Annotated in this window: 771 protein-coding genes, 11 tRNA genes, 3 rRNA genes, 1 other RNA gene, 14 pseudogenes and 3 riboswitches (2 of these 803 cut by a window edge); of the genes and pseudogenes, 362 read left to right on the plus strand and 438 right to left on the minus strand. The window is 71.3% G+C overall.

What is annotated here, in order from left to right; translation table 11 throughout:
- The 7 genes from STRBO_RS0133750 to STRBO_RS0133780 form a co-directional block, all read left to right on the plus strand.
- Nucleotides 1-669: the 3' portion of a methyltransferase gene (locus STRBO_RS0133750; RefSeq protein WP_020115502.1), read on the plus strand. The gene continues 72 nt to the left of window position 1, outside the view; 669 of the gene's 741 nt are visible here — the last part of the coding sequence; its start codon lies beyond the left edge, outside the window; it ends in the stop codon at nt 667-669.
- Entirely contained in the window at nt 650-883 is a 234-nt protein-coding gene (locus STRBO_RS0133755; protein WP_005486440.1) for a CDGSH iron-sulfur domain-containing protein, read from the plus strand. Before STRBO_RS0133750 ends, STRBO_RS0133755 begins: the two co-directional genes overlap by 20 nt.
- A gap of 29 nt (nt 884-912) precedes the next feature.
- Nucleotides 913-2448 carry an FAD-dependent oxidoreductase gene (locus STRBO_RS0133760; RefSeq protein WP_005486442.1) on the plus strand — a complete coding sequence of 512 codons (1536 nt, stop codon included), beginning with the start codon at nt 913-915 and terminating at the stop codon, nt 2446-2448.
- A 211-nt stretch (nt 2449-2659) separates the two neighbouring features.
- Nucleotides 2660-3466 (plus strand): sugar phosphate isomerase/epimerase family protein, encoded by an 807-nt coding sequence (locus tag STRBO_RS0133765; RefSeq protein WP_020115503.1) that lies wholly within the window; start codon nt 2660-2662, stop codon nt 3464-3466.
- A 244-nt stretch (nt 3467-3710) separates the two neighbouring features.
- Nucleotides 3711-4655, plus strand: coding sequence for an MHYT domain-containing protein (locus tag STRBO_RS0133770; protein ID WP_005486445.1), 945 nt, complete (start codon nt 3711-3713; stop codon nt 4653-4655).
- A gap of 113 nt (nt 4656-4768) precedes the next feature.
- Complete coding sequence (locus STRBO_RS0133775; protein WP_005486446.1) at nt 4769-5980, plus strand: NAD(P)/FAD-dependent oxidoreductase; 1212 nt, start codon at nt 4769-4771, stop codon at nt 5978-5980.
- Nucleotides 5977-6873: an RNA polymerase sigma-70 factor gene (locus STRBO_RS0133780; protein ID WP_005486447.1), complete on the plus strand. Its 897-nt coding sequence runs from the start codon at nt 5977-5979 to the stop codon at nt 6871-6873. Before STRBO_RS0133775 ends, STRBO_RS0133780 begins: the two co-directional genes overlap by 4 nt.
- Before the next feature lie 16 nt (nt 6874-6889).
- Here the strand turns inward: STRBO_RS0133780 and STRBO_RS0133785 are convergent, their stop codons facing one another.
- Complete coding sequence (locus STRBO_RS0133785; protein ID WP_005486449.1) at nt 6890-7630, minus strand: Type 1 glutamine amidotransferase-like domain-containing protein; 741 nt, start codon at nt 7628-7630, stop codon at nt 6890-6892.
- 373 nt (nt 7631-8003) lie between these two features.
- Between STRBO_RS0133785 and STRBO_RS0133790 the strand changes: the two genes are divergently transcribed.
- Both STRBO_RS0133790 and STRBO_RS0133795 read left to right on the plus strand, forming a co-directional pair.
- Nucleotides 8004-9806: a glycoside hydrolase family 3 protein gene (locus STRBO_RS0133790; protein WP_005486450.1), complete on the plus strand. Its 1803-nt coding sequence runs from the start codon at nt 8004-8006 to the stop codon at nt 9804-9806.
- 163 nt (nt 9807-9969) lie between these two features.
- Nucleotides 9970-10605, plus strand: a complete 636-nt coding sequence (locus STRBO_RS0133795; RefSeq protein ID WP_005486451.1) for a PWWP domain-containing protein — start codon at nt 9970-9972, stop codon at nt 10603-10605.
- A gap of 77 nt (nt 10606-10682) precedes the next feature.
- Here STRBO_RS0133795 and STRBO_RS0133800 read toward each other — a convergent pair whose 3' ends face one another.
- The 5 genes from STRBO_RS0133800 to STRBO_RS0133820 form a co-directional block, all read right to left on the minus strand.
- A complete protein-coding gene (locus STRBO_RS0133800) occupies nt 10683-12113 on the minus strand; it encodes a S28 family serine protease (RefSeq protein WP_005486452.1) in 1431 nt (476 codons plus the stop codon).
- Nucleotides 12114-12245: 132 nt separating this feature from the next.
- Nucleotides 12246-12596 carry a hypothetical protein gene (locus STRBO_RS0133805; protein ID WP_005486453.1) on the minus strand — a complete coding sequence of 117 codons (351 nt, stop codon included), beginning with the start codon at nt 12594-12596 and terminating at the stop codon, nt 12246-12248.
- Between the two features lie 121 nt (nt 12597-12717).
- Nucleotides 12718-16467 (minus strand): ABC transporter ATP-binding protein, encoded by a 3750-nt coding sequence (locus tag STRBO_RS0133810; protein ID WP_028796989.1) that lies wholly within the window; start codon nt 16465-16467, stop codon nt 12718-12720.
- Nucleotides 16468-16557: 90 nt separating this feature from the next.
- Nucleotides 16558-17619: an esterase-like activity of phytase family protein gene (locus STRBO_RS0133815; protein ID WP_020115504.1), complete on the minus strand. Its 1062-nt coding sequence runs from the start codon at nt 17617-17619 to the stop codon at nt 16558-16560.
- A 74-nt stretch (nt 17620-17693) separates the two neighbouring features.
- Nucleotides 17694-18671, minus strand: a complete 978-nt coding sequence (locus STRBO_RS0133820; protein ID WP_425336027.1) for a serine hydrolase — start codon at nt 18669-18671, stop codon at nt 17694-17696.
- Nucleotides 18672-18983: 312 nt separating this feature from the next.
- Here STRBO_RS0133820 and STRBO_RS0133825 point away from each other — a divergent pair, with 312 nt between their 5' ends.
- A complete protein-coding gene (locus STRBO_RS0133825; protein WP_005486458.1) occupies nt 18984-19349 on the plus strand; it encodes a DUF4180 domain-containing protein in 366 nt (121 codons plus the stop codon).
- 94 nt (nt 19350-19443) lie between these two features.
- On the opposite strand, the gene STRBO_RS0133830 is transcribed toward STRBO_RS0133825, so the two are convergent.
- Entirely contained in the window at nt 19444-20811 is a 1368-nt protein-coding gene (locus tag STRBO_RS0133830; protein WP_020115506.1) for a phosphatase PAP2 family protein, read from the minus strand.
- Between the two features lie 650 nt (nt 20812-21461).
- On the opposite strand from STRBO_RS0133830, the gene STRBO_RS0133835 reads away from it, so the two are divergent.
- Nucleotides 21462-22268 carry an endonuclease I family protein gene (locus STRBO_RS0133835; protein ID WP_028796991.1) on the plus strand — a complete coding sequence of 269 codons (807 nt, stop codon included), beginning with the start codon at nt 21462-21464 and terminating at the stop codon, nt 22266-22268.
- 312 nt (nt 22269-22580) lie between these two features.
- Nucleotides 22581-24017, plus strand: coding sequence for an FG-GAP-like repeat-containing protein (locus STRBO_RS0133840; RefSeq protein ID WP_020115507.1), 1437 nt, complete (start codon nt 22581-22583; stop codon nt 24015-24017).
- A 129-nt stretch (nt 24018-24146) separates the two neighbouring features.
- Here the strand turns inward: STRBO_RS0133840 and STRBO_RS0133845 are convergent, their stop codons facing one another.
- Entirely contained in the window at nt 24147-25832 is a 1686-nt protein-coding gene (locus tag STRBO_RS0133845; protein WP_005486472.1) for a thiamine pyrophosphate-binding protein, read from the minus strand.
- Complete coding sequence (speB, locus tag STRBO_RS0133850; protein ID WP_005486473.1) at nt 25829-26830, minus strand: agmatinase; 1002 nt, start codon at nt 26828-26830, stop codon at nt 25829-25831. Before speB ends, STRBO_RS0133845 begins: the two co-directional genes overlap by 4 nt.
- 286 nt (nt 26831-27116) lie before the next feature.
- On the opposite strand from speB, the gene STRBO_RS0133855 reads away from it, so the two are divergent.
- A complete protein-coding gene (locus tag STRBO_RS0133855) occupies nt 27117-27911 on the plus strand; it encodes a phosphatase (protein ID WP_005486475.1) in 795 nt (264 codons plus the stop codon).
- Here STRBO_RS0133855 and STRBO_RS0133860 read toward each other — a convergent pair.
- From STRBO_RS0133860 to STRBO_RS0133870, 3 genes are all read right to left on the minus strand, one after another.
- Nucleotides 27898-28797 (minus strand): acyl-CoA thioesterase, encoded by a 900-nt coding sequence (locus STRBO_RS0133860; protein WP_005486477.1) that lies wholly within the window; start codon nt 28795-28797, stop codon nt 27898-27900. The genes STRBO_RS0133855 and STRBO_RS0133860 overlap by 14 nt on opposite strands.
- Nucleotides 28798-28832: 35 nt before the next feature.
- A complete protein-coding gene (locus STRBO_RS0133865) occupies nt 28833-29990 on the minus strand; it encodes an acyl-CoA dehydrogenase family protein (RefSeq protein ID WP_028796992.1) in 1158 nt (385 codons plus the stop codon).
- Between the two features lie 172 nt (nt 29991-30162).
- Entirely contained in the window at nt 30163-30759 is a 597-nt protein-coding gene (locus STRBO_RS0133870; RefSeq protein ID WP_005486483.1) for an SACE_7040 family transcriptional regulator, read from the minus strand.
- A 96-nt stretch (nt 30760-30855) separates the two neighbouring features.
- Here STRBO_RS0133870 and STRBO_RS0133875 point away from each other — a divergent pair, with 96 nt between their 5' ends.
- The 10 genes from STRBO_RS0133875 (at nt 30856) to STRBO_RS0133920 (ending at nt 44344) form a co-directional block, all read left to right on the plus strand.
- Complete coding sequence (locus STRBO_RS0133875) at nt 30856-32472, plus strand: carboxyl transferase domain-containing protein (protein WP_005486485.1); 1617 nt, start codon at nt 30856-30858, stop codon at nt 32470-32472.
- A gap of 19 nt (nt 32473-32491) precedes the next feature.
- The gene (locus tag STRBO_RS0133880) at nt 32492-34528 is read left to right on the plus strand and encodes an acetyl/propionyl/methylcrotonyl-CoA carboxylase subunit alpha (protein ID WP_005486487.1); all 2037 of its coding nucleotides are present in this window, start codon (nt 32492-32494) and stop codon (nt 34526-34528) included.
- Nucleotides 34525-35475 carry a hydroxymethylglutaryl-CoA lyase gene (locus tag STRBO_RS0133885; RefSeq protein WP_005486489.1) on the plus strand — a complete coding sequence of 317 codons (951 nt, stop codon included), beginning with the start codon at nt 34525-34527 and terminating at the stop codon, nt 35473-35475. The genes STRBO_RS0133880 and STRBO_RS0133885 overlap by 4 nt, the downstream gene beginning before the upstream one ends.
- Before the next feature lie 5 nt (nt 35476-35480).
- The gene (locus STRBO_RS0133890) at nt 35481-36641 is read left to right on the plus strand and encodes an acyl-CoA dehydrogenase family protein (protein ID WP_005486490.1); all 1161 of its coding nucleotides are present in this window, start codon (nt 35481-35483) and stop codon (nt 36639-36641) included.
- A 368-nt stretch (nt 36642-37009) separates the two neighbouring features.
- Nucleotides 37010-38062, plus strand: a complete 1053-nt coding sequence (locus tag STRBO_RS0133895; protein WP_005486492.1) for an ABC transporter substrate-binding protein — start codon at nt 37010-37012, stop codon at nt 38060-38062.
- Nucleotides 38063-38264: 202 nt separating this feature from the next.
- Nucleotides 38265-39122: a siderophore-interacting protein gene (locus tag STRBO_RS0133900; protein ID WP_020115509.1), complete on the plus strand. Its 858-nt coding sequence runs from the start codon at nt 38265-38267 to the stop codon at nt 39120-39122.
- Nucleotides 39123-39293: 171 nt separating this feature from the next.
- Nucleotides 39294-40739 (plus strand): lysine decarboxylase DesA, encoded by a 1446-nt coding sequence (gene desA, locus STRBO_RS0133905; RefSeq protein WP_005486495.1) that lies wholly within the window; start codon nt 39294-39296, stop codon nt 40737-40739.
- The gene (locus STRBO_RS0133910) at nt 40693-42015 is read left to right on the plus strand and encodes a lysine N(6)-hydroxylase/L-ornithine N(5)-oxygenase family protein (protein WP_425336028.1); all 1323 of its coding nucleotides are present in this window, start codon (nt 40693-40695) and stop codon (nt 42013-42015) included. The genes desA and STRBO_RS0133910 overlap by 47 nt, the downstream gene beginning before the upstream one ends.
- The gene (locus STRBO_RS0133915; RefSeq protein ID WP_005486499.1) at nt 42012-42575 is read left to right on the plus strand and encodes a GNAT family N-acetyltransferase; all 564 of its coding nucleotides are present in this window, start codon (nt 42012-42014) and stop codon (nt 42573-42575) included. Before STRBO_RS0133910 ends, STRBO_RS0133915 begins: the two co-directional genes overlap by 4 nt.
- Nucleotides 42572-44344, plus strand: a complete 1773-nt coding sequence (locus STRBO_RS0133920) for an IucA/IucC family protein (protein WP_005486500.1) — start codon at nt 42572-42574, stop codon at nt 44342-44344. The genes STRBO_RS0133915 and STRBO_RS0133920 overlap by 4 nt, the downstream gene beginning before the upstream one ends.
- 164 nt (nt 44345-44508) lie before the next feature.
- Here the strand turns inward: STRBO_RS0133920 and STRBO_RS0133925 are convergent, their stop codons facing one another.
- Complete coding sequence (locus STRBO_RS0133925; protein ID WP_005486502.1) at nt 44509-46122, minus strand: beta-N-acetylhexosaminidase; 1614 nt, start codon at nt 46120-46122, stop codon at nt 44509-44511.
- A gap of 105 nt (nt 46123-46227) precedes the next feature.
- Between STRBO_RS0133925 and STRBO_RS0133930 the strand changes: the two genes are divergently transcribed.
- A complete protein-coding gene (locus tag STRBO_RS0133930) occupies nt 46228-47103 on the plus strand; it encodes a DUF4429 domain-containing protein (protein ID WP_005486503.1) in 876 nt (291 codons plus the stop codon).
- Between the two features lie 67 nt (nt 47104-47170).
- Here the strand turns inward: STRBO_RS0133930 and STRBO_RS0133935 are convergent, their stop codons facing one another.
- The gene (locus tag STRBO_RS0133935; RefSeq protein WP_020115510.1) at nt 47171-48754 is read right to left on the minus strand and encodes a purple acid phosphatase family protein; all 1584 of its coding nucleotides are present in this window, start codon (nt 48752-48754) and stop codon (nt 47171-47173) included.
- A gap of 186 nt (nt 48755-48940) precedes the next feature.
- On the opposite strand from STRBO_RS0133935, the gene STRBO_RS0133940 reads away from it, so the two are divergent.
- The gene (locus tag STRBO_RS0133940) at nt 48941-49198 is read left to right on the plus strand and encodes a hypothetical protein (protein WP_005486507.1); all 258 of its coding nucleotides are present in this window, start codon (nt 48941-48943) and stop codon (nt 49196-49198) included.
- 55 nt (nt 49199-49253) lie between these two features.
- Entirely contained in the window at nt 49254-51071 is a 1818-nt protein-coding gene (gene glmS / locus STRBO_RS0133945) for a glutamine--fructose-6-phosphate transaminase (isomerizing) (RefSeq protein ID WP_005486509.1), read from the plus strand.
- 274 nt (nt 51072-51345) lie between these two features.
- Here glmS and STRBO_RS0133950 read toward each other — a convergent pair whose 3' ends face one another.
- Nucleotides 51346-51876, minus strand: coding sequence for a universal stress protein (locus STRBO_RS0133950; protein WP_005486511.1), 531 nt, complete (start codon nt 51874-51876; stop codon nt 51346-51348).
- A 365-nt stretch (nt 51877-52241) separates the two neighbouring features.
- Here STRBO_RS0133950 and STRBO_RS0133955 point away from each other — a divergent pair, with 365 nt between their 5' ends.
- The 4 genes from STRBO_RS0133955 (at nt 52242) to STRBO_RS0133970 (ending at nt 55212) form a co-directional block, all read left to right on the plus strand.
- On the plus strand, nt 52242-52715 hold the full coding sequence (locus STRBO_RS0133955; RefSeq protein ID WP_005486513.1) for a hypothetical protein: 474 nt from the start codon (nt 52242-52244) through the stop codon (nt 52713-52715).
- A 378-nt stretch (nt 52716-53093) separates the two neighbouring features.
- Nucleotides 53094-54317: a helix-turn-helix domain-containing protein gene (locus STRBO_RS0133960; RefSeq protein WP_005486515.1), complete on the plus strand. Its 1224-nt coding sequence runs from the start codon at nt 53094-53096 to the stop codon at nt 54315-54317.
- Between the two features lie 91 nt (nt 54318-54408).
- Nucleotides 54409-55011 carry an oligoribonuclease gene (gene orn / locus STRBO_RS0133965; protein WP_005486517.1) on the plus strand — a complete coding sequence of 201 codons (603 nt, stop codon included), beginning with the start codon at nt 54409-54411 and terminating at the stop codon, nt 55009-55011.
- A gap of 128 nt (nt 55012-55139) precedes the next feature.
- Nucleotides 55140-55212 (plus strand) — tRNA-His (locus STRBO_RS0133970).
- 65 nt (nt 55213-55277) lie between these two features.
- Here STRBO_RS0133970 and STRBO_RS0133975 read toward each other — a convergent pair.
- Nucleotides 55278-55733, minus strand: coding sequence for a hypothetical protein (locus STRBO_RS0133975; protein WP_005486518.1), 456 nt, complete (start codon nt 55731-55733; stop codon nt 55278-55280).
- A 60-nt stretch (nt 55734-55793) separates the two neighbouring features.
- Nucleotides 55794-56138: a hypothetical protein gene (locus tag STRBO_RS45755; protein ID WP_020115511.1), complete on the minus strand. Its 345-nt coding sequence runs from the start codon at nt 56136-56138 to the stop codon at nt 55794-55796.
- On the opposite strand from STRBO_RS45755, the gene STRBO_RS0133985 reads away from it, so the two are divergent.
- The gene (locus STRBO_RS0133985; protein WP_005486520.1) at nt 56137-56442 is read left to right on the plus strand and encodes a GntR family transcriptional regulator; all 306 of its coding nucleotides are present in this window, start codon (nt 56137-56139) and stop codon (nt 56440-56442) included. The genes STRBO_RS45755 and STRBO_RS0133985 overlap by 2 nt on opposite strands.
- Before the next feature lie 114 nt (nt 56443-56556).
- On the opposite strand, the gene STRBO_RS0133990 is transcribed toward STRBO_RS0133985, so the two are convergent.
- From STRBO_RS0133990 to STRBO_RS0134005, 3 genes are all read right to left on the minus strand, one after another.
- Complete coding sequence (locus tag STRBO_RS0133990) at nt 56557-56964, minus strand: PIN domain-containing protein (protein WP_005486521.1); 408 nt, start codon at nt 56962-56964, stop codon at nt 56557-56559.
- Nucleotides 56961-57194, minus strand: coding sequence for a type II toxin-antitoxin system VapB family antitoxin (locus STRBO_RS0133995; protein WP_028796993.1), 234 nt, complete (start codon nt 57192-57194; stop codon nt 56961-56963). The genes STRBO_RS0133990 and STRBO_RS0133995 overlap by 4 nt, the downstream gene beginning before the upstream one ends.
- Before the next feature lie 466 nt (nt 57195-57660).
- Nucleotides 57661-58716 carry a LacI family DNA-binding transcriptional regulator gene (locus tag STRBO_RS0134005; RefSeq protein ID WP_028796994.1) on the minus strand — a complete coding sequence of 352 codons (1056 nt, stop codon included), beginning with the start codon at nt 58714-58716 and terminating at the stop codon, nt 57661-57663.
- A 594-nt stretch (nt 58717-59310) separates the two neighbouring features.
- Between STRBO_RS0134005 and STRBO_RS0134010 the strand changes: the two genes are divergently transcribed.
- The 4 genes from STRBO_RS0134010 (at nt 59311) to STRBO_RS0134025 (ending at nt 64213) form a co-directional block, all read left to right on the plus strand.
- Nucleotides 59311-60675, plus strand: a complete 1365-nt coding sequence (locus tag STRBO_RS0134010) for an ABC transporter substrate-binding protein (RefSeq protein ID WP_020115514.1) — start codon at nt 59311-59313, stop codon at nt 60673-60675.
- A gap of 5 nt (nt 60676-60680) precedes the next feature.
- Nucleotides 60681-61685 carry a carbohydrate ABC transporter permease gene (locus STRBO_RS0134015; protein ID WP_020115515.1) on the plus strand — a complete coding sequence of 335 codons (1005 nt, stop codon included), beginning with the start codon at nt 60681-60683 and terminating at the stop codon, nt 61683-61685.
- A gap of 10 nt (nt 61686-61695) precedes the next feature.
- Complete coding sequence (locus tag STRBO_RS0134020) at nt 61696-62613, plus strand: carbohydrate ABC transporter permease (protein ID WP_005486531.1); 918 nt, start codon at nt 61696-61698, stop codon at nt 62611-62613.
- A 157-nt stretch (nt 62614-62770) separates the two neighbouring features.
- The gene (locus STRBO_RS0134025) at nt 62771-64213 is read left to right on the plus strand and encodes a GH1 family beta-glucosidase (RefSeq protein ID WP_005486533.1); all 1443 of its coding nucleotides are present in this window, start codon (nt 62771-62773) and stop codon (nt 64211-64213) included.
- A gap of 94 nt (nt 64214-64307) precedes the next feature.
- On the opposite strand, the gene STRBO_RS45570 is transcribed toward STRBO_RS0134025, so the two are convergent.
- Nucleotides 64308-64433, minus strand: coding sequence for a hypothetical protein (locus STRBO_RS45570; protein WP_020115517.1), 126 nt, complete (start codon nt 64431-64433; stop codon nt 64308-64310).
- 57 nt (nt 64434-64490) lie between these two features.
- Here STRBO_RS45570 and STRBO_RS0134035 point away from each other — a divergent pair, with 57 nt between their 5' ends.
- Complete coding sequence (locus tag STRBO_RS0134035) at nt 64491-64934, plus strand: NUDIX domain-containing protein (protein WP_005486534.1); 444 nt, start codon at nt 64491-64493, stop codon at nt 64932-64934.
- A 93-nt stretch (nt 64935-65027) separates the two neighbouring features.
- Here the strand turns inward: STRBO_RS0134035 and STRBO_RS0134040 are convergent, their stop codons facing one another.
- The 6 genes from STRBO_RS0134040 to STRBO_RS0134070 form a co-directional block, all read right to left on the minus strand.
- Entirely contained in the window at nt 65028-67046 is a 2019-nt protein-coding gene (locus STRBO_RS0134040; protein WP_020115518.1) for a beta-galactosidase, read from the minus strand.
- 109 nt (nt 67047-67155) lie between these two features.
- Nucleotides 67156-68061, minus strand: a complete 906-nt coding sequence (locus STRBO_RS0134050) for a carbohydrate ABC transporter permease (protein ID WP_005486538.1) — start codon at nt 68059-68061, stop codon at nt 67156-67158.
- Nucleotides 68058-69056, minus strand: coding sequence for a carbohydrate ABC transporter permease (locus tag STRBO_RS0134055; RefSeq protein WP_005486540.1), 999 nt, complete (start codon nt 69054-69056; stop codon nt 68058-68060). The genes STRBO_RS0134050 and STRBO_RS0134055 overlap by 4 nt, the downstream gene beginning before the upstream one ends.
- Nucleotides 69057-69104: 48 nt before the next feature.
- Nucleotides 69105-70415: an ABC transporter substrate-binding protein gene (locus tag STRBO_RS0134060; RefSeq protein ID WP_020115520.1), complete on the minus strand. Its 1311-nt coding sequence runs from the start codon at nt 70413-70415 to the stop codon at nt 69105-69107.
- 262 nt (nt 70416-70677) lie between these two features.
- Entirely contained in the window at nt 70678-72105 is a 1428-nt protein-coding gene (locus STRBO_RS0134065) for a sensor histidine kinase (RefSeq protein ID WP_005486543.1), read from the minus strand.
- Nucleotides 72102-72806: a response regulator transcription factor gene (locus STRBO_RS0134070; protein WP_020115521.1), complete on the minus strand. Its 705-nt coding sequence runs from the start codon at nt 72804-72806 to the stop codon at nt 72102-72104. Before STRBO_RS0134070 ends, STRBO_RS0134065 begins: the two co-directional genes overlap by 4 nt.
- A 134-nt stretch (nt 72807-72940) precedes the next feature.
- Here STRBO_RS0134070 and STRBO_RS0134075 point away from each other — a divergent pair, with 134 nt between their 5' ends.
- Nucleotides 72941-73486: a superantigen-like protein SSL4 gene (locus tag STRBO_RS0134075; RefSeq protein WP_028796995.1), complete on the plus strand. Its 546-nt coding sequence runs from the start codon at nt 72941-72943 to the stop codon at nt 73484-73486.
- Nucleotides 73487-73599: 113 nt separating this feature from the next.
- Here STRBO_RS0134075 and STRBO_RS0134080 read toward each other — a convergent pair whose 3' ends face one another.
- Complete coding sequence (locus STRBO_RS0134080) at nt 73600-74478, minus strand: spermidine synthase (protein ID WP_005486546.1); 879 nt, start codon at nt 74476-74478, stop codon at nt 73600-73602.
- Between the two features lie 171 nt (nt 74479-74649).
- The gene (locus STRBO_RS0134085) at nt 74650-75024 is read right to left on the minus strand and encodes a hypothetical protein (RefSeq protein ID WP_005486548.1); all 375 of its coding nucleotides are present in this window, start codon (nt 75022-75024) and stop codon (nt 74650-74652) included.
- Nucleotides 75025-75282: 258 nt separating this feature from the next.
- Here STRBO_RS0134085 and STRBO_RS0134090 point away from each other — a divergent pair, with 258 nt between their 5' ends.
- A complete protein-coding gene (locus STRBO_RS0134090) occupies nt 75283-76794 on the plus strand; it encodes an NsdA family TPR-like regulatory protein (RefSeq protein ID WP_005486550.1) in 1512 nt (503 codons plus the stop codon).
- A gap of 28 nt (nt 76795-76822) precedes the next feature.
- On the opposite strand, the gene STRBO_RS0134095 is transcribed toward STRBO_RS0134090, so the two are convergent.
- A complete protein-coding gene (locus tag STRBO_RS0134095; protein ID WP_005486551.1) occupies nt 76823-77422 on the minus strand; it encodes a histidine phosphatase family protein in 600 nt (199 codons plus the stop codon).
- Between the two features lie 202 nt (nt 77423-77624).
- Here STRBO_RS0134095 and STRBO_RS0134100 point away from each other — a divergent pair, with 202 nt between their 5' ends.
- The 7 genes from STRBO_RS0134100 (at nt 77625) to STRBO_RS0134130 (ending at nt 84368) form a co-directional block, all read left to right on the plus strand.
- On the plus strand, nt 77625-78656 hold the full coding sequence (locus tag STRBO_RS0134100) for a phosphatase PAP2 family protein (protein ID WP_005486553.1): 1032 nt from the start codon (nt 77625-77627) through the stop codon (nt 78654-78656).
- The gene (locus STRBO_RS0134105) at nt 78607-79770 is read left to right on the plus strand and encodes a hypothetical protein (RefSeq protein ID WP_005486555.1); all 1164 of its coding nucleotides are present in this window, start codon (nt 78607-78609) and stop codon (nt 79768-79770) included. The genes STRBO_RS0134100 and STRBO_RS0134105 overlap by 50 nt, the downstream gene beginning before the upstream one ends.
- Nucleotides 79761-81377 (plus strand): hypothetical protein, encoded by a 1617-nt coding sequence (locus tag STRBO_RS0134110; RefSeq protein ID WP_005486556.1) that lies wholly within the window; start codon nt 79761-79763, stop codon nt 81375-81377. The genes STRBO_RS0134105 and STRBO_RS0134110 overlap by 10 nt, the downstream gene beginning before the upstream one ends.
- Nucleotides 81374-82717, plus strand: coding sequence for an AAA family ATPase (locus STRBO_RS0134115; protein ID WP_005486558.1), 1344 nt, complete (start codon nt 81374-81376; stop codon nt 82715-82717). The genes STRBO_RS0134110 and STRBO_RS0134115 overlap by 4 nt, the downstream gene beginning before the upstream one ends.
- 197 nt (nt 82718-82914) lie before the next feature.
- Nucleotides 82915-83277, plus strand: coding sequence for a hypothetical protein (locus STRBO_RS0134120; RefSeq protein WP_020115524.1), 363 nt, complete (start codon nt 82915-82917; stop codon nt 83275-83277).
- 349 nt (nt 83278-83626) lie between these two features.
- Complete coding sequence (locus STRBO_RS41075; RefSeq protein ID WP_086016382.1) at nt 83627-84304, plus strand: bifunctional DNA primase/polymerase; 678 nt, start codon at nt 83627-83629, stop codon at nt 84302-84304.
- Nucleotides 84295-84368: transfer RNA gene (locus STRBO_RS0134130), tRNA-Lys, on the plus strand. The genes STRBO_RS41075 and STRBO_RS0134130 overlap by 10 nt, the downstream gene beginning before the upstream one ends.
- Nucleotides 84369-84473: 105 nt before the next feature.
- Here STRBO_RS0134130 and STRBO_RS0134135 read toward each other — a convergent pair.
- Nucleotides 84474-85859 (minus strand): M6 family metalloprotease domain-containing protein, encoded by a 1386-nt coding sequence (locus STRBO_RS0134135; RefSeq protein WP_005486563.1) that lies wholly within the window; start codon nt 85857-85859, stop codon nt 84474-84476.
- Between the two features lie 350 nt (nt 85860-86209).
- On the opposite strand from STRBO_RS0134135, the gene STRBO_RS0134140 reads away from it, so the two are divergent.
- Nucleotides 86210-88090 (plus strand): putative bifunctional diguanylate cyclase/phosphodiesterase, encoded by a 1881-nt coding sequence (locus STRBO_RS0134140; protein ID WP_078531667.1) that lies wholly within the window; start codon nt 86210-86212, stop codon nt 88088-88090.
- Here the strand turns inward: STRBO_RS0134140 and STRBO_RS0134145 are convergent.
- The 3 genes from STRBO_RS0134145 to STRBO_RS0134155 all read right to left on the minus strand — a co-directional run bounded on the left by STRBO_RS0134145 (nt 88081) and on the right by STRBO_RS0134155 (nt 90979).
- Nucleotides 88081-89187: an LLM class flavin-dependent oxidoreductase gene (locus tag STRBO_RS0134145; protein ID WP_005486569.1), complete on the minus strand. Its 1107-nt coding sequence runs from the start codon at nt 89185-89187 to the stop codon at nt 88081-88083. The genes STRBO_RS0134140 and STRBO_RS0134145 overlap by 10 nt on opposite strands.
- Nucleotides 89188-89441: 254 nt before the next feature.
- The gene (locus STRBO_RS0134150; protein ID WP_005486573.1) at nt 89442-90173 is read right to left on the minus strand and encodes a maleate cis-trans isomerase family protein; all 732 of its coding nucleotides are present in this window, start codon (nt 90171-90173) and stop codon (nt 89442-89444) included.
- The gene (locus tag STRBO_RS0134155) at nt 90170-90979 is read right to left on the minus strand and encodes a maleate cis-trans isomerase family protein (RefSeq protein ID WP_028796996.1); all 810 of its coding nucleotides are present in this window, start codon (nt 90977-90979) and stop codon (nt 90170-90172) included. The genes STRBO_RS0134150 and STRBO_RS0134155 overlap by 4 nt, the downstream gene beginning before the upstream one ends.
- Nucleotides 90980-91145: 166 nt before the next feature.
- On the opposite strand from STRBO_RS0134155, the gene STRBO_RS0134160 reads away from it, so the two are divergent.
- A complete protein-coding gene (locus STRBO_RS0134160; protein ID WP_020115526.1) occupies nt 91146-92105 on the plus strand; it encodes a D-2-hydroxyacid dehydrogenase in 960 nt (319 codons plus the stop codon).
- Nucleotides 92106-92125: 20 nt separating this feature from the next.
- Entirely contained in the window at nt 92126-93550 is a 1425-nt protein-coding gene (locus STRBO_RS0134165; RefSeq protein WP_005486577.1) for an amidase, read from the plus strand.
- Nucleotides 93551-93676: 126 nt separating this feature from the next.
- On the opposite strand, the gene STRBO_RS0134170 is transcribed toward STRBO_RS0134165, so the two are convergent.
- A complete protein-coding gene (locus STRBO_RS0134170) occupies nt 93677-94180 on the minus strand; it encodes a DUF3830 family protein (protein WP_005486578.1) in 504 nt (167 codons plus the stop codon).
- 122 nt (nt 94181-94302) lie between these two features.
- Between STRBO_RS0134170 and ehuB the strand changes: the two genes are divergently transcribed.
- The 6 genes from ehuB to STRBO_RS0134200 all read left to right on the plus strand — a co-directional run bounded on the left by ehuB (nt 94303) and on the right by STRBO_RS0134200 (nt 98777).
- Nucleotides 94303-95238, plus strand: coding sequence for an ectoine/hydroxyectoine ABC transporter substrate-binding protein EhuB (gene ehuB / locus STRBO_RS0134175; protein ID WP_051085401.1), 936 nt, complete (start codon nt 94303-94305; stop codon nt 95236-95238).
- Nucleotides 95235-96143 carry an ectoine/hydroxyectoine ABC transporter permease subunit EhuC gene (gene ehuC / locus STRBO_RS0134180; RefSeq protein ID WP_005486580.1) on the plus strand — a complete coding sequence of 303 codons (909 nt, stop codon included), beginning with the start codon at nt 95235-95237 and terminating at the stop codon, nt 96141-96143. Before ehuB ends, ehuC begins: the two co-directional genes overlap by 4 nt.
- Complete coding sequence (gene ehuD / locus STRBO_RS0134185) at nt 96140-96790, plus strand: ectoine/hydroxyectoine ABC transporter permease subunit EhuD (protein ID WP_005486581.1); 651 nt, start codon at nt 96140-96142, stop codon at nt 96788-96790. The genes ehuC and ehuD overlap by 4 nt, the downstream gene beginning before the upstream one ends.
- Before the next feature lie 10 nt (nt 96791-96800).
- On the plus strand, nt 96801-97577 hold the full coding sequence (gene ehuA, locus STRBO_RS0134190; protein WP_005486582.1) for an ectoine/hydroxyectoine ABC transporter ATP-binding protein EhuA: 777 nt from the start codon (nt 96801-96803) through the stop codon (nt 97575-97577).
- A 214-nt stretch (nt 97578-97791) separates the two neighbouring features.
- Complete coding sequence (locus STRBO_RS0134195) at nt 97792-98550, plus strand: IclR family transcriptional regulator (RefSeq protein WP_005486583.1); 759 nt, start codon at nt 97792-97794, stop codon at nt 98548-98550.
- A gap of 153 nt (nt 98551-98703) precedes the next feature.
- Nucleotides 98704-98777 (plus strand) — tRNA-Lys (locus tag STRBO_RS0134200).
- An 80-nt stretch (nt 98778-98857) separates the two neighbouring features.
- Here the strand turns inward: STRBO_RS0134200 and STRBO_RS0134205 are convergent.
- The 7 genes from STRBO_RS0134205 to STRBO_RS0134235 form a co-directional block, all read right to left on the minus strand.
- Nucleotides 98858-99511 (minus strand): response regulator transcription factor, encoded by a 654-nt coding sequence (locus STRBO_RS0134205; RefSeq protein WP_005486584.1) that lies wholly within the window; start codon nt 99509-99511, stop codon nt 98858-98860.
- On the minus strand, nt 99496-100734 hold the full coding sequence (locus STRBO_RS0134210; protein ID WP_020115528.1) for a sensor histidine kinase: 1239 nt from the start codon (nt 100732-100734) through the stop codon (nt 99496-99498). The genes STRBO_RS0134205 and STRBO_RS0134210 overlap by 16 nt, the downstream gene beginning before the upstream one ends.
- Nucleotides 100735-100840: 106 nt before the next feature.
- Nucleotides 100841-102487 (minus strand): long-chain-fatty-acid--CoA ligase, encoded by a 1647-nt coding sequence (locus STRBO_RS0134215; protein ID WP_005486587.1) that lies wholly within the window; start codon nt 102485-102487, stop codon nt 100841-100843.
- A 40-nt stretch (nt 102488-102527) separates the two neighbouring features.
- On the minus strand, nt 102528-102998 hold the full coding sequence (locus STRBO_RS0134220; RefSeq protein ID WP_005486589.1) for a DUF3592 domain-containing protein: 471 nt from the start codon (nt 102996-102998) through the stop codon (nt 102528-102530).
- Between the two features lie 120 nt (nt 102999-103118).
- Nucleotides 103119-103736 (minus strand): lytic polysaccharide monooxygenase auxiliary activity family 9 protein, encoded by a 618-nt coding sequence (locus STRBO_RS0134225; protein ID WP_005486591.1) that lies wholly within the window; start codon nt 103734-103736, stop codon nt 103119-103121.
- Between the two features lie 151 nt (nt 103737-103887).
- Nucleotides 103888-105033 (minus strand): SPFH domain-containing protein, encoded by a 1146-nt coding sequence (locus STRBO_RS0134230; RefSeq protein WP_020115529.1) that lies wholly within the window; start codon nt 105031-105033, stop codon nt 103888-103890.
- A gap of 197 nt (nt 105034-105230) precedes the next feature.
- Entirely contained in the window at nt 105231-106910 is a 1680-nt protein-coding gene (locus STRBO_RS0134235; protein ID WP_005486594.1) for a peptidoglycan-binding protein, read from the minus strand.
- Nucleotides 106911-107702: 792 nt separating this feature from the next.
- Between STRBO_RS0134235 and STRBO_RS0134240 the strand changes: the two genes are divergently transcribed.
- From STRBO_RS0134240 to glxA, 7 genes are all read left to right on the plus strand, one after another.
- Nucleotides 107703-108140 (plus strand): hypothetical protein, encoded by a 438-nt coding sequence (locus tag STRBO_RS0134240; RefSeq protein ID WP_005486596.1) that lies wholly within the window; start codon nt 107703-107705, stop codon nt 108138-108140.
- A gap of 1 nt (nt 108141) precedes the next feature.
- Nucleotides 108142-108777, plus strand: a complete 636-nt coding sequence (locus STRBO_RS0134245; RefSeq protein WP_005486598.1) for a hypothetical protein — start codon at nt 108142-108144, stop codon at nt 108775-108777.
- A gap of 56 nt (nt 108778-108833) precedes the next feature.
- Nucleotides 108834-109475, plus strand: coding sequence for a hypothetical protein (locus STRBO_RS0134250; protein ID WP_020115532.1), 642 nt, complete (start codon nt 108834-108836; stop codon nt 109473-109475).
- A 47-nt stretch (nt 109476-109522) separates the two neighbouring features.
- Nucleotides 109523-109969: a hypothetical protein gene (locus STRBO_RS0134255; RefSeq protein WP_005486602.1), complete on the plus strand. Its 447-nt coding sequence runs from the start codon at nt 109523-109525 to the stop codon at nt 109967-109969.
- 121 nt (nt 109970-110090) lie between these two features.
- Nucleotides 110091-110167: transfer RNA gene (locus STRBO_RS0134260), tRNA-Lys, on the plus strand.
- A 349-nt stretch (nt 110168-110516) separates the two neighbouring features.
- Complete coding sequence (locus STRBO_RS0134265; RefSeq protein ID WP_005486603.1) at nt 110517-112514, plus strand: glycosyltransferase family 2 protein; 1998 nt, start codon at nt 110517-110519, stop codon at nt 112512-112514.
- Nucleotides 112511-114448, plus strand: coding sequence for a radical copper oxidase GlxA (glxA, locus tag STRBO_RS0134270; protein WP_005486604.1), 1938 nt, complete (start codon nt 112511-112513; stop codon nt 114446-114448). Before STRBO_RS0134265 ends, glxA begins: the two co-directional genes overlap by 4 nt.
- Before the next feature lie 190 nt (nt 114449-114638).
- On the opposite strand, the gene STRBO_RS0134275 is transcribed toward glxA, so the two are convergent.
- The 6 genes from STRBO_RS0134275 to STRBO_RS0134300 all read right to left on the minus strand — a co-directional run bounded on the left by STRBO_RS0134275 (nt 114639) and on the right by STRBO_RS0134300 (nt 120826).
- On the minus strand, nt 114639-115658 hold the full coding sequence (locus STRBO_RS0134275; protein WP_028796999.1) for a glycoside hydrolase family 6 protein: 1020 nt from the start codon (nt 115656-115658) through the stop codon (nt 114639-114641).
- 315 nt (nt 115659-115973) lie between these two features.
- A complete protein-coding gene (locus STRBO_RS0134280; RefSeq protein WP_005486606.1) occupies nt 115974-116684 on the minus strand; it encodes a class F sortase in 711 nt (236 codons plus the stop codon).
- Between the two features lie 8 nt (nt 116685-116692).
- On the minus strand, nt 116693-117367 hold the full coding sequence (locus STRBO_RS0134285) for a hypothetical protein (RefSeq protein ID WP_005486607.1): 675 nt from the start codon (nt 117365-117367) through the stop codon (nt 116693-116695).
- A gap of 136 nt (nt 117368-117503) precedes the next feature.
- Nucleotides 117504-118283 carry an HAD-IIA family hydrolase gene (locus STRBO_RS0134290; RefSeq protein ID WP_005486608.1) on the minus strand — a complete coding sequence of 260 codons (780 nt, stop codon included), beginning with the start codon at nt 118281-118283 and terminating at the stop codon, nt 117504-117506.
- 174 nt (nt 118284-118457) lie between these two features.
- Complete coding sequence (locus tag STRBO_RS0134295) at nt 118458-119345, minus strand: hypothetical protein (RefSeq protein WP_063743207.1); 888 nt, start codon at nt 119343-119345, stop codon at nt 118458-118460.
- Between the two features lie 260 nt (nt 119346-119605).
- The gene (locus STRBO_RS0134300) at nt 119606-120826 is read right to left on the minus strand and encodes an ROK family transcriptional regulator (RefSeq protein ID WP_020115535.1); all 1221 of its coding nucleotides are present in this window, start codon (nt 120824-120826) and stop codon (nt 119606-119608) included.
- A 56-nt stretch (nt 120827-120882) separates the two neighbouring features.
- Between STRBO_RS0134300 and STRBO_RS0134305 the strand changes: the two genes are divergently transcribed.
- Together STRBO_RS0134305 and STRBO_RS0134310 are read left to right on the plus strand one after the other, a co-directional pair.
- Complete coding sequence (locus tag STRBO_RS0134305) at nt 120883-121968, plus strand: Gfo/Idh/MocA family protein (RefSeq protein ID WP_020115536.1); 1086 nt, start codon at nt 120883-120885, stop codon at nt 121966-121968.
- 83 nt (nt 121969-122051) lie between these two features.
- On the plus strand, nt 122052-122513 hold the full coding sequence (locus STRBO_RS0134310) for a heme-degrading domain-containing protein (RefSeq protein WP_005486612.1): 462 nt from the start codon (nt 122052-122054) through the stop codon (nt 122511-122513).
- Nucleotides 122514-122685: 172 nt separating this feature from the next.
- Here STRBO_RS0134310 and STRBO_RS0134315 read toward each other — a convergent pair whose 3' ends face one another.
- The 4 genes from STRBO_RS0134315 to STRBO_RS0134330 all read right to left on the minus strand — a co-directional run bounded on the left by STRBO_RS0134315 (nt 122686) and on the right by STRBO_RS0134330 (nt 125754).
- Nucleotides 122686-123543 (minus strand): fumarylacetoacetate hydrolase family protein, encoded by an 858-nt coding sequence (locus STRBO_RS0134315; RefSeq protein WP_028797001.1) that lies wholly within the window; start codon nt 123541-123543, stop codon nt 122686-122688.
- A gap of 161 nt (nt 123544-123704) precedes the next feature.
- Nucleotides 123705-124502: a YidC/Oxa1 family membrane protein insertase gene (locus STRBO_RS0134320; protein ID WP_005486614.1), complete on the minus strand. Its 798-nt coding sequence runs from the start codon at nt 124500-124502 to the stop codon at nt 123705-123707.
- Between the two features lie 141 nt (nt 124503-124643).
- Nucleotides 124644-124955: a DUF6412 domain-containing protein gene (locus STRBO_RS0134325; RefSeq protein WP_005486615.1), complete on the minus strand. Its 312-nt coding sequence runs from the start codon at nt 124953-124955 to the stop codon at nt 124644-124646.
- Between the two features lie 61 nt (nt 124956-125016).
- Entirely contained in the window at nt 125017-125754 is a 738-nt protein-coding gene (locus STRBO_RS0134330; protein WP_005486616.1) for a class E sortase, read from the minus strand.
- Between the two features lie 200 nt (nt 125755-125954).
- Between STRBO_RS0134330 and STRBO_RS0134335 the strand changes: the two genes are divergently transcribed.
- The 5 genes from STRBO_RS0134335 (at nt 125955) to STRBO_RS0134355 (ending at nt 131946) form a co-directional block, all read left to right on the plus strand.
- A complete protein-coding gene (locus tag STRBO_RS0134335; RefSeq protein WP_005486617.1) occupies nt 125955-127508 on the plus strand; it encodes a glycoside hydrolase in 1554 nt (517 codons plus the stop codon).
- 212 nt (nt 127509-127720) lie between these two features.
- Nucleotides 127721-128731 carry an SEC-C domain-containing protein gene (locus STRBO_RS0134340; RefSeq protein WP_005486618.1) on the plus strand — a complete coding sequence of 337 codons (1011 nt, stop codon included), beginning with the start codon at nt 127721-127723 and terminating at the stop codon, nt 128729-128731.
- Nucleotides 128732-129179: 448 nt separating this feature from the next.
- Nucleotides 129180-129590: a very short patch repair endonuclease gene (locus tag STRBO_RS0134345; protein ID WP_020115537.1), complete on the plus strand. Its 411-nt coding sequence runs from the start codon at nt 129180-129182 to the stop codon at nt 129588-129590.
- Nucleotides 129578-130573, plus strand: a complete 996-nt coding sequence (locus tag STRBO_RS0134350) for a DNA cytosine methyltransferase (RefSeq protein ID WP_005486623.1) — start codon at nt 129578-129580, stop codon at nt 130571-130573. Before STRBO_RS0134345 ends, STRBO_RS0134350 begins: the two co-directional genes overlap by 13 nt.
- Nucleotides 130574-130584: 11 nt before the next feature.
- Nucleotides 130585-131946: a DNA cytosine methyltransferase gene (locus tag STRBO_RS0134355; RefSeq protein ID WP_005486625.1), complete on the plus strand. Its 1362-nt coding sequence runs from the start codon at nt 130585-130587 to the stop codon at nt 131944-131946.
- A gap of 36 nt (nt 131947-131982) precedes the next feature.
- Here the strand turns inward: STRBO_RS0134355 and STRBO_RS0134360 are convergent, their stop codons facing one another.
- From STRBO_RS0134360 to STRBO_RS0134370, 3 genes are read right to left on the minus strand one after another with little or no spacing between them, the layout of a single operon-like run.
- Nucleotides 131983-132861: a DUF6339 family protein gene (locus STRBO_RS0134360; protein ID WP_005486626.1), complete on the minus strand. Its 879-nt coding sequence runs from the start codon at nt 132859-132861 to the stop codon at nt 131983-131985.
- A complete protein-coding gene (locus STRBO_RS0134365) occupies nt 132858-133853 on the minus strand; it encodes a hypothetical protein (RefSeq protein WP_005486628.1) in 996 nt (331 codons plus the stop codon). Before STRBO_RS0134365 ends, STRBO_RS0134360 begins: the two co-directional genes overlap by 4 nt.
- Nucleotides 133854-133855: 2 nt before the next feature.
- A complete protein-coding gene (locus tag STRBO_RS0134370) occupies nt 133856-136009 on the minus strand; it encodes a helix-turn-helix domain-containing protein (RefSeq protein WP_005486630.1) in 2154 nt (717 codons plus the stop codon).
- A gap of 540 nt (nt 136010-136549) precedes the next feature.
- On the opposite strand from STRBO_RS0134370, the gene STRBO_RS0134375 reads away from it, so the two are divergent.
- The 5 genes from STRBO_RS0134375 to drmB all read left to right on the plus strand — a co-directional run bounded on the left by STRBO_RS0134375 (nt 136550) and on the right by drmB (nt 148729).
- The gene (locus STRBO_RS0134375; protein WP_005486632.1) at nt 136550-136753 is read left to right on the plus strand and encodes a hypothetical protein; all 204 of its coding nucleotides are present in this window, start codon (nt 136550-136552) and stop codon (nt 136751-136753) included.
- 198 nt (nt 136754-136951) lie between these two features.
- Nucleotides 136952-141715 carry a DEAD/DEAH box helicase gene (locus STRBO_RS0134380; RefSeq protein ID WP_028797002.1) on the plus strand — a complete coding sequence of 1588 codons (4764 nt, stop codon included), beginning with the start codon at nt 136952-136954 and terminating at the stop codon, nt 141713-141715.
- A complete protein-coding gene (locus STRBO_RS0134385; protein WP_028797003.1) occupies nt 141712-143616 on the plus strand; it encodes a UvrD-helicase domain-containing protein in 1905 nt (634 codons plus the stop codon). Before STRBO_RS0134380 ends, STRBO_RS0134385 begins: the two co-directional genes overlap by 4 nt.
- The gene (locus tag STRBO_RS0134390) at nt 143613-146867 is read left to right on the plus strand and encodes a helicase-related protein (protein ID WP_020115541.1); all 3255 of its coding nucleotides are present in this window, start codon (nt 143613-143615) and stop codon (nt 146865-146867) included. Before STRBO_RS0134385 ends, STRBO_RS0134390 begins: the two co-directional genes overlap by 4 nt.
- The gene (gene drmB / locus STRBO_RS0134395; protein ID WP_005486642.1) at nt 146864-148729 is read left to right on the plus strand and encodes a DUF1998 domain-containing protein; all 1866 of its coding nucleotides are present in this window, start codon (nt 146864-146866) and stop codon (nt 148727-148729) included. The genes STRBO_RS0134390 and drmB overlap by 4 nt, the downstream gene beginning before the upstream one ends.
- An 80-nt stretch (nt 148730-148809) precedes the next feature.
- On the opposite strand, the gene STRBO_RS0134400 is transcribed toward drmB, so the two are convergent.
- Nucleotides 148810-149472, minus strand: coding sequence for an ATP-binding protein (locus STRBO_RS0134400; RefSeq protein WP_005486643.1), 663 nt, complete (start codon nt 149470-149472; stop codon nt 148810-148812).
- Nucleotides 149473-149729: 257 nt separating this feature from the next.
- Between STRBO_RS0134400 and STRBO_RS0134405 the strand changes: the two genes are divergently transcribed.
- On the plus strand, nt 149730-150578 hold the full coding sequence (locus STRBO_RS0134405; protein WP_028797004.1) for a helix-turn-helix domain-containing protein: 849 nt from the start codon (nt 149730-149732) through the stop codon (nt 150576-150578).
- Nucleotides 150575-150778, plus strand: a complete 204-nt coding sequence (locus STRBO_RS0134410) for a DUF397 domain-containing protein (protein WP_020115543.1) — start codon at nt 150575-150577, stop codon at nt 150776-150778. Before STRBO_RS0134405 ends, STRBO_RS0134410 begins: the two co-directional genes overlap by 4 nt.
- Nucleotides 150779-150805: 27 nt before the next feature.
- On the opposite strand, the gene STRBO_RS0134415 is transcribed toward STRBO_RS0134410, so the two are convergent.
- The 4 genes from STRBO_RS0134415 to STRBO_RS0134430 all read right to left on the minus strand — a co-directional run bounded on the left by STRBO_RS0134415 (nt 150806) and on the right by STRBO_RS0134430 (nt 155041).
- Nucleotides 150806-151285: a hypothetical protein gene (locus tag STRBO_RS0134415; protein ID WP_005486647.1), complete on the minus strand. Its 480-nt coding sequence runs from the start codon at nt 151283-151285 to the stop codon at nt 150806-150808.
- A 53-nt stretch (nt 151286-151338) separates the two neighbouring features.
- Nucleotides 151339-152514, minus strand: a complete 1176-nt coding sequence (locus STRBO_RS0134420; protein WP_005486648.1) for a winged helix DNA-binding domain-containing protein — start codon at nt 152512-152514, stop codon at nt 151339-151341.
- 139 nt (nt 152515-152653) lie between these two features.
- Entirely contained in the window at nt 152654-154159 is a 1506-nt protein-coding gene (locus STRBO_RS0134425) for a hypothetical protein (protein ID WP_005486651.1), read from the minus strand.
- Between the two features lie 459 nt (nt 154160-154618).
- A complete protein-coding gene (locus STRBO_RS0134430; protein ID WP_005486653.1) occupies nt 154619-155041 on the minus strand; it encodes an Hsp20/alpha crystallin family protein in 423 nt (140 codons plus the stop codon).
- A 199-nt stretch (nt 155042-155240) separates the two neighbouring features.
- Between STRBO_RS0134430 and STRBO_RS0134435 the strand changes: the two genes are divergently transcribed.
- Nucleotides 155241-155543, plus strand: coding sequence for a hypothetical protein (locus STRBO_RS0134435; protein WP_028797005.1), 303 nt, complete (start codon nt 155241-155243; stop codon nt 155541-155543).
- 272 nt (nt 155544-155815) lie between these two features.
- Here STRBO_RS0134435 and STRBO_RS0134440 read toward each other — a convergent pair whose 3' ends face one another.
- Nucleotides 155816-156787 (minus strand): GlxA family transcriptional regulator, encoded by a 972-nt coding sequence (locus STRBO_RS0134440; protein WP_005486658.1) that lies wholly within the window; start codon nt 156785-156787, stop codon nt 155816-155818.
- Between the two features lie 162 nt (nt 156788-156949).
- On the opposite strand from STRBO_RS0134440, the gene STRBO_RS0134445 reads away from it, so the two are divergent.
- Nucleotides 156950-157558 (plus strand): hypothetical protein, encoded by a 609-nt coding sequence (locus tag STRBO_RS0134445; protein ID WP_020115545.1) that lies wholly within the window; start codon nt 156950-156952, stop codon nt 157556-157558.
- A gap of 48 nt (nt 157559-157606) precedes the next feature.
- Nucleotides 157607-158107, plus strand: a complete 501-nt coding sequence (locus STRBO_RS0134450) for a hypothetical protein (protein WP_020115546.1) — start codon at nt 157607-157609, stop codon at nt 158105-158107.
- Here STRBO_RS0134450 and STRBO_RS0134455 read toward each other — a convergent pair.
- From STRBO_RS0134455 to STRBO_RS0134465, 3 genes are all read right to left on the minus strand, one after another.
- Nucleotides 158098-158583: a hypothetical protein gene (locus tag STRBO_RS0134455; protein WP_005486669.1), complete on the minus strand. Its 486-nt coding sequence runs from the start codon at nt 158581-158583 to the stop codon at nt 158098-158100. The two genes, STRBO_RS0134450 and STRBO_RS0134455, sit on opposite strands and share 10 nt — an antisense overlap.
- A 309-nt stretch (nt 158584-158892) precedes the next feature.
- Nucleotides 158893-160353, minus strand: coding sequence for an MFS transporter (locus STRBO_RS0134460; protein ID WP_005486671.1), 1461 nt, complete (start codon nt 160351-160353; stop codon nt 158893-158895).
- A gap of 101 nt (nt 160354-160454) precedes the next feature.
- Nucleotides 160455-161825: a DUF445 domain-containing protein gene (locus tag STRBO_RS0134465; protein WP_020115547.1), complete on the minus strand. Its 1371-nt coding sequence runs from the start codon at nt 161823-161825 to the stop codon at nt 160455-160457.
- 249 nt (nt 161826-162074) lie between these two features.
- On the opposite strand from STRBO_RS0134465, the gene STRBO_RS0134470 reads away from it, so the two are divergent.
- Nucleotides 162075-163400 carry an SGNH/GDSL hydrolase family protein gene (locus STRBO_RS0134470; RefSeq protein ID WP_005486673.1) on the plus strand — a complete coding sequence of 442 codons (1326 nt, stop codon included), beginning with the start codon at nt 162075-162077 and terminating at the stop codon, nt 163398-163400.
- 87 nt (nt 163401-163487) lie between these two features.
- Here STRBO_RS0134470 and STRBO_RS0134475 read toward each other — a convergent pair whose 3' ends face one another.
- From STRBO_RS0134475 to STRBO_RS0134490, 4 genes are read right to left on the minus strand one after another with little or no spacing between them, the layout of a single operon-like run.
- A complete protein-coding gene (locus STRBO_RS0134475; RefSeq protein ID WP_005486674.1) occupies nt 163488-164339 on the minus strand; it encodes a DUF1707 SHOCT-like domain-containing protein in 852 nt (283 codons plus the stop codon).
- Nucleotides 164340-164372: 33 nt separating this feature from the next.
- On the minus strand, nt 164373-165380 hold the full coding sequence (locus tag STRBO_RS0134480; RefSeq protein ID WP_381199121.1) for an ABC transporter ATP-binding protein: 1008 nt from the start codon (nt 165378-165380) through the stop codon (nt 164373-164375).
- 10 nt (nt 165381-165390) lie between these two features.
- On the minus strand, nt 165391-166272 hold the full coding sequence (locus tag STRBO_RS0134485; protein ID WP_005486676.1) for an ABC transporter permease: 882 nt from the start codon (nt 166270-166272) through the stop codon (nt 165391-165393).
- On the minus strand, nt 166265-167065 hold the full coding sequence (locus STRBO_RS0134490; protein WP_028797006.1) for an ABC transporter permease: 801 nt from the start codon (nt 167063-167065) through the stop codon (nt 166265-166267). Before STRBO_RS0134490 ends, STRBO_RS0134485 begins: the two co-directional genes overlap by 8 nt.
- An 893-nt stretch (nt 167066-167958) precedes the next feature.
- Between STRBO_RS0134490 and STRBO_RS0134495 the strand changes: the two genes are divergently transcribed.
- A complete protein-coding gene (locus STRBO_RS0134495; protein ID WP_005486679.1) occupies nt 167959-170889 on the plus strand; it encodes a transglycosylase domain-containing protein in 2931 nt (976 codons plus the stop codon).
- A gap of 10 nt (nt 170890-170899) precedes the next feature.
- Here STRBO_RS0134495 and STRBO_RS0134500 read toward each other — a convergent pair whose 3' ends face one another.
- The 3 genes from STRBO_RS0134500 to STRBO_RS0134510 all read right to left on the minus strand — a co-directional run bounded on the left by STRBO_RS0134500 (nt 170900) and on the right by STRBO_RS0134510 (nt 172154).
- Nucleotides 170900-171220, minus strand: a complete 321-nt coding sequence (locus STRBO_RS0134500) for a DMT family transporter (RefSeq protein WP_020115549.1) — start codon at nt 171218-171220, stop codon at nt 170900-170902.
- Nucleotides 171221-171254: 34 nt separating this feature from the next.
- A riboswitch (guanidine-III (ykkC-III) riboswitch) is annotated at nt 171255-171321 on the minus strand.
- An 89-nt stretch (nt 171322-171410) separates the two neighbouring features.
- Entirely contained in the window at nt 171411-171755 is a 345-nt protein-coding gene (locus STRBO_RS0134505) for a GroES family chaperonin (protein ID WP_005486682.1), read from the minus strand.
- Between the two features lie 69 nt (nt 171756-171824).
- The gene (locus tag STRBO_RS0134510) at nt 171825-172154 is read right to left on the minus strand and encodes a DUF3618 domain-containing protein (RefSeq protein WP_020115550.1); all 330 of its coding nucleotides are present in this window, start codon (nt 172152-172154) and stop codon (nt 171825-171827) included.
- A 105-nt stretch (nt 172155-172259) separates the two neighbouring features.
- On the opposite strand from STRBO_RS0134510, the gene bcp reads away from it, so the two are divergent.
- Nucleotides 172260-172727 carry a thioredoxin-dependent thiol peroxidase gene (bcp, locus tag STRBO_RS0134515; protein ID WP_020115551.1) on the plus strand — a complete coding sequence of 156 codons (468 nt, stop codon included), beginning with the start codon at nt 172260-172262 and terminating at the stop codon, nt 172725-172727.
- 328 nt (nt 172728-173055) lie between these two features.
- Nucleotides 173056-173138: transfer RNA gene (locus STRBO_RS0134520), tRNA-Leu, on the plus strand.
- Between the two features lie 44 nt (nt 173139-173182).
- On the opposite strand, the gene rdgB is transcribed toward STRBO_RS0134520, so the two are convergent.
- The 6 genes from rdgB to STRBO_RS0134550 form a co-directional block, all read right to left on the minus strand.
- Nucleotides 173183-173785 carry an RdgB/HAM1 family non-canonical purine NTP pyrophosphatase gene (gene rdgB, locus STRBO_RS0134525; RefSeq protein ID WP_028797007.1) on the minus strand — a complete coding sequence of 201 codons (603 nt, stop codon included), beginning with the start codon at nt 173783-173785 and terminating at the stop codon, nt 173183-173185.
- A gap of 34 nt (nt 173786-173819) precedes the next feature.
- The gene (locus tag STRBO_RS0134530; protein WP_028797008.1) at nt 173820-174218 is read right to left on the minus strand and encodes a hypothetical protein; all 399 of its coding nucleotides are present in this window, start codon (nt 174216-174218) and stop codon (nt 173820-173822) included.
- 155 nt (nt 174219-174373) lie between these two features.
- Nucleotides 174374-175111 carry a ribonuclease PH gene (gene rph, locus STRBO_RS0134535; protein WP_005486689.1) on the minus strand — a complete coding sequence of 246 codons (738 nt, stop codon included), beginning with the start codon at nt 175109-175111 and terminating at the stop codon, nt 174374-174376.
- A gap of 84 nt (nt 175112-175195) precedes the next feature.
- Nucleotides 175196-175453, minus strand: coding sequence for a PTS sugar transporter subunit IIB (locus STRBO_RS0134540; RefSeq protein WP_078907449.1), 258 nt, complete (start codon nt 175451-175453; stop codon nt 175196-175198).
- Between the two features lie 96 nt (nt 175454-175549).
- Nucleotides 175550-176836: an MFS transporter gene (locus STRBO_RS0134545; RefSeq protein WP_005486693.1), complete on the minus strand. Its 1287-nt coding sequence runs from the start codon at nt 176834-176836 to the stop codon at nt 175550-175552.
- Nucleotides 176837-177340: 504 nt separating this feature from the next.
- The gene (locus STRBO_RS0134550) at nt 177341-178180 is read right to left on the minus strand and encodes a class I SAM-dependent methyltransferase (protein ID WP_005486696.1); all 840 of its coding nucleotides are present in this window, start codon (nt 178178-178180) and stop codon (nt 177341-177343) included.
- Between the two features lie 364 nt (nt 178181-178544).
- Here STRBO_RS0134550 and STRBO_RS0134555 point away from each other — a divergent pair, with 364 nt between their 5' ends.
- The 12 genes from STRBO_RS0134555 to STRBO_RS0134610 all read left to right on the plus strand — a co-directional run bounded on the left by STRBO_RS0134555 (nt 178545) and on the right by STRBO_RS0134610 (nt 194475).
- A complete protein-coding gene (locus tag STRBO_RS0134555) occupies nt 178545-180500 on the plus strand; it encodes a RiPP maturation radical SAM C-methyltransferase (protein ID WP_028797009.1) in 1956 nt (651 codons plus the stop codon).
- A 146-nt stretch (nt 180501-180646) separates the two neighbouring features.
- The gene (botA, locus tag STRBO_RS43215) at nt 180647-180781 is read left to right on the plus strand and encodes a bottromycin family RiPP peptide (RefSeq protein ID WP_005486703.1); all 135 of its coding nucleotides are present in this window, start codon (nt 180647-180649) and stop codon (nt 180779-180781) included.
- Between the two features lie 63 nt (nt 180782-180844).
- Complete coding sequence (locus STRBO_RS0134565; RefSeq protein ID WP_005486705.1) at nt 180845-182077, plus strand: YcaO-like family protein; 1233 nt, start codon at nt 180845-180847, stop codon at nt 182075-182077.
- Nucleotides 181965-183356: a YcaO-like family protein gene (locus tag STRBO_RS40735; RefSeq protein WP_020115555.1), complete on the plus strand. Its 1392-nt coding sequence runs from the start codon at nt 181965-181967 to the stop codon at nt 183354-183356. The genes STRBO_RS0134565 and STRBO_RS40735 overlap by 113 nt, the downstream gene beginning before the upstream one ends.
- Nucleotides 183353-185365 carry a RiPP maturation radical SAM C-methyltransferase gene (locus tag STRBO_RS0134575; RefSeq protein ID WP_005486708.1) on the plus strand — a complete coding sequence of 671 codons (2013 nt, stop codon included), beginning with the start codon at nt 183353-183355 and terminating at the stop codon, nt 185363-185365. Before STRBO_RS40735 ends, STRBO_RS0134575 begins: the two co-directional genes overlap by 4 nt.
- The gene (locus STRBO_RS0134580; protein ID WP_020115556.1) at nt 185352-186221 is read left to right on the plus strand and encodes an alpha/beta fold hydrolase; all 870 of its coding nucleotides are present in this window, start codon (nt 185352-185354) and stop codon (nt 186219-186221) included. Before STRBO_RS0134575 ends, STRBO_RS0134580 begins: the two co-directional genes overlap by 14 nt.
- Nucleotides 186218-187654: an amidohydrolase family protein gene (locus STRBO_RS0134585; RefSeq protein ID WP_005486711.1), complete on the plus strand. Its 1437-nt coding sequence runs from the start codon at nt 186218-186220 to the stop codon at nt 187652-187654. The genes STRBO_RS0134580 and STRBO_RS0134585 overlap by 4 nt, the downstream gene beginning before the upstream one ends.
- 85 nt (nt 187655-187739) lie before the next feature.
- Entirely contained in the window at nt 187740-188876 is a 1137-nt protein-coding gene (locus STRBO_RS0134590) for a cytochrome P450 (RefSeq protein ID WP_005486713.1), read from the plus strand.
- A gap of 7 nt (nt 188877-188883) precedes the next feature.
- Nucleotides 188884-190917 carry a RiPP maturation radical SAM C-methyltransferase gene (locus STRBO_RS0134595; RefSeq protein WP_020115558.1) on the plus strand — a complete coding sequence of 678 codons (2034 nt, stop codon included), beginning with the start codon at nt 188884-188886 and terminating at the stop codon, nt 190915-190917.
- Nucleotides 190918-191058: 141 nt separating this feature from the next.
- Entirely contained in the window at nt 191059-191613 is a 555-nt protein-coding gene (locus STRBO_RS0134600) for a DUF2087 domain-containing protein (protein WP_028797010.1), read from the plus strand.
- A 4-nt stretch (nt 191614-191617) separates the two neighbouring features.
- Nucleotides 191618-193132 (plus strand): leucyl aminopeptidase family protein, encoded by a 1515-nt coding sequence (locus STRBO_RS0134605; RefSeq protein WP_020115559.1) that lies wholly within the window; start codon nt 191618-191620, stop codon nt 193130-193132.
- An 89-nt stretch (nt 193133-193221) separates the two neighbouring features.
- Entirely contained in the window at nt 193222-194475 is a 1254-nt protein-coding gene (locus STRBO_RS0134610; protein ID WP_028797011.1) for a PTS transporter subunit EIIC, read from the plus strand.
- 74 nt (nt 194476-194549) lie between these two features.
- Here the strand turns inward: STRBO_RS0134610 and STRBO_RS0134615 are convergent, their stop codons facing one another.
- A complete protein-coding gene (locus STRBO_RS0134615) occupies nt 194550-195302 on the minus strand; it encodes an MBL fold metallo-hydrolase (protein ID WP_020115560.1) in 753 nt (250 codons plus the stop codon).
- Nucleotides 195303-195637: 335 nt separating this feature from the next.
- On the opposite strand from STRBO_RS0134615, the gene STRBO_RS0134620 reads away from it, so the two are divergent.
- Nucleotides 195638-196129, plus strand: coding sequence for a type II toxin-antitoxin system PemK/MazF family toxin (locus STRBO_RS0134620; protein WP_005486728.1), 492 nt, complete (start codon nt 195638-195640; stop codon nt 196127-196129).
- A 191-nt stretch (nt 196130-196320) separates the two neighbouring features.
- Here STRBO_RS0134620 and STRBO_RS0134625 read toward each other — a convergent pair whose 3' ends face one another.
- The 8 genes from STRBO_RS0134625 to clpS all read right to left on the minus strand — a co-directional run bounded on the left by STRBO_RS0134625 (nt 196321) and on the right by clpS (nt 202386).
- Nucleotides 196321-197271, minus strand: coding sequence for a PLP-dependent cysteine synthase family protein (locus STRBO_RS0134625; protein ID WP_005486729.1), 951 nt, complete (start codon nt 197269-197271; stop codon nt 196321-196323).
- Between the two features lie 6 nt (nt 197272-197277).
- The gene (locus tag STRBO_RS0134630; protein ID WP_028797012.1) at nt 197278-197556 is read right to left on the minus strand and encodes a MoaD/ThiS family protein; all 279 of its coding nucleotides are present in this window, start codon (nt 197554-197556) and stop codon (nt 197278-197280) included.
- A gap of 146 nt (nt 197557-197702) precedes the next feature.
- A complete protein-coding gene (locus STRBO_RS45760) occupies nt 197703-197798 on the minus strand; it encodes a putative leader peptide (protein ID WP_020115562.1) in 96 nt (31 codons plus the stop codon).
- 110 nt (nt 197799-197908) lie between these two features.
- Nucleotides 197909-198976, minus strand: coding sequence for a LacI family DNA-binding transcriptional regulator (locus STRBO_RS0134640; RefSeq protein ID WP_202500510.1), 1068 nt, complete (start codon nt 198974-198976; stop codon nt 197909-197911).
- 82 nt (nt 198977-199058) lie between these two features.
- Nucleotides 199059-199481, minus strand: a complete 423-nt coding sequence (locus STRBO_RS0134645) for a M67 family metallopeptidase (RefSeq protein WP_005486735.1) — start codon at nt 199479-199481, stop codon at nt 199059-199061.
- A gap of 98 nt (nt 199482-199579) precedes the next feature.
- Nucleotides 199580-201025: an amino acid permease gene (locus STRBO_RS0134650; RefSeq protein ID WP_005486736.1), complete on the minus strand. Its 1446-nt coding sequence runs from the start codon at nt 201023-201025 to the stop codon at nt 199580-199582.
- 429 nt (nt 201026-201454) lie between these two features.
- The gene (locus STRBO_RS0134655; RefSeq protein ID WP_005486738.1) at nt 201455-202057 is read right to left on the minus strand and encodes a DUF2017 domain-containing protein; all 603 of its coding nucleotides are present in this window, start codon (nt 202055-202057) and stop codon (nt 201455-201457) included.
- An 11-nt stretch (nt 202058-202068) separates the two neighbouring features.
- On the minus strand, nt 202069-202386 hold the full coding sequence (gene clpS / locus STRBO_RS0134660) for an ATP-dependent Clp protease adapter ClpS (protein ID WP_005486739.1): 318 nt from the start codon (nt 202384-202386) through the stop codon (nt 202069-202071).
- A 111-nt stretch (nt 202387-202497) separates the two neighbouring features.
- Between clpS and STRBO_RS0134665 the strand changes: the two genes are divergently transcribed.
- Together STRBO_RS0134665 and STRBO_RS0134670 are read left to right on the plus strand one after the other, a co-directional pair.
- Nucleotides 202498-203826 (plus strand): nicotinate phosphoribosyltransferase, encoded by a 1329-nt coding sequence (locus STRBO_RS0134665; protein ID WP_020115564.1) that lies wholly within the window; start codon nt 202498-202500, stop codon nt 203824-203826.
- Nucleotides 203827-204095: 269 nt separating this feature from the next.
- Nucleotides 204096-204683: an isochorismatase family protein gene (locus tag STRBO_RS0134670; protein WP_005486741.1), complete on the plus strand. Its 588-nt coding sequence runs from the start codon at nt 204096-204098 to the stop codon at nt 204681-204683.
- A gap of 23 nt (nt 204684-204706) precedes the next feature.
- On the opposite strand, the gene STRBO_RS0134675 is transcribed toward STRBO_RS0134670, so the two are convergent.
- Both STRBO_RS0134675 and STRBO_RS0134680 read right to left on the minus strand, forming a co-directional pair.
- Nucleotides 204707-205060: a hypothetical protein gene (locus tag STRBO_RS0134675; protein WP_005486742.1), complete on the minus strand. Its 354-nt coding sequence runs from the start codon at nt 205058-205060 to the stop codon at nt 204707-204709.
- A gap of 123 nt (nt 205061-205183) precedes the next feature.
- Complete coding sequence (locus STRBO_RS0134680; protein WP_020115565.1) at nt 205184-207535, minus strand: immune inhibitor A domain-containing protein; 2352 nt, start codon at nt 207533-207535, stop codon at nt 205184-205186.
- A gap of 466 nt (nt 207536-208001) precedes the next feature.
- Between STRBO_RS0134680 and STRBO_RS0134685 the strand changes: the two genes are divergently transcribed.
- Nucleotides 208002-208289: a hypothetical protein gene (locus tag STRBO_RS0134685; RefSeq protein WP_005486745.1), complete on the plus strand. Its 288-nt coding sequence runs from the start codon at nt 208002-208004 to the stop codon at nt 208287-208289.
- An 84-nt stretch (nt 208290-208373) separates the two neighbouring features.
- Here STRBO_RS0134685 and STRBO_RS0134690 read toward each other — a convergent pair whose 3' ends face one another.
- Both STRBO_RS0134690 and STRBO_RS0134695 read right to left on the minus strand, forming a co-directional pair.
- A complete protein-coding gene (locus tag STRBO_RS0134690) occupies nt 208374-209069 on the minus strand; it encodes an RDD family protein (protein WP_005486746.1) in 696 nt (231 codons plus the stop codon).
- Nucleotides 209070-209138: 69 nt separating this feature from the next.
- The gene (locus tag STRBO_RS0134695; RefSeq protein ID WP_078531671.1) at nt 209139-210710 is read right to left on the minus strand and encodes an RDD family protein; all 1572 of its coding nucleotides are present in this window, start codon (nt 210708-210710) and stop codon (nt 209139-209141) included.
- 265 nt (nt 210711-210975) lie between these two features.
- Between STRBO_RS0134695 and STRBO_RS0134700 the strand changes: the two genes are divergently transcribed.
- The gene (locus tag STRBO_RS0134700; protein ID WP_005486749.1) at nt 210976-211389 is read left to right on the plus strand and encodes an SsgA family sporulation/cell division regulator; all 414 of its coding nucleotides are present in this window, start codon (nt 210976-210978) and stop codon (nt 211387-211389) included.
- Nucleotides 211390-211411: 22 nt separating this feature from the next.
- Here the strand turns inward: STRBO_RS0134700 and STRBO_RS0134705 are convergent, their stop codons facing one another.
- Nucleotides 211412-212827, minus strand: coding sequence for an FAD-binding oxidoreductase (locus STRBO_RS0134705; protein ID WP_005486750.1), 1416 nt, complete (start codon nt 212825-212827; stop codon nt 211412-211414).
- Nucleotides 212828-212920: 93 nt separating this feature from the next.
- On the opposite strand from STRBO_RS0134705, the gene STRBO_RS45575 reads away from it, so the two are divergent.
- Both STRBO_RS45575 and STRBO_RS40740 read left to right on the plus strand, forming a co-directional pair.
- The gene (locus STRBO_RS45575) at nt 212921-214315 is read left to right on the plus strand and encodes a tetratricopeptide repeat protein (RefSeq protein WP_037627675.1); all 1395 of its coding nucleotides are present in this window, start codon (nt 212921-212923) and stop codon (nt 214313-214315) included.
- 136 nt (nt 214316-214451) lie between these two features.
- Complete coding sequence (locus STRBO_RS40740) at nt 214452-214982, plus strand: Lrp/AsnC family transcriptional regulator (protein WP_020115566.1); 531 nt, start codon at nt 214452-214454, stop codon at nt 214980-214982.
- Nucleotides 214983-214997: 15 nt separating this feature from the next.
- Here STRBO_RS40740 and STRBO_RS0134720 read toward each other — a convergent pair whose 3' ends face one another.
- Together STRBO_RS0134720 and STRBO_RS0134725 are read right to left on the minus strand one after the other, a co-directional pair.
- Nucleotides 214998-215798 carry a S16 family serine protease gene (locus STRBO_RS0134720; RefSeq protein WP_245170637.1) on the minus strand — a complete coding sequence of 267 codons (801 nt, stop codon included), beginning with the start codon at nt 215796-215798 and terminating at the stop codon, nt 214998-215000.
- Nucleotides 215799-216014: 216 nt separating this feature from the next.
- Complete coding sequence (locus STRBO_RS0134725; RefSeq protein ID WP_005486755.1) at nt 216015-216500, minus strand: MarR family winged helix-turn-helix transcriptional regulator; 486 nt, start codon at nt 216498-216500, stop codon at nt 216015-216017.
- A 108-nt stretch (nt 216501-216608) separates the two neighbouring features.
- On the opposite strand from STRBO_RS0134725, the gene STRBO_RS0134730 reads away from it, so the two are divergent.
- Entirely contained in the window at nt 216609-217484 is an 876-nt protein-coding gene (locus STRBO_RS0134730) for an alpha/beta fold hydrolase (protein ID WP_005486757.1), read from the plus strand.
- A 44-nt stretch (nt 217485-217528) separates the two neighbouring features.
- Here STRBO_RS0134730 and STRBO_RS0134735 read toward each other — a convergent pair whose 3' ends face one another.
- The 5 genes from STRBO_RS0134735 to STRBO_RS0134755 all read right to left on the minus strand — a co-directional run bounded on the left by STRBO_RS0134735 (nt 217529) and on the right by STRBO_RS0134755 (nt 222578).
- Nucleotides 217529-218170, minus strand: a complete 642-nt coding sequence (locus STRBO_RS0134735) for an IclR family transcriptional regulator (RefSeq protein ID WP_013003228.1) — start codon at nt 218168-218170, stop codon at nt 217529-217531.
- 327 nt (nt 218171-218497) lie between these two features.
- Nucleotides 218498-220291, minus strand: coding sequence for a DEAD/DEAH box helicase (locus STRBO_RS0134740; protein ID WP_020115568.1), 1794 nt, complete (start codon nt 220289-220291; stop codon nt 218498-218500).
- A gap of 166 nt (nt 220292-220457) precedes the next feature.
- Complete coding sequence (locus tag STRBO_RS0134745) at nt 220458-220838, minus strand: type II toxin-antitoxin system death-on-curing family toxin (RefSeq protein WP_005486762.1); 381 nt, start codon at nt 220836-220838, stop codon at nt 220458-220460.
- Entirely contained in the window at nt 220835-221035 is a 201-nt protein-coding gene (locus STRBO_RS0134750; protein WP_005486763.1) for a ribbon-helix-helix protein, CopG family, read from the minus strand. The genes STRBO_RS0134745 and STRBO_RS0134750 overlap by 4 nt, the downstream gene beginning before the upstream one ends.
- A gap of 46 nt (nt 221036-221081) precedes the next feature.
- The gene (locus STRBO_RS0134755; RefSeq protein WP_005486765.1) at nt 221082-222578 is read right to left on the minus strand and encodes an MFS transporter; all 1497 of its coding nucleotides are present in this window, start codon (nt 222576-222578) and stop codon (nt 221082-221084) included.
- A 212-nt stretch (nt 222579-222790) separates the two neighbouring features.
- Between STRBO_RS0134755 and STRBO_RS0134760 the strand changes: the two genes are divergently transcribed.
- The 3 genes and pseudogenes from STRBO_RS0134760 to STRBO_RS0134765 all read left to right on the plus strand — a co-directional run bounded on the left by STRBO_RS0134760 (nt 222791) and on the right by STRBO_RS0134765 (nt 224784).
- Nucleotides 222791-222862, plus strand: a tRNA-Cys gene (locus STRBO_RS0134760).
- Nucleotides 222863-223159: 297 nt separating this feature from the next.
- A pseudogene (locus STRBO_RS46115) lies at nt 223160-223426 on the plus strand (GP88 family protein); the annotation flags it as partial.
- Between the two features lie 563 nt (nt 223427-223989).
- Nucleotides 223990-224784: a hypothetical protein gene (locus tag STRBO_RS0134765; RefSeq protein WP_020115570.1), complete on the plus strand. Its 795-nt coding sequence runs from the start codon at nt 223990-223992 to the stop codon at nt 224782-224784.
- A 113-nt stretch (nt 224785-224897) separates the two neighbouring features.
- Here the strand turns inward: STRBO_RS0134765 and STRBO_RS0134770 are convergent, their stop codons facing one another.
- The 13 genes and pseudogenes from STRBO_RS0134770 to STRBO_RS0134830 all read right to left on the minus strand — a co-directional run bounded on the left by STRBO_RS0134770 (nt 224898) and on the right by STRBO_RS0134830 (nt 240125).
- Nucleotides 224898-226133: a tyrosine-type recombinase/integrase gene (locus tag STRBO_RS0134770; protein WP_005486769.1), complete on the minus strand. Its 1236-nt coding sequence runs from the start codon at nt 226131-226133 to the stop codon at nt 224898-224900.
- An 84-nt stretch (nt 226134-226217) separates the two neighbouring features.
- Nucleotides 226218-226445 (minus strand): excisionase family DNA-binding protein, encoded by a 228-nt coding sequence (locus STRBO_RS0134775; protein WP_005486770.1) that lies wholly within the window; start codon nt 226443-226445, stop codon nt 226218-226220.
- A 336-nt stretch (nt 226446-226781) separates the two neighbouring features.
- Nucleotides 226782-227658, minus strand: a pseudogene (locus STRBO_RS40745) (DUF3987 domain-containing protein); the annotation flags it as partial.
- A 385-nt stretch (nt 227659-228043) separates the two neighbouring features.
- Nucleotides 228044-228658 carry an SUKH-4 family immunity protein gene (locus tag STRBO_RS0134785; protein WP_237547806.1) on the minus strand — a complete coding sequence of 205 codons (615 nt, stop codon included), beginning with the start codon at nt 228656-228658 and terminating at the stop codon, nt 228044-228046.
- A 177-nt stretch (nt 228659-228835) separates the two neighbouring features.
- Complete coding sequence (locus tag STRBO_RS0134790) at nt 228836-231151, minus strand: xanthine dehydrogenase family protein molybdopterin-binding subunit (protein ID WP_005486777.1); 2316 nt, start codon at nt 231149-231151, stop codon at nt 228836-228838.
- Entirely contained in the window at nt 231148-233001 is a 1854-nt protein-coding gene (locus STRBO_RS0134795) for a 2Fe-2S iron-sulfur cluster-binding protein (protein WP_005486779.1), read from the minus strand. The genes STRBO_RS0134790 and STRBO_RS0134795 overlap by 4 nt, the downstream gene beginning before the upstream one ends.
- The gene (locus STRBO_RS0134800) at nt 232998-233891 is read right to left on the minus strand and encodes an FAD binding domain-containing protein (RefSeq protein WP_005486780.1); all 894 of its coding nucleotides are present in this window, start codon (nt 233889-233891) and stop codon (nt 232998-233000) included. Before STRBO_RS0134800 ends, STRBO_RS0134795 begins: the two co-directional genes overlap by 4 nt.
- Nucleotides 233892-234178: 287 nt before the next feature.
- On the minus strand, nt 234179-235807 hold the full coding sequence (locus STRBO_RS0134805) for a beta-N-acetylhexosaminidase (protein ID WP_037628026.1): 1629 nt from the start codon (nt 235805-235807) through the stop codon (nt 234179-234181).
- Between the two features lie 61 nt (nt 235808-235868).
- Entirely contained in the window at nt 235869-236711 is an 843-nt protein-coding gene (locus STRBO_RS0134810) for a carbohydrate ABC transporter permease (RefSeq protein WP_005486782.1), read from the minus strand.
- Nucleotides 236708-237655, minus strand: a complete 948-nt coding sequence (locus STRBO_RS0134815) for a carbohydrate ABC transporter permease (RefSeq protein WP_005486783.1) — start codon at nt 237653-237655, stop codon at nt 236708-236710. Before STRBO_RS0134815 ends, STRBO_RS0134810 begins: the two co-directional genes overlap by 4 nt.
- A gap of 4 nt (nt 237656-237659) precedes the next feature.
- Nucleotides 237660-238961, minus strand: a complete 1302-nt coding sequence (locus STRBO_RS0134820; protein ID WP_005486784.1) for an extracellular solute-binding protein — start codon at nt 238959-238961, stop codon at nt 237660-237662.
- Between the two features lie 281 nt (nt 238962-239242).
- The gene (locus STRBO_RS0134825; RefSeq protein ID WP_005486786.1) at nt 239243-239524 is read right to left on the minus strand and encodes a DUF3039 domain-containing protein; all 282 of its coding nucleotides are present in this window, start codon (nt 239522-239524) and stop codon (nt 239243-239245) included.
- A 28-nt stretch (nt 239525-239552) separates the two neighbouring features.
- Entirely contained in the window at nt 239553-240125 is a 573-nt protein-coding gene (locus STRBO_RS0134830) for a YqgE/AlgH family protein (protein WP_005486788.1), read from the minus strand.
- 310 nt (nt 240126-240435) lie between these two features.
- Between STRBO_RS0134830 and murA the strand changes: the two genes are divergently transcribed.
- Nucleotides 240436-241782 carry a UDP-N-acetylglucosamine 1-carboxyvinyltransferase gene (gene murA, locus STRBO_RS0134835; RefSeq protein WP_005486789.1) on the plus strand — a complete coding sequence of 449 codons (1347 nt, stop codon included), beginning with the start codon at nt 240436-240438 and terminating at the stop codon, nt 241780-241782.
- A gap of 178 nt (nt 241783-241960) precedes the next feature.
- On the opposite strand, the gene STRBO_RS0134840 is transcribed toward murA, so the two are convergent.
- From STRBO_RS0134840 to STRBO_RS0134900, 13 genes are all read right to left on the minus strand, one after another.
- On the minus strand, nt 241961-242242 hold the full coding sequence (locus tag STRBO_RS0134840) for an HU family DNA-binding protein (protein WP_005486790.1): 282 nt from the start codon (nt 242240-242242) through the stop codon (nt 241961-241963).
- 279 nt (nt 242243-242521) lie between these two features.
- Entirely contained in the window at nt 242522-243934 is a 1413-nt protein-coding gene (locus tag STRBO_RS0134845) for an NAD-dependent malic enzyme (protein ID WP_005486791.1), read from the minus strand.
- Between the two features lie 331 nt (nt 243935-244265).
- Nucleotides 244266-246563, minus strand: a complete 2298-nt coding sequence (locus tag STRBO_RS0134850) for a HelD family protein (RefSeq protein ID WP_005486792.1) — start codon at nt 246561-246563, stop codon at nt 244266-244268.
- Nucleotides 246564-246667: 104 nt separating this feature from the next.
- Entirely contained in the window at nt 246668-247453 is a 786-nt protein-coding gene (locus tag STRBO_RS0134855; protein ID WP_028797017.1) for an anti-sigma factor family protein, read from the minus strand.
- Nucleotides 247454-247482: 29 nt separating this feature from the next.
- Nucleotides 247483-248058, minus strand: a complete 576-nt coding sequence (locus STRBO_RS0134860; protein ID WP_013003188.1) for a sigma-70 family RNA polymerase sigma factor — start codon at nt 248056-248058, stop codon at nt 247483-247485.
- A 290-nt stretch (nt 248059-248348) separates the two neighbouring features.
- Nucleotides 248349-248939, minus strand: coding sequence for a CGNR zinc finger domain-containing protein (locus STRBO_RS0134865; RefSeq protein WP_005486803.1), 591 nt, complete (start codon nt 248937-248939; stop codon nt 248349-248351).
- A gap of 171 nt (nt 248940-249110) precedes the next feature.
- A complete protein-coding gene (locus STRBO_RS0134870; RefSeq protein WP_028797018.1) occupies nt 249111-250265 on the minus strand; it encodes a uroporphyrinogen-III synthase in 1155 nt (384 codons plus the stop codon).
- Between the two features lie 218 nt (nt 250266-250483).
- Nucleotides 250484-251866, minus strand: coding sequence for a nitrate/nitrite transporter (locus tag STRBO_RS0134875; protein WP_005486805.1), 1383 nt, complete (start codon nt 251864-251866; stop codon nt 250484-250486).
- A gap of 370 nt (nt 251867-252236) precedes the next feature.
- Entirely contained in the window at nt 252237-252701 is a 465-nt protein-coding gene (locus tag STRBO_RS0134880) for a helix-turn-helix transcriptional regulator (protein WP_005486807.1), read from the minus strand.
- A 181-nt stretch (nt 252702-252882) separates the two neighbouring features.
- Nucleotides 252883-253704 (minus strand): hypothetical protein, encoded by an 822-nt coding sequence (locus STRBO_RS0134885; protein ID WP_005486808.1) that lies wholly within the window; start codon nt 253702-253704, stop codon nt 252883-252885.
- A 164-nt stretch (nt 253705-253868) separates the two neighbouring features.
- On the minus strand, nt 253869-255050 hold the full coding sequence (locus STRBO_RS0134890) for an acyltransferase family protein (protein WP_005486809.1): 1182 nt from the start codon (nt 255048-255050) through the stop codon (nt 253869-253871).
- Nucleotides 255047-257431, minus strand: a complete 2385-nt coding sequence (locus STRBO_RS0134895) for a bifunctional polysaccharide deacetylase/glycosyltransferase family 2 protein (RefSeq protein WP_005486810.1) — start codon at nt 257429-257431, stop codon at nt 255047-255049. The genes STRBO_RS0134890 and STRBO_RS0134895 overlap by 4 nt, the downstream gene beginning before the upstream one ends.
- Nucleotides 257431-258489, minus strand: coding sequence for a hypothetical protein (locus tag STRBO_RS0134900; protein ID WP_005486811.1), 1059 nt, complete (start codon nt 258487-258489; stop codon nt 257431-257433). The genes STRBO_RS0134895 and STRBO_RS0134900 overlap by 1 nt, the downstream gene beginning before the upstream one ends.
- Nucleotides 258490-259028: 539 nt before the next feature.
- Here STRBO_RS0134900 and STRBO_RS0134905 point away from each other — a divergent pair.
- From STRBO_RS0134905 to STRBO_RS0134925, 5 genes are all read left to right on the plus strand, one after another.
- Entirely contained in the window at nt 259029-260324 is a 1296-nt protein-coding gene (locus tag STRBO_RS0134905) for an ABC transporter substrate-binding protein (RefSeq protein ID WP_005486812.1), read from the plus strand.
- Nucleotides 260321-261292, plus strand: coding sequence for a carbohydrate ABC transporter permease (locus STRBO_RS0134910; protein WP_005486817.1), 972 nt, complete (start codon nt 260321-260323; stop codon nt 261290-261292). Before STRBO_RS0134905 ends, STRBO_RS0134910 begins: the two co-directional genes overlap by 4 nt.
- A gap of 122 nt (nt 261293-261414) precedes the next feature.
- Nucleotides 261415-262179 (plus strand): carbohydrate ABC transporter permease, encoded by a 765-nt coding sequence (locus tag STRBO_RS0134915; RefSeq protein ID WP_051085405.1) that lies wholly within the window; start codon nt 261415-261417, stop codon nt 262177-262179.
- 24 nt (nt 262180-262203) lie between these two features.
- Nucleotides 262204-264486 carry an alpha-xylosidase gene (yicI, locus tag STRBO_RS0134920; RefSeq protein ID WP_005486819.1) on the plus strand — a complete coding sequence of 761 codons (2283 nt, stop codon included), beginning with the start codon at nt 262204-262206 and terminating at the stop codon, nt 264484-264486.
- Complete coding sequence (locus STRBO_RS0134925) at nt 264483-265496, plus strand: LacI family DNA-binding transcriptional regulator (RefSeq protein WP_005486820.1); 1014 nt, start codon at nt 264483-264485, stop codon at nt 265494-265496. Before yicI ends, STRBO_RS0134925 begins: the two co-directional genes overlap by 4 nt.
- 69 nt (nt 265497-265565) lie before the next feature.
- On the opposite strand, the gene ssrA is transcribed toward STRBO_RS0134925, so the two are convergent.
- The 5 genes from ssrA to ftsE form a co-directional block, all read right to left on the minus strand.
- Nucleotides 265566-265951: a transfer-messenger RNA gene (gene ssrA / locus STRBO_RS41080) on the minus strand.
- Between the two features lie 116 nt (nt 265952-266067).
- On the minus strand, nt 266068-266610 hold the full coding sequence (smpB, locus tag STRBO_RS0134930) for an SsrA-binding protein SmpB (protein WP_005486821.1): 543 nt from the start codon (nt 266608-266610) through the stop codon (nt 266068-266070).
- Nucleotides 266611-266681: 71 nt separating this feature from the next.
- Nucleotides 266682-267935, minus strand: a complete 1254-nt coding sequence (locus tag STRBO_RS0134935) for a S41 family peptidase (RefSeq protein WP_005486823.1) — start codon at nt 267933-267935, stop codon at nt 266682-266684.
- A gap of 67 nt (nt 267936-268002) precedes the next feature.
- Nucleotides 268003-268920, minus strand: coding sequence for a permease-like cell division protein FtsX (gene ftsX / locus STRBO_RS0134940; protein ID WP_005486825.1), 918 nt, complete (start codon nt 268918-268920; stop codon nt 268003-268005).
- A gap of 35 nt (nt 268921-268955) precedes the next feature.
- Nucleotides 268956-269645 carry a cell division ATP-binding protein FtsE gene (gene ftsE / locus STRBO_RS0134945; protein WP_005486827.1) on the minus strand — a complete coding sequence of 230 codons (690 nt, stop codon included), beginning with the start codon at nt 269643-269645 and terminating at the stop codon, nt 268956-268958.
- A 242-nt stretch (nt 269646-269887) separates the two neighbouring features.
- On the opposite strand from ftsE, the gene STRBO_RS0134950 reads away from it, so the two are divergent.
- Nucleotides 269888-270079: a hypothetical protein gene (locus STRBO_RS0134950; RefSeq protein WP_005486830.1), complete on the plus strand. Its 192-nt coding sequence runs from the start codon at nt 269888-269890 to the stop codon at nt 270077-270079.
- Nucleotides 270080-270179: 100 nt separating this feature from the next.
- Here the strand turns inward: STRBO_RS0134950 and STRBO_RS0134955 are convergent, their stop codons facing one another.
- The 4 genes from STRBO_RS0134955 to STRBO_RS0134970 form a co-directional block, all read right to left on the minus strand.
- On the minus strand, nt 270180-271049 hold the full coding sequence (locus tag STRBO_RS0134955) for a hypothetical protein (protein WP_020115576.1): 870 nt from the start codon (nt 271047-271049) through the stop codon (nt 270180-270182).
- 308 nt (nt 271050-271357) lie between these two features.
- A complete protein-coding gene (gene prfB / locus STRBO_RS0134960) occupies nt 271358-272464 on the minus strand; it encodes a peptide chain release factor 2 (protein ID WP_005486833.1) in 1107 nt (368 codons plus the stop codon).
- A 747-nt stretch (nt 272465-273211) separates the two neighbouring features.
- On the minus strand, nt 273212-274450 hold the full coding sequence (locus STRBO_RS0134965; RefSeq protein WP_005486835.1) for a serine/threonine-protein kinase: 1239 nt from the start codon (nt 274448-274450) through the stop codon (nt 273212-273214).
- Between the two features lie 404 nt (nt 274451-274854).
- Entirely contained in the window at nt 274855-276618 is a 1764-nt protein-coding gene (locus tag STRBO_RS0134970) for a serine/threonine-protein kinase (RefSeq protein ID WP_028797019.1), read from the minus strand.
- A gap of 550 nt (nt 276619-277168) precedes the next feature.
- On the opposite strand from STRBO_RS0134970, the gene STRBO_RS0134975 reads away from it, so the two are divergent.
- The 9 genes from STRBO_RS0134975 to STRBO_RS0135015 all read left to right on the plus strand — a co-directional run bounded on the left by STRBO_RS0134975 (nt 277169) and on the right by STRBO_RS0135015 (nt 294961).
- Nucleotides 277169-281113 (plus strand): FHA domain-containing protein, encoded by a 3945-nt coding sequence (locus STRBO_RS0134975; protein WP_005486839.1) that lies wholly within the window; start codon nt 277169-277171, stop codon nt 281111-281113.
- Nucleotides 281114-281397: 284 nt separating this feature from the next.
- Nucleotides 281398-282795, plus strand: coding sequence for an ABC transporter substrate-binding protein (locus STRBO_RS0134980; protein ID WP_020115577.1), 1398 nt, complete (start codon nt 281398-281400; stop codon nt 282793-282795).
- 10 nt (nt 282796-282805) lie between these two features.
- Entirely contained in the window at nt 282806-284170 is a 1365-nt protein-coding gene (locus STRBO_RS0134985; protein ID WP_202500512.1) for a carbohydrate ABC transporter permease, read from the plus strand.
- Complete coding sequence (locus STRBO_RS0134990; RefSeq protein WP_005486844.1) at nt 284167-285084, plus strand: carbohydrate ABC transporter permease; 918 nt, start codon at nt 284167-284169, stop codon at nt 285082-285084. The genes STRBO_RS0134985 and STRBO_RS0134990 overlap by 4 nt, the downstream gene beginning before the upstream one ends.
- A gap of 204 nt (nt 285085-285288) precedes the next feature.
- Entirely contained in the window at nt 285289-287529 is a 2241-nt protein-coding gene (locus tag STRBO_RS0134995) for a bifunctional glycosyltransferase/CDP-glycerol:glycerophosphate glycerophosphotransferase (protein ID WP_005486845.1), read from the plus strand.
- Nucleotides 287530-287664: 135 nt separating this feature from the next.
- The gene (locus STRBO_RS0135000; protein ID WP_005486847.1) at nt 287665-289839 is read left to right on the plus strand and encodes a bifunctional glycosyltransferase/CDP-glycerol:glycerophosphate glycerophosphotransferase; all 2175 of its coding nucleotides are present in this window, start codon (nt 287665-287667) and stop codon (nt 289837-289839) included.
- Nucleotides 289840-289844: 5 nt separating this feature from the next.
- Nucleotides 289845-292067 (plus strand): bifunctional glycosyltransferase/CDP-glycerol:glycerophosphate glycerophosphotransferase, encoded by a 2223-nt coding sequence (locus tag STRBO_RS0135005; protein ID WP_005486848.1) that lies wholly within the window; start codon nt 289845-289847, stop codon nt 292065-292067.
- Nucleotides 292064-293332: a hypothetical protein gene (locus STRBO_RS0135010; RefSeq protein ID WP_005486850.1), complete on the plus strand. Its 1269-nt coding sequence runs from the start codon at nt 292064-292066 to the stop codon at nt 293330-293332. Before STRBO_RS0135005 ends, STRBO_RS0135010 begins: the two co-directional genes overlap by 4 nt.
- A gap of 39 nt (nt 293333-293371) precedes the next feature.
- On the plus strand, nt 293372-294961 hold the full coding sequence (locus STRBO_RS0135015) for a hypothetical protein (protein WP_005486851.1): 1590 nt from the start codon (nt 293372-293374) through the stop codon (nt 294959-294961).
- A 48-nt stretch (nt 294962-295009) separates the two neighbouring features.
- On the opposite strand, the gene STRBO_RS0135020 is transcribed toward STRBO_RS0135015, so the two are convergent.
- Complete coding sequence (locus STRBO_RS0135020; protein WP_005486852.1) at nt 295010-295423, minus strand: organic hydroperoxide resistance protein; 414 nt, start codon at nt 295421-295423, stop codon at nt 295010-295012.
- A gap of 129 nt (nt 295424-295552) precedes the next feature.
- Here STRBO_RS0135020 and STRBO_RS0135025 point away from each other — a divergent pair, with 129 nt between their 5' ends.
- The 6 genes from STRBO_RS0135025 to STRBO_RS0135050 all read left to right on the plus strand — a co-directional run bounded on the left by STRBO_RS0135025 (nt 295553) and on the right by STRBO_RS0135050 (nt 302652).
- Nucleotides 295553-296068, plus strand: coding sequence for a MarR family winged helix-turn-helix transcriptional regulator (locus STRBO_RS0135025; protein WP_005486853.1), 516 nt, complete (start codon nt 295553-295555; stop codon nt 296066-296068).
- Nucleotides 296069-296244: 176 nt separating this feature from the next.
- Nucleotides 296245-297837 carry a glycosyltransferase family 2 protein gene (locus STRBO_RS0135030; protein ID WP_005486854.1) on the plus strand — a complete coding sequence of 531 codons (1593 nt, stop codon included), beginning with the start codon at nt 296245-296247 and terminating at the stop codon, nt 297835-297837.
- 91 nt (nt 297838-297928) lie between these two features.
- Nucleotides 297929-298900: a UDP-glucose 4-epimerase GalE gene (galE, locus tag STRBO_RS0135035; protein WP_005486855.1), complete on the plus strand. Its 972-nt coding sequence runs from the start codon at nt 297929-297931 to the stop codon at nt 298898-298900.
- A gap of 187 nt (nt 298901-299087) precedes the next feature.
- Nucleotides 299088-299522 carry a DUF6507 family protein gene (locus STRBO_RS0135040; RefSeq protein WP_005486856.1) on the plus strand — a complete coding sequence of 145 codons (435 nt, stop codon included), beginning with the start codon at nt 299088-299090 and terminating at the stop codon, nt 299520-299522.
- Nucleotides 299519-302002 carry a hypothetical protein gene (locus STRBO_RS44000; protein ID WP_005486857.1) on the plus strand — a complete coding sequence of 828 codons (2484 nt, stop codon included), beginning with the start codon at nt 299519-299521 and terminating at the stop codon, nt 302000-302002. Before STRBO_RS0135040 ends, STRBO_RS44000 begins: the two co-directional genes overlap by 4 nt.
- Before the next feature lie 20 nt (nt 302003-302022).
- The gene (locus tag STRBO_RS0135050; protein WP_005486858.1) at nt 302023-302652 is read left to right on the plus strand and encodes a hypothetical protein; all 630 of its coding nucleotides are present in this window, start codon (nt 302023-302025) and stop codon (nt 302650-302652) included.
- Nucleotides 302653-302973: 321 nt separating this feature from the next.
- On the opposite strand, the gene STRBO_RS0135055 is transcribed toward STRBO_RS0135050, so the two are convergent.
- Together STRBO_RS0135055 and STRBO_RS0135060 are read right to left on the minus strand one after the other, a co-directional pair.
- Nucleotides 302974-303468, minus strand: a complete 495-nt coding sequence (locus STRBO_RS0135055; protein ID WP_005486859.1) for a DUF6174 domain-containing protein — start codon at nt 303466-303468, stop codon at nt 302974-302976.
- A gap of 98 nt (nt 303469-303566) precedes the next feature.
- Nucleotides 303567-304205, minus strand: a complete 639-nt coding sequence (locus STRBO_RS0135060) for a TetR/AcrR family transcriptional regulator (protein ID WP_005486860.1) — start codon at nt 304203-304205, stop codon at nt 303567-303569.
- Between the two features lie 212 nt (nt 304206-304417).
- On the opposite strand from STRBO_RS0135060, the gene STRBO_RS0135065 reads away from it, so the two are divergent.
- A complete protein-coding gene (locus tag STRBO_RS0135065) occupies nt 304418-305377 on the plus strand; it encodes an ABC transporter permease (RefSeq protein ID WP_005486861.1) in 960 nt (319 codons plus the stop codon).
- Complete coding sequence (locus tag STRBO_RS0135070) at nt 305370-306239, plus strand: ABC transporter ATP-binding protein (protein WP_005486863.1); 870 nt, start codon at nt 305370-305372, stop codon at nt 306237-306239. Before STRBO_RS0135065 ends, STRBO_RS0135070 begins: the two co-directional genes overlap by 8 nt.
- Before the next feature lie 55 nt (nt 306240-306294).
- Here the strand turns inward: STRBO_RS0135070 and STRBO_RS0135075 are convergent, their stop codons facing one another.
- Together STRBO_RS0135075 and STRBO_RS0135080 are read right to left on the minus strand one after the other, a co-directional pair.
- Complete coding sequence (locus STRBO_RS0135075) at nt 306295-307413, minus strand: glycosyltransferase (protein WP_005486864.1); 1119 nt, start codon at nt 307411-307413, stop codon at nt 306295-306297.
- A complete protein-coding gene (locus tag STRBO_RS0135080; protein WP_028797022.1) occupies nt 307410-310292 on the minus strand; it encodes a bifunctional glycosyltransferase/CDP-glycerol:glycerophosphate glycerophosphotransferase in 2883 nt (960 codons plus the stop codon). The genes STRBO_RS0135075 and STRBO_RS0135080 overlap by 4 nt, the downstream gene beginning before the upstream one ends.
- Nucleotides 310293-310493: 201 nt before the next feature.
- Between STRBO_RS0135080 and STRBO_RS0135085 the strand changes: the two genes are divergently transcribed.
- Nucleotides 310494-311537 (plus strand): serine/threonine-protein kinase, encoded by a 1044-nt coding sequence (locus tag STRBO_RS0135085; protein ID WP_020115582.1) that lies wholly within the window; start codon nt 310494-310496, stop codon nt 311535-311537.
- A gap of 361 nt (nt 311538-311898) precedes the next feature.
- The gene (locus STRBO_RS0135090) at nt 311899-313716 is read left to right on the plus strand and encodes a serine/threonine-protein kinase (protein ID WP_280634028.1); all 1818 of its coding nucleotides are present in this window, start codon (nt 311899-311901) and stop codon (nt 313714-313716) included.
- Nucleotides 313717-313780: 64 nt separating this feature from the next.
- Here STRBO_RS0135090 and STRBO_RS0135095 read toward each other — a convergent pair whose 3' ends face one another.
- On the minus strand, nt 313781-318754 hold the full coding sequence (locus STRBO_RS0135095; RefSeq protein WP_005486870.1) for an NAD-glutamate dehydrogenase: 4974 nt from the start codon (nt 318752-318754) through the stop codon (nt 313781-313783).
- 592 nt (nt 318755-319346) lie between these two features.
- Here STRBO_RS0135095 and STRBO_RS0135100 point away from each other — a divergent pair.
- Nucleotides 319347-319913 (plus strand): DJ-1/PfpI family protein, encoded by a 567-nt coding sequence (locus STRBO_RS0135100; RefSeq protein ID WP_005486871.1) that lies wholly within the window; start codon nt 319347-319349, stop codon nt 319911-319913.
- Nucleotides 319914-319950: 37 nt separating this feature from the next.
- Here the strand turns inward: STRBO_RS0135100 and STRBO_RS0135105 are convergent, their stop codons facing one another.
- Both STRBO_RS0135105 and STRBO_RS0135110 read right to left on the minus strand, forming a co-directional pair.
- Nucleotides 319951-320619, minus strand: a complete 669-nt coding sequence (locus STRBO_RS0135105; RefSeq protein ID WP_005486872.1) for an HAD family hydrolase — start codon at nt 320617-320619, stop codon at nt 319951-319953.
- Between the two features lie 462 nt (nt 320620-321081).
- Nucleotides 321082-321597, minus strand: a complete 516-nt coding sequence (locus STRBO_RS0135110) for a DUF6912 family protein (RefSeq protein WP_005486873.1) — start codon at nt 321595-321597, stop codon at nt 321082-321084.
- Between the two features lie 409 nt (nt 321598-322006).
- On the opposite strand from STRBO_RS0135110, the gene STRBO_RS0135115 reads away from it, so the two are divergent.
- Entirely contained in the window at nt 322007-322555 is a 549-nt protein-coding gene (locus tag STRBO_RS0135115; RefSeq protein WP_005486874.1) for an Rv3235 family protein, read from the plus strand.
- 167 nt (nt 322556-322722) lie between these two features.
- On the opposite strand, the gene secA is transcribed toward STRBO_RS0135115, so the two are convergent.
- Nucleotides 322723-325569, minus strand: a complete 2847-nt coding sequence (gene secA, locus STRBO_RS0135120; RefSeq protein WP_005486875.1) for a preprotein translocase subunit SecA — start codon at nt 325567-325569, stop codon at nt 322723-322725.
- A gap of 134 nt (nt 325570-325703) precedes the next feature.
- Nucleotides 325704-325889 carry a hypothetical protein gene (locus STRBO_RS43575; RefSeq protein WP_158690997.1) on the minus strand — a complete coding sequence of 62 codons (186 nt, stop codon included), beginning with the start codon at nt 325887-325889 and terminating at the stop codon, nt 325704-325706.
- Between STRBO_RS43575 and STRBO_RS0135130 the strand changes: the two genes are divergently transcribed.
- Complete coding sequence (locus STRBO_RS0135130) at nt 325876-326445, plus strand: GNAT family N-acetyltransferase (RefSeq protein WP_005486876.1); 570 nt, start codon at nt 325876-325878, stop codon at nt 326443-326445. The genes STRBO_RS43575 and STRBO_RS0135130 overlap by 14 nt on opposite strands.
- 114 nt (nt 326446-326559) lie before the next feature.
- Nucleotides 326560-327735 (plus strand): winged helix-turn-helix domain-containing protein, encoded by a 1176-nt coding sequence (locus STRBO_RS0135135; protein WP_005486878.1) that lies wholly within the window; start codon nt 326560-326562, stop codon nt 327733-327735.
- A gap of 19 nt (nt 327736-327754) precedes the next feature.
- On the opposite strand, the gene STRBO_RS0135140 is transcribed toward STRBO_RS0135135, so the two are convergent.
- The 7 genes from STRBO_RS0135140 to mtnA all read right to left on the minus strand — a co-directional run bounded on the left by STRBO_RS0135140 (nt 327755) and on the right by mtnA (nt 336581).
- Entirely contained in the window at nt 327755-328501 is a 747-nt protein-coding gene (locus STRBO_RS0135140) for a response regulator (protein WP_005486879.1), read from the minus strand.
- Nucleotides 328502-328706: 205 nt separating this feature from the next.
- Complete coding sequence (gene hpf / locus STRBO_RS0135145; protein ID WP_020115584.1) at nt 328707-329399, minus strand: ribosome hibernation-promoting factor, HPF/YfiA family; 693 nt, start codon at nt 329397-329399, stop codon at nt 328707-328709.
- Nucleotides 329400-329713: 314 nt separating this feature from the next.
- A complete protein-coding gene (locus STRBO_RS0135150) occupies nt 329714-330514 on the minus strand; it encodes a ComF family protein (protein WP_037628028.1) in 801 nt (266 codons plus the stop codon).
- Nucleotides 330515-330796: 282 nt separating this feature from the next.
- Complete coding sequence (locus tag STRBO_RS0135155; RefSeq protein ID WP_028797024.1) at nt 330797-332635, minus strand: LpqB family beta-propeller domain-containing protein; 1839 nt, start codon at nt 332633-332635, stop codon at nt 330797-330799.
- Complete coding sequence (gene mtrB, locus STRBO_RS0135160; RefSeq protein WP_005486884.1) at nt 332625-334736, minus strand: MtrAB system histidine kinase MtrB; 2112 nt, start codon at nt 334734-334736, stop codon at nt 332625-332627. Before mtrB ends, STRBO_RS0135155 begins: the two co-directional genes overlap by 11 nt.
- A gap of 1 nt (nt 334737) precedes the next feature.
- Nucleotides 334738-335427, minus strand: coding sequence for a two-component system response regulator MtrA (gene mtrA, locus STRBO_RS0135165; RefSeq protein WP_189823911.1), 690 nt, complete (start codon nt 335425-335427; stop codon nt 334738-334740).
- Nucleotides 335428-335435: 8 nt separating this feature from the next.
- Nucleotides 335436-336581 carry an S-methyl-5-thioribose-1-phosphate isomerase gene (mtnA, locus tag STRBO_RS0135170; protein ID WP_005486886.1) on the minus strand — a complete coding sequence of 382 codons (1146 nt, stop codon included), beginning with the start codon at nt 336579-336581 and terminating at the stop codon, nt 335436-335438.
- A gap of 140 nt (nt 336582-336721) precedes the next feature.
- Here mtnA and STRBO_RS0135175 point away from each other — a divergent pair, with 140 nt between their 5' ends.
- The 5 genes from STRBO_RS0135175 to STRBO_RS0135195 are packed head-to-tail and all read left to right on the plus strand — an operon-like array spanning nt 336722 to nt 342287.
- Nucleotides 336722-338071: a DUF7847 domain-containing protein gene (locus STRBO_RS0135175; protein WP_005486887.1), complete on the plus strand. Its 1350-nt coding sequence runs from the start codon at nt 336722-336724 to the stop codon at nt 338069-338071.
- Between the two features lie 40 nt (nt 338072-338111).
- Complete coding sequence (locus tag STRBO_RS0135180) at nt 338112-338801, plus strand: DUF4129 domain-containing protein (protein ID WP_005486888.1); 690 nt, start codon at nt 338112-338114, stop codon at nt 338799-338801.
- On the plus strand, nt 338798-339988 hold the full coding sequence (locus tag STRBO_RS0135185) for a DUF4350 domain-containing protein (protein ID WP_005486889.1): 1191 nt from the start codon (nt 338798-338800) through the stop codon (nt 339986-339988). Before STRBO_RS0135180 ends, STRBO_RS0135185 begins: the two co-directional genes overlap by 4 nt.
- The gene (locus tag STRBO_RS0135190) at nt 339988-340977 is read left to right on the plus strand and encodes an AAA family ATPase (RefSeq protein WP_020115588.1); all 990 of its coding nucleotides are present in this window, start codon (nt 339988-339990) and stop codon (nt 340975-340977) included. The genes STRBO_RS0135185 and STRBO_RS0135190 overlap by 1 nt, the downstream gene beginning before the upstream one ends.
- Nucleotides 340977-342287, plus strand: a complete 1311-nt coding sequence (locus STRBO_RS0135195; protein ID WP_005486891.1) for a DUF58 domain-containing protein — start codon at nt 340977-340979, stop codon at nt 342285-342287. Before STRBO_RS0135190 ends, STRBO_RS0135195 begins: the two co-directional genes overlap by 1 nt.
- Nucleotides 342288-342397: 110 nt before the next feature.
- On the opposite strand, the gene rrf is transcribed toward STRBO_RS0135195, so the two are convergent.
- The 4 genes from rrf to STRBO_RS0135215 form a co-directional block, all read right to left on the minus strand.
- A 5S ribosomal RNA gene (gene rrf, locus STRBO_RS0135200) occupies nt 342398-342514 on the minus strand.
- 89 nt (nt 342515-342603) lie between these two features.
- Nucleotides 342604-345727 (minus strand): 23S ribosomal RNA (locus STRBO_RS0135205).
- A gap of 320 nt (nt 345728-346047) precedes the next feature.
- A 16S ribosomal RNA gene (locus STRBO_RS40750) occupies nt 346048-347574 on the minus strand.
- The 16S, 23S and 5S rRNA genes sit together here, the layout of an rRNA operon.
- A 596-nt stretch (nt 347575-348170) precedes the next feature.
- Nucleotides 348171-349178, minus strand: coding sequence for a stage II sporulation protein M (locus STRBO_RS0135215; RefSeq protein WP_005485649.1), 1008 nt, complete (start codon nt 349176-349178; stop codon nt 348171-348173).
- A 149-nt stretch (nt 349179-349327) separates the two neighbouring features.
- On the opposite strand from STRBO_RS0135215, the gene STRBO_RS0135220 reads away from it, so the two are divergent.
- Nucleotides 349328-350371 carry an RDD family protein gene (locus STRBO_RS0135220; RefSeq protein ID WP_028797026.1) on the plus strand — a complete coding sequence of 348 codons (1044 nt, stop codon included), beginning with the start codon at nt 349328-349330 and terminating at the stop codon, nt 350369-350371.
- A gap of 43 nt (nt 350372-350414) precedes the next feature.
- Here STRBO_RS0135220 and STRBO_RS0135225 read toward each other — a convergent pair whose 3' ends face one another.
- The 8 genes from STRBO_RS0135225 to STRBO_RS0135260 form a co-directional block, all read right to left on the minus strand.
- The gene (locus tag STRBO_RS0135225; protein WP_005485654.1) at nt 350415-351029 is read right to left on the minus strand and encodes a hypothetical protein; all 615 of its coding nucleotides are present in this window, start codon (nt 351027-351029) and stop codon (nt 350415-350417) included.
- 150 nt (nt 351030-351179) lie between these two features.
- Entirely contained in the window at nt 351180-352637 is a 1458-nt protein-coding gene (gene ahcY, locus STRBO_RS0135230) for an adenosylhomocysteinase (protein WP_005485655.1), read from the minus strand.
- A gap of 387 nt (nt 352638-353024) precedes the next feature.
- Complete coding sequence (locus STRBO_RS0135235) at nt 353025-354002, minus strand: cation diffusion facilitator family transporter (RefSeq protein ID WP_005485657.1); 978 nt, start codon at nt 354000-354002, stop codon at nt 353025-353027.
- A gap of 184 nt (nt 354003-354186) precedes the next feature.
- Nucleotides 354187-355338, minus strand: coding sequence for a mannose-6-phosphate isomerase, class I (gene manA, locus STRBO_RS0135240; protein ID WP_005485659.1), 1152 nt, complete (start codon nt 355336-355338; stop codon nt 354187-354189).
- Between the two features lie 64 nt (nt 355339-355402).
- Nucleotides 355403-356530, minus strand: coding sequence for an SIS domain-containing protein (locus STRBO_RS0135245; RefSeq protein ID WP_005485661.1), 1128 nt, complete (start codon nt 356528-356530; stop codon nt 355403-355405).
- 108 nt (nt 356531-356638) lie between these two features.
- The gene (locus STRBO_RS42415) at nt 356639-356809 is read right to left on the minus strand and encodes a Trm112 family protein (RefSeq protein ID WP_005485663.1); all 171 of its coding nucleotides are present in this window, start codon (nt 356807-356809) and stop codon (nt 356639-356641) included.
- Between the two features lie 185 nt (nt 356810-356994).
- Nucleotides 356995-358359, minus strand: a complete 1365-nt coding sequence (locus tag STRBO_RS0135255; RefSeq protein WP_005485664.1) for a phosphomannomutase/phosphoglucomutase — start codon at nt 358357-358359, stop codon at nt 356995-356997.
- A 225-nt stretch (nt 358360-358584) separates the two neighbouring features.
- Entirely contained in the window at nt 358585-359007 is a 423-nt protein-coding gene (locus STRBO_RS0135260) for a DUF3499 domain-containing protein (protein ID WP_005485665.1), read from the minus strand.
- A 369-nt stretch (nt 359008-359376) separates the two neighbouring features.
- Between STRBO_RS0135260 and STRBO_RS0135265 the strand changes: the two genes are divergently transcribed.
- Nucleotides 359377-359832, plus strand: coding sequence for a metallopeptidase family protein (locus STRBO_RS0135265; protein WP_097251401.1), 456 nt, complete (start codon nt 359377-359379; stop codon nt 359830-359832).
- Nucleotides 359833-359967: 135 nt separating this feature from the next.
- On the opposite strand, the gene STRBO_RS0135270 is transcribed toward STRBO_RS0135265, so the two are convergent.
- From STRBO_RS0135270 to STRBO_RS0135280, 3 genes are all read right to left on the minus strand, one after another.
- Entirely contained in the window at nt 359968-361488 is a 1521-nt protein-coding gene (locus tag STRBO_RS0135270; protein WP_005485670.1) for a DUF5719 family protein, read from the minus strand.
- On the minus strand, nt 361485-365132 hold the full coding sequence (locus STRBO_RS0135275; protein ID WP_086016373.1) for a glycosyltransferase family 2 protein: 3648 nt from the start codon (nt 365130-365132) through the stop codon (nt 361485-361487). The genes STRBO_RS0135270 and STRBO_RS0135275 overlap by 4 nt, the downstream gene beginning before the upstream one ends.
- Before the next feature lie 202 nt (nt 365133-365334).
- Entirely contained in the window at nt 365335-365598 is a 264-nt protein-coding gene (locus STRBO_RS0135280; RefSeq protein WP_003975777.1) for a WhiB family transcriptional regulator, read from the minus strand.
- A gap of 718 nt (nt 365599-366316) precedes the next feature.
- Between STRBO_RS0135280 and STRBO_RS0135285 the strand changes: the two genes are divergently transcribed.
- The 4 genes from STRBO_RS0135285 (at nt 366317) to STRBO_RS0135300 (ending at nt 370379) form a co-directional block, all read left to right on the plus strand.
- Nucleotides 366317-366850 carry a cysteine dioxygenase gene (locus STRBO_RS0135285; RefSeq protein ID WP_005485680.1) on the plus strand — a complete coding sequence of 178 codons (534 nt, stop codon included), beginning with the start codon at nt 366317-366319 and terminating at the stop codon, nt 366848-366850.
- A gap of 73 nt (nt 366851-366923) precedes the next feature.
- Nucleotides 366924-367907: a 2-phospho-L-lactate transferase gene (cofD, locus tag STRBO_RS0135290; RefSeq protein WP_020115591.1), complete on the plus strand. Its 984-nt coding sequence runs from the start codon at nt 366924-366926 to the stop codon at nt 367905-367907.
- Nucleotides 367904-369226: a coenzyme F420-0:L-glutamate ligase gene (locus STRBO_RS0135295; RefSeq protein ID WP_005485683.1), complete on the plus strand. Its 1323-nt coding sequence runs from the start codon at nt 367904-367906 to the stop codon at nt 369224-369226. Before cofD ends, STRBO_RS0135295 begins: the two co-directional genes overlap by 4 nt.
- A 151-nt stretch (nt 369227-369377) precedes the next feature.
- The gene (locus STRBO_RS0135300) at nt 369378-370379 is read left to right on the plus strand and encodes a DNA-3-methyladenine glycosylase family protein (RefSeq protein WP_005485684.1); all 1002 of its coding nucleotides are present in this window, start codon (nt 369378-369380) and stop codon (nt 370377-370379) included.
- 97 nt (nt 370380-370476) lie between these two features.
- Here STRBO_RS0135300 and manB read toward each other — a convergent pair whose 3' ends face one another.
- Together manB and STRBO_RS0135310 are read right to left on the minus strand one after the other, a co-directional pair.
- Nucleotides 370477-371559 carry a mannose-1-phosphate guanylyltransferase gene (gene manB, locus STRBO_RS0135305; protein ID WP_005485687.1) on the minus strand — a complete coding sequence of 361 codons (1083 nt, stop codon included), beginning with the start codon at nt 371557-371559 and terminating at the stop codon, nt 370477-370479.
- A 264-nt stretch (nt 371560-371823) separates the two neighbouring features.
- Entirely contained in the window at nt 371824-373266 is a 1443-nt protein-coding gene (locus STRBO_RS0135310; protein WP_020665658.1) for a peptidoglycan recognition protein family protein, read from the minus strand.
- Between the two features lie 120 nt (nt 373267-373386).
- On the opposite strand from STRBO_RS0135310, the gene STRBO_RS0135315 reads away from it, so the two are divergent.
- The 4 genes from STRBO_RS0135315 to STRBO_RS0135330 all read left to right on the plus strand — a co-directional run bounded on the left by STRBO_RS0135315 (nt 373387) and on the right by STRBO_RS0135330 (nt 379669).
- The gene (locus tag STRBO_RS0135315) at nt 373387-374142 is read left to right on the plus strand and encodes a TIGR03089 family protein (RefSeq protein WP_005485690.1); all 756 of its coding nucleotides are present in this window, start codon (nt 373387-373389) and stop codon (nt 374140-374142) included.
- A gap of 317 nt (nt 374143-374459) precedes the next feature.
- Nucleotides 374460-375650 carry an LCP family protein gene (locus tag STRBO_RS0135320; RefSeq protein WP_005485691.1) on the plus strand — a complete coding sequence of 397 codons (1191 nt, stop codon included), beginning with the start codon at nt 374460-374462 and terminating at the stop codon, nt 375648-375650.
- A gap of 245 nt (nt 375651-375895) precedes the next feature.
- Entirely contained in the window at nt 375896-377650 is a 1755-nt protein-coding gene (locus STRBO_RS0135325; RefSeq protein ID WP_005485693.1) for an LCP family protein, read from the plus strand.
- A gap of 279 nt (nt 377651-377929) precedes the next feature.
- Nucleotides 377930-379669, plus strand: a complete 1740-nt coding sequence (locus STRBO_RS0135330; RefSeq protein ID WP_005485696.1) for an LCP family protein — start codon at nt 377930-377932, stop codon at nt 379667-379669.
- A 64-nt stretch (nt 379670-379733) separates the two neighbouring features.
- Here the strand turns inward: STRBO_RS0135330 and STRBO_RS0135335 are convergent, their stop codons facing one another.
- Entirely contained in the window at nt 379734-380762 is a 1029-nt protein-coding gene (locus tag STRBO_RS0135335) for a glycosyltransferase family 2 protein (protein WP_005485697.1), read from the minus strand.
- A gap of 108 nt (nt 380763-380870) precedes the next feature.
- Here STRBO_RS0135335 and STRBO_RS0135340 point away from each other — a divergent pair, with 108 nt between their 5' ends.
- Together STRBO_RS0135340 and STRBO_RS0135345 are read left to right on the plus strand one after the other, a co-directional pair.
- Nucleotides 380871-382337 carry an LCP family protein gene (locus tag STRBO_RS0135340; RefSeq protein ID WP_237547679.1) on the plus strand — a complete coding sequence of 489 codons (1467 nt, stop codon included), beginning with the start codon at nt 380871-380873 and terminating at the stop codon, nt 382335-382337.
- A gap of 130 nt (nt 382338-382467) precedes the next feature.
- Nucleotides 382468-383742, plus strand: a complete 1275-nt coding sequence (locus STRBO_RS0135345; RefSeq protein ID WP_202500070.1) for an LCP family protein — start codon at nt 382468-382470, stop codon at nt 383740-383742.
- A gap of 71 nt (nt 383743-383813) precedes the next feature.
- Here STRBO_RS0135345 and STRBO_RS0135350 read toward each other — a convergent pair whose 3' ends face one another.
- Together STRBO_RS0135350 and STRBO_RS0135355 are read right to left on the minus strand one after the other, a co-directional pair.
- Complete coding sequence (locus STRBO_RS0135350; RefSeq protein ID WP_005485702.1) at nt 383814-384179, minus strand: four-helix bundle copper-binding protein; 366 nt, start codon at nt 384177-384179, stop codon at nt 383814-383816.
- Nucleotides 384180-384354: 175 nt separating this feature from the next.
- The gene (locus tag STRBO_RS0135355) at nt 384355-385512 is read right to left on the minus strand and encodes an acyl-CoA dehydrogenase (RefSeq protein ID WP_005485704.1); all 1158 of its coding nucleotides are present in this window, start codon (nt 385510-385512) and stop codon (nt 384355-384357) included.
- A 215-nt stretch (nt 385513-385727) separates the two neighbouring features.
- Here STRBO_RS0135355 and STRBO_RS0135360 point away from each other — a divergent pair, with 215 nt between their 5' ends.
- The gene (locus STRBO_RS0135360) at nt 385728-387071 is read left to right on the plus strand and encodes a UDP-glucose dehydrogenase family protein (protein ID WP_020115593.1); all 1344 of its coding nucleotides are present in this window, start codon (nt 385728-385730) and stop codon (nt 387069-387071) included.
- A 133-nt stretch (nt 387072-387204) separates the two neighbouring features.
- Here STRBO_RS0135360 and STRBO_RS0135365 read toward each other — a convergent pair whose 3' ends face one another.
- On the minus strand, nt 387205-387711 hold the full coding sequence (locus tag STRBO_RS0135365; protein WP_005485708.1) for a CGNR zinc finger domain-containing protein: 507 nt from the start codon (nt 387709-387711) through the stop codon (nt 387205-387207).
- Nucleotides 387712-387824: 113 nt separating this feature from the next.
- On the opposite strand from STRBO_RS0135365, the gene STRBO_RS0135370 reads away from it, so the two are divergent.
- Nucleotides 387825-388187, plus strand: coding sequence for a VOC family protein (locus STRBO_RS0135370; protein WP_005485709.1), 363 nt, complete (start codon nt 387825-387827; stop codon nt 388185-388187).
- A 92-nt stretch (nt 388188-388279) separates the two neighbouring features.
- Here the strand turns inward: STRBO_RS0135370 and STRBO_RS0135375 are convergent, their stop codons facing one another.
- The 4 genes from STRBO_RS0135375 to STRBO_RS0135390 all read right to left on the minus strand — a co-directional run bounded on the left by STRBO_RS0135375 (nt 388280) and on the right by STRBO_RS0135390 (nt 392569).
- Nucleotides 388280-389503: a dipeptidase gene (locus tag STRBO_RS0135375; RefSeq protein WP_020115594.1), complete on the minus strand. Its 1224-nt coding sequence runs from the start codon at nt 389501-389503 to the stop codon at nt 388280-388282.
- A 166-nt stretch (nt 389504-389669) separates the two neighbouring features.
- On the minus strand, nt 389670-390857 hold the full coding sequence (locus tag STRBO_RS0135380; RefSeq protein WP_028797027.1) for a dipeptidase: 1188 nt from the start codon (nt 390855-390857) through the stop codon (nt 389670-389672).
- 51 nt (nt 390858-390908) lie between these two features.
- Nucleotides 390909-391433, minus strand: coding sequence for a 5-(carboxyamino)imidazole ribonucleotide mutase (gene purE / locus STRBO_RS0135385; protein ID WP_005485713.1), 525 nt, complete (start codon nt 391431-391433; stop codon nt 390909-390911).
- Nucleotides 391430-392569 (minus strand): 5-(carboxyamino)imidazole ribonucleotide synthase, encoded by a 1140-nt coding sequence (locus STRBO_RS0135390; RefSeq protein ID WP_005485715.1) that lies wholly within the window; start codon nt 392567-392569, stop codon nt 391430-391432. The genes purE and STRBO_RS0135390 overlap by 4 nt, the downstream gene beginning before the upstream one ends.
- Before the next feature lie 263 nt (nt 392570-392832).
- Here STRBO_RS0135390 and STRBO_RS0135395 point away from each other — a divergent pair, with 263 nt between their 5' ends.
- Complete coding sequence (locus STRBO_RS0135395; protein ID WP_005485717.1) at nt 392833-393375, plus strand: GtrA family protein; 543 nt, start codon at nt 392833-392835, stop codon at nt 393373-393375.
- A gap of 83 nt (nt 393376-393458) precedes the next feature.
- Here STRBO_RS0135395 and STRBO_RS0135400 read toward each other — a convergent pair whose 3' ends face one another.
- Together STRBO_RS0135400 and STRBO_RS0135405 are read right to left on the minus strand one after the other, a co-directional pair.
- On the minus strand, nt 393459-394727 hold the full coding sequence (locus STRBO_RS0135400) for an ATP-binding protein (protein ID WP_020115595.1): 1269 nt from the start codon (nt 394725-394727) through the stop codon (nt 393459-393461).
- A gap of 197 nt (nt 394728-394924) precedes the next feature.
- The gene (locus STRBO_RS0135405; RefSeq protein ID WP_028797028.1) at nt 394925-395602 is read right to left on the minus strand and encodes a response regulator transcription factor; all 678 of its coding nucleotides are present in this window, start codon (nt 395600-395602) and stop codon (nt 394925-394927) included.
- Nucleotides 395603-395748: 146 nt separating this feature from the next.
- On the opposite strand from STRBO_RS0135405, the pseudogene STRBO_RS40755 reads away from it, so the two are divergent.
- Nucleotides 395749-396452: pseudogene (locus tag STRBO_RS40755) on the plus strand (oligopeptide:H+ symporter); the annotation flags it as partial.
- A gap of 64 nt (nt 396453-396516) precedes the next feature.
- Here the strand turns inward: STRBO_RS40755 and STRBO_RS0135420 are convergent.
- The 4 genes from STRBO_RS0135420 to STRBO_RS0135435 form a co-directional block, all read right to left on the minus strand.
- Entirely contained in the window at nt 396517-397707 is a 1191-nt protein-coding gene (locus STRBO_RS0135420; RefSeq protein ID WP_005485723.1) for a hypothetical protein, read from the minus strand.
- A 13-nt stretch (nt 397708-397720) separates the two neighbouring features.
- Nucleotides 397721-398446, minus strand: coding sequence for a hypothetical protein (locus tag STRBO_RS0135425; RefSeq protein ID WP_005485724.1), 726 nt, complete (start codon nt 398444-398446; stop codon nt 397721-397723).
- Between the two features lie 335 nt (nt 398447-398781).
- A complete protein-coding gene (locus tag STRBO_RS0135430; RefSeq protein ID WP_020115596.1) occupies nt 398782-399297 on the minus strand; it encodes an ATP-binding protein in 516 nt (171 codons plus the stop codon).
- A 502-nt stretch (nt 399298-399799) separates the two neighbouring features.
- A complete protein-coding gene (locus tag STRBO_RS0135435; RefSeq protein ID WP_005485726.1) occupies nt 399800-400168 on the minus strand; it encodes an STAS domain-containing protein in 369 nt (122 codons plus the stop codon).
- 234 nt (nt 400169-400402) lie between these two features.
- On the opposite strand from STRBO_RS0135435, the gene STRBO_RS0135440 reads away from it, so the two are divergent.
- Together STRBO_RS0135440 and STRBO_RS45765 are read left to right on the plus strand one after the other, a co-directional pair.
- Nucleotides 400403-401317, plus strand: a complete 915-nt coding sequence (locus STRBO_RS0135440) for an RNA polymerase sigma factor SigF (RefSeq protein WP_020115597.1) — start codon at nt 400403-400405, stop codon at nt 401315-401317.
- A gap of 273 nt (nt 401318-401590) precedes the next feature.
- Nucleotides 401591-403705: an RICIN domain-containing protein gene (locus tag STRBO_RS45765; protein ID WP_005485728.1), complete on the plus strand. Its 2115-nt coding sequence runs from the start codon at nt 401591-401593 to the stop codon at nt 403703-403705.
- Nucleotides 403706-403737: 32 nt separating this feature from the next.
- On the opposite strand, the gene hutI is transcribed toward STRBO_RS45765, so the two are convergent.
- The 4 genes from hutI to hutU are packed head-to-tail and all read right to left on the minus strand — an operon-like array spanning nt 403738 to nt 409347.
- Entirely contained in the window at nt 403738-405039 is a 1302-nt protein-coding gene (hutI, locus tag STRBO_RS0135450; RefSeq protein WP_005485729.1) for an imidazolonepropionase, read from the minus strand.
- Nucleotides 405036-406385: a formimidoylglutamate deiminase gene (locus STRBO_RS0135455; RefSeq protein WP_005485730.1), complete on the minus strand. Its 1350-nt coding sequence runs from the start codon at nt 406383-406385 to the stop codon at nt 405036-405038. Before STRBO_RS0135455 ends, hutI begins: the two co-directional genes overlap by 4 nt.
- The gene (locus STRBO_RS0135460; RefSeq protein ID WP_005485731.1) at nt 406382-407686 is read right to left on the minus strand and encodes an allantoate amidohydrolase; all 1305 of its coding nucleotides are present in this window, start codon (nt 407684-407686) and stop codon (nt 406382-406384) included. Before STRBO_RS0135460 ends, STRBO_RS0135455 begins: the two co-directional genes overlap by 4 nt.
- Nucleotides 407683-409347, minus strand: a complete 1665-nt coding sequence (hutU, locus tag STRBO_RS0135465) for a urocanate hydratase (RefSeq protein ID WP_005485732.1) — start codon at nt 409345-409347, stop codon at nt 407683-407685. The genes STRBO_RS0135460 and hutU overlap by 4 nt, the downstream gene beginning before the upstream one ends.
- Before the next feature lie 156 nt (nt 409348-409503).
- On the opposite strand from hutU, the gene STRBO_RS0135470 reads away from it, so the two are divergent.
- The 6 genes from STRBO_RS0135470 to STRBO_RS0135495 all read left to right on the plus strand — a co-directional run bounded on the left by STRBO_RS0135470 (nt 409504) and on the right by STRBO_RS0135495 (nt 414725).
- Nucleotides 409504-410997 carry a type III PLP-dependent enzyme domain-containing protein gene (locus STRBO_RS0135470; RefSeq protein ID WP_005485733.1) on the plus strand — a complete coding sequence of 498 codons (1494 nt, stop codon included), beginning with the start codon at nt 409504-409506 and terminating at the stop codon, nt 410995-410997.
- Between the two features lie 393 nt (nt 410998-411390).
- Nucleotides 411391-411789 (plus strand): hypothetical protein, encoded by a 399-nt coding sequence (locus tag STRBO_RS0135475; protein ID WP_005485735.1) that lies wholly within the window; start codon nt 411391-411393, stop codon nt 411787-411789.
- Nucleotides 411786-412799 (plus strand): hypothetical protein, encoded by a 1014-nt coding sequence (locus STRBO_RS0135480; RefSeq protein ID WP_005485736.1) that lies wholly within the window; start codon nt 411786-411788, stop codon nt 412797-412799. Before STRBO_RS0135475 ends, STRBO_RS0135480 begins: the two co-directional genes overlap by 4 nt.
- Before the next feature lie 37 nt (nt 412800-412836).
- The gene (locus STRBO_RS0135485; protein WP_005485737.1) at nt 412837-413433 is read left to right on the plus strand and encodes a roadblock/LC7 domain-containing protein; all 597 of its coding nucleotides are present in this window, start codon (nt 412837-412839) and stop codon (nt 413431-413433) included.
- A 14-nt stretch (nt 413434-413447) separates the two neighbouring features.
- Nucleotides 413448-413822 carry a roadblock/LC7 domain-containing protein gene (locus tag STRBO_RS0135490; protein ID WP_005485738.1) on the plus strand — a complete coding sequence of 125 codons (375 nt, stop codon included), beginning with the start codon at nt 413448-413450 and terminating at the stop codon, nt 413820-413822.
- 183 nt (nt 413823-414005) lie between these two features.
- Nucleotides 414006-414725 carry a lipoprotein gene (locus STRBO_RS0135495; RefSeq protein ID WP_005485739.1) on the plus strand — a complete coding sequence of 240 codons (720 nt, stop codon included), beginning with the start codon at nt 414006-414008 and terminating at the stop codon, nt 414723-414725.
- 85 nt (nt 414726-414810) lie between these two features.
- On the opposite strand, the gene STRBO_RS0135500 is transcribed toward STRBO_RS0135495, so the two are convergent.
- The 3 genes from STRBO_RS0135500 to STRBO_RS0135510 form a co-directional block, all read right to left on the minus strand.
- A complete protein-coding gene (locus tag STRBO_RS0135500; RefSeq protein WP_086016375.1) occupies nt 414811-415377 on the minus strand; it encodes a hypothetical protein in 567 nt (188 codons plus the stop codon).
- Nucleotides 415378-415533: 156 nt separating this feature from the next.
- Complete coding sequence (locus STRBO_RS0135505; protein WP_020115600.1) at nt 415534-416394, minus strand: MurR/RpiR family transcriptional regulator; 861 nt, start codon at nt 416392-416394, stop codon at nt 415534-415536.
- The gene (locus tag STRBO_RS0135510; RefSeq protein ID WP_005485744.1) at nt 416394-418004 is read right to left on the minus strand and encodes an aromatic amino acid ammonia-lyase; all 1611 of its coding nucleotides are present in this window, start codon (nt 418002-418004) and stop codon (nt 416394-416396) included. The genes STRBO_RS0135505 and STRBO_RS0135510 overlap by 1 nt, the downstream gene beginning before the upstream one ends.
- 297 nt (nt 418005-418301) lie before the next feature.
- Here STRBO_RS0135510 and STRBO_RS0135515 point away from each other — a divergent pair, with 297 nt between their 5' ends.
- The gene (locus STRBO_RS0135515; protein ID WP_078531641.1) at nt 418302-418754 is read left to right on the plus strand and encodes a hypothetical protein; all 453 of its coding nucleotides are present in this window, start codon (nt 418302-418304) and stop codon (nt 418752-418754) included.
- Between the two features lie 461 nt (nt 418755-419215).
- Here the strand turns inward: STRBO_RS0135515 and STRBO_RS0135525 are convergent, their stop codons facing one another.
- Complete coding sequence (locus STRBO_RS0135525; protein ID WP_005485746.1) at nt 419216-420604, minus strand: cystathionine beta-synthase; 1389 nt, start codon at nt 420602-420604, stop codon at nt 419216-419218.
- Nucleotides 420605-420761: 157 nt separating this feature from the next.
- Here STRBO_RS0135525 and STRBO_RS0135530 point away from each other — a divergent pair, with 157 nt between their 5' ends.
- The 3 genes from STRBO_RS0135530 to STRBO_RS0135540 all read left to right on the plus strand — a co-directional run bounded on the left by STRBO_RS0135530 (nt 420762) and on the right by STRBO_RS0135540 (nt 424536).
- Nucleotides 420762-421841 carry an SGNH/GDSL hydrolase family protein gene (locus STRBO_RS0135530; RefSeq protein WP_202500072.1) on the plus strand — a complete coding sequence of 360 codons (1080 nt, stop codon included), beginning with the start codon at nt 420762-420764 and terminating at the stop codon, nt 421839-421841.
- Between the two features lie 393 nt (nt 421842-422234).
- Nucleotides 422235-423452 carry an acetyl-CoA C-acetyltransferase gene (locus tag STRBO_RS0135535; RefSeq protein WP_005485748.1) on the plus strand — a complete coding sequence of 406 codons (1218 nt, stop codon included), beginning with the start codon at nt 422235-422237 and terminating at the stop codon, nt 423450-423452.
- Nucleotides 423453-423753: 301 nt separating this feature from the next.
- On the plus strand, nt 423754-424536 hold the full coding sequence (locus STRBO_RS0135540) for a hypothetical protein (RefSeq protein WP_005485749.1): 783 nt from the start codon (nt 423754-423756) through the stop codon (nt 424534-424536).
- A 19-nt stretch (nt 424537-424555) separates the two neighbouring features.
- Here the strand turns inward: STRBO_RS0135540 and STRBO_RS0135545 are convergent, their stop codons facing one another.
- The gene (locus STRBO_RS0135545) at nt 424556-424867 is read right to left on the minus strand and encodes a hypothetical protein (protein ID WP_028797029.1); all 312 of its coding nucleotides are present in this window, start codon (nt 424865-424867) and stop codon (nt 424556-424558) included.
- A gap of 103 nt (nt 424868-424970) precedes the next feature.
- On the opposite strand from STRBO_RS0135545, the gene STRBO_RS0135550 reads away from it, so the two are divergent.
- Entirely contained in the window at nt 424971-425201 is a 231-nt protein-coding gene (locus tag STRBO_RS0135550; RefSeq protein ID WP_005485751.1) for a DUF4287 domain-containing protein, read from the plus strand.
- 100 nt (nt 425202-425301) lie between these two features.
- Here STRBO_RS0135550 and STRBO_RS0135555 read toward each other — a convergent pair whose 3' ends face one another.
- The gene (locus STRBO_RS0135555; RefSeq protein ID WP_005485752.1) at nt 425302-426183 is read right to left on the minus strand and encodes a Bax inhibitor-1/YccA family protein; all 882 of its coding nucleotides are present in this window, start codon (nt 426181-426183) and stop codon (nt 425302-425304) included.
- A 291-nt stretch (nt 426184-426474) separates the two neighbouring features.
- Nucleotides 426475-426557, minus strand: a tRNA-Leu gene (locus STRBO_RS0135560).
- A gap of 608 nt (nt 426558-427165) precedes the next feature.
- On the opposite strand from STRBO_RS0135560, the gene STRBO_RS0135565 reads away from it, so the two are divergent.
- Entirely contained in the window at nt 427166-427936 is a 771-nt protein-coding gene (locus tag STRBO_RS0135565) for an ABC transporter ATP-binding protein (RefSeq protein WP_020115605.1), read from the plus strand.
- 83 nt (nt 427937-428019) lie between these two features.
- Nucleotides 428020-430557: an ABC transporter permease gene (locus STRBO_RS0135570; RefSeq protein ID WP_005485754.1), complete on the plus strand. Its 2538-nt coding sequence runs from the start codon at nt 428020-428022 to the stop codon at nt 430555-430557.
- Between the two features lie 103 nt (nt 430558-430660).
- Here the strand turns inward: STRBO_RS0135570 and STRBO_RS0135575 are convergent, their stop codons facing one another.
- The 14 genes from STRBO_RS0135575 to STRBO_RS0135645 form a co-directional block, all read right to left on the minus strand.
- Nucleotides 430661-431962 (minus strand): SAM-dependent methyltransferase, encoded by a 1302-nt coding sequence (locus STRBO_RS0135575; RefSeq protein WP_005485756.1) that lies wholly within the window; start codon nt 431960-431962, stop codon nt 430661-430663.
- A 335-nt stretch (nt 431963-432297) separates the two neighbouring features.
- Entirely contained in the window at nt 432298-433683 is a 1386-nt protein-coding gene (locus tag STRBO_RS0135580; protein ID WP_005485758.1) for an NAD(P)/FAD-dependent oxidoreductase, read from the minus strand.
- Between the two features lie 437 nt (nt 433684-434120).
- Nucleotides 434121-435062: a Ppx/GppA phosphatase family protein gene (locus tag STRBO_RS0135585; protein WP_005485760.1), complete on the minus strand. Its 942-nt coding sequence runs from the start codon at nt 435060-435062 to the stop codon at nt 434121-434123.
- Nucleotides 435059-435601 carry a DUF501 domain-containing protein gene (locus STRBO_RS0135590; protein ID WP_005485761.1) on the minus strand — a complete coding sequence of 181 codons (543 nt, stop codon included), beginning with the start codon at nt 435599-435601 and terminating at the stop codon, nt 435059-435061. Before STRBO_RS0135590 ends, STRBO_RS0135585 begins: the two co-directional genes overlap by 4 nt.
- A 28-nt stretch (nt 435602-435629) precedes the next feature.
- The gene (locus STRBO_RS0135595; protein WP_005485763.1) at nt 435630-436142 is read right to left on the minus strand and encodes an FtsB family cell division protein; all 513 of its coding nucleotides are present in this window, start codon (nt 436140-436142) and stop codon (nt 435630-435632) included.
- Between the two features lie 127 nt (nt 436143-436269).
- Nucleotides 436270-437550, minus strand: coding sequence for a phosphopyruvate hydratase (gene eno, locus STRBO_RS0135600; protein ID WP_013003053.1), 1281 nt, complete (start codon nt 437548-437550; stop codon nt 436270-436272).
- Nucleotides 437551-437973: 423 nt separating this feature from the next.
- A complete protein-coding gene (locus STRBO_RS0135610; protein ID WP_005485767.1) occupies nt 437974-438675 on the minus strand; it encodes a LysM peptidoglycan-binding domain-containing protein in 702 nt (233 codons plus the stop codon).
- A 4-nt stretch (nt 438676-438679) separates the two neighbouring features.
- A riboswitch (cyclic di-AMP (ydaO/yuaA leader) is annotated at nt 438680-438879 on the minus strand.
- Between the two features lie 182 nt (nt 438880-439061).
- The gene (locus STRBO_RS0135615; protein ID WP_020115609.1) at nt 439062-440138 is read right to left on the minus strand and encodes a LysM peptidoglycan-binding domain-containing protein; all 1077 of its coding nucleotides are present in this window, start codon (nt 440136-440138) and stop codon (nt 439062-439064) included.
- A gap of 227 nt (nt 440139-440365) precedes the next feature.
- Nucleotides 440366-441661 (minus strand): cytochrome P450 family protein, encoded by a 1296-nt coding sequence (locus tag STRBO_RS0135620; RefSeq protein WP_005485769.1) that lies wholly within the window; start codon nt 441659-441661, stop codon nt 440366-440368.
- A gap of 60 nt (nt 441662-441721) precedes the next feature.
- Nucleotides 441722-442837 (minus strand): nucleoside triphosphate pyrophosphohydrolase, encoded by a 1116-nt coding sequence (locus tag STRBO_RS0135625; protein WP_005485771.1) that lies wholly within the window; start codon nt 442835-442837, stop codon nt 441722-441724.
- 102 nt (nt 442838-442939) lie between these two features.
- On the minus strand, nt 442940-443617 hold the full coding sequence (locus tag STRBO_RS0135630; protein WP_005485772.1) for a SurA N-terminal domain-containing protein: 678 nt from the start codon (nt 443615-443617) through the stop codon (nt 442940-442942).
- 307 nt (nt 443618-443924) lie between these two features.
- Nucleotides 443925-445418 carry a serine/threonine-protein kinase gene (locus tag STRBO_RS0135635; protein ID WP_272926615.1) on the minus strand — a complete coding sequence of 498 codons (1494 nt, stop codon included), beginning with the start codon at nt 445416-445418 and terminating at the stop codon, nt 443925-443927.
- Between the two features lie 44 nt (nt 445419-445462).
- Nucleotides 445463-446068, minus strand: coding sequence for a hypothetical protein (locus tag STRBO_RS0135640; protein WP_020115610.1), 606 nt, complete (start codon nt 446066-446068; stop codon nt 445463-445465).
- Nucleotides 446069-446287: 219 nt separating this feature from the next.
- On the minus strand, nt 446288-448315 hold the full coding sequence (locus STRBO_RS0135645; protein ID WP_020115611.1) for an N-6 DNA methylase: 2028 nt from the start codon (nt 448313-448315) through the stop codon (nt 446288-446290).
- 219 nt (nt 448316-448534) lie between these two features.
- On the opposite strand from STRBO_RS0135645, the gene STRBO_RS44005 reads away from it, so the two are divergent.
- Both STRBO_RS44005 and STRBO_RS0135655 read left to right on the plus strand, forming a co-directional pair.
- Nucleotides 448535-448681: a hypothetical protein gene (locus tag STRBO_RS44005; protein WP_005485777.1), complete on the plus strand. Its 147-nt coding sequence runs from the start codon at nt 448535-448537 to the stop codon at nt 448679-448681.
- A gap of 95 nt (nt 448682-448776) precedes the next feature.
- Nucleotides 448777-449511 (plus strand): lipoprotein, encoded by a 735-nt coding sequence (locus STRBO_RS0135655; protein WP_005485778.1) that lies wholly within the window; start codon nt 448777-448779, stop codon nt 449509-449511.
- A 33-nt stretch (nt 449512-449544) separates the two neighbouring features.
- Here STRBO_RS0135655 and STRBO_RS0135660 read toward each other — a convergent pair whose 3' ends face one another.
- Both STRBO_RS0135660 and mfd read right to left on the minus strand, forming a co-directional pair.
- Nucleotides 449545-450267 (minus strand): HNH endonuclease family protein, encoded by a 723-nt coding sequence (locus STRBO_RS0135660; RefSeq protein WP_005485779.1) that lies wholly within the window; start codon nt 450265-450267, stop codon nt 449545-449547.
- A gap of 168 nt (nt 450268-450435) precedes the next feature.
- A complete protein-coding gene (gene mfd / locus STRBO_RS0135665) occupies nt 450436-453969 on the minus strand; it encodes a transcription-repair coupling factor (protein ID WP_005485780.1) in 3534 nt (1177 codons plus the stop codon).
- A gap of 208 nt (nt 453970-454177) precedes the next feature.
- On the opposite strand from mfd, the gene STRBO_RS0135670 reads away from it, so the two are divergent.
- A complete protein-coding gene (locus tag STRBO_RS0135670) occupies nt 454178-455638 on the plus strand; it encodes a DUF2079 domain-containing protein (RefSeq protein ID WP_005485781.1) in 1461 nt (486 codons plus the stop codon).
- Nucleotides 455639-455762: 124 nt separating this feature from the next.
- Here STRBO_RS0135670 and STRBO_RS0135675 read toward each other — a convergent pair whose 3' ends face one another.
- Nucleotides 455763-458342: an ABC transporter permease gene (locus STRBO_RS0135675; protein ID WP_005485782.1), complete on the minus strand. Its 2580-nt coding sequence runs from the start codon at nt 458340-458342 to the stop codon at nt 455763-455765.
- Nucleotides 458339-459127, minus strand: a complete 789-nt coding sequence (locus tag STRBO_RS0135680) for an ABC transporter ATP-binding protein (RefSeq protein ID WP_028797030.1) — start codon at nt 459125-459127, stop codon at nt 458339-458341. The genes STRBO_RS0135675 and STRBO_RS0135680 overlap by 4 nt, the downstream gene beginning before the upstream one ends.
- Before the next feature lie 533 nt (nt 459128-459660).
- Between STRBO_RS0135680 and STRBO_RS0135685 the strand changes: the two genes are divergently transcribed.
- The 3 genes from STRBO_RS0135685 (at nt 459661) to STRBO_RS0135695 (ending at nt 463705) form a co-directional block, all read left to right on the plus strand.
- Nucleotides 459661-461409, plus strand: coding sequence for an MFS transporter (locus tag STRBO_RS0135685; RefSeq protein ID WP_237547704.1), 1749 nt, complete (start codon nt 459661-459663; stop codon nt 461407-461409).
- Nucleotides 461410-461579: 170 nt separating this feature from the next.
- Nucleotides 461580-462050, plus strand: coding sequence for a DUF485 domain-containing protein (locus tag STRBO_RS0135690; protein WP_005485793.1), 471 nt, complete (start codon nt 461580-461582; stop codon nt 462048-462050).
- Nucleotides 462047-463705 carry a sodium/solute symporter gene (locus STRBO_RS0135695; RefSeq protein WP_005485794.1) on the plus strand — a complete coding sequence of 553 codons (1659 nt, stop codon included), beginning with the start codon at nt 462047-462049 and terminating at the stop codon, nt 463703-463705. Before STRBO_RS0135690 ends, STRBO_RS0135695 begins: the two co-directional genes overlap by 4 nt.
- A 224-nt stretch (nt 463706-463929) precedes the next feature.
- On the opposite strand, the gene STRBO_RS0135700 is transcribed toward STRBO_RS0135695, so the two are convergent.
- The 3 genes from STRBO_RS0135700 to STRBO_RS0135710 form a co-directional block, all read right to left on the minus strand.
- A complete protein-coding gene (locus tag STRBO_RS0135700; RefSeq protein WP_005485795.1) occupies nt 463930-464805 on the minus strand; it encodes a V-type ATP synthase subunit E family protein in 876 nt (291 codons plus the stop codon).
- Nucleotides 464806-465109: 304 nt separating this feature from the next.
- Nucleotides 465110-467794 (minus strand): SUKH-4 family immunity protein, encoded by a 2685-nt coding sequence (locus tag STRBO_RS0135705; RefSeq protein ID WP_005485796.1) that lies wholly within the window; start codon nt 467792-467794, stop codon nt 465110-465112.
- 7 nt (nt 467795-467801) lie between these two features.
- Complete coding sequence (locus tag STRBO_RS0135710; RefSeq protein WP_005485797.1) at nt 467802-468812, minus strand: SMI1/KNR4 family protein; 1011 nt, start codon at nt 468810-468812, stop codon at nt 467802-467804.
- A 324-nt stretch (nt 468813-469136) separates the two neighbouring features.
- Between STRBO_RS0135710 and STRBO_RS0135715 the strand changes: the two genes are divergently transcribed.
- Together STRBO_RS0135715 and STRBO_RS0135720 are read left to right on the plus strand one after the other, a co-directional pair.
- Complete coding sequence (locus tag STRBO_RS0135715; protein ID WP_005485798.1) at nt 469137-469637, plus strand: YwqJ-related putative deaminase; 501 nt, start codon at nt 469137-469139, stop codon at nt 469635-469637.
- A 214-nt stretch (nt 469638-469851) separates the two neighbouring features.
- A complete protein-coding gene (locus STRBO_RS0135720) occupies nt 469852-470346 on the plus strand; it encodes an SUKH-3 domain-containing protein (RefSeq protein WP_005485800.1) in 495 nt (164 codons plus the stop codon).
- Between the two features lie 151 nt (nt 470347-470497).
- On the opposite strand, the gene STRBO_RS0135725 is transcribed toward STRBO_RS0135720, so the two are convergent.
- Nucleotides 470498-471841, minus strand: coding sequence for a sensor histidine kinase (locus tag STRBO_RS0135725; protein ID WP_020115613.1), 1344 nt, complete (start codon nt 471839-471841; stop codon nt 470498-470500).
- 395 nt (nt 471842-472236) lie between these two features.
- On the opposite strand from STRBO_RS0135725, the gene STRBO_RS0135730 reads away from it, so the two are divergent.
- From STRBO_RS0135730 to STRBO_RS0135755, 6 genes are all read left to right on the plus strand, one after another.
- Nucleotides 472237-472311, plus strand: a tRNA-Gln gene (locus STRBO_RS0135730).
- 122 nt (nt 472312-472433) lie between these two features.
- Nucleotides 472434-473882 carry a bifunctional UDP-N-acetylglucosamine diphosphorylase/glucosamine-1-phosphate N-acetyltransferase GlmU gene (gene glmU / locus STRBO_RS0135735; protein WP_028797032.1) on the plus strand — a complete coding sequence of 483 codons (1449 nt, stop codon included), beginning with the start codon at nt 472434-472436 and terminating at the stop codon, nt 473880-473882.
- Between the two features lie 110 nt (nt 473883-473992).
- The gene (locus tag STRBO_RS0135740; protein WP_005485805.1) at nt 473993-474967 is read left to right on the plus strand and encodes a ribose-phosphate diphosphokinase; all 975 of its coding nucleotides are present in this window, start codon (nt 473993-473995) and stop codon (nt 474965-474967) included.
- Nucleotides 474968-475187: 220 nt separating this feature from the next.
- On the plus strand, nt 475188-475778 hold the full coding sequence (locus STRBO_RS0135745; RefSeq protein ID WP_020115614.1) for a 50S ribosomal protein L25/general stress protein Ctc: 591 nt from the start codon (nt 475188-475190) through the stop codon (nt 475776-475778).
- A gap of 73 nt (nt 475779-475851) precedes the next feature.
- Nucleotides 475852-476454, plus strand: a complete 603-nt coding sequence (gene pth / locus STRBO_RS0135750; protein ID WP_005485807.1) for an aminoacyl-tRNA hydrolase — start codon at nt 475852-475854, stop codon at nt 476452-476454.
- 78 nt (nt 476455-476532) lie between these two features.
- Nucleotides 476533-477066 carry a hypothetical protein gene (locus STRBO_RS0135755; protein ID WP_005485808.1) on the plus strand — a complete coding sequence of 178 codons (534 nt, stop codon included), beginning with the start codon at nt 476533-476535 and terminating at the stop codon, nt 477064-477066.
- 52 nt (nt 477067-477118) lie between these two features.
- On the opposite strand, the gene ppc is transcribed toward STRBO_RS0135755, so the two are convergent.
- Nucleotides 477119-479860 carry a phosphoenolpyruvate carboxylase gene (gene ppc / locus STRBO_RS0135760; protein WP_005485809.1) on the minus strand — a complete coding sequence of 914 codons (2742 nt, stop codon included), beginning with the start codon at nt 479858-479860 and terminating at the stop codon, nt 477119-477121.
- Between the two features lie 380 nt (nt 479861-480240).
- Between ppc and STRBO_RS0135765 the strand changes: the two genes are divergently transcribed.
- Nucleotides 480241-481275 carry an acyl-CoA desaturase gene (locus STRBO_RS0135765; RefSeq protein ID WP_028797033.1) on the plus strand — a complete coding sequence of 345 codons (1035 nt, stop codon included), beginning with the start codon at nt 480241-480243 and terminating at the stop codon, nt 481273-481275.
- Nucleotides 481272-481949, plus strand: coding sequence for a TetR/AcrR family transcriptional regulator (locus STRBO_RS0135770; protein ID WP_020115615.1), 678 nt, complete (start codon nt 481272-481274; stop codon nt 481947-481949). The genes STRBO_RS0135765 and STRBO_RS0135770 overlap by 4 nt, the downstream gene beginning before the upstream one ends.
- Before the next feature lie 465 nt (nt 481950-482414).
- On the opposite strand, the gene STRBO_RS0135775 is transcribed toward STRBO_RS0135770, so the two are convergent.
- From STRBO_RS0135775 to STRBO_RS0135790, 4 genes are all read right to left on the minus strand, one after another.
- The gene (locus STRBO_RS0135775; RefSeq protein ID WP_005485815.1) at nt 482415-484508 is read right to left on the minus strand and encodes a glycosyltransferase family 4 protein; all 2094 of its coding nucleotides are present in this window, start codon (nt 484506-484508) and stop codon (nt 482415-482417) included.
- Between the two features lie 495 nt (nt 484509-485003).
- Nucleotides 485004-485870: a PaaX family transcriptional regulator gene (locus tag STRBO_RS0135780; protein ID WP_005485817.1), complete on the minus strand. Its 867-nt coding sequence runs from the start codon at nt 485868-485870 to the stop codon at nt 485004-485006.
- A gap of 117 nt (nt 485871-485987) precedes the next feature.
- The gene (locus STRBO_RS0135785; RefSeq protein WP_005485820.1) at nt 485988-487349 is read right to left on the minus strand and encodes an MFS transporter; all 1362 of its coding nucleotides are present in this window, start codon (nt 487347-487349) and stop codon (nt 485988-485990) included.
- 147 nt (nt 487350-487496) lie between these two features.
- Nucleotides 487497-488330, minus strand: a complete 834-nt coding sequence (locus STRBO_RS0135790) for a trans-aconitate 2-methyltransferase (protein ID WP_005485822.1) — start codon at nt 488328-488330, stop codon at nt 487497-487499.
- A gap of 129 nt (nt 488331-488459) precedes the next feature.
- On the opposite strand from STRBO_RS0135790, the gene STRBO_RS0135795 reads away from it, so the two are divergent.
- Nucleotides 488460-488957: a MarR family winged helix-turn-helix transcriptional regulator gene (locus tag STRBO_RS0135795; protein WP_005485824.1), complete on the plus strand. Its 498-nt coding sequence runs from the start codon at nt 488460-488462 to the stop codon at nt 488955-488957.
- Here the strand turns inward: STRBO_RS0135795 and STRBO_RS0135800 are convergent.
- On the minus strand, nt 488916-489698 hold the full coding sequence (locus STRBO_RS0135800; protein ID WP_005485825.1) for a LuxR C-terminal-related transcriptional regulator: 783 nt from the start codon (nt 489696-489698) through the stop codon (nt 488916-488918). The two genes, STRBO_RS0135795 and STRBO_RS0135800, sit on opposite strands and share 42 nt — an antisense overlap.
- A gap of 260 nt (nt 489699-489958) precedes the next feature.
- On the opposite strand from STRBO_RS0135800, the gene STRBO_RS0135805 reads away from it, so the two are divergent.
- Nucleotides 489959-490402 (plus strand): GNAT family N-acetyltransferase, encoded by a 444-nt coding sequence (locus tag STRBO_RS0135805; protein ID WP_237547681.1) that lies wholly within the window; start codon nt 489959-489961, stop codon nt 490400-490402.
- A gap of 45 nt (nt 490403-490447) precedes the next feature.
- Here STRBO_RS0135805 and galK read toward each other — a convergent pair whose 3' ends face one another.
- The 10 genes from galK to STRBO_RS0135855 all read right to left on the minus strand — a co-directional run bounded on the left by galK (nt 490448) and on the right by STRBO_RS0135855 (nt 501608).
- Nucleotides 490448-491608: a galactokinase gene (gene galK, locus STRBO_RS0135810; RefSeq protein WP_005485828.1), complete on the minus strand. Its 1161-nt coding sequence runs from the start codon at nt 491606-491608 to the stop codon at nt 490448-490450.
- Between the two features lie 100 nt (nt 491609-491708).
- The gene (gene galE / locus STRBO_RS0135815) at nt 491709-492671 is read right to left on the minus strand and encodes a UDP-glucose 4-epimerase GalE (protein ID WP_005485829.1); all 963 of its coding nucleotides are present in this window, start codon (nt 492669-492671) and stop codon (nt 491709-491711) included.
- The gene (galT, locus tag STRBO_RS0135820) at nt 492668-493729 is read right to left on the minus strand and encodes a galactose-1-phosphate uridylyltransferase (RefSeq protein WP_005485831.1); all 1062 of its coding nucleotides are present in this window, start codon (nt 493727-493729) and stop codon (nt 492668-492670) included. Before galT ends, galE (STRBO_RS0135815) begins: the two co-directional genes overlap by 4 nt.
- Before the next feature lie 218 nt (nt 493730-493947).
- Nucleotides 493948-497328, minus strand: a complete 3381-nt coding sequence (locus tag STRBO_RS0135825; RefSeq protein WP_005485832.1) for a S8 family peptidase — start codon at nt 497326-497328, stop codon at nt 493948-493950.
- A 91-nt stretch (nt 497329-497419) separates the two neighbouring features.
- Nucleotides 497420-498439, minus strand: coding sequence for an ABC-2 transporter permease (locus tag STRBO_RS0135830; protein WP_005485833.1), 1020 nt, complete (start codon nt 498437-498439; stop codon nt 497420-497422).
- Entirely contained in the window at nt 498436-499383 is a 948-nt protein-coding gene (locus STRBO_RS0135835) for an ABC transporter ATP-binding protein (protein ID WP_020115617.1), read from the minus strand. Before STRBO_RS0135835 ends, STRBO_RS0135830 begins: the two co-directional genes overlap by 4 nt.
- Entirely contained in the window at nt 499380-499907 is a 528-nt protein-coding gene (locus tag STRBO_RS40760) for a GntR family transcriptional regulator (protein WP_005485837.1), read from the minus strand. Before STRBO_RS40760 ends, STRBO_RS0135835 begins: the two co-directional genes overlap by 4 nt.
- 578 nt (nt 499908-500485) lie before the next feature.
- On the minus strand, nt 500486-500737 hold the full coding sequence (locus STRBO_RS45770; RefSeq protein ID WP_158698345.1) for a hypothetical protein: 252 nt from the start codon (nt 500735-500737) through the stop codon (nt 500486-500488).
- Nucleotides 500738-500744: 7 nt separating this feature from the next.
- Nucleotides 500745-501086 (minus strand): hypothetical protein, encoded by a 342-nt coding sequence (locus tag STRBO_RS45775; RefSeq protein WP_158690992.1) that lies wholly within the window; start codon nt 501084-501086, stop codon nt 500745-500747.
- 105 nt (nt 501087-501191) lie between these two features.
- The gene (locus STRBO_RS0135855) at nt 501192-501608 is read right to left on the minus strand and encodes an ATP-binding protein (protein ID WP_005485841.1); all 417 of its coding nucleotides are present in this window, start codon (nt 501606-501608) and stop codon (nt 501192-501194) included.
- A 217-nt stretch (nt 501609-501825) separates the two neighbouring features.
- Between STRBO_RS0135855 and STRBO_RS0135860 the strand changes: the two genes are divergently transcribed.
- The 3 genes from STRBO_RS0135860 to STRBO_RS0135870 all read left to right on the plus strand — a co-directional run bounded on the left by STRBO_RS0135860 (nt 501826) and on the right by STRBO_RS0135870 (nt 504153).
- Nucleotides 501826-502677 carry a helix-turn-helix domain-containing protein gene (locus tag STRBO_RS0135860; RefSeq protein ID WP_028797035.1) on the plus strand — a complete coding sequence of 284 codons (852 nt, stop codon included), beginning with the start codon at nt 501826-501828 and terminating at the stop codon, nt 502675-502677.
- A gap of 8 nt (nt 502678-502685) precedes the next feature.
- A complete protein-coding gene (locus STRBO_RS0135865; protein WP_005485844.1) occupies nt 502686-502889 on the plus strand; it encodes a DUF397 domain-containing protein in 204 nt (67 codons plus the stop codon).
- 292 nt (nt 502890-503181) lie between these two features.
- Nucleotides 503182-504153, plus strand: coding sequence for an SGNH/GDSL hydrolase family protein (locus STRBO_RS0135870; protein ID WP_028797036.1), 972 nt, complete (start codon nt 503182-503184; stop codon nt 504151-504153).
- A gap of 162 nt (nt 504154-504315) precedes the next feature.
- On the opposite strand, the gene STRBO_RS0135875 is transcribed toward STRBO_RS0135870, so the two are convergent.
- The 12 genes from STRBO_RS0135875 to rsmI form a co-directional block, all read right to left on the minus strand.
- Nucleotides 504316-505011, minus strand: coding sequence for a helix-turn-helix transcriptional regulator (locus tag STRBO_RS0135875; RefSeq protein ID WP_005485847.1), 696 nt, complete (start codon nt 505009-505011; stop codon nt 504316-504318).
- A gap of 273 nt (nt 505012-505284) precedes the next feature.
- Nucleotides 505285-507330 (minus strand): outer membrane protein assembly factor BamB family protein, encoded by a 2046-nt coding sequence (locus STRBO_RS0135880; protein WP_005485849.1) that lies wholly within the window; start codon nt 507328-507330, stop codon nt 505285-505287.
- Nucleotides 507331-507541: 211 nt separating this feature from the next.
- A complete protein-coding gene (locus tag STRBO_RS0135885; protein WP_005485851.1) occupies nt 507542-509338 on the minus strand; it encodes an outer membrane protein assembly factor BamB family protein in 1797 nt (598 codons plus the stop codon).
- A 332-nt stretch (nt 509339-509670) separates the two neighbouring features.
- Nucleotides 509671-511482, minus strand: coding sequence for an ABC-F family ATP-binding cassette domain-containing protein (locus tag STRBO_RS0135890; RefSeq protein WP_005485853.1), 1812 nt, complete (start codon nt 511480-511482; stop codon nt 509671-509673).
- Nucleotides 511483-511564: 82 nt separating this feature from the next.
- Nucleotides 511565-511822 carry a hypothetical protein gene (locus STRBO_RS0135895; protein ID WP_005485855.1) on the minus strand — a complete coding sequence of 86 codons (258 nt, stop codon included), beginning with the start codon at nt 511820-511822 and terminating at the stop codon, nt 511565-511567.
- A gap of 274 nt (nt 511823-512096) precedes the next feature.
- Nucleotides 512097-513482 (minus strand): acyltransferase family protein, encoded by a 1386-nt coding sequence (locus STRBO_RS0135900; RefSeq protein WP_005485856.1) that lies wholly within the window; start codon nt 513480-513482, stop codon nt 512097-512099.
- Nucleotides 513483-513573: 91 nt separating this feature from the next.
- On the minus strand, nt 513574-514488 hold the full coding sequence (locus STRBO_RS0135905) for a 4-(cytidine 5'-diphospho)-2-C-methyl-D-erythritol kinase (protein WP_005485858.1): 915 nt from the start codon (nt 514486-514488) through the stop codon (nt 513574-513576).
- Entirely contained in the window at nt 514485-515414 is a 930-nt protein-coding gene (gene rsmA, locus STRBO_RS40770) for a 16S rRNA (adenine(1518)-N(6)/adenine(1519)-N(6))-dimethyltransferase RsmA (protein ID WP_005485859.1), read from the minus strand. The genes STRBO_RS0135905 and rsmA overlap by 4 nt, the downstream gene beginning before the upstream one ends.
- A 355-nt stretch (nt 515415-515769) precedes the next feature.
- Nucleotides 515770-517209: a resuscitation-promoting factor gene (locus STRBO_RS0135915; protein ID WP_005485861.1), complete on the minus strand. Its 1440-nt coding sequence runs from the start codon at nt 517207-517209 to the stop codon at nt 515770-515772.
- A gap of 155 nt (nt 517210-517364) precedes the next feature.
- On the minus strand, nt 517365-518267 hold the full coding sequence (locus tag STRBO_RS0135920; protein ID WP_005485864.1) for a TatD family hydrolase: 903 nt from the start codon (nt 518265-518267) through the stop codon (nt 517365-517367).
- Between the two features lie 60 nt (nt 518268-518327).
- A complete protein-coding gene (locus STRBO_RS0135925; RefSeq protein ID WP_005485865.1) occupies nt 518328-518744 on the minus strand; it encodes a hypothetical protein in 417 nt (138 codons plus the stop codon).
- Between the two features lie 416 nt (nt 518745-519160).
- Nucleotides 519161-520009, minus strand: a complete 849-nt coding sequence (gene rsmI, locus STRBO_RS0135930) for a 16S rRNA (cytidine(1402)-2'-O)-methyltransferase (RefSeq protein WP_028797037.1) — start codon at nt 520007-520009, stop codon at nt 519161-519163.
- Between the two features lie 113 nt (nt 520010-520122).
- Between rsmI and STRBO_RS0135935 the strand changes: the two genes are divergently transcribed.
- The 6 genes from STRBO_RS0135935 to STRBO_RS0135960 all read left to right on the plus strand — a co-directional run bounded on the left by STRBO_RS0135935 (nt 520123) and on the right by STRBO_RS0135960 (nt 528557).
- Nucleotides 520123-521862, plus strand: a complete 1740-nt coding sequence (locus tag STRBO_RS0135935; RefSeq protein ID WP_020115621.1) for a dolichyl-phosphate-mannose--protein mannosyltransferase — start codon at nt 520123-520125, stop codon at nt 521860-521862.
- A gap of 1125 nt (nt 521863-522987) precedes the next feature.
- Nucleotides 522988-523527 (plus strand): SigE family RNA polymerase sigma factor, encoded by a 540-nt coding sequence (locus tag STRBO_RS0135940; RefSeq protein ID WP_005485871.1) that lies wholly within the window; start codon nt 522988-522990, stop codon nt 523525-523527.
- The gene (locus tag STRBO_RS0135945) at nt 523527-524345 is read left to right on the plus strand and encodes a hypothetical protein (RefSeq protein ID WP_202500076.1); all 819 of its coding nucleotides are present in this window, start codon (nt 523527-523529) and stop codon (nt 524343-524345) included. Before STRBO_RS0135940 ends, STRBO_RS0135945 begins: the two co-directional genes overlap by 1 nt.
- Nucleotides 524346-524353: 8 nt before the next feature.
- Entirely contained in the window at nt 524354-524584 is a 231-nt protein-coding gene (locus STRBO_RS0135950; protein WP_005485873.1) for a hypothetical protein, read from the plus strand.
- Nucleotides 524585-524997: 413 nt separating this feature from the next.
- Nucleotides 524998-526632: a penicillin-binding transpeptidase domain-containing protein gene (locus tag STRBO_RS0135955; RefSeq protein WP_005485874.1), complete on the plus strand. Its 1635-nt coding sequence runs from the start codon at nt 524998-525000 to the stop codon at nt 526630-526632.
- Nucleotides 526633-526796: 164 nt separating this feature from the next.
- The gene (locus STRBO_RS0135960; RefSeq protein ID WP_028797038.1) at nt 526797-528557 is read left to right on the plus strand and encodes a penicillin-binding transpeptidase domain-containing protein; all 1761 of its coding nucleotides are present in this window, start codon (nt 526797-526799) and stop codon (nt 528555-528557) included.
- Nucleotides 528558-528573: 16 nt separating this feature from the next.
- On the opposite strand, the gene STRBO_RS0135965 is transcribed toward STRBO_RS0135960, so the two are convergent.
- Nucleotides 528574-529206 (minus strand): RBBP9/YdeN family alpha/beta hydrolase, encoded by a 633-nt coding sequence (locus tag STRBO_RS0135965; protein WP_005485877.1) that lies wholly within the window; start codon nt 529204-529206, stop codon nt 528574-528576.
- A gap of 268 nt (nt 529207-529474) precedes the next feature.
- Here STRBO_RS0135965 and STRBO_RS0135970 point away from each other — a divergent pair, with 268 nt between their 5' ends.
- From STRBO_RS0135970 to STRBO_RS0135980, 3 genes are all read left to right on the plus strand, one after another.
- A complete protein-coding gene (locus STRBO_RS0135970; protein WP_005485878.1) occupies nt 529475-529987 on the plus strand; it encodes a YbaK/EbsC family protein in 513 nt (170 codons plus the stop codon).
- Nucleotides 529984-530829 carry a DMT family transporter gene (locus STRBO_RS0135975; RefSeq protein ID WP_005485879.1) on the plus strand — a complete coding sequence of 282 codons (846 nt, stop codon included), beginning with the start codon at nt 529984-529986 and terminating at the stop codon, nt 530827-530829. Before STRBO_RS0135970 ends, STRBO_RS0135975 begins: the two co-directional genes overlap by 4 nt.
- An 80-nt stretch (nt 530830-530909) precedes the next feature.
- Entirely contained in the window at nt 530910-531185 is a 276-nt protein-coding gene (locus STRBO_RS0135980; protein ID WP_028797039.1) for a DUF1876 domain-containing protein, read from the plus strand.
- A 324-nt stretch (nt 531186-531509) separates the two neighbouring features.
- On the opposite strand, the gene STRBO_RS0135985 is transcribed toward STRBO_RS0135980, so the two are convergent.
- The 6 genes from STRBO_RS0135985 to STRBO_RS0136010 all read right to left on the minus strand — a co-directional run bounded on the left by STRBO_RS0135985 (nt 531510) and on the right by STRBO_RS0136010 (nt 536773).
- Entirely contained in the window at nt 531510-532685 is a 1176-nt protein-coding gene (locus STRBO_RS0135985; protein WP_005485881.1) for a serine hydrolase domain-containing protein, read from the minus strand.
- A 163-nt stretch (nt 532686-532848) separates the two neighbouring features.
- Nucleotides 532849-533319 (minus strand): organic hydroperoxide resistance protein, encoded by a 471-nt coding sequence (locus tag STRBO_RS0135990; RefSeq protein WP_005485882.1) that lies wholly within the window; start codon nt 533317-533319, stop codon nt 532849-532851.
- Between the two features lie 149 nt (nt 533320-533468).
- Nucleotides 533469-533942, minus strand: a complete 474-nt coding sequence (locus STRBO_RS0135995; protein ID WP_005485883.1) for a MarR family winged helix-turn-helix transcriptional regulator — start codon at nt 533940-533942, stop codon at nt 533469-533471.
- A 197-nt stretch (nt 533943-534139) separates the two neighbouring features.
- Entirely contained in the window at nt 534140-534952 is an 813-nt protein-coding gene (locus STRBO_RS0136000; RefSeq protein ID WP_078531643.1) for an energy-coupling factor ABC transporter ATP-binding protein, read from the minus strand.
- Nucleotides 534940-535701 (minus strand): cobalt ECF transporter T component CbiQ, encoded by a 762-nt coding sequence (cbiQ, locus tag STRBO_RS0136005; protein ID WP_005485886.1) that lies wholly within the window; start codon nt 535699-535701, stop codon nt 534940-534942. The genes STRBO_RS0136000 and cbiQ overlap by 13 nt, the downstream gene beginning before the upstream one ends.
- 1 nt (nt 535702) lies before the next feature.
- On the minus strand, nt 535703-536773 hold the full coding sequence (locus STRBO_RS0136010) for an energy-coupling factor ABC transporter permease (protein WP_005485887.1): 1071 nt from the start codon (nt 536771-536773) through the stop codon (nt 535703-535705).
- A gap of 285 nt (nt 536774-537058) precedes the next feature.
- On the opposite strand from STRBO_RS0136010, the gene STRBO_RS0136015 reads away from it, so the two are divergent.
- Together STRBO_RS0136015 and STRBO_RS0136020 are read left to right on the plus strand one after the other, a co-directional pair.
- On the plus strand, nt 537059-537403 hold the full coding sequence (locus tag STRBO_RS0136015; RefSeq protein ID WP_005485889.1) for an SsgA family sporulation/cell division regulator: 345 nt from the start codon (nt 537059-537061) through the stop codon (nt 537401-537403).
- 74 nt (nt 537404-537477) lie between these two features.
- Nucleotides 537478-538161 carry a histidine phosphatase family protein gene (locus STRBO_RS0136020; RefSeq protein ID WP_005485890.1) on the plus strand — a complete coding sequence of 228 codons (684 nt, stop codon included), beginning with the start codon at nt 537478-537480 and terminating at the stop codon, nt 538159-538161.
- Between the two features lie 17 nt (nt 538162-538178).
- Here the strand turns inward: STRBO_RS0136020 and STRBO_RS0136025 are convergent, their stop codons facing one another.
- Nucleotides 538179-539057, minus strand: a complete 879-nt coding sequence (locus STRBO_RS0136025; protein WP_005485891.1) for an intradiol ring-cleavage dioxygenase — start codon at nt 539055-539057, stop codon at nt 538179-538181.
- A 120-nt stretch (nt 539058-539177) separates the two neighbouring features.
- A complete protein-coding gene (locus tag STRBO_RS0136030) occupies nt 539178-539405 on the minus strand; it encodes a hypothetical protein (protein ID WP_005485892.1) in 228 nt (75 codons plus the stop codon).
- 237 nt (nt 539406-539642) lie between these two features.
- Between STRBO_RS0136030 and STRBO_RS0136035 the strand changes: the two genes are divergently transcribed.
- The gene (locus STRBO_RS0136035) at nt 539643-540107 is read left to right on the plus strand and encodes a hypothetical protein (RefSeq protein ID WP_005485893.1); all 465 of its coding nucleotides are present in this window, start codon (nt 539643-539645) and stop codon (nt 540105-540107) included.
- 16 nt (nt 540108-540123) lie between these two features.
- On the opposite strand, the gene STRBO_RS0136040 is transcribed toward STRBO_RS0136035, so the two are convergent.
- The 3 genes from STRBO_RS0136040 to STRBO_RS0136050 all read right to left on the minus strand — a co-directional run bounded on the left by STRBO_RS0136040 (nt 540124) and on the right by STRBO_RS0136050 (nt 543897).
- A complete protein-coding gene (locus tag STRBO_RS0136040; protein WP_005485900.1) occupies nt 540124-540741 on the minus strand; it encodes a DinB family protein in 618 nt (205 codons plus the stop codon).
- A gap of 88 nt (nt 540742-540829) precedes the next feature.
- Nucleotides 540830-543142: an MMPL family transporter gene (locus STRBO_RS0136045; protein ID WP_005485902.1), complete on the minus strand. Its 2313-nt coding sequence runs from the start codon at nt 543140-543142 to the stop codon at nt 540830-540832.
- A 149-nt stretch (nt 543143-543291) separates the two neighbouring features.
- Nucleotides 543292-543897, minus strand: coding sequence for a TetR/AcrR family transcriptional regulator (locus STRBO_RS0136050; protein ID WP_005485903.1), 606 nt, complete (start codon nt 543895-543897; stop codon nt 543292-543294).
- 420 nt (nt 543898-544317) lie between these two features.
- Between STRBO_RS0136050 and STRBO_RS0136055 the strand changes: the two genes are divergently transcribed.
- Nucleotides 544318-547668, plus strand: coding sequence for a S41 family peptidase (locus STRBO_RS0136055; protein WP_020115625.1), 3351 nt, complete (start codon nt 544318-544320; stop codon nt 547666-547668).
- Nucleotides 547669-547783: 115 nt separating this feature from the next.
- Here STRBO_RS0136055 and STRBO_RS0136060 read toward each other — a convergent pair whose 3' ends face one another.
- From STRBO_RS0136060 to STRBO_RS0136075, 4 genes are all read right to left on the minus strand, one after another.
- Nucleotides 547784-548077, minus strand: coding sequence for a hypothetical protein (locus STRBO_RS0136060; RefSeq protein ID WP_020115626.1), 294 nt, complete (start codon nt 548075-548077; stop codon nt 547784-547786).
- 94 nt (nt 548078-548171) lie between these two features.
- The gene (locus STRBO_RS0136065) at nt 548172-549065 is read right to left on the minus strand and encodes an SDR family oxidoreductase (protein ID WP_005485906.1); all 894 of its coding nucleotides are present in this window, start codon (nt 549063-549065) and stop codon (nt 548172-548174) included.
- On the minus strand, nt 549062-549997 hold the full coding sequence (locus STRBO_RS0136070) for an alpha/beta fold hydrolase (protein ID WP_005485907.1): 936 nt from the start codon (nt 549995-549997) through the stop codon (nt 549062-549064). The genes STRBO_RS0136065 and STRBO_RS0136070 overlap by 4 nt, the downstream gene beginning before the upstream one ends.
- Nucleotides 549994-551568, minus strand: a complete 1575-nt coding sequence (locus STRBO_RS0136075; protein ID WP_005485908.1) for a flavin-containing monooxygenase — start codon at nt 551566-551568, stop codon at nt 549994-549996. Before STRBO_RS0136075 ends, STRBO_RS0136070 begins: the two co-directional genes overlap by 4 nt.
- Before the next feature lie 190 nt (nt 551569-551758).
- Here STRBO_RS0136075 and STRBO_RS0136080 point away from each other — a divergent pair, with 190 nt between their 5' ends.
- On the plus strand, nt 551759-552391 hold the full coding sequence (locus STRBO_RS0136080; RefSeq protein WP_020115628.1) for a MerR family transcriptional regulator: 633 nt from the start codon (nt 551759-551761) through the stop codon (nt 552389-552391).
- Between the two features lie 236 nt (nt 552392-552627).
- Here the strand turns inward: STRBO_RS0136080 and STRBO_RS0136085 are convergent, their stop codons facing one another.
- Nucleotides 552628-555834, minus strand: a complete 3207-nt coding sequence (locus tag STRBO_RS0136085) for an AfsR/SARP family transcriptional regulator (protein WP_005485910.1) — start codon at nt 555832-555834, stop codon at nt 552628-552630.
- A 324-nt stretch (nt 555835-556158) separates the two neighbouring features.
- Here STRBO_RS0136085 and STRBO_RS0136090 point away from each other — a divergent pair, with 324 nt between their 5' ends.
- Nucleotides 556159-557421 carry a hypothetical protein gene (locus tag STRBO_RS0136090; protein WP_005485911.1) on the plus strand — a complete coding sequence of 421 codons (1263 nt, stop codon included), beginning with the start codon at nt 556159-556161 and terminating at the stop codon, nt 557419-557421.
- Nucleotides 557422-558113: 692 nt separating this feature from the next.
- Here STRBO_RS0136090 and STRBO_RS0136095 read toward each other — a convergent pair.
- On the minus strand, nt 558114-560360 hold the full coding sequence (locus STRBO_RS0136095; protein ID WP_005485918.1) for an ATP-binding protein: 2247 nt from the start codon (nt 560358-560360) through the stop codon (nt 558114-558116).
- A 127-nt stretch (nt 560361-560487) separates the two neighbouring features.
- On the minus strand, nt 560488-561282 hold the full coding sequence (locus STRBO_RS0136100; RefSeq protein ID WP_028797045.1) for an exodeoxyribonuclease III: 795 nt from the start codon (nt 561280-561282) through the stop codon (nt 560488-560490).
- A gap of 153 nt (nt 561283-561435) precedes the next feature.
- Between STRBO_RS0136100 and STRBO_RS0136105 the strand changes: the two genes are divergently transcribed.
- On the plus strand, nt 561436-561912 hold the full coding sequence (locus STRBO_RS0136105) for a GNAT family N-acetyltransferase (protein WP_028797046.1): 477 nt from the start codon (nt 561436-561438) through the stop codon (nt 561910-561912).
- A 216-nt stretch (nt 561913-562128) separates the two neighbouring features.
- Here the strand turns inward: STRBO_RS0136105 and STRBO_RS0136110 are convergent, their stop codons facing one another.
- From STRBO_RS0136110 to STRBO_RS0136130, 5 genes are all read right to left on the minus strand, one after another.
- Complete coding sequence (locus STRBO_RS0136110) at nt 562129-562806, minus strand: DUF4276 family protein (RefSeq protein WP_005485920.1); 678 nt, start codon at nt 562804-562806, stop codon at nt 562129-562131.
- Between the two features lie 9 nt (nt 562807-562815).
- Entirely contained in the window at nt 562816-563943 is a 1128-nt protein-coding gene (locus STRBO_RS0136115) for an AAA family ATPase (protein ID WP_237547684.1), read from the minus strand.
- A gap of 185 nt (nt 563944-564128) precedes the next feature.
- Nucleotides 564129-565718, minus strand: coding sequence for a serine/threonine-protein kinase (locus tag STRBO_RS0136120; protein WP_005485922.1), 1590 nt, complete (start codon nt 565716-565718; stop codon nt 564129-564131).
- Between the two features lie 120 nt (nt 565719-565838).
- Nucleotides 565839-566690, minus strand: coding sequence for a helix-turn-helix domain-containing protein (locus tag STRBO_RS0136125; protein WP_005485924.1), 852 nt, complete (start codon nt 566688-566690; stop codon nt 565839-565841).
- Nucleotides 566691-566705: 15 nt separating this feature from the next.
- Complete coding sequence (locus tag STRBO_RS0136130; protein ID WP_020115631.1) at nt 566706-567464, minus strand: DUF6879 family protein; 759 nt, start codon at nt 567462-567464, stop codon at nt 566706-566708.
- Between the two features lie 332 nt (nt 567465-567796).
- Between STRBO_RS0136130 and STRBO_RS0136135 the strand changes: the two genes are divergently transcribed.
- A complete protein-coding gene (locus tag STRBO_RS0136135) occupies nt 567797-568297 on the plus strand; it encodes a hypothetical protein (RefSeq protein ID WP_005485926.1) in 501 nt (166 codons plus the stop codon).
- 72 nt (nt 568298-568369) lie between these two features.
- Complete coding sequence (locus STRBO_RS0136140; protein ID WP_005485927.1) at nt 568370-569026, plus strand: class I SAM-dependent methyltransferase; 657 nt, start codon at nt 568370-568372, stop codon at nt 569024-569026.
- A gap of 186 nt (nt 569027-569212) precedes the next feature.
- Here the strand turns inward: STRBO_RS0136140 and STRBO_RS0136145 are convergent, their stop codons facing one another.
- Both STRBO_RS0136145 and STRBO_RS45215 read right to left on the minus strand, forming a co-directional pair.
- Nucleotides 569213-569482: a hypothetical protein gene (locus STRBO_RS0136145; RefSeq protein ID WP_005485928.1), complete on the minus strand. Its 270-nt coding sequence runs from the start codon at nt 569480-569482 to the stop codon at nt 569213-569215.
- Nucleotides 569479-569793, minus strand: coding sequence for a hypothetical protein (locus STRBO_RS45215; protein ID WP_028797047.1), 315 nt, complete (start codon nt 569791-569793; stop codon nt 569479-569481). The genes STRBO_RS0136145 and STRBO_RS45215 overlap by 4 nt, the downstream gene beginning before the upstream one ends.
- A gap of 155 nt (nt 569794-569948) precedes the next feature.
- Here STRBO_RS45215 and STRBO_RS0136155 point away from each other — a divergent pair, with 155 nt between their 5' ends.
- A complete protein-coding gene (locus STRBO_RS0136155; RefSeq protein ID WP_005485930.1) occupies nt 569949-570221 on the plus strand; it encodes a GntR family transcriptional regulator in 273 nt (90 codons plus the stop codon).
- A gap of 104 nt (nt 570222-570325) precedes the next feature.
- Nucleotides 570326-571042: a hypothetical protein gene (locus tag STRBO_RS45220; protein ID WP_020115632.1), complete on the plus strand. Its 717-nt coding sequence runs from the start codon at nt 570326-570328 to the stop codon at nt 571040-571042.
- Between the two features lie 172 nt (nt 571043-571214).
- On the opposite strand, the gene STRBO_RS0136165 is transcribed toward STRBO_RS45220, so the two are convergent.
- From STRBO_RS0136165 to STRBO_RS0136185, 5 genes are all read right to left on the minus strand, one after another.
- Nucleotides 571215-572525, minus strand: coding sequence for a hypothetical protein (locus tag STRBO_RS0136165; protein ID WP_028797048.1), 1311 nt, complete (start codon nt 572523-572525; stop codon nt 571215-571217).
- Nucleotides 572526-572669: 144 nt separating this feature from the next.
- Nucleotides 572670-575867, minus strand: coding sequence for a type I restriction endonuclease subunit R (locus STRBO_RS0136170; protein WP_005485933.1), 3198 nt, complete (start codon nt 575865-575867; stop codon nt 572670-572672).
- Nucleotides 575868-575869: 2 nt separating this feature from the next.
- Complete coding sequence (locus STRBO_RS42430; RefSeq protein WP_078531645.1) at nt 575870-577093, minus strand: restriction endonuclease subunit S; 1224 nt, start codon at nt 577091-577093, stop codon at nt 575870-575872.
- On the minus strand, nt 577090-579099 hold the full coding sequence (locus STRBO_RS0136180; protein ID WP_005485936.1) for a type I restriction-modification system subunit M: 2010 nt from the start codon (nt 579097-579099) through the stop codon (nt 577090-577092). The genes STRBO_RS42430 and STRBO_RS0136180 overlap by 4 nt, the downstream gene beginning before the upstream one ends.
- Nucleotides 579100-579189: 90 nt before the next feature.
- Nucleotides 579190-581415 carry an N-6 DNA methylase gene (locus STRBO_RS0136185; RefSeq protein WP_005485937.1) on the minus strand — a complete coding sequence of 742 codons (2226 nt, stop codon included), beginning with the start codon at nt 581413-581415 and terminating at the stop codon, nt 579190-579192.
- Between the two features lie 344 nt (nt 581416-581759).
- Here STRBO_RS0136185 and STRBO_RS0136190 point away from each other — a divergent pair, with 344 nt between their 5' ends.
- The 3 genes from STRBO_RS0136190 to STRBO_RS0136200 all read left to right on the plus strand — a co-directional run bounded on the left by STRBO_RS0136190 (nt 581760) and on the right by STRBO_RS0136200 (nt 588090).
- Nucleotides 581760-584225, plus strand: coding sequence for an AAA family ATPase (locus tag STRBO_RS0136190; protein WP_005485939.1), 2466 nt, complete (start codon nt 581760-581762; stop codon nt 584223-584225).
- Nucleotides 584225-584593, plus strand: coding sequence for a hypothetical protein (locus tag STRBO_RS0136195; RefSeq protein ID WP_020115635.1), 369 nt, complete (start codon nt 584225-584227; stop codon nt 584591-584593). The genes STRBO_RS0136190 and STRBO_RS0136195 overlap by 1 nt, the downstream gene beginning before the upstream one ends.
- 92 nt (nt 584594-584685) lie before the next feature.
- Nucleotides 584686-588090 carry a HelD family protein gene (locus STRBO_RS0136200; RefSeq protein ID WP_005485941.1) on the plus strand — a complete coding sequence of 1135 codons (3405 nt, stop codon included), beginning with the start codon at nt 584686-584688 and terminating at the stop codon, nt 588088-588090.
- 365 nt (nt 588091-588455) lie between these two features.
- On the opposite strand, the gene STRBO_RS0136205 is transcribed toward STRBO_RS0136200, so the two are convergent.
- The 7 genes from STRBO_RS0136205 to galU form a co-directional block, all read right to left on the minus strand.
- Nucleotides 588456-588529 (minus strand) — tRNA-Ala (locus STRBO_RS0136205).
- Nucleotides 588530-588653: 124 nt separating this feature from the next.
- Nucleotides 588654-590024: a divisome protein SepX/GlpR gene (sepX, locus tag STRBO_RS0136210; protein ID WP_005485942.1), complete on the minus strand. Its 1371-nt coding sequence runs from the start codon at nt 590022-590024 to the stop codon at nt 588654-588656.
- 222 nt (nt 590025-590246) lie between these two features.
- Nucleotides 590247-590888 carry a GNAT family N-acetyltransferase gene (locus tag STRBO_RS0136215; RefSeq protein ID WP_005485943.1) on the minus strand — a complete coding sequence of 214 codons (642 nt, stop codon included), beginning with the start codon at nt 590886-590888 and terminating at the stop codon, nt 590247-590249.
- A 17-nt stretch (nt 590889-590905) separates the two neighbouring features.
- The gene (locus tag STRBO_RS0136220; protein ID WP_005485944.1) at nt 590906-591436 is read right to left on the minus strand and encodes a MogA/MoaB family molybdenum cofactor biosynthesis protein; all 531 of its coding nucleotides are present in this window, start codon (nt 591434-591436) and stop codon (nt 590906-590908) included.
- A complete protein-coding gene (moaC, locus tag STRBO_RS0136225; protein ID WP_005485947.1) occupies nt 591433-591915 on the minus strand; it encodes a cyclic pyranopterin monophosphate synthase MoaC in 483 nt (160 codons plus the stop codon). Before moaC ends, STRBO_RS0136220 begins: the two co-directional genes overlap by 4 nt.
- 84 nt (nt 591916-591999) lie before the next feature.
- A complete protein-coding gene (gene glp, locus STRBO_RS0136230; RefSeq protein WP_005485948.1) occupies nt 592000-593322 on the minus strand; it encodes a molybdotransferase-like divisome protein Glp in 1323 nt (440 codons plus the stop codon).
- Between the two features lie 5 nt (nt 593323-593327).
- Nucleotides 593328-594230: a UTP--glucose-1-phosphate uridylyltransferase GalU gene (gene galU, locus STRBO_RS0136235; RefSeq protein WP_020115636.1), complete on the minus strand. Its 903-nt coding sequence runs from the start codon at nt 594228-594230 to the stop codon at nt 593328-593330.
- 102 nt (nt 594231-594332) lie between these two features.
- Here galU and STRBO_RS0136240 point away from each other — a divergent pair, with 102 nt between their 5' ends.
- Entirely contained in the window at nt 594333-594941 is a 609-nt protein-coding gene (locus STRBO_RS0136240; RefSeq protein WP_078531647.1) for a 5-formyltetrahydrofolate cyclo-ligase, read from the plus strand.
- A gap of 63 nt (nt 594942-595004) precedes the next feature.
- On the opposite strand, the gene STRBO_RS0136245 is transcribed toward STRBO_RS0136240, so the two are convergent.
- Nucleotides 595005-597815 (minus strand): penicillin acylase family protein, encoded by a 2811-nt coding sequence (locus tag STRBO_RS0136245; protein ID WP_005485951.1) that lies wholly within the window; start codon nt 597813-597815, stop codon nt 595005-595007.
- Between the two features lie 247 nt (nt 597816-598062).
- Here STRBO_RS0136245 and STRBO_RS40780 point away from each other — a divergent pair, with 247 nt between their 5' ends.
- From STRBO_RS40780 to mscL, 6 genes are all read left to right on the plus strand, one after another.
- Nucleotides 598063-599694, plus strand: a complete 1632-nt coding sequence (locus tag STRBO_RS40780; RefSeq protein ID WP_005485952.1) for a potassium/proton antiporter — start codon at nt 598063-598065, stop codon at nt 599692-599694.
- A 266-nt stretch (nt 599695-599960) separates the two neighbouring features.
- The gene (locus STRBO_RS0136255) at nt 599961-601250 is read left to right on the plus strand and encodes an MFS transporter (protein WP_005485954.1); all 1290 of its coding nucleotides are present in this window, start codon (nt 599961-599963) and stop codon (nt 601248-601250) included.
- 70 nt (nt 601251-601320) lie between these two features.
- Nucleotides 601321-601662 (plus strand): FmdB family zinc ribbon protein, encoded by a 342-nt coding sequence (locus STRBO_RS42435; RefSeq protein ID WP_005485955.1) that lies wholly within the window; start codon nt 601321-601323, stop codon nt 601660-601662.
- Between the two features lie 88 nt (nt 601663-601750).
- On the plus strand, nt 601751-602701 hold the full coding sequence (locus STRBO_RS0136265) for an S-methyl-5'-thioadenosine phosphorylase (RefSeq protein ID WP_005485956.1): 951 nt from the start codon (nt 601751-601753) through the stop codon (nt 602699-602701).
- Between the two features lie 246 nt (nt 602702-602947).
- The gene (locus tag STRBO_RS45225; protein ID WP_237547685.1) at nt 602948-603556 is read left to right on the plus strand and encodes a hypothetical protein; all 609 of its coding nucleotides are present in this window, start codon (nt 602948-602950) and stop codon (nt 603554-603556) included.
- 99 nt (nt 603557-603655) lie between these two features.
- Nucleotides 603656-604135 carry a large conductance mechanosensitive channel protein MscL gene (gene mscL, locus STRBO_RS0136275; RefSeq protein ID WP_005485958.1) on the plus strand — a complete coding sequence of 160 codons (480 nt, stop codon included), beginning with the start codon at nt 603656-603658 and terminating at the stop codon, nt 604133-604135.
- A gap of 31 nt (nt 604136-604166) precedes the next feature.
- On the opposite strand, the gene STRBO_RS0136280 is transcribed toward mscL, so the two are convergent.
- Nucleotides 604167-604349, minus strand: a complete 183-nt coding sequence (locus tag STRBO_RS0136280) for a hypothetical protein (protein WP_005485959.1) — start codon at nt 604347-604349, stop codon at nt 604167-604169.
- A gap of 166 nt (nt 604350-604515) precedes the next feature.
- On the opposite strand from STRBO_RS0136280, the gene STRBO_RS0136285 reads away from it, so the two are divergent.
- From STRBO_RS0136285 to STRBO_RS0136305, 4 genes are all read left to right on the plus strand, one after another.
- The gene (locus STRBO_RS0136285; RefSeq protein WP_005485960.1) at nt 604516-605847 is read left to right on the plus strand and encodes a low temperature requirement protein A; all 1332 of its coding nucleotides are present in this window, start codon (nt 604516-604518) and stop codon (nt 605845-605847) included.
- A complete protein-coding gene (locus tag STRBO_RS0136290; protein WP_005485961.1) occupies nt 605837-606868 on the plus strand; it encodes a P1 family peptidase in 1032 nt (343 codons plus the stop codon). Before STRBO_RS0136285 ends, STRBO_RS0136290 begins: the two co-directional genes overlap by 11 nt.
- 273 nt (nt 606869-607141) lie before the next feature.
- A complete protein-coding gene (locus tag STRBO_RS0136300; protein ID WP_028797051.1) occupies nt 607142-608359 on the plus strand; it encodes a L,D-transpeptidase in 1218 nt (405 codons plus the stop codon).
- Nucleotides 608360-608516: 157 nt separating this feature from the next.
- On the plus strand, nt 608517-609275 hold the full coding sequence (locus STRBO_RS0136305) for a DUF6227 family protein (RefSeq protein ID WP_005485963.1): 759 nt from the start codon (nt 608517-608519) through the stop codon (nt 609273-609275).
- 78 nt (nt 609276-609353) lie between these two features.
- On the opposite strand, the gene STRBO_RS0136310 is transcribed toward STRBO_RS0136305, so the two are convergent.
- The 5 genes from STRBO_RS0136310 to STRBO_RS0136330 all read right to left on the minus strand — a co-directional run bounded on the left by STRBO_RS0136310 (nt 609354) and on the right by STRBO_RS0136330 (nt 615993).
- The gene (locus tag STRBO_RS0136310; RefSeq protein WP_005485964.1) at nt 609354-609632 is read right to left on the minus strand and encodes a hypothetical protein; all 279 of its coding nucleotides are present in this window, start codon (nt 609630-609632) and stop codon (nt 609354-609356) included.
- 248 nt (nt 609633-609880) lie between these two features.
- Complete coding sequence (locus STRBO_RS0136315; protein WP_005485965.1) at nt 609881-611974, minus strand: PTS fructose transporter subunit IIABC; 2094 nt, start codon at nt 611972-611974, stop codon at nt 609881-609883.
- A gap of 313 nt (nt 611975-612287) precedes the next feature.
- On the minus strand, nt 612288-613235 hold the full coding sequence (gene pfkB / locus STRBO_RS0136320; RefSeq protein ID WP_005485966.1) for a 1-phosphofructokinase: 948 nt from the start codon (nt 613233-613235) through the stop codon (nt 612288-612290).
- Nucleotides 613232-614050 (minus strand): DeoR/GlpR family DNA-binding transcription regulator, encoded by an 819-nt coding sequence (locus STRBO_RS0136325; RefSeq protein WP_005485967.1) that lies wholly within the window; start codon nt 614048-614050, stop codon nt 613232-613234. The genes pfkB and STRBO_RS0136325 overlap by 4 nt, the downstream gene beginning before the upstream one ends.
- A gap of 323 nt (nt 614051-614373) precedes the next feature.
- Nucleotides 614374-615993, minus strand: coding sequence for an MFS transporter (locus tag STRBO_RS0136330; RefSeq protein ID WP_005485968.1), 1620 nt, complete (start codon nt 615991-615993; stop codon nt 614374-614376).
- A 61-nt stretch (nt 615994-616054) separates the two neighbouring features.
- Between STRBO_RS0136330 and STRBO_RS0136335 the strand changes: the two genes are divergently transcribed.
- Nucleotides 616055-617029: a helix-turn-helix transcriptional regulator gene (locus tag STRBO_RS0136335; RefSeq protein WP_005485975.1), complete on the plus strand. Its 975-nt coding sequence runs from the start codon at nt 616055-616057 to the stop codon at nt 617027-617029.
- Nucleotides 617030-617772: 743 nt separating this feature from the next.
- Here STRBO_RS0136335 and STRBO_RS0136340 read toward each other — a convergent pair.
- Nucleotides 617773-618771: a sigma-70 family RNA polymerase sigma factor gene (locus tag STRBO_RS0136340; RefSeq protein ID WP_005485977.1), complete on the minus strand. Its 999-nt coding sequence runs from the start codon at nt 618769-618771 to the stop codon at nt 617773-617775.
- A gap of 193 nt (nt 618772-618964) precedes the next feature.
- Here STRBO_RS0136340 and STRBO_RS0136345 point away from each other — a divergent pair, with 193 nt between their 5' ends.
- On the plus strand, nt 618965-619522 hold the full coding sequence (locus tag STRBO_RS0136345) for a GNAT family N-acetyltransferase (protein ID WP_020115642.1): 558 nt from the start codon (nt 618965-618967) through the stop codon (nt 619520-619522).
- 92 nt (nt 619523-619614) lie between these two features.
- On the opposite strand, the pseudogene STRBO_RS0136350 reads toward STRBO_RS0136345, so the two are convergent.
- Both STRBO_RS0136350 and STRBO_RS0136355 read right to left on the minus strand, forming a co-directional pair.
- Nucleotides 619615-619959, minus strand: a pseudogene (locus STRBO_RS0136350) (DUF1330 domain-containing protein); the annotation flags it as partial.
- Nucleotides 619960-620118: 159 nt separating this feature from the next.
- On the minus strand, nt 620119-620904 hold the full coding sequence (locus STRBO_RS0136355; RefSeq protein ID WP_005485981.1) for a dioxygenase family protein: 786 nt from the start codon (nt 620902-620904) through the stop codon (nt 620119-620121).
- A gap of 207 nt (nt 620905-621111) precedes the next feature.
- Here STRBO_RS0136355 and STRBO_RS0136360 point away from each other — a divergent pair, with 207 nt between their 5' ends.
- Nucleotides 621112-621618, plus strand: coding sequence for a MarR family winged helix-turn-helix transcriptional regulator (locus tag STRBO_RS0136360; RefSeq protein ID WP_005485983.1), 507 nt, complete (start codon nt 621112-621114; stop codon nt 621616-621618).
- A gap of 420 nt (nt 621619-622038) precedes the next feature.
- On the opposite strand, the gene STRBO_RS0136365 is transcribed toward STRBO_RS0136360, so the two are convergent.
- Nucleotides 622039-623598 (minus strand): MFS transporter, encoded by a 1560-nt coding sequence (locus tag STRBO_RS0136365; protein ID WP_028797052.1) that lies wholly within the window; start codon nt 623596-623598, stop codon nt 622039-622041.
- Nucleotides 623599-623844: 246 nt separating this feature from the next.
- Entirely contained in the window at nt 623845-624498 is a 654-nt protein-coding gene (locus tag STRBO_RS0136370; RefSeq protein WP_005485989.1) for a TetR/AcrR family transcriptional regulator, read from the minus strand.
- 409 nt (nt 624499-624907) lie between these two features.
- Here STRBO_RS0136370 and STRBO_RS0136375 point away from each other — a divergent pair, with 409 nt between their 5' ends.
- A complete protein-coding gene (locus STRBO_RS0136375; RefSeq protein ID WP_051085389.1) occupies nt 624908-626209 on the plus strand; it encodes a M6 family metalloprotease domain-containing protein in 1302 nt (433 codons plus the stop codon).
- Nucleotides 626210-626558: 349 nt separating this feature from the next.
- The gene (locus STRBO_RS0136380; RefSeq protein WP_020115643.1) at nt 626559-628277 is read left to right on the plus strand and encodes an IclR family transcriptional regulator domain-containing protein; all 1719 of its coding nucleotides are present in this window, start codon (nt 626559-626561) and stop codon (nt 628275-628277) included.
- Between the two features lies 1 nt (nt 628278).
- Here the strand turns inward: STRBO_RS0136380 and STRBO_RS0136385 are convergent, their stop codons facing one another.
- The 3 genes from STRBO_RS0136385 to STRBO_RS0136395 are packed head-to-tail and all read right to left on the minus strand — an operon-like array spanning nt 628279 to nt 631094.
- On the minus strand, nt 628279-629127 hold the full coding sequence (locus tag STRBO_RS0136385) for an ABC transporter permease (protein WP_202500080.1): 849 nt from the start codon (nt 629125-629127) through the stop codon (nt 628279-628281).
- Nucleotides 629128-629129: 2 nt separating this feature from the next.
- A complete protein-coding gene (locus tag STRBO_RS0136390) occupies nt 629130-629942 on the minus strand; it encodes an ABC transporter permease (RefSeq protein ID WP_005485996.1) in 813 nt (270 codons plus the stop codon).
- A 3-nt stretch (nt 629943-629945) separates the two neighbouring features.
- On the minus strand, nt 629946-631094 hold the full coding sequence (locus STRBO_RS0136395; RefSeq protein WP_028797053.1) for an ABC transporter ATP-binding protein: 1149 nt from the start codon (nt 631092-631094) through the stop codon (nt 629946-629948).
- A gap of 315 nt (nt 631095-631409) precedes the next feature.
- Between STRBO_RS0136395 and STRBO_RS0136400 the strand changes: the two genes are divergently transcribed.
- A complete protein-coding gene (locus tag STRBO_RS0136400; protein WP_020115645.1) occupies nt 631410-632516 on the plus strand; it encodes an ABC transporter permease in 1107 nt (368 codons plus the stop codon).
- Between the two features lie 191 nt (nt 632517-632707).
- Nucleotides 632708-632783, plus strand: a tRNA-Arg gene (locus tag STRBO_RS0136405).
- Between the two features lie 55 nt (nt 632784-632838).
- On the opposite strand, the pseudogene STRBO_RS45230 reads toward STRBO_RS0136405, so the two are convergent.
- Nucleotides 632839-633123: pseudogene (locus STRBO_RS45230) on the minus strand (tyrosine-type recombinase/integrase); the annotation flags it as partial.
- Between the two features lie 63 nt (nt 633124-633186).
- Nucleotides 633187-633852 (minus strand): annotated as a pseudogene (locus STRBO_RS45780) (hypothetical protein); the annotation flags it as partial.
- 111 nt (nt 633853-633963) lie between these two features.
- Here STRBO_RS45780 and STRBO_RS0136415 point away from each other — a divergent pair.
- The 5 genes from STRBO_RS0136415 to STRBO_RS0136435 all read left to right on the plus strand — a co-directional run bounded on the left by STRBO_RS0136415 (nt 633964) and on the right by STRBO_RS0136435 (nt 637443).
- Entirely contained in the window at nt 633964-634083 is a 120-nt protein-coding gene (locus STRBO_RS0136415; RefSeq protein WP_005486000.1) for a hypothetical protein, read from the plus strand.
- A gap of 719 nt (nt 634084-634802) precedes the next feature.
- Nucleotides 634803-635228, plus strand: coding sequence for an STAS domain-containing protein (locus STRBO_RS0136420; RefSeq protein ID WP_005486001.1), 426 nt, complete (start codon nt 634803-634805; stop codon nt 635226-635228).
- Between the two features lie 56 nt (nt 635229-635284).
- Nucleotides 635285-635896: a hypothetical protein gene (locus STRBO_RS0136425; protein WP_005486002.1), complete on the plus strand. Its 612-nt coding sequence runs from the start codon at nt 635285-635287 to the stop codon at nt 635894-635896.
- A gap of 22 nt (nt 635897-635918) precedes the next feature.
- On the plus strand, nt 635919-636647 hold the full coding sequence (locus tag STRBO_RS0136430; protein WP_005486003.1) for an ANTAR domain-containing protein: 729 nt from the start codon (nt 635919-635921) through the stop codon (nt 636645-636647).
- A 79-nt stretch (nt 636648-636726) separates the two neighbouring features.
- Nucleotides 636727-637443: a GAF and ANTAR domain-containing protein gene (locus STRBO_RS0136435; protein WP_005486004.1), complete on the plus strand. Its 717-nt coding sequence runs from the start codon at nt 636727-636729 to the stop codon at nt 637441-637443.
- Between the two features lie 60 nt (nt 637444-637503).
- On the opposite strand, the pseudogene STRBO_RS40785 reads toward STRBO_RS0136435, so the two are convergent.
- Nucleotides 637504-637824: pseudogene (locus tag STRBO_RS40785) on the minus strand (sigma factor); the annotation flags it as partial.
- A 35-nt stretch (nt 637825-637859) separates the two neighbouring features.
- On the opposite strand from STRBO_RS40785, the gene STRBO_RS0136445 reads away from it, so the two are divergent.
- Entirely contained in the window at nt 637860-638282 is a 423-nt protein-coding gene (locus STRBO_RS0136445; RefSeq protein ID WP_005486006.1) for a GNAT family protein, read from the plus strand.
- A 223-nt stretch (nt 638283-638505) separates the two neighbouring features.
- Here the strand turns inward: STRBO_RS0136445 and STRBO_RS0136450 are convergent, their stop codons facing one another.
- From STRBO_RS0136450 to STRBO_RS0136465, 4 genes are all read right to left on the minus strand, one after another.
- The gene (locus STRBO_RS0136450; RefSeq protein WP_005486007.1) at nt 638506-638865 is read right to left on the minus strand and encodes an ANTAR domain-containing protein; all 360 of its coding nucleotides are present in this window, start codon (nt 638863-638865) and stop codon (nt 638506-638508) included.
- Between the two features lie 40 nt (nt 638866-638905).
- Nucleotides 638906-639262 (minus strand): PRC-barrel domain-containing protein, encoded by a 357-nt coding sequence (locus STRBO_RS0136455; RefSeq protein ID WP_005486008.1) that lies wholly within the window; start codon nt 639260-639262, stop codon nt 638906-638908.
- A gap of 9 nt (nt 639263-639271) precedes the next feature.
- Nucleotides 639272-639664 carry an ANTAR domain-containing protein gene (locus STRBO_RS0136460; RefSeq protein WP_020115648.1) on the minus strand — a complete coding sequence of 131 codons (393 nt, stop codon included), beginning with the start codon at nt 639662-639664 and terminating at the stop codon, nt 639272-639274.
- Between the two features lie 83 nt (nt 639665-639747).
- Complete coding sequence (locus STRBO_RS0136465) at nt 639748-640026, minus strand: hypothetical protein (protein ID WP_005486012.1); 279 nt, start codon at nt 640024-640026, stop codon at nt 639748-639750.
- 377 nt (nt 640027-640403) lie between these two features.
- Between STRBO_RS0136465 and STRBO_RS0136470 the strand changes: the two genes are divergently transcribed.
- The 4 genes and pseudogenes from STRBO_RS0136470 to STRBO_RS44255 form a co-directional block, all read left to right on the plus strand.
- Entirely contained in the window at nt 640404-640616 is a 213-nt protein-coding gene (locus STRBO_RS0136470) for a hypothetical protein (RefSeq protein WP_005486018.1), read from the plus strand.
- Nucleotides 640617-640732: 116 nt separating this feature from the next.
- Nucleotides 640733-640900 carry a hypothetical protein gene (locus tag STRBO_RS0136475; RefSeq protein WP_005486022.1) on the plus strand — a complete coding sequence of 56 codons (168 nt, stop codon included), beginning with the start codon at nt 640733-640735 and terminating at the stop codon, nt 640898-640900.
- A gap of 86 nt (nt 640901-640986) precedes the next feature.
- A complete protein-coding gene (locus STRBO_RS42455; RefSeq protein WP_005486023.1) occupies nt 640987-641160 on the plus strand; it encodes a CsbD family protein in 174 nt (57 codons plus the stop codon).
- Nucleotides 641161-641626: 466 nt separating this feature from the next.
- Nucleotides 641627-642114, plus strand: a pseudogene (locus STRBO_RS44255) (PP2C family protein-serine/threonine phosphatase); the annotation flags it as partial.
- A gap of 291 nt (nt 642115-642405) precedes the next feature.
- On the opposite strand, the gene STRBO_RS44010 reads toward STRBO_RS44255, so the two are convergent.
- The gene (locus tag STRBO_RS44010; protein WP_005486031.1) at nt 642406-642576 is read right to left on the minus strand and encodes a hypothetical protein; all 171 of its coding nucleotides are present in this window, start codon (nt 642574-642576) and stop codon (nt 642406-642408) included.
- A 105-nt stretch (nt 642577-642681) separates the two neighbouring features.
- Here STRBO_RS44010 and STRBO_RS44015 point away from each other — a divergent pair, with 105 nt between their 5' ends.
- Nucleotides 642682-642849 (plus strand): hypothetical protein, encoded by a 168-nt coding sequence (locus STRBO_RS44015; RefSeq protein ID WP_005486033.1) that lies wholly within the window; start codon nt 642682-642684, stop codon nt 642847-642849.
- Nucleotides 642850-642934: 85 nt separating this feature from the next.
- On the opposite strand, the gene amaP is transcribed toward STRBO_RS44015, so the two are convergent.
- From amaP to STRBO_RS0136525, 5 genes are read right to left on the minus strand one after another with little or no spacing between them, the layout of a single operon-like run.
- Complete coding sequence (gene amaP / locus STRBO_RS0136505) at nt 642935-643528, minus strand: alkaline shock response membrane anchor protein AmaP (RefSeq protein ID WP_005486035.1); 594 nt, start codon at nt 643526-643528, stop codon at nt 642935-642937.
- A gap of 9 nt (nt 643529-643537) precedes the next feature.
- Complete coding sequence (locus tag STRBO_RS0136510; RefSeq protein ID WP_005486036.1) at nt 643538-644230, minus strand: DUF6286 domain-containing protein; 693 nt, start codon at nt 644228-644230, stop codon at nt 643538-643540.
- On the minus strand, nt 644227-644670 hold the full coding sequence (locus tag STRBO_RS0136515; protein ID WP_020115650.1) for a hypothetical protein: 444 nt from the start codon (nt 644668-644670) through the stop codon (nt 644227-644229). Before STRBO_RS0136515 ends, STRBO_RS0136510 begins: the two co-directional genes overlap by 4 nt.
- Complete coding sequence (locus STRBO_RS0136520) at nt 644667-644894, minus strand: hypothetical protein (RefSeq protein ID WP_020115651.1); 228 nt, start codon at nt 644892-644894, stop codon at nt 644667-644669. The genes STRBO_RS0136515 and STRBO_RS0136520 overlap by 4 nt, the downstream gene beginning before the upstream one ends.
- Nucleotides 644895-644930: 36 nt before the next feature.
- Nucleotides 644931-645365, minus strand: a complete 435-nt coding sequence (locus STRBO_RS0136525; RefSeq protein WP_005486040.1) for an Asp23/Gls24 family envelope stress response protein — start codon at nt 645363-645365, stop codon at nt 644931-644933.
- Nucleotides 645366-646044: 679 nt separating this feature from the next.
- On the opposite strand from STRBO_RS0136525, the gene STRBO_RS45245 reads away from it, so the two are divergent.
- Nucleotides 646045-646332: a hypothetical protein gene (locus tag STRBO_RS45245; RefSeq protein ID WP_237547686.1), complete on the plus strand. Its 288-nt coding sequence runs from the start codon at nt 646045-646047 to the stop codon at nt 646330-646332.
- Nucleotides 646333-646867: 535 nt separating this feature from the next.
- Complete coding sequence (locus STRBO_RS0136535; protein ID WP_005486044.1) at nt 646868-647107, plus strand: Imm32 family immunity protein; 240 nt, start codon at nt 646868-646870, stop codon at nt 647105-647107.
- 154 nt (nt 647108-647261) lie between these two features.
- On the opposite strand, the gene STRBO_RS0136540 is transcribed toward STRBO_RS0136535, so the two are convergent.
- Together STRBO_RS0136540 and STRBO_RS42460 are read right to left on the minus strand one after the other, a co-directional pair.
- The gene (locus STRBO_RS0136540) at nt 647262-647528 is read right to left on the minus strand and encodes a DUF6959 family protein (protein WP_020115652.1); all 267 of its coding nucleotides are present in this window, start codon (nt 647526-647528) and stop codon (nt 647262-647264) included.
- 395 nt (nt 647529-647923) lie between these two features.
- On the minus strand, nt 647924-648517 hold the full coding sequence (locus tag STRBO_RS42460; protein ID WP_245170639.1) for a helix-turn-helix domain-containing protein: 594 nt from the start codon (nt 648515-648517) through the stop codon (nt 647924-647926).
- Nucleotides 648518-649035: 518 nt separating this feature from the next.
- Here STRBO_RS42460 and STRBO_RS46120 point away from each other — a divergent pair.
- Nucleotides 649036-650102 (plus strand): IS630 family transposase gene (locus STRBO_RS46120; RefSeq protein ID WP_425336029.1). Its coding sequence is split into 2 segments (ribosomal slippage): nt 649036-649482 and nt 649485-650102, totalling 1065 coding nucleotides; the frame shifts between segments, so codons are not numbered across the junction.
- 28 nt (nt 650103-650130) lie between these two features.
- Here STRBO_RS46120 and STRBO_RS42465 read toward each other — a convergent pair.
- Nucleotides 650131-650797 (minus strand): annotated as a pseudogene (locus STRBO_RS42465) (tyrosine-type recombinase/integrase); the annotation flags it as partial.
- Between the two features lie 243 nt (nt 650798-651040).
- A complete protein-coding gene (locus STRBO_RS0136565) occupies nt 651041-652177 on the minus strand; it encodes a PQQ-dependent sugar dehydrogenase (protein WP_028797054.1) in 1137 nt (378 codons plus the stop codon).
- A gap of 725 nt (nt 652178-652902) precedes the next feature.
- Between STRBO_RS0136565 and STRBO_RS0136570 the strand changes: the two genes are divergently transcribed.
- From STRBO_RS0136570 to STRBO_RS0136575, 3 genes and pseudogenes are all read left to right on the plus strand, one after another.
- A complete protein-coding gene (locus tag STRBO_RS0136570) occupies nt 652903-653229 on the plus strand; it encodes a GYD domain-containing protein (RefSeq protein ID WP_028797055.1) in 327 nt (108 codons plus the stop codon).
- A gap of 543 nt (nt 653230-653772) precedes the next feature.
- Nucleotides 653773-654194, plus strand: a pseudogene (locus tag STRBO_RS42470) (PP2C family protein-serine/threonine phosphatase); the annotation flags it as partial.
- Between the two features lie 130 nt (nt 654195-654324).
- Entirely contained in the window at nt 654325-655029 is a 705-nt protein-coding gene (locus STRBO_RS0136575) for a DUF5994 family protein (RefSeq protein WP_005486055.1), read from the plus strand.
- A 517-nt stretch (nt 655030-655546) separates the two neighbouring features.
- Here STRBO_RS0136575 and STRBO_RS0136580 read toward each other — a convergent pair.
- Entirely contained in the window at nt 655547-656029 is a 483-nt protein-coding gene (locus STRBO_RS0136580; protein ID WP_037628040.1) for a DUF5994 family protein, read from the minus strand.
- Between the two features lie 321 nt (nt 656030-656350).
- Here STRBO_RS0136580 and STRBO_RS0136585 point away from each other — a divergent pair.
- The 5 genes and pseudogenes from STRBO_RS0136585 to STRBO_RS0136605 form a co-directional block, all read left to right on the plus strand.
- Nucleotides 656351-656725 (plus strand): annotated as a pseudogene (locus STRBO_RS0136585) (Uma2 family endonuclease); the annotation flags it as partial.
- Between the two features lie 115 nt (nt 656726-656840).
- Nucleotides 656841-657215, plus strand: coding sequence for a hypothetical protein (locus tag STRBO_RS43595; protein WP_158690996.1), 375 nt, complete (start codon nt 656841-656843; stop codon nt 657213-657215).
- Between the two features lie 192 nt (nt 657216-657407).
- Nucleotides 657408-657878, plus strand: a complete 471-nt coding sequence (locus STRBO_RS45250; protein WP_237547688.1) for a DUF6083 domain-containing protein — start codon at nt 657408-657410, stop codon at nt 657876-657878.
- A 25-nt stretch (nt 657879-657903) separates the two neighbouring features.
- Nucleotides 657904-658422, plus strand: a complete 519-nt coding sequence (locus STRBO_RS0136600) for an HNH endonuclease (protein WP_245170640.1) — start codon at nt 657904-657906, stop codon at nt 658420-658422.
- A 233-nt stretch (nt 658423-658655) separates the two neighbouring features.
- Nucleotides 658656-658961: a zinc-ribbon domain-containing protein gene (locus STRBO_RS0136605; RefSeq protein WP_005486065.1), complete on the plus strand. Its 306-nt coding sequence runs from the start codon at nt 658656-658658 to the stop codon at nt 658959-658961.
- A gap of 123 nt (nt 658962-659084) precedes the next feature.
- Here the strand turns inward: STRBO_RS0136605 and STRBO_RS0136610 are convergent, their stop codons facing one another.
- A complete protein-coding gene (locus STRBO_RS0136610) occupies nt 659085-660278 on the minus strand; it encodes an MFS transporter (protein ID WP_005486067.1) in 1194 nt (397 codons plus the stop codon).
- 121 nt (nt 660279-660399) lie between these two features.
- Between STRBO_RS0136610 and STRBO_RS0136615 the strand changes: the two genes are divergently transcribed.
- From STRBO_RS0136615 to STRBO_RS0136630, 4 genes are all read left to right on the plus strand, one after another.
- Entirely contained in the window at nt 660400-661455 is a 1056-nt protein-coding gene (locus STRBO_RS0136615) for a helix-turn-helix domain-containing protein (protein WP_005486068.1), read from the plus strand.
- Complete coding sequence (locus STRBO_RS0136620) at nt 661452-661958, plus strand: glutathione peroxidase (protein WP_005486069.1); 507 nt, start codon at nt 661452-661454, stop codon at nt 661956-661958. The genes STRBO_RS0136615 and STRBO_RS0136620 overlap by 4 nt, the downstream gene beginning before the upstream one ends.
- 100 nt (nt 661959-662058) lie before the next feature.
- A complete protein-coding gene (locus tag STRBO_RS0136625) occupies nt 662059-662931 on the plus strand; it encodes a MerR family transcriptional regulator (RefSeq protein WP_020115657.1) in 873 nt (290 codons plus the stop codon).
- Nucleotides 662932-663354: 423 nt separating this feature from the next.
- Nucleotides 663355-665028: a hypothetical protein gene (locus STRBO_RS0136630; RefSeq protein ID WP_005486072.1), complete on the plus strand. Its 1674-nt coding sequence runs from the start codon at nt 663355-663357 to the stop codon at nt 665026-665028.
- Between the two features lie 48 nt (nt 665029-665076).
- Here STRBO_RS0136630 and STRBO_RS0136635 read toward each other — a convergent pair whose 3' ends face one another.
- From STRBO_RS0136635 to STRBO_RS0136650, 4 genes are all read right to left on the minus strand, one after another.
- Nucleotides 665077-666000 (minus strand): hypothetical protein, encoded by a 924-nt coding sequence (locus tag STRBO_RS0136635; protein ID WP_020115658.1) that lies wholly within the window; start codon nt 665998-666000, stop codon nt 665077-665079.
- A gap of 174 nt (nt 666001-666174) precedes the next feature.
- Nucleotides 666175-666564, minus strand: a complete 390-nt coding sequence (locus STRBO_RS0136640) for a peptidase inhibitor family I36 protein (protein WP_005486074.1) — start codon at nt 666562-666564, stop codon at nt 666175-666177.
- Nucleotides 666565-666645: 81 nt separating this feature from the next.
- Nucleotides 666646-667818 carry a helix-turn-helix domain-containing protein gene (locus tag STRBO_RS0136645; protein WP_005486075.1) on the minus strand — a complete coding sequence of 391 codons (1173 nt, stop codon included), beginning with the start codon at nt 667816-667818 and terminating at the stop codon, nt 666646-666648.
- A gap of 341 nt (nt 667819-668159) precedes the next feature.
- Nucleotides 668160-671558 (minus strand): hypothetical protein, encoded by a 3399-nt coding sequence (locus STRBO_RS0136650; RefSeq protein ID WP_020115659.1) that lies wholly within the window; start codon nt 671556-671558, stop codon nt 668160-668162.
- A gap of 271 nt (nt 671559-671829) precedes the next feature.
- On the opposite strand from STRBO_RS0136650, the gene STRBO_RS0136655 reads away from it, so the two are divergent.
- The 3 genes from STRBO_RS0136655 to STRBO_RS0136665 all read left to right on the plus strand — a co-directional run bounded on the left by STRBO_RS0136655 (nt 671830) and on the right by STRBO_RS0136665 (nt 674505).
- On the plus strand, nt 671830-672588 hold the full coding sequence (locus STRBO_RS0136655; protein WP_005486078.1) for a GOLPH3/VPS74 family protein: 759 nt from the start codon (nt 671830-671832) through the stop codon (nt 672586-672588).
- 548 nt (nt 672589-673136) lie between these two features.
- A complete protein-coding gene (locus STRBO_RS0136660; RefSeq protein WP_028797056.1) occupies nt 673137-674006 on the plus strand; it encodes a helix-turn-helix domain-containing protein in 870 nt (289 codons plus the stop codon).
- 289 nt (nt 674007-674295) lie between these two features.
- Nucleotides 674296-674505 carry a DUF397 domain-containing protein gene (locus STRBO_RS0136665; RefSeq protein ID WP_005486080.1) on the plus strand — a complete coding sequence of 70 codons (210 nt, stop codon included), beginning with the start codon at nt 674296-674298 and terminating at the stop codon, nt 674503-674505.
- A gap of 170 nt (nt 674506-674675) precedes the next feature.
- On the opposite strand, the gene STRBO_RS0136670 is transcribed toward STRBO_RS0136665, so the two are convergent.
- The gene (locus tag STRBO_RS0136670; RefSeq protein WP_005486081.1) at nt 674676-675533 is read right to left on the minus strand and encodes a hypothetical protein; all 858 of its coding nucleotides are present in this window, start codon (nt 675531-675533) and stop codon (nt 674676-674678) included.
- An 80-nt stretch (nt 675534-675613) separates the two neighbouring features.
- Here STRBO_RS0136670 and STRBO_RS0136675 point away from each other — a divergent pair, with 80 nt between their 5' ends.
- Both STRBO_RS0136675 and STRBO_RS0136680 read left to right on the plus strand, forming a co-directional pair.
- Entirely contained in the window at nt 675614-676402 is a 789-nt protein-coding gene (locus STRBO_RS0136675; RefSeq protein ID WP_005486082.1) for an SDR family oxidoreductase, read from the plus strand.
- A gap of 193 nt (nt 676403-676595) precedes the next feature.
- Nucleotides 676596-678173: a sodium:solute symporter family protein gene (locus STRBO_RS0136680; protein ID WP_005486083.1), complete on the plus strand. Its 1578-nt coding sequence runs from the start codon at nt 676596-676598 to the stop codon at nt 678171-678173.
- A gap of 103 nt (nt 678174-678276) precedes the next feature.
- Here the strand turns inward: STRBO_RS0136680 and cpt are convergent, their stop codons facing one another.
- From cpt to STRBO_RS0136700, 4 genes are all read right to left on the minus strand, one after another.
- Nucleotides 678277-678825 (minus strand): chloramphenicol phosphotransferase CPT, encoded by a 549-nt coding sequence (gene cpt / locus STRBO_RS0136685; protein ID WP_005486084.1) that lies wholly within the window; start codon nt 678823-678825, stop codon nt 678277-678279.
- Nucleotides 678826-678842: 17 nt separating this feature from the next.
- Nucleotides 678843-679343 (minus strand): GNAT family N-acetyltransferase, encoded by a 501-nt coding sequence (locus tag STRBO_RS0136690; protein WP_020115664.1) that lies wholly within the window; start codon nt 679341-679343, stop codon nt 678843-678845.
- Between the two features lie 24 nt (nt 679344-679367).
- Nucleotides 679368-680483 carry an ADP-ribosylglycohydrolase family protein gene (locus STRBO_RS0136695; RefSeq protein WP_005486087.1) on the minus strand — a complete coding sequence of 372 codons (1116 nt, stop codon included), beginning with the start codon at nt 680481-680483 and terminating at the stop codon, nt 679368-679370.
- A gap of 266 nt (nt 680484-680749) precedes the next feature.
- The gene (locus STRBO_RS0136700; RefSeq protein WP_020665665.1) at nt 680750-683434 is read right to left on the minus strand and encodes a tetratricopeptide repeat protein; all 2685 of its coding nucleotides are present in this window, start codon (nt 683432-683434) and stop codon (nt 680750-680752) included.
- Between the two features lie 120 nt (nt 683435-683554).
- On the opposite strand from STRBO_RS0136700, the gene STRBO_RS0136705 reads away from it, so the two are divergent.
- On the plus strand, nt 683555-684076 hold the full coding sequence (locus STRBO_RS0136705; protein ID WP_005486091.1) for a DUF2165 domain-containing protein: 522 nt from the start codon (nt 683555-683557) through the stop codon (nt 684074-684076).
- Nucleotides 684077-684136: 60 nt separating this feature from the next.
- On the opposite strand, the gene STRBO_RS0136710 is transcribed toward STRBO_RS0136705, so the two are convergent.
- The 4 genes from STRBO_RS0136710 to STRBO_RS0136725 form a co-directional block, all read right to left on the minus strand.
- Complete coding sequence (locus STRBO_RS0136710; protein WP_209442983.1) at nt 684137-686206, minus strand: LamG domain-containing protein; 2070 nt, start codon at nt 686204-686206, stop codon at nt 684137-684139.
- Between the two features lie 205 nt (nt 686207-686411).
- Entirely contained in the window at nt 686412-688997 is a 2586-nt protein-coding gene (locus STRBO_RS0136715) for a bifunctional FO biosynthesis protein CofGH (RefSeq protein WP_005486093.1), read from the minus strand.
- Nucleotides 688998-689402: 405 nt separating this feature from the next.
- Nucleotides 689403-690263 (minus strand): LLM class F420-dependent oxidoreductase, encoded by an 861-nt coding sequence (locus tag STRBO_RS0136720; RefSeq protein ID WP_005486096.1) that lies wholly within the window; start codon nt 690261-690263, stop codon nt 689403-689405.
- 51 nt (nt 690264-690314) lie between these two features.
- Nucleotides 690315-691163: a serine hydrolase domain-containing protein gene (locus STRBO_RS0136725; RefSeq protein WP_005486098.1), complete on the minus strand. Its 849-nt coding sequence runs from the start codon at nt 691161-691163 to the stop codon at nt 690315-690317.
- 179 nt (nt 691164-691342) lie between these two features.
- Between STRBO_RS0136725 and STRBO_RS0136730 the strand changes: the two genes are divergently transcribed.
- The 3 genes from STRBO_RS0136730 to STRBO_RS0136740 all read left to right on the plus strand — a co-directional run bounded on the left by STRBO_RS0136730 (nt 691343) and on the right by STRBO_RS0136740 (nt 694434).
- On the plus strand, nt 691343-692902 hold the full coding sequence (locus STRBO_RS0136730; protein ID WP_202500160.1) for a CehA/McbA family metallohydrolase: 1560 nt from the start codon (nt 691343-691345) through the stop codon (nt 692900-692902).
- Between the two features lie 148 nt (nt 692903-693050).
- On the plus strand, nt 693051-693881 hold the full coding sequence (locus tag STRBO_RS0136735; RefSeq protein WP_005486101.1) for an SAM-dependent methyltransferase: 831 nt from the start codon (nt 693051-693053) through the stop codon (nt 693879-693881).
- 115 nt (nt 693882-693996) lie between these two features.
- Nucleotides 693997-694434 (plus strand): nitroreductase/quinone reductase family protein, encoded by a 438-nt coding sequence (locus STRBO_RS0136740; RefSeq protein ID WP_005486103.1) that lies wholly within the window; start codon nt 693997-693999, stop codon nt 694432-694434.
- A 9-nt stretch (nt 694435-694443) separates the two neighbouring features.
- On the opposite strand, the gene STRBO_RS0136745 is transcribed toward STRBO_RS0136740, so the two are convergent.
- The 3 genes from STRBO_RS0136745 to STRBO_RS0136755 form a co-directional block, all read right to left on the minus strand.
- Nucleotides 694444-694701, minus strand: a complete 258-nt coding sequence (locus STRBO_RS0136745; RefSeq protein ID WP_005486104.1) for a hypothetical protein — start codon at nt 694699-694701, stop codon at nt 694444-694446.
- An 80-nt stretch (nt 694702-694781) separates the two neighbouring features.
- Complete coding sequence (locus STRBO_RS0136750) at nt 694782-695039, minus strand: alpha/beta fold hydrolase (RefSeq protein ID WP_005486105.1); 258 nt, start codon at nt 695037-695039, stop codon at nt 694782-694784.
- Between the two features lie 104 nt (nt 695040-695143).
- Nucleotides 695144-695899, minus strand: coding sequence for a class I SAM-dependent methyltransferase (locus STRBO_RS0136755; protein ID WP_005486106.1), 756 nt, complete (start codon nt 695897-695899; stop codon nt 695144-695146).
- Nucleotides 695900-696028: 129 nt separating this feature from the next.
- Between STRBO_RS0136755 and STRBO_RS0136760 the strand changes: the two genes are divergently transcribed.
- The 4 genes from STRBO_RS0136760 to STRBO_RS0136775 all read left to right on the plus strand — a co-directional run bounded on the left by STRBO_RS0136760 (nt 696029) and on the right by STRBO_RS0136775 (nt 699479).
- On the plus strand, nt 696029-696961 hold the full coding sequence (locus STRBO_RS0136760; RefSeq protein ID WP_037627698.1) for a Vgb family protein: 933 nt from the start codon (nt 696029-696031) through the stop codon (nt 696959-696961).
- A 167-nt stretch (nt 696962-697128) separates the two neighbouring features.
- A complete protein-coding gene (locus tag STRBO_RS0136765; RefSeq protein WP_237547690.1) occupies nt 697129-697686 on the plus strand; it encodes a hypothetical protein in 558 nt (185 codons plus the stop codon).
- A 224-nt stretch (nt 697687-697910) separates the two neighbouring features.
- A complete protein-coding gene (locus STRBO_RS0136770; protein WP_020115667.1) occupies nt 697911-698816 on the plus strand; it encodes an alpha/beta hydrolase in 906 nt (301 codons plus the stop codon).
- A gap of 78 nt (nt 698817-698894) precedes the next feature.
- A complete protein-coding gene (locus STRBO_RS0136775; RefSeq protein ID WP_028797057.1) occupies nt 698895-699479 on the plus strand; it encodes a TetR/AcrR family transcriptional regulator in 585 nt (194 codons plus the stop codon).
- A gap of 233 nt (nt 699480-699712) precedes the next feature.
- Here STRBO_RS0136775 and STRBO_RS0136780 read toward each other — a convergent pair whose 3' ends face one another.
- The 6 genes from STRBO_RS0136780 to STRBO_RS0136805 form a co-directional block, all read right to left on the minus strand.
- A complete protein-coding gene (locus STRBO_RS0136780; RefSeq protein ID WP_020115668.1) occupies nt 699713-700282 on the minus strand; it encodes an HAD domain-containing protein in 570 nt (189 codons plus the stop codon).
- On the minus strand, nt 700282-701106 hold the full coding sequence (locus STRBO_RS0136785) for a tetratricopeptide repeat protein (RefSeq protein ID WP_020115669.1): 825 nt from the start codon (nt 701104-701106) through the stop codon (nt 700282-700284). Before STRBO_RS0136785 ends, STRBO_RS0136780 begins: the two co-directional genes overlap by 1 nt.
- A 40-nt stretch (nt 701107-701146) precedes the next feature.
- A complete protein-coding gene (locus STRBO_RS0136790) occupies nt 701147-702625 on the minus strand; it encodes an aldehyde dehydrogenase family protein (RefSeq protein ID WP_005486115.1) in 1479 nt (492 codons plus the stop codon).
- Nucleotides 702622-704352 carry an N-acyl-D-amino-acid deacylase family protein gene (locus STRBO_RS0136795; protein ID WP_005486116.1) on the minus strand — a complete coding sequence of 577 codons (1731 nt, stop codon included), beginning with the start codon at nt 704350-704352 and terminating at the stop codon, nt 702622-702624. Before STRBO_RS0136795 ends, STRBO_RS0136790 begins: the two co-directional genes overlap by 4 nt.
- A gap of 192 nt (nt 704353-704544) precedes the next feature.
- Entirely contained in the window at nt 704545-705672 is a 1128-nt protein-coding gene (locus tag STRBO_RS0136800) for an LLM class flavin-dependent oxidoreductase (RefSeq protein WP_078531656.1), read from the minus strand.
- 143 nt (nt 705673-705815) lie between these two features.
- The gene (locus tag STRBO_RS0136805; RefSeq protein WP_005486118.1) at nt 705816-706568 is read right to left on the minus strand and encodes an SDR family NAD(P)-dependent oxidoreductase; all 753 of its coding nucleotides are present in this window, start codon (nt 706566-706568) and stop codon (nt 705816-705818) included.
- A 197-nt stretch (nt 706569-706765) separates the two neighbouring features.
- On the opposite strand from STRBO_RS0136805, the gene STRBO_RS0136810 reads away from it, so the two are divergent.
- Together STRBO_RS0136810 and STRBO_RS0136815 are read left to right on the plus strand one after the other, a co-directional pair.
- Entirely contained in the window at nt 706766-707503 is a 738-nt protein-coding gene (locus STRBO_RS0136810; RefSeq protein ID WP_005486119.1) for a hypothetical protein, read from the plus strand.
- Between the two features lie 61 nt (nt 707504-707564).
- Nucleotides 707565-708359, plus strand: a complete 795-nt coding sequence (locus tag STRBO_RS0136815) for a hypothetical protein (protein ID WP_005486120.1) — start codon at nt 707565-707567, stop codon at nt 708357-708359.
- 18 nt (nt 708360-708377) lie between these two features.
- Here the strand turns inward: STRBO_RS0136815 and STRBO_RS40795 are convergent, their stop codons facing one another.
- Nucleotides 708378-709142, minus strand: a complete 765-nt coding sequence (locus STRBO_RS40795) for a response regulator transcription factor (protein WP_005486121.1) — start codon at nt 709140-709142, stop codon at nt 708378-708380.
- Between the two features lie 382 nt (nt 709143-709524).
- On the opposite strand from STRBO_RS40795, the gene STRBO_RS0136825 reads away from it, so the two are divergent.
- Nucleotides 709525-710265, plus strand: a complete 741-nt coding sequence (locus tag STRBO_RS0136825) for a hypothetical protein (protein WP_020115671.1) — start codon at nt 709525-709527, stop codon at nt 710263-710265.
- A gap of 50 nt (nt 710266-710315) precedes the next feature.
- On the opposite strand, the gene STRBO_RS0136830 is transcribed toward STRBO_RS0136825, so the two are convergent.
- Both STRBO_RS0136830 and STRBO_RS0136835 read right to left on the minus strand, forming a co-directional pair.
- Nucleotides 710316-711218, minus strand: a complete 903-nt coding sequence (locus STRBO_RS0136830; protein WP_005486123.1) for an LLM class F420-dependent oxidoreductase — start codon at nt 711216-711218, stop codon at nt 710316-710318.
- Nucleotides 711219-711271: 53 nt separating this feature from the next.
- Nucleotides 711272-712546, minus strand: coding sequence for an amidohydrolase family protein (locus tag STRBO_RS0136835; protein WP_020115673.1), 1275 nt, complete (start codon nt 712544-712546; stop codon nt 711272-711274).
- Nucleotides 712547-712833: 287 nt separating this feature from the next.
- On the opposite strand from STRBO_RS0136835, the gene afsR reads away from it, so the two are divergent.
- From afsR to STRBO_RS0136850, 3 genes are all read left to right on the plus strand, one after another.
- Nucleotides 712834-715773, plus strand: coding sequence for an SARP-family global regulator AfsR (afsR, locus tag STRBO_RS0136840; protein ID WP_020115674.1), 2940 nt, complete (start codon nt 712834-712836; stop codon nt 715771-715773).
- A 206-nt stretch (nt 715774-715979) separates the two neighbouring features.
- Nucleotides 715980-716171 carry a regulatory protein AfsS gene (gene afsS, locus STRBO_RS0136845; protein WP_005486127.1) on the plus strand — a complete coding sequence of 64 codons (192 nt, stop codon included), beginning with the start codon at nt 715980-715982 and terminating at the stop codon, nt 716169-716171.
- Nucleotides 716172-716300: 129 nt separating this feature from the next.
- Complete coding sequence (locus STRBO_RS0136850) at nt 716301-716717, plus strand: DUF6247 family protein (RefSeq protein ID WP_020115675.1); 417 nt, start codon at nt 716301-716303, stop codon at nt 716715-716717.
- A gap of 114 nt (nt 716718-716831) precedes the next feature.
- On the opposite strand, the gene STRBO_RS0136855 is transcribed toward STRBO_RS0136850, so the two are convergent.
- Nucleotides 716832-718496, minus strand: coding sequence for a fatty acid--CoA ligase family protein (locus STRBO_RS0136855; protein ID WP_005486129.1), 1665 nt, complete (start codon nt 718494-718496; stop codon nt 716832-716834).
- Between the two features lie 149 nt (nt 718497-718645).
- Between STRBO_RS0136855 and STRBO_RS0136860 the strand changes: the two genes are divergently transcribed.
- From STRBO_RS0136860 to STRBO_RS0136870, 3 genes are read left to right on the plus strand one after another with little or no spacing between them, the layout of a single operon-like run.
- Nucleotides 718646-719794 carry a lipid-transfer protein gene (locus STRBO_RS0136860; protein WP_005486130.1) on the plus strand — a complete coding sequence of 383 codons (1149 nt, stop codon included), beginning with the start codon at nt 718646-718648 and terminating at the stop codon, nt 719792-719794.
- Between the two features lie 40 nt (nt 719795-719834).
- Nucleotides 719835-720251 carry a Zn-ribbon domain-containing OB-fold protein gene (locus STRBO_RS0136865; protein ID WP_005486131.1) on the plus strand — a complete coding sequence of 139 codons (417 nt, stop codon included), beginning with the start codon at nt 719835-719837 and terminating at the stop codon, nt 720249-720251.
- On the plus strand, nt 720248-721027 hold the full coding sequence (locus STRBO_RS0136870) for an enoyl-CoA hydratase/isomerase family protein (protein WP_005486132.1): 780 nt from the start codon (nt 720248-720250) through the stop codon (nt 721025-721027). Before STRBO_RS0136865 ends, STRBO_RS0136870 begins: the two co-directional genes overlap by 4 nt.
- 258 nt (nt 721028-721285) lie before the next feature.
- Here STRBO_RS0136870 and STRBO_RS0136875 read toward each other — a convergent pair whose 3' ends face one another.
- The 4 genes and pseudogenes from STRBO_RS0136875 to kbpA all read right to left on the minus strand — a co-directional run bounded on the left by STRBO_RS0136875 (nt 721286) and on the right by kbpA (nt 726939).
- Entirely contained in the window at nt 721286-722512 is a 1227-nt protein-coding gene (locus STRBO_RS0136875; RefSeq protein WP_005486133.1) for a CU044_5270 family protein, read from the minus strand.
- Nucleotides 722509-723183 (minus strand): RNA polymerase sigma factor, encoded by a 675-nt coding sequence (locus tag STRBO_RS0136880; protein ID WP_005486134.1) that lies wholly within the window; start codon nt 723181-723183, stop codon nt 722509-722511. Before STRBO_RS0136880 ends, STRBO_RS0136875 begins: the two co-directional genes overlap by 4 nt.
- A 160-nt stretch (nt 723184-723343) precedes the next feature.
- Nucleotides 723344-725690: pseudogene (gene afsK, locus STRBO_RS40800) on the minus strand (protein serine/threonine kinase AfsK).
- A gap of 316 nt (nt 725691-726006) precedes the next feature.
- A complete protein-coding gene (gene kbpA / locus STRBO_RS0136890) occupies nt 726007-726939 on the minus strand; it encodes an AfsK-binding protein KbpA (protein ID WP_005486137.1) in 933 nt (310 codons plus the stop codon).
- A 544-nt stretch (nt 726940-727483) separates the two neighbouring features.
- Here kbpA and STRBO_RS0136895 point away from each other — a divergent pair.
- Nucleotides 727484-728131 (plus strand): TetR family transcriptional regulator, encoded by a 648-nt coding sequence (locus STRBO_RS0136895; RefSeq protein WP_037627701.1) that lies wholly within the window; start codon nt 727484-727486, stop codon nt 728129-728131.
- Nucleotides 728132-728290: 159 nt separating this feature from the next.
- Here STRBO_RS0136895 and STRBO_RS0136900 read toward each other — a convergent pair whose 3' ends face one another.
- Nucleotides 728291-728779, minus strand: a complete 489-nt coding sequence (locus STRBO_RS0136900; protein ID WP_005486140.1) for a nitroreductase/quinone reductase family protein — start codon at nt 728777-728779, stop codon at nt 728291-728293.
- A 35-nt stretch (nt 728780-728814) separates the two neighbouring features.
- Nucleotides 728815-730056, minus strand: coding sequence for an acyl-CoA dehydrogenase family protein (locus STRBO_RS0136905; RefSeq protein WP_005486142.1), 1242 nt, complete (start codon nt 730054-730056; stop codon nt 728815-728817).
- 317 nt (nt 730057-730373) lie between these two features.
- Between STRBO_RS0136905 and STRBO_RS0136910 the strand changes: the two genes are divergently transcribed.
- From STRBO_RS0136910 to STRBO_RS0136920, 3 genes are all read left to right on the plus strand, one after another.
- A complete protein-coding gene (locus tag STRBO_RS0136910; RefSeq protein WP_005486143.1) occupies nt 730374-731525 on the plus strand; it encodes a thiolase C-terminal domain-containing protein in 1152 nt (383 codons plus the stop codon).
- A gap of 148 nt (nt 731526-731673) precedes the next feature.
- The gene (locus STRBO_RS0136915) at nt 731674-732099 is read left to right on the plus strand and encodes a pyridoxamine 5'-phosphate oxidase family protein (RefSeq protein WP_005486145.1); all 426 of its coding nucleotides are present in this window, start codon (nt 731674-731676) and stop codon (nt 732097-732099) included.
- Nucleotides 732100-732112: 13 nt separating this feature from the next.
- The gene (locus STRBO_RS0136920) at nt 732113-732850 is read left to right on the plus strand and encodes a pyridoxine/pyridoxamine 5'-phosphate oxidase (protein WP_005486146.1); all 738 of its coding nucleotides are present in this window, start codon (nt 732113-732115) and stop codon (nt 732848-732850) included.
- 96 nt (nt 732851-732946) lie between these two features.
- Here the strand turns inward: STRBO_RS0136920 and STRBO_RS0136925 are convergent, their stop codons facing one another.
- The 4 genes from STRBO_RS0136925 to STRBO_RS0136940 are packed head-to-tail and all read right to left on the minus strand — an operon-like array spanning nt 732947 to nt 735264.
- Nucleotides 732947-733729 (minus strand): class I SAM-dependent DNA methyltransferase, encoded by a 783-nt coding sequence (locus STRBO_RS0136925; RefSeq protein WP_005486148.1) that lies wholly within the window; start codon nt 733727-733729, stop codon nt 732947-732949.
- Complete coding sequence (locus tag STRBO_RS0136930; protein ID WP_005486149.1) at nt 733729-734355, minus strand: GNAT family N-acetyltransferase; 627 nt, start codon at nt 734353-734355, stop codon at nt 733729-733731. Before STRBO_RS0136930 ends, STRBO_RS0136925 begins: the two co-directional genes overlap by 1 nt.
- A 24-nt stretch (nt 734356-734379) precedes the next feature.
- Nucleotides 734380-734784: a Zn-ribbon domain-containing OB-fold protein gene (locus STRBO_RS0136935; protein ID WP_005486150.1), complete on the minus strand. Its 405-nt coding sequence runs from the start codon at nt 734782-734784 to the stop codon at nt 734380-734382.
- Between the two features lie 33 nt (nt 734785-734817).
- Nucleotides 734818-735264, minus strand: a complete 447-nt coding sequence (locus tag STRBO_RS0136940) for a DoxX family membrane protein (RefSeq protein ID WP_028797060.1) — start codon at nt 735262-735264, stop codon at nt 734818-734820.
- Between the two features lie 293 nt (nt 735265-735557).
- Here STRBO_RS0136940 and STRBO_RS0136945 point away from each other — a divergent pair, with 293 nt between their 5' ends.
- From STRBO_RS0136945 to STRBO_RS0136960, 4 genes are all read left to right on the plus strand, one after another.
- Nucleotides 735558-736772 carry a flavin-containing monooxygenase gene (locus STRBO_RS0136945; RefSeq protein WP_005486152.1) on the plus strand — a complete coding sequence of 405 codons (1215 nt, stop codon included), beginning with the start codon at nt 735558-735560 and terminating at the stop codon, nt 736770-736772.
- Between the two features lie 295 nt (nt 736773-737067).
- Entirely contained in the window at nt 737068-739320 is a 2253-nt protein-coding gene (locus STRBO_RS0136950) for an acetate--CoA ligase family protein (protein ID WP_005486153.1), read from the plus strand.
- Nucleotides 739321-739375: 55 nt separating this feature from the next.
- A complete protein-coding gene (locus tag STRBO_RS0136955) occupies nt 739376-740221 on the plus strand; it encodes an enoyl-CoA hydratase/isomerase family protein (protein WP_005486155.1) in 846 nt (281 codons plus the stop codon).
- A gap of 120 nt (nt 740222-740341) precedes the next feature.
- Entirely contained in the window at nt 740342-741019 is a 678-nt protein-coding gene (locus STRBO_RS0136960; protein ID WP_237547691.1) for a flavin reductase family protein, read from the plus strand.
- 295 nt (nt 741020-741314) lie between these two features.
- Here the strand turns inward: STRBO_RS0136960 and STRBO_RS0136965 are convergent, their stop codons facing one another.
- The 3 genes from STRBO_RS0136965 to STRBO_RS0136975 form a co-directional block, all read right to left on the minus strand.
- Complete coding sequence (locus tag STRBO_RS0136965; RefSeq protein WP_020115679.1) at nt 741315-742364, minus strand: Zn-dependent alcohol dehydrogenase; 1050 nt, start codon at nt 742362-742364, stop codon at nt 741315-741317.
- Between the two features lie 17 nt (nt 742365-742381).
- A complete protein-coding gene (locus STRBO_RS0136970; RefSeq protein ID WP_005486159.1) occupies nt 742382-743536 on the minus strand; it encodes an acyl-CoA dehydrogenase family protein in 1155 nt (384 codons plus the stop codon).
- 129 nt (nt 743537-743665) lie between these two features.
- Nucleotides 743666-744577 carry an SDR family NAD(P)-dependent oxidoreductase gene (locus tag STRBO_RS0136975; protein WP_005486161.1) on the minus strand — a complete coding sequence of 304 codons (912 nt, stop codon included), beginning with the start codon at nt 744575-744577 and terminating at the stop codon, nt 743666-743668.
- Between the two features lie 135 nt (nt 744578-744712).
- Here STRBO_RS0136975 and STRBO_RS0136980 point away from each other — a divergent pair, with 135 nt between their 5' ends.
- Entirely contained in the window at nt 744713-745645 is a 933-nt protein-coding gene (locus tag STRBO_RS0136980; protein ID WP_028797061.1) for a cyclase family protein, read from the plus strand.
- Nucleotides 745646-746223: 578 nt separating this feature from the next.
- Here STRBO_RS0136980 and STRBO_RS0136985 read toward each other — a convergent pair.
- The 4 genes from STRBO_RS0136985 to STRBO_RS0137005 all read right to left on the minus strand — a co-directional run bounded on the left by STRBO_RS0136985 (nt 746224) and on the right by STRBO_RS0137005 (nt 750693).
- Entirely contained in the window at nt 746224-746814 is a 591-nt protein-coding gene (locus tag STRBO_RS0136985) for an ATP-binding protein (RefSeq protein ID WP_005486164.1), read from the minus strand.
- A 529-nt stretch (nt 746815-747343) separates the two neighbouring features.
- A complete protein-coding gene (locus STRBO_RS0136995) occupies nt 747344-748228 on the minus strand; it encodes an acyl-CoA dehydrogenase family protein (protein ID WP_005486166.1) in 885 nt (294 codons plus the stop codon).
- A 117-nt stretch (nt 748229-748345) separates the two neighbouring features.
- Entirely contained in the window at nt 748346-749476 is a 1131-nt protein-coding gene (locus tag STRBO_RS0137000) for an acyl-CoA dehydrogenase family protein (protein ID WP_020115681.1), read from the minus strand.
- A gap of 11 nt (nt 749477-749487) precedes the next feature.
- Entirely contained in the window at nt 749488-750693 is a 1206-nt protein-coding gene (locus STRBO_RS0137005; protein ID WP_005486169.1) for an amidohydrolase family protein, read from the minus strand.
- Between the two features lie 264 nt (nt 750694-750957).
- On the opposite strand from STRBO_RS0137005, the gene STRBO_RS0137010 reads away from it, so the two are divergent.
- Complete coding sequence (locus STRBO_RS0137010) at nt 750958-752469, plus strand: class I adenylate-forming enzyme family protein (RefSeq protein WP_005486170.1); 1512 nt, start codon at nt 750958-750960, stop codon at nt 752467-752469.
- Here the strand turns inward: STRBO_RS0137010 and STRBO_RS0137015 are convergent.
- On the minus strand, nt 752448-752960 hold the full coding sequence (locus STRBO_RS0137015) for an EF-hand domain-containing protein (protein ID WP_005486171.1): 513 nt from the start codon (nt 752958-752960) through the stop codon (nt 752448-752450). The two genes, STRBO_RS0137010 and STRBO_RS0137015, sit on opposite strands and share 22 nt — an antisense overlap.
- 199 nt (nt 752961-753159) lie before the next feature.
- Complete coding sequence (locus tag STRBO_RS0137020; RefSeq protein ID WP_381207765.1) at nt 753160-753603, minus strand: STAS domain-containing protein; 444 nt, start codon at nt 753601-753603, stop codon at nt 753160-753162.
- Nucleotides 753604-754132: 529 nt separating this feature from the next.
- Between STRBO_RS0137020 and STRBO_RS0137025 the strand changes: the two genes are divergently transcribed.
- Nucleotides 754133-754714: a sigma-70 family RNA polymerase sigma factor gene (locus STRBO_RS0137025; protein ID WP_005486174.1), complete on the plus strand. Its 582-nt coding sequence runs from the start codon at nt 754133-754135 to the stop codon at nt 754712-754714.
- Nucleotides 754711-756063, plus strand: a complete 1353-nt coding sequence (locus tag STRBO_RS0137030; protein ID WP_005486175.1) for a zf-HC2 domain-containing protein — start codon at nt 754711-754713, stop codon at nt 756061-756063. Before STRBO_RS0137025 ends, STRBO_RS0137030 begins: the two co-directional genes overlap by 4 nt.
- 186 nt (nt 756064-756249) lie before the next feature.
- Here the strand turns inward: STRBO_RS0137030 and purU are convergent, their stop codons facing one another.
- Together purU and STRBO_RS0137040 are read right to left on the minus strand one after the other, a co-directional pair.
- A complete protein-coding gene (purU, locus tag STRBO_RS0137035) occupies nt 756250-757131 on the minus strand; it encodes a formyltetrahydrofolate deformylase (protein WP_005486176.1) in 882 nt (293 codons plus the stop codon).
- Nucleotides 757132-757238: 107 nt separating this feature from the next.
- Nucleotides 757239-757739, minus strand: coding sequence for an SCO4402 family protein (locus tag STRBO_RS0137040; protein WP_028797063.1), 501 nt, complete (start codon nt 757737-757739; stop codon nt 757239-757241).
- Between the two features lie 128 nt (nt 757740-757867).
- Between STRBO_RS0137040 and STRBO_RS0137045 the strand changes: the two genes are divergently transcribed.
- Nucleotides 757868-759172: an ABC transporter substrate-binding protein gene (locus tag STRBO_RS0137045; RefSeq protein ID WP_005486178.1), complete on the plus strand. Its 1305-nt coding sequence runs from the start codon at nt 757868-757870 to the stop codon at nt 759170-759172.
- Nucleotides 759173-759295: 123 nt separating this feature from the next.
- Here the strand turns inward: STRBO_RS0137045 and STRBO_RS0137050 are convergent, their stop codons facing one another.
- Together STRBO_RS0137050 and STRBO_RS0137055 are read right to left on the minus strand one after the other, a co-directional pair.
- Nucleotides 759296-760942 carry a hypothetical protein gene (locus tag STRBO_RS0137050; protein ID WP_005486179.1) on the minus strand — a complete coding sequence of 549 codons (1647 nt, stop codon included), beginning with the start codon at nt 760940-760942 and terminating at the stop codon, nt 759296-759298.
- A 157-nt stretch (nt 760943-761099) separates the two neighbouring features.
- Nucleotides 761100-762482, minus strand: a complete 1383-nt coding sequence (locus STRBO_RS0137055) for an NsdA family TPR-like regulatory protein (RefSeq protein ID WP_005486180.1) — start codon at nt 762480-762482, stop codon at nt 761100-761102.
- A 328-nt stretch (nt 762483-762810) separates the two neighbouring features.
- Between STRBO_RS0137055 and STRBO_RS0137060 the strand changes: the two genes are divergently transcribed.
- Nucleotides 762811-763470 carry a bifunctional DNA primase/polymerase gene (locus tag STRBO_RS0137060; RefSeq protein ID WP_028797064.1) on the plus strand — a complete coding sequence of 220 codons (660 nt, stop codon included), beginning with the start codon at nt 762811-762813 and terminating at the stop codon, nt 763468-763470.
- Nucleotides 763471-763721: 251 nt separating this feature from the next.
- Here the strand turns inward: STRBO_RS0137060 and STRBO_RS0137070 are convergent, their stop codons facing one another.
- Nucleotides 763722-764579, minus strand: a complete 858-nt coding sequence (locus STRBO_RS0137070; protein ID WP_005486187.1) for an alpha/beta fold hydrolase — start codon at nt 764577-764579, stop codon at nt 763722-763724.
- 1165 nt (nt 764580-765744) lie between these two features.
- Nucleotides 765745-766437: an iron-dependent transcriptional repressor DtxR gene (locus STRBO_RS0137075; protein WP_005486189.1), complete on the minus strand. Its 693-nt coding sequence runs from the start codon at nt 766435-766437 to the stop codon at nt 765745-765747.
- A 292-nt stretch (nt 766438-766729) separates the two neighbouring features.
- Here STRBO_RS0137075 and STRBO_RS0137080 point away from each other — a divergent pair, with 292 nt between their 5' ends.
- The 4 genes from STRBO_RS0137080 to STRBO_RS0137095 all read left to right on the plus strand — a co-directional run bounded on the left by STRBO_RS0137080 (nt 766730) and on the right by STRBO_RS0137095 (nt 771358).
- The gene (locus STRBO_RS0137080) at nt 766730-767491 is read left to right on the plus strand and encodes an SIS domain-containing protein (protein WP_005486190.1); all 762 of its coding nucleotides are present in this window, start codon (nt 766730-766732) and stop codon (nt 767489-767491) included.
- Nucleotides 767492-767682: 191 nt separating this feature from the next.
- Nucleotides 767683-769182 (plus strand): PAS domain-containing protein, encoded by a 1500-nt coding sequence (locus STRBO_RS0137085; RefSeq protein ID WP_005486192.1) that lies wholly within the window; start codon nt 767683-767685, stop codon nt 769180-769182.
- 69 nt (nt 769183-769251) lie between these two features.
- A complete protein-coding gene (locus STRBO_RS0137090) occupies nt 769252-769893 on the plus strand; it encodes a maltokinase N-terminal cap-like domain-containing protein (RefSeq protein WP_005486194.1) in 642 nt (213 codons plus the stop codon).
- A 436-nt stretch (nt 769894-770329) separates the two neighbouring features.
- Nucleotides 770330-771358, plus strand: coding sequence for an isopenicillin N synthase family dioxygenase (locus tag STRBO_RS0137095; protein ID WP_005486195.1), 1029 nt, complete (start codon nt 770330-770332; stop codon nt 771356-771358).
- 15 nt (nt 771359-771373) lie between these two features.
- On the opposite strand, the gene STRBO_RS0137100 is transcribed toward STRBO_RS0137095, so the two are convergent.
- On the minus strand, nt 771374-772474 hold the full coding sequence (locus tag STRBO_RS0137100; protein WP_005486196.1) for a citrate synthase 2: 1101 nt from the start codon (nt 772472-772474) through the stop codon (nt 771374-771376).
- Between the two features lie 153 nt (nt 772475-772627).
- Between STRBO_RS0137100 and pdxH the strand changes: the two genes are divergently transcribed.
- Nucleotides 772628-773257 carry a pyridoxamine 5'-phosphate oxidase gene (gene pdxH, locus STRBO_RS0137105; protein ID WP_202500182.1) on the plus strand — a complete coding sequence of 210 codons (630 nt, stop codon included), beginning with the start codon at nt 772628-772630 and terminating at the stop codon, nt 773255-773257.
- Between the two features lie 81 nt (nt 773258-773338).
- On the opposite strand, the gene STRBO_RS0137110 is transcribed toward pdxH, so the two are convergent.
- The 8 genes from STRBO_RS0137110 to STRBO_RS0137145 all read right to left on the minus strand — a co-directional run bounded on the left by STRBO_RS0137110 (nt 773339) and on the right by STRBO_RS0137145 (nt 783737).
- Nucleotides 773339-774031 carry a TetR/AcrR family transcriptional regulator gene (locus tag STRBO_RS0137110; protein ID WP_020115683.1) on the minus strand — a complete coding sequence of 231 codons (693 nt, stop codon included), beginning with the start codon at nt 774029-774031 and terminating at the stop codon, nt 773339-773341.
- Nucleotides 774028-774774, minus strand: a complete 747-nt coding sequence (locus STRBO_RS0137115; RefSeq protein ID WP_005486199.1) for an enoyl-CoA hydratase family protein — start codon at nt 774772-774774, stop codon at nt 774028-774030. Before STRBO_RS0137115 ends, STRBO_RS0137110 begins: the two co-directional genes overlap by 4 nt.
- Nucleotides 774771-776339, minus strand: a complete 1569-nt coding sequence (locus STRBO_RS0137120; protein ID WP_005486200.1) for a 4-coumarate--CoA ligase family protein — start codon at nt 776337-776339, stop codon at nt 774771-774773. The genes STRBO_RS0137115 and STRBO_RS0137120 overlap by 4 nt, the downstream gene beginning before the upstream one ends.
- A 66-nt stretch (nt 776340-776405) precedes the next feature.
- The gene (locus STRBO_RS0137125) at nt 776406-777569 is read right to left on the minus strand and encodes an acyl-CoA dehydrogenase family protein (protein WP_020115684.1); all 1164 of its coding nucleotides are present in this window, start codon (nt 777567-777569) and stop codon (nt 776406-776408) included.
- A gap of 111 nt (nt 777570-777680) precedes the next feature.
- Complete coding sequence (locus STRBO_RS0137130; protein ID WP_028797067.1) at nt 777681-779531, minus strand: acetyl/propionyl/methylcrotonyl-CoA carboxylase subunit alpha; 1851 nt, start codon at nt 779529-779531, stop codon at nt 777681-777683.
- Nucleotides 779532-779548: 17 nt separating this feature from the next.
- Nucleotides 779549-781147: an acyl-CoA carboxylase subunit beta gene (locus STRBO_RS0137135; RefSeq protein ID WP_005486203.1), complete on the minus strand. Its 1599-nt coding sequence runs from the start codon at nt 781145-781147 to the stop codon at nt 779549-779551.
- On the minus strand, nt 781144-782856 hold the full coding sequence (locus STRBO_RS0137140) for an acyclic terpene utilization AtuA family protein (protein ID WP_280634030.1): 1713 nt from the start codon (nt 782854-782856) through the stop codon (nt 781144-781146). The genes STRBO_RS0137135 and STRBO_RS0137140 overlap by 4 nt, the downstream gene beginning before the upstream one ends.
- Nucleotides 782857-782939: 83 nt before the next feature.
- Nucleotides 782940-783737 carry a TIGR03084 family metal-binding protein gene (locus tag STRBO_RS0137145; protein ID WP_005486206.1) on the minus strand — a complete coding sequence of 266 codons (798 nt, stop codon included), beginning with the start codon at nt 783735-783737 and terminating at the stop codon, nt 782940-782942.
- A 288-nt stretch (nt 783738-784025) separates the two neighbouring features.
- On the opposite strand from STRBO_RS0137145, the gene STRBO_RS0137150 reads away from it, so the two are divergent.
- A complete protein-coding gene (locus STRBO_RS0137150; protein ID WP_209442961.1) occupies nt 784026-785003 on the plus strand; it encodes an EamA family transporter in 978 nt (325 codons plus the stop codon).
- Nucleotides 785004-785033: 30 nt separating this feature from the next.
- Here the strand turns inward: STRBO_RS0137150 and STRBO_RS0137155 are convergent, their stop codons facing one another.
- On the minus strand, nt 785034-785585 hold the full coding sequence (locus STRBO_RS0137155) for a GntR family transcriptional regulator (protein ID WP_005486209.1): 552 nt from the start codon (nt 785583-785585) through the stop codon (nt 785034-785036).
- A 48-nt stretch (nt 785586-785633) separates the two neighbouring features.
- Between STRBO_RS0137155 and STRBO_RS0137160 the strand changes: the two genes are divergently transcribed.
- Entirely contained in the window at nt 785634-785993 is a 360-nt protein-coding gene (locus STRBO_RS0137160; protein ID WP_005486210.1) for a DUF952 domain-containing protein, read from the plus strand.
- Nucleotides 785994-786064: 71 nt separating this feature from the next.
- On the opposite strand, the gene STRBO_RS0137165 is transcribed toward STRBO_RS0137160, so the two are convergent.
- Complete coding sequence (locus tag STRBO_RS0137165; protein WP_005486211.1) at nt 786065-789052, minus strand: FAD-binding and (Fe-S)-binding domain-containing protein; 2988 nt, start codon at nt 789050-789052, stop codon at nt 786065-786067.
- A gap of 292 nt (nt 789053-789344) precedes the next feature.
- Here STRBO_RS0137165 and STRBO_RS0137170 point away from each other — a divergent pair, with 292 nt between their 5' ends.
- The 5 genes and pseudogenes from STRBO_RS0137170 to serC all read left to right on the plus strand — a co-directional run bounded on the left by STRBO_RS0137170 (nt 789345) and on the right by serC (nt 795261).
- Nucleotides 789345-791780 (plus strand): ATP-binding protein, encoded by a 2436-nt coding sequence (locus tag STRBO_RS0137170; protein WP_005486212.1) that lies wholly within the window; start codon nt 789345-789347, stop codon nt 791778-791780.
- Nucleotides 791777-792184 (plus strand): annotated as a pseudogene (locus tag STRBO_RS40805) (roadblock/LC7 domain-containing protein); the annotation flags it as partial. The gene STRBO_RS0137170 and the pseudogene STRBO_RS40805, both read left to right, overlap by 4 nt.
- A gap of 155 nt (nt 792185-792339) precedes the next feature.
- Nucleotides 792340-792687, plus strand: coding sequence for a DUF742 domain-containing protein (locus tag STRBO_RS0137180; protein ID WP_005486215.1), 348 nt, complete (start codon nt 792340-792342; stop codon nt 792685-792687).
- Between the two features lie 25 nt (nt 792688-792712).
- Complete coding sequence (locus STRBO_RS0137185) at nt 792713-793948, plus strand: cytochrome P450 (RefSeq protein ID WP_028797069.1); 1236 nt, start codon at nt 792713-792715, stop codon at nt 793946-793948.
- Nucleotides 793949-794142: 194 nt separating this feature from the next.
- Nucleotides 794143-795261, plus strand: coding sequence for a phosphoserine transaminase (serC, locus tag STRBO_RS0137190; RefSeq protein WP_005486217.1), 1119 nt, complete (start codon nt 794143-794145; stop codon nt 795259-795261).
- Between the two features lie 71 nt (nt 795262-795332).
- Here serC and STRBO_RS0137195 read toward each other — a convergent pair whose 3' ends face one another.
- The 5 genes and pseudogenes from STRBO_RS0137195 to STRBO_RS0137215 all read right to left on the minus strand — a co-directional run bounded on the left by STRBO_RS0137195 (nt 795333) and on the right by STRBO_RS0137215 (nt 801240).
- Nucleotides 795333-796949, minus strand: a complete 1617-nt coding sequence (locus STRBO_RS0137195) for an alpha/beta hydrolase (protein ID WP_028797070.1) — start codon at nt 796947-796949, stop codon at nt 795333-795335.
- Nucleotides 796950-797194: 245 nt separating this feature from the next.
- Nucleotides 797195-798757: a cellulase family glycosylhydrolase gene (locus STRBO_RS0137200; protein WP_005486220.1), complete on the minus strand. Its 1563-nt coding sequence runs from the start codon at nt 798755-798757 to the stop codon at nt 797195-797197.
- Nucleotides 798758-798914: 157 nt separating this feature from the next.
- Nucleotides 798915-799736, minus strand: coding sequence for an ABC transporter permease (locus STRBO_RS0137205; protein ID WP_005486223.1), 822 nt, complete (start codon nt 799734-799736; stop codon nt 798915-798917).
- A pseudogene (locus STRBO_RS0137210) lies at nt 799733-800128 on the minus strand (ATP-binding protein DrrA1-3 family domain-containing protein); the annotation flags it as partial. The gene STRBO_RS0137205 and the pseudogene STRBO_RS0137210, both read right to left, overlap by 4 nt.
- Nucleotides 800129-800223: 95 nt before the next feature.
- Nucleotides 800224-801240 carry a hypothetical protein gene (locus STRBO_RS0137215; protein WP_005486225.1) on the minus strand — a complete coding sequence of 339 codons (1017 nt, stop codon included), beginning with the start codon at nt 801238-801240 and terminating at the stop codon, nt 800224-800226.
- 223 nt (nt 801241-801463) lie between these two features.
- Between STRBO_RS0137215 and STRBO_RS0137220 the strand changes: the two genes are divergently transcribed.
- Entirely contained in the window at nt 801464-802150 is a 687-nt protein-coding gene (locus tag STRBO_RS0137220; protein ID WP_005486226.1) for a GDSL-type esterase/lipase family protein, read from the plus strand.
- Here the strand turns inward: STRBO_RS0137220 and STRBO_RS0137225 are convergent.
- On the minus strand, nt 802147-802941 hold the full coding sequence (locus STRBO_RS0137225) for an SAM-dependent methyltransferase (protein WP_005486228.1): 795 nt from the start codon (nt 802939-802941) through the stop codon (nt 802147-802149). The two genes, STRBO_RS0137220 and STRBO_RS0137225, sit on opposite strands and share 4 nt — an antisense overlap.
- 174 nt (nt 802942-803115) lie before the next feature.
- On the opposite strand from STRBO_RS0137225, the gene STRBO_RS0137230 reads away from it, so the two are divergent.
- Nucleotides 803116-804516: an MFS transporter gene (locus STRBO_RS0137230; RefSeq protein WP_005486230.1), complete on the plus strand. Its 1401-nt coding sequence runs from the start codon at nt 803116-803118 to the stop codon at nt 804514-804516.
- A gap of 59 nt (nt 804517-804575) precedes the next feature.
- On the opposite strand, the gene STRBO_RS0137235 is transcribed toward STRBO_RS0137230, so the two are convergent.
- Nucleotides 804576-805508, minus strand: coding sequence for a nuclear transport factor 2 family protein (locus tag STRBO_RS0137235; protein ID WP_020115688.1), 933 nt, complete (start codon nt 805506-805508; stop codon nt 804576-804578).
- A 147-nt stretch (nt 805509-805655) separates the two neighbouring features.
- Here STRBO_RS0137235 and STRBO_RS0137240 point away from each other — a divergent pair, with 147 nt between their 5' ends.
- On the plus strand, nt 805656-806648 hold the full coding sequence (locus STRBO_RS0137240; RefSeq protein ID WP_005486232.1) for an aldo/keto reductase: 993 nt from the start codon (nt 805656-805658) through the stop codon (nt 806646-806648).
- A gap of 280 nt (nt 806649-806928) precedes the next feature.
- Here the strand turns inward: STRBO_RS0137240 and thpR are convergent, their stop codons facing one another.
- From thpR to STRBO_RS0137260, 3 genes are all read right to left on the minus strand, one after another.
- Nucleotides 806929-807501 (minus strand): RNA 2',3'-cyclic phosphodiesterase, encoded by a 573-nt coding sequence (thpR, locus tag STRBO_RS0137250; protein WP_028797071.1) that lies wholly within the window; start codon nt 807499-807501, stop codon nt 806929-806931.
- Nucleotides 807502-807538: 37 nt separating this feature from the next.
- Nucleotides 807539-809077, minus strand: coding sequence for an MFS transporter (locus tag STRBO_RS0137255; protein WP_425336030.1), 1539 nt, complete (start codon nt 809075-809077; stop codon nt 807539-807541).
- Between the two features lie 215 nt (nt 809078-809292).
- Nucleotides 809293-809730, minus strand: a complete 438-nt coding sequence (locus STRBO_RS0137260; RefSeq protein ID WP_005486240.1) for a MarR family winged helix-turn-helix transcriptional regulator — start codon at nt 809728-809730, stop codon at nt 809293-809295.
- A gap of 164 nt (nt 809731-809894) precedes the next feature.
- Between STRBO_RS0137260 and STRBO_RS0137265 the strand changes: the two genes are divergently transcribed.
- A complete protein-coding gene (locus STRBO_RS0137265) occupies nt 809895-810077 on the plus strand; it encodes a hypothetical protein (protein WP_020115690.1) in 183 nt (60 codons plus the stop codon).
- Nucleotides 810078-810093: 16 nt separating this feature from the next.
- Here STRBO_RS0137265 and STRBO_RS0137270 read toward each other — a convergent pair whose 3' ends face one another.
- Nucleotides 810094-811512, minus strand: a complete 1419-nt coding sequence (locus STRBO_RS0137270) for an NCS2 family permease (RefSeq protein ID WP_020115691.1) — start codon at nt 811510-811512, stop codon at nt 810094-810096.
- A gap of 149 nt (nt 811513-811661) precedes the next feature.
- Between STRBO_RS0137270 and STRBO_RS46125 the strand changes: the two genes are divergently transcribed.
- On the plus strand, nt 811662-812132 hold the full coding sequence (locus STRBO_RS46125) for a DUF2530 domain-containing protein (protein WP_005486243.1): 471 nt from the start codon (nt 811662-811664) through the stop codon (nt 812130-812132).
- Nucleotides 812133-812281: 149 nt separating this feature from the next.
- Nucleotides 812282-814684 (plus strand): HAD-IC family P-type ATPase, encoded by a 2403-nt coding sequence (locus STRBO_RS0137280; RefSeq protein WP_005486244.1) that lies wholly within the window; start codon nt 812282-812284, stop codon nt 814682-814684.
- A gap of 173 nt (nt 814685-814857) precedes the next feature.
- On the opposite strand, the gene STRBO_RS0137285 is transcribed toward STRBO_RS0137280, so the two are convergent.
- From STRBO_RS0137285 to STRBO_RS0137330, 9 genes are all read right to left on the minus strand, one after another.
- Nucleotides 814858-815703 carry a hypothetical protein gene (locus tag STRBO_RS0137285; protein WP_028797072.1) on the minus strand — a complete coding sequence of 282 codons (846 nt, stop codon included), beginning with the start codon at nt 815701-815703 and terminating at the stop codon, nt 814858-814860.
- A gap of 258 nt (nt 815704-815961) precedes the next feature.
- On the minus strand, nt 815962-816882 hold the full coding sequence (locus STRBO_RS0137290; protein ID WP_005486247.1) for a hypothetical protein: 921 nt from the start codon (nt 816880-816882) through the stop codon (nt 815962-815964).
- A gap of 142 nt (nt 816883-817024) precedes the next feature.
- Nucleotides 817025-817816, minus strand: a complete 792-nt coding sequence (locus STRBO_RS0137295) for a hypothetical protein (RefSeq protein ID WP_005486251.1) — start codon at nt 817814-817816, stop codon at nt 817025-817027.
- Nucleotides 817817-818141: 325 nt separating this feature from the next.
- Nucleotides 818142-818348: a hypothetical protein gene (locus STRBO_RS0137300; RefSeq protein WP_093790702.1), complete on the minus strand. Its 207-nt coding sequence runs from the start codon at nt 818346-818348 to the stop codon at nt 818142-818144.
- A gap of 198 nt (nt 818349-818546) precedes the next feature.
- On the minus strand, nt 818547-818870 hold the full coding sequence (locus tag STRBO_RS0137310; RefSeq protein WP_020115695.1) for a hypothetical protein: 324 nt from the start codon (nt 818868-818870) through the stop codon (nt 818547-818549).
- 876 nt (nt 818871-819746) lie between these two features.
- Nucleotides 819747-820763, minus strand: a complete 1017-nt coding sequence (locus STRBO_RS0137315) for a hypothetical protein (protein WP_005486257.1) — start codon at nt 820761-820763, stop codon at nt 819747-819749.
- A 26-nt stretch (nt 820764-820789) separates the two neighbouring features.
- Nucleotides 820790-821407 (minus strand): hypothetical protein, encoded by a 618-nt coding sequence (locus STRBO_RS0137320; RefSeq protein ID WP_106438261.1) that lies wholly within the window; start codon nt 821405-821407, stop codon nt 820790-820792.
- Between the two features lie 241 nt (nt 821408-821648).
- The gene (locus STRBO_RS0137325; RefSeq protein ID WP_005486259.1) at nt 821649-824795 is read right to left on the minus strand and encodes a sacsin N-terminal ATP-binding-like domain-containing protein; all 3147 of its coding nucleotides are present in this window, start codon (nt 824793-824795) and stop codon (nt 821649-821651) included.
- Between the two features lie 274 nt (nt 824796-825069).
- On the minus strand, nt 825070-826002 hold the full coding sequence (locus STRBO_RS0137330) for a DUF3027 domain-containing protein (RefSeq protein WP_005486260.1): 933 nt from the start codon (nt 826000-826002) through the stop codon (nt 825070-825072).
- Between the two features lie 704 nt (nt 826003-826706).
- Here STRBO_RS0137330 and STRBO_RS0137335 point away from each other — a divergent pair.
- From STRBO_RS0137335 to STRBO_RS0137350, 4 genes are all read left to right on the plus strand, one after another.
- Complete coding sequence (locus tag STRBO_RS0137335) at nt 826707-828053, plus strand: MFS transporter (RefSeq protein WP_020115699.1); 1347 nt, start codon at nt 826707-826709, stop codon at nt 828051-828053.
- 74 nt (nt 828054-828127) lie between these two features.
- Nucleotides 828128-828598, plus strand: a complete 471-nt coding sequence (locus STRBO_RS0137340) for a hypothetical protein (protein ID WP_005486263.1) — start codon at nt 828128-828130, stop codon at nt 828596-828598.
- 16 nt (nt 828599-828614) lie between these two features.
- The gene (locus STRBO_RS0137345) at nt 828615-829385 is read left to right on the plus strand and encodes a futalosine hydrolase (protein ID WP_005486264.1); all 771 of its coding nucleotides are present in this window, start codon (nt 828615-828617) and stop codon (nt 829383-829385) included.
- On the plus strand, nt 829375-830265 hold the full coding sequence (locus STRBO_RS0137350; RefSeq protein WP_237547695.1) for a 1,4-dihydroxy-6-naphtoate synthase: 891 nt from the start codon (nt 829375-829377) through the stop codon (nt 830263-830265). Before STRBO_RS0137345 ends, STRBO_RS0137350 begins: the two co-directional genes overlap by 11 nt.
- Before the next feature lie 21 nt (nt 830266-830286).
- Here STRBO_RS0137350 and STRBO_RS45580 read toward each other — a convergent pair whose 3' ends face one another.
- Nucleotides 830287-830670, minus strand: a complete 384-nt coding sequence (locus STRBO_RS45580) for a cold-shock protein (RefSeq protein ID WP_005486266.1) — start codon at nt 830668-830670, stop codon at nt 830287-830289.
- 193 nt (nt 830671-830863) lie between these two features.
- On the opposite strand from STRBO_RS45580, the gene STRBO_RS0137360 reads away from it, so the two are divergent.
- Complete coding sequence (locus tag STRBO_RS0137360; protein WP_005486267.1) at nt 830864-831115, plus strand: hypothetical protein; 252 nt, start codon at nt 830864-830866, stop codon at nt 831113-831115.
- Between the two features lie 15 nt (nt 831116-831130).
- Here STRBO_RS0137360 and STRBO_RS0137365 read toward each other — a convergent pair whose 3' ends face one another.
- Nucleotides 831131-831748 (minus strand): HAD family hydrolase, encoded by a 618-nt coding sequence (locus STRBO_RS0137365; RefSeq protein ID WP_106438262.1) that lies wholly within the window; start codon nt 831746-831748, stop codon nt 831131-831133.
- 115 nt (nt 831749-831863) lie between these two features.
- Nucleotides 831864-832925, minus strand: coding sequence for a hypothetical protein (locus STRBO_RS0137370; RefSeq protein WP_005486269.1), 1062 nt, complete (start codon nt 832923-832925; stop codon nt 831864-831866).
- Between the two features lie 188 nt (nt 832926-833113).
- On the opposite strand from STRBO_RS0137370, the gene STRBO_RS0137375 reads away from it, so the two are divergent.
- Nucleotides 833114-835705 (plus strand): helicase C-terminal domain-containing protein, encoded by a 2592-nt coding sequence (locus STRBO_RS0137375; RefSeq protein ID WP_005486274.1) that lies wholly within the window; start codon nt 833114-833116, stop codon nt 835703-835705.
- A 214-nt stretch (nt 835706-835919) separates the two neighbouring features.
- Nucleotides 835920-836093: a hypothetical protein gene (locus tag STRBO_RS44020; protein WP_005486280.1), complete on the plus strand. Its 174-nt coding sequence runs from the start codon at nt 835920-835922 to the stop codon at nt 836091-836093.
- On the opposite strand, the gene istB is transcribed toward STRBO_RS44020, so the two are convergent.
- The gene (gene istB, locus STRBO_RS0137385; RefSeq protein WP_005486281.1) at nt 836077-837525 is read right to left on the minus strand and encodes an IS21-like element helper ATPase IstB; all 1449 of its coding nucleotides are present in this window, start codon (nt 837523-837525) and stop codon (nt 836077-836079) included. The genes STRBO_RS44020 and istB overlap by 17 nt on opposite strands.
- 150 nt (nt 837526-837675) lie before the next feature.
- On the opposite strand from istB, the gene STRBO_RS0137390 reads away from it, so the two are divergent.
- Nucleotides 837676-839319, plus strand: a complete 1644-nt coding sequence (locus tag STRBO_RS0137390) for a DNA repair helicase XPB (protein ID WP_005486282.1) — start codon at nt 837676-837678, stop codon at nt 839317-839319.
- Between the two features lie 197 nt (nt 839320-839516).
- Here the strand turns inward: STRBO_RS0137390 and STRBO_RS0137395 are convergent, their stop codons facing one another.
- Complete coding sequence (locus STRBO_RS0137395) at nt 839517-839711, minus strand: hypothetical protein (protein ID WP_005486283.1); 195 nt, start codon at nt 839709-839711, stop codon at nt 839517-839519.
- Between the two features lie 314 nt (nt 839712-840025).
- On the opposite strand from STRBO_RS0137395, the gene STRBO_RS0137400 reads away from it, so the two are divergent.
- Entirely contained in the window at nt 840026-842113 is a 2088-nt protein-coding gene (locus STRBO_RS0137400; RefSeq protein WP_005486285.1) for a HelD family protein, read from the plus strand.
- A 72-nt stretch (nt 842114-842185) separates the two neighbouring features.
- Here STRBO_RS0137400 and STRBO_RS0137405 read toward each other — a convergent pair whose 3' ends face one another.
- Nucleotides 842186-843442: a trypsin-like serine peptidase gene (locus STRBO_RS0137405; RefSeq protein ID WP_020115701.1), complete on the minus strand. Its 1257-nt coding sequence runs from the start codon at nt 843440-843442 to the stop codon at nt 842186-842188.
- A gap of 377 nt (nt 843443-843819) precedes the next feature.
- Between STRBO_RS0137405 and STRBO_RS0137410 the strand changes: the two genes are divergently transcribed.
- A complete protein-coding gene (locus STRBO_RS0137410; protein ID WP_005486293.1) occupies nt 843820-844605 on the plus strand; it encodes an NPP1 family protein in 786 nt (261 codons plus the stop codon).
- A 174-nt stretch (nt 844606-844779) separates the two neighbouring features.
- Here the strand turns inward: STRBO_RS0137410 and STRBO_RS0137415 are convergent, their stop codons facing one another.
- Nucleotides 844780-845481, minus strand: a complete 702-nt coding sequence (locus tag STRBO_RS0137415; protein ID WP_005486295.1) for a copper homeostasis protein CutC — start codon at nt 845479-845481, stop codon at nt 844780-844782.
- A 66-nt stretch (nt 845482-845547) separates the two neighbouring features.
- Here STRBO_RS0137415 and STRBO_RS0137420 point away from each other — a divergent pair, with 66 nt between their 5' ends.
- The 5 genes from STRBO_RS0137420 (at nt 845548) to STRBO_RS0137440 (ending at nt 849897) form a co-directional block, all read left to right on the plus strand.
- Nucleotides 845548-846522: a helix-turn-helix domain-containing protein gene (locus STRBO_RS0137420; RefSeq protein WP_005486297.1), complete on the plus strand. Its 975-nt coding sequence runs from the start codon at nt 845548-845550 to the stop codon at nt 846520-846522.
- Complete coding sequence (locus STRBO_RS0137425; protein ID WP_020115702.1) at nt 846482-846682, plus strand: DUF397 domain-containing protein; 201 nt, start codon at nt 846482-846484, stop codon at nt 846680-846682. Before STRBO_RS0137420 ends, STRBO_RS0137425 begins: the two co-directional genes overlap by 41 nt.
- Before the next feature lie 55 nt (nt 846683-846737).
- Nucleotides 846738-847430 (plus strand): HD domain-containing protein, encoded by a 693-nt coding sequence (locus tag STRBO_RS0137430; protein ID WP_005486301.1) that lies wholly within the window; start codon nt 846738-846740, stop codon nt 847428-847430.
- Between the two features lie 77 nt (nt 847431-847507).
- Nucleotides 847508-848764, plus strand: a complete 1257-nt coding sequence (locus STRBO_RS0137435; RefSeq protein ID WP_005486303.1) for a Cmx/CmrA family chloramphenicol efflux MFS transporter — start codon at nt 847508-847510, stop codon at nt 848762-848764.
- A gap of 29 nt (nt 848765-848793) precedes the next feature.
- Complete coding sequence (locus STRBO_RS0137440; RefSeq protein WP_005486305.1) at nt 848794-849897, plus strand: GNAT family N-acetyltransferase; 1104 nt, start codon at nt 848794-848796, stop codon at nt 849895-849897.
- A 120-nt stretch (nt 849898-850017) separates the two neighbouring features.
- Here STRBO_RS0137440 and STRBO_RS0137445 read toward each other — a convergent pair whose 3' ends face one another.
- Both STRBO_RS0137445 and STRBO_RS0137450 read right to left on the minus strand, forming a co-directional pair.
- Entirely contained in the window at nt 850018-850293 is a 276-nt protein-coding gene (locus STRBO_RS0137445; protein ID WP_005486306.1) for a DUF4031 domain-containing protein, read from the minus strand.
- Complete coding sequence (locus STRBO_RS0137450; protein ID WP_005486308.1) at nt 850290-850745, minus strand: hypothetical protein; 456 nt, start codon at nt 850743-850745, stop codon at nt 850290-850292. Before STRBO_RS0137450 ends, STRBO_RS0137445 begins: the two co-directional genes overlap by 4 nt.
- Before the next feature lie 55 nt (nt 850746-850800).
- On the opposite strand from STRBO_RS0137450, the gene STRBO_RS0137455 reads away from it, so the two are divergent.
- Nucleotides 850801-851784 carry a MurR/RpiR family transcriptional regulator gene (locus STRBO_RS0137455; RefSeq protein WP_028797075.1) on the plus strand — a complete coding sequence of 328 codons (984 nt, stop codon included), beginning with the start codon at nt 850801-850803 and terminating at the stop codon, nt 851782-851784.
- Between the two features lie 150 nt (nt 851785-851934).
- Nucleotides 851935-852852 (plus strand): N-acetylmuramic acid 6-phosphate etherase, encoded by a 918-nt coding sequence (gene murQ, locus STRBO_RS0137460; RefSeq protein ID WP_028797076.1) that lies wholly within the window; start codon nt 851935-851937, stop codon nt 852850-852852.
- A gap of 112 nt (nt 852853-852964) precedes the next feature.
- Here the strand turns inward: murQ and STRBO_RS0137465 are convergent, their stop codons facing one another.
- Nucleotides 852965-853756: a hypothetical protein gene (locus STRBO_RS0137465; protein WP_005486311.1), complete on the minus strand. Its 792-nt coding sequence runs from the start codon at nt 853754-853756 to the stop codon at nt 852965-852967.
- 233 nt (nt 853757-853989) lie between these two features.
- Between STRBO_RS0137465 and STRBO_RS0137470 the strand changes: the two genes are divergently transcribed.
- Together STRBO_RS0137470 and STRBO_RS0137475 are read left to right on the plus strand one after the other, a co-directional pair.
- Nucleotides 853990-854568, plus strand: coding sequence for a hypothetical protein (locus tag STRBO_RS0137470; RefSeq protein WP_005486314.1), 579 nt, complete (start codon nt 853990-853992; stop codon nt 854566-854568).
- 243 nt (nt 854569-854811) lie between these two features.
- On the plus strand, nt 854812-855678 hold the full coding sequence (locus tag STRBO_RS0137475; protein WP_005486316.1) for a hypothetical protein: 867 nt from the start codon (nt 854812-854814) through the stop codon (nt 855676-855678).
- Here STRBO_RS0137475 and STRBO_RS0137480 read toward each other — a convergent pair.
- The 3 genes from STRBO_RS0137480 to STRBO_RS0137490 form a co-directional block, all read right to left on the minus strand.
- Nucleotides 855669-856352: a preprotein translocase subunit SecD gene (locus STRBO_RS0137480; protein ID WP_020115706.1), complete on the minus strand. Its 684-nt coding sequence runs from the start codon at nt 856350-856352 to the stop codon at nt 855669-855671. The two genes, STRBO_RS0137475 and STRBO_RS0137480, sit on opposite strands and share 10 nt — an antisense overlap.
- 287 nt (nt 856353-856639) lie before the next feature.
- Nucleotides 856640-856852, minus strand: a complete 213-nt coding sequence (locus STRBO_RS0137485; RefSeq protein ID WP_005486319.1) for a hypothetical protein — start codon at nt 856850-856852, stop codon at nt 856640-856642.
- Complete coding sequence (locus tag STRBO_RS0137490) at nt 856849-857079, minus strand: hypothetical protein (RefSeq protein ID WP_245170641.1); 231 nt, start codon at nt 857077-857079, stop codon at nt 856849-856851. Before STRBO_RS0137490 ends, STRBO_RS0137485 begins: the two co-directional genes overlap by 4 nt.
- A gap of 115 nt (nt 857080-857194) precedes the next feature.
- Here STRBO_RS0137490 and STRBO_RS0137495 point away from each other — a divergent pair, with 115 nt between their 5' ends.
- From STRBO_RS0137495 to STRBO_RS0137510, 4 genes are all read left to right on the plus strand, one after another.
- On the plus strand, nt 857195-858034 hold the full coding sequence (locus STRBO_RS0137495; RefSeq protein ID WP_005486322.1) for a helix-turn-helix domain-containing protein: 840 nt from the start codon (nt 857195-857197) through the stop codon (nt 858032-858034).
- The gene (locus STRBO_RS0137500) at nt 858018-858278 is read left to right on the plus strand and encodes a DUF397 domain-containing protein (protein WP_005486324.1); all 261 of its coding nucleotides are present in this window, start codon (nt 858018-858020) and stop codon (nt 858276-858278) included. Before STRBO_RS0137495 ends, STRBO_RS0137500 begins: the two co-directional genes overlap by 17 nt.
- Nucleotides 858279-858357: 79 nt before the next feature.
- Complete coding sequence (locus STRBO_RS0137505) at nt 858358-858879, plus strand: DinB family protein (protein WP_086016381.1); 522 nt, start codon at nt 858358-858360, stop codon at nt 858877-858879.
- Between the two features lie 304 nt (nt 858880-859183).
- Entirely contained in the window at nt 859184-860074 is an 891-nt protein-coding gene (locus STRBO_RS0137510) for a hypothetical protein (protein WP_005486328.1), read from the plus strand.
- 40 nt (nt 860075-860114) lie between these two features.
- Here STRBO_RS0137510 and STRBO_RS0137515 read toward each other — a convergent pair whose 3' ends face one another.
- The 5 genes from STRBO_RS0137515 to thrC form a co-directional block, all read right to left on the minus strand.
- Nucleotides 860115-861236, minus strand: coding sequence for an NADH:flavin oxidoreductase (locus STRBO_RS0137515; protein ID WP_005486329.1), 1122 nt, complete (start codon nt 861234-861236; stop codon nt 860115-860117).
- 245 nt (nt 861237-861481) lie between these two features.
- Nucleotides 861482-863110, minus strand: a complete 1629-nt coding sequence (gene groL, locus STRBO_RS0137520; RefSeq protein WP_005486332.1) for a chaperonin GroEL — start codon at nt 863108-863110, stop codon at nt 861482-861484.
- A 440-nt stretch (nt 863111-863550) separates the two neighbouring features.
- Nucleotides 863551-863757, minus strand: coding sequence for a cold-shock protein (locus tag STRBO_RS0137525; RefSeq protein ID WP_005486335.1), 207 nt, complete (start codon nt 863755-863757; stop codon nt 863551-863553).
- A 462-nt stretch (nt 863758-864219) separates the two neighbouring features.
- Nucleotides 864220-864495: a MoaD/ThiS family protein gene (locus STRBO_RS0137530; RefSeq protein ID WP_005486337.1), complete on the minus strand. Its 276-nt coding sequence runs from the start codon at nt 864493-864495 to the stop codon at nt 864220-864222.
- Between the two features lie 120 nt (nt 864496-864615).
- Entirely contained in the window at nt 864616-865908 is a 1293-nt protein-coding gene (thrC, locus tag STRBO_RS0137535) for a threonine synthase (protein WP_020115707.1), read from the minus strand.
- Between the two features lie 17 nt (nt 865909-865925).
- Nucleotides 865926-866072: riboswitch (SAM riboswitch) on the minus strand.
- A 131-nt stretch (nt 866073-866203) separates the two neighbouring features.
- Here thrC and STRBO_RS0137540 point away from each other — a divergent pair.
- Complete coding sequence (locus STRBO_RS0137540) at nt 866204-867148, plus strand: glucosyl-3-phosphoglycerate synthase (RefSeq protein ID WP_005486340.1); 945 nt, start codon at nt 866204-866206, stop codon at nt 867146-867148.
- A 222-nt stretch (nt 867149-867370) separates the two neighbouring features.
- Complete coding sequence (locus tag STRBO_RS0137545; RefSeq protein ID WP_005486341.1) at nt 867371-868792, plus strand: alpha,alpha-trehalose-phosphate synthase (UDP-forming); 1422 nt, start codon at nt 867371-867373, stop codon at nt 868790-868792.
- Nucleotides 868793-868849: 57 nt separating this feature from the next.
- On the opposite strand, the gene otsB is transcribed toward STRBO_RS0137545, so the two are convergent.
- The 3 genes from otsB to STRBO_RS0137560 all read right to left on the minus strand — a co-directional run bounded on the left by otsB (nt 868850) and on the right by STRBO_RS0137560 (nt 871560).
- Complete coding sequence (gene otsB, locus STRBO_RS0137550) at nt 868850-869710, minus strand: trehalose-phosphatase (protein WP_005486342.1); 861 nt, start codon at nt 869708-869710, stop codon at nt 868850-868852.
- A gap of 17 nt (nt 869711-869727) precedes the next feature.
- Entirely contained in the window at nt 869728-869955 is a 228-nt protein-coding gene (locus STRBO_RS0137555; protein ID WP_005486343.1) for a DUF3263 domain-containing protein, read from the minus strand.
- A 303-nt stretch (nt 869956-870258) separates the two neighbouring features.
- A complete protein-coding gene (locus STRBO_RS0137560) occupies nt 870259-871560 on the minus strand; it encodes an extracellular solute-binding protein (protein WP_005486344.1) in 1302 nt (433 codons plus the stop codon).
- A gap of 169 nt (nt 871561-871729) precedes the next feature.
- On the opposite strand from STRBO_RS0137560, the gene STRBO_RS0137565 reads away from it, so the two are divergent.
- The 3 genes from STRBO_RS0137565 (at nt 871730) to STRBO_RS0137575 (ending at nt 874974) form a co-directional block, all read left to right on the plus strand.
- A complete protein-coding gene (locus STRBO_RS0137565) occupies nt 871730-872710 on the plus strand; it encodes an ROK family protein (protein WP_005486345.1) in 981 nt (326 codons plus the stop codon).
- A complete protein-coding gene (gene nagA, locus STRBO_RS0137570) occupies nt 872710-873951 on the plus strand; it encodes an N-acetylglucosamine-6-phosphate deacetylase (protein ID WP_005486346.1) in 1242 nt (413 codons plus the stop codon). The genes STRBO_RS0137565 and nagA overlap by 1 nt, the downstream gene beginning before the upstream one ends.
- A 96-nt stretch (nt 873952-874047) precedes the next feature.
- A complete protein-coding gene (locus STRBO_RS0137575; protein WP_005486347.1) occupies nt 874048-874974 on the plus strand; it encodes a 1-phosphofructokinase in 927 nt (308 codons plus the stop codon).
- Nucleotides 874975-874984: 10 nt separating this feature from the next.
- Here the strand turns inward: STRBO_RS0137575 and STRBO_RS0137580 are convergent, their stop codons facing one another.
- The gene (locus tag STRBO_RS0137580) at nt 874985-875971 is read right to left on the minus strand and encodes a carbohydrate-binding protein (RefSeq protein WP_005486348.1); all 987 of its coding nucleotides are present in this window, start codon (nt 875969-875971) and stop codon (nt 874985-874987) included.
- A gap of 213 nt (nt 875972-876184) precedes the next feature.
- Nucleotides 876185-877942: a diguanylate cyclase CdgB gene (cdgB, locus tag STRBO_RS0137585; protein WP_005486349.1), complete on the minus strand. Its 1758-nt coding sequence runs from the start codon at nt 877940-877942 to the stop codon at nt 876185-876187.
- A 695-nt stretch (nt 877943-878637) separates the two neighbouring features.
- Here cdgB and STRBO_RS0137590 point away from each other — a divergent pair.
- Nucleotides 878638-879150: a flavin reductase family protein gene (locus STRBO_RS0137590; RefSeq protein WP_005486350.1), complete on the plus strand. Its 513-nt coding sequence runs from the start codon at nt 878638-878640 to the stop codon at nt 879148-879150.
- Between the two features lie 89 nt (nt 879151-879239).
- Here the strand turns inward: STRBO_RS0137590 and arfB are convergent, their stop codons facing one another.
- Complete coding sequence (arfB, locus tag STRBO_RS0137595) at nt 879240-879668, minus strand: alternative ribosome rescue aminoacyl-tRNA hydrolase ArfB (RefSeq protein WP_005486351.1); 429 nt, start codon at nt 879666-879668, stop codon at nt 879240-879242.
- A 190-nt stretch (nt 879669-879858) separates the two neighbouring features.
- On the opposite strand from arfB, the gene STRBO_RS0137600 reads away from it, so the two are divergent.
- Nucleotides 879859-880434: a TerD family protein gene (locus STRBO_RS0137600; RefSeq protein ID WP_005486352.1), complete on the plus strand. Its 576-nt coding sequence runs from the start codon at nt 879859-879861 to the stop codon at nt 880432-880434.
- A gap of 212 nt (nt 880435-880646) precedes the next feature.
- Here STRBO_RS0137600 and STRBO_RS0137605 read toward each other — a convergent pair whose 3' ends face one another.
- A complete protein-coding gene (locus STRBO_RS0137605; RefSeq protein ID WP_005486354.1) occupies nt 880647-881318 on the minus strand; it encodes a hypothetical protein in 672 nt (223 codons plus the stop codon).
- A 114-nt stretch (nt 881319-881432) separates the two neighbouring features.
- On the opposite strand from STRBO_RS0137605, the gene STRBO_RS0137610 reads away from it, so the two are divergent.
- The gene (locus STRBO_RS0137610) at nt 881433-882437 is read left to right on the plus strand and encodes a bifunctional GNAT family N-acetyltransferase/NUDIX hydrolase (protein WP_005486356.1); all 1005 of its coding nucleotides are present in this window, start codon (nt 881433-881435) and stop codon (nt 882435-882437) included.
- Nucleotides 882438-882443: 6 nt separating this feature from the next.
- Here STRBO_RS0137610 and STRBO_RS0137615 read toward each other — a convergent pair whose 3' ends face one another.
- Nucleotides 882444-883949 (minus strand): M1 family metallopeptidase, encoded by a 1506-nt coding sequence (locus STRBO_RS0137615; RefSeq protein WP_005486357.1) that lies wholly within the window; start codon nt 883947-883949, stop codon nt 882444-882446.
- 7 nt (nt 883950-883956) lie between these two features.
- Here STRBO_RS0137615 and STRBO_RS0137620 point away from each other — a divergent pair, with 7 nt between their 5' ends.
- Nucleotides 883957-884457, plus strand: coding sequence for a hypothetical protein (locus tag STRBO_RS0137620; protein WP_005486359.1), 501 nt, complete (start codon nt 883957-883959; stop codon nt 884455-884457).
- 333 nt (nt 884458-884790) lie between these two features.
- Here STRBO_RS0137620 and STRBO_RS0137625 read toward each other — a convergent pair whose 3' ends face one another.
- Nucleotides 884791-885495 carry a pentapeptide repeat-containing protein gene (locus STRBO_RS0137625; protein ID WP_202500209.1) on the minus strand — a complete coding sequence of 235 codons (705 nt, stop codon included), beginning with the start codon at nt 885493-885495 and terminating at the stop codon, nt 884791-884793.
- 115 nt (nt 885496-885610) lie between these two features.
- Between STRBO_RS0137625 and STRBO_RS0137630 the strand changes: the two genes are divergently transcribed.
- Nucleotides 885611-886831, plus strand: a complete 1221-nt coding sequence (locus STRBO_RS0137630; RefSeq protein ID WP_005486361.1) for an FAD-dependent oxidoreductase — start codon at nt 885611-885613, stop codon at nt 886829-886831.
- Between the two features lie 8 nt (nt 886832-886839).
- On the opposite strand, the gene STRBO_RS0137635 is transcribed toward STRBO_RS0137630, so the two are convergent.
- Nucleotides 886840-888252, minus strand: coding sequence for an NAD(P)/FAD-dependent oxidoreductase (locus tag STRBO_RS0137635; RefSeq protein WP_005486362.1), 1413 nt, complete (start codon nt 888250-888252; stop codon nt 886840-886842).
- A gap of 118 nt (nt 888253-888370) precedes the next feature.
- On the opposite strand from STRBO_RS0137635, the gene STRBO_RS0137640 reads away from it, so the two are divergent.
- Nucleotides 888371-889258 carry an aminoglycoside phosphotransferase family protein gene (locus tag STRBO_RS0137640; protein ID WP_005486363.1) on the plus strand — a complete coding sequence of 296 codons (888 nt, stop codon included), beginning with the start codon at nt 888371-888373 and terminating at the stop codon, nt 889256-889258.
- 83 nt (nt 889259-889341) lie between these two features.
- Here the strand turns inward: STRBO_RS0137640 and STRBO_RS0137645 are convergent, their stop codons facing one another.
- Nucleotides 889342-889842, minus strand: coding sequence for a hypothetical protein (locus STRBO_RS0137645; RefSeq protein ID WP_005486364.1), 501 nt, complete (start codon nt 889840-889842; stop codon nt 889342-889344).
- Between the two features lie 236 nt (nt 889843-890078).
- Between STRBO_RS0137645 and STRBO_RS0137650 the strand changes: the two genes are divergently transcribed.
- The gene (locus tag STRBO_RS0137650; RefSeq protein WP_005486365.1) at nt 890079-891467 is read left to right on the plus strand and encodes a helix-turn-helix domain-containing protein; all 1389 of its coding nucleotides are present in this window, start codon (nt 890079-890081) and stop codon (nt 891465-891467) included.
- A 178-nt stretch (nt 891468-891645) separates the two neighbouring features.
- Here STRBO_RS0137650 and STRBO_RS0137655 read toward each other — a convergent pair whose 3' ends face one another.
- Nucleotides 891646-892314 carry a site-specific integrase gene (locus STRBO_RS0137655; RefSeq protein WP_005486367.1) on the minus strand — a complete coding sequence of 223 codons (669 nt, stop codon included), beginning with the start codon at nt 892312-892314 and terminating at the stop codon, nt 891646-891648.
- Between the two features lie 358 nt (nt 892315-892672).
- Here STRBO_RS0137655 and STRBO_RS0137660 point away from each other — a divergent pair, with 358 nt between their 5' ends.
- Both STRBO_RS0137660 and STRBO_RS0137665 read left to right on the plus strand, forming a co-directional pair.
- Complete coding sequence (locus STRBO_RS0137660) at nt 892673-893338, plus strand: hypothetical protein (RefSeq protein ID WP_005486370.1); 666 nt, start codon at nt 892673-892675, stop codon at nt 893336-893338.
- 183 nt (nt 893339-893521) lie between these two features.
- On the plus strand, nt 893522-894145 hold the full coding sequence (locus STRBO_RS0137665; protein WP_245170642.1) for a hypothetical protein: 624 nt from the start codon (nt 893522-893524) through the stop codon (nt 894143-894145).
- A 213-nt stretch (nt 894146-894358) separates the two neighbouring features.
- Here STRBO_RS0137665 and STRBO_RS0137670 read toward each other — a convergent pair whose 3' ends face one another.
- Both STRBO_RS0137670 and STRBO_RS0137675 read right to left on the minus strand, forming a co-directional pair.
- A complete protein-coding gene (locus STRBO_RS0137670) occupies nt 894359-895036 on the minus strand; it encodes a response regulator transcription factor (RefSeq protein ID WP_202499966.1) in 678 nt (225 codons plus the stop codon).
- Complete coding sequence (locus STRBO_RS0137675; RefSeq protein ID WP_005479620.1) at nt 895033-896250, minus strand: sensor histidine kinase; 1218 nt, start codon at nt 896248-896250, stop codon at nt 895033-895035. Before STRBO_RS0137675 ends, STRBO_RS0137670 begins: the two co-directional genes overlap by 4 nt.
- A 360-nt stretch (nt 896251-896610) precedes the next feature.
- On the opposite strand from STRBO_RS0137675, the gene STRBO_RS0137680 reads away from it, so the two are divergent.
- From STRBO_RS0137680 to STRBO_RS0137690, 3 genes are all read left to right on the plus strand, one after another.
- Nucleotides 896611-897177 (plus strand): hypothetical protein, encoded by a 567-nt coding sequence (locus tag STRBO_RS0137680; protein ID WP_245170643.1) that lies wholly within the window; start codon nt 896611-896613, stop codon nt 897175-897177.
- Nucleotides 897178-898097: 920 nt separating this feature from the next.
- Nucleotides 898098-904145, plus strand: coding sequence for a DNRLRE domain-containing protein (locus tag STRBO_RS0137685; RefSeq protein WP_005476767.1), 6048 nt, complete (start codon nt 898098-898100; stop codon nt 904143-904145).
- A gap of 191 nt (nt 904146-904336) precedes the next feature.
- On the plus strand, nt 904337-904645 hold the full coding sequence (locus STRBO_RS0137690) for a hypothetical protein (RefSeq protein ID WP_005476768.1): 309 nt from the start codon (nt 904337-904339) through the stop codon (nt 904643-904645).
- 438 nt (nt 904646-905083) lie between these two features.
- Here STRBO_RS0137690 and STRBO_RS0137695 read toward each other — a convergent pair whose 3' ends face one another.
- Nucleotides 905084-905812 carry an ATP-binding protein gene (locus STRBO_RS0137695; RefSeq protein WP_005476770.1) on the minus strand — a complete coding sequence of 243 codons (729 nt, stop codon included), beginning with the start codon at nt 905810-905812 and terminating at the stop codon, nt 905084-905086.
- Nucleotides 905813-906175: 363 nt separating this feature from the next.
- On the opposite strand from STRBO_RS0137695, the gene STRBO_RS0137700 reads away from it, so the two are divergent.
- From STRBO_RS0137700 to STRBO_RS0137715, 4 genes are read left to right on the plus strand one after another with little or no spacing between them, the layout of a single operon-like run.
- Entirely contained in the window at nt 906176-906583 is a 408-nt protein-coding gene (locus tag STRBO_RS0137700; protein ID WP_005476771.1) for a hypothetical protein, read from the plus strand.
- Nucleotides 906555-907079: a DUF6879 family protein gene (locus STRBO_RS0137705; RefSeq protein ID WP_005476773.1), complete on the plus strand. Its 525-nt coding sequence runs from the start codon at nt 906555-906557 to the stop codon at nt 907077-907079. The genes STRBO_RS0137700 and STRBO_RS0137705 overlap by 29 nt, the downstream gene beginning before the upstream one ends.
- A gap of 7 nt (nt 907080-907086) precedes the next feature.
- The gene (locus tag STRBO_RS0137710) at nt 907087-907941 is read left to right on the plus strand and encodes a helix-turn-helix domain-containing protein (RefSeq protein WP_028797079.1); all 855 of its coding nucleotides are present in this window, start codon (nt 907087-907089) and stop codon (nt 907939-907941) included.
- Between the two features lie 9 nt (nt 907942-907950).
- Nucleotides 907951-908133: a DUF397 domain-containing protein gene (locus STRBO_RS0137715; protein WP_005476781.1), complete on the plus strand. Its 183-nt coding sequence runs from the start codon at nt 907951-907953 to the stop codon at nt 908131-908133.
- A gap of 199 nt (nt 908134-908332) precedes the next feature.
- Here STRBO_RS0137715 and STRBO_RS0137720 read toward each other — a convergent pair whose 3' ends face one another.
- The 5 genes from STRBO_RS0137720 to STRBO_RS0137740 all read right to left on the minus strand — a co-directional run bounded on the left by STRBO_RS0137720 (nt 908333) and on the right by STRBO_RS0137740 (nt 913949).
- Nucleotides 908333-910048: a relaxase/mobilization nuclease domain-containing protein gene (locus STRBO_RS0137720; RefSeq protein WP_005476782.1), complete on the minus strand. Its 1716-nt coding sequence runs from the start codon at nt 910046-910048 to the stop codon at nt 908333-908335.
- Nucleotides 910045-910596, minus strand: a complete 552-nt coding sequence (locus STRBO_RS0137725) for a MobC family plasmid mobilization relaxosome protein (RefSeq protein ID WP_005476783.1) — start codon at nt 910594-910596, stop codon at nt 910045-910047. Before STRBO_RS0137725 ends, STRBO_RS0137720 begins: the two co-directional genes overlap by 4 nt.
- Before the next feature lie 344 nt (nt 910597-910940).
- On the minus strand, nt 910941-911744 hold the full coding sequence (locus tag STRBO_RS0137730) for a DUF2637 domain-containing protein (RefSeq protein WP_020115715.1): 804 nt from the start codon (nt 911742-911744) through the stop codon (nt 910941-910943).
- A gap of 451 nt (nt 911745-912195) precedes the next feature.
- Nucleotides 912196-913482: a DUF3631 domain-containing protein gene (locus STRBO_RS0137735; protein ID WP_028797080.1), complete on the minus strand. Its 1287-nt coding sequence runs from the start codon at nt 913480-913482 to the stop codon at nt 912196-912198.
- Between the two features lie 227 nt (nt 913483-913709).
- Nucleotides 913710-913949 carry a hypothetical protein gene (locus STRBO_RS0137740; protein ID WP_020665673.1) on the minus strand — a complete coding sequence of 80 codons (240 nt, stop codon included), beginning with the start codon at nt 913947-913949 and terminating at the stop codon, nt 913710-913712.
- A 111-nt stretch (nt 913950-914060) separates the two neighbouring features.
- Here STRBO_RS0137740 and STRBO_RS0137745 point away from each other — a divergent pair, with 111 nt between their 5' ends.
- Together STRBO_RS0137745 and STRBO_RS0137750 are read left to right on the plus strand one after the other, a co-directional pair.
- On the plus strand, nt 914061-914726 hold the full coding sequence (locus STRBO_RS0137745) for a helix-turn-helix domain-containing protein (RefSeq protein WP_005476789.1): 666 nt from the start codon (nt 914061-914063) through the stop codon (nt 914724-914726).
- Nucleotides 914723-916336, plus strand: a complete 1614-nt coding sequence (locus STRBO_RS0137750) for a tyrosine-type recombinase/integrase (protein WP_005476791.1) — start codon at nt 914723-914725, stop codon at nt 916334-916336. The genes STRBO_RS0137745 and STRBO_RS0137750 overlap by 4 nt, the downstream gene beginning before the upstream one ends.
- A 128-nt stretch (nt 916337-916464) precedes the next feature.
- Here STRBO_RS0137750 and STRBO_RS0137755 read toward each other — a convergent pair.
- Nucleotides 916465-916538, minus strand: a tRNA-Thr gene (locus STRBO_RS0137755).
- 233 nt (nt 916539-916771) lie between these two features.
- Between STRBO_RS0137755 and STRBO_RS0137760 the strand changes: the two genes are divergently transcribed.
- The 3 genes from STRBO_RS0137760 (at nt 916772) to STRBO_RS0137770 (ending at nt 919525) form a co-directional block, all read left to right on the plus strand.
- Nucleotides 916772-917908, plus strand: coding sequence for an ABC transporter ATP-binding protein (locus tag STRBO_RS0137760; protein ID WP_005476793.1), 1137 nt, complete (start codon nt 916772-916774; stop codon nt 917906-917908).
- Nucleotides 917909-918149: 241 nt separating this feature from the next.
- Nucleotides 918150-918599 (plus strand): hypothetical protein, encoded by a 450-nt coding sequence (locus STRBO_RS0137765; protein ID WP_005476794.1) that lies wholly within the window; start codon nt 918150-918152, stop codon nt 918597-918599.
- 194 nt (nt 918600-918793) lie between these two features.
- Nucleotides 918794-919525, plus strand: coding sequence for a nucleotidyltransferase family protein (locus tag STRBO_RS0137770; RefSeq protein WP_005476796.1), 732 nt, complete (start codon nt 918794-918796; stop codon nt 919523-919525).
- A gap of 114 nt (nt 919526-919639) precedes the next feature.
- On the opposite strand, the gene STRBO_RS0137775 is transcribed toward STRBO_RS0137770, so the two are convergent.
- The 3 genes from STRBO_RS0137775 to cysS form a co-directional block, all read right to left on the minus strand.
- Nucleotides 919640-921370, minus strand: a complete 1731-nt coding sequence (locus STRBO_RS0137775) for a DoxX family protein (protein ID WP_005476798.1) — start codon at nt 921368-921370, stop codon at nt 919640-919642.
- A gap of 134 nt (nt 921371-921504) precedes the next feature.
- Nucleotides 921505-922446, minus strand: a complete 942-nt coding sequence (rlmB, locus tag STRBO_RS0137780; RefSeq protein WP_028797081.1) for a 23S rRNA (guanosine(2251)-2'-O)-methyltransferase RlmB — start codon at nt 922444-922446, stop codon at nt 921505-921507.
- A gap of 169 nt (nt 922447-922615) precedes the next feature.
- Nucleotides 922616-922746: the 3' end of a cysteine--tRNA ligase gene (gene cysS / locus STRBO_RS0137785; RefSeq protein ID WP_020115719.1), read on the minus strand. The gene runs 1273 nt beyond the window's last position; the window shows 131 of its 1404 coding nt (coding positions 1274-1404); the start codon falls outside the window, past its right edge; it ends in the stop codon at nt 922616-922618.

The following is a 922746-nucleotide window of genomic DNA, read 5'->3' on the forward strand; positions in this document are numbered from 1 at the left end:
CTGGTCCACGCCCTGGGGCGTGAACCTCTCGCCCCGGGGGCCCGTGTCCTGGACGTCGGTACGGGGACGGGCGCCGTCGCCCTGGCGGCGGCGCGGCGGGGCGCGGACGTCACGGCCGTCGACATCTCCCGGCGGGCGGTGCTCAACGCCCGGGTCAACGCCGTGCTGGCGCGGCTGCCGCTGAAGGTCGTCCACGGCGACCTGCTGGGCCCGATGTCCGAGCGGTCCTTCGACCTCATCCTGTCCAACCCGCCGTACGTACCGGGCCCGGAGCCGAGGCGACGGCGGGGGCCCGGTCAGGGTCCCGGCGCGGCGCCGAGGCCCGACAGGCTCGGCCACGCGCGGGGAGCGGCGCGGGCCTGGGACGGCGGATGGGACGGCCGGCTCGTGCTGGACCGGATCTGCCGGGACTCACCGGGGCTGCTGCGGCCCGGCGGGGTGCTGCTGCTGGTGCACTCGGCGCTGAGCGACGCGGAGCGGACCCTGACGCAGCTGGGGGCCGCCGGACTGCGGACCGATGTCGTGGAGCACCGCAGGGTCGCGTTCGGCCCCGTCCTGCGGGAGCGCAGCGACTGGCTGCGCGGGCGCGGGCTGCTGGGGGCCGAGGGCGGTGCCGGGGGCGACGAGAAGGAAGAGCTGGTGGTCATCCGTGCCGAACGTCCCCGCTGAACGCCGCCGCGTCTGCCTGCAACGCCCCGGCCCGCTGCTGGTCGAGGGGCCGGTCGAGGTCACCCTGGACGACGGGACGACCGTGTCGTCGGACCGCTTCTGCGTGGCCCTGTGCACCTGTCGCCGCAGCCGGATCTACCCGTGGTGCGACACCAGCCACCGCCGCCGCGCCCAGCGGCACCCGGCCGAGCCGGACGACTCCCGCCCCGCGTAGCCGCCCCCTCCTGAAAGGACCCCGAAGCCATGCAGCCCGAGGAGCACACACGGCCCCAGCAGCGGTCGTACTGGATCGAGAGCGCGCCGCACGGGAGCGAGCACCCGGCGCTCGACGGGGACCTGGTCGTCGACGTGGCGGTGGTGGGCGCGGGCATCGCGGGGATCAGTGCCGCGTGGGAGCTGGCGCGGCGGGGGCGGCGGGTGGCGCTGCTGGAGGCGGACCGGGTCGCGGCGGGGGTCACGGGGCACACGACGGCCAAGGTGACGGCGCTGCACACGCTGATCTACGACCGGCTGCGGCGGACCCGGGGCGCCGAGGCGGCCGCGCTGTACGCGCGGTCGCAGAACGAGGCGGTCCGGCATGCCGCCGCGCTGGTGGAGGAGCTGGGCATCGACTGTGACTGGGAGGACGCGGCCGCCTACACCTACGCCGAGGACGAGGGGCGCGTCACGGAGCTGCGGGCCGAGGCGGAGGCGGCGCGGGAGGCCGGGCTGCCCGCCGAGTTCGTGACGGAGACGGGGCTGCCGTTCCCGGTCGCGGGGGCGGTGCGGGTGGCGGACCAGGCCCAGTTCCATCCCCGTAAGTACCTGCTGGCGCTGGTGGAGGATCTGGTGCGGCAGGGCGCGTCGGTCCATGAGCGGACGCGGGTGGTGCGGCTCAAGGAGGGCTCGCCGTGCCGGCTGACCACCGAGGCGGGGTTCACGGTGACCGCCGAGGACGTCGTGATCGCCACGCACTACCCCGTCTTCGACCGGGCGCTGCTGTTCACCCGGCTCTCCCCCCGCCGCGAACTCGTGCTCGCCGCGCCGGCCCCGGCCGGCGCCGACCCGCACGGCATGTACATCACCCAGGAGCAGCGCACCCGCTCCGCGCGGACCGCCCCGTACGGGGACGGGCGGCGGCTGCTGATCGTCACCGGGGAGCACTTCACCCCGGGCACGGCCGGCGTCGAGGCACGGTTCGAACTCCTCGCGGACTGGGCGGTCGAGCGCTTCGGGCCGCTGGACTTCACCCACCGCTGGGCGACGCAGGACAACGACTCCACCGACTCCGTGCCGCTCGTCGGCCTCTTCCACGCGGGCAGCCGGCACACGTGGGTGGCGACCGGGTTCGGCGGCTGGGGCATGAGCGGCGGCATCATGGCCGGGCGGCTGCTGGCCGAGCTGATCACCGGGCACAAGTCCGCGTGGAGCGATCTGTACGATCCGCGCCGGGTGCTCAGCGCGGTACGGGAGGCGCCGGCCTTCCTCAAGCACCAGGCCCAGGTCGCCCGGCACTTCGTCGGCGACCGGATCAGCCCGCCCGGGGGCGCCTCCGTGGACGCGATCGCCCCCGGGGACGGCGCGATCATCCGCGTCGGCGGCCGCCACTGCGCGGTCCACCGGGACGAGGACGGCTCGCTGCACGCCGTCTCCGCCCGGTGCACCCACATGGGCTGCCTGGTCGGCTTCAACCGCGCGGAACGCATGTGGGAGTGCCCCTGCCACGGCTCCCGTTTCGACGTCGAGGGCCGGATCGTGCAGGGACCGGCGACCAAGCCGCTGGAAGGGCGGGATCTCTGATGCGGGAGCCGATGCGAGGGTCGATGTTGGGGTCGATACGGGAGCCGATGCCGGGGTCGATACGGGAGTCGACGCGGGGGTCGCGCGCGCCGAGGAGCGCGTGGCCCGGGTTCCGCGGTCCCCGCGCTCCTCGGCGCGCGCGGCCGACCCGTGTCCCCCACACCCCGGCGGGGTGCCGTACCGCGCCGGCCGACGTGTACGGTCCGAAGGCATGAAACTCGCGTTCTCCACCCTCGGTGTCCCCGGTCTCCCCATCGCCGACGTCGTACGGCTCGCCGTCACGCACGGCTATCACGGCGTCGAGTTGCGCGCCCATCCCGAGGAGCCGGTGCACCCGGGGATCGGGGCCGGCGAACGCGCCGAGGTGGCCGCCGCGTTCAAGGCCGCGGGCGTGGAGATCCTGGGGGTCGCCGGGTACGCGCGCGTCGCCGCGCCGGGCGACGACGGCCCCGTACTGGACGAGATCCGCCGACTCCTGGACCTGGCGAGGGACCTGGGCGCCCCCTTCGTCCGTGTCTTCCCCGGCGCCGACCTGGCCGGCGGGCAGAGCGCGGACGAGGCCGACGCGATCGCGGCGCGGCGGCTCGGCACGGCGGCGGAGGACGCGGCCGACCGGGGCGTACGGGTCCTGCTGGAGACCCATGACTCGCACTGCACCGGCGCCGACGCGATCCGGGTGCTCGGCCCGGTCGGCCACGGCAGCGTGGGCTCGCTGTGGGACGTGATGCACACCTGGCTCGGCGGCGAACAGCCCGCCGAGTCCTACGCCGCCCTCTCCCCCTTCCTCGGCTACGTCCAGGTCAAGGACATCGCCTCCCCCGACGACACCACCCCGATCGCGCTCGGCGCGGGCGTCCTCCCGCTCGGCGAGTGCGTCGACCTGCTCTCCCGCAAGGACTGGGACGGGTGGCTCTGCTGGGAGTACGAGAAGCGGTGGTACGAGGAGGCCGCGCCGCTGCCGGAGCTGCTGGCGGCGGGCCGGGAACACCTCGGACGGCTCCTCAACGACGCGGCGTAAGGCCATGGCCTGAGCTTGGCAGGTCAGGCCCATGCCCCCGCCGGCCCTGCTCGGCGCGGATTTCGCCCCCGAATCAGCATCGACTCACCCAGAGCCGATCACGCGCCGAGCAAGGATCGAGCAAGTACCGAGCAAGTACCGACAGTAACTCTTGGAAAACGGAGCGCTGCGGCCCGTCCTTACAGCAGACTTACCTCCCGCGCGTGTCAGGCACAACTGGCCATGTACCGGGGGGATTCGGCATATGCAAGGCACGGTCGACGGTTTCAGCTACGGCGCGGTCACCCCGGCGGCGGCCTACGTCATGGCCTGCCTCGGCGCGGCGCTCGGTCTGCGCTGCGTCGTCAGGTCGGTCTACAACGAGCAGTCCTGGAAGCCCGGTTGGCTGGCCCTCGGGGCCGCGTCGATCGGCTGCGGCATCTGGACGATGCACTTCATCGCGATGATCGGCTTCCGGGTCAAGGAGAGCGAGATCCACTACGACGTCGGGCTGACCGTGCTCAGCCTCGTCGTGGCCGTCACCGTCGTCGGCATCGGGGTCTTCGCCGTGGGCTACCGGGGGGTCAGCACGGCCTCCCTGTGCTCGGCGGGAACCGTCACGGGCCTCGGGGTGGCCGCCATGCACTACCTGGGCATGGCGGCCATCCAGCTGAACGGCTACATCCGCTACGACCTCGCCGTCGTCGCCCTCTCCATCGGCATCGCCATCGCCGCCGCGACCGCCGCGCTCTGGGCGGCCGTGTCGATCAGGGGCTTCCTGACCAGCCTGGGCGCCAGCCTGGTGATGGGGGTCGCCGTGTCCGGGATGCACTACACGGGGATGGCCGCGGTGGGGGTCCACCTGCACAGCACGGCCCCCGGCACGTTCACCGGTGAGTCGCCCACCTCGATCCTGCTGCCCATGCTCCTCGGACCGGTCATCTTCCTGCTGCTCGCGGGGGTGGTCGTGATGTTCGACCCGATGCTCGTGCTCGGCGAGGGCGACTGGGACCGGTCCGCCGTCCGCGGCAGGGAGCGCGAGCCCCACGCCCCGGGGGAGCCCCGGCGCGCCGACCGCCCGGACGTCCCGCTCCAGCACCCCGACGACGACTCCGCCGGCTCCCTCTTCGACCCTCGGTCCCGCCGACCGCGACCCCAGCCCCAGCCCTACCCCCAGCAGCAGGCGGGAGGCCGCGCCCAGCAGTGGTGACAGCGCTCCGAGCGGCCCGTCGAAGATTTTTCCGGGAAATCCGCGCCAGGCTGTCACAACCGCCGCCCCTGCGGTGTCTAGAGGTCGAATCCCCAGGAAGCGGAGGAGACATCATGACGAAGAACACCGCGGTGGTCGTGATCGGTGGCGGGTACGCCGGGGTCATGGCGGCCAACCGCCTCACGCGACGCGACGACGTGACCGTGACGCTGATCAACCCGCGCCCGGACTTCGTCAACCGGGTCCGTCTGCACCAGCTGGTCGGCGGGTCCGACGACGCGGTGGTCGACTACCGGGAGGTCCTGGCCGAGGGCGTCCGGCTGGTGGTCGATACCGTGACACGGATCGAGACGGCCGAGCGGGGAGTGACCCTGGCGAGCGGCGCCACGGTCGACTACGACTACCTGGTCTACGCGGTGGGCAGCGGCAGCGCCGACCCGGGCGTGCCCGGAGCCGCCGAGTTCGCCTACCCGATCGCCTCCCTGGAGGAGGCGCGGCGGCTGCGCCCCGTCCTCGACGCCACGGCCCAGGCGGCCCCGGTGGCCGTGGTCGGCGCCGGCCCGACCGGCATCGAGACCGCCGCCGAACTGGCGGAGCAGGGCCGCCCCGTGACCCTGCTCTGCGGCGGGGTGCTCGGCCCGTACCTGCACCGCCGGGGGCGGCGCGCGGTGGCCCGGCGGCTGACCGCCCTCGGGGTGACCGTGCTCGACGGCCCCGGCACCAAGGTGACGGCGGTGACGGACACGGCCGTCCGGCTCGGCGACGGCCGCGAGGTGCCGAGCGCGGTGACCGTCTGGACCGCCGGGTTCGGCGTGCCGGACCTGGCCGCGCGCAGCGGGCTGAGCACCGACGCGCTGGGGCGGCTGCTCACGGACGAGACGCTGACCAGCGTGGACGACCCGCGGATCGTCGCGGCCGGCGACTCCGCGGCGCCGTCGGGCCTGCCGCTGCGGATGAGCTGCCAGGCCGCGATCCCGCTGGGCGCGCGGGCCGCCGACACGGTGCTGGCCCGGATTGAGGGCGAGCGCCCCGCGCCCCTCAACCAGCTGTTCGCCGGGCAGTGCATCAGCCTGGGCCGTGGGGAGGGCATCTTCCAGTTCGCCCACCGCGACGACGTACCGCGGTGGTTCCACATCGACGGCCGCACCGGCGCGAAGATCAAGGAGCTGGTGTGCACGGGCATCATCAAGCACCTGAGCGGTGAGGCCCGCGAGCCCGGTGCGTACGGCCTGCACCGCGTCTCGGGAGGCAGCAAGCGGCGCCGGCTGCTGGAGTCGGCGCACCGTGAGGCCCCGGCGACCGCCGGGAGGAAGATCGAGGCATGAGCGAGCCCATCACCGACCCGGCGACCGAGGCGTTCGTCGCCCACCGCAATCTGCTCTTCACGGTCGCCTACGAGATGCTCGGCTCGGCGGCCGACGCCGAGGACGTCCTCCAGGAGACCTGGCTGCGGTGGGTCGACGTCGACCTCGGGCAGGTGCGCGACCAGCGCGCCTACCTGGTGCGGATCACCACCCGGCAGTCGCTCAACCGGCTGCGCGCGCTGAGCCGCCGCAGGGAGGCGTACGTCGGCCCCTGGCTGCCGGAGCCGTTGCTCACCACGCCCGACGTCGCCGAGGACGCGCTGCTCGCCGAGAGTGTGTCGATGGCCCTGATGCTGGTCCTGGAGACGCTGTCGCCGACCGAGCGCGCGGTCTTCGTGCTGCGGGAGGTCTTCGACCTCGGCTACGACGAGATCGCCACCGCCGTCGACAAGAGCCCGGCGGCGGTCCGGCAGATCGCCTCCCGTGCCCGCAAGCACGTGGACGCCCGCCGGCCGCGCCAGGCGGTCTCCGTGGGCGAGACCCGCAAGGCCCTGGACTCGTTCCGGCGCGTACTGGAGACCGGTGATCCGCAGGGCTTCCTCGACGTGCTCGCCCCCGACGTCGTCCTGATCGGCGACGGCGGCGGCATCAAGCAGGCCGCGGTCCGGCCGATCACCGGCGCCGACAAGGTCTCGCGCTTCCTGCTCGGCGGCCTGCGCAAGAACGACCTCCCGGTCCGCGTCGTCCCCACCGTCGCCAACGGCGCCCCCGCGCTCGCCGTGCACCTCGACGGCGAACTCGACGGCATCGTGGCGATCCACGTCGAGAACGGCCGGATCACCAGCCTCTACTACGTCCGCAACCCCGAGAAGCTGTCCCGGGCCGAGTCCGAGACACCCCTCACCCTGCGGTGACCGTTCCGGCCGGCCCCTACCGGCGGGGCTCCGGCAACAGCCGGGGCTCCACCCGCTCCTCGCTCACCGTGCCACCCTCCCGGCGCACGATGTACGCCCCCTTGCCCGGGAGTTCGGCGACGGCCTCCACCAGTCGGGTGCCCCGGTAGACGAGGCCGACGCCGTCGTCCGTGCAGTGCGTCTCCGGGAGGGTGCCGTCGCGGACGAGGGCGTGGACCAGGGGGCGCCGGCCCTCGTCGCTGTCGTAGTGGACACCGTTGCCGTAGGGGAGGTAGCCCAACGCGTCGGTGACGGGGCGGAGTCGGGGGCCGAAGGAGTCGGTCGTGCCGCCCCGGAACCAGCACAGGGAGCCGGCGCTGACGCCGCTGAGGACGACGCCGGACTCCCAGGCGCGGCGCAGGACGCGGTCGAGGCCGTGGACGCGCCAGACGGCCAGCAGGTTGGCGACCGATCCGCCCATGACCCAGACGACGTCCTGTTCGAGGACGGCCGACTCGATGTCCTCGATGTTGGGCATCGGGAAGAGCGCGAGGGGTGTCAGGTCGAAGCCGGCCACGCGTGCGGCCTCGCTCATACGGGCGGTCATGTGCTCGGCGTCGCCGATCGCCGTGCCGATGTACATCACCCTCGGACGCCGGCCGTGCGCGCCCGAGAGTTCCACCGCGTGGTGCACCAGGGAGTGGAAGGTGACCCGGGTGCGGTCACCGAGGCGGTGGCCGCCCGAGGTCGCGACGATGGTGGGCTCGGAGGCTGTCATGACCCGGAGGCTAACGGAGGCCTCCGGCGGGCCGGGGGGTGGACGGTCGGCTGCCCGCCCGGTGGGGCTTCTCGCGCGGTTCCCGCGCGCCTGAAAAGCAGGGGCTGCGCCCCATAGCTTTTCAGGCCCGCAGGGCCTGTGGCTTTCAGGGGCGCGGGGACCTGCGCGAGAAGCCCCGCCGGAGCCGCACCCGCTCACGGCGGGAACCCGCAACGCACCCATCCCGCCCCGCCGCGCGCCCTCCCTTGACCGGTAGAAACTTTCCGGATAATCGTGACACCTGGAAGTTTCCTTCAGCAGTCAGCAGTCAGCAGGCAGCAGTCAGTAATCAGCAGCAGCTCCCTCTCCCCCACCTCCGGAAGGAGCGACGCACGTGCCCTCCAGACGTACCGTTCTCGCCGCCACGGCAGGCGTCACCTCGGCCCTGGCGCTCGGCACCGACGCACAGGCCGGCAGCGGCCCCGACGACAGCAGACTCCGCCGGCTGATCTCGCGCATGACCCTTGAGGAGAAGGTCGGCCAGCTCTTCGTGATGCGGGTCTACGGGCACTCGGCGACCGCGCCCGACCAGGCCGACATCGACGCCAACCTCCAGGAGCTGGGCGTCCGGACGGCCGCCGAGCTGCTGGCGAGGTACCGGGTCGGCGGGATCATCTACTTCTCCTGGGCGCACAACACCCGCGACCCCCACCAGATCGCCGCCCTGAGCAACGGCATCCAGCGCGCCTCCCTCGCCCTCCCCCGCGGCCTGCCCGTGCTCGTCTCCACCGACCAGGAGCACGGCGCCGTGGCCAGGGTCGGCAGGCCCGCCACGCTGCTGCCGGGCGCGATGGCCCTCGGCGCCGGTGGCTCCGCGAGCGACGCCCGCGAGGCCGGACGCGTCAGCGGCGCCGAACTGCGCGCGCTCGGTGTCCGGCAGGACTACGCGCCGGTCGCCGACGTGAACGTCAACCCGGCCAACCCGGTCATCGGCGTACGGTCCTTCGGCGCCGACCCCCAGGCCGTCTCGAAGCTGGTCGCCGCGCAGGTGAAGGGGTATCAGGGCGCCGGGGTCGCGGCCACCGCCAAGCACTTCCCGGGCCACGGGGACACGGCCGTCGACAGCCACTACGGCTTCCCGGTCATCGAGCACACCCGGGCCCAGTGGTCCACCCTGGACGCCCCGCCGTTCCGGGCCGCGATCCGCGCCGGCATCGACTCGATCATGACCGCGCACATCATGGTCCCCGCCCTGGACCCCTCCGGCGACCCGGCCACCCTGTCCCGCCCGATCCTCACCGGCATCCTGCGCGGCGAGCTGGGCTACGACGGGGTCGTGGTCACCGACTCGCTCGGCATGCAGGGCGTACGGGAGAAGTACGGCGACGACCAGGTGCCGGTGCTGGCGCTGCGGGCCGGTGTCGACCAGCTCCTCAACCCGCCCTCGATCGACGTGGCGTGGAACGCGGTCCTCGCCGCCGTGCGCGCCGGCCGGCTGACCGAGGCCCGCCTCGACGCGTCGGTCCTGCGCATCCTGCGGCTGAAGGCGAAGCTCGGGCTGTTCGAGCGGCCGTACGTCAGTGACGCCGGTGTCGACCGGGTGGTGGGGACCGCGCGACATCTCGACGCCGCCGACCGGATCGCCGAGCGGACCACGACCCTGCTGGTCAACGAGGGCGCGCTGCTGCCGCTGTCCCGCCGCAGGCACAGGAACCTGCTGGTGGTCGGCGCCGACCCGGCGTCCCCGTCGGGCACCACGGGCCCGCCGACGGCCGTCCTCGCCGCCGAACTCGCCTCCCTCGGCTTCACGACGACCCGGCTGTCGACCGGTACGGCTCCCACCCAGGCGGTCGTCGACCAGGCCGTCGCGGCGGCGGCCGGCAAGGACGCGGTGGTCGTGGCGACGTACAACGTGACGGCGGCCGGCACCCAGCGGACCCTCGTCACCCGGCTCCTCGCCACCGGGGTCCCGGTGGTGGCGGTAGCGATCCGCAACCCGTACGACGTGGCTCAACTCCCGGCGGTGAAGGGCTACGTGGCGTCGTACTCCTGGACGGACGTGGAGGTGCGGGCGGCGGCCCGGGTGCTGGCCGGGCGGGTGGCGCCGCGCGGCAGGCTGCCGGTGCCGGTGCAGCGGGCCGACGACCCGGCGCGGGTGCTCTACCCGATCGGGCATGGCCTGACCTACGGACCCTGACGTAGAGGGCCTACGCCGCATCATTCGCACACTGGCCCCAAGTGACGCAAAGCGCACGGTATGTCCGGCGTGACCCCCGCCCCGAGGTCACGCTGGACGGGGTTCATCGGGGAGGGCCATGCGAGGGACGCGTCGCGTTCGAAGGGTGCGCGCAGGGGGGCTGGTGACCGCCGTCGTCCTGGCGGTCGCCGCGCTCTCAGGCTGTCAGGCCTGGCCGGCCCGGGTGAGCGAGACGCCCGAGGAGGCGACGGCCACGGCCGTGCCCACGCCGACGTCCGGGTACGGGACGGTCTTCCTCGGGGTCGACGAGTGCAGTTCGTTCGGGACGACCAGCTTCACGGAGGTGTCGTGCGCGGGCGAGCGGGCCGCCGCCCGGGTCGTGGCGCGGCACGACGACCGGGTCGGCCAGGGGCCGCTCTGCCCGCCGACCACCGACTTCGTCCTCCACATCAGCGAGTCCCGGCCCTCCTCGGGCGGGTCCGGCCGCTCCGGCGCGTCCGACGCGGACGAGGACGGCGACGGTTCCGTGCCGCAGGGCTACGCCTGTATGCGCAGGCTCCAGCCGCCCCACCCGGGCGACCCCGGTGGCGGGGGCGGCCCCCGCACCATCGTCGGCGACTGCGTCTACGGCTCCGGTCGGGGCGAGGTCCGCGAGACGGCCTGCGACGGCCGGGGCGAGCACGACCCGGAGTACGAGGTGACGACGGCCGTCGGCACGAGGGCGCGATGCCCGGCCACCACGGACCTGTACGTACGGCTGGGCGGGGACCGGCCGGTGGGGTGCGCCGTGCCGGTGTGACGTCCGGGAACGTGTGGGGGCCCGGTCACCGCCGGACGGCGGCGACCGGGCCCCCACTCGCTCACAGCTCCGGCGGGTTACGGCCGGAGCGTCATCTCCCGCTCGACGTCACGCTTGTCGAGCTTGGAGTCGAACTTCGCCAGCGGCTTGGCCTTGCTCGGGTCGGCCTGGACGGCGGCCGGGGCGACGCCCGCCCACTTCAGGATCCGGGCCGTGGCCAGGTCCTTCTGCTCCTTCACCAGACCGGCGACGTTGGCGCCGTGGTTGGCGCCGGGTGCCGTGAAGACGTACGAGTCGCGCGCCTTCTTGCCCAGGTGGAACGGCTCGGAGCCCCACGGGTCGTTCTGCCCGTAGACGAAGAGCATCTGCTTGGCGTTGTTCCGGACCCAGGTGTCGACGTCCCGCATCGCGTTCTTCTGGAACGTCATCTCGATGTCACGCGGGACGAAGTTCCGGGGCGGCTGGTAGCCGTAGCGGATGTACTTCTTCTCGATGTGCGGGAACGTGATGTCGGGCGCGCCCAACTGCGTACCGGCCTGGTAAAAGTACGGCGTGTACGGCTCCAGGCCCTGGTCGGCGTAGAAGGAGAAGCCGGAGATCGTGTCGATGGACGTCCAGATCTCGTCATCCGTCGCGGCCTTGGCGTCCTTCGGGATGACGTCGCTGTCGCAGTCGGCGAGCAGGCTGTACTGCCAGAAGCCCCACACGTAGTCGAGGACGACCGCCTCGTACGCCTTGTCGAGGCTGCCGATCGTCTCGAAGGTGAAGCCCTCGGCGGCGGCGACCTCCGCGTACTTCTTCTCCAGCGGCTCACGGCGCACCAGCGCCTCGCGCTGCACGGCGTTCAGCCGGTCGCGGCACTCCTTGGTGCCGACCTTCGCGAAGAACCGGTCGTAGGCCGAGTCCTCCTCGTTGACGACGTCGTTGGGGGCGACGTACGCGACGACGCCGTCCATGTCGTGCGGGTAGAAGCGCTCGTAGTAGGTGGCGGTCATGCCGCCCTTCGAGCCACCGGTCGAGATCCAGTTCTGCCGGTAGATCTTCCTCAGCGCCCTGAAGATCCGGTGCTGGTCGCTGGCCGCCTGCCAGATGTCCAGCTTCGACCAGTCGGCCGGGTCGGGACGGGAGGGGTTGAAGAAGCGGTACTCCATGGAGACCTGGTTGCCGTCCACGATCTGGGTGGGCTCGCGGCGGCCGGGGTTGGTGGAGACGTTGTAGCCGCCGGTGTGGAAGACCGTCGGCCGGGCCGTGTCCTTGTGCAGCAGGGTGATCCGCTGCTGGAACGTGCCCTTCTTCGGGTTCCTGTGGTCCACCGGCTGGGTGAAGTTGAGGACGAAGAAGCGGTAACCCGGGTACGGCTTCTCCTGGATCAGGCTCACGCCCTTGATGGCGAGCAGTCGGTCCTTGATGTCAGCGGTGTCCGACCCGGCGGCCGTGGCCGCCCCCGCCGTGCTCAACGTGCCGATGAGCACCACGAGCGACAGCACCCACCTGAGTGCTTTGCGCATGCGTTTTCTCCCCTATGCAGCGGCTGTGCGCCGGAAGCTATCGGAGCCACCGCCGGGGCACCAGGGAAGAAAGGGGCCAACTGGACTGCGTTCGGCCGCAGATGGGCGGGATAGGGAAAACCCTGTGTGCGGTCAGCGCAGGATCCAGCCCGAGTCGTAACTGCGGCCGCCGGCCTTCGCCTTGATCCACACGGGGCGCCGGCCCGCGTGCACGGTCACCGGACCGGCGGGGCTCTTGACGTTGCGCACCCACTGGCCGCCCCAGGCCCGGATGCGCAGGCTCCCCTTGCGGGCCTGTTTCCTGGGCACGAGCACGGCGCACACGTACCGGCCGCCCTTGCGGTAGACCTTCACGGTGCCGGTGGCGAAGGTCAGGGTCCGTACCTTGCGCCCGCCGCAGGACGCGGCGGCCTCCGCGCTCGCCGGCGGCCCCGCCAGTGTCAGCAGCCCGGCGGTCGTCAGCACGGCCAGTCCGAGCGCCATGCGCCGACGCATCCCACGCCCGCTCACTGCAGCCCCTCCCGCCACACACCCGTACTGATGTACGGACGCACAACCCCCCTCGAACGGTTGCGCGCTCAAGGGGACAGGCTACGAAGGGCCGCTACGGCTTCAGAACCGGCTCGCCCACGAACGTGCGCCACAGTGCCGCGTACCGGCCCTCGCGGGCCAGGAGTTCGTCGTGGGTGCCGTCCTCCGCGACCCGGCCGCGGTCCATGACGACGACGCGGTCGGCGCGGGCGGCCGTGGTGAGCCGGTGGGCCACGACGAGGGTCGTACGGCGGCCGGCGAGGCGGTCGGTGGCGTGGTTGACCTGGGCCTCGGTCGCCAGGTCGAGCGCGGCCGTCGCCTCGTCCAGGAGCAGGATGTCGGGGTTCACCAGCTCCGCGCGGGCCAGGGCGATCAGCTGCCGCTGCCCGGCGGAGAGGTTGCGGCCGCGCTCGGCCACCTCGTGGAGGTAGCCGCCGTCGAGCGTGGCGATCATGTCGTGGGCGCCGACCGCGCGGGACGCGGCCTCCACCTCGGCGTCGGTCGCGTCGGGGCGGCCGTAGGCGATGGCGTCCCGGACGGTGCCCTGGAAGAGGTACGCCTCCTGCGGGACGACGCCCAGGCGGTGCCGGTAGGAGGTGAGGTCGAGGTCGCGCAGGTCGGTGCCGTCGACGGTGACCCGGCCGCCGGTGGGGTCGTAGAAGCGGGCCACGAGCTTGACGAGCGTCGACTTGCCGGCGCCGGTCTCGCCGACGAAGGCGACGGTCTGTCCGGCGGGGACGGTGAGAGCCACACCGCTCAGGGCCGCCTCCCCGTCGGCGGAGCCGTAGGCGAAGTCCACGTCCTCGAAGGTGATCTCGCCGCGCAGGGAGCCCACCTTCCGCGGCTCGGCGGCGGACTTCGTGGACGTCGGCTCCTGGAGGAGTTCCTGGATGCGGCCCAGGGAGACGGTGGCCTGCTGGTAGCCGTCGAAGACCTGGGAGAGCTGCTGGACGGGGGCGAAGAACAGGTCGATGTAGAGGAGGTAGGCGACCAGGGCACCGGTCGTCAGGGTGCCCGCGTCGACGCGGTGGGCGCCGACGATCAGCACGGCCGCCGCGGCCGCCGAGGACAGGAACTGCACGAACGGGAAGTACAGGGAGATCAGCCACTGGCCGTGGACCCGGGCCCGGCGGTAGCTGTCGCTGCCGGCCGCGAACCGCTCGCCGCCCGCGCGCTCGCCCCGGAACGCCTGCACGATCCGCAGACCGGCCACCGACTCCTGGAGGTCCGCGTTGACCACGGAGACCCGCTCGCGGGCCAGCTCGTACGCCTTCACGCTCGCCCGGCGGAAGAAGAACGTGACGACGATCAGCGGCGGGAGCGTGGCGAAGACGACGAGGGCCAGCTCCACGTCGAGCACCAGCAGGGCGACCATGATGCCGAAGAAGGTGACGACGGAGACGAAGGCCGTGACCAGGCCGGTCTGCAGGAAGGTCGACAGGGCGTCGACGTCCGTCGTCATCCGCGTCATGATCCGGCCGGTCAACTCCCGCTCGTAGTAGTCGAGTCCGAGGCGCTGGAGCTGGGCGAAGATCTTCAGGCGGAGGGAGTACAGGACGCGCTCGCCGGTGCGGCCGGTCATCCGCATCTCGCCGATCTGGGCCGCCCACTGGGCGAACACCGCGACCAGGCCCAGCAGGGCGGCGGCCCAGACCGCGCCGAGCGCGGCCTGCGAGACCCCGTCGTCGATGCCGTGCCTGATCAGCACGGGCAGCAGCAGGCCCGTGCCCGCGTCGACGGCGACGAGCGCCAGGCTGATCAGCAGGGGCAGGCCGAAGCCGTGCAGCAGCCGCCTCAGGCCGTACGACTCCTCCGGCGCGACCGCGCGGGCCTCGTCGACGCCGGGGGTGTCGGTCGCCGGGGGCAGCGCCTCGACCTGGGCGAGGAGTTCGGGGGTGGCGGGGGTGCCGGCGAAGGCGGTGTCACGGGGCTCCCGGTCGCCGGTCCACAGCCGGGGCGTGATGCCGCGCTCGGCGTCGAACTCGGCGTCCAGCTCGTCCCTTATCGAGTCGCGTACGGGGGTGTCGTCGGCCTTGGTGAGGGCGGCCGGGGGGAGGTGGCCTGGTGAGACGCCGCCGAGTTCGTCGGGGTCGGTGAGCAGCCGGCGGTAGAGGGCGGAGCGGCCCTCCAGCTCCTCATGGGTGCCGATGTCGGCGAGGCGGCCCTCGTCGAGGACGGCGATGCGGTCGGCGAGGTTCAGGGTGGAGCGGCGGTGGGCGATGAGGAGGGTGGTGCGGCCCTCCATGACCTGGGTCAGCGCCTCGTGGATCTCGTGCTCCACCCGGGCGTCCACGGCGGAGGTCGCGTCGTCGAGGACGAGCAGGCGGGGGTCGGTGAGGATCGCGCGGGCGAGGGCGACGCGCTGGCGCTGGCCGCCGGAAAGGGTGAGGCCGTGCTCGCCGACCTTGGTGGCGTAGCCGTCGGGCAGCTCGGCGATGAATCGGTCCGCCTGGGCGGCGCGGGCGGCGGCCTCGATCTGCTCGTCGGTCGCGTCGGGGCGGCCGTAGGCGATGTTGGCGCGGACCGTGTCGGAGAAGAGGAAGGAGTCCTCGGGGACCAGGCCGATCGCGGCGCGCAGCGATTCGAGGGTCAGCTCGCGCACATCGTTGCCGCCGATGAGGACGGCGCCGCGGGACACGTCGTAGAAGCGCGGGAGGAGGAGGGAGACGGTGGACTTGCCGGAGCCGGAGGAGCCGACGACGGCGAGGGTCTCGCCGGGGCGGATCTCGAAGCTGAGGCCGTCGAGCACGGGGCTGGTCGTGCCGTTGGCGCCCTCGTAGCCGAAGGACACGTCGTCGAACTCGACGGTGGCGGGCGCGTCGGCGGGGAGGGTCTTGGTCCCGTCGGTGAGGGCCGGCTCGGTGTCGATCAGCTCCAGGACGCGCTCGGTGCCGGCGCGGGCCTGCTGGCCGACGGTGAGGACCATGGCGAGCATGCGGACGGGGCCGACGAGCTGGGCGAGGTACGTGGAGAACGCGACGAACGTGCCGAGCGTGATGTGCCCGCGCACGGCCAGCCAGCCGCCGAGCGCCAGCATCGCGACCTGGCCGAGCGCCGGGACGGCCTGGAGGGCGGGGGTGTACCGGGAGTTGAACCGGATGGTCCGCAGCCGCCCCGCGTAGAGCCGGCGGCCGACCTCCCGCAGTTTCCCGGTCTCCTGGTCCTCCTGCCCGAACCCCTTGACCACGCGGACGCCGCTGACGGCGCCGTCGACCACGCCCGCGACGGCCGCGGCCTGGGCCTGGGCGTACCAGGTGGCGGGGTGCAGCTTGGCGCGGCTGCGCCGGGCGATCCACCACAGCGCGGGGGCGACGGCGACCGCGACCAGGGTCAGCGGCAGGGACAGCCACGCCATGATCACGAGGGAGATCAGGAACAGCAGGATGTTGCCGATGGTCATCGGCAGCATGAAGAGCAGGCCCTGGATCAGCTGGAGGTCGCTGGTGGCACGGCCGACGACCTGCCCGGTGGACAGCTCGTCCTGCCGCCGTCCGTCGAGGCCCGTGATCGTCCCGTACATCTCCGTGCGCAGGTCGTGCTGGACGTCGAGCGCGAGCCGGCCGCCGTAGTAGCGGCGGATGTAGGTGAAGACGTACACCAGGGCAGCGGCGCCGATCAGGGCCCCGGCCCAGGGGGCCATCTCCCGGGTCCGGTCCCCGATCACGTCATCGATGATCACCTTGGTGATCAGGGGGACCAGTGCCATCACGGCCATACCGCCGAGGGACGACCCCAGGGCGAGGATCACGTCCTTGGGGTACCGCCAGGCGTATCCGGCGAGTCTGCGCGCCCAACCTCGGTCGCCCCCCTGTTGCGCTACCACGCCGGTGCCCTCCGCTCGTCCTGGTCTCCGCAGGAGACCAACACGCGGGGCTCGGGATTTCATCCCGCCGCAACAATTCGGGGGCGGCGCTCAGCCCACCCGCACCCGCAGGGAGTAGAAGCGGGTCCTCTGTACGGCGTTCTGGTTGTCGTCGCTGACCAGCAGCACGTCCAGCCGTCCCGGTCCGTGCCCGTCGTGCGTCTCGTGCCGCCGCTGCCCGGTGACGGCCATCCCCTCGATGTTGTCGAGCAGCGGGTTCGGCTGGGGCTGCTCGGCGGTGGCGCCGAGGGAGGGGCAGTGCACGAGGTCGGCGAGGAGGGTCTTGCCGACGAGCCGTACGCCGTCGCCGTTCTGGCCGGTGAGGACGTCCACGCCACCGGTGTCCGTCGCGCGGCGCGGGTCGGCGGCGTAGAGGCGGACCGTGTTGCCGACCCCGGCGGTGAAGCCCCGCTCCAGCACCAGCAGCCGCCCGCCCGGCAGGCCCGCCACCTCGACGACGCCGAGTCCGGTGTCGGCGCGGTAGCCGTACTGGGCGGCGAGCCGGAAGTCCCGAGCGCCGTGCCGGTGCCAGGTCTGCAGGCGGACGACCCCGGCGGCGTCCCCGGCGAGGGCGCCCTCCATCGAGGCGAGCAGGGTGCGCCCGCCGGGCAGGAGGGTGAGCCCCTCGAAGGTCTGGTTGGCGACGGCCCGGCCGGCCGGGGCGACCCGCAGCGCGGCGGGTACGGGCAGGGTGGCGAGGAGCCGCCCGGCCCGGTCGTACCGGCGGACGGACGGCTCGGTCTCGGAGGTGACGAGCCGGGTGCCGTCACGGTCGACGGCCAGTGCCTCGGAGTCGAGCGCGGCGCCGGTCTCCGTGGCGAGCGGGACGACGTTCCTCGGCCGCAGGGTGCGGCGGTCGAGGGTGAAGAGGGAGGACCGGTCGGAGACGGCGAGGAGCGAGCCGTCGTGGTCGACGGCGAGGCCGGAGAGGTTCCCGACGAAGGTGTCCTCGTAGGTCGTCTTGTCGAGGGCGTCGGAGTACGCCGCGATCGACACGGACGGCGAACAGGCGTGGCTCGGCGGGGGGCCGGCGTGGACGGGCCCGGCGGCGGCCAGGGTGGTGGCCGCCGCCAGGCCCGCGGTCAGGGTCGCGAGGAGGCTTCTGAGAGGCATGGCGTCACGGTAGGACGGCGCCGGTGATCCGCGGATGGCCTCGCCGTGAACGTCCGGATGCCACTCGCCGCGGTCTACTCGTTCTCGGGCACCGGCACGGTCGCCTCCTGGGGCCGGTCGGTGGGCACGTAGCGCTGCACGCTCGGCGCACCCGAGGCGCTCTTGGCGACGGGCACGAGATCCTTGTGGATGACCTTGGCGACACCCTGGATGGTGTTGACGCCGTACTGCATGTCCGGATTGCCGTGGGTCAGGACGGTGATCGTGTAGTCCCGCCCGCCGCCGGTGAACGTGCCGACGCTGTGCACCCGCCAGCCGTGCGTGGCGCGGGACAGCCACCCGTTCTTGACGTGCACCTTCACGGTGGAGGGGGCCCCGGCGGGGGTGCCCCAGCGCTGCGAGGCGACGACCTGGTTCATGAGCTTCAGGGTGTAGGCGCGGGCGTTGTCGCTCAGCACGGTGTTCTTCGCGGTGAGCAGGGCGAGCAGCCGCTGCTCGTCCCGGACGGTGATCTGGGTGAGGCCCCAGTAGTTGTCCGCGCCCGGCTTGGTCTGGGTCATCTTCGCGGCGGTGAGGAACGCCTTGATCTTCTTCATGCCGAGCTGCTTCCACAGGGTGCTGGTGGAGGCGTTGTCCGACTTGGTGATCATGGCGGTGGCGAGCTTGGTCTCACGGTCGGTGAGATACCTGTTCGTCTTCTTCGCGTCGTACAGCAGCGCGGCGAGCACGGTCACCTTCACGACGCTGGCCGAGTCGAAGGCGGTGTCGCCGCGCAGCGTGCAGGTGGTGCCGGTGGTCCGTTCGGACAGCCCGACGGCCACCGTCCCCTTCCGCTTCGCCAGCGCGGCGGTGATGTCCTTCTGCAGCTTCTCGGCCAGCCCGGCCTGCTTCGACGTACAACTGACCTGCGGTGCCGGCGCCGCCGCGGCGGCCGGCGCGAACGCCACCGCCGCCGACGACACGACCATCCCGACGCCGATCCCCGCAGCTGCCACACGCGCACTTCTGGACGTACGCGACACCCGGGATACCCCCGATATCCGGTGAGTCATCTACTTTTTTTCCCATCCCCTTGAGCGACTGGAACCCGCCACGGGCGGATTCACCTCAGTCGACTCGCGAGGGCGCGCGATGGTTGTACATGTGTTCGCCTGCTCGGAGATCGGTACGAGCGGCCCTTCGCCCGGCCGCCGCCGGAGTTCCCGCCGAAGGCGATACCCGCCCACCAGGCCGGCAGCAGCAGTTCACGAGGGCGTACCAGGAGCAACTTCGCGTGTGCCCGGGGAAGTTCGCGCACCTGCTTCCCCGGCGACCGGTGGGGAAAATCAGCCGCCCGGCCGCCGCCGGGCCCTAGGCTCGACGCCATGACCACCACCCTGGAGACGATCCACGACGTACCCGTGCTGATGTGCGCCCCCGAGGGCGAGACGATCGCCCGCGAGAGCGACGCCCTGGATCTCATCGGCAACGCCGGTTACCAGGGCGCCACCTGGGTCGTCGTCCCCGTCGAGCGGTTCGACGAGGCGTTCTTCCGGCTGCGCACGCGCGTCGCCGGCGACATCATCCAGAAGTTCGTCCAGTACGGCGTCCGCCTCGCCGTGATCGGCGACATCTCCCCTTACACGGAGGCCAGTTCGTCACTGCGGGACTTCGTGCGTGAGTGCAACCGCAATCGTCAGACGTGGTTCCTGGCCGACATCGACGAGCTGCGGGAGCGCCTGCGGGGCTGAGGCCCGCGCAGCGGACCGCCCGCGCCGGGTGGGCCGCGCCGAAGGACTCGGCGCGGCCCACCCGGTGATCCGGACAAACCCCCGGAACCGCCTCTCACACCAGCTCGGGCTGCCGCTCCGCCGGCCGTTCCGGCAGCGCCGTCGACACGGGCTTGCCGTCCCATCGCCGTTCGTTGCGTACGTAGCCGTAGCCGACCGAGGCCATCATCAGCAGGAGCAGCGGTCCGTACGCCCACGGGTGCCGGGCCATCTCCAGCGGCAGATAGCGGTAGGCCAGCAGCAGCGCGACGAACACCGTCGCGCCGTAGGCGACCAGCCGGGTTCCCGACCGGTCCCAGCCGCGGTCGACCGTGCGCAGACCCGCCTCGATGGTGAGCGTGAACACGACTCCGGCGATGAGGTCCACGCCGTAGTGGTAGCCGAATCCCAGCGTCGCGGTGAGCGTGGCGATCAGCCAGAACGTGCCCGCGTACCGCAGAAGGCGCGGGCCGCCGCGGGAGTGGATGAAGATCGCCGTGGCCCACGCCGTGTGCAGACTGGGCATGCAGTTGCGTGGGGTGATGTCGTCGTACGGCATCGAGTGCGGGACCCCGATCGGCGGCGGAACGTCGGGCCACAGGTGGGCGAGCGCCCACTGACCGCCGCCGGTGCCGAACGCGCCGGAGCCGTAGGCGAAGACCGGTCCCACCACCGGGAAGATCATGTAGATGCCCGGTCCGAGAAGGCCGATCACCAGGAACGTGCGCACCAGGTGGTGGCGCGGGAAGCGGCGCTCGGCGGCCACGTGGCGCAGTTGGTAGAGCGCGACGCCGACCGCGGCCACGGCGAGCTGGATGTAGACCCAGTCGAGGAGATGGGTGCCGACCGGGCCGGTGGCCCTGACCATCCGGCCCACCAGCCACGACGGGTTGCCCAGCGCGTGGTCGGCGGTCGCCAGGTACGGGTCGAGCACCGTCGGGCGGGTCTTGGACGTGATCAGCAGCCAGGCGTCCCCGGTCTTGCGGCCGGCCACCAGCAGCAGGCCCAGCCCGACACCCTTGAGCAGCAGGGCCCGTTCCCGGCCGGTGCGGCGGGTGACGGCGATGACCGCGCAGCCCAGCAGCACCCACAGCGCGCCGTTGCCGAACATCATCTTGGCGTCGAGAGCCCACCGCACCAGAAAGAAGACGACGTCGATCCCGATCGCGACGCCGAGGGCGATGAACCGTTGCCGCCAGGTGAGCACCACCATCGTCAACGCCATGCTGGCGTACAGCAACGGCCCCGACTTGGGGGCGAATATCACCTCTCGCGCCTGGTTGGTGATCGGACCCGGCAGTCCGTAGCCACGAGAGACGATCTCCAGCGCGAGAATGAATCCGACGGTCGCGACACTCGCCGCGGCCCACAGAATCACCCTCGGCCGACGCCACTCGACGGACGCGAACGCGCTTCGTATGCGCGGGAACACCCGCGAGACCATGGATATCAATTATCCGGCCGTCGTCTCGGTCGGGTACGACGGGCCGGGTCTTTTCGTGGTGCGCAGCATGACTTTCCGGTGGAGGGCGTGGGCGGACGGAAGCGGTTCACGACGGGCGGGACCGCGCGAGGGATCTGGGACCAGCGGGGTCACTCCTGGGAAGACCGACGACCACCCCTCGGGGTTGCTCGCACGATCGGATACGCGGGCACCGCGTCCGGCTCGCGACGCGGAGTCCGTCCACACGTCGTCCACTGATCCGTCCCCCACTCTCCCCTGGGCGCCATCGCCTCCCCACCAGCATCGTGGACGGCTTCGAGAAGGCATAGAGCGCCCCCCGCACTCCGGCGGACCGGCCCACGGACCGGCCGGCGGCTCGAACAGTCGACCGACCCGCCTCGCACGTGCCCAGCACGCCTGATTCCGCAGGTAGATCGGGGTCTCCCCGTGCGCCGGGGCACGCGAGCGGGACGTGGGGCCCGAGGGTTGCCCCGTTGGCCAGAACGTCACCAGATTGCCTTCCCTTCGTAACACATGGACTGACCCGTCCATGCCAATCTCTCGATTGCCCACACAGTCAACCCGCGTAGAACGAGACTCCCCGAAGCAACTCCTCGTGCTGCGCGGCCCTCTGGGAAGGGACACCCCTCATGCCCGCTGCGCGGATACGCAGTTGGAAGTCGGTCGCTCTCGCAACGTCGGCCGTGCTCGTCGGTATCGTCCTCCCGGCCGCAACGGCCTCCCCCGCCTCGGCGACGACCACCGCCTACGACGCGACGTACTACAAGAACGCGGTCGGCAAGACCGGTACGGCCCTGAAGTCCTCCCTGCACACGATCATCAGCGCCAACGTCTCCAAGATCTCGTACTCCGCGGTCTGGAACGCGCTCAAGGTCACCGACCAGGACCCGAACAACAGCAGCAACGTGCTCCTGCTGTACAGCGGTGTCTCCCGCAGCAAGTCCCTCAACGGCGGTGACGTCGGCGACTGGAACCGCGAGCACACCTGGGCCAAGTCCCACGGCGACTTCGGCGAGGCGATCGGCCCCGGCACCGACCTGCACCACCTGCGCGCCTGCGACGTCCAGGTCAACAGCATCCGCGGCAACCTGGACTTCGACAACGGCGGCAGCTCCGTCACCAACGGCGGCGGCAGCACCGTCGACTCCGACTCCTTCGCGCCGCGCGCCGCGGACCGGGGCGACGTGGCCCGCATCATCCTCTACATGGCCGTCCGCTACGAGGGCGACGACAGCTGGCCCGACCTGGAGCCCAACGAGAAGGTCGCCAACGGCAGCAACCCGTACATGGGCAAGCTCTCCGTCCTGAAGGCCTGGAACGAGGCGGACCCGCCGAGCGCCTTCGAGGAGCGCCGCAACCAGGTCATCTACGACACCTACCAGCACAACCGCAACCCGTTCATCGACCACCCGGAGTGGGTCGAGGCGATCTGGTAGCCGCCCGCCCAGCACGGCGAACCCCCGGCCCCCGTACGAGGGCCGGGGGTTCGCCGTCCCACCGGCGCGGAAGCCTCCGCACCCGCCGCTGTGCGCCGGGGCGAGCCGGCACCGGCTTCGCGTCCGGGTGGGGCTCTCCCTCAGTCAGTTACCCATCCATGACATTCGGACGTACAACCGATGAAGGGCGCCTGGAGTCGGACTACACGGACGCGGCACTTCCGCCACGCCGGATCCACCGACTCGAAAGGCACGTGCATGTCACGAGCAGGAGCACGACGCAGCACCCGAGCGGCACGACTGAGCGCCCCCATGGCCGCGGTGGTGCTGCTGACCGGAGGCCTGACGGCCCTGTCGCTCGGCCCGGCCTCGGCGGCGCCCGCGAAGGTGGGCGTGGCGGACGACTTCAACGGCGACGGCTACGGCGACCTGGTCGTCGGCGCCCCGAACGCCAAGGTGTCCGGCAAGGCCAAAGCGGGCTACGTGACCGTGCTGTACGGCTCGAAGAGCGGTGCCTCCGCGGCGAAGAGGAAGCTCATCAGCCGCTCGACGAGCGGGGTGCCGGGCGCCGCCACCGCGAACCAGCGCTTCGGCTCGACGTTCACCAAGGGCGACCTGGACCGGGACGGCTACGGCGACCTGGTGATCGCCGGCGGCACGGCGGGCTCGGTGATCCTCTGGGGGTCGGCGTCCGGGCTGAGCGGCGGCACGAGCATCGCCAAGTTCGGGTCGGCCCCGCAGGCGGGCGACTTCGACGGTGACGGCAAGACCGACCTCGCCCTCTTCTCCGCCCAGGACATCAGCGGCGACGACCCCGAGGGCGCGCCGGCGGCCCTGTGGAAGGGCCCGATCTCCCGCGCGGCCAAGCCCGCCGCCGTACTCCCGCTCCTCGACAAGTCCCTGTGGTGGGGCTGGTACGAGGACGATGCCTCCTGCGCCACCGGCCACGGCTGCGAGAACGGGCCGTCCTCCATCACCGGGCCGGTCGTCTCCGGCCAGGTCGGGGACGTCAACGGCGACGGCCGCGACGACCTGGTCCAGTGGTACTACACGGGTGACGGCACCTGGGGCAACCGGCTTCTCCTGGGCGGCGCCTCGGGCTTCAAGCGCGGCTTCGCGCCCGGCGACGACGTGAGCCGCGCGGCGGCGGGCACGGGCGTGGGCGACGTGAACGGCGACGGTTACGACGACGTGGTCGTGGGCGCCGACGGCTGGACCGACCAGGTCCGCGTGGCCTACGGCTCCCCCACCGGCACCTCCGAGTCCAACGTCCAGACCTTCGACCAGAACCTGCCGGGCTTCCCCGGCGCGCAGGAGGAGGGCGACCTCGTCGGCTCGGCGGTCTCCGTCGCCGACGTCACCGGTGACGGCTACGCCGACCTCGCCCTCGGCATCGCGTACGAGGACGTCGGCGACATCACCAACACCGGTTCGGTCGCCCTGGTCCCCGGCAGCGCCGCCGGCGTGACGGGCGCCGGCACGCAGGTCTTCCACCAGAACACCGCCGGGGTCCCCGGCGCCGCCGAGGCGGAGGACAAGTTCGGTACCACCACGGCCCTGGTGGACCTCGACGGCAGCGGCCACCCCGACCTCGCGGTCGGCGCCCCCGCCGAGAACAGCGACAACGGGGCCGTCTGGTTCCTCCCCGGCACCACGACCGGCCTGACCACGACGTCGGCGCTCGCGTTCGGCCCCGGCGACGTGTCCGCCCCGGCGACCGACGCGATGTTCGGCGCGTTCCTGCGCTGACCTGATCCGGTCCGGCGTGACGGCCGCGCGCGGTCACGCCGGACGGTGAGGTGCCGGAGCCGGGGCACGTGCCGGGGCGCGGAGCGGTTCGGGGCCTGGCCGCCCGCGTGCGCCCCTGCCCCGACCGGGTCAGACGTGCGTCGGCGCGAACATCCGCAGCACGGCCGGCAGCACCACCACCGAAGGCCCCGGCGCGGCGAGGGACGTGGCCAGGTCGTCCGCGAGGGACTCGGGGGTCGTCCGCACCCCCGGGACGCCGAAGGACTCCGCCAGCGCCACGAAGTCCGGGCGGGACAGCTCCGTGCCGGTCGGCTCGCCGTAGGCGTCGGTCATGTACGCGCGCAGGATGCCGTAGCCGCCGTCGTCGACGATCAGCCAGGTGACGTTCAGGTCGTACTGCCGGGCGGTGGCCAGCTCGGCGATCGAGTAGAGCGCGCCGCCGTCGCCGGAGACGGCCAGCACCGGCCGGGTCGGGTCGGCCGTCGCCGCGCCGAGGGCGGCCGGGAAGGCGTAGCCGAGACCGCCCGAACCCTGCGCGGAGTGCATGGTGTTGGGGCCCTTGGGGTCGAACGCCGACCACGCCCAGTAGGACAGGATCGTCATGTCCCAGAAGGAGGGCGCGCGGGCCGGGAGGGCCCGGCGGACCGACGCCAACAGGTCCTGTTCCAGGGTGAGTTCCTGGGCGTCGATGCGGGCACGGACGAGATCGAGCACCGCACGGACGCGGTCCGGCGCGGACGCGTCCTCGCGGGGCTCCTCGATCGTCTCCAGCAGGGCCGTCAGCGCCAGGCGCGCGTCCGCGTGGATGCCGAGCGCCGGATGGTTGGACTCCAGCTTCCCGAGGTCCGCCTCGATCTGGATGACCCGGCCCCGGGGCTTGAACGTGTGGTAGTTCGAGGAGAGTTCACCGAGCCCCGAGCCGACCACCAGCAGCACGTCCGCGTCCTCCAGGAAGTCGGTCGTGTGCCGGTCCTCCAGCCAGGACCGCAGCGACAGCGGATGCGTCCACGGGAACGCGCCCTTCCCCCCGTACGTCGTCACGACCGGCGCCGACAGCCGCTCCGCCAGCTGCCGCAGCTTGCCGGACGCGTCCGCCCGGACGACTCCGCCGCCCGCGATGATCGCCGGGCGGGCGGCGGTGGACAGCAGGTGGGCGGCCACAGCGGTCAGTTCGGGGCGCGGGGGCAGCTCCTCGGGGAAGGCGTCGCCGCCCGTCACCACCGGGATCAGGGTCTCGGCCAGCAGGACGTCCTGCGGGATCTCCACCCACACCGGGCCGTGCGGGGCGGTGAGCGCGGACTGCCAGGCGGCGGCGATCGCGGAGGGGATCTGGGACTGCGTACGGACCGTGTGGACGGACTTCACCACGCCCCTGAACGAGGCGGCCTGGTCGGGGAGTTCGTGCAGGTAGCCGTGACGGCCCCCGCCGATGCCCGCCGTGGGGATCTGGCTGCTGATCGCCAGCACCGGCGCCGAGGCGGCCGCCGCCTCCTGGAGCGCGGCGAGCGAGGTCAGCGCGCCGGGGCCGGTCGACAGGAGCAGCGGGGCCGCCTCGCCGGTGATCCGGCCGTACGCGTCCGCCGCGAACCCGGCGTTGTTCTCCACACGGAGCCCGATGTACCGCAGGTCGGAGCGGCGCAGCGCGTCGAACAGGGGCAGCGCGTGCTGGCCGGGGAGCCCGAAGACCGTCGTCGCGCCGAGTCCGGCCAGTGTCTCCACGACCAGGTCTCCGCCGTGGCGGCCGGCGGGAGGGTTCAGCGCGGCCTCCGTCTGGGCGGCCGTCGGGCGGAGCACCAGGTCGTGGTCGTGGGTCACTTGCCTTCGTTCTCCTTGCGGGCCCCGGCGATCTGGCGGGACATGATCGTGGTGAGTTCGTACGCCGTGTGCGAGGCGGCCACGGCGGTGATCTCGGCGTGATCGTACGCGGGCGCCACCTCGACGACGTCGGCGGAGACCAGGTGGCAGGAGGCGAGGCCGCGCAGGATCTCCAGCAGCTCGCGGGAGGTCATGCCGCCGGCCTCCGGCGTGCCCGTGCCCGGCGCGTGGGCCGGGTCGAGGCAGTCGATGTCGATGGAGATGTAGAGCGGCCGGTCGCCGATCCGCTGCCGCAGCTGGTCGGCGATCTCGTCGACGCCGCGCCGCATCACGTCCGCCGAGGTGACGATCCCGAAGCCCATCTTCGCGTCGTCGGTGAGGTCCTGCTTGCCGTACAGCGGGCCGCGCGTGCCCACGTGCGAGAGGGCCTCGGTGTCGAGGATGCCCTCCTCCACCGCCCGCCGGAAGGGGGTGCCGTGGGTGTACTCGGCGCCGAAGTACGTGTCCCAGGTGTCGAGGTGCGCGTCGAAGTGGAGCAGGGCGACCGGCCCGTGCTTCTTGGCGACGGACCGCAGCAGCGGCAGCGCGATGGTGTGGTCGCCGCCGAGGGTCATCAGCCGGGCCCCCGTGCCGAGCAGCTCGTCCGCCGCCGCCTCGACCGTCTCCACCGCCTCGTTGATGTCGAACGGGTTGACGGCGATGTCTCCGGCGTCCGCGACCTGGGCGAGGGCGAAGGGCGAGGCGTCCTGGGCCGGGTTGTAGGGGCGCAGCAGCCGGGACGCCTCGCGGATCGCGTTGCCGCCGAAGCGGGCGCCAGGCCGGTAGGAGACTCCCGAGTCGAACGGCACGCCCACGACGGCGACGTCCGCCCGGCCGACCTCGTCGAGGCGCGGCAGCCGGGCGTAGGTCGCGGGTCCGGCGTAGCGCGGGATGCGCGAGGAGTCGACGGGGCCTCGGGGCGAGTCCGCGGTGCCTCGGGGTGTCTCGTTGCTGCTCATGGGAACTGCCTACTTCCTGCATATGCTTCATCGCGTATGCATTGATATGCACAAACTTGCGCTGATACGTACTACCGGACGCGACTCTACTGGTGGACGAGGGCCCGCTCGGACACGGGTTCGGGCGCCCGTCCACCGCGACACGGCCCGCCAACGCCCAACCGGCCGCGCCGTGTTGCCGGGCGCCGGACCCGACGGCCCGGCCACCGGTCCGTCGGAGAGTGACGCAGGTCGCAGCGGGCGGGACGTCCGCGACTCCCGCAGTCGTCTGCCTCACAATGGAGCCATGCCGATATCCGGGACCCCCAGCCGCGCCGAGCTAGTCGAACACCTTGTACGGACGCGTATCGCGGGCGACGTCGCCACGCCGCGCGAGAACAACCTCTCCCACTACCGCGAACTGGCCAACGGCAACCGCCACTACTGGCTGGGCCTGGAGCTGGGGGACCGCTGGAGCGACGAGCAGGACGTGCTGGCCGTGATGGCGGAGCGCGTCGGCGTGAACGACGACCCGGGGTACCGCTACGGCCAGGACACCATCGACCCGGACCTGACCGTCGACGGTCTGGAGCGCATGGCGGCCCGGCTGCGCAAGGCGGCGGAGGGCGGGCAGCGCGTGCTGTTCGCCACCGGCCACCCCGGCGGGCTGCTCCAGGTGCACCACGAGACCGCGCGGGCGCTGCGCGCCGCCGGCTGCGAGATCGTCGTCATCCCGGACGGCCTGCAGACGGAGGAGGGGTACGTCATGCAGTTCGCGGACGTGGCCGTCCTCGAACACGGCGCCACGCTCTGGCACACCCACTCCCCCGAGCCGATGCGCGCGATCCTGCGGGGCCTGGAGGGCGCCGGCCGCCCGCTGCCCGACCTGGTCGTCGCCGACCACGGCTGGGCGGGCTGCGCGGGCCAGCTCGGCGTCGACTCCGTCGGCTACGCGGACTCCAACGACCCCGCCCTCTTCCTCGGCGAGTCCGAGGGCACCCTCCAGGCCGTGGTCCCGCTCGACGACCACGTGGTCAGCCCCCGCCACTACGACCCGATGTCGGCGTACCTGCTCCAGCAGGCGGGGCTCAGCGAGGCGTAGCCCCCGGCGCCCCCGGCCGTTCCCTCGGCACGCGTACGACGCCCTCCTGGATCACGGAGATCGCGAGCCGCCCGTCCTGCGTGTAGATCCGGCCCTGGCCGAGGCCCCGGCCGGCCGACGCCGACGGGGACTCCTGGTCGTACAGGAGCCATTCGTCGGCGCGGAAGGGCCGGTGGAACCACATGGCGTGGTCGAGCGAGGCGCCGACGACGTCGCCGACGGCCCAGCCGCCGCGCCCGTGCGCGAGCAGGATGGAGTCCAGGAGCGTCATGTCGGAGACGTAGGTGGCGAGGACGACATGCAGGAGGGGGTCGTCGTCGAGCTTGCCGTTGGCGCGGAACCAGACCTGGGAGCGCGGTTCACGGGGCTCGCCGTAGCGGCCGTAGGGCGGGTCGTCGACGTAGCGCAGGTCTACGGCGGCCCGGGCCTCCAGCATCTTCTCCACGACGGCCGGTTCGAGGTCGTACGCGGGGAGCCGCTGCTCGGCGGTGGGCAGGGACTCCGGGTCGGGCGCGGCCGGCATCGGGGCCTGGTGGTCGAGGCCGTCCTCGTACCGCTGGAAGGACGCGGAGAGGGCGAAGATCGGCTGTCCGTGCTGGACGGCGACGACGCGGCGCGCGGTGAAGGAGCGGCCGTCGTTCATGCGCTCCACGGTGTAGACGATGGGCGCGCCGGCGTCCCCGATGCGCAGGAAGTACGCGTGGAGGGAGTGCGGGAGCCGGTCGGCGGGGACCGTCCGCCCGGCGGCGACGAGCGCCTGGGCCGCGACCTGCCCGCCGAAGACCCTCGGGACGATGGCGGGCCGGGACCGGCCGCGGAAGATGTTCTCCTCGATCTGCTCGAGGTCGAGCAGATCGAGGAGGGACTGCAGTGGTTCCTGACTCATGGGGTCAGTTGTACAGAGCCGGGTTTTCCGGGGCCTTACAGACCCATGTCCTTGGCGATGATCGTCTTCATGATCTCGCTGGTGCCGCCGTAGATGCGGTTGACGCGGTTGTCCGCGTACAGGCGGGCGATCGGGTACTCGTTCATGAAGCCGTAGCCGCCGTGCAGCTGGAGGCAGCGGTCGATGACGCGGTGGGCGACCTCGGTGCAGAACAGCTTGGCGCTGGCGGCCTCGGCGGGCGTCAGCTCACCGGCGTCGAGGGCCTCCGTGGCGCGGTCGGCGACGGCCTCGGCCGCGTCCACCTCGGCCTGGCAGGCGGCCAGCTCGAACTTGGTGTTCTGGAAGTGCGCGACGGGCTTGCCGAAGACGGTGCGCTCCTGCACGTACTGCTTGGCGAACCGGACGGCGGCCTTGGCCTGCGCGTAGGCGCCGTAGGCGATGCCCCAGCGCTCGGAGGCGAGGTTGTGGCCGAGGTAGGAGAAGCCCTTGTTCTCCTCGCCGAGGAGGTTCTCGACGGGCACCTTGACGTCGACGAACGCCAGCTCGGCGGTGTCGGAGGTCTTCAGGCCGAGCTTGTCCAGCTTGCGGCCGATCGAGTAGCCCTCGGACTTGGTGTCCACCACGAGCAGGGATATGCCGTGCCGGCGGTCCTCGGCGCTGGGCGCGGCGGTGCGGGCGCAGACGATCATCTGGTCGGCGTGGACGCCGCCGGTGATGAAGGTCTTGGAGCCGTTGAGGACGTAGTGGGTGCCGTCCTCGCTCAGCTTGGCGGTGGTCTTCATGCCCGCGAGGTCGGAGCCGGTGCCCGGCTCGGTCATCGCGATCGCCCACATCTCCTCGCCGGAGACGAACTTCGGCAGGTAGCGCTTCTTCTGCTCGTCGGTGGCGAGCAGCTTGACGTACGGCAGGCCGAGCAGCACGTGCACGCCGGAGCCGCCGAAGGTGATGCCCGCGCGGGCGGTCTCCTCGTACAGGATGGCCTCGAACTTGTACGAGTCGATGCCGGCGCCGCCGTACTCCTCGTCCACCCGGATGCCGAAAACGCCCAGTTCGGCGAGCTTGTAGTAGAACTCGCGCGGCGCCTGCCCGGCGGCCAGCCACTCGTCGTACTCGGGCACGACCTCGGCCTCGATGAAGGCACGCAGGGTCTCCCGGAACGCCTCGTGATCCTCGTTGAACACCGTACGACGCACCGCCGCCACCTCCACCTGAGTACCTTCGGATGTGCCCAAGCGCCCACCGCCTCGACGGCTAAGCGCTTGCTCAGATCAAAAGGTACCGGCGGGTAGGGACACGCGTCCAGATGGTCGCCCCCGTAACGCTCGTCACGCTTTTGCCGGACCGCGGGGACCGCCGGCCCCCCGCTCAGCCGGACGCCGCCGCCCCGAACGCCCCCCGGGCCATCCGGTGCAGCAGTTCCGCCATGGCCGCGCGGCCCGGCAGCGACCCCGCGCGGCCCAGGTGCGGGGTGGAGTTCAGCAGCCCGAACACCGAGTGGACGGCGGAGCGCGCGGCCGGCTCCGCCAGCCCGGGGTACACCTCCCGCAGCACTCCGACCCACAGCTCGACGTACTGCCGCTGCAACTGCCGTACGAGCTTGCGGTCGCTGTCGCGGAGGCGGTCCAGCTCGCGGTCGTGCAGGGTGATGAGGGGACGGTCGTCGAGGGCGAAGTCGATGTGCCCCTCGATGAGCGAGTCCAGGACCTCCGCCCCGGGCACCCCGTCGGCCTCGGCCACCCTCCGCTTCGCCCCGGTCAACAACTGCCCGCTGATCCCCACCAGCAGCTCCGCGAGCATCGCGTCCTTGCCCGCGAAGTGCCGGTACAGGCCCGGCCCGCTGATGCCGACGGCCGCCCCTATCTCGTCGACGCCGACACCGTGGAAACCACGCTCGGCGAAGAGGCGGGCGGCTTCCTTGAGGATCTGCTCGCGACGGGTGGGCGCGTCGGTTCTCGTGGCCATGGAGCCAATTCTAGACAGGGAGGTTAGCGGTCGTTAACCTGAGGGAAACGCGTTAACGCTCATTAACAGGAATCCACTGGGTGAGGGGACCGCACGATGGACCAGGCACCGGAGCTGACGACCGCGGCAGATCCCGCGGCCGAGGCGTATCGGGCCAACGAGGCCGCGCACCGCGCGCTGGGCGAGGAGCTGCGGGCCAAGCTGGCCGCGGCACGGCTCGGCGGCGGCGAGAAGGCGCGCGCCCGGCACACCGCGCGCGGCAAGCTGCTGCCGCGCGACCGGGTGGACACCCTCCTCGACCCCGGCTCGCCGTTCCTGGAGCTGGCCCCGCTGGCCGCCGACGGGCTGTACGACGGCCAGGCGCCGGCCGCGGGTGTCATCGCGGGCATCGGCCGGGTCTCCGGCCGCGAGTGCGTGGTCGTCGCCAACGACGCCACCGTCAAGGGCGGCACGTACTACCCGATGACGGTGAAGAAGCACCTGCGGGCCCAGGAGGTGGCCCTGGAGAACCGTCTGCCCTGCCTCTACCTGGTGGACTCCGGCGGCGCCTTCCTGCCCATGCAGGACGAGGTCTTCCCCGACCGCGAGCACTTCGGCCGCATCTTCTACAACCAGGCGCGGATGTCGGGCGCGGGCATCCCGCAGATCGCCGCCGTCCTCGGCTCGTGCACGGCGGGCGGCGCGTACGTCCCCGCCATGAGCGACGAGGCCGTCATCGTCCGGGGCCAGGGGACGATCTTCCTCGGCGGTCCCCCGCTGGTGAAGGCCGCCACCGGCGAGGTCGTCACCGCCGAGGAGCTGGGCGGCGGCGAGGTCCACTCCCGGATCTCCGGCGTCACCGACCACCTCGCCGAGAGCGACGCCCACGCCCTGCGCATCGTGCGGACCATCGTCTCCACCCTCCCCGCCCGGGGCCCGCTGCCCTGGTCGGTCGAGCCGGCCGTCGAACCCAAGGTCGACCCGTACACGCTGTACGGCGCGGTGCCGGTGGACTCCCGCACTCCGTACGACGTGCGCGAGGTCATCGCGCGCGTGGTCGACGGTTCGCGGTTCGCCGAGTTCAAGGCGGAGTTCGGGCAGACCCTCGTCACCGGCTTCGCCCGGATCCACGGGCACCCGGTCGGGATCGTCGCCAACAACGGCATCCTCTTCTCCGAGTCCGCCCAGAAGGGCGCCCACTTCATCGAGCTGTGCGACCAGCGCGGCATCCCGCTCGTCTTCCTGCAGAACATCTCGGGCTTCATGGTCGGCCGGGACTACGAGGCGGGTGGCATCGCCAAGCACGGCGCCAAGATGGTGACGGCCGTGGCCTGCACCCGCGTCCCCAAGCTGACGGTCGTGATCGGTGGCTCCTACGGCGCGGGCAACTACTCGATGTGCGGCCGGGCGTACTCACCGCGCTTCCTGTGGATGTGGCCGGGCGCCAAGATCTCGGTGATGGGCGGTGAACAGGCCGCGTCCGTCCTCGCGACCGTGAAGCGGGACCAGATGGAGGCACGCGGGGACTCCTGGTCCGCCGAGGACGAGGAATCCTTCAAGGACCCGATCCGCGGCCAGTACGAGCGCCAGGGCAGCGCCTACTACGCCACCGCCCGCCTCTGGGACGACGGCGTGATCGACCCGCTGGAGACCCGTCAGGTCCTGGGCCTCGCCCTGACCGCCTGTGCCAACGCGCCGCTGGGCGACCCCCAGTTCGGCGTCTTCCGGATGTGAGGGGGCTCTCAAGGTGAGCATGTTCGACACGGTCCTCGTGGCCAACCGGGGCGAGATCGCCGTCCGCGTCATCCGCACCCTGCGCGCCCTCGGCGTCCGCTCGGTCGCGGTCTTCTCCGACGCGGACGCCGACGCCCGCCACGTGCGGGAGGCCGACACGGCGGTACGGATCGGTCCGGCGCCTTCGTCGGAGAGCTATCTGTCGGTGGAGCGGCTGCTGGAGGCCGCCGCCCGCACCGGCGCCCAGGCCGTCCACCCCGGGTACGGCTTCCTCGCGGAGAACGCCGCCTTCGCGCGGGCGTGCGCGGAGGCCAGCCTGGTCTTCATCGGCCCGCCCGCCGACGCCATCTCCCTGATGGGCGACAAGATCCGCGCCAAGGAGACGGTCCGGGCCGCCGGGGTCCCGGTCGTGCCCGGTTCGAGCGGCAGCGGCCTGACCGACGCCCAACTCGCCGAGGCCGCCCGTGAGATCGGCATGCCGGTCCTGCTCAAGCCCAGCGCGGGCGGCGGCGGCAAGGGCATGCGGCTGGTGCGGGAGGCCGGGTCGCTGGCCGAGGAGATCGCCGCCGCCCGCCGCGAGGCCCGCGTCTCCTTCGGCGACGACACCCTCCTGGTGGAGCGGTGGATCGACCGTCCCCGGCACATCGAGATCCAGGTCCTCGCCGACGGCCACGGCGGTGTCGTCCACCTCGGGGAGCGCGAGTGCTCCCTCCAGCGCCGCCACCAGAAGATCATCGAGGAGGCGCCCAGCGTCCTGCTCGACGAGGCCACCCGTGCCGCGATGGGCGAGGCGGCCGTCCAGGCGGCCCGCTCCTGCGGCTACTCCGGCGCGGGCACGGTCGAGTTCATCGTCCCCGGCGGCGACCCCTCCTCGTACTACTTCATGGAGATGAACACCCGCCTCCAGGTCGAGCACCCGGTGACCGAACTGGTCACGGGCGTCGACCTGGTGGAGTGGCAGCTGCGGGTCGCGGCGGGCGAGCGGCTGGCCTTCGGACAGGAGGACGTCACGCTCACCGGGCACGCGGTCGAGGCCCGTGTCTGCGCCGAGGACCCGTCCCGGGGCTTCCTCCCCTCCGGCGGCACGATCCTGCGGCTGCGCGAGCCCCAGGGCGCCGGTGTGCGCACCGACTCCGGTCTCACCGAGGGCACGGAGGTCGGCTCGCTCTACGACCCGATGCTCTCCAAGGTCATCGCCCACGGCCCCGACCGGCCCACCGCCCTGCGCAGGCTCCGCGCGGCGCTCGCGGAGACGGTCACCCTGGGCGTGCAGACGAACGCCGGCTTCCTGCGGCGGCTGCTGGCCCATCCGGCGGTGGTGGCGGGCGAGCTGGACACCGGGCTGGTGGAGCGCGAGGTCGAGCAACTGGTCCCGCGGGAGGTGCCGGTGGAGGTGCACGCGGCGGCGGCCCTGCTGCGCCAGGCGGCGCTGACCCCGGCCCGCGGCGACGGCACCGGCTGGACCGATCCGTTCGACACGGCGGTCGGCTGGCGGCTGGGCGGCGAACCGGCCTGGACGGCCCACCACCTGCGGCTGCCGGGCCACGACCCGGTGACGGTACGGGTGCGCGGCACGGCGGACGGCGGGACGGAGGTACTGCCGGACGGGGCCGAGGCGCCGCTGCGGGGGCCTGGGGGCGTGCCCCGGTCCGGCGGGGACACGGGCCGGTTCACCTTCCTTCTCGACGGCCTCACCCACACCTTCCACCACGCGGGCGAGTGGCTGGGCCGCAACGGAGACGCCTGGCAGGTGTCCGCTCACGACCCGGTGGCCATGTCGCTGAACCGGTCCGCCCACGCGGGCGCCGACTCGCTCACCGCCCCCATGCCCGGCACCGTCACCGTCGTGAAGGTGGCGGTGGGCGACGAGGTGACCGCGGGTCAGAGCCTGCTGGTGGTGGAGGCGATGAAGATGGAGCACGTCGTCTCCGCGCCGCACGCCGGGACGGTCGCCGAGCTGGACGTGACGCCGGGCGCGACCGTCGCCATGGACCAGGTGCTGGCCGTGATCGCACCGCACGAGGAGCAGGAGCAGCACGAGGAGGTGGCGCGGTGACCCTGCCCATGACGGTCCCCGAACCCGGTCTGCCGGCCCGGGTCCGCATCCACGAGGTCGGCGCCCGTGACGGCCTGCAGAACGAGAAGTCGACCGTGCCCACCGAGGTCAAGGCGGAGTTCGTCCGCCGCCTCGCCGACGCGGGGCTGACGACCATCGAGGCCACCAGCTTCGTCCATCCCCGCTGGGTGCCCCAACTGGCCGACGCGGAGCAGCTGTTCCCGCAGGTCGCCGACCTGGCCGTGGACCTCCCGGTCCTCGTCCCGAACGAGCGGGGCCTCGACCGCGCCCTCGCCCTCGGCGCCCGCCGGGTCGCCGTCTTCGCCAGCGCCACCGAGTCCTTCGCCAAGGCCAACCTCAACCGCACGGTCGACGAGGCGCTGGCGATGTTCGAACCGGTCGTCGGCCGGGCGAAGGCCGGGGGCGTCCACGTCCGCGGCTACCTGTCGATGTGCTTCGGCGACCCCTGGGAGGGCGCCGTCCCGATCCCGCAGGTCACGAGGGTCTGTCACGCCCTGCTCGACATGGGCTGCGACGAACTCAGCCTCGGCGACACGATCGGGGTGGCGACCCCGGGGCACGTGGGGGCGCTGCTGAGCGAACTCGACGTCCCCGTGGAGAAGCTGGGCGTGCACTTCCACGACACCTACGGCCAGGCGCTCGCCAACACCTACGCGGCGCTGCGGCACGGCGTCACCACCGTGGACGCCTCCGCGGGCGGCCTGGGCGGCTGCCCGTACGCGAAGTCCGCCACCGGCAACCTCGCCACCGAAGACCTCGTCTGGATGCTGCGCGGCCTCGGCATCGACACGGGCGTCGACCTCGGCCGCCTCGTCGCCACGAGCGCGTGGATGGCCGGACACCTGGGCCGACCCAGCCCGTCCCGCACCGTACGAGCCCTGTCCCACGAGGACGACGAGGGCACCGAGGACAGCAAGGAGCAGTGACGTCCATGAACCACCGCCTCTCCCCCGAGCTGGAAGAACTCCGCCGCACGGTCGAGGAGTTCGCGCACGAGGTCGTCGCGCCAAAGATCGGCGACTTCTACGAGCGCCACGAGTTCCCGTACGAGATCGTGCGCGAGATGGGCCGCATGGGGCTGTTCGGGCTGCCGTTCCCCGAGGAGTACGGCGGCATGGGCGGCGACTACCTGGCGCTGGGCATCGCGCTGGAGGAACTGGCCCGGGTGGACTCGTCCGTGGCCATCACCCTCGAAGCCGGGGTCTCCCTGGGCGCGATGCCGATCCACCTCTTCGGCACACCGGCCCAGAAGGCCGAGTGGCTGCCGCGTCTGTGCTCCGGCGAGGTGCTGGGCGCGTTCGGTCTCACCGAGCCCGACGGCGGCTCGGACGCGGGCGCGACCCGTACGACGGCCCGCCTGGACGAGTCGACGAACGAGTGGGTCATCAACGGCAGCAAGTGCTTCATCACCAACTCGGGCACGGACATCACGGCCCTGGTCACGGTGACGGCGGTGACCGGCCGCACCCCGGAGGGCAAGCCCCTCATCTCCTCGATCATCGTCCCGTCCGGCACCCCGGGCTTCACGGTGGCCGCCCCCTACTCGAAGGTCGGCTGGAACGCCTCCGACACCCGTGAGCTGTCCTTCACGGACGTCCGGGTCCCGGCGGAGAACCTCCTCGGCGAACTGGGGCGCGGCTACGCCCAGTTCCTGCGCATCCTCGACGAGGGCCGCATCGCCATCTCGGCGCTCGCCACGGGGCTGGCTCAGGGCTGTGTGGACGAGTCGGTGAAGTACGCGAAGGAACGGCACGCCTTCGGCCGCCCGATCGGCGCCAACCAGGCCATCCAGTTCAAGATCGCCGACATGGAGATGAAGGCCCACACGGCCCGCCTGTCCTGGCGGGACGCGGCCTACCGCCTGGTCGCCGGTGAACCCTTCAAGAAGGAGGCGGCGCTGGCGAAGCTGTACTCGTCCACCGTCGCCGTCGACAACGCCCGCGACGCCACCCAGATCCACGGCGGGTACGGCTTCATGAACGAGTACCCCGTCGCCCGTATGTGGCGCGACTCCAAGATCCTGGAGATCGGCGAGGGCACCAGCGAGGTGCAACGCATGCTGATCGCCAGGGAGTTGGGCCTCGTCGGCTGACGGACAGCCCCGACCGACAGCTTGTGTTCGAACGACGGCCGGAGCGCGCCGGGACGGCACGGCTCCGGCACCCTCCCACCCGGCTCGCCGCCAGCGAGCCGGGTTCCCTTTTGTCCCCTATGAGGGACTGCCGGACCACGGACGGAAGCCCTGCACATCAGCGACACGAGCCACCACTTGAAACATCAATGACACTCCGTGAGCCCGACCGACCTTTGATTCACAGGTAATTCAAAGATTGAGGCGGAGTCGGACGCGGGAACTCCACTTCCTGGAACCCCCCACTGGACAAGCAGTGAGGTTAGGCTAACCTACCTTCGAACTCGCCCTCGGGCGGCCCTCCGCCCCGTTCGAAAGTAGCCATAGACATGTCCAACGCCAGAGCCGCTCACCTCACCCGCCGTGGCATCCTCGCCGCCGGTGGCGCCCTCGGCCTCGGCGCCGCGCTCGCCGCCTGCGGGGACGAGAAGTCGACGAGCGGCAGCTCTGGCTCCGGCAAGGAGACGACTGCCGCCGCGTCCGGCCCCTGGTCGTTCAAGGACGACCGCGGCGTGACCGCCAAGACCGACAAGGTCCCGGCGAACATCGTCGCCTTCGTGGGTGTCGCCGCCGCGCTCCACGACTACGGCATCGGCGTCAAGGGCGTCTTCGGGCCCACCACAACGGCCGACGGCAAGGCCGACGTCCAGGCCGGCGACCTGGACACCAGCAAGGTCACCGTCCTCGGCAACGTCTGGGACGAGTTCAACGTCGAGAAGTACGCCGCCCTGGCGCCCGACGTCCTCATCACCACGATCTTCGACGACGCCGGCACCCTCTGGTACGTGCCCGAGACCTCCAAGGACAAGATCGCGGGGCTCGCCCCGAGCGTCGGCATCTCCGTCTACGACCGCCAGATGACCGAGCCCCTGCAGCGCATGCTGGAGCTGGCCAGGTCGCTCGGCGCGGACACGGGGTCGCAGAAGATCACCGCCGCCAAGAAGCGGTTCGAGGACGCGGCGGCCCGGCTGCGCGCGGCCACCAAGGCCAACCCCGGCATCAAGGTGCTCGCGGGCTCCGCCAGCCAGGACATCTTCTACGTCTCCGGCTCCAACCTCTCCATCGACCTGGAGTACTTCAAGGCCCTCGGCGTGAACTTCGTCGAGCCGAGCGCCGCCGCATTGAAGGCCAGCGGCGGCTGGTTCGAGAACCTCAGCTGGGAGAACGTCGACAAGTACGACGCGGACCTCATCATCATGGACAACCGCACCTCGGCCATCCAGCCGGACGCCATCGAGGAGGCGACCTGGAAGAAGCTTCCCGCGGTGAAGGCCGGCCAGGTCATCGGGCGCAACCCCGAGCCGATCCTGTCCTACGACAAGTGCGCGCCGCTCCTGGGGGAGCTGGCCGAGGCCATCGAGAAGGCGAAGAAGGTCAGTTAGGGCTTCGGCCGCAGGTCGACCGCGGGTCCGGTGGGACTTCTCGCGCAGTTCCCCGCGCCCCTGAAAGCAACCGGCCCCTGCGGGCCGCTGAAAAAGCACCGGCCGCAGCCCCTGCTTTTTCCAGGGGCGCGGGGAACTGCCCGACCAGCCCACGCACCCGCACCCGCCGAACCACCCGAGCCCCCGACCCATGAGGCGCCCCATGACGACGGCCGTAGCCGCCCCTTTCCGATTCTTCGCTCTACAGGTCTCGCGGACGGAGCGGCTGGGACCGTCTCTCGTCCGTGTCTCTTTCGCGGGGGACGATCTGCGGTACTTCCACTCCGACGGCCGGGACCAGTCACTGTCCCTCTTCCTGCCGCACCCCGGGCAGGAAGTCCCGGCCGTGCCCTACGAGCTGGGCGACGGCTGGTGGCAGGCGTGGCGGGAACTGCCGGACGACGTGCGGGCGGTGATGCGCTCGTACACGCTGCGGGGGCTGCGCTCGGACGCCCACGGCGACACCGTCGAGATCGACATCGACTTCGTGCTGCACGGGGTCGAGCCGGGGGCCGCCGCGCCCGCCGGGCCCGCCTCGCGGTGGGCGTCCGAGGCCGCCCCCGGCCACCGGGTCGTGCTGCTCGGGCCGGCGATCGCGGACAACCGCGCGATCCGTTTCCGCCCGCCGGCCGACACCGACCTGGTGCTGATCTGGGGCGACGACACCGCGCTGCCCGCCGCCTCGGCGATCCTGGAGTCGCTGCCGGCCGGTACGCCGGCCCGGGTCTGGCTGGAGGTCCACCACGCGGGGGACATCCAGGACCTGGCCACCGAGGCCGACGCCGAGATCACCTGGCTCGTGCGGAGCGAAGGGGCGCCGGCCGCCCTCGACACCGTCCGTGCCGCGCGGCTCCCCGCCGGCGAGTCGGCGTACGCCTGGATCGCCGGCGAGTCCGGCCGGGTGAAGGAGTTGCGCCGTCATCTCGTGCGGGAGCGCGGGATCGACAAGCGGCGCGTCACCTTCGTCGGGTACTGGCGTGAGGGTCTGACGGAGGAGCAGCTGCGGGAACGCGGCGAGTAGTCAGGCTCGCGCGGACGCCGAAGCCGGAGTCGGTGAAGTGATCACAGTCACGGCAGAGCCAGGGCTTCGCGCACGTTAGTTAGGTTAGGCTTACCTAAGTTGGACGATGTGATGACACCCCCCACTCACCTCTCCGTCCCATCCGGACCGCCCCGCTCGGAGGACCTCCCCATGCGCTCGCACCTGCTCAATGACACGACCGCGGAGCGGTACCGCCGCACCGTGACCGAAGGCGTGGAGCGGGTGGCGGCCAGAATCGCCACCACCGACCGACCGTTCACCGGTGTCACCGTCGACGCCCTCTCCCCCGCCATCGAGAGGATCGACCTCGACAAGCCGCTGCACGACACGGCCGCCGTCCTCGACGAGCTGGAGGACGTCTATCTGCGCGACGCGGTCTACTTCCACCACCCGCGCTACCTGGCCCACCTCAACTGCCCGGTCGTCATCCCGGCCGTGCTCGGCGAGGCCGTCCTCTCGGCCGTCAACTCCTCCCTGGACACCTGGGACCAGTCGGCCGGCGGCACCCTGATCGAGCGCCGCCTGATCGACTGGACCAACGAGCGCATCGGGTTCGGGCCCGCCGCCGACGGCGTGTTCACCTCCGGCGGCTCACAGTCCAACCTCCAGGCCCTGCTCCTCGCCCGGGAGGAGGCCAAGACCGACAGCGCCGCCGAACTGCGGATCTTCGCCTCCGAGGTCAGCCACTTCAGCGTGAAGAAGTCCGCGAAACTGCTCGGCCTCGGCCCGGACGCCGTCGTGTCCGTGCCCGTGGACGGCAACCAGCGCATGCAGACGGTCGCCCTCGCCCGTGAGCTGGAGCGCTGCCGGAACGACGGCCTCGTCCCCATGGCCGTCGTCGCCACCTCCGGCACCACCGACTTCGGCTCCATCGACCCGCTGCCCGAGATAGCCGAGCTGTGCGCCCAGTACGACACCTGGATGCACGTCGACGCCGCCTACGGCTGCGGCCTGCTCGTCTCCCGCAGGCGCCGCGACCTGCTGAACGGCATCGAGCGCGCCGACTCCGTCACCGTGGACTACCACAAGTCCTTCTTCCAGCCGGTGAGTTCGTCCGCCGTGCTGGTCCGCGACGCGGCCACGCTGCGCCACGCGACCTATCACGCGGAGTACCTCAACCCCCGCCGCATGGTCACCGAGCGCATCCCCAACCAGGTCGACAAGTCCTTGCAGACCACCCGCCGCTTCGACGCGCTCAAGCTGTGGATGACGCTGCGCACGATGGGCGCCGACGGCATCGGACAGCTCTTCGACGAGGTCTGCGACCTGGCCTGGGAGGGCTGGCGGCTGCTCGCCGCCGACCCGCGCTACGACGTGGTCGTCGAGCCGCAGCTGTCCACGCTGGTCTACCGCTACATCCCCGAGGCCGTCACCGACCCGGCCGAGATCGACCGCGCCAACCTGTACGCCCGCAAGGCCCTGTTCGCCTCCGGCGACGCCGTGGTCGCGGGCACCAAGGTGGGCGGCCGCCACTACCTGAAGTTCACCCTGCTCAACCCCGAGACCACGGTCGGCGACATCGCCGCCGTACTCGATCTGATCGCCGGCCATGCCGAGCAGTACCTGGGAGAATCCCTTGACCGCGTCGCTTCCTGAACCCGCCGAATCCGCCGTGCGCGTCCACGACTTCATCGGCATCGGACTGGGACCCTTCAACCTCGGCCTCGCCTGCCTCACCGAGCCCATCGCCGAACTCGACGGTGTCTTCCTGGAGTCGAAGCCGACCTTCGAGTGGCACTCGGGGATGTTCCTCGACGGCGCCCACCTCCAGACCCCGTTCATGTCGGACCTGGTCACCCTCGCCGACCCGACCTCCCCGTACTCCTTCCTGAACTACCTCAAGGACTCGGGCCGGCTGTACTCGTTCTACATCCGCGAGAACTTCTACCCGCTGCGGGTCGAGTACGACGACTACTGCCGCTGGGCCGCGAACCGGCTGAGCAACGTCCGCTTCGGCACCACGGTGACGGAGGTGACGTACGAGGACGAGGACGAGGTCTATGCCGTACGGACGGCCGACGGCGATGTCCTGCGCGCCCGGCACCTCGTCCTCGGCACGGGCACTCCCCCGTACGTCCCGGAGGCGGTCCAGGGCCTGGACGGCGACTGGATCCACAACTCCCGCTACATGCGGCACAAGCGGGAGCTGCAGAGCAAGGAGTCCATCACCCTCGTCGGCTCGGGGCAGTCGGCCGCCGAGATCTACCTCGACCTGCTCAGCGAGATCGACGTCCACGGCTACCGGCTGAACTGGGTGACACGCTCCCCGCGCTTCTTCCCGCTGGAGTACACCAAACTCACGCTGGAGATGACCTCCCCGGAGTACATCGACTACTTCCGCGAGCTGCCGGAGCCGACCCGCTACCGCCTGACCCAGGAGCAGAAGGGCCTCTTCAAGGGCATCGACGGAGACCTCATCAACGAGATCTTCGACCTGCTCTACCGGAAGAGCCTCGGCGGCCCGCTCCCCACCCGGCTGCTCACCAACTCCTCGCTGAACAGCGTGCGTCACGAGAACGGCACGTACACCCTCGGCCTGCGCCAGGAGGAGCAGGAGAAGGACTACGAGATCGACTCGCAGGGCCTGATCCTCGCCACCGGCTACCGGTACGCCGAGCCGGAGTTCCTCAAGCCCGTCCGCGACCGCCTGCGCTACGACTCCCGGGGCAACTTCGACGTCGCCCGCAACTACGCCATCGACACCACCGGCCGGGGCGTCTTCCTGCAGAACGCGGCCGTCCACGCCCACAGCATCACCTCACCCGACCTGGGCATGGGCCCGTACCGGAACTCGTACATCATCCGCGAGCTGCTCGGCCGCGAGTACTACCCGGTGGAGAAGTCCATCGCCTTCCAGGAGTTCGCCGTATGAGCGGCCCGCACGGCACGTCCTTCACCTTCCGCCCGCTCGACCCGCCGCACGACGCCGAGCTGCTGCACCGCTGGGTGACGCACCCCAAGGCGGCGTACTGGATGATGCAGGACGCCCGGTTGGAGGACGTCGAGCGCACCTACCTGGAGGTCGCGGCCGACCCGCACCAGCAGGCCCTGCTGGGGCTGCTGGACGGCGAGCCCGTGTTCCTCATGGAGCGGTACGACCCCGCCCACCGCGAACTGGTCGGCCTGTACGAGCCCGAGCCGGGTGACGTCGGCATGCACTTCCTGGTGCCGCCGACGGACACGCCGGTGCACGGCTTCACCAGGGCCGTGATCACCGCCGTGATGGCGCACCTCTTCGCGGACCCGGTCACCCGCCGGGTCGTCGTCGAGCCGGACGTGTCCAACAAGGCCGTGCACGCCCTCAACGAAGTCGTCGGTTTCGTCCCCGACCGCGAGATCGACAAGCCGGAGAAGCGCGCACTGCTGAGCTTCTGCACGCGAGAGCAGTTCTTTCGCAGCCAGAGCCTGGCTGCCCGAGGAGTCGCCGTATGACCCTGTCCGATGCCGTGGCGCATCTGTCCCCCCACCGCTGGGCACGGGCCAACCGCCTGCTGATCCGCAAGGCCCTCGCGGAGTTCGCCCACGAGCGGCTCATCACGCCGGAGGCCACCGCCGACGGCCGCTTCGAGGTCCGCGGCGACGACGGTACGACCCGCTACGGGTTCACCGCCGTCCGGCGCGCCCTCGACCACTGGCAGATCGACGCCGACTCGATCACCCGTCACCGGGACGGCGTCGACCTCCCTCTGGCCGCGCTGGACTTCTTCGTCGAGCTGAAGCGGTCCCTCGGCCTGAGCGACGAGATCCTCCCGGTCTACCTGGAGGAGATCTCCTCCACCCTGGCCGGCACCTGCTACAAGCTGACCAAACCGCAGACACCGGTCGCCGAGCTGGTCGACGCCGGCTTCCAGGCAGTCGAGACCGGGATGACCGAGGGCCACCCCTGCTTCGTCGCCAACAACGGCCGCCTCGGCTTCGGTGTCCACGAGTACCTGTCGTACGCCCCCGAGACGGCGAGCCCGGTCCGCCTGGTCTGGCTGGCCGCGCACCGCTCACGGGCGGCGTTCACGGCGGGCGTGGGCATCGAGTACGAGACGTTCCTGCGGGACGAGCTGGGCGCGGAGACGGTCGCCCGCTTCCACGCCGTCCTCACCGGCCTCGGGCTGGACCCCGCCGACTACCTCTTCATCCCGGTCCACCCCTGGCAGTGGTGGAACAAGCTCACCGTCACCTTCGCCGCCGAGGTCGCGCAGCGGAACCTGGTGTGTCTGGGCGAGGGCGACGACGAATACCTCGCCCAGCAGTCGATCCGGACCTTCTTCAACACGTCCGCCCCCGAGAAGCACTACGTCAAGACCGCCCTCTCCGTCCTCAACATGGGCTTCATGCGCGGCCTCTCGGCGGCGTACATGGAGGCGACCCCGGCCATCAACGACTGGCTCGCCGCGCTCATCGACAACGACCCGGTCCTGAAGTCGACGGGCCTGTCGATCATCCGCGAGCGGGCCGCCGTCGGCTACCGGCACCTGGAGTACGAGGCCGCCACCGACAAGTACTCCCCGTACCGCAAGATGCTGGCCGCGCTGTGGCGCGAGAGCCCGGTCGGCTCGCTCCGGGAGGGCGAGTCCCTGGCGACGATGGCCTCCCTGGTCCACGTCGACCACGAGGGCAACGGTTTCGCGGCGGCCCTGATCGCCCGCTCGGGCCTGCCGCCGACGGAGTGGCTGCGCCGCTACCTGCGGGCCTACTTCACCCCGCTCCTGCACAGCTTCTACGCCTACGACCTCGTCTTCATGCCGCACGGCGAGAACGTGATCCTGGTCCTGAAGGACGGCGTGGTCGAGCGGGCGATCTACAAGGACATCGCCGAGGAGATCGCGGTCATGGACCCGGACGCGGTGCTCCCGCCGGCGGTCGAACGCCTGCGCGTGGACGTCCCCGAGGACATGAAGCTCCTCTCGATCTTCACGGACGTCTTCGACTGCTTCTTCCGCTTCCTCGCGGCGAACCTCGCGGAGGAAGGGGTGCTGGGCGAGGAGGAGTTCTGGCGCACGGTCGCCGAGTGCGTCCGTGACTACCAGCACGCGATGCCCGCACTCGCCGACAAGTTCGCCCAGTACGACATGTTCGCCCCCGAGTTCGCGCTGTCCTGCCTCAACCGCCTGCAACTGCGCGACAACAGGCAGATGGTCGACCTGGCCGACCCCGCGGGCGCACTCCAACTGATCGGCACCCTGAAGAACCCCCTCGCGGACCTCTAGCCCCCGGCCCGGCCCCCCGAACAGACGGGCACCTCGCAGTACGGTCCTGCGAGGTGCCCGTCGCGTCTTCCCCGGTCCGCTGTCGGGTGCCGCTCCGGTGGGGCTTCCCGCGCGACGAGCCCCCACCGGGCCCGCACCCGCCGACGCACCGAACCGACCGCCCCCTACCGCGCCACCGCCGGGGGCCACGGCACCCCCGGCGCCCGGAAGTACCCCACCCCCAGCGCCTCCCACCGAGCAGCCTGCGCGGCAAGCCGCACCCGGTACCCGCCCCACCCATGTGTGGACACCGGCGACCACCCCAACTCCGCGACCCCCGGCAACCGCGGAAACACCATGTACTCCACGTCCTCCGAGGAGTCGATCGTCTCCGTCCACAGCGGCGCCTCGACCCCCCGCACCGCGGCCCCCGGCACCCCCGCCAGGTACGCCCCCGGATCCCAGTCGTACGCCCGCCGCACATCCACGTACCCGGCCCAGTCGAGCCCTATCGGCGTGTCCTTGTCGTACTTCATGTCGAGGTAGATCCGGTCGGCCGGCGACAGAACGATCCCCGTCCCGTTCCGCGCGGCGGCAGCCACCTGCTCCTTCTCCTCCGCCTCCGTACCGTCCAGCCCCCAGTACTGCGCGAGAGCGCCCCGTACCGGAGTGGCCCCGGTCAGCTGGTGCCACCCGATGACCGTCTTCCCGTACTTCTCGACCACCGGCTGCACCCGGTCCATGAACGTCGCGTAGTCCTCGTGGCTGGTGGAGTGCGCCTCGTCACCGCCGATGTGCAGGTACCGCCCCGGAGTGAGCGCGGCCAGCTCCCGTACGACGTCCTCCACGAAGTCGTACGTCACGTCCTTGTCGACGCACAGGGAGCTGAAGCCGACCTCGGTGCCGGTGTAGAGCGGCGGCGCGATCCCGTCGCAGTTCAGCTCGGCGTAGGACGCGAGGGCCGCGTTCGTGTGGCCGGGCAGGTCGATCTCGGGGACGACCTCCAGATGGCGCGAGGCCGCGTACCGGACGATCTCCCGGTAGTCGGCCTTCGTGTAGTACCCGCCCGGACCGCCGCCGACCTGCGTGGAGCCGCCGTACGAGGCCAGACGCGGCCAGGAGTCGACGGCGATGCGCCAGCCCTGGTCGTCGGAGAGGTGCAGGTGCAGCTTGTTGAACTTGTAGAGCGCCAGCTGGTCGATGTAGCGCTTGACCTGGTCCACGCCGAAGAAGTGGCGGGAGACGTCCAGCATCGCGCCGCGCCAGCCGTAGCGCGGGAGGTCCCTGACGGTGCCGCCCGCGACCAGCCAGGGGCCCGGTTGCACGGAGTCCTTCTCGACGGCGGCGGGCAGCAGCTGACGCAGGGTCTGCACGGCGTGGAAGAGACCGGCGGGCGCGCGGGCGGTGAGGGTCACCCCGGAGGGGTGGCTCTCCAGGCGGTAGCCCTCCTGGCCGAGACTCGTCTCCTCGGCGGCCAACCGCAGGCGGATTCCGGCCTCCTGGCGGTCCGTCACCGGCAGCCGGTATCCCGTCGAGGGCCGCAGGATGCCCGCGAGGTACTCCCCGACCCGGCGGGCCTCGGGCCCGCCGTCCACGACGATGCGCGCGGCGCTCGTCAGCCGGTACGGCGATCCGTCGGGCCGGACCGAGGCGGGGGCCGGGATCACCTGCCCGAGCGGGATCGTGACGGCGGCGGCTTGCGTGTTCTCGGACACGGGTGCGGCTCCCACGGCGAACATCCCGGTCGCCACCAGCAGCAGCGAGCCGAGCAGGCGGGTCGATCTGTGGCGCGGATTCACGGCGTGCTCCCTCCACCCATCGAACTGTGCGCTCCCCACCCTCGCCCCTGCACCCCCTCCAGGTCTAGACCACATCGCCCCGCAGCCGGTGGAACAATCCTGCGCATGGCGGAAATCATCCAGCGGGACGGCACGTGGACCTTCGACGGCGACACCCTGCGACTGACCCCGGGCCGCGACAAGAGCGTGAGCCTGCTCCGCAAGACCCTGGGTGAACTCACCGTTCCGCTGGGCGCGTTGGCGGGCATCTCCTTCGAGCAGGGAAGGAAGTCGGGGCGGCTGAGGCTGCGCCTGCGCGACGGCTCCGACCCCCTCCTGCAGGCCACCGGCGGCCGGCTCACCGACTCCGACGACCCGTACCAGCTGAGCGTCGACCCCGACCGGTACGGCGTCGCCGAGTACGTCGTGGACGAGGTCCGTAACGCGCTGCTCCTGGACGAGGTGCCGGGCGACGCGGTGGACACCTATCTGCTCGCCGGGCCGGCCGTCCCGCTCTCCGTCTCCGCCGGGGACGGCACGGCGAGCTTCGACGGCGACCACGTACGCCTGGAGTGGAACTGGAAGACCGAGGACGCGAAGGCCGCGTCCGGGCCTCGGACGCTGCCGCTGGCCGACATAGCCGGCGTCGCGTGGCACCCCTCGGTCGGCCTGGAGAACGGCAGCCTGCGCTTCACCGTGCGGAACTCGCCGACCAAGGCCCCGCCCAAGTACGACCCCCACTCCGTGGAGCTGTGGGGCTTCAAGAAGGACCCGCTGATGGCCCTGGTCGCGGCGGCCGTCCAGGCACGGCTCCCGCACCCTGCGGCCCCGGCGCCGAAACAGCTCGCCCCGTCCCCGTCGCCCCAGGACCGGCCCGCCCCCGAGGTGGACCACGACGCCCTGCTGCGCCGGCTGCGCGAACTGGGCGACCTCCATCGGTCCGGGGTGCTCACGGACGAGGAGTTCACGAGGGCCAAACAGGCGGTCCTCAAGCGCATCTGACGCGCGGAAGGGCCGTCTGCCCGGTGCCCGGCCGTGCGTGCGCCCGCCTTCCGGGCGCACCCCGGCACTACTTGGCCCTGCGCGCCACCGTGAAGTGGTCGACCCGTGCCCCCGTCTCCGCGATCCCCCGCACGGTCAGCGTGGCCCAGTGCCCCTTCGGCGCGGGCTTCACGTCCACCCGCAGGAAGGAGTAGTCGAGGTACCGCACCCGCGACCAGGTGACGGTCTCGTTCTGCTTGCCCGCCTTGGTGTTGATGGAGGAGGGGACGGACTCGACCTCGTTCTCGTGGCCCTCGTACGACAGCGGGGCGGTGAAGGAGTAGAGGCTGCGGCCGGCCGCGCCCGCCGTCACGTAGACCACGCCCTCGGTCTCCGGGTATGCCGTGCCGCCGATCGGGAGCTTCTTGGTGACCGCGCCCGACTTGATGACGTCGGTGCGCTCGTACTGGTGGTTGTGGCCGTTGATGACGAGGTCCACGGAGTACTTCTCGAACAGCGGCACCCACTCCTGGCGCACACCGCCCTCGGAGGCGTGCGCGGTGGAGGTGCAGTAGGCGCAGTGGTGGAAGAAGACCACGACGAAGTCGATGTCCTTGCCGGCGCGGAACTTCTTGAGCTGCGCCTCCAGCCACGTGGTCTGGGTGCCGCCGGAGATGCCGAGGTTGGCCGGGATCTCGAAGGAGATGTCGTTGGCGTCGAGCGAGACGACGGCCGTGTTGCCGTAGACGAAGGAGTAGACGCCCGGCAGGTTCTTGGGGTCGGGGCCGTTGTCGGGGAGGTTCCAGCGGGCCTCTTCGCCGCCGTACCCGCTTGGCGAGTACCAGGCCTCCATGTCGTGGTTGCCGTAGGCGGGCATCCACGGGACGGACTTGGCGACGGACTCGGTCTGGGCGAGGAACTGGTCCCACACGCGGGAGTCGAAGCCCGTGTCGGCGGTCTTGCCCTGGCCGGCCGGGTCGGCGTAGGCGATGTCGCCGGCGTGCAGGTGGAAGGCCGGGTTCTGGCCGAGGAGGAGGCTGTTGTTGGCGAGGCCGTGGTAGCCGACGCCCTCGTCGCCGAAGGCCGTGAAGGTGAAGGGCTCCTTGCCGGCGGGGGCGGTGGTGAAGGTGCCGATGGTGCCCGCGAACCGCGGCGAGGCCGGGTCGAAGCCGTCGTGGCCGACACCGTAGAAGTAGGTCCTGCCGGGCTTGAGGTGGGTCAGCTCGGCGTGCACGTAGTACTGGGTGTGGTCACCGCTCGCGCCGACGCCGGCCGGCGTGTGGAGGGTGCGGACCTCGGCGTCGATCTTGACCGAGAGGTGCGAGGCGTGGGTGCCGACCCGGACGAAGGGCTTCTTCACCGGGAGCGGGACCTGCCAGGAGACGGTGATCTCGGTGCGCGGGTCGTTGCCGTAGGCGAGGTGGCGGCCGAAGGGGGCGACGAAGGAGCCGTCGACGTGCTCGGCGCTCGCGGCGGCCCGGGTGGGCACCGAGGTTCGGAGTGCGGCGGGGGTGGCGGCCTGGGCCGTGGCGGGCACGAACGCGCCGCCCGCGACGGCGCCGAGGGTGACCGCGCCGCCTCTGATCATCGAGCGCCGGGAGAACTTGGAGCGCAGGTACTCGTGCTGCTCGGCCATGCTCATGCGCTCGGCCAGCTGCTCGGGTACGCCCATACGAGGTGTGTCCATGGTGTCCGAAAGTCGTCGCCTCAGGCAACGGGATGCGGGACGCCGGATGGACGGCGCACGAACAGCCACTCATGACACATTCAACGTTCCCCCAAGATGCGGTAACTGCACCCTGCCCGATATCGGGCAGGATTCTTGCGAAACGCCCGCCGTTCCCCCAGGATCTACCGAGTGCACGACGACCTCGTTGACCATTTGACGCGATCCTCGCCCCTCAACCGGGGCGAGGCGCTGCGAGTGATCCAGGACGTGCTCGCCTACTTCGACGAGACGACCGAGGCCTACGTCCGTCGCCGCCACCGCGAACTCCAGGCCCAGGGCCTGGTCAACGCGACGATCTTCGAACGGATCGAGGCGGACCTGAAGTACCGGGCGGTCGCACCGCCGGAGCTCACGCTCCGGCAGCTGCGCCGCATCGTCTACGGCTGACCGGCCGCGACCGGTCGGCCGGGGCCGACCACCTACAGCTAGGGGATACGTCTATATGTGCGGGATCGTCGGTTACATCGGCAGGCGCGATGTGGCGCCGCTGCTCCTCGAAGGCCTGCAGCGCCTGGAGTACCGGGGCTACGACTCGGCGGGCATAGTGGTCACCTCGCCCAAGACGGCCGGCCTGCGGATGGTCAAGGCCAAGGGCCGGGTCCGCGACCTGGAGGCCAAGGTCCCCGCGCGTTTCAAGGGCACCACCGGCATCGCGCACACCCGCTGGGCCACCCACGGCGCCCCGTCCGACGTCAACGCCCACCCGCACATGTCGGGCGACAACACGGTCGCCGTCGTCCACAACGGCATCATCGACAACGCCTCCGACCTGCGCAGGAAGCTCGAAGCGGACGGCGTGGAGTTCCTCTCCGAGACGGACACCGAGGTCCTGACCCACCTCATCGCCCGCTCCCAGGCCACCACCCTGGAGGAGAAGGTCCGCCAGGCGCTGCGCATCGTCGAGGGCACGTACGGCATCGCCGTCATGCACGCCGACTTCAACGACCGCATCGTCGTCGCCCGCAACGGCTCCCCGGTCGTCCTCGGCATCGGCGAGAAGGAGATGTTCGTCGCCTCGGACATAGCCGCTCTGGTCGCCCACACCCGCCAGATCGTCACCCTCGACGACGGCGAGATGGCCACGCTCAAGGCCGACGACTTCCGCACCTACACCACGGAGGGCACCCGCACCACGGCCGAGCCCACCACCGTGGAGTGGGAGGCCGCCTCGTACGACATGGGCGGCCACGACACGTACATGCACAAGGAGATCCACGAGCAGGCCGACGCCGTGGACCGGGTGCTGCGCGGCCGGATCGACGACCGTTTCTCCACCGTGCACCTCGGCGGCCTCAACCTGGACGCCCGCGAGGCGCGCCAGATCCGCCGGGTGAAGATCCTCGGCTGCGGCACCTCGTACCACGCGGGCATGATCGGCGCCCAGATGATCGAGGAGCTGGCGCGCATCCCCGCGGACGCCGAGCCGGCGTCGGAGTTCCGCTACCGCAACGCGGTCGTCGACCCGGACACCCTCTACATCGCCGTCTCCCAGTCCGGCGAGACGTACGACGTGCTGGCGGCCGTCCAGGAGCTGAAGCGCAAGGGCGCGCGGGTCCTCGGCGTGGTGAACGTCGTCGGTTCGGCGATCGCCCGCGAGGCGGACGGCGGCATCTACGTGCACGCGGGCCCCGAGGTCTGCGTGGTCTCCACCAAGTGCTTCACCAACACCACCGTCGCGTTCGCCCTGTTGGCGCTGCACCTGGGCCGCACCCGCGACCTCTCCGTCCGCGACGGCAAGCGGATCATCGCGGGCCTGCGCAAGCTCCCCGCCCAGATCGCCGAGATGCTGGAGCAGGAGGAGGAGATCAAGAAGCTGGCCGAGAGTTACGCCGAGGCCCGCTCGATGCTCTTCATCGGCCGCGTCCGGGGCTACCCGGTGGCCCGTGAGGCCTCCCTGAAGCTCAAGGAGGTCTCGTACATCCACGCCGAGGCCTACCCCGCCTCCGAGCTGAAGCACGGCCCCCTGGCCCTCATCGAGCCCGCCCTGCCCACGGTCGCGATCGTCCCGAACGACGACCTGCTGGAGAAGAACCGCGCCGCCCTGGAGGAGATCAAGGCCCGCAGCGGCAAGATCCTCGCCGTCGCCCACCAGGAGCAGGAGAAGGCCGACCAGACGATCGTCGTGCCGAAGAACGAGGACGAGCTGGACCCGATCCTCATGGGCATCCCCCTGCAACTCCTCGCGTACCACACGGCGTTGGCCCTGGGCCGTGACATCGACAAGCCGCGCAACCTGGCGAAGTCGGTGACCGTGGAGTAGGTCCCCCGCGCGACACACGACAACGGACCCCCACGTGATGCCCCATCACGTGGGGGTCCGTTCACGACGCGCCGGGGTCGCCCAACATCCCGACGCCGCTGCCAACTACCCGTGGCCGTCACGCCACTTTGTCAGGCATCACGCGGGTTATGCCCTTCACAAGGGCACAAACACCTCTACGCGCCAGTAGACTTACGCGCTTCGGGAAGCGGGCGGAAGGACGACGGACGGACGGATCAACGGAAGGAACGACGGACGAACGACGGACGCAACGTCACGGAATGACGATGACCGGCCGCTGCGCCCGCTTGGCGAGCCGCCCCGCGACGGATCCGAAGATCCGCCCGACGATCCCGTGCGTGGACCCGACGACGATCGCGTCGGCCTCGTACTCCCGCCCGACCTCTTCGAGTTCGTGGCAGATGTCGCCGCCACGCTCGACGAGGATCCAGGGCACCTCGGCGAGATAGTCGGCGCAGGCGAGTTCCAGGCCGAGGACCTCGGTCCGGTGGTCGGGGACGTCCACGAACACGGGCGGCTCGCAGCCGGCCCACACGGTCGTGGGCAGCCGGTTGGCGACATGCACGATGATCAGGCCCGAGCCGGAACGGCGGGCCATGCCGATGGCGTACGCGAGGGCGCGCTCACTGGACGTCGAACCGTCGAAGCCGACGACGACGCCGTGCTTGAAGGCGGGATCACAGGAGGGACGCGGCTCTTCCGCCGCAAGGGGTTCGGCCGCCGTGTGATCGGCGACGGGCCGCCGCTCGCGGTCCGCGGATTCGAAGAATTCTTGACCGGCCATGGGTGTCTCGGCGTTCGGATCCTCGTGTGGGACGACGTGGATGGGATGTCAGTGTGCGGCGGAGCGGTGTCCGGGAATCATCTTCCCCACCCCATACCCCCAAGGGTACGACCGCACGCCTCCTCCGCCCAGATCCCGCACCGGCTGCGCGGGGTTCCAGGGAGCATGCACGAGCACCACCCCGTAACGCAATGGTTGCTGCCACGTACAGCCGGTTCACGCGGTCCGCCGGGTCGCGGTGCCCGGCGCGGGTGAGTGAACCCGGGCCCCGCGGCAACCCGATCAAGCGGTACCAGTGACCGACAGGTCGAACACGCGTTGAACCCCGGTAAGCCGATCGCACGGGAGCCAGGAGGGAGCCCGCAGTGTCCGCGCACCGCACCGCGCCCCAGTCCGCCCCCGAGACCGACACCGGCGAGATCCCCCCGCAGCCGCCGCGCGCCCCCGAACGCGCTCCCGAACGCGCTCCCCAGCCCGCACCCCATCTCGCCGACCCCGCCACGGACGTGGTCCGCTGGGCGGCGTTCAGCTGCGTCCTCGTGCCGGTCGTCCTCGTCTGGTACGGCACCTCCCTCGCCGGCGCGACGGGCGCGGCCCTGGGCCTGGCCGCGGTCACCGGCGTCTGCCGCGTCCTCCTGCGCCAGTCCGAACGCGGCGCGGCCCGCGCGGCCCACGCCACCACGGCCCGCCCGCCGGCGCCCCGCACGACACCCGCCCGTGCGACGTCCGCCCGTTCGGTGGCCGAAGATCGCGCCCCTCGGCGCGGCCGGCACGGACGCCCCGCCTCCGGGGCGCACAGGGGCGGACGGAATTCGGGTCCGAGTACGCCGGTCGACTGACCGGTTTCCGCGCACACCCCGGTATCTTTTCAGCCAACTTCGGTTACCTGCGTGTTCCTTGGTCGAACACCCCCCCACCCCCCGTTCGACCTGCGCCGAAAGGGGTCCGGAGGCCTCGCGCACCCTACGTGGACCGGCCACGGGGACGAGGCCCACTTCCCTGCACGGCCCACGAGTGCAACGCTTCGTGATCGAATGCTTTACGCCAAGTTGCCATGTCGACAATGTGCCGGTTGGCGATCTGGTCACGCCGGCACCACGGGACACAGTAGATTCGATCATGACTGTCTTACGGCGGGGGACTCGTGCAGGACCAAGGGGAAACGTGCAGGAGCGACACAACCGAGGAGCCGCGACCACCGAGGGGGGCTTAGCAGTATGAGCCACGACTCCACCGCCGCGCCGGAAGCCGCGGCCCGGAAGCTGTCCGGGCGACGCCGCAAGGAGATCGTCGCGGTGCTGCTGTTCAGCGGCGGCCCCATCTTCGAGAGTTCCATACCACTGTCGGTGTTCGGGATCGACCGCCAGGACGCCGGCGTACCGCGCTATCGGCTGCTGGTCTGCGCGGGCGAGGAAGGCCCGCTGCGGACCACGGGGGGCCTGGAACTCACCGCACCGAACGGCCTTGAGGCGATCTCGCGTGCGGGCACGGTGGTCGTGCCCGCATGGCGTTCGATCACCTCACCGCCGCCGGAGGAAGCGCTCGACGCACTGCGCCGAGCGCACGAAGAGGGAGCCCGCATCGTCGGGCTGTGCACCGGCGCATTCGTGCTGGCCGCCGCCGGTCTGCTGGACGGCAGGCCCGCGACGACGCACTGGATGTACGCGCCGACGCTGGCCAAGCGCTATCCGTCCGTCCACGTCGACCCACGAGAACTCTTCGTGGACGACGGTGACGTACTGACATCGGCCGGCACCGCGGCCGGAATCGATCTCTGTCTGCACATCGTGCGGACCGACCACGGGAACGAGGCGGCGGGCGCGCTGGCCCGCCGGCTCGTCGTCCCGCCCCGTCGATCGGGCGGCCAGGAGCGCTATCTCGACCGGTCTTTACCGGAGGAGATCGGCGCCGACCCGCTGGCCGAGGTCGTCGCCTGGGCGCTGGAACACCTCCACGAGCAGTTCGACGTGGAGACGCTCGCGGCGCGGGCGTACATGAGCCGTCGTACGTTCGACCGCCGGTTCCGCTCGCTCACCGGGAGCGCTCCCCTGCAGTGGCTGATCACTCAGCGCGTACTGCAGGCGCAGCGTCTGCTGGAGACGTCGGACTACTCGGTGGACGAGGTCGCGGGCCGCTGCGGCTTCCGTTCCCCGGTGGCGCTGCGCGGGCACTTCCGGCGGCAGCTGGGTTCGTCCCCGGCGGCGTACCGGGCGGCCTACCGCGCCCGTCGCCCCCAGGGCGAGAAGCACAGCGACCACCATGACGGTCCGCACGGCGTGCCGGGGCCCTCGGTATCGCCGGAGCACGCTCCGGTGCCGCTCCAGGCCCGGCGCACGGCCGCGGCGAGCGCCCTGGCGCCGTCGGCGTCCTTGTCCACGGAGGGCGCCAAGCCGGAGCTGTACGCGACGGGCCGCCTGCCGGGCCAGCGCAGCGCCCCGTAGCACCGATCGGCCCGTACGGCCCGGTCCCGCACCTGATCACCCCGGTGCAGGACCGGGCCGTACGGCTGTCACGGGCCGTAAGGTGAGACACATGAACGATCGCATGGTGTGGATCGACTGCGAGATGACCGGCCTCTCGCTGTCCGACGACGCGCTCATCGAGGTGGCCGCCCTCGTCACCGACTCCGAGCTGAACGTGCTCGGCGACGGTGTCGACATCGTCATCCGCCCGCCGGACCCGGCGCTGGAGACGATGCCGGAGGTGGTGCGCGAGATGCACACCGCATCCGGCCTGCTCGACGCCCTGGCCGGCGGCACGACACTGGCCGACGCCGAGGCGCAGGTCCTCGCGTACGTGCGCGAGCACGTGAAGGAACCGCGCAAGGCCCCCCTGTGCGGCAACACGGTGGGCACGGACCGCGGCTTCCTCCTGCGGGACATGCCGACGCTGGAGAGCCACCTCCACTACCGCATCGTGGACGTCTCCTCGATCAAGGAGCTGGCCCGCCGCTGGTATCCGCGGGCGTACTTCAACAGCCCCCAGAAGAACGGCAACCACCGGGCCCTCGCCGACATCCGCGAGTCCATCGCCGAGCTGCGCTACTACCGCGAGGCGATCTTCGTCCCGCAGCCCGGCCCCGACTCGGACACGGCCCGGACGATCGCCGCGAAGCACGTCCTGCCCGCGCTGTAACCCCGTCCACCGGGCCCCTCCGGGCCCCCGAACGCCCCCCACCGAAACGTGTGCGCGGGCACCCCTTCGGACCCTGTACACTTTTTCTCGGCCGGTCGGTGAAACCTTCGGATGAACCGCCGGTCATGGTGGGTGTAGCTCAGCTGGTAGAGCACCTGGTTGTGGTCCAGGATGCCGCGGGTTCGAGTCCCGTCACTCACCCTGAAGAACGAGCCCCGGCCTGGGAACAGGTCGGGGCTCGTTCGTGTGCCCTCCGCGAAGGACCCTCAGCAGTCGCCGTAGCGCCAGTCACCGGCCTCGCGCGTCCACCGCTCCCGCTTCTGGTCGAACTTGGGGACGCCGACGCCGTACGAGACCCGTACGGAGTCGCCCGACCTCTCGTCGATCGCGAACCGCTTCACGTCCTGCGGCCCGTAGTCACCGACGGCCCGTTCGGTCAGCGCGGCCATGCCCGCGCGGGTGATCCGCTTCTGGCAGCGCGCGGAAAGCATGCCGAAGGTGCTGTCGGGCTCGTTCGCGAAGTACGCCGCGGTGTACTCACCGACGGCCGCTTCGAGGCCGGCCACGTCGACGTCGTCGGTCCCGGCCCGGGTGGGCGTGACGCTCGGCCGTCCGGCGTCGACGGACGGCCCGTCGTCCGCTCCGCTCGGATCCTCGTCGGACGTGCAAGCGGTGAGCGCGAGCAGCGCGGCGGCGCATAAGACGGTGCCACGGGTGCGCATGGTCCCCCCCTGGGGTCGGTGTTCCGAGAGGGCATCCTGACACGGCCGGGGCGGGGGACTTCAGGCCCCAGCGGCCCTCAGCCAGGCGTCCGCGAACTCCCGTACGCCCGCGAACCGTTCGCGGGGATCCGGGTGCGTGGCCCGCTCCAGCACGCCCAGTCGGGCCGCCGTGCCCCGCCAGGCGCGCTCCTCGTCGCCCGCGTCGAGCAACAGCCGGGCGGTACGGCCCAGGGCGTGGACCGTGGTGCGGGAGTCGATGGCCGCACTACCGAAGTCCGCCGCGAGCACCAGGGCGAGCCGTCGCCGGGACTGCCGGGCCTGTTCCCGCTCGGCCTCGACGACGTACGGCCGGACCATGACGGTGGCGCCGCCGTCGAGCGGTCCGTGGAGGCCGTAGCTAGCCATGGTGGACATCCCCAAGGGCTACGGCCCGGACGACGAGCTGGATCCGGAAGCGGCCGACCCGCTGTACCTGCGGCTCGCGGCCGCGCTCATCTCCCGGATCGGCAACGGCACCTACGCTCCGGGCCGCGCGGTGCCCGGCGTCGACCGGCTGATGCAGGAGTTCGGGATCGCCCGCGGAACGGCCCGCAAGACCTTGGTGCTGCCGGCCGAGATGGGTTACGTACGGACGGTCGTCGGCAAGGGGTCGTTCGTGATCGAACGCGAGGTCGGCGAGGCAGTCGAGGGCAACGGATCCACCGGCTGACACTCCTTCCCTCGCCTGATGCAACGCAGCCCGAGAATGGTTCACCGCGGCGAGCAATGGCGAGGGCACTCCTCGGCTTCACCGGACCACGGCAGACAGCTCAGTCCACTCACATCAGGAACGCGCGTCCCGCTGGTCCACTTCCTTCAGCACGGCGGCGACGGTGACGAAGTCGTTGTCCACGTGCAGCACGGTGTGTCCGTGATGCACTGCCGCAGCGCACACCAGTAGGTCAATAGCACCAGCAGCCCGGTGCTGTCCGTATTGCGTGAGCTTGTACTGCGCGGTGTCGACCCAGCGCCACGCGCTCTTCGGAACGGCCGAGAGGTGACACAACGCATCCAGATCTTCCGCCAGTTCGTCCCGGTGAGCGGGCCCGGTGGCGGAGTGGAGGAATTCAGTACGCGTGGGCTCGCACACGTAGAAGGCTCCCGCGGCGATGTGCCCTTCCCAGACACGCAACGCCCCGGGGGCCCGGAAGAGGTACCACAGAGCCGAGGTGTCGAGCAGGTATGTGATCACTCGAAAGCCGCCCGGCGCGCCCGCTTGGCGTCCTCACGGGCCGCCGCCGCCGCGTCGAACTCACCGCGCTCGCCGCGAGCCGCGAGCCTCTCCGCGGCTTCCAGCCTCTTGACCCGCGCGACATAGTCCCTCAGGGCCGCATTCACCGTGTCCTTCTTCGTGGTGGAACCCATGAGCCGCATCGCTTCGGCAAGCGCTTCGTCGTCCAGATCGATCTGGGTCACGGTCATCGAATCCACCTCCATGTTGGCCATGTACATATGAAGCGTACTTGACCAACATCGCTCCTGCTCGCCTTACGGAGGCAGCGCCTGGACGCCCGCAGGCCGTCGCGCCCGGCGGCGTGCGCATCGCCTACCGCGTCTTGTCCGCGCCCGTTCCGCGCGACAAGATCTCGCTCACCGATATCGTCCCGGGAACCGCGATTCTCAGTGCCGGCGGATCGCCGAGCAAAGCTTCTTCGCCACCCATCGGGTAACCGGTCCCTGGATCGATGAGCGACGAGTCGCGGAAAGTCGCGGCCTCGTGCCCGCCCTCCTGAGTGACAGCAAGGGCCTGCCGGCCCTTCCACGTGGTTGTCCTCGTCACCACCACGTCGGTCCGGTTGACAAGGGCCCGCAGTTGTCGATGACGGTCATGCCGAGCAGGCCGAGCAGGCCGAGCAGGCCGAGACCCCGGTGTTCGAACGGACCGCGCTCAGGAGGAATCCCGCTCCACAAGCGCCGTGGGCAGCACCACCTGCCGCCGCTCCAACCCCCTCGACACCGCCGGCCGGCGGTCCGCGATCTCGTCCAGGAGGAGATCGATCATCGCGCGGCCCATCTCCTCTATGGGCTGGCGGACGCTGGTGAGGGGCGGGTCCATGTGGCGGGCGATGGCCGAGTCGTCGTAGCCGACCAGCGCCACGTCGTCGGGTATGCGGCGCCCCTCCTCGCGCAGGACCTGGCGGGCACCGGCGGCCATGACGTCGGACTCGGCGAAGACCGCGTCGAGGTCCGGGCAGCGGGTCAGGAGTTCACGCATCGCCCTGCGTCCGCCCTCCTCGGTGAAGTCGCCGGGGGCGATCAGGCGCTCGTCCACCTCGCGGCCGGCGTCCTCCAGGGCGTCGCGGTAGCCCTCGATGCGCCGCTGGGCGCCGTAGACGTCCAGGCGGCCGGTGATCGTGGCGATGCGGGTACGCCCCCGTGCGATCAGGTGCTCCACCGCCGAGCGACCGCCGCCGTAGTTGTCGGAGTCGACGGAGGGAAGCGTCTCGCGCTCCGAGCGGGGGCCGCTGATGACGGCCGGGATCTCCAGTTGCGACAGCAGATCCGGGAGCGGGTCGTCCGCGTGGACGGAGACCAGGAGGACACCGTCGACGCGGTGCGCGGCCAGGTACTGCGCGAGGCGCCGGCGCTCGCGGTCGTTGCCCGCGAAGATCAGCAGGAGCTGCATCTCCGTGTCGGACAGCTGCGCTCCGACACCCTTGAGGATGTCGGAGAAGTACGGCTCCGAGAAGAAGCGGGTCTCCGGCTCGGGCACGACCATCGCGATCGCGTCGGTGCGGTTCGCCGCGAGCGCGCGGGCCGCCGTGTTCGGGACGTAGCCCAGCTCCGCGACGGCCGCCTCGACGGCCGCGCGGGTCGCGTCGCTCACCCGGGGAGAGCCGTTGATCACCCGGGACACCGTCCCCCGGCCCACTCCGGCCCGTGCGGCCACCTCTTCCAACGTGGGCCGCCCACCGCTCCGGCCCCGTGCCCCGTGGCCTGCCACCATGGTCGCCTCCCGTCAGTAGCGCGCTGGCGTGGAATCTAACAGTCCTGATCCTTGTACGACGTCCGGGAACTGCTCAGCCGGGTTGCGGCGCCGTCGGCGACACCGGCCCCGCCGCCGCTCGGCGCCCCCGTCCGGGACGAGCCGCCGACGATCGGCCGGCCACGGGCCGACCACCGGTTACACGAGTCCAACAGTGCCCCCGGCCCGGAAGCCGACGTTCCGGGGGCGCTCCAATGGAGTTCCGGTGTCGCCGGACCGTCCGCCCGTACCGGCCCGAACGCCCCACACCCGGACCGTTCGCACCGGTCTGCGAACCCCCGCGCGGGCCTGTCCGGCCGATTTCGGGCATACCCGGCCACCGGCACCGGGTTAGTTAACAGCCCGATAACCGAAGACATCTCTCCGCGCTCGCTCCCTTGACACCCCCGCACGAACCGACGACCCTTCAACACATCACTCGTGGGAGCGCTCCCACAGTACCTGGCACTTACACATCCCGCACGTTCCCCGCCCGAGCCGCAGCATGTAACTAACGGGCCCAACAACGCCGTTGGCCGGGGGGTCGGCACGTCAGGGCATCAGGAGGACGCAATGCGAGCACGTACCCTCCCGCACTCCCGGCTCCAGTCGGGCGGGGGCACCCGAATCGCCCGCCGGACGCGCAAGACGGTGGTCATCGCGGCCGTCGCCGCGCTGGGCGCCGGGCTGCTGGCCGGCTGCGCCGACGACGGCAAGGACGAGGACGGTTCGTCGTCGGACGGCGGCGGCGGTGGCAAGACCAAGATCACCCTGGGTCTCTTCGGCACCGCGGGCTTCGAGGAGTCCGGTCTGTACAAGGAGTACGAGAAGCTCCACCCGGACGTCGACATCCAGCAGACCGTCGTGGAGCGGAACGAGAACTACTACCCCGCGCTCCTCAACCACCTGACCACCGGCAGCGGCCTCCAGGACATCCAGATGGTCGAGGTCGGCAACATCGCCGAGATCGTCGGGACCCAGTCCGACAAGCTGCTCGACCTGTCGAAGTACGGCAAGGAGAGCGACTACCTGCCCTGGAAGTGGAATCAGGGCACCACCTCCGGCGGCCAGACCATCGCCCTCGGCACCGATGTCGGCCCGATGGCCATCTGCTACCGCAAGGACCTCTTCGAGGCCGCCGGCCTGCCCAGCGACCGCGAGGAAGTCGGCAAGCTGTGGACCGGCAGCTGGGACAAGTTCGTCGACGCCGGCAACCAGTACAAGAAGAAGGCGCCCAAGGGCACCACCTTCCTGGACTCCCCCGGCGGCCTGCTGCAGGCGATCCTCAGCAGTGAGAAGGACCGCTTCTACGACGCCTCGGGCGAGGTCATCTACAAGACGAACCCGGCCGTGAAGTCCGCGTTCGACCTGACGGCGAAGGCCGCCAAGGACGGGCTGGTCGGCAACCAGACGCAGTTCCAGCCGGCCTGGGACACCACGATCGCCAACAGCAAGTTCGCCGCGATGTCCTGCCCGCCGTGGATGCTCGGCTACATCAAGGGCAAGTCGAAGCCCGAGGCGGCCGGCAAGTGGGACATCGCGCAGGCGCCGAAGTCCGGCAACTGGGGCGGTTCCTTCCTCTCCGTGCCGAAGAACGGCAAGAACGCCGAGGAGGCCGCGAAGCTGGCCGCATGGTTGACCGCGCCCGAGCAGCAGGCGAAGCTCTTCGCCGTACAGGGCAGCTTCCCCAGCACCCCGGCCGCCTACGATTCGGCCGCGGTGAAGGACGCGAAGAACGACATGACCGGTGACGCGCCGATCGGCACGATCTTCGCCGAAGCCGCCAAGAACATCCCGGTCCAGACGATCGGCCCGAAGGACCAGATCATCCAGCAGGGCCTGACCGACAACGGCGTGATCCTGGTGACCCAGGGCAAGTCGGCCTCGGAGGCCTGGAAGAACGCCGTCAAGACCATCGACAACGCACTGGACAAGTGACCGGTATGCCCACACGGCCCGACACCGCCGCGCCCCCCGTGAAGGGGGGCGCGGCCCCGGCCCGCCCACCCGCGGAGGCCGCGACCGAGGAACGACGCCGGGCCCGGCTGTCCCGCCGCTGGCAGCGGGACATGCGCTGGAGCCCGTACGCCTTCGTCTCCCCCTTCTTCCTGCTGTTCGTCGCGTTCGGCCTGTTCCCGCTGCTCTACACCGGCTGGGCCTCGCTGCACACCGTGGAACTGACCGCCCCCACCGACATGAGCTGGGCGGGGCTGCGCAACTACACACGGATCTTCGACGACGAGTTCTTCTGGAACGCGGCGAAGAACACGCTGATCATCGGGATCATCTCGACCGCCCCGCAGCTGATGATGGCGCTGGGCATCGCCCACCTCCTCAACTACAAGCTCCGCGGCTCGACCTTCTACCGGGTCGTGATGCTCGCCCCGTACGCCACCTCGATCGCCGCGGCCACTCTGGTGTTCGTGCTGTTGTTCGGCCGTGACTACGGAATGATCAACTGGTTCCTGGAGCTGCTCGGTTTCGACCACATCGACTGGCAGAACGGCACGTGGTATTCGAAGATCGCCGTGTCGACCATCGTCATCTGGCGCTGGACCGGCTACAACGCGCTGATCTACCTCGCCGCGATGCAGGCGATCCCGCAGGACCTGTACGAGTCGGCGGCCCTCGACGGTGCGAGCCGCTGGAAGCAGTTCATCCATGTGACGCTGCCGTCGCTGCGCCCGACGATCCTGTTCACCGTGGTCGTCTCGACCATCGGCGCCTCGCAGCTGTTCGCCGAGCCCCTGCTGTTCGACGCCAACAAGGGCGCGTCCGGCGGCTCCCAGCACCAGTTCCAGACGCTCGGCCTGTACCTGTACGAGCAGGGCTGGGTGAACCAGCACCTGGGCCGCGCCTCGGCGATCGCCTGGACCATGTTCCTGATCCTCATCGTGGTCGGAATCATCAACTACGTCATCTCGCGCCGGCTGCGCGCCAGTAGTTAGGAGACCGGCCGTGACGACGACAATCACCAAACCCCCGGCCGACGCGGTCCCCGAGCCGCCGAAGAACGGGCGGCGCGTGCGCCGGCCCAAGGCGGCCCGCGCGGGCGGCCAGCACCACGCCGGGCCCGTCGCCTACATCATTCTCATCGCGTTCACCCTGATCTCATTGTTCCCGCTGTTCTGGACGGCGGTCGCCGCCTCCCGGGACAACGCGCGGCTGGCGGACACCCCGCCGCCGTTCTGGTTCGGCGCGAACCTCTTCGACAAGCTCGAAGTGGCCTGGAGCGACGCCAATCTGGGCGAGGCATTCCTCAACACGACGCTCGTGGCGGGCATTTCGTCACTGACCATCGTCTTCCTGTCGACGATCGCCGGGTTCGCCTTCGCCAAGCTGCGCTTCAAGGGCCGGGGCGCCATGATGCTGATCGTGATCGGCACGATGATGGTGCCGCCGCAGCTGCAGGTGATCCCGCTCTACATGATGGTCGCCAAGCTCGACTGGACCGACCAGCTCCAGGCGGTGATCCTGCCCTCGCTGGTCAGCGCGTTCGGTGTGTTCTTCATGCGGCAGTACCTGCTCCAGGCCCTGCCGGACGAGATCATCGAGGCGGCCCGCGTCGACGGCGCGAGCAGCTGGCGGGTGATCTGGCACGTGGTGTTCCCGGCCGCGCGGCCCGCGATGGCCGTCCTGGGCATGCTGATGTTCGTGCAGACCTGGAACGACTTCCTGTGGCCGTTCCTGGTCCTGACCCAGCTGGGCAACCCGACCGTGCAGGTCGCGGTGGCCGGCCTGGGCCGCGGCTACACCCCCGACCAGGCCCTGATCATGGCGGGCGCGCTGCTCAGCACGCTACCGCTGCTCCTGGTCTTCGCGATCTTCGGCAAGCAGATCGTGGGGGGCATCATGCAGGGCGCGGTGAAGGGCTGAGGCCCGGGTTCGCCCGCGTACGTCTTGTCACCGGGGGTCGGGTCACCGCCGCCTCGACCCCCGCTCTTCGCCTCCGTTCGCGCTTTCGCCTTCGCGCGTGCACCACTCCCCCCACCCACCTCCGTCGGTCTACACGACCACCAATGGGAGCGCTTCCATGCCTGAACCCGTGAATCCGGCCACCCCGGTGACCTTTCCTCCAGCCTTCCTCTGGGGCGCGGCCACCTCCGCCTACCAGATCGAGGGAGCGGTGCGGGAGGACGGTCGTACGCCCTCCATCTGGGACACCTTCAGTCACACGCCGGGCAAGACCGCCGGCGGCGAGACCGGTGACATCGCTGTCGACCACTACCACCGCTACCGCGACGACGTGGCGATGATGGCGGACCTGGGCCTCAACTCGTACCGCTTCTCGATCTCCTGGTCGCGGGTGCAGCCCACGGGCCGGGGTCCCGCGATCCAGCGCGGCCTCGACTTCTACCGCCGTCTGGTCGACGAACTGCTCGACAAGGGCATCAAGCCGGCCGTCACCCTCTACCACTGGGACCTCCCGCAGGAGCTGGAGGACGCGGGCGGCTGGCCCGAGCGGGACATCGTGCACCGCTTCGCCGAGTACGCGCGGATCGTGGGCGAGGCCCTCGGCGACCGGGTCGAGCAGTGGATCACCCTCAACGAGCCGTGGTGCACGGCGTTCCTCGGCTACGCCTCCGGGGTGCACGCGCCGGGCCGTACGGACCCGGTGGCGTCGCTGCGCGCGGCCCACCACCTGAACCTGGCGCACGGGCTCGGCGTCTCGGCGCTGCGTTCGGCGATGCCCGCCCGCAACTCGATCGCGGTGAGCCTCAACTCCTCGGTGGTACGGCCGATCACCAGCGCCCCCGAGGACGTGGCCGCGGCCCGCAAGATCGACGACCTGGCCAACGGCGTCTTCCACGGGCCGATGCTGCACGGGGCGTACCCGGAGAGCCTGTTCGCCGCCACCGCGTCGCTGACGGACTGGTCGTTCGTGCAGGACGGTGATGTGGCGGCCGCCAACCAGCCGCTGGACGCGCTGGGGTTGAACTACTACACGCCGACGCTGGTGGGCGCGGCGGACCCCGACGCCGTCGGGCCCCGCGCGGACGGCCACGGGGCGAGCAACCACTCGCCGTGGCCGGGCGCGGACGACGTCCTGTTCCACCAGACCCCGGGCGAGCGTACGGAGATGGGCTGGACCATCGACCCGACGGGCCTGCACGAGCTGATCATGCGCTACTCGCGGGAGGCGCCGGGTCTGCCGATGTACGTCACGGAGAACGGCGCCGCGTACGACGACAAGATCGACTCGGACGGCCGCGTCCACGACCCCGAGCGCATCGCCTACCTGCACGGCCACCTGCGGGCGGTCCGGCGCGCGATCGCCGAGGGGGCGGACGTGCGCGGGTACTACCTGTGGTCCCTGATGGACAACTTCGAGTGGGCGTACGGGTACGGCAAGCGCTTCGGCGCGGTGTACGTCGACTACGCGACCCTGACGCGCACCCCGAAGTCGAGCGCGTACTGGTACGCGCAGGCGGCGAAGACGGGCGCGCTGCCGCCGCTGGTGACGACACCGGCGTAACGGCCACAGGGCCGGGGGCTGGGGAGCCCCCTGGGGGGAACGGGGGACCGGGGCGCGGCGCACATAGGGGAAGCGCCGCGCCCCGGAGGGGTGGTCAGAGCCGCCGGTAGGCGTCCGCGCAGGTCGGCGAAGGCGTGCTCGCACAGGGCGGTGCCGACGCGGGGCCGGCCCTCCAGGCGACGTAGCCGGCGATGACGCCGTCGGCCTCGGCGACCGCCACGTACGTGTCCTGGGCCGGATCGTGGAGAGTGGGGACCCCGACCGAAAGGACGTGCCCGTGACACTGCTGGTCGCCGCCGTCATCGTCCACGACCGGGCCGCGGGCCGGGTCCTCCTCCTCCAGCGGGGCGAGCACGCCAGATTCGCCCGGGGAAGGTGGGATCTGCCCGTCGGGAAGAGCGAACCCGGGGAGCCCGTCACCGGGACCGCCGTGCGGGAGCTGTACGAGGAGACCGGGCTGACCGTGAAGCCGGAGGCGCTGGAGGTCACGCACCTCATCCACGCGGCCCGCGGCGTCGATGCACCGGACGGCTATCTCACCGTCGTGTTCGTCGCCCACGAGTGGACGGGCGAGCCCGAGAACCGGGAACCGCACAAGCACGCCCAGGTCCGCTGGTTCGCCACCGACTCCCTGCCCGACGACTTCGTGGAGGGCAACTCCGGCGCGTTGCGCGGCTACCTGGCCGACGGTCCCCGGATGTCCCTGTACGGCTGGGCGTGACGTCGGGACGTCGCCGCGGCGGCTCGTCGCGCCCTCGGAACGCCGCAGGGCCGCGCCCCCGAAGGAGCGCGGCCCTGTCCGGTCATGAGCGGGTCAGCGGGGTTCGCGGACGACCGCCACGTCCCCGGCCGGTACCAGCACCGTCGCCGGGGCGTCGGTCGTGGTGACGGGCTTGCCCGTCAGCAGCTCGACGGACCCGGCGGCGACCTCGACCTCGGCGTCGTCGTCGCCGTGGTTGATCAGGAAGAGGTAGTCCGCCTCCGGGCCCCGGCGCAGGGCCGCCTCGACGTGTGCGGGGGTCGGGCGCACCGAGGTCACGCCCGCCTCCTCGCGGACGCGGTCCAGGAGGGCGGCGAGGGTCGTCGGGTCCGGGCGGGTGGCGACGTACCAGGCGGTGCCCGCGCCGTGGGTGTGGCGGGTGACCGCCGGGACGCCGGTCAGGGGGCCGGAGGTGTACGAGGTCACCGCCTCCGCGCCCGCCAGGGCGACCCGCTCCGACCACAGTCCGGCCGTACCGCCGTCGCTCAGGCCCACCGACTCGCCCGGCAGCAGCGGGAACAGCTCGTCCGTGCGCACGCCCAGCGCCTCGCGGAACGCACCCGGGTAACCGCCCAGCCGGACGTGGCAGTTCTCGTCGACCGCGCCGCTGTGGAAGCCGACGGCGAGCGTGCCGCCGGTCTCGGCGAAGCCGGTGAGGTTCGCCGCGCCCGCGTCGTCCACCAGGTACAGGCTCGGCGCCAGCACCAGTTTGTACGCGGACAGGTCCGCGTCGGGGCGGACGAAGTCCACGGCCACGCCGCCCCGCCACAGCGGCTCGTACCAGGCGCGGACCAGGTCCTGGAAGCGGAGTTCGCCGCTCGGCTGGGAGGGGAGTTCCACCGCCCACCAGGCGCTCCAGTCCCAGGCGATCGCCACCTCGGCGACGCCCGTGCTGCCCCGCACCTCCGCCAACGAGCCCAGATCCGCGCCCAGTCGCACCACGTCCCGCCAGATCTGGCTGTCGGTGCCCGCGTGCGGGAGCATCGCCGAGTGCCACTGCTCGGCGCCGGCCTTGGCCGCCCGCCACTGGAAGTAGGCGATGCCGTCGGCGCCCCGGGCCACGTGGGACAGGGCGTTGCGGCGCAGCTCGCCCGCCGTCTTGGCCCGGTTGACCGGCTGCCAGTTGACCGCGCCGGTGGAGTGCTCCATCAGCAGCCACGGACTGCCGCCGGCCAGCGAGCGCACCAGGTCGCCGCTGATCGCGATGTCGATCTCGGACTCGGGGTCGGTGGACTGGAGGTAGTGGTCGTTGGAGACGATGTCCAACTCCGGTGCCCAGCGCCAGTAGTCCAGCTTGTCGAAGTTGAACATCACCATGAAGTTGGTGGTGGCGGGGGTGGTGGGGGCCGCCTCCAGCAGCACCTCGCGCTCCGCCTTGCACAGCGAGAGCAGCGCGTCGCTGCAGAAGCGGCGCCAGTCCAGCTGGTGGGTGGGGTTCGGGACCGCGCCCGTCGGGCGGGGCGGGATGATCTCGTCCCAGTCGTAGTACCACTGGCTCCAGAACGTCGTGCCCCAGGCGTGGTTGAGCGCCGCCAGGTCGTCGTCGTACTTCTCGCGCAGCCAGACCCGGAAGGCCGCCGCGCTCGTGTCGCAGTGGCACTCGCCGTTGTGGCAGCCGTACTCGTTGTGGACGTGCCACATGACGACGGCCGGGTGGTCGGCGTACCGCTCGCCCAGCACGCGGGCGATCCGCAGGGCGGCCTCGCGGTAGGCGGGGCTGGACGGGCAGAAGGTCTGGCGGCTGCCGTACGAGAGGGCACGGCCGTCCCCGTCGACCGGCAGGGCGTCCGGGTGCTTGACGAAGAACCAGGCCGGCGGGGCCGCCGTCGGGGTCGCCAGGTCGGCGGCGATGCCGTTCTCGTGCAGGAGGGCGAGGATCTTGTCCAGGCGGGAGAAGTCGTACTCGCCCTCGCGCGGCTCCAGCAGCGCCCACGAGAAGATGTTGACGCTGACCATGTTCACGCCCGCCTCGCGCATGAGGCGTACGTCCTCGGCCCACACCTCCTCGGGCCACTGCTCGGGGTTGTAGTCCCCGCCGTAGGCGATGCCGGGGACGTTCAGTTCGCGCTTCATTCGGAGGCCTCCGGGCCCTTCGTCAGCAGTCGGCGGGTCGTTTCCACGCCCCAGGTGTCCAGGGAGAGCAGGCGGTCGCTGGAGGCCATCAGGCCGCCCGCGGGAGCGGTCAGCCCTTGTTGGCGCCGAGGGTCAGTCCGCTGACGAACTGCCGCTGGAGCGCGAAGTACACGATCAGGGTGGGGATCGCGGTGAGCAGGGCGCCGGCGGCGACCAGGTTGGGGTCGGTGAAGTACTGGCCGGAGAGGTTGTTCAGGGCCGAGGTGATCGGCATGTTCTCGCCGGTGGAGATCAGTACGAGCGCCCAGAAGAAGTCGTTGTAGATCCAGATGGAGAGCAGGGTCGCCAGGGCGGCCATCGCGGGCTTGCACAGCGGCAGCACGATCTGCCAGTACAGGCGCCACACGGACGCGCCGTCGACGAGGGCCGCCTCGGTCAGCTCGTGGGGCAGGGAGCGCATGTAGTTGCTGAGGACGAAGGCGCAGAACCCGGACTGGAAGGCCACGTGGATGAGGACGAGGCCGAGCGCGGAGTCGTACAGCTTGCCGGACATGGTGATGCCGGGCAGGTCGATGAGCAGGTACATGCGGTACAGCGGGGTGATGATGACCTGCTGGGGGAGCAGGTTGCCGGCCGTGAAGACCAGGAGCAGGAAGAGGTTGACGCGGAAGTCGAAGCGGCTGACGTAGAAGGCGACCATCGAGGACAGGAACAGCGTCAGCAGCACCGCGGGGACGGCGATGATCAGGGTGTTCACGAAGTAGTGCGTCATGTCCGACTGGGTGAACGCGTTCGTGAAGTTCTCGATGTTCAGGCTGTCGGGCCACGAGACGTAGCCCTTCTCGGATGTCTCGCCGTAGGGGCGCAGGGCCGCGTACAGGGCCCACAGCAGGGGTCCCAGCCACGCCAGTGACATGCCGACGAGGAAGACGTGCAGCAGGATCCGGGCGGGGCGCAGGGGTGTGCGCTCCTTGGGAGCGACGGCCGCGGCGGTGGTGTCGACGGTGGTGCTCACGCTTGCCGCTCCTTCCGGAAGGTCGCGATCAGATACGGGATGATCACGGCGAGGGAGATCACCAGGAGGACGACGGCGATCGCCGATCCGTATCCGATACGGCTGGACTCTCCGATGATGTTGTTGGTGACGAGGATGGAGAGCAGTTCCGTGCCCTCGGCGCCCTTGTTGAAGACGAAGACCAGGTCGAAGGCGCGCAGGGCCTCGATGATGGTGACGACCAGGACGACGGTGTTGGTGGGGCGCAGGGTGGGGAAGATGACGTTCTTGAACGTCTGCCACTCGTTCGCGCCGTCCAGCGCGGAGGCCTCGCGCAGGGACGGGTCGACGCCCTTGAGGCCGGCCAGGTACAGGATCATCATGTAGCCGGTGTGGCGCCAGGACGCGGCGATGAGGATGGCCCAGAGGTTGAGGTCCGGGTCGCCGATCCAGTCGATGTAGTGGCCCGGCTCGTTGGCGCCGATGAGGCTGTTGATCAGGCCCGTGTCGGGGTTGTAGATCAGCTGCCAGACGAAGCCGATGACGGCCAGCGACATCACGACGGGCAGGAAGAACGCCGTCTGGTAGACGCGGCTGAAGCGGATGTTCTTGTCCAGCTGGACGGCCAGGAACAGGCCCAGCGGCGTCGGGATCAGGATGAGGACGACGAACCAGATGATGTTGTGCTCGACGGCGGGCCAGAACTGCGGGTTGTTGGTGAACAGTTCCTGGAAGTTGTGCAGCCCGACCCACTTGATGGAGTCGAAGCCGATGCCGTCCCAGGTGGTGAAGGCCAGCAGGATCGACGCGAAGGCCGTCACCCAGACCAGGGCGACGTGCAGGAACGTCGGCAGACCGGCCATCAGGCCCAGCGTCAGGCGGTCCCGACGGGTCAGCAGCCGCCGATGCCCCTGGGGCACCTTGGCGGCCTTCCCGTTCTGTGCGGTTTTTGCGGCAGGGCCGGAGCCCGGAGGCGGCGTGGCCGCCTCCGGGCTCTCGGTGGGGGTGGTCGTCATGTCAGGAGGTCATCCAGTCGTGAGGACGGTCGATCGTCAGGACGGTCGTCAGGACGCGAAGATCGTCTTCTTCTGGCGCTCGATGGACGAGAGCAGGCTGTCGACGCCCTTGGGGTCGCGGATGAACTTCTGCAGCGCCGGCTGCATCACCGTGGAGGTGAAGTCCGGGCGGCTGTCGCGGTCCATGAACTGGGTGAGGCTCTTGGCGCCCGAGATCATCTCGTACGCCTTCTTCTGCAGCGGCGAGTACGAGGAGGTGTCCGCCTTGGTGGAGGCGGCGACCACGTTCGGGTCGGCCTTGAGGTAGATCTGCTCGGCCTCGGGGGTGCCGAGGAACTCCATGAGCTTGGCCGCGCCGGACTTGTTCTTCGGGGCCTTGCTCATCATGTAGCCGTCGGTGGGCGCCTCGACGGTGTCCTGGCCGTACGCCGGGTCTATCTCCGGGAAGGCGAAGAAGTCCAGGTCCTCCAGGTCGGCCTTGTTGGTGAACTGCTGGCCCACGAAGGTGCCCAGCAGGTACATGCCCGCCTTCTTCGACACCAGGGTCTGCGCGGCGTCCTGCCAGGTACGGCCGACGGCGCCCTCCTGGTGGTACGGCAGCAGCTCGCTCCAGTGGTCGAAGACCTTGCGGACCTTGGCGTCGGTCCAGGACGCCTTGCCCGCCATCAGCTCGACGTGGAAGTCGTAGCCGTTGGTGCGGAAGTTGAGCTGGTCGAACGTGCCCATCGCCGGCCACGCGTCCTTGTCGCCGAAGGCGATCGGGACGAGCTTGTCCTTCTGCATCTGCTTGCACAGGGCGATCAGCTGGTCCCACGTGGTGGGAACCTCGTAGCCCTTCTCCTGGAAGACGCTCTTGCGGTAGAAGAGCGCCCAGGGGTAGGTGTACAGCGGCACGAAGTAGTACTTGCCGTCCGCCCCCTTGCTGAGCTTCTTCATCGCGTCGGGGAAGTTGCCGCCGATCTTGTCCCACACGTCGTCGATCGGGCTGGCGAGGCCCTTGGCCGCGAAGAACTGCATGCGGTAGCCCGCGAACCAGTGGAACACGTCGTCCGGGGTGCCCTGGAGGTAGGAGTTGATCTGCTCCTGGAACGTGTTGTGGTCCTTGGTGTTCACGTCGACCGTGATCCCGGACTGCTTCTTGAACGCCGCGTAGATCTCGGCGAACGCCTTCTTCGGCACCGCGTCCGACGCGTTGGAGCCGAGCGAGACGGTCTTCGAGTCACCGGCCGAACTGCCACTGCCGCCACAGGCGCTGAGCAGGGGGACTCCAGCGCCGAGCGCCACCGCCCCGCCGACGCCGCGCAGCACAGTGCGGCGGCTCGGGCCGGGGACGGAGAGACCGGAAGGTGTGAGGTGCATGTACGGCTCCCTGGGGACAGGTCGTTCGGTCTCAATGGCCCTCGCCGGTGACTGATCGAAAACAATCAGAAACCAACTCGACCGAACATCGGTGGCCGCCATAACAGCTCTATGTCATGTCATGCGTCAAGACTTCTTGTCCCCCTTTGTTGAAACGTAATCCCTGGATGTCGAAACGTGACCGACACATACGTGACCCGCGTCACACCTGGACGACGTCGCGTCCATGGGGCACGTGATCGCGCAAGATCGCCCACCCAGGTCAGCCACCGCCGTCCCCCACCCGCGCGGAGGCCGTTCCGAAGTGTTTGCGTCGGCGCATCGGCACTCCCCGGCGTCCCCTGCGCGCCGGCGCCCCGCCGCCGCCCGCCGCCCCGCCCCCGTCGAGCTGGATCCGGATCCGCACCTCGGTGCCGCCCAGCACCGACGACCCGAGGCGGACGTCACCCCCGGTCGACTCGGCGAGCCCGCGCACGATGTCCAGGCCGAGCCCGGTCGAGCCGTCGCTGCCGGAGCCCCGCCCACGGGCCATCGCGGCCTCGGGATCGGCGATGCCCGGCCCCGCGTCGGAGACCAGGACGATCACCGCGTCCCCGCCGTCGTGCACGTCCACCGCGAAGGCCGTGCCCTGGTCCGTGTGCCTGAAGACGTTGCCGAGGAGGGCGTCCAGCGCGGCGGCCAGGTCGGCCCGCGCGACGGGTGTGCGGACGGGCCGCTCGGCCCCGGCCACCCGCCACGTGCGGCCCTCGTCCTCCGCGAGCGCCGACCAGAACGCCATCCGCTCCCGGACCACCTCGGCCGCGTCGCACCCGGCGCCGGGCCCCGCCACCGCCGTCCGGGGCTTGGCCTCCCGCGCCGTACGGATGATCGTGTCGACCTCCCGCTCCAGCTGCTCGACCGCCGCCCGCGTCTGCGCGGCGGCCGGCCCGTCGCCGAGCGAGGCCGCGTTGAGCCGCAGCACGGTCAGCGGTGTGCGCAGCCGGTGCGACAGATCCGCCGCCAACTCTCGTTCGTTCGCGAGCAGTTGCACCACCTGGTCGGCCATCGCGTTGAAGGCCGCCGCCGCCAGGCGCAGCTCCTTCGGTCCCTTCTCCGGAACCCGCGCGCCCAACTGCCCCTCCCCCAGTTCGCGCGCGCTCTCCACCAGCCGCCGCGCGGGCCGGACCATACGCACCCCGAGCCGGTCGGCCACCGCCACCGAGCCGACGATCAGCAGGGCACCCACCCCGGCGAGCACCGCCCACGCCGTGGCGAGCCCCCGGCTCACCTCCGACGCGGGCACGTACACCTCCACCACCGCTATCGCGCCGGAGCCGATCGCGGTCGGCTGGAGCAGCGTGGACCCGCCGGGTACGCGCGTGGTGGAGGCCCGGCCCAGCTTCCGGACCGTCGCGATGTCCCGGTCGGACGCCCGCTGCCGGCCCAGGTCGAGCGCGGCGGTCTCCGTGCCGTCCGCCGGCAGGTGCACCGCCATCCCGTCGTCCGAGCCGGCCGAGGCGACGACCCGCTCCAGCTGCTCCCGGTCGGTGGTGATGGAGAGCGCCGGGGCGATCGCGGCCGCCTCCCGCTCGGCGTGGGAGAAGGCCCGGTCCCGTGCCATCTCCTTGACGACCAGCCCGAGCGGCACCGCGAAGGCCACCACGACCATCGCCGTCACCGCCAGGCACACCTTGACCAGGGCCCACCTCATGGCCCCGCTCCCGCCCCCGGCGGCTCCAGCTTCACACCGACCCCGCGCAGCGTGTGCAGATAGCGCGGCTTGGCCGCCGTCTCCCCCAACTTCCGCCGCAGCCACGACAGATGCACGTCGATGGTCTGGTCGTCCCCGTACGACTGCTGCCACACCTCGGCCAGCAGCTCCCTGCGCGCGACGACCACACCGGGCCGCCCGGCCAGGAACGCGAGCAGGTCGAACTCGCGCCGGGTGAGATCGAGTCGTACGCCGTCCAGCTCGGCCTGACGGCGCAGCGGGTCGATCGCGAGGCCGCCGACCCGGATGACCGTGGAAGGGGGCCCCGCACCGGCGAAGGCGCGGGAGCGGCGCAGTACGGCGGCCATCCGGGCGGACAGGTGCTCGACCGAGAACGGCTTGGTCAGGTAGTCGTCCGCGCCCGCGTTCAACAGGCGGACGATCTCCGCCTCGTCGTCCCTCGCCGTCGCGATGATCACCGGGACGTCCGTGATGCCGCGCAGCATCTTCAGCGCCTCGGAGCCGTCGAGGTCCGGCAGCCCGAGGTCGAGGACGACCACGTCGAAACGGACGTGCGCGACCTCGCGCAGCGCCTCCAGGGCCGTACCGACGCTGCGCACGGTGTGCGCGGCGTCCGTCAGATGCCTGATCAGCGCCGAGCGTACGAACGGGTCGTCCTCGACCACGAGCACACTTGCCATGCGCCGCACCGTACGCCATGCGCGGGAGCCCGGTCGGGGCCTGTGGACAACTCACGCGGGGGCCCCGCGCGCAGGCCCGTGAACGGACCGGTGGCCCCCCCGCCCCACGACACCACCGGGACATGTGGGGCAGGATGGCCGCGATGCGCAGAGGACTCCTACACGTACTGGCCTGGCTGCTCGCCACGGGCGCGGCGGTCACGGTGACGTGGTGGGGCGTCCACACGGTGATGGCCGGCACGGCCTACGACCCGCCGCGCGCCCTGCCCATCACGGCCGCCGACGCACGGGCCGAGGCAGCCCCGACGCCGGTCACCGCGGCGCCCCTGCCGGAGCCGTCGCAGAGCGCCGAGGCACCGGCGAGGCGCGACGCGGACGAGCCGTCCCCCACCCCCTCGAAGCCGCCGAGGTCCACGGAGCCCGGCCCCGGTCCGAGCACCGGCGCCCCGGCCGACCAGGGCGAGATCAAGGCGTACGACACCGAGGGCGGCCGGGTCGTCCTCTCGCTCGGCGAGCAGTACGCGACCCTCGTGTCGGCGACACCCGGCTCGGGCTGGTCGATGCAGGTGTGGAAGACGGAGACCTGGATCCGGGTCGACTTCGCCGCCGGCGCGGACCGGGTGTCGGTGTTCTGCACCTGGCACGACAGCGCGCCCCGGGTGGACGTGCAGAACTTCTGAGGATGAGCGGCCCTCCCGCGAGCCGGCGCGTCCCACGGGCCGACGCGTCCACGGGTCGGCCCGTCCCCCGAAGCGGCGCCTTCAGGCCCGTTACTTCTGGAAATCGGGGAACCTCAGCGGAACGCCGACGACGGCGGCGCGGGTGAGGCCACCGCGCCCGCGTCCGTCACCGGCTGGGCGCCGCCGGTGAAGTCGGTGAGCGTCCTGCCGTGTTCGACCCGGCCGGGGTGCGGGTCGGAGGCGGCGCGGCGGGTCAGTTCGGCGACGGGCAGGGGCAGGCCGGAGGCGACGAGCACCGCGTTGCCGAACCGTCTGCCCCGCAGCACGGTGGGGTCGGCGAACAGCGCCAGTTCCGGGAAGACGACGGCGGCGGTGGCGATCTGGCCGCGCAGATGGGCCAGCGGCGGGCCGTCGGCGAGGTTGGCGGCGTAGTACCCGTCGGGCTTCACCACCCGCCGCACCTCCGTGAGGAACTCCGTCGACGTCAGATGCGCCGGAGTGCGCGCCGCGCTGAACACATCCGCTATGACCAGGTCCGCCCATCCGTCGGGCACCTTCGCGAGCCCCTCGCGCGCGTCCGTGGACCGCACCCGTACGCGCGCGTTGGGGTCCAGGGGCAGTTCGCGCCGGACCAGTCGGACGAGGGCCGCGTCCCGCTCGACGACCTGCTGGGTGGAGCGGGGGCGCGTGGCGGCGACGTACCGGGCGAGGGTGAAGGCGCCTCCGCCGAGGTGCACGGCGTGCACGGGCCGCCCGGCCGGGGCGACGAGATCGATGACGTGCCCGATCCGGCGCTGGTACTCGAACGACAGATACGCGGGATCGTCGAGATCGACGTGCGACTGCGGCGCCCCGTCGACGAGCAACGTCCACGCCCGGGGCCGGTCCGGGTCCGGCAGCAGCTCGGCGAGCCCCCCGTCGACCTCCTCGACGACCGCGTCGGCCCCCCGCCCACGCCGTCCCTGCCCCTGCCCCTTCTTCGACCTGCCCATGAACTCATTATCGGGCGTGGGGCACCCTGGGCGCGCCGGCCGCCGGGAGCGCCCCGACAGGGGCGCGGGGAACTGCGCGACGAGCCGCGACGCGCCCGCACCAGCACCAGCACCAGCACCAGCACCAGCACCCGTCTACGAGCAGAACCCCGACGGCGACCGGCCCTCACCTCACCGGCAGTTGTCAGCCGCCTCGATCAACCGCGCCGCCTCGCCCAGCGCGGCGCGCAGCACCGCCGGATCCGTCGCGAGGTCCGCCTCCCCCGGCGGCAACAGCCAGTCCGCCCCGTCCGCGGGGACCAGGACCGCCCCGCGCCCGTCGCTCTGCGTGCACGTGCTCCCCGGTACGTCCCACGCGTCGGCCGTACCGGGCGGCACCAGGAACCCGAGGGTGTCGCAGGTGTCGTCGTGCAGTACGGGTCCGACCGCCATGACGGGCCCCACCACGTCGAGGGCGCCCCGGCGGAGGATGTCGACCGCCTCCAGTCCCTGCCGCGCGGGCACGGTCACCAGGTCGCACTCGGAACGGGGTTCGTGGTTCTTCATCCGGGCCTCCCACGCCTACCAGCCCCCTGCCCAACGCGCCGCCCTGTCAACGGCTACGGCGAAACTGCGCCGCAAAGGATGGCAGTTCATGGCATATCCAGGATGAGATATCCGGTTTGTAGCCAAACCTCGCGTGGGGGCCTCGATCGGGCGGGTACGTTCTTGCCCCGCCGGACACAGCGGAACCAACCGTGCAGCACGCACACAAGTCCTACTGAATCCGGCATGGTTCGACGGTTCGCGAGAGAGGGCCCGGCCATGACGTCGTCATCGGTGACCTCGTCCCAGTTCCCCCGGCCACAGCGGCCGAACCTCGCCTTCAGAGGGCTGCGCGGGCAGCGTTCGCCGGGCGAGTTCGCCTCGGTGGTGCGGCGGGCCGCGCTGGAGATCGGCGAGCGGGTGAGCTGTGACGCTCGTTACGTCGGGCGGGTCGAGTCGGGTGAGATCCGCTGCCCCAACTACGCCTACGAACGGGTGTTCCTGCACATGTTCCCCGGCCGGACACTGACCGACCTGGGGTTCGCGCCCCGCGCGGAAGTACGCGGTCGGGGGGCGCGCGCCGCCGAGGAAGCGCCCTCCCCTCGCAACGAGAGCCGTTCCCACCCCGCACCCGGAGTGAGGGGTGAGACGGAAGGGACGTACGAGCCGTATGACACGCAAGAGATGTACGACATGCAGGACCCGCGGGGCGACACGGGCTATGTGCGCGGCCGGCGGGGCACGCAGCACACGTACCGGAACCACGAGGAGAGCGACGTGCAACGTCGCGCATTCATGACCGGGGGCAGCGCCGCGATGGCGGCCGCCTCGCTCGGCCCCTTCACCCTGGGGGGTGCGGCCTCGGCCGCCGACCGCCCCGTCCACCGGGCGGGCACGGGGGAGGCGGGGGCGCTCGAAGCCGCCGTGCGCAAGATCCGGCTGCTGGACGACCGGCACGGGGCCGACGGGCTGTACCGCAGGGCCTCGGCACCGCTGCGGGCGGCGTACGCGCTGCTCGACGCGGGCACCACCCGGCAGGCCACCGCCGACCGGCTGTACGCGGGGGCCGGGGAACTGGCCATCTCCGTGGGCTGGCTGGCCCACGACTCCGGGCGCTTCGACGACGCCCGCTCGCACTACGCGGAGGCGCTCGCGACGGCCCGGATGTCGGGGGACCCGGGTCTGGAAGCGCACGCGTTCTGCAACTCGGCGTTCCTCGCGCGCGACGCGGGCCGGCCGCGCGAGGCGGTACGGGCGGCGCAGGCCGCGCAGCGGGTCGCCCGGCCGCTCGGGTCCCCCCGGCTGATGTCCCTGCTGGCGCTGCGGGAGGCGGGCGGCTGGGCGGGGCTCGCCGACCGCACCGGGTGCGAGCAGGCGCTGGCCCGGGCGCACGCCCTGTACGGACGGGGGGCCGCCGAGGCCGACCCGGAGTGGATGAGCTTCTACGGGGAGGCCGAGCTGGAGGGCCTGGAGGCGCAGTGCTGGTCCACGCTGGGCGACTGGCCCCGGGCGGCCCGGCACGCGCGCCGGGCGGCCGGTCTGCAGAACCCGCACTTCACCCGGAACATCGCGCTCTACACGGCCGAACTGGCCGACGACCTCGCGCGCGGGGGCCGGCCCGACGAGGCCGCGGCGGCCGGCATGCGGGTCCTCGACCTCCTCGACGAGGTCCAGTCCTCCCGCGTCCAGCAGATGCTGGCGGGCACGGCCCGGGTGCTCCTGCCGCACCGCCGGGCCACGGGGGTGTCGGCGTTCCTGGAACGGCACGCCGGGGTCGCGCGGACGGCGTAGCGGGCCGTCCCGTGCCGCCCGGGGTCCGTCAGTGGCCCGCCAGGTGCCCGATGTCGTTCCAGGACTCGATCGCCGGGTCGCCGTAGGCCCAGCCGAGGACCGACAGGGACGTGGGGCTGAGGCGGATCCGGGCGGCGAAGGTGAGGTCGAGGCCCAGCCAGCGCGCGGCTATGGAGCGCAGGACGTGCCCGTGGGCGAAGACGAGGACGTCGCGTTCGGCGGAACGCGCCCACGCGACCACCTCGTCCGCGCGCGCGGAGAGCTGTTCGAGGGTCTCCCCCTCGGGAACACCGTCGCGCCACATGAGCCAGCCGGGCCGGAAGGTCTGGATCTCGGCGGGGGTCAGCCCCTCGTACGCCCCGTAGTCCACCTCCATCAGCGTGTCCCACTCGGTGGCGCGGTCGCCGAAGCCCGCCAGATCGCAGGTCTCACGCGCGCGGGAGAGGGGACTCGTCCTGACGTCGACACCGGGCAGCCCGTCCAGGGGTGCCCGGTGCAGGCGCTCCCCGAGGAGCTTGGCACCGCGCCGGCCCTCTTCGAGGAGCGGGATGTCCGTCCTGCCGGTGTGCTTCCCGAGCAGGGACCATTCCGTCTGTCCGTGTCGGGCCAGCAGGATGCGCGGTGCCATGAGCGACCTTTCGGGGGCCTTCTGCGAGAAGGAAGAATGGGGAGGCGGATGCGTCCATCATCGCTCACGCTGTCGGGGGGCAACCCGGGAGGCGATCTCTGCGTCTTGGACATCGTCTTGCACAAGGGCCACAGCCGAACCACATATGGATGAACACCGCACGCAGGTGACCACCGAGGCACGCAGATGGGGGAGACGTCGGATGCCGCAGACCGAGGCGACCGAGGCACCGGTTACCAGAAGGACCGGCGCACCGGTTACCGAGGAGGCGCCGACCGCGCGGCCCCGCTGGTGGACCGAGCTGCCGCTGATCCTGCTGGTGTACGGGGCGTACTCGGCCGGCCGGCTCCTCGCGCGCGGTGACACCGCCCACGCCGTCGACCACGGTCTGTCGATCCTGCGGATCGAGAAGGCCCTGTGGCTCAACGCCGAGCACCCGCTGAACCGCCTGTTCACCCGGGAGCCCTGGATCGGGATACCCGCCGACTTCTGGTACGCGTCGCTGCACTACCTGGTCACGCCCGCACTGCTGGTCTGGCTGTTCCGGTCCCGCACCGTGCGCTACCGCGCGGCCCGCACCTGGCTGCTGACCTCCACCTTCATCGGTCTCATCGGCTTCACCCTGCTCCCCACCTGCCCGCCCCGGCTGCTGGACCCCTCCCACGGCTTCGTCGACACGATGGCCCAGTACAGCGCGTGGGGCTGGTGGGGCGGCGAGGCCAGCGCGCCCCGGGGTCTGGGCGGCATGACCAACCAGTACGCGGCGATGCCGAGCCTGCACGTCGGCTGGGCCCTGTGGTGCGGGGTGATCCTGTGGCGCTTCGGGAGCGGCTCGCGCCTGGTGCGGACGGCAGCCGTCGCGTACCCGCTGATCACCACGATCGTGGTGATGGGCACCGCGAACCACTACTTCCTCGACGCGGTGGCGGGCGCCGCCGTGATGGGGGCGGGTCTGCTGCTGACACCGCTGGTGCTGCGGACCGCGGACCGGTGCCGGGCGGCGCTCGGACTCGCGGCGGTGGCCGAGGACCGGTTCGGCGGCTTCGGCGGACGGCCCGCGCAGGAGCCCGTCGCTCCCGCCACCGCCGCCTCACGGGGCTCGGTCTCCCCCATTGTCAGTGGGGAGTGCCAGACTTCCCCGGGTGAGCGAATTCCACGGCAGCGGATCATCGAGCCCGAGCCGGGTGCCGTCCCCGCGGAAGCAGGGGAAGGCGCTGCGGCAGCGGCTCGCTGAGCTGCGCGGCCCCGAGGTCCCCCCCAAGGCGCTGGACGCGCGCGCCCTCGCCGCGCTCGCGGCCAACCCGGGCTGTGAGCGCCGCGCGCTGCTGGACGGCGCCGGGGTGAACAAGGCGGTGCTGGCCGACGCGCTCGGCTCGCCCTCCGCCTTCGGCCAGTCCCAGTTCGCCTTCATGCGGGGCAACGCCTTCGAGGCCCGCGTGAAGGCGGACGGCGGCGCCGAACTGCTGCGGCTGGTGCACGAGAGACTGGACCCCGGCGCCGAGCCCCCGGCCGCGGCCTCGGTCCCCGACCTCACGGCCGTGGGTCCCGAGGGCCGCGCCGCCCGCACGGCCCTGGCACTGCGCGAGGCCACCGACACCGGCGGCTGGACGCTGCTCGACCACCCGATGCTCGCGCTCGACGTCGCGGGTACGCCCGCGTTCCTGGAGCCGGACGCGGTGGTGGTCCACCCCGACGGCACCTGGTCGGTCGTGGAGATCAAGTCCTTCCCGATGCTGGACGGTTCGGCGGACGCGGCGAAGGTGGGCGCGGCGGCCCGCCAGGCCGCGGTGTACGTGCTGGCCCTGGAAGAGGTCGCCGCCCGGCTCGGCGGCGCGACGCGCGAGGGCGCCCCCGCGCCCCAGGTCCGCCACCGGGTGCTGCTGGTCTGCCCCAGGGACTTCTCCAACCTCCCGACGGCCGCCGCGGTGGACATCCGCAAACAGCGGGCGGTCACCCGCCGCCAGTTGACACGGCTGACCCGGATCGAGGAGATCGCGGACACCCTCCCCGAGGGCACCTGCTTCGCCACCGACCTCCCGCGCGAGCGGCTGACGACGGCCGTCGAGGCGCTGTCCGCCACCTACGCCCCCGAGTGTCTCGCCGCCTGCGAGCTGGCCTTCCACTGCCGGGACCGCTCCCGTACGGAGGGCGCGGTGACCTCCCTGGGCCGGGGCGCGCGCGCCGAGCTGGGCGGCCTCACGACGGTCGACGAGGTTCTGGCGGCGGCCCACGGCAGGGCCGGCGACCCGGACGACCCCGCCGTGGCGGCGTTGCGCCGGGCGGCGGAGCTGCGGGCGGAGGCGCTCGGCACCGCGGGCGCGGCACGGGAGGGCGCCGCGTGTCGCTGATCGCCACCCTCGCCCGCCTGGAAGCCGTCAGCTCGGGCCGTGCCCAGCCCACGGCCACCGTCCTGCACCGGCATCTGTCGGACCGGCCCCTGGTCCTCGTGCCGCTCACCACCGCCGGCGAGGCCGGGGCCCCGCTCGGCGCGCTCGTCGGCACCGACCGGGACGCGCCCCGGCTGCTGGTGGTGCCCCAGCCTCGCGACCGTGACCTGCGATTCGCGTTCCTGGCCGAGCTGGCGGACATCGTGCTGCCGTACGTGGACTCGTACGCCGACGTCGTGGAGGCCGCCGAGCGCAGCGAGACCGACCCGGAGACCGGCAAGCGGGTCAAGGTCGAGGTCGAACTGTGCGCGGACGCACCGCAGTTGATCCTGCCGAGCCGGACGGGCATCGACCTCGTACGGCTCCTCGGGCGCTCCATGCGGTTCCGGCGCACCGCCGAGCAGGACCCGGAGGCTCCCCATCCGGCGCCGCCGCGCGTGCCGTTGCTCGGGCGATGGCTCACCCACTTCGGGGAGCGCGCGCGGGTGCCGGGCTCCTCGCTGCTGCTCGCGCTGACCGATCTGCTGTCACGGCACTGGGCGACCGGGCAGTCCGGGGTGGAGGACCAGCATCTGGGGTCGCTGCTGGCCTGGATCGACCCCCCGGAGCGGGAGTCGGGCGAGGTGGCGGCGCGGCGGGCCGAGCTGGCGCGGGACGCCGAGGGCCAGTTGCTGTGCCCGCCCGCGGGACCGGCGACCGACCCGGCGTTCGACAACAAGCTGCTGGCCCCGGCCATCGAGCGGTACGACCGGGCACGGCTCGCGTTGGCCGCCGCCGAGGACGGTCTGGAGGCGGACGACCGGCTGGGCGCGCTGACCGCCGCCGAGCGGGAGATCCGCGCCCTGGTGGAGAGCCGCACCCGGCCCACCTGGGACGCGGTCTGGCACGGCCTGGACCTGCTGCGCGCCCTGCCGGAGGGCGCCCACGCGGCCGACCGGTGGACCCGCGACCGCTGGTCCTTCACCGGCCACCGGGACCGGATCGTCGCCGGGGAACCCCCGCAGCCCCGGATCGACGACGCGGTCACGGCGGCGAACAAACTGGCCGCGCGCGAGCGGGAGCAGGCCCGGCTCGACGCCCAGGAGGCCCTGGACGACCCCCTGGTCATGGCCGGGCGGCGGCTGGCCGGGGAGGCGTTCGCCGGTGAGGTCACGGATGTCGTGATGGCGTACAGCGAGGGCAAGCGGCCGAGCCCTCGGCCGCTGGTCACCGTACGGACCGAGGACCGGCCGCATCTCGGGGAGCGCGCGAAGGTGTACCGCTCGCTGGGCGGGAAGCCGCAGACGGCCGAGTTCGTGGGGTACGAGACGGACGCGGATGGTGAGGGCCCCGACGGCGGCCTTCTGGTGCTGCGCATCATGGACAAGATGGGGCGGGGCAAGGAGCCGGAGGCGGGGTCGGTCCCCGAGAAGGGGGACGCGCTCTGTTTCACCCTGTTCGAGCACGACCAGCGGGGCGGGGCGAAGCTGCCGGACCCGGAGGACACCCCGTGGACGCACGGCGGGCCGCCGGGTGAGCCCGGCGCCGTGCCGCTGCCGGACCCGGTGACCGAGGAGGACGTCCTGTGACCCCCACCGAGGCCGTGCTCGACCCCGGGGCCGCGGCGGGCCGTGCCACCGACGCCATCCTGCGCGACACGCTGCACGGCGACGCGCGCGGTGTCGTCGTCGACTCGCCGCCCGGCGCCGGGAAGTCGACGCTCGTCGTCCGCGCGGCGCTCGAACTCGCCTCCGCCGGGCGCCCGCTGATGGTGATCGCGCAGACGAACGCGCAGGTCGACGACCTGGTGATCCGGCTCGCCGAGAAGGAGCCGGACCTCCCGGTCGGCCGGCTGCACAGCAGCGACAGCGACCCGTACGACAAGGCGCTGGACGAACTCGCGAACGTACGGAAGTCGACGAAGGCGACCGATCTGGCCGGGCTGGACGTGGTGATCTCCACGGCCGCGAAGTGGGCGCACGTCAAGGGTGTCGAGCCGTGGCGGCACGCCATCGTCGACGAGGCGTACCAGATGCGGTCGGACGCGCTGCTGGCCGTGGCCGGACTGTTCGAGCGGGCGCTGTTCGTGGGCGACCCCGGGCAGCTGGACCCGTTCGCGATCGTGGGCAGCGAGCAGTGGGCGGGGCTGTCGTACGACCCGTCGGCCTCGGCGGTGACGACGCTGCTGGCCCACAACCCCGAGCTGCCCCAGCACCGGCTGCCGGTGTCGTGGCGGCTTCCGGCGTCGGCGGCGCCCCTGGTGTCCGACGCGTTCTATCCGTTCACGCCCTTCCGCAGCGGTACGGGCCACGGGGACCGGCGGCTCGGGTTCGCGGTGCCGTCGGACGGCTCCGGTCCGGACCGGGTGATCGACGAGGCGGCCGAGTCGGGGTGGGGGCTGCTGGAGCTGCCGGCCCGGCACACGCCACGGACCGACCCGGAGGCGGTGCGTGCGGTCGCCCTGGTCGTACGGCGGCTCCTCGACCGGGGTGGGGCGGCCACCTCCGAGCGGTCCGAGGAGCCCGTGCCCCTGACCGCCGACCGGATCGCCGTCGGCACGGCCCACCGCGACCAGGCCGCCGCGGTGCGCGCCGCGCTGGCCGAGCTGGGCGTCCGCGACGTGGTCGTGGACACGGCGAACCGGCTGCAGGGGCGGGAGTACGACGTCACGGTCGTCCTGCACCCGCTGTCCGGGCGGCCCGACGCGACGGCGTTCCACCTGGAGACCGGGCGGCTGTGCGTCCTCGCCTCCCGGCACCGGCACGCGTGCGTCGTGGTGTGCCGGGCGGGCGTCACCGACCTGCTCGACGACCATCCCTCGACCGAGCCGGTGCAGCTGGGGGTGACCGTGAAGTTCCCGGACGGGTGGGAGGCGAACCACGCGGTGCTGGCGGAGCTGGCGGAGCACCGGGTGGGCTGGCGGCCGTAGGTCCCTTTCCGCGGCGGGCTCGGGCGGAACTGAGCGGGGCGGCGCCCGCGGGACGTAGGTGTGTGGGGGGCCGCGGGTGGGGAGCCTGGGCAGGGTCGGTGCCCACTTGCGCGGTCACGAGAGAATGGACGGTGGCCCTCCACCCGGGAGACCCCCGGGGACCGGCCCACCGAACCGTCGTACGAGGAGGAGAAGACATGGCGGAGCCCACGTCGCGTCGGAACGAACCGCGGCTACGCCCGGCGCCCCTGCTCTTCGAGCCGGCGGAAGCGGCCGGCGATCCCGAGCACTTCTTCGATCTGGAGTCGATCGACGATCCGCGGGCCCTGCTGTCGCGGGCGACGGAGTTGGCGCAGGCGTTCCGGGCGGCGGCGGACCGGGCCGTGGAGTTCCAGGCGATCGCGGCGGCACAGCTGGCGGACCCCCGGCGGTTCGACCGGCTGACCTCGGCGGACATCGCGGAGCGGGCGGAGTGGACCGAGGACTACGCCAGGAAGATGGTGGAGTACGGGCGGGAGTTGCTGCGGGGGCGGGACGTGAGCGGGCCGGAGTCCCTCTGAGCTCCAGACCGCGGGGCGGGATGATCCGAGGACCGGGGCCGGACGGGCCGCGCGGACCCGGCGGCGGGTGATCGAGCCCGGTCCGAGCGCGGCCGGGTGTCGTGCACCGGCGCTCGACGGGCGCCCGCCGCTCTCGCCGTCCGCCGCCGCTCTCGCCGTCCGCCGCCGCTCCCGCAGGGCCGCGGCCACTCGCCGCCTGTGCGGCACACCCGCCCGCAGCTGGGAGAACGGGAACGAAAACAGCGTCTGGCATATGCCGGGCGGGCAAGATACCCCACTTGCCCACCTCCCGTCCCAGTTTCCGGCAACTGCCCGGGGTCGGGCGCTCACGGGCGGTAGATCTGGATGCATGAGCGCTGGAGTGGGGACGGGCAGGTACCCGCAGGACGGGGACGACGTCGCGGGGGTCACGGCGGACGGGGCGGCTTGGCTGGCCTCGGCAGGAACGTATCCGCGCAGCACCCTGGCACTGTGGGAGGAGCGGCCGTCCGCGCCGGTGGTGCTGCCGTGCGGGAGTGTCTTCGATGTCGTCAGCGTGCCGGCGATCTTCGGGCGGCGCATGCTCGACCGGCTGTGGGACGAGGGCCCCGGCTCCGGACCGGTCGCCGTCTACCGCGGGCGCATGCTGCTGTTCGCCTCCCCCGGCACCGCCCAACGGCTCCCCACCCTGCTGGAGTGGGAGGAGTGGGGCTCCCCCGGCCGCACCGGCGCCGTCCCGCCTCTCCTCTGTCACGGCACCGGCGACGCGGTCACCGTCCCGGCCGTGCTGCGCACCGCCTCCGAGGACGGCGGAACCGACACCGGCGAGGGGTGCGGCGGCACACCGGACGGACCCGGAATCAGCCGCCTCGGAACCCGCTGGCTCGTCGCCCCGGACACCCGCCGACCTTGGCTTCCGGGGCCCGAGGTGGTGCTCTGGGCGGCCGTCCGGGCGGCCCGCGCGAGCGCCTCCGCGACCGTGCGCGTATCGATTTTTCCTCCCGCCGATCAGGGTGCTAAGGTCTACGACGTCAGCAGGCGCCGCTAGCTCAGTTGGTTAGAGCAGCTGACTCTTAATCAGCGGGTCCGGGGTTCGAGTCCCTGGCGGCGCACGACACGAAAGAAGCCCCTCGCGGAAGCGAGGGGCTTCTTTCGTCACGCCGACACCCACCACTCCCCGCGCTCCGGCACCCACCGCTCCCCCGCGCCCGCCCCCTCTACGCCCCCGTCGTGATCCGCACCGTCCACGCCCCCGTCGCCGTGCGCCCCTCCACCGCCACCCGCACGTCCTCCCCCGGCACCGTGAAGCTCTCGCCCACCGCCACCGGCGCGTCGGCCAGCGGCGGATATACGGACGCCTCCCCGCACGCCTCGGTGCGCGGATGCGCGTCGAGCACCTCGATGGGGCCGCCGCCCGACTCGGTCCCGCCGCGGATGCGGTAGACGAGGACGCCCTGCGTGCAGACGGACCCGTCGTTGCCGACCGCCCCCCGCGCCTCGATCGCGAGCACGCTGTCCGGACCGGTTCGGACGACCGCCAGCTTCGTCCCCCGCCCGGCGCCGAAGGCCCGCGCCCCGACACCGGTCACCACCCCGCCACCGGCCCCGCCGCCCGCCCGCCCGACGACCTGGCCGTCCCCTTCGGTCTCCCCCTCGTACGCCCCCCTCGGCCCCGCACCGACCGCCTCCAGCGTCAACCGGGTGCTCCCCGCTCCCCGTACGCACATCACCTGGCGCGGTTCCAGCCAGCCCAGCTTCCACTTGTGCCAGGCGAACAGGTCCGGGGCGAGGGCGAACTGGCTGCCCATGAGGTCCCAGTCGCCGACATGGGTGTCCCAGTCGCCCTTGCCGTCCGCGGGACGGTGGTAGAGGTCGGGGAGGTCGAAGACGTGGCCGGTCTCATGGGCGAGGACGAGACGGTCCGGCGGATGCCGCTCGAACACGGTGACGACCCGGCGAAGGCCCGTCCCGTCGATGTCCAGCGGGGTTTCGAGATTGACCACCTTCGTCGCGTCCGAGTCGACGCCGGGCGCGTGCGGGTCGGCGACGAAGTACACGATGTCGTAGCGGGAGAAGTCGACGTGCGGGTCGGCCGTGGCGAGCGCGTCCCTGAGGTAGGCGGCCCGGTGCGTGGCGTTCCAGTCACGTCGTATGGCGTACGCCGTCGACGGCCTGGGCATCTCCAGCCACTCACGGCGCGGATGGGGGTGGAGCGCGAACTTGCCGTACGACGCACGTTCGAAGAACTCACTGGTGGCCGGAAAGTGATCCGCTGTCAGCTCGGCCGGTGTGGTGAGAGGGGCCGCGTCCGGGAATGACAAGAATACGAGTACGGCGTCGAGGTCACGGGTGGGGCGCGGATACGCGGAGTTCCAGGTGTCGAGGCCCTCCGAGTGGTGCGCCTGGGTGCGTCGCAGCGTGCACGGCTCCGACAGCGGCACGGCGGAGGGGGCCGCGATCAGCGAGGTCGCGGCGAGTGCGGTGAGGGAGGTGAGCATGGCCGCTGTACTGCGCAGAGCGGGCGCCCGGTCGCCCAGGAGTTCCTGCCAGAGGAGCGGACGCTGCACGGAGACCTCCGGATGCGGATCTTGTGGACACCGCATCCAGATTTTCTGAATTAGTAGTACTTTGCCCTGTTTGCCTGCACCAGAAGAGTGAGGAAAAGGCGAGATGGAGCCGGATGACCTCTGATGGCCGACACCCCGGACACTCACGGAACGTCACAAGCGGTCGACAGAACGGGGAAGCCGTTCAGCTCGGGGCAGAAACGATCTGTCAGATCAGGTCGTTGTTCAGGGAGACTGGAGAGTGGCTGGAAGGCCTTGGGGGCAACCTCTATGATCGGCACACTTTCCTGCACGGACACGGCTTGAGCGCCCCGACGTACCGGTTCGGCCGCTCCGACGAGACACATGAGATCCGTACGAAAACGAGTGCACTGCGGGAGCGAACGGTGAGCGGAACGTCCCAAGGGCCGGCGCCCGCGCCAGACCTCGTCCGGCCGACGATCACAGAGCGTCACGCCAATGCGTCAGCTCAGCCGACACGGTCGTCGGAGGAGAGTCCCACGACACCCGCCGCCTTTTCCCTCGCGCCGCTGGCCATGGCCGTCGTCGACCGCGACGGGCTGGTCGTCACGGCCAACGGGGCGATGGGGACCCTGCTCGGCACGGGCGCGGAACCGCTGGCCGGGCGGGTCGCCGCCGATCTGGTGGACCTCGCCTCGGACACGCGCACCTGGCACGCGTACCGCGAGGTGCTGCGCGGCCGGCAGGCCCGGCTGCGCTGTACGCGCCGGCTCAAACAGCCGGACGGCACCTGGCTGTGGGTCCAGGTGTCGGTGGCTCCGCTGCCCGAGGAGGAGCGGGCGGTGCTTCTCTCGGTCGCCGACATCAGCGCCACCCGTCAGCTTCAGGCCAGGCTCCGCCACCTGCAGATGCACGACCCGGTGACCCGGCTGCCCAACCGCACCCTCTTCTTCGAACAACTCTCCGCCGCCCTCGAACGGGAGGCCTACGACGAGGTCGGCACCGGGCGGATCGGCCTGGTCTATCTGGACCTGGACGGGTTCAAGGCGGTCAACGACACCCTCGGCCACCGTGTCGGCGACCGGCTCCTCGCGGCCGTCGCCGAGCGGCTCACCCGGTGCGCCGACGAGGCCGCCCTCCAGCGCAAGGCCGGTACGACCGCCGGGGCGCCGCTGGTGGCCAGACTCGGCGGTGACGAGTTCGCGCTGCTGGTGGAGGACTCCACCGGCACGGAGCAGCTCGCCGACCTGGCCGACTCGGTCCTCAAGGCGCTTCAGGCGCCCTTCGACCTGGCCGGTCAGCGGCTGTCCGTCTCCGCGTCGATCGGGGTCGTCGAACGGCAGTCGACGAGCACGACGGCGACCGGACTGATGCAGGCCGCCGACACGACGCTGTACTGGGCGAAGGCCGACGGCAAGGCCCGCTGGACACTGTTCGACCCGGAGCGCAACGCCCACCGGATGACCCGTCAGGCCCTGTCGTCCACCCTGCGGGCGGCCGTCGGGCGGGGCGAGTTCGTCCTGGAGTACCAGCCGCTGGTGGGCATGGCGCAGGGCGAGGTGCGCGGGGTCGAGGCGCTGGTGCGCTGGCATCACCCGCAGTTCGGCCTGCTGACGCCGAATCGGTTCATCTCACTGGCCGAGGAGGACGGCTCGATCGTCCAGCTCGGGCGGTGGATTCTGGCCACCGCCTGCCGGCAGGCCCGCCGCTGGCAGATCGACCACCCCGACCGGGCGCCGATCTTCGTCAGCGTGAACGTGGCCGTCCGCCAGGTCTGGGACTCCGATCTGGTCGCCGACGTCGCCGAGATCCTCGCGGAGACCGGCCTCGCCCCGCATCTGCTGCAGCTGGAGCTGACCGAGTCCGCGCTCATGGGCTCCGCCGGCCGCCCCCTCCAGGCGCTCAGGGCGCTCAGCGACATGGGCGTACGCATCGCCATCGACGACTTCGGCACCGGGTACTCCAACCTCGCCTACCTGAGCCGGCTGCCGGTGTCGGTGTTGAAGCTGGACGGGGCGTTCGTCCGGGGATTCCAGTACGAGGGCGCGCAGGAGGGCCCCGCCGCGGGGGACGACCAGGACTCCGGGCAGCCCAACCCCGCCGACGAGATCATCGTCGAGGCACTCGTCCAGCTCGCCCACCGGCTCGGGCTGTCGGTCACGGCGGAGGGCGTGGAGACCGACGCGCAGGCCTCCCGGCTGCGCAGACTCGGCTGCGACACCGGGCAGGGGTGGCTGTACTCCCGCGCGGTGTCGCCGGAACGGATCGCGGAACTGCTGGGGGCCGCGGCCTGCCCTCAGGCCTGAGGAGCGCCCCCGGCTCCCGGCAGGCCGTAGGCGTCGGCGATCAGTTCGTACGAGCGCAGGCGCAGGTCGGGGCTGTGGGCGTGGGAGGTGAGCATCAGCTCGTCGGCGCCCGTGCGCTTGTGCAGGTCGTCGAGACGGGTGCGGACCTCGTCGAGGGTGCCGTGGACGACGTCGGCGTTCCAGGAGTCGATGAAGTCCTGTTCGACCGCGCTGAACTCGTACGCCTCCGCCTCCTCGGGTGTCGGGACGAGACCGGGGCGGCCGGTGCGCAGGCGGACCATGTTGAGGGCGGCGGCCCTGACCTGGCGGCGGGCCTCCTTCTCCTCGTCGGCGGCGAGGGCGGAGACGCCGATCAACGCGTACGGGGCGTCGAGGACCGGCGAGGGGCGGAACGACTCGCGGTAGAGGTCGAGCGCCGGGATCGTGTTCCGCGCGGAGAAGTGGTGGGCGAAGGCGAAGGGCAGGCCGAGGGAGCCGGCCAGCCGGGCGCTGAAGCCGGAGGAGCCGAGCAGCCAGATCGGGGGGCGGTGCGGGGACTGGACGCCGCCGGGCGAGGTGCTCTGGACGGGACCCGGGACCGCGTGGATACGGCGGTAGGGGTGGCCGTCGGGGAAGTCGTCGTCCAGGAAGCGGGTCAGCTCCGCGAGCTGCTCGGGGAAGTCGTCGGCGCCCTCCTGGAGGCGGGCGGAGCGGCGCAGGGCGGCCGCGGTGGCGCCGTCCGTGCCGGGGGCCCGGCCGAGGCCGAGGTCGACGCGGCCGGGGGCCATCGCTTCGAGCGTGCCGAACTGCTCCGCGATGACCAGGGGGGCGTGGTTGGGGAGCATCACGCCGCCCGAGCCGAGGCGGATGCGGGTGGTGTGGGCGGCGAGGTGGGCGAGGATCACGGCGGGCGAGGAGGAGGCCACTCCCGGCATCGAGTGGTGCTCGGCGACCCAGTAGCGGTGGAACCCGCGGGCTTCGGCCTGGCGGGCGAGGGTGACGCTGGTGCGGAGGGCGTCCGTGGCGGTGCGGCCGGCGCCCACGGTGACCAGGTCGAGGACGGAGAGGGGGACCGGGGCGGTGCCCTTGGCTTCGCCTCGTATCTCGGCTGTGGTCACGGTGGGGCCTCCTGGGGCGTGCGGGGGTTCGTGCGGGGCGCGCGCGTACGGGGTGTGCGCGTACGGGGTGAGGTAACAGGAGGGTGGCTCCGGTTATTCCCTCGCCCCCGCCGCCCCTACCGTTCCGTCCCGTCCCGTCCCGTCCCGTCCCAGGGGCTGCGCCCCTTCGACCTCCGGCTGACGGCCCGGTGGGGCTTCTCGCGCCGTTCCCCGCTCCCCTGAACGGCCCGCGGGCCGTTCAGGGGAGCGGGTGGTCACACCTGCACGATCGGTTCCCTGGTGAACAGTCGGCCCAGTCGTGGTGCGTTGACCCTCCTGTCGGCCAGCCGCAGGGCCTCCCAGACCGTGACCTGGTTGGCGGTGAGGACCGGTTTGCCGAGTTCCTTCTCCAGGGTGGGGAGGTGGGAGACGGTGTGCAGGGCCGTGTCCGGGAGGAGCAGGGCCTCCGCCTCCGGATGGTCGGCCGCGCGGGCGAGGGCGAGTATCTCGTCGAGACCCCAGGTGCCCACCTCCGCCGCCGTGACGATCCCGGCGCCCCGCACGGAGAGGACCTCGACGCCGGCCGCCGCCAGGAAGTCGACGAAGAGGCGGGCCACGTCGTCCGGGTAGGTCGCCGCCACGGCGACCCGCGTGGCGCCGATCTCCCGTGCCGCGTGGGCGAAGGCGAAGGACGTGGAGGAGGCCGGGAGGCCCGCCGCGCGGGCGAGGGCGCGGATCTGCTCGTGGGCGCCCTCGTAGCCGTGGACGAAGCTGCCGCTCGTGCAGGCCCAGACGACGGCCTCCGAACCGGAGAGGCGCAGGGCCTCGCAGCCGGCGGACAGGCGTTCGGGGGCGCCCATCTCACGCAGGGCGTCCACGCGGTGGGCGTCCTCGCCGATGTCGGTGTGCACCACGTCCACCCGGATGTCGCTGCCGAGCAGTTGCTCCATGCGCGGATAGTCGTCCTCGGCGGAGTGGCCCGGGTAGAGGAAACCGAGTGCGGTCATGCCCAACCTTCCTGTTCTTCCGGCAGTACCGGCGGTGGCGGAACAGGCCCCGCACCGAACGGCTGCCTGGCCGACTCGTCGAGCAGAGCCTGGTACGGACCCACCGCCCGGGTACCCAGATGACGCAGTGCCGCCCACATCGTCACCTGGTTGGCCGAGATCACCGGCATCCGCAGCTCCGCTTCGAGCTGGGGGATGACGTCGTACGTGGGCAGATTGGTGCAGGAGATGAAGAGGGCGTCCGGGGTCGTGGCGCGGACCGCCCGGTGGGCCATGGCGACCACGTCGCGGTAGGGGACCTTCCAGATGTGCCGGACCAGGCCCAGCGAGGCGCGGCCGGTGACCAGGATGCCCGCCTCGGCCAGGTACTCCTCCAGGGACCGGGTGACCGAGACGGTGTAGGGGGTGACGAGGGCGACACGGCGCGCGTGCAGCTCGGCCAGGGCGGTGAGCAGCGCGCCCGAGGTGGTGACCGCGTGCGCGGCGCCCGCGCGGGTCATCGCCTCGCCCATCGCGCGCTCCCCCGCGACCCCGCCGACGAAGCTGCCGCTGGTGCAGGCGTAGGCCACGATCTCGGGCGCGACCTCGTTCAGGGCGCGGACCGCCTCGTGCAGCGTCTCGTGCTCGGAGACCAGGCGGGCCAGGTGGAGGCTCACCTCGACCGGGACGTACGGGGTCCGGGTGAGGTGCAGGGAGACGTCGTCCGGGACCCACCGCCACAGTTCGCGGTCGAGGGCGAAGTCGAAGGGGGCGATGACACCGATGCCGCGCTGCGGTCGGGGCCCACCGAGGAAGGAGACGTTCATGACGGTCACCGGCCTCACGGAGAGAGATGTGCGGACGACAGAACGTGCGCAAGTCCGTGTTGACGAAGGTAGGTTCGGGTGCGAGCGTGGTCAATCAGTGCACGTCACACACGTCTTCGTGGTGCCGGTAGAGCCGCTTTTCGATCGTGAGGGGTTGCCTTCGCCCATGACCTCGTCGCAGCGCCCGCGCCTGCTCGTCCTCGACGCCGAACCGCGCCCCCGGCTCGGGCGGCTCACCGGGCGGGCCACCGTCGAGTACACCGACGCCTCGACGCTGGCCGAGCGGCTGCCGTACGCCGATGTGCTGCTGGTGTGGGACTTCGCGTCCCTCGCGGTGCGGGACGCCTGGCCGCGCGGCGGGCCCCGGCCCCGCTGGGTGCACACGGCGAGCGCGGGCGCCGACCATCTGCTGGGCCCCGGGCTCGTCGCCGACGAGGAGGCGGTGGTGACGAACGCGCGCGGGATCTTCGAGGCGCCGATCGCCGAGTACGTCGCCGCGCTCGTCCTCGCCATGGCCAAGGATCTGCCGGGCAGCTGGGAGCTGCAGGGGCGGCGGGAGTGGCGGCACCGGGAGGCCCTGCGGGTGGCCGGTGGCCGGGCCTGTGTGGTGGGGTCCGGGCCGATCGGGCGGGCGATCGCGCGGTACCTCAAGGCCCTCGGCCTCCACACGGCCGTGGTGGGCCGGGCCGCGCGGGCGGGGGTGCACGGCCCGGAGGAGCTGGACCGGCTGCTGGCCCGCGCCGACTGGGTGATCGTGGCCGCGCCGCTGACGGAGGCGACGTACGGCATGTTCGACGCCCGGCGGTTCGGGGTCATGCAGCCGTCCGCGCGGTTCGTCAACGTGGGGCGTGGGCAGCTCGTGGTGGAGGACGCGCTCGTCGAGGCGCTGCGCAAGCGATGGATCGCGGGGGCCGCGCTGGACGTCTTCGAGCGGGAGCCGCTGGGACCGGACGATCCGCTGTGGGAGGTGCCGGGGCTGATCGTCTCTCCCCACATGAGCGGGGACACGGTGGGGTGGCGGGACGAACTCGGCGCCCAGTTCGTGGAGTTGTTCGAGCTGTGGGAGGCGGGCAAACCGCTGCCCAACGTGGTCGACAAGCAGCGCGGGTACGTGCCCGGGCACTGAACTCCCCTGGAAGGGGCCGGATGTCGGAGCTCACGGAACTGTCCGCCGTACGACTGGTCGAGGGGTATCGCAAGGGCGAGTTCGGTCCCGTGGAGGTGGCGCGGGCGGCGCTGGAGCGGGCCGAGCGGGTGCAGCCGGAGGTGAACGCCTTCGTGCGGATCGACACCGGGTCCGCCCTCGCGCAGGCGCGCGAGTCGGAGGAGCGCTGGCGGCGCGGGGAGCCGGCCGGGGCGGTGGACGGGGTGCCCGTCACGGTGAAGGACATCCTGCTGGTGCGGGGCGGGCCGACGCTGCGGGGCTCCAGAACGGTCTCGGCGGAGGGGAGTTGGGACGAGGACGCGCCCTCCGTGGCCCGGCTGCGGGAACAGGGGGCGGTCTTCCTGGGCAAGACCACGACGCCCGAGTTCGGCTGGAAGGGCGTCACCGACTCACCCCTCAGTGGCGTGACGCGCAATCCGTACGACCTCTCGCGTACGGCCGGGGGCTCCAGCGGGGGCGCCGCCGCGGCCGTCGCGCTCGGGGCCGGGCCGCTGGCGCTGGGCACGGACGGGGGCGGCAGTGTGCGTATCCCGGCCGCGTTCTGCGGGGTGTTCGGGATGAAGCCGACGTACGGGCGGGTGCCGCTGTATCCCGCGAGCGCGTTCGGCACGCTGTCCCATGTGGGGCCGCTGACCCGGGACGCGGCCGACGCCGCGCTGATGCTGGACGTCATCTCCGGGCCCGACGCGCGGGACTGGTCCGGGCTCGGACCGCCCTCCGGTTCCTTCGTGGACGCGCTCGACGGTGGGGTGCGGGGGCTGCGGGTGGCGTACTCGGCGTCGCTGGGCGGGCAGGTCGCGGTGCGGCCCGGCGTCGCGCGCGCCGTGCGGCGGGCGGTGGAGGGGCTCGCCGGGCTCGGCGCGTACGTCAGCGAGGCCGATCCCGACTTCTCCGATCCCGTCGCCGCGTTCCACACGCTGTGGTTCAGCGGGGCGGCTCGGGTGACGCAGCGGCTCGGGGCGGGGCAGCGGGGTCTGCTGGACCCCGGGTTGCGGGAGGTGCGGGATCTCGGGGCGCGGCTGTCCGCGCTGGACTATCTGGCCGCGGTGGACGTGCGGATGGAGGTCGGGCGGCGGATGGGGGCGTTCCATGAGCGGTACGACGTTCTTGTCACGCCTTCCCTGCCGGTGACCGCGTTCGAGGCGGGGGTGGAGGTGCCGGGGGGTTTCGGGGGGCGGCGGTGGACTGCCTGGACGCCGTTCACGTATCCGTTCAATCTGACGCAGCAGCCTGCGGCGAGTGTGCCGGTGGGGGTGGATGAGGCTGGGTTGCCTGTGGGGGTGCAGGTGGTGGCGGCTCGGTATCGGGACGATCTGGTGTTGCGGGTGGCTCATGCGTTGTACGGGGCGGGGGTTGCCGGGGTGGGGGTGGGGGTGACGGGCGCCGTCGGTTCGTCGGGGGGTTGATGCGCCCCCGCCGCCCCTACCCGTCCCGCCCCAGGGGCTGCGCCCCTTCGACCCCCATGCGCCGGCCCGGTGGGGGCTGGTCGCGCAGTTCCCCGCGCCCCTGGAAGGCAGGGGCCGGCCCCGATGTCAGGCTCGGCGGAAGGTCAGGGTTTCGCCCTGGGCTCCCGTCCGCCAGAGATCGTTGCAGGCCTGGGCCATCTCGCGCAGGCCCTCGGTCACCTGGCCCCAGACGATGCCGGGTACCCAGCCCACGTCCCCGTTCAGCAGCAGGTTGTTGCGTTCGTAGAAGAGGGCCAGGTCGACGAGGGTCGCGTCGGGGCGGACGTCGCGGTCGTAGCCGTAGGCGCCGGTGGCCAGTTCCGTGCCGGCGAAGGAGAAGTAGCAGAGGTCGCCCGGGATGGGCGTGACCGTCGGGTTCTCCAGGGGCGGCTCGCGGTCGGCGAAGGGCGGGAAGAGGGCGTAGATCTCGTTGCGGGCGTACTTGGCGTGGTAGACGTCGCCGGACAGGGGCAGCGCGTCCCACACCGCGGCGCAGGTGATCGGCGCGCGGTCGTCGAGCAGCAGGGCCGTGCAGCGGACCCCCCGCCGGTCGAGCGCGATCTCGATGTGCCGTTCCGCCGGTTCCGCCACCGCAGCCTCCTCGCGTCGACACACCCGCCCCGCGCCTGCCCGGTATCCCGGGCTTCAACCCGCGCGTGAAGGACCGGAAAAGACCTGGCATACCCCCTGCCGCCTCGGGTAGCCGCGCGGCCATGGCTCGATTGCACGCACACGACAGGAAAAGCCGACATCCCAGCAGACCCGGCATCCCCCGCCGCACCCTGCTCACCGGCACCGCCGCCCTGGTCGGCACGGGCGCGGTGGTGGGCGCGAGCAGTGGATGCAGCCGGGTGGCCACCGCGGACACCGGCGACGGCGGGCAGCTCCTGCAGCAGCTGCGCGCCAAGGGCACCGTACGGCTCGGGATCGCCGGCGAGCAGCCGTACGGCTACATAGGCAAGGACGGCCAGGTCACCGGCTCCGCGCCGGCCATCGCGACCCGGATCTTCCGCAGACTGGGCGTCGATCACGTCGAACCGTTCCCCACCGAGTTCGGTTCGCTGATCTTCGGGCTCAACTCGCTGCAGTACGACGTGGTCGCCGCCGGCATGTACATCAACCCGGAGCGCTGTGACCAGGTGCTCTTCGCGGACCCGGAGTACCAGATGAAGGACGCCTTCATCGTGCCCAGGGGAAACCCGAAGAAGCTGCGCACCTACGCCGACATCGCCCGCACCGGCGCCCGGATGGCGACCGGCATCGGCTACGCGGAGATCGACTACGCCAAGGAGGCCGGGGTGAAGCACATCGACACCCTGCCGGACCAGCTGGCCGGTCTCCTCGCCGTCGAACAGGGGCGCGTCGACGTGTTCGCGGGCACCGCCGTCACGGTGCGGAACGTGGTCGAGCAGACCGGGAGCACGAAGGCGGAGGCGACCGACGAGGTCACCCCGCTCGTGGACGGCAAGCCGGTCATCGACGTCGGCGGCTTCGCGTTCCGCATGCCCGAACGGAATCTGCGGGACGCCTTCAACCGCGAGCTGCACAAGATGAAGCGGAGCGGGGAGCTGCTGGAGGTCATGCGGCCCTTCGGGTTCACGAAGGACCAGATGACCGACATCAGGGCAGAGGAGAAGTGCCGCTCATGAGCGCCTTGAACGACACGGCGCACATGAGCGCCGCCCACGAGGTGACCACCGCCGGGCCTGCCCATGAGGTCACCACCGCCGGGCTCCTCGACGACTTCGCCTTCAGTTCGGGTCTGTGGGAGCTGCTGCTGCGCGGTGTGTGGATCACCGTCCAGCTGACCGTGTACGGCGCGGCCCTCGGCGCCGCCGTCGCCTTCGCCGTGGGCCTCGCCCGGCAGCACCGGCTGTGGGCCGTGCGGTTCGTGGCGGGCGTGTACTTCGAGATCTTCCGCGGCACCTCCGCCCTGGTCCTGATGATCTGGGTGTTCTTCGTGGTGCCGCTGACCCTCGGCTGGCAGCTCGTCCCGATGTGGGCCGCCGTGCTCACCCTGGGCTGCACCTACGGCGCGTACGGCTCGGAGATCGTGCGGGGCGCGGTGGCCGCGGTGCCGGCGGCGCAGCGCGAGGCGGGGGTGGCGCTGAGCTTCACGCCCGCCCAGCGGATGCGCAAGATCGTGCTGCCGCAGGCCTGGCCGGAGATGGTGCCGCCCTTCTGCAACCTGCTCATCGAGCTGCTGAAGGGCACCGCCCTGGTGTCCGTGCTCGGTGTCGCCGACACGACCTTCGCTGCCCAGTTGGTGCGCAACGCCACCGGGCAGAGCGCGCCGGTCTACACGGTGATCCTCGTCATGTACTTCCTCCTCGCCTTCGCCATCACCCGGGTGATGCGGCAGGTCGAGCGGCGGGCCAAGGCCGGCGTCGGCCGGGCCCCCGCCAAGGGGGTCCCCGGGCCGCGCGCGGCCGTCACCGGACGCCCGCAGGACCTGGCCGGAGCGGGCGCCGCAACCGGTGGTGCCGGAGCCGGTGCCGCAGCCGGTGGTGGCGGAGCGGCCTCGAAGACGTCGGCCCCCGGAGGTGCCTCATGACATGGAACTGGTCCACCCTGGGCGACTTCATGCCGGCCTTCCGCGACGGCATACTGGTCACTCTGCAAGCCCTGCTGTGGGGTGCGCTGCTCGCCTTCTCCCTCGGCCTGGTCTGGGCCCTCGCCCAGCGCTCGTCGCTGAAGGCGGTGCGCTGGCCGGTCAAGGCGGTCACGGAGTTCATCCGCAACACCCCGCTGCTGGTGCAGCTGTTCTTCCTCTTCTACGTGCTGCCCGAGTGGGGCCTGACCCTGTCCGCGCTGGCCACCGGCGTGCTCGGTCTCGGGCTGCACTACTCGACGTACACCGCCGAGGTGTACCGCGCCGGTATCGACGGTGTGCCCGCCGGCCAGTGGGAGGCGGCGACCGCGCTCAGCCTGCCGCGCTCGCGCACCTGGACCGCGGTGATCCTGCCGCAGGCGCTGCGCCGGGTCGTGCCCGCGCTCGGCAACTACGTCATCGCGATGCTGAAGGACTCGCCGATGCTCATGACCATCGGTGTGCTGGAGATGCTCGGCGAGGCCCGCCAGTTCGGCTCCCGGACCTTCCAGATGAACGAGGCCATCGTGACCGTCGGCATCGCCTTCATCGTCATCGCCTACCCCGCCTCCCTCCTCCTGCGAGCCCTGGAGCGTCGTCTTGTCCGCTGACACCCCGCTGATGAACGAACCCGATTCCTCCGACGAGCGCGTGGCGGACACGAAGGAACTGATCCGCTTCGAGAACGTGACCAAACGATTCGGCAGCAACACCGTCCTCGACCGGCTGGACTTCTCGGTCGACGCCGGCAAGCACGTCACGCTGATCGGCCCGTCCGGCTCCGGCAAGACGACGATCCTGCGGCTGCTGATGACCCTCGCCAAGCCCGACGAGGGGAGGATCACCGTCGGCGGGCAGCAGCTGTACCCGGCGAGCGACAAGCAGTGCCGCGAGGTCCGCAAGAACATCGGGATGGTGTTCCAGCAGTTCAACCTCTTCCCCAACATGAAGGTGCTGCGCAACATCACCGAGGCGCCCGTCAACGTCCTCGGGCTGTCCAAGGACGAGGCCGAGGCGCGCGCCCGCGAGCTGCTCGACATGGTGGGGCTCGCCGACAAGTGCGACTCCTACCCGAGCCAGCTCTCCGGCGGACAGCAGCAGCGCGTGGCCATCGCGCGGGCGCTGGCGATGCGTCCGCAGGTGCTGCTCCTCGACGAGGTGACCTCCGCGCTCGACCCCGAGCTGGTCGCGGGCGTCCTCGACCTGCTCAGGGACATCGCGCGCACCACGGACATCACGATGCTCTGCGTGACCCACGAGATGAACTTCGCCCGGGACATCTCCGATCAAGTTCTGATGTTCGATTCCGGCCAGGTGATCGAATCGGGCAGCCCCGAGAAGATCTTCGGCGATCCGTCACACGAACGTACGCGCGAATTCCTCGGCGCGGTCATCTGACTACACCGAGTGAACGGGTGAACGCGTGGGAACATGCGAGGTCCGTCCGCCGGGCCATGCCCTCGGCATATGCCAGAGTGCTGGTCCGGCAGTTGGGAGGCGCGGGGTCGGGCGGAAATTCTCGTGAACAACCCCTCCGTGTACGCCCCTTGGGCCGTATCGTGGGAAACGGCAAGCTGTCCGAAAAACGGCCCGAGAAGCGCAGGGGGAAACCGTGGCGCTCAAGCACGAGCCGACCGCGCCGTACCACTCGGCCCAGGACGCCCTGCGCGTCCTGGAGACGGTGGCGCGGCACGCAGGTGGCGTCACCGACGCCGAGATCGCCCGTCGCACCGGCGTCGACAGTGAGCGGCTGACCGCGCTCCTGCGGATGCTGCGGCGCGAGGGGTATGTGGAGCAGACCACCGACGGCGCCTACGTCAGCGGTGCCGCACTCGCCCGGCTGGGCTCCACGGAGGGTCATGACCAGGCCCTGCGCGAGCAGCTCCAGCACACCCTCGACCGGCTGCGCGACTCGGTGGGCGCCGCCGTCTACGTCACCCGCTATCTGGACGGGGAGATCCAGGTCACCGGCTGGGCCGACAGCGCGGACACGCCCGCGGTCCACGAGTGGGTCGACTTCCGCTCCTCCGCCCACGCCACCGCCTTCGGCAAGGGCCTGCTGGGCCAGCTCGACCTCAACGGCCGGCGCGACCATCTCTCGCGCCACCGCCCGGCCCGGCTCACCGCCCGCACGATCACCAACGAGAAGGTGCTGCTGAGCAAGCTCGACGCGCAGACCCCCACGGTCCCGGTCCTCGACCTCCAGGAGTACGCGCCGGGCACGGTCTGCGCGGCCGTCCCCATCACCGCGGGCTCCGCCGTCGGCTGCCTCGCGCTGTCCCTCCCGCTGGAGCACGCGCACCGGCTGCGCGCGGCGGCGAACACGTTGAACCGGGGGGCGGCGCCGGTGCTGCTGTCGTTGGCGATCTAGCGGGGCCGGGCGACTCGTCGGTGATCCGCCGTCCACCGGTCGCCCGCCGCCCGTCGGAGATCCAGCTCACGTTTAAGTGGTCGAAGGCACCCCCGCGGACCAGGTAGTATTTTCTCTGTCGCCGGCCGCGAAAGCGCGAAGGCGACAGAGTCTGCGCCGCTAGCTCAGTTGGTTAGAGCAGCTGACTCTTAATCAGCGGGTCCGGGGTTCGAGTCCCTGGCGGCGCACAGCAAGAAGGCCCCTCGCTCCGGCGAGGGGCCTTCTGCGTGGCTCCTCCCTCCGCGGTTCTCCTCCTCCGCGCGTCACGTCACCCCCGCAGGTACGCCAGGACCGCCAGCACCCGACGGTGTGTGTCCTCGGCCGGTGGGAGGTCCAGCTTTCCCAGGATGTTGCCGATGTGCTTGCCGACGGCCGCCTCGGTGACGACGAGCTCGCGGGCGATCGCCCCGTTCGACCTGCCCTCGGCGACCAGCGCGAGCACTTCCCGCTCGCGCGGGGTGAGCGCCGCCAGCGGATCACGCCGGCGCCGCAGCAGCTGCCGTACGACCTCGGGGTCGACGACCGTCCCCCCGGCCGCGACCCGCTCCACCGCCTCCGCGAACTGCTCGACCTGGCCGATACGGTCCTTGAGGAGATAGCCGACGCCGGTGCCGTCTCCGGTGTCCAGCAGCTCGGCCGCGTAGGCCCGTTGGACGTACTGGCTGAGGACGAGGACGGGCAGGGCGGGGTTCGCGGCACGTAGGGCGAGGGCGGCGCGCAGGCCCTCGTCGGAGAGGCCGGGCGGCATCCGTACGTCGGTGACGACGAGGTCGGGAACGTACGACCGTACGGCCGTGATCAGCGACTCCGCGTCCCCGACCGCCGCGACGACCTCGTGCCCGAACCGGGTCAGGACACCTACGAGTCCTTCCCGCAGCAGCACGCTGTCCTCGGCGAGCACGATCTTCAGCGCTGCGGGCACGGGATCTCCAGGGACAGGACGGTCGGGCCGCCGGCCGGGCTGTGGACGGACAGTGTCCCATCGAGCACGGCGAGCCGGTCGGCGAGTCCGGTGAGGCCGGTCCCCCGTGCGGGGTCGGCACCGCCCGTCCCGTCGTCCTCCACCTCCAGCCGCAGCAGCCCGCCCGCGTGCCGTCCGACGATCCGGGCCCGACGGGCCCCGCTGTGCTTGGCGATGTTGGCGAGGGCCTCCCGGACCGCGAAGTACGCGGCGGACTCGACGGATTCGGCGAACCGGGGGAGGTCGACGTCCAGTCGCACGGGTACGGCGGACCGGTCGGCGGCGTCGGCGAGGGCCTCCGGGAGGCCGTAGTCGGCGAGGACCTGAGGGTGGATGCCGTGGATCAACTCGCGTAGTTCGCCCAGGACTTGTTCGGCCTCCTGGTGGGCGGCGGCCAACCGGCCGGCCAACTGCGGCGGGGCGTCGAGCCGGGCCAGGCCCAGGGTCATGCTCAGGGACACGAGCCGCTGCTGCGCCCCGTCGTGCAGATCCCGCTCGATCCTGCGCCGCTCGGCGTCGAAGGCCGCCACCAGCCGCGCCCGCGACCGCGTCACCTCGGCCAGCCGCCGTTCCGCCTCGGCCTCACTCGGGCCGAGCAGCAGCCGGGCGAGCGCGGCGCGGGCCCGCGCGTACTGGACGAGGGGCCACAGCAGGGCGAGGAGGAGGGCGACGCCGGCGAGCGTGCACAGCAGGGCCTGACCGTAGGAGTCGATCAGCCAGAGCTTGGCGATCCGCGCCTCCGGGCTCTCACTGCCGCCGGCCGCCAGCTGCGCGGGCGCCGCGATCATCGCGCCGGGCAGGCCCAGCGCCCCCGCCACCACGATCGCGTCCAGCGGCCACAGCACGAGGCCGAGGAGCCCGGTGTACGCCAGTTCGCGCCAGGTCGCCCGCTCGGCCAGCCGCAGCCGGGCCCACGCGGCGAGCCCGGGTTCGGCCGGGGTGACGTGCGGGTCGGGCGGTGACGGGGTGCGCGTCAGGGCCAGCCGCCGCCGTTCGAGCGCGCCGACGGGGATGCCCGACAGGACGGCCACCGCGAGCAGCGGCAGCCCGACCAGGACCGGCGCCAGGGCGAGTCCCAGGGCACCCAGAACCAGGAGCACCAGCAGCAGCGGGGCACCCACCAGCACGCCGCTGAGCAGATACGCCACCGCGCGCGGCACATCCCGTACGACCGTTCGGATCATGGTCGTCACGGTAGGCGGGGGCGGTGGGGGGTGGCCATGGGGGTGGGGGGTGTTCGGAGGGTGGGGCTGGGTATACCTGCCCGTCGTCCCGCCCGCCACCACCCCCCTACCGCACCAGCAACCCCTCCCGCCCCCGGGCCCGGTACTCCGTCACCAGCCGTGCCAGATCCACCGCCGAGAACTTCCGGTACGCCCACTTCCCCGGTGGACGCCACCAGACCGGATCCGGGCAGCGGAAGCCCTCCCGGCGCAGGGTGGTGCGCTGGATCTTGTTGGTGGCGGTGACGGGCATGGACGCGACGACGCGTACGAAGCGGGGGGTCATCTTGGTCCCCAGGTCGGGCTGGGACACCAGGAACTCGGCGAAGCCCTCGGGGTCGAAGTCACCCGCGATCGTCGCCATGACCTGGTCCCCGGCAACCGGGTCGGGGACGGCGTAGACGGCGACGGCCTCGGCGCCCTCGTAGCGGGCGAGGATGTTCTCGATGACGGCGGCGGCGAGGTTCTCGCTGTCGACGCGGAGGCGGTCGTCGGTGCGGCCGGCGAAGTAGAGGAAGCCGCCGGTGTCGCGGTAGAAGAGGTCGCCGGTCCAGTACCAGCCGTCGTGGCGGCGGGCGGCGTCGGCCTCCGGGTTGCGCCAGTAGCCCTCGAAGGGGTTGGGGCCGCGGTTGACCAACTCCCCTATCGCCTCGGTGCCGTTGAGCAGGCGGCCGTCGTCGGCGAGGAGGGCGGGCGGGCACTCCTTACGGGTCTGCGGGTCGACCACCGCGAGGTCGTCGCCGGGTGCCGCCCGGCCGATCGCCCCCGGTGGTGCTCCGGGCGTCCGCTGGATCGCCGCCCCGCCCTCGGACGACCCGTACCCCTCCACGAGCCGGACCCCGAACCGCTTCTCGAACGCCGCCGCGTCCACGGCCCCCGCCTCCGTGCCGAAACCCATGCGCAGGGGGTTGTCGCGGTCGTCGGGGCGGGGTTCGGTGGCGAGCACGTACTGCACCGCCCGTCCGACGTAGGTGAAGTACGTGGCCCCGTACGCCCGTACGTCGTCCAGGAACCGGGAGGCGGAGAACCGGCGCCGTAGCGCGATCCCGGCGCCGGCGACCAGGGCGGGGGCCCAGTCGGCGATGACCGCGTTGCCGTGGAACAGCGGCATGCAGATGTAGTGCACGTCGTCCCGCCGGACCCCGAAGCGGTCCACCAGTGCCCGGCCGGCCGCCGCGAGCCGGCCCTGGGAGCAGAGGGCGGCCTTGGGGGCGCCGGTGGAGCCGGAGGTGAAGTAGAGGAGGAGCCGGTCGGCGGGGGTGGCACGGGTCGGGTCGGGTGTGGCGTCGGCGTACGGGGCGAGCAGGTCGGCGTACGCCTGGGTGTCCGTCACCAGTACGCGTACGCCGATGAGTTCGAGGTTCGCCAGCAGGGGCAGGTGGGCCCGTTCCGTGATGAGGAGCCGGCATTCGGTGTGCAGGATGTCGCGGGCCAGTTCGGGGCCCCGGCGGGTGGGGTTGATACCGGCGACGGCGGCGCCCGCGAGGGCCGCCGCGCTCAGCCAGAGGGGGAATTCCGGGGTGTTGTCGAGGAGGACGCCGAGGTGCGGTTCGGCGTCGGGTGGCAGGAGGTCGGCGAGCAGGGCCGCGCGGGCGGCGGCTCCGGCGGCGACCTCGTGGTGGGTCAGGATCTGTTCCTCGAACCACAGCCCGGGCCGGTGGTCGTCCCACCGGTCGGCGACGAGAGTTGCGACCGTGCACCTCGTGGACTCCATGTCGGCGCACGGTAGTTGACGTTCCGTCAGTTGTGGAGGGTCACGGCGTCGGGAACGAGGAGTCCGTGGAGAACCGGTGGTAGGTGACCATGAAGAACACGCAGAACGCGAAGGCCACCCCGAGGAAGGTCAGGAGGCCGAGGCCGGCCGCGGCCTGCTTGACGCGCCGGCCGGGCGCGTGGGCGGTGGCCGCCACGTCGGGGCCGCCGGTGTAGTGGACGGTGACGAAGTCGCCCTCGACCGTCGTCATCGGCCCGTCCTCCTCCTCGAAGCGGACGGCGCGGCCGTCGTGCGTCGTGAACTCGTACACGTGGTGGATCGTCGTGTGCAGGCTGCTGTGCTCACCCATGCTCTTGCTGACCGTCGTGAAGGTCTTCAGACAGCGCGCCTCGGCCGTCAGTCCGCTGTTCCAGGCACCTCTGATGCGGAGCCAGCGGTTCAGTGTCCGGTAGGCCATCAAGGCGATGAAGGCCATCATGACCACGGGAATGAGGTAGAAGAAGACGTCCATCGTGTTCCCCCGGAAGTTCGGTGGCCGCCCTGGTCGGCGGCGTGTGGGGAACGTACCCGGGTGGGGGCCCCGCGCAGCTCAAGTGAGGCTCAGAACTCGCGGGGCCGGTGGTGCCGAGGCTCAGAAGGTGACGTCCGAGCAGGCGTAGAACGCGTTGGCGGTGTCCGCGATCGTCCAGACCGCGAGGATGACGTGGTGACCGCTCAGCCCGGACGGCAGACGGCCGGTGTGGGAGAGCGTGGACGGGGGGCGCTGACCGTTGTAGGGGACGGTGAAGAACGGGGTCAGGTTGAGGTCGGAGCGGGTCAGGGCGTGGTTCTGGTTCCAGCCCGCCCTGGTGACGTAGTACTTGAAGTCGGAGGTGGCGTGCATGGCGGTGAACTGCCAGCGGAACGTGTAGTTCTGGCCGCCCGTCACCCTGGTGGTGGGCCAGGCGCCGCCGCCCGGCCTGGTGGACGCGTCGAGCTGGTTGAACCTGCTGTTGCCACCGGAGCACAGCCGGCCGTCAGCCGGCCCTGAGCCCGGGAAGCCCTTCGGTCCCTCGACGCTCTGCGGTTCCCACTGGATGTCGCCGCAGTTCGTCACGGAGCCGTTCTGGCAGAGCTTCTGCCGGCTGACGGGGAGGTCGGTGTAGCCGTGGCCGGTGGCGCCACCACTGGAGAGCACGAACGCTCCGGTGGTGGCCAGGCCGACCGCGGCCGCGTACCACTTGGTCCTGTTACGCGCGTGATGGCGCATGCTGCCGCTCCCTGGAGTACGTGGGGTAGTTTCCAGGTCTAGACCAAGTCCCAGATTATGGGCGACCGTTGACCGTGTCCATATCAAAAGCACGCCCATGTCGATTCAGCGGTCCGGGGCGGTCTCGGCGGTTCAGGCAGGCTCCGGCAGTTCAGGGCGACACCTCGCGACGCCCTGTGTAGAACGCCACCGTCAGGTCCTTCACCAGCGCCTTGCGCTCGTAGTCGTCCAGCTCGACCAGGCCGCGCAGGGTCAGCCGGGTGACCGTGTCCTCGACCGAGTCGACGACGGAGGTGAGGACGGTGTCGCGGTGCTGGGCGTCGAGCGCGGCGATCCGGCGGCGCTGTATCACGGCGGCCACCTCGGGCGCGTACTCGATCCGGGTCGGCTGGACCGAGAAGACCTCCACCCCCGCCGGCGCCGCGTCCGCCGCCACCAGCCGCGTCAGCGCCTCGCCCACCGCCTCCGTGTTCCGCAGCGTCGCGTCCCGGACCAGCGCGCCCGGCGGTACGTCCGCGGGCAGTTGCGCCAGCACCCGGGAGACCGCCGCCTCCACGCACTCCCGCAGGTACCGCTCGTGGTCCTCGACCCCGAGCACCGCCCGCGCGGTGTCCCTGACCCGCCACGCCACCAGGGCGACGACGCGCATCGCGACGCCGTTCGCGTCGACGGCCGCCATCGGCTCGCTGCGCCAGTGCCGCAGCCGTACGTCGACCCGGCGGCGCAGCACCAGCGGGTTCACCCAGAGCAGGCCGGTGCGGCGGACCGTCCCCCGGTAGCGCCCGAAGAGACCGAGCACCCAGGCCCCTCCGGTCCGCCCCCGCGCCAGCCCGCCGAACCCGAACATCGTCAGGGCCCCGGCCCCGGCGTACGCCGCCCACTGCGCCGGTCCGAGTCCGGCACCCGCGTACGCCGTCGGCAGTCCGAGCCCTCGCGCCACGAGCTCCGGCAGCACCCCGGCCCACCAGGAGGTGAGGACGCATCCGGCCATCCCGCAGGCCCCGCCCAGCACTCCCAGCACTCCGGGCACCACCCGCGCCGACCGTTCGACCAGTTCGGGGTCGACCCGGACGGCGGGGCACGGCTTGGCGGACGCGGGCCCCTGCCGCACCCGCGGCTGCTCGCCGGTCCCGCGCCGCCGGCCCACGACGGCGGGCGTGACCGGGACGACGACCGGGACGGGGTCGTCCCGGAAGAGCAGGTGTACGGGGATCTCGGTGGTGGTCTCGTTCTGGATGAGCCGGGCGGGCCGCGCGGGCCCCTCGGGCTCCGGTGTGGGTGGGATGGTCGTACTCATACCTGCCTCCATGCCTCCGCGCAGGAAGAACCGTGCTGAGAGCTTTCGGTGGAGAGGGGGAGAAAAGCTTGGGAGAGGCCGAGGGTGGGAGAGGTCGAGGGATGGGAGAGGCCGAGGGGTAGGTCCGCGTTCCGGAGGGAGTGGGCCTGGAGGGAGTGGGCCTGGAGGGAGTGGGTCCGGCTGTCGGTTGTCTGCCGTCAGGAGAACAGCCGGCGCCAGGTCTCGGGGCCCGGATAGCCGTCCGCCGCGCCGCCCCGCCACCCCTGGGCCCGCTGGAACGCCTCCACGTTCCGCCGGTCCGACTCGCCCCAGCGCGACCCCGGGCCCGAGGTGTAGTACTTGCCGAATCCCTTCTTCACCAACTGCTTCCCCAGCCGGGTGACATACGCGTTGTCCGCGCCCGGCCGGAACATGCCACGCCCCGGATAGCCGAGGACGCCGTGCGAGGCGGGCGGCACGGGGGCCATGGGAGCCATGGGCGTCCGGGGAGCCATGGGTTCCGCGGCGTTCCTCGGCGGGGCGGACTTTCCGAGGGTCCCGGGCCGCTGCGGCGCGCCGCGCGGGGCGGACCCTCCCGACGGGGTCCCGGAGGTGGCGGACGTACCGGAAGCGGCGGGGATGCCAGTGGTGCCCGAGGTGCCGGGCGGGCGTGAAATCCCGGACGCTCCCGGCCTCCCCGACGGCCGGTGCACCACCGGCGGCTCGGGCGTCGCCGGCTTCCCGCTCGGGCCCGGGTTTCCGTCCGGTGGAATGTTCCGGCCCCGCCCGGTGACCAGATACGACCAGGTCAGGGGCCCCGGAGTGCCGTCGGCGAAGTGGCCCGACCAGCCCTGCGCCCGCTGGAACGCCCGGGTGGCCCTACGGTCGGCGTCCGACCAGATCCGCCCCGGCCCGCCGGTGTAGAAGCGGGCCCCGCCGCGCTGCACCAGCATCTGCCCCAGCCGGGCCACGTACGTGTTCTGCGCGCCGGGCCCGAAGGCCTCGGGGCCCGGAAAGCGGTCCCCGCCGGGCGGCCCGGCGGCCCCCTTCGCGCCCGGCGTCCGCAGTGCCTTCGGCGGTTCGGCGGACGTGCCGGTGCCCCCGGCGTCATCCGTCCCGTCGTCCGGCCGATCCGCGCCGTCGTCCGTGATCAGCCCCTTGTAGCGGTACGGCACATAGCGGGCGGCGTTGTCCCAGTACCCGTACGGGGTGACCTGCCTGCGGGCGTACGGGCGGGCCGACTCGTAGGCGATGTAGTGGGTCTCCGCGTCGTCCGTCCAGCCGCCGAAAATGACGACGTGCGAGCCCTTCCGAGGGTCCTTCGGGTTATGGAAGAGCAGCATGTCGCCCGGCTCCAGCCGGTCCTTCGAAATGCGTTGCGCGAACTTGTCGAGACTTCCCGTCCATTCGTTCCCGGGGAGGTTCCAGGCCATCGAGACGAACCCCGAGCAGTCCTGCCGATAACCGTCGGACCAGTATTCGCGCATGCTGTACGGCACCTCGGCCTGAATCCAGCTCTTGGCTCTCCTGATGATTTCGGCGCGAGTGGTGGGCGGCATCGTCACCTCCCTCGGCGGCTTCTCCCCGTCCGCCGGACGACTGCGGGGCCCGTGCAGCGGAGCCTTCTTGCCCTGCGGGGTGTCAGGGCCCTCACCTGCGGGAACGGCACCGGGGCGAGCCGGTCCATGGGTCGCCGCGACGGCCGGCACGACCTGCCCCGCGCCGAGTGCGGCGCCGGCGGCGGTGGCCACGACGAGGGCGTTCCTGACAGTTCTGGCCGCCGGGTGACCCGCATGGGCGTACTGGGCCGAGTAGGGCATGACCCGTCGCCAGTGGACACAGCCGGGGCATTCGCAATCGGTCCCCGGATCGATCTCCTCGAACACCGGAGTCCCCATACGATTCCCCTCGCGAACCGACCGAAGAATTCCACGCTTCTGCACGCCCGTCAGTTTCTCAACTGTCCTCCGGTGTCGCATGCTGACGGTCCAAATGATGTACACGCCCGCGCCGCGTCCGGTCGACACGGGCCGCGACGGAGCCTCGGTGCCGCTCACTGTCGCCCAGGTTCCCCGGTGCCCCGGCCGGCCGACCTCGGAGGGACCTCGGAGGGACCTCGGAGGGTCACCGACCGCGACCCCTGGTGCGCCGAAGAACGAAGAAACCTTTCAGCAATTCCCGGTTACCGAACGGTCCGGTAATTAATGGTTACCGAACGGTCCGGTAATTACGCGAAAGTGACTCCCGGGTAGCGTTTCGTTCATTGAGTCCATTGATGACCGATCTTGACGCTCGGGCTCCGTCGGCTGCATGATCAGCGCTGCAGCAGAGCCGTGAACCAAAGACCCCCCACCTTCTTTGGGAGCCGTAGAGCCACCCCCACCCACCCCCACCCGCACACGCGCACACGCGCAGAGCCGCTCTTTTCGCGACCCCTTTTCGCGACCCCTCACCGCACCTTATTTCCGCGACCCCTTTTCACGTTTCCCTGCCCTTTTTCGGAGACGCTCAAGGGGTGCTTCTGCATGCCCCGGAATAACTTTCTGACGCGATTTGAGAAGTCGCCCGAATAAGGTTTTTGAAGTCTTGACTTCACACCGCAAGGCGCTCCATATTGATGGCCGACCACCCCCCACCCTCGAATTCGGACCTCTTCGGAGGCCCGTTTCGCGGACCCCAAGGAGACATCAATGGCGATCGCACTCCCGTTCAGGCGCAAGGCGGTCCTGGCCGCTCTTGTGATCACAGCGGCGGCGGCCACCACGGTCACGCTGCCGGGCACGGCCGCGGCACAGTCGGGATCCCGCATCTGCGGGAACTACTGGGAGGCCCGTGCCAACGGCAAGACGGTCGGGATCATGGCCAAGGTGCTGGAGGTGCCCAAGGTCGACTTCGGCATCTGCCTGCGCGTCATCGACAAGACCAACAGCATCAACGGCCGGGAGCTGCCGGGCTACGGCAAGGTGACATGGAACCCGCGCCAGCCCATGCGGTCCTGGACCTGCGAGGACGCCGGCGACCTGTTCAACGACAAGTACGGCGAGGACCCGTGCCTGACCATGAACCGGGTGGACCTCATCGGCCAGGTGGCGAACCGCACGCCCGTCGAGTGGTCGCAGGTGTACTGACATGCGCGGCAGAACGATGTGGCATCGCGTCCTGATGTGCGGAGCGCTCGTCCTCGCGACGGTGGCCACGACCGAGGGCACGGCCAGTGCGGCCACCCAGTGCTTCGGCCAGAGCCATTCCGACGGCGCGCAGATCGTCCCCGGCACCGGCGGCGGCCAGGTCACCCGCTCGGTCACCCGCCAGCGGGCGGCCGACACCTGGGACGACTGGATATGGCGCGGCACCGAATTCCAGTGCCCCCGAGGACGGACCTGCGAATACGCGTGGGAGAAATCCAAGACGACCACGACCGGCTGGGCCATCGGCGGCGGCACCAATCTGGGCAACACCAGTTCGCCCTCCGGGAAGTGGTACAACGCCCTGATTCCCCTGGTGGTCGGCTATCAGAAGACCACACAGATCAGGACCTCGTTCACCTGGACCGTCCATCTCAATGGCGGCGACATCGGTCAACCCATTCAGGTAGCGGTTCGGCGCTGGACCCAGGGCGATTTCTCCGGCGGCTGGGTACGGACGAACAGGGGCTGCCAGGGAGGCACCGTCTACGAATGGGATGGTGATATCAGGTTCGGCAGCTGGACCCGGAACGTATTCGAGAAGGAAAAGGTCGGCTACGCCGTCAACGGCCGTATGTGACCGCCCCTCCCGGCACGCTCGACATTCACGCGGTACATCATCCTCCAGGAAAGGACATGATCATGCCCGGTAAAGCGATGTGGCATCGCATGCTGATGTGCGGGGCTCTCGCCGTCGCCGCACTGGCCACGACCGAGGGCACGGCCAGTGCCGCCACTCAGTGCTTCAGCCAGAGCTACTCCGACGGCGCGCAGATCGTCCCCGGCACGGGCGGCGGCCAGGTCACCCGCTCGATCACCCGCCAGCGGGCGGCCGGCACCTGGGACGACTGGGTCTGGCGCGGCACCGAGTTCCAGTGCCCCCGGGGCCGGACCTGCGACTACGCATGGTCGAAGTCGAAGACGACGAACACCGGCTGGGCGGTCGGCGGCGGTACCGATCTCGGTAACGCCAGCTCCCCCTCCAAGAAGTGGTACAACGTCGTGCTTCCGCTGGTCGGCGGCTATCAGAAGAACACCGAGATCAGCACCAACTTCACGTGGACCGTGCACCTCAACGGCGGTGACGTGGCCCAGCCCATTCAGGTCGCGGTCCGCCGCTGGACCCAGGGCGACTTCTCCGGCGGCTGGGTACGGACGAACCGCGGCTGCCAGGGCGGCACCACCTACGAATGGGACGGAAGCGCCCGTTTCGGCAGCTGGACCCGGAACGTGTTCGAGAAGGAAAAGGTCGGCTATGCCGTCAACGGCCGTATGTGACAAGCCAGTTCACTTTCACCTTCTTTTTTCGAGCCAAGGAGACACCCATGAGGATCAAGCTCGTGAAGCGGCGCACGGCGATGCTGGCCGCCGCGGGAATGGCGGCCGGGGCACTGTTCGCCCTCGCGGTCCCCGGCACGGCCGAGGCCCAGTCCGGCTCCCGTATCTGCGGGAACTACTGGACGGGCTACTACGACAACGGCCAGAAGGAAGTCACCTGGTCCCGGGTGATCGAGGTGCCCAAGAGCGATGGCGTCGCCTGTGACGTCGCCGTCAACAGGACGGACCGGGTCGGCAACCCTCCGCAGGAGACCGTGAACCTGGGCGTGAAGTGGGGCTCGCGGCAGCGGCTGCAGAACGTGACCTGTGAGTGGTACTCCCAGGACGTCCTGAACTCCAAGCACGGGGACGACGTCTGCAACGGCATGCTGCGCGCGGACAACGTGTTCCAGGTCAAGAACCGGACGATCAGCCAGTTCTACGTCAAGGGCTGAGCACGCCGGCCGGTCGTCCGACTCCCCTGCCGGGAGCCGGGCGGCCGGCCGTTTCCCGTCCGATGCGCGCGGGCGCAGGCGGTCGGGAGCACCCCCGTCCCTCCGCTAGACTTTTTCTCGCGCGCCGCTAGCTCAGTTGGTTAGAGCAGCTGACTCTTAATCAGCGGGTCCGGGGTTCGAGTCCCTGGCGGCGCACCACCCGGAGAGGCCCCTCGCGAGCGCGAGGGGCCTCTCCGTATGTGTGCCTGTCCGCACGCGCACCCTCTCCGTACACGCCCCGACGGGTTCTCCGGCAATGCCCCCATGAGGGCGTTACGACCGGTAAGTACCGAAGACACGCCCGCACTAAAACACATGACGTAGGCGCTCAGGAACAAAAGATGCCGAGGGGGCATCAATGCAACCGGATGGCCGTCGCCCCGTGTCTCCATGGTGTAGATCACATGGTGACGATGACGCACTGATGTGTCCGTAACGGTCGAGGGGGACCGATTCGGATGAAAGACCGACGAACACACACTCGATGTGTGTGCGGGGGGAATGACTCATGACGTCGACGCCGACGGGCGCCCGGCACAACAACGATCCATCCGAAACGACCCGGCTCAAGACGCCGTCGCACCGGACCGGAGCATTCCGCAAACTGCGCAAGAACCTTCCCAGATACGACTACGAGCACTACAGCCGCCTCGCGGGACCGCTCACCCAGCCCGATCCGACCAAGCCCTACACGGTGCAGTACCGCTCCCTGATCTCGCAGGAGCCGCACCGTCTGCGGGTCGCCCTGATGCTGGCAGCGGCGCCGCTGCTCTCCCTGGTCCTGCTCGGCTGGCTGCTGCAGCAGGAGCACTGGACCAAGCGCGACTACGTCGAGTACGACTTCCTGCCCGCCCTCGACATGGTCATGCTGGTCTCGATCGGCCTGATCGAGTTCTTCCGCTGCATGAACGTCCTGTCGAACGCGCACGCCACCCTGGTCGCCCGCGACCCGATCCCGGTGGTGCCCGAGACCGGCACCAGAGTCGCCTTCCTCACCTCCTTCGTGCCCGGCAAGGAACCGTTGGAGATGGTGACGAAGACCCTGGAGGCCGCGGTGCGGCTGCGCCACCGCGGGCTGCTGCACGTGTGGCTGCTCGACGAGGGCGACGACCCCGCCGTGAAGGCGGTCTGCGCGCGCCTCGGCGTGCACCACTTCTCCCGCAAGGGCATCGCGAAGTGGAACCAGCCGAAGGGTCCGCACCGCGCCAAGACCAAGCACGGCAACTACAACGCCTGGCTGGACGCCCACGGCGACGACTACGACTTCTTCGCCTCGGTCGACACCGACCACATCCCGCTGCCCAACTACCTGGAGCGGATGCTCGGTTTCTTCCGGGACCCGAACATCGGCTTCGTGATCGGCCCCCAGGTGTACGGCAACTACGACAACTTCGTCACCAAGGCCGCCGAGTCCCAGCAGTTCCTGTTCCACGCGCTGATCCAGCGCGCCGGCAACCGGTACGGCGCCCCCATGTTCGTCGGCACCTCCAACGCCGTGCGGATCAGGGCACTCAAGCAGATCGGCGGACTCTACGACTCCATCACCGAGGACATGGCGACCGGCTTCGAGATCCACCGTCACAAGAACCCGGCCACGGGCAAGAAATGGCGCTCGGTCTACACGCCGGACGTGCTCGCGGTGGGCGAGGGACCCAGCGCCTGGACGGACTTCTTCACCCAGCAGATGCGCTGGTCGCGGGGCACCTACGAGACGATTCTCAAGCAGTACTGGAAGGGCTGGTACTCGCTGCCGCCGAGCAAGCTCTTCAACTACACCATGATGATCATCTTCTACCCGATGTCCGCCCTCAACTGGATCCTGGCGGCGCTGAGTTGCGCCCTGTTCCTGGGCCTGGGCGCCTCGGGCGTGAACATCGATCCGACCGTGTGGCTGATGCTCTACGGCAACGCCTCGGCGCTCCAGATAGGCCTGTACGTCTGGAACCGCCGGCACAACGTCTCCCCGCACGAGCCGGAGGGCTCCGGGGGTGTGGCCGGCATGGTGATGTCCGCGCTGTCCGCGCCGCTCTACGCGAAGGCACTGATCGACTCGGCCCTGCGCCGCAAGAGCAAGTTCGTGGTCACGCCCAAGGGCGACTCGGCGAGCCCCGACCGGTGGTTCGGCACCTTCCGGTACCACTGGTACTTCATCCTCATCTTCGGGGCCTCGATCGCCGCCGGGTTCGTCTTCGGCAACTCGCACCCCGCGATGATCATCTGGGCCGTCTTCGCCATGATGATCACCGCTCTCCCCATCGTCGCCTGGCGCTACATGCTGCGCCAGGACAGGAAGAAGGCCGCCGCGGCCGCCGAACTGCGGGGTTCGATGGTGGCACCGCCCGAGGCGGCGCCCGCGCCCTTCGCGCCACAGCCCGCACCCCACGCCCCACCCGCACCCCACGCTCCTCATCACAAGCCGAGCTGGGCCGCGTCCGGGTCGGGCAGCGGGAGTAGCGAGCAGACCATGCAGATCGCCCTGGGCGGACTGGGGGGACGTAAGGAATGAAGGACCGTGCAGGCCGCCGCCGCGCCCGTCGCCTCGCGATCGGCGGGGCGGTGGTCCTCGCGCTCGCGGGGACGAACGGGCCCTGGGTGTACCGCTTCAGTACGGAGAAGTACCACGAGTACGAGATCAACAGGCCGGAGTACAAGGCCGCCAACGGGCAGTGGAAGGTCGTCGAGTTCCCTCCGGAGTACCGGCAGAACACGATCCACGCCGCGCTTCTGCACACCGGCAAGATCTTGCTGATCGCGGGCTCCGGGAACGACGCCGACAACTTCGACAAGAAGAAGTTCGACACCCGCGTCTGGGACCCGGTCAAGCAGACGATCAAGCGGGTGCCGACCCCGGCCGACCTGTTCTGCACGGGACACACCCAGCTGTCCAACGGCAATCTGCTGATCGCGGGCGGCACCAAGCGCTACGAGAAGCTGAAGGGTGACGTCACCAAGGCCGGCGGGCTGATGATCATCCACAACGAGAACCCCGACAAACGGATGAGGATCGAGGCGGGGACCAGGTTCGTCGGCAAGGAGAACGGCAGGACCTTCGTCCTCAAGGACACCGTCGACATCAAGAAGGCCGTCAAGACCTTCGATCCGGACACCGGGAAGTTCACCGGCAACAAGCCGGGGATCGCGCGCGCCTACGTCGAGGCCGAGAGGCGCGGCAGGAGGTACGAGACCGGTACCGAGGACAACTACCGGGTCGTGGGCCTGAGGGGCGACGACGCGCGGAACACTTACGGCATCGCGCAGAAGCTCGCTCTCGACAAGAAGGACTTCCAGGGGATCAGGGACGCCTACGAGTTCGACCCGGTCGCCGAGAAGTACATCAAGGTCGACCCGATGAACGAGGCCCGCTGGTACCCGACGCTCACGACCCTGTCGGACGGCACCGTGCTGTCGCTGTCCGGCCTCGACGAGATCGGTCAGCTCGTGCCGGGCAAGAACGAGATCTACGACCCCGGGACGAAGAAGTGGACGTACACGAAGGGCGTCCAGCAGTTCCCGACGTACCCGGCGATCTCCCTGATGCAGAACGGCAAGCTGTTCTACTCGGGCGCGAACGCGGGGTACGGGCCGGACGACATCGGGCGCGACCCGGGTGTCTGGGACCTGCGGACCAACACGTTCACGAAGCTGCCCGGCATGAGCGACGGGAAGCTGCTGGAGACCGCCGGGACCGTGCTGTTGCCTCCGGCGCAGGACGAGAAGTACATGGTCATCGGGGGTGGCGGGGTCGGTGAGTCGGAGCGGTCCAGCAAGAGGACCCGGCTGATCGACCTGCTGGCGGACGAGCCGAGGTTCGTGGACGGGCCGGAGCTGGCGAAGGGCACGCGGTATCCGCAGGCCTCGATCCTGCCCGACGACACGGTGCTCATCTCCGGGGGCTCGGAGGACTACCGCGGGCGCGGCGACTCCAACATCCTGGAGGCGCGGCTGTACGACGCGAGGACGGGCGGGATGCGGCGGGTGGCCGACCCGCTGGTCGGCCGGAACTACCACTCCGGGTCGATCCTGCTGCCGGACGGGCGGGTCGTCTTCTTCGGGTCGGACTCCCTGTACGCCGACAAGGCCAACACCAAGCCGGGGGAGTTCGAGCAGCGGATCGAGATCTACACGCCGCCGTATCTGTTCCGGGACGCACGGCCGACGCTGACGGGTGGGCCGAAGACGGTCGCGCGCGGCGGGACGGCGACGTTCGGTGCGCGGGACGCCTCGGCGGTCAGGTCGGCCCGGTTGATCCGGCCGAGTGCGTCGACGCATGTGACGGACGTGGACCAGAAGTCGATCGAGGTGGACTTCGTGGCGGACGGCGACCGGATCACGGTGAGCGTGCCGAAGAACCGGAATCTGGTGCAGTCGGGGTGGTACATGCTGTTCGTGACGGACAAGGCGGGGACGCCGAGCGCCGCGCGGTGGGTGAAGGTGCCGTAGGGGTTGGCCGGGGGTTGGTCCTGGGTTCGTTTCCGGGTGCGGGTGCGGGTGCGGGTGCGCGGGGGCTGGTCGCCCAGTCCCCGCGCCCCTAGGAGCCTGAGCCCGGCCCCCTGCGTGCCGAGGAAAAGCAGAGGGCGCAGCCCCTGCTTTTCAGGGGCGGGGAACTGCGCGACCAGCCCCCACCGGGCCGTCAGTCGGACGCCTTCGCCAGGGCCAGCGCGTACTCCGGCCACCACTCCCCCGCCTTGGGCCCGCCCTTGCACTCGCCGTCGGACTCACCGGGGCGCTTCACCCACAAGAACGCGTCCACCAGCTCGTCCGGGGTCCTGGTCGTCGGGGTCTCCCCGAGGGCCCGGCCCGGGGGGTTGCACCAGCGTTCGTCCTCGTCGCCCTCGGTCCAGGGGCCGTTGCCGTTGCGGCTGGTGTCGATCACGAACGGCTTGTCGCCGATCTTCGAGGAGAGCTGCCTGCCGTACTCGATGGAGTCCTCGGTGGTGTAGAAGTTCGAGACGTTGACGGCGAAGCCGTCCGCCTGCTCGACCCCGGCCCACTTGAGGGGGTCGTAGATCTCCTCGGGGTCGCCCCAGCCGGCGTTGCCCGCGTCCAGGTACACCTTCGTGTTCTTCAGCGCGCCGAGCCTCTCGACCGCGCCTTTCAGCAGGTCGTACCGCTCGCCGTGGAACTCCTCCGGGGTGCAGCCGTCCACCACGTGGAGCACCGCGTCGGGCTCCAGGACGACCGTGGCCGCCCGGTCCCCGATGCCCCGGGCCACGCCGTCGATCCATGCCCGGTACGCGTCGCCGTCGGCCGCGCCGCCGCCGGAGTACTGGCCGCAGTCGCGGTGCGGGATGTTGTAGAGGACGAGGACGGCGTCCCGGTCCGCCTCCTTCGCGGCCTCGGTGAAGCCTCTGGCCTCCCGCTCCGGGTTCTCCGGGCCGATCCACTCGCCGGTGGGCTGCTCGGCGATCATGCGGATCAGCTGGGCGTCCTCGTCCTTGCCCGCCTTCTCGTAGGCGGCGACCTGGGCCGCCGCGTTCCCCCGCGGATTGACCCAGAACGGGGCCGTGCCGCTTGGCCGTTGGGTGATGCCGGATCCGGAGGCGCGGTTCTTCTCGCCGTCGCCGTCGTCTCCCCCGAAGCAGCCGGCGAGCGATAACGCCACCACCACCGCCACGGACGCCCGAACCCCGGCCCCCCTACTGCCGTACATCCAACTCCCCCTTGGGTGCACCGTGTCGTAAGCGCCAATCCTGGCATAAATCCCGCCTCGCCCACGAGGTCGTGACGGCCTTGGCCAGGTGCTGTCGACTCCTGATCACGATGGTGGGACGACACGTCCGGACAGGGGCGGAAACCGCTCGTACGGCCCCGCGCAGCACCGATCGAAGCACGGGCTCACGCCTCAACTCCTCACTCCGGCGGCGATTATGACGCCCAGTCACAGATACAGTCCGGCATCGGCCGACCTCTGTGGACACCTGGCCCGGTCGACGACCCGCTCCCCCCGGGGCCGGGGCCTGCCCGCTCAAGGTCCCGTGCCGCTCAGGTACGCGGAGACGACGACGTTCGCCGTGTAGGTGCGGGTCGCCTTGTCGAAGGTGCCGCCGCAGGTGACGAGACGGAGCTCGGCGCGCCCCGACTGCCGTACGCCGTAGACCCGTTCGGCGTCGAAGTCGTCGCGGCCGACGACCTGGACGTCGTCCACGGTGAACTCGGCGATCCTGCCGTCGCTGCGGGTGACCCGGATCTTCTCGCCGATGCTCAGCGCGCTCAGCTTGTAGAAGACGGCGGGCCGGGTCTCGGTGTCGACGTGTCCGACGAACAGCGCGGCGCCCGTCGCCCCCGGCCGCGCACCGCCCGCGTACCAGCCGACGACGCCCGGCTGACCGTAGGAGGGCGGTTCGATCGCCCCGTCGCGGTCGAGGCCGCGCGCCACGACCGGCGCCTGTACGCCCATCGCGGGGATGTCCAGCCGCTGCGGCCGCGCGCCTCGCAACGGCTGCGCGGCGGGCGGCAGTTCGGCCTGGGCGGGGCGCCCGACCGCCGCGACGTCACCGGTGGTGGGCGCGGACTCGCCCGCACGAACGTCGGTGATCTCGCGGCCCCACAGCCACAGACCGAGCAGCAGCACGGCCCAGGCGACACCGGCGACGACACGGCCGGTTCCGCCGCCCGACCGGCTTCCGGCGATCGCCCCGATCGTGCTCCCGTCGTCGGAGTAGTCCCGTTTCGACACGGCGACCCCTACTCCGTACCGCGGCCGCGGTTGCGGCGCGCGCCCCGCGCCACGACCACCGCCGCCGCGACCCCGGCGAGGACCAGGCCGACCACCGCGTGGCGGGCGCCGGGGCCGGCGTGCCGGGCGTCGTCCATGGAGCTGGCCGGGTCGGCCGAGCCCCGAGCGTCCACCGGCCCGGCCGCCGCGAGCCGTTCCGCGGCTCCGCCGCCGCCCGCGCGCACGGGGGCGACCGGGGAGGCGGGGGACGTGGGCCGCCGGGGGGACTCGGACTCGGTGCCCGGCGGCCGAGGGGCCGAGGGGCCGGCGGCTTCGGGCCTGCCCCGGCCGACCTTGACGGTCCCCCTGATCCGGTCCGCGGCCACTTCGCCGGCGCAGGTGAGCCGTACCTCGTAGGTGCCGGGTTCGAGCGAGGACCGTACGCGGGTCTCTCCGGCGAGGGTGCCGAAGCCTTCGGCGCCGGTCCGGGTGAGCAGCGCGTCCGCGACGAACACCTCCGAGACGGCCGTCGCGGTCTTCCCCGCGCAGCCCGTGGCCCGCACCCGGATGTCGCTGCCGGGGGACGGCGAGGCCGGTACCACCGAGACGTTTCCCGGGTCGGCCGCGAGGGCCGGGGGCGCCGACGCGGTCAGTGCGGCGGCGACCACCGCACCGGCACAGAGAGTGACTCGTGGTGAGCCCATGGTGAACCTCCAGACACCATGAGACTCTCCCGCCGCCCGCCTGGCCGCACCCGGGGAGGGGCCGCGGCTGCTCCGTACGGGTGTCCGGGGGTTTATCCGGTGGCCGGAGTCGCGTTCAGATGCGCCGGAGTCGCGTTCAGATGCGGTCGACGAGGTCCGCGATCGAGTTCACGACCTTCGACGGGCGGTACGGGAACTTCTCGATCTGCTCCGGGGTCGTCAGGCCGGTGAGGACGAGGTAGGTCTGCATACCGGCCTCGATGCCCGCGAGGACGTCGGTGTCCATGCGGTCGCCGATCATCGCGCTGGTCTCGGAGTGCGCGCCGATCGTGTTCAGGCCGGTGCGCATCATCAGGGGGTTGGGCTTGCCCGCGAAGTACGGCTTCTTCCCGGTCGCCTTGGTGATCAGCGCGGCCACGGCTCCGGTCGCGGGCAGCGCGCCCTCGGCGGAGGGGCCGGTCTCGTCCGGGTTGGTGGCGATGAACCGGGCGCCGTCGTTGATGAGCCGGACCGCCTTCGTCATGGCCTCGAAGGAGTACGTGCGGGTCTCGCCGAGGACCACGTAGTCGGGCTCGTGGTCGGTGAGGACGTACCCGATGTCGTGCAGCGCGGTCGTCAGTCCCGCCTCGCCGATGACGTACGCCGTACCGCCGGGCCGCTGGTCGTCCAGGAACTGGGCGGTCGCGAGGGCGGAGGTCCAGATGTTCTCCACGGGCACGTCCAGGCCCATGCGGGAGAGACGGGCGTGCAGGTCGCGCGGGGTGTAGATCGAGTTGTTGGTGAGCACCAGGAAGGGGCGCCCGGACTCGCGCAGCTTCTTTATGAAGGCATCGGCGCCGGGAATCGGCACGCCCTCGTGGATGAGCACACCGTCCATGTCGGTGAGCCACGACTCGATGGGCTTGCGCTCTGCCATGTGCGATCTCCTGCCGACCTGTGCTGATTCCCGCGTACGCCCATGCGTTCCGGGCCCGCCCCAACCCTAGTGAGGCCTGGCCGAAAAGAGGAGGCCGATCTTGGCCGCTGAGACCGCCCTCATCAGGTCAGCGGGGGCCGGTCCGGGTCACAGGCGTCGAGCCGCGTCCAGGAGTCAGCCCGCCCGCCTGCGGACCGCCGCGACCAGCAGCCCGCCGGCGGACAGGAGCAGCAGTCCGCTCACGTACGGCAGCGCCGCGCGCACACCCGACGCGGCCAGCTCGTCCGGGCGCTCCTCGGGGTACGGCCGCGGCTCGCCGCGTACGACGCCGCCGCCGTCCTTCGCGGTCCCGCCGCCGTCCCGGCCGTTGTGCTCCTTCCCCTGCTCCTTCTCCTGCTCCTTCCTCTGTTCCTTCCTCTGTTCCTTCCCCTGCTCGCTCCCGTCCTCCTCCTCGCCGTCGGTGATCCGGAAGCGGTAGTCGCCGGACTCCCCCACCCACTCGCTGTCATCGCCGCGCCGCTCGACCACGGCCGCGTTGGCCACGACCTCGTTCGGTACGACCGCGTCGGAGGTGACGGAGAGGCGGACCCGGACGGTGAGGGTGCGGCCCGCGGGCACGGTGAAGCCGGTCCCGTCTCCGCCGAGGACCCCGACCAGTTCGTCGGAGTCGGTCCGCTCGAAGGTCACCGGCCGGGGGGCCGTGTCCTCGGCGTCCGCGTAGTACTCCAGCTGCGGCTGCGTCCGCTTCAGCGTGCGCGCGGAGTCCACCAGCACGACCACCGGGTGGATGTTCCCGCAGGTCCGGGTGGTGGTGTTGGTCAGCTCCAGCGCCCAGTCGTGGAAGCCGCCGCCGGCGACATAGGTGGGGGGCCCGCCGCGGATCCGGGTCCGGAGGGGAAAGGCTCCCCTGTCGGCACCGGCACACGTGGGCCGCCGGTCGTCCAGCACCGTGCGCACGGGCCCACCGGGAACGGGGACACTGCCGAGCGCCACCGCGGAACCACTGACGAGGGCGGCTGCGCCGGCAAGGACAAGAGCGGTCAGACAGGTAGACGGTCGCATGAACACATGACCATGCCATCTACTTGCGCGGGGGAGCGCCGCCACGCCTTGGGGCGATGGGGTTCGGGGCCAAGTCCGCTCGATCGGCGGAGCAGAACTCAGAACTCGATCAGCGGAGCAGAGGGGGGAGACGCCCTGGATGCCGCTGGATGCCCGTGGCCCACGGCAGCACCGGCTTTCAGGGGCGCGGGAAACCTCCGCGAGCAACCACACCCACCCCGCACCCACCCCACCCAACAAGCCCCCGCCCACCCCTCACCTCACCCGTCCTCCCGCCCGAACAGCGGCGCCAGCAGCAACTGAGCCGCCCCCTCCGCCACCCCGGACGCCCCACCCCCCACCACCCGAACCGGAACCGCCGGATCCTCCCCCTGCCGCCGAGCCCACGCGTCGAGCACGAACCCCACCCCCCGCACGAACGCTTCGGGCCACGCCTCGATCGTGCGCCCGCCCAGCAGCACCAGCTCGATGTCGAGCAGTCCCACGAGATTCGCGACCCCCGCACCGAGCACCCGCGCGGCCTCGTCCACGTCCCCGCGCCCCACCGCCGCGAGGCACAGCGCCTCGATGCACCCCCGGTTCCCGCACTCGCACAGCGGCCCGTCCAGCTGGATGACCTGGTGCCCGAACTCACCGGCCCGGGTCCGCGCCCCCCGGTGCACCGCCCCGTCGATCACGAGCCCCGCCCCCAGCCCCGTACCGAGGTGCAGATAGGCGAAGGACCCGTGCGCCCCGGCGGTCGCCGCGAGCCCCAGCGCCGCCGCGTTGGTGTCCTTGTCCACCACCACCGGCATCCCCAGCCGCCGCACCAGCGCCGCCCGCAGCGGGAACCCGTCCCACTCCGGGAACCCGGTGACCCGGTGCAGCACGCCGTGCAGATGGTCGAGGGGGCCGGGCAGGGCGACGCCGACGCCGAGCACAGGCAGGAGTGAGGAGCCGTGGGTATCACCGTCGGGGTCCTCCGGCGCCGCCGGACGCCCCTCGCTCGCCCGCGCCAGCAGCGCCTCCACCTCACGGGCCGCGCCCTCGACCACGGCGTCCGCCCCGGCCCCGAGGTTCAGCTCCGCCCGCCGCTCCCCGACCACCGTGCCGGTCAGGTCGCACAAGACGGCCGTCAGCTCGTCGCGGTCGAGGTGGAGACCGACCGCGTGCCCGGCGTCGGGCACGAGCCGCAGCACGGTGCGCGGTTTGCCCCCGGTGGAGGCCCGGTACCCCGCCTCCGTCAGCAGGCCGTCCACCCGCAGCCGGGCGGTGATCTTGCTGACGGCCTGAGGGGTGAGCCCCGTCCGCTCGGCCAGCTCCAGCCGGCTTATCCCGGCCGTCCCGGCGCCGCGCAGCAGGTCCAGGACCAGCGCGCCGTTGTGGCTGCGCAGGGCGAGCAGATTCACACCGGTCACCCCTGGGGGACGGCCCCCGTTGCCCGGGCCGCCGCCCGCACCACCACCGTTGCCGATCCCGTTGCCGATCCCGTTGCCGTTCACCCTTCCATTGTCCCTCGTGCTTGCACTTTGGCAACAGCGTTGCTTAAGTGGACGCCATGACAGGCACCAGCACAGGCAGAACCCCTCGCGTCGCGCTCGTCGGCTACGGCCTCGCCGGCTCCGTCTTCCACGCCCCGCTGATCGCCGCGACGGAAGGTCTGACCCTCGACACGGTCGTCACCTCGCACCCGGAGCGGCGGGCCCAGGCCCGCGCCGAGTTCCCGGAGGTGCGGCTCGCGGCCACGGCCGACGAGCTGTGGGGCCGGGCGGACGAGCTGGACCTGGTCGTCGTCGCCTCCCCGAACAAGACGCATGTCCCCGTGGCCACCGCCGCCCTGGAGGCGGGCCTCGCGGTCGTCGTCGACAAGCCCGTCGCCGGTACGGCGGCCGAGGCGCGCGAGCTGGCCGCCCTCGCGGACTCCCGCGGCCTGTTCCTGTCCGTCTTCCAGAACCGCCGCTGGGACAACGACTTCCTCACCCTGCGAGGGCTCCTCGCCGACGGCGAACTGGGCGAGGTCCGCCGCTTCGAGTCCCGCTTCGAGCGCTGGCGCCCCCAACTGAAAGGCGGCTGGCGCGAGTCCGGCGACCCAGCAGAGATCGGAGGTCTCCTCTACGACCTGGGCAGCCACGTCGTCGACCAGGCCCTCACCCTCTTCGGCCCCGCCGCGCTCGTGTACGCCGAGTCCGACCTGCGCCGCCCCGGCGCCGAGACGGACGACGACACGTTCATCGCCGTCACCCACGCGAACGGCGTCCGCTCGCACTTCTACGCCTCCGCCGTCACCCCTCAACTCGGCCCGCGCTTCCGCGTGCTGGGCTCCGAGGCGGGCTACGTCAAGTACGGCCTCGACCCCCAGGAAGCTGCCCTCCGCGAGGGCGAGCGCCCCGTCCCCGGCGCCGACTGGGGCGTCGAGCCCGAGGACCTCTGGGGCCACGTCGGCGCCGGCGACTCCCCCCTGACCGGTGGCGGCCGCCCCGTCCCGACCCTCCCCGGCGACTACCCCGCGTACTACGCGGCCGTGGCCGCCGCCCTGCACGGCACCGGCGAGAACCCGGTGACGGCGTACGAGGCGGCCGCCGCGCTGGACGTACTGGAGGCGGCGCGCAGGTCGGCGCGCGAGGGCGTGGCGGTGCGACTGTGACGACCACCGGCCCCACCTCTCCCGCGGACCCGGCGCCGGTCCCCTCTGTCCCTGTCCCTGCCCCTGTGCCTGTGCCTGTGCCTGTGCCGACGATCGAGGAACTCGAAGCCCAGGAACGCCGCCTGGTGCTCCCCCGGTTCACGCACGACGACGCCTGGGCGCTGGGCTCCCTGCTGGTGGAGCTGGCCCGCGAGGGCGAGGCCCCGGTCGCCATCGACATCCGACGCGGCCCCCAGCAGCTGTTCCACGCGGCCCTGCCCGGCTCGACCCCGGACAACGACGCCTGGATCGACCGCAAACGCCGCGTGGTGGAGCGCTACGCCCACGCCTCCTACCTCGTCGGCGCCCGCTTCCGGGCCAAGGGCACGACCTTCGAGGCCTCGTCCCGCCTGGACCCCGACCGGTACGCCGCCCACGGCGGTTCCTTCCCACTGGCCGTCGAGGGAGCGGGAGTGATCGGCACAGTGACCGTCTCGGGCCTCCCTCAACTGGAGGACCACGCCATGGTGGTGGAGGCCCTGGAGCGCTTCAAGGGCACGATGTAGCTGCGGGGTCCGGGCCGCGCCCCCTGTCTTTGTCCTTCAGAAGCGCGGCCGGAACCGCGCGACAAGCCACGACGAACCGCGGCCGCCGACGAACCGCGGTCCCCACCACCTAGCCACCCGGCACCCGGCACCCGGCACCCGGCACCCGGCACCCGGCACCCGAGCGGAGCCCCTACGCGTCCCTGAACTCCTGCCTCTGCCGCCCGAGCCCGTCGATCTCCAGCTCGACCACATCGCCCGCACGAAGGAACGGCTTGGGCTCGGGCTCCCCCAACGCCACGCCCGCCGGCGTCCCCGTGTTGATGACATCCCCGGGGTACAGCGTCATGAACTGACTGACGTACCGCACGACCTCACTCACCGCGAAGATCTGCTCCCCGGTCGTCCCGTCCTGCTTCAACTCCCCGTTGACCCAGAGCCGAAGCCCCAGCTTCTGCGGATCGGGAACCTCGTCCGCGGTCACCAGCCACGGCCCCAGCGGATTGAACGTCTCGCAGTTCTTGCCCTTGTCCCACGTGCCGCCGCGCTCCAGCTGGAACTCCCGCTCGGACACGTCGTGCGACACCGCGTACCCGGCGACATGCGCGAGCGCCGCATCACGCGACTCGACGTACCGGGCCGTACGCCCGATCACGACCGCCAGCTCGACCTCCCAGTCGGTCTTGACCGACCCGCGCGGCACGAGCACCGTGTCGTGGGGCCCGACCACGGTGTCCGCCGCCTTGAAGAAGATCACCGGCTCGGCGGGCGGCTCGGCCCCCGTCTCGCGCGCGTGGTCGTGGTAGTTGAGCCCGATGCAGACGATCTTGCCGATACGGGCGAGCGGCGGCCCGACGCGCAGCCCCGCCGCGTCCAGGACGGGCAGCTCACCGCTCCCGGCGGCGGCCCTGACCCGCAGAAGCGCCTCCTCGTCCGCGAGCAGCGCGCCGTCGATGTCCGGGACGACGCCCGACAGGTCCCGCAGGACTCCCTCGGCGTCGAGCAGCGCGGGCCGCTCCGCACCCGCCGTACCGACTCGCAGCAGCTTCATGATGGCCATCTCCCTCGGTCGTCCGCCGCCCGACCGATGGGTGCAGCCATCGGAGGACTGGTCGATCGTCCAAGGTCACGGTCCACTCCGCAATACCCGGTTCACGTAGTGGACCGCCCTGCTCGCCCGGCTCGTAACCGCCCGTCCGCGCCAGCCGCCCGCTACTGCGCCGTGGCGGTCGACGAGGCACCGGTGCCGGTACCCGCCGCGGCCCCGGCCCCCGCCGTCGGCAGGGGGTAGAGCAGCGCCCGCTCCACCGCGCTCCACGTCGTACTGGTCACCACGTACAGCGCGGCCGCCAGCGGCACCACCGCCACGCTGAGCAGCGTGAAGAAGGACATGAACGGCATGAACCTGCTGACGGCCCCCATGCTCGCCGCCATCCCGGGCAGCTGCTCGTCCGACCCGGCCGGCAGACCGGCCGTACCCGCCGCCATCATCCGCTTCGTACGGCGGAAGTTGAAGGTCGCGACCCCCGCGACGATCACGAAGAGGCCGACGTAGACGAGCCCCTGCGGCCCGAGCACGCCGCCGTCGCCGAGCGCGTCGGCAAAGCGGTCGCCGAGCGGGGCGGCGAAGAGGCGGTGGGTGAGGAGCGCGTTGGCCTCACCGCCGATCGTCCGGTTGGAGAAGAGGTGGTAGAGGAGGAAGAAGGCGGGCAGCTGGCAGAGACTGGGCAGGCAGCCGGACAGCGGCGACACCTTCTCCTTGGTGTGCAGCTCCAGCATGGCCTTCTGCAGCTTCTCCGGGTTCTTCGCGTGCTTCTTCCGCAGCTCCGCGATCTGCGGCTGCAGGGCGATCCGGGCCCGCTGCCCCCGTGCCGCCGCCCGGGACAGGGGGTGCACGAGCAGTCGTACGAGCGCCGTGAACAGGACGATCGCGAAGGCCGTCGCGGAGGCGTGGAACAGCGGCTGGAGCAGATCGGCGAGGTGTCCGACGAGGTCGGCGAAAACGGACATGGGTGGGAGCCCTCCAGGGGTCTCGTCGTGCCAGGGACCCGTCCGTCCGGGGACGGACCGGGGTCAGGAACCGGCGCGACGGCCCGCGCGAGGAGCACGTGCCTGGACTGCTTGCGCAGCTTGGAACAGAGGGGGCGTGCCCTACGCGGTGGCCGTCAGGAGGGCGTGTCCGGGCGCCCGGGGCCGCGTGCGGCCGCGGGCGTCGGGATCGCGTTGGGGCAGGAACGCCGTACGGCGCTCACGGTCCCGTATGGCCGTCCGTACGCGCGTACGAGGCACGACGGGGGCGCAGCGTGAGGCGATCACCGCACAGGCGGCGAACGCGGATCCGGCGGCGGCGGTCGCGGCGAAGGCTACGGCCGCGGAGAGCGTGCCGGCGTCGAGGACGGCGACCTGGAAGAGGAACGGCAGCAGCACGGCGGCGGGACGCAGGTCGATCCAGCTCCGGATCATCGCGCACCCCTTCCTGCTCCGTGCTCTGGTTGCCGCACCGCACTCTGTCGCACACATGCTCTCATCTGAGCCGCACCGAGCGTAGCTTCCCCCAGACCACGAGGCGGTATGTGGAGGTGTACGCGGGCGTGCAGGTGGTGAGCGTGAGGTAGTGGCCTCGCTCGGCGTACCCGTACGACGGCCGCACGTCGCTGCGCGGGACGGGCCGCAGGACCCCGCGGTCGCCGGGCGCGGTCTGCGGGAGCGTCCGGTCGACGACGTAGATGTGGACGGCGTCCCGGGTCTCGATGCGGACCTCGTCACCGGGCGCGAGCCGGTCGAGGTGGCGGAAGGGCTCGCCGTGGGTGTTGCGGTGCCCGGCGAGGGCGAGGTTCCCGGGCCGGCCGGGCTGCGCGGTCCCCGGGTAGTGCCCGACGTACCCGCTGTCGAGGACGTCCGCCCGGCCGACCCCCTCGGCGACGGGCACGCGGAGGTGGAGGCGGGGGATGGCGAGGACGGCGTAGGCCCTGCCCGGGCGCTCCCGCTCCCCCCTCCCCTCCCGCTCCCCGCTTCTCTCCCGCTCCCCGCTCCCCTCCGTGTCCGCGCTGCCCTCCGTGTCCGCGCTCCACTCCGTGTCCGCGCTGCCCTCCGTGTCCGCGCTCCACTCCCTCTCCAGGGCGGCCACCTCGCGGGCCGCTCCCTCCTGGGCCTGCCGGTTGGTCCACCACAGCTGATGGGCGAGAAAGAGCAGGAGGACGAGCCCGAGGGTGACGGCAGCCTCGGCGGCGACCTGGAGCGCACGGGGGTGGGCGACTTTCATCTCCCCTTCTCACAACCCTTGAAAGAAATAGGAGAAAGCGCTGTCACACCTCTCGACAACCTCACCTTTCACCCCTGACTCTTCCGATGTCGCTACAGAGCAGTTGTCCCCACTGATGTCTCCCTGAGCAGTTCGGAAGGTGGCCGGTCCCCCAGCCCCACCTTTCCCTCCCCTCGGCACCCGCATCCCCCGGAGCTGACATGACTGCATCCCCCGAGCCCACGGACGACCGGACGAGACCGGCCGCGCAGACCCCGCCGGCCGATCGCCCCCCGGCCGCCTTCGGCCGCAGAGCCCTCCTCGCCGCGGCCGGCGGCGCGGTGGTCGGCACGGCCCTCGGCGCCGGCACGGCCCACGCGGACGCGACCATCGCCGTCAACCCGGCCACCAAGTACGGCACTTGGGAGGGCTGGGGCACCTCCCTGGCCTGGTGGGCCAACGTCTTCGGTGCCCGGGACGACTTCGCCGACCTGTGGTTCACCACGAAGACGACGACGTACAACGGCACGGCCCTGCCCGGCCTGGGCATGAACATCGCCCGCTACAACCTCGGCGCGTGCAGCTCGAACTCCATCAACGGCGAGTCGATGGTGAAGTCCCCCAACATTCCCGCCTTCAAGCAGATCGAGGGCTTCTGGCAGGACTACACCAACGAGAACCCGACCTCCTCGGCCTGGAAGTGGACGGCGGACCCGAACCAGCGCGCGGCCCTGACGAAGGCCGTGGCGCGCGGGGCGACGACGGAACTCTTCGCCAACTCGCCCATGTGGTGGATGTGTTCGAACCACAACCCCTCGGGCGCCTCCGGCGGCGGCAACAACCTCCAGACCTGGAACTACCGCCAGCACGCCTCCCACCTCGCGGCGGTGGCCCTCTACGCCAAGAACAACTGGGGCGTGAACTTCGCGACGGTCGACCCCTTCAACGAACCGGCGTCCTCCTGGTGGACGGCGACCGGCACCCAGGAGGGCTGCCACATGGACCCGGCGGTCCAGGCAGCCGTACTCCCGTACATGCGCAGCGAGTTGAACGCACGCGGCCTGAACTCGGTCCGTATCTCGGCCTCCGACGAGACCAACTACGACACGGCCCGCTCGACGTGGAACTCCTTCAACTCCACCACGAAGGCCCTGGTCAGCCAGGTGAACGTGCACGGCTACCAGGGCGCGGACGGCCGCCGCGACCTCCTCTACACGGACGTGGTCACCACCGCCGGCAAGAAGCTCTGGAACTCGGAGACGGGCGACAGCGACGGTTCGGGCTGGACCCTCGCGCGGAACCTCTGTTACGACTTCCGCTGGCTGCACCCCACGGCCTGGGTCTACTGGCAGGTGATGGACCCGACGGCGGGCTGGGCGATGATCGCGTACGACCAGAACACCCTCCAGCCCACGACGGTCCAGACCAAGTACTACGTGATGGCCCAGTTCAGCCGCCACATCCGCCCGGGAATGACGATCCTGGACACGGGCTCCAGCTTCACGGCGGCGGCGTACGACGCGGCGGCCAAGCGCCTGGTGATCGTGGCGATCAACACCGCCTCTTCGGCCCAGACCTTCACCTTCAACCTCGCGAACTTCACGACGGTGACGGGCGGCGCGAACGGCCTGGTCCCCCGCTGGAACACCCACACCTCGGGCGGCTCCGACCGCTACCGCGCGTACGCGGACACGCGCCTGAGCGGCAAGACGGTGGCGGTGCCGTTCGCGGCGGGCGCGGTGCAGACACTGCAGATCGACGGGGTGACGATCTAGCGAACCGTCCGCTCGGGCCGGTGCGCGGACCGAGGAACCGCCCTCGGCCCGCGCGCACCCTCGGCCCGCGCGTCCCGGGCCCGTCCCCGAGGGAGAGCCGAAGGCAAAGGTGGGGAGGTGGGAGAGAACGCGCCCAGGCCTGCTCCCTCCCACCTCTGCCCGTACCTCACCTCCATCCCCTTACCTCCCCCACGGGCAGTACGGTGTCGTCCATGCGCCCCGACACGCCTGCCGAGAACGTCGACCACAACGCCGAAGCGGCACGCCTGGAGCGGACCGCCGACCTCTATCCCGAGGACGCCGAGCACCTCCTCCTCCAGGCCGCCGCCCACCGCGAACTCTCCGGCGACCGCCCCACGGCAACAGCCCTCTACGACCGCCTCCTGTCCTCCTCCACCCCCCTGGACAACCCCCACCTCGTACGAGCGCTGAAAGCGTCCAACCTCTGGGAGTACGGCCACGAGGCGGAGGCCCGCGCGATCATCGACGGCGTCCGCGCGGCGGCCCCCCGCGACCCGGCCCCCTGGGTGATCGTCGCCGAGGCCCTGGAGGCCCACGACGAGCTGGAGGCGGCCCAGGACACGTTCACGGCGGCCGTGACCCTGCTGTTGACGGACGTGGCAGAGCCCCCTTACTCGACCCGCCCCCTGCTCTTCGGCCGCCACCGGGTCCGCCGCATGCTGGGCGCGACGCACGACAACTGGGACGCGGTGGCGGACACCCTCCACTCCTCGTCGATCTCCCTGGACGAACTCCACGACCCCAAGCGCGTCTGGTCCCTGGGCTCGGACAACCCGGCGGAACTCCAGGCCGAGATCTCCCGCCTGCGCGCGGAGTTGGGCGCCTACCGCGAGGCCCTGTCCCGCCCGTTCCCGGTGGCGGTCCTGCACTGGCCGGCCACCGAACTCTCGGAGCTGGTCTCGGCCTACCCGGGCCTGGCCGCGGAATACCCGTCCCACGAGGAACACCTCGCGACGATAGAGGCCTCACTGAGGGAACTGTCGGCCTCCGGCACCCCGAACCTGGGCATCGTCACCGGCACGGTGCCGTCCTACGAGGCCTTCGCCGCCTCGGAGGGCTCGTCCCCGGCCGACGCGACACTGCTCCCGCAGTACGCGACGACGCTGGCGGCGCGGGGGTTGGCGGTGGAGTGGCCGCCGCAGCGGGGAAGCGCGTGCTGGTGCGGCTCGGAACGGCCTTACGAGACCTGCCACGGAGCGTAGGTCAAGGCGCCAGTCCCCCACTTCTCCGCAAGCCGCCAAGCAATCCCGGCGTGCATGCGAGACGCGAATGCGCCAGGCACCCCGCCCCACAACCCAGCCGACCTCGCCTCACTCAACCTGGACCACGCACCCTTCCGGGCCGCTCGCTCGCTTCTCCCCCGCGCTGGAGCGGCCCGGGTCAAGGGTGGCCCGCAGGGCCATCGCCGCAGGCGACGCGAAGCGCCCTTGAGGTGGGCCGCGGAGGCGCGACACTGCCGAAGAAGCGAGTGGCCCTACGGCACCTCGACCACACCGCCCCCTCGCGCCGCTCCTCGATCACCAAGATCCGGAGCGGCTGCCCCCTCCGCTGTGGTGGAATCGAACTGCACCCGACCGGACCGAGCCGCGATCGTGAGGCACAGCCGCCTTGAGCACGATGAAGCCGTTGTCGCCCGCCGTCTCCGCACGCATGAGCAGACAGGTCAGCAAGGACACGGCCGCCGAACTGGCCGTTCGTCGCCTGCTCCACGCTGCCGGGTTGCGCTACCGCGTGGAGTTCCCGGTCCCGGGCATGGCCAGACGCCGTATAGACGTGGCGTTCACCCGAGCCAAGGTGGCCGTGCTGATCGACGGATGCTTTTGGCACGGCTGCCCTGAGCACGCCACGCAGCCGAAGTCGAACGCAGAGTGGTGGCGCAACAAGCTGGACCGGAACACGGCCCGCGATCGGGAGACTACGGAGCATCTGACCGCGGCGGGGTGGACGGTGCTGCGGTTCTGGGAGCATGAGGCCCCTGAGCAAGTGGCCGTGCGAGTGGCCGCAACAGTGGAACGACGTCTGGCAGAGGGAACGAAGGGACGGGAAGCGTGGGGGGACTGACCTTCGTGGATGTGTGTTCCGGAGCTGGTGGCCTTGCTCTCGGCCTGGAGCGGGCAGGATTCGAACCGCGCCTCCTGCTGGACGAGGACGAGGTGGCCGTCAGAACCTTGAAGGCCAACCGACCGCAGTGGAACGTATTGTGCGCCGATCTGCTGGACTTCGACCCGGCCGAGCACCCCGTGAGCTACGACGTGGATCTCCTCGCGGCAGGCCTGCCACGGGTGAAGTCGAGCGCGACCATCGGGCGGACGAATTCCGACAAAGAGGAAGAACTGCTGAGGGCGACCGTCCTGCTCGCCCATGCGATCAAGCCTCGGGCCATCCTCATCGAGAACGTCCCCGGGCTCGCCGATTCGGACAACTACCAGCCCTTTCGTGACTTCGCTCGAGCCGAACTCGCCCATCTGGGATATGAGTTCAGTTGGTTCGTCGTCAATGCGGTCGACTTCGGCGTACCGCAGAACCGGAAGCAGGGAGTCCTCGTAGCAGTCGAACGATCACTGGCCGAAGCGTTCCGACAGCCGACGCCCACTGTGAGCGAACCGGCTACGGTCGGCGTCATCCTGGGGCCGTCCATGGCCGCACACGGGTGGCAGGATGCTGCACGCTGGGCCGCCCAAGCCGATCAACCGGCTCCGACACTGGTCGGAGGCTCGAAGAACCGAGGCGGCGCGGACCTGGGACCGACCGGGGCCAAGCGGAAGTGGGCGACCATGGGGGTCAACGCACACACCGTGGGTGACCGAATTCCGGGTCCGGACTTCGTTTGGAATCCCGAGCTCGGCAGGGACAACATGGTGAAGATCACGACTGAGCAGGCCGCGTTGTTGCAGGGTTTTCCCGAATCATGGCAGATCGCCGGACTCAAGACCGCACGATATCGCCAGGTCGGACACGCGACACCGCCGCCCGTCGGAGAAGCTCTGGGGCGAGCCGTCGCCGAAGCGTTGAACCGGGATCCGGCAGCCTCCCCGGCCGGCTAGACTTCCGCCACATGACCAGCACGGCGCCACACCAGTCCATCCTCGACAAGCCTTTTGTCCTGGATCTCTTCGCGGGACCCGGAGGGCTGGATGTCGCGGGGCACACTCTCGACATCCCCAGTCTCGGCATCGAGTGGGACAAGAGTGCCTGTCTCACGCGATACGCGGCCGGGCTGGAGACACTGCACGCCGATGTGAGCGCGGTGCGCAGAGACTCCTTCGAGTCGCTACCTCCGGAGATCAATGTGCTGGCCGGTGGACCTCCCTGCCAGACCTACTCCGTGGCCGGGCACGGCGCGGGCCGTAAGAACCTGAACAAGGTCAAGGAGTACATCGAGCGACTGACGGCAGGCGAGTCCGACGAGGCGATCGACGAGGATCTGAAGACTCTCAGCGATCCGCGCACCGCGCTGGTCCTCGAACCACTCCGATACGCCCTCCAGGCGACCAGAAGTCCGAACCGCGGCAGGCGCCCGTACGACGTGATCGTCCTGGAACAGGTCCCGGCGGTCGAGGAACTCTGGCACCACTACGCCAAGGTGCTGGAGGAAACGGGTCTTCCCGACGGCACCAAGTACAAGGCCGTCGTCGGCCTCCTCAACACCGAGACCTACGGGGTCCCTCAGAAGCGATCACGTGCGGTACTGATCGCTCGTCGTGAAGGACTCGATGAGCCGTCACTTCCCAAGCCGACCCACCATTCCTACGAGGCCAAGGCGTGGAATCGTAGGAACGAAGATGATCAGGCCGCATCGAGCCGGGTTCATCAGCCGACCTTCGACGAGGACTCGGCGACCTTGGCGGAAGAACACGATGCAACCGATGGCGAAGACCTGCAGCCCTGGAGGTCGATGGGTGACGTGCTTGCCGAAGCGGTGGGCACACACCCGGGACGCGACACTCCGTTCCTGGTCCGCTCGAACTACGGCAGCTCCGGAATCCCCGGAAGGCGTGGAGTTCGGAGCGATCGACAACCTGCGTTCACCGTCACCGGCCGCATCTCCCGCTTCGTGGTCTTCCAGCATCTCGACGCGGACATCGTCTATGAGGGTGCACGGTTCAGCATGAACGAGGCGGGGATGCTGCAGAGCTTCCCACCGGACTACCCGTGGTCCGGTAAGGCTCAGGCGCAGCAGGTGGGCAATGCCGTACCGCCCCTGTTCGGGGCGCACCTGTTGAGCGCCGCGCTCGGTCTCCCCGCACCGGACGCTGATGCGCTGCGCAAGCCGTGGCCGGCGGCCACAGAGGAGCAGCGAGCCAAGTTGCGGAGCCACGGCTGCGGGACTGCGGACGATTGCACCGCCAGGTGCCCGCGCCCGGAGGACCAGGCGCCGGCACCCTCCTCCGAGCGTCCGCGCCGGAAGAAGACCTAGCAACACCGTTCGCGGGTACGGCATTTCCGGGGCCGGTCAGTCCACGCTCTTCCTGCCCCTGACCGGCGCGGTCTCGAACAGCTCGGCGAAGTACTCGGCAAGTGAGGCCACGGACTTCTCCGGGACAGGATCCTCGTCGGGTCCGTCCGGGAGATGACGTCGATCGACCGGTGGTGCCGATGCGGCCTCCGCGATCCAGTCCCGCAGACGAGCAGGATCCCTCGGCTCGTCCCGTGCGAGGACGTCGTACACCAGCGTCGCTCCGGCCGCATTGATCGCGACACTGAGGCCGAAGATCTCTCGCCCGGTGGTGATCTTCCCGCCTTTCAGAAGACGGACGAGAGCCTGGGCAGTGGGACGATGATCGATCAACTCCATCCGCAGAACCGTGTGGATGAGGTCCTGGTTCCCACAGGCCGCGACAACCGGCTCGTAGTCCGGCCCGTTCCGGAAGAGTTCTGCCGCCCACCACAACCGGGAGAAGCACTGGCGGTCGGCCGGGCCCCGGAACCGCTCTGCGGCGATACGCCTCTCCGGCCGCTTCGCCGTCGGCTCCGACAGGTGGCGCCATGCGACGTAATCGGGAGCAACCGCCAAGGCGAAGTGGTTCCAAAGACGCTTGTCCGCCGCCTCCCGCCGTGTCAGACGCAGGGTGGCATGGAGGCGTGGCGCCAGCCACGCGTCAGCGCGGGTGCGGTCTGCCCGGAACTCGTACATGGCGTCCTCCACCAGGCTTCGGATCGGCTCGACCGACCACCTGGCGTCGTCCTCCGGGAGCGGCTCGACGACCTTGGCGAGGTCGATGCCGCCGTGCACTTGTTCGCCTGTCAGTAGCTCCTCGGTGAGGAACGGGTCGACGGCCGACGTGGCGAGCAGCGCCAGGCGCCCCGGTACATGGCTCGGTGCGGCGATCACTTCTCGCTCTCCCGGTTCATCTGTTCCAGACTGCGGATGGCGTAGGCGAGCGCCTTGGAGGCATCGGCACGGCGCACCGCCGCATAGTGGATACGGGTCTGGAGCTCCACCCAGCCCGATTCGCCGGTGCGTCGTCGATGCACCTGCCGTAGGGCCTCCTCGACGTGCACACCGGGAATCACATCCGGGAGCATCTCCCGCAACACCTCGCCCTGCCAGTCGGTCGGGAAGACCGGACCGCCACCGGGTTCCACCTCCACATCACCGATGGCTCCGTGGAACACGGCGGTCCAGACGTCGGTGGCCATCTGGGCGACCAAGAGGTCACGCACCTTGCTGTCCACTCCGGAGCCGTTGCTGTCCAGCAACCCTATGACTCCTTCGACATCCGTGTTCACGAACACGGTGGGAACTCTGGTCGAGGTGTCCACGATCCAGGGAGCGTCCGCGTACGCCTGCAGCCACGCCCGAGCACTCTTCCTGAACGGAGCTTTCTGGACGTCGAGTCGGAGGCCGCGGACCGGCTCGTCGGAGACCGTGTCGATGATCCAGCTCCGGTCGGTCTCCGCGATCGAGCGACCGGGTACCTCGTCCACCGTCCCGACGGCGTACACGGCGAGGGAGGCACGACCCATGTGGTCGTCCCGGAACACTTCGAGGGAGCCTGACCAGTCACGACCGTCCTCCGCGTCCTGCGCGAGAGGCACAGAAGTGCGGACGTTGGTCTCACCGTCCGTCAGAACGGCGATGACCTTCAGGTCGGACCAGGCCGCGTCCGGTGCGTTCACACCGGGCGGCAGCGTCGCCGAGAGGCCGATCGTGGCGCCCACCCAGTCGGTGTGGCCCGCGATGCCGAGCGCGACGGTCTGCTGCTGGGTGGAGTAGGCGGTGGTCTCCAGTTGGTCCCGGGTGCCGTCGGAGAGTTTGAGCGAAACCGAGGTCACTCTGAGAACGACCGGTCGGTTGAGCCGCTTGTAGGGGTAGATCTTCACACTCACTCCCCCTTGCCGGCACGGAGTTCGAGGACCAGGCGCGTGAGCGTGGTCCTGACCGGGTGACTGGTGACGTCGGTGGATCCTCGGAACTTCGCGCGACGGGTACCGGGCGCGAAGCGCAACATCCCGTCCTCCACCTCACAGCCCTCGACAGCGATCAGCTCGGCCCAGTCCAGTTTCGGCCGTCCACCCGAACGCACATCGAGTTGGGCGACCGGCGCCATCGGAGCGATCTCGTCGCCGCGCGGGATACTCACCTCCGCGGTGATGCGCCACTCACCCTCTTCACCGACCGTCGCCTCGAGACCGTCCAGCACCGGAACCACCGGCCCGGAGGGTGCCTTGGCCTTGGGCTTGGCCTTCACGGTCAACGCCTTGCGCAGTGCCTCACCGCCGTCACGACTGCCGCGCTTCGGCCGTGCGACGAGTTCTCTCACTGCGCTGTTGACCTCGGTGGTCAGCGTGTTGATCCGTCGGTACGCGGAGGGCGACCAGCGCAAGGACAACTCCTCGGTCTGACCCCAGCGATCGTGCTCGGGCGGCTCCGCCGCGCGCAGGAACTCCTCGGCCTCCTTCGCGAAGGGGGCGGCTTCGCCGGCGGCCTCGCCCACGAGCAGTACGGCTTGGAACGGGTTCGTGCCGAGTGGCAGGTTGGGGACCCCTGCCGTCTTGACGGTCATGCGGTTGCCCCGTAGCGAATGCACCTGGTTCTTCGCTCCGTCTTCGCTCTCGGCGTCGTTGGCCAGGTCGGTGACCAGGAGCACCGCTTGGTGTGTCCCGAGAGTGCCTCGTGCACCTCCGGACAACGGTAGCCTCAGCGGCACGCTTCGCGCCGCCACCTGGCCGGCCTCGACGAGCCTGGCCACGGTGGCGCCCTCGTAGTGCGCGCGGAGGGCGCGGGTCCGTGCGGGCTGCTCGGCGGACGGGTCGACCTGCTTCTCCGGTACGACCACTTCGCCGTTGCGAAGGGCGCGGACCGATACCTCAAGCAGGGGTAGCCGGTTGCCCCCAGCGGTCATCGCTGCCCAGAAGTCGCGGCCCAACGCCTCGACCAGGCGTCGGTGCATGCTGCGGATGTCTCGCGTGTCCTCGGCGTTCTCCGCGTCCATGGCCTCGTCGTCGGCATCGGCCCCGTTCTCCTCCAGGCTGGCCACGTCGTGCGCGCCGACGATGAGGAAGGAAGTGCCGGGTTCGTCACTCTCCCGGGCGAGATGCAGTCGAGCGACAGTCTCCTCGTCCGCCCACCAGGAGCGGGCGACCCTCGCGCCGGGAGAGTCGGGATCGGGGCGCCCGAACCATGCGGGGCCCGCGTACGACTCCCCGTCCACCCTGCGCCAGGGCAGTTCGAGACGCCCGATGACCCGTCGTTCCGTACGCCCCTCATGGGGCTCGGAGAGAGTGGAGTTGATCAGTACGAGTCCCAGGGCGCTCGTGGCCCACAGGGTCGCCTTGCCCAAGCCGTACGAACCACCCGCACTGTGCCCCGACTTGAGGCTCTCCAGTTGCCGCCTGACCACGGCGGCGAACTTGCCGTCCTCGTAGTCGTCTCCGGTGAGCCCCGACGCGTTGTAGTCGTCGACACGCAGCAGGACCAAGCGGCCCTTCTCGTACATGTCGCGCACCCCGGCGTCCACGACCCGGCCGACCTTCTGACTTCCCGCCCCCTCCGATACCGCGGAGTAGTGCGGGAAGAGGTCGTTCCAAAGGATCGCCTCACGGAAGGCGTCGAGCATCTCGCCGGTCAACTCGTGCAGGGTGTAGCGGACCCTGACAGGTCGGCCGTTCTCGGTCAGCCGTTCGTCGAGGCTGTTCTGACAGGTCTCCCGGGCGAGCACCTGCACGTCGGCGTCGAAGGCGAAGGCCGCGGCGTTACCCAGCTCACGACCGCCGTCGGGGTACCCGGGGCGGTGATACCAGGTGACCGGCAGACCGGCCTGGGTGTCTGTGGTACGGGTGTGCACCGTGCCGACGTCGGTGCCGAGCGCCTTGGCGATCTCCACCATGACGGTCGGACGCGGGGTCGACCTCCCGGTGATCCACGCGGAGATGGCGGCCCGCGTCAGCTTGAGTTCCTGGGCCAGTTCGGCCTGTGTCTTCCCCGCGAGCTTGAGCTGACGGGCCAACCAGGGCCCGAACTCTTCGCCTGTGTCCAACCGTGCCACCTGCGCTTCCCCTCGGAGTCGCCTGCAACTCGCTGGCGACTGACCAGGAGGCTAATTTGACGCCATGAACGCTGTCAACCAACAGTTGATCGGAATCGGGCCCCAGGGCCACCGAAGTCGATAGGCTAGATTGCCCGATTTTCACACCTTTTGAGCCGAACCTCACATGCGGAGGGTTCAATTCGGCGTCAACGAGGGGCAGTTGGGTTGACCCCCACGATCGACGTCCGATACGATTTTATGGACGGCATAGCTCTCGTCTCGCCCGGAAACTCGAAAGTCGAGTGACACGGCCGACCCTGTCAGACGTATGTCCAAAATCGGCCGAGAAGCAGAGTTCACGGCTGCAGATCGAGGCTCACGCAAGCGTCTTCCCCGTCGGTTCTGATGACTAGTCAGGCAGACTGGGATCCTGCTAGTCTGATTTTCATAGCGGAACGTTTTCCCGAGATTTCTACACCAACTTTCCACGAGGGGTCGATTGTGCCTTTATGCACCCCTGCGCGGCCGATGCGACAGGGGGACCTGATTATGGACGAGTACAACAGTCACGACTTGGATTCGCAGCGTGGCTTGAGTGCATTCAACTCGGCCATCGCCATGGGGAGCATCGAACTCAAGGCGGCAGCGGACCTGCTGAGAGGGCATCCGTGCGAGGAGGAATTCCTGGCAAGGTTTCCGCAGCTGAGGGACGGTACGGAACCGCCGGACGACGACACCCCGTCTTCGGACTGACCTTCTCCGCATCCACCGTGCGCGGGAAACCTTCGAAGCATACGCCTACCGCCTTCACCAGCACAGACATGCGAAGGCGAAGATTTTGCGCACCCTCTGGCACCTCTCGCACGTCCTGTGGGCCGGCTGTACGAGACGACAGTCGGCCCCTCACGCACACCACCGCCCGAATCCTTGACACCTCAGGAGTGCAGGACCGTGTCGCAGTCATCCTCTCCGGTAATTGACACCGTTATCGAACAGTCTTCCCGTGTCCTCAAGACGTATGCCGTCGACCCCGGCCTCGTAGCCGAGCACGCAAATAGCGAGCGTCGCATCACCCAAGGGGGATACGGCGACCGTCAACTTTTCGAACTCGTCCAGAACGCGGCCGACGAAATCGCCGAGGAGCCCGGTGGAAAGGTCCACGTCGTCCTCACCGGTACCCACCTGTACTGCGCGAACGAAGGAAATCCTGTCACCCCCGAGGGCGCTGAGACAATTCTTCGGATGAGTATGTCGAAGAAGCGCGGAGGGCAGATCGGCAGGTTCGGCGTGGGCGTGAAGTCCGTCCTCGTCGTGACCGACACACCGGAATTCTTCAGCAGCACCGGAAGTTTCGGGTTCGACCGCGCCTGGTCGTACGAACAAATCAAGAGCGTGCCCGGCGTGACCGCTCGATACGGTGCGGAATTCGACGCCCCCGTGCTGCGGATGGCCCGCCCTCTCAACGTGCAGGCCGAGCGCGCCGCCGACCCCGTCCTGCATGAGCTGCTGAGCTGGGCGACCACCGTCGTACGCCTGCCCTTGCTCCCGAAGGCGGACCGCCGGCTGGGGCTGGACATGCATGGTGGGAACGCCAAGGAGCACGGCGAGCCTCGCGACGAGTTCCCGGTGGGCTTCCAGCTCTTCTCACCACACGTCGCGAAGGTCGTTCTCGAGGACCGCCGTCACCTTCCTGCAGCCCGCCGGGTCCTGACCACGCGGCAGACCGGTGATCTGCACACCGTGACCGAGGAGAGGACCGGGAAAGCAGCCACCATCCATTGGCGGGTGTTCACCACCAGCCACACACCCGGCCGAGCGGCCCAGGCGGACGCCGGTGAACTCCACGACCGGGTCTCGCTCGACCTCTCCTGGGGTGTACCCGCCCTGCGGAAGAACCCGGAGACCGGCCTGTACGTCAACTCGCAGATCCGTGGTCGCGGCAGGTTCTGGTCCTTCTTCCCGACCAAGTACGAGATGTCATTGAGCGGCATCCTCAACGGCGCGTGGAAGACCAACGAGGACCGACAGAACCTGCTCGACTCCTCACCTTTCAACCAGGAGATGATCAGGGTGTCGGCGGCGTTGGTCGTCGACTCGCTTCCCGCTCTGTCGCCCGCCGAGGACCCCGCCGCCTACTTGCCCTTGCTTCCCGGGCGAGTCAAAGAGGCGATCAGCTGGGCCGACGAGTTCCTGACCCGGGAGATCTGGGCCCGTGCCGCGACCCGTCCGTCGCTGCCCGACCAAAAAGGTGTGCTGCGCGCCCCCGCCGAGCTGCGTGTGCACCCCCGGTTCGACAAGAAAGACTTGAAGAGGCTGGCCGGGTGGCTGCGGATGTGGCACGAGTGCCCTGGTCGCCCCTCGAACTGGCTGCACCCGAGCGTCGAGACCGACTCGCTGCGTTCCGGAAAGGTCGAGCACATCCTCGAAGCGGCCCGGCACGAACGAGCGGATGTCCGCACCTGGCTGGAGGCCCTGGTCACGAGCGGTACCGCCGAGGCCTCGGCCGCGGCGATCCGGATCCTTGCGGACATGATCGAGGTCGGTTCACCGTACGCGGAAGAGGCCCGCAAGGCACACATCGTGCTCACGGAGGAGCATGGGCTCGTCGCGCCCGTACGCGGCCGGGTGTTCCGTCGCGCCGACCAGGGCGGGCTGCGTGAGTCCCTCGTGTATGTGGACGACGCACTCGCCCAGGACCCGTCGCTGGCCCACGCGCTCAACGTTCTCGGCATCCGCGAGGCGGACCTGGAAGGGCGCTTCGTCAGCGTCCTCGACCAGGGATTCGACGGCTACCGAGACGCCGAGTGGCGGCGGTTCTGGGAGCTGTTCCGCAAGGCCGGAATCCGGCACCTGGCTCACAGGGTGCTGGAACGGGTCGCCACGCCGGGATCCACTCTGCGCGTGCGTACCGCCGACGGAAGGTTCCGGCCCATCGAGGACTGCATGCTTCCGGGCAAGGTGGTCGACGCACGGCGGGACCCTTCCGTGGCCGTCGACATGACGTTCCACTCCGACGATGCCGCCTTCTTCGCCCAGGTCGGCCTGCGGGACCGACCCAGCACAGGAGTACGTCCAAAGGAGGGGGAAGCCTGGTTCGAAGAGTACCGGCAAGCAGTTCACTCGGACTATCTGCGCAATTTGAGCAGCACAGCGCCGCGCCCCGCCCTGAGCCGGATGAAGGTCGAGGGAGCCGCGATCGGGGGTCCGCTACACCTGTTCCGGGCGCTCTCGGAGGAGTCCCGCGCCGCCTTCCTCAAGGCTCTTCCCGACGACGCCGTGGTGGACAGCTGGACACGGCAGATCGGTGCGCAGAGCAGCACTCGACAGCGCGTGGAATCACCGATCCACTGGATGCTCCGGAAGTACGGAACGGTCGCCACCTCCCAGGGAACCAAGCCGCTCAACGAAGCCGTCGGTCCCCAGCTCGCCGCCTATCGCGATGTCCTGCCGGTCGCCGATCTGTCGGCCGAGAAGGCCCGCAAGCTGCGCCTACCTGCGACGGTCGACGAGGTTCCGGCAGATCGCTGGGCCATGCTCCTCGACGAAGTGTCCCGGAGCGAGGACGACTCCTTTGTGGGCGCCACCTACGTGATGCTGACCCGGTTCGGCGCGGACTTTCCCGAGGACGCTCTCACCCGCTGCCGTATCGGCGACAGTTGGGGGGCCCGTCCCGACGACGAGATCACGCTCGCCGTCGGAACCGCAGAGTATCGGGTGCTCCGCGCCGAGCAGCTTCCCGCGCTGCTCGTGCCGACCGCCAGGGACGCCGAGCTGATGGTCGAGAAGTGGGGCATGCTCCGCTACGCCGACATGATCAGCCGGGAGACCCGTGAGGTCGTCGAGGGCGATCCGGTGCCCTTGGTCGAGCTGTATCCCGGCCTGCGCAGGCACCTCAACAGCTCCAACAGGAACAGCCTGGTGCAGCGGTGCACCGAACTGGAAGAGGTAACCCGCACGCCCAACGGGACCCAGGCCACCCCTTTGGACGCCGTACGCCAGGACGGCACCGTCAAGGTCCGTGTCCCGCTGGATCCCGAACCGATGCTCCGGCTGATCGACCGCGAACTGAGTCTGGGCCTGGGCTCGTCCGGCTGCCGAGCCGTGCTCGAACATCAGGACCGGATGGCTCGGGACGGCGCGATGCAAGCGGCCCGGAAGGCCGTGCGTGACACCGACGACGTGGTCACCAAGATTGAGCTGCTGGTCGGGGCGGAGGCGCTCCGGATCGGTCTCCCCGAAGGGTTGATGGAGGCGGAACTGCAGGCGACCGACGGTGTACAACCCTCGGGGCGGCGGATCGCGCAGATGGCTTTCAACGCGCACGGCGACGGCGTCCTCCATCAACACGCCCGCGACATCCAGGCAAGGTTCCCCGACGCCCCCGTCGCCTACACCGGCTCCTCGTCCGCCGTCTCCTTCGTGTCGGACCTGAAGCTTCCTGGGTCCTTCGCGGGCTCCCGCACCCCGTCCCGACCTGCGTTCGAGATCATCGAGGGCCCTCGGGACTTCCCGAGTCTCCACGCGTACCAGGAGGATCTGGTCCGCAACATCACCACCATGCTCGACCGCCTCGCTCCCCAGCGCGGGATGCTGTCGCTGCCGACCGGCGCGGGCAAGACTCGGGTCACCGCCGAGGCCGTGATCCGCTGGGTCAAGCGCGTCGGCGACCTGAGCGGACCGCTGCTGTGGATCGCTCAGAGCGACGAACTATGCGAACAGGCCGTGCAGAGCTGGAAGTTCGTCTGGAGCAAGGTCGGTGCGGAGCGTCCGCTCACCATCAGCAGGCTCTGGGGCGGCAACGAAGTCGGGAACGTCCTCGACCACCCGCAGCTGGTGGTCGCCACCGACGCGAAACTGGATCGCTGCCTGGACACCGAACCATACGCATGGCTGCGTCAGGCCTCACTGGTGATCGTGGACGAGGCCCACACCGCCGTCTCCCCGCGGTACACCGCACTCCTGCGGCAGTTGGGGCTCACCCAGTACGAGACCGGTCGGCACCTGCTCGGTCTGACGGCCACGCCCTTCCGCAACACCAACGAGGAGGAGACGCGCCGTCTGGTCGGGCGCTTCGGGAACCGTCGTCTCGACGAGGGTGTCTTCCCGTCCGGTGATCCGTACCGGGACCTCCAGGAGTGGGGGATGCTCGCACAGGTGGAACACCGCACCCTGGAAGGTGGTCGGATCGAACTGACCCGTGACGAAAAGGCTCAGGCCGAACGGATGGCGATGCTGTCCCGTGCCGCCGAGCAGCGTCTCGCCGACGACCACGCGCGCAGCAGGCGCATCGTCGACTCAGTGGTCGATGTGGTCGACGACGGGCCGACGCTGGTCTTCGCCACCTCCGTCGACCATGCCAAGTACTTGTCGGCCATGCTCAACGACCGGGGCATCCGGTCCGCGGCCGTGGACGCGACGACCAGCGACCAGGACCGCCGCACACGCGTCGAGCAGTTCCGCGAGGGACGCATCCAGGTGCTCACCAACTACGGCGTGCTCGCCCAGGGATTCGATGCCCCGGCCACCCGTACCGTGGTGGTGGCCCGCCCCGTCTACAGCACCAACGTCTATCAGCAGATGATCGGTCGCGGCCTGCGTGGTCCGCTCAACGGCGGTAAGCCCACGTGTCTGATCCTCAACGTCAGCGACAACATCGCGAACTTCGACACCCGACTCGCTTTCACCGAGTTCGAGCACCTGTGGAGCAGAACGTGACCGATGCCTACCTCGACAGCCCACCGCTCACCGACGAGCAGCGGGCCGTGGTCGAGCAGCCCTGGGACGCACGTGTCCTGGTGACCGCCGGCGCCGGGGCGGGAAAGACGCACACGCTGGTGCGTCGACTCGACGCGCTGTGCGGTCACGAGGATCCCGACGAGGCGTTGGAGGCTGCCGAAATCCTGGTGCTCACCTTCTCCCGGGCCGCCGCCCGCGAGTTGCGTGAGCGGATCGCCCGGCACGGGGAGCGGGCCGGGCGGGTGCGGGCGCAGACCTTCGACGCCTGGGCGTACGGGGTGCTCCTTCAGTGGCAGCCGGACGGCGAGTGGGGTGCGGTCGGCTTCGACGAGCGGATCGACGCCGCCGCGCAGGCGGTCGAGGAAGGCGTGCTGGAGACCGGCGACGCCTTCCCTCCCGCCCATGTCGTGATCGACGAGGTCCAGGACCTGGTGGGAGGCCGCCGAGAACTGGTGGAGACGCTGCTGGACCGGTACCAGGACAGCTGCGGCTTCACCGTCGTCGGCGACGCCGCCCAGTCCGTCTACGGCTTCCAGATCGAGGACCCGACCGAACGCGCCGACGAGACCGGTCGGTTCTTCGACTGGCTGCGTGGCTCTTACCCCGACGAACTCGTGGAGCTGCGCCTCACACGGAACTTCCGCGCCGTCACCCCCGAGGCACGGATCGCGTTGGCGTACGGTCCCCGGCTCCAGCGGGTCACCGACGCGGACGAGGCGGCGACCGCGTACGAGGAACTGCGCGAACTACTCCTTGATCCGGCGAACGACCTGGGCGACCTTGCCGATCCCTTCGCCCTGGAGGGATTGCGGACCTTCCCCGACACCTGCGCGATCCTCACCCGCGACAACCGACAGGCGTTGGTGGTCTCTGAGCTGCTGCACAAGAACGACGTCGAGCACCGGCTGCGGCGCCCCCTCGAAGAGCGGCCGGTGCCCTATTGGGTTGCCGAGCTGCTGCGCCGCACCGAGGCGACCGGCCTCACCGAGGACCGGTTCCGCACGCTGCTCGCGGAAGTTCCCCTGTCGTACGAGCCCGACACGAGCGTCCTGTGGACGGTCCTGCGGCGGGTCGCCCGCTCGGCCGGACGCGGTGTGCTCGATCTGGAGCGGCTGCGTCGTGCAGTCGCCGACGGCAGGTTCCCAGACGACGCCGCCGACCCGGAGACCGCGCGCCTCGTGGTTTCCACCGTGCATCGGGCCAAGGGGCTCGAATTCGACCGGGTGATCGTTCTGACCCCACCGACCATCGCCGAGCTGCGCAAGCAGCACAAGGACGACTTGGATCTCCCCGCCGAGGCCCGCGCCCTGTATGTGGCGATGACTCGCGCCCGCGAGGACCTGTATCACGCGCGGTCACCCGAGTTGCCGATTCTCAAGCGGGCCGGCGGACGAAAGAACGGCCGCCGCTATGTGGGGGGATGGCAGTCGTACGACAGGTTCGGCCTCGTGGCCGAGGCGGGGGACGTCTGCCGGGACAACCCACCCGGCCACGAGATTGACGCGGTCGCGACCCAGGCGTACCTACTGGCGCAGGCGGGCCCTGGACAGGAAGTCGTGCTGCGCAAGCGGCACGATGTACCGATGGGTGAGTACCAGAGCCCGCCGTACGCCTTGCTGCACGACGGTCGAGAGATCGGTGAGGCGTCGGAGCGGTTTCGCGAGGAGCTGTTCCAGGTGCAGAAGGTGAACCGGACGTGGGAACCCTGGTGGCCAGACGAGATCCACGGCAACCGGATCGACACCCTGGAGACGGTGACGGGCAGCGTCGCAGCCGGCGCCAACGCCGGTCTTGGTGACCGTGGGGCATGGATCGCCCCCCGGATCACCGGCATCGGAAGGTATCGACGGGCTGACGAGAACGAGGAGCAGCGCGCATGACGCAGGTGGCAGGCCGACACTCCGAGCACTACCGGGTCAGGGACCAGGATCTGCTGGTGGGGCTCCGCCGCGAGCTTCTCGGCCCCCCTGTGGACGCCACGGCTGAGGACCGAGACGAGATCCTCACCCAGGACGCGCCGATCGATCGGTACCTGACCGGGGTCCTCTACCCACGACCGGCCGACCCGACCTCGGAGCAGCGGATCCGTGAGGACGACGCCGAGCAGGATGGCCTGGATATCGCTCCGCTGCGCACGGGTGACAGCGTCGAGGAGTCCGGTACCGCGCAGGAGGTGGGCGCCGCGAGCTCCCGCCGTCCGTCGTCGATGGGGTTGACCTTCGCGGTCGACCCGGCCATAAGCGACGCGATCGTCGTCTCGGCGCGAGCCGCCCTCTACGAACCCACCGATCCGGAGGGCAAGCCGATCGAGGCTCGGCGTGCCGAGGCTCGGACCACGTCCGACCAGCGGGAGCAGTGGCGGCGCAGGGAGCTGGAGCTGCCGGACACCGAGGTGGACGTGACCACTCCCGCCCCCGACAGGAAGGTCGAACTCGGCACGGGGGTCCGATTGCGGGTCAACGTCCGACGCCCCCACCCGACCACCGGCACGGTCACCGTCACCGTCACACTCGTCAACACCCACCAGGTCGGCGAACGCGAACTCCAGGACGCGTTCTCCCTTTTCCAGTGCGGTCTAACCGTCCAGGCGGTCAACGGCTCCACCGCGTTCGTCGAGCGCCCCGCGCCGACGTTCGCCCATGACCCGGAGGTCGCCACCAGCAGGCTGCTGCACCGCCACGCTCCGACCTTCGCTGTCGGCCACGGCTGCGCCGCCGAATGGGACTGGGCACCACCACCGGTCGGCATGACCGACACCCGAAGGGCCGCGGTCGCGGAGGTGCGGAGCGAGTTCGTGCCTTCCGTGGAAGTACTGCTCACCGACTCCAATCCGGAGATCGACAGCTCGGCGCTGTCCATGCTGAGGCTCGCCGAGAAGCCCGAGATCGACGTTCTGACCGCTCTGGAGGATCTCGCCACCGGATATGAGGCCTGGATCGACCGGAAGGCGGCGGAAGCGGACGCGTTGACGGGCGACGCCCACGAGCAGCCCGCGCTGGAACAGGTGGAGGCCTGTCGTGAGGCGCTCGACCGGATCCGCGAGGGCATCGAGCTGCTGCGGACCGAGCCCGACCTGATGTGGGCGTTCCGGCTCGCCAACAAAGCCATGGCCGACCAGCGCGCCCGCAGTGCCTGGGTGAAAAGCGGCCGGGTCGGAGCCCCCGATCCGGCCGCCGGTCGCTGGCGCCCCTTCCAGATCGCGTTCGTGCTGCTCTGCCTGGCAGGCATCCACGACCCCGGGCACCGAGACCGCGACGTATCCGACCTGCTGTGGTTCCCCACCGGTGGTGGCAAAACCGAGGCCTATCTCGGTCTCATCGCCATCACGTCGTTCCTGCGTCGTATCCGCAAGGGCGCGGACGGCGGTGGCGTCACCGTCCTCATGCGCTACACGCTGCGGCTGCTCACCCTCCAGCAGTTCGAGCGTGCGGCGATCCTTCTCTGCGCCATGGAGAAAATGCGGCGCCACACGCCCGAGTTGGGGCATGAGGAGTTCTCCATCGGCATGTGGGTGGGCCGCTCGGCCACACCCAACAAGCTGGCCGTGGCGGACCAGAAGCTCGACGAACTGCGCAAGAACCTGGACAAACGCCTCGCCACCGAAAACCCCGTTCAGTTGCACGCCTGCCCTTGGTGCGGAACCCGTTTGGACGCCCGGAACTACGAGGCCGACGTGGACGCCAAGCGGATGCATGTCCGCTGTTCCAACACAGACTGCGATTTCACCCACGGCCTCCCCGTGCACCTGATCGACGAGGCGGTGTACGACGCACGGCCGACACTGGTGATCGCCACCGTCGACAAGTTCGCGTCGATGCCGTGGCGTCCGGAGACAGCGGCACTCTTCAATCTCGATGATCTGAATGGCGACACTCCGCCCCCAGAACTGATCATCCAGGACGAACTCCACCTGATCTCAGGCCCGTTGGGCACCCTTACCGGCTTGTACGAAACCGCCGTCGACGCGCTGGCGCGCCGCCCCAAGGTGATCGCATCCACAGCGACGATCCGTCGCGCCGCCGACCAAGGGCGTCACCTCTTCGCACGCGGCGTGCGCCAGTTCCCGCCCGCCGGTCTTGACGCGCGCGACTCGTGGTTCGCTGTGGAGACACCCCGCGAGGAGAAGGCGAGCCGCCGCTATGTCGGCCTCCTGTCGCCCGGCACCAGCCAGTCCACCCTGCTGATCCGCACGTACGCCACTCTGCTGCACCGGGCCAAGAACGCAGAGACCACCGACGAGGTTCGCGACGCGTACTGGAGTCTCGTCGGCTACTTCAACAGCCTCAGGCTGCTCTCCGCGGCCGAACTCCAGGTCCACGACGACGTGGTGGCCTATCTGGAACTGCTCGGCGCGCGCGAGGGGGTAGGGGTCCGCCCGGTCACCAACTATTCGGAGCTGACCAGCCGGGTCGACGCCAGCGAGATTCCGACCCGTCTCAAAGGCATTGAGAAGAGGTTCCCCGACGACGACGCGGTGGACGTCCTCCTGGCCACCAACATGATCGCGGTGGGCGTGGACGTGGACCGCCTCGGTCTCATGGCCGTGATGGGCCAGCCGCAGACGACGGCTGAGTACATCCAGGCCACGAGCCGTGTCGGCCGCGCGCACCCCGGCCTGGTGACGGTCATGCTCAACTCGACCCGGTCCCGGGACCGCTCCCACTACGAGAGCTTCCAGCACTTCCACTCGGCCCTCTACCGAGAGGTCGAATCCACCTCTGTCACACCGTTCTCCGCGCGTGCCCGCGACCGGGGTCTGCACGCGGTGATCGTCGCTCTGGCTCGCATCCTGATCAGTGATGCCCGCCCCAAGAATGGCGCGAGCAAGGTCGAGTCCTACGAACACATCCTCCGAGGCCGTATCAGGTCCGTGCTCCTAGAGCGCGTCGAAGCGGTCAGCCCCGAGGAGGTCGACGCCACGTCCCACGCCTTCGACGAGTTCGTCGAATGGTGGTGCAAGGAGGCTAGCAATCACAGTGACCTGCTCTTCGAGCCGGAACGGGGCAACCGCGCTCCCTCACTCCTGAAGGCGTACGACGACGAGTCCGAGGACGCGGAGGCGTGGCCCACGCTGTGGAGCCTGCGCGACGTCGACGCCGAGTCCGCCCTGTTCATGGAGGGAACCCGATGACCCCGCCCCCCGCCCGCCGCCGTCGGACCGGCGCGAACGGCTCCGCCCCCGCCCATAACCTCCCGCGACGCGGTGCGGTCCGCCGCGCCCAGGCGATCACCACGTACGGCATCGGATCGCTCATCGCCGTCGACGCCGAGTCCTTCGTCGTCTCCGGCCTGGACGAAGCCGATCAGAGCTGGAGCACCGACGAATCGCCTCGGATCCACGAACGACGACTGGCTCGCCTGCTCGGCGTCGACTACTTCCGACTGCCGCCCGCGTCCGACGACAACAGCAGGGACGGACTCAGGGTCCGCCGTTTCCCCTTGATGCACTCCTGCCCCGAGTGCGACGACCTGCAGCGGCACCGTGACTTCAACCCGCCGGCCGGACGTAGCGTCTGCGGCACGTGTGACGCCGAACTCGTGCCCTCCCGTTTCGTCGTCGCGTGCGAGGCCGGGCACCTCGGAGAGTTCCCGTACTGGCAGTGGGTGCACCGTTCCAAGGACCGGGGTGCCTCGACGACCGGACAGTGCGGGGGAAGGCTCAAGCTGCGTACGTCCGGGCGTACGTCCTCGCTCCGTTCGATTCTCGTCTCCTGCACCTGCGGAAAGGCTCCTGAGGTCTCCATGGAGGGCTCCTTCCGTAGGAACGCTCTGAAAGATCTGGGCCTGAAGTGCTTCGGATCCCGGCCGTGGCTCGGCACGGGCGCCCCCGCCCAGGAGTGCGGGCTCCCGCTGCGCACACTTCAGCGTGGTTCCTCGGCGGTGTGGCAGCCGGTGCTGAAGTCGGCGCTCTCCATCCCTCCGTGGAGCAACGGTCGCGCGGATCCGCTGGCCGAGCACTGGGATGCGCTCCGCGTGTACGACAGCCGCGAGCACGTCGAGATCTATCTGAAGGGTGTCTTCAAAGGCAACTGCCCCGTCCCCCTGGACGAGGTGATGGATCTGCTCGACGCGGAGCGCGAGGAGGACTCCGACGGCGAGGCGGGCCCCACTTTCGACCATCGCTATCTCGCCCTCCGCAACAAGGAGTACGAGCGTCTCCGCTCGGGCAACGACAAGGGTGAGGACTCCCACGAGGAGCAGTTCGTCTGTGAGAGCCCGCTGGGCGACCAAAGCATTCTCGGCCCGCTCGGCGTCACGGGGCCGATGCTGGTCAAGAAGCTCCGCGAGGTACGCGCCCTGAAAGCGTTCACCCGACTCGCCGATCCCGACTCCACGACCGAGTCGAAGGAGATGCCGCTCTCCAGCTCCCCCTTGCGCTGGCTCCCTGCCATGGAGGTGCGCGGCGAGGGGGTCTTCTTCCGCTTGGACGAAGACCGGCTCGGCACCTGGGAGAGGGCCACGGCGGTGGCCGCGCGGGTCGAGCGAATGCGCACCGCGCACCAGCGGGTGCTGGAACAGCGGGCGGGAGACCCGAGCAGCGTCGTTCCGTCCCCGGCCACCCCTCGCATGGTGCTGCTGCACACCCTGGCCCATGTACTCATCAACGAGTGGAGCCTGGATGCGGGCTATCCAGCCGCTTCCCTGCGCGAGCGCCTGTACACCGCCGACGACATGGCAGGAGTGCTCATCTACACCGCGACGAGCGACTCGGCGGGCAGCCTCGGCGGGCTCGTCGCACAGGGCGAGCCGAGGCGTCTCGACCAGGCGATCCGCTCGGCTGTCCACCGTGCCGCGTGGTGCTCCTCCGACCCGCTCTGCGTCGAGTCCGAGGCGTCCGGCACGGGGGGTACCAATCTCGCTGCGTGCCACGCGTGCGTGTTGCTCCCCGAGACGAGTTGCGAGCAGAACAACATCCTGCTCGATCGCGCACTGCTTGTCGGGACGCCGGAGGATCCTCGTCTGGGCTTCTTCGTGAGTCTGTTGGACCAGTGACGTCAGCGCCGTGCGGGCCGGTAGAAGGAGAAGACTGAGCCTGCTGCCGGCCCCTCGGCACAGCGCTCCGCGCCCGTCCGTCAACTCCGTGTCTTCACAGGACGATTCTGGCCTGGGCGCCGCGTCTTCTCGGTTGAGTGGACCTGCGCCTCGAACCTGGTCTGAGCATGGTCCAGAACCTGGTCCGGGTCTTTGCCGTGTGCTCGGAGCCAGTGCAGGAGGTCAGTGATCACACCGACCACCGTCTCTTCGCCCATGGCCGTGCTCAACCTGTGGTCGGCGGTCGAAGCGGGCGGCGACTTTGTCGTGGCGTACACGCCGAGCAACGTCTCGGCTCTCGACACACCAGGGCCGTCGAAGCGACCGATCGGCGGCATGACCCCCGTGTGCAACTCGCACCAAGTGACCTTCCGGCCGTGGTGAAACTGCACACCCCAGCGGTCGGCGACCGCATCGACGAGGGCCATACCACGTCCGCACTCCGCATCGGCATCCGCGATCAGGAGTGTGGGCAGGGCCCGAGTGTCGGGATCATGCACCTCGATGCGCAGGTGGGCGCCGCTCATCGAGACCGCGAGGGTGGCCGGGGTGCCGGGACCGACATGCGTGATGACGTTCGACACGAGTTCGCTGACACAGAGTTGGGCCTCGTCGATGACCTCTCGCAGGCCCCAGAGTCCCAGGTGCAGACGCAGCAGGCGCCTCAGGGCGGCGACCTCCTCGGGGTCGGCTGTGAAGGTCAAGTCCCACGGTTGCCGAGACACACACGGTTTCTGGATCACTCGAACCTCTTTCGTCGGATGCCGACTCCACCCCGACCGCACATATTTGACGGAGTGTCACGCCCGCTCACAGTAAGTAGCGCCACAGCAAGAATGTAGCCGGCTCATCCCTTTATGCAATGTGCACGGCGGGATTCCCACTTCTGAGTGATTGGCAGGCACACCCCTTGGCGCAAGACTGAACCCCCGTTATTCGACAGATGGTTGAAGAGGTTCAGATGGCCGGTTCACCGACGGCACGGCGGCGTCGTCTCTCGATCGAGCTGAAGAAGCTTCGCGAGAAGAGTGGGCTGACGTGTGCCCAGGTCGGCGCGGCGCTGGACTGGAGCGGGTCCAAGGTCAACCGGATGGAGACAGGTAGTGGTCGGGTCCAGCCGTCCGACGTAGACGCTCTGTGTCGGTTCCACGGTACGAGCGATGAGCTGCGTGAATTCCTGAAGTCGCTGGCCCGGCAGGCCAAGACGCGCGGCTGGTGGCAGGTGCACGGTGCCGGTGTTCCCGAGTGGTTCAACATCTACATCGGGTTGGAGCAGGATGCCTCCGCGATCCGCCAGTATCAGTGCGAGTTGGTGCCCGGCCTCATGCAGACGGAGGCCTACGCTCGCGAACTGCACACGACGGGCGCGCACATGTCTGCCGAGGACATCGACAGAGCCGTACGGGTCCGCATGGAGCGCCAGTCCATGCTCGCTCGACCTGACGCGCCCGACGCCTGGTTCATCGTGAACGAAGGGGCTTTTCGCCACGTCATTGGGGACCGGGCGCTGATGCGAGACCAGCTAGAACACGTCCTGGCTGCAGCCGCGCTACCGCCCGTGACCTTGCAGGTCCTCCCCTTCGACTCAGGCACCTGCCCGGCGACTGGCTCATTCACGATGCTCGGCTTCCCTGCCCCCGAAGACCCGGATCTGGTGTACCGAGACGGCATCACCGATGCCGTGTACCTGGAAGGCGAGCATCATGTCCGTGAGTACACCAGGGCGTTCGACGGTCTGCGAGCCGCAGCACTGAGCCCTCAGCGGTCCACCCAGTTGATCGAGTCCATCCTGAAGGAATTCGCCAGATGAGCATCGCAGAACCCGACGACGACGACCGTCTGACGTGGTTCACGTCTTCGTACAGCAACGGCGCGGGGGGCGAGTGCGTGGAGTGTGCGATATCCGACGACTACGCACTCATACGTGACTCCAAGGCCTCGCACGGTCCTGTCGTCGCGGTTGGGCTCACCGCTTGGTGTTCTTTCGTCCATGCTCTGAAGCACAGGTAGCAGCCCCTGCTGGAGGAGCATCTGTCGTCATGCCATGTCCCGAGGGTCCGGAACCGAGCCATAGTCCTCGGAGTGGTCTCGGGTCAGTGCGGCCAGGAGTTCGGGGTCGGAGTGGATCTCGGCCGTGTGCTGCCAGGCGATGAGGAGTTGGGCGACGGACGCGCTGTTACCGACGGAGTCGGCGGCGCGCATGGTGTCGACCAGTTCGACGGCGAAGGCGTGGACGTCGGCGTCCGGGAGGAAGCGCACCCAGGGGAACGCGTCCGGCAGTATGTCGAGGAGCAGTTCCATGCTGCCGGGCTCGCGGCGGGCCATCGCGGCCAGCATCCGGGTGGCCGCCGATACAACGGTCTGGTCCTGCTCGGCTCGCGCCGCAGTGGTGAGCACCAGATCCTCGCCGTCCCTGCGATGCAGGAGCAGTCTCGGCGATTCCTGGAGCCGGGCCAGCGTCTGCTTGTTCTTGTTCACCAGCTCGGAGAAGTTCACGGCGGCTCTCTCGGCACCCATGACTTTGAAAGTACTTCGAAATTCACCCGGACACCATCACTCCCCGGACGCCCTCACTCGAAAGAGAGCAGACGAGTCTCCGCGCTGTCCGGGAATGGCTTGGCCCACCAGTGGTCGTAGCGGCGGTACGGCGTGGGGTCGGCCTGCGCGCTGAGGAAGGCCCGTAGGGCTGTCGCCTCCGTCGCCAGCGCTTCCCAGACCGGCGCCGGGAGCGGGTGGAAGGCCGTGGCCTCGATCGCGTCGGCCACCGGGCGCCAGATCCCCGCCACATAGCCGTCCACCAGCAGCGTCGGCAGGACGTCGCCGTTCATGCGGGTCACGTACCTGCGGTACTCGGCGGGAAGGAGGCGGCCCCGGTCGGCGTAGGCCAGGAGCGTGCTGTCCCACATGGGGAGCAGGCGGGGTGGGGCGGGGGTGTCCTCCGGGGGCCGTGGGGCGCCCGGGATGTCGTACAGGGTGTGGCCGGTGTCCGTGGCCCGCAGGGTTTCGAGTTCCTCCGACATGGCGGCCAGTGCCGGCTTGATGCGGCGCTGTGGGGCCAGCGCGAACTGGGCCATGTCCGCCACCGATGCCGGGCCGAAGCCCTGGAGGTAGCGGCGGACGAGAGTGCGGAGGCCCTCGGCGGCAGCGTCCGGGGCGGTGAGGGACGGGCGGGGGGAGGCCGCCACGTACGACTGGCGGGTGTCGAAGGACCAGGGGCCGCCGGTGGGGGCGTGCCACAGGGGGGCGTAGTGGCGGAGCATGCGGTGGCCGCCGGTGTCCAGGGCGGTGGTGGTGCCGAGGTGGTCCTCCAGCCAAAGTCTGAGTTCGGCGGCGGTGCGCGTGGAGCCGGCCGCGTAGGTCAGGAGGGCGGGGAGGAAGGTGTCGGCGTCGGCGGGGGTCAGGCCGGAGGCGCGGTAGCGGGGGTCGCCCAGGCGGGAGCCTCGGAGGGTGGGTTCCATCGCCTCGCGGAACGCCGTGTAGTCGTCCGCGTGGACGGTGTGGACCGTGATCCGCATCAGGGTCGCCCTGACCAGGCTGTGGTCGGTGAGCGCCGCGTCCAGGGCCGCCGGGTCGAAGGGGGACAGGCGGTTCCAGAGGGCGATGTACGGGGAGGCAGGCTGCTGGGCCTGCAGCGCCACGACTCGTCGTACCGCCTCCGGTACGGCCAACGGCTCGCGTGCGAGGAGGAGTTGGCGGGCCAGAGTGGCACGGTTGAGTGCGCGGGCGGTGAGCTTCGGGGTCCCCATGGCGTGATTCTCCCCCGCTCGGGTGGAGGGTCCCCAAGGCGTGATTCTCTCCCCCCGCTCGGATGGAGGGCGCCGTCACGCGGGAGGCCCTGCCCTCCGTAGAGGACAGGGCCCGCGCCGCATGGAACCGGGCGGCCTACTACACCTTCGCCTCGCCCTTCGTCAGCAGCCACTCCTCGTGCAGCGTGCCGAGCGGGATCTTCTTCTGGAAGACCGGTGTGCCGAAGATGGAGAGCTGGATGTTGAGGGTGCCGGTGAGGTCGATGCCGCCGTACAGGGCCCAGGAGCCGGAGGCGGAACCCGTGCCGTCCGCCGAGCCCTCGGCGGTCGCGTCGGCCTCGGCGCGGAGGTAGGGGGCCACGTCGGCGGTGACGCCGACCGTGCCGTAGAGGCCGACCGTCGCCTCGGCGCCCATGGCCGCCTTCACGTCGCCCACCGCGGTGACGGTCGTCTTCAGCGGTTCACCCGTCATGTGGGACTCGCTCACGCCGGTCCAGCCCTTGGACCAGGTGAAGTTGCCGCCGACCTTGAAGTCGCCCTTGAGGTCCTGCTCGACGTCGACCGTGACGCGGCCGTCGGCCTCCACCTGGAAGTAGCAGACGAGGTCGAGGTTGACGACGATCGGGACGGGGCCGACCTGGATGACGGGGTCGGCGTGGAGTTGGGCGAAGGGGATACGGATCGGCTTGCCGTCGGTCGAGCCGGCCGCGCGACCCTTCAGCGACCACTGGGAGGCCCAGTCGCCGGTGAGGCCCAGGAACGCGCCGCCGGGCGAGGAACCCGTGCCGGAGCCGGAACCGTCGTAGGAGAAGGCGACCTCGGGGGCGAGCTGGACGAAGCCCTCGACCGACGCGGCGGCCGAGGCGGGGGCGCCCGGGGCGGTCTCCACGGCGGCGCCCACGTCGATGCGCAGGCTGCCCAGCGGGAGCTTCGCGCCCTCGGGGCCGAAGGTGAGGTCGCCGGTCTTCGCCCAGGAGACCTTCACGCCCTGGACGAGCGGGTCGACCTCCAGGGTGGACGGGTCGACGGGGACAGTACCGTCCGCCTTGCTCTCGCCCAGGACCGAGTCGAGCTCGGCCGGCTCCGTCTCGACGGTCGTACCGCCGTCCGCCGCGGTGTCGACGATCTCCGTCACCTCGGCCAGTACGCCGTCGGGGGCGCCGGGGGCGGGGGCGCTGGCGATGACGTCGCCCACGGCCACGGCGGCCTTGGGCTTCGCGGTGCCGGAGCCGGAGCCGGTGTCCGAGGGCGTGTCGGGGCGGTCCGGATCGGAGGTGGCGGGGGTGCCCGTCCGCGAGGGGGTCGCCGACGGCTCGGCGTCCGAGCCCGACCGCGGTGCCGCGATGACCGCCCGGCCGCTCTTCCTGTCGTAGGACGCGACCTTGAGCGCGGATTTCTCGGCCTTGCCCCGGTCGACGGCCTCCGCGCCGGCCACGGCGGTGGGGGTGGCGTCGCCGGTGGGGGCGGAGACGACGGCGAGTTGGTCCTCGGGCGCGCCGGGCTCGCCGGGCGCGCGGGTCTCGGCCGTGGTGGCGGCCTTGTCGGCGGTGGCGGGGGAGCCGGTGGAGCAGCCGGTGGCCAGCAGGGTCGCGGCGGTGATCGCCGACAGTGCCGTGACCAGGGCATGTCTTCTGAGCTTGTGCACGCGTGAGTCCTCGGGAGCGGTGACAGGGGGGTGCGCTTCAGGAGGGACGGCTGGTCGACCTGGCGCGGGAGCCGTGACGACATGCCGGAGAGCAGGCGCGAGTGGTGAGACGGCACCTGGCGGTGGGGGGTCGGCCGGGCGGCACAGCTGTCCTCATGACAGTGCGCGCGCGGTGGTTACCTCCCAGTAGCCAAACATGAGCATGCCAGGCTTGGCGGGGCTCCATGAACCACTTCCCCCACGACTCAGGGGTGACGTGAGTCACATTGAGGCGGCCTCAACTGTCAGCCATGGAGGGGGAGTTGAGGAATTCAGCCACTGCCGCGTGCGGACTCAGCGGCTGGGTCCGGGCGGGCGTGTACGCCGTGGCCCGGGTCCTCGAAACATGGGGCAGGGGCGCCCGGTGCCGCCGCCGGACTCGGCGGCAGGGCTCCGGGCGCCCCTGTGGATGGTGTGCTGTCAGCGGTTGATCTGGCGTCGGTCGGTGCCGCCGCTGATCTGGATCTTGCGCGGCTTGGCCTTCTCGGCGACCGGGATGCGCAGGGTCAGGACGCCGGCGTCGTACGAGGCGTCGACGCGGTCGGCGTCGAGAGTGTCCCCGAGGAACAGCTGGCGGCTGAAGACACCCGTCGGGCGCTCGGCGGCGATCATCTCGGCGCCCTCTGGAGCCGGGGAGCGGCGCTCGGCGCGGACGTTGAGGACGTTGCGCTCGATGTCCAGGTCGATGGTCTCCGGGTCGACGCCCGGGAGGTCGAAGTGGACGACGAAGTCGTCGCCGGACCGGTAGGCGTCCATCGGCGTGACGGCGGGCCGGTTGTCGGAACCGAACACCTGCTGCGCGAGTCGGTCGAATTCGCGGAAGGGGTCGGTACGCATGAGCATCACGGGCACTCCTCTCTTCTGACGTTGGGTGCGATGCCCTCTGAATTCCTACGACTTCTTATATAGCTCGGAGGAGGAAACTTGACAACTACCGACTCAGGTTCGTCCGCCGCGGGCATCCCGGAGCTAGCCTCGATCACGCCGGTCGGCAGCGGCGACGAGGGCATCGTGTGCGCGTCAGGAACAGCGGGAGGCAGTGATGGCGAAGGTCCCCACGGCGGCGGTGGCCGCGAGCGGGCTCATCGGTGGGTACGGGGTGGCCCGCTGGACGAAGAAGCGGCCGCTCGGCGGGGCGGTGCTGGCCGTCGCCGGGGCCGCGGCGGCTCGGCAGTGGCAGCAGGCGGCCGGGGGCAGGGCGGCGGGGGCGTTGACCGCGGGGTACGTGGCCGCGTTCGCCGGGTCGCATCCGCTGGCGAAGAAGGTGGGTGCCTGGCCGGCGGTGTTCGGGGTGGCCGGGGTGGTGGCGTTGGCTTCCTGGGTGGTGGCCGACCGGAAGGGGTAGGGGTCGGTCCTTGTCCGGCCGCTGGGTGCGGGGTGCGGGTCGCCAGTGGTTGCTCGCGCAGTTCCCCGCGCCCCTGACGGGGCACGGCTGTGGTTGCTCGCGCAGCCCCGCACCTCCGACGGGCCACGCCCCGGGCTGCTCGCACAGCTCCGCACTCCGACGGCGCACCCCCGGGGCTGCCCGCGCAGCCCCGCAGCCCCGCAGCCCCGACGGGGGACACCCCGGGCTGCTCGCATGACCCCGCACGTCCGACGGGCCGCGCCCCGGGCTGCTCACGCAGCCCCGCTCCCCTCCCCCTCCCCCCGAAAGGCCCGCCGGTACGCGTACGGGCTCGTGCCCACCACCCTCTTGAAGCGGTCCCGGAACGCCGTCGGGGAGCCGAAGCCCGCCTGGGCCGCGACGCGTTCGACCGTGTGGTCGGTGGACTCCAGGAGGTACTGGGCGCGGCGGACCCGCGCCCGGTGCAGCCACTGCAGCGGCGTCGTACCGGTCTGTTCGCGGAAACGGCGGTTCAGGGTGCGGGCGCTGGTGCCGGCGTGCAGGGCGATGTCGTCCAGGGTCAGATCCCGCTCCGCGTTCTCCTCCATCCAGCGCAGCAGGGGCTCCATCGTCGCGCCGGCGGGGGCCGGGGGCTGGTCCTGGACGATGAACTGGGCCTGACCGCCCTCCCGTTCGAGGGGCATGACACACATCCGGGCGGTGAACGCGGCGACCGCCGAGCCGTGGTCCCTGCGGACCATGTGCAGGCACATGTCCATGGCCGCCGCGGCGCCCGCCGAGGTGAGGAACTGGCCGTTGTCGACGTAGAGGACGTTCGGGTCGACGGTGATCTCCGGGTGGCGGGCCGCCAGATCGGGGGCCGCCATCCAGTGGGTCGTGGCGCGCAGTCCGTCCAGCAAACCCGTCGCCGCGAAGAGGAACGCGCCGACGCAGATCGAGGCGATCCGCGTCCCGCTCGCCGCCGCCGCGTGCAGCGCCCGCGTCACCCCCGGCGGCAGCGGCGCGGTCGGGTCGGCCGTCCCCGGGAGAATGATCGTGTCGGCCTCGGCCAGCGCCTCCAGCCCGTACGGCGCCCGCACGCTGAACGGCCCCGCCTTCACCTCCCCGCCTCCCTCCACCGAGCAGACCCGCACCCGGTACGCCTCCCGGCCGTCCGGCAGCCGGGCCCAGCCGAAGGTGTCGATGGGGGCCGACAAGTCGAAGGGGATCACGTCGTCGAGCGCCAGGACGGCCACGGTGTGCATGGCGGGAGCGTAGGCCTGCACCCGTTTTCCGCCAAGCGCTGCCCTCCCTGCCTCCCTGGAGGCGCTCCGCCCCGTGGCCCGGAAACACGCCTGGCGAGAATCCGTTGGCCTCTGGCAATCTCGCCACTTCTCCAGGATCTTGGTGCGTCCTACCGTCCCTCCGTGACCAAGTTCCTGCTCTCCCTCCACGTCCTCGCCGCGATCATCGCCGTCGGGCCCGTCACCGTCGCTGCCAGCATGTTCCCGCCGAGCGCGCGCAAGGCGCTGGCCGAACCCGGGAGCGAGCGGGCGGTGGCGGCCGTACGGCTGCTGCACCGGATCTGCCGGGTGTACGGCGGTGTGGGCATCGCCGTGCCGGTGCTCGGGTTCGCCACGGCGATGAGCATGGGGGTGCTGAACGACACCTGGCTGATCGTGTCGATGCTGCTGACCGCCCTCGCCGCGATGGTCCTGCTGGCGCTGGTGCTGCCCCGCCAGGAGGAGATCCTGGCGGGGATCGGCGGCACCGCCGCCGGCCTCGGGGACACCACCACCGACACCGGAGGCGTCACCGACGACCTCGCAGGCACCACCACCGACACCGGAGGCGTCACCGACGACCTCGCAGGCACCGCCGTCGACACCGCAGGCACCGCCGTCGACGCCAAGGGCACCACCGTCGACGCCCGGACCACGGCCCGACTCGCCATGTTCACCGGGGTGTTCAACCTGCTGTGGGCGACCGTCACGATCCTGATGATCGTGCGGCCCGGTTCGACCACGGGAGCGTGACTCGACCCCGCCTTCCCAGCGCCGGCCGGGTGGGTGCATGATCCGGCCATGCATCCACAGCAGTCGCCCTCCCAGGCCTACCTCGCCTCCGTGGCCGCCCGTCTCGCCGCCGACGAATGCCGTACGTGGTGGGAGGAGTGGGCCGGGGTGCCCGTGCTCGTCGGGCGCCGGGCCGACTTCCGGTGGAGCTGGATGGGGACGAAGCTGCATCTGTTCACGGTCGCGGCGGCGGTCCAGGAGATCACCATCCCCACCATCGAGACCTTCACCGACCAGGTGCTGACGTACGCGAAGAAGACCAAGGGCGGGCTGCCGGCCGGGATCCAGAACGGTGTCGGCGCCTTTCCCACGCTGGTCAGCGACCGCGTGGACCCGGCGGCCATCCGGTGGGCGGAGGCCCAGCAGCGCAACAAGTGGGCGTGCATGGCCCGGCCCGTGGTGGTCGACAGCACCCAGCAGTACGTGGGCTCGTACCGGGGCACACCGGTCGTCGGACTCGCCTACTCCTCGTACTTCGAGGACAAGGCCCGCCGGTACTTCTACGGCTGACCGGTGGCCGAACGGTCCTGGGACCGGCTGTGGATCAGCCACCTCTCGTCCACCGGCTCCGTCCGGAACCGTCGCGCCACCGAAGCGGCGACCAGCACCCACGCGCCCAGCACCAGCGTGAAGAAGGCCCAGGACAGGGGCCATACGGCCGCGTCCGGGGGCTCGGTGGGGGCGTGGAAGGACACGTACATCAGCGCGGCCGGCGGGACGGCGACCAGGAGCACGGGCCAGGCCAGGGCGTCCCGGTGGCCGAAGTAGGCCGCGAGGAGCAGGAGGACGAGGGCGAGGACGATCACCCCCGTGACGGTCACGGGGGTCGCGTCCGTCAGAGAGCCCTCCAGTTCGGGCCGGTCGCGCAGGTCCCACGGAAGACAGAGGCGGTACGCGGCCGCGGCGAGGGCGGCGCCGAGCAGGCGGGTCAGCCAGCGTTCCGGCCAGGGGCGCGTGCGCAGGGGGCGGAGCAGCTTCTCGGTCATGCGTACGAGGGTTCCGGGGCGGGTGGCGGGCCGACAGAGTACGGGTACTCAGACCGGCCTGCTCCCCCGTACCCAGAAGGCGCCCGGAAGGGGCGCGGTCCGAAAGGGGCGCGGTCCGAAAGGGGCGCGGTCCGAAAGGGGCGCGGCCCGAAGAAGGCGCGGGGAACCGTGCGACCGGCCACGACGGCGCGGCAGCCGACGAACGACCCGACTCGACCGGACTGAACCGGCCCGACTCGACCCGACTCGGCCCGCCCCGACTCGACCCGACTCGGCCCGCCCCGACCTGCCCCGACCTGCCCGCCCGCGCTAGGCGGAGCTCCGCGCCGACAGCGGCTCCGCGATGTCCTCCAGCGAGCGCTGCTCCGCGCGCACCGCGAGGAAGGCCGCCACCAGACCCGCCGCGCACATCAGGCTCGCGCCGATCCGGAAGGCGAGGACGGTGTCGCCGACGACGCCGGACTCCGTCAGCTCGGCGAAGATCAGCGGGCCGCTGATACCGCCGGCGGCCGTGCCGAGGGCGTAGAAGAAGGCGATGGCCATCGCGCGGGTCTCCATGGGGAAGACCTCCGAGACCGTCAGGTAGGCGCTGCTCGCGCCGGCCGACGCGAAGAAGAGGACCACGCACCAGCAGGCCGTCAGGGTCACCTCGTCGAGCGAACCCCGGCCGAACAGCCAGGCGGTGCCGAGGAGCAGCAGCCCGGAGAGCAGGTACGTCGAGGAGATCATGATCTTGCGGCCGACCGTGTCGAACAGCTTGCCGAGCAGCAGTGGGCCGAGCAGGTTGCCGGCGGCGATGACGGCGAAGTAGTAGCCGGTGTCGGAGGTCGGGACGTCGTAGAACGTGGTGAGGATCGCGCCGAAGCCGAAGGTGATCGCGTTGTAGAGGAACGCCTGGCCGATGAAGAGGGAGAAGCCGAGGATCGCGCGGCGGCGGTACCGGGAGAAGACCGTACGGGCGATCGTGCCGAAGCCGATGCTCTCGCGCTGATGGACGGTCATCTCCTGGTCGGTCGTGGGCAGCGTGCGGCCCTTCTCGGCCTCGATCTGCTCCTCAGCCTCCCCCACGAGGCGTTCGGCCTCCTGTTCACGGCCGTGGATCAGCAGCCATCGTGGGCTCTCGGGGACGTTGCGGCGGACCAGCAGGATCACCAGGCCCAGGACGACTCCGAGGGCGAAGGTCAGCCGCCAGCCGACGTTCGCCGGGAAGAGTTCGGTGTTCAGGGCGACGATGGACAGCAGCGACCCGCCGATCGCGCCGAGCCAGAAGCTGCCGTTGATGACGATGTCGACGCGGCCCCGGTACTTGGACGGGATCAGCTCGTCGATGGCGGAGTTGATGGCCGCGTACTCGCCGCCGATGCCGAAGCCGGTGAGGAAGCGGAAGAGGAAGAACCACCAGGTGGAGAAGGAGACGGCCGTCAGCGCGGTCGCCGCCAGATAGACCAGCAGGGTCACCATGAACAGCTTCTTGCGGCCGAACCGGTCGGTCATCCGGCCGAAGAAGAGGGCGCCCGCACAGGCGCCCGCCACATACAACGCGGCCGCCATACCGGTGACCTGAGCGGACGTGATCGGCAGTCCGCTGCCCTCCTCGGAGAGCCGGCCCGCGATGTTGCCGACGACGGTCACTTCCAGACCGTCGAGGATCCACACGGTGCCGAGACCGATCACGATCGTCCAGTGCCAGCGCGACCAGGGAAGACGGTCCAGGCGCGCCGGAACGGCCGTGGTTATCACACCTGGTGACTTCGGGTCAGTGACGGACATGGGCTGGGGCTCCCTCCACCTGAGCGAACCCGATCCGTGTGCCCCCACGAGCAGGGACTACGCCCCGGCCGCCGGCGGAGCACCCGTGCTCCCGCCGCCTCCTACGCCCCCAGCGCCCGCGACACCGTGTAGATCAGCAGACCCGCCAGGGAGCCCACGACCGTGCCGTTGATCCGGATGAACTGCAGGTCGCGGCCGATGTTGGCCTCGATCTTCCTGGTGGTGTGCTCGGCGTCCCAGCTCGCGACGGTCTCGGTGATCAGGGAGGTGATCTCCGCGCGATAGGTGGTGACGACATGCACCGCCGCCCCCTCGATCCACTTGTCGAGCTTGTCCTGCGCGCTCGGCTCGGTGGCCATCCGGGCGCCCAGCGACAGCAGGGAGGAGCGGACCCGCAGCCGCAGCTCGCTGCGCTCGTCCTCGGCCGCGGACACGATCATCGACCGTACGGCCGTCCAGGCGGAGTCGATGAGGTCCTGGACCTCGCCCCGGCCGAGAACCTCGCCCTTCAGCCGCTCCACACGCGCCCGGGTCTCCGTGTCGGACTGGAGATCGGTGGCGAAGTCGGTGAGGAAGCGGTCCAGGGCGCCGCGCGCCGGATGGGTGGGCGAGTCGCGCATCTCGGTGGTGAAACGCAGCAGCTCCTTGTAGACCCGCTCGCCGATGCGGCGGTCGACGAACCGCGGGGTCCAGCCGGGTGCGCCGCCCTCGACCGCGTCCATGACCTGCTCGTCGTGCAGTATCAGCCAGTTCTGGGCGCGTGCGCAGATCAGGTCCACGATCCGCCGGTGGCCGCCGTCCGTGACGATCTTCTCCAGCATCTTGCCGATACCGGGCGCGATCTCCTGGGCGTTCGCCCGCCGGGTGATCGCCTCCCCGACCACGGCCTGCACGTCCGAGTCGCGCAGCACGGTCAGCGCACCCCGCAGCGCGGTCGCCAGCTCGGCCGTCACCCGGTCGGCGTTCTGCGGTTCGGCGAGCCAGGTGCCGAGCCGGCTGCCGATGCCGACGGCCCGCAGCCGCTGCCGTACGACGTCCTGGGAGAGGAAGTTCTCGCCGACGAACTCACCGAGCGAGACGCCCAGTTGGTCCTTCTTGGTGGGGATGATCGCGGTGTGCGGGATGGGCAGTCCGAGCGGATGCCGGAACAGCGCGGTCACGGCGAACCAGTCGGCGAGCGCGCCCACCATGCCCGCCTCGGCGGCCGCCGCGACATAGCCCGCCCAGGCGCCCGCGCCCTCGTGCGAGGCCCACTTGGCCAGCACGTACACCACGGCCACGAAGAGCAGCAGCCCGGCGGCGATGAGCTTCATCTGCCGCACGCCCCGCTGTTTCTCCTCGTCGGCCGCGCTGAACGTGGTCATGGTGCGGTGCGAGGCGGGCGACCGTGCACCGGCCGCCGCCTCCGCCGCCCGCCGGGCCCCTTCGGCCGGTTCCGCGGGTTCTGCCTGTTCCGCTTCCGTACGGTTCATTCGCTCCACCCGTTCCTGTCCCCCGTACACATTGTCCGTTCTTCGACGCCTTCCCCGGCGCTGCGACGCTTGGTGACGTACTCCATAGGCCTACCGAGACCTACTCCTGGAACGGAACAGGAGTTCCCCGCGTCTGTCCGGGCGGGGGAACCGATGGGGGTTCTCGCAAGCAACCCCCATCCCATGCCGCATCATGGGGTGATCACATCGGAGCCCCCGGGCTCCACAGCCCGAGGAGTAACCCACCGCATGACCAAGCGTCACGGTTATGCACTTCTGGCGGCCGTCGCCGCCCTGGTCGTGGCGATCTCGGCCGCGATATACACCGGTGTCGGCACCGACCACGGCACCCCCCGGCAGGAGACCTTCGCCCGCGCGCCCCACAACAGCGCCGCCCCCGCCTCCACCGGCGTCTGGGTCGGCGCCTGGGCCGCGTCGCCGAGCGGCTCCGAGCCGGGTACCGAGCAGGACGGCCTCGCCGGCCGCTCGGTGCGCAACGTGGTGCACACGACCGCCGCCGGCACGAGTGCCCGCGTCACCCTGTCCAACCTCTACGGCCAGCAGCCGCTGACCATCACCCACGCCTCGCTCGCCGTGGCCGCCTCGACGGACACCCCGGCCGCGGTGGCCGACACCATGCGCCGGCTCACCTTCGGCGGCAACCCGACGGTCGTCGTCCCGCCGGGGCAGCAGGTGGTGAGCGACGCCGTACGGGTGGCGATCCCGCACGACGCCGACGTACTGATCACCACCTACTCCCCCACGCCCTCCGGCCCCGCGACCTACCACGCGCACGCCCGGCAGATCTCGTACACCGCCGAGGGCGACCGGGCCGAGGACGTCACCGGGGAGCCGTACACCACCCAGTCCCTGCACTGGCGTTACGTCACCGCCCTGGACGTCCTGAGCAACGAGTCCGACGGCACGGTCGTGGTCCTCGGCGACTCGCTCACCGACGGCGTCACCTCCACGGTCGGCGAGAACCGGCGCTGGACCGACGTCCTCGCCGGCCGCCTGCGCGCCGCCCCCGGCTCCTCGGACGTGCCCCGCTACAGCGTCGTCAACGAGGGCATCAGCGGCAACCGCGTCCTCACCGACGGCTACGGCCGCCCCGCCGAGAACCCCAGCGGCCTCGCCCGCTTCCAGCGTGACGTCCTCGGCCGCACCGGCGTCAAGGTCGTCGTCATCGACCTCGGCGTCAACGACATCCTCAAGAACCCCGGCCGCGCCGACCCCGACGCCATCACCGCGGGCCTGCGCCGGCTCGTCGAGCGGGCCCACGCCCGCGGCCTGCGGGTGGTCGGCGCCACCCTCATGCCCTTCCACGGCCACCGCGGCTGGTCCGACCAGCGCGAATCCGTCCGCCAGGCCATCAACGCCCGGATCCGCTCCGGCCAGGTCTACGACACCTACGTCGACTTCGACAAGGCCCTGCGCGACCCCTACGCCCCCCGCCGCCTGCGCCCCGACTACGACTCGGGCGACCACCTCCACCCGAGCGACCAGGGCTACGAGCGGATGGCGGACGTGTTCGACCTGGAGAAACTGAAGGGCGCGGCACCGGCGGAGCTGTAGCCGGGGCCTGGGCCGGAGTCCTGGCCCGGGTCCGGGTCCCCGGGGAACCGCGTGACCGGCCGCGGCGCGGCCGCGGCCGGACCCGGCCTACCGCTCGCGTCTGCGCCGCCGCTCCCGCTCCTCCTCGCGCCGCGAGCGCACCGCGTCCCTGATCTCGTCCATGGCCTCGCGGTGCGCCTCGTGCATCTCGTGCGTGTGGTCGCGAGGGGACGCGTGCAGTTGGCGGCGGGCCTGCCGGCGCTCCAGCCGCTCCTGGCGGCGCGCCTCCTTCAACCGCTGGCGCTCCGCCTTCGGCACCTTCCGCACCACGCCCACCCCGCCCCAGAACGCGAAGCCGGTGATGATCACGCGGGGCGCGCCGGGCTCACCCGGCACGCCCTCCTGGCCGTGGTCGAAGCCGCCCATGATCCCGACGCCCCGGACGACGACCTCGACCCCCGGCGGCACGACCACATTGATGCCGCCCATGACGGCCACGCAGTTGATCGTGACCTCACGGCTCGCGAAGTACGCCTCCCGCAGGTCCAGTTCGCCGCCGCCCCAGAACGCCAGGCAGTCGAACCGCTCGGGCACGGTCCACCGCCCCTTGCGCTCGAACCCGGACATGATCGCCACGCCCCAGGTGGACGTCCCGTCACCGCCGACGATCCGCTCGGGCCAACTCGCGTCCGTGGCAGGCCCCTTGACCAGCGAGACGGACGGCTGCGGCACGAGTTCCGGCGGTGCCACGGCCCCCGCGCCCGGCAGATCACGGGTGATCGGTGCCAACTCCCCGTAGGTCCGCGCCTTGTACGTGGCGTCCAGTCGCTCCTCGAACTCCTCCATGTCGAGCCGCCCCTCCGCGAGGGCGTCCCGCAACTGCTCGGAGACTCGTTCACGATCGGCGTCGGAGGCACGAAGATCCGCGGCGGCCGGAACATCCGGCAGGTCGTCCGTCATACGGATCAGCGTACGAGGAACCCCCGCGCCGAGCTATGACACGGCCTGTTCCGACTCCCCCATCCGCTCGGCCTGTTGCGCGTACATCCGGGCGATGACGGCCTCGATGTCCGGCTCCCGCACCGACAGGTCCACCAGCGGATACTCCGACGCGATCCGCGCCACCAGGGGGGCCGCCGACTCCGACGCCGGGAAGGCGAGCCACTGCCGGGGACCGTCCACCCGGACGACCCGGGCGGGCGCGGCCTCGATCGGCGGCAGCTCGCGCTCCAGGTCGACCACGAGGGTCCGCTCGCTCTCGCCCACCTCGTGCAGCCCGGTCAGCGGCCCGTCGTACATCAGACGCCCGTGGTCGATGACCATCACCCGGCGGCACAGCTGCTCGATGTCCTGGAGGTCGTGCGTGGTCAGCAGCACGGTCGTGCCCTGCTCGGTGTTGAGCTCCCTGAGGAACTCCCGGACCTTGGCCTTGCTGATGACGTCGAGCCCGATCGTCGGCTCGTCCAGGTACAGCACCTCGGGGTCGTGCAGCAGGGCCGCCGCGATGTCCCCGCGCATCCGCTGGCCGAGCGAGAGCTGCCGTACGGGTACGTCCAGCAGGTCGCCCAGTTCGAGGAGTTCGACGCAGCGGTCGAGGTTCTCGCGGTAACGGGCGTCGGGGATGCGGTACATACGGTGCATCAGCCGGTAGGAGTCGATGAGCGGCAGGTCCCACCACAGGGTCGTACGTTGCCCGAACACCACCCCGATTCGCCGGGCCAGCCGCGTCCGCTCCCGGGACGGGTCGATGCCGGCGACCCGCAGCCGGCCCCCGCTCGGCGTCAGGATGCCGGTCAGCATCTTGATCGTCGTCGACTTCCCGGCGCCGTTCGGCCCGATGTAGCCGACCATCTCGCCCCGCGCCACCGTGAAGGAGATCGAGTCGACCGCTCGCACCTCACGCCGCTCCCGCCGCAGGAACCCCGTCTTCTTCCGGACGTCGAAGACCTTCTCCACCTGGTCGAGTTCGATGAACCCGCTGTCCGTCACACCTGACTCCACGCCTGGCTCCCTAACTCCCGGTACTCCGATACGAACGCAGCCCCGCCCGCCACGCGACCCCCGCCAGCGCACAGCAGGCCACACCGACCAGCGGCGGCGCGAAGGCCAGCCAGGCCGGCAGGTCGAGGGGGTAGGGGCGGCCCAGGACGTACAGCCCCGGCACCCAGTTGACGAAGGCGAGCGGCAGGACGAAGGTCACACCGCGCAGCAGATCCTTGGCGAAGAGGGCCGGGGGGTACTGCAGCAGCGTCGCGCCGCCGTACGTGAAGGCGTTCTGCACCTCGGAGGCGTCCTGGGCGACGAACTGGAAGGCCGCGCCCCCGACGAACACCGCCGCGAAGATCAGTCCGCCGCTGCCCACCATCAGCGGGATCATCAGCACCTTGGCCGGTGTCCAGGCGAGGTCGAGCGTGGTCAGGGCGTATCCGAGGACGAACAGGCCCTGGGTGACCCGGCCGAGGCGGCGCAGCGCGAACTTGTCGGCGGCGACCTGGGCGAGCACCGGCACCGGGCGGACGAGGAGGGTGTCCAGCGTGCCGTCCCGGACCCGGCGGCCGAGCCGGTCCATCGAGCCGATCATCAGATCCGCGAGGCCGAAGGCGACGGCGGAGGTGCCGTAGAGCAGGGCGATCTCGGACAGGGAGAACCCGCCCAACTCGTCGACCTGGGAGAACATCAGCAGGATCGCGACGAAGTCGAAGGAGGTCGCCGCGAAGTTCCCGAAGGTCGTCATCGCGAAGGACGCCCGGTAGGCCATCGTGGAGCGGATCCACATGGCGGCGATCATGCGGTAGGCGCGCAGCCCGTCGCGGACCCGGCTGTACGTCCCGTACTCGGCGAACGGGTTCTCCCGCTCGGCGCCCGTGACGGGGCGCTCGTCGACGTCAGCCACCCTGGACCACCACCTTCCGCGTCGCCGCCGACTGGATCAGCCGCCCGGCCGCCAGCAGCACCGCCGCCCAGGCGAGCTGGAAGGCGTACGTCCGCCAGGGGTCGGCCTCGCCGAGCAGGACGTCCGCCGGGGCCTGGAGCAGCGCGGACCAGGGCAGGACGCGGGCGAGGTCGCCGAGCGCGCCGGGGAAGACGCTCAGCGGGAGGAGCATCCCGGAGAAGAAGACCCCGGTGAGCCAGGTGATCTGCATCGCTCCGGCGCCGTCGAGGAGCCAGAACGCCCACAGCGCGACGATGTACCGGATCGCGAAGCTGACGAGGGCCCCCAGGGCGACCGCGACGAGACAGGCGAGCCAGGGCAGCGGGCCGTCGGGCAGGGCCAGGTCGAAGAAGAGGGCGCCGCACACCATGGGGACGACACCGCGTCCGAGCAGCTGGAACAGGGCCCGGCCGAGGTCGGCGGCGAGCCACCACAGCTGGAGGTCGACGGGCCGGTACAGGTCGACCGCGATGTCCCCGGTACGGATCCGCTCGATCAGCTCCTCCTCGAAGCCGACGCTGCCCAGTACCATCACCGCGAACATGGCCTGGCCGACCCAGACATAGGTGAGGGCCTGCGCCTGGTCGTAGCCGCCGAGGTGGGGCTTCTCGTGCCAGAGCGCCAGGTAGGTGTATGCGAGGATGAAGCCGAAGACGGTGTTGGTGAACACCCCCGCGGCGGTGGCCACCCGATATGTCGCGTACCGCCTGAAACCACCGGCGGCGACGGCGGCGTACAACCGCCCTGTGCCCACGAGGAAACTCCCATCCGCTGCGAAGAGTTAGGCGAAAGGCCGAGGCCTGGACCGATTCGGGCCGAAGCGCAGAAGCCTAGTCCGCGGCCGGAGGGGCCTGCCACGCGTTTTCGGGGGCGGACGGTGGTGCTCGTTGTGGTGTGCGGGGCACGTGCCGGGATCCGGGAACGGATCGAACGGAACGGGAGTCTTACTCCAGGGTGCAGAACCGACCCGGAGTGGGCGCAAAGCGTACGAGTCCGTACGGAAATGAACGTACGACGCGAAAACAGGAGTACGGCAGCACGATGAGCGACGAGCCGCAGCCGAAGCGGAACGGCCCGGGCTGGACACCGAGAGACCCGGAGCGACGCACTCCGGGCACGACTCCGGGGTCCGGCGACCACGCCGCCAAGGGGAACACCGACGGCCGACCCGGCCCCGCACCGGGCGACAGCCCGAAGGGGAGGCCCGACACGGCCGCCCCGCGCGGGGGCGCCGCGGCGACCCCGGGGAAGCCTGTCGGGGCGTCCGCCGGGGGGCCTGACGCAGCGTCCACCGGGAAGCCCGGCACGCCGTCCACCGAGCGACCGGGCACGACGCCCGGCGCGGGGCGGGACGGACGGTCCGATGGGCCGACCGGGGGACGGTCGGGCGCGGCGGCCGCGGGGCCGTCGGGTGGCTCCGGCTCGGCGTCCAGTGGCCAGTCCGGCTCGGCATCCGGCGGGCAGCGCGGAAGGCAGTCCGGTACGCCGGGTGCGCAGTCCGGCGCCGCCGATGGCGGTAGGCCTGGTGGGCAGTCCGGCTCGCCGTTCGGTGGACGGTCCGACGATCGGTCGGGGCCGGCCGGGGGTGCGTCCGGCGGTAAGCCGGACGCGCGGTCCGGCTCGGCGTCCGGCGGCGGCTCCGGCGCCGTGACCGGCGGTGCGCCTGGTGGGCAGTCCGGCGCGGCAACGGGTCGGCAGTCCGGCGCACAGTCCGGTGCGACCTCCGGTGGACGGCCCGGCGCGGCACCTGGTGGTAAGCCGGGTTCGCAGTCCGGCGCACAGTCCGGCGCGGCGGCCGGTGGGAAGTCCGGCTCGGTTCCCTCCGGCTCGGCGCCCGGGGGGAACCCCGGCTCGGGGTCCGGCCGTACGCCGGAGGCCAAGGGCCCGGTCTTCGACGGCAAGCCCGTCGCCGGTGCCGCCGGCAGCCCCGCGGCCGCAGGCGGTGGCAGCGCCGCCGGCGTCCCCGACGCCAGGGCGGCCAGAGCCGCTCGGGCGGCCAGAGCCGCCAAGGCCGCCGACGCGACCGCGGAGGGCGGCTCCGTCGGCGCCGCCCCCCGAACGGCGGCGGCCGGGGCCGGGGACGACACCCCCACCACCACGCTCGCCATCACCCCGGGCCGCAAGCCCGCCGTGGCGTCCGCGGGGGCCGGGGGCGACACGCCGACCCAGGCCCTGGGCGTCATCTCCGCCACGAAGGCCGCCGCCCCGGCGCCCGCCGCCGTGCCCGCCGTCTCCCCCGCCCCCCAGGCCGGGGGCGGCAAGGCCAAGAAGGGCAAGCGGCCCAAGCGCACCGGCTGGAGACGGCTGTTCCCCACCTGGCGCATGGTGCTCGGCGCCTTCGTCATCGGACTCATGCTGATCGTCGGCGCCTTCGTGCTCGGCTACAACATGGTCCACATCCCCAAGGCGAACGCGTTCGCGACCAAGCAGAGCAACGTCTACCTCTACGCCGACGGCTCCCAGATCGCCCGCGACGGCGAGGTCAACCGCGAGAACGTCCCGCTGTCGAAGGTCTCCAAGGACGCCCAGCGCGCCGTACTGGCCGCCGAGGACCGCGACTTCTACTCCGAGCCGGCCATCGACCTCAAGGCGATGCTCCGCGCCGGCTGGAACACCGCCACCGGCAAGGGCAAGCAGTCCGGTTCGACGATCACCCAGCAGTACGTGAAGAACTACTACCTGGCCCAGGACCAGACCGTCACCCGCAAGGCGAAGGAGTTCTTCATCTCCATCAAGCTGGACCGCGAGGTGACCAAGGACGAGATCCTGGAGGGCTACCTCAACACCAGCTTCTTCGGCCGCAACGCCTACGGCATCCAGGCCGCCGCCCAGGCCTACTACGGCATCGACGCCGACGAACTCACCGCCGAGCAGGGCGCCTACCTCGCCGCCCTGGTCAACGCGCCGAGCATGTACGACGTCGTCGCCCACCCCGAGAACAAGAAGGCGGCGCTCGCCCGCTGGAACTACGTCCTCGACGGCATGGTCAAGGAGGGCTGGCTCAAGCAGTCCGAGCGGACCGGCGCGAAGTTCCCGATGCCGAAGCAGGCCACCACCTCCACCGCCTTCTCCGGCCAGCGCGGCTACCTCGTCGAGGCCATCAAGTCGTATCTCATCGAGCACAAGATCATCGACGAGAAGGCGCTGGAGAACGGCGGTGGCTACCGCATCACCACCACCATCCAGCCCAAGATGCAGGACGCCTTCATCAAGGCCGTCGACGACCAGCTGATGGACAAGCTCGACAAGAAGAACCGCAAGGCCGACAAATACGTCCGCGCCGGCGGCGCCTCCATCGACCCGAAGACCGGCAAGGTCATCGCGATGTACGGCGGCATCGACTACACCAAGCAGTACGTGAACAACGCGACCCGCCGTGACTTCCAGGACGGCTCCATCTTCAAGCCCATCGTGTTCGCCTCCGCCGTGGACAACTCCTCCAACAACCAGAGCGGCCAGGCGATCACCCCCAACACCGTCTACGACGGCACCAACAAGCGCCCCGTCGTGGGCTGGCCCGGCCCGGCGTACGCCCCCGAGAACGAGGACTACGTCAACTACGGCAACATCACCGTCCGCCAGGCCACCCAGAGCTCCGTGAACTCGGTCTACGCGCAGATGGCCGTGGACGTGGGCCCCGAGAAGGTCGAGAAGACCGCGATCGACCTCGGTCTGCCCAAGAACACCCCGGACATGAACCCGTACCCCTCCATCGCCCTGGGCACCGCCACCGCGAGCGTCCTGGACATGGCCGAGGTGTACGCCACGCTCGCCAACCACGGCAGGCACGGCACGTACACGATGATCGAGAAGATCAGCAAGGACGGCCAGGCGGTCGACCTGCCCTCCACGGAGTCCACGCAGGCCGTCAGCCGCCAGGCCGCCGACACCACCACCTCCGTGCTGCAGAGCGTCGTCCAGAGCGGCACCGCCACCGCCGCGCAGGCCTCCGGCCACCCGGTCGCCGGCAAGACCGGCACCGCCGAGGAGGACAAGGCCGCCTGGTTCGCCGGCTACACCCCCGACCTCGCCACCGTCGTCTCCGTCATGGGCCAGGACCCCAAGACGGGCGCCCACAAGCCCCTGTACGGCGCGATGGGTCTGCAACGCGTCAACGGCGGCGGGGCGCCCACCGACATCTGGGCGCAGTTCACCAAGACCGCCCTGAAGGGCAAGAAGGTCAAGCAGTTCGACCTCGACCTCCAGGTCGGCGCCGACGTCGTCTACACCCCGCCGAGCACGCCCGCCGACGAGCCGGGGGCCACCGGCGACGAGGAGACCGGCGGCGCCACGGGTGACGAGGAGACCGGCGGACCGTCCGACGACGACACCGGCGACGGCACGACCACCGGCGGCACGCCCACCTCGGACGGCGGCACGACGTCCACGGGCGGCGCGGCGACGGACGGAGGTACCACGTCCACCGGCGGCACCTCGACGGACGGCGGCGCCACGTCGACGGGCGGCGCCACGACCGACGGTGGCACGGGCTCCACCGGGGGCCCCACCACGGACGGCGGTACGACGGACGGCGGAGCCACCACGCAAGGCGACACCTCGGTGGGGCCGTTCGGTTGACCGGGGCTGCTCAGTGGCCGGAGGTGGCCTTCAACCCCACCACGGCCACGAGCAGCAGACACACGAAGAAGATCCGGGCGGCGGTGGCCGGCTCCCCCAGCCAGACCATGCCGCACACCGCCGCCCCGGCCGCACCGATCCCCACCCACACGCCGTACGCGGTACCGATGGGGAGCGTCCTCGCGGCGTGGGACAGCAGCAGCATGCTGGCGACGATGCCGGCGCCGGTGAGCACGCTGGGCAGCGGCCGGGTGAAACCGTCGGTGTACTTCATCCCGATCGACCAGCCGACCTCCAGCAGTCCGGCGACGACGAGCAGAACCCAGGCCATGAGGGCACCTCCGTGATCCATGAGCGGAATTCGGGGTGCGTCGTCTTTGCGGATCCCGGTACGGCGCGTCTCGTCGGGTTCCGCCCAAGGTAGCAAAACGAAGGCGTGAGGGGCCGGTGACCATGGTCACCGGCCCCTCACGCCTGTAAAAGCAATGATGCAAAGAATTCAAAGATGATGCAGAGATGATTCAGAGATACAGGCCGGTGGAGTCCTCCGACCCCTCGAACCGGTCCGCGGCCACGGCGTGCAGATCGCGCTCGCGCATCAGGACGTACGCGACACCCCGGACCTCGACCTCCGCCCGGTCCTCCGGGTCGTAGAGGACGCGGTCGCCGGGCTCGACGGTCCGCACGTTCTGGCCGACCGCCACGACCTCGGCCCATGCGAGACGCCGGCCCACGGCGGCGGTCGCGGGGATCAGGATGCCGCCGCCGGAACGCCGCTCGCCCTCGGCGGTGTCCTGCCGCACGAGCACGCGGTCGTGCAGCATCCGGATGGGCAGCTTGTCGTCGTGCTGGGTCTTCTCGCTCACGCCCCGAACCTACCTGCCTTCGTCCCTGTCCTCGTCCTGTCCTCGTCCCGGCCCGCGCCCCTGTCCGCGTCAGACCCTGCGGCGCCGGGTGCCGAGGGCGAGGAGGCCGACGACACCGACGACCACGAGGGCCACCGGCACGATGCGCTCGACCCGGGGCGCCCCGTCCTCGTCGACGAACTGGCCCCTGACGTCGCTGACCACACGGTTGACCGAGACGTAGGCCTTGCCGAAGGTGTGGTCGATGTTCGAGACGACCTTGGCCTTGGCGTCGCCCACGATCGTCCTGGGGTGCACGCGGACGCCGATCTCGTCGAGCGTCTCGGCGAGGTTGTCGCGGCGGCGCTTGATGTCCGCCTCGATCTCGGCCGGGGTTCTGATGTCCGAGGTCTCCGCCACCGCGCGGCCTCCCGTTGTCGGTTGTCGGTGAATTCTCTTGGTTGCGGACAGTCTGTCAGCTCCACCCCGCGCCGCGCCGCCAGGGCCCGCCATTACGCTGGACCGATGAGCGAGCGACTCCAGCCCGGCGACGTGGCCCCCGCCTTCACCCTCCCGGACGCCGACGGCAACGAGGTGTCCCTGTCCGACCACAAGGGCCGCAAGGTCATCGTCTACTTCTACCCGGCCGCCCTGACCCCCGGCTGCACCAAGCAGGCCTGCGACTTCACCGACAACCTGGAGCTCCTCGCGGACGCCGGGTACGACGTCCTCGGCATCTCCCCCGACAAGCCCGAGAAACTCGCCAAGTTCCGCGAGAAGGAGTCCCTGAAGGTGACCCTCCTCGGCGACCCCGACAAGACGGTTCTCGACGCCTACGCGGCCTTCGGCGAGAAGAAGAACTACGGCAAGACCTACATGGGCGTCATCCGCTCCACGATCATCGTCGACGAGGAGGGCAAGGTCTCCCACGCCCTCTACAACGTCCGTGCGACGGGCCACGTGGCGAAGATCATCAAGGACCTGGGCATCTGAGCCCCACCAGCCCGCCCACCCGAGAACGGCTCGCACCGGACCCCCGGTACGAGCCGTTCCGCATTCCGGACGTGACTGTCCAAACGGCCGGCTCAGATGGGCCATGGCGGAAACAGGCATGTCGAAGCGATGCGCGATGTGCGGGACGGACTCGATGTGACGAGGGCACCCACTCCCCTTGGAGGTCGATCACGTCAACGGAGGACGGGAGCGACGACCGGCGCGAGAACCCGCGGTTGCTGTGCCCCAACTGCCACGCGATCACGAGCACGTGGCGCCGGGGCGGACGTCGACGGCGGAGCCGGCCCGCTACCATGGCTGACAGCTTGCGGCCGTTGCTGAATGGTATAAGCAGAGGTTTTAGGTGCCTCGGGGCATTTGCCCATGTGGGTTCGACTCCCATCGGCCGCACAAGCAGAGGGGCCGCCCGGCTGAGCGGCCCCTCTTCTCCTTGCTCAGCCCAGCAGCTCCCGCAGCACCGGCACCAGCCCCCGGAACGCCTTGCCCCGGTGGCTGATCGCGTTCTTCTGCTCGGGGGTCAGTTCGGCGCAGGTCCGGGTGTCGCCGTCCGGCTGGAGGATCGGGTCGTAGCCGAAGCCGCCGGTGCCGGTCGGGGTGTGGCGGAGGGTGCCGCGCAGTTGGCCCTCGACCACCCTCTCCGTGCCGTCCGGCAGGGCCAGGGCCGCCGCGCAGGTGAAGTGGGCGCCTCGGTGTTCGTCCGCGATGTCGCCGAGCTGGGCGAGGAGGAGGTCCAGATTGGCCTTGTCGTCGCCGTGACGGCCGGCCCAGCGGGCGGAGAAGATGCCGGGGGCGCCGCCCAGGACGTCGACGCAGAGGCCGGAGTCGTCGGCGATCGCGGGGAAGCCGGTGGCCCGGGCGAGGGCGTGGGCCTTCAGCAGGGCGTTCTCGGCGAAGGTGACGCCGGTTTCCTTGACGTCGGGGATGTCCGGGTAGGCGTCCGCGCCGACGAGATCGTGGGCGAGGCCCGCGTCGGCGAGGATGGCCTTCAGCTCGGTGAGCTTGCCGGCGTTGCGGGTGGCGAGGATCAGGCGGGTCATGCCCACCAGTATCGCCACCCGCCGCGCGAGGCCGTTACGAGGTGCACACCTTCGTCAGTTCGCCCGCCGCGTCGGTGATGCCGCTGATGTCGGGGGTCGCGTCGCCGTTCTCCACGGCGGTGCGGGTGTCGGTGACGGCCTTCTGGAGGGAGTCCACGGCCTTGTTGACGTCGGTGTTGTCGGTCTTGTCACCGATCTCGTCGAGGTTCTTGTCGATGGAGGCGAGGGACTCCTCCAGCTGCGCGGGGTCGTCCGCCGCGTTCTGCACGGCCTGCTGGAGGTCGTTCACGCTCTGGGCGATGGCGTCGGCGGTCTGGACGCAGTCCAGGGCCTTGTTCACGGCGTCACAGCCGGTGGTGAGCCCGGCCGTGAGGGCGACGGCAGCTACGGCTCCGGCGATGGTGGTCATGCGACGTCGGCGACTCGCGGCCATGGAACGGTCCTCCTACTGGTTGCAGGCCTGACGGCCCCGGGTACGGCTGGCGCCGTGTGGCCGGGCGCACGGTGGTGTGCCGTGCGCCCGTATGGGCAAGGACGCGGGCGGGGCCGCCGTGGTTGCCGTCCGCGACCGCGCCCTTGGGGTGCCCTTTACCTTTCGAGGACCGTATCAAGAGCCTTGCGCTGCAGGAGGGCCAGCTCCGTGCAGCCCGAAACGGCCAGGTCCAGCAGCGAGTTGAGTTCCTCGCGGGCGAACGGCTCGGCCTCGGCGGTGCCCTGGACCTCGACGAAGCGGCCGTCGCCGGTGCAGACGACGTTCATGTCGGTGTCGGCCTTCACGTCCTCCTCGTAGCGGAGGTCGAGGAGGGGGACCCCGCCGACGATCCCGACGGAGACCGCCGAGACGGTGCCGGTCAGGGGCTGGCGGCCGGCCTTGACCAGCTTCCGGCCCTGGGCCCAGGAGACGGCGTCGGCCAGGGCGACGTACGCGCCGGTGATGGCCGCCGTACGCGTGCCGCCGTCGGCCTGGAGGACGTCGCAGTCCAGGACGATCGTGTTCTCGCCGAGCGCCTTGTAGTCGATGACGGCGCGCAGGGAGCGGCCGATGAGGCGGGAGATCTCGTGGGTGCGGCCGCCGATCCGGCCGCGTACGGACTCGCGGTCGCCGCGGGTGTTGGTGGCGCGGGGAAGCATGGAGTACTCGGCGGTGACCCAGCCCTCGCCGCTGCCCTTGCGCCAGCGGGGGACGCCTTCGGTGACGGAGGCGGTGCAGAAGACCTTCGTGTCGCCGAAGGAGACGAGGACGGAGCCCTCGGCGTGCTTGCTCCACCCGCGTTCGATGGTGACCGGGCGGAGCTGTTCGGGGGTGCGGCCGTCGATTCGAGACATGGCGCTGAGCCTATCGGCACATACGGAGGGGGCCCCTCCCCCGGCGGTCCGGGGAACAGGGGCCCCTGCGTGGGCGCGCGTGGCTCACATCATGTCTTCGATCTCCGCGGCGATGGGGTCGGCGTCCGTGCCGATGACGACCTGGATCGCGGTGCCCATCTTGACGACGCCGTGGGCGCCGGCGGCCTTGAGGGCGGCGTCGTCGACGAGGGCGGGGTCTCGGACCTCGGTGCGCAGGCGCGTGATGCAGCCCTCGACCTCTTCGATGTTGTCGAGGCCGCCGAGCCCGGCGACGATCTTCTCAGCCTTACTGGCCATGGCCACTCTCCCTGTCTTGCCCAGCGGAATCTGGTGCGCAACCGTACGCGGGACAGTCTGCGGGACTGTCCCGCACTGGTCTACACCACTGAGGGAACGGTCGCCAAACGCGACCGGGGCTCAGCCCGATGTCGTGTCGGCTGTTTCGGAGCCCTGGCCGGGGATGGTGGTGCCGGTCTCGGGGCCGGGGCCGGTGCTCGCCGGGGTCACCGGGCCCGTGTCGAGGCGGCGGAGGGCGGGCAGGGCCAGGATCGCGAGGGTGACCAGGCACCAGGCGGCGGCGAGGAGCCCGCCGGTCTGCCGGAGGCCGATCAGGTCCACGGCGAGCCCGGCGGCGAGGGTGCCGAGCGGGACGGCGGTCATGGACACGGCGTTCTGGAGGCCGAGGACGCGGCCGCGCACCTCCTCGGGGATCCGTTCGGTGACGAGGACCAGGAAGAGGGCGGGCAGGGGGCCCGCGCCGGCGCCGGCCAGGACGGCGGCCGCCCACATAACGGGCACCGGGGGCAGGAGTGCGAGTCCGGCGACGCCGATCGTGGAGGTGAGCTGCGCGACGACGAAGACGGTGCGGCGGGACCAGCGGGTGCCGAGGGCGGCGTACAGGCCGGCGCCGGTGATGCCGCCGATGGCGAGGAGGGAGACGACGACACCGAAGCCGCCGGGTGAGTTCTGGCTCACGAGGTGGACGGGGAGCACCAGGTTCTGGAGGGGGGCGAGGACGGCGACGCTGCCGGCCGAGACCAGGGTGACGGTGGTCAGGACGCGGTCGGCGCGCAGGACGCCGAGTCCTCGCCCGAGGTCGCCTCGCAGGCCCGCGCTCTCGCTCTGCTCGGGGCGCGCGCTCCGGGCGCCGACGGCCTTGGGAAGGGCGAGGGTGACGAGGGCGGCGAGGGCCGAGCACCCGGCGGTGAGCCAGAGGACGGTGGCCGGGTCGACGAGCATGATCAGCCCGCCGGCGGCGGCCGGGGCGAGGATCACGACGCCGCCGGCGATGCTCTCGCGGAGTCCGGCGAGGCGCTCCATGCCGATGCCGGTGGCTTCGGCGATGTCCGGCGCGAGGGCCTCCCGGGCGGTCATGCCGGGTACGTCGAAGACGGCGCCGGCGACTCCGAGGACGACGAACCAGACGACGGTGAGCCCGAGGAGGCCGTCTACGACGGGGAGCGCGGCGACGCAGGCCGCGGAGGCGAGGTCGGCGCCGATGGAGAGGCGCCGGCGGCCGACCCGGTCGATGAGCACGCCTCCGGCGACGGCCGACAGAAGCATCGGCAGAGCGCTCGCGGCGGCGACGAGGCCGACCGCGGTGGCGTCACCGGTGCGCAGCAGCACCAGCCAGGGGAGGGCGATGGAGGCCACGGTGTTGCCCAGCAGGGACAGGCCGTGGGAGATGAGGTAGAGCGGCAGCATCGGGGCATTCTGGGTCGGGGGCCGGTGGCCCGTTCGGTGGTCGCCCGACATCGGGGCCGGACGGCCGGGATCTCGCGGCGGGGGGGGGCGGGGGGGGGTGCGGGCTGGGGGGGCCGGTTCGGGCTGGGGGCTAGGTGCGGGCTGAGGGCTTGAGAGGTCTGAGAGGCGCAGGTGTCCGGGAGACTCGGGTGACCCGGGAGACTCGGGTGGCCCGGGAGGACCAGGTGACCCGGCAGGCCCGGGAGATCCCGTGATCCCGGTGATCCGGGCTTCGACGAGCCCCCAACGCACCGGCGGGACCCCGCACGAACCGACGGTTCCCCTGGACCGATGAGCCCTCTCGACCGCCGAACCCCACGAACCGACGGGCCCCCAGGAACCGATGGCCCCACACGAACCGGTGAGCCCCCTCGACCGCCGAACCCCACGAACCGACGGGCTCCCACGAGCCGAGGGCCATCCACCGCCCCCGCTCCCCCGACGAACCGATGAGCCCCACACCGCTCAGCCGGACCCGCCGAACGCGAAGCGGGAAAGGTGGCCGATGCCGCGCAGGACCGGGAGCCGGGACAGGAGCAGGGTGTCGATCCGCATCCGCAGGCGCAGTCGGCGGGGCAGGTGGCGCACATCGACGCCGGCCGCGGTGGCGTACGCGCTGTCGGCCTCGATCAGCCGCAACCCGGGTATCTCGCGCTCCAGTTCGCGCGGGTCGTCCACGCCCCAGGCCAGCCGGGCACCCGTCCTGCGGAAGAGGCTCAGGGAGCGGGTGGACCGTACGGCGAAGCGGGAGTACGTGTCGAACAGCAGCTCGCCGTGCGGGAACCGGGCGACGAGGGTGCGCAGCATGCGGGGTCCCTCCTCGGCGGAGAGGTACATGCTGAGGCCCTCGGCGACCACGAGGACGGGCCGGTCCGTGGGGACCTGGGCCGGCCAGTCCGGTTCGGTGACGGAGGCGGCGAGGGTCTCGTGGCCGGGGCGGGCGGGGTAGAGCCGCTTGCGCAGTTCGATGACGTCGGGCTGGTCCAGGTCGAACCAGCGCACGCCCGCGCCGGGGGCGAGGCGCTCGAACCGGCTGTCCAGGCCGCAGCCGAGGTGGACCACGGTGCACTCGGGGTGGGCCTGGAGAAATGCGCGGACCCTGCGGTCGAAATAGCGCGCCCGCAGGGCCACCCCGACGGCGGTGGCCTCTCCCATGCCGAGGCGGCCGAAGTCGTAGTCGATGCGGTCGATGAGTTCGGCCGCGATGTGGTCGCCGAGCAGGGGGTGGGCGGATCGGGCGTCGAGCGCGCGGGCACAGAGAGGGGCGAGGAGTGTCTCCGCCGCACCGGTCAGGGAAATCTTCACGCGACTTCTCGCCTCTCTGCGCACAGAAATAGGGTCGGCGGGAAATATTCTTCGGCGAGCCATATGGTAAAGCCCTCGGCAGACTTTCATCCGTCCGAAGGATCAGCCCGCTTCGACTCCTGTCACATCATGGAGCGAGGAACACCATACACCGTACAACGCGACCCGTCGGCCTGTCTACCACGCCTCCCATCTGCACATACGTGCACGATCACCGATCTTCCCCGCCGGTCGCCGAGCCGATCACGAATGCGTGGCCACATGCCACCGCCAGGTACATGGCAGGCGAATGTTTTCAGCCAACCTATACCGATCCTTTTATCACTGTTGACTCGCGTAATCCTCGCTTCTACGGTGATTCGAGTTGCCGCAATCGGCTCCGGGGGTTGCTTTCGTGCCTACCGCCAAAAACGTTTCCCTTGTATCAATGCCATGGAACAGTGTCATCCGTCCTTCGATTCAGGTCGGCATTCTGCGCTCGCTCGCCGAGAACGAGGGCTGGCATGTGGATGCCCGATATTCCTATCTGGATTTCTACGGGCTGGCCCAGAAAATGCTCGGGTTCTCCGACGAGCAATGGGCGGAGGCCTATGAACTGGTCTCCGAAAAGCTCTATCACCTTTCGGTGGGCGACTGGATCTTCTCGTGCCGCCGGGGCGACGCCGACCGGCGGGAGGCCTACTTCGCCCAGTTGCGGGCGAGGCGGGTCGACGACGCGTCGATCGAGCTGGTCGACGCGCTGCGCGCGGTCGCGGACCGGCATGTGGAGCGCACGGCCGCCGAGTTGCTGAAGTCCGCGCCCGATGTCATCGGCTTCACCTCGATGTTCAGCCAGAACGGCCCGTCGCTGGCGGTGGCCGAGCGGCTGCGGGACCTCGGCTACGGCGGGGTGATCGTGCTGGGCGGCAGCAACTGCGAGGGCTCCATGGGCCGCGCCCTGCTGGCCAACTTCCCCGCCGTGGACGCGATCGTGGACGGTCCGGGCGAGGACGCCTTCGTCGCCCTCCTCCACCAGGTCGGGGCCGGAGACCCACCGCGCTCCCAGGGCCGGCTGATCACCCGACTGCCCGCCGCCCCCGACAGCACGCCGGCCGCACCGCTCACCGCCGCCGGCGCCCTGGACGTACCCACCCCCGACTACGACGGCTTCTTCGAGCAGTTGCGCGCCGCCGGTCTGCACAGCCTCGAACCCGAGATCACCCTGCCCGTGGAGTTCTCCCGCGGCTGCTGGTGGGGCGCGAAGACCCACTGCACCTTCTGCGGCCTCAACGGCGCGACGATGGCGTACCGCAGCAAGAGCCCGGACGGGGTGGCCGACGAACTGCGCCACCTCATGGACCGCTACGGCGTCCTCGACTTCTTCGCCGTCGACAACATCCTCGACCTCAAGTACCTCGACACGGCCCTGCCGTTGGTGGAGAAGCTCGACACCGACCATTCCCTGTTCTTCGAGGTCAAGGCCAACATGGAGTGGGCCGACATCCGGGCCGTGCGCCGGGCGGGGGTGCGTTCCGTGCAGCCGGGGATCGAGAGCCTCAGCACGGAGGGGCTGCGGCATCTCAGGAAGGGCGCGACGGCGTACCAGAACATCCGGTTCCTGCTGGGCTGCGCCGAGTACGGCGTACGGGCGGACTGGAACATCCTCACCGGCTATCCGCACGAGACACCGGACTCGCTGACGGCGCAGCTCGATGTCGTCGCGTCGCTGACGCATCTGACTCCGCCGCACATCACACTGATCCGCTTCGACCGGTTCAGTCCGTACGTCGAGGCGCCCGAGAAGTACGGGCTCACGCTGACCAGCCCGCTGCCGGGCTACCGGTACGCCTATCCCGGTCTGTCGCAGGAGGATCTCTGGGACATCGCGTACCACTTCGAGGGCGACTTCACCGACGACCCGGCCAACGGGCCGGTGCGGCGCAGGCTCGCCGCACGCGTCCGGCTGTGGCGCGCCCATCACGAGTCCGCGCGCTTCGGCTACCGGCTCGGCTTCGACTCGCTCACCCTCACCGACGAACGACCCGGGCTGCCGCCGCGGACCACCACCCTGCGGGGTGAGGAGGCGCGGCTGTTCCGCGCCGTCATCGGCGGCACCCGGTTCCGCGACCTCCAAGGGCAGGAGTGGCAGGGGGAACGCTGGGACCAGGCCCTGGACACGCTGCACGCCTGGCGCAGAAAGCGGTGGGTCTACATCGAAGGCACGAAGGTCATCGCACTCGCGGTACGCGAGCAGCCCTCGGCCTATCGGACCCCACCGTCCAAGGGCACTCCCCGGCGGGCTCGTCCCCCCGTGCCTCTCACGCTCACCGCTCGACCGTAAGGAGGCACCCATCGCGCGGATCCGGGCCACCGCGTCCCCATGGAGGCAAGAGCGCTGGAGCCGAAGGAAGCGCACGGCGACAGCGCGCAGCGGCATCGCACAGCAACCCGGAAGACGGACGAGAAGACAGACGAAAGGACCACACCATGGGACCCGTAGTCGTATTCGACTGCATGACCGCAGACTTCCTCAACGACGACCCCAACAACGCGGAACTGAGCGCGCTGGAGATGGAGGAGCTGGAGTCCTGGGGCGCCTGGGACGGCGAAGCCACCTCATGAGCGTCGGCCGGTGAGTAGCCGGCCGGTGTGAAGTCGGCGAGACGGACGACCGGGAGAGGGAGCATGCGCGAAGCGACGGCGACGGAGTGTGAGCTGCGCGAGGTCGTCCACCGTTCGTATCCCTCGGAACGAACGGTGACCGTGCGGTGCACCGTACGCCCCGCCGAGGGCAGCGCCCAGGCCGACGGTTACGGCACCGCCACGACCGAGGCCGTGGCACGGGCGAAAGCCCTGTCCGAAGCCGTGGAGCGGCTGGTGGCGTGCACCCCCTTCGCGACGGTCGCCCGTCCGCCGACGGCGTGCGCGGACCCCGGAACGGGCTCCGGCCCGGTCCCGCCCTTCCCGGCGGCCGGGGTGCGCACCGCGCCGGAGGGCTGTGCGGGCCGGGTGTACCGGCCGCTGACCGGCGGCGGACCGCGCCGGGTGCCGCTGTACTGGTCCTCGCCCTGGACCGCCGGTGCGGAGTTGCGTGCGGGCACGCTGACGGCGGCGGAGGCGCGGCTGTCGAGCACGGTGGGCTGGGCCGTCGCCCCGACACCGGAGGGAGCGCTGCGCGGCGCGCTGCTGGAACTGACCGAACTGATCGACTACGGAGTCTTCCTGCACCGCCGGCTGGCGGGACCCGCGCGGCGGCCGTCGGCGGGTGACCGGACGCTGGTGGTGCCGCTCGGCGGGATCGGCCGTACGCCGGCCGTGCTCGCCGTGGCGTACGGCCGTGGGCGGCTGATGCCGGCCACCGGGCTGGGGTGCGGGGCGACCCGGGGCGAGGCGACCGACCGGGCGCTGCTGGAGCTGGCGCAGGCCGAGACGATGTGGCGGTCGAACCCCACCGCGGAACCGGCCGAGCGTTTCTTCCTGCGCCGCTTCGAGCGGTGGCCGCTGCTCGCGCGGTGCGCGACCTTGGACTTCGACCTGCCCGACCCGCGTGACCCGCCCGCACGGAGCGGCCCGGCCGGCGGGCCGGGACCGTACGACGACGGGCCGTGTCCCGCGTCCCCCCTTGAGGAGCTGGAGGCCGGCGGCATCCGGGTGTGGGCCGACTCCGGTGCCGTCGACATCTCAGGCCCGGACATCCCCAGGACCCGTCTCTGCTTCGCCCATGTGGTGTCGGATCCGCAGCCCCTCCTGGGCCTTGTCCGCGCAGGCATCCCCGTGTTCGACACGGGAGAAGTGAGGAGGACCCTTGACCCGTCCCGCCGACCCGCAGACCGCCCCGCAGACCGAGGCGGCCACCGAGACCGATCCGCTGACCGCGGTCCTGCTCGACGGGGCCACGAAGGAAGACGTTCCGCCTGAGCGCGAGACGGACATCCGGCAGGCCCTGGCCTCCGTCGGGGACTGGCTGGCCGCCGAAGGGCTGACGGCCGACATCCGCAAGTACGGCATCGAGTCCGCGCCCACCTACGAGGTGCGGCTGTCGGAGGCGTCGGGCGCGCTCTGTTCCCGCAGTTCCGGCAAGGGGCTGGGGCACCGGAGCATGGCGAGCGCGCTGTTCGAGAGCGCCGAGCACTACCACCTGGACTGGCGCCGGGACCCCCGCGCGTCGGAGGCGGAGTTCCGGCCGGGGCGGGAGATCGCGGAACAGGCCACCGCCCGGCGGTCCGCCCTGCTGGGCCGGCTCGGCCAGATCATGCCCGACGCGCCCGTGCTGACCCGGACGTACCGCCCGGTGGAGGAGGCCCTGACCGGGCGGGCGGGCGACGGTGAGGCGGACGGGCCGCACCGGCACCCGGTGTTCCTGCGGGACGGGGGCTACCGCAACTGGCCCCATCCGGACGACGACCGGTCCTTCCAGCCGCTGTGGCACTACACCTCCAGCGCCGGTTACGCGGCGGGCGCCACCCGGCACGAGGCGCTGGTGCACGCCGTGAACGAGCTGATCGAGCGGGACGCCTGGTCGTACCAGCTGGCCCGGTCGTACTTCGGTCTGCCCGGCGAGGGGCCCGAGCTGCGGGTGGTGGAGCACGGCACGCTCCCCGCCGAGCTGCGGGAGCTGACCCGTACGGTCGAGGAGGTCCGGGGCGCTCCGGTGCTGATCGTGGACATCACCTGCGACACCGGCGTACCGGCCTATGTGGTGTGCGACGCGCGGAGCAGGGAGGACGTCCGGCTGATCGGCAGCGGGGCCTCGCCGGTGCGGACGTACGCGGTGCAGCGGGCGCTGCTGGAGTACCTCCAGGTGCGGACGATGTTCGAGAACGGGCCGGTGGACGCGGACACCGAGGCCGGGCAGATCGGTACGGCGCTGGCCCGCTATCCCCGTCATCTGGCCGCGGCCCGGTTCGACATCCACCGGCTGCCGCACGAGAGCACGGCGTTCGAGGCGGACGACGGGCTGCCCGCCGCCACCGGTCCCGAGCGGTTGCTGCGGCATCTGGTGGACCGGCTGCGGGAGTCGGGCGTCGAGGCACATCACCGGGTGCTGACTCCGCCGGGGCCGGTCACGGTCGTCGATGTCGTGGCGCCGGGGCTGGAGATGTTCGACAAGGCGCGGGCGGGTTATCCGGTGCTGCCGACCGGGCGTCTGGGCGAGCGGCTGCGGCCGCGCGGGGACGGCGGGGGTGCGCGCCGGTGAAGCTCGCGCTCGTGGCACCGCCCTGGAACAGCCTGTACCGCCCGTCCATCCAGATCGCCACCCTCGCGGCGCTGGAGGACACGGCGGACGGGGACCCGATCACGCCGGTCTACGCGTATCTGGACTGGTTCGAGTACGCCGTCGACGCGCTGGAGTGCGATCCGGCGGAGTTCGTCACCGTCTACGACACGATCGGCGAGGAGCTGTACGGGCTGGGCGTCGGGGACTGGATCTTCGGCGGGGTCCTGGACGGTCATGGCCCGGCGGAGGAGGAGGACGCCCGCGCCGGGTACGCCGCCTTCCTGGCCGGGCACGGGGTGGCCGAGGAACTGGTGGGCCGGGTGCTGGCGCTGCGCGCGGTCGCCCCCGGGTTCGTGTCGGGGCTGGCCGGGCGGCTCGTCGCGACCGGCGCCGAGTGCTTCGGGTTCACCACGTCGTTCAGTCAGCTGGTGCCCGCGCTGGCCGTGGCCCGGGCCGTGAAGGACCACGCGGCCGACCGGCTGGTGCTGCTGGGCGGGGCGAACTGCGACCGGCCCATGGGGCAGGCCGTGATGCGGGCGTATCCGTTCGTCGACGCGGTCGTGCAGGGTGAGGGCGAGGCGGCGGTGGCGGCGGTCCGGGCCGCGCGCGGCGCCGCCGATCTCGCGGCGGCCCCGGGTCTGGTCCTGCGGCACGAGGGCGAGCTGCGGGTGTCGCTGCCGGCCGTGCAGCCGGCCGAGTCGGCGCCGGTGCCCCGGTACGCGGAGTACTTCGAGCGGCTGCGGGCGCTGGCGCACCGTGAGCTGATCGCCCCGCACGTGGCCCTGCCGTTCCAGATGTCGCGGGGCTGCTGGTGGGGCGAGAAGCTGCAGTGCACCTTCTGCGGTGAGAACGGCAGCGGCATGGTCTACCGCAGCAAGCCGGGCGGGCAGTTGACGCAGACCCTGCGCCGGCTGACCGAGGAGCACGGTGTGTTCGACACGTACGCGGTCGACACGATCCTCGCCCGCAGCGACAACGGTCTGGCCGAACTCGCCGCCGCGGAGGTCGACATCACCACGTTCTTCGAGGTGAAGGCCAACCTGGGGCCGCGGGAGGTGGGCGAGATGCGGGCGGCGGGCGTCACCATGGTGCAGCCGGGCATCGAGAGCCTCAGCAGTGGTGCGCTGAAGCTGCTGCGCAAGGGGGCGACGGCCTTCCACAATCTGCGTTTCCTGGTGCTGTGCCAGGAGTTGGGCATCGACGCCCAGTGGAACCTGCTGTCGGCGATGCCCGAGGAGACGGCGGCGATGCTGCTGGAGCAGCTGCGGCTGATCCCGTTCATCACGCATCTCGCGCCGCCGTCGACGGTGAGCAAGGTCCGGGTCGACCGGTACAGCCCGTACTTCGAGAAGCCCGGCGAGTTCGGCATCGCGCTGGAGGGGCCCGAGCCGAAGTACCGCTTCGTGCATGCCGGCCGTACGGCCGGTGAACGCGCCGAGCTGGCCTACTCGTTCGACCATGTGGAGCTGGCGGCGCGGGGCGAGGACACGGCCGCGGAGATGCTCGCGCTGCGACGGCGGCTGGGCGCCCGGGTGGGCCTGTGGAAGAAGCTGCACGAACAGTCGCGGTTCTCCTTCCGGTTCGGTCCGAACATGACCGTGCTGCACGACGGCCGACCGCATGTCGGTACCGGGCGTCACGTACTGCGGGGCGGCGACGACCAGTTGTTCCGCTGTCTGGTGCACGGCGGGCGGCTGCACCAGGCCGTCGGCCGGGTCGCCGCGATGACGGGCCGGCCGGAGGACGAGGTGCACGCGACGGTGCGGGAGTGGGCGGGACGCGGCTGGATCCATCTGGAGGGCCGGCGCGGTCTGGTGCTGGCGGTGCGTGACGGCATGCGGGACGAGCTGGGACGGGCGGCCGAGCTGCGGGAGGCGGCGGACGGGCCGGAGCGGGCGGCCGCCGGGCCGGAGCGGGCTGTCGAGCCACCCCAGGCTGTCGAGTCGGAGCGGGCCGGTGGATCGGGGAGGGTCGGTGCGGGACGCTGACGGCACCCTGCGGGGTGCGACGGAGCCGTTCGAGGTGGTCTCCCGCGACGGTACGCCGATCCGCGGCTTCAGCAGGCCCGGACCGGGCGAGACCCTCGTCCTCGTCCATGGGGTGGCGATGGACCGGCGGATCTGGGCGGAGTCGGGGTTCCTCGACGCCGTCCCGGACGCCCATGTCCTCGCGCTCGACCTGCGCGGACGCGGGGAGAGCGGGCGCGTCGGCACAGCGCGGGGGCACGCCCTCGCCCGCTACGTCGAGGATGTCCGCGCGGTCCTCGACGGCTTCGGCCTCGCCCGGTACAGCCTGTTCGGCACCTTCTTCGGCGGGCGGATCGCTTTGCAGACGGCCGCCGTGGACCCCCGGGTGGTCCGGGCGTTCTCCTTCTGCGCGCACGCCGAGCAGGTGGAGATCCCCGAGGACGCCGTCGAGGAGGAGGCGGTGGCCGTCGAGGGGCCGGGCGGTCACGCCTATCTGCGCGACCACTTCACCGGACGGGGCGCCCCGCCGTGGATGGTCGCGGCCTGCGCCCGTGTCGACCCCGGCGAGCTGGGGGCGGCCACCCGGGGCCTGCTGCACGGCTCGGACCGGCGGACCGAACGCGGCCACCCGGACCAGGAGCTGGTGCTGATCACCGCGGACGGCGACGCGGACCTGGCGCCCTTCCACGCCGGGGAGCACCGGCTCGGCGCCCGGCTGTGGCTCGTCGGGGCCCCGACCCGGATCAGGGCGGCCGGCCGCCTGGCGGAGACCGGCCGGCGGGTGGCGGACGTGCTGGCCGGAACGGGACGCGGTGACGAGGACGCCGGCGTGGAGCCTGGGGCCGGGGACCGCGCGAGCCGGGCGGGGGCGGTATGACGGCGACCGGGACGACGGCGACCGAGGACACCATGTGGCGGCGGCGCCGGGGGCTGCTGCCCGAGGGCGACCCGCTGGTGCGGGCGCTGGAGGAGCCGGCGGGGCGGGGGCGGGGGCACCGGCTGCGGGCCGTGTGTCTGATCGACCCCGCCACCGGGCGGCCCGGTCCCCCGCACGAGCTGACGGTGACCGACGGCACGGTCTCCGCCTGGGCCCCCGCCGGGCCCCCCGCCGACGGGGACACGGCCCCCCGCCCCTGGTACGCCGTGCCGGGCTTCGTCGACTCCCACGCGCACGTCTCCTCCGCCGCCGACCTGGCCGGCCTCCTCGTCCACGGGGTCACCGGCTTCCGGCAGCTGTGGGGCGAGCCGGCCCATCTGTACGCCGCCGGTGTGCACCGCGCCCGGCACGCCGTCGTCCCCCGGCCCTGGGTCACCGCCGGGGTGGTCGACGGGCCCCGGTCACGGATCCCGCAGGGGGTCACCGTGGTGGACGGCGTCCGGTCGGTCCGGCAGGTGGTCGAGGACGCGCTGGCCTTCGGCTTCGACGGCGTCAAGGTGTACGACGACGTCGAGCGGCCGGCGTTCGAGAACCTGGTCCGGGCGGCGGAGCGGGCCGGTCTGCCCGTCGTGGGCCACGTCCCCGAGGCGGTGCCGCTGGAGCTGGCCCACCGCACGATGCGCACCTCCGAGCATCTGTACGGCATCGTGCCCAACGTCTTCCGGCTGCCGCCCGACCACCGCTGGGACGCGCTGGCGGCGGCGCTGCGCGACCGCCCGGCACCCGCCGGGACCGGCCCCGGCCACTTCGTCTGCCCCACTCTCGTCTGCTGGCGGGCCCGCAGCGGTGAACGCCGGTACACCCGCCCTTCCCGCACGGCGCTGCGGGCAGTGGACCAGGGCCGCAGCCGGGGCTGGCAGGCGGCGGCCCGGGACGCCCTCCGGCTGGACGCCGCCGAGGCGCGCCAGCGAGGCGGGCTCGTCGACGGGCTGGGCCGGATCGCCCGCGCGCTCGACGAGGCGGGTACGCCGCTGCTGGCCGGCACCGACTGCGGCAACCCGTTCGTCCTCGCGGGCCCCTCCTTCCACAAGGAGCTGGCCGAACTGTCCCGCGCGGGGCTCGACTTCGGCGCCGTACTGCGGGCGGCGACCACCCACGCGTACGCGGCGATGGGGCGGCGGGCGGGACCGGTGCCCGGTGAACCGGCCGACCTGGTCCTCTACCGGCGCCCGCCCGACGGCGAGGTGACGGCCCTCGCCCGGCCCGACGCGGTGCTGGTCGACGGTGTCCTCCTCGACGACACCGACCTCGACCGGCTGTGGGCGCTCCGGCTGGCCGCGTCGGGGCTCGACGCGTCCGACTGGCCCCGCGGCGACCTCGACCCACCGGTCACCACCGGCCGACCGACAAAGGAGGCAGCGCATGCAGGCTGACCGGGAACCCGACCGCACCGGCCACGAGGCGAAGCGCCCCGCGGGGACCGGCCCCGCGCCGGAGGGACGGGGAGCGATGTGTCCCGTGGACTTCGACTTCTTCGCCGCCCCGCAGCAGTACCGCGACGCGGCCGCCGCGCACGCCGGTGAGCAGGGCGCCTTCCACAGCGACCGGGGCTTCTGGGTGCTGACGACGTACGACGGGATCGTGGACGCGTTCAGGGACGAGGACACCTTCACCGTCGGCCGGGTCAGTGCGGCGGAGGGCGCCGAGGAGGAGCGCTGGATTCCGCTGACCGTCGAGGGCCGTGAGCACACGGCGTGGCGGCAGCGGCTGGGCGCCTGGTTCACCCCGCAACGGGTGCGGGAGCTGACGCCCGCGCTGCGGGCGGGCGCCCGACGGCGCATCGAGGGGTTCCTGGACAAGGGCGAGGTGTCGTTCAACGAGGACTTCGCCCGGCCGTACGTCCTGGAGAACCTGATGACGGCGGTGGGCTGGCCGGGGGACGGGTTCGACCTGCTCCTCGCCATCGACCGGGCGATGATCGACTCCCGCTCGGCGCCCGATCCCCGGGTGGCCGCCTACGGCGAGCTGGGGCTTCCGGCGCTGGAGCGGTTCGCCCGTGAGCACATCGCGCGGCGGCGCGCGGAGCCGGCCGACGATCTCACCACCGCCAGCTTCGGCTGGGAGATCGACGGCGTCCCGGTCACCGACGACGACCGGGCCTCCCTGCTGTGCACGCTGTTCCTGGCCGGAGTCGACTCGACGGTGAACCACCTGGCCAACGCCGTGCAGCACCTCGCCCATCACAAGGAGGACAGGCGGCGGTTCCTGGCCGCGCCCGAGGCCCGGCCACCGGCGGTCGAGGAGTTCCTGCGGGTCAACTCGTGCATGTACCCGGGCCGGCAGGCCGCGACCGGCGGCGCGGGCGGGGTCGCGGACCGTGGCGACACCGTGCTGCTCCCGCTCGCGCTCGCCAACCACGACCCCGAGGTGTTCCCCGAGCCCGCCCGGGTCGACTTCGACCGGCCCCGCAACCCGCACATCGCCTTCGGCACGGGCCCCCACCAGTGCCTCGGCGCGGCCTTCGCGCGGGCGCAGATCCTGGTGGCCCTGGAGGAATGGCACACGCTCGTCCCCGACTACGGCCCACCCCCCGAGCAGCGCGGGACCGAGCCCGCGTTCCTGCGCAACTCCTACGACCTGAGGCTCGTGTGGTGAGGACGCCATGAACGGCACGGCCGAGCACCCTGAGCACCCCGCCACGCCCGCCACGCCCGCCACGCCCGCCACGGACCGGGGGACGGGCCCGGCCTCCGCGACCGGTTCCGCCGCTGCCGGTCACGTGGCCCTCGTGTCCATGCCCTGGAACAACGTGCGGCGCCCGTCCATCCAGGTGGGCACCCTGCGTTCCGTCGCCCGCGCCGAGGGATGGCGGGTCGACGCGCACTACGCCTACCTCTCCTTCTACGGCCTCGCCCGCACCGCTCTCGGGATGCGGGACGCCGAGTGGTCGGACGCGTACGAGACGGTGTCCGAGGGGCTGTACCAACTGTCCGTCGGCGACTGGATCTTCGCCTGCCGCGACGGCGGGCCGGCGCCGCGCGAGGAGTACTTCCGGATGCTGCGCGCCAAGGGCGTCGACGACACGACGATCGAGCTGGTCGACGCGCTGCGCCCGGTCGCGGACCGGCATGTGGAGCGCACGGCCGCCGAGTTGCTGAAGTCCGCGCCCGATGTCATCGGCTTCACCAGCACCTTCAGCCAGAACGGGCCGACGCTGGCGGTGGCCGAGCGGCTGCGGGACCTCGGCTACGGCGGGGTGATCGTGCTGGGCGGCAGCAACTGCGAGGGACCCATGGGCCGCGCCCTGCTCGCCAACTACCCCGCCGTGGACGCGATCGTGGACGGTCCGGGCGAGGACGCCTTCGTCGCCCTCCTCCACCAGGTCCGGGCCGGCGACCCACCGCGCTCCCAGGGCCGGCTGATCACCCGACTGCCCGCCGCCCCCGACAGCACGCCGGCCGTCATCTCCGGGGGCCAGTCGCTGGAGGTGCCCACCCCGGACTACGACGACTTCTTCGAGCAGTTGCGCGCCGCCGGTCTGCACAGCCTCGAACCCGAGATCACCCTGCCCGTGGAGTTCTCCCGCGGCTGCTGGTGGGGCGCGAAGACCCACTGCACCTTCTGCGGCCTCAACGGCGCGAGCATGACGTACCGCAGCAAGAACCCCGACACCGTCGCCGACGAACTGCGCCACCTCATGGACCGCTACGGCGTCCTCGACTTCTTCGCCGTCGACAACATCCTCGACCTCAAGTACCTCGACACCGCGCTCCCCCTGGTCGAGAAACTCGACACCGACCATTCCCTGTTCTTCGAGGTCAAGGCCAACATGGAATGGGCCGACATCCGGGCCGCCCGCCGGGCCGGGGTCCGTTCCGTGCAACCCGGGATCGAAAGTCTCAGCACCGAGGGGCTGCGGCTGCTGAAGAAAGGTGCGACCGCCTTCCAGAACATCCGGTTCCTGCTCGGCTGCGCCGAATTCGGTGTCCTGCCCGTGTGGAACATCCTCACCGGATTTCCGCACGAGACCCCGGAGTCGATGCTCACCCAGATCGATCTGCTGCCCTCCCTGACCCATCTGGAACCACCCGACAACGACATCCTGGCCGTGCACTTCGACCGGTTCAGCCCGTACGTGGAACACCCGCAGGACTACGGCCTCACCCTGACCAGCCCCCTGCCGGGCTACCGGTACGCCTACCCCCGCCTGTCCCCCGGCGACCTGTGGGACCTCGCGTACCACTTCGAGGGCGACTTCGCCGAGGACCCCCGCAACACGGCCGTCCGCGCCCGTCTCGCCACGGCCGTCCACCACTGGCGCACCCGGCACCACCAGGCACGTTTCACCTACCGGCTCGGCTTCGACGCGGTGACCCTCACCGACCGGCGTCCCGGCCTGCCCGCCCGCACCGCCGTCCTGCGCGACGAGGACGCCCGCCTGTTCCGCGCGGTCGTCGGAGGCACCCGTTTCCGCGATCTCCAGAGCCTGCCCTGGCGGGACGACCCCCTGGAAAAGCTGCACGGATGGCAGGAGAAAAGGTGGGTCTACATCGAGGGCAGCAAAGTCATCGCCCTTCCGGTACGGGAAATGCCCTCCGCCTATCGCACCCCGCCCCGCAGAGGAACTCCCCGCAGATCCCGGAGCGCCGTGCCGCTCACGCTCACCGGTGTGCCCTCCGCACAGCGGTCTGGCTGAAATCGGTCCCGTACGGCGTTTCCCGATTGCGGTGACCGGCCGTCGGCGCGGTACTCGTAGAGGATCACGCGGTACTCGTAGAGGATCACCGTGCACAGCGTCCCCGTACAACGCCGCACCCCGAACCGGAAGTTGATCACCATGACCACGGCTCCCACCGAGGACCAGTCCCGCACCGAGGATCTGCCGCCGTCCTGCCGCGACCTGATCGGCATCCTCGCCCAGACCGACCGGCGCGACGCCTTCGCGGCCCTCGCGCTCGGCGCGACCTCCGTGACCGAGGTGGCTCAGCGGGCCGGCCTGCGCCCGGCGGCCGCCGCCGTCGCCCTGCAGAAGCTCGTCGACGGGCGGATCGCCGCGTACGACGCCGAGGCGCGCACCTACCGGCTGATCGACGACACGTTCCGGCTGGCCGTCCAGGCGGAGGTGCGGATCTCCGGGCGGGGCGGCGGTGACGGCGCGGGGGCGTACTTCCGCAAGGGGCGGCTGACGTCGATCCCCGGCAAGGCCGAGGTCCGCACCCGGGTCCTCACCGTCGTGGCCGACTCCTTCGAGGCCGGGGTCACCTACTCCGAGGCCAAGGTCAACGCGATCTGCGGGCAGTGGTTCGACGACTGGGTCACCCTGCGCAGGGCGCTCGTGGACGAGGAACTGCTGCGGCGCGACGAGTCGGGCACCCGGTACGCGCGCGGATGACCGCATGACCCGGGTCGTGGCCGGTGACGTCACCGCCGACGCGGCGGGCCGGCCGGCCGACGTCGTCGCGTACGGCCGCCACACCGGTGGCGCCGTCAGCGCGTTCTGCCGCCGCCGGGGTTTCGTGGCCCGGCCCGGGCAGGTGGTCGCGGAGCCGTCCGCCGACGGACGTTCGGTGGTGCTGAACGTGGGCCTGGGGCCCGCGGGTGCGGCCACGGCCGCCACGTTCCGCGCCGCGGCGGCGGCCGCGGTACGGGCCGCGGGCCCGGCCCGCACGCTCCGCCTGGAACTCGCCCCGGCCGGCGACGGCGGGGTCCCGGCGGCCGACCGGGACCGGGCCGTGGCGGAGGGCGCGGTGCTGGGCCTGTATCGCTACGACGAGTACCGGTCCGCGCGGGCCGCGAGCCCCCTGGCCGAGGTGGTCGTGGCGACCGGGGAGCGGCGGGCCGTCGCCGAGGGCCTGGCCGTCGCCGAGGCCACCTGCCTGGCCCGCGACCTCGTCAACCGTCCGGCCGGCGCCCTCACGCCCCCGGTGTTCGCCGACCGGATCCGCGAGCTTGCGGGCGCCGCCGGCCTCGGCTGCGCGATGTACGAGGCCGCCGGGCTGACGGAGCTGGGCCTCACGGGCCTGGCCGCCGTGGGCCGGGGTTCCGCGGAGCCGCCCCGGTACGTGGAGCTGACGTACGAACCGCCGGAGGGCGAACCGGTCCTCACCGTCGGGCTGGTCGGCAAGGGTGTGACGTTCGACTCCGGCGGGCTGTCCCTGAAACCGTCCGGCGAGCGGCACGCCATGAAGGCCGACATGGCCGGCGCTGCGGCCGTCGTCGCGGCCCTGACGGCCCTGCCCCGCCTGGGCCTGCCCCTGCGGGTACGCGGCCATCTGCCCCTCGCGGAGAACATGCCGGACGGCGGCGCCCTGCGGGTGGGTGACGTCGTACGGCATCTCGACGGTACGACGACGGAGATCACCCACACCGACAACGAGGGCCGGGTGGTGCTGGCCGACGTCCTGGTCCGCGCGAGCGGCCCCGGCCCGCACCGCGCCGACCTGGTCATCGACGTGGCCACGCTGACCTCGGCCGCGGTGCACGCGCTCGGCACCCGGACGGGTGCACTGTTCACGCCGGACGAGTGGCTGGCCCGGACGGTGCTGGCCGCGTCGGAGCGGGCCGGGGAGTCGGTGTGCCGACTGCCGCTGCTCGCCCACGAGCGCCGCCATCTGCGGTCCACCGTGGCGGACCGGGTCAATTGTTCGCACCGGCACGGCGACACCGTGCAGGCCGCGCTCTTCCTCCAGGACTTCGTCGCCGACGGGGTCCGCTGGGCCCACCTGGACATCGCCGCGCCCGCGTACAACGACGAGGGCCCGTACGCCGAAGTCCCCCACGGCGGTACCGGGTTCGCGGTGCGCACGCTGACCGAGACGCTGCGCGCGCTGTGCGGCGGCGCTCCGGACACGGGTCCGGACCTGCGCGAGCCGTCCGGGAGCGGCTCGGAATCCCGTTCGCGATCCTGGTAGGAATCGAGGGTTCCTGATCCCGTCCCCCATCTGCTACAACAGGTCTACACCACTGAGTGGTGTAGACCACCACCCGATGGAGGAAGTCCATGAGCACTGCCACCGCGCCAACGGCGGCACCCCAGAAGAAGTGGGGATCAGGCCTGATGCAGGGCCTGCAGAAGGTCGGACGCAGCCTGCAGCTGCCCATCGCCGTGCTGCCGGCCGCCGGCCTGCTGGTCCGGCTCGGCCAGCCGGACGTCTTCGGGGCCGACGGCCTCGGCTGGGACCGGGTCGCCGCGGTCTTCGACAAGGCCGGCGGCGCCATCACCGGCAACCTCGCGATGCTGTTCTGCATCGGTGTCGCGATCGGCTTCGCCAAGAAGGCCGACGGCTCGACCGCCCTCGCCGCACTGGTGGGCTTCCTGGTCTACAGCAAGGTCCTCGAAGCGTTCCCGGTGTCCGAGGCCAAGATCACCAAGGGCGCGGACATCGCCGCGACGTACAACAATCCCGGCGTCCTCGGCGGCATCGTCATGGGTCTGCTCTCGGCGGTCCTGTGGCAGCGGTACCACCGCAAGAAGCTGGTGGACTGGCTCGGCTTCTTCAACGGCCGCCGTCTGGTGCCGATCATCATGGCCTTCGTCGGTGTCGCCGTGGGCGTCTTCTTCGGTCTGGTCTGGGAGCCGATCGGGGAGGCCATCGGCAGCTTCGGCGAGTGGATGACCGGCCTCGGTTCGCTCGGCGCGGCCCTGTTCGGCGCGATCAACCGGGCGCTCATCCCGATCGGCATGCACCAGTTCGTCAACACGGTGGCGTGGTTCCAGCTCGGCGAGTTCAAGGACGCCGCCGGTGTGGTCTCCCACGGCGACTACAGCCGCTTCCTGGCCGGTGACCCGACCGCCGGAATGTTCATGTCCGGGTTCTTCCCGATCATGATGTTCGGTCTGCCGGCGGCTGCCCTGGCCATCGCGCACACCGCCCGCCCCGAGCGCCGCAAGGTCGTCACGGGCATGATGATCTCGCTCGCCCTGACGTCCTTCGTGACGGGCGTGACGGAGCCGATCGAGTTCTCGTTCATGTTCATCGCCCCGCTCCTCTACGTGATCCACGCGCTGCTGACCGCGCTCTCCATGGCCATCACCTGGGGGCTCGGGGTCCACGCCGGCTTCAACTTCTCCGCCGGCTTCATCGACTACGCGCTGAACTGGAACCTGGCCACCAAGCCATGGATGATCATCCCGATCGGTCTGGCGTTCGGCGCCGTCTACTACTTCGTCTTCCGCTTCGCCATCGTCAGGTTCAACCTGCCGACGCCGGGCCGTGAGCCCGAGGAGGAGGTGGAGGACCTCACGAAGGCGTGAGCCGCGGCAGCCGAACGGCGGCGGGCCCCCGGAGCGTTTCGCTCCGGGGGCCCGCCGCCGTTCGCGTACCGGGCTCAGATCTCGTACGTCACCCTGGGCACCGCCAGCTCCACCGGACCGTCGTACACCGCGCGGGCGTCGACGAGGTTGACCTGCGGGTCGGTCCACGGCGGGACGTGGGTGAGGACGAGACGGCGGGCGCCCGCCCGGGCGGCCGTCCCACCTGCCTCGCGTCCGTTGAGGTGGAGGTCCGGGATGTCCTCCTTGCCGTGCGTGAAGGCGGCCTCGCACAGGAACAGGTCGGCGTCGCGCGCCAGTTCGTCCAGGGTGGCGGTGACACCGGTGTCCCCGGAGTACGTCAGGACCCGGCCGCCGTGCTCGATGCGGATGCCGTACGCCTCGACGGGGTGGGCGACCCGCTCCGTGTGGACGGTGAAGGGGCCGATCTCGAACGTGCTCGGCTTGACCGTGTGGAAGTCGAAGACCTCGCTCATGGAGGAGGCGGACGGGGTGTCGGCGTAGGCCGTGGTCAGGCGCTGCTCGGTGCCCTCCGGTCCGTAGACCGGGAGGGGGTCGCAGCGGCCGCCGTCATGGCGGTAGTAGCGCGCGACGAAGTACGCGCACATGTCGATGCAGTGGTCGGCGTGCAGATGGCTGAGGAAGATCGCGTCGAGGTCGTAGAGACCGCAGTGGCGCTGCAGCTCGCCGAGGGCACCGTTGCCCATGTCGAGGAGCAGCCGGAAGCCGTCGGCCTCTACGAGGTAGCTCGAACAGGCCGATTCCGCGGAAGGGAACGACCCCGAGCAGCCGACGACGGTGAGCTTCATGAGAGCTGGAACCTCCGCGCTGGCGTGAAGTCGTGACAGTCGTGACAGTCGTTTCCGTCGTGACATGCAGACGGGTTGCGGATTGCGGTTAGCGGGGTTGCGAAGTTCGGGCGTGGGTGCAAAGAGAGTGGTGCGGTCCGTTGAGCGTAAGGCGCGAAAGGGTGGGTCGCTCCTCCGCCAGGGGCCGTTGTGGGCGAACTCACCTGTGCTGTCACCGGTTCGGCTGGTCATAGGGCCATTGGGGCGCACGTGGGCCGGGGTGAGGTGGTGCTCAGGAGCGCGCGAGCGCGTGAGGGGGCGGACGTTGCGTGGTGCGCGCCGGTACGGTCGTGGCTATGGACACGTCATGGTGGCCGGCGCTCGCGGCTGTGGTGTTGCTGGCCCTGCTCGCCGCGCTCGTCGACGGGCGGGGTCGTTCGCGACGGCCGCCCCGGCGGACCGGACGAACGGGGCGGACGGGGCGGACGGGGCGGACCCGGCCCCCCGGGCGCCCCGAGCGGCTGCGCGGGCCGGTGCCGGGACCCAGGCCCGCCGAGATCTGGTGGGCGAGCGTGCCCTTCGAGGACGGGCCCGGGGAGAAGGACCGGCCCTGTCTCGTACTGGCGGTACGCGGGAACCGCGCCCGGGTCGCCAAGATCACCAGTCGCCACCGTGTCGAACGGCCCGGCGTGATCCCGCTGCCCCCGGGCGCGGTCGGTGACGCCCGCGGCCGTCCCAGCTTCCTGGAGACGGACGAGCTGCGGGAGGTGCGGCTGCGTGACTTCCGCCGCAAGGCGGGAGTGGCCGACCCGGCCCTGTGGGCCCAGGTCCGCCACCTGTCGAAGTGACGGGGACGGGCGGCTGTCCGACTGCGGAAAACCAGCCCCTGCGGGCCTGAAAAGCAGTGGGCGCAGCCCCTGCTTTTCAGGGGCGCGGGGAACTGCGCGACCAGCCCCCACTCACCCGCACCCGACAACGCACCCGGACCCGCACCCCCACCCGACCCCGCACCCCCACCCGACCCCGCACCGCCGCGCGCTCACGCCCAGAGCTGCCCCTGCAACGTCTCGATCGCCTCTTCCGTCGTCGCCGCCGTGTAGACGCCCGTCGACAGGTACTTCCACCCACCGTCGGCGACGACGAACACGATGTCGGCCGGCTCCCCGGACTTCACCGCCTTGTTCCCGACCCCGATCGCCGCGTGCAGCGCGGCCCCCGTGGAGACGCCCGCGAAGATGCCCTCCTGCTGCAGCAGCTCACGCGTGCGGGTCACCGCGTCGGCCGAACCGACCGAGAACCGGGTCGTCAGCACGGACGCGTCGTACAGCTCCGGCACGAACCCCTCGTCGAGGTTGCGCAGGCCGTACACGAGATCGTCGTAGCGCGGCTCGGCGGCGACGATCTTGACGTCCGGCTTCTGTTCGCGCAGGAAGCGGCCCACGCCCATCAGCGTCCCGGTGGTGCCGAGACCGGCGACGAAGTGCGTGATGGAGGGCAGGTCCGCGAGGATCTCCGGGCCCGTCGTCGCATAGTGGGCGCCCGCGTTGTCCGGGTTGCCGTACTGGTAGAGCATCACCCAGTCGGGGTGCTCGGCGGACAGCTCCTTGGCGACGCGTACGGCCGTGTTGGAGCCTCCCGCCGCCGGGGACGGGATGATCTCGGCCCCCCACATGGCGAGCAGCTCACGCCGCTCCTGGGAGGTGTTCTCGGGCATGACGCAGACCATGCGGTAGCCCTTGAGCTTCGCCGCCATGGCCAGCGAGATGCCCGTGTTGCCCGAGGTGGGCTCCAGGATCGTGCAGCCGGGAGTGAGACGGCCGTCCTTCTCCGCCTGTTCGATCATGTGCAGGGCGGGCCGGTCCTTGACCGAACCCGTCGGATTGCGGTCCTCCAGCTTCGCCCAGATACGGACGTCGGCGGACGGCGACAGCCGCGGCAGGCACACCAGAGGGGTGTTGCCCACCGCGGCCAGCGGGGAGTCGTAGCGCATGGGTGATCAGGCCATGCCGCCGGCCACCGCCGGCAGGATGGTCACGTTGTCGCCGTCGGACAGCTTGGTGTTGATGCCCTCCAGGAAGCGGACGTCCTCGTCGTTCAGGTAGACGTTGACGAAGCGGCGCAGCTCACCGCCGTCCACGATCCGGGCGTGGATGCCCGTGTGACGGCTCTCCAGGTCGGTGAACAGGTCGGCGAGGGTGGCACCGGCTCCCTCCACCGCCTTCTGGCCGTCGGTGTACTGGCGGAGGATGGTGGGGATGCGGACCTCGATGGCCATGGTGTGCGGCTCCTGTCGGGAGTGGTGGTCGGTGGCGCGCGGCAGCGCGAAGTGCGTGGTCACACGGGTGTCGGCTCCCCCGGTTCTCGACTCGCTCGAACCGGGAGCTACCCCCATCGGCGGCCGTACGGCGGCGGGGGCCGGCGTCAACAGATGGCGCTGGCAAGCCTGCACAGGTCGACGTGCAGCCGCGCCACGAGCAGTGCGCCCGGCGTCTTCTCGCTCACGTCGTCAAAAACCATGCGCTCATCGTATCGATTCCCGGTCCGGGCCCTGGAATGTGATCCCACATGCCGGACGGATTCGGGCCGGGGATTGAGATGGAGGGCGGAACCACCCCGTCGGACGCAGGTCAGGCCGACTGCCGGACGACCAGCCGCGTGGGGGTGATCACCGAGGCCAGAGGGCTTTCCGCCCCCGGTTCCCCCGGGCCCGCCAGGTCCTCCGTGTGACGGAACAGCAGCCGGGCCATCAGCCGGCCCATGCCCTCAATGTCCTGGTGGACGGTGGTGAGCGGGGGGTCGGTGTGCTCGGCGATGGGGGTGAGGTCGTCGAAGCCGACGACCGCCACGTCGTCCGGCACCCGGCGTCCGCGCTCGCGCAGCACCTGCAGCGCGCCGGAGGCCATCAGGTCGGAGGCGACGAAGACGGCGTCCAGGTCGGGGCGGCGGTCGAGGAGCGCGGTCATGGCGCTGACGCCGCCCTGCCGCGTGTAGTCGGAGTGCTCGATCATCTCGGGCGGCGCCTCCGGCAGGAGGTCCCGGTAGCCGTCCAGGCGGTCGAAGGCGGACGCCTCCCGCTCGACCGGGCCGGTGATCGTCGCGATGCGCTCCCGGCCCAGGGCGAGCAGATGACGGACGGCCTCGCGGGCGCCGCCCCGGTTGTCGGCGTCGACGTACACACGGTCGTGGACGGGTTCGCCGTCGCGCAGCATCGGCCGGCCGCCGAAGACGGCGGGCAGGCCGAGCCGGTCGATCATGCCGGGCAGCGGGTCGTCGGACCGCAGGGAGAACAGCAGCGCGCCGTCGACGTGGCCGCCGCCCAGGAAGTCGCTCACGCGCGGGTACTCCTCGGGCTCCTCCAGGAAGAGGAGGACGGGCTGGGCGCCGTGGGCGACCAGTTCCTTGCGGATGCCCCGCAGGTGGAGGTCGAAGAAGGGGTCGATGAAGAGGCGGTTCTGCGGCTGGCTCGCGACGACGGCGATGGCGTTGTTGCGGCGGGTGACCAGCTGGCGGGCGGCGGAGTTCGGTACGTAGCCCAGCTCGGCGATGACCTCCCGGACCCGTTCGACGACCGCCGCGCGCACCTTGTCCTCGCCGTTGATCACTCGTGACACGGTGGACTTGGACACCCCCGAGCCGCGTGCGACGTCGTCGAGCGTGGGGCGCCGGCCGTACGGTCGCCGCGTCTGTCGAGTCAAGACCGTCTCCGTGGCGGGCAGTTGGTGAGCGTGCGTGCGCGTGCGTACGGACACCGTAACCGCGAAATTCCTGTGCCGCCGGTCAGTAGGCCGCCACGATGCGCACCTCCTCCTCGGTCACCTCGCCCTCGACGATCCGGAACGAGCGGAACTGGAACTCGCCGAGACCGTCGGTGTCGGCGGTCGAGACGAGGACGTAGTGGGCGCCGGGCTCGTTGGCGTAGGAGATGTCGGTGCGGGACGGGCGGGCCTCGGTGGCGGTGTGGGAGTGGTAGATGACCACCGGCTCCTCGTCGCGGTCGTCCATCTCGCGGTAGAGCTTGAGCAGGTCGCCGGAGTCGAACTCGTAGAACGTGGGCGACATGGCCGCGTTCAGCATCGGGATGAAGCGCTCGGGGCGGTCCGAGCCCGCCGGTCCCGCGACGACGCCGCACGCCTCGTCGGGGTGGTCCTTGCGCGCGTGGGCGACGATTCTGTCGACGAGGTCCTGGGTGATGGTCAGCATGGTCGCCAGGATAAGCAGAAGGGCTGTTCCGTACCGGGGGGTGGTACGGAACAGCCCACATGCTGGGACCAGGGCCTCGGGGGCCCTTGCCCGTCCGGTCAGCCGATCTTCTCGAACTCCGTCTCGCGGCGCTCGGTGACCGCGGGGTTGCGGCTCTTGAGCACGGCCCAGCCGATGCCGAGGGCCGCCGCCCAGCCCGCCATGACGTAGAGGCAGACGCGGGAGTCGGCGTCGTAGGCGATGAGGCAGGTGACGAAGAGCAGGAAGACGATGGCGACCCAGCTGCACTTCGCGCCGCCCGGGGCCGGGAAGGACGAGGCGGGCAGGCGGCCGGCGTCCACACCGCGGCGGTAGAGGACGTGGCTGATCAGGATCATCAGCCAGGTCCAGATGCCGGCGGCGGTGGCGACGGAGACGACGTAGCCGAAGGCCTTCTCCGGGACGATGTAGTTCAGGATCACGCCGATGCCCATGAAGAGCACGGAGACGGTGATGCCGAACGCCGGGGTCTTCGTCGACGACAGCCTGCTGAAGGCCTTGGGGGCCTCGCCGTTGTCCGCGAGGGTGCGCAGCATGCGGCCGGTGGAGTACATGCCCGAGTTGCAGGAGGACAGGGCCGCCGTCAGCACCACGAAGTTGACGATGCCGGCGCCCGCCGGGATGCCGATCTTGGCGAAGGCCTCGACGAAGGGGCTCACGCCGGGCGCGAACTCGGTCCACTTCACCACGCAGAGGATGACGGTGAGGGCACCGACGTAGAAGAGCGCGATCCGCCAGGGCAGGGTGTTGATGGCCTTGGGGAGGGTCTTCTCGGGGTTCTCCGACTCACCGGCCGTGACGCCGACCAGTTCGACGGCGAGGTAGGCGAACATCACGCCCTGAAGGGTCATCAGGGACGAGCCGACGCCCTTGGGGAAGACGCCGTCGAAGGCCCACAGGTTGGAGACCGCGGCGGTGTCGCCGGCGCTGCTGAAGCCGAAGGTGAGGACACCGAGGCCGATCACGATCATGCCGAGCAGGGCGGTGACCTTGACCATCGAGAACCAGAACTCGATCTCGCCGAAGAGCTTCACCGAGATCAGGTTGGCGCCGAAGAGGACCACCAGGAAGACCAGGGCGGTGACCCACCGAGGGACGTCCGGCCACCAGTAGTTGACGTAGATCGCGGCGGCCGTGAGTTCGGCCATGCCGGTGACGACCCACATCAGCCAGTACGTCCAGCCGGTGAAGTAGCCGAAGAACGGGCCGAGGAACTCGCGGGAGTACTCCGCGAACGAACCGGAGACCGGGCGGTACAGGAGCAGCTCGCCGAGGGCTCGCATGATGAAGAAGATGATGACGCCGGCGAGGGCGTACATGAAGATCAGACTGGGGCCGGCCTTGGCGATGTTCGCCCCGGCTCCCAGGAAGAGGCCGACGCCGATGGCGCCGCCGATCGCGATCATCTGGACCTGACGGCTGCCGAGCCCGCGCTCGTACCCCTCTTCGGGTGCGTCGCCGCGCACGGCCTCGTCGCCGTTCTTGTTGACCTGAGCGGAGGTCATGTGTTGTGCGCCTTTCTCCACGCTGGGCCGATCCGGGCCGTTCGCCGACCCGGGATCGGGTTCCGATCCCCCCGGATGTGATGGAGCTGAGCGGGCCCGTCGCTGAGCCCGCTCGTGCCTGGCCGACGGTCGTCGGCCGGTGGCGCACCCGAGCGGACATGGGTGTCGTCCGGTCGAGCGATCGTGCAGATCTATCACGGCCGCCATCTTGATCCACCGGTTCTTCTGTGGCGCACAACACAGGGAGAAGCGGACAAAGAACACCCGCGAGGGCATCCCTCGCGGGCGTGGTGACGTGATCGTTATCCGGATTTGAGTGTCCTCTGAGCGAACACTGAGCGTCCGTGGAGAAGACGTGGAACGCCCGTGCGGCGGGCGTGGAGAGGCCTCAGGACCCCGGGAGCCCGGGACCTCGGAGGGGCGGCGCCCTCAGGGCATGAGTGTCGTGACGAGCGAGTCCTGGAGGCCGCCCAGCCACAGGTACGCCATCACCATCGGCTTGCGCGGGTCCTCGTCCGGCAGGCGGTAGAGGAGGTCGGTGTCCTCCTCGTCGACGACGTCCAGCCGGGAGCCGATCGCGAGCCGCAGGTCGTTGAGGCAGCCGAGCCAGTGCTGGGAGTCGTCCGCCGACAGCTTCAGCACGGCCCCGCCCTCCCCGGCCGCGGAGAGCGCGTCCAGGGAGTGGATCACCGCGAGGGCCTTCTCGCGCTTGCCGGCCCGCAGGTCGTTCTCGGTGAAGCGGCGGAACTCCGAGGAGTACGCCCGCTGCTCCTCCGCCTCCCGGGCCGTCGGGGTGCCCTGGGGGTCGCTGTAGGCGTCGGGGAACAGCCGCAGCAGGACGGGATCCTTGGGCGGCTCGCTCGGACCCTCGGCGAAGAGTTCGGCGAGCGGGTCCTCGTCGGCGTCCTCGGCGGGGCCGGGGCCGATCAGCTCCAGGAGCTGTACCGCCAGCGAGCGGATGATGGAGATCTCGACCTCGTCGAGCGCGACGGCGGCGCCGCCGCCGGGGAGCGATTCGAATTGTCCTGGCATCAGGTGCGTCGCTACTTCCGGTCCTGCTGGAGGGTGGCCCACAGACCGTAGCCGTGCATGGCCTGTACGTCGCGTTCCATCTCCTCGCGTGATCCGCTGGAGACGACCGCGCGGCCCTTGTGGTGGACGTCGAGCATGAGTTTGTTGGCCTTCTCCTTCGAGTACCCGAAGTAGGCCTGGAAGACATACGTCACATAGCTCATGAGGTTCACCGGGTCGTTGTGGACGATCGTGAGCCACGGAACGTCCGGTTCCGGTACGGCGAAGGCCTCCTCCGCCGACTCGGTCTTCTCGATCTCCATGGGAACAGCTGCCGTCACACCGCCCATGCTGCCACCACAGGGGGGTCCCCGCACAAATGCGGCCCCGCGACCAGGGCACATGAGATACGGCCACCCAGAAATCGTCAGATTGACGAGATGGGAGTACGATCCCTTGCCATGAACACAGCGGACCTCGGTTTGCCGGTCGACGTCCCCTCGACCGCGCTCTTCACGGACCACTACGAACTCACGATGCTGCAGGCCGCCCTGAAAGCGGGTACGGCCGAGCGGCGCTCGGTGTTCGAGGTCTTCACACGGCGGCTGCCGGAGGGGCGCAGGTACGGCGTGGTGGCCGGCACCGGACGGGTGCTCGACGCGGTCGAGAACTTCCGTTTCGACCCGGCCGTCCTCGGCTTCCTGCGCGAGCGCTCCATCGTCGACGCGCAGACCCTCGACTGGCTCGCCGGCTACCGCTTCGCCGGAGACGTGTGGGGCTACCAGGAGGGCGAGGTGTACTTCCCGGGCTCGCCCATCATCCGGGTCGAGGGCACCTTCGCCGAGTGCGTCCTGCTGGAGACCGTGATCCTCTCCATCCTCAATCACGACTCGGCGATCGCGGCCGCCGCCTCCCGGATGTCCAGCGCCGCTGGGGGGCGCCCGCTGATCGAGATGGGCGCCCGGCGCACGCACGAGCTGGCCGCAGTGGCCGCCTCGCGCGCCGCGTACGTCGGCGGCTTCACCTCCACCTCGGACCTGGCCGCCGGCTTCCGCTACGGCATCCCGACGGTCGGCACGAGCGCCCACGCCTTCACCCTGCTCCACGACCGCGAGCGGGACGCCTTTCAGGCCCAGGTGGACTCGCTCGGCCGGAACACCACGCTCCTCGTCGACACCTACGACGTCACCGAAGCCGTGCGGACCGCCGTGGAGATCGCCGGGCCCGAGCTGAGCGCCGTGCGCATCGACTCCGGTGATCTGCTCCTCGTCGCCCACCGGGTGCGGCAGCAACTGGACGAGCTGGGCGCGCGGGACACCCGGATCATCGTGACCTCGGACCTCGACGAGTACGCCATCGCCTCGCTGGCGGCGGCGCCGGTGGACGCGTACGGCGTCGGGACACAGCTGGTGACCGGCTCCGGGCACCCCACCTGCTCGATGGTCTACAAGCTCGTCGCGAGGGCCGAGTCCGCGGACCCCACGGACCCGCTGGTGCCGGTGGCGAAGAAGTCCAGCGGCGGGAAGACGTCCATCGGGGGCCGTAAGTGGGCGGCCCGGCGGCTGGACGAGCACGGCGTCGCGCAGGCCGAGGTGATCGGCACCGGGCCGGTGCCCGAGGAGCTGCGGGAACACCAGCTCCTCGTCCCGCTGGTCAAGGACGGCCTGGTGCTCTCCCGGGAGCCCCTGGACGTCGTACGCGAGCGGCATGTGGCCGCCCGGGCGAGGCTGCCGCTGTCGGCGACGCAGCTGTCGCGCGGGGAAGCGGTCCTTCCGACGGAGTACGTCTGATCCATCCGCGGGCGCACACAGGGAGTGGGCCGGAGTGAACCTGTCCGGCACGCTCTCCCGCGAGCCCCCGAGCGCCCGCGTGTTCGGTTCGTGCTCCGGTCCGCGCACCGGGCGAGCGCCGGATGCCCCCTCCCGAACGGCTCCCGAAGTCTCTAGGCTCGGAAGTTCGTAGATGCGAAGCCCGGCGTTCGCGCTCCGGCGTTCGCGCTCCAGCCCTCGGCCGACCCCACCCACCCCGAAGCACCGAAGAGTCTAAGGACACCGACACCATGCGCCGCGCCTTGATCGTCGTCGATGTACAGAACGACTTCTGCGAGGGGGGCAGCCTCGCGGTGGCCGGTGGTGCCGATGTGGCCGCCGCCGTCACCGAGCTGATCGGCCAGGCGGCCGGCCCCGGCTACCAGCACGTGGTGGCCACCCGTGACCACCACATCGCGCCCGGTGGCCACTTCTCCGACAACCCCGACTACGTCCACTCCTGGCCCGCCCACTGCGTCGCCGGGACGGAGGGGGTCGGCTTCCACCCGAACTTCGCCCCCGTGATCGCCTCCGGCGCGGTCGACGCCGTCTTCGACAAGGGGGCGTACTCCGCGGCCTACAGCGGCTTCGAGGGCGCCGACGAGAACGGCGTGACCCTCGCGGAGTGGCTGCGCGCCCGTGACATCACCGAGGTCGACGTCGTCGGCATCGCCACGGACCACTGCGTACGGGCCACCGCCCTGGACGCCGCGCGGGAGGGCTTCCGCACCCAGGTGCTGCTGGACCTGACCGCCGGGGTGGCCGAGGAGACGACCGAGCGGGCCCTGGAGGAGCTGCGGGAGGCGGGCGTGGAGCTGTCGGGCAAGCCGGTGGTGTGACCCCCCGAAGGGCGCCGCACGGGTCACACCGGCACCGTGGGCCTCCTCAGCAGCGCTCTGATCGGGTGCCACAGCTCCGGGGTCGTGGAGGCTGGGCAGACCGGTGAGGTGCGCCATATCAGGCCGTCGGGATGGTGCAGGACGGCCGTGATCTCGTCCGGGGTCGGGGGCGCCGCGTTGCCGCGGAGGTAGATCGCTCGCATGCCCAGGTTGCGGAGCCGGGTCAGGGCCCTGGCGCGGTTCGCGGCCAGGACGAGGACCCGTACGGCACCGTCGTCCTGCGGCACCCAGGTCGTACCCGGTGCCACCGCCCCGGACAGGTTCAGGGCGACGACGACATTGCCGTCCGGCAGTTTGCAGAAACCTCCTGCGGCCATGCAGGTCACACCCCCGTGCGTGTCAGTGTCAATAAGAAGACCACACCACGCACCTAAACACGTCCGGCCGCGACCCGCCAAGGGGGTCGCGGCCGGACATGCTCTGACCTGCGGAAATACGAGCTACTTCACCGCGGGGCCGACCTTGACCGACATCGTGGAGCCGTCCGCGGCCTCCTTGACGATCTCGATCTTGGTGTTGGTGTCAGTGATCTTGACACCGGCCAGCGGGGTGAGCGCGTCGTAGTAGGTGTTGGTCCGGTCGTTGAAGACGGACACACCCGCGGACGACGGGATGGTCGTCGGGACGTCGGCCTTGTGCAGCGTCAGACCGTCCGTGCGGTAGAGGCTGAACGGCGAGTCGTAGGCCTGGATCCGGCTGCGCATCACCGTGCCGTCGGCCCACTTCAGCGCCGCCGGGTGCGAGTCGACCGGCAGGACCAGACCCGCGCCGGGGTGGACGCTGGTGTTGTTGTCCGCCTGCGAGGTGTCCCACTTCCAGATCAACAGACCGTTCTGGTAGGGGAAGTGCTCCACCCAGTCCGGACGCGTGGTCGAGAAGCCGAAGTTGTACGGGCCGACCTTGAGGGTCTCGTCGTACGACACGTACTGACGGTTCTCGGCGATGTAGTACTGCGCGTAGTCGTCCGTGATCGACGCGCCCACGCGGGAGAAGCCCTTGGCGGTCCAGGCCGCGTCCGCGCTCTCCGCGTTGTCCGAGAAGAGGACGGAACCGTCGGCGGTCAGCGCGATGGAGTCGGCCGCGAAGCCCTTCGGGGCCACGCCGCCGTCCGTCTGGTAGCGGAAGCGGAGGTCGAACTTCTTGCCCGCGTAGGCGTTCAGGGAGTACGACAGCTTCTTGTACGCGGCGGAGGAGCCGGTCAGCGCGGGCTTGCCGCTGGCGTCGCGCGGGATCGCCGCGCCGTCCACCGTGCCGTCGACGGCGGTCCAGTTGGCGCCGCCGTCGGTCGACACCTCGGTGTAGAGGTAGTCGAACTCGGCCTCGATGTCGTACCAGCCGTCGAGGCTGAGCGCGGCCGAGGACTTGCCCGTGAGGTCCACGGAACGGGTCAGCGTGTTGGAGAGGTTGTCACCGCTGCCGCTCCACCACTGGGTCGAGCCCTGCGCCGGAACGACGATCTCGGTGGAGACCTCCTTCTTCGGCAGCTCGACCACGAGGGCCTGCTTGTCCTTGGAGTTGTACTCCGCGACCCCGAGCTTGTGCCGCGACTTCGTCGCCGCCTTCGCCGTGTCGTAGTCCAGCCAGCCGAGCTGCAGCTTGTCCCAGGCGGTCATGTCGCCGGGCAGGTCGCCGATGGCGTCCTTGCCCGTGCCGAGCCAGGAACCGGACGACATCAGCGTCCAGAAGCCGGTGGAGTTGTCGCCGCCCGCGGTGTCGTAGTGGTCCGGCAGACCGAGGTCGTGGCCGTACTCGTGGGCGTAGACACCGAGGCCGCCGTTCTCCGGCTGGACGGTGTAGTCGCCGACCCAGATGCCGGTGTCGCCGATCTTGGCGCCGCCGAGCTTGTTGTCGGCCGGGCCGGTCGCGCCCGCGTCGGTGCCGAACGCGTACCAGCGGTGGGCCCAGATGGCGTCCTCGCCCTGCGCGCCGCCGCCGGCGGACTCGTCCTCACCGGCGTGCACGACCTGGAAGTGGTCGATGTAGCCGTCGGGCTCGTTGAAGTCGCCGTCGCCGTCGAAGTCGTAGCGGTCCCACTGGTCGAACTCGGCCACGTCCGCCTTGATCTCGGCGTCGGTGCGCCCCGCTGCCTTCTGCTGGGCGACCCAGGACGTGACACCGTCACTGACGATGTTCCACACGCTGGAGCAGTTGGTCTGGCCGCACTTGTTGTTGCCGTAGCGGGCCTCGTTGTAGGGGACCTTGACCCAGTCGGAGACCTCGCCCTCGACCGAGTAGCGGCCCGAGGACTGCTTCTCGTAGTACTTCTTCACCGACTCGTCGTTCTTGCCGGTGCCGAAGTAGAGGTCCTGGAAGTACTTCTGGTCGTAGTCCGCCTGCCAGGCCGTGGAGTTGTCCTTGGCCCGGTCCGGCTCGGCGATCTGGTTGTGCAGCGGGCCCGCGGTGCCGCCGTAGCGGCTGTCGATCTTGTCGCCGAACTCGACCAGGATCGTGAAGATCTTGTCGGTCTTCTCGCGGCCGAGCTCGACGTACTTGCTCTTGCCCTTCTTGCTGTCCAGCTTCACGACCTGCGAGCCGTCACGGTCCTTGACCGTGGCGTCGCCGGATATGACCTGCTGCAGGGCCTCCTCGCGCTGGGCCTCCCGAGTTTTGCTCAGGGGTCCGTCGAGGTCGTGCTCGCCGGCGTGCTCGTGGTCCGCCGGGTCGTGCCGGTCCACAGCCGCCGGTGTGCCGTCGGCGGCCTGCGCCACCGTGAGGGCCGACATGGTCGCCGCCGCAGTGGCGACCGCGACGCCGATGGCGGCAGCTCTGAACGTCCAGGGTCTACTGGTCACTTGAGGTCCTCCCCCGCGTCCGTTCGCGCGGAGGAGGATGGTCCTGTGTGGAGGAGTCCGCGCGCGGTATACGCGTGTAGTCAAGTGACGCCATTCGACCGGAGTTTCGAGAGAAAAAACAGATCTTGACTTGGACAGGTCAAGTGCACTATCGGCGTCTACGGGAAGCACTTGTTCGTTATGCGGTCGTGATGTGCACCGCTCACGCGTCTTCCGAACCGGCGCGCATATGCGTCGACTTGCCGGAGGGCATGAACCCGTGCGCCCCCTGTGCACCCGGCACCGTGTGTCAGGTCACGCTTACCCGTCGTTCCACTCGGGCACCCTGGCGAATAGAGTCGAGTGGCGGAGCGCCGGAAGTCGGTGAAAGCCAAGTCGACCCCCCTGCTTCACCTTTGATTCGTATCCGCACCCTCCCCTTCATCCTGAGAGGCACGGGGAGACCCCACCCGAGGACACGATTGCCATGCCTCGTCCGACGACCGCACAGCTCGCCTACGGCTCCTGCACCGTGATCTTGTCCACACTCGCCATGCTGCTGCTGTCCCAGACGAGTTCCGGCGCGGGCATCGCGGTGATCGCCCTGGCCGCCCTGGCCCTGGGCCTGCTCGTCTCCCTGACCGTGCCGCAGCCCAAGCCCGCGCCCGGCGCCGCAGTGCCCCGCGCCCGCGCGTCCGCCGCTCCCGTACCGGCCTCCCCGGCCGCGCGGGCCGAGGCGGTCCGTGAGCCGGTGCACGAGCGGACGGGCTCCTGAACCGGCACCCGGTGACCGTGTGCTGAAACGTCTCGGCGGGCCCGTGTGCCACGGACCCGCCGTCGTCGTTCGGGGACCGCGCGCTCAGGCGGTGCTGACCACCACCGTCTTGGCCGCCTTGTCGTGCAGACCCTGCTTGTAGGGCTTGTCGAAGAAGCTCCAGCCGCCCGCGATCGCCGTCCAGACGCAGGCGCAGCAGAAGGCGAAGGGGATCCACAGCACGGCCGCGCGGATCAGTGCGGTCTTCGTGGAGGGCGTGGACCCGTCGTCGAGGTCGGCCACCCGCAGTTTCAGCAGCTTCTTGCCGAGGGTCTGGCCGTTCCTGACGGTGAAGAACGTGTCGTACGCGATGTAGAGGACCGCCGCGAGCGCCTCCTGGGCCAGGGACCTGCCGAACTCGAAGTCGTCCGAGTCCACCGTGTACTGGCTGATCCTGAACGCCCACGCCAGCAGCCCCACCACGATCCCCACCAGGATCATGTCGATGATCCGCGCGAGCACCCGCTTCCCGCTGTCGGCGAGCGGCGGCATGCCCGAGAGCGGGTCGCCCGGGTACTGCCCGCCGCTGTAGGGGTCCCCGCCGTAGGGCGGGGGCTGACTCCCGTAGGGCGGCGGCTGATTGCCGTAGGGCGGTTGCTGCCCGCCCCCGTCCGGCGGCGGCTGCCGGGGCGGCGGGTCGTACGGGGAGCCGCCGCCCTGGTGCGGCGGGGGCGGCTGCTTCCTGAACCGGTCGTCGTCCGGGGACTGACCGGAGCCGAAGGGCGGCGGTTCGCTACTCATGGCCCGAGTCGACCGCGAACCCCCCGGCTCCGCATCCGGCACGGGGCCGTACGGAGTACGGAGTGCGCCCTACCCGCCCGCCACGAAGGTGTGCGCCGACTTGTCGTGCCAGCACTGGCGCCACGGCTTGTCCCACACGCACCACAGGACGCCGATCACACCGATGCCGAGCAGCCCGGAGACGGTGTGGACGAGCCAGCGCCGCAGGGAGCGCCCGAACGACGGGGGTTCGTGGCCCTCGATGTCCCGGACGTCGAGCCCGAACAGCTTCTTGCCGAGGGTGCGCCCCCACCGGGCGGTGGGCAGCACCTCGTAGAGGGCGCTGACAAGGAACAGGACACCGAGGACGATGCCCAGGTAGACGGAGGTCGTGCCGTCGACCAGCCAGACCGTGACCCGCTCGCCGGAGAGCTTGGCCGCGTCGATCTTCTCGTCGATGTGGTCCATCGCCTTGGTGCCGAACGGCACGGCGGCCGCGGCCGTGACGGTGCCGACGACCAGGCTGTCCACGAGCCGGGCGGCGAGCCGTCTGCCGAGCCCCGCGGGCCTGGCCTCCGCCTGCCGCCGCGCCGCCGCCTGGAAGGGGTCCTCCACCACCGGCTTCCACGGCGCGACCGGCTGCTCGTCCTCGCCCCCGGCCAGCCGGTGCACCTGCTGCGCCCAGGAGGGCTGCCCGCCGCCGTACCCGACGGCCATGGGGGTCTCGGCCGGCGGCCGGACGGCGGCCTGCTGGGGTACGCCGGGCGCGGACGGGGCGATCTGGGGATCGACGACGGCCGGTGCGGTCTGGGGGGCCTGCTGGGGAAAGGCGCCGCCGAACTGGGGCTGCTGCGGCTCCGCCGAGGGCGGGGCCGGGACGGCCGGGGCGATCGCCGCCGGGGCGGTACCCGCCTGCGGGCCCTGCTGCGCGGGCGGCGGCCCCGGCTGGGGGCCGGACGCCGAGGACGTGACGGACTGCGGGGCGAGACCCAGGGCCTGCTGGGCGGCGACCTGGGCGGGAGTCAGGGGCGAGCCGAAAGGCACGGGGGCCACGGGCGCGCCCCCGTCGGACTGCGGGGGTTCCGCGCTCCCGGCGGTCCGCGGCCCCCCGGACGGGGCCGGGCGGCGGAACACCACCGTGCCCGGGGTGGCCCCGGCGTCCTCGCCGGTGTCCGCCGGCGGGATCGTCGCCGTACCGTCCGTGCTCGCCGTACGCCCGGGGTCACCGCCGTCGGCGGGGGCGGTCGCGTCCGCCGCGAGGGACACCCGGGGGTCGCGCGGGTCCGGGCCGGAGGCCGAACCCCAGGACACCCGGCGGTCCTTGTCGCCGCCGAAGCCGGTCTGGCGGGAGCGGTCGGCGCCCCACGCGGAGGCGGGCTCGGGGCGGGAGCCGTGCAGGGCGTTGTCGGAGGCCGGGCGGTCCTGTTCGCCGTCGGGCGCGGGGTCCTCGTCGAAGAAGTGCGGACCCGTCTCCTCCACGGCGCCGGACGGGCCGGAGCCGGACGGCGGGGCGATCGGCCTGCCGTCGGAGGGAGCCGGACGGCTCGTACCCGGCACCCAGGCCGCACCGTTCCAGTACCGGACGTATCCAGGAATGGACGGGTCCGGGTAATACCCTTCGCGGGGCCTGTCGTCGCCGGGGGCCGGGGTTGGGGCGCTCATGTCCGTCGTCCCGTATCTGCTCGTGGGTTTGGTGGAGGCGTCCAGATCTACCAGACGCCGGCCCTGTCCATGACCGCTGCCTCCGGACCCGCCCCATTCACGCACGGATCTGCTACGGGCCCGCGAGGGCGCCGGTCACCGGGAGCCGGCCGGTGGACCCGGCGGAAAAAAGTTCCGCGAACCCGCGTAATGCGCGGGGGTCCTCGCCCCTCTCACTCGTACGGGCCCGCGCACAGGGACCCGCCACGAGAGAGGAACGATCACCATGCGGCACACCGTCGTGGAGCGCGAACTGGAGCTGGGACTCGTCCTGTCGCCCGAGCGCAGCATCCCCGTACCGGCCAAGCTCGTCTTCCGCAGCGACGACCCGTACGCCGTCCACATCGCCTTCCACATCAACTCCGACCGCCCGGTGAACTGGACGTTCGCCCGGGAGCTGCTGGTGGAGGGGGTGTTCCGGCCGTGCGGGCACGGGGACGTGCGGGTGTGGCCGACGAAGGTGTCGGGCCGGAGCGTCGTGCTGATGGCACTCAGCTCGCCGGACGGGGACGCGCTGCTGGAGGCGCCGGCCGCCGCCGTGTCGGCCTGGCTGGAGCGGACCCTGCGGGTGGTGCCGCCGGGTGCGGAGTTCGACATGCTGCGGATCGACGACGGCCTGGCGGAACTCCTCGCCCAGTGAGGGCTGGCGCAGGGGGCGCGGGTCAGAACAGCTTGCCCGGGTTGAGGATGCCCAGCGGGTCGAAGGCGGACTTCACCGCCCGCTGCATCTCCGTCCCCACCGGGCCCAGCTCCCGCGCCAGCCATTCCTTCTTGAGGATGCCCACACCGTGTTCGCCGGTGATCGTGCCGCCGAGTTCCAGGCCGAGAGCCATGATCTCGTCGAAGGACTCGCGGGCGCGCCGGGACTCGTCGGGGTCCGTGGCGTCGAAGCAGACGGTGGGATGGGTGTTGCCGTCGCCGGCGTGCGCGCAGACCCCGATGGTCAGGTCGTACTTCTCGGCGACGCGTTCCACGCCCTCGATCAGCTCGCCGAGCTTCGAGCGCGGCACGCACACGTCGTCGATCATCGTCGTGCCCTTCACCGCCTCCAGTGCGGTGAGCGACATCCGCCGTGCCTGGAGCAGCAGTTCGGACTCGGCCGCGTCGTCCGCCGGGACGACCTGGGTGGCGCCCGCCGCCTCGCACAGCGCCCCCACGGCGGCGAGGTCGGCGGCCGGGTCCGGGGTGTCGAACGCGGCGAGGAGCAGTGCCTCGGTGGTCTCGGGCAGTCCCATGTGCCCGAGGTCGTTGACGGCCTTCACCGTCGTACGGTCCATGAGTTCGAGCAGTGAGGGGACGTGCCCGCCGGCCATGATCCGGCACACCGCGTCGCACGCGGCGGCGGCCGACGCGAACTCCGCCGCCAGCACCAGTTGCCGCGGCGGCTGCGGCTTCAGGGCGAGGATCGCCCGTACGACGACGCCGAGCGAGCCCTCGGAGCCGACGAAGAGCCGGGTGAGGTCGTAGCCGGCGACGCCCTTCGCGGTACGCCGGCCGGTGGACATCAGCCGTCCGTCGGCGAGCACGACGTCCAGGCCGAGGACGTACTCGGCGGTCACCCCGTACTTCACACAGCACAGGCCGCCGGAGGCCGTGCCGATGTTCCCGCCGATCGTGCACATCTCCCAGCTGGAGGGGTCCGGCGGGTAGAAGAGGCCGTGTTCGTTGACCGCGCGGGAGAGCGTCGCGTTGACGACGCCGGGTTCGACGACGGCGATGCGGTCGACGGGGTTGATCTCCAGGATCCGGTCCATCCTGGTCAGGGACAGGGCGATACACCCCTCGGAGGCGTTGGCCCCGCCGGACAGACCGGTGCGCGCGCCCTGGGGGACGACCGGCACACGCAGGTCGGTGGCCACGCGCATGACGTGCTGGACCTGTTCGACGGTCCGGGGCAGCACGACGACCGCCGGGACACCCGCCTCGCAGAAGCTCGCCATGTCGTTGGCGTACGAGGCCGTGACGTCGGGATCGACGAGGACCGCCTCCGTGGGCAGTCCGCTCAGCAGACGGTCGACGAGGTTGCCGGTCGTCACGGCGTCTTCGATGAGCGGGGCTTCGCTACGGCTCATGATCACAGGGTCGCATTCCACGGCCATCGGTGTGAACCCGTCGACGCGAGCCATCGGGCGTACGTGATGTGGTCGTCGTATTGACGCACAGTGAGCGGCATGTCTGTGGAGAACGTGGTGCGGGCGGCGCTGCGCCGGGTCGCCGGGTGCGCCCAGGGGCCGGGTCCGGGGCGGGGGCGGGGAGTGGCCGGGGCCGTCGTCGGGTGCCTGGTGCTCGGAGGTGTGCTGATGGTCGTGCCGCCGGACGGTGGTGGCGGGGCGGTGGCACGGGTGGTGGGTGCGGCCGGGCCCGAGGGGCGCCCGGCGGGGGCCGCGCTCGTCGCCGGGCTGCCCGTCGCGCCGGCCGAGGTCGCGGCGGCCGTGCGGGAACGCGAGGCCCGGGTGCGCGCCCGTCCGCGTGATCACGCCTCCTGGGCGGTGCTCGGCGTGGCGTACACCGAGCGGGCCCGGCGGACCGGCCGTGTCGCCGACTACCCGCAGGCCGAACGCGCCCTGCGGACCTCGCTGCGGCTCGGGCCCGACGGCAACGCGGCCGCCCTCGAAGGCCTGACCGCTCTCGCGAACGCCCGCCGCGACTTCCGGACGGCGCAGCGCTGGGGCGAGGAGGCCGTACGGGTGGCGCCGGCGCGCTGGACCTCGTACGCGCTGCTCGTCGACGCGTACGACGGGCTCGGCCGGTACAAGGCGGCCCGCGCGACCCTGGACCGGATGCTCGCCCTCCACTCCGGTCCGGCGGCCCGGGCGCGGGCCGCGCGCGTCTACTGGGACCAGGGGGCGCGTGAGGACGCGGCCACGGCGATCTCGGACGCGGCGGCCTCGGAGACGACGCCGGCGGGGCCGTCGGCCGCGGGCGCCGCGTGGTGGACGCTGGCCGGGGAGCTGGCGTGGGAGCGGGGCGAGGCGGCGGAGTCGCTGCGGTACTGCGAGGGCGCCCGGAGCGAGCCGGACGCCGACGCCTGCCGGGGGCGGGCGCTGGCCGCGCTGGGGCGGCCGGCGGAGGGGGTGCGGGCGTACCGGACCGCGCTGTCGCGGCGGCCGTCGGCGGAAGTCGCGCTGCGGCTGGGCGAGCTGCTGGAGTCGCTGGGGCGGCGGAAGGAGGCGCGCGAGCAGTACGGCGTGGCGCGTGCCCTGATGGCACGGTCCGCCGCGGCCGGGGTCGACGAGGCGCTCGTCCTGGGCGCGCTGGAGGCGGACCACGGCGATCCGGAGGTGGCCGTGCGGGTGCTGCGGGCCGAGTGGGATCGTCAGCCGGGGGTGCGGGTGGCCGACGCGCTCGGGTGGGCGTTGCATCGGGCCGGGGAAGACCGGGAGGCGCTCGGGTTCGCCCGGAGGGCGACGGATCGGGCGCGGGGTGGGGAGGCGCGGAGCGCGGTCCGCGCGTATCACCGGGGGGTGATCGAACGGGCGCTGGGGCTGGAGGCCCCGGCGCGGCGCCACCTCGCGGAGGCGCGGCGGTTGAACCCGTACGTCTCGGTGGGCGGGCGGCTCGCGTGAGGGGGTGGGGGGTGCGGGGTTCGTCACCCGCACCCCGCAGGGTGCGCAACACTTCGGGTTCACGCAGGACAATCTGTGCAAGGCAGTACGCCTACGCCTGCTTGTTCTGTACGGGGTGAGCATCCGGGGAGGTCTGATGGCGATCGATCATCTGGACGGGCAGCTGATCGTCCTGCTCGCGCGGGAGCCGCGGATCGGGGTGCTGGAGATGTCACGGCGGCTGGGGGTCGCGCGGGGCACCGTGCAGGCCCGGCTGGACCGGCTCCAGTCGCACGGAGTCATCCGCGGGTTCGGCCCCGAGGTCGATCCGGCCGCGCTCGGCTATCCGGTCACGGCGTTCGCGACGCTGCAGATCAGACAGGGACAGGGAGCCGACGTACGGGCCCACCTGGCGACCGTCCCGGAGGTGCTGGAGCTGCACACGACGACCGGCAGCGGGGACATGCTCTGCCGGCTCGTGGCCCGTTCGAACGCCGATCTCCAGCGGGTGATCGACCGGGTCGTCGGCATCGACGGCATCGTCCGGGCCGCCACGGCGATCGTCATGGAGAACCCCGTTCCGCTGCGGATCATCCCGCTGGTGGAGCAGGCGGCACAAGCGGCGCAGGCGGCTCACCAGGTGGCCTCGGGCCCGACGGCGGAGGAAGGGTTCGGGGGGACGGGGTGAGGACGAGGCCGCCGTTCAGCAGCTGGGGACCTTGCCCCCGCCCGTCTCCAGCGCCACGAGCGAGCCGACCGCGCCCTTCAGCGTCGTCACCGGGATGAGCCGCAGCCCCTTGGGCAGTTCGCTCTGCGCGTCGGCGCACTCGGCCTTGGGGACGAGGAAGACGGTCGCGCCGTCGCGGCGGGCCGCCTGGGTCTTGAGCGCGACCCCGCCGACGGGGCCGACCCGGCCGGCGGTGTCGATGGTCCCCGTACCGGCGATGACCCGACCGCCCGTGAGGTCGCCGCCGCTGCCGTCGCCGTCGAGCTTGTCGACGATGCCGAGGGAGAACAGCAGACCCGCGCTGGGTCCGCCGACGTCGGCGAGCCGCAGGGTGACCTCGATGTCGCCGGAGTCCTCGCCGAGGTAGGCGAGCGCCGCCTCGGTGGCCGTGTCCTGGGACTCCTTCATCTCGGCCTCGTTGTGCTTCTGGATCTCCTCGGTGGTGTCGCCGCTGGGGTAGACCGCCTCGCGCGGCATGACGGCCTGGTCCGTGCGGAACCAGCCGTCGAGCACGTCGCCGAGTCCGACGCGGGTGCCCGGTCCGGTCGCCTCGATCGTCGTCATCCGCAGCTGCCCGCTGGTCTTGCGGGCCTCCGCGCCGCTGATCGTGATCACCGGGTCCCCCTTGTTCTCGCCCAGCACGTTCGCCGTCATCCCCGGCTGCGCCACGGAGAACGGCAACGGCGCGAACACCGCCGTGGCGAGCAGCCCCACCACGGGAAGGGCGCAGACGGCTACGGCCACGGGACGCGAAAGGCTGGAGAGACGAGAGAGCACGGGGTCAATCTAACGTGAGGCCGGTTCCGGCCAGGGGGCGGTCGGTCGAGGGTGGAGCCGACGCCGGGGGCCGAAGGCCGGGGGCCGATGGCCGGGGGCCGATGGCCGGTGTGCCGAAGGCCAGGGGGCCGAAGGCCAGGGGGCCGAAGGCCAGGGGGCCGAAAGCCAGGGGGCCGAAAGCCAGGGGGCCGAAGGACCGGCCGTGGACCCTGGGGCTCAGTTGACGTCCACGTCCTCGAAGAGCGCGAGGAGTCGCGTCAGCACCCGTACGCAGGCGTCGATGTCGGCGCCGGTCAGGTCGTCGCACGCCTGCCGCAGCAGCACGCGCTCCCGGGCGACCAGCGCGTCGATGGTCGCCCGGCCCGTGTCGGTCAGCCTGATCAGGGAGGACCGCTGGTGCGCGGGGTTCGGGACGGCCTCGACGAGGTCCCGGCCCGCCGCCTCGTTGACCATGCGCTGCACGAACTGCCTGCTCAGCGCCAGCGTCCGGCCCATCTGCGGCACGGTCATGGGTTGCCCGCCCATGCGCAACAGCTCCAGCACGGCGCGTACGCCGACGGGGAACCCCTCCTTGCGTTCCTTCAGCTCCAGCGCACGGGTCGTCCGCCGGTAGAGGGGGCCGAGGACGGCGAACACCTCGGACAGCCGCCCGGCGAGCAGGTCGGGCGGCAGCGGCTCATCGTTCTCTGTCACGGGGGTCACGGGGCCATTCTCCGTTCTTCGCCACGGGGGCGGTCACCTCCGCACTCCACCCACCCCATGATGACAACCTGGTTGTCATCATGGGTTCGTCATGACACCCTAGTTGTCATGACCGAGACCTCGCAGGTCACCCTGCGCACGTTCGCGTCCGACGACGGCCCGCTCGCCTATCAGGACGTCGGTTCGGGCCCTCCGCTGGTGCTGCTGCACGGCGGCTTCACGGACCACCGCATGTGGCACGATCTGGTGCCCGCCCTCGCGGCCGGCCACCGGGTCATCGCCCCGGACGCGCGGGGGCACGGCGCCTCCGCCAACGCGAGTGGGCCCTTCCGGTTCACCGACGACCTCGCCGCGCTGCTGCGCCACCTGGACACCGGCCCGGCGATCCTGGTCGGCCTGTCGATGGGCGGCGGCACCGCCGTCGACACGGCACTGGAACATCCCGGGCTCGTACGCGCCCTCGTCGTCAGCGGCGTCGGGACCAGCGAGCCCGAGCTCACGGACCCGTGGACCAAGGACAGCACCGCCCGGTACTACGGCGCGCTGATGTCGGGCGACATCGAGAGGTGGCTGGACATCGTCGGCGAGACCGTCGCGGGCCCGCACCGGGCGGTCGACGACGTGGACCCCGAGATCGTGCGGCGTGTGCGGGAGATGAGCCGCGCCACCGCCGCCAAGCACACCCTCGGCGAGACGGACTGGCACGTCCCGGTGACCGACACCTGGGCCCGCGCCGCCACCATCGCCGTCCCCGTGCTCGCCCTCAACGGCGCTCTGGACGCCCCCGACCTCATCGCCATGGCCGAGCGCCTGACCAGGACGGTCGCGGGCGGGGGCCGGGCCGTCTCGATCGAGGGTGCGGCCCACTACCCCAACATGGAGCAGCCGGAGGCCTTCACCGACCGTCTACTGGACTGGCTGAGCACGCTGGACGACCGGAGCGGCCAAAGCGACCGGAACGACCGGAGCGACCGGACCTGCTGAACGAGGAGAGGGTCGAGGCGGCGGGTCTCCGTCGCCCCCACGCGTCACCGCAGCGCGTCGGCCACCTCTCGGGCCGCGTCCATGACGCGCGGCCCGACCCGCTCCGGCACCGCGTCCGCCAGCATGACCACGCCCACGCTGCCCTCGACCCCGGTCACCCCGAGCAGCGGTGCGGCGGCCCCGCTGGCCCCCGCCTCCAGCTCCCCGTGGGTGAGCGTGTACCCGGGCCAGTCCCCCGGCTGCTGGCGGCCCGACAGGATCGCGCGTCCCGCGGCCCCCCGGTCCAGCGAGTGCCGGAAGCCGGCCCGGTACGCCACGTGATAGTCCGTCCAGGTCGGCTCGACGACCGCGACGGCCAGCGCCTCGGTCCCGTCGACGAGGGTGAGATGGGCGGTCGCCCCTATGTCCTCGGCCAGCGACCGCAACGCGGGCAGCGCGGCCTCCCGTACCAGGGGGTGCACCTGCCGCCCGAGCCGCAGCACGCCCAGCCCGACCCGGGCGCGTCCGCCCAGGTCACGGCGGACGAGGGAGTGCTGCTCCAGGGTGGCGAGCAGGCGGTACACGACGGTTCGGTTCACCCCGAGCTTGTTGGACAGCTCGGTGACGGTCAGTCCGTGATCGGTGTCGGCCAGCAGCTTGAGGACACGCAGTCCCCGGTCGAGTGTCTGAGAGGTCTCCGCGGTCACGACACCCACTCCTTCTTGGGTGAGGCGGCGACCCCTGTCACGGCTGATGCGTCACCGGTCCCGTCGGCGTCGCGCCACAGAGGCCGCCGATCGGCTGAACCCGGATGATCCGGGCGGAGTCGCTTCACGGCTGCGCTCCGCGGCGGCGCTGCCACGGGGCGTGTGCGTAGCGGGACAGTAGACGAGCCGGTTCGCTGAGCGGAAGACTCCGTCCAGAATCCGGTCAGTGACCGGTACGGACTACTTGCATTTGTCGCGAAATGTGCGGGCGCACCAGCGCAGAGCGCCCGCCCGCCCAGGACCTTCGGAGCACGTCCCGAAGGTCGGTCACCTCATCCGGGTGGCCCACTCCTGCACCTTGGCGATGCGCTGCCGCAGCTGCCCGGCCGTGGCCTCGGCGCTCGGCGGTCCGCCGCACACCCGCCGTACCTCGGTGTGGATGACGCCGTGCGGCTTGCCGCACTGGTGGGAGTACGCGCCGACCATGCCGTTGAGCTGTTTACGCAGCTCCAGCAGTTCCTTGTGGGTGACGACGGGCCGCCGGTCGGCGGGCAGCTCCACCAGATCGGCCTCCGCGTCCGGCTTCTTGCGGCTGTGCGCGATCTGCCGCGCCTGCCGCTTCTGGAGCAGCAACTGCACCTGGTCCGGCTCCAGCAGACCCGGGATGCCGAGGTAGTCCTGCTCCTCCTCGCTCCCGGGGTGGGCCTGCATGCCGAACTCGGCGCCGTTGTACATGACCCGGTCGAACACCGCGTCCGACTCCAGCGCCTCGAACGGCAGCATGTCCTGGTCGCCGGTGTCCTCGTCCTGCTCCCGCTCCGCCTCCGCGAGGAGCTTGTCCTCCTCGGCGTACGGGTCCTCCTCGCCCTCCTTCTTCGGCTTGTCGAGGGCGTGGTCCCGCTCCACCTCCATCTCGTTGGCGAAGGTCAGCAGGTCGGGGATGGTCGGCAGGAACACGGACGCGGTCTCGCCGCGCCGCCGGGACCGTACGAAGCGGCCGACGGCCTGGGCGAAGAAGAGCGGGGTGGAGATGGTGGTGGCGTAGACCCCCACGGCCAGCCGGGGCACGTCGACGCCCTCGGACACCATCCGCACGGCGACCATCCAGCGGTCGGTGCCGTGAGCGAACTCGTCGATACGGTTCGAGGCGCCCGAGTCGTCGGAGAGGACGACCGTCGCGCTCGTCCCCGTGATCTCGCGGATCAGCTTGGCGTAGGCGCGGGCGGAGTCCTGGTCGGTGGCGATGACGAGGGCACCGGCGTCCGGGATGCCCTTCCTGACCTCGGTGAGCCGCTGGTCGGCGGCGCGCAGCACGCTCGGCATCCACTCGCCGCGCGGATCGAGGGCCGTACGCCAGGCCTGACTGATCGCGTCCTTGGTCATGGGTTCGCCGAGACGGGCCTCGATCTCGTCGCCCGCCTTGGTCCGCCAGCGCATGTTGCCGCTGTAGGAGAGGAAGATGACGGGCCGCACGACGTTGTCGGCGAGCGCGTTGCCGTAGCCGTAGGTGTAGTCGGCGGACGACCGCCGGATCCCGTCCGCCCCCTCCTCGTACGCCACGAACGGGATGGGGTTGGTGTCGGAACGGAAGGGCGTGCCGGTGAGGGCGAGCCGCCGGGTGGCGGGCTCGAAGGCCTCCAGGCACGCCTCGCCCCAGGACTTGCTGTCACCGGCGTGGTGGATCTCGTCGAGGATGACGAGGGTCTTGCGCTGCTCGCTGCGGTTGCGGTGCAGCATGGGCCGCACGCCCACACCCGCGTACGTGACCGCGACGCCGTCGTACTCCTTGCTGAGCGGCCCCGCGCTGTACTCCGGGTCCAGCTTGATCCCTATCCGTGCCGCGGCCTCGGCCCACTGCTTCTTCAGATGCTCGGTGGGCGCCACGACCGTCACCTGCTGCACGACATGGTGGTGCAGCAGCCAGGACGCGAGCGTCAGCGCGAAGGTCGTCTTCCCGGCGCCGGGGGTCGCGACCGCGAGGAAGTCCCGCGGCTGCTCCTGGATGTACCTGTCCATCGCCCCCTGCTGCCAGGCACGCAGCTTGCTGGCGGTACCCCAGGGGGCACGGCCGGGGAAGGCGGGAGAGAGGTGGTGGTTCGAGGAGGTGGCGGTGGTAGTCACGGTCTCCGGTCTGGGGGTCGAGCGGCAGATGGCAGCCCCGGGCGACTCGCGCGGCGACGCGGACACCGCGACTGCGTATGACAACCGGGCCACCCTACCGGCGGCGGGGTTGCGACGAGGCGCCGATCCCGCCGGGCCGCCCGGGGATGGGACCGAGGTCACATCCCTACTCGGCCAGGTCTCGCAGCACCTCGGAAATGGCCTTGACCTCGTCGAGGGCACCGGTGGAAACGCCGATGACCAGGCGCTCCGCCACGTCGATGTCCGGCCGCAACTGCACCTCGTTCATCGCGAGGAAGACGACACAGGACACCCAGGCGGTGCGCTTGTTGCCGTCGAGGAAGGGATGGTTGATCGCCAACGACTGCAGGAGTGCGGCCGCCTTGTCGAACAGGTCGGTGTACGCCTCCTGTCCGAACATCGCAGCCGACGGGCGGTGCACGGCAGACTCCAGCAGACCGGCATCGCGCACGACGACAACCTGGTCATCGACCGCGTGTTCGGCGATGGCCAGGACATCCTCGGCCGTCAGATAGACACAGCTCACTTCAGCCGCTCCAGCAACTCCGCCCATTTGGTGGTCTGCTCCTTGGCCGCCTTACGGACCAGCACCTCGTGAGCCGTCCTGGCCAGATAGTCGTCCACGGCCCGCAGCAGTATCGCGTGCATGCTCGTGCCCTCCTCCTCGGCGCGCAACTTCAGAGCTTCGGTCTGGTCGTCGCGGAGACGCAGGTTCATGGCCATACCAAAACGGTACCACCACATGGGGCCAGATTGGTACCAACTTGCCTCAGTGGTCCCGCAGCCGCGTGGTCACCCACGCTCCCACCAGCGCCACCCCCGCCATCGGCAGGAACACCGCGACGAAGGCCGCCGGGTGGGAAGCGGTACCGGCGGCCGTGGCGGCCGTATGGCCGACCGCGCCGCCGCCCAGCGCGGCGAAGGCGGCGCCGCCCGCCGCGAGGAGCAGCGCGTTGGTGAGACCGTCGGAGATCTGGAGCGCGGCGGAGTTGGTCCCCGCCTCCTCGGGGGCGGACAACTGGAGCAGAAGAACGCTGGTGGAGGAGATGACGAGCCCCATCCCGAAGCACCCGAAGGCCCACGCGACGGCCACGGTCCACACCGGCACGGAGTCGACCAGCACCCCCGGCAGCGTGGTGATCGCCGCCGCGACCAGCAGCATCCCCACCGTCATCAGCCGCTCCCGGTACGGCTCCACGCGCGCCCGCGCCTGCACCCAGGAGCCCAGCGCCCAGGTCGCCCCGCCCGCCGCGAGCGAGAAACCGGCGAGCGTCGGCGACAGCCCCCGCTGGGTGACCAGCATCAACGGCACGAACGACTCGGCCGCCACGAACGACCCCGCCGCCACCCCGCGCAGCAGCACCACCGACGGCAGCCCCCGCGCCGCCCGGTACGTCCCGCGCGGCAACAGCCCCAGCACCGCCGGCACCAGCAGCCCGACCCCCGCGACCGCAGGCACGACCGACCACCACCGCGGGTCCTGGGCCGCGTACTGCAACAGCCCGGCGCCGAGCGAGATCCCGAGGGCGAGCCGGATGCGACGGCCGCCGAAGGTGGAGGCGGGGGTGGAGGCGGAGGCGGTCGTCGAGGAGGAGTCGGCCGCCGCTCCCCGCGTCCGCACCGGCCCGGAGGCCCTGCGCCGTATCTGCGGCAGCGCCAGCCCCAGCGGCAGCAGGACGAGCACCGGGATGCCCAGGAACACCCAGCGCCAGCCCAGCTGTTCCGTCACCGCGCCCGAGGCGAGCGGACCGACCACGGACGGGACGACCCAGCTCGCCGCGAAGGCCGCCATGATCGACGGCCGCAGCCGCTCCGGGTAGGCGCGCCCGACCACGACGTACAGCGCGACGATCACCAGTCCGCCGCCGAGCCCCTGCACGGCCCGCCCGAGGACGAACAGCCACATCGCCCCGGCGGTACCCGACAGCACCAGCCCCACGGCGAAGGCACCGATCCCCGCGGTCAGCGACCCCAACGGCCCCCGCCGGTCCGCCCATTGGCCCGCCAGCACCATCCCGAACAGGCTGGTCGTGAAGTACGCCGAGAACGCGAATCCGTACGCCGAGATCCCGTCCAGCTCGCGCGCCGCGACCGGCATGGCGGTGCCGACCGCCATCGCCTCGAACGCGATCAGCAGCACGACCGACACGATCCCGATACTGAGCCCCCGGTGGGAGCGGCTCAGCACACCGTCCGCGTCGTCGGGGACGGCGGGCGGGGCGGGGTTCGGCGTGACGCCCGTGTCACGCGCCTCGGAGTCGGCCATGCCCGCCAGCGTAAGGGGCACCACCGACATACGCCCCTGTCGGAAGTCCCCCACCACCCGGGACCTTGGTCGTACGCCCCGCCGTTCATGAACGGCGTGTGGCAGTCCCGTTGCAGCGCCCCCGGACCTCTTGAGCCCCCGCCGGAGCCCGGCCTACGGTCTTCCCATCGAGTTCGAAGCGACAGGAATCACACCCCTGACGCTGTCGACCCGGCCGTGTGCCCGAGTGGTTCAGGGACTCGCCTGCAAAGCGAGTTACGTGGGTTCGATTCCCGCCACGGCCTCTGGTGGTCTGACCAGGCAGAACGACAGAGCGGCACCCCTTCGGGGATGCCGCCTGTCGGCTTTCCGTCTCAGTTCCCGTCTCAGTTGGCGATCGAATGCTCACCCAGCCTGCGACCCAGGCAGGCCGGAGCACAGTCGGCGGCCTGCCGCCCAGCACGGCTAAGCAACCTCGCCGCACTCTTGAGAGGGCGAGACGGAACACCGTCACTGGTGGCTCGTCAAGGAACCGCGACAGCGTCCCTGGAACTCGTTCATCAGGTCTTTCACCCGCTGCGTCCGCCGGACGTCCGACATCCGGCACGGAGGACGAACTGCTTGACCCCGCCCGCGACCGCGTCGCCGACGTCTTCCCCGACATACCGGGGATCCGCGCGGCCGGCTGGCACTCACAGGACAGCGGCGACGTTCTCGCCGTCCTCGGGCCCGCGCCAGTCGGCATGCCGAGCAACCGCATACCGCGGTTCCAGCGCTGCATGAACGGGCGCACGTTCCGCGAGTGGCAAGCCGAGCCTGACGCCCGCCAGAGGGTCCACCGCAGCGAGACGACCGAAGCCCCGGCCTAACGGACTGCCCGCCCCTTTCACCGAGCCCATCCCGACGGGTTCGGCGAAGGGATTATCCCAATTTGACATTTCAATGCACCTCGTAAAGTCCATACCTTTTAAGCGTGCGCCCCCTTTCACGCTCCCGGCGTGCGCCTTAATCAACCCGGTAAACAAATCCGTAGAGACAACTCTCAGTCGCCGATTGCCCGAGTGGGCGCACGGCTGATTTTTTAAGTCGGATTATTCTCTGAGCGAAACTAGCAGTGCATGTCTAAACAAAGGGTTGAGTAACGTCTATATCCGGCCACGATCACGCGATGACCAGCGGTTTTTCGTACGTCGACTGCGCTTGTCTGAAAACCGCACGCTCTTCGAGCACCTGGTTCTGTTCGAGGGCAACAAATACAGCAACCGGAATTTGGCTTCTCCGCGTCAAACCGCTATGACGTCCAACTAACTCGCCTCCGAAATGGAATGTGCCGCCGATCACAAGCGGCCCCAATCGATTTCTCACGTGTCACAGCCGCCTGATAGGAGAAGGGCAGCACACTCGCCAGAGTGGCGAACGAAAGGGACGCGCAATGATGGAACTCCTCGTCGGGAGCTTGGTCTCCGGCGTCATACAGGCGATGGCCTCCGACGGATGGGCAACCTTCCGTACGCGCATCGCCGACACTCTCGGCGACACCAGCGACGAGCGCGCGGACCTCTCCGCCGCCTTGGACGAGCACCACGGCGACGTCATCGCAGGCAACAAGCACCTCGTGCGGTCAAGGCTGAACGTCATGTTGCGTTCATACGCCGCCGCGCACCCCGACGACGCGGCTGACACGTTCGAGCTCTTGGTGGAGATGCTGCCAGGCACCACCACCGTCACCAACGACCACAGCACCAGGACCGGCAACGTCTCGAACTCCAACGTGCTCGGCAGCGGCGCCCAGCAGGCCACGGGCAACGGCAACATCCAGGGCGCGGGCAGCGCGTACGCGGGAGCCCGCGGCAAGGCCAGGGTGGACAACCGCCAAGACAACCGCCAAGACAACCGCCAAGACAACCGCAGCTCGGTCAAGAACGGAGGCTCAGGGTGGCCGGCGGTCGCCCTGATCGCTGTCCTTACCGTCGCGGCTGTCTTCGTCATCATGTCGCTGATCGGTGCGACCGGCGGCGACGAGGAGGACGGCGCTGTCAAGACGTGCGGGCAGTGGCTGCGCCTCCCGACCGATGAGGCGAACTCGGTTGCCCGAGACATCGCCCTGCGCCTCGGCAACCAAGAAGCGGCCCGTAGCGCGTGGATCGTGCAGAACACTCAGTACGAGTGCAACGGCGTGGAGGATAAGCTCCTTACCGACGTCCTGGCCCCCCGGACCACGCAGTGACACCCGTCTGAGCCGCACGCGCCACCGCACTACCTGATCACCTCAGAGCCCGCCCGGACCCCTTCCGGGCGGGCTCTCGCGCGTGGCGATGTCCACCCCGAGGCTTATCCTTTTTACGGTGAGCCGTCGTCCACCTTCCAGATGAGACTGTCGACTTGTCCAGCGATACCTGTTCGGACCGAGTCGACCATGTGCTGATTGCGAGCGGCCATAGCGGTTGTGGACCAGCCCATGAGGCCCATAACTGCGCGCTCGGGTACTCCGAGTATGAGCAGCACGGTGGCGGCCGTGTGGCGCGCATCGTGCAGACGCCCGTCACGAACCTTCGCTTCGGCCAGGAGGGCCTTCCACTCAGCCCAGTCCCGACGGTGGGACGGACTACGGCCGTGTTCATCTGGGAAGACCAACCTGTTCTCTTCCCATCGTTTGCCGGCCGTCGTTCGTTCCTCTTCCTGCGCCTTGAAGTGAGCACGGAGTAGGTCGACCAGTTGTTCAGGGAGACCGACGGCGCGGCGGCCGGCGCGCGATTTGGTGGTGGACAACTCCGGGTTCGTGCGGCGCCTCTCGGGGCAGTACCCGGCAGTCTTACGCCCACAGGGAGCCATGCATCCATGGGCGTACTGCGGCCGGTGACGACTACGCCGAACTATGAGGAACCCACTGTCAAGGTCTACGTCCTCCCACCTGAGACCAAGCACTTCCCCTTGGCGCAGCCCAAGGGCGAGGGCTACGGCCCAGCGGGCGGAGTTGCGGTGTTGGTCAGCGGCCTTGAGCAACCGCTGTACCTCTTGGACGGTGTAGGGCTCCACCTCGTACTCCCCCGTTTTCGGCGCCTTGGCCAACTGAACGGGGTTCTTGCCGAGATGCCCGCGCCGTACGGCCTCATTGAGGGCGGTGCGGAGGGTTCGGTGCACCTGATGAGCGGTCGCGGGCTTGCTGCCGTTGGCCTGCATCTTGGCGTAGAACACCTCGATGTGCTCGGGCTTGAGCCTGTCAAGACGGTGGGCCCCCAAGCCGGGGATCAGGTGCTTCCGCACGGCGACGCCGTACCCGACCATCGTGTTGTCGTTGACGGCGAGGGGCGCAACGTTCTCGATCCAGTGCGTCAGCCACGCCTTGACCGTCCACGCTTTGCCGGGCTTCCGCACGGTCTTGGCGTCGCGCTGCTTCTCCAACTCACGTACGGCGGCCGTTACCTCAGCGCGGGTCTTGCGTTCGACGTGACGGCGATCCGGGGTGCCGTCGTCGCGGATGCCGACGGTGACGCGGCCGTGCCACTTACCGTCTTTGCCCAGGTAGATCGAGCTACGGCCGTTGGGCTGTCGAGTGCGCTTCTGTTCTTCTGCCACGGGCAGACTCCTGTTTTCGGGTGTCGGGATGGAGACCGGGGCGGCGCGCTGTCCTGTCCGGGAGTGCCGTCGCCCCAGGCATCGTCAAGCGGCTCGTTGTGCGGTACGGAGACGGGTCGCGTACGCAGTCGGTGCGTCGACCGGAACCCGGCGGAGCCCGCCGACCATGACGGACTCCAGTTCGCCGGTGCGGATGAGGGCGAAGCAGGTAGTTCGGCCGATGCGCAGTCGGCGGGCGGCCTCTTCGACCTTGAGGAAAACGAGGGTCGGGTCGTCGTCGATGGGGGCGGCGGGGGTGGCGTGCTCGTCCAAAGCTCACTCCTGTGTGCTGGGTTCCTGAGCAGGTGCCGCCGCACAAACCGCAAAATCCGCAGAAACAGCGGAGACGTCCACTGACCTGGGGCGATGCGGTGCGCGGGTGGCGGCGGGGGGTGCCCCGCAGAAATCCGCGATATTCCGCAAAAATCAGCGGCATCCGGCGGGCGGCTCTGGCCGGTGGGGCGCGGCTCGGTTTTTTGCGGAATATCGCGGGATTGCGCGGCGGGGCCCCGCGGCGAGGTGGTGCGGGGCCCCGTCGCAGGTCAGCGGGGTGCTGGGGGTTATTGCGGATTTTGCGGTTTGTGCGGGCGGGGTCGCACGGTTGCGGCCCTAAGCTCCGGAGTCCCGCAGGGCGGGGTGCACCTGCATGCGGGGCGCCGGTGGGCGTCCGCGCTTACCGGTGCGCTCCGGCTGGTAGCTGCGTAGGTATCCGTGGTCTTCCAGTAGGGCGAGGGCCGGTTCGAGGTCGGCGACGGTGGGGACCTCGGAGCGGGACAGGACGGTGAAGACGTCTCGCCGGCTGACGTCCTGCCATCCGTTGTCCCGCAGCGCGTCCAGCACTGCGGGCCCGGCCGAGGACCGGGTCGGCGCCCATGACGTCGAACACGGCCAGGGCGTGGGCGGTGTAGTACTCCCCCAGTTCGATGGCCGCGCGCATGGTGGCTTCCGGGACCGGGTGCGCGTAGCCCTCTCCGAGGTGTTCGGCGAGGTGCAGCAGCGCGGCCATGCGTGCGGTGGCGCCGGCAAGTTTTCCGGCCCAGTTGGAGATGTGCCCCAGCGTGCCGTCACGTGCCTTGAGCTGGGGTTCGATGCGCTTCTGATAGGTGATCAGGGCCGCGTCGGCTTCCGGGCTGAGTTGGATGACGGCCGGGTCGGTCCACTCCGCGAGGGACAGGGTGAGGTCGATGACCCGGGCGGTGTAGGTGGCGGCCGTCGTCTCCGGAACGGTGGCGGTGATGATCTCGCGTTCACCGACCGTGGACACGGGGAGGGAGTACAGGAAGCGGGCCAGCAGTCCGCGTCCCTCGAACCCCTTCACCTTGCCGATGTCGCGCAGTACGTCCGGCTGTACGGCGAGGCCGATGGTGAGGGCGGGGGCGTCGATGTACTCGCGGCGGGTCTGCCGGTTCACCCTGAGCCGGTCCCCGGCATGGCCTTTCAGGAAGACTTCCATGTTGGGGGCCCCGGAGTAGCGGCCGGCGATGATGACCTCAGGCAGCATCTCAGGCAGCCACACAGGTTGTAGCACCACGACGTCAGAGCGACGACCCGGCTCAACCGCAGCTTGAGGCATGAGCAGTCCCAACGTGTGATGAGCAGAAGGCCGTGTGCGGCCTCATGAACAGGCTGGGTCCGTCTCAGTTTCCGTCTCGTTCATAGCCGCACACGGCCGTTCGCAGCCGTTCACCGCGCCTCATCGGATCCAACGTCCGTACGGGTCTGAACACTGACGAACGAGTCCGGATCGCCCCCTGGCCAGTCGGGACAAACCTGCAAAGCGAGTTACGTGGGTTCGATTCCCGCCACGGCCTCCAGCGCGATATGACGGCCGACCGCTTCCAGCGGTCGGCCGTCTTCGTGTGGCCGGTGGTTCAGAGGCCCGCGCAGGCCTTGTTGCGCAGGGTCTCCACCCAGCACCCCGTGGCCGTCCCCTCGCGCTTCTCGCGGTGGAGGAGCCAGAGGGTGAAGGCCAGGGTGGAGAGGTCGGCGTCGAGAGGGCTCAGGGTCGACTCGGGCTCGCTCCAGTTGAGGATCGCGCCGGTGGTGCCGTCGACGACGAGGCTGCTGCCCTCGACGAAATGGCCCAGGCGGATCAAGTGGGCGGCTCTGTCCGGGAGTCGGCCGCGGACGGATTCGCCGGAGCACTGGTTCGCCCCGTACTCGGCGAGCGTCGGCAGCGGGATGTCCGTGTCGAGCTGGAAGAAGCCGTGGTCCTCGGGCAGACCCATGTCCCGCAGGAAGCGGCGGGTCGGCTCGTGGGTGAGCGTGGCCGGGAAGTCGAAGTCCTCGAAGCGCCACACCCTGCTCTGGCCGAACTCCTCGTCGAGCAGTCGGGCGGGCAGGTCGAGCGCCAGTCCGGAGCGCGTGGCCGGTCCCCCGGTCAGCACCGCCAGGTCGTTCAGATCGTTCAGGTCGCTCAGATTGTTCAGGTCGTGCAGATCGTTCAGGTCGTTCAGGTCCGTCAGGCCCATTGTCCCCATCGTCATTGTGCTCATGGCTCCCCCCGGCACATGGTTCGCAGTGTGCGTCCCCCCGTGGGCGATCACGCGCCGCCGAGCGGTCGTCGTCCCCACTGTCGAGAACCATACGCCGCCCCACTGACAACGCCGGACGTACACGCGAACACGCACCTCAGGGGCTGTGCCGGGGCCGCCCCCGGGCCCCTAGGCCCCGGTCACCACCGCGGCCTGCGGCCGGATCGGCAGACGGTTCACGGGGCGTCCGGTGGCCGCCCGGACCGCCGCCGCGATGGCCGCCGGGGACGTGACCACCGGCACCGCGCTGGCCGCCTTCGCGCCGAAGGGGGCCACCACGTCCCGTTCCTCCACCAGCTTGACGATCTGGATGTCGGGGGCGTCCAGGGCGGTGGGCAGGGCGTAGCCGGTGAGGTCGGGGTGGCGGATGAGGCCCCGGGGGGTGCGGAGGTTCTCCGTGAGGGCCACGCCCACCCCCTGGGTGACGCCGGCCTCGATGCGCGCGGCGAGCTGCGCCGGGTGGAGGATCCGGCCGACGTCCTGGGCGACGGCCAGCTCCACGACCCGTACGGACCCGAGTTCGATGTCGACGTCCACGACCGCGCGGATCGCGCAGAACGCCAGGCCCACGAACGCGTCGCCCTGGCCGGCCTCGTCCAGCGGCTCGGTGGGGTGCGGGCGGCACTGGGCGGTGGCCCAGAGTTCCTTGCCGTCCATCGCCTCCGCGACCGTGGTCGACAGGACCCCGTCGTACGACGTGATCTTGCCGTCGGTGATCTGCAGCAGTTCCGTGGACATGCCGAACTTGTGGGCCAGGGGCTGGAGGAGCTGGGTGCGGACCATCTTGGCCGCGCGTTCCACCGCGCCGCCCGAGACCCAGGTGTGACGGCCCCGGCAGCTCGGGCCGGCCGGGGGCTGGTCGGTGTCGACCTGGGCGATGTGGACCTCGTCGATGCCCAGGGTCTCCTGGACGATCTGCCGGGCGAGGGTGGAGAAGCCCTGGCCGGTGTCGACGGCCGCGCACAGGACCGTCGCGATGCCGTCGTGGACCTTCACGGTGGCCGTGGAGACCTCGTCCGCGCCCTCGGCGCCGAGCATGTGGACCATGCCGAGGCCGTAGCCGACCCCTCGGCGTACGGCACCCGGCTCGCCCGCGCCCTCGGGGCCACCGGGCAGCAGCCACTCGTCCTCGGGGGTGTCCTTGGGCAGCGCCGGGAGCGGGAACTCCTGGACGGCCTGGAGGAGTTCGGCGACCGGGGCCGGGCAGGTCACGGACTGGCCCGTCGGCAGCACGTCGCCGGTGGACATCACGTTGCGCATGCGCAGTTCCGCCGGGTCGATGCCCAGCTTCCTGGCGAGCTTGTCCATCTGGGCCTCGTACGCGGCGCAGACCTGCATCGCGCCCTCGCCGCGCACATGGCCGGAGGGCGGGTTGTTGGTGCGGACCGCCCAGCCCTCGATGAAGGCGTTGGGGATGACGTAGGGGCCGCAGGCGAACGAGACGGCGGCGGCCAGCGCCTCCGAGGAGGTGTCGGCGTAGGCGCCCGCGTCGAGCAGGATCTGCGCCTCGACCTTGATCAGCTTGCCCTCGGCGTCCGCGTGGTGACGGTAGCGCAGGAGGGTGGGGTGCCGGTGGGCGTGGCCGAGGAAGGACTCCTCGCGGGTGGCAGTCAGCTTGACCGGGCAGCCCGTCTTCAGGGCGAGCAGGCCGAGCGGGAGCTGGAAGCCCTGGTCCTCACGGTCGGCGGTGGCGCCCGGGACACCGGTGACGACGATCTTCACGCGGTCGGGGGCCAGGCCGTAGCAGGCGGCGGCCGCGTCGCGGTCGGTGTGCGGGTCGGTGGAGGCCACGTACAGCTCGACGCCGCCGTCGGGGCGGGGCACGGCGAGGCCGGCCTCGGCGCCGACGGGGGCCGGGTCCGCGCGGCCGATGCGGTACTGGCCCTCGACGACGATCTCGCCGGACGCGTTCGGGTCGCCGTGGCGCAGCGGGATGTGGCGGATGAGGTTGCCGTCGGGGTGGAGGGGCTCGGCCTCGAAGGCCTGCTCCGGGTCGATCACCGGGTCGAGCACCTCGTACTCGACGATGACGGCGGCGGCGGCCATCCGCGCGGTGTCCGGGTGGTCGGCTGCGACGGCCGCGATGGGCTCGCCGTGGTGGCGGACGACCTCGGAGGCGAACAGGGGCCGGTCGGCCTTGCCGCGGCCGTGCAGGGCGACGCCCGGCACGTCCTCGTGCGTGATGACGGCCCGCACGCCGGGCATCTCGCTCGCGTGGGACGTGTCGATGGACACGATCCGCGCGTGCGGGTGCGGCGAGCGGAGCACGGCGGCCCACAGCAGGCCCTCGGCCCACAGGTCGGCCGCGTACGGGAAGGTGCCCTCGGACTTGGCCCGGGAGTCGGCGGACGGCAGGGACACGCCCAGGCCGTGCGGCAACTGCTCGGGGGCGGCCGCGGTCTCGCCGGGGCCCATGGGCGCCGCGATGACGGTTTCGTTGCTCACGCCTGGCCTCCGTCCTGGCCGGCCGACCGGCCCTGACCGCCGTACGAGTCGTCCTGACCGCCGTACGAGTCGTCCTGGCCGCCGAAGGACTGTCCTTGGCCGCCGTAGGTGTCGTTCTGTCCGGCGAAGGACTGCCCCTGACCGCCGTACGTGTCGCCGTGCCCGGCGAAGGACTGGCCCTGACCGCCGTACGAGTCGTCCTGACCGCCGGCGAAGGACTGCCCCTGACCGCCGTAGGTGTCGCCCTGGCCGGCGAAGGGCTGGCCCTGGCCGCCGTACGAGTCGTCCGGGCCGGTGAACGACAGCCCCTGGCCGCCGTAGGACCGGTCGGGGTCCTGCGGTGCCGGTGGGGGTGCGCTCCGGGCGTCGTACGCCGCCGTGTTGACGCCGCCGGCACCGGGTCCCGCCTGGTGCGGGATGCGGGCCTCGTCGTGGTCGGCGGCCGCCTCGTTCTCGGCGGCGGAGTTCGCCTCGCGTCCGGCGACGACGTCGCGGACGGCGGCGAGGACGCCCCGGTAGCCGGAGCAGCGGCAGAGGTTGCCGCACAGGGCCTGGCGGGTCTCCAGGTCGGTGGGGGCGGGGTTGCCCTCCAGGAGGTCGTGCACGGTCATCGCCATGCCGGGCACGCAGAACCCGCACTGGACGGCACCGCACCGGGCGAGGGCCCGCTGCACGTCCGAGGGCTGTCCGTCGGCGGCGAGGCCCTCGACGGTGCGCACCTCGCTGCCCGCGGCGGTGACGGCGGGCACCAGGCAGGACGCCACGAGCCTGCCGTCGACCTGCACGTTGCAGGCGCCGCACTCGCCCTGCGAGCAGCCGTCCTTGGCGCCCGCGAGACCGAGCCGCTCGCGCAGCACGTAGAGCAGCGACTCGCCGATCCAGGCGTCGCTGACGGGCCGCTCGGTGCTGTTGACGCTCAGGACGTAGGAGGCGAGGGGGTGGTCGTCGTGCGGGGGCGGGGCCGGGGCGGGCTCGTCGGCCGACGGCTCCGCGTCCTCCGCGGTGTCGGCCGCGGGGGCCGTCTCCGCCGTCCCGGGCCGCTCGGGTCCACTCTCGGTCTCCGTGTCGGTCCCGACCGGCTCAGCGGGCTCCTGGGCGGCTTCCGGGGCCGACCCGGCGGTCTCGGGGGCCGCGTCGGCGTACGCCTCCCCAGGGGCCGTCGAGGGCTCCCCCGCGGCCTCGTGGGCCCCGTCCGCCGCGCTCTCCTCCGGCGTCCGGCCCTCCGCCACACGCTCCTCGGGGCGGCCCTCCTCGGGCAGGGCCGGGGGCGGCGCGGTCCACGCCGTGCCGATCTGCTCGGTGGCCCAGGGCGCGGCGGCGCCGCCGGGAAGCGTGGCGGGCGGATTGCCGCCCCACTGCTCGACGAGGGCCGAGGTACTGAACTCGCCGGATTCGTCCGGAAGATCACCTCCCGCGACCGGAATCGACCACTCGCCCGTCACATCGTGACCGGGAGCGGCGCCTTCCTGCGCGGCCGGCTCCTCGAACGTCCACTGCCCGGTCGAGGCGGGGTTGTACGTGAACCCGTCCTGCGTCGGGGGCTGCGGCTGCCCGGCGTTCGGGTCGTGCCACTCGGCACCCCCGGCCGGCATCGCCCAGGTACCCGGGACGGACGGGTCGGTCCCGGCGGTGTGGGCCGTGTCGATGGAGTTCGACGCTATCTGCGGCGGGACGTAGCCGTGCCCGGGAGCGGCCAGCGGACTGTCGGCGGCGAGCAGCGCGTCGATGCCCCCCTCGGGAAGCTGGACGAACGTCGTGGCGCCGTCGTCGTAGTCGCCCTGCGGCAGCCGCTCCCAGCCGCCCTGGCCCCCCTGCTGCGGGGTGCCTTCTCCGTGCTGGTCGTCGGTCACGACAGTGCCCTCCCCAGTGCTCGTCGGGCCAGCGCGGCGACGGTGCGCCGCAGATGCAGTACGGCGGGCGGAAGTGGTGCCACGGTGCCGTCGACCTCGGGGGCCGGGTCGGGGATGCAGGCGGCGGCGACGTACTCGCCGAAGGCCTGCAGCGCCTCGGGGACGAGGGTGCGCTCGCCGTCCCAGTCGATCAGCTGGCCGACCCAGGTCTCGGCGTCCAGGGGTCGCAGCGGCATCGGCGCTATGGCCCCGACGGCACACCGCACCCCGCGCCGGGCGGGGTCGAGGACGAGGGCGACGGAGGCGACCGCGCGGCCGGGGCCGGTGCGGCCGGTGGCCTTCAGGAAGACCTGGGGCGCGTGCAGCAGCGGAACGCGCACGAAGCCGATGAGTTCGCCGGGGCGCAGCATCTCCATGCCGGCCAGCAGATGCGAGACGGGCATCTCACGGCGGGCCCCGCCCGGGCCCGCGATGATCAGCGTGGCCTCCAGGGCGGCCAGCACGGGCAGCGCGTCCCCGGTGGGGGCGGCCGTCGCGATGTTGCCGCCGAGGGTGCCGGCGTTGCGGATCTGCGGGGGTCCGGCGGCGCGCGCGGCGGCGGCGAGCGCCGGAATGAGCGCCGCGAAGTCCGGGCGCCCCATCCGGGCGTGCGTCAGTCCGGCACCCAGCAGGGCGTGTCCGTCCTGGTACTGCCAGCCGCGGATCTCGCTGATTTTGCCGAGCCCGACCAGTGCGGCGGGCCTGAGTTGTCCGGAGTTGACCGCGGCCATGAGGTCCGTGCCGCCCGCCACCGGAACCGCCCAGGGCATGGCGGCGAGAGCCGCCACGGCCTCGTCGAGCGAGCCGGGCAGGGTCACGGCCTGCGCCGCCTGCGGTGCGTGCGTGGTCAAACCGGCTGCCCCTTCCCGCTGCCCCACCTGGTCCGCCTGTGTTGCCGTACGGTACGTGCTGACAGGGCGGACGTGGCAACTCTGGCACATTCTCGCGAGGTCCGAACGCGGGGGTCCGTCACGAGGCATTCACCCACCTCACCCGAGAGATGGTCCGTTTTGGTACGGCGTCACCCATAGGCGCGTATTGCCACTTACGTTGCCCCTCGGGCCCCTTGTGTCCCTTGTTCCTCCCGGCGGCCACCGTCGCAGGGCGCGCGCTCCCGGTCACACCGTTCGCGGTCGTCTCACACGTTCGGGGGCGTTCCCTCGATCGGACGTCCGAGCACGCCGGGCCGCCGCTGCCACGGACGCGGGCCCGAAGGCGGCCGATAACCGACCCCCAGGGCGTCAAGTCGCCGGTAGTGCGCCGTCATCCGGCGCTCGAAGTCGGCGAAGTCGCGCTCGGCGGGGGCCGGCAGCCGGCTCCAGGCCACCTCGGCGAAAGCGGCCAGGCGCGGGAACGTCTGATAGTCCACGCGAGCGGGGTCCTCCATCACCTCGGTCCACACGTTGGCCTGGGTGCCGAGCACATGCCGGGCCTCGTCGGGCGTCAACTCCCGGGGCACCGGCTCGAACCGGAAGACGTCCTCCAGGGTGCGCACGAAGCCGATGGGCACCGGCTCGTCGGGGCCGCCGTCCTGACGGTGGTCCAGATACACCTGCTGCTCGGGGCACATCACCACGTCGTGGCCGGCGCGGGCCGCCGCGACGCCGCCCGCGTACCCCCGCCAGGACGACACGGCCGCCCCCGGCGCGAGGCCGCCCTCCAGGATCTCGTCCCATCCGATCAGGCGACGCCCGCGCGCGGTCAGCCAGTTGTCGAAGTGCCGGACGAACCAGGACTGCAACGCGTCCTCGTCGGCGAGTCCCAGCTCCCGGATGCGGGCCTGCGCGGTGGCCGACTCGCGCCACTGGTCCTTGGCGCACTCGTCGCCGCCGATGTGCACGAAGGGCGAGGGGAACACCTCCAGGACCTCCTCGAACACCCCCTCGTAGAAGCGCAGGGTGGTGTCGGTGGGGGCGAGTACGTTCTTGCTGATGCCCCAGGTGTCCCAGACGGCGAGGGAGGCCGTGTCGACGACGTCGGTGTTGCCGAGTTCGGGATACGCGGCGATGGCGGCCTGGCTGTGTCCCGGGACGTCGATCTCGGGGACCACGGTGATGTGCCGGGCGGCCGCGTGGGCGACGATCTCGCGGAGGTCGTCCTTCGTGTAGTGACCGCCGTGCGGTTTCTCCTCCCACAGGGGTGACGCGCGATGGCCGATTCTGGTGCGCGTCCGCCAGGAGCCGACCTCCGTCAGCCTCGGATACCGCTCGATCTCGATCCGCCAGCCCTGGTCGTCCGTCAGGTGCAGGTGCAGGACGTTGAGTTTGTGCGCCGCCATCAGGTCCAGGTAGCGCAGGACCTGGTCCTTGGGGAGGAAGTGACGGGCGACGTCGAGCATGAGGCCGCGCCAGGCGAAGCGGGGGGCGTCCGTGATCGTCTGCTGCGGGACTCCGTAGGCGGCCCCGGGGCGTACGGGAGCGCGCCGGAACGCCTCGGGCCCGAGGAGCTGACGCAGGGTCTGGGCACCCCAGAAGACGCCGGCCGGGCCGCCACCGCGGATCTCGACGCCCCGGTCGGGGACGGCCCGCAGCCGGTACGCCTCCGGCTCCAGGCTGTCGTCGAGGTACAGGCGCACGCCGCCCCGGGCGTCCTCGGGGCCGGGCGGCAGCCAGAGCCCGAGGGCGGCGCCGAGGGTCGAGCGCAGCCAGTGGGCCGTGCTCCGCGTCCCCGGTGCCGCCCACAGGGTGGTGTTCCCGTCGAGCGGTACGCCACCGGGCAGGGGGCCCTCGACGGTGAGGGGTGCCGGAATCAGGTCCGTCGCCCTCATGTCCGTCGCTCCCACATCCGTCGCCGTCGCGTTCCTCGTCGTCACGTCCGTCGTCATCACGTCAGTCCTTGACCGCGCCGCCCAGTCCGGAGACCAGCCGTCGCTGTACGAGTACGAAGAAGACCAGCACCGGGACGGTCATCACCGTGGACGCCGCCATCACGCCTCCCCAGTCCGGGTCCTCGGGTTTGTAGAACACCAGCAGGGCCATCGGCAGGGTCGACCGGGACGTGTCGCTGATGATGAACGACTTGGCGAACAGGAAGTCGTTCCAGGCCGAGATGAAGGAGAAGACGCTGGTGGCCACCAGCCCCGGGAAGACGAGCGGGAAAAGGATCTGCCAGAGGAATCGGGAACGGCTCGCCCCGTCGAGCTGCGCGGCCTCCTCCAGCGCCTCGGGGACGGCCTTCACGAAGCCGCGCAGCATCCAGATCGCGAACGGCAGCGAGAACGCGATGTGGGGCAGGATCAGCGCGCCCAGGGTGTTGAGTTGGCCGAGGTCCCGCATCTGGAAGAAGAGCGGGATGGTGAGTGCCTCGACGGGCACCATCTGGGCCACCAGGAACATGACGAGCAGGGTGGTCCGGAATCGGAAGCGGAATCGGGTCACCGCCGTCGCCGCGAGAAAGGCGATCAGCGCGGAGACGACCACCACCGTGCAGGCGACGACAAGGCTGTTGACGAAGTAGCGGCCGAATTCCTGCTGCCCGAAGATACGGCGGAAGGAATCAAGGGTCGGCGCGAGGGTCCAGGGCCGGGGTTCGGCCGACTCGATCTCCCCCGTCGGCTTGACCGCGCTCAGCACCATCCAGTACAGCGGAAACGCCACCACGACCGCGATGACCAGGGCCGATGCCTCGGCGGCGAACCGCCAGGGGCGTCGTGGGAATGCCCGTGAATTCACAGCTCCTCCCCCTGTCGGCGCAGCAGTCGCAAATAGACCAGGGTGACCGCGAGCAGAATCACCAGCATCACCACGCCGATCGCCGAACCGAGGCTGTACTGGGAGGACGCGAAGGCCTTCTGGTAGGCGTACACGTTCAGGACGAGGTTCTGCCCGGCGATACCGCCGCCGCCCGTCATCACATAGATCTGGGTGAAGACCTTGAAGTCCCAGATGATCGACTGAATGGTGACGACGACGAGGATCGGCCGGAGCATCGGTGCGAGGACCGACCGCCAGATCCGCCACTGCGAGGCGCCGTCCAGGGCCGCGGCCTCCAGCACCTCGGAGGGTACGGAGCGGATGCCGGCGTAGACGGTCACCATCACGAACGGGAAAGAGCACCACACCACTTCGAGCAGGACGAGGAGAAAGGCGCTGTAACGCCCGTAGGTCCAGGAGTGGTCGCCCAGCCCCAGGACGCGGTTGACCGGGCCGAAGTCGGGGTCGAACAGCAGCAGCCACACCGTGGAGCCGGTGATCGCGGGCGTCGCCCACGCCCCGAGCGCCGCCAGCATCAGCGCCAGGCGTGGCAGGGCCCGTACTCGTGTCAGCAGGACGGCGAGCGCGCACCCCACGGCGAGCGTGGACACCACGCAGGCCGCCGCGAAGACGACCGTGGACAGGAGCACCCGCCAGAACTCGGCGTCCGCGAACAGGCGCTCGTAGTTCCCCAGTCCCTGGAAGGAGGTCGGTTCACCGCCGCTGACCTGGGCCTGGGTGTACTCCAGCAGCGAGATGAGGCCGAGCTGGTAGACGGGGTAGACGAGAAGGGAGCCGAGGACGACGAGCGCGGGGGCGAGGTAGAGCCAGGGGGTCACTTCACGCCTGCGGGGCGGACGGGCCGCGGCTCGGATGAGCGCGACCCGTCCGGCGGTCTTGTCGACCGTGTCGTGCACCGCCACCGGGTCAGCCGACCGTGCCGAACACGTCGTTCATCTGCTTCGCCGCGTCCGTCGACGCCTCGGCCACGTCCTTCTTGCCGCTGACGACCTCCTGGAACATCGTCGGCAGCACCAGCGAGGCGTCGATCTGCGCCCAGGCCGGGGAGGCGGGCACGAACTTCGTGCCGGAGGAGAGCGTCTTGACGAAGGGCTCGATGAACGGCTCCTTCTCGGCCGCCGCGGCCCGTGCGTCGGTGTACGTCGGCAGGAAGCCCATCGCGTCGAAGAGTTCGCCCTGGGTCTTCTTGGACGCCAGCCGCTTCATCAGGTCGACGGCGAGGGTGCGGTGCGTGGTGCTCTTCAGGACGCCGACGTTGTTGCCGCCCGCGAACGCCGGTGCCACCGAGTCGTGCTTCACCCCCGGAAGCGGTACGACCGCGTACTTGCCCTTGACCTTGCCGGCCTCCACGGCCGCGTGACTGAAGTCACCGCCGATCGCCATGCCCGCCTTGCCGGCCGCGAACGCGGTGACCGTGTCGTTGCCGCCCATGCCCGCACACTTGGCGGCCGGGCAGTTGTCGTCACCGAAGAGGGAGGTGTAGGCCTCGATGCCCTTGCGGGCGGCCGGGCTGTCGATCGTGGACGCGTACGAGCCGCCCTTGCCCTCGGCTATCTCGCCGCCGTGGGCCCAGACGAAGGGCATCGCGCCATAGGTGTAGGCACCGCCGACGACGATCCCGTACAGATCGGGCTCGGCGGCGCGGATGCGCTTGGCGGTGGTGGCCAGCTCGGCCAGGGACTTCGGGGCCTGCAGGTTCAGGCGCTCGAAGACGTCGGTGCGGTAGTAGAGCGCGCGGACGCCCACGAAGAAGGGCGCCCCGTAGATCTTGCCGTCGACCGTCACGGAGGTTCTGGCTGTGGGGTCGGAGTCCTTGGCGTCGGACCAGTCGTTGAACTCCCGGGTGATGTCGGCGAGTCCGCCGTCCTTCACATAGCCGGCCGTGTCGGTGTTGCCGTACTCGATGAGGTCCGGGGCGCTCTTGGGGTCGTTGAAGGCGGCCTTGATGCGCTGGGCGCGGGTCTCGACGGGGATGTACTCGACCTTCACCTTCGCGCCGTCGTGCGCCTGCTCGAAGGCGGTGACCACGTTGTCGACGACCTTCTGCTTCGGCGCGTTGCTCACCTCCTGGAAGAGCCAGACCCGCAGGGTGCCCGTCTTCTCGTCCTCCCCGGAGGAGGAGTTGTCGGAGGTCTGGGGGGCGCAGGCGGTGAGCCCGGCGAGGGCCACGGCCGCGAGGGGCACGACGAAGCGGGCGGCGAGCTTCATGAAGCTGTTCCTCCGGAGGGGGGAGCGGAGCGTTGCATTCTCTGCAACGGGCGTTCTGCTCTACACAACACACCGGAGGCTATGGAGTACATGAACATGACCACAAGAGGTCTCAACCACCTTGTGATCGGGGGAAGCGCTCTGCGCAACGGAGTTCAGGTCAAAGGGCGCGACAGAGCACGGATGCGCCCGTCTCGCGGGCGGGGGCGGGTGGTGTGTGGTTGCTCGCCCACCCGCGCCCGCCGACGAAGCAGACGCTCCCGAGCCGATCGCGCCCCGTGCTACTTCTTGCCGTCGCCCTGGTCGTCGCCGCCCGCGCCGAGGGACTCGAAGATCTCCTTGCACATGGGGCAGACGGGGTACTTCTTCGGGTCACGGCCGGGGACCCACACCTTGCCGCACAACGCCACGACGGGCGTGCCGTCGAGGGCGCTCGCCATGATCTTGTCCTTCTGGACGTAGTGGGCGAAGCGCTCGTGGTCGCCGTCGCCGTGCGACGTCTGCGGCGTCGGCTCGACGAGGGTCCCCGTACCAGTACCGCGCTCGGGCTCAAGAGTGCTCATGACGCAAGGGTACTGAAGCTCACGGGCATCAGTTGAGCGACGGGTCGTCCGGGTACGTGGCCACCATCGCGAGTTCGCTGCGCTGGCGGCGCAGGACCTCGCGCCACAGTCTCTCCGGGCAGGGCGAGGAGACGTCACCGGGTTCGGACTCGACGACGTACCAGGCCCCCTCCGCCAGCTCGTCCTCCAACTGGCCGGGCCCCCAGCCGGCGTACCCGGCGAAGATGCGCAGCGAGCCGAGCGCGGAGGCGAGCAGCTCCGGCGGGGCCTCCAGGTCGACGAGGCCGATCGCGCCGTGCACCCGCCGCCAGCCGAGCGGGGTCCGGTCCACGGAACCGCCACCGGGGATCACCCCGACCCCCAGCGCCGAGTCCAGCTGCACCGGGCCGCCCTGGAAGACGACCCCCGGTTCGCCGGCGAGTTCCGCCCAGTCCACCAGGATGTCGCCGACGCCCACCGGGGTCGGCCGGTTGAGGACCACGCCGAGCGAGCCCTTCTCGTCGTGGTCGAGGAGGAGCACGACAGCGCGGTCGAAGTTCGGGTCCGCCAGGGCGGGCGTGGCCACGAGCAGCCGCCCTGTGAGCGAGGACACCTCGGTCATGCCAGACATGATCCCGCATCCTGCCCCCGCGCGGGGAGCCAATGCCGACAGCGGTGTGCGCGCAGCTCACCGTGGGGGGAGGCGCGGCGGGGCGCACGGCGGCGGCGGTGACCCCGTGTGGCCGGTGATGAACGGTTCGTGTTGTGGCCAATCCATGACGTGGCTGAGAAGTCCCTGGGCTTCCGGAAGGGGGGTGGGCGGCGATTACGCTAGCTCTCCGGCCCACGCCGCGCCGGCCCCGCACCACGGGTCCACCGGCCGTCCGTCCACGCCGGAAAGCCTCTGCCCAACTCCACGGAACGCGAGATCCATGACCGTCAACGGCTCTGACGACGTACTGCTTGTACACGGCGGCACCCCGCTCAGTGGCGAGATCCGTGTCCGCGGTGCGAAGAACCTCGTACCCAAGGCCATGGTCGCCGCGCTGCTCGGCAGCGGTCCGAGCCGGCTGCGCAACGTGCCCGACATCCGCGACGTCCGGGTCGTGCGCGGGCTGCTGCAGCTGCATGGCGTAACGGTCCGCCCGGGTGACGAGCCGGGCGAGCTGGTGATGGACCCGACGAACGTGGAGAGCGCGAACGTCGCCGACATCGACGCCCACGCGGGCTCGTCGCGCATCCCGATCCTGTTCTGCGGCCCGCTGCTGCACCGGCTCGGCCACGCCTTCATCCCCGGCCTCGGCGGCTGCGACATCGGCGGCCGGCCGATCGACTTCCACTTCGAGGTGCTGCGGCAGTTCGGCGCGAAGATCGAGAAGCGCGAGGACGGCCAGTACCTGGAGGCGCCTCGGCGGCTGCGCGGTACGAAGATCCAGCTGCCGTACCCGTCGGTGGGCGCGACCGAGCAGGTGCTGCTCACCGCCGTCCTCGCGGAGGGCGTGACGGAACTCGCGAACGCGGCGATCGAGCCGGAGATCGAGGACCTCATCTGCGTCCTGCAGAAGATGGGCGCCATCATCGCGATGGACACCGACCGCACGATCCGCATCACCGGTGTGGACTCGCTCGGCGGCTACAACCACAAGGCGCTCCCGGACCGCCTGGAGGCCGCCTCCTGGGCGTCCGCCGCGCTGGCGACCGAAGGCGACATCTACATCCGGGGCGCCCAGCAGCGCTCGATGATGACGTTCCTGAACACCTACCGCAAGGTGGGCGGTGCCTTCGAGATCGACGACGAGGGCATCCGCTTCTGGCACCCGGGCGGCCTGCTGAAGTCGATCGCGCTGGAGACGGACGTCCACCCCGGCTTCCAGACCGACTGGCAGCAGCCCCTGGTCGTCGCCCTGACGCAGGCAACCGGCCTCTCGATCGTCCACGAGACGGTCTACGAGTCCCGCCTCGGCTTCACGTCCGCGCTGAACCAGATGGGCGCGCACATCCAGCTGTACCGCGAGTGCCTCGGCGGCTCGAACTGCCGCTTCGGCCAGCGCAACTTCCTGCACTCGGCGGTCGTCTCCGGTCCCACCCGGCTCCAGGGCGCCGACCTGGTGATCCCCGACCTCCGCGGCGGCTTCTCGTACCTCATCGCGGCGCTGGCGGCCCAGGGCACCTCCCGGGTCCACGGCATCGATCTGATCAACCGGGGCTACGAGAACTTCATGGAGAAGCTCATGGAACTCGGGGCCAAGGTCGAGCTGCCGGGCAAGGCTCTCGGCTGAGCCGCGCCCCTGAGAAGCAAGGGGCGCAGCCCCTGCTTCTCAGGGGGGCGGGGAACTGCGCGACCGGCCACGACGTACCCGCAGCCGTACGCCCACGCAGATGGGGGCGGCACCTGGAAGACCAGGTGCCGCCCCCATCAGGCGTTCCACACCATCCCTCGCGGGACGGACGGCAAGGTTACTTGCCCTTCGCCGCTTCCTTGAGCTTGCTGCCCGCGGAGACCTTCACGCTGTAGCCGGCCGGGATCTGGATCGGGTCGCCGGTCTGCGGGTTACGAGCGGTGCGAGCGGCACGGTGGGTGCGCTCGAAGGTCAGGAAGCCGGGGATGGTGACCTTCTCGTCGCCCTTGGCGACGATGTCGCCGACGACCTCGGCGAACGCGGCCAGCACGGCGTCGGCGTCCTTACGGGTCACCTCGGCGCGGTCGGCCAGGGCGGCCACCAGCTCACTGCGGTTCATGTTGTTACTCCCGTGTTCTTCTTGCCGTTGAGGCGGACCCGGGTCCGTCGTCAGACCCTCGCGCCCAGAAACGCATCCTGCACTCACCTGCGGCGGGAAAGCCAATCCAGCACCCCTGGGAGTCACACGAATACCCCTGGGAGTCACATGCACACCCCTGGGAGTCGTGGCAGGCCTGAGCTTGGCCGCCACACTAAAGGGCGGCACAAGCGCTCCGGCCCCGCGACGCGCCGACGGCGCGGGGCGTGGCAACCGTCACAGCGACGGGCAGCGACGGGTTCAGGCGGACGCCGCCGCCTTCGCGGCCTCGCGCACCGCCCCGGCGACCGCGCCCGCGACCTTGTCGTTGAAGACGCTCGGGATGATGTAGTTCGCGTTCAGCTCGTCCTCGGTGACGACGTTCGCGAGAGCGGTCGCCGCGGCGAGCATCATCTCGGTGTTGACGGTGCGGGACTGGGCGTCGAGGAGACCGCGGAAGACACCCGGGAAGACCAGCACGTTGTTGATCTGGTTCGGGAAGTCGGAGCGGCCGGTGGCCACGACGGCCGCCGTCTGGCGGGCGACCGCGGGGTCGACCTCGGGGTCCGGGTTCGCGAGCGCGAACACAATCGCGTCGTCGGCCATGGCGGCCACGTCGTCGCCGTCGAGGACGTTCGGGGCCGAGACACCGATGAACACGTCGGCGCCGCGCACGGCCTCCTTGAGCGTGCCCGTGAGGCCCTCGGGGTTGGTGTTGTCGGCGATCCAGCGCAGCGGGGAGTCCGCGGCGGCGTCGACCAGGTCGGCGCGGTCGCAGTGCACGACACCGTGGATGTCGGCCACGACGGCGTTCTTCACGCCGGCGGCGATGAGCAGCTTGAGGATGGCCGTACCGGCCGCGCCGGCGCCCGACATGACGACGCGGATGTCCCCGATCCCCTTGCCCGCGACGCGAAGTGCGTTGGTGAGGGCGGCGAGGACGACGATCGCCGTGCCGTGCTGGTCGTCGTGGAAGACGGGGATGTCGAGGGCCTCGCGCAGCCGGGCCTCGATCTCGAAGCAGCGGGGCGCGGAGATGTCCTCCAGGTTGATGCCCGCGAAGCCCGGGGCGATGGCCTTGACGATCTCGACGATGGCGTCGGTGTCCTGGGTGTCCAGGCAGATCGGCCACGCGTCGATGCCGGCGAACCGCTTGAAGAGGGCCGCCTTGCCCTCCATGACCGGCAGGGCGGCCATGGGGCCGATGTTGCCGAGGCCGAGCACGGCGGAGCCGTCCGTCACGACCGCAACGGAGTTGCGCTTGATGGTGAGACGGCGGGCGTCCTCGGGGTTCTCGGCGATCGCCATGCAGACGCGGGCCACGCCCGGCGTGTAGATCATCGAGAGGTCGTCACGGTTGCGGATGGGGTGCTTCGACGCCATCTCGATCTTGCCGCCGAGGTGCATCAGGAACGTACGGTCGGAGACCTTGCCGAGCGTCACACCCTCGATGTGGCGCAGCTGCTCGACGATCTCGTCGGCGTGCGCCGTGGAGGTCGCGGCGATGGTGACGTCGATGCGGAGCTTCTCGTGGCCGGACGCGGTCACGTCGAGGCCGGTCACCGAGCCTCCGTGGGACTCGACGGCTCCGGTGAGCTGGGAGACCGCGGTTCCGCTCGCGGGCACCTCCAGCCGGACCGTCATCGAGTAGGAGACGCTGGGCGCCGTTGCCATGGCCGACTTCCTCTGCTTTCGCGTACTTCTGCTACTGCGTTTGCTGCGTTTTGCCGTCCGATCGTCGCACCTACCGCCGGGTAGGCGTTAGCCGTCCGGGGTTGAGAACGTTTTGTTCTCAACAAGAAGAGGTCCACGTCACATTCGACGTGGACCTCTTCGTACGTTCAGTGGCACCGACCCGCCATGCTCGCCTCGCGGCAAGTGGTCGCTCGTAGCGACGAAGGTTGGGCCCGGGGGCTTGGATCGGGCCGGTGCCATCTCCAAGGCTAACAGGCGCCTCGGAGTTCGGGGAGTTGCCGATGCGCCGACGGGTGCGGGTGGTGGGACATCAGTCCCGGAGGAGGTCCGGGACTCCGTTCGCGTCGGGGTCGTCCCGCTCCGCCGACACGACCGTCAGCTGTTGGGTCGCCCGGGTGAGCGCCACGTACAGCACCCGTAGCCCCGCCGGGGACTCGTCGGCGATCTCCGCCGGGGAGACGACCACGGTGGCGTCGTACTCCAGCCCCTTCGCCTCCAGGCTGCCGAGGGCGACGACGCGGTCGCCGAGGCCGGCCAGCCAGCGGGCGGCCTCGTCGCGGCGGTTCATGGCGACGACGACGCCGACCGTGCCGTCGACGAGGTCCAGCAGGCGCGCGGCCTCCGCGCGGACCGTGCGGGCCAGGGTCTCGCGGGCGGCCGTGACGAAGCGCGGCTGGACGCCGGTGGAGCGGACCGCCGAGGGGGACTCGGAGCCCGGCATCGCCAGCGCGAGCACCTTGGCCGCCAGTTCGGCGATCTCGGCCGGGTTGCGGTAGTTGACGGTGAGGGTGAACCGGCGGCGCGGGCGGCTGCCCAGAGCCTCGTCGCGGGCCTCGGCCGCCTCGTCCGGGTCGGACCAGGAGGACTGGGCGGGGTCCCCCACGACCGTCCAGGTGGCGTGTCGGCCGCGGCGGCCCACCATGCGCCACTGCATCGGGGTGAGGTCCTGCGCCTCGTCGACGATGACGTGCGCGTACTCGGTGCGCTCCTGAGCCAGCCGCTCGGCCCGCTCCCGCTGGGTCTCCTCGCGGACGGGCATCAGCTCCTCCAGACCCGTGAGCTGGTCCAGGGGGTCGAGGTCGCGCTTCTTCCTGGGGCGGGCCGGGGTACCGAGGACGGCCTGGAGTTCGTCCAGCACGGCGACGTCGTGGACCGAGAGGCCCTCCCGTTTCAGGGAGCGGGCGACCCGGCGGACCTCGCTCGGATTCAGGATGCGCCGGGCCCAGCGGCCGAGGCGGCGCTCGTCGGACATGGCCGCCAGCACGCCGCGCGGGGTCAGCTCGGGCCACCAGGCGTCGAGGAAGGCGATGAAGTCGTCCTCGCTCGTGATGTCCTCGTCGAAGGAGGAGCGCAGCTCGGCGGCCAGCTCCGGGTCGCTGTGCCGGCCCGCCGCCCCCGACCGGGCCCACAGGGCGTCGAGGAGGAGCTTGCGGGCGCGGGGGCGCAGCAGGTTGACGGGGGCCGTGCCGCCGAGCGCGTTGTGGCGGACGCGGTCCAGTTCGGGGGCCTCCAGCTCGATGCGCCGGCCGAAGGCGACGACCCGCAGGCGGGTGGGCGCGTCACCCGACTCCAGGGCGCCCCGCGCGGCCTTCCGCAGCACCTTGAGCATGCGGTACGAGCCCTTGGCCCGGGCCACGGCCGGGGAGTCGTACAGCGTGGCCCCGACGCCGTCGACCAGGGAGCCGATCGCCCGGATGGCGACCTGGCCCTCCTCGCCGAGGGACGGCAGCACGCCCTCGGTGTAGGCGACCAGCAGCGGGGTCGGGGAGACGATCAGGATGCCGCCCGCGTACCGGCGCCGGTCCTGGTAGAGGAGGTACGCCGCCCGGTGCAGGGCGACGGCCGTCTTGCCCGTCCCGGGGCCGCCCTCGACATAGGTCACGGAGGCGGCGGGGGCGCGGATGACCAGGTCCTGTTCGGCCTGGATGGAGGCGACGATGTCGCGCATGGTGTGGCTGCGGGCCTGGCCGAGGGCGGCCATCAGGGCGCCGTCGCCGATGACGGCCAGCTCACCGCCGTCGAGGGAGGCCTTCAGCTCGGGGCGCATGAGGTCGTCCTCGACGCCGAGCACCTTGCGGCCCTTGGAGCGGATGACCCGGCGGCGGACGACCCGGCCGGGGTCGACCGGGGTCGAGCGGTAGAAGGGGGCGGCGGCCGGGGCCCGCCAGTCGATGACCAGCGGCGCGTACTCCGAGTCCAGGACCCCGATACGGCCGATGTGGAGGGTCTCGGCGATGTCGGCGGTGTTGTCGGGGCGGACGGCGCCCTCGGCCGGTTCGACGGCGGTGTACGCGCCGTCGGGGCCCTTCTTGCCGTCCTTGCCGAGCAGCAGGTCGATACGGCCGAACAGGAAGTCCTCGAACTCGTTGTTCAGCCGGTTCAGATGGATGCCGGCGCGGAAGACCTGGGCGTCCCGCTCGGCGAGTGCGCCGGGGGTGCCGACCTGGCCGCGCTGGGCCGCGTCGTTCATCAGGAACTCGGCCTCGTGGATCTTCTCCTCAAGGCGCCGGTACACCCGGTCCAGATGTTCCTGTTCGACGCCGATCTCCTTCTCACGTACCGAGTCGTGAGCGGAGTCGAGCGTTTCCTGCTGAACCTGAGCGGCCACCCGGGCCCCCTTCTGACGTGCTGGGCAGCCGTCCACCGTACGCGAAAAGGACCCCGTCAGGCTATGTGCCCGACCGGGGTCCCTTCACCACGTGTTCCGACGTGTCATGCCTTGACCGAGACGAGCTTCTTCCCGCTGAAGGTCAGAACCTCGAAGTGGTCGATCTGGTCCGGCGTGAAGGCGGCGCCACCATGAGTGTAGAGCGGCTGTTTGGCCTGCTCGGTCTTGGCGTCCTTGATGCCGTAGCCCCACTTCGGAACCGACCAGGAGGTGACCGTCTCGCGCTCGCCGTTCTTGCCGACGGCGATGAGCGAGCACTTCTCCGGGCCCTTGACGTTCTTCAGCTCCAGGACCGCGTGCGTGCCCCAGGCCTTGGGCTCCATGGCGATCGCGGCGCTGACCTGGGTGGCCGCGTCGGTGCCCGAGACCTTGTCCTTGTCGGCCATCTTGACGAAGGCCTCCTGGGCGGGGCCGGTGGCGGTCTGCTCCGTGCTCGAGTCGCCGCCGCCCGTCGTCGCGAAGACGGCCGTCGGGCCGCCGACGATCAGGGCGACGCCCGCCGCCAGCATGAAGAAGTTGCGCCGGCTCTTCTTCGCGCGGTGCTGGACGACCTCGCCGACCAGTCGGTCCGCGAGTCCGGTGGTCGGTTTCGCGGACAGGGACTCGCCGATCGCGGGTGTGCCCTGAGCGGCGGGCAGGTCCGCGAGCGCGGCCAGCATCGGTTCCATACCGGCCAGCTCGTCGAGCTGCTGGCCGCACCACTCGCACGTGGCGAGATGGATTTCGAACTGTGTGGCCTCGGCGTCGTCCAGTATCCCGAGGGCGTACGCGCCTACGGTCTCGTGGATGTTGTCGCCGGAACCCTGGGCTCCTTGCACAGATCCGGGCATTCCCGGTCCATACCCCCCGTAGATGTTGCTCATGCCGTCACCCCGCGCTCCTCTAGAGCCAGCTTCATCGACCGCAGGGCGTAGAACACCCGGGAGCGGACGGTGCCACTGGGGATGCCAAGCGTCTCGGCCGCCTCATTGACCGTACGCCCTTTGAAATAGGTCTCGACCAGGACTTCCCTGTGAGCAGGGGTCAGGTCGTCCAGCGCGTCCGACAGTGTCATCAGCCACAACGCCTTGTCGATCTCGTCCTCCGCGGGGATGACCTCCAGCGGCGACGGGTCGACCTCCTGCGGCCGGGCCTGCCGGCTGCGGTGGCCGTCGATGACGATGCGACGTGCGACCGTCACCAGCCAGGGGCGTACCGATCCGGTCGCTCGATTGAGCTGACCGGCGTTCTTCCAGGCCCGGATGAGAGTTTCCTGCACAACGTCCTCGGCGCGCTGGCGGTCGCCCGCGACCAGACGCAGCACGTACGCGAGCAAGGGTCCAGCGTGCTCGCGGTACAGCGCGCGCATCAGCTCCTCATCAGGCTCCGAGGGCTGCGATGCGCGATGTCGTGCCCTGTGCGGGCGTTCATCGGCCACAGCGGAATCCTTGCGCACGGCTACCTCCGGTGTCCGGGGGTTCCCCCAGTCGGTCGCTCACATCGGGATACGTAGGTAACCAGTTGTGTGTTCAGAGTTGAGCCACAACTTTCTCGATTAAACGCGGTGCGGGTGGGGCAGTTGGGGGACAAGTGGTCCCATATCCATGCTTAAACCGGCACGCACGGACGGGAATTGTGAAGACACCCGCGTCGCGATGTGAAAAACAGCACTGCTGCTTCTTTACGCCGACCTGATGTTTGCCCAACTGTCGGGAGGGGTAACGCGGCTGGGCATTTCTGCCCCGACTAGGCGCGGGCCAGGGCCGCTCGGCGGCGGTGGCGGGCCACGCGCTCGCGATTGCCGCAGATCTCGCTGGAGCACCAGCGGCGGCGCCGGCCGCGGGAGGTGTCGACGTACACGATGGGGCAGTTGTCGTCCGCGCAGCGGCGCAGGGCGGCGCGGGCCACCGGGTCGGTGAGCAGTTCCACGGTGTCGCGGGCGATCAGGGCGAGCAGGGCGGCGCGGTCGGGAGTGTGGTCCAGGGCGCGGGTGAGGGTGCCGTCGTCCGTGCGGACGGCCCGGGGGGCCGGGACGGGTGCGCACGCCAGGTCGTTGACCCTCGCCAGGGACAAATCGAAGGGGCGGGGGTCGGGAGCGGGGGCGGGGGCAGGGTCGGGATCGTCCCGGACCAACTGTCCGATGTGTCCGCGTAGTTCTCTGAAGTCCACCAGCCAGTGCGGGGTGATGTGGGTCAGGGGGGTGTCGTCGGGGACCAGGCGGGCGGCGGTGATCCAGGTGCGCAGGCCGTCCGGGGAGTCGAGTTGTTCCTCGGGGTGCGTGGTGGCGAGGAAGTCCAGGCAGAGGTGGCCGCAGTCGAAGCGGGGGGTTTGTTCCATGGGGCTGTCACCGCCGTGGGTTGCCGGCCGGCAGGGGTGCGCTGGGGAGGTGCGTACCCCTTACAGTGCCTGGGCTCACTCCGTGCGGGAAGCCTCCGGGGTGCGGGGGATTCCGGTCGCCCCCGCCGCCCTCACCCATCCCGCCATCCCGTCCCCAGGGGCGCGGGCCCCTTACGCGTCGTACTTCGTGTCCGCCGCCGGGTCCAGGGCCAGGCGGTAGCCGCGTTTGACCACCGTCTGGATGAGTTTGGGGGTGCCCAGGGCTGTGCGGAGGCGGGCCATGGCTGTTTCTACGGCGTGTTCGTCGCGGCCCGCGCCGGGGAGTGCCTTGAGGAGGTCCGAGCGGGGGACGACCCAGCCCGGCCTGCGGCACAGCGCCCGCAGCAGGGACATCCCGGCCGGGGGGACGGGACGGAGGTCGCCGTCGACGAGGACGGCGTGGCCGCGGATCTCCACACGGTGGCCGGCGATGGGCAGGGTGCGGGCGCGGCCGGGGAGTTCCTGGCACAGGAGCTGGACGAGGGGGCCGAGACGGAAGCGCTCGGGCTGGACCGTGTCCACGCCGTGGGCCTGGAGGGGCAGGGCCGTCACCGGACCCACGCAGGCGGGGAGGACGTCGTGGTTGAGAGCGTTGAGCAACTCCGGGAGCAGGCCCCGGTCTTCGGCGCGGGAGAGCAGGGACGCCGCCGCCGGGGCGCTGGTGAAGGTGAGGGCGTCGACGCCGCGGCCGATCGCCGAGTCGAGGAGGCGGTCCACGGGGGTGATGTCCTCGGGGGGCATCCAGCGGTAGACGGGGACGCCCACGACCTCGGCCCCGGCGGCACGCAGGGACTCCACGAAGCCGGGCAGCGGCTCGCCGTGCAGCTGGATGGCGAGACGGCGGCCCTCGACGCCCTGCTCCAGCAGCCGGTCGAGCACTTCGGCCATGGACTCGGAGGAGGGGGACCACTCCTCAGTGAGACCGGCGGCCCGGATCGCGCCCTTCACCTTCGGTCCGCGCGCCAGGACCTCGACTCCCCGCAGGCGGTCGAGGAGCGCCTCGCCGAGGCCCCAGCCGTCCGCCGCCTCGATCCAGCCGCGGAAGCCGATGGCGGTCGTCGCCACCACGATGTCGGGTGCCTGGTCGATCAGACCCTTGGTCGCGGCGAGCAGTTCGCTGTCGTCGGCGAGCGGCACGATGCGCAGGGCGGGCGCGTGCAGGACCGCGGCGCCGCGGCGCTGGAGGAGTGCTCCGAGTTCGTCGGCGCGGCGGGCGGCCGTGACCCCCACGGTGAAGCCCGCGAGCGGCCCGTGTTCCGGCTGCGCTGTTCGATCCACTCGATCCATCAGAACCGTCCTGTCTGGTCGATCGGCTCGATCTGATCGCTCGGGTCGCTGCTGTTCGTCGTACATGGCTCTCGTCCCGCAGTCGAATCGTTGCCCTCAGTACGGTGGCACGGGCTGGTGCGCCCCCATGCCGAACGAGCCTGTCAACGGCGCGTGACAGGCTCGGTTCGGGTTGATGTCGCTGGTGTTACGTCGCACGTGTCACGGCATGGGCGATGTCACACCTCGGCGTAGCTGAGCTGCGGCTTCGCCTCCGTCGTCGTCGCCTCCGCAGAGGTGTTCGAGGCCGGGCGGCGAAGGTATACGGCCCAGGTCACCAGGAAGCAGAGGCCGTAGAAGGCGAGGAAGGCGAGGAAGGCGCCGGTGCCGGAGCCCACGGAGAGGAAGGACTGGCGGAAGGCCAGGTTGATGCCGAGGCCGCCGAGGGCGCCCACCGCGCCGATGATGCCCATGGATGCGCCGGAGAGGCGACGTCCGTAGGCCGCGGCCTCCTCGCCCTGAAGCCCCTTGGCGAGGGCCTTGGCCTGGAAGATGCCCGGGATCATCTTGAAGGTGGAGCCGTTGCCGAGTCCGGTGAGGACGAACAGCACGATGAACGCGGTGGTGAACAGCGGCAGCGACTTCTGCATGGAGGCGATGACGATGATCCCGGTGGCGGCGGCCATGCCGACGTAGTTCCACAGGGTGATCTTGGCGCCGCCGTACTTGTCGGCGAGCGCGCCGCCGAGGGGCCGGATCAGCGAGCCGAGCAGGGGGCCGATGAAGGTGACGTAGGCGGACTCCAGGGGTGTACGGCCGAACTGGGTCTGCAGGACGAGGCCGAAGGCGAAGCTGTAGCCGATGAAGGAGCCGAAGGTGCCGATGTAGAGGAAGGACATGATCCAGGTGTGGGCCTCCTTCACGGAGTCCTTCGCGGCACCGGTGTCGTTCTTCACGGACGCGATGTTGTCCATGTAGACGGCGGCGAGGACCGCGGCGATGACGATGAAGGGGATGTAGATCCCGAGCAGCACGCGGGGACCGCCGGAGGCGCCGATGACGGCGAGGCCGATGAGCTGCACGACCGGGACACCGATGTTGCCGCCGCCCGCGTTGAGACCGAGCGCCCAGCCCTTCTTCCGCAGCGGGAAGAAGGCGTTGATGTTGGTCATGGAGGAGGCGAAGTTGCCGCCACCGATACCGGCGAGCATCGCGCAGACCAGGAACGTGTTGAACGAGGTCCCCGGCTCCATCACGACGAAGGCCGCGACGGTCGGGATGAGCAGCAGGCTCGCCGAGACGATCGTCCAGTTACGGCCGCCGAAGATCGCCACCGCGAAGGTGTACGGGATGCGGACGATGGCGCCGACCAGCGTGGCCATCGAGACGAGGAAGAACTTGTCGGCCGGGGTGAGCCCGTACTCGGGGCCCATGAACAGGACCATCACCGACCAGACGGTCCAGATGGAGAAACCGATGTGCTCCGAGAGCACCGAGAAAATGAGGTTGCGGCGGGCGACCTTCTCGCCGGTCTCGTTCCAGAAGGCCTCGTTCTCGGGATCCCAGTGCTCGATCCAGCGGCCTCCCCTGCTCGATGCGGGGGCAGTGCTCGGGGCTGTCATGACGCCTCCACGTTCTCCGGGCTCAGGTGTTGCGGTACGGGGATGAGGGGTGATGAGTCCCGAAGGTAGGGAGAGCGCGTTTCCTGTTCTGTGGCACCGGGTGACCGGAAGGGAACTTCGCTCTCACGGATGCGGGGACCGGCCGGTGAGGAATCGGTGAGCGGGGCGTCATACCCGGTGGTCATGCCGCCTCCGGCCAGGTCCTCACGCCAATGTACGGGCACCGGATGCCGTCGCTCAGCGTGGCGAGGACCACAGGCATCCGGACCGGGCACGCACGGAACCCGCCAACGGGACGATCGGCGCCGACGACCGGGCCGGGTCGGGTGCCGGTACAGCTGGGGCGGGTGCCGGTGCGGCTGGGGCGGGGTCAGGTGTCGGTGTGGCCGTCCGGGCCCGCCTCCAGAGCGGCCGGGGCGGCTGCCGTGCCGAGTCTGAGCTGTTCGGTGATCCGGACGAAGGCCGCCCGGAGGTGTTCCGGGATGCCGAGCGCGGTCGCCGCCTGCTCGGCGGAGAGCGTGGGGCCGCCGGGGGCCGTGTCGGTCCCGGGTGGCTCCGGCGCCTGCGGCAGGTCCTGCTCGGTGAGCTTGCCCGAGCGGATCAGGACGTCGCGGACCGGGATGCCGAGCGCGCGGGACAGGCCCCGCATCGTCTCCAGATCCGGCATGCTCCGGCGCTGCAGCAGCCGGGTGATGGCCGCCCGGTGCACCCCCGCGTCCTCGGCGAGCTTGGTCCTGCCGCCGCCGCGCGGGCTGTCGAGGTCGTACCCACGGGCCCGCATCACGCCTTCGATCCAGGCCGCGAACCCGTCGATGTGCTCGGCATCGCTCCTCATGTGTGAACGCTCCCCGTCTCTCCTTTCTCCTCAGTCGCCGCCGCCCGGCTCCGGGTTGCCGCCGGTCCGCCATGACCTCGGCTCTCGCTGCCCGGACGCCCGACGGGAGGTGGCCGCCCCGGAGTCGGAGCGGCCACGCGTCTCGGCGGGGACGACAGGCCCTCGCCCGTCGGGTGAACGGTCAGCCCGACGCCTCGCCCACATAGCTGAGCGTGTCCGTGCCGCCGGCCTCCCAGGTGATGACCACGTCGTCGCCGGAGCGGCGGATCGTGGCGAAGGTGACGTCGTCCTCGCTGGCGTCCTTCGAGGCCATGGGGGTGAGGGCCATGCGGAAGTTGTTGTCGTCGCGGTACTTGCCGACGCCGGTCATGATGCCCTTGCCGCCGACCATGTCGATGTAGGACAGCGGGTGCTGGCCCTTGGCCTCCCCGGCGGTCTGCTCGGCGCCGATCGTCAGGGTGCGGGCCTCGTCGTCCTGCCACTGGCCCTCCACGCCCTTGGCCGGCGCGGTGGTCGAACCCCCGTCGTCCAGGCCGCCGTCGGGCGTGTCGGTGGCCTCCTCCGTGGCCTCGTCGGTGGCCTCCTCCGTCTCGGCCGGGCTCTCGGACTCGGTGGCCACGGCCGACGCGCTCCGCCCGGGCCTGGCCGTGTCGGTGTCGTCCCCGTCGCTGGTGAGGAGGAAGATGCCGCCGCCGATCACCGCGAGCGCCGCCACGGCCGCCACGATGATCAGCGCGATCTTGCCGCCACCACCGGAGGGCGGGGGCGGCGGCGGGTAACCGCCGTACTGCGGGCCGTAGTTGGGTGCTCCAGGCGCCCCCGGCCCGCCCGGCGCGCCGTACGGCTGCTGTCCGCCGCCCCCGTACGGCTGCTGCGGAGCCGTCGCGTACGGGTTCGGCGGCTGGCCGGGGGCCTGGCCCGGGGACCCGTAGGGTCCCGGGTACGGCTGCTGCGGCGGCTGGGAGCCGTACCCGTCGTACGGCGGGCCGGGAGGCTGAGTCATCGGCGGGTGTCACTCCTTGAGTCGCTTCGGCGAGGCACGAAGTGCGCGGAACACCTGCCTCCAGCGAGCCCAACATCCACCACCCGCTCAGTCGCACGCAAGTGCGTATCCCGGTTGGTTACCGGGTCAATACATGACCGAGCACACGTAACCGGCCGCCCGGGTCAGGACCTGCCCCGGGCCCTCCCGGCATCCCCACGCCTCGGCCACAACCGCGGCCTGCGCCGGGCCGCCAGATCCTCCGCCCAGCCGAAGGCGACGACACAGGCGACGACCAGCAGCCAGGTGAGGGCCAGCACGGGCCAGACGCTCTCCAGCAGCCACGGGGCGTGTTGTTCGAGGAAGACCACGTCCCACAGCCGGTCCCACTGGGTCGCGGCGATCACGATGCAGGTGGTGTGCCAGAGATAGATCGTCACCGCGCGGGAGTTGAGGAAGCCGATCACCCCGTCCCAGCGGCGCAGCCGGGGCGGCCACTGCGACCACGACGGGCTCAGATGCAGCAGCAGCGCCACCGCGGCGACGGACCACAGGGACTGGGCGAACGGCATGTCGTCCAGGTCGTGGCCCTGGCCGTAGTCGTGGCGCAGGGCGTACCAGAGGCCGAAGAGGGCGACAGCCGGGGCCACGGACGGCACGACGTACCTCGGCAGGCGCTTGAGGATGCCCTCCTGGTGGGCCATGCCGAGGATCCAGCAGGCACCGAAGGTGGCGAAGTCCGTGAAGCCCGCGGCGAGCCGCTCGCCGGGGACGGCCAGCCAGCCCAGCTCGAACACCGCCGCCAGGGCGAGCGGCGCGAGGACCGTCACCACCGGCGTCTTGCGCAGCGCGCGCAGCAGCACCGGGGAGAGCACGACGTACCAGATGTAGGTGCGCACGTACCAGAGGGGTCCGGCCAGTTCCACGGCCCAGTCCGCGCCGATGAAGCCGTGCACCCCGGGCAGGCCGTCGGCGTACGGCGGCTCGCTGACCGGGAGGATCCAGAACGCGAGGTGGAACCACCACCAGAGGGGATGCCAGTACGGATCCGGCGCCCAGCCCTGGGCCACCATCCCCGTCACGCCGACGACGCCCAGCAGCCACACCGGGGGCAGCAGACGGCGCAGCCGGCCTCTGACGACACCCAGCGCCGGCCGCTTCAGCGAGCGCGCCATGAGGTTGCCGGCGAGCGCGAACATCACGCCCATGGAGGGGAAGACGAGCGGCAGCCAGCTCCAGCCGGCCAGGTGGTAGAGCACCACCCGGAAGATGGCCAGGGCCCGCAGCAGGTCGAAGTAGCGGTCCCGGCCGGAGACGGCCAAGGCGGCCGGGGTCTGCGGTGCGGAGTCCTGGGTGAGGGTGCTCATCCGACCGGCCTCCGCTCTCCCGACTGCTGCTGCGGCACGGCGGCCGCCTGTTCCTGCGGCGCGCCGGGCAGCCCCACGGCCCCCGTCCGCCGCAGCTTCTGCCAGCGCAGCCGGCCGCCGGTCAGTGCCGTGATCCACGACTGCAGCAGGACGACGTACATGAGCTGGCGGTAGAGGATCTGCTGGAGCGGGAGCGAGATCAGATGGGTCATGCGCTCCTTGTCGAGATGGAACGCCAGCGCCGCGCACACCACCTGGACGGCCAGGACGCCCAGCCAGGCACCGACCGTCTTCTCGGTCGGCCCGAAGACCAGCCCGTAGAGCAGGAAGACGTCGATGAGCGGGGCCAGCAGCGGGGCCACGACCATGAACAGCGACACCAGCGGCAGGCCCACGCGCCCGAAGCGGCCCGAGGGGCCCCGGTCGAAGAACGAGCCCCGGTGCTTCCAGATCGCCTGCATCGTGCCGTACGACCAGCGGTAGCGCTGCGACCACAGCTGCTGGACGGATTCCGGGGCCTCGGTCCAGGCGCGCGCGTTCTCGGCGTAGACGACGTGCCAGCCGTCGCGGTGCATGGCCATGGTGATGTCGGTGTCCTCGGCGAGGGTGTCCTCGCTCATGCCGCCGACGCGTTCGAGGGCCTCGCGCCGGAACGCCCCCACCGCGCCGGGGATCGTCGGCATGCAGCGCAGGACGTCGTACATCCGGCGGTCGAGGTTGAAGCCCATCACGTACTCGATGTGCTGCCAGGCGCCGATCATGGTGTCGCGATTGCCCACCTTGGCGTTGCCGGCGACCGCGCCGACCCGGGGGTCGGCGAACGGCTGGACCAGCTCGCGGACGGTGGACGGTTCGAAGACCGTGTCGCCGTCCATCATGACGATGATCTCGTGGCGGGCGTTGGCGATGCCCCGGTTGAGGGCGGCCGGCTTGCCCGCGTTGAGCTGGCGTACGACACGGACGCCCGACAGGTCCTGGCCCAGCTCCTCCACGATGCGGGCCGTGCCGTCGCTGGAGCCGTCGTCGATGACGAGCACCTCGATGGGGTGGTCGCTCGCCACCAGCGAACGGACCGTCATCTCGATGCACTTGGCCTCGTTGTACGCCGGGACGAGCACCGACACCGGTTCCGTGACGGGCCCGTCCGTGCCCCAGACGAAGCCACGGCGCCTGACCTTGCGGGCGTGCGCGATCGACAGGATCAGCATCAGGCCGAAGCGGGCGAGGACGAGGACGCCGACGACCGCGAGGGCGACCACGAGGACGCTCGTCGTCTTCTCCGACACCTGCACCAGCGTCACCCACACCTTGCCCTTCACCAGGCCGAGGCCGGTGACCGGGGTGTGCGCGCTGGGCGCCTGGAGGGCACCGGTGAGGGTGTCGAACGTGTAGCCGTCGGCCTGGAGTTCGCCGATGTACCGGTCCAGCGCGGCGACGGTCTGCGAGCGGTCGCCGCCGGCGTCGTGCATCAGCACGATGTGCCCGTCACCGCGGCGCTCGGGCGTGGCCCGGCGGATGATCTCGTCGACGCCGGGGCGGGCCCAGTCCTGGCTGTCGGTGTCGCTGACGACGGTGATGTAGCCGCGGCTGCCGATGTACTCCGTGACCGGCCACGTCCGGTTGTCCATCCGGTCCGAGAACGAGGAGTACGGCGGCCGGAACAGGGAGGTACGGATGCCCGCCGCGCCCGCGAGCGCGAGCTGGTTCTGGGACAGCTCCCAGTCGATGCGGTCCTTGCTCTGGAGCGAGAGGTCCGGGTGGTTGAAGGTGTGCAGGCCGATCTCGTGGCCCTCGTCGACCATCCGCTGGACCAGGTCCGGATAGCGCGAGGCCATCGTGCCGGTGATGAAGAAGACGGCCTTGGCGTCGTGCTTCTTCAGCATGTCGAGGACCTTGGGGGTCCACGTGGGGTCGGGCCCGTCGTCGAACGTCAGGACCAGTTCGTGATCGGGGATGTCCAGGCTGATCCGGCGGCCCGAGCGGGTGTCGATCACGGGCCCGCCCTTGAGTATCTTCTTCGGCACCCGGTCGTTCGCCACCGGCGCCCCGACCCGGTGGTCCGCGAGGATCTCGCTGTGCACGTATCCGCGCAGCATCAGCATGGCCATCAGGGCGAGGAGCAGCACGCAGGGCAGCAGATAGCGCAGCGGCACGCGGCGTCCGGAACGCTTGCGCACCCGCTTGCGCGGGCTCTTGCCGGTGCTCTCGCCCGAACTCGGGCTCGGGCTGGGGCTGGGGCTCGGTCCTTCGGCCGTGTTGCCTGCCGGGTCGTCGGCCGTGCCGCCCTCGGGGACTTCGGGGACCTGCGGTGCTCGCGGTGTGCGGGTACGGCGTGGGGCGGCGGCACGCGAAGGCGTGCCGCCGCGCTTGGAGCGGGTCATCAGGCGGGGCTCTCCGGGTTCTGCGGGTCCTGCGGGCCCGACGGCTCCTGCGGACTCTGCGAGTCCTGCGGCGTCGACGGGGCGGGCTCGACGGGCGCCGGGGACGCCGGTCCGTCGGCGACGGTGTCCGTGCCGGGGCCCGGGCCCGGGCCCGGGTCGGGTGAGCCGGTCTCGGAGGGCGAGGGCGAGGGCGCGGGCGACTCCGCGGGACTGGGGTCCACCTTCGGCGGCTCGGGCGCGGGGGCGGTCGGCTCGGGGTCCTTCGCGCCGCCGCTCGGCTGCGGCTTCGGCGTCGCCTTGGCGCTGGGTCCGGCCGACGGCTCGGCGCTGGCGGACTTCTCCGGCTGCTTCGCCTTGCCGGACGAACCGGCCGGGGACTTGGCGCCGGGCGAGGACGTCGCTCCCGTACGGCCCCTGCCCTGGCCCGCGTCCGGTACGAAGCCCTCCGCCTCGTCGGACCGGTCGTCCGACTCGGCGGGCAGCGGGGGCGTGTCCACCTTGCCCGCCGGTTTGTCGTCCTTCTGCATCGGCACCGGCAGCCAGGGCGCGTCGGAGTTGCCCGACACGAGGGTGCCGACGATGACCACGGCGTACGCGGCGCAGGCGGTGCCGACGGCGATGCCGAGGCGCCGGTAGAGGTTCCGGCGGCGGCCCGATTCGTCCACGAAGACCGGGCCGTCGGAGTCCTGAGCGGCTTCCGAGGCGTCCCCGTCCTTGCCGGCGTGCCTGCCCTGGCCCTCGTCCACTTCGCGCCCCACACCGTCGAGTTGCACGGTCACCTCGTGCGGATCGTGATTACGGCCCGGCTGGTCGGGCTGTTCCCAGGGCGCCGGGACGACACCCGACAGGGCCCCGGGCGCCGCGGAGGCGGTCGGCTGCCGGGGCACTCCGCTCGCTCGGGCCGGCCCGCTCCGGGAGACGGCTCCCGTTCTGCCGGTGGCCTCGGGCCAGACCACCTCGCCGCCGGAGCCACTACCACCACGGCCTGGACCGAGGCCTTCACCTTCGCCGTCGGTCCGCTTCGGCTGAATGCCGTTGGGCCAGTTGTCGACGTGCACGCACTTCCCCCCACGGGATCGTTCCGGGCGCGTGTTCGATGCCGGGCTGTCGCACTTTCCTGTACCGGACCGGACCCCCACCCGATCCGGGGCGCCCCGCCCATCACACGCACCCTGGCCAACGAATGTATGGGTGGGAAAGATGTGCACGTGTGTGCTGTCAGGTGAAGGTCATCATGATGAGTGCATCTGTGGGCGAAATCCCCCCGTCCTCCAGATCTGCCAGCCATAATCCCGCCCCCACCGCGCCACGGTCCCCATCACCCGGCCATCGCCTCCGGCCCCGACCCACCGCATGCCACGAGCGGGCACGCCGCCGCGCCCCGGCGAAGGTCCAGCTCACCGCGCCGCCCCAGCGGCGGGAACCCGACCCCCTCACCCCCCCCGCGGCACCCCCCACCCCCGGAGACGGATCCCGTGCGCCCCATTGACGCATCCCCGGCCCGCCCCTACCTTCCGTCGAAGCGCTTCGACTTTATTCATCGAAGCGATTCGACGACACCTTTCGACGATCCATCCGACTCCCCCGGAGGCGCAGGATGTTGACGGCACGAAGGCGTACGGCGGCGGCCGCGGTGGCACTCGGTGGAGCGCTGCTCCTGGTCTCCTGCGGCGGTTCGGACAGCGGCGGCGGTGGCGACGGGCGGACCCTCCGCCTCTGGCACTACGAAGGCCCGGACAGCGCGATGGGCGTGGCCTGGAACGCGGCGATCAAGGAGTTCGAGAGGACCCATCCGGGCGTCGAGGTCGAGTTCGAGGAGAAGGGGTTCGAACAGATCCGGAAGACCGCCCCCATGGTCCTCAACTCCTCCGACGCGCCCGACCTCATGGAGTACAACAAGGGCAACGCGACCGCCGGTCTCCTCTCCAAGCAGGGCCTCCTCACCGACCTCACCCCGCAGGTCGGCGAGCGTGGCTGGGACAAGAAGCTCAGCGCGGGTGTCCGTACCACCAGCCGCTACGACGCCGACGGCGTCATGGGATCCGGCGCCTGGTACGGCGTACCGAACTACGCCGAGTACACGATGGTCTTCTACAACAAGGACCTCTTCGCCGAGCACGGCATCGAGGAACCCACCACGCTCGCCGAACTCACCGCCGCCATGGACGAGTTCGTGAAGGCGGGCATCACCCCGCTCGCCAACGCCGGCGCCGAGTACATGGCGCAGCAGTACCTGTACCAGCTGGCGCTGAGCAGGGCCGACCGTGCCTGGGTGGACTCCTACGAGCTGTACGAGGGCGAGACCGACTTCCACGACGCCGCCTGGACGTACGGGGCGGAGACCTTCGCGGACTGGGTGGAGAAGGGATACATCGGCGAGAAGTCGACCGGGGCGAAGTCCGAGGACGCGGGAGTCTCCTTCATCCAGGGCAAGGCGCCGATCCTGTTCTCGGGGAGCTGGTGGTACGGCCGGTTCCAGGCCGAGAACACCTTCGACTGGGGCACCTTCCTGTGGCCCGACACGAACCTCACACTCGGCTCCGGCGGCAACCTCTGGGTCGTCCCCAAGGGCGCGAAGAACAAGGAACTCGCCTACGACTTCATCGACATCACTCTGTCGGAGAAGATCCAGAACCTGCTCGGCGACAAGGGCGGTGTCCCGGTGGCCGCGGACCCCGGCGCCATCACCGATTCCCGGGCGAAGAAGCTGATCGCCGACTTCAACACCCTCTCCGAGAAGGACGGCCTGGCCTTCTACCCGGACTGGCCCGTGCCCGGTTTCTACGACGTCCTCGTCTCCGAGACCCAGAAGCTGATCACCGGCGACGCCGGTCCGGACGCCTACCTGGACGCGATCGGGAAGGCGTACGAGAAGGACGTACCGAAGCGATGACGGTGACCGTGGAGCGGGGGCGGGCGGTCGCGAAGGAGGGGCGGGGCGGCGGCGCCCGCCGGCCCCGCGCCGGCCGTGACTCCTACGCGCTGTTCCTCCTGCCCGGCGCCCTCGCCTTCCTCGCGGTCGTCGTCGTGCCGTTCCTGATGAACACGGGGGTGAGCTTCACCGACTGGCAGGGGGTCGGCGGCCCGCAATGGTCGGGGCTCGCCAACTACCGGGAGCTGCTGGACGACTCCGCGTTCTGGGCGTCGTTCCGGCACAGCCTGTTCATGGTGGTGGCGATGGCCGCCGTGCCGACCGCGCTCGGGCTGGTCCTGGCCGCCGCCCTGTTCGACTTCGTCGGCAAGCACTTCGGCAGCCGGGTCACCGCCGTGCTGCGGGCCTGCTTCTACCTGCCCCAGGTGCTGCCGATCGCGGTGGCGGGCATCGTCTGGAGCTGGATCCTCGCCCCCGAGAGCGGTTCCCTGAACGAGCTGCTGAAGGCGGCGGGGCTCGGCGGATGGCAGCAGGACTGGCTCGGCGACCCCGACCTCGCCCTCTACACGGTCATGGCCGTGATGGTCTGGGTGCAGCTCGGCTTCCCGCTGGTCGTCTTCATGGCCGGGCTGCAGCGCGTCGACCCGGCGCTGTACGAGGCCGCCGAGCTGGACGGCGCCGGCTGGTGGCGCCGCTTCCGGCACATCACCCTGCCGCAGATCCGGCCCGAGATCCATGTGGTCCTGCTGTGGTGCACGATCGCCGCGCTGAAGGTGTTCGGCGCGGTGTACGTCCTGACGAAGGGCGGCCCGGGCGGCGCCACGGACGTGCCGTCCTACTTCTCCTTCACCACGTTCTTCGAGAAGACCCAGGTCGGCTACGGCGCCGCGATCTCCACCGTCCTGACCGTGATCGTCCTGGCCCTGGCCCTGGTCGGCCTGAGGCTCCAGACCCGAGCCGAGGACGCCGAGGAGGGAGTCCGCCCATGACCGGCATGACCGGAGGGATCACGCGTGCGAGCAAAGCGCCGCGTACGCGCGCAGGCACACCGCGCGTGACCGCCGTCCGCCGCTACCCGGTCCTCGTGGCCCTCTGCGTCGCCGCCCTCTTCATGGTCGTCCCGTTCCTGATCGTGGCCGTGAACGCGGTGAAGTCCCCGGCGGAGTACTCGCGCGGCGGCCCGCTCAGCCTCCCCGACGGCCTCTACCTCGACGGGCTGAAGGACTTCTGGCAGCGGGTCGACTACAGCCGGAAGCTGTTCAACTCGGTGCTGATCAGCGGCTCGGTGGCGGTCCTGGCCGTCGTCCTGTCCGTGCTCAACGCGTACGCGATCGGCATCGGCCGGGTCCGGGGCCGCACCTGGATCCTCGCCTTCTTCGTGCTGGCGAACATGCTGCCGCAGGAGGCGCTGGTCTACCCGGTGTACTTCCTCGCCAAGGAGGCCGGCCTCTACGACACGCGGCTGAGCGTGGTCATCGTCTTCACCGTGATCCAGGCGGCCTTCGGCACCTACCTCCTCTCGTCGGTCCTCGGGCGGTTCCCCCGCGAGATCGTCGAGGCGGCCCGGATCGACGGCGCGAGCACGTGGCAGATCCTGTGGCGGATCGTCGTCCCCGTCAGCCGGCCCACCCTCGGCGTGCTCCTGGTCTTCTTCTTCATCTGGACCTGGAACGAGTTCCTGCTGCCCCTGGTGATGCTGATCTCCAACGACAACCAGACCGTCTCGGTGGCCCTCGGCGTCCTCCAGGGCCAGCGCCTGATGGACGCCACGATGACCAACGCGGCGGCCCTGCTCGGCCTGCTCCCCGCTCTCGTGTTCTTCCTCCTCTTCCAGCGCACGCTCACCCGCGGCATCGCGGTCGGAGCCGTGAAGTAGGCCCCGGAAAGGAACCCCCCACCCATGAAGTTCACCGACGGCTACTGGCTGCTCCGCGAGGGCGTCACCGCGGCCCATCCGGTCGAGGTCCTCGACGTCACCGCCACGGACGGCACCCTGCGCGTCCACGCCCCCACCCAGCCCGTCCGCCACCGCGGCGACCTGCTGAAGGGACCGGTCGTGACGATCGACGCGCACGCCCCGATGCCCGACGTCATCGGCGTCACCTTCACCCACTTCGAGGGCGAACGGCCACGCGGCCCGCGCTTCGAGCTGACGACCGAGGAGTTCACCCCGCACACCTCCTACGACGACGAGCACGCCACCCTCACGGCCGGAGAGCTGTCGGTCCGTGTGTCCCGCACCGGCCCCTGGCACATCGACTTCCTCGCCCACGGCCGCATCCTCACCACCAGCGGCCCCAAGTCGATGGGGATCATGCGGGAGGCGTCCGGCACCCACCACCTGCGCGAACAGCTCAATCTGGGCGTCGGCACCTCGGTGTACGGCCTCGGTGAACGCTTCGGCCCGCTCGTCAAGAACGGCCAGGTCGTCGACGTCTGGAACGCCGACGGCGGCACGGCCACCGAACAGGCCTACAAGAACGTGCCGTTCTATCTGACCGACGCGGGCTACGGCGTCTTCGTCGACCACCCCGGCAAGGTGTCGTTCGAGGTCGCCTCGGAGGTCGTGTCGCGGGTGCAGTTCAGCGCGGAGACCCAGCGGTTGACGTACTACGTCGTCTACGGCCCCACCCCGAAGGAGATCCTCCGCAAGTACACGGCCCTCACCGGCCGCCCGGCCCTGCCGCCCGACTGGTCCTTCGGCCTCTGGCTGTCGACCTCCTTCACCACCTCCTACGACGAGGAGACGGTGACCTCCTTCATCGAGGGCATGCGGGAGCGCCGGCTCCCCCTGTCCGTCTTCCACTTCGACTGCTTCTGGATGCGCGAGTTCCAGTGGTGCGACTTCGCGTGGGACCCCCGGGTCTTCCCGGACCCGGAGGGGATGCTGGCCCGCCTCAAACGACGCGGCCTGCGGATCAGCGTCTGGATCAACCCGTACATCGCCCAGCGCTCACCCCTCTTCGCGGAGGGCAAGGCCCTCGGCCACCTCCTGCGCCGCCCGGACGGCGACGTCTGGCAGTGGGACCTCTGGCAACCGGGCATGGCCCTCGTCGACTTCACCAGCCCGGCGGCCCGCGAGTGGTACGCGTCGAAGCTGGAGGCGCTCCTCGCCCAGGGCGTCGACTGCTTCAAGACCGACTTCGGCGAGCGGGTGCCCCTCGACGTGACCTGGTCCGACGGCTCGGACCCGGAGCGGATGCACAACTACTACACCTACCTCTACAACCGCACGGTCTTCGACGTCCTGCGCAAGCACCGGGGCGAGGGCGAGGCGGTGCTCTTCGCCCGGTCGGCGACCGTCGGCAGCCAGAGCTTCCCCGTGCACTGGGGCGGCGACTGCGAGTCGAGTTACGAGGCGATGGCCGAGTCGCTGCGCGGCGGGCTGTCCCTGGGGCTGTCGGGCTTCGGGTACTGGAGCCATGACATCGGCGGCTTCGAGGGCACGCCGACCCCCGCCCTCTTCAAGCGGTGGATCGCCTTCGGTCTGCTGTCCTCCCACAGCCGTCTGCACGGCTCGTCGTCGTACCGGGTCCCCTGGCTCTTCGACGAGGAATCGGTGGACGTCCTGCGCGAGTTCACCCGGTTGAAGCTCAGCCTGATGCCCTACCTCCACGCGGCCGCCCGCACCGCCCACACCGAGGGCGTCCCCATGATGCGCGCGATGGTGCTGGAGTTCCCCGACGATCCGGGCTGCGCCCATCTGGAGCGCCAGTACATGCTCGGCCCGGACCTTCTCGTGGCCCCCGTCTTCAGCGACGAGGGGGACGTCACGTACTACGTCCCCGAGGGCACCTGGACCCGCTTCCCGGCCGGCGGGACGGTCACCGGGCCCCGCTGGGTCCGGGAGCGGCACGACTTCACCAGCGTGCCCCTCCTGGTCCGGCCGGGCGCGGTGGTCCCGGTCGGCGCGGTGTCCGACCGCCCTGACTACGACCACGCCGACGGGGTCACACTGCGTGCGTACGGCCTCGCGCACGGGGCCCAGGTCACCGTGCGGGTGGGTGACGTGACCTTCACCGTCGTACGGGAGGGCCGGGTGCTGCGGGCGTCGTGCGACGACCCGAGGGCGAGCTGGGGGCTCGCGGCCGGGGGCCGTGAGGTCCGGGCGGAGGCCGGCACGGGCTTTGTGACGATGGACCTCGACGGGGAGTCGGACGCCGTGGGAACGGGGCCGGCGTGACGGTGAAGATCACGGACGTGGCCCGGCACGCGGGCGTCTCCCCCAGCACCGTCTCGTACGCGCTGAGCGGCAAGCGGCCGATCTCGGCGCGGACGCGGGCCCGGGTCGAGGCGTCCATCCGCGAGCTGGGCTACCGTCCGCACGCGGGCGCCCGGGCCCTGGCCAGCAGCAAGTCGAACGTGCTGGCGATGGTGGTGCCGTTACGGGCCGGGATCCATGTGCCGGTGGTCATGCGGTTCGCGGTCTCGGCCGTCACCGCGGCGCGCGCGCACGACCACGACGTGCTGCTGCTGACGCAGGAGGAGGGCGAGGAGGGTCTGCGGCGGGTCGCGGCCTCGGCCCTGGTGGACGCGCTGATCGTGATGGACGTCCGACTGCATGATCCCCGGCTGCCGCTGCTGCGTTCCCTGGACCGCCCGTCGGTGCTGGTCGGCTTCCCCGCCGATCCCGCCGGCCTGACCTGTATCGACCTGGACTTCAGGACGGCGGGCGAACTGTGCGTGGAGCACCTGGCCGGGCTGGGGCACCGCGTGGTGGCGCTGATCGGCTCCCCGCCCGAGGTCTACGTCCGTCAGACCTCCTTCGCCCAACGGGTCGTCCAGGGCTTCACCTCGGCCGCGACCCGCAACGGCATGTTGTCCACGGTCCGCCCCTGCGAGGCCACCCCGGCGGCCGCCCGGGCGGTGGCGGAGCGCCTCCTGCGCGAGCGGCCGGCGCTCACGGGTGTGGTCATCCACAACGAGGCGATCCTGGATCCCCTCGTCGACGCCTTCGAACATCTCGGGCTGCGTGTCCCGGCCGACCTCTCGGTCACCGCGCTCTGTCCGGACGACCTCGCGGCGACCCTCCGGGTCCCTCTCACCTCCATCGCCATCCCGGCGGCGGAGGTGGGCGAGCGGGCGGTCGGTCTCCTGATGAGCAAGCTGGCCGGCACCCCTGTGCCCGAGGCCACTCTCCTCTCGCCCCGCCTGACCGTCCGGGCGAGCACGGCCCGCCGGGTGTCGGAGTGAGGGTGTACCGGTTCACGACATGACGAAGCCCCGCTGCCGTAAGGCAGCGGGGCTTCGTCCACATGGGAATTGTGGAGATGGCGGGAATCGAACCCGCGTCCAACGGTGCAGAATCAGGGCTTCTCCGTGTGCAGTTCGCTGTGATTTTCTCAGCCCCGGCGATCACGCGAACAAGTCGCCGACGGGCTCAGTCACTGTGAGATTTCCCTTTTCACCCCGTGACCGGGATCAAGGTTTAGTTCCCTAGATTATGCCAGGGTCCGGGTCGGGAACACTCCCGGGCTGACACCCATTAGGGCCTTCTCTCACTGGTTATTAAGCAGCGAGGGCGAAGGTCTGGGAATCGCGCTTGGTGTTGGCGATTATTGGTTGCGACATATGGTTAACGAGATCATTGCCGCTTCCTCGACACGCTTCCCCTGCTTCGACAGCCGCTGTCGAAACCGATCATCCCCATGTTTCACACTGTTCAATTAGGTAGAACCACTGCTCACACCGACCGCGGCCGGTGTCGTCGCTATTGTACGTGACCCACGCACGACGGTGCCACCGTGTTCCCGGCGGCCTCGCCCTACTGGCCCCGCTGCCTCCGCTTGGCCGCCGCGATGGCCCGGTCCGACTCCCGCCGGTCCTGCTGCTCCCGCAGCGTCTGCCGCTTGTCGTACTCCTTCTTGCCTCGCGCGAGAGCGATCTCGGCCTTGGCCCGGCCGTCCTTGAAGTACAGGGCGAGGGGCACGATGGTGTGACCCGTCTCCTGCGACTTGGACTCCAGCTTGTCGATCTCCTCGCGGTGCAGCAGCAGCTTCCGCTTGCGGCGCGCGGAGTGGTTGGTCCAGCTGCCCTGGTGATACTCGGGGATGTGGGCGTTGTGCAGCCACGCCTCCCCCCGGTCGATCTGGACGAAGCCGTCGGTCAGCGAGGTCCGGCCCTCGCGCAGCGACTTGACCTCCGTGCCGGTGAGCACGAGCCCGGCCTCGTAGGTGTCGACGATCGCGTAGTCGTGCCGGGCCTTCTTGTTCTGGGCGACGATCTTCTTCTTGCCGCCCTTCTCGCCGTCCCGGCCCTTGGTGACCGCCCCGCCCTGCTTGGGCTGGGACTCCTTCGGTACGTACATTCCCTTGCTCATAGTGCGCCCATTTTCGCACTACGAAGGGGGTCCGCGGGAAGCCGATTAACGAGGGCGGTTCACTGCCCGAGGCCGCTCAGCACCGTCTCGGCCCGCTGGAGGGCGTCCGCGTCCGCGTCGAGGTCGGGGGTGATGCCACGGCCGTCGACGCCCCGGCCGGAGGGGGTGCGGTAGTGGCCGACGGTCAGCTCGGCGACGGAGCCGTCGGGCAGGCGGCTCGGCATCTGCACCGAGCCCTTGCCGAAGGTGCGGGAGCCGACGACCACCGCGCGGCCCCGGTCCTGCAGCGCTCCGGTGAGCAGCTCGGCCGCGCTCATCGTGCCGCCGTCCACCAGCACCACCAGGGCCCTGGTGGTGTCGCCGCCGGGTTCCGCGTGCAGGGCCCGCTGCTCGCCGTTGACGTCGTACGTGGCGACGAGGCCGCCGTCAAGGAAGGCGGAGGCGGCGGTGACGGCCTCGGAGACCAGGCCGCCGGAGTTGCCCCGGAGGTCGAGGACGAAGCCCGCCGTACCGGAGTCCTGCTCCACGGCGGCTCGTACGACGTCCCCGGAGCCCTTGGTGAACGCGTCGACCGTGATGACTCCGACCCCGTCGGCGGTGCGGCTCACGGTCACGTCCTCGGTGGACAGCCGGGCCCGGCGCAGGGTCTCGTGCCAGCTTCGGCCGCCGCGCCGCAGCTCCAGCGACACCTCCGTACCGGCGGCCGCGCTCTCGGGGGAATCGGTGTTCCCGGTCCCCCCGTCGATCGCGTCGCCGCGGAGTAAGGAGACGACGTCGGTGACCGGACGCCCGTCGACCTTCTCGCCGTCGACGCCGACGAGCCGGTCGCCCGCGCGGATCCCGGCGTCGGCGGCGGGGGAGCCGTCCTGCACCCGGGTCACCTCGACATGGCCGTCGCGCCGCAGCCGGGCCCAGAGGCCGACGCCGGTGTACTCGCCGTCGAGGGCCTCCTCGAACTGCTCGTACTCACCCTCGGAGTAGACCGCGCCCCACCGGTCGCCGCTGCGGCTGACGGCCCGCTCGGCGGCCTCCACGGGGGACTCGCCCTCGGCCATGGCCTCGGCGGCGGCGTCCGCGACGTCCCGCTCCCGGCCGACCGGGGCGGAGCCGGAGGGCTTCACGACGGCGGCGGTGCCACCGCGCGGGTCGTCGAAGCAGCCGGTCGCGGCACCCGTGGCGAGCACACTCGCGAAAACCAAGGTCAGGGCGGCCCCGCGGCGGACGCGGCGGGTCGAATTCAGCGGGGTCGCGCGCAGCGCGTCGAGCAGGGTGGCGGCGGGTGACGGGCGGGAAAACAGGTCGCGGCCTGACATGTCGGCGAGTCTAGGACAACGCGAAGGGCCGTACCGGCCCTTGCCGGTACGGCCCCAGGGGCATGCGTCACACCTTCAGGTACTTGCGCAACGCGAAGAAGGCGGCCAACGCGGGCATCAGGAAGCTCGCCGCGAGGATGAGGGGCAGCTTGGTCAGGACCGCGTCCCAGCCGACGAAATTGATCAGCGGCAGGTTCTGGGAGAGTGACACCCCGTTGTCGATCACGAAGTACTGCCCGAGGAGCAGGAAGGCGCAGGCGATCGTGCCGCCGATGACCCCGGCGACGGCGGCCTCCATGATGAACGGCGCCTGGATGTAGAAGCCGGAGGCGCCGACCAGCCGCATGATCCCCGTCTCACGCCGGCGGCTGAACGCCGAGACGCGCACCGTGTTGACGATCAGCAGCAGCGCCACGATCAGCATGACGGCCATGACACCGCGCGCCGCCCAGTTCAGATAGCCGAGCAGCCGGAAGAGGTTGTCCAGGATGCCCTTCTGGTCCTGCACCGACTGCACACCGTCACGGCCGTTGAAGGCGCTCGCGATGACCTGGTACTTCTCCGGGTCCTTCAGCTTGATGCGGTACGACTCCTGCATCTGGTCCGGGGTGAGGCTGCTGGCCAGCGGGGAGTCGCCGAACTGCTCCTTGTAGTGCTTGTACGCCTCGTCCTGGGACTCGTGCTCGACGTTCTCGACGACCCCCATCTTGTCCAGATCGGACTTGATCTGCTTCTTCTGCTGCGTCGTGACGGCGCCCTTGGCGCAGTTGGGGTCGGACTCCGCGTCGCTCTTGTTGCAGAGGAAGACGGAGACGTTGACCTTGTCGTACCAGTAGCCCTTCATCTGGCCGACCTGGTCGCTCATCAACAGCGAGCCGCCGAACAGGGCGAGGGAGAGGGCGACGGAGACGACGACCGCGAAGGTCATCGTGAGGTTGCGGCGGAGACCGACACCGATCTCCGACAGGACGAACTGGGCGCGCATGGCGTTCCGCTAAGCCTTTCCGTGGACTGGGGCGGTCAGTGCTGGTAGCCGTAGACGCCGCGTGCCTGGTCGCGGACGAGGCGGCCCTTCTCCAGCTCGATGACGCGCTTGCGCATCTGGTCCACGATGTTCTGGTCGTGGGTCGCCATCACCACGGTGGTGCCCGTCCGGTTGATCCGGTCGAGCAGCTTCATGATGCCGACGGAGGTCTGGGGGTCGAGGTTGCCGGTGGGCTCGTCCGCGATGAGGAGCTTGGGGCGGTTCACGAAGGCCCGCGCGATGGCCACGCGCTGCTGCTCACCACCGGACAGCTCGCCGGGCCTGCGCTCCTCCTTGCCGCCGAGGCCGACCAGTTCCAGCACCTGCGGCACGGACTTGCGGATCTCGCCGCGCGACTTGCCGATGACCTCCTGCGCGAAGGCGACGTTCTCGCCGACCGTCTTGTTCGGCAGCAGCCGGAAGTCCTGGAACACCGTGCCGAGCTGGCGGCGCATCTGCGGCACCTTCCAGTTGGACAGGCGCGCGAGGTCCTTGCCCAGGACGTGCACCTGTCCCTGGCTGCACCGCTCCTCCCGGAGGATCAGCCGCAGGAACGTGGACTTGCCGGAGCCGGACGACCCCACGAGGAACACGAACTCGCCCTTCTCGACCTCCAGGGAGACATCCCTGAGTGCGGGGCGGGTCTGCTTGGGGTAGACCTTGGACACGTTGTCGAATCGGATCACGGATGCACCACAAGCCGTCGGGAATGGATGGACGAGACTGTACCGCCCCCGGCCCCGTCAGGGGTGCGGGGAACTGCGCGACGAGCCCCCACCCGTCCACGGCCGCGTGACGAAGGGCATCCGTCCCTTTCCCGGGCCCCCGCGCAAGCGCCGGGGGAACCTGGCACAGTGGTGGGGAGGAACGGTCCGCTTCCGCGAAGCGTTGAGGTATGTGTGAGGCCATTGCAAGGAGGGCGAGGCGCATGACGTACGACCGGTTGGTGTGCGCGAACTGCGCGTCCCCCGTAGCCGAGGGCCGTTGCCACGTGTGCCGGGCCAGCCGCGAGCGACTCCAGCAGGAGAATCCCTTCGCGAGCCTGAGCCCCATGACTCTGATCGCCCTGCTGGCGATCCTGATAGCGGCGGTGGCGCTGCTGGCGCACCAGACGGCATAGAGCGGCCGCAGAGACGAGAGCGGCACAGCGGTACGACGAAGGCCCGGGGCTGGCTGCCCCGGGCCTTCGTCTGTGTACGGCTGTGCCTGATCGCGGACGATCAGGCGGCGGCGCCGCGGCCGACCATCAGGCGCGGCAGCAGACGGAAGCCGATACCGCCGGCGATCATCGTGGCGGCGCCGATCACCAGGAACGCCGTCTCGGTGGCACCGGTCTCGGCCAGCTCGCCGGTTCCAGCGCCCTGGGCCTCGGTCTCCGAGCCGGTGTCCGTGAGGGCTGAGGAGCCCTCCTGCTGGACGGCCTCGTCGTTGCCACCGTCGGGGCCGGTGCCACCGGTGGTGGAGCCGCCGTCGGAGGAACCGCCGGAGGTGGAACCGCCGTCGGTCGAGCCGCCGGAGGACGAACCGCCGGAGGACGAACCGTTGGAGGACGAACCACCGGAGGACGAGCCGTTCGAGGACGAACCGCCGGAGGACGAACCGTTGGAGGAGGAACCGTTCGAGGACGAACCGTTGGAGGACGAGCCACCGTCGGTGGTGGTGCCACCGTCGGTCGTCGTCCCGCCGTCGGTCGTGGTGCCACCGTCGGTGGTGGTCCCGCCGTCCGTCGTCGTCCCGCCGTCCGTGGTGGTCCCGCCGTCGGTGGTGGTGCCGCCGTCGGTGGTGGTGGTCCCGCCGTCCGTCGTCGTCCCGCCGTCCGTGGTGGTCCCGCCGTCGGTGGTGGTCCCGCCGTCGGTCGTGGTGCCCCCGGACGTGGTGCCCTCGGACGCGCCGATGCTGGTGCCCTCGGTGTCGTTGCCGGTCTGGACCGAGACATCGGCGTCGACGGAACCGCCGTCGTCGGTGCTGACATTGACGCCGACACCGAGGTCCAGCGCGGAAGCGGCGCCCGCGGCGGTCAGCGACGCGCCGGCGGCGATCACGGCACCGGCGGCTATTCGCGCCACACGGATCCGCGTCTTCTTCGTCATATGGCTGCTACCCCCAGTAGCTATCAGTAGATGGAGCAGCGCCCGGGGCCGCGATCAACGGGAGCAGTCGGTTGGATCGAAGTCCCCCGGTTCACATGCACCCCAGTAATGCGCATGCCATACGTCAGACTTCCCAGTTTTCGCAGCAACGTCAAGGTCGTTGCGCGCGCGATGTCCCGTTCATCGCTTTTGGCCACGACAACGACATGTGAGTGTGACGTAATACCCAGACATCCCCCCACACACAAGGCAACTGCCTTCCGATGGAAGGCAGTTGCCTTGTCGACATAGCGCTGTGTCGGGACGCCCTACTTCTCCTGCTGCTTGCGCCAGCGAATTCCGGCCTCCAGGAAGCCTTCGATCTCGCCGTTGAACACGGCCTCCGGGTTGCCGACTTCGTGCTCCGTGCGGAGGTCCTTGACCATCTGGTACGGGTGCAGGACGTACGAACGCATCTGGTTGCCCCAGGAGTTGCCGCCGTCGCCCTTGAGCGCGTCCATCCTGGCCTGCTCCTCCTGCCGGCGCCGGTCGAGGAGCTTGGCCTGGAGCACGTTCATCGCGGACGCCTTGTTCTGGATCTGCGAACGCTCGTTCTGGCAGGAGACCACGATGCCGGTGGGCAGGTGGGTCAGCCGCACCGCGGAGTCGGTGGTGTTGACGCCCTGGCCGCCGGGTCCGGACGAGCGGTAGACGTCCACACGCAGCTCGGACTCGTCGATCTCGATGTGGTCCGTCTGCTCGACCACGGGCAGCACCTCGACACCGGCGAAGGAGGTCTGGCGCCGCCCCTGGTTGTCGAAGGGCGAGATACGCACGAGCCGGTGCGTGCCCTGCTCCACGGAGAGCGTGCCGTAGGCGTACGGCACCTGCACGGCGAAGGTGGTCGACTTGATGCCGGCCTCCTCCGCGTACGAGGTCTCGTAGATCTCGGTCTTGTAGCCCTTCTGCTCCGCCCAGCGCAGGTACATCCGCTGCAGCTTCTCGGCGAAGTCGGCGGCGTCCACGCCACCGGCCTCGGCGCGGATGTTGACGAGCGCCTCGCGGGAGTCGTACTCGCCGGACAGGAGGGTACGGACCTCCATCTCGTCCAGCGCCTTCTTGACGGAGGTCAGCTCAGACTCCGCCTCGGCGCGGGTGTCCGGGTCGTCCTCCTCCTCGGCCATCTCGAAGAGGACACCGAGGTCGTCGATGCGCCCGCGCAGCGCCTCCGCCTTCCTGACCTCGGCCTGGAGGTGGGAGAGCTTGCTGGTGATCTTCTGCGCCTCGTCCGGGTTGTCCCACAGGGACGGCGCGGCCGCCTGCTCCTCGAGCACGGCGACGTCTGCCCTCAGCTTGTCGAGGTCCAAAACGGCCTCGATCGACTCCATGGTCGAGGAGAGGGACTTCAGCTCTTCGGATACATCGACGACTGCCACGACCCCAGCCTAACGGCTCCGCCGGGTGAGCCATGCGGGTGTGCGCCGGCGTCGGGTCCTCGGCCGGGGGTGGCGTCGGGTCTGTTCTTCGGCCGCGGGTGAGTGGGGGCTGGTCGCGCAGTTCCCCGCGCCCCTGAAAAGCAGGGGCTGCGCCCCGTACTTTTCAGCCCACCGAGCCCCGCCCTACCGGGCCCACGGAGCCGTCACCTTCCGGGCACACCCAACCGTTGTTTTCCCCCGGCCCGGACACCCACCCGTCGCTCTCCTGGCCCGCGGGGCCGTCGCCTCTCAGGCATAGGGGGCTTCGCCGCTTAGACCCGCAGGGCTTTCGTCTCTCGGGCCGCGAAACAAAAGCCCTCAGGCTCACGAGGTCTTCGGTTTTCCGGCCCACGGGGCTTTCGTCTTCCGGGCCCGCGAGACCGTCCTCCTTCACGCCGCGAGACCGTCGCCTTTCAGGCCCACAGCGTCTTCGTCCTTCCGGCCCACGGGGCTTTCGTCTTTCAGGCCGCGAGTCCGACGCCCATCAGGCTCACAGGATCTTCGCCTTCCGGCCCACGGGGCTTTGTCTTTCAGGCCACGGGGTCTTCGTCTCTTTCGGGCCCACGAGGTCTTCGTCTCTCAGGCCCCGAGGCCGACGTCCTTCGGCCCGTAGGGTCGGCTTTCAGGGGCGCGGGGAACTGCGCGAGAAGACCCACCGGGCGCGCGGTCGGCATTCCGCACGCGCCCCCGAGCCGGCGGGCGGTCCGGTCAGGGGTTGCCCGGGGCCGAGTTCTTCGTGTCGGACGGCGGGCCGGTGCCCTCGTCCCCGGAGGTCGCCGCCCATGCCCCCACCCCGACCGCCGCGATCAGTGCCACCGCCGCCGCGCCCAGCGTGATCCGACGCCGCCGCACCATACTCCCCCGGTTCCGTGCGGACCCCGGCCGAGGCGCCCCCGCCGCGCGAGGCACCCGCGCGGTCCCCCGCGCACCGCCGGCCAGTTCGTCCGGCCCCGGTACCCGCATCGAGGTGTGGGTGTCGCGGTTCGAGTCGGGCTTGGCCCCCGGCACCAGTGGCACCGCCCCCCGCCGTACCCGCTCGCGGGGCGCCTCGGCCTCGGCGGGCGCCTCCTCGTACCCGTCGCCGGACTCCGTCCCGGGCTCGTCGACGTCCAGCGGCGGCATCCCCGCCAGCAGCGGCAGCTGCTCCCGCAGTCGCGCGCCCAGCTCGGACGCGCGCAGCCGCGAGGCAGGCGCCTTGGCGAGGCACTGCACGAGCAGCTGCCACAGCTCCTCGGGGATACCGGGCAGCGGGACGACCGTCTCGGTGACATGGCGGCGCAGCACCGCGCCGGGGTGCCCGCCGCCGAACGGCGTGAAGCCCGCCAGCAGCTCGTACAGCACGGTCGCGAGGGCGTAGATGTCCACCGCCGCGCGGGGCGGCAGGCCCTCCACGATCTCGGGGGCGAGGTAGTCGGGCGTACCGATGATCTTGGTGGCGCGGGTCCGGCGGGGGGAGTCGATCAGCTTGGCGACGCCGAAGTCGGTCAGGAGGGCCGGGTGCGCGCCGCCCGGGCCGAGCGGGCCCTGCATGTCCAGCAGCACGTTCTCCGGCTTCACGTCCCGGTGGACGACTCCGGCCGCGTGCGCCGCCGCGAGGGCGTCCGCGATGTCGGCCACTATGGCGACCGCCGCCTCGGGGGCCATGCGCCGCTCCCGGTCCAGGCGGGTGCGCAGGTCGGTGCCCCGGACGAGGTCCATGACGAGGGCGAGGTCGTTGCCGTCGACGACGAGGTCGCGTACGGAGACCACGTTCGGGTGGTCGAGGCCCAGCAGCGCGGTGCGCTCCTGGACGAAGCGGCTGACGAGTTCCTGGTCGGACGAGAGGTCCTCGCGCAGCAGCTTGACGGCGACGGGGCCGTCCGGGCCCTCACCCAGCCACACCGTGCCGGCGCTGCCCCGCCCCAGAATCTGGTTCGCGGTGTACCGGCTTCCGATCTTCCGTCCCAAGACTGCTCCTACAGGCCGCGTGTTGGCGACAAAGCTACGCGCCCCGGACCCCAACCTTCACCGCCGCGGCGGAAATCACCCCTCAGATGTCGACAAGTCCCCAACGTCGGGGTGAGGGGGCGGAGGCGAGGGGTGGTCGGGGTGCGTTGTCGAGTGCGGGTCCGGTGGGGCTTCTCGCGCGGTTCCCCGCGCCCCTGAAAACATCGGCCCTCACGCCCCTGAAAACATCAGGCCCCCGCAGGGCCTGAACGCATGCAGGCCCCCGCAGGGCCTCAAAGACCAGGCCATGCGGGCCTGAAAAGCATGGGGCTCAGCCCCCGCTTTTCAGGGGCGCGGGGAACCGCGCGACCAGACCCCCCGGGCCGCAGCCGCCCAAGCACCCGAACCCCCGAGCCACTGGGCGGCTACTGGCCGGAGCCGGAGCCCCCGGAGCCCGCGTCCTTGGAGTCGACCAGGTCGCGGATCCACTTGCCCGCGTCGCCCGCCCAGTCCGTGAGCAGGCCCCACCAGCTCTTGCCGGTGCCGATCCACTCCTGCAGAGGCGTGAACTCCCAGATCAGCCAGCCTCCGACGAGGAACAGGACGATCATGAAGAGGCAGCCCTTGAGGCACCCGAGCCCCGGGATCCGCATCGGGTTGGCGCTGCGCTGACGCGGCTCGCGCGGCGGCCGGGGCTCACGCTGGGGCCGGGGCGCCGGCTGCTGGGGCTGCGGCGCGGGAGCGTACCGCTCAGGCTGCCGGCGCTGAGGCTGCGGCGGAGGCGGGGGCGCGGGGGCGTACGGCTGTTGCTGCTGCGGGTGCCCGTACCCGGCGCCCGGCCCGCCCTGGGCCCCGCGCTGCTGCCGGCGCGGCGGCTGCTGCGGAGGGCGTTGGGGCTGCTGCTGGGGCTGCTGGCGGTTGGCCTGCCGCTGGGGGCGGCGCCGCAGCGGGTCCTCACCGGGGTCGAGGTACTGCTGGATCTGGGTCTGCTCGTTGCGGTCGCGGGCCGCGCGCAGCTGGTTCTGCCAGGGGTGCGGCTCCTCCGGCGGCCGGCCGCCGGGATCGTGCGACGGCACCGGCGGCATGACGGACGTCGGGTCGGCGCCGCCGGTGTGCGGGAGCACGGTGGTGGGGTCCCCCGAGCCGGCCGGGCCGGAGGTGTGCGGGAGCACGCTGGTCGCGGCGTTCGGGTCGTACGCGCCGGCGCCGTGCGGCAGCACCTGCGTCGCGTCGGCCGAGCCGAACGGGTCCGGGGCGGCGCCCGGCACCTGCGCCGGCGCCGGGTCGGGGGCGAGGATGTGGCCCACCCCGTCGGCGGCGGCGATCTGCATGGAGTTCGCGTGTACGCCGACGCCCTCGGCGACGATGCGCAGCGCGCGGGCGAGGTTGACGGCGCTGGGCCGCTCGTCCGGGTTCTTGCGCAGACAGCGCTCGATGACCGTCCACAGCGGGTCGGGGACGGTGGACGGGCGGCGCGGCTCGGCGCTGAGGTGCTGGTGCAGCACTTCGAGCGCGGACTGGCCGTTGAACGGGGGGCGCCCGGTGACCAGTTCGTACATCAGGATGCCGGCGCCGTAGATGTCGACGGCGGAGGTCTGCGGCCGGCCCTCGGCGGACTCGGGGGCCACGTACGCGGGCGTGCCGACGAACTCGCTGGTCCGGGTCAGGCCCGGGGAGTCGGCGAGGCGGGCGATGCCGAAGTCGGTCAGCATGGGGTGCATCTCGCCGCCGCCCTGCCTGAGCAGCACGTTGGCGGGCTTCAGATCGCGGTGGACGACGCCGTCGGCGTGGCTGGCGGCGAGCGCGTCGGCGATCTGGGCGGTGAGCAGGGACGCGCCGACGGGTGAGAACGGACCGTTCTCCCGGAGGTACCGGTGCAGGTCCGGGCCCTCGATCAGGTCCATGACCAGCGCCAGCAGATCGCCCTCGACGACGAGGTCCCGTACCCGTACGACGTTCGGGTGGGTGAGGCGGAGGAGCACGGAGCGCTCCCGCAGGAACCGCATCACGATGTCCGCGTCGCTCGCGAGCTCCTCCTTGAGGACCTTGATCGCCACGGTCTCGCCGGGGTGTCCGGGCACCGCCGCCTCGGCCCCCGCGGTCTCCCGCTGGCGGGCGCGCCAGACAGTGCCTGTGGCGCCGCGTCCAATCGGCTCCTCAAGGAGGTACTTGCTCCCTACCGGCCGCACGTCATGCGCTCCCTGTTGCTTGCTTGCCTGGTCACACCCTGGAGTCCCGCGGGCGTTCCGACCCACTGTAGTGCGGCGGTCCGCGGTACCGGGCTGTCCTCTTCCTGACTCTTCCCGCCCGTTTTGCTGTGACTTGGTCCGGCCGTTGTGTGTCGACCGCCGGTGTCCGTCTCCGCGAGTACGTACGGGTACCCGTGTGTGTTCGATGGAAAGACGCTCACGCGTGGGCGGTTGGTTGCCGCGGAGGGACGAAGGCCGTTCCGGATACGGACGGACGCGGTGGCCGATACGGACGTATGCCGCTCCGGAAGCGGACGTGACCGATCTCAAGTGATCAACTAGCGGGCACTGGTCAGGCACTTTTGGGGGCAGAGCCGACCAATCAAGATCACTTGCCGGTGGGCGGCGGGCGTGTTGTCAGTGGCAGGTGCGAGGATGCCTCCAGAACTGGCCGACGTGCCCGTGAGCGGTGGGGGAAGTCTGCGGTGGGGACCGCGCAGTCTCGTCCTCGTGGTCGCGGGTGCCCGCGCGGAAGGGACCGCTGACGGCGATGCAGATCCGGCTGACCGTCGTAGACCCGCTGGGACCGACCTCCGAGCCGCGAGGACGTGCCACGGCCTGCGACGTGCTGGTCACGGCGCCCGCCGGGACGGCTCTCGCCGCGGTGGCCTCGGGCCTCGCGTCCGCCGTCGGCGACGGCGGCGGCGGTGCGGAGCGGCTGGAACGCAGCCGGGAGGCCGGTGGCGGACAGGTCGTGCTGTACGCCGGTGCCGAGCGCCTCGACACCCAGCGCTGCACCCTGGGCGAGCCGCCCCTCATCGACGGCGCCGTGCTCTCCCTCGGCACCCCCGCCGAAGCGGGCCCCGAGGTCGACGAGGCCGCCGCGCAGCTCCATGTCGTGGCCGGCCCCGACGCGGGCGGCGTCCATCTGCTGCACGGCGGAAAGATCCACATCGGCCGCTCCGCCGACGCCGACGTCCCGCTCGACGACCCGGACGTCTCGCGCCTCCACTGCGCGGTCACCCTCGCCTCCGACGGCCGTGTCTCCGTCGTCGACCTCGGCTCCACCAACGGCACCACCCTCGACGGCACCCGCGTGGGCGACCGCCCGGTGCGCCTCGCCCCGGGCGCCCTGCTGCGCATCGGCGAGTCCGCGCTCCGCCTGGCCTCGTCGTCGGGGGCGCGGGGGATCGCGACGGCACCCGACGGGGAGGGGCACGTCCGCGTGCGGGTCGGGGGGTCGGAGAGCGGTGCGGAGGCGGCGGCCGACGCGGATTCCCGGGTGGGAGCGGGGGCCCCACGCGGCTCCGGCCTCGGTTCCGGCGGAGCGGCTCGGGGAGGTCCGGGCGGCCCGGCGGCCGAAGGCGCCGCGCAGGGTCGGGCCGAGCGGCGGACGGTGCCGGGGCAGGGCGGGGTGCCCGGGATCGAGCGGACGGCGGGGGGCGCGGGGTCCGTCGCCGACGGTCACGGAGCCGCGTCCGGTACCGGCCGGGCGCACGCGCCCGGCGGCGCGACGGGCGGTGACAGGTCAGACGTTCATGGCCGCGCCGGTGACACCCGCGGAGGGCCTGGGAGGCCCGGGGGGCGCGGCGGAGATCAGCCCCGCGCGGCCGAGGCCGCGCAGGGGTCGGCCGCCTTCCACGACGCCGGTGATCCCTCCGGGCCGGGCGGGCTCGGCGGCTCCGGTGGGCCGGGAGCTTTCGGGGACGACGAGGCCGCCGGGGCCGGCACGCGCAAAGGCACCCCCCTCCGGGGCACGGAGGTGCCGCGCGGGGTGCGCAAGCGGGGCGGATTCGGGGCCTGGGCCCGGCGGTTGACCGGCGGCAGGGGACAGGCGGAGGCCGAGTACGACCCCTACGAGTACGACACGGAGGACGACGAGGACGAGCGGGGGGCGCCGGCCTCGGTGCTCCCCTCCGGCGGGGAACGGCTGCCGGAGACCTGGCCGGACCCCGCCGCCCTGCTGCTCACCGCGCTCGGGCCGGGCGCCCGGCTGTGGGAGCGGGGGCCTGGGCACCCGGAGGCCCTGACCGTGCGGCTGGGCACGGCGGACCGGGCGGCGCCGGACGGATCGGGACTGTTGCCGGCGGTGCCGGTGACCACCGGGCTGCGCGAGGTCGGCGCGCTGGGCCTGGCCGGGCCGCGCCCCCGGCTGATGGGGCTGACCCGCGCGGTCGTGGCCCAGCTCGCCGCGCTGCACTCCCCCGACGCCCTGGAGCTGGTCCTGATCAGCGCGGACCGCTCCCGCTCCGCCGAGAAACGGGCCGCCGACTGGTCCTGGCTCGGCTGGCTCCCCCACCTGCGCCCCGCCCACGGCCAGGACTGCCGCCTCCTCCTCGCCTACGACCGCGAGCAGACGACGGCCCGGCTGGACGAGCTGCTGCGCCGTGTGGAGGACCACGCGGCGGACACGGCCGGACACGCGCCCGGGAGCACGCCGGGCGCGGGCGGCGGTCGTACGGCCACGACCGGAGCGGGCGGCCTCGCGGGGCAGGGGGCCGAGCGCGAGGGGGCGGGCGGGGGCGGTTCCGGCCGGCGGGCCGTGCGGCGGCCCTCCTGGGCCCGGGAGGACGGCCCGGCGGACGACGACTTCACGGGGTCGTACACGGTGGTGATCGTGGACGGTGACCCCGGAGGCGCCGACGTGCGCGAGGCCGTGGTGCGGCTGGCGCACGAGGGGCCCCTCGCCGGGATCCATGTCCTGTGCCTCGCCGAGACGGAGTCCGCGTCACCCGCCTCGCCGGTGACGGAGACGTACACGGCGGCCTGCGAGACCTCGCCCGCGTTCCGCGCGTGCGGGGCCGTCGCCCTGCTCAGCGGTGACGTGGCCACGGCCCTGCGACTGCTGCGGGTCGCCTCCGCCGGATCCGGACATGGCGCGGGGAGCGGTTCGGGGGGAGCGGCGGCGACCGGCTCCGGTCGTACGGGGGGCGCGCGCCCCGCTTCCGCGGCCTCCGCGTCCGTTCCGGCCGACCACGCGCGCGGTCCGGAGACCGACGCCCCGGTGAGCCGTACGCACACCCATATCGACCTCACGGGGAGCGGGCTCTCCGATACCGACGAGCGGACGCATCCCGGCACCCAGGATCTCGCCTCCCTCACCCCGGGCGGGCCCGGGCTGCTGAACCACGGCACGGTGGCCACGCTCGACGCGGTGTCCCCGGCGTGGGCCGAGCGGTTCGCGCGGGCGCTGGCGCCGTTGCGGACGGACGGCGCGGCCGGGGACCGGCAGGCGCGCGTGTCGGCGCCGCTGCCGCAGTCCGCGCGGCTGCTGGACGAGTTGGGGCTGGCACGGGCCACACCCGCGTCGCTGATGGCCCGGTGGGCGGACGCGAGCGACGACACGACGGCGCTCGGCGGACGGGCCTGGGCCGTGCTCGGCGCCGGGCCGCGCGGTCCGGTCTCCGTGGACCTCGTCGCCGAGGGCCCCCATCTGCTGATCGAGGGGCCTGCCGGAAGCGGCCGCACGGAGCTGCTGCGGTCCGTCGCCGCGTCGCTCGCGGCCGCCGAGCGGCCCGACCGGCTGGGCATCGCCCTCGTGGACGGGCGGGACGGCGGTGCCGGTGGCGCCTCCGGTGCCGGTGGCGGGCGTGCCGGGGAGGGGCTGGGGGTCTGTACCGACCTGCCCCATGTGGGGACGCATCTCACGGCCAACGACCCCGTCCGGATGCGGGAGTTCGCGCAGTCCCTGATCACGGAGCTGAAGCGGCGGTACGAACTGCTCGGCGGGCTGGGGTTCGTGGAGTGGCACACGAGGCGCGAGGTCTCGGGGCGTATCGTCCCGCAGCGCTCGGCGCCGTCGGGGCCGGGTGCTTCGGGGCCGGGTGCTTCGGGGCCGGGTGCTTCGGGGCCGGGTGCTTCGGGGTCCGGGGCCGCCGACCTCGACTCGTCCTCCAGCTCCACCCTTCGGCTGCGGCCGGCGGCGAGCCGCAGGAACACCGACCCGGGCGGCAGGGGCGCGGCCGGGAGGAACCCCGCCTGCGAGCTGCCCCGGCTCGTCGTCATCGTCGACGACCTCGACGCCCTGTTGTCACCCGCCCTGGGTTCCACCGGCCGGCCGGCGGCGGGGTCCGTCGTACGGGCCCTGGAGGCGGTGGCCCGGGAGGGCGAGCGTCTCGGGGTGCATCTCGTCGCCACGACCGGCGTCGGCGGGCGCCCGGGCGAGGGTGAGCTGGGGAAGGCGGCCGGCGCCCGGGTCGTCCTGAGCGCGCCGATGCCGGGCCCGGACGAACCGGCGCCCGGCCGGGGGGAGTTGCTGGGCGAGGGCGGCCGTACGACCGCGTTCCAGGCGGGCCGCGTCACGGGCCGCATCCCCCGCACCGCCACCCTCCGCCCGACCGTCGTCCCCCTCGACTGGGCACGCATGGGCGACCCCCCGGCCCGACGCCCGGTCCGCGAACTGGGCAACGGCCCGACCGACCTCGCCCTCCTGGCCAGCGCCCTGGACCGAGCGGCCCGCGAGGTCTCGGCCACACAGGTACCGTCCCTGCTCTGACCCCCGGGCCCCGAAAGGGGCGCGGGGAACCGCGCGAGCGATCACGACGCACCCGCACCCACCCACCCACACAGCCCCACCACCCCCACCCCGAAAGCGGCGGCGGTCGGCGCTCCCATGGTCACGACGCGGTCACGATCACGTCGTTGACGCGGCAGGCGCTCTTGCCGCCCCCGAGCACGCGGCGTAGACCAGAGCGCACGGGACAGCGCTCTACGTTCGACGACGCACGGAGAACGGGGTCAGAGATGCGCAACATCTACCATATTCGCCGTATTCACCGCATGGTTCGCACACACAAGCCCCATCCCCCTGGCAAGCCCACCCACCCCCCCACGGCCAAAGCCCTCGCGGCCCTCGCCGCAGGCGTCCTCGCCCTCTCCCTCACCGCGTGCGGCGGGGACGACGACGGTGGCGACAAGGGCGACAACGCCAGCGACGGCGGCAACGAGGCCACCGTGGAACTTCCCAAGCTGGACGGCCAGAAGCTGGAGGTCGCCGCGGTCTTCACGGGTCCGGAGCTGGACAACTTCCAGAAGGTCCTGGACGAGTTCGAGAAACGCACCGGCGCCTCGGTGACCTTCGTGCCCACCGGCAACAACACCTCCACCTTCCTCGGTACGAAGATCGAGGGCGGCAAACCGCCGGACGTGGCGTTCCTGCCGCAGGTCGGCGTGTTGCACCAGTTCGCCGACAAGGGCTGGTTGAAGCCGCTCGGCAGCGAGGCCCAGGCGCAGCTGGACAAGAACTTCTCGGACGGCTGGAAGGACCTCGGCGCGTACGAGGGCAAGCAGTACGGCGTCTACGCGAAAGCCGCCAACAAGTCCCTCGTCTGGTACAACACCGCGGCCTTCGAGGCGGCGGGCATCACCGAGGAACCGGGGACGTGGGACGAGTTCCTGCAGACCGCGCAGACGCTCTCCGACGCGGGCTCACCGGCCGTGTCCATCGGCGGCGCCGACGGCTGGACGCTCACCGACTGGTTCGAGAACGTCTACCTCTCGCAGGCGGGCCCGGAGAAGTACGACCAGCTCGCCAAGCACGAGATCAAGTGGACCGACCCCTCCGTCAAGGAAGCCCTCACCACGCTCGCCGAGCTGTGGGGCGAGGACGACCTGATCGCGGGCGGCGCCTCCGGCGCACTGCAGACGGAGTACCCGAAGTCGATCACGCAGACCTTCGGCGGGGACACCCCGGCGGGCATGGTGTTCGAGGGCGACTTCGTGGCCGTCACCATCAACGGCGACACGGACGCGAAGATCGGCACGGATGCCAAGGTGTTCCCGTTCCCGGCGGTCGGCGACGCCTCCCCCGTGGTCACCGGCGGCGACGCGGCCGTGGCGCTGAAGGACGGCAAGGGCGCGCAGGCGCTGCTCACCTTCCTCGCCTCGACCGACGCGGCGGAGATCTGGGCGGCACAGGGCGGCTTCCTCTCCCCCAACAAGGAGATGGACGAGGGAAGTTACAAGGACGACGCCACCCGGGAGATCGCCAAGGCACTGCTCGCGGCGGGTGACGACTTCCGCTTCGACATGTCCGACCAGGCCCCCGCGGCGTTCGGCGGCACGCAGGGCGTCGGCGAGTGGAAGGACCTCCAGGACTTCCTGAAGAGTCCCGACGACGTGGCCGGTGCCCAGAAGCGGTTGGAGGCCGACGCGGCGAAGGCCTACGGGAACGGCTGACGACGACCTCATGCCGTCTGCCGTGACGAAGACGGCGGGAGGCGCCGGCGCACTGCCGACGCCCCCCGCCGCACCCCGCAAGAGCGTGACGGGAACCCGGCTGTGGGTGGCGGTGCTGTTTCTGCTGCCCGCGCTGGTGCTGCTCGGCGCGCTCGTGGTCTACCCGATCGGGTACTCGGTCTGGCGGAGCCTGTTCGACGCGGACGGCTCGGGCTTCGTCGGCCTCGACAACTACGCGGAGATCTTCTCCGACGACTCCACCCTCGTCGCCGTGCGCAACACCGCGATCTGGGTCGCGGTGGCCCCGGCCCTCGTCACCGCGCTCGGGCTGATCTTCGCGGTGCTGACCGAACGCATCCGCTGGGGAACGGCGTTCAAGCTGATCGTCTTCATGCCGATGGCGATCTCGATGCTCGCCGCGGGCATCATCTTCCGGCTGGTGTACGAGCAGGACCCGGACCAGGGCGTCGCCAACGCGGTCGTGACGTCCGTGCACGACGTGTTCGTGGACGAGTCGGTGTATCCGAAGGCCCGGCCGGGCGCCCAGGTGAGCGATCTGAAGGCGTCCGGCGGTGGTGCGTTCACCACGGAGGGGACCGCGCGGGCGGGCACCCCGGTGCTGCTCCCCCTCGTCGGTATCGCGCCGGGCAGCCTGCCCGGCGACGCACAGGACGCGAAGGCCGCCGGGACCACCGGTGGTGACGGGATCACCGGCACCGTCTGGCTGGACTTCCGGCTCGGCGGCGGTGGCGAGAAGGGGGCCGTCGACCCGGGCGAGAAGGGGCTGAAGGGCGTCAAGGTCGAGGCGGTGAAGGACGGTGGGGTCGTCGCCTCCACCACCAGCGGCGGCGACGGCACCTTCAGCCTGCCCAAGGCGGCGGACGGAGCCCAACTCCGTCTGCCGGGCTCGAACTTCGCGGCGCCCTACAACGGCATCGACTGGCTGGGCCCGGCGCTCGTCACCCCGGCCGTCATCGGGTCGTACGTCTGGATGTGGGCCGGCTTCGCGATGGTGCTGATCGCGGCGGGCCTCGCCGGGGTCGACCGCAATCTGCTCGAAGCCGCCCGGGTGGACGGGGCGAACGAGTGGCAGGTGTTCCGCCGGGTCACCGTGCCCCTGCTCGCACCGGTCCTGGTCGTCGTCCTCGTGACGCTGATGATCAACGTGATGAAGGTGTTCGACCTCGTCTACATCATCGCCCCCCAGCCCAGCCAGGACGACGCCAACGTGCTGGCCCTGCAGTTGTACCTGGTGTCGTACGGCGGCGGGGGCGACTTCGGCCTCGGCAGTGCGATCGGCGTGATCCTGCTGCTGCTCGTGCTGCCGGTGATGTGGGTCAACATCCGGCGTCTCAGGAAGGAGCGCCAGCGGTGACCGCTGTCGAAACCCCCGCGCCCGCGCCGGGAACTCCGGCGCGCGAGGCGCCCGCTCGCCGCGAACGCTCCGTCGCATCCCGGCTCGCGAGCGGCGCGGCGGGCGGCGCGTTGCGCGTGTTCCTGCTGCTGGTGGCGCTGTTCTGGCTGGTGCCGACCTTCGGGCTGCTGGTCTCCTCGTTCCGCGACCCGACCGACATCTCCACCTCCGGATGGTGGAAGGTGTTCACGGCCCCGGCCCAGCTCACCACCAAGAGCTATGCGTCGCTGCTGGAGAACGACGGCATCACCGACGCCCTGCTCAACACGGTCTGGATCACGGTCCCGGCGACGCTGCTGGTCGTCCTGATCGGCGCGATGGCCGGATACGCCTTCGCCTGGCTGGACTTCAAGGGCCGCGACTGGTGGTTCATGGCCGTGGTGGGGCTGCTGGTGGTCCCGGTGCAGGTGGCACTGATCCCGCTGTCCGGACTCTTCCGGGACCTCGGGATCTTCGGCGACATCATCGGCGTCGTCCTCTTCCACGTCGGCTTCGGACTGCCGTTCGCGATCTTCCTGCTGCGGAACTTCTTCGCGGAGATCCCGCGCGAGCTGCTGGAGGCGGCACGGCTGGACGGGGCGGGCGAGGTCCGGCTGTTCGCGACGGTCGTACTGCCCCTGGCCGCACCGGCGTTGGCGTCGCTCGGGATCTTCCAGTTCCTGTGGGTGTGGAACGACATGCTGGTCGCGCTGGTCTTCTCCAGCTCCGACTCCCAGCCGCTGACGGTCGCGCTCCAGCAGCAGGTGAGGCAGTTCGGCAGCAACATCGAGGTGCTGGCGCCGGGCGCCTTCATCTCCATGGTGATCCCGCTGGCCGTGTTCTTCGCGTTCCAGCGGCAGTTCGTGTCGGGGGTGATGGCGGGGGCGGTGAAGTAGGGCAAGGGATGCTCGCAGCACGGGAGTTGCGAGGTACGTGGGGCGGGCGCCCGGGGGTTGGTCGCGCGACAACCTCCGCAGCCCGCGCCCGAATTCACCCCCGCGCGCCCCCAACTCCCCACCCTGTCCCCCGTATGGAACACGCACCGTAACCAATTCATCCCATCGGCCGTTTCCGGGCAGTATGCCCGCGCCGACCCATGGATGTCCTCCTTGCCCAGGTTCAGTGTCATCGTTCCCGCGTACAAGGTTCAGGCGTACCTGCAGGAATGCCTGGATTCCGTGCTCTCCCAGTCCTTCACCGACCTCGAACTGATCGTCGTCGACGACGCCTCCCCCGACAACTGCGGCGCGATCGCCGACGAGACCGCGGCCCGCGACCCCCGCGTGCGGCGCGCCGTGCGCCTGCGGGAGAACGCGGGCCCGGGTGCCGCCCGCAACAAGGGGATGGAGTACGCGAGGGGGGACTACCTCCTCTTCCTCGACGGCGACGACACGTTCGCGCCGGGCGCGCTCCGGGCGATCGCCGACCGCGTCAAGGAGACCGGCGAACCGGACGTCCTCGTCCACGACTTCGCCCGCGTCTGCTGGTCGGGCGAGTCCGTCCGCGACGAAAGCGGCCTCCAGCTCACCGAGCAGGGCCCCGCCCCCTTCCGCCTGGACGACCGTCCGGGCCTGCTGCACGTCCGTCCGGCCGTGTGGAACAAGGCGTACAAGCGGGAGTTCGTCGAGGACCACGACTTCCGTTTCCCGCCCGGCATCTACGAGGACACGGCCTGGACGTACCCCGTCCTGATGGCCGCCGAGTCCGTCGCCACCCTCGACCGGGTCTGTGTCCACCACCGCCGGCGCCGCCACGGCAGCCTGCTCGGGGCGACTACACGCGGTCACTTCGACGTGTTCGAGCAGTACGACCGGGTGTTCGCGTACGTCGACGAGCGGCCGGAGCTGGCGCAGTGGCGTCCGGTGCTGTTCCGGCGCATGGTCGACCACCTCACCTCCGTGTTCTCCCGGCGCCACCGGCTGCCGCGCGAGGCGCACGCCGAGTACCTGCGCACGGTCCGCGTGTACTGCGCCCGCTACCGCACCCCGGGCGCCCCCCTCCGCGCCCGCGCCCGGCTCCGGCACGCGCTCCTGCGGCTCGGCGGTCCGCGTCTCCACCGCGCGCTGTGGGCGGGAGCGCGGCTGGGCCGGGGCGCCGGGCGCCTGGCGCGGGGCCTGGCCGGGCTGTTGCGTAGGGCCGGGCTGCGCCTCCACTACCGCGTCCAGCGCCTCCTCCCGCTGCGTGCCGACCGGGCCGTGTTCGCCGCGTACGACGGCCGGGGCTACGAGTGCAGCCCGGCCGCGCTGGAGAACGCGTTTCGCACGTACGTCCCCCGGATGCGCACCTCGTGGGTCGCGCGCCCGGAGCACCACCACACGCTCCCGGTGGGGACCCGGCGGGTGCTCCCCGGCTCGATGGCGTACTGGACGGCGCTGGCCCGCTCCACGTACCTGGTGAGCAACGTCGACTTCGACCGGCGCCTGGCCAAGCGCCGCGGTCAGGTGCTGCTGCAGACCCGGCACGGCACGCCGCTCAAGCGGATGGGGCTCGACCTCCAGGACCGGCCGGCGGCGGCGCGCGGCGCGGACTTCGGCGCCGCGCTGCGCGGCAGCGACCGGTGGGACTACGTCCTGTCCGGCAACCGCCACTCCACACTCGTCTGGGAACGCGTCCACCCCTCCCCGTACACGACCCTCGAATACGGCTCGCCGCGCAACGACGTGTTCCTGCGGGCGAACTCGGCGGACGTGGCCCGGGTACGCGAACAGCTCGGCATCCCCGAGGGCGCGGTCGCCGTCCTGTACGCCCCCACGCACCGCGACTACCGCCACTCGCAGCGCGCCCATCTGGACCTGGAGCGGGTGCTGCGCAAGCTCGGTCCGCGGTTCGTGGTCCTCGCCCGGGCCCACCCCGGGTACGACTCCCCGCTGACGGATCTGGCGCACGGCCGTCTGCTGGACGTCACCGGCCATCCGAGCGTGGAGGACCTGTGCCTCGCCTCGGACGCGCTGGTCACCGATTACTCGTCCCTGATGTTCGACTACGCCAACCTCGACCGGCCGATCGTGATCCACGCGGAGGACTGGGAGGCGTACGAGGCGGCGCGGGGCACTTATTTCGATCTGCGCTCCTTCCCGCCGGGGGCGGTGGCGCGCAGTGAGGACGAACTGATCGACATCTTCGCCACGGGGCACTGGCGGGGGTCGCGGTCGGCGCAGTTGCGGTCGGCGTTCCGGGAGCGGTTCTGTCCGTTCGACGACGGGCGGGCGGCCGAGCGGGTGGTGCGGCGGGTGGTGCTCGGCGAGGTCGCACCGGTGGACTTCGTCCCCCTGGCCGAGCGGCATCCCGTCCCGTCCGCCGCGGCGGCCCGCCCCGGGGTGGACGGGGCGCTGGGCACGTAGGCGTTCGCCGGCCCCACCGAGCTGGGAAGCGCGGGGCGCAGCCCGCGCACCCGTGACCACGCCCGCACGCACCCGCACCCGCCCGCAACCGCCCGCAACCGCCCGCAACCGACAAACTCGCCCCGAAAGGACAGAATGCCCCGCTTCAGCATCATCGTCCCCACACACGGTGTCGAAGGGCGGCTGTCGCTCGCCCTGGACTCGGTCCTCACGCAGCCGTTCGGCGACTTCGAGCTGATCCCGGTCCATGACGCACCGGGTTCCCCGGCGGGAGCCGTCGGCGCCGCGTACGCCGGCAGGGACACCCGGGTGGTTCCGGTCGAGTCGCCCCCCTCGGGCGGCCTGAGTGCGGCCCGCAACGCGGGGATCGCGGCGGCGCACGGGACGTACGTGCTGTTCCTGGACGGGGACGACACGCTCGCGCCGGGCGCGCTGCGGGCGATCGCGGACCGGCTGCGCGAGGCCGGCGACCCCGATGTCCTGTACTTCGCGCATGAGCGCGCGCACTGGTGGGAGGGCGGGACGACCGTCGTGCGCCCGGCCGGTCCGCAGACCCCGGCGTGGAGCACGGCCTACCGCCGGGACTTCCTCGCCGAACGTCAACTCCTCTTCCCCATCGGCCACTTCACCGACCTCGGCTGGAGCGGCCTGGTCGCGCTGGCCACCGACCGCACGGCCGAGCTGCCGGAGACGGTCTGCGTACGCCATCTGCTGCGCCGGCAGGGCAGCCGGTTGCACACACCCGGCGCACACCAGCTCGAACTGCTCGACCAGGTGGAGCTGGTCCTCGCCCGGGCCACGGCCGAACGGGGCGTGTCCCAGGCATTGTTCGCGCGGTTGTTCGCGGTGGTGTTGCGGACCGCCGCGCACCCGGAGCGGCTGCCGGTCCACCACCGCCGCGCGTTCTTCCGCCGTGCCACGCACCTGTACCGCCACTACGTCCCGGCCGGTTTCCAGCCACCCGGCGGCCTCCTCGGCGTACGGCACCGGTTGCTCGCGTCCGGCTCGTACGCCGGATTCCGGGTCCTGTGCGCCGCCGAGCGGGCGGTGGCGGGGGCGTCGGCCGCGCTCCCCCGCCCGCGCGCGCCCCTGACCCGTGCCGCGTACGCCGTCCAGCGCCGTCTGCCGCTGGACAGGAACCTCGTCGTGTACCGCGCGCACCGGGGCGGTGACCTCGGCTGCGACCTCGTCGCCCTCCACGCGAAGGCCCGAGAACTCGCCCCGCGGCTGCGTGCGGTGTTCCTCGTCGAGCCCGACGCGGTGGACGCTCTCCCCGAGGGCGCCCACTACGCCGTCATCGGCACCCGGCGCCACTGGGAGGCCATCGCCCGCGCCCAGTACGTCGTCGACGGCGCCGACGTCGAGGCGGTGGGCGCGGAAGCGGTCGTCAAGCGCGCCCGCAGCGTCCACGTCCGCACCCAGCAGGGCACCCCGCTGACGACGACGGGCGTGGACCGGGCCCCGTACCCGGTGGCGGCCGCCGCGTCCGGCGACTTCACCGGCCTGGTCGCCCACGTGGACCGCTGGGACTTCGTCCTCTCCGCCAACCGGCACTCCACGCAGACCTGGGAGCGGGCCTTCCCGGGCGCGTACGAGACACTGGAGTACGGCTCCCCGCGCAACGACGTCCACTACACGGCGACGGCCGAGGACGTGACGCGCGCCCGGCGCGAACTGGGCGTGCCGGAGGGCAGGAAGGCCCTCCTCTACGCCCCCGCCCACCGCGACGCCCCCCACGACCCGGCCACCGGCCCAGGCGCCCGGCTCGATCCGGAGGCGTTCTGTGAGGCGGTCGGCGAGGAGTACGTGGTGCTGCTGCGGACGGGTGACGTCCACGGCGGCGCGAGCGCCCGCAGGACGGGCGGCCGGATCATCGACGTCACCGCGCACCACTCGGTCGAGGACGTCTGTCTCGCCGCCGACGCGCTGATCACCGACCACTCCGCCCTGATGTTCGACTACGCCCATCTCGACCGGCCGATCGTGATCCACGCGCAGGGCTGGGACGTCCTCCGGGAGACCCGGGGCGTCTGCCTCGACCTGCCGGCCGCGCCGCCCGGTCATGTGGCGCGCACGGAGCGGGAGCTGGCGGACCTGTTCCGCGACGGCGCGTACGCGGACGCGGAGGCCGACGCCCTGCGCGCGATGTTCCGGGAACGGTTCTGCCAGTTCGACGACGGGCGGGCGGCCGAGCGGGTCGTACGGCGGGTGTTCCTGGGCGAGGGGCCGCGGACACTGCCGCCCGTCGTGCCGCTCGCCGAACGGACCCCGGCCCCGGCGCCCGCCGCCGCGACCCTCGTGAGGAGCTGACGGTCATGCCCCGCTTCAGTGTCATCGTCCCCGTGTTCGAGGCCCGGGGCTTTCTGCGCGAGTGCCTCGACTCGGTCCTGGAGCAGTCGTACCGGGATCTGGAGGTGATCGCCGTCAACGACTGCTCGCCGGACGGCAGCGGCGCGACCCTCGACGCGTACGCCGCCCGCGACCCGCGGGTACGGGTGCTGCACCTGCCCGCGAACGTGGGTCCCGGCCGCGCCCGCAACGCCGCACTGCCGTACGCCGGGGGCGACTTCGTGCTCTTCCTCGACAGCGACGACACCCTCGTCCCGGGGGCCCTGAGGGCGCTGGCGGACCGGCTGGACGAGACCGGTGACCCCGATGTGCTGGTCTTCGACCACATCCGCGCGCACTGGTGGGGCGGGACGGGGCGCGACGCCTCCGCACACCTCCTGTCCGCGGTCGGCGAGGGCGTCTTCACGGCCGCGGAGCGCCCGCGGGTCCTGGAACTGCCGACGGTCGTGTGGAACAAGGCGTACCGGCGGGAGTTCGTCGAGACGCGACGGTTCCGGTTCCCGCCGGGCCATTACGAGGACACGCCGTGGACGTTCCCGGTCCTGCTCGACGCCGGGCGGATCGCCACGCTCGACCGGATCTGCGTGGCCCACCGGCTGCGACGTCGGGGCGGCCTCCTGTCCACCACGAGCCGTCGGCACTTCGACGTGCACGACCAGTACGAGCGGGTCTTCGGCTTCCTGGACTCCCGCCCCGAACCGGCGGGTTGGCGCTCCCTCGTACGCGACGGGATGGCGGCGCGCTGCCTGTCCGTCCTCGCCGAGCCGGACCGGGTGCCGGGCGGCGACAGGGCCGAGTTCTTCCGGCGGACGGCGGCGCTGTACCGCAAGCACCGCTCGGACGGCGACCCGGTGGCCCCCGAGCACCGCGTGCTGGCGGGCGGCTGGGCCGCGTACCGCGCCCGGCGCCGGGTGGCCGGGGTCCGTGGCGCGCTCGGCGAACGCGGGGAGCGCCTGCGCGCGGCCGGCGCCGAGCTGATCGGCCGGGGCTGGTCGCTGGCCCACGAACGGCTGCCGCTGGACCCGGATCTGGCCCTGTACTCGGCGTTCGCGCACCGGGGGGTGCTCGGTGACCCGGCGGCCGTGTACCGGGCCGCCCGTGATCTCGCGCCCCACATCCGCGGGGTGTGGGTGGTGCGCCCCGAGCGGGTGCCGGCGCTCCCTGCGGGGGTCGCGTACGTGACGCCGGGCTCGCCCGAGTATCTGCGGCTGGCCGCGCGGGCGACGTACTTCGTCGGCAACACCCCCTGGCCCGGCACCCTCACCAAGCGGCCGGGCAGCGTGCACATCCACACCCACCAGGGCACCCCGCTCAAGTTCATGGGCGCCGACCTGCTGCACAGGCCCGGCGCCCGGCTCGGCGTGGACGTGCCGGAGACGCTGCGCCGGGCCGACCTCTGGGACCACAGCCTGGTCGCCAACCGCCACTCCGAGCGGGTGTGGAGCAGGGCGTATCCGTGCGGGTTCACCTCGCTGCGGACCGGCAGCCCGCGCAACGACGTCCTGGTGAACGCCGGCGCGGACAGCGGTGCGCGGATCCGTGCACGGCTCGGCATCCCGGCCGGGCACACGGTCGTGCTGTACGCGCCGACGTTCCGCGACTACCGGCGGGGCGGCCACGTCGACCGCCTGGACCTCGCCCGGTTCGCCGCCGACCTGCGGCGCAGCCTGGGCGAGGCCCACACCCTCGTCGTACGGCTGCATCCCTCGGCGGCGGACGGCCCGGCGCGCGGGTTCGGGCTCGCCGAGCTGCACCGGCGGGGTGTCGTCGTGGACGCGACGGACGAGCCCCGTGCCGAGGAGGTGATGCTCGCCGCCGACGTCCTCGTCACGGACTACTCGGCCCTGATGTTCGACTACGCCAACCTCGACCGGCCGATCGTCGTGCACGCCGACGACCGGGACGCCTTCGCGGCGAGCAGGGGCATGTACGTGGACATCACCGCCGATCCGCCCGGCCATGTGTCGCGCTCCTACCGGGAGCTGGCCTGGCTGTTCGACTCCGGGCAGTGGCGGGACGCGGAGTCGGCGCGGCTGCGGGCCGGGTTCCGGGAGCGGTACTGCGAGTTCGACGACGGGCGGGCGGCCGAGCGGGTCGTACGGACGCTGATGCTGGGTGAGCGGGCGGTGGCGGTGCCCGCGCCGAGGGCGCCCGGGTCGATGACGAGCACGGGCTTCGTGTTGTCATGAGGGCGCGGGCGTGGGTGCTGCTGCTCGCCGCCGGTTTCGCGCTGCTCCAGTTCGCGAGCGTCACCGGGCGCGCCACCCCCGACACCAAGAACTACGTCTCGTACGCCCTCACGCTGGGCGGCGCGGGCCCGCGGGAGTCGGCGGCCGGGGCCATCGAGCACTACTGCGGGAGCCGGGCGGCGACGGCCGAGCGGAAGCGGAGCGTGGACGTGGTGCGGTTCCGCGAGCCGAGCCCGGCCGCGCGGGTCGCCGAGGAGTGCGGCCGGGACCTGTGGCGCAGGGTGGACCGGGGGCTGGCGGCCGGGCGGACCGACGGCCCCATCGCCCCGTTCGCCTCGGAGCGGTTCCAGCGGATCTTCGAGGTGCGGCCCGGGTATCCGGTGCTGCTGGCGCCGTTCGTCGCCGTGTTCGGGGTCGTGTGGGGCGTGTGGCTGGCGAGCGTGCTGATCGCGGCGGCCGGGGGCGTCCTGGCCTTCCTCGTCCTGCGCGCCGTCCGCGCCCCCACCCCCGTCGCCCTCACCGGGCAGGCGCTGTACTACGTCCTGCCGTGCGGCGCGACCGCCATGCGGCCCATGACCGAGGGGCTGTTGCTGGCCCTGACGCTGGCGGCGCTGTGGGGGTGCGCGCTCGCCATGGAGGGGCGGGTTCGGGCGGGGGTGTCGCTGGTGGGCGGCGCCCTGGCGGCGCTGTTCACGGTGAAGCACTCGCAGGCGCTGTTTCTGGGGGTGTGTCTGGCGGGGGCGTGCGCGGTGGTCGCCGTGCGGCGCGCACGCGGTCGTGAAGGCGAGGGGCGCGGGCAGGTCGAGACATGGGTGCGGGCGGTCGGGGCGGTGTCGGCGGGCGCGATGGTGTGCACGCTGGCGCTCGCCGGGCTGCTGCGCTACCCGGCGTCCACCGAGAGCCTCCAGGACCTGCTCACCGACCACTACACCCACCCCGACCGGGACCGGCTGTGGCCCGAGTTCCTGCACCTGGAGGCTCGCTTCTGGGGGGAGTGGGGGCGTCGACAGCTGACCCAGCCGCTGTTCCTGGCCGCGCTGGGGGCGGGCGCGTGGGGCGCGTCGCGGCAGCGGCCGGTGTTCGGGTGGTTCGTGATCGCCGGCGCGTGCACGGGGATCCTCAACCAGGCCGGGCACCCGGACATCACCATCTGGGGCGACCGGCTGATCGTGGCGGCCTGGCTGCTGCCGGTGCTGGGGCTGCCGCTGCTGCTGGAGCGCGTGACGGCCCCGCGAGGCTCACTCGATGTGGTGACCGCGAGCTGAGCCGCCGCCGGGCCGGCCGACAGCGGGAATACACGCCAGATGCCACAGACAGTCCAGCTCGGTCATGCTTCCGGCCGCCGCGTCGCCCTCGGGGTCACCGCCCTGCGCGGCGGCCGTGGCCGGCTGACCCGGCGGCCCACTCCCTACCTTGTCGTGGGCGGGCTGTTCTGGCTGGTGACGACGCTGGCGTACTGGCGGGTGCCGCTGTGCTGCGACGCCGGTCTGCACGCGGCGGTCGTCGAACGGCTCCGCTGGAACCTGCCGCACCCGGCCCACCCGACCGCCGCCCTGCCGGGCGCGGGCAGCCCGCACTACTCCCCGTACGCCCTCGCGCAGGGGGTTCTCGCGCGGCTGACCGGGCTGAGCGGCTGGTCGCTGGTGAAGCTCGCCGGTCCGGTGAACCTGCTGGTGCTGCTCACCGGGCTCGGCCGTTTCGTGCGCGTCCTCACGCCCCGGGCGTGGGCGCCGGTCCTCGCGCTGCTGTTCACGACCCTGCTGTGGGGCACGGGGACGGCCCCGTGGAGCGGCGGTCCCGGGCTGATGTCGATGACGACGGGCCTCGGTCATCCGTCCGCGTTCGCCCTCGGGCTGATGTTCTGGGCGTGGGCGTGGACGGGAGTACGGGCGCGGGGTGGCGGTTCGGGGCGGCGGGCACGCTACGTCGGGCCGAGCGGCCTCGGCGGCCTGGGGGCGTACGCCGGGCTCGGCGCGCTCTACGGACTGATCCTGCTGGTGCATCCGATGACGGCTGCGGCCGCGGTGGCCGGGGCCATGGCGCTCGTGGCGGCCTGGCAGCACGGGTGGCGGACGCCGCTGGCGGGGCGCTGGGCACTGACGGCGACGGTCACCGCGGCGGTCGCGGTCGCCTGGCCCTCCTACGACGTCCTGTCGTCGGCCACGGCCACGGGCACGAGCGCGAGCGCCGTCCCGCCCGTCGCGGACGTGGCCGGCCACCTCTGGCCGGCGCTGCTCGGGCTGCCGGCGCTGTGGGCACGGGGGCGTGGGTCGCGCAGGGACCCGCTAATGCTGGTGTGCGCGGCGGAGTGCCTGGTGGCGGCGTACGGCTGGGTGGGTGGACACCCCGCATACGGCCGGGTCGCGGAGGTCGCGGCCGTGTCCGCGCAGGTCGCCCTCGGGGTGGAGCTGGCGGCGCCCCGACCGTGGAGGTGGGCGCGGCGGGCGCTGGGCGGCGCGGCGGTCGCGGGGGCGTGCGCGGGGTTGCTCCTGGTGCACGCCGGCGCGGTCGTACCGGCCGCGTTCGACCCCGTCGGCTTCGCACAGCCGCCGCGGTGGCCGTCGTACGCGTGGGCGGCCCGGCATGTGCGGGCGGGCGAGGTACTGCTCACCGACGGGTACCGCGCGGAGCGCTCGCTCCCGGGGTACGGGGTGAACATGGTGGCGCCCCCGTGGTCCGATCCGGCGCTGCCGGAGGCGGAACGGGGGCGACGGCTCACCGATGTCCGGGTCTACCTCGATCCCGCGTCGACCCGTGAGCGGCGCGGGACCGTCGCCCGGCGGTACGGCGTGCGGTGGCTGCTGCTGACGCGGTGGCGCCGGATGCCCGGGGAGGCCGTGGTCGTGGACTGGAGTCCGCGGACCGGGGAGGTGCTGGCGCGGATCGCTCCGTAGGGGGCGTGCGGAGCGGTCCGCGCCGGGTGGCGGCCGGGGTTGCCGGACCTACTCGACGACCAGCTCGACCGGGATGTTGTTGCGGGTGGCGTTGGAGTAGGGGCAGACCTGGTGGGCCTGCTCGACGAGCTTGCGGCCGGTGGCCTCGTCGACGGAGTCGGGGAGTTCGACGCGGAGGGTGACCTTGAGGGCGAAGCCCTCGCCCTGCTTGCCTATGCCGACCTCGGCGGTCACGGCGGCGTCGCTGACATCCACCTTGGCCGCGCGGCCGACGAGACCGAGGGCGCTGGCGAAACAGGCGGAGTAGCCGGCGGCGAAGAGCTGCTCGGGGTTGGTGCCCTGGCCGTTGCCGCCCAGCTCCACCGGGAGGGCCAGGTCGAGGTCGAGCTTGCCGTCGTTGCTGACGGCGCGACCGTCACGGCCGTGGGTGGCGGTGGCGACAGCGGTGTAGAGCGCGTCCATGGAAGAACCATCCCTTTCACAGGTCATCTCACGTCCGGCGGTCCGGTCCGACCGCCGTTCACGGACTCAAGTAGAGCACACAATTCAATTGCCCACAACTAAATGACGGACAGGAGTTACGCTGGATCCATGACCACGAGCGCCGCTCCCACGCCCGAGGGGGTCTCCTCGGAGATCTCCGGGCAGATCTCCGAGGAGGAGTTCCTCCGTCTCGACCGGCAGATCTGCTTCTCCCTGCACGCCGCCTCCCGTGCCTTCAACAGCGTCTACCGCGTGGCCCTGAAGGATCTGGGGATCACCTATCCGCAGTACCTGGTGATGCTGGTGCTGTGGGAGCGGGGCGAGCTGCCCGTCAAGAAGCTGGGCGAGCATCTGCGGCTCGACTCCGGGACCCTCTCGCCGCTGCTCAAGCGCCTGGAGGCCGCCGGACTCGTCCAGCGGGAGCGCAGCGCGCGCGACGAGCGGTCGGTCGTGGTGCGGCCGACCGGGGAGGGCGCCGCCCTGCGTGAGCGCGCCCTGGCCGTGCCGCGCCGGATCGTCTCCGCGACGACCTTGGACCTGGAAGAGATCCGCGACCTGCGCGACCGACTGGACCGCCTGACGACCGCGCTGGACGAGGCGGCACTGGAGGAGCCGACGGAGTAGCCGGCGGAGCCGGCGGAGTAGCCGGCGCAGCGGCCGACGGCCCGGTCGACCGGCCGACCGGAACGGACCGTCCCACGCGGAACCCCCGCCCCCCGCACACCCTCTTCCCCACCGGGCCGCGAAGTCGCCCTTAAGGGAAGATTTGCACACATACCTCTCACAGGTGCGGGGCAACCATGGCTCTTCAGCAGGCGCAGGTCTCCGTCGTCGTCATCGGCTACGACGACGCCGCCCACGTGGCGCACGCCGTGCGTTCGGCGCTCGCGCAGGGACCGACCGTCCGCGAGGTGATCGCGGTCGACGACTGTTCGACGGACGGCAGCGGGGAGCTGCTGGAGCGGCTGGCCGAGGAGGAGCCCCGTCTGCGGGTACTGCGGCGCCGGTCCAACAGCGGGGGCTGCGGTACCCCGCGCAACGACGGGGTGGACGCCGCGGCCTCGCCGTACGTGATGTTCCTGGACAGCGACGACGTACTGCCGCCCGGTGCCGTGGACGCGCTGCTGGGCGCCGCCCTGGAGCACGACGCGCCGGTCGCCTCGGGGCTGTGCGTGCGCAGGGAGCTGCCGTCCGGCCGCGAGACCCCCTGGCAGCCCGAGCTGTACGCCCGGCGCACGCTGGTGCCGCACCCCTCCCGGCGCGCGCGCCTGGCGCACGACACGCTCTGCGTCAACAAGCTCTACCGCACCACCTTTCTGCGCGACCACGCGATCCGCTTCCCCGACGGCCGCTTCCCGTACGAGGACTTCGTCTTCGGCGCGCGCGTCCTGGCCGCCGCGCCGCGGATCGCACTCGTCCCCGACCCGGTGTACGTCTGGCACGTGCGCCGCTCGGCCACCCGGCTGTCCCTCTCCCTCGACCGCTCCGGCATCGCCAACTGGCGGGCCCGGACGGAGGCCGACCGCCTGTCGTACGACATCCTGCTGGGCGCCGGCGAGAAGCAGCTCGCGCGGGCGACGCGGACGCGCTTCCTCGACCACTCGCTGCGGATGTACGCGCGCGAGCTGGACCTGCGCGGCGCGGAATACCGGCGCGCGTGGTGGGCCCTGACCCGCGCGCACCTGGCCTCCTTCGACGAGGGCGACTTCGCGACGGCGCCCGCGCCCGGCCGGGTCGTCGCCCGGGTGATCCTGGCCGCCGAGGAACCGCGCGACCTGGCCCGCCTCAAGGAGATCGCGGCCCGCCCGGCCCGGCTGACCCCGCCCTACGCGCGCGCGGGTGACGGCACGCCCGTCTGGTCCGCGGAACTGCCGCAGGTGGAACTGGACCATCTCCTCGTCCGCCCCGTGCACCTGCTGCCGGCCGCCGTCGACGCGGAACTGCGGCCCCGCGCGCGGGGGACGACGCTCCGCCTGCGGCTGCACGAGCTGTACGGACGGATGGCGCAGGCGGGGCCGCGGAGCGTGGAGGCGGAGTTCACCGAACGCAAGGACGGGCGGGTGGGGTTCGCCGGCACGGCCTCCCTCGTGCCAGAGCCCGGCCTCGACAGCTGGACGGCGGACGTCCCGCTGGATCTCGCCGCGCTGAGTGGCGGCACCTGGGACCTCCGGCTACGGCTGCGCTTCGCGGACGGCGGCCGGCGCGAGACCACCGCGCACGCCGTCGCGGGCGCCGGGCTGCTGCGCCGGAGCGTGCTGCCGAGCACCCGCCACGGGGTGCTCCTCGCGCAGCCGTACGCGACGCACGCGGGGGCGCTCGCGCTACGGCTCGCGCCCGGTTGGCGAGGTTTGACCGATGTGGTGCTGCGTCGCCTCACACGCCTGCTTCACTGAGAGCCGACTGATTGCACCTGCATCATCACCATGCCGCCCGACGCGGCACGTCATCACCATGACTACGAGGGGTACGAGGGGACGGTCGTCCATGACCTGGCTGATCACCGGTGGCGCCGGATACATCGGGGCGCACGTGGTGCGCGCGATGCTCGACGCGGGCGAGGAGACCGTCGTCTACGACGATCTGTCCACGGGGGTCGTCGAACGGGTGCCCGAAGGCGTGCCGTTGGAGATCGGCTCCACCCTCGACGCGGACCGGCTGGCCCGGGTCGTCCGGGACCGGCGCGTCACCGGTGTCGTCCATCTCGCGGCGAAGAAGCAGGTCGGCGAGTCCGTCGAACAGCCGCTGCACTACTACCGGGAGAACGTCGAGGGCCTGCGCACCCTGCTGTCGGCCGTCACGGACGCCGGGGTCGCGTCCTTCGTGTTCTCCTCCTCCGCCGCCGTGTACGGCATGCCCGAGGCGGCCCTCGTCACCGAGGAGACGCCGTGCGCGCCGATGAGCCCCTACGGCGAGACCAAGCTGGCCGGCGAGTGGCTGGTACGGGCCACGGGCCGGGCGACCGGCCTGTCGACGGCCTCCCTGCGCTACTTCAACGTGGCGGGGGCCGCGACCCCGCAACTGGCCGACACCGGCGTCTTCAACCTCGTCCCCATGGTCTTCGAGAAGCTCTCCGAGGGCGCCCCGCCACGGATCTTCGGCACCGACTACCCGACCCCCGACGGGACCTGTGTCCGGGACTACATCCATGTCGTCGACCTCGCCGAGGCCCACGTGGCGACCGCGCGGCGGCTGCGCGAGGCGCCGGGCACCGATCTCACCCTCAACATCGGGCGCGGGGACGGAGTTTCGGTGCGCGGGATGATCGACCGGATCACCGCGCTCACCGGCCACGACGTGACTCCCGTGGCCGTCGGACGACGGCCCGGCGACCCCGCGCGCGTCGTCGCCTCGGCGGACCGGATCGCCGCTGAGCTGGGCTGGAAGGCCCGGTACGGCGTCGACGACATGATCGCTTCGGCGTGGGCGGGCTGGACGGTGAACCACCCCTCCCGGTGAGACGACCGGAGAGGACTGTGACGGGATCGACGTACCGTGGGAACTGTCCGGTGCCGTTTGCGCGTGTGTACTGAGGGAAGCGAACAGGCAAGCGGACACTGGCTCGCGGGGCACCGGACGGCACCGGAAGCACGACGAGCAGGCGACGCGGGACGTAGGACGACAGGGCGTTACGGGGGTAGCGGCGATGCCGGCATGGGACATCGATCCGATCAACGTGCAGACCACGCTGAAGTCGACCGGTGAGGCGGCGGGCGGCCTGGAGAAGGCCGCCAACTCGCTGGTGTCGAACATGGCGAGCGCGGCCGAGTCTGCCGGTACGGCCGTGCCGGGCGGACAGTTCAGCGGACCCATGGTCGGTCCGGTGGTCGCGGGCACCCCACGGGTGCCGGTCGGTCCGGTCGCGGCGGCGCTGAGCAAGTACCTCCAGGAGCGGCAGCAGAAGCTGGCGTACATGGCGCAGCGGACCATCGACTCCGTGCAGGGCGCGGCCAACGCCACCAACGCCTATGTCACGGGCGACCTGGACATGGCCGCCGAGCAGCAGGCCAACGCCCTGAAGGCGACGGTGGTCCCGCCGCCGCCGGGTGTCGGCGGCAACGGCGGGCAGGGGCCGAAGTGAGCGACGACATCCCCGTCATCCCGGAGGAGGTCCCCGAGTTCACCGGCAACCTGGAGCTGCTCGACCAGCACATCGCGGGCGTCCGTTCGGCCGGCACCTCCCTGAAGGACTCGGGTTCGGCGATCCACACCCGCTTCGGCGGGCTCTCCGCGTACTACAAGGCACCCGAGGCGGAGGCGCTGTTCGCGACGACCGCGCCGGTGGCCGCCAAGGGCGACGAGTTCGCCACCGAGCTGGAGACCGTGGCCTCGGCACTGGACACGTACGCCGCCGCCGTCGGCCCGCTCAAGCAGAAGTTCGACCAGCTCCGGCAGGACGCGATCGCCTTCCGCGCGAAGATCGCGGACGACGACGAGTGGCGCGCCGACGGTGACCTCGTCGAGGAGAACAACAACCGCCGCTCGGACATCAACGCGGCGTACGCGGCGTTCCAGGCCGCCGAACGCGACTGCTACAACAAGATCGTGGCGCTGGTCGGCGGCGAGGCGCTCGTCGTCAACGACGGCTCGAACAAAGAGAACATGTACGGCTACCGGGGCGAGGACCTGAACAACGCCGGTGGTCTGCCGTGGGGTGATCCGGTCGAGGAGTCCAACCCCTGGTACTACATCCACGAGCACGTCTGGGACTTCGCGGTCGGCTTCGTGGTCGACGGGGTGTGGGGCACGATCAAGGGCCTCGGCACCCTGGTCGGCTTCAACGGCTGGGACGCGGCGGGGCAGGCCTGGGTCGGCCTCGGCAAGCTCGCGACGGGCATCGTCATCATGTCCAACCCGGTGACGGCCGCCGCGTTCTGGCTCACGCCCGACGACAAGCTGCCCTCCTGGATCCGCGACTCCCGCACGGCCGTCGTGGAGACCGGCAAGGCGCTCATCGCCTACGACGAGTGGGGCAAGAACCCGTCCCGCGCGGCCGGGGCGGTCACCTTCAACGTCCTGACGACGATCTTCACGGGCGGCGCGGGCGGCGCGGTCTCCGGCGCGGGCAAGGCGGGCGCCATCGCCAGGGCCATCTCCTTCGCGGGCAAGGCCGGCAGGATCGTCGACCCGATGACGTACATCACCAAGGGCGTCGGCGCGACGGCGGTGAAGATCAGCGACGTCATGGCGAGCCTGCGCGGCATCACCGACGGCACACACATCAAGCTCGGCGAAGGCACGTACCAGATCGCCGATCCGCCGAACATCGCCGACGAACTGCCCTCGGGGCTCACCCCCGAGAACTCCGTCCGCATGGAGACGCCCAAGGGCGACGTCGTCTACCTGAACACCGACACGCTGGTCGTGCACAACGCCGACGGCACGGTGCGGGAGTCCCTGGACGGCCTCAAGCACGAGGGGACGGCGGCCGAGCGGGGGGTCGACGTGGATGCCCGGCAACCCGAACTGGTGGGCGCGGGGGCCAGGGTGGGCGACGGCGGCTCCGTCGTCGGACGCGTCGGCGACGACCTGGGCGGGACCGGACGGACCGGAGACAACGGCCTGCCCGGCGGCCGCGCGGACCACCTGCCCGGCGGCCGCGCGGACGACCTGGGCCGGGGCCCCGCCGGGAGCCACGAGACGCCGAGCGGCGGCGGAGGCGCGCGGGGCGGCGGCCACGGGGAGTCCCCTTCGGGCGGCCACGGGGAGGCGCCGGGCGGCGGTCACGGACCCGGCGGCGGAGGCGGGCACGGCGACGGACCCGGCGGAGGCGGGCACGGTGACGGACCCGGCGGGGGTGGCGGACCCGGCGGCGGAGGCAACGGCCCTGGCGGGGGTGACGGACCCGGCGGCGGTGACGGACCCGGCGGGGGTGATGGACCCGGCGGGGGGGACGGCCCCGGCAGGCCGGACTTCAGCGAGGGCGACTCGACACCCACGCCTCCCACCGGCCCCATGCGCCCCGACCAGCAGGCGGCCGTCCTGGACCAGCTCAACAACCCCGACCATGGGCTCAAGCTCAAGTCGCAGGACGTGGAGCGCATGCTCACCCAGCTGAACAAGAGCCCCTACGGAGCCGGCATCGCGGCACACATCGCCGACGGGAAACTCGCCTCGATGCCCGGCTACAAGGACCTCCTCCTCCAGGTCAAGCAGGGAGACATGACGCCCTCGGTGCACATGGCCATGGAGCACGCGGCGGATCTGAGCGCCCGGGGCGTCAAGGACGTGGCCTTCGAGTTCAAGGCGCCGGGCGATAAACTGGACCTGGATGTGCTGGTCAAGGCGGGTGACAGGATCGAGTACGGCGTACAGCTCAAGGACGTGCAGTCGGTCTCGGGCATCAACTCCGCCGCCAAGAAGATCGCCATCAAGCAGCTCGCCGGAGAGATCGCCGGTCAGAAGGTCGCCATCCTGGACATCCACGATGTGAAGGCCGCTGTCACCGACGACATCCTGAGGTCCGTCGAGGGATACGCGCGCAGGACCAACGCCACCTTCGAACTGCGCTTCCAGGACGGCTCGATCACCATCCCGGCCAACGGCCCGACCTATCCGTGAGGAATTCCGTGTCCCTTCTCATGCGCGCCCCGAAGGAATGTGCGTCGTGGACGTGGGAGCTCGACGAGTTCGCACCCCCCGGCCTGGACTCCGCGCTGTCCGTGGCGGCCCGGATGTGCGCCGTGCTGCGCGAGCACGAACTGCTGGTACCCGACAGCCTCGAATGGGACTGGTTCGTGTACGGCAGCGGTGGCACCGGGCTCATCACCCGTATGGCGCTCCAGGGACCGATGGACGACGAGGAGGTGCCCCGGCGCATCGAGCGCAGCCGCCCCGTCGGCTTCCCCGACGCGTCGGTCGGGAGCGTTCTCGTCGTGGGCTCCGGGACCTGGATCGACGCGACGGGCGAGAAGCGTGGGGAACACCGGCTGGTCGAGCTGACGGTGGCACCCGACGCGCCCGGCATCTGGGCGGAGCTGGCCCTCTTCCACGACGTCTGGGGCCCGTTCGACTTCCGGGGCGAGCCGCACCCCGAGGTGGCGAGGCAGAACGCCCCCCGCCTCGCGGCGGCCCTCCAGTCGCTCGACGCCCTCCTGGGCGTCCCGGCCGAGCCCGGCGAGCCGACCTACTTCGGCTCCGCCGAGGGCCACGGCATCAAGCCCCCGGACACCGTCGACGGCCGGGGCCCGGACCTGACCGACCTCTTCTGACCCACGCCCACCCCCGAGCCGCGCGTCCTCGAACATGACACGTGGCTCGGCAACGGCGGGGGCCTGATGGCTCGGTAGGCCCCGGTGATCATGGTCGGCACGACCGCAGGCCTCGCCCTTCCGACCAGCAGGGCCTGATCTTCTCGCCGACACGGACCGGTCCTTCAGACCGCAAGGCCAGGGCTATCCGGTCGGCAGGGTCGCGCGCTCCGGGCCTGCGAGGCCCGGGCTTTTGAGGGGCGCGGGGAACTGCGCGACCAGCCCCCGCTCACCCGCACCAGACCACCCACCGGAACCACCCCGCCCCCCTCACGCACTCACTCAGCCGTCGTCCGGCTCGTAGGCGGTGATGGCGTACTCCGCCTCGTCGTCGATCGCGTTCTCGTCCGGGTCCAGGGTGATCCGTGACGGATGCCCGTCGGGGGCGTACTCCGCCTCCGCCGTGTCCGCCCCCTCCTGCCAGGCGTTCTCCAGGCTGTCGATGAGGTCGCCGATGGTGGGGACCGCGCCGGGCCCCAGGGCCACGGCCCGCCGGCTGTCGGCGTCGAGGCCGACGGCCTCGGTCACCTCGCCGCCCCGGACCGTCACCCGGAAGCGCCCTGTCAGGACCTGCGAGCTCGACGTGAGGGTGTAGGTGTACGAGGCGGGGTCCTGCCACACGACCCTGTTCTGCGCCGTGGTGCCCTCCCGCGAGGCCCCGCCCGTCGCTTGGGGGGAGGCGGTCCCGCCCTCGCAGGCGGTCGTCAACCCCACCGTTCCCGCGGCCAGCACGGCGGCGAGGAGCACGGAACGAGCACGTAAGCGTACGAGAGTCACGGCGACCCCATTTCTGAGCGGCTGTGACTAAGACGCCTCCCGTTCGGAAAACGTTCTGCGTCGGTCGACTCGACGACGCCCCCGGTGCCGCCCCGCCCCTACAGCGCGCGCAACGCCGCGGCCGTGGCCCGCGTCAGGCTCTCCAGGTACCCCTTCGGCAGCTTGGGCGACCGGACGACCACCGACCGCCAGTACAGGGGCCCGAACATCACGTCCAGGGCGAGATCCTCGTCGACACCCGCCGCGACGTCCCCGCGCGCGACCGCCGCCGCGACGATCCCCGTGGCGACGCTCTGCTGACCCTCCCGCAACGCCTTCCGCATCGCCTCGGCGATCTCGGGGTTGCGGGCGGCCTCGGCCTGGAGGTCGGGGATGATCTGCCCGGCGACCGGGTGGCGCAGGGCGCGGGACGTGACCTCGTACAGCAGCCGCAGATCGCCCTCCAGCGAGCCCGTGTCCGGCGCGGGCAGACCCTGGACGGCCACCGCCGAGACCAGGTCCAGCACCAGGTGCAGCTTGGAACGCCAGCGCCGGTACACGGCCGTCTTGCCGACGCCCGCCCGGCGCGCGATCCCCTCGATGGACATCCGCGCGTAGCCGACGGCCGCCAGTTCCTCGAAGACCGCGGCGCGGATCGCCTCGGTCACGTCCTCGCGGAGCACGGCCGCCCCGGCGGGGGCCCGGCGGCGCGGCCGTGGCGGCGGCTGCGCTTCGGAGGGGCCGGCGTTCGTCGTCATGCCCCCAGCATAGGGCGCCACGACGAAACGGTTGCGTTCCGACGTCGAATCGGCTTACTCTCGCGTTGCGACGATACGGTCCCGTCCCGACGTACTCGCACGGCAAGAGCAGTACGAGAGCGGTACGAGAGCGGTACGTACGAGAGCGGTGCAGGACGGCGTGAGAGACGCCGGGCGCGCTCGGGACGCCCCCACTAGCGAAAGCAGCGGATGTGAGCCAGGTCCTCCACACACCGCCGCCCCCCACGGCGGCCAACCCCCCGGCCGCCCCGGCCGGCCAGGACACCCCCGCCGAGACCCCCGCCGAGACCCCCGCCCAGCTCGCCGAGCGGTACGGCCTCGGCGTGAGCGGGGCCCGCCCCTCCCTCGGCGGGTACGTACGGCAGCTGTGGGCCAGACGGCATTTCATCACCGCCTTCGCCACGGCGAAGCTGACCGCGCAGTACAGCCAGGCGAAGCTCGGCCAGGTCTGGCAGATCGCGAACCCGCTGCTCAACGCGGCGGTCTACTACCTGATCTTCGGTCTGCTCATGGGCACCAAGAAGGGCGTGCCGGACTACGTCCCGTTCCTCGTGACCGGCGTGTTCGTGTGGACCTTCACCCAGAGCTCGATCATGGCCGGCACCCGGGCCATATCCGGCAGCCTGGGCCTCGTCCGGGCGCTGCACTTCCCCCGGGCCTCGCTGCCCCTGTCGTACTGCCTCCAGCAGCTCCAGCAGCTGCTGTTCTCCATGGCCGCGCTGGTCGTGATCCTGCTGGCCTTCGGGGTGCCGGTGGCCATGTCGTGGCTGCTGATCGTGCCCGCGCTGGCGCTCCAGTTCGTGTTCAACGCCGGCATCGCGATGGTGATGGCGCGGATCGGCGCCAAGACCCCCGACATCTCCCAGCTGATGCCGTTCGTCCTGCGTACCTGGATGTACACCTCCGGCGTGATGTTCAGCATCGACCACATGCTCGCCGACCGGAACATCCCGGCCGTCGTGCATCTGCTGCTGGAGTGCAACCCGGCCGCCGTGTACATCGACCTCATGCGGTTCGCGCTGATCGACAGCTTCCACGCGAGCCAACTCCCGCCGCACGTCTGGGCGATCGCCGCGGGCTGGGCGCTCCTCGCGGGCGTCGGCGGGTTCATCTACTTCTGGAAGGCTGAGGAGACGTACGGCCGTGGCTGACACGATCACCCCCACCCCCACCGGCATCCCCGCCGGCACCCCCGCCGTTGCGGACGCGCGGCACGGGACCGTTCCGGGCACCGCCGCCGAACTCGTCCCCACCGTCGTCGTCGACGGCGTCGACATCGTCTACCGCGTCAACGGCACCGGCGCCGGACGCGGCACCGCCACCGCCGCGCTCAACCGCATCCTGCGGCGCAAGAAGTCCGAGAAGGCGGCCGGCGTACGCACGGTCCACGCCGTGCGGAACGTGTCGTTCACCGCGTACCGGGGCGAGGCCATCGGGCTCATCGGCACGAACGGCTCCGGCAAGTCGACCCTCCTCAAGGCCGTCGCCGGACTGCTTCCGGTGGAGAACGGCCGTATCTACACCGACGGCCAGCCCTCACTGCTCGGCGTCAACGCGGCCCTGATGAACGACCTGACGGGTGAACGGAACGTCCACCTCGGCGGGCTCGCCATGGGCATGTCCCGTGAGCAGGTCAAGGAGCGGTACGAGGAGATCGTCGACTTCTCGGGCATCAACGAGAAGGGGGACTTCATCACCCTCCCCATGCGCACGTACTCCTCCGGCATGGCGGCCCGGCTGCGGTTCTCCATCGCCGCCGCCAAGGACCACGACGTCCTGCTCATCGACGAGGCCCTCGCCACCGGCGACCGCTCCTTCCAGAAGCGCTCCGAGGCGCGCATCCGCGAGCTGCGCAAGCACGCGGGCACGGTCTTCCTCGTCAGCCACAACAACAAGTCGATCCGGGACACGTGCGACCGGGTGCTGTGGCTGGAGCGGGGGGAGCTGCGCCTGGACGGGCCCACGGCCGAGGTGCTGAAGGAGTACGAGAAGTTCACCGGCGGGAAGAAGTAGCCGCCCCGCCGACGCCCCCGCCGACGCCCCGACGCCCCCGCCGCACTCACCGCACTCACCTCTCCAAGAAGGTGAACAAGGCCTCCCACCTGTCCAGGATCTCCTCCGTCCCGTAGCGCCGGATGTTCTCCCTCGCCCTGTCGCCCATCCTGTCCCGCAAGGCTTTGTCGGCCATCAACAGGTCGAGCCTGCGGGCCAGTTCACCCGTGTTGCCGGGGGCGACGAGGAGGCCGTCCTCGCCGTCGCGGACGATCTCGTGGACGCCGGGGGCGCAGTCGAAGGCCACGCAGGGCACGCCCATCGCCATGGCCTCCATCAGGGCGAGGGGGAAGCCCTCGCCCCGGGAGGACAGCGCGAAGACCGAGCCGCCGCGCAGGGCCCCGGGGACGTCGTGCGTACGGCCCATCCAGGACACCGAGTCGTCGAGGCCGAGTGCCGTGCACTGCTTGCGGAGCAGTTCCTCGTCCTCGCCGGAGCCGTACACGAGCAGGGTCCAGTCGGGGTGGCGGGGCGCCACCTCGGCCCAGGTGTCGAGGAGCATGTCGACACCCTTCTCGTCGCTGAGCCGGCCGATGCTGACCACGGCCTTCGCGGTGCGCGGCGAGGGCACCTCCGGCAGCCAGGGCACGGCGTTGGGCAGGTAGGAGGCGTTGTTGAGGCCCTCGCCGATCCACAGGTCGGCGTCCTCGCGGGTGAGGACGAGCATCCGGTCCACGTCCCGGTAGTGCGTCAGCACGCGCCGGAAGCGGGAGGAGCGCCGGGCGGTCTCGAAGGACTCGTGGCTCATCCCGATGACGGTCAGCCCGCTGGTGTCGGCGAGCTTCACCCACTCCATCGCCCACACCTGGGTCACGATGACGACCGCGCCGGGCCGCGCGGCCCGGAAGAGACCGGTGAGCACGGCCGCCCTGTCGCGCTTGCTCGCCTCCCGCGCCCGGCCGGGGGGCGGCGGCTGGCCGTCGTAGAGCCTGGTGGTGGGGTAGGGGAGGGCGCCGAGGCCATGCGGGTCCTCGGGGGTGGTGATCCCGATGACGTGGACGCGGTGTCCGCGCCCGGTCAGAAGGCGGGCCAGGTGGTGGGACCAGCTGGTCACTCCGCCCAGCTCGTCCACGCTGTTGGACACCAGGAAGACGTCCCGCGCCCCGGTCGCTCGTGCCTCGTCCGGCCCGGTCACTTCCGCCTCCACTCGGAGAAGAACTGGTCGACGACGCTCTGCGCCGCCGTCCCCTTGTCGTACTCGCCGAAGTCGGCCGTGAACCGCTCGCGCGCGGCGGCGTACTTGAGCGTCTGGTCCTCCAGCGGCATGGACCGCAGGACGGAAGTCAGCTCCTCCTCCGTGCGCACGACCGGGCCCGGCGCCCGTTCCAGCAGGTCGAAGTAGGTGCCCCGGCCCTCGTGCACGTACTCCTCGTAGTCGTGGACGAAGAACAGCATCGGGCGGTCCAGGAGGGCGTAGTCGAACATCACCGACGAGTAGTCCGTGATCAGCGCGTCCGCGAGGGCGAGGACGGGGGTCACGTCGTGGTGGGCCGAGACGTCGAGGACCCGTCCCCGGACCGACGGGGGGAGCACGACGTGGTTGAGGTAGTGGGCGCGGACGAGGAGGACGTACTCGTCGCCGAACGTGTCGGCGAAGCGCTCCACGTCGAAGGGGAGCTGGAAGCGGCGCCGGCCCCGGTGGCGGAAGGTGGGGGCGTAGAGCAGGATCTTCCGGTCCGCCGGGATGCCCAACTCGGCTGCCAGCGGCGGGCGTTCGGAGGGGGGCCGGGTCCCCCGGGCCCGTACGAGGGCGTCGTTGCGGGGATAGCCCACCCTCAGCAGCACCTTCTCCCGCAGCCGGAAGGCCTTCGCCAGGGTGCGGACGTCGTGCTCGGAGCGGATCAGGAAGTGGTCGAAGCGGTCGAGGGTGCGCTGCTGTTCGGCCTGCTCTGCACGGGTCTTGAGCTTCCAGCCGGGCTCGTCGAAGCCCATCCGCTTGAGCGCGGAGCCGTGCCAGGTCTGCAGGTAGGTCGTGCCGGGGCGCTTGGTCAGCTTCAGCGGGAAGCTCTGGTTGTCGACCCAGAACGCGGCGCGGGCCAGCGCCCGCAGATACGGCAGGGACCAGCGGCGGACGAGGGTCGCGTCGGCGGGGAAGCCCTCCGGGCGGCCGGTGTAGGACCACACCGCCTCGAAGTCGAGACCCTGGCGGCGCATCTCCTCGTAGATCGCCCGGGGGCTGTCGCTGTACTGCCGGCCGAGGTGGCTCTCGAACACGACCAGGCGTCTGCGCGGCGGCATGCGCCGGAACACCTCGTGGTAGAGGCGGATCTTGGTGTCTCCGGAGGTGGCCCTCGTGCGCAGCGTCTTCGCCCTGCGGTAGCCCGACTTGGCGAGCCGGCCGGGCGTGCCCCGCAGGGCCCGGGTGACGAGGGCGTTGGCCTTCTTGTCGGGGACCAGCCGGAAGGCGAGGTGGCCCCGGGCGGAGATCTGCGGCTCGATCCGGTCGGCGACCAGCCGGGTCAGGCGCGGGCGGACCGGCAACGCGCCGGCGACGAGACCTGGTTCGGCGGCGGTGAGCCGGCTGGTGGTGCGCTCGCCGTCGACGTCCAGGTGGAGGCGTACGTCCCAGACGGCGTCCACGATGCCGAGCGGGCGCAGCGTCCTCGCGATGTCGGCGGTGGCCTCCCAGGTGAGGTACGGGCCCTCGTGCCGGACGGCCGCCACCGGCACCCGGAAGGTCTGGAAGCGCACGCCGGGGCGGCGGGCGTAGAACTCCAGCTCGGCGGTGAGCCGGGCGCCGGGCGGCACGATCCCGAGGGGGTTGGTGACGCGCCCGGCGAGACGGATGCCGCCTCCGCCCGGCGCGTCCTGCTCGTACCGGGTCAGCTCGTTGCGCAGGAACAGCTTGCGCACCGGGCGGGAGTGATAGCCGAGTTCGGTGACGTCCAGGACGCGGCGCGCGAGCCGCCCCTCCTCCCCCGGGGCGTCCAGGTGCTCGGCGCACCAGTAGATCCGCCCGTCGCGCTCGACGAGGGGCGCGGAGACCTTGTCGCGGTTGGTGAGGGTGTCCACGGCGGGCAGCAGGTTGTCCCAGTCGCCCCTGCGCATCAGGAAGGCGCAGACGGCGTGGACGGGTTCGACCTCGTCGTACGCGGCCGGGTCGATCGACGTCAGATAGGCGCGGGCCAGCCCGGCGAACTCCTGGCGGTAGGCCGCGTCCCGGAAGGGCAGGTCCCGCAGGTGCAGCACCAGGTCGTGCTTGAGGAACTTGACGTCCTTGCGGCACTTCAGCTCCCGCAGACCCTTGTCGGCGAGGAGCCGGTCCACCCGGCGGTGGATCTCCATGCGGTGCGCGAAGTTGGCGATCTCGGCCCGCCGGTTGCTGATCGAGGCCGCCGACGTCCCGGTGCTCCGGACGACGTTCCAGTCGTAGACACGGTTGGGGATCAGGGTGATCCGGCGGGCGGCCGCGTACGCCTGGGCGGAGAAGAAGAGGTCCTCGTAGTGGATACCGACGGGGAACAGCAGGCCGTGGTCGACCAGGAAGTCACGGCGGTAGCACTTGTTGGTGGACAGGGTGTCGTAGACCAGCAGGTCGGGCAGCTCGGCGACCGAGTCGAGGGTACGGGTGCGGGCGTACAGCCACGGGTACCACTTGACCTCCTTGCGGGTGCGCGTGTCCACGTGGACGCGGACGCACAGGCCGGAGACGAGGTCGGCGCCGGTGGTCTCGGCGGCCTCCAGCATGTTCCGGCAGGCGTCGCGCTCCAGGGTGTCGTCGCTGTCGAGGAAGAGAACGTACTCGCCGCGGGTCTCCTGGATGCCCCGGTTGCGGGGGGCGCCGCAGCCGCCGCTGTTCTCGGGCAGCCGGTACGCCCGTACGCGGCCCGGGTGCTCGGCGGCGAGGCGGGTGGCGAGCTCGTACGAGGCGTCCGTGCTGTGGTCGTCGACGATCACGACCTCGACGCTGCGCAGCGTCTGCCCCAGCACCGAGCGGACGGCCGTGGGCAGCCTGGCCTCGTCGTTGTAGACGATCACGACGACGGACATCGCGGGTCGCTGGTCCACGTCCATGTCCCTGCCCACGTCCACGTCCACGTCCACGCGCACCCCATTCATCCCGTTTCCACCGGTTCCTCTCCCCTCTATAGACCGTGGTGCGGTTGAGGGCCACTTGGGTAGATGCCTCCGTCGGTGCACGGGTTGCCTCATCCGCCTCCGGCGCGGCCGTGCCGCGATACGCTCCGGACAGAGGCTGAGCGGAGGGGGCGGTCGATGCGCGGGGTGGTACCTGAGCCGCTGCGGGCGGAGGATCCGCGGGAGATCGCCGGGTATCCGCTGTACGCCCGGATCGGTGAGGGCGGCATGGGCACCGTCTATCTCTCCCGCAGCCGGGGCGGCCAGCCGGTCGCGCTGAAACTGGTCCGCCCGGAGTACGCCGCCGCCCCCGCCTTCCGTGAGCGGTTCGCCCGCGAGGTGGCCGCCGGACGCCGTGTCTCCGGCTACCACCTGGTGCCGATCGTCGACCATGACGCCGGGGCGGAGCGGCCCTGGCTCGCCACCCACTACGTGCCGGGCGTCCCCCTCGGCCAGGCCCTGGAGACCCACGGCCCGCTCCCCGTGCCCACCGTCCTGCAGCTGCTGGCCTGCGCCGCGTACGCGCTGGATGCCGTGCACACCGCCGGCGTGATCCACCGCGACGTCAAGCCCGCCAACCTGCTGCTCGCGGCGGACGGGCCCTGGCTGCTGGACTTCGGCATCGCGCGGGCGGCGGGCGCGGCCACCCTCACCACCGCCGGACGCCTCATCGGCACCCCGCGCTACATGTCCCCCGAGCACGCCCTCGGACGCCGGGTGACCTCCGCGTCGGACGTCTTCGCGCTCGGCCTGATCGCGGCGGTCGCCGCCACCGGCAGTCACCCGTACGGCCGAGGCAATCCGCTCGCCATCGCGACCCGCATCGCCGCCACCGATGTCTCCCCGCCCGCCCTGACCGGCATCGGCCGGCCCCTCCTCGACATCGTGCGCCGCTGCCTCACCGCCGACCCGGCGTCCCGGCCCTCCGCCGCCGCCCTCGCCGAGCACTGCGCGGGAGCGGCCCGCCGGGACGTGCGCGACTTCACGGGCTGGCTCCCGGCCCCGGTCGCCACCTCGGTGACCATCATCGAGACCGCCTTCCGCGCGCTGTCCCTGACGGAGGCGCCGACGGCTCCGACACCCCACATCTCTCAGGCCCCGACGGCCCGCCGACTGCCGCCGACGGCACCGATCACGGTGCGGGACGAGGAATGGCGCCGCCGGGTCCGCCGGGAGCCGTGAGTCGGGTGCGTTGCCGGGTGCGGGTGGTACGTGGATGCTCGCGCGGTTCCCCGTGCCCCTGAAGGACCAGGCTGTGCAGGGGCACGGGGAACCGCGCGAGAAGCGCCACCGGGGCCGCGTCCGCCGACGAACCGGCGCCCCCGAACCATGGGGCGCCCACATTTCTCCGGGAACCGCAACACCCACCCCAAGTGTCATAAGTGCCGTATAAGCTTCGGACCGCTTCAAGTGCCCAGGCACGGCACAGGAGTTCGGCACCGCACCGGGGGAGGCTCCCATCAGCAGCACCACTGGCGACATCCTGAGCCCGCTGGGACCGCAGGACCCGAGAGAGACCGCCGGATACCCCCTGCACGCCCGTATCGGCGAGGGCGGCATGGGCACGGTCTACCTGTCGCACACACGCGGCGGCCAGCCCGTCGCCCTGAAGGTCATCCGCCGCGAGTACGGCCAGGACGCCGACTTCCGCCGCCGCTTCGAGCAGGAGGTCCAGGCGGCCAGGCGCGTGCAGGGCTACCACATCGTCCCGGTCGTCGACCACGACACCACCGGCGACCTCCCCTGGCTGGCCTCGGCGTTCATCGCGGGCATCCCCCTGCACGACGCCCTGGTCGGCTTCGGGCCGCTGCCCCTGCCCGCCGTGTTCCAGCTCGTCGGCTGCACGGCCCGTGCCCTGACCTCCATCCACGCGGCCGGCGTCATCCACCGCGACCTCAAGCCCAGCAACATCCTGCTGGGCTCCCAGGGCCCGTACGTGATCGACTTCGGCATCGCCCGCGCCGCCGACGCCACCCATCTGACCCAGTCCGGCGGCCTGATCGGCACCCCGCAGTACATGTCGCCGGAGCACGCCCTCGGCGAGCAGGTCACCCCGGCCACCGACGTCTTCTCGCTGGGCCTGATCGCCGCCGTCGCGGCCACCGGACGCCACCCGTACGGCGACGGCGGTGCCATCACCATCGCCGCGCAGATCGCCAACACCGCCCAGCGGCCACCGAGGCTCGACGGGTACGACGAGCGGTTGCGCCCCCTGCTGGAGCGCTGCCTGACCGCCGACCCGGCCGCCCGCGCCGGCACCGAGGAACTGGCCGCGCTCTGCCAGGAGTCGGCGGGCCGCGGCCTCAGCGACTTCACCGGCTGGCTCCCGGCCCCGCTCACCGCCGAGATCGCCCGCCGCGAGCAGTCGGTCCGGACCCCGCCGCAGCCGTCGGCGCCCCAGATGCCCGCCGCTCCCCCGGCCGCCGCCCCGACGACGGCCCCGGCGGCCCCGCCCCACGACCCGGCGGCCCACGATCCCGCGGCCCACGCCCAGGGCACCACGCAGGGCGCGCCCCAGCAGGCGCCGGCACCGCCGTCGACCGGCTTCGGACCGGCACCCCAGGGCCCGGCACCCACTCCCGGCTACGGCTACCCGCCCCCGGCCACGGACACCTACAACCTCACCCCGCAGGGCGCCGCCCCGGTCCCGGCGCCGCCCAAAAAGAGCCGCCGCGGCCTCAAGGCGGCCCTGATCGCCCTGGTGTTCCTCGTCGTGGCCGGATCGGGCGCGGCAGGCGCGGTGTACGTGCTCGGCGGGAAGGACGACAGCAACTCCTCGGCGAACGGCACCAAGGACACCGGCGGAGGCGACACCAAGGACGACACGAAGGACGACAAGGCCACCCCGGCACCGAGCCCGACCGAGTCCGACACCGGCTCCGCGGGCCAGGACGGCACCGAGGACGGGACGAACCCGAGCACACCCCCCACCATCCCCGAGAACGCCCAGTACACAGCCGTCTTCGAGGACAAGCCGTTCACCCTGCGGACGCCCAGCACGGATTACACCTTCGTCGACTTCGACGAGCCCGAGGCCGACACCAAGGCCGAGATGGCCGACGCCCAGCGGGACATGAAGATCGACAACAGCTACTGGTACTTCGAGACGACGCTGGGCAAGAGCAGCGGCTCGACCCCCGAGGAGTGCGCCGAGGGCACGGGGACGGACGCACTGCCCGCGACCCTGGACTCCGGCTACTTCGGTGAGCAGGCGGAGATCGAGAAGGGCACCCGGCTCTGCACGGTCACCAAGTCCGGCAACCTCGCCATGTGGGAGATCACCGGACTGACGCCCGGCGAGTACAGCTGGGAAGTGCCCTCGGTGCAGGGCAAGCTGACGCTCTGGAAGATCACCGAGTAGTCGCCCCGGCCGCCGCACACGCGAAAGGGGGCCCCACAGCCGTGGGGCCCCCTTCGCGTACCGTCTACGAGTGGCTGCGCAGCAGCGTCCTCATCGTCCGCATCGCCACCGACAGGTTGGCGAGGTCGAACGCGTCGGAGGTCTGGATGTCCTCCAGGGTCGTGCGCGCCCGGCCCAGCAGTGCCGCGTTCTTCTGCTCCCACACCTTGAAGCGCTGCTCGGGCGTGGAGGAGCCGTTGCCCGCGGAGAGCACCTCGGCGGTGAGGGACGCGTGGGCCGCGTACAGGTCCTCACGGATCGCCGCACGGGCCATGGACTGCCAGCGGTCGGCACGCGGCAGCTCGATGATGCGGTCCATCAGCTGGGTGATGCTCAGCCGGTCGGCGAGGTCGTAGTACACCTCGGCGACCTCCATCGGCGCCCGGCCGACCCGGTCCGCGACGGCGACGATGTCGAGCGTCGGGAAGGCCGAGGAGAAGCCCGCGACCCGCGTGGCCAGCTCCTCCGGGACCCCCGCGCCCGTCAGCTCGTCGTAGATCTTCTGGTACCACTCCAGGTCCGCGCCGCGCAGCAGCTTGGGCAGCTCGCCCCAGACCAGATGGACGCCCTCGGAGAAGAACGGGATGGTCTCGCTGAGCTGGAGCGGCTGCGGCCGGTTGTTGAGCAGCCAGCGCGTGCCGCGCTCGACGAGGCGGCGGGAGTGCAGCCGGATCCGGGTCTGGACGGCCGCGTCGACCGTGTTGTCCAGGCCCTCGACGGCGTCCCACACCTCGCCCGACCCGAAGATCGCGCGGGACGCGGTCTGCGCCCGGACGATCTCCTCCAGCGACGCCCCGGTCTCCTCCCGCAGCCGGTGCAGGAAGCTCGTACCGCCCGTGTTGACCGTGTCGTTGACCAGCACGGTCGTGACGATCTCGCGGCTCAGCGGGTGGCTCTCGACCCGCTCCGGGAACCGCTCGTGCAGCGCGGCCGGGAAGTACGCGTGCAGCAGCTTGCGCAGATACGGGTCGTCCGGCAGCGAGGTGTGCAGCAGCTCCTCGGCGACCGTGATCTTCGTGTAGGCGAGGAGGACGGCCGTCTCGGGGCCGGTGAGCCCCTGCCCGGTGCCCAGGCGCTCGCGGATCTGCCGGTCGGTGGGCAGGAATTCGAGCGCCCGGTCGAGGCGCCCTTCCCTGACCAGGTGGCGGATGAAGCGCTGCTGGGCGTGGAGCATGTCCTTGGACTGGGCGAGGGCGTTGGCGATCGCCGTGTTCTGCGCGTAGTTGTTGCGCAGGACGAGGCGGCCGACCTCGTCGGTCATCTCGGCGAGCAGCTTGTTGCGCTGCTTGACGGTCATGTCGCCGTCCGCGACCAGGCCGTTGAGCAGGATCTTGATGTTCACCTCGTGGTCGGAGGTGTCCACGCCCGCGCTGTTGTCGATGGCGTCGGTGTTGACGCGCCCGCCCTTCTGCGCGAACTCGATCCTGCCCAGCTGGGTCAGCCCGAGGTTGCCGCCCTCGCCGACGACCTGGACGCGCAGGTCGGCGCCGTCGACCCGGATGGCGTCGTTGGCCTTGTCGCCGACGTCGGCGTGCGACTCGGTCGAGGCCTTCACGTACGTGCCGATGCCGCCGTTCCACAGCAGGTCGACCGGCGCCTTGAGGATCGCCTTCATCAGGTCGGCCGGGGTCATCTTGGCGACCTTGTCCTCGATGCCGAGGACGTCCCGGATGTGGCCGTTGATCGGGATCGCCTTGGCGGTGCGCGGGAAGACGCCGCCGCCGGTGGAGATCAGATCGGTGTCGTAGTCGGCCCAGCTGGAGCGGGGCAGCTCGAAGACCCGGCGGCGCTCGGCGTAGGAGGTGGCCGCGTCGGGGCTGGGGTCGATGAAGATGTGCCGGTGGTCGAAGGCGGCGACGAGCCGGATGTGCTCGCTGAGCAGCATGCCGTTGCCGAACACGTCACCGGACATGTCACCGATGCCGACGACCGTGAAGTCCTCGGACTGCGTGTCGACGCCCATGTCCCGGAAGTGCCGCTTGACCGACTCCCAGGCTCCGCGGGCGGTGATGCCCATGCCCTTGTGGTCGTAGCCGGCCGAGCCGCCGGAGGCGAAGGCGTCCCCGAGCCAGAAGTTGTAGCTCTCGGCGACCTCGTTGGCGATGTCGGAGAAGGTCGCGGTGCCCTTGTCGGCGGCGACGACGAGATAGGTGTCGTCCCCGTCGTGCCGGACGACGTCCGACGGCGGGACGACCTCGCCCGCGACCATGTTGTCGGTGATGTCGAGCAGCGCGGAGATGAAGGTCTTGTAGCTGCGGATGCCCTCGGCGAGCCAGGCGTCCCGGTCCACCGACGGGTCGGGCAGCTGCTTGGCGACGAAGCCGCCCTTGGCGCCGACGGGCACGATGACGGTGTTCTTGACCATCTGTGCCTTGACCAGGCCCAGGATCTCGGTGCGGAAGTCCTCGCGCCGGTCCGACCAGCGCAGCCCGCCGCGGGCGACCTTGCCGAACCTGAGGTGCACGCCCTCGACGCGCGGCGAGTACACCCAGATCTCGTACGCCGGACGCGGGGCCGGCAGATCGGGGATGGCCTGCGGGTCGAACTTCATGGAGACGTAGTCGTGCGGCCTGCCGCCGGCCGCCTCCTGGAAGAAGTTGGTGCGCAGCGTCGCCTTGATGACGGTCAGGAACGACCGCAGGATGCGGTCCTCGTCGAGGCTCGCCACCTGGTCGAGCGCCGCGTCGACCTCTTCGAGGAGCGCGTCGACGATCTCCCGCCCGGCCCGCTGCCGGTCCGGCGACATCCGCGCCTCGAACAGCGATACGAGCAACCGGGTGGTGTGGACGTTGTTGCGGAGGGTGTCCTCCATGTAGTCCTGGCTGAACGTGGACCCCGCCTGCCGCAGGTACTTGGCGTACGCGCGCAGCACCACGGCCTGCCTCCAGGTCAGGCCCGCGCTCAGCACGAGCGCGTTGAACCCGTCGTTCTCGGCCTGTCCGGTCCAGGTGGCGGCGAAGGCCTCCTGCACCCGCTCCCGGGCGTCGTCCCCGGCGTAGTCCACGCTGCCGGCCTGCTGCCTCGGCATCCGCAGCCCGAAGTCGTAGATCCACGCGGTCGTCCGGTCCGCGCAGCGCAGTTCGTACGGCCGCTCGTCGATGACCTCGACGCCGATGCGGTTGAGGACGGGCAGCACCGCGGAGAGCGAGACCGAGCCGCCCTTGCGGTAGATCTTGAACCGGCGCTCGTCGGGCGCGGCGCCCACCGGCTCGTACAGGCTCAGCTCGAAGTCCTCGTCCTGGTCGAGCGCTTCGAGGCGGACGAGGTCCGCGACGGCCGAGCGGGGGTTGTGGTCGGCCTTGTACCCCTCGGGGATCGCGTTGCCGTACTTGCGCAGCATCTCGGCCGCGCGCTCCTCGCCGACCTCGGCGTTGAGCGCCTCGGCGAACCCGTCCGACCAGGAGCGGGCGGCCTCGACGAGCTTGGCCTCCAGGCGTTCCTTGTCGGCGTCGCTGAGGTGCGGCAGTTCGGTGCCGGGCTGGACGCGGACCACGAAGTGCAGCCGGGAGAGGATCGACTCGGTGTTCCAGGCGGTGAAGTCGACGCTGATGCCGTTCAGTTCCTCCTTCAGGATGTCGATGATCCTGAGGCGTACGCCGGTGGTGTAGCGGTCGCGCGGGAGGTAGACGAGGGCGGAGTAGTAGCGCCCGTACTCGTCCTGGCGCAGGTAGAGCCGCAGCCGCCGGCGCTCCTGGAGGTAGAGCACGGAGGTGACGATGGACCGCAGTTCGTCGGCCGAGGTCTGGAACAGTTCGTCGCGCGGGTAGGTCTCCAGGATCTGGAGGAGGTCGCGCCCGTCGTGGCTGTTGGGCGAGAATCCGGCGCCCCGCAGGACGTCCTCGACCTTGCGGCGGACGACGGGCACCCGGCGCACGGACTCGGTGTAGGCGGCGGAGGAGAACAGGCCGAGGAAGCGCCGCTCACCGATCACGTTGCCCTCGGCGTCGAACTTCTTCACGCCCACGTAGTCGAGGTAGGACGGCCGGTGGACGGTGGCGCGGCTGTTGGCCTTCGTCAGGACGAGGATCTTGTGCTCACGGGCCTTGGCACGGGCGTCGGCGGGCAGCCGCTCGAAGGAGGAGCTGACGGGGTGCCGGTCCTCCCCGGCGTGGTGCGGGTCGGAGCGCAGGATGCCGAGCCCGGTGCCGGCGACGGCGGTGAGGGAGTCGTCCTCGCGCAGCTCGTACTCCCGGAACCCGAGGAAGGTGAAGTGGTCGTCGGCGAGCCAGCGCAGCAGCTCGCGGGCCTCCTCCACCTCCTCCGTGCGCAGGTCGTCGGCGGTGTGCTCGGCGGGCAGCCCGTCGGCGATCCGGACCGCCGCGTCCCGCATCTTCTCCCAGTCCTCGACGGCCTCGCGGACGTCGGACAGGACGCGCAGCAGGTCGTTGTTGATCTGCTTGAGGTCCGCCCGGTCGGTCTCGCGGTCGATCTCGACGTGGATCCAGGACTCGATGTGCGCGTCGTGCGGCAGCGCCTCACCGGCGGCCACGGCCGCGGCCGCCGCGGCGACGGCGTCCGGCTCGATGATCAGCTCGACGAGCTTGCCGGTGATGTCCCGTCGGACGACGACCTGGGGGTGGATGACGACGTGGATGCCGCGCCCCTGCCGTGACAGCTCGTTGGTCACGGAGTCGACGAGGAAGGGCATGTCGTCGGTGACGACCTCGACGACGGAGTGGCTGCAGGTCCAGCCGTTCTCCTCGACGGTCGGGGTGTGCACCCGCACGTTGGCCGTGCCCTGGGGGCGGTTCTCGGCCAGTCGGTAGTGGGAGTGGGCGGCTCCGAAGACGTCGACCGGGTCACGGCCGCTCAGGTCCTCCGGGGCGGTGTGCAGGTAGTAGCGCTGGAGGAACGCGAGCACGGTGTCGTGGTCCGGGATGTCGGACGTGCTCTCGCTCGTCTTCCCAGTCGGTAGATACCCCCCGACCGGGCTGTTCTCAGCTACCCGGGCGGCCCGTTCGAGCAGCTCGGCCTTGGCTTCGTCCAGCTTGGTCTGCATTGTCCTCTGGCTCCTGTCGCGCGCCGTTGCGTGACGTAGAAGGAAGTACGAACTCGTGCCCTCCGACGCGCCACCACGACACGGGGTGTCCGGTCTGCTTCGACGCTATGCCGCAGGGTGAGACGAGCGGGGGGTAATCAGCCATTCTCGGTACCCGACAGGGATGTGACGCTGCTCTCGGCATCGCGTCGTCCGTGGGTGTACCCGGCGTCCCGGGAGCCCTGGTGGCTCCCTCCCGCCCGCGAGGACCAGCGACCGCCGCCCGGACACGGATGTCGTCCGTGCTCACCGGGCGCAGGGCAGGGACGACGAGGTCCCCACGAACTATCGCGCTGATCACGCCACAAGGCTATCCCTCCGGACGGGGGGCACGTCATGAGCCGTATGTGTACAAAACAGGGGGTCGAACTTTGACGTTCTGCACAGTACCCATCGCGCACTTTTGAGCTTACCTCCGCGCAACCGAGCCTATACGCGCTTTCGTCGCCCCCGGAATCCGCACACCCCCTTGGCAGGTCTTCACCCCGGATGCACGTTGCCCAGGAGGCCATAGCCTGACGAAGAAGCCCTGCGGTACCGAGGGGAGCCCACCATGACGGCCAAGATCCTGATCGTGACCGGCGACGCGGCGGAGTCGCTGGAGGTCCTGTACCCCTACCAACGCCTCCGCGAGGAGGGGTACGAGGTCCACATCGCGGCCCCGAGCCGCAAGAAGCTCCGGTTCGTCGTCCACGACTTCGAGGCGGGCTACGACACCTACACCGAGAAGCCCGGCTACTCCTGGCCCGCCGACCTGGCCTTCTCCGAGGTCGACCCCGGTCAGTACGTCGCCGTCGTCGTCCCCGGCGGGCGGGCCCCCGAGTACCTCCGCAACGACCCCGAGCTGCGCAAGATCCTCAAGTCCTTCTTCGACACCGACAAGCCGGTCGCCCAGATCTGCCACGGCCCGCTGCTCACCGCCGCCGTGGACGCCCTGAGCGGCCGCCGCGTCACCGCCTACCCGGCGCTCGAACTCGACATGCAGGCCGCCGGCGCCACCTTCCAGGACGCCGAGACCGTCGTCGACGGCACCCTGGTCTCCGCCCGCGCCTGGCCGGACCACTCCGGCTGGATGCGGGAGTTCCTGGCGGTGCTGCGGGCGAAGGCGCCGGTGACGTGAGAGGACGGGGCCCAGGACGCGGGCGCCGAGCCGACCGCTACGCGGCCAGCCGCCCGGCCTCCTCGACGGCCTCCTCCAGGGTGTCCACGACGGGCACCCCGACCCACTCCAGGCTGGCCCTGCTGTGGGAACCCCCGGTGTAGAGCACGGCCTGCGCACCCACGTGCCGGGCGGCGACGGCGTCGTCGGCGGCGTCCCCGATCACCACGGTCCGTCTCGGCTCCACGCCCACGAGCCGGCGCAGGTGGCGCACCATGTGCTCGGCCTTGCTGCCTCCGGAGGGTCCGGTGCGACCGTCGACCCGGACGAAGTGCGGCTCGATCCCGAAGCCCCGGACCAGCGGGACCAGTTCCTCGTGCACGTACATGCTGAGGATGGACTGGCTGCGGCCCGCCGAGAGCCACTCGGTGAGCAGCCCCGGCACCCCCTCGGTCAGCCCGCAGGCGACCCGGTGCTCCGCGTAGTACCGGTGGAAGACCACGTCCATGGCCTCCCACTCCTCGTCCGAGGGCAGCCGTCCGATCAGCCGCTCGTAGAACTTCGGCACCGGCACGCAGTACAGCTCCCGGTACCGCTCCAGCGTGATCGGCTCGATCCCCAACTCCGCGAACGCCGCGTTGGTCGCCCCGATGATCGCCTCGTTGTCGTTCAACAAGGTCCCGTTCCAGTCCCAGACGATGTGCGCCCCGACTCCGTTCATCCCCATCTCCAAAAACTACCCTTCACCACCGACAACGCATTCCCACCACCCACAAGGACCGCCACCGGCCGAGCGACACACAGTCACGCCGCCGCCGTCACCGCCGACAGCCGCGCTCGGCGCCACCGCCGCCCCGCCCACCTGCGCACAGCCACGCCGCGCTCGGCGGCCGACCCGCTGGACGCCGCCGCCGTCACTGCCGCGCTCGGCGCCACCGTTGCCCGCCTGCGCACGGCCACGCGCTCTCGGCGCCGGTCCCCTGGCCATCCCCACACACTGCGGGCGATCGTGCCGCCAGGGGCGGCACGGGTGGGGGCGGCGGCGCCCGGCAAGCGCCGGCCAGCGAAACCGCCCCCGGCCGGCCTCGGCAAGGGGCGCCGCACACCGACCCGACCGAGAACGACGGGCGGCACCCGGGCGAGGGCGCTCGTGCCCCCGCCGGCGCCCCGGGCCCCGGCCGCGGCAGGATCAGCCCCCCAACCCCACGAGGTTCGGGATCTCCTGCGTCGCGTACCAGAGCAGCTCGTGATCGTCCGCCCCGTCCACGATGAACTGCGCGTCGTCGTCCCCCTGATCCGCCGCCCCCAACGCGTCCGCGGCCTCCCCGACCTCCTCCTCGGCCTCGGCCGAGTCGACGTGCACCGCCGCCGCCTTGCTCAACGGCACGGGCCCGGCCACCCGCACCTCCCCGAGCGCCACCGGGTCGAGCCCCCGGTCGGGATCGGCCACCGCGTCCCGGTCGGCCACGTCCACCGCGACGACGACCCGCCGCCGTGCGGCCCCCGGATCCACGGCCACCAGCCGCAACGACGCGAGCGCCGCCCGGTTCAGCGCCGCGTACTCCAGCTCCTCGATGTCGTCGGAGAGATACCACTCCCGCAGAGCCGGGGTGACGGCGTACGCGACGAACGCCCCCTCCCCCAGCTCACCCGTCTTGTACGCCTCGGCGAGCCCGGGAAGGGTCAGGGGGACGTAGACGCGCATGGCTGGCCGCTTTCGTAGTCGTGATCTCGGAGCGCCCCGGAGCGTTTCGGCGGGATGGTCCGACGGTCCGTTGCGGGACGGTCCGACGGTCCGTTCCCGCGACGCGTCCCGGCTCGCCGCGAAGGCCCCGCGAAGCCTCCGGAGGGCCTTCAGGATACGTGCGGGCGTCCCCTTTCGAGCGCCCGCCCAGCCCTCCGGACGCGTCCACCCGGGGCCCGCCACCTCACCCGGTACACCCCCGCCCCACCGGGCCGGACCCCCTCCCCGTCACCCTGATAGGTGAACATTCCCGGGCCCCCGCCGACAGCCCCCGCTTCCTTGCCACGGCCCCCTCCGGCCTCGTACAAGATCCCCATCGCCAAGTTACCGACTGGTACCCGGCGGCCTCACCGACGAACGGGGATTTCCTATGAACAAGGTCATGACCAGGACCAAGCGCACCCCCGGCACCCGCCCGCCCGTCCGCCACGACACCCGCCGCCCGGGCCGCCCCCCGGCCCGCACGACCCCGGGAGACGGCCGTCCGTCGGCGCCCCGCTCCGCGGCGCCCGCGCTCCCGCATCCGGCCCGCACGGCCCCCTCGGAGGCCGCCGCCGGACCCGTCCACCCCCACCCCCGCCCCACCGACCGCTTCGCCGACCTCCTCCTGGCCGTACTGAGCGGCCGCCGCCCAGTCCACAGCATGCTGCGCCACACCGCGGGACGCGCCTACGACGAACTGGCCTGGCTCGCCGAGCACGGCACCCTGCGCGTCCCCCACGGCGCGCACCCCGTCGTCCGTGACATCGGCTACTACGTGGCGGGCCCGGGCGCCCTGGAGGTCTTCGCCCGGATCGGCGCGGGCGACCGTCTGCGCGCCATGGCCTTCCGCCTGGAACACGGCCCCGACCACCGCTGGCGCTGCACGGCGGTGGAACTCGGCGGCCCGAGGCTCCCCCACCCGGACGACGAGGACTGAACGGCGGTTACGGCACCAGGCGGCCACGACACCCGGCGGCGGCGCTCCCGAACCGAGGCCGCCACGCACGAGGGCCGGGCACCCGAAGATGCCCGGCCCTCACGGACTCACAGCCTCACAGCCCACGTCCCCCGGGCGCCCAGCGCGCCGGTGTCGGGGCCCGCCCCCTACTTCTTGCGGCGGCGGCTGGTCTTCCCCTGCTGCTTGCGACGCTCCGCGCGGGTGAGACCGTCCGCCTCGGAGCGGATGGGCTCGTCGTCGGGGAGATCGCCCTCCACGATGCCGCCCTCGCCGTCGACGGTGGGCGCGGAGAAGTGCAGACGGTCACGGCGCTGCGGGGCCTCCAGCCCCTTGGCGCGGATCTCCGGCCGGGACGCACCCGCCTGGGCCGGCACGGCGTCGCTCTTGTCCAGGGACGGCTTGGAGTCCTCGACCGGGACCTCCTCGACCTGCTGCTCGACCTGGACCTCCAGGTTGAACAGGTAGCCGACGGACTCCTCCTTGATGCCCTCCATCATGGCGGTGAACATGTCGAAGCCCTCGCGCTGGTACTCCACCAGCGGGTCCTTCTGCGCCATCGCGCGCAGGCCGATGCCCTCCTGGAGGTAGTCCATCTCGTAGAGGTGCTCGCGCCACTTGCGGTCCAGCACCGACAGAACCACCCGGCGCTCCAGCTCACGCATGATCTCGGAGCCGAGCTGCTCCTCGCGCGCCCGGTACTGCTCGGTGATGTCGTCCTTGATCGACTCGCCGATGAACTCGGCGGTCAGCCCGGCCCGGTCCCCGGCGGCCTCCTCCAGCTCCTCGACGGTGACCTTCACCGGGTAGAGCTGCTTGAAGGCGCCCCACAGCCGGTCGAGGTCCCACTCCTCGGCGAAACCCTCGGCGGTCTCGGCGGTGATGTACGCGTCGATGGTGTCGTCCATGAAGTGCTGGATCTGCTCCTGCAGGTCCTCGCCCTCCAGGACGCGGCGCCGCTCGCCGTAGATGACCTCGCGCTGCCGGTTGAGGACCTCGTCGTACTTGAGGACGTTCTTCCGGGTCTCGAAGTTCTGCTGCTCGACCTGCGACTGGGCGGAGGCGATCGCGCGGGTGACCATCTTGTTCTCGATCGGGACGTCGTCCGGCACATTCGCCATGGACATCACACGCTCGACCATCTGGGCCTTGAAGAGTCTCATCAGGTCGTCGCCCAGCGACAGGTAGAACCGGGACTCGCCGGGGTCGCCCTGACGGCCGGAACGACCGCGCAGCTGGTTGTCGATACGCCGGGACTCGTGCCGCTCGGTGCCGAGGACGTAGAGCCCGCCGAGCTCCTTGACCTCCTCGAACTCCGTCTTGACCGCTTCCTCGGCCTTGGCGAGGGCCTCGGGCAGGGCGTGCGCCCACTCCTCGATGTGCTCCTCGGGGTCGAGGCCGCGCTGGCGCAGCTCCGCCTCGGCGAGGTCGTCGGGGTTGCCGCCGAGCTTGATGTCCGTACCGCGGCCGGCCATGTTCGTGGCCACGGTGACGGCGCCCTTGCGGCCGGCCTGGGCGACGATGGTCGCCTCCCGGTCGTGCTGCTTGGCGTTGAGCACCTCGTGCTGGACGCCCCGCTTGCTCAGCTGCTGCGACAGGTACTCGGACTTCTCGACCGACGTCGTACCGACGAGGATCGGCTGGCCCTTCTCGTGCTTCTCGACGATGTCGTCGACCACCGCCTCGAACTTCGCGACCTCGGTGCGGTAGATCAGGTCGGACTGGTCCTTGCGGACCATCGGCCGGTTGGTCGGGATCGGGACGACACCGAGCTTGTAGATCTGGTGGAACTCGGCGGCCTCGGTCATCGCCGTACCGGTCATGCCGGACAGACCGGGCTGTTCCTTGCCGTTGTGGTCGTGGCGCTTGTAGAGGCGGAAGAAGTTCTGCAGGGTGATCGTGGCGAGCGTCTGGTTCTCGTCCTTGATGTCCACCCCTTCCTTCGCCTCGATCGCCTGGTGCATGCCCTCGTTGTAGCGGCGGCCGGCGAGGATACGGCCGGTGTGCTCGTCGACGATCATGACCTCGCCGTCCATGACGACGTAGTCCTTGTCCTTCTTGAAGAGCTCCTTGGCCTTGATGGCGTTGTTCAGGTAGCCCACCAGAGGGGTGTTCACCGACTCGTAGAGGTTGTCGATGCCCAGCCAGTCCTCGACCTTGCCGACACCGGCCTCGTGGATGGCGACCGTGCGCTTCTTCTCGTCGACCTCGTAGTCGCCGGTCTCCTCGATGCCCTTGAGGGGGTTGCCGGGCTCGCCCTTCTTCAGGCGCGTGACCAGCTTGGCGAAGTCGCCGTACCACTTGGTGGCCTGGTCGGCCGGGCCGGAGATGATCAGCGGCGTACGGGCCTCGTCGACGAGGATGGAGTCGACCTCGTCGACGATCGCGAAGTTGTGGCCGCGCTGGACGAGCTCGTCCTTGGACCACGCCATGTTGTCGCGGAGGTAGTCGAAGCCGAACTCGTTGTTCGTGCCGTAGGTGATGTCGCAGGCGTACTGCTCGCGGCGCTGGGCCGGCGTCATGTTGGCGAGGATGCAGCCGACGCTCAGACCCAGGAACTTGTGGACGCGGCCCATCATCTCGGAGTCGCGCTCGGCCAGGTAGTCGTTGACCGTGATCAGGTGGACGCCTTCGCCGGACAGCGCGTTCAGATACGCGGGCAGTGTGCCGACGAGGGTCTTGCCCTCGCCGGTCTTCATCTCGGCGACATAGCCGAGGTGGAGGGCGGCGCCGCCCATGATCTGCACGTCGTAGGGCCGCTGGCCGAGGGCGCGCTTGGCGCCCTCGCGGACGGTGGCGAACGCCTCGGGGAGCAGGTCGTCGAGGCTCTCACCGTCGGCGTACCGCTGCTTGTACTCCTCGGTGAGGGCGCGCAGCTCGGCGTCGGAGAGGTCGACGAAGTCCTCTTCGATGGAGTTGACCTGGTCCGCGATGCGGTGCAGCTTGCGCAGGATTTTGCCTTCGCCTGCACGCATGATCTTCGAGAGGACGGACACGGGGGTTTGTCTCCTTGCCGGTCGGGCCTGGGGAGGGTCGGTTTCAATGACAGTTGACAGTCTTGAATCACAGCTTGAGCAACGGCCATCGTAAGCGAGGACCCCGGCGTGCCGGGAGGTCTGGCGGTGACAGCTCACCAGGACAACGGGCAGGCGACACCGATGGTGCCGTGTTCCGCCGACGAAATGCGGCGAATCGTGACCGCCTGCTCACGCAACGCGCCGCCGCGCCGCCCGGGGAACGCCCCCTGGGGGATGGCCACGAACAGGATGGCGCCACCGCGTTCCACCGAGCAGAATCGCCCGATGGAACCCGTCACCCTGAGCACCGAGCGCCTGGTGCTGCGCACCGTGGACCGGCGCGACACCGCCACGGTGTACGCGGCCGCGCAGGACCCTGACATCCAGCGCTGGACCACGATCCCCTCGCCGTACTCGCGTGAGCACGCCGAGGGTTTCGTCGAGCGGGCCGTTCCCGAAGGCTGGGCCACCGCCTCGATGTTCACCTTCGGCCTCTTCCTGCCCACCGGGGAGCTGGCGGGGATGCTCGGCATCACCATGCGCTCCCCGGGCACCGGCGAGATCGGCTTCTGGGCGACCAGGGAGCACCGCCGCAACGGCTACGTCACCGAGGCCACCCGCGCCGCCGCCCACTGGTCGTTCACCACGCTCGCCCTCGACCGCCTCGAATGGCGCGCCGAAGTGGGCAACGCCGCCTCCCGCGCGGTGGCCGAACACACCGGCTTCACCTTCGAGGGCACCCTCAGGGCCGGCCTCGACAACAACGGGGTCCGCCGCGACTGCTGGATGGCCTCCCTGCTCCCCTCGGACCTGGGCCTGCCCTCGACGACGCCGTACGTACCGGCACCGTCCTGACCCCGACGCCCCGACGCCCCGCCGGGTGCCGGGGCGAATGCCGGGGCGAGCCCCAGGCGTCCCGTATCCCCAGCTCAGCCCCGCCTGTCAGTCCCCTCCCCTACCCTGCGGAGCATGACCTCCCTCCCGCGCCCCGCCACAGAACTCACCGCAGACGAGGCCCGCAGAATCGCCCTCCGGGCGCAGGGCTTCCTCGGCGCCCCGGACCGCAGATCCGGCGTCCGCGGCGTGCTGCGACACCTGGGCGCGGTCCAGCTCGACACCATCTCGGTCCTCGCCCGCTCCCACGAACTCATCCCGTACGCCCGTCTCGGCGCCGTGGGCCGCACCACGGTCGACCGCGCCTACTGGACGGACACGCACGCCTTCGAGTACTGGTCCCACGCCGCCTGCATCCTCCCCATCGAGGAGTGGCCCCATTTCGCCTTCCGCCGCCGCGCCTACCGCGCCCGCCCCCAGTGGGGCCACCAACTCCCGGACGGCGCCTACGAGCGCGTCATCAAACAGCTGCGCGACGAGGGCCCTCTCACGGCCACGGAGCTGGGCGGCGCGAAGCGCACCAGCGAGTGGTGGGACTGGTCCGGCGAGAAGGTCGCCGTCGAACGCGCCCTGATGCACGGCGAGGTGGTCTGCGTGGAGCGCCGCGGCTGGAAGCGGGTGTACGACCTCGCCGAGCGCGCCGTCCCGAAGACCCTGCTGCACGACGACCTGGACGACACGGAGTGCGTACGCCGCCTGGTCCGTCTGGCCGGTGAGGCCCTGGGCGTCGGCACCCGCGCGGACATCGCCGACTACCACCGCCTCAAGGGCGAGCAGTTCGACGCGGTGGTCGCCGACTCGGGCCTGGTCCCGGTGACGGTGGAGGGCTGGGCCAAGCCGGCCTGGGCCGACCCGGCGGCGCTGGCGACGCCCGCGCGCGGCCGCCACCGCACCACGCTCCTGTCCCCGTTCGACTCCCTGATCTGGGAGCGGGCCCGCACGGAGCGCATCTTCGGCTTCACCCACCGCCTGGAGGCCTACGTCCCCAAACAGAAGCGCGTCCACGGCTACTTCGCGATGCCGGTCCTCGCCGGGGGCCGGCTCGTCGGCCGTGTCGACCCCGCCCGTGACGGCCGCACCCTGGTCGCCAAACAGGTCACCCTCGACGGACCCAAGGCCGTCCCGGCCGTGGCCCAGGCCCTTCTGGAAGCGGCGACCTGGGTGGACTGCACGGACGTGCGCGTGGAGCGGGTGGACGCTCCCGAGCTGCGCGAGCCACTGACGCGGGAACTGGTGCGCGCGCTTTCCTGATCCTCAGATCCGCAGATCCTCAGCGGATTTCGAGGATTTTCTCCCGCATCGCGTAGACCACGGCCTCCATCCTGGAGTGCAGTTGCAGCTTCTCCAGGATGTTGCGCACATGGTTCTTCACGGTGTTCTCGGAGATGAACAGCTCCTTGGCGATGTCCCGGTTGTTCATTCCGGTCGCCACGAGCTTGAGCACTTCCAGTTCCCGGTCCGTCAGCCGCGGCGCCGGCACGAGGCGCCGCTCGTCCGTCCGCTGGATCATGGACTTGAACTCGGTGAGCAGCTTCGACGCCATCGAGGGGCTGATCTGCGACTGTCCGTCGGCGACGGCGCGAATGGCCGTGGCCACCTCGTCCGTGGAGATCTCCTTGAGGAGATAACCGGTCGCCCCCGCCTTGATCGCGTCGTAGAGGTCGGCCTCCTCGTCACTGATCGTCAGCATGATGATCTTCGCGCTGGGGGCCACCTCCTTGATGGAGGTGCACGCCTCGATACCGCCGCGTTTGGGCATCCGTACGTCCATCAGCACGATGTCGGGCAGCAGGTCCGCGGCCTTGTCGACCGCCTCCGCCCCGTCACCGGCCTCGCCGACGACTTGGATGTCCTCCTCGGCGGCGAGCACGATCTCCAGGCCGCGGCGGAAAAGCGCGTGGTCGTCGACGACGAGGACCCGGATCGGCTCCCGCGAGGAGCCGGAGGTGGAGTCCATGCCGGCGGAGCCGTCGTCGGCATCCTCGTCACGCATCGGTCCGAAACTGCTGTCCGCCATCGTTCCTCCCCCTGAAGGCCGTGGCCTGTGTTTCTGTGCCATTGCCAACCCAAGGCAACGGCCCCCCGGTTGGGGCCGGTTCGGCCATGATTTCATGCCCGGCCCGCCCTGCGGTGACAGAGCGGGCCGCAAGGGGTCGCACACCGGTGCCCCTGGGGGCGCACAAGCGCTCCAGGGGCACCGGCCCGCTGTCAACCCGGCGCGCTCAGCCGCCGAGCGCGCCGCCCGGGGCGTCCGCGTGCGCCTGGGCGACCATCGGGTCCGTGCTGAGGTGGATGACGCCGTAGTCGTAGGCGTGCCGCCGGTAGACGACACTCGGTTCCTTGGTCTCGGAGTCGACGAAGAGGTAGAAGTCGTGCCCGACCAGTTCCATCTCGTAGAGAGCCTGGTCGAGGGTCATCGGAGATGCGACGTGGGTCTTCTCGCGGACGATGAGGGGACCTTCCCCCTTCACCTCCAGCGAACCGATCTTCTTGGTGGGCACGCCGTCCGTCTTCTCCTCGTCGGCGACGTATCCATTGCCGTTGAGGGTGGCCACGCCGGGGACGTGGTCGGCGACCTCCGCGGCAGTGAGCCTGCGCGCGCCACGGCGCGTGTAACGCTTGTCGTGCTGCTTGCGCAGCCGGGCCTCCAGCTTGTCCGCCGCCAGGTCGAGCGCCGCATACGGATCGCTTGCCGCTGCCTCGGCCCGGATCACCGGCCCGCGGGAGTGGAGCGTGATCTCCACCCGGTCACTGCGGTCGGCCTGTCGGGGGTTGGGCTCCTTGGACACCTCGACGTCGAGGCTGATCACCTTGCCGTCGAGCTTCTGGATCTTCTCCAGCTTCAGCTTCTCGGCCACGTGCTTGCGGAACCGCTCGGGCACCTCGGTCTTGCGGCCCTTGACGACGATGTCCACGCAGAACTCCGTTCCCGGATCGCTCCGCTCCACTGGCGGAGCATCTCCCTTGTGCACCAGGTTCCGGTGGCTCCCGGAACCGCGGACTCGGTGACTTCCACCTCCTCCTCCCCCGTGGACAAGATCTCCACCCACCACCGCGGGGTGATTCGGAAAAGCCGCAGCGCAGCATTCGGATATGTGGTGAACGGCCGGGGCCATTCCCTCACAACCGAACATATCTCGCCCGGCCGGATGTCGTCACCCTCTACTGGGGCGTACCTCCGTTCAGGTGAAATAGCCCTTTCATTACCTGCAACGATGCAAGTTCTCTGTCAGTTCCGGTTTATTTCGAAGGAGTCGGGTGGCGCGGCGACCACCGCCGCGCCGATGCCGTCTCCGGCACCGCCCGCACCCGTCATTCCCGTCACCCCCTGTGTTCGCACCGCCTCCTCCGGCTTCCCTTCCGCAACGCGTTCACCCGTCCGGGCCGCATGCCCGCCCCGGGCCGCCCGAACCGCCCGGGCCGCCTCCGCGAGCGAGGCACCCGTCGTCATCAGGTCGTCCACGAGCACGATCGCGCCCCCGTCCAGCAGTGGGGTACCCCCGGCGGCCACCTCCAGTGCACCCGCGAGGTTCTCCAGCCGCTGCCGGGAGTCCAGCCCCGCCTGGTCGGCCACGGCCCGCCGCTGCCGCAGCACCCCGGCGACCCGGGCCGGTGTCCCGGTGCGCCGCAGCTCCCCGGCGGCCGCGAGCGCGATCCGCCGCGCCGGGTCGTGCCCCCGCGCCCGCACCGCCCGCCGCGCGGACGGCACCGGGACCAGCACCACCGGCCCGCCACCACCCGCTCCACCCGCCCGTACGGCCCCTGCCAAGGCCGTGCCGAGCGGTCCGGCGAGTGCCAGCGCACCCCGTTCCTTGTGCGCGATCAGCGTGGCCCGCACCGCGTCCTCGTACGGCGCCGCCGCGTGCACCACGGGCAGCCCCGTCGGCTCCGGCACCGGTCGCACCCGGCACGGCGCGGCTCCGGTCAGAGCCGCGCGGCACTCCGGGCAGAGCACCGCGCGAAGCCTCCCGCACCCTCCGCACTCGGCCGGCAGCACCAGATCCGTGAGGTCCCGCCACCACCCCCGCATGCCCACCACTGTGCCGACGCACACGAAAACCTGCCACCCCTGTGGACAACCGCCTGTGGACAACTCACCGCGACCGCAAAGGGGTTGTCACCCACACGAATGACGAGCGCCTGAAGAACGAGGGCGAGGGGCCGTGAACGAGGCGCGGCCGAGGGGCGGGGAGACCGAGGGACCGCGGCACCGAGTGCGGAAGCACAACGGGTCAAAGGCACTGTGCGACGGGCGAGGGCCGGCAGGGCCACCCGGCGACCCTGAGACCCCGCCCCCGCCCGCTCCCCGACCTCACCCCGGATAGACCGGCGCCGACCCTTCCTTGACGACCGTCTGCCACTGCTCCCCCGGGGACAGCCGGACGATCCCGTCGGCCGAGTGCGCGACCAGCGGCTGGCTCTCGTCCTCGGACGCGGCGATCTCCTCCACACCCGTGAGCGCGGAGGGCCCGGAACCCGGTGCGGGGGAGCCGTCGACCCGGACGTACCGCATCTGCTGCACGCCGCCGGATTCGCGCCCCACGACCACGAGTTGGCTGTCGCCCGCCCACGACATGGCGGTGACGTCCTCCAGGTCCGGTGTCACGGACCGCAGTTCGACGATCGAGACGGTGGTGCTCTCCGCGTCCGCGTCCCGCTCGATGCGCCCGATGTACAGCGCCCGCTTGCCCTCGCTCTTCAGGATCAGCGCCACCCGCACCCCGTCGGCGGCCACCCGGACCGCCTCGATCCGCCCGTCGAGGTTGGGCGTCCTGACCTCCAGCGGCTCACCCATGCCGTCCGCCAGGACGAGCAGCCGGGGCTTCTCCGGGTCGCGGTCCGCCACCCACAGATCGCCCCGACCGTCCCAACTGGGAGTCGTCAGCCGGTCCTTCGCGGTGGCACCGGCGCTGCTCAGCACCGGGTCGCCGACCGAGGAACCCGCCGTCAGCGGCGCCACGTACAGCTCGCTCCCGTCGGCCGACACACCGGCCGCCCGCTCCTCGTCACGCGAGACGGCGGCGGAGCGCAACTGCTTCTCGCCGTCACCGAGCGCGCCGGGAACGGCCGTCGGCGTGGTCGCCACGCCCCGCCCGGACAGCCGTACGAGCTTGTGGTCGCCGTCGATGAAGTACTCGAACTCCGCGGTCTTGCCGAAGTCGTGCGAGGCGACGACCTCGTCGACCGTGCTCTCGCCGAGCACGCACAACTGCGCGCCGGTCGACCCCTGCAGCTCCACCTCGTCCACACCCGTGGGCATGTAGTCCTGCAAGGTGAACAGGAGCTGGGCGGCCATCTCCTTGCACCGGCTCGCCGAGACGTGGTCGGCCTTCTTGTTCAGCGGCACGACCAGCCTGTTCTGGTCGTCGGGCGTCAGCGCCCTGGTGCCCTTCCTCAGGGCCGTACCGGACGGGAAGCTCGTCCTCGCGACCGGGTTGAGCCAGCTGGTGGGGCCCTGCAACAGGTCGCGGACCACCTGCGTCACCGGGTCGACCTGGCTGCGCACATAGACCGGGTCGGCGACGGTCCCCGGCTCACCGGACTGCGCGGCGGAGGTGAAGTAGTACTTGTTGATGGACTTGTAGTTGCGTTCGAAGTCCGACCGGCCGAGCACCACACCCGACGGCAGCCGGTCGATGCGCCACTGCCCGGTGTCCTTCACGCGCGTGAGGTGCACCTGCCTGCGGTACTCGCCGCTGGTGGGCGTGTACGCGTGCTGCTCGTCGACCCGGGCGACCCGTTCGCCGGACAGCTCGTACCGGTATACGTCGTCGTCGGGCCGGTCCCCCGTGGCCGGGGTGTAGGGGGTCGGGGCCTCGGCGAGGACCGTGGTCGACTCACCCGGATCCCAGTCCTTGGCCGCGTCGCCGGTCAGGTACTTGCGTGCGGTCTCGTACCTGAGGTCGTCGCTGGTCAGCGCTTCCAGGAAGCCCTGCACGATCTCCTGCGGCTCGGCGTCCTCGGCGGGCGGCAGCGCGAAGACCCGCACCGGCGAGTCCGGCCTCGGGGTGGACTCGACATCACGCATGTCGCCGCTGTCCGGCATCGAGGCGCACCCCGCCAGCAGGACGGCACAGACGCCGGCACTCCCGATCCGCACGGCCGCCCTCGTCGGACGCCTACGGCCGCCTTCCACGCGGTCAGCGCCCACGGAATGCCTCCCCCTGGTCGTGCTGCCGCTCCGGATCACTCTCGGTCGGCCTCTTCTCGGCCCGTCCCGCACCGCCGTCGGACCGCCGCGGGGGCGGAGCCACAGGCGATGCCGGAGGCGGTGTCGCGGACGGCGTCGCGGACGGTACGCCCGGCCGGGGCACCACGCGCGCGCCGTTGCCCGGCAGTGCCGTCGGATCCGCCGTGGGAGCCTGTCCGGCGCCCGACCGGGGCCCTATGGCCGTCCTCGCGACCCCCGGCTCACCGGCCTGCACCGGCACCGTGGCGAGCTTGCCGCCGCCCGCGAGCGGCAGACCCGCGTCGTTGAGTCCACGGTGGCGCCGGGAGTCCTTCGGCTCCAGGGGTATCGGGGACCCGCGCAGCGGCTCGTCCGCCGTCCTCGGCAGGGTGAGCCGGAACTGCGAACCGCCGCCCGGCTCGCCCCACGCCTGCAGCCAGCCCCCGTGCAGCCGGGCGTCCTCCAGGGCGATGGACAGCCCCAGCCCCGTACCACCGGTGGTACGCGCGCGTGCCGGGTCCGCCCGCCAGAAACGGCTGAAGACCCGCGTCGCCTCCCCCGGCTTCAGTCCCACGCCGTGGTCGCGCACCGCGACCGCGACCGCGCCGCCCGCCGCCGCGAGCTTGACCACGACGTCCTTGCCCTCGCCGTGCTCCACGGCGTTGACCACGAGGTTGCGCAGCACCCGCTCCACCCGCCGGGCGTCGGCCTCGGCCACGACGGGCTGCTGGTCCCCCAGCACCCGTATCCGCGTCCCCTTGCGCTCCGCGAGCGGCTCAGCCCCGCTGACGACCTTCCGCACGACCTCGCGCAGGTCTATCGGCTCGGCCTCCAGAGCCGCCGCGCCCGCGTCGAACCGGCTGATCTCCAGCAGGTCCGCGAGCAGCGACTCGAACCGGTCCAACTGGTCGGCGAGCAGCTCGGCCGACCGCGCGGTGATCGGATCGAAGTCCACGCGCGCGTCATGGATGACGTCCGCCGCCATCCGGACGGTCGTCAGCGGCGTACGCAGCTCGTGCGACACGTCGGAGACGAACCGCCGCTGCATCCGTGACAGGTCCTCCAGCTGCTGGATCTTCAGCTGCAGGTTCTGCGCCATCTTGTTGAAGGCCTCGCCGAGCCGCGCGATGTCGTCCTCGCCGCTGACCTTCATCCGTTCCTGCAGCCGACCGGCGGACAGCCGCTCGGCGATCCCGGCCGCCATCCGCACGGGCGTGACGACCTGCCGCACCACGAGCCAGGCGATGGCCCCGAGCAGCACGACGACGAACAGCCCGGCCGTCGCGAGCGTCCCCTTGACCAGGCTCAGGGACTTCTCCTCCTGGGTGAGCGGGAAGAGGTAGTACAGCTGGTACGGCTCGCTGTTGGGGTCGCTGACCTGTTTGCCGATGATCAGCCCCGGCTCGGACGCCTCGCCGTTGTCGTAGTAGATCCGCGTGTAGCTCTGGACGGCGCTCGTGCCGTCGTCGACGCGCTCGCGCAGCTCCACGGGCACGCTGAGGTCCCACTGCACACCACCGGAGACACGCGGTCCGAGCCCGCCGGTCTCGCCGTCGGCGGAGGCGGGACTGAGCGTCACGACGTCGAACGCGCCCTGGCCACCGCTGGAGAGCGAATTCACCAGGGTCGTCATCCACTCGACGACGTTCTGCACCCGGTCGCCGTCCGGGTCCGGGTTGTCGTTCCCGGCCGCGCTCGCCTCGCTGTCGGCCCGCTGCTCGGCGACCGTGAAGCCGCCGGCGGCCTGGCTCTGCGAGGCCTTGACCTTGGCGTCCAGCAGTCCGTTGCGGACCTGCCCGATGACGACGAAACCCAGCAGCGACACGACGCTGAGCGACATCAGCAGCGTCGTCACGACGATCCTGAGCTGGATGTTGCGCCGCCACAACCGCATCACGGGCAGCAACGGGCGGCGCACCCAGCGCATGAACAGCCTCAGGACCGGGCTGCCCTGGACTCCGCCCTGGAGCAATCCGCCCTCCAGCAGACGCCCCCATCCGGAACCCGACGTCTTCCGGCCGACAGGCCGCTCCGCGCGGGTCCCCGGCTGGCCGGGCGCCGAAGCGGCACTGTCACCGGACATGTCAGCTGGGCCCTGCCTTGTATCCGACACCACGGACGGTCACCACGATCTCCGGCCGCTCCGGGTCCTTCTCCACCTTGGAGCGCAGCCGCTGCACATGCACGTTCACCAGACGGGTGTCCGCCGCGTGGCGGTACCCCCAGACCTGCTCCAGCAGGACCTCCCGGGTGAACACCTGCCACGGCTTGCGCGCCAGCGCGACCAGCAGATCGAACTCCAGCGGCGTCAGCGCGATCGACTGCCCCTCACGCTTCACCGAGTGCCCGGCCACGTCGATGACCAGGTCACCTATGGCGAGCTGCTCCGGCGCCGGTTCCTCCGACCGCCGCAGACGTGCCCGGATCCGGGCCACCAGCTCCTTCGGCTTGAACGGCTTCACGATGTAGTCATCCGCGCCCGACTCCAGGCCGACCACCACATCGACGGTGTCGCTCTTGGCCGTGAGCATCACGATCGGCACCCCGGACTCCGCCCTGATCAGACGGCACACCTCGATCCCGTCCCGGCCCGGCAGCATCAGATCCAGCAGCACCAGATCCGGTTTGGCCTCACGGAACGCGGCCAGCGCCTTGTCGCCGTCGGCTACGAAAGACGGCTCAAAACCTTCACCACGCAACACAATGCCGAGCATCTCGGCCAGTGCGGTGTCGTCGTCGACGACAAGGACTCGTCCCTTCATGAATGCCATCATCCCATTAACTAAATCGTTACCTGGCGTGACCTGTCACACAGCTCGGCAAGCGCATCAGCGGTCACGGGCGACACAGCCCCTTCCTCGGTGACGATCGCCGTCACCAACTCGGGCGGCGTCACGTCGAACGCCGGGTTGTACGCCTGGGTCCCCAGGGGTGCCACCGCGATCCCACCTCCCGCCTCTGCTCCCGCCCTCGGGACCTGAGGTGCCGTGATCTCCGTCACCTCGTGCCCCGCGCGCTGTTCCACCTCTATGGACGCCCCGTCCGGGGTGTCCACATCCACCGTCGTCAGCGGCGCCACCACGATGAACGGCACGTGGTGGTACCGGGCGAGCACCGCGAGCGGATAGGTCCCGACCTTGTTCGCCACCGATCCGTCGGCGGCGATCCGGTCGGCGCCCACCAGCACCGCGTCCACCTCTCCGGCCGCGAACAGCGAGCCCGCGGCATTGTCCGTGAGCAAGGTGTACGCCATTCCGCTGCGCGCCGCCTCATAGGCGGTCAACCGGGCACCCTGCAGCAACGGCCGCGTCTCGTCCACCCAGAGCCTCCGCAGCCGCCCCACCCGGTGCGCGGCCAGCGCCACCGCGAACGCCGTGCCCTCGCCGCCCGACACCAGCGCCCCGGTGTTGCAGTGCGTGAGCACCCGGTGCCCGCCGCCCGGCAGCAGCTCGTCGAGCAGCGCCAGACCGTGCGCGGCCATCCGGGAGCTGGCCTCGGCGTCCTCCCGGTGCAGCGCCCGCGCGGCGGCGAGCGCCGCCTCGGCGGCCCGCTTCTGGTCGCCCGTCCGGCCGAGCTCGGCCCGGTGCGCGGCCCGCGCCCGGCGCACACCCACCGCGAGGTTCACCGCGGTGGGCCGGGCGCCCTCCAGCGCCTCGGCGGCGTCCTCCACGTCGAACCCGCGTACGGCGGCGAGCGCGACGCCGTACGCCCCGGCGATCCCCAGCAACGGCGCCCCGCGCACGGCGAGGACACGGATCGCCTCCACCAGCGCGGGCGCGTCCGTGCACACCAGCTCGACCTCCTCGGCCGGAAGTCTCGTCTGGTCGAGGAGGACGAGGACGGGGCCCTCGGGCGGCTCGTCCCATCGGATCGCCGGTATCCCGGTCGGCCGGGTGCCGTCGCCGGATTGCGCGTACTGATCAGCCATGCGGTCAGTCTGCCCCGTATCCGTCGGACAATTGAAGGTGCGCAGCGGATACGGCCCCCGGTCACTTCGCGGAGACCGCGTGGCACGATGGGCGCCAACCCGCCGCCGCGACCGCGGACGAGCACCGTGAAGGAGCGACGATGAAGGACACTCCGGGCTGGGCCTCGCCCGGATCCGCCCCCTCCGGCGGCCAGGAACCGGACCACCAGGACTCCGCGCAGCCGGCGGACCGGGCCGAAGCCGACCGCACGCGGCCCGCGGACCACACCGGCGCCGACCAGACACCCCCGCAGTCCAAGTGGTCCAAGGAGCAGCCGCCGCCCGCCCAGTGGTCCGCTCCCACCCCGCAGGCCCCCGGCCGGACCCCGCCACCACCGCCCGGCCCGGGCTGGGGCGGCCACCCCGGATCCCAGCACCCCGGCCCCGGCGGCCGGCCCGGCTACGGCGCCCCCGGTCACGGCACTCCCGGCTGGGGCGGCGGCTGGGGCGGACCCCCGCCCGCGGCCAAGCCCGGCGTGATCCCGCTGCGCCCGCTCGGCATCGGCGAGATCCTGGACGGCGCGGTCTCCACCATGCGCACGCACTGGCGCACGGTCCTCGGCATCTCCCTGGCCGTCGCGGTCCTCACCCAGATCGGAGTCATCCTGCTCCAGGGGTTCGTCCTCGACGACACCGCGAGCGCCGACGCCCTCAACGACCCCAGCGCCACCCCCGGTGAACTGGGCCGCGCCCTGGGCGACACCCTGCTGAGCACGTCCGTCGTCATGGTGATCTCCCTGCTGGGCACCATCATCGCGACGGCCCTGCTCACGACCGTGACCAGCCGCGCCGTCCTCGGCAGGTCGGTGACCACCGCGGAGGCCTGGCGGGACGCCCGCCCGCAGCTCCTCAGGCTGGCGGGGCTGACCGTCCTGCTGCTCCTGATCGCCGCCCTGATCATGACCGTCGGCGTGCTGCCCGGCGTCCTCCTCGCCGCCGGCGGCTCCACCGGCGGAGGCGTCCTCCTCGCCCTCTTCGGCGGACTCGGCGGCTTCGTCCTCACCGTGTGGCTGATGATCCGCTTCTCGCTCGCCTCGCCCGCCCTGATGCTGGAGAAGCAGGGCGTCCGGAAGTCCCTCGGCCGCTCCGTCAAGCTGGTGCGCGGCTCCTGGTGGCGGGTCCTCGGCATCCAGCTCCTCGCCGCGATCATCGCCTACATCATCGCGTCGATCGTCGTGATCCCGTTCTCCTTCGCGGGCGCGGCCCTGGACGGGGACGGCATCTCCGGCCTCCTCGCCACAGGCGGCACCACACTCGGCTGGACCTACCTCGTCATCAGCGGCGTCGGTGCGGTGATCGGATCCACCCTCACCTTCCCGATCAGCGCGGGCGTCACCGTGCTGCTCTACATCGACCAGCGCATCCGCCGCGAGGCCCTCGACCTCGAACTGGGCCGCGCCGCCGGCCTCCAGGGCTACGGCGACGCCCCGGGCGCCACCCCGGGGAGCTGATGGGGTGAGCCTGGCGGGGGGAGCACTGACAGCCGTACCGATGGCGTGGCGCTCGGCGGACGAGCCGCCCCTCACCCTCCCGCGCGACCCCGCGCGGGAGGCGGCGCGCCGCGAGCTGTCCAAGGGCATGTACCACCAGAACGACCCCAGTTGGTACGAGCGCGCGATGGACGCCTTCTGGGAGTGGCTCGACAAGGTGTTGGGCGCCGCCTCGGCCGCCACCCCGGGCGGCCCGCTCGGCCTCGTCGTCATCGTCCTGGCCGTACTGGCCCTCCTCGGAGCCCTGTGGTGGCGCCTCGGCACCCCACGCCGCGCCGCCGCCTCCGCCACCGCGCTCTTCGACGACCGCCCCCGCAGCGCCGCCGAACACCGGGCGGCCGCCGAGGCGCGGGCCGCCCAGGGCCACTGGAACCAGGCCGTCCAGGAACGCATGCGCGCCGTCGTCCGCTCCCTGGAGGAACGCGCCCTGCTCGACGCACGCCCCGGCCGCACCGCCGACGAGGCCGCCTCCGAAGCGGGCTCGGCGCTCCCCGCCCACGCGGACCGACTGCGCGCCGCCGCCCGGGACTTCGACGATGTCACGTACGGCGGCCGATCCGCGTCCGAGGAAACGTACCTCCGGCTCGCCGCCCTCGACACCGACCTGGAACGCACCAGGCCCGCACTGGCGGGCAGCGCCCCCGCCACCGCGGACACGGCCCTCGGCACCCGACCGGGAGCCGCCGAATGACCACCGGGGCCACGCATCCGTCCACCTCGGCCTCGCCCACGGCCCGTCAGGTGTGGACCCGCGCGCGCGGGATCGTCCTCGCGGCGGTGATCCTCCTGGCGGCGGCCACCGTGATCGCCGTGATCCGCTCCGGCGCCGAACACGGCCGCCTGGATCCGCGCTCCGCCGACACCGACGGCAGCCGCGCGATCGCCGAACTCCTCGACGACCGGGGCGTGTCCACCCGGCTGGTCACCACCCTCGACCGGGCGAGCACCGCCGCAGGTGCCGACACCACCCTCCTGGTCGCCGCCCCGGACCTGCTGACCGACGCCCAGCAGAACCGCCTGCGCGCGGCGACCGAGAACTCCGGCGGACGCACGGTCCTGGTGGCCCCCGGCTCCCCGTCGGTGAGCACCCTCGCCCCCGGCGTCACCGCCGACGCCGCCCTCAGCCTGGACTCCACCCTCAGGCCCCGCTGCGAACTGCCCGCCGCCCGCCGCGCGGGCAGCGCCGACACCGGCGGGATCCGCTACGACGTCACCGCGGGCGCGGCCGACACCTGCTACCCGGAGAACGGCCTGCCGACCCTGGTGCGCGTCCCGGCCGCCGAGGGCAACGGCGACACCGTCGTCCTCGGCGCCCCCGACATCCTCCTCAACAGCAGCCTCGACGAGCAGGGCAACGCCTCCCTCGCCCTTCAACTCCTCGGCTCGCGCCCCCATGTGGTCTGGTACCTCCCCTCGCTCGCCGACTCGGCCCCCGACGCGGGCAACCGCAGCTTCATCGACCTGCTCCCCTCGGGCTGGCTCTGGGGCACCCTGCAGCTCTTCCTCGCCGGCGCCCTCGCGGCCTTCTGGCGGGCACGCCGATTCGGCCCCCTGGTGCCCGAGAGACTCCCCGTCGCGATCCGCGCCTCCGAAACCGTCGAAGGCCGCGCCCGCCTCTACCGCAAGGCCGACGCCCGCGACCGCGCGGCCGCCGCTCTTCGCTCCACCACCCGCACCCGCCTCGCCCTCCTCGTCGGCGTCCCCGTCTCCCGGGCACACACGCCCGAGGCCCTGCTCCCCGCTCTGTCCGCCCACCTCCACGGCGACGGACAGCCCCTGCACCCCCTCCTCTTCGGCCCGCCGCCCGGCGACGACAGGGCCCTGATCGCCCTCACCGACCAACTCGACGCCCTCGAAAGAGAGGTACGCCGTTCATGATGGACCCGACCACTGACAACGCCGCGGCCACCGGGGACCCGGGCACCGCCCGTGCCTCCCTGGAGGCCCTGCGCGCCGAGATCGCCAAAGCCGTGGTCGGCCAGGACCCCGCCGTGACCGGACTCGTCGTCGCCCTCCTGTGCCGCGGACACGTCCTGCTCGAAGGAGTCCCCGGGGTGGCCAAGACCCTGCTCGTCCGCGCCCTCGCCGCCGCACTCGAACTCGACACCAAGCGCGTCCAGTTCACCCCGGACCTCATGCCGAGCGACGTCACCGGCTCCCTCGTCTACGACACCCGCAGCGCCGAGTTCTCCTTCCAGCCCGGCCCGGTCTTCACCAACCTGCTCCTCGCCGACGAGATCAACCGCACACCCCCCAAGACCCAGTCGTCCCTCCTCGAAGCGATGGAGGAACGCCAGGTCACGGTCGACGGCACCCCGCGCCCGCTCCCGGACCCGTTCCTGGTCGCCGCGACCCAGAACCCGGTCGAGTACGAGGGCACCTACCCCCTCCCCGAAGCCCAACTGGACCGCTTCCTCCTCAAACTGACGGTCCCGCTCCCGTCCCGCGAGGACGAGATCAGCGTCCTCACCCGCCACGCAGAGGGCTTCAACCCGCGCGACCTGCGCGCCGCCGGCGTGCGCCCCGTCGCGAACGCGGCCGACCTCGAAGCCGCCCGCACCGCCGTGGCCAGGACGACCGTCTCCCCCGAGATCACCGCCTACGTCGTGGACATCTGCCGCGCCACCCGGGAATCACCGTCCCTCACCCTCGGTGTCTCCCCCCGAGGGTCCACGGCCCTCCTCGCGGCCTCCCGCGCCTGGGCCTGGCTGACGGGCCGCGACTACGTCATCCCGGACGACGTCAAGGCACTCGCCCTCCCCACCCTCCGCCACCGCGTCCAGCTCCGCCCGGAGGCCGAGATGGAGGGCGTGACGGCCGACTCGGTCATCAACGCGATCCTCGCCCACGTCCCCGTCCCTCGCTGATGGCCCCCACCGGACGCGCCGCGCTCCTCGCGGCCCTCGGCGCCCTCCCTGTAGGCATCTGGGAGCCCAGCTGGACGGGCATCCTCGCCGTCAACGCCCCCCTGGCCCTGGCATGCGCCTGCGACTACGCCCTCGCCGCTCCAGTACGCCGCCTGGGCCTCCTTCGCTCCGGCGACACCTCCGCGCGCCTGGGCGAGACCGCGGACATCACCCTCACGGTCACCAACCCCACGAACCGCCCCCTGCGCGCCCACCTACGGGACGCCTGGCCGCCCAGCAGCTGGCCGGCCGGCACCGAAGTGGCCGCCTCCCGCCACCGCCTCACGATCCCGGCGGGCGAGCGCCGCCGCGTCACCACCCGGCTGCGCCCGACCCGCAGGGGCGACCGTCAGGCGGACAGGGTCACGATCCGCTCCTACGGCCCCCTCGGTCTCTTCGCCCGCCAGGGCAGTCACAAGGTCCCCTGGACCGTCCGCGTGCTTCCCCCGTTCACCAGCCGCAAGCATCTGCCGTCCAAGCTGGCGCGCCTGCGTGAACTCGACGGCCGCACCAGCGTTCTGACCCGGGGCGAGGGCACGGAGTTCGACAGCCTCCGCGAGTACATCCCCGGCGACGACACTCGCTCCATCGACTGGCGCGCCACCGCCCGCCAGTCGTCGGTGGCGGTACGCACCTGGCGTCCCGAACGAGACCGCCACATCCTCCTCGTCCTGGACACCGGCCGCACCTCCGCGGGCCGCGTGGGCGACGCCCCCCGCCTGGACGCCTCCATGGACGCGGCCCTCCTCCTCGCCGCCCTCGCCTCCCGCGCCGGCGACCGTGTGGACCTCCTCGCCTACGACCGGCGTGTCCGAGCCCTCGTCCAGGGCCGCTCGGCGGGCGACGTACTGGCGTCCCTGGTCAACGCCATGGCCCCGCTCGAACCGGAACTCGTCGAAACGGACGCCCGGGGCCTGGCGGCCACCGCCCTCCGTACGGCCCCGCGCCGCGCCCTGATCGTCCTGCTCACCACGCTCGACGCGGCCCCCGTGGAACAGGGCCTTCTCCCTGTCCTGTCCCGCCTCACGCAGCGCCACTCGGTCCTGGTCGCGTCGGTCGCCGACCCGCACATCGCCCGTATGGCCGACTCCCGAGGCACCACGGACGCGGTCTACGAGGCCGCGGCCGCCGCCCAGTACCAGGCGGACCGCCACCGCACCGCCGAACAACTCCGCCGCCACGGTGTCACCGTGGTCGACGCGACCCCGGACGACCTGGCGCCGGCCCTCGCGGACGCCTATCTGGCGCTGAAGGCGGCAGGGCGCCTGTGATGTGCGGGGTTTGTATGAGGGGTTGATATGGGGGGTGGCTGGAGAGCCCCGAAACGGTCCGGAAACGCAGAAAGGCCCACACCATAAGGTGTGGGCCTTTCGCAATATTTGTTCGGCGGCGTCCTACTCTCCCACAGGGTCCCCCCTGCAGTACCATCGGCGCTGTAAGGCTTAGCTTCCGGGTTCGGAATGTAACCGGGCGTTTCCCTCACGCTATGACCACCGAAACACTATGAAACACTCAACCGCACCACACCGTGACCATGGCATGGGGTTGTTCGTGGTTTCAGAACCAACACAGTGGACGCGAGCAACTGAGGACAAGCCCTCGGCCTATTAGTACCAGTCAACTCCACCCGTTACCAGGCTTCCATATCTGGCCTATCAACCCAGTCGTCTACTGGGAGCCTTACCCCATCAAGTGGGTGGGAATACTCATCTCGAAGCAGGCTTCCCGCTTAGATGCTTTCAGCGGTTATCCCTCCCGAACGTAGCCAACCAGCCATGCCCTTGGCAGGACAACTGGCACACCAGAGGTTCGTCCGTCCCGGTCCTCTCGTACTAGGGACAGCCCTTCTCAATATTCCTGCGCGCGCAGCGGATAGGGACCGAACTGTCTCACGACGTTCTAAACCCAGCTCGCGTACCGCTTTAATGGGCGAACAGCCCAACCCTTGGGACCGACTCCAGCCCCAGGATGCGACGAGCCGACATCGAGGTGCCAAACCATCCCGTCGATATGGACTCTTGGGGAAGATCAGCCTGTTATCCCCGGGGTACCTTTTATCCGTTGAGCGACGGCGCTTCCACAAGCCACCGCCGGATCACTAGTCCCGACTTTCGTCCCTGCTCGACCCGTCGGTCTCACAGTCAAGCTCCCTTGTGCACTTACACTCACCACCTGATTGCCAACCAGGCTGAGGGAACCTTTGGGCGCCTCCGTTACTCTTTAGGAGGCAACCGCCCCAGTTAAACTACCCATCAGACACTGTCCCTGATCCGGATCACGGACCCAGGTTAGACATCCAGCACGACCAGACTGGTATTTCAACGACGACTCCACCCGAACTGGCGTCCGAGCTTCAAAGTCTCCCAGCTATCCTACACAAGCCGAACCGAACACCAATATCAAACTGTAGTAAAGGTCCCGGGGTCTTTCCGTCCTGCTGCGCGAAACGAGCATCTTTACTCGTAGTGCAATTTCACCGGGCCTATGGTTGAGACAGTCGAGAAGTCGTTACGCCATTCGTGCAGGTCGGAACTTACCCGACAAGGAATTTCGCTACCTTAGGATGGTTATAGTTACCACCGCCGTTTACTGGCGCTTAAGTTCTCAGCTTCGCCACACCGAAATGTGACTAACCGGTCCCCTTAACGTTCCAGCACCGGGCAGGCGTCAGTCCGTATACATCGCCTTACGGCTTCGCACGGACCTGTGTTTTTAGTAAACAGTCGCTTCTCGCTGGTCTCTGCGGCCACCTCCAGCTCACCGAGTAAATCGGATCACCAGTGATGGCCCCCCTTCTCCCGAAGTTACGGGGGCATTTTGCCGAGTTCCTTAACCATAGTTCACCCGAACGCCTCGGTATTCTCTACCTGACCACCTGAGTCGGTTTAGGGTACGGGCCGCCATGAAACTCGCTAGAGGCTTTTCTCGACAGCATAGGATCATCCACTTCACCACAATCGGCTCGGCATCAGGTCTCAGCCACAAGTACGACGGATTTACCTATCGCACGGCCTACACCCTTACCCCGGGACAACCACCGCCCGGGATGGACTACCTTCCTGCGTCACCCCATCACTCACCTACTACAAGTCTGGTCCGTCGGCTCCACCACTTTCCTTTCCCCGAAGGGTCCGGAACGGCTTCACGGACTTAGCATCGCCTGGTTCAGTGTTTGACGCTTCACAGCGGGTACCGGAATATCAACCGGTTATCCATCGACTACGCCTGTCGGCCTCGCCTTAGGTCCCGACTTACCCTGGGCAGATCAGCTTGACCCAGGAACCCTTGGTCAATCGGCGCACACGTTTCTCACGTGTGTATCGCTACTCATGCCTGCATTCTCACTCGTGAACCGTCCACAACTCGCTTCCGCGGCTGCTTCACCCGGCACACGACGCTCCCCTACCCATCCCAGCAGGCGTTGGCCCTATATGCTGGAATGACACGACTTCGGCGGTACGCTTGAGCCCCGCTACATTGTCGGCGCGGAATCACTAGACCAGTGAGCTATTACGCACTCTTTCAAGGGTGGCTGCTTCTAAGCCAACCTCCTGGTTGTCTGTGCGACTCCACATCCTTTCCCACTTAGCGTACGCTTAGGGGCCTTAGTCGATGCTCTGGGCTGTTTCCCTCTCGACCATGGAGCTTATCCCCCACAGTCTCACTGCCGTGCTCTCACTTACCGGCATTCGGAGTTTGGCTAAGGTCAGTAACCCGGTAGGGCCCATCGCCTATCCAGTGCTCTACCTCCGGCAAGAAACACACGACGCTGCACCTAAATGCATTTCGGGGAGAACCAGCTATCACGGAGTTTGATTGGCCTTTCACCCCTAACCACAGGTCATCCCCCAGGTTTTCAACCCTGGTGGGTTCGGTCCTCCACGAAGTCTTACCTCCGCTTCAACCTGCCCATGGCTAGATCACTCCGCTTCGGGTCTTGAGCGTGCTACTAAAATCGCCCTGTTCGGACTCGCTTTCGCTACGGCTACCCCACTCGGGTTAACCTCGCAACACACCGCAAACTCGCAGGCTCATTCTTCAAAAGGCACGCAGTCACGACGCACCGAGTAAACTCGATGCGCGACGCTCCCACGGCTTGTAGGCACACGGTTTCAGGTACTATTTCACTCCGCTCCCGCGGTACTTTTCACCATTCCCTCACGGTACTATCCGCTATCGGTCACCAGGGAATATTTAGGCTTAGCGGGTGGTCCCGCCAGATTCACACGGGATTTCTCGGGCCCCGTGCTACTTGGGTGTCTCTCAAACGAGCCGTCAATGTTTCAGCTACGGGGGTCTTACCCTCTACGCCGGACCTTTCGCATGTCCTTCGCCTACATCAACGGTTTCTGACTCGTCTCACAGCCGGCAGACTGTAAAAGAGAGATCCCACAACCCCGTATACGCAACCCCTGCCGGGTCTCACACGCATACGGTTTGGCCTCATCCGGTTTCGCTCGCCACTACTCCCGGAATCACGGTTGTTTTCTCTTCCTGCGGGTACTGAGATGTTTCACTTCCCCGCGTTCCCTCCACTTGCCCTATGTGTTCAGGCGAGGGTGACAGCCCATGACGACTGCCGGGTTTCCCCATTCGGAAACCCCCGGATCAAAGCCTGGTTGACGACTCCCCGGGGACTATCGTGGCCTCCCACGTCCTTCATCGGTTCCTGGTGCCAAGGCATCCACCGTGCGCCCTTAAAAACTTGGCCACAGATGCTCGCGTCCACTGTGCAGTTCTCAAACAACGACCAACCACCCATCACCCCGAACCAGTAGTCCGAGTGCACTGGGGCCGGCACTGAAGGCAACCGTAAAGCACGGCCATACCCTCAGACACCCAACAGCGTGCCCGGCACCCTCACCACTCCGATCAGCTTTCCACGCCCCCGAAAGGACAGTACTCACAGCCTGAGATGACTCAAGATGCCGAATAATCAACGTTCCACCCATGAGCTAACCAGCATCAGACGTTCGCTGATGATCTGGCCTCTGACCTCACCCCGTAGGGATCGGTAGAAGTGCTCCTTAGAAAGGAGGTGATCCAGCCGCACCTTCCGGTACGGCTACCTTGTTACGACTTCGTCCCAATCGCCAGTCCCACCTTCGACAGCTCCCTCCCACAAGGGGTTGGGCCACCGGCTTCGGGTGTTACCGACTTTCGTGACGTGACGGGCGGTGTGTACAAGGCCCGGGAACGTATTCACCGCAGCAATGCTGATCTGCGATTACTAGCAACTCCGACTTCATGGGGTCGAGTTGCAGACCCCAATCCGAACTGAGACAGGCTTTTTGAGATTCGCTCCGCCTCACGGCTTCGCAGCTCATTGTACCTGCCATTGTAGCACGTGTGCAGCCCAAGACATAAGGGGCATGATGACTTGACGTCGTCCCCACCTTCCTCCGAGTTGACCCCGGCAGTCTCCTGTGAGTCCCCATCACCCCGAAGGGCATGCTGGCAACACAGAACAAGGGTTGCGCTCGTTGCGGGACTTAACCCAACATCTCACGACACGAGCTGACGACAGCCATGCACCACCTGTCACCCGACCACAAGGGGGGCACCATCTCTGATGCTTTCCGGGCGATGTCAAGCCTTGGTAAGGTTCTTCGCGTTGCGTCGAATTAAGCCACATGCTCCGCTGCTTGTGCGGGCCCCCGTCAATTCCTTTGAGTTTTAGCCTTGCGGCCGTACTCCCCAGGCGGGGAACTTAATGCGTTAGCTGCGGCACCGACGACGTGGAATGTCGCCAACACCTAGTTCCCACCGTTTACGGCGTGGACTACCAGGGTATCTAATCCTGTTCGCTCCCCACGCTTTCGCTCCTCAGCGTCAGTAATGGCCCAGAGATCCGCCTTCGCCACCGGTGTTCCTCCTGATATCTGCGCATTTCACCGCTACACCAGGAATTCCGATCTCCCCTACCACACTCTAGTCTGCCCGTATCGAATGCAGACCCGGGGTTAAGCCCCGGGCTTTCACATCCGACGCGACAGACCGCCTACGAGCTCTTTACGCCCAATAATTCCGGACAACGCTCGCGCCCTACGTATTACCGCGGCTGCTGGCACGTAGTTAGCCGGCGCTTCTTCTGCAGGTACCGTCACTTTCGCTTCTTCCCTGCTGAAAGAGGTTTACAACCCGAAGGCCGTCATCCCTCACGCGGCGTCGCTGCATCAGGCTTTCGCCCATTGTGCAATATTCCCCACTGCTGCCTCCCGTAGGAGTCTGGGCCGTGTCTCAGTCCCAGTGTGGCCGGTCGCCCTCTCAGGCCGGCTACCCGTCGTCGCCTTGGTGAGCCGTTACCTCACCAACAAGCTGATAGGCCGCGGGCTCATCCTTCACCGCCGGAGCTTTCCACACTCATCGGATGCCCGAGAGTGTTGTATCCGGTATTAGACCCCGTTTCCAGGGCTTGTCCCAGAGTGAAGGGCAGATTGCCCACGTGTTACTCACCCGTTCGCCACTAATCCCCACCGAAGTGGTTCATCGTTCGACTTGCATGTGTTAAGCACGCCGCCAGCGTTCGTCCTGAGCCAGGATCAAACTCTCCGTGAATGTTTACCCGTAATCGGGTTGACACCACGAGAGCGGAACAGTCAGGCGGAATAAGCCCGACCGTTCACAGCGTCCTCGCTGTGTTTTACTTCAAAGGAACCTCGACCACCGGAACACTGTCCCGGCGGACGGGGTATCAACATATCTGGCGTTGATTTTTGGCACGCTGTTGAGTTCTCAAGGAACGGACGCTTCCTTTGTACTCACCCAAGTTACTCTCGGGCTTTCCTCCGGGCAGTTTCCCTTCGGTCTTGCGTTTCCAACCTTACCAGATCCGTTTTCCGTTCCGTTTCCGGTCGGAATTCATTTCCGGTGGCCGCTTGGAAGGCCTTGCCTAATTGATTGCCTTGCGGCTTTCTTTCGGCGAGTCCGACTTTATCAGAACCTTTTGGCCGTACTGACCGGCCGTTCGTTTCCGAATCATCGGGTGGGCTCTCTCGGGAATCATATTCACGAGAAGCCGATAGATTCTCACTGCGCCCTGGGGTATGTCCACCTCTAGGCAACTGTTCTAATCTACCTCCCCACGCGCACCGTGTCAACGGCTCTTGCGGGAACGAAGACGAGACTAACAGCCCGGCGGGGGTGGATGCACATCAGGCGGCTGTGGGGACCGCGGCGCTGCGTTCGTGCTCCTCCACGTCGCCCGTGTCACCGGCGCGCACGGCCCGTCCGCCCAGGACATAGACGTAGGCGAGGAAGGCGAGTTCGGCGACGACGCCGATGCTGACGCGGGCCCAGGTGGGCAGGCCGGACGGGGTGACGAAGCCTTCGATGGCGCCGGAGACGAAGAGCACCAGCGCCAGGCCTATCGCCATGCCCAGAGCGGCCCGCCCTTCCTCGGCCAGGGCCACACGCCGGGTGCGCAGGTCCGGGTCGATGACGGTCCAGCCGAGACGCAAGCCGGTGCCGGCGGCCACGAAGACGGCGGTCAGTTCCAGAAGTCCGTGCGGGAGGATCAGGCCGAGGAAGACGTCCAGACGGCCGGCCGAGGTCATCAGGCCCATGCCGACGCCCAGGTTGAGCATGTTCAGGAGCAGGATCCAGAGGACCGGCAGGCCCAGGAAGATGCCCAGGACCAGGCACATCGCGGCGGCCTGGGCGTTGTTCGTCCACACCTGGGCGGCGAAGGACGCGGCGGGATGGCTGGAGTAGTACGTCTCGTACTGGCCGCCGGGGCGGGTCATCTCGCGCAGTGCGTCGGGCGCCGCGATGGAGGCCTGAACCTCCGGATGGGTGCCGATCCACCAGCCGAGGAGCACGGCGACGAGCGTGGAGAGCAGCGCCGTGGGGACCCACCAGTGCCGGGAGCGGTAGACCGCCGCGGGGAAGCCATGGGTCAGGAAGCGGGTGACGTCGCGCCAGGAGGCCCGGCGGTTTCCTGTCACGGCACTACGCGCGCGTGCCACCAGTTGGCTGAGGCGTCCGGTCAGCTGGGGGTCGGGAGCGCTCGACTGGATCAGGGAGAGGTGGGTGGCCGTGCGCTGGTAGAGGGTGACGAGTTCGTCGACCTCGGCGCCGTCGAGGCGGCGCTGACGGCGGAGCAGGGCATCGAGGCGGTCCCACTCGGCACGATGGGCGGACACGAAGACATCGAGGTCCATCGGGTGTGCTGCTCCTCGTCCCTCTGCATACCGCGTGTCGGTTTGTCGTACTGATCGCACCGGTCGTACTGCGGCGCGATGTGTCCTCAGCTTGGCAGACTGGCCACTCTCGGGGCAGGTCAGGGGATGAAACCGGAAGGACTACGGGTGTGAGTGAGCTAGTGACGGGCGAGGCGGTGGCGCTGGAGCTGCGTCCCGCGAAGCTGCCGAGCCGGGCGCTGGCCGTGCTGCTCGACCTGGTCGTGGCCATGGTCGTGTACCTGGCGGTGGTCCTGATCCTGGTGCTGTCGACGGCCGGACTCGACGAGGCCGCGCAGATGGCGATATCCATCGCGAGTTTCCTGCTGGTCCTGGTGGGCGGGCCGATCGCGGTGGAGACGCTGACTCATGGGCGTTCGCTGGGGAAGCTGGCGTGCGGGCTGCGGGTGGTGCGGGACGACGGAGGTCCGATCCGGTTCCGGCACGCGCTGGTGCGGGGCGCGGTCGGAGTGGTCGAGATCCTGATGACGTTCGGTGTCGTCGCGTGCATCGCCTCGCTCGTCTCGGCGCGGGGCCGACGGCTGGGTGACGTGTTCGCGGGAACGCTGGTGGTGCGGGAGCGGGTGCCGACCGGACAGACGGCGTTCGTGCCTCCGCCGCCGCCCTGGCTCGTGGGGCGGTTCTCCGAGCTCGACCTGTCGGCCGTTCCCGACGGGCTGTGGCTGGCCGTCCGCCAGTACCTGACGCGGATGCGGCAGCTGGACCCGCACGTCGGCGCGGCGATGGCGGAACGTCTCGCCGCGGACCTCGCGGCACGTACGGGAGCCCCGGCACCCTACGGGGTGCCGCCGGGCGCCTATCTGGCGGCCGTGGTGCACGAGCGGCAGGCGCGGGAGGCTCGGCAGGCGTTCGCGGGCGCGGCCGGGGGGCCCGGTGTGCCGGGCGCGTCGGCCGGAGGGGCCGGATGGGGTGGGCCGGGGGCTCAGCCCGTGGTCGTCGCTCCGGCGTACGCGCCGCCCGGGGGGTACGTGAGCCCCACTCCGCCTGCGGGCGTTCCGCCGTACGCGGCGCCGGCGGGAGCCGCGCGTGCCGGTGTGCCCGGCGCGGCCGCTCCCCAGGCGCCGGTGGCACCCCAGCCGCCGCATGCGACGCGGACGCCGCAGACGGCACCGCCTGCCGAACGACCGAGCACCGGCTTCGCACCGCCCGCCTGAGCCCCTGCCCGCTCGCCGAACCGGTGTCCGGCGGGCATCGCCCTCAGTCGAACGTCGACGGTGGTGTCTCCAGGTGCTCCAGCTCGATTCCGGGTGCCGCCAGGACGACGTCGCCCGCGAGGTGAACGGTGTGCTGCTCACCCGTGTCCAGGGCTGTGACCTGGTACGTGTCCACGGTCAGCGGGCCGTTGTCAGTGGCGTGTGCTTCTCTTTCGATCAACGCCCAGGACTGGTCCAGGGTGCGGGGGGCGAGGACCGGGTCGGTGAAGGCGACGAGGCGTACGCGAGTGGCGGGCGCGGAGGGGGTGAGGCGCAGGAGGCGGGCGGTGGCGATCAGGAAGGCGGGGGAGGTTCCGGTGAAGGCGTGGGCGCGGACGTTGCCTTCGGTGGCCTCCGTGCCGGAGGGATCGGTGCGGACCCAGGTGACGCCGTCGAGGGCGGCACCGCGGACCTGCCAGCTCGCGGCGTGCAGTTCGAGGCGGATGGGGCGGCCGAGCTCGTCGAGGGCGAGGTCGACGGAACCGGCGTGATCACCGGACGGGGTGGTCAGTTGCGAGACATAGCGCCAGCCCGACGGGCCGGGCGCGCAGTGGAAGTGTTCTTCGGCGAGGGGGGTGTGGTCGTGCGGGTCGTGAAGCGAATACCGGCCGCGGGGCATGGGGGTCCTGGGTCTTGACGGGCCGGCCCGGTCGACGGGCGGAGCGCGGGGCGAGCGGGCAGGCCCCCGGCACGGGGGTGCGGGGGCCTGCCTGGGAGCTGCTGCCCGGACGGGTGCGTCCGTGCGCGGACGTACCCTCCGGCGGGTGGATCAGTAGCGGTAGTGGTCCGACTTGTACGGGCCCTCGACCGCCACGCCGATGTACGAGGCCTGCTCGGGGCGGAGCGTGGTGAGCTTCACGCCGAGCGCGGCCAGGTGGAGGCGGGCGACCTTCTCGTCGAGGTGCTTGGGCAGCGTGTAGACGCCGGTGGGGTACTCGTCGGGCTTGGTGAACAGCTCGATCTGGGCCAGGGTCTGGTCCGCGAAGGAGTTGGACATCACGAACGACGGGTGACCGGTGGCGTTGCCCAGGTTCAGCAGGCGGCCCTCGGACAGGACGATGAGGACCTTGCCGTCGGGGAAGGTCCAGGTGTGGACCTGCGGCTTGACCTCGTCCTTGACGATGCCCGGGACCTTGGCGAGGCCGGCCATGTCGATCTCGTTGTCGAAGTGACCGATGTTCCCGACGATCGCCTGGTGCTTCATCCTGGCCATGTCCGAGGCCATGATGATGTCCTTGTTGCCGGTCGTGGTGATGAAGATGTCGGCCGTCTCGACGACCTCGTCGAGGGTCGTGACCTGGTAGCCGTCCATCGCCGCCTGCAGCGCGCAGATCGGGTCGATCTCGGTGACGATGACGCGGGCGCCCTGTCCGCGCAGGGACTCCGCGCACCCCTTGCCCACGTCGCCGTAGCCGAACACGACGGCGGTCTTGCCGCCGATCAGGACGTCCGTGGCGCGGTTGATGCCGTCGATCAGGGAGTGGCGGCAGCCGTACTTGTTGTCGAACTTCGACTTCGTCACGGCGTCGTTCACGTTGATCGCCGGGAAGAGCAGCTGGCCGTCGCGCTGCATCTCGTACAGGCGGTGGACGCCGGTCGTGGTCTCCTCCGTCACGCCGCGGATCTCCGAGGCGAGCTGGGTCCACTTCTGGGAGCCGTCGGTGATGGTGCGGTTCAGGAGTTCGAGGATGACGCGGTGCTCGTCGTTCTCGGCGGTGTCGACGGCGGGGACCTTGCCGTCCTTCTCGTACTCGACGCCCTTGTGGACGAGGAGCGTGGCGTCACCGCCGTCGTCGAGGATCATGTTGGGGCCACCGGTGGGGCTGTCCGGCCAGGTCAGCGCCTGCTCGGTGCACCACCAGTACTCCTCCAGGGTCTCGCCCTTCCAGGCGAAGACCGGGACGCCCTGGGGGTTGTCCACGGTGCCGTTCGGGCCGACGGCGATCGCGGCGGCGGCGTGGTCCTGGGTGGAGAAGATGTTGCAGGAGGCCCAGCGGACCTGGGCGCCGAGGGCGACCAGGGTCTCGATGAGAACGGCCGTCTGCACGGTCATGTGCAGGGAGCCGGTGACGCGGGCGCCGGCCAGGGGCTGGGCCTCGGCGTACTCCTTGCGGATCGCCATCAGGCCGGGCATCTCGTGCTCGGCGAGGGTGATCTCCTTGCGGCCGAAGGCGGCCAGGGAGAGATCGGCGACCTTGAAGTCCTGCCGGTTGTCGACAGTCGTCATGAAGAGCTGCTCCTCGGTGTGTCGGGGCGAGGGTGGATAGGGCTGGTCTGCGCGGCGGCGGACACAGGGGTGCCCCGAAGGGACACGGGCATGCCCGCGTGCGCGCAGCGCAGTCCGTCGGAGGCCCTCTCTCCCTCGGCCGGTCCTCGGTGGGACCGCCCGACCGCCATCAGCAGCGACGTCTGGCTCCGTCCCAAGCTACACCGGTCGGCCCTGCCTGCCCCAGTCCGCCCGCGTACGGATCGAGCCGAAGCGGGTGAGGGCCGGCGCGATCCGCGGCCGGGGTGCGTGTGCGGCGGCCCGGGCGGGGGGGGAACGGGGAAAGGGCCCGTCGCGCGCGTGCGCGACGGGCCCCGGGGCGACGGTGCCCGTGGTGCGGACGGTGGATCAGTGCTCGGCGGTGGGGGCCGGGCCGCCGGGGGCGGCCTCGGGGTCGGCGCCCCTGGCGGCCTCGGCCTCGCTGTAGATGTCGGGTTCGAGGTAGATGACACGGGCGATCGGGACGGCCTCGCGGATGCGGGCCTCGGCGGCGTCGATCGCCCGCGCGACCTCGGTGGCCGTCTCGTCGTGCCGGACGGCGATCTTGGCGGCGACCAGCAGTTCCTCGGGGCCGAGGTGGAGTGTGCGCATGTGGATGATGGCGGGGACCGTGTCGCCGTCGACGATCGCGGCCTCGATCTTCCTGACCTGCTCCACACCGGCGGCCTCGCCGAGGAGCAGGGACTTGGTCTCGGCGGCGAGGATGATCGCGATCAAGATGAGCAGGACGCCGATGCAGAGGGTGCCGATGCCGTCCCAGACCCCGTCGCCGGTGAGCAGGGCGAGGCCGACGCCGCCGAGGGCGAGGACCAGACCGACGAGGGCGCCGAGGTCCTCCAGCAGGACGACGGGCAGCTCGGGGGCCTTGGCGTGACGGACGAAATCGGTCCAGGACCTGCCGTTGCGCAGGCCGTTGGATTCCTTGATCGCGGTGCGGAAGGAGAAGGACTCGGCGATGATCGCGAAGACGAGGACGCCGACCGGCCAGTACCAGTGCTCGATCTCGTGCGGTTCCTTGATCTTCTCGTAGCCCTCGTAGATGGCGAACATGCCGCCGACGGAGAAGAGGACGATGGAGACGAGGAAGGCGTAGATGTAGCGTTCGCGGCCGTACCCGAAGGGGTGTTGCGGGGTCGCCTCGCGCTTGGCCTTCTTGCCGCCGAGGAGGAGCAGCCCCTGGTTGCCGGAGTCGGCCAGGGAGTGCACCGACTCCGCGAGCATCGATGACGAGCCACTGAAGACGAACGCCACGAACTTCGCTGCCGCGATCGCGAGGTTGGCGGCGAGTGCCGCCACGATCGCCTTGGTGCCGCCTGACGCGCTCATGTGTCCGAGGTGTCCCTTCGCCTACGCGTGTGTCTGTGCGTGGACATGGGTACCCACGCTTCCGTCCGTCACCGGCCGGGCTTTGCCCGCCTTTTGCAGGGGCATTGTTGCAGCCCGGTCCGGCGTCGGTGCGCCAGGCTGTGGATAAGGGCGTTGCCGCCTGTTCCGCGTGGGTGGCGCCCGCTCAGGCGATGACGGTGGCGCGGAACAGGGTGCCCGGTCCGGACACCTCCGCCTTCTCGTCCGCCGGGACGAAGACGGACTCTCCGGGGGCGAGCGTGTGTTCGCCCGCGCGGACCGAGCCGGCCGTGCAGAGGAGGATCTGCGGGGTGGCGCGGGTGAGGTCGTGTGCGGCGGTGGCCTCGGGCAGGACGTAGCGGGAGAGGCGGAACTCGTCGATGGGGGTCTCGTAGACCTCTTCGCCGTCGGGGGACGCCTCGGGACGCAGGACGCCGGGGTCGGTCGCCTCGAAGCGGACGATGCGCAGGAGCTCGGGGACGTCGACGTGCTTGGGGGTCAGGCCGCAGCGCAGGACGTTGTCGGAGTTGGCCATGATCTCGACGCCGAGGCCGCTCAGGTAGGCGTGCGGGATGCCGGCGCCGAGGAACAGGGCCTCGCCGGGCTGCAGGCGTACGTGGTTGAGGAGCATGGCGGCGATGACGCCGGGGTCGCCGGGGTAGTGGTGGGCGATGTCGGCGTACGGGGTGTAGGCGCCGCCGAGGCGGGCGCAGGCGGCCGCGGCCTCGGTGACCGTGTGGGTCATCTCCTCGGGGTCGGCGCCCAGGACGGCCGTCAACACCTCACGCAGGGCGGCCTCTTCGGGGTGGGCGTGCAGGAGGTCGACGTACGGCTTGAGGGAGTCGACCTCCAGCGCGGCGAGCAGGTCGGCGGCCTGGACCGGGTCGCGGAAGCCGCACAGGCCGTCGAACTCGCTGAGGGCGCAGATCAGTTCGGGCTTGTGGTTGGCGTCCTTGTAGTTGCGGTGGCCCGCGTCGATCGGGACGCCGCGCCGCTCCTCCTCCTCGTATCCCTCCTTGGCCTGTGCGAGGTCGGGGTGGACCTGGAGGGAGAGGGGGGCGCCGGCGGCGAGGAGCTTGAGGAGGAACGGGAGGCGGGCGCCGAACCTGGCGACCGCCCGGGACCCCAACTCGCGTTCCGGGGCTGCGTCGATCACCTCGGTGAGGGGGCCGCGCCCGGTGCGTGAGGGGGCGCCGGGGTGGGCGCCCATCCACATCTCCGCCTGCGGTTCGCCGGTGGGGGCCACGCCGAGGAGCTGCGGGATGGCGGTGGTCGAACCCCAGGCGTAGGGGCGGACGGTGTTGTCGAGGCGGTCCATCGTGTGCGTTTCTCCGTAGGTGGGGAGCCGGCCGAGGGCCCGGTCGGGTCGGGCCCGGTCCAGGTCAGGCTCCGGAAGCGAGCGACAGGTAAACGGCGGCGAAATCCGTGATGGCGATCATCTCCGCGAGGGCTTCCAGGTCGCTGCCCTCCTCCGGTTCCAGCTCGCTGATCGCGGTGTCATGGCCGAGGGCCAGCTCGCGGGCGGCCGGGACGGCGCTCAGCCCACCGGTCGGGCGGTCGCGGACGAGGACCACGCGCGCGTGCAGGACGGGCGCGTCCTCGACGCGGTCGCGGAAGAAGTCGTCGGGGTCTGCGTTCGCGGCGAGCGGGCCGGAGAGCAGCACCGTGTGGGCGGCGAGGGCTTCCGGGAGCTGGGCGGCCAGAGCGGGGCGGCCCGCGAGATCGGCGAGGGCGGAGGCGAAGCGGCGGCCCACGGGGCCCGCGTCCCGGCCCTCGGTCCAGATCAGCGGGAGCGAGTCGGCCAGTTCGGCGGCGAGCGTCTTGGCCGGGTTGCTGTAGGTGGCGATGGCCGGGCCGCAGCGCTCGGCGACCTGGTCGAGGCGGTCGGCGAGCTTCTGCAGGGCGTCGGGCGGGGCGGCGACGACACCGGTGCGGTCCAGCAGCGCGAGCATCGGCGTGAGCAGCGCCCACAGGACACCGGGGGCGGCGGCGCCGAGGGGCACCTCCTGCTCGTACGGGCCGGTCGCCATCGGTACGAAGAGGCCGTGGGCGCGTTCCACGGCCTCGGCGACGGGGGTGCGGGCGGGGGCCACGGCGACGACCGTGCTGCCCCGGCGGTACGCCTGGTCGACGAGGAGGGAGAGGCCGGGCTCGCTGCCGTCCGCGGTGGCGACCAGGAGGAGGTCGACCGGGCCCGCCCAGCCGGGCAGCTCCCAGCGGAGGGCGCCCGGAGCGGGGGCCACGCCGGTGGGGTGGAGGCGGGTGAGGGGACAGTTGGCCCCCGCGAGGGCGCCGAGCAGGTCGGCGACGCCCGCGGACGCCATGCCGGGGCCCGCGATGAGGAGGGCGCGCGGGCGCCCGTCCGGTTTCAGGTCGGGGATTCCGGCCTCGATGCCGAGGCGGACGGCCGTACGGACCCGCGCGCCCGCTTCGGCGGCGCCGCGCAGCAGGTCGCGGCGGTCGGCCTCCGACAGGGCGTCGGGGGTGTCTAGCAGCGATTCGTCCAGCATGGGCGGCAGCCTCCGATTCGCCGGGTGCCCTGGTGCGCCTTGTTGCCTGATCGCCGGGTTTCCCGGCTCGTGCGGGTCACGCCTTGCGCGAGAGCCTGATCGCGCGGGTCACGCGGGGCGGCGGGCCTCGTCGACGAGGAGTACGGGGATGCCGTCCCGGATCGGGTAGGCGAGGCCGCAGTCCTGGCTCGTGCAGGTCAGCTCGGTGTCCTCCTCCGTGAGGGGGGCGTGGCACGCCGGGCAGGCGAGGATCTCCAGGAGGCCGGCTTCGAGCGGCATGTCGGGTCCCTTCGGGGGCGGAATTCGTGCGGTGCGGCCTGGTCAGAGTACCGCCGTGCGGGGGTCGGCGCCGGGGTTGGGGCCGGAGGCGTTCCGTCTCCCCCGTCCTCTGCGCCGGCGGCCGCGCCCCTTTCGGCCCCGCGCGCCCCACGCGCCCTGTACGCGCGGGGCCCGCCGGTCGGCGCTCACGCCCTGATGATCCCCAGGACGTCGTCGCGGATCTTCGCCATCGTCGCCTCGTCCCTCGCCTCCGCGTTCAGCCTCAGCAGCGGTTCCGTGTTGGAGGGGCGGACGTTGAACCACCAGTCCGCCGAGGAGACGGTGAGGCCGTCGAGGTCGTCGAGGGTGACGTCCTCCCGTTCCCCGTAGGCGGAGCGCACCGCGGCCAGGCGGTCCGCCTGGTCGGCGACCGTGGAGTTGATCTCGCCGGAGCCGGCGTAGCGGTCGTACCGGGCGACGAGGCCGGAGAGCGGGCCGTCCTGGCCGCCGAGGGCGGCGAGGACGTGGAGGGCGGCCAGCATGCCCGTGTCGGCGTTCCAGAAGTCGGCGAAGTAGTAGTGGGCGGAGTGCTCGCCGCCGAAGATCGCGCCGGTTCTGGCCATCTCGGCCTTGATGAAGGAGTGGCCGACACGGGTGCGTACCGGCGTGCCGCCGTGCTCGCGCACCACCTCCGGGACGGACCAGGAGGTGATCAGGTTGTGGATGACCGTGCCCTTGCCGCCGTGCCTGGCGAGTTCGCGGGCGGCGACCAGGGCGGTGATCGCGGAGGGCGGGACGGGACGGCCCTGCTCGTCGACGACGAAGCAGCGGTCGGCGTCGCCGTCGAAGGCGATACCGAGGTCGGCGCCCTCCTCGCGGACCCGCTGCTGCAGGTCGACGATGTTGGCCGGGTCGAGGGGGTTGGCCTCGTGGTTGGGGAACGTGCCGTCCAGCTCGAAGTACATCGGGACGAGGTCGAGGGGCAGGCCGGCGAAGACCGTGGGGACGGTGTGGCCGCCCATGCCGTTGCCCGCGTCGACGACCACCTTCAGCGGGCGGACGGAGGTCAGGTCGACGAGGCCGAGCAGGTGGGCCGCGTAGTCCTCCAGCGTGTCCCGCCGGGTGATCGTGCCCCGTGTGGCGGCCGGTGCCGGCGCGCCCGACTCGCTCCAGTCCTCCACCAGTTCGCGGATCTCGACGAGGCCGGTGTCCTGGCCGACGGGGGCGGCGCCCGCGCGGCACAGCTTGATGCCGTTGTACCGGGCGGGGTTGTGGGAGGCCGTGAACATCGCGCCGGGCAGGTTCAGCGCGCCGGACGCGTAGTACAGCTGGTCCGTCGAGCAGAGGCCGATCTCGGTCACGTCGACCCCGAGCGCCGCCGCCCCCCGCGCGAAGGCACGCGACAGGCCGGGTGAGGAGGGCCGCATGTCGTGGCCGGTCACGATGGCGTCCGCTCCGGTCACCCGTGCGAAGGCCGCCCCGAAGAGTTCGGCCAGGGTCTCGTCCCACTGGTCCGGGACCACCCCGCGCACGTCGTACGCCTTCACGATCGTCGACAGATCAGCAGCCACGGCCACATCCTCCAAAGTCCTCAGCGGCTGCCCAAACTACCCGCCTGTGCCGGCGGCGGGATGTGTGACCTCCTGGAACGCCCGGCTGTACGGCGCGGAAGACGACGGGGCGGTGCGGAGACGGGGGAGGGCGGCCACTCGACGAGCGCCTCCGGGACCGCCAACGGCCCGGCTCAGGGCGCCGGTTGTCGGCCGTCGGCCGTCGGCCGTCGGAGAAGGCGGTGCTCAGTTGTCGGGAGAGCGCAGTACCCGGAGGTGGCCGCGGCGGGCGACCTCCATGGGGTCCGCCGTGCGGGCACCGCCGCCGGCCTCCGCGGTGCGCTGCTGCGGACGGGCCGCCTCGCGCACGGCGTTGGCGAGGGCTTCCAGATCGTCACCGCTGGGGCGCGCGGGGGCCGAGGCGTCCAGCAGCCGTACGACCTCCCAGCCGCGCGGCGCGGTGAGGCGCTCGGAGTGCTCGGCGCACAGGTCGTAGCAGTGGGGTTCGGCGTAGGTGGCGAGCGGGCCGAGGACCGCGGTCGAGTCGGCGTAGACGTACGTCAGCGTCGCGACGGCGGGGCGGCCGCAAGCGGTGCGCGAACAGCGACGTACAGGGCTCACGACGTTGGACGGTACCGCACTCTTGAGCGGGCCGCGACGACTCTCCACCAGGTCACTCCACCGTGTCGTGCTGTGAAACGCCCCACACACCCCTCCGAACCCGGTGCCGTGACCTGCGAGTAACCCCTCGTCCGGGATGCCGAACGGCACGTAATTCGGTCAAGTATGCGTATGAACCATGCCAATTGGCGCGAGATCAACAGTCTCGCAGGGGTACGGAATCGAGCCCGACGTTGGCTGGAATGGTCATCCTCCGACACGGCCGACACCCCTCATCGCGCCGTCGCGCGGCGAGCCGGTTGGACCTGCCGGGTCGGCCGTGGCAGGTCAGCGGCGGGCCGGGGGTGCGGGTCCGGGGTGGCGGCGGGGGCGTGGAGCCGGGCGGGCGGGCCCCTCGGGGATTACGCTTCACAGGTGATGGACAACCTCGTACCGCCCCGCGCCGCCTCCGCACCCGGGCCCCGCCGCCGAGATCGGCACGGCCGGGGGATGCGCGGGCCCATCGCGCCGCCCCAGGTACCGCTCGCGGCGAGTCGCGCGGATGTGTTCGCGGATCTGGTGCAGGACTCCGTGGAGCGGCTGGAGCGGCGGTTGCCGCAGCTGGCGGACATCGACTTTCTCGTGCTGGAGGTGCCTCGGCTCGACGGGCCGGGGGACGGGGCCTGGAACGACGAGGCCGTGCCGCTCGGGGGGACCGTCGCGGCGCGGGAGGGGCGGCCGGCCCGGGTGGTGATCTACCGGCGGCCGGTGGAGATCCGCACCAAGGGGCGCGATGAGCGGGCCGCGCTGGTGCATGAGGTCGTGGTGGAGCAGGTGGCGGAGCTGCTGGGGCTGAATCCGGAGACGGTGGATCCTCGGTACGGGGAGGACTGACGCGGAGGGGTGTGCCTGGGGGTTCGCCCCCGCCACCCCTGCCCGTCCCGTCCCCCAGGGGCTGCGCCCCTTCGACCCCCATCCGACGGTTCGGTGGGGGCTCTCGCGCGGTTCCTCGTGCCCCTGGCCCGGCAGCTACCTCTGCAGGATCGACAGGTCCTGTCCGGCCTTCGGGACTGCCACTGTTCCCCGGTCGTCCGGGAGGGTCTGGATCGTGAAGGCGGGGATCGTGTCCAGCTTGGACGCGAGGGTGCGGGAGGCGTAGACGGGGCCGCCGGAGACCGGCTCGACCGTGAGGGCGTAGGTGCCCTTGAGGCCGGTGGGGGCGGGCATGTCGACGTGCTGGGTGGTGCCTGCCTTGATCGTGAAGGTCTTGGTCGTGGCCTCGCCGCCGCCGCTGCCGGCGGACGCGGTGACCTTGACCTTCGCCGTGCCGGTCGGGGCGGTGAGGGCGAGGGTCGTGCCCTTGGCGCGGTTGTCGGTGACCGTGGCGCGCGCGCCGACCGAGCGGGTCGCCGGGATGAAGGCCGTCTCCTGGTTGTCGCCCTTGCCGCGGACGACGCGGAGCGCGGCCACCACCGGGACCGGCCGACCGGTGGGGGTGAGGAAGAGGGAGCCGTCCTCGCCCCGGGTGATGTCACCCAGATCGGCGGAGGCGGTCATGCCCGCCTTGACGTGCAGTGTCTCGTTGCCGGCCGGGGTGATCGGGCCGCCCGGCGAGGCGAGGCGGAGCTTGAGGTCGGCGTCGGTGTCGCCCGGGGTGAAGGCGACGAGGGTCACGGAGGTCGCGTCCTTCGGAATGCCGGGGAGGACCAGGCTGCCGGCCGGGTCGGCCGCCGAGGCGAGCCAGTCGCCGCCCAGCTTGTCGTCGAGGGCCTGGACCGCGGCGGCGACCCGGCCACTGCGGACGCTGACGTGGACCGTGAGGTCCGCCTCCTTCGCCGTGGCGAGCGTCGACAGCAGGACCGGCTCGGCGGCGCGGGGCTGGACCGTGATGCCGTCCCCCACCGTCGACTTCAGGGCGCCGTTCTTGCCGTACAGCTCGATGTCGACGACGGCCGCCGAGTCGTCCGGGTTGACGAGGTGGACGTAGTCGGTGCGCCCCGCGGCCGTGCTGGCGCCCGGGAACCAGAACTCCGTGTCCGGGGCGGTGCAGTTGACGCCGAGCAGACCGCGGCCGGTGCCGGCGGCGACCTCGGTGGTCTCCTGGACCGTCCAGCCGGGTGCGAATCTCCCCTCGGCCGTGCCGATCAGCGCGGGGGAGTCGCCGCCGTCGGTGCTGCCGGTGACGGGCTTGCCGGGCTCCTTGGCCTCGACGACGGGCTTGGCGGCCTTGCCCTTGTCGCCCTCTCCTCCCTTGTCGCTCCCGTCCCCCTTGCCGGGGTCCGTCGACTGCCCGCCCGCCGCGACGAGTTCGGCGCCGCCCTCACCGCCGGTGCCCTTGGTGACGGGGGTGAAGGACGTGTACGCGGTCTCCGCCAGATCCGAGGTGCTCGGCTGGGGGCAGAGCAGGCTCGTGCGCTGCACAGGCAGTTGGGCGGCCGCCTTCGCGGTGGTCCCGCCGCCGGAGGTGTCGGGGGCGCTGAGCACGGCGAAGCCGGTGACGGCGGCGAGGGCGGTCGCGCCGGCGATCAGGGACAGGGTCTGGCGGTTCACTGCTGGCTCCCGTCGGGGCGCTCACTGTCGGCGCCGGTGCCGTGCGACGGGTCGTACGTCGCGTCGTAGCCCTGGGTGTACGTCTGGTCGTACGAGCCCGTGGTGCCCCCGTAGGTGGCGTACGGGTCGTACTGGCCGCCCTGGTAGGGGTCGGCCTGGTACTGCTGCTGGTCGTACGTGCCCGCCGGGTACTGCTGCTGGGCGCTCTGGTACTGCTGGTCGTACTGGCCGTACCCGGCGCCCGCGCCCGCGTGGGTCGGCGTTTCCCACGCCCCATGAGGCTGCTGCTGCGGGACGGGGGCGGCGACCGGCGCCTCCTCCGGAGGGGCGGGCAGGCCGAGGCCGGTGGACTGTGCGGCCTCGGCGTCGGCCTCGGCCTCGGCCTGGGCGCGCAGGCGGCGGGCGCGGCGGCCGTCGCCGGTGACGTCCTGGGCGGGTACGGCGACGGGCTCGTCGGGGAGGTCGTCGTCGACGTCCCGGCGGCGGCCCGGCAGGGCGAGGACCACGAGGACGAGGGCGAGCGCGCCCTGGGCCCACAGCCGGCCGGTGTGGCTGACGGGTGCGTCGAAGGTGACGTCCAGCCTGCCGCCGTCCACGGGCAGCTGGAAGCCCTGGGCCCAGCCGTCGACCGTGGTCGGGGTGAGCGGCTTGCCGTCGAGGGTGGCGGTCCAGGACTCGTCGGCGGTGTCGGCGAGGCGCAGGACGCGGCCCGAGCCGCCGGCCGGGAGGGTGGTGTGCACCTCGACGGGGCCCGCGGCGACCGCCTTCGGGGTGCCGGAGGCGGCCTCGACGGTGACACGGGCGACCTGGCGGTCCACCCGCCACAGGGCGCTGCCGTCCTGCTGGCTGAGGCGGCTCAGGCCGGGGGTGGCGTCCAGGACGCGGCTGACCTCGCGGGGGGAGCCGGGGCGGACGAGGACGTAGCGCACGGCGAAGCCGCCGAGTTCGTCGCTCTGGTCGGCGCCGGAGCCCGCCACGAGGTTGGCGACGACCTTGTCGAGCTGCTTGTTCTCCCCCGCGGCGGCCGTGAGTTCGGCGTCGCCGAGGCGGACGCCGGAGCCGCGGACCAGGGTGTAGCCGACCTCGGCGGTGGAGTCGCTGTCGAGGACCAGCGTGCGGGCCTGGTCTCGGGTGCCGCTCTCCTCGGCGACGAACGCGGGCACCTGGACGGGGTCCCGGCGCTCCACGGGGCCGTCGGCGCCGCCGAGCACCCAGCCGGCGGCGGCCAGCAGCGGGCCGACGGCGGCGGCCAGCGCGATGAGCACGGCCACCGGCTGCCGCCAGCCGAAGCTCTGTTCGGCCACGCGGTGGCGGGCGCCGTCCGCGCCGAGCACGGCGGCGGCGAGGAGGGCGATGCCGTAGACGAGGGTCGAGGGTCCGGCCCAGGTGGAGCCGTTCGAGAGGACCGCGAGGACAAGGGCCACCAGGGCGGCTGTCCATGCGGTCCGGATCGCCGGCCCGCGCTCCGTGCGCAGCAGGGCGGCCAGCGCCGCGAGGACGACGCCGATGAGGGTCAGCCCGCCGACCGTGCCGGGTCCGCCGGGGCTGATGCCGAGCAGATCGGTCGCCGAGGCCGAGCTCCCGCCGTACTCCAGACCGGCCTCCTCGAAGAAGCCGAACGGCAGCAGCGTCAGCGACCAGGGGGCGAGCATCAGCAGCGGGGTGCCCAGCTGGGCGACGAAGCGAGGGCCGTAGGCGGTGATCTCGCGGCGGCGCACGACGAGGACCCCGAGGCCGAGGAGCAGCGCGAGGGGCCAGACAACAGGGGTGAACGCCGTGGTGATCGTCAGCAGCAGCGCGTACGCCCAGGTGGCACGCCAGCTGCCGCGCGCGCCCGTGCGGTTGGTGAGGCCGCCGGCCGCGGCGCCCGCGCGGGCGACGAGGGGCAGCAGGACCGCGAGGACGGCGGTGCCGATGCGGCCGGTGGCGAGCGCGCCGGTGACGGCGGGCAGGAAGGCGTACACGACGGCCGCCCAGGCCCGCAGCAGCCGGGACTCGACCAGGGAGCGGGAGGCGAAGTAGGCGGTGAAGCCGGCCAGGGGCACGGAGGCCACGAGGAGCACGGTGACCGCGAGTTCGGCGGAGCCGAACAGCAGGGAGCCGAGCATGGCCACGATCGCCAGATACGGCGGCGCGGCCTCGGCGCCGCCCGCGCCGACCGGATGCCAGCCGTCCAGGTAGCGCGACCACAGCGCGGCGGAGTCGGCGGGGGCGGGCAGCAGGGTGCCGCCCGCGAGCGCGCCGCCGCCGAGCAGCTCACGGCAGGCGGCCAGCGAGGCGAGCAGCAGCAGGGCGAAGAGCACGGGCCCGGGTGCGCGCGCGACGCGCTTGAGCCGGGCGAACTGCTCGACCTGCAGGAAGTCGGCGTCGTCGTCACCGGGTCCGGACTCGACCGCGCCGCCGTGCCGTCCGGCCTGGGTGGTCTCGGCGTCGGCGTTGCCGAACAGGTCGCCCGCGACCTGTTCGACGGTGGCCCGGACGGTCGCGCCGGGGGGCGGGAACAGCGGGCGCAGCTCGCCCTTGTCGAGCTGCGAACGGCCTCGTCTGCGCCGCCCGGCGATGATCCGCTCGGGGCGCAGCAGCGTGCTCAGCAGACCGCGGATCTCGTCGACGGCCTGTCCGGGGACCTTGCCGACGAGGTAGGCGACGGTCCTGAGCAGGGTGCCGAGGACGATGCGCAGCAGCACCCAGGGCAGCTGGGCCGTACGGGAGTTGACGAGGAGGGTGTAGACCGCGCCGGCCTTGTCGACCATGTGCGGGGAGGCGGCGCTGCGGCCCACGCAGTCGACGGTGCGGCGCTCGCGCGAGGCCGCCTCGGCGTGCCGTACGACGGCTTCGGGGGCGACGAGGACGCGGTGCCCGGCGGTGGTCGCGCGCCAGCACAGGTCGATGTCGTCACGCATGAGGGGCAGGCGGCGGTCGAAGCCGCCCAGTTCCTCGAAGACGTCGCGGCGGATCAGCATGCCGGCGGTGGACACGGCGAGGCTGGGCTTGACGTGGTCGTGCTGGCCCTGGTCCTGCTCGCGGCGGTCCAGGCCGGTCCAGCGGCGGCCCGAGTCGGCGATGGTGACGCCGACCTCCAGGAGCTGTCGGCGGTCGTACCAGCCGCGCAGCTTGGGGCCGACGACGGCGACGTCGTCGCGGCCCAGTTCGTGTTCGTTCTCCACGACGCGCAGCAGCTGGGCGAGGGCGTCGGGCTCGGGGGCGCAGTCGTCGTGCAGCAGCCACAGCCACTGGACCGGTTCTCCGTGGGGGAGCTCCGGCAAGTCGTACGCGTCGTCGCGCCAGCTGCGGGTCACCGGGTCCCAGCCGCTGGGTCGCCTGAGGTACGCCAGGTCGTCCTGGGTGAGGACGCCCGCGGTGCGGTTGGCCTCCTCGACGGCCTGGCCGAAACCGGTGCGTCGGGCGAGGTGCAGGACGCGGTCGGCGCCGAGGGCGTCGGAGAGGAGCTGGGCGGATTCGTCCGCGCTGCCGGTGTCGGCCGCCATGGCGCTCTGGACGGGGCGCTCCTGGCCGAGCAGTCCGGCGAGCGCGTCGGGCAGCCAGCGGGCGCCGTCGTGCGCGACGAGGACCGCGGTCACCACATGACGTGGGAACTCAGGAGCGGCGTCCTGGTGAGCTGAGGTGTGGCTGTGCACGGACATCGAGGTACGGGCCCCGGTTCGATGGACTGCGGTGGACGTCTGTGTCCGGCGGGGACAGCGGGACGTCTCGGACGAGGGCCCACACTAACGGCTGAGCAGCACGGCGGCCCGCCGCCTGTGGACAACCCACGTGCGACGGGCCGTACATGTTCGGTTATCGCTGTTCGACTGTTCCGGGACGGGTCAGGTGCTCCGGGACGGGTCAGACGGCCGCCTTCTTCAGGCGGCGGCGCTCGCGCTCCGACAGGCCGCCCCAGATACCGAACCGCTCGTCGTTGGCGAGGGCGTACTCAAGGCATTCGGAGCGGACCTCGCAGGCGAGGCAGACCTTCTTGGCCTCACGGGTCGAGCCGCCCTTCTCGGGGAAGAAGGACTCGGGATCGGTCTGGGCGCACAGCGCGCGCTCCTGCCAGCCGAGTTCTTCGTCCGCGTCGTCGACCAGCAGTTGCTGCACGAGCTCGGTCATGTGCGCCCCTCGTCCGTCTTTCGCGTCCCCGTCGTGCGGCCGTTACCGATTTCGGCTGAACGACACGAGTGAAATTACAAGTGTGCTGCTACGGGCGAGTCAAGCCGAGATCTGCTATTGAGCCCCTTATTCACTCTGCGGAACCAAGGCTATGCGGAAAGTGTTCAAATCGGCATAAACCTGACAGCAGCCCGACGACAGGCGGGAGTTCCGGAGGGGGGTCTCCCTCCCTTACGGGAAGAGACGCCCAGGAGTTCGATCTCGTTCCGACTCGTTCGAGCCGACTCGCTCCGGACGCACCCACGACCCTCCACGCGCACGTGCCGACGGCTTGCCCGGTTGGACGCCATGTCTCCCCGACACCCGGGGCACAAACCTTTCACCGCGCGGATGCACCGAAAGAGGTGAATCGGCATCCACATACCGGACGGGAAGTTGACAGCGGAGGTGTGAACCGCTGTGCTGGTGGGCATGCTCGCGAACTTGGCACTCACCTCGACCCGCTCCGCCGGGTCCCTCGGTGCTGCTCGCTGTCGCTGTAGCTGTTGCTGTCCCGGCTGTTGAGCCTCACGCGCTCCGGCTGCCACTGAGCCCGTCCCGGCTCGGCCGCTGCCCCCTTTCGCCCGGAGACCGGGCACCCGCCCCGTCCGCGACCCACGCGGACGGCAGGTGACACCCCGCCTTCCCCCACGCACTCCGTCGAGGACCTCCCCACTTCATGAACAGCGACAGCGACCTCCAGATCGCCGGCGACCTTCTCGAAGTACCGCACCTCCTCCAGGCGCCGCGCCAACACCCGGTCACCGTGGCCGAGTTCGCCGGGCTGGCCCGCTCGCTCGCCGAGGACCGCTCCCGGTGGGAGCACCTCGTCGAGTACGACGCCACCACACGCTGGTACCACCGGCTGCTGACCGGTCCCGGCTACGAGGTGTGGCTGCTGTCGTGGCTGCCGGGGCAGGGCACCGGGCTGCACGACCACGGGGGCTCCTCCGGCGTACTGACGGTGCTCGACGGCACGCTGACCGAGCACACCGACCGGGGCACGCGCGTGCTCGGCGCGGGCGCGGCGGGGGTCTCCCCGCTCGAACGAGGCCGAGAGTGGGGGAGGGTGTTCGCGCCGGGTTACGCGCACGAGGTCGTCAACGACACGCTGGAACCGGCCGTCAGTCTGCACGTCTACTACCCGGGCCTGACGGACATGCCGATGCACCCGAAGACCTGCGCGGCGGCGACGGCGGCCGTCACGGCGTGAGCGCGGACGCCGGAAACCGGCCGTGGTCGCGGGCGGGCGACCCGATGTCCGACCCGCCTGCGAGACTGCTCCCATGCGCATTGTGGTTCTGGCAGGCGGCATCGGTGGTGCCCGGTTCCTGCGCGGTCTGAAGCGGGCCGCGCCGGACGCGGACATCACGGTCGTCGGCAACACGGGGGACGACATCCACCTCTTCGGGCTGAAGGTCTGCCCGGACCTCGACACGGTGATGTACACGCTCGGCGGCGGCATCGACGAGGAGCAGGGCTGGGGCCGGGCCGACGAGACCTTCCACCTCAAGGAGGAGCTCGCGGCGTACGGCGTCGGGCCGGAGTGGTTCGGGCTCGGTGACCGGGACTTCGCCACGCACATCGTGCGGACGCAGATGATCAGCGCCGGGTATCCGCTGAGCGCCGTCACCGAGGCGCTGTGCGACCGGTGGAAGCCGGGGGTGCGGCTCATCCCGATGACCGACGACCGCGTCGAGACCCATGTCGCCGTCGCGGTGCCCGACAGCGACTCGGCCGCGGGGTCCGGCGAGCGCAGGGCGATCCACTTCCAGGAGTACTGGGTGCGGCTGCGGGCCTCCGTGCCGGCCGAGGCGATCGTGCCGGTCGGGGCCGAGCAGGCGAAGCCGGCGCCCGGGGTCCTGGAGGCGCTCGCCGAGGCGGACGTGATCCTCTTCCCGCCGTCCAACCCGGTGGTCTCCATCGGCACCATCCTCGCCGTGCCCGGTATCCGGGAGGCGATCGCGGAGGCCGGGGTGCCGGTCGTGGGCCTCTCCCCCATCGTCGGCGACGCGCCCGTGCGCGGTATGGCCGACAAGGTCCTCGCCGCCGTCGGCGTGGAGTCCACGGCCGCGGCCGTGGCCGAGCACTACGGCTCGGGGCTGCTGGACGGCTGGCTCGTCGACACGGTCGACGCGGGCGTCGTCGAGCGCGTGGAGAGCGCCGGGATCCGGTGCCGGGCCGTGCCGCTGATGATGACCGACCTGGACGCGACGGCGGAGATGGCCCGCGAGGCGCTGGCACTCGCGGAGGAGGTACGGGGAGCGTGAGCGAGCGGAGCGGGGCGACGCCCGGCGCCGGATACCGGGTCTGGGCCCTGGACGGCATCCCCGAGGTGCGGGAGGGGGACGACCTCGCCAAGCTGATCGCCGCGGCCGAGCCGGGGCTGGCCGACGGGGACGTGCTGCTCGTCACCTCGAAGATCGTGTCCAAGGCGGAGGGGCGCGTCGTCGAGGCCGTCGACCGCGAGGCCGCGATCGACGCCGAGACCGTACGGGTGGTCGCGCGGCGCGGGGCGTTGCGGATCGTGGAGAACCGGCAGGGGCTGGTCATGGCCGCCGCCGGGGTCGACGCCTCCAACACCCCCGCCGGGACCGTGCTGTTGCTGCCCGAGGACCCCGACGCCTCCGCGCGGGCGATCCGGGACGGCGTCCGGGACGCGCTCGGCGTCGAGGTCGGGGTCGTCGTCACCGACACCTTCGGGCGGCCCTGGCGCAGCGGGCTGACGGATGTCGCCATCGGCGCGGCCGGTGTGCGCGTCCTCGACGACCTGCGGGGCGGCACCGACGCGCACGGCAATCCGCTGAGCGCCACCGTCGTCGCCACCGCCGACGAGCTGGCCGGCGCCGGCGATCTGGTGAAGGGCAAGGCCGCCGGGCTGCCCGTCGCCGTCGTCCGCGGCCTGGGGCACGTGGTGGCCGAGGACGACGGCGAGGGGACGCGGGCCCTGGTGCGGGGCGCTCGGGACGACATGTTCCGGCTCGGCACCTCCGAGGCCGTACGGCTGGCGGTGACGCAGCGGCGTACGGTCCGGGCGTTCACGGACGAGCCGGTCGATCCCGGGGCGGTGCGGCGGGCCGTGGCCGCGGCGGTGACCGCGCCGGCGCCGCACCACACGACTCCGTGGCGGTTCGTGCTGCTGGAGTCCGAGGAGTCGCGGGTGCGGCTGCTCGACGCCATGCGGGACGCGTGGATCGCGGACCTGCGGCGGGACGGCAAGAGCGAGGAGTCCGTCGCGAAGCGGGTGCGGCGCGGGGACGTGCTGCGCCACGCGCCGTATCTGGTGGTGCCGTGTCTGGTGATGGACGGGTCGCACTCCTACGGGGACGCGCGGCGGGACGCGGCCGAGCGGGAGATGTTCGTCGTCGCGGCCGGCGCCGGGGTGCAGAACTTCCTCGTCGCGCTGGCCGGGGAGCGGCTGGGCTCCGCCTGGGTGTCGTCCACGATGTTCTGCCGGGATGTCGTGCGGGAGGTTCTGGGGCTGCCGCAGGGGTGGGACCCGATGGGGGCGGTGGCCGTGGGGCATGCGGCCGTCGCGCCTGCGGCGCGGGCCGAGAGGGATGCGGAGGCTTTTGTCGAGGTGCGGTGAGGTGAGGGACTGTGCGCCTGCCGTTCGGGGTGATTTCGGTCAGTGGGCGGGTGCGGGTGCGTCGTGACTGATCGCGCAGTTCGCCGCGCCCCTCGAAACGTGCGGGCCCTCTAGGCTCATAGGGCACCGCATCTCTGACTAGGACCTTCTTGTGGCCGGACGTTTTCCTCAGCGGCCCACCCGTACGACCGTGCGGGGTGGGCATGTCGCCGTGCCCGGTGGGGTGCCTCGGCAGGCCGTGGCGGCGGGGAAGCGGCGGACCTGGGTGCCGGAGGGGCCGCTCGACCTGGGGCTCGTGCTGGGACCGCTGCGTAGGGGGCCCCAGGACCCGACCTTCCGGGCCGTGCCGGACGGGTCCGTGTGGCGGACGAGCCGGACGCCGGTGGGGGCCGGGACGCTGCGGGTCGCCGTGCGGGGCGGGGCCGTCGAGGCGGAGGCGTGGGGGCCCGGGGGCGAGTGGCTGCTCGACCGGGTGCCGTCGCTGCTCGGGGCGTCGGACGAGCCGGACACCTTCGTGCCCCGGCACCGGGTCGTCGCGATGGCCTGGCGGCGGCGGCCGGGGTTGCGGCTGACGCGGACCGGGCTGGTGCTGGAGTCGTTGATCCCGTCGGTGCTGGAGCAGAAGGTCACGACGGACGAGGCGTATCGGGCGTGGCGGTTGCTCGTACGGAAGTTCGGGGAGCCGGCGCCGGGGCCCGTGCCTCCGGGGATGTTCGTGATGCCCTCGGTCCGGGAGTGGGCGTTGATTCCGTCCTGGGAGTGGCATCGGGCCGGGGTCGACGACAAGCGGGCGTCGACGATTCTGCGGGCGGTGCGGGTGGCGGGGCGGCTGGAGGAGGCCGTGGGGATGTCGCCGGTGGAGGCGCGGGCTCGGTGGGAGTTGGTGCCGGGGATCGGGCCGTGGACCTCGGCGGAGACGGTGCAGCGCAGTCATGGGGCGGCGGATGAGGTGACCGTGGGAGATCTGCATCTGCCGGGGATCGTGGGGTTCGTGCTGGCGGGGGACCGGGATGCGGACGACTCGGTGATGCTGTCGTTGTTGGAGCCGTATGCGGGGCAGCGGCATCGGGCAGCTCGGTTGATTCTGTTGTCCGGGCGGGGGCCGGCTCGGCGGGCGCCGCGGATGCCGCGGGGGGATATCGGGCGCCTGTAGTTTCAGGTGCTGCGCCCCTTCGACTCCCTTCGCCCCCCATGTGCCCGCCCGATGGGTCTCGTCGCGCACCGGGCCCACGGTCGGAGTCGTCCGGCACTCACTGGTCCGACGAGAAGCGGAGCGCCCCCGTGGGGATCTGGGCGTCGCACCAGACTCGGACTCCTGTGCGCAGTTCGTTGTCGGCGCCGATGATCGCGCCGTCGCCGATGACGGCGCCGGTGAGGATGGAGCGTTCGCCGATGCGGGCGCGGGCGCCGATGAGGGAGTCGGTGATGACCGCGCCGGGTTCGACGACCGCGCCGGCCAGGACCGTGCTGCCGAAGACGCGGGCGCCCTCGCCGACGAACGCGCCCTCGCCCACCACCGTGCCGCCGGTCAGCTTGGCGTCGCCCGCGACCCGGGCGGTGGGCAGGACGAGGCGGTCGCCGCAGCGGCCGGGGACGGCGGGGGACGGGGCGCGGCCGAGGACGAGGTCCGCCGAGCCGCGGACGAAGGCCGCGGGGGTGCCGAGGTCCAGCCAGTACGTCGAGTCGACCATGCCCTGCAGATGGGCGCCCGCCGCCAGCAGGTCCGGGAACGTCTCGCGTTCCACCGAGACCGGACGGCCCGCCGGGATCGTGTCGATGACCGAGCGGCGGAAGACGTACGCCCCCGCGTTGATCTGGTCGGTGACGATCTCCTCGGGGGTCTGGGGCTTTTCGAGGAAGGCGAGGACCTTGCCCGTCTCGTCGGTGGGGACGAGGCCGTAGGCGCGCGGGTCGGTCACCTGGGTCAGGTGGAGGGAGACGTCCGCGCCGGTCCTCTCGTGGGTGGCGACCAGGCGGCGGATGTCGAGGCCGGTGAGGATGTCGCCGTTGAAGACGAGGACCGGGTCCTCGGGACCGGAGTGGAGGTGCGAGGCGGCGTTGCGGATGGCGCCGCCCGTACCCAGGGGTTCCTCCTCCGTGACGTACTCCAGGTGGAGGCCGAGGGCGGAGCCGTCGCCGAAGTGGGGTTCGAAGACCTCGGCCAGATAGGAGGTGGCGAGAACTATGTGGTCGACGCCCGCGGCTCTGGCTCTCGCCAACTGGTGGGTGAGGAAGGGGACTCCGGCCGCCGGGACCATGGGCTTGGGAGTGTGCACCGTGAGCGGACGCAGCCGGGTGCCTCTGCCGCCGACCAGGAGGATCGCTTCTGTCACCTGTCGTCTCTGCTTCCTGCCGGGACCGGCCGAACTGTCATTCGACCGGCCAGTCTATGCAGACCGTTCCATGGCGCCTTCGCGGCCGTGCGGTGGTGGGCCCGTCGACGTGCGGTGAGGCGCGTCGGCGGTGAAGTCGGTCGAGGGCGCGGCGTGCGCGCCCTCGGGTCGTGCTGCGTGTCGGGTCCGGGGTACCCCCGGCGGGTCACCGGATTCCGATCGGGGCTCGCACCCCGCATTTCCCCTCGCCCTGCCGCCGCCCCGCTATCGGCCTTGATAGCGGGCGGCGTCCGTGCGGGCCGTACCGAGCTTTCCGTAAAGGCGCCCCCCCGGGCACTCGGTCGCGAACCCGTCACGGTGGCCGGAGATCACGTGCAGTAGTACCTTCTTACCTTTTGCGTAGAGATTGCCACCACCCGAAGTGAGATAGGTCTTGCCCTTGGGGTTCGCTCCGTAAAGACCGAGTTTCCAGGCGGTTAGTTGCGCGATTCCCTTCACCGCCACCGCGGGCGGCTTGGTGGTGCCGTAGCTGCCGATGACCGCGACACCCATGCTGTTCGTGTTGAAGCCGAGGGTGTGCGCCCCCATGACGGCCTTCGCGACACCACCCGCGCGTCCCTCGTAGATGTTTCCGCACTTGTCGACGAGGAAGTTGTAGCCGATGTCCCGCCAGCCGCTGCTCACGACGTGGTAGCGGTAGATACTGCGGATGACGGAAGGGGCCTGCGCGCACTTGTAGTTGTTGCCCGACGCCGTGTGGTGCACGAAGGCCGCGCTGACCCGCGTGGTGTAGCGGAAGTCGCGCTCGCGCAGCTTCTCGTCGGCGCCCCAGCCGGCTCGTGTGACGATGCGGGGGCGCGGTCCGATGAACGGCTTCACCCCGGGCACCACGTTCGCCAGCCGCTCCTCCGTCTCCTTGCGCGACAGCGCCGGGATCGAGGTGGCGCCGAGCGGCGCGAGGTCGGCGTTGACGGCGGAGGCGGCGGCCGACTCGGCGGTCAGGGTGCCCAGCCGCGGCGCGTCCACGGGGGTGCCGACGGGCGGGGGGTCGGCCGCGTGCACGGCGCTCGGCCCCGCGGCGCCCTCCAGGGTGCCGGAGCCGGGGTCGACCAGTTCGAGACGTAGGCCGTCCGGGAGCGTCTGGACGCCCGGAGCGGTCGTACGGCCCTGGGTCTCGGCGCGCACGCGCACCTCGACGCCGTCGGAGTCGCCGACCCACAGCGGGGCGGTGGAGCCGCGCACGCGGCCCGAGTCGCGCTCGGCGGTGTCCGGGTCGGCGGCGTGCTCGTGGTTGTGCGTCTCCACGTCCTGCCAGCCGGACCAGCGGTCGGTGTCCCTGGCGCGGGTGCGGACCTGGACGCGGCCCTGGAGTTCGGTGTCCGGGTCGTCCCAGACGACACCGACCAGGGAGAAGGACCGTACGTCCCGCTTGCCGAGGCCCTGTTCGGCGGCGGCCGGGCCGAGGTGCCGGTCCGCGCCGAGGGGGAGGAGGGGGAGGGACTGGGTGCTGCCGGACGCGGGCGCGAGCGGGGCGGCCCGGGCCGGGGTCCGCGCCGGGGTCAGGGTCGCCGTGGAGGACGAGTCCGTCGGGGTCGCCGCGGATGCCGTCGCCGGGATTGCCGCCGGGAGAGCGAGTGCCGCCGCGCAGGTGACGCCGATCGAGGACGCGAGGAATCGTGATCTACGCATGCGTCCGATCCTGAACATAGTCATACATATCTGTCCATCGCGGAATTGACGGGCCGTCGGCCGTGCTCCGCCGAACCGGTGGCGATTCCGGTCCGCCCGGGGCCGCGGACGGGCGGGGCCGCACGTACGCTTACGCGGGTGAACGCCACCGACCGCACCCCTGCCGACCTGCTGCGATCCGCGCTGGCCGCGGATCCCGCGCGCCCCCTGGTGACCTTCTACGACGACGCCACGGGCGAGCGGGTCGAATTGTCCGTGGCCACCTTCGCCAATTGGGTGGCCAAGACCGCGAATCTTCTGCAGGGCGAGTTGTCCGCGGAGCCGGGTGACCGGGTCGCGCTGCTGCTGCCGGCGCACTGGCAGACGGCGGTGTGGCTGTTGGCGTGTTCGTCGGTGGGGGTGGTCGCCGAGGTCGGTGGGGATCCGGGGGCGGCGGACCTCGTGGTGAGCGGGCCGGACACGCTGGACGCGGCTCGGGCGTGCTCCGGGGAGCGGGTCGCTCTCGCGCTGCGGCCGCTCGGGGGGCGGTTCGCGCAGGTGCCGGACGGCTTCGCCGACTATGCCGTGGAGGTGCCGTCGCAGGGGGATCGGTTCGTGGCGTACGCGCCGGTGGATCCCGAGGAGACGGCGTTGGTCGTGGCGGGGCGGGAGTTCAGTGGGGCGGAGGTCGTGGAGCGGGCTCGGGCGGAGGCAGGGGGGCTCGGGCTGACGGGGCCCGGGTCACGGTTGTTGTCGGGGCTGGGGTACGACACGTGGGAGGGGCTGTCCGCGGGGTTGTACGGGCCGCTCGCGAGTGGGGGGTCCGTGGTGTTGTGCCGGCATCTTGGGGCGTTGGACGAGGATGCGCTGGCCAAGCGGATCGAGAGTGAGCGGGTCACTTCGACCGCGCGGTGACGCGTGGCGGGGGCCGGGGGCCGGGTGGCCGGGGGGCGCAGTGCGGTGGGGGTGGTCGGGCGGCTGCGGGATCACTGTGGTTGCTCGCGCAGTTCCCCGCGCCCCTTTGGGGCACGGCTGCCGCTCGGCCCCGTAGGGCAGCCCGGCCCCTGGCACCCGCCCCTCCCCCCTCACCCCCGCGAAACACGCCCCTTCCCCCAGTCGCCCCCGGAGCACCCCTCCCCCGTTCGGCCTAGTCCCGGCCGCCCCCGGGGCTTCTCGGGGGCCATCGTCGTAGGAGCAGCGACTCGCTCGTACGCCGTGAGGGGTGGCCGGAAGTGGACGACGTCGGAGGCAAGGTGGTGGGGCTGGGGCCCGGTGCGGGGGGCACGCCCACCGGGGCCGGGGCGCGGCGTCGGCGGCGGTGGGTGCGGTGGGTGGCCGGTGGGGCGGGGCTGGTGATCGTCGGGGCCGTGGGGGTGGGGTGGGCGGCGTACCGGAAGCTCGACGGGAACATCACGTCGGACCGGACGGCGGCGGACGAGCTGGCGCGGTACGAGAAGGAGCGGCCGACGGCGCTCGTGCGGGGCGCGCAGAACATCCTCGTGATCGGGTCGGACTCACGGGCGGGCAACGGCAACGGCGAGTACGGGCGGGACTCGGGGACCGAGCGGTCGGACACCACGATCCTGCTGCATCTCGCGGCCGACCGGCGGAGCGCGACCGCGGTGTCGCTGCCGCGGGACCTGATGGTGGAGGTGCCGAGCTGCCGGCGCGCGGACGGACGTCGTACGGAACCGGCCTTCACCCCGTTCAACTACGCGTTCCAGGCGGGTGGTTCGGCCTGCACCATCCGGACGGTCGAGCGGATGACCGATATCCGGATCGACCACCACGTCGTCGTGGACTTCAGCGGCTTCAAGAAGATGGTCGACGCCGTCGACGGGGTCGAGGTGTGCCTCGCCGCACCCATTCACGACAAACAGGCCGATCTGCGGCTGCCCGCGGGCCGGGTGAAGCTCAGCGGGGAACAGGCGCTGGGATACGTGCGGGCCCGCAAGTCGCTGGGGGACGGAAGCGACACGGAACGAATGGACCGGCAGCAGCGCTTCCTCGCGGCGCTGGCCGCGAAGGTGCGCGGCAACGAGGTCCTGCTGAATCCGGTGAAGCTCTATCCGGTCCTGGACGCGGCCACGTCCTCGCTCACCACGGATCCCGGGCTCGCGAGTCTGCGCGGGCTCTACGACCTTGTGCGCGGCCTGCGCACGATTCCCATGGAAAAGGTGCAATTCCTGACCGTTCCCAGGAAGTCGTATGCGTACGACGCCAATCGGGATGAGCTCGTCGAACCGGCGGCACAGAGACTTTTCGCACGACTGCGTACGGACGAACCCCTGGCGATCGCCCGGGAACTGCCGGGCGGGAAGCGGGAAGGGCATACGGAACAGCTTTCGGGAAGCCTCTCCGGGACACCGGATCCGATGCCGACTTTCCGCGGAAGTACGGCCGCGGAGGAGGACTGCGCGTGACCCCGAAGGGGTTCCGCAGGTAAAGCGCGCGTCAACACCAGGAACAAATGCTCTAGGAAATGGGCAGATTGCCCAGTTGTAGGGACGTGCAATTTGTCACCGCCGTCGCTTGACGCCTGATCGTGCGGCTAGTGTGAGCGATCCGGTGTGTCAGGCCTTCTCGGCCACACACCAGTTGTATCGAGACCCGAGCGTCCTTTGAGGGGGAAGGCGCCGCGTGGCCCCGACGGAGGAATCAGACAACCGTGGACGCGCAAGGCCGTGGGCGGGCGGACGACATCGACCCCGCAGATCAGTGGGTACTCAACCCGAGCACCGGTGAATACGAACTGCGACTGAGTCCTTCCGCACCGCAGTCGGCGGTACCGAGGCCGCGCAGGGCCGCTCCCGCCGCGGCGGGGGCCAGGGCGACGGCGAGCGCCTCGACGCGGTCCGCGTCGGCGGCCACGGACACCCGGGAGATCCCCGACACGCTGCCGGGACCCCGGCGCCGGCGGGGCACGCCCGAGGAGGACCCGCTGCCGGGCCGCCGGAGCGGCCGGGGCAAGTCCAAGGCCAAGCCCAGGAAGTCGACGGGCAAGCGGATCCTGGTGTGGACGGGCGGCACGCTCGCCTTCGTGCTGGTCGGCGTGAGCGGCGCGGCCTACCTCTACTACCAGCACCTCAACAACAACATCCAGAAGATCTCGGACGACGGGGCGAGCACCGGCGGCTTCAGCAAGGACCGGGCGATCAACCTGCTGGTGATCGGCACGGACAAGCGCACGGGCGCGGGCAACGAGAGCTACGGCGACAGGGAGAGCGTCGGCCACGCCGACACCACGATCCTGCTGCACGTCTCCAAGGACCGGACGAACGCGACCGCGATGAGCATCCCGCGCGACATGATCGTGGACATCCCGGTGTGCCCGACCGAGCAGGAGGACGGCTCGACCAAGGACATTCAGGGCACGCCCAACGTCCGGTTCAACACGAGCCTCGGTCAGGACGGCCGTACCCCGAGCTGCACCATGCGCACGGTCACCGAGCTGACCGGGATCAAGCCCGACCACTTCATGGTGGCCGACTTCAACGCGGTGAAGACGCTCTCCACGGCCATCGGCGGTGTCGAGGTCTGTCTGGCGAAGGACATCAAGGACTCCAAGTCCAAGCTGGACCTCAGCGCCGGCAAGCACACCATCCAGGGCGAGCAGGCGCTGGCGTTCCTGCGCACCCGCTACAGCGTGGGCCTCGGCAGCGACCTGAGCCGGATCGAGCTGCAGCAGCAGTTCCTCAGCTCGATGATCCGCCAGATGAAGTCGCAGGACACGCTCACCGACCCGACGAAGGTGGTGGACCTCGCCGAGGCCGCCACCAGCGCCCTGTCCGTCGACTCCAAGATCACCGACATCAAGAAGCTGGCCTCGCTCGGCCAGGAGGTCGGCAAGGTGAAGACGAAGAACATCACCTTCACCACCGTGCCGGTCATCGACAACACCGACGGCGCGACCGTGCTGCCCAAACCGGGCAAGGCCGAGCAACTGTTCTCGACGATCCGGGACGACGTCTCGCTCACCGAGGTGAAGAAGCAGGCCAAGGAGAAGGAGGCCGCGAAGCTCAAGGGCACGCGCGCCGACGCCTCCGAGGTCCGGGTCAGCGTCTACAACGGCGGTGCCGAGGCCGGCAGCGCACAGGCCACTCTCAGCTGGCTGCAGAATGATGTCGGCGTGACCAAGTCGAGCCAGCTCGGCAACGCCGACGAGACGTTGAAGAAGACGACCCTCGCGTACGACCCCGGCCAGGCCGACCAGGCGCGCAAGCTGGCCGACCTCATGGGTCTGTCCGCGTCCGCGCTGAAGCCCGGCAAGGGCAACAGCGAGACCAACGCCCAGGGACTGCCCTCGATGGTGCTGACCCTCGGCGAGGACTTCAAGGGAGCCGGGGTGCCGCTGAAAGCGACGTCGGCGGCGGACCTGGACGTCGAGAAGAACACCGCGGACAAGGAAAAGTGCGCCAGTTGATGACCTGACGGGGCCATGGCGCGTCTAGTACGACGCGAACAGTCGAGAAGAACGTCGGTGACTCACCGGGCGGGCGCGGGAACGCGTCCGGCCGGTCGGTTCTGATGTCTCGTGATGCCGTGGGCGGCCGGTGCCGCCGTACCGACCCGTGTCCGCATGTCGTCCGGTCGGAACGTATGACGCGTTCAACAGAACATGAGTACATCCCAGTCGGGGTCTCGACAGTCCAACAGGCGGCGGGGGCGGCCCCGTCACGGCAGGGTGGGGAGGGGCAGGGAGATGGTACGCAGTGACGTGCGCGGGGACGGGGGGCAGCCGCGTGTCGAGGAACCCGGCGAGCAGGAGGGGGACCTGGAGCCGCGGGGCGACGCGTCCGGCTCGGACGACGGTGCGTCCGGCTCGGACGACGGTGCGTCCGGCTCGGACGACGGTGTCTCCGGCTCGGGCGGTGACGCGGACGTCAAGGTCCCCGAGCAGCGCCGGGGGAACCGGCGCGCCGGGGGCGGTGGGGGCCGGGGGCGCGCGAAGACCGCCGCGAAGCCCCGGCGCAGACGGGTGCTGCGCTGGTCGGCGACGATCCTGGCGGTGGTGATACTCGGCACCGCGGGTGCCGGTTATCTCTACTACCAGCACCTCAACGGCAACATCAAGAAGGAGAAGCTGAACCTCGGCGAGACGAAGATCGCCGAGCCGACGCCGAACGCGGCCGGCCAGACCCCGCTGAACATCCTGCTCATCGGCTCGGACGCGCGGGACACCGCGGAGAACCAGAAGCTCGGCGGCGCCCGGGACACCTTCGACGGCCCGCCGCTGGCCGACGTGCAGATGCTCCTGCACCTGTCCGCGGACCGCAGCAACATGTCGGTCGTCAGCATGCCCCGCGACACCCTGCTCGACATCCCCAAGTGCACCGACCCGGACAGCGGCGAGGTGTACGGGGCGCTCACCTACACGATGACCAACCAGTCGCTGGAGCGCGGCGGTCCCGGCTGCACGGTCGCCACCTGGGAGAAGCTGACCGGCATCCGTATCGACCACTTCATGATGGTCGACTTCTCCGGTGTGGTGTCGATGGCCGACGCGATCGGTGGTGTGCCGGTGTGCGTGACCGCCAACATCGAGTCCAAGGACAGCCAGGGCCACGGCTCCGGGCTGAAGCTGGAGAAGGGCATCACGTACGTCAAGGGCAAGCAGGCCCTGCAGTGGCTGCGCACCCGGTACGGCTTCGAGGACGGCAGCGACATCGCGCGGGCCAAGGCCCAGCACCAGTACATGAACTCGATGGTCCGCGAGCTGCGCGCGAACGCCACGATCAGCAACCCGAACAAGCTGCGCAAGCTCGCCGAGGAGGCCACCGAGTCCCTCACCGTCGACGAGGGCCTCGGTGACGTCGCCGCGCTCTACGACCTCAGCACGGAGCTGCGCAAGGTCGAGCCGGCCCGGATCACGATGACGACGATGCCGTTCACGTACGTCGGCGCGCGCGTCGTGCCGAAGGAGGGCGACGCGGAGAAGCTGTTCCGGCTGGTGCGGGAGGACATCGCCCTGGACGGCAAGGACAAGAAGAAGGCGGCCGTCGAGGAGGCCGGCTCCGACGACCCGGCGGCGGCCGAGGACGAGATCGGCGTGCTGGTGCGCAACGGCACCATGACCTCCACCCTCGCGCCGGTCAGTGGCCGCGCGCACACGGTGTCGCAGCTGCTCGTCGAGGAGGGCTTCGCCAAGTCCACGTCCGACTCGACCACCGCGGTCGTCGAGGACAAGACGGTCGTGCGCTATCCGAGCGCCGAGCTGGAGGGCGACGCCCAGGCGGTCGCCAAGGCCCTCGGCATCCCGCTGACACAGGTGGAGAAGTCCACCGAGGTCAGCGGAGTCACACTGCTCGTCGGCGCCGACTGGCGCGAGGGCACGACGTACAAGGCCGCGAAGGCGGACGACCGGACGCCGAAGTCGGCGGACGCGCTGAACGGGGCGAAGACGGACGCCTGCATGGAGGTCAACCCGGCCTTCAGCTGGTAGGTCCCGCACACGCCTCGGGCCCCTCTCGCGAACGGGAGGGGCCCGAGGCGTACGTCCTTCGTGCTCAGCTCTCGGCGAGCACCGCCGGGCGGCGGGAGGCGATGACCTTGCGCGCCAGGGACTTGGGGCTGGTGAGGAAGCCGAAGCCCCAGGACATGTGCATGGTGGCGAGGGCGACCGGGATCTGGAGCCGGGCCTTGAGCGGCAGCCCCCTGCCCGCCGGGACCGACCCGGCGACGATCGCGGCGAGATAGCCGCCGGGGACCAGGAAGCCCAGCGGGGTCAGCAGGGCACCCACCAGGACACCGGCCACGATCGCGCACACCGCGGTCGGCGGGGCGAGATAGCGCAGGTTGATGGAGCCCTCGTGGTAGCGGGCGACGACGTGCCGCCAGCGCCCGTAGTCCTTGTACTGCTTGGCGAGCGCCTTGACGCTCGGCCGCGGCCGGTACGACACCCGCAGCTCGGGCGAGAACCAGATGAGGCCACCCGCCTCGCGGATGCGGAAGTTCAGCTCCCAGTCCTGGGCGCGGACGAACTCCACGTTGTAGCCGTCCTGCCGCTCCAGCGCCTCGCGCCGGAAGACCCCCAGATAGACCGTCTCCGCGGGACCGGCCTGGCCGCCCGTGTGGAAGGCCGCGTTGCCGACGCCGATCTTCGAGGTCATGGCGGCGGCGACCGCGTGCTCCCAGTCGTTCTCGCCCTCGGCGTGCATGATGCCGCCGACGTTCTGCGCGCCGGTCTCCTCCAGGAGCCGTACGGCGGTGGCGATGTAGTTCGGCGAGAGGATGCCGTGGCCGTCGACACGGACCACGATCGGGTGGCGGGAGGCCTTGATCGCGGCGTTGAGCGCGGCGGGCGTACGACCGGTGGGGTTGGGGACGGTGTGCACGCGCGGGTCCTCGGCCACGAGCGCGGCGGCGATCTCGTCCGTGCGGTCCGTGGACGGACCGAGGGCGATCACGACCTCCGTCTCGCCGGCGTACTCCTGCGCGAGGATCGCTTGGACGGCTCCGCGCAGATGCCGCTCCTCGTTGAGGACGGGCATGATCACGGACACGGCGGGGAGCTGCGCGTCGGGCTTGGCGTTCATAGAGGCCTCACGTTACCGCGAACGGGGGACACCGACGCGCGCCGCCCGGTCGCGTGGACGGGCCGCCGATGCCGGGGCCCTACGGTGCTCAGGGTTCCCCGACTCCCCATGACCGGTCTCGCGGAGGTGTCCCCCGTGTCCACACCGCCCCGCCGTCCAGCTCGTCCGCAGCAGCCCCGGCCTCCCGTACGCCCCAGGCGGCGGAGCTGGGCCATGCGGGCGGTGACCACGCTCTCCGTGGTGGTGCTGGCCGCCGCGGGTATCGGGCACGCGGTGGTGACCCGCCTGGACAGCGAGATCAAGCGGGTCGACGCCTTCAAGGACATGAAGAACCGTCCCGAGGCGGGTCACGGCATGAACGTCCTGCTGGTGGGCACCGACGGCCGCGACCGGATCAGCGAGGAGGAGCGGCGCAGGTACCGGCTCGGCGGCGCCCCCTGCCACTGCACGGACACGATGATGATCGTGCACATCTCGGAGGACCGGGAGCGGGCGAGCGTGGTGAGCCTGCCGCGCGACTCGTACGCCGAGACGCCCGCGCGGACCGACCGCGCCACCGGCAAGGCCCACCGGGGCCATCCGATCAAGCTGAACGCGGCCTACGCGGAGGGCGGGCCCCAGCTCACCGTGCGGACGGTCGAGCACATGACCAAGGTGAAGATCGACCACTACGTCGAGGTCGACTTCACCAGCTTCATGCGCACGGTCGACGTCCTCGGCGGCGTCAAGATCTGCACCGCCGAACCCCTCAAGGACTCCTACACCGGCCTCGACCTGACCGCCGGCACCCATGAGCTGGACGGCGGCCAGGCGCTGCAGTACGTCCGTTCCCGGCACGCCGACGGCTCCTCCGACCTCGGCCGTATGAAGCGCCAGCAGCGGTTCATGGCCTCGTTGATGTCCCAGGCGACCTCCTCCGGCGTCCTGCTCAACCCGATGAAGTTCCGCGACATCACCCAGGCCGTCCTCGGGTCCGTCCGCGCCGACAAGGAGTTCGGCACCGGCGAGCTGATCGACCTCGGCCGCGCGATGCGCAACCTCACGCCCGCCTCCTCCGAATTCACCACCGTGCCCATCGGACGCATGGGGTACGCCGTCAAGGGCATCGGCTCGACCCTCAAGTGGGACGACACGAAGGCCGCTCGGCTGTTCGAGGCCCTGCGCGACGACCGGCCCCTCGCCCCCTACAAGGCGCGCGCCCGCCACACCCTCGTCGACGTCGCCCCCCAGCAGATCCGCGTCCAGGTCGAGAACGGCACGGCGGTCGCCGGTCTCGGCAGGAAGGTGGACCGCCAGCTGGCCGCCACCGGCTTCCGCACCACGAGGACCCCGGTCAACGCCCCCCGGCAGGACGTCCACCGCACGGTCGTCGTCTACGACCCCCGCTGGGACCGCTCCGCCCATTCCCTCGCGACCGCCCTCCCGGGCGCGGAACTGCGTCCGGTGCGAGCCCAGGGGCCCACCCTCAGGGTCGTCGCCGGCACGGACTTCAAGCAGGTCCGCAAGGTGCGGGCGGAGAACCCCGGGCAGGGCGAGTCGGGCGTGGTACGGGGCGACCAGGTCTCGTGCCCGTGAGCCTCGCGATCGTTCGAAGCGTCCGCTCCCCTACAAAACCGTGCAATTTGTGTCGGCTTCGCAACAGCCCTGCCTTTGTTTTTCATCGACCCTTGTAAAGGGCATGGCCGGACCCGGCACACTGGGGCGCATGAACGATTGGCCCGAGGGATGGTCCGGCAACAACCGCGGCGGCGACTTCGCCCAGCCCGACGGTCCGCGTGTGATGCGCCAGGTCCGTCGCGGCCCGTCGGCACCCCCGCAGGGTGGTGTGCCCCAGCAGCCGTCGTACGGCGACGCCTACGGTGACGGCTACGGCAACAGCGGCCCCGACCAGTACGGCGGCGGCCACACCAGCGACTACAACACCGGCCAGGTCTACGGCTCCGGCGGCGTCGGCGGTGCGGGCGGCCACGGCGGCGGCCGGGGCGACCGTCCCGCGCCGGACTGGCGGCGGCGCATCAAGCTGACGGCGATCACGGTCACCGTGGTGGTGCTCGCGACGACGATCGGCACGTACTTCTGGGCCGACTCCAAGCTGAACCGCGAGGTCGACCTGTCGAAGGTCATCGACCGGCCGGAGGCGGGCGAGGGCACCAACTACCTGATCGTCGGCTCCGACAGCCGTGAGGGCCTGTCCGCCGACCAGAAGAAGGAGCTCCACACCGGGTCCGCCGACGGCAAGCGCACGGACTCGATGATGATCCTGCACACCGGGTCCAACGGTCCGACGCTGGTCTCGCTGCCGCGTGACTCCAACGTCACGATCCCGACGTTCGTCGGCTCCGAGTCCGGCAAGACGTTCAAGGGCACCGGCCGCCAGGTCAAGCTGAACGCGGCCTACGCGGAGGACGGGCCCGAGCTGCTGGTCCGCACCGTGGAGGCCAACACGGGCCTGCACATCGACCACTACGTGGAGATCGGCTTCGCGGGCTTCGCGAACATCGTCGACGCGGTCGGCGGCGTGGAGATCGACATCCCCAAGGGCGGTCTGAAGGACACCAAGTCCGGCGCCGACTTCGAGGCGGGCAAGCAGACGCTGAACGGCGAGCAGTCCCTCGCCTTCGTCCGCACCCGCTACGCCCTCCAGCGCAGCGACCTGGACCGTACGAAGAACCAGCAGAAGTTCCTCGCGGCCCTCGCCAGCCAGACGGCGACGCCGAGCACGATCCTGAACCCCTTCAAGCTGTACCCGACGATGAGCGCGGGCCTGGACACCCTGATCGTCGACAAGGACATGGGCCTGTTCGACCTGGCCGACATGTTCTGGGCGATGAAGGGTGTGACGGGCGGCGACGGCAAGTCCATGAACATGCCGATCTCGGGCAACGCCGGCAACGGCAACCTCCAGTGGAACACCGAGAAGGTGAAGCAGCTGGTGGAGCAGTTGAAGAACGACGAGACGGTGACGGTGTCCGACAGCTGACCCGCACCGCGTGGCGGAGGGGCACCCCGGTGACGGGGTGCCCCTTCGTCGTGTCCGGCGTACGCGTGGGGTCAGGCGGTCGCGCCCGCCATCGTCCGGCACGTCTCGGAGCAGCGTCGACACGCCTCGGCGCAGCGCATCATCTGCTGATCGTCCGGCATGGACATACACGCCTCGGCGCACATGTCACAGGCGCGGGCGCACATCGCGCACATCTCGGCGGACAGCGGCGAGCGCCGCATCATCATGTCCGCGCACATACGGGTCATCTCGGCGCAGTCCATCAGGGCGCGCATGATCTGCATCTGTGCCTGGCCGCCGGCCTGCATGCAGGAGCTCATGGTCTCCTCGCACATGCTGTGGCACGTCATGCAGGCGTTGACGCACTCCTGCATCTCCTTGCTCATCGCGGTCATGGCTCCGGCGTGCTGCGTCATGGCTCCTCCTGGGGGTGTGGGAGCGGGGTCCGGGGTGGACCCCGTGCACTTCCGTCCTACGCCCGACCGCCCCTGTCCGCCATCGGGCGGACGGAAACAGTCCGCCCCATCCGTCCCCTAAGGCAACAGCCCCCGGCAGGGTGCCGGGGGCTGTGCACGGGCTGCGCCGAAGGGGTTACGGCAGGTTGCGGGCCATCACGATCCGCTGGACCTGGTTGGTGCCCTCGTATATCTGCGTGATCTTGGCGTCGCGCATCATCCGCTCGACCGGGTAGTCGCGCGTGTAGCCGTAGCCGCCGAGGAGCTGGACGGCGTCGGTGGTGACCTCCATGGCGACGTCCGAGGCGAAGCACTTGGCGGCGGCGCCCTGGAAGGTGAGGTCCTTGTCGCCGCGCTCGGACTTGGCGGCGGCCTGGTAGGTCAGGGCGCGGGCGGCCTCGATCTTCATGGCCATGTCGGCGAGCATGAACTGGATGCCCTGGAAGTCGGCGATCGGCTTGCCGAACTGCTTGCGCTCCTGGACGTAGCCCTTGGCGTAGTCGAGGGCGCCCTGGGCGACACCGAGGGCCTGGGCGGCGATGGTGATGCGGGTGTGGTCCAGGGTCTTCATCGCCGTGGCGAAGCCGGTGCCCTCCTCGCCGATCATGCGGTCGGCGGGGATGCGGACGTTGTCGAGGTAGACCTCGCGGGTCGGGGAGCCCTTGATGCCGAGCTTCTTCTCCGGGGCGCCGAAGGAGACGCCCTCGTCGGACTTCTCGACGACGAAGGCGGAGATGCCCTTGGAGCGCTTGTCCGGGTCCGTGACGGCCATGACCGTGTAGTAGTCGGAGACGCCCGCGTTGGTGATCCAGCGCTTCACGCCGTTGAGGATCCAGTGGTCGCCGTCGCGGACCGCGCGGGTCTTCATGCCGGCCGCGTCGGAGCCGGCGTCCGGCTCGGAGAGGCAGTACGAGAACATCGCGTCGCCCTTGGCGAGCGGGCCCAGGTACTTCTTCTTCAGCTCCTCGGAGCCGGAGAGGATCACGGGCAGCGAGCCGAGCTTGTTGACGGCCGGGATGAGGGAGGAGGACACGCAGGCGCGGGCCACCTCCTCGATCACGATGACCGTGGCGAGCGCGTCGGCACCGGCGCCGCCGTACTCCTCGGGCACGTGCACGGCGTGCAGGTCGCCTGCGACGAGCGCGTCCAGCGCCTCCTGCGGGAAGCGGGCCTCCTCGTCCACGGCGGCGGCGTGGGGCGCGATCTTCGCCTCGGCGAGGGCGCGGATCGCGTCGCGGAGCATGTCGTGCTCGTCGGACGGGCGGTACAGGTCGAAATCAGCCGATCCGGCCAAGGTCTCTCACGCTCCTGACGCTAACTACCGTTAAGTAACCCAATTTTAGTGGTCCGCCCACGCGAGTGATACGTGAGCTTGACGACAGGCCGCCACTCCGGGTGATCTGCCCGATGAAGGGCTCGAACACGCCCCGACTATGCTCGTGCAGCGCCACGACAGAGCATGTGCGACACATCTTCGACACCCTCGGCCGGACATCCCAGGAGCACCCCATGGCCCTCAAGATCACCGTGATCGGCACCGGCTACCTCGGCGCGACCCACGCCGCCGCCTTGGCCGAGCTGGGGTTCGAGGTGCTCGGGCTGGATGTCGTCGAGGAGAAGATCGACATGCTCCGGCGGGGCGAGGTCCCGATGTACGAGCCGGGGCTGGAGGAGCTGCTGCGGGGGCATGTCGCCGGGATCGAGGGGTCCAGCGGACGGCTGCGCTTCACGACCGACTACGCCGAGGTCGCGGCCTTCGGCGACATCCACTTCGTCTGTGTGAACACCCCGCAGCGGCACGGCGAGTACGCCTGTGACATGTCCTACGTCGACGCGGCCTTCGCCTCGCTCGCCCCGCATCTGACCGGCCCGGCCCTGGTCGTCGGCAAGTCGACGGTGCCGGTGGGGTCCGCCGACCGGCTGGCCGCGTATCTCGCGGAGCACGCGCCCGCCGGGGCCGACGCCGAGCTGGCCTGGAACCCCGAGTTCCTGCGCGAGGGCTTCGCCGTGAACGACACGCTGCACCCGGACCGGATCGTGGTGGGCGTGCGGAGCGACAAGGCCGAGAAGCTGCTGCGGGAGGTGTACGCGACGCCGGTGACCGAGGGCTCCCCCTTCGTCGTCACCGACTTCCCGACCGCCGAGCTGGTGAAGACCTCCGCGAACTCCTTCCTCGCCACCAAGATCTCCTTCATCAACGCCATGGCGGAGGTGTGCGAGGCCGCCGGGGGCGATGTCGCCAAGCTGGCGGAGGCCATCGGGCACGACGACCGGATCGGGAAGAAGTTCCTGCGGGCCGGTATCGGCTTCGGCGGGGGCTGTCTGCCGAAGGACATCCGGGCGTTCATGGCCCGCGCCGGTGAGCTGGGCGCGGACCAGGCGCTCACGTTCCTGCGCGAGATCGACTCCATCAACATGCGCCAGCGCGGTCAGATGGTGGAGCTGGCCCGGCAGGCGCTGGGCGGCGGTTCGTTCCTGGGCAAGCGGGTCGCCGTGCTCGGCGCCACCTTCAAGCCCGACTCCGACGACGTACGCGACTCCCCCGCCCTCAACGTTGCCGGGCAGATCCACCTCCAGGGCGGCCAGGTCACCGTCTACGACCCCAAGGGCATGGAGAACGCCCGGCGGCTCTTCCCGACGCTCGGGTACGCCGACTCCGCGCTCGCGGCCGTGCGGAACGCCGACATCGTGCTGCATCTGACGGAGTGGCGCGAGTTCCGTGAGCTGGACCCGGCGGCGCTGGGCGAGGTCGCGTCGACCCGGCTCGTGCTGGACGGGCGCAACGCCCTCGACCCGGAGCTGTGGCGCCGGGCGGGGTGGACGTACCGGGCGATGGGGCGGCCGACGGCGTAAGGGCCGTATCCAGGACTCGGCGGCGGAGCCTTGAGCAGAGACAGGGCGACGCCGCTCCGGCCGAGGCTCAGTCGGCCGGAACGACGTCTTCCCGCATTCTCCACCGTTCCGGCGGCCGGTGGGGGCGAAGCGCTTACTTCGCCCGGTAGCGGCGCATCTTCGCGCGGGCGCCGCACACCTGCATCGAGCACCAGCGGCCCCGTCCGGCCGGGCTGCGGTCGTAGTACGCCCAATGGCAGTCGGGGGCCTCGCAGGCCTTGAGGCGCTGCCAGGTGCCCGCCATGAGGGCCTCGGCGACGGCCGCGGCCACGCGGGAGACGAGCGGCGCCGGGTCGGCGGCGGGGCGCAGGGCCGCGGAGCCGTCCTCGGCCGAGACCGCGACGACCAGGGGCGCGGCGGCCAGCAGCTCGCCGAGCGGGGTCACCGTGCGGTGCGGCGCGTGACCGGCGTGGGCCAGCAGGGTCGCCCGGAGGGACTCCCGCAGGTCGCGTACGGCCGTGACGTCGTCGTCGGCCGCCAGGCCCAGGCGGACCCGTCCTTCCGGGGCGTCCAGCGTGTCGGCGCCCGTCTCCAGGTCCAGCGTGTTCACCAGGCTCTCGACGAGGGCCAGGCCGCCGGGGGCGGACGCTCTCTCACTCATGCCGACGACGTTACCTCTGACAGGGGTGCATGAGGTAACCGTTACTGGTTACTCTCCTCTAGAGGTAACCGCAGCAACCGAAGTCACGCGCACCAACGAGCAAGGAGAAGGCCATGGCCATCGCCAAGCTGGATGTCGTCGTCCTGGACTGCCCCGACCCGGCCGCGCTCGCCGGTTTCTACGCCGAGGTGGTCGGCGGGAAGGTCAGCGGGGAGGGGGAATGGGTGGATCTGGAGGTGCCGGGCGGGGGTGTGCGGCTGGCGTTCCAGCAGGCGCCCGGGTTCGTGCCACCGCAGTGGCCCTCGGCGGAGCGCTCGCAGCAGTTCCACCTCGACCTCGACGTGGAGGACATGGACGCGGCGGAGAAGGAGGTGCTGGCGCTGGGGGCGACGGTGCTGGACGCCGAGGACCGCGAGCGGGGGTTCCGGGTGTACGCGGACCCCGCGGGGCATCCGTTCTGTCTGTGCCGGAGCTGATGACGCCGTAGGGGCCCGAGCCCCCGCAGCACCGACAGCCCCGACAGCGTTCCCGCGCCCCTGCGCCGTCCGGCAGGGGCGCGGGTCGGCGGTCAGCCGTCCAGCTCCGCGATCCTCGCCGTCGACGCCTCGCGGCGGTCCCGTGCCGCTCGCGCCGTGAAGTCGGCGGTGCGCAGGACCCGTTGGACGTTGCCCCAGGTGAGCAGGGCGAGGTCGGCCTCGGACCAGTTCCGGTGCATGAGTTCGTCGACGAGGCGGGGGTAGCAGGAGGCGTCGGTGAGGTCCTGGGGGTGGGCGGCGCCGGAGTCGTAGGTGCCGGAGAGGCCGACGCACTCGGGGCCGGCGATCGCGCGGACGTGGTCGAGGTGGTCGGCGACGTCGCGGACGGACGGGCCGGTCTGCTCGGCGGTGAGCGGCACCATGCACAGGCCCCGCGCCTCGCCCAGCGCGGCGAGGAGGTCGTCGGGGAGGTTGGCGGCGTGGGGCCGCAGGGCGTGCGCCGCCGAGCGGGTGCACACGACCGGCGCGCGGGAGAGCGCGAGTGTCCGGCGGACGGTCGCCTCACCGGCACCGGAGAGGTCGGCGAGGACGCCGATGCGGTTCATCTCGCGGACCACCTCCTCGCCGAACCTGGTCAGCCCCGACTCGCTCGCCCAGGACGCGCCGGCCAGGGTGAGGGCCTTCAGGCCGAGCGCGTGCAGCGAGCGCAGGATGCCCAGGGAGTCGCCGATCGCCGGTGCTCCGGCGGGGCCGAGCAGCACGGCGACACGGCCGCAGTTGCGGGCGTCGGTGGTCTCCCCCGCGCTGTTCACCAGCCGCAGGCCCTCGGGGTGGGCGTGGACGACCGTCCGGACCAGGTCCAGCTGCTCCAGCGTGGCGTCGACGGCCCGCTCGCCCGCCGGGCCCTCCGGGAGGTGCAGCGACCAGAACAGCGCGCCGATGTGGCCCTTGCGCATCCGCGGCACATCGGTGTCCACACCGCCCTCGCCCAGCTCCAGGTCGTACCGGGGCAGCTGCCGCAGCACCCAGGGCAGTCCGCTGTAGCCGTCGGCCACGGGGTGGGCGGCCAGGAAGGCGTGTGCCTCGGCCAGCTCCGAGGAGGGCTCGGCGGTCCGGGCCGTGGCGGCGTCGGTGGCGGGCGGGGTGGCCGCCGCGCCGTCGTCGTCGGGTCGGCTGCCGTCGCCGGGGGCTATGGGCTCCGCACCCGGCGGGTGGTGGCCGCGTTTCGGCGCGGGCTCGGCGCGGGTGGGGTCGGGGGGCGTGTCGAGTTCGCCGGCCTCCCCCGCGGCTTGCAGTTCGTCCTGCAGATCTGCCATGGCGGACCTCCGTAGCCGTTGGGTGATCGCAGTACTCGTCACCGTGGCACGGGGGCCGCCCGCCTTCCTGGTGGGTGGGGCGTTCGGGTTGTACGGCGGCGCCGGGGCCGCCGTACGCCACCCGGGTGACGGCCGGGCCGCGCCCGGGGTCACCCGTCCGGCCGTGTCACCCGTCCAGCTGCTCCGGCGTCGCGTTCGACGGGCCCGTGCGGGCCTGGAGGTCCCGGGCCACGTCCTCTGCCGCGCCCAGCACCCGGACCGCGTTGCGCCAGGTCAGCTTGGCCAGGTCGGTCCGGGACCAGCCGCGGTCGAGCAGCTCGGCGATCAGGTGCGGGTAGCAGGAGACGTCGCCCAGGCCGTCCGGGGTGAAGGCCGTGCCGTCGTAGTCGCCGCCGATGCCGAGGTGGTCGATGCCGGCGACCTCGCGCATGTGGTCGAGATGGTCGGCGACCGTGGACACCGTGGCGACCGGGCGGGGGGTCCGCTCCTCGAAGGCGCGGTGGACCGCCATCGCCTCCGGCGTGGTGTCGAGGTGGTGCAGACCGTGGGCCCGCATGTTCTCGTCGGCGGCGGCCGTCCAGTCCACGGCGGCCTGGAGCACGAACTTCGGCACGAACGTCACCATCGCCACTCCCCCGTTGGCCGGGAGCCGCTCCAGGACGTCGTCCGGGATGTTGCGGGGGTGGTCGCAGACCGCCCGCGAGGAGGAGTGGGAGAAGATCACCGGGGCGACGGACGTGTCGAGCGCGTCGCGCATCGTCGTCGCGGCGACGTGCGAGAGGTCGACGAGCATGCCCTCGCGGTTCATCTCCCGCACGACCGCCCGGCCGAAGGCCGACAGACCGCCGACCGCGGCCTCGTCGGTCGCGGAGTCCGCCCAGGGGATGTTGTCGTTGTGGGTGAGCGTCATGTAGCGCACGCCGAGCGCGTACAGCGCCCGCAGGGTGGCGAGGCTGCTGTCGATGGAGTGGCCGCCCTCGGCGCCCATCAAGGAGGCGACACGGCCCTCGGCGCGGGCCGCCTCCATGTCGGCGGCGGTCAGCGCGGCCCGCAGCTCGGCGGGGTAACGGTCGATCAACTGCCGTACGCAGTCGATCTGTTCGAGGGTGGCGGACACCGCTCTGGGCAGGAACGCCGCGTCCGAGGGCACGTAGACCGACCAGAACTGCGCACCAACCCCGCCCGCGCGCAGCCGCGCCAGATCGGTGTGCAGGAACGCGCTCTGATCGATGGCGATGTCCCGCGCGTCGAGGTCGTAGCGGACCTGCTCGCGCAGCGCCCAGGGCAGGTCGTTGTGCCCGTCCGCGACCGGGAACTCCCGCAGCAGCTCCCGGGCCGCCTCCAGTGATGCCATGTCCATGCCCCTATCCCCCGTGTCCCCCGTGGTCCCCGTCATCCCTGGCGTCTACTTCCCGAAGCCGAAACCGCCGCCGGCTCCCTCGACCTTGTTGCGCAGGCGCTTGCCCTTCTCGGTGGCCTGGTCGTTCAGCTCCTGCTGGAACTCCCGCATGCGGCCGAGGAGTTCCTCGTCCTGGGTGGCCAGGATGCGCGCGGCCAGCAGACCTGCGTTGCGGGCCCCGGCGACGGAGACCGTGGCGACGGGCACACCGGCCGGCATCTGCACGATCGACAGCAGGGAGTCCATGCCGTCGAGGTACTTCAGCGGCACGGGCACGCCGATGACCGGCAGCGGGGTCACGGACGCGAGCATGCCGGGCAGATGGGCGGCGCCGCCCGCACCCGCGATGATCACCTTGACGCCCCGGCCCGCGGCCTCCTCGCCGTAACGGATCATCTCGCGCGGCATCCGGTGCGCGGAGACGACGTCGACCTCGTACGCGATCTCGAACTCGTCGAGGGCCTGCGCGGCGGCCTCCATGACGGGCCAGTCGGAGTCCGACCCCATGACGATGCCTACGACCGGGCTCATTCTGTGATCGTGCCTCTCAGGTAACCGGCGGCGTGACGGGCGCGCTCCAGCACGTCGTCGAGGTCGTCGCCGTAGGTGTTCACGTGACCGACCTTACGGCCGGGCTTCACGTCCTTGCCGTACATGTGGATCTTGAGCTTGGGGTCGCGGGCCATGCAGTGCAGGTACGCGGAGTACATGTCGGGGTAGTCGCCGCCGAGGACGTTGACCATGACGGTCCACCTCGCGCGCGGGCGCGGGTCGCCCAGCGGCAGGTCGAGGACGGCCCGTACGTGGTTGGCGAACTGCGAGGTGATCGCGCCGTCCTGGCTCCAGTGGCCGGAGTTGTGGGGGCGCATGGCCAGCTCGTTGACGAGGATGCGTCCGTCGCGGGTCTGGAACAGCTCGACGGCCAGGTGGCCGACGACGTCCAGTTCCTTGGCGATGCGCAGGGCCATCTCCTCGGCCCTGAGGGCGAGTGCCTCGTCCAGGTCGGGGGCGGGCGCGATGACGGTGTCACAGACGCCGTTCACCTGCCGCGACTCCACGACCGGGTACGCGACGGCCTGGCCGTGCGGCGACCGCACGACATTGGCGGCCAGCTCCCGCACGAAGTCGACCTTCTCCTCAGCGAGGACCGGGACCCCGGCGCGGAACGGCTCGGCTGCGTCCTCGACGGAGCGGACGACCCAGACGCCCTTGCCGTCGTAGCCGCCGCGGACCGTCTTGAGGATGACCGGAAATCCCCCACTCTCGGCGGCGAACGCGGCCACGTCCTCGGGGTCCGCGACGATGCGGTGCCGTGGACAGGGCACGCCGATCGCGTCGAGCCGCGCCCGCATCACACCCTTGTCCTGGGCGTGCTGGAGCGCGTCGGGACCCGGGCGCACGGGGATGCCGTCCGCCTCCAGAGCCCGTAGGTGCTCGGTGGGTACGTGTTCGTGATCGAAGGTGATCACGTCGCAGCCCTGCGCGAACGCACGCAGCGTGTCGAGGTCGCGGTAGTCGCCGATGACGACATCGCCGACGACCTGCGCCGCGGAATCCTGAGGGGTGTCACTGAGGAGCTTGAACCTGATGCCGAGCGGGATGCCCGCCTCGTGTGTCATACGAGCGAGCTGCCCCCCGCCGACCATGCCGACTACCGGGAACGTCACGCCCCCAGGGTATCGGCCATGGAATCGGCCACTCCCGGGTGCCCGATTTCCCCGCCGTTTTCCCCACCGGACCGCCCCAGGACCGGCCCCGGACCTCCTTGGCACCCCGGCTGTGAGCTTCCGCACAGGCATTGCCCAGGGGCGCTGGTTAGCATTGCTGAACCAGTTGATTTCGACCGAAGATCAACTCATTTCGGACGGGGCAGCGACCGGCTGACCACCGGCACGACACCGACCGGACCGAGTGACGGGGGCCGCACACGATGGGAAGTACCAGCTCGGGGCCCGATACGAGGCCCCGCGGCGCCCTGCGCCGCCGGATCGACCTGCTCGTACGCGAGGTCGCCAAGTTCGGCGCGGTGGGCGGTGTGGGGCTGCTGGTCAACCTCGCGGTGTTCAACCTCGTACGGCACATCACCGACCTGCAGGTCGTCCGGGCCAGCGTCATAGCGACGGTCGTCGCGATCGCGTTCAACTACGTCGGGTTCCGCTACTTCACGTACCGGGAGCGCGACAAGAGCGGCCGTACGAAGGAGCTGTCGCTGTTCCTGCTGTTCAGCGCGGTCGGACTGGTGATCGAGAACGGCGTGCTCTACACGGCCACCTACGGCTTCGGCTGGGACAGCCCGCTGCAGTCCAACGTCTTCAAGTTCCTCGGCATCGGCGTCGCGACCCTGTTCCGGTTCTGGTCGTACCGCACCTGGGTGTTCCGGGCGCTCCCGGCCCGCGAGGCGGTGGCGAGCGCGCAGTCGTTCCTGGAGACGGAGGCCACCCATCCGCCCGCGGTCACGGGAAAGCGCCGCTGAGACCGCGGAGAGCCGCCGAAGGCCGCTGAGAGCCTGAGGGCCGTGACGGCCGCCGAGGGCCGCACCCCGGCGGGCGCGGCGCCCTAGCGGACCGGCCGGTCGTCGCCGGACGGCGTGCGCACCGGCGTACGGGACAGGAACAGCCCGAACACCGGCGGCTGCGCCTGGAGCATCTCCAGGCGCCCCCCGTCGGCCTCCGCGAGGTCACGCGCGACGGCCAGCCCGATGCCCGTGGAGTTGCGGCCGCTGATCGCCCGCTCGAAGATCCGCGCCCCGAGTTCGGCGGGCACGCCCGGCCCCTCGTCGGTGACCTCGATCACCGCCTGGTTCCCGATGACGCGGGTGCGCAGGGCCACCGTGCCGCCGCCGTGCATGAGCGAGTTCTCGATCAGCGCGGCCAGCACCTGCGCGACCGCGCCCGGCGTGCCCACGGCCTGCAGATGCCGCTTGCCCGAGCTGACGACGGCCCGCCCGGCGCTGCGGTAGGCCGGCCGCCACTCCTCCAGCTGCTGCTTGATCACCTCGTCCAGCTCGAAGGAGACGGCCGAGCCGTTGCGGGGGTCGCGGGAGTTGGTGAGCAGCCGTTCCACGACGTCCGTGAGGCGCTCGACCTGGGTGAGCGCGATGTGCGCCTCCTCCTTCACCGTGGCGAGGTCGTCGGTGAGGGTGATCTCCTCCAGCCGCATCGACAGCGCGGTCAGCGGCGTACGCAGCTGGTGGGAGGCGTCCGCCGCGAGGCGCCGCTCAGCAGTCAGCATGCGGCCGATGCGCTCGGCGGAGGCGTCCAGGACGTCCGCGACCCGGTCCAGCTCGGGGACGCCGTACCGCTTGTGGCGGGGGGGCGGGTCGCCGGAGCCGAGCCGTTCGGCGGTCTCGGCGAGATCGGTGAGCGGGGAGGCGAGGCGGTTGGCCTGGCGTACGGCGAGCAGGACCGCGGCGATGACGGCGAGCAGGGCGACCGCCGCGATGATCAGCAGCGTGCGGCCGACCTCGCGGCTGACCGCCGAGCGGGACTCCTCGACGGTGACGGTCTCGTCCTTCTCGCCCCTGGCCTCGTGGCGGATGACGTCGCCGACGGGCTTCTCGCCGATCTCGATCGTGCTCTGCCCGGGGATCTCGATGCGGGCGTAGCGCTGGTCGCCGACCTGGTCCCGCAGGACCTCGGCGGTGATCCGCTCGTCGCCGATGATGCGGCTGTCCACGATGCTCGTCAGCTGCACCGCCTCGGACTCCACCCGTTCCTGGGCGCTGTTGCTGATCGTGCGGGTCTCGACGATGACGAGGGAGACCCCGAAGACGGCGATGACGACGAGGACCACGGCGAGGGTGGACTGGATGAGACGGCGGCGCACGGTGCCCTCCGGACGGGGCGGGGTGTTTTACGTGGTCCGGGGTGCCGCTGCCTTGGGCGGCACCCGGGCCGGGGGCTGGACGGGGGTGGGTGGCGCCCACCGGCGCGGACGGGGTGACGCTCGCGCCCCCGTGGCGCCCCGGCGACGCGCGGGCGCGCGGCCGGGACGACGGGGTGGGCGGCCGTCCCGGCCGGGTTCTAGTTCTTCTCGAACCGGAACCCGACGCCTCGCACGGTCGCGATGTACCGCGGATTCGCCGCGTCGTCGCCCAGCTTCTTGCGCAGCCAGGAGATGTGCATGTCGAGGGTCTTGGTCGAGGACCACCACGTGGTGTCCCAGACCTCGCGCATCAACTGGTCGCGGGTGACGACCCGGCCCGCGTCGCGCACGAGCACCCGCAGCAGGTCGAACTCCTTGGCCGTGAGCTGGAGCTCCTCGTCGCCCATCCACGCCCGGTGCGACTCGACGTCGATCCGCACCCCGTGGGTGGCGGGCGGCTGCGCCGGCTCCGCGGCGCCGCGCCGGAGCAGGGCCCGCACACGGGCCAGCAACTCGGCGAGCCGGAAGGGCTTGGTGACGTAGTCGTCGGCGCCCGCGTCGAGGCCGACGACGGTGTCCACCTCGTCGGCGCGCGCGGTCAGGATGAGGATCGGCACGGTGTGGCCCTCGGCGCGCAGCCTGCGGGCCACCTCCAGGCCGTCCATGCCGGGCAGCCCCAGGTCCAGGACGACCAGGTCGACGCCACCTTGCATACCGGCGTCCAGCGCGGTGGGGCCGTCCTCACGGACCTCCACCTCGTACCCCTCCCGGCGCAGTGCGCGAGCCAACGGCTCCGAGATGGACGCGTCGTCCTCGGCGAGCAGTACACGGGTCATGGGGTGATGGTAGTCCGCCGAGAACCGCAGGTGGAGGGTGATCGGCAAGCACGATTCACACCTTGCCCGAGGGTTCTCTTACCTGCCCACGGCATGGTCCATGGCGGCGGGCGTTTCGTCCCGCGATCGCATGAAGATCCGCGCCGCCGTGCGGCGTCGCGTGCAGGGTGAAGGGCGACAAGGAACTGACCACCGCCGAGCAGTCGAAGATGACCGGCTACATCTGGTTCTTCGTCGCCGCCGCCGTGTTCTGGATGATCTACGACCAGGGCGCCTCCACGGTCCAGGCCTTCGGCTCGAACGATCAGAAGGTGGCCGGCTCACTGCTGGCTTCGAGTTCCCGACCTCCTGGTACCAGTCGCTGAACCCGCTGTTCATCATGGCCCTGGCCCCGGTGTTCGCCTGGCTCTGGCTGTGGCTGAACCGGCAGGGCAGGGAGCCGAGCACGGCCGTGAAGTTCGCGATGGCGCTGGTGCTCATCGGCGTCTCGTTCTTCTTCTTCCTGATCCCGCTGGGGATGGCGGCGGACGGCACCCCGGCCGGCCCGATGTGGCTGGTGGGCATCTACTTCATCCAGACCGTCGGCGAGCTGTGTCTCTCCCCGGTCGGCCTGTCGGTGACGACGAAGATGGCCCCGGCCAAGTACGCCGGCCAGATGATGGGCGTGTGGTTCCTCGCCGTCACCGCGAGCGACTCCATCACCGGCCTGCTCTCCAACCCGGCCGTCGGCGGCTTCGACCTCAGCGGCACGGGCATGGTCGCCGTCGAGGCCACGCTCGCGGTCCTCGCCGGTCTCGCGATCTACATGTACCGCAGGAAGGTCAGGGCCCTCACGGGCGACGTCAACTGATCCCGCACCGGCCGATCCACGGGAAGGGGCCGCCGCACCTCCGGGTGCGGCGGCCCTATACGTGTCACTGACGTGTCGCCCCAGGGCGGATGGCCGTGTCGGTCTCGGCTTCCGTGCCGGTTTCGGTGCCCGTGTCCGTGCCTGGGCCCGTGTCCATGTCCGTGCCTGGACCTGTGTCCGTGTCCGGTGTGAACCACGGCAGGGCCGGGGTCGGGGGCGGGGCCGTACGTGAGGGGGAGGGCGTGCGGGGGTGTGCGTGGGCGGCGGTCGAGGGGCTCGGCCGGGGCACCCACGCGGGGAGCCTCGGCCGGCGCCTCCGCCCCTCGGGAGCCTCGCGCGCCGGGCGTGCCCGGTCGACCGCCGCCATCCCGACCCGGAACAGCGTCGCCGGTACGACGAGGCAGAGCATCAGCCAGAAAAGGGTGACGCCCCAGGGGCGGCCCACGGTCCACGGCTGTTCGGCGAGGACCCTGCCGCCGTACTTGAGGGAGACGGAGTAGTCGCCGTGCGCTCCGGCGGCGAGGTCGACGGGCAGGGTGATCCGGGCCTTGCCGCCCGGCCGGATCGTCCCGCGCCAGCGCTGTTCCTCCCAGCGTGGCGCGAACACGCCGTGGGAGGTGCCGACCTGGAAGACGGGGTTCCTGACCGATGAGGTGCCGACGTTGCCGACGGTGAGGACCAGTTCACGGGCGGGCGGCGCGCCGAACCAGGTCAACAGCCCGCCGGAACCCGTCAGTCGAGCGTCCCTCAGCAACGAGAGCTGTCCGCCGGTCGCCTCCCTCGGCAACGGTTCGACCGAGTGCCCGGCGACCTGGAAGGCAGTGTCGGCCGCCGCCTTCGGGCCCGTGATGGTGGAGACGTGCACGACACACGGACACGGCACCGGGGGCTCGGACACCGGCAGCTCCCGGCGGAAGCGGCCCTCGTCATCGGCGGTGACGGCCCGCCCGTCGGCGTTGGCACAGGAGTCGGTGCCGTCGGGCACCCCCCGCGCCGGCGTGGACCGGCCGCAGATCAGCACCATCAGGATCGCCTTCGGCCGCCAGCCACCACCGGTCACGGTGACCGAACCGCCGGTGCCGGCCTGCGACTTGGACAGCTTCACAGTCGGCCTGTCCGCGGCCTGCGCGCTCCCGCCGCCGCCGACGGGCGTCAAGAGCACGACGACGAGGGCGAGCACCACCGTGAGCGCCGAGATCCGCGGGGTGGGGTCGTGTGTCGGGTGCGCCGCCGGGCCCGGCCGCCTTGTGATCACGTTCCGGCTCCCGTCAGCGACGTACCGCCTGGTTCCTGCGTGTCACCCACAGAGTCCCCGCCGCGCCCGCGAGCAGCACCGTGCCGCCGAGCGTTCCGAGAGCGACCGCGGAATCCAGGGGGCCGGTCTGCGGAAGCTCACCGCCCGAGCCGCCCGAGCCGCCGGTGGCGGAACCGCCTCCCGTAGCGCCCGAGGTGCCCCCGCTTCCGGCGGTGACGTCCAGGGTCAGCGAGGGTCCGGGCTCGTTCCCCGGGGTGCAGGTCGTCACCGTGCCGAGGGCCTTGATGGTGAGCACACCCGCGGTGAAGTCGACCTTGCCGGTCTTCTTCGGGGTATACGTACCGCTCAGGTCATTGATCTTGATGGGTGTGTTGGCCGGGATCGCCTCCTGGTTCGCCGGCCCGGTCACCGTGAGCGTCCCGCTGTCGGCCCCGCCCAGCACGATCGTGGCGCTCGGCGTCATCGCGCCCTTGCCCAGCTCGACCGGGCTGGACGACACGCCCTTCTGCCACGACATCGTGATCTTGTAGCCGTCGCCGCTCTCCACACCCTTGATGTCGATCGGCGACACCGCGGACTTGTCCCCGATGGGCGTCTTGCAGTTGTACTCGACGTCCACGACCTCGGCATGGGCCACCGGGGCGGCCATCAGCACCGCTGAGCCGGCCAGGGCCGCGAGGGACGCGAGCGCGGCGGTTCGTTTCTGGTACGTCCGGTACGACACCTCGGCACCCCACATTTCTGACGGAACATCAGATCGGCGGCTCAAGGTACGCCGGGGCCCGTGGAGAAGGAAGACACACGCAGGGTTCGGATGAGTGTCGATGAACCGGTGAGGCTCCACGCCGGCGAAAGTCCGCCGGTTCACCGGGGACGGGTTCGCCGATCCATGGCGACGGCCGCACCGATCCAGGGCGACAGGTTCGCGGGTACGCGCGGTGACGGGCCGGCAGGTCCACGGGGGGACTCGCAACGCCCTACGAGGCGCCCCGCGCCCCGACCGCCGACCGCCGACCGCCGACCGCCGACCGCCACGACATGCGCGGCCGCCGGCGCGTCACACCCCCACGGCGCTCAGGCCGGCGCCCCCAGCTCCGCCCACACCGTCTTCCCGGACTCCCCGGGGGCCCGTACGACCCCCCAGTCCAGACACAGCCGCTGCACGATGAACATCCCGTGCCCACCCGGCCGGCCCGCCCGGTGCGGCGTCCGGGGCGCCGGATTGCCCGCGCCCCGGTCGGACACCTCGATCCGCAGCACCTTGTTGTCGCACGCGATCCGGAGCTCGGCCGGGCCCTCCGCGTGCAGGCACGCGTTGGTGACCAGCTCGGACACCACCAGCAGGACGTCCTCCGCCGCCGCCCGCTGGTCCGCGGTCGCGGCGGGCAGCCAGCCCCACTCGTGCAGCGCCTGGCGGGTGAAGTCGCGGGCGAGCGGCACCACCCCGCTCTCGCCCTCGAAGCTGAGCCGACGGGACTGACGACCCGTGGAGGGGGCAGCGGGCGGGTCCGCCCCGGGCACCCCCGAAGCGCCGCCGGCACCCGGTTCCGGGCCGCGGTCGCCCGGCGAGAAGGGCCGGGTGGTGCTCATCAGCGCTTCACCTCACCGATTCACCGGTACACGATTCAGGACTCATCAAGGGTGCGGGGCGCGGCCCCGCGGTACGTGCTGTCTTCTGCTGTCATCCGTTGCGCCATCCGTATTTCCCGTCACACTTCGCCGTACTGCCGAGCCGTCGTCGACCCTCCGCCGCGCCGCCGTCGAGTCTCCGCCGCGCCGTCGTCGAGTCTCCGCCGGACCGTCGCCGGGCCGCTGTCGGAGCACCGCCGTACGCCCCACCGCCCGTCCACGCCGCCCCGCCACCGAGCCTCCCGGGTCACGGCCGACCCGTTCGCCGACACGTTCAGGATGTCTCCTGCCCGAGCGAACCGTCAGAACACCCATGTATTCGGCACAGAAGCTGTGACGCGAACAACCAACGGGTCGGGACGGGAGCCCGGGGCCGGTCTCGCAGGCCGGACGGGCCGGTCCGGCGGCACCGGCGACCGGAGCGACGGCCCCCTTGGACAGGAGCGCGGCCGACGGGCCCGGGCTAGTCGCCCAGGGCCGCTTCGAGGGTGTCGTGGACGGTGAACACCGCGTCCGCCCCGGTGATCTCGAAGACCCGCGCCACCGCCGGGAGCATGCCCGCCAGATGGACGCCACCGCCCCCCGCCTCCGCCCTGAGCCGCACGCCCAGCAGGACGTTCAGCCCGGTGGAGTCGCAGAACTCCAGCAGTGAGCAGTCCACCACCAGACGCGTGAATCCCTTTTCCAGGCAGCTTTCGAGTGGCTCGCGCAACAGATCGGCGGTGTGGTGATCGAGCTCACCCGCCGGCGTCACGACGGCACTGGAGCCCTCTTCCCGTACCTCGACCCGTAGCCGGCCCGACTGTGCGCTGCCGACCGTCCCACGGTCCATGCCGTCTCTCTCCCGACCGTTGTGACTGCTGACTCGGCCTCGAACACTACGCCTTCTCCACACTCTCCGACACCCGAACAATCCCCCGAAAAGGGACATTTCAGTACACCATGCACTTGCGACGACGTCCTGAAACCGGGTAGGGCTAGTAGTGCACCAAACGACACGGCCGGCTTTGGAGGCGCCGCACACCGCAGTGCACGTACAGGCATCGGCGGCCATATGCCGAGAACGATGGAGGACATCATGTCACCCCGGCTCGACGCATCGCATACCCAGAGGGCGACGTCGGCATGCGCCCCGGAAGAGGCTCAGGACGACCTCACCCACGATCCGGGCCACGCGCTCGCCGACCTGCCGGAGATCCCCCGGTTCGACGAGGTGGGCCCGGTGGACGCTCGGGCGCTGTCCAAGACTCTCTTCGAGCGGCTGGAGTCCCTGGAGGAAGGCACGTACGAATACTCGTACGTGCGCAACACGCTCGTCGAACTCAACCTGGCCCTGGTGAAGTTCGCCGCCTCCCGGTTCCGCTCCCGCAGCGAACCCATGGAGGACATCATCCAGGTCGGCACGATCGGCCTCATCAAGGCGATCGACCGCTTCGAACTGAGCCGTGGCGTCGAGTTCCCCACGTTCGCGATGCCGACCATCGTCGGTGAGATCAAGCGTTTCTTCCGTGACACGAGCTGGTCCGTGCGGGTGCCGCGCAGGCTGCAGGAACTTCGGCTGGACCTCGCCAAGGCCGGCGACGAGCTGGCCCAGAAGCTCGACCGCGCCCCCACCGTGGGCGAGCTGGCGGAGCGTCTGGGACTGACGAACGACGAGGTCGTCGAGGGCATGGCCGCGTCGAACGCGTACACCGCCTCGTCGCTGGACGCCCAGCCCGAGGAGGACGACTCCGAGGGCGCGCTGGCGGACCGGATCGGCTACGAGGACCACGGGCTCGAAGGCATCGAGTACGTCGAGTCCCTGAAGCCGCTGATCGCCGGACTGCCGCCGCGCGACCGGCAGATCCTCTCCCTCCGCTTCGTGGCCAACATGACGCAGTCCGAGATCGGGGACGAGCTGGGCATCTCCCAGATGCACGTCTCCCGGCTGCTGTCCCGCACGCTGGTACGGCTGCGCAAGGGACTGACGCTGGAGGAGTGAGCGCGAGCGGGTGCCACCGCCGACGAGCACGATGACCGTGACAGTGGCAGTGGCAGTGGCAGTGGCAGTGAGATGAAGTCGGCCGGGTGCGGCAGGAGTTCCGACACTCCTCCCGTACCCGGCCGAACCGTTTCCGGCCTGCCCACTCTCTCGCCCCCTTACCGCAAGAAACCCCTTCCCTTCGGTTCACCTTCCGTCACTATGGTCACGCGCCAGACTGTTCGGTATCCCAGAAGCCGACTGGCGGACACGGGGGTGCGAGGAGGCACGAGGATGACTCGGGCTCGGGACGAGCGCCCCGACGACGACAGTCATGAGAACCGGCAGGGCACCGGCGCGCCGGGCGCACGCCCCGACGACGGGTCCGAGCACCGGCACGCGAACGCGTCCGACGCGCGGCTCACCGCTCTGTTGCGCACCGACTCGCCGATCGCGTACACGGCCCTGCGCGAGCTGCGCGAGCGCCACCACCCCTCGGTCCTCGCCTACGCCCGGCTGTGCGCGGCGAGCGAGTCCTCGGCCCGGGAGCTGGCGACGCAGGCGTTCACGATCGCCACCCGGGAGACGGCGCGCGGCTCCGAGGCGGCCGTCCCCTGGCGCCATCAACTGCTCCTGCTGACCGTCCGGGTGGCCGCCACCTGGACCACGGACGAACACGCGACCGGTCTCGCGCCCGCCCTGCGCCCCGTGCTGGCCACGGCGGGCCCCGACGGCCCCGTCCCGCCCCTGCTCGCGGCGTTCCGGTCCCTGCCGACCAGGCCCCAGGGGCTCATCTGGTACGGCGTCGTGGAGCAGGAACCGGAGGACCGTACGGCCGTGCTGCTCGGCCTCACCCCCGACGACGTGACGTACATGCGCGAGTCCGCGCTCCAGACCCTGCGCCAGGCCTGTCTGCGCGTGCGTCTCGCCGCCTCCGACGATCCGCGCTGCCAGGACTTCCGGCGGCTGATCGAGGAGTCCGTACGGCCGGACTCCCCTCGCCACAGCACCGATCTGCGCGCTCACATGGAGCACTGCCCCTACTGCTCCGGCGCGTACGAGGAGCTGTGCGCCCTGCGCGACAGCCCGCGCGCGACGCTCGCGGAGGGGTTGCTGCCCTGGGGCGGTACGGCGTACACGCGGGGCGGAGTCGGCGGGCGGGCGGGCGCCGGCGCGGCGGCGGACTTCTCGGAGCCGGAGAGCGGTGCGGACCGCACGGGCGGGACGACAGGCGGGACTTGGGAGGGCTTCGGAACGGGCGGGTGGGCGGGAGCCTCCGCCACGACCGCCGCGGCGGGGGCCTGGACGGGGTCCGGCCCGGGCTCCGGCTCCGGCCCTGTCGGGTCAGGTTCCGGCGCCGACCGCGGCGGACCCGGTGGCGGTGCCGGTTTCGGCTCCGGTGCCGGAGCCGGGGGTCGTTCCGTGGACGGGGCCGCTGCGGAGTCTTCGGGCGGTGCGTCGGCCTGGGCGGAGGCATGGGCGGGGGACGGAGCCGGGGCCGACGGGGAAGCCTGGGCCGGGAACAGGGGCGGGCCGGGAACGGCCGCCGGGTCCTGGGCGGCGGCGGGACCCGAGACGGAGCCCTTCACCGCGAGCGGGGCCGGGGCCGGGCCCGCCACTGGGACCTGGGCGGCGGAGAGCGGCAGTGGGACCCGGGTGGCGGGGGCCAAGTGGTCCCGGTCCCGGCGGATCGTGCTCACCTCGGTGGCTCTCGGGGTGGCGCTGGCGCCGCTGCTGGCCTTCCTGGTGTTCTCGGGGTCGGTCGGCTCGTCGTCCTCCGACGACGCGGCCGGTTCCGGCGGCACGCCCGCGGCTCCGCCGTCGGGGGCGGTGACCCCCACGGTCCCGCCGAGCCCGACACCGTCCCCGACCCCCTCGGAGACCGCGAGCCCCTCGAAGCCCCCGCGGAAGGAGAAGCCGACGCGGAGCCCGAGCCCGAGACCGAGTCCGTCCGACACGGGCCCGCCGACGCCGTCGTCGCCGTACGGGCCGCCGCTGAGCGGTGCCTACACGCAGGTGGTGAACATCTCCTCGGGGCTGTGCCTGGACATCCGGGGCGAGTTGGCGAAGGGCACCGACGTCGTCACGGCCACCTGCTCCTCGCGCGCCACCCAGCGCTGGCGTGTCGACCCCGGGCGCGACGCCCTGCAGTCGTTCGCCGACCCCGACCTGTGCCTCGACAGCCGTGGGGCGATCGACGACGGTGTGGGCGTCTGGGAGTGCGACTCGCTCGACGGGGACAAGGGCGACAACCTCAGGTTCGAGGTCGACTCCCGGGGAGTGATCCGCCCGGCGATCGCGGGGCGGTTCGCCGTGACGCCGGACGCGCTCGGTTCCGTCGGCTTCGCCGTGGCGTCGGGGCGCGACGGGCAGCGGTGGCGGGCCGGGTCCGGCCCGGCCTCCACCTGAGACCGGTCCGAGCCTCCTGCGCTCCGTACCGGTCAGACGACGCGGACGCCCCTGCGCCACACGCCCGTGACCAGCGGCACGCCGGGCCGGTAGGCGAGGTGGACGTGGCTGGGCGCGTCCAGCAGGGCAAGATCGGCGTACGCGCCCGGCGTGAGCCGGCCGACGTCGTCACGGCGGAGCGCCCGCGCGCCCCCCGCCGTGGCCGACCAGACCGCCTCGTCCGGGGTCATCCCCATGTCCCGTACGGCGAGCGCGACGCAGAAGGGGACGGACGAGGTGAAGGACGACCCCGGATTGCAGTCCGTGGAGAGGGCGACGGTGACGCCCGCGTCGAGGAGCCGGCGCGCGTCCGGCCACTCGGCGCGGGTGGAGAACTCGGCGCCCGGGAGGAGGGTGGCGACCGTCCGGCCGTGCGCGAGGGCGTCCACGTCGGCGTCGGTGAGGTGGGTGCAGTGGTCCGCGCTCGCCGCGTCCAGTTCCACGGCGAGTTGGACGCCTGGGCCGTACGACAGCTGGTTGGCGTGGATGCGCGGGTGCAGGCCCCTGGCCCGGCCCGCCGTGAGGATCGCGCGGGCCTGGTCGCCGTCGAAGGCGCCCTTCTCGCAGAAGACGTCGATCCAACGGGCGTGGGGCGCGCAGGCGTCGAGCATCTCGCCGGTGACGAGGGCCACGTAGGCGGCGGGGTCCTCGGCGTGGTCGGGGGAGACGATGTGGGCGCCGAGGTACGTCACCTCGTCCGTGTGCCGGGCGGCGATGCGCAGTGCCCGCGCCTCGTCCTCGACGGTCAGGCCGTAGCCCGACTTGGTCTCGAAGGTGGTCGTGCCCTGACGGAGTGCCTCGCGGAGGTAACGGGTGAGGTTGGCCTCCAGTTCCTCGTCGGTGGCGGCGCGGGTGGCGGCGACGGTCGTGCGGATGCCGCCCGCGCTGTAGGCCCGGCCGGACATGCGGGCGTTGAACTCGGCGGTCCGGTCGCCCGCGAAGACGAGGTGGGAGTGGGAGTCCACGAAGCCCGGGATCACCGCCCGTCCACCGGCGTCGACCCGATTGTCAGTGGCGGGTGCTTTGCTCTGATCACCGGTCCACGCGATGCGGTCGCCGTCGATGACGACGGCCGCGTCCTGGATCAGTCCGAGGGGGGAACCGTCGCCGAGGGAGGGGTCGTTGGTGACCAGGGCAGCGATGTTGGTGATGAGCGTGCTGGCGGTGCTCGCCGAGTGGGCGGGGCTGTCGGTCGTCGGGCTGCTCATGGCGTCCTTGGTTGCCTGGTCGGCGGTCGGTTCGGGTTCGGGGTCCGGGCCGGGGGCCGGGGGCGCGGGTGGTCGGGCGGGTTTCATCCGCGCAGTGCCGCGACGGCGTCGGCGAGGGCCTTCGGCACATCCGGTACGAGCGCGTGCGCCCCGTCCCGTACGACGTGCCGACCTCCCACCACCGTGTGCGACACGTCCGCTGCCGACGCGGCGAATACCGCCGTCTCCGCGCCCAGCCGTGGCAGCGGCCCCGCTGTCCTGACCGAGTCGAGCGCGATGGTGGTGAAGTCGGCGAGCGCGCCCGTCTCCAGAGCGCCGGCGTCGTCCCAGCCGATCGCCGCGTGGCCGTCGGCCGAGGCCGCCCGCAGGAGGGCCGCCGCCGTCCAGTGACCGCGGGTACGGGTGCGCAGCCGCTCGTTCAGCTCCATCGCGCGCGCCTCTTCGAGCAGGTCGATGACGGCGTGGCTGTCGGAGCCGAGGGAGAGCGGGGAGCCCGCGCGTTGCAGGGCGACGGCCGGTCCGATGCCGTCCGCGAGGTCCCGTTCGGTCGTGGGGCACATACAGGTGCCGGTGCCGCTGTCGCCGAGGAGGGCGATGTCCTGATCGGTGAGGTGGGTGTTGTGGACGCCCGTCGTACGGGGGCCCAGCACACCGTGGTCGGCGAGGAGCTGGGCGGGGGTGCGGCCGTGTGCGGCGTGGCAGGCGTCGTTCTCCGCCGTCTGCTCCGACAGGTGCACGTGCAGCGGGGCCCGCCGCTCCTCGGCCCAGCGCGCCACGGTCGCCAACTGCCCGGCGGGCACGGCCCGTACGGAGTGCACGGCAGCGCCGATCCGCGCGTGATCCCGGTCCTTGAGAACTGAACAGCGTTCCGCCCAGGCCTCCGCCGTGCCGTCGGAGAAGCGGAGCTGGTGGTGGTCGGGCGCCTTGCCGAAGCCGGCGGAGAGGTAGGCGGTGTCGAGGAGGGTGATCCGGATGCCCGCCTCGGCGGCCGCCTGGACGAGGGCCTCGCCCATGGCGTTCGGGTCGGCGTACGGGGTGCCGCCGGGGGCGTGGTGCACGTAGTGGAACTCGCCCACCGCCGTGATCCCGGCCAGCGCCATCTCCGCGTACACGGCTCGCGCGAGGGCGAGGTAGGTGTCCGGCGTCAGCCGGTCCGCCACCCGGTACATGACCTCGCGCCAGGTCCAGAAGGTGCCCGAGCCGACCTGGACGGTGCCGCGCAGGGCCCGGTGGAAGGCGTGGCTGTGGGCGTTGGCGAGGCCGGGCAGGGTGAGGCCGCGCAGGTCGACAGCGCCCGGGGGCGGGGTGGGCGTCGAGGTGCGCACGGCGGTGATGCGGCCGTCGGAGCCGTCGGTGGTCACCGTGAGGGTGACGCCCGGCTCGACGTTGGTGCCGAGCCAGGCGTGTTCGAGCCAGTAGGTCGTCTCCGTCACCTGCGGGCCAGCCCTTCCAGTACGTCGGCGAGCGCGGTCACCCCGGCCAGGCAGTCGTCCTCGGCGGCGTGCTCGGCCGGGGAGTGCGAGACGCCTGTGGGGTTGCGCACGAACAGCATGGCGGTCGGGACGGTCCCGGAGAGGATCCCGGCGTCGTGTCCGGCTCCGGTTCCGAGCACCGGCACCTTCAGATCGGCCGTGTCCCGGCCCAGGATGCGGGCGATCTCGTCGCGCAGCGCGTGTTCGAACTCGACGACGGGCGTGAAGGACTCCCGGACGACGTCCAGTTCGATCCCGTGCTCCTGGGCGTAGTCGCGGGCCGCCTCCTCGATCGCGCCGACGACCGTGTCCAGCGTCGCCTGGTCCTCGGCGCGGGAGTCGAGCCAGCCGCGCACGAGGGAGGGGATGGCGTTGACGCCGTTCGGTTCGACGGAGATCTTGCCGAAGGTGGCGACGGCGCCGGCCAGCCGGGCCTCGCGGCGGGCCGCGAGGACGGTCTCCGCGTACGACAGCATGGGGTCCCGGCGGTCGACGAGGCGGGTGGTCCCGGCGTGGTTCGCCTCGCCCCGGAAGTCGAACCGCCATCGCCCGTGCGGCCAGATCGCGCTGGCGATCCCGACGGCGTCCCCGGACAGGTCCAGGGCCCGCCCCTGCTCGACGTGCAGTTCGACGAAGGCCCCGATCCGCGCGAGGCGTTCGGGGTCGGGCCCGATGCGCTCCGGGTCGTAGCCGGCGGCCTCCATCGCCCGGGGCAGGGTGACGCCGTCCCCGTCGGTCAGCCGTCCCGCCTGCTCGGCGGTCAGCTGCCCGGTGGCCAGCCGTGAGCCGACGCAGGCCAGCCCGAAGCGCGCGCCCTCCTCGTCACCGAAGTTGACGATGGCGAGCGGTTTGTCGAACCGGGCGCCCCGGGCGCGGAGTTCGTCGAGTGCGGCGAAGGAGGACACGACGCCGAGGGGCCCGTCGAAGGCCCCGCCGTCGGGCACGGAGTCGAGGTGCGATCCGGTGACCACGGCGTCCCCGGCAGCGGGGTCGCCGAGCCAGGCCCACTGGTTGCCGTTCCGGTCGACCTCGTGGTGGAGTCCCCGGTCCCGGGCCTGCTCCTCGAACCAGGCCCGGCAGTCGGCGTCGGCGGCGGTCCAGGCGAAGCGGCGGTAGCCGCCGGAGCCGGGGTGCCGGCCGATGGGCCCGAGGTCGCGCCACATCTCGTGGAAGGAGGCGCCACCGGTGACGGGCCGGGGGGAGCGCTCGGCCTCGGTCCCCGTCCGGGTGCTGCCGCCGCGCCCCCCTGCGCGCTGGGTCACGCGTCCTCACCCTCGCGCATCGGCACGCGGACGCCCCGGTCGTCGGCGACGGACTCGGCGATGTCGTAGCCCGCGTCGACGTGCCGGATCACGCCCATCCCGGGGTCGTTGGTGAGCACCCGGCGGAGCTTCTCGCCGCCCAGCTTCGTGCCGTCGGCGACCGTGACCTGCCCGGCGTGGAGGGAGCGGCCCATGCCGACGCCGCCGCCATGGTGGATCGACACCCAGGACGCGCCGGAGGCGACGTTGACCATGGCGTTCAGCAGGGGCCAGTCGGCGATCGCGTCGGAGCCGTCGAGCATGGCCTCGGTCTCGCGGTAGGGGGAGGCGACGGAACCGGAGTCGAGGTGGTCGCGGCCGATGACCAGCGGGGCCGCCAGCTCGCCGCTCGCCACCATGTCGTTGAACCGCTCGCCGGCCTTGTCCCGCTCGCCGTAGCCGAGCCAGCAGATGCGGGCCGGCAGGCCCTGGAAGTGGACGCGCTCGCCGGCCATCCTGATCCAGCGGTGGAGGGACTCGTTCTCCGGGAACAGGTCCAGGAGCGCCCGGTCGGTCTTGGCGATGTCGGCGGGGTCGCCGGAGAGGGCGGCCCAGCGGAAGGGGCCCTTGCCCTCGCAGAAGAGGGGCCGGATGTAGGCGGGGACGAAGCCGGGGAAGGCGAACGCCCGCTCGTAGCCCGCGAGTCGGGCCTCGCCGCGGATGGAGTTGCCGTAGTCGAAGACCTCGGCGCCGGCGTCCTGGAAGCCGACCATGGCCTCGACGTGCCGGGCCATCGACTCACGCGCGCGGGTGGTGAACCCGGCCGGGTCCTTCGCCGCGTAGGACGCCATGTCGTCGAAGTCCAGGCCTGTGGGGAGGTAGGACAGCGGGTCATGGGCGGAGGTCTGGTCGGTGACGATGTCGATGGGGGCGCCCATCGCGAGGAGCTGGGGGACGAGGTCGGCCGCGTTGCCGAGGACGCCGATGGACAGCGGGCGGCGGGCGTCACGGGCCTCGACGGCCAGCTGGAGGGCGTGGTCGAGCGAGTCGGCCTTCACGTCGAGGTAGCGGTGCTCGATGCGGCGGTCGATGGCGCGCGGGTCGCAGTCGACACAGATCGCGACGCCGTCGTTCATGGTCACGGCGAGGGGCTGGGCGCCGCCCATGCCGCCGAGGCCGGCGGTGAGGGTGATCGTCCCGGCGAGGGTGCCGCCGAACTTCTTGGCGGCCACGGCGGCGAAGGTCTCGTAGGTGCCCTGGAGGATGCCCTGGGTGCCGATGTAGATCCAGGAACCGGCGGTCATCTGGCCGTACATGGTCAGCCCGAGCTGCTCCAGCCGGCGGAACTCCTCCCAGTTGGCCCAGTCGCCGACGAGGTTGGAGTTGGCGATGAGGACACGGGGCGCCCACTCGTGGGTCTGCATGACACCGACGGGGCGGCCCGACTGGACGAGCATGGTCTCGTCCTGCTTGAGGGTCCGCAGGGTCCGGACCATGGCGTCGAAGGAGCGCCAGTCACGGGCGGCCTTGCCCGTGCCGCCGTAGACGACGAGCTTGTCGGGGTGCTCGGCGACCTCGGGGTCGAGGTTGTTCTGCAGCATGCGCAGGGCGGCTTCCTGCTGCCAGCCCAGGGTGCTGAGTTCCGTACCACGCGGCGCTCGGACGGGGCGGGGTCCTGACACGGTCTGCCTCCTCGCTATACAGCAACTATTCACATCCTGACTTGCTGAATAGAGCTAGTCAATACGGCCGTAGGGCCAGCGACGGCACGCCAGGGGTGTTTGGCTGGAGACAGTGGCCCTCTGGGCTCGGACGACGACACGACAGCGGGGGACGGGATGGGAGACGTGACGAACGGGACCGGTGGGGAGAAGCCCACCACCCGGCACGAGGGGGCGGCGGGAAGCCGCCCCCGGCACCGGGGCGAGGCACAGGAGGAGCGCATCGACGGGCAGGACGGGGACGGCGAGCCCACGCTGCGGCTGTTCGACACCGACGGCGAGCGGGCCGCCCGGCGGGACGAGGCCGTGCGGGCGGCCGTGGAGCAGGGGCTGCTCTCCCCCGGCACCCCGGTCGTCGCGCTCCTCGACGTCACCGGGATCCGGGCCTCGGCGGGAGCCCTGCGCAGGGCGTTCGACGCGGTGACGGCGCCCGGGACGCCCGTGCTGCACGCGTTCGCGGTGAAGGCGACGCCGCTGGTGCCCGTGCTGCGGCTGCTGCGCGAGGCGGGCATCGGCGCGGAGGTGGCGAGCGCCGGGGAACTGGCCCTGGCGCGGGCGGCCGGGGTGTCGCCCCGGCACACCGTGCTGGACTCGCCCGCCAAGACCCCGGCCGAGCTGCGGGAGGCGCTGGCGCTGGGCATCGCGGTCAACGCCGACAATCCGCAGGAGCTGGACCGGATCGACGCGCTCGTCCGGTCGGCCCCCACGCGCTCCCCCGTCGGCATCCGGGTGAACCCGCAGGTCGGCTCGGGCGCGATCGGCGCGTTGTCCACGGCGACGGCCACCTCCAAGTTCGGCGTGGCGCTCCGGGACGAGGGCGCCCGGGAGTGGGTCGTCCAGGCGTGTCTGGACCGGCCCTGGCTGAGCCGGCTGCACGCGCACAGCGGGTCCCAGGGGATGCCGCTGTCGCTGATGACACGGGGGATCACCGAGACGTACGAACTGGCGGAGGAGATCAACCGGCGGATCGGGCGGCGGCAGATCGACACGATCGACATCGGCGGCGGGCTGCCGGTGAACTTCGCGTCGGAGGCGGCGACACCGACGTACGAGCAGTACGCACGGCTGCTGGCGGAGGCGGTGCCCGGGCTGTTCGACGGGCGGTACGGGCTGGTGACCGAGTTCGGGAGGTCACTGCTCGCCAAGCACGGGACGATCGTGGCCCGTGTCGAGTACACCAAGCGCGCCGGCGGGCGCGCCATCGCGGTCACGCACGCCGGGGTGCAGGTGGCGACGCGGACGGTGTACGTGCCCGGCTCCTGGCCGCTGCGGATCGCCGCGTACGACACCAAGGGCCGGGTGAAGACCGGGCCGGTGGCGGTACAGGACGTGGCGGGGCCCGCCTGTTTCGCGGGGGACCTGCTGGCCGAGGGGCGCTCACTGCCGTTGTTCGAGCCGGGCGACTACGCGGCCGCGCTGGACACCGGCGCGTACTACTTCGCGCACCACTACGCGTACAACTCCCTGCCCCGGCCCGGGATCTACGGGTACGCCCCCGGGGAGCCCGGGGAAGGGGGGACGCGGTTCGCTGTGGTGCGCCGGGCGCAGACCGTGGAACAGATCGTGGCCGAGGCGGGCGGAGCGGAGAGGTCGGGGCTGCTGGGGCTCTGACCGGCGCCCGCCGGCTCGGACGACCGTGGTGCGGCGACCGCGCGGGTCGGTCGCGGCCGATCGCGCGGTCCCCCACGCCCCCTGGACCGCCCGGGGATGCCTGGGGGTGCCCGGCCGAGAGTCGCGCACCTGCTCGTGCGCCCCTCACACCCCCCAGAATGAGGAATGCCCGGCGCCTCGTCCGCGCCCCGCATGCGGGCCTGCCGCATAGGCGCACCTCAGCGCACCGGCGTACCGCCCGGCACCCAACAGCGGTGAAAAGCAGGCAAGTCGACCTACGTTAGTCGCCCCTCCGCATGTTCCGCTGGAAAATGCCAGATCGCTCACCCCTCGCGCACACGTTGCGTAGCGTCTGCGTCACTCAGCCGAACCGCAGGCAGGAGGGGAGCCACGGTGCCCGGAATCGACGAGTGTCTGCTGGAGGCCATGAGGCTGCCCGGCGCCCTGGGCGCCGCGGTGGTCGACTGGACCAGCGGGCTGGCGCTGGGCACGGTCGGGGAGGCACCCGGCGGTGACCACGAGACGACCGCGGCCGAGGCGGCTGAGCTGGCGCGGCTCGCGGCGGAGCACCGGGCGTTCGCGCCGGAGGAGGGTTCGGACTGGTCCGGGGCGGATCTGCCGGTCGAGGACCTGATCGTCAGCAACCGGGACACGTACCACGTGCTGCGGTTCGTGCGGACGACCTTCGACAGCAGTGTGTTCCTGCACCTGTGGCTGGCCCGTTCGGACGGCAACCTCGCGCTGGCCCGGATCCGGCTCGGCGAGATGGCGGGACGGCTGGTGCTGGCATGAGCGTGATCACCACACCGGCGCCCCCGCTGCCCGTGCGCGGCGAGCACTTCCGGCAGGCCGTCTCCCCGATGCTGAGCCGCCTCGCCGCCGAGCGGGCCACCGGCGTACTGCTGCGCGAGACCGGCTCGCTGTACCTGTCCGAGGGGGAGGTCGTGCACGCCGAGAGCCCCCGCTCCCCGGGCCTCGACGTGCTGCTCGCCACCGGCGGCGTCCTGGACCGCGACGGCTGGCGGGAGGCGGTCGACACGGCCGGGGCCGGGCTGCGGGTCGGGCGCTTCCTCGTGGACAGCGGCCGGGTCGCGCGGGGCGCGCTGGAGCTGTGCCACATGGGGGCCCTCTTCGACGCGGCGTACTTCGTGCTGGGCCCGAGCAGCGCGCCGGCCAGCTTCCGCTACGGAGCCGCGCACTGGCTGGGGCCGATCCGTCCGGTGCCGGTGACCGCCGTGGAGCGTGAGGCCCGGCGCCGCCGTGATCTGCTGCACCGCATCTGGCCCGACCCGGAGACGGACGACGCCCCCCTGACCAGGGCCGCCGACCGGCACGTCCCCCCGGTCCCGGCCCGCCAGGGAGCCGTACTCGGCCAGGTGAACGGCCTGCGCACGGCCGCCGAGATCTCCCTCACCCTGGGGCGCCCGGCCTTCCACACCCTCGTGGACGTACGGCGGCTGGCGGCCGCGGGGCTGATATCCGCGACCCGGCACAGCCCGGCGAGAACCCCACCGGTTCCGGCCGACCCGGACCACCACACCCGCACCGGCCACCCCGAGCACTCCCCCACCGCCCACCCCGGCCACACCACCGCGCGGCCCGGCCCGGACCACCTCGCCCCACCGGTCCACCCGGCCGGCCCGGACCACCTCGCCCGACCGACCGACTCCGGCCGTCACGCGGCCGCCGGACCCGCGGCCGTCGGCGAGATCCCACCCGTCGCCCCACCTTGGCCCCTCACCACCACAGACCCCGACGTGGCTCTACTGCAAAGGCTCAGGGATGCGCTGGAGGCCCTTTGAGCGGCAGCGGGAGCGTCCCGCCGAGAGGAGACTGCTCATGGCCGCGGAGGCCGAAGTCCTCGACGAACTGCACCGGTTGAGGGCTCGTGTACCCCAGCTGACCGGCGCCCTCGCGGCCAGCGTGGACGGGCTGGTCCTGGCCCACGACACCCCCGGCGTGGAGCCGGAGGGCCTGGCGGCGCTCACCGCCGCCGCGCTCGGCGTCGCCGTGCGGATGACGGACACCGCCGGCCGGGGCGAGCTGCGCGAACTGCTGCTGCGCGGCGACCACGGCTATGTGGCGACGTACGCGGCGGGCTCCTCCGCGGTGCTGACCCTGCTGGCCCAGGACCGGGTCAACGTGGGCCGGCTGCACCTGGAGGGCCGCCGGGCCGGCGGCCGGATCGGTGAGCTGATGGACGCCGCGCCCCGGCCCGACGAGGCGGCCACGGCCGAAGCCCGGCCGGTCACCAGGAACCCGGCCCGTGCGGTGGCCCGGACCACGAGCACGAGCGCGGCCACGGCCGCCGCCTCGTCCGCGACACCGGCCAAGGCCACGGTCAGGTCGACCATGCCCCGCCGCACCCCCCGGGCCACCCCCTCACGCACCACCCCCCGAACCACTCCCAACGCACCTACCACCACTGAGAGTTGAAAGGACCACACACCATGGCCAACACCGAGACCGCGCTGAAAGAGGCCCTCGCGTCCATCGAGGGCGCGACCGGCGCCGCCCTGGTCGACTACACCAGCGGCATGGCACTGGGCACGATCGGCGGCAGCAAGGGGTTCGACCTCACCGTCGCCGCCGCCGGGAACACCGACGTCGTCCGCGCCAAGCTGCGCACCATGGAACACCTCGGCCTCAAGGGCGAGATCGAGGACATCCTGATCACCCTGTCCGACGCGTACCACCTGATCCGACTGATCACCGGCCGCGGCGGCAACGGCCTCTTCCTCTACCTGGTCCTCGACGCCAAGCGGGCCAACCTGGCGATGGCCAGGCACCAGCTGAAGCGGATCGAGGCGGAGTTGGAGGTCTGACCCGGCCGACATCGGGCTCTGGCGGCGCGCCCCACCCGGGGAGCGCCGCCGAGCACGTTCCCCGGCGGCGGCGAGCCGCCACCGCCCGGGCCCAGCGGCCCAGCCCCGCCCCCATCCCGCACACCCGTGCGAACGGCGCCCGTCCCTCTCCGTTAGCGTGTCCGCCCGGACCAGGAGAAGAGGATGACAGTGGGCAGAGCGGTACGGGGGACGGCGCTGGCGCAGTTGGCGCTGTTGGCCGGGGTCCTGACGGGGTGCTCGGACTCGGCGGGGGACGGCGGCGAGAAGCCGTCGGCGAGCGCCGGCAGGTCGGCGGACGCGGGGTCCGAAGCAGGGGCGGAGTCGTCGGCGGACGCCGTCAAGAGCGGTGGCAGCGTCGGCGCGGCCGGTTCCGCCTGCGAACTGCCGGTCACCTTCGCGACCGCCGAGAAGTGGCGGCCGGAGGCGATCGAGACCGGGGCGCCCGACGGTGGGAGCGGCTCCGAGGAGGACGAGCCGGCGGCCGAGCTGGCCGAGGGCCTTCTGCGCCAGGGCCCGTTCACCGCCGCGTGCGAGATCGACGCCAAGCCCGCCGGGAACATCGGCTTCATCCGCGTCTGGACCGGCGAGGCCGGTGCGAAGGGCGGGGACGCGGAGGCGCTGCTCAAGAAGTTCGTGGCGGCCGAGGGCGACACCAGCAAGGCCCGGTACCGCGCGTTCTCCTCGGACTCGGGCGTCTTTGGCGCCGAGGTCGAGTACCTCTACACCAGCGAGGCACTGGAGGAGACCAAGCAGGAGCGGGCCTTCCTCACGGTCACCCCGAAGGGCCCCGTCGTCGTCCACCTCGGCGGCCTCGACACCGAGGAACACGAGGAGATGCTCCCGGCGTACGAGCTGGCCAGGCGGACCCTGAGCACCGGCTGACGAGCCGCCCGGACCGTTTTCGGGCGGAGCCGCGGCACGTCCTGACACCCGGACCCGGGCCGGGTGGGCACCCGGCGGGAGCGGTCTACCGCCGCCCGCCGCCGGGCGCCGCGTCACCCGCGCCGAGCCCGGTGACCCGGTATCCGCCCACCAGCGTGCCCGTGGGCCCGCCGCCCCGTGCGGACAGCCGGTCCACGGGCACCCAGTGGAGCCGGCCCGCGGCGAGTTCACGGCGGCCGAGCCAGGCCGCCTTGAGGCGCAGGCCGGTGCCGAGTCCGGCGAGGAGCAGGCCGCCCGCCGCGGGGAGCGCGAAGGACGAGCCGAGGGCGAGCGCGAAGGCGAGCAGCAGCCACCAGCGGTGACCCCGGCGCCAGTTGCGCAGGGTCACGGCACGGTCCTGGAGGACGTCGTGCTTGCCGGCGCGCACGGCCGCGCGCTCCGGCGCGAGATACCGGCCGCGCCGGGCCCACGCCACCGCGCCGGCGGCGACGAGGAACAGCGCCGCCCCGGCCAGCACACCGATCCGCCGGCCGGTCAGCCCCGGCGGCACCACCCCGGCCCCCGCCGCGACCACTCCCAGCCACCACAGCGGCGCCGCCCCGGCCCGCACCACCACGGCCACCCGAGCAAGCCCCTGCCCTCCGCGCGCCACGCTTCCCCGCCTCCCGTGAACCCGACGTCGTACGACGATCGCCGGCACGCTATCCGGCGAACGTGAAACACGTCTGAGAATCGCCGGAATCCCCCGGCCGGGAGCGGCCGGGAGGGGCCAGGAGCGGCCGGGAGGGGCCAGGAGCGGCGGGGAGGGCTACTCGACGAACAGGCCCCTGCTCGCCGCCCTCGCGTCGAACTCCTCCAGTCGGGCCTGGGCCTCCGGCAGGTCGTCGCACATGGCCTCCAGGAGCACCCGGCCCAGCAGCATCGGGGCGCAGGCGGTGTCGAAGGCGAGCCCGGTGCCGACGGCGGCGGGCAGCAGCAGGTCGGAGACCTTGGCGACGGGCGCGAACGCGGAGTCGGCGACGGTGACGACGAAGAGGCCCGCCTCCTTGGCGTACGCCAGGGTCTCGACGACCTCGCGCGGGTGCCGGGGCAGCGCGAAGCAGAGCAGGGCGCTCGCGCCCGCGCGTACGGCCGCGTCGATACGGTCGTGCAGCATGCTGCCGCCCTCGTGCAGCAGCCGTACGTCGGGGTGGACCTTGGCGGCGAAGTAGCCGAAGCCGTACGCCTGGGAGGCCGCGGCCCGCAGTCCGAGCACCGGCAGCGGGCGGGACGCGGCCAGCAGACGCCCGGCCCGCGCGACCGGCCCGGGGTCGGCGAGCACCTCGGCCAGATGCCGCAGGTTCTCGATCTCGGCCTCGACGGCCTGCTGGTACTCGTTGTACGCGGTGGTGTCCGGGGCGGGCTCGGCGGGCGCGACGTCCCGCAGGTGCCGGCGCAGCGCCGGGTAGCCGTCGAAGCCCAGCGCCACCGCGAAGCGGGTCACGGACGGCTGGCTGACCCCGGCCAGCTCCGCCAGTTCGACGCTGGACAGGAACGGCGCGTCTGCCGCCCGCCGCACCATGCTGTGGGCGATGCGCCGCTGTGTGGGCGTCAGCCGGTGGCCCTCGAAGAGCGCCTGCAGCCGCGCGGCGGGACTGTCCGTCACGCCCGTGCCCTTGTCCGCGCTCATCACGCGCTCCCCCTCGGTGGATCCGCCTGGACGTCCGTCCAGATCTCGGTGAACCGGTCGAGCAGTACGGCCGCCGCGCTCACGTCGGCCGTCAGCGGCCGGTCGGCCGGGTCCGCGTCGAGCACGGTCTCGGCCAGTTCCAGCGCCCGTCCGACGGGCAGTGCGGGATCCGGCCGCAGGTCCCGTTGGCGCAACGCCCGCACCGCGGCGACCAGTTCGCAGCCGACGACCAGCCGGTACGCGCCGCACGCCCGCAGCGTCTGCCGGGCGGCGAGCGAGGCGAAGCTGGCCTGTTCCTCGACGCCCCGGGAGAGTACAGCGTGCCCGAGCGACGCGGGTGCGGAGAAGGCCCGCAGATCACCGAGGGCGGCTCCGGCGGCGTACTCCAGGATCATCACGCCCGAGGAGGCCGGCTCGTGATCGGCGAGGAAGGGGCGCAGCCGGGTGTACGCGGGCTCGTTGAGCGAGGAGAGCCGGGAGGTCGACAGCCGCGCCACCTGTGTCACGGCGAGTCTGAAGTGGTCCAGGGCGAGGGCGAGTTGGGCCTGGTAGAAGCCGCCGTGGTGGTAGGCGGCCATGTCCTCGGGGCAGATCAGGGGGTTCTCCGCCGCCGCGTTGATCTCGATCTCCAGGACGCCCTCCAGCGCGTCCGCCGCGTCCAGCGCGGGCCCGTGGATCTGCGGCAGGCACCGGAAGCCGTACGGGTCCTGGATCCGGCCCAGCGGGGGCGTGGGCCGGTCGGACGCCCCGATCAGCTCCCGCATGCGCCGAGCCACCTCGCCTGACCCCCGGTGGGGGCGCGCGAGGTGCACGGGCGCCGCGTACGCCTCGTGCGAGCCGTCGACGGCGAGCAGCGACAGCGCGGCGACGACCTGCGTGGCGGCGATCAGGCCCCGCAACTCGTGGAGCGCGAGCACGGCCTGTCCGAGGGTGAGCGCGTTGCTGCTGATCAGCGCGAGGGCGTCGTTGTTGTCGAGCGGCTGCGCCTCGGGCACCCCGGAGCCGGCCTCGAACCGCGCCCCGGCCGCCCCGCCCGCCCGTGCCCCGCCCACCCCCGGCCCACGCCACGGATGCTCCCCCGCCAGTGCCAGCCCCATCTGGGCCAGCGCCGCGATGTCTCCCGTACCCACGGATCCGAACTCGTTCACCACGGGGTACGCCCCGCTCTCCAGCGCCTCGCAGAGCGCCGTGACCACGCTCGGCCGCAGCCCGGCGCCGCCCGCGAGCAGTTGGTTGGCGCGGACGGCGAGCATGGCCCGGACCTGCCGGGCGGGCAGTTCCTCCCCGATGGCCCCCGCGTGGCTGCGCAGCAGCCGCAGACCGTGTTCGGCGGCGGCCTCGGTGGGCACGTCCTCGCTGCGGTTGGCGCCGACGCCGGTGGAGCGGCCGTACACCCGTCCGGTCGCCGCGATCTGCCGGGCGGCGTCCCAGGACTCCTCGACCCGGCGCATCGCCTCACTGCCGGGCACGGGCCGCGCGCTCCCGTCGGCGAGCCGGACGATGTCGGCGACCCCGACGGCATGCCCGTCGAGGACGACGAGACCGGCCGGAACGGCCGCCACGGCGACGGCGGGGGCGTCCGACGCGCCCACGATCGGAGAGGACTTCACCGCAGCCTCCAGCCCCGTACGGACACCGGGCGCTCAGACACCGGATATTCAGACACTGAGAACTCTGCATGAGGCTATACAGGCGGGGCAAGAGATGCCGGGCAGGGAATGCCGGACACCACGAACCCGGCACAGGAACGGGCGCACAGGAGCGGTCGCCCAGGAACGGGCGGGCAGGCACGGGCGGGAGCGACGACGCGCCGGGAGGGCGGGGCCTGGCCACGGCGGGAGACCGGTGCGCCAACAGGGGGGCTAACCCCAGTGCCAGGCGCCCCCCGGCTCCCTACCGTGAAGAGCATGACCGGTATGGATGCTCGTGACACCCGGCTCGGGGACACCGAGCTGAAGAAGGAACTCTCCGCCACCCTGCACGCCCGCCGGGAGCTGGGCGAGGACTACGAGTCCGCGCTCGTCGACTCGTTCCTGGAGAAGGTCGACCAGCGCATCGACGGGGCGGTGGACCGCCGGGTCCGGCGTCAGGTCGCCGAGCAGCAGATGGTGGTGGCCCGGGGCAGCGGCGCCCCCAAGTCGACGTCGACCGACGGCTGGGGCGAGCGCTACGGCTTCGGCGTCGTCTCGCTCGTCGTCGCCATCCCGCTGTCGGGCATCGGCGGCGGCGTGGCCGACCTGCGCGGCCTCTTCGTGACCTGGGCGGGCATCGTGGGCGTGAACCTGGCCTGGGCGCTGCGCGGTTCGTCGGCCCTGCGCCGGCGCGGGGGAAAGGGCGGCGACCCGGACTGGGAGGGGTGACCCGCACAAGGTTTCGGAACGAGCCCGGAAGAGGTCTGCGCGGGGACCGCCGCACCCCCGTGTGACGGGGGGCGGGACGACGGCGGTCCCCGCGGGGGACGCGGGCCGGGTCAGGACCGGGCTTACGCGTCCATGGCGTCCATGGAGGTCCGGGAGCCGCTCCGGAGGTCCTTGACGCCGTTTTGGTTGTCGGCCGGGGCGGGGAGCCGCTCCCGCCCTGCCGACACCCACCAATGTGCCGGACCCGTGTTAAGCGAGTGCTGCGCGGACGTGACGCGCTCGTACCACTTCTGCGAAGTCAAACCCCCACCTCGCAACAATTTTCGACACAGGGGGCCCTTTGCGGGCATTTCGCCTCCGCGTGCAGGGTTCGGCACGTCCGGCGTCCGGCTCCGGCACGTCCGGCGCCCGCCCGTTCGGCACGTCCGGCGCCCGGCACGCCGCCGCCGGCACTCCGGCCGCTACACCCCGCCCTTGGCGAGGAACGCGAGCAGGTCCTGCCGGCTGACGACACCGGTCGGCTTGCCCTCGACCAGCACGATCGCCGCATCCGCCCTGCCGAGCACGGACATCAGGTCGCCCACCGGCTCACCGGAGCCGACCTGCGGCAGCGGCGCCGACATGTGCTTCTCCAGCGGGTCGTCGAGCGAGGCGCGCTGGGTGAACAGGGCGTCCAGCAGCTCCCGTTCGACGACGGACCCGACCACCTCGGCGGCCATGACGTCCGGGTGCCCGGCGCCGGGCTTCACGATCGGCATCTGCGAGACGCCGTACTCGCGCAGCACCTCGATGGCCTGGCCGACCGTCTCGTCCGGGTGCATGTGGACGAGGGAGGGGATGGCGCCGTGCACCTTGTCGTTCAGGACGTCGGCGACGCGGGCGCTCGGCCCCTCGTCCTCCAGGAAGCCGTAGTCGGCCATCCACTCGTCGTTGAAGATCTTGCTGAGGTAGCCGCGCCCACTGTCGGGCAGCAGGACGACGACCACGTCGTCCGGGCCGAGCCGCTCGGCGACCCTCAGCGCGGCGACGACCGCCATGCCGCAGGAGCCGCCCACGAGCAGGCCCTCCTCCTTGGCCAGGCGCCGGGTCATCTGGAAGGAGTCCTTGTCGGACACGGCGACGATCTCGTCGGCGACGGTCCGGTCGTAGGCGGTCGGCCAGAAGTCCTCACCGACGCCCTCGACGAGGTACGGCCGTCCGGAGCCGCCGGAGTACACGGACCCCTCCGGGTCGGCGCCGATGACCTGGACGCGGCCGTCGCTGGCGTCCTTCAGGTAGCGGCCGGTGCCGGAGATGGTGCCGCCGGTGCCCACGCCCGCCACGAAGTGGGTGATCCGGCCCTCCGTCTGCTCCCACAGCTCAGGGCCGGTCGAGTGGTAGTGGGAGAGCGGGTTGTTCGGGTTGGAGTACTGGTCCGGCTTCCAGGCGCCGGGCGTCTCGCGGACCAGCCGGTCGGAGACGTTGTAGTACGAGTCGGGGTGCTCGGGGTCGACGGCCGTCGGGCAGACGACGACCTCGGCCCCGTAGGCCCGGAGCACGTTGATCTTGTCGGTGCTCACCTTGTCGGGGCACACGAAGATGCACTTGTACCCCTTCTGCTGCGCCACGATGGCGAGCCCCACGCCAGTGTTTCCGCTGGTGGGCTCGACGATCGTGCCGCCGGGCAGCAGCTCGCCGCTCTTCTCCGCCGCCTCGATCATGCGCAGCGCGATGCGGTCCTTCACGGAACCGCCGGGGTTGAAGTACTCGACCTTGGCCAGGACGGTCGCCTGAATGCCCTCGGTCACGCTGTTGAGCCTCAGCAGCGGGGTGTTGCCGACGAGGCTGATCATCGAGTCGTGAAATTGCACCGTTGTCTCCGGAGCCGCAAAAAGGGATGGTCGTAATGTTCCGCCAGCCTAAGCCCCACCCTCACTCTTCTCCTCCCTGTTCACCCGCCGTCGGGATTGGCCGAGGGCAGGTACGGGGCAATGAGTGGGTACGGGTACGAGGAGGTGGCGGCGACGCATGACGAGGATGTCGAGAGCACGGGTGGCCCGCCGCATCGCGGCGGGCGCGGCGTACGGCGGGGGCGGCATCGGGTTGCTGGGCGCCGCCGCCATGGGTGTGCTGCTGGCCGAGGTACGGATGGCCAAGCGGGTCGTGGGCAACGGGCACAGCCCGCACCCGCCGAGCGCGGAGGGCGTGTACGGCCACACGCACGGCAGCCGGTACGGCCGCGCGTACGGCTACGACTCGTACGGCAGTTCGTACGACGCCCCTGACGATCCCCCGCTCCGCCTCGTCATGCTCGGCGATTCCACGGCCGCCGGCCAGGGCGTGCACCGCTCCCGGCAGACGCCGGGCGCCCTCATCGCCTCGGGGCTCGCGGCGGTGGCCGAGCGGCCGGTGCGGCTGCGGAACGTGGCCCTGCCGGGTGCCCAGTCGGACGACCTGGACCGCCAGGTCGCGCTGGTGCTGGAGGATCCGGCCCGGGTTCCCGACGTGTGCGTGATCATGATCGGGGCGAACGACGTCACCCACCGGATGCCCCCGACCCGGTCCGTCCGTCACCTCTCGGCGGCCGTACGGCGCCTGCGGACCGCCGGGGCCGAGGTGGTGGTCGGCACCTGTCCCGACCTCGGCACGATCGAGCTCGTACAGCAGCCGTTGCGCTGGCTCGCCCGCCGGGCCTCGCGGCAACTGGCGGCCGCCCAGACGATCGGAACGGTCGAACAGGGCGGCCGCACCGTGTCGCTGGGGGACCTGCTCGGCCCCGAGTTCGAACAGAACCCCCGGGAGCTGTTCGGCCCCGACAACTACCACCCGTCCGCCGAGGGCTACGCGACCGCGGCGATGGCCCTCCTGCCGACGGTCTGCGCGGCGCTGGGCCTGTGGCCGGCGGACGAGGAGCGGCCGGACGTCAGCCGCCGCGAGGGTTTCCTGCCGGTGGCCCGCGCGGCCGCGGAGGCGGCGTCCGAGCCCGGCACCGAGGTGACGGCGGCGATGCCGACGGGGCCGCGTGGACCCTGGGCCCTGCTCAAGCGGCGGCGTCGGCGGCGGGTGCCGGTGTCGGACCCGGCGCCGGACGCCACGGCGGAGGCGTAGCCGGGCGCCCAGTGGGCCGGGGCCGGCGCGGTGGTCGGGCGACTGCGGGTGCGTGGGGGCTGATCGCGCGGTTCCCCGCGCCCCTGAAGGACCAGGCCCCCACGCCCCTGAAAGGCCAGGCCCCCTGCCGGCCTGAAAGCGTCAGGCCCGGTCGGCCGGAAAGCAAGGGGCGCAGCCCCTGCCTTTCAGGGGCGCGGGGAACTGCGCGAGAAGCCCTACCGGACCCGCGCCCGCCGACGAACCCGGGGCCCCGAGCCATGAGGCGCCCCCGCCAAAAAGCAAGCGCTTAGAAAAGTGCGGTCGGAGTCACACTCGACTACCCGTGACCCCGCCCATACGTACGGGTAACTTCCCCCACAGCCCTGCTTTCCGTCGCATGCCAATGGAGCCGTGATGCCCGAAGCCGTGATCGTCTCAGCCGCCCGCTCCCCCATCGGCCGTGCTTTCAAGGGCTCGCTGAAGGATCTGCGCCCGGACGACCTGACCGCCACGATCGTCGCCGCCGCCCTCGCGAAGGTCCCGGAGCTGGACCCGAGGGACATCGACGACCTGATGCTCGGCTGCGGCCTCCCCGGCGGCGAGCAGGGCCACAACCTGGGCCGTATCGTCGCCGTGCAGCTGGGCATGGACCACCTGCCGGGCTGCACGGTCACCCGTTACTGTTCCTCCTCGCTCCAGACGTCCCGTATGGCCCTGCACGCGATCAAGGCCGGCGAGGGCGACGTCTTCATCTCCGCGGGCGTGGAGGTCGTCAGCAGCACCGCGCGCGGTACGAGCGACATCCCCACGGCCCGCAACCCCCTCTTCGGCGAGGCCGAGGCCCGCACGGAGGCCGTCTCCAAGTCGGTCGGCGCGTCCTGGCACGACCCGCGCGAGGACGGCCTGCTCCCCGACCCGTACATCGCGATGGGGCAGACCGCCGAGAACCTGGCCCGCCAGTGGGGCGTGACCCGCGAGGACATGGACGAGTTCGGCGTCCGCTCGCAGAACCTCGCCGAGGAGGCCATCGGCAAGGGCTTCTGGGAGCGCGAGATCACCCCGGTGACGCTGCCCGACGGCACGGTCGTGAGCAAGGACGACGGCCCGCGCGCGGGTGTCACCCTGGAGGCCGTGCAGGGCCTCAAGCCGGTCTTCCGCGAGGACGGCCTGGTCACCGCCGGCAACTGCTGCCCGCTGAACGACGGCGCCGCCGCGCTGGTCATCATGTCCGACACCAAGGCGCGGGACCTCGGACTCACCCCGCTCGCCCGGATCGTCTCCACCGGCGTCTCCGGCCTCTCCCCCGAGATCATGGGCTACGGCCCGGTGGAGGCGTCGAAGCAGGCCCTGTCCCGTGCGGGTCTCACCGTCGGCGACATCGACCTGTTCGAGATCAACGAGGCCTTCGCCGCCCAGGTGATCCCCTCCTACCGCGACCTGGACATCCCCCTGGACAAGCTGAACGTGAACGGCGGCGCCATCGCCGTCGGCCACCCCTTCGGCATGACCGGCGCCCGCATCACCGGCACGCTCATCAACTCCCTCCAGTTCCACGACAAGCAGTTCGGCCTGGAGACGATGTGCGTCGGCGGCGGTCAGGGCATGGCGATGGTCATCGAGCGCCTCAGCTGAGACCGGCCCACCGCCCGCACGCGGAGCCGTGACTGTTCGAACGCGCACCGCGATGTCATGGCCCGGAGTCCCGATTTCCCAAGGGCTCCGGGCCGTTTTGTGATCCAATCTCCCCCAGGATGTGACCTATCTCCCTTCGGGGAGGGATTTACGCAGGTCAGAGTCGTTTCACCACCAAACATCGAGCCCAGATTCCTGCCCGATTCGTGACGTTACGCACTGACAGCTGGTTAGTCCGCCCTTCAAGCTGATGTAGGAAGTCGGGGGTCGACTTTGAACCGGGAGTACGTCAGTGAGCGCTATGCCGATCGCCTTGCTGCTCACCACGGCCGCCACCGCGGCCGTGGGCGTCGCCGTCCTGCGCACCCTCACGGGGTTGCGCCGACAGGTCGCCGCCCTGCGCACCGAGCTGGCCGAGAGCCGGGCCGCCGGGGTGCGCGCGCCGGTGCCGGCCGCCCGGTCGGCCGGCGACACGGAGGAGATACGCGCCGCCGTCGCCGAGGCACTCGCCGAGGAGCGGGAGCGTGAGCTGGCCGAGGCGAGGGCTTTCTGGGCCGCCCAGGAGTCCCGTGACGTCTCCGACGCGCCCTCCCTGCTGGGACTGCCCGACAGCGACCTGTTCATGCCCCGGCAGTCCGACTTCGCGGGTCTGGAGCACCTGGAGCCGGTGATCGAGCCGAGCCTGGAGGGCGACGAGTACGCCCCGGACTCGGCGGAGCTGGCCGCGGCCCGCCGCCGGCACCCCTCGCACCCCGACTTCGTGCCGGTGCAGTCACCCGTCACCAACGACCACGAGCGCACGGTCGCCTGCCTGGAGGACCTCGCCGCCTCCCGCACCGAGCTGGCCGACGTCCGTCCCGGTCCCCTCGGCACCCTCGACGTCTATGTCTTCGCCGACGGCACCACGCTCTGCATGACCCCCGGCCACCGCGAGACCGCCGAACGCCTGGCCACGGCCCTCCAGAGCGGTGCCACCCCGGTCCTCCTGGGCGGCTCGGGCATCTCGGGCGCGTACACCCTCACGTTCGAGTGCGGCGACGACATGGTCTACATCCTGGCGGACCGGGTCATCGCGTCGCTGTAGAGGGCGCCGCGGCCGCGCCTCACACCCCGGCGCGCCGCTGAGCCTCCTCCACCAGCGCCACGGCCTCCGCCACCGCGTTCTCGTCGCCGAGCACCAGCGCGAGATCGTTCCCGGCGACCATGACCTGATCGGCCGCCGCGAACATCCCCACGTCGGGCATCTGGCGGGCGTCCGTGCCCGGCGCCTCCAGCCGCTGGGCCCGCAGCGCCATCTCCCGGGCCAGCGCCAGCGCCTCCGCGGCGGCTCCCCGCTGCAGCCGGCTCTGCGGTGCGGCCCGCAACCGGTCGGCGAAATGGTCCACGGCACGGGTCAACGGCGTCGTATCAAGCACGCCGCGAGAGTACGCGCCCTCGCCGGACTGTTGCCAACAGGCCGCCACTCAGGCAACGTGACCTGAAGGACCGGCTTACATTCCCTTTCGTCCGGAGGCGCCGATGTCCCAAGTCTTCTCCGAGGAGACCCATCGCAACCTGCTCGCCCGCATCCCCCATTGCACCGGTCGTGAAGTCTCCGACTGGCTCCGCAAAGTCGACGAAGGCCCCGCTCTCCCCAATTTCGAGGAGAAGGTCAGCTGGCTCCGGCACGAGTACGACCTCGCGTACGGACACGCCAAAGCGATCGTTCACGAGTACGACCTGAGGAGGGCCGCGCGGAAGTTCCGTTGAAGCCGCCGAGAACCTGTGAAGGGCCCCCGAACCGGCTGGTTCGGGGGCCCTTCGACGCACGCGCGGGGGGCGGATCAGTCCCGGCCCCAGAGCGTCACTCCTAGTCGTCGCCGCTGAAGATGGCGACCAGGCGGAGCATCTCGACGTAGATCCACACGAGGGTCATGGTCAGGCCGAACGCGGCCAGCCAGGCCTCCTCGCGCGGGGCGCCGTAGGCGATGCCGTCCTCGATCTGCTTGAAGTCGAGGGTGAGGAAGAAGGCGCCGAGCAGGATCGCGAGGATGCCGACGATCGCGCCGAGCGGGCCCATGCTGCGCAGTCCGCCGTCCGGGGCGACCCCGAAGACGACGAGCAGCAGGTTGACCGCCATGACCAGGATGAAGGCGATCGCGATGGTCATACCGATGCGGGCGTACCGCGCGGTGACCCGGATCCAGCCCGCCTTGTAGACCAGGAGGGTGGCACCGGAGACGGCCATGGTGCCGAGCACCGCCTGGAAGGGCGCGCCGCTCCACCGCGAGTTGAACATCTCGCTGAGCACGCCGAGGAAGACACCCTCGAAGGCCGCGTACGTCAGGATTAGCGCGGGCGAGGCCTTGCGCTTGAAGGACTGCACCATCGCCAGGACGAAGGCGATGAGCGCGGCGCCGATGGCCAGGCCGTAGCTCGTGGGCGACACCGGCAGGAGGGCCCAGGCGAGGGCCGCGCCGACGACGACCGTGCCGAGCGTCATGGCCGAGCGCATGACCACGTCGTCCATGGTCATGGCGCCCGTGCGGGCCGGAGCCTGCGGCGGGACGCCGTGCTGCACGTCCTGCTGGGCGTACGGGTTGGTCGCGTACGGGTTGCCGCCCTGCTGGGCGTAGGGGTTGCCCTGGGTGCCGACAGCTGCTCCCCCGGCCTGCGGCGCGGTGTTGAAGCCCGCGTGGCCGTTGTCGCGGCTGAACCCCCGTCGCGAGAAGACCGGGTTGCTGCTCCTCATTTCACTCCTCCATGGCCACCCTGCGTGGCCTTGGCTCAAGAGTAATAGGTAGGCAAAGGATTGACTCTACTGCTTGGGGAGGATCTTTCCCTGCCCTTGTCATCGAACACGCTACGCGTCCAGGTGATTCCCCGGCCCGCCCGCCCTCACCCATGACCAAGCCGGTACGGGCCCGCAACCGTCCGGAGATCAACCACGGCCGCGCCCACACCGTCACGCGCCTCCCGGGCGCGGCTCACCCGAGGGCGACCTGTGAGAATGTGAGCGAAAATGTGCGATTTTGGTCGGAGGTGCCCGGAACCGGACTTGAACCGGTACGCCCGCGAGGGGCAGCGAGGTTTAAGCTCGCCGTGTCTGCATTCCACCATCCGGGCAGGCCATGGGCTCCGCGCTCAGCTTCCGAGCCTATCGGGAGGCTTCCCCCGAACAGTCGACCGGCGGACCGATGTTGTCTTATTTTATTGACGTCTGAGGGTGCATCAGCCCACGGAACACGCCATCCGCACTTGCCAGTAGCCTTCCGGACGGCCCGACCGGGCGTATGCGGAATGACGGAATTTCACCGCCCGAACGAGCGCCCCACCGAGGACACGCGCGGTGACGCGACGACTCTGGTCGGTCATGACGGTCCGCGAACGGGATCTGACGGCCCCTCGAATCGGACACGAACCCCCAGCGGGCTTGGCCACAACGGCCCGGCGGCCCGGTCACAGCGACCCGGCGCGCGCCGGTGGTCACGGCCGACGGCCCGCTCCCCGGTCGGACCCGGCCGTCATCCCCAGGTATGACGCGCCGCCCGCCCGTCCGTCAGAAGTCTGCCCCCGGAACAAGGACAGCGGCTGACTACACGGCGCCGTCGCGTCGGGACGATGGAGGCATCACGAAGCGAACGGCTTCCGGCATGCCGCGCGGCACGATCCGGCGCGCGCCGGCCGTCTCTCCGCCTCCTCGACCGTCGTCGCCCCGCAAGGAGTTCCCACCCGTGACCACCACTCCCCTCGCCGACCGGGCCACCGTCGTGGCCGCCCGCGCCACGGAACTGTCGAAGGTCTACGGACAGGGCGAGACCCGGGTGGTCGCGCTGGACCAGGTCTCCATCGACTTCCGGCAGGCCCAGTTCACCGCGATCATGGGCCCTTCGGGCTCCGGCAAGTCCACGCTGATGCACTGCGTGGCGGGCCTGGACACCTTCTCGGCCGGGTCCGTCCGCATCGGCGACACCGAGCTGGGTTCGCTGAAGGACAAGCAGCTCACCAAGTTGCGCCGGGACAAGATCGGCTTCATCTTCCAGGCGTACAACCTGCTGCCGACGCTGACGGCGATGGAGAACATCACCCTTCCGATGGACATCGCGGGCCGCAAGCCGGACAAGCAGTGGCTGGACACCGTGATCCGGATGGTGGGCCTCGCCGACCGGCTGAGCCACCGGCCCGCCCAGCTCTCCGGCGGCCAGCAGCAGCGCGTGGCCGTCGCCCGGGCGCTCGCCTCCCGCCCGGACATCATCTTCGGCGACGAGCCGACCGGAAACCTCGACTCGCGGTCGGGTGCCGAGGTGCTGGGCTTCCTGCGCAACTCCGTACGGCAGTTGGGGCAGACCGTGGTGATGGTGACGCACGACCCGGTGGCCGCGGCGTACGCGGACCGGGTCGTCTTCCTCGCCGACGGACGCCTCGTGGACGAGATCCACGAGCCGACGGCCGACTCCGTCCTGGACCGCATGAAGAAGTTCGACAGCAAGGGCCGTACGAGCTAGGGGAGTTCGGAGAGTCCGCCCGGCGGACAGCGCTCGACCACCCACCGTCCTCACCCCTTTGACCCCTGACAGGGAATCCACTCATGTTCCGTACCGCCCTGCGCAACGTGCTCTCGCACAAGGCCAGGCTTCTCATGACCGTGCTCGCGGTGATGCTCGGCGTCGCCTTCGTGTCGGGCACGCTGGTCTTCACGAACACCATCTCGGACGCGCTGCAGAAGAGTTCGGCCAAGGGCTTCGACCACGTGGACGTCGCGGTCCAGTCGGGGTACCGGCCGGACGAGGGCGACACCGTCGCCGAGCAGCCGAAGCTGACGCCCGAGCTGCTGAAGAAGGTCGAGGGGGTGCCCGGCGCCGAGTCGGCCATCGGTGTGGTGAGCGGGTTCGCCGCCCTCGCCGACAAGGACGGCAAGCTGATCGGCGGCGGCTTCCAGTCGCAGGGCGGGAACTTCTGGGGCACGGACGACCCCCGCTATCCGATCGAGGACGGCGCCGCACCCAAGGGCGCGGACGAGGTCGCCATCGACGCGGAGACCGCGAAGCGGGCCGGTTACGAGGTGGGCGACACCATCCGGATGTCCGTCGACGGTCCGGTCCTCACCCCCACCGTGGCCGGGATCTTCACGACCGACGACGGCAATGTGGCGGCCGGCGGCAGCCTCGCCCTGTTCGACACGGCGACCGCGCAGAAGCTGTTCCACGTCGAGGGCGAGTACGACGAGATCACCGTGACCGCGGCGGACGGCACCAGCCAGACCCAGCTGCGCAAGGCCGTCGACCAGGTGCTCCCCGAGGACACCGCGTCCACCATCACCGGCCGGCAGCTCGCCGACCAGCAGGCCACGCAGATCGCCGCCCAGATGAGCGGCATGAAGAACGCGCTGCTGGTCTTCGCCGGGATCGCCCTGTTCGTGGGCACGTTCATCATCGCCAACACCTTCACGATGCTCGTCGCCCAGCGCACCAAGGAGCTGGCGCTGCTGCGCGCGGTCGGCGCCTCCCGCCGCCAGGTGACGCGGTCCGTGCTGATCGAGGCGTTCGTGGTGGGCACGGTCGCCGCGGTCACCGGTCTCGCCGCCGGTGTCGGCATCGGCGCCGGGATGCGGGCCCTGATCAGCACCCTCGGCGAGACGGTCCCGGACGGCCCGCTGGTGGTCTCCCCCGGCACCGTCGTCACCGCCCTGCTGGTCGGCGTACTGATCACCATGGTGGCCGCCTGGCTGCCGGGCCGCCGCGCCGCGAGGATCCCGCCGGTCGCCGCCATGAGCAGCGTCCACGCGAAGGCGACGGCCAAGTCGCTCGTCGTGCGGAACACGCTGGGCGCGCTGCTGGCGGGCGCGGGCGTGGCCACCGTCCTGTACGCCACCACGATGGACGGCTCGGACGGCCAGGCGCCGATGGGCATCGGCGCGGTCCTCCTGATCATCGGTGTCTTCGTCCTCACGCCCCTCCTCTCCCGCCCGCTGATCGCCGCCGCGGCACCCCTCATGCGGGTCTTCGGGATCTCCGGCAAGCTCGCCCGGCAGAACTCCGTGCGCAATCCGCGCCGCACCGCCGCGACCGCCTCGGCGCTGATGATCGGCCTGACGCTGATCACCGGTATGACGGTGATGGCGGGCAGCCTGCAGCAGGCCATCGCCAGGATGGCCGCCGACGCGATCAAGGCGGACTACGTCGTCTCGATGACCAGCGGCAGCTACCTCTCCCCGGACGTGGAGAAGAAGCTGTCCGCCACCGAGGGCGTCACCGCCGTCTCCCCGCTGCGCAACGCCGAGTCCCGCATCGGGGACGAGACCGAGTACCTCACGGGCGTGAACGGCGCGGCCATCGGCAAGGTCACCGACCTGCCCGTCGACGAAGGGACGTTCAGGGTCGGCGGCTCGGACGTCGTCGTCGACGCGGACACCGCCGCCCGACGCGGCTGGAAGGCCGGCTCGGAGTTCACCGCCGGCTTCGAGGGCGGCGAGAAGCAGAAGCTGAAGGTCGCCGGGGTCTACGAGAGCAACGAAGTGATCCGGGGCATCCTCCTGGACAACGCCACGCTCTCCGGACGGCTGCCGGCCTCCGCCGACCCGGCCGACATGATGGTCATGGTCAAGACCTCGGCGGGCGCCTCCGACGCCACCAAGGACCGGCTGGAGAAGGCCCTCGGCGAGAACCCGGCGATCAAGGTCCAGAGCGGCCAGGACCTCTCCGACGACATCGCGCAGATGTTCACGCTGATGCTGAACATGCTCTACGGCCTGCTGGCCATGGCCGTGATCGTCGCCGTCCTCGGTGTCATCAACACCCTGGCCATGTCGGTCTTCGAGCGTTCGCAGGAGATCGGCATGCTCCGCGCGATCGGTCTCGACCGGCGGGGCATCAAGCGGATGGTCCGTCTGGAGTCGCTCGTCATCTCCCTCTTCGGCGGTGTCCTCGGCATCGGCCTCGGCGTCTTCTTCGGCTGGGCCGCCGGCGAACTCCTCGCCAGCAGGATGCCGACGTACGAACTGGTCCTCCCCTGGGCCCGGATGGCGATCTTCCTCCTGCTCGCCGCCACGGTCGGCATCCTGGCCGCGCTGTGGCCGGCCCGCCGCGCGGCGAAGCTCAACATGCTCTCGGCGATCAAGGCCGAGTAGCCGCCCGGGAGAAGTGGTGCCGACGTGCGGGGCCCCCGTTCCGGTGTGGAACGGGGGCCCTGCGCGCACCCCTGGACGGCCGTTCACGCCTCCGTACGGATCGTCAGGCGCCCCAGGTCCGGGCCCTGAGCGGGAGCCCCGACGCACCCCCTTCCGGGGGCCGTACGGCCAGTACCTGGTTGACGCCGAGGCGGTTGCGTTCGAAGCCGAGGGCGCAGGCGGCCATGTAGAGGCGCCAGACGCGGGCGCGGCCGGGACCGGCGAGGGCCACCGCCCGGGCCCACCCCGCTTCGAGGCGGCCGACCCACGCGCGCAGGGTGAGGGCGTAGTGCTCGCGCAGGGACTCCACGTCCCGGACCTCGAACCCGGCGCGTTCGAGCAGGGTGACGGTGGTGCCGAGGGGGGCGAGTTCGCCGTCGGGGAAGACGTACGCGTCGATGAAGCCGTCGAGGGAGTACGTGTTCTCGTCGGGCTGCGGGCGCCGTGAGATCTGGTGGTTGAGGAGCCGTCCGCCGGGGGCGAGCAGCCGGTACAGGTTCCCGGCGTACTCCAGGTACTTTTCGGCGCCGACGTGTTCGGCCATGCCGATGGAGGAGATCGCGTCGTAGGGCCCGTCGCCGACGTCCCGGTAGTCCTGGACGCGGATCTCGACGCGGTCGGTCAGGCCCGCGTCGGCCACGCGCTTACGGGCGTACGTCGCCTGTTCCTGCGAGAGGGTGACGCCGACGACGTGCGCGCCGTACTCGCGGGCCGCGTGCAGGGCCATGGAGCCCCAGCCGCAGCCGACGTCGAGGAGCCGCGTCCCCGGGGCCGGAGCGAGTTTGCGGCAGACGAGATCGAGCTTGTCGTGCTGGGCGGCTTCGAGGGTGGTGGTGTCGTCGGGGGCCGCCCAGTAGGCGCAGGAGTACACCATCGACGGGCCGAGGACGATCTCGTAGAAGTCGTTGCCCACGTCGTAGTGGTGGCTGACGGCCCGTCTGTCGGTGCGTCTGGTGTGCCGGTGGCGGGCGCGGACCTCCTCGCCGGGGGGTTCGGGCGGCAGCAGGACGGCCGGGCCGGCCAGCCTCAGCAGGTCCTTGACGGCCGCGCGGGACTCCGGGTCGCGCAGGGTACGGGTCAGGCTCCGGGTGCCCTCGTCCCGCTCCCAGACGTGCTCGGCCACGAGGTCCAGCAGGGCGTAGAAGTCCCCTTCGACGCCGAGGTCGCCGGCGACCCAGGCGCGGGCCAGGCCCAGTTCGCCCGGCTTCCACAGCATCCGGCGCAGGGCCCGGCGGTTGCGTACCACCAGGGTGGGGGCGTCCGGTGGGCCCGCCGTCGATCCGTCCCAGGCCCGCAGCCGGACCGGGAGCGGTTCTCCCGCCAGCTGCTCGAACAGGTTCCTCAGCCGCGACGCGGCGTCCCGCATGGCGCACACCTCCGTGACAAGAGATCCCGGAATGTCCAATGCCACGGTAATCACCTGCGGGGCTGTGCCGTATTCCCGCCGGAGGTGTGTTCTTCGGTTGCGGGTGGGTCACGGCCCTTCGGGACCGAAAGACACGGCCCTTCGGGCCCGAAAGGCTCGGGGCGCAGCCCCTGCTTCTCAGGGGCGCGGGGAACTGCGCGAGAAGCCCCCACCGGACCCGCGCCCGCAGACCGACCGCACCCCCCCGCGAACTCCCCCGCGAAACGCCGAAGGCCTCCCGCACCACGGATGGCGGGAGGCCCTTCGAGCAAGGAACAGCGCGGTGACCGGAAGGGTCAGGAGGCCTTGGCCTTCTCCTCGGTCTTGGCCGGGGCCGCGGCGACCGGCGCCGGCTTGGCCGCCTCGTAGAACTCCTCGCGAGGAGTCTCGATGGCGCCCAGGGAGACGACCTCACGCTTGAGGAACATCGCGAGGGTCCAGTCCGCGAAGACCCGGATCTTCCGGTTCCACGTCGGCATGGCGAGACCGTGGTAGCCACGGTGCATGTACCACGCGAGACGGCCCTTGAGCTTGATCTTCATCTTGCCCATGACGATCATCGCGACACCCTTGTGGAGGCCGAGGCCCGCCACCGCACCCTTGTTGGAGTGCGCGTACTCCTTCTGCGGGAAGCCCCGCATGCCGGAGACCACGTTGTCGCCGAGGACCTTCGCCTGACGCAGCGCGTGCTGCGCGTTCGGCGGGCACCAGGCGTTCTCGACGCCGGCCTTGCGGGCGGCGACGTCGGGCACCTGGGCGTTGTCGCCCGCGGCCCAGATGTAGTCGGTGCCGGTGACCTGGAGGGTCGGCTGGGCGTCCACGTGGCCGCGGGGGCCGAGGGGGAGGCCGTAGCGCGAGAGGACCGGGTTCGGCTTGACGCCGGCGGTCCAGACGATCGTGTTGGAGTCGACCTCCAGGCCGTTCTTCAGCACGACGTGGCCGTCGACGCAGGAGTCCATGGAGGTGTTGAGGTAGACCTCGACCCCACGGCCCTCCAGGTGCTCCTTGCCGTACAGACCGAGCTTGGGGCCGACCTCGGGGAGGATCTTGTCGGCGGCGTCGACGAGCACGAAGCGCATGTCCTCGCGGGACACGCTCTTGTAGTACTTCGCGGCGTCGCGGGCCATGTCCTCGACCTCGCCGATGGTCTCGGCACCGGCGAACCCGCCGCCCACGAAGACGAAGGTCAACGCCTTGCGGCGGACGTCCTCGTCGGTCGTGGAGTCGGCCTTGTCCAGCTGCTCCAGCACGTGGTTGCGCAGGCCGATGGCCTCCTCGATGCCCTTCATGCCGATGCCCTGCTCGGCGAGGCCGGGGATCGGGAAGGTCCGGGAGACCGCGCCGAGCGCGATCACCAGGTAGTCGAAGGGCAGCTCGTACGCCTCGCCGACCAGCGGGGCGATCGAGGCGACCTTGCGGTCCTGGTCGATGGTGGTGACCCGACCGGTGAGGACCTCCGCCTTCGGCAGCACGCGTCGCAGCGGGACGACGACGTGCCGGGGGGAGATGCTGCCGGCGGCGGCTTCGGGGAGGAAGGGCTGGTAGGTCATGTACGACCGGGGGTCGACGACCGTGACGGTCGCCTCGCCGTAGCGCATCTTCTTGAGGATGCGCCGAGCTGCGTACAGGCCTACGTACCCACCGCCTACTACGAGGATCCTGGGACGCTCCGTGGTGCTCATGCCATCGAGTATGTACCCGCCATCCGGGGGTCGCTCGTGCGCCCCTTCACAAGCTTCCTCGCACCCTCTGCTACACTGCGCGACCCCTTTGGCCCGAACCATGGCCCGCCAGGGGTACCGGCCGGGGGGTTTGCCCGTTGTCAATGCCGCGTGAACTGCCGTTCCGGCTCCCCGGAGGCCCTGGACCACGCCTCGGTTCCACACGGACGAGACCCCTGCGAAACCCCTGCGGGAACACCCTGTTGACCCCTCGGAGCCCTTGAAGGCTCTGCCCAGCCTCAAAACATCCCTCAACAGGGGCGATTCTCTTGTGAAGAACTTCACGAAGTTTCTCGGCGCCTGCTCGACGAGGGGCGCCGGGGCACCCCTCGGACGCGCTCATACGTTATCCGAACAGCTCAAGCGAGGCTACCGGCGAGTAGTAAAGCCGTGCCGGCCTACGCCACGGACCAGGCGATTCCGTCCAGAATGTCGTGTTCGCTCACCACGACCTCCGGCGCGCCGATCCGCTCCATGATCGAGAGGAGGACCAGGGCCCCCGCGGCGATCACGTCCACCCGCCCGGGATGCATCGAGGGCACCGCCGCCCGCTCGGCGTGCGTCGACCGCAGCAGCCACTCGGTGATCTCGCGGACGCGGTCGTGGGAGACCCGGGAGTGGTGGATGGCCACCGAGTCGTACGCGGGCAGGTCCTGGGCGATCGCGGAGATCGTGGTCACCGAACCGGCGAGCCCCACGAGGGTGTGCGCCTCCCGCAGGGGGACGTCCCGCTCGGCGAGGTCGAGGGCCGCCTCGATGTCGGCGCGGATCGCGGCGATCTCCTCCGGCCCGGGAGGATCGACGACGGCGCCGTCCCGGACGAGGTGCCGCTCGGTCAGCCGTACACAGCCGATGTCCACGGAACGGGCGCCGCGCACCCGCCCGTCCCCGACGACGAACTCGGTGGAGCCGCCGCCGATGTCCACCACCAGGTACGGCCGGGCCAGGTCGGTCAGCCCCGTCAGCTCCTTGGTCGCGCCGGTGAAGGAGAACTCGGCCTCCCGGTCACCGGAGATCACCTCGGGCTCGACGCCGAGGATGTCGAACACCCCCCGCACGAACTCGTCCCGGTTCTCCGCGTCCCGGGAGGCGGAGGTGGCCACGAAGCGGACGCGCTCGGCGCCCAGTTCCTTGATGACCGCCGCGTACTCCCGGCAGGCCCCGAAGGTCCGCTCCAGCGCCTCGGGCGCCAGCCGGCCGGTGCGGTCCACGCCCTGGCCGAGCCGGACGATGGTCATCCGCCGGTCCAGCTCCACCAGTTCACCGGTGGCCGGGTCGCAGTCCGCGACGAGGAGGCGGATGGAGTTCGTGCCGCAGTCGACGGCGGCGACCCGGGTCACTGGTCGTCCCCCTCGGAGGTCGCCGGCGCGGGCACCACGCACGGGCCCTTCGCCCACCACTGAGGCAGCATCGCGATCGCCTCGTCGCCCAGCGGGTTGACGCCGGGGCCGGCGGCCAGCGAGTGCCCCACGAGGACGTGCAGGCACTTCACCCGGTCCGGCATGCCGCCGGCGCTCGGGAAGCCCTCCAGGACCTCGATCTCGTCACGCCGGGCGATGTAGTCCTCGTGCGCGGCCCGGTAGGCGGCGGCCAGTTCGGGGTCCGTGGCCAGCCGCTGCGTCATCTCCTTCATCACGCCGTTGGCCTCCAGCGTGCCGATCGCGGAGGCCGCGCGCGGGCACGTCAGGTAGTACGTCGTGGGGAAGGGCGTGCCGTCCGGCAGGCGCGGGGCCGTCTCGACGACGTCCGGCTGCCCGCAGGGACAGCGGTGCGCGATCGCGCGGAGGCCGCGCGGGGGGCGCCCGAGCTGCTGCTGGAAGGCCTCGACGTCGGCGTCGGTCGGCTCGGTGCGCGGGGTGGTCGGCGGAGGGGTCTGCATATCCTGCTACTCAAGTCCTCGGTGTGGCTCATCGGTTCACGGTCACGAAGGTGGCCGCTCGGCTGTCGGCGGCGTCGGCCTTGTCGACCCCGTCCCAGACATTGGTGTACCAGGGGCGGTCGGCCGCCCCCTGTGTCGTACGGGACTGCTTCGCCGCGTCCGGGTCGATCATGGTGTAGCCGGTCTCGCCCGGCATCACGTAGTGCAGCCGCTCCCGGATGCGCTGCTCGGCGTACGCGTCGTCCTGCCAGCGCGCCTTGAGGTCGCGCAGCTCCTCGACCCGCTCGCGCGCCTCCTGGCGCTGCCGCTGCGTGTCGGCGATCTCGGCGCGCTGGGAGACGTACTGCCTTATGGGATAGGCGAGCGCCACGATCATCGAGCAGAGGACGAGGGCGAGCAGCGCGGCCCGGCCGGTCAGCCGGGAGCGACGGGCCTGGCGTTTGGTCTGCGAGCGGTAGACCCGGGCGGCCGTCTGCTCGCCGAGCACCTTCAGCCGGGTCGCGGTGGAGAAACGGTCCCGGTCCCGGTCCTTCACGGCCATGTCCCGCGCCCCTTCTTCCGCCTTCTCCCACGCGCACGCGCGTACGTCCCCGCACACGGTACGGGACCGGTACGGGGACGTACGTACGACTGGCGCGGGCTTGACCCTCAACGGGTCAGCCGGCGGCTCAGCCCTTGAAGCGCGGGAAGGCGCTGCGGCCGGCGTAGACCGCGGCGTCGTCGAGGATCTCCTCGATGCGCAGCAGCTGGTTGTACTTGGCGACGCGGTCCGAGCGGGCCGGGGCGCCGGTCTTGATCTGTCCGCAGTTCACGGCGACGGCGAGGTCGGCGATGGTGACGTCCTCGGTCTCGCCGGAGCGGTGGGACATCATGCACTTGAAGCCGTTGCGCTGGGCCATCTCGACGGCGTCCAGGGTCTCGGTCAGCGAGCCGATCTGGTTGACCTTGACGAGCAGGGCGTTGGCCGAGCCCTCCTCGATGCCGCGGGCGAGGCGCTCGGGGTTGGTGACGAAGAGATCGTCGCCGACGATCTGGACCTTGTCGCCCAGCTTCTCGGTGATGGTGTTCCAGCCGGCCCAGTCGTCCTCGAACAGCGGGTCCTCGATGGAGACGAGCGGGTACGACGCGACGAGGTCGGCGTAGTACTCCGTCATCTCGGCGGCGGAGCGCTCCTTGCCCTCGAAGGTGTAGACGCCGTCCTTGTAGAACTCGGAGGCGGCGACGTCCAGGGCGAGGGCGATCTGCTCGCCGGGGGTGTAGCCGGCCTCCTTGATGGCCTCCAGGATGAGGTCCAGGGCGGCGCGGTTGGACTCCAGGTTCGGGGCGAAGCCGCCCTCGTCGCCGAGGCCGGTGGACAGGCCCTTGGTCTTCAGCACCTTCTTGAGGGTGTGGTAGACCTCGGCGCCCCAGCGCAGGGCCTCGGAGAAGGACTCCGCGCCGATGGGGGCGATCATGAACTCCTGGATGTCCACGTTGGAGTCGGCGTGCGAGCCGCCGTTCAGGATGTTCATCATCGGAACGGGCAGCAGGTGCGCGTTCGGGCCGCCCAGGTAGCGGAAGAGGGGCAGGTCGCTGGCCTCGGAGGCGGCGTGGGCGACGGCGAGGGAGACGCCGAGGATGGCGTTGGCGCCGAGGGAGCCCTTGTTGTCGGTGGCGTCCAGGTCGAACATCGCCTGGTCGATCAGGCGCTGCTCGGTGGCGTCGTAGCCGACGAGCTCCGGGCCGATCTGCTCGATCACGGCGAGGACGGCCTTCTCGACGCCCTTGCCGAGGTAGCGGTTGGGGTCGCCGTCACGCAGCTCGATGGCTTCGAAGGCGCCGGTGGAGGCGCCGGACGGAACGGCGGCACGACCCGTGCTGCCGTCGTCGAGGCCGACCTCGACCTCGACGGTGGGGTTGCCTCGCGAGTCGAGGATTTCCCGGGCTACGACGACGTCGATGGACGGCACGAGCATCTCCTTCATGGGATGTGACGCTGGTTGTGCGGGGCCGCTTGAGGCCTGGCGACTAGAGCCTAACCGTCCCCGGGCCGTCGGCAGCCGACCGACCGTCCCGTGGACAGACAGACCGTACCCATTGTTCCTGTTCGGAACAAAGGGGGGTGGTCGAGAAAGTGAACAGAAGGAGGAGGCGGGCACGAAAAAGCCCCGCCCCGGTACGCACGGGGGAATGCGCACCGGGGCGGGGAGCCCGTGGGGACGGGGGGACGGCCCTCACGAGGTCTTCACTATGGAGGACACGGATGTGAGCGGGCTGTGGTTCAGCCGGAGAGCGGCCTGCTTTCCGGCCCGGCTGAACCTGCCCCGCCTGCCCGGCCGTGGGGGCGGCCGTGGGGTCGGCAGGCGCGTGGCGGCCGTCGTGGTCGCCGTGGGTCAGCTCAGGTGGAGCTGCTGGCCCGGGTAGATGAAGTCGGCGTCGTCGATGATGTCCTTGTTCAGCTCGAAGAGCTTCTCCCAGCCACCCTTGACGTTCTCCTTCGCGGCGATGGCACTGAGGGTGTCACCGCTGACGACCTTGTACTCGCCGTCGCCCTTCTTGACCTTCTTGCCGGTCGGGGTCTTGACGGTGGCGCGCTCGGAGGAGCGGGAGGAGCGGGTGTCCTCGGTCTTCTTGGTGCTCTCCTGCGTGCTCTGCGAGGAGGAGCCGGAGGAGTTCGTGTTGCCGCTGGAGGCGGCGGCGCCGTCGTAGGAGGCGCCGGACAGGCCGGTGCCGCAGACCGGCCAGGCACCCTTGCCCTGGCCCGCGAGGACCTTCTCGGCGATCGCGATCTGCTGGGCCTTGCTCGCCTGGTCGGCGGTGGAGGCGTACTGCGTACCGCCGTAGCCGGCCCAGGTGGAGGCGGAGAACTGCAGACCGCCGTAGTAGCCGTTGCCGGTGTTGATGGACCAGTTCCCGCCGGACTCGCACTGGGCGACGGTGTCCCACTCGGAGGCGGTGGCGGCGGAGGCGCTGCCGGCGGCCATCAGCGGGGCGGCGACCGCGGCGGCGCCGGTGACACCGACGACGGCGATGGCGCGAGCAGACCGATGAATGGCAGTCGGACGACGGTGCTTGCCCTTGCTGGAAAACAGCATGGAGAGATCCCCTCACCGACGCCTGCGAGGTGAGCTGTCGGGTTCGGGCCGGTTGAGTTGCCCGGCCGCGCACGCTCGCCTCTCGGCTCACGTCGCGCGGCTTCACCCCCAGCCGGTTCCGGTCGTGCGCCCCCGAAGGGCCGCAACCGCCGGACCCGGCACTTACCTTGGGTCCCCCGCTCCTGCCTACGGCGCTTGACGCGACGACTGTTCCTCACGGCCGCTGGCAGGATTCGGCGTGCCGACCGCAAGAGCCCGCTGTGGCGAGCGGTCACGACCGTAAACAGGTGATTGCCTGAATTTCAAAGACGATCAGGGGGTCTGTGATTCATCTCCCACAATGATCAAAACGGGCATTCAGGGTCGAACCGTGACGCGAACTGCCGCTACTTTTCGCCCGTTTCGGCACCGACTTCGAGGGTCTGACCGGGAAGGATGAGGTCCGGGTCGGTTCCGACCGTGCGCTCGTTCTCGGAGTACAGCGTCCGCCACCCGCCGTTCAGGCCGAGCGAGTTCACGATGCCGGTCAGACTGTCGCCCACGCGGACGGTGTAGGCGCCCTCCGCGCCCTCGCTCGACGCGCCGCTGTCACGCGAGGCGTGGCGGCCGGAGGCGGTGCCGTCGGCCTGGTCCGCGCCCGAGCCGGTGTCCGCGCCCTCGTCGGCGCTGGCGCCGCGGTGCCGGCCGGTGCCGCCGTCGGCGTCGTCGCCGGCCGCGGAGCCGTCCGCCCGGCTGGAACCGTCCGTGTTCGTGCTGCCGGATTCCTTGGCGTCGGCGCCGGTGCCGCTGTCGCCGGAATCGGTGGAGTCCGCGGAGCCGGAGTCCGCGTCCGGTTCGGTGGTCGCCTTCGGGGAGCCGTCGAGGGCCTTCGCCGACGCGTCCGACGACTCGGTCGAGTCGGAGGAATCGGTCGAGTCGGTCGAATCCTTCGACCCGCCGGAGCGCGTGGAGTCGGTGTCGTCGGCCGACTCGGCCGAACCCTTGGACCCGGTCGAGTCGGAGGAATCCGACGAACCGGATGAACCGGATGCGCTGCCGGAGTCGGACGAGTCGCCCGCGACGCCCGTGTCCACGTCGGCGGGACCCGAGTCTCCGCCGAGGTCGTGCAGCAGTCCGCAGGTGGACCAGACGCCGACGCCCTGGTCCGCGAGGACCTTCTCGGCGACGGCTATCTGCTGCGAACGGCTGGCCTGGTCCGCGGTCGTCGCGTAGTCGAGGCCGCCGTACTTCTCCCAGTTCTCCTGGGTCAGCTGGAGGCCGCCGTAGCGCCCGTTCCCGGTGTCCGCGCTCCAGAAGCCACCGCTCTCGCACTCCGCCACCTGGTCCCAGGTGGTTCCGCTCGCCGCGCTCGCGCCGGTGGCGCCGAGGAGCGGGATCGCGATGGCCGACCCGGTGACTCCCGCCGCGACGAGGAGAGCCGGAGCCTGACGGGGGCGACGGTGACGACCGTTCCCGGAGAGCATGCGGTTGCCTTTCACACGACAGCGGTGGTCTGTGCGACGGGCGTGGCGCCCCCTTCGCACTGACGTGTGAACGTATCGGCAGTCGATCAGTTGTCACAAGTTAATGCAGCGCAGATCACGTGAAGATCACAGAGTTGAGGGAGCGTCAACTTCTGACTCGGAATGGGGTAGTGCTACGGCCCGTCGGGGTACAACTACGGGCCGCTCACGGCGCGATCACCCCGCACTCACGGCCGTTTTCGTGGCGTGAATTCCACCGGAAGCGTGCGCAATCCACGCATGATGAGACCTCCCCGCCACCTCAAATCGGCCGAATCCCCTGCGAGTCGCAGATCGGGGAGCCGGGTGAGGAGCGTCGCCAGCGCGGTCTGGCCTTCGAGCCGGGCGAGCGGCGCGCCGAGGCAGTAGTGGATGCCGTGGCCGTAGCCGAGGTGCTGGTTGTCACGGCGGGAGAGGTCCAGGGTGTCGGGGTCGTCGAAGCGGGCCGGGTCGCGGTCGGCCGCCGCGAGGACGACGAGGACGGGGTCGCCGACGGCGATGTCCTGCCCGCCGAGCGTGAGGGGCTCGGTCGCGAAGCGCCAGGTGGCGAGTTCGACGGGGCCGTCGTAGCGCAGGAGTTCCTCGACACCGGTTTCGAGCAGCCCGCTCTCCCCGGCGGCGAGGGAGGTCTGCAGGCGGGCCCGCTGCTCGGGGTGGGTGAGCAGGGCGTACGTGCCGTTCCCGATGAGGTTGACGGTGGTCTCGAACCCGGCGAACAGCAGGATGAACGCCATCGCCGCGGCCTCGTTCTCGCTGAGGTGCTCCCCGTGGTCGGAGGCGCGGATGAGCGCGGAGATGAGGTCCTCGCCCGGGGCGGGGTGCTCGGTGAGCGCTTCCCGCTTGCGGTGGATGAGGTCGGCGAGGTAGCCGCGCATCTTCTTCACCGACCGCGCGACGCCGCCCCGCGGACCACCGCCGTGCCGGATCATCATGCCCGCCCAGTCCCTGAAGTCGTCCTGGTCCTCCCGGGGGACGCCCAGCAGGTCGCAGATCGCGTAGATGGGGAGAGGGAAGGCGAACTCGTGGATGAGGTCGGCCTCGCCCTTCTCCGCGAACCCGTCGATCAGCCGGTCGGTCAACTCCTGGACCCGGGGGGCGAACTCGGCGACCCGCCGGGGCGTGAACGCCTTCGACACCAGACGGCGGAGCCTGGTGTGGTCCGGCGGATCGATGTTCAGCAGATGCGTCATCAGCTCGGCCTTGCGCTCACCGGGGATGCCCGTCTTGCCCTTGGCGTGCGCGGGCTCGGCGTGATGCGCCGGGTTCTTCGACAGGCGCCCGTCGGCGAGGGCCTGCTTGGCGTCGCCGTAGCGGGTGACCAGCCAGGCCTCCACGCCGCTGGGCAGGCACGTGCGGTGAACGGGGGCGTGCTCACGGAGCCAGGCGTACGCCGGGTAGGGGTCGGTGGCGAACTCCCAGGTGAAGAGGTCGGGCGCGCCGGTTCCCGTGGGCATGGCGGAGCTGGATGCGGGCTGGTTGGTCACCCGCCGACGGTATCCGGCCCGGCCGTCGCCTCCGGCCCGTGCGTACGGATGCCCGTCGGGTCAGCTCCCGTCGGCGCCCTCGTCGCCCTCCTCCTCGGACTCCTCCCGGCCGGCCGTCCTCCCCGGCCCCGCCGACAGCCCCTCCGCGACCCTGATCGCGTCCCGGTACGCGCGAGCCGCCGCCCGGAGGGCCGCCTCGGGGTCGACGCCCCGGGACTCGGCGTCGGCGGCGAGGGTGAGGAGCGCGTGACCGAGGTCGTCGCCGGGAGGTATCGGGACGTCGAGGCCGGCGGTGCGGGCGCGGGAGGAGAGCTTGGCGGCGAGGGCGAGACCGGGCTGGCCGAGGGGTACGCCGTCGGTGACCGACTCGCGCTGCTTCTCGACGGCCTTGGTGCGCAGCCAGTGCGCCTTGACCTCCTCCGGGGTCGTGGCCGTCGCGTCTGCGAAGACATGGGGGTGGCGGTGGATGAGCTTGGTGACGATGCCGGCGGCCACGTCGTCGATGGAGAAGGGGGTGTCGGGGTCGTCCTCGGCGATGCGGGCGTGGAAGACGACCTGGAGGAGGACGTCGCCCAGCTCCTCGCGGAGCTCGTCGCGCTCACCCTCCTCGATGGCCTCGACGAGTTCGTACGCCTCCTCGATGCCGTACTTGGCGAGGCCCTGGTGCGTCTGCCGGGAGGACCAGGGACACTCCGCCCGGATCCGGTCCATGACCTGGACGAGGTCGAGGAGACGGGCGCCGGGGAGGTCGTAGGAGGCGGGGAGCAGCTCCAGGAACGGCATGTGGACGGGGCCGGAGCCGGCGAGGCGGGCCAGGCCGTCGGTGAGGCGAGGTTCGCCCTCGGCGGTGGCCACCACGACCACCGTGCGGCCGCCGGCGCAGTCGTCCACCAGTTCCTCGGCCGTCGGGGCCGCCCGCTCCACCGTGATGCCGGCCTCGCGGAGATAGGGGAGCTGGGGGTGCGCTCCGTCCGCGCACAGGACGCGGTCCGCCCCGTGCAGTGCCTGCCAGGCCGGCCAGGAGAGCAGACCGGGCGCGACCCGGTGGCTGGTGGTGAGCAGGACGACCCGGCCGGGGCCGGGGGTGGAGGCCGCGGTCTCGGGGGCCGTGGCCTCGGGAGCCGTGCTCTCGGGGACCGTGATGGCGGAGGTGCCGTCGGGGCGGTGTGCGTTCACCCCCCGAACGTAACCCACGTCACGGACGGCCCCCGGAGTTGTCCACAGGCAGGCGGCCGGGGCGGCCGCGACGGACACGGCCCGGCCGCGCCGCCCGCAAGCTCACCCCTGCGCCTGCTCCGGCGTCGCCGCGCGGGTGACCTCCTTCAGCCACGGTGTCTTGGCGTCCACCAGGCCGACCCGGCCGGAAGCCGGGTCGACGCCCCAGCTGCCGTAGCGGGGGTTGAGGTCCACGTCGAGTTTCTTCGAGGCCGCGGAGAGGGCCTTCCAGAAGACGGCGCCGCCCTCCTGGGTGTTGAGGTCGGCGCCGAGGGAGGCGGCGAGTTTCTGGACCTCGACGTCGCTGCGGAGGCTTTCCTCCAGCTGTTCCGGGGCGACGCTGTAGCGCTGCAGGTAGGCCGCCTCCAGGGCCTCGGCGCCGCCGGCCTCCGCCTCCAGGTCGGTCCGGTACTTCTGGACCTCCTTGCGGGTGACGATCACACCGGCGTCCTTGAGGGCCTGGTCGAGGACCTTCTCCAGGACCATGCCGTTCAGGGTGTTGCGGGTGAGGGCGCTGCTCTGGGCGACGGCCTGCTGGTACTGGCTCTCGTCCGTGCTGACGGCGCGCTGGGCGGTGCGCACCTGGTTCACCCGGTTCTCCAGTTGCGCGACCGTGATCCGGTCCTGGCCGACGACGGCCGCCGCGCCGGGATGCGCGTCGCTTCCGCAGGCGGTGAGGAGCGGGGCCGCGGCGACGATCGCTGCGGAGAGGAGGAGCGCGGAGCGACGGCGGCGGTGCAAGTGAGCCTCCAGAGGAGATGGTGAAGACTGGTGTGGCGCGCAGCGCCTCGATGAGGGGTGACGGTCGGGCGACGGGCGGGCGCACAAGGTCTTGCGGTGATCGATGGTAGGCAGTGGCCCTGCTCTCGGCCAGCCATTCGACCAACGATTCACGCCGACTTCGGGCACCGTCGCTCCCGGACCGCGCCGCCACCGGGGCGTCCCAGGCGCTGCGGTCCACGGTGATCGTGTGGCCGCCGCGGCTCTCCTTGCTGTTGCCTGGCAAACTTCGGCCAAGGTGGCGCAAACATAGGAGCCGTGCTCCGCGTCAGCCGCGTACCTGTCCCAGCCATTGCAGCGTGCGCCGGACCTCGCCCGCGAGCGGATGGGCGGGCCCGCGCAGCCGTTCGACGTCGACCAGCAGGCGGCCCAGGGTCTCGTGGGCGGCGCCCCGGTCACCGAGGGCGAGGAGCAGGTGGCCTATGCGGCGGCGGACGTCGAGGGCGAGTTCGGGGTCGCCGCCGACGTACTGGTTCTCGTAGTACGGCAGCAGGGAGCGGTACTCGGCGAGGGCCGCGGCCGGTTCGCCGAGCTGTTCGAGGCACTGGGCGGAGTCGTAGCGCCAGCGCAGTGCCTGGGGGTCGGCCTGGCCGGCCTCGGTGGCCCGCTCGTCGGCGAGGCGGCGCAGCTCGGGCAGGGCGCGGCGGTACTGCCCGTCGTCCATCAGGGTGGCCGCGTACTGCTTGCGCAGGGTGCGGACGACGGGTGAGTGCTCGCCGTGCTGGGCGGCGGCGGCCGGGAGGATCGCGCCGAGGATGTCGACGGCCTGGGTGATGCGGCCCTCGCCGAGCAGCCGCTTGACCTCGTCGACGGCCCCCGCCACGTCGGGCTTGTCGGCCGCGGGCGCGGGGTCGGGCGCGGCGGACGGCTGCGTCGCGGGGATCCGGGCGCGGTCCGGCCAGGGGGCGTGCGGGCGCAGGAAGGGGCGCGTGGGGTCGAGCGGGGAGCCGGTGGGCATACCGCGCGCGGGGAGCAGCGGGAGGAGCTGTTCGTACGTCTCCTGCGCGGAGGACGGGCGGTGCTGCGGGTCCTTGGAGAGCAGCCGCAGGACCAGGGCCTCCAGGGACTCGGGGACCTCGGGGCGCAGTCGGCGGACGGGTACCGGCGGCTCGTAGAGGTGGCGGTGCAGGACACCGAGGGCCGTGGAGCCGGTGAACGGGACGTTCCCGCTGAGCAGTTCGTGTATCAGCACACCGAGGGCGTACAGGTCGGTGTAGGGGCCGACCGCGCCGCCCATGGCCTGTTCGGGGGCCATGTACGCGGGGCTGCCGATGGGCGAGCCGGTGTGGGTCAGGCGGGTGGTGTCGGTGTCCATCACGGAGGCGACGCCGAGGTCGAGGACGGTGACCGTGCCGTCCTGCTTGACCATGACGTTCCGCGGCTTGAGGTCACGGTGGATGATCGGCACCGCGTGCACGGCGGAGAGCACGGCGCACAGCTGGGCGGCGACCGAGACGGTCCACTGCCACGGGTAGGGGTCGTGCTCCGCGAGATGGTCGGCGAGGTCGGCCCCGTCGACGTACTGCATGACGAGGAACAGCTCCTCGTCCTCGCTGCCCGCGTCGTGCACGGTCACCAGGCCGGGGTGGTCGACCTGGGCCGTCACCCGGCACTCGCGCACGAAGCGGCGGCGCAGCTCGTCGGCCTCCTGGCCCGCGACCTTGTCCGGGCGCAGCAGCTTGACCGCCACGCGCCGGTCGAGGCGCTGGTCGTACGCCGTCCACACCTGGCCCATGCCGCCCTGGCCGATGAGCGTGGACAGTTCGTAGCGGCCGGTGATCAGGCGGCCGGTGCCCTTCCCCAAGGTCACCGGTCTCCTTCGTGATTGCGGAGATAGTCACTGAGCTCGTCCAGCTCGGCGCGCACCTGGTCGATGCGGGCGGGGCCCGGCCGCTGCGGCTCCGGCTCGGGCCGGAGCGGGGGCTGCGGAGGCTGATGCTGGACGGGCGGCTGCGCGACCGGCGGTGCGGGGATGTAGGGCTGCGGGACCTGGACCGGCGGGTAGCTGTACCCGCTCTGCTGCGAGTACGCCGTGGTCTGGGCGTACGGCGACGAGAGGGCCGTCCGAGCACGGTTGGAGTGGGTTATGTCCGCGTACAGGTAGTACGCGACGATCGCCACGAGACCGCCGAAGAGCATGCCCATGCCGACGTCGCCGCGCCAGGTGGTGAACTCCTCCTCGCCCGGGTCGGTGCCGATGATGTACAGCGTCGCGATGATGTGGACGAGCGCCAGGGCGAACAGCCACCAGTCGCGGGGCCTGCGGGTCACCGAGGCGAGCCGCAGCAGGCACGCCCAGGCGAGCAGGCCACAGCTCATGACCGCGACCACCACGAAGATCACACGGAGTGTGACCTGGCCCCCCTGGTCGGGGCCGGGGGGCGGTGTCGGCGCATAGCCGTGGCCTTGCATGGCTGCTCCTGAGGGCCTGGCGAGAGTTGACGTGCGATGTCGTCCCGAGGGTATCGGTCGTTGACGACAAGAGGTCCAGGGTTGTGGACAACCGTTGTAGTACCGCAGTGCTGGTCACGCCGCCGTGGGCGGAGCGGTTCCGTCCGGTAAGGCTGATCGTAGAGGGAGTTGGCCGGGCCGGGCCGGGCGCCCGCGGGTCCGCGGACCCGCGGCGCGGGTTCAGTCCGGGGCGACGGAGCCGTCCGTCAGTCCGTCGTACATGCCCCGGACCAGGCGTTCGCCGAGGCGGCCGGCCTGGCGGAGGGCGTCCTCGAAGGCGGCGAGGGCGCGGAAGCGTTCGCCGTAGCGGCGCTGCTGGTCCAGCGGGAGCCGGGGCAGTTGGAGGCGGCGCACGTCGAGACGGGTCGCGGTGGAGGCGTAGCTGCTGGCCTGGCGGCTGTTGGCGGTGCCGCGCAGGAAACCGGCGACGAACCACGCGTCGAGCGCGGCCCGGTCGGGGCGCAGCAGGGTGAGGTTGCGGCCGAGGGCGGCGCCCGCGGTCGCCTCGTCGATCACCCGCGCGACCCCGCCGCCGCCGAGGACGGGGACGACGATGTCACCGGGCTCCACGAGCACGGGGTCCTCGCCCGACTCGGGCAGGGTGCCCGAGGGTGCCGTGCCGGCCAGGACGTCGTGGTCGGTGAGCACGCGCGCGTGGGGGCCGCTTCCGCCGGTACGCAGCACCAGGGCTCCCCCGCGCGCGAGTTCACCGACCGTGGTGAGCGGCCAGCGCGCCGGCCCCGCCTGCCCGGCGGGCGGGGGCGTGAGGTCGGCGGTCAGACGGAGGGTCTCGCCGAGGCGGTCGCGTACGGCGGTCAGCTGCTCGGCGCCGCCCCCCGCGGCCGGGGGCGGCAGATGCCGGGCGGGGGCCAGGTCCACGTCGTCGTCGAGCAGTTCGATGACCGGCAGCGAGCGGCTGAGCCCCGGCCGTTCCGTCACCTCGCCGGTCCGGTCGAAGGGCCGCCAGGCGTCGAGCACGGCGGCACGGACCCCCGCCCAGTCGAATCCGCTCCGCCCCTCGTGGACGAGCCGCCCGGTGTCGACGAGCAGCAACTGGGGCGGCACGGACGCCCTGCCGGGCCTGCGCAGCACCCACAGGTGCAGCGGGATGTTGTACGGGGGTGCCGCGCCGACCGGCAGGGCGATGACGGCGCGCAGGGCGCCCCGGCGCAACAGGTCGGCGCGGATACGGCGCCCGGAGCGGCGGCTCGCGACGGCCGGCGGCATCAGCAGCACGGCGGTGCCGCCGTCCTCCAGGCGCGCCAGGGCGTGCTGCACCCAGGCGAGTTCGGATTCCGTACGGGCCGGGAAGCCGTACTCCCAGCGGGGGTCGTAGGCCAGTTCGTCGTGGCCCCAGTTGCGCTCGTTGAACGGCGGGTGGCACAGGACGGCCTCGGCCCTGAGCCGCTCGTGGGCGTCCGCGCGGAGGCTGTCGCCCCGGGCGGTACGGACCGTGCTCCCGGTCTTCAGGGCGAGGCGCAGCGCGGTGAGGGCGGCCAGTTCGCGGGAGCTGTCCTGGCCGTACAGCTCCTGGCCGGGGCGGGCGGGGACGGCGTGCAGGAGCGCGCCGGTGCCGCAGGCCGGGTCGAGCACCGAGCGGGCGGGCCCGGCGAGTTCGGCCATCAGCTCGGCGAGGTCGCCCGGAGTGAGCGTGTACTGGCGCGGGTTGGCGTCGAGGTGCCGGGCGAGCAGGAACTCGAAGGTCTGCCGCGCCCCCAGATCGGCCGCCAGTTCGGTGGCGCCGCGCAGCAGCGGGATCGAGGGCAGCAACCCGGCGGGTGTCGGCCGGAGTACGGCGCTCTCGCGGGCGGCACCGAGGCGGGGGGCGAGGACCTGCCACAGCGGATCGGACAGGTCGCGGGCCAGCTGCGCGTCGTCGGGGCAGGCGCTCGACTCCAGCCAGGTCAGGGGCCGTTCGTGGAGGTACAGCAGGGCGCAGCCCACGTGCACCAGCGCGGCGACAGGGCCCTCCGGGTGCCCGGTGACCTGCTGCCAGACACGCTCCTTCAGGGGGACCTCGGCGAGCTTGCCCTGGTGGCGCAGCCATCTCTCGACCTCCCCGAGCGCGAAGGCCGGACTGGTCTCGGTGCCGCCGACCGGTTTGGGGAAGTCGGCATGCCGTCGGCGCCAGTTGCTGACGGCGGCACGACCCACGCCGGCGAGCCGCGCGATGTCCGCGGCGGTGACCTCTGTCCCGTTCCCCTGCACGCGCCCGGCTCCCCTCGTACCTGGTTGTGTGACGTCGAGCATACCGACGCACGCAAGATCTACCCCTTCACGCCGTGTACACGCACAATCTCGTGAACCGTGTTGACTCGGTTCACAAGCTCTGCTGTGATTGACCCATCGAACGACGGGCCACCCGATCCGGGTGGTCACACGTCGGCCGCAACTGTCGTACACGTACACCGGGGGGAGAAGCACGCCATGGACAAAGACGGTGACCTCACCGTGGACGGCGACGGCCCCGCCCGCCTCGACTCCCCGGCCCACGCCGGCCGGAAGCCCGACGAGCGAGGCCGCGTCACGGATGACGAATCCGCGGGCGACGTACTCGACACCCGCGCGCGCTGACGCCACCGTCCAGCGCTCGCCACACCGCTCTCGGACCGGCGCCACACCACCGCTCGTTCCACGCACCACACATCGATTCCCAGGGGGGAACTCCCATGCGTCGCACCGCACTCGCCGCTGTCTGCATCGCCGCCGCGGCCACCTTCTCGCTCACCGGCTGCATGTCCGAGGACAAGGCCGACGGCCCCTTCGCCGGGCTGTCCGGCGGCGAGATCGCCGACAAGGCCGTGAAGGCCACCTCCGGCGCCGAATCGCTCCGGATGAAGGGCGAGATCGAGGACGAGTCCGCCGGCGGCACGGTCCAGATGGACATGGCGATGAACAAGAAGGGTGACTGCGCCGGCACCATGAGCATGGGCGGCGAGGGCCAGGCCGAACTGATCAAGGTCGGCGACACCCTCTACATGAAGTACGACGAGGCCTTCCTGCGCGCCCAGTCGAAGGACTCCTCCAAGGAGGAGGCCGACATGGTCGTCGACATGCTCGCCGACAAGTGGACCAAGACGTCCGCGGCCGGCGAGGACTCCAAGGACATGGCGAGCTTCTGCGACCTCGACACCGTCCTCGCCGACTTCGAGGACGTCGACTCCAACGCCACGCGCGGCAAGACCTCCGAGGTCGAAGGCACCCCCGCGATCGTCCTCGACGAGAAGGACGGCAAGGACCGCTACACCCTGTACGTCGCCACCGAGGGTGAGCCGTACCTCCTGCGGGTCGTCAGCAAGTCCGCCAAGGAGCCCGGCGACCTGGTCTTCACCGACTACGACAAGCCCGTCCCGGCCAAGGCCCCCAAGGGCAAGGTCATCGACATGGACAAGGACTTCGGCTGACGCGCCGCGCCGCCCGGCGGCACCCCGACGGCCTCAGTCCGCGTGGAAGCGGGCCGGGGCCTTCGTCGGGTTGCCGCCGGTGGGGAGCTGCTGTTCCGGACAGGTGGTCAGGACACGCTTCATGGCGGCCTGTTCGGCGGAGGTGACCCAGAGGCCGTACTTCGTCTTCACGGCGACCTGGGCGGCCACGTAGGTGCAGCGGTAGGCCTTGTTCGGCGGGAGCCAGGTGGCCGTGTCACCGTCGCCCTTGCCGCGGTTGGTGCCGGAGTCGACCGCGAGCAGGTTGAGCGGGTCGTTGGCCAGGGCTATGCGCTTGCTGTCGTCCCACTGCTGGGCGCCCTTCTGCCAGGCGTCGGAGAGGGCCACCATGTGGTCCACGTCGATCTTGCTGCGGCCCCGTACGTACGGCACGTCCTTCCCCGTGTACGGGTCCGGGTCGAGCACACCGGAGACCACCGTGCAGTCCCCGTCCCGGAACTTCACGTCGTCCAGGTCGCGCTTGAGTATGTCGTCGCGGGTGTCGCAGCTGTTGGAGTCCGTGTCGGCCCACGCGCTGCCGAACTCGCCGCGGTCGTAGTTGTTCTTGGGCGCCCGCCCCTTGACGGTCAGCGCCTCCGCGGCGGCGTACGCCGCGCCCCCGCCGCCTGCCGGGTTCTCCTGCGGTCCGGCAGAGCCGCCCGTGCTGTCCAGTTCACAGCCGGTCGCGGCGACCAGCACCAGAGCGACGGCGGCGACCCCACCCCTCAGACGCACCACGCGACACCCCTCTCCTTCGTCTGCAGCCGTTCGGCGGTCCCGCTCGGGGTTCCCCGTCCTGCCTGCTCAACACCGTAGCGGCCGCCGGGAACACGACGACAGCGGCCCCGGCGGCACCCTCTGCCGCGCCGGGCCGCTACGCCACTACGCCACTACGCCACTACGCCACTACGACCCGAGGATCGAAGCCAGGAACTCCCCGGTCCACCCCAGCAGATCCCGCCCGACCAACGGCTTCCCGCCGACCTTCGCCGTCTTCGGGCGGGGCACCAGCACCTGGTGGGCGGCCGGCTTGATGACCGTGCCCGGGTACAGGCGCTTGAGGCGGAGCTCCTGGGACTCCCGCAGTTCCACCGGCGCGAAGCGGATGTTGGTGCCCTGCAGCACGATCTCGCCCACCCCGCAGGCCCGGGCGAGCATGCGCAGCCCGGCGACGAGCAGCAGGTTCTCCACCGGCTCCGGCAACTTGCCGTAGCGGTCGACGAGCTCCTCGCGCACGGCCGCGATGTCGGCCTCGGTGTTGACCGAGGCGATCGCCCGGTACGCCTGCAGCCGCAGCCGCTCGCCCGGCGCGTAGTCGTGCGGGACGTGCGCGTCGACCGGCAGCTCGACCTTCACCTCGAGCGGCGGCTCCTCCTCGATCCCGCCGCTCTCCAGCTGGCGCCGGTAGTCCGCGACGGCCTCGCCGACCATCCGCACGTACAGGTCGAAGCCGACGCCCGCGATGTGGCCGGACTGTTCGCCGCCCAGCAGGTTGCCCGCGCCCCGGATCTCCAGGTCCTTCATCGCCACGTACATGCCCGCGCCCATCTCCGTGTGCTGGGCGATGGTGGCGAGGCGCTCGTGGGCGGTCTCCGTCAGCGGCTTCTCGGGCGGGTAGAGGAAGTACGCGTAGCCGCGTTCCCGGCCTCGGCCGACCCGGCCCCTGAGCTGGTGCAGCTGCGACAGGCCGAAGGTGTCCCCCCGCTCCACGATCAGGGTGTTCGCGTTGGAGATGTCGATGCCCGACTCCACGATCGTCGTGGAGACGAGGACGTCGAACTTCTTCTCCCAGAAGTCGACGACGACCTGCTCCAGGGCCTGTTCCGACATCTGTCCGTGGGCCGTCGCGATCCGCGCCTCGGGGACGATCTCGCGCAGCCGGGCCGCCGCGCGGTCGATGGACTCCACCCGGTTGTGGATGTAGAAGACCTGGCCCTCGCGCAGCAGTTCGCGTCGGACGGCCGCGCCGATCTGCTTCTCCTCGTACGGGCCGACGAAGGTGAGCACCGGGTGGCGCTCCTCCGGCGGTGTGGTGATCGTCGACATCTCGCGGATGCCGGTGACCGCCATCTCCAGGGTGCGCGGGATCGGGGTCGCCGACATCGTCAGCACGTCCACGTTCGCGCGCAGCTTCTTCAGCTGCTCCTTGTGCTCGACGCCGAAGCGCTGCTCCTCGTCGACGATGACCAGACCCAGGTCCTTGAATTTGGTCTCGGCGGAGAAGAGGCGGTGGGTGCCGATGACGATGTCGACCGCGCCCTCGCGCAGCCCCTCCAGGGTGCCCTTGGCCTCGGTGTCCGTCTGGAAGCGGGACAGGGCCCGCACGTTGACCGGGAACTGCGAGTACCGCTCGCTGAACGTGCCGAAGTGCTGCTGCACCAGGAGGGTCGTGGGCACGAGCACGGCGACCTGCTTGCCGTCCTGGACGGCCTTGAAGGCGGCCCGGACCGCGATCTCCGTCTTGCCGTAGCCGACGTCGCCGCAGATCAGGCGGTCCATGGGGACCGTCTTCTCCATGTCCTCCTTGACCTCGGCGATCGTCGTCAGCTGGTCGGGCGTCTCCGCGTACGGGAAGGCGTCCTCCAGTTCACGCTGCCACGGGGTGTCCGCCCCGAACGCGTGGCCGGGCGCCGCCATCCGGGCGCTGTAGAGCTTGATGAGGTCGGCGGCGATCTCCTTGACCGCCTTCTTCGCGCGCGCCTTCGTCTTCGTCCAGTCTGCGCCGCCGAGGCGGTGCAGGGTCGGGGCCTCGCCACCGACGTACTTGGTGATCTGTTCGAGCTGGTCGGTGGGGATGTAGAGGCGGTCGCCGGGCTGGCCGCGCTTGGCGGGGGCGTACTCGACGACCAGGTACTCGCGGGTCGCGCCCTGCACGGTCCGCTGGACCATCTCGATGTAGCGGCCGACGCCGTGCTGCTCGTGGACGATGTAGTCGCCCGCCTCCAGGGTGAGCGGGTCGATGGTCTTGCGGCGGCGGGCGGGCATCCGGGCGCCGTCCTTGCCGGCCGCCTTCTGGCCGGTGAGGTCGGTCTCGGTGAGGACCGCGAGCTTGAGGACGGGGTCGATGAAGCCGTAGTCGATCGAGCCGCAGGCGACATGCACGACCGAGGGGGCGATCCGGCCCAGCTCGGCCTCCAGCCGGGCCGGGATGCCCTCGCCGCCGAGCACCTCGACCGTGCGGGCGGCCGGGCCGTGGGCCTCGGTCACGAACACCGTGCGCCAGCCGTCGGCGAGCCAGCCCTTGGTGTCCGCGAGCGCCTTGGCGGTGTCGCCGCGGTAGGTCTCGGGGGCGTGCATGCCGAGCTTGAGGGTGTCCGCCTCCAGCTCCTCGTCGGCCGCGAACGGCGACACCGACCACCACATCATGTCCAGCTCACGGGCCCGGTCGCGGACGTCCGCGAGGGACCGCAGGGAGGCCGCGCCGACGTCGATCGGCGCCTCGCCGCCACCGGCGGTCGCCGCCCAGGACGCCTGGAGGAACTCCTGCGAGGTGGCCACCAGGTCGGCCGCCCGCGTCCGCACCCGCTCCGGGTCGCACACGATGGCCATCGAGCCCTTCGGCAGGACGTCGATCAGCAGTTCCATGTCGTCGACGAGGACCGGAGCAAGGGATTCCATGCCCTCGACCGCGATGCCCTCGGCGATCTTGTTGAGGAGTTCGCCCAGCTCCGGGTGGCGCTCGGCCAGCACCCGCGCCCGCTCCCGGACCTCGTCCGTCAGCAGCAGCTCACGGCACGGCGGCGCCCACAGACCGTGCTCGGCGACCTCCAGGGAGCGCTGGTCGGCGACCTTGAAGTACCGGATCTCCTCGACGTCGTCGCCCCAGAACTCCACCCGCAGGGGGTGCTCCTCGGTCGGCGGGAAGACGTCCAGGATGCCGCCGCGTACGGCGAACTCGCCGCGCTTCTCGACCAGCTCCACGCGGGAGTACGCGGCTGCCGCGAGCGCCTCGACCGTACGGTTCAGGTCGGCCGTCCCGCCCGAGCGCAGGGCGACCGGCTCCAGGTCGCCCAGGCCCTTGACCTGCGGCTGGAGGACCGAGCGGACGGGCGCGACGACGACCGAGACCGGGCCGGTCTCCGGGTCGTCGGGGCGCGGATGCGTCAGGCGGCGCAGCACGGCGAGGCGGCGGCCGACGGTGTCGCTGCGCGGGCTGAGGCGCTCGTGCGGCAGTGTCTCCCAGGCCGGGTACTCCACGACGCCGTCCGGAGGGAGCAGGGAGCGCAGAGCCGCCGCCAGGTCCTCGGCCTCGCGGCCCGTCGCCGTCACGACGAGTACGGGGCGGCCGGCGTCCCGGGCGAGGGCGGCCACGGCGAAGGGGCGGGCCGCCGGGGGGCCCACCAGGTCGATGTGGGTGCGGTGGCCGTCTGATGCCGCCCTGATCGCTTCCGCGAGAGGGGCGTCCTTGACTACGGCGTCTAGCAGGCCGTGGAGGCTCATTCGGGGTGTTTCCCGTCCGGGTGGGCAAGGGGGTGGAGTCGGGGGTGGGGCAACACGAACGCCCGGACTCGTGTGACGGGCCGGGGGTGTCCAGGGTACGACGTGGGGGCTGGGGACGGCTTTTCCCGCCCCCGCCGCCCCTACCCGTCCCGACCCGTCCCTCCCCTAGTCTCTTGAGACACCTGTTCCCGGTCGAACGTGAGTCCCCATGGCATCGAGCGCCCCGTCCACGGCACCGTCGGCGCCGTCGCTCATACCCGGGCCGGTCGCGGCTTCGCCCTCGCCGCGTGACCGGCGTCTCTCCCTCCGGGGCCGGGAGCCGTACCTGCTCGCGGGCGTGCTGTTCGTGGCGTACGCGACGGTGTCGGTGGGGCGGTACCGGCGGCTGGGGACCCGCTCGTACGACCTGGGCATCTACGAACAGACCGTGCGGGCCTACGCGCACCTCCAGGCACCGATCGTCGAGCTGAAGGGGCCGGGGTACAACGTCCTCGGGGATCACTTCAGCCCGGTCACTATGCTGCTCGCGCCGTTCTACCGGGCGTTCCCCTCGCCCATGACGCTGCTGGTGGTGCAGGCGGCGCTGTTCGCGCTGTCGGCGGTGCCGGTGACGCGCGCGGCCACGCGGATGCTGGGGCGGGCGCCGGGGCTCGGCCTGGGAGTGGCGTACGGGCTGTCGTGGGGGCTGCAGAACGCCGTGGACTTCGACTTCCACGAGATCTGTTTCGCGGTTCCGCTGATCGCGTTCTCCCTGGAGGCGCTGCTCGCGCGGCGATGGCGTGCCGCGCTGCTCTGGGGACTCCCGCTGGTCCTGGTCAAGGAGGACCAGGGGCTGACCCTGGCGGTGCTCGCGGCCGTCGTCGCGCTGCGGGCCCGGCGGCACAGCGCGTCCCGCGTGGTGCCCTACGCCCTCGCGGTCTCGGCGTTCGGCGCGCTCGCCACGCTGCTCGCCTTCACCGTGCTCATCCCGGCCTTCAACACCGCCGGAGCCTCCGACTACCTGGCCAAGGTCGGCGGCGACGGCCCCCTCGACGGCCTGGACGTCAAGATCCGTACCGTCCTGTGGCTGGTGATCCCGACCAGCGGGCTGCTCGCCCTGCGCTCCCCGGTCGTCCTCGCCGCCCTCCCCACGCTCGGCTGGCGGTTCGTCTCCTCCGACCACAACTACTGGGGGACGGCCTGGCACTACAGCGCCGTCCTGATGCCGATGGTCTTCCTCGCGCTCGTCGACGCGCTCCCCGGCGCCCGCCGGAGCCCGCGCCCGTGGCTGCGCTCGTACACGCTCCATCTGCCCGCCGCCGTCCTCGCGGCCTCCGTCGCGCTGACGACCTCGCTGCCCGTGGGCACCCTGACCGAGGCCTCCGCCTATCGGGTCCCGCCCGAGGTCAGGGCCGTGGAGAAGCTGCTGGGCAGCATCCCGGACGGATCCACCGTCGAGTCCAACATCGGCCCCATCAGCCGGCTGACCTCCCGCTGCCGCGTCTTCTGGATCGGCCGGACCGGGGGCCTCGCGCCCGACTACATCGCCTTCAACAACAACTCGCACTGGGTGAAGGACGTCCCCGCGTACGCCCGTCAGCTCCATCCGCGCGACACGTACGCGCTGCGGGGCGTCATCCAGGGGTACGTCCTGCTGAAACGCACGTCCCCCGAGCGGGCGTCCTCCTGACGGCGCCCCCGCCAACGCATGGAGCCCGGCGCCCGGAAGCCTCCGCCTCCGGGCGCCGGGCTCTCCCCCGGTTTCCCCCGTGTCCCCGTTCCCCCGTCGTCCCCCGCTCCCCCGTGGCGGGTGACTACTCGGTGGCGATCGCGTTCAGGACGTTCATGCGGCCCGCCCGGAACGCCGGCACCAGCGCGGCGAACAGGCCCACGAAGGCCGAGGCGATGAAGACCCCGATGATCGTCGGCCACGGGATGTCGAGGACCTTCAGGCCCTCCAGGGCGAGGAGCTGCTGGGCGGTGGCGCCCCAGCCCATGCCCAGCCCCAGGCCGAGGAGCGCGCCGAAGAGGGCGATGACGACCGACTCCAGGCGGATCATGCGGCGCAGCTGACGGCGGGAGAGGCCGATGGCCCGCATCAGGCCGATCTCACGGGTCCGCTCGACCACCGACAGGGCCAGCGTGTTCACGACACCCAGGATCGCGACGATGATCGCCAGGGCGAGCAGGCCGTAGATCATGTTCAGGAGCTGGTCGATCTGGCCCTTCAGGGCCTCCTTGTAGTCGGTCTGGTCGCGGACCTCGTACTGCGGGTAGTCGTGCAGCGCGGCCTTGAGGGACGTGTACGCGGCCGCGTCCTGGCCCTCCTTCGCCGAGGCGAAGAGCAGCTGGTCGAGGGGCATCCTGTCGGCCGGGACGTACTTCGCCATCGTGTCGATGGAGGTGTACATGGCCCCGGCGTCGATGACGACGTCGCTGCTGGTGATCGCGCGGACGGTCAGGTCGGCCGTGCGGCCGTCCTTGAAGGCGACGGCGATCTTCGAGCCGAGCCGGATGTCGTGGTCCTCGGCGAACTTCTCGTGCACGGACATCGAGTCGGGCTTGTAGGCGTCCGGCAGCTTGCCCGCGACGACCTCGGTGGCGAGGTCGGTGGCGTAGCTCGGGTCGGCGGCGGTGATCGCCGTGTCCTTGAGCGTCTTGCCGTCGGGGGTGGTGAAGTCGGCCTGGGTCCACTTGTACTCGGTGAGGCTCTCGATGCCCTTCGCGGAGCGCGCCGCCTCGACGGCCTGCGGGGTGATCAGCTGGCCGGTGTCGGACTGGATGATGAAGTCGGTGCCGACGGTCTTGTCGAGCTGTTCCGTGGCCGAGGCGACCATGGAGGAGCCGACGACCGACAGGCAGGCGACCAGCGCCAGACCGATCATCAGGGCGGCGCCGGTGGCCCCCGTGCGGCGGGGGTTGCGCAGTGCGTTGCGCTCGGCCATCCGGCCGACCGGGCCGAAGGCCCGCAGGACGACCGCGCCCAGCACCCGCACCACGGCGCCGGCGAGCAGCGGGCCGATGACCACGAAGCCGATGAGGGACAGGACGACCCCGCCGCCCAGCCACATGGACCCCTCGCTCGCCTTGTCGGCGGCGGACGCCAGGTACAGGCAGTAGCCGCCGGCGCCGGTCAGCAGGAGGCCGATCACGGCCCGGACGATGCCGGCCTTGGCGTCCAGCGGGGCGCCGGCGTCGCGCAGGGCGGCCATCGGGGAGACCTTGCCGGCGCGCCGGGCGGGCACGTAGGCGGCGAGGACGGTGACGACGATGCCCAGGAGCAGACCGACCGCCGGGGTCGTCCAGGCGATGGTGAGGTCGTCGGTGGACAGGTTCATCCCGGTGGCGCTCATCAGCTTCATCAGGCCGATGGCGAGGCCGACCCCGCCGGCGACACCGAGGATCGAGCCGAAGACGCCGAGGAGCAGCGCCTCGACGAGGACCGACCGGTTGACCTGGCCGCGGCTGGAGCCGATGGCCCGCATCAGGCCGATCTCTCGGGTCCGCTGGGCGACCAGCATCGAGAAGGTGTTGATGATCAGGAAGATGCCGACGAGGAAGGCGATCCCGGCGAAGCCGAGCATCGCGTACTTCATCACGCCCATGAACTCGCCGACGTCCTTGGCATTGGCGTCCGCGATCTCCTTGGCGGTCTGCACCTTGTAGGCGCCGCCCAGTTCGGCGGAGACGTTCTTCTTCACCTGGGCGTCCGTGAAGCCGCCGGCGGCGTTGACGTTGACGTTGGTGTACACGCCCGTCTCGCCGACGAGGGTCTTCTGGGCGGTGGCGGTGTCGAGGTAGAAGATCGCGGCGCCCGGGTTGGTGACCTGGAACTCGGCGATGCCGGAGACCTTCGCCCGGTGCGTGCCGACGGCGCTGATCACGCCGATCTCGTCGCCGAGCTTCAGGTCGTGCTTGTCCGCGGTGTCCGCGTCGACCACGATCTGGTCGGGGCCGCGCGGCGCGCCGCCGGAGGAGATCTTCATGGTGCGGGCGTCGTTGGCGTTCCAGTTGCCGACGATGGTCGGGGCGCCGCTGGTGGGCGAGAGGCTGTCCTTGTCGGCGTCGACGACCGTCACCGAGGTCGAGAACACCGTCCCCTCGGCCGACTTCACCCCGTCCGCGCCACCCACCTTGTCGACGACGGAGGCGGGCATGACCGGCGGCTTGCCGGTGTCGGACTGTGTCTCACCGCTGTCCGAGGCGCCCTTGGCGCTGACCGTGACGTCGGAGGAGGTGGCGGCGAACAGCTTGTCGAACGTGGTGCCCATCGTGTCGGTGAAGACCAGGGTCCCCGTCACGAACGCCACCGACAGCATGACCGCGATGGCGGAGAGCGCCATCCGCCCCTTGTGCGCGAAGAAGTTGCGCATCGAGGTCTTCATGACAGTCATGACGTACGCCCCCGGGCGTCGAAGTCCTTCATGCGGTCCAGCACGGTGTCGGCGGTCGGCTTGAACATCTCGTCGACGATGCGGCCGTCCGCCAGGTACAGCACCCGGTCCGCGTAGGAGGCGGCCACCGGGTCGTGGGTGACCATCACGATGGTCTGGCCCAGCTCGTCGACCGACGTGCGCAGGAAGCTGAGGACCTCGGCACCGGCCCGCGAGTCCAGGTTGCCGGTCGGCTCGTCACCGAAGATGATCTCCGGCCGGGCGGCCAGCGCCCGGGCCACGGCGACGCGCTGCTGCTGGCCGCCGGAGAGCTGGCTGGGCCGGTGCTTGAGCCGGTCGCCCAGGCCGACGGTGTCGACGACCCGCGCCAGCCACTCCTTGTTCGGCTTGCGCCCCGCGATGTCCATCGGGAGCGTGATGTTCTCTATCGCGTTCAGCGTGGGCAGCAGGTTGAACGCCTGGAAGATGAATCCGATCCGGTCCCGGCGCAGCTGCGTGAGCTTCTTGTCCTTGAGGCCGGTGATCTCGGTGTCGTCGAGGTAGATCTGACCCGACGTCACGGTGTCGAGTCCGGCGAGGCAGTGCATGAGGGTGGACTTGCCGGACCCCGAGGGGCCCATGATCGCGGTGTACTGTCCCCGCGCGATGTCCACGTCCACATGGTCGAGGGCGACGACACGGGTCTCACCGGACCCGTACGCCTTCACGACCTGCCGCGCCCGCGCGGCAACGGCCGTAGTCCCTCCAGTACCCCCGTGCCTGGTGATGGTCACAGCCGATGTCACGGTATATCTCCTAAGTCGGGCAGCGGATGGTTCCGTTGCTCAGTGGACGAGCCGTACGAAGCGAGGTGCCCAGCCGTACGCGGTGCGGTGCTGCTGTGCTGTGGCGCTGTGCTGCTGAGTCTGGTCCCCGGAGGGGGCCCGGCGCGCTGGTGCCCAGCGCAGTCTTGTGCTGGGGAAAACCCCACCCCCGCCGGTCCGGTACACCGCCCCCCAGCGGCGTAAAGCCAGGTTAAATACGGCAGGCCCCCCGTCTCGTCCTCCGTCGGTACGACCCCGCCCCCGGCCGTAGTGCGGAGATACCCCTAAGGGATGTCGCCCCCGGGGAGGAGACGGCCTCGGGGTCGGCCTCCTCCCCGGGGGTGCGACCAGGCTGCACCCTGCCGTGGCGTGAGGGTCAATGGCATGGTGGTCGGCGGCAGATAGGTGCAAGGGGAAGGCATTTGGTGGACGAGAATCCGGTGGGCGGGAATCCGGCGGGCGGCGACGTTCAGGGCGGCGGTCGGGTGGGCGGGAAGCCGGCGGGCGGCGACCGGATGGACGGCGGCCCGGCGGGGGACCACCCGACGGACGGCGATCCGGCGGGGGACGACCCGACGGACGACGTTCCCCCTGGCGGCGCTCCCTTGGCCGGCAACCCCTCGGGCCGCGATCCCGTGGACGCCGTACGAACAGACGCCAGACGACCGGACGCCATACGAGCAGACGCCGTACGACCGGACGCCGTACGACTCGACGCCCCTCGACCGGACGCCGCGGAACCGGACGCCGCTCGACCCGCGATACCCGACCCGTCCGGGCGGCACACCGGATCCGGCAGACGAACAGCCGTGACCGCCGCTCTGATGCTGGCCATGGGGCTGGCGGCGCTGGACTCCACGGTCGTCTCGACCGCCGTCCCGCAGATCGTCGCCGACCTCGGCGGCTTCTCCGTCTTCTCCTGGCTGTTCTCCGGCTATCTGCTCGCCGTCACCGTCACCCTTCCCGTCTACGGCAAGCTCTCCGACACCTTCGGCCGCAAACCGATGCTCGTCGTGGGCGCGGCCTTGTTCCTGCTGGGCTCCCTGCTCTGCGCGCTGGCCTGGAACATGGGCTCCCTGATCGCCTTCCGTATCGTCCAGGGTCTGGGCGGCGGGGCCCTTCAGGGCACGGTCCAGACGCTGGCGGCCGACCTCTACCCCCTGGAGGAGCGGCCCAAGATCCAGGCCAAGCTGTCCACGGTGTGGGCGGTGTCGGCGGTGGCGGGTCCCGGAGTGGGCGGTGTCCTGGCCGCGTACGCGGACTGGCGCTGGATCTTCCTCATCAACCTCCCGCTCGGCGCGGTGGCGTTGTGGCTGCTCGTCCGTCATCTGCACGAGCCCCGGCGGGAGTCGACGGGCCGGCCCCGGGTGGACTGGGCGGGAGCCCTGACCGTCTTCGCGGGCGGCGGGGCCCTGCTGCTGGCCCTGGTGCAGGGCGGGGTGGCCTGGGACTGGCTCTCGCCGCCCTCGATCACCCTGCTGGGCACGGGAGTCGCCCTGATCGCCCTGCTGGTGCTGATCGAGCGCCGGGCGGCCGAACCGATCATCCCCGGCTGGGTGTGGCGCCGCCGCACGATCGCGGCGGTGAACCTGGCCCTGGGCGCGCTCGGTCTGCTGATGGTCGCGCCGACGGTGTTCCTCGCGACCTACGCGCAGTCGGTGCTGGGCCTGGCACCGGTGGCCGCCGGGTTCGTGGTCTCCGTCTGGACGCTGAGCTGGCCCGTCTCCGCGGCCCTCAGCCAGCACGTCTACCGCCGGATCGGCTTCCGGAACACCGCGATGCTCGGTATCGCCGCGGCCGCGGCCCTCCTCTTCGCCTTCCCGTTCCTCCCCTACCCGGGCGAGGCCTGGCAGCCGATGCTGCTGATGCTGCTGCTGGGCGCCGCGCTGGGCCTCTTCCAGCTCCCCCTGATCATCGGCGTCCAGTCGACGGTGGCCTGGGAGGAGCGCGGCACGGCCACCGCGTCGATCCTCTTCTGCCGCCAGACCGGCCAGACCCTGGGCGCGGCGGCCTTCGGCGCGGTGGCGAACGGGGTGCTGGCCTCCCGGCTCGGCGGCGCGGGAGACCTCGACAGCGTCACCCGGTCCCTCGACGCCGGCACGGCCGCGGAACCGGTCCGCCGCGCGGTCGCGGACGCGGTCCACGCCGTCTACCTCGGCGCGGCGTGCGCGGCGACGGTGGCGTTCCTGGTGCTGCTGGTCGTGGCACCGCGCAGGTTCCCGGCACTCGCCCCCAGCAGTCCTGACCCTCGTTCAAAAATCTGAGTTAATCCGGGTAACACCCCAGGTCAGCGTGAGATACGTCTAGTAAGCGCATACCGACCGATCAGTTTGTCGAAAAGCTCGCACACCGCCGCACCCACGAGTAGCGTTCACGCCCGCCCCCCGCTCCCTGCGGTCCGCACCGGACCCGAGCCGCGCAAGGAGACAAAGGGATGACCGACGCTTTCTCGTCACCCCCGCACCAGCCCCCGCACCGACCGCCTCACCGACCGCCGTACCCGCAGCACACCTCGTCCCCCTCCTACCAGACCTATCCCTGGGCCCCCCAGGAACCGGTCACGGTCCCGGCCCCCCGGTCCGCCCGCACGCCCTCCTCCCTCGGTCACCACAGCGACCTGCGGGTGCTGCGCAGCGCGTACCGCTGGCAGCGGCGGGTGGCGACGCTGGCCGCGCTGGGCTACTTCGTGCTGTTCCTCGTCCTGTCGGCGTTCGCCCCGTCGTTCATGACCAGCGAGATCAGCGGCGGACTGTCCACGGGGCTGCTGCTCGGCCTGCTCCAGGTCCCGGTGACCTGCCTGGCCATCTGGCTGTACGAGCACACCGCGCGCCACCGGGTCGATCCCCTGGCCGACCGCATCCGCGACCTGGCGGATGTGGACGCGCGGCGGGGGGCCACCCGATGACCTCCCTCACCCCCCTGACCACCGCCGCGGGCGGCCTCGCCGAGTTCAGCGGGTCGGCCCGGGCGATGTCGCTCGTCGGATTCACGGCGGTCGCCACGATCACCCTGCTGCTGTGCGTGATGACGGGCCCGGACCGGGACGACCTCGACGAGTTCTACACCGGCTACAGCTCCCTCTCCCCCATGCGCAACGGCCTCGCCATCGCGGGCGACTACATCTCGGCGGCGACGGTGCTGGGCACCGGCGGAGTCATCGCCCTCTTCGGCTACGACGGCGTCGTCCTCGCCCTCAGCACGGCCCTGTCCCTGATGCTGCTGATGTTCCTGCTGGCCGAACCCCTGCGCAACGCGGGCCGGTTCACCATGGGCGACGCGCTGGCCCGGCGGATGCCCGGCCGGTCCGTACGCATCGTCGCCTGTGTCGTCACCATCGCCGCGCTGATGCCGATGATGCTGGTCCAGCTGGCCGGCACCGGCGACCTGCTGGCCTTCATCCTCGGCTTCTCCAGCGAGAGCCTCAAGACCGGCGTCGTGGTGATCGTCGGCGCGCTGATGATCGGCTACGCGGCGATCGGCGGCATGAAGGGCACCGCCCTCATCCAGATCATCAAGATCGTGATGCTGCTCGGCTCCGGTGCGCTGGTCGCCGTACTGATCCTGAACAAGTTCGACTGGGACCCCGGCCTGCTGCTCGGCACGGCGGCCGAACGCAGCGGCATCGGCACCGGCTACCTCCACTCGGGGCTGCAGTTCACGAGCGGCCCGCACCCCGAACTCGACATGATCAGCGCCCAGTTGACGGTCGTCCTCGGCGGCGCCTGCCTCCCCCACGTCACCATGCGCATGTACACGGCGAACAGCGCCCGTCAGGTCCGCCGCTCGCTGTCCTGGGCGGTCCCGTCCGTCGCCCTCTTCGTCCTGATCATCTCGGTGATCGGCTTCGGCGCGACGGCCCTGATCGGCCGCGAGGTGATCGCGGCGGCCGACCCGCAGGGCAACACGGCCTATCTGCTGGGCTCGATGGCGGCCTTCGGCGCCGAGGTGTCCACGGCGGAGACCCTGCTCTTCACCACGGTCACCACGGCGGTCTTCCTGACCCTCCTCGCCTCCGTGGCCGGCATGATCCTCGCCTGCGCCAACTCCCTCGCCCACGACGTCTTCGCGGCCCGCGCGGCCGAGCCCCTCAGCCAGCGCCGCGAGATGACCATCGCCCGGCTCTCGGCCTGCGCGGTCGGCACCGCCGCGATCGTCCTGGCCACGATGGTCCAGCACCGCAACCTCCAGCCCCTGGTCACCCTCTCCTTCTGCCTGGGCGCCTCCGCCATCGCCCCCGCCCTCGTCTACGGCCTCTTCTGGCGCCGCTACACCCGTACGGGCCTGATGTGCACCCTCATCGGCGGCAGCCTCTCCGTCCTGATCCTCATGACCGGCACCAACCTCGTCTCCGGCTCCCCCTACGCCGCCTTCCCCCGCGCGGACTTCAACTGGTTCCCCTTCACCACCACCGGCCTCGTCTCCATCCCCCTGGGCTTCCTGGCGGGCTGGCTGGGCACGCTCGCCTCCGGCCGAACCCGGGCCGCGGAGCAGCGCCGTCAGTACGAGGCGGTGGAGGGCCGGATCCTGGCGGGTGCGACGAGGGGGGCGGACCAGGGGTGAGGGGAGGCGCCCAGTGACTCGGGAGTGCGGGCGCGTGGCGGGTGCGGGTCCGGTGGCGGGTGCGGGTCCGGTGGCCGGGTCCGGTGGCGGGTCCGGTGGCGGGTCCGGGTCCGGTGGGGCTTCTCGCGCGGTTCCCCGCGCCCCTGAAAGACCAGCCCCCGCTCACCCGCACACGAGAATTCACCCGAAGACGCGCCCCTAACGCCTAGGGGCCCGGCCGCCCCCTAGTCCGTCAACGCCGACAGACTGTCCCGGATACCGTCCATCTGCGCCCGCACCTGATCCCACCTCTCCCCGTGCTCCCGCAACACCCTCTCCGTCTCCCGAGCCACCCACTCCTCCCGCCGCCGCGCCTCCGCCAGCGCCTCCGCGGCCCGCTCCTCCGCGTCATCCTGCATCCGCGTCGCCCCGGCCTCCGCGTCCGCGAAATCCTGCTCGGCCTCGGCGAGGGCGGCCTCCGCGCGGGCGAGCCGTTCGGCCTGCCCCGCATCGAACGCGGCCTCCCGCTCGGCCTCCTCCCGCTCGATGCCGGCCACCCGCTCGTCGTACTCCTTGACCAGTTCGGCGAGCATCCCCTCGGTCCGCTCCCGCACCTCCCGCAGCGCGGCCAGCGCCTCGCCCCGCTTCTCCTTCACCCCGCGCCGGGCCTCGATCCGCAGTTCGTCGGCCTCGGTCCGGGCGGCCAGCAACACCTGCCGGGCCCATTCCTCGGCCTCGCCCCGCACCTCGTCGGCGTACGCCTGCGCGGCCTCCCGCAGCCGCAGCCCGGCCTCCTCCGCCTCGGCGACGATCCGCCGGGCGCCCTCGCGGCCGCCCTCGCGCACGGCCGCGGCCTCCTCGACACCGAGGGCGAACAACTGCCGCGCGCCCTCGCCGAGCGCCTCGTACGTCTGCGGGGTCAGCCCGGCGACCGTCTCGCGCAGCCGGTCGAGTTCCATGCCCATCTCCCGGGCCAGCACGGTCAGCCGGGCGGCCCGCTCCCACGCGGCGTCCCGGTCCCGGGAGAGGGCCGCCGCGTGGACGTCGACCTGGTCGGTGCGGTAGCCACGCCGTACGACGTCGAACTCGAAGTCATGGGGTGCCGTCGGTGCGCTGCTCATGCTGGGCCCTCTCCGCCGGACGCACACGAAATGATGATTTCGCGCACATCTTGATGTATGGGGCAGAAGTGTTCATAACGCGACACTCCGTGCGGGGGTCACGGGAGAGCCCGACGGGCACGGGAAACCGTCGCGGGAACAGGAGCAGCCGACGGGCACGGACAGCGGACGCGGGCGGCGGACAACAAGCGCGGGCGGCAGGCGCAGGCAGCAGGCGCGGACGCGAAGGGCCCGGCCCGGTCTCGTACGAGACCGGGCCGGGCCCTTCGCGTGCGCGTGACGCGGCCGTGTCAGCCGCGACGGATCACAGCAGTCCGTCCCACATCTGTTCCAGCAGCACCGACCACCAGCTCTCCGGCGAGGCGAGCGCCGCCGGGTCGAGGGCGGCGAGCTGCGCCTGGAAGTCGACGGTCCAGCGGCCCGCCTGCTCCTGGTTGAGCCCGAACCGCAGCCGCCACATACGGCCGAGCAGGGCCAGGCAGCGCGCGAACTCCGGCAGCCCGGTGTTCACGAACTGCGGCGGTACGGGCGCCCCGCCCGGTCCCGCCTCCACCGGCACGGCCACGATGTTCGCCGTGCCGTACTGGACACACAGCGCCTTGCCGAAGTCGCTGCCCATCACCAGGTACGAGCCCGAGTCGGCCGCCGGCTGCACCCCTCGCTCCTGGGCCAGCTCCGCCAGCGTCGGCACCGGACGGCCCGGCTGGGCCTGCGCCCAGAAGAACGGGCCCATGTCGACCGGCAGTCCGGCCACGACCAGCGTGTGCGCCACGATCGGCGGGACGCCCTGCCGCGACACCGCCTGCTGGTCGAACCGGAACACCCCCGGCCCGAACACCGCCGCCAGCTCCTGCCCGATCGCCTCCGGCGGGATCGGCGGCGCCGGCTGCACCGGGTGCAAGGGCGCCCGCACCGGCGCGTGCCGGGCCGGACCGTCCGCCACCTGGTGCAACTCGCCCTGGTGCGCGATGAGCTGGGCCATGCCCTGCTGCCGGCTCGCGTGGTCCTTGCCGTACGGGGCGATGGACGTGATGCGGGCGTTCGGCCACTGCTCACGGATCATCCGCGCGCAGTACGCACCCGGCAGCTCGCAGGACTCCAGCTCCGTGTGCAGCTCCAGCACCGCCTCCGGCGGGATGTTCATGCCACGCAGCTCATGGAAGATCTGCCACTCCGGGTGCGGCGTTCCGGGCGCCGAACGCCGGATCACCTGCTGCTCGGAGCCGTCCGGCGCCCGGAACCGCAGCACGGCCTGGTAGCCGGGCCCGACGGTCGGCTGACCGGCGGGCGGCTGCGGATAGCCGTACGCCGGCGGCGCGCCCATCGGCGGCCCGGGCACCGGCCCGGGCTGCCCCGGCATCCCGGGATGGGCCCCCGGCGGCATCCCGGGCGCCCCCGGACCGCCGACCGCAGGCCCGGCCAGCATCGTCTCGGCGTGGTGCACCGGACCGCGAGCACCAGGCCCGCCCGGCTGACCCGGAGCACCGGGGTGACCGGGAGCGCCGGGCATGCCAGGAGCCCCCGGCTGGCCCGGAGCCCCGGGCGGACCCGGCGGCTGCGGCGCGCCCGGACCACCCACGGCGGGCCCGGCGAGCATCGTCGCCGCGTGGTGCATACCGCCGGCGGGCGTACCCCCGGGCGGATTCGGCACCCCGGGGGCGCCCGGCCCACCGGGCTGCCCCGGAGCACCGGGAAGACTCTCGGGCCCGTTCGGGCCGAGCGCGGAGACCATCTGGGTCGGCACGTACCCGCCCGCCGGGGTGCCCGGCGCACCGGGCCCGGACGGCGGCGGAGGCGTACCTCCCGGACGGGCACCCGGAGTCCCCGGGGTACCGGGCGGAGCCGGGGGCGGCGGCGCACCGGCCCCACCGCCCCGGCGCGGCGGCGGCGCCGCCTTGCTCGTGGCGGCGTCGGCGATGTCACCGGCATGCGGCGGCAGCGGACGCCCCGGCGGCGGAGTACCGGGACCCTGCGGGCCAGCCGGCCCCTGCGGATACCCGTAGGACTGCGCACCCGGCGGCGGCGTCCCGGGCCCCGACGGCGGTTGCTGCTGCTGTTGCTGCGAAGGGGCGCCCGGCGCGGAGCCGGGGCTGCCCAGGGCCGGCGACACGGCCGTCCTGGGAAGCTGGCTGCCGCCGGAGATCAGCGCGGTCTGCGCGTCCGGCAGCGCGTTGGGCGCCGGAGCGTCGTCCTCGTCGCTCACCTCGGTCAGCTGCCGCGCGAACACCGTCTCCGGCAGCGGCACCGAACGGTCGTCCTCGGCATCGGCGTTGGTGTCCGTACCGGCCCACGGGGTCGCCCCGTCGGGCACCCCCGGCACCGCGTCGTGCGGCTCGGTCACCCTCGGCGGCGGCACCGCGTCGCGCACCTCGTCCTCCGGCGACGCGGCGGCCGGCCACGGCGTGGCGTCGGCCGGCGCGGCAGGCACCCCACGGCCGGCCGAGGGTGCCTGACCCACCGGCCCCGCCATCGTCTCGGGCAGCGAACCACCGCCCCCGGACCCGGCCCCGGACGCCCCGTTGGCGCCCACGGCCCCGCCCGTACCGTCGGCCGCGGCGGACGCCGCACGGGACCCGGCGCCGTCGGACGCGCCCGCGCCCGCGCGGTGATCCGGAATCCCCAGCCTGTCCGCCGCGTCCTGCAACCACTCCGGCGGAGTCAGCAGGAACGACGTCTGGTTCAGGTCCACCCGGGCCGCGGGTGCCGGCGCGGCGGCCGGAACCTCGTCCGCCCGGCCGTACTCCTCCTCGAAGCGGCGGATCACCTCACCCACCGGCAGCGACGGCCACAGCGTGGCGTCCCCGCTGTCCCGGGCGATCACCAGCCGCTGCGCGCCACCGTCCGAACGCGGACCGTCCGCCCGGTCCTCCGCCCACACCACGAACCCGAGCTCGAACTCCCGAACCCGCACCTCACGGTGCTGATAGGCCGGCAGATCCCCGTTGATCCACTCCTCGGCGCGCTCCTGCGCCTGAGCGAACGTCACCATCGAAAACTCACTCCCCCACCGAAGACACGGCAGCGCCCGCGGCGACCGGCACGGCATGTGCGAAGCCACCGTCCACCATCAGGTTCGCCACCGTCTCCAACTCCGGCGGATTGCCGGCCAGCCGGGACAGGAACGCGTCGAAGTCCGCACCCGCGGGGAGCAGCAGCCGCTCCACCCGCTCGGCCGGCGGCCACGACGGATCGACGTCACGGGCGTCGTCGTACGCGCAGAACCAGACCGACCCGATCCGGTCGCCCTTCACCTTCACCGCGAGAATCCCGCCCTGCGCGAACGCGACCGCCAGGTAGTCCTTGGTGAGATGGTCCCGCAGGCACTTGTTGACGTACACCAGGTCGTTGACCGCGGCCTCGTCCCGCACCGTGAAGAACGGCTGATCGACCAGCAGCCCCAGCTCCGCGTCCAGCGCCGCCCCGACCGGGGCGCAACCGCCCGCCGCCTTCAGGAACGACCGGTACGCACCCGGCAGCCGGTACCCGAGATCCTCCTCGACCCCCTGCACCTGCGCCTCGGTCACCGCGACCGCCGACGACTTCGGCAGCCCGAAGTGCGCCGGCCGGGTCTCCTGCAACGGCCTCGTGCCCCGCTTGTGCTGGTCCACGCGCGCCGTCGCGATACCACCGTGATGCCGCAGCAACGCCTTCACCTCGACCGGCACCAGCTCCAGCCGCCGGCCACCCGGCGCGTGATGCCACGTCCAGCCGTGCGGCGTCGCCACCGGCGGGATCGTGTCCCACAGCTCGTGCCCCGTCGCCGCCAGCGCCGCGTTCGCGGACACGTAGTCCGTCAACCGCAGCTCGTCCACCCCGAAACCCTCCGGGGGATCGGCGATCTCCGCCGCGGCGCGCGCGTAGGGCGAGAAGTCCGGATAGCCGTGCGCGTCAACACGGACACCCCTCGGATGACGCGCGGCCCGGACGGGGTCCGGAAACTGCACGACCTGCCCGGCGTAGGCCGCGTTCGGCGGCGCGGCTTGCTGCCCGAGCCGACCTGTCGTCATGGCGGTAGCCCCCTGCGGCGTTCTGTGTGACCTGCTCTGGCTGCGATGTCGCTCTGTCGTACCGCTCCCCGACAGCGGAAAAGACCCCTATACGGCCCCTTCCGCCCGCCCTCGATCGCAAGACCGAATGGATCGCGGTTGTCGACAGCCTATGCGGTACGGCGACACCGGTCACCGGGCCTCTGCTTCCGTGACCAGCCGTCACGCCACCCTCACGGAACGCCGAAGCCCGGGCGTGTCGAACTGCCCCAGCTTCCGCACGGGCCACGCAGTTTGGCACTCTGTGTCCCCTGGCGGGGTAGGTAACAGGAGGGGATCACGTTCATGAGCGCGACGCAGGCGGGACCTTCGGGCGACCCCCGCATCGGCTGGAGCACCGCGGAACAGCCGCACGCCCCCGCCCTCCTTCACCGCCGCGACGGCATCCTGCCGACCGTGGCCGCGGCCCTCTCCGTACGCGGCGAGACCCTCACCGGCACCGCCGCCCGGGGTGACCACCCCCCGCCGCTGCACCCGCTGGTCCAGGATTTCCTCGACTCCCTCGCCACCGCACAGCGCGCCCGCTTCACCGGCCGCTGCGCCGAGGCCATCCTGATCTCCCGCCACATCACCACCGCAGACGCGGCCCGCAGCAGACGCGCCGCCCGCAGACCCATGTCCAACGGCGAGGCCCGCAAGGCCCTCAAGCAGGCCAAACTCACCACCCGCCACATCCGTGAGGACGGCGACCCCCTCCACGGCGCCTTCGCCACCCCCTGCCGCTCCTGCGCGGCGCTCAGCGCCCACTTCGGCGTCCGCGTCGTGGACCCGGCACGGGACAACTGAGCCCGGCCACGGAGCCGGCGGGCCATCGCGAAACCGTCCCCGCCAGGAACCCCTCTCCCGGAGATCGCGTCAGAACACAGGAACCGCTCCGGAACCCCGGAACCCCCCGACACGCCAGGACCCCGGCCGCTCCCCGACCCGAGTTCGAACCACCGCCGAACCCCCGACGAACCCCCGCAGAGCCGCCGACGAACCCCCGACGAACAAAGGGCAGATGCACACCGACCGCACCTCCACCACCCGCTTCTCCGTCCCCGTCGACGCCGCCCTGCGCGCCGCCGGATGGCAGCCGGGACGCTGGGACATAAAGCAGGCCGAGTTCTGGGCCGACACCCTGCGCGAGCACACCTCCCCCGCCGGCCACCGCCACGCGGTCTTCCCGGCCGCCGTCGAGGCCTGGGCCGAATTCGGCGGCCTCCACCTCACCGCCCAGGGCCCCGGTCGCCGGCTCGCCCCCGCCGACCTCCACCTCGACCCGCTGCACGGCCTCCACATGGCCCGCACCCTCGGCGACCTCGGCCGCGCCCTCGACACCGAGGTCTGCCCCCTCGGCCACGAGACCGCCACCCGCGCCCTCATCGCCATCGACGCCGAGGGCCGCACCTACGCCCTCGACCACACCGGCGACTGGTACCTCGGCCCCACCATCGACTCGGCGCTCACCACGCTCCTGACCGGCACCGACCCCACCCGCCTCACCGCCACCTGAACACACGCACGCACGGACGCACGGACTCAACCGAACGACCCACGCCCACCCGACGCCCGCGAACAGGCGGCCGGGCCCGGCCGCACCCCCCAAGCGCGCAAGCGCCGGCGCGCGCACCACACGCCCCCACCGGCCACCCCGCGCGGAAGCCCTACGACGCCGGAATCACCGCCGACACCCGGAACCCCCCGGCGTCCGTGGGCCCGGACACGAAAACTCCCCCCAGCTCGGCCACCCGCTCCTTCATGCCGAGCAACCCGTTCCCCCCGCTCGGCAGCCGTGCCGCGCCCGCCGCACCCGGCACCGGCGGCGCCCCGTTCTCCACCTGCATCGCTATCTCCGCCGCCCGATGCGCGAGCCGCACCTGCGCCTTCGCCCCCGCCGCGTGCTTGTGCACGTTCGTCAGCGCCTCCTGCACCACCCGGTACGCCGTCTGCTCCACCTCCGCCGCGTACACCCGCACCTCCCCCTCCACCGACAGCTCGACCACCATCCCCGCCGCCGCCGACTGCCCCACCAACGCCTCCAGCTCGGCCAGACACGGCCCCTCACCGGCCTCGTCCTCGGCCCGCGAAGCCGCCGCCGCGGCAGCGGCCCCCACCGCCGCCAGCGGCACGGGCACCGGCGCCGGCTCCACCCGCGCCATCGACGAGAACCCCTCACCCGACCGCAGCACCCCGAGCATCTCCCGCAACTCGGTCAACGCCTGCCGCCCCATGTCCCCCACGAGCGCCGCGTTCCGCACGGCCTTCTCCGGATCCTTCCGCGCCACGGCCTGCAACGCCGCCGCGTGCACCACCATCAACGACACCCGGTGCGCGACCACGTCATGCATCTCCCGGGCGATCCGGGTCCGCTCCTCCCCCCGAGCCCATTCCGCCCGCTCCTCCGCCCGCTCCGCGAGCAGCTGCAACTCCCGCTCCAGCGAATCCGCCCGCTCCCGCAGACTCTCCATCAACCGCCGACGCGCCCCGACGTACAGCCCCAGCAGCACCGGCGGCGCCGTCAGCCCGATCGCCATCGTCGACGCCAGGAACAGCGCGAACGCGTCCCCGCCACCGACCGCCCCGTCCCCCTGCAGGTCGCTCTGCGTCGCCTGCACGAACCACACGATGAACACACCGGCGAACGCCATCCCCGACAACGCCCCGATGATCCGCCGCGGCGCCTCCGACGCCGCCAACGTGTACAGCCCCACGAGCCCCATCAGGTAGCCCATCTGAGCGGGCGCGACAGCGATGAAGACCAGCACGACCGCGACGGGCCACATCCGCCGCACCAACAGCACCGACCCGGCGAGCGCCCCGAACGCGACCCCCACGGCCTCCGGCAACGCGGCGTTCCGCGCGAACGCGACACCCTCCACCGCGCACTCGACCGCCGACATCAGCGCCAGCCCACCGTCCAGCAGCATCCCCCGCCGCCGCTCCCACCACCACGGCCCGGCTCCATCCCCCAACCCGGCCGCGGTGTGGTCTTCCCCCGTCGTGGTCATGACCCAAGCCTACGTTCGAGCGCCCCCGCTTTTCCGGCGAGTTTCCCGTACTGGCCTACACCACGCCACACATTCGAACAGAAGCGAAACCACCCGGTATCCCTCGAACTGCTGGATCGCCTACCGTTCGATCCCGGAACGGCTCATTCCGCCCGGCCGCGGTATGCCCGTGGCGCACACCAACGGCAAGTCCCTACCGGGCCGAGGGCTCCAAGGACGGGCCCCACCGCCGTACCGAGGTCCCGTGAGTCGGCACGGGCGCGACCCGTCAGGGCCGCCTCGGCATCCACGTCGCCAGAGCGCCGCCTATACCGGCGCACGGAAGGCGCCTGGTACGGCATAGTAGAAGGCGCCACTCGACGACCTGGCCAATTGTCCGGTTCAGTCGAAAATAATCCCCTGTGGTGTAATTGGCAGCACTGTGGCTTTTGGTGCCATATGTCCGGGTTCGAGTCCTGGCGGGGGAGCCAAGCTCAGTTCGGGTCCTGACCCAGCGACACGGGTCAGGACCCGACGCACATTTCCCCCTCACAACGCCCCGGTATCCTGCGGATGTCCACACCCCACACATCCACAGCCGAAGGGCATCCCCGTGAGCGCAACCCGCCCGGCAGCCGTCGTCGTACTCGCAGCGGGTGAGGGCACCCGTATGAAATCGGCCACACCGAAGGTTCTGCACAGCATCTGTGGCCGCTCACTGGTCGGCCACGTCCTCGCCGCCGCGCGCGAGTTGGAGCCGGAGCACCTGGTCGTGGTCGTCGGGCACGCCCGCGAGAAGGTCACCGCGCACCTCGCCGAGGCCGACCCGGGCGTACGGACGGCGGTCCAGGCGGAGCAGAACGGCACGGGGCACGCCGTGCGGATGGGGCTGGAGGAGCTGGGCGGGGTCGTGGACGGGACCGTGGTCGTCGTCTGCGGCGACACCCCGCTGCTGACCGGCGCGACCCTGCGGGCCCTGGCCGCCACCCACTCGGCCGACGGCAACGCCGTGACGGTGCTGACCGCCGAGGTCCCGGACGCCACCGGCTACGGCCGGATCGTGCGCGACGGCGCCTCCGGCGCGGTGACGGCCATCGTGGAGCACAAGGACGCGACCGAGTCGCAGCGCGCGATCCGCGAGATCAACTCCGGGGTGTTCGCGTTCGACGGCCAGCTCCTCGCGGACGCGCTGGGGAAGGTCAGGACGGACAACAGCCAGGGCGAGGAGTACCTCACGGACGTCCTCGGGATCCTGCGCGAGGCCGGCCACCGGGTGGGGGCCTCGGTCGCGGGGGACCACCGTGAGATCGCGGGGATCAACAACCGGGTGCAGCTGTCCGAGGCCCGGCGCATCCTGAACGACCGGCTGCTGACGGAGGCGATGCTCGCCGGGGTGACCGTGATCGACCCCGCGACCACGTGGGTCGACGTCACCGTCACGTTCGAGCAGGACGCGCTGATCCACCCGGGCACCCAGCTGCTGGGCGCCACACATCTGGCCGAGGGCGCGGAGGTCGGGCCGAACACGCGGCTGAAGGACACGCGGGTGGGGGCCGGCGCGCGGGTCGACAACACGGTGGCGGACGGCGCGGAGGTCGGCCCGCAGGCGAGTGTCGGGCCGTTCGCGTACATGCGTCCCGGTACGCGCCTGGGGCTGAAGTCCAAGCTCGGCACATACGTCGAGACCAAGAACGCGACCATCGGTGAGGGCACGAAGATCCCGCACCTGTCGTACGTCGGCGACGCCACGATCGGCGAGTACTCGAACATCGGTGCGGCGAGTGTGTTCGTGAACTACGACGGGGAGAGCAAGCACCACACGACCGTCGGGTCGCACTGCAAGACAGGTTCGGACAACATGTTTGTGGCGCCTGTCACGGTCGGGGACGGTGCGTACACCGCCGCCGGGTCCGTGATCACCAAGGATGTGCCGCCCGGTTCGCTGGCCGTGGCCCGTGGCCAGCAACGGAACATCGAGGGTTGGGTGGCCCGTAAGCGTCCGGGGAGCGCGGCGGCCAAGGCCGCCGAAGCCGCTGCCCGGGAGGACGACAGCGCGAGCTGACCGGAAACAGGTGCGCCAAGGACGTCGTACCGTGATAGGTGCACACCCGCACCCCAGCTGAGTGAGCGGCTTCCGCGCGCCTGGCTGAGAACCTCTGAGGAGACAGTGCTGTGACCGGGATCAAGACGACCGGCGAGAAGAAGATGATGTTCTTCTCCGGCCGCGCCCACCCCGAGCTTGCCGAGGAGATCGCCCAGCAGCTGGGTGTCGACGTCGTCCCGACGAAGGCCTTCGACTTCGCGAACGGCGAGATCTATGTCCGCTACGAGGAGTCGGCGCGTGGTGCGGACTGCTTCCTGATCCAGAGCCACACGGCTCCGATCAACAAGTGGGTCATGGAGCAGTTGATCATGATCGACGCGTTGAAGCGTGCGTCGGCCCGTTCGATCACCGTGATCGTGCCGTTCTACGGTTACGCGCGCCAGGACAAGAAGCACCGCGGGCGTGAACCGATCTCGGCGCGCCTGATCGCGGATCTGATGAAGACGGCGGGTGCGGACCGGATTCTGGCGGTCGACCTGCACACGGACCAGATCCAGGGCTTCTTCGACGGGCCCGTCGATCACCTGTTCGCGCTGCCGCTGCTGGCGGACTACGTGGGCGCGAAGGTGGACCGGAACAAGCTGACGGTGGTCTCGCCGGACGCGGGCCGGGTGCGGGTGGCGGACCGCTGGTGCGACCGTCTCGGCGCGCCGCTGGCGATCGTGCACAAGCGGCGCGACAAGGACGTGGCGAACCAGGTGACCGTCCACGAGGTCGTGGGTGAGGTCAAGGGCCGGGTGTGTGTCCTGGTGGACGACATGATCGACACCGGTGGGACGATCTGTGCCGCGGCGGACGCGCTGTTCGCGCATGGCGCGGAGGACGTCATCGTGACGGCGACGCACGGTGTGCTGTCGGGTCCGGCGGCGGACCGGCTCAAGAACTCGAAGGTGAGCGAGTTCGTGTTCACCGACTCGCTGCCGACGCCGGGTGAGCTGGAACTGGACAAGATCACGGTGCTGTCGATCGCGCCCACGATCGCGAGTGCGGTGCGCGAGGTGTTCGAGGACGGTTCGGTGACGAGCCTGTTCGACGAGCACTGAGTCGCCGCCGTCCGGGTTGAACCCTTGCCGGCCGGGCCGAGTGCCTGCCCTCCGGCTTGATCGATTTTTCTCCGGCCTCCCTCGCCGAGTACTCTGTTGCAGTTGCTCGGCGAGGGAGGCCGTACCCGTGTGTACGGCGGTCCGTTATCGACGCGCTCTTCGTAGCAGGCCGATTGTTTGGCCGGGTGACCACCTTTCCCCCGTTCTACGAGGAGTGAACATGGCCGAGGTCAAGCTCGAAGCCGAGACCCGTACCGAGTTCGGCAAGGGCGCCGCCCGCCGTATCCGTCGTGCCAGCAAGGTTCCCGCCGTGGTCTACGGCCACGGTGCGGACCCCGTGCACATCACGCTGCCGGGCCACGCGCTCCAGCTCGCGCTGCGCACCCCGAACGTCCTGCTCAGCCTGGACATCGACGGCAAGACCCACCTGGCGATCCCGAAGGCCGTGCAGCGCGACGCGATCAAGGGCTTCCTGGACCACGTCGACCTGCTCCTCGTGAAGCGCGGCGAGAAGGTCAACGTCGAGGTCTACGTCCACACCGAGGGCGACCTGGCGCCGGGCGCCTACCTGCTCGAGCACGTGCTGAGCACGCTGACGGTCGAGGCCGAGGCGACGCACATCCCCGAGTCGGTCACCGTCTCCATCGAGGGCCTGGAGGCCGGTGCCTCCATCCTCGCCAAGGACATCCCCCTGCCGAAGGGCACCACGCTGGCGATCGACGAGGACGCGGTCGTCCTTCAGGTCCTGGCCGCGCAGGCGGAGGAGCCGTCGGAGGGCGGCGCCGAGGGCGACGAGGCCGCCGAGGCCTGATCCTCAGCTCTGTCATCGGTTCGTCAGCCGCTGTTCCCTTCGGGGGGCAGCGGCCGGCGCGTATCAAGGAGAGATGCACGTGACGACCGATCCGAGTGCGCCCTGGCTGGTGGCGAGCCTCGGTAATCCCGGGCCCGAGTACGCGGCGAACCGGCACAACGTGGGGTTCATGGTGGCCGATCTGCTGGCCGAGCGGATCGGGGGGAGGTTCAAGCGGGCCGGGAAGGCGCAGGCGCAGGTCGTGGAGGGGCGGATCGGTCCGCCGGGGCCGGCGAACCGTCGGGTGATCCTGGCGAAGCCGATGTCGTTCATGAATCTCTCGGGCGGTCCGGTGACGGCCCTGCGGGATTTCTACAAGGTGCCGGTGGCGAACATCGTCGCGATCCATGACGAGTTGGACATCGACTACGGCGCGCTGCGGCTGAAGTTCGGTGGCGGTGACAACGGTCACAACGGTCTCAAGTCGATGACGAAGGCGATGGGCCCGGACTACCACCGGGTGCGGTTCGGGATCGGCCGCCCGCCGGGCCGGATGCAGGTCGCCGACTTCGTGCTGAAGGACTTTTCCGCCACTGAGCGCAAGGAGTTGGACTATTTCGTGGACCGGGCGGCGGACGCGGTGGAGTGCCTGGTGATCGAGGGGCTGGAGCGGGCGCAGGGGACGTACAACTCCTGAGCCGATCCGGACAAGTACCGATTCGTTCGGTCCTGGGCACCGGCCTGCGGGAGTTGACCGACCGCACGAACATGGCCAATGATCCCCGCCATGCCTGCCACCAAAGCCCCCGCTCACCGCTCGCGGCGCCGTCCGCGCCCGAGCGGCGGTGGTGCGTCGGTCGCGCTGCGGTACGGGCGGCTGGCGACGATGGGCGCGGTCGCGGTGGTGCTCCTGATCGCGGGGGTGTGGGGTTCCTGGGGCTGCGCCCAGCACGTGATGCTGAGCAAGGGGCGCGAGCAGGGCACGATGACGGTGTCCCGGTGCGCCGGTGAGACCTGCTGGGGGCCGTACGAGCCGGCGTCGTCGGGGTCGCGGGCGCGGGACCGGGTCGACATCGAGCGGTCGGTGGCGGTGGAGACGGGTGAGACGTACACCGTCGTCGTGAAGCCGGGCAGCAGCGAGGTCGTACGGACGGGGTCGGCGGGCCTGCTGCATGCCTGGGCGCCGCTCGGTGGGGCCCTGTTGCTCGCGGCGGTGGTCGTGGCGGGCGGGTTGCGGATGGTGCGGTCGGCGTGGGTGCTGGGCGGGCTCGGCCTCGCGCTGATCACGGCGGCGTGGGTGGCGCTCTGACTTTGCGGCGAGCGACCCTCACCGGGCCGCCCGCCGCGAACGAACTCTGATGTCAGCCCGTGTTGCGCAACCCCGCCGCCACCCCGTTGACCGTGAGCAGCAACGCCCGCGCGAGCAGCGGATCGGCCTCCTCCTCCGCGGCGGCAGCCTCCCGCTGGCGCTTGAGGAGGGCGACCTGGAGGTAGGAGATCGGGTCGAGGTAGGCGTCGCGGATGGAGAAGGTCTGCTGCAGGACGGGGTCGGCGTCGAGCAGCTTGTCCTCGCCGGTGATGCGGAGCACCTCGCGGACGGTCAGTTCGTGTTCGGTCCGGATGGTCGCGAAGACGTGCTTGAGGTGGTCGGGGACGAGGGTGTCGACGTAGTGCTGGGCGATCCGCAGGTCGGTCTTGGCCAGCGTCATCTCGACGTTGGACAGGAAGTTGCGGAAGAAGTGCCACTGTTCGTGCATCTCGTCGAGGACGGTGTCCAGGCCCGCTTCGCGCAGTGCCTTCAGGCCGGAGCCGACACCGAACCAGCCGGGCACGATCTGCCGTGACTGGGTCCAGCCGAAGACCCAGGGGATGGCGCGCAGCCCGTCGAGCGAGACGCCCGAGCCGGGGCGGCGGGAGGGCCGCGAGCCCAGGTGCAGGTCGGCGAGCTGGTCGACCGGCGTGGAGGCGAGGAAGTACGTCGGCAGGTCGGGGTCTTCGACGAGCTTGCGGTAGGCGGCGTGGGCGGCGTCGCTGACCAGGTCCATGGCCGCGTCCCAGCGGGCCAGGGCGTCCTCGGACTGGCGGGGGGCCGTGTGCAGGGCGGAGGCCTGGAGGGTGGCGGCGACCGTCAGTTCCAGGTTCTCGCGGGCCAGGGAGGGGACGAGGTACTTGTCGGAGATGACCTCGCCCTGTTCGGTCACCTTGATCTCGCCCTCCAGGGTGCCCCAGGGCTGGGCGAGGATCGCGTCGTGCGAGGGGCCGCCGCCGCGGCCGACGGTGCCGCCGCGGCCGTGGAAGAGGCGCAGGCGTACGCCGTAGCGGTGGGCGACGTCGCGCAGGCGGCGCTGGGCGCGGTGGATCTCCCACTGCGACGTCGTGATGCCGCCGAACTTGGAGGAGTCGGAGTAGCCGAGCATGACCTCCTGGACGTCTCCGCGCAGGGCGACGAGCCGCCGGTAGGAGGGGTCGGCGAGCATCTCTTCGAGGATGGTGTCGGCGGCCTTGAGTTCGTCGGTGGTCTCCAGCAGCGGGACGATGCCGATCCTGGCCCAGCCGGCGTGGAGGTCGATGAGGCCGGCCTCGCGGGCGAGGACGGTGGCGGCGAAGACGTCGTCGGCGCCCTGGCACATCGAGATGATGTACGACTCGATGACCTCGGAGCCGAAGACGGCCAGTGCCTTCTTGACGGTCTCGAACACGCCGAGGGTCTTGACGCCGGCGGCGTCCAGCGGTGCGGGGGTGGGGGCCAGGGGCCGCCTCGACCTGAGTTCGCGGGCGAGGAGCTTGTGGCGGTACTCGCGGGGCATGTCCTCGTAGCGCCAGGACTCCTCGCCGAGCCGGTCGAAGAGCTGGCCGAGGGCGTGGTGGTGGGCGTCGGCGTGCTCGCGGACGTCCATGGTGGCGAGCTGGAGGCCGAAGGCGGAGAGGGTGCGGATGGTGCGGTTCATCCGGCCGTCGGCGAAGAGGCCGCCGCGGTGTTCGCGCAGCGAGGTCTGGATGAGGGTGAGGTCGCGCAGGAGTTCGGCGGTGCCGAGGTAGTCGCGGCCGTCCTCGTGCGGGATGCCCTGGGCGAGGCGCTGCTTGGTGTTCTCCAGCTTCTGCCGGATGCAGGTGGCCTTGAGCCGGTAGGGCTCCTCGGCGTTGAGGCGCTTGTAGCGGGGGCTGATCTCGGGGAGGGCTTCGAGGTCGGCCCGGAGGGAGGTCAGCAGTTCCTCGGTCGCGCCGGTGTAGCGGATGGAGTTGGAGAGGAAGCCGCGCAGTTCGTCGATGAGTTCGAGGGCGTCGTTGATGCCGTGCTCGTGCTGGAGGATGAGGACGTCCCAGGTCACCTGGGGGGTGACGTTGGGGTTGCCGTCGCGGTCGCCGCCGATCCAGGTGCCGAAGGTGAGGGGGCGGGTGGCGTCGGGGATGGTCACGCCGACGCGCTCCAGCTCGGCCGTGAGGTCCTCCAGGACGTCGCCGACGGCGCCCGCGTGCAGTTCGTCCAGGTAGTAGATGGCGTTGCGGGCCTCGTCGGCGGGCTCGGGGCGTACGACGCGCAGCTCGTCCGTCTGCCAGACGAGGTCGATGTTCTCGGCCAGTCGGGTGTCGTGGCGGCGGCGGTCGGAGTCGATGACGGGGGTTTCCAGCAGCGCGGCGATGCGCCGGAGCTTGTTGAGCACGGACCGGCGGGCGGCCTCGGTGGGGTGGGCGGTGAAGACGGGGCGGACGTTGAGGTTCCCGACCGTCTCGCGCAGGTGTTCGGGGTCGGCGTCCTTCAGGCGATCGGCCGTACGGGCGAGCAGTCCGCCCTCGGCGGCACGGCGTGCCCTCAGTTCCCGGCCGCGGTGCACCTGTTCGGTGACGTTGGCCAGGTGGAAGTAGGTGGAGAAGGCGCGGACGAGCTTGGCGGCGGTCTCCAGCTCGGTGCCGCGCAGCAGGTCGGCGGCGGCTTCCCCGTCCTCGCGGGTCAGGCGGCGGACGCGCTCGACCAGCTCCAGGAGTTCGGGGCCCTCCTGCCGTACGAGGGTCTCGCCCAGCAGATCGCCCAGACGCCGGATGTCGGCGCGCAGCTCGGCGTTGACCGTCGTGACGGTGTGGCCATGGTCGTCGGCACTGCTCACAGGTGCGGCTCCTTGCAGTGTTGAAGCTCGTCCGGAGGGGAACCCGGGCGGGGCCCGGTGGCCGGCGGCGCTTGCGGGCCTGGCGTCCGGGCGGGAATCGGAGCGGACCGCGCTGTCCGACCGAGTCCAGGATAGGCGTCCACCTGGGCGCCCCCGGCGACAGGTGCCACTTTTGCGGCACTGAGTGCCACCTGTCCAGTGAGCTCGTCCGTTACACCTGGACGCGCAGAGAGGTGCGCTCTTGCCGCCCGGCACCGCGCTGCCATACTTACGATGCCGTAGGTTACGGAACCGTAGGGACAGCCGTCAGGTCGCCCTCGCACGCTGTCGCCGCAGGCACTTCCCCCCTCTCTCCACCCTCGACCCCCCAGGGGACGCCCATGAGCACAAGGTCCGATGTGATCGACGACGCCCCGAACGCCCACGGTTCGCCAGGTTCCCCGGCGGCCGGATCGCCCGCGCCGTCGGCCACGCTGGGCGGCGAACAGAAGCGTTCGATCGAGCAGATCACGCTGCTCCTCTTCATCATCGTCCCCTTCCTCGCGGTGCTCGCCGCGGTGCCGCTGGCCTGGAACTTCGGGGGCGTGAGCTGGCTGGACCTCGGCCTGCTGGTGTTCTTCTACTACCTGGGGTGCCACGGCATCACGATCGGCTTCCACCGGCACTTCACCCACGGTGCGTTCAAGGCCAGACGCCCGCTGAAGATCGCGCTGGCGATCGCCGGCTCGATGGCCGTCGAGGGACCGCTGGTGCGCTGGGTGGCCGACCACCGCAAGCATCACAAGTTCTCCGACGCCGAGGGCGACCCCCACTCGCCGTGGCGCTTCGGCGAGACGCTGCCCGCGCTGCTGAAGGGCCTGTGGTGGGCCCACATCGGCTGGATGTTCGACGAGGAGCAGACGCCGCAGGAGAAGTACGCCCCCGATCTGATCAAGGACCCGACGCTCCGCGCGATCTCCCGCCAGTTCATCTACTGGGCGATGCTCTCCCTCGCCCTGCCGCCCCTGATCGGCGGTCTGGTGACAATGTCCTGGTGGGGCGCGTTCACGGCGTTCTTCTGGGGCTCGCTCGTCCGGGTGGCGCTGCTGCACCACGTGACCTGGTCGATCAACTCGATCTGCCACGCGGTCGGCAAGCGCCCCTTCAAGTCCCGCGACCGCTCGGGCAACGTGTGGTGGCTGGCGATCCTTTCGTGCGGCGAGTCCTGGCACAACCTCCACCACGCCGATCCCACCTCCGCGCGGCACGGTGTGGAGCGCGGGCAGCTGGACTCCTCCGCGCGGCTGATCCGCTGGTTCGAGGCGTTCGGCTGGGCGTACGACGTCCGCTGGCCGTCACGCTCGCGTATCGATTCCAGGCGCAAGACGGGTGAGGACGGCTCCGAGCACCGGAAGGCGTCCGCCGAGGCGGCATGATTGACGCCGTGGCGACCGACTCCAGCAGCACCCCGAGCAACGAGAAGCCGCGGCGTGTGCGCCGCACCCGGATGACGGGCGCCGAGCGCCGGGCGCAGTTGCTGGAGGTCGGCCGGGCCCTGTTCGCCGCGAAGGGCTTCGAGGCGACGTCGGTGGAGGAGATCGCGGCGAAGGCCGGGGTGTCCAAGCCGGTGGTGTACGAGCACTTCGGCGGCAAGGAGGGCCTGTACGCGGTGGTGGTGGACCGTGAGATGAGCCGGCTGCTGGACATGGTGACCAGCTCCCTGACGGCGGGTCACCCCCGGGAGCTGCTGGAGCAGGCCGCGTTCGCGCTTCTGGACTTCATCGAGGAGTACACGGACGGTTTCCGCATCCTGGTCCGTGACTCGCCCATCCCCCAGTCCACGGGTTCCTTCGCGTCCCTGATCTCCGACATCGCCACGCAGGTGGAGGACATTCTCGGCCGCGAGTTCAAGAGCCGCGGTTTCGACCCGAAGCTCGCGCCGCTGTACGCGCAGGCGCTGGTCGGCATGGTCGCCCTGACCGGGCAGTGGTGGCTGGACGTCCGGCGCCCGAAGAAGGCGGAGGTGGCCGCGCATCTGGTGAACCTCGCGTGGCACGGCCTGGACGGCATCAACCAGAAGCCGCGGCTGATCGGACACCGCAAGAGTTGAGCGGGGCGGGGGGCGTTCTCGGGTGCGGGTGAGCGGGGGCTGGTCGCGCAGTTCCCCGCGCCCCTGAAAACACGGGCTGCGCCCATCGCCCACAGATCCGCGAGCCCGGGTCCGCCGGCGGGCGCGCGTCCGGTGGGGCTTCTCGCGCCGTTCCCCGCGCCCCTGAAAGACCGGGCCTCCGCCAGTCTGAAAGGCCGGGCCATCGCGGGCCTGGAGCACTCGGGCTGCGCCCATCGCCCACAGATCCGCGAGCCCGGGTCCGCCGGCGGGCGCGCGTCCGGTGGGGCTTCTCGCGCCGTTCCCCGCGCCCCTGAAAGACCGGGCGGCCCCCGGGGGCCCGAAAAGCACGGGGCGCAGCCCCTGCTTTTCAGGGGCGCGGGGAACTGCGCGGCCAGCCCCCACTCACCCGCAGCCGACAACAACCCCCGACCCTCGACCCCCGAGCCCTTACGACGAAGGGGCGCCTCAGCCGTCCTCGCCCGCATCCTTCGCACTGAGCGCCAGCTCGTTGTTTACCGTGAAATACGGCCGCACCCGAGTCCGCCCCCGCTCACCGTGCTCGAACACCCGCCCGGGCACCAGATCCGTCTTCCGCCGCTCCACCACGTCCCCGCCGATCCGCCCCACCGGCACACCCTCCACCCGTAGATCCCACAGATCGTGCTCGACCGCGCGCCGGGTCATGATCTCGCCGTACGGAACGGTGAACCGCACCCCCCGCTCCCCCACCGCCCGCGCGGCCACGGCGAAGTCGTACGCGGTGTCGGTCCGGGAGACGACCCGTACCTCCGCCCCCTGCGGCACCCGCACCCGATCGGCGGCCCCGTACAGCGTCGCGGTCACCGTCACCGACTCCTCGCTCACCTCCACGGTGTCGATCTCCGCGTGGGCCGGCCGCAGCCACGTCCGCAGCGCGAGGAACCCGTCGGCGGTCGGGTACGGGATCCACGCCCCCACGCCGTCCCGGTCGACACGGGGAGGACGCCCGACGAGCGCGGCCTGCTCGACCGTCCGCGCGGTCAGCCGCACCCGCTTGTCCGTGCCGCGCGGCACGACATAGCAGTCCCAGCGGCCCTCGGCGAGGCTGTGCTCGGTGGGGCGCAGGACCGCCTGCACCACGGTGTCCGTCGCGCCGGCACTCGGCGGGACCGGCAGGACCGGCACAGCGATCTGCCGCTTGTCGGGGTCGCGGCGCAGCCGGGCGACGAAGTCGAGGGGCCCGGCGGGCAGCTCGGCCGGGTCGAGGCGGACGACGAACCCGCCGTCGGCGGTGGCGCGGGCGTGCGCCCCGACGGGCGCGGGAGCGCTCTCCTCCGCCACGGCGGCGGGGACGGCCTGCGCGGGACGCGACCGGACCGCCCGGGCGGCGCGTCGCGCCCACCGGGCCGCGCCGGCCCAGCGGCGGCGCCGGGCCCCGGCCAGTTCCTCGAAGAGGTTCTCGTAGCGGCGGGCGATCGCGGTCGGCGCGTACACGTCGGCCTTGTCGAGTGCCTTCTTGCCGAGCCGTTCGCGCAGGGCCTCGTCGGTGACGACGCGGTTCAGGGCGTCGGCGTAGGCGTCGACGTCCCCGTCGAGCGGGACGAGGAGGCCGTCCTCCCCGTCGGTGATGATCTCGCCGGGACCGTGCGGGCAGTCGGTGGCGACGACGGGCACCCCGCAGTGCATGGCCTCGACGATGGTCATGCCGAAGGACTCCATGTCGGAGGAGACGGCGGCGACGGCACCCTTGGCCCACTCGGTCTCGATCGGTGAGACCGCGCCCATGAGGAAGGCCCGGTCGTGCAGCCCGAGCCGGTCGATCTGCTCCCGCAGGTTCTCCTTCTGCGGGCCTCGCCCGTAGATCCGCAGGGTCCAGCCGGGATGTTGGGCGGCCACCTTGGCGAAGGCGTCCACCAGCCGGTCGTACCGCTTGATGGGGATGAGCCGGCCGGCGGCGACGATGACCTGGGAGTCGAGGGTGGAGCGTGCGACGGCGGAGGCCCGGACGCCGTTGGGTACGCACACGACGGTGGTGTCGACGTGAGGCAGGGCGGCGCGGTACTGGGCGGCGTCGGCCTCGGAGACGGTGACGTAGGCGTCGAGTCCGGTGATGGCTTTCAGCTGGTCGGTCCGCAGCGGTTCGTGGTACTGGTCGAGGCTCAAATGCTCCTGTCCGACGCGGAGGTAGCGGCGGCGGCCGTCGCGGGCGAGGTAGCCGTTGAGGTCCGGGCGGGTGGCGATGACCACGTCGGCGTCGGTGCGGGCGAGGAAGCCGCCGACGCGTTCGTCCTGCAGCGCGGTGTAGGGCAGGTTCCCGGTGGCCCCGCTGTACGGGAACATCGTGCCGGGCCGGGCGGTGAGCGGGTGGTCGCCCTCGAAGCCGGGGGTTCCTTCCCGCAGGTCGATCAGCGAGGTCAGGCGGACGCGCGGGTCGAACGGGAGTGCCGGTTCGGCGCGGGAGCGGTGGACGCTGACCACCTCGACGTCGTGGCGGTCGGCCAACGCGGCCGACAGGTTGGTCGTCGAGCGGATGGTGCCGCCGATACCGAAGGCGTTGTTGATCAGAAAAGCGATCTTCATAGGTGTTTCCCCTGGAACCCGCGCCCCTGGCGGTCAGGTCAGGAAGTGCGTGCGGGCACGGCTGTCACATGGCCGGCGATCGACGAATGAACGAAAGATCGAATGACGAAATGAAGGAACGGGAAAATGAACGGCTGAACAGTGAATAGATGTACGAATGGGCGCAGCGGAAAGCGACCGATCGGGAAATTCGCGAAAGGACGCGCACGCGGGCACACGGCCCGGAAGCGCATCACGCGATGAAGTTCCCGTCGGACGGCGAAAAGCCTATGCGGCGCGCGCCACGAACCCCGTCAAACGCGCCGAATGGCTCAACAGATCCTCACTGGCCCCAGATCCCCTGGTCGCGGCCCCAGCCCCCGCGGTGCCGGTCAAACACGCGGAAGGCAACAAAAAAAGTGAACCGAGAATATATCCATCAGAATGAAAAACCCAAGAACAAGCTCGGCCGCTCTCGCACCGGGGGCATCGAGTGCGAAATTCCAGACTCCGTCCTTATGACGGACTTTCGATCGGAGCGGGCCGCAGCGGAGTCGTCTGCAGCACGTCCGCCGCCATGCGTGCGGCCGGGCCCGCCGTCTGTGCGGCGATGCGCCGGAACGTGTCCTGGGCCTGTCGCGCGGGCCATTCGGCGGGCAGATGCCGCACGGGCAGGCGCGGGTCGGTACGGATGATGCGCAGCCATTCGGCGACGAGCCGCAGCCGGGTGGCGATCGGGTCGGCGGCGGCGAGGTCGGCGGTGGTCCAGTGCTTGTCGAAGGCGACGTAGCGCGCGGCCAGGGTCTCCAGGTCCCAGCTCTCGCGGATCATCAGCCCGACGTCGGTGAACGGGTCGGCCTGCGCGTGGAACACCTTCACGTGGGCGTCCAGGCCCAGTTCGGAGACGGTCGCCCGCACGTCCACCCGGCCCGGCGCGATCCACAGTCCGCTGTAGAGGGCGCCGAAGCCGGACCAGGTGAGCCGGGAGCGCAGATCGTGCCGTTGGCGCTGCCAGGACTCGGGGAGGGAGAAGCCGAGGAGGGTCCAGGTGCCGTCCCAGTCCTCGTTCACCGCGCCGTCGCGCCAGATGCGCTGTCCGCCGTCCCGCAGGATGTCCCCGGCGTGCGGGGTGAGCCCGAAGAACATCCGCCGGCCCTCGCGCTGGCGCCGCAGCAGGCCGCGGTTCACCATCCGCGTCAGCGTCGACCGCACGGCCTGTTCGCCCGTGCCGACCCGCCCGAGCACGTCGATGATGCTCCCCGAGTACACCCCGAGGTCGCCTTCACCCAGGTCCAGCACGTGGTTACCGAAAAAGGAGAGCACCAACGACTGCGGCCGCAACTGCGCGCCGACGACATCGACATCCAGGATCTCGTCCTCCACAGCGGCAAGGGTACGGGGGCCGCGCGGGCCTGGTCAGGTGTGTGCCGCTCGTGCCCGGTCGAGGGCCGGGCCCGGTGCGATCGGCTCTCCCGACCGGGCCCCGCGCAGGACCGCTCCCTACGAGGCGACCCCCTCCTTGGCCGCACCCTCCCGGACGGACACGTCGCCGAGAGAGTCCCGGTGGGTCTCGCGGACGAACCACACCGTGACGGCGGTGATCGCCGCGCCCCCGCAGATCAGCAGTGAGATCGGCGTGCTCGACCCCCCGTTGGCGGCCACCAGGCTCCCCGCGATCATCGGCGAGAACCCGGCACCGATCAGGGTGGCGAGCTGGTATCCGAGGGACGCCCCGGTGTAGCGCACCTTGGTCCCGAACATCTCGGTGAGCAGCGCCCCCAGCGGCCCGTACATCACGGACTGGGCGAAGCCGTGGCCGAGGACGACCGCGAGGATCAGCAGGCCCGGTGACTTGGAGTCCACCAGCGCGAGCACGGGGAAGGCGAGTGCGACGGAGGCGATCGCTCCGGCGAGGACGACCGGGCGGCGGCCGACACGGTCGGAGAGGGCCGAGGCGCACGGCAGGACGACCAGCGCGACGGACGCCGAGACGGTGAGCGCGGTGAGCACCTGCGGCCGGGGATAGCCGATTCCGGTGGCGTACGCGATCAGGTAGCTGGTCAGCAGCGACTGGGCCGTGAACGCGCCGATGCCGACGCACGCGGCCAGTACCAGCGCCCGCGGGCGGCGCAGCACGTCCACGATCGGCAGCCGCGCCTCGGTCCGGTCCTTCTTCACCTGGGCGAAGAGCGGGCTCTCGACGACCTTCAGCCGGACGAAGAGGCCGACACCGAGCAGGACGACGCTGAGCAGGAACGGCACGCGCCAGCCCCACGCGGCGAACTCGTCGCGGGGCATGGCGACGACGAAGGTCACGACGACCGAGGAGAGCAGGGAGCCGAGCGGGGCTCCCATCTGCGTGAAACTGGACCACAGTCCGCGCCGCTTGGCACCGGCGTGCTCGACGACCATGAGCGTGGCCCCGCCCCATTCACCGCCGATGGCGATGCCCTGGAGCACCCGCAGGGTGATCAGGAGGACGGGCGCCCAGACGCCGATGGTGTCGTAGGTGGGCAGCAGGCCGATGAGGAAGCTGGCGCCACCCATCAGGCCCATGGTCAGCAGGAGCATGGACTTGCGGCCGAGCCGGTCGCCGAAGTGCCCGAAGACGATGCCGCCGAGGGGACGGGCGACATAGCCGGCGGCGAACGTGCCGAACGCGGCGATGGTGCCGACGGCCGGGTCGGCGCCCGGGAAGAACAGTTCGCCGAAGACGAGCGCGGCGACCGTCCCGTAGACGAGGAAGTCGTAGAACTCGACGGCCGTACCGAGCAGCCCGGAGAGTGCGACGCGGCGCAACTGCTTGGTCCGCACGGCCTGTTCGGCCTGTTCGGCGGGGGTGGGGAGAGGGGACGGGGGCATGCGGGTCTCCCTGGAGCGATGGGGGGAACGAGGGAGGGAACACCGCGAAGGTAGGCGCGCACCTTCCTGCCGTCAATAATCTGCACAACATCGACATGGGCATCGGCACCCCGCGACGCCCCCGCACCCCCCTCACGTCCCGCCGCCTCAGGCCACCTTGGGGAACCGGTCCGCCTCCGGCTTGCGGCCGACGGCGAAGATGCGGCGGAACGGGAACGGGGTGCCGTGGGCGGTGGGCGGGTAGGCCTCGCGCAGGGCGGCCCGGTACTCGGCGACGAACGGTCCGGCGTCCGGGCCCAGTTCGGTGAGGACCGGCCGCAGCCCCGTCCCCCGCACCCAGTCGAGCACCGGGTCCTCGCCCTGGAGGAGATGGACGTACGTCGTCTCCCAGGCGTCGGCCTCGCAGCCGAGGTCGGCGAGCGCGGCGAGGTAGCCGGCCGGGGTGCGGACGGCGTCGTCGTGCCGGAGGGTCTCGCCGAGCCGGTCCTTCCAGCGGGCGGAGTGGGCGAGTTCGCGCATGAGGCGATGGCTGGGCGAGTCGAAGTTGCCGGGGACCTGGAAGGCGAAGGTGCCGCCGGGGGCGAGGGCGTCGACCCACGCGGGGAAGCGGTCCAGGTGGCCGGGCACCCACTGGAAGGTGGCGTTGCTGACGATCAGGTCGTACGACTCCGGGGGCTCCCAGGTGCGGAGGTCCGCCGCGGTGAAGCCGATGCGGCCGCCGCCCGGCGTGGGCCCCTCGTGGTCGACGCGGGCCCGGTCGAGCATCTCGGGCGAGTTGTCGTACCCGGTGATGCGCGCGGTGGGCCAGCGGTCGGCGAGAAGGCGGGTGACGTTGCCGGGGCCGCAGCCGAGATCGGCGATACGGGGGTGCGCGGCGGGCGGGTCGGGGACATGGGCGAGCAGGTCGACGAAGGCACGGGCGCGGTGGCCGGCGTGCCGCAGGTACTGCTGGGGGTCCCAGGTGGGGCTGGTGGCGGACATGGGGGTACCTCCTCGGGAATCCAGGGCGTCTTCACTCTCCTGGGCAGTTATCTCGAAGTCAAGAGACTTGACACTAACCTTCTTGATCTCAAGAGACTTCACGTCGACACAACCACTACACTGATCGTCATGGAGGACGAGGTCGATCGGCTGGTCGCAGCGTGGCGCCGGGAGCGCCCCGACCTCGACGTGGAGCCGCTGGAAGTACTCAGCCGGGTGAGCAGACTCGCCCGGCACCTGGATCGTGCGCGCCGACTGGCGTTCGCCGAGCACCAGCTGGAGCCGTGGGAGTTCGACGTGCTGACCGCGCTGAGGCGTGCGGGGAACCCGTATCAGCTCTCGCCCGGCCAGCTGCTGACGCAGACGCTGGTGACCTCGGGCACGATGACGAACCGTATCGACCGGCTCACGCAGAAGGGCCTGGTCGAGCGGCTGCCCGACCCCAGTGACCGTCGGGGCGTGCTCGTCCGGCTGACGGACGAGGGCCGGGACCGGGCGGACCAGGCGCTCGCCGGACTCCTCGACCAGGAACGGGCGATCCTGGCCGAGCTGTCCCGCGCCCAGCGGGGCGACCTGGCGGGCCTGCTACGCCAGTTGACCGCCCCGTTCGACAACATCCCCGGCTAGGTCGGCCGGTCCGACACCCGCCCGGCGCGCGAGCGCGACGGCGGCGAGGGTGGAGTGGACGCCCAGCTTGCCGAGGACGTTCTGCATGTGGGTGCGGACGGTGTGCGGGGAGAGGAACAGGCGCTCGGCGACGGCCTTGCGCCCCAGCCCCGCCACCATGCACCGAAGCACTTCGCGCTCACGCGGGGTGAGGGACTCGACGAGCCGCTCACTCTCCGTGCGGTGCTTGCGGGCGGCCGTCAACTCCCGCAGGACGCCCGTGAGCAGCGCGGGCGGCAGATGCGTCTCGTCGCGCAGCACGCCTCGGATGACCGTGAGCAGCCGGGAGAGCGAGCAGTCCTTGGCGACCCACCCGGACGCGCCCGCCTGGAGGGCCAGTGCGGCGCGGCGCGGATCGTCCTTCTCGGCGAGGACGACGGTCCGTACGCTCGGCTGGCCCGACCGCACGCCCGCGACGAGCGATATGCCGTCCACGAGCCCGTCCTCGCCACCGTCCGATACGGCGATGGGCACGGCGGCCGGACGCGCGCCGGCGACGTGGACGTGGGCCCCCAGATCGGCGTCGACCAGGAGCACGTCGAACTTGCGCCCCTCCGCCGCCGCGCGGTCCAGGCAGCGCAGCGCGGCGGGGCCGCTGCCCGCCGCGGACACGTCGACGTCCGGCTCGGCGGCCAGGGCCGCGGCGAGCGACTCGGCGAAGATACGGTGGTCGTCGACGACCAGTACTCGGATGCGAACCACTGAAACCCCCACTGGTCGGGGGACGACCGGCGCGAGTAGGCGCCCGAAGCGTGCCCCGGTGTACACCTGGGACGGGGCGTCGCAGCCGCACGGCCGCCGCCGTGCTGAACCGCTACCCCCACTCCGGGCGTCGTACCCGACTGTCTCGCCCCCTGATCAGCACCGGCCCCCACCGGCGCTGTTCATCAGGGTAAGGCCGGGGGGCAGGAGCGGAAGGTTATTTGCAGAACTGTTTGTCCAGCACGTTTATGGTGTGCCACATGTTTCGTATGGAGACGGAAGTCGACAAGGAACGAAGCCAATTACTACTTTCCCGGCTGCGTGCCAGTAACACCGCCGCCTCGCCGATCCTCCGTGGCCTGCGCGGCACCCCCGGTGAGCGCGAGTCCCCGCTGCAGGTGTGGGCCCTGGACGACTCGGGCGAGGTCGCCGGCGGGCTGGTCGGCCACACCTGGGCGACCTGGCTGCACGTCACCTACCTCTGGGTCGACGAACGCCACCGGGGCGAGGGCCTCGGCTCGCGTCTGATGGCGACGGCCGAACGCATGGCCTCCCGCGACCGTGCCTGCCGCTCCGCCCGCCTGGAGACCTGGGACTTCCAGGCGCCGGAGTTCTACAAGCGGCTCGGCTACGAGGTGGTGTGCGTGATCCCCGACTATCCGCCGGGGATCACCGAGTACACGCTGACGAAGAGGATCGGCTGACGGCCGGGGCGGGCCCGGGGCCGAGGTCCGCCGGGGTGCGCGGGGTCAGCAGACCCGTCGCGCTCCCGCGGAAGGCACCGCCACGAAGACCCGGGGGGCCGCGAAGCCGGCCGCGGCGAAGGCATCCTCGACGGCCTTGGTGACCGCGGCCGCGTCGGTCTCGTCGACGAGGACGATCGCGGAGCCGCCGAAGCCGCCGCCCGTCATGCGGGCCCCGAGGGCGCCGGAGGACAGGGCGGTGTCGACGACGAGGTCCAGTTCGGGGCAGGAGATGCGGAAGTCGTCGCGCAGCGAGGCGTGGCCCTCGACGAGGACGGGGCCGATCGCCCGGGTCCGACCCGACTCCAGCAGGGAGACCACGCGTTCGACGCGCTGGTCCTCGGTGACCACATGGCGGACCAGGCGGCGGACCTCCTCCTCGTCGCCGAGGCGGTCCAGGGCCGCGTCCAGCTCGTCGTAGGCGACGTCCCGCAGCGCGTCGACGCCGAGCAGGGCCGCGCCCTTCTCGCAGCCGGCGCGGCGCTTGCCGTACTCGCCCTCGCTGTGGGAGTGCTTGACCTGGGTGTCGACGACGAGGAGCTGCATGCCCTCGGCGGCCAGGTCGAAGGGGATCTGCCGCTGGGAGAGGTCGCGGGTGTCGAGGAACAGGGCGTGGCCGCTCTCGCAGCAGGCGGAGGCCGTCTGGTCCATGATCCCGGTCGGGGCGCCGACGTAGACGTTCTCCGCGCGCTGGCACAGGCGGGCCAGCTGCCAGCCCTTGAGGCCGAGGTCGTAGAGGTCGTTGAGGGCGAGGGCGACGACCACTTCGAGGGCGGCGGAGGAGGACAGGCCCGCGCCCGTCGGGACCGTCGAGGTGAGGTGGACGTCGGCGCCGGTGACGGCCGTGTGGCCGGCCTCGCGCAGGGCCCAGACGACACCGGAGGGGTACGCGGTCCAGCCGCGGTCGGCCTCGGGGGTGAGCCCGTCCAGGGTCAGCTCGACCACGCCGCCCTCGATGTCGTCGGAGTGCAGGCGCAGGAGCCCGTCCGTGCGCCGGGACACCGCCGCGATCGTGGTGTGCGGGAGGGCGAAGGGCATGACGAAGCCGTCGTTGTAGTCGGTGTGCTCGCCGATGAGGTTCACCCGGCCCGGCGCCGCCCACACTCCCTCCGGCTCCGCCCCGTACAGCTCCTCGAACCGCTCGGCGACGACGACAGCCTCGCTCATCCCCTGACCCTGACCTTTCCGTACTTGACCGACGTCCTGGCTCGACCGTGCGAACGGCCGCGCCGGCACACTACTTGGCGCCCGTGCGGGCGGGCCCGCCCTACTCGGCGTGCGCCCGCGCGAACTGCCACGCGTCCGCGACGATCTCCGCGAGGTCCGCGCGGGACGGGTTCCAGCCGAGGCGTTCGCGGGCCGTGGCGGCGGAGGCGACCAGGGTCGCCGGGTCGCCGGCGCGGCGCGGGGCGACGACCTCGGGGATCGGGTGGCCGGTGACCCGGCGGACGGTCTCGATCACTTCGCGCACCGAGAAGCCGTTGCCGTTGCCGAGGTTGCAGATGAGGTGCTCGCCGGGGCGCGCGGCGTCCAGCGCCAGCAGGTGGGCGTCGGCGAGGTCGGCGACGTGGATGTAGTCGCGGACGCAGGTGCCGTCGGCGGTCGGGTAGTCGTCGCCGAAGACGGAGATCGCGTCCCGGCGGCCCTGTGCGACCTGGAGCACCAGCGGGATGAGGTGCGACTCGGGGTCGTGGCGCTCGCCGCAGGTGCCGTAGGCGCCGGCGACGTTGAAGTAGCGCAGCGAGACGGCGCCCAGGCCGTGGGCCGCGGCCTCGCCGGTGATCATGTGGTCGACGGCGAGCTTGGAGGCGCCGTAGGGGTTGGTCGGCTTCGTGGGCGCGGACTCGACGATCGGGGTGGTCTCCGGCTCGCCGTAGGTGGCGGCCGTGGAGGAGAAGACCAGCTTGCGCACGCCCGTCTCGCGCATGGCGGCGAGCAGGGCCATGGTGCCGCCGACGTTGTTGTCCCAGTACTTCTCCGGCTTCACGACGGACTCGCCGACCTGGGAGAACGCGGCGAAGTGCAGGACGGCGTCGAAGGAGTCGTCGAGCCACTTGGCGGCGTCGCGGATGTCGCCCTCGACGAAGGACGCGCCGGCGGGCACGCCCTCGCGGAAGCCCGTGGAGAGGTTGTCGAGGACGACGACCTCGTGGCCCGCCTCCAGCAGATGCTGGGCGACCACGCTGCCGACATAGCCCGCGCCACCGGTGACCAGGTACTTGCCGCTCATGAACTCGCTACCTCTCGCAGTCGCTCGGCCGCGCGCTCCGGCGGCACGTCGTTGATGAACACGTTCATGCCGGATTCGGAACCCGCGAGGAACTTCAGCTTGCCGGAGGTGCGTCGGATGGTGAAAAGCTCGAGGTGGAGCGCGAAGTCCTCGCGCTGGACACCCTCGAAGTCCTCCAGCGTGCCGAACGGGGCCTGGTGCCAGGCCGCGATGTACGGCGTCGGAGGCTCACCCTCGCCGAAGATCCGGTCGAAGCGCCTCAAGAGTTCCAGATAGACCTGGGGGAATTCTGTGCGGGCGTCCTCGTCGAGCGCGAGCAGGTCGGGCACGCGGCGCTTGGGGTAGAGGTGGACCTCGTAGGGCCAGTGCGCCGCGAAGGGCACGAAGGCGGCCCAGTGCTCGGTCTCCAGGACCACCCGCTCGCCGGCAAGTTCGCCGCGCAGGACGGTGTCGAAGAGGTTCTCGCCGCCGGTGGCGTCCTTGTGGGCCGCGAGCGAGCGCAGCATCAGCGCGGTGCGGGGGGTGGTGAAGGGATACCCGTAGATCTGTCCGTGCGGGTGCCCCAGCGTCACGCCTATCTCGGCGCCCCGGTTCTCGAAGCAGAACACCTGCTCGACCGAGGGCAGGTGCGACAGCTCCGCCGTGCGGTCGGTCCACGCGTCCAGGACGAGGCGGGCCTGCTCGTCGGTCAGGTCGGCGAACGAGGCGTTGTGGTCCGAGGTGAAGCAGACGACCTCGCAGCGGCCGGAGTCACCGGCGAGCGACGGGAAGCGGTTCTCGAAGACCACGGCGTCGTACGACGAGTCCGGGATCTCGCTGAGCCGGTCGCCCTGGGAGGGGCAGAGCGGACATTCGTTCGCCGGGGGGTGGTAGATGCGGCCCTGCCGGTGCGAGGCGATCGCGACGGAGTCGCCGAGCAGCGGGTCCCGGCGTACCTCCGAAGTGGTGACGGTGCGTTCCAGGGGTCGCTTGTCCACCGCGTCGCGCACCGTGTCGTCGCGCAGGTCGTAGTAGATCAGCTCACGACCGTCGGCCAGCCGGGTCGAGGTCTTCTTCACGCCGGACTCCCCATCCCACCCATCAAACAGAACCAAACACATCAAAGCACAAGTTCCGACGCTCGTCACCATCACAAACAAACAAAGATCACCAGATGTGAACTATTGGCTTCGCCGCCGACCGACCGTCGGCCCTGGCGCGACGCAGTCGGCCTCCACGCGACGCAGTCGGCCCCCGCCGGGGAGACCGGCGGGGGCCGACTGCGTCGTCCGTCGTCCTACTTGGTGGTGCGGTAGGCGCGGTGGATGGTCTGGGTCAGGGTGTTGCCGTCGGCGTCGGTGAGGGTGACACGAAGGGAGACGGGGCCGGGCTTGGCGGGGCTGCGCAGCTTGAGCAGCTTGCCGTTCACGGCGGTGGTCTTCTTCCAGGTCCTTCCGTCGTCGTAGGAGACGGTGAAGGCCAGCTTGCGCAGCGTGCCGACCTTGGTGGCCGCGCCCTGGAGGCCGAAGGGCACGGTGAGGGTCGTACCGGCCTTGGTGGTACTGGCCGTCGACAGCTTGGGCGTGTAGCGGACGACGGTCAGCGGGAGCCGCTCGGCGGTGTCACCGGGGACGTGGGCCGAGGTGAAGGTCCAGGTGGCGGTCGTCCGCGTGCTGACCGCGTACCGCGCCGGAGCGCGGGAGACGTCAACAGCGAGCTTGTACGTGCGCTTGCCCGCGGGAACCGTGTACGCGTCGCCGTTCAGCGCGTCGTTCACGGCGAAGATCTTCTTGCCGTCGGCGTGCAGGGAGCTCCTGGCCTTGGTGTGGGCGGAAGTGCCCAGGTTGCCGACGCCGTCGGAGAACAGCGGGACGTACGCCGTGAAGGTGTCGCCGACGCGTACCGCTTCGGGCCGGTCGAGGACGGCCGCGAGGGGACCCGAGGGGAGGGTCGGGCCGAAGACGCCGGTGTTGAAGCGCTGGATGTGGTCCTTGCCCGCCGCGTACGCCCTGGGGACGGCGGCCTGCGTGCTCTCCCACGTCGGCTCGCCCTCGGCGTCGGGGGCGCCGTACTGGCTGGCCTGGTAGAACCACTTGATTCCGTTGGGCAGCACGTAGTCGGTGCCGGTCAGCGGCAGACGGCCCGCGGTCGAGTGCTGGTTGTAGAAGCCGCCGTACATCAGCGGTGCGGCGGCGATGGTCGTGGTCTTGCCCTTGACGGGCGTACCGACGACGACCTTGACCTTGGTGAGCTGGGCGCGCTTGACGTTCTTGGTGAAGCCGGACAGATCACCCGTGCGGTTCCAGGCCAGCCGGTAGTTGACGGCCTTGTGGGTCCAGATGCCGTGGTACATCGCGGACACCTCGGCGGCCGGCGCCGGGGCACCGAGCTGTCCGACGCGGATGCTGCCGAAAGAGGGGACGTCGTACACAGAGGTGTACGGCTTGTCGTTGACGTCGACGTGGAAGAAGAACATCGCGCCATTGGGCTTGGCCGCGCCGTCCGGCACGGTGATCTTGACGGGCTTCGTCTTCCGGGCGTCCATGACCAGGGTCGTGTCCTTGGTCAGCGCGAACTTCGGGTGCAGCAGCACGGACCCTCCGGTGCCGAGGGTGCGGAGCACGCCTTCCAGGGCGTAACGCCCCTTCGGCAGACGGATGGTGACCTGGCCGTCCTTCTCGTCGGAGGCCTCCGTCCAGATGTCGTTGTCCAGGCCGTAGATACTCGTCGAGGCGTCGCCGAGGGCCTTGCCCTTGAGGTCGAGGTGCTTGATGGTCAGGTCGTACGACTCGACCTCGCGGACCACGCCCAGGGAGGTGCGCGCGGTCGTCGTGCCGTCGGCGGTGGTGGCGGTCAGCGAGCCTCCGAAGCTGCCTTCGGCCGTTCCCACGCGGGTGTCGGTGGTCACGGTGGCGGTCGCCTCACCGCCCGCCGGGACGGTGAGCCGCTGCGGCGAGACGGTGAACAGGCCCTCGGCGGCGGGCTTTGCGTCGTTGCCGTAGGCCTCGGTGGCCAGGTCGAGGGTGACCGGCTCGGTGCCCGCGTTGCGGTAGGTGACGTCCTTGGTCACCGGCTGGTCGTCGGTGTGGGGGTACGCCTGCGTCCCGAAGCCCAGCGCGGTCGGACTGCTGGTGAGCCGCTGGCCGATCGCCCTGGCGACATCCACCCGGCCGGTGCCCTGGATGTACGCGGAGGTGGCGGCGGTCGGCTTCGCCGAGGCGGTGAGGGCGGCCTTGATCTGCCGGCCCGTCCAGTCCGGGTGCCGCTGCGCCAGGATCGCCGCGGCGCCCGCCACATGCGGGGTCGCCATCGACGTACCGCTCATGGAGACGTAGCCGTCGGCGGCGGGGTCGCCCATGAAGCCCTCGGCGGCCTTGGCGGCGACGATGTCCACGCCCGGCGCGGTGACGTCGGGCTTGAGGAAGCCGTCGGCCGTGGGGCCCCGGCTGGAGAACTCGGCGATGGCGTCCCGGCGGTCGACCGCGCCGACGGTGAGCGCGGAGGCCGCGCTGCCGGGGGTGCCGATGGTGCCCTCCCCCGGGCCCTCGTTGCCGGCGGCTATGACGAACAGGGCGCCGGAACTGGCCGACAGGTCGTTGACGGCCTGCTCGACGGGGTCGATGCCGGGGCTGTCGGTACCGCCCAGGCTCATGTTGACGACCTTGGCACCCTGGGCGACGGCCCACTGCATACCGGCGATGACGCCGGAGTCGTCGCCCTCGCCGGAGTCGTCGAGCACCTTGCCGACCAGGAGCCGGGCGCCGGGCGCGACGCCCGCGTACTTCGCGCCCGTGGGGGACGCGGCCCCGGAGCCCGCGATCGTCGAGGCGACGTGCGTGCCGTGGCCCGCACGGTCGACGGTGTCCGCGGCGGCGGAGAAGTTCTTCACCGCGTCGATACGGTCCTTGAGGTCCGGGTGCGTGGCGTCGATGCCGGTGTCGAGGACGGCGACCTCGACGCCCTTGCCGTCGTATCCCGCCGTGTGCGCCGCGGGCGCGCCGATCTGCGGCACGCTCCTGTCCAGGGTCGCCTTCACCTTTCCGTCCAGCCAGATCTTCCTGACCTTCGCGGAGCCGGTGCCGCTGGTGAGGGTCTCCCACAGGTCCGCGCCCTCGGACTTGCGGGCGCGTACGGCGTCGCCGTTGATGCTCGGCAGGTCCCGCCGGACGGTCGCGCCCGAGCCGCGGAACGTGCTCGCCGAGACGGACGCGCCCTTGTCGTAGGTGACGATCAGCGGCAGGTCGGAGCGGCGGGCGTCGTCGTAGCGCGAACTCACCAGTCGCGTCACGTCGAACAGCCGCCGGTCGGCGGTCCCGTTCGCGATCAGCTGTTCGGCATCGCGCGGCAGGACATACGCGTGGCCCGCGGCCTGCTGGACGCGGAAGGCCATCCCCTCGCGGCCCTCGGCGGCCGTCACGCCGGTCACCTTGCCCTCGGCGTCGAGGCTCACCCGGTCGCCGGTGACGAGGGTGACGGTCCTGGCGGGGGCGCCGGTGCCGGTGGAGGGCGCGGCGTTGGCGCTGTCGGGCGTGCTCGCCAGCAGCCCGGCGCCGAGCGCCGCCGCCAGTGCGGCCGCCAGCGGGACGGTGGTGACCGCTCGTTTCCTGCGCTTGTGCGACTTCAACGGAAGCCTTTCGACATGGTTCGTGGCGATGTGCTCGCCGAATCTGGGCAGCATCGGGGCGCGGCGGAGCGACGCTGGGCCGCTCGGCCGCGTACGGAGAGGGAACTGCGAGGGGGATCGGTCGGACGAGGCGCTCGGACAGATGTCAGACGAGGCGCTTGCGACCCCAGAGGATGACGAACGCCGCGATGGCGGCGGTCAGGGCCAGCAGGATCGAGGCGCCGAACCACTGCATGGCGGACATCTGGGAGATCGGGATGTAGTCGACCGACCAGCCGACGACCTGTGCCTTGTCCAGGCAGGCGTCGCGGGCCTTCTCCGTCCCCTCGGCGCAGCTGCCCCAGCCGATGAGGTCGCCGGAGGCGGTGAGGTAGGACTCGTCCAGGACGTGGGCGCTGTCGGGCCGGTTCGGCTGGGAGTTGTCACCCACGCCGTTGTGGCTGGTGACCGTGATGACGTTCCCGAGGGACATCCGGAAGTACGACCAGGCCACCTGCAGCGCGACGGCGAAGCCCAGGGTGACGACCATGGACAGTAGGGTCCGGCGCACCAGCATGCCGATCGCCACGCCACCGACGACGGTGAGCAGGGTGAGCGCCACGGGCACGGGTCCGCTGTTGTCGAATCCTGCGGGGTCGGCCCAGGTCAGGACGTATGACGACGACCTGACCGGCGACCACCACCAGGTGAACGCGGCGGAGAGCGCCGTGGTGCACACCACGACCACGAGCGCGGTCACACCGAGCTTGGTGGCGAGCCAGCGGACGCGGCTGACGGACTGCGCGTTGACCAGCTTGGCGGTGCCGTTCTCCAGGTCGCCGGCGAGGAGGGGCCCACCGAGGAGGACACCGACCACGACGGGCAGGAGCCCGAGCAGTCGGGCGGCCATGTTGAGCGGCCCCTGGTCGAACCTGTCCTCCCAGCCGGACTTGAGGTGGGGATAGCCGTATCCGTCGAGGTACGTGATCATCTGGTGGCGCTGGTACACGAGCACCGCGACGGTGATCGCGGTGGCGGCCAGCAGCGTCCAGTAGGCGGCGCGGTGCTGACGCCAGACGAGCCAGTTCATGCCGCTGAGCCGGAGGCCACGGCCACGGCCGGTCTCGCTGCGGGCGGAGTCGGAGAAGGTACCGCCGGTACCGCCGGTGCTGGTCATCGTGCTCATGCCGCCACCGCCTGCGGGGCGACGTAGGAACTGGGGCTGATCAGGGGCGGGGCTTCGGGCGTGCGGAGATAGGCGAGCAGGAGCTCCTCCAGGTTCGGGGTGCTCGCCTCCCACGGGCCGCCGGTGACCGGCCCGTCGGGGCGTACCAGCGAGGTGAACTGCCGTCCGCTGGTCCGGGTCTCGACCACGGTGTGGTACGCCAGCTCCGGGGGCGTCCGCCCGTCGGAGTGGACGCCCGTCAGCACGGCGTGCGAGGTGCGGAGTTCGTCGACCTCACCGGCCAGGCGCAGCCCTCCGCCCGCGATGACCAGCAGGTAGTCGCAGGTGTTCTCCAGCTCGGCGAGCATGTGGGTGGACATCAGCACGGTGGTGCCGCGCTCGGCGGCCTCGGCCAGCAGGGTGCCCATCAGCTCGTGGCGGACCAGCGGGTCGAGGTCCGACATCGGCTCGTCGAGGAGCAGCAGGTCGGGACGCTTGCCGAAGGAGACGGCGAAGGCCACCCGGGTGCGCTGGCCGCCCGAGAGTGTGCCGATCTTCGCGTCGAAGGGCACGTTGCCCGCGCGGACGATGTCCTCGGCGGCCCGCTGGTCCCAGCCGGGGTTCAGCTCTCGCCCCATCCGCAGGGTCTCGGCGACGGTGAAGCGCCGGAACAGGGGCTTCTCCTGGGCGAGGAACGCGGTACGCCGAGTTGCCTCTGCGGACTCGGGGGCCGCGCCGAACACGCGCAGGGTGCCGGTGGTCGGCTCCAGCAGGTTGGCGGCGATGGCCATCAGCGTGGTCTTGCCGGCCCCGTTGGGACCGACCAGACCGCAGATCCGCCCGGCCGGCAGCCGGAAGGAACAGTCCCGCAGCGCCCAGCCCCGGCGGTACTTCCGGCCCACCCCGCGGGCTTCTATCGCGGACGTGTCCGCCGGCCCCCCGTAGCCCGTCTCATAGCTCGTCATGCGTGTCCCCTTGTCCCCGTCGTTCCTGTGGTTCCTGTGGCTTTTGTGGTTATTGCAGCTTTTGTGGATTTCGTGGTTCCTGCCGGTCCTGCCGGTCCCGCCGGTCCCGCGTGCTCGGCGTCTGGCCCGGTCCCGGCGTACCGCTCCTCCATCACCGACGTGACCAGAGCGGTCACGTCGTCCTGTTCGAGACCCGCCTCGCGGGCCCGGTCCATCCAGCTCTCCAGCTCGCCGCGCAACGGTGAATCCACCGCCGCCTGCGGACGAGCCAGCGACTGACGCACGAAGGTCCCCAGTCCCGGCCGCGCTTCGACCAGCCCCTCCCGCTCCAGCTCGCGGTACGCCTTGAGCGTGGTGTTGGGGTTGACCGCGGAGGTCTGCGCAACCGCCTTGGCCGTGGGCAACTGGTCGCCGGGCCCGAGTACGCCGAGCCGTAGCGCCTGCTTGGTCTGCTGAACGATCTGCTGGTAGGCGGCGACCCCGCTCCGCCTGTCGATGCGGAACTCCAACCCCTTCACCACCATTTCACTAGTCGACTAGTGAAATGATGATGGAGCACCGATCGCGGACCTGTCAAAGCCCACAGGTCGGGGCGCCGGGCGAGGAGGTGAGGAAGCGCGTTGTCCGCGCGGGAGGCACCGTCAGAAGGGCCCGGCGGGCGTTCGGGGGCCGCTCCCATGACCCCGAAGGCGCCGAGGGAGGCAAGGACTACGGCAAGGAGGGCAAGTCCACGAACCACACGTCGAACCTCACCATCAAGGTGGAGCGGGCAAGCTCCCCCGATGTCTCCGAGGCCGTGGTGGAACTCACGCGAAACCCGGGATCAAACCTGTCCGACGTCGTCGACGACCTGCCGAAAGGCCGCTATGTCTTCTACTTGAAGTCCTGGTACAAGGGGGACGACGGACCGCTCTACCGATGCGCGTCCGCGGCCAAATGCCTGGTGGGTGTCACCGACGGGTCTCTGACGACACCTCGCGAACCGGAATCCGCCGAAGACCTCACTCAGCCCGAGGCACGGGCGGCGCCGACCCTATGCGTCTCTCACTGCCGTTGGTGCGCCCACGACCGGACGCACCAGTGCGCGAAGACGCCAGCCGGGTCAGGCTCGGTCGTCGTCGAACAGTTCGGCGGCGTCGGTGACCTCGTAGGCCCGGTCCACCCAGATCTGGAGGCGGTCGGGGTCGGTGCAGCTGCGTACCCTCTGCCGGACGGAGTCGGGTACGTCGATGTGACGCCGGTCGAGCGTGCGCAGGACGCCGGCGATCCGCTCCGCGATTCGTTCCTCGACCCGGCCCTCCTCTCGCAGCTTCACCGCGACCGGGTTCTTGAAGAAGTAGTTCACCGGCATCATGAGTTCCTTATTTTCCATGCGTGATCGCCGAAAACACCGCGAGGGTGACGTCCCGCGCCACCTCCGCCTCGTTCGCGATCACCGGCACGTTGTCCGGCCCGAGGACGAGTGGCCGTACGACCAGCGAGGCCCAGTCCGGCAGACCGAACCGGATGGGCTGAGCAGCCCACTTGGCGGTGGAGCGATTCTGGGTCATGACGATCAGCACCGGCTCCACGCGGTACTTCTCGTGGAGATAGGCGAGGTAGTACGGCCAACTGCCCCGCTTTCGCTCGTCCTGCCTCCCCTGGGATTCCAGAACCAGCAAGAAGGCGCCCTCGTCGGTGTCCACGCGCACCAGGCTGTCCACCCGGCGCTCCACCGGAGCGATCTCCGTCAGGTCCGTGTTGACGACGGAGATCGAGCGAGGCCCGGGAACGGCACAAATCTTCTTTCTGTCGGGATGCTCAACGAGCTACGCGGCCGTCAGTTCGCACCACACGTATTTGCCCGAGTGACCGAACCGGGACGACGGCTGCCAGCCCCAGATGTCCGTACAGGCGCGGACGAGGGCGAGGCCCCGACCGGTCTCCATCTCGGGCTTCGCCACGTTGTCCGGTGGCTCCGGGGGTTGCGGGTCGGCATCCCAGGCGCCGATCCACAGGGTGTCGCCCGACCAGCGGACACGCAGGGCTGCCGGGCCCTTGGTGTGGAGTACGGCGTTGGCGATCAGCTCCGTGGCCAGGAGTTCGGCGGGGTCCAGCAGGGCGGCCAAGCCGTGCGCGGTGAGGATCAGGCGGAGGGTGCGGCGGGAGACGGTCACGGCTCGGGGGTCGTGGGGGATGTGGAGGACGTACTCCCAGGGCTCGGGTGCGAGTGCGCTTTCGGGCATGGGTGAACTCCGTTCGGGGGATGGGGAGTTGTTCGGGGCATGCGGTGGCATTGCCTCAGCCGTCGCGGCAGGACGGAGTGGTGCGCTTCCGGAGTCCCGATATTTCGCAGCGTGTGCGGCGCTTCACTGACGGTAAGGCATTAATTTCGGCCCCTGCAACCCGCTGCCGTAATCTGACACCCGAACGTGGTGTGGTGACAGGAACGTTGGGGAGTACATGGCGGCGAGGAGCAACCCCACCGCACGGCAAGTGCGCCTGGGAACGGAGCTACGCAGGTTGCGCGAGGCCGCCGGCCTGAAGGCCCGCGAGGTCGCGGCGTTCCTGGATTCGACCTCGACCCAGATGAGTCAGGTAGAGGCAGGCATCGCGGCCGTCAGCGCGGAGCGCATCCGCCGTCTGGCAGCCCACTACGCCTGCACCGACGAGGAGTTGATCGACGCCCTCGCGGCAATGGCGGGTGATCGCAGACGAGGCTGGTGGAACAAGTACCGGGATGCCCTGCCCCAGGTGAACCTGGACGTGGCGGAGGCGGAGCACCATGCGACGTACCTCCGCGAAGTCGTCATCAACCGCGTCCCCGGGCTCCTCCAGACTCCGGACTACGCCCGAGCGGTCTTCGGGTACATGCGCCCGGAACTGCCCGAGAGCGAACTCGCACCCCGGGTCGAGTACCGGTTGAAGAGGCGTTCGGTCATCGAGGGCGACGCCCCCACCCCGTACCAGACGACCGTCCACGAGTTCGCCTTGCGAGTCCGAGTGGCCGACCGTCAGACCTCCGCCTCTCAGCTCCGGTGGATTCTGGACCGGATCGAACAAGGCAACGTCACTGTCCGAGTGATCCCCATCGACCAGGACGGCTTCGCCGGTGCCGGAGCCTCGATGGTGTACGCGGGTGGTCCGGTGCCGAAGCTGGACACCGTCTTCCGGGACGCCCCGACCGGCGTCGTGTTCATCGATGCAGAACCGCAGCTGCACCGGCTCCGAACACTCCTTCGTAGAGTGGAGTCGGCGGCGCTGGAACCCGTGGCGTCGCGGGACTTCATCCACCGCTTGGCAAAGGAGTTGTGAGGCGCCCCATGGACCACACCCCGCGCTGGCAGAAGTCGACCTTCTCCGACGGCGGCGAAGGCGACACCTGCGTCGAAGTCGCCGCCTCCCCCGACGACATACACCTCCGCGAGTCCGACACCCCCACCACAGTCATCGCGACCACCCGCACCCCCCTCGCCCACCTCCTCCACGCCATAACCGCCGGCAGACTGACCCCGCCCCGCGGTTGATCAACTGCCGTACAGGCGTGAACAGGACAACGGGCGGGGTTCGTTCGGTGGAACGGAAGCCGGGGAGCCGTCCGGATAATCGCTCCGCAGCGATCAAGCGCCACACCGGATTCGGCGACAGAGGGGCACACATGGTCCCTACATCGACCTCACCCGTTCAGAACATGCCGGCCCTGCCCGGAGGGACCACCAGAGACCCGACGGTAAGTGACTGTCCGTATTGGATCTAGTGCGTTAAGTAACACTCCTCGTACGGTCATTGCGTCACCAAAACCGTATCTCTGGAGGATTCGTGGCAAACTTGCGCACTCGTCTGGCCGTGCTGGGCTCCGCCGTGGCTCTCGCCGCAGGCGCGCTCGTCCCCGCGCAACTCGCCGGCGCCACCCCGGCGGCCGCGGCGGCCTACGAGTGGGTCGCCCTGGGCGACTCCTACACCGCCGGGGTCATCCCGGCCGCGGGCGACACCTTCGAAGTCCCCCGTGACGGCTGCGAGCGCACCGACCGGTCCTACCCCCAGGTCATCGACCGGGATCTCGGTTCACTGATCGAACTGACCAATGTCAGCTGCGGAGCCGCCACCATCGAGGACATCACCTTCAACGCCCAGGAGCCGATCGGCCGCCACCTGCCGCCCCTCTCCGAGGACCCGGACTACCCGTTCCCGCCGGTGCCTCCCCAGTCCGAGGCGGTCGGGCCCGGCACCGACGTGATCACCGTCGGCGCGGGCGGCAACACCCTCGGGTTCGCTCAGATCCTCTTCACCTGTCTGCAACTGGGCGACGGCAGCGGCGGTGTGGGCACACCGTGCCGGGACGACCTGGCCGACGACATCCCCGGCCGGCTGACCAAGGTGAGCGGCGACTACGAGGAGATGCTCACCGTCCTCCACGAGCGGGCCCCGCACGCCAAGGTCCTGACCGTCGGCTACCCCACGGTCATCCCGGAGGACACGGCCAAGTGCCGGTACAACGACTGGGAGCAGTTCGCGTCGATCACCCCGGGAGACCTGGACTGGCTGCGCGACGACGTGCTGGCACCGCTCAACACGGTCATCGAGAAGGCGGCCGGTGCGCACGGGGACACGTTCGTCGGCCTTTCCGACTCCTCCCGGAACCACAGCGTCTGCGACTCGGGCAAGTGGGTGGAAGGCGTCTTCACGACCTTCCCGACCGAGGTGGCCTTCGTCCACCCCAACGCCCAGGGCCACCAGAACGCCGCCGATCAGGTCACCCCGGCGATCCTGAACGCCTTGGGCGTGAGCTGATCCGCGTCCGGCGTCCCCGGGGAGCCGTATCGGGCCGACGGCCCGATACGGCTCCAGCGGCGTGGCTCCAGCGGCATGGCTCCAGCGACGTGCGCGAACTCGGCTGGGATGCGCCTGGCCTCCGGCCCAGACCCACCCGGAGGCAGCCGCCGGGCCGGAGCACTAAGCCTCCACCCCCGGCGGACCGTGCGGCACCGGGCCCGCCCGGTCCAGCAGGCCCGTGCGGGCCGCCAGGGCCGCCGCCTCCAGGCGGGAGCCGACCCCCAGCTTCATCAGGACGCGTTGCACGTGGGTGCGGGCCGTCGACGGGGCGATGCCCATGCCCGCCGCGATGAGGCGGGTGTCCTCGCCGTCCGCCACCCGCACCAGGACCTCGACCTCGCGCGGGGTCAGCATCTGGAGCAGGCGCTGGCCCTCGTCGTCGGGCTGGGCGGCGGGGTTCAGCAGTTCACCGAACGCGCTCTGCAACAGCTGCGGCGCCACCGCCGCCTCACCCGCGCGGGCCTTCATGATGGCCCGCTCGACGCCCTCGATGCGTTCGTCGTGCCGCACGTAGCCGGAGGCCCCCGCGGCGAACGCGGCCGCGATGCCACGCGGGTTGGGCACCGGGCCGAGGACCAGCACCGCCACCTGCGGGCGCTCACGCTTGATCTTGACCACCGGGTCGAAGATTCCCGGCTCGGCGGGTGTCGCCGTGCCGAGCAGACACACCTCGGGTGCCCTCGTGATCACCAGTTCCGCCGCGCCCGCGGCCGGCGCCGCCGCCGCGAGCACCCGGTGCCCGCGCAGCTTCAACGCCGAGGCCAGCGCCTCGGCCAGCAGTCGGTGATCGTCGACCACCATGAGCCGGACTCCCATAGAGTCACCCCACCCCCCAGTCCCCCCAGATGGTTGCCAACTATGGCTGCCCACTGGTCCTCACGGACAGAAGCCCCCCGACTTCCCCGTCGGCTCCCCGCTGTTCATGCCCCCGGAAGCTACACGCTTGTTCGACGTTGCGCTCCCCCTATCGGAGAGAAGTGCCCGGATTACCGAAATTCCCTCCGATTCGAGCGGGATGAGGGATACGTGCACGGCCCCGCCCCTGAGCTGGGGCGGGGCCGGCGAGGAAGATCGAGGGGGCGCGTGGGGTTACTTCACCCCGAAGCCGAGCGCCGTGTACTCCTTCTCGTCCTTCGAATACGGCTTGCTGACGAGTTCCGAGCCGATGAACCACCGTCCGTCGGTGTAGAGCATCTCGCTCAGCGTCGGCGTCATCCCGCTGATCGCACGCAGCACCGACTCGGAGGACGGGGTCTCCAGGAGCTTGGTCTGCTTCAGCGACTTGCCGTCGATGGAGACGATCTGGGCCCCCTTGTCGTACGGGCCGTCCTTGAAGGCGATGAGGTTCGGCCCGTCCATCCGGATCGGGAACAGCTCGTAGTCGTCGCCCGCGTCGACCCGGTCGCCGGTGGACTTCCCCGTGGCCAGCGAGAAGGACACGATCTCGTTGGTGGAGCTGTAGGAGCCGGTGCCGTCGTGGTTCTTGGTCGGCATGTACACCTTGTCGTTGCCGACGTAGATGCCCCGGCAGGCCCAGACACCGCGGACGGGGCACTCGTAGTCGTACTTGTCGTCCGGGATGGAGATCTTGGCGCGCAGCTTGCCGCTGTCGTCGAGCGAGAAGATGTCGCTCGTGCCGGTCAGCGGGACGTCGCTGCCGGTGACGACACCGAAGACCACCGGCTTGGTGGAGATGATCTTGGCGCGCGAGATGCCGGAGGGCACCTTGTAGGTCCACTTGACGCTGCCCGACTTCGGGTCCAGCAGCTGGATCTGGAAGGTCTCGCTGCCGTAGTCACCGCACTTGCGGACCGCGATCAGCTGGGCGCCGCCCGCGTAGCCCTCGTCGGTGCACTCGCCGACCTTGGGCGACCACAGCACCTTGCCGGAGTTGACGTCGAACGCCGCGCCGCCGCCGTAGCCGCCGGCCGCCGCGACCGTCGTACCGGAGATGGTGACCTCGCCGAACGGCACCTTCTCACCGCTCGTGTCGGCGCTCTTGGTCCACACCTCCTTGCCGGTCTCGACGTTGAACGCGGTGACCTCGGTGCAGGGCTGACGGTCGTCGTTGTTCTTGCGCTTGGCCGACTCGGTCACCACCACGGCGATGCCCTCGGTGGTGATCTCACGGGAGCCCGCGCAGGTCTGACCGGCCAGGTCCAGCGTCCACTTGGTCTTGCCGCTGTCCGGCTCATAGCCGACGATCTTGTTCAGGGCCGACTTGGCGTACGTGGTCTTCGTCAGCCAGGAGCCCTTGACGCTGTCGATGGTCAGCTTTTCCTTGACCTCGTGCGCGGGCACCTGGAAGAGGATCTTCGCGTTCGGGCTGCTGGGCGCCTTCTCCTGCGCCTCGGTCGGCACCTCCACGCCACCGGACGACGAACCGCCGGACGAGGACGAACCGCCGTCGTCACCCTTGGTGTCGTCCTTGCCGCCGGTCGTGCCCTGCGAACTGGCGGTGTCCTTCTTGCCACCGTCGTCGTCCCCGCTGGTGGAGGCGTAGAAGACACCGCCGCCGACGATCAGCGCGATGGCCGCGACCGCCGCCGTGATGATGATCGCCGTGGAGTTGACCTTCTTCTTGCCGCCCGGGGCCTGCCCCATCTGCGGATGCATCGCCATGGTCGGCGGCTGGTAGCCGTAGGGGCCGGGAGGCGGCTGCTGCCCGTAGGGACCGGGCTGCGGCTGCTGGCCGTACGGGCCGGGCTGCGGCTGGCCGTAAGGACCCGGCTGACCCGGCTGGCCGGGCTGGCCCGGGTAGCCGTAACCGGGCTGCGGCGGGGGCGTCTGCGGGTAGCCGTAGCCGGGGCCCTGCGCGGGCGGGGGCCCCTGCGGGGCCTGGGCCGGCGGCGGGGTCTGCTGGGCCGGGGGCGCCTGCGGGTAGCCGTAGCCCGGACCGGGCGCGGGCGGGCCCTGCGGCGGGGGTGTCGGGGCGCCGAAACCGCCGGGCGGCGGGGGCGTGGGCGCGCCGAAACCACCCTGCGGCGGGGTGTCCTGCGGGGGCTGCGCGGGCGGCTGGCCCTGGGCCGGGGGCTGCGCGGGCGGCTGACCCTTGTCCAGCGACGGGGGCTCGGCGGGCGGCTGGTTCGGGGGCGGGCCCGGCGGCTGGTTCGGCGGGGGCGGCGGCTGCGTCATGACGTGAATACCTCGAAGCGGAGAGCGGAGGACGGAAGAAGGACGGAAGGGGAGGCCGGCCGGGTCACGGCGGGGCCGGGCGGCGGTGGCGTCGGGCGGCCGGTGTCCACGGCCCGCGCCGGTGACGCGGGCCGGGCCCGCGGGACCGGCCGGGCCCGTCGCACGGTCCGGACGGGGCCGGTGGCACGGGCGGGGCCGTCGGTCGCGCGCGTCACTTGCCGTAGGCCAGCATCAACTTCTCCTTCGCGTCGTCGACACCGTTCAGCAGGGTGGTGGAGATGTAGAAGCGGCCGTCCACGTAGTCGATGGCCTTCGAATAGAACGAGCTCTCGATCTCCGCGGCGCTCGCCGGCATCTGGATGAGCTTGGTCGCCTTCGGGCCGCTGCCGGTGGCCGGGATCGACACGACCTGGCCGCCCGCGTCGCGCGTGGACTCCACGTACGCGAGGAGCTTCGCCCCCTCGACCTTGATCGGGACGATCTCCGCGTCGGCGGAGGGCGACTTCAGGCGCCACCTCTCCTTGCCGGTCGCGAGGTTCAGGGCGACGACCTCGTTCGTGCCGTCCTTCTCCTCGGTCGGCAGGTAGAGGGTGTTCGCGTCGGCCGCGACGCCCGTGCAGCCCGCCAGGTCGCGGGTGAGGATGCCGCCGTCGCAGTCGGGCGCGAACGAGGCGTCGGAGTCGACCTGCGAGCGGGTCGAGCCGTCGGCCTTGAGGGTGGAGATGTTCCAGGTGTTCTCCTCCTCGTTGGTGAGGTAGAGGACGACCGGGTCCACCGAGTAGGCGTGTTCGACCTTCCAGCCCTTGGGGATCTTCCGCGTCCACTTGGCCTTGCCGGTCCTCGGGTCCAGCTCCTGGACCTCGTCGTGCTCCTTGTCGGTGGTCACCGCGCAGGAGGAGACGGCGATCAGCCGCGCGCCGCCCGCGAACCCGGCCGGGTAGCAGGACTGGCCGTAACTCTTCTTGTCGAACAGCTTCTTGCCGGTGTTGACGTCGTACGCCGTCCCGGACTGCGAGCGGCCCACCATGAGCGTGTCCCCGGTGACGGAGAGCCCGACGCTGATGGTGCTGTCGAACAGCTCGCCCTCCTCCACCTCCGTCGACCAGCCCTTGTCACCGGTGTTGAGGTCGATCTGCTGAAGCTGGTCGCACTCGGCGTTCTTCGAGGTGTTCTTCTGGTACGAGACCACGACCCGGTCGCCGGAGGTCGCCCTCGGGGTGACCGCGCAGATCTTGCCGGGGAACTCGATCGGGTCCCAGGCGGGGTTCCCGTCGGACACGTTGTAGGCGAAGAGCTGCTTGTACGCGGGCTTCACCGCGACCTTGTCGGTGACCCACAGGCCGGGGGCGCTCGCGCCGGAACCCGGGGCGTCGGGGGCGCTCTTGTACCAGAGCACCTTCGCCTCACCGGCCTTGACATCCGCGTTGAGGTCGGCGATGTCGAGGTCCTCGCCGCCGTCGCCGCTGCCGTCTCCCTCGTTGACCGGCGCGGTGGGCGCGTCCGAGGGCTTGTCGTCCTCGCTCGGGCTCGTGCTCTCCTTGGCGACCGGTTTCTTCTCGTCGTCGTCCCCGAGGCTCGTCACCGCGAACACCGTGCCGCCGACCACGAGCAGCGCGGCCACGGCGGCGCCGATGATCATCGCGGGCTTGCCCTTGAAGGGGCTCTTGGAACCGCCGCCACCGCCCGGGGGCGGGGTGGGCGCGCCCGGGTACTGCGACTGCGGGTAGCCGTAACCGGCCTGCGGCGCCGGGTTGTACGGGCCGGGCTGCGCGTAAGGGCCGGGCTGCTGCGGCTGTCCGTACGGGCCGGGCTGGGCGTACGGGCCGGGCTGCGCGGGCGGCTGCTGCTGGGGGTAGCCGTAGCCGGGGGCCGGGGCGGGCGGGCCCTGCGGCGGGGGCGTCTGCGGGTAGCCGTACGGCTGTTGCGGCGGTTGCGGTTGTGACGGCTGCGGCTGACCGTGTGGTGCTCCGTAGCCGCCCTGCGGCGGCTGATCGGGTGGCTGAACCATCAGCGCTTTCCCCCTGTTCGCTGCTTTCGAGCCACCCGTGGTCACGCGTGGTGTCGCTTCTCAGACTGCCAAGACTCTTCTCAGACGGCTCTTTCTATCACTGCGACGCTCCCCCGTACGGGGCCGGTCGCTCCCCTGTTCCCAAGGGAGAACCGGCCCGTAATGCCTCCGTTACGCTCCTTCACGCCCCCTTCACCGGACGCACGCCCCCTACGCCGCAAGCCTTCCGCGCCCCCGAAGGGGCGCGGGGAACTGCGCGAGCAACCACGAACGACCCGCACCCGGCATCGAACATCAGCCCAGCTCGCGCCACCCCGCACGAAGCGGAGCGCTCACGCGTCGTCCGCCAGTTCAAGCCACCGCATCTCCAGCTCCTCCTTCTCCGCGCCCAACGCCCGCAACTCGGCGTCCAGCTCCCCCACCTTCGCGAAGTCGGTCGCGTTCTCGGCGATCCGCGTGTGCAACTTCGCCTCCTTCTCGGAGACCTTGTCCAACTGCCGCTCGATCTTCTGCAGTTCCTTCTTCGCGGCGCGCGCGTCGGCGGCGTTGCGCTGCGCGGCTTCGGCGGCGGGCTTCGCGGCGATCCCGGCGGCGGCCGCGGCGGCCTCCTCCATCGCGTGCCGCCGCTCGATGTACTCGTCGATCCCGCGCGGCAGCATCCGCAGCGCCGCGTCGCCGAGCAGCGCGAACACCCGGTCGGTCGTGCGCTCGACGAAGAACCGGTCGTGGGAGATGACGATCATCGAGCCGGGCCACCCGTCGAGCAGGTCCTCCAGCTGCGTCAGGGTCTCGATGTCGAGGTCGTTCGTCGGCTCGTCGAGGAAGAGGACGTTGGGCTCGTCCATCAGCAGCCGCAGAATCTGCAGCCGCCGCCGCTCACCACCGCTGAGGTCGCCCACCGGCGTCCACTGCTTCTCCTTGTTGAAGCCGAAGGTCTCGCAGAGCTGCCCCGCGGTCATCTCGCGCCCCTTGCCGAGGTCGACGCGGTCGCGGACCTGCTGCACGGCCTGGAGCACCCGCAGGTTCGGGTCCAGCTCGGCGACCTCCTGGGAGAGGTAGGCGAGCTTGACCGTCTTGCCGGTGACGACCCGGCCGGCGGCCGGCTGCTTCTCCCCCTCGCTGCGCGCGGCCTCGGCCATGGCCCGCAGCAGGGAGGTCTTGCCGGCGCCGTTGACGCCGACGAGGCCGATGCGGTCGCCCGGCCCGAGCTGCCACGTCAGATGCTTCAGCAGCACCTTCGGTCCGGCCTGCACGGTGACGTTCTCCAGGTCGAAGACGGTCTTGCCGAGCCGGGACGAGGCGAATTTCATCAGCTCGCTGGTGTCACGCGGCGGCGGCACGTCCGCGATCAGCTCGTTCGCCGCCTCGACCCGGAACCGGGGCTTCGACGTACGGGCCGGAGCCCCTCGCCGCAGCCACGCCAGCTCCTTGCGGACCAGGTTCTGCCGCTTGGTCTCCTCGGTGGCGGCGATCCGCTCGCGCTCGGCGCGGGCGAAGACGTAGTCGGAGTAGCCGCCCTCGTACTCGTAGACCGAGCCCTTCTGCACGTCCCACATCCGGGTGCAGACCTGGTCCAGGAACCACCGGTCGTGGGTGACGCAGACGAGTGCGGACCGGCGCTCCCGCAGGTGGCCCGCGAGCCAGGAGATGCCTTCCACGTCGAGGTGGTTGGTGGGCTCGTCGAGGACGATCAGGTCCTGCTCCTCGATGAGCAGCTTGGCGAGCGCGATGCGCCGCCGCTCGCCGCCGGAGAGGGGGCCGATGACGGTGTCGAGGCCCTGCGGGAAGCCGGGCAGGTCGAGCCCGCCGAACAGCCCGGTGAGGACGTCCCGGATCTTGGCGTTGCCCGCCCACTCGTGGTCGGCCATGTCCCGGATGACCTCGTGCCGGACGGTGGCGGCCGGGTCGAGGGAGTCGTGCTGGGTGAGGACGCCGGCGTGCAGGCCACCGGAGTGGGTGATCCGGCCCGTGTCGGCCTCCTCCAGCTTGGCGAGCATCCGGATCAGGGTCGTCTTGCCGTCCCCGTTCCGCCCCACGACGCCGATCCGGTCCCCTTCGGAGACGCCGAGCGAGACCCCGTCGAGCAGGGCACGGGTGCCGTACACCTTGCTGACGTTCTCGACATTGACCAGATTGACGGCCATTACTCTCCTGCCACGGGGACGATCGACCCTCCAGGATAGTCGGCGGGGTGGAGGGGGCGTGACGGGCGCCCGGGCGGGGGCCTCAGCGGGAGACGACGACGCCTTCGCGGCGGGCGGTGGCGCGCAGGCGGCGGCCTCGCCCGGTGGGCCCCCAGGGCTTCGGGACCGAGATCACGGTCATGAAGACGTACGCGGTCAGCGAGACGGCCGGGCCGGAGCGGCCGTCCCCCGCGTCCGGCAGCGGCCCGCCCGCGGCGACGGCGGTGACCGCCGGGTTCACGCCGGGGCGCAGGGCGAGGACCGTGGTGGTGAGGGTGGCCGGGGTCAGCCAGAACTTCACCTGGGCCCGGTGGTGGCGGGCCAGTCCCCGGGCGTGAGCCCGAGCCAGGCGGCGGAGGCGGCCACGTGGACGACGAGGAGGGTGCGGCGGCGTGAGGAGGAGGCCGTGCGCCCCGGGGCGTCTCCACCCGGGGCGCACGGCGTTCGCGCGAGACCCGGGGCGGCGTCGACGTGCTCGGGCCGGGCGTCATGTCGTCGCGGGTCGAGGTCTCGGCGATGAAGACGGCCGGGACGGCGTCCGCGTTGGCCGGCCGGCGCGATTCTTCCGCGTCGGCTCACGCGTGCCGATCACTCCGCGCGGCCCCACGCCCCGCCCGCTCCACCAGGAGCCAGCCCACGAGGGTCATCGCCACCGCCGCCGGCGCACTCACCGGCACGGCGATCAGCAGGGCCGTACGCCCCTCGAACAGCCCGCCGAAGCCGACCATGGACAGCCCCAGCACCCCGAAGAGACAGAGCACGGCACCGAGGGTGGCGGCCGGTCCGGAGTACGCCGTCGGCCCGCTCGAACTGCCGCGCGGGCGCGGGACGGTGGACCGGGCAGCGGGGCGCTCGAAGCTCCGGAAGGCCGCGACCAGCACCGCCGTCAGAACGGCGGCGGCGGCGATGCGCGGGGGCAGCTGGGCCCACCAGGCACCCGTCGCGGGCGCGGGCAGCGGCACATCCAGCGCGAGCAGCATGCCGTAGACCCCGAGCATGGCCGACAGGTGCCACAGGAACGCGGTCATCGACATGCCGTTGGCCGCCACGACCGCCCGCCACACCTTCGGCCGCTCCAGCCACCGTCCGGCCGGCCCGCGCAGCCACTCCACCGCGCCGACCAGCCACAGGCCGTGGCACAGCAGCGCGAAGGTCGGCGGCGCCATGTTGGACACCTTCTCGCCCGGCATCCCGACCATCGACAGCGGATACGGCCCGTACGCCACCAGCAGCGCCGCCCCCGCGAGCCCGGCCCCGGCGAGCAGATACGGCCGGGTCAACCGCCCGTCGGCGCGCAGGAATCCGAGCTGGTGGATCGCGAGCCACACGAAGGCGAAGTTGAGGAACTCGACGAACGGCACGTCGAACGCGAAGCGCAGCACGTCGACGGTGCCCGCCGCCGCGACCAGCGCCCCGAACGCGCCCCACCCGAACCGCTCGTGCATCCTCAGCAGCGGCGGGGTGAAGGCGACCATCGCGAGGTAGATGCCGATGAACCACAGTGGCTGCGCGACCAGCCGCAGCGCCACGTCGAGCAGTCCGCCGCCCTGGCCCGCGAGTTGGAGCAGGACGGCGGCGGCGCCCCACACCCCGATGAACACCATGGTGGGCCGCAGGAGCCGCTGGAGCCGGGCGCGGAGGAAGGCGGGGTGGACGGAGTCGCCGTCCGGGTGCCGTCGGCTGAGCGAGCGGTAGGAGAGGGCGTGCGAGAAGCCGCCGACGAAGAAGAACACCGGCATGATCTGCAGGGCCCAGGTCAGGATCTGGAGCCCCGGCTCGACGGCGAGGAGGTTCCCCACCTCGACATCGCCGTCCGCCCCGCCGCCGGTGGTGACCGCCGCCATCAGCCAGTGGCCGAGGACGACCGTGCCAAGGGAGGCGACGCGGAGGAGATCGACGTACCGGTCACGGGTGGAGGGGGTGGCGGCGGCGAGTTCGCTCGCACTCGTTCCGGCACGCACGCTTGCGCTCACGCTTGCACTCATGGGAGTACGGTCGCGCCGGCGCCGGGTCGGGCGTCAGCGCTCCCGTACTCAACTCCCGTCTGAGTACCTAGGCCTGGGCTCCCGGGACGACGGTCGCCCCCGGCGCGGGGGAGACGGCCGCCCTCGCCGCCCGGCACGTGCCGGACGCGAGCAGGCCCTCGGCGACGGTGCGGGCCGCGTCGGCGTCCCGGACGAGGAAGGCCGTGGTCGGGCCCGAGCCGGAGACGAGCGCGGCGAGCGCGCCCGCGGTGCGGCCCTCGGTGAGGGTGTCGGCCAGCTTCGGGAAGAGCGAGAGTGCGGCGGGCTGGAGGCCGTTGGAGCCGGGCAGGAAGGCCGCGAGCGCGTCGGCGTCCCCCTTGGCGAGGGCGTCCAGCAGCACTTGGGAGGCGACGGGCTCGGGGACGACGTCGTGCGCGTGGAGCCGGTCGAACTCGCGGTAGACGGCGGGCGTGGAGAGCCCGCCGTCGGCGACGGCGAACACCCAGTGGAACGTACCGCCGACGTCGAGGGGCCGGAGCTGCTCGCCCCGCCCGGTGCCGAGTGCCGCCCCGCCCACCAGGCTGAACGGGACATCGCTGCCCAACTCCGCGCAGATGTCGAGGAGTTCCTCGCGCGAGGCGTCGGTCCCCCACAGCGTGTCGCAGGCGAGGAGCGCGCCGGCCGCGTCCGCGCTGCCGCCGGCCATACCGCCGGCGACCGGGATGTCCTTGGCGATGTGCAGATGGACGGCCGGCTCGACGCCGTGGCGTTCCGCCAGCGCGAGCGCGGCCCGTGCGGCGAGGTTCGTACGGTCCAGGGGGACCTGGTCGGCGCCGGGGCCCTCGCAGGTGACGGTCAGCTCGTCGGCGGGGGTCGCGGTGACCTCGTCGTAGAGCCCGACGGCGAGGAAGACGTTGGCCAGGTCGTGGAAGCCGTCGGGCCGGGGGCCGCCGACCGCGAGCTGCACGTTGACCTTGGCGGGGACGCGAACGGTGACGCTCACGACTGGCGGGGCTCCTCGGTGTGGTTCCGGTCGTAGGTCCTGGTGCCGGTGGCGGCATCGGTGACGCGGTGCTCGGCGATGGCGGCGAACTCCTCGACGGTCAGGGACTCGCCGCGGGCCTGCGGGGACACGCCGGCGGCGACGAGGGCGGCCTCGGCGGCGGGCGCGCTGCCGGCCCACCCGGCGAGGGCGGCCCGCAGCGTCTTGCGCCGCTGGGCGAACGCCGCGTCGACGACCGCGAACACCTCCCGCCTGGCGGCGGTGGTCTTGACCGGCTCGGTCCGGCGGACGAGCGAGACGAGTCCGCTGTCGACGTTCGGCGCCGGCCAGAAGACGTTCCGCCCGATCGACCCGGCGCGCTTGACCTCCGCGTACCAGTTCGCCTTCACCGACGGCACGCCGTACACCTTCGAGCCCGGTCCGGCGGCGAGGCGGTCGGCGACCTCCGCCTGGACCATCACGAGGGTGCGTTCGATGGTGGGGAAGGTGTCCAGCATGTGCAGCAGCACGGGGACGGCGACGTTGTACGGGAGGTTCGCGACGAGGGCGGTGGGCGGGGGGCCGGGCAGTTCGGTCACCTGCATCGCGTCCGAGTGCACGAGGGCGAAGCGGTCGGCGCGGGTGGGCATGCGGGCGGTGATGGTGGCGGGCAGCGCGGCGGCGAGGACGTCGTCGATCTCGACGGCCGTGACCCGGTCCGCCACCTCCAGCAGGGCGAGGGTGAGCGAGCCGAGACCCGGGCCCACCTCGACGACCGTGTCCTGCGGGCGGACGTCCGCGGTCCGCACGATCCGGCGGACCGTGTTGGCGTCGATCACGAAGTTCTGGCCGCGCTGTTTGGTGGGGCGCACGCCGAGCGCTGCCGCGAGCTCGCGGACGTCGGCGGGGCCCAGGAGGGCGTCGGGGAGGCTGGAGGGGCTGCTCACGGCACCAGGGTACGGGGCGGGGGGTGGGGGGTTGTTCCTGGGCGCCTGGGGGGTGGAGGGTTCGGTGCGTCGGCGGGGGGGGGCCGGGGGGGGCTGATCGCGCAGTTCCCCGCGCCCCTGAAAGCCCAGGCCCCTGCGGGCTTGGAGCAGGACGGGGGCGCGGGGGTGGAAGGCGGCGGGCGAGCGGGGGTGGAAGGCGGCGGGCGAGCGGCTCTGGGAAGCGTGGGGCGTAGCGCCTGCTTTTCAGGGGCGCGGGGAACTGCGCGAGCGGCCACAACGCACCCGTACTCGCCGACGCACCGGGCCCACCCACCCCCTCACCCACCCACCCCCTGGGCGTCCAAGATCAGTCCCCTCACCCCCGCAGCCGCGCCCCGCAGTGGGGCCAAGGGCTCGCCCCCCGCTGGACGTACAGCTTCTTCGCGCGGAGGGTCTGTTCGCCCGCGGGCGCGTCCTGGGGGCGGCCACTGCCCCCGAGGCTCTGCCAGGTCCGCGTGTCGAACTGGTACAGCCCCCCGTACGTCCCGGAAGGATCGACCGCGTTCGGCCGCCCCCCGGACTCACACGCCGCCAGCCCCGGCCAGTTCAACCCCTCCGCCCCCGCCACGGACGCCGGCACCGCCTTCGTCCCCACCTTCACGATCTGGTCCCCGGGCTCCCGCACCACCTCCGTACGGAGCAGCCGCGGCCGCTGCCGCACCCCGTTGACCGACCGGACCGCGTACGTTTCCCGGCGGGTGCCCGGATACCCCGCCCGCTCGACGACCTCCGTGCCCCGGAACAGGGACGGGTCCTCGGCGCGGCGCACCCGGAACGGGATCGGCACCTCACGCACCTCCGTGGACGCCGTCACCCGCAGCACGGTCACCGTCTGCCCGTCCCGGGGAAAGCTCGCCCGGTCGACCGAGGTGGTGTCCTCCCCGCGCAGGGTGACCCCGGCCTGCTCCACGGCCTCCCTCACGGTCGCCGCGTTCGTGCGGATCGTCCGCGTCCGCCCGTCCGCCATGATCGTGACGGTGCGCTCGGTCCGGACGTCCAGCTCCAGCCCCTGCCGCCCGATGCGCTGGGAGCGCGAGGTCGAGACGTACGCCCCCTCCGCACGCACCCCGAGCTGCTGGAGCGCCCCGTCCACCGTGTGTGCGGTCGTCCAGACCTTGCGCCGATGGCCGTCCACGGTGAGGGCGACGGGCCGCCCGTAGTGCACGGCCACCTCGTCGCCGCTGCTCAGGGCGGTACCGGGAGCGGGCGCGATGACATCGTGGGGGCCGACGGGGACCCCCTCGTCGGCGAGCAGTTCGGAGACGTCGTCGGCGAAGGTGTGCAGCGTGCGCGGCCGCCCGTCGACGGTCAGCTCGATCGCCTTGTCCTTCGCCACGAACGCGGAGGTCCCGCCCGCCAGGAACGCCACCACCAGCGCCTGCGGGACCAGCCTGCGCAGCGAACCGGGCCGGTCGGCGGCCCGTCTGCGCCGGGGCGCCCGCCGGGAGGCGCCCCGGCCGCCCTCGCCGGAGGCCCCGGCCCCCAGAACCGGCCCGCCCGGCTCCCGGGGCTTGTCACGGCGGCTCCGGTCCGCGTAGGCGGGGCGATAGGTGTCCACGTAGACCCCGTACGGCAGCGTCTCGGCCTCGTACGGCGGCGTCCCGGCGGCGCCGTACGGCGGCGGGACCTCGGCCCCGTACGGCAGCGTCCCGGCCCCGTACGCCGGCATCGCGGCGTCACGCACCGTGGGCGGCCGGCTCGTACCGTCCGGGCCATGGCTCTCGTAGGTCTCGTACGACGACTGCACGTTGCTCACGACGACACGCTCCAGAGGGGATCCGGGTCCGGGTCGGGCGACGTGAACCTAGCGGACTTCGGTCACCCTCCAAAGCAACGTGGTCACGCAGTGTCGCGACACGGGCCACTGATCATCTTTTCGGGCCCCCCGGACGGCCTAGTCGGCGTGATCCGTCAGTAATCGAACGCCCTCGCCGTGTTCGCCGCGATCGCCGTCGCCAGCGCGTCCTCGCCGATACCCCGCACCGCGGCCATCGCCCGGACCGTGACCGGAACGAGATACGGCGCGTTGGGCCGTCCGCGGTACGGGGCCGGCGTCAGGAAGGGCGCGTCGGTCTCGACGAGGACGAGTTCGAGGGGGGCGACGGCGAGCGCGTCGCGCAACGGCTGGGCGTTCTTGAAGGTCATGTTCCCGGCGAAGGACATGAAGTAGCCGTGCTCCGCGCACTCGGCGGCCATGGCGGCGTCGCCGGAGTAGCAGTGGAAGACGGTCCGCTCGGGCGCGCTCTCCTCCTTCAGGACCCGCAACACGTCCTCGTGGGCGTCGCGGTCGTGGATGACCAGCGCCTTGCCGTGCCGCTTGGCGATCTCGATGTGCGCGCGGAAGGACCGTTCCTGGGCGGCCTTGCCCTCCGGCCCGGTCCGGAAGTAGTCGAGCCCGGTCTCCCCGACCCCCTTGACCTGCGGCAGAGCCGCGAGCCGGTCGATCTCGGCGAGCGCGTCGTCGAGTGCCGTGTCGCCGCCGGGGGTCCGCGCGCCCTGCCGGGACCAGCCGTCGGGGTCGCCGTGCACGATCCGCGGCGCCTCGTTCGGGTGCAGGGCGACCGTGGCGTGCACGGCCTCGTACCGCGCGGCCGTCTCGGCGGCCCAGCGGGAGCCCTTGAGGTCGCAGCCGACCTGGACGACCGTGGTCACCCCGACGGAGGCGGCCTTCGCGAGGCCCTCCTCGACCGTGCCGGACTGCATGTCCAGATGCGTGTGCGAATCCGCGACCGGCACCCGGAGGGGTGCGGGGAGCGGGGGCGCGGCGTTCCTGTCGTTCTTGCCGGACGCGTTGCCGGAGTCGTTCGAAGGCATGCCCCGATCCTACGAATCGCGGAATCGGGGCATGCCTCACAGGCTCACTGATGGGGAGGATCAGCTCGCCTTGCGGTGGAACGGGTGCAGCAGGTCGGAGAAGTGCCAGTGGTGGTGCTCCCCCGGCTCCGCCGCGTCGCTCGCCGCCGCCTCCGCCGCGTCGACCGCCGCCGGGCGCGGCTTCGGCACGTGGCGCCGGTGCTCGGCGTCCCGGACCGACGACACCTGGCCCGCCCGCATGATCCGTACGACATGACCGTCGCAGTTCTGGCACGCCGGCCGGGAGAGCGGGGACGGCACGACCTTGCCGTCGGCCACGTACATCACGAAGTCGCGCCCCTGGGCGTCGTTGTGGTGCTCGATCTCGTACGACTGCTCCCAGCCGTGCCCGCAGCGCATGCAGGCGAACGAATACGACTCGTGAACGACGGCGGTGGCGGTGTCCCGCAGGACGGCCCGCTCTGCGATCTCGGTCATTGCCAGCTCCTCTGGTCCGCTGGACGCTGAGGACGGGTAAGTCCTCACCACCCATAGGACTCCTCCGCGGACCCGAAGTGCACCCCACCTGCCGACTGTTGAAGCCGTTTTGGCCCGTCCTTGTGGGAAGCCCCTCCCCGCGAGGGCATTGCTTTGCTCGGCTTTGCCGGGGCATGGGGCGCGAGGGCTCGTTCGGGGGGCGCGGGGGCTTATTTCGCGGAGCGCGGGGGCTCGTAAGTTGCGGGCGCCTCGGGGGGTGGGGAGTGCGGTGCGTCGGCGGGTGCGGGTCCGGTGGGGCTTCTCGCGGCAGTTCCCCGCGCCCCTGAAAGCCCAGCCCCTGCTTTTCAGGGGCGCGGGGAACTGCGCGACCAGCCCTCACTCACCCGCACCCGAAAGCGCACCGAACCCCCATCCCCCTACGGCGCAGCCCTCTTCGCCGCGACCACCGCGTCGAAGACCTCCCGCTTGGGCAGCCCCGCCTCCACCGCCACCGCGGCGATCGCCTCCTTGCGGCTCTCCCCCGCCTCCTCACGCACCCGGACCCGCCGCACCAGCTCCGCCGCGTCCAGCTCCTCCGGCCCCTTCTCCGGCGCCCCCTCGACGACGACGGTGATCTCGCCGCGCACCCCGGCCGCCGCCCACTCGGCCAGCTCCCCGAGAGGGCCCCGCTTGACCTCCTCGTACGTCTTGGTCAGCTCGCGGCACACGGCGGCCCGCCGCTGCGCGCCGAAGGCCTCGGCCATCGCCGCGAGCGTCGCGTCCAGGCGGTGGGGGGCCTCGAAGTACACGAGCGTGCGGCGCTCCTCGGCGACCTCGCGCAGCCGCCCCAGCCGCTCCCCGGCCTTGCGCGGCAGGAACCCCTCGAAGCAGAACCGGTCGACGGGCAGCCCCGACAGCGCGAGCGCGGTGAGCACGGCGGACGGCCCCGGTACGGCGGTGACCCGGATGTCCTTCTCCACGGCCGCGGCGACGAGCCGGTACCCGGGGTCGGAGACCGACGGCATCCCCGCGTCGGTGACCAGCAGCACCCGCGCCCCGCCCACCAGCGCCTCGACGAGTTCCGGCGTACGCGCGGCCTCGTTGCCCTCGAAGTACGAGACGATCCGCCCGCCCGGCTGCACGCCGAGCGCCTGGGTGAGCCGCCGCAGCCGCCGGGTGTCCTCGGCGGCGACCACGTCCGCACCGGCCAGCTCCTGGGCGAGCCGGGGCGGCGCGTCCGCGACATCACCGATGGGGGTACCTGCCAACACAAGGATTCCTGTCACACCCCCATCCTCCCAGGGGGAACGCCGTCGGCAGGGCGCGGGACCGCCTCGGACACCCCGGCCACATTCCCGTCCCACGGGACTCCCACAGCCGTGTTCCCTACGATGGCGCGGTGACCAGTACCGCGTCCTCCACGGACACCCGGCAGGACCAGGCCACCGAAGCGCAGCGGCCGTCGTGGCAGCACCGCCTGCGCCGATTCGGCTACGCGGCGCCCCCGAGAGGCGACGTCCGCACCCGGCTGGTGCCCCCGTACACCCGGCCGGGTCCACGGGTGTGGGCCGCGCTCGGGCTGCGCGAGAGTGGCGCGGCGCGTCTGGTCCGGTGGTCGGCGTGGGGCGGTCCGCTGCTGGTGACGCTGTTCGCGGGGCTGCTGCGGTTCCACGACCTGGGCAGCCCCAGGGCGGTGATATTCGACGAGACGTACTACGCGAAGGACGCGTGGGCGCTCGTCCATCGCGGGTACGAGGTCAACTGGGCGAAGAACGCCAACGAGCTGATCCTCCAGAACAACGGGAACGTGCCCATCCCGACGGAGGCGGCCTATGTGGTCCACCCCCCGGTCGGCAAGTACGTGATCGGTCTGGGCGAGCTGATGTTCGGGTTCGACCCGTTCGGCTGGCGGTTCATGACGGCCCTGCTCGGCACGCTCTCCGTGCTGATGCTGTGCCGGATCGGCCGCCGGATCTTCCGCTCCACGTTCCTCGGCTGCCTCGCGGGCGCGCTGATGGCGGTGGACGGCCTGCACTTCGTGATGAGCCGCACCGCGCTGCTGGACCAGGTGCTGATGTTCTTCGTGCTGGCCGCGTTCGGCTGCCTGGTCGTGGACCGCGACAAGGTTCGGCAACGCCTGGCCGCCGCCCTCCCCCGGGACGGCGACGGAGTCGTACGCCCGGACGTCCTCATCGCCGAGACGACCCGCCTGGGCTGGCGCCCGTACCGCTGGCTGGCCGGTCTCTGCCTGGGCCTGGCCCTCGGCACCAAGTGGAACGCCCTGTACTTCCTGGTGTTCTTCGGGATCATGACGGTGCTCTGGGACTACGCGGCCCGCAAGGTCGCCGGCGCCCGTCAGCCGCTGATCGCGATGCTCCAGCGCGACCTCGGCCTCGCGTTCCTGTCCACGGTCCCCGTCATGATCGTCACCTATCTGGCCTCCTGGACGGGCTGGATCCTCTCCCCGGACGACGGCACCGGCGGCTACTACCGCAACTGGGCCGCGACCGAGGGCAAGGGCGGCTGGTTCGCCTGGCTCCCGGACTGGCTGCGCAGCCTGTGGCACTACGAGCACGCGGTGTACGAGTTCCACATCGGGCTGTCGTCCCCGCACACGTACCAGTCGAACCCGTGGAGCTGGATCGTCCTGGGCCGCCCGGTCTCCTACTTCTACGAGTCCCCGTCCCCCGGCAACGACGGCTGCGCGGTCGACACCGCCGACAAGTGCGCCCGCGAGGTCCTCGCCATCGGCACGCCACTGCTGTGGTGGGCGGCCGCCTTCGCGGTCCTGTACGTCCTGTGGCGCTGGTTCTTCCGCCGCGACTGGCGCGCCGGCGCGATCGCCTGCGGCATCGCCGCCGGCTATCTCCCCTGGTTCCTGTACCAGGAGCGCACGATCTTCTTCTTCTACGCCGTCGTCTTCCTGCCGTTCCTCTGCCTCGCCGTCACGATGATGATCGGCGCCGTCCTCGGTCCCCCCGGCGCCCCGGAACGCCGCCGCGTGGCCGGCGCGGCGGGCGCCGGCGTCCTGGTCCTCCTGATCGCCTGGAACTTCATCTACTTCTGGCCCCTCTACACCGGCCAGCCGATCCCGATCGACAGCTGGCGGTCGCGGATGTGGCTGGATACCTGGGTCTAGCTGCGCAGACTGACCGCGATGACCACAGCGGCCCCTCCGGCGTCGTGGTCATTGTTGGTCGTCAGTGGTCGTCGTCGGTCCCCCTCGGACGGCCCGTCGACGGCCCAGCCAGGGGAGCGTCTGCGCAGGTGGACGCAGCCCTACGACGATGGCGCCGACGGGGACGGTCGACGTCGCCCAAGCCGATCGCAGGGAGGCGCGAGCTGCAGGGCGTGGTCTGCGAAAGATGTTCAGATATCGGAACCAGCAAGACGCGTGAGCCGTAATCTCGCCACATGGATGACGATGCGACCCAAACCGGGCACAAGATCGGGCCGAGTCCCGTGAGTCGGACCAGATCAGTCCGCCGGGACTTGATAGGCCCTCGCGCGATGAAACGTCGCTCATAGCAACTCCGCGAGCGCAGCGTGGGCTCGGGTCGGCATCCATGGCCGCTGGCCTCACCACCTTCGCGGAGATGGCCGCTCAGATCCAGCGCGACCTCAACTTCGGGAACCTCGCCGCCAGCATTCCGAGAAATGTAGGCAGTATGTCCTGATCGGAGACCGCTTCGCCAGCACGCCCGACTGGGTCAGACCGACAGCCATCCTCACCTTAGGCGCGGGCGCCGGCCTCGCCGCCCGGCGTTGGCTGACCCCTGGGTCGCATCCGAAGCTTCTGCAGCGAGGCTTCATCGGGCTGCTACTCACAATGACCCTGACCTGCGCGGTTTTTGGCAGGCAATAACCCGGAATCTGCCACGGGGGACAAGAAGAACGCCACTCAGTGGGTCAGTACGTATGGCTTCACGTCTTCCTGCTGCCGCACTCCACAGACAAGGTCCTCAAGCGTGTTCATGGAGGGGCGTGGGGAATCCAGGAGCCATACCTCGACACCGTGCCGATCGACTACTTCAAGGTGCGGGCAGGACGGCGTAGGCGACTGCTAGCGGCACCAAGAGTGACCTTCCCCTCGTAGCGTTGAGGCTGTGGCTGCCGCGGAAGGTGCCGGTGCGGCAGGCGTGAGGCCACGGCCGCGCGGGCCCGCCGCACAATCTCCGGGCCCGAGGCTCGAAAAATATCCTCCGCGCGGCGGTGCAACGAAATCCGATCCTCATGGACTCCTTCAACTATCTAGGAGGTGCCCATGAGGGATCGGAAAGAGGCTCGGGACGCGGAGTTCCAGAGCTTCGTCGTCAGCCGCTGGCCACGGTTGCTGCGCACGGCCTTCCTGCTCACGGGGGAGCAGCATGCCGCGGAGGACCTGGTCCAGTCGACGCTCGAACGGGTCTATGCGGCCTGGCGCAGGGTCGGCGCGGCCGACGACCCCGACGCCTACGTACGGTGCGTGATGATCAACGCGCACGCCCGCAGGCACCGCAGACGCCTCAAGGAGTTCCTGGCGCCGAAGGACGACTCGGGCCTCACCCACGAGCTGCCCGACGCCGACGACCGCATCGCGCGGGCGGACGACCGCGGCGCGCTGCTGACGGTGCTCGCCGCACTGCCCGCGCGCCAGCGGGAGGCGGTGGTCCTGCGGTACTGGGAGGACCTGAGCGAGGCGCAGGCGGCGGAGGCCATGGGATGCAGCGTCGGCACGGTGAAGAGCAACACGGCGCGGGGGATCGCGAAGCTCCGCGCCCTGCCGGGACTGGCCGAGGCACTCACGAACGGAGGGCGGAAGTGATGAGCGGGGACAGGGAGAGGAACCACGACATGCCGTACGACGAGGCGCACACGGACATCGCCCTCCTGCTCGCGGACGCGGCGGACGAGGTGGAGGTCGGCGCGGCCCCCTATCAGGCGGTGCTACGGGGAGGGAGGCGCCGCAAGACGCGCCGCTGGGCGGTGGCCGCGGCGGCAGCGGCGGTGATCGCGGGGACGACGCTGGCGCTGGCGGGAGGCATGGGCGACGGGCACGGGGCGGGGCAGGTGGCCGCGCGGCCCTCGGCGGGGACGGCGAAGCAGAGTCCCGACCGGCGGGTGACGACTCTGGCCAGGGGCACGGACCACGGCACGAAGTGGAAGGTCGACGCCGCCGTCTGGACCTCGCCGAAGACCACGGCGAAGGCACGCGCCCAGCTCGCCGAGATGGCCCTGTACGGGGAGGAGCCGGTCAAGGTGGATAAGGCCTCGGACCTGGTGGGCGAGAGCTGGTTCTTCATGCACCTGACCGTGGGGGGCAAGCCGTCGACGGTGATCCTGAGACTGTTCAAGAAGGACGACGTGGTCGCGATCAAGCATCTCGAGGCGTACCCGGGGCCGTTGGACACCGACGACCAGGTCGACGCCCCGCAGCGCCTGGTGATCGGCCAGGTCGCCCGGACCGTCCAGGAGGTCACCTGCACCTGGGACGACGGCACGAAGACCCTGGTGGAACGGGCCCCTGCGGGGGCCGGCGACTTCAAGAACCTGATCCGCGAGGTGGACGGCTCCCCGAAGGACTGGTTCGTGTGCCTGGGGCCGGACGGAGTGAACTACAAGAAGGCGGAGGTCACGGGGTGAGGTGAGCGATGCGGGCAGGGCGGCGGCAGGGGTCACAACCACCCCTGCTGCCGCGCCTCGGCCGCGACGATCTTCCACAGCGACCGGTTGAACTCGCCCAGTACACGTCCAAGGCGTACAACAAGCTCTGTGACCGTCTGGGCGTGGTGCAGTCCATGGGACGGGTGGGGTCCGCGCCGGACAATGCCGCCGCGGAGTGTTTCAACTCGCTGATCAAGGTCGAGTACATCCACCGCTGACAATTCGCGACCCGGACCGAGGCCCGCCTGAAGATCGCCACATGGATCACCGGGTTCTACAACCCGCGACGAAGACACAGCGCGGCCGACGGCCTACCGCCCGAGGAGTTCGGAAGAATCATCGCCGGCCCCACCCCCAGGCTTCCTCTACTTCTGGCCCCTCTGCACCGGCCAGCCCATCCCGATCGACAGCTGGCGGTCGCGGATGTGGCTGGATACCTGGGTGTGATGGCCGAACCCCGTTCGCCGGGCTCTGGCGGGCTAACAATCAGGGCACGCACAGGAGTCATTTTCCCCACGCGTTACTCCGGCGTGTTTACAGTGAGCCTCGGCAAGCGGTTTCTGAACGCGTTCAAAGGATGTTCGGGGCCGGACGGGAAGCCACCACGGGGTAACGGGGAAGGGATCGCGTCATGCGCAAGGGGGTCAAGGTCGCCATAGTCGGCGGAGTGTTCGCGGCGATGGTGGGCGGTGCCGGGTACGGCGGGTACAACTTCGTGACCGCGCTGAACGGGGACGGCGGGGGCGTCGAGAAACGCACCGGGCCGCCGGGCGGGGACGAGGTCCGGGAGACGACGGAGAAGTTCTTCGCCGCCTGGGAGAAGGGCGACTCGGCCACGGCGTCGTCGTACACGAACGACGCGGTGGACGCGGGGAAGGTCTTCGGCAGCTTCACGGGCGTCGCGCGGATCGACGACGTGAGGATCGAGCCGGGCAAGCCCACCGGGAGCGGCGCCCGGACCGTCCCGTTCTCCGTCAGGGCGACCGTGTCGTACCAGGGCAAGAGCAAGGAACTCGCGTACAAGAGCCGGCTGACCGTCGTGCGCGGGAAGACGACCGGGCGGGCCCTGGTCGACTGGCGGCCCTCCGTCGTGCACCCCGAGCTGAAGAAGGGGGACACGCTGTTCACCGGGGAGGCGGCGGCGCCGCCCATCGAGGCCGTGGACCGCGACGGCAAGGCGCTGACCAAGGAGAAGTACCCCTCCCTGGGGCCGATCCTCGACACGCTGCGCGAGCGCTACGGCGCCGACGCGGGCGGCACCCCCGGCATCGAGCTGGGCATCCACCACACCGACGCCGAGGCCGGCGACACCACCCTGCTGACCCTCACCAAGGGCAGGGCGGGCAAGCTGCGGACCACGATCAGCGCCCGGACGCAGGCGGCGGCCGAGCAGGCCGTCACCAAGTACCCCGAGTCGTCCGTGGTCGCCGTGCAGCCCAGCACCGGGCAGGTGCTGGCCGTCGCCAACCACCGCGACGACAGCTTCAACGCGGCCTTCCAGGGTGAACTCCCGCCCGGCTCCACGATGAAGATCGTCACCGCCGCGATGCTCATCGACAACGGCGTGACCTCCATGAACGGCCCCGCACCCTGCCCCGCCACGGCCACCTGGATGAGCCAGACCTTCAAGAACCTGCCCGGACTGAAGCCGGACGAGACGCCGAACGCGACGCTCGCCAACAGCTTCGAGCGGTCCTGCAACACGGCCTTCATCAAGCTGATCGACGAGAAGCCGCTGTCCGACGAGTCGTTGACCGAGGAGGCGCAGGAACGCTTCGGGATCGGCCGGGACGACTGGAAGACGGGCATCGTCTCCATGGACGGCAAGGTGCCGCCCTCCGGCGGGCCGAACCGGGCCGCCAACGCCATCGGTCAGGGTGACGTCCTGATGAACCCGCTCAACATGGCGTCGGTGACGTCCACGGCGATCACGGGGACGTTCCGGCAGCCGTATCTGGTGTCACCGAAGCTGGACGACCGGGAGCTGGCCACCGCGAAGGGGCTGTCGACCGGTACGTCCTCGCAGTTGAAGCAGATGATGAGGCTGACCGCGACCCGGGGGACGGCCGCGACCGTCATGTCCGGGCTCAGCGGCGACATCGGCGCCAAGACCGGTTCCGCGGAGATCGACGGGCAGGCGGTGGCGGACAGTTGGTTCACCGGGTTCCGGGGGGACGTGGCCGCGGCGGCGATGTCGGAGGGTGGCGGTCGCGGGGGCGAGGCGGCCGGTCCGATCGTGGTGGATGTGCTGCGAGTCTCTCCGTAGGGGATGCGGCTCGTCGCGGGGTGCGGGTCCGGTGGGGCTTCTCGCGCGCTTACCACCAGCCCGCGGACAAACGCGGCCCCACCCACGGAGTGACCCGCGGGACTCTAGGGTGGTGGTTCTCGTTGAGGGACGAGAGGCAGCCGGGGGCAGCGGAAGGTCGGAGCGTGGGTAAGAGAAGGCGTGTCGACGAGCGGAAGGCCGCGAAGTCGGGGAGGTCGCGGCGGCACCTCGTCCTCGGCGGAGTGGCCGTCGCGGCCCTCGGTGGTGGCGCGGTCGCCGTGTACACGGTGTTCGGCGCCGGCGCGTCGGCCGACGACCGTTCGGCCGACGCCAAGGCCGTGAAGAGCGGCCCCCTGTCCGCCGTCGAGGTCCGCTCCGCCGCGACCGCGTTCCTGACGGCCTGGCAGAAGGGCACCGTGACCAAGGCCGCCGCCGCCACGGACGACTCGACGGCCGCGAAGACCGCGCTGACCGGCTTCACCAAGGACGCCCACGTCAAGGACGTCACCCTCACCCGCGGCAAACGCGCGGGCGACAAGGTGCCGTTCACGGTGAAGGGCACGGTCTCCTACAAGGGCACGGCCAAGCCGCTCACCTACGAGTCCGCCCTCACCGTCGTACGGGCGAAGAAGGACGGCGAACCCGTCGTCGAGTGGCAGCCGTCCGTCGTGCACCCCGACCTCGACGAGGGCGACCGCCTGGTGACCGGTGAAGCGGGCACGCCCCCGGTGAAGGCCCTGGACCGGGACGGCGGTGAGCTGACGACGAAGAAGTACCCCTCGCTGGGCTCGGTGCTGGACGGTCTGCGGGAGAAGTACGGCAAGAAGGCGGGCGGCAAGGCGGGAGTCGAGCTGCGGATCGTCCGCGCGCACCCGGAGAAGGCCGGGCCGGACGGCACCTCCTCCGGCAAGTCCGCCGGTTCCACCAAATCCACGAACTCCACGAAGTCCACGAAGTCCACGAAGGAGAAGGCCGCCGACAAGACGCTGCTGGAGCTGAGCAAAGGCACGCCCGGGGAGCTGAGAACGACCCTCAGCCCGGGGCTGCAGGCCATCGCCGAGTCGAAGGTGGCGGCCACGAAGCGCGCGTCGGTGGTCGTGATGCGCCCCTCGACCGGCGAGATCCTCGCGGCGGCCAACTCCAGCGCCTTCAACGTGGCGTTCCAGGGCTCCCTGGCCCCCGGTTCCACGATGAAGATCGTGTCGTCGGCGCTGCTCATCGACAAGGGCCTGGCATCGGCGGACAAGGTCCACCCGTGCCCCAAGTTCTCGTCGTACGGCGGCTGGAAGTTCCAGAACGACGACAAGTTCGAGATCAAGAACGGCACGTTCAAGGGGAGCTTCGCGCGCTCCTGCAACACCGCCTTCATCTCCCAGGCCAAGAAGCTGGACGACAACTCCCTGACCCTGGAGGCCCAGCAGGTCTTCGGGCTCGGCCTGAACAACTGGGCCATCGGCGTGTCCAGCTTCGACGGCGCGGTACCGGTGCAGAGCGCCGCCCCGATGGCGGCCTCGCTGATCGGCCAGGGCGGTGTGCGGATGAACCCGCTGAACATGGCGTCGGTGGTGTCGACCGCCAAGACGGGCGTCTTCAAACAGCCCTACCTCGTCGCCCCCTCCCTCGACGGCCGCACCCTCGCGACCGCCTCCCGGCCCCTGTCCGCCACGGCCCGTACGCAGCTGCGCGAACTCCTCCGGTACACCGCCGCGGCCGGTACGGCGGCCGAGGCGATGTCGGGCCTCGGCCCGGACTACGGTGCCAAGACCGGCTCCGCCGAGGTGGACGGCCAGAAGGAGCCCAACGGGTGGTTCACCGCCTGGAAGGGCGACCTGGCCTCCGCCGGGGTCGTCCAGGAGGGCGGCCACGGCAGCGAGTCGGCGGGGCCGATCGTGGCGGCACTGCTGAAGGCGGGCAGCGGGGGCTGAGTTCCGGCGTCTGCGGTCATGTACGGGCGTGGACGGGGGTCTTCTCGTACGACTCGGGCGACTCGGCCAGGCACCAGTCGAAGACCGACGGCCAGGGACCGTAGCCCGCGTCCAGGTCCAGGTGGGCCTGGCCCGGCAGGACATCGACGGGCAGGCCCAGGGGGTCGGCGTAGAGCGTGGCCGCGCCGCCGGGGCAGTACGGGTCGTCGTCGCCGCCGACGACCCGGGTGTACGAGGCGGCCGCGGCCAGTCGTGCGGGGTCCGGCCGCGGCGGGGCGAACTCGGCTATCTCCGGGTGCTCCAGGGCGACGTCGGGGGCGGGCGGGGCGACGAGCAGGACGCGGTCGACGGGGCCGGACAGGACGTCGTCCCGCGCGACCGCGTGCAGCCACAGCAGACAGGCCAGGCTGTGGCAGACCACCGTGATCCGCCGGCCCGTCAACTCCGCCAGCAGGGCGTCCAGTTCCGCCAGCCACCGCTCCAGGTCCGGGTCGTCCGGCTCCGGCAGCTGCGGGTACGCCACCTCGTGGCCGAGGTCGGTGAGGCGGTCGGCCAGCCAGTGCTGCCAGTGGGCGGCCGGGCGGTGGTTCTGCCACCCGTGCAGGATCAGGAAGGCGCGGGTGCCGTCGGCGGGCGGGGTCTCTGTCATCCCCAGATCGTCAGCGAAGCGGGTCCTGCCGGTCCAGTGCCGTCTCTGTGGCTGGATGGATCGCCGGGTGCGGGCTTTTAGGGGCGCGGGGAACTGCGCGAGGAGCCCCACCGGGCCGCACCCGACGAACCGCCTCGACAAGCGCGGGGCGCGGCCCCGGTTCTCAGGGGCGCGGGGAACTGCGCGAGAAGCCCCACGCACCCGCACCCACCGCACCACCCCGACAACCCCCTCGCATGGCCCGTACACCCACCGCTAGCGTGCCCGCATGACCAACCCCGCGCAGGACACCGAGGGCTCCGCCGCCCACCCCCGTTTCGCCGAGGCACTCACCGCCCTGGGCCTGGCCGAACTGCACGCCCGGATCCGCAGGTTCCCAGAGGCCACGAGGACCGCGGCGGAGGCGGCGGCAGCCCTCGGCTGCGAGTTGAGCGAGATCTGCAAGTCGCTGATCTTCGCCGCGGACGGCGTCCCCGTGCTGGTGCTCATGGACGGCGCGTCGAGGGTCGACCTGGAGCTGGTCCGGCGCGAACTCGGCGCCACGAGGGTCACCCGGGCCCGCGCCGACGTCGTACGGGAGACGACCGGATACGCGATCGGCGGCGTCCCGCCCTTCGGGCACCGCACCAGGACCCGCGTCCTCGCGGACCGCTCGCTGCTGGACCACGCGACCGTGTGGGCGGCCGCCGGCACCCCGTACACCGTCTTCCCCATGGACCCCAGGACGCTGATCGCCCACGCGGGCGCCACCCTGGTGGACGTCCGCGAACACAGCGCGTGACGCCCCTCGTCACCGCGGCGGTACTGCTCGCCGCGGTCACCCACGCCAGCTGGAACGCGATCGCCCACAAGATCACGGACAAGCTGGTCGGGTTCACGCTGATAGCCGGCGGCGGGGCGCTGATCGGGTTCGCGATGGTGCCGTTCGTGCCGCTCCCGGAGGCCGGCGCGTGGCCGTATCTGATCGCCTCGACGGTCGTACACCTCGTGTACTACGTGCTGCTGATGACGTCCTTCCGCCTGGGCGACTTCGGCCAGGCCTACCCCATCGCCCGCGGCTCCGCGCCCCTCGTCGTCACCGTGCTCGCCGCCGTCTTCGCGCACGAGGTGCCGGACGGCTGGGCGGCGGCCGGCATCCTGCTGAGCTGCGCCGGGCTGACCGGGGTCGCGCTGTGGGGCCTGCGGGGCGACCGCCCCCACTGGGCGGCGATCGGTGCCGCGCTGGCCACGGGCGTCTCGATCGCCTCGTACACGGTCGTGGACGGCCTCGGCGTACGGGCCTCCGGGTCCGCCCTGGGCTACATCGCCTGGCTGATGGCCCTGGAGGGGCTGGCGATCCCCGCCTACGCGGTCTGGCGTTGGCGCGGCGAAACGGTCGCCCTGCTCCGGCCGTTCGCCGCCGTGGGCCTGCTCGGCGCCGCGCTGTCCGTGGCGGCGTACGGCCTGGTCCTGTGGGCCCAGACGAAGGCGGAACTGGCCCCCATAGCGGCCCTGCGGGAGTCGTCGATCCTCGTGGGGGCGGCCATCGGGGCGGTGTTCTTCAAGGAGCGGTTCGGGGCGCCGCGGCTCGTGGCGGCCGGCCTGCTGGTGGTGGGGATCGGGCTGATGCTGCGGGCCGGGTAGACGGAACACGTGCCGGGCAGGCCGTGCGTCCCCGGGCACGGAGGGGCACTCTGGAAAGAGGGGTTCCGGAGGTGATCGTCATGATGAAATCCACAGTCGGATGGCATATCGAGCTGGAGTTCCAGGAGGACGACCAGCGCACCCGGGCGGCGGCCCTCGTACGCCTCCCCGACGGGCAGGAAGTACGTGCGAACGGCTACGCCAGCCGTCACCGCTCCGACTCCCGGCAGCCCCGGGTCGGTGAGGAGATAGCCGGCGCGCGGGCCTTGAACGAGCTGGCCATGAAGCTGCTCACCAAGGCCCACGACGAGATAGACGAGGCATCGGGCCGGACGTCCCACCCGATCGCGCTCTGACGCTCCGGGTCGGCGAGGACGACCGGACGACGCCATCGCGCCCACCCCTGCATGGCCGGAAGGCGGCCGCGCACGAGCGGGCGCGGTGGCGTTCGCCCCTGTCGGCGCGCGAAGAGTGGACGCGTTGCCAAGTGACAGTGGACCGTCAGCCAACGACATTGGCCGGATTTCCGCGCATCCTGGTGATCGCCGCCGCGGAGTGCGGCCGTCCGGAAACACCGGGACCGTGCCAGGACACCAGCGGGGGAGCCCTGGGCCGGTCCGGCCGCTCACCCGTGACGGCCCCTCCGCGGCGGCGATCGCGCGGGCGGAGCCGATCGACGCTCAGCGCGCCAGCGCCTCCCGCACCGCCCTCACCAGGGCCTGCGCCCGGGGGTCCGCCGTCACCGTCTTGCGGTAGCCGTTCGTGACGTAGCCGAAGGCGATGCCGGTCTCCGGGTCGGCGAAGCCGAGGGGGCCGCCCCGGCCGGGGTGGCCGAAGGAGCCGGCGCCGAGCAGCGGTGAGGCGGTGCCGTGGAGCATGTAGCCGAGGCCGAAGCGGGTGTTGATGACGAGGACGCGGTCGGGGCCGGCGGATTCCTCGGCACGGGCCGCCTCCATGGTCGCCGGACCGAACAGCCGTACGCCGTCGACCTCGCCGAGGAGCGCCGCGTAGAAGCGGGCCAGGGCGTCCGCCGTGGCGATGCCGTTGGTCGCGGGGAGGGCGGACGCGCGGTACGCCGGGTCGTTCTGGTCCGGGAACGGGGTGATCGCGGCGAAGGCGCGGCGGGTGAGGGAGCCGGGGTCGTCGTAGGCCTCGGTGACCGACCGCTTGGCGCGTACCCGCAGGCCGCCCGTCGGCTCGGGGGCCGACTCCAGACGGCCCGCGCGGCCGACCCGGCCCGCCGCCGCCACCGTGTCCGGCAGGCCGAGCCACAGGTCGTCGTCCAGGCCCAGCGGGGCGGCGATGTCGGAGGCTATCCACTCGCCCGTTCCCCGGCCGGTCACGCGCCGGACCAGTTCGTCGAGCATCCAGCCGTACGTCAGCGGGTGGTAGCCGTGGTCGGTGCCGGGCTCCCAGGCAGGGGCCTGCGCGGCCACGGCGGCCGGTCCCCGGCGCGGGTCCAGCGACTGGGCGGGGGTGAGGGGCCGGTCCAGGACGGGGAGCCCCGTCCGGTGGCCGAGCACGTGCCGCACCAGCGCGCGGTCCTTGCCGTGCGCCTTGAATTCCGGCCAGTACCGGCCCACCGGCGCGTCGAGGTCCAACTCCCCGCGCTCGGCCAGCATCAGCGCCACCGCGGCGGCCACGCCCTTCGTCGCCGAGCGCATGATCTGGGCGGTGCCGCGCCGCCAGGGCTCGTCGCCGTCGATGTCACGGGTGCCGGCCCACAGGTCGACGACCTTGCGCCCGTGCCGGTACACGACGACCGCCGCGCCTCGCTCGCCGAGCGCCTCGAAGTTGCGTACGAACGCGGTCCTGACCGGCTCGAAGTCCTCGGCGACCGTACCGTTCACGTCCACGCCGAGCTCCCTGTCCGTTCGTTCACCGCGACCACGCGCCGCGACCGCCCACGCGATCCGTCCGCCGCGATCCGTTCGCCGCGACGACGGATGCAACGTACAGGCAGGGTTCCGGACTCCTCTCGCCCGGGGCCGCGCCGCCGCTTCCGCCGCCGCGCCGCACTCAGCCCAGCAGGATCGAGACCTCGATGTTGTCCCGGGTGGCGTTCGAGTACGGGCAGACCTGGTGGGCCGCGTCGACGAGTTTGGCCGCGATGTCCTGGTCGATGATCGGGAGCGAGACGCTGAGGGCGACGGCCAGGCCGTAGCCGCGCTGCTTGTTGGGGCCGATGCCGACCTTCGCGGCGACGGTGGAGCCGGTCAGGTCGTAGCCCGCGCGGCGGCCGACGAGGACCAGCGCGTTGTGGAAGCAGGAGCTGTACCCGGCGGCGAACAGTTGCTCGGGGTTGGTGCCCTCGCCGTCGCCGCCCATCGCCGGCGGCATCGCGACCTTGAGGTCGATCTGGCCGTCCTGGCTGGTGATGTAGCCGTTCCGGCCGCCGTGCGCGGTGGCCTCGGCGACGTACATGATCTTCGTCGGACGCGTGTCCGGACGGGTGTCCGCACCGGTCTCCACCGCGGCGTCGTCAGTCATGCCCTTGGCCTCCCCCAGGACGAGCGCGTGGCCTCCCCAGGACAGGCGCGCACGAATACATCGTGCACAAGGTACCGGCCGGTAGGGGAGAGCGGTTACCGGGGGGTAGTAACCACGGGTAACACGAAGACCGCTGGGTTCACCTCCGCTCAGCGGCCCGCCGCCTTGGTCGCCCGCGCCGTGACCTGCCACAGTTCCTCGCGCAGCCGGGCGACCTCGGGGCCCTGCAGGCCGGTCGCGGCGGCGAGGGTGGCGGGGACGGCCGCCGCGCGGTCGCGGAGCTGTTCGCCACGGCCGGTGAGCGCGATGCGCACCGTGCGCTCGTCCCGCAACGAGCGTTCGCGGCGCAGCAGTCCGGCCGCCTCCAGGCGCTTGAGCAGGGGCGAGACGGTGCCGTAGTCGAGGCGCAGGGCGCCCGCGAGTTCCTTGACGGTGGTCTCGCCGCGCTCCCAGAGGGAGAGCATGACCAGGTACTGCGGGTAGGTGAGGCCGAGTTCGTCGAGCAGCGGGCGGTAGGCGGCGGTCACCGCGCGCTGGGCCGCGTACAGCGCGAAACAGAGCTGCTCGTCGAGGAGCAGCGAACCGTGGCGTTGCGCATCCGCTTGATTCGTCACGGGGCCCATTGTCACGGACGCGTGGGGGGTGGTGTCGGGGGGTTGTGGTCGCGTGCGGGTGGGTGGGGGTTGTTCGCGCGGTTCCCCGCGCCCCTGAAGGGCACCGGCGCGGGAGGGGTTTCGTCCGCGGGCCCGGTGGGGGATCTCGCGCAGTTCCCCGCGCCTCTGGAAGCACCGGCCCCGCGGGCCACAGTGTTCCCGGCCGACTAGCCCGCTCGCACCGAGCGGGGGTCGAAGCCGAAGGGGAGTTCCAGGCGGTGGGCGCGCATCAGGGTGTCGTCGGTGAGGAGTTCCCCCGTCGGACCGTCCGCCGCGATGACCCCCTCGCTGAGGATCAGGGAACGCGGGCACAGTTCGAGCGCGTACGGCAGGTCGTGCGTGACCATGAGGACGGTGACGTCCAACGCCCGCAGGATGTCGGCCAGTTCGCGCCGGGAGGCCGGGTCGAGGTTGGAGGACGGCTCGTCGAGGACGAGAATCTCCGGCTCCATGGCGAGGACCGTGGCGACGGCCACCCGCCGCCGCTGCCCGAACGACAGATGGTGCGGCGGCCGTTCCTTGAACTCCGCCATCCCGACCTGCGCGAGGGCCCGGTCCACCCGGGCCTCCAGCTCGGGACCCGTCATCCCCGCCGCCGCGGGCCCGAAGGCCACGTCCTCCCGCACGGTCGGCATGAACAACTGGTCGTCCGGGTCCTGGAAGACGATGCCGACCTTGCGCCGGATCTCCGCCATGTGCCGTTTGCCGACGGGCATCCCGGCGACGGTCACCGTGCCCGCGCCCCCGGTGAGGATGCCGTTGAGGTGCAGGACGAGCGTGGTCTTCCCGGCCCCGTTCGGCCCGAGCAGCGCCACCCGCTCGCCCCGCCCGACGGTGAAGTCGACGCCGAAGAGGGCCTGATGGCCGTCGGGGTAGGCGAAGGCGAGCCCGGCGACCTGGAGGGACGGGGGCACGGGGTCCACGGGGCTCACAGGGGTCACGGGGGTCACGGGGTTCTCGGGCGCGGTCACAGGCTCCATCCCAGCAGACAGACGACGAGCGCGGCGACCGGGAGGGCGAACGCGTACGACCACTGCGCCCGGGACGCGGTCACCTCGTCGATCACGGGCATGGTCCCCGCGTACCCCCGGCTGATCATGGCCAGATGGACCCGCTCGCCCCGCTCGTACGAGCGGATGAACAGCGCCCCGGCCGTCTTGGCGAGGACCCCCCAGTGCCGCACGCCGCTCGCCTCGAACCCGCGCGACTCGCGCGCGATCCGCATCCGCCCCATCTCGTCGGTGATCACATCCCCGTAGCGGATCATGAAGGACGCGATCTGGACGAGCAGCGGCGGCAGTTTCAGGCGCTGGAGTCCGAGGAGGAGTGCGCGGAGTTCGGTGGTGGACGCGAGGAGCACGGAGGCGGCGACGCCCAGCGTGCCCTTGGCGAGGACGTTCCAGGCACCCCACAGCCCGCTGACGCTCAGGGACATCCCGAGGACCTCGACACGCTCGCCCTGCGCCACGAACGGCATGAGCACGGCGAACGCGACGAACGGGATCTCGATCAGCAGCCGCCGGAGCAGGAACCCGGCGGGTACGCGGGCCAGGTGCGCGACCACGCCGAGCAGCACGGCGTACAGCCCGAACGCCCACATCGCCTCCCTCGGCGTCGACACCACGACGACGACGAAGGCGAAGACGGCCGCGAGCTTGGTGTGCGGGGGCAGGGCGTGCACGGGCGAGTGCGCGTGTCGGTACAGCTTGTGGGCGTGGCCGGAGCCCATGTCAGGCGTTCTCGCGGAGGTCCGGGACGGCGGCCGGGGAGGTGTCGTTCGTACGCCGCCTGCGCACGGCCCAGAAGATGCCGGTACCGGCGGCGACGGTGACGCCGACTCCGATCACGCCCGCGAGACCGCCCGCGAGCCGGGCGTTGTCGAGGCCCTCGACGCCGTAGTCGGCGAGCGGGGAGCCGGCGGCGGCGTGGTCCTCGACCTTGGCGTCGATGCCCTTGTCGGCGGCGACCTTCTCCAGCCCGTCGGGGTCGGCCGACGCGTAGAAGCTGACGACACCGGCGAGGAGGAGGGAGGTGCCGAGGCCGGCGAGGAGGAGGGTGCGCGGGGAGCGGGCGGCGACGGGGGCGGGCGCGGCGGCCGGCGCGGCGGCGGGGGCGTCGACCAGTTCGCCGTCGATCCTCAGCTTCAGCGGGGCGGTCAGACCGCGGGCGCCGTGGACGAGGTCGGGCCGTACGGCGATGACGGCGCCGACCGTGGCGGCGGTGATCGCGGCCTCGCCGAGGCCGATGAGGACGTGGACGCCGACCATGGCGGTGAGCACCGAGCCGACCGGCACGTCCGTGGTGCCGCCGATCGCGTAGACGAATGTGAAGGCGGCGGCCGCGGCGGGCACGGAGATCAGCGCGGCGACGAAGGCGGAGACGGTGATCGAGCGGCGCGTCCTCGGCAGGAGCCTGGCCAGCCCGCGGAAGACGGCGTAGGCGACGACGGACGTGACGACCGCCATCACGCTGATGTTCACGCCGAGCGCGGTGAGGCCGCCGTCGGCGAAGAGGATGCCCTGCATCAGGAGCACCACGGACACGCACAGGATCCCTGTGTAGGGGCCCACGAGTATCGCGGCCAGGGCCCCGCCGAGCAGATGTCCACTGGTCCCGGCCGCGACCGGGAAGTTCAGCATCTGCACGGCGAAGATGAACGCCGCGACGAGACCGGCGAGCGGCGCCGTCCGCTCGTCCAGTTCACGCCGGGCGCCGCGCAGGCTCACGGCGACCGCACCTGCGGCGACGACTCCGGCGACCGCCGAGACGGGGGCGTTGATGAATCCGTCGGGGACGTGCATACGCGGGCTCGCTCTCCTGGTACGGGGCCGGGCCACCGGGTGGGGACGCGCTGGCTGAGGGCTGCCTTCCGACGGGGGCCGGAGTGGCTGGAACCTTACGATGATAGAGCCCTGTTGCGACCCTCTTGCAAGAGCGCCTTGGCACTGAATAGCGAACAGCTCGCCGCGGCCGCGGGGCCTCCGGGGGCGCCGGGCGGAAAATATGCGACATTGGAGAGGCAGCGGAAGCGGTGGACAGCCGATTAACCGCTTCTGCGTGGGTCACTCAGCGTGAGGAGCAGCCCGATGTCTGTCACCGTCGAGCAGTACGCCCGGGCCCATGTCGTCACGGACTCCCCCGATGACCGGGACACCGTGCCGGTCATCCTGCGCTATGACCCCGACACCGATGCCTCCGCCGTCCGCGTGCGCCTGCCCGGTCCCGACGAGTGGACCTTCCCCCGCGACCTGCTCGAACGCGGCCTGCGCGCCCCCACCACCTCCGGTCCTGTGAGCATCTGGCCCTGCGGCCGGGTCCAGGCCGTCATGGAGTTCCACTCCGCGCAGGGGGTGGCGGTGCTGCAGTTCGACACGAAGGCCCTGATCCGCTTCCTGCGACGGACGTACACGGCCGTGCCGGTGGCGCACTGAGCGCGTCCGGCGCCGGCCCGGCTCCCCCGCCCGGTGAGGGACTGCCGCCCCCGTACACCCTCGCGTCATTGTGGGTGGTGCGGCACGGGCAGAGCACCGCGAACGTGGCGTACGCCGAGGCCGAGCGGACCGGGTCGACCGTGCCGTTGCCGGGCCGGGGCAGGGACGTTCCGCTGTCGGAGCTGGGCCGTACGCAGGCCGGGGCGCTGGGCGGATGGCTGGCGGGGATCACCGGGAAGGGCGGCGAGGAGGCTGCCGGCGGCGGACCGGGGCCGGATCTGGTGGCCTGTTCGCCGTACGTACGGGCCCGGCAGACCTGGGAGGCGATGGCCGGGCACCCGCGTGTGGTCCCGCCTCCGCTCCTCGTCGACGAGCGGCTGCGCGACCGGGAGACGGGGATCTTCGAGATGCACCCGCCGGACGCGCGGCGGGCCCGCGCGCCCGAGGAGGCGGCACGGTGGGCCCTCGTCGGCGACTGGTTCTACCGTCCGCCGGGCGGGGAGGCGCTGACCGATGTGGTGCTGCGGGTGCGGGACTTCGTCCGCGAGCTGGACCGGGTCGCCCCCGGCCGGCGGGTGCTGCTGATCGCGCACGACGCGATCGCCGTCGCCGTCCGCCTCGTGTGCGCGGGCCTCGGTGCGGCGTGTCCCGACGGGCTGCCGCCCGTCCCCAACGCCTCGGTCTCGCAGTGGGAGAGCGACGGGGGACGGCTGCGGCTGACGCGGTGGGGGGACACGGCGCACCTCGATCCGGGCTGAGCGAAGGGCTCGCGGGATCACACCGGGACGGTGAGGGTGGCCGTGTATCCCTGGTCGGTGCCGCCCTTCATGGTGGCGAGCTGCTGGTCGTAGCCGTCGCTGAAGATGTTGTCGGTCTCCAGGGAGAGTCGGCCGAGGTTCTCGACGCTCGCGCCGTACCCGTCCGTCGCGTACACGGTGTCGCACACGTCCTTGGGGAAGGCGAGCTGGGAGGTGGCGGCGATGTTCTGGGCGGCGGTGGCGTCGTCCAGGCTGTCGTAGACCTCGAAGTGGACGTGCGGCCAGCGGCCCGGGTAGCAGCCGGGGAAGATCGACGTGAAGGTGACCTGGCCCTTGTCGTCGGCCTCCTGGACGCCGCGCAGGTAGTTCTCCTCGGTGACGCCGTCGGAGTAGAGGGAGTAACGGCCCTCCCGGTCGCAGTGCCACAGGTAGACCGCTGCGCCCTCCTTCGGGGTGTCGCAGCCGGAGGCCTGGTCGACGACCGTCAGCGTGATCGTCAGCGGGATGCCTTCGGCGACGCCGTCGGCCGAGCCGAAACTCTTCGCGATGTCCCGCCGGACGACACCGCTCTCCTTGAGGACGTCCGGGCCGTTCGAGCCGTCACCGGGGTAGGGGCCGGCCGTCTCGGTGGGGATGACCTCGCAGTCGGCGCCGGAGGTGCTGGAGGTGCCGGACGAGGACGAACCGGAGGAGGACGCGTCCGACGCGGAGCCGCCGCCGGAGCCGTCCGTGGAACAGGCCGCGACCAGCGGGACCATGCTCGCGCCGGCCAGCAGTCTGATCATGCGGCGGCGGGCGAACACCGGGAGGTCGTACGAGAGCCCTCTGTCGAACTCGTCCTCGTGGTCGTGCCCGTGGCCATGGCCGCCGCTGCCGTTCCTGGGTGCTGTGCTCATGATGCCGAACCACGCCTTCCGAAGGTTCCCGTCATGGAATGCACGTGATGCTATGAGCGTTTCCTGTGCGCTTCCCAGCCGCCTGCCATGAGCACGTTGTCAGCCGGGCGCCGCATCCGGTCACCGTACGGCCCCCAGCACCACGAGCGTGAACAGCGCCGGAGGGGTCGCGATCATCGTCGCCAGGTGGACGACCAGCGCCCGCGTCAGCCCCAGCACCGGGAACAGCACCAGCCCGCCCAGCAACCACCAGCCGTAGATCCGCCCCGCGAGCTGCCAGGCCGCGGTCTCCTCGGCCCGGGTGACCGGCTCCACGAACAGCACGCCGACGGCCACGAGAAGAAGCACGCAGCACAGAAGCACGTTGCCCGCGCCGACGCCGACCGCGACCCGCCTGTCCGCCCGCCGTATCTGCCGTATCTGCCGTATCTGCCGTGCGAGCCGGAGCGCACGGGGCGGAGGCTCCGTAGGACTCACCGTCTCCCCAGCTGTCGTTCGACAAACGCGGCCCTGCCGACCGGGGTTGAGATCGAGCGCATGCCGTCGCGAGTGACCCCGGCCGTCACCGCGTGATCAGCTTGGCGTGTGGAGACCATCATCGCCAGTGGCATAGCCGTACTCGGCACGCTCCTCGGCTCTGGGCTGACCCTCGCCCTCCAGCAGCGCGCCGCCGACCGGAGTCACGAGTTGGCGCGTCGGGAGAAGTTGCGCCAGGAGCGCCTCGACGCGTACTCCGTGTACGCCGGGGCGCTGATCAACTACCGTCGGGGCCTCGTCCACCTGTGGTTCTGCGAGCACGAACAGCCGCCGCCCGACGACCCGGACGCGGTCCGGATTCGCGCGTACGACATGCGGTCGAACGCCCAGGAGGCCCTGTTCCGGGCGCAGATGCTCACGGACGACGCGGCGCTGAGCCGGAGCGCGGCGACGGTCCTCTCGGACATCACGGCACTGTCGAAGATCGCGGACCGGCCGCGGTTCGACGAGCACAGGCTGGCGACCCTGGACGGCATCACCCGCCTCATCATGACGGCCAAACAGCACCTCTGAGGGGTCCCGGCACGGGTCACGCACCGACCGTCCCGTCCACCCCCTCCCGCAGGAAGTCCGCGTGGCCGTTGTGGCGGGCGTACTCCAGCAGGACGTGGATCATGACCATCCGGAGCGAGACCTCCGCGTTCCAGCGCGGCTGGTGGCCGGCGAGGTCCAGTGACTCCGCCTCCCGTTCGATACGGCGCGAGGTCTCCACCTCCGCCTCCCACGCCCCGAACGCCTCCGCCCGCGTCGAGGCGCTCGCGTCGTACGCCGCCTGGAAGTCGATCTCCTTCGACCACACCATGGGGGCGTCGTGGTCCTCGAACACCCGGCGGAACCAGGCGCGTTCGACCTCCGCCATGTGCCGTACGAGGCCCAGCAGCGAGAGGGCCGACGGGGGCATCGACCGGCGGCGCAGTTCCTCGTCCGTGAGGCCCGCGCACTTCATGGCGAGGGTCGCGCGGTGGTAGTCGAGGAAGGCGCGGAGCGTGGCGCGTTCCGTGCCGAGGTGAGGCGGGCCCACACGGGTGTCACGAGTCTCGTCGGTCGCGTCGATCTCGTCGGTCGCGTCGGTCGCGTCGGTCGCGTCGGTCGCGTCGGTCGCGTCGGGGGCGCCGGGGGCATGGGTCGCGTCGGTCTCTTCGGGCATCCGTCATTTTCACCCCTCACGCGGAAGCCGGTGAGGGCTCCCGTCCTCACGGGCCCTCACCGGCTGTCCTGCGTGTCCGTCCCGCGTGTCAGGCGCGGATCAGCTCCCTGTCCTCGTCGTCCTCGGCCGAGGTCCCGGTGGCGTCGTGCGCCCGCAGCCCCTCACCCTCGACGTCGACGTTCGGCAGTGCCCGGTCGAGCCACTTCGGCAGCCACCAGGCCTTGTCGCCCAGGAGGGCGAGGACGGCCGGGACGATGGCCATGCGGACGACGAACGCGTCGAAGAAGACGGCGATGGCGAGGCCGAAGCCGATCATCTTGATCATCGACTCGCCGGAGCCGATGAAGCCGGCGAAGACGGCCATCATGATCGCCGCGGCGGCCGCGACCACCCGTGCGCTGTACCTGAAGCCCGTCACCACGGCCTGGTGCGCGTTCTCGCCGTGCACGTAAGCCTCGCGCATCCGGGTCACGAGGAACACCTCGTAGTCCATGGCCAGGCCGAAGACCACGCCCACCATGAAGATCGGCATCATCGACATGATCGGGCCGGTCTCCTCGACCCCGAGGAGCCCCGCCAGCCAGCCCCACTGGAAGACCGCGACCACGGCGCCGAGCGCGGCCAGCACGCTGAGCAGGAAGCCGAGGGCCGCCTTCAGCGGAACCAGGATCGACCGGAAGATCACGATCAGCAGGAGGAAGGCCAGGCCCACCACCAGCGCGAGATAGGGGATCAGCGCGTCGGTGAGCTTCTGCGAGAAGTCGATGTTCATCGCGGTGGCGCCGGTGACCAGCACCTTCGCGTCCGTGTCCGCCGTCACGCCGGCGCCCGCGTCACGGATGGAGTGCACCAGGTCCTCGGTCTGGGTCGAGGACGGCTTGGACTTCGGGATCACCGTGATCATCGCGGTGTCGCCGGCCTTGTTGAAGGTCGCGGGCGTCACCGTCACGACGTCGTCGAGACCCTTGATCTCGTCGGTCACCGCGGTGGCGGCCCGCTGCGGGGACGCGCTGCCCTTGGCATCGACGACGACCATCAGGGGGCCGTTGAAGCCGGGTCCGAACCCTTCCGAGAGCAGGTCGTACGCCCGGCGCTGCGTGGTGGACGTCGACTGCGAACCGTCGTCGGGCAGGCCCAGCTCCAGCCGGCCGGCCGGGAGCGCGATCACCCCTAGGCCGACGACGCCGAGCAGCAGCACGGCCACCGGACGACGGACGACGAAGCTCGCCCAGCGGGTGCCCAGGCTGGGCTTGGCCGCGACGGGCGCCGCGCCAGGCGCCTCACCGGTCTCCTCGCCGGCCTTCGCGGCGGAGACCTCGGCAGATCCCTCGGCAGATCCCTCGGTGGGCTTCTTCGCCCTGCCGCGTCCGAGCAGTCCGCCCTTCTCACCGGCGGGCCGGACCTTGCGGCCCGCGTAGCCGAGCAGCGCCGGGACCATGGTGAGGGCGATGAGGACCGCGACGACGACCGTGCCCGCCGCCGCGAGACCCATCTTGGTCAGCATGGGCACGTTGACGACCGCGAGACCGGCCAGCGCGATCACGACCGTGAGCCCCGCGAAGACCACCGCCGAGCCGGCGGTGCCGACGGCCCGGCCGACCGCCTCCTCACGTTCCCTGCCTTCGGCCAGTTCGGACCGGTAGCGGGAGACGATGAACAGCGCGTAGTCGATACCGACCGCGAGACCGAGCATCAGGGCGAGGGTGGAGGTGGTGTCGCCGAGGTCGAGCGCGCTGGCGAGCGCGGTGATGGTGGAGACCCCGATGCCGACGCCGATGATCGCCGTCAGCAGCGGCAGCCCGGCCGCGACCAGCGAGCCCAGGGTGACGACGAGGACGACCGCGGCGAGGGCGAGACCGATGATCTCGCCGGTGACCGCCGTCTCCGGCTCGGCCTGCAGGGCGTCACCGCCCATCTCGACCGTGAGCCCGGCGGCCTGCGCCTTGTGCGCGGTGGTCTCCAGGGCCTCCTTCGAGGAGTCCTTCAGCTCCATGGCCGGGACCTTGTACGTCACCGAGGCGTAGGCGACCGTCCCGTCCTGGCTGACCGCGCGGGTGGTGAACGGGTCACTGACGGAGACGACTTCGGAGCCGTCGCCCAGCTCCCCGACCGTCTTCTCGACGGCCGCCTTGTTGGCGGCGTCGGTCATCTTCTCGCCCTCGGGCGCCTTGAAGACGACCCGGGCGGTGGCGCCGTCGGCGCTCATGCCGGGGTAGCGCTGCTCCAGCAGGTCGAAGGCCTTCTGGGCCTCGGTGCCGGGGATGGAGAAGGAGGAGGATCCGGCGGCGGGCGCGGAGGCGGCACCGACGCCCGCGAGCGTCAGCAGTGCCACCCAGATCAGGGCTACGAAATGTCGTCGCCGGAAGGCGAGTCGACCGAGTTTGTAGAGGAAAGTGGCCACGGGGGCGGTACTCCCGTTCAGGTCGTGGACGTGCAGGAGGGCAGGACGGGTCAGCCCGTGCCGAAGGCGGGGAAGGAGAGAGGGGCAGGGCTGATCAGCCCGACGACATGAGCGGTGGCGTCAGGTACGGGTGTTCGCCGGCTACGGGACTACTGGGTGGTCGACACACCGAGGGCGGGGAGGACCACGGCGTCGATGTACGAAGCGAGGAAGCCCTGGGTCGGCGGCAGATCCTCGATCATGCCGCGCGCGACGAAGGCTCCGATGAACATGTGCAGCACGTAGTCGATGGCCGGGTTGTCCTCACGGACCTCACCCCGGTCGACGGCACGCTGCAGCATGCGGCGGGTCTCCTCCATCTCGGGCTCGATGATCAGCTCACGGAACGCCTTCAGGAGGTCGGGATTTCCATGGATCGCCATGGCCAGGCCCCGCATGAGCGCGGAGTTCTGTTCCATGGTGCAGTCGTCCTGGGTGCCGATCATCGCGTGCATGTCACCCCGCAGGGACCCGGTGTCGACGGAGGCGATGTCGGGGCCGGGCTTGTTGGCCCGCATCGCCTTCGCCACCAGCTCGGCCTTGCCGCCCCACTGGCGGTAGAGGGTGGCCTTGCTGGACCGGGTGCGGGCGGCCACGGCGTCCATGGTGAGAGCGTCGTAGCCGACCTCCCGGAGCAGTTCGAGGACGGCCGCGTACAGCTCGGCCTCGCGCTCGGGCGTGATCCGACTGCGGCGCACCGTCGCGGTCTCAGTCATCGCACTCCCCTTGCTCCGGCTTCGCGTTCGGAACGACAAGGCTACCGGCCGCACCCCTGGGGCACGGGCCGACGACCCCGTTTCCGAACGAAACGGTTTCGTACGCTTAAGAAGATACCCCGGCCGCTAAGAAAACGAAACCGTTTCGTACGTGTCCTGGGTCACGGCGGTGAAGTTGCCGGTGCCTCCCGGGCGGAAAAGCATGGGTAGGTGAGCGACACCTATGAGCGAGGGATGAGCCCGGGGCGAGGGGCGGGCCCGGAGCGAGGGATGAGCCCGGAGCAGGAGCCGCGCCGAAAGCAGGACCCACGCCAGGAGCAACGGTCGGACCCGGAGCGAGCGACGCACCCGGAGCAAGGAACGGACGGGGAACAAGGGACGCGGCGGGAGCAGGACCCGCGCCCGGAGCAAGGGACGCCGGTGCAAAGGGCAAGCCGCGAACAGAGGGTCGGCCGCGCGCAGGAGGGCGGCCATGGACAAGCGGCGGCCCCGGACGCCGGCTACCTCCGCTTCCCCCACCTCAGCGGCGACCGCCTCTGCTTCGTGGCCGAGGACGACCTGTGGCTGGCCCCCCTCGACGGCTCGGACCGCGCCTGGCGGCTCACCGTCGACCGTACGAAGGTCGCCTGCCCGCGTTTCTCGCCCGACGGCCGGCACATCGCGTACACGAGCTGGCGGAGCATCACCCCGGAGATCCATCTGACCCCGGTGGACGGCGGGGCCCCCGCACGCCGGCTCACGCACTGGGGCAGTCCCGACACCGAGGTACGCGGCTGGACGCCCCAGACCGCCGGCACGAAGGGCCGGTCGGACATCCTGGCCGTCGCCTCCCACGGCGAGCCCTTCTCGTACTTCACCTGGGCCTACAAGGTCCGCACCGACGGCGACCCCGGCCGCAAACTGCCCTGGGGCCCGGTCTCCGACGTCCAGTCCGCCGAGATCGACGGCGAGCGCCGCACCCTGCTGCTCACCGGAACGCCCCCGCACGAACCGGCCTCCTGGAAGCGCTACCGGGGCGGGGCCACGGGCCGCCTCTGGCTGCACGGCGAACGGCTGCTGGCCGACCTCGACGGGCACCTGCACTCCCCCGTGTTCGTCGGCGGCCGGATCGCCTTCCTCTCCGACCACGAGGGCGTCGGCAACCTCTACTCCTGCGCGTACGACGGCTCCGACCTGCGCCGGCACACCGACCACGACACCTTCTACGCCCGGCACGCGGCGAGCGACGGCACCCGGGTGGTGTACCAGTGCGCCGGCGACCTGTGGATCGTCGACGACCTCGCCGCCGACGCCACCCCCCGCCGCCTGGACGTGACCCTCGGCGGCGCTCGCACCGGGCGGCGGCGGTACCAGGTGCCGGCCGCCCAGCACGTCGACGGCCTCTCGGTCGACGAGACGGGCCGGGCGAGCGCGGTCGTCGTGCGCGGCAGCCTCTACTGGCTGACCCACCGCGACGGCCCCGCCCGGACCATCGCCGACACCCCCGGCGTACGCGTCCGGCTGCCCGAGATGCTCGGCTCCGGCGGGCAGGTCGCGTACGTGACCGACGCGGACGGTGAGGACGCGATCGAGATCACCCACCTCCCCCGGGCCACCGGCGACCGTGCACCCCGCCGCCTCGCCTCCGGGGGCCTCGGCCGCGTCCTGGAACTGGTGGCGGACCCGCGCGGCGAACGTCTCGCCGTCGCCGCGCACGACGGCCGCGTCCTCCTCCTGACCGTGCCCGACCGAGCGGCTGCCGCCGCGGGGACGGAGGAGTCGAACGGCGAGGTCACCGAACTCATCGCCTCCCTCAACGGCCCCGTCCGCGACCTCGCCTTCTCCCCCGACGGCGCCTGGCTGACCTGGTCCCATCCCGGCATCGGCCGCACCCTGCGCCAGATCAAGATGGCCCGGATCAAGGACCGCCTCATCCTCGACGTGACGAGCGGCCGCTTCGAGGACGAGAACCCGGTCTTCACGCGGGACGGCCGCTACCTCGCCTTCCTGTCCTGGCGCGGCTTCGACCCGGTGTACGACGTGCACACCGGCGACCTGTCCTTCCCGCTCGGCTGCCGCCCCTACCTGGTCCCGCTCTCCTCCGCCACCCCCTCCCCCTTCGCCCTGAACCCCGACGGCCGCCCGGTCGCCGGAGGCATGGACCCGACCGAGGACGAGGACACCGACGGAACGGTCACCGTGGAGACCGAGGGCCTGGAGAACCGCGTCACCCCCTTCCCCGTCACCGCCTCCAAGTACTCGGCGCTGCACCCGGTCTCCGGCGGCGGTCTCGTCTGGCTGCGCTGGCCCATTTCGGGCGCCCTGGGCGAGACCTTCGCCGACCCGGACGACATGACCGGCCGCCCGACCCTCGAACACTTCGACATCAGCAGGGCGAAGAGGTCCGAACTGGTGCAGCACCTGGACTGGTTCGCGGTCAGCGGCGACGGCTCACGGCTGGTCGTGGTGGACGAGGTCGACCTGCGTGCCGTCCCCTCCACCGAGTCCGGCGACAGCGACTCGACCGTCTGGATCGACCTCCGGCGCGTCCTGCACGAGGTCGACCCGGCCGCCGAGTGGCGCCAGTCGTACGCGGAGGCCGGGCGCCTGATCCGCGCCTACTTCTGGGACCCGGGGATGAGCGGCATCGACTGGGACGCGATCCTCGACCAGTACCGCCCGCTGGTCGAACGGGTCGCCTCCCCCGACGAGTTCGCGGACCTGCTGCGGGAGGTGCTCGGCGAACTCGGCACCTCCCACGCCTACGTCACCGCCGCACGCCGCAACGAGGGCCCGCCCCACTACCAGCGCCGCCAGGGGCTCCTCGGTGCCAACCTCGTCCGCCGGGACGACGACTGGACGGTCCGCCGCATCCTGCCCGGCGACTCCTCCGACTCCAAGGCCCGCTCCCCGCTGGCCGGCACCGGCATCAGGGAGGGCGCCGCGCTGACCCACGTCGACGGCCGCCCGGTGGACCCGACGACCGGCCCGTACCCCCTGCTGGCGGGCGCGGGCGGCACGACCGTCGAACTGACCTTCTCCCCGGCCGAGGGCGAGGGCCGTGCCCGGCGCGTGGCCGTGGTCCCCCTGCTCGACGAACGCCCCCTGCGCTACCAGGACTGGGTGGCCAAACGCCGTGAAGTGGTCCGGGAGCTGAGCGGCGGCCACTGCGGCTATCTACACATCCCGGACATGGGCGGCTCCGGCTGGGCCCAGTTCAACCGCGACCTGCGCATGGAGGTCTCCCGGCCCGCCCTGATCGTCGACGTGCGCGGCAACGCGGGCGGCCACATCAGCGAGCTGGTGGTGGAGAAGCTGAGCCGCACGATCCTCGGCTGGGACCTGACCCGGGGCGCCCAGCCGGTGTCGTACGCGTCCAGCGCCCCGCGCGGCCCGGTGGTGGCCCTGGCCGACGAAGCGACCTCGTCCGACGGCGACATGATCACCGCCGCCTTCAAACTCCTCGCGCTCGGCCCCGTGGTCGGCCTGCGCACCTGGGGCGGCGTCGTCGGCATGACCGGCCGCCACCAGCTCGGCGACGGCACGGTCATCACCGTCCCCATGAACGCCGCCTGGTTCGACGCGTACGGCTGGACCATCGAGAACCGAGGCGTCACCCCGGACCTGGAGACCCTGCGCACCCCCCTGGACTGGGCCGAGGGCCGCAACACCCAGCTGGAGGCGGCGGTGAACCTGGCCCTGGACCTCCTCAAGACCCACCCCCCGGCGGACCCCCCGGACCACACGAACACCCCGGACAGGTCCCGCCCGAAGCTGCCGAACCGCCACTGACGGCGACGCAAGGGGCCACTGCCGAAGCCGCCGTATCGCCACCGACAACGACGCAGGGCGCCCTCCCAAAGGAGGGCGCCCCACGTTCGGCGTCGCCGAAGCCTGGTCCGGACGACTACACGTCCTGCCGGAACCGGTCCTCGTCGTCCCGCACCAGCCGCTCGGACTCCTCGTCCCGCCGCTGGGCACCACGCTGCGGCTGACCGTGCTCACGCTGCGGCTGACGCTCGCGCTGCGGCTGGCCGTGCTCACGACCGGGCTCACGACCGGGCTCACGACCGGGCTCCCGCCCGTGCTGCTCGCGCTCACGCTCACCAGGCCGCTGAGCCCGCTGCCGCTCCTCCGGCGACTGTCCGGCCTTCCGCTTCAGCTGCTCAGCCTTGTCCTGGAACTGGTCCTTCATGCCCATGTGGATTCACTCCCGTTGTGGGTGAGGGGATCGGGCCTCGACCAGACAAACACGCACGAACACGCCCCGCATGTCGATCAGTCACGCTCGGTCATCAGGCGTCCGGCGCCCCGGCCCCCCGCGTCCGCTCGTCCGCGGCCCCACCGGCCCCCACCAGCCCCTTGGCGACCCCGCGGAGCCGAGGCTCCATGCGCCGCACCTCGCGCGGCGCGAACGTCCCGATGAGCCCCGGGAGATACCCGCGTACGCCCTGCATCCCCCGCAGCCACCACTGCCCGTACACATGACTCGACCGCCGCTCGATCCCGGCGACCAGCCGGTCCACCGCCGGTCCCAGCGGATACGTCTTCCCGGCCGGCCACGGCAGCCGTTCCCGCAACTCCCGCAGCGCCTCGTCCTTGTCGGCGCCCCGCACCATGTCCGTGTCCGTCCAGGACAGATACCCGACCCCGACACCCACGCCCTGATGCGCGACCTCGGCCCGCAGACAGTGCGCGTACGCCTCGACGCCCGACTTGGACGCGCAGTACGCCGTCATCATCGGCGCCGGGGTGATCGCGGCGAGGGAGGCGATCTGCAGCAGATAGCCCCGGCTCTCGATCAGCGCCGGCAGGAACGCCCGCCCGGTGACGGCCGATCCGACGAGGTTGACCTCGACGACCCGCCGCCAGGACTCCGGGTCGGAGTCGACGAAGGGCCCGCTGTTGGCGACGCCCGCGTTGGCGACGACGATGTCGACCCGTCCGAACCGCTCCTTGACCTCCTCGGCGACCCGGGCCATGGCCTCGTGGTCGGTGACGTCGGCGTGCCAGTACGCGCAGTCTGCGTACAGCCGCTCCGACACCCGCTTCAGCTCGTCCGGTTCGAGGCCGACGAGCGCGACCTTCACCCCCCGCACCGAGAGCTTGCGCGCGAGGAGTTCCCCGACGCCCCGCGCGGCCCCGGTGACGACCGCGACCCGCCCCCGCAATGTGCTGCCGTCGCTCATGCGCCCGCCTCCTCCAACTCGTCCTGCCCGGCACGTACATACAGCGCGGCCAGCCCGCGTATGCGGGCGCTGACCGCTTCCGGCGCCTCCACCGGAGCCATGTGTCCGACGCCGGTCAGCTCGCTCACGCCCACGCAGTCGGGCAGCGCGGCGGCCAGCGCCCGCGCGTGCACGGGCGGGGTCATCCGGTCCGCCGTGCCCACGACGACGGCCGTCGGCACCGTCAACTCCCGGACGCGCTGGTCGAGATCGAGCGAGGCGAGGACATGCGACCAGGCGTGCCGCACCCGGGCCGGGCACGCGTGCACGATCCGCGCGCACGCCTCGACCATCACCGGCGACGCGCCGGGGCCCATGGTCGCGTACTTGAGGATGCGCCGGGCGACCGGCGTGACCGGCCCGAGCGGCGCCCGCGCGCCGAGGACCCTCTCCGTGAGCCAGGTGCGTACGCGTCCGGGCCGCATCGGCACGACCAGCGACTCGCCGGCCAGCTTCGAACTGCCCGTGCTGCACAGCAGGACGGCCGCCGCGTGCTCCCGCAGGCCCGGCCGCCCGGCGGCCGCCATGAGCGTCATCCCGCCCATGGAGTGCCCGGCCAGCACCGCCTTCTCACCCGGCGCGAGCGTCGCGGCGAGCACCGCCTCCAGGTCGTCGGCGAGGGCGTCCGCGCTGCACACGGCGGAGGCGGGGCTGCGGCCGTGGCCGCGCTGGTCGTAGACGACGACCCGGTGGTCGACGGCGAGGTCCCGCACCTGCGCCGCCCAGTACGCCGTCGAACACGTCCAGCCGTGCACCAGCACCACCGCCGGCGCGTCCTGCGGGCCGTGCACCTCGACGTGCAGCCGCGCCCCGTCGGCGGACACGGCCGCCAACTCCCTTACGGCGACGGGCGGCGCGTAGGGCCCGTGCTTCACATGGGTCAGTCGGGTCACGCTCCGGCCTCCACCTTCGCCAGGTCGCCCGTCCCGGGCGTCTCCTCGTTCTCCGTACCCGGCCGGGCCGCCCGCAGCACCGTGTACTCGCTCAGATCGACACGCCGGGTCGCACTCCGGAACTCGCTCGTCGTGCCCGGCCAGACGGTCGTGTTGCGGCCGTCGGCGTCGAGGTACCAGCTGGTGCAGCCGCCCGTGTTCCAGACCGTGCGCTCCATGCGCTTGTGGACCCGCTGGCTCCAGGCCGCCACGGCGGCGGGCCGGGCGTCCAGGGCGACCCGGCCGCCCAGCACGTCCAACTGCCGTACGAAGTCCGCCATGTAGTTCAGCTGGGACTCGATCATCAGGATCATGCTGGAGTTCCCCAGGCCCGTGTTGGGCCCGATGATCGTCATCCAGTTCGGGAACCCGGCGGCCGACGCCCCGCGCAGCGCCTGCATCCCGCCGTCCCCCCACGCCTCGGCGAGGGTCCGGCCGTCCGCGCCCACGACCCGGTCGGCGATGGGCATGTCGGTGACATGGAACCCGGTGCCGAAGACGATCGCGTCGACCTCGGCGGCGGACCCGTCGGCGGCGACCAGCGTGGAGCCGTCGACCTTGGCCAGCCCGGACGCGATCACGTCGACGTTCGGCCGGGTGAGCGCCGGATAGTAGGTGTTGGACAGCAGGATGCGCTTGCAGCCGATGCGGTAGTCGGGGGTGAGCCGGGCGCGCAGCTCCGGGTCGCGCACCGCGCGGGCCAGGTTCCGCTTCGCCACCCGCTCCACCAGGCCCAGCACCTTGGGGCGCTTGGTGAAGGCCTGCACCTGAAGCTCCCGGACGCCCCACAGCACGCCGCGCCGCGCCTGCGCGGTGAAGGGCAGCTGCCGGTGCAGCCACTGCTCGACGCCGCCGATGCCCCGGTCCACCCGCGGCATCACCCACGGCGGGGTCCGCTGGAAGAGGGTCAGCCGGCCGACCTCGGGCGCGATCGCCGGCACGATCTGGGCCGCGGAGGCCCCCGTGCCGATCATCGCGACCCGCTTGCCGCGCAGGTCGTAGTCGTGGTCCCAGCGGGCGGAGTGGAAGACCTTGCCGGGGAAGGTGCCGAGCCCCGGCAGCTCGGCCTCGGTGGGGATCCGCGGATCGGAGAGCGGGCCGGTCGCGGAGACGACCAGGTCGGCGCAGAGCCGCCCGCCGCTGGTCTCGATGTCCCAGCACAGCCGCTCCCCGTCCCAGGCCATCCTCAGCACCTCGGAGTCGAAGCGGATGTGCGGCCGCAGTCCGAAGACGTCCGTCACATGCTCCAGATAGGCCCGGATGTGCTCCTGCCCGGAGAAGGCGCGCGGCCACGCGTGGTGGGGCGCGAAGGAGAACGAGTACAGATGGGACGGTACGTCACAGGCGCACCCGGGGTAGTCGTTGTCGCGCCAGGTGCCGCCGACGGCACCGGCCCGTTCCAGGACGACGAAGTCGGTGATCCCCTCGCGCCGCAGCCGCACGGCCGCGCCGAGCCCGCCGAACCCGGACCCGACCACCGCCACCCGCACATGCGGCACCCGCTCCCGCCCGCCCTGCCCCTGCCCGGCCATCCGGTACCTCCACGCCTCATCGCGTGCGCACACCGCGTTCGCACCCCACGTCCGCGCCAGTAATCACTGGCGCAGTGGGGAGCGTAGGGCAGGACCGTACCGATGGGTAGGGGTCAGGCACTCTGGAGTTACCAGCGGTACGACATAGGCTGCGCGCGTGGCAGAAGACGGCGAGCGACACGAGTACCGCATGGAGGAGCTGGCCGGGAAGGCCGGCATCACCGTACGCACCCTGCGCTTCTACCGGGAGCGCAAACTGATCCCGCCACCCCGCCGCGAGGGCCGTATCGCCTGGTACGACGACACCCACCTGGCCCGGCTGCGCACGATCTCGGCGCTGCTGGAGCGCGGCCACACGCTCAGCGGGATCGCCGAGCTGGCCGAGGCCTTCGACCAGGGCCGCGACGTGGGCGACCTGCTGGGCCTCGGGGACCCCACCGAGGAGGTCCCGGTCCGTCTCTCCCCCGAGGAACTGGCCGACCACTTCGGCGACCAGTCGACCCCGGAGAACCTCGCCGCCGCCCTGGACCTCGGCTATCTCGCCACCGACGGCGGCGAGATCGTGCACATCAGCCGCCGCCTCCTGGACGTCTCGGCGGCCCTGGTCCGCGAGGGCGTCCCCCTCGCCGACGTCCTCGCCGTCGGCCGCCGCGTACGCGAACACACCGACGCCCTGGCCACCCTCTTCACCGACCTCATCCTCACCCAGCCCGGCCGCACCCCCGAAGACCTCCACCGCCTCCGCCCGTTGGCCAAGAGCGTGACGGAGGCGGAGCTGTCGCTGGCGCTGGACAGGCGACTGAGGAAGTCGACAAATAAATAGGGGGCGAATAGTCCCCGCGGGCGTCACATTCACTCGAACGAGTGAGCAGAATCGATTCGACTGATCGCCAAGTGAGCTAACGTAAGCTCAAACGTCGATCTGACGTTCCACTTTCTGATACTTTTTCGACCGGGAGAGAAGTGCGCACGCTCGCCGTTTGTTTCGCCACCGCCGCTATTCTCGTCATGAACATGACCTCGGCGCACGCCGAGTGCATTTGGTAGGCCCGCCGGCCCTCAGGAGCCGGTAGCACCCCAGTCGTCGAACAGGCGGTGCAGCTCAGCCGCCTCCCCGTCCGCCCCGAGCCTCCGGTACACCGCCAGCGCGCGTTCCGCGTGGGCTCGGGCGGACCGAATGTCGTGCATGCGCAGGCCCACTCGGGAAATACCGGCCAGTGCGCGCGCCGAGCACAGGGAATACCCGTGCTCGTGCGCGATGGACAGCGCGTTCCGATAGGTCTCCAGCGAGATGCCCCACCGCCTCTCCCGGTAATGCGTGTCGGCAATTCCGAGGAGAGCCCTCTGCCGCTCGTACGAATTGTCAATACGACGGGCGACCTCCTCCGCCGCACCGAAGTGCGTCAGGGCTTCCGCCGTGCGCCCGGCACCCGCGCACGTCTCGCCCAGGGAGATCAGGGTGTTGACCTCACCGATGGCGTCCCCGCCCGCCCGATGGCTCGCCAGAGCCCGGCGGAAACAGGAGAGCGCCCACTGCGACTGACCGGTCGCGGCGTACACGGCACCGAGGTTGGTGTCGAGAATCGCGAGCTCCTTCTTCCCGCCGATCTCGCGCATCAGGGCCAGGGCGTGCTCGTAGTGGTAGCGGGCCTCGTCGTGGAGTCCCAGAGCGAGCCGAATGTCCCCGAGGTTGTTCCATGCGACGGCCTCACCGTGACGGTCGCGCAGCTCCCGGTTGATGCCCAGCATCGTCCGGAAGCAGTGCGTCGCCTCGGTGTACTCCGCCCTGTGCACCCGGGCCGTGCCCTGCACATTGAGGGTCGCGGCTATTCCGTGCCGGTCGCCCACAGTGCGGTAGAGCACCAGGCACCGGTCCAGTTCCCGCAGGCACGCCTCGCCGCGCCCCGCCCCCAGATGGGCACGGCCGATCTCCAGCGACGCGTCGGCCCGCCCCCGGGTGTCGCCGAGCTTGTCGAACAGGGCCAGCGCCTCGGTCGCGGCGGCGAGAGCCGCGCCGTGGTTCTCCCGGGCCAGCACGCTCGCCCGCTCCACCAGCGTCCGGGCCAGGGCCGACCGGTCCTCGCCGGCGCGCAGCGCGGTCAGGGCGGCGGCCTGCAGTTCGGCGGTGATGTCGTGCGTCCCCCAGCGCTGCAGGGAGTGGGCCAGGACGTGCGGGAACAGGGCGGCGAACTCGGGGAACTCCGCCGCGGCCGTGCGCGCCACGGCCAGCAGGTTGCCCCGCTCGACCGTCAGCCACACCGACGCCTCGTCGGCGGCGGACTCGGCGTGGGGGGCCGTCGTGAAGCCGGGGCCGATCGGCGCGACCAGTTCCGGCGGGACGTGGCGTCTGCGGCGACGCGGATGGGCGAGCCGGTCCGCCCGGTCGGCGGCCGTGAGGTAGTAGGACATCAGCCGCCGCAGGGCCGCACGGCGCTCGGCCGGCGGATCCTCCCGGCGGCCGAGCCGGCCGCCGAACGCGCGTGCCAGGTCGTGCAGTTGGTAGCGGTCCCGGACCGGCTCGTCCAGCAGGTGACGGTCCAGCAGCGACTCGGCGGCACGGCGCACCGCACCCGGTTCGACATCGCCGGAGAGCGCCATCGCCGCCTCCAGGGTGATGTCGGGGCCCGGGTGCAGGGCCAGCCCACGGAAGAGTCTGCGCGCCGAGGCGTCCAGGTCGGCGCAGGACATCTCCAGGGCGGCGGCGACCCGCTCGTCGAACTCCTCCAGCCGGTCGGTGGCGCCGTCCAGCCGGTCCGCGACGTACTCCAGATCCCAGGTGTCCCGGTGCCGGAACCGGCTCGCGTGCAGTTGCAGGGTGAGCGGGTGCCGCCCGCACAGTTCCACGACGCGGCGCAGGGCGGCGGTGTCGCAGACGCGGGCCGCCCCCGCGATCCGGGCGAAGAGCGCGGCGGCCTCGGACACCGGGAGCACGTCCAGCGACAGCGAGGTGGCGCCGTCCAGTTCGGTGAGCCGGTTGCGGCTGGCCACGATCGCGTGGCAGTCCGGGGAGCCGGGCAGCAGCGGGCGGATCTGCTCGGCGTCCCGGACGTTGTCGAGCACCACCAGCACCCGGTGCCGGGCCGTCCACTCGCGCCAGCGCGCGGTCCGCTCGTCCAGGGTGACCGGCAGCGGATCGGGGACCCCGACGGTGTGCAGCAGGAACGCCAGCGCGTCCGCGGGGTCGCAGGGCGGCTGGTCGCTGTAGGCACGCAGGTCCACATAGAACTGACCGTCCGGATAGCGTCCGCGCATCCGGTGCGCGGCGTGCACGATCAGCGCGGACTTGCCGACACCGGGCATGCCGTGCACCACGGTGACCGGCAGCGCGGTGCCGCTGTCGCCGGGCCCCCGGTCGGCGAGCAGCATGTCGATCTCACTCGCGCGGCCGGTGAAGTCCCTGGTGTCACGCGGCAGGCTGCTTCCCGGATGCCTGGCCGCCGGGTCCGTCGCCCCCCGGGCACCGCCCCGGCCGGCCCCGAGTCCGTCGGCCGCGGGGGGCAGTTCCCGCAGGGTGGGGTCCTGTCCGAGGATGCGGAGCTGCAGTTCCCGCAGCTCCGTGCCGGGGTCGATGCCGAGTTCCTCGTTCAGCCGGGTGCGCGTCGTGCGGTACAGGGCCAGGGCCTCGCCGTCCCGGCCGGACCGGTACAGGGCCAGCATCAGGGCGGTGACGGCCTGTTGGGCCAGCGGGTCGAGGGAGACCAGCTCGTGGAGTTCGCCCAGGAGATCGGCGTGGCGGCCCAGCTCCAGTTCCAGTCGGATGCGCTCCTCCCGGACCCGGCGGTGGTCCTCGGTCAGCCGCGCGCGGGCGGACGCGGCCCAGTCGCCGGTGAACTCCGCGAACGGCTCCCCCCGCCACAGCGAGGCGGCTTTGTGCAGCAGCCCGACCGCGTACTCCCGGTCCCCGCGCCCGGCCGCCGCGCGGGCCTCGCCGCGCAGCCGCTGCAGCCGTACGAAGTCCACGTCGTCCGCGTGCTGGACGCGCAGCCGGTAGCGGCGCGGGGACGGGCGCTCCAGCAGGGCCCGGTCACCGACGGCGCGCCGCAGCCGGTTGCGCAGCCGGGAGAGGTAGGTGTGCAGCGTCTCCACGGCGGTCACCGGTACCTCGTCGTCGTCCCAGACCCGTTCGACGAGCGTATCGACGGCGACGGGATCGCCCTGGGCGTAGAGGAGGACCGCGAGCACCCGGCGCTCCTTCAGAGATCCGAGCGGGTACTGCCGTCCCTCGTGCCACAGTTCGAGCGGCCCGAGCGCAAGAAGGTGCACCACTTCCCCCAGGTGGTTCGCTTCGTCCAGGCGTCTTCCGCGGTCGTGCTTTCCTCGCGCCGGCGGTCTCCGCACGGGCGGCCGGTGGATCGCACATCTGTCCACCTCGTGTCTCACTGTCGCCACCCCGCCGGAAGGAACAGAGGTGCAAGGCAGGGCGCACAGTCGCGCGAAGGGGCGCACAGGGCGGTGTGGGGAAATCCGCGCGGGAAGGTGCAAGTTTTCTGCAAGCCCGGCGTCCAGCCTCCCGGGGATACCCAGGTCTGTGGCCGCGCACCAACCGGAGGCGGCCACCTCTCAACTCGGTTGATCCACGGGGGAGTTCAGATGAGTCTGCTGATGCCGGACGCCGACCGGCGCCCTGCCGTGCCCTTGCGTCTGGATGTCGAGCGCTGGGCGACCTTCCGCATCCGCAAGCGTGTGCTCGCGGTGGTGCACACCGTGACCTCCGCCCGCCGGCTGCTCGACGCGGTCCGGCTGCTGGAGGGGGATCCGCGGGTGCAGGTCATGTTCACGGTGGCCGGTGACGTCTTCAACCACGGCGTGGACGAGTTCCTGGACGACACCCGGGCGCTCGTCGTGCCCTGGGGCCAGGCGGTGCACACACGCTTCGACCTCGCGCTGGCCGCGAGCTACGGAAGTCTGCACGAACTGAACGTGCCGGTGATCGTGCTCCCGCACGGCGCCTCGTACAACAGACGGGTCTCCCTGCCCCAGGACCGCCGCGTCCGGCTGCCCGCCGTGCGCGAGGTGTACGGACTGGGCCGGCAGTGGCTGATCCGCGACGGGGTGGTGGTGCCCGCGGCGATCGTCCTGGCCCACGAGGACGACAGGACCCGTCTGGGCCGGGAGTGCCCCGAGGCACTGCCGGTGGTCGAGGTGGTCGGGGACCCCTGCTACGACCGCGTCGCCGCGAGCCTGCCCGCACGGGACCTGTACCGGCGCGCGCTCGGCGCGGCGCCCTGGCAGGAGCTCGTCCTCGTCTGCTCGACCTGGGGACCCGACTCCCTGCTCGGACGCCACTGGGGCCTCCTCGAACAGTTGACCGCCCAGCTGCCCCGGGAGGAGTTCCGCGTCGTGGTCATGCTCCACTCCAACGTCTGGAACGCCCACAGCGAATGGCACATCCGCAGCGCCTTCGCCGAGCTGAGCCGATGCGGCATCGGGCTGGTCAGCCAGCACGCGGAATGGAGCGGTGCGGTGGTCGCGGCCGACTACATCGTGGGAGACCACGGCTCCGTGTCGCTGTACGGGACGATGACGGGCGCCCGGCTGCTGACGTCCGGCTCTCCAGACACGGACCTCGATCCCTCGTCGCCGATGGCCGAGCTGCGCTCGCTGGCGCCGTGGATCGACACGGACCGGCCGCTGCTCCGCCAGCTGCGGCAGAGCTCCGTCGCCTACCGCCCGGACCGGTACGCGCGCGTCGCGGCCCGGATCAGTTCCGAACCGGGCCGGTTCGCCCGGCGGATGCGCGCCCTCCTCTACCGGAAGCTGCGCCTGCGCGCTCCGGTCGCCCGCCTCGCCCCGGAGGCGGCGGCGCCGCCGGTCCTGGTCCGGTACGGGGCACCCGACGGCGCCGGGGCGTGAGACCGGGTCGTGAAGCCGGGAGATGGAGCCGGGAGGTGGAGCCGGGAGGTGGAGCCGGGAGGTGGAGCCGGGAGGTGGAGCCGGGAGGTGGAGCCGGGAGGTGGAGCCGGGAGGTGGAGCCGGGAGGTGGAGCCGGGAGGTGGAGCCGGGAGGTGGAGCCGGGAGGTGGAGCCGGGAGGTGGAGCCGGGAGGTGGAGCCGGGAGGTGGAGCCGGGAGGTGGAGCCGGGAGGTGCATGCGGCTGGGGAGCCGGTACGTGGGGCCGTGCGCGCCGTCGGCCCGGCCGGGGCGTTCGTGTCGTTCGTGCCGGACCGGGCGGCGTCGCCACGGCCGTCGACGAGCGGTCGTACGTGCGACCGCCCGCCCACGCCCCCCATCCAGCACCACCCCGGCCTCAGGCCTCAAGCCTCAGGCCTCAGGCCTCAGGCCTCAGACTTCCGGCTCCCGGCTCGCGGCTCGCGGCTCGCGGCTCGCGGCTCGCGGCTCGCGGCCTCAGGCTTCCGGCTCCCGGCTCCCGGCCTCGGGCTTCCGGCCTCAGCTCCCGGCTCCCGGCCTCAGGCCTCCGGCTCCCAGCTCCCGGTCTCAGGCCTCCGGCTCCCACCTCCCGGCTCCCGGCTCCCGGCTCCCAGCTCCCAGCTCCCGGCTCCCGGCTCCCGGCCTCGGGCTTCCGGCCTCAGCTCCCGGCTCCCGGCCTCAGGCCCCGGCCACGAGTCGCAGTCGCTCGCGCAGTTCGTCGGCCTGTCCCGGCTGGTTCGCAGCGACCGCCAGCGCGAGCGCCCGCTCGTAGCGGTCCCGGGCGAGAGCACGCTGCCCCCGGCCCTCGGCCACCGCGCCCAGCGCGTGCAGCGCCCGGGCCGTCTCGGAATCCGCTCCCACGGCGCCGAGATCGGCGAGCGCTCCGGAGAGCAGTCGTTCCGCCTCCTCGTGTTCGCCTCGTGAGAGGGCGGACCGGCCGAGCAACGTGGCCGCGCGGGCGGCGTTGTAGGGGTCGTCCGCGTCCAGCAGCACGGCCCGTGCCGCGGCAGCCCCTTCGGCGGCCTGCCGCGGACGGCCGAGGGCGAGGTCGACGTCGGCCGCGTTGAGCCGGGCGAGTCCGCCCGCGCGTTCGTCCCCGTGTCGGGGGAGTTCGACGGCCGCACGGGCGAACAGGGCGGCCGCTTCATCCAGTTGCCCCAGGCGCTGGTGGGCCAGACCCGCGTAGTTGAGCGTGCGGGCGTGGCCGAGCGGGTCGCCCAGGGAGGCGAAGAGCCGGGACGCCTCCTCGAACATCTCCAGCGCCCGCCCGTGCCTGCCGCACCCGAGTTCGCCCTGGCCCCCGGAGGTGAGCATGCGGCACACGGCCTCGGTGTCGCCCACCTCGCGGGCCGCCGCCAGCCCCTCCTCGTACGCGGCGAGCCACTCGTCGTAGTGCTTGCGCCGGATGAAGAGGGGCCCCAGGGCATCGGCGAGCTGCCAGCAGGTCTCCGGCGCGCCCGCCGCCCTGGCGCGCCGGAGCACGGCCATGAGCTGGGGCAGTTCACGCTCCAGCCAGTCCAGTGCGGCCCGTGGTCCGGGGCCCGGGTCCCCCTCGACCACCGGCCCGGGGCCGTAGGAACGCGCACGCAGTGGGTGATACGGCTCGACGGCCCTCTCCGCCCGAGTCGCGGTGGCCAGATAGTGGTCCGCGACCCGGCGGAACGCGGCCGCCCGTGCCGCCTCGGACTCGTCCTGCGCGGCCTTCTCCACCGCGTGCAGCCGGACGAGGTCGTGGAAGCGGTAGCGGTCCTCGCCGGCGTCGATCAACAGATGGGCGTCGTAAAGGTTCTCCAGCGCGTGCTCCGCGCCGGAGTGACGGGCAGCGCTACCGCCGCCGGGCGGCCCGGAGGCGGCCCCGGATTCCGTCCGGTCGGCGGTGGGCACGCCGGCCAGGACCGCCGCCGCGACGGTGTCCTCGAACTCCCTGCCGGGGTGCACGCCGAGCAGCCGGTAGAGCCGGGCCGCCGTCTCGGGCAGTCCCCGGTACGACAGGTCCAGCGCGGCCCGCACGCCCCGGTCGCCCTCGATCGCGAGCCCGTCCAGTCTCCCCCGCTCGGCGGCGAGGGCCCGCACCATCGCGCCGATCCGCCGACCCGGCCGTGCGGCGAGCCGTGCGCCCGCGACGCGCACGGCGAGCGGCAGCCCGGCGCACAGAGCCACCAGGGCCCGGGCGTCGTCGGACTGGGTGGCCACGCGGTCGTCGGCGAGGGTCGCCGCGAGCAGTTCCACCGCGGCCTGAGGAGCGAGGGGTTCCAACTGCAGCTGGTAGCACCCTTCGAGCGCCAGACCCGACATCCGCCGCCGACCGGTCACCAGGGTGAGGGTCCGTCCGCCCGGCAGCAGCGGCCGTACCTGGGCGGCCGTGTCCGCGTCGTCGAGCAGGACCACGAGCGCGCGCTCGGCGGTCAACGACCGGTACAGCGCGGCCCGTTCCTCAAGGCCGTGGGGCACCTGCCGCGGCGGCACTCCCAGCCCCCGCAGAAATCCGCTCAGCACCTCGGCGGGGTCGGCCGGCCCCGACGGCGACTGGGCGCCCAGGTCCGCATACAGCTGACCATCGGGGAAGTCCGCACGCAGCCCGTGCAGCCAGGACAGGGCGAGGGCGGTCTTTCCCACCCCTCCGAGGCCGCTCACGGCGGCGAGGACGGGATGCCCTCGGCGGGAAGACGAGGCGCGGTGGTGTTCCAGGCGCTCGATCTCGGCCGTGCGGGCGGTGAGGGGCACCGCGGGAGGAAGCTGCCACGGCACCGTCGCGGGCGGCCGCGGAGCGGCCGGAGCGACGGTCCGGACCTGCACTCCGCCGTACACGACGGCGGCCTGCACGCTGGGCCCGTGCACGACGCCGCCGAGTTCGTTGTGACTGTCCGGCCCCTGCCCTCGTTCCTGCGCCTGCCCCTGCCCCTGCCCCTGCCCCTGCCCCTGCACGACTCCCCCTCCGACCGGTATGCACCGTCCGCCGGTAGGGAGTATGTCCGCACAGCGATCGAACAACCGAGGGTGCTCGGCGCGGAGCGTCAGGAACGCGGGACCCGGGTCGCTCGCCGGGGCCGCCTCACAGGTCGTAGACGACCGTCACCGGCGCATGGTCCGACCATCGCTCCGCGTGCGTCGCGGCCCGCTCCACGAACCCCTTGACCGCCTTGGCGGCGAGCCCGGCCGTGGACACCTGATAGTCGATGCGCCATCCCGAATCGTTGTCGAACGCCCGCCCCCGGTACGACCACCAGGTGTACGGCCCCTCGACTTCGGGGTGCAGGTCACGCACGACGTCGACGTACCCCCCGTCCCCCGCGTCGAGGACCTGCCCGAGCCAGGCCCGCTCCTCCGGCAGGAACCCGGAGTTCTTCTGGTTGGCCCGCCAGTTCTTGAGGTCGGCCTGGCGGTGGGCGATGTTCCAGTCGCCGCAGACCACGACCTCGCGACCGTCGGCGGCGGCCCGCTCCCGGAGTTCCTTCAGATAGGGGAGGAACTCCCCCATGAACCGCACCTTCTCGTCCTGCCGCTCGGTGCCGACCTCGCCGGAGGGGAGGTAGAGGCTGGCCACGGTCACACCGGGCAGGTCGGCCTCGACGTACCGACCGCTGCCGTCGAACTCGGCCGACCCGAAGCCGATCCGGACCCGGTCGGGCTCACGCCGGCTGTAGAGCGAGACCCCCGCGCGCCCCTTGGCGGCGGCCGGGGCGTGCACGACGTGCCACCCCTCGGGCTGCCGCACCCCTTCGGGGAGTTGCTCGGGCTCGGCCCGCACCTCCTGCAGGCACACCACGTCCGCCGAGGTCCCGGCGAGCCACTCGACGAAGCCCTTCTTCGCGGCGGCCCGCAGCCCGTTCACATTCACAGAGGTCACAGTCAGCACCCGGGCACGATACCCGTACCGTGGACGGGGTCCGGATTCGGCACAGATCACCCCGGACGCCCGCGGTCCCGGCCGCCGCGATTCCGGACGCCCGCGGTCCCTGCCGTCCCGAAGGAAATCATGCATAGATGTACGATGCAGGGCATGATTATCCGCCCCATGCCCTTCGATCACCCCGACGCCGTCAAGCTGAACGACGAGGTACAGGCCGAGTACAGCGTCCGCTACGGCGACGACGGCGACGCCACCCACATGGACCCGGCACACTTCCTGCCACCGAGGGGCCTGTACCTGATCGCCTACGACCCGCACGGCAGACCCCTTGCCACGGGCGGCTGGCGCAGCCAGGACACCAACGACGAGGGCAACCTGGACGGCGACGCCGAGATCAAGCGGATGTACGTCACCCCCGAAGCACGCGGTCTGGGCCTGGCCCGCCGCATGCTCGCCGCGCTGGAGTCCGACGCCCGCGCCGCCGGCCGCACCCGCATGGTCCTCGAAACCGGCACCAAGCAGCCCGAGGCCGTCTCCCTCTACACCTCCAGCGGCTACGAGCCCTGCGCGAAGTTCGGCTACTACCGCTTCCACGACCTGAGCCTGTGCTTCGCGAAGGACCTCTGACACGCGGGGAAAGCGGCCCGCGCGGGGCCGAGCTCCAAGGCACCGCCGAGCGTGGCGGACCGCACAGGGTCGGCAAGGGGCCCACCGGCCGCCTCGCCCCGCCCCACACCTGTCCCCTTCGTCCGGCCGGCTCGGGCAAGCGGCGGCATCGGAATGTGGACGAAGTGCGGGAGGCGAGGGTGTGAACGACGGTGCGCGGGGTCGAAACCGTCCCGGTCAGAGTGTCGTGGTTCCGTCGGCTCCGCCTTCGAGTTGGTTCAGCCAGGTGTCGAGATGCGGGCAGACGGCACGCAGGGCGTCGAGGCCGAGCAGATCCACAGCGTCGGGCCCGTCCACGACCTTGTTGTAGCGGGGGTAGTCCCGCAGGATCCGTTTCGACGGAGCCGTCCGGGGACTGTCGTTGACCCGCTCGGGACCTCCGGCCGTGGCCACTTGGGCACGCAGGACATCACCGAGGCCGGGCAACTGGACCAGCTCGGACAGCTCGCCCGCCGCAGCGAGCACCCATGCCTCCGTCTCGTGCAGGGCGAGAAACGGCAGGAACCGACGGTGATCGATGCCCCGCCCCATGGCGTCCTCGACGTGGCACACCCTGGCGTACGGATCACCGGTCGGGGCATCGGCGAGGCCCGGGGTGTCCGCAGGCAACCCGTACAGGTCGAACATGGTGGTCACCATGTCGAGAGCCGTGTTCTGCAGCAGCCGACGGATCTCGCGCTCGATCGCGGTCCACTTGCCGACCCCTCCCTTGTCGTGCGGCCGTCCGGCAGCCCGCCGAGTCGCGAGGATGACGGGAGTGATCCAGATGTCCCGCTTGACCAGTTCGGGCTGGAACACCAGCTCCACCATGCGTTCCTCTGTCTGGCCCTCCACCAGTACATGCACGTGACGCATAGCCGTGTCTCACCGCTCCCGTTCCGGCCGGGGACGACCGCCCAGCAGGTTCTTCAGCCACAGGTCGCCGAGCGAGTAGTCGTCGAGCCACGCCGTCAGCACCTCCTGGTCCGGCCGCTGAAGCACGGTCGAGCCGTCCACGCGCTCCACGACGACGAGTTCGTCGAGTTCGAACTGGTCGAGCAGGGTGACCGACTGGGTAGCGGCCAGAACCTGGCTGCGGGTGGATGCAGAGCGGAACAACTCCGCCAGAACGGTGAGGGCGAACGGATGCAGGCCCAGTTCAGGCTCGTCCAGCACGAGCATTGCCGGTGGGCGTGGCTGGAGCAACAGCGTGGCCAGACAGACGAAACGCAGGGTGCCGTCGGACAGCGCGTCAGCGGGGAAGACGGTCTCGGACCCGGTCTGCGTCCACCGGAGCGGCACCCGTTTCGCCGTGTCCTCGGTGAGGACGAAATCCCGGAAGAACGGCGCCACGGAACGAACCGTACGCACGATCTTCTGGTAGTCGGCAGGGGACTCCTCCCGCAGACGCAGCAGGCAGGCGGCGAGATTGCGTGCGTCCGGGTGCAGGGCTTCCGAGTCGGACGCGTAGCCCGGCTGCTTCACCGGAGCGCCGGGGGTCGTGTCGTGGAAGTGATAGACACGGCAGCCACGCAGTATGTCCATGGTGTGCCGTGCCACACCGCCCGCCCCACCGGGCCCTGTGTCGGCTACCTCGGCAAGCCTTGACTCACTGTGGCCGGGCCCGATCTCCTGGCGCATCGGCTGCGGGTAGCGACGGGTGTCATGGAACTCCACCACTTCACGAGCGAAGACAAGCTCTCCCCGCCGTGAGGGGACCAGGTACGCCTCGTAGGCATTGACCAGGTCACCGTCGTCCGCCTCCACCCGCAGTCCGATCCCGGCGGTTCCCTTGGCCTCGTCGTGCATCATCGCGGCAGCGCCGCCCCGCAGAGCGACCTCCATGGCCAGTTCTTCGTCGGAGATACGGCCGAGCAACTCCACCGCCTCGATGAAGTTGCTCTTGCCCGCGCCGTTGGGACCGACTAGTACCGTGACCGGGCCCAGGTCCAGCTCGACCTTGCTGATCGACTTGTAGCCGCTGACGGTGATGCGCCGAACCTTGCGTGACATGGTCATCAATCTATCGACGATGACACCCGGCCGGTGGTGCCCGGCCGGTCGCGCTCGGGCTGTGGTCGATCACGCGTGGGTGCGTCGCGCCGGGCACCCCCTACTCCGGCCATGCCACGGTGCGATGCCGGGCGGCTGGGAGTGGCCACGAGTGCCTGCGGCTGCCCGCGAGGTGTTCGAGCGGGTCACCCGGCGGCGTCGCCGTCGAGGTCGAGGCGGATCAGGGCCAGCGCCTCGGCGATCTCGACGGTCATCTCGTCGTCGGGACCGAACACCATGCACATGTCCTGATGGAGCGGTTCGAGGATGCGCCGGGCTTCGACGGCCCGGCCCTGGGCGAGCAGCAGCATCCCGATGTTGTGCCGCAGCTCCACCGCTTCCTCGCTCACGTCGCTGTCGACGGCCCGCACGACGTTCAGCACGCCCTGGAGCGCGGCGAGCGCGTCGGTGACCTGGCCGAGTTCGGCGCGGCACCGGGCCGCCTGCGCGCGGCAGGCGCGGGCCTGCTCGCCGGTGGGCCCGGCGATGCGGGCGTACGCGTCGGCGAGGGCGTCGAACTCCGGCAGGGCGGCCCGGTAGTCGCCGCCGAGGAGACGAATCGCCGCCCGCTGGCGGCGCAGTCCCAGAACCTGCTTGCTCTCGGAGCCGAGGGCGAGGGCGGCGGGTTCGATGACCTCGCCGAGCACCTCGGCGGCCTGCGCGAACCGCTCCTCCTCCAGCAGGGCGTCGGAGCGGGCGTACGCCTCCTTGATGGCCTCGCTCAGCCGGGCGGGGACAGGCAACGGCTGGGCCGCCGGGAGGACGGCCGTGGGCGGCACACCACCGGGGGCGGGCGCCTGGGCGCGGGCGCGGGGCGCGAAGGGGCGACGGAACACGCCCGTCGGGTCGGGCGCGCCGGCCGGCCCGGCATCGGCCGTGCCGGGCTCCTGGCCCGGCGGCGGCAGGAACGGCAGCAGCCGCGCGTACACCTCCTGTGTGTCGGCGGGCCGCGCCTCGGGCGCCTTGCGCAGCAGGTGCAGGACCAGCTCCTCCAGCGCCTCGGGGACGTCGGGCCGCAGCTGTCGCAGCGGGCTGGGGGCGGCGTTGACGTGCCGGTACATCAGCAAGTACTCGCTCTCCGCCTCGAACACGAGGCGCCCGCAGAGGAGTTCGTGCAGCACACAGCCGAGCGCATACAGGTCGGTCTGCGGGGTGATGCGTCCGCCGCGGACCTGCTCGGGCGACATGTACTGGTGGGTGCCGATGGGGCTGCCGGTGGCGGTCAGCTTGGTGACGTCGGTGCGCAGGATCGCCGCGATACCGAAGTCGAGGACCTTCACGGTGCCGTCGCGGGCGACGAGGATGTTGCCCGGCTTGAGGTCCCGGTGGATCACCGGCACGTCGTGCGCGTACGACAGCACGGTCGCGACCTGCGCGGCGACGGCGGCCGCCCAGCTGACCGGCAGCGGCCGGCCGGGATCGAGGTAGGCGGACAGCGGTACGCCGTCGACGAGCTCCATCACCAGGAACAGCCGCTCGTGCGACGCGTCGAGCACCGCGTCGTACACCTGGGGCACACCGGGGTGCTGGATACGCGCGGTGATGCGGGCCTCGCGACGGAACCGCTTGGCGAACTCCTCGGCCAGCTCCGGGGAGGTGACCGACGCCTGCCGGATGAGCTTCACGGCGACGGGCCGGTCGAGCACGGCGTCGTAGCCGCGCCACACGTCGCCCATGCCGCCGTGGCTCAGCTCCTCCAGGAGTTCGTAACGGTCGGAGATCGCCTCCTGCGGCACCTTGCCCCCGGTGTGCGTGATGAACAGTCACGGTCAGGGGTCAAGTGTGACCGCTGCGTCAGGATGCCGTCTAGCGGTCGCGGTGCGACAGGGGCAGGGCGCGCCGCTCAAATGTCGGCGTCAGGGTGAGCGCAACGTTCGTCGTGCCGCGCTGACGAGGTTCTGGGCGTCAGCGCCGTACACGGCGGACTCCCGGAGCGTCTTCCAGGTCCGCAGGTACGTTTCCACGCTGGCTGCGTCGTCGATCCACAACTCCGCGTGCCAGTTCTCGACGATCACCTGACGGTCGTCGTAGATCCAGAATGCGGTCGCCGGGGGAATCTTGAGCGAGGCGGACAGCGGGATGATCCCCAGTTCGACCGTGTCCAGACCGATGGCTCCTGAGAGACGGTCGAGCTGGGCCGCAAGCACCGACGGTGGACAGATCAAGGCGTGAAGGGCGGCCTCCCACAGGAGGAGGCGGAAGTGTTTCGAGGAGTCGTACAGCGCTTCTTGCCGCTTCATGCGGGACCGGACTGCTTCCTCGGTGTCCCGTGGCGATCGTTGTAGCTCCGCGTATCTCGTGAAGATCGACCGTGCGTAGTCCGGAGTCTGGAGAATTCCGAAGATCATGGAGGACTCCCAGCCGCGGAACACCGAGGCGTCGGCATGAGCGCTCAGGTGGGTGTCCTGGACCGCCTTGTGCCCCGAGGCCAGCTGACGCCGCCATGACCTGATGTGGGACTCGAAGCCCCTCAGGCGTGCGACCAGCTCGTCGTACGCCTCCGGCTGACCGGTTGCCTCCGCCCAGTTGCGCAGGTCATCGGGCGTCGGGGTCTGCCTGCCGTTCTCCAGCCTGCTGACCTTGGACTTGTTCCACCCGTACTGCTCGGCGAGCTCAGCACCGGTGAGCCGGCCTCCAGGGGCGGAAAGTCGGAGTTCACGCAGCCGTACTCCGAGTGCTTGCCGTGCCTGCTGGTAGTCCGTGCTCACCGATACGCACCTGCCTCAGTCCTCCTTCGCGGTCAGCTGTGCCGCGAACTCCTCGTACGGGCGGGCATGATGCAGCGCAGCGTCGCGCACCATGGCGTACCGGAGCACCGCAGCAGGCTGCGTGATCAACTCGACGCCGACCAGGTTGTCGGCGTCATCGAACTTGAGCAGCGCGACCAGCCGGGAGTCGAAAATCCAGAAATCCTCGGAGGGCAGGCCAAGGCGGTCGGCATCTTCTCGCCACAGATTGAGGATCCTCTCTCCGACAGCACTGTTACGGCGTGCGTTGTCGAGCAGATAGAGCTGGCCGGCCGTGGGCGGGTTGTCGACGATACGGACACGCTCGAACCGCTTGCCGAGAGCCACCTGCTCGCGGCGCTCCGCGCACCATTCCGCGTCGGCTCCCTCCCAGTTGACGGACTCGCCCCGCATGAACTGGGCGTAGGTGCTGGTGAGCTCGTCCGACGCGTAGCGGCGGCGCGTCTCCAGGCGCCACGCCGTGTGCTCGAACTGTGTGAAGAGCCGGTCGAACTCGTCCAGCCCGATCACGGTGGCCACGTGGACGGCCTCCTTCGGTCCGAAGTCGACCAACAGTTCGCGAGGCACCACGATGGGCACCTCGCTCTCGTTGAGGTGCCGGAGCTGGGCGATGTCGTCGGGGTCGGTGAGCGCCGGGCCGTGCACGATGACCTCGCCTGTGTCGAGATCTTCGTGAAGGGACGGGCATCCGTTGACTCCGCTGCCCGTGCCGTTGAAACGCAGCCGACGTGGCATGATCACGTCCTTCCCTCGGGGACTGATCTCCCAAGCCTCCACGAGACCAACGCCTCGTGTCCGAGCTTTGGTTGGCCTGAATCAGCAACCTTACGCAACTTCGCCCCGCGGCCGAGCAACTTCGCGCAACTTCTGTGGCACCTGACAACGCCCGTTCCCTACCGTCTCGTTCATGGCTGGAGCACACCTACGCCCGGTCCAGCCCGGTCACCCGTAGCCCTCGCTGGAACGGGATCCGCAAGACGCCCGCGCCGCGCTCCCAGCCCGAACAGGCTGACGGGCGGAACGGGCTCGGACCTGCACGGCACGACCTGCCTCCGAAGGAGTAGTCCATGACCGTCACGCTCGACCGACCCACGAGCACCCGCACACGGGACCCGAAGAAACTCCTCAACGCCGTCCAGCCTCACGTCAAACACCTGACGATCAACGTGCTGGACAGCGGCATGACCCTCTGGGACCGCGAGGTCGCCCTGCTGCTGCGCGATCACACGATGGTCCGCGACATGGCCGAGCGCATCCTCGGCGACGCCGTCATGTACACCATCGGCTGCATGGAGCACCCCGAGGTCCACCTGGGCGTCGGCAAGCTCGTCGACATCGGCGTTCACCAGCTCATCCTCGACACGCCCGTGTGGTGGGCCCTCTGCGACGCGTACAACGAGGGCCACTACAAGCACCACGCCCCCTTCATCGAGCGCCGCAGCGACGGCCTGTGCCTGCGCACTGCGGACTTCCTGAAGTCCATCGGCTTCGACGTCGACGAGGAGCTGTGGGCCATCGACGGCACGGACTGCTCGCCGTGCGACAACAAGGTCCCCGACAGCCACTGAATGGCCCCTACCCTGGCCCCTGTCCTCGGCCCCCGGGAGGACAGGGGCCGACCCTTGCGAAGAGGAATCGCCTTGCCCGCACAACACGACATCGCCGCCGAGACGGAGCTGTGGGACACCTACGCCGCTTCCGCCTTCAAGGACGACGCGGAGCCGAGCTTCTGCTGGACCCAGTACGCCGGTCACGGCCCCGGACCAGAGCTACTGGGTAACCCGCGTTCCGCCCTGGAGATCGGCTGCGGCACCGGCCGCGCCCTCGCCTACCTCGCTGAACGCGGCATCACCGCTCGGGGCGTTGACCTGTCTCCCGTCATGGTCAGGAAGACCACTACGAAGTGGGCCGGGACCGGCGCGGAGTTCGTGTGCTCCGAGGTCCTGGAGTATCTGAGCGAGCACGAGGAGGTGTACGACGCGATCTACTCGATCTTCGGAGCCGTCTGGTTCACCGACCCGGGCCGTCTCCTCCCGCTCGTCCGACAGAGGCTCAGGCCCGGTGGCGTCATTGTCTTCTCCCAGCCTCCGGCCATCCCCGGCGCGTACGGTCCGCAGGGCATGTACAAGGGGGGCTTCGCCGGAAAGGCGATGTTCACCTACCGCTACAGCTACCGCCCGGCGGTATGGGAGCGCCTGCTCTCTCGGGCTGGGTTCCGCACAGCCGACGCCCGGATACTCGATGCCCCGCATCCCGGGCACATCGGAACGCTCCTCGTACGAGCAGTCGCACCGTGACCCTGGGCGGTGCATCGCGGTCTCATCCGAGAGCGAGGCGGGCAGCCGAGCGCCACGCGTGCGAGAAGCGTGACGACCGGATACGGACCTGAGGTCAAGGAGCAGCGGTGGAGGCGGGTCAGCGGCGCCCGGGACGAACCCCGGCACCGCTGATCCACCGGTCTCACGACGGAATGCCCTACGCCGTCACTCCCTGTCCCTGTCGGCTGCCATGATGCCGACGCATTCTTCGAGCGCGGCGTGCAACGGCGTGACGAAGGCGGCGAGTTCGGCGTCCGACGCCTTGCCCACCTCCAGTACGGCACCGACGACCGTCACCAGGACGGCGGCGGCCTTCAGGGCGTGCGCGTCGGCCAGCTCCTCAAGACGGCCGCCGGGGCGCGTGACCGCCAGGGCCTCCTTGCCGGTGTCCGGGTCGAGGCCGAGACTGCGTAGACGCGGCGTACTCGTGCTCATACGGCGACCTCCCACGGTACCGGAACGTAGTCCTGCCCCAGCGTCGCCAGGACCGCCGCCCGGCGCCGCTCGCGCTGAAGGCGGCGCCGGTCATGTTCGTCCCGCTCGCGTTCCCATTCGACGACGTACGGCCGGACCAGGGGCATGCCGTCGGCGGTGATGACGTCCTCCGGGTGCGGGCACGTGATCACGGACGGGGGCTCCGGAGCGGGCGGACAGGAGATGGGGGGCGGTGGCGGCGGCGCTGCGGCGCGATGGGCACCCCGGGCGGGCAGGAACAGGGCCAGAATCGCGGCCAGTAGGCTGCGCATAGGTCGACTCCCAATCAGTCGGCTCAGCCTCGGCATGGAAGCTCTCACCCTTCCAGCCGGGGCGTTTCTTTGGGCCATGGTATCGCCTTGTATCGATTCGTCGCGAGACGTATCTCAAAGAGCGTGCATCAGTCGGCTTGCCTAGCGTCAAGTCCATGAACCCTGATGCTGAGATCGACCATGGCGCGCCGCTGACCCCGTACCGGCAACTGGCCGAGATCCTGCGTGGGCAGATTCAGCGCGGTGACTGGCAGCCCGGGCGGATGCTGCCGAGTGAGGCTCAGCTTGTGCAGCGTTACGGGATCGCGCGTACGACCGTGCGGCGAGGGCTCGGCCTGCTGGCCGACGAAGGCTGGGTGTACGCCGTGCCCCAGCGGGGGTGGTTCGTCACCGACCCCCTGCCGCCCTCCCCTGAGACCCCGGCCTAGGGCCAGTTATGCTCTCGGCCGGATTGTTCGGGGGAGGGGCTGGGATGTTTCGTATTGCACGCACGGGCCGTGAGCCCGTTGGGCTTGGTTGGCGAAGAAGCCACGTGTCGGCCTCGGTGCTGATCCTTGCCATGTCGGCAGTGAGCGGGTGTGCGTCGCAAGCTTCCAGCCCGAGCCCCACGGCCACGGTCGAAGCGCGCCCGCTCAGCCAGAAGCAGCTGGAGTCCGCGAGACTGGCCGAAGGGGAAGCGGGACGGTACGGCGTAGGTCTTGGCAGCGAAACGCCAGCGGACATGGAGCCGGGAGAGACCAGCGCCACGCCAGAGGCCTGCCTGCCCGCAATAAAGGTGCTCCTGCATGGCTGGGCGAAAGGCGCGACCGCCTATACCCGCTTCAACCTCAGCGACTCGACGAACACCGTAGGGGTCAGGTCGGTGGCACTGACGAGCTATCACGCTGGTGAGGCCAAGCGAGTGTTCGCCGCGGTTGAGAAGTCACTCCAGGACTGTCCCTCTGTGGTCTACAAACCCATGCTGGGAACCTCGGTGCACGCAAAACTCTCTCTCGGAGAACCACTCGCGCCAGGTGACGAGTCGCTCAGGGCGATCATGAGCTTCTCCATGAAGGGAATCGACAACCACACGGCGTACGGCCTCGTACGCATCGGGAACGTCCTCGCCTGGTTCAAATTCAACGAGACTTTCGGCAGCACTCTGCCGCAGCAGAAGAAGGCAGCTCTCACGCCGGTGCTGCCGGAGAGTCTGGTCGCCCAGCAAGTGAAAAAGGTAGAAACCATCATGGAAACGACTTCGACCCCCTGACCGCCAGCACTTCGCGCCCCTGGCTTCCACATCGGCCGGGCTCGTCCGGCTGGCCGCCGACCAGACCATCTGAGCCGTACATGCGTAAGCCCCTTGGTGGCCCAGTTCTACATGCGGCTGGGCCACACCACCGCCCGCGACGCGAACGCGGGCTGTGCGAGCGCGCCTGTGCCTACACGGGCAGCGCGGGGAACACGACCACCGAGCCGTCCTTGTTGCGGGCAATCTCAACCGCCACGTCTGTCGTACGGCTGTTGACCGTGATGCCGTCGCCCAGCTTGTGAATCCGGTATGCCGCGCGCATCAGGCGTTCGACTTCATTGGTCGTGAAGACGGGGCGCAAACCGTTCGGGCGTGCCAGCTCCAGTGCCGACAGGCGTACCAGCACACCGGCGATGCTCGACTCCAGTTCGTCGAGGCGCTGCTGATCGCGTTTGAGTGCGCGGGTGAAGTTCTCGAACGGATTGCCGGGGTCGCTCTGGGCGTGCTCGACGGCTTGGAGGACGACGACCCGCCGCTTCAGCGCGATAGCCAGGGAAGCGAGTTCGAGGTGGGTGCGGAACATACCGCCATGGTCGTCGACGCCGGGGAACGACTTGGTCAACGTGCCGAGTTCGACGGCCTCGCCCTCGGGTAGCTTGTCGAGCGAGCTCTGCCATCGGGCAAGGCGGCCGTCGGCTTTGCCCAGCGCCGTGTTGATGGCATGCACCGCCGAGTCGAGTCCCAGCGAGAGACCGAGCTTGCCCTGGTCGAGCAGAATGGAAGTGGCTTTGTCGATGGCGTCGCGGCAGCCGTCGAGTTCGCTGCGCTCGTCGTCGAGCTTCTCCTCCTGAAGCTGCTCCAGCAGTTCCGTGATGTGTTCGATGGCCTGCTGGCGCTTGCGGTCGGCGTGCGCGCTCACCCCCACCGCCACGGCCATGAGCACAAGCGGCGCGGCGACGGTGAGCGCCGCACTGCCGCCGACCGCGACGCCGGCTGTTGCACCGGCTCCACCTGCTGCGCCCGCAGTGGCCGCTCCACCGACCGGCACGAACCTCGCGCCACCGGCAATTTTGCCCGCTGTGTCCACGAGCGGACCGCGGATGCCACCGGCCACGCCTTTCGCCGTCATCGGGCGAATGATGCCCTGCCCGAGCTGGGCGGCGACCTTCGCCGGGACCACCATGCGATACAGACTCTCGCCGGAAGCGGTCGCTCTGGCCGCCGTAAGGGAACTTCGCGTCGATTGCGTGATGAACTGGGACAGGTGCTGCGCCAGGGGACTCCCGGCGTCGAGCGGGATGCCACGGCCACGGTCGACCTTGTCGGGCAGCGGATGTGCCTCAAGTGTGACGATCGGCTCGTCGGCCAGGACGGCCAGCACTCCTCGCAGTTCAGCCAGGCGCTCAGCCGTCATCGACTCGCCCGCGGTCAACCCTGGCACCCGGACGTCACCGGTTGCCAGCGTCCACACCGGAACGATTCCCTTGCGGTCGTCACTCATCGTCTCCCCTTGATTTCCAACAACAGCCCATGGCTGACGTCCGACAAAAATCGGCATGAACCTCGTGTACCTACGGCCGTCAGGCCGCAGACGAATCGAGGCCGGAGGGCGCCCCGGTCGGCACATCCAGCCGGGGCGTACGCATCAGACGTCGTCCAGGCCCTCCTCGCGGCGGATCATCCGCCAGGCGGCCTTGCGGGCGCTGCGGTCCAGGCTGGACTTGAAGCCCTTGTCCGGGCCGAAGTACTGGCGGCCCATGCCCGCGATGGTGTCGATGTGGTCGGCCATCTTGTCCGCGAAGACGTTGTCGAAGACGAGCCCGAAGTTGTCCTCGTCGTTGACGACGGCCGCCGCCCGCACCTTCGGGTCGGCCTTGGCCTCCTCGAAGGGCCGGATGACGTCCTGCTCGGTGAACTCGGTGCCGAAGCGCTCGTTAAACTTGTCGATCAACTGCGAGAGCAGCGACTTCTCCGCTTCCTTCGCTCCGCCCGAGCCGTCGCCGAAGCCCTGCATCGTCGTCGGCCCCTCGGCGGTGAGGGAGACGTCGTACTCGCCGGTCTTCTCCACCCGCATATGGCTGAGGTCGACCTCGCCTATGTCCACGCCGCCGTCCGCCCGGCGCGGCAGTCGGTTGAGGAGGTAGCGGCCGTAGAGGTGCAGCCGCTCCAGCTCGGCATCCTGGTAGGGGACGATCTGCGCGAGGAAGCCGTACTTCCTGACGTAGTCGTTGAGGTCGGCGCGGAAGCCCTCCGCCGTCTCCTGGTCGTCCTCGTCCTCGCTCTCCAACAGGGGCGTGAAGCGGGCGACCGCAGGGGACAGCAGCCGGTACAACTCGGCATGCAGCTTCTCCCACTTGGACTGTGAGCCTGCAGCCTTCTCCTTGGCGGCGAAGTACGCGGCGGCGAACTCGTCCATCTCCTGCCCGGACAGGATCGCCGCCTGCATGACCCGGCTCTGCGCGGTGTAGAGCAGGTTGGGGTCGGAGGGGAGGGTGTGCGCCTCCTCGAAGTACGGGCGAAAGGACTCCTGTATGTCCTCGGCGTCGTTGACGAAGTCCAGGACCGCCAGGTCGGCTTGGGTCTTGCGCTCGGCGGTCCGGTTCAGCCGGGACAGCGTCTGAACGGCGGAGATGCCGGTCAGTGTCTTGTTGACGTACATCGTGGTGAGGAGCGGCTGGTCGAAGCCGGTCTGGTACTTCTCCGCCACGACAAGGATCTTGTACTCGCGCTGGCCCGGACCGCCGGCTCGGGCGGCCTTGTCGTCGGCACGCGTGTACGCGAACGCCTTCGGCAGCGCGCTCTCCGACAGCCCGCCGTTCTCCTTCGGCTCGGTGGTCTCCTCGCCGTCGACGGTGAGCGAGCCGGAGAAGGCGACGAGGACACCCAGGTCGGGGTACTTGGTGTCGTAGTCCCGGTCCTTGATGTAGCTCTTGATCGCGCGCGCCATCTGCACGGCGGACTGCCGCGAGGCCGTCACCACCATCGACTTGGCCCGCCCACCGAGGCGGCCCCGACTGTGCGAGACGAAGTGCTCCACGATCACCTGGGCGTGCTGGGCGACCGTCGAGTCGTGGGTCAGCGCGTACCGGGCGAGCAGGCCGTTCGCCTTCGACGGGTCGACCTCCCGCTCGTCGGGGTTCTGGTTCACCAGCTTCCAGTACGTGTTGTACGTGACGTAGTTGCGCAGGGGGTCGAGGATGAAGCCCTCCTCGATCGCCTGCCGCATGGAGTACGTGTGGAAGGGCCGGTAGGTCGCCTTGCCATCGATGTCCTGGAGCGTGCCGAAGAGTTCCAGGGTCTTGGCCTTCGGCGTGGCGGTGAACGCGAAGTAGGAGAGGTTCGCGGCGCGGGAACGCTGCTCGGCCCTCTTCTTGAGTTGCTCGTCGAGGGTTGCTGCTGCCGGGGCCTTGACCGTGGTCGCGCCCGCGTCGTCCGAGTCGGAGTCCAGGCCGAGGTCGCGCAGGGCGGCCCGTACGGCGGTGGCGGCGTCACCGGACTGGGAGGAGTGGGCCTCGTCCACGACGATCGCAAAGCTGCTGCCCCGGATCTCGGTGGGGTTGCGCTCGATGTACGAGATCAGCGCAGGGAACGAGTGCAGGGTGACGGTGACGATCTTCCCGGTGTCGCGGGAGAGAGCCTTGGCGAGCTGCTCGCCCTTCGCCCCGTGCTTCTCGTCGATCTTCACGACGAGGCCTGCGGTCTGCTCGAAGTTGCCGACCGTTTCCCGGAGTTGGGCGTCCAGGTTGCGGCGGTCGGTGATGACGATGACCTTGTCGAAGACCGGCCCGCCCGGCTTGAGGCCCTTGGCGAGGGCCTCGGGGTCGAGTTCGCGCGGGTCGGTCGGGGTGTGCAGGTCGCTGAGGCGGTGCGCGAGCCAGCCGATGGTGTTCGACTTGCCCGAGCCGGCCGAGGCCATGACCAGGTAGTCGTGTCCCGCGCCATGGGTGGCGGCGTGCGCGGTGAGCTTCTTGACCGCGTCCCACTGCTGGAAACGGGGGAAGACCATCGTCTTGGTGCTGCCACCGCCGGGCGTCTTGGTCTTCTGCAGGTGCACGAACCTCTGGAGCAGGTCCAGCCAGTTGTCCGGCTGCCAGACCTGCTCCCAAAGGTACGAGGTCGCGTACGTGCCGTAGGCGGTCGGGGCCGGGTTGCCTGCGCCGCCCGGCTGGCCGGGGCCGTCGGAGCCGGTGTTGAACGGGAGGAAGCGGGTGTTCTTGCCCTTGAGCTGGGTGGCGACGAAGACCAGGTCCGGGTCGACGGCGAAGTTCGCGACGACCCGGCGCGTGAAGATCAGCTCGGTGGGGTCGCGGTCGGTGCGGTACTGCTCCTTGGCCTGCTCCACCCCCTGCTTGGTGAGCGGGTTCTTCAACTCGGCCGTGGCGACGGGAATTCCGTTGAGGAAGAGGGCGAGGTCGAGCCGGTTGCCATAGTCGGCCTGCTTGGTCGCGTACTCGAGTTCGCGGACGACGGTGAGACGGTTGGCTCGGTAGCCGTCCAGCACGGAGTCGTGGGCGACGAGGTTCGGCTTGAAGTACGCGACGCGGAGGAGGACGCCTCGGTCCTTGACGCCGTTGCGGAGGACATCGAGGAGCCCGTTGGTGGCGATGGCCTGGTCCAGGCGAGTGGCGAACCCGCGCTGCGCCTCGTTCGGGTCGCCGCCGTAGACGGTGAGCAGCTCGCTCCACTCGTCGGGCTGGGTCGCCCCGATGAAGGTAAACAACTCGTTGGTGTCCAGGCCGAGATCGGCTTGGTAGTCCTGCGGGCGCGCCTCGCGCCAGCCGCGCTCGACCATGGCGGCGACGATGGCTTCACCGAAGGCGGACTCCGTGTGGATGGGGCTCATGGCTACGCGGTCACTCCGTCCGTTACGTTGCGTCCGCTGGCGGTGGATACGTCGAACTGGCCGGTTACGGCGGCGGTGATCAGGGCTTGGCGGTGCTCACTCAATAGCGAGCCCTTACGCTTCACTCGATCAACGACTTGGTCAATCTCTTGGCGGCGTGCTGAAATGCGGTCGACACGGTCTTCCTGCTCGTGGAGAGACACATCAGGTACCCGAAGTTCCCGAATCACTCCAAGAGGGAGCCCCGGTTGAGCGGCCGCGGTGACCGAGATCCGCATCTGATCTTGCAGCCCGGTAGAACGCAAGACAAAAGCAAGCCATTCACTGGAATAATCGGGAAGCGGACGAAGAAGTGCCACATTCCGATCCAGCACGGATCGCGGGAATCCTGTTGGCGCTATAGCACACGCGCCGATTGTACCCTTGACTGAAAGGAGGACATCGCCAGCCATCATTCGAAGGGACTTCTCCAGAAGTTTGGCATCGTCTTCGCTTACGTGAGTATCCAGATCCGTTAGTCGAAGCTCACCGCTGGACACGTTGCGTGCTGTAAGCAGCGGGACGCCCAAGTCGACCCGAGGAGGTGGCTGGTGCGTACCGTCACGCAAAACTGAGAGCTTCCAGAAGAGCTTGGTCAACGATCTGGACGACGCGTCGACCTCGTGATCAATGACCGCCTGGCGACGCTCGCTGAGCAGCCCAAGAAGCTTCTGGCCGTCCTTGTCCAAACGGTCGATGCGGGCGGTTTCGGCGTCGAGGAAGTCGGCGATGCGGCGCTGCTCCTCCGTCGATGGCAGCCACATTCCAATCTCGCCCAGCTCTTCTGCGTTCAGGTGAGGTTGGGCTGCCCTGGTACTTGCCAACTTGATTTGATCGAGAGCGACTGTACTCAGCAGCGCGTAGGCTGCAAAGCGTGAGTCCACCGTATGTGGCGTCACGCGCAGGTCGTAGCCTGGAGCGCTGCCAACCCACTCACTGGTGATACGCGCCGAATCGCCGGTGTACGCCCCGCTTCGGACGACCAGGATTTCTCCCTCGTGCAGCAGAGGGGCTCGATCCAAAGGCAGGTCCTGAAGATTAGCGCGCAGCAGGTTTTCGGCGCTGATCTTTCCTCGGAACACGTTGGTTGCCCGAATGATCGGGATGCCCTCCTCCGAGAGTGGGGGCGGCTGGCCCAATCCGTAACGGATTCGAGCCACCCTCTTGAGTGGAACGAACCCGGTCACTCGGTCACCTCACCAAGCAGCGCCTGAATCTCCGCCTCCAGAGACTTCAGCTCTGCATCGATCTCCGCCAACGGCCTCGGCGGCTTGTAAACATAAAAGTGCCGCGTGAACGGAATCTCGTAGCCGACCTTCGTCTTCGTATGGTCGATCCACGCGTCCGGGACGTGCGGCAGCACTTCGCGCTTCAGGTACTCCTCGACGTCCTCACCCAGCGGCACGTTCTCGTAGTCCCGCAGGTCCGAATCCGGCTCCGCCGCACCCTTGACCCTCTGGACCTCGCCCTCCGGATCCCGGACCCCGATCGCCTCCCGTACCGCCTTCGCGAACGGCGCTCCCGAGGGCCATGTCAGCCCGGCCGCGACCACCGCGTCCTTGAGCGCGATGAAAGCGTCGGACTTGGTCGCCCAGGACGAGCCGAGCAGCGTGCGCACCGCCGCGACGAACTCCTCACTCCGCTCCAGCCTCGCCACCGGCTTGGCCTCCGCCAGTGCCGCCAGCGTCTCCTCCGTCACCTCGAAGCGGAGCTTCAACGGCCGCTCCACTGTGATGCGCTGGTAGCCGAAGTCCTCGTTCGCGAAGACCTTGACCTTGCCGTGCAGCGGGTGTTCGGGGTCCTTGGCGACCTGGACGGCCTCCGCGTACAGCCGGGTGATGTCCCCGATGTGGTCGGGGCGGCCGTTCGTCCCGTCACCCAGTTCCTTGCGCTTGTCGCCGAGTGACTTGCGCATCTTCTGCCACTGGTCGCGCGCGTCGAGCAGGACGACCTTGCCCTTGTGGTCCTTGTCCTTACGGTTCGTCAGGATCCAGAAGTACGTCGAGATGCCGGTGTTGTAGAAGAGCTGGTCCGGGAGGGCGACGATCGCCTCCAGCCAGTCGTTCTCCAGGATCCAGCGGCGGATGTTGGACTCGCCGGACTCGGCCGCGCCCGTGAACAGCGGGGAGCCGTTGAAGACGATGGCGATGCGGGAGCCGCCCCCGCCGTTCACGTCCACCGGCTTCATCTTCGAGATCATGTGCTGGAGGAAGAGGAGCGAGCCGTCGTTGATGCGCGGCAGGCCCGCGCCGAAGCGGCCGGCGTCGCCGAGCGACTTGTGCTCGTACTCGACCTCCTCCTTGACCTTCTTCCACTCCACGCCGAACGGCGGGTTGGCAAGGAGGTAGTCGAACTTGCGGCGGGCGTGGCCGTCGTCGGAGAAGGAGTTGCCGAAGCGGATGTTCTCCGGGTCCTGGCCCTTGATCATGAGGTCGGACCGGCAGATCGCCCAGGACTCGGGGTTGAGCTCCTGCCCGTACACCTCGACCGTCGCGTCCGGGTTGAGGGCCTTGATGCGGTCGTCGGCGGCGCTGAGCATGCCGCCCGTGCCGCACGCGGGGTCCATGACCGTGCGGACGACACCCGGCACGGTGAGGGCGTCCGCGTCGGGCGCCACCAGCAGGTTGACCATCAGCTTGATGACCTCGCGCGGGGTGAAGTGCTCACCCGCGGTCTCGTTCGACTGCTCGGCGAAGCGGCGGATCAACTCCTCGAAGATGTAACCCATGTTGTGGTTGGGCACGACGTCGGGGTGCAGGTCCAGGTCGGTGAACCTGCCGATGACCTGGTAGAGCAGGTTCGCGCTGTCGAGCTTCCTGACCTGCTGGTTGAACTCGTACTTGTCGAGGACCTCACGGGCGTTCTCGGAGAAGGCGCCGACGTAGATCTGCAGGTTCTTCGCCGCGTTCTGCGGGTCGGCCCCGATCTTCCGCAGCGTGAGGTCGCTCTTGTTGTAGAAGGAGTTGCCGGAAGCCTTGCGCAGGAAGTGGTCGGTGTCGATGTCCTGGCCCGCGAACCTGGCGACGGTCTCGACGACCTTCTCGCGCGTCGGCTCCAGGACGCACTCCAGGCGGCGCAGCACGGTGAACGGCAGGATGACCTTGCCGTAGTCGGACTGCTTGTAGTCGCCGCGCAGGAGATCGGCGACGGACCAGGCGTGGTTCGCCAACTCCGTGTGCTTACTGCTGTTCAAGAGGTCCCGGCTTCCTTCCGAAGAGCGCCGTCCGGGCGGGGGACGGCAGGTATCCAGTGTGGTCGTGTGCGGTGGGACGCGTGGGGCGTTTCAGGCAGAACGGCTGTCCGGGGTGCCCGACGTATCCAGGCTGCCCAGGGTGTCCGGTGGCAGGAGTACGCCGGCGGTGAGGCCGGTGGTGAGGGTGGCCGCAGTATCGGCGGCGAGGTCAGCGGTTCGACGGACGGCGGCGCGCAGCTCGTACACGCGTCGGAAGGCCTCCCCGTAGCGCCGCTGTTCCTCCAAGGGCAGCAGCGGGACGCGCAGGCGGCCCGGTGTGACGTGCACGAGGCTGCTGCCGGTGGAGGCCGAGGCGATGTTGTCCTCGGCGCCGAGGAACCCGGCCAGGAACCACGGGTCGAGGCGGGCCGGGTCGGGGCGCAGGAGGTGGATGTGCTGGCCGAGCAGGGCTCCGGCGTCCCGGTCGTCCGCGACCCGGGTCATCGCGGATCCGTCGCCGCCCCCCGCGAGGGCGCGTACGAGCACGTCCCCGGCGGCGAGGGGTTGCGCCGCGTCGGCGTGGAGGTCGACAGCCCGGCCGGACGGAGGGTTTCCGGCAGAGATGTCCCGGGCGGTGAGGACCGGCCGGTCCACGGTGGGGGCGGCGGGGCCCTTGGAGCCTCGGGTGCCGGGTGTCGCCGCCCGCAGCACGGTCAGGGCCCCGCCCCGCGCCAGGTCGGAGACAGTCGCCGTACGCCACTCGCGGGCCGTGGCCCCGGACGACTGCCCCCCGCCGAACACGGAGGCGGCTGCCAAGGCGGCGACCTGCTCTGCCAGTTGCTCGTGCAGTTCGTGGACGCGCCGAGTCAGGGCGCCCGGGTCGATGTCGCCCGCGGTCGCCCGGACATGGCGGGCCGGGGTGACGTCGACGACGTCGTCGAGGAGGTCGACGATCGGCACCGCGCGGGCGACGCCGGGCTCGTCGGCATAGGTGTCGGGGGCGGTGGTGAACGCGGCCCACTGGCCGAGAACCCGGTCGGTCAGCCCCGCCCACTCGAAGGAGGAGGCAGAGGCGGGAGCAGAGGAGGAGGCGGAAGCCGGGGAACCTGCTCGGCGGGGGCGTGAGCCGCCACTGGTACCGGCGCCGGCCGTGTCGGTGGCGGACGGCGTGCCCGTGGCGCCGTCCCGCTGCTCGCCCTCCCCGTCGACGAACAGCACCGTCGTACGGTCCGTGCCGCCCGGCTCGGGGCGTTGGAACACCCAGATCTGCAGGCCGATGTGGAGTGGATACGCGGCACGCGCCGGAAGGGAGACGACGGCGCGCAGGGCCCCGCCGCGGACGAGTTCCGCGCGGACGCGGCGGCCGGAGGAGCGGAAGGCCAGCGCGGGAGGCAGCAGCATGACGGCGTGGCCGCCCGGCTCCAGGTGTGCGAGGGCGTGCTGCACCCAGGCCAGTTCGGATTCGAGGCGAGGCGGGAGTCCGTACGCCCATCTCGGGTCGTAGGCCAGCTCGTCGTGACCCCAGTCGCGGTCGGCGAACGGCGGGTTGCACAGGACGGCGTCCACGGTGAGGTCGGGGAAGGCGTCGGCGCGCAGGCTGTCGCCGACGCGGATCGCCGTCTCGGCCTCGGGTGCGGCGATCAGCAGCCGGACCGCGGTGCGCCGGCCCTGGACGGGGAGCGAGTCCTGCCCGAACAGCTCCCGCGCGCCCTGGCGTGCGGCGGCGGCCAGGAGCGTGCCGCTGCCGCAGGCGGGGTCGAGGACGCGGGACACGTCGGCGGGCAGGAGCCGTGCCATGAGCCGGGCCAGGCCCTCCGGGGTCTGGTAGACACCGCTGGCGGCGCCCTCGTCCAGTTCGCGTTCGGCGAGGACGTCGAGGGCGGCCTGGGCCCCCGCCTCACGGACGCAGCCCAGCAGCGCGCGGACCGCGCCCGCGTCGTCCGGGCCGTAGTGGACCGGCTCGGCTTCGGGCACGGTGGCCGGGAGCTCGCCCGCGGCCTTCTCCGCTCGGGCGAGCAGCTGGTCGTCGGGCACGGCGGCGAGTTCGGCCAGCTCCTCCCGCGTGCGGCGGGACGCGGCAGCCACCAGCGGGAAGAGTCGCGCGGCCACCCCCGAGCCGGGTCCCAGCAGCCGTAGCGCCGTCCGCAGTTCCTCGGTCGGGGAGGCGGCGGAGGTGTGACCGCGGCCACGCAGCCATGCCTGGACGGCCGCCAGGTCGTAGAGCGGGCTGGCTTCCGTGCCTGCGCTGGGCGCGGGGAAATCGTCGTGGCGGCGGCGCCAGTTGCTGACGGTGGCGCGTGTGACCCCTGCGATGCGGGAGATCTCGGCGGCTGTCACGTGTGCGGAGGGCGCCGGTCGGGCTGGTGGCTGCTGGGGCATGGCGTGGAGTTCCGCACCTCTCGGGCCAGTCGGACAGGGACGGTTAACACGTTACAACAGCCGTCAAGTTCGTCAAGCTGTTTGACAGTGCTTTCATAGACATGCTTATCTGGTCACGCTTCCGATGGGAAGCATGCGCCGTGACTCCGCAACCGCACCGTGAAGCGTCCTGGCGCCGTACCGCGCCACGCATCCGATCTCTCCCGGTCCCTTTTCTCCGCGACGCCATACCTCGGGGCCGTCCACTCCGCGTCCATTCCGCACCGCAGTCGCCACCCACCGCACACACGGGAGGAACCCGCATGACCATGACGGAACAGCCCCGGCAGAACGCACACCACCCCACCGACCCCGCCCGTCCGGCCCCGTCCGACCAGCCCGTGCCCGTGGCCGGTCTGGTGGGGGCCCGCCTGGCGGAGGATGCGCTCAGCGAGCCCGTGAAGGTGCTCTTGAAGGAGGCCCTGGGCGACGGCGAGCCCCGGGGGACCTCCCCTGTCGGCCGGATCTACCTCGACTCCGTCGCCGTCGCCCGGTTCCGTGGCATCGGACCGCGCGCCTGGCTGAAGCTCAGCCCCAGACCCGGTGTGAACCTGGTCGTGGGTCGCAACGGCTCCGGCAAGTCCAGCATCGCCGAGGGCATCGAGACAGCCTTCACCGGCGTGAACATGCGCTGGCAGGGGCAGCACGCGATGCGCAGCAGCAACTGGCGCAACCTCCACGACACCGACGGCAGGCCGGAGATCGAGGTCAAGCTCGCCATCGAGGGTGACACCGGCCGCAGCACCCTCACCCGCACTTGGGAGGGCGACGACTTCGACGCCTCCCAGGCCGAGCTCAGGCGCCCCGGGCACGGCCGCGCCCCCCTCGACCAGGCGGACTGGAAGCAGGCCCTGCGGGATTTCCGGCCCTTCCTGTCGTACGTCGACCTCGACCGCATGATCAGTGGCAAGCCCTCCGAGATGTACGACGCCATCGCCACCATCCTGGGCCTCGGGCAGCTCAGCGCCGCCGACGGCCGGCTCCGCCAGGAGGCCAAGACGCTCGAAGACGCGGACAAGGCGGCGAAGGCGGAGCTGCCGGGCCTCAAGGAGGCGCTGTACGGGTTGGAGGACGACGAGCGCGCGGTGCAGGCACTCGTCGCCGTCGACACGGCGGGAACGCCCGACTTCGCGACCGTCGAAGCCCTGGTCGCCGGTCTGCCCACCGACACGGACGATGGCCTGCTTGCCGGACTGCGCGCCGAGGCAGAGGTGCAGGGACCCGAGATGGCGCAGGTCCACGCGGCCCTGGACCGTCTGCGCAATGCCCTCGCCGATATCGAGGACCTGCGCGGCACCGGCACCGAGGACGCCCTGCGGCGTGCGGAACTCCTCGATCGGGCTGTGGCGCACCACGACCGTCACCCCGACGCGGCCGCCTGCCCCGTGTGCGGGACCGACGGGATACTGGACGCGGCATGGGCCGCGGACGCCATCGCCCAGATCGCCGCACTGCGGCAGGAGGCGGAGGCAGCAGCGGGCGCGCGCAGCGAACTCCGGTCGGCCGCGCGGGCCGTGCAGGACCTCGTCCACACGCCTCGACAGATCCCCACCGCCCTGGCCGACCCGTGGCGCGCCTGGACCGCCTGCCGGACGATCAGTGATCCCGGCGAGCTCGCCCAGCGCGCCCACGAGGCCGCCGCGCCCCTGGCCGATGCCTGCGCCGCGGTCAAGGAGAACGCCGTCAGGGAACTGGAGAAGCGGGACGAACGCTGGCGCGGGCTCGTCACCCGCCTGGCGGGCTGGGCGGAGAGGGCCCGTGCCGTGGAGGCGAACAAGCCCCGGCTGCGGGACATCAGGAAGGCGAGCACCTGGATCAAGGCGCTGGCCGCCGAGTTGCGGGAACAGCGGATGGAAGGCTTCTCCGACCAGTCGCAGCGCATCTGGGAGCGGCTCCGCCAGGAGAGCAACATCGATCTCAGGCCCGTGAGCCTGAAGGGCAGCGAGAAGGCCACTGTCCGCAAGCTCGTCATGGATGTCACCGTCGACGGCCATGAGGCCTCGGCTCTCGGCGTCATGAGCCAGGGCGAGCAGCACTCCCTCGCGCTGTCCCTGTTCCTGCCCCGGGCCGCCACCGCCGACAGCCCGTTCGGCTTCATCGTCATCGACGACCCCGTGCAGTCCATGGACCCTGCCAAGGTCAACGGACTCGCCCAGGTCCTGCACGAGCTCGGCGAACACCGGCAGGTCGTCGTCTTCACCCACGACACCCGGCTCCAGCGGGCGTTCACCAGTCAGGGTCTGCCCGTGACGGTGTTCGAGGTCGAGCGGGCCAAGTCGTCCAAGGTGAAGGTGAAGCCGGTGACAGACCCGGTACGGCAGGCACTCGACGACGCGCGGGCCCTCGCCAGTACCAGTGACCTGCCGTCGGCGGCACGGACCCACGTGCTGCCCAGCCTGTGCCGTATCGCCCTGGAGAACGCCTTCCTCGAAGCCGCCTGGATCCGGCATCACCGCTCCGGCGCGCCCGAGGACGAGCTGCAGGCCGCCGTCGGCAGCGCCGACAAGCTCATGAAGGTCGCGGCACTGGCCCTGTTCGGCGACGCCGGCCGGACCGGCGACGTCTACCGCGAACTGCGCGCCCTTTGCGGACCGCGTGCGGTGGACCTCCTCAAGGAGTGCCAGAACGGCTCCCACGCCACGGGAGCGCAGATCACCGACCCCCACCGCTTCGTGGACGACATCGAGACCATGGCGCAGAAGGTGCGCAAGCCGGGGGTGACCGCGTGATGAACACTCCCACCACCTCGGTCGAGGAGCTCCTGCTGACGGCAGATCAGCTGCTTGCCGCCCGTACGGGCGCCACGGCCGCCGGCCGGCACCGCGGAGCCTCCCTTGCTCTGCGGACCGCCCTGGAGCTCTCCATCGACCGCGTGCTCGACGCCGCGGTGCCAGGGCTCGCCGACACCACGATGCGGGCCAAGATGCTGTGCCTCCACTGCTACACCGCGGCGGAGACCGCTCGCCGCACCAACGCCGTCTGGTCGCACCTCTGCCTGGGATGCCACTACCACCAGTACGAGATCGGCCCCACGCACGACCAGGTTCGCGCCTGGCGGGCGGAGGTCGGCGAGCTGGTCGGGACGTTGACCATCTGACTGGTTGTTACCAGCAGGTCTCTGATAGTTATTTCGACGGGCCGGGCGTATGCCCGTCGCAGCGCCCTCCGGGGCGCTGCAAGGGGAGGGGTATGTACATCGACACCACCACGCGCGACAAGATCATCGCCGTCGAGCAGAAGGCGGTGGACCGCGCCTACGACTGCTATGCCGCGCGGCTGGCCGAAATGACCGGGGGCTCGGTCGCCATGGCCTCTGCCAGCGGCAAGGACAGCGTCGCCAACCGGATCGTGGCCGAGGAGCGTGCCGCGGCATACGACGGGCTCGGCAGCGAGTCGCTGGTCATCAGCCGCGTCGACGCGCCTGACGAGGACGAGCCGGGTAGGGGGCCCAAGACCTGGTACGTCGGCCGGCGTGCCGTTTCCGACGTCCGTACCCGCGACACCGTCGTCGTACTGTGGACCAGCCGGCTGGCCAGGAAGTGGTTCGAGGCGCTGCCCGACGCCCCGGGCGAGGTGCTCCTGCGGCGGCAACTGCGCTGTGTACAGCGTGTCGTCGAGGACTACTTCGACGAGATCACTGCCGCCGCCCCCGTCCCGCAGCCACGGCCGGCGGCAGAGGACGCCCAGCGGGAGGCCCGGCCCACGGAGCCGGCCGCCGTCACGCAGAAGGGGGAAGCACCAAGTCCGCCCGTCCCGACCCCCTCCGACATCGCCCGCATCCAGCGCCAGAAGCCGCTGCAGCCCGACGACTTCCTCCTGCGTGAACTCCAGCGCTCGCGCAGCGGCAGCATGCGGGACATCGTCGAGACCATCCGCCGCGACCAGATGGATCTGGTCACCGGTTCACCCTCCGACATCCTCGTCGTGCAGGGCGGTCCGGGCACCGGCAAGTCCGCGGTCGGCCTGCACCGCGTGACGTGGCTGGTCAACAACAACCACTTCACGGCCCAGGACATTCTCGTCGTCGGCCCTCACCAGCGGTTCCTCGACTACGTCGGTCAGGTCCTGCCCACCCTCGGCACCCGCGACGTCAACGCCGTACAGCTGACCCGCCTGTGGGACGGCGAGATCCTCGGCGCCGACACCCCGCAGGCGCGGCTGGTGAAGTCCGACGAGCGCATGGCGGCCGTCCTGAGGCGGCGGGTCGAGAACGAGTGCCGCCCCGAGGCCCTCGACACACTCACCAGCGCCGCCTCCTACGAGGGCGACGAAGCGGCGTTCGCCGTCACCGCAGGAAGCACGACCCTGCGCATCCCGCGTTCCGAGCTCCTCGCCCTCCTCGACGAGGCCCGCGGTGGCGACGGTGCCTACCGTGATCGGCGCGACCGCTTCCGCAGCCTGCTCGTCGACCGCCTTCTGCGGGAACTCATGGCCGTCGCCCCGCGCCGCCGCAGCGACGACACCATCCGCCGCGACCTGGAACGCAATCGCCGAGTCGAACGCCTCATCGAACGCGTCTGGCCGTCACCGGGCGCCAGGGAAGCGCTCCGGGGCCTCTACGACTCACCGGAACTGCTGCGCACATGCGCCGACGGCATCCTCGCCGACGAGGAGCAGGCCGCCCTGCACCGCCCCCGGGCGGCCACCGCCGCCGACGACCCCTGGACCCTCGACGACCGCGTCTGCCTGGAAGAACTCCGGTACCTCATCACCGGGGAAACCCCACGGCGCTACGGACACATCGTCGTCGACGAGGCGCAGGACCTCACCCCCATGCAGGCCCGCTCGCTGCGCCGCCGTTGCGCGGTGAACGGCTCCATGACGATCCTCGGCGACCTCGCCCAGGCCACCGGGCCCCACACGTACGCGGACTGGGACCGCCTCGGCGCCCTCCTCTCCGACCACGGCGACTGGCACGTCGCCCAGCTGAACACGAGCTACCGCGTGCCCGCCGAGATCATGGAGTTCGTCGCACCCCTGGCCCGTGCGGTCGCACCGGCACTGCCCTACCCGCAGGCCGTTCGAGAAGCCGGCGAGGACGCCGTACGAACCGTGCCGACCGAGCCGTGGAAGCTGCTCGGCGACACCGTCGCCCAGGCCATCCGCCTGGTGGGCACGAGCGACGGGCACACCCTGCGCTCGGTGGCCGTCATCGTCCCCGACGACTCGGGCTGGCTAGACGAGATCAGCCGCCACCTGGATCAGAGTGCCGACATCACCGGCCAGAGCCGCGAGGCGGTGTCCGTACTGGCCGCCGCCCAGGCCAAGGGCATGGAGTACGACCATGTCCTCGTCGTCGAACCCACCACCATCGCCGATCGCGGCCCGGCGGGCCTGCGCCAGCTCTACATCGCCCTCACCCGCAGCACGCAAAGCCTGACCGTGCTGCACACCGCCCCGCTCCCGGAGAGCCTCACGAACACCGACGACACCGGCGAACCGCCACCCGCCGAAGCCGAAGCCGGCTCAACACCGGGTGAGGTCCCCGAGATCGGGGCCGACATCCGGGTCCGGGTCACCGGCCCTGGGCCCGGCGGCCGATACAAGGTCAAGGCCCTGTCTCCCGCCATCGACCGCACGCTGGTCCTGACCGTCCGGCACGGCTCGGTCTCCCCGCGTCCGGGCGAGGTCCTGGACTGCTGGGTGTTCGCCAACGAGACGAACCAGAGCGTGCTCACAGCCGACCAGCGGGGCCGCCAGCCCATCTCCCCCAGGATGGCGGAACGCTACGTGGCGGCGCTCGGCGTTCTCGACGAACTGACCGACAGTGGCGGCGGCACTGTTCCGGAGGATGCCCGCAACCGCCTCTCCGAGCTACAGGGCATGGCCAACCGTGTCCTCCGCCGCGACCAGGCGGACTGGGTGGACGTACGGCGCGTGCTCGGTTCCCCGGACCGGGACCGGCTGAGCGTGCTGCGCGACCTCGCGGCAAGCACGAACCGCGCGCTCAAGGACGGGGCACCGGACGTGAGTCGGCTCCGGGAGAGCCTTGCGAGTTCGGGCTGGGCACAGTCCCTGGCCGAAGCACGGGAAACGCTCAAGGCGCGCCTTGCCGTTGCGGCCGAACCGGACTTCGAGTACACCCCCGCCACCGCTGCGCATCAACCCGAGCAGAAGGAAACCGAACCCGTGACCGCCGTCGACGATGTTCCCGCCACACAGACAGCGACAACGAAGGAGGGTTTCCTCCGCGCGCTGGAGACGTCGGCGGCTGCCGACCGTACATGCAGGAAGCACGAGGCTGTGCGCCACGCGCTGAAGTCGGCCCTGTTGTGGTCGGACCTGCAGCCGGCCGACTCCTCGGTCGTCGACGTCAGCTGCGCCACCAGCGAGGGCCTGTTCGTCTACGAGGTCCTGGGAGCCGGCCGCTCCACGTACGAGGACCTTCGCTCCGGAGCGACCCGCCTCCTCGAGATCAACCACACGCTGCCCGACCCGGCCGCCGGCCTCTACCTGGTCCTGTGCGAACCGCCTGTAGAAGAGTGGTCGGCCGACACCGTCCACGACGTATTTGGCGTCCACGTCCTGTGGCGCACCCCGGACAGCTGGGGTGGCCTCGCCACGGCGACCGCACTGGGCCTCGGCCGGCAATAACGCCGTCCGCCATGCGCCCGCGAATCGCCAGTGGGGCCCGGGCGCGTGGGCCCGGGTGAGTGTCATCCAGCGCGGCACCAACGCCGCAGCCGACCCATGTCTCGCACGGGCGAACGGCAGCCTTTTCACGGCACCAGAACCCATGTACTGCCGGGTGGCCGACTTCACCCCGAACAGATCACGGCCGCCACCGCCCGAAGAACCGCTCCGCATTGGGGAGTTGGCACGGCCCGCTGAGCGCCCGACACCACTACCGACCCCGTACAGCCCAAAGACCCGAAACTCAACGGCTCACCGGCCCGTACCGGCGGAAACGAAGAACCCCGATCCGTTTCGGGATCGGGGTTCTGACGTCGTTACCTGGGTGGACCTGTGGGGATTTGAACCCCAGACCCCCTCGATGCGAACGAGGTGCGCTACCAGACTGCGCCACAGGCCCTTGCAACGAGTGAAACTCTAGCATCCCGATCGCAGTGCTCGGAAATCCGTATCCGAGAGGCCGCCGGGCGGCCTGCGGCCGGCTCCTGGCTGGTCAGCGGAGTGGGAGATCCGGGGCCGCGTGATCACTCGTTGGCCGCTCGGGGGCGGTCGCCGTCCTCGTACTGGTCGAAGAGCGGCGTGCGCCCCCGCTCGCGGGAGCGGCGCGCGGACGCGGCCCGGCGGGCGTCGGAGCGGCCACCGTCGGGGGCGTCACCCGCCTCGCCCGCGCCGGCGTCCTGCGCCCCCTCCCCGCCGTCACGCTCCCCCTCCGGCTCACGCCCGGGGGCGGGCGCGGAGTGGGACGGGGCGCCCGAGGAGCCGTGCGGGTCGGCCGCGCTGGAGCGCGCGGAGCTCCACGCGTCCGGGGCACCGAGGTCGACGCCGGAGGTGGCCCGGGGTGCGACCGGCGCGGTGACGTACGTCGGGAGCGGCACGGGGACGGGGTCCCAGCTGTCGCCCTGGCCGGGCCGCCGCTGGCGCTCGCGCTGCTGGTCGACCCATTCGGCGTGGTCGGTCTGCTCGACGAGTGCGCGGCGGTCGGCCGCGAGGGCGGTCAGCTCGGCCCTGCTCTCCTCGTTCTCGGGTCCGTCCTCCGGCTCGTCGGTGTCCACCGGGTCCGGTGCGGGGCGCCGCCGCTGGGGCTGCCGCTCCCGCAGTCGCTGCGCCGCCACCTCGGCCTGGCGCCGGTCCATCGTGTACGCGAACCGCTTCAGCTCATGGCGGCGCAGGTGCGCGATGTACGTGCTCAGCAGCACCGCCGGTACGGCCGGCGCCCACAGGAAGGCGAGTCCGCCGACCGCCGCGACGATCGCGCCGAGCGAGAAGGCGAGGAAGAGCAGCACCGTCGTACGCCGTCGGCGCGCGAGCACCTTCGAGCGCTGGGCCCGCGCCTTGGCCTCCGCCGAGTTGGCCCGGCGCGCGGCCGCCGTCTGCTGGTCCGCATACTGCTTGTCCGGCCGCTGCTGGTCCGCACGCTGCTGGTCCGCACGCTTCGCGCGCGCGGGAGCCGGCGGGTGAGGCGCCCCCTGCTTGGCCTGCGGCGCCCCGCCCTGCTGGGGCAACGGCTTCGACTGTGCCGGAGCGGGCGCCTGCGCCGCCGGTTTCCCCGGCTGCTGGGGCTGCTGTCCCTGCTGCGCCGACTCACCTCGCTCCGCCGGCAATCGGGCCTTCGTGTGCTCCCGGTGCGGGGGCATGGCGAAGGCCCGGACGTCCACCGAGTCGGTGACGCCGTCCGGTTCGGCGCTGGGCTCCCCCTCTTCGGTGGAGCGCGCCCGCAGGTCCTTGGCGTATCGGCGCTCCATCCCCGCCCGGCCGGAAAGCAGCCGGATGGCGGTGCTGAAGCGTTCCGTCGGACGGGCTTCGTTCAGCTCGTCCTGCCTACGGAGCCACATCGGCACCAAGTAGGCGGCCCAGGCCCCGACGATGACTGCGTAGATGAGGCCGCTGCTGCTCACGACTCACACGGTAGAGGGGTTTGCGTGAGGCCATCCGCCAATTGAGCCGGTGTGTCGCACGATCCGGCTGATATTTCGAGCTTTTTTTGTGACCGATCCGATCAGCGGGCCACCGAGAGCACGAAATTAACGTGCTGAGAACGTCCCGAGAACGTCCCGACTCGTTCAAGCCGATCGTCGACCGATCGCCGCCGGGGCATTTTCTTCGAACACTTATTTCATTTATTGAGGAGCTCCGGGCTTACCGGCGTCGGAAGCGGCGTTCCGCGCGTTCCGCGTCCGTTCCCGCTGCCAGCGGCCGAGCAGCCCCTCGGGGACCTCCTCCGCGGTGAGCGCGAAGACGAGATGGTCGCGCCAGGCTCCGTCGATGTGAAGATATCGTGGACGAAGACCTTCCTCCCGGAATCCGAGTTTCTCCACCACCCGTCGGCTCGGCCGATTCTCGGGCCGAATGCAGACCTCGACGCGGTGCAGTCCGACGGTCCGGAAGCAGTGGTCCACGACGAGCGCGACGGCCGTCGGCATCACCCCGCGACCGGCCACCGACTCGTCGACCCAGTAGCCGACATGGCCGGAGCACATGGAGCCCCAGGTGATCCCGGCGACCGTCAACTGCCCGACCAGCCGCCCCTGGTACTCGATCACGAACGGCAGCATCCGGCCCGCGTTGGCCTCCGCCCGCAGATGGCGGACCATCTGACGGTACGTCGGCCGGTGCGCGACGGGCCCGCTGGGCGTGGGCGGCGGGATGGTCGCCTCCCAGGGCCGCAGCCAGTCCCGGTTGCGCCGGTTCACCTCGCGCCAGGCCCGCTGGTCACGCATCTTTATGGGCCGGAGAACGACCTCGCCGTCCACCAGCGCCACGGGCCAGGATGGGGTGTTCAGCTCGCACCCCCGTGGCCGGTTCTCGGGTGGTCCCCGCCGCGGAGCTGGTCGACGGCGTGGGTGAGCAGGGGTTCCAGCACGGCCAGGCCGTCCCGGACGCCGCCGGTCGAGCCGGGCAGGTTGACGATCAGGGTCCGGCCCGCGACTCCCGCGAGGCCCCGGGAGAGCGCCGCCGTCGGCACCTTGTCCCGGCCGTACGCCCTGATGGCCTCGGGGATGCCCGGCACCTCGTGGTCGAGGACCGCGCGGGTGGCCTCGGGGGTGCGGTCGGTGGGCGAGACGCCGGTCCCGCCGGTCGTCACGATCACGTCGTACCCGGCGGCGACACCGGCCCGCAGCGCGGCCTCCACGGGGTCGCCGTCCGGCACGACCTGAGGGCCGTCGACGGTGAAGCCGAAGCGCGTGAGCCCCTCGGCGATCAGGGGCCCGCCCCGGTCCTCGTAGACGCCGGCGGAGGCGCGGTTGGAGGCGGTCACGACCAGCGCGCGGTACGGCGCGGACCGGGTGCCGTCGGTGGGCGGCGTCATGTCCGGCTCCAGTCGCCCGACTTGCCGCCCGTCTTCTCCTCGACGCGGACGTCCGTGATGACCGCGCCCTTGTCGACCGCCTTGACCATGTCGATCACCGTGAGGGCGGCGACGGAGACCGCGGTGAGGGCCTCCATCTCGACGCCCGTACGGTCGGTGGTCTTCACGGTGGCGAGGATCTCCACGGCGTCGTCCGCGACCGACAGGTCGACCTTGACGCCCGACACCGCGAGCGGGTGGCAGAGCGGGATCAGGTCCGGCGTACGTTTGGCGCCCATGATCCCGGCGATGCGCGCGGTGGCGAGGGCGTCGCCCTTGGGCACCCCCTCGCCGCGCAGCAGTTCGACCACTTTCGGCGAGACCAGGACCCGGCCGCTGGCGCGGGCGGTGCGCGCTGTCACGTCCTTCCCGGAGACGTCGACCATGCGGGCGGCGCCCGCCTCGTCGATGTGGGTCAGTCGGTCCTGCGGCGTACTCATGGTGGTGTGACGCTCCCGGTCGGGGCCCGTCGCGGTGCGGCGCGCGCTCGGTTGTGCGCGACACGGTACGCCACCCCCGACGGTTCAGCCGAGCAGGACGACCTCGACCTCCGCGGCGGGCTCGACCGACGCGGTGTCCTCGGGGATCACGATCAGCGCGTCGGCGTGCGCGAGGGCCGCGACGAGGTGCGATCCGGCGCCCCCGACGGGCGTGACCTCGCCGTCGGCGTACGTCCCGCGCAGATACTGGCGGCGTCCCGCGGGCGAGGTCAGCGCCTTGGGGGCGCGGAGGGTCGCCGTGGTCGTCCGGCGGTGGACGTCGGGCAGGCCCATCAGGGCGCGGATGGCGGGCCGGACGAAGATCTCGAAGGAGACGTACGACGACACCGGGTTGCCGGGCAGGGCGAGCAGCGGGGTGTGGTCGGGCCCGATGGTGCCGAAGCCCTGGGGTTTGCCGGGCTGCATGGCGAGCTTGCGGAAGTCGATGCCGGCGCCCTCCTCGTCCTCGTCGCCGACGGACTCCAGGGCCTCCTTGACGACGTCGTACGCACCCACGCTGACCCCGCCGGTGGTGACGACCAGGTCGGCGCGGACGAGCTGGTCCTCGATGGTGGAGCGGAGGGTCTCGGCGTCGTCGGCGACGGCGCCGACGCGGTAGGCGATCGCGCCCGCGTCCCGCGCGGCGGCGGTGAGGGCGAAGCTGTTGGAGTCGTAGATCTGGCCGGTGGCCGGGGTCTCGCCCGGCGGGACCAGTTCGCTGCCGGTGGAGAGCACCACCACGCGCGGGCGCGGGTGGACGCGTACCGAGGCGCGGCCGATGGCGGCCAGCAGTCCGATCTGCGGCGGGCCGAGGATCGTCCCCGCGGCCAGGGCGCGCTCACCGGCCTTCACGTCGCTGCCCTGCGCGCGTACGTGGGCGCGTGCCTCGGCGGCGCGGTGCACGGCGACCTGGCCGGTGGCGCCCTCGGGGTTCGCGCTGCGGGCGCGCATCCCCAGGACGGGTCCCTCGCCGAGGCCGCCGTCGGTCCACTCCACCGGGACGACCGCCTCCGCGCCGGGCGGCAGCGGGGCGCCGGTCATGATGCGGGCGGCCTCGCCGGGGCCGACCCGGGGTGGCTCGGCCTGGCCCGCCGCGACGTCCCCGATCACCGTGAGCACGGCCGGGAACTCCTCGCTCGCGCCCGCGACGTCCGCGACCCGTACCGCGTACCCGTCCATCGAGCTGTTGTCGAACGGCGGCAGTGACACCGGCACCGTGACGTCCTCGACCAGGACACAGCCCTGGGCGTCGAGGAGTTGCAGCTCGATGGGTTCCAGGGGGCGGACGGTGGCGAGGATGTCCTCCAGGTGCTCGGTCACCGACCAGAGGTGGTCCGGGTCGGTGGCGCGGGTCGCGGCGGTGCTCAATGTGACTACATCTCCTCGGCTACGTAACTGCGGAGCCAGGTCCGGAACTCCGGCCCCAGGTCCTCACGTTCGCATGCGAGTCTGACAATGGCACGCAAGTAGTCGCCACGGTCACCGGTGTCATAGCGGCGGCCCTTGAAGACGACGCCGTGCACGGGGCCGCCGACCTTCTCGTCGGCTGCCAGCTGCTGGAGGGCGTCGGTGAGCTGGATCTCGCCGCCGCGGCCCGGCTCGGTGCGGCGCAGCACGTCGAAGATCTGCGGGGCGAGGACGTACCGGCCGATGATCGCGTAGTTCGACGGGGCGTCGGCCGCCTCCGGCTTCTCGACCATGCCCGTGACCTTGACGACGTCGCCGTCCTGCGTGGCCTCGACGGCGGCGCATCCGTAGAGGTGGATCTGCTCCGGCGCGACCTCCATGAGCGCGATGACGCTGCCGCCGTTCTCCTCCTGGACCTCGACCATGCGCTTCAGAAGGGGGTCGCGGGGGTCGATCAGGTCGTCGCCGAGGAGGACGGCGAAGGGTTCGTCGCCCACGTGCGGGGCGGCGCACAGGACGGCGTGGCCGAGGCCCTTGGGGTCGCCCTGGCGGACGTAGTGCATGGTCGCGAGGTCGCTGGACTCCTGGACCTTGGCGAGCCGGTGGGCGTCGCCCTTCTTCTGGAGGGCCGACTCCAGCTCGTAGTTGCGGTCGAAGTGGTCCTCAAGGGGGCGCTTGTTCCGGCCGGTGATCATCAGGACGTCGTCGAGACCCGCCGACGCGGCCTCCTCCACCACGTACTGGATCGCCGGCTTGTCGACCACCGGCAGCATCTCCTTGGGGGTCGCCTTGGTGGCCGGCAGGAACCGGGTTCCCAGACCCGCGGCGGGGATGACAGCCTTGCTGATCCTGGGGTTCGCCTCACTCATGGGCGGAACCATATCCGGTGCCTTTGTGCGGAATCTGTGGCTCCGATGAATTCGTTCTCATATGAGCTGATTACGAAGAAACTGGAGCTGCCTGTGAGCCGGATGGGACCTGAACCGGAGCTTTCCAAGCGAATGTTGCGACGAGAGCTCCTCCTGGTGAGGAACGGGTTGACACCGGATGACGTCCGGAACACGACGGGCGCCCTTGCGGAACGCGCCCTCGGTCTGCCCGAGCTGGCGCACGCGCGGACGGTCGCGGCGTATGTCGCCGTAGGGAGTGAACCGGGCACGCTCGCGCTCCTCGACGCGCTCCGCGCCCGGGGCGTGCGCGTCCTGCTCCCGGTCCTGCTCCCCGACAACGACCTCGACTGGGGCGCCTACGCGGGAGAGGCCTCCCTCGCGCGCGTGCGGCACGGGGGCGGGCGCATGGCGCTCCTCGAACCCGTCGGCGAGCGCCTCGGCCCGGAGGCCGTGACCACCGCCGACGCGGTCCTGCTGCCGGGCCTGGCGGTCGACGCGCGCGGGATGCGGCTGGGGCGGGGCGGCGGCTCGTACGACCGCGTGCTGGCCCGCCTGGAACGCGCGGGCGCCGACCCGGCGCTGGTGGTGCTCCTGTACGACACGGAGGTCGTGGACCGGGTCCCCGAGGAGCCGCACGACCGCCCGGTGCACGCGGTGGTGACCCCGGCGGGGGTACGACGGTTCCGGTGACCCGGACACGGAAGCGGCCCCCCACGCGTGCGTGGAGGGCCGCTTCCGGCGTTCAGGAGGGCGTCACGGTTTCAGCAGCAGCGTGTCGCTCGTACCGCGCTCGACCGCCTTGTCCGAGAACGACCACGTCAGCAACTCGCCCTTGGCCCACTTGTCGGTCTGGTCGGTGTAATGCGCGTTGTACGCGTGCCCGGAGGCGCCGGTGAGGTTGATCCACTTGGACTTGTCGAGGTCCCCGAGGTTCACCACCATGCGCATCGAGGGCACCCACACGACCTCGTAGCCGCCCGCCGCGTTCCAGCCGGTGGCGTTGACCGTGGCCTCGCCGCCGCCGAGCTTCCAGGGGCCGCGGTTGAGCATGTACTTGAGGAAGCCGGGACCGTCGGCGCCGAGGGTCTGGTTCTTCAGGAACAGCCGGTGCAGCCGGCCCCAGCTCCAGGTGTCGATGTCCTTGCCGAGCTTGGCGGTGAGCTCCCAGCGGGCGTCCCGCATGGCCCGCTTGAACAGCTCGTCGCGGGTGTCGGCGGCCTTCTCGGTGCGCGTCTTCGGCGTCGACCACCAGTCGTTGTCCTGGTCGTCGATGATCTTGCGGACCACCTCGAACCAGCGGTCGCCGCCGTCCGGCTGCGCCTGGTCCGCGTCACGCCTGCCGCACTCGCGCACCCGCCGGTCCTCGTCGGCGGGGCCGGTGGCGTCGACCGGCTCGACCGACAGGCACTGGCCCTCGACGCGCAGTTCCTTGGGCAGCTTGTCGCCGAAGGCGAGCTTGAGGATGTTGCGCCAGACCGAGTTGAAGTACGCGGCGGCCGCCGAGTCGGCGTCCTGGGTGTAGTCCCAGCCCTCCAGGAGCTTCTGCGCCTCGCGGACGTGCGGGTCGTTCACGTCGATCTTGAGCAACAGCGGCACCAGCAGCTTGGCGATCTCGCTGCTGTTGTCCATCTGCATCTGCCGCATGTCGTCGGTGGAGATCTTGCCGCCACCCTTGATCTTCGACGCGATGAGACTGGTGATCCGCTGCGCGCGCGTGCCGTAGCCCCAGTCCGCGGTGAGCGTGTACGGGTACTTCTTGTCGACGACGGCCTGGTTCGCGGTGACGATGTAGCCGCGCTCCGGGTCGTACTCGTAGGGCAGTTCGTCCTGGTCGATGTACCCGGTCCAGCGGTACCTGGCGTCCCAGCCGGGCGCCGGGATCGAGCCGTCGCCCTTGCCCCGGGTGGGGATCCTGCCGGGCAGCTGGTAGCCGATGTGACCCTCGGTGTCGGCGTAGATCAGGTTCTGCGAGGGGACGTCGAACAGGGCGGCGGCCGCACGGAAGTCGTCCCAGCCCTTGGCCTTGTTCATGGCGAAGACGGCGTCCATGGTGGTGCTGGGGTCGAGCGCGGTCCAGCGCAGGGCGATGCCGTAGCCGTCGCCGCGGTCCGGGGCGTCCTGGCCGACCGTGGCCTTCTTGCCGACCTGGACCAGTTCGCTGCTGCGGTCGGACAGCAGGGGCGCGTTGTCCTTGGTGGTGCGGACGACGATCTTCTTGGACGTGCCGCCGGCGACCTCGATGGTCTCCTCGCGGGTGTCGAAGGGCAGGACCTTGCTGCCGTACTGGTAGCCGTCGCCGGTGAGCTTCTCCAGGTAGAGGTCGGTGACGTCGACGCCGGAGTTGGTCATGCCCCAGGCGATGTCCGCGTTGTGGCCGATGACCACGCCGGGCATGCCCGAGAAGGTGTAGCCGGAGACGTCGTACTGGCACTTGGCGGAGACGGCCTTGCAGTGCAGGCCCATCTGGTACCAGACCGAGGGCAGCGCCGCCGACAGGTGCGGGTCGTTGGCGAGGAGCGGCTTGCCGGTGATGGTGTGGTCGCCGGAGACGACCCAGGAGTTGGAACCGATGCCGTTGCCGTTCACGCCGACGGCCTCGGGCAGGTCCTCCAGGACGCCGTAGAGGCCGTCCAGCTGGGTCTGGAGGGCTCCGGAGTCGGTGGAGGTCCCGGCGGTGCCGGTGCCCGTCCCCGTGCCGCCGGTGCCCTGTGTGGAGCCGTCGACGCTCTGGCCGGTGCCCTGCGTGGAGCCGTCGGCGTTCTGCGTCGGGCCGGACCCGTCCGACCAGGTCTTGGTCAGCTCGTCGTACTGGCCCTCCCGCACGATCGTCCCGTTGCGGTCGTACGGGTACTGCGGGTACAGGTCGGCGATCTGCTTCGGGCCGAGGCGGCTGGTCATCAGGGCGCGGTCGATCTCGTCCTGCATGTTGCCGCGCAGGTCCCACGCCATCGCCTTCAGCCAGGCGACCGAGTCGACCGGGGTCCACTCCTCGGGCCTGTAGTCGTTGGCGAAGCCGAGGGCCGCGTACTCCAGCGAGATCTCGTCCCCGTCCTTGCCCGCGAGGTAGGCGTTGACCCCCTTGGCGTACGCGTCGAGGTACTTCCTCGTCTCGGCCGAGAGCGTCTTCTTGTACTCCTCCTCGGCGATGCGGTGCCAGCCGAGGGTGCGCAGGAACTCGTCGTTGTCGACCTGGCTCTCGCCGAACATCTCCGAGAGACGGCCGGCCGTCATGTGGCGGCGCACGTCCATCTCGTAGAACCGGTCCTGCGCCTGGACGTAGCCCTGCGCCATGAACAGGTCCTCGTCGGAGGAGGCGTAGATCTGCGGGATCCCGTGGCCGTCGCGCTTGACGTCGACCGGTCCCGACAGACCCTCCAGGGCTATCGAACCCTTGGTCTGCGGGAAGGAGGCGCGCACGGTGGAGACGGACCAGAACGCCCCGTAGCCGACGCCACCGATGATGGCCAGGACCAGGACGATCAGGAGAAGACGGACTTTGCGTCCCTTCTTCCTGCCGGACTTGCCGGACTGCTGGCCGGAGGAGGCGGGATTGTCGGTGGGCATCGCTGTCCTTGCTGTCCTAACACGAGCGGCAGGTCGGGCTGTGCTTTGTACTGAACGCTGGAGCAACCATAGGCGCAGGGCCCGACACGACTTGACGCGGAGTCGGGAACTGGCGCGGACGACTGTTCGATCTTGCCCCCGCAAGCGTCAAGAAATCGTCAAGAGTTAGGTAAGGTAACGAAGTACTTGCACTGACGTAACCGCAATCGCACGGTTTCCGTGATCGGCTCGGCGTGCCCCCACGCGCGTGTGCCCCGCATCCAGTGCTCGGCAATCCCAACCGGAACCACGTGCGGTTCGGCGAGAAAGGTACGGCCCTCTGACTGTCCACGACCTCAACCAGCTCCTGCTCGTCTGCTCGCTCGTCCTGTTGGTCGCGGTCGCCGCGGTCCGGATCTCGTCGCGCAGCGGGCTCCCCAGCCTGCTCGTCTACCTGGGCATCGGCATCGCCATGGGCCAGGACGGCATCGGCGACATCCACTTCGACAACGCCGAACTGACCCAGGTCATCGGCTACGCGGCCCTCGTCGTGATCCTCGCGGAGGGCGGCCTCGGCACGAAGTGGAAGGAGATCAAACCGGCCCTGCCGGCCGCCGCCTCACTGGCGCTGGTCGGGGTCGCGGTGAGCGTCGGCGTCACGGCCGCGAGCGCGCACTATCTGATCGGGCTGGAGTGGCGACAGTCACTCATCATCGGCGCGGTCGTGTCCTCCACGGACGCGGCGGCCGTCTTCTCCGTGCTGCGCAAGATCCCCCTCCCCGCGCGCGTGACGGGCACTCTGGAGGCCGAGTCCGGCTTCAACGACGCCCCGGTCGTGATCCTCGTCGCCTCGCTCTCGATGGCCGGACCGGTCGAACACTGGTACGTCCTCATCGGCGAGATAGCGCTGGAACTGGCGATCGGCGCCGCCATCGGACTCGCCGTGGGCTGGCTGGGCTCCTGGTGCCTGCGGCATGTGGCGCTGCCCGCCTCCGGCCTCTACCCGATCGCCGTCATGGCCATCGCCGTCACCGCCTACGCGGCCGGCGCCATGGCCCACGGCAGCGGCTTCCTCGCCGTCTACCTGGCCTCCGTGGTCCTCGGCAACGCCAAGCTGCCGCACTGGCCGGCCACGCGCGGCTTCGCGGAGGGCGTCGGCTGGATCGCCCAGATCGGCATGTTCGTCCTGCTCGGCCTGCTCGTCACCCCGCACGAGATGGGCGACGACATCTGGCCCGCGCTCGTCATCGGCCTGGTGCTGACCATGGTGGCGCGACCGCTGAGCGTCATCGTGGCGCTGACGCCGTTCCGGGTCCCGTGGCGGGAGCAGACACTGCTGTCCTGGGCCGGCCTGCGCGGCGCGGTGCCCATCATCCTGGCGACGATCCCCATGGTGAGCGGGATCGAGGGCAGCCGCCGGATCTTCAACATCGTCTTCGTGCTGGTCGTGGTCTACACCCTCGTCCAGGGGCCGACACTGCCCTGGCTGGCCCGCAAGCTGCGCCTCGGCGGCTCCGGCGACGAGGCCGCCGACCTCGGCATCGAGTCGGCACCGCTGGAGCGGCTGCGCGGCCACCTGCTGTCCGTCGCCATCCCCGAGAAGTCCCGTATGCACGGCGTCGAGGTCAACGAACTGCGGCTCCCCCCGGGCGCCGCCGTCACCCTCGTCGTCCGCGACGGCACCTCCTTCGTGCCGCTGCCGACCACGGTCCTGCGCCGCGGTGACGAACTGCTCGTCGTCGCCACGGACCCGGTCCGCGACCAGGCTGAACGCCGCCTCAGGGCCGTCGGCCAGGGCGGCAAGCTGGCGGACTGGCTGGGGACGGGCAACGGGAACAGGCACGGGAACAGGCACGGCAATGGGAACAAGCACGGGAAGAACGGCGGGGCGGGTCGTTAAGAGCAGGTTTCGTCCTGTTCACACCCTCTGGAATCATGGGCGCGACCACCCATGGTGCTCGTTTTCACAGGCGACCCGGCCGATCACCCCTGTACGATGAAGGCGCACTTGATCGGACCAACTCTGCCTGACGCAGAGCTGGCGCGACCGTATGGCGGCCGGAACACCCCTCGCAGTGGGCTCCGGCATCTACCGCAGTAGCGCAAGAGGACAGCTCTCGGCGCCCCCCGCACGGGCGCGCTACCAGGCGGCGGAAAGGCACGGCCGTGGCATCCACGGTCACCTCGAACACCTCGAACACTCCGAAGGCGTCCCGCCCGGGATACGGGCAGCTGCTGCGCACCCCGCGCGCGTGGACGTTCCTTCTCCCCGGCTTCGCGGCCCGCCAGCCGTTCGCCATGCTGACCATCTCCATCGTGCTGCTGGTCCAGCACACCACCGGCTCGTACGGGGCGGCCGGCGCCGTGGCCGCCGCCACCGGTGTCTCCATGGCCCTGTTCGCCCCCTACAGCGGCCGCCTCGCCGACCGGCACGGGCAGCGGGCCGTCCTGATCCCCGGCGTCCTCGTCCACGGGGCCGCCGGTCTCACCCTGATGACACTGGCCCTGATGGACGCCCCCCTGTGGGCGCTGTTCGTCGCCGCCGTGCCGACGGGCGCCTCGGTGCCGCAGGTGGGCCCCATGGTGCGGGCGCGCTGGGGCGTCAAGCTCCAGGACTCGCCCCTGATGGGCACCGCCGCCGCCTTCGAGTCCGTCACCGACGAGCTGACCTTCGTGCTCGGCCCGCTGCTCGCGACCGCGCTCTGCACCGCCGTGCACCCGGCCGCCGGCCTGCTCACCGAGGCCGGGCTCACCCTGATCGGCGGCCTGCTGTTCGCCGCGCAGCGCGCCACCCAGCCCAAGGTCGTCTCCATGGCGCACGCGCGCGTGGAGCGCGTCTCCGCCCTGTCCCTCCCCGGGGTGCGCGTCCTGATCGTCATCTTCCTGGGCATCGGCTCCGTCTTCGGCGGTATGCAGGTCTCGCTCGCCGCCTTCTCCGAGTCGATCGGCGAGCCCGGCCTGAACGGCGTCCTGTACGGCGTCTTCGCCGCCGGCAACATGCTCTCCGGCATCGTCTGCGGCGCCATCGCCTGGAAGGGGGCGCCTCAGCGGCGCCTGATCGTCGGCTACACGGCCCTCGCGGTGGTCGCCTCCGCCCTGTGGACCGCCGATTCGGTGCTCGTCCTCGCCGCGCTCGGCCTGCTGGTCGGCATGTGCATCGCCCCCGCCCTGATCACCGGCTACACGCTGGTCGACTCGCTGGTCCCCTCCGGCGCCCGCACGGAGGCCTTCACCTGGCTCACCGGGGCGGTCGCGCTCGGCCAGGCGGCCGCCGTCACGGCCGCCGGACAGCTGGAGGACCGGCTGTGGACCGGCGCCGGATTCCTGGTCCCCGCGGCCGGTACGGTACTGGCCCTGGCCACCCTGTTCGCGCTGCGTACGCGGCTGGTGGGCCGGCCCCGGAGCCGTACCGTCGCGCGTGTCGTCGGTCACCGAGTGCCGGTGACAGTGGACTGATCCCGGGGGAATAGGTCACTATGGACCGTCGTTAGCACTCATCGAGTGAGAGTGCCAGGAGGAAGAGCCAGTGCCGACGTACCAGTACCAGTGCACCGAATGCGGTGAGGGCCTCGAAGCGGTGCAGAAGTTCACCGACGACGCCCTGACCGAGTGCCCCGCCTGCAACGGCCGCCTCAAGAAGGTGTTCTCCGCGGTCGGCATCGTCTTCAAGGGCTCCGGTTTCTACCGGAACGACAGCCGTGGCTCCTCGTCGAGCAGCAGCCCGGCGACGTCGAAGGGCTCGTCGGAGACGAAGTCGTCCTCGGACGCGAAGTCCTCGTCGTCTTCGTCGTCCTCGTCTTCGTCGTCCTCCGACTCGAAGTCGTCGTCCGCGGGCTCCTCTTCCACGAGCAGCACCTCGGCCGCCTAGCGCTCCCGTCCGGGACCCTGCCGTCGTACGCGAGTCGTACGCGACGGCGGGGTCTTCGGCGTTTTCCCGGCCCGGTTAGGGTGCGGGCATGGCGAACACGGAACACGTGGCGAACGGAGCGGGACCGGTGGGCGGGACGGGCACGGCGGGCGGCACGGCGGGGACGGGCTCGGCGGGCGGCACGGCGGGGACGGGCTCGGCGGGGACGGACCTGGCGGAGATCGGGGTCATCGGGGGGTCGGGGTTCTACTCCTTCCTCGACGACGTGACCGAGATACAGATCGACACCCCCTACGGGCCGCCCAGCGACTCCCTCTTCCTCGGTGAGATCGCCGGACGCCGGGTCGCGTTCCTGCCCCGCCACGGGCGTGGACACCATCTGCCGCCGCACCGCATCAACTACCGGGCCAACCTGTGGGCGCTGCGTTCCGTCGGAGCGCGCCAGGTACTCGGCCCGTGTGCGGTGGGCGGTCTGCGGCCGGAGTACGGACCGGGCACGCTTCTCGTCCCCGACCAGCTGGTGGACCGCACCAAGTCCCGCACCCAGACCTACTTCGACGGTCTCCCGCTGCCCGGCGGGGCCGTCCCCAACGTCGTCCATGTCTCGCTCGCCGACCCCTACTGCCCCGTGGGCCGCGAGGCGGCCCTCGACGCGGCGCGCGGCCGGGACTGGGAACCGGTGGACGGCGGCACCCTGGTGGTGATCGAGGGCCCCCGTTTCTCCACCCGCGCCGAGTCCCTGTGGCACCAGGCCCAGGGCTGGTCCGTCGTCGGTATGACCGGCCATCCCGAGGCCGTCCTCGCCCGCGAACTGGAGCTCTGCTACAGCACCCTGACCCTCGTCACCGACCTCGACGCCGGCGCCGAAACGGGGGAGGGCGTCTCCCACGAGGAGGTTCTGCGGGTCTTCGCCGCGAACGTCGACCGGCTGCGGGGCGTCCTCTTCGACGCGGTCGCCGCCCTGCCGCCGAACGGCAGCCGCGACTGTCTGTGCGCGAAGGCGCTGGGCGGGATGGATCCGGGGTTCGAGCTGCCGTAGTCGGTGTCGACGGGCTCCGTCACGGACTGATCGGGGGGCAGTTGCGGGGGTAGTGGCGGGGGGCGAGCGGCGGGAGTTGTCTGCGGGCGATGGGCGCTGACGGCAGGCGGAGTTCCTCGTTCGGGCGGTGGAGTTATCCACAACCTGTCGCCAGTCCACAGCCCGCAGCAGCAGCCGCCGCGAAGCCTCATCGTGGGACCGCAAGCCGATCTCACACAGCAGGTGGTGGTCCCCATGTCCTCTTCCATGTCCCGACCCACGTCCACGTCCCGGCCCCCTTCCACCTCCACGTCCCGGCCCCCTTCCGCGTCCCGGCCCGCGCCCGCACGGCTTCCCTCCTGGGCCGCCGGCCCGCCCGGCACCGACGCCCCTCCCACCTGCGAGGTCCCGCACTTCGCGCCGCTCCGGGTGCGCGGCGGGGCGCACCGGCTCCGCCGTCTCGCCCGCTGCCGACGACGGGCCATGGCCGCGGGCCTGGCGGTGACCGCGGCCGCCCTGCTGGTGACGGGAGCGGGGCCGGGGGAGACCGGACGGGTCAGGGGCCACCCCGTGGCCGACCCGGTCCCCGGGCGCCCCTCCGCCGCCGGGACGGTGGCCGCGCCGGTCCGCATCGCCGACGGCGCGACGGTACGGCTGCTGCGCCCCGGTGACCGCGTCGACGTGATCGCGGCCGAGGAGTCCGCCACGGACACCGGGGCCGCGCGGATCGTCGCCCGCGGTGCCCGTGTGTCCAAGGTGCCGGCCGCCGACGCCACCGAGAGCGGAGCCCTGGTCGTCCTGACCGTGCCCCGCCGCACCGCGGCCCGGCTGGCCGGCGCGGGCGCCACGTCCCGGTTGGCGGTGACGCTGTGGTGATGCCAAGTCCCACGATGGTGGGACCCGGCTGGACACCCGGGCCCGGCCCTGACGTAGGTTGCGGAGTCGTTTGTTCCACAATCAGCGCGGAAGGGCCTCGTGGTGAGCAAGCAGAAGCAACCGAGCGTCTGGGAGGGCTTCAAGGCCTTCCTGATGCGGGGGAACGTGGTGGACCTGGCCGTCGCCGTGGTCATCGGCGCGGCCTTCACCAACATCGTCAACTCGGTGGTGAAGGGCGTCATCAGCCCGCTGGTGGGAGCGTTCGGCACGAAGAACCTCGACCAGTACCGCTCGTGTCTGAAGGACCCCTGCGAGGTGGCGGCGGACGGCACGGTCACCGACGGCGTCGCGATCCTCTGGGGCACGGTGCTGAACGCGACGCTCACGTTCCTCATCACCGCGGCCGTCGTCTACTTCCTGATGGTGCTTCCCATGGCCAAGTACCTGGCCCGCCAGGAGGCCCGCCGCAGGGCGAAGGAAGGCACGCAAGAGGTCATCGAGGTGTCCGAGCTGGAGGTACTGAAGGAGATCCGCGACGCCCTGGTGGCCCAGCGCGGTTCCGGTCACGACCGCACCTAGCGGCGGCGTTCGCGGCACTCGGCCGACGGTGTCAGAGGTGGTGGGGCGGCTTCTCGTCGAGGAAGCGCTTCAGGTCGGCCGCGCTGTCGCCGCCGTCGCCGGGCCGCTCGCCCCACCCGTGGTCGGTGTCGTCGGACGACGGCCGGCTGAGCGGGTCGTCGAAGACCAGCGCGGCCTTGGGGTCACGCGGTTCGGGGGCGGGAGCGGTACTCATGCCTCCAGGGTACGGCCCCGCGCCCGGCCGGCGGCGGCCGACGGGGGCCTCTCCCCCTGCCCACCCACACGTTCGCCGGGCCCGTCCGCGCACTCCCCCGGCCCCGCCAGGCACTTGTGCGCACCCGAGCGAGAATTCCCCCGGGTTATCTGGTGTGCTAGGCCCCATGACGTCCAGTTCCACACCCTCGGGCACCTCGGCTCCGGAACCGGCCCCGGACTCCGGCACGGCCTCGGCCGCGTCCTCCTCCTCGGCCTCCGCCTCCCACTCCGGCGGCGGCCGGGCCCCGGTACGCAGGCTGGTCGCGCGGGGGCGAGGGGAGGAACACCGGGTCGCCTCACCGCTGGAACTCTTCTTCGACCTCTGCTTCGTGGTCGCCGTGGCCCAGGCGGGCGTCCAACTCGTGCACGCGGTCGCGGAGGCCCACGCGGCCGAGGGCATCGTGAACTACGCGATGGTCTTCTTCGCGATCTGGTGGGCCTGGATGAACTTCACCTGGTTCGCCTCGGCGTACGACAACGACGACGTGCCGTACCGACTGATGACCCTCGTCCAGATCGCCGGTGTGCTGGTGCTCGCCGCCGGCGTCACCCGGGCCTTCGAGGACCACGACTGGCTGCTGGTCGTGCTCGGGTACGTGATCATGCGGCTGGCGATGACCGCGCAGTGGCTGCGGGCCGCGCGGACCGCGACGGGCGCCGAGCGGGGCACGGCACTGCGGTACGCGGCTGGTGTGGCGCTCTGCCAGGTCGGCTGGCTGGGGCTGCTGGTCCTCCCGGAGCCGGCCCGACCGTGGCTGTTCCTGGTGATGGCGATCGCGGAACTGTCCGTCCCGGTGTTCGCGGAGAGAGGCTTCCAGACGTCCTGGCATCCGCATCACATCGCCGAGCGGTACGGCCTGTTCACCATCATCGTGCTCGGCGAGACGATCCTGGCGGCGACGGTCGCCGTGAAGTCCGCGGTGGACGACGAGGACGCGCTGGGCGAACTGTTGCCGATCGCGTCGGGCGGGCTGCTGATCGTGTTCTCGGCGTGGTGGGTCTACTTCACCGTCCCCATCCACGGCCATCTGCGCTCCAGCAAGGAAGGCTTCCTGTGGGGTTACGGCCACTACCTGATCTTCGCCTCGGCGGCGGCGATCGGCGCCGGGCTGGAGGTCGCGGTGGAGCAGGCGGTGGGCAAGGCGCACATCTCCACACTGGCCGCGTCCGCCGCGGTGACCCTGCCGACGGCGCTGTATCTCCTCTCCGTGTGGGCCCTGCACGCCCGCCACTACAAGGTGGGCGCGGCCCGGCAGGCCGTACTGCCGCTCTCCGCGCTGGCCGTGGCCGTGTGCACGTTCCTGGGCCACTGGGCGGTCCTGACCGCGGGCGTCGTGGCCGCCGTGACGGTCGCGGCCGGGGTCGCGCTCAGCGCCCGCGACCACCGTGCCGGGGAGACCCGCAGGGACCTCGGGACGAGCCCGGCCCACGACACCCGTGACGCCCATGGCAGTTGACGCGCTCACCGATGTCGCCGGCCTACGAGTCGGTCACGCCACCCGGGTCGGCGGGGGCTGGCTCACCGGGACCACGGTCGTGCTGGCCCCGGAGGGCGGCGCGGTCGCGGCGGTGGACGTGCGCGGGGGCGGGCCCGGCACCAAGGAGACGGACGCGCTCGATCCCCGCAACCTGGTGCAGAAGGTCGAGGCGGTGGTCCTGACCGGCGGCAGCGCGTACGGGCTGGACTCGGCGTCGGGTGTGATGGCCTGGCTGGAGGAACGGGGGCGGGGCGTGCGGGTCGGCCGTGACCCGGCGCACGTGGTGCCGGTGGTGCCGGCGGCCTGTGTCTTCGATCTGGGCCGGGGCGGGGACTTCAGGGCCAGACCCGATGCCGCCCTCGGCCGGGCCGCGGTCGAGGCGGCCGACGCGAGCGGGCCCGGCGCCCCCGTGGCGGAAGGCTGCGTGGGTGCCGGGGCGGGGGCGACGGTCGGACTCCTCAAGGGCGGCATCGGCACCGCCAGCACCGTGCTGGAGTCGGGCATCACGGTGGCCGCGCTGGTGGTGGCCAACGCGGCGGGCTCGGTGACGGATCCGGAGACGGGGGTGCTCTACGGGGAGCTTTTCCAGGGGCGTAGGGCGTATCCGGCGCCGGAGGTCCACGAGAGAGCGCGGCGCCGGATCGCCGAGGCCGCCGCGGAGAGCCCCCCTCCCCCGATGAACACCACGCTGGCCGTGGTCGCCACCGACGCCGGCCTGACCCGCGCCCAGGCCCAGAAGCTGGCCGGGACGGCGCACGACGGCATCGCCCGCGCCGTGCGTCCCGTGCATCTGCTCAACGACGGGGACACGGTGTTCACCCTGGCGACGGGCACCCGCCCGCTGCCGCCGCAGGCGGGCCCCCTCGCACTGAACGAACTCCTCGCGGCGGGGGCGGACCTGGTGACACGGGCGATCGTGCGGGCGGTGCGGGCGGCCGAGTCGGTGGACGGGCCGGGTGGTGTGTGGCCGTCGTACGGGGAGTTGTACGGAGAGACGTGAGGGTGAGGGGCATGAGGGGGGTCATGGGGGCCATGAGGGCCATGAGGGCCATGAGGGCCATGAGGGCCATGAGGGCCAACGGGATCTGAGAGGTCGGTAGTTCCAGCGTTCCGGCGGTGCCGCCGGGGGCGATTGTCCCGGTTCTGTCACGTGATGCCGTCAGGCGGGAGTCAGGGGGAACCCTCTCGGCCACCGCTCGCTCTCTCTCCACGTACCGGAGCGGAGCACGTAGATCACGCGGATCACGCGGACGCCAAGAAGCTGGAGCAGATCGTGACAAGGCCGAAGATTGCTGTACGGCAGGCACTGGGGACCTGTGCCGTGCTGGTGGTCGGTGCGCTGACCCTCACCGGCTGTGGCGGAGACGCCCAGGCCGACAACAAGAGTGGTGGCAAGGGGACTTCGGCCGAGGACGCGGTGGCGCGGATCACGATCTCGGCGAAGGACGGATCGACGGGCGCGTCCATCAACGCGACCGGGGTGAAGGTCAGCGGCGGCAAGCTGACCGAGGTGAAGATGACCGCCGTCGAGGGCGGCACGGCCGTGGCGGGCGAGATAGCCGCGGACGGGCGGTCCTGGAAGCCGAAGGAGCAGTTGGAGCGCGGTACGAAGTACCGGATCTCCGCGACCGCGAAGAGCGCGGCCGGGAAGACGGCGGCGGCGAACTCCATCTTCACGACCGTGTCGACGGCCAACAGCTTCATCGGGACGTACACCCCGGACAACGGCACCACGGTCGGGGTCGGAATGCCGGTGTCGTTCACCTTCGACAAGGCCATCACGGACAAGAAGGCCGTGCAGTCGCACATCAAGGTGACGTCGAGCAGTGGGCAGCAGGTGGTCGGGCACTGGTTCGGGGCGCAGCGTCTGGACTTCCGGCCCGAGGAGTACTGGAAGGCCGGGTCCAAGGTCACGATGAAGCTGGACCTGGACGGCGTGGAGGGCGCGAACGGCCTCTACGGCGTGCAGGACAAGACGGTCACCTTCACGGTCGGGCGCGCGCAGGTCTCCACGGTCGACGTGAACACGCAGACCATGACGGTCGAGCGGGACGGGAAGACGCTCAAGACCGTGCCGATCTCGGCGGGCGCCGCCGCGAACCCGACGTACAACGGCCAGATGGTGATCTCGGAGAAGTTCCGGCAGACGCGGATGAACGGGTCGACGGTGGGCTTCGGCGGTGAGTACGACATCGCGGACGTGCCGAACGCGATGCGGCTGACCACGTCGGGCACCTTCGTCCACGGCAACTACTGGTACAACCGGGGCAACCCGCCGTTCGGGCGTGAGGGCACGAGCCACGGCTGCATCGGCCTCGCGGACGCCCAGGGGGCGAACGGCGACACGCTCGGCAAGTGGTTCTTCGACAACTCCCTCGTCGGCGACGTGGTGATCGTCAAGAACTCCCCCGACAAGACGGTCGCGCCGGACAACGGCCTCAACGGCTGGAACATGCCGTGGAGCGAGTGGACGGCCGGAGACGGCATCTGACCATCCTGTTCTGCGAGTTCGTGGGGCCGCGCGGGAACAGACCGCGCGGCTCCCTCGTTTTACGGGCGTACGTTTTCTCGGTTCCCGGACACGATGTCCGACCGAGGGGCTACGGTATGCACCCACAAGGTGACATGCAGCAACGCCGGGAGAAACCTTGAGCGTTCCGTACGAGACGGCAGCGTACGAACCACCCGAGTCGCCCGAGTCTCCTGAGGAGCACCTCGCGCGGCTGCTCGGCCGCGCCCTGAACTCCTTCGAACTGCCCGACGAGACGATTCGACACCTCGACTGCGCCCTCGCGCACGACAGCTCACTGCACTCCGCGCACTACAGTTCGGGGCTGCACCGGGCGACGTACCGGCACACGTGGCTGCTGGCCGACGGTTCCGCCGTCACCCTGTGGGAGCTGGTGCACAACACGGCGCTCGGCAGCGAGATCCAGCACGAGGTGTACACGGACGACGAGGAGCTGCGGGCCGCCACCGCGCGCCTGCCGCTGCCGCCGGACGCCACCGACTTCGAGCTGCCCGCCGTGGTGGAGCTGGCGGCGTTCCCCGAGCCGCGCCACGAGTACGTGCCGGACGACTCGGCGGACCACGCCCGTCGGCTGCTGCGGCGCGCGGAGAACCCGGACCCTCCCGGGGACGAGCTCGCCACACTGCTGCTGCGGACCGCGTTCGCGCACGAGATCACCCAGGCCTTCGGACGCCCGCACCGTCCCGCGCGGCACGGTCGGCCCGGCTGGAGTTTCTCGCTCTACGAGCACGCGTTCCTGCTCACGGACGGGCAGGAGATCTCCCTGTGGGAGGTCGAGCACACGGCCACACCGGACGGACGCCACATGTGCGAGGTGTACGCGACGGAGGACGCGGCCCGGGACGCGATGGAGCGGCGGGCGGGGACGTTCGGCTAGGCATCTCGGCCGGGCGTTGCGACTGGACGCCTCGGCCGGACCGGCTGGACGCCGCGGCCGGACCTGGCGGTGACGGGCTCAGGCGAGGCGGTCGTCGCTGAACTGGCGGGCCAGGAACGCGAAGGCGTCCTGCTCCGCCGGGGTCAGCTCCACGTGCTCCACGTGGGGGCCCTTGCGGCGCTGGTGCGGCAGGCCCCACAGGCGCTGCCCACCTCGGCCGGTCAGGCCGGCGAAGCGGCCGCGGTGGACCTCGTGGTCCCGGCTCAGTACGCGGACCAGCACGGCGACCCAGATGACCGACGCGAGGGCGAGGGCGGCCAGGCCCAGAGGCTGGAGGATCGACACGTGCTCAGGCATGCCGTCCAGTAGACACCACCGGATGGGACTTTGGGCCCGGACCGTGACGTATCTCGCAGGTACGACGCACACGTCACACGGGCGGCAAAGACACCCAAAGGGGCGCACGGCGCGGACAGGGCTCAAGGGGCGGGCCGGGCGCACGGGGGTGGACCGGGCGCACGGGGTGGACCGGGCGCACGGTGCGAGGACGCGTCAGGCCGCGACCCTCTGCCGAGCGGGGTCGCAGCCTGCGTACGGTCACGGGTTCAGGCCGCGACCGGTTCCTTCGTCTCCGCCGCGACTGCGGCGGGAGCGGACTCGGGCGCCGTGTCCGCCGGGGCCCTGCGCATGCCCTTCAGGAGGATGACCAGGCCGGCCGTAACCGCCGTACCGATCGCGATGGCCAGCAGGTAGAGGAGCGGCTTCCCGATCAGCGGGGTGACCCAGATGCCGCCGTGCGGGGCGCGCAGGGTCGAGCCGAAGGCCATGGCCAGCGCCCCGGTGACCGCGCCGCCCGCCATGGACGCCGGGATCACGCGCAGCGGGTCGGCCGCCGCGAAGGGGATCGCACCCTCGGAGATGAACGAGGCGCCGAGCACCCAGGCCGCCTTGCCGTTCTCGCGCTCGGCGGTGGTGAACAGCTTCTTGCGGATCGTGGTGGCGAGCGCCATGCCCAGCGGCGGGACCATACCGGCCGCCATGACGGCCGCCATGATCTTCATCGCGGCGGGGCTGGGGTCCTGCACGGCGATACCGGCGGTGGCGAAGGCGTACGCGACCTTGTTGACCGGGCCGCCCAGGTCGAAGCACATCATCAGGCCGAGGAGGACGCCGAGCAGGACGGCGTTGCTGCCGGAGAGGCCGCTCAGCCAGTCCGTCATGCCCTTCTGGGCCTCGGCGATGGGCTTGCCGATCACCACGAGCATGAGGAAGCCGACGACGAGCGACGAGACCAGCGGGATCACGACCACCGGCATGATGCCGCGCATCACCGGTGGGATCTTGATCCGCTGGATACCGAGGACGACCGCACCCGCGAGCAGACCGGCGACCAGACCGCCGAGGAAGCCTGCGTTGATGTTGGCGGCGATCATGCCGCCGACGAAGCCGGGGACCAGACCCGGCCGGTCCGCCATGCCGTACGCGATGTATCCGGCGAGGACCGGGATCAGGAAGCCGAAGGCGACGGCGCCGATCTGGAACAGCAGGGCCGCCCAGCTGTCGGCCTGGAGCCAGACGAAGTGCTCGGTGACCGGCTTGGCCTTGTTGATCTCCCAGCCGCCGATCGCGAAGCCCAGGGCGATCAGCAGACCGCCCGCCGCGACGAACGGGACCATGTAACTCACGCCGGACATCAGCCACTTGCGCAGCTTGGTGCCGTAGCCGTCGCCGGACTCGCCCGCCCGGTCGACGGGGGTGCCGGGCCGGGCGGCGGCCGTGACCTCGCCGCGCTCGGCCTTCTGGCGGACCTCGGCGATCAGGGCGGCGGGGCGGCTGATGCCCGCCTTCACGCCGACGTCGACGGTGGGCTTCCCGGCGAACCGGTCCCTCTCCCGTACGGGCACGTCGTGGGCGAAGATCACGCCGTCGGCGGCGGCGATGACGGCCGGGTCGAGGCGGGAGAAGCCGGCCGAGCCCTGCGTCTCGACGACGATCTCCACGTCACCGGCGTCCCGGCCCGCGTTCTCCAGCGACTCGGCGGCCATATAGGTGTGCGCGATGCCGGTGGGGCAGGAGGTGACGGCGACGATACGGAACGGGCGGGCCTCGGCGGTCTCCTGAGGGGCCGCCTCCCGGGGGGCGACCTCCTGGGGGGCGACCTCCTCGGCAGTCGGCGCCGGGGTCGTGCTGACCGCGACGGCGTCGGGGGAGGCCGTTCCGCCCGACGCCGCCGCGGAGTCTTCGGTGCCCTCGGTCGCGTCGTCGCCCCGGATGAGCGCGGCGGCGCGGCCCGCGTCGTCCACGGCGCGCAGGGCGTCCGTGAACTCGGTGTTCATCAGTTGACGGGCGAGGGAGGAGAGGATCGTGAGGTGGGCGTCGTCCGCGCCCGCCGGGGCGGCGATGAGGAAGATCAGGTCGGCGGGGCCGTCGGGTGCCCCGAAGTCGACGCCGGCCGCGCTGCGGCCGAAGCCGAGGGTCGGCTCGGTGACGTGCGCGCTGCGGCAGTGCGGGATGCCGATGCCGCCGTCGAGGCCGGTCGGCATCTGCGCCTCACGGGCGGCCACGTCGGCGAGGAAACCGTCCAGGTCGGTGACCCGGCCCTTCGCGACCATGCGCTCGGCGAGGGCACGCGCCGCCGCTTCCTTCGTATCGGCGGACAGGTCGAGGTCGACCAGATCCGCGGTGATCATCTCGCTCATCGCGGGCTCCTTCGCACGCGTATCGCCCGGGGGACGTGGTGGGCAGGGTTGGGGAGGGGTGGGGAGGGAAGGGTGGGGGGCCCGGGCCTGGAGGGACGGCCGGGGGTGGTGTCGGTGTGTGGCGGTGGTAACGCAAAACGAAGGTTCGTTCGCGGGGCGCCGGGGAGGACGGCGGGGCAGGGCGCAGGCCCGTTCGCGCGGCAGCAGCCAAAACGAGCGTTCGTTCGCGAGCCGCAGGGGAGGGCGAAGCAAGGCGCAGGCAGGTTCACGCGACGGCGGGCAAAAAGAACGTTCGTTCCCGATCCTCCACCCATCACGACACCCCCTCCCGCAGCACCCGGTCCGCCGGTACCTCGGCCGTCACCGTCACCGCCGCCGTGTCCAGGTCGCGCGGGGTCGGCATGACGCTGCCCGGGAGCTGGACGGCGGCGGCGCCGTGGGCGACGGCGGAGGCGAGGGCTTCGGGGCCGCGGCCGCCGGCGATGAGGAAGCCGGCGAGGGAGGAGTCGCCGGCGCCGACGTTGCTGCGGACGGCGTCGACGCGGGCGGTGCCGAACCAGGCGCCCGAGGCGTCGACGAGAAGCTGACCGTCGGCGCCGAGACTGGCCAGTACCGCGTCGGCGCCCATCTCGCGGAGTTCCTCCGCGGCCTTGACGGCGTCGCCGATCGTGGCGAGGGGACGGCCCACGGCTTCGGCGAGTTCCTCGGCGTTGGGCTTGACGACGTCCGGGCGTTCGCGGAGTGCGGCGAGGAGGGCCGGGCCGGAGGTGTCCAGGGCGATGCGGGCGCCGGCCGCGTGGGCGCGGGCGACGAGTTCGGCGTACCAGGACGGGGCGAGGCCGCGCGGGAGGCTGCCGCAGCAGGCGATCCAGGAGGCGTCGGCGGACTGGGCGCGGACGGTCTCCAGGAGAAGCTCGCGCTCGGGGGCGGACAGTTCGGGGCCGGGCGCGTTGATCTTCGTCAGGACGCCGTCGGCCTCCGCGAGGGCGATGTTGGAGCGGGTGGCCCCGGCCACCGGCACTCGGGCGACCTCGATGCCCTGCGCGTCGAGCAGGTCGGCGACCAGCGCGCCCGGCGCTCCGCCGAGGGGCAGTACGGCCACGGTGCGCCGGCCCGCGGCGGCGACCGCCCGGGAGACGTTGACGCCCTTGCCGCCCGGGTCCATGCGCTCGCCGGTGGCCCGGATGACCTCGCCGCGGTCGAGGGAGGGGACCTCGTAGGTGCGGTCGAGGGACGGGTTCGGGGTGACGGTGAGGATCATGAGCGGTCTTTCCGGCCGGCGGTCGCGGTGGAGCCGCCGGCGGGGGCGGCGCCCGGGACACGCAGCACCTCGGTGCCCTTGCGCTCGATGGTGAGGGCGTCCTCGGGGTGCAGTCCGCTGTCGGTGATGAGCAGGTCCACGTCGCTCAGGTCGCCGAAGCGGGCGAAGTGCTCCTGGCCGTGCTTGGAGGAGTCGGCGAGCAGCACCACGCGCCGGGCGGCGGCCACCGCCGCGCGCTTGACGGCGGCCTCGGCGAGGTCGGGCGTGGTCAGACCGTGGTCGACGGAGAAGCCGTTGGCGGCCACGAAGAGGACGTCGGCGCGGATCTCGCCGTAGGCCCGCAGTGCCCAGGCGTCCACGGCGGCGCGGGTGCGGGTGCGGACACGGCCGCCGACCAGATGGAGCTGGATGCCCGGGTGGTCGGCGAGGCGGGCCGCGATCGGCAGGCTGTGGGTGACCGCAGTGAGGGCGGCCTCCAGCGGGATGGCGGCGGCGAGGCGCGCGATCGTCGTACCGGCATCGAGGAGGATCGTGCCGTCGCCCGGCAGTTCGGCGAGTGCGGCCTGGGCGATGCGGTCCTTCTCGTCGGCGGCGGTGCCTTCGCGTTCGGCGAGGTCGGGCTCGAAGTCCAGACGGCCGGCGGGGATCGCGCCGCCGTGCACCCGCTGGACGAGGCCGGCGCGGTCGAGGGCCTTCAGATCCCGGCGGATCGTCTCGGCCGTGACCTGGAACTGCTCGGCCAGCGACACCACGTCCACCCGGCCGCCGTCACGCGCGAGCCGGAGGATCTCCTGCTGCCGCTCGGGTGCGTACATGTCCGTTCGCCTCCGACTGGTGCCCGATTCTGTGGTTTCGCTCGGAGGCTACGCCTGGATGTCCGGAAAGTAAACAGGTTCGGGGCGGTTCGGGGCTCGCCAAGCAGACATGAATGGGCATGAGTGGGCCCGATCGGGCACGGCCGGGACGCACGACGGGAGCGGGGCCCGGCCCCCAGAGGGTGCCCGGCCCCGCTCCCGTTCGCCGTTCGCCGTTCGCCGTTCGGATTTCACCGCTCGCCCCTCGCCGTTCGGCTTTCGGCGTTCGGCGTTCGGCGTTCGGCGTTCGGCTTTCGGCCTTCGGCGAGCAGACCCTCCACCGGTCAGCGCACCGGCTCACCGACCTCCACGGACACCGGCTCACCGCCTCGCAAGGACGCCGGTTCATCGCCCCCTACGGGCGCCGACGCACCCGTCTCCGCCGCGGCCCGTGCCGGCAGGGCGAACATCAGCAGGAAGATCGCGAGCAGGACCGCGGCCACCCAGCCGAGCGCGTACTCGAAGGCGTCGACGAAGGCGGGACCGATGTCGGTCGGCGCGAGGTGGTCGTCCATGACACCGAAGAAGACGACGGCGACGAGGCCGAGTCCCAGCGCGTTGCCCATCTGCTGGACCGTGCTGATCAGCCCGGACGCGGACCCGGCGTGCTCACGCGGCACTCCGGAGAGGATCGCGTCGGTCAGCGGGGCGACGATGAGACCCATGCCCGCGCCCATCACGACCAGCGGGAACGCCATCTGCCAGGGGGTGATGGCGAGGCCGTACCGTACGGACTCGGCCAGGTACAACAGCACTCCGGCCGCCATCAGCAGCGCGCCCGCCTGGAGGACCTTGCGACCGAAGCGCGGGACGAGTTTCTGGACCGAGACGCCGGCGGCCACCGACACAGCGAGGGAGAACGGCACACCGGTGAGGCCGGCCCGCAGGACACTCCAGCCGAGACCGGTCTGGAGGTAGAGCGTCCAGACGAGGAAGAAGACACCGAGGGCGACGCCGAAGACGGTCTGCACGGCGATGCCCGCCGCGAAGCTCTTCACCCGGAACAGCGACAGTTCGATGAGCGGGGACCCGTCGCGCACGGTCTTGCGCCGCTCGTACGCCACCAGCGCCGCGAACACGGCGAGCGAGCCGGCCATCGAGACATACCCCCACAGCGGCCAGCCCAGCTCCCGGCCCCGGGTGAGCGGGTAGAGCAGCATCAGCAGAGCGGCGGTGACCAGGGCGACGCCCACGAGGTCCAGCTTCAGGGCGTGCGGGGCCTTGGACTCGGTGATGAAACGGCGGCCCAGGATCAGGCCCGCGACGCCGACCGGAAGGTTGATCAGGAAGATCGCCCGCCATTCGAGGCCGAGCGGGTTCCACTCGATGAGCAGCGCGCCGAGCAGCGGGCCGGAGACCGCGCCGAGGCCGACGATCGCGCCGAACAGCCCGAAGACCTTGCCGCGTTCGTGTGCCGGGAAGGTCGCGTGCACGATCGACAGCACCTGCGGCACCATCAGCGCGGCGGTCGCGCCCTGCGCGATCCTCGCCGCCACCAGCATCTCCGGGTTCGCGGCGAGGCCGCACAGCGCGGAGGCGACCGTGAAACCGCCGATGCCGAGGAGGAAGATCCGCCGACGGCCGTGGATGTCGCCGAGCCTGCCACCGGTGACGAGACCCGCGGCGAAGGCGAGGGCGTAGCCCGCGGTGATCCACTGGATCTGGCTGAACGAGGCGTTCTCGCCCTGCCTGATGGAGGGGATCGCGATGTTGACGATGGTGACGTCGACGAGGTCCATGAAGGCGGCCGTCATGACGATGGCGAGGGCGATCCACCGCCGTCGGTCGGCGTCGGGGGGTGCGGGGAGCGCCGTTTCGGTGACTGTGGTCGGGTCACTGGCGGTGGATCGGGGCTGGTCACGCAGTTCCCCGTGCCCCTTCGGGGCGCTCGTTGTCGAGGTCATGCCTTGAAGGTAGAGGTCGAGTAGGTCAGATCGTGTCCTACTCCTGCGGCATCCTCGCTCCATGACTACGGACACCCCGGCGCGGCTCCTTCAGCTCCTCTCCCTCCTCCAGACGCCCCGCGAGTGGCCCGGCGGTGAACTCGCCGACCGGCTCCGGGTCTCACGGCGGACCGTTCGCCGGGACGTCGACCGGCTGCGCGAGCTGGGCTATCCGGTGCAGGCGACCATGGGGGCCGAGGGCGGGTACCGGCTGGTGGCGGGCAAGGCGATGCCCCCGCTCGTGCTGGACGACGAGGAGGCCGTGGCCATCGCGGTGGGGCTGCGGGCCGGGGCCGGGCACGCGGTGGAGGGCGTGGAGGAGGCGTCGGTACGGGCGCTCGCCAAGCTCGAACAGGTACTGCCGTCGCGGTTGCGCCACCGGGTCTCCACGCTGCAGGCCGCCACCACCCCCCTGACCAGCGGCGACGGGGCGACGGTCGCGCCCGAGACGCTGACCGTGATGGCCTCGGCGGTGGCGGGCCAGGAACGGCTCCGCTTCGCCTACCGCTCCGGTGACGGCACCGACTCGCGGCGCCACTGCGAGCCGTACCGGCTCGTCTCGACCGGCCGCCGCTGGTATCTCGTCGCGTACGACCTCGACCGCACCGACTGGCGCACCTTCCGGGTCGACCGGGTCGAGGAGCCCTTCGCCACGGGCGCCAGGTTCGCGCCGCGCGAGTTGCCGACGGGGAGCGCGGAGGAGTTTCTGCGGCAGTCGATGTACCGGCGGCAGGAGACATTCGCGGTCGACGTCACCTTCGCCGCGCCGGCCGAGGTCATCGCGGCCCGGGTGCCCCACTGGCTGGGTACGCCCGAACCCGTCGACGAGCACAGCTGCCGGCTGAGGGCCTCGGTCGGCGACTCCGTGGAGTGGCTGGCCATGCGGCTGGCCGTGGTCGACTGCGCTTTCACCGTGTATGGGCCGCCGGAACTGGTCCGGTACGTACGGGAGTTGGGCGCGCGGCTGACCCGGGCAGCCGACGGGGCCGAGGAGTGAGGCCCGCGATGCCGATTCCTTGAGCGGTGCCGCGGTTCCGTGAGCGGTGCCGGTTCCGTGAGCGGTGCCGCGGTTCCGTGAGCGGTGCCGCGGTTCCGTGAGCGCCGCCCTGACCTGCGGGTTCGGCAGAAGGAACCCCTGTGGCACAAACTGCCGTTCGGGTCACCCCGGGGTTCAGGTCCGGGGTGGCCCTTCGGTCTGCCCGGCCCGGCCGCGACACGGCCACCAGCCCGGCCCGCCACAGGAAAGAAGCCGGGCTTCGGCGCCAGGGGGGGGAGGCGCCGAAGCCCGGCTCTCGGAGAGTCCCGGCGCTGGGGGGAGAGCGTCGGGACTTGGCTTCGGATGGTCTCGGTGCGGTCGGGGGTCCTGCGGTGGAGTCCCGGGGGCGGGGCCTCGGCAGGGCGCTGCGGGTGGTGAAGGCCTACGTCGTACGGTGGTGCGGGCTCGCTCAGGTGTCGCTTCGGTGCGCGGTGTACCCCCGACTCCCTCGGACTCCGGGTCCCGGGCCTGGCGGCTCCGGGCCCGGGGAAGTCGTGGGCCCGGAAGTCTTGTGCCCCGGGAACGGGGAGTTCAAGCGGCGTAGTACGGCCAACTGGCGGCACAGAAACGGCCAAGTCGTGGCCGGCTTACGTCGGTACACCGGGCCAAGCCCCGTGGCGGCCCCAGGGGTTGGGCCGTACGGGGTCTTTGGTCCGTACCCGGCGACGGTCGCCGTTCTGCTCCTCGAACGAGTTGGTCGGGGGTCAGGCGACCGCGTCGAAACCCGTGTCGCGGGCCAGCTTCTTCAGTTCGAGCAGGGCGTGCTTCTCGATCTGGCGGATCCGCTCACGGGTGAGCCCGTGTTCCTTGCCGACCTCGGTGAGGGTGCGCTCGCGGCCGTCCTCGATGCCGTACCGCATCTTGATGATGGACGCGGTGCGCTGGTCGAGGCGCCCGATGAGGTCGTCGAGCTCCTCGCTGCGCAGCAGCGTGAGCACGGACTGCTCGGGCGAGACCGCGGAGGTGTCCTCCAGCAGGTCGCCGAACTGGGTGTCACCGTCGTCGTCCACCGACATGTTCAGCGAGACCGGGTCGCGGGCCCAGTCGAGGACGTCGACGACGCGTTCCGGGTTGGAACCCAGCTCGGCGGCGATCTCGGCGGGCTCGGGGTCGCGCCCGTGCTCGCGGTTGAACTCGCGCTGCACACGGCGGATCCGGCCCAGCTCCTCGACCAGGTGGACGGGCAGCCGGATGGTGCGCGACTGGTCCGCGATCGACCGGGTGATGGCCTGACGGATCCACCAGGTGGCGTACGTCGAGAACTTGAAGCCCTTGCGGTAGTCGAACTTCTCCACCGCGCGGACCAGGCCCGCGTTCCCCTCCTGGATGAGGTCGAGCAGGGGCAGTCCACTGCGCGGATAGCGCCGGGCGACGGCCACGACGAGGCGCAGGTTGGACCGTATGAAGATGTCCTTGGCCCGCTCGCTGTCGGCGACGAGGGCTTCGAGCTCTTCGCGGGTCGCGTCCGCCTTGGCCTCCTCATCGCCGTCGAGGATCTGCTGGGCGAACACACCCGCCTCGATGACCTGGGACAGCTCGACTTCCTTGGCGGCGTCGAGCAGCGGTGTACGCGCGATCTCGTCGAGGTACATGCCGACCAGGTCGCGGTCGGCGATCTCGCCGCCAGAGGCGCGAACGCTGCGAGCCGCGTCGGTCCGGCCGGAGGCGGACGAACGACGAGCGGCGACGGCACGGGTTGCCATGCGTGCTCCCTTGCGATGGTGGGCTGGCAGGGTCGTATCTGGTCCTACGTGTGTCTCGATGCGGCCGCTCGGACACTCTCCCGAGTGCCCTGCTTCCGAAGGAAACAACGACTGGAATCAGGACAGAATTCCCCACCGGTCCCACTATTTTTCTGATCTTGCAGTACCCTGTGCCGCCGCAGGAGGAGGCGAGATGTCCGGAGAGTCCGCAGAGGTGCAGGTCAGACCAGGAGTCGAGACCGACCTCGCCGCCCTCACCGACCTCTACAACCACTATGTCCGTGAGACGCCCATCACATTTGATACCGCTGTCTTCACTCCGGAAGAGCGCCGCCCTTGGCTGCTCTCCCACCCTGAAGACGGCCCGCACCGCCTGATGGTTGCCACCGCGAAGGACTCACAGCGGATTCTGGGGTACGCCACGAGCAGCGCGTTTCGCGGGAAACCGGCGTACGACACCTCGGTGGAGGTGTCGGTGTACCTCGCCCCGGACGCGGGCGGCCGGGGCGTGGGCACGCTGCTGTACAGGGCCCTCTTCGAGGCACTCGCCGACGAGGACGTCCACCGCGCCTACGCGGGGATCGCCCAGCCGAACGAGGCGTCGACACGGCTGCACGAGCGGTTCGGGTTCCGGTACGTCGGCACGTATCGGGAGGTCGGGCGGAAGTTCGGGCGGTTCTGGGATGTGGCCTGGTACGAGAAGAGGCTCGACGAGACTGAACATCTGGGGCGCACGGGTCCGAAGCGCTGAAGGCCGGGTTGCTATTCGGCGGGCCTGGGCTCAGCGGGCAGGGATTCGGTCGGCAAGGGGCGTTCGGTGGGCAGGGACTCGGTGGGCAAGGACTCGGTGGGCAAGGACTCCCTCATCGCCTTGGCCGTGGCGGTGGGGTCGTAGCCCTCGGGTACCCCTTCGACCAGGATGATGTCGCCCGTGATGTGCCGTGAGCGCAAAGGGGCGATCTCCTGGTACGCGGGCGAGTCCCACCAGCTCCGCGCCTCGGCGATCCCGGGGAAGCCGATCACCACGACGGCCCCCGGCCAGCTCCCCTCCTTCACCTCGTGCTGGGCGACGTGTACGAGGAAGCGGCCGCCGTACGGCTCGAAGGTGGCGGGGATGCGCTCGATGTACTCGGCGATCTCCGGGTGCGGGGCGGCGTCCCTGAGGTGGGCTATGGCGTACGCGGGCATGGGGTGGGGTCCTTCCGGTCGGCCGGGCTCACGCGGGCGGGGGCTCGAACGCCGGCCTCGCCGCCCTTGACGCCGACGAGACTGCCAGGCGTAGGGGCCGGGGTCGATGACCTCTGGGGTAAGGAGCCCCGGCCTGCGCGTCCAGGTCGCCCGGACCCACTACCCGAACTGCACCGACCGCTTCGCCAGGCCCATCCAGAAGCCGTCGATCACCGACCGCTGGGCGTCCAGTTCGCCAGAGGCCTCGGCCGCGCCCATCGTGACGAAGAGGGGGGCGAAGTGCTCCGTGCGGGGGTGGGCCAGCTGCCCGGCCGGGGACTTGTGAAGGAAGTCGAGGAGGGCGTCCCAGTCGCGGGATTCGAGGGCCCGGTTGCCCCAGTCGTCGAACTCCGTGGACCAGGTGGGGGTGCCGGCCTGACGGAGGGCGGCGAGGTTGTGGGTGAAGAAACCGGACCCGATGATCAACACGCCCTCGTCACGGAGAGGGGCGAGCTTGCGGCCGATGTCCATCAGCTTGCGCGGGTCGAGGGTCGGCATGGAGATCTGCAGGACCGGGATGTCGGCGTCCGGGAACATCTCCACCAGGGGGACGTACGCGCCGTGGTCGAGGCCCCGGTCGGGGATGTCCTGGACGGGGGTGCCGGGGGCCTGGAGCAGCTTGCGGACCGAGGCAGCCAGCTCGGGGGCGCCCGGGGCGGCGTACCGGACCTTGTAGTAGTGCTCGGGGAAGCCCCAGAAGTCGTAGACCAGGGGGAGGGTCTCGATCGCGCCGAGGGCGAGGGGGGCCTCCTCCCAGTGGGCGGAGATCATGAGCACGGCCTTGGGGCGGGGCAGGGTCGCGGACCAGGCGGCGAGTTCGCCGGGCCAGATCGGGTCGTCGGCGAGCGGCGGGGCCCCGTGGCTCAGGTACAGGGCGGGCATGCGCTCGGCGGTTGCGGCGGACATAGGGGTGACTCCCTCAACACGCGCGACGCACCACGACACGCGCGCCTCGGCGGGCCCGGTGGTCGCTTCAGTCTCCTTGGATTCGCCTGGCGCACCAGGCGCTTGAGACTCCTTCCAACTCCCCAGTAGTTGAAGTCTCAATATTTCTTGTTTCACCTTACATCTCTATAGTTCAAATTTCAAGAAGGGGCCTCGTACAGTGGGAGCATGAAGACCGCATCCACTGAGGAAGAACCCCGCTGGCTCACCGCCGAGGAGCAGCGCACCTGGCTCGCCTACGTGCACGCCACGACCCTGCTCGAAGACCATCTCGACCGCCAGTTGCAGCGCGACGCGGGCATGCCCCACCTCTACTACCACCTGCTCGTCGTGCTGTCCGAGGCACCGCAACGCCGACTGCGGATGACCGAGCTGGCGATGCAGACGAAGATCACGCGGTCGCGGCTGTCGCACGCCGTGGCCCGGCTGGAGAAGAACGGGTGGGTACGGCGCGAGGACTGCCCGTCGGACAAGCGGGGCCAGTTCACAGTGCTGACGGACGGGGGCCTGGAGATGCTCGCCGAGAGCGCGCCGGGGCATGTGGGCGCGGTGCGGCAGGCGCTGTTCGACCGGCTGTCGGATGAGCAGCGGAAGGCCCTCGGCGAGATCATGGCGATCGTCGCGGAGGGGCTGCAGCCGAGCGAGGCGGGGGCGGATCTGCCGTGGCTGCGGTAGCGCTCCGCCGGGGTTCGGGGTGGGGTCGTCGGGGTCGCGGCGTCCGTGGGGGTGTCTAGGGCTGCCGGAGGTCGATGCGGGGCGGTGGGCGGGGCGTCGTCGCGGGCGCGGGCGACAGGCGACAGGCGACAGGCGACAGGCGACAGGCGACAGGCGACAGGCGACAGGCGACAGGCGACAGGCGACAGGCGACAGGCGACAGGCGACAGGCTCCGGACGTCGTGATTCGGACGTCGGGTGACGGGCTTCGGCCGCCTGTGGGCGCGGTTCCTCCGAGCGTTCCGGGCCCGGTCGGCCGGTCGTGCTTGATGTGCTTGATGTGCTTGTCGTGCTGAGTTCGCGTGCGGGATGACGGGAGGGGTGGGGCAGGGGACTCCGTCCCTGCCCCACCCCTCCCCTTCCGTCAGTCCGGGTCCGCTGTCAGTGGGCGATCACCGGGACCTTGAGCTCATCCGTCGCGTCCGCGTCCGATCCCGCCGTCGCCGTCATGTCGGGCTTGCCCGTCGTGACGAAGGTGAAGGCGATGGTGGCGGCGGCCACCAGGATGCCCACGGCGAACCAGATGGCGGTGGTGTAGCCGTTGACCATGCCCTGGAGCTGGACCAGCTGGGCGGCCGGCTTCGAGGTGGCCGAACCGATGTGGTCCGCGACGTAGGACGTGGTCGCGGAGGCGGCGACCGTGTTCAGCAGCGCCGTGCCGATGGCACCGCCGACCTGCTGCGAGGTGTTGACCATGGCGGAGGCCACACCCGCGTCACGCGGTTCGACGCCGTACGTCGCCAGGGACATCGCCGGCATGAACGCCGTACCCATACCGAGGCCGAGCAGCAGCTGGGCCGGCAGCAGCAGACCGGCGTACGAGGAGTCGACCTCCATCTGCGTCAGCAGCAGCATGCCGAGACCGGCGACCAGGAAGCCCGGGGCCATCAGCAGGCGCGGCGGGACCCGGGTCATGAGGCGGGTGCCGATCTGGGTCGAGCCGGTGATCATGCCCACGATCATGGGCAGGAAGGCGAAGCCCGTCTTGACCGGCGAGTACCCCTTCACGATCTGCAGGTAGTAGGTCAGGAAGAGGAACAGGCCGAACATCGCGATGATCGCGAGGCCGAGGGAGAGGTAGACACCGCCACGGTTGCGCTCGGTGATGACGCGCAGCGGCAGCAGCGGGGCCTTGACCTTGGACTCGACGAGCACGAAGGTCGCGAGGAGCACCGCCGAGGCGACGAACAGCGTGATCGTCATCGAGTCCCCCCAGCCCTCGGACTCGGCCCGCGTGAAGCCGTAGACCAGGGAGACCAGGCCCAGGGTGGACAGGACGACGCCGGGGATGTCGAGCGGGGAACGGTTGCGGCCGCCCGCCGGCTCACGGATGACGAAGTACGCGCCGACCGCCGCGATCACCGCGAACGGGATGTTGACGAAGAACGTCCAGCGCCAGTCCAGGTACTCGGTGAGGAAGCCGCCGAGGATCAGGCCCACGGCACCGCCGCCACCGGCGATCGCACCGTAGATGCCGAACGCCTTGGCGCGCTCTTTGGCGTCGGTGAACATCACGGCCAGAAGGGAGAGCGCGGCAGGCGCGAGCAGCGCGCCGAAGGCGCCCTGGAGCGCGCGGGCGCCCAGCATCATCGCCTCACCGGTGGCCGCGCCGCCCAGCGCGGAGGCACCGGCGAAGCCGATCAGACCGGTGACGAAGGTGCGCTTGCGGCCCCACAGGTCGGAGATACGGCCGCCGAAGAGGAGCAGACCGCCGAAGGCCAGCGCGTACGCGGTGATGACCCACTGGCGGTTGCCGTCCGATATCCCCAGATCCTGCTGGGCGGAGGGAAGGGCGATGTTCACGATGGTCGCGTCGAGCACGACCATCAGCTGGGCGAGGGCGATGAAGACGAGCGCTTTCCAGCGGGTGGCGTGCGCGTCGTTTCGCTGATCGGCCGCCGACCCGGGTGTTCCGGAGGCGCCGCGGACTGTTTCGGACATGGAGGTACCCACTTCGGGACTTCGTGACGGAAAGATCGGTATCGGGTGACGGAAAGATCGGTATGAGGTGACGAAAGTGATCGGTATGAGGTGGTGCCCGAGCGATCGTCATCGGATGACGCGGCGATCGGTACCGGGTGCGGTCAAGGGCGTCGCGAGGGAGGGCGTGTCGTCGTCGACAGCCTCGGGGTCAGCGGTTCAGCGGTTCAGCGGTTCAGCGGTTCAGCGGTTCAGTGAGTCTGTGGTTCAGGAAGGGCACGGCCTCCGTAGGTCCTCCACGGTCACCGGGGCACCGGGCAGTTCGGAGGGAGCCGGGGCGCGCAGGCCGTCCAGGAACAGTTGGAGATGGCGGTGGAGGAAGCGGTCGGCGCCCCCGCACTGGGTGCCGGCCGGGGGCCTGCTGAGCTGGCTGACGGCGATCATCAGGTCGCCGACGCCCACGTCGGGGCGCAGCTGCCCGGCGTCCCGGGCGCGCTGCATGATCCCCTCGACCTGATCCTCCAGGCGCTCACGCGCCGCCTCCAGGTCGGGGTGGTGCGTGTCGAACGTGCTCTGGATCATCGGGCAGAGGGCACTGATCCGCTCGTCGGCCGAGGTGTGCACGAAGCGCGAGAGCGCCTCGAACGCGTCACCGGTCTCGGTGAGCGCGGCCTCGGCCGCGAGGGCCGTACGGTCCATGACCGAGCAGACGACCTCACGGACCAGCGCTTCGCGGTCCGGGAAGTTGCGGTACAGCGTGGCGTTGCCGACGCCGGCCCGGCGGGCGACCTCGTCGAGCGGCACATCGGGGCCGAACTCCACGAACATCTCCCGGGCGGCACCGACGATCCGCTCCCGATTGCGCAGGGCGTCGGCCCGGGGGCGGGACACCTTGCGACGTACGGCGGTGGCGGTCTCCACGGCGTACTCCTCTGCTGACTGATCCGGTGGTGTGGGGGGCGCCCGGTGGCGATCCGGGGATGGAGTCCCCGTTTCGCTCGGACACATGGCTAAACGGGGAAACGATCCCCGGTTATTTCCCCTCACCGAAGACTTTTCCTGTGACCTGGATCACACGTGGATGTCATGCGGATGATGGTCCGAAACGCCTCCGGATCGCCTCCGGACCTCATCTCGACCACGCCCTCCGGACCTCATCTCGACCACGCCTCGGCTACGCCTCGACCACGGGCGGATGAGCCGCCGCGCGTCCGGGCGCCGATGCCCACGTTCGGCCCTTCCAGCGCGCGCCCGCGCACCCCTCGAACCAGGGTGATCGAAGGAGGACAGCCTCGTCACGGACGGCTGCCGTGGAGTGAAGGGCGCGTGGATGCAGCAGCCGTTCCGCCGAAACGGGATACCCCCGCGCCGGATACGTCCGCGCCGCGTCGTCGCGCTCGCCTCCGTCACCGCCCTCACCCTCGCGGTCAGCACCTCCGCCGGTACCGGGCACCTGGTGGCGAAGGACACCACGACGGCCGCGGGGGCCACGGCCCCGGTCCGCGGTACGGCGCTCAACCCCTGCATGATCCGCGGCCCGCTCGGTACCCAGATGTCCGAGGGCATCCCGACCCCGCCCGGCTACGCCCGCTCCACCGGCACGGTCCGCGCCCTCAACCTGATGATCGACTTCTCCGACGCGCCCGGCGAGGGCAGCGCGATGGACCGCTTCGCGGAGTTCGCCCCGCAGACCCAGAAGTGGTTCAGGACCAGTAGTTACGGCCGTATCGACTACCGCCCCGAGGCCCCGCTCACCGAGTGGCTGCGGATGCCGAAGTCCTTCCGTTCCTACGGCATAGAGCGCGGCGCCCCCTTCGACCCCGGCTACCGCCGGCTGGTGCAGGACATGGTGCGGGCCGCCGATCCGCTCGTGGACTTCCGGGCGTACGACCTCATCAACGTCCTCGTCACCCCGAACGCGGGGCCCTCCGCCCTCGACACCGTCCTGTCGGTGACCTTCGCCGGCAACCGGGAGGCGCCGATCGCGGACGGCGTGCCGGTCGCCAACGCGTCGTTCGTCTACAGCCGCCAGGACGACGGCTCGGGCTCGTACGCGGACACCGGGTACCGGGTCCTCCCCCACGAGAACGGCCATGTCTTCGGGCTGCCCGACCTCTACACGCACGAGGGCGGGGGCGCCGTCGGGCACTGGGACATCATGAGCGAGGACTGGGGCGTCGAGAACGATCTGCTGGGCTGGCACAAGTGGAAGCTCGGGTGGCTCGACGAGACACAGGTCGGCTGCGCGGCGACGGCCGGCGCTGTCGAGTACGCGCTGACCCCGCTCGCCACCGCCGGGGGCGCGAAGCTGGTCGTCGTCCCGCTCAGCTCCCGGACGGCGTACGTCGCCGAGTTGCGGACGCGGGCGGGCAACGACGCGGTGGTGTGCCGACCGGGTGTGCTCGTGTACCGGGTCGACGCGACGGTCGACACCGGGAACGGGCCCATCAGGGTGCACGACTCCCGCCGGGACAGCGGGGGGTGCACGCGCAGCCCCAACGTCCACGCGGAGCTGTCCGACGCGCCGCTCGTCTCCGGTGAGACGTTCAAGGACAGGCGGGCGAGGGTGGAGATCGCCGTGGCGGGGGTGGGTGCCGGGGGAAGCCATCGGGTGGTGGTTCGGCGGGGGTGAGGAGAGTGTGGGGGGCGGCTGGGTCCGGGGTCAGGTGAGGGTCCGGCGTCAGGTACGGGTCCGGGTCAGTACGACGGGTCCGGGGGCTGGTACGGGTCCTGGGGTCAGGTACGAGTCCGGGGGCCGGTCGCTCGGTCCCCCGTGCCCCTGAGGCACCAGGCAGCCCTGCGTACCTGAACGGCGACGGCCCTTCGGGCGCCGGAAAGCACCGGGTGCAGCCCCTGCTTTTCAGGGGCGCGGGGAACTGCGCGAGAAGCCCCACCGGGCCCGCACCCGCCGACGCACCCGTACCCCCGAGCCAAGAGGCGCCCCGCGCGGCGGCGCGAGCGGGCCGCATTACCGTGAACCCATGCTCCCGAACGTCCCAGGCCCGGCCCCGGCCCCCGCCCTCGCGCCGGCGTCAGCCCCCGCGCCCGCGCCGGCCGAAGCCGTCGCCCCCCTGATGCGGGGCATCACCGTGCTGCGCCGGCTCACCGACGCGGACGGAACGCTGAGCCCGAGCGCGCTGGAGAAGGCCACCGGACTCGCGCGCTCCACGGTCGACCGGATCACGGCGACGCTGGCCCGCATGGGCTACGTACGACTGGACGGCCGCGACGTCGTCCTCGCCCCCCGCCTGATGGAGCTGGGCAACGCCTACCTGGCCGCCCTCCGCCTCCCCCGCCTCCTCGACGCCCACGCGGACGCCCTCGCCGACGAGCTGGACGAGTCGATGTCCCTCGCGGTCCGCGACCGGGACGGCGTCCGCTTCATCCACCAGGCGACCCGCCGCCGCGCGATGTCCCTCAGCTTCCGCATCGGCGACCTCCTCCCCGCCGAACGCACCGCACCCGGCCCGCTGTTCGCCACCGAGTGGGAGCCGTCCGACTGGGCCCGGTGGCGGGCCCGCCGTACGGCCGACCCGGAGGGCCGCGGCTTCCCGGCCGTGCCTCCGCGCGCCGGCGCGTACGACGACTTCGAGGACCGTACGGCACGGGCGGGCGCCCAGGGCTGGGCACTGGACGACCAGTTGATCGAACCCGGGCTGGTCGCGGTGTCCGTACCCGTGCGGGACCCCCGTACACGACGGATCGTGTGTGTGGCGAACGTCGTCAGCCATACGAGCCGGCACACGGCGGAGTCCCTGCGGTCGACACTGCTGCCACGGCTGCGGGTGGCCGTGGCGGCGATGGAACGGGAACTGCGGGAGCTACGGGACCCCCCGCCGCCGGTCACCGCTGCGCGGGGCGACACCTCGGCCCCCTCCGGCCTCGCCGCCTGGACCGGCACCTCCAAGCAGGAACTGGGCCGGGAGTTCATCGAGTCCCTCGCCCGGGGGCTGACCGTGATCACCTCGTTCGGCGAGGGGCGCGCGGAGCTGACCCTCACGGAGGTCGCCAGGGCCACCGGGCTCGCCCGCGCGACGGCCCGGCGCGCGCTGATCACTCTCGAACACCTCGGGTACGTCGAGTCGTACGACCGCGTCTTCCGGCTCACGCCCCGCGTACTGGGCCTGGGCTTCCCGCCCCTGTCGATGCTTCCCCTTCCCCGCATCGCCGCACCGCACCTGGCCGAACTCTCCGCGCGGGTCCACGACTCGGCCTCCCTCGCGGTGCTCACCGGGGGTGGGGACGAGGTGCAGTACACGGCGCGGGTCGCCACGAGCCGCATCATGAGCGTCAACATCACCCTCGGCACCCGGCTGCCCGCGTACGCGACCTCGCTCGGCCGCGTCATGCTCGCCGACCTGCTCCCGAAGGCCCCACTCCCGCCCCCGGAACGTCTGGTCCCGCTGACCCCGCAGACGATCACCGACCGGCCGGAACTGCTGACCGTCCTGAAGCGGGTACGGGCCGCCGGATACGCCCTCGTCGACGGGGAGTTGGAGGAGGGGCTGCGGTCCGTCGCGGTGCCGGTGCGGGAGCGGGGCGGGCGGGTCGTCGCCGCGGTGAATGTCGCCATGCACAGCAGTCGGCGTTCGGTCGAGGAGTGTGTGGAGGAGGTTCTGCCTCAACTGCGGGACGCGGTCGGGCGGATCGAGGAGGAACTGGCGGTGGCGGGGATGTTCCGCCGCGTCCCGGAGGTCTGACCTACCCGTTGACCCCCGTGTACTTGCTCAGGCTCCAGTTCCACAGCAGCCTCGACAGGACGAACGCGGTGAGGCCGATGAAGGGGGAGGCCACCGCCAGTGCCTGCGGTACGCCCATCGCGTCGCCGTGCCCGGTCAGTACGCCGGCGGGGAAGTACGCGATGAAGGCGAGCGGGACGACGAAGGTGAACGCGGCGGACACGGCCCTCGGGAGGATGCTGAGGGGGTAGCTGCCGAAGGTCCCCATCAGCTCCTCCAGCCACTGGCTCCAGTAGGCGGTGGCCGGGAAGTGCAGCGCGGCGGCGGCCAGGGCGGTGAAGAGCGCGGCCTCGACCAGCATGCCGCCGAGCACACCGGCCAGCACGTACGTGACCCGGCCCGCCGTCCAGTCGAGGGAGCTGCGCTGCAGCGTGGCGACGAACAGCCCGGCCGCGACGACCAGGTCGCCGATCGCGTTGACCGGGAAGAAGGCCAGCTGAACCTGCCGGTAGACCGGCATCGGGCGGATCAGGCAGGGGTCGACGACCCCCTCCTGGACGAGGACCTGCATGTACTGGACGCGGCCGAGGAAGAGTACGTACAGCCCATGGGCCAGCATGCGCATGCTGGCGATGAGCAGCACGTCGGAGCTGGACCAGCCGCCGAGTCCGGGGAACCGCGTGAGCAGCACCGAGGCGAAGACGACGATGGAGACCTGCCAGATCGCCCCGACGGCGACGTTCATCAGGAACTCGCCCCGGTACTCCAGCCGGGCCTTGAAGTTGAGCCTGGTGATCCGCCACACCACCCGCCAGGCGTGCGCCGGTCCGTGGGGAGGGGTCCTGTGGGGTGTGTGTCCGGTCCTCGTCATGGTCATCCTCCCTGGGCCACGACGCGTCGGCCGGCCCGTTCCCAGAGCCGACGGGTGAGCAGCGCGAGCAGCACGATCCAGACGGCCTGCACCGCCATCTGCCCGAGGGAGTCGCCGACGCCGATCCGCCCGACGTAGATGGACAGCGGTACGCCGAGGGTCGCCTGGAACGGCAGGAACGCGCTGAGCGTGATGAACCAGTCCGGGAAGTACCAGAGCGGGGCGTACACGCCGGAGAGCAGGTTCTGCGCGAAGACGAGGATGAGCAGGGCCGCCTCGTTGCGCAGGGTCCAGAAGCACAGCAGGTCGACCAGCATCATCACGTAGTACAGGACCAGTTGGCCGAGCAGCATGCTGACCGCGAAGACCCCGGCGACGGCGGCCGAGGCGGGCGGGGCGACGACCCCGACGGCGAGGGACAGCACGTATCCGGCGAGCACCCAGCCGAAGCCGTACAGCTGGTCGCCGAGGGCCCGCAGCGCGTAGTAGCGCTGGGGTTTCATCGGCCGCAGGTACCAGTAGACGATCGTCCCGAAGTGCAGGTGCTGGATCACCGTGTCGCGGCCCGCGCGCCGGTCGAGGCCGCGGATGCGGTTCGCGAGCACGGCGAGTACGGCGTAGCCGACGGCCTGGGTCTCGTCGAGCCCGGCGCTGGAGTCGGTGTTCGCGTACAGCCCGCGCCAGAGGTAGACGACCAGGCAGACCTGGACGAGGAGCCGGATGGCGGTGGCGGTCATCCGGGGCGGGGCGAGCAGTTCGCCGCGGGGGGTGATCCAGGAGACGCGGCGGGCGCGGGAGAGGGTGGTGGGCTGCATGGCTCAGCGGGCCCGGGTGGTGGCGGAGGCTGCGGCGGTGGGTGGGCCGGTGCCGTCGACCGGTGTACCGGACGGGGACAGGTCGCTGAGGTAGGCGGCGCGCATGACGTCCTCCAGGTCGTTCTCCTCCAGCGCCAGGTCCGCGACCCGGAACCGCCCGATGATCACCTTGAGCGCCTCGTGCACGCTGGGCGCGTCCTCCCCGACCGGCCCGAACACGACCCGCGGCCCTTCACGGCGCAGCACCCCTATCCCGGCGAACCCGGGCAGCGGCACTCCCGTGACTGTGGCCGCCTCACCGTGCTCGTCCCCCTCGACCGGCTTGACCGCCTCGACGTCGGCCGGGTCGGCGAGCGTGGCCCGGACCTGCCAGGTGCCGCCGAATCGGCGCCGGATCTCCTGGAGCGAGCCGTCGAGGACGATGCGCCCGTGGTTGATCAGCACGACGCGCTCGGCGAGCCGTTCCACCTCGGTCATGTCGTGCGTGGTGAGCAGGACGGTACGGTCGCGCTGCTCGACCTGGTGCCGCAGGAACCGCCGTACCTGCTCCTTCACCACCACGTCCATGCCGATGGTGGGCTCGTCGAGGAAGACGACGGGCGGGTCGTGCAGCAGGGAGGCGGCGAGATCGCACCGGACCCGCTGCCCCAGCGACAGGTGCCGGACGCGGGTGTCCCAGAACTCGGAGAGTTCGAGCAGCCCGTCGAACTCCTCCATACGGTCCCGGAACTGCCCCTCGGGAACCCCGTAGATGTCCCGGAGGATCTCGAACGAGTCCCGGGCGGGCAGGTCCCACCACAACTGCGTCCGCTGCCCGAACACGGCCCCGATGTTATGGGCGTTGCGCTCCCGGTCCTGATGCGGGACGACCCCGGCGACGAGCGCCTCGCCGGAGGTGGGCGTCAGGATGCCGGTGAGCATCTTGATGGTGGTGGACTTCCCGGCCCCGTTGGGACCGAGCAGCGCGAGCAACTCCCCCTTGCCCACACTGAATTCGACGTCCTGCACGGCGACCTTGGCCACGCGCTGCGGACTGACGAGCGATCTGAGCGCCCCCGCGAGGCCGGGCCGCCGTACGGTCGTCTGAAACACCTTGGACAGCCCGCGCGCCTCGATCACCGCAGACAACGGCCACACATCCGTCCCACTCATAGGCAGTTCGATCTCATAGGCAGTTCGATGCACCGAACGGCGTCCGGAATCGCGGCGGCAATGCTAGGCCCGGTGAGGCGGCGGGCGGTAGCGACTTTTTTGCAGGCGGCCGCCGCCCTCGGAGATCACCGACTTCGTTCACCCAGGCAACCCGCCACGAAGTCCTCCCGCCCCCGCCCCCGCCCCCGCCCCCGCTCCTGCTCCCGCTCCCGCCTGCCTGTCCCTCGTCACACCCTCCGAGGTGCGGCGAAGGGTTACCGGCACGTACGCGGGCCAGCGCGTCGGCGGAGATCGGCGCCTGACATCATGCGCGCCATGAACGCCGATTCCCCCACCCCTCCCGGCTCCCCCACAGGGAGTTTTCTGCTCGAACTACGGGACGCGATCAGCTTCCGGGCCTTCGGCCTCGTCCTGGGCGGCCTGCTGATACAACTCGCCTTCACCGTCTCCTATCTGGGCGCCTTCCACTCCCCCACGCCGCACCGGATGCCGGTGGCGGTGGTGGCCCCGGCGGAGGCCGCCACGCAGATCGTCGACCAGCTCGACGGGCTGGACGGCGACCCGGTGAACGCGACCGCCGTCGCGAGCGAGTCCGCCGCGCGGAAGCAGATCATGAACCGGACGGTGGACGCCGCCTTCCTGTTCGACACGACCGGCACGAAGGACACGCTGCTGGTCGCCTCCGCCGGCGGGCCCTCGGTGTCTCAGACCGCCACGCAACTCGCCCAGAAGATAGAGACCTCGCAGAAGCGGCAGGTCGTGGTCATCGACATCCAGGCCCCGAACACCGGCGACGGACGCGGCATGGCCTCCTTCTACCTGGTGCTCGGCTGGGTGGTCGGCGGCTATCTGACGGCGACGATCCTGAACATGTCGAGCGGTTCGAAGCCGGCCAACCGGCACCGCATCGTGATCCGGTTGGGCGCGCTGGGTCTGTACGCGATCGCGTCCGGGGTCGCCGGAGCGGTGATCGTGGGCCCGGTGTTCGACGCGCTGAGCGGTCACTTCTGGGCGCTGGCGGGGATCGGCACGCTGGTGGTGTTCGCATCGGCCGCGACGTCGCTCGCGCTCCAGACCCTGCTGGGCATGGCCGGCACCGGCCTGACCATCCTGCTCTTCGTGGTGCTGGGCAACCCGAGCGCGGGCGGTGTCTACCCGTCGGTCCTGCTGCCGGGCTTCTGGAGCGCGATCGGCCAGGCTCTGCCGCCGGGCGCGGGCACCACGCTGGTCCGCAACACCGTGTACTTCGACGCCCACGCCACGACGGCCGCCTGGTGGGTACTGGGCGCGTACGCGGTGGTCGGCGCGGCTCTGGCCCCGTTCGCGGCGTGGTGGAAGGAGCGACGGGGAACGGCGACGTCCGACAGCTCGGTGGATCGGGACGACATCACTCTCGGCACGGCAGGTGAGCCAAGCAGGTAGCCGCTGCCCAGCCGCCGGTCGGCAGCTGCCTCGCCGACGCCGGGCGGGGTAACCCCCACGCCCGCTCACCCCCACCCGCTACACTGACGGCGGCGTGCCAGTCCGCTGGCGCACCGCCGGATCAGTGGATCGATGTGTCCGGGATCAGTGGCATTGGCCTCTATATTCCTGCACGTTACCGACAGATCTTTGCCTTCGTAGCTCAGGGGATAGAGCACCGCTCTCCTAAAGCGGGTGTCGCAGGTTCGAATCCTGCCGGGGGCACCAGGCAAAAGGCCCCGGACCGATCATGGTCCGGGGCCTTTGACATCCACTTTTGACATCAACGCGGGCGGTCACTCGCAACCGGCCGCCGCTTAAGCAGCCGATCCATGTGGCTGATCGCCTCGCGCTGCGTGTCCTGCACGACGTGCGTGTACACGTCCATGGTGATGCTGATCTGACTGTGCCCGAGGATCTCCATCACGACGCGGGGCGCGACTCCGGCAGCCGTGAGGAGGGTCGCCGTGCCGTGCCGGGCGTCATGCAACCGGATCACGCGAAGGCCGGCGGACTCGGCGACGCGGGTGAAGGAGCGGTAGACGTTCCGCGGCTCGACCTGGCGGCCGGCCGGGTAGGGGTTGAAGTACCGGGCGGTCTGCGTCACCGGGTCCAGCTCCACCTTCACGTAGTTGGGGCCCTCGACGGACGGGTGGTGCGGGGCGATGCGGCGCAGGCCCCAGGGAGCGACGGTGAAGTGGCCCTGCGGCAGCGGGCTACCGGTGCGAAAGCGATCCATGTGGTTGAACACGGTCTTCCTTTCGCTGTGGAAAGTGCCTGTGCTTGCCCGCTCGACACCTCGGACACCAAGCTGTCCAGCGGGAGTTGTGGAGCTCCGGTCGTCTTCGAACGAAGTCGGAGCGGCGCGCGAACTTGCCGACGTAGCCCTTCGAGCACACCTATGAGAAGGGCTACCTCCGGCTCCCTCGACTCGGCCGCGACCCGGCCCTCCTCGTACCAGCGACGAAGGCTCCGTTGCCACGCGATCTCCGCCCGCACGGCCTCGGTTCGGATCGCGCCGAGCATCAGGTCGGAATCCAAGTGCAGCCGCACGAGGTCCACAGGCGTCATGCGCAAGGACTCGGCGAACATTGCGGAGTGGGAGTCGCTCATCGAGCCGAGGGGGTCGAGGGTGAGTTCCACGCATGCCTCGGGACTGGGGTCGTTCACCAGCTCCGCCGCCTGCATGAGCCGTAAGGAAACGCGCGGCCTCAACACGAGGCCGACGCCTTCGACTCGGCCCATACGACCTTGCCCCAGCGCTTCCGGTCGCAGCCCCACCGCCCACTGAGAGCATCGACCAAGAGCAGCCCGCGCCCCCTTCTCTGAGTCCTCATCGGGCTCGAAACAACTGCATGAAGCGCTACTGAAGGAGCGCACGGAAGACCTTGCGGTACTCCTGGTCGACGTGACCCACTCCAAAGTGCAGGAGCTCTACGAGTCGTGGGGATACGCCAAGGCCGGCGAGCAACAGCCTTTCGCCAACTCTCCGGTGTACGCGGTGATGGTCACCGACCTTCGCGGCTGAGTCAGGTTCTCGCCAAGCCCCCGTTGCTGTTCGTCAGCTGGTGAGCCCGGGGAAATGGACGTCGCCGTTGAGCAAGGTGACGCGTTCCCTCATCTGGTCCGGGCTCTGAACGCGGAGCCATCGCGAGTTGTCGGGCGCCTTCCCAAGATCGCGAAGTCCAGGTGGATCCCGCTTCCCTCGCCCTCTCGTGCCTGGGCCATGTGCCGACCCGTCACGAACGCCGTCGGTCCGGGCGAGTGCGGGGCTTCTCTGGATCGGGCTGCCGCGAGAGGGAACTGTTCGGCTCCGTCATGCGAGCCACCTCCTGGGCCTGCGCACGAAGTGCCGTACTCGGGCGGTCGCTTTTGAGTGTTTCACGTATCGTGCGATGCCTCGGATATGCGCGCGCCACCGCGTTTCTGCACCGTCCGGATCCTGGGATTGGGCGGCTTCGGACCGTCCACCACAGGACGCGAGGACTACACTGCCGTACAGACGTCCCAGACCCCGGCGGCATGCTGTTGCTGAACACAGATGGCTGCGGGGCGCGGACTGTTCGTCTGTCACCCGGCGCATCCCTGGAGGGAACTGGGTGGGTCCTCTGTCCTGCTGCGCAGACTGTCGGACCGGCCGTTGCTCCGCCTCCGCCGAACGTACGCCCCTGCCGGGAGCACGCCCAGGATGCCGGGACTCCGGCACCACCGCACCCGCTGCCGGATGGTCTTCTGAACCGAGGCGTCATGCCCCTTCCCCAGCTCACCGTGTACCGCCAGGACCGAGAGATTCGGGCGCTGATCACCCTGTCCGGTGAGATCGACCTGGAATCCGTGCCCTTGGTGCGCACGTCCCTGGAGCGGTGCCTGCGGGACGGTATCCGCGCCATCGACGTCGACCTCATCTCCGTCACCTTCTGCGACTGCACCGGACTCAACGCATTCCTCCGCGCCGCGCAACAGGCCACCGTGGTCGGCGGGACCCTGCGACTGCACCATCCGCCACCGACTCTGGCTCGGATTCTCCACCTCGTCGGCTGCGGGTTCCTGCTCCTCGGCCTACCGTTCGAACACGTGCCACCTCCTCTCGTGGACACCCCGGCCACGCCCGTTCCAGCCCCGCCGCACAGTCCTGTCCCGCTTGCGCCTGTTCTCTCGGGCGATGTGCGATGACGGTGGAACCCGGGCGGGGACAGTCACGGAAGCCGGCGGAGGGTGATCCCTCCGCCATGGCTCCGGTGCGGTTGCGTCGGCTGAACCGTTGGCTGGTGGAGGGCCTGCGTGAAGAACTGGCGGATCTGTACGTGGAGTCCCGCGTCACGGCGCCGGGTGACGCATACCGCCGTCCCGGCCGCCAGAACTTCTTGGCCCGTCTCACCACGGACATGCGCCGGCCGGGATTCGCCATGATGATCGGCGAGATGGACAGACTGATCGGATGCGCCTTCGGATTCCCGGTACGCGGCGACGACTCCTGGTGGTTCGACTTCGAGGAAGCATTGCCGTGCCGCATCGATCAACTCACGGTGTCCGGCGGTGTCTTCGCGTTCGGCGACATCATGATCCGGCCGCACCCGCAGGACCGGGCTCTGGCCCGTCGTCTGCTGGAGCGGCTGCTGACCGACCACCAGGCATCACTCGGCGCCACGCTGGTGGACCGGGCAGATCGCCCCACTCTCGCCGCGCTCCGCTCCTGGGGGTGGACGGACGTCGGAGAGCTTCGCAGGCCGGCCGGTCCCACCACGTTCCGCGCGCTGGTATTTCCCGTCGGGGAACGAACCGGGGCGAAGGTGGACGGCCTTGTCGTACCGCGTGGAGGCGGTGGCCCGGGTGGGGCCTGACAGGCGGTCGGTCCGCATTCGGATGCTGGTGGCCGAGCAGGCGGTCAGGCGTGGTGCCCGGGTCGGTGTGGTGGACGTGTGCACCGCGGCCGTGGCCGCGCTGCCGGTCGGCGGGGCCGGGCTGTCGGCGATGTCCCGGTCCGCGCCGAGCCATCCGTTGTGCAGCACCGACGCCATCAGCGAGCAACTGGAAGAGCTCCAGCTCACCCTGGGCGAGGGACCCTGCGTGGACGCCTTCCTGCACGGCTCGGCCGTCCTGACACCCGATCTGCTCACCCGTGACCTGCAGGACCGCTGGACGGTGTTCGCCGACGCGGCCCTGGAAGCCGGAGCCCGCGCGGTCTTCGCGCTCCCCCTGCAGATGGGGGCGATCAGCCCGGGAGTTCTGGACCTGTACGCCAACGTGCCGACCGCGCTGGACGCGGAGGAACTGGCCGACGCACTGGCATTCGCCGATCTGGCGACGCTGATCCTGCTCGATACAAGGATCGACGAGACAGGCGCGCCGACCGGCGGACCGATTCCGGAACAGGGCTTCGAAGACCTGGGCGCGTACCGGGCGGAGATCGACCAGGCCAACGGCATCCTGACCGTCCAGCTCGGCGTCGGCATCGAAGAAGCCTTCGTCCGGCTTCGTGCCTACGCCTATGCGCGGGGACGCCGGCTCGCCGACGTGGCCGCGGACGTGGTGGCCCGTCGGCTTCGCTTCTCACCAGCCGCGGAGCCGGACCAGACCGATGAGGAAACCTGACGCATGGGTGCCGACCGACGAACATGCCGTACTTCCCGCCCCTTCAGGCAGGGACTAGTCTCAATTGAGGGTGCCCACGATGGATCAACAGCTTCTGGCCAAGACCTTCGTCGAGCTGGCCGACAATCTGGTCGCCGACTTCGACCTCATGGACTTCCTGCGCCTGCTGACCGACCGCTGCGTGGGCATGCTCGACGCGAGCGCCGCCGGGGTGCTGCTCGCCGACCGTGACGGCAAACTCCGCGTCATGGCCGCCTCCGACGAACAGGTGCGGCTGCTGGAGCTCTTCCAGCTCCAGAACGACGAAGGCCCCTGCCTCGAGTGCTTCCGCACCGGCGCACCGGTGATCATCCACGACCTGACCCGGGAGATCGACCGCTGGCCACGCTTCGTCACTGCGGCCCACCGCAGCGGCTTCGGGGCAGTCCAGGCCCTGCCCATGCGTCTGCGGGACGAGACCGTGGGCGCCCTGAACCTCTTCCGCGCCGCCCCCGGCCCCTTCGACCCACCCGCCACACTCATCGCCCAGGCGCTGGCCGACGTCGCCACCATCAGCCTGCTGCAACAACGCACCGTCCACCGCGGCACGGTGCTCAACGAACAGCTGCAGGCGGCGTTGAACAGCCGGGTACTGATCGAACAGGCGAAGGGGAAACTCGCCGAACGCCAGGGCATCGACATGGAGCAGGCGTTCACCGCGCTGCGTGGTTACGCCCGCGCCCACAACCGGCGCCTGGCCGACGTGGCCCGCGCATTCATCAGCGGATCCGAACCCCTCGCCGGTCTGGGGGCCTGACCGGCGTCACGGCAGGGCCACCAGCCTGCACGGCCGCAGGGGCCCGGCCTGAACACTTTGGTGACGTTTCACCTCGCCGAGGATCGTCGGTATGGCGAAGCTCGGGAAGGCGGTGCCGAGGTTCGGGTCGAAGCGGGTCACCGCCTTGACCAGCCCCAGTTGGGCGACCTGCTTGAGGTCTTCGAAGGACTCGCCGCGATTTCGGAACCGCCGGGCGAGCCGTACGGCCATCGGCGCCCAGGCGCACACCACTTCCTGCCGCAGCGCGGACCTCTCCAGACCGTCCGGGAGAGCGGCGATACGGCGGAACGCGGCAGCGGTGTCCGGGGCGTCATCGTAGGGATCTGCGCTTCGTGGGCTCTGCTCACGTGCGTACGTCATCTGTGTGACACGACGTCCAACAGCCCGGATTAGACATGCTGGTCGCCGAGGCGCAGTCCCTGACCGGCTGTGTCTTCGGATTCCCCGTGCCGCGCGACGGCTCCTGGTGGCGGGAGTTCGAGGGACCTCTGCCGCAGAACCTCGAGCAACTGACCGCTTCCGGCCATGTCTTCGCCATCACTGAAACCGTTGTCCATCCGCATGAGCACGCTCACGGGCTCGCTCGCCGCCTGCAGGAGCGTCTGCTCGCCGACCATCAGGCTTCGCTCGGCGTCACCTTGGTGGATCAGTCCGACCGTCCGGCCCGTGCCGCCTTTGAGACCTGGGGCTGGCAGGAGGCGGGGCAGATCCTCCGCGCACCGACCGTCCTGTGCGTAGTGCTTCTGCCCCTGGGAGAGCGCACGACGGAGCATCCGAACGGCCTCGCCCACAACGCCCGGACCCAACGGCCCAAGTAGCCGCCCGCGCCAGGCCGGACGCGGCGCCTACGCAGGCGTGGAGGGGCGCCGGAACGGGAGCGACGGAGGATCGCGGCAGTGCCTCGTTGTGACATCCGTCGATGTTTGAGATTCTCCGGCCGGGCTACTCAGGAGGGGCGTCCGACGGCCGTCCTGGACGAAGACACCGGAGAGTTGAGCTCACAGCTCCCGGTGTCGTCCTCTGGAGCACGCACACCGTCAGTCATCTCCGGTCCGCCAGATGGAGGCTCCGCAGTGCTCGGCGTAGCTCCCGCTGCATCGGCTCCGGAAGCGTCCGGTCCTTCGTCGTGGCGACCAGAGCCGCAGCCACGTCCCGGAGCTTGATGTTGCAGTGCTGCGACAGGTCCACCAGCACGTCCCAGGCCCTCTCGCTGGAACACGGCGCCAGGGCCATCACCATGCCGCGCGCCTGGTCGATCACCGCACGGCTCACCAGCGCGTGCTCCAACTGTTCGTTCTTGGCACGTAGTTCGACCGCCTCGGACAGCAAAGCCGCGTCCCCCGCCGAAGGCGCAGTTCTCAACAGTCGCTGTTCTTCACTGGGCGTGGTCAGCTGGTGCATGGTGCGTACCTCACAGGGCAGTCATCCTGTCCGTAGGCGGTCAGCGGCGCGCCAGTTGCCGTTCGCCGGCCGCACCGGGCTCGTAGGCCAGTCCGTAGTGCTTGAAGATCGCTTCCTCCTGCTCGGCGGGCAGCACGTCGTCGGTGCCGATCGAAGGGGCCTGCTTCACCAGCGCTTTGACATAGCCGACCCTGAGATAGCCCGGCCCGGCGATCGCGTCCTCAAGGGGCACGAAGACCAGCCGGTGCCGGGTGGGCAGTCCGGTCCGTACCGTGGCCATGGCCGGCTCATCGGTGGTGGTGTCCACATAGACCGCCTCCAGGACACCGATCTTGTGCGACTCGGTGTCGACGACATCGCGGTTGCGCCATTCTCGGACGTCGGCTGCGTGAATCACGGCCCCTCCCTACCTGGACGATCCGCCTGGTTGTCGTGAGCCGCACCCCTGGTTTTCCGCGTGAAATCGCCGCAGCGTACGACGTAGCGCCCGCTGCATGTGTGCCGGGAGCGGCTTGCCCTCCCAGGCGGCGACCAGGGCCGCGGCCACCTCCGGAAGTCTGGCGTCGCACTTCCGTGAGACATCCACCAGCAGCTTCCTGGCCGCCCCGCGGCGGCAGGGGGTCAGGACCATCACCATGCCGCGGGCCTGGTCGATGACCGCACGGCCGGCCAACGCCCGCCGCAGCTGATCGTTCTCAGCGCGCAGTGCGACGACGTCCTGTCCCGCCGGCGTGTTCCCCCACGTGGCCTCGGCCCGCAGATCCCACCACTCCTGTTGGATCATGGTTGTGCGTTGCATGGCATGCACCTCTTCACGATCTCGACGTGTCCGGCCCGGCTGAAGCCGTCCGGGAACCGCTGGCTGCCGAACAGCTTCACGGGTCACCTGCGATGTTCGTGGTCCCGACGGTCCTCGCGCCGCCAGCGCGCCCGGTGCTGACGGCTGTAGCGGCGGTCCCAGCGTTCCTGACGATTCCGGCGCTCCTGGTAGTCCCGGTAGTCCCCGAGATCGGAACTGCCGCCACGGCTCAGGCCTCCGCCACGATCGCGGCGGTAGCGGGTGGCGCCGTAGACCAGCACCGCCGCGGCCACCCACCAGATGGGATTGAGGAAGCCGAAGCCGAACAGGACCACGATGAGGACGAGGAGCAGGACGAACATGGTGGGCCTCCCCGGGAGCAGAACACAGCATCGATACCGGGGACTGGGGCCTCACCCCAGAGCGTAGTCCCTCCCAGAGGCTGCGGATACGGCGCGACGTCAGCGCGTCCTGCTCGGTATGGATGGCTGCTTGACACCTGTCGGGGAACTGCTGCGAGGACTAGCGTGCGACATGGCCCCTGCCCCCGGCAGCGTCGCACTGCCAGCGCTCTCCCCAGAGAGCGCACCCTGTGCATCGGTGCCGGAACCCGCCGCGTCACGAGCGAGGCCGTTCCCGCACGCGCCCATCGTCACGATCCCGGCGCAGCTGATGCGCCCCGAGCGGGCACCGATCTGCTGCCCGCCACGTCGCACGCATCCCACAACAGGCGGTACGTATGTACGCGCTGATCGTTCCGGCTTCGACCCCCTTCGTCCTGCTCGCCGTCGTGATGGCCCTGTCCTGGTGGGAGGACCACATTCCGCCGACGCCGCCGGCCGAGCCGGACGAACCCCTCACCGAGGCCCCGTTCACCCCGGCGGCCCCAGCCCAGCCCCCACGCCTCGTCAGTGTCGACACCGCGTTGACAAGGGACGTGGCCGGGCGTTGACTGACAGCACGGCGTAGGGCTATGCCACTCCGGATCATTCGGGCGACGCATTCCACCTTCCCGCTTCGCCCGGACCCCGCGGAACCAGGAAATCCCCGCGATCTGGAGGCCCGGCAATGTTCTGGATTCTTCTCCTTCTGCTGATCCTGGTGGTCTTCGGATTCGGCTTCACGATGCAGATCCTGTGGTGGGTCGGGGCCGTCCTGCTGGTCGTCTGGATCGTCGGCTTCGCCATGCGCGGGCGCCAAGGTGGCAGGCGCCGGTACAGCCGCAGCCGCAGGTAATCCACTCCACGCACGATCTCACCCCGCGGGATTAACAGCCTGCAGATCACGCGCGAAGCCCTCCAGTGGACATGCAGAGGACAGCCATGAGCATCGCACAGACGATCAAGCACAAGACCCAGGAATTCAAGGGCCGGATCACCGAACGCATCGGCCGGACCACCCGCAATCGGCGACTGCAGCGCGAAGGCAGGACCGACCGGGCCCTCGGAAGCCTGAAGCAGGCCAGCGACAAGGCCAAGGACGCTTTCAGGCGCTGACCACATGCGCCCCAGGTGGTGCCCACGTCGAGTGGGCGCCACCCGGCCGACCTCGATGCTCAATGAGCCGACGGGAATTGACGGCAATGAAGCAGACCAACGAGCGAACCGAGAGCCAGAGAAGGCAGCCCTGTTCACCGTCGTGATCGTCATCGGCCTGGCCGGCCTCCTTTCCCTCGGACGCAGGCGAGCGCGAAGCGGTGGCGGGTGCGGGCTGAAGCGGCGCTTCGGGCCCGAGTACGCCCGGCCCGTGCTCTCGCCCGCCACGACTGCGATATCCGGGCAGCCGAGCAGGAACTCGGCGAGCGCGTGGAACGGCACGGCTCCCTCACCGGGCAGCCTGTCACCCGAAGCCCGCGAGCACTACGTGACTCAATGAACCACTGTCCAGGAGCAGTTCGTCGAATCACCGCAGCAGGCCGTCACCGAGGCAGACACGCTCCTGGCACGCCTGGCAAGGGACCGCGGCTTCCCCGACGGCGAGCAGTTCGAGGACCAGATCGCCGCCCTGTCTCCCCTTCCGGATGCGCAGATGATGATCCTGGACATCACCACAGGTCGGCTGCAGTGGGTCAACGCAGGCCATCCGGCCCCGCTCCTGATCCGTGACCGCGCCGTACTGGACCGGCTGGAGGGCCCGACCACGTTGCCGGTCGGCTTCGGCGGCCAGGAGCCGGTGGTCAGCGAGCGGATGCTGCAGCCCGGGGACCGGTTGCTGTGCTTCACCGACGGCCTGATCGAGGAGCACCACACCGGCGGGAGACAGTTCGGAGGGAGCAGCCCATCGAGTGGACCAACCGGATCCTCCACGACCGCACCGAGGTACGGGCGGTGGTACGAGCGCTCTCCCACGCCCTGAAACAGGAACGCGGCAGCACCACGACCGACGACGCGGCCATCCTCCTCATCGAGTGGCGAGGCGGCGACGCCGATCACCTCGCCACCCTCGACTGAGCCCGCAACGATGCACCGGCTCCCTCGTTGAAGCCTGCCGCTGACCTGGATTTTCGTACCCAAGGTCGCTGTCAGGCGGACAGACGCGCGGCGATCCCCTGGGTGCGGAAAGGGTGGTGGCGGCGAATGAGACGGACCCGGGCCGTCAGGCCCAGGAATCGGTAGCCGTGGCCGGGCAGACGGTAGCCGTGGCCGGGCGGGGACTCCGTGGTCGTCGAACCGCTCGAAGGTACGCCAGTGACGTGAGGATCGGGTCGGGCCGGGGACTGGTCGAGGGCTTTCGGGAGCCGGTCAGCGGGCCGGGCGCCGGGTGGAGCGCCAGATGGAGCGGGCCACCAGGTAGAGCAGATCGACGATGAGAAGCAGTACGCCGATGGACATCAGGTAGAGCATGCCGTCGACGGCCTCGCCGATGGCGACCAGAGCGATTCCGGCGATGAACAGGATCAGGAAGAGGACCATGAGGGGATGCCTCCTGGGAAGAACCGTGCGAGATCTGCGTGGTCTCTCGGTACGGCAGGACACACTGTGCCTGTGCTCGATGTCGCGTCGGCCGAGGGGTGATACGTGACGGCCCCGGCGCACAAGGCCGCCACCATGGTGGTGGCGGCCTCCGCCGACGGCGTGCCCCACCGACCCCAGGGTTCTCAGGTGGTGCCGACGACGGCCAAGGCCGGTGTCCTCGAGCACGCCGTCAGCAAAGCGGGTGCGCCAGGCAGCGTGCTGTTCGTTTGATCCTCCGCATGCCAGAACGCTCGGGTTCCAGAAATCCTGGGCGCCTCGCAGCCGGTACGCCCACGGGGCTTCGGCCCAGGGGATCTCAGGCGGTGCGTTTGGCGCGGTGGCGGGCTTCCCGGAGCCGGACCTTCGAGGGGAGGCGGTCCAGGCCGGCCGAGTCTCGTGCGTGTGCGAGTGTTTCGCGGCTCAGTTGCCCAAGAGCCCGTGCTGGATCGGCGTGGGGTTCCAGCAGCAGCCGCACGCGTGCAGTGGGAGCGGTACGTCGGCCCGTCAGCCGTACATGAGCCCGTGAGACCCCGTCCAGGGCTTGCGCCTCTTCCTCGATGACGTTCTCCAGTGTGCGGCCGTCGAGCCGGGCTGCCGCGCCGTCTTCGCTGTCGACGAGGACCCGGTCCAGGCGGTGTCTGCGTTGCGCGAGGAGCCACCACAGCAGCAGGGCCAGCAGCACGGCGAGCACCGCGATGACGGTCGGCCACCACCAGCCTTCGTCCCGCCACCGGGTGCGTCCCTCGGTGCCCAGCACCACATCGTCCGGCCCACGGAAGGGCCACCAGTCCGGCACGTCGAAATCCCAGTGGCGTTGCAGGTCCAATGCGCCCAGCAGTACGCCGCCGCCCAGGGCGAACAGTCCGAGGCCGAGCAGTCCGAGCAGCACCCGGTTCGCCGTTTTGAGCATCGGATCACCTCAGCCCTTCTTGGGGCGCCGAACGCGCACGGCCAGTGTGGGTTGCCGGGCCAGGCCCAAGGACGTCACGGCTTCGCCCAGCTCGGCGTGCAGGTCCGCGCGGACCTCCTCGAGGTCGCGGAAATGGGCCCGTGCCCGGGCTTTGACCTTCCGGCGGCCGACATCGACCTGTGCCGACTGGACACCGGGCACCTGCATGGCCCGGTCGCGCAGAACCAGGGCAGCCGCGCGGCGGTCAAGCCCGGCTCGGACGTCCTCTGCCCCAGGGATACCGGTGGGCCGCCGCATGGGCAGCAGCCGGCGCAGTCCCGGCGTCACCGCCAGCAGGAAAAGCCACAAGCCGAGGGCCATCGCCACCGCGGCCCCGACGATCATCCAGACGTCGTCCAGAGGCCGTGTGGCCAGTTCCTCGGCGAGCCGCCGCCGCCAACGCATCGCATTCCGGCCTGCCCGCACCGCGACCACGTCATACAGGAGAAATCCGACGGCCGCGGCGGACAGCAGGGCTGCCAAGGCCGCGGGAATCCGCCGCGACGACCAGAAACGGTGCGCCGACCGGCCTGATCCGTCGATCGCCTTCCTAGGGCCCTCGGCCGCCCCCGGGGTGCCGTCGGCGGACGGAGCCGCCTGTTGTCCCGGATCGGAGGAGAGGTCACTGGCACCGGTCGGCTGCCGTGAGGTGTTCACGCTCATCTCACCCTCTGCCGGTCCGTGTGCCGCGTATGCGCCGAGTGCAGTTGCTGGACCGATACCGCGAGGTCGGACACCTCCATGCCGGCCCATGCCCTGATCCGTTCGGTGACTTCCCGGCGCACCGCGGCGCACTGCGCCCCGATGTCGGACGGATAGCCGAGTTCGACGGTGATGTGCAGCCGTGCCTCGCCGAGCACCGCCGGCCGTCCGGCGGACCCGGCGTCCCGTCCTGCGTTGGTCCGTTCCGGTGCACGCCGTACGGATGTGCTCACGTGTGGCGTCCGGCGGCCGGGTGGTACGTGGCCGACCGACTCGGCGAACCGGCTCAGCGCCTCACGCGCCACCCGGGCCGCGATCTTCGCGACGACCCGGTCGGTCACGGCGGTCGCCCCGCGCTCCCCGCGGGGGACGCCCGGACGCTCATCGGCTTCCCCGCTCACCGCCGCCAGTCTCCCCGAGCCTGTCGCCGGTCGTCGCGGATCCGATCCTGCCGGTCCCGGCGGCGCACGAAGTCGCCCGGTTCGAGATCACCCTCCATGAACCGTCCGATGACGAGACCGACGAGGCCCAGCCCCAGCACCAGCAGGAAAGCCCAGAAGTCACCGAAATACGCGGCGAAACCCAGCGCCATTCCGGCCATCAAGCCCACCACGGCCCTGCTCATCACGCGCTCCTTCGCTCAAGCGGGCTGCCGCCCCGGCTACTGAATCCGCCGCCGCTCCTCCCCTTCGCCCTCCTCGTCATCCGGCAACTTCACGTCGCTGACCATGAGGTTGACTTCCACGACTTCCCGACCCGCCATCCGCTCCACCGCGGAGATCACGTTCTCCCTCACCGCTGCGGCCACGTCCGTGATTGAGACGCCGTACTCGACGACGATCTCCAGATCAATGGCCGCCTGTAGCTCTCCAACCTCGACACTGACCCCGCGCGTGGCGGACTTGCCACTGCCGCCGCCGGGCATCCGCTCTCGCATGGATCCCATCGAGCGGGCGAATCCGCTGCCCAGGGCGTAGACGCCTCGTACGTCCCGTGCCGCCATTCCGGCGATCTTCTCCACCACCACATCGGCGACGGTGGTCCGGCCGCGAGAACCGGGCGCAGCACTGAGCCTGACGCCGGTGTTTTCAGTCATCGTGATATTCCTCCCTCGCGAGGCCGCCGAGCACTCATTACTCGGATTATAGTCTTTTTAGTACCTTTTATCCGGATATAGAGCGGGAGGCGGAGCGGTCCGACGAGTGGCCTGAAGTCCCTTCCCCGAGCTCTCGCGGACCCTCCAGGCAGAGCGCAGCGGGAAGAGAACCGAGCCGTGGAGGAAGAAGGGTGAGAGGCCAGTGACCGAGGCGTGGACGCAGGCAGGACGGCGCCAGCTTGACCTGAGCCGGCTGCTCCCGCTCGGCGGGCCCCACGACGGGACGTGGATCACCGAGCAAGCGGCCGTCCAGGCCCTCGGGCGCACTGCCGCCGAGGTCCCCGGTGTCCGGCTGGAGTCCCTGCGCATCGGGTCGGCGCCGCTCCAACCCGTGTCCGAGCCGGCCGTCCGTCCGCCGGCCAGCGCGCTACCACCTGGCCCGCTCACCATCGAGGCCGCCTTCACCGCATCCCTGGCGCGGCCGCTGCCGGAGACCGCCGACGAATTGAGGAGCACACTGCTGGGCGCGGCTACCGAACGCCTCGGACTGGCCACGATGACGGCTGACATGCGCGTAACGGATCTCCGTGGGGTCCCGGAGGCAGGCGTGACTTCTCGGACTGCGGCGACGGCCATGAGGCCCACGCCGGAAGCTGCGGCCCCGCGGAGTTCGCCCCCGGTGACCGGAACAGGGTCCATGCGGGGACTCGTCGGGGAGCTGGCGGACGTCGCAGCGGATGTGCCGGGCGTCGCCCGCCTCACCACCGTGCTGGGCAGCCGCCCCGTCAGGGTGGAGGACCATGATGATCCACCCGGCCGGCACATCGAGATTCACCTCGCGGTCGGCCCGGGACACCATCCACTGAAGGTCGCCCGCGCCGTCCGGGAGGCGGTAGCCGAGGCAGCCACCACTGACACCCCGGGTCCGGCCACCGTCGCCGTCCTCATCACGGAAACCGCAGCCTGACTACGGACCTCGCCGGTCACCGTGATCAGTACCCCTCAGTGATCAGCCGCCCCCGCGGACCGCTCCGCCAGCTGTGAGACCTGCCTGGCAGGGAACCCGCATGCAAACCCGGGCCTGCTGACGAGGGAGCAGACAACGGGCCGCTGACCGAGCAGGTGCTCGCATGGCTGGTCACGTCTAAGAGACGAGACACCCCGATCACCGTCGATGCCCACGGACACCTGGACGACGCCGAGAGTGCCGATCACCTCATCCCCCCTGGGGAGAAGTGAAGCAGTCAGCCCCACGCCACCGTCTCAGATTCCGTCGCATTCATTACCGTTCACGGCCGTTCATAGGGGACCTAACTCCGCGACTGCTCCAGCAGCCAGCCGCCAATGAACGCAGGTGAACGCCCCCGCACGCAGCCCCACACCCCCACCACCACAGTTGGAAAGCGTGCTCTCTCGGTGTCTGAGGGTGCCTGAGTGCGCGAAGCTTGGGTATGGCCCCTGAACCGAGCGCTGCTCCATCGCCGACCACTCACGTAAGTGCGGTGACCGACGGCACCACCAGGGTCTTCACGTGGGAGGCAGACGCACGCATTGAGGTCCGCAACCTGGGCGGCGAGATCGTCATTGAGGCCAACGCCGCCGGCTTGAAGACCCTGGCCGGCCACCTCCTCACACTGGCCCAGGACGGCACCCCGGACGGCACCCATCTCCACCTGGAGGAGAACAACGGACTCGAAGGGGGCTCCGCAAGCCTGGTCTTGGAGAGGTGCGACGACGAATGATTCGTGCCAAACGCGTGCAAGATCCTGCGGGGAACCACGGGGAACAGCGGGGAGCCAGGCGACCGTCCACCAAGCGTCTGCGCTCCTCCGCCGCAGGTCAGACAGGAAACACGCCGTAGATGCCCTTAGCTTCCCAAGCTGATGGCCCGACAGCTCAGTACGGCCGCGAAATCTCGTGCTCGCTCAACACTGCCTCGTACCGCGCCAGCAGAGCATCCAGGTTCGCCAGAAGAAGGCCGGCGGAGTCCCGAGCTTCCTCCAGGTCGCCTCGCTCGCACGCCTCCACCACCTCGGCAACGTCGCTGCGGAGGATGTGAAGGGAGTCGCCCTGTACAAGGACCCCGGGGAACCGTCGGCCGGGCATGCGAACCACGGCGTCGTTGCCGCCGTCTGTGAACAGTTCGGCCTCAATGTGCTCCATCGGGCCATCCAACCTGACATCACCAGCTGACATCAACGAGCATGGAGGTAGGCGGCCTTGAGCGGTCGCACACGTCATGCCGGTGGGACTGCGAGGGCCGTATCAGAGCCGCTCGATCGAACTCCTAAAGCGGGTGTCGCAGGTTCGAATCCTGCCGGGGGCACCAGCCAAAAGGCCCCGGACCGATCATGGTCCGGGGCCTTTGACGGCACAGATTGACGGCAATCCCTTCATTGCCCGCAACCTGCTTGTTCAGCTCTTCGAGTATCCCTCGCGCCCCGCACCCGAGGGCTGTCCGCGCGACTTTCCGCCAGTCGATCGACCTCATATGTCGCGCGTGATGGTGTTCGCCATGGTTCAAGTGGACACTGACGAACCATGGCGGACAGGGAGGGCTACTCGCGAAGGGCCGCCGCTCGCATACGTAGAAGATCATCAGCAGGAAGCCCTAGTGCGTGCGCCAGCGCGGCGACTGTGCGCGCGGACGGCACGCTGCGTCCATTGAGCACCTCGGAAGTCGTGGTGCGTCCCAACCGCGCCCGGACCGCAATAGCCTGCACCGGCAAGTCCTTCTTCGCCGCCTCCGCTTTGAGACGCTGCACAAGTGCCTGGAGTGCCTCCTGGTCGTACTCTTCGCGAGCATGCCCACGACGAGGCGGAGCAGCGCCGGTACGGCGGCTCGACGTTACGGTGGCGGCCGCAGGACGCAGGTTGATGAGCTGCTCCTCAACGCGATCGCGAAGCTTGAGCCACTCGGCAATCGCGTCCTGTCCGCGGGGGTCCCAGGCTGTGACGATGGCGCACAGTGTGTACGGAGAGGGCAAGCGACTGCCGTTGAGGGCGGCATAGATCGCCGACCTAGTCGTGGGCCATGGCTTCTTCTTCACAGCCACCTCGTCGATACTGATTTCGCTGGCCGCTTCTCCACTCCCGGCCCGGGCGATCGCCTCTGCCTGAAGATCGCGAAGCCGTCGGGCGAATCCACCCAACGGGTGAGTCGGATCGACAGCCCGGCGCCTGTTCGGCATTCCCCGCCCCCTGTGTGTTCAGTGAAGTCTCGCTAAGTACCGTGATACCCGCGTCAACTCCCTTGTGATACCTAGTGGTCGCATATTTCGGAGATCAGCCGTTCCCCCGTGTTGCGATAGGAGCGGCCCGCCGGACGGCGTCCAACCACGCCGGCGAGCCGCTTCGGATCCGCACCTGATAAGGGGAGACCCATGCCCAACCGTACGCGCAAGCAGAAACGGGTACAGTCCGCAGAGCCCCAGCCCAGGACGTCCGTGCAACTAGTGGCGGCCGCTATTCGGGGAGCGGTCTCCGGCACCTTCCGCTCGGGCACTGACTGGGTGGTTCGCATGTTCACCACGCATTGACCCAGCAACTCGCACTTCCTGGCCGTCCGAGGGGGCGACCAGGGAGTGCGTCTCGGCCTTGGGTTACTGAGGTTGAACTCGTGGAGTCGTAGGGGCTGACGACTCGTTGCCCGTGCGGTATCACCGAAGGCATGCGGTATCCACAAGGGGGCGGGCTGACCGCCGAACGGCAGCAGTTCCGCGAGGAGTTACGGCTGAAGGCGGCCGAGAGGTTCGCCCAGGGTGAGGCGAGCTCGGTGATCGCGAAGGACCTGCGGGTCAGTGTCCGGTCGGTACAGCGGTGGCGTCAGATGTGGGACGAGGGCGGTCCGCGGGCTCTGCGGTCGCAGGGGCCGGCGTCGCTTCCGAGGCTGAGCCAGAAGCAGTTCACACAGTTGGAGGCGGAGCTGGCCAAGGGGCCGGCCGCGCATGGCTGGGAAGACCAGCGTTGGACGCTGGCGCGGGTCAAGACGTTGATCGGCCGGCGCTTCCACCTGTCCTACACGCTTCAGGGTGTGCGCAAGCTCCTGGTGCGTAATGGGTGGTCCTGCCAGGTCCCGGCCCGACGGGCCATGGAACGGGACGACGACGCGGTCGCGGGGTGGGTCAAGGAGGTGTGGCCGTGCGCGGAAGACTCGCGGCGGCCCGTGGAGCCTGGATCGTCTTCGAGGACGAAGCCGGATTCTCCATGACGCCGCCGCAGGCGAAGACCTGGTCGCAGCGCGGCCGGACCCCCGTGGTGCGGGTCCGGGGCCGTTCCCGCAGGCGAGTGTCGATCGCCGCGCTGACCTGCTACAAGTCCGGCCATCGGTCCCGGCTGATCTACCGGCCGCGCCGGGACGACGGCCGGCGCGACGGCCGCAAGAGCTTCTCCTGGCGCGACTACCGCGACCTGCTGATCGCCGCACATCAGCAGCTCGGCGGCCCCATCGTGCTCATCTGGGACAACCTCAACGTCCACAAAGCCGCTGATCTGCGGGAATGGGCGGAAACCCGGGACTGGCTGACCATCTACTACCTGCCGCCCTACGCACCCGACCTCAACCCCGTCGAAGGGATCTGGTCACTTCTGCGGCGCGGCTGGCTCTCCAACGTTGCCTTCAGTACTCCCGAACACCTCGTCCGGCGCATCCGACGCGGCCTACGGCACATCCAGTACCGCACCCATCTCATAGACGGCTGCCTCGCAGAGACCGGCCTGGCCATCAGACCCGCCTGACCAACAGCACGACATCACGAGTTCAACCTCAGTAGGTGGTAGGCAAGCGGCGCTTGAGCAGCCGGTCCATGTGGCTGATCGCCTCCCGCTGGGTGTCGTGCACAACGTGCGTGTACACGTCCATCGTGATGCTGATCTGGCTGTGCCCCAGGATCTCCATGATGACTCGGGGCGCGACGCCGGCCGCTGTCAGCAGCGTGGCGCAGCCGTGCCTGGCATCGTGCAACCGGACCACCCGCAGACCGGCGTCAGCGGCCACCCGCGTGAACGACCGGTAGACGTTCCGGGGCTCCACCGGCCGGCCGTCCTCGTGGCAAGACGTAGCCCTTCTCGTCCCACGCGACGCCGGTGCGCGCGAACGCTTCCCGTTGCCGCAGTCGGTGCCAGCGGAGCGGCGCGATGCACAGTGCGGGCATCGGAATCACGCGCCGCCGGCGGCTCTTGGGATCGTCGTCGTAGAGCGTGCCGCGTCGTCGCTGCGTCTGCTGGCGTACGTGCAGCACCCGGTTGTCCAGGTCCACATCCGACCAGCGGAGGCCGACGAGTTCACCGCGCCGCAGGCCCATGGCGACAGCCAGAACGAATGCGGCGTACAGCGGGTCTCGCCGTGCGGCCTCCAGAAACGTCAGCGTCTCTTCCAGAGTCCATGGACTGATGTCCCGCTGCTTCACGCGGAGCGGTTCGACGAGCGATGCGAAAGGGCATGCCGCCGGTTCCGGGCCGGGCTCGGAGAGCCCCGACCCGGATGTGGCCCCGAAGGCGCAACACTGACTCTGCGTCGTCCGGAGCGGTGGCCGAGCTGCAGGTCCTGCACCCGAAGGACGTCAGGCTCTCGGGCCGAGCCCTCGGACTTGCCTCAAGCGGGCCGGAGATCCCGAAGGTGTTCCAGCCAACCTGGGTGATACTGGCTACTCGGTGGCCTCTTCATTCAGTCGTCGTTACGCCGGGTCGATGCGGGAGACGCTGCCACGCAGGTCGAGCACGTACAGCTCGCCATTGCCTCCCTGGGCGAACGAGACGACCCGGCCGCCGTCGATTCCGAGGTTGCGCACGCCGGTCACCTCGCCGTTCTCCATCTGCAGAGCGCGGACGGTGCCGTCGCAGTAGTCGCTGAACACGTACTGACCCTTGAGGTCCGGGATCGCCTCGCCTCGGTAGACGTACCCGCCGGTCACCGAGCAGCCGGGCCCGCTGCGGTCGTACTCGTGGATCGGCGGTACATGGTTCGCGGGCTCCGTGCCGCCCCGGAAGGGATGCTTGCCCTCCATCTGGGACCAGCCGTAGTTCTCGCCACCCTTGCTGGTTGCCGGCGCCCAGTCGATCTCCTCCCAGGCGCTCTGGCCGACGTCTCCGATCAGCAGGTCGCCCGTGCCCGCGTCGAAGGAGAACCGCCACGGATTGCGCAACCCGTACGCCCAGATCTCGTCCTTCGCGTTCGGGTCGTCCACGAACGGGTTGCCCGGCGGGATCGCGTACGGCTTGCCGCCGCTCGGGTCGATCCGCAGCAGCTTGCCGAGCAGCGTGTTGAGGTTCTGCCCGTTGCCGTGTGGGTCGCCGGCCGAGCCACCGTCGCCGAGCGCGATGTAGAGGTATCCGTCGGGGCCGAACGCGATGTCGCCGCCGTTGTGGTTCGCGTAGGGCTGTGTCTGGGTGAGGACGGTGCGCCGGGTGTCCGGCTGGATCTTGCCGTCCCGCACCGCGAACTCGTCCACGATGCTGGTGCCTTGGAGGTTCGTGAACGAGAGGTAGAAGTGCGCGAACTCCTTGTCGAACGTGATGCCCAGCAGGCCGCGTTCGCCGTTGGTGGTGGTCTCGCCGGATATGTCGATGACGGGGTCGCCGAGCCCTTCATCGTCCAGGACCCTTACCTTGCCTGCGCGTTCGGCTATCCAGACCGTGCCACCGGGACCGGCGGCGCCGGCGGATGGATTCCGGGCCGTGGCCACGTTCTTGAGCACGACCTTCGCTGCCTGACGTGGGGTGCTGAGCTCGTCGGCAGACGCTGTGGTCAAAGCGAGGGAAGCGACGAGGCAGAGGGCGCCGACGACCGCCGAGCTTCTGGTGCGAACTTTCACCGTGATCCTCCTAGAGGCGGCGAACGGGGGAGAGCACCCGGCTGCCATGGGGCAGGGACAGGCGGGTGTCGTCCACGCCGGCACGCATACCTGGGGGGTGGGGGGATGGTGCGCTACTGGCCACAGGTGAGGCTACCGGGACAGGGGTTGTTGAAATAGACCACACTCCGCCACCCATTCACCTCCGCTCCGCTTCCCGTCGCGGCCTGAGCCTCCCTGTTCCCCGGCGCACAGCTGCTCAACGGCGACGGCGACGGCGCCAAGGCCGGGCGGGCAGTTCCGAGGGAGGCGCGACAGTCGATCCTGGAACGCAGGGGCGTAATGCGTCGGAGCCCAGTGCACTCGCGAAGGCTCCCCGAGCCGGACGGACGAACCAGCAACGTCAAGCGCCGCACTCGTTCGTACAGACGCTCGATCCGTCGTACTTCGAACCCGTGCCCACAGCGTGCCCGTATGAGCGGACAGCCACGGTCAACCACAGTGCGACAGGGCCCGCGCAAGCGCGCCGACACGACGAATCCACACAGGTCAGCAGTCGTACAGCCACCCAAGCGCCGTCGCTTCCCAAGCTGAGGGCTTCGATGCCGCAGTTCCGGGCCGGTTGAATCGCCCGCCGGCAGTGGCCATGCCGGTCATCATCCCGGCCGTTCGGGGGATACGCGCGCGGCCTCGGCGGCGTATCCACCCCGCGGGGGCATCCCTTGCTGGGACGAAAGGGAGACATGATGCCGCTCTATCTATCAAGGTTCAGCTACACGCCGGAGACCTGGCAGAGACTCATCGGCCACCCCGAGGACCGCGCAAAGGCCGCTCAGACGTACATCGAGTCCGTCGGCGGCAAGCTCCACGGCTTCTGGTACGCGTTCGGCACCCGCGACGGCTACAACCTGTGGGAGGCCCCCGACAACATCTCCATGGCCGCGGTCGCCCTGGCGATCAGCGGAGGCGGTGCACTCAGCTCGTTCGAGACGACCGTTCTCCTGACCGTCGACGAAACCATGGATGCCCTGCACAGAGCCGGGCAAGTCCAGTACCGGGCTCCCGGCGCGTAGCGGTCCAGACGGCTGGCAGCTGCTTGGCTCAGGCATCGAGACCGCAGCGAGGTACAGCACCCACAACAACTGTCCACGTCCAGAGTGGTCGTTGAAGGCCGCATAGCGTCATGCATGACCACCATGACCAACCTCCGTAGAGCTACGGATCAGAAGGTCCTGACATCCACAGCTGACATCAACGACGCCGGACGGGGGCGTACACCGACACCCCTGTCCGGCCGTCGCACCAGTCGACTACGACGTCCGAAGCGGGCAGGGATCGAACTAACAGCACAGTTAGCAACATTAGTGTTAGTAGCAGGGGACTCGGGGAGATGCTGCTCCCGCGGGTGCGCCCACGGGAGAAGATCAGCCTTCCGTGCCCCCAGCATGGTCGGCCATTGGACGCCCAAGCCGAGCGCGCCCCGATGGACAGGGCACATGACAGTCGGAGAGGGAGCCGAACCCGGGTACGCAGCCCGGCCGGCTCCGCCCGACCGGCGGGCCGGGCATCCACGAAGCATGATGGAGCGATGGCACCGACAGATCCGTTGTCATCCGTTCGGTCCCGAGCACTTCGTCACCGCGCAGATGCTGCAGCTGGACACGACGACGGGCGGGTGCAGTGGGGCAACGCCGGGCACCCGCCGCCGATCCTCGTCCGCGAGCACCGCGTCGCACAGCGTCTGGTCGCCCCGACGACCCTTCCCGTCGGCCTGGGCGGTTCGGAGCCTCGGGTGAGCGAACTGGGGCTGGCGCCGGGGACCGAGTCCTCTGCTTCACCGACGGAGTGATCGAGGAACACCGGAGCGGCGGGGAGCAGTTCGGCGAGGACCAGCTGATCGACTGTGTGAACAGCCGGAGAGGACGGGCCGCGGCATCCGGGCGGTGACGCGCCCCCTGTCCCACACGCTCAAGCAGGCGCGGGGCGGACAGACCAGCGACGACGCGACGCTGCTTTCATGGCGGAGTGGCGCGGCTGACCTCTCGTCCGCGCAGTCCGCGCCGTCCGCCACCCTTGCACGGCGGCAGGTACCGCACGACGTGCGGTACCTGCCGCTACCGCACATATGTGCGGAAGCCACCCCTCGCCGCCGGTGAACGCGGAGTAGTGTGGACGGTACCGAGGGCATTTCGCACACCGGCTTCGACGCCGGGTCGTCCCCGGCGAAGGATGACACCCGGGCCGCCGCGCAGGTGGCCCGGAGACGGGTCCGCACCATGTCGGCGACCTTGTACCCCATCCAGCCGCGCCGCGAGCCCGCCGCAGCCCCGGCCGCGCGTCTCGCACTGAAGACCGACGGCGCCTCCCGCGGGCTGCTGGACGGAGCCTGGTGGCCACGGTCCCGGGACCTGCTGAATGAACTGCCGGCGCTCACCGACCTGTTGGAACCCCTGTGGGGCCGCATCACCCGTATCGCCGTCAACCCGGAGCACTGGCCGGTCATCCCGCGCAAGATCCCCGTGAGCGGGCACATCGTCAAGGTCGGCTGGTTCACGTCGGAGATCGACCCGCACAAACTGCTGCTGCTCTCCTACGGCACCAGCCGCTGGGATCTCCTCGTCGTTCCGCCCGAGACCGAGGCGCAGTGGGCGGCCCGTCTGATGGCGGCCGTATCCGAGCACGACGGCCCGCCCCTGACCGCGAGCGCGCACATCGCCGCGGAAGCGGCCCGGCGCGCCGTCTCCCCCACCGACCAGGCACTGGACCCGGACGAGGCATGGGAGTACGAGGGCGGCGCCTCGGCGGTGTCCGCGGCCGGCACCGGACAGACCGGTCCGCCAGGGCCGGCCAGCCGGCTGATCATCGGTATGTGAGGTGGCCGCCATGAACGCCTTCCTGACAGTCATCGCTTTCCTGGTCCTCATCGCAGTGGCGGCGTACGTGATCCACCGGCTCGGGCTCCAGCACGCCGACAGGATCGCGGCGTACCGGTACAGCACCCCCCGGCCCGGTCGCCGTGGCCATGGCGCGCCAAAGCCGCACCCAGCACCACGGGCCGGCATCCGGGCATCCGACCACCCGCCCGGCAGCCCCGCCCCACCGCCCACCCGGCCCGCGGCGACGCGAGCCCGGGACGTGGACGCAGGCTCTGGAGCACCTGAGGATCCGAGCATCTGAACCGAGGCGTCCTCACTCCTCCACGGCTGAATGTCTACCGACACGACCGGGGCGCGCGGGCCCTGGTCACCCTCGCCGGTGTGGTCGACCCCGTCAGCGCCCTCAGCGGGCCTGACCTCGTCGACAGAAGCGCCCCCGGGGAACGGACCGCCGGACGGAGAGCGCTGGTGCGCCGGTCAAGCCGTACGCCGCCTCGCGCCCCGCGCCGCCCCGTCAGCCCGGCGTTCCGTGGCCACTCCCGGTGTCGATGAGGATCTGGTCCGCGTGGCTGACGTTGTCGGCCCGGACCGCCTGGGCCATCGCGGCCCGGGCGGCGTCCGGTGCCGCGTCGGGCGGGACGACCAGCAGCGAGAAGATGTCCTGGTCACCCCGGGTGATCATGATCGTGTCGTCACCGACCGGGAAGGAGTCGACGTGCACCACGCGGTCATCGACGACGACACGCGTCGGGAGACCCTCCCAGGCGGCGGCGTCCAGCCCGACACGGGTCACGGGGCCGAGGTGTGTGACGAGGGCACTCAGCAGCGCGGGCAGCTCGGCGGCCATGTCCCGCGAGCGCGGCCACCACGCACCGTCGAGCATGCCTTCACGTGACGCCGTCGTCTCCAGCCGGAGCAGCGCACAACCCGGCCGTAGGTCCTCGTGGACGCCGCTGGGCAGACGCCGTGGCACAGGTGGTGTGTCCGAGCTGGTCATGATGACCACCCGTCGGTAGGGCCGGTGCGACGACGGGACTCCGCCCCGCATCTCCCAAGCTACTCCTGGCGCCACACGCCCCGCCTCTCCGAGATCGCTCTCCCGCCCGGCCCCCGACAGGGCTGCCGTCAAGCCCTGCATCATGGAGCGGCGCACTCATGCTTCTCCCCTGGAGGGGTTCATTTCGAGCGGTTGGTCCAGCGCCACCACAACTCCCCCGCCCTCGGAGCCCGGAGTGCGATCAGCGTGCTGGACGGATGGCAGACAGTAGGCTGCATGCAGCGGGATCGGGCCCGCAGCACAGTGTCCGGGAGGTGCTTCATGTCGGCCGAGATGGTCGCCCCGGCGTGGATGCATGAACAGATCACGGTGGAGGACTACGAGTCCTGGTCCGAGGCGCAGTGCGCCGGCATCGAGATCGTGGACGGAATGGTCGTCGTGGGTCCGAGCGCGTCAAAGCAGAACGGTCGGCTGACCCGGATTCTGGCGAACGCCCTGGATGCCGCTGCGGGCCAGGAGTGGAACGCCGACACCGGCTTCGACGTCCGGCTTCAAGACGTTCCGCTCACCAATCGCCGCCCGGACGTCGTCGTGTACCGCGCGGACACCATCGACGTCACCCCCGCCCGCCCTGAGCACGTGCTGCTGGTTGCGGAGGTGGTGTCGCCAGGCTCGGAGACCACCGACCGGATCGTGAACTTTCCTGTGGAGATCGACCTCGGCCAGCTCTGACAACACGCGCCGCGATCTGTGAACGACGCATGACGTTCAGCGGCTCATACCAGCAAGGGCACGCGATGGCGGTCGGCTCATGAAAGGGCTAGCGGTGCGTAGACAATCTCTCGCGGTCGCCACTTTGGTGGCCCTGGCCTGTACTGCATGTTCGGGGGAGCCCACGGACCCGTACGCGGCGGATACCGAGCCGTTCAAGGCCCTTCCGAAGACGATCGAGTTCCGCAAGTGGCTCGATGAACAGGGCGAGCCGTGGAAGGGGATAACGAAAGTATCCAGTACCGCACCCGACGCGGCGACCATTCGTGTCAATGAGCCATACGACAACGAAGAGGGAGCCGAACGCTTGATCCGCCTGTGGGGTGAGTACTCCGGCACTAACCCGTCGGACCTGAACGTCAGCATATTCGACAACGACACCGGCTTCATCTACGCCAACAGTGTCGCCGACTGATCCACTTGCGGGTGCGCCGACCGACAGGCCACGCGTGGTGGATGCGGCAGTGGCAGTCCTTACCCGGGCCCCAACGGCAGGCGTTACAGCAGTGGCGGGTGGGAGTTGATCAAGGTGTTTTGGTGCGACTTTCTTGAATAAGGCCTGAACGCGCCCTTTTTGCAGGGTGTATGAGGCACTCACACTCAGGGAATGGCGGTGGTTCTCGACAGTGTCGGTCGGCCGGAGTGTCTGTTGTGTTCCTCCAACGGGCCCGATGTTCGTGAGCGTGGACGAATCATTCCTCTGTCGGCCGAACTCTGTGACGAGTGCTGGCACGAGGTCGCCAACGAGCTTGCAGTGTGTGAGGGGGCGACAGCCGCGCCGGAGGCCGAGGGGGATCCGGACGATGTGGGATGGGTGGAGCCGCCTACCTGCCGGCGTTGCGATGCGCTCGTGCGGCGGTACCCGACCAACTACGACCGTTGGGTCGAGCTGGCCACGTTCGAGCTGCCGGCGAAGAAGGTCGCTCCGCATCACCGTTGGCGTCTGATGCGGCCGAGGGCGGCGAACACCCCGGTCGTGGTGGCTACAGTCGCCGTCAGGATCGGCGCCGTCGACCCCACACCCGGGGAGCCCGTCATTCCCTCCCACGAGTTTGTCTGTCTGCGGCGTGACGCCTGACGCCTGACGCCTGACGTCGAATCCGGTGGAGAAAGTGGAGAAAAAGGCACCGGTGAGTGACGCCGAACTGCCCGCGCCCCGGCGCGCTGAAGCCAAGCGTGTGCAGGATCGGCGGCGGCGGGAGCGTATGCGGGCCAATGGGGGCGTCGAGCGTTACACCGTCGAGGAGATCGGGGCGCGGGACGGGTGGGTCTGTGGGCTGTGTCTGGATCCGGTGGACCGGGTCCGGGAGCATCCTGATCCTCGGTCCCCGAGCATCGACCACGTCCGCACCATCTCGTCCGGCGGCACCGACACCCGGGACAACGTGCGCCTCACGCACTGGGGTTGCAACCATGCGCGCAACGACAGCACTCCGCTGAGGACTGTCGAGGAGGCCGAAGCGCAGCGCGCGGCGCTCGGTCGGCTGCCCGGCCTCCGGGACCTCGCGGAGAGCCTGAAAGCGGAGGACATGGTCCGGCGGTCCCAGGCGTACCACTCGCCCGAGCGGTACCGGGCCAAGCTGGCCCGCCGGGTGGAGCGTTACGAGCGCGAAGGGCGCTGAGGCGTCCGGAGGCCCTGCCCTGCCCTGCCCTGCCCTGCCCGCACAGCAACAGCAACAGCAACAGCAACAGCAACAGCAACAGCATGTCACCGTGCTGTCACGCGGCGCGTCCCCCTGTCCTCCGTCCACGGCACGCCGACCCGAAGAAGTGAGGGACAGGCACACTGGAAGGCAGAGCGTGCGGTGCGTGCGGTGCGCGCGGTGCGTCTCACGGCACCCCCGGGAAGGATCACATGTTCGTCATCTTCGGCACCAAGGGATACCTGTACCAGCTCGCGATACTGACGCTGGTGTGCGGGCAGTGCGGGAATCCGTCCGCGCACACGCTCAGGAAGCGGGTCACGAAGTTCACGCTGTTCTTCGTGCCGCTGTTCCCGATCTCGACGAAGTACCAGACGCAGTGCACGTTCTGCGGCGCGGAGCAGAAGGTGACCGCCGAGCAGGCAGAGCAGCTCCAGACGCAGAGTTCGGGCGGCGGTCACGGCGGCTCGGGCGGTCCGTCCCACGGTCAGCCCCAGCAGCAGCGGTACCAGTCCTAGGAGGCGGCTGTCCGTCTTCCGGAGCACCGGGGCCTTGTCCGCGAGGGTCCGGCGGGCCGCTGACCTCCCCGAAGCTGGCCGATGGCCGATGGCCGACCTGAGCGGAGCTGTCGGCAGGTCGTGTCACGGCGCAGACATCGTTGCGGCGCGCCGCCCCGCCCGCTCGGGCCGCCCCGCCACCCACAGCACCGACGTCACCAGCGCCGAAGCCCCCGCCGTCATCGTCATCGCCGTCGCCGGTGAGGTCAGTTGGGCCAGGCCGCCCGCCAGAGCCGCGCTCAGTCCCTGGAGGGTGAGCATCCCGGACGAGTGCAGGCCCAGGGCGTGGCCGGCGAGTTCGGGCGGGGTGAGGGTCAGGAGGTGTTGTTGCTGGATCAGGCCGGCGCCGAAGCCGACGGAGGCGAGGGTCGCGCAGGCCGCCGCGGCGGGGGTCGGGGGGTGGAGGGCGAAGAGGAGGTAGGGGGTGGCCAGGAGCAGCAGGAGGGGGGTGGCCAGGCGGTCGCGGGTCCGGGGTGGGAGGAGGCGGCCCACCGTCACGTCGCCCGCCAGCATGCCGAGCGCCGCGCAGGCGAAGAGGAGACCCGCCCGGCCGGGGGCGTAGGCGACGAAGAGGGACTCGCAGCCGACGACCAGGCCGTTGGGGATCCACAGGCCCAGATAGAGGCGGCGGCGGGGGGCGGACGACCAGAGCAGGGCGTTCGTGCGCCAGGTCTCGGCGACGGACGGGCGGCCGGAGGCGCGTGGGGCGCGACCGGTCAGGCCGAGGGCGGTGCACAGGGCCGCCGCCGCGTACAGGGCCGCTGCCACCAGCAGGGTGACCGCCGGGGACAGCAGGGCCACGAGGGCGCCGCCGGTCGCGTAACCGGCGATCTGGGTGATGCCGTGCAGCATGTTGAACACCGATCGGCCGAGGAGATAGCCGTCCTTCGGGAGGATCTCGTTCAGCAGACCCCAGCGGACTCCGCCGCCGAGGGAGGCGAACAGGCCCTGGGCCGCGATGACCGCGAAGACCGTCCACAGGGGCAGGCCGGGCAGGGCCAGCGACGCCGTGCTCACGGCGAGGAAGGCGGCGAGGCCCGCCGTCGTCGCGCGCGGTGGCAGGCGGTCCGCCGCCGAGAGCAGGGTCGTCGCGCCGACCACCTGGGCGAGGGACGGGCCGAACATGCTGAGGGCGGACAGGAGCGGGGAGCCGGTCGCCGCGTAGACGGAGGTGGCCAGGGCGAGACCGCCGATCGTGGAGGCGGCGACCTGGAGCGCGGAGGAGACGAAGAGAGGGGTGAACTCCGCGGTGCGGAAGAGGTGTTGATAGCTGCGCATGGGACACGACCCTCGTCGCCCCCATCCTCCCGTCGTAATGTTTCGCGTACACGCGAAAGCTCTGCCGGGGCTCCGCCGAAGCCCTCGGGCGGGCTCGCGTCGCACTTCCGGAGGTGACCGCGTGGGCTGGTGGCAGGTCAACGCCGACACCCTCGCCGGGAGCCGGTTCGTCGTCTCGCCGCTCGCGGAGACGTTCGCGAGTCTGAAGTTGCTCCACGCGGGGGCCGGCACGCACCCCGGGGAACGGGCCTGGCTGGCGGCCCATCTGCCGTCGTACCGCCGTGTGTTGGACCGCGACCCCGTCACCGCCCTGCTGATCCGCTCGGGGCTCGGCAGGGAGTGGATCGCCGACTTCCTGACGCCCACGCCCCGCGAGAACGAGTCCTTCGCGGACGAGATCGCCCGCGTCCGGGGCGCCGACCCCGCCGCCGCCCGCGCCCATCTCGTCCTCTCCCTGCGCGGCCCCCTGCCGTCCGCCCTGCACCGGGACGATCTGCCCGAGCGTGCGGCCGGCCTGCTGACGTACGTGTGGGAGGAGACCGTACGGCCGTACTGGGAGCGGCGCCGACGGGCGCTGGAGGCCGATGTGCTCGCGCGGACCGCGCTGCTGGGGCAGGGCGGCTGGACGGCGGTGCTGGACGCGCTGCGGCCGGGGATGAGGTGGCTCGGCGAGAACCGGCTGCAGGTCAATCTGCACGAGTACCCGCCGCGTGAGATCTCCGGGGCGCGGCTGGTCTTCGTACCGGTCACGCCGCAGCGGACGGGGTGGGTCGCGTGGGAGGAGCGGGAGCGGTACGCCGTGGTGTACCCGTGCTCGGGGGTCCTCGCCGACGGCGGAGGCGGCGGAAATGGTGGAAATGGTGGGGGGTGTGGGGATGGGAATGGTGGTGGGGCCGTCGTGCCCGCCGCGCTCGGGGCGCTTCTCGGCGGAGCCCGCGCCCGGGTCCTCGTCCTCCTCGACTCCCCCATGAGCACGACCCAGCTGTGTGCGGTGACCGGGCAGACCCTCGGCTCCGTCGGCCGTCACCTGCGGGTGCTGCTGGACGCCGGGCTGATCCGGCGCGGACGGGCGGGCCGGTCGGTGCTGTACGCGCGTACGGCGCAGGGAGAGGTGCTGGTGCGCGCGCCGCACCCTCGCGGGGACGAACACCCTTCCGGAGATAGCATCCGTTTATGACTACAGACAACACCACCCCCTCCGTCCTCGACGTGCGGATCGACGCTCTGAAGGGCGGCTCCGCGGACCTCGCGCAGTACGCCGGACAGGCCGTCCTCGTCGTGAACGTCGCCTCGAAGTGCGGTCTCACCCCCCAGTACACGGGCCTGGAGGCGCTGCAGGCGCGCTATGCCGCGCAGGGCTTCACCGTGCTCGGTGTGCCGTGCAACCAGTTCCTCGGGCAGGAGCCGGGGTCGGCGGAGGAGATCGCGGAGTTCTGCTCGGCGACGTACGGCGTGACCTTCCCGCTGACCGAGAAGGTCGAGGTCAACGGTGAGAACCGGCACGCGCTGTACGAGCGCCTGGTGGACCACGCGGACGCCGAGGGTCACACCGGCGACATCCGCTGGAACTTCGAGAAGTTCCTGATCGGCCGCGACGGCTCGGTCGTCGCCCGCTTCTCGCCGCAGACCGAGCCGGAGTCGGCGGAGCTGGTCGCCGCCGTGGAGAAGGCCATCGGCTGACCGCCGCAGGACCCTTCGTTGACCTTGCCCCTGGGGCAAGGGGCAGCGTCCCTCTCGCCGGGCGGAAGGCGCCCGGCGACGGAGGAGCGACCCAGTGCGCATGAACGACGACGATCCGGACGACCTGCTCACCATCGGTGCCTTCGCCGCCCGCGCACGGCTGTCGGCGAAGGCGCTGCGGCTGTACGACCGGCTGGGGCTGCTCCCGCCGGCGTACGTCGACGAGGTGAACGGCTACCGGTACTACCGGGCCGACCAGGTCGAACGTGCCCGTCTGGTGGCACTGCTGCGTCAGCTCGACATGCCTCTGGCGCGGATCGCCGAGATCGTCGAGGCCGTCGAGCCGGACGGCGCGCGGGCCGCCGAGCGGCTCGCCGCGTACTGGGCCGGCGCCGAGGAGCGGTTCGCGGCACAGCGGACCCTGGTCGCCTACCTCCGTGGACGGCTGTCGGGAAGGGATACCGGTATGTACGAGAAGTTCACGGTCGAAACGGTCGACACCGCTCCCCAGGTGCTGCTGACCCAGTCGCGCCACACGCTCGCGGACGAGTTGCCGGCGTGGATCGGGGCGTCGCTGGGGCGGCTGGAGGAGGGCGCGGCGGCGTGCGGCGGGAGCACGGGTGCGCCGTTCGTCGTCTACCACTCCGAGGTGTCGATGGAGAGCGACGGGCCCGCCGAGGCGTGCGTTCCGGTGGCGGACGAGAGCGCCGCGCGGGTGTGGGCGGCCGAGTACGGGCGGTCCTGGGAGACGAAGGTGCGGGTGGAGCCGGCGGGACGGCTCGTGTACACCCGGATCAGCAAGGCCCAGGTGGCGCATCCGCAGATCCTGGCGGCGTTCGAGGCGGTCGAGCGGTGGATCGCCGGTCAGGGGCTGGAGATCAGCGGTCCCTGCCGTGAGATCTACTTCGCCGACTGGGAGGCGGCGGGCCCGGAGGACCCGGTGTGCGACGTGGCGTTCCCGGTCGCATCCTGACTCTGCCGGTGCCGGTCGCATCCTGACTCCGGCGATGCGGCCGTGGTCGGTGCCGATGCCGATGCCGCCGCGGCCGGTGGCTCCGTGGTCGGTGGCTCCGCGGCCGGATACCGGTGCGGTCGGATACCGGTGCGGTCGCGGCCGGAAACCGGTGCCGCCGTGGTCGGATACCGGTGCGGTCGTAGGGGTTTCCCTACGGCCGTAGCGGATCGCATACGTCCTGTCGGCCAACTGTCGGCGAGTGGTTAGCGTCTACCTCAACACACGGAGAACGTCAGGGACGACGTCGGTGAAGACCGCACCCGCCCGCACGAGCCGAAACGGAACGGAAGAGCCGCAGTGGCCTTTGCCGAGCTGACCCCACGACGACCCGTCTCGCGCGCCGACAAACCGTCGCGCGAGCCGTGGCGGGAACGCCATCGAGTGCCCCTCACGGCCGCCCTGTGCGCCCTGCCGCTGTACTTCGTGTGGTGGGCGGTCTTCGCGACCGGAGGCGGCGACCTCGCGGCCCAGGTGGCGTGGGCGGAGTTCGCCAAGATGTACCCGGACTCCGCGGTCAACCTGTTCTGGTACGGCGGTCTGCACGCGGCGAACTACAGCGTGCTCTCGCCATATCTGATGGCGGCGTGCGGGGTGGTCCCCGTGACGCTGGTGTCGGGGCTCTCGGCCTCCTGGCTGGCCGGTGCGGTCGTCACTCGCATGGGTGTACGCGCGCCGGTGCCGGTCGCGCTGGCGGCGACGTTCTCTCTGTGGTGCCAGGTGGTGTCGGGGCGCTCCACGTTCATGCTGGGCACGGCCTTCGCGATGGGGGCCCTGCTGGCGGTGCTGAGCGGGCGCGGCGGGCGACAGCTCGCGGCGGCGGCGGTGTGCGCGACGCTGTCCACGCTGGGGAGTCCCGTCTCCGGGCTGTTCCTCCTCGTGATCGGCGCCGCGTATCTGCTGTGCCGTGAGTGGGGCCGGGCGGGGGCGCTGATCCTGCCGCCGGTGACCGTCGTGGCCGTGACCACGCTGCTGTTCCCCTTCGAGGGTGAGCAGCCCATGGCCTTCAGCCGGATATGGCCGCCGGTCGTGCTGTGCGCGGTGGTCGTGCTGGTCGCGCCGAGCGCCTGGCGGGTGCTGCGCCTGAGCGCCGCGATCTACGCGCTCGGCGTGGTCCTGTGCTACCTGATCCCCACGCCCATCGGCACGAACGTCGAGCGGCTCCTGGAGCTGGCGGGACCGGCGGCCGCCCTGGCCATCTGCCTGTACCGGGGCGAGGCGCGCACGGACGGCTCCCGGCTCCCCCTGCCCTGGTTCACGCCGCAGCGGCGGACGGTGGCCGGCGCGGTGGCCCTGGTGCTGTCCGTGACCTGGCTGACCGGCAAGACGACCGCCGACATCGTCACCAACACGAAGGTGCCGGAGTGGGCGGTGAAGACCGACGGGGTGGTGAAGGAGCTGAAGCGGCTCGGCGCCTGGAAGACCCGCGTGGAGGTGGTGCCGGCCCGCGACCACCGTGAGGCCGCCATCCTCGCCCCGTACATCAACATGGCCCGCGGCTGGAACCGGCAGGCCGACGTGGAGCGCGGCCGGCTGTTCTACGAGGGTCACGGCGGGACCGAGGTGCCCGAGGGGGCGTTCACCCCGGCCGCGTACAAGGCGTGGCTCTCGCAGTGGGCCGTCGGGTTCGTGGTCCTCGTCAACGGCGAGCCGGACGGTCCCGCCGAGCTGGAACACGCGCTGGTGACCAGTGGGCCGGACTATCTGCAGCCCGTCTGGCAGGACGCCAACTGGAAGATCTACCGGGTGAAGAACGCGACCCCGCTGGTCGACCGCCCCGCCACCGTCGTCAGCGCGGACGGCGCCAACCTCGTCGTCCACCTGCCGAGGGCCGGCGAGGTCACCGTCCGCGTCGCCTACTCCCCCTGGCTCTGGGCCGACAACGGCTGCCTCACCGCCGACCGCGAGTCCGACGGCGAGCTCACCGAGTTCACCCGCCTCACGGTCCACGAACCCGGCAACGTGCGCATCAGCTCCCAGTACGGCGGACCGTCCCGCAAGACGGCCCTGGAGTGCGAGAAGGAAGCGGACGAGAAGGGGGTCGGCGGGGAGGAGTGAGGGGGCGCTCGGCCGGCGTGCGCTTGCGGGGGAGGGCGCGTGGGGCGGTCAGGGTGCGGGGTGCAGGGCTCGGCGGGCCGCGGCGAGGTGTGCCTGGCGGGTGGCTTTCAGGGCCTCGAAGCCGGTCGGGTCCGCGGTGATCTTGGTCCGCTGGATGCGGGTCTCGGCGGCGCGCCAGACGGCGACCACATCGGTCTCCTCCTTGCAGCGGACGTCGGCGCGGGCCGTCTCGATCTCGCCGGCGGAGGGGGCCGCCGAGGCGGACCAGCGCGGGTCGTTCACGACGGCCGGCGGATCGGCGTACCGGAAGCCGTCCTTCGCCATGCAGGCGCTCCACCTCCGGAACACCGCACGCACCCGGGGGTCGCGCCGCGACTCCTCGAAGGCCCGCATGGCGTGGCGGTTGAGGACGTCGTAGTCGGACTCGGGCACACCCCGCAGCAGCCGGTCGTGCGCCTGCCGCCAGCAGCCACCGGTGCCGTCGTCCCCGTACGCGGCACGCCGTTCCCCGGCGGAGAGGGACTCGGCGCGTCGCTCCCGCGCGGACGTGAAGCGCACCTCCGCGACCGGGTCCGGCGGCGCGTGGAACCCGAACCGCAGTGCCACGGCGTCCTCGATGACCCCGTACCGGCGCCGGTTCGGCGGATCCGTCTCGGCGGCCTTCACCGGCGGACGGGGCGTCCAGTCCATCCCCTTCGCCTTGAGGCAGTCCCGCATCAGCACGTCCTCCGCCGCCGCGACGAGGTAGTCGTCCGCCTTGGACATCTTGTAGGCGTCGAAGGGCAGCAACAGCTCCCGTGCCTCCGCGCTCGGCGCCGGGGCGGCCTCGGCGGCGGTACGCGTCCGGGCCACCGGCCGGCGGGTGTCGCCGTCCTCGGCCGCGCAGCCCGCCGTGACGGCCACGAGGCCGAGGACGGCGACACCTCGCAGCGGGCGGCGGGCGAGGCGAACGGCGGACACGGGGAAGGACATGGAACGGGCTCCTCTGCGTGTACGTGACTGGCGCGTACGGGACCGGCGCGTACGTGACTGGCGTGCACGGGACCGGCGCGTACGCGGCCGGCGTGCTGGTAGGTACGGCGAGAGGGCGCCGCGTCCGGACGCGGCGCCCCCTCGTGGCGCTTGCGGGTCGGAGACCCGGCGGCCTCAGAACTCGACGCAGCTCACGCTGTTGTCGCCGATGTCGTTGTTGCTGAAGTCCGCGTCCGCGCTGTTCGCGGCGGCACGGTAGTGCTCGCCGGTCTTGCCCGCGCCCTGCCACAGCCAGACGGAGGAGTCACGGCCGTTGGACATGGAGCTGGCGGCGTTGTCCATGCCGACGTTGGTGCCGGCCCACTTGTTGTTGGAGAGGTTGCAGTCCGTGGCGCTGAACGAGGCCTTGCGTCCGCCGAAGTCGTCGTGCTCGAAGAGGGTGATGGCCCCGGCCCGGATCTGGGCCTCCGCACCCGCGGTCGTGGCCGCGGTGGCTGCGGGGGAGGCGGCGATCAGGCCGGCTCCGAGACCGAGGGTGGCGACCGCGATGGCGATCTTGCGCATCTCTGTATTCCTCCGTTGCCGCTTACCGGTCGGCGGTCGCCGACCGGTTTGCCGTGCGAGGACGATCCTTCCGAACGGGGGTCAGGAAGTCGTTGGCGATGCGTGCGCAACGGTTGGATACGCGTGCGTCGGGTGGTGCGCGGGGGGCACGGGGCTCGGATACGGCTCCGTACAGGCCTTCCGGTATTCACTCGGCGCGATGTCGTACGCGGCGCGGAAGAGGCGGCTGAAGTGCGCGGCGTCCGCGAATCCCCAGCGGGTCGCGATGGTCTGGATCGGCGTGCTCCGCTGCCCCGCGTCGGCCAGGTCGTGGCGGCAGCCCTCCAGTCGGCGGTGGCGTATCCAGGCGGCGACCGTCAGGCCCTGCTCGTGGAAAAGCTGGTGCAGATGGCGCAGGGAGATCCGGTGCGCGTCGGCCACTTCGCGCGGAGTGAGTCCGGGATCGCCCAGGTGGCGCAGGACGTAGGTGTGGATGCGGTTCTGCAGGGCCAGCCGCTCCGGGTCGACGGCCCGATCGGCCTCCGGCCCGGTCTCGGGTCCGGCCTCGGGTCCGGCCTCGGGTCCGGCGCCCGCGCCGGGGGCCGGACCGTCCGTCCTGGCAAGGAGCGCCCCCATGAGGTCCACCGTGACGGTGGCGACGCGCGAACGGTCGGCCGGACTCCAGCTGCCGGCCTGCCGTACGACGTCGTGGAGGTGGCGGGAGAGCATCGACACCATGGCCTCGGCACGGGCGAAGCGGGTGAGGAGCCACTGTTCGGCGCCCTCGGCCCGCACCGGTATCAGTTTCGCCGGCACCAGGGCGGTGAGCATCGACACCCGGCCGGAACCGGCCCAGACGCCGCCGCCCTGGGACGGCTCGGGCGCGGTCATGCGTACGGTGAACGGGCGGGCCGTGTCGCAGAACGTGAGGTCCCCCGGGGCCAGCGCGACGGTCCGCCCACCGTCGGCGGCGACGGTGACATGGCCCGTCCGGTTGAGCATCAGCGCGTAGCGTCGCGGACCGGGGCCGGCCGGCCGGGGCGGGCGGGTGCTGCGGTGGGCCTCCAGCGGTGGTGACGTGGTGGTCGCGACCCGTACGATCCCGAGGTCCACCAGGCGCAGGCTGGCCCGGAAGTCGGCCGCGTACGGTGTGCGCACCTCCAGGGGTGCGAGGGCCTGTGCGAGTCGGTGGCGCCAGGCGGTCAGCCGCTCGGCTCGCGGGAGCAGGGTGGTGTGCAGGTCTGCAGGGCCGGTCGGGCCCGCTGTCTCGATCAAGACGATCTCCCCGTGGCGATGGTCGGGCTCGGATGGTCAGTCCGGGCTGTGACTGCCGTGACCGTACGCGGTCACAGCGATCCCACAGGTGATCAAAGCATTGCGTACCGAGTCCCGTCCATGGCGCTCGATCGCGAGGAAGAGGCGGCCGAGCGCCTTGGTAAGCAAGCCTCGGAACGCGCTTGACGCACACGGAAGCGCCCCTTCCGTCCGTATGGTCGGAAGGGGCGCCTTGTGCCTCTGCCTTGTGCCTTGTGCCTCTGCCTTGTGCCTCTGCCTTGTGCCTTCTGCCTCGGGGGTCGGCCCGCGCGGGTCAGTCCACTCGGGTCAAGCCACTCCCGTCAGCTCACTCGGGTCAGCTTGGTGAGGAAGCCGGGCTCGGTGAGGGTTTCCTGGAGGGCGACAGGCACCTCCACGCCGTCGCCGGTGCCGTTGCCGACGATCAGTGAGCCGACCTCGGTGCCCGGCTTCGCCTCGTGCGGGATGGTGGCGCTCGCGTCGAGTTCGAGCTTGACGGTCTTACCGGCCCAGCCGACCGCCGAGACGTTCTTCGTGACCACGACCGGGGTCCGGCCGCCGAGCCCGTCGTCGACGTATCCGACGACGTCGCCCTTCTTCAGGATCGTGTCGGAGGTCAGCCCGTCCTGGGCGGCGAGCATCGCGGTCTTGCTGACCGCGTTGACCGTGTCGATGATCGGCGGGGTGTGCTGGCCGAGGATCGCGCCGACGACGATCGCCGTCTCACCGCCGACCTCCTGCGTGGCCGCGAAGAGGAGGTTGCCGCCGGCGGCCGTGGTGGAGCCGGTCTTGATGCCGATGGCGTTGTCGTAGGGGACGAGCCGGTTGTAGTTGCTCCAGGGCTGGCCCGAGGGGTCCTTCCAGGAAGGCAGCCTGGTGATGTCCGTGAGGGCCTTCATCTTCACCAGCTCGTTGCCGAGCTTGACCTGGTCCTCGGCGGTGGAGACGGTCGTCTCCTTCAGCCCGGACGGGTCGGTGTACTTGGTGTTCTTCATCCCGAGGTCCTTGGCGGCGGCGTTCATCTTCTTGACGAACTCCTCCTCCGAACCGTTGCTGTCCCAACGGGCGAGCAGCCGCGCGATGTTGTTCGCGGACGGAATCATGATGGCCGCGATCGCGTCGTACTGGGAGAGCGTGTCGCCCTCCTTGACGGTGTTGAGCGTGGACTCGCCGTCCTTGTCGTAGCCGCCCTCGGTCTCCGCCTTGGCGTCGACCGGGATCTTCGCGCCCTTCTCGCCGGCCTTCATCGGGTGTTCCTTGAGGATGACGTAGGCGGTCATCGCCTTGGCGACGGAGCCGATGGCCACGGGCTTCTGCTCACCGAAGCTGTCCATCGTGCCGATGCCGTTGACGTCCATCCAGCCCTGGCCCTCGTCGGGCCACGGCAGGGAGATCTTGCCGCCCTTGAACGCGTACGACTCGTCGGCGGTCAGGGCGAGGGTGGGGGCCGGGAGCGGGCGCAGGGACTGTGCGACCGCGAACACGATCACCAGCAGGATGGCCAGGGGGGTCCAGATCTTGACCCGGCGGATGAACGTCCGCACGGGGGTCTGGCGCGGCGGCGGGGTGTTCGTCAGTTCGGCCAGCAGGTCGAGCGGCGGCTTCGGCGGCAGCGGCTGCTGCGTCGTCCGCTCCGGGCCCACCTGGGGGATGGTCCGCGTCGCCTCCGCCGGGGCGATGGCGGGGCTGCCCGGGGTCGCGGCCGGGGGCCTCGGCGGGGCGTGCTCGTCCAGCGGCTTCAGGGCGACGAATTTGCTGGTGCGTTCGGATGGGGGCGGGGTCGTGCTGCCGGGCTCGTCGTCGGCATCGACCTTCGCCCTGCCGGCGGGGGCGGGCTCGGTGTCGCCCTTCGCGCTGTCGGCGCTGTCGGGCTCGGCGTCGGTCTTGACCTTGTCGGTGACGTCGGGCCTGGCGTCGGCCTTGGCTCCGTCGGTGGCCTCGGCGCTGCCGGCGTCCGTGGACCTGACGGCGTCCTCGGGCTCGTCGAGGGGCTCGGTGGCCTTGGTGGCGGCGCCGCCCAGTTTGAGCATGGTGGTGGGGTGGTCCACCGCGGGCGGCCGGGGGGCCCGGAAGATGGCGGTCGGCTGATCCACAGCCCGCCCCGCCTCGGCTCCGCCATCGCCCTCCGACGTCCCACCCGCACCACCCGCGCGGCTTTCGTCGTCGTCCGCGGGTGGCCCCTGTGGGGCGCCTCCACCGTCGGCGGCGGTCGGCTCGTCGTCGGGGCCCGATTCGCCGGCGGGGCCGTCCGGGCCGTTGGCGGGATCGTCCCGGCCGTCGGCGGGGTCGTCAGGGCCGGCGGGGGCGTGCGGCTGGTCGGCGTCCACGGCCTCGGCCTCGGTCGAGTCCGAGCTGGCGCCTGCACCCTCGCCGGCGCGGGCGGTCGCGCTCGCGGCGCCGGGGCGCCCGCCAGCGGAGAGGTGAACCGTGCTGTCGGTGGCGGGGGGCGCGTCGGCGGGGTCGGACTCCGTGCCGGCGACGGCGGCCGGGCGCGCGTCCGTGGGGTGCCCCGCACCGTCGGCGGGAGTGTGCTTCGCACCGTCGGCGGCCCGGGACGCGTCGGCGGGGCCGGGCTTCGGGCTGCCGGCGGCGGCCGGGCGGGTGTCCGTGGTGGGGCGGGCATCGGCAACCGAGCCGGGGGCCCTGTCGCTGTCCGGTGCGGGCCGGACGTCGGCAGCAGAGACGGCAGCGTCCGCGGTCGCCGAGCCCGTCCTCGCTCCGGCGGCGGCCCCGGGCGCGGACCCGCCGTCCGATTCCACCCGGAGCGTGGTGGTCTTCGGGTCGTCGCCGGATCGGGAGGTCTTGGTGCCAGCGTCGGCGTCGGCCTTGGCCTCTGTGCCGGCCTCGCTGCCGGTGTCGGCGTCGGCGTCCGTACCGGCGGCGGCCTCGGAGTCGGTCTCCTCGCCCGCCCGAGCCGCGGGCAGTCGTACCGCCGAGGTGGTGGGGGTGGGCGCAGCGGCATCGCTGTCGCGGCGGTCGGCGTCGTCGTCCCCGGCTGCCGGGACCGTGTCGGCGGACTCGGTCCTGTCCGCGCCCCGGCCGCCTTCGTCAGCCCCGGTGACAGGCTTGCTGCCGGGGGTCTCCTCCTGGCGCTGGTCCAGCGCGGCGCCCTGGCTCTCCTCGGCGGCGTCCGCCGCCCCAGCCCCCGGCTTGCCGCCCGAGGCCCTCTCCGCGCTCCGGCCGTGGCCGTCCGGGCCCGTCACCGCGTCACCGGCGTCCTCACCGTCGCCGGAGTCGGCATCCGACCCCGCGTCATCCGTACCGGCTTCCGAAAGTTCCGCGTCCGAACCGTCGTCGGACGCATCGCCGTCCGAGTCGCCCACCTCCGGACCGCCCGCACCCGAACCGGCATCCGCACCCGCCCCGTCCGGGCCGTCGGCGCCGGCGCCGACGGCCGAGCCGCCACCGGCCTCCGACCCGTCCGTCTCCGATTCGGCACCCCCGACGGCTCCCCGCCCCGCAGACTCCGCCGAACCCGAACCCGAACCCGAACCCACACCGGCACCATCCAGGTCGGTGTCCTCCGCCTCCAGCAGGGCCCGGCGGGAGAACACCGCTGTCGCCTGGTCGGGCTTCGGGGCGGGGTCCCGGGACATCGCGAGACGTGGGTCCAGGGATGGCTTCGCGGGGCCGGGGGCGTCCCGGAGCGGTGGCTCGTTCCCCGATGTCGACTCCGTCGACGACTCGTACCGCTGCGACCTGTCGGGGGACGTGCCCGCCACCGATGCCTCCTCCCGCGCGCCGCCCGTCCTAGGAGCGCGCGCCCAACCGAACCGTGCTTCCGTGAAATCCCGCCGCCCGGAGACTAGTCACCGGCGCATCACCGCGCCTCGCCGCTGTCCGAACCATGTACCAGTGTCCTGTGTGCGGGCTTAACCCCTGCGGTAGACGAGAACGACATACCTATCGGTTCCACTACAATCCGGTCACGCACTCTCGACAGACCAATGTGAGAGGGGTCACCCTGTCTGTCATCCACGCGGGGAGGCATGGATGGGCAGGAGCCGCAGAACGATTCCGGAGGAGCTTCTGCTGCTGGCGTTGGACCCGGCCACGGGTACCACCGCACAGCCGCAGTCGCTCGACCTTGGTCTGGCCGGAGCGCAGCTAGTGGAGCTGGCGCTGGCCGGACGGATAGCCCCAGACGGGGATCGTATCGCCGTGGTGTCCCCACGGCCGACTGGAGATCCGACTCTGGACTGCGCGTTGGAGTTGCTGCGAAGGCGTGGCGCTCCCGTACGGGCGGTCCATTGGATCGGCGGGCCCCGTCTCGGGCTCCGCCAGATCTATCTCTCGCATCTGGAGCGGTGCGGCATGGTGCATGCCGTGGCGGGCCAGATGTGCGGAGTGCTGCCGACCACTCGCTACCAGGCGAGTCAGACCGAGATCAGCCGGGAGATCCGAGCCCGGCTGGACTCCGCGATCCGCACCGGCGTCCCGCCGGACCCGCGGACCGCGGCGCTCGCCGCGCTGGCGCACGCGGTCGGCCTCGGCAAGCACCTGTATCCGGGGAACGAGGGACGCTCGTCCCGCTCCCGGCTGCGGGACCTGATCCGGCACGACCCCATGGGTGGCCTGGTGGCCCACGCCGTCATGGACGTGCAGAACGGCGTGGCCGCACAGCCGCGCCGCAGCCCGGCACCGACCGGCCGTCAGGCCGCCCCCGGCGCCAGGCCACCCGCACCGGAACCCGCGCGCGGTGTTCCGATGCAGCCACGCCGCGGCTCGATGGCCCGCGTAGTGGCGCACTGAGAGACGCACGCAGCACACCGCAGGACCACAAGCACGAAGAGCACCGAGAACACCTGAAGCGCGCGAGGAGTTCGGCGCAGGCGCCGAGGCACCGGGGTGCGTGTGGGAGCAGGACCCCGGAGCCGCGGGTCCCGACCCCACCGCACCACATGCGTCACGTGGACCACATGTGTCACGTGCACCACGTGCGTCACGTGCGCCCAGGGACCCAGGACCCGGTTCGGGAGCCGCAGGTTCGCGCGGGGCGTGTGGGGCCGTAGTACGCCCCCACACGCCCCGCGCGACCGCATGCCCACGCCCGGACCGCAGCCGGTCGGGGACAGCCGGCCGCGCCCACCTCGCCGCCATGCCGGGCCGCGCGTCACGTCCAGGCCGCGCCCTGCGCGCGTCCATCCGGCGGAGATCCCTCCACGGCGGAAAAACACCGGCGCGAACGGCGCGTACGCAGCGCATATCCGCTGTTTTCCAGCGGTACTCGGCACCTTGGTGGCAATCTGCTCAGCAGCAGATACGCAAAGTAGAGGCACGCAGCCGGAGGTGCACGTCCCGTGGCGTCCAATGTCAATCCCACCGTCAGGCGACGCCGGTTGGGCCAGGAGCTGCGAAGGCTCCGCGAGCTCAAGGGCATGACCGCCGAGGAGGTCGCCGAGCGGCTGCTGGTCTCCCAGTCGAAGATCAGCCGCCTGGAGAACGGCCGCCGCAGTATCAGCCAGCGTGACGTCCGCGACCTCTGCGGAGTCTACGAGGTCGAGGACCAGCGGGTCGTCGACTCCCTGATGCAGATGGCCAAGGACTCCCGCCAGCAGGGCTGGTGGCACGCCTTCGGCGACGTTCCGTACAGCGTCTACATCGGTCTGGAGACCGACGCGGCCAGCCTGCGCGTGTACGACCCCCAGGTCGTCCCCGGGCTGCTGCAGACCCGGCCGTACGCCGAGGCGCTCATCGCGGGCGCGCTGCCCGAGACGACGCCCGCCGACATCGACAAGCGGGTCCAGGTACGACTGAGGCGACAGGAACGTATCTCCGCGCCGGAGAGCCCCCTGCGACTGTGGACGGTCCTCGACGAGTCCGCGCTGCGCCGGGTCGTCGGCAACCGCTCCCTCATGCGCGAGCAGCTGGAGCATCTGGTCGAGCAGTCCCAACTCCCGCACGTCACCGTCCAGGTGATCCCCTTCGACATGGGCGCGCATCCCGGTCTGAACGGGCAGTACGCGATCCTGGAGTTCCCGGACGCGTCGGATTCCAGCGTGGTCTACATCGAGGGTGTCACCAGCGACCTGTACCTGGAGAAGCCGGCCGACGTCCAGAAGTACAGCGTCATGTACGAGCACCTGCGGGCCCAGGCCCTGAACGTGGAGCAATCCCGCCAGCTCATCGCCGACATCGCGAAGGACTACGCGCAACTCCGTCCCCACTGAACGGCCCCTGAACGCTTCCGCAGGGCTTCTGAACGGCCCCTCCAGGCCTGGTGGGACTGAAGGGGCCGGAAGATACACCCTCGACACACTCGGGGGGAAGACCCCCATGGAATATGCCACCCACCCGAGTGAATAGTCGCTTCGTCAGGCGATGTTGGCGAGTAGCGTCGATCACGCCAAGGAAAGCAACGACCTTGGCGCAAACCGAACCGTGGGCTCCGGCAACGGACAGCACCCTTCCACGGTTCGGCGACAGCAACTCAGCGACCAACCGGCAAGCGGAGCAGAAATGGCAATTCAGCAAGGCGCCCAGAACTCGTGGGTCAAGTCGTCCTACTCCACGGGCAACGGCGCGTGCGTCGAGGTCAAGTCCCCCGTCGTCTCGGCCCTGTCCGTGCGCGACTCCAAGGTCACCGACGGCCCGACGCTGGCGTTCCCCGCCGACTCGTGGAGCGCGTTCGTGGCCGAGGCCGGCCGGGGAGCCTTCGACCTCGCGTGACCATGGTTCACCACGACCATCTCCATCCCCCTCATCCCAACTTCACACACACCCACTGACAGAGCCCTCTCGACCGGCCCGCCGTCCTGGCCGAGGGGGCTCGGCCTTGCCCGCGTCCCACCGCCGGGTCCGGCACGCGGGCACGCGGGGCCGCCGGGATCACCCCGGGATCACCGCAGGCGGTCCACGTACCGGTCCGTCCCCGGCACCGTGGGCACGAACGGGGCCAGCAACTCCTGCCGCCCCAGCCCCGATTCCGTGACCGCCTCCCCCAGACCGGCGAAGTACGCCTCCCAGCAGTCGCGCGGATCGCCCTCCAGGAACCACAGAAGGGTCAGGCGGGTGTCGACGCCCTCGACCTGCTTGACGTACGACATGCGGTCCAGGGGCAGCGGGGTGGGCCGGAAGACGGTGACCATGGCGGCCGGCGACCCGGCGAGCCGCTTGGGCAGGTGCCGGGCCCGCAGCCACTCCAGCAACTCTTCCCGCCCCTCGGGTCCTTCGGCGTCGATCACCTGGAGCACGAGGCCCGCGTACGGGTGGTCGAGGGCGTGGAAGTCGCGGGGTCCGGCGGCTCCGTCGCGGTAGACGGTCACCTCGTGGTCCTGGAAGGCCGTGAAGACATGCGTACGGTCCTGGTAGACGCGTGCGTCGCGATTCAGCCGCCTGTTGATGGCGACGGTCCACCTCATGTGGTCGTCGTAGCGGCCGTCGGTGATCCAGTAGGTGGAGAGGTAGCAGCCGGCGGTGACCGGCTGGGCGATCGCCGACTTCTCGGGCGTACGCAGGAGTTGGAGGTCGCGGGTGGCCACCCAACGGCGGCCCGAGAACATCCAGGGCATGGCCATCGCGCCCGCGTAGTAGTGGTCGTCCTCGTACCAGCGGTTGTACGCGTACTCGTGGCCCGGGTGCGGCTCGACCATGGTGATCAGGGCGTGGCCGGGACGGACGCCGTAGGGGCCGACGGCGGCCAGTTCGGCGTACGTGGCGCTGTGGGTGTCCTCGCTCCTGTGCTCGGCCTCGCTCATGTGCTTCCCCTTCCGTCCCTCTGCGGTCGCCCATACTCTGACGCTCCGTCAGATAATGCGCCAGAGCCGGGAGGTCTTCGATGTCACTGCTCACCGGAAAGACGGTCGTCGTCTCGGGAGTCGGGGCCGGACTGGGCCAGCGGGTCGCCGCGGCGGTCGTCCGGGACGGCGGGAACGCCGTGCTGGGGGCGCGTACGGAGGCGAATCTCGCCAAGGCCGCGGCGGAGGTGGACCCGCGGGGCGCGCACACGGCGTACCGGGCGACCGACATCACCGACGAGGCCCAGTGCGCGGCGCTCGCGGCGCTCGCGCGGGAGCGGTTCGGTGCTGTGCACGCGGTGGTGCACGTGGCGGCCTGGGACAGCTACTTCGGGGGCCTGGAGGACGCCGACTTCACCACCTGGCAGGCGGTCCTCGACGTGAATCTGCTGGGCACCCTGCGGATGACCCGGGCCTGTCTGCCGGGCCTGAAGGCGGCGGGCGGCGGGTCGGTGGTCATCATCGGCACCCAGTCGGCGGTGGCCGCGCCCTCGCAGGTGCGGCAGGCTGCGTACGCGGCGTCCAAGGGGGCGCTGACGAGCGCGATGTACTCGCTGGCGCGGGAGTTGGGGCCGCACCGGATCCGGGTCAACACCGTGCTGCCGGGCTGGATGTGGGGGCCGCCCGTGGAGGCGTACGTGCGGTTCTCGGCGCACACCGAGGGGGTGGCCGAGGCGGAGGTGCTGGCGCGGCTCACGGAGCGGATGGCGCTGCCGGAGCTGGCCACGGACGGGGACGTCGCGGACGCGGCGGTCTTCCTGGCCTCGGACCGCGCGCGGGCGATCACCGGCCAGTCGCTGCTCGTCAACGCCGGGGAACTGATGCGCTGACCTGCTCGCGCCGGGCCCTCACGAGGGAAGGAAGGTGATCTTTTTCGGCCACTCGATGTTCACATACATGGACTGTGGTCATCGCTCGGAACTATTTTACCTCCTCTTGGCCTACCCCTTCCTTGCCGTGAGCATGCCACCGAACCCAGAGTTCACATGCCTGACCCTGGCGGCGGACCCTGGAAGGGGGCCCATGAATAGTCTCGACTGGGCCGTGCTCATCGGCTACTTCGGTGTGATGGTCGCGATCGGCGTCTGGTCGCACAAGCGTGTGGACAACGTCAGCGACTTCTTCACGGCCGGCGGCAAGATGCCCTGGTGGCTCTCCGGCATCTCGCACCACATGTCGGGCTACAGCGCGGTGATGTTCACCGGCTATGCCGGCATCGCCTACACCTACGGTGTCACGTCGTTCGTGACCTGGTCGTTCCCCATCGCCCTCGGCATCGCCATCGGCTCCAAGCTGTTCGCGCCGCGCATCAACCGGCTGCGCTCACGGCTGCACGTGGCATCGCCGCTCGAATACCTGAAGAACCGTTACAACCTGGGCACCCAGCAGGCGTTGGCGTGGTCCGGCATGCTGCTGAAGATCGTGGACGTCGGCGCGAAGTGGGCCGCGATCGCGACCCTGCTGTCCGTCTTCACCGGCGTCTCCCTGAACCAGGGAATCCTGATCACGGGCTCGATCACGGCCGTCTACTGCACGATCGGCGGTCTGTGGGCCGACGCGCTGACGGAGCTGGGGCAGTTCGTCATCCAACTGCTCGCCGGTATCGCGATGTTCATCGCGGTGTTCGCCAAACTCGGGGACTACGGCGGGTTCTTCGGGGTCTGGGACCGCCCGGAGCTGAAGGGGCACGCCGAGCCGCTGGTCGGTCCGTACGGCACGGTCTTCCTGCTCGCCTTCCTCTTCATCAAGCTCTTCGAGTACAACGGCGGCATGCTCAACCAGGCCCAGCGCTACATGGCCACGGCGACCCCGCACGAGGCCGAGCGCTCCGCCCGGCTGTCGGCGGTGCTGTGGCTGGTCTGGCCGCTGGTGCTGTTCTTCCCGATGTGGATGTCGCCGCTGCTGGTGAAGTCGGAGTCGGGCAACGGCTCGGACACCTACGCCCTGATGACGGAGCAGCTGCTGCCGCACGGCCTGCTGGGCCTCGTCATCGTCGGTTTCTTCTCCCACACGATGGCCATGTGCTCGTCCGACGCGAACGCCATCGCGGCCGTCTTCACCCGGGACTGCGCGCCGGTGATCTGGCGCCGGGCGCGGACGTGGAGCGAGGGGCAGGGGCTGCGGGTCGCCCGGATCACGACGGTCGTGTTCCTCGGCCTGTCGATGGCGGCGGCCACGCAGGTCAACTCGCCCGCCTTCAAGGACATCATCACCGTCGTCATCAAGTGGGTCGCCGGGCTCATGGGCCCGATGGCCATCCCGATGATGCTCGGCCTGCTGCGGCCCTTCCGCCGCTCCGGGCCGACGGCGGCGCTCACGAGCTGGGCGTGCGGCCTGTTCGCCTTCTGGCTGGTGAACTACCCGATCAACTGGAACATCGACGGCGGCGTGCCCCTGCAGTACCAGGTGTCCATCCCGCTGGCCGTGTCGCTCGTGCTGTACATCGTCATCGGCTTCATCAAGCCGGAGGACACCCCCGAGCGGCTCGCCCTCATCGAGATCATCAACACGGACGGCGACGGGGACGGCAAGGGCGGGGCCGGCGCGGCGGCGGCGGTACCGGCTCAGGGGAAGGACGCGTCCAGTCCCAGCGGGGTCTGAGAGCCTCGCGTACGGGGGTTCGTGTGGGGCCCCGCAAGGCTGTGAAGCCGCGGGGCCGTGAGACTGCGAGGGCCGCGCCCGGGAGGGATTCCGGGCGCGGCCCTCACGGCTGCCGCAGGCGGGCCGCGATCGTGCGGGCGCAGGTCAGGGACTCGGTGTGGGTGGTGTCGACCTCCACGTCGTAGCGCACGCCCTCGTGGACGAGGTCCGCCTGGGCCCTGGCCATTCCCGGCACCCGGTCGCCCCGGGCGATCTCGCGGGCCGCGGCGACGGCGCTGTCGCAGCGGACGCCGGCCCAGAGCACGTCGACGCCGTGCGGGCCGTCGAGAAGCCTCTGCCAGCGCTGCTGGGAGGCCGCGCCGCCGAGGAAGACGTCGTCGACGATGACGCGGGCCCCCGCGCGCACCATGGCCACGACGCCCCGGGCCCAGGCCTGCTCCAGTGCGCGGAAGTCCGCCCCGATGCCGACCTCGCCGTCGGGTGAGATCGCGATGCCGCCGTCCGTCGTCTGCATCCGCGCGGGCATGGCCTCGATGAGCGAGTCGACCCCGAACGCCAGCCACGGGTCCGGCAGCTCGGCCTGCAGACACCGCACGATGCCGGACTTGCCCGCGCTGGAACCGCCGTTGAGGATGATCATCCGAGTGGTCATCGGGCCACGGTAGGCGCTCACGCTCCGGGCGTGAAACCCGTTTCCGGGCAGGCGGGCCGCTCCTTCGAGGGCGCGCCTGCGCCCGGCGGGCGCGTAAGGAACACGTCCACCGGGTCCTCGGCGTCCAGGCGGAAGCCGTGGCGTTCGTAGAGGCGGCGGGCGGGGCTGCCCCGCAGGACGTTCAGGCGGACCGGGAGGCCGGTGCGGTCGGCGCGGGCGAGGAGGGTGCGGAGCACGGCCGTGCCGATGCCGGTGCCCTGGAGATGGGGGGCCAGGTAGAAATGCTCCAGCCAGTGGGCGTCGGCGGCCGGGCGCAGGGCCACGCAGCCGGCGACGGCGCCGCCGGCCTCGATGACCCAGGTGTGGGCCGGGTCGAAGGAGTCGCGGAAGCGTCGGCGGACGCGGCCGGGGTCGTAACGGCCGAGGCGTTCGAGGTCCGGGCGCATGACCACGGCGCGCAGCTCGGCGAGGGGCCCGACGTCCCTCGACAGGGCCGGGCGCATGTTCAAGTCGGCCATGTCCGGCACCGTGTCCGCGCCGCCTCAGGCGCGTGGGTAGCGGGTCAGCCAGCCCGGTACCGCGCCGCCCGGGGCGTGCAGGGCCGGGCCCTGGGTCATTTCGAGGGCGAAGTCGTCGGCGAGGACGAGGATCGTGGGGCGGCCCTCCAGTTCGGCGAGCCAGGCGGGAGGCAGGGCGGTCTCGCCGTGGAGGGCGCCGAGGAGACCGCCCGTCAGGGCGCCGGCCGCCCCCGAGGGGCCGCCGTGGTTGACGGAGAGGCACAGGCCGTGGCGGATGTCCTCGCCGACGAGCGCGCAGTACACGGCGACGGCCAGCAGTCCCGCCGCCGCGCCGTCACCGGCGAGGCGTTCGACCAGGGCGGGGGACGGCGCACCCTGGCGGACGGCGGCGACGGCCTGCTGGAGGGCGTCGGCGACGGGCTGGTGGCCGGGGCGGGCGGCCAACAGCACCAGGGTCTTCTGAACGGCGGCGTCGAGGCTCTCGCCGCGCGCCAGGGCGTGGACGATGACGGCGTAGGAGCCGGCGGACAGATAGGCGGTGGGGTCGCCGTGGGTCTGGGCCGCGCACTCGACGGCCAGTTGGAAGACCAACTGCGGCTCCCAGCCGACGAGCAGGCCGAACGGGGCGGAGCGGGCGGCGGCCTCGGCACCGCACGCGCCCGGGTTCTTGGGGGCGTCGAGCGTGCCCATGGTCCCGTCGGCGAAGCCGAGGAGGCAGATGAGGGAGGGGTCGCGGCGCGCGTAGAGCCACTCCTCGCGGGCGAGCCAGCCGTCGTCCTTGCGGCGTTCGTCGGGGCCCCAGTCGCGCTGGGTCGCGGCCCAGCGCAGATACGCCCGGTGCAGATCGGTGGGCGGGTGCCACACGCCGGTGTCGCGGCGGACCTGGGCGCGGATCAGTCCGTCGACGGTGAACAGGGTGAGCTGGGTGAGATCGGTGATCGCACCGCGCCTGCCGTACGCGGAGGCCAGATCGGTCAGCCACTCCGGGCCGTACGCCTCACCGATCTGCGCCAGGGTGAGGTGGTCGACCGGCGCGCCCAGCGCGTCGCCGACGGCGGCGCCCAGCAGGGTCCCGCGCACCCGGCTGCGGAAGTCCTGCTGCTCGACACGCCCCCAGACGGCACCGGCTGTCGCACCCACCCCAGCCTCCTCACGGCCCCTGCCCCGACCCGTACGTCAGTACATCTGTACATCCGTACGCCCGTACGGCTCGACAGTCCAGCACTGTAATCGAACAGGAACCATCGATTCAGGGCCCTCATCGAGCACTGGACAACACAGAACGCGCGACTCCTCGGTCACTGCGGCACAGAACAATCAGAGGCGAACAGGTGCTGTGCCGGAGTCCCACTCTCGAAGAAACCGTGCGCCGGCGCAACATCCGTCGACGGTCCGTTCCGGACGATTCACTCCGGGTGCCGCGAACGCGGCGGCCGGGCCGCCGCCGCTTCCCTGGCCCGGTCGTGCACGTCCGCGATCGACGGGTCGCCGGGGCGCAGCGCCCGCGCCCGCTCCGCGTCGGCCAACGCCCGCTCCGGGGCGCCCAGTTCGAGGTGGACGGCGGCACGGTGGCGCAGCGCCCAGGCGTACTCCGGGCGCAGCGCGACCGCCGCGTCGAGGTCGGTGAGGGCGTCGTCGAGACGGCCCAGCCGGAAGCGGGTGACGCCCCGGCCGGCGTACGCGGAGGCGTACAGGGGATCGAGGGCGAGGGCCCGGTCGTAGTCGGCGAGGGCCTCCTCGTCGCGGTCGGCGACGCGCAGGGCGTCACCGCGTTCGCAGTGGACCCAGGGGGCGTCCGGGTCGAGCGCGACGGCGTGGTGCAGGTCGGCCAGCTGCCGCTCGTGCTCACCCCGGGAGCGCCGTACGCGCGCCCGGCGCACCAGGGCCCAGACGTACTCCCCGTCCAGCTCCAGGGCGCGGTCCAGGTCGGCGAGGGCCTCGTCGAGCCGGCCCTGCGCGAGCCGGGCGGCGCCCCGCGAGGCCCAGGTCGAGCGGCGTACGGGATCGAGGGCGACGGCGCGGTCGAGGTCGGCGACCGCCGCGTCGGGGTCGCCGAGGAGTCGGTGGTAGTCGCCGCGCAGGACGAGGGTGGTGGTGTCGTCGGGGGCGAGCGCGTCGGCGCGGTCGAGGTCGGCCACGGCGCCCGCGTAGTCCCCGGCGTGCGCCCGCGCGACCGCCCGGCCCTGCCACGCCGTGGCCGCTCGGGGGTCGAGGGCGAGGGCCTGGTCGTACTCGGCCACCGCCCGTTCGTGCGCCCCGTCCCGGTGCAGCGCCCGCCCCCGCAGAGCGCGCGCGTGCGCCTGGCGCCCGGCGTCGAGAGCGGCCCGGAGCAGCAGCACGCCGAGCGCGTCATGGACACCGCCCCGCTCCAGCGCGCCCAGCAGGTCCCGCCCCCAGCGCGTCGCGTCCTCGTCGTCGGCGTCCTGCCCCGCCTGCGCCAGGGCCTCGGCCCAGCGCCGGGCCACGGCCGTGTCCTCGCCGCACGCGTCCACGACGTCCCGCAGCGCCCCGGCGAGCGCCCCGCGCTCCCCCGCGCACAGCCGGTGGTACGCCTCGGCCAGCCGCAGCTCCCGCCACCGCGCCTCACCCCATGGCTCCCGCCCCTCCAGCCCGGCTTCGGCCTCCGCGCGCCACCCGGCGAACGCCGCCGCCAGCCGCCGGTGCCGCGCGCCGAAGTCCCGGGGCGACCTCGTCCGCTGCAGCCGCACCATCGGGGCGCGTACGACGTCGTGGAAGACCACACGGTCCCCGCGGTCGGTCACGAAGGGGAGGGCGCGGAGCCAGGCGAACAGCGCGTCGGGGTTCTCGGCGGCGCCCACGCGGGCGCCCGCGCCGGTAGCCGCATCCGCATCCCCACCCGCACCCGCATCCGCATCCCCACCCGCACCCTGCACGGCCACCCGGAAGACCTCAAGGTCCAGCCATCGGGGCAACGCGCAGGTCAGCGCGGTGGCCCGGCGTACCGGGTCACTCTCCCAGCGCAGGAAGCGCTCCACGGCGGTGGCGCTCGCGTCGCCCGCGTCGGCGAGGTCGTCGAGGTCGGCGGGGCGGGCCTCGGCGAGGGTCGAGACCAGGACGGGCAGACCACCGGTGAGCCGGAGGACCTCCTCCACCACCGGCGGGGCGAGCACCCCCCTGGCCGCGAGGAGGCCACGGGACTCGGCCTCCGTGAAGGGCCGCAGCGGGAGGTCGAGGACGAAGTCGCCGAGGCCGCCCCAGCGGGCGGCGTCCAGGGGACGCTGTCCGGCCGTCACCAGGACCAGGTTGCCGGGGAGGGGGCCGTGACGGTCGCCGGAGACGAGGTCGTGCAGCCACGGGTCGAGGAAGACGCCGGTCCGCTCGTAGGTGTCGAAGAGCAGGACCAGCCAGGGCGCTTCGGCCGCGGCGTGGGCCAGCTCCTCCAACAGGGCGGGGGTGAGGACGAGTTCGGGGGCCAGGAGCAGTTCGGCGTCCTCCTGGCCTCGGGTGCGCGGGCCGTGGCCGGTGCGCAACCTGTCCGCCTGGCGGGCGAGCTGGGCGGGGTCGACGGCGCCGGCGAAGGGCCCGACCACGGGGACGAGGCCGAGCGCGACGAGGGTCGCCCGGGCGGCGGCCATGCTTGCGGCCGACGGCTCGGCGACGGCGCCGGCGCGCCCCGACCGAGCCGGCTGACCCGGCCATCCCGCCTCACCCGGTTCCCCGGGCCGCCCCTCCTGCTCGGGCGCGGCCATGGCGGCGAGTTCGGCCGCGTACCGGCGCTCGCGGTGGGCGGTGAGCAGCCGTTCCAGCTCCTTGAACCGCCGTCCCTGCCGGGCGAACCGGTCCGCGATCACGGCCATGGCCTCCGGCACACTGCCGACGCCGTCGTCGACGTACGCGGTGAGGGCGCCGTGCTCCCGGGCGATCTGCTCCAACTCCCGGACCAGGAAGGTCTTCCCCATGCCCGCGTTGCCGTGCACGTGGAAGAGGAAGCGGCGCCGCTCGTCCTCGACGGGCAGATCGAAGGTGGCGCGGAAGGCGGCCCGTTCGGCGTTCCGGCCGACGAAGCCCTGGCGGGTACGGCGCCGGATCAGCTCCTGCATCGTCGGAATCGGTGGCTGCGCGCGCCCCATGCGTACCCCTCCGGCCCTTGTCCAGTGCCCCGCGGTTTTCCGCCACCGGCGGGTCCCATTGTGATCCAACGCGCCGAAAAGCACCTGGGGATGGTCCATGCGCCCACACATAGTTGGACCATGGCTGAAACCCAGACCCCCCGCGGTTCCCTTCTCCCCCTGGCCTCGACCCTGCTCGTCGGCACGGTCGCCCTCTACATGGCGCTCGTGGCGTTCGGCAACATCACCGACTTCGGTACGAACCAGCAGTTCGTCCACCATGTCCTCGCCATGGACACCACGTTCGAGGACGAGGACCTGATGTGGCGGGCCATCGAGTCGAGGAGCGTGCAGGACGCGGCCTACGTCCTCATCATCGCCTGGGAGAGTGTCGCGGCCCTGGTCCTCGTCGCGGCCACCTACTTCTGGGCCCGCGGCCTCGGCCACCGCGCCTTCCACACCGCCCGCCGCTGCAGCACCCTCGGCCTGCTCATGGTCCTCCTCCTCTTCGGCGCCGGCTTCCTGGCCATCGGCGGCGAGTACTTCGCCATGTGGCAGTCCGACGACTGGAACGGCCTCGACGCCGCCCTGCGGGTGTTCCTGCTGAGCGGGGTGGTGCTGGTGGTGACGTGCCTGCCGGCGAACGAGACCACCGCGAACTGAGGCCGGCCGACGGACGACTGCCGGCGGTCGGTCGACCGCCGGCAGTCCGGGCGACGAGACTCAGCACAGACAGGGTTCGGTGCCCCAGCCCAGTCCGTTGATCTGGCCGTCCTCCAGGGCGCCGGCGAACGCGTGCACCTCGTCGACGTCACCGTGGAGGTACTCGCCCCAGCCGTCGCCGACCTGGGCCCGGCCGACCTGGAGCGGGCCGGTGCTGGGCAGGCCGTCCGCGAAGTCGGCGGTGGCCCCGGTGGCGAGTTGACCGTCCAGGAAGAGCTTGACCGTGTCGGTGGCGTCGTCGTAGACGACCGCGAGCCGATGCCCCTCCCCCTCGCCGCCGTCGGCCATCGCCAGCTGCGCCACGACGGTCGCGGGGGCGTCCGGCTCGTCCGCGTTCGGCATGATCAGCTGCCAGGCGTACGTGGAGGGCTCGTACCGCACCCGGAACACGTCGGTGTGCTCACCGCCCTGGGACAGCACGGTCATCGGGCGGGACGGCTCGGCGTCCGCGAGGCGTACCACCACGCCGATCGAGAAGCTGTCGGAGGTGTCGACGACGGGCCGCTCCGTGGCCGCGTACCCGCTCTCGCCGTCGAGCTTCAGATGGCCGTCACCGACGAGCGCGTACGGCACGGCGGCGCAGTCGGGGTCGAGGTCCGGGATGCAGGAGCCGTCCGGGCCGCGGTGGATCGTCGCGCCCGTGCCCAGCTTCAGCGGCACACCGTCGCCCTGGTCGGGGCTGGTCCCCTCCGTCGCGTTCTCCAGCGACCAGTGGGCGAGGGCGCGCGGCTTGCGGTGCCCCAGTTCGGCGGCCTCGTCCGGGACGACGACGCGGTCGTGGACCCTGATGCCGCCGAGTTCGCCGTCCCAGCGGTCCTGGTAGCCCTGCCCGTCCCGGGCGCGCCCGATCTGGAAGGCGCCGGCGTCCGCGCCGGGCGCGGCCTCCTTCTTCGTGCCGACCGCCCGGCCGTTGACGTACAGCCGGCCCTCACCGGTCTCGGCGTCGTACACGCCCAGCAGATGGGCCCACTCCCCGGCCTCGGGCACGCCGCCCGTCATCCGGGCCCCGCCGACGGTGAACGACCAGACGGGCTCCTCGCCATGGGCGTCGACACCGAGCGCGAAGGCCGTGGAGTCACCCGCGTCCTGCGCCGCGACGGTCATGTCCCGGTCGGTCCGCGCGGGCCGTGCCCAGCCGCTGACCGCGAACGTCTTCCGGGGGTCGGCCACCGCCGGGGCACCCGGGGTGAGGTAGCCGTGGCTGCTGCCGTCCAGGGTCGCCGTCGAGGCGAGGGACGTGCCGCCGGGTGCCGGGCCGCCGAAGGTCACGCCGGTGCCGGCCTCGGCGGCAGTGCCGATCTCGGCCGCGGCGGTGGTCGCGCCGGCCGGGTCGTCGAGCTTCCAGTGGGCGACGGGGGCGCGGCCGGACTTCACGAAGAAGTCGTACGAGGTCTCGCCGCTGCTGCGCCCCGCCCGGTCGATCGCGCGGACCGTGAGCTGGTCGGGCCCGGAGTCGAGCGGCAGGAAGGGGATGGTCACGGCCCCGCCGGGTCGGTCGGGCCGGACGGTGCCGTACGGGCCGCCGATGAAGCCGTACGTGTAGGCCACGACGTCGTCCGAGGGCGAGTCCATGGTGAAGTGGCCGTACACGCCGACGCCGTCCACCCAGAGAACGTCCTGCGGGTACTCGGGTGAACTGACCACGGCCTTCTGCGGGTTCACGTCGTCGATGACGAACTGGCAGGCGGAGCCGTCCCCTTCGGAACTCCAGGTCGACTTCGACGTACCGTCGTCGGCCCGGACGTGCCAGGAGACGACGGTGTTCGCGGGCAGGTCCTCCCACGGCAGCCTCAGGGTGAACCGTGTGCCCGACCACTTCGACGTGGTCGTGAGGGTCCGGCGCTGCTCGGCGCCCTCGGCGTCCTTCCACCAGAACTCGAACTCCCCGCCGAGCGGGCCGCTGTCGGTGTCGTACAGGACCGCGTCGACCTGAGGCTGCGGATCGGCGATGTACGCCTTGCCGTCACCCGCCCCGCAGGCCTTGCCGCCCGCCTTCAGATCCCGTACGAGCGGCTGCTTCGGCGGCAGGTTCCCGGCCGCGTGCGCCACTCCCGACGTGGACGCCATCATGGCCGCCACGGAGCACCCCATCGCCAGCAGCGCACGGCCGCCGGATCTCCTTAACCCGTCCAACTGTTTCCTCCCCGGTGAGCGCTCCCCATCACCCGTGCGTCGCACGGGCCGGTGGAGGCTAACAGGGGCCACGGACACCGCAGAAAGGGTTTTCCGGCCCGTCACCGCAGGCCGTCACCGCAGGTGCGTCACTCCAGGTGCGTCACTCCAGCACCGGCAGCAGCTCCGGCAGATGGCCGTCCGAGGCCGCCGCCGCGCGCTGGCGTTCCTCCGGGACCTCGCCGTAGAGGGTGGTGCGGGGCCGGGCGGGGCGGCCGGCGGTGTCGGCGACCGCGATCAGGTCCTTGACCGACTTGTAGGAGCCGTAGGAGGAGCCCGCCATGCGGGAGATGGTCTCCTCCATCAGGGTGCCGCCCAGGTCGTTCGCGCCGGAGCGGAGCATCTCCGCCGCGCCCTCCGTGCCGAGTTTGACCCAGCTGGTCTGGATGTTGGGGATCCAGGGGTGCAGGAGGAGGCGGGACATCGCGATGACGGCGCGGTTGTCGCGCATGGTCGGGCCGGGGCGGGAGATGCCCGCCAGGTACACCGGCGCGTTGGTGTGGATGAAGGGGAGCGTCACGAACTCCGTGAAGCCGCCGGTGCGTTGCTGGATGCCGGCCAGGGTGCGCAGGTGGCCCAGCCAGTGGCGGGGCTGGTCGACGTGGCCGTACATCATCGTCGAGGAGGAGCGGATGCCCAGCTCGTGGGCGGTGGTCACCACCTCGATCCAGGTGGCGGCCGGCAGCTTGCCCTTGGTCAGGACCCAGCGGACCTCGTCGTCGAGGATCTCCGCCGCCGTGCCGGGGATGGAGTCGAGGCCCGCCTCCTTCGCGGCCGTCAGCCACTCGCGGACCGACATGCCGGTGCGGGTCGCGCCGTTCACCACCTCCATCGGGGAGAAGGCGTGGACGTGCATGCCGGGGACGCGGGCCTTGACGGCCTTCGCGATGTCGAAGTACGCCGTCCCCGGCAGGTCGGGGTGGATGCCGCCCTGCATGCAGACCTCGACCGCGCCGAGGTCCCACGCCTGCTCGGCCCGGTCGGCGACCTGGTCGAGGGAGAGGGTGTACGCGTCGGCGTCCGTGCGGCGCTGCGCGAAGGCGCAGAAGCGGCAGCCGGTGTAGCAGACGTTCGTGAAGTTGATGTTCCGGGTGACGATGTACGTGACGTCGTCGCCGACCGCCGCCCTGCGGACGTCGTCGGCGATCCGGGTGAGGGCGTCCAGCGCGGGGCCGTCCGCGTGGAGCAGGGCGAGGGCCTCGGCGTCCGTCAGCTTCGTCGGGTCGTCGGCCGCCGTCTTCAGGGCCGCGCGTACGTCCGTGTCGATGCGCTCGGGGGTCATGCCGGGCGCCGCCGCCTCGCGCAGGGCGCCCCAGTCGCCGTAGACGGAGTCGAAGTCCTCCCGGCGGTCGCCGGTGCGGCCCTCGGTGTCGATGGCGGTGTGCAGGTCCGTGCGGCCGGCGGCGACGAAGACCTCCTCGGGCTCCTGCCACGGGTGGCCCTCCACCACGGCGTCCGGGCGCGCGAGGCCGGTCTCCGGGTCGGCCAGGGCCCGTACGTGCGGCAGGAGGCGCGGGTCGAGCCAGGGCTCGCCGCGCGTCACGAACTCCGGGTACACGCACAGGCGTTCGCGCAGCTCGAAGCCGGCGGCGCGGGAGCGTTCGGTGAGTTCCTCGATCTGCGGCCAGGGGCGCTCGGGGTTCACGTGGTCGATGGTGAGGGGGGACACCCCGCCCCAGTCGTCGATCCCGGCGCCGATGAGCCGCTCGTACTCGCTGTCGACGAGGTTCGGCGGGGCCTGGATGCAGCCCGCCGGGCCCATGAGGTGGCGGGCGACGGCCACGGTGGCGACCAGCTCGTCCAGTTCCGCGTCCGGCATGCCGCGCATCGCGGTGTCGGGCTTGGCGCGGAAGTTCTGGATGATCAGTTCCTGGATGCCGTGGTAGGCGCGGGAGATCTTGCGGAGCGCGAAGAGGGACTCCGCGCGCTCCTCGTACGTCTCGCCGATGCCGATGAGGACGCCGGAGGTGAAGGGGACGGAGGAACGGCCGGCGTCCTCCAGGACCCGCAGCCGTACCGCCGGCTCCTTGTCGGGGGAGCCGTGGTGCGGGCCGCCGGGCTCGGACCACAGCCGGGTCGCGGTGGTCTCCAGCATCATGCCCATGGAGGGGGCGACGGGCTTGAGCCGCTGGAAGTCCGTCCAGCTCATGACGCCGGGGTTGAGGTGCGGAAGGAGGCCCGTCTCCTCCAGGATGCGGATGGAGATGGCGCGGACGTAGGCGATCGTGTCGTCGTAGCCGTGCGCGTCGAGCCACTCGCGCGCTTCCGGCCAGCGGTCCTCGGGTTTGTCGCCGAGGGTGATCAGCGCTTCCTTGCAGCCGAGGGCGGCGCCCTTGCGGGCCACGTCCAGCACCTCGTCCGGCGACATGAACATGCCGTGGCCGGCGCGGCGGAGCTTGCCCGGCACGGTGACGAAGGTGCAGTAGTGGCATTTGTCCCGGCAGAGCCGGGTGAGCGGGATGAAGACGCTCTTCGAGTACGTGATGACGCCGGGGCGGCCGGCCGCCTCCAGGCCCGCGTTCCGCACGCGCGCCGCCGAGGCGGCGAGGTCCTCCAGGTCCGCGCCGCGTGCCTGGAGCAGCACCGCCGCCTCGGTCACGTCGAGGGCCACGCCGTCGCGGGCGCGTTTGAGTGCCCGCCGCATGGAGTTCTCGGTCGGGCCGGTCCCGGAGGTCGCGGAAGTCGTCATCCGTCGAGCATACGAGCGACTTGGCTCCGCCTTGCGGGGTGGCTCGGGGTGGGGAGTGGGGCGCCTGGGGGAGTGGGGATGCCTGAGAGGCGGCGGGTGCCGGCCCGGTGGGGCTTCTCGCGCAGTTCCCGCGCCCCTCAAGAGCGCCCCTGGCTCCGCCTCCGGGTACCACGCATAGGGGGCAGGAGGTGCCTGGAGAATGGCGGGTGCGGCCCGGTGGAACTTCTCGCGTGGTTCCCGCGCCCCTGGGAGCGTCAGGCCCTGCGGGCCTGAAAAGCTTGGGGCGCTGCTCCCTGCTTTTCAGGGGCGCGGGGAACTGCGCGAGAAGCCCCCACGCGGCCGCGGCCGCCCGAGCACGGCAAGCACCGAGTTGGACGGCGCGGGCGAACCGTGAGCCGGGCGGCGCTACGCCGCCCCGCCTCCCAGGAACGTGCCGTACTCGTCCAGCAGCCCCAGCACCTCCGCCTCCCCCGCCGGAGGCAACTGCACCACGGCCTCCTCGATGCCCAGCTCGGCGTAGTACGCCAGTTTGCCCGCGCTCGGCTGGACCGCGTACGGCACCACCTGAAGGCCCGCCGGGTCGCGGCCGGCGTCCGTCCACGCCGCCCGCAGGACCGGCAGCGCCTCCCCCAGCCCCCGCCCCCCGATCGGCAGCCACCCGTCCGCGTACTCGGCGATGTGCGCGAACAGCTTCGGCCCGGCGGCGCCGCCGATCAGCGTGCGCGGCCCGACCACCGGCCCCCGCGGCTTCCGCACCGGTTTGGGGTACGCGGAGCTCGCCCGGACACTCCCGAACTCCCCCTCGTACGCCGTCGGCTCCTCCGCCCACAGCGCCCGCATCAGCGCCATCCGGTCCCGTACCAGCTCCCGCCGGGTACGCCAGGCGACCCCGTGGTCGGCGGCCTCCTCCACGTTCCAGCCGTAGCCGACGCCGAGGGTGAGACGGCCGCCGGAGAGGTGGTCGACGGTCGCGATCTGCTTCGCGAGGCCGATCGGGTCGTGCTGGGCGACCAGCGTGATGCCGGTGCCGAGACCCAGCCGCTCGGTGACGGCGGCGGCCTGGCCGAGCGCCACGAAGGGGTCGAGGGTGCGGCCGTACTCGCGCGGCAGGTCCCCGCCGGCCGGGTACGGGGTCGTCCGCTCGACGGGGATGTGCGTGTGCTCGGGGAGGTAGAGCCCCGCGAAACCGCGTTGCTCCAGCTCACGGGCGAGCCGGGTCGGGGTGATCGTCTCGTCGGTGAGGAAGATCGTCACGGAGATGCGCATGGCTCATCTGTAGCGGCTCGGAACCGGGATGTCCATACCGACCGGTCGGCACTACGAGCCGTCGGGAGGGGCCGTCGCCAGCAGGGCCTCCTTCGCGAGACGGTCCGTGCCGGCCGGGTCGCCGAGACGGTGCAGCAGGACCCAGCGCCCGTCGTCGTACGCGGCGGCCACGACCGACGAGCCGCGGGTGGCGCCGCTGTGCCACCAGATCGAGGGGCCCCGCTGCCAGGAGGGCGCCGGATCACCGAGCCGGCGTTCGACGAGCAGGGCGACCAGCAGGTGCGCCACCGTCCGGCAGGTGGACCACATGCCACCCGCCGGCAGGATCGGGCCGGTCAGCGTCCACAGCGGGTGCGGCCGGCCGAACAGGTCGCGCGGGACGAGGCGCAGGCTCTCCGGCGGGTGCGCCGTCACCACACCCGCCTCCAGGCCGAGCGGCGACAGGACGTGACGGTCGATCAGGTACTGGTACGAGCGTCCCGTGGCGGCCGTGAGCGCGTACCCGAGCACGGCGTAGCCGAGGTTGGAGTACTCCCGCTCCCCCAGCCGTCCGGCCGTCAGCCGGGGCAGGCCGCGCAGCGACTCCCGCAGCGCCGTCTCCGTGAAGCCGAGGTACGGATCGTCAGGAGGGCCGAGGGGCCCGGCGGGCAGGCGGGGCAGGCCGGAGGTGTGCTCGGCGAGGTGGCGGAGGGTGATGCCCGTGCCGCCCGGCACCTCCTCGACGCAGTCCTCCAGCGGGGTGTCGAAGCCGACCGTCCCTTCCGCCGCGAGCCGGGCCAGCACGGTCCCCGTCAGCACCTTGGTCAGGGAGCCGATCTCCACGAACCGGTCCGCGTCGTGACCGTGCGCCACCCGGTCGGTGATGCCGGCGCCGCCCAGCAGGCAGGTCGGTGTCCGCATGTGCGGTGCCTCCTGTCGGACGTCGGGCCTCATGTCTCCGGCATGTCCTTCTGCGGCGAAACGAAAACCGGCGATTTCCTTCCCTTGTCCCCCAGTTCACCACCGCATAGGAAGGTGGCACGCACCACCCCTGCACCACCCACGCCATGTCACTCACGACCGACCTGGGGAGCGGCAGCATGTGCGACGACGACCACGGTGACACGAACGGGAACGGCGACGAGAACGGCGACGGGAACGGACTCGGAAGGCGCGCTCTGTTCGTGACGTCGGCGGCGGCCGCGCTTACGTTGGGAAGCGTGACCTTTGGGACGAGCGGCGCCGAGGCCGCGCACGGCGACCAGGAGACGAGGACCATCCGGGGAACCCTCCCCGCCGGCTCCCCCGACTTCGTGTACCTGCCAGTCCAAGTACCGTCGGGTGTACGGGAGTTGAGGGTCTCGTACAGCTACGAGAGACCGGCCGTCCCGGCGGGCACGATGGGCAACGCGCTCGACATCGGCGTCTTCGACGAGCGCGGCACGGACCTCGGCGGCAAGGGCTTCCGGGGCTGGTCGGGCGGTGCCCGCGCGGAGTTCTTCATCCGGACGGACGAGGCGACGCCGGGCTACCTCCCCGGCCCGGTCCGCCCCGGCACCTGGCACATCGCGCTGGGCCCGTACACGGTGGCACCGGACGGGCTGCCGTACGAGATCACGATCACCCTCACGTACGGCACGCCGGCCCCGGCGGCGAAGCCCGTGTACCCGCCGGAGCGGGCCGAGGGGCGGGGCCGGGCCTGGTACCGGGGCGACTGTCATCTGCACTCCTGGTACTCCGACGGCCGCCGTACGCTCGGCGAGCTGGCGGCGCTGGCGCGGGCGGCGGGCCTGGACTTCATCAACAGCTCGGAGCACAACACCCCGTCCGCGCACGCCCATTGGGCCGAGCACGCGGGTGACGACCTGCTCATCATGCTGGGCGAGGAGGTCACGACCCGCAACGGTCATGTCGTGGCGCTCGGCATCGACCCGGGGACGTTCGTCGACTGGCGCTACCGGGCCCGGGACAACCGGTTCGGCCGGTACGCCCGGCAGATCCGCCGCGCCGGAGGCCTGGTCGTCCCGGCTCATCCGCACGCCACCTGCATCGGTTGCAACTGGAAGTTCGGCTTCGGCGAGGCGGACGCGGTGGAGGTGTGGAACGGCGCGTACTCGCCGGAGGACGAGGTGGCGCTCGCCGACTGGGACGGCATGCTCGTGGCGTCCGTGAAGGAGGGGCGCGACTGGATTCCGGCCATGGGCAACAGCGACGCCCATCGCGACCCCGATCCCGTCGGCCGCCCCCAGACGGTCGTCCTGGCCGACGACCTGACCAGGGAGGCCATCCAGGAGGGACTGCGGGCGGGCCGCTCGTACGTCGCCGAGTCCAAGGAGGTGTCCGTGTCCTTCACGGCGTCCGGCGCGCGCGGCGAGCACGCGGGCATCGGCGAGCGGCTGAAGGTGGACCCCGACACCCCGGTCACCGTCCGCCTGGAGGCCACGGGCTCCGCGGGCTGCAGCATCCGCTTCGTCACCGACCAGGGCGTCCTGTTCACCTCGGCCGCGCTCCCGGAGTCCGGCACGGGCTCGGCCCAGTGGCGTACGACGGCCTCGTACGCGGCGTACGTGCGCGCCGAGGTCCGCCGGCCGCCGATCGTGCCGGGCTTTCCCGGGCCGCTGGCGGCCTTCACCAACCCGATCTTCCTCGGGCGGCGGTAGCGGCCGGCCGGAAGGTCCGGCGATCATAGGGAGAACCCGCCTACGGAATACGTGTGTTGGGCCTTAGGTTTGGCTCGACACATCACGTGCGTCCGTACGGCTACGCCGTTCGCGTGGACGCACCTGCACGGCGGAGGAGACGGCGCCCATGACCGATCACGCGACCACGCCCGACCCGGCGGCGGCTCCGGCGGCGAAGGAGAAGGTCGACACCTCGGTGCCCGCCTCCGCCCGCATCTGGAACTACTGGCTGGGCGGCAAGGACAACTACCCGGTGGACGAGGCGGCCGGTGACGCGTACGCCGGCGCGTTCCCCGGCATCGTGACCATCGCCCGCAGCAGCCGCGCGTATCTGCGGCGCAGTATCCGGCACCTGGTGGAGGTGGAGGGCGTCCGGCAGTTCCTGGACGTCGGCACCGGGCTGCCCACGGCGGACAACACCCACCAGGTCGCCCAGCGCAGCGCGCCGGAGGCCCGGATCGTCTACGTCGACAACGACCCGATGGTCCTCGCGCACGCCCGCGCGCTGCTGTACTCCGCCCCCGAGGGGGCGACCGCGTACATCGACGCGAGCCTCTACGACACGGACCGCATCCTGGCGGCCGCCGCCGAGACGCTGGACCTGTCCCGGCCCACGGCCCTGATCCTCAGCGGCATCCTCGGTCACGTCGCCGACTACGAGGAGGCCCGCGACATCGTCCGCCGCCTCCTCGCCGGCCTGCCCTCCGGCAGCTACCTCAACATCAACGAGGGCTCGCGCGGCACCGACCCCGACTACGAGCGCGCGCAGGACGCCTACAACGAGACCGGCGCGGTCCCGTACTTCCTGCGCCCCATCGACCAGATCACCGGCTACTTCGACGGCCTCGACCTGATCGACCCCGGCATCGTCTCCGTACCGCTGTGGCGCCCGGACGACACGGCGGCGGGCGAGCCGAAGCCGATCGGCCAGCACGGCGGGCTGGGCCGGAAGCCGTAGCCCGCGAGGGTGGCGCGAGTGGCCGGGTCCTGGCGGGACCCGGCCCCGGTGTCCGCCCCGTCCGCCGCGAGCCGGCGGACGGCCGCCCGATCCCGTCCTGAGGAGAACCACGCCCATGTCCCGCCCCGCGGACCACGCGAACGGCACGGAACAGCCGGGTCCGAAGCAACGCGTCGTCACGGCCTTCCAGCGTTACGTCGCCAACCCGGTCCTGCGCCGCGTACCGCTCCAGACCGTGCTGGAGACCACCGGCCGCACCTCCGGTCTCCCCCGCCGTACCCCGATCGGCGGCCGTCGCGTGGGCGACACGTTCTGGCTGGTCTCGGAGTACGGCGAGAGGTCCCAGTACATCCGCAACATCAAGGCCGACCCGTCGGTGCGGGTGCGCATCCGGGGCCGCTGGCACACCGGCACCGCCCATCTCCTCCCGGACGACGACCCGGTGGCCCGCCTGCGCACCCTGCCCCGTCTGAACAGCGCGGCGGTGCGGGTGCTGGGGTCGGGGCTGCTGACGGTGCGGGTGGATCTGCGGGGCAGGGCTCGCACCCCTTAGCGGTCCCCGTCAGGCATCCTCGGGTTCCAGCTCGAAGGTGAAGTAGATGCTCAGCGTGTAGGGCTCGTCCTCGTCGTACGCGTAGTCCCAGGACACGTCCACCAGGAAGACATCGTGCTCCCCCACCCATGCGTGGGCCTTCCGGAACGCCTCCGCGGCGGTCGTGGCCGGGAACAGCTTTCTCGCCATGGGATGGACCTGGGACTCGGCGTCCGAGTCGTCGAAGCCCTCCGGAACGGCCAGGCAGAGATCGGGGTCGAGATCCATGGGGTACGCCCTTCCTGTTCCTGTCGGTCGCCCGGTAAGACCGCCGCACCCCCGGAAGGGGTTGCTCCGGGCCGGCCGACTCAGTCCAGGCGGTCGTACAGGTCCTCGGTGAAGCGCCGTACGGCCTCGGGGTCGCGGAGCGTCGGGAAGTGGTCGGCGACCGGAAGGCGGACGAGGTGGCAGCCGGGGATGCGGGCGGCGATCCCCTCGCCGCAGCGGACGACCTCGGCCTTGCCCCTCTCGCCGAGGAGCAGGGCGGCGGGGAGGTCGAGTTCGCCGAGGCGGCGGTCGAAGGCCGGCGGCGCGCCGGGGTGTCGTGGCCGTACGTCGTGAACCACGAGGGGACCGCCGCCCCAGCGCCTCGCCGCCCTCGACCCGCACCACGCACTCCACGGTGACCACTGTGTCCGCCCCGCGAAGACGAGCAAAAGGGGTGAACAGCTCAGACCGTCGGCGGGCGGGCCGCCGGTGGCCGACACGCCACGAACACGAACTCCCTGCCGGGACGGTCGGGGGCGTCCCGTACGTCCTCCAGCACGTACCCGTGTGCGGCGAGATCCGCCTCGACCTCGTGCCGTTCGCGGAATCTGAGGGTCGAGTCGGAGGTGAGCGGCGTCTCGCCCCTGCCGCTGTCGAGGACGTAGTGCCAGCGGAAGGTCACCAGTGGGCCGGTGACCCGCGTCAGCTCCACCCAGCTCTCGACCGTGCCGAGGCCCCGTACCTCGGTGACCCGGTACGAGTCCTCGCGATTCCACGCCTCCCAGGCCCGCGCGGCCGGGTCACGGGTCTCGAAGACCAGCCTGCCGCCCGGTCGCAGCGCCCCGTACGCCCCCACGAGCGTCCGCCGCCATGCCTCCGGTTCCACGATCGCCTGCGCCACGTTGGCCGTCATCGTGGCGAGGTCGGCCCGGAGCGGGGGAAGGGCGGTCGCGTCACCGTGGATCCACCGGACCCGGTCGGCCCCGGGTCTGGCCCGCGCGACATCGAGACAGGCGTCGGCCGGGTCGACCCCGACGACCTCCACCCCACGCTCCGCCAGCAGCAGCGCGAAGACGCCCGTTCCGCAGCCGATGTCGAGCACCCTCCTCGCGCCGGACTCCTCCGCGAGCCGGAGGTAGGCGTCCAGATCGCCGCGATCGGGGTCGAGGGGGTCGTACAGCTCGGCCAGCCGTCGGTCACGGAAGATCTCGTCAGCCATGCGGCCACGGTAGGGGACCTGAGTGGCGCTCCCAACACCCTTTGCCCGGCGAGCAATTCACGCGACACGGCCCAGGGCCTCTGGAACGCTGTGCGTCGACCGCCGTTCCCGACCGAGGGTCTCGCATCCATGTCTGCTCGCCGCCCGACCGTGTCCATCCAGGAGTTCCCCGTCTCCGACGCCGAGGCCGGGCCGTACGGAATCGCCGCCGGGCCGGACGGCGCGCTGTGGTTCACGCTGGTTCACGCAGGGCGCATCGGCAGGCTCACGCCCGACGGCGAGACCACGTCGTACGCCCTCGCCTCGGCGTCCGGCGGGCCTTCGCTCATCACACCCGGGCCGGACGGGGCCCTGTGGTTCACGGAGTTCCGGGAGCATCGGATCGGGCGGATCAGCACGGCCGGGGAGGCCACGTCGTTCGCCCTGCCGACGCCCGACGCCGGGCCGTTCGGGATCGCGGTCGGTCCCGACGACGCGCTGTGGTTCACGGAGGCGGGGGCCGACCGGATCGGCCGGATCACGACCGAGGGGGAGATCGTCGAGTTCCCGCTGCCGGTCTCCGGGGCGTTCGTGTCGGCCATCGCCGCCGGGCGTGACGGTCGGCTGTGGTTCACGATGAACCAGGCGAACGCGATCGGTGCCATCGCGCCGGACGGGGAGGTGACCGTCCACCCGCTGCCGACGCCGGGCGCCGGGCCCGTGGGGATCACCGCCGGTGGTGACGGCGCCCTGTGGTTCGTCGAGATCGGAGCCGGGCAGATCGGGCGGATCACGCCGGACGGGAAAATCGACGAATTCCCCCTGCCCGACCGCGAGTCCCGCCCGCACGCCATCGTCGCCGACGCCGACGGCGCCTGCTGGTTCACCGAGTGGGGCGCGAACCGCGTCGGCCGGATCACCTACGACGACCGCCACCCGGAAGCGCCCGAGATCCACGAACACGAGCTGCCGACCCCGTCCTCGGAGCCCCACGGCATCGCCCTCGGCCCGGACGGCGCCCTGTGGACGGCCCTGGAGACCGGCGCCGTGGCCCGCGTGCGGCCCTCCGGGAACGCGGGTTGACGGTGCGTCCACCGCAGCCCCCGCGGAGGGGGCTCGCTCGTCCGGACGGGCGCGGCCAAGCTCAGATCCTGCTCTGAACTCACGTTTCCGTCTTGTCGCCGTTCTCGGCCCGGTGTCACGATCACGGCCGCGCCCGGCATCAACGGGCCGACTGACGGGGGTCGTTCATGTCACGCCCAGCACGTATGCCGCGCCGCACACTCACCGCTCTGGTGCTGATGTCGGCGGCTCTGCTCTCCACCGGCGCGTGTTCGTCGGACGGTGGCACCGGGCCGCCGAAGCAGCACCCGGTGCGGACGGCCCAGCCCAGCCAGGCGGAGACGGATCCGGCGACGGGCTCCGACGGGGCGGACGAGGCGGACGTACCCGAGGTGTCCGTGGATCGTGCCCCGGACCTCCAGATGGCCGACAGAGTCATCCTGCGCCGGGACGGCACCCGGGGCAACGCGTCGATGGAGTTCGGCAAGGCGAGACAGGGCGACGGCGACACGATGTCGGTCGGCGTGGAGTGCGAGGGCAAGGGCAGGATCGAGGTCACCCTGCGTCCCCTGCACACCTCCTTCTCCATGGAATGCCGCGAGGGTGAAGTGACCGGCGAATACAACCAGTTGACCCAAGACGCGGCGGACCGCGCCGGCACCGTCTCCGTCACCGCCCCCTCGGGAGTGCGCTGGTCCCTGTCCATCGGCCGCGGCGAGCCGGCGGAACAGGACCTCGACGGCTAGGGCCTGCCCCCCTGGCGTCAGTAGGTGTTTTTCAACCAGTGGTTCTTTGTGAGCGTTGCACAAACCCTAGGGCAACCAACCGGTTGGTTGCCCTATTGGTTACGGTTCTGTAGTGTCGGATCATCTGATCGGTTGCCTCGGTGCTCAGCCGCTTGCGTGACCAATCGCGTTGAGCCGGAGGGCCCCTTCGGCCCCGGAACCCAGAAACAAGCAGGGAGCACACCGTGCCTATCGACGTTCACTTTCGCAGCGGCGGTATCACTGTCGCGGGCCACCTCTACCTTCCGGAGGACTACAAGGAGGGTCAGAAGCGGGCCGCCGTGGTGACAGTGACCCCGGGTAGCGGGATCAAGGAGCAGACTTCCGGTCGCTACGCCCGTGAATTGTGCGACCGGGGTTTCGTTGCCCTGGCCTTCGATCACCGGTCGTATGGCGAGAGTGAAGGCTTTCCGCGCTACGACGAGGACCCGTTCGCGAAGATCGAAGACATCAAGAACGCAGTGAGCTATCTCCGTAACCGCCCGGAGGCGGATCCCGACCGTATCGGCGCTATGGGCATTTGCGGCGGGGGTGGCTATGCGTCCGCCGCGGCAGCCACCGATCGCCGGATCAAGGCCGTCGCCACTGTGAGCGGAGTGGGGGATCAGCGTGGCGCGTTTCACGAGCAGACAGGTTCCGACCACGGTGTTCTGGTCGCCATGCTGGAGGCGTGCGGTGCGGCCAGGCAGGCGTTCTCACGCGGGGACGAACCCACGTACTGGCCCGTCATCCCGGGTCCGGAGGTCGAGAACGCGTTCGCTCCCCTCAAGGAGGCTCCGGACTACTACTACGCCTCAACGCGTGGGGCTCACCCCCGATGGGAGAACAAGGTGCTGGCCTGGTCGCTGGAGAAGCAGCTGACCTTTTCCGCATTGGATGTGGTCAGTCTCATCGCGCCACATCCCCTTCTGCTGATTGTCGGCACCGAATCCACCAGCCGGTCCCACAACGAAGCAACGTACGCGGCCGCCGCGGACCCCAAGGAGCTCTTCCTGATCGACGGGGCCTCTCACCTCGACCTGTACGATCTGGACCAGTACGTCAAGCCGACTGCCGACAAACTGGCAGATTTCTTCACCCAGAATCTGTGACTGGGCTTACTGGGGTGAATCCTGAAGGCGGTTCAATGGGGACCAGGGCAGCGTCACGTCTCTATTACCCTGCAGCTCATGACGTCTGATTCCAGCGCGAGTCGAGCCCGGCTACTCGACGCCGCCGCTTCCGAGTTCAGCGCACATGGCTTGGCCGGTGCCAGGGTCGCTCGCATCGCGAGCAGCGCCAAATTGAACAAGGAGCGCATCTACGCGTATTTCGGTGACAAGGAGGGGCTGTTCGACGCGGTGATGGACCAACGGCACGTCGAGGTGATGGCGGCAGTCCCGCTGGACGCCGACGATCTGCCGGGCTACGTAGGCCGCCTCTTCGACTACATCATCTCCCACCCGGACCTCATGCGGTTGGCCGCCTGGAAGCAGCTTGAACGCCCCCTTGGCCACGGCGGCAAGAATCTCGGCTCCTACGAACACGCCCTCGCCCCGCTCACCGCCGCGCGGGACGAAGGGCGGATCGACACCACCTTCAACCCGGTCGACCTCGCCGTCATCCTGTACGGTCTGGCCAGCGCCTGGCATCACGTCTTCGCTGCGCAACGCGATACCGAGTCGGGGACAACGGACGATATCTGGTCGGCGCAGAGGCTCACCGAGCACCGTGAGGCGCTGATCGAGGTGGTGCGGAGGCTCATGACCAGCTGAACACTCCGCATGCTCTCCGCGCTGCATCGCAGCCACCCGCTGCCGGGTCCGCTGAAGCCTCCGCCACCGCCGTGACCTGCACCGACCCGAACAGAACACTGCCTCTGCCGCCACCGTCTGCGGCAGCGGATCACCGCACTCCCGGCAGTACCGCCGAGCCGTCCCGCCAGCCCTCACACCTCAGATCATCCAGGCGCGCTCACCTCACGGCCAGGGATCAAAAAAACACCTACTCAGCCGGTGGTGCGCGCGAAGGCCGCGAGCGCCGCGAAGTCCGGTTCGCGCAGGCCGAGGCGGGGGTCCACGCGGTGCAGCAGGGCGGAGTTGTGGTGGTGGGCGGCGACGAAGTCCCGGTCGGCGGGGCCGATCTCGTCGTCGACCCAGGCGAACGGGCGCCCGGCCGCGTGCTCGACGAGACGCCGTGTCTTCCAGAAGACCCCGGGGTTCGCGGCGGCCGTCCCGGACGTGCGGGGCGGCACGGCCACGCCCGGCTCGGGCCAGCCCACCACCGGCAGCTCCGGCAGTCCGAGCACGGGCGCGATGTACGTGTTCGCCTCGTCGACCCAGGTCGTCGCCCAGGTCACGTCGAACAGCGGGGCCAGCTCCAGCAGTTGACGGCCGTGGTCGGGGTTGAGCCACACCCGCAGCGGCTTGACGTGGGCCGCGGGCTGTCCCGGGTGCTGGGCGAGCCAGCCGTGCGGCTTCATCCGGTGGGTGGTGTAACCGGCGGGCCGCCGCTCGGGCTTCGCGGCGTACGGGTTCAGCGGCCCGTCCACGTCCAGGTAGAGGAGCGGGCGGGCCATCAGTCCTTCTCTCGGGTCCGGGTGTTCCGCCATCGGGTGAGGAGGCCGCGGGTGGAGAGCGTCGTCGGGTTGTCGGCGCCGAGGGCCCGTTCCATCGCGGCGACGACGTCGGCCATGTCCTCGACCGCGGCGTCGGTGGCGGCTCCGTCGCCGGCGCGGCCCGCCCGGTCGTGGCGCAGGATCGTCAGCGAACTGCGCGTGATCAGCGTCAGGTTGTGGTCGGCCCCCAGCTGCTCGCCGGCCATCGCGACGACCTCGGCGTAGGCCGCCTCCGCCTCGTCGGTGCGGCCGTCCTGGCCGAGCCACTCCGCGCGGCAGTAGAGGGCGGCGAGCGTGTCGGGGTGGCCCGGACCGAGGACGCGGGTGAGGTCGGCCGTCAGTCCGTCGAGTGCGGTGAGGCGGTCGGGCAGGTCCCCCGTCTCGCCGCGCAGTTGAAAGGACAGCAGCCGGGTGGACAGCGTGTCGGGGGCATCCGGCCCCAGGGCACGGGTCATGTCCGGCAGGACGGCGTTCAGCCGGTACACCGCGAGGCCGGGCTGTCCCTGCTGCAGGCAGGCCGCAGCCGACAGTGCGCGGGCGCGCAGTACGTCGGGGTCGTCGCCCCCGAGCCGCCACTGCGCCACGGCCAGTGGGAACGGCAACTCCCGGTTCGCCAGGCGCACCAGGGTGATCACCGCGCCCAGCGTCACCACCAGATGCACCCAGAGCAGCACACCGACCGGTACGAACAGGGCTCCCACGACCGCAGCCGCGAAGCCGCCCAGAGGCCACCGCCACGCCTTCGCCACACGCCGGCCCTGCCGGCCACGCCGCTCACGCTGCATTCGAACATCATTGCCCCGAAAAGGATCTCAGGGGAAGCCCTCACCCCGGCCAGACGATGGCCTGCGTCTCGCTGTACGCGTGCAGCGCGTACGAGCCCACGTCGCGTCCCACCCCGCTCTTCTTGAACCCTCCGAACGGGGCCTCCATGTTGCGGCCCACGGTGTTCACCCCCACGCCTCCCGCTCGGAGACGGCGGGCGACACGGAAGGCGCGGGCCACATCACCGGACCAGACGTAGTCGATGAGGCCGTAGTCGCTGTCGTTGGCGAGGATGACTGCCTCGTCCTCGTCGTCGAAGGGGAGGACGACCACGACCGGGCCGAAGATCTCCTCGCGGACGACGCGCATGTCCGGGGTGCAGTCCGCGAGGACCGTGGGCGCGACGTAGAAACCCCGCTCGTACGGCGGCCGTTCGCCGCCCGCCACCACCCGCGCGCCCTCCTTGCGGCCCAGCTCGACGTACGACTCGACGCGGTCGCGGTGCGCCGCCGAGATGACCGGGCCGACCACCGTGCCCTTCTCGCGCGGGTCGCCCACCGGCAACCGATCCGCGTACGCGGCCAGTTGGGCGACCAGCCGGTCGTAGACGCCGCGCTGCGCGATCACCCGTGTCGGTGCCGTGCAGATCTGCCCGCTGTAGAAGGTGAAGGTGGTCGCGATGCCCGCCACCGCCGACTTCAGGTCCGCGTCGTCGAAGACGACCGCCGCGCCCTTCCCGCCCAGCTCCATCAGCTGGCGCTTCATCCCGCGCCCGCACACCTCCGCGATCCGCTGCCCGACCGCCGTCGACCCGGTGAAGCTCACCATGTCGACGTCCCGGGAGTCCACGGCCGCCGCACCGACGTCCGCGCCGGACCCGCTCACCACGTTCACCACCCCCGGCGGGACACCGGCGGCCTCCAGGGCCTCCGCCATGCGGTAGACGGAGAGCGGGTCCTGCGGGGCCGGTTTCACGACCACCGTGTTGCCCATGGCGAGAGCGGGCGCGATCTTGCCGGCCGGGTTGGCCCAGGGATTGTTGTACGAGGTGACGCAGGTGACCACGCCCACGGGGTGCCGTACGGCGAGGGCGCCCATCACGGCCGCCGCGCCGAAGGGCCCCGCCTCGTTGATCTGGGGGGCGATCGGCTCCTCCACCGACTCGACGCGGGAGTACCGCTGGAACCGGGCCGCCCCCACCCCGACCTGCATGCCCCGTGCCGTCCCGGTCGTCGCGCCGCTCTCGGCCTGGGCGAGTTCGGCGTACGGGACGAGGTGGCGCCGTATGTGGTCCGCCGTACGGGCGAGGATCGCGGCCCGCTCGGCGGCCGGCACCCGCGACCACGGACCGAACGCCTCGCGGGCGGCGGCGGCCGCGGCGTGCACCTGCTCCCGTGAGGCCTCCGGTGCCCACCCGACGACGTCCTCCGTCGCCGGGTCGACGATCTCGTGGTGCCCGCCGTCGGGTTCCACCCAGGAGCCGCCGACGAACAGCCGCTGCCGTTCCGGGAACCGCTGCGACGACCCCGCGGGACTCACTTCGTCCTCACCGTCCGTGTGTCCCGCCCGCTGCGCAGCACCTTCCCGGGCACGGCCCCGGTCACGACGTCGTCGCGGATCGCCTCGACGCCGTTGACCCAGACCGCCCGTACGCCGATCGCCCTGGAGTCGAGGCGCGGACTGTCGCCCGGCAGGTCGTGCACCAGGGTGGCCTTGCCGGCGTCGACGCGCTCCGGGTCGAAGAGGACCAGGTCCGCATGCCAGCCCTTCCGGACCTGCCCCCGTTCCCGCAGGCCGAAGAGGCGCGCCGGATCGTCGGTGAGCATCTTCACCGCCTGTTCGAGGCCGACCAGCTTCCGGCCGCGCAGACAGTCCCCGAGGAACCGGGTGGTGTACGGGGCGCCGCACATGCGGTCCAGATGGGCGCCCGCGTCCGAGCCGCCGAGCAGGACGTCCTCGTGCCGCCAGGTCTCGGAGCGCAGGGCCCAGGAGTCGGGGTCGTTGTCGGTGGGCATGGGCCACAGCACCGTACGGAGGTCGTCGGCGGCGCAGATCTCCACCAGGCACTCGAACGGTTCCTGGCCTCGTTCGGCGGCGATGTCCTTGACGACACGCCCGGTCAGGCCCTCGTTCGCCTCGCTGTAGGTGTCCCCGATGACGTAACGCCCGAAGTTGGCGAGCCGCCGGAAGACGCCCGCCTCCTTGGAGTCCGCGCGCCGCAGCATCTCCGCCCGGACCTCGGGGTCGCGCAGGCGCTCGATCCGCTCGGGCACCGGCAGGCCCAGGATCGGCCCCCATCCCGGGATCAGGTTGAGCGCGCAGAACGTGCCCAGCGACATGTTCATCGGCGTGAGGATCGGCATGGTCAGGGCCACCACCCGGCCGCCGGCCTTCCGGGCCCGCTCGCTCGCCTCCAGCTGCCTCGGCACGCGCTCGGGGACGGACGCGTCGATGGTGAGGACGTTCCAGTTGAGGGGCCGGCCGGCCACCGCGCTCATCTCCACGAAGAGATCGATCTCGTCGTCGCTGAACTGGTCCAGGCATCCGGCGACGATCGCCTCGATCTGGGTGCCCTCGTGTTCGCCCACGGCCCGCGACAGCGCGATCAGTTCGGCGGGCTTCGCGTGCCGGGACGCGACCGGCCGGCCGTCACCGTCGCTGTGCGTCGAGGACTGGGTGGTCGACAGGCCCCAGGCACCGGCCTCCATCGCCTCGTGGAACAGCCGCAGCATCTGGTCCAGTTGCTCGTCGGTCGGCTGTCCGCCGACCGCGTCCGGCCCCATCACGTACCGCCGCAGCGCGCAGTGCCCCACCATGAAGCCCGCGTTGACGGCGATGCGCCCTTCGAGGGCGTCCAGGTACTCCCCGAACCCGTTCCAGTTCCAGGGCGCCCCCTCCTCCAGCGCGACCAGCGACATCCCCTCGACCTTGGACATCATCCGGCGCGTGTAGTCCGCGTCCTCGGGGCGCTCGGGGTTCAGGGGCGCCAGCGTGAACCCGCAGTTGCCGCCCGCCACCGTCGTCACGCCGTGGTTGAGGGAGGGGGTCGCGTACGGGTCCCAGAACAGCTGGGCGTCGTAGTGGGTGTGCGGGTCGACGAAGCCGGGGGCGAGGACGAGCCCGCGGGCGTCCTCCGTGGTGCGCGCCTCCTGCGTCACCTCCCCGACGACGGCGATCCGGCCGTCCCGTATCCCGACGTCGGCGGTGTACGCGGGGGCGCCCGTTCCGTCCACGACGGTCGCGCCTCTGATCACATGGTCGAGCACGGCTAAGCCCCTTCCACACAGGCGACAAGCACGGATACGAAGGCTGTGCTGCCGCGCCCCGAAGGGGCGCGGGGAACTGCGCGAGCAACCACGACGGGCCCGCGGCCGACGGACGAACCGGCCCGCCGCCGACGGACAGACCTCGGCCCGCCGCCGACGGACGAACCGCGGCCCACCGGCGCCGGACGCACCTCAGCCGGCGCTCGCCGCGGAGCGGAACCGCGACGTCCGGTGCACCGGGTCCGTGTCGATCTTCGGGATCACGTGCTCCCCGACCAGCCGGATCGTCTGCAGGGTCGCCTCCTTCGGCACCCCCACCGGCAGCCCGAAGCTGAGCTGGTCCGCCCCGGCCTGCTCCCACCGCTTGCACTGGCGGAACACCTCGTCCGGGTCCCCGCAGATCAACAGCTCCTCCTCGATGAGCAGCTCGATGAACTCCTCGTTGTACTCGGGCAGCGTCTCCGGCCACACGGGGAAGCCGTCGGGCCGGGGGAAGGTGTCGTGGTACCGGAAGACGAGCGACGGCAGGTAGTGCAGCCCGCCGTTCACCGCGATACGGACCGCCTCGTCGTGGGTGGGCGCGCAGATCGCGGTCGTCGTCACCATGACGTTGTCGTTGACGAAGTCACCGATGGGCTCGGCGTCGACGATCGCCGTCTTGTACTTCTCCAGCACCCACTCCATGTCGGAGACCTTCTGCACACTGAAGCCGAGCACGCCGAGCCCCTTGCGCGCGGCCATGGAGTACGAGGGCGGCGACCCGGCGGCGTACCACATCGCGGGGTGCGACTTCCCGTACGGCTTGGGAAGGATCTTGCGCGGCGGCAGGGACCAGTGCTTGCCCTGGAAGCCGACGTACTCGTCCTGGAGCCACATCTTGGGGAACTCGGCGATGGTCTCTTCCCAGATCTCCTTGGTGTGGTTCATGTCGGTCACCCCGGGGATGAACCCGAGGATCTCGTGCGATCCGGCCCCGCGGCCGCTGCCGAACTCGAAGCGTCCCTCGGTGAGATGGTCGAGCATGGTGACCTTCTCGGCGACCTTCACGGGGTGGTTGACCTGGGCGAGCGGGTTGAAGATGCCGGAGCCGAGATGGATCCGGTCGGTGGCGTGCGCGAGGTAGCCGAGGAAGACGTCGTTGGCGGAGAGGTGCGAGTACTCCTCCAGGAAGTGGTGCTCGGACGCCCACGCGTACTTGAAACCGGACCTGTCCGCCTGGATGACGTACTCGGTCTCCTCCATCAGCGCCTTGTGCTCGGCTAGCGGGTCCGTCAAGGCCCGCTTGCCCACGTATCCCTGTACAAAGAGCCCGAATTCCAAGGAGGTTCACCGTCCTCAGCGATACCCGGCGACAGTATCTGACTGAACGTCAGATCTCGGTACGGCCGACTGTTCCACCGGCCCCGTGGAGCGTCAATAGCTGACGTGCCGTCAGATACGCGACCCGTGCCCGCGCCGCCCGGTCACAGGCTCACCCCCGCCAGCCAGCCCCCGTCGATGACGAACGGCTGCCCGGTGATGTAGGAGGAGTCCTCGCAGGAGAGGAAGAGGGCGAGGCGGGCGACCTCGTCGGGGCGGCCGATCCGGCCGAGCGGGATGCGCTTGCGGTAGAGCCTGTCGACGGCCTCGGCGGTCACCTCGTCGCCCGGGTCGGTCATGGCGGTGTCGATGGAGCCGGGGCAGACCGCGTTGACCCGGACGCCCTTGCGGGCCAGCTCCAGCGCGGCGACCCGGGTGAGGCCGACGATCGCGTGCTTGGTCGCGGCGTACGCGCCGACGTACGCCATCCCCGTCAGCCCCGTGTACGAGGCGGTGTTGACGATCGTGCCGCCGCCGGCCGCCTCGATCTCGGGGGCCAGGGTCTTGATGCCGAGGAAGACACCGACCTGGTTGACCTGAACGACCTGCATGAACTCGTCGAGGGGGGTGTCGACGAGGGAGTTGAAGCGCAGGACACCGGCATTGTTGACGAGGCCGTCGACGCGGCCGTACGCACCCTTGGCGGCGGCGACCGCCGTGGACCAGTCGGTCTCGCTGGACACGTCCAGGTGGACATAGAGCGCGCCGATCTCCTTGGCGAGGGCCTCCCCCTGGTCGTCGAGCACGTCGGCGACGACCACCCGCGCACCCTCGGCCCGGAACAGCCGGGCCTCCTGCTCTCCCTGGCCGCGCGCGGCGCCTGTGACGAGGACGACACGTCCGTCGAGCTTGCCCATGTGGACTCCCTTCGCGGTGCGTTGGCCGAGGTCAGGGTACCTCCGTTGCTGACGGATCGTCAGATGTGTGCCGGATGCTTGCGATCGCGATCCCAAGTGACCTGCGGGTAGGGATATTTGACCCTGTCCACCACACGTATCAGAGCCCAATAATCCGTCATCGGAAGGTAAAGCCACCCCCAAGGAGAGAGCCGAACATGGCGAAGAGGCGCTTCAGAAACAAGAAGGTCAGGTACCTGGCGATCGGTGCCTCGCTCGTGACCGGAACGGCTGTCGCGGCCGTACTCCTGCCGTCAGCCAGCGCTGCCGATGAAAAGACGCCCGAGCAGATCGTTACGATGTGCAAGGAGGCCGAAGTACTCAACGGTAAACGGCAGTCGGTATCGGACTTTTCGGGAGAGGTGTTCGACGGTTTCTCGTCCGACAACTGCGATTACGTGGAGACGAAGTTCGAAACCTTCGACGGCCCGACCGAGAAGGCGTCCATCGATTTCCCGAACTGCGAGCCGGATGCCACCGAGACGGCGAAGATATCCGTCACCTGGACGGCCACCGTCGCCCAGGGCAAGGGCAAGTACACGGAGACCAACCAGGGCGGTGGCGGCGGCCTCTTCGGAGTCCTGACCGGATCCTGGCTCGTGCACAAGAGCACTCTGGACATGACCGTGAAGTCGGCCACGGCCAGCGCCACGGAAGCGCATGATGTGCCGGTCGGCAAGGTTCTCCACATGGAGTTCACGCCGAAGATGCAGCGCATGACCGGCGAATGGCGGGCGCGGATCGACGGCAATGAGGCCAGCGTCGGCCAACCCCCCAGGGAAGAGCAGAACTTCGTGGCGCCGGAGGTCGTGGAGGGGCCCGTGGTCCTGCCGGGCGCCGCGGGCGCGCCAGGGGTCGCCGACGGCACCTCCAAGCCGGTCCTGGAGGACTGCTGATCCCGGCAACATCGCAGGAAGACCCCGGTTTTTGACTCACACGCCATCCCCAGGAGGACCCATGACCACCCCCGCGCCGCACCCCAGAAGGCACCGCAGCAAGAAGAAGCGCATCACCCTCGCCCTGGCACCTGTCGCGGCCCTCGCGGTGATCATCCCACTGATGAACGAGGCGGGCGCCGCCACCGCGTCCGAAGTGACCTCCGACTGTTCCTCGGACTCCGACAAACTCGAGAAATGCGAGTTCGTCGACGTCCAGGTCAAGAGGGACAGCCTCGGCCCCAACGAGCGCGTCTCACCCGTGACCCAGAACTGCGGGACGACGACCGGGGCGACCAACACCTTCACTGTCAATGCGACTGTCACCAGGATAGTTCAGCTGCAGGAGGGATTCACCGCGAGCTCCGAAACGAGTCTGGGCGGATCCATCTTGGAGATCGGTCTTAAAATGAACAGCTCCCAGTTCACCGTCACGCGCGACGACACGGCGACCGGCCTCTCGTTCAGCCGCTCCGACACCGTCAAGCCGGACAGCATCGGCTTCTTCATGTGGTCGCACAAACGCACCGACGTGAGCGGGTTCCTGCGGGCCACCTACAAGGAGGAGCAGGATGGCCAGAAAGTGTTCTTCGCACCGAGCGACGGCGGCACGTCGGTCCATGTCTTCTATCCGCAGATCCTGAAGAACGGCACGCCGGACGGCCGACTGTGGCTGCGCAACGTGAAATGCGGAACGCCCGAGGCGAACGGAATCATCAACTCGGGGAACAGCATCCGAGTGGAGCCCGGATTCGGCGAGGCCGGCGACGCCGTGACCGACGTCGAAATCCCGCTCTCCGAAATTCCCGCACCGTGAAGGTGAAGTGACGCGTTCTCAGGTGCGAAGCACGGACGCGGCCGTGATGGCCCCGAGCCACCGCAGCACCGCGTCCGTGCTGCCCCGGGCGTCGAGCTTGGCGTAGATGTTGCTGAGGTTGTTGCGGACGGTCTTCTCGCTCAGCCGCAACCGCAGGCTGATCTCCTGTGCGCCGAGGCCGGTGGAGAGCAGCTCCATGATCTGCCCTTCGCGGGGCGAGAGCAGGGACCGCAGCCGCTCCCTCGCCTCCTCCTCACCCGGTATGCGTCGGACCGCGTCCCGGACGGCGGCGCAGGCGATCGGCGAAAGGTAGGTGTGACCGACCGTGGCGGCCATGACCGCCGAGGAGAGCATGCGGGTGCAGTAGTCGCCCTCGACGAGATAGCCGGCCCCGCCCCGGAACACCTCGACGACCACCTCCGGGTCCTGGCGCGGACTGATGACGATCACCGGGGTGCTCATCGCGCCCATCGCCTTCAGTAACCCCGGAAAGGATGTCGACGGGTCCTCGCAGCGCAGGACCACGACATCCGCCTCGGTCTCCCGGAGGGCGCCATAGGGCGGCGGGATGTGCAGCGCGCTGCCCACGTACTGGTCGTCCGGGGCCGGCCAGTCGTCGTGCGGCCAGTCCTCTTCAGCACAGGCCAGCGCGACCGACAGGCCGTGGGGGGGCTGTGCCGGGACACGGAAGGGCTGTGCCGGCGCGCGGGAGGGCCGTGCCTGAGCAGCTGGAACGGTGGTGCCGACGTGCTGGGAAGTTCGGACGTGCCGGGGCGATCGCACTTCGCATGTCCTTCCGCCGAAGCCATGACTCCCCTACATACGTGACTCCGGCGTCAGTTGTTCGAAGTTTCAAGAACAAAAAGCGAAGCTGTCTGACAGGTTCGCCGCGCCACCCACGGCGACGGCCGAAACCCGCCGGTCCTGAACTCCATTGCGGAGCAACGGAGTTCAGGACCGGAAGAACGCGGGAGTGCGCGGAGGGACGAGCGCGGGGCTCATGCGACGCCCGCGCGGGACGCCTGCGGCGAGCGGTAAGGTCCGGACGTGCGTTGATCTGCCGGGCGGTGGCCGAGTGCCGCCGCAGAGGGTGCGGGCGACCCTGGCGAGTCCCGGGGCCGCCCGGTTCGGCCTACCCGTCGTCCGCCACACCGGAGATCACGCCATGACCGCACAGCGACCCCTCATCTCCTACGACGCGTTCGTGGAGACCGCCGCCGACGACCCCGCCGTCGTCGGCCTCGTCCTCAAGGGCTCCCGGGCCCACGAGGGCATGACGACCGCGCACTCCGACCACGACCTGTACGTGGTCCTCACCAACGGCGCGAGCACGAACCTCACCCGCTTCGCGGGCCACCGCTCCCCGGAGCTCGACCTCGTCCTCCTCTCCCTCGACGAGTTCCGCGCCGCCGGCATGCCCGGCTTCGAGCGGTACGCCCTGGCCCGTGCCCGGGTCGTGCTGGACCGCCTCGACGGAGGCATCGCCCGCATCCTGGCCGACAAGGCACGGCTCGGCGCGGAGGAAGCCTTCCGGGAAGCGGCGGCCTCGCTCGACGCCTACGCCAACTCCCTGTACCGCTCGGTCAAGAACGACCGCGACGGCCAGGCACTGGCGGCCCGCCTCGACGCCGCCGACAGCGTCCGCTACCTGCTGGAGACCCTCTTCGCCCTGGACCGGCGCCCCCGCCCCTACAACAAGTACCTGGTCTGGGAGCTGACCCGCTTCCCGCTCCCCGACTGGGACACCGGCGCGCTCCTCGACGCGGTGCGGCACATCACGGCCACGGGTGACGTCCCCGCACAGCGCCGTCTCTTCGCCCAGGTCGAGCCCCTGGTCCGCCGTGCCGGTCACGGCACGGTGCTGGACGCGTGGGGGAAGGACCTGCGGCTCATGCGGCCGCGATAGCGCCGACGGGGCGGGAGCCGGAAGCCCGGTAGCCGGCCCCGAGCCGGCGTCTACAGCAAGGGCCCCACCTCGGTCCCGAACGCCCCGATCTGGTCCACGAGTTCACTCCGCCCCCGGCTCCGGAACCGCACCTGGATCTGGTCCACCCCCATCGCCCCGTACTCCCGCAAGGACTCCGCCAGCGCCTCCGGGCTGCCGGTCAGGGCGCGGCGGCCGACCTCCCAGCCCGGCTCGCCCACGTACAGCGGCTCGGTGATCGCGCCGACGGTGAGCGGTGCCGTGACACCGGCCTCCTCCCGCAGACGCCGGAGCCGGGCGGTCTGGGCCGGGAGCCGGTCGCGCGGGTCGCCCTGGGGGAGCCAGCCGTCGCCGCGTACGGCAGCCCGGCGGACGGCGGCGGGGGACGAGCCGCCGACCCACACGGGGATGCGGGCCTGGGCGGGGCGGGGGCGCTGGCCCAGGTCCTCGAAGTCGTACAGCTTGCCGTGGTGGGAGGGGAACTCGTCCGGACCGAGGGCGGCGCGCAGGGCGTCCACGCACTCGTCCAGGACCGCCCCCCGGCGTTCGAAGTCCACCCCGAGCGCCTCGAACTCCTCCCGTACGTGCCCGGCGCCCACGCCCAGGATCAGCCGGCCGCCGGAGAGGTGGTCGAGGGTGGCGTACTGCTTGGCCGTCAGGAGCGGGTGGCGCAGGCCGACGACCGCGACGTGACTGAGCAGCCGGACCCGTTCGGTGACGGCGGCCAGGTAGGCGAGCGTGGCGACCGGGTCGTACCAGACCGTGCTCATCGCGGGCGCGAGGCGGCGCGGGACGGCCACGTGGTCGCAGACGGCGACGTACGCGAACCCCGCCCGGTCGGCGGCCCGCGCGATCTCCGCCAGATCCTGCGGCCCGGCGTCCGCCTCCCAGGGCTCGGCGTAGAGGGTGCTCTGGGACTGCACGGGCAGCTGCATCCCGTATGCGAGCCCCACGCCGGACCCGCCCGGCTGCCGCTCCCCGGCCCCGCTCAACTCGCGCTCCCCGGCCCCGCCCACAGCCCCTCCCGCGTCAACCCGAGCAACTCGATCGCGTTCCGCCGCACGATCCGGTCCACCACGTCCGGGTCCAGGTGGCCCATCTGTGCCTCGCCGACCTGCCGCGACTCGGGCCAGGTGGAGTCGGAGTGGGGGTAGTCGGTCTCGTACAGCACGTTCCCCACGCCGATCGCGTCGAGGTTCCTCAGCCCGAACGCGTCGTCGAAGAAGCAGCCGTAGACGTGGTCCGCGAACAGCTCCGACGGCGGACGGTGGACCTTGTCGGCGACCCCGCCCCAGCCCCGGTTCTCCTCCCACACCACGTCCGCGCGCTCCAGGATGTACGGGATCCAGCCGATCTGGCCCTCGGCGTACATGACCTTGAGGTTCGGGAAGCGTTCGAATTTGCCGCTCATCAGCCAGTCGACCATCGAGAAGCAGCAGTTGGCGAAGGTGATCGTGGAGCCGACGGCGGGCGGCGCGTCGGCGGAGGTCGACGGCATCCGGCTCGACGAGCCGATGTGCATGGCCACGACCGTGCCGGTCTCGTCGCAGGCGGCGAGGAAGGGGTCCCAGTCGTCGGTGTGGACGGAGGGCAGACCGAGGTGCGGGGGTATCTCGGAGAAGGCCACGGCACGCACCCCGCGTGCCGCGTTCCTGCGCACCTCCGCCGCCGCCAGCTCCGCGTCCCAGAGCGGGACGAGGGTGAGCGGGATCAGCCGGCCCCGGGCGTCGGGGCCGCACCACTCCTCCACCATCCAGTCGTTGTACGCCCGCACACCGAGCAGCCCCAGCTCGCGGTCGGCCGCCTCGGTGAAGGTCTGGCCGCAAAAGCGCGGGAAGGTCGGGAAGCAGAGGGCCGACTGGACGTGGTTGACGTCCATGTCCGCGAGGCGCTGCGGGACGTCGTACGAGCCGGGGCGCATCTGCTCGTACGTGATGATCTCCAGTTTGATCTCGTCCCTGGCGTAGCCGACGGCGGTGTCGAGACGGGTCAGCGGGCGGTGCAGGTCCTCGTAGACCCACCAGTCGCCGATCGGGCCGTCGTCGCCGGGGGCGCCCATCACCGGCTTGAAACGGCCGCCGAGGAACGTCATCTCCTTCAGCGGCGCGCGGACGATCCGGGGGCCCGTGTCCAGGTACTTCTTCGGGAGCCTGTCCTGCCAGACGTTCGGGGGCTCCACCGTGTGGTCGTCGACGGAGATGATCTTCGGGAAGGGGGTGGTGGCGGTGGCGGGATCCGTGGCGCTCGTCTCCAAGGTGTCCATGTCCGTCACGGTAGCGCCGATCTGACGACCCGTCAGTAATCTGGCCCGCCGCCGTCCCGTCCTCCGCCCCGCGCCCGCCGCCGGACGAGCGCGTGGGCGAGGAGAGCGTGTGTGGGCCTGGTGACATCCCCCGTGGCTCCCTGTGATCGAGCTCTCCCACGGCTGACGGATCCGCCATGGACAAGGCAAACTGGCACGGGTACGGGGAGGCTTGGGCGACGTCGATGGGTGGTGAACCGGGAGTGCCGGAGAGCGGTGTGCCGCGCGTGCCGGAGCAAAGGGTTGCCATGGACGCCTCGATTCCGGAACCGGTCCCCCAGCCGTCGGACGAGCTGCGCTTCGCCGTGCTCGGACCCGTGCGCGCCTGGCGCGGCACCGAACCCCTCGCCACCGGTTCGCCCCAGCAACGCGCTCTGCTGGCCGCGCTGTTGCTGCGCGAGGGCCGCACGGCCACCGCGCACGAGCTGATCGACGCGCTGTGGGGCGACGACCCGCCCTCGCAGGCGCTGGCCGCGGTGCGGACGTACGCCTCGCGCCTGCGCAAGGTGCTGCCGGGTGTGCTGGTCAGCGAGTCCGGCGGTTACGCGGTCCGCGCGCTGTCCGGCGGCGCGCTGGACCTGGCCGTGGCCCAGGATCTGGCCGCCGACGCCGAGAAGGCCAAGGCCGCCGGGGATCTGTGCCAGGCCCGCGAGCTGCTGAACAGGGCGCTGGGGCTGTGGGACGGGGAGGTCCTGGCGAGTGTGCCGGGTCCGTACGCGGAGACCCAGCGGGCCCGCCTGGAGGAGTGGCGTCTCCAACTCGTCGAGACCCGACTCGACATGGACCTGGAGCAGGGCTGCCACGCGGAGGCGGTCTCCGAGCTGACCGCCCTCACCGCCGCGCACCCTTTGCGGGAGCGACTGCGTGAACTGCTGATGCTGGCGCTGTACCGCAGCGGCCGGCAGGCGGAGGCCCTCGCGGTGTACGCCGACACCCGCCGCCTCCTCGCCGACGAACTGGGCGTGGACCCGCGTCCGGGTCTGCGGGAGTTGCAGCAGCGCATCCTCCAGGCGGACCCGGGCCTCGCGGAGCCCTCCGCCCCCCTCGCGCCGGAGACCACCGCGACCCCGGTCCGGCCCGCCCAACTGCCCGCGACCGTCCCGGATTTCACCGGACGCGCCGCCTTCGTGAACGACCTGAGCGAGGTACTGGCCGAGGCGTCCGGCGCCGAGGGACAGGTGATGTCGGTGTCCGCGCTGGCGGGTATCGGCGGCGTCGGCAAGACCACTCTCGCGGTGCACGTGGCCCACCAGGCCCGGCCCGCCTTCCCCGACGGCCAGCTGTACGTCGACCTCCAGGGCGCCGGCTCCCGTCCCGCCGAGCCGGAGGCGGTCCTCGGCTCGTTCCTGCGGGCGCTCGGCACGGCCGAGTCCGCGATCCCGGACTCCCTGGAGGAGCGGGCCGCGCTGTACCGGTCGGTGCTGGACGGCCGCCGGGTCCTGGTCCTGCTCGACAACGCGCGGGACGCCGCCCAGGTACGGCCGCTGCTGCCCGGCACGGCGGGCTGCGCGGCCCTGGTCACCGCCCGGGTGCGGATGGTGGACCTGGCCGGCGCCCACCTCGTCGACCTCGACGTGATGTCGCCCGACGAGGCCCTGCAACTCTTCACGAAGATCGTCGGCGAGGAGCGCGTCGCGGCGGAGCGCAAGGCCGCACTCGACGTCGTCGCGGCCTGCGGATTCCTGCCGCTCGCCATCCGCATCGCCGCGTCCCGCCTGGCGGCACGCAGGACGTGGACGGTGTCCGTCCTCGCCGCGAAACTCGCCGACGAGCGGCGCCGGCTGGACGAGCTGCAGGCCGGGGACCTGGCCGTGAAGGCCACCTTCGAGCTGGGCTACGGCCAGCTGGAGCCCGCCCAGGCCCGTGCCTTCCGCCTGCTCGGCCTCGCCGACGGCCCGGACATCTCCCTGGCCGCCGCGGCCGCCGTACTGGACCTGCCGCCGGAGGACACCGAGGACCTCCTGGAGAATCTGGTCGACACGTCCCTGTTGGAGTCCGCGGCGCCGGGACGCTACCGCTTCCACGATCTCGTCCGGCTCTACGCGCGTGCATGCGCCGAACGCGACGAACAGCCGCCGAGCGAGCGGAGCGCGGCGATGTCACGGCTGCTGGACTTCTATCTGGCGACGGCGACGCGGGTGTACGCGATCGAGCGGCCGGGGGACCGGACGGTCGCGCATCTGGAGCAAAGCCGGTACGCCGGCCGAGAGTTCGCCTCCGCGTCGGACGCGCTGGACTGGCTGCACGCGGAGGCGGAGCCACTGCTCGCCTGCGTGCAGCAGTCGCTCGGAGCGTCCACCTTGCGGCGGGCCGTCGACCTGCTGCTGGCCACCATCGATCTGGCGGAGTCCGGGGCCGGTTCCCGCCGCTACGAGACGACCGCGCTCGCCGCACGTGACGCGGCCGCGGCCCTCGGGGACGCGCGCGCCGAGACCCGGGCACGCATCACGCTGGCCCAGGTCCTCAGCCAGGCGGGGCGTTTCGAGGAGGCGGAGCAGGAGGCGCGGCGCGCCGATCTCGTCAACGGGACGGCCGACGACCCCTGGACGAGCGGCACCGCCCCCAACCAGCTGGGCATCATCGCCAACTGCACCGCCCGCTTCCCGGACGCCGAGGTCTTCCTGCTCAGGGCCATCGAGGCGTTCCAGGCGGACGACAACAAGCCCGGCGAGGCCAGCGCGGTGTGCAATCTGTCCCGCTCGCTCGCCTCGATGGGCCGTACCGCCAGGGCGGTCGAGCTCGCGCAGCGGGGCGTGGAGATCTACGACGAGCTGGGTCTGTCCGTACGCCTCGCCAACGCCCGCTATGCCTCGGGAACCGTGCTCACGCAGGCGGGCCGGCTCCCGGAGGCCCTGGAGCAGCTCGACGCGGCGCTGCGGATCTTCGCCGAGAACCGTCAGCGGCTCTGGGAGGGCACGACCCATTTCCGGGTGGCCCAGGCCCACCTGGCGGCCCGTCGTCCCGCCCAGGCCGCCCGGCACGCCGAACAGGCGCTGGCGATCGGCTGCATCGGCGGCGACTGGATGCGGGCCAACGCCCTGACCCTGCTGGGCAGGGCCCTGATGGCCCTCGGCCAGTCGGACCGGGCCCGCGCGTGCTGGCGTGAGGCGCTCTCGATGTACGAGCAGTCCGGCTCGGCCGAGGCGGCGGAGGTACGCGGCCTGCTCCATCCGCTGGCGGCGGCGTGACAGCTCTGGGGCAGGACGTTCATCGAACGTTTATGAGTGGCTGACAGTCTCAGTGCATCGATCCGTCGCGTCGGGGGGCAGGCGGATCCGCGGGGCCTCATGACTGACCTGAGGCCGCTCGAAACGCCCGTTCGGCGACCTCCGGGGGAGTTGCCGAACGGGCGCTTTCGCCGAGAAACATCGTTCACTCACGGGGAGTTCCAGTCATGAGCGAGAAGAAGAAGCAGGACCCGAAGTTCACCACGCTGGACCAGCACACGCCCGCCCCGCCCAGCAAGGACGGGACGATCACGACGATGGACCAGCACACTCCGGCCCCGCCGAGCGAGGACCCGGAGATCACCACCATGGACCAGCACACCCCGGCCCCGCCGGCCCTGGACCTGGGCGGCAACTAGACCTACTCCTGACGGGGATCGGCCGCGGTGGCGCGGAGGGGGAGCCACCGCGGCCGAGGTGTGTCCGGAGGCGGTCCGGCCCGACGGCGGTGTGCCGGGCCGGACCGGCCGATCGAGGAAGGGACCAGGATGATCGCAGAGCGTGCCGGATCCGGTGCCTGCGTCGCCGCGCGGCCGGAGAGGACGCCGGGCGCACTGCGTGCGGCCCTGGAGCGGGTGGCGCCGCACCGCCTCGGCGAGATGGAACGGCAGAAGGACGAGGCCATCACCCTGGCGGCCCGCACGGGCAGCCTCGGCCCGATCACCCGCTTCCTCGAAACCTGGGCCGTGACCGTCGAGATCGCCAGGATCCCCGCCACCGCCGCCCGGCTGCGCACCGCCGAACACGCCGCCCGCACCGTCGGCCACGACGACCCGGCCTGGCGCGAGGCGATGGACGAGATCCGCGACCTCCACGCGGAGGCCCTGGAGTCACTCGACCGGGGTCCGCTTTCCCGGGATTCACTTGCCCGGGATTCGTTCGAGCGGGTGGCGGCCGACCGGTAGCACGCCGGGCGGTGGCGGCCGACCGGTAGCAGGCCGAGCGGTGGCGGCCGACCGGTAGCACGCCGGGCGGCAGCAGGCCGGGCGGGCGGCACTCCCCGCCCGCCCTCACCGCCCTCACCGCCCCCGCAACTCCCCCTTCACCACCTTCCCGCTCGCGTTCCGCGGCAGCTCCCCCACGAACTCCACGCTCCTCGGCACCTTGTAGTTGGCCATCTCGCGACGGGACCAGGCGATGAGGTCGTCGGCGGTGACGTGGGAGCCGGGGCGGCGTACGACGTAGGCCCTGCCGACCTCGCCCAGGCGGGTGTCCGGAACGCCGATGACCGCCACGTCGGCCACGTCCGGGTGAAGGCCGAGGAGTTGCTCGATCTCCGCCGGGTACGCGTTGAAGCCGCCGACGATGAACATGTCCTTGATGCGGTCGGTGATCCGCAGATTGCCGGCGTCGTCGAGGACGCCGACGTCACCGGTGCGGAGCCAGCCGTCGGCCGTGACCGCGCGGGCGGTCTCGGCGGGGTCCTCGAAGTAGCCCCGCATGACGTTGAAGCCGCGGACGAGGACCTCTCCCGGGGACCCGGGCGGCAGGGGGGACCCCAGCGGGTCGACGACCCGCACCTCCGTCCCCGGTATCGCCCGCCCGGACGTCGACGCGATCACCGACGGCTCGTCGCCGCGCCGGCACATCGTGACGATGCCGGAGGCCTCGGACAGGCCGTACGCCGTCAGGACGGTGTCCACCCGCAGCTCCGCCCGCAGCCGTTCGACCAGGCGCAGCGGCACCACCGCCGCGCCCGTCACCACCAGGCGCAGGGCGCTGAGGTCGTAGTCGCCGCGGGCGGGGTGGTCCAGGAGGGACTGGTGGAGGGTGGGCGGGCCGGGGAGGACGGAGACCCGCTCCGCCGCCACGTTGGCCATCGCCGTCTCCACGTTGAACACGGGCTGCGGGATCATCGTCGCGCCCCGCATCAGGCAGGCGATCACACCGGCCTTGTAGCCGAAGGTGTGGAAGAACGGGTTCACGATGAGATAGCGGTCGCCCCGCCGGAGACCGGCCAGGTCGCTCCACACCTCGTACCCCCGCAGGGTCTGCGCGTGCGTGATCACCGCGCCCTTCGGACGGCCGGTCGTCCCCGAGGTGAAGATGATGTCCGAGGGCGAGTCCCCGCTCAGTCCGGCCGACCTCGCCCGCACCACCCCCTCCCCCACCGCGTCACCGCTCGCGAGGAAGTCCTTCCAGGTGCGGAAGTCGGCGGGCGCGTCGTCCGACAGCACCACCACCTGTTCCAGGTGCGGCAGTCCGGGCAGCGGTCCCGGCCGCTCGCACACGCTCCCGGCGCCCCGCGCCCGCAACCGCCCGCCGTCCGCGCCCGCGGCCCGCCGCAGCGAGGCCACGTACGACGTCCCGAGGAACGTCCCGGTGATGAACAGCAGCTTCGCCCGGCTGCGCGCCAGCACGTCCGCCGCCTCGCCGCCCTTGAAGCGGGTGTTCAGCGGGACCAGCACCGCGCCCGCCGAGACCGCGCCGAGCGCGGAGACGATCCAGTCGAGGGAGTTGGGCGCCCAGAGGGCGACCCGGTCGCCGGCCCGGACCCCGTTCGCGACGCACGCGGCCGCCGCGCGCTCCACCCGCGCGCCCAGCTCCGCGTACGACACCCGCGTACGCCCGTCGACGACGGCCTCGACCCCGCCGAACCGCCGGGCCGCCGAGCGGACCAGCTCCGGGACCGTCTCCCACGCCCCCCGCTCCGAGTCTCCGTGCCCCTCCACGTCACCGATCACCGCAGGCCTCCGTACCGAGAACCGATGTCCACGTGCTGCCCGAGCATGAGCTGACTACCCGTCAGATTAGCTGTACCCTGACGGACTGTCAGCAGCCGGTCGGGGCTGGACCACCCCCTGACCATGCCCCTGTGCGGAGGTGTGCGCCCATGGCCGTGCTCAAGGACGCGACAGCGATCGTCGGCATCGGCCAGACCCCCTTCGCCAAACAACTTCCCGAAACCGAACGGGCGTTGGCGTGCCGGGCGATCCTCGCCGCCCTCGACGACGCGGGGATCGCCCCGGACGAGGTCGACGCGCTCGCCTCGTACACCATGGAGGAGACGGACGAGGTCGAGGTCGCCAAGGCACTCGGCCTCGGCGACCTCACCTTCTTCAGCAAGGTCGGCTACGGCGGCGGCGGTTCGTGCGCCACGGTCGCGCATCTGGCCGCCGCGATCGCGACCGGGCAGGCCACGGTCGGCGTCGCCTGGCGGTCCCGCAAGCGCGGCTCGGGCCCCCGCCCGTGGAAGAACACCACGGTCCAGCTCCCCACCCCGGCCCAGTGGACCCGCCCCTACGGCCTGCTCCGCCCCGCCGACGAGATAGCCATGCTCGCCCGCCGCCACATGCACGAGTACGGCACGACCCGCGACCACCTCTTCAACGTCGCCCTGGCCTGCCGCAACCGGGCGAACCAGAACCCGGCCGCGATCATGTACGAGCGCCCCCTGACGCGCGAGATGTACATGAACTCCCGCTGGATCAGCGAGCCCCTGTGCCTCTTCGACAACTGCCTGGAGACCGACGGGGCGCTGGCGTGCGTCGTGGTCTCCGCCGAGCGCGCCCGCGACTGCCGCCGGACCCCGGTGTACGTCCACTCCGCCGCGCAGGGCCTGCCCGCCCAGCACCACGGCATGGTCAACTACTGGAACGACGACCCCCTGACCGGCCCCGCCTGGACCGCCGCCCGGCACCTGTGGAAACACGCGGACATCACCCCGGACGACATCGACGTGGCCCAGATCTACGACGCGTTCACGGCGCTGATCCCCCTCTCCCTGGAGGGCTACGGCTTCTGCGGCCGGGGCGAGGGCGGCCCGTTCACCGAGGGCGGCGCCCTGGAGAGCGGCGGCCGGCTGCCCCTCAACACCTCCGGGGGCGGCCTCAGCGAGGCGTACGTCCACGGGTTCAACCTGATCACCGAGGGCGTGCGGCAACTGCGCGGCACGAGCACCGCCCAGGTGCCGGGGGCGGCCACCTGCCTGGTCACGGCGGGCGAGGGCGTCCCGACATCGGCCCTGCTACTGAGGAGTTGAGGGAGTTGCGCGAGTCGAAGGAGCTGAGGGAGTTGGGGACATGCTGACCCCCGCCGTGGACGACGACGGCGCCCCCTTCTGGGAGTACGCCGCCCAGGGCGAACTGCGCGTCCAGGCCTGCGCCGACTGCGGCGAACTCCGCTTCCCGCCCCGCCCCTGCTGCCCGCACTGCCGCTCCTTCGCGACCGAGTGGCGCCGGGTCGCGGGCCGGGGCCGGATCTGGTCGTACGTTCTGCCCCACCCGCCCCTCCTGCCCGACTACGCCGAGCAGGCCCCGTACAACGTCGTCCTCGTCGAACTCACCGACGCCCCCCGCATCCGCCTCGTCGGCAACCTGGTGACCGCGCCCGGCGCCCGCCTCGACTCCGTCCCCGTCGACCGCCTGCGGATCGGCGCCCGGGTCCAGGTGGTCTTCACCGACGCCGGCCTGCCCCAGTGGGTACTGGAGCGACCGTGACCCTGCGCACGACGACGGACAAGGACACGGGCGTGATGCTCGCGACCCTGGACCGCCCGGAGAGACTGAACGCGATCGACCTCCCGACGGCCGAGCAACTGACTGCCCTGTGGCGGGAGTTGCGCTACGACGACACCGTACGGGCCGTCGTCCTGACCGGCACCGGCGACCGCGCCTTCTGCACGGGCCTCGACCGGGACGCCGCGACGGCCGTCCCCCAGCCGAACTCCCCCTACACGATCGAGGACCCCCTCCTCAGGATCGGCCCGAAATCCAACGATCTCTGGAAGCCGGTGATCGCGGCCGTGAACGGCATGGCCTGCGGCGGCGCCTTCTACCTCCTCGGCGAGGCGGACTTCCTCGTCGCGGACCCCTCGGCCACCTTCTTCGACCCCCACACCACCTACGGCATGGTCAGCGCCTTCGAGTCGGTCCTCATGTCCCAGCGCATGCCGTACGGGGAGGCCACCCGCATGGCCCTGATGGGCACCGCCGAGCGGATGTCGGCGCACCGGGCCTACGAGACGGGACTCGTGTCGGAGGTGACGGACCCGGGCGCCTGCGTCACCGCGGCTCTGCGCTGCGCCGGGGTGATCGCCGGGTACCCGCCGGAGGCGGTCCAGGGAACGGTCCGCGCCTGCTGGTCGTCCCGGGAGGCGGCAAGGGCGCACGCGCTCGCGTACGCCCCGCACCTGATCTCGCTGGGCAACCAACCGAGCGCCCGGCAGGGGGAGTTGTTCGCCGGGCGGCGGCAGGGCGGGTTCCGGACGCGATGACCCTTCGGGGTCAGGACCGGAGGCGATTCCCCGTCCGCCGCCCTCTCCACTCGCTCCGGCGCCGACCCGGGCACAGGCCGTTCCCGGACGTTTCGGCGGGTCAACCGCCGCCCCCGTCTCCGGGCCGGCGCCTCGACGCAATAATGCGTCAGCGCGCACACCGGCAACGGCACGGCGTTCGTCTGTGCTCCTGCTGTCACTGGGTTCTGTGGTGCTGGGGGTGCTGGGGGTGCTGGGTGCGCTGGACCGCCGGCCGGCTCAGCGCCGGGCGTTCGCCGGCACCTTGATCTGGTTCTCGCCCCAGCCCATCCGGGTCGTCGCCGTGTAGTTCACCGTCGTGCCCGCGTCGAGACCCGCCGCGCGGGCCCTGGCCGACGGTTCGACCAGTACGAGCTGCTCGGCGAGCAGTTCGCCGGTGGCCGGGTCCACGACCACCCGCTGCTCCACGCTCCCGAGCGGGGTTGCGTGCGTGCCCGGGAAGGCGATGCCGACGCCCTCGCGCCCCAGCGGATCGGTCACCTGCCCCAGCCCCCGGACGCCGGGCTGTCCGGCCATCACCCGGTACGCGGCGGCCCGGACGGCGGGCTTCACCGGCATCGTGATCAGGTCGGCCGCCTGGCGCAGGACGTAGGCCGTACGGTCGCTGATCTCGGCACCGCTGTCCTGCCGGTGTCGGCGCTCCAGCTCGCGCCGCAACTCGGCGGGGTCGGAGGGGAGTTCGAGCAGATCCTGGTAGGAGGCGTTCCGCGGGCCGAGGGCGTAGATCTTGTCGTCGGCGTCCGTGCGCATGACCGTCGGCGGCCGGGTGCCCATCGTGTACCCGAGCGTGCCGCCCGCCTCGTTGCCCGTGACCTCCGCCTGCATCGTCCCGGGTGAGCCGGCGGCCCGCCAGCGTGCCGCGTCCGCCTTGGTCCGGGGGGCGATCTCGGCGTCCAGACCGGAGACCATCAGGCTTCGGGTCCCCGGGCGCACCCCGACCGACCACTCGGAGGTCGCCGAGTCGCGCACGGCGAAGAGCGGGCCCTCGCCTCCCGCCGCGCCGACGACGTTCACGTCCTGCGAGCGCGTGGTGGTCTGCCAGTACGTTCCCTCGCCGCCCGCCACCCCGACCTTCTTGGCCGCGCTGAGCAGTTCGAGGCGGCCGTCCGGCGCGGACGCGTCCGGCCCCGAGGCGGAGGAGGAGTGCGGGGGCGCGCCCGGACCGACGCCCAGGGGATCCCGGTCCAGGGAACTCACGACCACCGCGGACGCCGCGACGGCCGCGAGGGCGGCCACGGTCCCGAACGGCCGGATGCCGCCCCGCAGTCGCTCCGGGACACGGAAGCGTGCCGCGCGGCCGTCCGTCGACCGGGCGAGGATGCGGGCCAGGTCCGCGTGCTGCCGCGGGGAGTCCGCGAGCCTCGCCGGGTCCAGTTCCTCGGGGCGCGCGTCCGCGAGCACCTGCATGACGTCGGTCCGCCCGGACCGTCCGTGGGTGTTCTTCACGTGAGTGCTCCTCTGCGATCGGTGCGGCGCGGGGCGTGGGGTGTGTGGGGTGTGTGGGGTGTGTGAGTTGCTTGGGGCGCCTGGGGCATAGGGGATGCCCGGGGTGCGCGGGGTGCGGAGTCCGCGTTGCGCGCGGGGGCCGGTGGCGTGTCCCGTACGGGTGTCGTGTCCGCGAGGTGCGCCGGCTCCAGGGCCTTCTCCAGGCGGCGGCGGGCCCGGTGCAGCCGGACGGTCAGCGTCGCGGTGGTGCAGCCCAGGACCCGGGCGGCCTGTCTGGCGCTCAGCCCGTGCCAGGCGATGAGGGTGAGCAGTTCCCGGTCGGCGTCGGACAGGCTCGCCAGGGCCTGCAGCGCGGCTTCCCGCTCGGTCACGTCCGCCGCGACGTCGCCGACGCCGGGGCGGGCGCCGCTGCTGATGTGCTGGGCCTCCGCGGCGGCGAGTGCGTACTGATGGGCGTCCCGGCGGCGCAGTTCACGCACCAGGTTGCGGGCGACCCCCAGGAGCCAGGGCAGCGCGGGGCGCGGGATGTCCCGCACCCGCCGCCAGGCCACGGTGAAGGTCTCGCTGGTGATGTCCTCCCCCACCTGGCGTCCCACCAGGCTCGTGGCGTAGGCGAGGACGCGCGGATAGCACTCCTCGTAGATGTCCCTGAAGCGTTGCGCATGCGTCACGCGCCGTCCCCTCATATCGGCTGTCTCACCGAGCAATGCGCGGGGCGGCCGACTTCTTACAGGGGGAGCGGGGATTCACGGACCGTGGCCCGCGTCACACGCCGGTGCGTGCGTGCTTGCGTGCGCGCGGGTGGGAGGAGGGGGAGGGGGCGTCGCGGCCCTACGACGTCCGGGCCGTCCCCGTCCCCTTCTCCGCGTCCAGCGCGTACACGCACCGGTCCTTGCTGCACGCGTAGACGACGCCGTCCTTGACGACGGGCGACCCGGTGATCTCCCCACCCGTGGCGAGCTTCCACCGCAGCCGGCCGTCGTCGGCCTTCAGCGTGTACAGCAGGTGATCCGTCGAGCCGAAGTGGATCCGCCCCTCCGCCACCGACGGCGCGCCGACGATCTCGCCGCCCGCCTGGAAGCGCCACTTCGGCGTGCCCGTGACCGCGTCGAGGGTGTAGAGCCCCTTGCCGCTGCCGACATGGACGTGTCCGGCGGCGACCAGGACCGGCTCCAGCGAGGAGCGCGACTCCGTCGCGATCCGCCAGCGGTCGCGGCCGTCGGTCGCGTCGAGGGCGTAGACCGTGCCGAGGTAGTCGGCGAGGTACACGCCGCCGCCCGTGACGGCCGGGCCCGGCGCGAACGTGGGCGCGGAGAGGAAGACGGCCGGTGCCTCGAAGTGCCAGCGGACGTGGCCGCTCGCGATGTCGACGGCGAGGACGCGGCTGCCGGCGGAGACGTACACGTAGCCGTCGGCGGCCGGTGCCAGCCGTACCGGGACGCCGCCGCAGGAGGCCGCGTCCCCGATGGGGTACGACCAGCGCTCCTCGCCCGTACGGGCCTCCAGCGCCCGCAGCCGGGCGTCCTTCCAGATGTAGACCGTGCCGTCCTGGACGACCGGTCCCGCCTCGGGGGACTCGAAGTCGGTCTGGGCGCCGGTCAGCTCCCAGAGCTTCTGCCCGTTGGACGCCTCCCAGCCCTGGACGCCGCCGCCGCGGGTGGCGGTGACCACGGTGCCCCGGTCGGCCTTCAGGGAGTACACCCAGGCGTCCGTCGACAGCCGCCACAGGTCCCCGCCCTCGCGCGCGTCGAGCGCGAAGAGGGTCGGTCCGTCGGAGGCGTGGATACGGCCGTCCGCGACCGCCATCGACCAGGCGACGTCACGGGTCTTGAAGCGGCGCCGGCCGGTGGCCACGTCCAGGGCGTGCACCTCGAAGGAGGTGACGTAGACGAGGTCGTCGGCGACGGACGGGGTGCCCCACACGTCGTTCGACATGCGGAAACGCCAGGGGCGCCAGCCGGAGGGCGCCGCCTCGGGGGTGGCGGGCGGGGCCACCGCGGGCGCGGGGTCGGCGCCGTTCACGCCGGCGCGCGGGCGGGACCAGGACGCGGCGAGGCCCGCCTCGGGAGGGGGCGCCTTCACGGCGGCCGCGCGGGCGTCGGCGACGCGTGGTCCGGGACCGATGGGCACCTGGCCGCCGGCGAGCCGTACGGGTCCGGTGTCGGGGGCGCCGACCGGGGCGGGCGCGGGGTCGTACGGGGGCGGGGGCGGGGGGGACGGGGGCGTTGGGGCGGCCCCCGCCACCGCTGCGGCCGGAGGAAGGCTGCGGCTTGGGCGCGGGGCGCCCGCCGCGGCGGGTCTCGATCATGGCGACCGCCTTCTCGGGCAGCCACGCCGACGCCGTACCGCTGTCGTCCGAGCCGGAACCGAAGAGGTGCGGCGCGAGCTGGGCCTGGAGATCGGCCGGGCCCGGGCGCGCGGTCGGGTCCATCTGCATACAGGACTCGATCAGCGGGCGCAGGTCGTCCGGGAGGCCGGAGAGGTCGGGGCCCTCACGCAGCAGCATGAAGACGGTCTCGACGGGGTTGGCGCCGTGGAACGGAGCGTGTCCGGTGGCGGCGAACACGAGCATCGAGCCCAGCGAGAAGACGTCGCTCGCACCGGTCACGCTGCGCGAGTCCTTCGCCTGCTCGGGCGACATGTACGCGGGCGTCCCGACGGCGACATTGGTCATCGTCAAACGCGTGTTCGATACGCCGGACGCGATGCCGAAGTCGATCACGCGCGGCCCGTCCTCGACGACGAGCACGTTGGAGGGCTTCAGGTCACGGTGGACGAGCCCCGCGCCGTGGATGGACTGCAGGGCCTCGGCCACACCCGCGGCGAACCAGCGGACGGCCTGGACCGGCATCGGACCGCAGTCGTTCACTATTTCCTCGAGCGAGGGCGCGGGGACGTACGCGGTCGCCAGCCACGGCACGGCGGCCCGGGGGTCGGCGTCGACCACCGCCGCCGTGTAGAAGCCGGACACCGCGCGGGCGGCCTCGACCTCGCGCGTGAAACGGACCCGGAAGAGCTGGTCCTCGGCCAGTTCCGTCCGCACCGTCTTGATCGCCACGCGCCGGCCCGACGCCGAGCGCGCCAGATAGACCAGCCCCATGCCGCCGGCACCCAGCCGTCCCAGCACCTCGAACGGCCCGATCCGCCGCGGATCGTGCTGCGTCAGCTGATCCACCACTTGCCCTGCCACCTCCCCGTACGGACCGCGTCACCCGTGTTGTGCGCGCGACCCCGTGCAGCGTCTCACCACCGCACCGCCCTGGCGGCACGCACCCCGATTCTTCCTGTACCGGGGGCAGGTTGCGAACCCGGGGGCGAGTAGGGGTGTCTCAGGACAAAAGCACGTTGTCCGCCTCTCGGGAAGCGGGAGCCCGGATGGTGGGACACCGTGGCGTTCCGCGTACCACCGGCGCACAACCCCGTACGTCTGCCGGCGCGACAGCCTCGTCACGCCCCCGGAGCGCCCGCGCGAGCCGTGAGCCGGGCGCGCGGCCTCAGCCCTTCCGGCCGCCGTCTTCTCGCTGGTCAGCGTCGCCCTCCGGGGCGTTCGCGCCGCGTGCGCCCTCCGGTGGGGTGTCGTCCTCCCGCCGGTCGTCCCCCTCCTGCCGCAGTCCGTCCGGGCGCTGTTCGACCTGGTCCGCCGCCTGTGGTGCTTCCTGCCGGCCGTTTCCGTTCCTTCGTCGCAGCAGCGCGAACGACGCGCCCTGATTGTCCGTGACGACCGCCACATTTCCGTACGAGGTGTCGAACGGCGGCACCTGGACGCGCCCCCCGAGCCGGGTGACGGTCGCGAGCGCCGCCTCAGAGTCGTCCGTACCGAAGTGGACGAGGAAGTGCGGCGGCATCTCCGCCGGGAAGACGTCCGTGAGCGTGGCCCGGCCGAAGTCCGGGACCGCGTCCGGGCCGAAGAGGGCGTCGTGGAAGAGGTGCGCGTAGAAGGAGTTGGCCGCCTTGGTGTCCCGCGTGTACAGCTCGGCCCACGCGAACGTGCCGGGCTCGTGGCGCCGCCCGAAACCGGTGTGCGCGCCGGCCTGCCAGAGGCCGAAGACGGCGCTCTCGGGGTCGGTGGCCAGCGCGGCCGTGCCGAGCGTGCCGACCGGGGTCGGCGGGGTGATCACCTGACCGCCGGCCGCGGTGATCCGGGAGGTGAGGGCGTACGCGTCCGGGGTGGCGAAGTGCACGGTCCACACCGTGGGGAGGCGGCCGTCGGGCTTGGGGGCGAGGGCGGCGACGGGGGCGCCCTCGACATGGCCCCACACCTCGTGCGCGCCGTCTCCGGGGGCCACCTTGAAGGTCCATCCGAAGAGTTCGCCGTAGAACCGCTTCCCCGCCTCCACGTCGGGCAACTGGGCGTCCACCCAGCAGGGGACGCCCTCGGGGAACGGGACGCTGCCCGCCCCGGTGACGGCACCCGTCTCATCGGCCATAGCCCCAAGCTAAGGGCGGCGCACGCGGGGCGCGCGTCGGGCGCGTCCGTATCGGGGGTGGTGCGTGGGCGGGTGCGGGTGGTCGGGGGGCGGGGCCGGGTGAGGGCGGTCGGGGTGCGTGGGCGGGTGAAGGCGGTCGGGGTGCGTGGGGTGCGCGGGCGGGTGCGGGTGAGTGGGGGTCGCTCGCGCAGTTCCCCGCGCCCCTGAAAAGCAGGGGCGGCGCCCCGTGCTTTTCAGGCCGCCTGGCCTGGTCCTTCTGGCCGCAGGGCCTGGTCTTTCAGGGGCGCGGGGAACTGCGCGAGCAACCACGAACCACCCGCGGCCGAAGTCACACGCACGCCCGCTCGAAGGGGCGCGGGGAACTGCGCGAGAACCCCCACCCACCCGCGGCCGAAGACCACCCCCGCCCCAAGAACCCCCATTCACCCGAAAGAAACGCGCCAACACACTCCGTGATCACCGCACGAACCCCTAGGTGACGCCCCTGCTCCCCATTTGCAGTCGGCCGAATCGCGCTCCGATCACCCCTCGGTAAGCTGACGGCATGACAGGACAAGTGCGTACCGTCGACGGCCGCGTGGCCGGCCGACGAGGGCAGGCGACCCGGCAGAAGCTGCTCGACTGCCTCAGCGAGATGCTCAGCTCGTCGCCCTACCGGGACGTCAAAGTCATTGATGTCGCCCGGAAGGCGGGCACTTCACCCGCGACCTTCTACCAGTACTTCCCGGACGTCGAGGGCGCCGTCCTGGAGATCGCCGAGCAAATGGCCACCGAGGGCGCCACGTTGACGCACCTCCTCGAAGGCCGCTCCTGGGTCGGCAAGGCCGGCTGGCAGACCGCCCAGGAACTCGTCGACGGCTTCCTGGACTTCTGGCGCAAGAACGACGCGATCCTCCGCGTCGTCGACCTGGGCGCCGCCGAGGGCGACAAACGCTTCTACAAGATCCGCATGAAGATCCTGAACTCGGTCACCAACTCCCTGTCGGAATCGGTCTCCGAACTCCAGGCAAAGGGCCGCGTCGACAAGGACGTGAACCCGGCGGCCCTCGCCGGTTCCCTCGTCGCCATGCTCGCCTCGGTCTCCGGGCACCAGAAGGGCTTCCAGACCTGGGGCGTCAAGCAGGCCGAACTGCGGCCCAATCTGGCCCTGTTGGTCCACCTGGGCATCACCGGCAAGAAACCGACGAAGTAACCAGGAGCACCCCGGGCAGGCCCCGGACGCGATTCCTGTCACGCAGACGGCACCCTCGACCGAGGAGTGCCGCCTGCCGCGTTCAGGGGGACGTGGGGGGCGTGGAACAGTCAGCCGCACACGAACATGCGAAGAACGACCCCGAGAGGGCGGACTCACTCACCGCCGCACGATCCGGAACACCCGTATCTCCCGGTCCACTCGCGCCTGATACGTCGAGTACGGCGGCCAGAACCGCAGCAACTCCTTCCATACGGCGGCCCGTTCCTCTCCCGCCAGCAGATGCGCGGTCACGGGGATGTCACGCCCCTTCCAGTTGATCTCGGCGTCAGGATGGGCCAGCAGGTTGGCGCTCCAGGCCGGGTGGCCGGGGCGGCCGAAGTTCGACCCGATGAGCACCCAACTGTCCCGCCCCTCCTCGGGCATACACGCCAGCGGCGTACGACGCGGCTCCCCGCTCCGCGCCCCGGTCGCCGTCAGCACCACACCCGGCAGCAGCTGCGCGCTGAGCAGCACCCGGCCCCGGGTCGCCCGGTGCACGGCGCGGTCCAGCGCCGGTATGACGTGCGGCGCGACCCGGGCGAACACCGGAGCCGAGGACACCTTCTGCACCAGCCGCACACCCATGCCCTTCATGCCCTCGGACATCCCCGCCGCCCTTTCCGCCGCCCTTTTCGAAGCCATCAGCCCCGCACCGCCCTCTGCTCGCCAGGCCCGTCGACCGTGAAGACGCCCGCCATGTCGGCCGCCCGCCCCCGCAGCCGGTGCACCGGCCCGAAGAGCGCCTCGTCCCCCGCCGCCCGCTTGAAGTACAGCTGCGCCTCGTGTTCCCAGGTGAACCCGATCCCCCCGTGCAGCTGGATCCCTTCCCCGGCCGCCATCCGCAACGCGTCCAGCGCCTGCGCGAGCGCCAGCCCACCGACCCACTCGCCGCCGGGCGGGGCGGCCGCCGCCCAGGCGGCGTAGTACGCCGCCGACCGGGCCGCCCGCACCCGCACGTAGACATCCGCGAGCCGGTGCTTCACCGCCTGGAACGACCCGATCGGCCGTCCGAACTGCTCCCGCTGCCGCGCATACGCCACCGTCCGCTCCAGCACCCGGTCGGCGGCCCCCACGGCCTCCGCCGCGAGCACGGCCGCGGCCGCGTCCCCGACCTCGGCCAGGACCGACGGCACACCGACGTCGGCGGCACCGGCCTCCGCTCCCAGCAACTCGGCTTCCACATCCCGGAGTTCGAGCCGGGCCACCGGCCGCGTCTCGTCGATCGAGGTCTGCCGCACCCGCACGAGGCCGCCACCGCCCCCCGCTTCCCCGTGCGGCACCCGCACCAGGAACAGCAGGGTTCGCGACCGGGCGTACCCCCCGGCATGCGCGGCCACGAGCAGCAGCCCCGCGCTGTGCCCGTCAAGGACCTGCCCGGCCTCCCCGTAGAGCCGCCACCCATCCCCGACGCGTCGCGCCTGGACGCCGCCGGCCCGGCCACCGCCGGCCCATCCGCCACCGTTGTCGCAGGTCAGCGCCAGCGCGGTGGCGAGGGCGGTGCCCGGTACAACAAGGGCCGCGGTGAGCCGGCCGGAGGTGAGGAGGGGCAGCAGTGCGGCGCGCTGCCGCTCGGCACCGAGGGCGAGGATCAAGGGCGCGACGAGCACCGAGGTGGACAGCAGTGGCGAGGGGGCCAGGGCGCGCCCCAGCTCCTCCGCCGCCAGGGCGAGTTCGGTCACCGAGCAGCCGACACCGCCGTAACCCTCGGGGAGGGCGAGCCCCGGCAGCCCGAGCTGCTCGGAGAGGGCGGACCAGAGCCCGGCGTCGTACCCCTCCCCGGTCCGCACGGCGGCACGGGCCTCCTCCGGACCACAGCGCTTGAGCAGCAACTCCCTTACCGTGCGCCGGATTTCCTCCTGCTCGGCGGTGAGGCGGGCGTCCATGGGCGGTCCCCCTTCCACTCCCCCTACGTCATCCTGAACTCACGATCTGACGGATCGTCATATTAGGCCGGAAGGCAACCGAAGCACAGGGTTGCCGACCGCTCATCTGATGTACCGTCAGATTCATGACCGCTGCGCCCGCCCCACCCGGACCCACCGGCCCTCGCGACGCGGCCGGCCGTGACGCGGCACCGGCCGACGCGCCACGTCCTGACCCGGCACGTGCGGAGGCGACGCATGCGGAGGCAACGCGTGCGGAGGCGAGGCAAGCGGAGGCGACGCGTCGAGCCCAGGTGCGTCGAAGCGGCGGCCGGAAGGTGGCGATCGTCGGGGCCGCGCTGTCCGACTGCGGCCGGGTGGACGACGCGACCCCGTACGCACTCCACGCGCAGGCCGCCCGCCGGGCCCTCGCCGACGCGGGGCTGGAGCGCACAGCCATCGACGGCCTCGCCTCGGCGGGCCTCGGCACACTGGCGCCGGTGGAGGTGGCCGAGTATCTGGGACTGCGGCCCACCTGGGTGGATTCCACCTCGGTCGGCGGCTCGACCTGGGAGGTCATGGCGGCCCACGCGGCGGACGCGATCGTCGCCGGGCACGCGGACGTCGTCCTCCTCGTCTACGGCTCCACCGCCCGCGCGGACATCAAGGCGGGCCGCCGCACCGGCAACCTCTCGTTCGGGGCGCGCGGCCCCCTCCAGTTCGAGGTCCCGTACGGGCACACCCTGATCTCCAAGTACGCCATGGCCGCGCGCCGCCACATGCACGAGTACGGGACGACCCTGGAACAGCTGGCCTCCGTCGCCGTACAGGCCCGGACGAACGCGGCGGCCAACCCCGAGGCGATGTTCCGCACGCCGATCACCGTCGACGACGTCCTCTCCTCCACGCCGATCGCCGACCCGTTCACCAAGCTCCACTGCTGCATACGTTCCGACGGCGGCGCGGCGGTCCTGCTGGCGGCGGAGGAGTACGTACGGGACTGCCGGCCGGCGACGCCCGTCTGGGTCCTCGGCACCGGCGAGTACGCCTCCCACACGACCATGTCCGAGTGGCCCGACTTCACGGTCTCCCCGGCGGCGGTCAGCGGCCGCCTCGCCTTCGAACGAGCCGGCGTGCGCCCCGCCGAGATCGACTTCGCCGAGATCTACGACGCCTTCACCTACATGACCCTCGTGACGCTGGAGGACCTCGGCTTCTGCGCGAAGGGCGAGGGCGGGGCCTTCGTGGAGAAGGGCCGCCTGACCCTGACCGGCGACCTCCCGGTCAACACCGACGGCGGCGGCCTCTCCGCCCAGCACCCGGGCATGCGCGGCCTCTTCCTCCTCGTGGAGGCCGTACGCCAGCTGCGCGGCGAGGCGGGCGCCCACCAGATCCCCACCTCCGACGGCGCCCCGCCCCGTCTGGCCGTCGCGTCGGGCACGGGCGGCTGGTTCTGCTCCTCGGGGACGGTGGTGCTGGGCCGGGAGTGAGCCGCCCTCCTCGTCCGACGCCGGAGCGGGCACCGGAACAGGCAACGGAACAGGCGACGGAACAGATATTGGAATAGACACCGGGGCAAGGACGCTGAACCGACTCGGCAGACGAAGACGTCCCCGTTTCGGCCCTGGAGGAAGTGACATGGCACTGTCCCGCAAGGAGCGCGAGGAGTTTCTGGCCGAGGCTCAGGTGGCCGCGTTGGCGGTGGACGCCGGGGAGGGGAGGGCACCGCTGACGGTGCCGATCTGGTACCAGTACGCACCCGGCGGCGACATCTGGATCATGACCGGGTCGGACACCCGCAAGAACCGGCTGATCCAGGCGGCCGGCCGCTTCTCCCTGATGATCGACCGCCTCGAACCCACGATCCGCTACGTCTCCGTCGAAGGCCCCGTCACCGAGACGTCCCCCGCCACCCTCGACGACCTCCGCGAGATCTCGGCCCGCTACCTCCCGGCCGAAAAGGTCGACGGCTACGTCGACTTCGCCTCCCGCAACCACGGCGACCAGGTCATCATCCGCATGCGCCCCGAGAGGTGGGTCTCGTCCGATCTGGGCACGGTGTGAGACCGTCCCACCCATGATCGAACCCCCTGACGGGCCGCGGTCCTCCTCCCAGGCCCCCGCGCCGGCCCCCGCCCAGCCGTCCGCCCCGTCGTCCGATGTCGTCCAGATCCTGCGGGGGCTGCGGGTCTGGGATCCGCAGGTCAGCGCACTGCCGCTGTTCGACCCGGCGGCGGCCCCCGCCGAGCCGGTGCCGCTGTTCGCCGCCTGGTTCGGGGAGGTCGTGGCGGCCGGGGAGGTGGAGCCGCACACGATGTCACTGGCCACGGCCGACGCGGAGGGCCGACCGGACGTCCGTACGGTGATGCTGCACGACGTGGACGCGCGGGGCTGGCACTTCGCCTCGCACGCCGGAAGCCGCAAGGGACGCCACCTCGCGGCCCGCCCGTACGCGTCCCTCGGCTTCTACTGGCCCCTCCTCGGCCGCCAGGTCCGGGTGCGGGGCCGTGTCACCGTCGAGCCCGCCGAGGTCGCCCACGCCGATCTGCACGCTCGCTCGACGGGTGCGCTGGCCGCCGCCCTCGTGGGCCACCAGAGCGAAGCCCTGCCTTCGTACACGGAGCTGGAACGCGCCTCGGAGGCCGCCTGGGAACGCGCCCGGCGGGAGCCGGACGTGGCCGTGCCCTCCTGGACGGCATACGTCGTGGAACCGGACGAGGTGGAGTTCTTCCAGGGGGACGCGCGGCGACGGCACGTACGGCTGGACTACCGGCGGGAGAACGGCGGTTGGGTCAAGGAGCTGCTCTGGCCGTGACGGACGGGGGCGGACGGTCTCCCTCGAATCAGGCCCGGATCAGACCCGGATCAGGCCCCCCGATCGGCCCGGATCAGGCCCCCGACTCGGCCCGGATCAGGGCTTCTCCCACACGGACACATGCCCGGTGCTGTCGTTCGTGAACGGCTCGCCGTTCCATCCCGCCCAGCGGTCGCGCAGTCGCATCCCGGCCAGCCGCGCCATCAGGTCCAGCTCGGCCGGCCAGACGTACCGGAACGGGATCGACCGGTACACCGGCCGTCCCTCGACGACCGTCAGATGGTGCGACCGCATCCCCTGCGTCGCCACGTCGTACGTGTCGAACCCCAGCCGCGTGGGCCCGACATGGAACGGCACCGCGTCCTGCCCCGGCGGCAGCCGCCGCAGATCCGGCACCCCGACCTCGATCACGAAACAGCCGCCGGGCAGGAGATGCGCGGCGGCGTTGCGGAAGCAGTCCACCTGGGCGTCCTGCGTGGTCAGGTTGTTGATCGTGTTGAAGACGAGGTAGGCGACGGTGAAGCCGGGGCCGTCGACCCGCGCCGTGGCGAAGTCCCCGAGGGTGACGCCGACGTCCGCACCGCCCGGCTTGGCCCGCAGCCGCTCCACCATGGCGCGGGACAGGTCGATGCCGTGCACCGGCACGCCCCGCCGGGCGAGCGGCAGGGCGATGCGCCCGGTGCCGATCCCGAACTCCAGCGCCCGCGCGTCCCCTCCGGGTCCGCCCGCGAGAGCGGCGAGCAGGTCCACCGCCGGGTCGACGGCCTCCGCGCCGAACATGGGGGAGTCGGGGTCGTCATAGTGCGCGGCGACGGCTTCGCCGAAGTAGCCGTCGGGATCGTCGACGCTCTCGTACGCGAGTCGGTCGTCCGCGCTCATCAGATGCCTTCCGGTGCCGGGTCGGTGACCAGTCGTGCGTGCAGGTGCGCGTCCCGGAAGGCGTCGTGGCGCCCCTCGTCGAACGCCGCCCCGCGCATGATCCCCTCGTACCGGAACCCGCACAGCTCCGCGACGCGGCAGGACGCGGCGTGGCCGACGACATGGTCGAGTTCCAGCCGGTGGATGCCGAAGTCGGTGAGGGTCCAGCGGGCGGCGAGGTCGAGGGCGCGGGTGGCGACCCGGCGGCCCCGGGCCTCGGGCAGCACCCAGTAGCCGACGACGGCCCGGCGCATGGACACGTCGATCCCGCTCAGCCCGACCTGCCCGAGCGTCACACCGGTCCGCGCGTCCGCGATCCGGAAGGAGACGGTCCTGCCCTCCTCGTCGGACTCGGCCCGCAACCGGAGCGACTCGCGGGCGCCCGCGAGACTCCCGTCCAGCGTCATGGGCGTGTTCCACCGCCGGAAGTCCGGATCGGCACGCCCCCGGAACCACGCCTCCACATGGGCGTCGGAGTCCGCGTCCCATGCGCACAGCCGCAGCCCGTACCCGTGCGGCTCGGTGGAGGACCCACCTGGCGAAGGGTCGGGGAACGGACCGGCGGATCGCTCATCAGTACGGCTCACGCTCCCATTGAAACGCGCGCCCCGTCACGAGCGCGCGCGAAATACGGGCACCACCACGCCCCCGCCCTCCCGGAAGCCGACCTCCAACCCCATCCCCATGCGCAGTCGCCCCTCCGCGCACTCCACCACCTCGGCCATCATCCGCGGCCCCTCGACGAGATCGACGACCGCGGGGACGTACGGCGTCCGTTCCCCGAAGGGCGGCAGGTCGTTGCGGTGGACGACGGACCAGGTGTAAAGGGTGGCGCGCCCGGAGGCCTCCTCCCACCGCACGTCCTCGCTCCAGCAGTACGGGCAGAACTCGCGCGGATAGTGGTGTGCGCGCCCGCAGCCGGCAGCCGCGCAGCGCCGCAGGAGCAGCCGCCCGTCGGCGGCGGCGTCCCAGTACGTACGGGTGAACTCATCGGCCTCGGGCACATCGAACCGCATGCCGCTCCTCCCATCGCTCCTCACGCGCCCCCTTCAGAACAAGCCCAACGCGCTGTCGACGGACCAGGTCTGCCAGGACATCCCGAACAGCCCCACCACCGAGATCAGCGCCATCATCGAGTTCTGCCCCTGCTCGGCCCAGTCGTGGATCATCAGTACGAGATAGAGGAGGTTGAGCAGCAGCCCGCCCACGAGCGCGACCGGGGTGAGCACCCCGAGGATCAGCCCGAGCCCGAGGGCGAGTTCGGCGTAGACGACGACGTACGCCATCGCCTTGGGCCGAGGCTTGACGACCACGTCGAACCCGCTGCGCACCGCCCCCCACCGATGCTTCTCCGCCACCCCCGCGGCCCACTCGATCCCGGCCCCCTCGAACCACGCCCCCTTGTCCTTGTGCCGCCAGCTCTCCAGCCACCACAGCCCGAGCCCGATACGAAGAACAGCCAGCCATTCGGCACCGCCGAGCCAGATCGACTCCATGCACATCGCCACCCTTCCGCGTGGACGCGGGGTTTCTGACGGTACGTCAGTTCAGCGGAGCGGGGGTGAATGCGCAAGGGCTGATGACCACCCGGCGGATCCGGGCGTGAAGGCCCCCTGCCGCGACCGCAGGGAGCGTGAGGTGAGGTGGGACGCCTCCCCACCTCACCCCCACATTCCAAGAGACCTACGCCACAGACCCCACCCACGCCTCCTACACCCGTGATCAATCCGCAACCAATTCCGGGCTTGACCGAGACCCAACAAATGAGGGCGTGAATACGCTCAGGCGCATGGCCGACTCCAGAGCTTCCGTCACTCCCGCCTCTTCCGACCGCCCCGTCTATGTGATCGGTGGCGGACCCGGCGGGCTGGCCGTCGCGTACGCGTTGCGGGCCCAGGGGGTGCGGGCCGTGGTGCTGGAGAAGTCGGACGGGGTCGGGGCGTCCTGGCGGCGGCACTACGACCGGCTGCATCTGCACACCACCCGGCGCCTGTCGGCGCTTCCCGGCCTGCCCATGCCGCGCCGGTTCGGCCGGTGGGTGTCGCGGGACAACGTGGTCCGCTACCTGGAGAAGTACGCCGAGGTGCACCAGCTGGAGATCGTGACCGGCGTCGAGGTCTCCCGCGTGGAGCGGACCGCCGACGGCACCGGCTGGCTGCTGCACGCCACCGGCGGCCGTGAGCTGACCGGCGGCGCGGTCGTCGTCGCCACCGGCTACAACCACACCCCCCACATCCCCGACTGGCCCGGCCGCGACTCGTACACCGGCGATCTCGTGCACGCCCGCGAGTACCGCAACCCCGAGTCCTACGCCGGCCGGGACGTCCTCGTCGTCGGCATCGGCAACACCGGCGCCGAGATCGCCGTCGACCTCGTCGAGGGCGGGGCGCGGCGCGTGCGGCTCTCGGTGCGGACGGCCCCGCACATCGTGCGCCGGTCGACCGCGGGGTGGGCGGCCCAGTACACGGGCGTCCTCGTACGGCGGCTGCCGGTCGCCCTTGTTGACCGGCTCGCCAAGCCGATGGCGAAGCTCAGCGTGCCGGACCTGTCCGCGCACGGCCTGGCCCGGCCCGACACCGGCCTCTACTCCCGCGTGCACGAGGGGGCCGTTCCCGTGCAGGACGTCGGACTCATCGACGCCGTACGCAAGGGCAAGGTCGAGATCGTCGCGTCGGTCGAGGGGTTCGAGGACGGCAAGGTCGCCCTCGGCGACGGCACCCGGATCGAGACCGACGCCGTGATCGCCGCCACCGGCTACCGCCGCGCCCTGGAAGGCCTCGTCGGACACCTCGACGTCCTCGACGGACGCGGGAAGCCGGTCGTGCACGGGGCCCGCTTCCCCCAGAACGCCCCCGGCCTGTACTTCACCGGCTTCACCAACCCCATCAGCGGCATGTTCCGCGAACTCGCCCTCGACGCGGAGAAGATCGCCAAGGCCATCGTGAAGACGGGCGGCGTCACCACGCGCGACGCGGTCACCGTACAGATCCGCACCACCCGCTGAGCGAACGGGCGGGAGGGCAGGCGGACGCCGGGCGCCCGACCGCCCGACCGCCCGACCGCCCGACCGCCCGACCGGACGCGAGGGCCCCACCAAGCCACCCCCGCCCCAGACCGATCCCCTCCCACACGTCTGACCGTCCCCCGACACGGGTACAACCTCCTTACTGCCGCGTAGCTTTGCCCGCACACCCATTCCTGACACAGCGTCAGTTCAGTAACCTGAAATCTGACGTGTCGTCAGAAACGTGAATGCGTCACGTCACTGAATTGGCTGTCACACAGGAGCGGGCGGACCGATGCTTGGATCAACCCACGGCACCCTCACCACCGACTCCCGCCGGGCCCGGGCCATCGCGTGCGGAGAGCACCCCACGCAGGTCGTGCACGGCAGGCCCGCCGAGGCAGGCGACCTGGACGTCAGCGGGCGTCCGCTGTACGCCGACGTCCCCGATCTGGACCGGCTATTCCGCCCGGAGTCCCTGGCCGTCATCGGCGCCTCGGACACCGAGGGGCGACCGAACACCGGGATCACCCGGCAGCTGCTCGCCTGGTCCGAACGCGTCGGCGCCCGGCTGCACCCCGTGCACCCCACGCGGGAGTCGGTCTTCGGCATCCCGTGCTTCCCTTCCGTCGCCGACCTGCCCGAACAGGTCGACCTCGCCGTCCTGCTCCTCTCCGACCCCCTCACCGTGATCGACGAACTGGCCGCGGCCAAGGTGAAGTTCGCCGTCGCCTTCGCCTCCGGATTCGCCGAGACCGGCGCGGAGGGCGCCGCCGCGCAGGAGCGGCTGGCCGCCGCCGTGGCCCGTGCCGACGGGCTGCGGCTGCTCGGCCCCAACACCAACCTCAACGCCTTCGAGCGCTTCCGCGACGACCTCGACGGCCCGGCGATCGCGCTGATCACCCAGTCCGGCCACCAGGGCCGCCCCGTCTTCTCCCTCCAGGAGATCGGCATCCGCCTCTCGCACTGGGCCCCCACCGGCAACGAGGCCGACCTGGAGACCGCCGACTTCATCTCCTACTTCGCCGAACGCCCCGAGGTCGGCGCCATCGCCGCCTACGTCGAGGGCCTCAAGGACGGCCGCGCCTTCCTCCTCGCCGCCGACCGGGCCGCCCGGCGCGGTGTGCCCGTCGTCGCCGTCAAGGTCGGCCGCACCGAGACCGGCGCCCGCACCGCCGCCTCCCACACCGGCAAACTGACCGGCGCGGACGCGGTGGTGGACGCGGCGATGCGGCAGTACGGCGTGATCCGCGTCGACGGTCTCGACGAACTCCAGGACACCGCCACGCTCCTGGCGCGGGCCCGGCGCCCGCGCAGCCCCGGGGCGGCCGGCCCGAGGCCCGAGGGCGTCGTCGTCTATTCGATCTCGGGCGGCACGGGCGCGCACTTCGCCGACCTGGCCACCGAGGCCGGCCTCCCCCTCCCCACCCTCTCCGAGGCCAAGCAGGCGGAGCTGCACCAGTGGATCCCGGACTATCTGAGCGTGGCCAACCCCGTCGACAACGGCGGCCACCCCGTGGGTGACTGGCGCGGCCCCCGCATCCTCGACGCGATCCTCGACGACCCCTCGGTGGGCGTGCTGATCTGTCCCATCACGGGCCCCTTCCCGCCGATGAGCGACAAGCTCGCCGAGGACCTGGTGGCCGCCGCGGAGCGGACGGACAAGCTGGTGTGCGTGGTGTGGGGGTCGCCGGTGGGCACCGAGGCCGCCTATCGCGAGACGCTGCTCGGGTCGTCCCGGGTGGCGACCTTCCGCACCTTCGCCAACTGCATCACGGCCGTCCGCGCCCACCTCGACCACACCCGCTTCACCAGCGCCTACCGCTCCCCCTTCGACGAGGCACCGCGCTCCCCCTCCCCTTCCTTCCGCAAGGCGAAGGCGCTGATGCGGCCGGGGCAGCAGCTGAGCGAGCACGCGGCGAAGCAGCTGCTGCGCGCGTACGGCATACGCGTGCCGCGCGAGCAGTTGGTGACCAGCGCGGCGGCGGCCGTGCGCGCGGCGAGCCTCGTCGGCTACCCGGTGGTGATGAAGGCGTCCGGTGCCCGCATCGCCCACAAGACCGAACTCGGCCTGGTGAAGGTCGGGCTGACCTCCGCGAGCCAGATCCGCGACGCCTATCGCGAGCTGACCGACATCGCCCGCTACGAGGACGTCTCCCTCGACGGGGTGCTGGTGTGCCAGATGGTCGAGCGGGGGGTGGAGATGGTCGTGGGCGTCACCCACGACGACCTCTTCGGGCCCACCGTCACGGTCGGCCTCGGCGGGGTCCTCGTGGAGGTCCTGCGCGACTCCGCCGTACGCGTGCCCCCCTTCGCCGAGGACCAGGCGCACGCCATGCTCGCCGAACTGCGCGGGCGGGCCCTGCTGGACGGGGTGCGCGGGGCTCCCCCGGCCGACGTGGACGCCCTCGTGGAGGTCGTGCTCCGCGTGCAGCGCATGGCGCTGGAACTCGGGGACGAGATAGCGGAGCTGGACATCAACCCGCTGATGGTGCTGCCGAGGGGACAGGGGGCCGTGGCCCTGGACGCGCTGGCGGTGTGCCGCTGAGCGCAGCCACCCCCTGAGGACGTCAACCACTCCCCGTGACAACTGGAGCACCCACATGTCCGCTTCCCCTCATGAACATCCCGAAAAATCCCGTGACTCATTGATACTGCACGCCACTGACAACGCCGTCTCGTGGATCACGCTCAACCGCCCCGAGGCGATGAACGCCCTCACCCCCGACCAGCGGGAACACCTCATCCGCCTCCTCTCCGACGCCTCCTGCGACCCCGCCGTGCGCGCGGTGGTGATCACTGCCACGGGTCGCGGATTCTGCGCGGGCGCGGACCTGCGGAGCGCCTCGACCGGCGGCGACACGGCGGGCGCCGAAGAGGGGCGCGTGGCCGGTGACGTGGCGCGCCTGATCCGCCTCGGCGCACAGCGGCTCGTCGCGGCCGTCCTCGACTGCGAGAAGCCGGTGATCGCGGCGGTGAACGGCACGGCGGCCGGCCTGGGCGCGCATCTCGCCCTCGCCTGCGACCTCGTACTGGCGGCCGAGGAGGCCCGTTTCATCGAGGTGTTCGTACGGCGCGGCCTCGTCCCCGACGGGGGTGGCGCGTATCTGCTGCCCCGCCTCGTCGGGCCCCGGCGGGCGAAGGAGCTGATGTTCTTCGGGGACGCCCTGTCCGCCGCCGACGCTGAGCGCCTCGGCCTCGTCAACCGGGTCGTGGCCGCCCCGGACCTGCGGAAGACGGCCCGCGAGTGGGCGGAACGGCTCGCCGCCGGGCCGACCCGCGCCCTGGCGTCGACCAAACACCTGGTCAACACCTCCCTCGACACCGACCGCGCCACCGCCTTCGCCGCCGAGGCCGCCGCGCAGGAGATCAACATGACGACGGCGGACGCCCAGGAGGGCGTGGCGAGCTTCGTGGAACGACGGACACCACGCTACGAGGGCCGCTGAGGGGGCTCACCCAAAGCCGGGGGCCACGGGCCACGGGCCACGGGCCACGGGGGAACCGTTACGGGACTTTACGGGACCACACTTCACTTCTGACGGACCGTCAGTTTCAATGGTGAGGTGATGGGACATGCGGGAATGGCAGCCGCCGCCGTCCGCTACCTGAGGGCGGGCCCGGCGGACGGAAGTGGCAGGGCGACGCATCCGGAACCGGTCCTCGAAGCGCTGCCGCGCCCCGAGCTGCGCTGCGTCGGCGAGAACGAGCGCGCGCCGGTCGACCAGGCGGAGTTCCGCCGCGTCCTCGGCGCCTTCGCGACGGGCGTCACGGTGATCACCGCCCCGGCACCGCCACCGCCACCGCCACCGCCACCGCCACCGGGAGCCGACGCCTCGGCCCCCACCGAACCCCCCGCCGGCTTCGCCTGCCAGTCGTTCTCGTCCCTCTCGCTCGATCCGCCGCTGGTGGCGTTCATGGTCGGCCGTACGTCGACGACCTGGCCCCGGATCGCCCGCGCGGGCGTCTTCTGCGTGAACGTACTCGGCGCGGACCAGGGCGAGTTGTGCCGGCGCTTCGCGGTGAGCGGGGCGGACAAGTTCGCCGGCGTCACCCACACCCCGGCCCCCGCCACGGGCTCCCCCCGCATCACCGGCGCCGCCGCCTGGATCGACTGCACGGTCCACGCCGTCCACACCGGCGGCGACCACCTGATCGTGGTGGGCCGGGTGCGGGCACTGGACACGGCCGACGACACGATGCCGCTGCTGTTCCACAGGGGCCGCTTCGGCCGGCTCACGACCTGACGGCGGGCCCCCGCCTCGGGTGACCGCCAACCCCACCCGCCCCACTGGCCGCCTCCGTATCACCAACGCCATCAGAGCCGCAGCCGCGCACAGCGCGCCCGAGGCGTACCCGACGACGTCGTAGGAGCCGAAGGTGTCACGGCCCAGTCGATGCGCCAGCATCCGCAGGGCGCGCTGGGGGTGACCCCGACGGCGTACCGGCGGACCGGCGGACGTTCAAGGCGGAAGGGGCGGCCACGCGTACGGCGGGGGCCGGCCGTGCGGAGCGGACCGGGCAGGAGAGCAGCCCGGTGGCCTAGAAGGTGAGCACCGCCCGCGCCACCCGCCCCTCCCCCGCGTCCTGCGCCGCCTTCGCGAAGTCCTCCACCGGGTAGGTGGCCGTGACCAGCTCGTCCAGGAGCAGGCGGCCCTCCCGGTAGAGGTCGGCGTAGAGCGCGATGTCCCGTTGCGGGCGGGACGAGCCGTACCGGCAGCCCAGGATCGACTTGTCCAGGTAGAGGGAGGAGACGAGGAAGGACGCCTCGGCGGTCGCGGCCGGCACACCGAGCAGGACGGCCTGGCCGTGCCGGTCCAGCAGGTCGATCGCCTGGCGGATGAGTTCGACGCGGCCGACGCACTCGAAGGCGTGGTCGGCGCCCGTGGGGAGGATGTCCCGTACTCCCGCCACGGACGTCAGGAAGTGCGTGGCCCCGAACAGCCGCGCCACCGCCTCCTTGTCCGGGTTGGCGTCCACGGCGACGATCCGCGTCGCCCCCGCGATCCGCGCGCCCTGTACGACGTTGAGCCCGATCCCGCCGGCCCCGATCACGACGACGGTGTCCCCGCGGTCGACGCGTGCCCGGTTGAGCACCGCGCCGACACCGGTCAGCACCCCGCACCCGATCAGCGCGGCGGAGGTCAGCGGAACGTCGTCCGGAATCCGTACCGCCTGGACGGCCTTGACCACCGTCCTCTCCGCGAAGGCGGAGTTCGCGGCGAACTGGAACACCTCCTGCCCGCCGCGCGAGAACGGCCGCGTGGGGCGTCCGATCGCCCTGCGGCACATGGTCGGCCGCCCCCGGTCGCAGTCGGCGCAGGCGCCGCAGTTGGCGAGGGTGGACAGGGCCACGTGATCCCCTGGCCGGACGTGCCGGACCCCCGCCCCCACCGCCTCGACGACGCCCGCCCCCTCGTGTCCCAGCACCACCGGCACCGGGAACGGAATCGTCCCGTCCACCACCGACAGGTCGCTGTGGCAGAGCCCGGCGGCCGAGACGGCCACCAGCACCTCACCGGGACCCGGCTCCCGCACGACCAGATCGTCGACGACCTCGGCCCGCTTCCCGTCGAACACCACTCCGCGCATGGCCCTCACCCCTCAGCTCAGCCTCTCGGCTCCCTCGGCAGACCGAGCACCCGCTCGGCGATGATCGTGCGCTGCACCTCGTCGGAACCGCCGTAGACGGTGTCGGCCCGGCTGAACAGGAACAGGTACTGGAAGGGGTCCAGCGCGTACGGCTCCGGCGCCGACCACTGCCGCGGCCCCAGCACCGCCCCCGCGCCCCGCACCTCCATGGCCAGCTCGCCGAGCCGCCGGTGCCACCGCCCCCACAGCAACTTGGCCACGCTCGGCGCACCCGGCTCGGCCCCGCCCTGCGCCCCGCCGAGCGTCCGCAGGGCGTTCCACCGCATCGCCTTCAACTCGGCCCACTGCCCCACGAGTCGGTCGCGGACGACGGGATCGTCCGCCGCCCCGCTCGCCACGGCGGCCCGTACGACGTCCCCCAACTCCCGCTCGAAGCCGATCTGCTGGGCGAGGGTCGACACCCCCCGCTCGAAGCCGAGCAGCCCCATGGCGACCCGCCAGCCGTTCCCCTCGCCCCCGACGACGTGTTCCGCGCGGGCGTGCGCCCCGTCGAAGAAGACCTCGTTGAACTCGCTCGTCCCGGTCATCTGCCGGATGGGCCGCACCTCGATCCGGCCCGGCTGGTCCATCGGCACGAGCACCAACGACAGCCCGTGGTGGCGCGCGGAGCCCGGCTCGGTACGGGCCAGCACGAAGCACCAGTCGGCCTCATGGGCGAGCGAGGTCCAGATCTTCTGTCCGGTGATCCGGTACGACCCGTCGTCCGCCCGCTCCGCCCTGGTCCGCACCCCTGCGAGGTCGGACCCGGCGCCGGGCTCGCTGTACCCCTGGCACCAGAGTTCGTCGCCGCGCGCGATCGGCGGCAGGAACCGCCGCTTCTGCTCCTCGCTCCCGAACGCGATCAGCGTCGGCGCGAGCAGCTTCTCCCCGATGTGCCCGGAGCGGGCGGGTACGTCGGCCCGTGCGTACTCCTCGGCCCACACCACCTGCTGGACCAGCGTGGCCGTCCGGTTCCCGTACCCGCCCTCGCTCCATCCGAGCCCGATCCACCCGGCGGCCCCGAGCGTCCGCTCCCAGTCCCGCCGGTCCTCGCCCACTCCGGCGTGCGCCCCCAGCCAGTCCCGCACCTCCGCCCGGAACGCCTCGTCCTCGTCACTGAACCCGAAGTCCATGCCACCTCCCGATGAACGCCGCGCGGATGGAGCGGGGTGCCTGCTTCGTCGGCGGGTGCAGGCGCGTGGGGCTTCTCGCGCAGTTCCCACCGCAGCCGCACCCGCCGACGAACCACCGCCCCCGCCCCCTCACGCGTTCGGCCGCTCCCCGGCCGCCGCGGCCCGGGCCATCCCCTCCACCCGCTCCAGCATCGGCATCGGATCCACCCCCACCGCCCCCGGCAGAAACTCCGCGATCCTCTCCGGGGTCCAGCCCCCTTCCGCATACGCCGAGCGCAGCTCCCGCGGCTGAGCCCACACCGCGATCTTCGGCCCGGCGACCGTGTACACCTGCCCGGTGATCCGTTCCTCCCGGGCCCGGTCCGACAGCAGGTACACCACGAACGCGGCCACGTCCTCCGGCTCACCGATCTCGGTCAGCTCCATCGGCACCCCCGCGGACATCCGCGTACGCGCCACCGGCGCCACCGCGTTCGCGGTCACCCCGTACCGGTGCAGACCCAGCGCCGCGCTGCGCACCAGGGAGATGATCCCGCCCTTGGCCGCGCTGTAGTTGGCCTGCGAGACGGACCCCTGGTGGTTGCCGCTCGTGAACCCGATCAGGGTCCCGGCCCGCTGCTTCCGCATGACGGCGGACGCGGCCCGGAACACGGTGAACGTGCCCTTCAGATGCGTGGCGATGACCGGATCCCATTCGTCCTCGGCCATGTTGAACAGCATCCGCTCGCGCAGGATCCCGGCGACACAGACGACCCCGTCGATCCGTCCGTACGCCTCGACCGCCGTGTCCACGAGCCGCTGCCCACCGGCCATGGTGGAGATGTCGTCGGCGACGGCGACGGCCTCGCCACCGGCCGCCTCGATCTCCTTGACGACGGTCTCGGCGACGGAGCTGGTGGGTTCGGAGCCGTCGACGCAGACGCCGTAGTCGTTGACGACGACGCGCGCGCCCTCGGCGGCGGCACCGACGGCGACCGCCCGGCCGATCCCCCGACCCGCTCCGGTGACGGCGACGACCTTGCCTGCCAAGAAGTTTCCCACCCCGGCCCCTTCCCCTCATCCGGACTTCTGATGGACCGTTGTCTGACGGACCATCACCTGACGTACCGTCAGATCTGCTCGTACGGCGATTCTACGGCCCGTCCGACATACCCACACAAGCCCCGGGGAGGGCCGATGTCATTACCCGTGGAGTTCCACGACATCGCCAAGCGCGTGAACAACTGGGGGCGTTGGGGGGCCGACGACGAGATCGGCACCCTCAACCTGATCACCGACGAGGTCGTACGGGAGGCCGCGGCATCGGTCCGCACCGGGCGCCGGGTGCCGCTCGCACTACCCCTCCAGCAGGACGGCGTGCAGACGGGGATGATGCCGGGCCGGGTGAACCCGCTGCACGCGATGGTGCAGATCAACCAGGAGATCTTCGGTCCGGGCACGGTGGCGTGCAGCGACGACGCGGTGACCATGGGACTGCAGGCGGCGACGCACTGGGACGCGCTCACCCATGTCTCGCACTCGGGCCGGATCTACAACGGCCGCCCGGCGGACACCATCACCCCGCACGGCGGCGCGGCCTTCGCCGGCATCGACAAGGCCCGGCACATCGTCTCGCGCGGTGTACTCCTGGACATCCCGCGCGCCCTGGGCCGCGACGACGACCGGCTGCCCGGCGACCACGCGGTCACCCCCGAAGACCTGGACGCGGCCGAGGAGTTGGCGGGGACGCGGGTCCGCGCGGGGGACATCGTCCTGGTTCGCACGGGGCAGATCCGGACCTACCTGGCCGGCGACAAGCACGGGTACGCGTTCCCCTCGCCGGGGCTCTCCGTGCGCACCCCGGAGTGGTTCCACGCGCGCGATGTCGCCGCCGTCGCCAACGACACCCTGACGTTCGAGATCTTCCCGCCGGAGATCGAGGACCTGTGGCTGCCGGTGCACGCGCTCCACCTGGTCGAGATGGGCATGCCGCAGGGGCAGAACTGGAATCTGGAAGAGTTGTCCACAGCCTGTGGACAACTTACGCGGTACGACTTCCTGCTCTCGGCGATGCCCGAACCGTTCGTCGGCGCCACGGGCACGCCGGTGGCGCCGATCGCCCTCCTGTAGACACGCCGCGACACGGGGACTGCGCATCACGGAGACTTCGGATCACGGGACCTTCAAGCCATGGGACTTCGGGCCATCGGGCCCCTGAGCCGGCTGGCGGCGCGGCGCTGTCCGCCCCGAGCACGGCACCGCGCGCCGCCATCCGGCTTCGGCGGACCCGCTCCGCCCCCGCCTGCGCGAGCCGACGCCGAACGCGACCCACGCTCGTCGAGGACTTCCGTCACCGAAGCCCTCGTCGTCCCCTCGCGGTGAATCGCTGGACACAAGCGTGATCAAACGGACAGGACACGTCAACACCCGTTCGGGGAGCAGGCAGACGAAACCGGCATCGTGGCGGTGCGTACGGAAGCACGTCCCGGCGCACGGCCGGGCCACCGCCGACCACCACCCCGCGCCACGCACTCACGCGCAGGCGCGTGCGGCGCACCTACGGGCGACCGCGCACACCTGACGCCCCAACGGGAGGCCGGCCCACCGAGCGGCGGCAGGGGCAGGGGGTACGCCGTCGCCCGTCGCCCCGCACGCCGCACCCCGCACCCCGCACCCCGCACCCCGCACCCCGCACAGGACAGCCCCGGCTAGACCGGCTCGTAGGCCATTCCGTCGTACGCCATTCCGTCGTACGCCATCCCCTCGCACACCAGGCTCTCCCGGGCGACCGCGGCGACCCCCGTCACCGCGCTGCACGCCGGATAGACCGCCGGCGCCACGACGCCGCTGCCCGCTCCCGGCGCACCACCCGACGCCCCCGAGGCGCCCCTCGCCCCGGCGACCCCCGGCACCACCCGGTCCAGCTCGCACCAGATGCGCTTGCCGACACCCTCATAGGACCAGCCCCAGCGGTCCGCGAGGACCTCGACCAGGGCGAGGCCCCGCCCGCCCGTCTCGTCACCGTCGGCGCATCGCGGGGTCGGCGGACACGCACTGGTGTCGGCGACCTCCAGGCGGACCTTGCCGACCGCACCGTCGCGCAGGGCGGACAGCAGCAGCCGCAGCACGGCCGGACGGCCGGTGTGGACCACCGCGTTGGTGACCAGCTCGGAGACGAGGAGGATCAGCGTCTCGGCGAGCGGCTCGTCGTCCCCTATCCCGGACCCGGCGAGCCGTGAACGGGCCCATCTCCGTGCGCGACCCACCTCTGCGGGGTCGGGCCGGATCTCCAGCTGCACTTGAAGCACCTGCACCGCTCACACCATCCGAACCGGCGGACACATCGCCGCACGCCCCTCAGGGGCCACGATCGTGGTCATCTGCTGCCTGGCCGACGCCACCGTCAACGACACCGTCGGCACCGGGATCACGGAACGTGATCCCCTTACAGGACAGCATGGTTGACGTACAGTCACCTCAACAAGCGCTTCGGGCATATTCCAGCGCGAAGGAGTACGCGTACGGCATACTGTGCGACGCTCATCGCGGCGAGTCGAACAGACCGGGGCCGCGAGACTTCGGCCCACTTCACGAGCGCCGCGCACCGCCGGATCCGGGGCCGCCACAGGGGCAACACCGACTCGGCTCGACCTCGGAACCACTCGCATCCACCAGAAGGTACCGGAGCGGGACTCCGACTCCAGGCCGTGACAAGTCACACTCAGGACACAACCCGATATCAACGCTCGGTAATTCCGGTATGCCACGTTCCGCGACATTCGAGTGTTACGCCGCCACACCTTTACGTTCCGCGCCTGGTCAGCGCGGTCAGCCCGCCTCGACCAACAGTTCCCCCGCCAGCAACTCCTCACTCTCCGTGATCGATCCGCCACGTTCCGCCCGCACCCACGCCCGCTTCAGACACAGGTGTACGTCGGCCTCCCAGGTGAACCCCATGCCGCCGTGCACCTGGAGACAGTCGCGCGCCCCGCGCACCGCGGCCTCGTCGGCCAGCAGGCGGGCCGCCGCGATGTCCACCGGATCGGCGGTCACGGCCGCCGCGTACACCGCCGCCCGCGCCACCTCCACCCGCACCAGCAGTTCGGCACAGAGATGCTTGACCGCCTGGAACGCCCCGACCGGCCGCCCGAACTGCTCGCGCGTCCGGGCGTGTTGCACCGCGGCCTCACAGGCCCGCACCGCCGTCCCCAACTGCTCGGCGGCGGTGAGCAGGACGAACAGATCATCGGGGCGGGCGGCCGAACCGGCCCCGGGGACCCGGTGCAGCGGCGTCAACGGGTCGACGGACCGCAGCTCCACGGCCTCCCCCGCCTCCCCCACGACCACGTCCGCCTCCGTCAGCCACTCCACCAGTCCCCCGCCCCCGACAGCGGTGACGACGGCCTCCCCGGTCGCCGCCCCCGGCACCACCCCCGCCGCGAGATGCGTGGCCACGAGCGGCCCCGGCAACAGGGCCCGCCCGGCCTCCTCGAACACCAACACGGCCTCCGGCAGCCCCGCCCCGACCCCGTCCCGCGCCTCCGGCAGCCGCAACGCGAAGAACCCGACCGCCCCCAAATCCCGCCACAGCTCCCGGTCCAGCCGGGGCCGGTCGACGGCGGCCCGGAGCGCCTCCCGCCCGAAACGCCGTGCCAGGAACTCCCGTACGCCGTCCCGCAACGCCTGTTGATCCTCAGTGAGTCGAAACCGCATAGCCGAGAGCCCCTCCTCAACCCCGAGTACGACACCGCGCCCCACAGGGGCGCGGGAAACCGCACGAGCGACCCCACGCGGCCGCGGACCACCACACCCCCGCCCCTGTCGCCCCCCTCACCCCTTGGGCAACCCCAGAATCCGCTCACCCACGATGTTCCGCTGGATCTCCGACGTCCCGGCCGCGATCGTGTACGACAGCGAACCCAGCCGGTCGAGAACCCACGGCCGCCCCAGATCGACCGCCTCCGCCCCCAGCACCTCCCCCGCCGCGTCGAACAGCTCCTGCCGCGCGCGCGAGTACCTCAGCTTGAAGACCGAGCCCCCCACTCCCGGCACACCACCGCTCGCCTCCGCCGCGCTCACGTTCCACTGCGTGAGCCGCCACAGGGCCCGGAACTCCGCGTTCAGCCGCCCCAGCCTCCGCCGCACCGAGGAGTCGTCCCAGCGTCCGTTCGCCCGCGCCTGGCGCGCGACCTCCCCCAACACCCGCCGACAGGCGACCACTTCGCCCACGAACGCCGTCCCGCGCTCGAACGACAGCGTCACCATCGTCACGCGCCACCCGTCGTTCTCCTCGCCCACCCGGTTGGCCACCGGCACCCGCACCTCGTCGAGGAAGACCTCGGCGAACTCGGTGGAGCCGGCGAGCGTGCGCAGCGGCCGTACGGTCACGCCGGGCGCGTCCATGGGCATCGCCAGCCAGGTGATGCCCCGGTGCTTCGGCGCGTCCGGATCCGTGCGCACCAACAGCTCGCACCAGTCGGCGACTTCGGCGTGCGAGGTCCAGATCTTGGACCCGCTCACCACGTACGCGTCGCCGTCCCGGCGCGCGCGGGTGCGCAGCGACGCGAGGTCGGAACCGGCGTCCGGTTCGCTGAACCCCTGGCACCACACCTCCTCGCCGCGCAGGATCGGCGGGAGCCAGCGGGCCCGCTGGCCGGGGGTGCCCTCGGCGGCGATCGTGGGCCCCGCGTGCAGCAGCCCCACGAAGCCGGCGCCCACGTAAGGGGCGCCCGCCCGTTCGGTCTCCTCCAGGAAGATCAGCCGCGTGGTCGGCGAGGCGTCCCAGTGGACGTCGGCGTACCCGGCGTCGTACAGCGTCCGTTGCCAGCCGAGGTCGTAGGCGCGTCGTCCGGGCCAGTCGCCGGGCGACGGTTTCGGCGGCAGCGAGGGGAGCGTCTTCGCCAGCCACTCCCGCAGCCGCGCCCGGAACTCCTCCTGCGCCGGGCTGTACGCGAGGTCCATCGCCCGGGGCCCTACGTGCCGAGGTGGCGGTCGAGGTCCAGGCCGAGCATGCGGATCGCGTTGCCGCGCATGAGCTTGTAGACCGTCTCGTCGTCGAGGCCCTTCACATGGTCGAGGGCGACCTCCTTGGTGTGCGGAAAGGTCGAGTCGACGTGCGGGTAGTCGGTCTCGAAGGTGGCGTTGTCCCGCCCGACGACGTCCAGCGAGGCGATGCCGTGCTTGTCGCGGAAGAAGCAGCAGAACATCTGCCGGTAGTAGTACGTCGAGGGCGGCTCGGGGATCAGGTCGCGTACGCCGCCCCAGGCGCGGTGCTCCTCCCAGACGTCGTCGGCGCGTTCCAGGGCGTAGGGGATCCAGCCCATCTGACCCTCGCTGTAGGCGAGTTTGAGGCGGGGGAACTTCACCAGGACCCCGCTGAAGAGGAAGTCCATCATCGAGGCCATCGCGTTGTTGAAGGAGAGCGAGGCCTGGACGGCGGGGGGTGCGTCGGGGGAGGCGGCCGGCATCTGGGAGCTGGAGCCGATGTGCATGTTGACGACCGTCCCGGTCTCCTGGCAGACCGCGAAGAAGGGGTCCCAGTAGCCGGAGTGGATGGAGGGCAGTCCGAGGTAGGTGGGGATCTCGGAGAAGGTGACGGCCCGGACGCCCCGGGCGGCGTTCCGCTCGATCTCCGCGACCGCGAGGTCGATGTCCCACAGGGGGATCAGGCAGAGCGGGATGAGCCGGCCGCCGCTGTCGCCGCACCACTCCTCGACCATCCAGTCGTTGTAGGCGCGCACGCAGGCCAGGGCCACCTCCTTGTCGTGCGCCTCGGCGAAGGTCTGACCGCAGAAGCGCGGGAAGGTCGGGAAGCACAGCGAGGCCTCGACGTGGTTGAGGTCCATGTCCGCCAGCCGGGCCTTCGGGTCCCAGCAGCCGCGCCGCATCTCCTCGCGGGTGATCCCCTCCAGGGTCATCTCGTCCCGGTCGAAGCCGACGGCCGCGATGTTCCGCTTGTACGGGAACTTCAGGTCCTCGTAGATCCACCAGTCCGTCGGCTGCCCCTCGGGGTCCATCGTGATCCGGTACTTGCCGGCGATGTACGCCAGCTCGCCGATCCCGGCGGTGAGGGGCTTCGGGCCCCGGTCGCGGTACTTCTCCGGCAGCCAGGTGTCGAAGAGGTGCGCGGGCTCGATCACATGGTCGTCGACGCTGATGATGCGGGGCAGTTCGGTCATGGATCCCCCACTCAGTTATCTGATGGACCGTCAGATCCTCGTGAGCAGGTTAGTGGCACACCCCTGGACCGACAAGGCGCCCCGGCCTACGCTCTGGCCACGATCTGACATACCGTCAGCCAGTGGCGAGTGAGCCGAAGGGGCGCGTCGGTGTCGAGCCCGCGAGCGCGCGGAGGCCCGCGGGGTCGAGCACGGTCGCGGGCTCGGACACCGACCGGAGCGCCCCGGAGGCGAACCGAGCCTCAAAAGAAGGGGCCCCGCGCTGTGAATGACACCGCCCACGCACTCGGCACGTCCCGCACCCTCTGGGAACTCCTCGACCGCCGCGCCGGCCTCACCCCCGACCGGCCCGTCCTCCTCCAGGACGACCGCACCCTGAGCTTCGGCGAACTGCGCGCCCGAGCCGAGCGGGTGGCGGCCGGGCTGTACGACAGGGGCGTACGCCCCGGCACGGTCGTCGCCTGGCAGCTGCCCACCCGGATCGAGACGGTCCTGCTCTCCTTCGCCCTGGCCCGCCTCGGCGCCGTCCAGTCCCCGGTGATCCCCTTCTACCGCGACCGCGAGGTCGGCTTCGCGCTGCGGGAGTCGAAGGCGGAGTTCTTCGCGGTGCCGGGCCAGTGGCGGGGCTTCGACCACACGGAGATGGCCCGGCGGCTGGCGGCGCGCGGCGTCTTCGAGGCGTACGACCTGCTCCCGGACGGCGATCCCTCGACGCTCCCGGCCCCGCCGGACGACGGCACCTCCGTCCGCTGGATCTACTGGACCTCGGGCACCACCTCCGACCCCAAGGGCGTCCTCCACACCGACCGTTCGCTCATCGCGGGCGGCTCCTGTCTCGCCCACGCGCTACGGCTCACCTCGGACGACGTCGGCTCGATCGCCTTCCCGTACGCGCACATCGGCGGCCCCGACTACATGGTGATGCTGCTGCTGTACGGCTTCCCGGCGGTGCTGTTCGAGCACTTCGCGCTGCCGGCCGCACTGGAGGGCTACCGCAAGCACGGGGTGACGGTGGCGGGCGGGTCGACGGCGTTCTACTCCATGTTCCTGGCCGAGCAGCGCAAACAGCCCGGTGTTCCCGTCGTTCCCACCCTGCGGCTGCTGGCGGGCGGCGGGGCCCCGAAACCGCCCGAGGTCTACCACGCCGTCGTCCGGGAGATGGGCGTGCAGCTCACCCACGGGTACGGCATGACGGAGGTCCCGATGATCACGATGGGGGCGCCGGACGACTCGGTGGAGAACCTGGCGACGACGGAGGGGCGGCCGCCGGCCGGGATGGAGATACGGATCGCGGCGGACGGCGAGGTTCGGCTGCGGGGGGAGGCCGTCTGCCGGGGCTATCTGGACCCCGCGCAGTCGGCGACGGCGTTCGACGCGGACGGGTTCTTCGTGACGGGCGACCTCGGGCACCTGACCGACAGCGGCCATCTGGTGCTGACCGGGCGCCTCAAGGACGTCATCATCCGCAAGGGCGAGAACATCTCGGCGAAGGAGATCGAGGACCTGCTGCACCGCCACCCGGCGGTGCGGGACGTGGCGGTGATCGGTCTCCCCGACGCCGAACGCGGGGAACGGGTCTGCGCGGTCGTGGAACAGCCGCCGGCGACCGAGGCGCTGACCCTGGAGGCGGTGACGTCGTACCTGCGCGCGGAAGGGCTGTCGGTCCACAAGCTGCCGGAGCAGGTGGAGGTGGTGGACGCCCTTCCGCGCAACGAGACCCTGCGGAAGGTCCTCAAGTACAAGCTGCGCGAGCGTTATTCGGGCACGGTGAAGTAGCGGGCGAACGCGTTCACGACCTCCACCTCGTCCACCTTGCCGTCGGCGTCGGTGTCGAGCGTGGCGGCGGCGGCCGCGCAGACCTCCTCCGGCGCGCCGAGAGCCTTGAGGACCCGGGCGGCCTCCTCGACCGAGGCCTTTCCGTCCCCGTCGGCGTCCGCGACCGCCAGGGCGGCGTGCAGGAAGGGGCGGGCGATCTCGGCGAATCGGTCGGGGTTGTCGCGCAGTCGCTTGACCGCGCCGTTCACGAACTCGTCCCGGGTGATGCGCTGGTCGCCGTCCCGGTCCGCTATGCCGGCCATGCCCTGCCAGAAGGCCTCGGCGCCGCCGTAGAGGGCCTGGCCCTTGTCCGAACGTGCGGTGGTGCCGAACTCGTTGAGAACCGCCTTGCTCGCCGCGCTGAAGTCCTCGCGGTCGATCCAGCCGTTGCCGTCCTGGTCGAAGGTGGCGAACCGGGCGGCGATCCTGCGCTCGTACTCGCTGCTGACCATGTCTCTCGGGGCCCGCCTTACGTCAAGTGGGGTGCTTCTCGGACGGAGCGTACGACGTCAGAGGCCCGGAGGGAGCGCGAAAGCGTCGCTTGTACCAAGACTGCGGGAATTCCGGGACAACTGTGTGGCCACCGGGACGCCACCGCGTGCGACAGCTCAGCTCACACGTACGTACTGCTCATCGGGAGAGGTGCCGAGGTCAGGCCGACAGTGGGCCGACCTCCTCCTCGGGCTCCGGTACGACCGCCGAGGCGACGTCGGGGTGGACGTCGAAGAGGCGGCGGACGCCGAGGGCGGCGAGCACGCGGTTGACATGCGCGCCCTGGGCCGGTCCGCCGCCCGCGTGGCCGTCGGCGGGGAGGATCAGCTTGAGCCGTCCCCGGCAGGAGCGCAGGAGGCGGCGGGTGGCGATGAGGACCCCCACTCCGCTGGAGTCGCAGAAGACGACGTCGGAGAGGTCCAGGACGAGGCTTCGGCGGCCGTCGGCCACCGCCTCGTGCACCCGCTGCCGCAGCAGGGGCGAGGTGACCAGGTCCATCTCACCGGACACGTGCAGCACGACCCACTCGCCCCGCTCGCCCGGTAGGCCCTGCCCGTCCTGCCCGTCCTGATCGCCGTCGGTCACTTCGAACGTCACCGCGATGCCTCTCAGTCGCCGAACCGGAAGCCACTGCACCGCTTCCTGCTTGCGCGGCTGCCCCGCCGTCGTTCCATGAAACACCCGCGGCCCGCCGAAAGAGCGGGGTAAGCGAGCCAATTCAGGGGCCTTTTCGGTGCGATTTCTATCGAGTACGGTCACATGTGATCGACTATTGATCGCGAATGGATGCGAAGCGGTCCTGAGCGGTCGGATCCATGCAGATCCGGCCACATATGAGGTCGTACAAGCATACGAAAGGCGGGCGGACGCCCACGTGGGCGGCATGGAAACGGCTTGCGCCGGGGGTCATACCATCTCCGGCGCCACGAGGGGCGCACATTGCCATAAAGGGGCGTGCGCGGTCAGCGGTGCCGACTACATTCGGGACGGCAGTGCACGGAGGCTTGAAACGGTGCCCGGACCGGGCCGCTGCGACGCCGGACCGACGAGGGGTCGGTGACGGGTCGACACGGGGTCCACGGTCCGACGGTCATCAGGAACGGCGCAGGTACGAGCAGGGTGAGGGGGCCGTATGGCGACGAAGGACGCACCGCCCCGCTGGGACCGCAAGATGCAGCAGCGGCTGGCGCGAGGCGAGGCGGCGGCGCTCGGTGAGCTGTACGACCGGTTCGCGTCCCTCGTGCACGGGCTCGCCCACCGCGTCCTCGGTGACGAGCGGGGCGCCGACGGCATCACCCGCGAGGTGTTCCTCCAGCTCTGGGAGAACCCCGAGGCGTACGACCCCAAGCACGGCCCCCTGCGTTCCTGGGTTGCGGCGCTGACCCACCGCCTGGCGGTGCAGCGGCTGCGCGCCACCGAGACCGCCGCACTCGCCCGGGGCGGCGAGGGCACCGCGGAGGACCTGGAGCGCAAGGTGCGCCACGCGTCGGTCGCGGCCCGCGCCGACTACATAGTGCAGGCGATGCCCACATCGCTGCGGGCCGCCCTGGAGCTGGCGTACTTCCAGCGCCGCGACTACCGCCAGACCGCCACCGACCTCGGCGTCACCGAGGACGAGGCCCGCCGCCGCCTGCGCCTCGGCCTGCAGCTCCTGTCCACCGCCCACGACACCCGTCCCTCCGGCACCCCGCCCGAACCCGGGGCCACGGCGTGACCGGCGGACCGACCCCGTTCGGGGCCCCCGGCGACGACCCGGAGGAGCAGGGGCCCGGCGGCCCCCGCGACGGTGATGGTGACGGTGGCGGCGACGCGCCGGCCGGGCCGCCGCGCATACCGCTGCCGCGTACCTCCGTGGAGGACACCGGGCTGCCACTGCCCGACCCCGCGCCGCCGACGGCACCCCCGGCGTCCCTCGTGCTGGAGCACCATGTGCTCAAGGCGCTGCTCGGGGCCTGGGCGCTGGCGGCGTGCTCGGCCGAGGAGGCGCTGGCCGTGGAGGAGCACCTCGGGTCGTGCGGGGCGTGCGCGGACGAGGCGCGCCGGCTGCGGGAGGCCGTGGGGCTGCTCCACCCGCCGGAGAGCCTCGACCTGGATCCGTCGCTGCGCACCCAGGTGCTGGGCATCTGTCTGCGCCGCCGCCCGCCGCGCATCCCCGTGCCCGGCTGGGCCGCCCCGTACGACGCGGAGACGGCCCGGCTGGACGCGTTGCTGCAGGACATCGGGACCGCCGACTGGCACGCGCCCGTACGGCTGCGCTGGTTCGAGGGCGTGGGGCCGGTGAGCCGGCGGACGACCGTCGCCGGGGTCATCGCCCATCTGCTCACCGTCGACGGGATGGTGGCGGCCGCGCTCGGCCTGGACGACCCGCTCGGCGGGCTGGATCGCGAAGGCGACGAGCCCGTCGGCGGTACGCCGGAGGCGCGCACCGAGGCCTACTGGAAGGCGTCCCACTTCCCGCCGAACCGTGCCCTGCGCGCACCCTGGCGGCAACAGAGCCACGACATCGTCCGCACGGCGTCGTTCACGGGCGGTGGCGGTCCGGACGGCTCCGACAACTCCGGGCGCCTGCCGGTCTCGTACGGCGGCTTCGAGCTGCCCCTGCGCGACGCGATGCTGGACCGGGCGTTCGAGTGCTGGATCCACGCGGAGGACATCGCGGAGGCCGTGGACTACCCCTACGAGCCGCCCTCCGGCCGCGATCTGCACGGCATGATCGACCTGGCGGTCCGCATGCTGCCGGTGTCCCTGGCCGAGCGCCGCCGGGCCGGCCTGGCGTCCCCACCCCCGCCCGGCCGCCACCTCGTACCGGCCGGCACCCCCGGCCGCAGCCTCCGCCTGGAGATCGAGGGCTCCGGCGGCGGCGAGTGGCTCATCCCCCTGGACTCCCCCGCGGCCCTCGGCTCCGCCGACCACGAGGTGGCCCACGTCGCCCTGGACGGCGTCGAGTTCTGCCGCCTGGCCGCCGGCCACGTCCCCCCGGAGGAAGCGGCGGCAGGCCAGGCCGGCGACCGCGAGGCAATCAAAGACGTCCTGCTCGCGGCGGCATCCCTGAGCCGGATGTAGGAGCCCGGGAAGAGCGCAGTTCTTCCAGTCCCGCAGCCCTTCAGGGGCGCGAGGAACCGCGCGACTGAAACGGGCGCAGCCCGCTCAGGGGCGCGGGGAACTGCGCGAGCAACCACCCACGACCCGCACCCGCCAACACAGCAGTCGCCCCCGACCCTGAGGCCCCCCCCCCGCCCGGCGGAGCCCCTACGCGAAGACGACCGTCCGCCGCCCGTTCATCAGAATCCGCCGCTCCGCATGCCACTTGACCGCCCGCGCCAACGCCTGGCACTCCACGTCCCGCCCGACCGCGACCAGCCCCTCGGGCGTCACCCCGTGCCCCACCCGCTCGACCTCCTGCTCGATGATCGGCCCCTCGTCGAGGTCGGCGGTCACATAGTGCGCCGTCGCCCCGATCAGCTTCACACCCCGCGCATGCGCCTGGTGGTACGGCTTCGCACCCTTGAAGCTCGGCAGGAAGGAGTGGTGGATGTTGATGATGCGACCGCTCAGCTGCTTGCAGAGGTCATCGGAGAGGACCTGCATGTAGCGGGCCAGAACGACCAGCTCGACCTTCTCCTCGCGCACGATCTCCAGCACCCGCGCCTCGGCCTGCGCCTTGGTGTCCTTGGTCACCGGGATGTGGTGGAAGGGGATGTCGTACGACCCCACCAGCTCGGCGAAGTCGGTGTGGTTGGAGACGACGGCCGCGATCTCCACCGGCAGCGCCCCGATGCTGGCCCGGAAGAGCAGGTCGTTCAGACAGTGCCCGAACCTGCTGACCATCAGGACGATGCGCATCTTCTCGTCGGCCAGGTTGATCTGCCAGTCCATCTGGAAGGAGTCACCGATCGCCGCGAAGCTGGCCCGCAGCTTCTCCACGTTCACCGGCGCCTCCGCCGAGAAGTGGACGCGCATGAAGAACAGTCCCGTGTCGTGGTCGCCGAACTGCTGGCTGTCCTCGATGTTGCCGCCGGTCATGAAGAGGTAGCTCGACACGGCGTGCACGATGCCCGGCTTGTCCGGGCAGGCGAGGGTGAGGACGTACTGGTCGGCGGGCGCCGCGGCTCGGGTGGACTGCGCGTTCATGCCCGACAGGGTCCCATATGGCGTACCCGGGTCGGCAACCGTCCCGAGGACCGGACCACCCGCCCGCCCCTCGCCCGTCCCTCGCGCCCCGCCCGCCCTCCCGGCCCCTACGCCGCCCGCGTCATGATCCGCAGCACCTCAAGGGTGCGCGGCGGCGTGTCCGGGTCCTCCCCATCGCTCGCCGAGAGGCGTACGTGGGCCTCACGAGCGGCGCGGACGGCCTCGGGCCAGGCCTCGTGGTCGACGTAGGCGGAGACGGGCGCGTCCGGGCCGACCTGGTGCATGATCCGCAGCACGCGCAGCACGGCGGTGTCGACGAGGGCGGCCTCCTGGGCGTCACGGAAGATCGTGCCCACGTACTTCTCGGCGGACCAGTTGTCCAGCCAGGTGTCCTCGACCAGGCGGTACACGGCGTCGGTGACGTCCCCGTACCCGTCGACACCGGCCAGCCAGACATTCTGCTGGAACGCGGGGTCGGAGAGCATGTGCAGCGCGGAGCGCACATTGCTGCGCCAGCGCCACCACGGCATGTCGTTCAGTGGCATGTCGCCCATGGTGGATGAGCGACGCCCGCGACGGGAAGGGGTCTCCGGACCTTGGACGGTCATCGATCGTGCGTTCCTCTCTGCAGCCACGCGAAAATACGATCGTAGCTCTTCGTAATTCACCTCCCGGTCACCTCACGTCGACCATCCGTCACACCCGGGTTGGCGGTGTGGCGGAATCGTGCGGAGCCATGACTGGTTCCCGGGCACGACGGACCCCTCCGTTCACCGACCTCCCCCTAGGGCTCGCCAAACGCCTGGTCAGGGCCACCACACTGGCGGCGTGTGCGTCACTCGTCGCCGGGTGCGGGGTCGTCCCCGGTACCACGGGGGGTACCGGGGACGACACCGTCACCGTCATGACCTGGGCCCCGGAGAAGACGTCCGCCACCAACAAGCCCGGTATGCCCGCCATGGCGAAGGCGTACGCCCGCTGGATCAACGCCAACGGTGGCATCAACGGCCGCGAACTCAAGATCCTGACCTGCAACGACCACAACGAGACCGTGACCGCCGCGAAGTGCGCCCGTCGCGCCGCCGACGAGAACGTCGTCGCGGTCGTCGGGTCCTACAGCCAGCACGGCCGTTCCTATCTCGCCCCGCTGGAGTCCGCGGGCATCCCGTACATCGGCGGCTACGGCGTCACCGACGACGAGTTCGCCAGCGCGCTGTCCTATCCGGTCAACGGCGGGCAGGCCTCCCTCATGGCCGGCCTCGGTGAGCAGCTGGCCAAGACGTGCGGCCCGGTCGCCCTCGTACGCCCCGACTCGATCGCCGGCGACCAGCTGCCGCTGCTGCTGGACTCGGGACTGCGGTCCGGGGGCCATCGGGGATCCGAGGACCAGCTGGCGGCCGAGGACGCGACCGAGTACGGCGGGCACGCCCGGGAGGCCCTGCGGCGGGCCGCCTCCGATCCGGCCACGGAGGGCTGTGTGGTCCCGGCGCTCGGCGACCGCACCTTCACCTTCATGGACTCCTTCCGCCGGGACCGCGGGGACTACCCGTCCGTCCGCACCGGAACCGTCCTCGGCAGCGTCGACCAGACGGTGATCGACACGACCGGCGGCAGGTCGGGGCCGTACGAGGGGGCGTACGTCACCGGCTGGTACCCGGTGGAGACCGACAAACGGTGGGACCGGATGAAGCAGGTGATCCGGGAGCACGCGTTCGACGACAACCGGATCGACCCGGCGGACCCGGGTGTGCAGACCACGTGGATCGCGTACACCGTCCTGCGGGCCGCCCTGCAGAAGATCGGCGACAGCGAGGTGACCGCCCAGGCGATCCGCCGCGTCCTCGACGGCGGCCTGACGGTCACCACGGGCGGCCTCACCCCACCTCTGAGGTGGCGCTTCGAAGACCTCATCGCCTCCGCGGGCTTCCCCCGCCTCATCAACCCGGAAGTCACCTTCCAGGTGGTCCGCAAGGGCCGGCTGGTCGCCGCACGCCGGGACTTCGTGAACGTGGAGAAGACACTGGTGGAGGCGGAGAGCTGAGCGGACCGGGCGGCGCCGGGACGGAGCGCCGGCCGAAGGGCTCCGGCCGGCACGCTCCGTCTCCGTCTCCGGGTCCGACTGCGGCTCCGACTGCGGCCGCAGCGCCGTGGCCGCGCCGCTTCGCTAGAGCTGGACCGCCTGGCGCGTGGTCAGGCCGTAGGTCGTGGCGATGGTGTTCCAGAGCTTGGCGGCCTTGGCCTTCTCCGCGCTGGCGGTACCGCTGGCCGCGTCGCCGGCCCGGGTCTGGCCGGTGGGGCGCGCCTGGCCCTTCTTGCAGCCCTTCCTGCCGGCGCTCTGGTCGGCCCACGCGGCGTAGTGGTTGTCGGCGGAGGCGGAGGCCTGCCACGCCTTGGTGAGCGAGGTGGTCAGGGCCTCGTGGTCGGGCAGCTTGTCGACGGACAGTCCGCCGAGCCGGGTCACCAGCTCGTTGCGCTGCTTCGCCGCGTCCCGCAGATCGGTGGCGGCCTGCCCCAGGTTCGTGCAGGTCCTGATGTTCCCGACCGCCTTGATCACGCTGTTCCGGCTGTTGCCGCTGTCCGCCAGCAGCTTGTCCAGCGCGACCGCCTGCTCCTTCGCCGGATCGGCCGCCGCTGACTCCGACTCCTCGGGCGCCCCGGTCGCCGCCACGGGCTTGTTGTCGCTCGGCGAGTCCTTGTCCCCCGACCCGGCCATCAGCGCACCCGCCCCGATGCCGAGCACGGCGATCCCCACCCCGACGAGCGCGATGAGCGGCACCCGGGACTTCGTACGGCCGCCCCCGCCGCCCCCGCCGTCCCGTCTCGCGCCGGCCCGCCCGGCGTGACCACCGTGACCGCCGTGACCGCCATGACCGGAGGGCCCGCCCGGGCCCCGCGGCGGCTGCGGGGCAGCCGTGTGGTCGATCTTCGGCATCTGCTGCGTGGCCCCGGCGGCACCCTCCGCCGCCGCGTCGCTGCGGAAGAGGCTGTCGAACACGTCCGGCTGCTGCTGGGGCGGGCTCGGCCGCCGCGGCCCCGGCGCACCGTACGGCCGCGGCTGGGCCGGCGCCTGCGCGGCCACCGGGGGTATGAACTGCGTCGGCTGGGCGTCCGGGTTCCCGGCGGGCGCCGTGTGCGGGGGCTGTCCGGGGTGGCCGACGGGCGGCAGGGGCCCGGCGCCGTGGTCCGGCACCCGCCCGAGGTACGCCGTCGCGTCGGCCGACGCCTCCGGCGGCAGCGCGCCCGGCCCGACCGGCGGCAGGAACTGCGTGGGGGCCTCCGCGGCGGGCTCCTGCGCGGCCACCGGCGGTATGTACTGCGTCGCGCCTTCGTCCATGGGCATGGGCCCGGTCGCCGGTACGTAGGGGATGTACTGGGTGGCCCCCTCGTCCACGGGTGCCTGCGGCGGGGCCGCCTCACCCGCGGCCGGCGGCAGCGGCGAACCCGAGCCCGTCCCGCCGTATCCCCCGAGGCCGTACTCCGGCCCCGGGGAGCCCTCGGGCGGCAGCGGCGTCCCGCCCTGGCTGCCGTACGCGGCCTGGGCCCCGTACGGGTCGTAGGGGCCGTGCGCGCCCTGACCGCCCCACTCCGGAGCGGGCGGCGCGGACGGCGCGCTGTTCCAGTGGCCGGCGGGCGCCGCGGCCTCCTCGGAACCCCACTGCCGCTGCTGGTCCCACGGCTGGGCCGGGGCAGGCGGCAGCGGCGCCGGTGGCAGATCGCTCGGATGGAGCGGCGCCCCACCGTCCGAGGGCAGCACGATGCCTTCGCGCGCGGTCCGCGCCGAGGGCTCCTCGCCCTGTCCACTCTGCGTCACCGAGACTCCTACGAATGGGGGACTTGCGGAATCGTCGACTCACGCTACCGGTTCCGGATGACGGCCCACGCACCACCCGCGCCCCGACGAGGGGGCGAAGCCACCCTCAGGGGCGCGGTAACCACGTGAGCCACCCCAGTACCCCACCCACGGCGCTCTACGCCGCCTGCAAGTCCATGCGTGCCCCGAACTCCCTGACCACCGCCTCCTCCCGGAACGGCTCCAACCGCTGCTGGAGGTCGTCCAGATACTCGGCCCCGCGGTTCGACCGCAGCGATCCCAGCAGCTCCACGGCCTTCATGCCCGTGTGACAGGCCTGTTCGACCTCGCGCTGCTGCACCTGCGCCGTGGCGAGCAGGACGTATCCGATGGCCCGCCGGCGGGCCCGTGACTCCGGATGCCTGGCCAGGGACTCCTCGGCCCGCCGGGCCGCCGCCTCCGCCTGCCCCAGGTCCCGGTGGCAGTGCGCCAACTCGTCGGCGAGATAGGCCTCGTCGAAGTGCCTGATCCAGACCGGGTCGTCCCCGGCCGAGGGATCCGCGCCCTCCAGCGCCTCCACGGCACGCCCCGCCGCCGCCTGCGCGGCGCGCGCGTCGCCCATCAGCGCGTGCCCGCGCGCCTCCGCCGCGTGGAACATCGACTCCGCGCGCGGCGTGGCCCGCCCGCGCGCCCCCTCCTGCGCCGCGCGCGCCAACTGCGCGATCTCCCGCGGGTTCCCGAGCTGCGCCGCGAGGTGGCTCATGGACGCGGCGAGGACGTAACCGCCGTAGGCGCGGTCGCCCGCGGCCTGGGCGAGGCGGAGCGCCTGGATGTAGTACCGCTGGGCGAGGCCCGGCTGCCCGGTGTCGACGGCCATGTACCCGGCGAGTTCGGTCAGTCGGGCGACCGAGGCGAACAACTCCCGCCCCACCGCCTCCCGGTAGGAGCCGGCCAGCAGCCCCGAGACGACGCTGTTCAGGTAGTGCACGACGACCGGCCGCACATGCCCGCTGCCGTACTGGTGGTCGAGGTCGACGAGCGCCTGGGTCATCGCGCGCACGGCGTCCACGTCGGCCGACCCCACGCGGGGTCCCGCCGTGCGGGCGACCTGGGAGTCCGGCGACGAGATCAGCCAGTCCCGGCTGGGCTCGACGAGGGCGGAGGCGGCGACGGACGAGCCGGAGAGGAAGTCCCGCCGCCCCACGTCGCTGCGCCACAGCTCGCAGACCTGCTCGATCGCCCCCAGCACCGTCGGCGAGAACTGCAGACCGACGCCGGACGCGAGGTTCTTGCCGTTGGCCATGCCGATCTCGTCGATCGTGACCGTGCGGGCCAGTTTGCGGCCGAGGGCCTCGGCGATGATCGCGGGCGCCCGGCCCCTCGGCTGCTGTCCCCGCAACCAGCGGGCCACGGACGTCTTGTCGTAGCGGAGATCGAGGCCGTGCTCCGCGCCGCACATGTTGACCCGCCGGGCCAGGCCGGCGTTGGAACAGCCCGCTTCCTGGATGAGCGCCTGCAGTCGTTCGTTCGGCTGCCTGGCGACGAGCGGCCTTGCGGCCATGGCGTACCCCCTGTGGCTGTGGTGCCTTGCCCACGCACCGAGTTGACGTGTCCTCAGCGGCCGACTCCTCTCGCATACGTGTACCCACATATCGAAAGGTTCCGGCCTCGAAGATCAATGCCCCGCCGACATACCGAAGATGCGAGACATACCAGGATTGCCGGGGTAAACACGGATGCTGTACCCCACACGTGGCTACCCGGCTCACTCCGTGATCCCGCCCGCGCGCCCCCGGCCGTGCGCCCATGCGCCCCGGCCCGATCGGCGATGCTCTCCCCCGCGCATGTGATTTCCGTAACCCCCGATGACCGCTAGAGTTGTGTTCATCGTGGAAGAGACCATCGCGGGCCCTGAAGCTGCCCAAATCCCGAAGCAGCGCGGCGAATCGCTGCTGGACACCGCCGTTCGCTACACCGAAGATCGCCACTGGGACGTGTTCCCCGGTACATGGCTGGAAGCCGTCGACGGGGTGCAGCAGTGCTCCTGCGGCAGCGCGGTGTGCGCCGCCCCCGGCGCGCACCCGGCGCGCGAGGACTGGGCGACCCAGGCGACAGGCAGTGCGACCGCCGCACGCCGTCTGTGGTCGGAGCAGCCCACCGCGTCGATCCTTCTGCCGACCGGCCATACGTTCGACACGATCGACGTTCCCGAGACCGCCGGCCTGCTGGCGCTGGCCCGCATGGAACGCATGGAGCTGACCCTCGGCCCGGTGACCTGGACGCCGGACCGCCGGATGCACTTCTTCGTGCTGCCGGGTGCCTCCGTCAAGGTCCCCGATCTCGTACGGAAGTTGGGCTGGTCGCCGCTGGCCCTCGACCTCAGGGCGCTGGGCGAGGGCGAGTACGTGGCGGCCCCGCCGACGCGGTACGGGTCGCGGGGGGCCGTGCAGTGGGCCCGGCGCCCCACCCCGGCCAACCGCTGGCTGCCGGACGCCGAGGAACTGATCTCACCGCTCGCCTACGCGTGCGGGCGGGACGGGCGTCGCTGACTCCCGCCGCCCTCGCGGGACCGTTTCCCCAGGGTGTCGTCATGACTGAGGAATCGTCGATCCGGCGCTGAGGAACATCGGGGACGACTGCCCGGTGTGGGAGCGGGCGGCGGCGCCGCGCGAGCGGTACCCGGACGCGGCGGTGATCGGGGCGGCCACGGTCGAGCCCCACCCGATGTACGCAAGGCCGTCCGGCATGACGGGCGAGGGAGGGTCCCGGAGCGATCCGGGGCCCTCCCGCCGTGGGGGAATCAGTCCGAGAAGGTGTCCAGGAACGGCTCTATGGCCGCGCGCCACGCGTCCGGCTGGTCGTAGTGGACGAGGTGGCCCGCGTCGGCGACCTCGGCGTACTGGCCGTGGGGCAGCACGCGGACCATCTCCTGGGACTCCGCGCGGCCCAGCTCGCCGTCGAGGCCGCGGACGACGAGGGCGGGGCAGCGGACCTGGGTCAGCTCCTCCCAGTGCGCGTCGTACACCCACGTCTCGCGGGTCTTCAGCATCTGCTCGGGGTCGAAGACGGGCCGCCAGCCGTCGGAGCCCTCGTGCATGACCTCGGCGTAGAACTCGCCGCGGGACGGGCTGGGGCGCTCCACCCAGGGGTCGTCCTCGCCGAACCACTTGCGGACGTCGGCGAGGGTGGCGAAGGGCAGCGGCCAGGCCTTGAACCAGTTCTCCCACTCGCGCTGCGAGGCGGCGCCCAGCGCCGAGGCCCGCATGTCGCAGATGATCAGGCCGCGCACCAGGTCCGGGCGGCGGGCGGCCAGCTGCCAGGCGGTCAGGGCACCCATGGCGTGGCCGATGAGGACGACCGGGCCGAGGCCCAGCTGTTCGACGGCTGCCTCGGCGTCCTCGACGTAGGCCTCCCGGGTGTACGCGGCCTGCTCGGACTTCGCGCTCTGGCCGTGACCGCGCTGGTCGAGTGCGACGGCGCGGTGCCGTTCGGAGAGCCAGCGGGCGGTGGGGGCCCAGTGGGAGGCGCGGCCCATGAGGCCGTGCAGTAACAGCACCCCCGGCCGGGGCTCGTGTTCACCGGACTTGGGCGGTTCGTCGAACTCCCAGGCGGCGAGACTCACGCCGTCCGCCCCCGTCACGTCGATGCGCCGCACCATTGGCACCCCCCAGACTCCCGCCCGGACCACTCGCTCCCGCCTCGTGTACCCACTTCGAGCCGGTTGGTCCACTCGTCCCAACTGCTGTCGTACCGCTGTCCCGCTGCTGCTCCTACCGCTTCCCCGTCGCATCCGCCGTCGCTCCAGCCGCCGTCACCCCGTGCGCGCCGCTCGGACGACCCGCCCGTGTGTTACAGCGTGCATATCGGTTGACACGTTACGTGTGGGGTGCGCGAGTCGGTCAGGCCACGTGTCACGCATCGCCACGCCGTCCACGCTATCGAATGCACATTCGAAGATGCCGTCCTGGGCGACAACACCCCTCGTTCGAGTGACCTCCCTCAAGGATTGCCCGCCGCCGCCGAGGGGAGATCTTCAACGGGAGGCGGACCGCTCGGGGAAAACGGTCCGAGGGGGCTGACCCTGGGAGCTCGGGGCTCCGGGTCAGCACAGGGGAGGACAGGCCCCGGCGCCACACGGCGCCGGGGCCCTCCTCACGTCCACGGCACATCACGCCCCGCCCCCTCCCCTACCACCGGAGATCCGCCGTCTCGGGCGGCCAAGAGCCCCTCAGGTCATATGCCTCACGCGCAAGCCTCGCATGCGAACGGTTCGCGCGCTGCGATTCGGCGCACTGAATCTGCGACGGGGCAAGATCCCGGACACGAACCCCGGCCCCCCACAACTTCCCCTTCCGCACCGGGAGTTGGCGACCGGAGTCAGCGGCCGATACGGGCATCCGCCGACACTCACCGAACGGCGGCCGCCACGAGCCGACACGAGCCGACAGGTACCGCCGTCGACGGCCGGACCGGGCGGCGCGGGGTGTGGCACCCGTCGGGGAGCGAGGCGGGCGGCGCGACCTGGCTCGCGGGCGCGGCAGGGCAGGCGGTGTCACCGACGCGGACACACCGACGGCCGGACCGGGCGGCGGAGCGGCGGCACCGGTGCGCCGTCCGCCGGCGACGGGGTGGGCGAACCGGTGCGGCCCATGGGAGGGCGAGCGGGGTTCCCCGGCGCCCGAGTCCGTCGGCGGCGCGGTAGGTGGGTGGCGGCGCCGGCACTGCGGCCGGGCCGGGCCGGTACCGGGCGTCGGGGTCGGGGTCGGGGAGGTGCGGGGGTCAGGGTCGGGGAGGTGCGGGGTCGGGGTCGCCGGGTGGGACGTTCAGCGTTTGGCGACGAACACGTGGGAGGCGACGTCCGCCTCCAGCTCCGCCGCCTCGCCGCCGCTGCCCACGAGGACGCCGCCGGCCGCCTCCGTCACGCTCACCACGGAACCGGGCTGCACGCCCGCGCGGCGCAGCGTGTACATCAGCTGGGCGTCCGTCTGGATGGGCTCGCCGATCCGGCGTACGACCACGGTCTTGCCCTCCGTGCCCGGGTCGAGGTCGGCGAGCGACACCATGCCCTCGTCCAGGAAGGGGTCCGCACCGTCCTTCTCGCCCAGCTCCTCCAGGCCCGGGATCGGGTTGCCGTACGGCGACTCGGTGGGGTGGCGCAGCAGTTCCAGGACGCGGCGCTCGACCGCCTCGCTCATCACGTGCTCCCAGCGACACGCCTCCGCGTGCACCTGCTCCCACTCCAGGCCGATCACGTCGACGAGCAGACACTCCGCGAGGCGGTGCTTGCGCATCACGCGCGTGGCCAGCCGGCGGCCCTCCTCGGTCAGCTCCAGGTGGCGGTCCGCGGCGACGGCCACCAGGCCGTCGCGCTCCATGCGCGCGACCGTCTGGCTCACCGTGGGGCCGCTCTGGTCGAGCCGCTCCGCGATCCGGGCGCGCATGGGGACCACACCTTCCTCCTCCAGCTCGAGGATGGTGCGGAGATACATCTCCGTCGTATCGATCAGTCCGGACATACGTGCCCCTCGATGAGATCCAGCCGGAGGCTTCGACGGCCGTACCGGCGTGCTGCGGCTTGCTGCGCTGGCCCTGGACCCAATTCTTGCGCATCCGACCGACAACCGGGTGGTGCCGGGGGAACGACGGCGGTATGACTCGCGTCGGGTGGCCGATTTGTGACCCCGCGCCCCTTTCCGGACGGTCGCCGGGGACCCTGGCTCACCCGCCGCCGTATTGACACCCCACTGGTCCAGACCTTTAACGTGATCCGCGACACTCGGGACTCGCAGAAGGTGAAGGGGTCGACGCATGGGGCTGGACGGCGGCACGGCGGGTGGGCGGTTCCTCGACGCGGCGATCGGGCTGCTGGAGCGGGTGCGGGACGAGGAGGGGGAGCAGGTCGTCGCGGCCGGCGAGATGATCGCGGACACCGTGGTCGAGGGTGGCCGCCTCTTCGCGTTCGGGGCCGGACACTCCTCTCTCGCCGCCCAGGACCTCGTCTACCGGGCCGGCGGCCTCGCCCTGATGAACCTGCTGGCCGTCCCCGGCACGCTCGGCGTCGACGTCCTGCCCGCCACGCTCGGGTCGGCGCTGGAGCGGGTCGACGGACTGGCCACCGCCGTCCTCGACCACAGCCCGCTGCGCGCCGGTGACCTGCTCGTCGTGATCTCGCTGTCGGGCCGCAACGCCCTGCCCGTGGAGATGGCCGCGCACGCCAGGGAACGCGGGGTGAAGGTCATCGGCCTCACCTCCGTCGCCTACGCCACGGCGACGACTTCACGCCACTCCTCCGGCACCTTCCTCAAGGACCACTGCGACCTCGTCCTCGACTCCAAGATCGCGGTCGGCGACGCCGAACTCACCCTCGACACCATCCCCGCCCCCTTCGCCCCGGCCTCCACCGTCGTCACCTCCGCGATCCTCCAGTCGGTCATGGCCACCGCCGCCGCCTCCCTCGCGGACCGGGGCGTCGAACCGCCTCTGCTCCGCTCCGGGAACGTCGACGGCGGCCTCGACTGGAACGACCGCATCATGCGGGAGTACGGCGATCGCATCTTCTACCTGCGCTGACTGAGCACCCGGGTTCGTGGGAACGTTGAGAAGGGTGAGGAGGAAATCCGGCGTACAACGATTTCGTCCACATCTTGCGTGAACCGGATGTGGGCTGGGTCACGTTCGAGTTGAATGATGGCCAGTGAGCGAACCGACGCGCCGTACATGCCGTACACGCGGACGCAACGCAGCCTGCACAGGGGGTTCAGGTGAGTGCTTCCCGGCGTCGTGGGACCACCGACGCGCTCGGACCCGACGAGCCCGAGCGGACCGGTCCCACGGACGAGAACACGAAGGACGCCAACGACACCAAGGACACCGACGACATCGAGGGCACGGTGAACACCGAGGAAACCGAAGGCACCGGGGGATTCACCGACTCCGGTGGCTCGGATCTCCTCGCCGCCCTGCTGGACGGCATGGACGCCGCCCTCTGCGCCTTCGACGCCGACGGCGTCGTCACCCACTGGAACCGCGAGGCCGAACGCATCCTCGGCTGGAGCGCCCAGGAGGCGGTGGGCCGCCGCGGGTTCGCCGGATGGGCCGTACGGACCGCCGACGCCGAGGAGGTCGAGGGGCGGCTGCTGGCCGCCATGCACGCCTCCGGCCGGCAGGTCCACGAATTCGCCCTGGTCACCAAGGACGGCGGACGCGTCCTCGTACGCACCCAGTCCGCCGCCGTACGCGGGACCGACGGCAAGCCCGCCGGCCTGTACTGCGCCTTCAGCGAGGTCCACGCCCAGATCGACCTGGAGCGGTCCATCGCCCTCAGCGAGGCCCTCTTCGAGGACGCCTCCTGGGGCGTCGTCCTCGTCGACGCCGACCTGCGCCCCGCCGTCGTCAACGCCCACGCGGCCCGCTCCCTCGGCATCGGCCGCACGGCCGTCCTCGGGCGCCCCCTCGGCGAACTGCTCGCCCAGGGCGTCGAGGAGCTGGAGAGCGCCCTCACCCACGTCCTCGCCGAGGGCGCCCCGCCCGCGCCCGCCGAGATCTGGGTGGGCGTGCGCACCCCCGACGGCGAGAAGCGCCGGTGCTGGCTCAGCGGCTTCCTGCGCCTCGCCTCGCCGCTGGCCGAGGAACCCGTTCCGCTGGGTGTCGGCTGGCTCTTCCAGGACGTCACCGAGTCCAAGCAGACCGAGCAGGAGGCCGCGCAGCTCCGCTTCCGCGTCAACCAGCTCCACCGGGCCGCCCGCGCCGCCGCCGAGTGCGAGGACCCCGGCGAGGCCGCCACCGTCCACCTCGACTTCGCCCTCGCCGGCTTCGCCGACCACGCCCTCATCGACCGTGTCTCCGGCGGCTCCCTCACCGACGGCGAAGGCCCCGCCCGCCTCGTCCGCGCCGCCGCCACGCCCACCGGCCGGCCGGGCCCCAGCCACCTCGCCGGCCACGCCGGCATCCCGGTCCGCTACGGCCCGGGACACCCCGCCCTCCAGTGCGTCGACCGGGCCGGTTCGGTGCGCGCCAGCGCCGGTACGGCCACCCCGGAAGCGGCCCGCGAATGGGCCACCGGGCGGCAGTGGCCCCCGGAGACCGTGCACGCCCTCTGCGCCGTCCTGCGCAGCCGCGGCCGCACCCTCGGTGTGGTCACCTTCCTGCGCACCGCCGGCCGCACCCCCTTCGAACGCGGCGACGCGGTCTACGCCGAGGACGTCGCCGTCCACATCGCCGCGGCCCTGGACCTGGAGGCCCTGGAGCGGTCCTCGGAGTAGCGCGGTGGGCGGCGCGGCAGGGCGGGAAAGGGCTCGCGTCCGTTCGGCGGACCGGCGGAGAATCACGCCATGTCTGTCATCCACCGCACCTGGCTCAAGCCCACCAAGCTCGAACTCCTGACCTCCTGGCTGCCCACCCGCCCCTGGTACGCGGGCGGCCCGGACGCCCCGGTGCTCGCCAAGGCCGGCGGCTTCCGTCTGGACGACCCGGAGGGCGAGGTCGGCATCGAGTTCATGGTCGCCGCCGACACCTCCGGCCCCGCCCCGGTGCACTACCTGGTCCCCCTCACCTACCGGAGCGCCCCGCTCCCGGGCGCCGACCACGCCCTCGTCGGCACCCTGGAACACGGCGTCCTCGGCAAGCGCTGGGCCTACGACGGCTGCCACGATGCCGTGCTGCTCACCCAGCTCCTGGCCCTGTTCGAGGGCCGCGCCGAACCCCAGGCCCAGAGCGTCTCGGACACCCCGGACCACGAGATCACCCACTCCTACGCGGGTGACGGCCCCCTCTCCACGACCGACGCGCGCGCCACGGACACCCCCGAGGCCACCGAAGTGCCGCTCGCTCCCCTCCCCACCGTCCTGCACCTGAACCGCGTCCTGCGGCCCGGCTCCCTCGACCTGCCGGCCGCCGCGAAGGGCCAGGTCACCGGCCACTGGACCCTGCCGGACGAGACCCGGGCGCGCGGGGTCTTCGCCGTGCTGCGGTGATCGCTCGGCGATCCACCCGGAAAATCACTTGAGCACCGTCGCCACGGTTCCTAATGTGGTGCCCACGCCGAAAGGAGGTGATCGGGTACATGTATGAAACCCGGACGCGCGAGGTGGCTGCGGGCTAGCGCCCGTCACCATTCTCAGTGCGGTGTCGGACCCGCGTGTGCTCTGTACACGCAGCCGGCCCAATCTCAAGCAGTCACCCGACCCGCAGACTCGCCGGTACGTCCGGCCGGCTTCTTCGCCCTTGGGCGGAGGGACCCAGAGTCTGCGGGTCGTCTGCGTTTCGTAGGGCGCAGTATGCTTTCACCATGCTTCCGATACTCGTTCGACGCCGACACGTGGATTACGTGCGCGTCACGAGCACGGGCTGTCGGCCTTCCGTCTGACCTCGCCGCCCGCCCCAGCCCTTCCTCCTCCTCGGACGCATCCCATGACGAACACAGCGACGGTCTCGTCGTACCTCCAGTTGCCCATCATCGATCTCTCCGCCGCCGACCGCGGGCCCGAGGCGCGGGCGCTGTTGCACGCGCAGTTGCACAGCGCCGCGCACGACGTGGGGTTCTTCCAGCTCGTCGGGCACGGAGTGGGTGAGGACGAGATCGCGCGGCTCACCGGCGCCGTGCGGGAGTTCTTCGCCCTGCCCGAGGCCGAGCGGCTGGCCCTCGACAACGTCAACTCGCCGCACTTCCGGGGGTACACGCGGACCGGGGACGAGCGGACGGGCGGGAGCCGGGACTGGCGGGACCAGCTGGACATCGGGGCCGAGCGGCCCGCGCGCGTCCCGGGGGACGGTGAGCCCGCCTACTGGTGGCTGCAGGGGCCCAACCAGTGGCCCGGCTCCCTGCCGGGGCTGCGGGACGCCGCCCTCGCGTGGATCGACCGGCTCAGTGGCGTGGCCCAGCGGTTGCTGCGTGAGCTGCTGGTCTCCATCGGGGCTCCCGCCGATTTCTACGACCCGGTCTTCGGGGAGCGGGCGCATCCGCATCTGAAGCTCGTGCGCTACCCCGGCAGCGCGGGGGACGGCGCCGATCAGGGGGTGGGGGCCCACAAGGACTACGGGTTCCTGACGCTGCTGCTGCAGGACCAGGTCGGTGGGCTGCAGGTGGAGCGCGCGGACGGGCTGTTCCATGACGTGCCGCCGATCCCGGGGGCGTTCGTCGTGAATCTCGGGGAGCTGCTGGAGGTGGCGACCAACGGGTATCTGCTCGCCACCCACCACCGGGTCGTCAGTCCGGCGGGGGCGACCGAGCGGTTCTCGGTGCCGTTCTTCTACAACCCCCGGCTCGACGCGCGGGTCGAGCCGCTCGTCTTCCCGTACGCGTCCGTCGCGCCCGGGGTGACCGACGATCCGGGGAACCCGCTGTTCGCCGAGTACGGGTTCAACGAGCTGAAGGGGAAGCTGCGGGCGCATCCGCTGGTCGCGGAGCGGCATCACGCGGGGCTGCTCAGCCCCGCGTGACCTGAGCCGGATCCGCTAGCCGGCGATGTCGTCGTACCCGGCGATCTCCCGCGGGCCGCGCGCGGCCGGGCCCACGTAGCGGGCGGAGGGGCGGACGAGGCGGCCGGTGCGCTTCTGTTCGAGGATGTGGGCGGACCAGCCCGCCGTGCGGGCGCAGGTGAACATCGACGTGAACATGTGGGCCGGGACCTCGGCGAAGTCGAGGACGATCGCGGCCCAGAACTCGACGTTCGTGGCGAGGACGCGGTCGGGGCGGCGGGCGTGGAGTTCGGCCAGGGCCGCCTTCTCCAGGGCCTCGGCGACCTCGAAGCGGGGGGCGCCGAGGTCGCGGGCGGTGCGGCGCAGGACGCGGGCGCGGGGGTCCTCGGCTCGGTAGACGCGGTGGCCGAAGCCCATGAGGCGTTCGCCCTTGTCGAGGGCCTGCTTGACGTAGGCGTCGGCGTCGCCCGTGCGTTCGATCTCCTCGATCATGCCGAGGACGCGGGAGGGAGCGCCTCCGTGGAGGGGGCCGGACATGGCGCCCACGGCGCCGGAGAGGGCCGCCGCCACGTCCGCGCCGGTCGAGGCGATGACGCGCGCGGTGAAGGTGGAGGCGTTCATGCCGTGCTCGGCCGCCGAGGTCCAGTAGGCGTCGACCGCCGCGACGTGCTTGGGGTCGGGTTCGCCGCGCCAGCGGATCATGAAGCGTTCGACGACGGACTGGGCCTTGTCGATCTCGCGCTGCGGGACCATGGGGTGGCCCTGGCCGCGCGCGGACTGGGCGACGTAGGACAGGGCCATGACGGCGGCGCGGGCGAGGTCGGCGCGGGCCTGCTGCTCGTCGATGTCCAGGAGGGGCTTGAGGCCCCAGACCGGGGCGAGCATGGCCAGCGCGGACTGGACGTCGACGCGGATGTCGCCCGAGTGGACGGGGATGGGGAACGGCTCGGCGGGCGGCAGGCCGGGGCGGAAGGCGCCGTCGACGAGCAGGCCCCAGACGTTGCCGAAGGAGACGTGGCCGACCAGGTCCTCGATGTCGACGCCGCGGTACCGGAGCGCGCCGCCCTCCTTGTCCGGTTCGGCGATCTCCGTCTCGAACGCGACGACTCCTTCGAGCCCGGGTACGAAGTCGGACATCAGGCGGCTCCTCTTGATGCGGGCGACAGGGGTTCCAAAACCATACGCCTGAGTGCCAGGTTTGGGGAGAGTTCGCGGCACTCAGTGCCACTTCTCCACCGGAGGCCGTTGATACGGCAGGATGACCGTGTGAACGATCACGACCCCGCCGTCATGCGCAAGCAGTACCGCGCCGACGGCCTCGACGAGAGCGAGCTGGCCGACGACCCGATGGAGCAGTTCGCGCGGTGGTTCGGGCAGGCCGCGCGGGAGGGCGCGGTGTTCGAGCCGAACGCCATGGTCGTGTCGACGGCGGACGCCGAGGGGCGGCCGAGTTCCCGTACGGTGCTGATGAAGGCGTACGACGCGCGGGGCTTCGTCTTCTACACGAACTACGGCTCCCGCAAGGCCCGTGACCTGGCGGACAACCCGCACGTCTCGCTGCTGTTCCCCTGGCACGGGATCGCCCGGCAGGTGATCGTGACGGGGACGGCACGGCGGACCGGGCGGGACGAGACGGCGGCGTACTTCCGGACGCGACCGCATGGTTCACAGCTGGGGGCGTGGGCCAGCGCGCAGTCCTCGGTGATCTCCTCACGGGTCGAACTGGACGCCGCGTACGAGGAGTTGCACGCCCGCTATCCGGAGGGTGAGCAGGTGCCGGTGCCACCGGACTGGGGCGGTTTCCGGGTGACGCCGCAGGCGGTGGAGTTCTGGCAGGGGCGGGGGAACCGGCTGCACGACCGGCTGCGGTACACGGCGGAGCCGGACGGGTCGTGGCGGGTGGAGCGGCTCAGCCCGTAGGGATTCGGGTCCCGTGACCGTCGGTCCGGTACGTCGTCGGGTCCGTACCTCGTCGGGCCCGTACCTCGTCGGTTGCGTACGTCAGCCCAGGGCCTCGTCCAGCAGGGCCGCCCATTGGTTCACCACGCTGTCGCGGCGGCCGGTGTCGTCGGTGAGGAGGTTGGCGAGGCCGAGGCCGCGGGCCATGTCGAGCAGGCCCTGGACGGTCTCGCGGACGCCGGGGACGGTCTCGTCGGCGCGCAGGAGTTCGACGGCGATGCGGTGGGTCTCGCGGCCGACGCGGGCTTCGAGTTCGGTGACGCGCAGGCGCAGCTGCTCCTCGTTGGAGGCGGCGACCCAGAGGTGGAGGGCGGCGCGGAAGAGGGGGCCGGTGAAGAGGTCGACGACGGCGGCGACGACGGCCCGACGGTCGGCGGGGCCCTCGGGGAAGAGGGCGCGCAGAGCGAGGGAGCGCTCCTCGGCGACGTACTCGACGGCGGCGGTGAAGAGGTCCTCGCGAGTGCGGAAGTGGTGCTGGGCGGCGCCTCGGGAGACGCCGGCGCGCTCGGCGACGACGGAGACGGTGGAGCCGGCCCAGCCGTGTTCGGCGAGGCAGGACACGGCGGCTTCCAGGAGCCGCTTGCGGGTGACCCGGCTGCGGTCCTGCTTGGGGCCCCGGTCCGCCACCGTGCCGGGTTCGGCGCCGATGTCCGTCCCGGTGTCGGTCCCGGAGCCGATGCCGGTCTCGGTTCCGGTCTCGGTTCCGGTCTCGTCCGATGTGCCCACCGCGCTCACAGCACCCATCCCGGTTCCCTTCTTTCGAGGAAGGCCGTCATGCCCTCGCGGGCGTCGGCGGAGGCGAACAGCCGGGACGAGAGCCGGGTCAGTTCGCCCGCGTCCCGGTCGAAGTTCTCCAGCACCTTAGTCGTGAGCAGCTGTTTCGCCTCCGCCAGGGCCCTCGGTGAGGCCCGGCGCAGCCCGTCGAGGACGGGTTCGAGTACGGCGTCGACCTCGGCGCCGGCGTCGGTGATCAGCCCGATGCGGGCGGCTTCGGCGGGGCCGAACCGTTCGCCGGTGAGGTAGTAGCGCGCGAGGGCGCGCGGATCGGTACGGGGGCGCAGGGTGAGGGAGATGACGGCGGGCGCGACACCGATGCGGACCTCGGTGAGGGCGAAGGTGGCCTCGGGTCCGGCGGCGGCGATGTCGCAGGCCCCGAGCAGGCCGAGGCCGCCAGCGCGGACGTGCCCGGTGACGCGCGCGACGACGGGCTTCGGCAGCTCCAGGAGCTGCCGGAAGAGGTCGACCAGGGCCTGCGGGTCGGGCGGGTCGCGCAGGTCGGCGCCGGCGCAGAAGGTGTTGCCGGTGTGGGTGAGGACGACGGCCCGTACGGCGTCGTCCTTGCCGCACCGGTCGAGGGCGTCGCGGAGTGCGGCGACGAGGGCCGCCGAGAGGGCGTTGCGGTTGGCCGGGGAGTCGAGGGTGAGGGTGGTGATGCCCCGGTGGTGTGCGGTGCCTACGAGGGGTTCGGTGTCCGTCACAGGCGCTCCCTGAGTTCGCGGCGGAGGATCTTCCCGGAGGCCGCGCGGGGCACGGCGTCGATGAAGGTGACGTGGCGGACGCGCTTGTAGGGGGCGACGCGTTCGGCGACGTACATCATGATCTCGCCCTCGGAGAGTTCACCGCCGGTGGGGCGGCGGACGACGAAGGCGTGCGGGACCTCGTTGCCGTCGTCGTTGTAGTGGCCGATGACGGCCGCGTCGGTGATGCCGGGGTGGGTGACGAGGAGGGCTTCGAGTTCGGCGGGGGCGACCTGGAACCCCTTGTACTTGATCAGTTCCTTGACGCGGTCGACGACGTACAGCCAGCCGTCGGCGTCGGTGTGGCCGATGTCGCCGGTGGAGAGCCAGCCGTCGGCGTCGATCATGTCGGCGGTGGCCTGGGGGCGGCCCAGGTAGCCCTTCATGACCTGGGGGCCCCGGATGACGATCTCGCCCGGTTCGCCGGGGCCGAGGTCCGTGCCGGGGTCGTCGAGGGAGACGATCCGCATCTCGGTGCCGGCGATGAGCCTGCCCACGGTGCCGGGGGGCGCGGAGGCGGCCCGGTCGAGGGGCACGATGTGGGAGCAGGGGGACAGTTCGGTCATGCCGTAGCCCTGGACGACGGGTGGCAGGCCGAGGCGGGCGGAGCAGGCGGCGGCGAGCCTCGCGTCGAGGGGTGCGGCGGCGGAGAGGATGTGCCGGACCGTGGAGAGGTCGTGTCGCTCGGCCGCCGGATGCTTGGCGAGGGCGAGGACGATCGGCGGGGCCACGTAGAGGTGGGTGATGCGGTGCCGGACGATCGCCGCGAGGTAGCTCTCCAGGTCGAAGCGGGGCAGGACGACGACCGTGGCGCCGAGTCGCAGCGGGGCGTTCATCAGGGCGGTGAGACCGTAGATGTGGAAGAACGGCAGGACGGCGAGGATGCGGTCGCCGGGGCCCGCCGGCATGACCGGTTCGAGCTGGGCGAGGTTGGTGGCGATGGACCGGTGGGTGAGCATGACCCCCTTGGGGACGCCGGTGGTGCCGGAGGAGTACGGCAGGACCGCCACGTCCGTGACCGGGTCGATGTCGACGGCCGGTTCGGGTGCCGCACCGGCGAGCATGTCGATCAGCGAGCGGTGCCCGGGAGCGCTGTCGCAGACGAAGATCTCCCGTATGCCGCCGACGCGTTCGGCGGCGGCGCGGGCGGTCTGCAGCAGCGGGGAGACGGTGACGATCCAGCTCGCCCCCGAGTCCCGCAGCTGGGTGGCCAGCTCTCCGGGGGTGGCCAGCGGGTGCGCGGTGGTGACCGTGGCGCCCGCGCGGGTGGCCGCGTAGAACGCCGTCGGGTAGGCGATCGTGTTGGGGCTGTGCAGGGCGAGGACGTCGCCCTTGCCCACGCCCGCCTCGGCGAACGCGGCGGCGAGGCGCCGGTGGAAGCGGTCCACCTGTTCGTAGGTGAGGGTCGTGCCGTCGACGCCGTCGATCAGCGCGGGCAGGTCGCCGAACTCGGCGGCACGGGCCAGTACGGCGTCGTGGATGGGGAGTTCGACGGGTGGGACGTCTGCGTACTCGCTGCGGAACATGGTTCCTCCTCGTGCGCTCCGGCTCGTGACGCCGCGCTCCGGCGACGTGGGGCGGCGCCCGGCGGCTCAGTACGACTTCGGCAGGCCCAGGGTCTGGTGGGAGACGTAGTTGAGAATCATCTCCCGGCTCACCGGCGCGATACGAGACACGCGCGCGGCCGTGATGAGCGAGGCGAGGCCGAACTCGGCCGTGAGGCCGTTGCCGCCGAGGGTGTGCACGGCCTGGTCGACGGCCTTCACACAGGCCTCCCCCGCCGCGTACTTGGCCATGTTGGCGGCCTCGCCGGCCGCCGCGTCGTCGCCGGCGTCGTAGAGGTGCGCCGCCTTCTGCATCATCAGGCGGGCCAGTTCGAGTTCGATGTGGGACTGGGCGAGGGGGTGGGCGATGGCCTGGTGGGCGCCGATGGGCTGCCCCCAGACGGTGCGTTCGCGGGCGTAGTCGACGGCTCGGGCGAGGGCGTACCTGGCCATGCCGATCGCGAAGGCGGCGGTCATGATCCGTTCCGGGTTGAGGCCGGCGAACAGCTGGAGGAGACCGGCGTTCTCGTCGCCGACCAGGGCGTCGGCGGGGAGCCGGATGTCGTCGAAGGTCAGCTCGAACTGCTTCTCGGCGGCCCGGAGTTCCATGTCGATCGGGCGGTACGCGAAGCCGGGGGTGTCGGTGGGGACGATGAAGAGGCAGGGCTTGAGGGTGCCGGTGCGGGCGTCCTCGGTGCGGCCCACGATGAGGACGGCGTCGGCCCTGTCGACGCCGGAGATGAAGACCTTGCGGCCGGTGAGCAGCCAGTCCCCGGTCTCGTCCCGGCGGGCCGTGGTGGTGATGCGGTGGCTGTTGGAGCCGGCGTCGGGTTCGGTGATGCCGAAGGCCATGAGGCGGGTGCCGTTCGCCAGCGCGGGCAGCCAGGCCCGTCGCTGGGCCTCGGTGCCGAAGCGGGCGATGACCGTGCCGCAGATGGCCGGCGACACGATCATCATCAGCAGGGGGCAGCCCGCGGCGCCGAGTTCCTCCAGGACGATGGAGAGTTCGGCGATGCCGCCGCCTCCGCCGTCGTACTCCTCGGGGAGGTTGACGCCCAGGTAGCCGAGTTCGGCCGCCTCGGACCAGAGTTCGTCGGGGTGGCGGCCCTCCTTGTTGATCGTGGTGATGTAGTCGCGGCCGTAGCGTTTGCCGAGGGCGGAGACCGCGGCTCGGAGGGCCTTGTGTTCTTCGGATTCCAGCACGGGGGACATCGGGGGCTCCTAAGGGGGAGGGTGCGTCTGCCGTTCGGAGGGGTGCGGGTGGTTCGTGGCTTGGTCGCGCTCGCGCGGCGAAGCCGCCTGTCGAGACAGCCCCGCGCCCCCTCAGCGGGGCTGCTCCTCGACCACGGCCAGGAGGGCGCCCATCTCCACCTGCTGACCAGGTACCGCGTGCAGGGCGGTCAGCGTGCCTGTCGCCGGGGCCGTGATCCTGTGTTCCATCTTCATCGCCTCCAGCCAGAGGAGGGGCTGGCCCGCCTGTACGGCCGACCCGGGACTCAGGTCCTGCGCCAGGCGGACGACCGTGCCCGGCATGGGGGCCAGGAGGGAGCCGGGGGCGTGCTCGGTGGTGGGGTCGGGGAAGCGGGGCAGGGCGGTGAGGGTCGTGGTGTCGACGTGGATCCGGTCGCCGTACCGCGCGACCTCGAACGTCCGCCGCACACCGTCCACTTCGAGCACGACGAGGCGGGCGTCCGCGTGGACGACCCGGACGCCGTCCGCCTCCGGGCCGGTCCTGGTGTGCCGGTAGCGGACCTCGTGCTCCTCCCCCGCCATCACGTACCGCTTGACCTGGGGCTGGGACGGCAGACTGCGCCAGCCTCCGAAGCGGGGGTCGCCCCCGGAGGCGGCGTCGGCCAGGGCGGCGGCCAGCGGGGCGTGCGGATCGGGGGCGGGGTCCGTGAGGCCGGCGAGGTGGCGGCCGTAGAAGCCGGTGTCCATCCGGGCCGACGTGAACTCCTCGTGGCGCAGGGAGTTCACCAGCAGGGCCCTGTTCGTGGCCGGGCCGTGGATCGTGGCCCGCTCCAGGGCGCCCGCCAGCCTGCGGACGGCCTCCGCGCGGGTGGGGGCGTGGACGACGGCCTTGGCGAGCATGGGGTCGTAGTGGACGCCGATGGTGTCGCCGTCCTCGTAGCCGGTGTCCAGGCGGACCCCGGGCACGGACAGGCGGTGCAGGGTGCCCGTCTGCGGGGCCCAGTCGTGGGCCGGGTCCTCGGCGTACAGGCGGGCCTCGATCGCGTGGCCGCGTGCGGGCGGGGGGTCGGCCGGGAGGGCGTGGCCCTCGGCGACGCGGATCTGTTCGGCGACCAGGTCGAGGCCGAAGACGGCCTCCGTGACCGGGTGTTCGACCTGGAGGCGGGTGTTCATCTCCAGGAAGTGGGCCCTGCCGTCGGCGACGAGGAACTCGACCGTGCCCGCGCCGACGTAGGAGACGGCCCGGGCGGCGCGTACGGCCAGGGTGTGGAGTTCCTCGGTGAGTTCGCCGGTCAGGGCGGGGGCCGGGGCCTCCTCGACGACCTTCTGATGGCGGCGCTGGAGGGAGCAGTCGCGGGTGCCCAGGGGCCAGATCGTGCCGTGGGTGTCGGCGAGGATCTGGACCTCGACGTGGCGGCCGTTCTCGACGTACGGCTCGACGAAGACCTCGCCGTCGCCGAAGGCGCTCGCGGCCTCGGCGCGGGCGCTCTCCAGGGCCGCGTCCAGGTCGTCGAGGTGACGGACCACGCGCATACCGCGTCCGCCGCCGCCCGCCGCGGCCTTCACCAGGACCGGCAGGTCGTCCTCGGTGACCTTGTGGAGGGGGGCCAGACCCATGAGTTCCTTGGCGCGGGTCTTGGACGCCATGGCTTCGATCGCCTCGGGGGCCGGGCCGATCCAGGTGAGGCCCGCGTCGAGGACCTGGCGGGCGAAGCCGGGGTTCTCGGAGAGGAAGCCGTAGCCGGGGTGGACGGCGTCGGCGCCGGCCGCGAGGGCGGCCCGCACGATGCGGTCACCGCGCAGATAGGTGTCGGCGGGGGCCGCGCCCGGCAGTCGCACGGCCGCGTCGGCCATCCGCGTGTGCAGGGCGCTCTCGTCGGCGTCGGAGTGCACGGCGACCGTCCGGATGCCCAGCTCACGGCAGGTGCGGAAGATCCGGCAGGCGATCTCGCCCCGGTTGGCCACCAGGAGGGAAGTGATCAGGGAAGTACGCACGAGCCTCACATCCGGAAGACGCCGAAGCCACCGCGTGCGCCCTCGTAGGGCGCCGTGTGGATCGCGGACAGGCACAGGCCGAGGACGGTACGGGTGTCACGGGGGTCGATGACCCCGTCGTCGTACAGCCGCCCGGACAGGAACATCGGCAGGGACTCGGACTCGATCTGCCGCTCCACCATCGCGCGCAGCGCGGCATCGGCGTCCTCGTCGTAGGGCTGGCCCTTCGCCGCGGCCGACTGGCGGGCCACGATCGACAGGACGCCGGCGAGCTGCTGCGGGCCCATCACCGCCGACTTGGCGCCGGGCCAGGCGAAGAGGAAGCGGGGGTCGAAGGCGCGCCCGCACATGCCGTAGTGGCCGGCGCCGTACGAGGCGCCCATCAGGACGGACAGGTGGGGCACCCGGCTGTTGCTCACCGCGTTGATCATCATCGCGCCGTGCTTGATGATGCCGCCCTGCTCGTACTCCCTGCCGACCATGTAGCCGGTGGTGTTGTGGAGGAAGAGGAGCGGGATGTCGCGCTGGTTGGCGAGCTGGATGAACTGGGCCGCCTTCTGGGACTCCTCGCTGAAGAGGACCCCGCGGGCGTTGGCGAGGACGCCGACCGGATAGCCGTGGAGCGTGGCCCAGCCGGTGCTGAGGCTGGTGCCGTAGAGGGGCTTGAACTCGTCGAAGTCGGAGGCGTCGACGATCCGGGCGATCACCTCGCGGGGGTCGAACGGTGTGCGGAGGTCACCGGGGACGAGGCCCAGCAGTTCCTCCGGGTCGTACTTCGGGGGCGCGGCCGGGGCCGGGTCCGCGTGGGCCTTGCGGTGGTTGAGGCGGGCGACGACCCGGCGGGCCTGGCGGAGGGCGTCGGGCTCGTCGACGGCGAAGTGGTCGGCGAGGCCCGACACGCGCGCGTGCATCTCGGCGCCGCCCAGCGACTCGTCGTCGCTCTCCTCGCCGGTGGCCATCTTCACCAGGGGCGGCCCGCCGAGGAACACCTTCGCCCGCTCCTTGACCATGATCACGTGGTCGGACATCCCGGGGACGTAGGCCCCGCCGGCGGTGGAGTTGCCGAAGACGACGGCGATGGTGGGGATGCCGGCGGCGGACAGGCGGGTGAGGTCGCGGAAGATCGCTCCCCCGGGGATGAAGATCTCCTTCTGCGAGGGGAGGTCGGCCCCGCCGGACTCCACCAGGCTGATGCAGGGCAGGCGGTTGGCGAGCGCGATGTCGTTCGCCCGCAGCGCCTTCTTCAGGCTCCACGGGTTGCTCGCGCCGCCGCGCACGGTCGGGTCGTTCGCGGTGATCAGGCACTCGACGCCCTCGACGGTCCCGATGCCGGTGACGAGGGAGGCGCCGACCGCGTACTCGCTGCCCCAGGCGGCGAGCGGGGACAGCTCCAGGAAGGGCGTGTCCGGGTCGAGGAGCAGTTCGACACGCTCGCGGGCGAGCAGCTTGCCGCGCCCCCGGTGCCTGGCGACGTACTTCTCGCCGCCGCCCGCGAGGGCCTTGGCGTGCTCGGCGTCGAGTTCGGCGAGCCTCGCGAGCATGGCCTCGCGGTTCGCGGTGTGGTCGGGGGCGCCCGGGTCGAGGGCGGAGCTGAGGACGGTCACGGGTGTACCTCCGCGGAATCCGGGCGGCCGGCGGCGGGCGCCGGCAGGAGCGTCTGCGGTATGTCCAGGTGACGGGAGCGCAGCCATTCGCCGAGGGCCTTGGCCTGGGGGTCGAAACGGGCCTGCGAGGCGACGCCCTCGCCGAGGATGCCGACGATCTCGAAGTTGAGGGCGCGCAGGTGGGGGAGCGTGTGCCGGGTGACGGGCAGGCCGGCCGTCTCCGGGAGGAGTGCGCGCAGGAGGTCGGTGGTGAGGGTGTGGGCCAGCCACCGCCAGGCGTCGTCGGTACGGGCCCAGACGCCGATGTTGGCGTTGCCGCCCTTGTCGCCGCTGCGGGCACCGGCGACGAGGCCGAGGGGCGCGCGGCGCACCGGGCCCGGGGGCAGCGGCTCCGGTAGGGGCGGCTCGTCGACCGGCCCCAGGGCGAGGGCGCCGGGGGCCGGGGCCACGGGGACCCGGCGGCCGTCGTGCAGGACCGCCGTGTGGGCGACGGCGCCCTGGCCGACGTAGGCCGCCTCGAAGACCCCGTAGGGCGCGCCCCTTCCGGGTGGGGCCAGGACGTGGAAGCCGGGATAGCTGGCGAGGGCCAGCTCCACGGCGGCGCCGCTGAGGGCGCGGCCGACGGTGGTCTCGTCGGTGTCGCGGACGACGAGGTGGAGGAGGGCGCTGGCGGTCTCCTCGGTACGGGCGTCCGCGTGGTCGGTGCGGGCCAGCTCCCAGTCGACGTGCGCGGGGCGGGACTTGGCGGCGGCGAGCGCGGTCTCCAGCTGGTCGCGGACGAGGGCGGCCTTGCGCTCGATGTCCAGGCCGGTCAGCACGAAGGTGACCTCGTTGCGGAACCCGCCGAGCCGGTTGAGGCCGACCTTGAGGGTGGGCGGCGGGGCCTCGCCGCGTACGCCCTCGACGCGGACGCGGTCGGGGCCGTCCTGGGTGAGCCTGATCGTGTCGAGGCGGGCGGTGACGTCCGGGCCCGCGTACCGGGCGCCGCCGGTCTCGTAGAGCAGCTGGGCGGTGACCGTGCCGATGTCGACGAGGCCGCCGGTGCCGGGGTGCTTGGTGATGACGGCCGAGCCGTCGGCGTGGAGTTCGGCGAGGGGGAAGCCCGGGCGGGTGGTGCCGACCTCGCCGAAGAAGGCGTAGTTGCCGCCGGTGGCCTGGGTGCCGCACTCCAGTACGTGCCCGGCGACGACCGCGCCCGCGAGCCGGTCGTACTCCCCCGGGCCCCAGCCGAAGTGGGCGGCGGCGGGCCCGGTGACCAGGGCCGCGTCCGTGACCCGGCCGGTGACCACGATGTCGGCTCCCTCGCGCAGACAGGCCGCGATACCGAATCCGCCGAGGTAGGCGTGGGCGGCGAGGCTGCCGGGGTGCAGGGCGGTGAGGTCGTCGCCCTCGACGTGCGCGACGCGGACGGGGACGCCGAGCCGGTCGGCCAGTTTCCGTACGGCGTCGGCGAGCCCGGCGGGGTTGAGCCCGCCGGCGTTGGCGACGATCCGTACGCCCCGCTCCCGCGCCAGCCCCAGACACTCCTCCAGCTGGCGCAGGAAGGTGCGGGCGTACCCGGCGGTGGGGTCCTTCAGGCGGTCGCGGCCGAGGATGAGCATGGTCAGTTCGGCGAGGTAGTCGCCGGTGAGGACGTCGAGTTCACCGCCGGTGAGCATCTCGCGCATCGCGTCGAAGCGGTCGCCGTAGAAGCCGGAGGCGTTGCCGATGCGGAGGGGAGTGGTCGACGTCGGCGCCGCTGCCGCTGCCGTGGCTGCCGCCGCCGTGGCCGGCGTCACCGGCGTCACCGGCGTCACCGGGTGGTCTCCTTCGGCTCGCGTCCCGTTCCCGGGGGGCCGGCGAAGGCCTGGGCGATGTCCAGCCAGCGGTCGGCGTCGGCGCCCTCGGGGTGGAGGGCGAGGTCGGTGCGGTGGGCGCGCTGGGTGACCAGGAGGCAGAAGTCGAGGGCGGGGCCGCCGACGCGGTCGGTCGCGTCCTCGGGGCCGTACGTCCACACCTCGCCGGCGGGACTGGTGAGTTCCACGCGGAACTCCTCGAACGGCGGGGTGAGCCCGTGCACGCCGAACGCGAAGTCGCGGGTGCGGATGCCGAGCCGGACGATGTGGCGGAGCCGGTCGCCGGGGGCGATCCGGGGGACTCCGAGGGCGTCGGCGACGTCCAGGCCGTGGGCCCAGGTCTCCATCAGGCGGGCGGTCGCCATGGAGGCGGTGGACATGGGCGGGCCGTACCAGGGGAACCGCGCGCCCTCGGGCGCCGCGCGCAGGGCGTCCTCCAGGGCCGCGCGCCCGGCCCGCCAGTGCGCGACCAGTCGCTCGGGGGGCTTGGCGGCCCCTTCCTCCGCGCCGATGTCCACGAAGTCGCCGGGCGCGGTCAGCGCGCTCTCGACCTCACGGGCGAAGGCGGCCTGGTCGGTCACGGCCAGCACGGAGGAGTGGTCCGTCCAGGCGAGGTGGGCGATCTGGTGGGCGACGGTCCAGCCGGGGGCGGGCGTGTCGAGCGCCCATTGCTCCGGGCTCAACTCGGCGACGAGCAGGTCGAGTTGCTCGCTCTCGGCATGAAGGTCGTCGATCACGGGCGTGGGGTCGGCCATGGGGGGAGCATGGCAGCGGAGACAGAAACAAGCAAGCGTGCTTGGATTTTTGGTCGCCGAGCCGCCCGGTCCGCCCGCCGCGCTCACGGGAGGGCGGGGGTGGAGACGCCGGGAGGCGGGAGAGGAAGCGGGAGGAGGCGAGAGAGGAGGCGAGAGGAGGTGTAAGTTGCAAAACTGATTACAGCCATGACTTAGTCCATTGCTTTGCACTACCGAGTCCCCCATACTGAACGAAACGCCCTCTCCGCCCCTGCGAACCCCGCTCTCCGCTCTCCTTGGACGGCCCCCGTGACACTCCCCAGCGCTGACCAGTCCGCGCCCGCCGCAGCCGCAGCCGCGACCGCGCCGTCGGCCGGAACCGGGCTCGCCTCCGGCGACACCCGCGCCTCGCGCGCTCCACGGGGCCTCGGGTCACTCGGGCCCGTGGGGCTGGTGCTGGCCGGCGGGATCTCGGTGCAGTTCGGCGGGGCCTTGGCGGTGACGCTGATGCCGCGTGCCGGTGCGCTCGGGGTGGTGACCCTGCGCCTCGCGGTGGCCGCGCTGGTGATGCTCGTGGTCTGCCGCCCCCGGCTGCGCGGGCACTCGCGCACCGACTGGAGCACGGTGGTCGTCTTCGGCGCCACCATGGCCGCGATGAACGGCCTCTTCTACCAGTCCATCGCCCGCATCCCGCTCGGCCCCGCCGTCACCCTGGAGGTGCTCGGCCCGCTGGTGCTCTCCGTCCTGGCGTCCCGCCGCGCCGTGAACATGGTGTGGGCCGGGCTCGCCCTCTGCGGTGTCTTCCTGCTCGGCGGTGGCGGGGACTTCGGCGCCCTCGACCCGCTCGGCGTCGCCTTCGCCCTGGCCGCCGGGCTGATGTGGGCCCTGTACATCGTCTTCAGCGCGCGGACGGGGAGGCGGTTCCCGCAGGCCGACGGGCTGGCGCTGGCCATGGTCGTCGCGGCGGTGCTGTTCCTGCCGCTAGGGATCGTCGAGTCGGGGACGCGGCTGATCGACCCGACGACGCTCGCCCTGGGCGCCGCCGTCGCCGTCCTGTCCTCCGTCCTCCCCTACACCCTGGAACTCCTCGCCCTGCGCCGCATGCCCTCGTCCACCTTCGCGGTCCTCATGAGCCTGGAGCCCGCGATCGCCGCGACCGCCGGCTTCCTGATCCTCGACCAGGCCCTCGCCGCCACCGAGGCCCTCGCGATCGCCCTGGTCATCGGGGCGAGCATGGGAGCGGTGCGGACGCAGGTGGGGCGGGGGAAGGCGGGGGTTGCGGGGTGAGCGAACGGGCGGGGAAGGCCCTCTCCGGTGCTACGGCCCCGCCTCGACCGCGATCTCGTAGCGCAGTCGCTGGCTCCTGGCCGGCATCACCATGCGGTCGACCTGGATCGGGCGGTCGTCGCGGTCGAAGGTGACCCTCGTCAGCCGGAGCACCGGTTCGTCCGGCGCGGTACGCAGAGTCGCCCGCTCCTCGTCGTCCGGGTTGTCGGCCGTCACGTCCTCGCGGACGAGGGCGCCGATGTGGCCGAGCCGGGCGAGCAGGGTGACCGCTCCACCGGGGATCCTGGCGGTTCCGGCGAGAGCGGTGCCGCGCGCGATGCCGGCCGGGTAGTAGGTGTCGGTGAGTTCGTTCGGCCGGTCGTCGAGGAGGATCAGGCGGCGGCGTACGACGACCGGCTCCCCCTCCGTCGACCCGAGCAACCGCGCCACCTCGGCGGGGGCCGCCACCTCACCTGCGTACAGAATCCGCTGGGTGCCCCGCCGCCCCTGCGCCGCCGCGTCCGCGCCCCAGGCGTCGCCCTGCCCCTTCTCCCTCGGAGTCAGATACGGCATCGACGTGCTGACCCACCTGTTCTCGTGCACGGAACCTCCCGGCCGTCGGACCTGTCTCCCTGTTGTATAACCGGGCCTGTGATCTACCACGTCGTCTCCCTCGCCGCCTGGAACGCCCGCCCCGACCAGCCGTACGCGCCCGCGTCGCTTGCGGAGGACGGGTTCGTGCACTGTTCTCCCGATGAGGCGACGACGCTGGCCGTCGTCAACGCCTTCTACCGGGACGCGCCCAAGCCGCTGCACGTGCTCCTTCTCGACGAGGAACGGCTGGATGCCCGGGTGGAGTTGGAGGCCGCCGCTCCCGCGCCGCCGCCGGGGGTCGGGGCGGACGTTCTGTTTCCCCATGTCTTCGGGCCGCTGAACCGCGAGGCCGTGGTGCGGGTCCTGGAGATCCGGTGGGACGAGGAGGGGCGCGCGATGGGGCTCGGGGCGGAGTAACGGGGCGGGCGTCGCCCATCACCGGGCGCCCGACCAGTGGCTCGGGTCGGCTCGGAGGGCTCGGTGCCGTTTCACCCGCGCGCCTCGTCCAGCCCCTCCGCCAGCACCTCCGCCAGGTGCAGCCCCCGTCTCCCCGCCAGCTGCTCCAGCTGGGTCCGGCAGGAGTAGCCGTCCGCCAGGACCAGCGCGTCGGCCGCCGCGTCCCGTACCGCCGGGAGGAGCTGGTCCTCCGCGCAGGCGACCGAGACCTCGTAGTGGCCCTTCTCGAAGCCGAAGTTGCCGGCGAGGCCGCAGCAGCCTCCGCTGAGGTCGCCGGTGATGCCGGCGGCGGCGCGGAGGCGGCGGTCGGGGGCGTCGCCCAGTACCGCGTGCTGGTGGCAGTGGGTCTGGCCGACGGCCGGGCGGCCGACGACGGGCGGGGTCCAGTGCGGGGCGTGGCGTTCGAGCGCCTCCGCGAAGGTGAGGACCGAGGCGGCGAGCCGGTGCGCCCGGGGATCGCCGGGGAGCAGTTCGGGCAGGTCGGTGCGGAGCGTCGCGGCGCAGCTCGGTTCGAGGACGACGACGGGGAGAGGGGCCGGGGCGAGGGCGGGGTCCTGGTCCGGGGGTCGCCGCCCCGGCGCGGGGGTCGTGGCCGCGTCCAGCACGTCCAGCATGTCCAGCGTGCGGCGCAGCACCGCGCGCGCCCGGTCGAGCTGGCCCGTCGAGACGTAGGTCAGGCCGCAACAGACCCGGCCCTCCCGCGCAGGCGCCACGATCACCCGCAGACCGGCCGCCTCCAGCACCTTGAGCGCCGCCTGCCCCACGGACGGCGAGAGGTACTCCGTGAAGGTGTCGGTCCACAGCAGGACTGTCGTCGCTCCGGCCGCTGCCGCGCGCTCCTCGTCCGTCTCCTCCGGCCTGCCCCGCTCCCCGAACTCTTTCTCGTACCACCGCGTGAACGGCACCCGCGCGAGCCGGGGCAGCTCCCGCTCCCCCGCGATGCCGCCCAGCCGTTTCGCGAGCGCGGCCAAGGGGCGTGCGGCGGCGAGGGTGTTGACGAGGGCGGCCGCGCGTGCGCGGGCGATCAGGCGGAGCCACTGCGGCAGCCGGCCCATCGTGTGGTGGGCGGCCGGGCGGCGGCGGCCGGCGTAGTGGTGGTGGAGGAACTCGGCCTTGTACGTGGCCATGTCGACGCCGACCGGGCAGTCGGAGCGGCAGCCCTTGCAGGAGAGGCAGAGGTCGAGGGCGTCCCGTACCTCGGGCGAGCGCCAGCCGTCGGTGACCACCTCGCCGGCCAGCATCTCGTGCAGGAGGCGGGCCCGGCCCCGGGTGGAGTGCTCCTCCTCCCCCGTCGCGCGGAAGGAGGGGCACATGACGGCTCCGGACGCCGGACTCACCTCGGTCGTCCGGCACTTGGCGACGCCCACGCAGCGCCGGACCGCCGCCGAGAAGTCGCCGCCGTCGTCGGGGTAGGCGAACTCCACCGGCGCGGGTGTGCGCGGCAGCACCGCGAAGCGCAGGTTCGCGTCGAGGGGGGCGGGGCGGACGAGCATGCCGGGGTTCAGGAGGTCGTCGGGGTCCCAGACGCCCTTCACCCGCTCGAACAGCCGGACCATCTCGGTGCCGTACATCGTCGGCAGGAGTTCGGCGCGGGCCTGGCCGTCGCCGTGTTCGCCGGAGAGGGAGCCGCCGTGGGAGGTGACCAGTTCGGCCATTTCCTCGGAGAAGCGGCGGAAGCGGGCGACGCCCGCCGGGGTCAGCAGATCGAAGTCGATACGGACGTGGATGCAGCCGTCGCCGAAGTGGCCGTAGGGCGTGCCCCGCAGGTCGTGGGCGCGCAGCAGGCCGCGGAAGTCCCGCAGGTACGCGCCGAGCCGGGCCGGTGGCACCGCGCAGTCCTCCCAGCCGGGCCAGGCCTCCGTGCCGTCGGGCATACGAGTCGCCGTACCGCTCGCGTCCTCACGGATGCGCCACAGCGCGCGCTGGGCGGCGGGGTCCGTCACCACGAGCGCGTCGGCGGCCCCGGCCGCGCGGACGATCGCGTCGGCGTGCGCCCGCGCCTCGGCGGGCGTGGCGCCGCCCGTCTCCACGAACAGCCAGGCCCCGCCCGGCGGAAGGCCGGTCGCCCCCGGCGGGACGAGGTCCGCGGCCATGCCCTCCACCGTGAGCGGGCGGTGCGGCAGCAGGCCGGGGGCGGCCTCGGCCGCCGCGCTCTCGTCGGCGTACGCCAGCACGGCGAGGGCACGCGCGCGGGGGGCCTCGACGAGACGTACGACCGCTTCCGTGAGCACCCCGAGCGTGCCCTCGGAGCCGCAGAAGGAGCGGGCCACATCCGTGCCGTTCTCCGGGAGGAGGGCGTCGAGGGCGTAGCCGGAGATACGGCGGGGGAGGTGGGGGAAGCCGGTGCGCAGGAGGGCCGGCTCGCGCTCCACCAGCGCCCTCAGACCGTCCGGCGCGCCCGACCAGCCCTGGCCGAGCCGCAGCGCCTGGCCCCTGGCGCCGGTCACCGCCAGCGCGCGTACGTTGTCGGCCGTCGTGCCCCAGGCGACCGAGTGGGAGCCGCAGGAGTTGTTGCCGATCATGCCGCCGAGGGTGCAGCGACTGTGGGTGGAGGGGTCGGGGCCGAAGCGCAGGCCGTGCGGGGCGGCGGCCTCCTGGAGCCGGTCCAGGACCAGGCCGGGCTGGACGACCGCCGTGCGTGCCTCGGGGTCGAGGGAGACCAGCCGGTTCATGTGGCGGGTGAGGTCCAGCACCACGCCCGTGCCCGTGGCCTGCCCGGCGATCGACGTGCCGCCGCCGCGCGCGACGACCGGGACGCCGTGCTCCCGGCACACGGACAGGACGGCCGCCACGTCGTCCGCGTCCCGGGGGGCGACCACGCCGAGCGGCACCCGCCGGTAGTTGGAGGCGTCCATCGTCACCAGGGCGCGTGCCGTCACGTCGAAGGCGGCCTCGCCGCGCACGCCGGCCGCCCGCAGCGCGGCAGGCAGCGCGGCCCGCAGCGCCGCCGCGTCCGCGTCACCTGCGGCGCCCCGCGCGCTCGCGCCGCCATCGGCCGTCCTGCCCCCGAGTTCCGTCATGCGTCCCAGGATGCACCCGACCACTGACAGTGACCGTGGAGCGACAGAGCGGCGATGACACAGCGGCGGGACGCCGACGGGAGACCGGGCGGAAAGGCGGCGCGCCGCTCACCGGGTACGTTGGCTTGATTCCGGAGAGCTAACCGGAAACCGGCCAACCACCGTCACGAACTCCCATATAGTGACGCCCAATTGAGCACCAGACGTCGCTTCTCGTTCAGGGACCGACCGAGTTACCCATCCAGGAACCGACTGAGTTACCGAGTTCAGAACCGACCGAGGACACCAGCCGATGACCGCGCCCAGCTCACCTCGCTCACCAGGCGAACGCCCCGCCCTGCGCTCAGTCCTTCCCCTGCCCCTGGTGACCGCCCTGCTCACCGCGACCGCCACCGGAGCCGCGGTCGCGGTGGCGCCGCAGTCCGTGCGGACGCCCCTCGCCGCCGGGGCGGGGGCGGCCGCGCTGCTGCTCACGGCGGTCGTCGCGGTCGCCATGCACGCGCGCGTGTCGGTGCGACTGCTGCGCCTGCGGCTCGACGCCGTCTCCCGGGAGACCGGTCTGCTGCTGCGGGAGCGGGCCCGGAGGGCCGAGGAGTTCGCGCAGGAGCGGGGGCGGCTGACGGAGGAGTTCGTCCAGGAGCGGGCGCGGATCGCGGCCGAGTTCGCCCGGGAACGGGTGCGGCTGACGACGGAGTCCGAGCGCGAACGCGAACGACTGTCCGACGAGCGGGACCGCGCGGCGGAGGAGATCACCCAGGAGCGGGTGGCGCTGTCCGAACGCGCCAAGCAGGCCGAGACCGAACGCTCCGCCGTCCTCGCCGTCACCGCCAACGTGGCAGGCCGGATGCAGGCCCTCGCCACCGCCACCCTCGCCGACCTCCGCGCCATGGAGGAACGTCACGCCGACGAGGACGTCCTCGCCGACCTGCTCCACCTCGACCACCGCACCGCCCAGGCGGGCCGTCTCGCCGACTCCGTCGCCGTCCTCGCGGGCGCGCGCTCGGGCCGCCGCTGGGCCCGCCCGATCCCCATGGAGTCGATCCTGCGCGGCGCGATGGGCCGCATCGGCGCCTACCGCCGGGTCCGGCTGCACTCCTCCAGCGAGACCGCCGTCGCCGGTCACGCCGCCGAGGGCGTCATGCACGCGCTCGCCGAACTCCTCGACAACGCGGCGAACTTCTCGCCACCGACCGCCGAGGTCCATGTGTACGTCGAGGAGGTCCCGGCCGGCGCGATCATCTCGGTCGAGGACTCCGGGCTCGTCATGGGCGATGTCCAGCTCCGGCGCGCCGAACGCGCCGTGTCGGGCGAGGCCACCGACCTGGCGAGCCTCTCCGGCACGCGTCTCGGCCTCGCCGTCGTCGGCCGCCTCGCCCGCAAGCACGCCCTGCGGATCTCCTTCCGCCCGTCCGCGCGCGGCGGCACGGGCGTCCTCATGCTCATCCCGCAGGACGTCCTGGCGAGCACGATGCCCACGACGGCGTCTCCCACGGGGTCCGCCCCGGCCCAGTCGCCCTACGGAGGCGTGCGCGCCCCGCACGATCTGGACGCCGAGCCGACGCCGACCCACTCGTTCCCGACGGACGCCCCGGCCGCCCCTGTCGCCGACCCGGTGGCGGACGCCCTGATCGACTCCTTGTCCGGCTACAGGAACGCCACCCCCGCGCCGGATCCGACCCCGGCTCCGGCCCCGGCCCCGGACAATCCGGCCGGCGCACCGGCGTTCGGTTCCTCGTACGACGGTTCGTCCGACTACTCGTCCGGCTACTCGTCCGACTATTCGTCCGGTTCCTCGCAGGACTCCTCTTACGACTCCCCTTACGACTCCTCTCACGACCCTTCGTACGGGTCCCCGAGAGGCACTTCGGGTTCCGCCTTCGGCTCGTCGTTCCGCTCGTCGTTCAGCTCGGAATTCGGCACCGGGGAGTACGAGTCCGGTTCCGCCGACGAGACCGCCGCCCCCTCAGACGCCCTGCCCCGGCGCCGTCGCGGCCAGTCCCTCGCCGACGCGGAGGCCCGTACCCGGGCCGCGGCCGATGCCGCCGCGGCCCGGCCGGAGCGGACCTCCCGGCCCGCCGAGGACGCAAGCAGCGGTGCCGTGCGGTTCAGCAGTTTCCGCCGCGCGGTGCGGGGCACGGGCGGCGGGCTGGACCAGGCGTTCGTCCAGGGGACGGCCGCGGACGACGAGGGCGCCACGGGTGTGCCGCCCGGGACCGGCGCCGCCCTGGAACCCGTACGGGACGCCGCCGCGCCCGCCGAAGCCGTACGGCAGCCGGAGTTGGAGCCGGTGCGGGAGTCCGAGTGGGGTGCGGTGGCGGGCTCGGCGTGGGAGCCCGGACCCGAACCCGTACGGGAGACGGCCTGGGAACCCGGGCCACCCGTGCAGGACGGCGCATGGGCGCCCGAGCCCGCGCGGGGCCTCGTGTGGGAGCCGGAGGCGGTGAAGGAGGCGGCCTGGCAGGCGGAGGCCGCCGCCGAGCTTCCCTGGGCGCCGGACCCCGCGGGGGAGGCCAAGTGGGAGCTGGACCCCGTAAGGGAACTGGCCTGGGAACCCGCACGGGACACCCGCCCGGCCCCGGACGACGACACCGGCTCCGCGTCCTACCCCTCCCCGTCCTACCCGGACCCCGACCCGGACCCCGACCCGGACCCCGACCCGGCCGGAGAGCGGCTCCCCGCCCCGGACCCGCGCACGCACCCCCACCTGGAAGGCGACCACACCCCATGACCGGTACCGGTATCGGCACCACCGCCGACGACAGGCTCACCTGGCTCATGGAGGGACTGCTGGAACGCACTCCGGGCGCCCGGCACGCGCTCGTCCTCTCCCGGGACGGTCTGCGCCTGTGCCGTACCCCCGAGCTGTCCGTCGACCGGGCGGACCAGCTCTCCGCGATCGCCGCCGGCATCCAGTCGCTCTCGCAGGGGGCGTCCATGGAGTTCGGCGACGGCAGCGGAGGCGTACGGACGGCGATGGCGGAGTTCCACGGCGGGGTCCTGTTCATCGTGGAGGCGGGCGAGGGCGCGCATCTGGCCGTGGTGACGGACGAGGAGGCGGACGCCGGTCTCGTCGGCCACAACATGAGCGAGCTGGTCGAACAACTCGGCGAGCACCTGAGCGCGAAGCCGCGCCAGCCGACGAGCGCGGCCGCCCCATCGGCCGCGACCGGCCCGACGGCCGCGAGGAACGCGACCGGCCCGATGGGCGCGACGGGCACGACCGGTGCCGCCGCCGTGATCACCGCTACGACGACGACCGCGGCTACGGCTCTGGCGCCCCGTACGTCATGAGCCGGCCCGGCAGGGACGACCTGCCCGACCGGCTCTACACGCTCACCGGGGGGCGCAGCCGTTCGGCGCCCGGAACGCCGTTCGACCTGGTGACCCTGGTGGTGGCGGAGAGCCAGCCGGTGCCCGGCATGCAGTCGGAGCACGTGGCGATCCTGCGGCTGACGGAGCGGCCGACGGCGGTCGTGGAGATCGCCGCCGAGCTGCGGCTGCCGGTGAGCATCACGAAGGTGCTGCTCTCCGACCTCCTCGCGGCCGGCCGGGTCAGCGCCCGGCACCCGAACCAGGCCACGCTGATCGATCCGGACATCCTGGAGCAGGTGCTAGTTGGACTTCGCAACCTCTGACAACGGCGACGGCCACCCGTTCCCCCTGCCTCCGCTCTCGTCCCCCGCGTCCGTCCCCGTGCCCCTCCTCGGTGCGCGTGTCCAGGGTGCTCCCGCCGCCCGGTACGGGGATCTGCGGCGGGAGCACGGCGAGGTGGTGCCCGTGCTGCTCGACGGGGGCCTACCGGCGTGGCTGGTGCTCGGCTACAGCGAGCTGCACCAGGTGACCAGCGATCCGGAGCTGTTCAGCCGGGACTCGGGGCTGTGGAACCAGTGGCCGAACATCCCGGCCGACTGGCCGCTGCTCCCCGTCATCAGCCCCGATCAGCCCTCGGTCCTCGGCACGGTCGGCGAGCGGCACCGGCAGCGGGCCGCGCTGATCGAGGAGGCGCTGGAGGCGGTCGAGCCGCTCGAACTGCGCGGCCATGTCGAGCGGTTCGCGGACGAGTTGATCGACGTGGTGTGCGGGGTGGGCGCGGCCGATCTGGTGGGGCAGTTCGCGGCGCTGCTGCCCGTACGGGTGCTGGCGTACCTCTTCGGCTTCCGGGAGGAACACGGTCCCGGGCTGGTGGTCGCGCTGAACGACATCCTCGACGGCCAGGACCGGGCGATGGCGGCGGAGGGGTATCTGCGCACGGCGATGGACCGGCTGGTGTCGGAGCGGCTGCGGCAGCCCGGCGACGACGTGGTCTCGCGGCTCCTCGCGAACGCGCGCGCGTACGAGGTGACGGTCGAGGAGGTCACCCACGACGTGATGGTGATGCTGGCGGTGGGGCATCAGCCGACCGCCGACTGGATCGGCAACTCGCTGCATCTGATGCTGACGGACGAGCGGTTCGCGGCGTCGTTGTTCGGAGGGCGCAGCAGTGTGGCCGAGGCGATGAACGAGGTGCTGTGGGAGGACGCGCCGATCCAGAACGTGGCCGGGCGGTGGGCCACCCGTGACACACGGCTCGGTGGGCGGGTGCTCCGTGCGGGTGACCTCGTCCTGCTGGGGCTCCAGGGGGCCAACTCCGATCCGCGGGTGCGTACGCAGGGGGCGCTCACCGGTGGCAACAACGCGCACTTCTCCTTCGGGCACGGGGAGCACCGGTGTCCCTTTCCGGCGCAGGAGACGGCCGAGGTCATCGCCCGTACGGGTATCGAAGTCGTCCTGGACCGGCTTCCGGACATGGACCTCGCGGTCCCGTCCGGGGCCCTGGCCCGGCGGGTGTCTCCTTGGCTACGGGGGCTGGTGGAGCTGCCTGTGCGGTTCGCGCCGGGGCCGGTCCGTGGGGTCTGACGTGCCGGGGTGTCGCCCCCGCCGCCCCTACCCGGTCCATCCCCCAGGGGCTGCGCCCCTGAAAAGCAGCAACCCCCACCGGACCCCGCGTCCGCCGGCGCACTCGCACCCCCGAGTCATCAGGCACCCCGCCCCGTCTCACCCGACGGACGACGTTTCGCCCAGGTTTCGCGGAGCGGCTAGGCTCCATGCCCGTGGCTGATATCCAGATCCCCGCTGACATCAAGCCCGCCGACGGACGTTTCGGCGCGGGCCCCTCCAAGGTTCGGACGGAGGCGCTGGACGCGCTGGCCGCGACCGGCACCTCTCTGCTCGGCACCTCCCACCGCCAGGCCCCGGTGAAGAACCTGGTCGGCCAGGTCCGTGAGGGCATCAGCGAGCTGTTCTCCCTGCCCGAGGGCTACGAGGTCGTCCTCGGCAACGGCGGCTCCACGGCCTTCTGGGACATCGCGACCCACGGCCTGATCGAGAACAAGAGCCAGCACCTGACCTTCGGCGAGTTCAGCTCGAAGTTCGCCAAGGCCGCGAAGCTCGCCCCCTGGCTCGCCGAGCCGACGGTCGTCTCCTGCGACCCCGGCACGCACCCGGAGCCGGCCGCCGAGGCGGGCGTCGACGTCTACGCCTTCACGCACAACGAGACGTCCACCGGTGTCGCCGCCCCGCTGAACCGCGTGGCCGGCGCGGACGAGGGCGCCCTCGTCCTGGTCGACGCCACGTCCGGCGCGGGCGGCCTGCCCGTCGACATCGCCGAGACCGACGTCTACTACTTCGCCCCGCAGAAGTCCTTCGCCTCCGACGGCGGCCTCTGGATCGGCGTCTTCTCCCCGGCCGCCATCGAGCGCGCCGAGCGGATCCACGCCTCCGGCCGCCACGTCCCGGAGTTCTTCAGCCTCCCCACGGCGATCGACAACTCCCGCAAGAACCAGACCTACAACACCCCGGCGCTCGCGACCCTCTTCCTGCTCGACCAGCAGCTGAAGTGGATCAACGGCCAGGGCGGTCTGAGCTGGTCCACGGCTCGGACGAAGGACTCCTCGACCCGCCTCTACACCTGGGCGGAGGAGAGCAAGTACGCGAGCCCGTTCGTCACGGACGCGGCCAAGCGCTCCCAGGTCATCGGCACGATCGACTTCTCGGACGAGATCGACGCCGCCGCCGTCGCCAAGGTCCTGCGCGCCAACGGCATCGTCGACACCGAGCCCTACCGCAAGCTCGGCCGCAACCAGCTGCGCATCGCCATGTTCCCGGCGATCGCCCCGGACGACGTCGAGGCGCTCACCAAGTGCGTCGACTACGTGATCGAGAAGCTCTGATCACCGGCGTACGACGCTGAAGGGCGCCCGGCAACCAGTGCCGGGCGCCCTTCTCGTTCGTCACCGCGCGGTCAGCCTCGGAAGCCGAGTATGCCGTGCAGGGTCTCACCGCTGGTCGCGCCGGCCCCGCCGACGGTGCTCAGGGTGGACTGCGCCGACTTCTGCTCGGCGGGCGCCGGCGTCGGGTCGGGCAGCTTCTTGCACGTGGCGTCGGCCGTGCCCTTGCCGTGCGGCACCTTGCCGTTGGTCAGGTACGTCGCCAGGTACTTGTCGAGGCAGCTGTTGCCGCTCAGCGAGATGCCGTGGTTGCCGCCGCCCTGCTCGACGACCAGGCTGGAGTTCTTGAGCAGCTTGTGGACGGTGACCCCACCCTGGTACGGGGTGGCCGCGTCGTCCGTCGCCTGGAACAGCAGCGTCGGCGGGAGCTTGGAGTTGGCGATGTTCACCGGCTTCAGCGACTTGGTCGGCCAGAACGCGCACGGCGCGTTGTACCAGGCGTTGTTCCAGGCCATGAACGGGGCCTTCTTGTAGACCGCCCAGTTGTCCTTGGTCCACTTCTTCCAGTCGCGCGGCCAGGACGCGTCACGGCACTGCACCGAGGTGTAGACGCTGTAGCCGTTGTCACCGGAGGAGTCGATGGCGGCGAAGTTGTCGTACGCGTCCACCAGCGGGGCGGTGTCCTTGTCGTTCACGTACGCCGCGAACGCCTCGGCCAGGAAGGGCCAGTAGCCGTTGTAGTAGCCGCCCGGGATGAAGGTGTCCTCCAGCTCGGAGGCGCCCACCTTGCCCTCAGCCGGCTTCTTGGCGAGCGCGTCCCGCATGGCGTACCACTTGGCTTCGATCTTCTTCGGATCGGTGCCGAGCTTGTACGTGGAGTTGTACTTCGCGACCCACTTCGTGAACGCCTTGTGGCGCTTGTCGAAGGCGTAGTCCTGGTCGAGGTTGTCCTCGTACCAGACACCCGTCGGGTCCACGATCGAGTCCAGCACCAGGCGCCGCACCCGCTGCGGGTACAGCTTGGCGTAGACGGCGCCGAGGTAGGTGCCGTACGAGTAACCGAAGTAGTTGATCTTCTTCGCGCCGAGGGACTTACGGATCGAGTCCAGGTCCTTCACGGCGCTGATCGTGTTGATGTACGGCAGGACGTCCTTGTACTTGGTACCGCAGGCCTTGGCGAAGGACTGGGCGCGCTTCACGTTGGCCGTCTCGATCGCGGACGTGCTGGGCACGGAGTCCGGGCGCACCGGGTCGAAGTAACCGGGCTTGCAGTCCAGGGCGGGCTTGCTCGCGCCCACTCCCCGCGGGTCGAAGCCGATGACGTCGTACTGCGCGGCGACCTTCTTCGGCAGCGAGGACGCGACGAACGAGGCCAGACCCGTACCGCTGCCACCGGGGCCGCCCGGGTTGACCAGCAGCGGGCCCTGGTACGTCTTCGAGGTGTGCGGCACGCGGGACAGCGCCAGCGTGATCTTCTTCCCGTTCGGCTTCGCGTAGTCGAGCGGCACCTTCACCGAGCCGCACTGGAGCGTCGGCGAGTTGTCGGTGGCGCACTTCTTCCAGGCGACCTTCGCGGCGGCGGCCTGGACGGTGTTCGCGGAGGGCGACCCGCTGGCGTTGGCGGGAACGGCGCTGAGCGTCCCGGCCAGAACGACGCCGGCGCCGCACAGCACGGCTGCGCTTCTTCTCATGAAGTTCTCTCTGAACGATGGGGGGTTCAGGTCCGCGAGGTTCGCGGTCCAGCCCGCATGGTTCCCGAAGATCACGCCCGGCAATAACTTATTCGACCAAGACTTGACCGAATTGAGTCATTGCTTACTCTCAAATGACCCACAGAAAGGGGCAGTTGCGCCAATCCGGACACCTGGTTCCGGACGGCCGCTCACCGCCGACGAGGGCACCCGGCGAGCCCCGGGCGCCCCCTCACACGCGCGCGTCAGGTGGCCGTACAGCTCACGCTCGGCACACCCCCGCCCCCGGGCGCGCCCCCGAAACCGAAGCTCGCCGAAGCTCCCGGGGCGACCGCCCCGTTGTGCGCGGCGTTGGCCGCGGTGACCGTCGCCCCGCTCTGGGTGTAGGACGCGTTCCACATGTTCGTGATCCGCTGGGAGCCGGGCCAGGTCCAGGTGACCTTCCAGGAGGCGAGGGCGGTGGTACCGCTGTTGGTGACCTTCACCTCGGCGTTGAAGCCGCCGCCCCAGTCGCTGCTGACCGTGTACGCGGCGGTGCAGGCGGGCGTGCCACCACCGGGGTCGCCCGGATCACCCGGGTCACCGGGGTCTCCCGGGCCGGAGCCGCCGGGCGGGAAGCCGGGGGCCTTGATGCTCGCGAGGTAGCCGTCCTTGACGGTGTCCACGGTCTGCCAGTCGTCCTTCAGGATGCCGCCGGTGTCACCGGAGTTGGGGTTCCAGGACCAGAAGGTCCAGTGGAAGGAGTCCGAGCCGTGGGCCGAGGTCGAGCGCAGATAGGTCACCAGGGCCGCCAGCCACCGCTGGTCGACGGTGGACTGGAGCGTCGTACCGAACTCGCCGACCCACACCGGCGCGATGTTCTGCTTGAAGATGTATCCCCAGTACTTGTCCCAGACGCCGGGCATGTTGGCGGGGAAGGACGGGTCGCTGAACCAGCTCTGCTGGGCGACGCTCGTGGCGTAGTCGTGGGCCGAGTACACCACCCGGTTCGCCACGTCCAGTTGCACCGGGTACTGGGCCACGCCCATCAGGTTGCCGCCCCACCAGCCCGAGACGCCGTTGAACGTCTGGACGCCCTCGACGAGGATCAGCAGGTCGGGGTTGACCGACAGGACCGCGTTACCGGCGCGCTGGGCGGCCAGGCGCCAGTCCCTGGCCGTGTCGCCGCAGCCCCAGCAGGCGGGATCGTGGGGCTCGTTGTGGAGGTCGATGCCGACCACCGTCGCGTTCCCCTTGTAGCGGGCGGCCAGCGCCTTCAGGTTGGTGATCCACGTCGACTCGGGGACGGCCGAGGTGTACCAGAGCGCCGACTGGCCCGCCGCGTCCGGGCGGTGGCGGTCGAGGATGACCTTCAGTCCGCTCTGCCCGGCGTACGCGACGATCCTGTCCAGGACCTGGAGAGACGTCAGACCCCGCAGGTCGGCGTTCTTGCCGTCGGAGTGGTTGAGGCTGTCGGGCATGGTGCCGGGCTTGAGGATGTCGTCGCTGTAGGGCATCCGGATGGTGTTGTAGCCCAGCGACTTCATCTGGTCGATCATGCTCTTGTAGTCCCGGGACCAGAGGCCGTGGGGGACGTTGTTGGCGGTCTCGAAGCCGAACCAGTTGATGCCGGCGATCCGGACCGACTGGCCGCCCGCGTCCAGGATCTGCCGGCCGCTGGTGCGCCAGTAACCGGCCCCGGCCTCGGCCGCGGCGGCCTCCGGCGCGGTGGCCGCCGCCGCCGGGTGCACGCCGCCGGCCAGGGGCAGCGTGAACAGGGCGGCGGCCGCGCACAGGGCGCCCAGGGTTCTCCGTAAGCTGCGGAACATGTCGCTGCTTCCTCCTCGGGAGGCGCGGGTCCGGAACGATGGGAGCGCTCCCACCACCCGCACTTCCCATGGAAACAGATCGCATGAACACGTCAAGGCATCCGGCGCCACCTGATGCGCCGGACGCCCTCACGCGTCCCCCCGGCCGCCCGTCACCTCAGCTGCTGAGCTTCCTGAACCGGCGTACCGCGAGCGGCAGGAAGACCAGCGTCAGCACCAGCGGCCACACCCCGGCCATCAGCAGCGCGTTCCGCTCGACCCAGGCGTCGCCACCGCCGACCGGCGTCCCGAACAGCTCGCGGGCCGCCGCGGCCGTGGAGGAGACCGGGTTCCAGGCGGCGATCCAGCCCAGCCAGTCGGGCATCAGCTGTGGGGCGACGTAGATGCTGGAGATCATGGTCAGCGGGAAGGCGACCGCGAACAGCCCGCCCGCCGCCTCCGGGTTGGGGACCAGCAGGCCCAGCCAGACACCGATCCAGATCAGAGCGAAGCGCAGCCACAGGAGCAGACCGAACGCGGCCAGGAAGCCGAGGCCGCCGTCCGGGCGCCAGCCCATCGCGACCGCCGTCAGCATCATGATGGCCAACTCCGCGCAGGCGACGAGCAGATCGGTCAGCCCACGCCCGGCGACCACCGCGGACGGCGCCATCGGCATGGAACGGAAGCGGTCGATGACCCCCTTGGTGGAGTCGTGGACGACCAGCGTGGCCGTGTTGATGAACCCGAAGGCCATCGTCATCACGAACATGCCCGGCATCAGGAAGTCCCGGTAGTCCCCGCCGCCGGGCACCTTCATGGCACTGCCGAAGACATAGCCGTACAGCAGCACGGACAGGATGGGAAAGCCCAGCTGCCAGGCGATGTTGACCGGCTGGCGCCGGTAGTGGGTGAGGCCGCGGCGGACGATGTTCCAGACGTCGCAGAACAGCCAGTACGTACGGCCGCGCGCACGTGACGCGCCCAGGTCGACGGTGGTCATGCGACGGCCCCCTTCGCGGTGTCACGGATGTCACGGTCCGCCCCGCTCCCGGTCCCGGTGGCCCCCGGCTTCTGCGCGCTCCGGCCCGTCAGGCGCAGGAACACGTCGTCCAGGCTCGGCCTGCGCAGGCCGATGTCCACGACCCGCACGCCCTCGTCCTGGAGGGTGCGGGCCACCTCGGTGAGCGCCGCGACGCGGTCGGTCACCGGCGCGTGGACCCGCGACTCGGCGTCGTCCGACTCCGGTTCGCCGTCCGAGACCCGGGCGACGACCTTCACCGCGCGCGGGATGTCGGCGCGCTCGGCGACGACGACCTCGACGCGGTCACCGCCGACCGTGCTCTTCAGCCCGTCGGGGGTGTCGTCGGCGATGGCCCGCCCCTGGTCGATCACACGGCCTGCAACGCCTCCTGGACGGGCTTGAGGTGTTCGTCGCGCGGCGGGGCGGGGGCGGGGAGGGGTGACGGGGAGCGCGGGTGCCTCGTGGCTCAGGAGGGCCGGCGCAGCCGCCTGAAGCCCCATACGACGACGACCGCACCGCCGACGGCGAGGGCGCCGACCTTGAAGGTGGAGCTGGTGCCGTCGCCGTCCGCCGCTTCGGTGCCGGAATCCTTCTGGCCGGAGGAGGACGAGCCGGAACCGCCGCTCCCGGAGCCGCCGCCGGGCACGTCCCGCGCGACGACCGAGCTGCCCGACCCCTCGCTGCCGTACATGATCTTCGAGCCGTCGGTGTCGAACGTGACCGACTCCCCCTGCCGCTGCAGGGGCACGTTCAGCCGCTCGACCTTCTTGAGTCTGCCGCCGTTCCAGTCGTAGAGGATGCCGCCGAAGTAGGCGCGCAGGGCGAGCTGCTTGCCGTCCGGTGAGAACGCGCCGTCGGTGACTTCCAGGTCCGGGACGGAGGCGACCTTCTTGAACACGTTCGTGCCGGAGGGCGAGAGGTCGGCCGGACCCTCGTACAGCGATCCGCCCTCCTCGTTCTTGTCGGCGATGTAGACCCGACCGGTCTTCGGATGCACCATCAGCGCCTCCGCGTCCCGCGCCCCGCCCTCGTACTTCACCACGTACTGCGTGGCCTTGATCGTCTGGTCCTTCAGCTCCTTCGGCTCCGGGAGTTCGTAGATCCAGACGTACGCCCAGGTGCCGCCGAGGTTGTCGCCGATGTCGCCGACGTAGAGCTTGTCGCCGGGCCCCATGGAGATCGCCTCGACGTCGCGCGGAGTGCCGACGCCCGTCATGGTGACCGTGGCGACCGTCTCGCCCGTCTTGCTGTCGACGGCGTAGAGGAAGGCCCCGTCGTCGCTGTCGTTGTGGGTCCAGTAGACCCCCGGGTGCTGACGCGACGCGGCGAGACCGCTCGACTCGGTGATCCGCGTGTCCTTCATCGTGAACCCGTCGTCGTCGGCGGCCGCGGGCGCGGCCGGGAGCGCGGCGAGCAGGACGGCGGCGAGACCGGCGAAGCCGGCGCGGAACCGGCACGGGGAGGTGAGGGGGCGACGGCGCATGGGCCCAAGCCTGCCATCTCGCTCCCCTGGGTGGGGTGGGGGGAGCGCCGTCGGGGTGGGGGTGGTCGGTCGGGTGCGGGTGGGGGGCTTCTCGCGCAGTTCCCCGCGTCCCTCGGAAAAGCAGGGGCTGCGCCCCGTGCTTCTCCGCCCACGTGGCGGGGTTCACAGGGCTGTTCGGGGCGAGAGGCGCTACCAGTCGGTAGCGATCGTTCATGATGTGCCAATGCTCAGGTTCATGCCCGTAGGCGACTCCATGACGATCGGGAGCGCCGGCGAACACACATGGCGCTACCGGCTCTGGCAGCACCTGCGCACGACGTACGACGGGCCCTTCAAGATCGTCGGCCCGCGCGAGACGCTGCACGACAAGGCGACGGACGCCCCGACGTCGTACGAGTACGCCGGCACCGACCCGCGCTTCCCCCGCGGCCATCTCGCCGGCTGGGGCGAGGGCTGGCTCCACATGGCGCCGCTGATCGCCGACGCGGTCCGCGGCAACCGGGCGAACGTCCTTCTCGTCTCCCTCGGCCTCATCGACCTCGGCTTCTACACCAACGCCGAGCAGACCGCCGAGAACACCCGCCGCTTCGTCGAGGCCGCCCGCGAGGCGAACCCGCACGTGCGCATGGTCCTCCTCCCCGTCACCCCCAACGTCCGCGCCGAGTCCGACGCCCCCTTCGCCGCCCAGGTCGCCCGCTTCAACGAACTCCTCGCCAAGACGGCCGCCGACCTCGACGAACCCCGCTCCCCGCTCCTCGTGGCCTCCCCGCCCCCGTCGTACGACATCCACCGGGACACCTACGACGGCACCCACCCCAACGCCTCCGGCGAACACAAGATCGCGGCGACCTTCGCGAACGCGATGCACGAGGCGTGGGACCTGGGGGGACCGTACGAGGAAGGGCCCTAAGCCCCAGACCCGGCGCCCTCGGCAGTCCTCGTCGCCGTCACCAGCGCGAACGTCAGATACTCCCCCTGGTCCGCCTCCAGCATCTCCACGACCGCCCGATCGGCTCCCCCTGCCTGCGGATCGCGTTCCGCACATGCCCGCGCCCAGAGCAGCCAGTCCCGCCAGCCGTCCTCCTGGAGCCGGGCCGAGGTGACGTCGACCAGTTCGGTGACCGCCCACTGGAACCGCCACCACTCGGCGGTGTGCCAGGCGATGGCCTCCCAGCCGACGACGGCCTTGATGTGCGGCGGCACGGACCCGAGGTCGCGCACCTCGCGGGTCAGCGCGGGTGTGGCGACGCCGAGCTGCCCGCCGGGCCGCAGGAACCGCACCAGGTACGGCAGATAGCTGTCCGCCGTCCCGAAGTACTCGAACGCGTCCACGCTGACGACGGCGTCGAAGCCGCCCTCCTCGAACGGCAGGGCATGCGCCTCGGCCCGCACCGCCGTCACCCGGTCCCCCACCCCGGCCTTGTCGAAGACCTCCGCCGCCTCCTCCGCCGCGATCCACCAGTCCGCGGCGACCACCTCCACCCCGAACTCCCGCGCCAGGAACACGGAGGTCGCCCCCTTCCCCGACCCCAGGTCCAACACCCGCATCCCGGGCCGCAGTTCGAGGTCCCGCACCAGGTCCTCCAGCAGCCACAGCGGGTTCGGCCCCATGTCGAGGCCGAGCAGCCAGGAGGGGTCGTAGGCGGAGGAGCGCGGGTAACGGTCGGGGCGGTGGAGGGCGTCGCGCGCGGTGGTGGTCACGGGAGACGACCCAAACGGTTCGGGCGCCGGGCGCGCAAGGGAGTTTCGTCGTACTCCGTGCTGACGAATCCGCCCACCGCCTCCCGGGTCCGGCGCTCCGCACTTGATCGGTGGCCCCCCGCTCGCTTGGATGTCCCGGTCGGACGCGGCGGTGACGGATGCGGGGCGGGACGGATGGCGCGGGGCGGTGGGCTGGGCCGGGAGTTCCGGTGGCTGTGGACGGCGTACGCGGTCAGCGCGTTCGGCACGCGGCTGTCGTTCGACGCGTTCCCCCTGATCGCGGTGCTGGTCCTGCACGTCGGCCCGACACAGGTCTCCGCGCTGGCGGCCACCGGCCTGGCGGTGGGCGCGGTGGTGGCCCTGCCGCTCGGCCCCTGGGTGGAGTTCCGCCGCAAGCGTCCGGTGATGATGACGATGGACCTGGTCCGCTGTGCGGCCCTGCTGACGGTCCCGGCCGCCTACGCCCTCGACCTGCTCACCTTCCCCCAGCTCCTCCTGGTCTCCATGGTCGTCACCGTGGCCGACATCACCTTCACCGCGGCGAGCGGCGCCTTCCTGAAATCCCTGGTCCCCCCGGAACACCTCGTGGCCGCCAACGGCCGCTTCGAGGCCACGACCTGGACCACCACCATGCTCGGCCCGCCCCTCGGCGGCGCCGCGATGGGACTCTTCGGTCCGGTCGTCACCCTGCTGATCGACGCCACCAGCTACCTGGTCTCGGCGGCGGGCATCCGGGCGATCGGCGACCGCGAGCCGCCGCACCCGGCACGGACGGCACCGCCGACGCATACGGCAGAGGTGGCGGTGGCGGGGGCCTCGGAGACCGCCGTGGGTGCCGCGGTACCCGCGACGCCCGCCCCACCCGCGACGCACAAGACACCCACGGCGCCCAAGACCCTCACCCCCCGTCTCCGCCCCACCGACCTCCTCGACGGCTGGCGGTTCCTGCTCGCCGACCCGGCCCTGCGCCCCCTCTTCCTCAACACCATCGTGGTCAACGCGCTGATCATGGCGCCCGCACCGCTGCTGCTGATCCTCATGGTCGGTGAACTCGGCTTCGCCCCCTGGCAGTACGGCCTCGCTTTCGCCGTCCCCTGCGCCGGTGGACTGATCGGCTCCCGCCTCTCCCGTCGCCTGGTCGCCCGGCACGGCGACGACCGGGTCCTGCGGGTCGCCGGAACCCTGCGGGCCTGCTGGCCGCTGGGGCTGGCGTTCATCGGTCACGGCCCGGCGGGCCTCGTCCTCGTCATGGTCGTCGAGCTGGGCCTGATCACCTGCATCAGCGTCTTCAACCCCGTGATGGCCACCCAGCGCCTCACCCGGACCCCGTCGGACCGCGTCGCCCGCGTCCTCACCGCCTGGTCCGTCACCGGCAAACTCGCCACCGCCGCCACGACGGCCCTCTGGGGCCTCCTCGCCGCCCTGACGACCCCCCGAACGGCGATCGCCACGGCCGGCCTCCTCCTCCTGGCGACCCCGCTGCTCCTCCTCACCCACCGCCACCGGTCAGGAGGGGTGCCCCGCACCCCCGCCCCGAACGACCACCAGAACCCGGAGCCCCTTCCGAAGAACTGACACCGGACGTCGCACGGGGCCCACCAGGGGAAACGGCACGACCGGCCAAGCCGTGACGGTCAGAACATCGTGTTGTCGTTCGCCGACGTCTCCGGCACGTCCTGGAGTGCGTCCCAGTGTTCGACGATCTTGCCGTTCCGCACCCGGAACAGGTCGACGACGGCCTGGCCGCGCTCGCCCGGGGCGTTGACGTAGTGGCTGTGGACGGCGACGAGGTCGCCCTCGGCGATGACGCGCTTGCGCGTGACGGTGAGGGAGGGGAACTGCTGGAAGTAGCCGCCCAGACCGGCCCTGGCCCCGGCCACGCCGTCGGGGATGTTCGGGTTGTGCTGGTGGTACTCGGGGCCCCAGTACCGGTCGAGCGCCGAGAGGTCCTTCCGCACCAGCAGTCGGTCGAAGGCCTTGGTCACCAGCTTCTCGTTGTACGCGGTCAGCCGGGCCGGCCCCGGCACCTCGGTGCGCGGCCGGCTGACGGTGGAGAACATGTCGTTGCCGTTGGCCGAGGACTCCGGCACCTCCTGCCCCACGTCCCAGTGCTCCGCGATCCGCCCGCCCTGGAAGCGGAAGATGTCGAACACGGCGGAGCCCCGGGTGCCTGGCGTGAGCACGACGTTGGAGTGCACGAGGACGAGGTCGCCCTGGGCGATGACCCGCCTGATGTCGTAGGCGGCGTCCGGGAACTGCTGCCGCACCGCCGCCGCGAGCCCCTTCAGCGTCTCCGCCCCGTCCGGCGCGAACGGGTTGTGCTGGATGTAGTCCGGCCGCACGTACCGGTCCACGACCGCCGTGTTCCCGTCCTCGAACACCCCCTTCAGCACCCGTACCGCCACGGCCTTCTGGTACGCGAGCCGAGCGGCGTCCCCGTGCGGGGCCCGCTCGGCGACGGCGGTGGACGGGGCCGCGACGGCCGGTACGACGGCGGCGGTGGAGGTGAGCGCGACGGCCGCGAGGACGGCGACGAGCGCGCGGCGGGCAGGCGTGGTGGGGGTCACGAGGCTCCCATCGGAGAGGTTCGGCAGGTCAGCTCCCGCTTGAAAGTTCAAGCAGTGATGCTTACGAAAGGAAAGCACTAACCTTCAGTTAGCGTCAAGATCTCTCCCCTTGCCTAGAGCGCACTCCACCGCCTTGGCTAAGGAGTCATGAAGTACACACAGCTCGGACGCACAGGTCTCAAGGTCAGTCGGCTGGTCCTCGGCACGATGAACTTCGGTCCGCAGACAGATGAATCAACCAGCCACGGCATCATGGACGCCGCACTGGACGCGGGCATCAACTTCTTCGACACGGCGAACGTCTATGGGTGGGGTGAGAACAAGGGCCGGACCGAGGAGATCATCGGCAACTGGTTCGCCAAGGGCGGTGAGCGCCGCGACAAGGTCGTCCTCGCGACCAAGGTGTACGGGAACATGGCGGCGTCGGCCGACTCCTGGCCCAACCACGACAAGCTCTCCGCCCTGAACATCCGGCGGGCCGTGGACGCCAGCCTCAAGCGGCTGCGCACGGACTACATCGACGTCTACCAGTTCCACCACATCGACCGGGCCACCCCCTTCGAGGAGATCTGGCAGGCCGTCGACGTCCTGGTCCAGCAGGGCAAGATCCTCTACGCCGGCTCCAGCAACTTCCCCGGCTACAAGATCGCCCAGGCGAACGAGACCGCCGCCCGCCGGGGCGGCACCATCGGCCTCGTCAGCGAGCAGTGCCTCTACAACCTCGCCGAGCGCCGCGCCGAGATGGAGGTCATCCCGGCCGCGCAGGAGTACGGCCTCGGGGTCATCCCCTGGTCGCCGCTGCACGGCGGACTGCTCGGCGGGGTCATCAAGAAGGAGGCCACGCAGGGCCGCCGCGCCTCAGGCCGCAGCGCCGACGCCCTCGCCGACCCGGCCGTACGCGGCCAGGTCCAGGCGTACGAGGACCTCCTCGACAAGCACGGCCTCGAACCGGGAGAGGCCGCCCTCGCCTGGCTCCTGACCCGTCCCGGCGTGACCGGCCCGATCGTCGGCCCCCGTACGGCCGAACAGCTCCGGTCGGCGATCCGCGCGAGCGAGCTGGAGCTGAACGAGGAGCTGCTGACCTCGCTGGACGAGATCTTCCCGGGCCCGGGCCCGTCCCCGGAGGCCTTCGCCTGGTGAGGGCCCCGTAAGGGGCGCGGGGAACTGCGCGACAAGCCCCCGTCGGCGGGCGGGCCGGCACGGTCCGCAGTTCCCCGAGGCCATCGGCACGGTCCCCCGTTCCCCGACCGTCACCGGTGGCCGACGGTCACCGACACCCGATGGTCACGGAGCCCCGACGGTCACCTGCCAACCGCCGCCGCGAGAGCAACCACCGCGAACATCAGCACGAGCACACCGGCCATGATCCGGTTACGGGTCTTCGGGTCCACCCCACGAGCGTAACCGGCGGCCCGAACGGTCATCCGGCCGCCCCGAGCGGCCAGCGCCCCAGCGCCTCGTACCGCGGCTGCTCCCCCGGCACCCCGGACGTCGGCAGACTGCTGCGCACCAGCGCGAGGTCGGCCACCGTCCACGTACGCCCGGCGAAGGCGTCGAGCGCGTCGACGCACGGCCGTACGTCGATGTCGTCACGGCTGCGGGCCACCGTCAGATGGGGCGTGTACCGGCGGTGCTCCCCCATCGGCACCCCGGCCTTGCGCGCCGCCGCCTCCGCCCGGTCGGCCAGCAGCCGGAGCGCGCCGAGGTCACCCTCGGCGCCCGCCCACAACGCCCGCCCGTGCCCGAACTGTCCGCCGCCGCGCACGGCCAGCGGGAACGGCTCGCCGCGCCGCGCGGCCCGCTCCAGGCGCCGCGACAGCTCCGGTACGACGTCCACCTCGACCTCGCCGTAGAAGGCGAGGGTGAAGTGCCAGCCGGCCGGTGCGGTCCAGCGCAACCGGTCCGCACCGGCCAGGCCCTTCAACTCCCCGATCACCACGCCGAGTTCGTCGACGACGTCGGCGGGCGGCAACACCGCGGCGAACAGCCGCACGGTACTCATGGCACTCATGACGGCCACTTTCGCAGGACTAGGCCACGGTCGTCACGGGAACGGTCCGCTCGCCGTGCTGCCCCTCGGCCCGTTCCCTGGGCACGAACCGCACCCGCGGGTGACCCCGGTTCCATCCCATCGACACCCGCAGACCGCCGGCCCTGACGAGGATCAGGCCCACGGTGACCGCGGCGACGGTGGAGACGACCCCACCGGCGAGGAAGCCCGCGCGGGCGCCGTACGCGTCGGTGGCCCAGCCGGCGATCGGCGCGCCCAGCGGGGTGCCGCCGAGGAAGACCATCATGTAGAGGGCCATGACACGGCCGCGCATCGCGGGGTCGGTGCCCATCTGGATGGCGGTGTTGGTGGTGACGTTCACCGTCAGGCCGAACATCCCTATCGGCACCATGAGCAGGGCGAACAGCCAGTACGTCGGTGCCAGCGCGGCCACGATCTGCAGCAGGCCGAAGGCGAGCGCGCCCCCGATCAGCACCCGCAGCCGGGTGGTGCCGCGACGGGCGGCGAGCAGGGCACCGGCGACCGAGCCGACCGCCATGAGCGTGTTGAAGAGGCTGTAGGAGCCGGCGCCCGAGTGGAACACGTCGTCCGCGTAGGCCGACAGCCAGACGGGGAAGTTGAAGCCGAAGGTGCCGATGAAGCCGACGAGGACGATGGGCCAGAGCAGTTCGGGGCGGCGGGCCACGTAACGCAGGCCCTCACGGAGCTGGCCCTTGGCGCGGGGCGCGCGGCGCACGGGGTGCAGGTCGCGGGTCCGCATCAGCAGCAGGCCGGCGATGGGGGCGACGAAGGACAGGCCGTTGAAGAGGAACGCCCAGCCCGTGCCGACGGTGGTGATCATCACGCCGGCGACGGCGGGGCCCACCAGACGGGCCGACTGGAAGTTCGCCGAGTTGAGGCTGACCGCGTTCTGCAGCTGGTCCGGGCCGACCATCTCCGACACGAACGACTGACGGGCCGGGTTGTCGACCACGGTGGCCATGCCCACGGCGAAGGCGGCCACGTACACGTGCCACACCTGGACCTGGCCGGAGAGCGTGAGCGCGGCGAGCGCCAGTCCCGTGACGGCCATGGACGTCTGGGTCAGGAACAGCAGGCGCCGCTTGGGGAACCGGTCGACCAGCACCCCGCCGTACAGCCCGAACAGCAGCATCGGCAGGAACTGCAGCGCCATCGTCACACCGACGGCCGTGGACGATCCGGCCAGGCTCAGCACGAGCCAGTCCTGGGCGATCCGCTGCATCCACGTGCCGACGTTCGACACGACCTGCCCGAGGAAGAACAGCCGGTAGTTCCGCACCCGCAGCGACCGGAACATGGACACGCGTTCACGCGGGGCGGGGGTCTGGGCGGGGGCCGGGGTACTCGCGGGGGTGGGGGTACTCGCCGTGGGCGCGGGCGCCTTGGGGCCGGCGGTGTCCGGCGGTGCCTCGGCGGTGGCGGGCCGGTCCAGCGGGCCGGTGGTGTCCGGCGGCGCTTCCGGCACCTCGTGCGCCTGCGGGGTGGGGCGGGAGGTCGGTGGCGCGGGGACGGAAGCTGCTCCGGGGCCCGTACTCAAAAGGGTTCGCCTCCTTGGGTGGAACGTGTGCGTGTCGTGCGGTTGCGTAAGCCTCACGGCTCCCGTTCTGTCTGCTTCTGTCTGTTTCTGTCTGCTGGTTCCCGGGTCGGCCCATGCCTGTCCCCAGGGGGCGCGCGGGCCGTCGGCCGGGGCGTATCGGGGGCCGGTCCGGCGTGCGAACGTGGCCCGAACGCGCCCGGCGGGCGGGCGCGGGGTCAGAGGTGGGCGAGCCTCTCCAGAACGGGCGCGGCCGCGCGCAGCTTCTCCCACTCGTCCGCGTCGAGAGCCTCGACGAGGGAGGCGAGGAACGCGTTGCGTTTGCGGCGGCTCTCCTCCAGCATCGCCTCGGCCCGCTCGGTCTGGGTGACCACCTTCTGCCGCCGGTCCTCGGGGTGCGGCTCCAGCTTCACGAGGCCCTTGCTCTCCAGCAGGGCGACGATCCGGGTCATCGACGGGGGCTGCACATGCTCCTTGCGGGCCAGCTCACCGGGGGTGGCGGTGCCGCAGCGGGCGAGGGTGCCCAGCACCGACATCTCGGTCGGGCTCAGCGACTCGTCGACCCGCTGGTGCTTGAGCCGACGGGACAGGCGCATCACGGCGGAACGGAGGGCGTTCACAGCGGCCTCGTCGTCGCCATGGTTCAGGTCAGGCATGTTCTTTAGCGTAACTCATTACCCTCGCTAAAGACCATCGGAACTCCACAGCCGTGCCCGTGAGCCCCGCCACTCATGCCGATCACCACCCTTACATCACTCATATGAGTGACTGGTAAGCAGAACGTGACACGGAGGGTCGCACGCATCCGACCCTTGTACACATGGGGACCACTGTGCTCAGCCTGCGGATAGACGGGGAGCTGCTCGACCGGCTCCGGACCCACGCGGCGAAAAGGGGAATGAGCGTCCAGGACTATGTGATCGGGACGCTCATTCGCGACGACTTCGACGAGCGGTTCCAGACCGCGGTCGACGAGACGGAGAAGTTCTACGGGGTGCGGTGAGGCGGCCGGGTGCCGCTCACGTCAGCCCCAGGGCCGGCATCAGGTAGTAGAAGCCGAAGACCGCCGCCACCACGTACATCGCCGCCGGAACCTCGCGTCCACGACCCGCGGCCAGACGCAGGACGACGAAGGTGAGGAAGCCCATGCCGATGCCGTTGGTGATCGAGTAGGTGAACGGCATCATCACCATCGTCACGAACGCCGGGATCGCGATCGTGTAGTCGGCCCAGTCGATCTCGCGGACCGAGTTCGCGAGGATCAGGAACCCGACCGCCAGCAGCGCCGGGGTCGCCGCCTGGGAGGGCACCATCGTGGCGACCGGCGTCAGGAACAGCGCGACGGCGAACAGAGCGCCGGTGACCACGTTCGCGAAGCCGGTGCGCGCCCCCTCCCCCACGCCGGCCGTCGACTCCACGAAGCAGGTCGTCGCGGACGAGGAGCTGGCGCCACCGGCCGCGACGGCGATGCCGTCGACGAAGAGCACCTTGTTGATACCCGGCAGCTGCCCGTCCGCGTCGGTCAGCCTGGCCTCGTCGCCGACGCCCATGATCGTGCCCATCGCGTCGAAGAAGCACGACAGCAGCACGGTGAAGACGAAGAGGACACCGGTCAGCACACCGACCTTCGCGAACCCGCCGAAGAGGCTGACCTGTCCGATCAGCCCGAAGTCGGGGGTCGCGACCGGGGTGCCGGGCCATTTCGGCGTGGTCAGACCCCAGGCACCCGCGGGCAGGTCCGCCGCGGCCTGGACGACGACCGCGAGCAGCGTCATCGCGACGATCGAGATCAGGATCGCGCCCGGCACCCCGCGCACGATCAGCGCGAGCGTCAGCAGCGCGCCCAGGACGAAGACGAGCACCGGCCAGCCGTCGAGATGCCCGGTGGCGCCCAGCTGGAGCGGCACGGTCGTGTGGGCGGCGTCCGGGACTCGGGTGACGAACCCGGAGTCCACCAGCCCGATCAGCATGATGAACAGGCCGATACCGATGGAGATGCCCTTGCGCAGACTCAGCGGCACGGCGTTCATGACCCGCTCACGCAGCCCCGTCGCCACCAGCAGCATCACGACGAACCCGGCCAGCACGACCATGCCCATCGCGTCCGGCCACGACATGCGCGGCGCGAGCTGCAGCGCGACGACCGTGTTCACGCCCAGCCCCGCCGCCAGCGCGATCGGCACGTTGCCGATGACACCCATGAGGAGCGTGGTGAAGGCGGCGGTGACCGCGGTCGCGGTGACCAGCTGGCCGTAGTCCAGCTGGTTCCCGTACATGTCCTTCGCGCTGCTCAGGATGATCGGGTTCAGCACGATGATGTACGCCATCGCGAAGAAGGTGGCGAAACCGCCCCGGATCTCGCGCGACAGCGTGCTGCCGCGTTCCGTGATCCTGAAGTGGCGGTCGAGCACGCCGACGGTGCTGCTCTGCGGGGACATGCGGAACCTCATCCCCAACAGGCATGCACGGCGCTGTTGGAGTTTTCTACGAACAGAAGCGGTCAGGCAGAAACCGTTTCAGTATGAACATATAATTCAACTCTCGCCATCTCCGCGCGTAGACCCATCCGCCTCGTAAGCTGTGCCCCATGGCCGCGTTTTTCTCGGGATCCCCCAAGCACGAGGCACCGGAGCCCCTGGAGGGGCCCATCGTGCCGACCATCATCGGCGGCACGATCCTGTGGCTCGTCCTCTTCGTCGTCCAGCTCCCCTTCTACGGCTGGTACGCGGACCACGGACACACCTGGTGGATCTGGACCTGCCTCGCCGGCGGCGGCCTGGGGTTCATCGGCATCTACTACGTCCGCCGACGTGACGCGGCGATCAAGCGGGACGCGGCGGAGAAGGCGGCCACGGAGGCGAAGGCCGCCGACCACGCGAAAGCAGGGACCGAAGGGGCAGGGACCGAAGGGGCAAGGACCGAAGAGGCAGGGACCGAAGAGGCAGGGACCGAAGAGGCAGGGACCGAAGAGGCGGCTGTCGCAGGGACGGCAGCCGAAGGGGCGGCGACCGAAGAACCCGAAGCCGGCGACGTGACCGCGCGGCCCGCCGGCAACTGAGCCCGTCCGGCGGTTCCAGCCCCGGCCGTCACCGCACCACAGGCGGCGTACGACCCCGGCATCACGGCGCGGCCCGCCCCTCCTCCGCAGGTCGGATCTTTGCCGCACTCGGCGGGTGAACCCTCAGATCCGCACGTACCGTCGAACGCATGACGCACATCGACGCGGGTACCGAACTCGATCCTGTGCACCCGACGCCCGTCCCGGCCCGCCCGGGGCGGGCGCCCGGTCTGACGGCCGCCGAGGTGGCCGACCGGGTCGCCCGCGGCGAGGTGAACGACGTACCCGTGCGGAGCAGCCGCTCCCTGGTGGACATCGTCCGCGCGAACGTCTTCACCCGGTTCAACGCGATCATCGGCGTCCTGTGGGTCGTCATGCTGTTCGTCGCCCCCATCCAGGACAGCCTGTTCGGCTTCGTGATCCTGGCCAACACGGGCATCGGCATCGTCCAGGAGTGGCGGGCGAAGAAGACCCTCGACTCCCTCGCGGTGATCGGCGAGGCGAAACCCACGGTCCGGCGGGACGGGGTCGCGGCCCAGGTCGGCACCTCCGACATCGTCCTCGGGGACCTCATCGAGATCGGCCCCGGCGACAAGATCGTCGTGGACGGCGAGTGCGTCGAGACCGACGGCCTGGAGATCGACGAGTCGCTGCTCACCGGCGAGGCCGACCCGGTCGTCAAACACCCCGGTGACCAGGTGATGTCGGGCAGCTTCGTGGTCGCCGGCGGCGGCGCCTTCACCGCGACGAAGGTGGGCCGGGAGGCCTACGCGGCCCAGCTGGCGGAGGAGGCGAGCCGCTTCACCCTGGTCCACTCCGAACTGCGCTCCGGCATCTCCACCATCCTCAAGTACGTCACCTGGATGATGGTCCCGACCGCGATCGGCCTGATCGTCAGCCAGCTGATCGTGAAGGAGAACGACTTCAAGGACTCCGTCGCCCGCACGGTCGGCGGCATCATCCCGATGGTCCCCGAGGGTCTGGTGCTGCTGACGTCGGTCGCCTTCGCGATCGGGGTGATCCGTCTCGGCCGCAAGCAGTGCCTGGTGCAGGAACTGCCCGCCATCGAGGGCCTGGCCCGCGTCGACACCGTCTGCCTCGACAAGACCGGCACCCTCACCGAGGGCGGCATGGACGTCACCGAACTGCGCCCCCTGGGCGGCGCCGACGAGGCGTACGTACGCAAGGTCCTCGGCGCGCTCGGTGAGTCCGACCCCCGCCCGAACGCCTCCCTCCAGGCCGTCATCGACGCCTACCCGGACAGCGACGGCTGGCGGTGCACCGAGTCCCTGCCCTTCTCCTCGGCCCGCAAGTACAGCGGCGCGTCCTTCGGCGAGAGCGACGGCGAGTCCAGCACCTGGCTGCTCGGCGCGCCCGACGTCCTGCTCCCCGACGACGACCCGGCCCTCACCGACACCGGCCGGCTCAACGAGCAGGGGCTACGGGTCCTGCTGCTCGCCCGGGTCACCCGCGCACTCGACGACTCCGAGGTCGCCCGGGACGCCCGCCCCACCGCCCTCGTCGTCCTCGAACAGCGGCTGCGCCCCGACGCCGCCGACACCCTGCGCTACTTCGAGGAGCAGGACGTACGGGCCAAGGTCATCTCCGGCGACAACGCGGTGTCGGTCGGCGCGGTGGCCGGAAAGCTGGGTCTGACCGGCGAGGTCGTCGACGCCCGCCGGCTGCCCGGCGAGCGCGACGGCATGGCGGACGCCCTCGACTCCGGCACGGTCTTCGGCCGGGTCACCCCGCAGCAGAAGCGGGACATGGTCGGCGCCCTGCAGTCCCACGGCCACACGGTCGCGATGACCGGCGACGGCGTGAACGACGTACTGGCCCTCAAGGACGCCGACATCGGTGTGGCGATGGGCTCGGGCTCGGAGGCGACCAGGGCCGTCGCGCAGATCGTGCTGCTCGACAACAGCTTCGCCACGCTGCCCTCGGTCGTCGCGGAGGGCCGCCGGGTCATCGGCAACATCACGCGGGTGGCGACCCTGTTCCTCGTCAAGACGGTGTACTCGGTACTCCTCGCCGTCCTGGTGGTCTGCTGGCAGGTGGAGTACCCCTTCCTCCCCCGCCACCTGACCCTGCTCTCGACCCTGACGATCGGCATCCCGGCGTTCTTCCTCGCCCTGGCCCCCAACAGAGAGCGCGCGCAACCCCACTTCGTGCGGCGCGTGATGCGGTACTCGATCCCGGGCGGTGTGCTGGCGGCCGTCGCCACCTTCGTCACCTATCTGCTCGCCCGCCACCACTACGCGGGCGAGGGCGCGTTGGAGGCGGAGACCAGCGCGGCCACCCTCACGCTCTTCCTGATCTCCATGTGGGTGCTGGCCATCATCGCCCGCCCGTACACCTGGTGGCGCGTGGGCCTGGTGGCCGCGATGGGCGGCTGCTTCCTGCTGGTCCTCGTCGTGCCGTCGCTCCAGGACTTCTTCGCCCTGCGGCTGGTGGGGACGACCATGCCGTGGATGGCGGTCGCCGTCGCCGCCCTGGCCTCGGCCCTACTGGAGTTCCTGTGGAGATGGGTGGACCGCCGCTTCCCGGCGTAGGGCACCCGTCCGGTACCGCTCCGGAAACCGGACGCCTGCGGCCGGCGTCCTCGCCTCCGGCCGGCGTCCTCGCCTGCGGCCGGCCTCGCGGAGGCCGCGCCGTCGCGTCACCGGCATCGAGCGGCATCGAACGGCACCGGGAGGCGGCGCAGGGAAGGGAGCGCCCGGGGGCCCTACGTCACGTCGACGTAGTCACCCGTCGCGCTGACCGGCGCCGTCGTGCTCACCCCGGCGTAGCTGAAGCGCCAGTAACCGTCGTACGTGGCGGTGCCGGTGGCCTTCACATTGCCGGAGGCGTCCGAGTAGACCGTTCTGACCGTGGTGTACGTGCTGCTGCCCGCCTTGCGGAACTGGAGCTTGACCGGCTGCTCGGTGAAGGCCGTGTAGGTGTGGCTCTGCCAGTCGGCGCGGGTGAGCCTGCCCGTCGCGGTGACCGTCCTGCCCTTCTTGACCGGCTCCGGCCCGGCGTTGACGGTGAGCTTCGCGATCCGCCGCACGAGGGTGGAGGCCGGCCCGCCCTGCTCCTTGTAGCCGATCTTGCTGTAGTCGAGCTCGTCGTTCGACGGGTCCTGGCCGTTGAACGCGATGGCGTCGGCGCCCGCCTTCCAGGTCCCGGCCTGCGAGTTGCGCAGGTCGCCGTCGCCCGGACGGATGTCGATGGTGCCCGTACAGCTCGCCGTCGTCGCGGTGGCGACCTTGCAGGTGGCGAAGTCGTCGCCGAACAGCTGCGGGGTGTCCTCGTCGCCGAAGGTGCCGCGGTAGAGGAAGGGCTCCGCGAAGAAGTCCTTCGCGGTGATGTCGACGCCGGAACCGTGTGTCAGCGTGAACGACACCGCGGTGGAGACCGTGCCGCCGATGCCGACCTTGAGGGACGTGGCGACCTTGAAGTTCGAGAAGCTGACGTTCAGCGTGTAGGGCTGACCGCTCGTCGCCGTCGTGCCGGCCGCGTGCGCGGCCGGTATCCCGAGGGCGGAAAAGGCCAGGGCGCCGACGGCGGCCACAGTGGCTCTTGTGCGCATGTGTTCCCCAAGTGGAGAAAGAGTGATCCAGGGCCTTGTGGCCCGGACGATCTGAACACGCGTTCCCTCGACCGAATTCGCCCCCGACGCGAATTTGGCCCGGCCATACGGACTCTTGAAAGACGCATACGGAACGCTTGGTCCCGCTCTTACGGACTCTTGCGGACTCTTACGGAAGTCGGAGTCACTCCTTACGAAAAAAGGGCGCCGGCCCGGGAAATCCCGGAGCCGACGCCCCATCTCCTGCTATTGCCGCGCCTACTTCACGTCGATGGCGTCGGCCGCCGAGGTCACGGCCGCCGTGCCCGAGCTGCCCGCGAAGACGTAACGGTAGGAACCGTCGGCGGACGCCTTGACGGTGGTCTTCAGGGCGCCCGTGGTGGACGTCTTGACCGTCTTGACGTCCGTGTAGGTGGACGTGCCCGCCTTCTTGAACTGCAGCTTCACGGACTGGCCGCCGTACGCCGGGAACTTCTCGGTGTCCCAGTTGGCACGGGTCAACTTGCTCGTGACCGTGATGGTCTTGCCCTTCTTGACGGGCTCGGGAGAGGCGTTGGCGCCGGTGAGCTTCGTCTGGCGCTGGACTTTGGCGGTGCCGAGCTTGCCCTGCCAGGTCTCTTGCAGGTCTCCGGTGAGCGGGTCGCCCCGGAACGCGAGGCCGCCGACCTTCCAGGTCGCGGCCTGCGAGTTGACGAGAGTCTGGCCCGGGTAGAGCTCGATGGACGCCTTGCAGCCGGCGGTGGTCGAGGAGGTGGCCGTGCAGGTCGCCTCCTCCTCGCCGAACTGCACCGGCACGTCGGACTCGTCGAGCAACGAGCCGGGCATCGACTTCAGGTACAGGAACGGCCCGTTGGCGAAGTCCTCGGCGGTGATGTCGACGTCCGCGGCGTGCGTGAGCGTGTAGGTGACCGGCACCGAGCGGTGCTTGGTCGCGCCGACGACGATCGGCTTGCCGCCGTTCACCTTCATGCCGGAGAAGGAGACGTCGAGGTCCCCCGCGGTCGCGTCGGCGGCGGTGGCCGCGCCGAACGCCGACGGCCCACCGTCGACGGCTCCGGCCGCCCACTGCGGGGAGGTGGCGATGCCGTTCGCCTCGTCCGCGGCGTACACGGTGGGCACGGCGAAGGCGGAGAGTGCGAGGGCGCCGGAGACGGCGATCGCGGTGGTGCGGATACGCATGTGTTCCCCCGGTGGAGAGTGAAGACGTGGGGCCCGACGGCGTTGTCACATGGGGCCCCGGTGATCGCGGGCCCGTTGACCCGCGTGCTCTACGGCGTCGGGGCGCACCGGCGGAACCGGCACGCCCCCTTGGTGTGGCTGCTTACTTGACGTCGATGGTGTCGCCCGTGGCGGTCGCGGCCGCCGTGGTCGAGGTGCCCGCGAAGACGTAGCGGTATGTGCCGTCGGCGCTCGCCTTCACCGTGGTGGAGACATCGCCCGTGGAGGCCGAGTTGACGGTCTTGACCGCCTTGTAGGTGGACGTGCCGCTCTTCTTGAACTGGAGCTGCACCGGCTGACCGCTGAGAGCACCGTTCACATTGGTGTTCCAGTTGGCGCGGGTCAGCTTGCTGGTGATGGTGATCGTCGCGCCCTTGGCCACGGGCTCCGGGGCGGCGTTGGCAGGCGCGAGCTGGCTCGCGCGCAGGACCTTGAAGGACTTGGCGTTGTCCTTGATGTAGTAGTCGTAGTCCTTGGCCTGGGCGAGCACCGTGGTCTTCCAGGTACCAGCGACGGAGTTGATGACGTCGTAGCCCGGCTTGAAGGTGAAGGTCGCCGAGCAGTTGTACTTGGACGACGTCACCTTCTTGCAGCTGATCGGGTCCTTGTTGGACGCGATGATGCTTTCGGAGGTCTCAACCGTCTGGCCGCGGTACAGGTACGCGCTGGCCGTCCGGTGGCCCGAGTTGTCGGTGACGGTGAACTTGAGCGTGACCGTCTTGCTGGCCTTGGCACCGACGACGACGGCCTTGCCTCCGTTGACGGAGACATTGCTGATCCTGGTGTCGCCGATGTGGTCGTCGGCCTGCGCGGCCGGAGCGACGAGGGCGGTCAGAGCCAGGGCGCCGGTGACGGCGACGCCCAGAGTGGCGCGCTTACGCAATGTTTTCCCCACGTGGAAGGGATCCCGCGGACGCTAGGTCGGCACGAGACCCGGTTCAGGTCTGTCGAGCCGGTCAGGTTCCGGGAGTCGTGTGACTCCCGGGACTCCTGAGAAAGCCGTCGGCTCGGGTGATCAGATCCACGAGGCAGGGGAATGGTTGTACGAGTTCTGCGATTGCGGTGAAGATGTTGCCCGGGTCACACCGAACCTGTGCGCTCCTCGGCCTCCGATCAGCCGCACCAGCGAAGCCGGGCCAACTCCTCTCGCCTAAGGGCCGCCCCATAAATTGCCGATCAGCGTGAAGGGGTAGTCCGCGGGCTCGTATGCAGGTCGAGGTTCACCTGCCGCCCGACTTGATCCATGGCCATTTCACGATGCAGACCACGACAGGCGCAACGAGCATGGTCAGCATCCACAGGCCCACGCTCGCCGGAGAGTAGATGTAGTAGCGCCAATGCTCTGGTAGGGGCGACGGCGCGAGCAGCAGCAAGATCAGCGTGGCCCATGTGGCCAGCACGGCGACTGCCATGCGTGCTGCGGTCATCTCTATCGGCTCCCTCACCGGTGCTCATCTCTATGGAACGGATGACAGGGAGGCTGGGATGATCTTGGTGTGGCTGGTGTGACCACGGCGTCGAAGCCGTCCTGGATAGCCGGCGACGGCGTCCACCACGCCATGCTCGGCATCGCCCGTCTACACAACCTCGCGCTGACCGGGTGATCAAAGCAGAGACGGCCCAGGTCAGGCCGGATCAGGGACAGCCCGCCGCAGAGGCCGCTGATGTCCGCAATCCAGCCGGGCGCCGTCGGCATCAACGACTACGTAGTCCAGAACGACCTTGGTGGGGTCGCCGTCCTCGTAGAGCCACACGGTGATGCAGTCCGTCGAGACGTAGGTGCCGAACCAGACATCGATCCCTTCGGCCTCCGGCCCGACAGTAAAAGCCTCTCCAGGCTCCAGCCAGTAGTCCTCGCCGTACGGTTCGATGAAGAGACACAGTTCGCTGGCGCCCAAGTTCTTCACAGGCATCCTGCTGCGTCCCACCGGGCCCCCAAAGATCGCCATCCTCACGAAGGTCTACAGAGTAGCCGCGAGGTCCTATACCACCCCTGGGGGAGCCGTCGAAAGACCTCACGGGACTTGCGGGACTTGTCTTAGACGGGCCTTAAGGAGAACAAGCGGGGCGCGGTCGCCCTGGCTCGCTCCTCCGACAGGCGGGTCTCCAACCTGTTCAGGGGACAGCGCCGAGGGGATACAGAACAGCGTCGGACAGTAAGGCCGGCAGCGGCCAGGGGCGCCGACGATCTGAGGACGACCGAGTGGGAGGAGCTGCGTCGGCAGCGCAGGCCGGACTTCAAGCAGGCTGAGACCATTGAGGCGCTGTGACAAGCGGCTGTTTTTCACGAAGGAGACTGATGGGCGAGCACGTGTGTGCGTTCGCCAGAGGCGGAGAAGACCACCGACAAGAGACCGCCGATACACCCCTCTCACTCACGAGGTCACTGTGTTGCTCATGACCTCGCGGCCCACGTAGGGAGCCGCGCATCCGCGCCGAGCTGAATCGGCTCGGTTTCGCGAACGCGGCATCACCAGAGGTCACGCGCCGCAGGTGGCGGAGCCGGCTCGTCCGGCGAACGCCATGCCCGCGACGGACCTCAGCCGTGACTTCACCGCCCCGGCAGCATGGCACTTGGCTGGTCAGCGGCATCACCTTCATCGCACGTCCATGAGCAAATTCACTGTGCGATATATGCCGGTTGAGGATTCGCAGAGCGTGGGACGGACCGGCTCATGCACCAACAGTGCCATTGCCGAGGCGCACTTCGCAGCGCGTGAGTCCGGCAGTGCCGCGCCGGAGATAGTACTCACGGCGGTCGCACCGAGCTGCGGGACACAAGTGCGAGCCCCGCAGCCCGATGCGACTAAGCCAGGTCGTGGGAGTCAGCTCTCCGTATCGGTCGGGAGGAGGTCCCCTACCTCGATGCCGCAGTCCGCCTCGATCTTGGTGATCGATTGCAGTCGGGCTTCGCTCTTCGTAAGGTCGGGACCGCCAGGCTCGTCGCTCAGACGCAGTTGCGCCTCGTAAACGTGCAACGCCGCATACGATCCGAGCGTGCTGAGATCCTCAATGACATCACCGAGTTCATCCACTGTGTGCTTGCTGGCTTCGGACACTGCGAGCGGCGCAGCCACGGAACAGAAGGTGTCTGGCGGCTCGGGTACCACTCCCGCGACCTCGCGGTATCGGTCGGTAGCGTCAAGGTCGAAGTGCTGGGCTGCCTTCGGATCAGGAGTGGTGCTCTGCAACAGGCTCTTGACATTTGTGGCCGACTTCCCGGCCGTCCGGTAGGACACAGGTTCCTCAGCACCGGGGACCACCTGCTGCTCAACTTCCGCTTGGTAGGCCGCGACGGACAAAGGTGCTCCCTGGTATTCCCCCTGTCCTACCTGCCCCTCGTCGTACGGAAGAATTCCTCCTGCTCCCAGAGGTGACCAATCACCGTCGGAGAAGTGGGCGAAGACGATGACATAGTCATGACCCACTTCAAGTCGTGAGGAGTCGTGCGACCCCACGCGAAGGCGTACACCGTCCTTGAGCTGCCACCCGTTGACAGGTATGGAAAGAGTGTCGGGCAGAGCCGCTGCGCCGGACCGCGCCCAGACGCGCTCCTTCACCCGCAAGTCGACCGTCCTCGACAAATACGCCTCTCCGCTCTCGGTTTCTTCCGCGGTGGCCGTACCCGCGTGTTCAGCCTCGACTGTCACCACGGCAGTCTGATCTCCGTATGACACCCAGTCGGTCGCGCTTTCGGCAGGCACTGCATACAGCGACTCGGCCAGGAGGACGTCCGAACGGGCCTCGCGAGCCTGGCTGTCGTAGGCGAACGGAATGAGCACAGCCGAACCGACGAGAGCCGCTCCCAACCCAGCCCCTGCAATCTTCGCACCCTTGGTCATATGCACGGGATTCCCCCTTATCCGCATCAGTAAGTCGAATTGATGTTGTCTCGGTTGTTCGCGCCGAGCCGGTACGTGGGGTCGTAGGACATGCATCCAAGAGCGGGGTCGCGAAGGAGCTTGCGCGGGTTCGCCTCAGTGCCGTGAGTCAGACCCACGGCATGGCCTGTCTCATGACACACATGCCACTTGTTGAGCTTGCCCATCTCGCTGTGATCCGAGTTGATGAGGATGTGGTGCTGGTCGCATTTCCTGGACGTAACAGCGTCATCACACCACGTGACGCCTACCACCGTCTTATACAGCCGCTTGGACTTGTAGATGATGTCGGTCTCCGAGTCGCCTTTATAGACGCCGGACGACGAAACCTGCACGGCAAGGTCCGTAGGTCCGTAAAAATCCTTGACTGTTCTCGAGATGGTACGTCTCTCTGCGCTGTCGAGGCTCTTCTCGCTGTATATGGTGAGCGCCCTGTTGTCGGTCTGACAGAACGTGTCGTTCAATTCACCATCCACACAGCGTGGGCCGTAATTCGCGGTCGGGTACATGTTGTCCGTGTACGCAGCCTGCACAACAGTTGCTCCAGCAACCACTGTCACAGCCGCAGCCGCTCCAATGAAAGCCGTCCTTCGATTGAATGCCATAGACGGAACCCCTTCTTTCCCTCGCTCCTATGGCGCCACAGGACCGCCTGTGATGCCGAGCGGAAATTCCATCTTGAATGAAGTTCCGCCACAAGCCGCCCGAGGGGGAAAGCTTGGCGCAAAACAAACCGGAAAGGACTGAATATGCATGCTGTGAAGACCGCCGATATTTGCGGCCCGGTCATGAAGTGCCAGCACGACCCTGGTGGAGAGCGGAAATAGCGGCTCGTAAGGGTGCAGCTCAGTCGAACCAGCGGTCCCGTGCCAGCTCCGCCGTCCTGGACGGGTCTTCGAGCAGGGCGGCCACCTCGAAGCGGCGCGGCCACTGGCCCGCCGCCCAGGCGAGCCCGGCGGCGACGCCCTCCAGGGTGGCGGCGTGCAGGACGCCGTCGCGGGTGCGGCGCCAGTCCAGCTCGACGCCGTCGACGACCAGCTCCTCGTGCTCCACGTACGACGCGGGGGTGGCCGGGCCGAGCAGGATCCGTACCGCTTCCGGAACGTCGTGCTCCGCGCCCTGGGAGTCCACCTCCCCGGTGACCGACTCGCTGAGCCGCCGCACCTGGAACAGCTCGGCCAACTCCCCGGCCCGTGAAGGCCGTACGGGCAGCAGGGGCATACCGGCGGTGAAGGGCAGCAGGTCGGGGGAGTCGACGACGACGGCGTCGGCCGCGTCCACGACGGCCACCTCGCCGTCCACCACCGCGCGCAACTCGTCGGGCAGGGTCACCTGTTCCGGGTCGAGGTCGGCCAGGGCGCCGTACAGGCCGTGGAGTTGGGCGGCGGAGACGGGGAGGTCCGGGTCGGCCAGCCGGTCCAGCAGTTCGGCGGCGCCGCCCGGCTCGTCCAGCAGCGCGGCCACCGAGGTGCGCACACCCAGCGCCCGCAGGACCTGCTCGTCGTCGAAGCCGGTGGCGTCGGCCTCGTCGTACAGGCCGCGCAGCAGCGGGTCGCCGCCGGCCGCGAGGAGGCCGGCGGGGCGGCGGCCGTCGAGGACCGGGTGTCCGCGCAGCCACCAGGCGGTGTAGGGGCGTACGACCTCGTGCGTGCCGTCCGGGAGCAGGATGCGGACCGGCTGGACGAGAGCGTCGCGCAGCGGGGGCCGGGCGAGCAGGGCGAGCGCCTCCGGCCAGCGGTCCTCGTCGACGAGGTCCAGGTCGCGCACGGCCACGATCTCCGTCGCGACCGGCGGCACGGGGCTGTCCGGGAACCGGTCGAGGATGTCCTCGGACCAGACGTCCACCGCGTCGAGCAGCCCGGCGTCGTCCGGCTCGGCGAAGTCCCCGTCGCGCGGCTCCAGTTCGTCGGGGTCGAGGACGACGTCGGTGGCCCGGACGAGAGCGAAGGTGGCGAGGACCCCGCAGGCCGCCAGGGGCTGTTCGCCCCAGCGGTCGGCCAGTTCGGCGTCCACGAGGGCGAGTTCGTCCTCGCGCATGACCTGGGCGAAGGAGCTGCCGGGGAGGACTAGTTCACCGGCGGGGGCCAGTTCGCCCTCCTCGTCGGGCAGGGCGAGGGCGCCGAGCCAGGGTTCGTCGCCGGGGTCGAGCGCGGCGTCACGGACCAGGGCGAGGACGAGGTCGGCGAGTTCGTCGGCGTCCGGCCGGCCGTCCTCCTCGTCCCAGACGCCGCCCTCGTCGTCCAGCGACGCGGCGACGGCGGCCCGGACCTGCGGGGTGGTGAGCACGGCGCGCGGGGTCGCGGGCAGGGCGCCCAGCTTCTCCAGCAGCGGATGCGCGGCGTCCGGGTGGGCGACCTTCAGGCCGAGGCGGGCGAGGGTGTCGGCGCGGGCCGCCTGCGGGCCGTCGGGGGCGGGGAGGAGGATCTGCCGCGGCCCGATGGTGGTCCGCCCGTCCGCGAGCGGGACGGGCAGGCCGGACAGCCGGTCCGGGTCGACACCGGCGAGGCTGTCGTAGAGCCGCCACCACCAGTCGGGCGCCTTCTCCAGGCCCGCGAGCCGGTCGATGACGTCCCCCAGCGGCAGGCGCGCGACGCCCAGCGCGCGCAGCTCCGCGCGCCGTTCGAGCCCGGCGGGCAGCAGGCTGGGCAGGACGTCGGCGAGCACCCGCACGGTCTCGGCGCCGGCGCCCTCGACGACCTCGGCGTCACGGGGGCGCAGGGCGGCGGGCAGGTCGTCCAGCTCGTCGTCGGGCTCGGGCGTCACCGCACGCGGCAGGAACGCGGTGCGCGGCAGCCGCTCCAGGATCGCCTGGCGCAGCGCCCCGTCCAGCTCACCCTTGCCCAGCGGGCCGGGCACCAGGTCGATGATCCCCTCGCCCACCGGCTCCCAGGCGGCCAGCAGCGCGGCGTACGCGTCCGCCGCACGCTGCACGAGGAAGTCGGTGAGCGGGCCGGGCGCCGCGCGCCGGCGGGTCGTGTCCAGGGGGAAGGAGGCGATGAGCAGCGCGGGCACGCCGAGGGCCTCGTCGCTGGGGGTGGGCGCGTGCACGACGGCGCTGGTGCGCGGGCGGACCGGTGCGCCGTCGGGCCCGGTCGGCACGGCCCAGGTGACGGACCAGTGCGGACGCAGCCGCTCCTCGACGGGCCGGTCGGCGAGCAGCACGGCATCGAGCGCCCCGTGCTCGGCGACGGTGCGCCAGCGCGTGACCCCGTCCCGTGAGTCCTCGACGACGACGTGCGCCCCCTCCACGCTCCGCCGCATCGTCCGCACCTCGTCGGCGCCGATCTCGATGACGACCTCGTCGAGACCGGGCAGGGCGAGGAGCAGCGCGTCGTCGACCGCGTGCAGCAGCCGCTCGGCCAGATCGGCGGCGGCGGTGTCGCGCAGCGGCAGGATGACCACGGTGTCGTACGACTCCGGGGCGGTCCCCTCGGCCGCGAACGGCAGCCGCAGCAACGGCACATGCCCGTCCCGGCGGCGGATCTCGTCCCCGAGGCCGGGGCTGTGCCGGGCGGTGTCGGCGGCGAGCAGCCGCGCCTCGGCGAGCGACCAGCGGATACCGCCGTGCCGCCCGATGACGGCGGGCTCGTCGGTGACCGCGAGCACGGCGGCGAAACCCACACCGAAACGGCCGACGGCACCGTCGTGGGAGTCCTGGCTGTCCCGCTTCGCGGACGCGCGGAGCGTGGACAGCGACTCGACGCCGCCCGCGTCGAGGGGCGCGCCGGTGTTGGCGGCGACGAGGACGCCGTCCCGCAGCGTCAGCCGCAGCCGGCCCGGCACCTTGGCGCGCGCGGCGGCGTCGGCGGCGTTCTGCGCCAACTCCACGACGAGACGGTCCCGGTAGCCGCCGAGGACGAGGTCCTCCTCGGAGTTGGCATCCTCACGGAACCGGGCCGGACTGGTAGCCCAGGCGTCGAGCACGCCCCGCCGCAGCCGAGCCGTCCCGAACGGGTCCGCACCCTCGGCCGCCGGCCGCACGAACTTGCTCACGGTTCATCCTCCATGTCGCCAGGTGCACGAAGGTACCGCGTCGCCGCGCTGGCTAGGCTGGATGCCCAGGGGGGTGGGGGGTAGCTGTACTTCGGCGGGTGCGGGCGCGCGCGGCTTCTCGCGCGGTTCGACGCGCCCCCGAGAAGCAGGGGCCGCGCCCCGTGCTTCTCCGGCCCACGGGGCCGTCGCCTCCCGGGCCCCGCGGGGCCGTCGCCTCCCGGGCCCCGCGGGGCCGTCGTCCACCAGGCTCGCGGGGCCTGTGTCCGTGCCGGAGCTACGAATGCCCCAGATCCGCCTCGGACTCGGCCTCTTCCGAACCCACCGGCACCGACCCCGAGTCCGGCGACGGCCGCAGCGGGAAGGGGTCCACCCGCGTCTCGTCCAGCCGCGGCGGAGCCGGGCGCGGCGGGGCGGGCATGACCGCCGCCTCCGAGTGCCCTCCACAGCCGTACGTCAGGGACACCATCCGCCCGTCCGCCGGCGCGAACTCGTTCGCGCACACGCCGAAGGCCTGCCCGAGCGACCCCCCGATCGCCACGAGGAACCCGCAGCTGACGCACGACGCCGGCGCGGCCTGCGCCATCGCGGTCTTCGCCCCGAACCCTTCCTCCCACCGGTCCGCGGCCGTGCGCAGCCCGTACCGGGACAGCACCCGGGCCCGCCGCATGCCCAGCTCCTCGGCGACCGCGGCGATCGACCCGCGCGTCGGTACGAGCGGCAGGTGCGCCGGGACCCCGGCGGTGACCTCGGCGTCCTCCGCCTCCACCAGCTCGGCCATGTCGTGCGAGACCGGCGAGTTCGGCAAGGGCTCGTCCTCGCCGGAGTACCCGGGCTCCAGCCGCAGGTCCTCGGCGTCCGTGGGCAGCAGGTCGCCGGGTCCCATGTCGCCCGGCCGGAGCCGCTCGCTCCACGGCACCCACTCCGGCGCGAGCAGCGCGTCGGGGCCCGGGAGCAGGACGACCTCGTCCAGCGTCACGGACTTCGCGCGTGAGGCACGGGCGACCGTGACGGCCCAGCGCCAGCCGCGGTAGCCCATCTCCTTGCACTCGAAGTAGTGCGTCACGACCCGGTCGCCCTCGGACACGAGCCCCGCGTGCTCGCCGACCACGCCTGGTGCGGCGGCCTCCTCGGCCGCGGAGCGGGCGAGGCCGACGGCCTCGGCACACAGACGGTCGGGGGTGCGGCTTCGCGTTGTCGCTGCGCTCACAGGTATCGCTTCTCTCCTACGCCGTCTCACGAGTGCGCCTCCCTCGGCGGGGGGGTGCGGACGGAGCGGACCAGGGGGCCGCGTCGACGTCCGCGCCCGATCGCACTCGGGCGCACCTATGTCATCCATTCTGCGGGATGAACGAGAGGCGCGCGGCCGAGAACAACCGCCGCAGGCGCGCTATGCACGCTACCTTCTCCGAGGCTCTGCGCCCACACCGACGTAGCGGTTCCGCGATTCCGCTGCGCTCGGCCTGGGCGGGGAGGGGTGCGTGGGGCGCCCCTCAGGCACCCCCGCCGGTTGGCAGAAAACCACCGGGGCTGCCGCCCCCGGGCCCCGCATCATCGGAGGTCGCAGCCCGTCCGCAGGCACATCGTGGCTGATCGCGCAGTTCCCCGCGCCCCTGAAAAGCCCAGCCCACGCAGGCCTCGAAAGTCAACGACCCCGAATCCCTGAAAAAGCACCGGCCCGCAGCCCCGGCTCTCCAGGGCCGCGAGGAACCGCACGAAGCACCAGGAGCGCAGCCCAGCCCTCCAGGGGCGCGAGGAACTGCGCGAGAACCCCCACCGACCCGCGGACGCACAACCAGCCCCCGCCCACCCCCCGGGGCCATCCGAGCGGTAAACGCACTACGGTCCCCCTTCTCGGGGCACTATGACGAGGTGACCGGCGCCGAGCAGAGCGGAGCGCGCGGATCGGGTCGGGTGACCGGCGTCGTCCGCTCGGTCGGCCGCGCCCTGCACCTGCCGTTCACCGGCCCCGCCCGAGGCATCCGCAAAGCCACCCACGCCCACGGCGCCGGCGAATCCGGCCTCGGCAAACTCATCGAACTGCACGGAGTGAACGGCGCGGGCGACGTGATGATCACCGTCTCCCTCGCCTCCACGGTGTTCTTCTCCGTCCCCACCGACGAGGCCCGCGGCCGAGTCGCCCTCTACCTCGCCATCACCCTCGCCCCCTTCGCCCTCCTCGCCCCCGTCGTCGGCCCCCTGCTCGACCGCCTCCCGCACGGCCGCCGCGCCGCGATGGCCGGCGCGATGCTGGCCCGCGCCCTCCTCGCCCTGCTCCTCGTCGGCGCCGTCGAGACCGGCAGCCTCCAGCTCTACCCCGCCGCCCTCGGCGTCCTGGTCGCGTCGAAGGCGTACGGAGTGGTCCGCAGCGCCGTCGTACCCCGCCTCCTCCCACCCCGGTTCTCCCTGGTGAAGGCCAACTCCCGGGTCACCCTCTGCGGTCTGCTCGCCACCGGCGTCGCCGCGCCCATCGGCGCCGGACTCCAGGCACTCGGCCCGCGCTGGCCGCTCTACGGAGCCTTCGTGATCTTCGTCGCGGGGACGTTCCTCTCCTTCACCCTCCCCGCGAAGGTCGACTCCGCGAAGGGCGAGGACAGGGCCCTGCTCGCGGCCGACCCCGAGCATCTGCACGGCCCGCACCGCAGCGGGACGCTGAAACGGCCCGGCCTGCGGACGGTCGGCCCGGCGGTCACCCACGCCCTCGCCGCCAACGCCGCGCTGCGCGGCCTCTCCGGCTTCCTGATCTTCTTCCTGGCCTTCCTGCTGCGCATCCACCCCCTCCACGGGCAGAGCGCCGCCGTCTCCCTGGGCATGGTGGCCGTGGCCGCCGGCCTCGGCAACGCGCTGGGCACGGCCGTGGGGGCGTGGGCGAAGCAACGGTCGCCGGAACTGATCATCGTGACCGTCGTCGCCGTCGAACTCGGCGTGGCGATCACCGCGGCCCTGTTCTTCAGCGCGTTCTTCATCGCCTGCCTCGCCGCCGTCGCCGGGTTCTCGCAGGCCCTGTCGAAGCTGTGCCTGGACGCCCTGATCCAGCGCGACGTCCCCGAACTCGTCCGGACCTCCGCCTTCGCCCGCTCCGAGACCCTGCTGCAGATGGCCTGGGTGGTCGGCGGCGCCATCGGTATCGCCCTCCCCCTCAACGGCACCCTCGGGATGGCCGTGGCCGCCGCCATCGTCGCCGCGGGCTGGCTCACCACGGTCCGGGGCCTGCTCTCCTCGGCCCGCCACGGCGGCGCCCCCCGCGCCCGCGTGGCCTGACCGAATCCCCGACCGGCCCGGCACGCCGTACCCCACGTAGGGGCACCCCTGGACGGGCCAGATAGCCTTCGCCCATGACCTTCCCGCGTTCCCGTCGCGCCGCAGCCACTCTCGGCGCCGTTTCCGCCGGACTTCTCGTCCTGTCGGCCTGCGATGAGCCGACGCCGATGGCCACCGTCACGATCGGCACCGAATCGATCAGCGCCGAGGCCGAGTGCTACCGGACCCTCGACGCCGCTCAGGCCAAGGAGTGCGCGAAGGAGAAGCCCTCCAAGTCGATCGAACTGCCGGAGGGCAAGGCCCTGCGCATCGGCGTCGACCCGGAGGTGGCGAAGACCGGCTGGGCCCTGTGGATCAACGGGGAGCAGGCCACCAGCGACACGTTCGACAAGACGTACTGGTCGTTCGAGAACCCGGGCCTCTTCGCCACCCAGCCCGGTCAGCCCGCCCAGAAGTCGCTCACGATCAGCATCGTCGAGCAGAACGCCTCGGGCTCGGCGATCAAGGGCGTGTGGAACTTCAAGCTGAAGAACCCGGACGCCTGATCCCCTGCCGCCGCCCATGCGCATCCTCGTAGCCACCGCCGTCCCCGCCGAACGGGACGCGGTGGCACGAGCGCTCCCGGGCCCCGCCACCGAGGTGCGCCTCCCGGCGGGGACCCTCCACCGCTTCCGTACGTCCCCGCACGAGCACGACCTCCTCGCCGCCGGTGTGGGCCCCGCCCTCGCCGCCGCCTCCACCGCCGCCGCGCTGACCGCGGCGGTCCTCACGGGCAGGCCGTACGGGCTGGTCGTGTCCGCCGGTATCGCGGGCGGCTTCCCGCCCGAGGCCCCCCTCGGCTCGCTCGTCCTCGCCGACGAGATCACCGCGGCCGATCTGGGCGCCGAGACCCCGGACGGCTTCGCCCCGGTCACCGACCTCGGCTTCGGCACCGTCACCCACCGGCCGCCGCGCGGCCTCGTCCGCGCCGCCGCGACCGCCACCGGTGCCCGCGCGGGCACCGTGCTCACCGTCTCCACGGTCACCGGCAGCGCGGCGCGCGCGTCCGCCCTGCGGGCCAGGCACCCCCGCGCGCTGGCCGAGGCGATGGAGGGCTTCGGGGTCGCCGAGGCCGCCGCCGCGCACGCCACGCCCGTCCTCGAACTGCGCGCCGTCTCCAATCCCGTGGGCCCGCGCGACCGCGCCGCCTGGCGCATCGGCGACGCGCTGAGCGCACTCACCGAGGCCTACGGGAAGCTGACGCCCGTACTGGAGAGTTGGGACCCCCATGAGCCCTACGAGTCACATGAGCCCCACCAGCCCCATGAACCCGATGAGCCCCATGAGCACTGAGGCGACGCCCATGAACCGCGCGACCACTCCCCCCGGGACCGGCGGAGTGCGGATGGCGTACTCGCCCTGCCCCAACGACACCTTCGTCTTCGACGCCTGGGCGCACGGCCGGATCCCCGGCGCGCCCGCGCTCGACGTGACGTTCGCCGACATCGACATCACCAACGGCATGGCCGAGCGCGGTGAACTCGACGTACTGAAGGTGTCGTACGCCGTGCTGCCGTACGTCCTCGACGAGTACGCGCTGCTGCCCTGCGGCGGTGCGCTCGGGCGGGGCTGTGGCCCGTTGGTGCTGACGCGCGAGCCGGGCACGGACCTCACCGGCCGTACGGTGGCCGTGCCGAGCGAGCGGTCGACGGCGTATCTCCTCTTCCGCCTCTGGGCGGCGGACACCCTGCCCGGCGGGGTCGGCGAGATCGTGGTGCTGCCGTTCCACGAGATCATGCCCGCGGTGCGGGACGGCAAGGTCGACGCCGGACTCGTCATCCACGAGGCCCGCTTCACGTACCGGAATTACGGCCTCCACAAGCTGGCCGACATGGGCGAGCACTGGGAGGACACGACGGGGCTGCCGATCCCGCTGGGCGCGATCATCGCGAAGCGCTCGCTGGGCGCCGAGGCCCTGACCGGGCTCGCGGAGACGGTCCGCGCCTCCGTCCGCGCGGCCTGGGACGACCCCGAGGCCTCCCGCCCCTACGTCCTCGAACACGCCCAGGAGATGGACCCGGCCGTCGCCGACCAGCACATCGGCCTGTACGTCAACGAGTTCACGGCCGACCTCGGCGAGGACGGCTACGCGGCGGTCAGGGGGCTGCTCACCCGTGCGGCGGCCGAGGGACTGGTACCGCCCCTCGGCCCGGACGCGCTCGAATTCCCTTGAGTCACCTCGGAAGTTGTCGGTCTACACGTCCAACTGGTCGGCCACGGCGCGGAGAAGACCCGCGATCTTCCCGCCCGCGGCGCGATCGGGATAACGGCCCCGCTCCAGCATGGGCGTGATGTTCTCCAGCAGCGTGGTCAGATCCTGCACGATCGAGGCCAGCTCGTCGGGCTTCTTGCGCTGGGCGGCGGCGACCGACGGGGCCGGCTCCAGGATCGTCACGGAGAGGGCCTGGTCGCCGCGCTGACCGGCGACGACCCCGAACTCGACCTTCTGGCCCGGCTTCAGGGTGTCGACACCGGCGGGCAGTACGGAGGAGTGGACGAAGACGTCACCGCCGTCGTCACGGGAGAGAAAGCCGAAGCCCTTCTCGCTATTGAACCATTTGACCTTGCCGGTAGGCACGTCTGTCCTCGTCCTCGTACTCGTCGGAAACTGCGTATGGAAAGTGCTCTGAAGGTGTTCTCGGTGGGCGCGAACTGCTCTGGACAGCACTGCAGCGGGTCGTCGGACCCGCCGGTCCCCAGCCTATTGGTCCGGGGGCGGGTGACAAGACGTCGGCCGACTGTTCCCTCGCGCTGGGAACTACCCTGGTCGGGTGCGTGACAAAACCCAACCGAATTCCGCCGAACCCGGTGACCGGCTGATCCGTGCCGGTGCCATCGTGTTCTTCGTCGGCGCCGTGGCCACTCTCGTCACCGTGGCGCCGCTGTTCCTCGGGACGAGTCCTTTCCCGACCTACATGTTCGTCCTGAGCATGCTCATGGGCGTCGGCTTCCTCATCGCGGGCGCGGGAGTCCTGCGGTCCGTCGCGGCGGGGCGCAGGAGGGCGCGCGAGGTACGTCCCTGACGCTTCCCCGACGCCTCAGGACCGGTGGTGGGTCGTGAGCCACGCGGGGAACGCGGTCAGGTCCGGGAGGACGACATCGGCGCCGGCCTCGCGCAGCTCCCGCTCGTCGCAGGGTCCGGTGGCGACCGCGACCGCGTACGCCTGTGCCGTGCGGGCGCCGCGTACGTCGCCGGTGTGGTCGCCGACGTAGACGCTCGCGCCGTGCTCGCGCAGCGCCGACGCCTTGCCCTCGGCCCACAGGTCGCCCACGACCACGTCGGGCTCGATGCCGAGGTGCTCCAGGTGCCGCTTGGCGTTGGGCTCGTACTTGGCGGTGACCACGATCGCCCGCCCACCGGCCGCGCGGACCGCCGCGATGGCCTCCGGCGCGCCCGGCATCGCGGGGGTCGCGGCGATCGCGATCGCCGGGTACATCTCGCGGTAGAGGTCCGCCATCGCCGGGATCTCCGCCGCCGGGAACCAGCACGCCAGCTCGTCCGCGAGCGGAGGACCGAGGCGGGTGATCGCCAGGTCGGCGTCTATGTACGTCCCCGTCCGCGCCGCCAGCGCCTCGTAGCAGGCGTGGATCCCCGGCCGCGAGTCGATCAACGTCATGTCGAGATCGAACCCGACGGTGAGTGCGCGAGAAGTCATACCGCCCATTGTGGGGCGGGGGTCGCGCGGGGTCGGGGGAGGGACGGGTGCGGGTCCGGTGGGGCCGGCCGCACCCGCCGACGAACCCGCCCGCCCGAGCTGTCCCGCGCCCTGGTCACCGGGCGCGTTGGGAGCGCCAGAGCAAGTACAGCGCGGAGGACACCGCCGCGATCCGCAGCATCCAGGGCCACGCGTCGGCGAGCGCCGCGTCCATGTGGCCCTTGGCGATCGGCTCACCCCAACGCCCGTCCGTACGCCCCCACAGCCAGACGACCCCGCCCGCGGCCACCACCCCCGGAATCCCCATGACCGCCCACTTCGACTCGGAAGGCGTCAACTTCCGCGACAGATAGGCGATCAGCCACCCGAGCCCCAGCGGCACCAGACTCCCCATGACCGCCCCCGCGACCAGCAGCGCGGCGGCCAGCAACAGCAGCGGATTGCTCCACCCCCCGCCCCCCGAGGCCCGCAGCCGAGGCAACGGCAACCGTCGCCGCCGCGCCCCACCCTCCTGTGCGGGGGCCGCGGCCGGCGCGGCAGCGGCACCCTCAGCCGTAGCGGTCTTCCCCGCCGTCTCCTCCACGTCCACCGGCGGCGGCGGCGCCTTCAGCAGCTCGGGAATCTCCACCCCCCCGACGAACCCGGGCACGGAGTCCCCGAGCCCGAACCCGATATCGGCGCCCCCGGGCCCCCCGCCCCCACCGACCCGCCACCAGTCGGGCTGCACATCCCCGTCGCCCAGCTCGTGCAGCGGGGCGAGATGCGGCGGCGCACCGCCGCCCACCGAAGGCGGCACGGCGTCGGCGGGACGCGGTCGCGGTACGACCCGCCGCAGCCCCTTGGCCGGCTCCCCGGCCCCGGCCGCACCGTCCCCGGCCGCACCGTCCCCGGCCGCACCGGTCACCCGCTGCACGGGCACCGCCGCGGCCCGGGGCTCCGGTACGTCACCGGGCACGCCGGCCGCCTCGACGACCTCACCGGGCGTACCGAGGCGGGCGATGATGCGCCGCACGGCGGCCGGGCTGTCCACCGGCGCCTTCGCCCGCCGCCGGTCGATCTCGTCGCGCAGCCCCGCCACCAGACGCATCCGCGTCGCCGACGGCAACTGCCGCTGCTGAGCCAGATCACCGACCCGGCTCAGATACTCGTAGACGACCTGGTCGCTCTCAATCCCCACGAAGCCCCTCCGGGGTTGGCGCGCGTACTTCCTCCCGACGGTATCGCTTCCGACCACGCGGAAGCCGCCAGGAACCACGCGACCGCACCCCCCACCGGCCCCGCACCGGACCCCACCCGCCGACGCACCCGCGCCCCGACCCATGAGGCGCCCCGGCCCGGCGGAGCCCAGGCGCTAACGTTGGCCGGATGAGCACCGAGGAGCACACCCCCACGGAGGCGGCGCCTGCCGGTGGGGCCCCCCGTTCGCTGGCGGAGGCGCTGCGCGGGCGGGACGACCGTTCGCTCGCCGTGCTGCTCCGGGCGCGGCCGGATCTCATCACGCCCGTGCCGACCGACCTGACCCAGCTGGCGACCCGGGCGGGGACCCGCGCCTCGGTCGTCCGGGCCCTGGAGCGCCTGGACCGGTTCGCCCTGCAGACGGCGCAGGCCCTGGCCGTGGCGTCCGACCCGGCGTCGTACGGCGAGCTCGCGGGCCTGCTGGCCGGTGACGAGGCCGACCCCGCCGTCACCGCCGCACTGCCCCACGCGCTCGGCACCCTGCGCGACCAGGCCCTGGTGTGGGGCCCCGAGGACCGTCTGCGGCTCGTCCGCACGGCCCGTGAGCTGCTCGCCCCCTCCCCGCAGCACCCCTCCCCCACCGGTCTCGGCCCGACCGTCGCGGAGGCCACGGCGGGTATGTCGCCGGGGCGGGTGCAGGAGATCGTGGCGGAGGCGGGCCTGCCGAGCACCCATGACTCGGTGTCGGCCGTCACCGCCCTCAGCGGCCTCTTCTCCGACCGTCGCCGCATGGCCGCGCTCCTCGCCGCCGCGCCCCCCGAGTCCCTCGACGTCCTGACCCGCCTGTTGTGGGGGCCGCCGTACGGGCAGGTCACGGCCAGCCCGGCGGCGCACTTGCGCTGGCTGCTGGACCGGGGGCTGCTGCTGCCGACCGCGCCCGGCACGGTCGTCCTGCCGCGCGAGGTCGCCCTGCATCTGCGGGCGGGCCGGGCGCACCGTGAGGTGCGGCCGGTGCCGCCGCCCGTGGAGGCGTCGGCCGCGCACCGTCCCCAGGTGGTGGACGCGACGGCGGCCGGTCAGGCGTACACCGCGCTGGCGACCGTGGAGGAGTTGCTGAAGGACTGGGACGAGGGCGGGCCGGGCGTCCTGCGCGCGGGCGGGCTCAGTGTGCGGGATCTGAAGCGGACCGCCGTGGCCCTGGACCTGTCCGAGCAGGTCGCGGCGTTCTGGGTCGAACTCGCCTATGCCGCCGGGCTGTTGGCGTCCGACGGCGAGGCCGACGAACGGTACGCCGCGACCCCCGCGTACGACGAGTGGCTGGAGCTGCCCGCCGCCGAGCGCTGGGCGCGGCTGGCCACGGCCTGGCTGTCGGCGACCCGTACGGCCGGGGTGATCGGCGAACGGGACGCCAAGGACCGTACGTTGTCGGCGCTGGGCCCGGGTCTGGACCGTTCGGCCGCGCCGGAGGTGCGCCACCGGGTCCTCGCGCTGCTGGCCGGGCTGCCCGAGGGCACCTCGGCCACCCCCGACTCCGTACTGGCCCGTCTGCACTGGGAACGCCCCACCCGCGGCGGCCGGCAGCCGCAGTCCTCGCAAGCCCCTCAGGGGGAGGATCTGCGGGCCCGGATCGCCCGCTGGACCCTGTCGGAGGCCGAGTCGCTCGGGGTCACCGGGCGCGGCGCGCTGTCCTCGCACGGCCGCGCCCTCCTCGGCTTCCCGCACGAGGCCGCGGCAGGCACCGATCTGCCGGAGACCCCCGGCGACAAGCTCCCCGCCCATCACGTCCCTGTGCCGCATGCTCCGGCGCCGTCCCCCGACCCGGTCGCCGAGCGGGCCGCGGCCGCCTCCCGAGCCGCACGGCTGCTCGCGCCGCTGCTGCCCGAACCGCTCGACCACGTGCTGCTGCAGGCGGACCTGACGGCCGTCGCGCCGGGCCCGCTGAAGCGGCCGCTGGCGGACGCGCTGGGCGTCCTGGCGGACGTGGAGTCGAAGGGTGGCGCGACGGTGTACCGGTTCACGCCGGGGTCGGTGCGCCGGGCGCTGGACGCGGGCCGAAGCGCCTCCGACCTGCATGACTTCCTGACCGCCCACTCCCGTACGCCGGTTCCGCAGCCGCTCGCGTATTTGATCGACGACGTGGCCCGGCGCCATGGGCATCTGCGGATCGGCGCGGCGTCGGCGTACGTGCGGTGCGACGACGACGCGATGCTCAGCGAGATCCTCGCCGACAAGCGGTCGCAGGGGCTCGGGCTGCGGCGGCTGGCGCCGACCGTGCTCGCGGCCCAGACGGATCCCGCGACGCTGCTCGACGGGCTGCGGGCGATGGGGTACGCGCCGGCCGCCGAGTCGGCGGAGGGCGATGTGCTGATCACCCGGGCGCATGCCCACCGCACCCCGCCCCGCACGGCCCCGGAGCCGGTCCCGGAGGGGCCCCCGGCCCCGGACGACACGCTGCTGGGCGCCGCGATCCGGGCCATCCGCGCCGGTGACCTCGCCTCCACCGCGCCCCGGCGGACGACCGGGGACCCGGCCCCGGCCGGCGCCCTGCCCCGCACGGGTTCCGCCGAGACCCTGGCGACGATGCAGGCGGCCGTCCTCACGGGCGAGGCCCTGTGGATCGGCTACGTCAACGCCGAGGGCTCCGCCAGTCAGCGCGTCATCGCCCCGGTCCGGGTCGAGGGCGGTTTCGTGACGGCGTACGACCACACGGCGGACGAGGTACGGACGTTCCCGCTCCACCGGATCACGGGTGTCGCGGAACTGGCCGACGAGGCGACCTGAGCGTCGGCCGCCCCCGGTCCCGGCCGTGTTGATCAAGTCGCTTCCCGTCCCTCACCCGTATGGGCGTACGCCGGAGTTCATGCAGGACATCGGGTGATTTCCCTCCGATGAGCGGTCGGGCGGGGGCGGGCGCATCGTGGGGTGGGCGACGGGGCAGCCACCCTGTGTCCGATCGAGATGGACTCCCCCGCGCTCGAAAGGCCCACCCGTACGCATGCGCCCCCTGCTCACGCTCGTCTTCGCCGTCGCCGCCGTCGCCCTGGTGGGTGTGCTCGCCTCCCCGGCCGCGGCCAACCCGCCCCTGCCCCTGCCCGAACTCGGCACGCTGGTGGGTGAGGGCGTCGGCGTGGAGGGGCCCTTGATCCAGAACGTCAGCCTGCTGAAGTAGAGGCGCGGCCGGCCCGGTAGCTGTCCCCTTCGAGGCGGACGATCTCGGCGTGGTGCGCGAGGCGGTCGACCATCGCGGGGGCGGCCCCGTCGAAGATCTCCTCCCAGCGGCCGAGCGGCCGGTCGCTGGTCACGACCAGCGAGGCCCGCTCGTAGCGGTGCGCGATCAGCTGGAAGACCAGCCTGGCGGTGTCCGTGTCGAAGGGGAGGTAGCCGACCTCGTCGACGACCAGCAGGGGGCAGGCGTCGAGCGCGGACAGTTCCTCCGCGAGCCTGCCCTCGGCGCGCGCCCCGGCAAGGCGGGCGGCCCACTGGGTGGCGGTCGCGAACAGCACCCGGTGCCCGGCCTGGCAGGCCCGTACGCCGAGCCCGATCGCCAGATGCGTCTTGCCGGTGCCGGGGGCGCCGACGAACACCACGTTCCGCCCGGCGGCCATGAAGTCCAGCGTCCCGAGCCGGGTCAGCACCCGCCGGTCGAAGGAGCGCGGGTGGCTCGTGTCGAAGTCCTCCAGCAGCTTGCGCGCCGGGAAGCCGGCCGCCCGCACCCGCCCCTCGACCCCGGTCTCGGCCGGGGGCGGCATGCGCCGGGCCTCGTACGGCACGATCCGGGCCCCGCCGCGCGTGAACCGGGTCCCGTGCTCGTGTGCGGACCCCCGGCCGCCGTGGGTCAGGTAGTTCTCGTACGAGGTGGCCTGGGCCGGGATCGGCAGCGGGCTGTTGGGGGGAGCGGGGGCGACGGAGCCCCTGTGCCGGGCCGGTTCCGTCGGCTGCGACGGCTCCCCGGGGCTCCGGTGTTCCGTGGGCTCCACCGGCACGGGCGGGCCCGGCGGCTGTTTCGGGGCGGTGGTGGGCGTGCCGTGGTGGGAGCCGTGTCCCTTGTCCTCGCGCAGCATCGGTCCCGACATGTACGCCAGGAGCACCGCCGAGGCGATGAAGGCCATGTGGATCACCGTGCCCCACAGCAGCGCGTGGTGCGAGGTGTGGTGGACGTCGACGAACATCTGGAGCAGATGGACGGAGGAGATGCCCACGATGGCGGTGGCGAGCTTGACCTTCAGCACGTTGGAGTTGACGTGCGAGAGCCATTCCGGCTGGTCGCGGTGGCCCTGGAGGCCGATGCGGGAGACGAAGGTCTCGTAGCCGCCGACGATCGTCATGATCAGCAGATTGGCGATCATGACGACGTCGACCAGCTTGAGCACGGCGAGCATCACGTACGTCTCGGAGGCGTTGCCGCTCACGCACCTGACGATTAACGTCCACAGCTCGTTGAAGAACTTGTAGACGTACACCCCCTGGGCCGCGACGAGACCGAAGTACAGCGGTGCCTGGAGCCAGCGGGTGGCGAAGAGGGCGTAGCCGAGCGTGGTGCCCTGCGGAGAGACGGGCGGGGTGACCGGGTCTGCCGGGGTGGTTGGCTGCACGGTCCGCATTCTTCGGAACTTTTGCCGCAAATCTGAATTCCTGCCACTCATCGGAATGAATAGACATGTAATAAGACCGGGATCCGGAGGGGCGGGCGCCACGGAAAGCCTTGTTGATCAGGCACACTGGACGTTTGGCCGAATCGAAAGGTGCCGCGCGTGAATGGTCCCCTCATCGTCCAGTCCGACAAGACGCTGCTCCTGGAGGTCGACCACGAGCAGGCGGACGAGTGCCGTCGGGTCATCGCGCCGTTCGCCGAGCTGGAACGGGCGCCCGAGCACATCCACACCTACCGGGTGACCCCGCTCGGCCTGTGGAACGCGCGCGCCGCCGGGCACGACGCCGAGCAGGTCGTCGACGCGCTGGTGCAGTACAGCCGCTACCCGGTACCGCACGCGCTCCTCGTGGACGTCGCCGAGACGATGGACCGCTACGGCCGCCTCACCCTCTCCAAGCACCCGGTGCACGGCCTCGTCCTGACCACCACGGACCGGCCGGTGCTGGAGGAGATCCTGCGGTCCAAGAGGATCACTCCGCTCGTCGGCGCCCGGATCGACCCGGACACCGTCGCCGTGCACCCCTCCGAGCGCGGGCAGATCAAGCAGACGCTGCTGAAGCTGGGCTGGCCCGCCGAGGACCTCGCCGGCTACGTGGACGGCGAGGCCCACCCGATCGAACTCGCCGAGGACGGCTGGGCGCTGCGCCCGTACCAGAAGCAGGCGGTGGAGAACTTCTGGCACGGCGGCAGCGGAGTCGTCGTGCTGCCCTGCGGCGCCGGAAAGACGCTGGTCGGGGCCGGGTCCATGGCCCAGGCCAAGGCGACCACCCTCATCCTCGTCACGAACACCGTCTCCGCTCGTCAGTGGAAGCACGAGCTGGTGAAGCGGACGTCGCTGACCGAGGAGGAGATCGGCGAGTACAGCGGGACGCGCAAGGAGATCCGGCCGGTCACCATCGCCACCTACCAGGTGCTGACGACCCGCCGGAAGGGCGTCTACCCGCACCTGGAGCTGTTCGACTCCCGTGACTGGGGGCTCATCGTCTACGACGAGGTGCATCTCCTTCCGGCTCCGGTCTTCAAGTTCACCGCCGATCTGCAGGCGCGCCGGCGGCTGGGGCTGACGGCGACCCTCGTCCGTGAGGACGGGCGGGAGTCGGACGTGTTCTCGCTCATCGGGCCCAAGCGGTTCGACGCCCCCTGGAAGGAGATCGAGGCGCAGGGCTACATCGCGCCCGCCGACTGCGTCGAGGTCCGGGTGAACCTGACCGACTCCGAGCGACTCGCCTACGCGACCGCCGAGCAGGAGGAGAAGTACCGCTTCTGCTCCACCACCGCGACCAAGCGGAAGGTGGCCGAGGCGATCGTCCGCCGCTTCGCGGGGCAGCAGATCCTCGTCATCGGCCAGTACATCGACCAGCTCGACGAACTGGGCGCCCACCTGGACGCGCCGGTGATCAAGGGCGAGACCAGCAACGCGCAGCGCGAGAAGCTCTTCGACGCCTTCCGGCGGGGCGAGATCAACGTCCTGGTGGTGTCGAAGGTCGCGAACTTCTCCATCGACCTCCCGGAGGCCACGGTCGCCATCCAGGTCTCCGGCACCTTCGGCTCCCGCCAGGAGGAGGCCCAGCGCCTCGGCCGCGTCCTGCGCCCCAAGGCCGACGGCCACAAGGCCCACTTCTACTCGGTCGTGGCCCGCGACACCATCGACCAGGACTTCGCCGCCCACCGCCAGCGCTTCCTCGCCGAACAGGGGTACGCCTACCGGATCATGGACGCGGACGAGCTGCTGACGGAGGGCTGAGGCCGGGCCGGCCCGGCAGGACGGGCGGCACGGGCGGGACGGTCAGCCGTGCCGCGCCCTGCCGCCGAGGACCGAGGCCGCCTTGAGTGCGGGCAGCGGGAGCCGGGTCGTCGGACGGGCGGGCGCAGGGGTGACCGCCCCGCGCGTGGCGCGGGACTCCGCGCGGGGAGCGGGGGCACGCGGGGTGAGGCCGGGCCTCACCGGCGGCGTATGCCCGCTTCCTCCGCGTACTCACCGAGCACGATCACGCCGAAGGCGGCGCTCGCGAAGACCTTGACGGCGCGGAGGGCGTCGGCGAGGCGGTGACGGTGGTGGTCGTCGAGGCCGGTGGCGCCGGGCGGCGGACCGGGTCGGCCGGAGGCCGATGCGGGGATGAACGTCGCTGCACTCATGACTCCATGGTGGAACGTCCGCCTCTGAATGGCGTCGGTCTGGGGAGTGAACCCGCTCAGGCCCCGGCTCACCCTCAGGTCCCCCAGCCCTCTCATACCGGCGACGTACGCACCCCCTAGGGGTACGGCGCGGAATTTTCGTTGGCCTCCGCCCCCTCCCCTCACCTACACTCTCCGCTCTTGCCCGCCTCCCTTCCGTGGAGCGCCGTCGCCCGGACGGAAACCGGTCGGCCACCGCCCCTGGCAGAACGCCACCGTCAGGCGGCACTCCCAGGCACACCCCTAGGTCCCGTAGGCCACCCGGAGGCACCCCCTTGTCCGCGCACTCCACCGCCGACTCCACCGCCGATCCCGCCGCCGATCCCGCCGCCGATCCCGCCGACCCGCTCTCCCGAGAGCGTTCGCACCTCTCCGCCTCCCGTTCGGCCCTGCGCGCCATGCGGGAGGACGTGGAGGCGCTGGACATCAAGGACGTCACCGCGAACTGGGTGAACGCGGAGGTGCTGGCCCGCCAGATCGAGGAACGGATCAAGTCGCTCGCCGACCTGAGCCACACCCCGCTCTTCTTCGGCCGCCTCGACTATCTGCACTCCCCCGGCGCCGACCGCGCCGAGGGAGCGGACGGGGAACGGTTCTACATCGGCCGCCGCCATGTGCACGACGCGGACGGCGACCCGATGGTCATCGACTGGCGCGCCCCCGTCTCCCAGCCGTTCTACCGGGCCTCCAGGACCGACCCGCTGGACGTCGCACTGCGGCGCCGCTTCGGTTACACCGGCGGCGACCTCACCGCGTACGAGGACGAGCACCTCTCCGACCCCGCCGAGGCGGCCACCACCAGCAAGCTTCTGCAGCGGGAGATCGAGCGGCCGCGCGTCGGCCCGATGCGGGACATCGTGGCGACGATCCAGCCGGAGCAGGACGAGATCGTCCGGTCCGACCTCGCCGGCTCCCTCTGCGTCCAGGGCGGCCCCGGCACCGGAAAGACCGCCGTCGGCCTGCACCGCGTCGCCTACCTCCTCTACGCCCACCGCGAGCGCCTGGCCCGCACCGGCACTCTCGTCATCGGGCCGAACCGGTCCTTCCTCCACTACATCGAGCAGGTCCTCCCCGCGCTGGGCGAGCTGGAGGTCAAGCAGGCGACCGTCGACGACCTCGTCTCCCACGTCGAGGTGCGGGGCGCGGACGAGGCACCGGCCGCCGTCGTCAAGGGCGACGCCCGCATGGCCGAGGTGCTCCGCCGGGCCGTCCGCTCGCACGTCACCCCGCCCACCGAGCCCGTCGTGGTCGTCCGGGGTTCGCGTCGCTGGCGCGTACCGGCGTACGAACTGGCGGACATCGTGCGGGAGTTGCTGGAGCGGGACATCCGCTACGGGGCCGCCCGCGAGGCCCTGCCGCAGCGGATCGCGCATGCCGTGCTGGTGCAGATGGAGCGGTCCGGGGAGGCGCCGGACGACCGGGTGCAGGACGCGGTGGCCCGCAACACCGCCGTGAAGGCGGCGGTCAAGGCGGTGTGGCCGCCCGTCGATCCCGCCAGGCTCGTCCTGCGCCTCCTCTCCGATCCCGACTTCCTCGCCGCGCACGCGGACGGGATCCTCACGGGCGACGAGCAGAAGACGATCCTGTGGGCGAAGCCGGCGCGGAGCGTGAAGGCGGCCCGCTGGTCCGCCGCCGACGCCGTGCTCATCGACGAGACCACCGACCTGGTGCAGCGCACGCACTCGCTCGGGCATGTCGTGCTCGACGAGGCGCAGGACCTCTCCCCCATGCAGTACCGGGCGGTCGGGCGCCGCTGCACCACCGGCTCCGCGACCGTCCTCGGCGACCTCGCGCAGGGCACGACGCCCTGGGCGACGCGGAGCTGGGAGGAGGCCCTGACCCACCTCGGCAAGGCGGAGGCCCATGTGGAGGAGCTGACGGCCGGTTTCCGGGTGCCGACCGACGTGATCACGTACGCCTCCCGGCTCCTGCCCCACATCGCGCCCGGTCTGACGCCGGTCGCGTCGGTCCGTGAGAACCCGGGCTTCTTCGACGTACGGCCGAGCGCGGACGACTCCCAGGTCGTCGCCGCCTGCGAGGAGCTGCTGCGCAACGAGGGCTCGACCGGGCTCATCGCCGCCGACGCCCGGATCCCCGCGCTCGCGGAGGCGCTCACGGCGGCCGGGATCGGCTATCTGGCACCGGGCGAGGAGACGACGTACGAGACCCGCCTCACCCTCGTCCCGGCCTCGCTCGCCAAGGGCCTGGAGTACGACTACGTCGTCCTGGACGAGCCCCGGGCGGTCGTCGACGGCGAACCGGACGAACGCACGGGCCTGCGCCGTCTGTACGTGGCGCTCACGCGAGCGGTGTCGGGTCTGATCGTGACGCACGCGGCCCCGCTGCCGCCACAGCTCGGCTAGCGCCGACCCGTCCGGGTACGCGCGACGGCCCCCGGCGACCGAGGTCGCCGGGGGCCGTGGTGTGCGGGTGGCCTACTTGAACTTGTTGCTGGTCGCCAGGTAGACCTGCTTGGCGTTCTTCCCCAGGCGCGGGCCGGTGATGAACGTGGCGCGGTCGCTCAGGGAGTTGTTGGAGACCAGGTAGGTGCGGCCCTTGTAGGTCGTGAACCAGGGGCCGCCGGAGGCGCCGCCGTTCATGGTGCAGCCGACCATGTACTGGGCCGGGTAGTCGCTCGGGTAGCTGTAGCCGAGGACGAAGCGCTTGGTGGCGCCCTGGCAGTGGTACATCTTCGAGCCGTCGTACGGGGCCTCGGCCGGGTAGCCGCGGACCTTCATGTTCTTGACCTTGTTGGCGGCGGGGGCGTTGAACCACACCGGCAGGGCCGAACCGACGCGCTCCTCCAGGGACTTGGCGCCCTTCTCCGGCTTCATGTGCAGGACGGCGTAGTCGTACGCGGCGGCCACGGTGCCCTTGCTCGCGGCGCCGCCCTTGATCCAGGGGCCGGAGGTGGTGGCCCAGTCGGCCCAGGCGAGGCCGTAGGGGGAGACGTTGGTGGCGCGGTAGTCCCGGGAGGCCTGGTCGATGTTCAGCTTGCCCGAGTTGTTGAAGGACGGGACGAAGGCGATGTTGCGGTACCAGCCGCCGCCCTTGCCCGCGTGCACGCAGTGCCCGGCGGTCCACACGAGGTTGGACCTGCCCGGGTGGGCCGGGTCCTTCACGACCGCGGCGGAGCAGACGCTCGACCCCTGGGGCGTGGTGAAGAACAGCTTGCCGACCGGGGCGGCGTTCTTGTGGTAGGTCGCCTTGACCTTGGCCGCCCGCTGCTTCTTGACCTTGCCGTCGGGCAGCCAGACCTGGGTGGTCCCGCTCGACCCGGTGGCGGTGTTGCCCGCCTCGGCGACCGCCGGCAGGTCCGGGAGGTTCTCCTCGGCCTCGGCGATGCGCTCGGGCGTCCAGAAGTCCTCGATGTACGGGTTGGCGAAGTCCTCGGCCCTGGAGGCCCAGTCGCCGCCGAAGTCCTGCCAGCCACCGTCCTTCCACTTCCGCAGCGCGTCACCGCTGAGGTCGGTGGGCACGCCCTTGGGGAGCTTGAAGCCGCCGACGGTCGTGTCACCGCCGCTCTCGTCCTGACCGGTGTCGACGCCGTCGCCCGCGTCCGCTTGCGCGGTCGTCGAGCCGCCGGCCTCGGCCCCGCTCTCGTCGGTCTTGCTGCAGGCAGTGGTCGTGACCATGATCGCGGCGATCACGGCGGCCGCGGCCGTGAGGCCGCGGCGGCGTATGAATGGCATGGAAGCCCGTCCCCGTGTGGTGAAACTTGTCATGCCCCCGCTTAGCTGGGGCGGAGACCACTATGCACGCGGGCGGGAGGCGGAACGATCTCCGAGCAGGTGCGCGCGGCGACTTCGCACACAACAACTACGTGGCGGATATCTACCCGTGATGTGCGAGCGCGCGACGGCGTCCGGTGCGCCCGGCGTGGCCACCGGGGTAACGCACAGGATCAGCACCTCAATTGATTCTTCATCACTCAGACACCCCGCGCCTCTTGCGCACTACCCGCGAGTACGGCGAACCTGACCTGCGCATGCCACTTCGCAGCACGTGGCACCCCCGCACCCCGGCTCCCGGCCGTCTCCCCCGCGCCGCGGTCCATCAGGAGGTCGCAGTGAAGACAGGTTCACGCACGCGCACTTCGCGTCGATTCCGCAGATCCGCAGTCACTCTCGCAGCCACCGTCGCACTGGTCGTCGGTGTCGCGGGCAGCGCGTACGCCGCTCCGCCCGCCGCGCTGCCCGCCAACGCCGAGGCGCTGGAGAAGACGTGGCAGCCGGCGTACGACTACGACACGGACGGCTGCTACGCGACCCCCGCGATCGGCGCCACGGGCACGGTCAACGGCGGTCTCAAGCCGACCGGTTCGCTCAGCGGCGACTGCCGGGACGCCTCCGACCTGGACAACACCAACGGCTACTCGCGCTACAAGTGCAACAACGGCTGGTGCGCGATCATGTACGACCTCTACTTCGAGAAGGACCAGGCGGTCGCGGGCAGCAGCATCGGCGGTCACCGGCACGACTGGGAGCACGTCGTCGTCTGGGTGCAGAACGGCACGGCCCAGTACGTCTCGACCTCCAACCACGGCGGCTTCACCGTGCACGCCGCGTCGTCGGTGCGCTGGGACGGCACCCACGCGAAGATCGTCTACCACAAGGACGGCATCCGGACGCACTGCTTCCGTCTCGCGGGCTCCAACGACGAGCCGCCGGAGAACCACAAGGGCACCTGGCAGTACCCGCCGCTCGTCGGCTGGAACGGCTACCCGTCCGGCGTCCGCGACACCCTCGTCGCGTACGACTTCGGCAGCGCCAACTTCGGCCTCAAGGACGGCAGTTTCGCCTCCAACCTCACCAAGGCGATGCCGTCGGGCATCACGTTCGACCCGAACGCGTAGCCCTGCGGGCGGCTTCGGCGGGGGCGGGGTCGGGGTCGCCGTGGAGGCGGCGTCGACCGGACCACTTGACCGCGCGGGTGGCAGCCCGCGCGGTCAAGTGCCCTGTGAGCCGCACAGCCGAGCGGGCGAGCGGGCGAGCGGGCGAGGCGGGCCGCGCGCGGGCCCGTGTCCGGGCTAGGCGACGTGGCCCGCGTCCAGGGCCCGGCGCCATGCGCGTACCGCGTCCGCGTCGACCGGCGCGGACCAGCCTCCCGGGCGCGCCGCTCCTCCGATGTGGAAGGCGTCCACGCGGGCGGCGCGCAGCCGGGGGACGTGGTCGAGACGCAGGCCCCCGCCGATCAGCAGGCGCTGGGTGTAGCCGGGGTCACCGCGTCGCGCGGCCTCGGCCAGCAGCACCGGGAGCCCGGCGTCGACCCCGGACCCCGAGCCCGCCGTGAGGTACGTGTCCAGCCCCGGCAGGTCCGCGAGCTGCTTGCGCAGGGCCTCCCGGTCGGCGGCGCGGTCGATCGCCCGGTGGAACGTCCACGACCGCCCGTCCAGCTCGGCGACCACCCGCTCCACCGCGTCCAGGTCGGGCCCGCCGTCCTCCCCGAGGAACCCGAGCACGAACTCCTCCGCGCCGGCCGCCCGCAGATCGCACGCCACCCGCACCAACGCGTCCACGCGCCCCGCCGCGAACCCGCCGGCGAGCCTCAGCATGACCCGTACCGGGATGTCGACGGCGGCCCGCACCTCCACGAACGTGGCGACCGCCGGGGTGAGTCCGTCGGCCTCCATGTCCGCGACCAGCTCCAGCCGGTCGGCACCTCCGGTCTGGGCGGCGACGGCGTCCTCGGCGCCGAGGGCGATCACCTCCAGAAGCGCGCGCGTGGTCATGGGGCCCCTTCCCTCGGGCTTCGGCTTCGCATGGACGACGGACAGGTCTAGTCCAATTTACAACAGGTGGACCTGTTGGACGCGGCCGTCACGGTTCGCACCTGGACGACCACCCTCCGCATCTACCCTGATCGGGGCGCCGTTCAACAAGAGCGGCTGCGCGAGAGGGAGTTGCCGATGCCGAAGCCGAAGACACTCAACCCCTCCGAGTCCACCCGCGCGATGTACGGCGCTGAACTCCGTCACCGGCGGGAACGCGCGGGGCTGTCCCAGGAGGAACTGGGAGCGGCAATGTTCGTCAGCGGCTCTTTCGTGGGCCAGCTGGAGGCGGGCGTCCGACGGATGCAGCTGGAGTACGCGAAGTCCGTGGACGAGATTCTGCAGACGGACGGATTCTTCGTGCGGAACCTGGCGGCAGCACGGCAGTCGCCCTACCGCGCCCACTTCGCGGATGTGGTGGAGCTGGAAGGCGTGGCCTGCACGATCAAGGACTGGGCACCGTCCTCCATGCCCGGACTCCTCCAGACCCCGTCGTACAACCGAGCCGTGATCCGCGCCTACGACCCGCTTGTCCCGGAGGACGTCGTCGAGGAGCGTATCTCGTTCCGAAAGGCCCGAGCCCGCATCTTCGACAGCCCGGCACCGCCCCTGTACTGGGCGATCCTCGACGAGGTCATCGTACGGCGGCAGGCGGGCAGCGCAGCGGTGATGGCCGGGCAACTGCTCCATGTCGCCGGCATGATCCGGGGCAACCGGATCATCGTGCAGGTGCTGCCCATCAGTGCGGGTGTGCACGCCGGGAACGCAGGCATCTTCAAGCTGATGACCTTCGACGACGCTCCGCCGATGGTGTATTGCCAAGGGTCCGAATCTGGACGCTTGTTGGACGATCCATCTGTATTCGCCCGCTCTGCGCTCACCTACGATTTGCTGGGGGCCGCGGCGTTGTCGCCTGACGCGTCCCTCGCTCTGATCGAGCAGGCGGCCAAGGAGTACAAGGATGCGGACCGCACCCGATCCGAGGACCGCGACCTGGCGTAGAAGCAGCTACAGCGACGGCGCCGGCGACGAGTGCGTGGAAGTCGCCGACGGCTTCCCCGGCCTCGTCCCCGTCCGCGACAGCAAGAACCCGGCCGGCGGTGTTCTCGTCTTCGGGGCCGCCGCCTGGTCGCACTTCGTGGCGGCGGCCCGTGAAGGGTGACCGCCCTCAGTAGAGGGTGATCCGCTCGATGGCCCGGCCACGGCACAATGCGTACATGTCCGCCCCTGAGACACCTCAGACACCCGAGACACCCGGCGTCTCGGAGGCCCGCCGCGTGGCCCTCCGCCACCGCTGGCTCCCCGCGCTGCTCTCCGCCCGGGACGGAGCCTGCGAACCCGCGCCGGGGCCGTACGCGGAGAACCTGATCGAGCGGTGGTCCGAGCCGCAGCGGAAGTACCACACCCTCGATCACCTCACGGCGGTGCTGGACCGTGTCGAGGTGCTGGAGGAGTACGCGGCGGACCCGGATCTCGTGCGGCTGGCGACCTGGTTCCACGACGCCGTGTACCTGCCGGACCGGTCGGAGAACGAGGAGCGGTCGGCCCGGCTCGCCGAGCGGGCGCTGACCGAGGCGGGGGTGCCGGCGGCGAAGGTGGCGGAGGTCGCCCGGCTGGTGCGGCTGACGATCACCCATGATCCGGCCGACGACGACGCCAACGGGCAGGTGCTGTGCGACGCGGATCTCGCGATCCTCGCGTCGCCGCCGGACGCGTACGCCGCCTACGCCGCCGCCGTGCGGGAGGAGTACGGGTTCGTGCCGGACGAGGCGTTCCGGGAGGGCCGCGCGGCGGTGCTGCGCCAGCTCCTCGACCTGCCCCGGCTGTTCAGGACGCCGTACGGGGAGCGGGAGTGGGAGGGCCGGGCGCGGGAGAACCTTCGCACCGAGCTGGCGCTGCTGACGGGCTGACGGGCTGACGGGCTGACCGAGCGCATCGATCGAGCCGCGGGGGAATGCGGTCCTCCGGCCGCCGGTTACCCCTGTACATGTCTTCTCCCGCCACCGCCCAGGACCACCCCGCCCGCTTCCGCATACCCCTCTCCGTCTACGTCCTCGGCCTCGCCGTCTTCGCGCTCGGCACCAGTGAGTTCATGCTCTCCGGGCTGCTGCCGCCCCTCGCCGAGGACATGCACGTGTCCATTCCGCGGGCAGGGCTGCTGATCTCGGCGTTCGCGATCGGGATGGTGGTCGGGGCGCCGCTGCTGGCGGTGGCGACGCTGCGCCTGCCCCGGCGTACGACTCTCGTCGCGCTGATCACGATCTTCGGGTTCGGGCAGGTCGCGGGTGCCCTCGCCCCGAACTACGGCATCCTCTTCGCCTCCCGGGTCGTGAGCGCGCTCGCCTGCGCGGGGTTCTGGGCGGTCGGGGCGGCCGTGGCGGTGGCGATGGTGCCGGTGAACGCGCGGGCGCGCGCCCTGGCCATCATGATCGGCGGTTTGTCGATCGCGAACGTGCTCGGAGTGCCGGCGGGGGCGTTCCTCGGGGAGCACTTCGGGTGGCGGTCGGCGTTCTGGGCGGTGGCGGTGGCCTCGGCGGTCGCGCTCGTCGGGGTCGTGACACTGGTTCCGGCCATTCCCCGGCCCGAGCAGCTGCCCCGGCTCGGGCAGGAGGTCCGGATCTACCGCGACCGGCAGGTCTGGCTGACCATCACCGTCGTGGCGCTCGCCGCCGGCGGTGTCTTCTGCGCGTTCAGCTATCTCGCGCCGTTGCTCACGGACGTGGCGGGGCTGGACGCCGGATGGGTGCCGACGGTTCTCGCGCTGTTCGGGATCGGCGCGCTGATCGGCACGGCGATCGGGGGCCGGGTCGCGGACGCGCACCTCTTCGGGGTGCTGCTCAGCGGGATCACCGCCTCCACCGTCTTCCTCGTCGCCCTGGCGCTGCTCGCCCAGTACGCCGTCGCCGCCGTGCTGCTGTCCTTCCTCCTCGGGGTGTCCTGCTTCTACACCGCCCCGGCGCTCAACGCCCGGCTGTTCAACGTCGCGGGCGCCGCCCCGACCCTGGCCGGCGCCACCACCACCGCCGCGTTCAACCTCGGCAACACCGGCGGCCCCTGGGTCGGCGGTGTGGTCATCGACGCGGGCTTCGGCTTCGCCTCCACCGCCTGGGCGGGCGCCGCCATCACCGCCGCCGCGATCGGCACCACGGCCGTGTCGCTGCGCCTGCACCGGCGTGCGCGGGCCTCCCGGCTGGTGGCCGGGAGCGGTGAGAGCGCCGTAAATCCGGTACGTACGGACGTCTGACCCCGCCTATCCTCGCCGCCATGCGACCAATGGGCGGGGATCAGGTACAGGAAGCCGTCGAACACTGTCTGGCGGTGCTGGAGACGGTGGTCGACCAGGACTGGGAGGGCGTCAAGGCCGGTCGGCTGGAGTGGAGTTGCCGGGGGACGGCCGACCACATCGCCTCGGACCTGATCGAGTACGCGGGGCAGCTGGCGGGGCGGCCGACGACGCGCTGGGTGCCGTTCGAGATCGACATGTCCGAGTGCGAGGGGAACGCCGACGTACTGGAGGTGATCCGGACGACCGGTGCGCTGCTGTCCGCCACCGTCACGGCCACTCCCCGCTCGGTGCGGGGCTACCACCCGTATCCGTTCCGCGCGGCCGACCGTGAGGGCTTCGCGGCGATGGGGGTCGCCGAGGTGCTGCTGCACACGTACGACATCGCGGAGGGCCTCGGGCTGCCCGCGTCCGCGCACCTGCCGCCCGTCGGGCTGTGCGAGACCGTGCTCGCGCGCCTCTTCCCGCACGTCAGGCCCGGTGACGACCCCTGGGCGACGCTGCTGTGGGCCACCGGCCGGGGCGAGCTGCCGGGGCGCGCGCCCGTCACGGAGTGGCAGTGGCGCAATCCGCTGCACATCGACGCCGGACGGATCGTCCTCCAGGGCGTCCACCCGGCCGCCGCGGCCCATCTCGCCGAGGGCGGCACGGGGGGCTTCGACTGGATCGTGGGCGGGCCCATCGACGGGACGCGGGTCGGGGCGGGGCTGGTGTTCCAGGCGTACGAGGCGGGGGTGCACCGGCCGGAGTGGGGCATGTTCGTGCTCGTACGCGAGGAGGACGGGATGGCCGTCGGCGCGCTCGGCTACCACGGCGCCCCGGACGAGGAGGGCCGTGTCGAGGTCGGCTACGACCTGGTCGAGGGGGCGCGCGGGCGCGGCTACATGACCGAGGCACTGCGCGGACTGGCCGGCTGGGCGGAGGAACGTGCCCGGGAACAGGGCGACGTACGGTCACTCTTCGCGGTCGTCGACAAGACCAACACGGCGTCCCAGGGCGTCGTCACCCGGGCCGGCTTCCAGAAGGTCAGCGACGACTGGGGCGACGGCGAGCACGGGACGCAGTTCGCGTACGAACTCCGCCTCGGCATCTGACGTCCACCGGGTCCGACGCGCGCGGACCGGAACCGCACAGACCGGAACCGCACAGGCCGGGACCGCACGGCCGGGACCTCAGCCCGGTCCGCACGGCCCGGACCGCACGGCCCGGACCGCTCAGGCCGTCGTGGCACCCCGCCGCTTCGGTCTGCGCAGGCCCGCCTCCGTCAGCCTGCGCAGCAGCTCCTTCGAGCCGACCTGCGCGGCTCCCGCCCGCACGACCTCCTCGTAACGGTGGGACGGGATGTCGTAGTGGTCGCGTTCGAAGGCGCGCTCGGGGATGCCCAACCGCTGCGCGAAGGCGTGCAGTTCGTCGAAGGAGGCGTCGCTCACGAGGTGGGACCACATGCGGCCGTGCCCCGGCCAGGTGGGCGGATCGATGTAGATGCTCACGAGGAACGCCCTTCTCCGAACGCCCCTCCGGGCCCCTCTCCGAACACCCCTCCGGGCTCCTCTCCCGCCGCTTCTCCGATCGCCGTCCTCAACGCCCCCACCGCCGCGACCCGCACCCCCGCCTTGTGGCACACCCACCGCGGGTCGGGTCCCAGCTCCGGTTCCACGTCGAGCGCGTGCGGGTCGCCGTCGTCGCAGACCGGGCAGAGGGGCCAGCGGCCGTACCGTTCGAGCAGGGCGTCCTGGACGTCCTGGGCGACGAGCCCGGCGACGTACGGCACTCCGTCCGGCCACTGCTCGACCCACCAGCGGCGTTGGACGACCGATTCCTCGACCATGGACACGACATCGGCCTCGGCGACCCTCCCGGCCGCCAGATCGGCGAGTACGAGGGCGCGGGCCGCGTGCAGCGCCTGCTCAAGGGGGCTCACGGGGTCACTGCTGGGGCTCATGCACCCATTGTGCGGCCCTTGACCATACGGCCGGGAAGAAAATATCTTTCATTGTGTGAGTGATGACGTGAAGGAAACTTTCGCAGCCACGGCCGGAGCGGCCGCCGGCCGCCCGGCCGAAGGCCGGAGCGGCTCCGCGACCACGTCGTCCGCACCACCCGCCCCCGCCGCCCTCGCGGCGAAGGTGCGGACGCTGGCCCCGTCCATGACCCGCTCGATGCAGCGCGTCGCGGAGGCCGTCGCGAACGACCCGGCGGCCTGCGCCGCCCTCACGGTCACCGGCCTCGCCGGGCTGACCGGCACCAGCGAGGCGACGGTGGTGCGCACCGCCCGCCTCCTCGGTTACCCCGGCTACCGCGACCTGCGCCTCGCCCTCGCCGGACTCGCCGCCCACCAGCAGTCGGGCCGCGCCCCCTCGGTCACGGCCGACATCGCGGTGGACGACCCGCTCCCCGACGTGGTCGCCAAGCTCGCCTACGACGAGCAGCAGACCCTCGCGGACACGGCGGCCGGACTCGACATGGCCCAGCTCGGCGCGGCGGTCGGAGCGCTGGCCGGGCCCCGCCGTATAGACATCTACGGCGTCGGGGCGTCCGGGCTGGTCGCGCAGGACCTCACGCAGAAGCTGCTCCGCATAGGGCTGATAGCCCACGCCCACAGCGACCCGCACCTCGCCGTCACCAACGCGGTGCAGCTCCGCGCGAAGGACGTGGCCGTGGCGATCACCCACTCCGGCTCGACGGGCGACGTCATCGAGCCGCTGCGGGTCGCCTTCGACCACGGGGCCACCACGATCGCGATCACCGGAAGGCCGGACGGACCGGTCTCCCAGTACGCCGACCACGTCCTGACGACGTCCACGGCCCGGGAGAGCGAGCTGCGACCGGCGGCGATGTCGTCCCGGACGAGTCAGCTGCTGGTGGTGGACTGCCTGTTCGTCGGGGTGGCGCAGCGGACGTACGAGTCGGCGGCGCCCGCGCTGTCGGCGTCGTACGAGGCGTTGGCGCACCGGCACCGGGCCGGCGGTCCGTCCCGGTAGCACCCGGTGACGAGCGCCCCGCCATTGCGCAGGCCTCCGACCCACCCGCAGCACCGCCGTACCACCGCACGGCCCCGTACGGAATGAGCCCCCATGCCCTCCACCCCTGGTACCCCCGGCACTCCCGACACCTCCGCCCTCGCCAACCACATGGCCGTGCGCGCCGAGTTGGAGGCGCTGACGACCGAGGCGTTCCGGCCGGAGCTGGCCGACATCGATCAGCTGCCGACGCTGGACATCGCGAAGCTGATGAACGCCGAGGACGCGACCGTGCCGACGGCGGTCTCCGCGCAGTTGCCGCTCATCGCGGCGGCCGTCGACGCGATCGCGGAGCGGATGGCCCGGGGCGGCCGGCTCGTCTACGCGGGGGCGGGTACGGCCGGGCGGCTGGGTGTCCTGGACGCGTCCGAGTGCCCGCCGACGTTCAACACCGCGCCCACGCAGGTCGTGGGCCTGATCGCGGGTGGCCGGGATGCCATGATCACCTCGATCGAGGGGGCGGAGGACTCGGCGGAGCTGGCCCGGACCGACCTCGACGCGCTCAAACTCACGCCCGACGACACCGTGGTCGGCATCTCCGCCTCCGGCCGCACCCCGTACGCGGTGGGCGCGGTGGAGCACGCGCGCGCGGTCGGCGCGCTCACCATCGGTCTGTCCTGCAACGCGGCCAGCGCGCTCGCCGCGGCGGCCGACCACGGCATCGAGATCGTCGCCGGACCCGAGCTGGTCACCGGCTCGACCCGCCTCAAGGCCGGCACGGCCCAGAAGCTGGTCCTCAACATGCTCTCGACGATCACCATGATCCGTCTCGGCAAGACCTACGGGAACCTCATGGTCGACGTCCGCGCCACCAACGACAAGCTTCGCGCCCGCTCCCACCGCATCGTCGCCCTCGCCACAGGCGCGACCGACACCGAGATCGAAACGGCCCTCACGGCCACGAACGGCCAGGTCAAGCACGCCATCCTCACCATCCTGACCGGCGTGGACGCGGACACCGCGACCCGCCTGCTGACGGAGAACGAGGGCCACCTACGGGCAGCCCTGACCGCCACGACACCCCACTGACCGGCCCCGGTACGGCGACATCCGCTCGGCCTCGATCGGCGGCACCCGCCTCGATCGCGCTGGGGCACAGGAGCTGATGCCGCCCCCGCGACCCGGTCCGCCGGCCCGCCCCTCACCAGCGCCACACCCACCTCGGGCGACACCCCGTCCGCCGCGCCCACACCGAGCAGGCGGCCTCCCAGTCCTTCCTGGCCTTCGCCCGGTCCGGGCGCAGGGAATCGATCAGCCGGTCGCGCTCGCGTTCCTTCTCCGCCTTGCGCTCGGCCGTCTCCTTCCGGATCTTCCGCACCTCGGCGCCGATGTCCGCGCTCTGCCGCTGCCGCTGCGCGCGGTACTCGGTCTCGCGCAGTACGGCGGCGGAGATCTGTCTGGCCAAGCTCTCGACGTCCTTCCTGTCCGCTCGCGGGTAGGCGACGCTGTCCTTGCCCTGCGGCCAGGTCACGCTCAGGGAGACGCCGTCGCCGGTCGCGACGACCCTGACCTTGACCCCGCCCAGGGGCAGGGCCCGGCGCACGCGCTCAGGGGCCCGCTGTTCCTGCGGCGCCCTGACCAGGAAGTGCAGGGCGTGCTCGTACAGCACCAGGTCGCCGAGCCTGTACCGCTCCTCGCCCGGGGTGTCGCGCTGCAGTTCCGCCCGTTTCGCCCGCAGCGCCTGGACCTGCCGCTCCCCCTCCCGTGCGACGCCGGTGGCGGCGCTCCGGACCTTCCCGATCCGGCGGCGGATCTGCCGCTCCCTGGTCCGCCGCAGCAGCCGGGCCTCGCGCAGCTCCCGGCGTGCGTCGGCGTGGTCCGGGTGATAGGCGTGGCGCCGGTCACCCCAGCGGACGGGGTAGAGCAGCACCTGCCGGCCCGCCAGGGCGGCGAGGGCCACGACCAGCGCCGACGACCAAAAGACGATCTCCACCGTGCGGCCTCCCCGATACACCACTGGTGTGCCGCCAGCAGTGTCCCGCCCGGGATCGCCGCACGGAATACGGCCGTAGGTCACGGTTCCGCCGGAACGGGGCACCGAAGGTGCCATGGACACAGGTACCGAGGGCGGCACGGAAACGGGCGCCGGAACCGCTCATGGGCATCGATGTCAGTGGCGTGTGGCACCGTGGGGTGAGTCGATGTCTCCAGGGAAGGACCGAGCCCGTGAACCACGCCCAGCTCACCGCCCTCGGCCGTGCCCTGCGTCTCCTCGGGGAGCACGGCGAGACGCTGAGCGCCGAGACGCCGGACGCCCGGCTGCACGAGGTGAAGGCGGACATCAGGCGTGCTCTGGAGCTGCTGGACGACACGGTCGCGGCGGCCAAGCCGACCACCCGCTGCGCCGAGCATCCGAACGGCCCGGTCGACGAGGAGGCCCCGGACCGCTGTCTCCTCTGCGAGACCCGCCGCCGCGCCGCCCGCCGCACCCAGCTGAACGACAGCTACGGCCCTCCCCGCCCCACCGGCCCCGCCGCCCAGGCCCCCTCGCGCTACGGCATACGGGACGACCGCCCCCAGCCCCAGCAGCGCTGGCTCCCCGAGGCGTGGAACGGCCAGGTCTGGCAGCTCTGCGGCACCCCCCGCCGCGACCGCCGCGAGGCCGAGCTGTTTCTCGCCGCCCAGCGCCGGGGCCCCCGTCCCGCCATCGCGTACCGCCTGGTCCAGGAGTTCACGGACTACGACGTGACGCGTATCTGGGGCGAGCCGGTCCGGATGGACATCGAGCCGATGGGGAACGTCTGAGCGGGTCCCCCGCAGGCCGCCGCACCACCTGACGCCCCCCGGCAGCTGCTGACGCCCCGCTGAACACCCGGCTGACCCCCGGCTGACGCCCGACATCCGCTGATCGGACCAACCCGCGCTCCGACACCGGGCCGCCTCCCCCCAGGTCTGGCAGAGTCGACGGCGGTTCAGGGCCCGTGGTCGACGGCGCCCGACCTCGGTGACCTGGGGAGACGCCATGAGCGAAGCGGCAGACGGCCCTCGATGACACGGCCCGGACAGCACGCCGAGGGCGCCGGGCCGTTCACGACACGGCTCACCTGGCAGCCGCCCGGCGGCGGTACCGCGGTCTGGGAATCGCGGCTCGCCCGGCGCCGCGGACTCATCACCGTCCACCCGACCGGAGCGGCCACCGCCCATCACGCCAGCGCCGACGACGCCACCGTCGCCCGGCTGCGCAGGCTCAACGCGATCGCCGCCACCGTCTTCGTCCTCGGCGGAGCGCTCTTCGCCGCGGGTGCCGCCGTCGCCCAGTTCGGCTCGGGCGACGCCACCACCTCCGCGTCGGTCTACTTCGCCGGCGGCCTGTGCTTCAACATCGGCGGCTATGTGTCCCTGCTCCAGGTGATCAACGCGCCTCGCCATGTGCCGGGGGGCGAAGGCGTCCTGGTCAGTCGGCGCTGGCGATGGTGGAGCTACGAGCCGGGGCGGGCCGACTGGCTGAGCACGTTCGTCCTGTTCGCCGGCACCCTGGTCTTCGCCGTCAACCTGCTCGACTCCTTCCTGCAGGGTCTGACCGCGCAACAGGTCAACCGTCTGATCTGGGCGCCCGACATGATCGGCTGCGTGCTCTTCCTGATCTCCGGGCACCTCGCCCTCGTGGAGATCTGCCACGGCCGGCCGCGCCTGCTGCCGCGCGACCTCGGCTGGTGGATCGTCGCCGTGAACCAGCTCGGCTCCGTCCTCTTCATGGTCTCGGCGTTCGCCGCCTACACCCGCCCGGCCACCGGAAGCCTGATCAACGCCGACATCGCCAACTGGGGCACCCTCACCGGCGCCCTCTGCTTCTGCGTCGGCGGCATCCTCCAGCACGTCGAACGGCCCCGGCCCGCTCACCGTGGTCAGCCCTGAGAAGCCGGCACCGTCGTCACGGAGGACACCCTCAGGCGCACGGGCAGGGCGCCCGTGTCCAGGTTGGCCGCCAGCTCCTCGGCCTCCTGCGGGGTGAAGTCGCCGGAGATCTCGGCCGTGCCACCGGTGATCGCGGTACTCACGGAGGGAGCGGAGACGACCGTGCCGTCGAGGACGATGGCGAACTGGTTCTGCGGCGGGGTCTGCTGGGCCAGCCGGCCCGTCACGTCGGCGAACTTCTTCGCGCCCGCCGAGGTGAACTCCAGCGTCACGAACCAGCCGCCGCCACGCGCCGCGTCGACGTCCGCCGCCGCGTCGGACACATCCGTGCCGGGCACGGCGACCGGGCCGAGTTCGTACGTGGACAGGGCGCCCTGCTGCTCCCCGCACGCCCTCAGGGGCTGCGACGGGGACGCGTCCGCCTGCGCCCCGCACGTGCCCTCGTCCTGCGTCGGAAGCTGGCTGAGCACCGGCCGGAACGCCAGCTCGGCCGGCGCGCCCAGCGCCTTCAACGACTCCTCGCTCTCGGCCGGGCCGGCCACCGTGATCTGCCGCTTCTCCTCGACCGTCACCTCGACATCCGTCAGCTCGGCCGCCTTCACCCGGTCCCGCATCAGCCCGGCGGCCCGTTCCAGGGTGTCCGGGCCGACCGGCTCGGCGGACGTGAACGTCACGTACGCCCGGCCCCCGCCTCCGCCCCCGCCCCCGGAATTCGAGGCGGAGGCGGAGGGGGAGGCCGGGGCCGTGCTGCGCGGCCTGTCCGACCCCGCCTTCGCGTCGCCGCCGGACCCGCCGCCCGTATCACCGCCCGGCCCACCGCACCCGCACACCAGCCCGACCAGACACGCCACCAGCCCGAGCGTCCCGCGCATCGCCGTCCCCCGCCCTCGATCCATGACCGTCCAGCCTGGCACGGTCACCCCGCAAAGGGGACAGCTTCCCTCCAAGTGTCACCAAGCGCTCAACACGGCAGCCTTCCCTCCTCGTTGACCCGCCGCACCCGGGCCCGCAGCACCTCCCCCGGGGCCGCCTCGCGGAGCGCGCCCGGCGGGCAGTCCCACTCCCGTCCACCCCCGACCGGCCGCAACTGCACGTAACCGCCCTCCCGGCCCATCACCTCGCCGATCCGGCCGTCCCGCGCGTCGATGGCGTACGACCGCGCCGACGCCGTCACGTCTCGGCCGCCTCACGCAGGACGGCGGCCAGGTCGGCGGCGACCTGGAGGTTGCAGCAGCCCAACTCGACGAGCGGGTACGGCAGTTCGCTGGCTCCGGTGATCGGATCGACCCGCAGCGACGGCAGGACGATCCCGACGCCGCGCAGCGCCCGGTCGAGCTGCTCCACGGCCTCCTCGGTCGTCCGCACCGGGTTGCGCCTCTTCGCTGCCGCTCTGTTCTCCACGCCCACGCCCTCCACACTGGGTTGCCGATTCACCACACAGCGTGTCCGAAGGGGCTTTAGCCTGGCCAGATACGACGCCCCAACAGGGGTTCTGCTGGACAGGGGAGCTGTGGCCATGCCAGGACCGAAGGATCTGGACCCGTCGTCGTCACCCCGGGCGCTGCTGGGGGCGGAGTTGCGGCACGCCCGGGAGAGGGCGGGGCTCAGCCAGGAGGACCTGGGCCAGCGGTTGTTCGTGAGCGGGTCGTTCGTGGGGCAACTGGAGTCGGCGGTACGGCGGTTGCAGCCGGAGATCGCACGGCTGATCGATGTGGCACTGGAGACGGGGGATTTTTTCCTGCGGAATTGCCAGGCCACCGCCAAGTCCAAGTATCCGGAGCACTTCGCGCAGGCAGCCGAGGCCGAGGCAGTCGCTTCGAGGATCAGGGAGTACGCGCCCATGCTCATCCCGGGGCTGCTCCAGAACGGCGCCTACGCTCGGGCCGTCTGCATCGCGCATCAGCCGACCGCCCCTGACGGGGCGATCGACAAGCTCGTCTCGGCACGGCTGGAACGAGCCGGGCTCCTCGACGATCCAACAAAGCCTCTGCTGAGGGTCGTACTGGACGAGGCGGCGTTGCGTCGCGTGACGGGCAGCCCTGCCGTCATGGTCGAGGCCCTTCGCCACGTCGCCGCCCTCGTCCACCGGCGTCGGATCATCGCGCAGGTGCTGCCGTTCAGGGCGGGGGCACACACACTGATGGGCGGGGCGATCAAGCTGATGGGCTTCGACGACGCTCCGCCCCTCGTCTACTTCGAGGGCCCCGGAACCGGCAGGCTGGAAGACGACCCGGCCACCGTCACTCGCTACGAACTGGCCTACGATTTACTGGGAGCCACCGCGCTCTCGCCCCACGAATCTCTGGCCTTGATCGAATCGGTGGCGGAGGATTACGCCCATGAAGATCAGCCCTGAGTACGGCCTCCACTCGGTGACCTGGCGCAAGTCCACGTACAGCGACGGCAGCGGCGGCAACTGCCTAGAAGTGGCCCACTGGTACAAGTCCAGCTACAGCGAGGGCAGCGGCGGCAACTGCCTAGAGGTCGCCGAAGGCCACCCCACCCACATCCCCGTGCGGGACTCCAAGACCCCCCTCGGCCCGGCACTCGTGTTCCGGGCCGAGGCGTGGTCCGCGTTCGTCGAAGACCTCAAGCAGTAGCGGACAGGATCTGACCTAATCGACTCCTAACGTGGTCTCGACCGACGGAACCGAACCGGAACCCACGGAGGCCGAGACCATGACCAACACCGCAACCGGCGAGCGCGCGGAACTGCTGGAAGCCCTCTCCAAGCAGCGCCATTTCATGCGGTTCACCACGCGCGACCTCACCGACGAGGAGGCAGGTCGTCGCACCACGACCAGTGAACTGTGCCTGGGCGGCCTGATCAAGCACGTCACGTCGGTGGAACGGAACTGGGCGGCCTTCATCGTGGACGGACCCTCGACGATGCCGGACTTCACCGCCATGACCGAGGCGGACTGGGCGAAGCGCGCCGACGAGTTCCGGATGCTGCCCGGCGAGACGCTGGCCGGTGCGCTGGCGGAGTACGCCGAGGTGGCCGACCGGACCGACGAACTGGTGGCCACACTGCCCGACCTGAACGCGTCCCACCCGCTCCCGAAGGCCCCCTGGTTCGAAGAGGAGGCGAGCTGGTCGGCCCGCAGGGTGCTGCTGCACATCATCGCCGAGACCGCGCAGCACGCCGGTCACGCGGACATCATCCGGGAGTCCCTGGACGGCGCGAAGAGCATGGGCTGACGCCTCGACGGACCGGCCCCGAAGCTCAAGCCGTCAGCCGCGAGCCCTCTTTTTTCGGATGGGGAGGTGGGCCTCAACCCACCCTCCCACCCGGCAAGTTGACGTCACGCGTTCGACTTGCCACGCAGGGTGACGATGCTGATACGGTGCCCGCAGACGAAACAGCCCCCGCCAGGTGTTACCAGCACCTGCGGGGGCTTGACCTACGAGATCGAAGGAAAAGTTCGATCCCATGGCTGTTGCCAACTTTAGTGCTGCCGCCCCGCCCGCGCACGCGATCCCGCCCGCCCCGCACCCCCACCCGATGGCGGCCCCGGGCTACGGCAAGCGCGCCGCCCCCGGCCAACTCCCCCGTTCGGCCCATGACTTCGCCGGACTCCCGCCCCGCGAAGCAGCGATCGCCGCGTTCATCGACCGCCTGCCCGACGGCGCCGACATCAGCGTGAAGACGCTGGCCAAGGAGCTGCCGTACGGCCAGTGCGCCCTGCGGACCGCCCTCAACAGGCTGCAGAACGCGGGCCACCTGCGCCGGGGTCGCGAACACCTGACCGCCGCGTCGGGCACCGCGCACTGGATCACCCGAACGTGGTTCTCGCGTACCGCGCGCGACGACCTCTGGTGGGCGAGGTTCACCCGGGGTGACGTACCCGAGGAGGAGCCGGAACGGGCCCGTCCCACCCGCTCCCGCGCCCACATCCTGCTCGCCGCCCTCGGCCGTACGGTTCCGGCCCTGTCCCTCTCGCAGGCCGACTGCGTGGCCCTGGCCCCGCTGCTGGCACCGTGGTTCGAGCGCGGCGCCACCGAGGAGCACATCCACCGGGCCCTCACCGCCGGCCTCCCCGTCCCGGTCCACAGCCCGGCGGCCCTCATCCGCACCCGCCTTCGCGACAAACTCCCACCGGAGCCGGAACCGGAGCCGGAGCCGGAGCCGCAGCCGCCATGGGAGCCGGAACGGGCCCCGGAACCACACCCCTCCCGGCCGCCTCTCCGCATGCTGGAATGCGCCCACTGCCGCGCCCCGGGCCGCCCGGAAGCCCTCCCGGGCGGCGTCTGCGCCACATGCCGGGGCGAACGCCCTCCGCCCCTCCACCCCCAGGCACTCCTGACCTCATCAACCGTCCAGGCCCGCGCGGCGGAGATCCGCGCGGCGATGGACCAGCGACGACAGGAGCGTCAGGAAGGGACCCCGGTATGAGCGCCTCTCTGACTACGCCTGCCGAAGGCCCCGGCGCGCCTCAGCTGAGCGACGTCAGCGCCGACGGCTGGAACGCCTTCAGTTCGTCGAAGCGGCCGTCGAGGACCTTCGCGGCCCACTCCGGGTCCTGGAGCAGCGCCCGGCCCACGGCGACGAGATCGAACTCGTCGGCCTCCAGGCTGTTCAGCAGGTCGTCGATACCCTTCGACGGCGCACTCTCGCCGGCGAACGCGGTGAGGAACTCGCCGTCCAGGCCGACCGAGCCGACCGTGATGGTGGGCTTGCCGGTGAGCTTCTTCGTCCAGCCCGCGAGGTTCAGCTCGGAACCGTCGAACTCCGCCTGCCAGTAACGGCGCGTGGACGCGTGGAAGGCGTCGACGCCGGCCGCGACGAGCGGGTTCAGCAGCGCCTCCAGCTCCTCGGGCGTCTGGGCGAGGCGGGCGTCGTACCCGTCCTGCTTCCACTGCGAGTAGCGGAAGATGACGGGGAAGTCGGCGGACACGGAGTCCCGCACGGCCGCCACGACCGCCGCCGCGAACTTCGTCCGGGCGACGAGGTCACCGCCGTAGGCGTCCGTACGACGGTTGGTGCGCTCCCAGAGGAACTGGTCGATCAGGTAGCCGTGGGCGCCGTGCAGCTCGACGCCGTCCATGCCGATGCGCTCGGCCTCGGCTGCGGACCTGGCGAAGGCCTCGATGACCTCGTCGATGTCGGCCTGCGTCATGGCCCGGCCGCCCTCGGCCTCGGTGCCGTCGACCCGCAGACCGGACGGGCCGAGGACCGGCGCCTCGGGGAAGAGCTGTCCCTGCTGCCGGACGGCCCCGATGTGCCACAGCTGCGGGACGATCGTGCCGCCCCCGGCATGCACCGCCTCCGCGACCTTCGCCCACCCCGCGAGCTGCTCCTCACCGGCGAACCTCGGCACGTTGTCCACGTCCCCGGCCGTCTCGTGCCCGACGTAGGTCCCCTCGGTCACGATCAGCCCGACCCCCGCGGTCGCCCGCCGCCCGTAGTACGCGGCCACGTCCGCCCCCGGCACACCACCGGGCGAGAACGTCCGCGTCATGGGCGCCATGACGATCCGGTTCGGGACGGTCAGGCCGTTGATCGTGACGGGCCGGGACAGGACCTCGGCGGCACGGGAGGTGGAGGCGGTGGTCACGTGGGGACTCCTCGGGACGTTCGGACGACATGGGTGGCGCGGGTGGCGCGGGTGATTCGAAGGTGGCATGGACACTGCACTACATGCGCATGCATATAGTCACTCCGCACAACCGCCCCGCCCGCCACCGCATTCCGTCGCCGCACCCCCGTCCGATGTGACCCCGGACACGCCCGAGGGCGGCACCCCCCGTTTCCAGGGAGTGCCGCCCTCGGTACCGCAGGACGGTGATCGACCGGGGTCGATCAGAAGTCCATGTCACCGCCCGGCATGCCGCCACCGGCGCCGGCGCCGGCACCGGCCTTCTCCGGCTTGTCGGCGATGACGGCCTCGGTGGTGAGGAACAGCGCGGCGATGGAGGCCGCGTTCTGCAGCGCGGAGCGCGTGACCTTCGCCGGGTCGATGATGCCCTCGGCGATCATGTCGACGTACTCACCGGTCGCGGCGTTCAGGCCGTGGCCGACGGGCAGGTTGCGCACCTTCTCGACGATGACACCGCCCTCAAGGCCGCCGTTGACGGCGATCTGCTTGAGCGGGGCCTCCAGGGCGAGCTTCACGGCGTTGGCGCCGGTCAGCTCGTCACCCTCCAGGTCCAGCTTCTCGAAGACCGAGGTGGCCTGGAGCAGGGCCACGCCACCACCGGCGACGATGCCCTCCTCGACGGCCGCCTTCGCGTTGCGAACGGCGTCCTCGATGCGGTGCTTGCGCTCCTTGAGCTCGACCTCGGTCGCGGCACCGGCCTTGATGACGGCCACGCCGCCCGCGAGCTTCGCCAGGCGCTCCTGGAGCTTCTCGCGGTCGTAGTCCGAGTCGCTGTTCTCGATCTCGGCGCGGATCTGGTTGACCCGGCCCTGGACCTGCTCCGAGGAGCCGGACCCGTCGACGATGGTGGTCTCGTCCTTGGTGATGACGACCTTGCGGGCACGGCCCAGGAGGTCGATGGAGGTGTTCTCGAGCTTGAGACCGACCTCCTCGGAGATGACCTCGCCACCGGTGAGGATGGCGATGTCGTTCAGCATCGCCTTGCGGCGGTCACCGAAGCCCGGGGCCTTGACGGCGACGGACTTGAAGGTGCCGCGGATCTTGTTGACGACCAGGGTCGACAGGGCCTCGCCCTCGACGTCCTCGGCGATGATCAGCAGCGGCTTGCCCGACTGCATGACCTTCTCCAGGAGCGGGAGCAGGTCCTTGACGTTCGCGATCTTGGAGTTCGCGATCAGGATGTACGGGTCGTCGAGGACGGCCTCCATACGCTCCATGTCGGTGGCGAAGTACGCCGAGATGTAGCCCTTGTCGAAGCGCATACCCTCGGTGAGCTCCAGCTCCAGACCGAAGGTCTGGGACTCCTCGACGGTGATGACGCCTTCCTTGCCGACCTTGTCCATCGCCTCGGCGATGAGCTCGCCGATCTGGGTGTCGGCGGCGGAGATGGAGGCCGTGGAAGCGATCTGCTCCTTGGTCTCGACATCCTTCGCCTGCTCCAGCAGGGCGCCGGAGACGGCCTCGACGGCCTTCTCGATGCCGCGCTTGAGGGCCATCGGGTTGGCGCCGGCGGCCACGTTGCGCAGACCCTCGCGCACCAGGGCCTGGGCCAGGACGGTCGCGGTCGTCGTGCCGTCACCGGCTACGTCGTCCGTCTTCTTCGCGACTTCCTTGACCAGCTCGGCGCCGATCTTCTCGTACGGGTCCTCGAGCTCGATCTCCTTGGCGATGGAAACACCATCGTTGGTGATCGTGGGGGCGCCCCACTTCTTCTCGAGGACGACGTTGCGGCCCTTGGGGCCGAGCGTCACCTTGACGGCGTCCGCGAGCTGGTTCATGCCGCGCTCGAGGCCGCGCCGTGCCTCCTCGTCGAACGCGATGATCTTGGCCATGTGAAGTGGTCCTCCCGGACAGGGGGTGGATTGCTCCGGACCGCGCTGGCGCCCGCGACGGACGGCCTGCCTGCCTCGTGGTTCCTTGCCCCACCCGGCTTGCGGGCCTCGCCGACCCGGTCCTCGTTGTCACTCTCACCTTCAGAGTGCTAACGCCAATGATTAGCACTCGGCATGCCCGAGTGCAAGGTGCGCCCTCGAAGCGGGCCCGTCGAGGGGTGGTGGTCGGGTCACGGGCGGGCGCGGGCGTCTCTCGGTGATCCGCAGGTGAGCGCGCCCTCGCGCCCCCGTGCACGACCCCCCGACGCGCGCCCCTCGGCGCGGCCCCGCCCGGACTCGTCGGCGCCCGCGCACACAAGAGGGCTCGCACCCCGAAAACGGGGTGCGAGCCCTCCTACGAAGAACGAAGAACGTCGCTGCGTTGAACCCGGCGCGTTACTTCAGCCGGCCGCGAGTCGGACCATGTCCGCCTGCGGCCCCTTCTGACCCTGCGAGATCTCGAACTCGACCCGCTGGCCCTCTTCCAGGGTGCGGTAGCCGTCCATCTGAATCGCGCTGTAGTGGACGAATACATCCGCACCACCGTCGACCGCGATGAAGCCGTACCCCTTCTCCGCGTTGAACCACTTGACGGTGCCCTGAGCCATGCCTAACTCCCCTATTACTGGCCCTTGCACAGATCCACACTTCGCGGATCCGGGTCAGACCTCACCCCCCAACGGTTGGGGGTGTGCGCCGGAACGCGTCGACCGCGGCCGAATGTATCTGTCCAACTGCCCTCTGCAACAGGTCAATCGGACGAGAATTCTGGACACGACCGGTCGGGAATGTACGAACAATTCGCCTGAATTCAGGGCAAGTCGGGCCCCACAAAAGGAGCGAAATACACAAAAGGCCTGCACACTTTGGCTACTTCATATAGGGCGTGCGGCGGAATCACATATGCATCCGGCAAGGAATCACTACGGTGATCGGACCGGGTTCCCCAACTCTACAGTGCTCAACCATAGAGAATTGCCCCCTCCGCTTCTCTCGCGGAGGGGGCAATTCGATGAACTCTCGGTAATCAAAGTTACCGACGGTTACTACCGGCGGGTACGGACCGGCGGTCAGCCACCGGCGACCGCGGGAATGATCGACACGCCCGCACCGTCCGGCGTCGCCGTCTCCAGCCCCTGCTCGAACCGGACATCGTCGTCATTCACGTACACATTCACGAACCGCCGCAGCTTGCCCTGATCATCGAGAACCCGGGCGGCGATCCCGTTGTGGTTCTTCTCCAGGTCGGCGATCACCTCGGCGAGGTTGGCCCCCTCGGCCTGGACCTCGGCCTGCCCACCGGTATAGGTGCGAAGGATGGTGGGGATGCGGACGTTGACGCTCATGACTTGTGACCTCCGGTCGGTGCAGAAGAGTTGGGGGCGCGGGGCTGTACCGGTTATGCGGCTGCCGCCGCGTGGGCCCGACCAGCCCCCACGGACCCGCGGACGAACGACTACCGGCCCTTACGCGAGACCGGCGTCTCGGAACGCATCGAGGCTGGGCCGGATGGTCGCGGTCAGGCCGGTCCCGGCCACCGCGTCCAGCGTCTTGAGACCGTCACCGGTGTTGAGCACGACCGTGGTCAGCGTCGGGTCGAGGACGCCGTCCTCGATCAGCTTCTTCGTGACGCCGACGGTCACCCCGCCGGCGGTCTCCGCGAAGATCCCCTCGGTCCGCGCCAGCAGCTTGATCGCCTCGACGATCTGCTCGTCCGTCACGTCCTCCACGGCCCCGCCGGTCCGCCGCGCGATGTCGAGCACGTAGGGACCGTCCGCCGGGTTGCCGATCGCGAGCGACTTGGCGATGGTGTTCGGCTTCTGCGGCCGCACTACGTCGTGGCCCGCCTTGTAGGCCACCGACACCGGCGAGCACCCCTCGGCCTGCGCACCGTAGATCTTGTACGGCTTGTCCTCGACGAGGCCGAGCTTGATCAGCTCCTGGAGGCCCTTGTCGATCTTCGTGAGCTGCGATCCGGAGGCGATCGGCACGACCAGCTGGTCCGGCAGCTTCCAGCCGAGCTGCTCGCAGATCTCGTACGCCAGGGTCTTGGAGCCCTCCGCGTAGTACGGCCGCAGGTTGACGTTCACGAAGCCCCAGCCCTCGCCGGCCGGGTCGCCGATCAGCTCGGAGCAGAAGCGGTTCACGTCGTCGTAGTTGCCCTCGATGCCGACCAGCTCGCCGCCGTAGACCGCGGCCATGACGACCTTGCCCTGCTCCAGGTCGTGCGGGATGAACACGCAGGACCGGAAACCGGCGCGGGCGGCGGCGGCGCCGACGGCACCGGCCAGGTTGCCCGTGGAGGAGCAGGAGAGGGTGGTGAAGCCGAAGGCACGGGCGGCTTCCAGCGCCTGGGCGACGACACGGTCCTTGAAGGAGTGCGTCGGGTTGCCGGAGTCGTCCTTGATGAACAGCTTGCCGGCGTCGACGCCGAGCGCGGCGGCCAGGTTGTCTGCCTTGACGAGCTGGGTCCAGCCGGGGTTGATGTTCGGCTTGGTCGCCACGTCGGCCGGGACGGGCAGCAGGGGCGCGTACCGCCAGATGTTCGCGGGGCCGGACTCGATCGTCTTCCGCAGCTCCTCCGTGTCGTACGCGGAGTAGTCGTACGCGATCTCCAGAGGCCCGAAACACTCCTCACAGGCGAAGACCGGTCCGAGCGGTACCCGGTGACCGCATTCCCGACAGCTCAGGGCGGCGGCGGGCCCGAGGTCTACTGTGGAGGTGGAATCGATGGTGCTTGCAACAGTCTGCGCAGCCATGGAGGCGAGGCCCTTTCTCCTCATCTTCCTCACGACGCACTTCGCCGTGAGACGGATTTGGCACCTTCCCGAGCCGGGAGCCTCACCACGACAACGTGGTCAGACCGGCTGGAGGGTTGCCGGGGCTTCATCGGGCCGTATCCCTCTGCCCCTCTGGATGAGCGGTATTTGGTTGTATACGCCGACGGGCACCGACATGCGATGGTCACCAGCGTTGTCCAAGACTGTAACCGAAGGCCAGGACAGTTGAGAGAGCCGTCCGAACCGCGAGATGAACGCAGAGGAGCCGCGCACTGTGCTGAAGGAAGTCGAGCGCTGGCTGAGTACCCGCTCCTGGTCCATGGCCGACCGCCCGCTCCACAGGATCATGGCCGCCAAACGCGCCTGCGGCCAGTCGGTCAGCGTGGTCCTGCCCGCGCTGAACGAGGAGGAGACCGTCGGCGACATCGTCGCGATCATCCGCCACGACCTCATGCGGCAGGTCCCGCTCGTCGACGAGATCGTGGTCGTCGACTCCGGCTCCACCGACCGGACGTCGCAGGTCGCGGCGGCGGCCGGCGCGCGGGTCGTCCACCGCGACGACATACTGCCCCGCGTCCCGACCGTGCCCGGCAAGGGCGAGGTCCTGTGGCGCTCCCTGCTCGTCACGAGCGGTGACATCGTCTGCTTCATCGACGCGGACCTCAGGGAGTTCTCGTCCGACTTCGTCTCCGGGATCGTCGGCCCGCTGCTGACGGACCCCGGTGTCGACCTCGTCAAGGCGATGTACGACCGCCCCCTGGGCTCCGCCGCCGGCCAGGGCGGCCGTGTGACGGAACTCATGGCCCGTCCCCTGCTCAACATGCACTGGCCCCAGCTGGCCGGCTTCGTCCAGCCCCTCGGCGGCGAGTACGCGGCCCGCCGCTCCCTCCTGGAACGGCTCCCGTTCCCCGTCGGCTACGGCGTGGAGCTGGGCATGCTGGTCGACGCGCTGCACCTGGTCGGCCTCGACGCCCTGTCCCAGGTCGACGTGGGCGTCCGCAAACACCGCCACCAGGACGGGCAGGCGCTGGGCCGCATGTCCGCGGCGATCTACCGCACGGCCCAGCTCCGACTGGCCCGCGGCCACCTGATACGTCCCGTCCTGACGCAGTTCGAGCGCGGACGGGAGGGGTTCGAGCCGCGGACGTACTCGGTGGACCTGGAGGAACGGCAGCCGATGGTGGAGATCGCGGAGTACGCGGAGCGGAAGGCGGCGTAATTTTTTTCGGGGCCGGGGGTGTCGGGTGCCGGGGGCCGGTCGCGCAGTTCCCCGCGCCCCTGAAAAGCAGGGGCTGGGCTGTTAGGGGCGCGGGGAACTGCGCGAGAAGCCCCACCGGACCCGCACCCGCCGACGCACCCGCACCCCCCACCCCCCGAGGCACTCCTGTATACGGCCGAACCGCACGTTTGACCGCCGAACCCCCGGGCTAGGTTGAGCCTTATGGCATCAACGCACGGCCCGGCCCACGTACTCGTCGCGTCCAACCGGGGACCCGTCACCTACACGCTGGACGAGAGGACCGACACGCTCGGCGCGAAGCGCGGCGGCGGCGGTCTCGTCTCGGGCCTCTCCGCGATCGACCCGTCCTCCGGCGCCGTCTGGGTGTGCTCCGCCCTGGGCGACGGCGACCGCGAGGCCGTACGACGCGGCATCGCCGAACCGGGCGTGCGCATGCTCGACATCCCCGCCGACGTGCACCACGACGCGTACAACGGCGTCGCCAACTCCACGCTGTGGTTCGTGCACCACATGCTCTACCAGACCCCGCTGGAACCGGCCTTCGACGCGGAGTTCCGGCGGCAGTGGGCGGCGTACGAGACGTACAACCGCGCCTTCGCCGAGGCGCTCGCCGACGAGGCGGCGGAGGGCGCGGCCGTCCTGGTGCAGGACTACCACCTGGTCCTGGTCCCCCGCATGCTGCGCGAACTCCGCCCCGACCTGCGCATCGGCCACTTCTCGCACACCCCGTGGGCGCCCGTCGACTACTTCCGGATGCTCCCCGACGACATCGCCGCGCAGGTGCTCGACGGCATCCTCGGCGCCGACCGCGCCGCGTTCCTCACCCGGCGGTGGGCGGACGCGTTCACCGCGTGCTGTCACGCCGTCCTCGGCCCCGACGCCGCGTCCGGCACGAGGATCGGCGTGCACGGCCTGGGCGCCGACGCCGACTTCCTGCGGACCCGTGCCCACCAGGCGGACGTCGACGAACGCATCGTCACGCTGCGGGAGCAGATCGGCACGGCCCCCGACGGCACCCCGCGCCGCACGATCGTCCGCGTCGACCGCACCGAGCTGTCGAAGAACATCGTGCGCGGCCTGCACGCCTACCGGCAGCTCCTCGACGACCGGCCGACCTGGCGCGAGCGCGTCGTGCACGTCGCCTTCGCGTACCCGTCGCGGCAGGACCTCGCGGTGTACCGGGACTACATGGCCGAGGTCCAGCGGGTCGCGGACGACATCAACGAGCGGTACGGGACACCGGACTGGACCCCGGTCCTCCTCCACCTCAAGGACGACTTCGCACGCTCCCTCGCCGCGTACCGTCTCGCGGACGTGGCCCTGGTGAACCCCATCCGCGACGGCATGAACCTCGTCGCCAAGGAGGTGCCGGTGATCTCCGAGGAGGGGTGCGTGCTGGTGCTGTCGCGGGAGGCCGGGGCGTACGAGGAGCTGGGGGACGACGCCGTGGTGGTGAACCCGTACGACGTGGTGGGTACGGCGGCCGCGCTGGACGAGGCGTTGAACCTGCCGGCGGCCGAGCGGGCGGAGCGGGGCAAGCGGCTGGTCGCGGCGGCCACCGCGCTGCCGCCCACGCAGTGGTTCCTGGACCAGCTGAGGGCGCTGGAGGAGGCCCCCCGGTAGCGCCGGGAGGCGTGGCGGGGCATCGACGGGAGGCCGGGCCCTCTCCTCGTCGCCTCGCTATACGTGCTCGGCGATGCCCGCCAGGAGGCGGACGACCCCCTCCGGGCCGTTCACCACCAGGTCGGCCCGCTCCGACAGTTCGGTGACCTCCGCGCTGCCGCTGCAGACCAGGAGGCCGGGCGTGCCCTCGGTGCGGAGTTTCTCGACGGCGGCGAAGGCGGGGAGGTCGCCCAGGTCGTCGCCGGCGTAGAGGACGGATCCGGCGCCGGTCCGCGTGAGGTGGTCGCGGAGGGCCACGCCCTTGTCCATGCCCGGGGGCCGCAGTTCGAGGACCATGCGGCCGGGTTCGACGATGAGGCCGTGGCGGGCGGCGAGGTCGGTGAGCGGGGCGCGCAGCGCGTCGAAGGCGGCCTGGGGGTCGACGGCGCGGCGGGTGTGGACGGCGACCGCCCGCCCCTTCTCCTCGATCCAGGTCCCCTGCCACGCGCCGACGCCGTCCAGGAAGCCGGGCAGCTCCGCGCGGACCGCCGCGACACCGGGGTGCGGGGCGGGGGCGCTGACCGTGCCGGTGACGGCGTCCCAGCGTTCGGCGCCGTAGTGGCCGAGGACGACGAGGCGTTCCAGCCCGGGGACACCGGCGAAGCCGCCGTGGCGGACGGCGACGGCCGCCGGGCGGCCGGTCACCACGGCCACGGAGGCGACCTTGGGGGCGAGGGCGGCGAGGGCGGCGACCGCGTCGGGGTGGGCGCGGGCCTGCTCGGGGTCGGGGACGATCGGGGCGAGCGTGCCGTCGAAGTCGAGGGCGATCACCGTGCCGCCCGGGCGGTCGAGGATCGCGTCCAGCGCGTCCCGCCCGGCCGGGGTCACGGGTGTCGGCAAGGTGGCCTTGGGGTTGTCTGTGTCCTTGTGGCTGCCCATGGCGTCGACCCTATCCGTCATCGCTCGGCCCGGCGTCCCTCCCGGACCCTTCGCAGCCGGTTGACGGTGACCGGGTCGTGGGCGAGGGCGCGGGGGTCGTCGAGCAGGGCGTTGAGCAGCTGGTAGTACCGCACCGGCGCCAGCCCGAGCCGCTCCCGGATGACCCGCTCCTTGGCCCCCGGCCCCTCCCACCCTTGCCGCTCCACGGCGAGGATCGCCTGCTCCCGGGTGCCCAGCTCGTCCATGGCTCGACGGTAACGGACGGGTGTGACATCACGCGGGGGCACGTGGTCACGTGGTGGGGGCGGCGCGAGGGGCGAGGTGCGTGCTCGGGTGCGGGTGAGGTGCGCGGTCGGGTGCGGGTGAGTGAGGGCTGGTCGCGCAGTTCCCCGCGCCCCTGAAAAGCAGGGCCTGCGGCCCGTGCTTTTCGGCCCGCAGGGGCCGTGTCTCTCAGGGGCGCGGGGAACTGCGCGAGAAGCCCCACCGAACCGCACCCGCCGACGCACCCGCACCCGCCCCCCATGTCGCGCCCCCGCCCCCCGGCCGCCCTACTCCTCCCGGTCAGCGACAGTGGCCGTCTGCTGCAGCTCACCGAGCACGGTCGCCGGCTTCGCGTCAGACCGCACCGCCCGCCCGATCTGCTCCTTCAGCGCCGCACTGACATCCGCCCAGGACGTCTTGCCGACCGGATACAGCTCCGCGCTGGGCAGTGCTTCGAGGAAGGGCCTGAGATCCGCGTCGCCCTTGTCCCCCGCCATCTCCTCGGACGCGGACGCGGTCACCGGCAGCAGGTCGTACTCCCGGGAGAAGTCGAGCACGTTCTCGTCGCTGTAGACGAAGTCGAGGAAGTCACCGATCTCGTCCTCGTGCCCGTTCTGCTTGAAGGCCATCATCCAGTCGGCGACCCCCATGGTCGCGTGCTTGCGCGCGTCACGCCCCGGCATGGCGGCCGTCCCGTACTCGACCCCCTCGTCGGCGGCCATCTTCATCAGGCTGGGGTGCCCGTTGAGCATGCCGACCTCTCCGCGCGCGAACGCCGCGAACGCGTCGGCGCGGTTGAGTTCGGCGGGGGCGACGGGCCCGGTGAGGCCCTTGTCGACGAGCTCGTCCTTGAGCCAGGTGAAGGTCCGGACGTTGTCGTCGGAGTCGATCCGGTAGGTGCCGACGTTGTCGGTGTAGCCGCCCCCGCCGCTGAGCAGCCACTGCATGGTCTCGGCCTGCGCCTCCTCGGACCCGAGCGGCAGCGCGTACGGGGTGCCGACCCCGGCCCCCTTGAGCGCCTCGGCATCGGCGGCCAGCTCGTTCCAGCTGCGCGGGGCGCGGTCGATGCCCGCCTCGGCGAAGAGCTTCTTGTTGTAGAAGAGGACGCGGGTGGACGCGGCGAACGGCATCCCGTACGCGACCCGCTTCACCTTGCCCGCGTCGGCGAGCTGGGGGAGGAAGCCGGCCTGGACGGGGATGGAGAGCAGGTCGTCGACCTCGTAGAGCCGGCCGGCCGAGGCGTAGTCCGCGTAGGTGCCGGCCTGCGCGAGATCGGGGGCCTCGTCGGCGGCGACCATCTCCTTGATCTTGCGGTCGACGTCGTTCCAGGAGTAGACGCTGACGTCGATCCTGACGCCCGGAGTCTTCTTCTCGTACGCCTTCACGACCGCGTCCCAGTACTTCTGGGAGCTGTTCGCCTTGGAGTCGCCGTAGTCGGCGGCGACCAGTCTCAGCGTGACGCCGGGGCCCTCGGCCTCCGAGGCGCCGCAGCCCGCGAGCGTCGCCATCAGTCCCAGTGCGGACGCCGCCGCTATGCCGCTGTTCCTGACCCCGGCGTTCGTCCGCCGCTGCCGCTGTCGCACTCCCACTGCCCCAACCTGTCGCACGAGCCCCGCGCACAACAGCCTGAATCACAGGCCCCGCGTTCAAGGCCGTTGATCTCTCAACTTCCCAAACCTTCCATAAGGTCTACACCACAAGGTCTACACCACGTAAGTGGACTAGACCTCTCGCGGGTCAAAGGGCCACACTGTTCCCGTGAGACATGTCATCGCCCTCGATGTGGGCGGCACCGGGATGAAGGCCGCACTGGTCGGGGCCGGCCCCGCACCCGGCGCACCCCCCGTGCTGCTGCACCAGACCCGGCGCGCCACCGGACGCGAGCGCGGGGCGGAGGCGGTCGTCACCTCGATCCTCGACCTCGCCGCCGAACTGCGCGCGTACGGCGAGCGGCACTTCGGCGAGCCCCCGGCCGCCGCCGGGGTCGCCGTACCCGGCATCGTCGACTCCGGCCGGGGCATCGCCGTCTACGCCGCCAACCTCGGCTGGCGCGACGTCCCGTTGCGCGCGCTCCTCGCCGAACGCCTCGACGGCGTCCCGGTCGCCCTCGGCCACGACGTGCGCACCGGCGGGCTCGCGGAGGGGCGCGTGGGCGCGGGCCGGGGCGCGGACCGCTTCCTCTTCGTGGCGCTCGGCACCGGCATCGCCGGCGCGATCGGCGTCGACGGCCGGGTGGAGGCGGGCGCCCACGGCTTCGCGGGCGAGATCGGCCACATCGTCGTACGGCCCGGGGGCCTCCCGTGCCCCTGCGGTCAGCGCGGCTGTCTGGAACGGTTCGCCTCCGCGGCGGCCGTCAGCGAGGCCTGGGCGGAGGCCGCCGGCGACCCCGGCGCCGACGCCGCGGACTGTGCCAAGGCCGTCGAGTCGGGCGATCCGCGCGCCGCCGCCGTCTGGCAGCACGCCGTCGACGCCCTCGCCGACGGCCTCGTCACCGCCCTCACCCTGCTCGACCCCCGCACCCTCATCGTCGGCGGCGGCCTGGCGGAGGCCGGCGACACCCTCTTCGCCCCGCTGCGCACCGCCGTAGAACACCGGGTCACCTTCCAGAAGGTGCCCGCCATCGTCCCGGCCGCCCTGGGAGACACCGCGGGCTGCCTCGGCGCCGGCCTCATGGCCTGGGACCTCCTCACCCCCACGACCCCCACGGCTCCCAAGGCCCCTTCGGAGGTAACCACCTGATGGCCCCCGCACTTTCCGACACCGGGTCCGACAGCGCTCCTTCAGGGGCGCGGGGAACCGCGCGAGCGACCACGAGCAACCCGCGGCCTCGGCACACAGCACAGCCCTACGTCCTCGAAGGCGCCAACATCGTCCTCCCCACCGGCACGGTGAAGAACGGCCGTCTCACCATCGACGGCACCAAGATCTCCGACAACCCCCCGGAGAACGCCCACACCCTCCTGGTCCACGACCACTGGCTGGTCCCCGGTTTCGTCGACCTCCACAACCACGGCGGCGGCGGCGCCTCCTTCACCTCCGGCGCCGTCGAGGAGGTCCTCCAGGGCATCCGCACCCACCGCCTCCACGGCACCACCACCCTCGTCGCCTCCACGGTCACCGGTGACATGGACGGCCTCGCCCACCGCGCCGGCCTCCTCTCCGAACTCGCCGAGCAGGGCGACATCGCCGGCATCCACTTCGAGGGCCCGTTCATCTCCCCGTGCCGCAAGGGCGCCCACGCGGAGGCCCTCCTGCGCGACCCCGACCCCGCCGAGGTCCGCAAGCTGATCGACGCGGCACGCGGACGGGCGAGCATGGTCACGCTGGCGACCGAACTCCCCGGCGGCCTCGACTCCGTACGACTCCTCGCCGAACTCGGCGTCCTCGCGGCGATCGGGCACACGGACGCCACCTACGAGCAGACGGTCCAGGCCATCGACGCGGGCGCGACCGTGGCGACCCACCTGTTCAACGCGATGCCCCCGCTCGGCCACCGCGAGCCCGGCCCGATCGCCGCGCTCCTGGAGGACGAACGGATCACCGTCGAGCTGATCAACGACGGTACGCATCTGCACCCCGCCTCCCTGCAACTGGCGTTCCGTCACGCGGGCGCCGGGCGGGTCGCGTTCATCACCGACGCCATGGACGCCGCCGGCTTCGGCGACGGCCGCTACATGCTCGGCCCGCTGGAGGTCGAGGTCGCGGACGGGGTGGCCCGTCTGGTGGAGGGCGGCTCGATCGCGGGGTCCACCCTCACCCAGGACCGCGCCCTCAAACGCGCCGTCACCGTCGACCGCCTCCCGATCGAGGACGCCGTCGCCGCCCTCTCCGCCAACCCGGCCCGCCTCCTCGGCCTCCACGACCGCATCGGCTCCCTCGACCCGGGCAAGGACGCCGACCTGGTCCTCCTCGACGCGGACTTCGACGTCAAGGGCGTCCTGCGCAAGGGCGAGTGGGTGGTGAACCCGTTCGGCGACTGACCCGGACACCGTGACGTCCGGGCGGTCTGGGCCGACCGCCGCTCATTTGGCATGATCGAGCCTCCGCGCAGTCGAGGCTCAAGGGGGTGAGCCCAGGTGATCCTCACGGTCACACTGAACACCGCTCTCGACATCACCTATCGCGTACGGGACCTCAGGCCCCACGCCACGCACCGGGTGACGGACGTGACCGAACGCCCCGGCGGCAAGGGGCTGAACGTGGCCCGCGTCCTCGCGGCACTCGGCCACGAGGTGACGGTCACCGGCTTCGCAGGCGGCGCGACCGGCCGCGCCCTGCGGGACCGGCTCACGCACACACCGGGTGTGGTGGACGCGCTGCTCCCGGCGGAGGGCGCGACCCGCCGGACGGTCGCCGTGGCCGACGCGAGCGGTGACACGACCCAGCTCAACGAACCGGGCCCGCTCATCACACCCGCCGAATGGTCCGCCTTCCAGGAGGCGTACGCCCATCTGCTGCGCTCCGCCTCGGCGGTGGCCCTGTGCGGCAGCCTGCCGCCGGGGGTGCCGGTGGGCGCGTACGCGGGTCTGGTGCGTACCGCCCGCACGCTGTCCGTCCCGGTGCTGCTGGACACCAGCGGCGAGCCGCTGCGGCGCGGGGTGGCCGCCCGCCCCGACCTGGTGAAGCCGAACGCCGACGAACTGGCCGAACTGACCGGCTCCCACGAGCCGTCCCGCGCGACCCGTGACGCCCGCCGCCGAGGCGCCCAGGCGGTCGTGGCCTCCCTCGGCCCCGAGGGCGTCCTCGCCCACACTCCCGAAGGCACCTGGCGCGCCGCCCCGCCCCGCCGCTTCCGCGGCAACCCGACCGGCGCGGGCGACTCGGCGGTCGCGGGCCTGCTCTCCGGCCTGACCGACCGCCTCCCCTGGCCCGCCCGCCTGGCCCGAGCCGTGGCCCTGTCGGCGGCGACCGTACTGACCCCGGTGGCGGGCGAGTTCGACCGTCAGGCGTACGAGGAATTGGTGGGGCAGGTGACGGTGACGGAGGAGGTCACGGCGGCGTGAGCGGAGGCGCTCAGTTTCCGCCGTCCTCGTCCTTGCCGGTCAGGTACAGCTGGTCGATGTTGACGTCACAGGAGTTGCCCTCTTCGCACGAGATCTTGATCTCGTTGGTGCCCTTGTTGAGCTGGACGGCCGACCAGCTGTACGTCCAGCCCTTCTCGTAGTCGCCCTCCGGGGCATTCGAGAAGTTCTTGAGGTTGAGCGGGCGGCTCTGGGCCTTGCCGTTGACCGTGAGCGTGGCGTTGGCGTCCTTGCCGGGTACGCCGTAGACGACGTACAGCCGGTAGGAATCGGCCTTCGGGACGTCCTCCGCCTTCCACGTCACCGACGAACCCACCGAGTTGAAGTTCCCGACGTAGAAGCCCCCGTCCGACTTGGCGCCGGGGACGTCGGACGCGATGGCCGCGTTGCCGCCGAGGAGGAGGGTCTTGGCCTCGGCCTTGGGGAGTTCCTGGGCTTCCGCCTTCTTCGACTTGCTGGCCGACGGGCTGGGGTCGGCGCTCTCCCCGGTGGTCGGGGTCGTCGAGGCACCGGCGTCGTTGTTGGACGCGTCCTCGCCGTCGTCGCCGAGCATGGCGATGCCGATGCCGATCACGACCGCCGCCACGACGGCGATCGCGCCGATGAGGAGGCCCTTGGTGTTGGGGCCGCGGCCCCGGCCGCCGCCGCCGACTCCGTGGCTCTGCTGCCGGGTCGTCGGCGCGCCGCCGGAGAAGCTCTCGGGGGCCTGGTAGTGCGCGTTCGGCCGGCCGGCGCCCGCCTGCTGCTGGCCGTACCCCTGCTGCGGGACCTGCCCGTACTGCGCGGTGGCGGCCTGCGGAGCCTGCTGGGTCTGCTGCCCGTACTGGCGTTCACCGACCGGCCGCGCCCGGTTGACCGCGTTGGGGTAGCCGTAGCTCGCGCTGGGCGGCTGGGCTCCTCGGGCCTGTCCGTCCTCGTAGAGGTAGCCGAACGGGTCGTCGTCCTCGGGCGTGCTCGCGCCGTTGTTGCCGGGCGTCATCCCTAGGTCTCCTCAGCGGTGCGGTACTTACACGTACGGGTGGCGGGTTATTGCTCGGGGGTGCAGGAGAGCGAGCCTACCCGCTCGTGGTGACCCAAACGGGTGACTCGGACCTCATCACCCGGCCCACCCACCGGACACCCGCCGACTTCCTGCCACCGCACGCCTCTGACCTGCGGATATCGTCCCATGTTTCCAGCGTCACTCCGGACGCTATCCGGCCCGCCTGTGCTGCCTGGGACGAGATCGTTTCTCGACGTACATCCGCTCGTCAGCTGATTTCAACACCTCGTCCGCCGTCATTCCGCAATGGGCCCATCCGATACCGAAACTGGCGCCTACGCGCATTGCGCGGCCGTCGACCCGAATCGGCTGAATGATCTCGTTGCGCAGGCGTACGGCGAGGTCCTGGGCGTCCGCGCGACCGAGGCCGTCGGCGAGGACGACGAACTCGTCGCCGCCGAGCCGGGCCACCGTGTCACCGTCGCGCACACCCCGGCTGAGCCGCCGGGCGACCTCGATGAGGACGGCGTCGCCCGAGTTGTGCCCGAACCGGTCGTTGATCGACTTGAACCCGTCGAGGTCGCAGAAGAGCACCGCGAGCCCCTTGGTCCCGTCGTCCCGCTCGTCCTCGGGCGCGACGGTGTGCACATGGTGGTCGAAGGCGTCGAACGGTTCACCGGTCCGGTTGAAACCGAAGGCGTGCCCGCTGTGCCCCGCGGCCTCGTAGTCGTCGAAGGACGGGTGCGGCAGCCGCGCCGCGTGCTCGCCGTGCTCCCCGAACTCGCCGTGCCCGGCGCCGACCTCTCCCTGCTCCCCGAAGGGCCCGAAGGCCGCGTTCATCGAGTCGGCCGCCGCGCCGGCCGGGAGCGACTGGGGGCGCGGGCAGAGACGCGCGGCCAGGCGCGAGCGCAGCTCGGCCGAGTTCGGCAGGCCGGTGAGGGCGTCGTGCGAGGCCCGGTGCGCGAGCTGCAGCTCACGCCGCTTGCGCTCCTCTATGTCCTCGACGTGGGTGAGCAGGAAACGGGGCCCGTCGGCGGCGTCCGCGACCACGCTGTTGCGCAGCGACACCCAGACGTACGTCCCGTCGCGCCGCCCGAGCCGCAGCTCCGCGCGCCCGCCCTCGGCGGAGGTCCGCAGGAGGGTGCCTATGTCCTCGGGGTGGACGAGGTCGGAGAAGGAGTAGCGCCGCATCGCGGAGGCGGGCCGCCCGAGCAGCCGGCACAGCGCGTCGTTGGTCCGCAGGATCCGGCCGTGCTGGTCGCCGCCCATCTCGGCGATGGCCATGCCGGAGGGGGCGTACTCGAAGGCCTGCCGGAAGGACTCCTCGCTGGCGCGCAGCGCCTGCTGCTCCCTTTCGAGCCTGACCAGCGCACGCTGCATGTTGGCGCGCAGGCGAGCGTTGCTGATCGCGATGGCGGCCTGGAATGCGTACATCTGGAGCGCTTCGCGTCCCCATGCGCCCGGTCGCCGGCCGTTGCGCGGCCGGTCCACGGACACGACACCGAGCAGTTCGCCGCAGGAGGCGCCACCGGCGCCCGGGGTGTACATCGGGGCGAAGAGGCGGTCCGAGGGATGCCACTCGTCCTCGAACCGGGGGGCGGGGCCGTCGGTGTACCACTGCGGTACGTCGTCCTCGTCGAGCACCCAGCCCTCGGTGTGGGGTATGAACCGCAGGTCGCCCCAGGCCTCGCCCATGGTCAGCCGTCGCTCCCAGGATTCGCGGGAGCCGACGCGGCCGGTGATCAGGGCCTCGGCGGCGCTGTTCCCGGCGAGGGCGGCGACGACCAGGTCGCCGTCGGGGCGGACGAGGTTCACGCAGGCCAGTTCGTAGCCCAGGCCGTTGACCACGCCGTCGGCGACGGTCTGCAGCGTGTCGGCCAGGCTGCGCGCGGTGTTCATGTCCGCCATCACCTGGTGCAACTGCCGCAGCGTCGTCAGACGGACGTAGGGCTCCGAATCGGTTTCCATTCGCCCTCCCCCCGAGATCTCGTGGCAGCTCCAGGCTCCAGGTAACCTGCTTAACTCGCGGGCTTACTACCGCTTACAGTTCCCGCTTACAGCTTGCAGCGTCCCCGCCACTGAATCACAGCGCGAAGCCCACTCGGTACACAGGGTCAACAAAATATGGCTCCTGTGACTCAAGTCACAACAGAACATGAGCAATTGAGTGGAGTTTATGCGTTTCTCTCGTGCGTTTTTTGAACAGAATTCAGAACTCTGTGTAGGCGCTGCGCGCGGGGCTGACCGGCGCGGATGGCCGACAGCCGGGCCCACCAGGGCTCCTGGCATGAGCCCGTCAGTGACACCGTGGAGCGCCGCCGCCTGACGGCGGACGAGTCGGAGCGGGACAAAAGCGATCCCGACCGGACGCGAAGCCACATGGAGGACGTCCGCGAGGGCGAGGACCTTACTTGTGGACGGCCGGGGCCCCGGAGGCCTTGCACAGGCCCTTGGAAGGCCTGTGGCCCGTGGAAGGTCTGTGGCCCCTGCAAGGCCTGTGGAAGGCTTATGGGGCCCTAGGTCGCAGGTCCGGGGGCGGATCGGGCGGGGGCCCGATGTGGTGGGCGTGGGCCGGGAGCTAGCGTGCTGGCGTGCCGAAGAACTCGCTGTCAGCCCCTCCCCCGGCTTCGCCCGGCTTTCCCCCCTCGGTACATGCTGAGGGGGTGAGCGAAGACGAATTCCGTGCCGCGATGTCCCGGCTGGCGGCCGGTGTGGTCCTGGTCACCGCGCACGAGGCGGCGCTGGACCCGGAGGGACCGCGCGGCGAGGACGTCGGGATGACGGCCACCTCCTTCATGTCCGTGTCCCTGGACCCGCCCCTCGTCATGGTCAGCCTCCGCGAGGGCTCCCGGATGGACGACCTCCTCGCCGAGCAGCCGCTGTGGGCGGTCTCCGTCCTGTCCGAGCACCAGCGCACCGCCGCGGCCCGCTTCGCCATGAAGAACCGCGTGAGCGACCGCCTCCTCTTCGCGGACCTCGCACACACCAGGGGCGGAATCACCGGCGCGCCCCTGATCGACGGCGCCCTCGCCACCCTGGAGTGCCGCACCGAGCAGCGGGTGACCGCCGGCGACCACACCCTGGTCATCGGCCGGGTCCTCGCCTCGACGGCGGCAGGCGCGAACGCGGGCCCGCTCAGCTACTTCCGGGGCCGCTACCGGCAACTGGCCCCGTAGGACGCGCCGTGCGGACCGGCGGGGCGCGGCAGGGCACGCGCGTGGGAACCGGGCCCGGGAACCGGGCGCGGGAACCGTGGGCGAGGGCCTCAGCCCCAGTCCCGCCCCTGCCGCCCCCGTTTGGTGTCGGACCGCTGCTTCTTCTCTCGCAGCCGCCGTTCGTTGATGCCACGCGGAATACGGGTCGCCCGGCGCGGCTTGGGCGGCGGCGCGGTCGCCTCGGCGAGCAGCGCGGCCAGACGGACGGCGGCGGTCTCGCGGTTGCGCCACTGGGAGCGGTGCTCGGAGGCCCGGACGCTGATGACGCCGTCGACGAGCCGCCCCGCGAGCCGCTCCAGCGCCCGCGCCTTCCACACTTCGGGCAGTGCCTCGGTGTTCGCCAGGTCGAACCGCAGCTCGACCTGGGAGTCACTGGTGTTGACGTGCTGCCCGCCGGGACCGGAGGAGCGGGAGAAACGCCACTGGAGCTCGGCCTCGGGAAGCGAGACGGAGCCACGGATGACGTGAGGACCGGACATGCCCCCATGGTCGCGCGGATGTCCGGTCCACGTCACGCCCTTTTCACCACGCCCGGGAAGCATGAGTAAAGAAAGTAAAAACCGCAGGAACCTCTGGCGCCCCTCCCGACGTTCATAGGGGTACAGGTAGCTTCGTCCCCGGCACGAAGCCCCGTAAGGCACGTACGCAACGAGGGAAGGACTCCCAACCATGGCTGTAAGCCTGTCCAAGGGTGGCAACGTCTCGCTCACCAAGGAGGCTCCGGGCCTGACCGCCGTCACCGTGGGCCTGGGCTGGGACGTCCGCACCACCACCGGCACGGACTTCGACCTCGACGCCTCCGCGATCGCGGTCAACCCGCAGGGCAAGGTCTATTCGGACGGTCACTTCGTCTTCTTCAACAACAAGCAGACCCCGGACCAGACCATCGTCCACACCGGCGACAACCGCACGGGCGAGGGCGCGGGCGACGACGAGGCGATCAACGTCAACCTGGCGGGTCTCCCCGCCGACGTCGACAAGATCGTCTTCCCGGTCTCCATCTACGACGCCGAGAACCGCTCGCAGAACTTCGGCCAGGTCCGCAACGCCTACATCCGCATCGTCAACCAGGCCGGCGGCGCCGAGATCGCCCGCTACGACCTCTCCGAGGACGCGGCCACCGAGACGGCGATGGTCTTCGGCGAGCTGTACCGCAACGGCGCCGAGTGGAAGTTCCGCGCCGTCGGTCAGGGTTACGCCTCGGGCCTCGTCGGCATCGCCCAGGACTTCGGCGTCAACGTCTGACGTCTCCTGACGGCCCGACGGCTCGGCCCCGTGGCCTCGGCCCCAGGGCTCGGACCGACGGCCTCACGGCTCGGCCCGACGTCCGGAAGGGGCATCGCCGCCCCGCCGCACGCACTGCCGAAGGCCCCGCCGCGACCCTCAGCGTCGCAGCGGGGCCTTCGGCCGTCCCGGGCGCGCGCGACCCCCCGCCGCGAGTCCCGCTCACCCTCAGCTCACACCCGCCAGTCGGCGGAGTACTGGATGTGCAGTGAGGCGGGCACGCCCCGTCGGTTCCACGGGCGCGACCAGGGCCCCGCGCCCAGTTCCACGCAGTAGTGCTGGGCGGGCGGATGCCGGTGCGGGAACGACGGGGCCTCGTCGACGAGCCCCCGCAGGAGGGTGCCGTGCTCGCGGGAGGCGGTGGGGCTGCCCACGACGAAGAGCGTGTGCGCGGCCAGGTCGAAGGCGAGATGGTCGCGGTAGGAGCGGTAGTGCCGCCGTTCGTGGCGGATGGCGTCCTCCTCCGGGACGTCCCGCTCCGGCGTGCCCGTCGTCTGCGGCCTGCCCGCGTCGAGCCGTGCGCGCACCCGCTTCCACGAGGCGGTCGGAAACCCCAGCCTGTGGTGGAGCAGAACCAGGTCCAGCGAGACGGGTTCACCGTCACCGGCCGTGACGCCGTCGGGAGCGGGTTGGGCGCGGATCGGCAGATGGACCAGCGAACGGGCGGACCGGGCGGCCAGCGCCCACAGGGCGACCAGCTGTTCCGCGCCGGCCCGGTCGGCGTACATCGACAGCCAGTGACCGTCGTCGCGCAACACCAGCCGTGCCGGTGACGGGACCGGCCGGATCACCCGGAACTCGTCGCCGCCCAGCCGGGCCCTGTGCACCCGCACCCGCTGCTCCACGCGCCCCCTCACCTCTCCACTCTTCACGGCCTCCGCACGTCGGGGAGAACTGTAGGTCCGGTCGGACCGCTCGGTCCCGAGCCGTTGTCGGACCCCGTCGATAGCGTGCGGGCCATGCTGCTCACACCCCTGCGCACCGCCGAGGACGGAACCGTCCCCGGCCCCCTCCTCACCGAACTCACCGCCCTGTACGCCGCCCACCGCGACTTCTACGCCCTGAGCGGTGACTTCCCGGACGCGAACGACATCCGGCCCGAACAGGTGGCCGCGGCACTGGCGGTGGAGCTGGCCGACCCGGAGGCGGAGATCCTGCTCGCGCGCGACGCCGGAGAGGACGGCGAGACCGGGCGGAGCGGCGAGGGGCGGCTCGTCGGGGTCGCCATCACCCTCGCCCGTCATCCCGATCCGGCCGACCCCGACCCGTGGATCGGGCTCCTGCTCGTCGACCCCACCGCTCAACGGCGGGGATACGGCAGCCAGTTGGCGAGCCTCGTCGAGGAACGGTTCCGGCGGGCCGGGCGCACCGCCGTACGGTTGGCGGTACTCGACAACAACCCCAGGGGCCTCGCGTTCTGGACGGCCCTCGGCTACGAGGTCGTGGAGCACCGCCCGGACCGGCAACTGGGGCGCCCCTGCGCCGTGTTGCGCAAGACGCTGCGTACGGCACGGCAGGCCGCGCGGGTCGCCGTACTCGACCCGGACGGTGCGGTCTTCCTGTTCGAGTACCACAACGAGGAGGTGGGCTCGCACTGGGCCCTGCCCGGTGGCGGTCTGGAGGCCGGTGAGACACCGCGCGAGGGCGCCCTGCGGGAACTGCGCGAGGAGACGGGCTGGACGGACGTGGAGCCGGACGCCTTCCTCCACACCTGGACCCATGACTTCACCCGCGCCGGCGTCCCCGTCCGCCAGCACGACCACCTGTACGTGGCACGGGCCCCGCGCCGCGAGCCGGTCGGCGGCCCCCTCGCCGGCGCGCGCGCCGAGGAGGGCATCCTGAGCTGGCGCTGGTGGACCCGCCAGGAACTCACCGAGGCGAGCGGGGCGGTGTGGCCGCCCCGACTGCCCCGGCTGCTCACGGAGTTCGAGGAGTCGGAGCGGCCGCCACGACGAGGGGACTGACTCCCCTCAGGCCCGGGGCGGTCTGCCCTCCCCGTACAGCCAGTCCTTCCAGACCGGGCTCAGGTCCGCGTCCGGAGCCGCCTTTCCGGCGTACTTCTCCACGTACGCCGTGAAGTCGGCCGTGTCCGCGTTGCCGTGGCGGTGGGCGGTCGCCCAGCCCCGGATGAGCGCGAAGAAGGCGTCGTCGCCGACGGCCTTACGGATCTTGTGCAGCACCATGGCCCCGCGCTCGTACACCGGGCTGTCGGAGATACGGGCGGCGCTCGGCGGCTTCGCGGGCGGGAAGTCCCAGACCGCCTCGCTCTCGTCGGCGTCCTGGAAGTACTCGCCCTCGTACAGCGCGTCGAAGGACTCCTGGGCGGTGTCTCCGCCGTGGTCCTCCTCCCACAGCCACTCGGCGTAGGTGGCGAAGCCCTCGTTGAGCCACATGTCCCGCCAGCTTCTCGGGGTCACGGAGTCGCCGTACCACTGGTGGGCCAGCTCGTGGACGAGGAGCGGGAGGCCGGGCGCGCCGGGGAAGACCGGGCGGTTCTGGGTCTCCAGCGCGTACGCCACGTCCTGCGGCCGGTCGACGATCGCACCGGTCGAGGAGAAGGGGTACGGGCCGAAGATCCCCTCCGCCCAGTCGATGACCTCGGGGATCCGGTCCAGGACCGCACGGCTGTCCTCGGCCTGGGTGGGATCGACGGCGACGTACACCGGAAGCCGGCCCGCGCCCCGGTCCGCTCCCCCGCCCGCTTCGACCGTCGAGCGCCTGATCTCGAACCGGCCGATCGCGATCGTGGCCAGATAGCTCGCCATCGGCTCGGCGACGCGCCAGGTGTACGTCGTACGGCCGCCCTCGCCGGACTCGCTCGTCAACTCCCCGTTGGAGACGGCCCGCAGGCCCTCGGGCACGGTGACCGTGATGTCGTAGGCCGCCTTGTCGGAGGGGTGGTGGTTGCCGGGGAACCAGGTCATCGAGCCCGCCGGTTCGCCGAGGGCGAGGACGCCGTCGGCGGTCGGCAGCCAGCCCTCCCGGGAGCCGTCCGGGTCGGTGATCGTCTCCGGGGTGCCCGAGTACCGCACCCTCGTACGGAACGTCTCCCCCGCGCGGAGCCCGCCCCCGGGGGTGACCGTCAGCTCCTGCCCCGCCCGCTTCCAGCGTGCCGCCGCGCCCTCGACGGCGACCGACTCGACGTCCATACCCGACAGGTCGAGGTTGAACGAGCCGAGGTCCCGGGTCGCCCTGGCGGTGATGACGGCGGTGCCGCGCAGGCGGCCGCCGGACCCGGCCTCGGACGGGGCTGTGTACCCGAGGGTGAGGGCGTAGTGCGTGACGTCGTAGCCGCCGTTGCCGAGCTGCGGGAAGTACGGGTCGCGCAGGCCCGCGGCTCCCTTGCCGGCCACGGCCTCGCCACCGCCCTCGGCGCACGACGTGAGCGTGAGCGCGAGCGCGACGGTGAGCAGGGCGGCCGGGACAACCGGGGCGGATCGGGACACGTCGGCGATCCTATGAGGACATGACACCATCGCCTACGTGCTCGACATCGGCTACGCCCTCTCCAACCGCTTCCCCGACCCGCCGCAGACGGACTACCGCCGCGCCGACGTGTACGCGCTGCGGCACGACCTGTTCTGCGGGGACGTCTACCTCGCCGACACGAAGGCGGACCGGGAGCTGTCCACAGCCTGGGGATGGGTGCCGGTGCTGGACTTCGCGTGGGCGCTGTGCGACATCGTGGAGCGGCTCGACCAGGACCCGGCCGGGTCCCGCGCCTCCCGGCCCCAGCGCGCGGAACTCGACTTCACCGAGTCCACCGACCGCATGCTCTTCGAGCGGCGCTTCGGCTGGGTGGACGTCGAGGCGGACTGGATGCGGGCCGAGGACCCCCCGCTGACCTTCTCCCACTCCGAACTCCGCCGCGAGGCCCGCGACTTCCTGCACGACGTGATCGCCGACCTCTGCGACCTCCACGAAACGCTGGCCGAGAACCCGGCGATCTGGACCCTCCAGTCCCGCTTCCCGAGGATGCCGTAGGGGGCCTGCCCCGTTCGCCCGCGGGCCCGGTGGGGGCTGATCGCGCAGTTCCCCGCGCCCCTGAAAGACACGGGCCCTGCGGGCCTGAAGGCCATGGCCCCGCGCCCCTGAAAGCCCAGGCCTTGCGGGCCTGAAATCCAAGGCCCCGCGGGCCCGAAAGGCAACGGCCCCGCGGGCCTGAAGGGCAGTGGGCGCAGCCCCTGCTTTTCAGGGGCGCGGGGAACTGCGCGAGAACCCCCACCGGACCCGCGGACGGGGGTCGAAGGGGCGCAGCCCCTCAGGACGGGACGGGTAGGGGCGGCGGGGGCGAGACACACCCCGGCACCCCAGAGGTCACCCCTCCACCCGAATCCCCATCTCCCCCGCCAACACCGGCGCCAGATCCATCAACTGCGCCGCACTGATCACGGCCCCGGACAACCGCTCCACCCCCCGCACGATCTCCACCGACGCGGCCCCCCGCAGATCCACATCCACGAAGCTCACCCCGGTCAGATCCACCCCCTTCAACGCACACCCCGCGAACGAGACCCGCTCCAACCGCGCACCCCCGAAATCCGGCTCGACCAGCACACAGTCCTCGAACACCACGTCCCGAAGCCGAGCCTCCCGCAGATTCAGGTAGTCGATCTTCCCCCCGCGCACCAGCACCCGCTCCAGCACGCCGCCGTGCAACTGCACCCCACCGAGCCGCGCGTCAACCAGCTCCACATCCCGCAGCGTCGCCCCGGCCAGATTCGTCCCCACCCCCCGTATCCCGGTGAGGACGGAATCGAGCACCCGAGCCCGCTGCAACCGCGTCTCGTCCAGCGCGCACCCCGTCAGCGCACAGTCCATGAACCGCGCACCCCCGCCGTCCTGCCCGACGAAGTCCAGCTCCCGGAACTCCAGCCCGTCATAGTCCCCGTCGGGCTCCAGCTCTCCGCCCCCGAACACCTCCAGCACCGGCAACCGCACCTCCGGCCGCCGCGCCGCCTTCACCACCGACCTCGCCCGCACCATGCCCCCATCGTGCACCCCACCACTGACAATCCACATGACCTGCGCGAACGCCCCGCCGAAACCAGGCCATGTCACATTCCGGCCCCCTCGACCCGTCGTACACGTGAACAGCCACCGACCCGGCCGGCACCGACCCGAGGGAGCCCCAGCCATGCGCACCAGCCGAACCCCCGCCCCCCTCACCGTCATCGGCGGCGGCTTCGCCGGGCTCACCGCGGCGATCACCGCCGCGGAGGCGGGCGCGAAGGTCACCGTGTACGAGGCGCACCACACGCTCGGCGGCCGGGCCCGGACGGCGGAGGGGCCGTACCGGACGAACGAGGGACCGCACGCGCTCTACAGCGGCGGCCCGCACTGGACCTGGCTCGGGCAGCGGGACCTGATCGGACCGCTCGCCCCGCTCCCGCCCCTGGAGACCGCCCGGCTCCGCCTGCACCACAAGGGCGCCCTGCGCCGGACACCGCCGTTCGCCATGCTCAAGCTCCTGCGCCCCCGCCGGGCGGGCCGGCCCGCACCCGTCGATGTCGACTTCCGCACCTGGGCGACCGCGCAGGCCGGCGAGGAGGCCGCGCGGGCCGCCGCCAACTACGCGGCGGTGGCGCTGTTCCACCACGCCCCGGGCTCCCTGTCCGCCGCGTTCGTGCAGGAACGGCTGCGCCGGGCCACGAAGCTGCCCCCGGAGGCGCACTACCCGCGCGGCGGCTGGGCGAGCGTCATCGACCGGATGGCGGCCCGCGCCTGGAACCTGGGCGTCCGGATGGAGACCCTCAGCCGCGTCGACAGCCTCGACGCCCTCGGCGGCCGGGCAGGCGGCGGGGGCACCGGCCCGATCGTGGTCGCCACCTCCCTGGACGCCGCCCGACGCCTGCTCGGGGACGACTCGCTGACCTGGCCGAGCGGCCGTACCGCCCTCGTCGACCTCGCCGTACGCACCCGCCGGGGCGACGCCTTCGCCGTCTCCGACCTGGACGCGCCCGGCTGGATCGAGCGGTTCACCGCGCAGGACCGCACGCTGGCCCCGGCGGGCGAGCAACTGCTCCAGGGGCAGTTCCCGATCGGCCCGCACGAGTCGCGCGCCGACGGCGTCACCCGCGCCGAGCACCTGCTCGACCTGGGTTTCCCCGGCTGGCGGGACCGGGTCACCTGGCGCCGCGAGGCCACCTCGAACGGCCGTACGGGCGCGGTCGATCTGCCCGGCACCAGCTGGCGGGACCGCCCGGCCGTGGACCGGGGCGACGACGTCTACCTGGCCGGCGACCAGGTCGCGGCGCCGGGTGTCCTCTCGGAGGTGTCGTTCAACAGCGCCCTCGCGGCCGTCTCCCTGGCGCTGGGCAGGAGGTCGAAGGCCCCCCTCGACCTGAAGCAAGCCTGAGACCGCTCTCAGTGCCGCCCCGCCACCCGATCCGCCACCCGCGCCAACCGCGACGGCTCCCCCTTGTTCGACGCCGCCTCGCGCCGGTCGGCGGCACGGTACGTGGCGTACATGCCCCGCACCCCCGCCCACCGCAGCGGCTCCGGTTCCCACTTGCGGACCCGGTGGTTCACCCACGGCAGCGAGGTCAGCTCGGTGGACCCGACCTGCCCGGAGTCCCGCAGGACGAGATCGCGCAGGGTGCGAGCGGCGAGGTTGGTGGTGGCCACCCCCGAGCCGACGTAACCGCCGGCCCAGCCGAGCCCCGTCGACCGGTCGAGGGTGACCGTGGCACACCAGTCACGCGGGACCCCGAGCACGCCCGACCAGGCATGGTCGACCCGCACCCCCGCCAGCGAGGGGAAGAAGCGCACCAGGATCTCGTACAGCGCCTCGATCGTGGCCGCCTGCGTACGCCCGTCGTTGTCCGTCCGCGACCCGAAGCGGTACGGCACCCCGCGGCCGCCGAGCGCGATCCGGTCGTCGGCGGTGCGCTGCGCATACATGTACGCGTGCGCCATGTCGCCGAGCGTCTCGCGGCCCTCCCAGCCGATCGCGGCCCACTGCCCGGCCGTCAGCGGCGCGGTGGCGATCATCGAGGAGTTCATCGGCAGCCAGGTACGCCGCTGGCCCCTGAGGTTCGCCGTGAAACCCTCCGTACAGCGCAGCACATGGGGCGCCCGGACCGTGCCGTACGGCGTGACCGCCTGCCGCGGCCGGATCTCGGTCACCGGCGTCAGCTCGTGCACGGTCACCCCCAGCCGCTCGACGACGGCCGCCAGCCCCGTCACCAGCTTCACCGGGTTCAGCCGCGCCCCGTGCGGCGTCCACGTCGACCCCACCGCGTCCGCGACCCTGATCCGCTCGGCCGTCTCCCGCGCGCCGTACAGCTCGCGGTCGTCCTCCCCGTACGCCCTCTCGTGCTCGTGGAAGGCCCGCAGGCGGCTCAACTGGGCCGGGGTGCAGGCGACTTCGAGTACCCCGCCCCGGTGGATGTCCGCCTCGACACCCTCCTCGCCCGCCACCCGCACGACCTCGTCGACGGTCTCGTTCATGGCCCGCTGCAACCGCACGGCGGCCTCCCGCCCGTGCAGCCGCGCGTACCGGTCCCGCCCCGCGACCCCGTTGTAGAGCCAGCCGCCGTTGCGCCCCGAAGCCCCGTACCCGCAGAACTTCTGCTCCAGGACGACGATCCGCAGATCGGGTGCGGCCTTCTTCAGGTAGTAGGCCGTCCACAGCCCGGTGTACCCGCCTCCGACGATCACCACGTCGGCGGACGCGTCCCCGGCCAGCGGCTCCCTCGGGACAGGGAGGCCGGTCTGCGCGTACCAGAAGGAGATCCCACCGTTGACGGTGCCGGCCATCGCGTCCGAGCTGCTCATGGCGGGACGCTAACCCTTGCCGAGGGCCTCTGTCTCCTACGGATTTCGTGGCCTGCGCACCGTCGCCGGGCCCGAAATCGAAGGCGCCTCGGGCAGGCGCGCCCGTAGGGTCGCCCGCATGACCGATGCCATCCCGGTACCGGAGGAACTGGCCGCCACGCTGGCGATGTTCTTCGAGGAGAAGGGGCGGGCCTTCGCCGCCGCCCTGCCGGGCCTGGCCGCCCGGTTCCTCGACCACTGGGGCCTGCGCCCGGACGGACCGGCCATGCACGGCATGTGCGCCCTGGTCCTGCCCGTGGTCCGCACGGCCGACGAGACCCCGGCCGTCCTCAAGCTCCAGATCCTCGACGACGAGAGCGCGGGAGAGCCGGTCGCCCTGCGCGTCTGGGACGGCGACGGGGCGGTACGGCTGCTGGACCACGACCCGGAGACGGGCAGCATGCTGCTCGAACGCCTCGACCCGGCCCGCATGCTGTCCCACGAACCAGACACCCACGCGGCCGTCCTCGTCATCGCCCGCCTCCTGGCCCACCTGACCGCCACCCCCGCCCCGCCGGCCCTGCGCCGCCTGGCCGACATCGCGGCGGACATGCTGGACCGCACGCCCCCCGTGCTGGCCCGCGTCCCGGACCCCTTTGACCGCCGCCTGCTCGCGGACTGCGCGGCGGCGCTCCGCGAGGTCAGGGCCGAACCCGGCGACCGCCTTCTCCACTGGGACCTGCACTTCGGCAACGTCCTGGGCGCCGACCGCGCCCCCTGGCTCGCCATCGACCCCAAGCCCCTCGCCGGCGACCCCGCCTTCGACCTCTGGCCGGCCCTGAACAACCGCTTCGACCCGGACGACGTCCCCTGGCGCTTCGACGCGATGACCGACGTCCTCTCCCTGGACCGTGACCGCGCCCGTGCCTGGACCCTCGCCCGCCTCCTCCAGAACGCCCTCTGGGAGATCGAGGAGGGGCGCCCCCTCGACCCCGACGACCTGGAACTGGCCCGCCGGCTGCGCTGACCCACCCCCCTGGGCGCGACGTCCCGGGCCGGCTCGCCCCCGACACGCGGTCCCGGGCCGCCCACGCGACCCGGGACCCGCCGTCACTTGCCGCTGCCGCCGGGGACGCCGATGCGGGTGATCCGGTGGTCGCGGTCCAGGTCGACGACGAGCTTGACGGTCCCTCCCCGACCCCAGCTGAGGGTGACGGCGACCTTGTTTGCGGTGGCGCCGTTCTTGACCGTCCACTTCGCCGGGACGTTCTGGGCGTGCAGGATGCCGTCCGCGTTGTTGCGGGCCTCCCACTTCTCCACCTTGCGGAGAGCGTCGGGGCGGACGTAGAACTCGCGGAGTTCGGTGGTCAGCCTGCCGTTGTCCGCGTCGAGCTGGGCGTCGATGTAGGCGCCGTAGAAGTCGGCGACCCGGGTCACGTTGTCCGACGACTTGCCGCTGATGGTCCGCTGCGCGACGGCACCCGCCGTCGTCCCTCCCGTGGTCGCCTCCGCCGACGCGGTGAGCCCCAGCGGGAGGACGACGGCGGCGACGAGGCCGGCGATCAGAGCGGTGCGGCGGACGTGCTTGCGGGTGGTGGTGTTGCTGTTCATGAGCGAGTTCCCCCATGTCGTGTGGCGTTGGATCGAAAGTGCGTCGCGGTGTACGGGGCGGCCCCTCGACCCCTGGTGAGGGCGGCTCCGGCGACACCCAGAGCTTCGGCGGCCCGCCGGACCCACCACAACGGCCGGCGGCCCACCCGCAACGGTGGAACCGTCCCAGGCCCGCTGACCTCTCCTCTTGGAGAGTGCCTGGGATGCCGTCCTGGGATGCGAGGCAGGAGGAACCGGTGTCGTCCCAGGACGAGGTGGAGGAGTTCGCGGCGCTGCTACGGCGCCTGAAGGCCCGTACGGACCGCAGCTACGCGGCGCTCGCGCGCCACCTGAACATGAACGCCTCGACGCTGCACCGGTACTGCTCGGGCGAGGCCGTGCCGCACGGCTTCGCGACCGTGGAACGTATCGCCGCGCTGTGCGAGGCCACCCGGGCCGAACGGGTCGAGCTGCACCGGCGGTGGGTCCTGGCCGTGGCGGCCCGACAGCGGTCCCGGACGACGCCCGCCCCGGCCGCACCGGCCGCCGCCGAGCCCGCCGCGGCTCCAGCCGAAGCGGGAGCCCGAGCCGAAGTCGAAGCCGAAGCCGAAGCCGAAGCCGAAGTCGAAGTCGAAGTCGTTGAGATCGTGTCCGGGGGCGGGGGCGGGGCACCCCCGGCCCCCGTCTCCACGACGACCGCCGGCACCCCGCCCGTGGCAGCCACGGCATCGGGCCGCGTACCGCGACAGCCCTGGTACAGGCACCGCATCGCGCTCGCCGCCGCTGTCGTGGCCGCGCTGACAGCCGCCCTGGCCGGCCTGTCCGCCCTGACGTCCGCCACGACGACCGCGAAGACGGCGGGCACCCGGCACGGCTCCCCCACACCGTCCGCGCCCGCCTCCCCCGCACGCGGCCTGCCGTCCCACACCCCCGCACCGAAGGCGTCCACCGCGGCCGACCGCTCGCCGACCCCGTCCACGAGCCCACCCGTGAGCCCCTCCGCGGACTCCCCCGCCAAGAAGGCCGTCTCCGCCGCCCCGCCCCTCACCTGGACCGTGAACTCACAGCTCTGGGCGACCGGTTGCGACCACGACTACGTCATCGACAAGGCACCCCGCCAGGTGCCCCCGCCCCCGCTGCCGCAGGACGCCGCCCCATGGGCGCGTTCGCAGGGCGCGGTGCACGGCGGCCAGACACTCGTGGACATCGCCGTGCAGGGGCGGACGGACACCGCCGTCGTCCTGGAGGCCCTGCGCGTCCGCGTCGTGGGCCGGGCGGCCCCGATGAAGGGCACCGTCTACTTCACGGGCCAGGGCTGCGGCGGCGACCTGGACCCCCGCTCGTTCGCGGTGGACCTGGACATGGACCGCCCGGTCGCCCGCCCGGCCCAGGGCCCCGAGGGCGGAGCGGGCACCCCGGCCACCCGCATGCCCTACCAGGTGTCCGCGAAGGCTCCCGAGGTCCTGATGATCGACGCCCGCACCGTCGACTGCGACTGCCGCTGGTACCTGGAACTCGACTGGTCCTCCGAGGGCCGCACAGGCACCGCACGCATCGACGACCACGGCACCCCGTTCCGCACCACCGGCATCGAGGGCCTGCCCCAGTACTGGTACGCGAACAACGGCTGGACCCCCACGACCTGAACCACAACAAAAACCCCAGGTAGGACGAAATCCGACCTGGGGCATCAAGAGAGCCCCCTGTCGGATTCGAACCGACGACCTACGCATTACAAGGGCTGGTGGGGTTGTGATGGCGGGTGTCGCTTGATCGCACCAAATCCCGTTTTCCCTGATCAGCGGCTTGCAAGCAGCTCCGCGCCTACCGCTGCATCCATATGTTGCCGCGCCGTCCGCTCACGCATTGCTCACGCATCACCTGCCCAACGCCTGCGGCGCGGGGACGGCGGACACTGATCCGCACCGACTCCGCCGGCGGTTCATAGTCCTCGAAGGACACAAACCGCAACGGCTCGTCCTCCGGATCCTGCTCCATCTCGGCGTTCACGTGGACCCGGCGGGGGCCGGCCGGTGTCATCACCGCCTTGTCGACGTACCGGAATGGCGCGCGCTTCAGCAGCCCCGCATCCAGTGACCACGCCACCCACTTGTCCAGCGCCGCCACCGACCGGTTCCACGTCCCCACCGAGACAGCACCCGGCCCGCCACACCACAACCGCACCCGTTTATAAGCCCGCAGATCGTCGCCGTCGCACACCCAAATCGGCTTGCCGTGCCGCGAGGTCTCCAGGAACCGGACGCAAAGCATCACGTCCCGGGCGTATCCCAGAACGCTGTTCTCGGCACGCACACCCCAACTCGGCAGCTCACGCAGAAAGCGGTTCAGTTGCAGGTCGTACGACCCGTCCCCTGCCAAAATGAACGGCTGACCCTCGCGGACACCTACACGGCCCAGCACAGCCACCGGGCCAGCAGGACCCAGACAGCTCTCCGAACGGGCCTGGCTCGTCGTACACAGATCCGCGATCACGGCACCACCCTCATCCCGCTTCGATCACCTCGTTGACGTCGAATCCGTCCACCATCCTGAAGCCGAGGCACGGGCGCCTTCTCTCCTCTCAGGAACCACTCACGCCGGTGATCTGCCGACGGACCGGACGCTGTTGATGAGACACATGTAGTAGCTCACATAAACGGCGAGGCGGTGGTGTGTGAGAGCGGCCAACCAGCCCACTAAAAAGGGGCAAACATTGCTAAATCATGTTTCTGACGGTCATTCATAACTGGAGCATGATCTTCCATGCCGAGAGATGATGTTGTAAAGATATAGTCAAACGTATGTACCCGGCCGGGGGTGGAATCGGCCGGAGCTGAGGAGGGGTAGACGCGTGCAGGTACTTTTCCAGCGGAGCGCGAGAAAAATCTTCACTGTCATGATCATGGCTGGCGCCCTGTTTGTCGGCTCTGTGCTGACCGCCCAGGCGGCGAGCTTCGACAACATGTACAAGACCGACAACACGTGGTGGGACTGTGAGGACGACAGCTATTTCTGTCGGACCGACAACGGCTACCTGACTTTCGGCATCGAGGCGGGCATGACCACCGCCGGCGACAACGATGTGCGCGAAGTGCTACGGGACGAGTACGGGCCCACCGATCTCGAACGGCACGAGCACACGGGCAGTGAAATCCAGTACGACGGCTCGTCCGAGACGGACATCATCTTCGACTGGAACGACCCGCCTCTTCCCGGCGGTGTCTACGGCCAGACCTGGTGCAATGACGCCGCGAGCGAGTACGAGTGCGACCAGCACTACATCAGCTTCGACAACATGGGTGACGGGTCGGCGAACCCCTGGAAGGCCGTTGTCTGCCACGAAACCGGGCATGCCGTCGGCCTCACCCACGGGGGCGAGGCCTCACCCGCGCAAGACTATTGGGACAGCGACCTGGGCTGCATGCGCACGGGTGGCACCGTTGAGCAGTTGATTTCCCGGACGAATCTCGGGTCGCACAACGTCGGCCAGATCAACGATGTCTACGTCAAGCCGTGACCGGCCCTGCTGCGGGAGCCGATTCTGCCGGGCGGGCCGTCGAGGCGTCGGGCTGTACCAGACCACGTGAAGGGAAGCCGTTTCGTGTTTCGTGTGAAGAGTGACCAGCCTGCTGCGGGCCGGCGGTGGCTGCCCGCGACCCGGCGCGGGCGTTTGACTGCTCTTGCTGTCGCGGTGGCTGCCGTGGCGGGTGGGACTTTCGCCGGTGTTGCCACCGCCAATGGCGGTGACGAGGGGCCGCTGGCAGTCACGGCCCACATGATGGAGGGGTTCCCGACCCTGACCGCGTCCGACTGGGTCACGCACGGCGACCACGCCGTCGTGATCGAGATGGTACCCGGCAGTGAACGCAAGGGTGCCGTGCCGGAGGACAAGAAGGACAACGGCGAGGGGCACATCCCGCGCACCGCGACGATGAAGGTCGATCAGGTGCTGTGGTCCAAGCCCGGTGCCGAGGCCGCGCCGCAGACCTACCCGGTCGAGCTCCCGGGCTGGTGGTGGGAGGGCGACAGCGAGCGGGAGTTCGCCTGGAAGGGCGAGCCCCGCTACGAGGAGGGCCACAAGTACATCGCCCTGCTGGTGAAGGGCGATGACGGCAAGTGGAACGCGACCCTGCACGCGATGCCCTACGACGACGGGAAGGTCGGCACCGGCGAAAGCGACGGGAAGACCACCACCGGCGAAACCGCCGCGATGAGCAGATCCGTCCACAGCGCCGATGAACCTCAGGGTCTGGAGGAGGAAGCCCACGGCAAGAGCGCGGCCGTGGTGAAGCAGCTCCTGGAAGCGGCCCAGCCGGCGAAGTAGCCGCACACACCGATATCGGCCCTGCGGCGGGGAACACTGCGCACCCCGCCGCACCACCCTTGAGGACACCCGAGCAGGCTCCTCACCCCGGTCGCGGTCACTCTGCACTACCGTCCAGGCCGCGTACTTCTGGCGAACCTATGGGGGCCGCTGGGGTCCCGCTCCGGCGAGACCCCAGCCGCAGCTGGTGGGCCGCCTGCGCCTGCTGGCTGCTCAGTCGGGTGGTGCAGCTGGGCCGACGATCCGGTAACCCACGCCGGGCGTGGTGGCGATGACAGGCGGGTCGCCGAGTTTGCGGCGCAGGCGGCTGATGGTCACCGTGACGGTGTTGGTGAACGGGTCGGCGTGCTCGTCCCAGACCTGTTCGAGGAGGTCCTCCGCGCTGAGGAAGGCAGGGCTCGCGCTCAGGAGGGCTTCGAGTACCGCGAACTCCTTCACGGAGAGGTCGAGGTGGCAGCCGTCGCGTGCGGCCGTACGGCCCAGCAAGTCGAGTTCGATGCCCGCCGTGCGCAGGGTGCGGGACCGGGCAGCGGGGCGACGGCGGCCCAGGGCGCGGATGCGCAGGACAAGTTCGGGGAAGTGGAAGGGTTTGGCAAGGTAGTCGTCGGCGCCCAGGGCCAAGCCGCTGACGCGGTCGCCGGGCGAGTCGGCGGCGGTCAGCATCAGCACCATCACGCGGCTTTCCCGCTCGATGATCATCTGGCAGAGAGTGTCGCCGTGGATGCCGGGCAGGTCGCGGTCGAGCACGACGACGTCGTATGCATTGGTGTCAAGTTTGGCCGCGGCGTCGAGCCCGTCGTAGGCCACGTCCACGGCCATGCCCTGGTCGCGCAGTCCCTCGGCGATGACCTCGGCGAGGGGGCGGGCGTCCTCGACCACCAGGACTCTCAACGGGCCACGTCTCTTTCTGCGTTGGGGGCCTTTGCCGTCCTGTCGTCCGTGCGGGGGAGGGTGACGGTGACGCGCAGGCCGCCGTCGGGACGGGCGTGCAAGTCCAGGGTGCCGTGATGGGCCGCGGTGATGGCCGCGACGATGGACAGGCCGAGGCCGCTGCCCCGGCCGGTGCTGGTCCGGTCTGCGCCGAGGCGGCGGAAGGGCTGCGCGAGGTCCGCCACCCGCTGCTGGTCCAGGACCGGACCGCTGGACTCGACGACGAGGGACACTGCGCTCCCGCCGTCCTCTTCACCTTCTTCGGCCCGTACCGCAGCTCCGATCCAGCCCCCTGAGTCGTTGTGCGCGATCGCGTTGTCGATCACGTTGTCGGCCGCGCGGCGCAGCAGTGTCCGGCTCCCCCACACCCACGCGGAGCCGTCGATTCGGGTTTCGCGCACGGCAAGGCCCTTGGCCGCGATGTCCCCTGCTCGCCTGGCCAGGGCGTCCTGTGTGAGCCGACCGAGGGCGAGCCGCCCCGAGTCGGTGAACTCGCCGTGCTGGGCGCGCGCCAGGACGAGGAGGCTCTCCAACAGCAGGTCCACCTGGTCGAGTTCAGCACGCATCCGGGCGGCCAGCGTGGCCATGGTCCCAGGCACGGGGCCCGGCTTGGCAAGGGCCACGTCCAGGGAGGCCCGCATCGTGGTGAGCGGAGTGCGCAGTTCGTGGGACGCGTTGGCGACGAAGAGACGCTGTGCCTCGAAGGAGCGCTCCAGGCGGCCGAGGAGGTCGTCGATGGTGTCGGCGAGATCCTTCACCTCGTCGACAGGGCCGCCGATCGCCAGGCGTTCGTGCAGGCTGTCAGCGGTGATCCGGCGAGTGGCCGCTGTCATCACGCGCAGCGGGCGCAGTACCCGGCCTGCGAGGAACCAGCCGAGACCGACCGAGACCACCGTCATGACGCCAAGCGCGATGGCGGACCCGATCAGGATCTCCTTGGTCTGGATGTCATGTGCCTGAGCCAGTTGCTGCTCCAGCTCGTCGATGCGGGCCTGGGCACTTGACGCCCTGTCAGGCCAAATCGTGCCGCCGTCGGGTGCAGCGGGGCTGGAGAGCGATCCGCCCACGGCCGCGATGACGAGCAGTGCCGTTCCGGAGAGCAGGAACAGCGTGACGTACAAGGCGGTGAAGCGTGCACGGGCGGTGCCACGGCGCAGGCCGAGCCTGGCGGTCAAGCTCGCCAACCGTCGGGGTGGTCCCCACTTCATATGTCTGCTCCCTTCCTGCGGTCTGAACCAGGGACGTCCCGGCCAAGGCCCTGTGACCAGGCTAAGCGGCGGCGCCTAACAGTGAAATGACAGCGCCCGTTCGGCCTCTGTAACCCATGCCGTCGCAGGATGGGGCCCAAGAGCGATGAGGGCTGTCGACGACGGCAGCTACGAGAGCGGCCGTCGAGGCGTCGGGCTGTACCAGACCATATGAGGGGAAGCCGTTTCGTGTTTCGTGTGAAGAGTGACCAGCCTGCTGCGGGCCGGCGGTGGCTGCCCGCGACCCGGCGCGGGCGTTTGACTGCTCTTGCTGTCGCGGTGGCTGCCGTGGCGGGTGGGACTTTCGCCGGTGTTGCCACCGCCAATGGCGGTGACGAGGGGCCGCTGGCAGTCACGGCCCACATGATGGAGGGGTTCCCGACCCTGACCGCGTCCGACTGGGTCACGCACGGCGACCACGCCGTCGTGATCGAGATGGTGCCCGGCAGTGAACGCAAGGGTGCCGTGCCGGAGGACGAGAAGGACAACGGCGAGGGGCACATCCCGCGCACCGCGACGATGAAGGTCGATCAGGTGCTGTGGTCCAAGCCCGGTGCCGAGGCCGCGCCGCAGACCTACCCGGTCGAGCTCCCGGGCTGGTGGTGGGAGGGCGGCAGCGAGCGGGAGTTCGCCTGGCAGGGCGAGCCCCGCTACGAGGAGGGCCACAAGTACATCGCCCTGCTGGTGAAGGGCGATGACGGCAAGTGGGGCGCCACCTCGCACGCGATGCCCTACGACAACGGGAAGGTCGGCACCGGCGAAACCGCCGGTGAACTTCAGGGCCTGGAGAAGGAAGCCCACGGCAAGAACGCAGCCGCGGTGAAGCAGCTCCTGGAAGCGGCCCAGCCGAAGTAGCCGCACACACCGATATCGGCCCTGCGGCGGGGAACACTGCGCACCCCGCCGCACTGCTCTGAAGTGATCGAGGTTCCTTGCACGCCGCAGTCGCCCAGGGGCAGTCTTGCGGTGGGAGCATTGATGTGCTTCCGATAGGCAGGGGGCCCGGATCGACGGCCCGAGATCCAAGGTCGGGCCTTTCGCGGCGATCCGCGGGGGCTCTCGTACGGAAAAGCTGTCGATCCATGAGCTCTCCCGTCGCTATGGGGTCCATCGGCGGCTGGTCCTTGAGGCTCTGACATCACCATGGCCCACTCCGCGCAAGCCGATGCCGCCGTAGGCGTCGGTACGTGCGGAGCGATGCTGGTGAGCATCCATGAAGCGGTACCAGGGCCGGCCGTGTTCCGGGCCCGTGTCGCTGCCGCAGAGGAGAGCCGGATGCGTGCAGACGCGCACGTCCGCGCGGTGGTCGTCCCGCCCCTCAATCTCTCATCTCACGGCATCGACCCGCCCCCCGTGAACTACCGCTGATCAGCCCCGTAGTGCTCCACCGCAGAACGTCACCACCGACTCGCACCACTGCTGGCACGAAGCCGAGCGATCGCACTTTCGTAACGCACACAAGGAAGACACTTGTTGATGTTGTAAGAAAAATGTCAAGGTTGGGCGTTTGTCTCTGCACTCACGCAAGGATCACGTTGCTGAACCAACCCCCAATATCCCAGCCGGAAGACGGCCTTCCGTCGACCGGTGGAACCCGCCCTGCCTGGTGGATGAGAGTCACAGCCGCCACGGCGACTGCCGCCCTTGCCACACAGGCCATGCTCTTCACGCAGGCCACTGGCCAGGCGATTGCGGCACCGGGACCCGCGAACTCCCCCGCAGCCAAGCCTTCACTCGGCGCCCCTGAGGCCCAGGACGCAATCACAGCGCACCTGTTGGCACGGCTGCAGAGCCGCCGCATCGAGATTCTCGACGAGCGCACCGAGTCCACCACGACCTACGCCCAGCCCGACGGCACGACGTCGGTGCAGACGTTCACCGGACCCATTCGCGCCAAGGACGCCAAGGGCCGCTGGCAGGACATCGACACCACACTGGTGGACTCGGGTGACAAGATCCGTCCCAAGCAGGCTGCCGCCGACGTGTCGTTGTCGGACGGCACTTCCGCAGAACCTCTTGTCGAGGTGGAGCGCGGCAAACACGCCCTGGGCATCGGCTGGACCGGCGATCTGCCGAAGCCGGAGCTGAAGGGTGCGACCGCGACCTACAAGGACGCCGTCGCGGGGGGCGGCGACCTCGTGGTCACCGCGCTGAAGGAAGGTTTCTCCCACTCCGTCATCCTCCACGAACGGCCCAAAGGCCCCGTGGAGTACCGGATTCCTGTGGAGGCAACCGGACTGAAGCTGACCGAAACCGCCTCCCAGGGCATGCGCTGGGAGGACACCAAAGGCGCGGCCAAGGCGACCGCGCCCGCCCCGGTCATGTGGGACTCCTCGTTCGATCGTGCCTCCGGCGACTCCCGGCACATCGCGCCGGTCGACGTCGACATCCAGGCAGGCGAAGACGGCGAGGGGCAGGTCCTCGTTCTCAAGCCGGGCAAGTCGTTCCTCGACAACCCGGAGTTGACCTATCCGGTCACGATCGACCCCACCGACTCGCTCATGGGACCGGTCACTGACACCTGGGTTCAGTACGACGACTACCTCACCTCCCAGCGCGGATCAGCCGAGCTGAAGGCAGGCACGTACAACGGCAGCGAGAAGGCCCGTTCGTTCCTGAAGTTCAACGTCGACAAGTACAAGGGCAAGCAGATCCTCGATACGGACCTGCGCCTGTACTCGTACTACTCGTCGACCTGCTCCACCGACAACTCCGGCAACCAGGTCCGCCGTATCACCGCCGACTGGGACCCCTCGGCGATCACGTGGTCCAGCCAGCCCGCCACCACCACGACCGGAGCGGTGACCTCCACCGCCGCCAAGGGCCACAGCTCCTCCTGCCCCGCCGGGCATGTCTCCTGGGACATCGACACCATCGTCCAGGCATGGGCCGACGGCCAGCCCAATCACGGTCTGCGCATCGGCGCCGTGGACGAGACCGACCCGCTGACCTGGCGGCGCTATCACTCCGCCAACCAGACCGACGGCGCCCACAACGCGAGCCTTGAGCCGTCGCTGACAGTCGTCTACAACACCAAGCCCGGCGCCGCCGTCCCGATCTCACCCCTCAGCGGGGCGGCGATCAACGACACCACGCCGACTCTGACCGGCAAGGCCATGGACGCCGACGGAAACACCGTCCGGCTCACGTACGAGATCTGGACCTCCACCGGCACGTCCGCCCTCCAGACCGGCACGTCCGCCTACACCGCCTCCGGTGTGGCCGCACCCTGGACCCCGGGCACAGCGCTCGCCCCCGGCAGCTACAAGTGGCGTGCCAACGTCTACGACGGCAGTGCGTGGAACGGGACCTGGTCGGCCTGGCAGCCCTTCACGGTCGACACAACCAAGCCCGCCGGGACCGAGGTCTCCTCCACCGACTTCCCCTCCGCTCAGTGGTCCGGCACCCCTGACTCCGACGGAGACTTTTCCGGCTCCTTCACCTTCGCCCCGCCCGCCACGGATGTGAAGGATGTCCAGTACAGGCTCGACGGCGGTGCATGGACGACCGTCGCCACCACCGGTGCGGCCGTGACCAGGACACTGACCTTCAAGGCCGGCCAGCACACGGTCACCGCTCGCACCCGGGATGCGGCGGCCAACGTCTCCACAGAGGCGAGTTACTCCTTCGCGGCGGGCAAGGGCGCTGCCCTGACCTCTCCGGCCGAGGGCGACCGGCCGGCGCGCCGCGCCATCCTGGCAGCCCAGGGCCGTACGGAGTACACCGGCGTGCGCTACCAGTACCGTCACGGTGAGGCCGACGACACGTGGAAAGACGTGCCGCTCGCGGACGTCCGCCGCAGCTCGGACAACACCGCGGTCTCCGGCTGGCCCGTCGCGGTGACCAACGGCAAACCCGCCTCGCTCTGGTGGAACGTCACCGAAACCCTCCCCAACGACGGACCCATCGATGTCCGAGCCGTCTTCACCGACGGCACCACCACCGACGCCTCCCCCGAGACATCGGTCGTGATCGACCGCAACGCCGGTGAGGCGCCGACCGCGCAGGTCGGCCCGGGCTCGGTGAACCTCCTCACCGGTGACTACAAGCTCGGAGCCAAGGACGTCTCCGCCTTCGAGGTCTCGGTCAACCGAACCGCGTCCTCGCGAGCCAACCCGGACGACTCCGAGGGCCAGGCCGACATCTTCGGCCCCGGCTGGGTTTCGTCCGTCAGCGCCGAGACGGCCGGCAGCGGCTATACCCAGCTCCGCAAGACCTCGTCGACCTCCGTCGAGATCCTCGATGCCGACGGCGGGTCCACCGCCTTCACCGCCACCCCTGCCGGCGGCTGGAGCCCGGAGGCCGGCGCCGGCACACTCAAGCTGACCGGCTCGCTGACTGATGACACCTTCACGCTGAAGGACACCGACGCCACCACCACCGTATTCACGAAGGCCGGTCCCGGCACCACCACGTGGACCCTCGCCTCCTCAGCCGCAGCCGTGGACGACTCGACGGTCACCGTCGTTGCCGAGACGGTCCCCGAGGGCACCGGGAAGGTCGCCCGACCGAAGTACCTGATCTCCCCGACCGAAGCGGTTTCCTCAGCGACCTGCCAGGCAACGCCCAGCACTCGCGGCTGCCGTGTGGTCGAGTTCGTCTACGCGGCCACCACTACCGCGACCGGCTACACGACAGCCGGGGACTTCGGAGACTTCACCGGCCAGGTGAAGGAGATCAAGCTGTGGGCCACCGACCCCGCCGCGTCGACGGCGCGTTCCGAAGCACTGTCCGTCTATCGCTACGACAAGGGCGGCCGACTGCGCCAGCAGTGGAACCCGCACGATTCACAGGCCACCCAGGTCCAGTACTCCTACGATTCGGCCGACCGGATCTCCTCGCTGAGACCAGGCTCAGACAAACCCTGGAACTTCCACTACGGCAAGGCGGGATCCTCCCTCACCGCAGGTGAGGGGATGCTGCTCAAGGTGACCCGTCCGACCCTCGCGCAGGGCACTGCCGACACCCCAGACTCCACGGCCACCAGCACAGTCGTCTACGACGTAGCGCTCACCGGCACCAAGGCGCCGAACCAGATGGGCGCCGCTACGGTGAACGACTGGGGGCAGGACGAGGTCCCGGCAGACGCCACGGCCGTCTTCCCGGCCGACTCCGTTCCCAACTCCTCCACCGGCGCGGACCTGTCTGCCGCCGCCTACAGCCGCGCGAACATCACCTACATCGACGCCAACGGGCGGGCGACCAACACCGCGGCCGCGGGCGGCGGCCTGTCCCTCACCGAGTACGACGCCCACGGCAACACCGTGAGCACGCTGAGCGCCGCCAACCGGGAACTCGCCCTCGGCACGGGGCCGGCCGCCGACGCACAGCTCTCGACACTGAATCTCACCGGTCTCTCCACCAGAGAACGCGCCGAGCGCCTGTCCCACCGCACCGTCTACTCGGCCGACGGGGAACGCGTTACCCAGACCTACGGGCCGCTGCACCAGGTGGCGCTGACCGGCGACGTGACAGCCTCCGGAGGAAGCCCGGCGCTGCCTGGGGGCTCACTGGTCGCGGCCCGTGAGCACACGGTCTACCACCACGACGAGGGGCGTCCGGACGGCGCCGCCGTCTCCGGGCAGGTCACCTCCACCAGCACCGGCGCGGCGATCGAGGGCTACGCCAACGACGCCGACGTCCGTTCCACGGCTACCACGTACGACTGGAGTACAGGCGAGGAGATCGCCACGAAGGACGGCAGCGGCAACCAGCTGGGGGCCACCCGCTCCACGTACCGTGAGGACGGCAGGTTGGAGTCCACCAGCCTCCCCGCTTCCTCGGGCAGCGACGCGGGAACCCTGCTGTACACGTACTACACCGAGGGCGGCACCGGAGTCTGCGCGGACCGGCCCGAGTGGGCCGGTCTGCTGTGCAAGACGGCTCCCGCGGGTGCCGTCACCGGCGGCGGCAGCAACCCGGATCAGCTGGCCACGACCACCTACCAGTACAACCGTTGGGGCGGTGTCACGTCCACCGCCGTCACCGCCAACGGCGTCACGCGCACCAGTGCCGTCACCTACGACGACGCCGGCCGCCGTATGTCGGCGAGCATCACCGGGGGAACAGGGACCGAAGTCCCGGCGACCTCCTACACCTTCGACACCGAAACAGGAAAGACGCTCACACAGTCCAGCGGCGGAAAGACGGTGTCCTACGGGTACGACTCGCTGGGCCGTCTGATCTCCTACAAGGACGGCTCCGGCAACACCACGACGACCGAATACGACGATCTCGACCGTCCGGTGAAGTCGGCCAACTCCACGGGCGCCCGCACCGACTACAGCTACACGACCGGCGGTGAGCTGGCGACCGTGAAGGACTCGGTCGCAGGCACCTTCACCGCCGACTACAACGCGGACGGGGCGCTCGTCTCACAGAGCCTGCCAGGCGGCTACAAACTCAGGATCACTACCGACACACTGGGCAGGCCGGCCGCCCGGGAGTACACCGCAGCGGACGGCACCCTCGTCGTCGCGGACGTCGCCGAGTACGCCATCACCGGCCAACAGGTCGGCCACACCCAGACCGACGGCACGACCGTGTCCACCGACTACCGCTACGACGCTGTCGGACGCCTCACCAAGGCCGCCGACACCGCCGCGGCCGGCTGCACCACCCGCACCTACGCCTTCGACGGCAACCGCAACCGCACATCGCGGACCGTCACCAGCGACGACTGCGACACTGCCACGTCGGACGCGGTCACGGAGCAGACCTCGTACAACTACGACAGCGCGGACCGTCTGGTCGGCTCCGGCCGTTCCTATGACGCGTTCGGCCGCACCACCGGCAAGGACGGGGTCACGCTCGACTACTACACCGGCGATCTGCTCCGCACAGAGACCAAGGACGACCAGCGTCGCACCTGGGCCCTCGACGGCGTCGGCCGCATGGCCGTCGCCACCACACAGAGCCGCGGCACGGACGGAACCTGGACCACAACGGGCACCCTGACACAGCACTATGGCGACAGCTCTGGCAACCCGGACTGGGCCGAGCACAGCGACGGCACCATGACCCGGTTCGTCAACGACGTCTCCGGTGCGCTCGGAGCCACCACCTCGGCCTCGGGCGGCGTGGTACTCCAGTTGTCCAACCTGCACGGGGATGTCTCGGTCCGCCTCGACCTCGACACCCCGGCGAACTCGAGTGCGCAGCGCTACGACGAGTACGGCGTCGCCCAGGACGGCACCGGCCCAACCCGCTACGGCTGGCTCGGCGCTTCGCAGATCTCCAGCGAGACCCTCAGCGGCCTGACGCTGACAGGCGTGCGGGTCTACGACTCCTCCACCGGCCGTTTTCTGCAGACGGACCCGCAGTACGCGGGCGGCGCCAACGCCTACGCCTACTGCAGTGCGGACCCGGTGGGCTGTCGTGACCTCAGCGGCCTCGCCGACTACTACCGCTACTACGACCTGGGCAAGACGAAGGCTTCCAGCGCGAAGGTCTTCAGGTATTGGAAGAGCCACTTCAAGGCGATCTTCCCGATCCCGGGCCGTCCCGACAAGATCACGAAGGAGGGCCAGGACTTTACGCTCTGGCCCGTGGTTCAAGGTATCTCCATGTACTTCCCGATGAACGTCAACAGCATCGGCAAGAGCTACCTGCAGCTCGGTGCCCGAAAGGGGCACCCCGACTGGCCGGGCGGCTGGATCGGCTTCGACCTCTACAAGAAGAAGGGCCGCATGAAACTGGAGGTCCGAGGCCACCTCGGCGGTGTCGCGGCTATCTGCGGACGTAGCTGCTCCGAGGCCGCGGCCGCACCGTACTGGGACAAGCTCGGGAGCAACCTGAGAAAGCTCGTGAAGAAGAAGTTCTGATCCACCGAGCTCCTGCTGGCGGTTCCGTGACAAGAACTGTTCAGTCATGGAGCTCTACCGGGCCCGCGGCCACGAGACGCGGGCCCCGTCCCACCTGACCCATCGTGCAACCCCCCTCACTGCGAAAGACGACCACCATGACTAAAACGGCCCCCGCAAAGGCACGCAAACATCCGCGCAAATGGGCCCCGATGGTGGCGACCTCCTACATCGGTCTGATCACCCTGGCCGGTCTGGTCCGGGGAATCACCGGAGCCGAAGGCGACGGATACCTCGCCCTGCTGTACTTCCTGTCATTCCCCGGCTCTCTGCTGGTGAGCGCTCTTGTCGTCATCCCGTTGAACTGGGCGCTGGGCGGCAGCGGGACCGTCCCACAGGACGCGAACCCCTTCGGCCCGATGATCTACCTGACCGGCGGCGCAGTGGTCAACGTCCTGCTGGTCTGGTGCGTCTTCATCCTCATTCGCCGGCTGTCCGGCACCGGACGCCGCACCAGCTGACCTCACCCCCGCACACACCCGCGCTGCGATGCGGGCCAGTTACCTGTACTGAAACCGAGGGCTGCCACCCATGAGGTGGCAGCCCTCGACCCGTGGCAGGGCACGAAGGGGAGTCAGTTCGGCGACGTCCGGCGAACCCTGACAACGGCCGGCGAGGAGGCCCCGCCGGCGCGCACCACCGGCGAGCCCGCCCCGATCCCCGGCAGCGTCTACGCCGCATCCCGCCCCCCATCAACTCCAGCCGCGGCATGGGCGAAGGGGCCGCAACGGGGATGTCAGCGTCCAACCACGCCGTACGCCCATGGACGGCCTGGGCGAACTCCAGGACGCTGCTGCGAAGGCTCGCGCAACTTCTACCGCAACACCCAGCGCAGCCCCCACCGCAACCCGGTGCCGCAACCTGACGCCATCCCGTGCTCCTGGGCACCCCGGCGTTCCTCATCCGGCGCGCGCAGGCTCCTCCTCCGCGAGGTGGGGCAGAGGGGTTCCGCCGACCAGGGGCACAAAGCGCACCGGACGGGCATGCCAGACGAACTTGTACGGGCCGGCCGAGAGGGGGAGCGTGAACTCCTCGCCGTTCTTCAGGGCTTCGGCAGGCTCGCGCCATCCGTCGGACAGCCAGTCCCAGACGTAGCCGACCACCGACGCGTCGATGGCCGAGGCGATGACGCGCATCTGGATGCGAGCCCAGCGGATCGCGCGGTCCGGCGTGGGCATGGCCGCGAGCGAGAGCTGCTGGCCGTCCTCATTGCGCCACTCGCACCAAAACCCCGACTTGGGCATCACCGGTTCCGGTACGGCGATGGTGCACCACGTGAGTGTGCCGTCCTCGCTGGTCCCCCAGTCCTCGGCGAGAGCTTCGACGATCAGCATGCCGCGACCGCTCTCCTCGTCGGCGGCCGGTCTCTTCACCTGCGGCCGGCCCGGAGTTCCGTCAGCCACCTCGATGCGGACCTCGCCCCGCCAGTACGAGACGGAGATGCTGACGTCCTCCGTCTCGCCGTACCGGACGGCGTTGGTGACCAGCTCGCTGATGAGCAGGTTGGCTGTGTCGATGCAGGAGCCGATCCCCCACAGCCGGAGGTGAGCGGCACCGATCCGGCGCAGTTGCCCTACTCGCTGCGGTGCGCGGGTGGAGGAGACGACGAAGCGAACTGGCTGGTCCATGTCTCTCCTCGGACCGTGTACCTGCGGAACCCTTCCCTGCGGCGGAACAGCACTGGCTATGCCGCCGAAAGCGCTCCGTAATCTCCCGCGCGTCGCCTCGGGAGCGGTTGCACTCTGCAAGGCAAGAGCCATCGCTGTCCTCCGCACGTCACGGGCAGGAAAGTTGCTCTCGGCGCCACACCTCAGGTGCATCCGCCGACTTCCCTTGGTTGCTCGGGTTTGGAGACGACCGTAGGACGACTGTCTCTCAACCCCCAAGAAGATTGCGCGAGTTTGCAGCAAGTCGATTGACGGGGTAGATCGCCTCGCAGACCATCGTCGTGTCGCGCAAACCAGCGCAAGGCAGCGGACGGGAGAGCAGCCGTGAAGCTACGGTTCCTTGGCAAGAACTCCACCCCCGGAGACAGCCCCACCCTGTACGCCAGTGACCAGGACAGCTACGTCATTCAAGGCTGGAAGGTGTTCGCGAACGACTTGCTCATGCGGCTCGACGTGCCCGAAGGTCAGACGGTGATCGAGGTTCCGCCGGAGCTGTTCGAGCACCTGACGAAGGACGGACACGCAGCCGGCGAGATCAAGAGCTTCACCTCCCCGATCATGCTCGTCACGGAACAGGACACGTGCATCCTGCAAGGCCCGGAGATGACCGATCCCGAGGCGTTGAGTCAGATGCGGATGCCCGACTATGAGACCTGCATCGAGGTCCCCAAGTCCTCGATCACGGCCCTGCTGGAGGAGAACAGTGGACCTGATCACCTCGGCCCAGCGTGACGAGCTGTTCAGCAGCTTCGAACGCGATGCCTTCCACCTGGAGCTGAGGGACGACTACGGGTCTCCCGTCGAGGACACGCCCTACGCGCGGTGGCAGAGGGGTGAGCCGGACGACTACGCGTGGCTCGACCCCTGGATGACGCTCATGAAGCGCGTCACGGGCGAAGGGAAGACCGTCAGGCGCGTCCGGGTCATCACCGAGCCGCACTCCCGATACGTCGGGTGGGAGCACTCGTTGACCCACCTCAACCAGGAGGCCGGCGAGGACATCCGATGGCTTCCGCGGCACCGCCTGCCGGAAGGCATCGACTTCCCGGTAGGCGGCAACGACTGGTGGCTGTACGACGACCGTCTCCTCGCCGTCGGCCACTTCGACCCCGAGGGCCGAGTGCTGGGGTCGGAAATCGTCGAGGACCCGGACACCGTGGCCGAGTGCGTCCGCGTGCGTGACCTGCTCTGGACCGCCGCCATCCCACACGCCGAGTACAAGCCCTGACCCATCAGTGAATAACCAAGCTCAAGAAGCACGAGAGGCACTGGGTGCCCGGCTGCGCGGATTCCGGAAGGACGCCGGATTCCCGAGCGGCCGGGCATTCGCCGTGGCCACGGGGTGGGCCGAGTCCAAGGTCTCCCGGCTGGAGAACGGCAAGCAGAACCCCAGCGAGGACGACATCCGGGTCTGGTGCATCAAGACCAACAGGCATGAGATCGTTGATGACTTGATAGCCACGGTGCGCCACATCGACGAGCTGTGGCTCGAGTGGCGCCGGCAGCTGCAGACAGGGGCGGAACGACGGCAACGCAAGGCCCTGCCGGTCTACGCCAAGACCAAGGTCTTCCGCATCTGGCACCCGACGCTCGTGTGGGGAACGATCCAGACAGCGGACTACGCGGCCGAGACGTTCAGACAGGTCGTCGACTACTACGAGATCCCCGACGACGCGGAAGCCGCCACCGCCAAGCGACTCGAACGGCAGCAGTACCTGTACCAGGGCAACCGGATCTTCAACGTGGTCCTCGGCGAACAGGCCCTCTACACCAACTTCGGCGGCCCCGAGGTGATGAAGGGGCAGCTCGACCGCCTGCTGGCGGTCATGCGGCTCCCCCGGCTGAGCCTGGGCATCATCCCCCGATCCGCACCCCTGGGCATCTGGCCCGGCAACTCCTTCTCGATGTTCGACGACAAGCTCGTCCTCGTCGAGACCTACTCGGCGGAGTTCTCCGTCACCCAGCCCCGCGAAATCGAGCTGTACACCAAGGCGTTCGCCCTCTTGCAACAGTCAGCGGTCTACGGAACAGCAGTCCGAAACCTCATCCTCACGGCGATCCACCACTTCGATCAGATGCCGAGCGACTAGGAGAGCACCATGCAGCCCGTGGCCCCGAACTGGCGTACCAGCTCCTACACCGGGACGGAGAACTGCGTTGAAGTGGCCGACAACGACGCGCAGCACGTGATGGTTCGGGACACGAAGGCCCGCGACCGGGGGCTCATGGCCGTTCAGCGAACGGCCTGGACGGCATTCGTGGAGTACGCCAAGCAGGGATAGTGCTGACGGTGTTCGGCCGGCTCTCTGAGGCGAGCAGGTTCGTAAGTCTTCCACCCGCCCGGCGCGCCCGCTGCCGTTCCGAGCGAAGCCGAAGCTGTGCGGCTGAGCCAAGCCGTAGGAACTGATGGCCTCGCCGCCGCGAGCGGCGAGGCCATCCATCTGATTTGGCCATGCCGGATGGGCACACTGCGCTTGGTACCTACCGGCGCTGTCGGTGCTGCTGTTCGGTAGGTGATGAAGTCACCGCCGGCATCCGACCATTTCCGGTCTGCTGAGCGGGGACCGAGCCTGCCATGGTCGACTGCAGGCGGGCGGCTTCGGCACGGCGGTTCGGCGCTGGGTTTCGGCCGGTGTGCTGGATGCGGGTGATGAGGACGCGGCCGGGCTGTCGTGCGGTGGTCAGCTCGCGCTGGGCAGCGGCGTCCTTGAGGAGCTGGTGGGGTTGGTGGCCGCGGGCTTCGGCGTCGGCGAGGACGGTGGCGAGCGCGGGCCAGGCCGGGTCGGCGAGGATTCGCTCGGCGTGGTCGGGGACGGCTGCTCGTACGTCGCTGGCCAGGGTGCGGCGGGCCTGCTCCCTGGGCGGCCGGGCTGTGAGTCCGGCGAGCACCGGTGCGATGGCATGGTCGGCAGCGCTCTGGAGGTGCCGGACGGCCTCGCGGGCGGCGTCGGCCTGGTGGGCGTGGTTCTTCGCGTCGTGCCAGCGCCCGGCGACGATGGTGGCCCAGACGAGGGCTGCGACCAGGGCGGCGAGTGCGCTGCCGTCGGGGCCGGTGGCGGTGTGGACGATGTCGCGTGCCGCGCTGCGCAGGGCGTGGGCGGCACGGTCTTCCGCCCGGACCTGGGAGCGCTGGGCTCGGGCGAACGCCTTGGAGGCGGCCCGGAGTTCGGCGCGCAGATGGGCGGGTGCCTTCTGGGCGGTGGCTTCCAGGAGTTCGCCGAGGGCGGCGATGTGGGCCTGGGCGTGGGTGTCGTCGGCGAGGCCGGTGTGGAGGGTGTCGAGGGCGTCGGTGGCTTGGTGCCAGGGGGTGCTGGGGTGGTTGCGGCGGGCGGTGGGGTGTTCTTCGGGCCGGCTGGATTCGAGGCGGGCGGTGATTTTGGGCAGGGAGAGGTCGGGGGAGATCTTGCTTCCGGGGTGGTAGATCTGCTCGCCGGCCTCGTTGACGTCACCAGGACGGCCAGCTGCATACCCCAGGAGGTCCCCTGACGGGCCGCGCCGGACCTGGACCTCGACGCCGGTGGCTTGCAGATAGGCGATGAATTCCTCGGCGCCTGTCACGTGGGGGATGGCGGCACGGATGCGGTCCTGGAGCCAGGCGGGGCTGGGCTGGTCCCAGCCGAGGCGTTCGGCCTTGTGCATCTCGGCCTGGGTGGGGCGGCGGGCGCCGGTGCGGTCGCCCTTCCTTAGCTGGCGCAGCCCGTAGTCCTTCTCGATCTCGCGGCAGGCGTCGCCGACGCGGATGCCGCTGTCGTGGAGTTTGGGGCGGCGGCCGTCTTCGCGGACGGTGGTGGCGAGGATGTGGATGTGGTCGTCGGCGTGGCGTACGGCGATCCAGCGGCAGGCCAGGTCGTCACCGGTCGGAGCGATGCCTGCGGCCTGGACGATGCGCTGGGCGATCTCGCCCCACTCGGCGTCGGAGAGGTAGCGGTCCTCGGGGGCGGCGCGGACCGGGCAGTGCCAGACGTGGTCGGTGACCGGCTTGCCGAACTCGCTGTTGCGCAAGGAGACCGGCTCATCGAGGTAGTGGCCGAGTTCGGTGAGGGTGGCGTTCTCGTCGCGGCCGGGGTCGGGCATGCCGAGCATCGCGAAGCCGGCCACGATGTGCGGGTCGAAGTGCTCGTCGTGGGTTCCGCGGCCGTAGAGGTAGGCGAGCAGTCCGCGGGTATTGGCCCCGGCCGGTTTGATGGCGGCGATCACGCGGATGCCTCCGTCTCTAGATCGGCGGGCTGGCGCAGGGCTTCGGCGATCAGCTCCAGCAGGTGGTGGAGATCGGCGAGGCGTTGGCGTATGTCGGGTGGGGTGTGGTCGCTGTTGAGGGCGCGGGCGATCTGGTTGACGTTGACGCCGATCCGGTTGAGCTGGCGCAGGACCTGGGCGCGAAAGTGGTGGGTGCGGCGGCGGTCTTCGGACAGGGGCAGGTTGGCGGTGAACCGGCCGGTGAGGAAGGCGAGGACGATGTCGGCGGCGAAGCCGGAGTCGCCCTTGTAGCCGTGCTCGGCAGCGGTCTGCTGGAGGCGGGCTCGCTGGTCGCCGGTGAAGCGCAGCGGGCCGACACGGTCGTTGCGCTTGGTGCCGGTGAAGCGGCGGATCGTGGGCTGCACGCTCTGCACGGCAGGCTCGCCGGCGGCGACGGCTGCGGGGCGCAGGACGGCTTGCTGGACGGAGTGGAGCGTATCCGGGTCGGGGCCGCCCTCGGCTCCGACCCCCTGGTCCGGCGCCCCCTGGCGCTGGGCCGTCTCCGCCACCCCCGGGGCGGAGACCCCCGAAGTCCGGCCTTGAGTCGGACTCGGGGTACTACTGGCTCCGCCAGGGGCAGCCCGTCCGAACGCCTGCCGCAAACGCCCCATCAGCGTGGGGGACTTCGTCAGCGGCAGCGGCTCGTCGGGAGTGTGGTCGGAGCGGTGCGGGTCGTGCGTCACGGGCGGTTCTCCGGAAGGGGCGGGGGCAGGCTGGTCGACGGGGAAGGACTGGCGGAGTGCTGGTGGCCAGCACGCCATCCACAGGTGTGGATAAGTGGGCGGTGAGCGGTGTGGTGGTCGGCTGGCCGGGGTGACCGGAAGGGGTTCCGGTCACCCCGCTGGGTTTCCGGTCAGCCCGCGCTCGGACCAGTCTTGGCGGCGGCCTCGATTTCGGGCCGGAGGATCTCCATCACCTCGGTCTGCCGCTGACTGCCGATCGTCAGGTCCCTGTCCTTGACGGCATTCCGGAGAAGGGAGCGGCTGAGTGTGCCGTGCTCAGCGAGGGCGATCCGGCCGATCTCCACGAGCTCCGCGAGCGTGGCCTTGGGCGGACGACCACCGCTCGGCTTGCTCTCCGAAACCTCGAGCGGTGGTTCCGTCGGCCGGACGGAACCGGCAGCCTGAGGCTCAGCGGGCCGGACCGGCTCGGCCGGTGGCTCAGCGGGCCTGGCGGGCGCGGTGACCGGTGGTTCCGGCAACTGGAAGGGTGCGGCGTCCCAGTGGTCGGCAGGTTGGTCGACCACTTGGTGGATCTGCCGCATCAGGACGCCGAAGGCCAGCAGTGCGGCAGTCGGGGGAACCGCGGCGACCACGTAGTCGAGGAGGGGCACAGTGCTGGCGTTGCCTGTGCCGCTGACCCCGGCCACGTTGAGTGCGATGGAGCCGACCGATCCGGTGGCGGTGAGGGCGATCGCCCAGCCGTCGGTCACCCGGCGCAGGCCCGCGCGGAGCATGAGCAGTTCGCCCGCGACGATGAACGCGTCCAAGGTCGCGGGCCAGGCCCACTGGCGGACCGGGGAGCTCTTGAGGCCGTGCTGTCCGGCGACCTCGGCGAGGTGCGCGTAGGACAGCCAGAACCCGCCGGCGGTGAGTGCCACGATGACGACTCCGGCCGCGACGAGCGCGTACCGCTCGGCCGCCTGCTTGGTCGTCATCGGCCGCCCTCCATCGGGGCGATGGTCCCGGTGGGTGGGTGTGGAGAGGGTGGTCAAGCGGGGTTCTCCTGGGGGTGATGGCGTGGTCCGTCTTTGCCGTCTTGGCCGTTGCATGCGCAGGTCAGGGCCGGTACGGCAGGAGGGCTGGTGTTCCGTCCTGGCGGCGCCGGCGCGTCCTGGGGGCACACACGGGCGACGGGTGCTGCGGTTCGGTGGCCACGGACGAATCGCATCCGTCTTGCCGTCCCGGCCGACAGCGTCGTGACCTGCGGTGATACGGCGGGGACGCCCGAGACGGCACAAGACGGATCCGGGCAGCGTCCGGTTGGTGGCAACGCGGCCTTCGTGATCGCGTTGCCGTCTTGCCCCCGGTTTCCGTCCCGGCCGCACGCCTTTTGACCTGCGGGATCACGGCAGGGACGGCAGGGACGGTCACCGGGGGATGCGGGGCTCAGCCCGAGGCTGGGGCGGTCGGCTCGGCGTTCACTGAGTGAACGGTGGGGCAGTAGCGCCGCCACGCGTCGAGGAACTTGTTGCGCATGTAGCCCTTGCGCTGGGTGCCGTCGGCGAGGCGGACGTTGCCGGGCTTGATGTCGTACCAGCGCAGCATCGCCGCCAGTTCGCGGGCGCTCAGCCCGCTGCGCCCCCATTCCGCCCACGGGCTCTCGGCGTTCTGACGCAGGTGGTGCAGCAGTTCGTCCGTGGAGAGGCTGTCGACCTCGCGCTGGGCGACGAAGACCCTGCGGATGTCGGCGAGGATCCGGGCCTCACCGGGCTGGTCCTCCTCCGCCTCGACCTCCGCGGCCACCATCCCCGCACACGCCGCCCGAGCCCGGCGGGGCCAGGACCCGGCGGCCAGGTCAGCGACGGTGATCAAGGGCTCCCAGGTGTCGGCAGCCCGGTCCTCCACCGGCATGTCCGGCTCCAGATCCGCAGCCTCGTCCAGCAGTGGCCTGGACCAGGCGGCGATACGGTCCCGCAGATCATGGAGTCCTGGGATGTCACGGCGCGAGCGGAACGGCTTGACGCTCTCGCCCTCGGCCCGGCGACGCATCCGTACCACGACCGACCGGTCCATGATCGTGTCGGGCAGGTCGCCGATCCCCGCCAGGGCGGCCATGGCGAAGGTGGCGAACCGGTGCGGGGTGTGGTCGTTGCCGACTACCCGGGTGACGTAGCGGTTGCGCTGGTGGCCGGCGTTGAGCAGGCCGCGCATCTCCTCGTTCTTCTCTGCCTGCTTCGGCGTGCCGAAGATGGTGTCCGCCTCGTCCACCAGCAGGGTGGGCGGCTCATCGGTGATGGAGCGGAAGATCGCCGCCGGGGTGGTGTTGATGGTGAGCATCGGCTCGTGGACCGTCTCGGTCAGCACGTCCAGCAGCCGTGACTTGCCGCACCGCTTCGCCGGCCCCACCACCGCCAGGCGCGGGGCGTGCTGCCACGCGGGCTGCAGATGCGTCGCCGCCACCCACAACGTGACCGCGTCCAGCGCCTGCGAGGAGGGCAGGATCACGAACTGGGCTATGTGGGCACGCAGTTCGTCCAGCAGCTCAGAGCCGTACGTCGGCTCCGGGTCTGGCACCGCCTCCTCGGCGGGCTGATCCACCGGAACCGTACCCGGCGCCCGCTCATCGGCCTCCGGGCCGGCTTCGGGCGCGTGGCCGGGCCGGCCGGGCACCGCGACCGTCGGCCATGCCGCTTTGCCGGGTGCGGAATGCGGCTCGGGTGTCGTAGGTTGCACAGGGCAGCTCCTTATTCGGTGACGTCGGGCATGCAGGCCCGACTCACGCAGGTCGTTCGTTGGAATGCGGGCAGTGGAGTGTGCGGAGCCTCCGGCGTTGGCGCGCCGGGGGCTTTCTCGCTTCCTGGGCCGGGGCGAGGGAACACGGACAGTACGTCCACGCCCCGACACAGTCCAGCATTTCTGTGTCAGCTCAGCGCAGAACCGTTTGCTACGCTGCCCCGCTTTCACGCCGCCAGCCCGAGCAGCTCCAGCAGGTCTGCGGTCACGACCCGGTAGGCGTTGCCGAGCCGCAGCACCTTGCAGGGATAGGCGCCCCGCTTCGCCAGCTCATAGCCCTTGCTCCGCCCGAGCCCCAGAGCCCGGTTGCTTGTATCCAGTTCAATGGCCACGGGAAGCGCGAGCAGCTCTTCCCTACTCATCCCCTTCGAGCCCTTCGGCTGTCCGGTTGTCGCGTCTTCGCGCATGTAGTGCGCCCCTTTCGGTACAGCCCTCGGCGAACATGCCCGCCACGTCCGGCTCCAGGCGTGTTCCAACCATCATGACCAAGCTAATGTGTCTTCATGACACAACGCGGTGTGGATGCTGATGAGGACGACTTCCCGGAGTGGGCGGATCGGATCAAGGCCAACGTGGCCGGCGAAGTTCGGCGGAGAAGGAAGGAGATGGGATGGAGCGCACAGGACCTCGCGGATCAGTGCGAGCGGCTGGGGCATCCCATCCCGCGCAACGTGATCGCCAACATGGAGTCCGGGCGCAGGGCCAGCCTGCCGCTGGTGGACGTCATGGTCCTGGCGGCGGCCCTGGAGACGTACCCGGTCTGCCTGATCTTCCCGGTCGGCTACGTCGAGCGGACCCAGGAACTCCCCTTCCAGGACCTCATCCCCACCTGGGACGCCCTGCGGCGCTTCACCGGCGAGCAGGAAATGCCCATGTACGACGCGGGCCTGGTCCCCGACTTCGAGCACCACGCCAGCCTCGTACAAACCGCCCTCGCCGCGCTCGAAGAGGAAGAGCGTGCGAGGTTCGCGGCCAAGACCACCACCAGCCGCGCCCTGCAGGAAGAAGCCGAGCGCAAGCGGGCCAAGTACGCCGACCAGGCCATCTCCGCCAAGTACAGCCTCCGCCACCTCCGCCGCGAGCTCCGCGAGGAAGGCGCCACCCCACCCCATCTGCCACCCGCGCTGGGCGATGTCGATTCACCCGAAGAAGAACCCAACACCACCCCGGAGGAACGCCTTTGAAAGGCTCCACCTACCGCCGCTGCTCCTGCCGTGACCCGAAGACCGGCAAGGAACTTGGCTCCTCCTGCCCCAAGCGCAGCAGCAGGAACCACTGCACCTACTCCATACGCCAGGAGCTGCCGCCCCGCGAGGACGGCAGCCGACGGTCCTTCGCCCGGGGCGGGTACGCCAGCCTCAAGGCCGCCCAGGCCGAACTCGACCACGTACGCGCCCTCCTCGGGCTCGCCGAGCCGGACGACCCCGAGGGTGTCCAGCTGATCGCCGAGATGCTGGCCGAGGTCAGCCGCGACAAGCTGCCCCTCCCCGACGTCGAAGAAACGAGGCGGCGCCTCAATGCCGGCCAGGACCTCGTGGGCAGCCTCACTGTGGGCGAGTGGCTGGACCGGTGGCTCGCGGGCAAGCGCATACGGAAGTCTGGCGTCAGCCGCTACGAGACCGACGTCCGCGTGCACCTCAAACCCCACATCGGCGAGCGGCGCCTCGACCGGCTGCGCGTGAGCCATCTCAGCGAGATGTTCACCGCCATCACCGACGCCAACGCCGAGATCCTGGAGCAGAACGCCCAGCGGCGCACGGCGGTCGAGGAGTTGGCGACCGTTCCGTGGAAGGGCGTGGAGAACCGGGCCCGCCGCACAGCCATGAAGGCGGCGATCGACGCGATGCCACCCTTCCGCCGCGTCACCGGGCCGTCCACACGCCAGCACATCAAGGCGACACTCCGCGCTGCCCTGAACGACGCTATCGGCCAGCAGATCATCACGTTCAACCCAGCGGCCCACGTCGAGATCGACCCCGTCCGCAAACCGAAGGCCCTGGTGTGGACGGACGAGCGGGTCGCCCGGTGGCAACAGACCGGCGAGAAGCCCTCCCCCGTCATGGTCTGGACGCCGGAACAGACCGGTGCGTTCCTCGACTTCGTGGCCACGGACCGGCTGTACGCCATGTGGCATCTGATCGCCTTCCGCGGACTGCGTCGCGGTGAGGCATGCGGCCAGCCATGGTCGGAGACCAACCTCGACCGGCATTCCCTCACCGTCACCGGCCAACTCATCCAGGACGGATGGGAAGTCGAGGCGTCCGAACCGAAGACCGACAGCGGGTTCCGCGTCGTGGCCCTGGACGACGACACCGTCGGCGTGCTGGAGCGGCATCGCAAGCAGCAGGTGGCGGACCGCGAGGAGTGGGGAACAGCCTGGGTCGAGACCGGGCTCGTCTTCACCCAGGAAGACGGCTCCTGGTTGCACCCCGGGAAGGTGACCGACCTCTTCGAGCGCCTCGTCGCCGCCTCCGGGCTCCCGCCGATCCGGCTGCACGACCTCCGCCACGGCGCGGCCACGCTCATGCTCGCCGCCGGCATCGACGTGAAGATCGTGTCGGACACGCTCGGGCACAGCGACACCCGAATCACGCGGGACATCTACCAGAGCGTCCTGCCCCAGGTCGGCAAGAGCGCCGCCGAGGCCACCGCCAAGCTGGTCCCGCTTCAGCGGAGGACCGAGGCGGAGGAGGCCGCCCGCAAGGCGGCGAAGGCCGCCAAGAAGGCCAAGGACAAGGCGAAGGCCGAGGCCAGGGCCAAGAGGAAGGGCAAGCGGAAGAAGCCCAAGAAGTAGGGCGCCGGCCCGCTCCGCTCACGCATCGCTCACGCAAGCCATCCCACGGCTCCCCGGCCGTGTGCCGCACCATGCCCCGAGCAGCAGAAAACCCCAGGTCACGGGCTATGTGACCTGGGGTTCCTCGGAGCCCCCTGTCGGATTCGAACCGACGACCTACGCATTACAAGTGCGTTGCTCTGGCCAGCTGAGCTAAGGAGGCGTGGCCCCTCGCGGGGGCGCCCGTGCAGTGTACCCACGTCACAGGGTGTGCTCGTCGAAAATTTCCGCGAAGTTCACAGGGGTCCAGCTACTGACAGACCAGGTGAACGACAGGTACCGTCCTGACCCAATCCACTCCCGTGGACTACACCACCGAGGAACCGTCCGCGGTGGATCACCACCTTTACTCGGATCGTCCGGCACGTTCCTGCCGGTGAAGGGGGCCTACGACCCATGGCCACAGTTTCGTTCGACAAGGCGACCCGCATCTACCCGGGTTCCACCAAGCCCGCCGTGGACGCGCTCGAGATCGAGATCGAGGACGGCGAGTTCCTCGTACTGGTCGGCCCGTCCGGTTGCGGCAAGTCCACCTCGCTCCGCATGCTCGCGGGGCTCGAGGACGTCAACGGCGGCGCCATCCGCATCGGTGACCGCGACGTCACGCACCTGCCGCCGAAGGACCGGGACATCGCCATGGTGTTCCAGAACTACGCGCTCTACCCGCACATGACCGTCGCCGACAACATGGGCTTCGCCCTCAAGATCGCCGGCATCAACAAGGCGGAGATCCGGCAGAAGGTCGAGGAGGCCGCGAAGATCCTCGACCTCACCGAGTACCTGGACCGCAAGCCGAAGGCCCTCTCCGGCGGTCAGCGCCAGCGTGTCGCCATGGGTCGCGCCATCGTGCGTGAGCCCCAGGTCTTCCTCATGGACGAGCCGCTGTCGAACCTCGACGCCAAGCTCCGTGTCTCGACCCGTACGCAGATCGCGTCCCTGCAGCGCCGCCTCGGCATCACCACCGTCTACGTCACCCACGACCAGGTCGAGGCCATGACGATGGGCGACCGTGTGGCGGTCCTCAAGGACGGTCTGCTCCAGCAGGTCGACACCCCGCGCAACATGTACGACCGCCCGGCCAACCTCTTCGTCGCCGGCTTCATCGGCTCCCCGGCCATGAACCTGGTCGAGGTCCCGATCACCGACGGCGGTGTGAAGTTCGGCAACAGCGTCGTCCCGGTCAACCGTGACGCGCTCAAGGCCGCCTCCGACAAGGGTGACACCACCGTCACCGTCGGTGTCCGCCCCGAGCACTTCGACATCGTCGAGCACGACGGTACCGTCGCCTCCGCCCTGTCGAAGGACACCGACGACGCCCCGGCCGGCCTCGCCGTCACCGTCAACGTCGTCGAGGAGCTCGGCGCCGACGGTTACGTCTACGGCACCGCCGAGGTCGGCGGCGAGACCAAGGACCTCGTGGTCCGCGTCAACGGCCGCCAGGTGCCCGAGAAGGGCGCGACGCTGCACGTCGTGCCGCGTCCGGGCGAGAACCACGTGTTCTCGACCTCGACGGGCGAGCGCCTCTCCGACTGACCCGGACACGGCGCGTCCGTGACCGTGCGCGAAACCTCCAGCCCGGGATAAATCACCCAGGTTGACGAAGAAGGCCCCGCAAACATTCGCGGGGCCTTTTCCGTTGCCCTCAACTACCCCGGCAAATAGGTTGTTTTCGACCAGTGTGCGTCAACCTGCCACCCGGAAGACAGAGCTTCGACATCCCCCGTATCGGTGACCTAATGTCGCCATATCACTACCCCGCGCTACCCTCACTCGCGTGAAGCACACCCACACCCACACGCAACGGACGCGCCACGGCCGCGGTCCCGCCCGCAGGATCGGCCGCTCCCTGGCCCTGGTCCTGCCCGTCGTCATGGTCCTCTCCGGCACCCTCGCGGTCACCCGGGTCAACTGGTCGGGCACCGACCCGGCGGAGTCGATGCTCGCCGCCTCGGAGGTCTCCCAGCGCGCCAAGACCCGCGCCCCGCACGAGGTGCTGCGCGACAAACTCCTCGTGGAGCTGCAGGAGGAGAACCCGGGCGTCGCCCTCACCCACCTCCAGCAGGCGGTGAACGGCCGCCCGGCGCTGGCCAAGCACTGCACCTCCATCGCCCGCGCCCTCGGCCGCGCCGCGGTCCGCGCCTACGGCCCCACCCGCGCCCAGTCCTTCGCCCGCCCGGTCTGTGACACGTCCTTCGCGACAGGAGTGGCCGCCCAGTTCGGCTGAGACAGCGCGACGCACCGCTGAGGGCCCCGCGGGTGCCGTAGAGAGCTCCCAGCGGCTCCAAGGGGCCCCCAGAGGCTTCCAGTAGGCCCACCAGGCCCCACGCAGGATCCCCGAGGGCTCCAGGCGCTCGGCATCCCCGTACACCGATCCCAGGGCCGTGCTCCCGCGAACGGGGCGCCACGTACAGTTCGGGCATGACCGATCCGAACGCCGCGTCGCGCCCCGTTCAAGCCGTGATCCTCGCCGGTGGCCAGGGCTCACGGCTGCGTCCGTACACCGACGACCGGCCCAAGCCCATGGTCGAGATCCCCGGTACGGGCACCCCGATCATCGGCCATCAACTCACCTGGCTCGCCGAGGAGGGCGTGACCGACGTGGTCGTCTCCTGCGGCCACCTCGCCGACGTCCTGCAGAAGTGGCTGGACTCGGCCGACCTGCCGGTCCGCGTCACCACGGTCGTCGAGACGGAACCCCTCGGCCGAGGCGGCGGCCTCAAGTACGCCGCCTCCCACCTGCCCCACCCCGACCGCCCCTGGTACGCCACCAACGGCGACATCTGGACCCGCTTCTCGCTCCGCGACATGGCGGACTTCCACGCCGAACGCGACGCCCTCGCCACCCTCGCCCTCGCCCGCCCCCGCATCCCCTGGGGCGCGGTGAAGACGGACGGCTTCGGCCGCGTGACGGACTTCATCGAGGCCCCGCCGACGACGTACGAGATCAACGCCGGCGTCTACGTCTTCTCCCCGGAGTTCACCGACCTCCTCCCGGCCCGCGGCGACCACGAACGCACCACGTTCCCCCGCCTGGCCCGCGAACGCCGTCTGGCCGGCTTCCCCCTCCCCCAGGGCGCCTACTGGCGAGCCATCGACACGGCCAAGGACCTCACGGAAGCAGCCAAGGAACTGGCGGCCCTGAGCCGCTGAACGGCGCCCGACGCAGACGCTCTCCAGCCGCCTCCCCGCCCTAGCGAACACAGCAGTGGGCCCCGCGCCGAGAACACGCGGGGCCCACCAGCACATCGGCACAGCCGACGGAACCTACCCGAGCAGTCCGCCCACCAGCCCAGGCTGCCCACCCGAGGAACTCCCCCCGTTGGAGCCCCCGTTGGACCCGGTAGCTCCTCCGGTCGCACCGCCGGAGGCAGCACCTCCGCTGGAGCTGGGCCCGGCAGTGGTGCTCGGCACCTGCTCGACCGGCGTGGTCTGCTGCGGCGGCGCCTGCCCCGCCGTCCCCTGCGTCTGACTCGGCTGCCCACCGGTGACCGCCCCGGTGGACGGCGCGGCGCCCGGCGTCGTGGCCGCCTGCGAAGGCGTCGCCGATGTCGCGCCCGCCGACGGCGAGTTGGACGCGCTCGGGCTGTTCTCGCGCCGCGCGCTCGGCTCACCCGGCAGCGGCGACCCCGGCAGCTCGTTGCGCGGCGCCTCCCCGGGCCCGGGGACGACGATCCGGTCGGCGTCGCGCACGGCCCCGCCGAGCACGGACCCCACGAGCAGCGTCATCCCGACGACGAGCGCGGCGACGAGCGTGCCCCGGCGCAGTACGTACCGCCGCAGCTCCCAGATGTCGGCGCGCGGCCCGAGCGTGCGCCAGGCGCCGCCCGCGAGCCGCCCGTCGACGGAGTACACCGGCGCGCCCGCGATGATCAGCGGAGACCAGGCGGCGAGGTAGATGATGTCGGGCGTCTCGTAGACGGGGACGGTCTTCCAGCTGACGGTGACGAGCAGCGCGGCCGACAGCAGCGCCCCGACACCGCCGGCGACCCGCTGCCACAGTCCGAAGACGGTCAGCACGCCCACGATGACCTGGGCGAAGGCGATGACGAGCCCCGAGCCCACCGGGTGTTCGAGGGCGAACTGCCGCAGCGGCTCGGCGACTTCCCACGGATGCAGCGTGTTCAGCCACTTCACCATGGAGCCGCGCTTGCCGCCGTCGAAGTAGTGCGGGTCGCAGAGCTTGCCCATGCCGGCGTAGGCGGAGATGAAGCCGAGGAAGACGCGCAGCGGCAGCAGCACCACGCCGAGGTTCATCCGGCGCCCGGGGTAATAGGCGTGCCGGACGGGCTCGTTGCCGGTCCGCCGCCCGCCGCGCTCACTCTCGCCGTCGTCGTACGGCTCCGCGAACTCCCCGTCGGCGTAGGCGTCCCGGCCGTACTCCAGTTCGTCGTACGTGCTGCCGACAGTACGCATGGCGGGCAGGAGCCGGGTGCCGTCGGCGGCGTGGTCGCCGTGGGTGCGCTGGCTGCCCACGAGGGGCGTCTCGACGGTCTCGACGGTCAGGTCGGCGCCGTAGCGCCCGCTCGCGTCGCCGTAACGCCCGCCGCCGGTGTCGTAGGTGCTGCCGCCCACACCGTCGACACGGGGGATGACCTGCGTCGACCCGGTGTCGCCCAGCGGGTCGGCGACCCCTCGGCCGACGCCCGCGCCGCGTACCGCCTGGAGGAGCCGGTGGGCTCCGGTGTCGTCGGGCGCGGACTTCCCGCTCCAGACGACGGGCGCGCGCCGGCGCCCGGCGGCGGGCGCGCCGGAGCGCCCGGCCGTGCCCGCGACCGGGATGCGCGCGGTGTCCTCGCCGACGCTCAAGTGCCGTGCGATGCGCGGGGACGCCCGCGTGGAGACGCCCAACTGCACGCGAAAGCTCGCGTGGTTGACGATGACCTGCGCCGGATCGCTCGGCACCTTCACCATGCTCAGCGCGGGAGCGTCGTCGAATCCCGAGTCGAATCCCGACGAACGGTCCCCCGTGGGTGTGCGGGGTGTTCTGGTGTCCACACTCATCTAACCGAGTGACGTGTCGTTAGGACACTGCTTTGACCGCCCCGATCTGTCCGGACCCCGTCAAGGTCGTCCGGAACACCCCGAACCCCCAGTTGGGGCCCGGTTTCACACCCGTCACACCGACGGAACTACGCCCGGCGCCGAGCCGCCTCGTAGAGCACAACTCCCGCCGCGACACCGGCGTTCAGCGACTCGGCCCCACCCGGCATCGGGATCCGCACCCGGTGGTCGCACGTCTCGCCCACGAGGCGGGACAGGCCCTTGCCCTCGCTGCCGACGACGATGACGACCGGGCCGCCGAGGGCCTCCAGGTCACCGATCTCGGTCTCGCCGTCGGCGGCGAGACCGACCACCACGACACCGGCCTTCTTGTAGGCCTCCAGCGCGCGCGTCAGGTTGGTGCAGCGGGCGACGGGCGTACGCGCGGCCGTGCCGGCGGACGTCTTCCACGCGCCGGCGGTCATGCCGGCCGCGCGCCGCTCGGGCACGACGACGCCGTGGCCGCCGAACGCGGAGACCGACCGGACGACGGCACCGAGGTTGCGCGGGTCGGTCACGCCGTCGAGGGCGACGATCAGCGGGTCCTGGCCCTCGTCGTACGCGGCGTTCGTCAGGTCCTCGGGGTGCGCGTACTCGTACGCCGGAACCTGGAGGACGAGACCCTGGTGGTTGAGCCCGTTGGTCATGCGGTCCAGCTCGGGGCGCGGCGCCTCCATGAGGTTGATGCCGCCGCGCTCGGCCGCGAGCTGCAGCGCCTCGCGCACCCGCTCGTCGTTGTCGATGAACTGCTGGACGTACAGCGTCGAGGCGGGCACGCCCTCGCGCAGCGCCTCGACGACGGGGTTGCGTCCGACCACCATCTCGGACGTGCCCTTGCCGCCCCGGCCACGCGGCGCGGGACGGCGTGCGGCCTGCTTCGCCTTGGCGTTGGCGATGCGGTTCGCCTTGTGCTTCTTGCGCATCTCGGCGGGCGGGGTCGGGCCCCTGCCCTCAAGACCCTTGCGCCGCTGGCCGCCACTGCCGACCTGCGCGCCCTTCTTGCCGGACATGCGGCGGTTGTTAGCGGCCATGACCTACCCGTCTCTCAGAAGCGTGTGTGCGTACGCGTCGGGCGTACGTCGTCGTGATCTATGTCGTCGTGCGCTTGTCGTCGTGCGTATGTCGTCGTGCGTATGTAATGCAGTGTGCCGCCCGGAGGCCCGGGCGGCACAATCGATCAAGGTGACCGGACGCTCCGGCTCAGCGCGGGCCGAGCGTCCAGCGCGGGCCGTCGGGGCTGTCCTCGATGACCAGACCCGACTGGTTGAGCTGGTCGCGAATGGCGTCCGCGGTGGCCCAGTCCTTGCGGCCGCGGGCGGCCTCGCGCTGCT

The organism is Streptomyces bottropensis ATCC 25435 (assembly GCF_000383595.1).
Lineage (GTDB): Bacteria > Actinomycetota > Actinomycetes > Streptomycetales > Streptomycetaceae > Streptomyces > Streptomyces bottropensis.

Coding starts and splice junctions, on each gene's coding strand:
- STRBO_RS0135990 (WP_005485882.1), bottom strand. CDS start 533,319: ATGACTGACGACGCCGCGGTGGAGACCGGTGCGGACACCCGTCCGGAC.
- STRBO_RS0135970 (WP_005485878.1), top strand. CDS start 529,475: ATGACCAACCCCGCGCAGGACACCGAGGGCTCCGCCGCCCACCCCCGT.
- STRBO_RS0134475 (WP_005486674.1), bottom strand. CDS start 164,339: ATGACGGACGACCTGCCGGATGTTCCGGCCGCCGCGGATCTTCGTGCC.
- STRBO_RS0134630 (WP_028797012.1), bottom strand. CDS start 197,556: ATGGCCATCGAGGTCCGCATCCCCACCATCCTCCGCCAGTACACCGAC.
- STRBO_RS0136105 (WP_028797046.1), top strand. CDS start 561,436: ATGATTATCCGCCCCATGCCCTTCGATCACCCCGACGCCGTCAAGCTG.
- STRBO_RS0136355 (WP_005485981.1), bottom strand. CDS start 620,904: ATGTCCGCCGCAACCGCCGAGCGCATGCCCGCCCTGTACCTGAGCCAC.
- galE (WP_005486855.1), top strand. CDS start 297,929: ATGACCTGGCTGATCACCGGTGGCGCCGGATACATCGGGGCGCACGTG.
- smpB (WP_005486821.1), bottom strand. CDS start 266,610: ATGTACGTACCGAAGGAGTCCCAGCCCAAGCAGGGCGGGGCGGTCACC.
- STRBO_RS0136995 (WP_005486166.1), bottom strand. CDS start 748,228: ATGCGGTTTCGACTCACTGAGGATCAACAGGCGTTGCGGGACGGCGTA.
- STRBO_RS0136135 (WP_005485926.1), top strand. CDS start 567,797: ATGACCGTCACGCTCGACCGACCCACGAGCACCCGCACACGGGACCCG.
- STRBO_RS0137770 (WP_005476796.1), top strand. CDS start 918,794: ATGACCGATCCGAACGCCGCGTCGCGCCCCGTTCAAGCCGTGATCCTC.
- STRBO_RS0135530 (WP_202500072.1), top strand. CDS start 420,762: ATGACGAGGATGTCGAGAGCACGGGTGGCCCGCCGCATCGCGGCGGGC.
- groL (WP_005486332.1), bottom strand. CDS start 863,110: ATGGCCAAGATCATCGCGTTCGACGAGGAGGCACGGCGCGGCCTCGAG.
- STRBO_RS0135865 (WP_005485844.1), top strand. CDS start 502,686: ATGGACCACACCCCGCGCTGGCAGAAGTCGACCTTCTCCGACGGCGGC.
- STRBO_RS0136170 (WP_005485933.1), bottom strand. CDS start 575,867: ATGAGCCCCATCCACACGGAGTCCGCCTTCGGTGAAGCCATCGTCGCC.
- STRBO_RS0135540 (WP_005485749.1), top strand. CDS start 423,754: ATGCCGATCGCCTTGCTGCTCACCACGGCCGCCACCGCGGCCGTGGGC.
- STRBO_RS0134605 (WP_020115559.1), top strand. CDS start 191,618: ATGACCCGGGTCGTGGCCGGTGACGTCACCGCCGACGCGGCGGGCCGG.
- STRBO_RS0135495 (WP_005485739.1), top strand. CDS start 414,006: ATGACAGTGGGCAGAGCGGTACGGGGGACGGCGCTGGCGCAGTTGGCG.
- STRBO_RS0137320 (WP_106438261.1), bottom strand. CDS start 821,407: ATGGCATTCAATCGAAGGACGGCTTTCATTGGAGCGGCTGCGGCTGTG.
- STRBO_RS0135005 (WP_005486848.1), top strand. CDS start 289,845: ATGCCCCGCTTCAGTGTCATCGTCCCCGTGTTCGAGGCCCGGGGCTTT.
- STRBO_RS44020 (WP_005486280.1), top strand. CDS start 835,920: ATGCGCCCCCTGCTCACGCTCGTCTTCGCCGTCGCCGCCGTCGCCCTG.
- STRBO_RS0137555 (WP_005486343.1), bottom strand. CDS start 869,955: ATGGACGAGCTGGGCACCCGGGAGCAGGCGATCCTCGCCGTGGAGCGG.
- STRBO_RS0135185 (WP_005486889.1), top strand. CDS start 338,798: ATGACCACCGGGGCCACGCATCCGTCCACCTCGGCCTCGCCCACGGCC.
- STRBO_RS0135575 (WP_005485756.1), bottom strand. CDS start 431,962: ATGCGGGACGCCGCGTCGCGGCTGAGGAACCTGTTCGAGCAGCTGGCG.
- STRBO_RS0134450 (WP_020115546.1), top strand. CDS start 157,607: ATGCATCCACAGCAGTCGCCCTCCCAGGCCTACCTCGCCTCCGTGGCC.
- STRBO_RS0134320 (WP_005486614.1), bottom strand. CDS start 124,502: ATGTCCGTTTTCGCCGACCTCGTCGGACACCTCGCCGATCTGCTCCAG.
- STRBO_RS0136090 (WP_005485911.1), top strand. CDS start 556,159: ATGAGTCTGCTGATGCCGGACGCCGACCGGCGCCCTGCCGTGCCCTTG.
- STRBO_RS0136280 (WP_005485959.1), bottom strand. CDS start 604,349: ATGAGTACCGCTCCCGCCCCCGAACCGCGTGACCCCAAGGCCGCGCTG.
- STRBO_RS0135175 (WP_005486887.1), top strand. CDS start 336,722: ATGAAGGACACTCCGGGCTGGGCCTCGCCCGGATCCGCCCCCTCCGGC.
- STRBO_RS0135095 (WP_005486870.1), bottom strand. CDS start 318,754: ATGCAGACCAAGCTGGACGAAGCCAAGGCCGAGCTGCTCGAACGGGCC.
- STRBO_RS0135550 (WP_005485751.1), top strand. CDS start 424,971: ATGTCCCAAGTCTTCTCCGAGGAGACCCATCGCAACCTGCTCGCCCGC.
- STRBO_RS45765 (WP_005485728.1), top strand. CDS start 401,591: ATGACTCGGGCTCGGGACGAGCGCCCCGACGACGACAGTCATGAGAAC.
- STRBO_RS0134625 (WP_005486729.1), bottom strand. CDS start 197,271: ATGCGCTACGACTCCCCGCTGGCCGCGGTGGGCAACACCCCTCTGGTG.
- STRBO_RS0135725 (WP_020115613.1), bottom strand. CDS start 471,841: ATGACCACGACGGGGGAAGACCACACCGCGGCCGGGTTGGGGGATGGA.
- STRBO_RS0137430 (WP_005486301.1), top strand. CDS start 846,738: ATGTCCGCCCCTGAGACACCTCAGACACCCGAGACACCCGGCGTCTCG.
- STRBO_RS0133825 (WP_005486458.1), top strand. CDS start 18,984: ATGACCACCACCCTGGAGACGATCCACGACGTACCCGTGCTGATGTGC.
- STRBO_RS0137500 (WP_005486324.1), top strand. CDS start 858,018: ATGAAGATCAGCCCTGAGTACGGCCTCCACTCGGTGACCTGGCGCAAG.
- STRBO_RS0134865 (WP_005486803.1), bottom strand. CDS start 248,939: ATGGAACAAACCCCCCGCTTCGACTGCGGCCACCTCTGCCTGGACTTC.
- bcp (WP_020115551.1), top strand. CDS start 172,260: ATGAGCGAGCGACTCCAGCCCGGCGACGTGGCCCCCGCCTTCACCCTC.
- STRBO_RS0137695 (WP_005476770.1), bottom strand. CDS start 905,812: ATGGACCAGCCAGTTCGCTTCGTCGTCTCCTCCACCCGCGCACCGCAG.
- STRBO_RS0133835 (WP_028796991.1), top strand. CDS start 21,462: ATGCCCGCTGCGCGGATACGCAGTTGGAAGTCGGTCGCTCTCGCAACG.
- STRBO_RS0135345 (WP_202500070.1), top strand. CDS start 382,468: ATGAACGATTGGCCCGAGGGATGGTCCGGCAACAACCGCGGCGGCGAC.
- STRBO_RS0134390 (WP_020115541.1), top strand. CDS start 143,613: ATGACGCAGGTGGCAGGCCGACACTCCGAGCACTACCGGGTCAGGGAC.
- STRBO_RS0134230 (WP_020115529.1), bottom strand. CDS start 105,033: ATGAGTACGACCATCCCACCCACACCGGAGCCCGAGGGGCCCGCGCGG.
- STRBO_RS0136905 (WP_005486142.1), bottom strand. CDS start 730,056: ATGGACGCCCGCCTCACCGCCGAGCAGGAGGAAATCCGGCGCACGGTA.
- STRBO_RS0133860 (WP_005486477.1), bottom strand. CDS start 28,797: ATGAGTCAGGAACCACTGCAGTCCCTCCTCGATCTGCTCGACCTCGAG.
- STRBO_RS0135640 (WP_020115610.1), bottom strand. CDS start 446,068: ATGCAAGGCCACGGCTATGCGCCGACACCGCCCCCCGGCCCCGACCAG.
- STRBO_RS0137510 (WP_005486328.1), top strand. CDS start 859,184: ATGGCGGCCCCGGGCTACGGCAAGCGCGCCGCCCCCGGCCAACTCCCC.
- STRBO_RS0136520 (WP_020115651.1), bottom strand. CDS start 644,894: ATGAGCAGGGCCGTGGTGGGCTTGATGGCCGGAATGGCGCTGGGTTTC.
- STRBO_RS0134440 (WP_005486658.1), bottom strand. CDS start 156,787: ATGCACACCGTGGCCGTCCTGGCGCTCGACGACGTGATCCCCTTCGAC.
- STRBO_RS0134210 (WP_020115528.1), bottom strand. CDS start 100,734: ATGATCCGAACGGTCGTACGGGATGTGCCGCGCGCGGTGGCGTATCTG.
- STRBO_RS0137375 (WP_005486274.1), top strand. CDS start 833,114: ATGAGCACCGAGGAGCACACCCCCACGGAGGCGGCGCCTGCCGGTGGG.
- STRBO_RS0135775 (WP_005485815.1), bottom strand. CDS start 484,508: ATGAAGATCGCTTTTCTGATCAACAACGCCTTCGGTATCGGCGGCACC.
- STRBO_RS0135670 (WP_005485781.1), top strand. CDS start 454,178: ATGGCATCGAGCGCCCCGTCCACGGCACCGTCGGCGCCGTCGCTCATA.
- pfkB (WP_005485966.1), bottom strand. CDS start 613,235: ATGATCCTCACCGTCACCCCGAACCCGTCCCTCGACCGCACCTACGAG.
- STRBO_RS0135880 (WP_005485849.1), bottom strand. CDS start 507,330: ATGACGCAGCCGCCGCCCCCGCCGAACCAGCCGCCGGGCCCGCCCCCG.
- STRBO_RS0134100 (WP_005486553.1), top strand. CDS start 77,625: ATGCCGCAGACCGAGGCGACCGAGGCACCGGTTACCAGAAGGACCGGC.
- STRBO_RS0134165 (WP_005486577.1), top strand. CDS start 92,126: ATGTCGGAGCTCACGGAACTGTCCGCCGTACGACTGGTCGAGGGGTAT.
- STRBO_RS0134690 (WP_005486746.1), bottom strand. CDS start 209,069: ATGAGTAGCGAACCGCCGCCCTTCGGCTCCGGTCAGTCCCCGGACGAC.
- STRBO_RS0137760 (WP_005476793.1), top strand. CDS start 916,772: ATGGCCACAGTTTCGTTCGACAAGGCGACCCGCATCTACCCGGGTTCC.
- STRBO_RS0135195 (WP_005486891.1), top strand. CDS start 340,977: ATGGCCCCCACCGGACGCGCCGCGCTCCTCGCGGCCCTCGGCGCCCTC.
- cofD (WP_020115591.1), top strand. CDS start 366,924: ATGCGCATTGTGGTTCTGGCAGGCGGCATCGGTGGTGCCCGGTTCCTG.
- STRBO_RS0137075 (WP_005486189.1), bottom strand. CDS start 766,437: ATGTCCGGACTGATCGATACGACGGAGATGTATCTCCGCACCATCCTC.
- STRBO_RS0135140 (WP_005486879.1), bottom strand. CDS start 328,501: ATGGCGGACAGCAGTTTCGGACCGATGCGTGACGAGGATGCCGACGAC.
- STRBO_RS0137395 (WP_005486283.1), bottom strand. CDS start 839,711: ATGAGTGCAGCGACGTTCATCCCCGCATCGGCCTCCGGCCGACCCGGT.
- STRBO_RS0133775 (WP_005486446.1), top strand. CDS start 4,769: ATGACGAAGAACACCGCGGTGGTCGTGATCGGTGGCGGGTACGCCGGG.
- STRBO_RS0137310 (WP_020115695.1), bottom strand. CDS start 818,870: ATGGCGATCTTTGGGGGCCCGGTGGGACGCAGCAGGATGCCTGTGAAG.
- STRBO_RS0135135 (WP_005486878.1), top strand. CDS start 326,560: ATGACCTCCCTCCCGCGCCCCGCCACAGAACTCACCGCAGACGAGGCC.
- STRBO_RS46125 (WP_005486243.1), top strand. CDS start 811,662: ATGGCCGCGTTTTTCTCGGGATCCCCCAAGCACGAGGCACCGGAGCCC.
- STRBO_RS0133830 (WP_020115506.1), bottom strand. CDS start 20,811: ATGGTCTCGCGGGTGTTCCCGCGCATACGAAGCGCGTTCGCGTCCGTC.
- STRBO_RS0136760 (WP_037627698.1), top strand. CDS start 696,029: ATGTCTGCTCGCCGCCCGACCGTGTCCATCCAGGAGTTCCCCGTCTCC.
- STRBO_RS0136040 (WP_005485900.1), bottom strand. CDS start 540,741: ATGCCCGAAGAGACCGACGCGACCCATGCCCCCGGCGCCCCCGACGCG.
- STRBO_RS0135015 (WP_005486851.1), top strand. CDS start 293,372: ATGCCACAGACAGTCCAGCTCGGTCATGCTTCCGGCCGCCGCGTCGCC.
- STRBO_RS0137615 (WP_005486357.1), bottom strand. CDS start 883,949: ATGGTGTCATGTCCTCATAGGATCGCCGACGTGTCCCGATCCGCCCCG.
- STRBO_RS0137230 (WP_005486230.1), top strand. CDS start 803,116: ATGGCGCGGGGCGGTGGGCTGGGCCGGGAGTTCCGGTGGCTGTGGACG.
- STRBO_RS0134805 (WP_037628026.1), bottom strand. CDS start 235,807: ATGAGGGCGACGGACCTGATTCCGGCACCCCTCACCGTCGAGGGCCCC.
- STRBO_RS0137740 (WP_020665673.1), bottom strand. CDS start 913,949: ATGCGCGAAGACGCGACAACCGGACAGCCGAAGGGCTCGAAGGGGATG.
- STRBO_RS0137100 (WP_005486196.1), bottom strand. CDS start 772,474: ATGTCCGACTTCGTACCCGGGCTCGAAGGAGTCGTCGCGTTCGAGACG.
- STRBO_RS0135715 (WP_005485798.1), top strand. CDS start 469,137: ATGAGCGCGACGCAGGCGGGACCTTCGGGCGACCCCCGCATCGGCTGG.
- STRBO_RS0134315 (WP_028797001.1), bottom strand. CDS start 123,543: ATGAAGCTGCTGCGAGTCGGTACGGCGGGTGCGGAGCGGCCCGCGCTG.
- STRBO_RS0135335 (WP_005485697.1), bottom strand. CDS start 380,762: ATGAACGCCAAGCCCGACGCGCAGCTCCCCGCCGTGTCCGTGATCATG.
- pth (WP_005485807.1), top strand. CDS start 475,852: ATGCACGTGACGACCGATCCGAGTGCGCCCTGGCTGGTGGCGAGCCTC.
- STRBO_RS0134135 (WP_005486563.1), bottom strand. CDS start 85,859: ATGCGGTGTCCACAAGATCCGCATCCGGAGGTCTCCGTGCAGCGTCCG.
- STRBO_RS0135720 (WP_005485800.1), top strand. CDS start 469,852: ATGCACACCGACCGCACCTCCACCACCCGCTTCTCCGTCCCCGTCGAC.
- STRBO_RS45225 (WP_237547685.1), top strand. CDS start 602,948: ATGTCCCGACCCACGTCCACGTCCCGGCCCCCTTCCACCTCCACGTCC.
- STRBO_RS0134750 (WP_005486763.1), bottom strand. CDS start 221,035: ATGGCCATGAACCTGCGTCTCCGCGACGACCAGACCGAAGCTCTGAAG.
- STRBO_RS0135100 (WP_005486871.1), top strand. CDS start 319,347: ATGACGGCCAAGATCCTGATCGTGACCGGCGACGCGGCGGAGTCGCTG.
- manA (WP_005485659.1), bottom strand. CDS start 355,338: ATGGACCGCCTCGACAACACCGTCCGCCCCTACGCCTGGGGTTCGACC.
- STRBO_RS0135020 (WP_005486852.1), bottom strand. CDS start 295,423: ATGGACGCGCTCTACACCGCTGTCGCCACCGCCACCCACGGCCGTGAC.
- STRBO_RS0133950 (WP_005486511.1), bottom strand. CDS start 51,876: ATGGCCGGTCAAGAATTCTTCGAATCCGCGGACCGCGAGCGGCGGCCC.
- STRBO_RS40740 (WP_020115566.1), top strand. CDS start 214,452: ATGGCGATCGATCATCTGGACGGGCAGCTGATCGTCCTGCTCGCGCGG.
- arfB (WP_005486351.1), bottom strand. CDS start 879,668: ATGTCCGGTCCTCACGTCATCCGTGGCTCCGTCTCGCTTCCCGAGGCC.
- STRBO_RS0137645 (WP_005486364.1), bottom strand. CDS start 889,842: ATGAACAGCAACACCACCACCCGCAAGCACGTCCGCCGCACCGCTCTG.
- STRBO_RS0136805 (WP_005486118.1), bottom strand. CDS start 706,568: ATGGGCAAGCTCGACGGACGTGTCGTCCTCGTCACAGGCGCCGCGCGC.
- STRBO_RS0135965 (WP_005485877.1), bottom strand. CDS start 529,206: ATGACAGAGACCCCGCCCGCCGACGGCACCCGCGCCTTCCTGATCCTG.
- STRBO_RS0134565 (WP_005486705.1), top strand. CDS start 180,845: ATGCGCGAAGCGACGGCGACGGAGTGTGAGCTGCGCGAGGTCGTCCAC.
- STRBO_RS0133995 (WP_028796993.1), bottom strand. CDS start 57,194: ATGACCGTGACCCAGATCGATCTGGACGACGAAGCGCTTGCCGAAGCG.
- STRBO_RS0136450 (WP_005486007.1), bottom strand. CDS start 638,865: ATGCACCAGCTGACCACGCCCAGTGAAGAACAGCGACTGTTGAGAACT.
- STRBO_RS0134160 (WP_020115526.1), top strand. CDS start 91,146: ATGACCTCGTCGCAGCGCCCGCGCCTGCTCGTCCTCGACGCCGAACCG.
- STRBO_RS0135190 (WP_020115588.1), top strand. CDS start 339,988: ATGGACCCGACCACTGACAACGCCGCGGCCACCGGGGACCCGGGCACC.
- STRBO_RS0136920 (WP_005486146.1), top strand. CDS start 732,113: ATGATCGAACCCCCTGACGGGCCGCGGTCCTCCTCCCAGGCCCCCGCG.
- STRBO_RS0136690 (WP_020115664.1), bottom strand. CDS start 679,343: ATGGCCGACTTGAACATGCGCCCGGCCCTGTCGAGGGACGTCGGGCCC.
- STRBO_RS0135920 (WP_005485864.1), bottom strand. CDS start 518,267: ATGCCTTCGAACGACTCCGGCAACGCGTCCGGCAAGAACGACAGGAAC.
- drmB (WP_005486642.1), top strand. CDS start 146,864: ATGACCCCGCCCCCCGCCCGCCGCCGTCGGACCGGCGCGAACGGCTCC.
- STRBO_RS0134330 (WP_005486616.1), bottom strand. CDS start 125,754: ATGAAAGTCGCCCACCCCCGTGCGCTCCAGGTCGCCGCCGAGGCTGCC.
- STRBO_RS0136850 (WP_020115675.1), top strand. CDS start 716,301: ATGATCGCAGAGCGTGCCGGATCCGGTGCCTGCGTCGCCGCGCGGCCG.
- STRBO_RS0134645 (WP_005486735.1), bottom strand. CDS start 199,481: ATGCTGACCATCACCCAGGACCTCGTCGACAGAATCGTCGCCCACGCG.
- STRBO_RS0133935 (WP_020115510.1), bottom strand. CDS start 48,754: ATGGGCGTACCCGAGCAGCTGGCCGAGCGCATGAGCATGGCCGAGCAG.
- STRBO_RS0135310 (WP_020665658.1), bottom strand. CDS start 373,266: ATGTTCAGGATCGGACGCATGCGTAGATCACGATTCCTCGCGTCCTCG.
- STRBO_RS0136315 (WP_005485965.1), bottom strand. CDS start 611,974: ATGAGCGAGATGATCACCGCGGATCTGGTCGACCTCGACCTGTCCGCC.
- STRBO_RS0136715 (WP_005486093.1), bottom strand. CDS start 688,997: ATGACGACTTCCGCGACCTCCGGGACCGGCCCGACCGAGAACTCCATG.
- STRBO_RS0136710 (WP_209442983.1), bottom strand. CDS start 686,206: ATGATGGCGTCCACGTCGGGAGTGGCGCACGCGGCCGGGAACCTGCCG.
- STRBO_RS0136190 (WP_005485939.1), top strand. CDS start 581,760: ATGACCATGACGGAACAGCCCCGGCAGAACGCACACCACCCCACCGAC.
- STRBO_RS0136570 (WP_028797055.1), top strand. CDS start 652,903: ATGCCGCTCTATCTATCAAGGTTCAGCTACACGCCGGAGACCTGGCAG.
- STRBO_RS0136155 (WP_005485930.1), top strand. CDS start 569,949: ATGAACCCTGATGCTGAGATCGACCATGGCGCGCCGCTGACCCCGTAC.
- STRBO_RS0134530 (WP_028797008.1), bottom strand. CDS start 174,218: ATGGCCGCGAGTCGCCGACGTCGCATGACCACCATCGCCGGAGCCGTA.
- STRBO_RS0134070 (WP_020115521.1), bottom strand. CDS start 72,806: ATGGCAAGTGTGCTCGTGGTCGAGGACGACCCGTTCGTACGCTCGGCG.
- STRBO_RS0135340 (WP_237547679.1), top strand. CDS start 380,871: ATGACCGGTCTCGCGGAGGTGTCCCCCGTGTCCACACCGCCCCGCCGT.
- STRBO_RS0136390 (WP_005485996.1), bottom strand. CDS start 629,942: ATGCAGCCCACCACCCTCTCCCGCGCCCGCCGCGTCTCCTGGATCACC.
- STRBO_RS0133765 (WP_020115503.1), top strand. CDS start 2,660: ATGAAACTCGCGTTCTCCACCCTCGGTGTCCCCGGTCTCCCCATCGCC.
- STRBO_RS0135115 (WP_005486874.1), top strand. CDS start 322,007: ATGAACAAGGTCATGACCAGGACCAAGCGCACCCCCGGCACCCGCCCG.
- STRBO_RS0134820 (WP_005486784.1), bottom strand. CDS start 238,961: ATGAAGCTCGCCGCCCGCTTCGTCGTGCCCCTCGCGGCCGTGGCCCTC.
- ehuD (WP_005486581.1), top strand. CDS start 96,140: ATGACATGGAACTGGTCCACCCTGGGCGACTTCATGCCGGCCTTCCGC.
- STRBO_RS0137005 (WP_005486169.1), bottom strand. CDS start 750,693: ATGACCGAACTGCCCCGCATCATCAGCGTCGACGACCATGTGATCGAG.
- STRBO_RS0133960 (WP_005486515.1), top strand. CDS start 53,094: ATGAGCCACGACTCCACCGCCGCGCCGGAAGCCGCGGCCCGGAAGCTG.
- istB (WP_005486281.1), bottom strand. CDS start 837,525: ATGCGGACCGTGCAGCCAACCACCCCGGCAGACCCGGTCACCCCGCCC.
- STRBO_RS0137610 (WP_005486356.1), top strand. CDS start 881,433: ATGCTGCTCACACCCCTGCGCACCGCCGAGGACGGAACCGTCCCCGGC.
- STRBO_RS0134090 (WP_005486550.1), top strand. CDS start 75,283: ATGACGTCGTCATCGGTGACCTCGTCCCAGTTCCCCCGGCCACAGCGG.
- STRBO_RS0136775 (WP_028797057.1), top strand. CDS start 698,895: ATGACGTCTGATTCCAGCGCGAGTCGAGCCCGGCTACTCGACGCCGCC.
- STRBO_RS0137090 (WP_005486194.1), top strand. CDS start 769,252: ATGTCTGTCATCCACCGCACCTGGCTCAAGCCCACCAAGCTCGAACTC.
- STRBO_RS0134025 (WP_005486533.1), top strand. CDS start 62,771: ATGCCTGAACCCGTGAATCCGGCCACCCCGGTGACCTTTCCTCCAGCC.
- STRBO_RS41075 (WP_086016382.1), top strand. CDS start 83,627: ATGAGCGCTGGAGTGGGGACGGGCAGGTACCCGCAGGACGGGGACGAC.
- STRBO_RS0135675 (WP_005485782.1), bottom strand. CDS start 458,342: ATGACTGTCATGAAGACCTCGATGCGCAACTTCTTCGCGCACAAGGGG.
- STRBO_RS0137285 (WP_028797072.1), bottom strand. CDS start 815,703: ATGCGCACAAGAGCCACTGTGGCCGCCGTCGGCGCCCTGGCCTTTTCC.
- orn (WP_005486517.1), top strand. CDS start 54,409: ATGAACGATCGCATGGTGTGGATCGACTGCGAGATGACCGGCCTCTCG.
- STRBO_RS0134685 (WP_005486745.1), top strand. CDS start 208,002: ATGCCTCGTCCGACGACCGCACAGCTCGCCTACGGCTCCTGCACCGTG.
- STRBO_RS0134610 (WP_028797011.1), top strand. CDS start 193,222: ATGAGCACTGCCACCGCGCCAACGGCGGCACCCCAGAAGAAGTGGGGA.
- STRBO_RS0137365 (WP_106438262.1), bottom strand. CDS start 831,748: ATGACTTCTCGCGCACTCACCGTCGGGTTCGATCTCGACATGACGTTG.
- STRBO_RS0136395 (WP_028797053.1), bottom strand. CDS start 631,094: ATGAGTGGGACGGATGTGTGGCCGTTGTCTGCGGTGATCGAGGCGCGC.
- STRBO_RS0137215 (WP_005486225.1), bottom strand. CDS start 801,240: ATGCGCCGTCGCCCCCTCACCTCCCCGTGCCGGTTCCGCGCCGGCTTC.
- STRBO_RS0134650 (WP_005486736.1), bottom strand. CDS start 201,025: ATGACCTCCGCTCAGGTCAACAAGAACGGCGACGAGGCCGTGCGCGGC.
- STRBO_RS0136375 (WP_051085389.1), top strand. CDS start 624,908: ATGCAGCAGCCGTTCCGCCGAAACGGGATACCCCCGCGCCGGATACGT.
- STRBO_RS0137405 (WP_020115701.1), bottom strand. CDS start 843,442: ATGCCATTCATACGCCGCCGCGGCCTCACGGCCGCGGCCGCCGTGATC.
- STRBO_RS0135805 (WP_237547681.1), top strand. CDS start 489,959: ATGTTTCGTATGGAGACGGAAGTCGACAAGGAACGAAGCCAATTACTA.
- STRBO_RS0135925 (WP_005485865.1), bottom strand. CDS start 518,744: ATGACCGAGATCGCAGAGCGGGCCGTCCTGCGGGACACCGCCACCGCC.
- STRBO_RS0137040 (WP_028797063.1), bottom strand. CDS start 757,739: ATGACCGTCCAAGGTCCGGAGACCCCTTCCCGTCGCGGGCGTCGCTCA.
- STRBO_RS0135945 (WP_202500076.1), top strand. CDS start 523,527: ATGAGCGGGGACAGGGAGAGGAACCACGACATGCCGTACGACGAGGCG.
- STRBO_RS0134985 (WP_202500512.1), top strand. CDS start 282,806: ATGCCGTCTGCCGTGACGAAGACGGCGGGAGGCGCCGGCGCACTGCCG.
- STRBO_RS0133820 (WP_425336027.1), bottom strand. CDS start 18,671: ATGACTCACCGGATATCGGGGGTATCCCGGGTGTCGCGTACGTCCAGA.
- STRBO_RS0136935 (WP_005486150.1), bottom strand. CDS start 734,784: ATGCGGTTCGATGTGCCCGAGGCCGATGAGTTCACCCGTACGTACTGG.
- STRBO_RS0137415 (WP_005486295.1), bottom strand. CDS start 845,481: ATGACCACGCGCGCGCTTCTGGAGGTGATCGCCCTCGGCGCCGAGGAC.
- STRBO_RS0133895 (WP_005486492.1), top strand. CDS start 37,010: ATGTCCAACGCCAGAGCCGCTCACCTCACCCGCCGTGGCATCCTCGCC.
- STRBO_RS0135215 (WP_005485649.1), bottom strand. CDS start 349,178: ATGGACCTCGATGTCTTCGTGTCCGCCCATCGTGCCGAGTGGGACCGC.
- STRBO_RS0137180 (WP_005486215.1), top strand. CDS start 792,340: ATGAGCCGGCCCGGCAGGGACGACCTGCCCGACCGGCTCTACACGCTC.
- STRBO_RS0136330 (WP_005485968.1), bottom strand. CDS start 615,993: ATGACCTCGACAACGAGCGCCCCGAAGGGGCACGGGGAACTGCGTGAC.
- STRBO_RS0134915 (WP_051085405.1), top strand. CDS start 261,415: ATGGTCGTCCCGTTCCTGATCGTGGCCGTGAACGCGGTGAAGTCCCCG.
- STRBO_RS0136265 (WP_005485956.1), top strand. CDS start 601,751: ATGGCGAACACGGAACACGTGGCGAACGGAGCGGGACCGGTGGGCGGG.
- STRBO_RS0135710 (WP_005485797.1), bottom strand. CDS start 468,812: ATGACGACAGGTCGGCTCGGGCAGCAAGCCGCGCCGCCGAACGCGGCC.
- STRBO_RS0135285 (WP_005485680.1), top strand. CDS start 366,317: ATGAACAGCGACAGCGACCTCCAGATCGCCGGCGACCTTCTCGAAGTA.
- purU (WP_005486176.1), bottom strand. CDS start 757,131: ATGAACGCGCAGTCCACCCGAGCCGCGGCGCCCGCCGACCAGTACGTC.
- STRBO_RS0136670 (WP_005486081.1), bottom strand. CDS start 675,533: ATGAGCGAGGCCGAGCACAGGAGCGAGGACACCCACAGCGCCACGTAC.
- glxA (WP_005486604.1), top strand. CDS start 112,511: ATGAAGGACCGTGCAGGCCGCCGCCGCGCCCGTCGCCTCGCGATCGGC.
- STRBO_RS0136810 (WP_005486119.1), top strand. CDS start 706,766: ATGGCGAAGAGGCGCTTCAGAAACAAGAAGGTCAGGTACCTGGCGATC.
- STRBO_RS0136345 (WP_020115642.1), top strand. CDS start 618,965: ATGTCCGGAGAGTCCGCAGAGGTGCAGGTCAGACCAGGAGTCGAGACC.
- STRBO_RS0134405 (WP_028797004.1), top strand. CDS start 149,730: ATGGCCGGTTCACCGACGGCACGGCGGCGTCGTCTCTCGATCGAGCTG.
- STRBO_RS0136915 (WP_005486145.1), top strand. CDS start 731,674: ATGGCACTGTCCCGCAAGGAGCGCGAGGAGTTTCTGGCCGAGGCTCAG.
- STRBO_RS0133870 (WP_005486483.1), bottom strand. CDS start 30,759: ATGGCCACGAGAACCGACGCGCCCACCCGTCGCGAGCAGATCCTCAAG.
- STRBO_RS0134910 (WP_005486817.1), top strand. CDS start 260,321: ATGACGGTGACCGTGGAGCGGGGGCGGGCGGTCGCGAAGGAGGGGCGG.
- STRBO_RS0137340 (WP_005486263.1), top strand. CDS start 828,128: ATGACCTTCCCGCGTTCCCGTCGCGCCGCAGCCACTCTCGGCGCCGTT.
- STRBO_RS0135890 (WP_005485853.1), bottom strand. CDS start 511,482: ATGGCCGTCAATCTGGTCAATGTCGAGAACGTCAGCAAGGTGTACGGC.
- STRBO_RS0136365 (WP_028797052.1), bottom strand. CDS start 623,598: ATGTCCGAAACAGTCCGCGGCGCCTCCGGAACACCCGGGTCGGCGGCC.
- STRBO_RS0134040 (WP_020115518.1), bottom strand. CDS start 67,046: ATGAAGCGCGAACTGAACGTCCCCGGCATCGCCTACGGCGGGGACTAC.
- hutI (WP_005485729.1), bottom strand. CDS start 405,039: ATGAAACCCGCCCGACCACCCGCGCCCCCGGCCCCCGGCCCGGACCCC.
- STRBO_RS0136475 (WP_005486022.1), top strand. CDS start 640,733: ATGTTCTGGATTCTTCTCCTTCTGCTGATCCTGGTGGTCTTCGGATTC.
- STRBO_RS0133915 (WP_005486499.1), top strand. CDS start 42,012: ATGAGCGGCCCGCACGGCACGTCCTTCACCTTCCGCCCGCTCGACCCG.
- STRBO_RS0136220 (WP_005485944.1), bottom strand. CDS start 591,436: ATGACGCCGCCCACCGACGGCACCCGGTCCGCGCCGTACCGCGCGCTG.
- STRBO_RS0136380 (WP_020115643.1), top strand. CDS start 626,559: ATGCTCCCGAACGTCCCAGGCCCGGCCCCGGCCCCCGCCCTCGCGCCG.
- STRBO_RS0136965 (WP_020115679.1), bottom strand. CDS start 742,364: ATGCGCGGAGTGGTGTTCGACGGGAAGCGGGCCGAGGTCGTCGACGAT.
- rlmB (WP_028797081.1), bottom strand. CDS start 922,446: ATGGCCGCTAACAACCGCCGCATGTCCGGCAAGAAGGGCGCGCAGGTC.
- STRBO_RS0135875 (WP_005485847.1), bottom strand. CDS start 505,011: ATGGGAGTCCGGCTCATGGTGGTCGACGATCACCGACTGCTGGCCGAG.
- STRBO_RS0135025 (WP_005486853.1), top strand. CDS start 295,553: ATGACCACGAGCGCCGCTCCCACGCCCGAGGGGGTCTCCTCGGAGATC.
- STRBO_RS0137070 (WP_005486187.1), bottom strand. CDS start 764,579: ATGGTGCGGCGCATCGACGTGACGGGGGCGGACGGCGTGAGTCTCGCC.
- thrC (WP_020115707.1), bottom strand. CDS start 865,908: ATGGCTGCGCAGACTGTTGCAAGCACCATCGATTCCACCTCCACAGTA.
- STRBO_RS0137580 (WP_005486348.1), bottom strand. CDS start 875,971: ATGACGCCCGGCAACAACGGCGCGAGCACGCCCGAGGACGACGACCCG.
- STRBO_RS0134840 (WP_005486790.1), bottom strand. CDS start 242,242: ATGAACCGCAGTGAGCTGGTGGCCGCCCTGGCCGACCGCGCCGAGGTG.
- STRBO_RS0137240 (WP_005486232.1), top strand. CDS start 805,656: ATGAAGTACACACAGCTCGGACGCACAGGTCTCAAGGTCAGTCGGCTG.
- STRBO_RS0134825 (WP_005486786.1), bottom strand. CDS start 239,524: ATGAGCACTCTTGAGCCCGAGCGCGGTACTGGTACGGGGACCCTCGTC.
- botA (WP_005486703.1), top strand. CDS start 180,647: ATGGGACCCGTAGTCGTATTCGACTGCATGACCGCAGACTTCCTCAAC.
- STRBO_RS0133910 (WP_425336028.1), top strand. CDS start 40,693: ATGCCGAGCAGTACCTGGGAGAATCCCTTGACCGCGTCGCTTCCTGAA.
- STRBO_RS0137495 (WP_005486322.1), top strand. CDS start 857,195: ATGCCAGGACCGAAGGATCTGGACCCGTCGTCGTCACCCCGGGCGCTG.
- STRBO_RS0137080 (WP_005486190.1), top strand. CDS start 766,730: ATGGGGCTGGACGGCGGCACGGCGGGTGGGCGGTTCCTCGACGCGGCG.
- STRBO_RS0134700 (WP_005486749.1), top strand. CDS start 210,976: ATGCGGCACACCGTCGTGGAGCGCGAACTGGAGCTGGGACTCGTCCTG.
- STRBO_RS0134975 (WP_005486839.1), top strand. CDS start 277,169: ATGCAGATCCGGCTGACCGTCGTAGACCCGCTGGGACCGACCTCCGAG.
- STRBO_RS0133760 (WP_005486442.1), top strand. CDS start 913: ATGCAGCCCGAGGAGCACACACGGCCCCAGCAGCGGTCGTACTGGATC.
- STRBO_RS0134905 (WP_005486812.1), top strand. CDS start 259,029: ATGTTGACGGCACGAAGGCGTACGGCGGCGGCCGCGGTGGCACTCGGT.
- STRBO_RS0134075 (WP_028796995.1), top strand. CDS start 72,941: ATGGCCGCGATGCGCAGAGGACTCCTACACGTACTGGCCTGGCTGCTC.
- STRBO_RS0135040 (WP_005486856.1), top strand. CDS start 299,088: ATGCCGGCATGGGACATCGATCCGATCAACGTGCAGACCACGCTGAAG.
- STRBO_RS0135860 (WP_028797035.1), top strand. CDS start 501,826: ATGGCGGCGAGGAGCAACCCCACCGCACGGCAAGTGCGCCTGGGAACG.
- STRBO_RS0134345 (WP_020115537.1), top strand. CDS start 129,180: ATGAGCAGACAGGTCAGCAAGGACACGGCCGCCGAACTGGCCGTTCGT.
- STRBO_RS0136730 (WP_202500160.1), top strand. CDS start 691,343: ATGTGCGACGACGACCACGGTGACACGAACGGGAACGGCGACGAGAAC.
- STRBO_RS0134470 (WP_005486673.1), top strand. CDS start 162,075: ATGACCAAGCGTCACGGTTATGCACTTCTGGCGGCCGTCGCCGCCCTG.
- STRBO_RS0134995 (WP_005486845.1), top strand. CDS start 285,289: ATGTCCTCCTTGCCCAGGTTCAGTGTCATCGTTCCCGCGTACAAGGTT.
- STRBO_RS0136780 (WP_020115668.1), bottom strand. CDS start 700,282: ATGGCCCGCCCGCTCCTCTACCTGGACGTGGACGGGCCGCTGAACCCG.
- STRBO_RS0134120 (WP_020115524.1), top strand. CDS start 82,915: ATGGCGGAGCCCACGTCGCGTCGGAACGAACCGCGGCTACGCCCGGCG.
- STRBO_RS0134765 (WP_020115570.1), top strand. CDS start 223,990: ATGATGGAACTCCTCGTCGGGAGCTTGGTCTCCGGCGTCATACAGGCG.
- STRBO_RS0136665 (WP_005486080.1), top strand. CDS start 674,296: ATGGCAATTCAGCAAGGCGCCCAGAACTCGTGGGTCAAGTCGTCCTAC.
- STRBO_RS0135245 (WP_005485661.1), bottom strand. CDS start 356,530: ATGCTGGACGAATCGCTGCTAGACACCCCCGACGCCCTGTCGGAGGCC.
- STRBO_RS0135050 (WP_005486858.1), top strand. CDS start 302,023: ATGCGCGCCCCGAAGGAATGTGCGTCGTGGACGTGGGAGCTCGACGAG.
- STRBO_RS0136640 (WP_005486074.1), bottom strand. CDS start 666,564: ATGCGCAAGATCGCCATCGCGGTCGCCACCCTCGGTCTCGGAGCCGGC.
- mfd (WP_005485780.1), bottom strand. CDS start 453,969: ATGAGCCTCCACGGCCTGCTAGACGCCGTAGTCAAGGACGCCCCTCTC.
- STRBO_RS0136425 (WP_005486002.1), top strand. CDS start 635,285: ATGGCTCCGGTGCGGTTGCGTCGGCTGAACCGTTGGCTGGTGGAGGGC.
- STRBO_RS0135790 (WP_005485822.1), bottom strand. CDS start 488,330: ATGTCCGCCACCAGCCCCACCTGGGACCCCCAGCAGTACCTGCGGCAC.
- STRBO_RS0137145 (WP_005486206.1), bottom strand. CDS start 783,737: ATGGCCGACCCCACGCCCGTGATCGACGACCTTCATGCCGAGAGCGAG.
- STRBO_RS0137640 (WP_005486363.1), top strand. CDS start 888,371: ATGACCGATGCCATCCCGGTACCGGAGGAACTGGCCGCCACGCTGGCG.
- STRBO_RS0136335 (WP_005485975.1), top strand. CDS start 616,055: ATGACTACGGACACCCCGGCGCGGCTCCTTCAGCTCCTCTCCCTCCTC.
- STRBO_RS0137055 (WP_005486180.1), bottom strand. CDS start 762,482: ATGGCCGCAAGGCCGCTCGTCGCCAGGCAGCCGAACGAACGACTGCAG.
- STRBO_RS0136620 (WP_005486069.1), top strand. CDS start 661,452: ATGACTACAGACAACACCACCCCCTCCGTCCTCGACGTGCGGATCGAC.
- STRBO_RS0136445 (WP_005486006.1), top strand. CDS start 637,860: ATGCTGGTCGCCGAGGCGCAGTCCCTGACCGGCTGTGTCTTCGGATTC.
- STRBO_RS0134755 (WP_005486765.1), bottom strand. CDS start 222,578: ATGGCCGACTCCGAGGCGCGTGACACGGGCGTCACGCCGAACCCCGCC.
- STRBO_RS0137025 (WP_005486174.1), top strand. CDS start 754,133: ATGGCGACGAAGGACGCACCGCCCCGCTGGGACCGCAAGATGCAGCAG.
- STRBO_RS0135580 (WP_005485758.1), bottom strand. CDS start 433,683: ATGAGCACCACGGAGCGTCCCAGGATCCTCGTAGTAGGCGGTGGGTAC.
- STRBO_RS0135785 (WP_005485820.1), bottom strand. CDS start 487,349: ATGCCCCCGTCCCCTCTCCCCACCCCCGCCGAACAGGCCGAACAGGCC.
- STRBO_RS0135995 (WP_005485883.1), bottom strand. CDS start 533,942: ATGGGCCCCGTGACGAATCAAGCGGATGCGCAACGCCACGGTTCGCTG.
- STRBO_RS0137350 (WP_237547695.1), top strand. CDS start 829,375: ATGAGCACTGAGGCGACGCCCATGAACCGCGCGACCACTCCCCCCGGG.
- STRBO_RS0136010 (WP_005485887.1), bottom strand. CDS start 536,773: ATGCACGTCCCCGACGGATTCATCAACGCCCCCGTCTCGGCGGTCGCC.
- STRBO_RS0136865 (WP_005486131.1), top strand. CDS start 719,835: ATGCTGACCCCCGCCGTGGACGACGACGGCGCCCCCTTCTGGGAGTAC.
- STRBO_RS45250 (WP_237547688.1), top strand. CDS start 657,408: ATGGCGGTGGTTCTCGACAGTGTCGGTCGGCCGGAGTGTCTGTTGTGT.
- STRBO_RS0136115 (WP_237547684.1), bottom strand. CDS start 563,943: ATGTCACGCAAGGTTCGGCGCATCACCGTCAGCGGCTACAAGTCGATC.
- STRBO_RS45770 (WP_158698345.1), bottom strand. CDS start 500,737: ATGATGCCGGTGAACTACTTCTTCAAGAACCCGGTCGCGGTGAAGCTG.
- STRBO_RS0137345 (WP_005486264.1), top strand. CDS start 828,615: ATGCGCATCCTCGTAGCCACCGCCGTCCCCGCCGAACGGGACGCGGTG.
- STRBO_RS0135555 (WP_005485752.1), bottom strand. CDS start 426,183: ATGAGGAGCAGCAACCCGGTCTTCTCGCGACGGGGGTTCAGCCGCGAC.
- STRBO_RS0135835 (WP_020115617.1), bottom strand. CDS start 499,383: ATGACGAGCTATGAGACGGGCTACGGGGGGCCGGCGGACACGTCCGCG.
- glmS (WP_005486509.1), top strand. CDS start 49,254: ATGTGCGGGATCGTCGGTTACATCGGCAGGCGCGATGTGGCGCCGCTG.
- STRBO_RS0134060 (WP_020115520.1), bottom strand. CDS start 70,415: ATGCACCTCACACCTTCCGGTCTCTCCGTCCCCGGCCCGAGCCGCCGC.
- STRBO_RS0136130 (WP_020115631.1), bottom strand. CDS start 567,464: ATGCCACGTCGGCTGCGTTTCAACGGCACGGGCAGCGGAGTCAACGGA.
- speB (WP_005486473.1), bottom strand. CDS start 26,830: ATGAGCAGCAACGAGACACCCCGAGGCACCGCGGACTCGCCCCGAGGC.
- STRBO_RS0136075 (WP_005485908.1), bottom strand. CDS start 551,568: ATGGCCGGGCAGGGGCAGGGCGGGCGGGAGCGGGTGCCGCATGTGCGG.
- STRBO_RS0134240 (WP_005486596.1), top strand. CDS start 107,703: ATGGCGATCGCACTCCCGTTCAGGCGCAAGGCGGTCCTGGCCGCTCTT.
- STRBO_RS0134065 (WP_005486543.1), bottom strand. CDS start 72,105: ATGAGGTGGGCCCTGGTCAAGGTGTGCCTGGCGGTGACGGCGATGGTC.
- STRBO_RS0135370 (WP_005485709.1), top strand. CDS start 387,825: ATGGCCATCGCCAAGCTGGATGTCGTCGTCCTGGACTGCCCCGACCCG.
- STRBO_RS0135950 (WP_005485873.1), top strand. CDS start 524,354: ATGCGGGCAGGGCGGCGGCAGGGGTCACAACCACCCCTGCTGCCGCGC.
- pdxH (WP_202500182.1), top strand. CDS start 772,628: ATGCGCAAGCAGTACCGCGCCGACGGCCTCGACGAGAGCGAGCTGGCC.
- STRBO_RS0135590 (WP_005485761.1), bottom strand. CDS start 435,601: ATGCAGACCCCTCCGCCGACCACCCCGCGCACCGAGCCGACCGACGCC.
- cdgB (WP_005486349.1), bottom strand. CDS start 877,942: ATGGAAACCGATTCGGAGCCCTACGTCCGTCTGACGACGCTGCGGCAG.
- STRBO_RS0136860 (WP_005486130.1), top strand. CDS start 718,646: ATGGCCGTGCTCAAGGACGCGACAGCGATCGTCGGCATCGGCCAGACC.
- STRBO_RS0134615 (WP_020115560.1), bottom strand. CDS start 195,302: ATGAAGCTCACCGTCGTCGGCTGCTCGGGGTCGTTCCCTTCCGCGGAA.
- STRBO_RS0133855 (WP_005486475.1), top strand. CDS start 27,117: ATGCCGATATCCGGGACCCCCAGCCGCGCCGAGCTAGTCGAACACCTT.
- STRBO_RS0136720 (WP_005486096.1), bottom strand. CDS start 690,263: ATGCGCATCTCCGTGACGATCTTCCTCACCGACGAGACGATCACCCCG.
- STRBO_RS0136325 (WP_005485967.1), bottom strand. CDS start 614,050: ATGTACGCACCCGAGCGGCAGCAGGAGATCCTCCGGCTCGCGCGTGAC.
- desA (WP_005486495.1), top strand. CDS start 39,294: ATGCGCTCGCACCTGCTCAATGACACGACCGCGGAGCGGTACCGCCGC.
- STRBO_RS0134265 (WP_005486603.1), top strand. CDS start 110,517: ATGACGTCGACGCCGACGGGCGCCCGGCACAACAACGATCCATCCGAA.
- STRBO_RS0134155 (WP_028796996.1), bottom strand. CDS start 90,979: ATGAACGTCTCCTTCCTCGGTGGGCCCCGACCGCAGCGCGGCATCGGT.
- STRBO_RS40760 (WP_005485837.1), bottom strand. CDS start 499,907: ATGGTGGTGAAGGGGTTGGAGTTCCGCATCGACAGGCGGAGCGGGGTC.
- STRBO_RS0135765 (WP_028797033.1), top strand. CDS start 480,241: ATGAGCACAAGGTCCGATGTGATCGACGACGCCCCGAACGCCCACGGT.
- STRBO_RS0136635 (WP_020115658.1), bottom strand. CDS start 666,000: ATGTCCTTCCCCGTGTCCGCCGTTCGCCTCGCCCGCCGCCCGCTGCGA.
- STRBO_RS0133780 (WP_005486447.1), top strand. CDS start 5,977: ATGAGCGAGCCCATCACCGACCCGGCGACCGAGGCGTTCGTCGCCCAC.
- STRBO_RS0136895 (WP_037627701.1), top strand. CDS start 727,484: ATGACAGGACAAGTGCGTACCGTCGACGGCCGCGTGGCCGGCCGACGA.
- STRBO_RS0134870 (WP_028797018.1), bottom strand. CDS start 250,265: ATGGATCGAGTGGATCGAACAGCGCAGCCGGAACACGGGCCGCTCGCG.
- STRBO_RS0134410 (WP_020115543.1), top strand. CDS start 150,575: ATGAGCATCGCAGAACCCGACGACGACGACCGTCTGACGTGGTTCACG.
- STRBO_RS0136165 (WP_028797048.1), bottom strand. CDS start 572,525: ATGAGTGACGACCGCAAGGGAATCGTTCCGGTGTGGACGCTGGCAACC.
- STRBO_RS0135825 (WP_005485832.1), bottom strand. CDS start 497,328: ATGCTGCCCAGATTCGGCGAGCACATCGCCACGAACCATGTCGAAAGG.
- STRBO_RS0136460 (WP_020115648.1), bottom strand. CDS start 639,664: ATGCAACGCACAACCATGATCCAACAGGAGTGGTGGGATCTGCGGGCC.
- STRBO_RS45215 (WP_028797047.1), bottom strand. CDS start 569,793: ATGCGCAGCCTACTGGCCGCGATTCTGGCCCTGTTCCTGCCCGCCCGG.
- STRBO_RS0136465 (WP_005486012.1), bottom strand. CDS start 640,026: ATGTTCGTCCTGCTCCTCGTCCTCATCGTGGTCCTGTTCGGCTTCGGC.
- STRBO_RS0136825 (WP_020115671.1), top strand. CDS start 709,525: ATGACCGCACAGCGACCCCTCATCTCCTACGACGCGTTCGTGGAGACC.
- STRBO_RS0137260 (WP_005486240.1), bottom strand. CDS start 809,730: ATGCCTGACCTGAACCATGGCGACGACGAGGCCGCTGTGAACGCCCTC.
- STRBO_RS0135535 (WP_005485748.1), top strand. CDS start 422,235: ATGCCCGAAGCCGTGATCGTCTCAGCCGCCCGCTCCCCCATCGGCCGT.
- STRBO_RS0134880 (WP_005486807.1), bottom strand. CDS start 252,701: ATGAGGAGCGATGCCGAGCACATCGACGGGTTCGCGGCCTGGATCGAA.
- STRBO_RS0134460 (WP_005486671.1), bottom strand. CDS start 160,353: ATGTCCGTCACTGACCCGAAGTCACCAGGTGTGATAACCACGGCCGTT.
- ehuC (WP_005486580.1), top strand. CDS start 95,235: ATGAGCGCCTTGAACGACACGGCGCACATGAGCGCCGCCCACGAGGTG.
- STRBO_RS0137095 (WP_005486195.1), top strand. CDS start 770,330: ATGACGAACACAGCGACGGTCTCGTCGTACCTCCAGTTGCCCATCATC.
- STRBO_RS0134655 (WP_005486738.1), bottom strand. CDS start 202,057: ATGCCAGGACAATTCGAATCGCTCCCCGGCGGCGGCGCCGCCGTCGCG.
- STRBO_RS0134730 (WP_005486757.1), top strand. CDS start 216,609: ATGACCGAGACCTCGCAGGTCACCCTGCGCACGTTCGCGTCCGACGAC.
- STRBO_RS0134675 (WP_005486742.1), bottom strand. CDS start 205,060: ATGGCCGCAGGAGGTTTCTGCAAACTGCCGGACGGCAATGTCGTCGTC.
- STRBO_RS0135610 (WP_005485767.1), bottom strand. CDS start 438,675: ATGCTGTTTTCCAGCAAGGGCAAGCACCGTCGTCCGACTGCCATTCAT.
- STRBO_RS0136385 (WP_202500080.1), bottom strand. CDS start 629,127: ATGACGAGGACCGGACACACACCCCACAGGACCCCTCCCCACGGACCG.
- STRBO_RS0135480 (WP_005485736.1), top strand. CDS start 411,786: ATGAGCGTGATCACCACACCGGCGCCCCCGCTGCCCGTGCGCGGCGAG.
- STRBO_RS0137690 (WP_005476768.1), top strand. CDS start 904,337: ATGGTGGCGACCTCCTACATCGGTCTGATCACCCTGGCCGGTCTGGTC.
- moaC (WP_005485947.1), bottom strand. CDS start 591,915: ATGAGTACGCCGCAGGACCGACTGACCCACATCGACGAGGCGGGCGCC.
- STRBO_RS0136980 (WP_028797061.1), top strand. CDS start 744,713: ATGTCATTACCCGTGGAGTTCCACGACATCGCCAAGCGCGTGAACAAC.
- STRBO_RS0134415 (WP_005486647.1), bottom strand. CDS start 151,285: ATGGGTGCCGAGAGAGCCGCCGTGAACTTCTCCGAGCTGGTGAACAAG.
- STRBO_RS0136245 (WP_005485951.1), bottom strand. CDS start 597,815: ATGCCCACCGACAATCCCGCCTCCTCCGGCCAGCAGTCCGGCAAGTCC.
- purE (WP_005485713.1), bottom strand. CDS start 391,433: ATGAGCCCGGTCGTAGGCATCGTCATGGGGTCGGACTCCGACTGGCCC.
- STRBO_RS0134980 (WP_020115577.1), top strand. CDS start 281,398: ATGGTTCGCACACACAAGCCCCATCCCCCTGGCAAGCCCACCCACCCC.
- STRBO_RS0134375 (WP_005486632.1), top strand. CDS start 136,550: ATGGACGAGTACAACAGTCACGACTTGGATTCGCAGCGTGGCTTGAGT.
- STRBO_RS0134285 (WP_005486607.1), bottom strand. CDS start 117,367: ATGGGCTCACCACGAGTCACTCTCTGTGCCGGTGCGGTGGTCGCCGCC.
- STRBO_RS0137600 (WP_005486352.1), top strand. CDS start 879,859: ATGGCTGTAAGCCTGTCCAAGGGTGGCAACGTCTCGCTCACCAAGGAG.
- mtrB (WP_005486884.1), bottom strand. CDS start 334,736: ATGTCCGGTGACAGTGCCGCTTCGGCGCCCGGCCAGCCGGGGACCCGC.
- STRBO_RS0134665 (WP_020115564.1), top strand. CDS start 202,498: ATGAACACAGCGGACCTCGGTTTGCCGGTCGACGTCCCCTCGACCGCG.
- STRBO_RS0133975 (WP_005486518.1), bottom strand. CDS start 55,733: ATGCGCACCCGTGGCACCGTCTTATGCGCCGCCGCGCTGCTCGCGCTC.
- STRBO_RS0134010 (WP_020115514.1), top strand. CDS start 59,311: ATGCGAGCACGTACCCTCCCGCACTCCCGGCTCCAGTCGGGCGGGGGC.
- STRBO_RS0137205 (WP_005486223.1), bottom strand. CDS start 799,736: ATGACCACCGTCGACCTGGGCGCGTCACGTGCGCGCGGCCGTACGTAC.
- cbiQ (WP_005485886.1), bottom strand. CDS start 535,701: ATGGGCTCCGGCCACGCCCACAAGCTGTACCGACACGCGCACTCGCCC.
- STRBO_RS0135485 (WP_005485737.1), top strand. CDS start 412,837: ATGGCCGCGGAGGCCGAAGTCCTCGACGAACTGCACCGGTTGAGGGCT.
- murQ (WP_028797076.1), top strand. CDS start 851,935: ATGGCCGTGCGCGCCGAGTTGGAGGCGCTGACGACCGAGGCGTTCCGG.
- ehuB (WP_051085401.1), top strand. CDS start 94,303: ATGGCTCGATTGCACGCACACGACAGGAAAAGCCGACATCCCAGCAGA.
- ahcY (WP_005485655.1), bottom strand. CDS start 352,637: ATGACGACTGTCGACAACCGGCAGGACTTCAAGGTCGCCGATCTCTCC.
- STRBO_RS0137270 (WP_020115691.1), bottom strand. CDS start 811,512: ATGTCCCCGCAGAGCAGCACCGTCGGCGTGCTCGACCGCCACTTCAGG.
- STRBO_RS0137125 (WP_020115684.1), bottom strand. CDS start 777,569: ATGTCCCCCGTGCTGGAATCCGAAGAACACAAGGCCCTCCGAGCCGCG.
- STRBO_RS0134955 (WP_020115576.1), bottom strand. CDS start 271,049: ATGACGAAGAAGACGCGGATCCGTGTGGCGCGAATAGCCGCCGGTGCC.
- STRBO_RS0136815 (WP_005486120.1), top strand. CDS start 707,565: ATGACCACCCCCGCGCCGCACCCCAGAAGGCACCGCAGCAAGAAGAAG.
- STRBO_RS0134620 (WP_005486728.1), top strand. CDS start 195,638: ATGGACACGTCATGGTGGCCGGCGCTCGCGGCTGTGGTGTTGCTGGCC.
- STRBO_RS0134015 (WP_020115515.1), top strand. CDS start 60,681: ATGCCCACACGGCCCGACACCGCCGCGCCCCCCGTGAAGGGGGGCGCG.
- yicI (WP_005486819.1), top strand. CDS start 262,204: ATGAAGTTCACCGACGGCTACTGGCTGCTCCGCGAGGGCGTCACCGCG.
- STRBO_RS0135380 (WP_028797027.1), bottom strand. CDS start 390,857: ATGGCATCACTGGAGGCGGCCCGGGAGCTGCTGCGGGAGTTCCCGGTC.
- STRBO_RS0136580 (WP_037628040.1), bottom strand. CDS start 656,029: ATGACCAGCTCGGACACACCACCTGTGCCACGGCGTCTGCCCAGCGGC.
- STRBO_RS0134855 (WP_028797017.1), bottom strand. CDS start 247,453: ATGCCCGGATCTGTGCAAGGAGCCCAGGGTTCCGGCGACAACATCCAC.
- STRBO_RS0134085 (WP_005486548.1), bottom strand. CDS start 75,024: ATGAAGAACCACGAACCCCGTTCCGAGTGCGACCTGGTGACCGTGCCC.
- STRBO_RS0136705 (WP_005486091.1), top strand. CDS start 683,555: ATGGCTGAAACCCAGACCCCCCGCGGTTCCCTTCTCCCCCTGGCCTCG.
- STRBO_RS0136060 (WP_020115626.1), bottom strand. CDS start 548,077: ATGGGCATGAAGGACCAGTTCCAGGACAAGGCTGAGCAGCTGAAGCGG.
- STRBO_RS0137525 (WP_005486335.1), bottom strand. CDS start 863,757: ATGGCTCAGGGCACCGTCAAGTGGTTCAACGCGGAGAAGGGGTACGGC.
- STRBO_RS0135700 (WP_005485795.1), bottom strand. CDS start 464,805: ATGAGCAGCGCACCGACGGCACCCCATGACTTCGAGTTCGACGTCGTA.
- STRBO_RS0134055 (WP_005486540.1), bottom strand. CDS start 69,056: ATGACGACCACCCCCACCGAGAGCCCGGAGGCGGCCACGCCGCCTCCG.
- STRBO_RS0135275 (WP_086016373.1), bottom strand. CDS start 365,132: ATGTCCGTGCACAGCCACACCTCAGCTCACCAGGACGCCGCTCCTGAG.
- STRBO_RS0136925 (WP_005486148.1), bottom strand. CDS start 733,729: ATGAGCGCGGACGACCGACTCGCGTACGAGAGCGTCGACGATCCCGAC.
- STRBO_RS0136420 (WP_005486001.1), top strand. CDS start 634,803: ATGCCCCTTCCCCAGCTCACCGTGTACCGCCAGGACCGAGAGATTCGG.
- STRBO_RS0136400 (WP_020115645.1), top strand. CDS start 631,410: ATGAACGCCGATTCCCCCACCCCTCCCGGCTCCCCCACAGGGAGTTTT.
- STRBO_RS0133840 (WP_020115507.1), top strand. CDS start 22,581: ATGGCCGCGGTGGTGCTGCTGACCGGAGGCCTGACGGCCCTGTCGCTC.
- STRBO_RS0134325 (WP_005486615.1), bottom strand. CDS start 124,955: ATGATCCGGAGCTGGATCGACCTGCGTCCCGCCGCCGTGCTGCTGCCG.
- STRBO_RS0134095 (WP_005486551.1), bottom strand. CDS start 77,422: ATGGCACCGCGCATCCTGCTGGCCCGACACGGACAGACGGAATGGTCC.
- STRBO_RS0134275 (WP_028796999.1), bottom strand. CDS start 115,658: ATGTACGGCAGTAGGGGGGCCGGGGTTCGGGCGTCCGTGGCGGTGGTG.
- STRBO_RS0134950 (WP_005486830.1), top strand. CDS start 269,888: ATGACGTACGACCGGTTGGTGTGCGCGAACTGCGCGTCCCCCGTAGCC.
- STRBO_RS0137435 (WP_005486303.1), top strand. CDS start 847,508: ATGTCTTCTCCCGCCACCGCCCAGGACCACCCCGCCCGCTTCCGCATA.
- STRBO_RS0135470 (WP_005485733.1), top strand. CDS start 409,504: ATGGGAGACGTGACGAACGGGACCGGTGGGGAGAAGCCCACCACCCGG.
- STRBO_RS0136240 (WP_078531647.1), top strand. CDS start 594,333: ATGGGACCTGAACCGGAGCTTTCCAAGCGAATGTTGCGACGAGAGCTC.
- STRBO_RS0137045 (WP_005486178.1), top strand. CDS start 757,868: ATGACTGGTTCCCGGGCACGACGGACCCCTCCGTTCACCGACCTCCCC.
- STRBO_RS0136950 (WP_005486153.1), top strand. CDS start 737,068: ATGCTTGGATCAACCCACGGCACCCTCACCACCGACTCCCGCCGGGCC.
- STRBO_RS0135395 (WP_005485717.1), top strand. CDS start 392,833: ATGGGAAGTACCAGCTCGGGGCCCGATACGAGGCCCCGCGGCGCCCTG.
- STRBO_RS0136725 (WP_005486098.1), bottom strand. CDS start 691,163: ATGCGGACACCGACCTGCCTGCTGGGCGGCGCCGGCATCACCGACCGG.
- STRBO_RS0135855 (WP_005485841.1), bottom strand. CDS start 501,608: ATGCCCGAAAGCGCACTCGCACCCGAGCCCTGGGAGTACGTCCTCCAC.
- afsR (WP_020115674.1), top strand. CDS start 712,834: ATGGACGCCTCGATTCCGGAACCGGTCCCCCAGCCGTCGGACGAGCTG.
- STRBO_RS0135695 (WP_005485794.1), top strand. CDS start 462,047: ATGACCTCCCTCACCCCCCTGACCACCGCCGCGGGCGGCCTCGCCGAG.
- STRBO_RS0134785 (WP_237547806.1), bottom strand. CDS start 228,658: ATGACGATGGGGACAATGGGCCTGACGGACCTGAACGACCTGAACGAT.
- STRBO_RS0133805 (WP_005486453.1), bottom strand. CDS start 12,596: ATGGCGCTCGGACTGGCCGTGCTGACGACCGCCGGGCTGCTGACACTG.
- STRBO_RS0133985 (WP_005486520.1), top strand. CDS start 56,137: ATGGTGGACATCCCCAAGGGCTACGGCCCGGACGACGAGCTGGATCCG.
- STRBO_RS0135690 (WP_005485793.1), top strand. CDS start 461,580: ATGACCGACGCTTTCTCGTCACCCCCGCACCAGCCCCCGCACCGACCG.
- STRBO_RS0134875 (WP_005486805.1), bottom strand. CDS start 251,866: ATGACAGCCCCGAGCACTGCCCCCGCATCGAGCAGGGGAGGCCGCTGG.
- STRBO_RS0135755 (WP_005485808.1), top strand. CDS start 476,533: ATGATCCCCGCCATGCCTGCCACCAAAGCCCCCGCTCACCGCTCGCGG.
- STRBO_RS0134245 (WP_005486598.1), top strand. CDS start 108,142: ATGCGCGGCAGAACGATGTGGCATCGCGTCCTGATGTGCGGAGCGCTC.
- STRBO_RS0135405 (WP_028797028.1), bottom strand. CDS start 395,602: ATGACCCGTGTACTGCTCGCCGAGGACGACGCGTCCATCTCGGAGCCG.
- ehuA (WP_005486582.1), top strand. CDS start 96,801: ATGAACGAACCCGATTCCTCCGACGAGCGCGTGGCGGACACGAAGGAA.
- STRBO_RS0133815 (WP_020115504.1), bottom strand. CDS start 17,619: ATGCCTCTCAGAAGCCTCCTCGCGACCCTGACCGCGGGCCTGGCGGCG.
- amaP (WP_005486035.1), bottom strand. CDS start 643,528: ATGCTCAAAACGGCGAACCGGGTGCTGCTCGGACTGCTCGGCCTCGGA.
- STRBO_RS0136610 (WP_005486067.1), bottom strand. CDS start 660,278: ATGCGCAGCTATCAACACCTCTTCCGCACCGCGGAGTTCACCCCTCTC.
- STRBO_RS0136940 (WP_028797060.1), bottom strand. CDS start 735,264: ATGGAGTCGATCTGGCTCGGCGGTGCCGAATGGCTGGCTGTTCTTCGT.
- STRBO_RS0134150 (WP_005486573.1), bottom strand. CDS start 90,173: ATGACCGCACTCGGTTTCCTCTACCCGGGCCACTCCGCCGAGGACGAC.
- STRBO_RS0134250 (WP_020115532.1), top strand. CDS start 108,834: ATGATCATGCCCGGTAAAGCGATGTGGCATCGCATGCTGATGTGCGGG.
- STRBO_RS0134895 (WP_005486810.1), bottom strand. CDS start 257,431: ATGACCCGCTCCAAGCGCGGCGGCACGCCTTCGCGTGCCGCCGCCCCA.
- STRBO_RS0136080 (WP_020115628.1), top strand. CDS start 551,759: ATGGAGGAGCTGGCCGGGAAGGCCGGCATCACCGTACGCACCCTGCGC.
- STRBO_RS0136195 (WP_020115635.1), top strand. CDS start 584,225: ATGAACACTCCCACCACCTCGGTCGAGGAGCTCCTGCTGACGGCAGAT.
- STRBO_RS0136110 (WP_005485920.1), bottom strand. CDS start 562,806: ATGCGTCACGTGCATGTACTGGTGGAGGGCCAGACAGAGGAACGCATG.
- STRBO_RS44010 (WP_005486031.1), bottom strand. CDS start 642,576: ATGGTCCTCTTCCTGATCCTGTTCATCGCCGGAATCGCTCTGGTCGCC.
- STRBO_RS0136605 (WP_005486065.1), top strand. CDS start 658,656: ATGTTCGTCATCTTCGGCACCAAGGGATACCTGTACCAGCTCGCGATA.
- STRBO_RS0137530 (WP_005486337.1), bottom strand. CDS start 864,495: ATGAGCGTCAACGTCCGCATCCCCACCATCCTTCGCACCTATACCGGT.
- STRBO_RS0134545 (WP_005486693.1), bottom strand. CDS start 176,836: ATGCTGCCGCTCTACCTCATCTCCCACGGCCTGTCCCTGCTGGGCAAC.
- STRBO_RS0136785 (WP_020115669.1), bottom strand. CDS start 701,106: ATGCAGCGTGAGCGGCGTGGCCGGCAGGGCCGGCGTGTGGCGAAGGCG.
- STRBO_RS0137635 (WP_005486362.1), bottom strand. CDS start 888,252: ATGAGCAGCTCGGACGCGATGGCCGGCACCGTCAACGGTGGGATCTCC.
- STRBO_RS0135435 (WP_005485726.1), bottom strand. CDS start 400,168: ATGGACCGTGGGACGGTCGGCAGCGCACAGTCGGGCCGGCTACGGGTC.
- STRBO_RS0136435 (WP_005486004.1), top strand. CDS start 636,727: ATGGATCAACAGCTTCTGGCCAAGACCTTCGTCGAGCTGGCCGACAAT.
- STRBO_RS0136740 (WP_005486103.1), top strand. CDS start 693,997: ATGTCCCGCCCCGCGGACCACGCGAACGGCACGGAACAGCCGGGTCCG.
- STRBO_RS0135830 (WP_005485833.1), bottom strand. CDS start 498,439: ATGAGCACGATGACCAGCACCGGCGGTACCGGCGGTACCTTCTCCGAC.
- STRBO_RS0136765 (WP_237547690.1), top strand. CDS start 697,129: ATGTCACGCCCAGCACGTATGCCGCGCCGCACACTCACCGCTCTGGTG.
- STRBO_RS0134695 (WP_078531671.1), bottom strand. CDS start 210,710: ATGAGCGCCCCAACCCCGGCCCCCGGCGACGACAGGCCCCGCGAAGGG.
- STRBO_RS0137425 (WP_020115702.1), top strand. CDS start 846,482: ATGCGGACCGCACCCGATCCGAGGACCGCGACCTGGCGTAGAAGCAGC.
- STRBO_RS0137630 (WP_005486361.1), top strand. CDS start 885,611: ATGCGCACCAGCCGAACCCCCGCCCCCCTCACCGTCATCGGCGGCGGC.
- STRBO_RS45760 (WP_020115562.1), bottom strand. CDS start 197,798: ATGGTTTTTGACGACGTGAGCGAGAAGACGCCGGGCGCACTGCTCGTG.
- STRBO_RS0135505 (WP_020115600.1), bottom strand. CDS start 416,394: ATGAGCGCGGACAAGGGCACGGGCGTGACGGACAGTCCCGCCGCGCGG.
- STRBO_RS0134235 (WP_005486594.1), bottom strand. CDS start 106,910: ATGGGGACTCCGGTGTTCGAGGAGATCGATCCGGGGACCGATTGCGAA.
- STRBO_RS42455 (WP_005486023.1), top strand. CDS start 640,987: ATGAGCATCGCACAGACGATCAAGCACAAGACCCAGGAATTCAAGGGC.
- STRBO_RS0136675 (WP_005486082.1), top strand. CDS start 675,614: ATGTCACTGCTCACCGGAAAGACGGTCGTCGTCTCGGGAGTCGGGGCC.
- STRBO_RS0136285 (WP_005485960.1), top strand. CDS start 604,516: ATGACGTCCAGTTCCACACCCTCGGGCACCTCGGCTCCGGAACCGGCC.
- STRBO_RS0133800 (WP_005486452.1), bottom strand. CDS start 12,113: ATGCGCAAAGCACTCAGGTGGGTGCTGTCGCTCGTGGTGCTCATCGGC.
- STRBO_RS0135030 (WP_005486854.1), top strand. CDS start 296,245: ATGGCTCTTCAGCAGGCGCAGGTCTCCGTCGTCGTCATCGGCTACGAC.
- STRBO_RS0135955 (WP_005485874.1), top strand. CDS start 524,998: ATGCGCAAGGGGGTCAAGGTCGCCATAGTCGGCGGAGTGTTCGCGGCG.
- STRBO_RS0137265 (WP_020115690.1), top strand. CDS start 809,895: ATGGGGACCACTGTGCTCAGCCTGCGGATAGACGGGGAGCTGCTCGAC.
- STRBO_RS0136945 (WP_005486152.1), top strand. CDS start 735,558: ATGGCCGACTCCAGAGCTTCCGTCACTCCCGCCTCTTCCGACCGCCCC.
- STRBO_RS0135130 (WP_005486876.1), top strand. CDS start 325,876: ATGGAACCCGTCACCCTGAGCACCGAGCGCCTGGTGCTGCGCACCGTG.
- STRBO_RS0134890 (WP_005486809.1), bottom strand. CDS start 255,050: ATGAGCACCCTCACCCAGGACTCCGCACCGCAGACCCCGGCCGCCTTG.
- STRBO_RS0134290 (WP_005486608.1), bottom strand. CDS start 118,283: ATGGCAGAGCGCAAGCCCATCGAGTCGTGGCTCACCGACATGGACGGT.
- STRBO_RS0134595 (WP_020115558.1), top strand. CDS start 188,884: ATGAACGGCACGGCCGAGCACCCTGAGCACCCCGCCACGCCCGCCACG.
- STRBO_RS45755 (WP_020115511.1), bottom strand. CDS start 56,138: ATGGCTAGCTACGGCCTCCACGGACCGCTCGACGGCGGCGCCACCGTC.
- STRBO_RS0136735 (WP_005486101.1), top strand. CDS start 693,051: ATGACCGATCACGCGACCACGCCCGACCCGGCGGCGGCTCCGGCGGCG.
- afsS (WP_005486127.1), top strand. CDS start 715,980: ATGAGCGAGAAGAAGAAGCAGGACCCGAAGTTCACCACGCTGGACCAG.
- STRBO_RS0133890 (WP_005486490.1), top strand. CDS start 35,481: ATGAACCACCGCCTCTCCCCCGAGCTGGAAGAACTCCGCCGCACGGTC.
- STRBO_RS0134830 (WP_005486788.1), bottom strand. CDS start 240,125: ATGACCGAGGTGTCCTCGCTCACAGGGCGGCTGCTCGTGGCCACGCCC.
- galE (WP_005485829.1), bottom strand. CDS start 492,671: ATGAGCGGCAAGTACCTGGTCACCGGTGGCGCGGGCTATGTCGGCAGC.
- mtnA (WP_005486886.1), bottom strand. CDS start 336,581: ATGGCTGATCAGTACGCGCAATCCGGCGACGGCACCCGGCCGACCGGG.
- STRBO_RS0133920 (WP_005486500.1), top strand. CDS start 42,572: ATGACCCTGTCCGATGCCGTGGCGCATCTGTCCCCCCACCGCTGGGCA.
- STRBO_RS0137200 (WP_005486220.1), bottom strand. CDS start 798,757: ATGTTCCGCAGCTTACGGAGAACCCTGGGCGCCCTGTGCGCGGCCGCC.
- clpS (WP_005486739.1), bottom strand. CDS start 202,386: ATGGGCGGTGTGACGGCAGCTGTTCCCATGGAGATCGAGAAGACCGAG.
- STRBO_RS0136755 (WP_005486106.1), bottom strand. CDS start 695,899: ATGGCTGACGAGATCTTCCGTGACCGACGGCTGGCCGAGCTGTACGAC.
- STRBO_RS0135440 (WP_020115597.1), top strand. CDS start 400,403: ATGGAGGACATCATGTCACCCCGGCTCGACGCATCGCATACCCAGAGG.
- STRBO_RS0134305 (WP_020115536.1), top strand. CDS start 120,883: ATGACAGGCACCAGCACAGGCAGAACCCCTCGCGTCGCGCTCGTCGGC.
- STRBO_RS0135080 (WP_028797022.1), bottom strand. CDS start 310,292: ATGGACGTGGACCAGCGACCCGCGATGTCCGTCGTCGTGATCGTCTAC.
- STRBO_RS0135365 (WP_005485708.1), bottom strand. CDS start 387,711: ATGAGTGAGAGAGCGTCCGCCCCCGGCGGCCTGGCCCTCGTCGAGAGC.
- STRBO_RS0135110 (WP_005486873.1), bottom strand. CDS start 321,597: ATGCGCGTCTACGTCCCCCTGACCCTTCCCGGGCTCGCCGAGGCGTAC.
- nagA (WP_005486346.1), top strand. CDS start 872,710: ATGGCCCCCGCACTTTCCGACACCGGGTCCGACAGCGCTCCTTCAGGG.
- STRBO_RS0136310 (WP_005485964.1), bottom strand. CDS start 609,632: ATGCCTGAGCACGTGTCGATCCTCCAGCCTCTGGGCCTGGCCGCCCTC.
- STRBO_RS0136835 (WP_020115673.1), bottom strand. CDS start 712,546: ATGGACACCTTGGAGACGAGCGCCACGGATCCCGCCACCGCCACCACC.
- STRBO_RS0137170 (WP_005486212.1), top strand. CDS start 789,345: ATGACCGCGCCCAGCTCACCTCGCTCACCAGGCGAACGCCCCGCCCTG.
- STRBO_RS0135225 (WP_005485654.1), bottom strand. CDS start 351,029: ATGCCCCGCGGCCGGTATTCGCTTCACGACCCGCACGACCACACCCCC.
- STRBO_RS0136830 (WP_005486123.1), bottom strand. CDS start 711,218: ATGCAGCTGCCCGTGCAGTCCCAGAGCACCCTCTACGCCGAGCCCTGG.
- STRBO_RS0137165 (WP_005486211.1), bottom strand. CDS start 789,052: ATGACGGAACTCGGGGGCAGGACGGCCGATGGCGGCGCGAGCGCGCGG.
- STRBO_RS0137505 (WP_086016381.1), top strand. CDS start 858,358: ATGACCAACACCGCAACCGGCGAGCGCGCGGAACTGCTGGAAGCCCTC.
- STRBO_RS0136340 (WP_005485977.1), bottom strand. CDS start 618,771: ATGGCAACCCGTGCCGTCGCCGCTCGTCGTTCGTCCGCCTCCGGCCGG.
- STRBO_RS43595 (WP_158690996.1), top strand. CDS start 656,841: ATGAAAGGGCTAGCGGTGCGTAGACAATCTCTCGCGGTCGCCACTTTG.
- STRBO_RS0136000 (WP_078531643.1), bottom strand. CDS start 534,952: ATGGAGCCTGTGACCGCGCCCGAGAACCCCGTGACCCCCGTGACCCCT.
- STRBO_RS0137730 (WP_020115715.1), bottom strand. CDS start 911,744: ATGACGACCAAGCAGGCGGCCGAGCGGTACGCGCTCGTCGCGGCCGGA.
- STRBO_RS0135105 (WP_005486872.1), bottom strand. CDS start 320,619: ATGGGGATGAACGGAGTCGGGGCGCACATCGTCTGGGACTGGAACGGG.
- STRBO_RS0135235 (WP_005485657.1), bottom strand. CDS start 354,002: ATGAGCGCGTCAGGCGGCACCAAGGCGATCGTGGCGGCACTCGCCGCC.
- STRBO_RS0137120 (WP_005486200.1), bottom strand. CDS start 776,339: ATGTTCCGCAGCGAGTACGCAGACGTCCCACCCGTCGAACTCCCCATC.
- STRBO_RS0134435 (WP_028797005.1), top strand. CDS start 155,241: ATGGCGAAGGTCCCCACGGCGGCGGTGGCCGCGAGCGGGCTCATCGGT.
- STRBO_RS0137015 (WP_005486171.1), bottom strand. CDS start 752,960: ATGGTCAGCAGCGAGTACGAGCGCAGGATCGCCGCCCGGTTCGCCACC.
- STRBO_RS0135490 (WP_005485738.1), top strand. CDS start 413,448: ATGGCCAACACCGAGACCGCGCTGAAAGAGGCCCTCGCGTCCATCGAG.
- STRBO_RS0136065 (WP_005485906.1), bottom strand. CDS start 549,065: ATGAGCGACGGCAGCACATTGCGGGGGCGGGTCGCGGTCGTCACCGGG.
- STRBO_RS0136960 (WP_237547691.1), top strand. CDS start 740,342: ATGGGACATGCGGGAATGGCAGCCGCCGCCGTCCGCTACCTGAGGGCG.
- STRBO_RS0133785 (WP_005486449.1), bottom strand. CDS start 7,630: ATGACAGCCTCCGAGCCCACCATCGTCGCGACCTCGGGCGGCCACCGC.
- STRBO_RS0134500 (WP_020115549.1), bottom strand. CDS start 171,220: ATGGCCTGGGTTCTGCTCGTCGTCGCCGGACTGCTGGAGGTCGGCTGG.
- STRBO_RS0136700 (WP_020665665.1), bottom strand. CDS start 683,434: ATGGGGCGCGCGCAGCCACCGATTCCGACGATGCAGGAGCTGATCCGG.
- STRBO_RS0136970 (WP_005486159.1), bottom strand. CDS start 743,536: ATGGACTTCGGGTTCAGTGACGAGGACGAGGCGTTCCGGGCGGAGGTG.
- STRBO_RS0135980 (WP_028797039.1), top strand. CDS start 530,910: ATGATGAAATCCACAGTCGGATGGCATATCGAGCTGGAGTTCCAGGAG.
- STRBO_RS0135425 (WP_005485724.1), bottom strand. CDS start 398,446: ATGTGGGGTGCCGAGGTGTCGTACCGGACGTACCAGAAACGAACCGCC.
- murA (WP_005486789.1), top strand. CDS start 240,436: ATGACCGTCAACGGCTCTGACGACGTACTGCTTGTACACGGCGGCACC.
- STRBO_RS0134455 (WP_005486669.1), bottom strand. CDS start 158,583: ATGACCGAGAAGCTGCTCCGCCCCCTGCGCACGCGCCCCTGGCCGGAA.
- STRBO_RS0136290 (WP_005485961.1), top strand. CDS start 605,837: ATGGCAGTTGACGCGCTCACCGATGTCGCCGGCCTACGAGTCGGTCAC.
- STRBO_RS0133930 (WP_005486503.1), top strand. CDS start 46,228: ATGGCGGAAATCATCCAGCGGGACGGCACGTGGACCTTCGACGGCGAC.
- STRBO_RS0137440 (WP_005486305.1), top strand. CDS start 848,794: ATGGGCGGGGATCAGGTACAGGAAGCCGTCGAACACTGTCTGGCGGTG.
- cpt (WP_005486084.1), bottom strand. CDS start 678,825: ATGACCACTCGGATGATCATCCTCAACGGCGGTTCCAGCGCGGGCAAG.
- STRBO_RS0136680 (WP_005486083.1), top strand. CDS start 676,596: ATGAATAGTCTCGACTGGGCCGTGCTCATCGGCTACTTCGGTGTGATG.
- otsB (WP_005486342.1), bottom strand. CDS start 869,710: ATGGGCAGCCACAAGGACACAGACAACCCCAAGGCCACCTTGCCGACA.
- STRBO_RS0134295 (WP_063743207.1), bottom strand. CDS start 119,345: ATGCGACCGTCTACCTGTCTGACCGCTCTTGTCCTTGCCGGCGCAGCC.
- STRBO_RS0133880 (WP_005486487.1), top strand. CDS start 32,492: ATGTTCGACACGGTCCTCGTGGCCAACCGGGGCGAGATCGCCGTCCGC.
- STRBO_RS0134215 (WP_005486587.1), bottom strand. CDS start 102,487: ATGGAGTCCACGAGGTGCACGGTCGCAACTCTCGTCGCCGACCGGTGG.
- STRBO_RS0135770 (WP_020115615.1), top strand. CDS start 481,272: ATGATTGACGCCGTGGCGACCGACTCCAGCAGCACCCCGAGCAACGAG.
- STRBO_RS0136050 (WP_005485903.1), bottom strand. CDS start 543,897: ATGACTGAGACCGCGACGGTGCGCCGCAGTCGGATCACGCCCGAGCGC.
- STRBO_RS42415 (WP_005485663.1), bottom strand. CDS start 356,809: ATGCCGCTCGAAGCCGGCCTCCTGGAGATCCTCGCCTGCCCGGCGTGC.
- STRBO_RS0137220 (WP_005486226.1), top strand. CDS start 801,464: ATGCTCAGGTTCATGCCCGTAGGCGACTCCATGACGATCGGGAGCGCC.
- STRBO_RS0134600 (WP_028797010.1), top strand. CDS start 191,059: ATGACCACGGCTCCCACCGAGGACCAGTCCCGCACCGAGGATCTGCCG.
- STRBO_RS0136015 (WP_005485889.1), top strand. CDS start 537,059: ATGTCTGTCACCGTCGAGCAGTACGCCCGGGCCCATGTCGTCACGGAC.
- STRBO_RS0135265 (WP_097251401.1), top strand. CDS start 359,377: ATGGACAACCTCGTACCGCCCCGCGCCGCCTCCGCACCCGGGCCCCGC.
- STRBO_RS0134255 (WP_005486602.1), top strand. CDS start 109,523: ATGAGGATCAAGCTCGTGAAGCGGCGCACGGCGATGCTGGCCGCCGCG.
- STRBO_RS0134335 (WP_005486617.1), top strand. CDS start 125,955: ATGACTGCATCCCCCGAGCCCACGGACGACCGGACGAGACCGGCCGCG.
- STRBO_RS0135000 (WP_005486847.1), top strand. CDS start 287,665: ATGCCCCGCTTCAGCATCATCGTCCCCACACACGGTGTCGAAGGGCGG.
- galK (WP_005485828.1), bottom strand. CDS start 491,608: ATGAGCGAGGCTGTCGTCGTCGCCGAGCGGTTCGAGGAGCTGTACGGG.
- STRBO_RS0135280 (WP_003975777.1), bottom strand. CDS start 365,598: ATGACCGAGCTCGTGCAGCAACTGCTGGTCGACGACGCGGACGAAGAA.
- rph (WP_005486689.1), bottom strand. CDS start 175,111: ATGTCTCGAATCGACGGCCGCACCCCCGAACAGCTCCGCCCGGTCACC.
- STRBO_RS0133900 (WP_020115509.1), top strand. CDS start 38,265: ATGACGACGGCCGTAGCCGCCCCTTTCCGATTCTTCGCTCTACAGGTC.
- STRBO_RS0137625 (WP_202500209.1), bottom strand. CDS start 885,495: ATGTGGATTGTCAGTGGTGGGGTGCACGATGGGGGCATGGTGCGGGCG.
- STRBO_RS0135330 (WP_005485696.1), top strand. CDS start 377,930: ATGGTACGCAGTGACGTGCGCGGGGACGGGGGGCAGCCGCGTGTCGAG.
- STRBO_RS0135615 (WP_020115609.1), bottom strand. CDS start 440,138: ATGCTCTCCGGGAACGGTCGTCACCGTCGCCCCCGTCAGGCTCCGGCT.
- STRBO_RS0137715 (WP_005476781.1), top strand. CDS start 907,951: ATGCAGCCCGTGGCCCCGAACTGGCGTACCAGCTCCTACACCGGGACG.
- STRBO_RS0133875 (WP_005486485.1), top strand. CDS start 30,856: ATGGACCAGGCACCGGAGCTGACGACCGCGGCAGATCCCGCGGCCGAG.
- STRBO_RS0137195 (WP_028797070.1), bottom strand. CDS start 796,949: ATGAGAAGAAGCGCAGCCGTGCTGTGCGGCGCCGGCGTCGTTCTGGCC.
- STRBO_RS0135885 (WP_005485851.1), bottom strand. CDS start 509,338: ATGGTTCAGCCACCCGATCAGCCGCCGCAGGGCGGCTACGGAGCACCA.
- STRBO_RS0136745 (WP_005486104.1), bottom strand. CDS start 694,701: ATGGATCTCGACCCCGATCTCTGCCTGGCCGTTCCGGAGGGCTTCGAC.
- STRBO_RS0135685 (WP_237547704.1), top strand. CDS start 459,661: ATGGACGGCGGCCCGGCGGGGGACCACCCGACGGACGGCGATCCGGCG.
- STRBO_RS0136470 (WP_005486018.1), top strand. CDS start 640,404: ATGTACGCGCTGATCGTTCCGGCTTCGACCCCCTTCGTCCTGCTCGCC.
- STRBO_RS0137290 (WP_005486247.1), bottom strand. CDS start 816,882: ATGCGTATCCGCACCACCGCGATCGCCGTCTCCGGCGCCCTCGCACTC.
- STRBO_RS45575 (WP_037627675.1), top strand. CDS start 212,921: ATGTCTGTGGAGAACGTGGTGCGGGCGGCGCTGCGCCGGGTCGCCGGG.
- STRBO_RS0134225 (WP_005486591.1), bottom strand. CDS start 103,736: ATGCGCCATCACGCGCGTAACAGGACCAAGTGGTACGCGGCCGCGGTC.
- STRBO_RS0134465 (WP_020115547.1), bottom strand. CDS start 161,825: ATGAACCGTACGGAAGCGGAACAGGCAGAACCCGCGGAACCGGCCGAA.
- STRBO_RS44005 (WP_005485777.1), top strand. CDS start 448,535: ATGGACAAAGACGGTGACCTCACCGTGGACGGCGACGGCCCCGCCCGC.
- galU (WP_020115636.1), bottom strand. CDS start 594,230: ATGAGTGAGGCGAACCCCAGGATCAGCAAGGCTGTCATCCCCGCCGCG.
- STRBO_RS0135180 (WP_005486888.1), top strand. CDS start 338,112: ATGGCGTGGCGCTCGGCGGACGAGCCGCCCCTCACCCTCCCGCGCGAC.
- STRBO_RS0136025 (WP_005485891.1), bottom strand. CDS start 539,057: ATGAGCACAGCACCCAGGAACGGCAGCGGCGGCCATGGCCACGGGCAC.
- STRBO_RS0136145 (WP_005485928.1), bottom strand. CDS start 569,482: ATGAGCACGAGTACGCCGCGTCTACGCAGTCTCGGCCTCGACCCGGAC.
- STRBO_RS0137315 (WP_005486257.1), bottom strand. CDS start 820,763: ATGACCAAGGGTGCGAAGATTGCAGGGGCTGGGTTGGGAGCGGCTCTC.
- kbpA (WP_005486137.1), bottom strand. CDS start 726,939: ATGGCCGATGAGACGGGTGCCGTCACCGGGGCGGGCAGCGTCCCGTTC.
- STRBO_RS0133770 (WP_005486445.1), top strand. CDS start 3,711: ATGCAAGGCACGGTCGACGGTTTCAGCTACGGCGCGGTCACCCCGGCG.
- STRBO_RS0134420 (WP_005486648.1), bottom strand. CDS start 152,514: ATGGGGACCCCGAAGCTCACCGCCCGCGCACTCAACCGTGCCACTCTG.
- STRBO_RS0134340 (WP_005486618.1), top strand. CDS start 127,721: ATGCGCCCCGACACGCCTGCCGAGAACGTCGACCACAACGCCGAAGCG.
- ftsX (WP_005486825.1), bottom strand. CDS start 268,920: ATGCGCGCCCAGTTCGTCCTGTCGGAGATCGGTGTCGGTCTCCGCCGC.
- STRBO_RS0136360 (WP_005485983.1), top strand. CDS start 621,112: ATGAAGACCGCATCCACTGAGGAAGAACCCCGCTGGCTCACCGCCGAG.
- STRBO_RS0134355 (WP_005486625.1), top strand. CDS start 130,585: ATGACCAGCACGGCGCCACACCAGTCCATCCTCGACAAGCCTTTTGTC.
- STRBO_RS0135430 (WP_020115596.1), bottom strand. CDS start 399,297: ATGAGCACCACCCGGCCCTTCTCGCCGGGCGACCGCGGCCCGGAACCG.
- STRBO_RS0135085 (WP_020115582.1), top strand. CDS start 310,494: ATGCGCGGGGTGGTACCTGAGCCGCTGCGGGCGGAGGATCCGCGGGAG.
- rdgB (WP_028797007.1), bottom strand. CDS start 173,785: ATGACCCGCCTGATCCTCGCCACCCGCAACGCCGGCAAGCTCACCGAG.
- STRBO_RS0135570 (WP_005485754.1), top strand. CDS start 428,020: ATGTTCCGTACCGCCCTGCGCAACGTGCTCTCGCACAAGGCCAGGCTT.
- STRBO_RS0134670 (WP_005486741.1), top strand. CDS start 204,096: ATGCGCCGCGCCTTGATCGTCGTCGATGTACAGAACGACTTCTGCGAG.
- STRBO_RS0135705 (WP_005485796.1), bottom strand. CDS start 467,794: ATGGTGACGTTCGCTCAGGCGCAGGAGCGCGCCGAGGAGTGGATCAAC.
- STRBO_RS0135060 (WP_005486860.1), bottom strand. CDS start 304,205: ATGACGACGAACGCCGGCCCCTCCGAAGCGCAGCCGCCGCCACGGCCG.
- STRBO_RS0135515 (WP_078531641.1), top strand. CDS start 418,302: ATGACCGGTATGGATGCTCGTGACACCCGGCTCGGGGACACCGAGCTG.
- STRBO_RS0135350 (WP_005485702.1), bottom strand. CDS start 384,179: ATGACGCAGCACGCCGGAGCCATGACCGCGATGAGCAAGGAGATGCAG.
- STRBO_RS0134430 (WP_005486653.1), bottom strand. CDS start 155,041: ATGCTCATGCGTACCGACCCCTTCCGCGAATTCGACCGACTCGCGCAG.
- STRBO_RS0135360 (WP_020115593.1), top strand. CDS start 385,728: ATGGCCCTCAAGATCACCGTGATCGGCACCGGCTACCTCGGCGCGACC.
- STRBO_RS0135595 (WP_005485763.1), bottom strand. CDS start 436,142: ATGGCCGTGAAGGACCGGGACCGGGACCGTTTCTCCACCGCGACCCGG.
- STRBO_RS0136525 (WP_005486040.1), bottom strand. CDS start 645,365: ATGACTGAAAACACCGGCGTCAGGCTCAGTGCTGCGCCCGGTTCTCGC.
- STRBO_RS0135655 (WP_005485778.1), top strand. CDS start 448,777: ATGCGTCGCACCGCACTCGCCGCTGTCTGCATCGCCGCCGCGGCCACC.
- STRBO_RS0135795 (WP_005485824.1), top strand. CDS start 488,460: ATGGAGGACGAGGTCGATCGGCTGGTCGCAGCGTGGCGCCGGGAGCGC.
- STRBO_RS0136955 (WP_005486155.1), top strand. CDS start 739,376: ATGTCCGCTTCCCCTCATGAACATCCCGAAAAATCCCGTGACTCATTG.
- STRBO_RS0137545 (WP_005486341.1), top strand. CDS start 867,371: ATGGCATCAACGCACGGCCCGGCCCACGTACTCGTCGCGTCCAACCGG.
- STRBO_RS0134885 (WP_005486808.1), bottom strand. CDS start 253,704: ATGACTCAGCCTCCCGGCCCGCCGTACGACGGGTACGGCTCCCAGCCG.
- STRBO_RS0134935 (WP_005486823.1), bottom strand. CDS start 267,935: ATGTCAGGCCGCGACCTGTTTTCCCGCCCGTCACCCGCCGCCACCCTG.
- STRBO_RS0135940 (WP_005485871.1), top strand. CDS start 522,988: ATGAGGGATCGGAAAGAGGCTCGGGACGCGGAGTTCCAGAGCTTCGTC.
- STRBO_RS0135010 (WP_005486850.1), top strand. CDS start 292,064: ATGAGGGCGCGGGCGTGGGTGCTGCTGCTCGCCGCCGGTTTCGCGCTG.
- mtrA (WP_189823911.1), bottom strand. CDS start 335,427: ATGATGGCATTCATGAAGGGACGAGTCCTTGTCGTCGACGACGACACC.
- STRBO_RS0134585 (WP_005486711.1), top strand. CDS start 186,218: ATGACGGCGACCGGGACGACGGCGACCGAGGACACCATGTGGCGGCGG.
- STRBO_RS0135745 (WP_020115614.1), top strand. CDS start 475,188: ATGGCCGAGGTCAAGCTCGAAGCCGAGACCCGTACCGAGTTCGGCAAG.
- STRBO_RS0136430 (WP_005486003.1), top strand. CDS start 635,919: ATGCTGGTGGCCGAGCAGGCGGTCAGGCGTGGTGCCCGGGTCGGTGTG.
- STRBO_RS0136200 (WP_005485941.1), top strand. CDS start 584,686: ATGTACATCGACACCACCACGCGCGACAAGATCATCGCCGTCGAGCAG.
- STRBO_RS0136625 (WP_020115657.1), top strand. CDS start 662,059: ATGAACGACGACGATCCGGACGACCTGCTCACCATCGGTGCCTTCGCC.
- STRBO_RS0135375 (WP_020115594.1), bottom strand. CDS start 389,503: ATGGCAGATCTGCAGGACGAACTGCAAGCCGCGGGGGAGGCCGGCGAA.
- STRBO_RS0137000 (WP_020115681.1), bottom strand. CDS start 749,476: ATGGACCTCGCGTACAGCCCGGCGCAGGAGGAGTTCCGGGCGCGGCTG.
- STRBO_RS0136900 (WP_005486140.1), bottom strand. CDS start 728,779: ATGTCCGAGGGCATGAAGGGCATGGGTGTGCGGCTGGTGCAGAAGGTG.
- STRBO_RS0137280 (WP_005486244.1), top strand. CDS start 812,282: ATGACGCACATCGACGCGGGTACCGAACTCGATCCTGTGCACCCGACG.
- STRBO_RS0134845 (WP_005486791.1), bottom strand. CDS start 243,934: ATGGCAACGGCGCCCAGCGTCTCCTACTCGATGACGGTCCGGCTGGAG.
- STRBO_RS0137300 (WP_093790702.1), bottom strand. CDS start 818,348: ATGACCGCAGCACGCATGGCAGTCGCCGTGCTGGCCACATGGGCCACG.
- STRBO_RS0137475 (WP_005486316.1), top strand. CDS start 854,812: ATGACACGGCCCGGACAGCACGCCGAGGGCGCCGGGCCGTTCACGACA.
- STRBO_RS0134220 (WP_005486589.1), bottom strand. CDS start 102,998: ATGGACGTCTTCTTCTACCTCATTCCCGTGGTCATGATGGCCTTCATC.
- STRBO_RS0134080 (WP_005486546.1), bottom strand. CDS start 74,478: ATGGGCAGGTCGAAGAAGGGGCAGGGGCAGGGACGGCGTGGGCGGGGG.
- STRBO_RS0136540 (WP_020115652.1), bottom strand. CDS start 647,528: ATGGAGCACATTGAGGCCGAACTGTTCACAGACGGCGGCAACGACGCC.
- STRBO_RS0136510 (WP_005486036.1), bottom strand. CDS start 644,230: ATGAGCGTGAACACCTCACGGCAGCCGACCGGTGCCAGTGACCTCTCC.
- STRBO_RS0136655 (WP_005486078.1), top strand. CDS start 671,830: ATGGGCAGGAGCCGCAGAACGATTCCGGAGGAGCTTCTGCTGCTGGCG.
- STRBO_RS0135150 (WP_037628028.1), bottom strand. CDS start 330,514: ATGCGGGGGTGGTGGCGGGACCTCACGGATCTGGTGCTGCCGGCCGAG.
- STRBO_RS0137450 (WP_005486308.1), bottom strand. CDS start 850,745: ATGAGCCCCAGCAGTGACCCCGTGAGCCCCCTTGAGCAGGCGCTGCAC.